We start from the raw sequence: 912,783 nt of genomic DNA, 5'->3' as shown, positions 1-912,783 counted from the left end.
TGGTCGGCCCGCCCTCCTCGGTCACGAACCCGAGCACCAGTGCCGGGTCCAGCAGCGCCGTGTCGGCCGGTGCCAGGTCCCGCGCGAACAGCACGTACGGCTCGTCGCTGTCCGGCACGCCCGGCATCGGCACCCCGAGCAGCCGCGCCACGATCCGGTTGCGCACGTCGTCCAGGTCGGCGACCCGCCCGGCGAGGTAGTCCCCGGCGGAGGCGAGCAGCGCACGGTAGGCGGCGAAGGCGTCGTACACGCCGCGCTCGGCACTGCTGCCGACCGCGATCCGGCGGGACACGTCGGCCATCAGCTCCGGGTCCTGCGCCATCAGCGCCTGGGCCTCCAGCACCGCCTGCGCCTCACCGCCGGCCAGGTTGCCGCGCGCGATGAGATCGGCGGCGACCGCCTCGACCGCGGCCTGGGCGCGCGCCTGCTCGCGCGGGGCGTCCTCGGTGGGGATCCGGGTGGCCGGGGGCTCCAGCACCGCCGTCCCCATGTGCCGCACCTGGGCGATCGCGACCCCGTGGCTGACACCCACGCCGTGCAGTGTCTTCTCCATGAACCTGTTTCTCCGCTGAGTCTGTGGGGGGATGGGGAGAGGGGGGTCAGCTCCAGCTGAACAGCGGCTCGCCGGAGACGGCCTCGCCGTCCTCCCGCAGCGTGCCCAGCGAGTCGGGAGTGGCCTCCAGCGCCACGATCGGCGAGATCGGCGACTTGCCGGCGGCCTCCACGGCGGACGGGTCCCACTTGATGACGGCCTGTCCGCGGGTCACCGTGTCGCCCTTGTTGACGAGCAGCTCGAAGCCCTCGCCGTTGAGCTGGACGGTGTCGATCCCGAGGTGGGTCAGCACACCGTGGCCCTCGGCGTCCACGACGACGAAGGCGTGCGGGTGCATGGAGACCACGACGCCGTCCACCGGAGCGACCGCCTCGGTGGGCCGACGAACCGGGTCGATCGCGGTGCCGGGCCCGACCATCGCACCCGAGAACACCGGGTCGGGCACGCCCGCGAGCCCGACGACCCGGCCGGTCAGCGGCGACGTCACAGTGGTCATGGTTGTGCCTCCCAAGTGCGCAATACAGCGAGTGGCCGCGAGGAGCGGCACGACGATCAGCTGAAGCCTAAATCATGTCAACTACGGACATACATTGACATTCCCGGGCGCAACCCCGCCCCCGCCTACCTACCGACCGGCGTTCCACCGGCCCCGCGAGTGGTCTAGTCCTCTCGCCCGATGCGCCGCACTCTACAGGCATCTTGGCGAATCGGGACCATTGCTGTATATGCTCGCGAGAGCAACAAATCATGCCGCCGCCCGGGTGACCCCGCGGCGCGCCCCGATTCGCGCTCGGCCCACCGACCCGCTATGGTTGGTCGAGTCGCCGTGACTCGGCGGTTAACACCAGATTTCAGATGCGAAAAGCCCCGGTAAACGGAGCGGAAACGTCTGATAGGCTGGAATCACGAACGAAGCCCGGAGGGTCCGCTGGAAGGCGGTCCGAAGGAAGCGTCCGTTCCTTGAGAACTCAACAGCGTGCCAAAAGTCAACGCCAGATATGTTGACATCCCCGGCCCTCAGGTTTCCTGGGGTTGGAGATTCCTTTTGAAATAACACTAGCGAGGACGCAGTGCGCGGGATCACCCTATTCCGGTGGTTGCCGTGCCGCTCAACGCGAGTGCCGCCCGATTACGGGTAGACATTCACGGAGAGTTTGATCCTGGCTCAGGACGAACGCTGGCGGCGTGCTTAACACATGCAAGTCGAACGGTGAAGCCCTTCGGGGTGGATCAGTGGCGAACGGGTGAGTAACACGTGGGCAATCTGCCCTGCACTCTGGGACAAGCCCTGGAAACGGGGTCTAATACCGGATATGACCTTCCTCCGCATGGGGGTTGGTGGAAAGCTCCGGCGGTGCAGGATGAGCCCGCGGCCTATCAGCTTGTTGGTGGGGTAATGGCCTACCAAGGCGACGACGGGTAGCCGGCCTGAGAGGGCGACCGGCCACACTGGGACTGAGACACGGCCCAGACTCCTACGGGAGGCAGCAGTGGGGAATATTGCACAATGGGCGAAAGCCTGATGCAGCGACGCCGCGTGAGGGATGACGGCCTTCGGGTTGTAAACCTCTTTCAGCAGGGAAGAAGCGCAAGTGACGGTACCTGCAGAAGAAGCACCGGCTAACTACGTGCCAGCAGCCGCGGTAATACGTAGGGTGCGAGCGTTGTCCGGAATTATTGGGCGTAAAGAGCTCGTAGGCGGCCTGTCGCGTCGGATGTGAAAGCCCGGGGCTTAACCCCGGGTCTGCATTCGATACGGGCAGGCTAGAGTGTGGTAGGGGAGATCGGAATTCCTGGTGTAGCGGTGAAATGCGCAGATATCAGGAGGAACACCGGTGGCGAAGGCGGATCTCTGGGCCATTACTGACGCTGAGGAGCGAAAGCGTGGGGAGCGAACAGGATTAGATACCCTGGTAGTCCACGCCGTAAACGTTGGGAACTAGGTGTTGGCGACATTCCACGTCGTCGGTGCCGCAGCTAACGCATTAAGTTCCCCGCCTGGGGAGTACGGCCGCAAGGCTAAAACTCAAAGGAATTGACGGGGGCCCGCACAAGCAGCGGAGCATGTGGCTTAATTCGACGCAACGCGAAGAACCTTACCAAGGCTTGACATATATCGGAAACGGCTAGAGATAGTCGCCCCCTTGTGGTCGGTATACAGGTGGTGCATGGTTGTCGTCAGCTCGTGTCGTGAGATGTTGGGTTAAGTCCCGCAACGAGCGCAACCCTTGTTCTGTGTTGCCAGCATGCCTTTCGGGGTGATGGGGACTCACAGGAGACTGCCGGGGTCAACTCGGAGGAAGGTGGGGACGACGTCAAATCATCATGCCCCTTATGTCTTGGGCTGCACACGTGCTACAATGGTCGGTACAAAGGGCTGCGATGCCGTGAGGCGGAGCGAATCCCAAAAAGCCGGCCTCAGTTCGGATTGGGGTCTGCAACTCGACCCCATGAAGTTGGAGTTGCTAGTAATCGCAGATCAGCATGCTGCGGTGAATACGTTCCCGGGCCTTGTACACACCGCCCGTCACGTCACGAAAGTCGGTAACACCCGAAGCCGGTGGCCTAACCCGTAAGGGGAGGAGCCGTCGAAGGTGGGACCAGCGATTGGGACGAAGTCGTAACAAGGTAGCCGTACCGGAAGGTGCGGCTGGATCACCTCCTTTCTAAGGAGCAAATATGCCGGTTGCAGGCGAATGTCCTGCACGGTTGCTCATGGGTGGAACGTTGACTATTCGGCACACTTGGTTGGCATCCGTTAGTACTGCTTCGGCGTGGAAGGCGGGTTGTTGATCGGGTGTGTCGGGCACGTTGTTGGGTCCTGAGGGAACGGGTAACCGTTGTCTCAGTGGTTGCCGGCCTCACTTGAGGTGGTCTTCGGATCATTGAGGGTGTGTGACTGGTCGTTGTTTGAGAACTGCACAGTGGACGCGAGCATCTGTGGCCAAGTTTTTAAGGGCGCACGGTGGATGCCTTGGCACCAGGAACCGATGAAGGACGTGGGAGGCCACGATAGTCCCCGGGGAGCCGTCAACCAGGCTTTGATCCGGGGGTTTCCGAATGGGGAAACCCGGCAGTCGTCATGGGCTGTCACCCGCTGCTGAACACATAGGCAGTGTGGAGGGAACGCGGGGAAGTGAAACATCTCAGTACCCGCAGGAAGAGAAAACAACCGTGATTCCGGGAGTAGTGGCGAGCGAAACTGGATGAGGCTAAACCGTTTTGGTGTGAGACCCGGCAGGGGTTGCCATTGCGGGGTTGTGGGAATGAGCTTCAGTCGTCTGCCGGCGGCTGGGCGAGTCAGAAACCGTATGGGTAGTCGAAGGACATGCGAAAGGTCCGGCGTAGAGGGTAAGACCCCCGTAGACGAAATCTGTACGGCTTGCTTGCTCATCTCCCAAGTAGCACGGGGCCCGAGAAATCCCGTGTGAATCTGGCGGGACCACCCGCTAAGCCTAAATATTCCCTGGTGACCGATAGCGGATAGTACCGTGAGGGAATGGTGAAAAGTACCGCGGGAGCGGAGTGAAATAGTACCTGAAACCGTGTGCCTACAAGCCGTGGGAGCGTCGTTCATCAGCTTGCTGGTGGGCCGTGACTGCGTGCCTTTTGAAGAATGAGCCTGCGAGTTTGCGGTGTGTAGCGAGGTTAACCCGTGTGGGGTAGCCGTAGCGAAAGCGAGTCCGAATAGGGCGACCCAGTTGCATGCCCAAGACCCGAAGCGGAGTGATCTAGCCATGGGCAGGTTGAAGCGCGGGTAAGACCGTGTGGAGGACCGAACCCACCAGGGTTGAAAACCTGGGGGATGACCTGTGGTTAGGGGTGAAAGGCCAATCAAACTCCGTGATAGCTGGTTCTCCCCGAAATGCATTTAGGTGCAGCGTCACGTGTTTCTTGCCGGAGGTAGAGCACTGGATAGGCGATGGGCCTTACCGGGTTACTGACCTTAGCCAAACTCCGAATGCCGGTAAGTGAGAGCGTGGCAGTGAGACTGTGGGGGATAAGCTCCATGGTCGAGAGGGAAACAGCCCAGAACACCGACTAAGGTCCCTAAGCGTGTGCTAAGTGGGAAAGGATGTGGAGTCGCAGAGACAACCAGGAGGTTGGCTTAGAAGCAGCCACCCTTGAAAGAGTGCGTAATAGCTCACTGGTCAAGTGATTCCGCGCCGACAATGTAGCGGGGCTCAAGCACATCACCGAAGTCGTGTCATTGCAGCATTGAGGGCCAACGCCTGCTGTGATGGGTAGGGGAGCGTCGTGTGCCGGGTGAAGCGGCGGTGGAAACCAGTCGTGGACGGTATACGAGTGAGAATGCAGGCATGAGTAGCGATACAAGAGTGGGAAACTCTTGCGCCGATTGACCAAGGGTTCCTGGGTCAAGCTGATCTGCCCAGGGTAAGTCGGGACCTAAGGCGAGGCCGACAGGCGTAGTCGATGGACAACGGGTTGATATTCCCGTACCCGCTTTGAAGCGCCAACGCTGAACCTCTTGATGCTAAGCCCGTGAAGCCGGCCCGGAGTCTTCGGACAATGGGACGTGGTGGAGCCGGTGACCCAACGGGGTAGTAGGTGAGCGATGGGGTGACGCAGGAAGGTAGTCCAGCCCGGGCGGTGGTTGTCCCGGGGTAAGGGTGTAGGACGAACGGTAGGCAAATCCGCCGTTCACAGAGTCTGAGACCTGATGCCGAGCCGATTGTGGTGAAGTGGATGATCCTATGCTGTCGAGAAAAGCCTCTAGCGAGTTTCATGGCGGCCCGTACCCCAAACCGACTCAGGTGGTCAGGTAGAGAATACCGAGGCGTTCGGGTGAACTATGGTTAAGGAACTCGGCAAAATGCCCCCGTAACTTCGGGAGAAGGGGGGCCATTCCTGGTGACGGGCCTTGCGCCTTGAGCTGGGGGTGGCCGCAGAGACCAGCGAGAAGCGACTGTTTACTAAAAACACAGGTCCGTGCGAAGCCGTAAGGCGATGTATACGGACTGACGCCTGCCCGGTGCTGGAACGTTAAGGGGACCGGTTAGCTTGGATTCGTCCAGGCGAAGCTGAGAACTTAAGCGCCAGTAAACGGCGGTGGTAACTATAACCATCCTAAGGTAGCGAAATTCCTTGTCGGGTAAGTTCCGACCTGCACGAATGGCGTAACGACTTCTCGACTGTCTCAACCATAGGCCCGGTGAAATTGCATTACGAGTAAAGATGCTCGTTTCGCGCAGCAGGACGGAAAGACCCCGGGACCTTTACTATAGCTTGATATTGGTGTTCGGTTCGGCTTGTGTAGGATAGGTGGGAGACTTTGAAGCGGCAACGCCAGTTGTTGTGGAGTCGTCGTTGAAATACCACTCTGGTCGTGCTGGATGTCTAACCTGGGTCCGTGATCCGGATCAGGGACAGTGTCTGGTGGGTAGTTTAACTGGGGCGGTTGCCTCCTAAAGGGTAACGGAGGCGCCCAAAGGTTCCCTCAGCCTGGTTGGCAATCAGGTGTTGAGTGTAAGTGCACAAGGGAGCTTGACTGTGAGACTGACGGGTCGAGCAGGTACGAAAGTAGGGACTAGTGATCCGGCGGTGGCTTGTGGAAGCGCCGTCGCTCAACGGATAAAAGGTACCCCGGGGATAACAGGCTGATCTTCCCCAAGAGTCCATATCGACGGGATGGTTTGGCACCTCGATGTCGGCTCGTCGCATCCTGGGGCTGGAGTAGGTCCCAAGGGTTGGGCTGTTCGCCCATTAAAGCGGTACGCGAGCTGGGTTTAGAACGTCGTGAGACAGTTCGGTCCCTATCCGCTGTGCGCGTAGGAGTGTTGAGAAGGGCTGTCCCTAGTACGAGAGGACCGGGACGGACGAACCTCTGGTGTGCCAGTTGTCCTGCCAAGGGCATGGCTGGTTGGCTACGTTCGGGAGGGATAACCGCTGAAAGCATCTAAGCGGGAAGCCTGCTTCGAGATGAGCACTCCCACCTCCTTGAGAGGGTAAGGCTCCCAGTAGACGACTGGGTTGATAGGCCGGATATGGAAGCCCTGTGAGGGGTGGAGTTGACCGGTACTAATAGGCCGAGGGCTTGTCCTCAGTTGCTCGCGTCCACTGTGTTGTTCTGAAACAACGACCGCCCTGCCGGCGGGTCGATAGTTTCATAGTGTTTCGGTGGTCATAGCGTGAGGGAAACGCCCGGTTACATTCCGAACCCGGAAGCTAAGCCTCACAGCGCCGATGGTACTGCAGGGGGGACCCTGTGGGAGAGTAGGACGCCGCCGAACAATTCTTCGAGAGAAGCCCCCGCCGGGTGAACCGGACGGGGGCTTCTCTGTTGTAAGGTCAACGTGCATTGTCGTCACACGGACAGGAGGCCCCGGGTGGAGGTCCAGGAGACGCGGGTCCAGACCGATCGCGTCCTCACCATCCCCAACCTGCTGAGCATGGGCCGGCTGGTCGGTGTACCGCTCTTCCTCTGGCTCATTCTGTGGCCGGTCTTCGGTGGACCCAACAATGACGGTTGGGCGCTGTTGATCCTGGCGCTGAGCGGCGTCAGCGACTACCTGGACGGAAAGCTCGCCAGGCGATGGGGGCAGATCAGCCGGGTGGGGCAGCTGCTGGATCCGCTGGCCGACCGGCTCTATGTGCTGTCCACGCTGGTCGGATTGACCTGGCGTGAGATTCTGCCGTGGTGGCTGACGGCGATTCTGCTGGCCCGGGAGCTGTTTATCGCGGCGCTTCTGCCCATTCTCAACCGGCACGGTTACGGGCCGCTCCAGGTGAGTTTCCTGGGGAAGGCCGCGACGTTCAATCTGATGTACGCGTTTCCGCTTCTGCTGCTCGGCAGTGTGGACAGCTGGATCGCGCGGCCGGCCGAGGTCGTGAGCTGGGCCTTCATCTGGTGGGGGACCGTCCTCTACTGGTGGGCCGCGATTCTCTACGCGGTTCAGGCGCGGCAGATCGTCAAGGCGAGTGCGGCGCGCTCCGCGTCCGCAGTCTGAGACGCGATCTGAGAGAAGCCCCACGCTCCATCGGTGCGTCGGACGATACCTTCCGGGTAGAGAACCCTCTGGAACGGTTTGATGGACCTGTTGGTCCACCACCACCGCGAAGGAGGACGCACCCGTAATGAAAGCCGTTGTAATGGCAGGGGGCGAGGGCACTCGACTCCGCCCGATGACCTCCAGCATGCCGAAGCCGCTGCTTCCGGTCGCCAATAGGCCGATCATGGAGCACGTGCTTCGGCTGCTGAAGCGGCACGGCCTCTCCGACACCGTCGTCACGGTCCAGTTCCTGGCATCGCTGGTCAAGAACTACTTCGGTGACGGCGAAGAGCTGGGCATGCATCTGACCTATGCCCACGAGGAGACGCCACTGGGCACTGCGGGGAGTGTCAAGAACGCCGAGGACGCGCTCAAGGACGACTCCTTTCTGGTGATCTCCGGTGACGCGCTGACCGACTTCGATCTCTCCGAATTGATCGACTTTCACCGCAGCAAGAACGCCCTGGTCACCGTCTGTCTCACCCGGGTACCGAATCCGCTGGAGTTCGGGATCACGATCACGGACGACGAGGGAAGGGTCGAGCGATTCCTGGAGAAGCCGACCTGGGGGCAGGTCTTCTCCGACACGGTGAACACCGGTATCTACGTGATGGAACCCGAGGTCTTCGACTACGTCGCAGCGGGTGAGTCCGTCGACTGGTCGAGCGATGTCTTCCCGCAGCTGTTGAAGGAGGGCAAGCGGGTCTACGGCTACGTCGCCGAGGGCTACTGGGAGGACGTGGGCACCCACGAGAGCTACGGGAAGGCCCAGGCGGACGTCCTGGAGGGCAAGGTCGACGTCGAGCTCGACGGGTTCGAGATCTCGCCCGGTGTCTGGGTCGCCGAGGGCGCCGAGGTGGACCCCGAGGCGGTGCTGCGCGGGCCCCTGTACATCGGGGACTACGCCAAGGTCGAGGCCGGGGTCGAGATCCGCGAGCACACCGTGCTGGGCAGCAACGTGGTCGTCAAGAGAGGCGCGTTCCTGCACAAGGCGGTGGTGCACGACAACGTGTACGTCGGGCCGCAGAGCAATCTGCGCGGCTGCGTGGTCGGGAAGAACACCGATGTGATGCGGGCCGCCCGGATCGAGGACGGGGCGGTGATCGGGGACGAGTGCCTGGTCGGCGAGGAGTCGATCATCGGGGCGAACGTCCGGGTCTACCCGTTCAAGACCATCGAGGCCGGCGCGGTCGTCAACACCTCGGTGATCTGGGAGTCGCGCGGCCAGGAGCACCTCTTCGGCCTGCGCGGGGTCTCGGGGATCCTGAACGTCGAGATCACCCCGGAGCTGGCCGTACGGCTGGCGGGCGCCTACGCGACCACCCTGAAGAAGGGGGCCACCGTCACCATTGCGCGTGACCACTCGCGTGGTGCGCGTGCGCTCAAACGGGCGATGATCTCGGCGCTGCAGACTTCCGCGATCGACGTCCGGGACCTGGAGAACGTGCCGATGCCGGTGGCGCGGCAGCACACGGCGCGGGGGAGTGCGGGCGGGATCTTCCTGCGGACCACGCCGGGGGTGCCGGACTCGCTGGACATCCTCTTCTTCGACGAGCGCGGGGCGGACCTGTCCCAGGCCGGGCAGCGCAAGCTCGACCGGGTCTACGCGCGCCAGGAGTACCGGCGGGCCTTCCCCGGCGAGATCGGGGACCTGACCTTCCCGTCCAGCGTCTTCGACTCCTACGCGGGCAACCTGCTGCGGACGGTCGACACCACCGGGGTCCGGGAGGCCGGGCTGAAGGTGGTCGTGGACACCGCGCACGGCAGCGCGGGCCTCGTTCTGCCGAGCATCCTCGGCCGGCTCGGGGTGGAGGCGCTCACGGTCTCCAGCGGGCTGGACGAGGCGCGGCCGACCGAGGACGCGGAGACGCGGCGGGCCGGGCTGGCCAGGCTCGGCGAGCTGGTGGCCTCCTCGCGGGCGGCCTTCGGAGTCCGGTTCGACCCGGTCGGCGAGCGTGTCGCGTTCGTCGACGAGCTGGGCCGGGTGATCGACGACGACCGGGCGCTGCTGGTGCTGCTGGACCTGGTCGCCGCCGAGCGGCGCAGCGGTCAGGTGGCGCTGCCGGTGACCACGACCCGGATCGCCGAGCAGGTCGCCGCGTACCACGGCACCCAGGTCATCTGGACCACGACGACGCCGGACGACCTCGCCAAGGCGGCCTCCGCCGAGGGCACGGTGTTCGGCGGTGACGGCCGCGGTGGATTCGTGGTGCCCGAGTTCAGCGGTGTGCTGGACGGGGCCGCGGCCTTCGTCCGGCTGGTCGGCCTGGTCGCGCGGACGCAGCTCACGCTCAGCCAGATCGACGCGCGGATCCCGCAGGCTCACATCCGGCACCGGGACATCGCGACGCCGTGGGCGGCCAAGGGCATGGTCATGCGCTCGGTGGTGGAGGCGGCCGGGAGCCGGCGGCTGGACACCACCGACGGTGTGCGAGTGGTCGAGGCGGACGGGCGCTGGACGCTGGTACTGCCGGACCCGGCCGAGGCGATCACCCACCTCTGGGCGGAGGGCCCGGACGACGAGGCGACCGAGGCGCTGCTGGACGAGTGGGCGGCGGTGGTCGACGGCGCCGGGCGGTGACGGCCCGCAGCTGAGAACGGAGCGGACCCGATCGGCGGGGCGCACGGTGTGGTTCGTGCGCCCCGCTGTCCGTTTTCACCTCATTCGGAATGTTCCGTCACTTTCCGTCATGTGTGCAGCGTGTGTGCAGCTCAGGGCCCGTGCACGGGCCCCTCGGCCGCCATGGGACGATGGTTTCCATGCCAGCGATGCCGACACCGAGTGCCCCGAACGGGCGGTACAACCGTCCGGACGCCTCGATGTCCCTGCTGACCAACGTGATGGACCACAGCCTGGACGAGGGCTACGCCGAGGCGGCCGCGGCCCGTGGTGGTGCCCGCGACAGTCGGATACCCGGGACGCTGCGGGGGCTGCTCACGCTGGGCGCCGGATTGGCGCTGGTCGGAGCGGTGGTGACGGTGGGCGCGGTGAACGCGCGCAAGGCCGAGCCGACGCTGGCCAAGGAACGGGACGCACTGATCCAGCGGATCAACGACAGCAACACCTCGGCCGACCACCTGCAGAAGCAGGTGCAGGACCTGCGGCGCAAGGTCGACGGCACGCAGCAGCAGGCGCTGGCCTCGGCGGGGAACGGTGACCCGGGTGCTCTGACCGGCGCGGTGGGGCTGGGCGAGGTGACCGGTCCGGGCGTGAAGCTGGTGCTGGAGGACGCCACGGGGACGGGCCTCGGGGGGAACGTCGACCCGCGGGCCGGGCAGGGCTTCTCCAACAGCGGCCGGCTGCGGGACCGCGATCTGCAACTGGTGGTGAACGGCCTCTGGGGATCCGGGGCCGAGGCCGTGGCGATCAACGGCCAGCGGCTGACGGCGCTCTCCGCGATCCGGGCCGCCGGCGAGGCCGTCCTGGTGGACAACCGGCCGCTGGTGCCGCCCTACAACATCCAGGCGATCGGGGACGGGCCGAAACTGCTGGCCGCCTTCGAGAACGCCATGGCCGGGCAGTACCTGCGGCTGCTGCAGGAGAAGTACGGCATCAAGTCGACGCTCTCCACGCAGAAGAGCATGACGCTGCCGGCGGCGGTGGGGGTGACGCTGCGGACCGCGCAGCCCGTGACGCCCGAGCCCTCGCCCACGGCGACGCCGCCCGCCGGCCAGGCGCCGAGCGGCAGCCCCTCGGCCGGCGCCGGAACCTCCCAGAGCCCGAGTGCGTCCGTCTCACCGTCGGCCTCACTGACCCCTTCAGCGTCCGCGAGTAGTAGTGGCACGGCCGCCAAGCGGCGTCCGCCCACCGGGACCGCCAAGACCACGACAGCGACAGGAGCAGCCAGACCGTGATTGCCGTACTGGGTCTTGTGATCGGGGTGGTCGTCGGCCTCTTCGTCCAACCCGAGGTGCCGGACGCCGTCGTTCCCTACCTGCCGATCGCGGTGGTCGCGGCGCTGGACGCGGTGTTCGGCGGTGTCCGGGCGATGCTCGACGGGATCTTCAACGACAAGGTGTTCATCGTCTCGTTCCTGTCGAACGTGGTGGTCGCGGCACTGATCGTCTTCCTCGGTGACCAGCTGGGCGTCGGCTCCCAGCTGTCCACCGGCGTGGTCGTCGTCCTCGGCATCCGCATCTTCTCCAACGCGGCCGCGATCCGGCGCCATGTCTTCCGTGCCTGAGCAGGGCCGCGCGGCGGCGGAGGAGGAGAAGAAGGACCGGGAGGCCGTGCCGGCCGGGAGCGTGGACGCCGAGGAAGCTGCCGCCGTGCCCGAGCCCGCGCCCGGCGAGGAGGCCGAGTCGGACGAGGCCGTGGACGCCGAGGAGGGGACCGGGGCGGCCGGTCCGGAGGCGGTGGGCGCGGCTGCTGGGACGGTGGCGGAGGACCCGGGCAGGGAGAAGTCTGACGCTAAGGCTGAGCTTGAGGCCGAGGTCGGGCCCGGGCCGCTGCCGGAGCCGACGCTCCGGCTGGTGAAGCCGGTCGTGCCGGAGCAGGGGCCGAAGGAGTCGGAGCCCGAGCCGGAGCCGAAGGGTGAGCCGGAGCCGAAGGGTGAGCCGGACGCTGAGCCTGCTGCCGCGTCGACGCCCGCGCCGGAACCGGAGCCGGAGCCCGTGGCGGCGGAGATCGCCGAGGAGTCGCCGGTTGCGGACCGGGACTCCGGGCGCCGTCGGCTCAAGGGGGCGCTCTGGCCGCCGCGGCTGTCGCGCGGTCAGCTGGTGGTGGCGCTGCTGCTGTTCTCGCTCGGCCTGGGGCTCGCGATCCAGGTGCGTTCGACCAACGACCACCACAGCCAGCTGCGTGGCGCCCGCCAGGAGGACCTGGTCCGGATCCTCGACGAACTGGACAGCCGTCAGCAGCGTCTCCAGCAGGAGAAGGCGGAGCTGGAGCAGTCCCTGGCGAAGTTGGAGAACAGCTCCAACCAGGCCAAGGAGGCCCAGGAGCAGACCAGGAAGAAGGTGACGGAACTGGGTGTTCTCGCCGGTACCGTCAAGGCCACTGGTCCGGGCATCGTACTGACGGTCGATGATCCCCAAGGGCAGGTGAAGGCAGATATGCTGCTGGACACCCTGCAGGAACTTCGAGCGGCGGGGGCGGAGGCGATTCAGATCAACGATGTGCGCGTGGTGGTCAACACCTACTTCACCGACCAGTCGGGCGGTGGGGTGCAGATCGACGGGAAGAAGGTCTCGCAGCCCTATCGGTTCACCGTCGTGGGGAACCCGCAGGACCTGACGCCCGCGCTGAACATCCCGGGAGGTGTCGTCCGCACGCTGGAGAGCAACCAGGCGCGGGCGACGATCACCCAGCAGCAGAAGGTGGTCGTCGACGCCCTCGTGGATCCGAAGACGCCGCAGTACGCCAAGCCGGCTTCGAAGTGACGAGGCGCCCGACGAACGGCCCGTCACGGGCGGGCGGCACCCGGTGCGGGGCGCCGCCGTCACGTGGGCGAGACTGGTTCGCGCCAGTACGCTCCGCAGCAACAACCGCCGTACCAACCGTCGGAGTACCACTCCAGCGGGCCCGAGCCGCAACCGGGCTCGCGGCCTGTCCGAGGTTCTCACCCTGCCCCGCGGGCGGGTCTGTCACACGCAAGGGGATTCGCCCGTGAGTTTCTTCTCGAAGTTGTTCGGTCGCAACAAGAGCCGTGACGCGGCCGCCGTCGAGGCGCCCACCGCGCGGCACCGCCGGCCGGAGGACGAGCCCGCCGTGCCGGGCATGCGACCCGCCCCCGAGGCCGCGCCGTACGCAGGACAGCAGCTGTACCGGGACGGCGGCGCCGCCCAGTACGCGGGGAATCCGGCGGGCTACGGCGCGTCGGTTGACCCCTCCGGCGACCCGCGCATAGGTTTCCCGTCAGGACCCTCAACCTCTGGTGGAGGGTTTGCTCCGGACCCGTACGCCGGGCACAACCCGTCGGGTGTGCCGCGCCAGGAGGCTGTGAACATGGCTGGCCCCACTCCGTGCCCCAGGTGCGGCAACCAGAACCCGGCCTCGGCCCGGTTCTGTTCCAACTGCGGCACGGCGCTGCGCGGCGGCCTGCTGCCGGAGGGGGCGGCGGAGACCACGTCGACCATCTCCATCTCCGGGCTGGAGTCGTACGACCCCACCACCACGACCGGCACCGGTACCACGCCGGCCCTGTCGGCCGAGGTGCTGTCCGCCATCGACGCGCTGCCGCCGGGCTCGGCCCTGCTGATCGTCCAGCGCGGCCCGAACTCGGGCAGCCGCTTCCTGCTGGACTCGGACATCACCACGGCGGGGCGTCACCCGCAGGGGGACATCTTCCTGGACGACGTCACGGTCTCGCGCCGTCACGTGGAGTTCCGCCGCACCCCGGCCGGCTTCAGCGTCGCGGACGTGGGCAGCCTCAACGGCACCTACGTGAACCGGGAGCGGATCGACGAGGTGTCGCTGACCAACGGCGACGAGGTCCAGATCGGGAAGTACCGGCTGGTGTTCTTCGCCGGCCACAACCGGGGGTACTGAAACCAACGTCGGCAGGAGCCCGAGTGAATACGAATACTTCTTCATCTTCTCTCGGGGCGGCCACCCCATCCGCGTTCGGTCCGCAGGCGGACCGCGGCGGGCGCGGGGTGGTCGCGGGCCCCAGGCAGCCGGTCCGGACGGAGCGGCCCGCCGGGCGGCGGCGCGACGCCGACGAACTGCTGAGCATCGGCGCGGTGCTGGCCTTCCTGCGCGACGACTTCCCCGAGGTCACCATCTCCAAGATCCGCTTCCTGGAGGCGGAGGGGCTGGTCGAGCCGCAGCGCACGCCCTCGGGGTACCGCAAGTTCAGCCCGGCCGACGTCGAGCGGCTGGCCTACGTCCTGCGGATGCAGCGGGACCACTACCTGCCGCTGCGGGTGATCCGCGAACACCTGGACGCCATCGAGCGCGGCGAGAGTCCACCCGCGCTGCCCTCCGCGGCCGACACCCGGCCCGGGCCTCTGGAGGAGGCGGACCGGGAGCTGGTGGCCTCCGCCGAGGTCCCGTCCGGGGTCCGGCTGGGGCGCGCCGAGCTGCTGGCCGCCGCCGAGGCCGGCGAGCAGGAACTGGCCGAGTGGGAGTCGTACGGGCTGGTCGCCCCGGGGCCGGACGGCGGGTACGACGGCGAGGCGCTGCAGGTGGCCCGGCTGGTCGCGGAACTCGGCCGGTACGGACTGGAGCCGCGGCACCTGAGAGCCATGAAAGCGGCGGCCGACCGCGAGATCGCGCTGGTGGAACAGGTGGTGGCGCCGTTGCGCCGGCACCGGAACCCGCAGACCAGGGCGCATGCCGAGGCCACCGCGCGGGAGCTGGCGACGCTGTCCGTCCGGTTGCACGCGGCCATGGTCCAGGCCGGCCTGCGGACCCGCGGGTAGCGGTCGTGGCGGCCGGCGGGCGCCCGGTGCACCGCGCTGACCAGGGGCGTCGGCTCTGCGCTTTCATATCCGGGACCGGAGCCATAGGGTTGCCTGTGTGAATGAGCTCGACGTCGTGGGTGTCCGAGTGGAGATGCCTTCCAACCAGCCGATCGTGCTGCTGCGGGAGGTCGGGGGAGATCGCTACCTGCCGATCTGGATCGGCCCCGGTGAGGCGACCGCGATCGCCTTCGCCCAGCAGGGCATGACGCCGGTGCGCCCGTTGACGCACGACCTGTTCAAGGACGTCCTGGAAGCGCTCGGCCAGCAGCTCACCGAGGTGCGGATCACCGACCTCCGGGAGGGCGTCTTCTACGCCGAGCTGGTGTTCGCCGGTGGGGTCGAGGTGAGTGCGCGGCCGTCCGACGCGATAGCGCTGGCGCTGCGGACCGGCACGCCCATCTACGGGAGCGAGGAGGTGCTCGCGGAGGCGGGCATCGCGATCCCGGACGAGCAGGAGGACGAGGTCGAGAAGTTCCGGGAGTTCCTCGACCAGGTCTCGCCCGAGGACTTCGGCGGCGGCGGTCCGCAGTAACGCGGCCCGGTGGTGCGGCCGATCGGTGTGCCGTTTTGCCAAAAACCGTCCATCTACCCACACTAGGGGCACGAAAAACCACTCTCCTGAGTGAGGTGGTTTATCTGGCCCGGCGTGGCGATCGTTGACGGGTCATAGGGGACTGCCTACCGTCAGGAGTGGCTGTCCGGGTGACCGATGCCCGCAGTCGGATCGCCCGCAGCACAAGTGGACGGAGGCAGGCATGAGCAGCACCGGCGATGACGCGGCCCCGGGAGGCCTGTGCGCCGTGCACGTGCCGCGCGCCGCCCGCACCGTCGCGGACGTTCCCCGGGTGGGCAGGTTCCCGGCCGTGCAGGCCGGCCAGCCGGCCATCGAGCGGCTGGCCCCGACCTCCGAACTGATCGGCTTCCGCGGCCCGACGGCCTGCGCGGCGGCCGGCATCACCTACCGCCAACTGGACTACTGGGCCCGCACCGGACTGCTGGAGCCCAGCGTCCGTACGGCGTACCCGGCGACCAGTCAACGGCTCTACAGCTTCCGCGACATCCTGCTGCTCAAGATCGTGAAGCGGCTGCTCGACGCGGGCGTCTCGCTGCAGAACATCCGGGTGGCCGTCGCCCATCTGCAGGCGGCCGAGCAGGCCGACCTGGCCGGGATGACGCTGATGTGCGACGGCGCGACGGTGTACGAGTGCACCACGCCCCAGCAGGTGGTGGACCTGCTGAAGGGCGGTCAGGGGGTTTTCGGTATCGCCGTGGGAGCGGTCTGGCAGGAGCTGGAGCTCACCGTCGGGCGGCTGCACGCCGAGCGCACCGACACCGGCGAGACCCTGGTCGGGAACGACCCGGCCGACGAACTCGCCCAGCGGCGCAACCGGGCGGTCTGAGCACGCATTCGACGGGGCCGCGGGCCCGGACGGGGAACCGTTCGGGCCCGCGGCCCCGTCGTGTTGCCTGGTAACGCGAACGAGGGAGGGCATGTGGGGGTCGGCACCGGGATGTCGGGCACGGGGATATCGAGGCTGCTGCGGCGCCGGGCCGGGCTGTTGGCGACACGGCTGCGCCGGCGCAGGACCCAGCGCAGGGTGTTCCAGGTGGGTACGGTGCTCTGCTCGCTGGCGCTGGCGCCCAGTGCCTGGCTGTGGGTCTCGGCGGGGGACCGGGTGGGCACGGTGGAGAGCGCGCCGTCCGCGCCGGTCGCGGTGGTCTTCGGTGCCGGGCTGGACCAGGGCAGGCCCACGCCGTACCTGGAGCACCGGCTGGTCGCCGCGGTGGACCTGTACCGCGAGGGCAAGGTGCAGGCGATCCTGGTGACCGGCGACAACGGGCGGATCGAGTACGACGAGCCCGACGCGATGTTCACCTACCTGACCGAGCACGGGGTGCCGGCCGAGCGGGTCGTCCGTGACTACGCGGGCTTCGACACCTGGAACTCCTGCACCCGGGCGCACCGGATCTTCGGGGTGGACCGGGCGGTGCTGGTCAGCCAGGACTTCCACGTCCGGCGGGCGCTGGCGCTGTGCGAGGCGGCAGGCATCCGGTCGTACGCGGTCGGGGTGCCGGAGCTGCACGACGAGACCTGGCTGTACGGCGGGCTGCGGGAGGTCGCGGGGGCGGGCAAGGCGGCGGTCAACGCCTGGTTGCGGCCGGACCCGGTGTTCCTCGGGCCCAAGGAGGAGGGCATCCCGAAGGCGCTGGCGCACGCGGCGAAGAAGTAGCGGCCGGCGCCGGGGCCTCCTCGTCGGCTGCGGGGCCGGCCTGGTTCGTACGTACTGTCGGACCCGTGCGCGATGATCGGCGGGTGCGATCTCTGCCGAGCATCATCCACCTCGACATGGACGCCTTCTTCGCGGCGGTGGAGCAGGCGGCCAAGCCGAGCCTGCGCGGGAAACCGGTGATCGTCGGCGGGCTCGGCGGGCGCGGGGTGGTCTCCACCGCCTCGTACGAGGCGCGGAAGTTCGGGGTGCACTCGGCCATGCCGATGGCGCAGGCACGCCGGCTCTGCCCCAACGCGGCCTTCCTGGCCGGGCGGTTCGAGGCCTACCGGTACGTCAGCGACATCGTGATGGGCCTGCTGCGGGAGCTCTCGCCGCTGGTGCAGCCGCTCAGCCTGGACGAGGCCTTCGTGGACCTGGAGGCCGGTCCGTACGGCCCGGTGCTGGCACAGGCCGACCACGAGACCGGCGAGCGGCTGGTGCTCGCGCTGGCGGAGGACCTGCGGGCGGACATCCAGCGGCTGACCGGGCTGACCGGCTCGGTCGGGGCGGCCGGGTCCAAACTGATGGCCAAGATCGCCTCCGAGCAGGCCAAGCCGGACGGCCTGGTGCTGGTCGAGCCCGGGCAGGAGCGGGCCGTCCTCGGGCCGATGCCGGTGCGGGCGCTGCCCGGGATCGGGCCGGCCACCGAGCAGGTGCTGCGGCGGGCCGGGCTCACCACGGTGGCCGACCTCGCGGACGCCGGGGAGACGGAGCTGGTCCAGCTGCTCGGGCGGGCGCACGGCGCCGGCATCCACCAGATGTCGATAGGGCTCGACGAGCGGCCAGTGGTGGCCGACCAGGACGCCAAGTCCGTCTCGGTGGAGGACACCTACGAGGTGGACCTGGCCGACCGGGAACGGGTGCTGCGCGAGGTGGAGGCGCTGGCCGCCCGGTGCGTGCGGCGGCTGCGGGCGGCCGGGCGCTCGGGGCGGACGGTCGTACTCAAGGTGCGGCGGTTCGACTTCTCGACGCTGACCCGCTCGGAAACGCTCGGCGGGCCCACGGACGACGAAGCGGTGATCACCGCGACCGCGCGCCGGCTGGCCGAGCAGGTGGACATCACCGGCGGGGTCCGGCTGCTCGGCGTGGGCGTCGCCCAACTCGCCGACTACACGCAGGAGGACCTGTTCGCGCAGGCCCTGCGGGAGGAGACGGCGGAGCATGCGGAGGAGACGGCCGAGGCCGAGGAAGCCGACGAGGAGCGGGAGACCGTCCTGGTGCGGCGCTGGCTGCCCGGGCAGGACGTGCGGCACGCGGAGTTCGGGCCGGGCTGGGTGCAGGGCAGCGGCGTCGGCCGGGTCACCGTACGGTTCGAGACGCCGTGGAGCGAGCCGGGGCGGGTACGGACCTTCGCGGTGGACGATCCGGCGCTGGAGGCGTCCCGGCCGCTGCCGCTGCGCCGGGGTGAGGGCGGGGAGGACGGCGGTGCGGGCGAGGGTGAGGGCGGCGGCGCGGGCGGGGAATGAGATACGAGAACGGCCCCACCCGGTGGGGGAGTACCGGGTGGGGCCGTATCACCGTGCCGGACCCCGTGGTTTCGTGATGCCCTCGCGAACCACGGAGGCCCGGGCCCCGCGCCCTGTCCCTGAGCGCGGGGCCGGACGCCTCGTCAGGCGTCGGTCTTGACCAGCTTGTCGCCGGCGTCCTGCTGGGCCGGGCTGCCGGCGACGGCGGTGCCGGCGGGCTTGACGGTGCGGATCAGGAACGGGACCACACCGGCGATGATGCAGACCACGGCCGCGGTCCAGAACGCGTGCTTGAAGGCGTCCAGGGTGGGCAGCGAGAGCGGGATCTGCGGCGGCAGCTTCATGGTGTCGCCGGTCAGGATCGCGGCCATGACGGCGGTGCCGATCGCGCCACCGACGGTCCGCAGCACCGAGTTCATGCCGTTGGCGATGCCGCTCTGCTCGACCGGCACGGCGCCGTTGATGTAGGCCGGCATCGCGGCGAACGCGAGGCCGACGCCGAGACCGAAGATCGCCGAGGCGGTGTAGATGTCGCCCTCGTGGCTGTGTCGCAGGGCCAGGTAGGCCATTGCGACGGCGCCGAGGACACCACCGAGGACCAGCGGCAGGCGCGGGCCGCGGCGGGCGATCAGCAGGGCGCCGACCGGGGCGGCGACCATCGAGCCGATCGCGGACGGCAGCAGCATGACACCGGCGTGCAGGACGGTGGCGGTGAAGCCGTAGTGGGTCAGCTTCTCCGGGGCCTGGGCGAAGTTGCTGATGACCATGAAGGAGCCGTACATGCCGAAGCCGATGAGCAGGCCCGCCATGTTGGTGAAGGCCACCGCCGGGCGGGACATCATCTTCATGTCCACGAGGGGGTGCGCGACCTTGGTCTCGATGACGCCCCAGATCAGGGCCACGACGGCGGCGACGGCGAACAGGCCGAGGGTCTTGGTGGAGGTCCAGCCCCAGTGGTTGCCCTGGCTGACCGCGACCAGCAGTGCGGAGAGCCAGCCGGCCAGGGTGAGGGCGCCGAGCGGGTCGGCGCCGCCCTCCTTGTCGGTGACCGGGTCGGACGGGACGCGGAAGGCGACCAGGGCGACCGCGATCAGGCCGAAGACCAGGCCCATCCAGAAGATCGACTTGTAGCTCCAGTGCTCCAGGAGCAGACCGGTGGCGACCAGGCCGAGGCCGGAGCCGACGCCCATCGAGGCGCTGATGGCGGCGACGCCGCCGGTCACCTTCTGCTTGGGCAGCTCGTCGCGGACGATGCTGATCGCCAGCGGCATGACGCCACCGCCGGCGCCCTGCAGGACGCGGGCGACGACCAGCCAGGTGAAGGAGTGGGTGCTGACTGCCAGCGCCGAACCGGCGACCAGGCCCGCCAGCGAGATCAGCAGCATCGGCTTACGGCCCCGGAGGTCGCCGAAGCGGCCGAGGAGGGGAGTCAGCACGGCGGCGGACAGCAGGTTGGCGGTCATCAGCCAGGTGACGCTGGACGCGGAGACGCTCAGTTCCTTGGCCAGCGAGGGCAGGATCGGGACGACCGCGGTCTGCACCACGCTGAACGACAGCATCGCCAGGATGAGGGCCGGCAGGACCCGGGCGCTGCTCTGCTTCTCGGCCGCGGTGGTGGGCTGGGGTGCCTCACTCACGGTTGCTTCCTCCCGTACATAGTGAATGAACTGAAGTAACCATGCAGGGAGATACTTCAGAGTGTCAAATATCGAGTGGTTAAGCTTTGGCAAAGGGGGGCCGTGGGGCGGGGCGAGTGGGCGCCTGTGGGGGGTGGGGGACTTTGGTGCATGGGTGGGGCCGGGGAAAAGGGGAGGACCCCGGCCTTGGGGGCCGGGGTCCTGGTGGGGCGGGTCAGACGAGGGGGCGTAGGGCGGCGGGGCGGGAGGTGTTCGGGGGCGGGGTGGGGGTGTCGGTCGGCGTGGTGTCGTCGTGGACCTCGACGTGTTCGCGGCGGAGCTCCTCCCGGATCACCTCCTCGGCGGTGTAGCGCTCGACGACGAGGCGGACCCGCTCGATGGGGGCGAGGTACTTGCGGATCGCCGGGCGTTCCTCACGGAGGGTGACCTCCTCGACGGCCTCGGCGATCTCCTTCTCGGTGAGGGTGGAGCGCTCGGCGTCGCTGAGCGGCATCCGTTCGACCCGCACTCGCTCGCGGACCACCGGGACGCGGCGCTCCACCTGCTCGGTCGTCACGTACTTGCGCAGCTTCGCGGTGCCCACGGTGTGCCACTCGGTGGTCACGTCCAGCCGTTCCTCGCGGCAGGTGATCTCGACCGGGCCGCTGGGAGCGGACGAGGCGGCGCTCCCGGCGGGTGTCGGGGTGGTCGCCGCCGGGGCGGGCTGCGGCTTCGGCTCCATGACCGGGGTCGGCGCGGGAGTGCTGACGGTGCGCACGTTGACCTCCGGGGCGGGTTTGGTGCGGTTGATGACGGGTGCGGCGGCCGTGGTGGTCGGGCCCGGGCCGGGCTCGGGGGAGTGGAAGGCGAGCGGCTTGGCGGTCGTCACGGCGGCCGGGGCCGCGGCCGGGGTGGTGCCGAAGTCGAGGTCGGGCTGCGCGGCCCGTCCGCCGTCCTCGCCGGCCGGGCGGCCGTCCATCGGGGTGTCGAGGCCGTAGTAGCGGTAGAGCTGGAGCTCCTGGGCGGGGGACAGGTGCTGGCCGACGCCGAAGTCCGGCGACTCCTTCACCAGTGACTTGTCGTACGGCACCCGGAGCTCGTCGCCGGAGAACTCGCTCGTGGTGAGCGGGACGAAGGCGTCCCTGCCGAAGATGCCGGTCCGGACGGCGGCCCATTCGGGCCGGCCGGTGGCATCGTCCAGGTACACCTCGTCGACCGTGCCGATCTTGTCTCCGTTGCGGTCGACCGCCTTGTGGCCGATGAGGTCCCGGGGGTCGATGTCGGTCTGCACTTCTTCCTCCAGTGCGCTGAGCCTGCGGAACTCCCGCAGGAAGGCGGCCGGGGCACCCGTCCCGTCCGCCACTTCACACCAAATGCCATGAACCGGACGGGCGCGACCGGGGTGCGCCGGACGGGCCGCGGGCTGGGCCGTCCGGGGGACGCGCGTAGACCCGGGGTGACCGGAAGCACCCGTGATCGGAGAGCCTCCCGCTGGTACCCTGGGCGGCGACCGCAGAGCCCGCTCGGGAGAGTCTCCGATCGCGAAAAGCGCTGGTCGGAGCGCCGAAGGAGCAACTCCTCCCCGGAATCTCTCAGGCATCCGTACCGTGTGGGGTAGGTCACTCTGGAAAGCAGGGCAGGAGCGTCGGCGCAGGAGCCGACGACCACCACCCTCACCGACGGTGCAAGCCGACGGAGCGCCCACAGCGCGCCGTGCGGGCGAAGCTCTCAGGTCCCGATGACAGAGGGGGAGGCCTGACGGGTTCGTCCGCCAGGGCCGACCTGCTGTCCGCAGCGGGAAAGGCCGGCCGGCGTTCGGACCCCCGCCGGTCCGTGACCAGGAGGCCTCGACCACCATGAACGCCCAGCCGAACGCGGGACGCCCCACCGGCGCCTCGACCCTCACCGAGCTTGAGCTGGCCAGTCCCTTCGAGAACCGCCACATCGGCCCCGACGCCGCCGCGCAGGAGAAGATGCTGGCGTCCGTCGGCTACGCGTCGCTGGACGAGCTCGCCGCCACCGCCGTGCCCGAGGCGATCCGCTCCATCACCGGCCTGGACCTGCCCGCCGGCCGGACCGAGGCGCAGGTCCTCGCCGAGCTGCGCGAGCTGGCCGGCCGCAACCAGGTGCTCCAGCCGATGATCGGCCTGGGCTACTACGGCACCTTCACCCCGCCGGTGATCCTGCGCAACGTCATGGAGAACCCGGCCTGGTACACCGCCTACACCCCGTACCAGCCGGAGATCTCGCAGGGCCGCCTGGAGGCGCTGCTCAACTTCCAGACCCTGGTCTCCGACCTGACCGGCCTGCCGACCTCCGGCTCCTCGCTGCTCGACGAGGGCACCGCGGCGGCCGAGGCGATGGCGCTGGCCCGCCGCGTCACCAAGGTCAAGGGCGGCGTCTTCCTGGTCGACGCCGAGACCCTGCCGCAGACCATCGCGGTGATCAACACCCGCGCCGTGCCGACCGGCGTCGAGGTCGTCGTCGCCGACCTGTCCGAGGGCATCCCGGCCGAGATCGCCGAGCGCGGTGTCTTCGGCGTGCTGCTGCAGTACCCCGGCGCCACCGGTGTGGTCCGCGACCTCGCCCCGGTGATAGAGCAGGCGCACGGCCTGGGCGCGATCGTCGCGGTCGCCGCCGACCTGCTGGCGCTGACCCTGCTCAAGAGCCCGGGCTCGCTGGGCGCCGACATCGCCTGCGGCACCTCGCAGCGCTTCGGCGTGCCGATGGGCTTCGGCGGTCCGCACGCCGGCTACCTCTCGGTGCGCGCCGAGTACGCCCGCTCGCTGCCCGGCCGCCTGGTCGGCGTCTCCGTCGACTCCGACGGCAACCGCGCCTACCGCCTGGCGCTGCAGACCCGCGAGCAGCACATCCGCCGCGAGAAGGCCACCAGCAACATCTGCACCGCCCAGGTGCTGCTCGCCGTCATGGCCTCGATGTACGCCGTGTACCACGGCCCGGACGGCCTGGCCGACATCGCCCGCCGCACCCACCGCTACGCCGCCGCCCTCGCCGAGGGTCTGCGGGCCGGCGGTGTCGAGCTGCTGCACGGCGAGTTCTTCGACACCGTCACCGCCGTCGTCCCGGGCCGCGCCGCCGAGATCGCCGCCGCCGCCCGCGCCAACGGCATCAACCTGTACCAGGACGGCGAGGACCGGATCTCGGTCTCCACCGACGAGACCACCACCCGCGAGCACCTGGCCGGTGTCTGGGCCGCGTTCGGCGTCCCGGCCGTCGAGGTCGCCGAGGCCGCCGAGACGCTGCCGGCCGCGCTGCTGCGCGAGGACGAGTACCTGACCCACCCGGTCTTCCACAGCCACCGCTCGGAGACCGCCATGCTGCGCTACCTGCGCCGCCTGTCGGACCGGGACTACGCGCTGGACCGCGGCATGATCCCGCTGGGCTCCTGCACCATGAAGCTCAACGCGACCACCGAGATGGAGGCCGTGACCTGGCCGGAGTTCGGCCAGCTCCACCCCTTCGCGCCGATCGAGCAGGCCCAGGGCTACCTCACCCTGATCCGCCAGCTGGAGCAGCAGCTGGTCGAGGTGACCGGCTACGACGCCGTGTCGATCCAGCCGAACGCAGGCTCGCAGGGCGAGCTGGCCGGCCTGCTGGCCGTCCGCGCCTACCACCACGCCAACGGCGACACCCAGCGCGACGTCTGCCTGATCCCGTCCTCCGCGCACGGCACCAACGCGGCCTCCGCGGTGATGGCCGGCATGCGCGTGGTCGTGGTGAAGACCCTGGTCGACGGTGACGTGGACGTCGAGGACCTGAAGGCCAAGATCGAGCAGCACCGCGACACCCTGTCGGTGCTGATGGTCACCTACCCGTCGACCCACGGCGTGTACGAGACCGAGATCACCACCATCTGCGCCATGGTGCACGAGGCCGGCGGCCAGGTGTACGTGGACGGAGCCAACCTGAACGCCCTGGTCGGCCTCGCCAAGCCGGGCAAGTTCGGCGCGGACGTCTCGCACCTGAACCTGCACAAGACCTTCTGCATCCCGCACGGCGGCGGCGGCCCGGGCGTCGGCCCGGTCGCGGTGCGCGCGCACCTGGCGCCGTACCTGCCGAACCACCCGCTGCAGTCGGAGGCCGGCCCGGCCACCGGTGTCGGCCCGATCTCGGCCGCGCCGTGGGGCTCGGCGGCGATCCTGCCGATCTCCTGGGCGTACGTCCGGCTGATGGGCGGCGAGGGCCTCAAGCGCGCGACCCAGGTCGCGGTGCTGAACGCCAACTACATCGCCAAGCGCCTGGCGCCGCACTTCCCGGTGCTCTACACCGGTCCGGGCGGGCTGGTCGCGCACGAGTCGATCATCGACCTGCGCCCGCTGACCAAGGAGACGGGCGTGACGGTGGACGACATCGCCAAGCGCCTGATCGACTACGGCTTCCACGCGCCGACGATGTCCTTCCCGGTGGCCGGCACGCTGATGATCGAGCCGACCGAGTCCGAGGACCTGCACGAGATCGACCGGTTCTGCGACGCGATGATCGCGATCCGCGCCGAGATCGACAAGGTCGGCTCGGGCGAGTGGGCCGCCGACGACAACCCGCTGCGCAACGCCCCGCACACCGCCGCCGAGCTGGCCGGCGACTGGGCGCACGGCTACTCGCGGCAGGAGGCGGTCTTCCCGGCGGGCGTGAACCCGGCGGACAAGTACTGGCCGCCGGTGAGCCGGATCGACGGCGCGTACGGCGACCGCAACCTGGTCTGCTCCTGCCCGCCGTTGGACGAGTACGGCGTCTGACGGACACGCCCTCGGCCCGGTTCGAGGGCAGGACGAAAGGCTGGGCCCCGGCGGAACGTTCCGCCGGGGCCCAGCCCTTTCGTTTCCTCCGCGGCGGCTGCCCCCGCCGTACGGTCGGACCGGGTGGTCAGGCCGCGTGGGCGACGGGGCGGCGCGGGGCGATCACCCGGCCGTCGGGCAGCAGCTCTCCGGTGTCCTCGAACAGGACCACGCCGTTGCAGAGCAGGCTCCAGCCCTGCTCCGGATGGCGGGCCACCGAGACGGCCGCCTCGCGGTCCTCGGACTCGGCCGACGGGCACTCAGGACGGTGCTGGCACATACGCGTACCCTCGCTTCGCTCTGCGATCCTCCCCGTGGTGCGGCCGCCGGAGGCCGGGCCGTCCGGAGCCGCCGCGGTAGTCGGATCCTGTCCGCACGCCGACCAGGTGTTGACCGGCGCTCAAGTGGGTAGGACAGGTGGTCCTTCCACGCTGGTTCCCAGTGTCGGCATCTGCGGACGCGCCCGCAGGGATTTCGTGACATGCGCCACAACTCCCGGGTAGAGATCACCCGTTCAGGTGGGGAGGCGGGGGAATCGCGGCACAGGTGGGTCAGCCGGAGCATGGCCCGGCCGGGCCATGCCGGATGGCCCGTTCGGGTGGTGCCGTTCGGGTGATGCCGTTCGAGTGGGCGCGGCGAAGGGCCGCCGGGCGGGTGGCCCGGCGGCCCGTACGGCCAGGACGGCTCAGGCGGAGCCGAGCAGCACCGGCCCGGTGAGCGGGGCCCGGGCGAGCAGCGGCAGAAGTTCGGCGGCCGGGTGGGCGCGGTGCGCCGTGACGCCGAGCGGGGCCGGAGCGAGCGGGATCAGCAGGTCGGCGGCCGGCCCGGCGTCCGGGCTGTGCAGCCACAGGGCCGTCGCGTACTGGCCCGGGAAGGTCAGCAGGCGGGGCTGTTGGCGGATCCGGGAGCCCTGGGCGAGCTGCCAGGCCTCGCGCAGCGCCCGGACCGTCGAGTCCAGGTAGGGGCCGGCGGTGAAGTGGGAGAAGGTGTGGCCCTCGATGCCCTGCACCACCTCGGCGGCCGCGGCCACCTCGGCGCCGTCCTTGATCAGGAAGCGCCACCCGGTGCGGCGGGCGGCGGTGAGCTCGGGGCGCGGGCCGTCCAGGACGTGCACGGCAAGCGGATGTGCGGGGAGCAGTGGGCCGGCCGGATGACGCAGCGCTGCGGCGGCGGGCTGGCGCAGGGCGGTGTCCGAGTCGAGTGCGCCCAGGACGGCGCGCAGCGCGCTCGGTGGGGGCTGGGGGGTCTGCAGGGTCATGGCGGTGTCCGCCTCTCCAAGCGAGATCGGCGTGCGAGTGCGGCATACCGGCGTGGCGCGGCGCGTCAACGGTGACGGGGCCCGGCCGTGTCCGGTTGTGCAGGATCGCGGTGCCGGCGCGGTCGTCGCCGTCGACGAGGGCTCTCGATGCGGGAGCGGACCGGCCGGAGCGCTGTGCGAATTCTCATCGAACAGATGCGCAGGGTGATCTGTTTATCACAGGCGGTGGCGCCGGGCAAGTCTAGGGTTGCGCTGAATTTCCGTCAGTTGCCTTGCATTGCAAGCCATTCCAAGCATTCGGGTATCGATCTTCGAGGTGGGCATGATGCATGCACGGTCGGTCGGCCGGGTGGGCTCGACGGGGTGGCTCAGGAGGAGGGGACCGTGGGCGAGAAGGTCGTGGCGACTCGGGCGGATCTGGCGGACCGGCAGCTGTACCGGCGCAAGCTCCAGTCCTGTCTCGACGCGCTGGGGCGGATGCTGCGGGAGGACCGCTTCGACCGGCCGCGGGCGGTGATGGGCCTGGAGATCGAGCTCAACCTGGCCGACGAGCAGGGCCTGCCGGCCATGAACAACGCGCAGGTGCTGAGCGCGATCGGCTCCAGCGACTTCCAGACCGAGCTGGGCAAGTTCAACATCGAGGTGAACATCACGCCCCACCGGCTCTGCGGGCACGTGTTCGAGGAGCTGCGCGAGGAGATCGACACCGGGCTGCGCTACGCCGACCGGCGGGCCGCCGAGGCGGGGGCGCGGATCGTCATGGTGGGCATCCTGCCGACCCTGGAGCACGCGCACACCGGGCTGGACTCGATGAGCCACAACCAGCGGTACACCCTGCTCAGCGACCAGATCCTGGCCGCCCGGGGGGAGGAGATCGCGCTGGACATCGAGGGCGTCGAGCACCTCCAGCTGGAGTCCATCACCATGGTCGCCGAGGCCGCCGCGACCTCGCTGCAGCTGCACCTCCAGGTGACGCCGGAACGGTTCTCCTCGGTGTGGAACGCCGCCCAGGCGCTCTGCGGGCCGCAGCTCGCGCTCGGCGCGAACTCCCCGTTCCTGTTCGGACGGGAGCTGTGGCGGGAGACCCGACCGGTGCTCTTCCAGCAGGCCTGCGACACCCGTTCGGCGGAGCTCAAGGCCCAGGGCGTGCGCCCGATCACCTGGTTCGGCGAGCGCTGGGTCGACTCGGCGTACGACCTGTTCGAGGAGAACCTGCGGTACTTCCCCGCGCTGCTGCCGATCTGCGACGACGAGGACCCGCTGAAGGTCCTGGCCTCCGGCGGCGCGCCCAAGCTCGCCGAGATGCGGCTGCACAACGGCACCATCTACCGCTGGAACCGGCCGATCTACGACGTCTCGGGCGGGGTCGCGCACCTGCGGGTGGAGAACCGGGCGCTGCCGGCCGGGCCGACGGTGGCCGACACGCTGGCCAACGCCGCCTTCTACTACGGCCTGGTCCGGGTGCTCGCCGAGCAGCCCCGGCCGGTCTGGACCCGGCTGCCGTTCGAGAAGGCCGACGAGAACTTCCGGCAGGGCGCCCGGTACGGCATCGACGCCGTCCTCCAGTGGCCGCGACCCGGCCGGGCCGGCCGCGGCGGCGGGCTGCAGACGGTCTCCGCCGTCGACCTGGTGCTGGGCGAGCTGCTGCCGATGGCCTACCAGGGACTCGACGAGTGGGGCGTGGAACCCGCCGACCGGGACCGCTACCTGGGCATCATCGAGCAGCGCTGCCTGCGCCGCACCAACGGCGCGGCCTGGCAGAGCGCGACCTTCCACCGGCTGCGCGAACGGTACGGGATGGACCGGCCGGCGGCGCTCGCGGCGATGACCCGGCGCTACGCCGAGCACATGCGCAGCGGGGAGCCGGTGCACACCTGGCCGGTCGGTTAGGGCCTGTCCGGCGGATCTTGCCGGGCGCACGACGCCGGATCATCCCGCCTGGACGCACGCCCGAATCGTCCAAGTACACCCAGTACGAGGGCGATTCGGGCGCCCGCCCAGACGGGCGCCCGACGCCGCGCGCTGATCCGACAAGATCCGCCGGACAGGCCCTAGCCGGATGGTCCCTGTGTCAGGATGATCGCTCCGGCCGGGAGACGGCCGGAGCGACCGTCCGTCCGCTGGAGCTCCCGTGACCGCCGTGCCGACCGCGCCGCAGACCGCCCGGCCCACCCGTCGTCAGCTCGGCGTGGAGCTGCTGATCGTCCTCGGCCTCTCGCTCGGGGCCAGCGGGATCAGCGCGCTGATCAGCTTCGCGGGCTCGCTCACCGAACCGCTCAAGCTCGGCCAGCAGGTCGCCACGCTGAACGGATCGCGGGCGCCCGGGCGGCCCTGGCTGGACCTGGTGTGGCAGCTGTACTACATCGGGCGCGGGCTGATGCCGGTGGTGCTGGTCGGCTACCTGCTGGTGCGCGAGGGCGTCGCGCTGCGGGTGCTGGGCTTCGACCTCGGGCAGAAGCTGCGCGACCTGGGCCGGGGCGCCGCCGTCGCGGCCGCGATCGGCGGGGCGGGGCTGGCGCTGTACCTGGCCTCGCAGGCGGCCGGGTACAACCTGACGGTGGCGCCGTCCGGGCTGCCGGACGTCTGGTGGCGGGTGCCGGTGCTGGTGCTGTCGGCCTGGCAGAACGCCGTCCTGGAGGAGGTCGTCGTCCTCGGCTACCTGCTGCGCCGGGTGGGGCAGCTGGGGTGGTCGTGGCCGGCGGCGGTGGCGGCGAGCTCGGTGCTGCGCGGCTCGTACCACCTGTACCAGGGGGTCGGCGGGCTGGTCGGCAACATGGTGATGGGGGCGGTGTTCTGCCTGCTGTACCGGCGGTGGGGGCGGGTGATGCCGCTGGTGGTGGCGCACGCGCTGATCGACACGGTGGCCTTCGTCGGGTACGTGCTGCTCGCCGGGCACGTCAGCTGGCTGCCGACCCCCTGAGCGCCGAACCCCCGGAGGGCAGGGCCTGGCCGCGCGGCGGGCGGGCGAGCAGGCGGTCGACGTGCCGGCGTTCCAGGCCCTGGCCCGGGTCGATCGGCAGCAGCAGGCGGTCGCGCCGCCAGAGCGACCTGCGGACCAGCCGGGCCGGGATGACGTCGTCCACCCAGGCGAACGGGCGGCCCCCGGCGTAGCGCAGCAGCGGGGCCCACTTGGCGGCGGAGAACAGCTCCATCAGCGGGACGCGCGGGTCTCCGGGCTGCGGGACGTAGCCGCTGAGGCGGACCACCGGCAGCGGGTCCAGGCCGATCGCCGGGGCGATGTGGGTGTTGGCGTGCTCCTCCCAGGTGGTGGCCCAGACCAGTTCGTACGTGCCGGCCAGCTCGCGCAGCCAGCGGCCGTGGCGGGGGGAGAGCAGGACGGAGTAGCCGAACAGGGTGTGGGTGTCGAACCCGGCGTCCGGATGGGGACAGACCGGGTTCAGGACCCCGTCGACGTCCAGGAACAGCAGTGGCTTCGGCACCGGTGGCCCCCAAAGGCGGTGTGGTTGCTACCTCTTCGGACGAACCACGCGTACCGGTGGTTGCTCACGGGCGGGCGCACGCGGGGCGCACAGGGCGCTCACGAGGTGGGTACGGGCTCGGCGGCGGGCACCGGTGCGTCGGCGGTGCTCCGACGGCTGAGCCGGCGCACCTGGGGGTCCAGCAGGACCGCCGCGCTGAGCAGTTGGCAGACGACCGCGCAGGTCCACAGCGCGCCGCCGAGGCCGAGTGCCACGGCGGCCGGGCCGGCCAGCGCGGTGCCGGCGGGGGCCAGCGCGTTGGAGCCGAGCAGGTCGTACGCGGAGACCCGGGAGAACATCTCCGCCGGGATCTCCTGTCGCAGCGCGACCATCCAGTTGACGCCGAAGACGGTGACGCCGACGCCGGACAGGAACATCGCGGCGGTCAGCAGAGGCAGCGGGACGGCGGCGGCGAGGGCGAGCGCCGGCATGCCGAACAGGAAGACGCCCCAGTTGCCGACCAGCAGGATCCGGCGCGGCCGCCAACGTGCCATCAGCAGCCCGGTGGCCACCAGGCCGAGGCCGAAGGCGGACATCGCCAGGCCCCAGGCGCTCGCGCCACCGAGCCGCTCCGCGGCGACCGTCGGCCCGTACACCGATTCGACCGCTTCGACGCAGGCGACCAGGACGGAGAACTGCAGCACGATCACCCAGAGCCAGCGGCGGGAGGCGAACTCCCGCCAGCCCTCGCTCAGGTCGCGCAGCATGCCGCCGCCGGAGGGCGCGGGGGCCTGCTCCGGCTCCAGGAAGAAGCGCAGCGCGGCGGCGACCAGGAAGCAGAGGGCGTCCAGGGCGAGCACCCAGCCGGGGCCGAAGGCGGCGGTGAGCGCCCCGCCGAGGGCGGCGCCGCCGATCTGGGAGGCGTTCTGGCCCATCCGGAACACCGAGAAGGCACGGGCGGCGTGCTCCTGGGGGACGGCCTGCATGATCATGCCGCTGGAGGCCGGGGCGTAGAGGGCGTGGCCGGCGCCGCCGGCGGCGGAGAGTGCCAGCAGGTGCCAGAGCCGGGCGTCCCCGGACAGGACCAGCGCGGCCAGTACGGCCTGGGAGGCGGCGTTGAAGAGGTTGGCGGCGACCATGATCCGGTGTCGCGGCAGGCGGTCGGCGAGGCCGCCGCCGAGCACCAGGAGCAGCACGGTGGGCAGCAGACGGGCGGCGGTGACGTAGCCGACCTCGGTGGTGCTGCCGCCGCTGCCGAGGACGGCGAAGGCGGTGGCGACGGGGGCGCCGGCGCTGCCCAGGCCGCTGATCACGGTGGCGGCGGTCTGGATGCGGAAGTTGCGGCTCGCCCAGGCGAGGCGGCGGGGGTGCGGGGGTGGGGTCGGCACCAGGTGACTATGGCGGGAGTTCGTACAGGTGTCATCCGGTTTTCGGGGCCGGACCGGGGCCGGATCGGGGCGGGGCCGGGGAGCAGCGGGCCGGCGCTCTCAGCCGAGGTGGCCCCGGAGGAAGGCGAGGGTGCGGCGCCAGGCGATCCGGGCCTGCAGGGGGTCGTAGGTGCCGAGCAGGTTCTCGTCGTTCATGAAGGCGTGTCCGGCCGGGTAGAAGTGGAACTCGGGGCGGACGTCGGTGGCCTCGCCGATCCGGATCGCCGCCTCGTCCACGGTGGCCATCGGCAGCGAGCCGTCCAACTCGCCGAAGTGGCCCAGGACGTGGGCGGTCAGGCCGCGGTAGTCGAAGTCGGGGTCGGGCGGCAGGCCGTAGAAGGGCACCACGGCGGCCACCCGGTCGCCGGCCCTGGCGGCCAGCAGCAGGGCGAAGCCGCCGCCCATGCAGAAGCCGACCACGCCGACGGAGTCGCCGACCACGCCCTCCAGCGCGAGCAGGTGGTCGACGGCGCCGGAGAGGTCCTCGACGGCCTGCTCGACCGGGAGTTCGCGCTTGAGCCGGGCCGCCTCGGTGCGGTCGTGCGTGGTGGCGCCGCCGAAGAGGTCGGGGGCGAGGACGGTGAAGCCCTCGGCGGCGAAGCGGTCGGCCGTGGCGGCGACGTGCGAGGTGAGCCCCCACCACTCCTGCACCACCACCAGGCCCGGCCCGACGCCCTGCGGCGGGCGGGCCAGGTACCCGTGCGCGGTACGGCCGTTGCTCGGGAAGGTGACGTTCTGCCGGGAGCCGCGCTGGTCGGGCATGGCTTCCTCTCGGTGGGTCGGGCCGCGTGTGGCGCGGGGGGTCGGTGGGGCGTACGGGTCAGCCCATCTCCTCCAGCGCGCGGCCCTTGGTCTCCTTGATGCAGAAGGCCACGAACGGGATGGAGAGCAGCGCGAAGACCGCGTAGATCACGTACGTCGCCGAGAGGTTCCAGTCGGCGAGGTCCGGGAAGCTGACGGTGATCGCCCAGTTGGCGATCCACTGGGCCGAGGCGGCGACCGACAGGGCCAGCGCACGGATCCGGTTGGGGAACATCTCGCCGAGCAGGACCCAGACCACCACGCCCCAGGAGAAGGCGAAGCAGAGCACGAAGACGTGCGCGGCGACCAGGGCGACGGTGGCGTGGGTGTTGTCGAGGGTGGCGGTGTCGCCGGTGCCGTGCCGGTAGGAGAACGCCCAGGCGGCGGTGGACAGCGCGGCCGCCATGCCGATCGAGCCGGCCAGGGCCAGCGGCTTGCGGCCGATCCGGTCCACCAGGGCCATCGCGATCACCGTGCCGATCACGTTGACGATCGAGGTGGAGAGGCTGATCAGCAGCGAGTTGGACTCGTTGATGCCCACCGACTGCCAGAGGAAGGACGAGTAGTAGAAGATCACGTTGATGCCGACGAACTGCTGGAACACCGAGGCGCCGATGCCGATCCAGACGATCGGCAGCAGGCCGAAGCGGCCGCCGAGCAGGTCCTTCAGCCGGGGCTTGTGGGTGGACTCCAGCACCGCGCGGATCTCCGCCACCCGGGCGTCCAGGTCCACGCCCTCGCCCTCGACCTCGGCCAGCACCGTGCGGGCCTGCGCCTCGCGGTGGTCGGCGATCAGGAAGCGGGGCGACTCCGGGATGGAGAGTGCCATCAGCCCGTACACCAGGGCCGGGATGGTCTCGACGCCGAGCATCCACTGCCAGGCCTGGATGCCGCCGAGGTGGCCGGTGGACTCCCCGCCGGCGGCCTGGTTCAGCGCGTAGTTGGCGAGCTGGGAGATGGTGATGCCGAGCACGATCGCCATCTGCTGGAAGGAGGCGAGCCGGCCGCGGTAGGCGGTCGGCGCGACCTCGGCGATGTAGGTCGGGGCGATCACCGAGGCGATGCCGATCGCGACGCCGCCGGCCACGCGCCAGGTGGCCAGGGCCTCGATGTTCGGCGGGAACATCGAGCCGATGCCGCTGGCCGCGAACAGGACGGCGGCCAGCAGCATCGTGCGCACCCGGCCGAGGTGGTCGGCGAGTCGGCCGGCGATCACCGCGCCGGCCGCCGATCCGAGCAGCGCGATGGCCACCACGAAGGCGGTGGTGCCGTGGCCCACCGCGAAGTGCTTCTGGATGCCCGTCACCGCGCCGTTGATCACCGCGCTGTCGTAGCCGAACAGGAAGCCGCCCATGGCGGCGGCCGCCGAGATGAACACCACGTGGCCGAGGTGGGCCTCGCCGGACGCCTGTCGGCGATTGACTGAGGACACGCGCGCTCCCGGGAGTGGACGGGCCCGCCCCCGACGTCGAGTGGGCAGGGCTCGTCTCACATTCGAGCAGTGCCGGGGGCGGCCTGCCCGAGATCGGGGCCGATCGGGTGACGCCGGGTCAGTCGGCGGCGCGCGGTGCGGTGGTACGGGGTGCGGTGGTGCGCGGTGCGGCGGCGCGGGGTGTGCCGGCGCGGGACGGGTCGGTGTCGGACGAGGCGGTGTCGGACAAGGCGGTGCGCCGGCCGTGACGGCGCAGCAGCTGGGAACGGGCGGCGGCGTACTGGTCGCGGCCGCGCCCGCGGCCTCCCGCGCGTTCGGCGAGGCGCTCGGCGATGCCGAACTGTGCCTCGGCGGGCTTCTTGTCGTCGTACTTGAACTTGGCCCGTACCTCGTTCACCGTCAGCCGGAGCCCGCGCAGGCCGGGCAGCTGCCGGGCGAGCTCGCCGTCCCCGGGCACCACCCGGACCTCCGGCGTCTCGGGCTGGAAGTGCGCCAGCTGGCGGTTGAGGATCTCCGCCTTGTCGGCGGCGGACTCCACGACCTCGGCGGTGCAGTGGAAGTGCACCGAGGTGTAGTAACTGGTGGGCGTGCCCGGGGCGCCGCGCCAGTGGCCGGGGGCGAAGGCATAGCCGTCGGTGACCGCGAGGGTGACCTGCGGGTCGGCGCGCACGGCGGCCAGCAGCGGGTTGGGCGCGGCGAGGTGCAGCAGGATCTCGCCGCGCTCGGCGTCCAGCAGGAAGTGCGTGGGGACGAGCACCGGGCCCTCGCCGGGGCCGCCGTTGGCGGCGAGCAGGCCGAAGTCGCGGCCCTCGGCCAGCCAGGCGCGCCACTCGTCCTCGTCGCCGCGGTCCCAGGACCTGATCAGCATCGGGTGCTCCTCGTCAGCGCGGGTAGCTGCGCAGGTGCGCGGGGAGCGGGACGGTGCGGTCGTCGTGCGGTACGGGGGTGCCGTGCACGGTGGTGACCGGGATCAGGCCGGACCAGTGCGGCAGGTCGGCGTCCTCGGCGTCGTCGGAGGCGTCGTCGTCGCGGGTCTTGGCCGAGACCTCGTCCAGCTCCAGCCGCAGGACGGCGGTGGCGGCGAGCTCCTTGGCGTTGGCCGGGCGGACCTCGGACGAGCGGCCGGGTATCGCGTGGTCGACCAGGGCGGCCAGCGCGACGTCCAGCTCCTGCGGGTCGGTGACCTGGTGGGCGGTGCCGTGGGCGACGACCGAGCGGAAGTTCACCGAGTGGTTGAACGCGGACTTGGTCAGCACCAGCGCGTCGACCTGGGTGACGGTGACGCAGACCGGCATGCCCTGCTCGCCGGAGGCGCTGCGCATCGGGCGGCTGCCGGTGGAGCCGTGGACGTAGAGCCGGCTGCCGACCCGGGCGTAGATCGTCGGCAGGACGACGGGGGCGCCGTCGACGACGAAGCCGAGGTGGCAAATGTAGGCGCTGTCGAGGATGGCGTGGATCGCCTCCTGCTCCCAGGTGGCCCGGTCCTTGTAGCGGGTCGGGGTCGTCCTGGGGGTGCGGGAGTAGCTGGGCGAGCCTTCCGTGGTGTCTGACATGACATCCTCTACGTACTAGTGCATAATTTGGTTTGTGCTAGGAGACTATCCGCTGAAAGGGCGACGCGCCAGCGAAATCGCGGCGCACATCGAACAGGGCGTGAGCAGCGGACTCCTCGCCCCGGGGACCGCGCTGCCCCCGCTGCGCGACCTCGCCGCCGAACTCGGCGTCAACCCCAACACCGTCGCCGCCGCCTACCGACTGCTGCGCGACCGCGGCGTCATCGAGACCGCCGGCCGCAAGGGCAGCCGGATCCTCCCCAGGCCCGCGCTCACCCCGCGCGACCAGATCGCCATCCCCGTCCCGCCGAACGCCCGGGACCTCTCCGGCGGCAACCCCGACCCGGCGCTGCTGCCCGACCTCGGCCCGGCCCTCGCGGCCGCCGCCGAGGCCGCCCGCGCCGACCCCGTCCTGTACGGGCACTCGGCGGTCGACCCCGCCCTGCTCGCGCTGGCCCGCGCCTCCTTCGAGGCCGACGGCCTGCCCGGCGGCCCGATCGTCGTCGCCTCAGGCTCGCTCGACACCATCGAGCGCATCCTCGGCGCCCGGCTGCGCCCCGGCGACGCGGTGGCCGTCGAGGACCCGGGCTGGGGCAGCCTGCTCGACCTGCTGCCCGCGATGGGCCTGCGGCAGGTGCCCGTCCGGCTGGACGACGAGGGCCCGCTGCCGGACGCCCTCGCGGCGGCCCTGGCGGAGGGCGTCCGGGCGGTGGTGGTCACCAGCCGGGCGCAGAACCCGACCGGCGCCGCGCTCACCGCCCGCCGGGCCGAGGCGCTGCAGGCCGTGCTGGCCGGGCACCCCGGGGTGCTGCTGATCGAGGACGACCACGGGCACGGCATGGTCGACCAGCCGTACCACCCGCTGGTCGGGGCCGACACCCGGCACTGGGCGGTGGTGCGCTCGGCGGCCAAGGCGTACGGGCCGGACCTGCGGGTCTCGGTGGCCGTCGGAGACGAGGAGACGATCGGACGGGTCGCCGGGCGGCTGCGGCTGGGCGCCGGCTGGGTCAGCCACCTGCTGCAGCGCACCGTCGCCGAGCTGTGGCGCAGCGACGCCGTGCCGGTCGCGCGGGTGGCGGCCGTCTACCGGGCCCGGCGGGACGCACTGTTGGGCGAGCTGGCGGCGCACGGGATCGAGGCGCACGGGCAGAGCGGGCTGAACGTCTGGGTGCCGGTGCCGGACGAGACCTCGGCGCTGGCGGCGCTGGTGCAGCGCGGCTGGGTCGCGGCGCCCGGTGCCCGGTACCGGATCCAGTCGCCGCCCGGGCTGCGGGTCACCACTGCGCAGCTGGAGGCGGCACAGGCGCGGGAGTTGGCGGAGGACCTGGCGGCGGTGCTGGGGGCCGGCCGCGGCGGGTCGCGGTTGGTCTGAACCCGTCGGTAACAAAGCGGAAACCTGCTGCAGATACCTAGCGGTAACAGGCGCGGCCATGTCATCTTCATCGCGCCACCGGCCGGCGGCCCACCCTCACCTACGCGTCTTCCCGCGCCCCACACCACGGGAAGACCGAGCCGCAGGAGTTCCGCGTGCCCGAAAACAGTTCGAGCATCACCCGCAGTGCACCGCGACTCGGCCGACGGCTGCTCACCGCAGCCTTCGCCCTCCCGCTCGCCGTCGCGGGCCTGGCCGTCGCCGCACCGGCCCACGCCGCCCCGACCGCGGTCCCCTCCGGGCCCACCGCCAGCGTCTCGCTCGGCGACAGCTACATCTCCGGCGAAGCCGGACGCTGGAAGGGCAACTCGGCCGGCACCAGCGGCAGCCGCAACGGCACCGACCGGGCCTGGACCGGCAGTTCGTACGACCCCTCGCGCGTCTACGGCACCACCGCGGCGAGCGGCTGCGACCGCTCGGACGTCGCCGAGGTGCTCAGTGCCTCCACCGGCGCCCAGAACGAGATCAACCTGGCCTGCTCGGGCGCCGTCACCGCGAACGTCTTCCGCGCCGCCAACGGCGGCCAGTCGTACAAGGGCGAGGCCCCGCAGGCCGACCAACTCGCCACCGTGGCACGGCAGAACAACGTCAAGCTGATCACCCTGTCGATCGGCGGCAACGACCTGGGCTTCGCGGACGTCATCTCCACCTGCGTGCAGGACTACCTGATCTGGTACTCCTACTGCCACGACTCCGCACAGTCCTCGATCGACGAGAAGATGTCCACCGCGATGGCCGGGGTCGGCAAGGCGATCGACGAGGTCCGCGCGGTGATGGCCGACGCGGGCTACGCGCGGACGGACTACCGGCTGGTGCTCCAGTCCTACCCGTCGCCGATCCCGCGCAGCGCCGAGATGCGCTACCCGGAGAGCGGCTGGACCCGGTCCAACACCGGCGGCTGCCCGTTCTGGGACGGTGACGCCGACTGGGCCCGCGACTCGCTGGTGCCGCAGATAACCCAGGCGCTGGCGGGTGTCGCCGCCGCCAAGGGCGCGCAGTTCCTGGACCTTTCGGACATGCTGCAGGGCCGCGAGGTCTGCTCGACGGCCACCAGGCAGCCGACCGCCACCTCCGGTCCGTCCGCGACCACCAGCGAATGGGCGCGCTTCCTCGACGGCGGGCTCAACTCCACCCAGGGCGCGCTGCAGGAGTCGATGCACCCCAACTACTACGGCCAGTCGGCGGTCGGGCGCTGCCTGACGCTCCTCTGGGCCCGCCCGGGCGGTGACTACTCCTGCCGCAACACGGCCGGGCAGGACGCGAGCGGGATGTACCTGACGGCGCGATGAGCGTGATGTGGCCGGGTGACCGCGCGATGACCGCGTGACGACCGCGTGATCCGGCGCCCCCTCGGCCGAGGCTGCGGGGGCGCCGGAACGGTGTCCCGGGCCCCCGGGTCAGCCCTTGGCGAGCAAGGACTGGGCGTGCGCCCGTACTTGATCCTTCGTCAGATAGGCGTCGGTGTACTCGAAGTCCTGCAGTCGGGCGGGCTGGCGGGCGAGGAAGCCGGTGCGGACGAAGTCGTCCCCGGCCGTCGCGTTGAGCAACCAGTTGGCGCCCACCCGGAACTTGGCCGCGTTGGTGCGCATCGCCATCAGGTGGTAGCCGCGCGCCACCAGCTGGGCGGGCACCCCGCGCAGCTCGATGCCCAGCGGCTTGGACACCGCGTCCTTGCCGCCGAGGTCCACCACCAGGCCCAAGTCCTTGTGGTAGTACGGCTCCAGGGGCTGGTTGCGGAGCGAGGAGATCACGTTGTCGGCCACCGCGCGGCCCTGCCGAGCGGAGTGCTGGGCGGTCGGCGGGCAGACCGCGCCGTCGCCCTTGGCGAGGTCCGGCACCGCGGCGGCGTCACCCAGCGCGAACACCCCCTCGAACTGCGGCACCCGCATCTCTGCCGTCACGGCGAGCCGGCCGCGGACCGTCTCCGCGTCCAGCGTGCCGATCAGCGGGCTCGCGGCCACGCCGGCCGTCCAGATCAGCGTGCGGCAGGGCAGCACCCGGCCGTCGGTGAACTTGACGGACTCGGCTCCGACTTCGGCCACCGAGACGCCCAGCGACACCTCGATCCCGCGGTCGCGCAGCACCTCCAGGGCGGCCTCGCCGAGCGGGTCGCCCAGCTCCGGCATCAGCTTCGGGGCGATGTCGATCAGGTGCCACTTGATCTGCCGGGCGTCCAGACGCGGGTAGCGCAGCGCGGCGGCGGTGGTCAGCCGCTGCAGGCAGGCGGCCGTCTCGGTGCCCGCGTAACCGCCGCCGACCACCACGAACTGCAGCCGGGACTCGCGCTCCTTCTGGTCCAAGGTGGCCGAGGCGAGGTCGAGTTGGGCGATCACGTGGTCGCGGACGTAGGCCGCCTCGGCGAGCGTCTTCATGCCGCGGGCGTAGTCGGTGAGGCCGGGGATGTCGAAGGTGCGGGTCACGCTGCCCGGCGCGAGCACCAGGACGTCGTACTTCTGCGCGACCACCTCGTCGGTGATCTTGCGGACGACGAGGACCTTGGAGGCCGGATCCACACCGATGGCGCCGCCGGGGACGATGTGGGTGCGGCGCAGCGAGCGGCGCAGGGAGACGGCCACGGACTGCGGGGTGAGGACGCCGGCGGCGACGTGGGGGAGGAGGGGGAGGTAGAGCTGGTAGCTGAACGGCGTGACCAGCGTGATCTCGGCCTCCGCGGGCGAGAGCTTGTGTTCGAGGCGGCGGGCGCACTCCAGCCCGGCGAAGCCACCGCCCACGATCAGGATCCGAGGTCGTTCCATCGCTCATCCCTTTGCGGTGAAGGTCCCGATTACTGTCCGCCACACTCGCACGGAGCAGCGGGGGGTGCCACTGGGGTGGGGCGGATGAGGGAGAGGGGGACTGGGCGAAGGGGACTGGACGAAGGGGATGGGAGGGGTCGTCGGCGTATGGCAGGGCGTGTGGCACCGATAGGCTGTCGGTCGTGCTACCCGAGGTGACGGCGATCCGGTACGTGACGCCACTGCGAGAAGGCGGCTCGATGCCGGGCCTGGTCGAGGCCGATGATCGGCGGCTCTACGCGCTGAAATGGGTCGGTGCGGCGCAGGGGCGCAAGGCGTTGGTGGCGGAGGTGCTGGCCGGGGAACTGGGGCGGCGGCTCGGGCTGCCGGTGCCGGCGCTGGTGACCGTGGACCTGGACCCGGTGCTCGCGCGCAGTGAGCCGGACCACCAGATCCAGGACCAGATGCGGGCCAGCGGTGGGACCAACCTCGGCATGGCCTTCGTCAGCGGTGCGCTCAACTTCGACCCGCTCTGCTTCGAGGTGGATCCCGAACTCGCGGGCCGGGTGCTCTGGTTCGACGCGCTGATCGGCAACGTGGACCGGTCCTGGCGCAACCCCAACCTGCTGGTGGCCACCGGCGGGCTGCGGCTGATCGACCACGGGGCGAGCCTGATCTTCCACCACAACTGGTCGGGTGCCGCGGCCTGGACCCGCCGACCGTACGACGCCTCCGACCACGCCCTGTTGCTCGCCCGGCCGGATCTGGCGGCGGCGGACAAGGCGTTGGCGCCGGTCGCGGAGGTGGCGATCGAGGACGCGGTGGCGCAGATCCCCGAGGTCTGGCTGATGGACGAGTTCGGCTTCGACTCGCCCGACGAGGTGCGCGCCGCGTACCGTGCCCAGCTGACCGAGCGACTGGCCGGTCCGCGTGACTGGCTGCCGGAGGTGCCCGCATGACCGAGTCGTCGACGCCCGCGCTGCCGGCCACCGTCGAGCTGCACGACTACGAGTACGCCGTGATCCGTGCGGTGCCGAGGGTCGAGCGCGGGGAGTGCGTCAACGTGGGGGTGCTGCTGTACTGCCGGCAGAGTTCGCACCTGGCGGCGCGCACCCACCTGGACCAGGCCCGGCTGTTGGCGCTGGACCCGGTGGCGGACGTGCACGGGGTGCGGCGGGCGCTGCACGGGATCGAGGCGGTCTGCCAGGGCGGCCCGCAGGCCGGGCCGGCGGCCGGGGACAGCCCCGGGCAGCGGTTCCGCTGGCTGACCGCGCCGCGCAGCGCGATCGTCCAGCCGGGGCCGGTGCACACCGGGTTGACCGCGGACCCGGAGGCGGAGCTGCGGCGGCTGTTCGACCAGCTGGTGCTCTGACCGCGGCTGCAGCTGCGGCCGGGGCCGCGCGCGGGTGCGGTGCGCGGGGGCGTCGGCCGGGAGAGGTGGGCGGGTGTGTGAGGCGGCTCGCCGACGGTTGCCCCGGTCAAAGCTTGAGTTGCTGAAGCACCTGGTCGTACTCTGACCCCATGGGTTCGACAGCGACGACGACCGTACCGACCAACGCCGAGCTGATGGAGGCCTTGGCCGCCGTCGGCGCCGCGTACTTCCAGGACTTCGCGGCGGCCGCGGCCCGGCACGGGCTCTCCTCCTCGCAGGCCAAGGCGCTGGGCGCGGTGCAGGAGCCGGTGCCGATGCGTGCGCTGGCCGGGCGGCTGGGCTGCGACGCGTCGAACGTCACCGGGATCGTGGACCGGCTGGAGTCGCTGGGCCTGGCCAACCGGGCGGCGGCGGCCGGTGACCGCCGGGTGAAGATCGTGGTGATCACGACCGAGGGCCGGGAGATCCTGAACCGCATCCGGAGCGAGATGGCCCGCACCCACCAGGCCTTCGAGGCGATGACCGACGAGCAGCGGATCGCCCTGCACTCGATCTGCGGGCAGGTGCTGCCCGTCCTGGCCGGCCGTACGGTTGCGCCGCAGTAGCGCCAAGGCTCTACGGGCGTAGCGCGTTGGCGGCTGCAGGGGGCGTGACCTCGGCTGTTAGGCTTGCGAAGCGTGAGCGCGAAGCCCCAGATCCCCAATGTCCTGGCCTCCCGGTACGCCTCGGCGACCCTGGCCCAGCTCTGGTCCCCCGAGCACAAGGTGGTCCTTGAGCGCCACCTGTGGCTCGCCGTCCTGAAGGCGCAGCAGGACCTCGGCGTCGAGGTCCCGGCGACCGCCGTCGCCGACTACGAGCAGGTGATCGACCAGGTCGACCTCGGCTCGATCGCCGCCCGTGAGCGGGTCACCCGCCACGACGTGAAGGCCCGGATCGAGGAGTTCAGCGACCTCGCCGGCCACGAGCAGATCCACAAGGGGATGACCTCCCGGGACCTGACCGAGAACGTCGAGCAGCTGCAGATCCGCCAGTCGCTGGAGCACGTGCGCGACCGCACGGTGGCCGTCCTGGTGCGCCTGGCCAAGCTGTCCGCCCAGCACTCCGAGCTGGTAATGGCCGGCCGCTCGCACAACGTGGCCGCGCAGGCCACCACCCTGGGCAAGCGCTTCGCGTCGATCACCGACGAGCTGCTGGTCGCCTTCCGCCGCCTGGAGGAGCTGATCGCCCGCTACCCGCTGCGCGGGATCAAGGGCCCGGTCGGCACCGCCCAGGACATGCTGGACCTGCTCGGTGGTGACACCGACAAGCTCGCCGAGCTGGAGCGCCGGGTCGCCGCGCACCTCGGCTTCGACCATGTGCTGACCAGCGTCGGCCAGGTCTACCCGCGCTCGCTGGACTTCGAGGTGCTCACCGCCCTCGTCCAGCTGGCCGCCGCGCCGTCCAGCCTGGCCAAGACCATCCGCCTGATGGCCGGCCACGAGCTGGTCACGGAGGGCTTCAAGGAGGGCCAGGTCGGCTCCTCCGCGATGCCGCACAAGATGAACACCCGCTCCTGCGAGCGCGTCAACGGCCTGGCCGTCATCCTGCGTGGCTACGCCTCGATGACCGGCGAGCTGGCCGGCGACCAGTGGAACGAGGGCGACGTCTCCTGCTCGGTGGTGCGCCGGGTCGCGCTGCCGGACGCCTTCTTCGCCTTCGACGGCCTGCTGGAGACCTTCCTGACCGTCCTCGACGAGTTCGGCGCCTTCCCCGCCGTGATCGAGGCCGAGCTGGACCGCTACCTGCCGTTCCTCGCCACCACCAAGGTGCTGATGGGCGCGGTGCGCGCGGGCGTCGGCCGGGAGACCGGGCACGAGGTCATCAAGGAGCACGCCGTCGCCTCCGCGCTGGCGATGCGCGCGGGCGCCCGGGAGAACGAGCTGCTGGACCGCCTGGCCGCGGACGAGCGGATCCCGCTGGACCGTGCCGCGCTGGACGCGCTGCTGGCCGACAGGCTCTCCTTCACCGGCGCGGCCGGCGCCCAGGTCGCCGAGGTGGTCCGCCAGGTGGAGGCCGTCGCGGCCGCCTACCCGGAGGCTGCCAAGTACGCTCCGGGCGACATCCTCTGACGGTTCGTCAGTTCTCGGACGAGGGCCCCGCTGCCGGACCGGTGGCGGGGTCCTCGTGCGACTGGACGTGGCCCGGGTCGAACGGCGGGGTGGTGGTCCCGCAGGGCCAGTCGCAGCTCGGCTCGGCCACCGGACGCTCCTCGGCGGCCAGGACGTTGCCGCGGACGGTGGTGAAGGCGATCAGCCCGCCGGCGGCCAGCAGGCCCGCGCAGATCAGCATCGCGGTGTGGAAGGCGGAGTCCACCGCCGACGGCACCCGGTAGGCGTTGCCGCTCAGCCCGGCCAGCGCCGGGAGGGCGGCCACCGCGAGCAGTCCGGCCGCGCGGGCGGCGGCGTTGTTGACCCCGCTGGCGATGCCCGCGTGCCGGACCTCGACGGCGGCCAGCACGGTGGCCGTCAGCGGTGCGACCAGCAGGGTCATCCCGCAGCCCATCACCGTGACGGCGGGCAGCACGTCCGCCCAGTAGGAGGAGCCCGGGCCGATGCGCAGTATCAGCAGCACTCCGGCGGCGCACAGCAGCGGGCCGATGGTGAGCGGGATCCGCGGGCCGATCCGCTTGCCGAGGCGCCCGGCGCGGGCCGACAGCGCCAGCATCAGCACCGTGATCGGCACCAGTGCGAAGCCCGAGACCAGCGGCGAGAACCCGGAGACGATCTGCAGCTGCACCACCAGCAGGAAGAAGACGCCGCTGAATGCCGCGTACACGCACAGGGTGACCAGGTTCACGGCGGTGAACAGCCGGGAGGAGAACAGCCCGAGGGGCAGCATCGGCTCGACCGCGCGCCGTTCGACGGCCAGGAACACGGCGCCGAGCAGTACGCCGATCGCCCCGGTGGCCCAGACCACGGGGGACAGGCCCTCCCCGGCCGCGGTCAGCGCGTAGGTGAACGCGCCGAGCGCGAGCGCGGCGAGCACCGCGCCGAGCACGTCGAAGCGGCCGGTGGCGCTCTCGTCCCGGCTCTCCGGTACGGACCGGGTGGTGACGGCGATCACGGCGGCGGCGAGCGGCAGGTTCAGCAGGAAGATCCAGCGCCAGCCGGGGCCGTCCACCAGCCAGCCGCCGAGGAAGGGGCCGACCGCGGCGGCCACCCCGCCCAGGCCGGACCAGAGGCCGACAGCCGCCGAACGGTCGTCAGGATGGAAGACCGCCTGGAGCATGGCGAGCGAGCCCGGGGTGAGCAGCGCCCCGCCGATGCCCTGGACGGCGCGCGCGGCGATCAGCACCTGGATGTTCGGTGCGGCGGCGCAGGCCGCGGAGGCGACGGCGAACCAGACCACGCCGATCAGGAAGACCCGGCGCCGCCCGTAGCGGTCGCCGAGTGCGCCGCCGAGCAGGATCAGGCCCGCCAGGGTGAGCAGATAGGCGTTCAGCGTCCATTGCAGGGACGCGAGGGAGGCGCCGAGGTCGGCGCCGATGCGGGGCAGGGCGACGTTCACGACGGTGCCGTCGAGCATCGCCATGCTGGAACCGAGCACTGTTGCCAGGAGTACCCAGCGACCCTGTGCGGTGCCCAGGCGCAGGGTGCCGGCTTCGGAGGTGGCCACGGCCCGATCCTGCGCCCCGTGGGGCGTACGTGACAAGGCTCACCGGAGGGCGTGTCCGTCGTTGACGCTCGGTGGGTGGGGGGTTGCGCAGCGTCGTGGAGTTCGGCGCAGGGTCGTGGATCAGTGGCGCGGGGTGAATGGATTGTGTACGGATCGTGCGGCGCGACGTGCGGAGGGTGACCGGGGGGTGGGGGATGGTTGCCCGTTCAAGAGATCGACATTGCTTCACCCGAACGGATGGGTTTTAGTTCAGCGACCGCCCGGCCAGCCCGGACGGATCCACCGGGTGGAACGCCGAGTCCTGCCGCTGCCCGGTGGCTCGCACTGAACTCTGTACGGCAGGAGCGGGGGACCCACAGGTAAGTCGCCGGACCGGAGTTCGCGCCTCAGGGCGCGGGCGTCCAGGGCCGGCTCGGGGTGAAGCCGCGCATGCGGCCGGGCAACTCCAGCCCGAACCCGACAGCTCACCTCGCAGGCGTCGGAGAGGAAACTTCCATGCCTGCTCAGGCTCGTCGTATCACCCTGCCCCGCGCCGCCCGCATCGGCATCGCGACCGCCGTCACCGGCGTCTCCTTCGCCCTCCCGCTCGTGACCGCGATGAACGCCCAGGCCCACACGGCCCCGGTCGCCCCGGTCACCCAGGCCGCCGCCGGCACCGAGGCCAAGCCCGCCGCCGGCACCGAGGCCAAGCCCGCCGCCCAGGCCGCCGCCGCGCACGAGAGCTACCGCGTCGTCAGCGGCGACACCCTGTCCAAGATCGCCGACGCCAAGCGCGTCGAGGGCGGCTGGCAGGCGCTGTACGAGCAGAACCGCTCGGTCGTCGGCGCCAACCCGAACCTGATCTTCCCGGGCCAGCAGCTCGCGATCGCCGGCCACGCCGCCGCGCCGTCCGCGGACGCCGCCCCGGCGAAGCCCGCCGCGCCGGCCACCCAGGCCGCCGCCAAGCCGCAGGCCCAGCTGCAGGTCACGACCGAGGTCGCCAAGCCGTCCGCCCCGGTGCAGACCCAGGTGCAGACCGCCGCTCCGGCCCCGGCCGTGACGGCCGCTCCGGTCGCCGCCACCTCCGGCTACGTCGCGCCGCTGGCCCACCCCGTCCTCGGCGAGGCCTACGGCGTGGCCGGCTCGATGTGGGCCTCCGGCCACCACACCGGCCAGGACTTCGTCGCCTCCACCGGCACCCCGCTGCGCGCCGTCGCCAACGGCGTCGTGGTCAAGGCCGGCAACGGCGGCGCCTACGGCAACGAGGTCGAGATCAAGCTCGCCGACGGCAAGTACGCCCAGTACGCGCACCTCTCGTCGATCGGCGTGTCGATCGGTCAGACCGTCACCGTCGGCCAGCAGATCGGCCTCTCCGGTGCCACCGGCAACGTGACCGGCCCGCACCTGCACTTCGAGATCCGTACCGGTCCGGAGTACGGCTCGGACATCGACCCGGTCGCCTACCTGCGCGCGCACGGCGTCGCGCTCTGACCTGTCGGGGTCTCAGGAACCACCGCTGCTGCGGAGCGAATCGATCCTCCGGGATGGTCATGTCGGGTGACCGCTCGACCGGGTGATCGCCGCACGGCGGACATGGGCGCGGGACACGCCCAAGGCCGGCCCGGCTCGCGGGACACAACCCCCTCGCGAGCCGGGCCGGCCGCTGCCGTTTTCCGGCCTTCGGTGGCTGTGGCGTTCGGTGGCGTTCGGTGGCTGTGGCGTTCGGCGGCTGGCGTTCGGTCAGCCGCGGTGGGCGGGCTGGCCGTACCGGGCGGCGGACAGCAGGTCGTGCATCCGGTGGCCGAAGTCCTCGGTGTCGCGGGCCGGTTCGGGGAAGGCCAGGCGGACGTCTCGGTGGCCGTCCGGGTGGTCCAGGCGCAGCACCAGGCCGTGGCGGTCCAGGGCGAGCGGGCGGACGTCCGGGGTACGGGCGAGCAGGGCCGGGTCGAGCAGGCGGGTGAGCACGTCGAAAGCGTCGGCGTGGTCGTCGGCGAGGTGGGTGAGCAGTGCGGCCTCGTGCCGGGCCAGCGGGTCGGCGGTGGCGCGGGCGAGGTCGGCGGCGGTGATCGCGCCGGTGCTGTACGGGGTGGCGAGGACGGCGTGGGCGACGTCCACGTGCAGGTGGACGGTGAGGCCGTCGTCGGCGAGGTGGGCCAGGTGCAGCCGGCCGGCCAGGGTGAGGCGGGCACGGACGCGGTCGCGGACGGCGACGGGGGAGACGTCGGTGACGTCGAGGACGACGGCGAGGCCTTCGCCGGCCCGGGCGGCGGCCGCGGTGAGCGGGGCGTCCAGCGGGGCGCGCAGCCGAAGGCGGGAGCCGTGGACGGAGACCGGGGTGTCCAGGTCGTGGCGCTCGCCCAGGGCGCGGACGGTGAGCGAGGAGGTCGCGCCGAGGAGGCTGTGGATCCGTTCGGCGGTGGTGGGCTCGGGTGCCTCGGTGTCGCCGGGGGGCAGGCTCATGGACGGACCTCCAGTTGGTTAGGTGAGGCTAACCTAATGTCCGTTGAGGGGTGTGGCAAGCAGGCGTCCGCGGGGTGGTGAAGGGCCCGCCGGCCGTCGGGCCCTTCGGGGTGGTGGCACGAGTGGTCTTGCGGGGCGTCAGGAGACGACGGCCTGGGCGTCGATCTCCACCAGCATCGGCTCCTGCGGGAGTTCGACGAAGATCGTGGTGCGGCAGGGCTTCACGCCGCCCGGCTTGATGTTCTCCTCGATGAACTCGGCGTAGACCTCGTTCATCAGCGGGAAGTCGGCGCGCTTGGTGAGGTAGACGCGGAACATCACCACGTCCTCGATGGTGGCGCCGCCGGCCTCGACGATGGCCTTGACGTTCTCCAGGGTGCGCCGGGTCTGCGCCCGCACGTCGCCGGGGTGGAGGTACTCGCCGGTCGCCGGGTCCTGCGGGCCCTGGCCGGAGACCTGCAGGATCGGGCCCTTGCGGACGCCCTGGGAGAACATCCAGGCGGGGGCGGGGGCGCCGTCGGTGCGGATCTCGACCTTCTCGGCGGTCCGGGGGTGCTCGGAGCTCATGGGGTACGGGGTTTCCCTTCGGTGACTGACCGTCAGTTCTGGTCGGGGCGGCCGCAGTCGGCCGAAATCGCGCAGGCGGTGGCGAGCAGCTGGGGCAGGAGGTCCAGCACCTGCTCGTACGGCAGGACGACGTCCGGGACCGAGATCGAGGCGGCGGCGACGACCCGTCCGCTGGCGTCCCGGATCGGTGCCGCCACGCAGTTGATGAAGGACTCGTGCTCGGCGTGGTCCTGCGCCCAGCCCTGGGCGGCGACCTTCTCCAGCTCGGCGAGCAGTGCCTCGGGCGTGGTGAGGGTGCGTTCGGTGTGCGGGGTGAAGTCGATCCCGGCCACCACCCGGCGCCGCTCGGGCAGCGGGAGGTCGGCCAGCAGCACCTTGGAGACGGCGGCGCTGTGCAGCGCGGCGCGCAGGCCGATCCGGGAGTACATCCTCACCGGGTGGCGGGAGTCGAACTTGTCGATGTAGACCACCTCGCCGCCCTCGTACGCGGCCAGGTGCACGGTCTGGCCGGTGGCGGCGTTCAGCTCGGCCAGGTGCGGGCCGGCGATCCGGCGGATGCCGCGCTGCTCCAGGGCCAGGCCGGAGAGGGCGAAGAGGCCGGCGCCCAGGTGGTACCGGTAGGCGGCGTCGCGGTAGACGAATCGTTCCTCTTCGAGGCTCTGGAGGAGTCGGAGCACGGTCGTCTTGTGGACGCCGAGCACCTCGGCGAGCTGGTCGAGGGAGCGTTCGCCCTCGCCGAGTTCGGCGAGGATGCGCAGGGCGCGGGTGACGGTCTGGCTCATCGTGCTCCGCTTCGGGGGCTGGGGGGCTCGCTCATTGTGCCCGGGCCTGACGGGAGGGGATGCGTACGGTCGGTGGGCAGGCAGGGCCGGTGATGCCGTCCGCGGTAACCCGGGTGGCGGCCCAGTCCGTGGGGGAGGCGTCGAGCAGTGCGGCCACCGCGGCGGCGGGCGGCAGCTCGGCCTGGTCGCCGTGGGCGGTCAGCGCGCAGGCGGCGCTCAGGTGGCCGAGCCGCAGCCGGCGGCGCTGGTCCAGGCCCCGTACGGCGCCGGCCAGGTAGCCGGCCGCGAAGGCGTCGCCCGCGCCGGTGGCCTCGACCACCTCGACGGCGAGGGCGGGCTCGGTGACCGCCGTACCGTCCCGCTCCAGGGCGGTGACCTGCCGGGCGGCGTCCTTGACCACGAGGGTGGCGGGCGAGGGGAAGAGGCGGCGCAGGGCGGCCGGGTCTCCGGTGCCGAGGGCGGCCTGGGCCTCGTCGCTGCCGAGCAGCAGCAGGTCGGCGGCGTCCAGCAGCGGTGGCAGCACTGCCGGGTCGCGCTCCCGCCAGAGCGCGGGGCGCCAGTTGAGGTCGAAGCTGACCAGCCGGCCCGGCCGGCGGTCGGCGAGCAGGGCGGAGAGCAGCTCCAGGCAGTCGTCGGAGAGCGCGGCGGTGATGCCGGACAGGTGCAGCAACCGGGCGCCGGCGAGCAGCGCGGCGGCGGCCGGCTCGGCGAGCAGGGCGGGGGAGAGCGCAGCGGCCGCCGAGCCGCGCCGGTGGTAGTGCAGCCGGCTGCGGCCGGGCCCGAGGTCGTGGTGGTGGCCGGTGCTGCCGCCGACCTCCTTGAGGTAGAGGCCGGTCGGGCGGTGCGGGTCGACGGTGACCGCCGAGACGTCCACCCCGCGGGCGGCGACCTCGGCGAGCAGCCGGCGGCCGAAGCCGTCGTCGCCGACCCGGCTGATCCAGGCGGTCGGTACGCCGAGCGCGGTCAGGGCGCCGGCCACGTTGGACTCGGCGCCGCCGACGGAGAGCCGGAAGTTCTCCACGGACTCCAGCGGGCCCGGGCGGTCCGGGAGCAGGACGGCCATCGACTCGCCCACGCACACGGCCGTCGGGGGAGGGCCGGGGCGGGTCGAGCCCTGGGTGTCGTGTCGCGGCATGTGCTGGGCTCCTCGTCTGGGGCCGTTCCGTCCGGAGCGGGCCGACCCCGTCGACCGTGAGTCGGTTCCGTCGACCGTGAGGCGGTTCCGCCGATCGTGAGTCGGTTCCGTTGATGAGTCGGTTCCGTTGACCGTGATCCGGCGCCGATGCTAGAACCGTGCTGCCAGCATGTGCAACCTACGTTGCGCATGTTGCAACATGGTGGGTGGAGGGAGATCGTGGTGCAGACCTTCGCAAGCAGCGGCACCGGGCCGGGCATCGCCGCCTGCGCAGTGGCAGCGCTGGCCGACGAGCCGCTGGACTGGCGGTTCAAGGCCGCTCCCCCCGAATCGTGGGGACGCACCGTACGGGAGTGGCTGGCCGACGGCCCGACCCTCTCCTCGCTCGGAACTCCGCTGCTCACCCTCGACGGCTCCGCGCTCGACCACAACGTCCGCACCATGGCCGACTGGTGCGCCGATGCCGGCGTCGCGCTCGCCCCGCACGGCAAGACCACCATGGCGCCCGCGCTCTGGCAGGCGCAGCTCGACGCCGGGAGCCACGGCATCACCCTCGCCAACCTGCCCCAGCTGCGGGTGGCCCGGGCCTTCGGCGTGCAGCGGATCCTGCTCGCCAACACCCTGCTCGACCCGGCCGGACTGGCCTGGCTCGCCGACGAGTTGACCTCCGACCCGGGCTTCGCCTTCCTCTCCTGGGTCGACTCCGCCGAGAGCGTGCGGCTGATGGACCGGGCGCTGCGCGCCGCCGGGGCCGAGCGGCCGGTCGAGGTCCTGGTCGAACTCGGCGGCCCCGGCGGGCGGACCGGCGCCCGCGGGGTGGACGCCGCCGTCGAGGTCTCCGCCGCCGTGCTGCGCGCCCCCACCCTGCGCCTCGCCGGCGTCGGCGGGTACGAGGGCGCGCTCGCCCACGACGCCACGACCGAGGCGCTGGCCGCCGTCCGCGGCTACCTGCGGGAGCTCGGCCGGCTGCACGACCGGCTCGCCGGCACCTACCCGGACGACGCGCCACCCGTGGTCACCGCCGGCGGCAGCGCCTACTTCGACCTGGTGGTCGAGGAGTCGGCGGCACTGCCGGAGGCCCTGGTGGTGCTGCGCTCGGGTGCGTACGTCGCCCACGACGACGGCTTCTACCGGGGCATCTCGCCGCTCGCCCGGAACGGTGGCGAGGCCCCCTTCCGCGGCGCGCTGCACGGCTGGGCCCGGGTGGTCTCCCGGCCCGAGCCCCAACTCGCCCTGCTGGACGCCGGCAAGCGCGACCTGCCCTTCGACGAGGGCCTGCCCGAGCCGCAACAGGTACGCGGAGGAGCCGAGTTGACCGGCACCGCGGCCAGGATCGGCGCGCTCAACGACCAGCACGCCTTCCTCCGCGAGGCCGGCGACCTCGCGCCGATCGGCGCGGTGCTGCGCCTGGGGGTGTCGCACCCGTGCACGGCCTTCGACAAGTGGACGGCGATCCCGGTGCTGGACTCCGCGGACGCGGCCGAGCCGAAGGTCACCGGGCTGGTCAGGACGTTCTTCTGATGGCCGGGGGCACAGCGCGGGGCGCCGTACGGGACGGTGTGCGGGGCGCCGTACGGGACACCGTCTTCCGGGGCGCCGCCGTGGTGGACGGTACCGGCGCGGACCGCTTCCGGGCGGACGTACGGATCGCCGACGGCCGGATCGCCGAGATCGGCGACCGCCTCGACGCCCGGGACGTGGTGGACGCCGACGGCCTCGTCCTGACCCCCGGCTTCATTGACATGCACGCCCACTCCGACCTCGCCCTGCTGCTCGAACCCGAGCACCCGGCCAAGGTCACGCAGGGCGTCACCTGCGAGGTCCTGGGCCAGGACGGCCTCTCCTACGCCCCGGTCGACGAGCGCACCCTGCCCGCGCTGCGCCGCCAACTCGCAGGCTGGAACGGTGATCCGGCGGACCTCGACTGGGACTGGCGCGACGTCGCCGGCTACCTGGACCGGATCGACCGCACCGGCGTCGCCGTCAACACCTGCTACCTCGTGCCGCACGGAACGCTGCGCACGCTCGTCATGGGCTGGGGCAACCGACCTCCCACTCCCGCCGAACTCGACCGGATGCGGCAGGTGTTGGCGCAGAGCCTGCTGGACGGCGCGGTCGGCCTCTCCAGTGGCCTCAGCTACACCCCCGGGATGTACGCGGACACCGCCGAACTGGTCGAGCTGTGCACCGTCGTCGCAGCCTACGGCGGCTTCCACGCTCCGCACCAACGATCCTACGGCGCAGGGGCGTTGGAGGGGTACGCGGAGATGGTGGAGATCTCCCGGCGGAGCGGCTGTGCGCTGCACCTGACCCACGCCACGATGAACTTCGACGTCAACCGGGGCCGGGCCGGCGAGCTGCTGGCGTTGGTCGACCGGGCACTCGCGGAGGGGATCGACCTCACCCTGGACAGCTACCCCTACCTGCCGGGATCCACCACCCTGGCTGCTCTGCTGCCGAGTTGGGCCACCGAGGGTGGCCCGACGGCGACGCTGGCCAGGCTCGCCGACCCGGCGCAGTGCGCCCGGATCCGGCAGGAGGTGGAGGAGAAGGGCAGCGACGGTTGCCACGGCGTGGTCACCGACTGGGCGACGATCCAGATCTCCGGTGTCCGCTCGGCGGAGCTGGCACCCGCCGTCGGCCGTACCGTCGCCGAACTCGCCGCCGGGGAACGGCGGACCGGCACGGAAGTCTTCCTCGACCTGCTGCGCCGGGACGAGTTGGCCACCACGATCCTCCAGCACGTCGGGCACGAGGAGAACGTCCGGGCGATCATGCGCCACCGCGCGCACACCGTCGGCAGCGACGGGCTGCTGGTCGGCACCCGCCCGCACCCGCGCGCCTGGGGCACCTTCCCGCGCTACCTCGGCCACTACGGCCGGGAGTTGGGCGTGCTGACGCTGGAGGAGGCCGTCGCCCGGATGACCGGACGGCCCGCCGCCCGGCTGAGGCTGCACCGGCGCGGCCGGATCGCCCCCGGCCACCACGCCGACCTGGTGCTGCTCGACCCCGAACGGGTCCGGGACGCCGCCACCTTCGAGCAACCCCGGCTGCCCGCCGAAGGCATCGAGTACGTGTACGTCAACGGCACCGCCGTCGTCCGGCAGGGCCGCACCACGGGCGCCCGGCCCGGGCGCGCCCTGCGCCGCACCGACCGAGGAGCCCGAGCCGCATGAACTCCCTCCCCGCCCTCCCTGCCCTCGCCGCCCTGCAGGACGACCGGGTGATCGCGGTGGTCCGCGCGCCGCGGATCCCGGACGCCCCCGCGCTCTGTGCGGCGCTCGCCGCCGGGGGCATCCACTGGACCGAATTCACCTACACCACACCGGAGGTGACGAAGCACCTGCGACGCGCGGCGCAGTCCGGCTGGCGGGTCGGCGTCGGAACCGTGCTGACCGCGGAGCAGGCCGAGCGCGGGGCCGCGGTCGGTGCGTCCTTCCTGGTCACGCCCGGCTGTCGGCCGGAGGTCGCGGAGGCGGCACGGGCCGCGGGGGTGCCGGTGGTGCTCGGGGCGCTCACCCCGACCGAGGTGGCCGAGGCGGTCGACCTGGGCGCGGCGGCCGTCAAGATCTTCCCGGCCCGGGCGTTCGGCCCCGGCTACTTCAAGGACCTGCGCGGCCCGTACCCCGGCGTGCCGTTGGTGGCCTCCGGAGGGGTCAACGCGGGCAACGCCGCCGACTTCCTGGGGCAGGGCGCGCTCGCGGTCTGCGCGGGGACGGACGTGGTGCCGCCGGACGCCGTCGCGGCGGGGGACTGGGCGGAGATCACCCGGCGGGCCCGGGCGTTCACGGCGGCCTGCGGGGTCGGGACACCCCGTTGAGGACACTCCGTTGAGGGCATCCCGTTGAGGGCGCCGCGCCGAGGACATCCCGCCGAGGGCAGGCTCGGTGGTGGGTCGGTGAAGCGGTGCCGTGGGCTGTCGGGACGGCCGGGATTGGACGAGAATCGGGGGCACCCGACTCGGCCCCGGCCGAGCCGGCCCGGCTCAGCCCCCGCCCGGCTCCGCCCCGCCCGTGCACCCCGGGCAGGGCGCACCCCCGGGCCCCGGACCCGGCAGGAGGACCCGCCCATGACCTCGACCCGCCCCGGCCCCGACTGGCTCGCCGACGCCGTCCTGTACCAGATCTACCCGCAGTCCTTCGCGGACTCCGACGGCGACGGCATCGGCGACTTCGCCGGCATCGCGGAGCACCTCGACCACCTGGCCTGGCTCGGCGTCGACACGGTCTGGCTCAACCCCTGCTTCGCCTCGCCGTTCCGCGACGCCGGCTACGACGTCGCCGACTACCTCACGCCCGCCCCGCGCTACGGCCGTACCGAGGACCTGGTCGCGCTGGTCGAGGCCGCCCGCCGCAAGGGGATCCGGATCCTGCTGGACCTGGTCGCCGGGCACACCTCCGACCGCCACCCCTGGTTCCTGGCCGCGGCCGAGGACCCGTCCGACCACCGCTACATCTGGTCGCCTCGCCCGGTGGACGGCTTCGTCGCCTCGCCCGGCAGCCGCCCCGGCTGGTACCGGCCGAACTTCTTCGACTGCCAGCCGGCGCTCAACTTCGGCTATGCGCGCAGCAGTTCGGAGGAGCCGTGGCGTCAGCCGGTGGACGCCGAGGGGCCGCGCGCCAACCGGGCGGCGCTGCGCGACATCGTGGCGCACTGGCTCGGCCTGGGCGTGGCCGGCTTCCGGGTGGACATGGCGTACTCGCTGGTCAAGGACGACCCGGGCAGGGTCGAGACCGCCAAGCTCTGGACCGGGCTGCGCGACTGGCTGGACCGCACCCACCCCGACGCCGCGCTGCTCGCCGAGTGGGGCGACCCGGCCGCCGCCATCGCGGCCGGCTTCCACGCGGACTTCTTCCTGCACTTCGGCGGCGAGGACGACGGCCTTGCGCTGCGCTCGCTCTGGAACAACAACGGCGGGACGGTGGAGGAGTTCTGGCAGCAGGAGGCCTGCTACTTCGAGGCCGAGGGACGGGGCACCCCGCAGACCTTCCTGGACGCCTGGCTGTCCGCCGCCGAACTCACCGAGGACAGCGGGCACATCGTGCTGCCCACCGCCAACCACGACTTCTCCCGGCTGGCCACCGGCCCGCGCACCGCCGAGCAACTCGCCCCCGCCTTCGCCTTCCTGCTCACCTGGCCCACCCTCCCGGCGGTCTACTACGGCGACGAGATCGGCATGCGCTTCCTGCCCGGTCTGCCGGACACCGAGGGCAGCGCGCTCGGCCCGCGGTTCAACCGGGCGGGTTCGCGCACCCCGATGCAGTGGGCGCCGGGCCCGACGGCCGGCTTCTCCAGCGCGCCGCCCGAGCGGCTGTACCTGCCGGTGGACCCGGACCCGCACCGCCCCGACGTGCTCTCCCAGCGCGCCGACCCGACCTCGCTGCTGCACACCGTCCGGCGGCTGATCGCGCTGCGCCGGGCGAACCCGGGGCTGGGCTCGGCCGGCAGCGTGGAGGTCCGCCACGCCGGGTACCCGCTGGTGTACACCCGGGGGGAGCGGTACCTGGTGGCGGTCAACCCGCGCCGGGAGCCGGCGGCCGTACGGCTGTCGGGGCCGGCGACGGGCGTCCGGCCGCTGGAGGTGCAGGGCGTGCGGGTGGCGGGCGGGGAGCTGCGGGCGGAGGGGTTCTCGTACGGGGTGTTCGAGCTGGACTGAGCGCGGGCTTCCGGGTGGCGTCCGCTGGGGTTCGGCTTCCGAACGCCAGTGGATAGTTGTACACTGCATCCATAGATGGTTGCATTTACCACCTTCATTGGTTGTATTTGCCACCTTCTTTGTTTCGGGCAGGGAATGCAGACACCACCGGAGGACGGTACGAACGCCATGAGCACACCCCAGAACCCCGCCGCAGCGCCCACCCTGGGGCACTCGCTCAAGCACCTCGCCGTCCACCTGATCACCCCGCTGCTGATGTGCCTCGGCATGGCGCTCGCCTACCAGGGCGCCTTCCACCAGCCCGAGCCGAACCACCTCAAGGTCGCCGTCGTCGGCACCACGCCCCAGGCGCACGGCCTGGCGCAGGCGATCCAGCAGAAGGCCGGCGCCGCGCTCGACGTCCGCACCGCCGACGACCGCGCCGCCGCCGAGCAGCAGCTGCGCGACCGCGACCTGGTCGGCGCCTTCGTCCCGGACGCCAAGAGCCCCGAACTGATCGTCGCCAAGGGGAACTCGGACACCTCGGTGGTGGCCGCCACGGCGGTGTTCACCAACGTCACCGACAAGCAGGGCGTCCCGCTGCACGTCACCGACCTCAGCACGCTCGCCGAGGGCGACCCGACCGGCCAGGGCCTGTTCTTCCTGCTGGTCGCGCTGAGCATCGGCTCGTACGCGAGCGTGGCGGTGATCGGCGCCGCCGGGAACGGGCTGAGCATGCGGGTCCGGGCGCTGGTCGGGATGGCGGTCTCGCTGGTGGTCAGCGTGATCGGGATCGTCACCGCCGGGCCCGTCTTCCACGTCGTCGACCACGACCAGGCCGCGGTCTGGGCGCTCGGCTGGCTCTACTCGGCGGGCATCGTGCTGATCGGCATCGGTCTGCACAGCTTCCTGAAGAAGTGGACCACGCTGACGATGATGGTCCTGTTCGTGATGCTCAACTTCACCTCCTCGGGCGGCATCTACCGCCCCGAGCTGCAGAACGGGTTCTTCGGCGCCCTGCACGGCTTCTGGACCGGCGCCGGCTTCCTGGAGGGCGCGCGCAGCCTCCTGTACTTCGACGGCGGTGCGGGCCTGGGCGGTCACGTGGTGACCCTGCTGCTCTGGCTGCTGCTGGGCGGGGCGGCCGTGGTCGCCGCGGCGTTGTACGAGGGCCGCGGGCGCCGTCCGGTGGAGACGCCGGCGGAGGCCGAGGAGGAGATGGAGGAGGCGGTCGCGGTCTGACCGGACCCGGGGGAAGGCCCGGAAGGCTTCACCCGGTGCCAGGGGCATCGGCACCGGGTGAGGATCGGCGGCCCGCGCCCGGCCCTGGACAAGCCGGACGCGGGCCGCGGCCTGTGGCGGGTGGGGCGGGTGTGACGGGGGCTTCGGATGCGACCTTCAGGTGTGAAGGTGTCAGTGGGTCCGCTTCCCCCGGGCGGGTGGCTCGGTGAAGCAGCAGTCCCCGCAGAGTCCGGTGCCCGGGCCGACCCGGTAGTAGAGGCAGCAGCTGGTCCGCCGGAACGCCGTGCCGCGCGGGCCGCTGCGCAGGGTGCCGGATCCGGCCAGCGGCGGGCGCTCCAGCAGCTCCGCGACCAACGCCCGTGCGGCGCCCGGCGCATGGGCGTCCAGCACGCGCAGCGTGCCGGCCAGTGCGGAGGCGGCGTTGCCGAGCAGCAGGCGAGGCGAGAGCGGGACCACGGCCCGCACGGCCGCCGCCAGCGGCTCCAGCTGGCCCAGCAGGACCGCCCGGTGGAGCTGGTCGGCGAGCGGACCCGGGGTCGGGTGGACGGGCTCGGGCGAATGCGGCGGAGTCAGCGGATTCGGTGCGGTCAGCGGAGTCAGCGGAGTCAGCGGGGGCAGCGGGGGCAGCGGGGTCCAGAGGTCGAGCGGGCCCTGGTCCGGGATGCGCACCCAGGCGTGTTCCAGCGTCGGGACGCTGCCCAGCAGGACGGCCGAGCCGAGACCCACCGACCAGAAGCGGGCGGCCAGCCCCAGGTGCAGGATCGAGGCGGCGACCCGGGGTTCGGCGGTGCCGAGCCGCTGCGCCACCACCCGGAGCCGCGCGGCCAGCGGCGCGTCCGGCCCGGTGCCGTACAGCTCGGGCAGCGGGCGGAAGCCCTCGGGGGGCTCCCCGGCAGGGGAGGTGTCCAGGGCGAAGTACGGGCCGACGGCGGCGAGTCGGCCGTAGTCGGGCGGCTGCCGGTCCGGTGCGGGGTTCAACGGCCGTCCCCTGTGCGGTCGTTGAACCCCGCGCCGACCCGCGGCGGGGCGGTCTCACGTTCGAGGGACAACGGGCCTCCAGGTCGGCGGGTGCTCGGTCGGGCGGTGGTGCGCAAGCCCGGCCGAACCCGAAAGGCCCTGGCGGACCCGGTCGGCCGGGTGTCAGCCGCGTACGGAGAAGTCACCACCGGTCGTGCGGATGAACGGTACCGTGCCCTGGCAGTCCGAGATCGGCTGGCCGAACACGCCCCAGACCCAGCCCATTCGGTCGCCGTGCCGGCCGTTGTCCTCCACCGACAGCGCGACCTTCGTGCCGGCCAGCTCCGTGCCTGGGAACCACGGCGCCTCGCCCTTGGTGATCACCCCGGTGGCGATCGCCTCGCGGCCGCCGCCGGCCAGGCACGTGATGTCGCCCTCGAAGTCGGCGACCAGCCGGCCGTCGGTGTGCACGTGACGGACGTGGAAGTGGCCCGTGGTGCTGCGCGGATCGGTGTTGGTGGCTGCGCGGGCGTCCACCGAGATCTGCACCGGGTCACCCTCGAAGCCCTGGAACGCGGCGGTGAGCACGGTGCTGCCGCCGCCGCGCACGCTCACCGGCCCGAAGTCGTCCACGGCGGCGAGCTCTCCCGCGGAGGCGGGAGCAGCGGAGGCCGGCCCTGCGGTGGCGACCGTCGCCGCCAGCAGGAGGAGCGAGGCAGCGACGGTGGCGAGGCGACGGTTCATGGTGGTTCGTCCTCCTACGGGAGCGGCTGTTCCGACGGCAATGAGTCTGCTGTGGCCCGCCCGGAGAAACCTCCCGCTGCAGAGGGGAGTTCACGCCCGCCCGTTCCCTCCCGGGGAGGAGCCCCGCCTCCCCCCGGAGAGCTGTCCCCCCTAGGCTCGGCCGGGTGCGCACCGAATCCCCGACCCGCCCCGTCCGGCCGCGTTCCGTGCGGTGGCGGCGACCGCTCGCCGTCGTCGCCGCGCTGCTCCTGGTGGCGCCCGTCGTGCTCGCTCACCCGGGCGACCGCGGCCCGGCCCTGCTGCTCGCCCTGACGGCCGCGTCCGCCGCGTCGGCGGCCGTCCTGCCGTGGCCCGCCGGGCGGATCACGCTCGGGGCGGTCGCGGGGGCGGTGGCCGGGGCCTCGCTGCTGGTCGACCTGTTCTACCCGGGGTCGTACCGGCTGCCCGCGTTCTGGCTGCCCTTCGAGTGGTGCGCCCTGCTCGGGCTGCTCTTCCGGACGGCCCGCCGGCTGCCCGAGAGGTGGGCCGGACCGCTGGGCGGACTGGTCGGGCTCGCGACCGTCGTGCTGCCGCTGCGGTTCGCCCTCCGCATGCCCCAGGGCGGCGCGGCCGGCCCGGTGACCGACCTGCTGCTCTCCCTGCTGCCGGCGCTCGGCGTCGCCGGGGCGGCCCTCTACCTGCGGGTCCTGGACGCCCGCCGGGAACGGGCGGTCGCCCGGGCCCGGCGGGAGCAGCGGCTCGACGTGGCCCGTGGCCTGCACGACTTCGTCGCCCACGAGATCACCGGCATCGTCCTGGAGGCCCAGGCCGGCCAACTCCCCGGCGGGGAACCGGAGGAGACCGCCGCGCTGCTGCGCCGGCTGGAGGAGGCCGGGCTGCGGGCGCTGGACTCGATGGACGAGATGGTCGGCGCCCTGCGCGATCCGCACGGGGCCCCGGACGGGCCGGCGGGGCGGCCCACAGGGACGACCACGCGCCGCCTGGGCCTGGCCGACCTCCCCGAGCTGGTCGCCCGCTTCGGCGCGACCGGCGGCGGCCTGCGCGTCACCGCCGATCTGGCGCCCGGCACCACCGGGTTGCTGCCCGCCGAGACCCAGGCCACCGCCTACGCCGTCGTCCTGGAGGCCCTCACCAACATCCGGCGCCACGCCCCGCAGGCCACCGAGGTCGCCGTCCGGGCGGCCCCCGAGCGGGACGGTGCGGTCCGGGTCACCGTCACCGACAACGGTGGCCCGGCCCGCAAGCCGCTGCTGCGCCGTCGCCCCGGCTCCGGCGGGACCGGCCTGGCCGGGCTCGCCGCCCGCACCGCCGCCCACGGCGGCTCGTTGACTGCGGGCCCGGTCGAGCCGGCGGGCTGGCAGGTCACCTGCACCCTGCCGGGGCGATAGCGCCCGGCAGGCAGGGCTCGGCAACACCCCGTTCCTGTCACGCGGTTGGGCGATTCAGTGACCCCGGCCGCCGCCGCGGGCACCGCGCGGGCGGGTGAGGGTGAACCGGTCGACCGGGACGAGGTCGCCGTACGGGCCGCTGACGGCGTAGTAGGTGACGTCGATGGTGGTCTGCCCGTTGCGCTCGCCCGGGTTGACGTCGAAGGACGCGAAGCCGTACGGGTTGTCCGCGTCGCGGAAGGCGGACCAGGGAGCGTCCTCGATCACGTACAGCGGTGGCCGCTTGCCGGTGGCCGGGTCGACGGCACCGACGCCGGTGATGACCCGGGCCTTCGGGGGGTCGAAGAAGAGCTGGTTGGACGGGACGGAGGTGCCGCCGCCGCCGATCACCATGTGGACGGTGCCCTTGGTGGTGTCGATGGTCTGCGTGCCGGTGGCGACCGGGATCGGGGTGCGGGTGTCGGTCGGCTGCTGGCCGCGGATGGGGTGCGAGCGCTCGTAGTGGTGCTCGTGGCCGCAGACCACCAGGTCCACGCCGTACTTGTCGAACAGCGGCACCCAGGCCTCGCGCACCCCGAGGTCGGCGCCGTTGAACTTGTCGGCGGTGGAGATGACCACCTGGTGCATGCAGACCACGATCCAGTCGATCCCCGGGTCCGCGTCGGCGGCCGCCAACTCCCGTTCCAGCCAACGCTGCTGGGCGCCGCCGGAGTAGCCGTGGACGTAGGAGTTGCCGGCGTCCTGCAGGGCCACGTCGTCGTTGTTGAGGCTGATGACGCGCACCGAGCCGGCCGTGAACGAGTACCAGAGGCCGCGCAGTTCCTCGTCAGAACCGGCGTGCGGCAGGTCGAAGTAGGTCTGGTAGGCGCCGTAGCCGATCGGGCCGTTGCCCTTCTCGTTCTCGTGGTTGCCGGCCGCGGGCATCCAGGGGCGGTGGCGGGCCGAGCGGCTGTTGTTCTCGAACCAGTCGGACCAGGTGCGGACCCGGTCGGTGGCGATGTTGGCGTAGCAGAGGTCGCCGTTGAGCAGGTGGAACAGCGGGGCGATCCGCTCGACCCCGGCGGTGGTGTCGCCGGCGGCGGGGCTGCCGAGGTTGTCGTTGACGTAGCCGTTGGCGGTCTTCCGGCCGAGGGTGGGGGTGCCCTGGTCGCCGAAGCTGGTGAAGGTGAAGGCGGACCGGCCGCGCGGGGCGGTGCGGACGGTGCCCAATTCGGGGGTGGCGCCGTCGTGGAGGGCGGCGTAGACGTAGTCCGTGTCGGGGTGCAGGCCGGTCAGCCGGACGTGGTGCACCTGGACCTCGGTGCCGGAGGCGGCGTCCCGGTAGGTGCGGGTCGCGGCCTGGGTGGTCCGTCCGAAGCCGCCGTTCGAAGTCCCGTACGTCACCCGGGGGTTGGCGACGGACCGGGTGGTGTGCCAGGAGACCACCACCTCGCGCGAGGCGTCCGAGCCGAACTGGAGGTGCAGGCCGGCCACCCGCGGGGCGCCGGAGCGCCCGGGCCGCTGCCACAGCAGCGGGGAGGCGGCGGGGTCCGCGGGGTCCGCGGCGGCGGGAGTGGCGGCGAGGCCGGAGAGGGACACGGCGCCGCCGAGGCCGAGGCCGGAAGCACCGGCCAACAGCCCGCGCCGGCTGACGGGGAGACGTCCACTGGATGCGTTCATGGTGGCCAGCTCACCGTACGGAGGTGAACCGGGCCGGGGCTTCGGCGTGAACTTTCCCGGGTGGCGGCGATACGGGAGACTGCCGGGCGTGACGAGTACGAACGGCGTGACGAGTACGAGCGGTGAGTCCCCGCGGGTGATCCGCACGCTGATCGCGGACGACCAGGAGGCCGTGCGGCGGAGCGTGCGGCGGATCCTCGACGCACAGCCGGACATCGAGGTGGTGGGGGAGGCCGCCGACGGACTGGCCGCGCTGGAGCTGGCGGCCGAACTGCGGCCGGACGTCGCGCTGGTGGACATCCGGATGCCGCGACTGGACGGGCTGGAGGTCACCCGGCGGCTGGCCGGCCCGGGGGTGGCGGAGCCGGTACGGGTGGTGGTGCTGACCACCTTCGACCTGGACGAGTACGTGTACCCGGCGCTGCGCCACGGGGCTTCGGGGTTCCTGCTGAAGCGATCCGGCCCGTCCCTGCTGGCCGAGGCGGTGCGGGCGGCGGCGGACGGGGAGAGCCTGATCAGCCCGTCGGTCACGGTCCGGCTGTTGAAGCACGTGACGGCGCCGCGCCGGTCCGGGCCGTCGGCGCCGGTGGTGCCGTTGACCGAGCGGGAGGTGGAGATCGCCGGGCAGGTCGCGGCGGGCCGCACCAATGCGGACATCGCGGCCGAACTGTTCATCTCGCCGGGGACGGTGAAGACCCACGTGGCCAGCATCCAGCGCAAGCTCGGGGTGGCGAACCGGGTGGGAATCGCCGTGCACGCCTGGGAGATGGGCTACGCGGTACCGAACTAGCGGAGTACTTGGACAGCGTGTCCACCGAGACGGCGTTCACGGACACGGCGTTCACGGACACGGCGTTCACGGACACGGCGTCCACGGAGACAGCGTCCATGGAGACAGCGCGTCCACGGGGCCGAGGGGATGCTCCGTGGACGCGCGGAACCTACGAGGCGGGGGTGGCCTCCGGACGTACTGCTGATGTCCTCCGGCCGGTAGTTCGATCGTCGACCGAGGTAGTCCAGCGGCAGACCCTGATCCGTCTCGATCTGTCGCCACTGCCTCCTGCGGTCGAACTCCTTCAGCTACCTCGCAGGTCCTCTCCCATCATGCGCCTCCTACGCCGCGTGCACCAGGGGTGAACGGCCCGAATTCGGGCAAATTTCGCAAGTTGTCGGGCCGAGTAGTGGGGCCGAGCCGTGGAGCGTCGGCCGGGCGCTACCAGCCGTCGACGAAGCTCAGCGTCCGGTGGTACGGCCCCTCGGGCCCGCTGCTGCGGTAGTCCTCGGTGCTGCTGCCGGTCCGTACGGTGCGGTCGCCGTCGTGGCGTCGGGCGGTGGGCTGCAGGGTGTGGTCGACGGTCGAGCGCTCGGTGACGTGGCCGCCGGTGGCGGTGGTGGAGACGCGGTGGTAGCCGAGGTCCATGGCGGTGTTCTGGTCGGTGTTGCCGGCCGCGTCGTGGCTCACCCGGTAGGTGACGTCCAGCGGTTCGCCCTCGTGGACGGTGGTGGTGCGGTGCGGTCCGCCGCCCCAGGTCGAGGTGGTGCGGGTGAGGTCGGTGCCGTTGTGCAGGGTCACGTCGTTGCCGCTGTCGCGCAGTTGCTGGGCGGAGCTGAAGGCGAGGTCGTCGCGGACCTCGGTGGTGATCCGGCCGTGCGAGGTCTGCACCCAGCCCCGGGCGAGGTCGTGTCGGGCGGCGGTGACCGTCCAGTCCCCGCTGCCGCCTCCGTGGTCGGCGAGTTGCGTGGTCACGTCGGCCTCGGGGGCGACCCGGTGGTCGGTGAGCTGCCCGGTGGTGTGGGCGGCGCCGTGGTCGGTCTCGGCGAAGAGGTTGAGCTGGCCGGTCCAGACGTCGTTGCTCTGGGCCTCGGCCGCGTTGACCGTCACGCCGACGGTGTGCGGGCGGCCGTCGAGCAGCAGGCCGACGTACGGGGTGAGGTCGAGCCGGTAGGCGGGCAGGTCGAAGGCGAAGATGCCGGGGACGGGCCGCCACAGCAGCGGGTCCCAGCCGCCGGTGTAGATCACCGGGTACGGCCAGACGGCCCCGGCGACCCGGCCGTCCACGGTGAGCCGCAGTTCGCGGAACGGCCCCTTGCCGCAGGCGCCGAGGCCGGGGTTGGCGGCGACGAAGGCGTCCGGCGCGGAGGCGTACGCGAACTCCTCGCAGGCGCCGCCGCCCCGGGCGTACACCTCGGCGGTGAGGCGTTCGAGGTTCTGCGGGAAGGTGAGGTCGCGAGCGGCCGTGGGTGCGGCCTGGGTGAGCGCGAACGGGCCGGTGGTGAGCAGCCGGTCGGCGCTCCGGGCGGCCGGCCAGCGGTCGTTCGCGGTGTAGAAGGTCAGGCTCGCGCTGATCGTGAAGACGCCGGTGTAGGTGGCGTCGGTGACGTTGGCGAGGTCGAAGGAGAACTCCTGCGGGCCGGCCGCGAACAGCGGGGCGTAGCGGGTGACGTCGTGCTCGACGTTCCAGGCGATGCCGTCCTTGGACGGCTCCGGGGTGGAGGAGAGCAGCACCTGGACGCCGCCTATGCGGGCGCTGAAGATCCGGTCGAACTGCCGTCCGGCGACCTGCCCGTGGAGGTCCAGGACGACCGCGGACCAGGGGCCCGCGCAGTCGGCGGGCGGGGTGAGGGTGGCGGTGTACGGGGTGTCGGGCGGGTTGCCGTAGCCGTTGCGGAACTCGCGCTGGTGCATCACCTCGACGGTGCAGGAGCGGGTGTCGGGCCGGGTGAGCGGCTTGGTGGCGGTGACCGGGTCGTGGTAGTCGGTGCCGAAGTCGGCGTGGGCGGGGCCGGCGGCGGTGAGGGTGCCGGCGAGCGAGAGGGCGGCGGCGCCGAGCAGGGCGGCGGCGCGGCGGAGCAGCGGGCGCAGGGCCAAGGCGGATCCCCGGGGTCGGGCGGCCCGTGGCGTTGCCGCGGGCCGGAGGGATGATCCGGCATCCTTCCGGCGGTGGCATGCCAGCGTCAAGGGCGGTGGCGGGGATGCCACTTCGGGTGCCGCTGTTGCTCTCAGGGCCTGGTTGCCACCGCTCTCCGCGCGCCGTCGTCACCGCTCTCCGCGCCCCGTCGTCACGGTTCCCCGCGTCCCGCCGTTACGGCTCTTCGAGGGCTGCCGCCTCCTGCCGGATCAGGTCGCGCAGGGTGGCCAGCCGGGGCCGGCGGTCGTCCAGCCGCCACTGCATCTCCAGCGGCAGGGTGGCCCGCCCTTCCAGCCGTACGGTGGCCACGTCCTCGGTGAGGTGGCCGGTCATCGAGCCCGGTACCAGCGAGAAGGCGCGGTTGCGGGCGAGCAGGTAGAGCCGGGAGCCGACGATCCGCGGCGGGCTGACCAGTACCGGCGGGTCGACGCCGTGGTCCGCGCAGACGCCGAGCACGTGGTCGTAGTAGCGGGGGTGCTGCTCGCGCGGCCACAACAGCAGGGGCAGGTCGCGCAGTTCGGCCAGCCGCAGGCCGACGCGGCCGGACAGCGGGTGGTCCCGGCCGAGCGCGACCAGCACCGGCTCCTCGGCGATCCGCTCCAGCCGGTAGCCGTCCACCTCGTCCAGGAAGCGGCCGAGGCCGATGTCGGCGAGTTCGGCGGCCAGGGTGGCGGAGACCTGACCGGTGTCCACGGCGAGTTCGGCGGTGTCGAGCGCGGGCAGCTCCTGTTCGGCGCGGCTGACCACGGCGGGCAGCAGCCGGTTGACCACGCTCGGTGAGGCGACGATCCGGGCCGTGCCCAGCCGGGACTCCTCGTGCAGCCGGACCCGGCTCAGCAGCGCCTCGGCCTGGCCGAGCAGCCGTGCGCTCTCGGCGGCCATCACCTCGCCGGCCTCGGTGAGCGTGACGGAGCGGCGGCTGCGGTCGAACAGCTCGACGCCGACGGTCCGCTCCAGCCGGGCGACCTCCTGGCTGACCGTCGGCTGCGAGATGTGCAGCCGCTCGGCGGCCCGCCCGAAGTGCAGCGTCCCGGCGACGGCCAGGAAGACCTCCAGCTGACGCAAGGTGAAACCCATGCCCGCCAGGGTAGGCGAAGGGTGGACGAACCAATAGGTGATGGGCTATCGGAAACCTCAGGATTGATTCTGGTTTCCGATGCGACCCGTCCATACGCTGACCCTCGCGTTGCCCCACCGCAGTGGCATCTCACAGAGAGTTCGCATCATGACCGGACTTCCCCCCAGCACCTCCGCCATCCGGGTCACCGAGGAGGTCGTGCAGGCCGTCGCCGACGGCCGGCCCGTGGTCGCCCTGGAGTCGACCATCTTCACCCACGGCCTGCCGCGGCCCCGCAACCTGGCCGTCGCGCTGGAGGCGGAGCAGCAGCTGCGTACCGCGGGCGTCGTCCCGGCGACCATCGGCGTGCACGCCGGGGTGCCCACGGTCGGTCTGAGCACCGGGCAGATCACCGAACTCGCCGCCATCGACGGCCTGGACAAGGTCAGCCTGCGCGACCTGCCGGTGGTCGCCGCGCTCGGCCGCCACGGCGGCACCACCGTCGCCGCCACCGCCTTCCTCGCCCACCGCGCGGGCATCCGGGTCTTCTCCACCGGCGGCCTCGGCGGCGTGCACTTCGGCGCCTCCGAGAGCTTCGACGAGTCGGCCGACATGACCACCCTGGCCGCCACCCCCGTCACCGTGATCAGCGCCGGGGTGAAGTCGATCCTCGACATCCGGGCCACCCTGGAGCGCTTCGAGACCTTCAACATCCCGGTCATCGGCTACCGCACCCGCAAGTACCCGGGCTTCTACGTCACCGACTCCGGCCACGAGATCAACTTCAGCGTCGAGACGCCCGAGGAGGCCGCCCGGGTCATCGACGCCCGCGACCGGCTCGACCTGCCGCAGGCCGTCCTGATCGCCAACCCGGTCGACCCGGCCAAGCAGCTGCCGCCGGAGGAGCTGGACGGCATCCTGGCGCGCGCCTGGGCCGAGGCCGAGCGGCAGGGCATCACCGGCAACGCCTCCACGCCCTTCCTGCTCGACCACATCCAGCGCGACACCGGCGGCCGCAGCCTGGAGGTCAACGTCGAGGTCTACCGGGGCAACGTCCGGCTCGGCGGCGAGATCGCGACCGCCCTGGCCGCCGGGGCTGCCGGGGTTGCCGCCGGGCCCGCTGCCGACGCCGCTGGGGCCGTCGGGCCCGCCACCGACACCACCGGGGCCTGAGCCGTGCTGGGGGTGCTCGGGGACCTCGTCGAGGACATCGTGGTCTGGGTCGACGGCCCGCTGCGGCACGGCACCGACTCGGCCGCCCGGGTCTTCCGGCGGCGCGGCGGCAGCGCGGCCAACGTCGCCTGCTTCGCCGCCGGCCAGTACCCGGCGCGCTTCCTCGGCTGCGTCGGCGAGGACACCGCCGGGGACGGCGTGGTCGCCGAACTGCTCGGCCACGGCGTGGACGTCCGGGTCTCCCGGCGCGGCCGGACCGGCAGCGTCGTGGTGCTGATCGACCAGGACGGTGAGCGGACCATGCTGCCCGACCGGGGCGCCGCCACGCTGCTGGAGCGCGTCCCGGACGAGTGGCTGGCGGGCCTGGCCCACCTGCACGTCCCGGCCTACTCCTTCGACGGCGAGCCGGTCGGCGCCACGGCCGTGGACGCGCTCGCCCGGGTCCGGCAGGCGGGCGGCACCACCTCGGTGGACGCCTCCTCGACCGGCATGCTGGAGCAGTTCGGCCGGGAGCGCTTCCTCGCCCTGCTCGCCGAGTTGGCGCCGACCTTCGTCTTCGCCAACCGCTCCGAGTCCGCCTTCCTCGGGCTGCTGGCGGACGGCCGGCCCGGGCCGGAGCGCGCCCGGCTGGCGGCCACCACGGTGGTCACCAAGTCGGGCGCCGAGGCCACCACCGTCGACGTGCCCGGCGAGGGGCCGTTCACGGTGCCGGTGCCGCCGGTGGCGCAGGTGCGCGACCTCACCGGGGCCGGTGACGCCTTCGCCGCGGGGTTCCTGGCGGGCTTCCTGGGTGGAGCGGGTCCGGACGCCGGGGACCTGCGGCGGGCGGCCGGGCTCGGGCACCGCAGCGCGGCCCGGGTGCTGGCATCGCCGGGGGCCTCCTGCGGCCAGGGGTAGCGGTTCTGCGTGGGTGCGCTCAGCGCAGGGCGTCCTTGCGCAGGAAGCGCTTCAGCTTCTGCCACGTCCAGGTGTTGACCACGTCCTCGGCGGTGAGCCAGCCACGCTGCGCCGTGCCGATGCCGAAGCGCGGGTACGCCAGGTGCGGGGTGGCGTGGGCGTCGCTGTCGATGCTGAACCGGACGCCGTGGCGCTTGGCCCGCAGGATGTCCTCGTCGCGCAGGTCGAGCCGCTGCGGGGAGCTGTTGACCTCGATCGCGGTGCCGGTGCGCGCGGCGGCCTCGAACACCGCGTCCAGGTCCACGTCGATCGGGCCTCGACTGCCGATCCGCCGGGTGGTGAGGTGGCCGATGACGTGCACGTACGGGTTCTCGCAGGCGCGGACCAGCCGACGGGTCTGGGCGGCGCGGTCGAGGGCGAAGTGCGAGTGCACGGAGGCCACGCAGACGTCGAAGCCGGCCAGGAACTCGGGTGGCCAGTCCACCCCGCCGTCCGGGTCGATGTTCAGCTCGGTGCCGTGCAGCAGGCGCAACTTCCGGTGTCGGTCGGCGAGTTGCCGCAGCTGCTCGCGCTGGGCGAGGATCTTCTCGTCGGTCATCCGTTGCATCACCAGGTTCGGCGCGTGGTCGGTCACGGCGAAGTAGGAGTAGCCGCGGGCGGCCGCAGTGTCGATCATCTCCTCCAGGGTGGCCAGACCGTCGGTCAGGTCGGTGTGCGTGTGCAGGTCCCCGCGCAGGTCGGACTCCTGCACCAGGTACGGGAGTTCACCCTTCAGCGCGGCCTCGATCTCGCCCCGGTCCTCGCGCAGCGGCGGCGGGATCCACGGCAGGCCGAGCGCCGCGTAGACCTCGTCCTCGCTCTCCGAGACCACCTTCGCCCCGCCGTCGACCTCGAACAGGCCGTACTCGGAGAGCTTCAGCCCGGCCCGGACGGCCATCGTGCGCAGTTTGATGTTGTGCGCCTTCGACCCGGTGAAGTACACCAGCGCCGCGCCCCAGTCCTCCTCCGGGACGACCCGCAGGTCCACCTGGACGCCCTGGGAGGTGCGCACCGAGGTCTTGGTCGTCCCGCTCGCGATCACCTCGGTCACGTACGGGAGTTCGGTGAGCGCGGCCATCAGCGGGGCGGAGTCCTCGGCGGTCGCGAGCACGTCGATGTCGCCCACCGTCTCCCGCATCCGGCGCAGCGAACCCGCGTACGCGCAGCGGGTGCAGCCGGGGACGGCGGAGAGCGCGGCGACCAGCTGCTCGGCGAGTTCGGTGGCGGTGTCCAGCAGGGTCCGGCCGCCGGACTGCCGCATCAGCTCGATGCCGTGCAGGATCTTCTCGCCGCTGCGCTCGCCGAAACCGGCCAGGTCGGACAGCTTTTCGGCGCGCACCGCTTCGGCGAGCTCGTCCACGGAGGCGATGCCGAGGTCGCGGTAGAGGGTCAGGGCGCGCTTGGGGCCGACGCTGGGGACGGCCATCATCTCCCGTACGCCGGCCGGGATCTCGGCGCGCAGCTCCTCCAGGGCGGTGATCGTGCCGGAGGAGAGGTACTCGGCGATCTTCTCGGCGGTGGACTTGCCGACGCCGGGGATCTTCTGCAGACCCTTGACGTCCAGGCCGGCCAGGTCCTCCGGGTGGCCGCCCACCGCGCGGGCGGCCTTCTCGTAGGCGCGGGCCCGGAAGGCGTCCCCGCCGGTGATGTTGATCAGGTCGGCGTACTCCTGGAGCAGCTCCCTGACCTGGTCGTTGAGCCGGGGCATGGGGCAAGTCTAGGTTCGGCGGGGCGGGTTCGCCGGGTGTGGGCGGGCCGGCCTTCCGAGTTCTGGGGTCCGGGGCGCGGCCTCAGTCGTAGGCGACGGTGAGCAGCAGGACCACGGTCAGGCCGCCGCCCGGGGTGGGCTCGACCGCGAGCCGGCCGCCCGCCGCCAGGACCAGGCTGTGCAGGGCCGGTCCCACCGGGCCGTCGGCCCGCACGTCGGGGAGCAGCCATTCGCGGGCCTCGGGCAGCTCGTGGTCGCCACGGTCGGATATCCGGATCTCGACCCGGCCGCGCTTCCGGGTGCCGTCGGGGCCGGTGCCACGCCCGGTGCCGAGCCCGGTCCCGAGCCCGCCGTTGCGGGTGGCGTCCAGGGCGGAATGCCGGGAGGAGTCCCGGGTGACGTCCCGGCCCCGGGGGGCCGGCCCCCGGGGGCGCGCCGGGCGCGGCGGCCACGCGCGACGTCGGCGCGGACCAGCACCCGGCCACCCGGCCGGCTGCGCCGGATCGCGTGGTCGACCAGGCCGGCTACGGCCGCCTCCAGCCGTCGGGCGTCTCCGGTCACCACCGGCAGGCCGGGCGCCACCCGGACCGTGACGGCCGCCGAGCGGTCGCCGCCGCGGATCACCCTGCGGAGCACGTCGGCCACCTGGACGTGCCGGGCCGTCGGCTCGCAACCGGCCTGCCGGTCGGTCCAGCCCAGCCGCTCCAGCTCGGTGCGGGTGAGCGCCCTCGGTGCGGCCATCCCGCCCGGCTGGAACGGGCCGGTGCCGTCCTCGGCCTCGGCGGTGGCCGGCCCGCCCGCGCGGCCCGACCCGCCCCGTCGGCCGGGACCGCCTGCGGTGCCCCCGATCGTGCCGATCGCGCCGATCGCGCCGAGCACTCGGGCTCCCGACGCGACGTAGCCCCAGAGCCTCACGCGTGCCATCGTCCTGCCCCTCGTGCCTCACCGGCGGCCGTCATCGGTTCCGCGGCCGCGCGGGGAGGGCCGCTTCCCGGGCCCTCCTCACAGCCTGCGCCTCACCCGCCCGGGTGACAATCCCGCCCCGGGGTGCGATCCGGGCGCGGGCCCCCGCCGAGCGGCCGGCCGGGCACCCCCCGACCGGCGGGTCGGCCCCGCCGGCCAGGCCGGCCCGAACCGCGAAGGGTTCTTCGCAAAAAACCCTTTGCAAAGAGTTCTTTGCGGTTCTAGGCTCCTTGCCATGACCGATGAAGACCGCGGCTGGAAGCACAGCGACGACCCGCACATCGCCCTCACCGCCAAGGGCATGCGGGCGATGGCGCACCCCGTGCGCATGCAGCTGGTCGGGCTGCTGCGCAGGCACGGCCCGTCCACGGCGACGCGGCTCGCCGCGCAGCTGGGGATCAACTCCGGAGCCACCAGCTACCACCTGCGCCAGCTCGCCGCCGCGGGCTTCGTCGAGGAGGACAGGGAGCGCGGCAACGCCCGGGAGCGCTGGTGGCGTTCGGCGCACCCGCTCACTGTCTGGACGGGGGACGACATGGCGGACGAGGAGTTCGACACGGCCGTCGGCTTCCTGCGCTCCGTCCTCGCCGTGCACGCCCTGACCGCGCAGCGCACGCTGGACGCTTTCGAGACCATGCCGCGGGAGTGGCGCCGGGTGACGGACCTCAGCGACCTGATCCTGCAGCTCACACCCGCGGAGGCCGAACGGCTGGCCGGCGAGCTGTCCGAGGTCGTCGGGCGCTACCGCCGGATCGACGCCGACGGGCCGGTCCCGGAGGGCACCGAGCAGGTCTCGGTGATCGTCCACGTCCTGCCGGACCCGAGCACCAGCACCGAGGGGGAGACCGCATGACCGCCACCGCCGCCACTCCTGCCACCCCCGGCGCCGCCGACCCGGCCGCCGCCGAGTCGACCGGGCGCAGCTACCGGCCGCTGGCCGGGGTGCTGGCCGCCACGGCCGTCTCCCTCACCGGGACACGCGTCTCGGCCATCGCCCTGCCCTGGTTCGTCCTGGCCACCACCGGCAGCGCCACCATGACGGGCCTGGTCGCCTTCGCCGAGATGGCGCCGTACGTGCTGGTCAAGGCGTTGACCGGGCCGGTGGTCGACCGGCTCGGGCCGCGCGTGGTGTCCTGGACGACGGACGCGGTCAGCGCCGCCGCGGCCGGGCTGGTCCCGCTGCTGCACGCGCGGGGGCTGCTGCCGTTCTGGGTGCTCCTGGTGATGGTCGGGGTGATCGGTGCGATGCGCGGCCCCGGCGATCTGGCCAAGTCGGTCATGGTCCCGGAGGCGGCCGACCGCGCCCGGGTGCCGATGGAGCGCGCCACCGGGCTGGCGGGCGTCACCGAACGGCTGGCGTCCACGATCGGCCCGGCGGTGGGCGGCGGGCTGGTCGCGCTGATGGGCCCGCTGGCCGGTCTGGCGGTCAACGCGGGCACCTTCGCGCTCGGCTCGCTGATCATCGCCCTCGCCCTCCCACGCGGCATGGGGCGCCCGGCGGCGCCCGCCGCGGCCGCCCCGACGAGCGGACCGGCGGAGGAGGGAGAGCAGCCCGTCGGCTACTGGCGGATGTTCCGCGAGGGCTTCGCCTTCCTGCGGTCCGAGCCGCTATTGCTCACCGTGATCGTGATGATCGGCATCACCAACCTGATCGACGCCGGTTTCATCACCGTCCTGGTCCCGGTCTGGGCGAGGGAGTCCGGCAACGGACCGGCCGCCATCGGTCTGACGGCCGGTGTCATGGGGGCCACCGCCGTGGTCGGCAGCCTGATAGCGGCCGCCGTCGCCTCCCGACTGCCCCGGCGCACGGTCTTCTTCGCGGGTTTCCTGCTCTGCGGCGCGCCCCGCTTCGTGGTGCTCGCCATGGGGGCGCCAATGTGGGTCGTGCTCACGGTCTTCGCGATCGGCGGTTTCGGCTCCGGCTTCCTCAACCCGATCCTCGGCGCGGTGCTCTTCGAGCGGGTGCCCCGGCGCCTGCTCGGCCGCGTCCACGCCCTCGGCGACTCCCTCGCCTGGGCCGGCATCCCGCTCGGCGGCCTGGTCGCCGGCGCGGCGGTCGCCCTGGTCGGCCTGGCGCCCAGCCTGCTGGTGGCCGGAGCTGCGTACTTCGCCACCACGACCCTGGCGGGATTCCGGCCCGAGTGGCGCGAGATGGACCGCCTGCGGGGCCACGCGGGCGGTGCGGGGGATGCGGTCGGTGCAGTCGGTGCGGGCGTCGAGTCGGAGGCGGTGGGGGCCGCCGCGGATGCAGAAGCCAAGCCGGAACGGGCCCCGGCGCACGGGTATGAGACATGCTCATGAGATGGGAGAGTCGATGAGAGTGGTTCATGGAGCCGGATGGGTGATCCGCCGGCCGGGCTCAGCGTCGGGGGAGTGTCCCGCCCAGCGGAGGAGCAGGAGGGCGGCCAGGGCGGCAAGGGCACACCAGGTCGAGGCGAAGGCGAGCCGCCAGAGCAGTGCACAGACGACGGCCCCCGCCCCGATGACCAGGCCGAGGCGACGGAGCAGGCGGTCGCCGCTCGCGAGGAGGGAGCCGACGGTGGCGAGGAAGTAGCCGGCCGTCAGAGCGGCCGGGTGCGGGATGCCGACGGCGTAGCCCAGGGTGTGGCCGTGAACGGCGGCGGCCACCGGACGGGCGGCGACGGCCACCGCGAAAGGAACGGCGACGCCCGCGCCGAGCAGGGTGAACGCTGCGAGCAGGCGGCGGCGCGGCCCGGCGCTCGCGGACCACACCCCGGCCGGGACCAGGACGGGCAGCAGCGGCAGAGCGATCACCGCCCAGGCCGTACGGGCCGCCGCAGCCGGGGCGGCGGACAGCCCGCCGTCCGTACCGAGCCACACCAGGGCCTCGATCAGCTGGTGCAGTCCCAGCACCAGCGGGACGGCGGCGAGGAGCAGGCGCTCGGGCCGCCCGGCCCGGTGGACACGGACCAGACAGGCCACGCCGACGACCACCACCACCCCGCCGGCCACGGTGTCCGCCTGCGCACTCCAGCACATCGGGGCGCCTCAGGGCGTGCTCTCCCGGCTGCCGTCGGGCTTCTCCTCCGGGCCGCCGTCCGACCTGCCCTCGGAGTCTTCCTCCGGCAAGGCGCCGATGCTCTCCAGGGTCTCGCGGACGGTGCCGGGCATCGCCGGGTGGCGCCCGATCACGATCACCCCGATCACGATGGCCACCAGCCCGGCGGACTGCCAGGCCAGCGCCCCCGGGGTTACTTGCAGCCGGTCGCCGAGGAAGCCGACCGCGCAGGCGATCCCGGCCAGCGGCTGGGCGGCGGTCAACGCGGGCAAGGACATCCGCAGCGGCGCGGCCTCGAAGGCGCTCTGCACCAGCAGCAGCCCGACCACACCCGCCACGACCACCGCGTACGGTTGCCAGCTCTGCAGCACGGCCGTCAGCCCCTGGTGGTCGAGGCGCTGGGTGGTGGTCCTGGTGAGCGCGTCCTGGAGGCCGTAGAGCAGCCCGGCGGCGAGCGCCAGCAAGGTCGCCTCCTCGAACAGCGGCAGCCGCCGCGCCAGCGAGACCAGCAGCACGACCAGGCCGACCACCGTGCCGACCACCAGCCAGTGCCGCAGCTCCCCGGCCGGCGCCCCGCCGCCCGTCGGCCGCCCGCCGACGATGAAGGCCGTCACCCCGAGCCCGAGCAGCAGCACCCCGATCCAGCCGGAGCGGCCCAGCGTCTGACGGGTCAGCACCCGCGCCAGCGCCATCGCGAACAACAGATTGGTGGCCAGCAGCGGCTCGACCAGGGACACCTCGCCCTGGTTGAGTGCCAGCGCCGAGAGGATCAGCCCGCTGACCATGAACCCGGTGCCGAGCAGCCACTGCGGCATCCGCATCAGGTCCAGCAGCAGCCGCCAATGCAGGATGTCGGCACGGGGGGCCCGCTGCGCCGCGTGCTGCTGGAGGACGAAGCCGAGCCCCAGACAGCAGGCTGCGCTGAGGGCGAGGAGGAAGACCGCCACGGAGGGACCACCAGGTTGTCGCTGCCCGCGCCGCGCCGACGGATCCGGGGTGGGGCGGCGGTCGCGGCCGCTTCCGTCAGCGTACCGCCGGGGCGGCGGCCGGGCCGATCGGACGGTGACCCGGTGCCGACCGCGGTGCTGCCGTCGTTACCGCGCCCCCGGAAGCGCTCCCCGGGGACCGCGCCCCCGGAACCGCGCCGCCCCCGCAGCCCCGGTTCGCGGCAACGCCCCCCGGCACACCGGTCGTCGGCGGCCGCGCTTGCCGCCACCGGAGGGGCAGGCGCACGCTGGTGTGAGCGGCCGCCACGGGTCACCGTCCGTGCCGGTCCGGACAGGCGCGACGGGGGCCGGCGCCAGGAGGTGTGGCATGCACAACCAGTGGGACGTGGAGCTGAGCTTCGAGGAGGACGGCGTGCACACGGCGTGCGACGCCAGGTTGACGGGCGCGCGGGCGCCGGGCCTGAGCGCGCACGGCGAGTCCGTGAAGAGCGCCGACGACCGTCCGCTCGCCAGGATCGGCGAGGAGGTCGCGGCCTCCCGCGCCCTGGAGGAACTGTCCCGCAAGCTGCGGGCCCAGGCCACCGGGGAGATCGACGACGAAGGGCACCGCCCGGGGTACCTGATCTACTGACGGCCCGACGGCCCGATGGTCCGGGGCCCGGGAAGCCGTGACCCTACGACTGCCCGGGCGCCCGACCGCCGACGGCGACGAGCAGCGTTCGACTGCTGCGCCACCGTTCTACTGCTGTGCAGCGTTCACCTGCTGCGCCACCAGGGGGCGCGGAGGACGTCGTCGGGGTCGACGGCGCAGTTGGTGCCGCTGACCATCTCGTGGGCGGGGACGTCCCAGCCGACGACGCCGGGGGCCTCGCGGGCCAGCTCGACCAGGCGGGCGCGCTGCGGGCCGGAGCCGGTGTTCACGTCGCACATCAGGACGCTGGTCCAGGACCGCCCGTCGAGGGCCGCGACCACGGAGAACACCGGGAGCACGGCCGGCGTGAGCACCAGGGCCGCGATCCGGGCGGACTCGGCGGCCCGCGGCCAGAAGGTCACGGCGGGCCGGCCGGCGCGGTGACCGGTGGCGGCGGAGCGACCGCCCGTACGGTACTCGGCGATCACCCCGAGTCGCAGCAGGTAGCCCAGGGCGCCCGCGGTCACGCCCCCCCACAGCCCGTTGAAGGCGCCGACCACCACCCCGAGCGCCCCCGGCAGGATCGCCGCACGGGCCACCGTCTCTGCCAACGCCCGCCCCCGGTGCCGGGCGGCACCGCCCTGGGCGGCCCGGACGGCGTACGTCACGTGGGAGGCCACCGCCGCCAGGACGACCGCCAGCACCGGCTCGGCGAAGAACATCCCGATCACGACGTCGACCCAGTTGACCGGGCCCATGGCCAGCAGGGGCGCCCCCGGGCGGCGTCCCCGCCCCCGAGCGTCCAGGCCAGCTTGAGCACCGGAATCGCGAACACGACGGCCGACGCCATCACATGAGTCGCACTCACCCGCGATCCGCCGGCCTGCCCGCCCTCGGTCATCCGCCCACGCTACGGTCCCCGCCCCCCACCCACGTCCACGCTCTCGACACCCGCCCACCGTGCCCGTGCCCATCGTGGCCCGAGCTCAGCGCGGCGGTCCGGGAGGACCGGCGGAAAGCGTGGGAAGTCGGCCTGGTCGACTTCTGGCGCGGGTCGGCCTCGGGACGGGGGTGCGGGAGGGCGGCCTTGTCCGGGGTCGGGGAAACCCCGTCAGGCCCGGGCGCCGGAAAGGAACTCGACGAGGCGCTGGTTGACCTCGGGTGCGGCCGCCATCGGCAGGTTGTGGTGGGCGGTGTCCGGGACGATGGCGACCTCGGCGGCCGGGAGGGTGCGGCGGGCGGCTTCGGCGACTCGGGCCGGATCGTGGGTGCGGCTCCCGGCAGCGAGGAGGGCGAGGACCGGGCTGGTCAGGGTGCGGAGGTGGGCCGGGGTGGGGCGCGGGCCGGTGACGACGCGGGTCGCGGGGAAGTCGGCGTAGCCGAGGGCGTAGAGCTCCCGCCAGTCGGCGTCGAGGCGGGAGCCGCCGGTTTCCCAGTCGAGGTAGGAGCGGGCGCGGTCCGGGGTGCGGCCGGGGAGGAAGAGCGGGAGCGCACGCAGCAGGTAGCCGGGGCGGAAGCCGGCGAAGCACTGGGTGGGGTCGAGCAGGGCGAGCCGGCCGACCCGGGCGGGGGCGTGCAGGGCGTACTCCAGGGCGATCCAGCCGCCGTAGGAATGGCCGCAGACGTCGGTCTCGGGGACGCCGAGCCCGTCGAGGACGGCGTCCAGCCAGCCGAGTAGTCCGGGGACGCCGTCGAGCAGGACGCCGTCGTGGACGCTGCGCCCGGGGTCGCCGATGAGGTCGACGGCGAGGACGCGGTGTCCGGCTTCGGCCCAGGCGGCGGCGTTGGCGAACCACATGGCGGAGGTGGCACCGCCGCCGTGGAGGAGGACGAGGGGGCGTCCGTCGCGGGGGCCGCAGGCGTTGATCCGGGTGGTGCCGTGGGCGGTGCGGACGGTGAGGGCTTCGACCGGAACGGGCCAGCGGGCGAGCAGGGCGTCGTAGGCGGCGAGGAAGGGGGCGGTGCGGGCGGGCATGACGGCCTCCGCGGGTGGGGTGTGGTGTGATGGCGTGCCGAACCACTCGTCGAACAAGCATCTCGCTCGACAAGCATCTTGCTCGGCAAGTATCTCGCTGAACGAGAGAATAGTGGCACGAGAGCGTGCCCGAGGAAAGGACGACAGGGTGTCCGAGGTCGAGGAGCCGATGCGGCTGGTCCATCTGCTGCGCGGTCTGACGGTCGAACTGGACCTGTTCGGGGCCGAGTTCGCGGCCGGCAACGGTCTGCATCCGACGGATCTGCGGGCGCTGATCCATCTGCTGGACGCCGCCAGGGCCGGGGAGGTGGTCACCCCGGGCCGGCTCGGTGAGGCGCTGCGGCTGAACTCGGCCGGGACCACCGGCCTGGTGGACCGGTTGGAACGGCTCGGGCTGATCCGGCGCGAGCGCGACCCGCAGGACCGTCGGCGGGTGCGGCTGCTGGTGGAGGACCGGGCGATGGAGCTGGGGCAGGGGTTCTTCGGCGGGTTGATCGGCGATCTGCTCACCGCGATGCGGCAGTTCGAGCCGGCGGAGCTGGAGACGGCCGGGCGCTTCCTGGCGGCCGTGACCACCGTGGTGGCCGCCGCCAGGCGGGAGACGCAGGAGGCGCGAGGGACGCGGGTGACGCGGGAGCGGGAAGGCGGGGGCGCTACGCCGGCCCGAGGGTCCAGCTGATCACCGACAGCGTCGCCATCGACACCAGCGTCGACCAGAGCACCGCGTCCCGAGCGAGCACGGTGCCCTGCCCGTACTCGCGCGCGTAGGTGTACACGTTCTGCGCGGTGGGCAGCGCGGAGAACAGCACCACGGTGAGGAGTTGGTGCTCGGACAGGTGGAGCAGCGGCCCGGCCACGGCGAGGGCGACCAGCGGCTGGAGCAGGGTCTTGACCGCGACGATCAGCCCGACTTCGGCGCGGCGCGAACGGCCGTCCGCCGGCGGGCGGTTGTGCAGCGACATGCCGAGGGCGATCAGGGCGGTCGGCACCCCGGCGCCGCCGAGCAGTTCGCAGGAACGGTTCAGCTCGGCGGGCAGGTGCAGCCCGGCCGCGGAGACGGCGGCGCCCACCGCGGCGGCCAGCAGGATCGGGTTGCGCACGGGGAGGGTGAGCAGCGCCCGTCGCCCGGCGGCTCCGCCGTCCAGGACGGCGAGCACGGCGGGGGTGACCAGCAGGATCTGGAACAGCACCACTGGGGCCACGAAGGAGGCGTCGCCGACGACCTGCATGGTGACCGGGATGCCGAGGTTGGCGGAGTTGACGTACCCCGAGGCCATCGCGCCGATGGCCAGTTCGCCGGGCTTGCGCCCGAAGACCAGCTTCCCGGCGAGCAGCCCGAGACCGATCGCGACGGCGGTGCCGGCGGCGAAGGCCAGCATCGACGGGTTGGCGAAACGGTCCAGCGGGGTGCGGGCGATCATCAGGAAGAGCGCGGCCGGCATCGCCACGTGGAAGACGAACCGGTTGAGCACCGTCTCGGCGTGCGGCCCGAGCAGCCGGGTGCGGCCGACGACGTAGCCGACTCCGGTGATCGCCCAGATCGGCGCGAAGGCGGACAGCAGCGGGTGCAGGGATGGCATGGTTCCTCGGATCGCTCGGACGTGCCTGCCGGGTACGGCGGGGGTCTCCCGCCGGAGGCGTCGACCCGCGAGCCGGTGGACTCCTGAAGCGGTCGAACCCCCGGGGCAGTAAACCAGCGGCCGTCGAGGCGTCGATCACGGGCCTACGATGAGCCGATGGACGAGCAGACGGACGGGCCGATGGACGAGTCGACGGGCGAGCCGATGGACCAGCCGATGGACGAGTCGACGGAGCGCGAGTCGAGGGAGCGCGAGTCGAGGGATCGCGAGTCGACGGAGCGCGGGTACCTGAGCCTGCGCGAGGTGGAGGCGATCGCGCGCGGCGCCCACCGGGGGCAGGTGGACAAGAACGGCCACCCGTACTGCGAGCACATCGCGGCGGTCGCCCGCGGGACGGCCGCCCGCGGTGGCAGCGAGGCGCAGATCGCGGCGGGCTGGCTGCACGACACCGTCGAGGACGACCGGTTGAGCCGGGAGTGGCTGGCGGCGGCCGCGCTGCCGCAGGAGACCAAGGCGATCGTCGACGCGCTCACCCGGCGCCCGGACGAGCCGGTCGAGGAGTACACCGCCCGCATCCTGGCGACGCCCGGTGCGCTGCTCGTCAAGCGGGCCGACCTGGCACACAACTCCGACCCGGGCCGGCTGGCCTCGCTCGACCGGGAGACCGCGGAGCGCCTGGTCGACAAGTACGCGCGGATGCGCGAGCTGCTGGGGCTCACGGACGAGCTGTGACGGGAGCCCCCGGAGGCCGGGGTCGGGCGCTGTGACCCGGGGCGGGGCGGCGGCGCCGGGGGAAACCACGAGAGGGCCCGGGCCCGCGGGTCGCGCGGGTCCGGGCCCTCTCGGGCACCCCGGTGGTCCCTGTCCGACCCCCGGGGTGAGGGGGAGTGGTCAGGGGACGGGTGGGAGTCGGTGAGCCGATGGGGTCGGCTTAGTACCAGTGGTGGGCCTGCCAGAAGTTCCACGCGGCGTTCGGGCTGCCGTAGCGGGAGTTCATGTAGTCCAGCGCCCACTTGATCTGGGTGGTGGGGTTGGTCTTCCAGTCCGCGCCGGCCGAGGCCATCTTGGAGCCCGGCAGCGCCTGGCCCAGGCCGTAGGCGCCCGAGCTCGGGTTGGTCGCGCTGACGTTCCAGCCGGACTCGTGGGAGATGATCTGGCTGAACGAGGCCAGCTGGTTCGCCGGGACGATCTGGGCGGCGATGGTCTTCGGGGAGGCGGTGGCGGCGTTCGCGGAGGCGGGCAGCACGCCGGCGCCCAGGGCGGTCAGGCCGGCGGCACCGGCAAGAATCGCGGCCGAAGTACGCATACGGAGCTTGAAAGCGGGCATGTAGAACAGGACCTCAATCAGGTTGGGCCGGGTCACTCCCCGCCCGGGACCGTCGGGCCGGACAGGGGCCGTTGCGGTCGCGGGGGTGACTCGGCAGTAAGCCGTTCACCGGCGGGACAGGAGCCGGTGTGGCTGGCGACGAGAGCCATTGTTGGCAGACCGGATCGGTGGTCGCCAAGACCCCCTCGTTACGACGGGCAGTCGTACAGGGGTGGTCGCCGTGGATTCGAAGGGCCGGTCTCGGGGAGCGCGCAGACCCCTTCTGACGTGCGCGAACGAGGGGGTCGTGGGGGCGGCGCGGGCGGTGCGCGGGTGCCTACTACGGACCGTCGTGGGCGCTGATTCCGTGTGAGCGCACTCACCGTTTGAACCGTCGGGGCCGTCACCCGGGGGTCCGGGGGAAGCACTTTGGGTACAGACGATCAACCCGTCGTTGAGACCCGCGCCACATGGCGCGGGCGCCGGCCGTCAGCGCGAATCGCCCAGCCGGCGGTGGCGGGCGGCCCGGGCCGCGAGCCGGTCCGCCTCGGGGGCCGCCAGGGCGCCGAGCGTCCTGCCGAGGGCCCGTCCGAGTCGTGCGCAGAAGGCCTCCGGCTCCTCGGCGGCGTCCGGCAGCTCCGGGACGACCTCGTCGACCAGCCCGACCTCCGCCAGCCGGTGCGCGCCGATGCCCTGCGCCCGGGCCAGCTCGGCGGCGTGCGCACCGTCCCGGTGGACGATCGCCGAGGCGCCCTCCGGGGGCAGTGGCGCCAGCCAGGCGTGGCCGGCGGCGATCACCCGGTCGGCCGGGAGCAGGGCGAGCGCGCCGCCGCCCGAACCCTGGCCGAGCAGCACGGCGAGGACGGGGGTGCGCAGCGCGAGCAGGGTGGTCAGGCAGTGCGCGATCTCCACCGCGATGCCCTCCCGCTCGGCCTGGGCGGACAGCTCGGCTCCGGCCGTGTCCACGACGGTGACCAGCGGCAGCCCGAGCTGTTCGGCGAGCAGTGCGGTGCGTCGGACGGCCCGCAGGTCGGCGGCGGTGAAGGGGCGCTCGTGCTCCGGGGACTGCCGCTGCTGGCCGACCACCACCACGGGACGGCCGCCGAGGACGGCCAGCGCGCGGACCAGTGCACCGCCGCGGCCGCCGGGCGCGTCCAGCAGCACCAGCTCCTCGGCGGTGCGCCGCAGCAGCTCGCGGGTGCCCGGGCGGTCGGGGCGGCGGGTGCGGAGGACGGAGTCCCAGGCGTCGGGGCGCTCGGAGCGGGCGTCGTCCGTCCCCTCTGTAGGGGACGCGGCGTCGTCCGGGGCCTCGGCGGGAGGTGGTGTGGTGCCGAGGACGGCGAGCGTGCGGCGGACCAGTTCGCGCAGCTGCTGTGGCGGGACGACGGCGTCCACCAGCCCGTGCTCGGCCAGCGTCTCGGCCTGCTGGACGTCGGCCGGCAGCTCCACCCCGCGCAGTTCCTCGTACACGCGCGGGCCGAGGAAGCCGAGCCGGGCACCGGGCTCGGCGAGGACCAGCTGGCCGAGCGTGCCCCAGGAGGCGAAGACACCGCCCATGGTGGGGTTGCGCAGATAAGTGAGGTAGGGGAGGCCGGCGGCGCGGTGGGTCTGGACGGCGGCGGTGATGCGCAGCATGCAGAGGAAGGCCGCCGAACCTTCCTGCATCCGCGTGCCGCCGGAGACCGGCAGCGCGAGCAGCGGCAGCCGCTCGGCGGTGGCCCGCTCGACGGCCCGGGTGATCCGCTCGGCGGTCGCGACGCCGATCGAGCCGCCGAGGAAGCCGAACTCGGAGACGACCAGGGCGACAGTCCGGCCGTCGATCAGGCCGAGTCCGGTGAGGACGGCCTCGTCCAGGCCGGTGCGCTCACGGGCCCGGTCGAGCGAGGCGCGGTACTCGGGGTCGGCGGGCGGGCCGGGCGGCGGCTCGTCCCAGCTGTGGAAACTGCCGGGGTCGACCAGCAGGCCGACCAGCTGGTGGGCGGTCAGTGCGGTGGGTGCCGCCAGTGCGCTCGCCGCCGTCCGCGCGGTGTTCTCGTTCGCCGCCACGTCCACCCCTTCGTCCACCGTGTGGTCCACCCCGTCGGAGATCGTTCCGGTCCGTCGTGATCCGTCACTCTATGCGGCCCGCTCCGGGGCGGCGAGGGCCCGCAGTGCGGGGCGGGCGGGCCCCGACGGTAGTTCGATGGCGGTCGACCCATATGCCGCCCGGACGGTTCGTGGACGCTGGCGCGGAGGGCTGCCGGGAGGCGGGAGTACGGGCCAAGTCGGCCCAGGTAAAGGGGAGTTACCCGCTGGTTAATACTTCGGTGGAGGGGTTCCGGTCTTGACGGTGTCTCGCCACACTGGGGGCATGACTCGCACTCTACGCGCGTGGAAGACCCGCGCTGCCGCCGTCACCGCCGTCGCCCTGATGACCCTCGCGCCGGTCGCCGTCGCCACCGAGGCGCACGCCGCCGTGAGCGGCACCGTGTGCCTCTCCGCCCTTCCGTCGGAGGCCACCGACACCCTCGACCTGATCGCCTCCGACGGGCCGTTCCCCTACTCCCAGGACGGCGTGGTCTTCCAGAACAGAGAGAACGTCCTCCCCCGCGAGAGCTACGGCTACTACCACGAGTACACCGTCATCACCCCGGGCTCGCCGACCCGCGGCGCCCGCCGGATCGTGACCGGCCAGGAGTACCAGGAGGACTACTACACCGGCGACCACTACGCCACGTTCTCCCTGATTGACCAGAGCTGCTGACCGACCCCGCATGACGGTGGCCCCGGCTCACTTCCCCGCCGGGGCCGCCGGCCTGACCCCGACCAGAGCGCGGCGCCGCCGCCAGGCCCGCTTGCTAGGGTCGGGGGCATGGCACCGAGCAGCGCGAACCCCCCGGGACGGCTCCGGCGAGACGCGCAGCGCAACCGCGACCTGCTGCTCGCCGCCGCCCGCGACATGTTCTCCCGGCACGGCCTGGACGTGCCGTTCGATCAGATCGCCAAGGAGGCCGGTGTCGGCAACGCCACCCTCTACCGGCACTTCCCGACCCGCGAGGCGCTGATCGGCGAGGTGTTCGCGGACGCCGGCGCCGGGCTGGCCACCGCCGGCCGGGAGGCGCTCGCCGCCGAGGACGCCTGGACCGGCCTCGAAAAGTACGTCGGGCGGATCTTCGAACTCGTCGCCGCCGACCGGGGCATCAACGACCTGGTCACCCAGGCCATCCCGACCATCCCCGGAATGATCGAGATCAGTCGGCAGCACGCCACCACCGTCGGCGCCCTCATCGCCCGCGCCCAGGAACAGGGCACCATGCGCCGCGACGTGGTGACCATGGACCTGCTGTTCCTGCTCGGCCCGCTCTGCCGCGCCCTGCCCGCCGCCGGCGAGCTGCGCCCCGACCTCTGGCGCCGCTACCTCGCCCTGCTCCTGGACGGCTTCCGCGCACAGGCCACCCATCCGCTGCCCGTCCCGCCGATCGGCGAGGAGCACCTGGACCGGATGTTCGCGGACCTCTGGGAGGCGCAGGTGCCCGAGAAGCCCGAAGCCTGAGCGTCCGCCGCCGGGGCGTCAGGGGCGCGTACGGAACACCGGGCACCGCGTCAGGGCGCCGTCAACGGGTCTCGGCCGTACGGTCGCCGGGCGCTTTGCTGGGGCGGGACGGCAGCGAGGAGAGGCCATGGCGGACAGCACGGACAGCACTGACAGCACTGACGGCGCGGACAGCGGTGCGGGCGAGGGCCGGATCGTGGTCGGCGTCAGCGGCTCGCTCGGCAGCCTCGCCGCCCTCCACCGCGCCGTCGCCGAGGCCCGCCGGAGGGACGCCGACGTGCTCGCCGTGCTGTGCTGGACCCCGCCGGGCGACGAGCTCGGCTACCGTCGCAGCCCCTGCCCGCCGGTGGTCACCGCCGGCCGCGCCGCCGCCGTGGCCCGGCTGCGGCAGGCCCTCGACGAGGCGTTCGCCGGACGCTACTCGGGCGTTCGGCTGCGCTGCCAGGCCGTCCGCGGCGACACCGCCCAAACCCTGGTGCGCTGCGCCGACCGCCCGGACGACCTGCTCGTCCTCGGCGCCGGGCGTGATCGCGGCCGCCTCGCCCGGCTGGTGCACCCGTCCGTCGCCGCCTTCTGCGTCCGGCACGCGGCCTGCCCGGTGCTGACGGTGCCGCACCCGCCACTGCAGCGCGACCTCGAAGCGCTGGAGCGCGGGCGCGGGCCGCGCACGCGTCTCGCTCGGACGTGACGGCGGCGGCCGCCTACGACAGCCCGGCCGCCTACGACAGTCCGGCCGCCTCGGCGAGGACGGCGGCGGTGCGGCGGCCGGCCGCCAGGGTGTCGGCGGCCGTGGCGGGCAGGCAGCGCCGGGCCTCGGGGCTGTAGGAAGTCATCACCACGCCCGCGTGGTCGGTGGGGAGTTCGAGATTCCGTACCGTCGACAGCTGCGTTGTCAGGGCAGCGTTCAGCTGCCGGGTGTGCCCGATGTCCACGATCTCGTCCGCCGTGCCGTGGACCAGCCAGAGCGGGACGGGCGAGGGGCCCGCGGCCAGCTGGTCGAGCGGGGCGCCGCCGGTGGTGACGGCCGGGTCGGAGTAGCGCGAGGCGATGCCGACGGCGGCGGTGGGCCGCAGTTCGGCGGCGGTGGACGGGTGGGTGGCCACGGCGACGGCCTCCCGGCCGCCCGACGACCAGCCGGCCAGCACGAAGCGCGACGGGTCCCCGCCGAACCCGGCGGCCATGCGGTGCGCCTGGGCGAGGGAGGCGAGCAGTTCGGCGCTGCCGCCGTCGGGCTGGTCGGCGTTCCAGTCCGGGACGAGCACCAGCAGGCCGAGCCCGGCGGCCTCGCGGGCCAACGGCCGCAGCACATCGCGCTCGTTCGGGCCCCGGCCGTGCCAGAGCAGCACGACGGGAGCCGGCCCGGCGGCACCGGGTGCACCGGCGGCCGGCCGGTGGACGTCCAACAGCCGTCCGTCCGCGTACGGAACGACCTCGGGTGGAGTGCTCGTCATGCGGGGTTCGCCTCCGATTCGGTGTCTGATCACTGAACTGGTACCGTACTTCCTGTCGCGAGGGAGACGATCTCTCGTCAGGCGTCAGCGGTGCTACCAGAGCACGCCCTACTTTCAGTAGGGAGAGTCCGTGCAACCCGGGCCTGGCGCTCCACTGTCGGACGGGGTCCGGTGCCTTTCACAGGCGCCGGGCCCCGTTCGCATTCGTGAGGCGGGCCAGTTCGTCCGGGCCGAGTACCAACTCTCCTGCGGCGGCGGAGTCCCGGATGGTCTCCGGGCGGCTGGCGCCCGGGATCGGGATGGTCACCGGGGAGGTGGCCAGCAGCCAGGCGAGGGCCACGCGCTGCGGGCTGACTCCGCGTTCGGCGGCGATCGCGGCGAACTCCTCGCCGGCCCCGCCGAGTTCGGCGGAGCGGCCGATGCCGCCGAGCGGGCTCCAGGGCAGGAAGGCCAGTCCCAGTTCGGTGCAGAGGTCCAGGACGGGCTGGTGCGTGCGAACGGCCGGGGAGTACTCGTTCTGCACCGAGACCAGGGCGTCGCCGAGGATCTCCCGGGCGAGACGGACCTGTGCCACGTCCGCGTTGGAGATGCCCGCGGCGCGGATCTTGCCCTCCTCGTAGAGCTCCCGGATCGCGCCGAGAGAGTCGGCGTACGGGACGTTCCGGTCCGGGTGGTGCTGCTGGTAGAGGCCGATCGCCTCGACGCGGAGGCGGCGCAGCGAGCCCTCGCAGGCGCGCTTGAGGTGGGCAGGGTCGCCGTCGACGGTCCAGGAGCCGTCACCGGGGCGGCCGCGGCCGCCCTTGGTGGCGACCAGGACGTGATCGGCGCCGGGGCCGTAGGAGGCGAGGGCGCGGGCGATCAACTCCTCGTTGTGGCCGTACTCGTCGGCGTGCCAGTGGTAGGAGTCGGCGGTGTCGATCAGGGTGATGCCCGCGTCCAGGGCGGCGTGGACGGTGGCGATGGCGCGGGCCTCGTCCGGGCGGCCCTCGACCGAGAGCGGCATCGCGCCGAGGCCGATGGCGCTGGTCCGGACGGTGCCGAGCAGGCGGGTGGTGGGCCTGGTGGTCGGGTCGGTGGTCGGGCCGGTGGTTCCGGTGGTCATGCGGGGAGCTCCTGTCCACGGGTGGCGGCGAGCAGGCCGGGCAGCCAGTCGCGGGTGTGCGTGAGGGGGTGTCCGAGCTGCTGCGCCCGGGAGTTGTCCATGCCGTAGTAGCGGTCGAAGGAGAACGGCGAGGCCTGCTGCCCGGGTTCGGGCGCGGCCGTGCGGTACGGGCGGCCGGCCGCGATCAGCTCGCAGAGGTCGGTGGCGGTGAGTTCGCCGTGCGAGGCGAGGTTGACCGGGCCGGTGAACTCCCGGCCCGCCGCCCATGCGAGGAAGGCGGCGGCCTCGGTGTCGTGGGTGTAGGAGGAGGGCAGGTCCTCCGGGTGGACCAGGACGGGCCGGCCGGCGTCGATGCGGTCGGTGTAGTGGGCCAGCCGCCCGGTGAAGTCGGCGGCGCCCAGCACGTGGCCGAGCCGCACGGACACGAACGGGAAGGCCCCGCTGCGGGTGAACACCGCCTCCGCCTGACGCTTGCCCTCGCCGTACGAGGCCTCGACGAACTCCGGCTCCTCCCAGGGGAGTTCGAGCTGAACCGGCCACCGGGCCGGGTCGACGGCGGACTCGGCCAGCGGACTGGGCGGCGGGCTGATCGGCTGCTGTGCACCGGTGTCGTAGACCTCGATGGTGGAGGTCATCAGATAGCGGCCGGTCCGGCCGGCGAAGGCGCGGACGGCGCTCGCGGCCTGCCGCGGGGTGTAGCAGACCTGGTCGATCACCGCGTCGAAGTCGCGCCCGGCCAGGGCGGCCGTCAGCGCCGCCTCGTCCGAGCGGTCGGCGATGAGCGGGGTCACGCCCGGCGGCGGTGGCGCCGAGCCGCGGTTGAGCACGCTGACCCGTACGCCGGAGTCGCGCAGCCGGGTGACCAATTGCCGTCCGAAGTACCGGTTCCCGCCGATGACGAGCACGTTTTCCATGGTCACAAGTGTTATGGTGCGGCGCGGTTCGATGAAGGGGGGATCATGGGAGTTCAGGCGCTGCGACCGAAAGACCCACGGCAGTCGGGCGGTTCGGCCGACGATTCGTCGGCGGGCCCACGGAGCGGGGCCGGCGGAGGTCTGGACGCGGTCGATCTGCGGCTGCTGGAACTGCTCCAGTCCGAGGGCCGGATCACACTCAGCGAGCTGGGCCGACGGGTGAACCTCAGCCCGGCGGCGGTCGGCGAGCGGGTGCGCCGGCTGGAGGCGGGCGGCACGATCACCGGCTACGCGGCGCAGGTCGCCCCCGGGCGGCTGGGGTACGGCATCCGGGCCTTCGTCCGGGTATCGCCGCACGCCCGGATGACGGTGAAGTACCTGCGCAGCCAGGACCTGCTGCACCGGCCGGAGGTGCTGGAGGTGCACCACGTCATCGGCGAGGACTGCTGGGTGTTCAAGGTCGCGGCGCGGGACACCGCGCACCTGGAGGAGCTGATCGAGGCGATCGCGGTGCTCGGCCGTACGACGACCTCGGTGATCCTCTCCTCACCGGTGGAGCAGCGGGTGCTGCTGCCGTCGGACTGACGGAACCGGGACCCGGAGCCGGTAACGGACCGGGGAACAGGTGTTCGGCGGCGACGCTGCGCAGGTCCAGGGTGGTCAGGTAGGACCGGCCGAGGCGCAGTGAGCCGTGGCCGAGCCGGAACCAGCCGGACTCGCGGTCGCGGTCGAGCAGGTGCTCGTCCAGGAGCGGCCCGGCCAGCCGCAGCACGGTGCTCTTGTTGAGGCCGAGGGCGTCGGCGAGTTGGGCGAGCGGGACGCCGCGCCGGTCGGCGTGGTCGCGGACGTAGCCGAGGACGGCGAGTGCGCGGCGCAGTGAGGAGGACTGGTTGCGTTCGGGCGCGGCTTCTTGGGGCCGTCTCCGTCATGGGTCCAGAACGTACCCTTCATCGCGGTGCAGCGCGGCTGGTGTCCGGCCTGGCTGGCGCGGTCAAGGAATGACGGCTCAGGCCGCCGCGGCGGACTCCCGGGGCGGGACGGCGACCAGGACGAACCGCGCCCCGGCGTCGTCCCGGACCAGCGCGGCGCGGCCGTACGGCGTCGGCTCCGGCCCGGACAGGACGGTGCCGCCGAGGGCGCGCAGCCGCTCGGCCGCCCGGTCGGCGTCGGCGGTCCCGAAGTGGGCCAGCCAGTGCGCGGCCGTCCCGGCCGTGGCGGTCGGGCCGATGCTGCAGGCGGGCAGGCCGGCGGCCCGGGCGAGGGTGTGGCCCGCCTTCGGCCGGTCGTAGGTGTAGCCGAAGAGGCGGCGATAGAAGGTGCGCGCGGTGTCCGGGTCGGGGGAGAGGTGTTCGTTCCAGGCCAGGGCGCCGGGCTCGTCGACCAGTCCGGCGCCGTCGATGGTGCCCGCCTGCCAGAGGCCGAAGGGCGCGCCGAGCGGGTCGACGGCACGTGCCGCCCGGCCCTGGTCGGGCACCTCGTAGGGCTCGCGGGTGATCCGGCCGTCGGCGGCGCGGACGAGCGCGGCGGTGCGGCGCAGGTCGGCGCAGGCGAGGTGGGTGGTCCAGGCGGCGGCCCGGGTGGTGTCCGCGTCCTGTTCGACGGCTGCGTCCTGTTCGACGGCCGCGACCTGGGCGCCGTACCGGGTGGCGACCGCCTCGGCGGGGCCGGTCGGGACGAACTCCCAGTCGAACAGCGCGCCGTAGAAGCGCTGCGCGCGCGGGGTGTCCGGGGTGGTCAGGACGACCCAGCACGGGACGCCCTCGTGGTATCTGCCCGCCTTCGGCATGCCGCCCTCCAGATGGGCGCCGACCCCGCCGGTGATGGGCACCGGACCCGCCGGGTGGCGCCGGCCCCCTTTCGCCAGCGTCCGCGCCCGGCCGGTGGGTGGCAAGCGGGGGCGTCAGGCGACGCCGTGCGGCCGGAACTGGATGCTGATCCGGGGGCCGACCGGGCGGGCGGTCTTGGGGATCGCGTGTTCCCAGGTGCGCTGGCAGGAGCCGCCCATCACCACCAGGTCCCCGTGGCCGAGCGGGTGGCGGACGACCGCTGCGCCGCCGTGCCGCGGCCGCAGGGCCAGGGTGCGCGGCTCGCCGACGGACAGGATCGCGACCATGGTGTCCTCGCGGGCGCCGCGCCCGATCCGGTCGCCGTGCCAGGCCACGCTGTCCCGGCCGTCCCGGTAGTAGCAGAGGCCGAGGGTGCGGAACGGCTCGCCCAGCTCGTCCGCGTAGTGCCGGCTCAGTGCCGTCCGGGCCTGTCCGAGCACGGGGTGCGGTGGTTCGGTGTCGGCCGGGTACGAGGCGAGCAGGCGGGGGACGTCCACCATCCGCTCGTACATCTCCCGGCGCTCCGCCCGCCAGGGGACGGTCGTGGCCAGCTGTTCGAACAGCTCGTCGGCGCCGTGCAGCCACCCGGGCAGCAGGTCCAGCCAAGCGCCGTCGCCGAGCACCTGCCGTCGCAGGCCGGAGAGCGGGCCGAGGCGCAGGCCGTCGCGGTCGGCGTCGTCGAACAGCGAGGGCTGGAGCGGGAGGGTGCCGTGCATGGGGCCAGCGTACGCCTTGATTCGAACATTCGCTCGAATCGTGTCTCCCTTTTGTCGGATGCGCCCTAGCCTGCGGGTATGGCGATCAATGGCTTCGGGGTCGGCGAGTTCCAGCTGGTGCTGCTGCGGCGGATGGCCGACTTCCAGCCCGGGCTGGTCGAGGATGCGGTGCGGAGGCTGGGCGCCGACCGGGCCTCGATGCGGGCTGCGAACAAGCGCTGGCAGGCGATGGTCCGGGCGCCCCGGTTCCCGCGCGGCGGCGGCCGGTACGGCGCGGTGCTCGGGCCGGCGGAGGCGAGCGTCCCGCGCCGGATCGGGGACCTCGCCTGCACCGCGCGGCAGTGGGCGCTGCCGCTGTGGCCCTCGCTGCGCTTCGAGGTGTTGCTGGGTCCGGCGGAGATCGGTGCGCCGGTGCTGAACGAGTGGCTGGTGCGGGCGGCCGGCAGCCCCCGGCCGGAGCTGCGGACGGTCGCGGATCTGGCGCCGTGGAGCTGCGTGGTGGAGGACGTCGGCGCCGCCTTTCCGCCCGCTGTGCCGCGGGAGGGGAGTGCGCCGACCCGCTTCCGGCTGGACTTCGAGGCTCCGGACGGCGCGGGGCCGGTGCGGCCCTGGGTGGCCGACTTCACCTGGGGGCTGCTCCAGGAGGTCCGGCCGGCCGGCGGCGGGAACCGCGAATGGGCGAGCGATGCAAGGTGATATTCAGTGAATGCCTTCGATTTGCAGGCTGTAGAGCGAGTGTGGCAGCATAATCGCAGTCACTTAATCAGCTCGGCATCGGAAAGCGAAGGATCATGTCGGACGGCGCTCGCGTCATCGTCGGAGTCAGCGGCTCACTGCACAGCCTCACCGCCCTGCACCGGGCGGCGGAGGAGGCCAGGATCCGGCAGGCCGTCCTGGTCCCGGTGCTCGCCTGGACGCCGGTCGGCGGCGAGCGCAACTACCGTGCGCGACCGTGCCCGCCGCTGCTCCGCGCCTGGCAGGACCTCGCCGACGCGCGGATGGAGCGCGCGCTGGAGCAGGCCTTCGGTGGCCTGTCGGTCGGCGTGCCGGTGCGGCCGCTGGTCGTGCGCGGCGAGGCCGGCGCGGTGCTGACCGAGCTGGCCGACCGCCCGGGCGACCTGCTGGTGGTCAGCACCGGGGCGCAGGGCGGCCTGCGCGCCCGGGTGCAGCGGCTGACGGGACGCTCGGTCACCCGCCACTGCCTCGACCGGGCGCGCTGCGGCGTGCTCGTCGTCCCTCCGTCCACCCTGCACGAGGACCTGCGTGCGCTGCACCGCGGGATCGACCTGCGGGAGCTTGTCGCCGCCTGACGAATCGTCAGGAATGGTGCACGGTCAGGCCGTTCACGACCGTACGGGTGGGCAGCAGCTCCCGCAGTGCGTCCACCGGGCAGTCCAGCGGGTCCACCGGCCACACCGTGAGGTCGGCGAACGCCCCCGGCCGCAGGAGGCCGCGCAGCTCGCTCTCCCCGGTCAGTCGGGCCGCGTTGACGGTGTGCAAGGCGACCGCCTCGGCCCGCTCGATCGCGTGCTCCGGGCCGACCACCCCGGCCGTGGTGCCCCGGGTCGTCATGCCCCACACCGAGACCATGGCGCCGTACGGGCCGACCGGGAAGTCCGAGCCGGCGGTGAGCAGCGCACCCTCGTCCAGCCACTCGCGCAGCGGGAAGAGCGCGGCCGTGCGCTCCTCGCCCCAGGCCCGCTGCTGGGTGAGCGCGCCGTCGTGCAGCAGCGGGTGCTGGACGGTCACCGGGATGCCGAGGGCGATCGCCCGGGCCCGCTGGTCGGGCCGGGCCAGCCCGCCGTGCTCGACCACCAGCGTGCCGGGCGGCAGTCCGGGGCGGCCCTTGAGCACCTGCTCGAAGACGTCCAACAGGACCCGCAGACCGCGGTCGCCCCACGCGTGCACACCGACCCGCCAGCCGCGCCCGACCACCCGGTCCACCGCCGCGAGCAGGTCGGCCGGCTCCCAGAGCAGCCGGCCGTGGTAGCAGGGCTGCCCCTGGTAGGGCTCCTCCAGGGCGCCCGCCTCGAAGCCACCGTCGATGCCGAACTTGACGCCCCACAACCGGAGTCGGTCGTCGTCGCGGCCCTCCGCGCGCCAGGCGTCCATCCGGTCCAGCAGCGCGTCCACCTGCTCCGGCGTCCGGGCGGCGAAGCCGGAGACCAGCGCCCGGACCCGGACGGCGAGCGCGCCCTCGGCCCGGGCCGCGTCCAGCACGTCCAGGTCCTCGACCGGGACGAGGCAGTCCCGGACGGTGCCGATCCCGGTCGCGGCGAAGTCCGCGGAGGCGGCGCGCAGGCCCTCGATCCGCTCGGCCGCGGTGGGGCGCGGCAGCACCCGCTCGACCAGCTCCACCGCCCGGTTGATCAGCCGGCCGGTGAGCCGCCCCTGCCCGTCGCGCTCGATCACGCCGCCGGGTGGAGCCTCGGTCGACTCGTCGATGCCGGCCAGCCGGAGCGCGGCCGAGTTGAGCACCATGTTGTACGCGCCGCGGCGCACCAGCACCGGGTGCTCGGCGGTGGCGCCGTCCAACTCCGCGGTGGTGGGCATCCGTTGGTCGGCCAGCAGCACCTCCTGCCAGTTGACGGTGGTGTGGATCCACTCCCCGGCGGGGGTGCGGGCGGCGCGCTCGCGGATCAGGGCGAGGAACCCGGCCAGGTCGCGGGCCCGATGGACGGGCACGCCGTGGACGCTCTGCGCGGCCAGCACCAGGTGCGTGTGGGTGTCGTCGAAGGCAGGCAGCACGGTCGAGCCCGGGGCGTCCACGACCTCGGTGGCCGGCCCGATCAAGGCGTCCAGGCCGTCGGGGGCGGGGGAGAGGGCGGTGATCCGGCCGCCGGTGACGGCGACCGCGCGCTGCGGCGCCTCGCCGGGGACGAGGGTGTGCACGGCGCCGGCGCGGATCAGCAGGTCCGCCGGGGGGTGGGCGGTCATGACGGCTCCTGGGAGTGGGAGAGACCGGTGACCTTCTCGATGTGGCGCAGGCTGGGCTCGGCCAGCAGCCCGTGCACCTCGGTGAAGACCGCGCGGGCGGGGACGGCGTTCCAGTCGGCGGGCAGCAGTTCTGCGGGCAGCCCGGGGTCCAGGTAGGGCAGGCGGCGCCACTGGGTGAGCATCGGGACGTAGCTGCGGAACGCCTCGGCCGGGTCCGTCCGGGGCTGCCCGCGCAGCTCCTCGGCGACCGGGCGCCAGGCGTCGGCGAAGGCCGCGTACTGCGCCTCGATCGCCGGGAGGTCCCACCAACTCGCCACCGCCGTCCGGAGATCGGCGAAGCCGGCGTACTCGGCGGAGAGGAAGAGGTGGACGTAGGCGCTCAGTCCGAGCCGTTCCAGCAGGCGGCGGGCGTCCGGCAGCAGCCGGGCGGGCGCCAGCCAGACGCCGGGGGCGGCGTTGCCGAAGCCGAGCCAGCTCAGCCGGGACCGCAGCTGGTGGCGGTGCGCGCGTTCGGACTCGGGTACCGAGAAGACCGCCACCACCCAGCCGTCGGAGAGTTCGGCGGGCTCCAGGCTGTGGAAGATCCGGCGGTCGCCCTCCTCGAAGACCGGCTCCATCGCGGGGGCGAGCCGGTAGCCGGTGCCGGTGCGGCGCTCCTGGAGCAGGGTGCCGGCCTTCTTCAGCCGGGAGGTCGCCGAGCGGACGGCCGGGCCGTCCACGTCGAGTTCGGCCATCAGCGCGATCAGGTCGGCGATGGATATCCAGCCGCCGAGGCGGCGGACGAACTCGCCGTAGACGGTGTGGATCAGGGAACTCGGCCGGGGCGTGCTCTCCGACATGCGTGGGCGCTCCTCCCCGGTGGGCGTGGTCGGCCGGGCCGGTGTGGTCGTGCGGTCCGGTGTGGTCGTGCGGTCCGGTGTGGTGGTCGTCCGGTGTGGCGGTCGGCCGGCGGTGACCGGGTGGCCGGTCGTGATCATAGCGGTGGCCCTCGGACTCAGGCCTCCGCGTACGCCCCGGAGAGCAGGTGCCCGGCGCCGGGGGCGAAGGCTGGCAGGTCGAGGGCGCGGAGCAGCTGGTGGGCGGTGCAGATCGCGGCCGAGACCACCGGCTTGCCCAACTGCTGCTCGGCCTCCTCGACGGCGGACAGCGAGGGCATCTGCACGCAGGCGGAGAGCACCACGGCGTCCGCGTCGGCGTGCGCGAGGCCGCGGGCGATCGCAGGCAGCCGGGCCGGGTCGTGGGCGGCCACGTCGAGGTTGTCGGCGATCTCCAGGGCGGCGTGGTCGAGCACCTCGATGCCCTCCCGGGCGAGGTAGTCGACCACGGTCCGGGCCAGCGGCCGCAGGTACGGGGTGACCATCGCGACCTTCTCGGCGCCGAGCGTCCGCAGCCCGGCGACCAGGGCGCCGGCGCTGGTGACCACGGGGGCGGGCGCGCCGTTCTCGACGGTGCGCCGGTGCAGCCGCTGCTCGGCCTCGCGGTGGTAGCCGGGGCCGGTGGCCATCACCGCGACCAGGCAGGCGTAGCCGATCACGTCCACCCGGGCGTCCGAGAGTTCGGCAGCGCAGCGGTCGGACTCGCCGTCCATGGCCCGCAGCTGCTCGGGGGTGACCCTGGTCATCCGCATCCGGCTGGAGTGGAAGGTGAACCGTTCGGGGGCGACCGCCTCGCGGGCCCGCAGCAGGGCGGGGACCTCGGTCTCCATGGTGACGTTGGAGCTGGGGACGATCTGGCCGATCCGGTACGTCGGCATCGGTGGCGCTCCCTTCGGCGGGCGTCGGCGTTCTACGGGCGTCGGCGTAATACGGGCGTGGGGCTCAGCGGGCGTCGACCACGGGGTTGGCGAGCGTGCCGATCCGCTCGATGGTGGCCTCGACCAGGTCCCCGGGCTGCAGGAACTGCGGCGGCACCATGCCCGCGCCGACGCCCGAGGGGGAGCCGGTGGCGATCACGTCGCCGGGTTCCAGGGTCATGCCGGAGGAGATGTCGGCGATCAGCCGGGCGATGCCGAACAGCATGTGGCGGGTGTTGGAGTCCTGCCGCAGTCGGCCGTTGACCTTCAGCGAGAGGTCGAGCCGCTGCGGGTCGGGGATCTCGTCGGCGGTCACCACGACCGGGCCGAAGGGCGCGTAGCTGTCCTGGCCCTTGGAGAAGAACCACTGGCCGGAACGGCGTTGGTCGCGGGCGCTGATGTCGTTGACGATGCTGTAGCCGAACACGTGCCGCAGGGCGTCCGGTTCGGCGACCTGGAAGGCCGGCTCGCCGATCACCACGGCGAGTTCGCACTCCCAGTCGAGCTGCTTGGTGAGGTCGGCGTTGTGCCGGATCGGCTGGCCCGGGCCGGTGACGGCGGTGGACGGCTTGCCGAACAGGACCGGGCGGTCGGGCAGTTCGCGCTCGGTGTCCAGCGTGCGGTGCGACTCGGCCACGTGCTCCACGTAGTTCAGGCCGACGCCGACGATCTTGCCGGGGCGCAGCGGGGCGAGCAGCCGGACCTCGGCGAGCGGCCGGGTGGCCGGCGTGCCGGCGATCAGCTCGCGCGCGGTGGCCAGGGCCGGCGCCCCGGCCCGGATCAACTCCAGGAGGCTGTCCGGGAGTCGGACCCCGGCTGCGGCGGCGAGGGCGGTGAGGTCGGCGACCCGGTCCCCGGCGAGACGTGCGCCGAGGCGCGGGGTGTCGTCGCCGTCCGTGCAGTAGGTCAGCAGGTGCATGGTGGTGGTTCTCCTGGTCGGGCGTCGGGCGTCGGGCGTCGGGCACTGGGTGTCGGGTGTCGCGCGTCGGGCGTCGGGTGTCAGCCGGTGATGGCGGGCTGGTGCCCGTCGGCGTCCGGGTGGGCCTCCTCGCGGTAGAGGCCGAGCGAGTGCATCACCGGGAAGTCGTTGAAGGAGAACAGGCAGGCGTCCTCGCTCTGGTCGAGGTTCGCGTGCTCGTGCCAGGCCCAGGACGGGACGACGAAGATGTCCCCCTGCTGCCACTCGAAGCGCTGCCCGGCGACGACCGAGACGCCGCGCCCCTTGGCCGCCGTGTAGACCACCGAGCCGGTGTGCCGGTGGGCGCGGGTGGCCTGGCCCGGGCGGAGCAGTTGGAGGTGGGCGGCCATGGTCGGCATCACCGGGCCGCCGGTGACGGGGTTGGTGTACTCCATGATGACGCCGTCGTACGGCGAGCCCTCGGTGGCGCGGGCGAGTCGGCACAGCGCGTCGTAGCTGGGCTCCCAGGGCCAGCCGAACAGCGGCGAGTAGGGCCTGGTCCACTTCTCGGAGCCGTACGGCAGCAGGTTGCCGCCGTAGCTGAGCAGTGAGGAGTTCACCACCGGGCCGGGGCGCTGGTACAGCTCCGGGTGGACCTCGTAGAAGTTGGCGTCCAGGGTGTTGACCAGCGGGATGTCCAGGCCGTCCTGCCAGATCACCGGGGCGTCGTCGGCCTCGTTGCCGTGCTCGTGCCAGGTGTTGTTGGGCGTGATGGCGAAGTCGCGCGGGCCGACCTTGAGCTTCTGGCCGTCCACGACGGTCCAGGCGCCGGTGCCCTCGTGGACGAAGCGCAGGGCGGAGGCCTGGTGGCGGTGCGCGGTCATCGCCTCGCCGGGGCCCATGATCTGCAGGCCGGTGTACAACAGGCCGACGGCGGCGCTCAGTTCGCGGCGCCCGGGGTTCACCAGCATCACCACCCGGCGGCCCGCCTCGTCGGCCTTCACCAGGGGCAGCGCCTTGCGCACCAGCGGGCGCAGGTCGGCGTAGCGCCAGAGCACGGGGACGGACTTCGGCTGCGGGTACCAGGGCTCGATCTCGTTCGCCACCGTCCACAGGGCGCCGGCCTCGTGCTTGGCCAACTCCTCGTAGTAGGCGAGCAGTTCCGGGCTGTCGGTGACGCGGGCCCGGCCGATCCGGTCGTCGTTCTGCTCGGTCATGCGCCTTCCTCCTCGTCTGCGGGGAACACCAGGGGCCGCAGCGGGCGGTCGTCCACGTGCAGCCGGAAGACGTCGAAGCGGTTGTAGTGGCCGACGATGTCGTGCATCTGCTTGGGCTGGATGCACCGGCCGAGGTCGATCTCGGCGTAGACGATGCCCTCCTCGTCCACCAGCGGCTCGGTGACGGCGCGGCCGTCCGGGCCGAAGATCCCGGACAGGGCGCTGCGCGGGCGGGCGAGCTGTTTGCGGACCTGCTGGTCCTCGCCGGCGATCAGGTCCACGATCTCGGGCGAGAGGGTGGAGCAGGAGACCACCGTGAACAGCTTGCCCTCGAAGCAGTGGGCGGCGGCGCGCAGCGCGATCGCCTCCGCCATGTCGTAGTCCTCGGGGGCGACCGGCAGGGCGATGTAGCAGGCGGCGTGGACGAGTTCGCCCTGGGCCAGCAGGGTGAAGCGGGCCAGGGTGTTGGTGTTCTCGCCGCAGGCGAGCGCGCCGAGCGGGCCGACGGGGGTGCGGTGCACCTTCAGGGTGCTGCCGTCGCCCTGGGTCCAGGTCAGCTTCTCGGCCCAGGTCGGTACCAACTTGCGGTGGACGCCGAGCAGTTCGCCGTCCGAGCCGATGACCAGCAGGGTGTTGTACAGCACACCGAGGCTGTGTCGACCGCGTTCGTTGACGCCGATCACCAGCACCACCCCGGCCTGCCGGGCGGCGGCGCGCAGGGTTTCGACGTACGGGCCGGGCACGTCCACGGCGGCGCGGTACAGGCGTTCGTACCAGGGCGAGCCCTGCACCGGGTTCATCGTCCAGTTCCAGTACGGGTAGCCGGGCACGAACACCTCGGGGAAGACCACCAGTTCGGCGCCGTGGCCGGCCGCCTCCCGGATCAGCTCGACGGCCTTGTCGACGGTGGCGGCCGGGTCCAGGTAGACGGGGGCGGCCTGCACGGCGGCGGCGGTGAACCTGGGCAGGTGGGGCATGGTTCCTCCTCACTCCTCGGGCCGAGCCCACCCCTTGGGCGGGGTCGACAGCCAGCGGCGGTGGACGGGTGCGGGCGGTTCGCGCAGCAGCTGCAGGCGCGGGGCGACCCGGTCGGCGCCCGGGCCCGGCGGCTTGCGGCTGCCCGCCCGCCAGGGGCCGGGCCAGCGGGCGCCGGGCCCGGTGTAGCCCTGCTCGGCGGCGGCGTGCAGCGTCCACAGCGGGTCGTACAGCTGGGCCCGGCCGACCGCGACCAGGTCGGCGCGCCCGGCCAGCAGGACGGAGTTGGCGTCGTCGGGCCCCGAGATCGCGCCGACCGCGATCGTCGGCAGGCCGGTGGCGGTGCGGATCAGCTCGGCGAAGGGCGTCTGGTAGCCGCGCCCGTACGGCGGCCGCTGCTGTGCCACGACCTCGCCGGTGGAGACGTCCACCGCGTCGGCCCCGGCCTCGGCGAGCGCACGGCAGATCGCCACCGCCTCGGCCTCGGTGGTGCCGCCGGGTGCCCAGTCGCTCGCCGAGATCCGTACCAGCAGTGGCTGCCCGGCCGGCCAGGCGGAACGCACCGCCGCCAGGACCTCCAGCGGCAGTCGCAGCCGGTGGGCGAGCGGGCCGCCGTAGTGGTCTGTGCGGCGGTTGGTGAGCGGGGAGAGGAAGGAGGAGACGAGGTGCCCGTGGCCGAACTGGAGCTCCAGCACGTCGAATCCGGCCCGCGCGGCCCGCTCGGCGGCGGCCGCGAAGTCCGCGGTGACGGCGGCCAGTCGGACGTCGTTGGCTTCGTGCGGCACCGGGCTGTCGGTGTCCCAGGGAAGCGGCGAGGCGGCCAGCAGCGGCCAGCCCTCGGCGAGCGGGCGGCCGATGCCGTCCGGTCCGGGGACGGCGCTGGCGCCGCGGCGGCCGGCGTGGGTCAGCTGGATGCCGATCGGTGTGTCGCTCACCGACCGTACGGCTTGCAGGAGTTCGCGCCAGGCCTGCTCCTGGTGGCCGCTCCACAGGCCCGGGCAGTGGTCGGTGGCCCGGCCCTCGGGGCTGACCGCGGTCATCCCGGCGAGGACCAGCCCGGCGCCGCCGAGAGCGTGCCCGGTGAGCTGGGCCCGGTCGAAGGCGCTGGGCAGCGCGTCGGGGGAGGTGAAGGTCGCCATCGGCGGCACCACGATGCGGTTGCGCAGCTCCAGCGCGCCGAGCTTGAGCGGCCGGAACATCGGCGGGATCCCGGGAGAGCCGCCGAAGGCGGTGTCCACGGCGTCCACGAAGGCGGCGTCGCGGGCCCGGAGGTTGTCGTAGGTCACGCGGCGGCTGCGGGTGAGCAGGTTGAAGGCGAACCGGTCGACGTCCTGCCCGGTGCGCCGCCCGACGGTCTCGAACCACTCCAGGCTGGCCTGGGCGGCGCGCTGGGTGGACTCCACCACCGGGCGCCGCTCGGCCTCGTAGGCCGCCAGGGCCCCGTCCAGGGTGGGCTGTTCGCTCAGCGCGGCGGCCAGGGCCAGGGCGTCCTCCAGCGCCAGCTTGGTGCCCGAGCCGATCGAGAAGTGCGCGGAGTGGGCGGCGTCGCCGAGCAGCACCACGTTGCGGTGGCGCCAACTCGCGTTGCGCACCGTGGTGAAGCGGATCCAGCGGGAGGCGTTGGGGATCAGCCGGTGGCCGTCCAGGTGGCCGGCCAGCAGCTCGGCGCAGCGCCGCACGCTCGCCACGTCGCTCTCGCCGCGACCGAACTCCCGTGCGGCGAAGGCCTCGAAGCCGGACCGGTGCCAGGCGTCCTCGGCGATCTCGACGATGAAGGTGGAGCGGGTGGCGCTGTACGGATAGGCGTGCACCTGCAGTACGCCGAAGTCGAACTGCTCGACGATGAAGGTGAAGGCCTCGAAGACCTTGTCGGTGGCGAGCCAGATGTAGCGGCAGTGCCGCTCCTCCGCCTCGGTGCGGAAGGCGTCCGGGTACGCCGCCCTGGTGCCGGAGCGGATGCCGTCGGCGGCCACCACCAGGTCGTACTCGGCGGCCAGTTGCCCGACGGGCGGGGCGGGCGTGCGGTAGCGCACGTCCACCGCCAGCTCGGCGCAGCGCTGCCGCAGGACGGCGCGCAGCCGGTTGCGGTCCAGGGCGGCGAAGCCGTGGCCGCCGCTGGTGCGGACCTTGCCCGCGTACCGGATGTCGATGTCGCTCCAGCGCGCGAACTCGGCGCTGATCGCGGCGAAGACCTGCGGGTCGGCCTGGGCGATGCCGTCCAGGGTCTCGTCGGAGAAGACCACGCCGAAGCCGAACTCGTCCTCCCGGGCGTCCCGTTCGAAGACGGTGATCTCCCGGTCCGGTGCGAGCTGCTTGGCCAGGGCGGCGAAGTAGAGCCCGCCCGGGCCGGCGCCGATCACTGCGATCCGGTGCGCCGGGGTGGGTACGGCGGGGCTCGTGGCGGCGCTCATCCCAGCACCTCCGGCTGCTGCGGCCCGGCCTCGCTCAGCGCCCGGCGCACCTGCGCGGGCCACGGCTCGGCGCCCTTGGTGTGCGGCGCGGCGTGCACCACCGACATCCGCCCGCTGGCGGCCGGCCCCTGCGGGCCGTGCACCTCGAAGGAGTAGTGCAGCGAGGAGCCGCCGACCCGGATCACCCGCAGCTCGGTGCGGACCACGTCCCCGAACCAGAGCCGTTCGCGGAAGTCGGCCTCGAAGTGCACTCGGGGGATCCGCCCGAACAGTTCCGCCAGCCCGAGCCGGCGCAGCAGCGCGGCCTCCGCCGCCTCGGCCCAGCGCTGCACGGCGGAGAAGTGGTAGTGCCCGGCCGCGTCGGTGTCCGACCACTCGACCCGGCGCTCGATCGTCACGCTGGCCGGGGCCGGGGCCGGGGCCGGTGCCGGTGCCGGTGCCGGCGAGGCCCGTCGCCGCAGTTCGGCGCGGTGCAGCTTGCCGGTCGCGGTGCGCGGCAGCTCGGCGACGAACTCGACGATCCGCGGGTACTTGTACGGCGCGATGGTGCGCTTGACGTGGTCCTGGAGGGCGCGGACCGTGCCGGGCCCGGCCGGCACGCCCGCGCGCAGCACCACGTACGCCTTGACCACCGAGCCGCGCCGCTCGTCCGGCGCGCCGACCACCGCGCAGTCGGCCACGTCGGGGTGGGCCGCGAGCGCCTGCTCCACCTCGGGCCCGGCGATGTTGTAGCCGGACGAGACGATCATGTCGTCGTTGCGTGCCTGGTACCAGAAGTAGCCGTCCCGGTCGCGGACGTAGGTGTCCCCGGTGAGGTTCCAGCCGTCCCGGACGTAGTCGAGCTGGCGCTCGTCGCCCAGGTAGCGGCAGCCGGTCGGGCCCTTGACGGCGAGCAGTCCGGGCTCGCCGTCCGGCACCGGGCGGCCCCGGCCGTCCAGTATCGCGGCGCGGTAGCCGGGCACGGGCTTGCCGGTGGAGCCGGGGCGGATGTCCTGGTCGGCGGCCGAGATGAACACGTGCAGCAGCTCGGTGGCGCCGATGCCGTCGATCAGCCGCTGTCCGGTGGCCGCGTGGAAGGCCTGCCAGACGGCCGCGGGCAGCGGCTCGCCGGCCGAGACGCAGCGCCGCACCCCGGCCAGCCGGTCGGCCAGTCCGGCGGTCAGGATCGCCCGGTAGGCCGTCGGCGCGGTGAACAGGACGCTCACCCGGTTCCGGCGGACCTGTTCGGCCAGCTGCTCGGGCGTGGCCTGCTCCAGCAGCAGTCCGGCGGCGCCGGCCCGCAGCGGGAAGACCAGCAGGCCGCCGAGGCCGAAGGTGAAGCCGAGCGGCGGGGTGCCGGCGAAGAGGTCGTCGGGGGTGGGGCTGAGCAGGTGGCGGGAGAAGGTGTCGGCGTTGGCGAGCACGTCGCGGTGGAAGTGCAGGGTGGCCTTGGGGCGGCCGGTGGTGCCGGAGGTGAAGGCGATCAGGGCGACGTCGTCGGCGGCGGTCGGGACGGCGGTGAAGCCGGGGGCCTTGGCGGCGCAGCGGGTGGTGAGGTCGTCGGGTCCGCTGCCGCCGTACGCGAGGACGCGCAGGCCCGGGGTGGCGGCCCGGTGCAGCTCGTCCAGGTAGCGGTGGTCGCACAGGGCGAGGACGGGTTGCGCGATGCCGTGCAGCGCGGTCAGTTCGGCGGCGCGCAGCAGCGGCACGGTGGTGACGACCACCCCGCCGGCTTTCAGCACGCCGAGCCAACAGGCCGCCAGCCAGGGGGTGTTGGGGCCGCGCAGCAGGACCCGGTTGCCGGTGGCGAGGCCGAGGTCCTCGGTCAGCAGGCGGGCGATCCGGTCGGCCTGGTCGCGCAGCCGGCCGTACGACCACTGTTCGGTGGGGGTGACCAGGCAGCGGCGGTCCGGTCCGAGTCTGGCGATGGTGTCGTCGAGCAGGGCGGCGGCGCAGTTCAGGCGGTCGGGATAGGCCAACTCCGGTAGTTCGAAGAGGAGTTCTGGCCACTGCTCGAAGGGTGGGAGGTGGTCTCGGCAGAACGTGTCCACGTGCGCCGAGGGGGAGAGCTCCATGGGCGGCACCTCGTCGTGCGAGCGGGGAGTGAGGCCAGTATGGCGTGTTGGTGACGCCAGTCAAGAGAGCGATACACGCATTCGGGCGACAGCCCGACCGTCGGCACGGCCGGGGCACGGGTGCGGGGCCTGGGCCCACGGAGGGGTGGGGCGGGCCACACTTCCGCGCTGACCAGGGCCTCGGCGGGCCGACGCTGGTGCAGAGTGGGGGCATCGGACGGAGGTCGAGGAGCGGGGATGATCAGACGATCGGCTGCCTGGGGCGTACGCGCCGGGGTGGGGTTCGTCCGGGCGTGCGCGGTGGCGGCGGTCACCCTGCTGATCCCGGCGGTGTGGGTCGGCGCCGTGGCGCTGGGGATCGACTGGGGGCCGGCCAACCCGTGGTCGTGGCTGCTGCCGGCGGTCGTGGTGGGCGCCGGCACGCTCGCCCTGGCCCGCCCGGTCTGCCGGGCCGTCCGCTTCCTGGTCGAGCGGTGGACCGGCACGGCCGTCCCGGCCGGCTACCGCGAGCCCCGGCCGCTCACCCGGATGTCCACCGGCTACTGGTGGAACGGGCACTCCTACGAGCGCACCCGCCGGGACGCCGAGCTGGACCAGGCCTGGCGGACCCGGTGGGGCGACCCGGCCACCTGGCGCGACCTGCGCTTCGCCGTGCTCGTGCCGTTCACGGCCGGCCTGGTCGCGGCCGTGCCGCCGGCCGCGCTGGCCGCGGCGGTCCTCGCACTGGCCGGGCCGGAGCCCGTCGCCCGCCTCCTCGGCGCGCTGGCCGCGATCGCGGCCGTCGCCTGCGCCCCGTACGCCTGGCGGCTGCTGGAGCCGGTGGCCGTCCGCTTCCTCGGCCCCTCGCACGCCATGCTGCTGGCCGAGCGGGTGGACGAGCTGACCGCCCAGCGCGCGGACGTGACGGTCGCCCAGGCCGCCGAGATCCGCCGGATCGAACGCGACCTGCACGACGGCGCGCAGGCCGGCCTGGTCGCGCTCGGGCTCTCGCTGGCCACGGCGGAGAAGCTGATGGACACCGACCCGGAGCGGGCCAGGGCCCTGATGCGGGCGGCGCGGGCCGGCGCCGCCGGCTCGCTGTCCGAACTGCGGGACCTGGTACGGGGGATCAACCCGCCGGTGCTGACCGAGCGCGGATTGGTGGACGCCGTCCACGCGCTCGCCCTGAACAGCCCGCTCGACGTGACCGTCACCGCCGACCGGCAGTTCCGCCTGGAGCCGCCGATCGAGTCCGCCGTGTACTTCGGCGTCGCCGAACTGCTCGCCAACGCGACCAAGCACGCCCGGGCGACCAGCGTGCGGATCACCATCGGCCACAGCGGGACCGGCATCGTCGTGGACGTCGAGGACGACGGCCGCGGCGCGGTGGTGATCGGCAACGAGGGCGGACTCGCCGGCCTGCGCCGCCGACTCGCGGTGTTCGACGGCACGCTGGAGATCACCAGCCCGGAGGGCGGACCGACCCGAGCGACGATGATGGTGCCATGCGAATCGTCGTAGCCGAAGACCTCTACCTGCTCCGGGACGGCATGGTCCACCTGCTGGAGGCCTACGGGCACGAGGTGGTCGCCACGGCGGCCACCGGCCCCGAGACCCTGCACGCCCTGCTGACCCACCGCCCGGACGCCGCCGTCGTCGACGTCCGGATGCCGCCGACCCAGTCCGACGAGGGCCTGCAGGCCGCCCTTGCCGCCCGCCGTGAGGTGCCCGGGCTGCCGGTGCTGATCCTCTCCCAGCACGTGGAACAGCTGTACGCCCGCGAGCTGCTGGCCGACGGCGCGGGTGGCATCGGCTACTTCCTCAAGGAGAGCGTGTTCGACGGCGAGCAGTTCGTCGACGCCCTGGAGCGGGTCGCCAGGGGCGGGACGGCCATGGACCCGGCCGTCATCGCCGCACTGGTCTCCTCCGCCCCCTCGAACCGGCGGCTCGACCGGCTCACCGAGCGCGAGTCGGAGGTGCTCGCCCTGATGGCCGAGGGGCTGTCCAACCAGGCCATCGCGCAGCGGCTGTTCCTCAGCGACAGCGCGATCAGCAAGTACACCACCTCGATGTTCGGCAAGCTCGGACTCACCGAGGACGAGAACGGCAACCGGCGGGTGCTGGCGGTCCTCGCCTACCTCAACAGGCCCTGACCGTCAGGCTGTAGAGGAAGACGCGGTGGCGTCGGGGGTGCGGCCGTCCTGGGCCTGCCGGGCGCGGTCGGCGAGCAGCCGGGCGAAAGCGGTGAGCCCGGGCGCGGTGACGGCGGCGCCGAGCCCGTCGTCGTGCACCAGGAGCAGCACGCCGCCGACCCGGACCAGGGCCACCGCCGAGGAGGAACCCCGGGTGCGGACGGCGCTCTGGTCGCCGATCGAGGGCAGGGCCACGGCGCCCGAGTCCTCCCCGGCGGTGCGGTCGCGCGTGGTGTCGAAGGCCTGGGCGGCCGCGTCGGGGGAGGCGAAGGTCACCGCGGTGAACCGTACGGTCTGCACCGGGGCGGCGCCGAAGGTCACGGTGGCGTAGGCGAGTTGCCGCTCGCAGGCGTCCGGCAGCAGGCACGGCACCGAACCGGAGCTGCCCGTCCCCGACTCCGGCCCGCTCTGCACCTGCCAGCCGCCCGGCATCGCCCGCGCGTCGGGCAGCACGCCCTGCGCCACCGCGGGGTCACCGAGCGGCTGCGCGGCGTGCGCCAGACCGGGCCCGCCCGGCTTCATCAGCGGCCGCGAGCCCAGGTGGACGGCGACGGCCACCAGCGCGGCGATCAGGACCAGGACCAGCGCCACCACGATCCCGGCGCTGCCCCGCCGGGCCGCCAGCGCCCGGGCCCGGGCGTCGACCGGGCCGACCCGCAGCTGGACGGTCGTCGGGCCCGCCGGCCGCTGGGCGGACTGCGACTTCGTGGACCGCGGCTCTTCGGACGGTGCCGGCGCGGACGGCGGGCCGGTGCGCAACTGGATGGTGCTGGGCGGCTCTGCCCGCAGGTGGACCGTCGGCGGATCGGCGGGCCGCCCCAGCGCGGTGGTGGCCAGGTACTGCGCGAACGCCTCGTCGGCGGCGAGCAGTTGGGCGACGGCGGCGGTCAACTGGGCCCGCGCCCGGACGTCCTGCGGGCCCGCCTCGGCCTGCGTCAGCGCCCGCGCCCCCTCCGGCACCATCCGCAGCCGCGCCCGCACCACGTCCGCCACCGCCCGGTGCGGCCCGCCGCCCAGCAGCGCCTCCACGACCTCGGGCACCATCCCGCGACCGTCCCCCATGGCAACTCCCCTTGCCGCACGAGTCGTTGCCTCCACGATCCCGGACGGAGGGATACTTCGTACCCCCGCCGAACCCCGCCGACACGGAACGGAGACGCAACTGCAACCTCTCCCGGACAGAGCCGGGGCCGTGGTCACCCCACCGGCATGGACATGTACACCGCGCGCCGCCCGTAGCACGCCGGCACCGCCACCTCCCGGTGCGCCCGGTAGCCCAGCAGCCGCAGCAGGATGTCCGCCCCGCGCACCGCGACCATCGAAATCCGCTCGAAGCCCTGCTCGCCCGCCTGCTCCCGGAAGTGCCGGATGAACCCCAGCGCGACCTCCCGGCCGCGTAACTCCTCGGCGATCACCAGGTCGTGCACGTGCAGGTTGGCCGACCGGTGCACCGTCTCCTCCGGCTGGCCGAGGTCCGGGCAGCGCAGCGGCGGGTACGGCAGGCTCAGCAGGTAGCCGACGACGGTGCCGTGCCGCTCCAGCACGAAACAGGTGTCCGGCGAGCTGCGGGCGCGTGACTGCAGCGCCTCCCGGCCCTCGGAGAGGCCGTCGGCCGCGTAGGCGGCGTGCTCCAGGGCGACGACGGAGTCCCAGTCCTGCTCGTCCAGCAGGCGGATCCTGAGCTCCTCGCTCACGCGCCCGGCCCCTCCGCCCGGGGCTCGCTGCCCGCCGCGCGGGGGCCGATCCCCTCGGCGCGGGCGGCGGCCACCAGCGCCGCCCAGGCCTCGATCAGCACCGCCCACCGCTCGGCGTCCGCCCGCGCCTCGTCCAGGAGCTGCTGCCGCCGCCCGGCCACCACGTCGGCGAGCTCGGCGTACTTGCCGCCCAGCTTGCGGTAGCAGCGGTCCAGGACGTCCAGGCAGTGCTCGTTCCCGGACCGGTCCCGGTCGACGCTGCCGCGCACCAGGTCGAGGAGCGGCTCGACCCGCAGGCCGTGCCGCTCGTCCAGCAGTGCGCGGCCGAGGTCGATCATCCCGCCGTAGACCGGGTACAGGTACAGCATCGAGAGCAGGAACTTGACGAACCGCAGCTGGTAGGAGACGAACCCGGCGCCGGTGCGACGCTCGGGCGTGTAGTAGTTGACGATGTGGCGGTTGTGGGTGACGCCGGGCAGCCGGGCGTGGACCAGGGCGTGCAGCAAGGCGTAGTCGCTGCCGATGGTCTCGGTCGAGGGCAGCAGCGGAAGCGCCTCGTAGGCCCGGTGGTCCAGGGCGGTGTTGCACATGTAGACGTCCCAGATGTCGGGCACGCTGAGGACGGAGTCGTCGGCCCCGAACGGCTCGGAGCCGGCGCCCTTGAAGGAGACGTCCACCATCGCGTCCTTCTCCTCCTCCGACCACACCGGCGGGGCCCACAGGCGCACCACCTCGCGGTAGACGGCCGGGTCCAACGCGTGGATCTCGCTGATGTCCACGCAGAGTTCGCCGATGAAGGAGCCGCTGACCAGCATCACCGGCTTGTCCGCGTCGGCCGGGTCGAGCGCGGAGCGGGACACCCCGGCCACCGCCTCGCCGGCCGGTCGGCCGACCGAGAGCAGCTCGTGGTGGATCGGGAAGACCTTCCGGCCGTCGACGACCTGGAAGTCGGCGTCGTCGTTGCGCAGGTGTGCCGAGGTGCAGCCCAGGGCGGCCGCGGCCAGGAAGAGCCGGTTGACGCAGGAGCCGTACGCGACGGCCCGCGGGAGCATCAGGTCGAGCAGCAGCTCGGGGTCGGCGGCGCCGGAGCGCTCGGCCACCCGGCGCAGGAACTTCCGCTGCTGCGCCTCGCCGAGGTGGTGGACGACCACGCCGGGGGTGGGCTCCAACGCGGCCACGGCGGCCGCGTTCTGCGCGAACTCGGCGGCGTCGGTGGTGTCGAGGACGAGGAGGTGCACCTCGACCCCGAAGGTCGCGACGGCGTAGGCCGCCTCCTCGGCGAGTTCCGCGATGGTCTCGGGGCAGGGCCGCATGGTGGGCAGCGCGAGGCAGACTCTCTGCATGGTTCCGGTTCTCCATCGAATCGTCAGATGTGGTGCCACCGTGGCGAGTTGAGCCTGCTCGCAGGCGCGCCGGCACCCCTGGTGCGGGCCTCGACCGGCCCGCCGGACCACGGTGGACTAGACCACTTTTGATGTCAACGATTGACAGCGGGCCCCCGGCGGGGTGGAATGCGCCCCCTCCGCCCGCCCGCCCGGCCCAGTGCGGGCAGCCGGTTCGCACGCGAGGACGAATCCCCCTCGCAGGGTCGAACGGCCGGGCGGTTACGGGTGGTTCACCGCGGCGCGTCGCGTTCCGGGGGCGGTCCGGCAGTCAATCCGGCGCCCGGACCTGCCGATACCGGAAGTGATGCCCTCTTGCCGTTCGGAGGAGACCGCAATGCCCGAACTGTGGCTTCCCGGTGCCGAGATCCACGACCTCGGCGACCACGCGCCGACCGACCAGCAGTACCCGCCGAAGGCCATCGCGCACATCACCTGGGACCGCAACGCCACCGCCGCCGCGCCCCAGGACTGGTGCCCCTACGAGGACCTGGTGAGCTACTTCACCGGCGCCGGCGCCGGCGACGCGCCGCACCTGGTCTGGGACCCGTTCAGCGGCCGCACGGCCCAGCTGTTCCCCGCCGACTCCCGCTCGAAGAGCCTGCTCAGCCCCGCCCAGAGCCCCACCCGCACCAACCGGGCCGGCCGGGTGGTGATCCAGATCGAGGCGGTGTTCTTCCCCTACTGCCGCTACCAGGGCCGGGTCTACCCCCGGCTGGTCGACACCCCGTGCGCGGGCTGGGACCGGATCCACAGCTGGATCGCCTCCTGGGGCGTCCCCGACGTCTGGCCGATGGGCCGGCCGACGGACTTCTCCGGCCACCGCGACGAGCAGGTGTGGGAGACCCGCGGCGGCTGGTTCGCACACGCCCACGTGCCGTACAACGACCACACCGACCCCGGCTCCTGGCCCGACCTCGCGGCCGGCCCCGGCTCCCCGGCCGACCCGCCCTCGCAGCAGCACCCGGTGCCCCCGGCCGACCCGACGCCGGCCCGCTACCAGGTCACCATCAACGGCCTGCCGTACGGCTACGGCGCCCGGGGCTACCAGGTGACGACGGTCGGGCGGGCGCTCGTCGCACGCGGCTTCGGCTCCCACTACCGTTCCGGCCCGGGCCCGGACTGGACGGACGCGGACACCGAGAACTACGCGGACTACCAGGGGAGTCTGGGCTACACCGGACAGGCGGCCGACGGCGTCCCCGGCGAGGGATCGCTGAACCGGCTGCTCGGCTACCTGCCCGGACAGCGGACCGTCTCGGTCGCCCACGTCGCGGCGGCCGCCCGCACCGACCCGGGCGCCGAGCAGGGGCACCGGACGTACGGGGCCGAGGTGGCGATCGTGGAACAGGCGCTGGTGGACGAGGGGCTGCTCGAACAGCGCTGGGCGGACGGCTCCTTCGGTAGCCGGACGGTCACCGCGTACGCGGCCTGGCAGCGGCGCTGCGGGTACGAGGCGGGGGCGGCGGACGGGATCCCCGGGCAGGCCTCGCTCCACCGGCTGGGCGCGGCCCGGGGGTTCACGGTGACCGACTGAGGCCACCGTGGGCTTCGCCCCGGGGTCCGCCCGGCCCGCCCCCGGCGGCGGGCGACGATCGGCGGATCGTCGCCTGCCGCCCCGGGCGCGGGCGCCTGAGCCGTACCCGCCCCGACCGGGGAATGCCCGCGTCGAAGAGGGGCGTTGTCCTCGGACGTGACCAGCGCTACGCCCGTGACCAGGCTCTCCGTGCTCGACCGCTCCCGCACCCGGCAGGGCGAGGAGCCGGCCCGGGCGCTGCGGGAGACGGTGGCCCTGGCCCGCGAGGCCGAGCGGCTCGGGTACCACCGGTTCTGGGTGTCCGAGCACCACGGGGTGCCGGGGGTCGCCGGTTCGGCACCCACCGTGCTGGCCGCGGCGGTGGCGGCGGCCACCACGCGGATCCGGGTCGGCACCGGCGGGGTGATGCTGCCCAACCACCAGCCCATGGTGGTGGCCGAGCAGTTCGGAGTGCTCGCCGCACTGTTCCCCGGCCGGATCGACATGGGGCTCGGGCGCTCGGTGGGGTTCACCGACGGTGTCCGGCGGGCGCTCGGACGGGAGAAGGAGGCCGCGGACGACTTCGGCGCCCAGCTGGCCGAGCTGCTCGGCTACTTCGACGGCTCGCAGCGGGTGCACCGGGGTGTCCACGCCCGGCCGGCCGAGGGCCTGCACGTCCCGGCCTTCGTCCTGGCCACCGGCGCGGGCGCCGACCTGGCCGCCGACGCCGGGCTGCCGCTGGTGATCGCCGCCCCGCGCGGGGAGGGCCGGATGCTGGAGGCCATCGACCGCTACCGCACCCGGTTCCGCCCCTCCGCGCAGGCCGCCGAGCCGTACGTGGTGGTCTCGGGCACGGTCGCGGTCGCCGAGAGTGCCGAGCGGGCCCGCGAGCTGCTGGTCCCGGAGGCCTGGTCCGGCGCGTACTCCCGCACCCACGGCGAGTTCCCGCCGCTGGCCCCGGCCGCCCGGATCCGGGCCCTGGCGATGTCGGAACGCGAGCGGTCCGCCTACGAGCAGTCGCTCAAGGGCCACATCGCGGGCACCCCCGAGCAGGCCGCCGCCGAACTGGCCGCCCTGGTGGAGCGCACCGGCGCGGACGAGTTCCTGGTCACCACCAGCACCTACGACCGCACCGCGCTGCTCGATTCCTACCGCCTCCTCGCCGAGGCGGTCGGCCAGGCGATCAGCCAGGCCTGAGCGAGGCCTGAGCCGGGCCGAACGATTTCTGACCAGGCGCGATGAGCTGCTACTGTTCTTCCCGTCGAGAGGAAATGATCTTCCAAGCGGGGATCTCTCGAACAGGCGTCAGCGGTGCTACCAGAGCACGTCCTACTTTCAGTAGGAAGAGTCCGTGCGACCCGGGCCTGGCGCTCCACAGAAGGGGCTCGTTCCGTCCAACGGAACGGGCCCCTTCGTCATGAGCAACTCTCATGAGCAACCCTCATGAGCAACCCTCATGCGCTCGCCCTCGCAGCCGCCTCCCCTTATCGCACTTCCGGGCTCGAAACCCTTCGGTGCGGCCCGCTATCGGCCAAGGTCCCGTGCCAGGTGGTCGCCGAGCGCCGTTCCCGAACGATCGACCGGCCAGCGGGTTTGCCCGGCAGGCAGGCATGGCGCGCAGTCACACCTTGGCTGGAACTGGTCACTAATGATGTGAATATGCCATTGGAATGTTCGTCATACGGAATCCCGGCAGTAGCCTTCCGTGTCGAACCTGCCACTGCTGGTGGCGACCCGGCCGGTGCCGTGCAGCGCCCGGCCGGCCAGATCCCGCGAAGGAGCCGGTGTGCCGGGTATCGACGAATGCCTCTCCGGAGCGATGGCGATCGCCGGAGCCCGCTCCGCGAGCCTGGTCGACTGGAGCAGCGGGCTCGCCCTCGGCAGCCTCGGGGACAGTCCGACCGGCGAGCACGAGACCTCCGCTGCCGAGGCAACGGACCTGGTGCGGGCGGCGGTTGAGAGTCAGACCTTCACGGTCGCGGAGGACCGGCGGTCCCCGCTGGAGGACATCATCGTCACCGCCGGCCGCAGCTACCACCTGATCCGCTTCATCGACACCGTCTTCGACAACCGGCTCGTCCTCCACCTCTGGCTGGACCGTACGGCGGGCAACCTCGCCGCCGCCCGCTTCCGCCTCCAGGCGCTGGCCGAGGAGCTGGTGCTGGGGTGAACGCGACGCCCGTGACGCCCGATCCGCCCATCCCGACCGTCGCATTTCAGCCGCCGGTCCACCCGACGGCCGGCCCCCCGGCCGGAGCCGGGCCTGGCCCCGCGCCCGCGGCCGTTCCCGCATCCGCAGCCGTTCCCGTGGCCGTCCCGGCAACCGCACCCGTCTCCACACGCGTCTCCGCGCCCGCCTCCCGGCGGTGGCCCGCGTGACCGTCGCCCCCAGCACCGCCCCGCCCCCGGCGGACCGGACTGCGCCCAGGACGCCGGGCGAAGCCCTCGCCCTGCTCGCCGACCGCCGAGCGACCGGCGCCCTGCACGGCCCGCTCGGCAGCCTCCACCTGCTCGACGGAGAAGTGGTCGGTGCCGAGTCACCCCGGGCGCCCGGACTGGCCGACCTGCTCATCGGAACCGGCCGGATCACCCCCGAGAGCTGGGCGGAGCTGGTCCGCGTCCACGGTCCGCAGGGGAGCGTCGGCGACGTCCTGATCGAACGGCGCCTGCTGACCCGGGGAGAGCTCGAACTCGGTCATCTGGGAACGCTGTTCGACGCCGCCTTCTTCGTCCTCGCCGACTCCGGTGGAGGCTTCTGGCGGTTCGAACCCGAGGTCCGGCACTGGCTCGGACCGGTCGCGACGGTCGACCCGGACCGGCTCCGCCGCGAGGTCGAACGCCGACGCCGACTCCTCGACCGGATCTGGCCCTGGGCGCAGCTCGACACCGCGCCCGTCCGCCCGGTCGAGCGCAGTCGCAGGCCGTCCCACCGTCCGCCCGGCCGCCGACGCCGCGAGCTGCTCGACCAGGCCGACGGCCGAAGAACCCCGGCGGACCTGGCTCGCCTGCTGGGCCGCTCCGGCTTCGGCGTCACGGCGGACGTCCGCCGCCTGGCCGCCGCCGGGCTGCTCAACGCTCCGGGGCCGGCCGCTCCGCCGGCCGCAGTGCCGCCGCCAACCGCCCCGCCGCCGACCGCTGAGCCCGTTCCAGCCCAGCAGTCTGCGGTGCAGTCGGTGCAGTCGGAGCAACCGGTCGCGAGCCGACCGTCCGCGTCAGCCCCGCCGGTCGTCGCCGCCGATCACGGCAGGCCGCCCGGCGGCCTGCACCGCCGGATCCCAGGCGCCACCCTGCGCAGCGCCGTAGCCGCCGACGCCGCTCCGTCGGCCACGGCGACGCCGGCCGGTGCGGGAGCCACCGCCCGCCCCGAACGCCAGCCCACCCCGGCAGCGGCTCACCCGCTGACCGTCCCCGACCCGGACATCGCGCTGCTGACCCGGGTCCGAGACCTTCTGGAGGCCCGACTTTGACCCACTCCCCGCCCGCGACCCCGCCGTCCCGGCCATGAGGCGGGCGCTCAAGCAGCGTGTCGGAAGGAGACAACTGATCGCCTTGGAGACCGAGCTGCTCGCGGAACTCCGCGCCGTCAAGCACCGCGTCCCGCACCTCGCGGGCGGCCTGGTGGCCAGCGTGGACGGCCTGCTGGTCGCGCACGACACCCACGGCACCGAACCGTCGGGACTGGCCGCGATGACGGCGGCCTCGCTCTCGCTGGCCCAGCGCCTCGCCGACACCACCGGCCAGGGCGAGTTCAGGGAGTCATTGGTGCGCGGCGAGCACGGCTACGTCGCCACCTACGCGGCCGGCGGCAGCTGCGTGCTGACCCTGTTGGCGCACCCGGACGTCAACGTCGGCCGGCTGCACCTGGAGGCCCGCCGCAGCGCCCAGCGGATCTCGGGCCTGCTCAACGACAGCCTCCTGCCCAAGGACCCGCGTGATCCGGGCTGACCGGACGGCCAGGCCACCGGACCGCCCGACCACCCGAGCCGCCCGACCACCCAACCATCGAACGGGAGTTGCTCAGTTGACATCCTCCCCCGCGAGAGACGCGGGGGATTCCAACCCTCGCGGGTCGGGCTTTCTGCTTCACGGCCGACTGCCGACCCGGGATCACCGGCGAAGGGACGGTGTGCCGCCCAGCGGTCTTGCATCAGCTCCACAGACCTGACTTCCCGCCAGCCGGCGGTAGGCCCGGCCGACTTGGTTGTCGCCGGACGGGCACCACGGAGCCTATCACTCATTCGGACGCCCCTGATTACTGTCAGTGGTGTCGGCGGTCCGCCTCGACGGCGAAATGCCGCTTCCTGACCTGCTCCGCAGGAAGTCCGATTCCTCCTCCGGCTGAAGCCGGAGGTCTCCTCGGAGGTATCAGATGACCGACGCAGCCGCCGCGCTCAAGCAGACCATGACCACCATCGAGGGCGCCATCGGCGCGGCCCTGGTCGACTACAACAGCGGCATGGCGCTCGCCACCCTGGACGGCCCCGGAGGCCTGGACCTCAACGTGGCCGCGGCCGGCAACACCGACGTGGTCCGCGCCAAGATGCGCACCATGGACATGCTCGGCCTGCAGGACGGGATCGAGGACATCCTGATCACCCTGTCCAGCCAGTACCACCTGATCCGCCCGCTCACCGGACGCACCGGCAAGGGCCTGTTCCTCTACCTCGCCCTGGACAAGTCGCGGGCCAATCTCGCGATGGCCCGCCACCAGCTCACCAGGATCGAGGCGGACCTGGAGCTCTGACGGCCGCCCGTCCGCCGATCCGGTTCCGGGCGGAACCGGATCGGCACGGAACCGGAGGAGTCCCCGGCGGCGGCTCAGGCCCCGCCGGGCCCCCTCCCCGGCCCGGCCCCCGGTCCGCCGTCCGGCCCGCTCCCCGGCTCCTCCCACCGGACCTCGCCGCCCGGCAGCCCCGCGCACACCGCCCCCTCGGCGGTCAGCACGCTCCACGGCGCCAGCAGCGCATGCGGCGGGACGGACAGCGCGCCGCCCCCGGCGAAACCCAGCTCCAGACCGCCGGCCAGGGTGATCCGGGCGGCGTCGACACTCCGTCCGACCAGCGCCAGCAGCCCGGGGCTCGGCCGGAAGGTCAGTGCCGGGAAGAAGTGTTCGACCTCCTCGGGTGCGGTGAACGAGGGCGCCGCGAAGCGGAATTCGTGCGCCACCCGGACGGTCAGCTCGCCGTCCAGCCGTAGGTCCAGCCGTCCGCCCCCGCTGACCGACTCCACCCGACGGCCGGCCAGCACCTCCGTGATCGCGTTCTGCATACCCCCAGTCTGTCCCAACCCGGCCCACGTCCACTCGTCCCACCGATCACCGGATCCGTCATCGGAGCCGCCACCCGAACCGTCCGGTCGGCTACCCGACAGCCAGACCGGCCACCAGCTCGACCGGCCCGCCCGTTCCCTCCCGGGCGGCCAGGGCCGCGGCCGTACGGTTCCAGGAGGGCTCGTTCAGCAGCGCCTGCGCCTCGGCCGGAGCGCAGAACCGCCACTCCACCAGTTCCTCCTCCTGCAGCACGATCGAGCCGGGCATCCCCGCCGTCACGGTGCCCCCGTCGTACACGTAGACCAGTACGGCGGTGTCCCGGCCGGTGGCCGGGTTCGCCGCGGGGTCGGCCGCCGCCCCGGGCTGCCAGTCCACGGCCAGCAGCGGCCCGGGCTCGACCTCCCAGCCCAGCTCCTCGCGGATCTCGCGCCGGGCCGCCGCCCGGGGTGTCTCCCGGTCCGCCTCGACCCCGCCGCCCGGCAGCGTCCAGTACGGCACCTGCCCGCGCGGTCCGTCCCACGGCCGCAGCCGGACCAGCAGCACCCGCCCATCCGTGTCGGTGAACAGCGCCCGCGCCTTCGCCCGGATCCGCGGCCGGGTGGCGTAGTAGGTGTCCCGGTCCATCGGCGGTTCCTGCGGCTCCGGCGGCCGCCGCACGCTCCCCGCGGTCGACGCCGGCGCCAGCCCCGGGGCGGCGGCCAGCCCCAGGTACTCGGGCGCCGGCCCGTCGGCGGGCAGCTCCCGCAGCGTGTGCCCGGCCGGCCGGCTGTCCTCCAGCTCCAACGGCCCGGCCGTACGCGGTGCGCGCAGACAGGCCGTCACCCGGCGAGACAGCCGGGGCGGCAGCGCATGGCCCGCCTGCTCGGTGCTCAGCCACGTCCACCCGCCGACCTCCGCCGTGTCCGGCCGGAACTCCGCGGCCTGCTCGGGCGTGAGCGGCTCGGCCCAGTACACGTACGCGACGATCGGCGGACGGCTGCCCGAGAGCGCCCAGTCGACGCAGGCCAGCGGTCCCAGCCGGGGCGTGAACCCGAGCTCCTCGGCGATCTCCCGCAGGGCCGTCTCCCGCGGGGACCGGTCCGTGGGCTCCCACCCGCCGCCGGGGATCGCCACCGGGTGCTTCCGGTCGTACGGCAGCCGCACCACCAGCACGCGCCCGTCCCGGTCCGGGAACAGCACCCCGGCCGCCGCCAGAATCCCCCGCCCGCCGCTCGCACCCGCGTTCTCCACCCCGGCTCCCTCCGTCGGACTCTCCCCGGCCAGGACTGCCCGGGCCACCCCCATGGTTCCCGGCCGGCCCCCGCACCGATCACCACCACCGGGTGACCCAGCGACGCCCCAGCCCAGCCGACGCCTCAGCCCAGCCGGGACCTCAGCCCAGCCGACGCCTCAGCCCAGCCGGGACCTCACCCCAGCGACGCCAGCGCCTGCGCCGCCGCCCGCGCCATCTGCTCGTCGTGCCGCCCGCTCGCCCCGCGCAGGCGGGCCGCGCCCTCCGCCGCCGCGAGGGCGAGGAGCCCGGGCAGCAGGTCGGTGCTGCGGGCGACGACCCAGCGGGTGCCCTTGGTGGCCATCCACCACAGGTCGGCCGCCTTGCCCGGCGGGGGCTCGGCCGGTTCGGCGGCCGGGGGCGGGCCGAGCGGGTGGCCGGCCCCGGCCAGCAGCGCGTGGTAGTGGCGGGCGATCAGGTGGTGGCCTTCGGCGCTGGGGTGCAGCCGGTCCACGCTCAGCAGCCGTCGTTCGCGCAGCCACGGCAGTTCGGCGATGTGCAGGTGCACGGCCCGGTGGCGCACGGTGAGAGCGTGGACGACGGTGTTGACGGCCCGCATCCGTCGTGCCAGCGGGCGGGCGAGTGGCGCCGGGAGGCGGAGCAAGGAGCCCGGGTCGGGCAGGCAGGCGGTCAGCAACACGGCGCCGTGGGCGGAGAGTTCACCCATCGTGGCGTCCAACTCCAACGTGCTGCGCCGGATGTCGAAGCCCGTCCGCAGGGTGTCGTTCCCGCCGACGACCACGGCCGCCAGTTGCGGTCGCAGTGCCAGCGCCGCCGGAAGCTGGCGGCTCGTCAAGTCAGCTGTCTGTGCGCCACTGTACGCCAGGTTGGTGAACTCCACCGCCCGCCCTTCGGGTGCCAACGACTGCGCGAGGAGGGCCGCCCAGCCGCGCCACCTCTCGTCGACCGGATCCCCGATTCCCTCCGTCACCGAGTCCCCGAGCGCGACGAACCGCTCCAACTCGCCCGCCGGAGACCGCTCCTGCGCCGTCCGGTCACGCCCGGTGCCGAGCGCGTCCATCCCGTCCCCCGTCCGCTGTGCCGTCGTTGCGCAGCCCGTGCGCCGCCAGAAATGCGGTGACCGCCGCCGGCCACCCGTACTGCTCGGCCTGTGCCCGGGCCGCAGCCCGCCGGACCCCCTCCGGCCGTTCCAGCAACTCCCGTACCGCGTAGGCGAATCCGGCTCCCGTGTCGGCCGCCGACAGCCCTGCGAGCCCGATCAGACCGGGCAGCGCGGAGGAGCGGCTGGCCACGACCGGCGTCCCGCAGGCCAGCGCCTCCATCGCGGCCAGCCCGAAGGTCTCCACCGGCCCGGGGGCGAGCACCACGTCCGCGCAGCCCAGCAGCCGGGCCAGCGCCCCGCGCCCGGCGAGGTGCCCGAGGAAGCGCACCGGGAGCCCCAGCCGAGCGGCCCGGGCCGCCAGCCGCTGCCGCAGCGGGCCGGTGCCGGCCACCACCAGCACGGCGGGCAGCCGCTGGGCCCGCAGTGCCGCCAGCGCCTCGATCGCCCGCTCGGGCCGCTTCTCCGCCGAGAGCCGCGAGCAGAGCACCAGCAGCGCCTCCTCCGGCGCCGCGTACCGGGCCCGTTCCACCGCCCGTTCGGTGGGCGGCAGCGGCCGCATCGCGTCCAGGTCCACGCCGAGCGGGGCCCGGGCGAGGTTCGGCGTGCCGATCCGTCGGAACTCGGCGGCCGCCCAGTCGGTGGTGCACAGCACCGAGTCGTACGCCCGGGCGGTGGCCGTGTTCAGCCGGTCGGCGGCCGCGCTCGCCAGGGGCCCGGGCACACCTCGGGTGCGCAGCACCCCGGTGGCGCTCTCGTGCGAGACCATGACCGAGCGCACGCCGTGCCGCCGGGCCCAGGCGCCGGTCCAGCGCAGCGTGGTGCGGTCGGACACCTCCAGCCGGTCGGGGGAGAGCCGGGTCAGCTCGGCGGCCACCGCCCGCCGGTCGGTGAGCAGCCGGTAGCCGCCGCTGGCCGGCAGGACCGGGCCGGGCAGGGTGACCACCAGACCCTGCTCGGTCTCCTCCGCCGAGCGCCGTTCCCCGGGCACGATCAGCACGGGCCGGTGCCCGGCCGCCCGGTACCCGGCGCCCAGGTGCCGCAGCGCGGTGCGCAGGCCGCCGGAGACGGGGGTGACGAAGTTGGCGAGCCGGACGATCGTCAGGGCCTCGGGGTCCGCAGTGGCGCTCATGCCGGCAGCTCCTCCGACAGCGCGCCCTCCGACAGCGCACCCTCGGCGGTCGCGCCCTCCACCCCCGCCCCGACCGTCCCGACCGGAGCCCCCGCCCCGACCGGCCCCACCATCGCCCCGACCGCCGCCACCGGCACCCCCCGGTGCTCCGCCAGCACCTCGGCGTAGTGCCGCAACAGCAGGTCCCCGACCGCCTCCCAGGTGCGCGCGGTGACCTCCGCCCGCCCGGCCTGGCCGTACGCGGCCCGCCGCGCCGGATCGGCGGCCAGCTCGGCGACGGCCCGGGCTACCGCCGCGCCGTCCCGGGGTGGCACCAGCAGGCCGGTGCGGTGGTGCCCGACCAGGTCGAGCGGGCCGCCCGCCGCCGGGCCGATCACCGGCACGCCGCTGGCCATCGCCTCCTGGATGGTCTGACAGAAGGTCTCCAGCGGGCCGGTGTGCACGAACACGTCCAGCGTCGCGAAGCAGCGCGCCAGTTCGTCACCGGTCCGGCGGCCGAGGAACACCGCCCCGGGCATCGAGGCCTTCAGCCCGGGCGCGGAGGGCCCGTCCCCGACGACCACCACCCGTACGCCGGGCAGCGCCGAGGCGGCGGCCAGCAGGTCGACGCGCTTCTCCGGCGCCAGCCGCCCGACGTACCCGACGAGTACTTCCCCGCCCGGTGCCAGCGCCCGGTGCAGCGCCTCGTCCCGGTGCCGGGGGTGGAACCGCGCCGAGTCCACCCCGCGCGGCCACAGCTGCACCCGCGGCACCCCGTGTGCCGTCAGGTCCTGTGCGGCCGGGGTGGACGGCGCCAAGGTCCGGGCGGCGGCCCGGTGCACGGCCCGGATCCGCCGCCACGCGGCGGCCTCGCCCAGACCCCGCCCGGCCCGGTAGGCGTGGGCGTAGCCGGCGAGGTCGGTCTGGTAGACGGCGACGGCGGGCACCCCGAGCCGGGCGGCCACCTGCATCCCGCGCGCACCGAGCACGAACGGGCTGGCCAGGTGCACGAGGTCGGGCCGGTGCCGGGCGACGGCGGCCGCGAGCTGCCGGCTCGGCAGGGCGATCCGCACCTGCGGGTACCCGGGCAGCGGCATCGACGGGATGCGCACCACGGGGATCTCGCCCGCCCCGGGACTCCCGAAGGTCTCGGGCGGGCACTGCGCGCCCCGCGCCGGCGCGGGGGTGACGACAAGGGGCTGGTGGCCGCGGCGGACCAGATGCTCGGCCGTCCGCAGCACACTGTGGGCGACTCCGTTGACCTCGGGTGGGAAGGATTCCGTGACGATGACGACGCGCATGCCAGTGTTCTGTCCGCGTCCGGCGTGCACCCGGCCAAAGGGATCTGTCGTACAAGCGAACGCGGGTCGGCGATTTGCACCACCGACCCGCGTCCGTTCGTTCCTGTTGCCGCTCCGGCGTCACACCGACCCGGCCGCCTCCTTGAGCTCCGCGTAGGGGGCGAGCTTGCGGATCGACTCGATGCTCTTCAGGCAGTCGTCCTTGCTCTCCTCCGGGTCTCCGGTCACCACGACCGCCCCGTTGCTCGCCTTGAGCCGGAACCGGTGCATTCCGCTCTCGTCCACGTACAGCTCGAATCTGCCCGCCATGCCGGTATCAGCCTTTCCGCTGGGTTGACCCCCTGGCACCGCACCGTAGGCGGGCCCCCGCCGCGCCGCCCGTCGGCCGTGCCGTTCGAGTGGGCGCGCCGTTCGAGTGGGTGTGCCGTTCGAGTGGGCGCGCCCGGGGTCGGCCGGGCGCCGGAGGGTCAGTCGCGGCGCCGGCCCGCCATCCAGACGTAGACCAGGATCCCCGCGAAGAGGAACAGGACGCCCTGGTAGACGGCGCTGTAGCCGGCGCCCGCGAGGAGCCAGAGCGAGAAGGCGAAGGCGCCGAGCCCGAGGACGGCGTCCCGGACGAACCGCCCGTGGTCCACCTTGTCGCCGGCCCCGCGGACCAGCCAGTACAACTGGGCCGCGGTGGAGAGCAGGTACGGGACAGTCGCGGTGAAGGTGGTGACCAGCACCAGGGCGTCGAACGCCCCCTTCGCCCCGCTGGCGAAGTTGAGCACCGTCAGCACCGAGGCCAGGGCGACGCTCACCACCACGCCGAAGGTCGGCACACCGCGCTGCTCCTTGCCGAAGGCCGCCGGGAAGAGGCCGTCCTTGGCGGCCGCGTACGGCGCCTGGGCGGCCAGCAGGGTCCAGCCGTTGAGCGCGCCGGTCATCGAGACCAGCGCGGCGACGGCGATCGCGGTGCCGCCCCAGGAACCGCCGAACATGGCGTCCACGGCGTCCGAGAACGGTGCGGTGGAGTGGACGAGTCGGGCATGTGCGACGGTGCCGAAGACCGCGAGCGTGCCCAGCAGGTAGACCACCGCCGCGCCGGTAGTGCCGAGCACACTGGCCCGGCCGACGTTGCGCTCCGGGTCGCGGACCCTGCCCGCGCTCATCGCGGCCGACTCGACGCCCAGGTAGCTGAAGAGCAGGATCGCCGCGGCGGCCGTCATGCCGCCCGCCCAGCCCTGGCCGTTCCCGTCGAAGGGCCCGAGGTTCTTCGGGTCGAAGAAGAACAGGCCGCCCACCGAGACCAGCAGCAGCGGGATGAACTTCAGTACGGTGGAGACGAGTTGGATCGCCCCGACGTAGCGCGTGCCGGCCAGGTTGGCCAGCGCGGGCAGCCACTGGAAGGCCAGCGCGGCGGTGATGCTGAACGCGGTGGAGTGGCCGACGGGCAACAGCACGTCGAGGTAGCCGACGGCGGCGACGGCGAGCGCGGCGTTGCTGACCCAGGTGGTGATCCAGTACGACCAGGCGGACAGGAAGCCGGCGAAGTCGCCGAAGGCCTCGCGGGCGTAGACGTACGGCCCGCCGGTGCGCGGGTTGCGGCGGGCCAGTTGCCCGAAGACCAGGGCCAGTGCGATCGCGCCCACGGTGAGCACCGCGAAGGAGACCAGGCTGACCGTCCCGTACGGGGCCACCGCGGCCGGGATCATGAAGATTCCCCCGCCGATGATGTTGCCCATCACCAGGGCGGTCGCGGTCGCCAGCCCGAAGCGGCCGTGCTTCCGTTCGGCCGGGCCGGCTGGTGCCGGGCCGGCCGGTGTCGGGTCGGCCGGCCCCGGGTTCCCGGCGTTCTCCGGATCGCTCGGCCGCGTCGCCTGCCGCGGTACGGCGGGACTGGTCTGCATGAGGGTGGTGCGCCTTTCGTGGTCCTGCTCGCGCTCGGTGGAGCGACCGTTCATGCTCGGACCAGGCGGCATCGTGCACCAAATCGGCGGGATTTGTTCAGTTCGTCCGCTGCCTCACCGCAAGACTTGCGGTGTCACGACGGCCCGACGGGCACTCGTCCGGCGGGCTCCGCCGAGCCGTCCGACCGGATCCGCGCCCGGATCGCCCCGTTCGTCCGGCCGGGGGAGTTGCCTCACCCGAATGCCCCAGCCCGGTTGCGGCGCGCGCCCGGATGTGCGCGTTCGTGTGCCAACCTTGGCGCGGCGCCTCCCCGGTGGGGCGCGGCCCAGCCCGCCGGGCGGCCGAACAGGCCGTTCGAGGGCGGGGGTTGAGGACCAGAGACGAACCAAAAGGACATCAGATGTCGCTTCGTGGGAAGATCCGCAAGCTCGCCGTGATCGTTGCCGTGGCCGGTGCCGTCGTGTCGGCCCCGACCTCGGCGATGGCGGGGGGCCACGCGCCGCAGCAGTCGTCCGCGCAGGTCCTGGAGTCCGGCTCCGCGGGCGTCGGCCTGTTCGGCCCGCACGCCAGCTGGCTCAACTTCGCCGAGCACAGCGAGAGCGACTGCGACTGCTGATCCCTCCGCACCCCGAGCCCGGAGGCCGTCCGTCGGCCTCCGGGCTCACGGCTGCCCCGGCGGCGGAGCCGAGGACGCCGAAGAGGCCGAGGACGCCGAAGGTGCGGACGCCGCCGCGGCGACCGGCACCCGGGACAGTCGCCCCGGCCACCACATGTGCCGGTCGAGGTCCATGGTGAGCGCCGTGACCAGCACCGAGCGCACCACCAGAGTGTCGAGCAGCACGCCCAGGGCCACCGCGAAGCCGATCTCGGCGAAGGCCACGGCCGGCAGGGTGCCGAGCACGGCGAAGGTGCCGGCCAGGATCAGCCCGGCCGAGGTGATCACCCCGCCGGTGGCCGACAGCCCGTTCAACGCCCCCTGCCGGGTGCCGTGCTGGGCGGACTCCTCACGGACCCGGGTCATCAGGAAGATGTTGTAGTCGATCCCCAGCGCGACCAGGAAGACGAACACGAACAGCGGAAACGCGTTGTCCTGGCCCTGGAAGTGGAAGACGTGCGCGAAGAAGAACGCGCTGATGCCGAGCGCCGCCGCGTACGACAGCACCACGGTCGCGATCAGCACCAGGGGCGCCGTGACGGCCCGCAGCAGCAGGGCCAGGATCAGCAGCACCACGCCGAGCACCAGCGGGATGATCGCCCGGTTGTCGTTCCCGGCGGCGCGCCCGGCGTCCAGCACCACGGCCGTACTGCCGCCGACCTCGGCGCCCGCGTCCGGCACGGCGTGCACGGCGGCCCGCACCCGGTCGACGGTGTCCTTGGCGGCCTGGCTGTCCGGCGGATCGGCGAGGGTGGCCCGGAACAGCGCCTGCCCGTCGTGGACGACCGCCGGGGTGGTGGCCGCGATCCCGGGCGTGGTCCCGGCGGCCGCGCGTACGGCCGGGGCGCCGGCCGCGGTGGAGACGATCGTGAGCGGCGCGCCGGTGCCGCCCGGGAAGTGCTGCTCCAGCACCTGCTGGCCGACCACCGAGTCCGGCTTGCCGGTGAAGGTCCCGGCCGTACTGAGGCCGTTGGCGTTCAGCGAGACCAGTCCGACGCAGCAGGCCGCGAGCGCCAGCGCCGTCCCCACCCACACCCTGCGCGGCCGCCAGCCGATCCAGGCCCCGACGTGCGCCCAGCGGCCGCTCCTGGTCGGCTCCGGGGTGCCGTACCCGGGCCGGACCGGCCAGAACACCCAGCGGCCGACGATCACCAGCAGCGCGGGCAGCAGGGTGAGCATGGCCAGCAGGGCGACCAGGACGCCGATCGCACAGACCGGTCCGAGGCCGCGGGTGGAGTTCATCTCGGCGATCAGCAGGCAGAGCATGGACGCGACCACCGTCGCGGAGGAGGCGAGGACGGCCGGCCCGGCCCGGTGCAGGGCGAACGCCATCGCCTCGTGCCGGTCCCGGTGGCGGCGCAGTTCCTCGCGGTAGCGGGCGGTGAGCAGCAGCGCGTAGTCCGTCCCGGCGCCGAGCACCAGCACGACGAGGATGCCGGCGCTCTGGGCGTTGACGGTCAGTCCGGCGTGCTTGGCGAGCAGGTAGATGACCGCCTCGGAGACGGCCAGCGCACCGGCGGCCGAGAGCAGCGGCAGGATCCACAGCACCGGGCTGCGGTAGGTGAGCAGCAGCAGGACGATCACGACGCTGACGGTGGCGGCGAGCAGCGAGCTGTCGATGCCCGCGAAGGCCTCGGCCTGGTCGGCGCCGACCCCGGCGGGGCCGGTGACGTGGGTGGTCATGCCGTGGCTGTCGGCGGCGGCGGTCCGGCGCAGCTGCTCGACGGCGGGCTTGAGGTCGTTCCAGCCGTTGGTGCCGATGTCGATCGGCACGACGGTCTGCATCGCCTGGCCGTCGGCGGAGACCACCGGGCCGACCACCGGCCCGACCACGTGCGGCACGGCGGCGAACCCGGCGGCCTCGCGGGTCGCCTCGGCCCGGTCGGCCGCGGTGATGCCTCCGGCCCGCTGGTAGACCACGACGGCCTGGGCGGTGTCCACCGGCTGGAAGGCCCGCTGCGCGTCCAGCACCCGGGTGGACTCGGCGTTGCCGGGCAGCCAGCTGGACGCCTGGTTGTCCTCGGCGCCCATGAGCTTGCCGGCCAGCGGGCCGACGGCCAGCAGCAGCACCAGCCACACCGCGAGCACCACCCACTTGCTGCGGCGTCCGCACGGCAGTGCGGCGAGGTTCCGGGTGGAAGACATGACGGGAAACCCCCTGGAGGGCCGGCGGCAGTGCGGTCGCTCCAGCCTCGCACCGGCCCTGCCATCCGGCAGCTTCAGCTGCGGACGCGCTCCCTCGGACGGGGGCGTCGGCCCGCTGCCGCCGCCCGCGACCTCAGTTCCTTCAGCACCGCGATGTCCATCGCGTGCCCCGTGCCGTCCCCGCCGTGCTTGCGGTCCGGGGTCTCCACCAGCAGTGGCACACCGGCCGTCTCCGGGTGTTCGAACAGCTCGCGGAACGGCTCCGCGCCGATCATCCCGGCGCCGATGTTGGCGTGCCGGTCCTTGCGGGCGCCGACCACGTCCTCCGAGTCGTTGGCGTGGATCAGCCGCAGCCGGCCGGGGCCGGCTGCGGAGGCCAGGGCGTCCAGGGCAGCCGTCACCCCGCCGGGTTCGGCCAGGTCGTGCCCGGCGGCGAAGGCGTGGCAGGTGTCCAGACAGACTCCCACCTTCGGGTGAGCGTCCAGCGCCTCCACGTACTCGGCCAACTGCTCCAGCCGCGAGCAGAGCGAGTTGCCCTGGCCGGCGGTCGGCTCCAGGAGCAGCCAGGGCGCGTCCTCGCCGAGCGCGTCCAGCTCGTCCAGCAGCGGCCGGACGTCCGCGCGGACCTGCGCCATCGCCTCGGCCCGGCGAGAGCCGCCGCCGGGCGCCGTGCCGACCGCAGAGCCGGTGTGCAGGACGACGCCGAGCGCGCCGATGGCGTGGCCGCGGCGCAGCGAGTGCCGCAGCGAGTCGGCCGAGCGCTCGCGAGTGGCGGGGTTGTCCGAGCCGAAGTTGATCAGGTAGGGCGCGTGCACCCAGGCGGGGACGCCCTGCTCGGCGCAGGCGGTGCGGAACTCCTCGTCCTGCGCCGGGTTGCCCGGGGGAGTGGCCCAGCCGCGCGGGTTGGCCACGAACACCTGCACCGTCTCGGCGCCGACCCGCCGCGCGTACGCCAGGCCCGTCCCGGCCAGCCCCCGCGCGGCCACCGGGACGTGTGCGCCGATCGGGTTGCGGAGGGCGGCGACGGGCGGTGCGGGTGCGGTGGTCATGGCCTCCAGGATGTCACGCGGTCGGCCGACACCCGTCGGGCGGGCCGGTGCCGGGGCCGACGCATTCCCCCTGGTACCCCCCCCGCGCCCGACCGCACCCGCGGTCGGGCGCGTCGTCATCTCCGGCCGCCGCGCGCCACGCCGGGCCGCCCCACCGTCGGCCGACGCCCCGTCAGCCCCGCAGCCCAGCCCTGGTGGCGGCACCACCCGGGCGCCCATACCGTCGACTCGGCCGTACCCACCGGCCGTCACCTCCCGCACACAGCGCGTCAGACCGCACCGCCGGACGCAACGCCACCGCCCCGACAGCGCCACCAGAACCGCGCGCGCCGAAAGACAGGTCACCACTCATGCCCACGCGACGGGTCCACCACCTTGCCGCGGCCACCGCCGCCGCCACCGCCCTGACCACCGCCTTCACCACCCTCGTCACCCTGGCCGCCGCGCCCGCGGCCCACGCCGTCGACCTCGGCCGGCTGCACGTCGTCCAGGCCGGCGAATCGATTCAGCGGGCCGTCGACGCCGCCCACCCCGGCGACACCGTCCTGCTGGCCCCCGGCACCTACCGGGGCAGCGTCCGCATCATCACCCCCGGCCTGACCCTGCGCGGCGCCGGGCCGACCAGCGTGATCACCCCCGGGGACGGTACCGAGAACGCCTGCGCCACCGCCGGGCACGGCATCTGCGTGGTCGGCACCGAGCAGAACCCGCTGCCCGACGTCACGATCGAGGCCCTCGCCGTCACCGGCTTCCGCAAGAACGGCATCGACGCCAGCGGCACCACCGGTCTGACCGTCCGCCGCACCCACGTCCACGACAACGCCCAACAGGGCATCAGCCAGGAGATGTCCACCCGGGCTGCGATCCTCGGCAACCGCTCGACGAACAACGGCCAGTCCGGCGTCTTCCTCGCCAACTACGCCTACCGCGAGGGCGGCGCGCCCGACACCAAGGGCACCGTGGTCGAGGGCAACGAACTGACCGGGAACCGGGTCGGCGTCACCGTCCGCCGCCTGCGCGGGCTGGCCGTCCAGGACAACGACATCAACGGCAACTGCGGCGGCGTCTTCGTGGTCGGCGACGAGGGCGTGCCCCGAGCCGGCGACCTCGACGTACGGCGCAACCGGGTCGTCGCCAACAACAAGTTCTGCCCGGCCAACCCGCGCCTGGGCGCCATCCAGGGCGCCGGCATCGTGCTCACCGGCACCGAGGACACCCGGGTCACCGACAACGAGGTCCGCGACAACACGGGCACCTCGGACTTCTCCGGCGGCATCGTCCTCTTCAAGAGCGTCGTCGGCGTCACCAACGCCCGCGCCACGGTCGCCGACAACCACCTGAGCGGCAACGCCCCGGCCGACCTCGCCGACCGCGACGCCGGCTCCGACACCACCTTCACCCGCAACACCTGCCGCCACTCCGAGCCGGCCGGCCACTGCTGAGCACCCCGGTACCCAGGAAGCCCCGGAAACCCCGGACCCGGGAAACTCCGGACCCCAGGACCCCAGGAACCAAGGAAGCGCCCATGACCACCGCACCCACCCACACCGGCCCGCAGGCCGCGATGCGCCTGCGCGAGCTCGTCTTCGGCGCCGCCTGCGCCGCCGCCGTCCGCGCGGCCGCCCGGCTCGGCGTCGCCGACGCGCTCGGCGACACCCCGACGACCGTCACCGACCTCGCGGCCGCCCTCGACACCGAGCCCAGCCAGCTGCGCCGGCTGCTGCGCGCGCTCACCTGCTACGGCATCTTCGCCGAGACCGGCGACGACCGCTTCGAGCACACCGAGATGTCCCGCCTGCTGCGCGAGGACGCCCCCAACTCCCTGCGCTACATCTCCCTCTGGTGCACCGAGCCGTGGACGTGGGAGGCGTGGCCGAGACTGGACGAGGCGGTCCGCTCCGGCCGCAACGTCTTCCCCGAGCTGTTCGGCAAGGAGTTCTTCGACTACCTGCACAGCGACGGCGGCGACTCGGCGAAGGTCTTCGACAAGGCGATGACCACCTCCAGCCGGCAGTCCGCCCGCGACTTCGCCGACTACCTGGACCTCACCGGCGTCGACTCGGTGGTCGACATCGGCGGCGGCCAGGGCCACGTGCTGGCCAGCCTGCTGGAGAAGCACCCGGCCCTGCACGGCACCCTGCTCGACCTGCCCAAGGTCGTCGCCGGCGCCGACCCCCGGCTGCGCGAAGGCGGCGCCTTCTCGGCCCGCGCCCGCCTGGTGCCGGGCGACTGCCGGGTGGACATCCCGGTCCGCGCCGACCTCTACATCATCAAGAACATCCTGGAGTGGGACGACGACAGCACCCGCCGCACCCTCGCCAACGTGGTGAAGGCGGCCCGGCCCGGCGCCCGCGTCGTGGTGGTGGAGAACCTGGTCGACAACAGCCCGTCGATGCGCTTCACCACCGCGATGGACCTGATGCTGATGCTCAACGTCGGCGGCGCCAAGCACTCCGAGGAGAGCATGGTCCGGCTGATGGAGGAGGCCGGCCTGACGGTCTCCGAGGTCTGCCCGGTCAACCCCTACCTGCACGCCTTCGAGGCCACCGTCCGCGGCTGACCCGCAACCCCCGCGCACCACGACCGCCGGCCCCCATCTACGGGGGCCGGCGGTCGACGTGCGGACGGCGGGTCAGGCCTGGGGCGGCGCGTCAGGCCTTGTGCGAGGACTCCAGGTGTGCGAAGACCACCACGTTGTCCAGGTAGTCCCGCCGCTTCTTGTCGTACGTGCCCCCGCAGGTGATCAGCCGCAGCTGGGCGTCCGGGGTCTTGCCGTACACCTTCTGGTCGGGGAAGGCGTCCTTGGCGAAAGTCTCCACCGAGTCCACCGAGAACACCGCGACGGTGCCGTCCGCGCGGCTGACCTCGACCTTGTTGCCCGGCAGCAGCAGGCTCAGCAGCAGGAACACCGCCGGGCCCTTGGTGGTGTCCACGTGCCCGGCCACGACCGCGCTGCCCCGCTCGCCCGGGGTCGCGCCGTCCCGGTACCAGCCGACCAGGTTCTTGTCGTCCGGCGGCGGCGCTTCGAGCTGGCCGGCCGGGTTGAGGCCCAGCTCGGTGAACGGCGCGTCCACGGCGATCTGCGGGATCCGCAGCCGGGTCGGCTTGGCGCGCTTGAGCGCCGGCGCCGCGGGCACACCGGGTGCCGCCGCCGCGGCGGGCGGGGAAGCGGCGGCCGCGGGCCCGGGGACGGCCGGCGCGGTGGCCGCCGGGGGAGCGGCCTGGGTGGCCGCGGTGTCCGAACTCGGCTCGGTGTCCACCGAGTTGTAGATCAGCAGCAGCCCGACCGCCGCCGCGCCCATTCCCGCGCGCAGCAGCCGGGGCATTCCAGAGGCGGCACCGCCCGTCATTCCTGTCCTCCGTTACTCCGTTGCCACCGGTTCCGCGACGGCCCGCCGCCCCCGGTGCGCCCCCACCCCGGTCGGGGAGGGGCGCCCGGAGGCGGCGGAAGCACGGCGCCTGGCGTCAGGCGACCGCGCCGGAGGTGCGGCGGCCGCGGCGCAGCGCGTAGGCGCCGGCGCCGAGGCCACCGAGCAGCAGCACCGCGCCGGAGGCGAGCCCGCCGCCGGACAGCGCCAGCCCGCCGCCACCGGTGTGCACGCCGCCGTGCGGGGTGCCGTGCTCCTCGCCCTTGGACTCGGTGCCCTTGTGCTCGCCGGAGTCCTTGTACTCGCCGGAGCCCTTGTGCTCCTCCGAGCCCTTGTGCTCCTCGGAGGCGGAGCTTCCGCCCTTCTTGTCGTCGTAGCCCTTCGAGCTGTCGGAGGCGCCCTTCTCGGGCTTGTCCTGCTTCTCCTGCCAGGTGAGGTTCTTGCCCTGGTCGGCGGAGCCGTCGGCGAAGGCCATGGGGGCACCGACGGTCAGGACGGCGGCGACGGCCGCCCCGGCGAGCAGCGTGCGTGCAGAACGCATGAGGATGATCCTTCCGGCGCGCGGACCCGCGACTGCCGGCAGGGTGCCGGACAAGGGGACTCGCGGGAGGGTGGCGCCTGATCCACCGTCAACCACCGTGGCGCCGCCTGCCACCGGAGCGTGGCAGCGCGGGTGCGGAGCGTGCGCCCTTCGGGTGGAGTCCCGGGCGTGTTCACCCGGGTGCCCCGGCGGTTCGGGTGACCGGGACGACCACGGTGACACGTGTGATCGGGGCGACGAGGGCGACCGGACTGGTCGCGGCGACCAGCCGGACCAGCCGGACCAGCCGGACCAGCCGGACCAGGGCGATCCGGGTGATTCCGCGGCCGCCCCGAGGGCGTGCACGCATGGGCCCGCCCCCGGCCGTACGGCCGGGGGCGGGCCCATGCGGTCCGCCGGAGGTCAGCGGTCCCAGCGGTAGAACTCGCGCGCCATCGCGTCCTTGGGCTCGCGCCAGGTGGCCGGGTCGTAGGCCTGGACGAAGGCGGTCAGGCGGTCGCTGACGGTCCGGAACTCCGGATGCCCGACGACCTTGGCCACGGCCGGGCCCGGCGGGCGGTCGGCCTCGATCAGGTGCAGGTAGACGTCGCCGAACTGGAAGAGGCTGCGGCCGGTCACGCCGATCAGGTGCGGCAGTTCGCCCTGGTCGGACTCGGCGAACACCTCGGCGATGTCCGGGGCCGCCTCCGGCTTCATCCGGGCGACGATCAGCGCCCGGTGCATCCCGCTCACAGCTCCGCCGCCCGCTTCTCGACCTTCTCGCGGATCAGCTGCATCTGGATCCGCGAGTTCTTGTTGATGTGGTTGACCATGCCGTTGTCGTCCACCGGGGCGGTGGGCTTCATGGCGAAGTCCTGGACCCAGCGCATCCGCGTGCCGGCCGGCACCTCCGCGTACTCCCAGCGGATCTCCATGAACTCGAACGGGCCGGGCTCGACCCGGCGGGCGTTCACCGCCAGCGAGGCCTTGTCGGTGGTGCGCTCGGAGACCCAGCTCCACACCTGGCCGTTCTCGTCCGGGTGCATGGTGAGCCGGAACTGCACCCGGTCCCCGTCGCGCTCCAGGACCTCGACCGAGGCGTACTCGCTGAACAGGTCCGGCCAGTTCTCCAGGTCGTTGGTGATCTCCCAGACCAGGTCGAGCGGCGCGGCGATGACGATCTCGTTGTCGGTGTGTCCGGCCATCTCAGGCACCCGCCTTCGCGGAGAGGGAGGCGTTGACCAGCTCCAGGAACTCGGCCGGGGACTTGGCTGACTCGGCGCCGGGGGTGACCTTGAGGCCGTGCCGGTTCTCCAGCTCGCCGACGATGCCGAGCAGTCCGAGCGAGTCGACGCCGAACTCGTCGAACTGCACGCCCGGCTGTTCCAGGGCGCTCGGCTCGACGCTGACGCCGGCCCGGGCCTGCAGCAGGGCGGCCAGTTCCGGATAGCTGAGGGTGTTGCTCACGGGGTTTCCCTTCGAAAGACGTGACGGAAGTGGTGGTGGAGGTGTGACGCAGTGGTTCACGGCTGCTCCCCGCGTCGGAGCACCAGCGCGGAGTTGGAGCCCATCAGCCCGCGGCTGAGCACCAGGGCGGTGCGCAGCTCGGCCGGCCGGGCGCGCCCGGTCACCAGGGCGAGGTCGTGGCAGACCTCGGTGACGTTGGGCGTGGGTGGTAGGACGCCGTCCTCCATGGCCAGGACGGCGGCGGTGACGTCCAGCATCGGGGCGCCGCAGTAGGCCCGCCCCGTACCGGTCTTGGGCGCGGTGACCGGGACGCGCTCGGCGGCCGGGCCGAGCGCGTCGGCCAGGGCCAGCGCCTCCGCCCGGTCGGCGGCCGGCACGCCCAGCGCGTCCGCGAAGACCACGTCGACCTCCTCGGCGGCGACCCGGGCCTCGTCCAGCGCGATCCGGATCGCGGCGGCCAGCCCCTCCCGGGACTCCTCCCAGCGGGAGGCCCCGGTGAAGGTGGCGCCGTGCCCGACCAGGTGCGCCCGGACGTCGGCGCCGCGCCGCAGGGCCGCCTGCTCGTCCTCCACCAGCAGCATCGCGCCGCCCTCGGCGGGGGCGAAGCCGCAGGCCTGCGCGGTGAACGGCAGGTAGGCCTGCTCGGCCCGTTCGGCCAGGCTGAGTTCGGGGTAGCCGAGCTGGCAGACCATCGAGTACGGCGCCAGCGGGGCCTCGGCGGCGCCGACCACCACGGCGTCGGTGCCGCGGACGATCGAGCGGGCGGCGTGCGCGAGGGCGTCCAGGCCGCCGGCCTCGTCGCTGGCGACCACCCCGCACGGGCCCTTGTAGCCGCCGCGGATCGAGATCTGGCCGGTGCTGGCCGCGTAGAACCAGGCGATGGACTGGTACGGGCCGACGAACTTGGGTCCCTGTCCCCAGAGTTGCTGGAGTTCACGCTGGCCGAACTCGCCGCCGCCGGAGCCGGCCGCGGTCACCACGCCGACCGCGAAGGGCTGGTCGGCGTCGGGCCGGAAGCCGGCGTCCGCCACCGCCAGGTCGGCGGCGGCCATCGCGTAGTGCGTGAAGCGGTCGGTCTGCACCAGGTAGCGGTTGTCGATCGCCGACTGCGGCTCGAAGTCCCGCACCTGGCCCGCGATCCTGAGCGGCAGCTCGGTGCAGCCCTCGCGGGAGATCCGGTCGAGGACGCTCACGCCCTGCCTGGTGGCCTTCCAGAAGGCGTCGGCTCCGACACCGTTCGGCGCCACCACGCCGAGGCCGGTGATCACCGCCCGGCGGCCCTGCTGACGTGACGTCATGGAACTCACCCCGTTCTGTTGAGCACGACGGCGGACTGGAATCCGCCGAATCCGCTGCCGACCGAGAGGATGTGGCTCAGCGGCAGCTCGCGCGCGGTGCGCGGCACGTAGTCGAGGTCGCACTCCGGGTCCGGAGTCTCGTAGTTGGCGGTCGGCGGAACGACGCCGTGGGCGAGCGCCAGGGTGCAGGCGACGACCTCGATGGCGCCGATGGCGCCGAGGGAGTGCCCGACCATCGACTTGATCGAGCTCATCGGGGTCTCGTAGGCGTGCCCGCCCAGCGAGCGCTTGACCGCCGCGGTCTCGTGGCGGTCGTTCTGCTTGGTGCCCGAGCCGTGCGCGTTGACGTAGTCGACGTCGGTGCGGTCGACCCGGGCGTGGGCCAGCGCGTGGTCGATCGCCCGGGACATCTCCAGCCCCTCCTTGGTGAGGCCGGTCATGTGGTAGGCGTTGCCGAAGGTCGCGAAGCCGCCGACCTCGCCGTAGATCCGGGCGCCGCGGCGGCGCGCGTGCTCCAGCTCCTCCAGCACCAGGACGGCGCCGCCCTCGCCGAGGACGAAGCCGTCGCGGCCGGCGTCGAAGGGGCGGGAGGCGTGCTCGGGGTCGTCGTTGCGCTCGCTGGTGGCCTTGATCGCGTCGAAGCAGGCGACGGTGATCGGCGAGATCGGGGAGTCGGAGGCGCCGGCGATGCAGATGTCGGCGCGGCCCTCCTCGACCGCCTGGAAGCCGTAGCCGATCGCGTCCAGGCCGGAGGTGCAGCCGGTGGAGACGGTCTGCACCGGGCCGTGGGCGCCGGCGCGCTCGGCGACCGCGGAGGCCAGCGTGCTGGGTGCGAAGGCCCGGTGCAGCTGCGGCTGCGCCTGCCGGTGGTCCACGTCCCAGCGCGCGCCGGCGGCGCTGACCAGGGCGTAGTCGTGCTCCAGCCGGGTGGTGCCGCCGACGGCGGTGCCGAGCGAGACGGCGATTCGCCACGGGTCCTCGGCGGCGAGGTCCAGGCCGGCGTCGGCGATCGCCTCGTCGGCCGCGACCATCGCGAACTGCACGTAGCGGTCGGCCCGTTGGACGTCCTCCGGGCCCAGCCCGTGGGCCTCCGGATCGAAGTCGACCTCGGCGGCGATCCGGGAGCGGAACCCGGCGGGGTCGAAGAGCGTGATGCCCCGGGTCGCGGTGCGGCCGGCCGTGAGGAGGTCCCAGAACGCCGGGACGCCGACCCCACCGGGCGCGACCACACCGATCCCGGTGACGGCCACGCGCCGGGTCACGAGGCCACCTTGGTGTGTTCCGGAGGGCCCGAGGCGGCGCTCTCCTCGGTGGTCACGTGGCCGAGGTCGGGGCGCGGGGCGAGCGGGCCGAGGTGGAAGACCATCCGGGCCTCGGTGTCGCCGACGTTGCGGAAGCGGTGGCGCATGTTGATCGGGATCATCAGGCCCTGGTCGGGCTTGAGCGGGTGGGGCTTCCCGTCCAGGTCCACCTCCAGCTCGCCGCAGACGACGAACACGAACTCCTCGGAGTACGGGTGGTAGTGCTCGCCGATCCGCTCGCCGGGCTTGACGATCGCCAGGCCCATGAAGCCGCTGGTCGCCCCGCAGCTGGTCGGGGTGAGCATGGTGCGGAGCTCGGCGCCGTGCCGGCGGTTCTCCGGCGCCTCGTCGACGTTGACGATCCGTGGGTACTGCGTGTTCATGGTGCTCTTCCTCCAAGAGTGACGGAACGTCAGTTTGCGCGGGGGTCGGCCGACTTGCGGTCGGTGACCGGGTTCATGGCGCGGGCTGCGAGGAAGGCGCTGAGGCCGGCGACGGTGCGCAGGTCGCCCTGCGGGCCGAGGTCGAGCAGCCCGGCGAGTACGGCAGCCTCCCGCTCGTCGGCCACGCCGAGGGCCGCCGCCGGGTCGGCCTCGGCCGGCACCCGCAGGTCGACCAGGCGCACCACCACGTCCTCGCGCTGGAAGACCGTGGCCGCCGCGACCGGCCCGGTCGGGTCGGCGGTGGCCAGGTTGTCGTGCTGGGCCAGCCGCTCGGCCACGGACTGGCCGTGGCCCGGGCGGACGGGGTAGAGCACGGCGTGCCGGTGCAGCCGGCCGGAGGCGGGGGAGCTGGCGATCGCCTGGTGCTTGGCGGGCAGCGCCGCCCTGGCGAAGAAGGCGCGCGCGGCCTGCGGGTCGCCCAGCTGGCGGGCCTCCTCCAGGTAGGGGTTGATCGCCTCCTCGACGGCCCGCACCTCGGGCTGCATCGCCACGTGGCGCAGCGCGTCGCCCAGGTTGCCGATCACCTCGACGGCCCGCACCACCCGGTTGCCGTGCATGAACAGCGAGGTGCGCTGCAGCCGGGTGTGCTCGTCCACCTCGGCCCGGGGGGAGGCGTAGCCGGAGAGGATCCGGGCCACCTCGGGCTCGCTGCCGGGCTTGACGGTGAAGGTCAGCGCGTGGCGGACCACGCCGTCCGGGCCCGGCGCGGCCTTCGGCGGGCCGACGTGCCCGGCGGGCGTGGTGCGCGGCAGGCCGGGCGGCACCTCCATCGGGGCGCGGGTGCCGGTGGAGCCGGCCGCCGAGGTCTCGCGCAGCACGGCGTAGCGCAGCGAGCGGAAGTTGTCGCTGACGCAGCCGTGCATCGGCTTGACCATCTCGCGGTGCGCCGGGCTGTCCACCCACTGCAGGAAGGTCTCCTGGTCCTCCCACTCGCTGGTGATCAGCCACTGGCGCGGGTCGTTGATCGACTGGCACAGCTGGTCGCTGACGTGGCCGGGGACCGAGGCCACCTGGTGCCGCAGCTGCTCGTAGACGTCGAGGAAGCGCTGCTGGGCACCGTCCTGGATCTCCAGCATCAGCACCACCCGCAACCGGGTGTCGGACTCGGCCTGCTGCTTCGGCTGGGGTTCGGACAGAGTTGTCATGATCCACTTTCTGCTCTGGGCCGCACGCTGCGGGCCGTGTCGGCCGCGCCCGGCGGGTGCTCCCCGGCCTGGGAGGCGGTGCGACGGCGGTCGGCCCGGGCAGTCGGCGCCAGGCCTGAGGTCGATCGTGGGCGGCGCAGCGGGTGCGGCGCGAGATTTGCGGGCCATCCGGGCGAAGGGGCGGCACAGGCCCCCTCCGGCGGGGGATGGAAGACCGGGGCCCCCGGCTGCGCGGGCCCATCGAGGGCGGCGCCGGGTCCAGTCGCCGGGCCGCGGAATCCCCTGACAGGGCGGAGCAATTGATGAATCCGAAGGTTGACGACCGGGTGCCGGTCCTGATCGTGGGCGGCTCGCTGGTCGGGCTGTCGGCCTCGCTCTTCCTCGGCCGGCTCGGGGTCAGACACCTGCTGGTCGAGAAGCACGCCGACACCTCGCATCACCCGCGGGGCCGGGGCAACAACATCCGCACGATGGAGCTGTACCGGGTCGCCGGGATCGAACCGGCCATCCGCGAGGCCGCCTCGGTCCTCGCCCCCAACCACGGCATCCTGCAGGCCCCCTCGCTGACCGGCGCCGAGCAGGAGTGGCTGTTCCGCGAGATCGACCCGGGTGGCCGGCTGGCCCGCTTCAGCCCCAGCTCCTGGTGCCTGTGCAGCCAGAACGACGTGGAGCCGGTGCTGCTGCGCGCGACCCGCGAGCTGGGCGGGGACGTGCGCTTCAGCACCGAGCTGGTCTCCTTCGAGCAGGACGACGAGGGCGTCACCTCGGTCCTGCGCAGCCGGGAGAACGGCGAGGAGCGGGTGGTGCGCTCGCAGTTCCTGATCGCGGCGGACGGCCCGCGCAGCCCGGTCCGCGAGCGCCTGGGCATCGGCCAGAGCGGCAAGGGCGAGCTGTTCCACAACGTCAGCATCACCTTCCGGGCGAAGCGCCTGGCAGAGGTCGTCGGCGACCGGCACTTCATCGCCTGCTACCTGACCAACCCGGAGGCCGACGGCGCGCTGCTGCCGGTGGACAACCAGGAGGAGTGGGTCTTCCACGCGCCCTGGCACCCCGAGCACGGCGAGCCGCTGGAGGCCTTCACCGACGAGCGCTGCGAGCGGCACATCCGCACCGCGGTCGGCCTGCCGGAGCTGGACGTCGAGGTGACCGGCCGGGCACCCTGGCACGCCGCCGAACGGGTGGCCGATCGGTACGGCGTCGGGCGGGTCTTCCTCGCCGGGGACTCCGCCCACGAGATGTCCCCGACCGGTGCGTTCGGCTCCAACACCGGCATCCAGGACGCCCACAACCTGGCCTGGAAGCTCGCCGCCGTGCTCTGCGGCTGGGCCGGGCCGAGGCTGCTGGAGACGTACGGGCAGGAGCGCCGCCCGGTCGCCCGGGTGACCAGTGAGCGGGCCTCGGCCCGCTCCGCCGAGCACAGCCACCCGGGCTACGCGGTGGTGCCGGGCGTCGGCCGGCAGGCCGGGGTGCTCGCGGTGGCGCTGGGCTACCGCTACCCGGTGGGTGCGGTGGTCGGGGCCGACCGGGAGGGCGCCGTCGTCCCCGAGAAGTTCGAGTCGGCGGGCGAGCCGGGCAGCCGGGCCCCGCACCAGTGGCTGCTGCGGGCGGGGGTGCGGCTGTCCACGCTGGACCTGTACGAGCAGGCGATGGTGCTGCTCACCGGACCCGAGGGCGGCGCCTGGCAGGCGGGCGCCCGGCGGGCGGCGGACCGGCTGGCCGTCCCGCTGGACGCCTACCGGATCGGTGACGGCGCCGAGGACGACCTGGCCCCGGAGCCGGGCACGGACTTCGCCGCCCTGCACGGGATCGGCCCGGAGGGAGCGGTTCTGGTCCGTCCGGACGGCTTCGTCGCCTGGCGCTCGCCCGGCCCGGTCCTGGACCCGGAGCAGGAGGTCGCCACGGTGCTGCGGACGGTGCTCGCCCTCTGAGGGCCGGTCCTCGGCATGCGGAAGGGCCCGCCGGTCGTCGTGCGACGACCGGCGGGCCCTTCGGTGCTTCGGTACTCAGGGGGTGTCAGTGACCGCCCGCGTCGACCACCTCGACGTCGGCGACCTCCCGCTCGATGGCCTCGGCGGGCAGGGCGACCCGGATCGCCCAGAAGTAGATGGCCAGCGCGAACACCGCGACCAGGGCCATGTCGTACCACATCGGGATCCGGCCGGCGCCGTCACCGAAGCCGCCCTGCCAGGAGATCAGGCCGAGGCCCAGCAGGTAGACCGGCAGCCACTGGGCGGACTTCCAGCTCAGCCGGGGCGCGTTCGGCAGGCCCTTGCGGGTGGCGTACCAGGCGTAGCTGCCGAGCAGGCCGTAGCCGAGCACGATCGCCATGCCCAGGCGGGACAGGGTGTGCCAGCCGGACCAGTAGATGATCAGGCTGGAGACCACGAACGCGGCCGGGGAGATGATCTCACCGAAGGGCAGCCGGTAGGAGCGCTCGCGGTCGGGCAGCCGGCGGCGCAGCGCGCCGAAGGCGAGCGGCGCGCCGGCGTACATCAGCACGCTGGCGGAGGTGATGAAGCCGACCAGCTCCTGCCAGCTCGGGAAGGGCAGGAAGCAGATCACGCCGGTGATGAACGACATGACCAGGCCGAACCACGGCACGCCGTTCTTGTCCAGCTTCTCGAACTGCTGCGGCGCGTAGCCGTTCTTGCTCAGGCCGTAGGAGATGCGGGAGGTGGAGGTGGTGTAGATCAGGCCGGTGCCGCCGGGGGAGACGATGGCGTCGAAGTACAGCACCCAGGAGAGCCAGCCGAGGCCGACCAGGGTGGCGAGGCCGGCGAACGGACCCTCGATGCCCGGGAAGTCGAGCTTGTCCCAGCCGTTGACGAAGGAGCTGACCGGCAGCGAGCCGATGAAGGCGACCTGCAGCAGGACGTAGATCAGGGTGCCGATGGCGACCGAGCCCAGCACGGCGCGGGGGATGTCGCGCTTGGGGTTGCGGCTCTCACCGGAGATCTGGATGGCCTGCTCGAAGCCGAGCAGCGCGAAGATGATGCCGCTGGAGCTGATCGCGGCGAGCACGCCCTTGGCACCGAACGGCGCGAAGCCGTGCGAGGTGAAGTTGGAGGCGTGGAAGTTGGTGATCGACAGCGCCAGGATCGTGAGCAGCGGGACGCCGATCTTGAGCCAGGTCGCGATCGAGTTGGTGGCCGCCAGGACCCGCACACCGAGGAAGTTGACCGCGACGAAGACAGCCATCAGCAGGACCGCGACGATGAAGCCGCTGGTGGTGAGGGTGCCGTTGGCGTTCAGGAAGCTCTTGGCGAACTGCCAGTGGCCCGCGTAGCCGATCATCGCCTCGACCTCGATCGGGGCGACGGTGGCGGCCTGGAGCCAGGAGAACCAGCCGAAGGACATGCCGGCGAGGCCGCCGAAGGCGTAGTGCGGGTAGCGCGCGGTGCCACCGGCGACCGGGAACATCCCGCCGAGCTCGGCGTGCACGAAGGCGAGCAGCACGATCGCGACGGCGCCGATGCCCCAGGAGAGGAGGGCCGCCGGTCCGGCGGCGACGACGGCGTTCTTCGCGCCGAACAGCCAGCCGGAGCCGATGATCGAGCCGACCGAGGCCCACATGAGGCCGATGAGGCCCACGTGGCGCTTGAGCGACCGGTTGGTGGTGCCGGATTCGGCGCCGGTGCTCTGTCCGGGCGGCGAGATCTGGTTGAGGGAAGCCATGGGCGATCTCTCTGTGTGTGGGGGCTCCGGGGTGGGGAGCGCGGAGAGTTGCCACACAGTAGGGCTATTCATAGAGCTCTGCACAGATTTCATTACTGAATGTTTACTTTCTTTACCTGATATCCCTGCAGGTAGGCGGCATTCTGTTCAGTTGTCTGTTACGTGACTGGCCAGTAGGTTCAGCATTTGAGCGCGAATTGAGCTTCGCCGTTCCCTCGGGCACCATTGACCACCCCGCCCGATCATAGGGATGGCCGGAATCGCATAGTCATCCCGATGGATGTAAACGGCAATCGATCGAGGGGCGTCCGTGGGGCGCCGGCTCGCGATCGCCCGCGCGTAGGATCGACCCCGTGCGTCTCGTGATCCTTCCCCCGCCGACCCGCTAGCGGGCGGCCCACTCCACCCACCCCGGCCCGGCGGACGCCGCCCACACCCGGGGCGATGACTGCCGCCCGCGTACCCCAGCGGACCCGACCGGCATCTCATCGTGGAGTACCGACGCATGACCTCGTACGCTGCCGTGCCCTTCCGGCACGGCCTGTTGTCCATTTCCGCCGCCGCCGTCGCCTGGGGCGTGGGCGGGGCGGTGGCCGCGCTGCTGATGCGCACCAGCGGCCTCGGCCCGGTGGCCGTCTCCTGCTGGCGCTTCGGAGTCGCGGCGCTCTGCCTGGCCCTGCTGCCGACCGGCGGCGAAGCCCGGGCCGGACGGGGCGCCGTCCGGCGGGGCTCCGCCGGGTGGGGCCCCGCTCGGTGGGGCTCCGCCGTGCTGACCGGGCTGGGGCTGGCGATCAGCCAGTGCGCCTACTTCGGCTCCGTGCACTACGCGGGCCTGGGGCTGGGCACCCTGATCACCATCGGCGCCGGCCCCGTGCTCACCGGGCTCGGCGCCCACCTGCTGCTCGGCGAACGGCTGACCGGGCGTGCGCTCGGCGCGGTCGCCCTGGCGCTGGCGGGCCTCACCCTGCTGGTCGCCGCCCCGGCGGCCGGCCCGCGCCCGCTCCTGGGTGCGGCCCTGGCCGTCCTCGCGGGCGCCGGCCAGAGCGGCCTCACCCTCTGGGCCCGCGGCGGCGGCTCGGCCCGGGCCGGCACCGGCGCCTTCACCACCGGCCTGCTCTGCCTGCTCCCGCTCGCGGCCGTCCAGGGCGTCCTGCCGACGGCCGGGGAACCGGCGGTGACCGGGGCCGCGCTGCTCTTCCTCGGCACCGTGCCCACGCTGCTCGCCTACCGCTGGTACTTCACCGGGCTGACGGCCGTCCCGGGCACGACAGCCTCGGTGCTGGTGCTGCTGGAGCCGGCGACCGCGGCGGTGATCGGCGTGCTGTTCCTCGGCGAGCCGGTCACGGCCGGCCTGCTGGCCGGCTCGGCGCTGCTGCTCGCGGCGATCGCGGCGCTGGCCCGCGGCTAGGGCCCGGCCGGGCCGCATCCGCGGGGGCGTTCCGCCTCTGCGGATGCGGCCCGCCGGGTCAGATGGTCCAGTCGATCGGGTAGTTGACGATCGGGGTGAACGTCACGCCGACCGCTTCCGCCTCCCCGCGGGCATCGACCACCATCTCCTTGAGGTGGTCCAACTGCCGCGCGTGCTCCACGGAGTCCCAGACGCTGACGTGGACGGCCGAGCCCTCCGGTGAGACGCCCGCGTAGAAGTGGATGAGCCCCGGAAGCCGCTGGATGGCCGGAATCAGGTAGGCCGAGGTCCTCGTGTTCATCGCGTGGACCTCCTCGAACCGGCTCGGGTCGAAGGTCGCGCGCGAAAGGCGGACATGGGCGGTTGTCGGCAACGGCTCGGTCATGGTGATCCCCCAGCGTCGATGAGTGACGTGCCGAGCCGGATCATAGGTGTCGAGGCGCGACGGGCGCAGGCGTCGTGGCCACCCGGGCGGGCGTCCTGTGGTCGCAGTGGGCGGGCGGCCGTGCTGGGGTGGTCGGCATGAAGCGCTCACACCTGGCCCGGGTGGCCGCCACGACCGCCTCCGTCCTCCTGTTCGCCCTCGCCGCCGGTGCCGCGGCCGCCGCCGCTGCTCCGGCGGCGGTGACCGGGCTCCGCGATGTCACCGCCGAGCAGTGCCGGGGCGCGGGCGGACACGTCGAGGGCAGCGGCTACTGCGTCGACGCGGTCGGCGAGGACGTCTGGGGCCAGCCAGTCGACGGCCAGGCGATCAACCCGGACCCGCGCCCCGGGCAGGAGTGACTTTCGGGCCCTCGGGCCGGGCACGTCTCAGGGCACCGGCCGCAGGGTCACCGGGGCCGGGGTGAGGGCGCGCAGGACCAGGTCGATGCGGACCCTGGCGGCGCCCGCACGGTGCAGGGCGGCGGCGACGGCCCGTAACTCCGGGAGGCCGGTGCAGGCGAGGCGGAGTTCCAGGTCGACCTCGCCGGCCAGCGCCAGGCCGCTCTGGACGGCCGGGAACTCGGCGGCGAGCCGGTCGAAGTCGAGCGGCACCGGGCCGTAGCTGACCCGGGCGATCGCGTGCAGGGCCCGGGCCGGCCGGGGCCGACCCTCCGGGGCCGGACCGCCCGGGAGCAGACCGCCCGGAAGGAGATGGAGCGGGGCGCTCACCGGTGCTGGAGCTGTGCGGTCGGGGCCGGGGCGAGCGGTGCGGCCGGGGCGGCGGGCGGGGCGACCAACCGGGGGTCCAGGACGAGGGAGTCGACCCCGAGCGGGGCGGTGAGCCCGCGCAGGGCGGGTTCGCCGAGTTCGGTGTACGCCTGGTCCGGTCCGAGGAGGGCGGCGAGGGCTTCGGGGCTGGAGAATCCGACCGCGCAGCGGCGGCCGTCGCGCAGGCGGAAGAGGCGGAGTGCGGTGGTGCTTCCGGTGCCGGAGGCGGTGACCGGAACGTGCCAGACGACGCGGGCCATGCGAATGCTCCCGAGTGGGGTGGTGGTGCCTGCCGGAACTGCTGTCTCGACGCTAGGGCGGCCCGCCCCTGGCGTCTGCGGTCCTGACGCAGCGTTGACCGAATGGGGTGGTGCGTTGACGCACTCCTGACGTTCGGCTCACCCGACCGGACTACACCACTGCCCGGGGGCGCTCGGTTTGCCCCGCGCTCCACCTCGGACGACCGTGGAGTTGGCCCCGCCCGCGTGCGCAGTGCGCCCCGCCCCGCGGCCGCCGGAGCGCCCCCGGCGGGACCGGCGCACGCTCCGGGGCGGGGGGAGGTGGAGCGAGGGGCCCGGGACGAGATATCTTGACGTCAAGACGTTGGAGACGTGAAGCGGAGTACCGATGACTGACTCGACCATCATCTATACGCACACCGACGAGGCTCCGGCCCTGGCGACCTACTCGTTCCTGCCGGTCGTCCAGGCCTACGCCTCGACCGCGGGTGTACGGGTGGAGACCCGCGACATCTCCCTGGCCGGGCGGATCATCGCGAGCTTCCCGGAGCGTCTGACCGAGGCCCAGCGGATCGGCGACGCCCTGTCCGAGCTGGGTGACCTGGCCAAGACCCCGAGCGCCAACATCATCAAGCTGCCGAACATCTCGGCCTCCGTGCCGCAGCTGAAGGCCGCCATCGCCGAGCTGCAGGCCCAGGGCTACGCCCTGCCGGACTACCCGGACGACCCGCAGACCGACGAGGACAAGGACGTCCGCGCCCGTTACGACAAGGTCAAGGGCAGCGCCGTCAACCCGGTCCTGCGCGAGGGCAACTCGGACCGCCGCGCCCCGCAGTCGGTCAAGAACTACGCCAAGACCCACCCGCACCGCATGGGCGCCTGGACGGCCGACTCCAAGACCAACGTCGCCACCATGGGCCGGAACGACTTCGCGAGCACCGAGAAGTCCACCGTGATCGCCGCCGACGGCGCCCTGCGCATCGAGCTGCTGGGCGAGGACGGCACCACCACCGTGCTGCGCGAGAAGGTGCCGGTGCTGGCCGGCGAGGTCGTCGACGCCTCCGTGATGCGCGCCGCCGCCCTGAACGAGTTCCTGGCCGCCCAGGTGGCCCGCGCCAAGGCCGAGGGCGTGCTGTTCTCGGTGCACCTCAAGGCCACCATGATGAAGGTCTCCGACCCGATCATCTTCGGCCACGTCGTGCGCGCCTTCTTCCCGAAGACCTTCGCGAAGTACGGCGAGGTCCTCGTCGCCGCCGGTCTGAACCCGAACAACGGCCTCGGCGGCATCCTGGCCGGCCTCGACAACGTGCCGCACCTGGGCGCCGAGATCAAGGCCTCCTTCGAGGCCGAGCTGGCCGAGGGCCCGGCCCTGGCCATGGTCGACTCCGACAAGGGCATCACCAACCTGCACGTGCCGAGCGACGTCATCGTCGACGCCTCGATGCCGGCCATGATCCGCACCTCCGGCCACATGTGGGGCCCGGACGGCCAGGAGGCCGACACCCTCGCCGTGCTGCCGGACAGCAGCTACGCCGGCGTGTACCAGGCCGTCATCGACGACTGCCGCGCCAACGGCGCCCTCGACCCGGCCACCATCGGCTCGGTGCCGAACGTCGGCCTGATGGCGCAGAAGGCCGAGGAGTACGGCTCGCACGACAAGACCTTCGAGATCGCGGCCGCGGGCACCGTCCGCCTGGTCGACACCGAGGGCAACGTGGTGCTGGAGCAGGCCGTCCAGCCGGGCGACATCTTCCGCGCCTGCCAGACCAAGGACCTGCCGATCCAGGACTGGGTCAAGCTGGCCGTCACCCGCGCCCGCGCCACCGGCGACCCGGCGGTGTTCTGGCTGGACGAGAACCGCGCCCACGACGCCGTGCTGATCGAGAAGGTCAAGCGGTACCTGCCGGAGCACGACACCACCGGCCTGCAGATCGAGATCAAGTCCCCGGTCGAGGCCACCACCTTCTCGCTGGAGCGCATCCGCCGCGGCGAGAACACCATCTCGGTGACCGGTAACGTCCTGCGCGACTACCTGACCGACCTGTTCCCGATCCTGGAGCTGGGCACCAGCGCCAAGATGCTGTCGGTCGTCCCGCTGATGGCGGGCGGCGGCCTGTTCGAGACCGGCGCCGGTGGCTCCGCCCCGAAGCACGTCCAGCAGCTGGTCAAGGAGAACTACCTGCGCTGGGACAGCCTGGGCGAGTTCTTCGCGCTGGCCGCCAGCTTCGAGCACCTGGCCACCACCACCGGCAACGCCCGCGCCCAGGTGCTGGCCGACACCCTGGACCGCGCCACCGGTACCTTCCTCAACGAGGACAAGTCGCCGAGCCGCCGCCTCGGTGGCATCGACAACCGCGGCAGCCACTTCTACCTGGCCACCTACTGGGCCCAGGAGCTGGCCAAGCAGACCGCCGACGCCGAGCTGGCCCAGGCCTTCGCGGGCCTGGCCGAGGCGCTGACCTCGCAGGAGCAGGTCATCGTGGACGAGCTGATCGCCGTCCAGGGCTCGCCGGTCGACCTCGGCGGCTACTACCAGCCGGACCCGGCCAAGGCCGCCGCCGTGATGCGTCCGTCCAAGACCTTCAACGAGGCGCTCGCCAACCTCGGCTGACCCAGGCCGGGCTGAACCACCGGGAGGCCCCCGGGTCCGTCACCGCGGACCCGGGGGCCTCCTCGTGCCGGTCGGTACGACCGCAGACGGCGGAACCCCCGTTCCGTCGGCGGAACGGGGGTTCTCGGGAACGGGGGTTCCGGGTGGTCCCGGGCGCCGGTGACCCTTGCCGGGCTCAGCCCGCCTCGGCCGCGCCCGGGCGCCGGTCGCGCTTGTGCAGCGAGGCCAGGTAGGCGTTGTACGCCTCGAGCTCGGCGTCGCCGGAACGGTCCTCGGCGCGGTCACGGCGGCGGGCCTGCCGCTGCTCGGAGCCCATCCACTGGTAGACCAGGGCGATCAGCACGATCGCGGTCGGGATCTCGCCGAACGCCCAGGTGATCCCGCCGGCCAGCTTCTGGTCCTCCAGCAGGTCCGTCCCGGGCGGCGCGCCCTCCGCGGTGAAGGTGGTGACCAGCGGGTGGGCGGCCATCATCACCGCCACGCCGAAGAACGCGTGGAACGGCATCCCCATGAACAGCTCGATGATCCGCAGCACGTGGCCGGGGCGGTGCGGGCCCGGATCCACGCCCATGATCGGCCAGAAGAAGGCCAGGCCGGTGAGGAGGAAGTGCACCATCATGGCGATGTGCCCGAGGCGGTACTGCATCAGGAAGTCGAACAGCGGGGTGAAGTAGACCCCGTACAGGCTCGCGATGAACAGCGGGATGGTGAACGCCGGGTGCGAGACGATCCGGACGTACCGGCTGTGCAGCAGCGCCACCAGCAGCTCGCGCGGCCCGCGCGGGCGGCCCTTGCCGGCCGGGCGCAGAGCCCGCAGCGCCAGGGTGATCGGGGCGCCCAGCAGCAGCAGGATCGGCGTCAGCATGGAGAGCACCATGTGCTGGATCATGTGCGCGCTGAACAGCACCATGCCGTAGTCGTTCAGCCCGCTGCAGGTCACCAGCAGCAGGGTGGCGACGCCGGCCGCCCAGCCGACCATCCGGCCGACCGGCCAGCGGTCGCCGCGCCGGTACAGCCGGACCACGCCCGCCGCGTAGAGCCCCAGGAGGACCAGGCCGCCGATCAGGAACACCCAGTCCGGGGACCAGGTCCAGACGTTGGAGAAGGTGAACGGGCCTAGCCGGGTCATCCCGCCGTGGTGGTGCATTCCTGACATTCCGTCGCCCATCGGCGGGTCCTGCTTTCCGTCCTGGTGGTCCCCGGTGGGGTCCGGTTCGCCCGTTTTGCTTGGCATACAGCCTAGGTGGGCCTTACCTCGGGCCCTGCCCCCACCCCCTCCGTACGGGTGTCCCCTCCCGTTCTCCCCCCGTCGGCCGGTCGGTTTCCCGCTGGCTAGACTGGCCGGTTGGTCGGCAGGGAGGGCCAGTCATGGCAGCGGAACAGGGAGCTGCGGCGGGGACCACGGTCGCGCTGACCGGCGCGACCGGCTTCATCGGCTCCGAGGTGCTGGCGGCCCTCCGGGCGCGCGGCGCACGGGTACGGGCACTGGCCCGCAGGGTGCCGGAGGGTGCCCGTCCCGGCACCGTCTGGGTGCCGGGCGACCTCGCCGACGCGACGGCGCTGGCGGACCTCTGCGAGGGCGCCGGGGTGCTGGTCCACCTGGCCTCCCGGGTCGACGGCCGCACCGAGGAGTGCGAGGCGGTCAACGTGCGGGGCGCGGCCGCGGTGATGGCCGCCGCCACCCGCGCCGGGGTGCCCCGGATCGTCCACCTCTCGACCTCGGCCGTGTACGGGGAGGGCCCGCACGCGGGCATCGAGGTCGACGAGGTGCGGCCCGCCCCGCTGTCCGAGGCCAGCCGCACCCGGCTGCTCGGCGAGCGCCACGCCCTGGCGGCCGGCGCCTGCGTGCTGCGCCCCGGGCTGGTGACCGGGACGGGCGACCGCTGGGTGGTGCCCGCCCTGGCCGAGCTGGTCCGCCGGGTGCCGGGCCGCTGGGAGGGCGGCGAGGCCCGGATCTCGCTGGTGGACCGCACCGATCTGGCCCGGCTGATCACCGCGCTCGCCCTGGACGGCCGGGGCGCCCCGCCCGGCGTCCACCACGCCTCCCACCCCGAGCCGGTCCGCAGCGGCGACCTGATCGCCGCGCTGGCCGCGCTCGGGCTGCTGCCCGTGCCGGACGGCCCGGACCTGCCGTGGGAGGAGTGCCGCCGGCTGCTGGCGGCCGCCCCCGGCCAGGTGTCCGAGCGCCAGTTCGCCCTGATCGCCCGCGACCACTGGTACCGCAGCGAGGCCGTCTGGCGCCTGGCCGCCTGCCCGCCCGGCCCCGGCCCGCTCGCCCGCCTCCCGCAGGCCACGGCCTGGTACCGCGCGGCGCTCGGCAGCTGAAGGCGCCTGGCGCACGTGCGAAGGCCCCCGGACCGTGGGGCGGGAGTCCGGGGGCCTTCGGCGGGCGGGCAGGGCGAGAGGCGGTCAGAGGACCGTCTCGGCCTCCAGGTAGCGCTCCTGCGGGACGGTCTTCAGCTCGGCGACCGCCTCGGCCAGCGGGACCAGGTTGATGTTGGTGCCCTGCAGTGCGGTGATGTGCCCGAAGGCGCCCTTGTGGACGGCCTCGACGGCGTGCCAGCCGAAGCGGGTGGCGAGGACCCGGTCGTAGGCGGTGGGGGTGCCGCCGCGCTGGGTGTGGCCGAGGATGACCGGGCGGGCCTCCTTGCCGAGGCGGTGCTCCAGTTCGCGGGAGAGCTGGGTGGCGATGCCGGTGAACCGCTCGTGGCCGTAGATGTCCTTGGTGCCCTCCTCCCAGTGCATGGTGCCGGGTTCGGGCTTGGCGCCCTCGGCGCAGACCACGATGGCGAACTTCTTCTGCCGGTCGAAGCGTTCGCGGACGACGGCGGTGAGCTTGTCGATGTGGAAGGGGCGCTCCGGGACGACGATGGCGTGCGCGCCGGCCGCCATGCCCGCGTTCAGCGCGATCCAGCCGGTGTGCCGGCCCATGACCTCGACGACCATGACCCGCTGGTGGGACTCGGCGGTGGTCTTCAGCCGGTCCAGCGCCTCGGTGGCGACCGAGACGGCGGTGTCGAAACCGAAGGTCACGTCGGTGGCGGCGATGTCGTTGTCGATGGTCTTCGGCACGCCGACGATCGGCAGGCCCGCGTCGCTCATCAGCTTGGCGGCCTTGAGGGTGCCCTCGCCGCCGATCGGGATGACCGCGTCGAGGCCGAGGTCGGAGCAGTACTTCTTGGCCCGCTCGACGCCGTCCCGCAGGTGGCTGGGCTGGACGCGGGAGGACCCGAGGATGGTGCCGCCCTGGGCCAGGATGCCGCTCACCGAATCGATGGTCAGGGGGCGGTGGTGGCCCTCCAGGAACCCGCGCCACCCGTCCTCGAACCCGATGATCTCGTCGCCGTGGTCGACCACCCCCCGGTGGACCACGGACCGGATCACCGCGTTCAGGCCGGGGCAGTCACCGCCGCTGGTCAGCACTCCGATACGCATTAGCTTTGCAACTCCCGAGCAGAACCGAGGAAACGGCCGGACTACAGGCTGGGACGACGAGCCGTCACCGCGGCGGGGCGCTCCCGCGCCGGGGTGGCGGGGAGTCGGCCGTGGGGTGAAGGACCGGTCGGTCCGGACAGAACGTCCGAAACCGACCGTGGTGTCGAGCATACGGCCCCTGGTCCGGCCGGGCAGGAGCCGACGCGGGAGCGGCGCCGTCGGCGCCCCCGCGCGGAAGTGCAGCCTGCTGCCGAGGAGGGTGTGCAGTAGGCAGCCCCATTGTCGTACGTCCGGGGCCGCCCGCGGGCCGGGTGACCGCATCGCGGGCACCCGGCCGGGGCGTACGGAGGTACTACTGGGGGCGCGTCGCGGCGGCGATGCGCTCGGCGCGCAGCGCGTCGTACCAGGTGGTGTCCGCCGGCGGCAGGGCGTTGACGTCCAGCGCCAGCTTGATCAGCATGTCGGCCACGGCGGGGTTGCGCGCCAGCACCGGGCCGTGCAGGTAGGTGCCGAAGACGGTGTCCCGCCAGGCGCCCTCGGTGCCGTCGCCGGTGCCGTTGCCCCGGCCGACGGAGACGGTGGCGAAGGGCTGGACGCCCTGGCCGAGGTGGGTGACGCCCTGGTGGTTCTCGAAGCCGGTCAGCTGCGGCAGGCCGAGCCGCGGGTCGACGTCGGCGAGCACGTCGCCGACGCAGCGGGCGCCCTCGCCGCGCTGGGTCCAGACGTCGAGCAGGCCCAGGCCCGGCTCGCGCTCGCCGAGGTCGTTGATGAACTCGTGGCCCATGATCTGGAAGCCCGCGCAGACGCCGAAGATGATCGCGCCGTTCTCGGCGGCCCGCACCAGGCCGGTGTCGGCGCGCAGCCGCTCGGCGGCCAGGCGCTGCGGGCGGTCCTCGCCGCCGCCGATCAGGTAGATGTCGCCGCTGGTGGGGATCGCCTGGTCGGAGCGGACGTCGATCCGGGTCACGTTGAGGTGGCGCTGGCGGGCCCGGCGCTCCACGACCAGGGCGTTGCCCCGGTCGCCGTAGGTGCTGAGCAGGTCCGGGTAGACCCAGACCACGCGCAGGCTGCTCTCACTCATCCTCGAAGGCCTTCCGTCACGTAAAGGTGGGAGTGCGGGCGCGGCATCAGCCGGCCACGACCTTCCGCAGCTGCTGGAAGGCGGTGTAGTTGGCGATGGCCTCGATCCGGCCGGGCGGGGCCATCCGGACGGCCTGCTCCAGGGTGTCCACCACGTGGAACTGGAGCCCGGCGACCTCCAGGCGCACGGCCAGGTCCAGCTTGCGCTGGCCCATCACGAAGACCGGGTGCCCGGCGAGGCGCTCGTAGTCGACGTCCCACAGCCAGGAGGTGTCGGTGCCGTCGGCGTCGAGGGCGTTGACGGAGAGGATCACCGGGGCGGGCGGGCCGTCGATCAGCGAGAAGGTCTCCAGCCAGCCGGCCGGGTTCTTGGCGAGCAGCAGCCGGATGTCGCGGCCCTGGTACTGCACCACGTCGTAGCGGCCGGCCACGGCGGCCACCGAGCGCATCCGCTCCAGGGCGACCTGCGGGGAGACGCCGAACACGGCGGCGACGGCGGCCGAGCTGGTGGCGTTGGCCAGGTTGGCCCGGCCGGGCAGCTGCAGCTGGATCGGCCAGGCGCCGCGCTGAGGGTCGATCACGTGGGTGCCCTGGAGGGCCCAGTGCGGGTTGGGGCGCCGGAAGCCGCAGTCCTGGCAGAACCAGTCGTCGCCGGGGCGCTGCATCACACCGCCGCAGGCGGGGCAGGACCAGGCGTCCTCCTTCCAGGCCTGTCCGGCGGCCACCCAGACCACCTTCTTGCAGGAGGAGGCGGCCCAGGTCACCAGCGGGTCGTCGGCGTTGGCGATGACCACGGCCTCGGTGTTCTGCAGGCCCTCGCGCCACTTCTCGGCCATCATCCGGGTCTCGGCGGCGCGGTCGAGCTGGTCGCGGGAGAGGTTGAGCAGGGCGATCGCCTTGGGGCGGGTGTCGCGGGCGACCATCGCCAGGTACTTCTCGTCGACCTCGATCACGCCGAAGCGGGCCTCGGTGCCGCCCGCCAGGGCGGACGTGATGCCGGCCGGCATGTTGGCGCCCAGGGCGTTGGAGACCACCGGGCCGGCGGCGCGCAGCGCCTCGGCGATCAGGCGGGTGGTGGTGGTCTTGCCGTTGGTCGCGCTGACCAGGACGACGTCGAGGTGGTCGGCGAGGGTGGCGAGCAGGTCGGGGTCGAGCTTGAGGGCGACCTTGCCGCCGATCACCGAGCCGCTCCCGCGTCCGGCCTTGCGCGACACGGCGGCGGCGACCCGGCCGGCCGTGACCGCGATCTTGGCGCGGGCCGGCAGCGAGGCGTCGCGTGCGCCTGTGGGCTCCGATTCGGTGCCTGCCATGCTCAGTGGTTCCTCCTTGCTGCGGCACCACCCGGGTCCGGACAACGGGCCGTCGGGCGGCGGGGACGGGGGTCAGCCTACCGACTCCGTCGCCCGACCGGACGAACCGGACCCCGTGCCGCCTGCCGGGACGCGGCGGTGGGGGCTTCTGACGTTCCGTCAAGGAGGGCCGTGTACGGAGGGAGCCTTCGTTCCTTGACGACGTTCCAGGAGGGCCCCGGGGTTCCGTCGCGCCCCTGGTAAGGATCTGGTGAAGAAATGATCAGCGGCCCGGGTGGTGGGCGTGGGCGACCGGGTCCGCGGCGCCCAGGGAGGCCGTGATCACCAGGGTGCCGCCCTCGGCGCTGAAGTCCAGCGGCGCGGCCAGCCGGCGCATCGCGGCGATCAGACCGGCGTTGGCGGCGTGCGTCAGCGCGTACACCGTCCCGATGCCGGCCGCCCGGGCCGTCGCCGACAGCCGGCGCAGCAGCGCCACCCCCAGGCCGCGCCGCTGCCAGCCGTCCTCGACCAGCACGGCCAGCTCGGCCTCGCCGTCGTCCCACATCAGGTGCCCCAGCGCGAGGATCCGCCCGTCCGGGGCGACCACGGCCAGGCTGCGGCCGTGCCGCGGGTCCAGCAGGTGGTCGAGGTAGCGGTCGGCGTCGCGGACCGGGCCGTGGTAGCGCAACCGCAGCGCGGCGGGGGAGCAGCGGGCGTGCATCGCCAGCGCCGCCGTCTTGTCGGCGGGGCCGGCCGGACGCAGCAGCACCTCGGTCCCGTCCGGCAGGGACAGCCGGGACGGGGCCTGCGGCGCCGGGCCGGCCGGGCGCAGCGACGGCAGGTGCGGCCGGGCGGTCCGGTGCGGGCCGCCGGTGAGCGCGGGCAGCCGGGTGGCCTGGCCGTCGGGCGCCGCGCACCTGCGGTCCGACCTGCGGAAGGGCCGGTGCCAGAGCCGTTCGGGGCGAGTGCGTGATGCCGTCATGCCGCCGACGCTACCGACGCTGCGCTTCCGCTCGGTTACGTGATCGTGAACGGCCGAATGCCCGGGACAGGCCCGGGACCTGCCGGGGCCGGGCCGGGACGGGGCGCCCCCGCCCCCGGGACGCGGCCGGAAGAGGTCCAGACCGGTGCCTCATGCGGGTGGGACAGCGGGCGGCCGACGGTGGATCCCGTAACCGGCGCTCCCGCTGAGCAGGACGCCGGGCTTCCCCCCGTACCACGCACCGAAGGCACTTCCCATGCGCATCGACCCGTCCGTCTCCGCCGCCACCCCCGTCGTCCCGCACGCCCGCCGCGCCCCGGTCGGCACCGCGCTCACCGGTCTGCTCGACCGGCAGGTGCGCACCCGGCCGAATTCCACGGCCGTCATCGGCGAGGAAGGGGGCCTCACCTTCCTGGAACTGTCCGAGACCGCCCGCCGGCTGGCCGCGCACCTGCGCGGGCTGGGCGCCGGCCCGGACGCCTGCGTCGGCCTGTACGTCGAGCCGTCCGTGGGCCTGGTCGCCGGGGCCTGGGGCGTCCTGTACGCCGGGGCCGGCTACCTGCCGCTGTCGCCCGAGTATCCCGAGGACCGGCTCCGCTACATGGTCGAGGACAGCGGCACCCGGATCGTGCTCACCCAGGCGCACCTGCGCGAGCGGCTGGCCGCGCTGGCCCCGGCCGGTACCGAGATCGTCACCTTCGAGGACGCGCCGCCGGCGCACCCGGCGGCCGAGGGCGGCGCCGAACCGGAGTCGCTGGCCTACGTGATCTACACCTCCGGCAGCACCGGCCGCCCCAAGGGCGTGATGATCGAGCACCGCGCGGTCGTCTCCCAGCTGCGCTGGATGCTCGACGCCGGGCACCTCGACCCCGAGGTCACCGTGCTGCAGAAGACCCCGATGAGCTTCGACGCCGCCCAGTGGGAGATCCTCGCCCCGGCCGTCGGCGCCCGCGTGGTGGCCGGCACGCCCGGCCTCTACCGCGACCCGGAGGCGCTGGTCGCGGCCGTCCGGCGGCACGAGGTGACCGCCCTGCAGTGCGTGCCGACCCTGCTCCGGGCGCTGCTGGACACCGAGGGCTTCACCGACTGCACCAGCCTGGCCCGGGTGTTCTCCGGCGGCGAGGCGCTGTCCCGCCGGCTCGCCCGCGACCTGGGCGAGGCCCTGCCCGCGGCCTCGCTGGTCAACCTGTACGGCCCGACCGAGTGCACCATCAACGCCACCGCGCACGTGGTCGACCCGGCCGAGCCCGGCGACGGCGCCGACTCGGTGCCGATCGGCCGGCCCGTCGACAACACCCAGTGCTACATCCTGGACGAGCAGCGGACGCCGGTCGGCGCCGGCGGCGTCGGCGAGCTGTACATCGGCGGCGTTCAGCTGGCCCGCGGCTACCTGCACCGGCCGGAACTCACCGAGGAACGCTTCGTCCCCTCCCCGTTCACGCCCGGCGAGCGGCTGTACCGCACCGGCGACCTCGCGCAGTGGAACGCGGACGGCACCATCCGGTTCGCCGGCCGGGTCGACAACCAGGTCAAGCTGCGCGGCTACCGGGTCGAGCTGGACGAGATCGCCCGCGCGATCGAGGAGCACACCTGGGTGCGCCGCTCCGCCGCGATCGTCGCCGGGGACGAGCGCACCGGCCACCAGAACCTGGTCGCCTGCGTCGAGCTCAACCCGCGCGAGGCCGCCCTGATGGACCAGGGCAACCACGGCGGCCACCACCAGTCCAAGGCCAGCAAGCTGCAGGTCAAGGCCCAGCTGTCCGACCCCGGCCTGCGCGACCCGGCCCGGCTGGCCGGCCGCGAGCGGATCGAACTGCCCGGCCGGCGCGAGACCGAGGCCCAGCGCCGGGAGACCTTCGCCCGCAAGACCTACCGCTTCTACGACGGCGGCCCGGTCACCCGCGACGACCTCACCGCGCTGCTCGCCGCCCGCCCCGCCGGCCCCTTCGGCCGTGAGCCGGCGCTCCTCAGCTTCCCCGAACTCGGCCGCGTGCTGCGGTGGTTCGGCCAGTTCCACAGCGAGGAGCGGCTGCTGCCCAAGTACGCCTACGCCTCGCCCGGCGCGCTGTACGCCACCCAGCTCTACCTGGAGACCGGCGGCCTGGACGGGCTCGCCGCCGGGCTGTACTACTACCACCCGGTCGAGCACAGCCTGATCCGGATCGGGCCCGCCGAGCCCCGCACGGAGGCCTACCTGACGCTGCACTTCTCCGGCCGGCACGGCGCCATCGAGCCGGTGTACAAGAACAACATCCGCGAGGTGCTGGAGTTCGAGACCGGCCACATGCTGGGCGTCTTCGAGGAGGTGCTGCCCGAGTACGGGCTGGACGTGCGCCCGCTCGGCCTCGACCCGGCGGTCCGGGGCCGGCTGGACGTCGCCGAGGAGGACCACTACCTGGGCGCCTTCGCCGTCGTCCGCAACGACGGCACGGCCCGCGCCCGGAGCACCGAGCTGTACGTCCAGGCCCACGAGGGCCGGGTGGACGGTCTGCCCGGCGGCCTCTACCGGTACGCCGACGGCGAGCTGACGCACGTCGCGGACGCGGTGGTGGAGCCCCGGCACGTCATCGCGATCAACCAGTCCGTGCACGCCCGGGCCGCGTTCGGCATCACCGCCGTCAGCCGCGCCCCCGAGGAGTGGCTGGAGTACATCGCGCTCGGCACCGAACTGCACCACCTGCAGCGCAACGGCCTGGGCCTGGGCTTCATGTCCTCCGGCTACAGCTCCAAGTCCGGCCATCCGCTGCCCGCCGCGCGCCGCATCGACGAGATCCTCGCCGGGCGCGGCATCGCCACCGGACCGTCGTACTTCTTCCTCGGCGGCAAGGTGAGCGAGGAGCAGATCCGCAGCGAGGGCATGCACGAGGACGCCGTCCACATGAAGGGCCCGGCCGAGATCATCAAGGACGAACTGGCCAAGCTGCTGCCCGACTACATGCTCCCCAACCGGGTGCTGGTCGTGGACGCCCTGCCGCTCACCGCGAACGGCAAGGTCGACCTCAAGGCCCTCGCCGCCTCCGACGCCGTCCGCACGGCCGACGTCCGCAGCGCCTACGTCGCGCCGCGAACCGAGCACGAGCGGTGGCTGGCCGAGGCCTGGGGGCAGGCACTGAAGTACGAGGACGTGTCGGTCGAGGACGAGTTCTTCGCCGTCGGCGGCAACTCGCTGATCGCCGTGGCACTGGTCCACCGGATCAACCGCGAGTTCGACGTCTCGCTGCCGCTGCAGGTGCTGTTCGAGTGCCCGAAACTGGGCGACCTGGCCGCCCGCATCGACCGGGCCCGCGGCGAGGACGGTGCCGGCCCCGGTGAGGGCGGCGGCGCTGCCTCCTCGCGGCTGATCCCGCTGCACCCGGGCGACTCCGGCCGGCCGGTGTTCTGCTGGCCCGGGCTGGGCGGCTACCCGATGAACCTGCGGCTGCTCGGCCGCGAGGCGAGCCGGGGGCGCCCGTTCTACGGCATCCAGGCGCACGGCATCAACGAGGGCGAGAGGCCGTACCCGACCATCCGGGAGACGGCCGCCGCCGACGTCGCCGAACTGCTCCGGGTGCAGCCCGAGGGCCCGTACACGCTGTGGGGCTTCTCCTTCGGCGCCCGCGTCGCCTTCGAGGCGGCCTGGCAGCTGGAGCAGGCCGGCCGGCAGGTGGACCGGCTGCTGCTGATCTGCCCCGGCAACCCCGAGGTGCGCCGGGACGACGGGGGCGCGTGGGGCCGGGAGGCCTCGTACGCCAACCCCGCCTACGTGACCATCCTGTTCGGGGTGTTCACCGGCCGGATCAGCGGCCCCGAGCTGGAGCGCTGCCTGGCCGAGACGGCCGACGAGGCCACCTTCGTCGCCTCCGTGCACCGGCTGCTGCCCGACCTGGACGAGGAGCTGATCCGCCGGATCACCGGAATCGTCGGTGAGACCTACGAGTTCGAGTACAGCTTCCGCGAGCTGGCCGAGCGGCGGCTGGACGCCCCGGTGACCATCTTCAAGGCCGCCGGCGACGACTACTCCTTCATCGAGGGCAGCAGCGGCTACTCCGCGGCCCCGCCCGCCGTGGTCGACCTGACCGGGGACCACTACGGGGTGCTCAAGGAGCACGGGGTCGTCGAACTCGCCGCCGCGATACGGGCGCTGGAGCGGATCACCGACGAGGAAACCGCCCCGGGCCGCTGACGCGGACACGCTCACGGATGGCCCAGAATCCCTGAGCGGGGGAGCCCCTTCGGATAGGGATGGCTCGGCTTTCCGCCGATCCCGACTCGAACCGAAGGGGCTCTCCCATGTCCGTCAAGAAGTCCGCACTGGCCGCGGCCTGTTGCGCCCTGCTGCTCGCCGCGCCGCTCGCCGCCGCCCAGTCCGCCACTGCCGCCGCCTCCTCCACCGTCACCTCCTCCGGGAACAACGGCCCCAAGACCCCGGAGGAGGCCGCCACCTGCAAGGCCGTCACCGGCACCCTGCTCGGCGGCTTCGGCGCCATGCTCGGCAACGCCGTCTGCGTGGTGCAGCCCGCCGACAAGGGCTGAGCGGGGCGACACGCCCTGGTCGGCTGCCGGCGGCGGGTACGGTCCCCGGGCCCCCGCCGCCGGCGCGTCGGGTGCCATCGGTTGGCCGGTCAGGCGGTCCGGGACGGGCGGTCCGGGGCAGGCGATGCGGGGCAGGCCATGCGGGTCCGGTTCAGGCGATGCGGGTCGGGGTGGCTTCGACGGTGTGGCCGGTGGTGGTGAGGAGGGTGGCGAGGTCGGAGGGGGTGACGGAGTGGGGGGTGCGGAGGAAGAGCTCTTCGGGGTGCAGGGAGAGCAGGGTGATCCGGTGGTCGGCCAGGGTTGCCGGGGTGTGGGCGAGCGCCGTGGTGCGGACCCGCCAGAGGGTGGTCGGGGCGGGGAATGGGGTGACCACCAGGCGTGGAACAGGGCAGTGGCGAGCAGGGCGAGGGCGGAGGTGGCGACGACCACCGGGCCCTCCGGGCCGTCCACGACGAGCTTGGCGATGAGGTCGGTGGCGGTGACGGAGAGGAAGACGGCGGCGAGTTCGACGGTGTCGCGGCGCCAGTGGTGGGCACGGCGGCGGGAAGGCTTCGAGTGCTCCATGACCTCCACCGTGCCCGACCGGTGTTTCCCGATCGCGAACCGACCGTGACCTGCGGGTTAAGGTCCGTTGCGGTGTGTTACGACAGTAGCTCCGCGGCGGCGGCCCTGACCTCGGCGAGGAGCAGGTGCAGGTCGTCCTCGGTCGTCGCGGCGTTGAGGAGGCAGGCGCGGAGCATCTCCTCCCCGCCGAGCCGGGCTCCGGTGACGAAGACCCGGCCGCGCCGCTGGACGGCGACGGGCAGCTCGCGATTGAGGGCGTCGCGGGCAGCCGGGGCCAGCCCGGGGGCGCGGTGGCGGAACGCCACGATGGAGGTCTGCACCTCGGCGAGCAGCTCCAACTCGGGGTCGGCGCGGACGAGTTCGCCGAGGCGGCGGGCGAGCGCGGTGCACCGGGCGATGTCCTGGACCAGGCCGGTGCGGCCCCTGTGGGCGATGGTGGCCCAGACCTTGAGGGCCCGGAACGGGCGGGTCTGCTCGGTGCCGTACTCGGAGAACCAGCCGAGCGCGCCGGCGGCCTCGTCGCGCAGGTAGGACGGGACGAGGCTGAAGGTGCCGCGCAGCTCCTCGGTGTCGCGGACCAGGGCGCAGCCGCAGTCGACCGGGACGCCGAGCCACTTGTGCGGGTCGAGGGCGAGCGAGTCGGCGCGCTCCAGGCCCGCGTAGCGGTGGGCGATGGCCGGGTCGAGCCGGCCGAAGGCGCCGTACGCGCCGTCCACGTGCAGCCAGAGGCCCTGTTCCTGGCACAGGTCGGCGATCGGGTCGAAGGCGTCGACCGCACCGGTGCCGACCGTGCCGGCGGAGGCGACGACCAGGAAGGGCAGCAGGCCGGCCGCGCGGTCGCGCTCGACGGCTGCCCGCAGCTCGGCGGGGTCCAGGCGGCCGTCGGGCCCGGTGGTGACCGTGCGCAGGTGCCGGCTGCCGAGGCCGAGGAGCTCGGCGGCCTTGCGGACGCAGGAGTGGGTCTCGCCGGTGACGTAGCCGACCAGCGGAGGCAGGCCCGCCAGGCCGTCCTCCCGGACGTCCCGGCCGGCCTGCCGGGCGGCGCGGTTGCGGGCGGCGGCGAGGCAGACGATGGTCGCCATCGAGGTGCCGGAGGTGAGCAGCCCGCCGCCGGCCGGGTGCGGGAAGCCGACGAGTTCGGCGATCCAGCGGACGACGGCGCGCTCCAGGTGGACGTCGGCGTGGTCGCCGCCGGCCGAGCTGGGGTTCATCGCGGCGGCGGCGAGGGTGGCGAGCACCCCGGCGGGGGCGGGGGCGGAGTTGACCCAGCCGAAGAAGCGCGGGTTGCCGTTGCCCATCGGGTAGGGGAGGACCTGGTGCCCGATGGCCTCGACCAGCTCGGCGAGCGGGCGGCCGACGGCGGGGAGCGGGGCGTCCAGCAGGGCGTGGCGGGCGGTGTCGGCCACGGGCTGCCAGACCGGGCGCTCGGGCAGCTCGGCGAGGTAGTCGGAGACCAGCTCGGCGGTGGCGTGGGCGGCGGCGCGGAAGTCGTCGGCGGCGCGGTCCTCGGTGGTCATGGCGGGTGTGCTCCAGGGGCCGGGGAGGGGGCGCGGCGTCCTCGGCGCACCGTGATCAGGCGATGGTCGGGTGATCCTACGCAAAGGGCCCGCGCCGTGCGGCGCGGGCCCTCATGGTGAGACCGGGGTCGTCAGCCCGAGGAGGTACAGCCCAGGGGGCGTCAGTTCAGGGAGGCGTCAGTCCAGGGAGGCGGACAGGCCGCTCGCCGAGCGGCAGTAGCCCTGCATCTCCTTGTTGGTGATCTTGGCGCAGAGCCGCCCGGCCGCGCCGGCGTCGGTGTAGTTGACCGTGTAGTAGCTGACCAGCCCCTCCGCGCAGGCCTTGCGCTGCCAGCCGTCGGCGGCCGTGGCGCACTGCTGGGCGGCCCAGTCCTCGCGGTCGAGGTTGTACTTCATGGTCCGCGAGCCGACGCCGCGGCTGCAGTCCACCGCCCCTCCGCCGGCCTTGCCGTTGAGGCACCACTTGAGGGCGTCGGCGTAGACCTCGGGGTGGTTCGGGTAGTCGTGCGAGGAGAGGTAGAAGGTCGGCGCGTAGAAGTAGCAGGCGGACTGGAACAGCGACGGCTGGTCCTTGCACGGATAGAGCGGGTCCTGGGCGAGCTTGTCGGCGGGCAGGTTGGCCTTGGCCTGCTCGTCCTCCTCGTCCGGGCCGAAGAGCTGCATGAACAGGCCCTCGGAGCAGCGGATCCGGTTCTGGTCGGTGGTGAACTTGTTGCACAGGTCCCGCGCCTTGGCGACGTCCTGCTTGGCGACGAACATCGTGCCGTGGCCGACGCCGTGGATGCAGGGGCCGGAGTTCTTGGGCTGGCAGAGCTTGAGCAGGTCCACCTCGGGCTGGGTGGAGGCGTTGAGCATCTCCTCGACGGCGCCGTGCAGGTAGCCGGCCGCACAGGTCTCGTGCGGGAAGGAGATCACCTTCTGGAAGTCCGCGTTGAAGCGCTTGACCGCCGCGTGGCCGAGCTCGTGCGCGATCGGGTGGCAGAAGCGCACGGTGTACGGCTTCTCCTTGGTGATCTTGTCGAGGTCGGCGAGGGCGACACCGGGGTCGGTGGCGTCCATCTCGGCCATCAGCTTGTTGCGCAGCGTCGAACGGGTCCACACCGCCGGGTCGCCGGTCGGGGTGGCGCTCCCGGCGCCCGCGCCGCCCGCGGAGGCCGGCTGGGCGCCGGCGGCGGGGGCCCCGGGCGCCGAGGCGGCCGGGGTCGCGGTGGCCGCCGCGGGCGACCAGTCGGTGACGGCCACCGACCCGAGGCCCAGGACGCCCAGGAGCAGGGCGGTGAGAATCGCGAAGACTCGCGGCTGCATGACGGGATCCCCCGGCGGATCGAGGTGGACGGTTCGCTCCCATCCTGACGGCACGGGGGCGGGAATCCACGATTTCGCCCGCGATTGGGGAGGTGTCGGCGACGCTACCGCACGGTGCGACGCCCGGGCGCGCCGGGATGGTTCCCTCGGGGGCGTGATTCGGCGGTGCGTGGTTCAGAGCTCCAGGGTGACCTGGTACTCCGTCAGCCAGGCGTCCAGGTCGAGCGCGAGGTCCACGCCCAGTCGGACGGAGCGTGGATCGGTGTCCGGGGCGAGCGCGTCGGCGAGGCGCCGCCGGTCGAGCAGGCCGAGCGCCGGGGACGTCCGGGTGGTGCTGAGCCGGGCGAGCTCGGAGCGCAGCCGCGCCGGGTAGTGCGGGTCGGTGGTCACGGGGTACGGGCTCTTCGGCCGGTCGGCGATCGTCGCGGGCAGCACGTTCCGGACGGCGGCGCGCAGCAGGCTCTTCTCCCGGCCGTCGAAGCTCTTCATCGCCCACGGCACGTTGAAGACGTACTGGACCAGCCGGTGGTCGCAGAACGGCACCCGCACCTCCAGCCCGTTGGCCATGCTCATCCGGTCCTTGCGGTCGAGCAGGATGCGGACGAAGCGGGTCAGGTTGAGGTACGAGATCTCGCGCATCCGCCGTTCCAGCGGGTCGGCGGCCGCCAGGTGCGGGACCTCGGCCAGGGCCTCGCGGTAGCGGGCCCTGCGGTAGTCCTCCAGGTCGAGCTTGCGGAGCAGTCCGGAGTCGAGCAGTTCCTCGCGCGGGCCGGAGCCGGCGCCGGCGATGTGGGTGAGGCCGGCCGCCCAGGGGAAGTCCTCGGTGGCGATGCTCTGCGGGTCGTGGAACCAGCGGTAGCCGCCGAAGAGTTCGTCCGCGGACTCGCCGGAGAGCGCGACGGTGGAGTGGCGGCGCACGCCCCGGAAGAGCAGCAGCAGCGAGACGTCCATGTCGCCGACGCCGTTCGGCAGGTCGCGGGCGCGCAGCGCCGCGGAACGCCGGGAGGGGTCGGTGAGCTCGGCGGCGTCCAGCTCGACCACGCTGTGGTCGGCGCCGACGTGCCCGGCGAGCAGCCGGGCGTACGGCCCGTCGGGGGTCTGCCGGACGGCGTCGGAGTGGAAGTCCTCGCCCTGCCCGGAGAAGCCGACGGAGAAGGAGCGCACCGGGCCGGCGCCGGCCGAGCGCAGCAGCCTGGCGGCGATGGCGGTGACGGCGCTGGAGTCCAGCCCGCCGGAGAGCAGCGAGCAGAGTGGGACGTCCGCGTCGAGCTGGCGGTGCACGATGTCGTCCAGCAGGGCGCGGACGGTGGCGACGGTGGCCGGCAGGCTGTCGGCGTGCTCGCGGGCCTCCAGCGCCCAGTACCGGTGCTCGGACACGCCCCCGCGGCGCACCCGTACGACGTGGCCGGGCCGGACCTCGCGGACGTCCCGGTACGGCGTGAGGCCCGGGGTGCGGGTGTGGCCGAGCAGTTCGCGCAGCCCGTCCAGGTCGACCACCGGGCGGACGGCGGGGTGGGCGAGCAGGGCCTTGACCTCGGAGCCGAAGATCACGCCGTCGGGGGTGGCGCGGTAGTGCAGCGGCTTGACGCCCATCCGGTCGCGGACCAGCAGCAGCTCCTCGCGCCGGGCGTCCCAGACGGCGAAGGCGAACATGCCGTTGAGCCGCCCGGCCAGGCCCTCGCCCCACTCCAGGTAGGCGTGCAGCACGACCTCGGTGTCGCTGCGGGTGCGGAAGCGGTGTCCGGCCGCCTCCAGTTCCGCGCGCAGCTCGCGGTGGTTGTAGACCTCGCCGCTGTAGGTGAGCGCGGCCAGCAGCCGGCCGTCCCGCTCGACCGTCATCGGCTGGGTGCCGCCCTCGATGTCGATCACCGCGAGGCGGCGGTGGCCGAGCGCGGCGTGCGGCTGGAGGAGGACCCCGCCGGCGTCCGGGCCGCGGCGCAGCTGGGTGGCCGTCATCGCGTCGAGGACGTCCGCGGCGTCCGGTTCGGCGGTGAGATCGCGTTCGAAGGCGACCCATCCGGTGATCCCGCACATCAGCAAGCCTCCGGTCTTCCGCTTCGTGTTCAGTACGTCACGCTACGTGTGGAGCTGACGCCGCTTCAAGGGTTCGGATGAAGAGGATTGATGGGAGATGAGCCGAAGGTCGCGACTTCTGCCCGATTTCGGGCAGGATCTTTGGCTTCGGCGCTCTCGGCAACCTAGGCTCCTCTCTCGTGCCGAGCTCACCCCACCCTCACGAAGACCTCCTCGCCCACCTCGCCCGGACCAGCCCGCTCGGGCCCCGGGAGGCGGCGCGGGTCGTGGCGGAGGTGCTGGCGTACTTCTCCGAGAGCACCGAGGAGTACGTGCGCCGCCGCCACACCGAGCTGCAGGCACGCGGACTGACCAACGAGCGGATCTTCGCCCGGCTCGCCGAGGAACTCCCGCAGCGCCGTGTCGCGGCGCCGGAGCTCTCGGCCCGCCAGCTGCGGCGGATCGTCTACGGCTGAGCACGGCTCCCGGGCTTCCCGGTTCCCGGGCTCCCCGGCTCCCGGGGAGCGGACGCTCCCGGACACCTGAAGCCTGTGACGACCTGAAGCTTTGGCAGACCCGAAGCTCCCGCAGACCCGAAGCCTGCGAAGACCCGAAGCCTGCGAAGACCCGAAGTTCCGAAGACCTGAAGAGGAGACGACGCATGTGCGGAATCGTGGCCTACATCGGCCCCAAGGACGCCACCCCCTTCCTGCTGGAGGGGCTGGCCCGGCTTGAGTACCGCGGCTACGACTCGGCCGGCGTCGCCGTCACCGGCCGCGGCGGCGGCATCAAGCTCCGCAAGGTGAAGGGCCGGGTCGCCGACCTCGCCGCGGCCGTACCGGCCCGGTTCAAGGGCACCACCGGCATCGGCCACACCCGCTGGGCCACCCACGGCGTCCCCAGCGACGCCAACGCGCACCCGCACCTGGACAACGCCGAGCGCATCGCCGTCGTCCACAACGGCATCATCGAGAACGCCGACGAGCTGCGCGCCAAGCTGGCCGCCGACGGCGCCGTCTTCCGCTCCGAGACCGACACCGAGGTGCTCTCGCACCTGATCGCCGCGCACGTCGCCGAGGGTGTCGAGCTGGAGGACGCGGTGCGCGCCGCGCTCGGCCGGGTGGTCGGCACCTACGGCATCGCGGTGATCGACGGCGAGCAGCCGGACCGGATCGTGGTCGCCCGCAACGGCAGCCCGATCGTGCTGGGCATCGGCGAGAAGGAGATGTTCGCCGCCTCGGACGTCTCCGCGCTGGTCCGCTACACTCGCCAGGTCGTGCACCTGGAGGACGGCGAGCTGGCCACCGTCCGGGCCGACGGCTTCCGCACCTTCACCGCGGACGCCCGCACCACGCACCGCCAGCCGTCCACCGTCGACTGGGAGATCGACTCCTTCGACACCGGCGGCTACGAGCACTACCTGCTCAAGGAGATCCACGAGCAGCCCGGCTCGGTCGAGCGCACCCTCAGCGGCCGGCTCGACGAGCGCTTCGCCACCGCGCACCTCGGCGGCCTCAACCTGGACGCCCGGGAGCTGCGCGAGATCCGCCGGGTCAAGATCCTCGGCTGCGGATCCGCCTACTACGCGGGCGAGATGGGCGCGCAGCTGATCGAGGAGCTGTCCCGGATCCCCGCGCACAGCGAGCCTGCCTCCGAGTTCCGCTACCGCAACCCGGTGATCGAGGCGGACACCCTGTACGTCGCGGTCAGCCAGTCCGGCGAGACCTACGACACGCTGGCCGCCGTCCAGGAGATCAAGCGCAAGGGCGGCCGGGTGCTCGGCGTCGTCAACACCGTGGGCAGCGCGATCGCCCGCGAGTGCGACGGTGGCATCTACCTGCACGCCGGGCCCGAGGTCTCGGTCGCCTCCACCAAGGCTTTCACCTCCACCGTGGTCGCCTTCGCGCTGCTCGCCCTGCACTTCGGCCGCATCCACGACCTCTCGCCCGCCGACGGGCGCCGGATCGTCTCGGCCCTGCAGGCGCTGCCGGACCAGATCCGCGAGGTGCTGGAACAGAGCGAGTCCATCGCCGAACTCGCCGCCGAGTACGCCCAGTCGGCGGGCATGATGTTCATCGGCCGGGTGCGCGGCTACCCGGTGGCCCGGGAGGGCGCGCAGAAGCTCAAGGAGATCTCCTACGTGCACGCCGAGGCCTACCCGGCGAGCGAGCTCAAGCACGGCCCGCTGGCGCTGATCAGCCCCGAACTGCCCACCGTGGCCCTCGTCCCGGACGACGAGCTGCTGGACAAGAACCTGACCACGCTGGGCGAGATCAAGGCCCGGTCCGGGCGCGTCATCGCCGTCGCCCACCGCCGCCCGGAGGAGAAGCTCGCGGACCACTGCATCCTGGTCCCCAAGAGCGAGCCGGAGTTGGACCCGCTGCTGCTCAACATCCCGCTGCAGCTGCTCGCCTACCACGCCGCCGTCGCGCTGGGGCGGGACGTGGACAGGCCGCGCAACCTGGCGAAGAGCGTGACGGTGGAGTAACCGAGCAGTTCGGTGATCGGGTAGCGGTTGCCCTTGATCCCCGGGTCCCGGTCGCTGTGCGGACGACCGGGGCCCGGCGTGCTTTCTCGTCCTTCTTCGTACGGCTTCGTACGGCTTCGTACAGCCTCGTGCGGCTTCGTGCGGCTTCGTACGGCTAGAAGACCGAGCAGCCCGAGAGGGTGGTCAGGGTGTCCAGGGCGGTGACTGCGGCGACCGAGTTGCCGGCCTGGTCGAGGCGCGGGCCCCAGGCGCAGACCGTGGCGTGGCCGGGGAGTATGGCGAGGATGCCGCCGCCGACGCCGCTCTTGCCCGGAAGGCCTACGCGGAAGGCGAACTCGCCGGCGGCGTCGTAGGTGCCGCAGGTGAGCAGTACGGCGTTGAGGCGCTTGGCCTCGCTGCGCGACATCAGGCGGGTGCCGTCGGCGCGCACGCCGTAGCGGGCCAGGAAGGAGCCGGCCAGAACCAGGTCGCGGCAGCTGGCGGTGAGCGCGCAGTGGGCGTAGTAGTGCTCCAGGACGGTCTCGACCGGGTTCTCCAGGTTGCCGTGGCTGGCGATGAAGTGGGCCAGGGCGGCGTTGCGGTGGCCGTGCTCGGCCTCGGAGGAGGCGACCACCGGGTCGGTGTCGAGGGTGGCGTTGCCGGACTCGCGGCGCAGGAACTCCCGTACCGCGCCGGAGGCGTCGCCGGTCATGCTCTGCAGCCGGTCGGTGACCACCAGGGCGCCCGCGTTGATGAACGGGTTGCGCGGGATGCCGTGCTCCGTCTCCAGCTGTACGAGGGAGTTGAACGGGTTGCCGGACGGCTCGCGGCCGACGCCCCGCCAGAGCGCGTCACCGCCGTAGGCGACCGCGAGCGCCAGCGAGAACAGCTTGGACACGCTCTGGACGGAGAACGGCCGCTCCCAGTCCCCGACGCCGTACAACTCCCCGTCGACGGTGGCGACGGCCATGCCGAAGGCCTCCGGGTCGGCGGTGGCGAGCGCCGGAATGTAGTCGGCGACCTTCCCGTGGCCCCTGGTCGCCCGGGCGGCCGCCTCGGCGGCCTCCAGCAGCACCGGCCAGTCCAGGATCTCCCCGCCGGGCACACCGTTCAACGCACTTCCTCCACCGGCACCGCGTACGGACATGATCGGGACCGGGCGCGCGGTGCGGGTGGCGTCCGGTCCGACCAGGATTATCCGTGTTCGGGAGGGGGGTTCGGTACGGGGTGTCGGTGTGCGGGTTTCGCCGGTGGGCTACGGGGCGTTGGTGGGGGCCTCGACCGGCGGGCCGGTGAGCAGGGTGCCGGTCTCCGAGTACGGCCGGCCGTTCGGGACGCAGCCGTGCAGGCCCTTGATCTGCTGCATCATCACCGGCGCCGGGGCGCCCGGGGCCGGGCAGTCGACGTGGCCGTTGCCGAGGATGTGGCCGACCTCGTGGTTGACCGCCAGCGCGTGGTACAGCTCGGGCTCGCCCCGGTAGTACTCGGACAGCTCCGTCCAGCGCTTGAGGTTGATGACCACCTGGTGGGTGACGCCGCAGTTCACCCAGCCGCCCGTGTCCAGCCCGTACTGGCCGCAGATCCGGTCGGTGGACTGCGGGGTGGCCAGGTAGACGGTGAAGTCGACCGGGTCGGCGGGCATCCGCTGGAAGGAGGCCGTACCGCCGGCGGCCCAGCCGCGCCGCACGTCGCCGAGCACCGCGTCCACCTCGGCGGCGAACTGCTCGGGGCTCTCCGCGATCCCGTTCTCCACCCGCACCTTGTAGCGGTACAGGTGCTCGCCGGTGCCGAAGCGGGCGGAGCCGCCGGGCGCGGTGGTGAACGCGAGCGGGGCCGGGCCGCGGCCCCGCTCGCTCCACGGCTGCCACCAGAGCAGGCCGGCCGTCAGCGCCGCGACCACGGCGAGGGCGAGCGCGCCGTGCCAGGGCTTGCGGGGGCGGCGCTGTCCCAGTCGCGAGCGCTGTCGCAGGGGGAGGAAGTGGGTGCGTGTCCTCAACGGCTGCTCCCTGCGGCGAGGTGGCCGTACACCCCGCGCATCCGGCGGTGATGGGCGGGCAGGGTCAGGCGGAAGGCGATGAAGCCCCGCAGCCGGCTGGTGGTGGCGCGCAGGTGGGCGAGTTGCTCCGGGCTGCCGTACGACAGCAGGACGCCCTCGACGCGGGACTGGTCGGCGGGCGGGACGCACCACCGCCTGGCCTCCTCGAACCGTTCCCAGGCGGACATCGGCAGGAGGGCGTGGATCGCGTCCAGGCAGGCCTCCTCCTTCGCGGCCAGGTATGTGCGGACGGCGGCGGCCAACTCGGTCAGGGGATCGGCCAGTTGGTCCAACGGGGCGCCGGTGGCGGCCGTACTGGTCGCAGCGGTACCGGTCGTTGCGGTACTGGTCGCGGCGGTACCGGTCGTTGCCGTACCGGTCGTTGCCGTACTGGTCAGGGCTGTACTGGTCAGGGCGAGCCGGACGCGGGTGACCGGGGTGGCCAGGGCCGCGCGCTGCGCCTCCAGTACGTCCAGTTCGGGCCGCAGGTAGGGCGCGGCCGCGGCGAGCATGGGCCAGAGCACGTCCTCCTCGGCCTCGTGGAGGTGGCGCAGGACGCCCAGCATCAGCGCGACGTGGTCGGTGATCCCGGCCCGCAGCGGCTCCGCGCCCGGGGCGCGGCAGGCGATCGCGAGGCGGGCGAACTCCCCGCGCAGGGCGGTGTGGGACAGCAGGAGGGCGGTGGTGTCCGGTCGGGCGTGTATCGGGGCCAGGGTGGACATGGTGGTACGGCTCCAGGGCGGGATCGGCGGTCATCGGTGGCCATCGGCGGTCGGGGCGGCCGGGGCGGCTGATGGGTGACCGGGGACCGGTGACCGGTGACCGGTGACCGGGGACTGGGGACTGGGGACCGGTGGGGCCGGTCGGGCCGAGTCCCGGTTCGGCGACGGGGTTGTACCTGGAGCTACGGGAGGGGGTGCGGCGGCGGTTCAGGGGTGTGGGGTTGGGGGGGCGTCGGGTCTCGGGTTCGGGCGCGGGGTCTCGGGTTCGGGGGTGGAGGGCTCCTGTCGGATGCGGGGCACGGCCGGTTCCCGGAACCGCTCGATGGTGTCATCCGTGCGGCGTGTCCCTGGGCCCGGCCGCCGGATTCCGGTGTTGTGGTGCGGGTCGATCCACCTCACGGAAGCGCCATCGGAGGCACCGCCATGTCCACCACTGCTGTTTTCACCGTCGACGGGATGAGCTGCGGCCACTGCGAGAGGACGGTGAGCGCCGGGCTCGCCGCGCTTCCCGGCGTCACCGACGTCGTCGCCGACGCGCCCACCGGGCGAGTCACCGTGGCCTCCGCGCAGCCGCTGGACGAGGGCGTGGTCCGCAGCGCCGTCGACGGGGCCGGATTCACGCTGGTCGGGCGGGTCTGACGGCTGGGTCGGCCATCTACGGGTCCACGGGGTCCGTCGGCGGAGGCTGACGGACCCCGTGGCTTGCCCGGCTCGGCCGGTGCCCCGGTCAGCCCATGCTCTTCGCGCCGTCCAGGGACTCGCGGATGATGTCGGCGTGGCCCGCGTGCTGGGCGGTTTCGGCCACGACGTGCAGCAGCACCCGGCGGGCCGACCACTCGGCGCCCGGCTCGAACCAGGGGGCCTTCGGCAGCGGCTGGGTGGCGTCCAGGTCGGGGAGGGCAGCCACCAGGTCGTCCGTACGGCGCGCCACCTCGGCGTACGCGTCCAGGACGCCGGCCAGCGTCTCCCCGGGCAGCATCCGGAACTCGTCCGCGCGGCGGGCGAAGTCGGCCTCGGTCCAGGTGGTGAAGTCGGGCATCGCGGACGGACCCGCCACGATGAACTCCGCCCAGAGCCGCTCGACCGCGGTCACGTGCTTGATCAGGCCGCCCAGACAGAGCTCGCTCGCGGTGGTCCGCAGACCGGCCTGCTCGTCGGTGAGGTCGCGGGTGGTGAAGCGCAGGAAGTGCCGCTGCTTCGCCAGCGCGACCAGGAGGTCGGCGCGCTCGCCCGTGACGGTCGTCGTGTCGGTCGCGGTCGTCGTGGTGTCGGTCGTGCTCGTCGTGGTCATGGTGCTGGCCTTCCGTTCGGTTCCTTGCTCCTTCGGACAAGACCAACGCTACGGACCATAGCGGCCACTTTCCGTCCTGAATCCCGGCGAGAATCGGAGGCATGGCGAACACCAGCACCCGAACGCTGCGACTGCTCTCCCTGCTCCAGACCCACCGCTACTGGCCGGGCGGGGAACTGGCCGACCGGCTCGGCGTCTCCGTGCGCACCCTGCGCCGGGACATCGATCGGCTGCGCGAGCTCGGCTACCCCGTGGAGGCGCAGCGCGGCGTCGACGGCGGCTACCAGCTGGCCGCGGGCGCGGCGCTGCCGCCGCTGGTCATCGACGACGAGGAGGCGGTGGCGCTGGCGGTCGGTCTGCAGGCGGCGGCGGAGAGCCCGGTGGAGGGCGTCGCCGAGGCCTCGGTGCGGGTCCTGGCGAAGGTGGTCCAGGTGATGCCGGGACGGCTGCGGCGCCGGGTGGAGGCGCTGCGCGCGGTGACCGTCCCCGTCGACTGGGGCACCGGGGCGGGGGCGGGCGTCGACCCGGACGTCCTCACCGTGGTGGCGTTGGCCTGCCGGGACGGGGAGCGGATCCGCTTCTCGTACACCGCCGCCGACGGGCGCGGGTCGGAGCGGCAGGTCGAGCCGCACCGGCTGGTGTGCCTCAACCGCCGCTGGTACCTGGTCGCGTACGACCTCGACCGCGCCGACTGGCGCAGCTTCCGCCTCGACCGGCTGGCCGCCCCGCAGGGCGGCGGCGCGCGCTTCGCCCCGCGTGCGCTGCCGGCGGCCGACGCGGCGGAGTTCGTTCGCGCAGGCCTGCAGGGGATACCCCGTCCGCACCGGGTGGAGGCGCTGATCGAGGCACCCGCGGAGTACGTCCGCGCGCGGGTCGGGCGGTGGGGGACCGTCGAGCCCGTCGCCGACGGCGGCTGCCGGCTGCTGATGACCGCGGACTCCCTCGACTGGCCCGCCATGGCCCTGGGCTCCCTGGGCGCCGACTTCCGGGTGATCGGCCCTCCGGGCCTGCTCACGCTGCTGGAGGACTGGAGCAGCCGCTTCGGGCGTGCAGCTGCGGCGGGGGGTGGGGCCGGGGCTGGGGCTGGGGAAGCGGCGGAGTAGGAAGTCGGGCGGGCCGACTTCTGGTGCGGGCGGGGAAGCAAATATGCAGACCGGTCTACTGAATCGCTGGGGGTTGGAGGGCGGGGTCCAGGAGGGGTGCACAGGAAGTCGGGCGGGCCGACTTTTGGTGCGGGCCGAGGGCGAACAGAATATGCAGACCGGTCTACATATTTTCCGCGGGTCAGGGGGCGATGGCGTCGAGGGTGGTGCGGAGGCGGGTGAGGGCGGGGTGGAGGTCGGCCAGTGGGGGTGTGGCGAGGGCGAGGCGTAGGGCGTTGGGGTGGTGGGGGGTGGTGGCGAAGGCGTCGGCGGTGGAGATCAGGATGCCCTCGGCGGCGAGGGCTGCGGCCGCGTGGTCGGGGCGCTGGTGGGGTTCGAGGGTGAGCCAGAGGACGTAGGACGCGGGGTGGCCGGTGGTGGTCAGACCGGCGAGGGCCGTGCGGGCGACGGCCTGACGGGCGGCGGCGTCCGTGCGGCGCTGCTGCTCCAGGCAGGCGACCGTGCCGTCCGCGAGCCAGCCGGTGGCGAGGGCGGTGACCAGGCCCGGTGCGCCCCAGGCCGCCGTCCGCAGACTGGTGGTCGCGGCCCGGAGCAGACGGTCGGGCAGGACGGCGAAGCCGAACCGCAGCCCGGGCGCCACGTTCTTGGACAGGCCGGCCACGTAACAGGTGTGCTCGGGTGCCAGGGCCTGCAGGGGCGGGGGCGGCGCGGCCTCCAGGAAGGCGTACGTGCCGTCCTCGATCAGCAGGAAGTCGTGGTCGGCCGCGAGGCCGGCGAGGCGTTCGCGCTGTGCCCGGTCGAGCACCCAGCCGAGCGGGTTGTGGACCGTCGGCATGGTGTACACCGCCCGCACCGGGCGGGTGCGGCAGAGTCGGTCGAGCGTGTCGAGGTCCGGGCCCGCGGCGGTGACCGGGACGGGTGCCAGGTCGAGCCGGTGGGCGGCGGCGAGCAGCTTGATGCCGGGGTAGCTGAGGGCATCCACGGCGAGGACGTCGCCGGGGCGGGTGAGGGTGCGCAGCACGCAGTCCAGCGCCTGCTGCGCACCGCTGGTGAGCAGCACGTTCTCCGGTGCGGTGTCGATCCCGCGGTCCAGCAGGTAGGTGGCCACGGTGGCCCGGTCGTGCCGGTGGCCGCCCGGCGGGTGCTGGCGCAGCAGCGCCTCGGCGTCGCCCGAGGAGGCGAGTGCCCGCAGGGCCTGCCGGAGCAGGTCGCCCTGGTCGGGGGCGAGCGGCTGGTTGAAGGAGAGGTCCGCCACCCGGGGCACCGGGAGGGCGCGGGAGGGTTCGATGCCGTCGTAGCCGGAGCGCACCCGGACGAAGGTGCCCCGGCCCCGCTCGCCCACCACCAGTCCGGCGGCGGCCAGTTCGGCGTACACCCGGGTGGCGGTGGCGAGCGCGATCCGCCGGTCGCGGGCGAGCATGCGGTGGGTCGGCAGTCGGGTGCCCGCGGGGAGCGCGCCGGAGCGGATCGCCGCCGCGTACTCGTCGACGACGGCCTTGTAGGAGGGGGGTCGCACGGTCACCTGCCGTTCCTGCTGGTCCTGCCGTTCCTGCGGTTCCTGCGGTTCCTGCTGGTCCTGCGGTTCCTGGCGCGCGGGAGTGTATCCAGGACAATAACTGGATTGTCCTGGACGGGTGTTCCTAGCCTCGATGCGTCCGGCAGTGAAGCCGGGATCAGGGCCGGGAGCAGGCCGGGAAACGGCCGGGAACGGAGCAGGCGCCCATGACCATCCGCAGCGAGCAGGACGGGCACGTCGTCACCCTCACCATCGACCGGGAGAAGAAGCTCAACGCCCTCGACTACCCGACGATCGACGCGCTGCTCGCCGAGCTCGACCGCATCGATGCCGACGACACCGTCCGCGCCGTGATCCTCACCGGAGTCGGGCAGCGGGCGTTCAGTGCGGGCGCCGACATCCCGTCCCTGGCCGCCGGCATCGCCGGCGGGCCCGAGCGGGCGCTGCGCGAGTTCGTCCGGCGCGGGCACACGCTCACCCGGCGGATCGAGGAGTTCCCCAAGCCGATCATCGTGGCCGTCAACGGCCTGGCGTACGGCGGTGGTTGTGAGGTCACCGAGGCCGCGCCGCTGGCGGTGGCGGCCGAGCACGCAACCTTCGCCAAGCCGGAGATCTCGCTCGGCTTCCCGCCGCCGTTCGGCGGTTCGCAGCGGCTACCGCGCCATGTCGGCCGCAAGCGCGGGCTGGAGATGATCCTGACCGGCGACCCGATCCCGGCCGCCCGTGCGGCGGAGCTCGGCCTGGTCAACACGGTCGTCCCGGCGAGTGAACTGCTCTCGGCCGCACGGGACTTGGCTGATCGCATCACCCGGTACGCGCCCACCGCGGTGGCCGCCTGCCTGCGGGCCGTGACCCGGGGTATCAACCTGCCGATCGACGAGGGCCTTGCGGTGGAGGCGGCAGCCTTTGCGGCGACCGTGCCCACCGAGGGCGTACGGGACGGGGTGCAGCGCTTCCTGGACCGGACCTCCGCTGCGCGCTGAGACGAATGGGCGGGGCTGATCCGTTGGGGCTCAGGCGGCGATCCGGCGGCGATCCGGCGGCGATCCTACGGGGATCGGGCGGCGATCCGACGGGGATCGGGCGGCGATCCGACGGGGATCAGCGGGGCGGTGGGGCGGCGTGGGCGGCCACGGTGTCGGCGAAGGCGCGGGCGAGGGGGCAGAGGTTCTCCCAGTCGCGGATGGCCCAGCCGGCGGTGAGGGCGGGCAGGTCGGGCAGCGGGAGCAGCCGTAGGCCGGGGTGGCCGGGGCCCTGCCACTGGGGGAGGGCCGGGACGACGGCGTGGCCGAGGCCGAGTTCGGCGAGCAGGATCGCGGTGTCCCAGTCCGCGACGCTGGTGTCGAAGACCGGCCTGATGCCCGACTTCCCCAGCCAGGAATCGAGTTGGGAGCGGGCGACCGAGTTCTGCGGCAGCCCGATGAGCCGGGCGTCCTGCAGGTCGGCCGGCTCGATGCGGGCCCTGGCGGCGAGCGGGTCGCCCGCCGCGACGGCCAGCACCCACGGCAGGTCGACGACCGGCCGCTGGTCGATGCCGCGGACCGGGGTGCCGAGGGTGATCCAGGCGAGGTCGACCCGTCCGGCGGTCAGCGACTCCAGGCAGCTGCGGCTGGAGACCTCGGTCTGGAACTCCAGGCTGACCTGCGGGAAGCGCCGCCGGAAGGCCACCACGGCCGCGGACATGAAGTGCCGGACGCTGGTGGCGCCGGTGGTGATGCGTACGGATCCGCCCTCGCCGCGCGCGAGTTCGGCGATCCGGTGCAGCGCGTGGTCGATGCTGCCGAGGCCGGTGACGGTGGCGGCCTGGAGGACCCGGCCCGCCTTGGTGGGCACCACCCCGCGCGGGTGCCGTTCGATCAGGGAGAGGCCGAGTTCCCGCTCCAGCCGCTTCACGTGCTGGCTGACCGCGGACTGGGTGCAGCCGAGGTCGCGGGCGACGGCGCTGAGCGAGCCGGCCCGGCAGACCGCGGCGAAGACACGGAGGTCGTCAATGGTCACGATGGTCCAAGGTATCGCTTGGGTGTCCCCCAGCAAACCCGTGGATTGACTTGGGTGTTCGGCGGGATCGATCATCGATCCAGGGCCCAGGGCGGCAACCCGCCCGCTTCCTTCGCGGCGTTCCGGACGCAGCGTCGGGTGCGGCGGGCGGGTGTCGACCCGCATCGATGCAGCAGGTCAGCAGCAGGTCAGCAGCAGGACACGAGACGCAGGACGGCGTCGCGCCCGGACGGGTGTGACGTGCGAGAGGAGGGGGAACGGCCATGCGGTACGCCGACGGTCCGGGTACGCAGTGCGAGGTGTTCGTCGAGGCGCCGCTGGAGCGAGTCTGGGAGCTGGTCACGGACATCGGCCTGCCCGCCCGGCTCAGCCCGGAGCTCCACCGCGTCGCCTGGCTGGACGGCGCGGACGGCCCCGCGCCGGGCGCCCGCTTCGAGGGCCACAACCGCCGGGCGGGCATGCCGGATTGGCGGACGGTCTCCGAGGTGACCGAGCTGACCGGCGCGGACGACCGGGCCGATGCGGCCGGCGCGGCCGATGCTGCCGGTCACCGCGTGTTCGCGTGGGCCGTCATGGACGCGGACGGCCGCTACGGCGAGCCGGTCTCCGAGCCGGCGGGCGCGCTGGCCCGGTGGCGCTTCGACCTCACCGCGGAGGACGGCGGCACTCGGCTGCGCGAGTCGGTGGTGATCGGCCCCGGCCGCAGTGGCGTCAGCCTCGCCATCGACGCCAGGCCGGAGTACGAGGAGAAGATCGTCGACTTCCGGCTGGGCGAGCTGCGCACCGGAATGACGGCCACCCTCGAAGGCGTCAAGTCGGCGGCCGAGCAGGGGGAGTAGCGGGGCCGGTGGTCCCGTCGGGCGGGGTGTCCGGCGGACCGCCGGGCACCCGTACGGCGCGGCGCCCGAGGGGTTTGCTGCTCAGCGGTCGGTGTCCGGGCCACGAGGCCCTGACGGGACGGTGTTTCCAGCCCCGTATCCCGGGTGCACCGTGGCGTCGGGAGGGTGGTTCGCAGTTCGGGGGCGGAACGGTCGGCGGGAGAGTGGGCCGGCGGTCACCGTGGGCCGGGGGACACGCTCACCCAGGACAGCGGGTAGCGGACCGGGTGCCCGCCGATCCGGCCGGGCAGCAGGCCGATGAGGACCAGGAGTGTGGTCGCCAGCGCGAGCAGCGGGAGGAAGGGCACGAGGTGCGGAGCCTGCAGGACCACGAGGAGGGCGCTGGCCGCGGCGGGGGAGTGCGAGGTGTGGGTGAGCAGCATCGCACCGAGCGAGAGACCGGCGGCGATGGCCGCGCCCCAGGTGGTGCTGCCGGTGACGGCGAGGGTGGCGAAGCCGATCAGGGCGGACATCAACTGACCGCCGACCACGTTGCGCGGCTGTGAGATCGGCAGGCCGGGCGCGCCGTACACCAGCGCCGCGCTGGCCGCCAACGGCGGTATCAGCAGCGGTTGGTGGAGCAGCACGCCGACTGCGGCCAGCACCAGCAGGGCGCCGATGGCGAAGACGGTGGACCCCAGGACGTGCAGCGGGTGCGGCCTGGGTGTGGCGGCGGGTGGTGGCGTGGGCATGCGTGGGTGCTCCGGATGGGGGATGGGAAACCCGGAGATGATAAGCAGACTACCGAGAGAAACGTAGGATGTTTTACCTGCTGGGAAAGGTCGTCCACGATGTGAGGCAGCCGCGCGAACCGGTGGTCCGCGCGGGCCGGGTGGTGGCGCGGGACGGCTGCTTCACGGGGTGACGGGTGATTGCTGCTCGGCGGCTGGTCGGTGGGTGCTGGTGACGGTGCGGGCCGCCCTCGGTCAGAGGGAGTCGGTGCGGTGGGTCGGCAGGCCGTCCAGGACCGTCAACAGGACGGGGAGGTCTGCCAGTTCGGTGGCCGGGGTGGTGAGCGGGTCGGCAGCCAGCACGGTGAGGTCCGCTCGGTGGCCGACCGTGATCCGGCCCGCCAGCTGCTCCTCGCCGCCCGCGTGGGCGGCGTTGGCGGTCATCGCCGACAGCGCCTCCAGGGCGGTGAGCGCCTGGCCCGGGTTGTGCGGGGGGCTGCTGAGGTCGCGGGTGGGGCGGCGGTGGCGGGCGCCCGCCATGACGCCCAGCGGCGGGTAGGGGGCGATCGGCCAGTCCGAACCGAGGACCACGGTGGCGCCCGCATCCCACAGGTCGCGGCAGCGCCAGGCGCGGTCCGCCCGCTCCTCGCCGAGGCGGCGGGACCAGTTGTCGGTGTGGTCGGCCCGGGTGAAGTCGCAGCAGTGGGTGGGCTGCATGGAGGCGATCACGTCCAGCTCGGCGAAGCGCCGGACGGCCTCGTCGGGGACGGTCTCGATGTGTTCGATCCGGTGCCGGACGGGGGTGGTGCGAGGGCGGGCGGTGGCGGTGCCCGGTCGTACGGCGGCAGTGCGCTGTCGTGCGGCGGTGGGCCCCTCGTGCGACGCCTTCTCGATCGAGTCGAGGGCGTGCCGGACGGCGGCGTCGCCGATCGCGTGGGTGGCGGTCGGCACTCCGGCCCAGTGCAACTCCTGGACGACGTGGGTGTAGTGCGCAGGATCGGGCCAGAAGGCGTGCGTGGACTCGCCGTGGCAGTCCGGCTTCTCCAGCCAGGCGGTGCCGTTGTCGATCGTGCCGTCCATGAACAGCTTGACGCCGTCCACCCGCCAGAGCCGCCCGCCCCGGCCCTGCTGCTCGATGAGCGCGCGCAGCCCGTCCCGGTCCACCCCGGGCTGGCACCAGGGGGCGACCCGCAGACGCAGCGGCAGCTCACCGGCCTCGTCCAGCTCGGCGTAGAGGTCGAGGCTGTCGCCGTTGGCGTCCATCGCGTGGCCGCCGGTGAGGCCGGCGGCGGCCATGGCGCGCAGTGCGGCGGCGAGGCGTTCGCGGCGCTCGGCGCGGGTGGGCTGCGGGGCGGCGCGCTCGACCAGCTCTCCGGCGGCGTCCTCCAGCAGGAGCCCGGTGGGGCGTCCGTCGGCGTCGCAGACCACCTCGGCGGCTTGGGCGAAGGTGCGCGGGCCGTCCACGCCGGCCAGCTCCAGGGCGCGCGGGCTGGCGAGCATCGAGTGGGCGTCGAAGAGCTGGAGCAGCGCCGGGACGCCGTCCAGGACGGGGCCCAGCGCGGCGGACTCCACCGGGCGGTCGCCGAAGACGTTCGGGTCCAGGCCCCAGGCGTGCAGCCAGGCACCGGGGGCGAGCCGGCGGACCTCGGCGGCGAGAGCGGCCCGGACGGCGGCCAGGTCGGTGCAGCCGGAGAGGTCCAGGCCGTGGGTGAGTTCGGCGCCGCTGACCGGGTGCAGGTGGCCGTCCACCAAGCCGGGGGTGACGACGGCGCCCTTGAGGTCGATCACCGTGGTGGCGGGGTCGGCGAGTTCGCGGATCGTGCGGTCGTCGCCGAGCGTGGCGATCCGGCCGTCCACGACCGCGAGGGCGGTCTGCGGCAGGAAGCCACCGGAGGCGGGGTCGAGCAGGCGGGCGGAGAGGAGGACGAGGGAGGTGCGCACTTCGGCTCCAGCGCTGGTGCGGGGTGGGGGAGTTGGGGGCGTCGGCGGCGTGGGGGAGGTCGCGATCCGGTGGGGTCAGGGCTGTTCGGGGGAGGAGCCGGGGTGGGGGCGGCAGCGTCCGGGGTGTCGGCGGGGTCGGGGGTGTCGGTGGGGCTCAGCGTGCCGTCGGCGAGGCCGAGTTCGCGTTCGGCGGTGGCGGCGGCGAGCCGGGTGACGCCGGACGGGTGGTTGCGCAGCCCGGTGTTGGCGTGGCCGGCCAGGCCGTCGATCACCACGAGGATCCGGACCGCCGTCAGCACCGGGTCCTCGGCGCGGAACTCGCCCTGCTCGACGCCGGAGGCGATGACGCCGCTGAGCCGGCCGCGCCAGCCCTTCTCCTGTTCGAGTACACGGTCGCGCAGGACGGGGCGGTAGCGGCTGAGGTGGCGGGCGTTGAGCCAGAGCCGGCTCATGTCGTCGTAGGCCGGGCCGGTGGTACGGGCGAAGAAGCGGGAGAGGTGCCGCAGCGGGGAGCCGTCCTGGGGGTCGGCGGGTAGCAGCGTCTCCAACTCCGCGGTGGCGGCGCTGCCGAAGGCCTCGGCGACGAGGTCCTCCACGGCGGGGAAGTAGTGGCTGATCAGGCCTGGTCTGACGTCGAGCTGCTCGGCGATCCGGCGCAGCGTGATGCACTCCAGACCCTCGGTGAGGGCGACCTCCGCCGCGGCCCCGACGATCTCCGCCCGCCGGTCGTCGGGGGATTTGCGAACCCGTTTGCGCTGAACGCTTGACGTCATGTGCCGGATGCTATTGAGTGTGCGACCAATAAGCAAGCAGGTGGGCACGACACCCCCCACGGAGGGCCCCCAATGGCGTCCACGCTCCCGGACCACCCCCACAGATCCCCGGACCCCCACAGATCCCCGGGCCTCTCCCGGGACCCCGCCCCGGACCCCGCCGCACCACCCCGGCCGGAACGCGGCGGACGGGTCGAGGTCCACGGCATCGACCACATCCCCGACACCGAGCGGCGCGGCCGCGCCCGCGAACTCTTCGCCGTCTGGGCGGCGGCCAGCGTCAACTACCTCAACCTGGTGGTCGGCGGCGCCCTCGTCCTGACTGGCCTCAGCCTCTGGCAGGCCTTCGCGGTCGTCGTCGTCGGCAACCTCTTCTGGCTCGGCACCGGCCTGCTCGCGGTCTCCGGACCGGCCGCCGGCGCGCCCAGTGAGGTCATCACTCGCACCATGTACGGCATCCGCGGCAACCGCGTGAACAACGCGGTCACCGGCTGGATGATCTCCGTCTGCTACTTCGCGCTGAACCTCGCCGCGGCCGCCGTCGCCGCCTTCTCACTCGTCGAACGGATCGGGATCACCCCCACCACCCCGATCAAGATCGCCATCGTGATCGCGATCGTCGTGGTCACCCTCACCATCAGCGTGTACGGCCACGCCGTGATCGTCCGGCTCTACCTGCCGATCACCCTCGTGCTCACCGCGGCCTTCGCGGTCGTCGGGTACGCCATCGTCCGGCACGCCGACTTCGGCTGGACCCAGCCCGAACCGCTCACCGGCAGCGCCCTCTGGGCGGCCGTCCTCGCCGGAATCGCCCTGATCGCCTCCGGCCCGCTCTCGTACACCACCAGCGCCGACTTCTCCCGCTACCTGCCGACCAGTACCTCCCCGCGCGCGGTCCTCGGCTGGACGGCCCTCGGCGGCTTCCTGCCGAGCGTCGCGGTCGGCGGCCTCGGCGTGCTCGGCGCCACCGCCGTCGACATGACCGACGCGCAGGCCGCCCTGCAGACGATCCTGCCCGGCTGGTTCAACCCGGTCTTCCTGCTCTCGCTCGTCGTCGGCACCATCGCCGTCAACGCCCTGACCGCCTACAGCGCGGGCCTCGCCCTGCAGGCCGTCGGCATCCGCATCCGCCGCACCGTCAGCGTGCTGGTGGACGGCGCGGTCGCGGTCGCGCTGACCCTGTACGCGCTGCTGGTCTCCAACTTCCTCGACACCGTCAGCAACGTGCTCCAGCTGACCGTCGTCCTCCTCGGTCCCAGCACCGCCATCTACATCGCCGACATCCTGCTGCGCCGCAACCGGTACGACGGCCACGCCCTGGGCGACGAGACCCCCGGCAGCCCCTACTGGTACCGCGCCGGCGTCAACCCCGCGGGCGCGATCGCCCTCACCGCGGGCGTGGTGAGCGCGGCCCTGTGCGTCGACACCCTCTACACCGGCCCGGTGGCCGCCCTGGTGGGGGTGGACCTGGCGCTGCCGGTCGGGATGGTCGTCGCGGGGGCCGCCTATGCACTGCTGATGCGCCGCCGGGTGTGACGCGCCGCGGGTGACGGCGGGGTCGGGGCTTGACGGGGGGTCTGCCCGACGACCGCCGGCCTGCCGCTCGTCTGGCCGCCGCCGGTCTGCCCACCCGACCACCCGCCCACCTGCCCGTCTGCCCGCCGGGCCACCGCCGTCGTCCGGTGGTGGCCGGTGTGGCGGGGGCCGGGGCGGTGAGGGCCGGGGCGGTGAGAGCCGGAGCGGAACAAGGAAGCGGACATGGAAACGGCAGGGAGATCGCGCTCCCTGCCACTACCAAGCTATAGCCCACCCGGGGGCTTGCGGCAAGGCCCCCGTCCTCCCGCAGAATCTCTGGTCTGACGGCCATGACCTGCGGAAACGGGAGTCTCGAAATGCGTGTGTTGTTGACGACGTGGGGATCACGCGGTGATGTCGAACCGCTGGCGGGGCTGGCGGCGGCGCTGCGGGGGCTCGGTGCCGAGGTGCGGGTGTGCGCGCCGCCGGACGAGGAGTTCGTGGGGCTGCTGGCGCGGGTCGGCGTGCCCTTGGTGCCGCTCGGGCCCACGGTGCACTCCGTGGTGGCCGGCCCGAGGCCGCCGACGGCGCAGGACGCGTTCCGGCTGGCCCCCGAGCTGGTCGCCGCACGCTTCGAGACGCTCACCGCGGCGGCCGAGGGCTGCGACGTGCTGCTGGCGACCGGCCTGATGCCGGCCGGTGCCCGGGACGTGGCCGAACACCTGGGTATTCCGTACGTGCTCGCGTGCTTCCACATCTTCGGACTGCCGTCGCGGCACTTCCGCCCCGGAGCGCGGCCGGGCACGCCCTCCCCGCAGGACGAGACCGACCCCCGGGTGCTCTGGGAGCAGGACGCCCAGCGGGTCAACGGGCTGTACGGCGAGGCGTTGAACCGCCACCGGGCGGCGCTCGGCCTGCCGCCGGTGGAAAACGTCCGCGACCACGTCCTGACCGACCGCCCGTGGCTGGCCGCAGACCCGCTGCTCTGCCCGTCGCAGGGCATGACGGAACTCGACCCGGTACAGACCGGGGCGTGGATCCTGCCCGACGACCGCCCGCTCCCGGCCGACCTGGAGGCCTTCCTGGACGCCGGTGAGCCGCCCGTGTACGTCGGCTTCGGCAGCATGGCCGCGCACGCCCCGCAGGGCATCGCCCGGGTGGCGACCGAGGCGGCCCGCGCACACGGCCGCCGGATCGTCCTCGCCCGTGGCTGGGCCGGCCTGACCCCGGTCGACGACCGTGACGACTGCCTGGTCGTCGGCGAGGTCAACCAGCAGGCCCTGTTCCGGCGGGTGGCCGCCGTCGTGCACCACGGCGGGGCGGGCACCACGACGGCGGCGGCCCGGGCCGGCGCGCCCCAGGTGGTCGTTCCGCGGATCGCGGACCAGCCGTACTGGGCCCGCCGCGTGGCCGAGTTGGGCATCGGCGCGGCCCACCTCGACCCCGCGCCCACCGTCGACTCCCTCTCCGCAGCGCTCGCCACGGCCCTGGCGCCCGAGACCCGGGTCCGGGCGGAGGCCGTGGCCGGCACCATCCGTGCCGACGGGGCGACGGTGGCAGCGAAGCTGTTGTTTGAGGTGGCGGCCGGTCGGGACGGGCGGCCCGGGGTCGGGTGAACCGCCTCGCGCACCGGAGTCGGGTGAACGGCGGCGCGGACCAGGTGAGTTCGGCGGTCGGATCAGCCTCCGTTCGGTCGGTCGAGGGTGGATGCCGGCCCGCACCGGGCCGGTTCCGGCACCGAACCGGTGAGCGGGCGGGCTCCGGCCGTCGGTGGTCTCGGCTAGGGTGCCGACCGGCGCGCCTGGCCACCGCAGGCCGGCGCCAGGGGAGGGCGGCATGACGGACGGCACGTGCGAAGGAGCGGGCGAGGGCGGCGACGGCATCCGGTGGGGCGACGGCATCCAGTGGCTCGCGGAGATCGGCGGGCCGCGCACCGGCGGGTCAGCGGCGGGCCGGCCCGACGAGGACGGTGAGATCGGCGGCGTGGTGTTCGCCCGGGGGATCCCGCCCCGGGAACTCGCCCGCCGGATGGGCGCCGATCCGGCCGCCGGCACCGAGCCGATCAGCGACACCGAGGTCCGCGACCTGGACATCGAGGTCTACCGCCCGGGCGACGACGGCGACGGCGTGATCAGGGTCGGCGAGTGCGGAGGCTGGTCGTTCGCGATCGAGTACGGCGACTCCACCGGCGGCGAACTGCTCACCGAGATAGCGCGCGACGGAGTCGAGGTGGTGCACTTCCGGCCGATGCCGGAGCAGCGGCCGGCACTGCTCGACTACGCCCGCGACGGCGCCGTGCTGTGCGGCTTCGGCCTCGGCGAGGAGCGTTGGCGCTGGGGGCAGGAGCCCGACCTGCTGGTGCCGGACCTGGTCGCGGCGAGCGTGCTGGAGCGGGACGGCGTCACCCCCTGCGACCCCGAGGTGGCGGGCAGTGCGGGTGCCGGAGCCGGTGCCGGCGCTGCCCACCGCCGCGCCCTCGGCGCCGTCGAGCGGCGGTTCGGGCTGAGCCTGCCCCGGGCCGCCCTCGACGGCCTGCGCCTGCCGGCGTACGCGGTGCGCGGGAAGCCGGGAATGCAGCCGCGCTGAGCCTTCGGAGGCACCAGCGGGAACGGCGGCGGAGAAGGCCACGGCGGACAGGGCAGCGACGGACAGCGTGAGCACGAGTGACAGCACGGTCATGGGAAAGCTCCTTCCCGGGCTCCGCCGAGGAGCCCCGATGACCGTCATCCTGACGCGGCGTCGCTTTCCGCACATGTGCCGATCGGGAGGTTCCTGAGGGGAAAGGCTCCTGGAGCCCCCTGCCGATCGGCAGGGGGCTCCCCTCACCCGGCCGGCAGGGGGCTCTCCTCACTCGGCCGGCCGGTGGCAGACCGAGCGGCGCACGCCCTCCGTCCGGAGGTTCCCGGAGGGCATGCGCGGTCTCCGGCCCCTAGGGTCTGTGGTGCGTCGACCGCGCCGCGCGCCGGGCGTACGCCGTCCCGCCGCGCGCCGGGTACCCGGCAGACCCGAGAGGTGGACCCGCCCCATGCACACCGTCGTTCGCGGCGCAGGAGCGCTCGGCCTGACCGCGCTGCTGCTCACCGCCGCCACCGGCTGCCAGGGCGACAGCTCCTCCGCCGCCGAGCCCGCACCGACCTCCCCGGCCTCCCCGGCCTCCGGAACGGCGGCAGGATCGGGCGGCGGGTCGGCGACCGGATCGCCCACCGGGCTGGCCGCCCAGAAACTGGACTGGCACGCCTGCGCCGCCCCCAGCACCGCCCAGGGCGGCGGCACCGCGCCCGCCGGCGACTGGCAGTGCGCCACCCTCAAGGCCCCGCTGGACCACGCCAAGCCGGACGGCAGGACCATCGACCTGGCCCTGATCCGCAGCAGGGCCAGGGACGAACAGCAGCGGATCGGCTCGCTGCTGTTCAACTTCGGCGGCCCCGGCGCCTCCGGGGTGGCCACCCTGCCCGCCCTCGCCCAGACCTACGCCTCCCTCAACTCCCGCTACGACCTGGTCAGTTTCGACCCGCGCGGGGTCGGCGCCAGCGACGGCGTGACGTGCCTGGACGACCAGGCGATGGACGCCGGCGTCGCCGCCGACAGCACCCCCGACGACCCGGCCGGGGTGAAGGCGCTGGACGACAGCAACGCCCGGTTCGTCTCCGCCTGCGAGCACAACTCCGGCCCGGTGCTGCCGTACGTCGACACCGAGAGCGCCGCGCGGGACATGGACCTGATGCGGCAGGTGCTGGGCGACCGGAAGCTCTCCTACTTCGGCATCAGCTACGGCACCCAGCTCGGCGGTGTCTACGCGCACCTGTTCCCGCAGGAGGTCGGCCGGCTCGTGCTGGACTCGGTGATCGACCCGACCAAGGACCCGCAGCAGTCCGCGCTCGGCCAGGCCCAGGGCTTCCAACTCGCCCTCGACGACTTCATGAAGGCCTGCGCCGGCCAGGCCGGCAGCTCCTGCCCGACCGGCGCGGGCGGCGAGGAGGGCACCGCGAAGGTCACCGCGCTGGTGCGCAAGCTCCAGCAGTCGCCGCTGCCCACCCAGAGCGGGCGGCAGCTCACCGAGAACCTGGCCGTCACCGGCATCGCAGGCGCCCTGTACAGCCAGGAGACCTGGCCGGTGCTCGCCGCCGGGCTCACCGAGGCGATGGACCAGGGCACCGGCAACACGCTGCTCCAGCTCGCCGACGGGCTGAACGGGCGCGACGCGCAGGGCCACTACAGCAACCTGAGCGCCGCGAACCGGGCGATCGGTTGCGTGGACGCGCGGCAGCGCTACTCCGACCAGGACGTCCAGCAGCAGCTGCCGCAGTTCCAGGCCGCCTCCCCGGTCTTCGGCGCCTTCACCGCCTGGGGCCTGACCGGCTGCACCGGCTGGCCCGTCCCCGGCAAGGGTGACCACCCGGAGGTCGCGGCCCCCGGCGCCGCCCCGATCCTGGTGGTCGGCACCACCGGTGACCCGGCCACGCCGGTCGAGGGCGCCCGGGCGATGGCGCAGCAGCTCGGCGCGGGCGTCGGCGTCACCGTCACCCTGCAGGGGGAGGGGCACGGCGGCTACAACACCGGGAACCCCTGCCTGAAGCAGACCGTGGACGCCTACCTGCTGGACGGCACGGTGCCGGCGGACGGGACGACCTGCAGCTGAGTGCCGGCGGAGGGTCGAAGCGGCGGCTCCAAGCGCCCGTCCCGCAACGGCGGCCCGAATCGCCCTGAAGCTCCCTGAATCGCCCTGAAGCGACCCGAAGTGGCCCAATAAAACGCCTACTAATTGGCACTGCAGAGCGGTCCACTCGACCGCTAATCTCATCGGTATGACGAACACCCTGACGAACAGCGCGACCGACACCCCGGCCGACAACCCGACGAAGCCCACCAAGGTCGACTTCTACTTCGACCCCGTCTGCCCGTTCGCCTGGATCACCTCCCGGTGGATCCTGGAGGTCGCGCGCCACCGCGAGCTCGACCTGACCTTCCGGGTGATGAGCCTGTCCGTCCTCAACGAGGGCCGCACCGACCTGCCCGAGCGCTACCAGCGCCTGATGACCACCGGCTGGGGCCCCGTCCGGGTCTGCATCGCGGCCGCCGAGAAGCACGGCCAGCACGTGCTGCGCGACCTGTACACCGAACTCGGCACCCGCTTCCACAACCAGGACCGGCCCGCCGACGACACCGTCATCCGGGAGGCCCTGGTCGCGGCCGGCCTGCCCGAGGAGCTGGCCGACGCCGCGACCAGCACCGAGTACGACATCGCGCTGCGCAAGAGCCACCACGAGGGCATGGACCCGGTCGGCGAGGAGGTCGGCACGCCGACCATCCACGTGGACGGCGTCGCCTTCTTCGGCCCGGTGCTCAGCGCGATCCCGCGCGGCGAGGACGCCGTACGGGTCTTCGAGGGCGTCCGGCTGCTGGCCGGGTACCCGAAGTTCTTCGAGCTCAAGCGCACCCGGACGGACTCGCTCGACTTCTCCTGAGCCGCGCTCGACCATGGAGACGGAGGCCCGGAGGCCTTCGAGAGGTGGTGAGCGTGGATGATCGTACGAATCCGGCTGTACGCTGCCCGCCACCCCGCGACACCGCCGGGCTCCGGGGCGGGACCTGACCCCGGCCGAGCATCCGGCTCCGGACCTGGCTCCGGCGGCTCTGGCCCCGGCCCCGGCCCCGGCTGGGGCCAGGGCCAACGCCCCGGTCAACGCCCCGGCCAGCGCCCGGGACAACGCCCCGGCCCCGGGGGCCCGGGCGCCAAGCCCCCGCCGCCCTCGTGGCGCCGCTGGCTGCTGCCCGTCGCCGTGCTGGTGACGCTGCTCCTGCTGGTCCTGTTCTCCAACCCCGGCAAGCCCGGCACCCGCTACGGCTACACCGACTTCGTCAACCGGGTCGACGCCGGCCAGGTGCAGACCGTGGACGTCAGCGACACCGGCGGGGTGAACGGCACGCTCAAGGACGGCACCCACTTCACCAGCCAGATCCCCACCGCCCTGGACACCGCCCAGCTCAGCAAGACGCTCACCGACCAGCACGTGACCGTCACCGGCAGCCGCTCCGGCAGCGGCAACTCGATCTGGTCCACACTGCTGCTGTTCCTGCCGCTGCTGCTGTTCGGCGGGCTGTTCCTCTGGTCGGGCCGGCTGGCCGCCCGGTCGCTGGGCGGCGGGCTGAGCGCCATCGGCCGTTCCCGGGCGAAGATCATCGAGGCCGAGCGGCCCGCCACCGGGTTCGCCGACGTCGCGGGCTACGAAGGGGTGAAGCAGGAGGTCAGCGAGGTGGTCGACTTCCTGCGCAGCCCGGAGCGGTACGCCGCCGCCGGAGCCAAGGGGCCGCGCGGAGTGATCATGGTCGGGCCGCCGGGCACCGGCAAGACCCTGCTGGCCAGGGCCGTCGCCGGAGAGGCCGAAGTGCCGTTCCTCTCGGTGACCGGCTCCGGATTCGTCGAGATGTTCGTCGGCGTCGGCGCCTCCCGGGTCCGCGACCTCTTCGACGAGGCCCGCAAACGCGCGCCGTCGATCATCTTCATCGACGAGATCGACGCCGTCGGCGGCCGCCGCGCGGGCGGCACCCGGCTCGGCGGAAACGACGAACGCGAGCAGACCCTGAACCAACTGCTCTCCGAGATGGACGGCTTCGACCAGGGCACCGGCATCGTCGTCATCGCCGCCACCAACCGGCCGGACGCCCTCGACCCCGCCCTGCTGCGCCCCGGCCGCTTCGACCGGCAGGTCACCGTCCCGCTGCCCAACCAGGCCGAGCGGGCGGCCATCCTCACCGTGCACACCCGCGGCAAGACCCTCGCCCCCGGCGCCGACCTCGACCGGATCGCCCGCGGCACCCCCGGGTTCTCCGGCGCCGACCTCGCCAACCTGGTCAACGAGGCCGCCATCAACGCCGTCCGCGCCGAACGCGCCACCATCACTGCCGACGACCTCGACGCCGCCCGCGACCGCGTCCTGCTCGGCCGCCGGGAGTCCTCCAACGCGCTGCTGCCCGAGGAGCGGCACGCCGTCGCCGTGCACGAGTCCGGGCACGCCCTGATGGCCGCGCTCTGCGAGCACGCCGACCCGGTCGCCAAGGTCACCATCCTCCCGGCCGGCGTCTCCCTCGGCTCCACCGAGCAACTGCCGGAGGCCGAGCGGCACCTGTACAGCGAGAGCTACCTGACCGACGTGCTCACCGTCCAACTCGGCGGCCGGGCCGCGGAACTGGTCGTGTTCGGCGAGGGTTCCACGGGCGCTGCCAACGACCTCGCCAACGCCACCTCGGTCGCCACCCGGATGGTCCGCGAGTTCGGCCTCTCCCCGGAGCTCGGCCCGGTCGGCTACTCCAGCGGCACCCCGCACTACCTCGGCGACAACCCCGAGGACCTGCTGCGCCGCCCGTACTCCGAGCAGACCCAGCGCGCCGTGGACGAGGCGGTCGCCGCCCTGCTGCGGCAGGCGGAGCGCCGGGCCGTCGGCCTGCTCACCGAACACCGGCACCACCTGGACGAGTTGGCGAACCTGCTGGTCGCCCAGGAAACGGTGGACGGCGGCGTGGTGCTCGACATCCTGACGCACCCGAAGGCGCCGGCCGGCCCGGTGTCGCTGACCAAGCCGGAGGGGCCCGGGGCGGCCGAAGGCTAGGGTGCGGGCGGCCGTTCGAAGAAGGTCTCCAGGACGACGGTCGCCTGTGTCCCGTTCACGCCCTGGATCGCGTAGAGCCGCCGCAGCACGTCCTGGAGCTGTTCGGTGGTCGCCGTCCGCACCTTGACCAGCACCGAGGCGCTGCCGGCGATGACGTGCGCCTCCTCGATCTCGGGGATGGCCGCGAAGGCCTTCGCCGAATCGCCCATCCAGGCCGAGGAGTCCACCATCACGAAGGACAGCACCCCGAGCCCGAGGGCCTTCGGGTCCACCTCCACCGTGGTGCGGCGGATCACTCCGCGCTCGCGCAGCTTGCGCACCCGCTCGTGCGCCGCCGCCGTGGAGAGCCCCACGGCCTTGCCCAGGGCCGCGTACGGCTGCCCGGCGTCCTGCTGGAGCAGGAGGAGCAGTGCGCGGTCGGTGTCGTCGAGGTGCTCGGTGCGGGTGGGGGCCATGGTGGGACCATACCGCGCTCTGACATACTCCGGTTCACCGGAACAGATCCGGTCAATGACTGCGCGGGGTGAATGATGTCTGGCTCCATCGAGTTCGGCCTGTATGAGATCCTGGATGACAGGTTTCGCTACTGCGTCAACGGCGACACCCGGCTGGAGAAGCTGCACGGCGACTGCCGCTGGGCCGAGGGCCCGCTCTACCTGCCCGCCTGGCGCCAGCTGATCTGGAGCGACATCCCCAACGACCGCCTGCTGCGCTGGGACGAGGCCACCGGCACGGTCGGCGTCCTCCGCTCCCCGGCCGGGCACACCAACGGCAACACCCTCGACCGCGAAGGCCGGCTGATCAGCTGCGAACAGGGCAACCGCCGGGTCACCCGCACCGAGCACGACGGCCGCACGACCGTCCTCGCCGACCGCTACCGGGGCAAGCGGCTCAACTCGCCCAACGACGCGGTGGTCCGGTCGGACGGCGCGATCTGGTTCTCCGACCCGGACTTCGGCATCACCAGCGACTACGAGGGCCACCGCGCCGAGTCCGAGATCGGCGCCTGCCACGTCTACCGGATCGACCCGCGCAGCGGCGAGGTCCAGCTGGCCGCCGACGGCTTCACCGGGCCGAACGGGCTGGTGCTCTCCGCCGACGAGCAGCGGCTCTACGTCTCCGACTCCCGGGAAGGCCACATCCGGGTCTTCGACATCCGCGCGGACGGGACCCTCGCCGACGGCGGCGTCTTCGCCAAGGGCGGCGACGGCCCCGCGGGGCGGATCCGCTTCGACAACATCCGCTTCGACTGTGACGGGCGGCTCTGGGCGGCCGCCTTCGGCGACGGCATCCACTGCTACGCCCCCGACGGCACGCTCATCGGCCGTATCCTCGTCCCCGAGCCCGTCTCCAACCTCACCTTCGGCGGCCCGAAGAACAACCGGCTGTTCATCACCGCCACCACCTCGCTGTACTCCCTGGTGACGTCGATGACGGGCACCCACCGCGTCCGCTGCCCCGAGGAGTCGGAATGACCGAGCCCCTGACCGCCGACCTCCAGCGGGAGATCGCCCGCGCCCTCGGGGTCGTGCCCGTCGCCGACCCGCTGCGGGAGGCCGAGCGGCGCGTCGCCTTCCTCGCCGAGCAGGTCCGTGCCGCCGGCGCCCGGACGCTGGTGCTCGGGATCAGCGGCGGGGTGGACTCCACCACCGCCGGGCGGCTCTGCCGGCTCGCCGTGGACCGGCTGCGCGCCGACGGGTACCCGGCGGCGTTCTGTGCGATGCGGCTGCCGTACGGGGTGCAGGCGGACGAGGAGGATGCGCAGCGGGCCGTCGCGTTCATCGAGGCGGACGAGCTGCTGACCGTCGACATCAAGCCCGCCACCGACGCCGCCCTGGACGCCCTGCTGGCCGCCGGGCTGACCTTCACCGACCACGCCCACGAGGACTTCGTCCGCGGCAACGTCAAGGCCCGCCAGCGGATGGTGGTCCAGTACGCAGCGGCCGGTGCCAACGGCGGTCTGGTCGTCGGCACCGATCACGCGGCGGAGGCGGCCGTCGGCTTCTTCACCAAGTTCGGCGACGGCGCGGCCGACGTGATGCCGCTGTCCGGTCTGACGAAGCGTCAGGTCCGTTCACTCGCCGAGGCGTTGGGTGCACCGGCCGAGCTGGTCAAGAAGACCCCGACCGCCGACCTGGAGAACCTCGCCCCCGGCCGCCCCGACGAGGACGCCCTCGGTGTCACCTACGACGCCCTGGACGACTTCCTGGAGGGCCGCCCGGTCGCCGAGGACACCGTCACCACCGTCCTCGGCCACTACCGCCGTACCGAGCACAAGCGCGGCCTCCCGATCGTCCCCGGCCGCGCATGACCCCCACGCCCGACCGCCCCGACCGCCCCGACCGCGAGGCCGGGGCGGTTGACGGGTCGGCCGGGGGTGGCGGCGGACCGGGGGCGGAGTCGGGTGTGCGGGTCGGTGTCGTGGATCCGTGAGCCGGAGTCAGTTGGTGACGGCCAGGGGCGGGTGGTGGTGGCGCCTTGCGGCGATGACCTCCTCGGGGCCGGCGGGGCCGGCGGGTACGCACCCATCCCCCCGATGCCGGCCCGCTCGCGTGCCTCGCTACCGTACGGGGGGTCGGTTCAGCACCGAAGGGGACGGCGTGATGGGGGATGACATGGCGGGGGACGGGCTCGCGGTGGTGTCCGGCGGGGGTACCGGGATCGGGCGGGCGATCGCGGCCCGGCTGGCCGGGGAGGGGCGCCGGGTGGTGACCGTCGGGCGTCGGGCGGCTGTGCTGGAGCAGGCCCGGGAGGAGATCGAGCGGGAGGCGGGGCCGGGGCGGATCGTCCCGGTGGCGGCCGACCTGACCGATCCGGCGGCGGTGGCGGCGGCGGCCGACCGGATCGCCGGACTCGGCCCGGTGGACGCCCTGGTGAACAACGCGGGCGCCATCGTCACCCCGCCCGAGGACGACAGCCTGGCCGCGCTGGCCCGCTCGTGGCGGCACGACCTGGACGTCAACCTGCTCACCGCCGTGCTGCTGACCACCGCCCTGCAGGGCGCGCTGCGCCGCCCCGGCGGCCGCTTGGTGGTGATCAGTTCGGCGGCGGCCCAGCGCGGCGGGGCGGGGCCGCACTCGGCCGGCTCGTACGCCGCCGCGAAGGCCGCCCTGCACGGCTGGGCCTTCGGCCTGGCCCGGCAGTTGGGGCCGGACGGGATCACGGTCAACGTCCTCGCGCCCGGCTACATCGAGGAGACCGAGATCTTCGGCGCGGGGTGGAGCGAGGAGTTCCACGCCCGGAAGGTGGCCGACACCCTGGTCGGCCGGGCCGGAACGCCCGCCGACGTGGCCGACGCGGTGGCCTACCTGGTCTCGCCGGCCTGCGGGTACGTCACCGGCCAGGTGATCGGCGTCAACGGCGGCGCGGTGCTGGGGCGCTGAGGGCCTGCAGGACCGGGGTGCCGAGGCGTTGATCGGTCGTCTGCCGGAGGTCCGTACGGTGAGCGCCGACCACGAACCGAGTGGCCCGAGCACGACCGAGGAGCCTCCGCTGTCCAGGATCATCACCACCGCCCTGCCCGCACACGGCCACACCGGCCCGCTGCTGGCCGTCTCCGCCGACCTCGCCGCCCGCGGGCACGAGGTGGTGTTCCTGGGCGGCTCGCGGTTCGCCGGCGCGGCCGAGCGGGCGGGGGTGCGGTTCGTCGCGCTGCCCGCCGAGGCGGACTTCGACGACCGCGACCTCGACGGCAGCTTCCCGGGACGGTCGAGCCTGCCGCCCGGTCCGGAGCGGCTGGCCTTCGACGCGCGGCACGTCTTCCTCGACCCGATCCCGGCCCAGTACCGGGCGCTGCTCGCGCTGCTGGCGGACTTCCCGGCGGACGCCGTGATCGCGGACGCCTTCCTGCAGGGCGCGCTGCCGCTGGCGCTGAGCCGGCCGCGGTCGCAGCGCCCGGCGCTGATCGGCATCGGGGTCACCCCGGCGATGCTGCCCAGCGTGGACACCGCGCCCTTCGGGCCGGGGCTGCCGCCGCTGCCGGGGGAGGAGGGCCGGGCCCGCAACCGGGCGCTGCAGGAGGAGGCGGACCGGCGCGCCGAGCCGCTGCGGCGGTACACCGAGAAGGTGTACGCCGGGCTGGGCGTCGAGGCGCCGCGGGGGCCGCGCGGGCTCGCCGCCGTGACGGTGCCGGACCACTTCCTGCAGCTGACCGTCCCGGGTTTCGAGTACCCGCGCAGCGACGCCCCGGCCGGCTTCCGCCTGATCGGCGCGCTGCCGGGCGCCGTCGGGGACGAGCAGCCGCTGCCCTCCTGGTGGGGCGAGCTGACGGCCGGCCGGCCGGTCGTCGTGGTGACCCAGGGGACGCTGGCCAACGACGACCTCGGCGAGCTGGTCGCCCCGACCGTCACCGCGCTGGCGGAGCGGGACCTCCTGGTGGTGGCCGCGACCGGCCGCCAGGGCGGCCCGCAGGCGCTGGCCGGGCTGCTCGGCGGGAGCCTGCCGGGGAACGTGCGGGCCGTCGACTACGTCCCGTTCGAGCGGCTGCTGCCGCACACCGACCTGCTGGTCAGCAACGGCGGCTACGGCGGGGTGCAGACGGCGCTGCGGTACGGGGTGCCGCTGGTGGTGGCCGGGGCGAGCGAGGACAAGCCGGAGGTGGCGGCCCGGGTGCAGTGGTCGGGCGTGGGGCTGGACCTGCGGACGGGCCGTCCGGCACCGGTGGAGGTCGGCGCCGCCGTCGACCGGGTGCTCGGCGAGGGCCGGTTCCAGGAGCGGGCCCGCGCGCTGGGCGCGGAGCTCGCGCAGTACCGGCCGTTCGACACGATCGCCGAGCTGGTGGAGGCGGAGGCGCACTCCGTGCCGGTCGGACGCTGACCGGACGTCCCGCCGACGGACGGTCCGTCGGCGGTCCGTCCGTCGGCGGGCGGCCCGTCAGTCCCCGTCGGCGTCGGCCTCGGCGGTCGGCGCGCTGCCGGAGCGGATGCCGAGCTTGACCTCGGCCGTGGTCCAGTCGGTGGCGATCGCCTGCTGGGCCGCGGCGAGGGTGACCTGGCCCTTGCAGATCGCGGTGTGCAGGTGCGTCTCCACCGAGTCCTTGGGGTTGTTCGGGCCCTTGCCCGGGACGTGGTCGGGGGAGGGCGGCTGGATCCAGAGGTTGCGGGCGTCGTTGGGGTCGCCGCCGAGCTGCAGGCTGATCAGGTGGTCGTACTCGGCGTCGCCCATCGGGCCGGTGTAGCCGTAGGACTTGGCGTTCTCGGCCTTCTCCTTGCCGGTGAGGCTCGCCGGCGGGCGGATGCCCGAGGTGTAGCCGCCCTGCTTGCAGATGGTGTCCTTGAGGTTGTCCTGGTTGACGGCCGGACTGATCGCCCCCGGGGTGCAGTTCGGGTCGGGCAGCGGCTGCTTGTCCGCGGTGTAGCGGTAGTGGCAGCTGCCCGGCGCGGGCTGCGGCTGGACCTCGTACGAGCTCTTCGGGCCGGGCCCGGTCACGATCGCGGCCGGGGCGGGCTGGGCGGCGTCGCCGGCGGCCGGGGCGGAGCTGTGGCCGGCCCCCTTGGCGGTGTGGCCACCGCCGGACGAGCAGCCTGCGGCTGCGGCGAGCAGGACGGCCGCGGCCACGGCCAGGGCGCGGCGGGCGGGTGCCGGCACGGGTTCTCCTCCATCTGGGTGTGCGTGAGCGGCGGCCACCGGGCGTGCCAGGACCGCCAGCGGACACTACCGTGTCGATGGGGCCGAACGGGTGACGGCACGTCCGGGCGGGGGAAGCCTTTACCGGGCGCGCGGAATCGTTTCCGCAGCCGGCGCGCTCCGAAAGCCGCCCCGACCCGCTGGTGCGCGGCGGTCTAGTGCGCCGCGATCCAGTCCGAGACCAGCTCGTCCAGCACGCCCAGCGGCAGGCTGCCGTGCCCGATCAGCTGGTGGTGGAACTCCCGGACGTCGAAGCGGGCGCCGAGCGCGGCCTGCGCCCGCTCGCGGTGCCGGACGATCTCCCGACGGCCGATCAGGTACGCCGTGGCCTGGCCCGGCCAGGCGAGGTAGCGGTCGATCTCGTTGCGGACGTTGGCCTCCGGGGTGGCGGTGTTGTCCCGCATGAAGGCCATCGCCCGCTCCCGGGACCAGCCGTAGTGGTGCATCCCGGTGTCCACCACCAGCCGTACCGCCCGCAGGGCGTCCATCGAGAGCATGCCGAAGCGGGAGACGTCCGAGCTGTACAGCCCCATCTCGTCCGCGAGCCGTTCGGTGTAGAGGCCCCAGCCCTCGACGTGGGCGGTCAGCTGGCCGCTCGGCTTCTGCCGGAACTGCGGCAGGTGGTGCAGGGTCTGGGCGACGGCGATCTGCAGGTGGTGGCCGGGCACGCTCTCGTGGAAGGCGATCGCCTCGTACTCGTAGCTGAACCGGGTCTCCGGGCGCAGCGTGTTGATCCAGTGGGTGCCGGGCCGGCCGCCCGGGCCCGGCGGCTGGTAGTAGGCGAGCGGTGCGGTCTCCGCCTCGATCGGAGCGATCTCCCTGGTCACGCAGTCGGCGACCGGGTACGGGTGGAACCAGTCCGGGGCGGCGGCGCGGGCCCGCTCCAGGGCGCCGTCCACCAGGGCGAGCATCTCGGCGGCGGTGGTGAAGCGCAGCGAGCGGTCCTCGCGCAGGGCGGCCAGCACGCCCGCGGGGTCGGTGATGCCGAGCACCTTGCCGCCCAGTTCGGCGAACTCCTCGCGCAGCGCGGCGACCGCGTCCAGGCCGATCCGGTGCACCTCCTCCGGGGTGAGCCCGGGCCGGGTGAAGCGGCCGACGGCATCGGCGTAGCCCTCGGCCCCGCCCGGCAGGTGGCAGACCCCGGCCCGGTCGTCGGGGCGGGCGGCCGGCGCCAACTGCCCGGCCAGCCCGGCGCGGTAGCGGGCCAGCGCCGGGCGGACGGCGTCGCGCACGATCGCCAGGGCGCGCTCGTGCTCCGGGCGGTCCCGCAGCGGGCGCAGCAGGGTGTCCTCGTCGGGGGCGGTGGCGAGGTGGGAGTCCAGCTGGGTGACGGCGGCGTCGACCCCGCTGCGCAGTGGGTGGCGGCCCTCGGCGGCGGCGTCCAGGGCGAGGCGCAGGGCGGCGTCGAAGTAGCCGGGCAGGGCGGCGAGTCGTGCCAGGTAGGCGTCGGTGCCCCCGTGGTCGACGGGGGCCATCGTGAGCGAGGTGATGGCTTCGTTGTGCTTGGCGACGATGGTCGCCGAGATCGAGAAATCGTCCAGCCCGTGGGTGAGCCGGCCGATCCCGTTGTCGATCAGGCGGGCCAGGACCCGGTGGGTGGTGCGGTCCTCGCCGGTCAGTCGGTCCAGGGGGATCGCGGCGAGCCGGACTCGGAAGCCCTCCAGCGCCTCGCGGTGGTGCCGGGCGGCGGCGCGGGACGGGTCGGGCAGCAGGTGCGCGTAACCCTCGACGCCGCCGAGGGTCGCGTCGAACGGGTTGTGGGTGTTCTCGGCGTCGAAGTAGTCGTCGGCGAGTGCGGCGAGTGCGGCGAGTGCGGCGGGTTCGGCGTGCTGGGACTGCTCGATCAAGGATCCCCCTGCTCCGGTGCGGTCGGTGCAGTCCGGGGTGCCCTGGGGCAGCCCGAACCGCACCGATTATTCGGAGCGACCGGCGATGCGGTCAATACACGGCGGAGGAGGGGGAGTTCCTGCCGTGGCGGTCGGTGACGCCGTCGACGGCGGTCACCCTGCAGGCGAGCGCGGGAGGGTCAGCGGCCCTGGGCGGCCTTCGACTCCTTGGCGGCCTTGGCGGCGGCCTCCTTCTCGTGCTTCTCCTTGATCCGCAGGGTCTCCTTGCGGACGTCGACCTGGTTGGCGCGCTCGTGCTGCAGCCAGAGCGGGTTCTCGGCCTTGATCGCCTCGATCTGCTCGGTGGTGAGCGCCTCGGTCACGCCGCCGCGGGCCAGGCCGGCGATCGACACGCCGAGCTTGGCGGCGACCACCGGGCGCGGGTGCGGGCCGTGCTGGCGCAGCTCCTGGAGCCACTGCGGCGGCTCGGCCTGCAGTGCGTTGAGCTCCTCGCGGGAGACCACGCCCTCCTGGAAGTCGGTCGGCGCCGCGTCGAGGTAGATCCCCAGCTTCTTGGCCGCCGTGGCCGGCTTCATGGTCTGGCTGGTCTTCTGCTTGAGCGATGTCATGGTGACAAGGGTAAGGGAGCGCGCGGGCGCTCCTCGTCACGGTCGGTAGCCTTGCCCTGTGACAGACATGCAGGTGAACCCCTCCTTCCGGCTCGTGTACGTCCCGGGCGTGACCCCCGGCAAATGGGTCCGGGTCTGGGACGAGCGGCTCCCGGACGTACGGCTCGACCTCCTCGCGGTCCCGGTCGGTGACGGCGAGCGGACCCTGCGCGAGGGCGGCGCGGACGCCGGGCTGGTCCGGCTGCCGGTCGACAAGGACGTGCTGAGCGCGATCCCGCTGTACACCGAGACCACCGTCGTGGTCTTCCCCAAGGACCACTGGCTGGCCGCCGCCGAGGAGGTCGCGGTCGACGACCTGGCCGAGGAGGTGGTCTTCCACCCGCTGGACGACACCCTCGGCTTCACTGCCGACACCCTGCCCGGGCGCCCCGCCATCGCCCGCCCGGACACCACGGCGGACGCGATCGAGCTGGTCGCGGCCAACGTCGGTGTGCTCCTGGTGCCGCAGTCCCTGGCTCGGCTGCACCACCGCCGGGACCTCACCTACCGGCCGGTGACGGACGCGCCGCAGTCCCAGGTGGCGCTGTCCTGGCCGCTGGAGCAGACGACCGACCTGGTGGAGGAGTTCATCGGGATCGTGCGGGGCCGTACGGTCAACAGCTCGCGCGGTCGCGGGGCCGGGCAGGCGGCGACCGAGGCGAAGCAGCAGAAGTCCTCGGGCGGCCAGAAGGCGGGCGGGCAGAAGGCAGGGGCGCAGAGGGCGGGGGCGCAGAAGCAGCAGCGGGCGGGCGGGCAGAAGCCGAAGGCCGCGCCCGGCGGGCGGGGCGCGGCGGCGGCCCGGCGCGGCAAGCCGAAGCGGCGCGGTTAGCGGCCGTGGCGTAGCGTCGGCCCCGTTCCGTCGAGTCGCGGTGGGAGCGGTGGGAGGAGCGGGGCCGTGTGGCATGACCTGCTGGTCGTCCAGATGCCGATCGTCGAGAAGGTCCTTCGGACCGTCGCCGTCTACGCGCTGATCGTGTTGCTGTTCCGGCTCGCCGGGAAACGCGGGCTGGCCGGGCTGAACACCTTCGACATGGTGGTCGTCTTCCTGCTCTCCAACGTGGTGCAGAACGCCGTCATCGGCAACGACAACAGCCTGCTCGGCGGCGTGATCGGGGCCGTCACCCTGGTCGCGGTGAACTCCGCCGTCACCCGCTGGCTCGCCCGGGACCCGAGGGCCGCCCGGCTCCTGGAGGGCACGGCCACCACCGTGGTCGAGGACGGCGAGCTGGACCGCGCTGCGCTGCGCGCCCTGGCACTGCGCCCGTCCGAGCTGGAGCACGCCATCCGGATGCAGAACGGCGACACGGTGACCGATGTCGCCCGGGCCCGGCTGGAGCCGGACGGGCAGCTGCTGGTCACCCTCAAGGCGGCCGAGCAGAGCGCCACGCGGGGCGATGTGGAGGAGCTGCGGCAGCGGCTGGGGACGATCGAGCGGCTGCTCACGGACCTCTCCGCGGACCGGCGGCGCCTGTCGGGCCTCCGGTGGTGGTCACGGCTGGGCGTCGGCCGTGGCCGGGGCGGCGGCCCGGCGTCGTCGTGACGACGCCACCGCCACCGCACCGGCCACGGCGAAGCCGAGGGCGGCGGAGAGCAGGTGGCCGACGGTGGTGAAGTCCGGCAGCGGGCCGGGCCAGTCATGGCCGCCGGAGAGCGGCCAGGCGAGGACGAAGGCCGCCCAGGGGAGGCGGGCCCAGCGGGGCAGGGCGAGGGTGGCGAACGCGAGGGCGGTCTGGGCGCCGTAGCTGATGCCGTAGTCGGAGGCGTGCCGCACGCTCTCCGGGTACCAGCCGTGCCGCAGGGCGAGCAGGATGACGGCGGTGGTGACCAGGGTGGCGCCGATGTGTCCGCCGAGGAAGACGGCGGCGGCGCGGAGCCCACCGAGGCGGCGCTCCGCCCAGGCGAGGCAGCAGCAGACGCCGAGGCCGAGGGTGATCAGGGTGCCGCCGAAGCCGGTGGAGGCGATGTCGGTGAGCGTTCCGTCGTAGAGCAGGGCGCTGCCGAGGAGTGCGGTGACCGGGTGGTCGTGCAGGTTGTCGAGGTTGGTGCTGATGTACTCCCGGAGGGCGTCGGCCCGGGCGGGGGAGAGCAGGTCCTCGACCCAGACGTGGCCGAGCAGGAGCAGGCCGACGTAGCCGAGCGTCACCGGCGAGCGGCGCGGGTACGTCCGCACGGCGCGGAGCAGCCTGGCCGGCAGTCTCCGCGGCGATCGAGCGTTCATGGTCTGGTGCCGTCCCGTCGAGCCGAATCTCCGACCGGCGCAACCCCGCCGGCTCCGCGGCGACAGTACCGTCCCGGCTTCCGGCGGCGGGTCAGCGGGGAGGGGCCGCTGCGGGTGGCGGTGGTGGAGCGGGCCGGGGCGGGTCATCGGGGGCGGCGGGTCAGGGTGGCGGTGAAGGGGCGGGGGGTGAGGGAGGCGCTGCGGGTGGGGCGGACGGGGCGGCCGGGGGTGGGGGTGACGGTCCAGCGGGCGGCGATGGTGGCGATGGCGAGGACGGCTTCGGTGGTGCCGAAGGTGTCGCCGATGCAGCGGCGGGCGCCGAGGCCGAAGGGGGTGTAGGTGCCGGGGGCGGGGTGGGCGGTGGTGAGCCAGCGGTCGGGGTCGAAGCGGTCGGGGCAGGGGAAGAGGTCGGCCCGGCGGTGCAGCAGATACGGGCTGAACAGGATGGTGGCACCGGCCGGGACGCGGTGGCCGCCGAGTTCGGTGGCGGTGGTGACGGTGCGGCTGAGCAGCCAGACCGGGGGGTGGAGCCGCAGGGTCTCGCTGACGATCCGGGCGGTGAGCGGGAGGGCGGGCAGGTCCTCGTGGCGGGCGGGGCGGCCGTCGAGGACGGTGTCGAGTTCGGCGTGCAGGCGCCTGCGGACGGCCGGGTTGGCGGCGAGCAGGGTCCAGGCCCAGGAGAGGGTGGCGGCGGTGGTCTCCGTGCCGGCGAGCAGGAAGGTGATCACCTGGTCGTGGATCTCGGCGTCGGACAGGCCCTTCCCGTCCTCGTCCTGTGCGCCGAGCACCACGGAGAGCAGGTCCCCGTGGTCGGTGCCGGTGGCGCGGTAGTCGGCGATCAGCTGCTCGGTGGTCTCCCGCAGGGTCTGCCGGGCGCGTCGGAAGCGGCGGTTGCCGGGGGTGGGGAGCCGGTCGAGTCCGGGCAGCGGCAGCATGACGCGCCGGCCGACGCCGCGGGTGATGACGTCCGCGCTCTCGTGCAGGGGCAGCGAGCCGGCCCGGTCGTGTGCGGCGAACAGGCAGCGGGCGGTGACGGCGGTGGCGAGCCGGTACATCGCGGCGGGGAGGTCGACGGTGTCGCCGTCGCGCCAGGGGGCGGTGGTGGCGGCGATCTCCTCGGCCATCAGCGCGGCGTAGCCGGGCAGCCGGTCGCGGTGGAACGCGGGCTGCAGCAGGCGGCGTTGGCGTCGGTGGGCGGCGGCGGGGCAGGTGGCGAGGCCCTCGCCGAAGACCTCCCGGGCTTTGTCGAGGACGAGCCCGCCCTTGTCGTAGGTGCGGTCCTGGGTGAGCAGTCGGCGGACCAGTTCGGGATGGCAGGCGACGTACGCGTCGAGCGGGCCGAGCCGCAGCCGGACGAGGTCGCCGTGGGCGGGCAGGCCGGCGACGAAGGCGTGCGGGCGGTGCAGGAGGGCGGGGGCGTGGCCGAGCAGGGGGATGGCGCCGGGAGCGGTGGCGGCGGTGAACCGGGGGGTGGGGAGGACGCGGGTCGGCACGGGCATCACCTCGGGTCGGGTGGGCGGACCGGAGTGTTCGTGAACGTGATCTTTCCCGGCGGCCGCCGGCGAAACGGTCGCGGACCGGCGGGTGGGGTGAACACGGGGGCGCAGGCCGAACGCCCGTGCTCCATCGGTGCGGTGATGGGTCGTTTACCCGTGGACGGGTCGGACATTCCACTGGCTCCGCCCGGCGCATAGACTCGAACCCTTCGCGAGACTACCGGCCAGTAGAACTGGGCGGTGCTACCAACCGGTTCGACGATCGGACGGTCCACCGTCCGGCAGGGAATGGGGAGTTCGGATGACCGACGAGCGGGTCCACGCGTTCACCGACGACGCCCTCGGCTCGCACGACGCGGTGGCCCTCGCCGCCCTGGTGCGGGCCGGTGCGGTCAACCCCCGGGAGCTCGTCGGCGCGGCCGTCGCCCGTGCCGCCCGGGTGGACGGCGCCCTGCTGCCGGTCGCCCATGCTTCGTACGACAAACCGCAGATCAGCCGGGAGGGCATCGGCGGGCCGCTCTGGGGCGTACCGACCTACCTCAAGGACAACGTCGACCTGCGCGGCCTGCCGACCGCCATGGGGAGCGAGGCGTTCCGGCCCCGACCGGCCCGCCGCAACGCCAGGTTCACCGACCAGTTCCTCGCCACCGGTCTGGCCGTGCTCGGCAAGACCCGGCTGCCCGAGTTCGGCCTCAACGCCTCCACCGAGTTCGCCACTGCCCAGCCGGTGCGCAACCCCTGGAAGCCCTCGCACTCGCCCGGGGCCTCCTCCGGCGGCGCGGCGGCCCTGGTCGCCTCCGGCGTGGTGCCGATCGCGCACGCCAACGACGGCGGCGGCTCGATCCGCATCCCTGCGGCCTGCTGCGGCCTGGTCGGGCTCAAGCCCACCCGGGGCCGGCTGGTCACCAACGCGCAGAGCGGCAAACTGCCCATCGACCTGGTCACCGACGGAGTGCTGACCCGCTCGGTGCGCGACACCGCCGCCTTCTTCGCCGCCGCCGAACGGCACCGCCGCAACCCCGAACTGCCCCCGCTCGGCCTGGTCGAGGGCCCCGGGAACCAGCGGCTGCGGATCGGCCTGGTGGTCGACTCGCCGATCGCCAAGACGGACGAGGCGACCCGCCGGGTGGTCGAGGAGACCGCCGCCCGGCTGGAGGCGATGGGCCACCTGGTGGAGCCGACCGCCCTGCCCTTCGGCGAGGAGTTCTCCCGCGACTTCGTCTCCTACTGGGGCTACATCGCCTGGGCGCTCGCCTTCACCGGCCGACTGCTGATCGACCAGAGCTTCCGGGTCGGGAAGCTCGACGGGCTCACCACCGGGCTGCGCCGGCGGTTCCAGGCGGAGTTCGCGCACACCCCGGGCGTGCTGCGGCGGCTGCGCCGCGCCGAGGGCGTCTACCGGCGGGTGTTCGACCACCACGACGTGATCCTCTCCCCGGTGCTCGCCCACACCGCCCCGCCGATCGGGCACCTCAGCCCGAACGTGGCCTTCGACGAACTGATGGACCGGCTGCTGCGCTACGTGGCCTTCACCCCGGTCAACAACGTGACCGGCGGCCCGGGCATCGCCCTGCCGGCCGGCTCGACGGCGGGCGGCCTGCCGGTCGGGGTGCACCTGTCGGCGGCGCACGGGCAGGAACGGGTGCTGCTGGAACTGGCCTTCGCGCTGGAGGCGGACCGGCCCTGGCGGCGGATCCAGGACTGAGCTGACCGGATCCAGGACCCGAGCCGGGCGGGGGCGGGGCCGGGGGCCGGGCCGAGTCGGGGACGGCCGGATCAGGGCGCCGGTGCGGCGGCCACCGACCGCGCCGCGTGGACCTCGTGGTGCAGCCGGGCCAGCGCGCAGTCCGGGGCGAGCACGCCCGGAGCCGTCCCGGACAGCGGCCGGCCGGTGCGCAGCGCCTCGGCGAGGTCGGCCAGCTCCCGCGTCACGGCGCCGACCTCGGCCGCGGTCGGTACGGGCGCGCCGTGCTCGATCCGTACCCGGGTGGCGGTGGTGGTGTCCACGATCCGTTCGACCGCGATCACCACCGGCCACCACGCCTCCGCCCGGGCCCCGACCGGCGGCGGCTCGGTGAGCGCCCGCTGGAACTCGCTGCGCACCGCCGAGAGATCTCGGTAGAGCCGGCGCCGGTAGCGGGCCCGGGCGGGCTCGTCCGCGCCCGGCCCGGTGGTGAAGGCGAGCGACACGTACGAGGCGGTGTCCTGGACGGCCTCGGCGAGGCGGTCGCCGATCCGGGTGTGCCAGGACTCCGGCCACAGCAGGTAGCCGGCCAGCAGCGAGATGCCGCAGCCGATCAGCGAGTCGTAGAGCCGGGGCAGCACCAGGTGGAAGCCCTGGTGGTTGAGCAGGTCGGAGAGCAGCAGGATCACCGGGGTGATGGCCGCGGTCTGGAAGGCGTAGCCCTTGGCGGACAGTGCGGGGATCAGCGTCGCCAGCACCGCCATCACCGGCACGTCCCACCAGCCGCGCGGCACCGCGGCGAGCACCGGGGTGGCGATCAGCAGCCCGACCGCGGTGCCGAGCGCGCGCAGCACCGCGCGGGAGAACACCGAGCCGAAGTCCGGCTTCATCACGAAGGTCACGGTCAGCGCCACCCAGTACGAGCGGGGCACCGCGATCACCGAGACCAGCACCTGGGCCAGGCCGATGCACAGCGCCAGCCGCAGCCCGTACCGCCAGGAGGCGCCGGACAGCAGCAGCGCCCGGGCCGCCCGGCGGGCCCGTACCTCCAGGGCGGCGGGCCGGCCGAGCCGGTCGGCGGCGGCGTACGGGTCGGGCGCCGGTTCGGCGATCACGGTGCCGGCGTGCCCGATCGCCTCGACCAGGGCGCGGGTGGACGGCCCGGCGGGCACGGGCAGTTCGGGCGTCGGGGCGGGCCCGGTGCGGCCCTGTTCGACGGCGTCGGCCAGGGCCCGGACGGCGGCCGGGTAGGCGGCGGGCAGCGGGCCGAACTGGGGCGGCCGCAGGTGCGCGGCGGCGGCCGCCTCGACCACCGGGATCGCCGCGTTGAGCTGGGCGAGCAGCCGCACCAGGGTGGGTGAGCGCCCGTGCCGTCGGGCCCGCCGGGCGAGCAACAGGTCGTAGGAGTGGTTGAGCGACTGGGTGAGCTCGCGGCGCCGGTCGTCGTACTCGGGGGTGCCGGCGGCCTCCAGGAGGTCGGCGACCGCCCGGTAGGTGCCGGCGACTACCGCGCGTTCGGGCAGGCCGACGCGCAGCGGCCAGGCCAGCAGGGCCAGGACGAGCACCACCAGGCCGCCGAGCAGCAGCAGGCCGGGCGGCAGCCACCAGGGGGAGGGCAGCGGCAGGCCGGCCCCGACGACCGCGTTGAGCAGCAGGAGCAGCCCGGAGACGGAGGCGACCGCGCCGATCGAGGAGATCATGCCGGAGACCAGCGCGATGACGGTCAGCACGGCGACGGCCGTCCAGCCGGAGCCGTGCACCTGGGCGCCGAGCAGCACCCCGAGGGCGCCGAACAGCTGGGGGACGGCGATGTTGAAGACTCGCATCCGGTAGGCGTCGGCGGTGTCGCCGATGACCGCGGACAGCGCGCCCATCGACACCAGCGCACCGTAGCCGGGGCGGCCGGTGGCGGTGCCCACCGCGAGCGGGGCGGCGAGCGCGACGGAGGCGCGGGCCACTGCCGCCCAGGGGATCGGCGCGGCGCGGGGCCGCAGGCTTTCGGTCAGCCAGTCGGGCGGGGTGAGTCGGGCGGCTCCTGGGCGTGGCACGGTCCCAAGCTACGGCGGGCGGGGGGCGGTTGCCCGGCGTAACACGCCTCGCGCGGGCAACGCTTCGCGCGGGCAGCGGTGCGCGCGCGGTAACGGTTCGTGGGGCCGGTGGGGTTCACCTCCTCCCGGTTATGTCAATTTCCGAAACATACCCGCTCTTATGTCCGCCTGCGAAACATAAAGCGAACCGCGAGAGGCGGCGTGAGCTGCGTCGATTTTCCCAATCGGCAACCCGCGGGAAAGGGTTGACACCATTAGTTGGTCTAGTCCAATGTGTGGGAGGCGTGGTTCGGCAGGGCCTGAGACGTGGTGAGCGGCCGTGCCGGGCAGGTGAGTTGGCCAGTCGTCGGGGCGCACGGGCGTGATCGGCGGCCGAGCCGACAAGGAGCGTATACGGACCGCCGAAGGTCCGCGGGAGGAATTCCCGACCCGGCCGGAGCCCCGGCGGATTGGCTCCCGTGCCCGCGCCGCCCGCCGAATCAAGCGCCGCGTCGACTACGAACCATGGAGTGACTGCCCATGCCGAGCACTGACGGACAGGCCGAGGAGTATCTCCACCGCGCCGCCTCGCAGCGCCCCTACTTCAGCGCGGACACCGAGAGCTACCTGGCCCGCACCGCCCTGCGGGAGATCCGCAAGAAGCACCCGCTGCGCGTGCTCTCCGAAGCGGACTACGCGTTCTGGCAGACCCACGGCTACGTCGTGGTGCCGCAGGCGATCCCCGCCGAGGCCGCACAGCGCCTGCTCGACTTCGCCTGGGACTTCCAGGGCCTGTCCCCCGACCGCCCCGAGGACTGGTACCGCGAGCGGGACTACCGCGACGAACTCGACCGGCACCTGCACATCTACGGCTTCGTCGAGGCCTACCACCACCAACTCCTCTGGGACAGCCGCCAGTCGCAGCGCGTCTACGACGCCTTCGTGGACGTCTGGGACTGCGAGGAGCTGTGGGTCACCCTCGACCGGCTCAACCTCAACCCGCCCAACGTCCGCAACCGCGACCGCGCGCTGATCGAACCCACCGACCGCGGCTTCGACATCGAACTGCACTGGGACGTCGACACCACCCGGGGCGTGCTGCCGCAGCGCGTCCAGGGCATCATCGCGCTCAACGACACCGCCCCCGACCACGGCGGCTTCCAGTGCAATCCCGAGCTGTTCCGCCGCTTCAACCAGTGGCAGGCCGTCCAGCCCGCCGACCGCGACCCGATCCGCCCCGACGTCGACCGGGACGAGTACCCCGTCGTACGGCCCGAGTTGAAGGCCGGCGACCTGCTGATCTGGAACGGCCTGCTCGCCCACGGCGTCGAACGCAACACCTCCGAGCGCGGCGTGCGCGCGGTGCAGTACCTGTCGATGATGCCCGCCCTGGAGGAGGCCGAACAGCTGCGGCGCTCCCGGGTCGAGTCCTGGCGCACCCTCGCCACCCCGGACTGGAACCGCACGCTCGTCGGCGATGCCACCCGGCACGAGTCGCTGCGCTACGGGACCGCCGAACTCACCGAACTCGGCGAGAAGTTGCTCGGCCTGCGGTCCTGGACCGGCCGGACCTTCGAGCAGCAGAAGGACGCCGACGGCCGGGGGAGCCGGCATGCGTGACGTCTGCCTGACCCTGCCCACCAACCGCGAGTGCGCGGACACCATCACCGCCGTCGGCGCCGAAGCCGCCTACGCCGTCCGCCGGTTCGACGTCCGGGTGCACCTGCTGGTGCTGGACTCCGCCGACCCCGCCACCCGCGCCCGGCACGCCCGGGCGGTCGCCGCCCTGCCCGCCGTCGACGGCGTGCACGTCCACCACCTCGACGAGGACGCCCAACGCGCCTTCCTGCGCGAGGTGATCGACCGCTCCGGCGTCGCCGGCCCCGACAAGCTGCTGGACCTCATGCTGCCGGACGCCGTCTCCTACGGCGCCTGCACCAACCGGGCGTTCCTGATCGCCGCCGCGCTCGGCTGCGCCTCGGTGCACCGCCGCGACTCCGACAGCCGCTACCAATGGCTCCACGGCGAACCGGTGTTCCCGATCGAGCACGAGCTGGCCACCCTCGGCCGGAGAGCCGCCGACGCGGCCGCCGGCGTCACCGAGTACACCCTCGACCCGGCGCACGCGGACAAGCCCGTCGCCCTCGTCGGCGCCTCCTTCGTCGGCGAACTCTCCGTCGACATCGGCGAGATCCTCGAACTCGACCCCGAGGTCTACCACGACGTGGTCGCCCTCTGGGCCCCCACCGGCGCGAGCGAACAGGAGAAGCGCGAACTCGTCGCCCAGTCCTTCGTCGGCGGCGGCACCGAACCGTTCACCACCGACCGCACCGTGCTCGACCGGCCCGGCATCTGGCACATCGACATGTGCAACATCGGCCTCCACCACGAGGTGTACGAGCGCGTACCGCTGCCGCCCGCCACCGAGACCATCGGCAGCGACTACTTCCTCCACCACCTGGTGTACGACGCCACCCTGCCCGGCGTCACCCACAACCGCCACATCGTCAACTACTACACCCCGGAACGGCGCACCGGCCCCGGCTTCACCGCCTACCAGCTGCGCTACGCCAAGTTCCTGCTCTCCATGCTCTACCTCCACCCCGTCTACGCCGAGATGACGGAGGCCGGCGGAGCCCTGCTGGACGAGCAGCACCGCGTCCGCCCCGAGGCGATCGCCGACTCCGCCCGCCGCAGCGCTACCACCGACCGCGCGGAGAACCACCGCCGACTGGCCGAACTGGACCGCTGCTACCGGCAACTGGGCGGGAAGTACGCCGAGTTCGCCGACCACCTGGCATCCCGGCGAGTACGCCTGCTCGACGAGGCGCAGGCCGACATCGAGGACTTCGCCCTGCTGATCGACGCCTGGGGCCCGCTGGTGCGGGCGAGCAGGACCACCCCCGCCGACCGGCTGCCGGGGCGCGTCCGCGCCGGGAGCACCACGTGATACGCCAGACAGACCGGACGCCGGGCGCACCGCCCGCCCACCGCTCCCCGACCGGGAGCGCCGTCCACAGCCGCGCACCCCACCCCGACCCGCACGACCGCACCGCACTGCGCGCCGCCCTCGCGGCCGCCACCGACGACCGGATCATCTACGACCTGGACGGCATCGGCGGCCAGTACGCCGCCCTCCGCGACGAACTGCCCGGCGTGGCCGTACGGTTCGCCATGAAGGCCTGCCCGGTCGACGAGGTGCTGGCCCACCTGGCTGCCCTCGGCTCCGGCTTCGACGCGGCCGGCCCGCAGGAGATCGCCCAGGCGCTGCGCACCGGCGTCCCGCCCGAGCTGATTCACTACGGCAACACCATCAAGTCCGACCGCAACATCGCCGAGGCCCACCGGCTGGGCGTGCGCGACTTCGCCACCGACAGCCTGGAGGACGTCGCGGCGATCGCCGAACACGCCCCCGGCTCACGGGTGTTCTGCCGGATCGCGACCACCGGCGACGGCGCCCTGTGGGGCCTGAGCCACAAGTTCGGCTGCTCGCCCGAGGACGCCCTGCGGGTGCTCGGCGAAGCCCGTACCTCCGGGCTGGTGCCCTCCGGCCTGTCGGTGCACGTCGGCTCGCAGCAGATGACCGCCGAGGCCTGGGGCGCCGCCCTGGACTCGCTGGCCGCCGTGCTGGAAGCGCTCAACTGGCGTGGCATCACCCCTGATCGGATCAACCTCGGCGGCGGCCTGCCCGCCCTCGGCGTCCTCGACCGGCGCGGCCGGCCGCTCGACCCCCCGCTGGACAAGATGTTCGCGGTGATCCGCGAGGGCATGGACCGGCTGCGCGCCGTCAACGCCGGGCCGCTGGAGTTCCTGGTGGAGCCCGGCCGCCACCTGGTCGCCGACCACGGCGCCATCCGCGCGCACGTCGCCCGGCTCACCTCCCGCCACCGGCTAGACGGCGGCCGGGAGGACTGGCTCTACCTCAGCTGCGGCAAGTTCAACGGCCTGTACGAGATGGACCAGTTGCAGTACCGGCTGGAGTTCCCCACCCACCCCGGCGGCCAGTTCGTCAACGCGGTGGTGGCCGGCCCGACCTGCGACAGCGACGACGCGTACGCCCAGGACGGCGGCCTGGTGCGGGTCCCGCACGCGCTCGGCTCCGGTGACCCGGTCTGGATCCACTCCTGCGGCGCGTACGCCACCGCCTACGCGACCCGCGGGTTCAACGGCTTCGCGCCGCTGCCCTACAGCTGCATCGGCGGCACCGGACCCGGAACCGGACCCGGAACCGGCACCGGTCTCGATGGAAGCAACGGCCCCGACGGAGGCACCGCATGACCGACACCCGGATCCGACTGCTCCGGGAGGACGACTGGGACGCCGTGGTCGCGCTGGAGGAGCGCGCCTACGCCGCCAGCGGCCTGTCCGAGGGCCGCGAGGCGCTGCAGTCCCGGCACCGCGCCTCACCGGACACCTGCTTCGTCCTGGAGCACGCGGGCCGCCTCGGCGGCTACCTGCTCGCCCTGCCGTACCCGCTGTTCCGCTGCCCGGACCTCAGCCGCAGCGAGGAGCGCGGGACCGGGACCGGGGAGGGGGCGGCGCCCGGCAACATGCACGCCCACGACCTGGTGATCTCCGAGGAACTGCGCGGCCGGGGCCTGTCCCACCGGATGCTGCGGCACCTGGAGGACACCGCCCGGGCGGCCGGCCACCGGACCATCTCGCTGGTCGCCGTCCGCGGTTCGCACGTGCTGTGGACCCCGCTGGGCTACCGCGCCCGGCCCGAGGTCGAACTGCCTGCGAGCTACGGCTCCCGGGCGGTCTACATGGCGATGCCGCTGGACCCCGGCCGCCCGGCCGCCGACCTGAGCATTGACCTGACCGCCGACCCGACCTCCGACTTGACCGCCGACCCGACCGCCGGGCCCCGATCCAGAGCCGAAGTGGGCTGATGCCGATGTCCCCCGTTCGCGACGAGTTCCGCCGGCCCCAACTGGCCATCGGCGCACTGTTCTTCGTCCTCGGGTTCCAGTACGCGACCTGGGTCTCCCGGGTGCCCGCGCTCAAGGCCCGGCTCGACCTCGGCGAGGCCCAGATCGGCCTGTTGCTGATGACCTGCGGGATCGGCGCGGCGGTGTCCTTCCCGCTGGTGGCGGTGCTGATGCGGCGGTTCGGCTCCCGCCTGCTCTCGGTGCTGTCCGCGCTCGCGCTCGGCGTCGTCCTGCTCGCGCTCTCGGTGGCGCCGAACTACCCGGTCACGCTGCTGGTGCTGTTCTGCGACGGCGTCGCGGTCGGCTGCCTCAACGTCGCCATGAACGCCCAGGGCGCGGCGCTGGAGGCCCGCTTCGAGCGGACCACCATGTCCAGGCTGCACGCCACCTTCAGCGCCGGCTCGCTGCTGGCCGCCCTGCTGGCCTCCGGCGTCAACGCCTTCACCGGGACCCTCGCGGTGCACTTCGGCCTGGCCGCCGTGCTGCTCGCCGCCCTGGTCCTCGCAGCCCGGTCGGGGCTGCTGGCCGACGACTCGCAGGAGGCCGCCGAGCCGGGGGACGAGCAGCCGGGGGACGAGAAGCCGGGGGAGCGGAAGCAGCGCCGGGGCTTCGTGCTGCCGACCGTCGCGACGCTCTGGATGGGCCTGGCGATGGTCTTCGGCACCGTCACCGAGGGCGCCATGAACGACTGGTCGGCGCTCTACCTCAAGGACGTGGTGGACGCGGGTGCCGGGCTCGCGCCGATGGGCATCGCCGTCGTCTCGGTGATGATGGTGTGCGCCCGGATCTTCGCCGACGGCTGGCGCACCCGCTTCGGCGACGGCCGCATCGTGCGCACCGGCAGCCTGCTGGCCGGCCTCGGCCTCGCCCTCGCCCTGCTGGTCGGCGGAGTGGTGCCGACCCTGCTCGGCTTCGCCTGCGTCGGCCTCGGCGTGGCGGCGGTCACCCCGTGCGTCTACGTCGCCGCCGCCCGCCGCGGCGCCGACGCCCTCTCCCTGGTCGCCGCGATGGGCACCACCGGCCTGCTCGCCGGCCCCGCCGTGATCGGCTTCATCGCGGGCGCCACCAGCCTCGTCTGGGGCATGGCCGCCGTCGCCGCCTCCGCGGCGGTCGTCTCGCTCTGCGCCACCCGCATCAGCTGGCCCGCCACCCAGTCGGCCCCCGCCCCCGAGCCCCGCCTCGCCGCCGACCCCAGCTGACCACGGCCTGCGGTCCCCGGCCGCTAGGGCCCGTCTTCAAACCCCCGTCGTTCGCCCGGAGGGCGGGCGGGGCGGCGTTGGGGTGCGTGCATCGCAAGGCGGAGGAGGGAGCCCAATGCAGCGCATTGGCGACCGACGACAACGCGGCGAGGTGCGTGCCCCGACGTCGGCCCGCAGGCGGGGGTTTGAAGACGGGCCCTAGCCTCGCCTCCGGCCCCTCAGCTCTCGCCCGGTACGTCTGCACCCCCGTTGCGGATGTGCCGGGCGAGCCTGTCGCGGAGCGTGGTGAGGCGGGCGATCTCGGCGTCGAGGGTGGCGAGGCGGGCGGTGACGACCGGGGCGAAGGTGTCGGGGCCGGGGGAGGCGGAGCAGCGCTGCGGCGGGTCGTACGCCAGCATGTCGAGGCGGTGGGCGCGGCTGGCCAGGTCGTCCACCGTCAGTCCCACGGCGAGGAGTTGGCGGATCACCCGGACCCGGGCGACCTCGGCCGGGCCGTACTCGCGTTGGCCGGAGGCGGTGCGGGCGGGCGGCGGGAGCAGGCCGCGTTGCTCGTAGAAGCGCAGTGCCCTGGGGGTGGTGCCCGCCGCTGCCGCCGCCTCGCCGATCCGCATGCCTGCCCTCCGTCGTCAGAGCTCCACGATGGTGGTCCCGAAGGTGTCCCCGGTGAACAGTCCGGTCAACGCCGCGGGGGCCCGATCGATGCCCGTGACGCTGGTGCGGGGGAGGGCGAGTTGCCCGGCGCGCAGCCAGGCGTCGAGGCGGTCGCGCCACTCGGCGTCGAGGTCCGGGTGGGTGAGCTGGGTGAAGCCGCGCAGGGTGAGGCCGAGGGTGATGACCCGGAAGGTGTCGATCACGGCCGGTGCGTCGCCGCCGCGCCGGTCCGGTGCGAGCTGGCCGTCGAGGGCACCGACCAGGGCGAACCGGGCGCCGGGGCGGGCCGCGTCGACGGCGGCGGTCAGCTGCTCGCCGCCGACCAGGTCGAGGACGACGTCGAGCCCGTCCGGTGCGGCCTCGGCGAGTTGGTCGGCGAACGGCCGCTCGCCGGGCACCAGCACCGCGTCGTAGCCGAGTTCGGCGGTCAGCCGCTTCGCCTTGGCGGGCGTGCGGGTGGTGCCGATCACCCGGGCGGCGCCGAGGAGCCGGGCGAGCTGCCCGGCCGTGCTGCCGACCGCGCCCGCCGCGCCGGTCACCAGCACCACGTCGCCCGGGCGCACCCCGGCGACGCGGGTGAGCCCGCCGTAGCCGGCCGAGGAGGTCGAGATCAGGGCGAGCGGGTCCGGGAAGTCCGGGGCGACGGGGGTGAACTGCGCGGCGTCCGCGAGCGCGTGGTCCCGCCAGCCGTGCAGATGGGTCACCAGGTCGCCCGGGCGCAGCGGACCGCCCTCGGGTGCGGCCAGCACCTCGCCGAGGGCGGGCCCGAACAGGGCGTCCCCGCGGGCGATGTGCGGCAGGGGCAGGCCGCCGCCCTCGACGGCGATCAGGGTGCGCAGGCCGGGGAAGACCAGGAAGGCCCGGTTGCGGACGAGGACGTCCCCGGGGCCGGGGGCCGGCAGCGGCTCCTGGGCGACGGTGAAGTCCTCGGGGGCGGGCAGCCCGGCCGGGTCGGCGGTCAGCCGGACGACGCGGGCGGTGGTGGGCAGGGCCATGGCGGTGCTCCTCGTGAGAAAGGGGAAGCCCGTTGTGGGGCGCGCCCGGACGCTAACCCTTGACCCTTGGGTCAGGGGCAAGCGCTCCAGGCAGGAGGGTGTCTGACGAGGTGTGGGGGACGCCGGTCTTCTAGAGTCGCCTGCGGTACGACCGTACGAAGTTGTGAGCCGCACCGAGAAGGACGACCCGCATGACCGAGCAGACCCCCGCGCCCGTCGAGCCCGCGCCCTACGAGCCGGTGGACGAGGACTGGCAGACCGCGCTGGCGATCGTCGCGCACCCCGACGACATGGAGTACGGCGGCGCCGCGGCCGTCGCCCGGTGGACCTCCCAGGGCAAGAAAGTGGTCTACGCGATGGTCACCAGCGGGGAGGCCGGGATCGACTCGATGGACCCGGCGGAGTGCGGGCCACTGAGGGAGGCCGAGCAGATCGCCTCGGCCCGCGTGGTCGGCGTGGACACCGTCGAGTTCCTGGGCCACCCGGACGGTGTGGTGGAGTACGGGCTGCCGCTGCGCCGGGACATCGCCCGCGTGGTGCGCCGGCACCGCCCGGACATCGTGATCACCAGCAACTTCCGGGACACCTACGGCGGGGTGTTCCTCAACCAGGCGGACCACATCGCGGTCGGCCGGGCCACCCTGGACGGGGTCCGGGACGCCGGGAACCGCTGGGTGTTCCGCGAGCTGCTGGCGGAGGGCCACGAGCCGTGGAACGGCGTGCGGCAGATCTGGGCGGTGGCCTCGCCGGAGTCGGCGCACGCGGTGGACACCACCGAGCACTTCGACCGGGGCGTCGCCTCGCTGGAGGAGCACAAGGCGTACCTGGCCGGGCTCGGCGGGGAGATGGCGAATGCCCGGGAGTTCCTGGAGGGCTTCGGGCGGGGCGCGGGCAGCCGCCTGGGGACGCGCTTCGCGGTGCCGTTCGAGGTGTTCCCGCTGCGCTAGTCCGAGCCCTCGTGGGAGGCGGCGTCCGGGCCGGGTCCGGAGTCGGGCCCGGGTCCGGCGTCGGCGTCGGCGTCCGCGCGGCGCCGGCGTCGGTAGCGCAGCACCTGCCGGAGCAGGAAGGCGGCGACCAGCACCCCGAGGCCGATCGCGAACCACAGTTGGTAGCGGATCGCCGTCCGGTACACGGCGCCGATGTTGGCCCCGGCGAGGTAGCCGAAGGTGCCCCAGACGCCCGTCCACAGCGCGGCGCCGAGCAGGTTGAACGGCAGGAAGCGGCGCCAGGGCATCTCGGTCGTCCCGGCGATGATGCCGTTGGTCTGGCGCAGCCCGTCGACGAAGCGGGCGACGGTGACGACCTTGCCGCCGTGGCGGGCGAAGAAGCCGTCCGCGCGCTCCATCCGGGCCGGGGTGAGCAGTACGTAGCGGCCCCAGCGGTGGACGAAGGCGCGCCCGCCGGTGCGGCCGATCAGGTAACCGAGGCTGTTGCCGAGCGCCGCGGCGACGCCCGCGATCAGCAGGACGGCGGCGAAGTCCAGGTGCCCGGCGCCGGCGTACACCGAGGCGAGCACCAGGATGGTCTGCCCCGGCACCGGGACGCCGCAGTTGTCGAGCAGCACGAGCAGCGCCACCGCCAGGTACCCGTAGTGGTCCAGCAGTGGCGCGAGCCCGGCGAGCGCCCCGGGCAGCGGGGTCGTGGGTGCGGACACCGCTCCTCACCACCGCGCGCGGTCGGGCCGCGGGGTGGCGGGGGCGTCGGTCAGCGGTCCGCCAGCCGCGGTTCGATGTTGCAGTCGGGGCCGGGGTAGATCAGGCCCTGGTGGCCGTCCTCGAAGCGGACCACGTACGGCGGCTGGCCGTCGGCGCCGCGCACTTCGACGATCTCGCCCTTCTGGTCCACCATGCCCACCGACCTGCTGTGGATGTGGAGCTGGTCACCTACCGCTGCGTGCATGGTCTGCTCCTCGGGGTCGTGTCCTCGGGTCGTGTCCTGGGTCGTCGGCTCGTGGGTCGTCGGGTCGTGGGGGCCCGCCTCGGCGACCGTTCCGCTATCCACTGTGCTTCGGGGGCGGCGGGCTCGCAAACGCCGTGGGCGAAGGTGCCTCAGCGGGCGGGCAGGTGTTGCGCGAGGTAGCCGCGGACCAACCGCTTGCACTCGGCGATCAGGGTCGGATCGCCGTTCGGGTCCCCGCGGAAGGCCAGCTTGAGCACGGCGTCGGCCGCCTCCAGGGCGACCCGCAGGGTCAGCGTGGTGGCCGCCGGGTCGTCCGCCCGGAACATGTCGCCGCCGAGTGCCTGCAGGCGCAGGGCGACGGCGGTGTTGTTGTCCACGCCGGTGTCCAGCAGGTGCCGGTCGTCCCGGACGCCGGCGGGGACGGCCGGGCCGGCCAGGCCGAAGTCGACCTGTCCGAAGCCGGGGACCGCGCGCTTCATGGCGACGAACTCCTCCACCGCGAGGTCGGTGAAGGCGGCCGGGTCGATCGGCGCGGCGGCGGCAAGCCGGGTGTCGAGGCGCCGGAGGTACTGGTCGAGGTTGCGGCCGGCGAGTGCGGCCAGCAGGTCCTCCTTGCCGGCGAAGAACTGGTAGAGGGTGCCGATCGGCACCTGGGCGCGCTGGGCGACCTGCTTGGTGGTGAGCGCGGTGGCCCCGACCTCGTCCAGCAGTCCGGCGCAGGCGTCCAGGATGCGGCCGTACCGCTCCTGGCTGCGCTGTTGGACCGGGCGTCGACGGGCCGACGGGCCCATCCGGCCGGCTGCTTCGTGACTCCGGGTGTCCGAGCTCATGGGCTCACTCTGCCGCATCCGCTGTTCCGGCGGCGAATCACCGGGGCGCAGCGCGGCCGGAGTGCTCCGTGGGGGAGGAATCGACTGGTGGCCGGAGCTGAACGGCACGGTGGCGGGAAGGTGTCCACGAGGAGGCGATGGCCTTGTCGTGGACGCGAAGACCGGTTCATACTCCTGGGGCGCACTACCTTGCGTGATCGACGCGTCTCTCTTCGTGGTGATCACGGTTCAGTCGTGGCGGCTGTGGCGACTGTGACGGACGCTCCGCCACCACCCGAGGTCTGGATGGAACCCGTGTGCCTCCTTGCTCGTGCCACGTCCCGTTGTTCGTCCCGCCGAACGGAAGGAGGGGGTCGGTTCGGTGACGTTGTCCTCCGGAGGGCGTGAGGCCCTCGACATCGAGCACCACCGCAAGTTCCTGGAGTCCGGGTACCTGGTCCTGCCCGGCCTGGTGCCGGAAGCGCTGCGCGAACGGCTCGTCCCCGAGGTGGACCGCTGGGTCGACGAGGGCCTGCGGGCCCGGTCGATCGCCGCCTGCGCCGACCCCGCCCGGCACGGACCGCCCCCGCTGCTGGAGCTGGAACTGCCGGCGCACGGCCAACTGCTCACCCATCCACCGCTGTTGTGGACCCTGACCCGCCTGCTCGGACCGTCCTTCGTCTTCCACCACCTGCACAGCGACCGCCAGGACCCGGGCATCCCCGGCAAGCCCTGGCACCACGACTGCGAGCCCAACGACCGCGCCGACCCGTCGCTGCTGATGGTCCACGCCCTGCACTACCTCGGTGGACTGGACGAGAAGGTCGGCAGCCTCGCCGTCCTGCCCGGCTCGCACCAGGGCGCCTTCGGCAAGGCCGCCTTCGCCCACCACGGCACGGCGGAACTGCCCGGCGAGGTGGTGATCGACCGGCTGCCGCCCGGGACCACCGTGCTGCTCAACTCTGCGCTGTTCCACACCCGCAGGCCCGCGCCCGACGGGCCGGGCCGGCCCCGGTACTTCATCGACGCCTCGTACTGCCAGGTGGGGGCGCGCTGGCGCCCGGTGAAGCCGTACTGGCGGCGGATGCTCGCCCGGGCCCGCGAACTCGACCTGGCCGACGGGCAGTGGCCCGAGCTGTTCGCGGAACGGCACTTCACCGAGTACACCGGAACCGCGCACACCGGCGCTGCGGGTACGGGAACGGCGCACACAGGCACCGCGCGCACCGGCACCGCGCACACCGGAACCGTCTGAGGAGCACTGCTGTGGAGATCGTCACCGCCGTCGCCTACCCCGAGGTCCACGACGCCTACCTGCGGGACCATCCGGTGGAGCGGGCCCACGAGGCGAACAGCAACATGTACGCCGAGGAGAACCTCGAACGCGCCGACCGCATCCCCGGCGGCTGGTGGCGCGTCCGGCTCTCGCGGGCGGACGTCCTCGGAGTGGTGCTGCCCTGGCACATCAGCGAGGGCGGGGCGCTCGAACTGGTACCGCGCTCCGGCCTGACCGTGAGCGAGGCGGCGGAACGGATCCGCTCCGCCGGGACCGCCTGGACGGCCGCCAACCCGGTCTGCTCGGCGAAGCTGCGGCTGCTGCGGCGGGCCCCGTTCACCCCGCTCTTCCTCAGTACCGCCCCGGTGGAGCACCCCGACTACGGGGAGCTGACGGTCCGGTCCGGGCTGATCCACCTGGACGGCCTGCACCGCATGCTGGCCTGGGAGTTGGCCGGTCGGCTGCCCGAACGGGCGGTGCTGGACGGGTACCTGGTGGGTGACCCACGGGTGGCGGCCGGCCCGGTCCGCACGGGACGGACGGGACGGACGGGGGACGAGTCGGCGTGACCTCCGCGACGCAGCACGTCCGGTCCGCACCGTCCGGCCGCTCCGGCCCCGCCCGCTCGCTGCCCGGGCTCCTCGCCCGGCTCGCCCGGGCCCACCCGGACCGGCCCGCGCTGAGCGACGGAGTCCGTACGGTCGACTACCGCACGCTGGACGCCTCGGCCGCCCGGATCGCTGCCCGGCTGGCCGCCGCCGGCACCGGGCGGGGGGACCGGGTCGCCCTGGTCGGGCCCCGGGACGCCCGGATGCTGGTGCTCCTGCACGGGGTGTTGCGCTCGGGTGCGGCGGCGGTGCTGGCCGACCCGGAGTGGTCGGCGGCCGACCTGGCCCGGCGGCTGGCGGCCGTCCGGGTGGGGCGGGTGCTCGCGACGGAGGGCGGGCTCGGCGGGGAGGTGGTGGACGTCCTGACGCCCCGGCCGCCGGCGGCGTCGCCGTCCGGCGAGGCGGAGGCGGAGGCGGGCGAAGCAGAGGGGGACGTCGAGGCCGTGGACGCCGAGGACCCCGCGTACCTCTCCTTCACCTCCGGGTCGAGCGGCGAGCCCAAGGCCGTCGCCGTCACCCACGCCAACGCCGTGCACTACGCGCTGGCCCTGGCCGGACGACTCGGCCTCACCGAGGCCGACGCGCCGTGCACCGCGCACGTCACCACGCTGGCCGCCGACCTCGGCCACACCACCTGGCTGCTCGCCCTCGCCACCGGGGGCTCGGTGCACGTCGTCCCGGACCGCGAGGTGCGCGACCCGCAGGCCTTCTGGGCCTCGCTCCGGCACGCCGGGGTGAACGTCCTGAAGACCACCCCCTCCCACCTGAGCGCCCTGCTGGAGGGCCGCCCGGCCGACACCCCACCGCTGCACACCCTGCTGCTCGGCGGCGAGGCGCTGCCGCGCCCGCTCGCCGCCGCGTTGCTCGACGGCGGCACCACCGCCCGGCTGGCCAACCACTACGGCCCGACCGAGACCACCGTCGGCGCGACCTGTCTGCTCGCCACCGACGCCCGCGAACTGCCGGCCGAGGAGCCGACCGTACCGATCGGCACCGGGATCGGCGAGGTGCTGCTCACCGTGGTGGACGGCACGGGCCGTGCGGTTCCGGACGGCACCGTGGGGGAGCTGCTGATCGGCGGCCGCGGCGTCAGCGCCGGGTACTTCGGCCGGCCGGACGAGACCGCCCGCGGCTTCGTCCGGCGCGACGGCGGCCTGGTGTACCGCACCGGTGACCTGTGTCGCCGCCGGGCGGACGGGAACCTGGTCTTCCTCGGCCGGGTGGACCGCCAGGTGAAGGTCCGCGGCTACCGGGTCGACCTCGCCGAGATCGAGCGGGCCATGGACGGCTACCCGGGCGTCGCCCGCTCGGCGGTGCTGCTGCGGGAGACCGCCGTCGGCGGCCAACTGCTCGGCGCGGTACGGCCGTCGGAGGGTTTCGGCGGCCTGGAGCTCCTGCGCGCGCACTTACGGGACCGGCTGCCGGGCTACTCCGTGCCGCAGCCGATCCTGGTGCTGCCGGAGTTCCCGGTCGGGCCGAACGGCAAGCTCGACCGGGGACGCCTCGGCGAGCTGGTGGCCGAACTGGTGGAGGCCCGCGCGGAGTCGGCGGGAGCTGCGGCGACAGGCCCGGCAGCGACCACTCTGGCGGCGGAGATCGGCCGGTTCTGGGCAGGTGCGCTCGGCCTGCCCGCCGTCGGGCCGCGCGCCGACGTGCTGGGCCTCGGCGGGGACTCCATCCTCGCCATGCGCACCATCGCCTTCCTGCGGCGCTCGGGCCTGCGCGTCGCCTACGAGGACTTCTACCGGCACCCGACGGCGGAGGGCCTGGCCGCAGCCGCAGCCGCAGCCGCAGCCGTCGCCACGCCCCCGAACCCGGCCACCCCTGGTGCCCCGGCCGCCCTTGCCGCGCACGCCGGGGGCGGCGGCGGCCGACTCGCCCCGGCGCAGCGCTGGTTGTACCGGCAGCGGTCCCTCCGGGACGTACGGCACTGGAACCAGTCCGTGCTGCTGCGCTGCCGGGCGGCGGTCGACCCGGCGGCGCTCTCGGCGGCGGTCGCGGCCGTCCTGGAACGCCACCCGGCGCTGCGCCGCCCGCTCTCCCCGGACGGCTACGGCGAGCCCCGGCCGGTGGCCGAGCTCGACCCGGTCTCCTTCTCCCGGATCCCGCGCGCGGCCGGAGCGATCGCCGACACCGTGGCCGGGGTCTGCACCGAACTCCACCGCAGCATCGACCCGTTGGCCGGCCGGCTGCTGCGCGCCCACCTGTTCACCGGCCCGCCCGGCACCGACGACCGGCTCGCGCTGATCGCGCACCACCTGGTGGTCGACGGGCTGTCCTGGCGGATCCTGCTGGACGACCTGGCGCACGCGTACCGGGCGGTGCTGGACCGGAAGCCGGTCGACCTGCCGCCGACGGCGGACTTCTACGCCTGGGCGGCGGCCGCGCCGGTGGCGGAAGCCGATGAGCCCGCCGCCGACCTTGTCGCTGAGCCCGTCGCCGACCCTGTCGCCGAGCCCGTCGCCGAGCCCGTCGCGGTCAGTTGGGCGCTCGAAGCGGAGGCCACCGCCCGGCTGGTCGCGCGGCACGGTGCCGGGGCCGGGCTGGAGGCCGTCCTGCTCGCCGCCTTCGCCGACGCCGTCACCGGCTGGAACGGGCGGGCCCGGCTCGTGGTGGAGGTCGAGACCCACGGCCGGGACGTCGTCGGAGATCCGGGCGAATTCCTGGACACCGTCGGCTGGTTCACCGCCGTCAAGCACCTCGGCCTGGAGGCCGGGGCGAGTCCCGAGGCGGTGGCGCGGCGGCTTCGCGAGGCGCCCGTCCGGCCGATGGACGCGCCGGGGCGGCGGCCCGCCGTCGGCTTCAACTTCCTCGGCACCTTCCGGCTGCCGGAGGAACCCGCGCTGGACTGGACCGTCGCCGCCGAGCAGGCCGGGGTGGCGCGCTGTCCCGGGGGCGATCCGATGTACGAACTGCGGCTCACTGCACGGGTGGTGGAGCAGCGGCTGGTCGCCGACCTGGTGTCCGGGCGGCCTGGTCCTTCGGGCCCCGAGGCCGAGCGGATCACCGCCGCCTTCGCAGCAGCCGTAGCGGCGGAAGCAGCGGAGGCGGGGGCACCGGCAGCGGGGGCGCGGCCCGTCCGGGCGCCGCTGTCCACCTCCGGTCAGCTGCTGCACCCCGGCGTGGCGCCGACCGCCCGGGCGACGGTGCGCGAACCCGCCCGGGTGCTGCTCACCGGCGCCACCGGCTACCTGGGGCGGCACCTGCTGGACGCCTTCCTGCGGCGCGGCGCCGAGGTCACCTGCCTGGTGCGGGCCGCCGACGACGCGCAGGCCCTGAAACGACTGGGGGCCCGAGCGGTCCACGCCGTCGCCGGGGACATCGACCGGGACGGCCTCGGCCTCTCCCCGGCGGGGCTGGAGCGCGCCCGGGCCGCGCGGATCGTCGTGCACGCAGCGGCGGACGTCCGGCTGGTGGCCTCGCCCGACGAGCTGGAGCGCACCAACCACGCGGCGGTGCGCCGGCTGCTCGGCTGGACCGGGGAGCACACCCCGCAGGCCGCCTTCCACCACGTCTCCACGCTCGCCGTCTCGGGTGGCGTGGACGGCCCGCCGCGGCGCTTCGGCGAGGCGGACCTGTGGATCGGCCAGCACTTCCGCACCCCGTACGAGCGGACCAAGTACCGCGCCGAGCAGGCCGTCCGGGCCTGGGCCGCCGGCGGGCACGCCGCCTATCTGCACCGCAGCGGGCACATCGCGGCGCACAGCCGGACCGGCGCCTTCCAGGCGAACACCGGCGACAACCGGATCTACCAGCTGATCCGCGGCTACCTGCTGGCCGGCGCCGCCCCCAGCCGGCCGGCGACCGCCTTCGCGTTCTCGCACGTGGACACGGTGGCCGCCGGGATCGCCGCGATCGCCCTCGACCCGTACGCGGCACCCGGCGCCTACCACGTCGAATCGCCGTACGCCGTCGCCCACGACGAGCTGGTGGGGTGGCTGGCCGGGCTGGGCCACCCGGTGCGGCTCACCGACGAGGAGGCCTTCGCGGCGGCCCTCGCCGCCGCCGAGCGGCGGCACCCGACGGCCGTCCGGTTGGCCGCCGTCTGGGCGCAGCAGGAGGAGCGCAACGTCCGGGTGGACAGCGCGTACACCACCGCGGTGCTCGACCGGCTGGGCGTCCACTTCGATGCCCCGACCCCGCAGTGGTGGTCGGCGGCGCTGGCCTGGGCCGCCGAGGCCGGCTACCTGCCACCCGCCGGACCGTCCCGACGCGGCCCCGAGCCCTCCCCTTGACCTTCCTGAACTCCCCCTGACCGTCAACGAGTTCTCTCCCGAAAGCAGGACCCAGCGTGAAGGCAGGATCCGTGACCCAGCTCTCCCCGATGCTCAAGCAGGCCACCCCGGTCGTCGCCGTGCGCGGCGAGGGCCTTCACCTCTACGACGCCGACGGCCGCCGCTACCTCGACTTCACCTCCGGCGTGGGGGTGACCAGCACCGGCCACTGCCACCCGCGGGTGGTGGAGGCCGTCCGTGAGCAGGCCGGCCGGCTGATCCACGGGCAGTACACCACCGTGCTGCACGACCCGTTGCTCACCCTCACCGGGCGGCTCGGCGAGGTGCTGCCGCCCGGCCTGGACTCGCTGTTCTACGCCACGGCCGGCACCGAGGCGGTGGAGGCGGCGCTGCGGCTCGCCCGGCACGCCACCGGGCGGCAGAACGTGATCGTCTTCGAGGGTGCCTTCCACGGCCGCACCATGGGCGCGGCCTCGCTCACCACGGCCGGCACCCGGTTCCGGGCGGGCATCGGCCCGCTGATGCCCGGGGTCGCGGTGGCGCCGTTCCCGGCCGCGTTCCGGCTGGGGCTGTCCGAGGAGGAGGCGGTCGCGTTCGCGCTGCGCGGGCTGGACGAGGTGTTGGCCACCGCCTCCGCGCCCGCCGAGACGGCGGCGATGTTCGTCGAGCCGGTGCTCGGCGAGGGCGGCTACGTGCCCGCCCCGGCCGGCTTCCTGGCCGGGCTGCGCGAGCGCGCGGACCGGCACGGGATCCTGCTGGTGGTGGACGAGGTGCAGACCGGCTTCGGTCGCACCGGCCGGTTCTGGGCCCACCAGTACGAGGACGGCGTCCGGCCTGACGTCCTGATCACCGCGAAGGGCCTGGCCAGCGGCTTCCCGCTGTCCGCGATCGCCGCGCCGGCCGCCCTGATGGGCCGCGCCTGGCCCGGCTCGCAGGGCGGCACGTACGGCGGGAACCCGGTGGCCTGCGCCGCCGCCCTGGCCACCCTGGACGTGCTGCGCGAGGAGCGGCTGGTCGAGAACGCGGCCGAGCAGGGCGCGCGGCTGCTGGCCGGGCTGCGGGCCGTCGCCGACGGGGCGCCCGGGATCGCCGACGTCCGGGGCCTCGGGCTGATGGCCGCCAGCGAGTTCTGCCGCCCGGACGGCTCCCCGGACCCGGAGACCGCCCGGCGGGTCCAGCAGGCGGCGGCCGAGCACGGGCTGCTGCTCCTGCTCTGCGGGATCCACCTCAACGTGGTCCGGATGATCCCCGCGCTGGTGGTCACGGCCGGGCAGGTCGACGAGGCGCTGGAGCTCTGGGCGAAGGCCGTCGCGGCCGGGAGCCGCTAGGGAGACCGGCAGCGGTCGGCGAGGAGGAGGAGACATGGATGCGGTGACCGAAATCGGCTGGAGCAGCCTGGAGTTGGCGGCGCGGCGGCACTTGTGGTCGCTCCCGCTGGGGGAGGTGGAGCGCCGGCTGCTGTGGGCCGACGCGCTGGCCGGACGGTGGGGTGCGGCCGAGCCGGTGCGGGCCAGGCTGCGGGACTTCGTGCGGGACGCCGTCGCCTCGGTCGGCATCACCCACATCGGCGGGCTGGTGGACCCGGCGCACCCGGAGAAGCGGATCACCGAGGTGCTGTCCTTCCTGCTGGCGGACTACGGCCGGATCGTGCCGCAGAACGGGCGCGGCGACCTCACCTCCGTGCTGCACGACCAGGACGGCGACGGCAACACCGAGCTCGGCTTCCACTGCGACACCTGCGACCTGCTCGTCCTGCTCTGTCTGCGGCCCGCCTTCGACGGCGGCGGGTTGACCAAGCTGGCGAGCGCGCGGCACGTCCACGACCTGATCGAGCGGGAGCGGCCGGACGCCCTCGCCACCCTCTGCGAGGACTGGACCTTCGACCGGACCGGCCGGGCCGGCCCGCAGGTGGTGGTCACCCCGATCCTCTACCACCAGAAGGAGGGCACGGTCGGCTGCTACTACCAGACCCGCACCGTCCGCTCCTCCCCGGACCGCGGCGGACCGGAGTTGACGGACCGTCAATGGGAAGCGCTGGGCGTGCTGGACGAGGTGCTGTACCGGCCGGAGATCGCCTTCGGGCTGCCGATGGCCGCCGGCGACCTGCTGATCATCCGCAACAGCCGGGTACTGCACGGCCGTTCGCCGTACGTCGACGAACCCGGGCCGTACGCCCGGCGGATGCTGCGGATCTGGGTCAACGAGGGGGACACATGGGCGCGTTGAGCGAGCCGCACGGACGGGTGGCGATCGTCACCGGCGGGGGCAGCGGTCTCGGCCGGGCCTCGGCACTGGCCCTGCTCGCGGCCGGCTGGACCGTCGCCGTGGCCGGGCGCCGCAAGGACGCGCTGGAGGAGACCGCCGTCCTCGCCGGCCCGGCCGGCTCCCGGGTGCTGGCCGTCCCGACCGACATCCGCAGCCCGCAGGAGGTCGCCCGGCTCTTCGACACCGTCCAGGACCGGTACGGGCGGCTGGACCTGCTGTTCAACAACGCCGGCGCGGCGGCCCCGCGCCGGCCGATCGCCGAGACCCCGTTCGAGGACTGGAACCGGGTGCTGGACACCATCGTCACCGGCGGCTTCCTCTGCGCCCGCGAGGCCTTCCGGGTGATGAGCACCCAGACCCCGCAGGGCGGGCGGATCATCAACAACGGCGCGCCGTCGGCGTACGTGCCGCGCCCCAACTCCATTGCGTACACGGCCGCCAAGCACGCCGTCCTCGGGATCACCAAGGTGCTCGCCCTGGACGGCCGCCCGTACGGCATCTCCTGCGGGCAGATCGACGTCGGCAACGTCACCCCCGTCGACGGCTCGCCGCAGCCCGCGGCGATGCAGGCCGACGGGACGACGGCGGTGGAGGCGACCATCCCGGTGGAGCGCTTCACCGAGGCCCTGCTGCTGATGGCCGCGCAGCCGCCGGACACCACTATCCAGTCCCTGGTGGTGCTTCCGACCACCATGCCGTTCGTCGGGAGGGGTTGAGCCGTGCTGGTCAGCGCACGCTCCTTCGAGGAGTACCGGGCGATGTTCGCGCTCACCGACCGCGACCTGGCCGGCCGGCGGGTCCTGGACTGCCCCGGTGGCGCGGCGAGCTTCGTCGCCGAAGCCGGGCGCCGGGGCATCGACGCCGTCGCCGTCGACCGCCAGTACGCGCACCACCGGGGGGAGTTGGGCCTGCTGGTGGAGCGCGAGACGGCGTTCAAGCGGGAGCTGCTGGTGCAGGAGACGGCCGGCTACCCGTCGAGCTGGTACGCCGACGTGGACGACCTGATCCGCCAGTGGACCGCCAACGCCCGGGACTTCCGGGCCGACATCGCCGCCCGCCCGGACCGCTACGTCGCCGGCTCGCTGCCCGAACTCCCCTTCGCCGACGACTCGTTCGACCTGGTGCTCAGCTCGCACCTGATCTTCTCCTACGGCAACCGGCTGGACGAGGAGTTCCACCGGGCGGCGCTGCTGGACCTGGCCCGGGTGGCCCGCCGGGAGGTGCGGCTGTTCCCGCTGGTGGTGTACGACACCGGCGTCCGGTACCCGGGCCTGGAGCGGCTGCGCGAGGAGCTGGCGGGCCTCGGGATCCCGAGCCGGGTGCAGCGGGTGGCGTACGAGTTCCAGCCGGGGGACGACGAGATGCTGGTGCTCTCCTGCGCGGACCACCGGGCCCCGGCCCGGCCGGTGCGCAGGGCGGTCGCCGTCGATGACCGGGTGCGCTGGCGGCACCGGGAGGGTGTGCCCTCGGGGTCCTGACCGGCCCCGGCCACCGCCCCGGCCGGCCGGTGCCTGCGCCAGGCACCCGCCGGCCGGGGCCGCCGGTCAGTTGACGTACACCGCAGGGCTGCCCGGCTGCGAGGTGTCCGTGACCGGGCCGTACGTCGCGGAGAAGTACCCGTCGGCGGGGCAGAGGGACGAGCCGCCGCTCTTGGCGAAGTGCTCGGTGCGGAACGCCAGGCTGTGCGCGCTGTTGTCGGCGCTGCCGGTGAACGCGCCGCTGAGCTGGTAGGAACAGGTGATGGTGCCGAACCAGCTGTTGAGGACGGCGGTGGCCTGGATCGTCCCGGCCGAGCCGCCGCCGAGGGTGACCGGCAGCCCCGGGGCGTCGGAGACGGTCAGGGCGTAGGGGAGGTTGCCGACGGTCAGGCTGCGCACCGAGGTGACGCCGGTGACGTTGCTGGTGCAGGAGCCGAAGGTCAGCCCGGTCAGCGATGCGGTGGCCGAGCCCGGGGCCGCCGGGTTGGTCTGCACCGAGGCCGCGAGCGCGGAGGTGGCACAGGTGACACCGGTGGTGCTGGTCGCGGTCGAGTAGAAGGTGGCGACCGTGCCCCCGGCCAGCGGTGCGGCGAGCGCATCGCCGGGGGCGACGCCCGTGCCGCCCGCGCTGCCGGCGGTGAGTACCGGAGCGGCGGCGACGGCCCGGGGTGCCGCGGCGGCGGGCACCGCGACGACGGCGAGCGCGGTGGCGGCGGCGAGGGCAGCGACGGCGGCCGCGGGGACGGCGGAGGGGACGGCGAGGTGGCGGCTGGAACGGCTGAAACGCATGGGAAAGCCTCTTCCTCGGTGAGGGGCGAGAAGACGACCTTTCGCTGCTCCCGTGATGCGGTGGGGGGACCGGGGGAGCTGACTACGTTCTAGGACCGTGACCGTGGGTCGTCAAGGCGCTGCGCGGAACTTGCTGACAATTAGTCAACAAGACTGCCGTAGGGTACGGGCCGTGACGCCCACCACCGAGCCCACCCGCGCCGAACTCGCCGCCCTGCTCGCCGACGTGCGCGGCTCCGCCGGGCGGCTGGTCGCCGCCGTCGGCGGGCTGAACGATCGCGGCGCCCGGGAGGCGTCCGCACTGCCCGGGTGGAGCCGCGCCCACGTCCTCACCCACCTGGCGCGCAGCGCGGACGCGTACCGGTGGCTGCTGGCCCTGGCCCGGACCGGTGTCGAGCCCGGGCCCCGGGCCGATGCGGCCGCGTTGGAGCGCGCGCTGCGGGAGGGGGCCGGGCGCGGGGCTGCCGACCTGGTCGAGGACGTGCGGCGCAGCCTGGACGGTCTGCTCGACGAGGCGGCGGCGATGCCGGCCGAGCGCTGGCCCACCCTGGTATCGGCCCTCGCGGGGTGGCGGCACCCCGCCTGGTTCACGCTCCACCGGGCCCGGCGGGAGCTCGAAACCCACCACGTCGACCTGAACCTCGGCTACAGGACGGCCGATTGGTCCGCCGACTACGTCGCCTGGGCACTGGACGCGACCGCTGCCGCCCTGGCCGCGCACGGCTTTCCCGTCGGCCGGCTGGAGGCCACCGACCTCGGGCGCGCCTGGACGCTCGGAGCGAGCGGCCCCGTCGTCACCGGCCCGGGGCACCTGCTGCTGGGCTGGCTCGCCGGCCGCGGCCCGGCCCCGGAGGGCGTCGGCCCGTCGGTGCCGCCGCCGTGGCCGCTGCCGCCGGCACCCGGCTGGGGCCGGGACGGCGGCTGAGGGCGGACCGGCTCCGAGGTCACCGCCCCGACTGCCCCCGCCGGCCGCGCCAGGTCTCCTGCGCCAGGTCTGCCGGACCAGGTCTGCCGGGCCAGGACTCCCAGGCCGGGCCGCCCGTTCCGCCACCCGAGGGTAGGCTGGGTGACGAACCGATCAACATCCGTACGGTTCCGTCAAGTTGGCCGGATCGCGGCCCCGTCGGCGGCGTCCGGCGGGGAGCAACCGGAGGAAGCCGGGGCACGATGCGACGTCCGACACTGGTGGCCGTCAGCGGCCCGCCCGGCGCGGGCAAGACCACGCTGGCGCACGCCCTGGCCGACGCGCTCGACTGGCCGCTGGTCTGCCGGGACGAGATCAAGGAGCGCATGGTTGCCGCCACCGAGCCCGCCGCCGCCACCGAGCCCGCCGGGGACCCGGACCTGAGGACACTGCACGCCTTCTTCCGCACCATCGGTGAACTCCTCGGGGCCGGCCGGAGCCTGGTTGCCGAGGCGGCTTTCCAGGACCGCCTCTGGCGTCCGGGTCTGGAAGCGCTCACGGAGTCGGCCGAGCTGCGCGTCGTGCGCTGCGTCGTCGATCCGGACCGCGCCCGGCTGCGCATCGCCCGCCGGTCCGCGGACCTGCCCTCGCGCGCCGCACACGCGGACGCCGCACTGCTGCGGCGCATCGCGGCGGGGGAGCGGCCGATCGAGTCGTGGGTGCCGATCGCGCTCGACGCCCCCTGCCTGGTCGTGGACACCACCGAGGGGTGGGAGCCGCCCCTGGCGCGGATCGTCGGCTTCGCCGCGGGTGCGCCGTAGCGCTGCCCCCGGCGCCGCCCCCGCCGCCCGCGGCCGGCGTTACCCTCGGCGGTATGGACGGGTCGGAGAGCTCGGCAAACTCGGCAGTTTCGGAGCACCCGGAGACCGTCGCCCCGGAGACCGTCGCCCCGGCAGCGTCGCGGAGCCCGGCGGGCGCGGCGGAGCTCGTCGGGCTGCTGGACCGGCGCGGCGCGGTGGTGCTGAGCGGCGCGGGCCTGTCCACCGAGTCCGGCATCCCGGACTACCGCGGGGCCACCGGGCGCCGCCGCAGCGGCACCCCGATGACCTACCAGGAGTTCACCGGCAGCGAGGCCGCCCGGCGCCGCTACTGGGCCCGGAGCCACACCGGCTGGCCGCTGTTCGCCCGGGCCCGGCCCAACGCGGGCCACCACGCGGTGGAGCGGCTGCGCCGGTCGGGGCACGTCGCGGGGGTCATCACCCAGAACGTCGACGGCCTCCACCGCGCGGCCGGGACCAGGGAGGCGGTGGAGCTGCACGGTGGGCTCGACCGGGTGGTCTGTCTGGACTGCCGGCGGACCAGCTCCCGGGCCGAACTCGACCAGCGCCTGGAGGAGTTGAACCGGGGGTTCCGCCGCCCCGGGGCCGTCCTGCGCCCGGACGGCGATACGCAGTTGGCGCCGGAGCTGGTGGCGGGGTTCCGGGTCGCGCCCTGCGCGGACTGCGGGGGCGTGCTCAAGCCGGACGTGGTCTTCTTCGGCGAGAACGTGCCGGCCGCCCGGGTCGACCGCTGCTACGAGCTGGTCGACGCCGCCGGGGCGCTGGTGGTCCTCGGGTCCTCGCTCACGGTCCTGTCGGGTCTGCGTTTCGTCCGCCGCGCCGCCCGCGCCCGGCTGCCGGTCGCCATCGTCAACCAGGGCCCCACCCGCGGCGACGACCTGGCGGCGCTGCGGCTCGACCTCCCGCTGGGCCCGACCATGGCCGAGGCCGCCCGGCTGCTGGGCGCGGACTGAGGCTTCCGTCCTCTGCCTCTCGACCCCGCGCGCCCGTCACGGCCGCCCCGGCACCCACAGCGGTGCCGGCCCGCCCCGCGGCATGGCGCGCGCCGCGTCCTCCTCCAGCCACCCGGCGACCCGCTCCGGATCGCCCTCGCAGAGCTCCACCAGCGCGGCCGCCGCGATCCGGGTGCAGCCCAGCACCAGCGCGAGGGTGTCCCGGCGGCGGTGCCGGTCCCGGACGTACGCCTCGACCCGCTCCTCGATGCGCCGGTCGTGGTCCGCCGCGGCCCCGGCGGCCGCCGCCTGGACGCCGTGCCAGACCAGGGTCAGTGCGCAGGGCTCGGCCGGGTGCGCGAGGTCGTCCCGGTGGGCCTGCTCGCGAGCCTCCGCCGACCGGCGGCCCAGCCACTCCAGCGCCGTCGGCTCGTCCCCCGCGCAGGACCGTACGACCAGGTCCGCGGCCCGGCCGACGACGGCCCGCAGCACCGCGGGCGCCGGCACCCGCAGGCCGGGCGCCGCCGGGTCGTCGAAGGCCAGCCAGGCGTCCGCGTAGGAGGCAGCCCTCAGGCCTCCCACCCAGCCCGGCGCCCCGGCGGCCGCGCCCAGCCACTCCTGTGCCCCCAGCCGGACCAGCCCGACGGCGACCAGGAGGGCCGCACCTCCGTCCAGCCCCAGCAGTCGTCCACTGCGCATCGCACACCCCCACCTGCGGTCATCACCCCGTGACCCGCACATCCCACCACACCAGGACGGGAACGAACTAGACAGGGCCACGTCACAAATCGGAGCCGATGTCGCGCGGCACGCCGCGTCCGGCCGCGCGGGAGGGGCGACCGACCGGGGGATGTTCCCGTCGGCGCGGCGGCCGGTCGGGGGCGGCGCTCCGTCAGGAGTGTTCTGCTGACGGGCAGGCGACCACCGCCGACCCCGTCGATCAAGGAGAGAGCCCATGCCCCGCCTGCTCGTCCCCGCGGCCTGCGCCGCCCTGGCCCTGCTGGCGGCGACCCCGGCCGTCGCCGTCGCCCCGCCGCTGTCCGCCCCGCGGATCATCGCCCACTTCGACCTGGCCAAGGGCCAACAGCCCGAGAACATCGCCCTCGAACCGGACGGCTCCGCCGACCTCACCCTGTCCTTCGCCCGGCAGATCGGCCGGGTCGACCCGGCCGGGCAGCTCACCGTCCTCGCCACCCTGCCCGCCCCCGCCACCCCCGCCACCCCGCTCATCGGGGCCGCGGTCGTCAGCGGCATCGTCCGCGCCCACGACGGCACTCTCTACTTCGGCTACGCCACCGGCACCGCCGACCTCCAGGGCATCTGGCGGCTCTGCCCCGGCGGCACCCCCGAGCGGATCGCCGCCCTGCCCGTCACCGGCCTGCCGAACGGCCTCGGCCTCGACGAGCGCGCGGGCCGCATCTACGTCACCGACTCCGCGCTCGGCGTGGTGCACGTGGTCCCGGTGGACGGCGGCACCGCCACGACCTGGTCCGACGACGCCCTGCTCAAGCCCGTCAGCGCGTTCGGCGCCAACGGCCTCAAGCTGCACGACTGCGCCGTCTGGGTGACGAACACCGACACCGGCAACCTGCTGCGCATCCCCATCGGCGAGGACGGCACCGCCGGGCCGGCCGAGGTCCGCGCCGGCGGCCTGCCGGGTGTGGACGACTTCGCCTTCACCGGGCACGGCGACGCCCTGATCGCCGCCCTGAACACGAGGAGCGAGGCCGTCTACGTCGAGCCGGACGGCAGCCACCACACCGTGCTCACCGCCGCCGACGGCCTGTCCAACCCGACCTCGGTCGCCGTCCGGGGCGACACCGTCTACGTGCCGAGCGCGGCCTACTTCACCCACACCGACCCCAACCTGCTGCTCGCCGACCTGCAGCGCTGACCAGCCGCGTCCATCCCCCGGCGGCCCCCTCCCGCCGCCCGCCCCGGTGCGGGCGGCGGGAGGGGGCCGACGGCGTGCCAGCCGGTACCGCGTGGGGTCCGGACCGTACGGTCGGTGCATGATCGTCGGGCTGTTGTCTGCTCTGCTGGCCGCGTTGCTCACCGGCTCGGCCACCGTCCTGCAGGCGGTCGGCGCCCGCCGCGCCGCCACCGCCGGGCCGGAAACGACGCCCGAAGCGGGGCCGGAAGCGCGGCCGGCGCCGGAGGTGGGGGAGGCCGCCGCGTTGGCCGGGGCGCTGCGGCAGTGGCCGTTCCTGGTGGGGGTCGGGATGGACATGTGCGGCTTCGCCGCCGAACTCGTCGCCCTGGAACGCCTGCCGCTCTACGCGGTCGAGGCCGCGCTGGCCTCCGCGCTCGCCGTGACGGCCGTCGGGGCGGCCCGGGTGCTGCGGGTGCGGCTGCGCGGCAGCGAGTGGGCGGGGGTGGCGGCGGTCTGTGCGGGGCTGTGCCTGCTGGCGCTCACGGCCGGGCGGGACGGGCGCGGCACGGGTGACGACGCCCTGCGGGTGGGCGTGCTGCTGGTCGCGGTGGGGCTGCTCGGCGCGGGCTGGGCGGCGGTGCGGTACGGCCGGGCCCGCCGCGCGCCGCTGCTCGGGTTCGTGGCGGGCCTGCAGTTCGGGGTGGTCGGGGTGGCGGTGCGGGTGCTGCCCGAGCCGCGGCTGCCGGACCTGCTGGCGGAGCCGTCGGCGTACGCCGTCGCGGTGGCCGGGCTGGGCGGCTTCGCCGCACTGACCTGGGCGATGCAGCACGGTTCGGTGACCTCCGCGACGGCGGCGATGGTGCTGGGCGAGACGGTCGGCCCGGCCGTGGTCGGGGTGCTGGTGCTCGGCGACCACACCCGGCACGACCTGGCCCCGCTCGCCGTCCTCGGCTTCGTGGCCGCGGTGGCCGGGGCACTGACCCTGGCCCGCTTCGGCGACGCCGAGCAGCCGGCCGTGACGGCCTGAGCGGGACGGCCTGAGCGGGACGGCCTGAGCGGGACGGCCTGAGCGGGGTCGGCCTGAGCCGCGACTGCCTGAGCAGCGACGACCCGGGCCTGACGTGCCGCGCGTCGTCCGTGCCCTGACCGAGCTGTTTCACCCGTCGGTCAAGGTCATGGCTGTGCACCGGAGCTTTCGAGAAGGTCGACCGGGCACGTTCATCAGCAGCAAACTCCGTCGCCCGGCGGAACGGAAGGATGGTTCGCGTGAAAAGGCTCGTCCTCGAACCCAACGAGAGCAGGCAGATCGATTGGCTGGTCGACGAGGTGCTCGACGAGTACGGCCCGTGGGATCCGGCCGAGTTCCTCCCGCACGCCCGGATGGTGGCGGAGTCGCTGCCGATCCGGGTCCGCCAGTTCTTCCGGCGGGTGCAGTCGGACGAGACGGACGTGGCGGTGGTGTCCGGGCTGCCGCTGAGCCAGGACCTGGAGCCGACGCCGACCGGCTGGGACATGGCGCTGAAGACCGGCGCCGGCCTGCGCGAGGAGGTCGTGCTCACCCTCCTCAGCGCCGGTCTCGGTGAGCCGTTCGCCTGGGGCGACCAGCAGAACGGCCGTATCGTGCACGACGTCTGCCCGGCGCCCGGCAAGGAGACCTCGGAGACCAGCGGCAGCAGCACGGCCCCGCTGTCGCTGCACACCGAGGACGCCTTCCACCAGTGCCGTTGCGACTACGTGGCGCTGTACTGCCTGCGCAACCAGGAGCAGGTCGGCACCACCGTGGTGCGCGCCGACAAGCTCGACCTGCCGGCCCGGCTGGCCGGGATCCTGTCCGAGAAGCGCTTCCACCACCGCCCCGACCAGTCGCACGTCGGCCCGCAGGGGCACTCCAGCGGCGCGGTCGACCGGGACGCGATCCTGTTCGGCCCGGCCGAGTCGCGGTACCTGCGGATCGACTTCGACGACACCTGCGCCGCGGACGAGGACGACGTCGAGGCGACGGAGGCCATCGCCGAGCTGTTCACCCACGTGACCGGCGCCCTGGAGCGGGTGGTGCTGCAGCCCGGCGACGCCATCTTCCTCGACAACTACCGCGTCATCCACGGCCGGGAGCCGTTCCAGCCGCGCTACGACGGTACGGACCGCTGGCTGAAGCGGGTCAACCTGATCCGCGACATCCGCAAGGTGTACACGGCGACCGAGTCCCGGTCCCGCGTCATCGTGTGACGTGTCCACCGGTTCCGGGGCCGTCAACCACCTTGAATCGTAGGGAAAACACCTAGCGGTGGCCTTGTGCGCCGGTGCCGGCCTGTATTGGCTTGGTACGTGGAAATCTGCACTGGTGTCACGGTTTGGTGATCTCGCAGCCGAGTGCCGACCGGCGGGCGTCCGCGAACGCGGGCCCGCCGGCCGCGGCCCCGCTGAACTGCCGGCAGGCGCTGACCCTCGGTCCGCGCCTGCTGCTCACGTCCGGCTGGCCGTGGCGGTCGCTCGGCTACCTGGCGTGCGGCGGGGCCGTCGTGTTCCTGGTCATGGCCGCGGCGATGAACGGGCTGATCTACGTCGACACCCTGCCCGACTACGCCCAGTTGATGGTGGTGGTGGTCCTCGCCGCGGCGCTCGGCATGCCGGTCGCCGCGGCGGAACGCCTGCGCCTGCGGCTCGTGGACACCGAGTGCGTCGGCAACCCGCACGTGGCGCCGGACGCGCCCGGACTGAAGGCGTGGCTGTGGCTGCGCATCGGCGAGGCCGCGACCTGGCGCGAGTTCAGCTACGCGATCGCGCTGACGGCCGTGCTGCCACTGATCGACTTCGGCGGCGTCCTGCTGGTGGGGAGCGTGGTCATCCTCATCGCCGCCCCCTTCCTGGAGCCCTTCGTCGACCTCGGCCCGCTCATCGTCTTCGGCTACTGGCACATCTCCACCCCGCTCGACCGGGTGGTGGTGGTGCTCGTCGGCCTCGTCCTGCTGCCGGCGGCGGGCTACCTGGTGACCGCGCTGGCCGCGGGCCGGGCGGCCTTCGTGCGCCTGCTGCTGGCCCCCCGCGAGTCCGAAGTCGTTGCCCGCGTCCAGGAGTTGACCCGCTCGCGGATCCGGCTGGCGGACGCCTTCGAGGCCGAGCGCAAGCGGATCGAACGCGACCTGCACGACGGCGCCCAGCAGCGCCTGGTCGGGCTGATCATGACCCTGGGCATCGTGGAGCACGGGCTGGTGGAGGAGCGCTCCGACCGTGCGGTGCTGGTGGCCAAGGCCCGCCGGGAGGCCGAGGGCGTCCTCGCCGACCTGCGGGAGCTGATCCGCGGCATCCACCCCCAACTGCTCACCGACCGCGGGGTGCCGGCCGCGGTGGCCGAGATCGCCGACCGGAGCCCGGTGCCGGTGCACGTCGACATCACCCTCGCGGAGCGGCTGGTGTCCGCCGTGGAGACGGTGGCGTACTTCGCGGTGAAGGAGGCGCTGACCAACGTGGTGAAGCACAGCGGCGCCCGTACGGCCTGGGTGACGGGCCGCCGGGAGGGGGACCGCCTGGTGCTGTGCGTCGGTGACGACGGCGTGGGCGGCGCCCGGCCCGAGGACGGCCGCGGCCTGCAGGGCCTTGCCGATCGCGTCGCCGTGGTGGGGGGCAGGCTCAAGCTGCTCAGCCCGTCCGGCGGCCCAACCGAACTAGTCGTGGAGCTGCCGTGGCGAACGCCCGATTCCGCATAGTGCTCGCCGAGGACGCGGTCCTGCTGCGAGAAGGACTCGTCGAACTGCTGGAGCGGTTCGGGCACGAGACCGTGGCCGCGGTGGGCGACAGCCGCGACCTGATCAAGGCCGTCGAGGAACACCGGCCCGACATCGTGGTGACCGACGTGCGGATGCCGCCGGACTTCAACGACGACGGGCTGCGCTCGGCGATGGACCTGCGCGGCCGCTACCCGGAGCTCGCCGTCCTGGTGCTCACGCAGTACGCCGCGACGGCGTACGCGTTCGAGCTGCTGGAGTCCGGCGAGCACTCCCGCGGCGGACTCGGCTACCTGCTCAAGGACCGGATCGGCGGGGTGGCCGAGTTCCTGGCGGCGGTCGAGTGCGTGGCCACCGGCGGCACGGTCATCGATCCCGAGGTCGTCCGGCAGCTGCTGCGGCGCGGGCAGATGAACGAGCCGCTGGGCCGGCTCTCCTCGCGCGAGCGGGAGGTGCTGGGGCTGATGGCGGAGGGGAAGACGAACGCCAACATCGCGGCGGCGCTGAGCGTCAGCCAGCCCACGGTCGCCAAGAACATCGGCAGCATCTTCCTGAAACTCGGGCTGTCCGAGGACGACGGCCACCGCCGGGTGCTGGCCGTGCTGACGTACCTGCGGTCCTGATCGCCGGGCCCGGCGACCCGGCGCTGACTGCCCAATTTCACCTGTCGGTCAAGGACGTGGCTGTGCGCCGGTGGTTCGGCGAGGCTCGACCAGACACGTTCGTCAGCAATCGACAAAGGGACCTACATGGCTAACAGCGTGGTGATCGTCGGCGGCGGTACCTCGGGCTGGATGACGGCGACCTACCTGAAGGTGGCATTCGGTGACCGGGTGGACGTCACCCTGGTGGAGTCGAAGAACGTGCCGGCGATCGGGGTGGGTGAGGCCACCTTCAGCACGATCCGGCACTTCTTCAACTACCTGGGCCTGGACGAGCGCGAGTGGATGCCCGAGTGCCACGCCACCTACAAGCTGGCGGTCCGCTTCGAGGACTGGCGCGAGCCGGGTCACGTCTTCTACCACCCCTTCGAGCGCAACCGCGTGGTGGACGGCTTCGCGCTCACCGACTGGTGGGTGCAGAAGCAGCCCACCGGTCGCTTCGACCGGGACTCCTTCCTCATCGCCAACATGTGCGACACGGAGCGCTCGCCGCGCTACTACGACGGCTCGCTCTTCGACAGCACCTTCGAGCGGGGTGAGGAGTACCGCACCACCCTCACCGAGCAGAACACCCAGTTCCCGTACGCGTACCACTTCGACGCGACGCTGCTGTCGAAGTTCCTGACCCGCTTCGGCACCGAGCGCGGCGTCAAGCACGTCCTCGACGACGTGGTGGACGTGGCGCTGAACGACCGCGGCGAGATCGACCACGTCCGCACCCGCGAGCAGGGCGACCTGCACGGCGACCTGTTCGTCGACTGCACCGGCTTCCGCAGCCTGCTGGTCGCCCAGGCGCTGAAGGAGCCGTTCATCTCCTTCCAGAACCACCTGCCCAACGACAGCGCCGTGGCGCTGCGCGTGCCGGTGGACATGGCCGAGTACGGCCTGCGCCCGGCCACCACCGCGACCGCGAAGGACGCCGGCTGGATCTGGACGATCCCGCTGTTCGAGCGGCTCGGCACCGGTTACGTGTACGCCAGCGAGTACAGCACCCCGGAGGAGGCCGAGCGCACGCTGCGCGAGTTCGTCGGCCCGGCGGCGGAGAACGCCACCGCCAACCACATCAAGATGCGCATCGGCCGCAGCGAGCGCGCCTGGGTGAAGAACTGCGTCGCCATCGGCCTCTCCAACGGCTTCGTGGAGCCGCTGGAGTCCACCGGCATCTTCATCATCCAGAACGGCATCGAGCAGCTGGTCAAGAACTTCCCGGTCGGCAACGAGGACACCGACCAGCACCTGCGCAACGCCTACAACCGCCAGGCCGCGAACATCATGGACGGTCTGCGCGAGTTCATGGTGCTGCACTGGTACGCCTCGAAGCGCACCGACAACCAGTACTGGAAGGACACCAAGACCCGGGAGATCCCGGACGGTCTGGCCGAGCGCCTGGAGCAGTGGAAGGTCAAGCTGCCCGACCAGGAGTCGATCTACCCGCACTACCACGGCTTCGAGTCGTACTCCTACCGCGCGATCATCCTCGGCCTGGGCGGGCTGCCGGTGCAGCCGCTGCCCGTGCTGAGCAAGCTCGACTCCACCGCTGCGGACCGCGAGTTCCAGCTGGTGGCCGAGCAGACGGCCGCGCTGCACGAGAAGCTGCCCAGCCAGTACGAGTACTTCGCCCACCTGCACGGCCTGCCGCCGGCGCAGCGCAAGGCCGGCTCGGCGCGATGAGGGACGGCGGCTCCGCGGGGAGTTCGGCCACGGTGACGACGGTCGCTCCCGAGCAGTTCCGTTCCCTGATGTCGACGTTCCCCAGCGGTGTGGCCGTCGTGACCACGTCGGACCTCGACGGGAAGCCGTGGGGGATGACCTGCTCCTCGGTGTGCAGCGTGGCGGTGGAACCGGCGACCCTGCTGGTGTGCCTGCGGGCGGGGAGTCCCACCCTGGCGGCCATGCTGCGCCGTTCCACCTTCGCGGTGAACCTGCTGCACACCCGGGCCAGGGGGACGGCGGACCTGTTCGCCTCCGGGACTCCGCACCGGTTCGACCTGGTGCGCTGGTCGGCCGACTCGGAGGCGGCCGGCCCCCACCTGACCGACGACGCCCACTCGGTCGCCGACTGCCGGATCAGCCGGACGGTCGACGTCGGGGACCACACCGTGGTCTTCGGCGAGGTGTTCCGGGTCGAGCACCCGGAGGCGGACGACAGCTCGCCGCTGCTCTACGGGCTCCGGAAGTACTCGTCCTGGTCGGCCGTCTGACGGTCCGACTCCTGACGGTCCGCCGCCTGACGGTCCGCCGCCTGACGGCTAGTCGTATGACGTAGGGTCAGCAGAACCGAATCGACCGGGAGAGCCGGTCCGTGCGGGTCATCGAAGTCGATGGCTCCGCACGGACCGGCTTTTCCGCGTGCTCCCCGTGCCGTTGGGGACCACGCGATCGGTCGGCCCGTACGGGGGAACGGGTCGACCACCGGGAGAACTTCCCGGCGTGTTGTGGTGTACGTCCAGTGAACCACCGTGGGCCGGGGGAGCGCTGTAGCTCTGGTTGTAAAAAAACGGTATTGCTAGGTATACCGAGGGTCGGGTACTGAGGCCCGTCGGGTGCCCCGGTCCGCCGGTCGGGCACCCGGTCCGCCCCGTCGGGCACCCGGCCGCTGCGGGAGCAAAGAGAAATCCCCCCTCCCCGGCGCAGGGCCGGGAAGGGGGGATTGTCTCAGGCCGTCGGAGGCCCGCGCTACGACTTAACGCGCGCCCATCGCCTCCTGGAGGCTCTTGGGCCGCATGTCGGTCCAGTTCGCCTCGACGTAGTCGAGCGCCGACTGCCGGTCGGTCTCGGTCAGGGCGACCGTCCAGCCGGCCGGCGTCTCGGCGAAGGACGGCCAAAGGGAGTGCTGGCCCTCGTCGTTGACCAGCACGAGGTAGGTGCCGTCCGGGTTCTCGAACGGGTTGGTGCTCATCGTGTTCCCTCCGTGGGTGGTGGTGGGCGCGTTCCCGCGCCCTGGCCGCGTTCCTAGGTCCTGGCGGAGTGCCGCTGCCGCAGCAGTGCCACGCCGAGCGGCGTCAGCGAGTGCAGTGCGGTGTTGCGCTTGCGGGCCGTGGTGACCAGTCCTGCCTTGCGCAGCACCGTGGCGTGCTTGCTGGCGCCGGCCAGGGAGATGTTCAGCCGCTGGGAGAGTTCACCGGTGGTGCAGCTCTCCGAGAGCATCTGGAGCGCGGCGGCGCGGGTGTGTCCGACCAGGGCGCTCAGCGCCTGCTCGCTGCCCGCGTTGTGGCCCCAGAACTCGGCCTCGGTGGCCGCGTCCAGGGGTACCGAGAAGACCAGGACGGGAGCCCCGCTCTCCTGGACGTCCTCCAGGACCATGCAGGCCTTGCCGGCCAGGAAGAGTGACGGGCACAGCACCAGGCCCCGCCCGTTGAGGTAGATGTCGCGATCCGGTTCTCCGGCGACCTCCAGGACCGGAGGCTTCCAGTTGAGCTTCGGGTGGAGGTTGTCCAGGAGTGCGTGCATCCCGTTGGCGATGCCGATGCGGCCGCATGAGTCGCGCACCGAGGCCATGTGACCGCGCATCTGTCGCCAGTGCGGCAGAACGGCCGCTTGGCAGAATTCGAAAAGGGTCGCCCTGACCCGCTGTCGGGCCCGGTCGTCGACCCCGAGGTCCTGACCGCCGCCCGAGTGCAGCTTGAGCAGTGGTAACAGCTCCTGCACGTCGTACCGGTCGGCCAGCTGCTCGACCTCGGCGACCCGGGTGCCCAGCTGCTCTCGTACGCTCTTGCGCCAGCCGTGGAAGCCGGCGTTTCCCTGCCTGCCGAACTGTTTGAGCGCGAATGCGCTTTCTACGACAGGCCCTAAACTTGCAATCATACTTAATTGCGCGAGGTCGTCAACCGTGAAGTGGATTCTCAAGTCCCCGTCTCCCACACACGTCAAATCTGGCGGGTCGACGTCTCGGCTCGCCACCACGATCCCCCGAGCTACGGCACGCGCTCGACGGTAGAAGTTCGCGGGAGAACCCCGCAGAACTGTGGTCACGTTCCCAAGCCGATTCGAGTCGGCCCCCCAAGTGGCGGCCCCAGTTGACCACCACTTATCAAAACAATAAGGCGGAAGTGACGACTCCAGTACGTAACGATGATCACGCTGCCACGATCTTGACAAGCAGTCGCGGCTGTCGTAAGCGTTCCGTCCCGACTCCGTCGCTGTGCGCATCCGTCCGTCCGGTGCAGGTTACGCCCGGCACGGCTCCTTGAACGACAAGGCAACTTGCTTGAGGGCCCTCGCGGGCCGCCCCTAGCTTCGTCTCGCGGAAACGGAAAGAGCGATGTGGAGAACTGACTGATGCTGCCCAGCGCGTTGGAAAAGGCCGTCTACGGCGTGTACGCGACCACTGCCATCCATCTGGCGGACAAGCACGGCGTGTTCGGGTTCCTGGTGGACCAGGCGGCACCCACCGCCGAGATCGCCGACAAGCTCGGGCTCGACGGGGAGACCCTCGACCGGCTGCTGGTCCTCCTCGACTCCTTCGGCGTCATCGACCGGAACGAGGACGGCGCCTACCTGGTCACGCCGGAGATGGCGCCCTACCTGGACCCCCGGAGCCCGCGCTCCGTCGGCGGCTTCCTCAGCCACGTGATGGGCAGCACCATCGGCCGACTGCCGCACCTGGACGGGTACCTGACGGACGGGAAGTCGGCCGTGGACGCCGCCCTGCCGGCCCCGTTCGAGGTGATGTACAAGACTCCGAAGCTCACCGAGGAGTTCCTGGCCGCCATGTGGGAGCTCACGTACGACGTGTCCCGCGAACTGGTGCCGATGGCCGGGCTGGACCAGGTCGGGCACCTGGTGGACGTCGGCGGCGCGAGCGGCCCGTTCTGCGTGGCCGCGCTGGAGGCGACCCCCGGTCTGCGCGCCACCGTGTACGAGCTGCCCGAGGTGGAGCCCTACGTGGCCGACACCGTCGAGAAGTTCGGCCTGCAGGGCCGACTGGACTTCGCCGCGGGCGACTTCCACCGCGACGAGTTCCCCGCGACCGACTGCGTCGCGTTCGGCTACATCCTGTCCGGCTGGACGGACGAAACCGGCCTGGAACTGCTGCAGAAGGCGTACCGCGCCTGCTCCGACGGCGGGCGGGTCCTGATCATGGACCGCCTGTTCGACGACGACCGCCGCGGCCCGCTGCCCACCGCGGTGATGAACCTGTCGATGCACGTCGAGGCCAAGGGCCGGCACCGCACCTCGGCGGAGTTCATCGGCCTGCTGGAGGCCGCCGGCTTCGTCGACTGCGAGGTGCACCGGTCCACGCAGGACAAGCAACTGGTCATCGGCCACAAGAGGTGAAACCTCGTGCCACGGGTCGGCGACGACCCGAGGTCCCGACCGCAGCCCTGGAGGACAGATGGAAACCGCACCGGCGACCTTGCAATTTCCGGGACGATGCGACGAGGTCGCACAGATCCAGGAGAGGGCGGGCCGCGAGGCGCTGACCGCGGGTGAGCGCGACCTGCTGACCAAGCTCTACGAAGAGGCCTACTCCGAGCAGAGTTGCGCGAGCGAGGTGATGCGGCTGCTGACCCGCTCGTTCAGCCGGGAGCCCATCCCGCAGTACTACCGCTACGCCAACCTGCACGTCTACTCGTGGTTCCTCGACCTGCACCCGACCGAGCCGGTGGCCGGCGCGGTGCTCGCCCTGGAGGCCACCCTGGCCGACCTGGACGCGGTCGAGCGCCGGGCCGCGCCGCGGCTCACCGAGGCCGACAACACCGAGGAGCGCTTACGACGGCTGGACGTCCTGCGCGAGCACGTCCGGCAGTTGCGGGTGGAGACCGGCGGCGACACCACGGGCGGCGAGATCATCGACCGCTCGCGCGACGACGACCTGGCGCGATGGCAGGCGTCCGTCCTGACCCGCTGCTCCGGCTTCCTCGCCTCCGGCGACCACCACGAGCACATGTTCCTGCGCGCGGTGCAGGCCTGCGAGTTGGCCTTCTACCTGATCCGCTACTTCACCGTGCGGGCGCGGATGGCGATCGGGCGCGACGACGAACTGGCGAAGGCGCTGATGGCGCAGCTCACCCAGTACGCGGAACTGCCCAACCACATCTTCCACGTGCTGAAGACGCTCACCCCCGAGCTGTTCCTGGTGTTCCGCGACGCCACGGGCGAGGCCAGCGCCGTCCAGTCGCTGAACTACCACATGATGGAACTGGTCATCTACGGCTACGACGCGCGCAAGGTCGAGGCCTACACGAAGTTCGACCACCTCTACGAGCTGACCGTGCCGCCGCTGCGCTCGGTGCGTCCGCTGCGCGACGCGGTGCTGGAGGCCGGCGTTCCGGCGCTGACCGAGGGCTTCGCCGAGGTCGAGCGCACGCTGCTGACCTGGCGCGGCCGGCACTACGGGTTCGGCCGCCGCTACCTGCCCGGAATGGAGGGCTCCGGCGGCACCGAAGGCGCCGGCTACCTCCGGCGGTTCGTCCACAAGGACAACCTGGTCCCGGAGCCCATCACCACCGCACCCGGACTCGACCTGCTCGGATTCGCGTTCCGCTGATTCCGGCCGTCCCATCCGCCCCGACCCGTCCCGGCACCGACCGGGACGGGTCGGGGCGATTTGGTGTCGGAATCATTCACGGCGCAGCGCCGCACACGCCCGAATTCACAATTCCTGCAAGGAGTTTCTGAGAAATTCCCTTGATCGGAGGACAGGTGGCGGCCCGCCGCGAGATCTGGGTAGGCTCCCTGACATGTCTCGTTCTGCATCCCAAGCCACACCCACTGACTGGTCGATCCGCTTAGATTCGGTGTCCAAGGTCTACGGATCGGATAAAAGCCCGGTGCAGGCGTTGGATGCGGTGAGCATCGAACTGCACCGCGGCACCTTCACCGCCGTCATGGGACCGTCCGGTTCCGGCAAGAGCACCTTCCTCAACTGCGCGGCCGGCCTGGACCGGCCGACCTCGGGCGCGGTCTGGCTCGGCGACGTCGAGCTGTCCAAGCTCGACGAGGTCCAGCTCACCGAGGTGCGCCGGGAGCGGATCGGCTTCATCTTCCAGGCCTACAACCTGCTCGGCTCGCTGACGGTGGAGGAGAACGTCACGCTGCCGCTGCGGCTCGCGGACAAGAAGATCGACCACGCGTTCCTGCGCGAGGTCCTCACCGCCGTCGGCCTCGGCGAACACCTCAAGCGGCGGCCGGCCGAACTCTCCGGCGGACAGCAGCAGCGCGTCGCGGTCGCCCGCGCGCTGATCACCCACCCGGACGCGGTGGTCGCGGACGAGCCGACCGGAGCGCTGGACTCCCGCTCCAGCAAGCAGGTCCTGGAACTGCTGCGCCACGTCGTCGACTACATGGGGCAGACGGTGCTGATGGTCACCCACGACCCGGTGGCCGCCTCGCACGCCGACTCGGTCGTCTTCCTGGCCGACGGCAAGCTCGCGGGCGAGCTGCACCGGCCCACCCCGGAGCAGGTCGCGTCCCGCATGACGCACCTGGGCGAGTGGTGATCCGGTTCATTCGGCGACTGGTCCGCCTCGTGGTGCCGTACCGCAAGGACCTGTCGCTGGCGTGGAGCACGATCAAGGGGCGCAAGGGCGGTTTCGTCGGCTCCTTCGTCGCGATCGCCGCGGGCTCGGCGGTCATCACCGCCTGCGGGATCCTCCTGATGTCCGGGCTCAGCACCGGTGTGACGCCCGAGCGTTACTCGGGCACGACGGTGGTCCTCAGCGCCGAGCAGTCGTACTGGCTGGACGAGAGCTCCGAGGTCCGCTACAGCGAGCGCGTCACCCTGCCCGCCGACAAGGTGGCCGCCGTCGCCGCGGTGCCCGGCGTCCAGTCCGCCGTCGGCGACATCGACGTCCAGGTCAGCGTGGTCACCCAGGACGGCCACACGGTGGGCGGCCCGGACGGCTTCCCGGTGTTCGGGCACGGTTGGTCCGGCGCGGCGCTCGGGCCGTTCACGGTCGGCACGGGCAAGGCGCCCTCCGCGGCCGACGAGGTCGTGCTCGACGCCGACCTCGCCGCGCGCGCCCACCTGTCGCCCGGTGCGACGGTGCGCCTCGTGGTCGGCTCGATCGCCTCCTCCTACCGCGTGGTGGGCATCGCCGAGCCGCCCGCGGGCGGCCTGGCCCGGCAGTCCGCGGTCTTCCTCACCGACGAGCAGGCGCGCAAGCTGTCCGGGCGACCCGACCGGGTGGACGCCATCGGCGTGAGCGCCGCCTCCGGCGTCGGCGCGGGGGAGTTGGCCAAGCGGATCACGGCCGCCGTCCCGGGCCTGGTGGCCCACACCGGCGCCGAACGCGGCGACGTGGAGTTCCTGGACGTGGGCGACGCCCGCAGCCTGGTGGTCGAGTCCTCCGCCTCCTTCGGCGGCACCATGGTGCTGATCGTGGTCTTCGTGGTGGCGAGCACCCTCGCGCTCTCGGTGCAGCAGCGCCGGCGCGAACTGGCCCTGCTGCGCGCCATCGGCGCGACGCCCAAGCAGATCCACTGGATGATCGGCGCCGAGATGACCCTGGTGTCGCTGGCGGGCGCCGTGGTCGGCATGATCCCCGGCATCGTCCTCGCCTTCGGGATGCGCGAGGTGTTCATCCTCGCGGACGCGATGCCCCCGGACTTCCGGATGGAGATCGGCTGGGTGCCGTTCCTCGCCTCGCTGGTGCTCTGCATGGTCAGCGCCCGGCTCGGCGGCTGGATGGTCGCGCGCCGGGTGGCCAAGGTCAGCCCGGTCGAGGCGCTGGGCGACGCCGCCATCGAACCCAAGAAGCTCGGCTGGGTCCGGCTGGCCATCGGTGTGCTGCTCATCCCGCTCGGTCTGCTGCTGACCCTCAACAACGTGGCGGTGTCGGGCGATTCGGCCGCCGACACCGCGGCGAGTGCGGTCCTGCTGTTCGTCGTCTCGGTGGGCTGCATCGGACCGCTGCTGTTCCGCGGCGCCATCGCGGTGTTCGGCAAGCGCCTGAACCGGCAGTCCACGGCGCACGGCTTCCTCGCCCAGGCCAACGCCCGGGCCAACTCCCGGCGCCTCAGCACCGCCGCCACCCCGCTCGCCATGGGGGTGACCCTGGCCGCCGTGCAGGTCTTCGGCGCCTCCACGACGATCGCGGCCTCCCAGGAGCAGATGGAGGCCGGCCTGCGCGCCGACCACGTGCTGACCGCCTCCTCCGGCGCCGGGGTCTCCCCGGAGGTCGTGGACGCGGTGCGCGGGGTGCCCGGCGTCTCCGTGGTGACCCCGGTCGCGCGGATGCAGGTGCTGCTGACCTTCCCGTCCGAGGACAGCACCGCCACCAAGGTGTACGCCGCCCAGGGCGTCACGCCCGACCGGCTCTCGGACACCATGGACCTGCAGACGATCGACGGCGACACCGCCCAACTCCAGGGCGAGACCGTGGCGTTGAGCCGGGTCGTCGCGGAGACCGTCAAGGCGAAGATCGGGAAGACGGTCGACCTGCGGCTCGGCGACGGCACCGTGGTCAAGCCGAAGGTGGTGGCCACCTACGAGCGCGGCCTCGGCTTCGGGGACGTCACCCTGCCCAACGACCTCGTCGTCGCCCACACCACCGCCCGGGTCGACGCCGCGGTGCTGGTCAAGGCCGCGGACGGGACCGACAAGAAGGCGTTCGACGGCGCACTGCGCAGCGCGCTCGACCGCTACCCGACCGTCAAGGTCGGCGACCAGGACGCGTTCCAGAGCGCGCCCGGATCGGGCGGATCCGGCGACTGGGCGCTCAACCTGTTGTTCCAGACCGTGCTGCTGGGCTACATCGCCATCGCCGTGGTGAACACCCTGGTGATGTCGACGGCGGCGCGGGTCCGCGAGTTCGCGATGCTGCAGCTCATCGGCGCCAAGCCGGACCAGATCCGCTCGATGATGAACGGCGAGGCCAGGATCGTGACCTTCTCGGCGCTGCTGTTCGGCCTGCTGGCCACGGCCCCGCCGCTGATCGGCATGAGCGAGGGCCTGACCAAGTCGCCCGTGCCCAGCGTGTCCGTCCTCGGTCTCGTCGTGATCGTGGCGATCACCGTCGCGCTCTCCTGGGGCTCGATCGCGATGGCCACCCGGTTCGCCATGCGGCCGGCGCCGGTCGACGCGATCGGCGGACGCGAGTGAGCCGACCCGCGGGCGGCTGAGGCCGCCGACCCCGCAGGCGAGGGCGCCGCCGGAGGACCGACGGCGCCCTCGGCGTTCCCGGGCCCGGTTCCGGGCCACCTCCCACGCCGCTTCCCGGCCCGCGCCCCGGATCGCCCCCACAAGATCGGTAGCCGGCAAAACGCCTGCTGACCGCCCTTCTTCGCTCTTCCGTCAAGTGTGTGGCTGGGCCGCCTCCCCTCTGGGGAGACTGGGCGACCAGGCACGGCCTCCGCCGTGTCAGCGATGCGCAGACCGAGGGGGAGACCGCACGTGACCCACGAAGGGTTCCTGGCAGCAGGGCCGGCGTCGGACCAGGCCGTCGAGCACGCGGTGACCCGCTTCCCGGTGGACCGCCCACGGCCGGCGACGCCCGCCGAGGCCACCGCGACACACCGCTTGACGCTCGACAGCGCGCTCACGCAGGGCCTTCGGCAGCTCGCCGAGTCGGCCGGCGGCACGCTGTTCGGCGCGCTGGCCGCCGCCGGCCAGGTGCTGTCCGCCGTGTACGCGGGCGAGGACGAGGTGACCGCCGTCGTGCGCGGTCGCGCCACCGGGGACGACGGCGCGTCCGTCGTCCTGCGGACCACCGTCGACGGCGCGCTCCCGTTCGAGCGCCTCCTCGGCGAGGCCTCCGCCGCGGCGGGCGCCGCACTGCCCGGCGAGTACGCCGTCGCCGACCTGGTGCTGCGGTTCGCCGAGACCGACGGCGCACTGGAGGTGTGCGTCGACCACCACCCCGAGGTGCTGGAGCCCGCCACCGTCGAGCGGTTCGCCGAGGCCTTCCACACCCTGCTGACGGGCGTGGTGGACCGGCCGGGCCGGCCGCTGGGCGAGCTGGCGCTGGCCCCCGAGGCCGAGCTGCGCCGCCTGCTCGTCGACTGGAACGACACCACCCACGAGTTCCCCGCGCACCGCAGCCTGACGGACGTCTTCGCCGAGCGGGTGCGGCTCACCCCGGACCAGCCGGCCGTGCTCTTCGGCGACCAGCGGCTCAGCTACGCCGAGTTGAACGAGCGGGCCAACCGACTCGCCCACCGCCTGCTCGCCGAGGGCGTCACCACCGAGTCCCGGGTCGGCCTGCTGCTGGACCGCTCGGTGCACGCGGTCGTCTCCATCCTGGCCGTGCTGAAGGCCGGCGGCGTCTACGTCCCGCTGCACGCCGCCTACCCCGAGGACCGCGTCCGCTTCGTCCTGACCGACGTCGGCGCCGAACTGCTGCTGACGGACCGGGCGATGGCGGCCAGGGCCGCCGCGGCCGAGGTCCCGCTGCTCGTGGTGGACGACCCGGCCACCACCGAAGGCCGGCCCGCCCACGACCCCGAGGTGGAGCCGGACGCCCGGCAGCTCGCCTACATCATGTTCACCTCGGGCTCCACCGGCACGCCGAAGGGCGTCGCGATCACCCACTCCGACGTGGTGGCCCTGGCCTGGGACCGCCGCTGGCGCGAGGCGGCGCACCGGCGCATCGTCTTCCACTCCCCGCACGCCTTCGACGCCTCCACCTACGAGCTGTGGGTGCCGCTGCTGACCGGCGGCGAGATGGTCATCGCCACCGAGGAGCCGACCCCGGCCCTGGTCCGCGAACTGATCACCGAGCACGGGGTGACGGCGGTCTTCCTCACCTCCGCGCTGCTGCGCCTGTTCGCCGAGGAGGCCCCCGACTGCTTCGCCGGCGCGGCCACCGTGATCACCGGCGGCGAGGCGCCCTCGCCGGAGGCGCTGGAGCGGGTCATCACGCACTGCCCCGGCACCGTGGTCATCAACGCCTACGGGCCGACCGAGGCCACCACCTACACCCAGTTCCACGAGCTGTCCCTGGAGCAGGTGCGCGCCCGCGTCGTGCCGATCGGCCCGCCGCTGGACAACACCCGGCTCTACGTCCTCGACGCGTGGCTGCGCCCCGTCCCGGTCGGCGCGCCCGGCGAGCTGTACGTCGCCGGCGACGGCCTGGCGCGCGGCTACTTCGGCCGGGCGGCGCTGACCTCCGAGCGCTTCGTCGCCGACCCCTTCGGGACCGGGCAGCGGCTCTACCGCACCGGCGACGTCGTGCGCCGGCGCGCCGACGGCTCGATGGACTACCTGCGCCGGGCCGACAACCAGGTCAAGATCCGCGGCTTCCGGATCGAGATCGGCGAGATCGAGGCCGCGCTCACCTCGCTGGAGGACGTCACCGACGCCGCCGTCGTCGTGCACGAGGCGCGCGGTGCCAAGCACCTGGTCGCCTACGTGGTGGCGCAGCGCGGCCGGGAGGCCGACCCGGAGGCCTGGCGGGAGGCGCTGGCAGCGCGGCTGCCCAGCTACGAGGTGCCGTCCTGGTTCGTCACCATGGACGCGCTGCCGCTGAACAACAGCGGCAAGGTCGACCGCCGCGCGCTGCCCGAGCCGCAGATCGAGCTGCCGACCGCCGCGGAGCACGTCGAGCCGCGCACGGACACCGAGCGGCTGCTGGCCCGGCTGTGGGCCGAGGTGTTCGGCGTCGAGCGGGTGGGCGTCACCGACAACTTCTTCGAGTTCGGCGGCGACTCCATCCTGGCCATCAAGGTCGTCTCCCGGGCCCGCGCCCACGGCATCCGGCTGACCGCCAAGGACCTGTTCCTCACCCCGACCGTCGAGGAGTTGGCCCAGGTCGCGGTCCGTACCGAGGACGCGGCCGGTGCAGCCGGCGCGGCCCCGGCGGAGCGTCCGCTGGTGCAGCTCACCGACGCCGAGACCGAGCGCCTGGCCGCCGGCGGGGCCGTCGAGGACGTCTACCCGCTGACCCCGATGCAGAGCGGGATGCTCTTCGACGCGCTGATGACCGGCGACACCGGTCTGCACCTGATCCAGTTCGACCTGGTGCTCGACCACGTCGAGGACCCGGACCTGCTCGCCCGGGCCTGGCAGCAGGCGGCCGACCGGCTGCCCATCCTGCGCACCGCCGTGGTCTGGGAGGACGTCAGCAGCCCGGTGCAGGTGGTGCGCGCCGCGGCCACCCTGCCCGTCACCGTGCACGACTGGCGGGAACTGGCGGAGGCCGACCGGCAGGAGCGCTGGGAGGCGCTGCGCGCCGCCGACCGGGCGGCCGGCGTGGACTTCGCCGCCGCGCCGCTGGCCAGGGTCGCGATCATCCGGCTCGGCGACAGCAGCGTCCGGGTGCTGTGGTCGATGCACCACATCGTGATGGACGGCTGGAGCGGCGCCGAACTGCTCACCGAGGTCGCCGCCGAGTACGCCCGGCTGCGCGACGGCGAGGGCCCGCAGCCGCAGCCCCGGGTGCCGTTCCGGGACTACCTGCACTGGCTGGACGGGCAGGACCAGGCCGCCGCGGAGGCGCACTGGCGGGGCGTGCTCGGCGGGTTCGACGCGCCGACCCGGCTGCCCTACGACCGTCCGACCGCGCCGGAGTACCGGCCGCGTGCGACCGGGATGGTCGAGGTGGACATCGCCGCCGAACTGTCCGCCCGGCTCGTGGACATGGCCAAGCGCACCAAGCTGACCCCGAGCACGCTGCTGCAGGGCGCGTGGGCGCTGCTGCTGTCGCGCTACAGCGGGAGCCAGGAGGTCTGCTTCGGCGGCACGGTCTCCGGCCGCACCCCGGACCTGGCGGGCGTCGACTCCATCGTCGGCATGCTGGTCAACACCCTGCCGGTGCTGGTGCACGTGGACCGCGACCAGGACCTGGTGGCCTGGCTGGCCGCGCTGCAGGCCGAGCAGGCCCGCGCCCGCGACTTCGAGACCGTGTCGCTGACCCAGGCGCAGTCGTGGAGCGGCCTGTCCGCCGGCGACAACCTGTTCGACAGCATCATCGTCTTCGAGAACTACCCGTTCGACGAGCGGGCGTTCAGCGCGCACGGACTGGAGCTCAGCCACTTCGACACCGAGACCGGCTCGGGCGCCGCGCTGGGCGTCGTGGTGCTCCCCGGCGACCGGATCACCGTGCGGCTGCACTTCGACCCGGCGCTGTTCGAGGCCGACACCGTGCGCCGGATGGCCGACTACCTGCGGACCCTGCTGGAGGCCTTCGCCGGCGAGCCGGGGCGCACCGTCGGCGAGCTGCCGGCGCTCTCGGCCGCCGAGCACCGGGTGCTCGTGGGCGGGGCGGCGGGCGCCGCCGAGGACCGCTCCATCGAGCACCGGATGCACGAACTGGTCGAGGCGCAGGCGCAGTTGCGCCCGGACGCGGTCGCGGTGGAACTCGACGACCAGCGGCTGACCTACGCCGACCTGGACGCCAGGGCGAACCAGCTGGCCCACTTCCTGATCGAGCGCGGCGTCGGCAGCGACGTGCTGGTGGGCATCGCGACCGAGCGCAGCCTGGACCTGTTCGTCGCCATCCTCGGCATCCTCAAGGCCGGCGGCGCGTACGTGCCGCTGGACCCGGACTACCCGGAGGAGCGGCTGGGCTTCACACTGGCCGAGACCCGCCCCCCGGTGGTGCTGGCCCACGAGCGCAGCATCAGCCGGTTCCCGCAGACCGACGCGGACCTGGTCTTCCTGGACCGCGACTGGCCGGCCATCGCCGAGTACCCGGAGACCGACCCCAAGGCGGCGGGCAGCCCCCGCGACCTCGCCTACGTCGTCTACACCTCCGGCTCCACCGGCCGGCCCAAGGGCGTGGCGGTCGAGCACCGTTCGCTCTACAACACCGTGACCGCGGTGGTCGGGCCGTACGGGCTCACCCCGGACAGCCGGGTGTTCCAGCTGTGCTCGATGAGCTTCGACACCGGAGTACAGGACCTGTTCACCACCTGGGCCGCCGGCGGCACGATGGTGGTGCCGGCCCCGGACGTCGCGCGCAACGGCGCCTACCTGGTCGAGCACATGCTCGCGGGCAGGGTCACCACCGCGTCCATCCCGATCACCGTGCTGTCCTCCCTCGACCCGGACTCGCTGCCCGGGATGGACACCGTCCGGGTCGGCGGCGACGTGGTCGTGCCCGAGGTCGCCGAGGCGTGGGCCCGCGACCACCGGGTGATCAACAACTACGGGCCGACCGAGGCCGGCGTGACGGTCAGCCTCTTCGAGGTCGAGCAGGGCGCGGGCTACCGCAACGTCCCGCTGGGCGCGCCGCTCGCCAACACCCGGGTGTACGTGCTCGACGACCGGCTCTCCCCGGTGCCGATCGGGGTGCCCGGCGAGCTGTACGTCGGCGGCGTGGGCCTGGCACGCGGGTACGTCGCCAACCCGGCCAAGACCGCCGAGCGCTTCGTCGCCGACCCGTTCGGCCCGGCCGGATCCCGGCTGTACCGCACCGGCGACGTGGTGCGCCTGCGCCCCGACGGCATGCTGGAGTTCGTCGGCCGCACCGACCACCAGGTCAAGATCCGCGGGTTCCGGGTGGAGCCCGGCGAGATCGAGAGCGTGCTGCTGCGGCACGACGCGGTGGCCGAGGCCGCGGTGACGGTCTGGCCGGACGACAAGGGCAACAAGCGGCTCGTCGCCTACTTCGTGGCCCGGCCCGGGGCGCCGGCGCCGACCGCGGAGGAGCTGCGCCGCCACCTCGGCGGCACGCTGCCCGACTACATGATCCCGGCCGCGATCGTCCTGCTGGAGCGGATGCCGCTCAACCACAACGGCAAGCTCGACCGCTCCGCGCTGCCCGCGCCGAGCCGCCAGGACGGCGCCGACGCCGCGTACGTCGCCCCGAAGGACCCGACCGAGGAGGCGCTGGTCCGGATCTGGTCCGAGGTGCTGGGCATCGAACGGGTCGGCGTCGAGGACGACTTCTTCGCCCTCGGCGGGGACTCCCTCAACAGCCTGCGCATCGTCGCCCGGATGCGCACCGCCTTCGGCGTCGAGGTCACCCCCCGGGACCTCTTCGAGGGGCTGACGGTCGCCGCCCTGGCCACCACCATCCGCGACCGGATCCTGGCCAAGGTGCTGGAGATGGCCGCAGCCCAGTCCTGAACGCGTCGGACCCGAGCTTCTGAAAGTGAGAGAAGAGAACAGCATGGAACTGCCATCCGCCGCGAAGGACCAGCTGTCGGCGCTGCCCGACCATCTGCGGGAGCTCCTCCTGCGCCAGCTCGCCGGTGAGGCCGAGTCCGTTCCCGAGGAGGACGCCTCGATCGCCCCGGTGCCCCGGGACGGCGCGCTGCCGCTGTCGGCGAGCCAGCAGGGGCTGTGGTTCCTGGCCGAGCTCAACCCGGGCAGCGTCGAGTACAACGCGCCGCGGGTGCTGCGGTTGACCGGCGACCTGGACGTCGAGGCGCTGCGCGCGGCCCTGGACGCCGTGGTCGCCCGGCACGAGGCGCTGCGCACCACCATCGGCGAGGTCGAGGGCCGCGGCACCCAGGTGGTGCACGAGCCCGGTCGGGTGCCGGTCGAGGTCGTCGACCTCGCCGGCCTGCCGGAGCCCGAGCGCGCCGCCGAACTCGCCCGCTGCCTGGAGCGCGAGGCGTCCACCCCGTTCGACCTGCGCCGCGGTCCGCTGTTCCGGGTCTCGCTGGTGCGCCTGGCCGCGGACGAGCACGTGCTGGTGCTCGGCCTGCACCACATCATCGGCGACGGCTGGTCCATCGGGCTCCTGGTGGACGAGCTCAACGCCGGGTACGCGGCGCGGGTGCGCGGCGAGCAGGCCGACCTGTCGGAGCTCCCGGTGCAGTACGCCGACTACGCGGCCTGGCAGCAGGAGCGGCTGGCCGGGCCCGAGGTGGCCGGTCAACTCGACTACTGGCGCAAGCAGTTGGCCGGGCTCTCGCCGGTGGAGCTGCCCTCGGACCGGCCGCGGCCGCCGGTGCTCGGCTCGGCCGGCGCGATCCACGGGATCACCGTGCCCGCGGAGCTGACCCGGCGGCTGACCGAGCTCGCCTCGCGCAGCGGCGCCACGCTGTTCATGACCCTGGTGGCCGCGAGCCAGCTGATGTTCGCCCGCTACTCGGGGCAGCAGGACATCGCGGTGGGCTCGGTCACCGCGGGTCGCGGCCGGGTCGAACTGGAGCGCCTCATCGGCTACTTCAGCAACACCGTGGTGCTGCGCTCGCAGGTGGACGAGGCCCGCTCCTTCACCGACTTCCTCGGCGACGTCCGCTCCACCGTGCTCGACGCCTTCGCCAACGAGGAGGTGCCGTTCCAGCGGCTGGTCGACCTCCTGCGCCCCGAGCGCGACCCGAGCCGCCCGCCCCTGGTACAGGTCATGGTCAACCTGCAGAACGCGCTGGAGGCGAAGACCGAACTGCCGGGCCTGCGGGTCACCGAGGTCGACCCGCCGCTGCACGTGGCCAAGCTGGACGTCTCGCTCGACTTCTTCGAGCAGGACGGCGCGCTCACCGGCTACATCGAGTACAGCACCGACCTGTTCGACCCGGCGACGATCGAGCGGATGAGCGGCCACCTGGTGACCCTGCTCGACGCCGTCGCCGCCCGGCCGGACGTCCCGATGCGCGACCTGCAGATGCTCCCCGACGCCGAACTGCACCTGCTGAACACCGAGTGGAACGGCCCCACCGTCGAGTACGGCCCCTCCCGGTGCGTGCACGAGCTGTACGACGAGCAGGCCGCGCTCACCCCCGACGCCGTCGCGGTCAGCTGCGCCGGCCGGGAGCTGACCTTCGCCGGGCTGGCCGCCCGGGCCAACCAGCTCGCGCACCACCTGATCGGTCTGGGCGTCGGCCCGGGCACGCTGGTCGGCGTCTGCGTCGAGCGCGACGTGGACGCGATGGTCGCCCTGCTCGGCGTGATGAAGTCCGGCGCCGCGTTCGTCCCGCTCGACCCGGACTACCCGGCCCAGCGGATCAGCATGATGCTGGAGGACGCCGCCGCACAGGTGGTCGTCACCCAGACCTCGGTGGCCGACCGGGTCGCCGGGCACGAGGCGACCACGGTCCTCCTCGACCGCGACCGCGCGGTGATCGACGCCCTGCCCGACACGGCGCCCGAATCCGGCGTCGCCGTGGACGACCTGATCTACGTGATCTACACCTCGGGCACCACGGGCAAGCCCAAGGGCGTGAAGATCAACCACCGCAACGTGCACCACATCCTGCGGGCCTGGAACGCCCAGTACGGCCTGGACGAGATCCGCGGCCGCGCGCTGTGCGTCGCCAGCTTCGGCGTCGACCTGTTCCTCGGCGACTTCCTGTTCTCCGCGCTCTTCGGCGGCGAAATGGTGGTCTGCCCCGCCGAGGTGGTCACCGACCCGCCCGCGCTCGCCGACCTGATCGCCGAGATCCGGCCCGAGATCCTGGCCACCACCCCCTCGCTGGCCCGGGCCATCAGCACCGAGCTGGCCTGGCGCGGCGGTGGCGGCCTGGAGTCGGTGCGGCTGCTCTCCCTGGGCGCCGAGGGCTGGCTGGCCGGCGACGCCGCCGACCTGCTCGAACACGTCGGCCCCGACACCCTGACGGTCAACGCCTACGGCGCGACCGAGACGACCGTCGACTCCACCGTCTTCGCGCTGCGCGGGGACCCGGTCGAGCCCTCGCCGATCGTCCCGATCGGCAAGCCGATGGTCAACACCACCGTGTACGTCGTGGACGAGCTGCTGCGCCCGGTGCCGATCGGGGTGCCCGGCGAGCTCTACATCGGCGGCGGCGGCATCGCCCAGGGCTACTGGGACCGGCCCGAGTTGAGCGCCGAGCGGTTCCCGCTCGACGTCCGCGGCCCCGGCACCGGCCGGTTCTACCGCACCGGCGACGTGGTGCGCTGGCGCGGTGACGGCAACCTGGAGTACCTCGGCCGCGCCGACGACCAGGTCAAGATCCGCGGCTTCCGGGTGGAGCTCGGCGAGGTGGAGACCGCGCTGGCCCGCCACCCCGGGGTCGCCACCGCCGCGGCCGTCGCCCGGCGGGTCGAGGGCGGCCACACCCGGCTGTTCGGCTACGTGGTGCCCGCCGGCGACAGCGCGCCCGACCTCGCCGACCTGCGCGCCTTCCTGGCCGGCAACCTGCCGAGCCAGGCCGTCCCCTCGGCCATCATGGTCCTGGACGAGCTCCCGATGACCCCGAACGGCACCCTGGACCGGCGCGCCCTGCCCGAGGTGGCCGAGCCCGAGGCCGACCCCTCCCAGCGCGTCGCCCCGCGCACGCCGGTGGAGACCGTGCTGGTCGACGTCTGGGCGAAGGTCCTGGGCGTGGAGCCCGACCGGATCGGCGTCGAGGACAACTTCTTCAACCTCGGCGGCGACTCCATCCTCAGCCTCCAGGTGGTCTCGCTCGCCCGGCGCGCCAACCTGCGGCTGACCACCAAGCAGATGTTCCTGCGCCAGACCATCGCCGAACTGGCCGGCGAGGTCACCGTGCTGACCTCGCCCGACGCCGAACAGGGCCCGGTGGTCGGCCCGGTGCCGCTGACGCCCGTCCAGCACTGGTACTTCGAGGAGTTCCCCGACGCACCCGGCCACTTCAACCAGTCCCTGTTCCTCGAACTGGACCCCGAGGTCGACGCCGCCGCGCTGAGCGCCGCCTTCGCCGCCGTGCTCGACCACCACGACATCCTGCGGATCAGGGCCGAACGGGTCGGCGGGGTGTGGCGCCAGCGCAACGACGCCGCCGAGGCCACCACGGCCGACAACGCCCCGCTGGACGTCGTCGACCTGTCCGGCCTCGACGACACCGCCCGGGACGAGGCGCTGCGCGCGGCGGTCACCGCCGTGCAGACCGGCTTCGACATCCGCACCGGCCCGCTGTTCCGGGGCGTGCTCTTCACCCTCGGCGCCGGCCGGGCCCCCCGCCTGTTCATGGCCGCCCACCACTACGTCGTGGACGCCGTCTCCTGGCGGGTCATCATGGCCGACCTGGACACCGGGCACCGGCAGGCCGCCCTCGGCCGGAAGATCGACCTGGGCCCCAAGTCCACCTCCTTCCGGGACTGGTCGCAGCGCCTCACCGCCCTGGTGGCCGACGGCGGCTTCGACACCGAACTGGAGTACTGGACCGGCGTCGAGAAGGCCACCGCGACCGCGGCCGCACTGCCGGTCGACCTCCAGGGCGACAACACCGCCGGCTCCGCCCGGACCCTGACCCGGCGCCTGAGCGCCGAACGCACCGACGCCCTGCTGCGCAAGGTGCCGGAGGCGTACCGCACGCAGGTCAACGACGTGCTGCTGAGCGCCCTCGCCCGGGTGCTGCGCGACTGGGCCGGCGGCACCGTGCCGGTCGAGCTGGAGGGCCACGGACGCGAGGACCTGTTCGACGACGTCGACCTCTCGCGCACCGTCGGCTGGTTCACCACCGTGTTCCCGGTGGCGCTGGAGCTGCCCGAGGGCGACGACTGGGGCGCCACCCTGAAGTCCGTCAAGGAGCAGCTGCGCACCGTGCCCTCCCGCGGTCTGGGCTACGGCGCCCTGCGCTACCTCGGCGAGGCCGGCGCCCTGGGCCGGGGCCGGCAGTGCCAGGTCGGCTTCAACTACCACGGCCGCTTCGACGCCGGCAGCGGCGAGGAAGGCCTCGTCCGCGGCTGGTGCGAGAACCCGGGCGTGCCCGACCGCAGCCCCGAGCAGGCCCGGCAGTGCCTGATCGAGGTCACCGGCATGGTCCGCGACGGCGAGCTGGAGTTCGGCTGGGAGTACTCCGGCAACGTCCACCACGAGGAGACGGTCGCCCGGCTCGCCGAGGCCTTCCTCGCGGCGCTGGAGCAGATCGTCGAGCACTGCGCCCGGCCCGGCGCCGGCGGGTGCACCCCGTCGGACTTCCCGCTGGCCGGGCTGGACCAGGCCGCGGTGGACCGGATCGCCGGCGACGGCCGCTCGGTCGAGGACGTCTACCCGCTCACCCCGATGCAGAGCGGCATGCTGTTCCACTCGCTCGGCGGCGACGGCGACGTCTACCTCACGCACTTCGGCGCCGTGCTGGACGGCGTCGCCGATCCGCAGCGCCTCGCCGAGGCCTTCCAGCGCGTGGTCGACCGCACCCCGATCCTGCGCACCGCCGTGGTCGGGGCCGACGTGGACGTCCCGCTGCAGGTCGTCCGCCGCGACGTCCGGCTGCCCGTGACCCACCTGGACTGGAGCGGCCTGTCCGCGCAGGAGCAGCAGGCCCGCGCGCAGGAGCTGTGGGAGAGCCTGCCCGCGCTGGAGGTCGACCTCGCCGAGGCGCCGCTGATGCGGCTGACCATCGCCCGGCTGTCGGCGGACAGCGTCCAGGTCTACTGGTCCACCCACCACCTGCTGCTGGACGGCTGGAGCTTCGCCGACGCGCTGAACCAGGTGTTCGAGGAGCACGCCGCGCTCGGCGGCGCGCCCACCCCGGCGCCCAAGCCGCGCCGCCCCTACCGGGACTACGTCCAGTGGCTGGCCGAACAGGACGACGCCGCCGCCGAGGCGCACTGGCGCCGCACCATGGCGGGCTTCGCGGCGGCCACCCCGCTGCCGTACGACCGGGTGCCCTCCACCGCGCACGGCGCGCGCTCCTCGCGCGACGTCAACCTGCGGCTGCCCGCCGAACGCTCCCGCCGGCTCTACGAGTTCGCCAAGGGCGCCCGCCTGACGGTGAACAGCGTGGTGCAGGGAGCCTGGGCACTGCTGCTCGCGCGGCACAGCGGCGAGCACGACGTCTGCTTCGGCGCGACGGTCTCCGGCCGGCCCGCCGAACTCGCGGGCGCGGACGAGATCGTCGGCCTGTTCATCAACACCCTGCCGGTGCGGACCACCGTGGACAGCGGCCTCGACCTGGTGTCCTGGCTGCGGCGGATGCAGGACGAGCAGGTCGAGACCCGCCAGTTCGAGCACGTGTCGCTGGCCCAGGTGCGCGGCTGGAGCGAAGTGCCGCGCGACTCGGACCTGTTCGACAGCATCGTCATCTTCGAGAGCTTCCCGTACGACCGCGACGCGCCCGCCCGGCACGGCCTCGTGGTGCGCGAGAGCAACGGCGCGGAGGAGACCAACTACGCGCTCACCCTCACCGCCTACACCACCGACGAACTGCACCTGCGCCTCGGCTACGACCCGCGCCTGTTCGACGCGGACACCGTGGAGCGGATCGCCGACCGCCTGGCCACCCTGCTGGACGCCTTCGCCGACCACGCGGAAGCCCCGATCGCCCGGCTGCCGCTGCTGCCCGCCGCCGAGCGGACCGTCCTGCTGGACGAGTGGAACGCCACCGGCCGCGAGACCGGCCAGGCCACCACCATCGAGCTGTTCGAACAGCAGGCCGCGGCCACCCCGGAGGGCACCGCCCTCGTGCACGGGGACACCAGGCTCAGCTACGCCGAACTGGACGCCCGCGCCAACCGCCTCGCCCACCACCTGCTGGCGCACGGGCTGCGCCCCGAACAGATCGTCGCCCTGGCCTGCCCGCGCACGCCCGACCTGCTGGTGGCCATGCTGGCGGTGCTCAAGACGGGCGCGGCCTACCTGCCGCTGGACCTGGACCACCCGCGCGAACGCCTGGCCTTCATGGTGCAGGACGCGGCGCCGGTGCTGGCCCTGACCGGCGAGACGGCCGTCCTCGACCTGCCCGAGGGCACTCCCGCCCTCGCGCTCACCGACCCCGAGGTGATCGCCGCGCTGGCGGCCCGCCCGGCGACCAGGCCGGAACCGGCCGCGGCGTCGAGCCCCGACAACGCGGCCTACACGCTCTACACCTCCGGCTCCACCGGCAAGCCCAAGGGCGTCGTGGTCACCCGCGGCAACCTGCGCAACTTCGTGCTGGACATGCGGGAGCGCACCGCGATGACCCCCGCGGACCGGCTGCTGGCCGTGACGACCGTCGGGTTCGACATCGCGCACCTGGAGCTGTTCGTGCCGCTGGTCAGCGGTGCGGCCGTGGTGCTGGGGGACAAGGAGCTGGTGCACGACCCGGAGGAGCTGCGCCGGGTCGTCGACGCCGAGGGCGTCACGGTCGTCCAGGCGACGCCGAGCCTGTGGCGCGGCGTGGCCGAGGGCGCCCCGGACGTGCTCGCCCGCATCCGGGTGCTCGTCGGCGGCGAGGCGCTGCCCACCGAGCTGGCCGAGGCGCTGACCGCCGGATCGCCGTCGGTGACCAACGTGTACGGGCCGACCGAGACCACGATCTGGTCGACCGCCGCCGAGCTGACCCGCGGCGCCACCGGTGCGCCGCCGATCGGCCGGCCGATCGCCAACACCCGGGTGTACGTGCTCGACGCCGGCCTCCAGCCGGTCCCGCCCGGCGTGCCGGGCGAGCTGTACATCGCCGGTGACGGCGTGGCGCGCGGCTACGCCAACCGCCCCGACCTGACCGCCGGCCGCTTCGTCGCCGACCCCTACGGGCCGGCCGGGGAGCGGATGTACCGCACCGGCGACGTGGTCCGCTGGAAGGCCGACGGTGTCCTGGAGTTCGTCGGCCGCGCCGACGACCAGGTCAAGATCCGCGGCTTCCGGATCGAGCTCGGCGAGATCGAGACGGTGCTGGACGGCCACCCCGAGGTCGGCTCGGCCGTCGTGGTGGCGCGCGAGGACCGGCCCGGCGACAGGCAGTTGGCGGCCTACTTCGTGCCGGCCGGTTCTCCCGGCGTGGCAGCCGCGGAGCTGAAGGCGCACCTGGCGCGGCAGCTGCCGGCGTACATGGTGCCCGCGTTCTTCGTGGAGCTGGACGCCTTCCCGCTGACGCCCAGCGGCAAGGTCGACCGGCGGGCGCTGCCCGCCCCGGGCACGGTGGCCGACACCGACGCGCCCCGGGTCGCCCCGCGTGACGCGACGGAGGCCGCGCTGGCCGCGATCTGGGCGGACGTGCTCGGCCGCCCGGTCGACACCATCGACGTGACCGGCGACTTCTTCGACCTCGGCGGGAACTCGGTGCTGAGCGTCCAGGTGGTCTACCGCGCCCGGCGGGCCGGCTGGCACCTGGTGCCGAAGGACCTGTTCGCGCACCCGACCATCGAGCGCCTGGCGGCGGTCGCCGAGCCGACTGCTGTCTCGCCGGCCGTCACGGAGCCCCGTGCCACGGAGCCCGTTGCCGCCGAGCAGCCCGTCGCCGGGCGGCCGGCGCGGACCGAGGCGCCCGGATACGCCGGGGCGCCTGCCCTCAGCGGCGAGTTCCTGGCCGCCCGGCTCGCCGAGCTGGCGCGTGCGCACCGAGTGCCGGGCGCGCAGCTCGCCGTGCGCCACGACGGCCGTCTGCTCACCGTCGAGACGGGGGAGCGGGTGGCCGGGAGCGGCCTGCCCGTCACCACCGACACCGCGTTCCCCATCGCCTCCCTCACCAAGCCGGTGACCGCGCTGCTCGTGCAGCAGCTGGCGGCCGACGGGCGGCTCGACCTCGACGCCCCGATCGGCGCCTACCTGCCCGAGCTCTCCGCGGCCGGCCCGGTCGGCCGGGTGACGGCGCGCCAGGCCCTCAGCCACACCGGTGGGCTGGTCGCCGCGATCGAGGAGCGGGTGCCGAGCGCCGACCGGCGCACCTGGGTCGAGAAGCACTGCGGCGAGAGCGCCGTGCTGCACCAGCCGGGCACCGCCTTCTCGTACTCCGACCTCGGCTACGTGCTCGCGGGCCGGCTGATCGAGGTGCTGACCGGCACGGACTGGCGGACGGCCGTGGAGTCGCTGCTGCTGAGCCCGCTCGGGATCACGGCCGCCTCCAACGGGCAGCCGGGGGAGCGGCCGGTGGCCCAGGGCCACGTGCTCCAGGGCAGCGGGGCGCAGGACGGTGCTCTCCTGACCGTGCCCGAGCAGTCCTTCACCCCGATCGACGACCCCGCCGCGGGCCTGGCGGCCAGCGCGGCCGACCTGGTGCGGCTGGCCGGCGTGCACCACCGGACCGCGTCCGCGGTGCTCGACCCGGCGGCCGCCGAGGCGATGCTCCGCGACCTGACCGGCGGGCTCGCCGTCGGGCCGTTCGGCCTCGCCGACGGCTGGGGGCTCGGCTGGGCCGTCTTCCGCGGCACCGGCGGGGACTGGCACGGGCACGACGGCAGCGGTGACGGCACCTGGTCCCACCTGCGCTTCGACCCGGCGACCGGGACGGCGGTGGCGCTCACCACCAACGCCGGCACCGGGGCCGGGCTCTGGGAGGACCTGCTCGCCGAACTCGGCGCCGCCGGGCTCCCGGTGGCCAACCACTCGCTGCGGGAGCTCACCGACCCGGGAGCGCCCGTCGCCGGCCCGGCCGAGTGCGCGGGCGGGTACGCCAACGGCGACTGGGACTGCCTGGTCGAGGCGGGCCCCGACGGGCTCACCCTGTCCGTCGGCCACGGGCCGCGCTCCACCCTGACCTGCTACGCCGACCTGAGGTTCACCACCGGAGGCGGCGGCGGGGTGCCGGGCACCGGCCGGTTCGTCCGCGACCCCGGGACGGGCCGGGTCACGGCGCTCCAGCTCGCGGGCCGGCTGCTCGGGCGCACCGGGACGACGGCCGGATGACCGTCGAGCTGAACACCGGTTCCGTGACGGCGGCGGCGCTGCCGCCGCTGTCGCGGAACCGGAACTACCACGTGCTGTGGGGCAGCCAGCTGGTGTCCGAACTGGTCAGCCAGCTCTGCCTGATCGCGTTCCCGCTGACGGTGCTGGCGGCGACCGGCTCCGCGGCCCGGATGGGGGCCGTCTCCGCCGTCATCGCGGCCGCGCACATGGCGGCCAACGTCCCGGCGGGCGTGCTGGTGGACCGCTTCGACCGCAAGCGGGTCATGCTGGTGTGCCAGTGCGCCCGGGCGGTGGCGATGGCGAGTCTGGCGATCGCCCTGTACGCCGGCCACTTCTCCCTGGCGCACCTGCTCGCGGTCGCGGTGGCGGAGGGGCTGCTGGGCGCGGCCTTCGACCCGGCGGAGCACGCCGCGCTGCCGCAGGTCGTCCCCGAGGAGCAGCTGTCGCAGGCGGTGGCGCGCAACACCGCGCGCCGCTACATCGCCACGCTGCTGGGCCCGGCGGGCGCGGGCTTCCTGTTCGCCGTCGACCGGATGGCGCCGTTCGCGGTCGCCGTCGGGCTGCTGGTGGCGTCCTGCGTGGTGCTCTGCTTCCTCCGCCTTCCGCGGCCGGTGCCGGCGGGGGAGTCCGAGAGCGCGGAGGAGCCCGAGAAGGCGGGCCTGCTCGCCGACGGGTTCCGGTGGGTGCTGGGGCACCCGGTGATCCGGCCGACGCTGGTCTGGCTGATGGGCTGCGAGCTGGTCATCTCCGCGCTGATCATCATCGTGCTGGCGAGGTCCGGCGAGGGCGACCTGGCCCCCGGCCAACTGGGCGTGATGATGACCGGGTTCGGCATCGGCGGCCTGCTGGGCGCCGCGGTCGCGGGCCGACTGCACGCCGCCCTGCCCGCGCCCGCCGTCATCCTGGGCTTCCCCTGGACCGCGGCGGCGCTGACGCTGCTGCTGGCCCTGGTACCGGCCGGGGTGCCGACCGGTGTGGTGCTCGGCGGGATCGCCTTCCTGATCCCCACCGCGTTCACCACGGTCATGACCTACCAGCTGACGGTCGCCCCCGACGAGCTGCGCGGCCGACTCAGCGGTGTGGTCGGGCTGTTCGCGGGCGGCGCCGGCGCGGTCGGCCCGCTCGCGGGCGGGCTGCTGATGTCGGGCGGGAGCAGCCGGCGCAGTCTGTTGATCTGCTGCGCCTGCCTGGCCGTCGTCGCGGTCGGCACCACCCTGAGCCCCAAGCTGCGGCGGTTCCCCACGTTGAAGTGAGGTACCGAGCACCCGGGCAAGACCGTGGCCCCTGTCCCTCACACCGGTGAGGGACAGGGGCCACGGTCGTGTCGGGGACAGGCCCGCTCAGTCGGTCAGCGAGCAGCCCTTCTCGCTCTTGGCGGTGATGGCCTCGGCCGTGTACGGGCAGCTGAAGCCGATCCAGGTGAGCTTGGGCCACAGCTTGGCCCAGGGCTCGCGGGGGTTGTGGCAGACCAGGAACGGGGTGTCCTTGTCCGCGACGGGCAGGTCCGTCTCGAACTTGCCGACGGAGTCGCAGCTCTCGAACAGGGCCGAGAACTGGTCGCGGTTCACGCCGACCGCGATGACCACGTTCTTGTCGTCGCCGGGGGTGCCGAAGTCGGCGTAGGAGTTGTGTCCGCTGTAGACCTGCGGCAGGCCGTTCTGCGGGCCGAACTTGTCCAGGGCGCCCGCCAGGCCGTAGTGGTTGGCGTAGACGACGGCGTGCTCGCGGTCCTGCGGGGAGAGCGAGCGGTTGACGGCGGCGACCTCCTCGGCCAGCTGCGGCCAGCGCGACTGGTCGAGCTGGAAGACCCCGAGCGACTTCAGCACCGGGTTCGACCCGTACACCGCGATGGGCAGCACCGGGAGCATCAGCACGGAGGAGAGCACCAGGTTGGCCACCAGGGCGGTGCCGGCGAGCGAGCGGCGGACCCGGGTCTTCGCCCAGTCGACCGTCGCGACGGAGCCGGCCGCCAGCAGCACCAGCGGCAGACCGCCGGTGTACTCGGGCTTGCCGCCGATGGCGAGCAGCAGCACCACCAGGAACAGGTAGCCGACGCCGACGAACCGGAAGTCCCGCCACGCCGGGCGGCGCAGCAGCGCCACCAGCCCGGCGACCCACACCGGGGTGAGGAACAGGCCGATCAGGATCACCTGGAACGGGACGAAGGCGACCCGGGAGTCGTCCCCGAGGGCGACCTTCAGCGCGTCGCTCATCTCCACCGCCGGCCAGCCGTGCGAGATCTGCCACAGCACCATCGGCACCGCGAACACCGCGGCGATCGCGGCCCCCAGCCACAGGTGCCGGCTGCGCAGGACCGCCCGCGGCCCGGCCACCAGCAGGCCCACCAGCAGCGAGAGGACCAGCAGCACCACGAGGTTCTTGGCGAGCAGGCCCACCCCGGCGACCGTACCGATGGCCAGCCAGAGCCGGGTGTCCCGGGTGCGCTGCAGGCGGATGAACAGCCAGCCCAGGGCGACCCAGGTGAGCAGGTCGGGGATGTTGGTGGTCAGCACGTGCCCGGCGTTGAGCGTGACGACCGTCGCGCCGGACGCGGCGGCGGCGAAGAGCTGGGCGCCGCGCGCGCCGCCGAGTTCGCGGGCGGTGAGGCCGGCCACCCACACCACCAGGCAGGCCATCAGCGCCGGCACCACGCGGAACCCGACCAGGGTGTCGCCGAACAGCGTGGTCTCCAGCTTGGCGATCACGGAGACCAGCGGGGGCTGGTCGACGTACCCCAGGGCCAGGTGCCCGCCGGAGGCCCGGTTGTACAACTCGTCGACGTGGTAGCCGTTTCGCCCCGACAGGGCCATCAGCACCACGCCCAAGCCGGCGGAGACGGCGAGCAGCGGCCGCCGGTACAGCACGGGAACCGCCGTTAAGCGGTCCTGGGAAGGGGCCGGAGGAACTTCAGTCGTCGTCGCCACGTGTCCACACTCTTTCTGTCCGCGGTTTCGGCCATGCGGATCGGATTGTCTCGGCCACGTGGCCGACGGGCGACCATGTTGACTCGTAGGAAAAGCTCCCAGGCGCCGACTCGGGCTCAGGCTCGGGCTCGGGCTCGGCCGTGACGACCGGTCGGCCCCTCGCCGGACGCGCGGGGCGTCCGGCGAGGGGCCCGGTTCCTGCTCTCGCGCCCTACTTGGTGTAGTACCAGAACTCCGGCTGGTAGCCCTCGAAGGGGTCCTGGACCGGCATCCGGAGGCCGTCGGCCACCTCGTAGATGGCCACGATGTCGTCGGTGTAGATCACCGGCTGGTGGTCGTTGACGTAGTCCTCGTAGGCGTACATGTCCTGGATGTCGTTGCTGGTGATCGTCTTGGCGATCAGCTGGTCCAGGTGCGGGTCCGAGTAGCCCCAGACGTTCGCCGCGGCGCCGGTGGCGAAGAGGGAGTCACCGGTCGGGTAGAGCTGGGGCGAGTAGACCCAGCCGCCGTAGAGGGCGGCGTCCCAGGCGCAGCCGGCGGGGTTGGCCGGGGTGCACAGGGAGGCTTCGCTCTGGAGGTGGTCCACGGGCACCTCGGCCAGGTTCACGGAGATCCCCGACTGGGCGAGGTTCGTCCGGTAGGCGGCCATGATCCCCGGCAGGTCGGCGTTGCCGGCCTGGTAGTCCAGGTCGAACTCCGCCTTGTCGCCGGCGGCGATGTCGGCGCCGCACTGCCCCGGGCCGGTCCCCGGGTTGCGGCACACGGCCGGGGTGGTGCTCAGGTCCCAGCCGTTGGCGGCCATCAGGCTGCGGGCCTCGGCGAGGTCGAACTTCATCCGGTGCTGCTGGGCGTTGGGCGACAGCGGGTTGCCCTCGGGGAGTGCCGGCACGGCGCCGATCGTCGGGTGGCCCCAGCCCTTGCGGGGGCCGTCGATGACGCCCTGCTGGTCGTAGGAGTCCTGGAGCGCCTTGGTGAAGTAGGCCTGCCGGAACAGCTTTCCGTGCCGGCTGCTGCGGAAATTGAGCTGGTAGTAGCTGATCGAGTCCAGGTAGGTCAGGGGAGCGATGTGGTAGCCCTGCCCGGCCAGCGGGTTGCCGGCCTGGAGGTCGGCCGGGTCGTACCGGGCCGCGTGGGCCTTGGGCAGGATGCCGATCTGCAGGGCGTTCGGGCTCGACGCGCCGGCCTGCAGGTCCGCGTACTGGGCCTCGGCGTTCTTGTACGGGACGAAGTCGACCTCGTCCAGGTACGGCTTGTGGACGCCGGAGTAGGCCTTGTTGCGGACGATGGCGTAGGCGCCGGAGGCCGCGTCGTAGGACTTGAGCTTCCAGGGGCCGTCCGAGATCTGCCAGAGCGGGTTGGTCGCGAAGGTCTTCTTGTCGACGGAGGCGGCGCTGAGGTGGCGGAAGACCGGGTCGCAGTCGGCCTTCAGCGTCGGGGTGTCCACGGCGTCCGCCGAACATCTGCCGCGCGCGCCGTCGGGGCCGGTGACGTCCCAGGCCCGGGGCATCGGGGTGATCGTGGTCAGGACGTTCTGCAGCACCCAGGTCCGGTTGTAGGCCTGGTCGAAGGTGATCGAGATGCCGTGCTCGGCGACCGAGGTGGAGACCACGTTGTCCGGGAAGTAATTGGTCGTCGTCCCCGCGATGGTCATCGGCGGCGTGTAGTAGCCGTCGTGTTCCTTCTCGGCCTTGGCCATGTTGATCCAGAACTGGACGTCGCGGCCGGTGAGTCGTTCGCCGTTGCTCCACTTCCAGTTCTTGAGGCGGATGGTGACGGTCCGTCCGTCCTCGCTCCAGACCGGGGCCTGGGCCGGCGACAGGTCGTCGTCGATGGCGATCCTGTCGTCCCGGCCGGCGAAGTACAGCGGGCGGAAGAAGAACTGCTGGAACTCGCCGATGTTGATCGAGGTGACCTGGTTGACGTCCATGAACGGCCAGATCACGTTGGGGCTGTCGTTCGGCCGCTGGGCGATGCGGACCGTTCCGCCGTGCTTGGGCTGGGGCTTGCCGACCGACGTGACACCGGTGACGCCGGTGTCGTCGGCGGAGTTCGCGGCGGCGGCGGTCGTCGCCGCTCCGACGGTCACGAGGGCGACGGCCACCACACCCGCCTTCGCCAGGATGCTGCGGACTGTGCCGTTGTGCATGGGGACCTTCCGTTCGAAGCGGGACGCCGGGGTGGTCGTGAGCACCGCCGGGTCAGCTAGGCCCGATGTCGGCGCCTCCGCCGGAGCCTCCCGTGTACGCGGAGTGCGGTGCCGCGTCCCCGGCCCGGACGGAGATCTTCTTGACCATGCCCCTTGATGCCCTCTCGTGAGTGAAACCGTTTCCAGTGCCTGGTGCCTGGTGCCTGGTGCCTGGTGCGGTGGTGCGTGGTGCTGGTCATAGCCTCGTGCATGACAATCCCGGGCAGTTCCCGTTTCGATACCGCCCTGTGGGGATCGATACCGCTCGATGAGGGATCGAGTTCGATCGGTTCAGGGGGCTGTCGGACGCAGCCCGGACGGAGCGTCAGACCGGGATGCGCCCCGGGCTGGGCCGGTCCGCGCCGTCGAGCACGGCGGCCGCCGCCTCCATGCCCTCCAGGGCGCGGGCCGCCTCGATCCGGTACCCGATCGTGCTCGCGTGCCGGTAGGCGTAGCGGTGCGCCTTCAGCGCCCCCTCGAAGTCCCGCACGGCGAACCGCGCCCGGCCCACGATGTTCGCCACCGCCGCCTGGCGCACCGGAGTCCGGCTCGCCTCGGCCAGCCGCAGCGCGCTCTCGATCGGCTCGACGGCCCCCGCCTCGTCCCCGCTCAGCGCCGCGACCTCGGCACAGACCGCCAGCAGCAGGGCGACGTTGCCGGGGAGCTTCGACTCGTCCGACAGCGGCCTGGCCTGGTCCACGCAGGCCCGGGCCTGCGCCAGTTCACCGCAGCGCAGATGGGCGACGGCCTTGTCGGTCAGAGCCGCGACCTCGATCTCGACCGCGTGCAGCCGGCGGCTGATGTCCACCGCCGCCTGGGCCGACTCGACGGAGCGGCGGAAGTCGCCGCAGTTCTCGTGGAGCATGCTCAGCACCGTCAGCGACTCGGCGGTCTCCCGCTGCAGGCCGGCCTCGGTGCCCAGCGCGATGCTCCGCTCCAGGTGCGGCAGGGCGGCGTCGTAGGCGCCCACGGTCGTCAGCAGCATCCCGAGGGTGCCCCGGCAACGCGCCTCGGCGTGGGCGTCGTTGATGGCGATGGAGGCGGCAAGCCCCTCCTCGGCGGCCGCGACCCCCTCCGGGAGCCGGCCGACCTTCCAGCACACCGCGGCCAGGTTCGACAGGCTCAGCAGCAGCAGCGAGGAGTCGCCGAGGCGCCGGGCGCAGGCGACGGCGATCTTGGCGACCTCGTAGTAGTCCTCGAAGTAGCCGCGCAGGTTCAGGTGGTAGGCCAGGTTGCGGGCGAGGTACGCGGCGTGCAGGTCCAGCCGCTCCTGCTCGGCCCGCCGGACCACGGCGATCAGGCTGGAGTGCTCGCGGTCGAGCCATTCCAGGGCGGCGCCGTGGTCCGGGAAGCGCGGCAGGTACGGTGACTCCGGCCGGAAGGTGGTGTCCAGCCGGCGCCAGTACGGGAACACCCGCGCGCAGGCGTCGTCGGTGGTCTGGCAGTAGTGGTCGAGCAGCCGGCGCAGGGCGATGCCGGCCTCGCCGTCCGCGTCGGGCAGCCGGAGCGCGAACGCCCGCACCAGGTCGTGGAACCCGTACCGGCCGTCGTTGCGCAGCTGCAGGAACCGCACGTCCAGCAGCGACTCCAGCGCCGAGTCGGCGGCGGACAGGTCGCGGCCGAGCAGGGCCGCCGCCGAGTGGACGTCGAGCGCGCCGCCCGGGTGCTGGGCGGTGAGCCGGAACGCGGTGCGCACCGGCGCTTCCATGGCGTCGTAGGAGGACCGGAGGGTCGCCTCGACGCTGCGGTCCGTGCTGCTGAGCTCGTCCAGGCGCCGGGTCTGGTCGGCGAGCCGGCGCACCATCCGGTCCAGCGTCCAGCCCGGGCGGTTCAACAGCCGGGCCGAGGCGATCCGCAGCGCCAGCGGGAGGTGGCCGCAGAACTCGGCGAGGTCGTTGGCGCTGCGCAGGTCGGCGGCGACCAGGTCGGGGCCGAGGGTCCGGGCCAGGAACGCGGAGCTCTCCAGCGGCGAGAGCTCACCCAGCGAGACCCACCGGGCGCCGTCGAGGTCCACCAGCCGGGCCCGGCTGGTGACGATCGCGATGCTGCCCGCGGTGGCCGGCAGCAGGGGCCGGATCTGGCCGACCTCCCGCACGTTGTCGAGGACGAGCAGGTAGCGGCGGTCGGTGAGGCAGCTGCGCCACATGCCGGTCCGGCCCGCGAGGTCGTCGGGGATCTCGTCCGGGCGCTTGCCGAGGGAGCGCAGCAGGATGTCGAGCGCGGTGTGGGCGCTGATCGGCTCCTCGCCCGGGCTGTGGCTCTGCAGGTCCAGGAAGATCTGGCCGTCCGGGAAGGCCGCGGTGATGGTGTGGGCGGCCCGGATCGCGAAGGAGGTCTTGCCGCAGCCGCCGATGCCGTCGACGGCGACGATCCGCCCGCCTGCCCGTCCGGCCTCGGCGGCGGCCGCCACGACCGCCGCCAGCTCCGCGGTGCGCCCGACGAAGTCCGGCAGGTCGCTCGGGAGCAGGCGGGGAACGGCGCCGGGCTGCTGCGGGGGCTCGGCCGGCTCGGGCGCCGTCCGCGCCGCGGGGGAGGCGGCCAGGAGGTCCGGGCTGTCCTTCAGGATCGCCTCGTGCAGGCCGATCAGCTCCGGGCCCGGGTCGACGCCCAGGTCCTCGCGCAGCAGCCGCCGGACGGAGCGGAACACGTCGAGCGCGTCGGCCCGGCGCCCGGAGCGGTACAGGGCGAGCATCAGGTGGCCGTACAGCCGTTCCCGCAGCGGGTTGGCCGCGACGAGGTCGCGCAGTTCGCCGACGAGTTCGGGGCCCTCCCCGGAGTCCAGCCGCAGGGCCAGCAGCTGTTCGAGGGCGGCCATCCGGCGTTCCTCCAGGGCCGCCGACGCCGCCGAGATCACCGCGCTCCCGTGGTCGTCGAGGGAGGCGCCGCGCCACAGGTCCAGGGCGGTGCGCAGTTCCTCCGCCGCCAGGTCGCTCCGGTCCTCGCCGAGCAGGGCCTGCGCCCGCTGGACGGCCGCCGCGAACCGCATCGCGTCCAGGTGGTCGTCGTGCACGGCGATGCGGTACCCGGTGCCGACGGTCTCGATGAGCTGCTTGCCGCCGGGGAGCCGGGTGCGCAGGCTGGAGACCGCCTTGCGGACCTGGTGGGTGGCGGTCTCCGGTGCGGCCTCGCCCCAGATCCCCTCGACGATCCGGGACACGGACAGGGCCTGTCCCGGAGCCAGTAGCAGCAGGGTCAGGACCTTCTCGTTCACCCGGCCGCCGAGCGGAATCCGCCGGTCCCCCGCCCACACCTCCAAGGGCCCCAACAGCAGGAACCGCGGATCGCCCACAATGCCCCTCTCCCCGAATACGCGCACCGTCGGCACAACTGCCCGCATTCTACGGCCGGGGCTGATCCACCGGACGCGAGCTTCCTCACTTTTTCAGGGATTTGACGTGCGGCAACACCGGGGCGACCGGCCAGTGAATTGTGCGCCGGCCCGAACGGGGCCGTAGCATTTCCGGCATACCAGCCGGAATGCCGATGATCCTGCGGTCGATAGGTCTGATTTCGGTACCTGTGGGTCACAACCTGCCGCAAAGTCAAAAGTCCGGGTTTGCAAGGCTTTTGACTCGATTCGTGCACCCGCCGACCCGTGTTACCTGGCGTTACAATTCGAGCTTTTCCAGGCCCCTTCCGGCCGTCCCTGATCGCGTCCCCGAGCGTGTCCCGGAGCGCCGCCGGGACCGCGTCCGGGAGCGGTGCGGGAACGGATCGGGAAGCGTCCCCGGCAGTCTTTTCGTCAGCGGTGCAGCGGCTGCACGCCGCCTCGAACGCATCGCACTTGCCAGCGGAGAAACGAATGACTGCCGAGATCCTGGAAACACCGACAGACGCGTCGATCCTGGACCCACTGCGGCTCCGGCTCGACGAACTCAAGGCCAACCGGCTCTACCGGGACTTCCTCCCGGTCGCCCATCAAGCGGCCCGACCCGGCCACACCTGGCACGACGACCGCCTCGTGCAGGTCTGGTGCAGCAACGACTACCTGGGCCTGAGCCAGCACCCGGACGCCATCGCCGCGCAGCAGGCCTCGGTCGCGCAGCACGGCACCGGCACCGGCGGCTCGCGCAACATCGCCGGCACCAGCGTGGCGCACGTCGAGCTGGAGCGCCGGATCGCCGAGTGGCACGACAAGGAGCGTGCGCTGGTCTTCTCCAGCGGCTACGTCGCCAACTTCGAGTCGCTCAGCACCCTGATCGCCGCCACGCCCGGCATGGTGGTGTTCTCGGACGCGCTCAACCACCGGTCGCTGATCGAGGGCATCATCCGCTCCGGCGCGCCCAAGCAGGTGTTCGCGCACAACGACGTGGCCGACCTGCGCGCCCGGCTGGAGGCGACCCCCGCCCACCTGCCGAAGCTCATCGTGTTCGAGTCCGTGTACTCGATGGACGGCGACACCTCGCCGCTGTCGGAGATCCTCGACCTCGCCGAGGAGTTCCACGCGCTGACCTGGCTGGACGAGACCCACTCGATCGGGGTGCGCGGTGCCACCGGCGCCGGCCTCAGCGAGGAGCTCGGCGACCACCGCGCCACCTTCGTGCAGGGGGTCTTCGGCAAGTCCCTCGGCACGGTGGGCGGTTACGTGGCCGGCCCGGACGTCGCCCTGGACTACGTGCGGTCGCAGGCGCCCGGGTTCATCTTCACCACGGCGCTGCCCCAGGCCTCCATGGACGCCACCCTCTGCACGCTGGACATCGTCCAGAAGGGGATCGAGCTCCGGGCCGAGCTGGACGCCAAGGTCGCCCTGCTGAAGGCCGAACTGCGCGTGCGCGGCATCGAGTTCCTCGACGCCGACAGCCACCTCGTGCCGGTGATGGTGCGCGGAGCCGAGCGCGCCCGCCAGGTGGCCTCGATGCTGCTGGAGCAGCACGACATCTACGTCCAACCGATCAACTACCCCTCGGTCGCCAAGGGCAGCGAGCGCTACCGCGTGACGGTCGCCCCGTTCCGGACCCCGGAGCAGATCGCCCGCTTCGCCGAATCGCTGCACCACTGCCTGCAGGCCTTCGACCCCTCGACCCCTTTCACGGAGGAATCGCGATGACCGCCAAGAAGCCGAGCAACCCGTACGTCGGCGTGGAGTTCACCGACGTCACCTACGAGGACCTGCAGGACCCGGCCCTGTGGGCGGACCTGGTCGACTCGCTGCACGCGCACGACGTGGTCGTGGTCCGCTCCATCGACCTGACGCCCGAGCAGCAGATCGAGCTCGCCCGCCGGCTGGGCCGCCCGGTGCCGTTCGTGATCAGCAAGTACCGGCACCCGGAGTACGAGGAGATCATGATCTCCTCCAACGAGCAGAAGGACGGCAAGCCGGTCGGCGTCGCCCGGGTCGGCAACTTCTGGCACCAGGACTCCACCTTCGTCGCCGATCCCGCGCCGTTCACCATGCTGCACGGCGTCAACGTGCCCTCGACCAGCGGCCACACCAAGTTCGCCAGCGCGGCGGACGTCTACGACCGCCTCCCCGAGGAGTGGAAGGCCCGGCTGGCCGACCGGACCGGCAACCACACCGTGAGCAAGCGGCTGCGCATCCGTCCGGAGCACGTGGGCCTGTCCGCGGCCGAGTTCCGGGCCCAGGCCGAGTTCGAGCACCCGCCGGTCCAGCACCCCGTCATCGCCAAGGACGAGCGCTCCGGCCGCTCCTACGTCTACGGCAGCCGGGAGTACATGGACGGCATCGAGGGCTTCGACCCCAACGAGAACGAGGCCTTCTTCGCGCTGCTGGACGAGCTGATCACGGACGAGAGCCACGTCTACACCCACCGCTGGACGCCGCACGACCTGGTCATCTGGAAGACCCGCACGACCTACCACATCGCGACCGAGGTCGAGCCCGGCGTCGGGCGCACCGTGCACCGCGTCAGCATCGAGTCGGCGGACAGCGACGCGAAGCCGGTCGAAGAGCGGGTGCAGTGAGCGCCATCGCCGACTTCGCGGTCCGGTACCCCGCGGGGCGGGTCGACGTGCACGACCTGCACGCCGCCTCCGGGGTGCCGTTGGCCGACATCCTCGCCGTCACCCACGCCGAGGGGTTCCCCGGGCTGGGCGAGGAGGAGGCCTCCTGGGAGCTGGCGCGGGACGCGGCCCGCGCCGTCCTGGAGCGCACCGGGATCGCCCCGGAGCGGATCGGCACCGTCCTGTACGCCGGCTCGGGGGAGTGGGACCACCCGTTCTGGTCCCCGGCCGCCAAGGTCGCGCACGCACTGGGCATCGAGCGGGCGCACTGCTTCGAGGTCGGCAACTTCTGCAACGCGGGTGCCACCGCGCTGCAGATAGCGGGCGACCGGCTCGACGCGCAGGGACCGGACCCGGACCAGGGTTACGCCCTGGTGCTGATCGCCGACCGGCTCAGCCGCCTGGTCGACCGCTCCGACCCCGCCAGCCTGGACCTGTTCAACTTCGGCGACGCGGCGGCCGCGGTCCTGCTCACCGCCGGGCCCGGGTCCTTCACCCTCGCGCACTCCGCCATGCGCACCGACGGCAGCTGGGCCGACTACTACCGCGGGGAGCACCGCCCCGAGGGCGTGGTGATCCGCCAGGAGCCCCACCGGCGCGGTCTGGCGGACGCCTACGTGGAGAACTTCCGCACCCTGGTGGACGAGACCCTTCGGGCGCTCGGCGCCAAGATCGACGACGTCGCCCAGCTGCTGATCAACCACGGCGACCGGTGGATGCACCAGCGGCTGCTGGCCACCCTCGGCCTGCCCGAGGAGAAGTCGGTGTTCGCCTACGACCGGCAGGGCCACATGGGCGGCGCGGACACCCTCATCGCGCTGCGCGAGCTGGTGGACCAGGACCGGGTGCACGACGGCGACCTGATCCTGCTGGCCACCAGCGCGATGGGGTTCACCTGGGGGATCACGGCCCTGGAGTGCAGACTGTGAAGATCCTGGTGATGCATCAGGTCCCGTACCGCAAGATCGACTACCACCTGGGGCTCGACCACGAGGCCCACGACGTCACGTACTTCGGGACGGCCGACTCGATCGCGGAGATCCCGGAGCCGCTGCGCTGCGGGCGGGTGGTCCTCGACGGTCCGGACGGGCTCGCCGAGCAGATCATCGCCCGCACCCGCCGCGAGGACGGGTGGGAACAGGTCCTGGCCCTCTCGGAGTTCGGGATCCTGGAGGCCGCGGCGATCCGCGAGCACCTCGGCATCCCGGGCCCCGAGCGGGCCGACCTGGAACTGATCCGCGACAAGGTCGCGATGAAGCAGGCGCTGGTCGACGCCGACGTGCGGCACCCCCGGTTCGTGGCGGCACCCCCGGCCTTGGGCCGGCTGCCGTGGACCGGCCGTACGGTCGTCAAGCCGCGGCTGGGCGCCTCCAGCGACGGGGTCACCGTCCACGCCACGGCCGAGGAGGCCGTCGCCCACCACCGCGGCCTGCCCGACCGGGAGGCCTACCAGCTGGAGGAGTACGTCGAGGGCGAACTCCTGCACGCCGACGGGCTGGTGACCGACGGGCGGGTGAGCGACCTGGTGGTCAGCCGGTACGTCGGCAAGCCCGTCGACTTCGCCGCCGGCGCCCCCATCGCCACCGGACAGCTACCGCCCGACCCGCGCCACACCGCCTTCACCGAGCAGGTGGTCGAAGCGCTCCGGATCGCAGCCGGCTGCATCCACCTGGAGTTCTTCGAGACGGCCGCCGGGGAGCTGGTCTTCCTGGAGGTCGCCAACCGGCTCGGCGGCGGTGGCATCGTCACCTCCCACCTGCGGCACACCGGGGTCCACCTGGCCCGGCACGAGATCGCGATCCGGCTCGGCCTGCCGCGCCCGGACCGCCTTGCGCCGAGCGGGCGCTACCACGGCTTCGCCATCTTCCCCGGGCACCGGCTGGACCCCTCCCGGCCCTGGCGGACCGAGGTGCCCGAGCACCTGCGCGAGCACCCGGCGCTGGACCGGCTGCACCTGCTCGACGACCCCGGCACCGACCCGGAGGGCGGCTCCGCCCGGATCACCTACCAGGAGTGGCAGGTCCCCGCCTTCATCGAGGCCTCCCACCCCGACCCCGACGAACTCGCCCGTTTCCTCGCGGACTGCACCCGTTCCATCCGGGTGAGCCAGCCCGAGCCCGCCCACACCCCAGGAGGTCCCAGGCCGTGACCGCCACGACCACCCCGATCCGCTCGGCGGCCGAGGCGCGGACCGCCGACGCCGGGCCGTACCACCCGACCGATCTGCTGCTGGCCGTCGAACACGTCGAGCAGGTGCTGGCGCGCGACCCCGGCTCGCCCGCGGCCAAAGCGCTCGTCGACGCCGGCGCCGCCTTCCTGTTCCGGACGGAGGAACTGGCCGAAGGGCTGGACGAGCTCTTCGGCGGCGTCAGCCAGTACCCGTGGCGTCCGCTGCGGGACAGCGACGACGTGATCGTCTTCTCGCCGGTCGGCACGGTCGTCCTGGACGACCCGGCCGTTCCGCAGGCCCCGGCCGTCGGCTCCGCGCCGGCCTCCGCCGAGCCGGCCGTGCGCGGTCTGCTGCTGGCCTGGGCCTCCGGCGACGAGGTCATCGTCCGGACCACCCGGCCGCAGTGGTGGCGCACCGTCGAGGACCTGCTGCGCGCCCCGGGCTTCCCGCTGCCCGCCCTGCGCACCGCCGAGCCGGGCGAGCCGTTCCCGGACGCCGTCGCGGTCGAAGTCCCGCCGCTGCCGGCCGTCGCCGGCACGACCCCGGACGCCGCCGTCGAGGCCCGGCGCTTCCGGCTCGACTGCACCTCCGGCTGGGCCCAGGCGCTGTCCCGGCGCACGTACCTCCCGGGCACCACGCTGGCCCAGGCCCGGGCCGCGGCCGCCGACGGGCTGGACGGCCGGGTGGCGGCGCGCCTGCGCTACCTGGTCGAACGCGCCCGGCGCACCCCGTACTACGCGGGGCTCGACCTGCCCCGGGTGACGGCCCGCGCCGACCTCCAGCGGCTGCCGGTCCTGAACAAGTCGGACCTGGAGCAGCACTCGCTGCCGACCGCGCGCGACCTGTCCAGCGGCGACCGCCCCAGCGGCGAGGTCCTGCGCAGCGGCGCCACCGCCGGAACCCCCCGCTACATCGTCTACTCCCGTGCCGACTGGACCAACATGGTCCGCGAGGCGATCCCGGTGCTGTACGCGCTGGGCCTGCGGCCGGGCGACCGGGTGATCAACACCCTGTTCGGCGGGGAGCTCTACGGCGGGCTGGTGACCAGCCAGAACGAGCTCTCCCGGATGCCGGTGGAGACCTACACCGTCGGCGGCAGCGCGAGCGCGGACCACATCCTGATGCTGGTGCGCCACTTCGACGCCAACGTGGTGCTGGGCATGCCCGCGCTGCTGCTGCCGGTGCTGCGGGCCGCCAAGGCCGCCTTCCCGGAGCTGCGGCTGGAGAAGGTGCTGTACGGCGGCAGCCCGATGATGGAGACCGACAAGCAGTGGCTCCGCGACGAGCTGGGCGCCAAGACCGTGGCCAGCATCCTCGCCGCCAACGACGGCGCCCAACTCGGCTACCAGTGCTCCGAGATGAGCGGCACGCTGCACCACGTCTGCGACGACTACAACCTGATCGAGGTGGTCGACGAACAGGGCCGTCCGCTGCCCGACGGCGAGGTCGGCGAACTGCTGGTGACCAGCCTGCAGAAGCTCGAAGGGCCGCTCATCCGCTACCGGATCGGCGACATCGGCCGGATCTTCCCGTACAGCTGCGGCTGCGGCCTCACCGGCCGGGTGCTGGAGTACCTGGGACGCTCCGACGGGCAGATCAAGGCCCACGCCCAGACCATGCTCTACGCGGACGTCGTGGCCGAGCTGGCCGCGTTCGAGGTCTCCCAAGTGCAGGTCGAGGTGGCCTCCCGGGACGGGCACGAGTCCATCGTGATCCGCACCGAGTCCGCCCGTCCGCTGGACCCGGCGGTGGTGAAGGCGCACCTGGAGTCCAGGTTCTCGCTCCTCGGCTCCCGGCAGGAGTGGGAGACCGACGAACTGCTGCTGCACTTCGCCGTGGAATGCCTCGGGGAGGGAGAACTGCCGCGCCACCCGGTCAGCGGCAAGGTCCGCGGCGTGATCGACCGACGGGTGGAGGCGTGATGTCGGGCGGAGGCGTGCTGTCGAAGGAACCGGTGAGCGCCCTGCTCAACGCCGAACTCGCCCGCCCGGACAGCCCGTTGCGGTCGATCGACCCGCGGCGCCACCCCGTGCTCGCCGACCTGAAGCGGGCTCGGTACCTGAGCCGGCCGCTGGTCTACCCCGAGTCGGAGATGCGCGCCTTCGGCGCCGACCTGCTCGGCTCGGTCGAGCTGCTGACCTCCCTGCCGGCCCGGCTGTTCGACGGCGACGTCGAACGGACCTGCCGGGCGCTCGGCCTGGACCCGCGCAAGGCCGAACTGGTCGGGGACTTCCAGAAGCAGAGCCCGCCGCGCTTCGGCCGGATCGACGCCTATCACGACGGCGAGGCGCTGCGCGTCCTGGAGTTCAACGTCGGCGGATCCGTCGGCGGCCAGGAGTGGGTGCAGCCGCTCGCGGAGATGTTCTGGGCCGACGACGCGTTCCGCGCGTTCGGGACGGCGCACGGCCTGCACCACCTCTCCCAGACGACGCTGCTGGCCGAGGCGCTGCGCGAGGCGGCCGCCCCGGTCTGCTCGGGCCGCGACCCGGTCATCGCCATGGTCGAGGGCACCGGCGGCCTGGACCTCTACGCCGAGGGCTCCTGGTACCTGCTGCGGCGCCTGCTGGAGGCCGAAGGGCTGGACTGCCGGATCGGCGAGGTCCAGGAGCTGGAGGTGACCGCCTCCGAGGTGCGCTTCCAGGGCCGCCGGGTGGACCTGGTCTACCGGCTGTTCGACCTGGACCAGGTCGTCGACGACCCGGACGCCTGGCGCACCACGGTCCGGCTGCGGGACGCGCACCGCTCCGGGCAGGTGGCGCTCTGGGCCCCGCTGGAGTGCGACCTGACCGACAACAAGCGGTTCCTGGCGTACCTGTCGGACCCGCAGCTGCGCGGTCACATGTCGCAGCAGGAACGGGACATGGTGGACCGGGTGCTGCCCTGGACCCGCGCCCTGGTGCCCGGCGCGGCCGGGCTCGACACCGTGGTCGCGGACTGCCGCGAGCGCCGCGAGCACCTGATCCTCAAGCCCGACGGCGGCTTCGCCGGCAAGGGCATCACCTGCGGCTGGCTGGTCTCCGACGAGCAGTGGGCCGAGGCGCTGCAGAAGGGCGCCGACGAGGGCGCGGTGGCCCAGCAGCGGGTCGTCCCCCGCGAGGAACCGGTGGTGAACGCCGAGACCGGCCTGACCGAGTCCTGGGACGCCTGCCTGGGCCTGTACTGGGTGCCGGGCGACCCGGGCGGTCTCGGCGGCCTGGGCGGCGGCGGCGGACGCCTCGTGCACTCCGGCGAGCCGGCCGACTCCACCGACCGGCGCCTGGCGCCGATCTACCTCTACCCGGACCAGGACCCGGACACGCCCCACGGCGCCGAGCTCCACTGAGCCCGCCCGTCCCCGGTTCCGACGCCCCGTCAGCGCCGTCGGCCCCGCCATCCCCCAACCCAGGACGGAGACGATGTCTTCCACATTCCGCGCCGTGCACCAGGTGGCGCGCCCCGACGGCGCCCCAGGTGCCGAACACTTCGCCGTCGTGGAGCACCCGCTCCCCGCGGTCGAACCCGGCACCGCCCTGGCGGAGAACATCTACCTGTCCGTCGACCCGTACATGCGGGAGCTCATGGACGAGGAGTGGCCGCTCCACGAACCGCTGGGGTACGGCCGGGCCATCGGCCGCATCGTCCGCTCCGAGGACCCCGACCTGCAGGTCGGCGACCTGGTGGAGCACGGCGGAGGCTGGAGCACGCACGCCCTGATCCAGCACGGCTACGGACGCGTGATCCGGCCCGCGGCCGGCGTGGCGACGGCGACGTACCTGTCGGTGCTCGGCGCGACCGGCCTGACGGCCTACGTGGGCGTCCGGGAGATCCTCCGGGTCCAGGCGGGCGAGGCGGTCTACATCTCGGCGGCCGCCGGCGCGGTCGGCGGCGTGGCCGGCCAGATCGCGAAGCTGACCGGCGCCGCGCACGTGGTCGGCAGCGCCGGCTCCGCCGCCAAGGTGCGGCACGTCGTGGAACGGCTGGGCTTCGACGCCGCCTTCGACTACCACGACGGTCCGGTGGCCGAGCTGCTGGCGAAGGCCGCCCCGAACGGCGTCCACGCCGTGCTGGAAGGCGTCGGCGGCGACCACCTGGAGGCCGCGATCGGCTCCACCCGGGAGTTCGGCCGGATCGCCTGGGTCGGCTCGATATCCCAGTACAACCACCCCGACCGGCCGCCCGCGGCGCCCCGCAACCTCTACGCCGTGTCGGACCGCAGCATCCACCTGCGCGGCTACCAGGTACGGCACTTCATGCACCTGCGGCAGGAGGCCCAGATCTGGCTGACGCCCCACCTGCAGGCCGGCCGGATCGTCGCCGACGAGCAGATCGTCGACGGCTTCGAGAACGTGGTCGAGGCGTTCCTCGGCGTCATGCGGGGCGACAACACCGGCAAGATGCTCGTCCGCGTCGGGGAGGAGTGACCGGTGCTCAAGGCCTTCGCGTCCTACCGAGGACTCCTGGCGCTCCCCGGAGCGCGCACCGTGTTCGTCGTCGGGCTGCTCGCCCGCCTCCCGTTCACCGCGGCCTCGATGGCCCTCGCCCTGCACGTCGTCATCGACCTGGACCGCGGCTACGGTGCGGCCGGGCTCGCGGACCTGATGCTGACGGTCGGCGGGGCCGCGGGCGCGCCGCTGCTGGGCCGCTCCCTGGACCGCTTCGGCGTGCGCCCGGTGGTGCTGGTCACCGGCGCGGTCGACGCCGTGTTCTGGATCGGCGCGCCCTACCTCGACTACCCGTGGCTGCTCGCGGCCTCCGTGGTGGCCGGGTTCATGGGCCTGCCGGTGTTCACGGCCATCCGCCGGGCGATCGCCACCAACATCCCCTCCGAGCACCAGCGGCAGGCGTTCGCCCTCGACGCGATCCTGGTCGAGGTCGTCTTCATGGTCGGACCGGCCGTCGCGGTCGGTGCCATCACCGCCGTGAACGACGCGACCGCGACGATGACCGGGATCGGCGTGCTCTACCTGGGAGCCGGTCTGCTGCTCACCCGGCTCGCCCCCGCCGCGGGGTCCGGCGCGGCCGCGGCCGGCCCGAAGGACCCGGCGGAGAAGGAGCCGCGCGGGCGCAGCGTCTGGCTCCGCCCGGGCTTCCTGCTGGTCCTGGGCGTCAGCATGGCGGCGAACCTCGTCCTGGCCGGCAGCGAGATCTCGATCACCGCCGTGCTGCGCGGGGTCGGCGACACCGAGTGGGCCGGCGTCTGCGTCGCGATCTGGTGCGCGGCCTCCATGTTCGGCGGCTTCTGGCACGGCGCCACCAGCCGGCCCTGGCGGCTGCCGCGGCTGATGCTGCTGATGGGGCTCACCATCGCCCCGGTCGGGTTCGTCGGCCACGCGGGCTGGATCTGGCTCGCCCTGGCCATGCTCCCCTCGGGCTTCGTCTGCGCGCCGACCCTCGCCTCGGCCTCCGAGGAGGTCACCCGGGCGGTCCCGCAGTCGGTGGTCGGCCAGGCCGCGGGCCTGCAGGGCTCGGCGATGACCATCGGCGCGGCGATCGGCGCCCCGCTGGCCGGGGCCGTCATCGACCACTCCGCACCGGCCTGGGGCTTCGCGGTCACCGGCCTGGTCGGGGCGTCCCTGGCGGCCCTGACCCTCGCCTACCAGTACGTCGCCAAGCCGAAGCCGGCCGAGAAGTCCACCGACCAGGCCGACGCCCCGGCGACGGTCTGATCCTTCCCTCCCCCCCCGCGACGGGGCCGCACCTGCCCCCGCAGGTGCGGCCCCGTCGCGCGTCACGTTCCCTGAGGCGGTCCGGTTCTCCGGTTCTCCGGTCCGCCGGTATTCCGGCGTGACGCGCAGGCGGGCCCGGAGCCCGCCCGCCGCCAGCTGGGCGCGGAGCCCTCCGACCGGTCCTGACGTCGACACCGTCTCGTTATTCGGACAACTTGAGTGATCCGCCGTTCGGCTCCCACCCCTGCCCCTAAGCTGGCCCTGCAGCTGGTTCGCCCTGTCCGCCAGGCAGGGCGTCGCAAGAGGGAACCCGGTGACGCCTTTCAACGGCCAGTCCGGGACTGCCCCGCAGCGGTGAGTGGGAACGACCGCCGTCATACGCACTGGGCCCGGGTCGGGTCTGGGAAGCGACGGCCAGTAGGTGTCCGCCCTCGACGAGGGTGGGCGTGCCCGCGAGTCCGAAGACCTGCCACTGCCCGTGCGCGACCGTTCGCGCGCGGCCATCCGGTGACCTCGTGGGCGGGTCGGCGACCATACCCGGCAGGCCGGGCCCGCACGTTCGTGGCGGCCGCTGCCCGGTTCGTCATCCCTTCGCGCCCTCGTCCCGTCCCCGGGTACCTGAGGAGACAGACTCGCGAAGGAGAGTCCCTTGACCACGAAGTCCGCAGCCGCGGCAACTCTTGCCACCGCGTACGGCTACCCCCGCCAGGGCCGTAACCGGGAGCTCAAGAAGGCGATCGAGGGTTACTGGAAGGGCACGGTCACCGCCGGGGCATTGCTCGCCACCGCGGCCGACCTGCGCCGGACGAACTGGCAGCAGCTCGCCGACTCCGGCATCGAAGAGGTCCCGACCGGTGACTTCTCGCTCTACGACCACGTGCTGGACACCACCGTGGCCGTCGGCGCGATCCCGGCCCGCCACCGGGAGGCGGTCGAGGCCGACGCGCTCGCCGGGTACTTCGCGATGGCGCGCGGCACCCAGGACGTCGCGCCACTGGAGATGACCAAGTGGTTCGACACCAACTACCACTACCTGGTACCCGAGTTGGGACCGGACACGGTCTTCGCCGCGAACCCGGCCAAGGCCGTCGCCGAGCTCAAGGAAGCCCTCGCGCTCGGCCACGACGCCCGGCCGGTGTTGGTCGGCCCGGTCACCTACCTGCTGCTGGCCAAGCCCGCCCCTGGCGTCGCCGCCGACTTCCAGCCGATCACCCTGCTGGACCGGCTGCTGCCCGTCTACGCGCAGCTGCTGGCCGACCTGAAGGCGGCCGGGGCGGAGTGGGTCCAGCTGGACGAGCCCGCCCTCGTCCAGGACCGCACCCCTGCCGAACTGAACGCCGCCGCCCGCGCCTACCGCGACCTGGGCGCCCTCACCGAGCGCCCGAAGCTGCTGGTCGCGAGCTACTTCGACCGGCTCGGGGAGGCTCTGCCGGTCCTCGCCAAGGCGCCGGTCGAGGGGCTGGCCCTGGACTTCACCGGCCCGGCCGCCGGCAACGTCGACGACCTCGCGGCCGTCGGCGGCCTGCCCGGCAAGCGGCTGGTCGCCGGCGTGATCGACGGGCGCAACGTCTGGATCAACGACCTGGAGAAGTCGCTCGCCACCCTGGCGACCCTGCTCGGCCTCGCCGACCGGGTCGACGTGGCCCCGTCCTGCTCCCTCCTGCACGTGCCCATCGACTCCGCCGTCGAACGCGACGTCGACCCGCAGATCCTGCGCTGGCTCGCCTTCGCCAAGCAGAAGGCCGCCGAGACGGCGCTGCTCGCCCGCGGCCTGCGCGAGGGCACCGGCGCGATCACCGCCCAACTCGCCGCCAACCGCGCCGACCTGGCCTCCCGCGCCAACTCCCCGATCACCCGTGACCCGGCCGTCCGCGCCCGGGTCGCCGCCGTCACCGCGGCCGACGCCCGCCGCCCCCAGCCCTACCCCGTGCGGGCCGAGGCCCAGCGCGCCCGGCTCGGCCTGCCACTGCTGCCCACCACCACCATCGGCTCCTTCCCGCAGACCACCGAACTGCGCGTCGCCCGCGCCGACCTGACGGCGGGCCGGATCGATCCGGCTGCGTACCGGGAGCGGATGGAAGCCGAGGTCCGCGAGGTCATCGCCTACCAGGAGAAGGCCGGCCTGGACGTGCTCGTGCACGGCGAGCCCGAACGCAACGACATGGTCCAGTACTTCGCCGAACAGCTCACCGGATACCTCGCCACCCGGCACGGCTGGGTGCAGTCCTACGGCACCCGCTACGTGCGACCGCCGGTCCTCGCCGGCGACATCTCCCGCCCCCACCCGATGACCGTCGACTGGTTCCGCTACGCCCAGGACCTCACCGACCGCCCGGTCAAGGGCATGCTCACCGGACCGGTCACCATGCTCGCCTGGTCCTTCGTCCGCGACGACCAGCCGCTCGCCGAGACCGCCCGCCAGGTCGCCCTCGCCCTGCGCGACGAGGTCACCGACCTGGAGGCCGCGGGCGCGGCCGTCGTCCAGGTCGACGAACCCGCCCTGCGCGAGACGCTGCCGCTGCGGGCCGCCGGCCGCCCGGCCTACCTCGACTGGGCCACCGGAGCCTTCCGCCTCGCCACCTCCGCCGTCCGAGCCGACACCCAGATCCACACCCACATGTGCTACGCCGAGTTCGGCGCGATCATGACCGCGATCGACGACCTCGACGCGGACGTCATCTCCCTGGAGGCGACCCGCTCCCACATGGAGGTCGCCGGTGAACTCGCCGCAGCCGGCTATCCGCGCGAGGTCGGCCCCGGGGTCTGGGACATCCACTCCCCGCGGGTGCCGAGCACCGAGGAGGTGGTCTCGCTGCTGCGGGCCGGGCTCGCAGCCATCCCGGCCGAGCGGCTCTGGGTCAACCCCGACTGCGGACTGAAGACCCGCGGCTGGCCGGAGACCCGCGCCTCACTGGACGGCCTGGTCGCCGCCGCCCGCCGCCTGCGGGAGGAACTCGCCGGCTGACGTGCCGGATCGAGACGCCGAGGGCGGGCACGGCGGAAGGGGCCGTGCCCGCCCTGGCGGCCCGACCTTTGCCGAGGGGCGCGACGTGGACATCGGGAAACCACTGCGCCCCGCCGGTGCCGGACCCTCCGTACCCGCTCACTCGCAGGCGACTTGTCACCGGCATTGGCCCTAGGGTGCCAGGCCCATGAACTTCAGGGCCAGCAGTGCCATGCCGGGTTTGGGCAGCTCGTGGCCGTACCCCTGGAAGCTGTTGGCCTCGATCGGTGGCCTCGTGCTTGCGTTGCCGTAGCGAGTCCTTGTCCAGATCGCCTGGGGCTGGTCGGTGAAGACCGGGGTTTGGCTGACATCGTGGACGTTGGTCCACTGTTTGATCTCTTCGCCGAGGTTGTGGTGGTCGAGGGCGTCGTCCTCGGTGCCGTGCCACAGCTGGATACGCGGCCGTGGCCCGCGGTAGCCGGGGTAGGCGGCGCGGACCAGGTCACCCCACTCCTGCGGGGTCTTGGAGATCTTGCCGGTGGAGCAGTCACTGTTCCAGCCGCGGAAGGTGCCGGTGTAGAAGCAGTGGTACGGCACGCCCATGAACGCCGACCCGGCTTTGAACACGTCCGGGTAGTCGGCGAGCATGACGTTGGTCAGCATCGCGCCGGAGGAGATGCCGGTCATGTAGACCCGGTGCGGGTTGGCGCCGCGGTTCGCGATCTCCCATCGCACCATCGACATCACGCCGGCCGGGTCGCTGGAGCCGTCGTGCTTCAGTGCGGCGTCCGACGCGACGTCCCAGCACTTGATGTCACCGGTGATCGAGGGGTAGACCACGATGAATCCGTACTGGTCTGCCAGTGACGCGAATTCGGTGCCGCTGAACATGTCGGGGCCGGATCCTGTGCACCAGTGCGCGGCCACGAGCACCGCCGGATGACGGGGCAGCTTGGCCGGGACGTACTCGTACATCTCGATGTTCGTGGGGTTGTAGCCGAAGTCGGCGACCCGGGTCAACGTCGCTGCGGACGCCGGTGATGCCAACGCCGATGATGCTGACGCCGTGCTGCCCGCTAGGACGCTCAGGGCCATGACCGCCGCTGTGGCTGCCTTCCTCATCCATCCTCCCCTCCTGCCGACGCGTGTCGCACGCTCCAGGCCGGCCGCCGCGACCGCGGATCGACGTCGTTGTCTGCCCATGCTTCCTCCAGCGTGCGGATCGGGTTACTGGCGGCACTGTCGGCCGATGCCCGCTCGGTGTGGCCGGATCGGCGTCGGATCTCGCGGCGGAGGCATTGGCCCCCTGCGGTCGGCCTTTCCTCATTGCAGCGTCGAAGCGCTTGGACCAGTTGTGAGGCTAGCGAGGCACCTTCCCGTTCGACAAATATTTCGATGAATCAAATCTTCATTCGACAGGGGCTGTTGGCGGACTCAGGGCCGTATGCCAAGCAGACCAAGCGCTTGAATGCCGGAGATGGCCGACGAGGTCGATGACGGTGTCCGCGATAACGCCCGCGGCCCGGACGGCCGGGTCGCGGGCGGCGTGCAGGCCGAGGGCAAAGCTGGCCCGGTCGGGGTCGACGCCGGTATGGCCCAGTCGCCCGAGCCACTGTCTGCACGGCGTTCTCGGCGGCCGGACGCCCTACGAACGCCTCAAGCAGAAGACCGAGGCCCAGGTGTGGCCGAGCTCCGGCAAATGCACGCCTAGGGCAAGATCCGCCGGACGGGCACTAGTTCCCGGACCGCGGCGGCCATTCGTAAGGGGGCAGCCTGCGGTGCACGGGGCGTTCGTTCACCGTTTGCGATTCCTTGTACGAGGCGTATCGAATCCGTCCGAAGGAAACCTCGCCATCCCGGTGCACGTCCACCCCCTCGTTCGGGAAGGAGATCCATCCCGCTCCCTCCTGGGGCCCTGACACCCAGGGGGTGACCACGCTGCGGACGTTGGTCTCGCCGGCGACCACGGTGCCCCGCTTCTTCTCGGGGTCGGTGATCTTCACGCCCGTTTCGGTGAAGGCGATGCGGCTCTTCTTCCCGTCCGGCCCTTCTGCCCAGTGTGTGGTCACGCTGTTCAGGTCGGCCCGGTCGGCCCAGACGGTTCCCCAGGCCTTTCCCTGACCGTGGAACACGTTCAGCCCGGACGGCGGGAACTCGATCCACCCGTCGCTGTCGCTGGGCCCCTGCACCCATGCGGTCTTCACGCCGTTGACGTCCGCCCGGTCGGCCCAGATGGTCCCCCGCCCCGGCTGCCCGTCCTTGTGTACGTCCACTCCGGACTGCGGGAAGTCGATCCAGCCGTCGGTGGAGTTGCGGCCGTGCACCGACTTGGTGTTCACGCGGTCCACCTCGGCCCTGTCGGCCGAGAGGGTGCCCAGCTGCGTCGAGCCGCCCTGATGGACGTTCAGGCCCGACTGCGGGAAGTCGATCCAGCCGTCGCCGGCGGTGCGGCCGTGCACAGCCCTGGTGTCCACGCGGTCCACGTCGACCCTGTCGGCCGTGACGGTTCCCAGGGCGCCGGCCCCGTTGTGGACCTCCAACCCGGCCGCGGAGAAGGTGGCACGGGTCTTGCCCGGCGCCTGCTCGACCCACGGAGTGCGCGTCCCGCTGTCGAACTCGGGGACGAGTGCGTGGACCGTGGTGGTGAGGAAGTACCCCTGGTACTGCTGCGTGGCGGTGGTCGTCCCGGCGATGAGCGTGTAGGTGGTGCCTCGCCTGGGCGCGGAGGGGGGTGACCAGGAGTAGGGCTGCTGGGTCACCCGCGGCCCCTGGACCGCCGAGTGGACGAGCACCTCGTTCCCCTGCGGATCGCGGATCCAGTAGTCGAGGTTGTCCGGCCCCTCCCACGCCAGCACGAGGTTCTGGCCGGCGTCCACGTCCACCAGGGAGTTCGTCTCCGGGCGGAAGTTGCGGGGGATCTTCGGAGTCTGCTTCACCAGCCCGAGAGTGGTGAGGGAGTTCGCCCGCCGTACGGGGAGGTTGCTGTCGCCGCCGCCGGAGCGTTCGTAGATCTTCACGCGGACCAGCCCCGCCAGGTCGGAAACCGGTATGTTCTCCAGGCTCAGGACCAGCGACTCCTCCGGGGGCAGGGTCAGCCTGCCCCCGGAGGGGTCATGCGCCCGGAAGCGGCCGAGGACACTGTCCCAGTCGAAGGTCGGCTCCGGTTCCCGGTTGACCGTGTAGTCCTTCTCGATGGTCGCGCTGATCGCGGTGGGGTTGCCCGTCAGGTCGTCGGGGCCGCTGCCGACCGGAATCTCCACGTCGATGAAATCCCACCGCACCTCGGACTGGTGGGTGTTGGAGACGATGACGTACACCGTTCCCGTGGACGGTGCCCCGGGCTGCGATGCTTGGAGCGAGGTCGGGTCGGTGAGGATGGCGTAGTTCAGCAAGGACGGCACGGTCAGGACTCCCTACGTCGGCGCTTCACGCGATGCGGGCAGAAGACGCGCAGTTGAGGCTCGGTGCTGGCAGGTGCTGGGTCAGTGCGGTGGCAGCGGTTCAAGCGGGCAGCCGACGGAGTCGGCGGTCGGCGTACGCCGCCGGTGACCGTCGGTACGGCTCTTTCGTCACTCGTCGCGGCTCGTCGGAGCCGGTGCAGGTGCCACAAGGGCTCGACACCGGCTCCCGCCGGCACCTCGGCAGACGCCCACGAGCTCCGCGTCGCACTGCTGCCCCTTCCGCCTGTACGAACTCCTCAAGCGGCATCTCGACCGGGCGTGTCATCTCCCGGGTCCGTGCTGCCACTCAGGGCAGCACCAACAGAATCGTCCCGGCGGGCGGTCCAGGAACCACGATTCTGCAGAACTGGCCCGAACAGGGCCCCCGGCGACCAAAACCGAAGCCGGCCTGGAATCTCCCTGTGCCCTGGTCAGCGGCCTGGGGTCGGTGACGGTCTTCAGGGCTTCGTCGTAGGCCTCGGCGGCCAGTTTTCGGCCGAGTTACCGACGGAGAACCGGCCGCGGTCGGGCTGGGACTATTGAGAGGTCGTCCACTGCTGGTTCGTCTTGTCGGTGCCGCAGGCCCATTGCACGGCCAGGGCGCCGTCGTTGGTGGAGGCACCGGTCACATCGAGGCATTTGCCGCTGTTGACGGACACCAGCTGCACCGCGCTGGAGCCGGCCACCGGCTGGAGCAGCCACTGCTGGTTGGCCTTGTCGGTGCCGCAGGCCCATTGCACGGCCAGGGCGCCGTCGTTGGTGGAGGCACCGGTCACATCGAGGCATTTGCCGCTGTTGACGGACACCAGCTGCACCGCGCTGGAGCCGGCCACCGGCTGGAGCAGCCACTGCTGGTTGGCCTTGCCGCTGCCGCAGGTCCACTGGAGCACCTGCGCGCCGTCGGCGGTGGAGGCACCGGTCACATCGAGGCACTTGCCGCTGTTGACGTTGGTGACCGTGGTGGCGGTCGGGCCGGCGAGCGGAGTGACGGCGACGTTGGCGAAGTCGGCGTGCTGGAAGCCGCCAACGCCCAGGCCGATCTGGCCGGTCAGGTGGGTGCGGTCCATGACCGATGCGACCTGCACGTGGTCGATGGAGGCGGTGATCGAGTCGCCGGTCATCCCGAGCGTGAGGTTGTGCCAGGTTCCGGCGCCGGCACCGGGGTAGTGGCCAGTGCCCAGAACGATGTCGGTGCTGGAGCGGTCCTCGGTGAAGAGCGTCCAGGTGCCGGTGTCGTCGATCTTCAGATGGTAGGCGGACCGGTCGTGGTCGATGTGGTCGATGCGGCCGAGCAGTTCGGCGGAGCTGCCCGACTGTTCGAGGTCGACGTCCGTACTGGCCTGGTAGTTGTTCCACCTCGGGTCGCCCAGCAGGGTGGCCGGGGTGTAGTTCATGTCCGAGTGCCAGGGCAGCGGGGCCCGGGTGATGACTTGGCGCAGGCACGTCGGGGTGCCCGCCCCGGCCGGGCAGGGCGCGGCCTCGAACGCACCGGCCCAGTCGTGGAAGTACTTCGCGGTCGCGCCGCTCTGGTAGCCGCTCAGGTCGGCCTGGTAGGGCAGCGCGAAGGTCTGCCCGGCGGGCGCGGTGGCGGTGCCCTTGCCCTGGCCGGTGGTGGTGGTCAGGCTGTACAGGTGGCCCGGCTGCAGGGTCAGCGAGTACGAGCCGGCGCGCGGGGTGACGTCCTGGGTGTGGACGAACCACTGGGCCGGGTCGGTGCTGTTCATGTCGGTGGCCCAGACGTGCACCGTACCGTTCGAAAGGCCCCCGGCGACCTTGACGTTGACGGTGGTCGCGGTCGCGGCGTCGGTGGTCTCGATGACGGTGCTGTAGTCCTTGCCGGACTTGAGGGTGACGTAGCTTCCGCTGTGCGGGTCGCCGTTGACGCCGGTGCCCGGCAGGTAGCCGGAGGCGCCGTCCAGGTACTTCCAGCCAGGCTTGGCGAACTGTGTGGTGTGGGCCATCACCCAGATGTCGCGGCCCACCCGGTAGTCGCCCGACCAGGGCTGGTCGGCCTGCAGCAGGCCGGCGTTCGACCACGGCACGTTCGACGGGTAGGAGGTGACCAGGTTCCACTTGAGGTCCGCGGTCACCTTTGCGTCGAGGTACTCGCGGTCGAGGTTGCGGGCCAGCGCGGACGGGTCCTGGGAACCGCTGTCGTTGTCGTCCTCGGAAACCCAGAGCGGCTTTCCCAGACCGGTCGCCGTGCTGCTTCCCGGGCAGTCGGTGTAGGCGGGGGTCGAGTGCCAGCACAGGCCGTGCACGCCGACCACGCCGACGGCTTTGGCGAACGCCGGATCGCTCGCCAGGTCGGCGGCCACCGACCAGTTGGCGTCGTCGTTGTCCGAGGCGACCAGCTTGGTGGCGGTGTGGCCGCTGCTGTCGAGGGAGCTCCGGAGCTTCTCGAACCAGGCCTTGTCGTAGCCGTTCTCGTTCCAGCCACCCAGGTAGCCGATGTTCAGCCCGTGGCTCTTCGCGCAGCCGAGCCAGGACTGGATGTAGGTGATGTTGTCCTCGGACCAGATGCCGCCGTTCAGCCAGCCCGGCGCGGCCCACTCCAGGCCGTAGAACGTGATGTCCGGGTTGCGGGCCTTGGCCTGCTCCATGATCCACCACTCGTAGCCGCGGTTGCAGTTGACCTCGGTGGGGGTGCGCATGTGGGAGGGCTCAGGGCCCTCGCTGGAGTTGGCGTCGCCGCCGATCTCCACCTTGAGCGTCTGTAGCGAGGCGCCGTAGCCGGGCTTGAACAGGTAGTCCAGTATCTGGCTGCGCTGCGGCTCGGGGTAGTCGACCAGCAGCCGCGAGGTGGCTCCGCCGCCGCTGATCGCCCCGAGGCCGTCGAAGGGCCGGCCGGTCGAGGTGCCGTCGATCGTGATGGTCTGTGCAGCCGCGAGCGCGGGCGCGGTGGCGGCGCTCGGGGCGGCCGGTGCCGGGGTGGCGGTGCTGGCGGTGGCGAGGCCCAGGGCCAGCGCCGCGAGCAGGGTTCCGGTTCGCGGTGCGATGGACGGTCTACGCACGAGGGTCACTCCATGTCGGGGGTGGGGATCAGGTGTTGTGCGATGACGGCTGCGGACGGCGGGGCGGGCGGACGCGGTCGTCCGGTCCGTGACCGTCTGCTCGATGCCGAAGCGCTGTTCCTCAGCCGTTGCCGTTGCCCTTCCGAGGTCGGGCCGGGACCGACGCTGTCCGAGGTCGCGGTCGGGCGGTGCGACGCCGATGCCGCGGGCCCCGTCCTGCCGGTCGGCTGCGGCTACTCCTGCCGGTAGGCGTGGGCGGGCGGGGCAGCGGAGGCGACCGGTGCGCGGAGCACGGATCCGTCCGGGCCCCCCGGGTGGTCGAGGCCATGGCGGGCGGTGGTGATCAGCAGGTGGCCGCCGGTCGGGGTGAGGCAGACGGAAGTGGGTTGGCGGGCAGGCAGGCGCAAGGTCGTCAGGAGGGTGCCGTCGGGGTGGTAGCGGTGGACGGCGCCGTGTCCCCAGATCGCCACCCAGAGGCAGCCGTCGGTGTCCACGGTCATGCCGTCCGGGGAGCCGCCGGCCGCCGTGCGGGCGAACTCCGCGTGGTCGGACGGGTTGCCGTCGGGGTCGAGGGCGTAGCGGTGGATGACGCCGGCCGCGCTGTCGGCGACGTAGAGGAGGTCGCCCGTGCTGTTGAAGGCGGGGCCGTTGACGATCGTCATGCCGTCGAGGACGCGGTGCACGGAGCCGTCGTGGTCGGTGCGGTAGAGCGATCCGGCACCCACGGTGCCGTCGTAGGGCATGCTGCCGGCCCAGAAGCGGCCCTGCGGGTCGCAGACGCCGTCGTTCATCCTGGTGGGGACGGGGGCGCCGTCCTCGGGGCGGGCGAGCCAGTCCGTACTGCCGTCGGGGCCGAGCAGCGCGATTCCCGTGCCGGCGGCGGCGATCCAGTGTCCGGGCCGGCCGCCGACCGGCGCGACGGCGCCGAGCGGGACGTCGAGGCGGGCGATCTCGCGCGGGGTTCGCGGCCCTGTGAGGTCGGGGACTTCGAGGAGGCGGCCGGCGAGGATGTCGACGTAGACGAGCCGTCCGTCGATCCAGCGGGCGCCTTCGGCGAGTTCGTGGGCGCCGACGGCCCAGACCTCGACCTGGCCGGGCGGGTTGCTTGAGAAGGACATCGGGACTCTCCAGGAGGGCTAGGGCAAGATCCGCCGGACAGGCCCTAGCGCAGGGTGGTGCCGGCGGGCTGGTCGAGGAGCGCGAGGTCGCGTCGGGTGGGCAGGCCCTCCCAGTCGCCGTGCGAGGTGACGGCGAAGGCGCCGGTGGTGGTGGCCCGGTGGAGGCGGCCTTCGACGTCGAGCCCGTCGAGCAGGCCGGAGAGGTAGCCAGCGACGAAGGCGTCGCCGGCGCCAACGACGTCGACGACGGGCACCCGGCGTGCGGGCATGCTGACGGTGCCCTGGGCGGTGCTGGCGCTGGCGCCGTCGCCGCCGCGGGTGATCACCACCTCTCCGCGCCCCTGGGCGAGGAGCGCGTCGATCGCGTCGCCCTCGGGCAGGTCCGGGTCCTCGGAGACCAGGTGCAGTTCGTCGGCGGAGGCGACCAGTACGTCGGCGAGCCGGGCCAGCGGGAGCAGGGCGGCGCGGGCCTCGGCCGGCGACCACAGGCGGGCGCGGTAGTTGACGTCGAGGCAGACGGTGATGCCGAGTTCGCCGGCCCTGGCAGCCGCCGCGTGGACGGCTTCGGCCGCCTCGGGGCTCAGCGCGGGGGTGATCCCGGTCAGGTGCAGGATGCGAACCCCGGGGTTCAGGGCTGGCAGGACGTCCGAGGACCGGAGGGCCGAGCCGGCCGATCCCGAGCGGTAGTAGGTGACGCTGACCAGATCGGCGATGCGGTCCTCGCGGGCCAGCAGACCCGTGGGCCGGCCTTCGGTGTCGAACCGAACGTGGCTGACGTCGACCTGCTCCGCGCGCAGTGTGCGCAGGACGAGCGCGCCGAACTCGTCGTCGCCGACCCGTCCGACCCAGCCGGTGCGGTGTCCGAGCCTGGCCAGCCCGATGGCGACGTTGGCCTCCGCACCCGCGACGGAGAGCCGCATCGGTGCGCCGAGCCTGACCGGGCCGGTGGCCCGTAGGGCGGCCATGGTCTCGCCGACGGTGACGACGTCGAGCGGTGGCGAGCTGGTCATGCCGCGATCTCCTCGGTCAGGGCGGTGCGCCAGCCAGCGGCGCGCGCACGAAGGGCGTTCAGGTCTCCGCCGCCGGCGGCGTCGCCGACCAGCGGTGAGCCGACGCCCACGGCGACCGCGCCGGCTGCGAGGTAGGTGCGCGCCAGGGCGGCGTCAACCCCGCCGACGGAGACGAACGGCACGCCGGGGAAGGGGTCGCGCAAGGCCTTCAGGTAGCCGGGGCCGCCCAGGGAAGCGGGGAAGAGCTTGACGGCGAGAGCGCCGTTCTCGGTCGCGGCGATCACCTCGCTGGGTGTCAGTGCGCCGATCAGCAAGGGCAGTTCCGAGGTCGTGCGGCGCAGGTCGTCGCCGAGGCCGGGAGTGACGAGGAAGCTCGCGCCGGCGTCGGCGGCGCGAGCGGCGTCCTCGCCGGTCAGCACGGTGCCGGCGCCGAGCGTGGCGTGCGGGCCGAGTTCGCGGCGGGCCTGCTCGATCACCCACAGGGCGTCGGGGGTGGTCAGCGACACCTCGGCGGCGGTGATGCCCTCTTCGGCGAGCACGAGCACGGTGCGCAGCGCCGCGTCGCGGTTGCTGCCGCGCACGATGGCCAGGGTCCGGTACGGCAGTTCGGTCAGGTGCATGGGGGTGGCCCTTGTCGGTCAGTCGGTGCGGGTGCCGGTCGCGGTGATGTCGAGGTGCCAGCGCAGTACCCCGCTGGGCGGCACTTGCGCGGCGTCTCCCGGGCCGGCCTCGGCGAGGTCGAAGACAGAGCCGAGCATCGGCTCGACTCCGATGCTGCGGTAGGGGGCCGACGCGGGGAAGCCGCGCAGGTTGCGCCAGAGGGCGACGGAGACCGGGACGTCGGCGTCGGCGTGCAGGGAGAAGGTGAGCGTGTCGGGGCCGTCGGTGACCGTCACGCCGGCGCAGTCGGTGAGGATCGCACCGACCGCGGTGCCGTCGTCGGGGCCGAGCCGGTCCAGGCGCAGGCCGTACGGGGCCGGCCACGGTCCGGTGACGTGGTGGGCGCCGTCCGGCCAGGGCTGGGCCAGCAGTTCGGCCGCCTCGGGGAAGAGCCGGGTCGGCGTGGCGTCGGGTGCGGCCAGCCGGGCCTCGGGGGTGACGTCGAGCAGGGCGTGTGCTGCCCACAGGAACCGGTAGCCCGGGTCGGCGTGCAGTTCGTAGCCGATGCGCAGCCCCGCCGGTCCGCTGTCGACGCGTCGGCTCAGGACGAAGTCGGGGCAGTGCAGGGTTTCTGCGTCGCCGTGGCGCTGCCAGGGCCGGGACCAGGCGTCGCCGTGGTCGGGGGTGCCGCGCACGGTCGGGATGCACTCTTCCAGGCCGCCGGCGTCGACGAACGTGTCGCCGGGGCGGACGGTGGCGCGGGCCGGGTCGGGGCGGTGCCAGAGCCATTCGCGTTCGCCGGCTCGCAGTGAGGTCCACCGGCCGCCGTGGGTCGGGTCGGTGCGGATGGCGATGGGCAGGTCGCTCACCATTCCGCGAACGACCCGTCCGTGTGGTGCCAGACGGGGTTGCGCCAGCGGTGTCCGGTCTCGGCGGCGCGGCGCACGGCGGCCTCGTCGATCTCGATGCCCAGGCCGGGGCCCGTGGGTCGGACGGCGTGGCCGTCGGTGAAGCGGAACGGCTCGGGGTCGAGCAGGTAGTCCAGCAGGTCGTTGCCGCGGTTGTAGTGGATCCCGAGGCTCTGTTCCTGGATGAGGAAGTTCGGTATGGAGAAAGCGAGTTGGAGGCTGGCGGCGAGGGCGATCGGGCCGAGCGGGCAGTGCGGGGCCATCGTGACGTCGTGGACCTCGGCCAGGGCCGCGATGCGCCGGACCTCGGAGATGCCGCCGGCGTGCGAGGGGTCGGGCTGGGCGACGGCGATGCCGGTGGCGAGCACGTCACGGAAGTCCGAGCGGGAGTACAGCCGTTCGCCCACGGCCAGTGGAACGGATGTCGAGTCCACCAGCCGGCGCAGGTCGCGGGAGTGTTCGGGGAGGACGGGCTCCTCGACGAACAGCGGGTGCAGGGGCTCCAGCAGGGGCAGCACCCTCCGGGACATGGCGGTGGACATCCGGCCGTGGAAGTCGATCGCCACGTCGCGCTCGTCGCCGAGGACCTCGCGCACGGCGGCCACCCGGTCGATGACGGCCCGGGTCTGGGCGGGGGTGTCGATGGGGCGCAGCTGCGCGGACCCGTTCATCTTGACGGCGGTGAAGCCGGCGTCGACCTGGGCCTGGGCGAGTTCGGCGACGTGGGCCGGGCTGTCACCGCCGATCCAGGCGTACACCCGCACCCGGTCGCGGACGTGGCCGCCGAGCAGCTGGTGGACGGGGACGCCGCAGGTCTTGCCGGCGATGTCCCACAGGGCCTGGTCGATGCCGGCGACCGCGCTGGAGAGCACCGGGCCGCCCCGGTAGAAGCCGCCCTTGGTGAGGGTCTGCCAGTGGTGCTCGATGCGCAGCGGGTCCTGTCCGACGAGGTAGTCGGCGAGTTCGTGGACGGCGGCCTGGACGGTCTCGGCGCGGCCCTCCACGACGGGCTCGCCCCAGCCGGTGATCCCCTCGTCGGTGGCGATGCGCAGAAACAGCCAGCGCGGAGCGACGAGGAACGTCTCCAGTGATGTGATCTTCATCCGGTGTCTCCCCGGTCGGCGTCGACGGTCAGCTGGTGGAGGTCGGCGGCTGCCTGGGCGAGCAGTTCCTCGACGGCGCGGGCGGCTGCGTCGGCGTCCTGGGCGCGGACGGCGTCGAGGACGGCCCGGTGTGCAGGGACGGCGTCGGCGCTGTTGTCGGCGCTGTGCACGATGTGGTCGCGCACCCGCAGGCCGGCCTCGATCACGACCTCCATACGTGTGAGGAGTTCGTTGTGGGCGGCGGCCAGCAGCGCGCGGTGGAAGGCGAGGTCGGCCTCGACCGCGGCGTGGGCGTCACTGCCTGCGGCCGCCATCTGGTCGAGGGCGTCCTCCAGCGCGGCGAGGTCGGCCTCGTCGCGGCGTTCGGCGGCCAGCCGTGCCCCGGCCGGTTCGACGATGCCGCGGACCTCGCCGAGGTTGTCCAGGAAGGCCTCGTCGGGGATGCCCCGGCCCTGCCAGCGCAGGAGGTCGCTGTCCAGCAGGTTCCAGTCGGCGCGCGGTCGCACGAAGGTGCCGCGCTTCTGGCGAGAGTCGATCAGCCCCTTGGACGCCAGGACCCGTAGCGCCTCGCGCACGACGGTCTTGCTGACGCCGAGTTCCTGCTCGATGCGGTCGGGGTGGAGCGAGTCGCCCGGGGCGTAGGTGCCTCGGACGATCTGCTCGCCGATCACCTCGACGGCTTGCCTGTGCAGGCCTCGTACCGGGTTGTTCACGGCGGTCCCCCTTCCGTTGTTCTGCGCGGGCCGGTGGCCCGCGCGCCGATCGGGTGCGTGTTCAGGATGATGCCTTGACGACGGACCAGCCGCCGTCCACCACCAGGTTCGCCCCGGTGACGTAGGAGGCGTCCGAGGAGGCGAGGAAGGCCACCGCCGCCGCGACCTCGTCGGGCCGGCCGAAGCGCTTGGCCACCGTCTCGGCGACGCTGTCGGCCCGCCCGGCCTCGTCCACCCGGTCCCAGGCCGCGGTCATGATCGGCCCGGGCACCACGGTGTTGACCCGTACCTGCGGGCCGTACTCGACTGCGAGTTGACGGCCCATCGCGCACAGCGCGCCCTTGGCGGCGGCGTACGCGGGGTGGCCCGGCAGCCCGACCAGCGCGTGCACCGAGGAGGTGAGCACCACCGAGCCCTCGCTGTCCCGCAGGGTTCCGGCGAAGGCCCGCACCGCCAGCCAGGAGGCCTTGAGGGTGACCGCGAGCTGGGTGTCCCACTCGATCTCGGTCAGTTCGTGAGCGGGCTTGACCACCACCGCGTAGGCGTTGCTGTGCAGCACGTCCAGCCGCCCGTAGCGGCTGCGCACGTGCCCGGCCAGCTCGTCCCACATGGCCGCCGAGGTCACGTCGCCGTGCCGGTACTCGGCCTGACCACCCTCGGCGGTGATGGCCTCGACCACGGCGCGGCCGGCCGAATCGGCGATGTCGACGGCGATGACGGCCGCACCCTCGGCGGCCAGTCGCCGCGCGGTGGCGGCGCCGATGCCGCTGGCGGCACCGGTGATCAGGGCGACATGGCCCTGGAATCTTCGACAGGTCTGCTCAGTCACGGCGCCACCGTAGCGCTTCTGATTAATTATGCAAATATCTTGACAGCCCTGGTCAGCCGGTCCCAGGATTCGAGCCCAGGACGACAGGCACGCAGGCAGCGCGAGGCGGAAGCCGCCGCAGCTCCCGGATCACACACCCGTAACGCCGGTCGGCTTCCTGAACACCCCCACCCTGGTAGGAGCTCGAAATGATCACTGCGCGCACCCGTGGTGCGGCCGCCGTCCTGGGCGCGGCTGTCGTCCTTGGTCTGACGGCCTGTTCGACAGGTCAGACCTCGTCGAGCGGCGCCGGGCCGGCCCCGGTCGCTCCGGTCACCGGGAAGGTCTCCCTCACCTACCTGCAGAAGCAGGGCGACCAGCAGTACTTCATCGACGAGGCCAACGGTGCCAAGGCCAAGGCCGCCGAACTCGGCATCGACCTGAAGGTGGTCAACCTGGGCAACGACGCGAACAAGACGGTCAGCGAGGTCCAGTCCGCGATCGCGCAGAAGACCAACGGCCTGATCGTCGTGGTTCCCGACCCCGCGGTGGGTCCGCAGGTGGTGCAGACCGCGCGGGACGCCAAGGTGGCCCTGCTCACCTCCGACGACCAGGTCTGCACCAACAGCCCCACCCCGGCCAACTGCGACAAGGCCAACCTCGTCCCGCGGATCGGCTTCTCCGGCCGGCAGATGGGCGCCGAGGTCGGCAAGCGCGCCGCCGAGGACTTCAAGAAGGCCGGCTGGAACGCCGCCGACACCCGCGTCATCTCCGCCTCGAAGCAGGACGTCACCGTCTGCGGCGACCGCGTGAAGGCAGCCAAGGAAGCCTTCGGCAGCGGCGCCGGCGCGAGCGTGCAGACCATCGACGTGGCCACCGACAACACCCCGACCGGTGCGCAGGACAAGGTCGCGGCGACCATCACCGCCAACCCGGGCGTCAAGCACTGGGTGGTCTGGGGCTGCAACGACGAGAACGTGCAGGGCGGCGTGACGGCCCTGCAGAACGCGGGCGTCGGCCCCGACAGCATCATCGGCGTCGGCCTGGGCGCCTACCTCGCCTGCAAGGACTGGGGCCCGGGAACGCCGTCGGGCATGAAGGCCTCGCTGTTCATCAACGGCAGCGACATCGGCGCCCTCGCCGTGCAGACCATGTACGACAACCTCACGAACGCCAAGCCGATGCCGGCCGAGGCGTTCGCCCCGACCACGATGGTCGACGCCTCCACCTGGCAGTCCGCCGGCGTGAAGTGCAGCTGAGCCGGATGAACATCCCCAGCACCGCAACGGCCGGGCCCGGGCTGGCGGCCGAATCGATCACCAAGCGGTTCGGCCCCGTCCAGGCTCTGCGAGACGTCACCCTGCACTTCCCACCCGGCCAGGTGACCGCCCTCATGGGCGAGAACGGCGCCGGGAAGTCCACCCTTCTGCGCATCCTCACCGGTGACCACCAGCCCACCGCGGGCCGGATCAGGCTGGACGGTCAGGTCCTCGACCTCGACTCGCCGACCGACGCGCGGCGCGCCGGCATCCGGATCATCCCGCAGGAACCGGAGATCATCCCGCACGTCTCCGTCGCCGAGAACGTCTACGCCGGCTCCCTGCCGCGACGCCCGGGCCGACGGCTCGACCGGGCCGAACTGCGCCGCCGGATCACCGCCGACCTCGAACGCCTCGGCTTCGACAAGGTCCTCGATCCCGACCTGCTCGGCTCCGAACTCACGGCAGCACAAAGGCAGTTGGTCGAGATCATGCGGGCCCTGACCGGCGACACCGCGCCACGGGCCATCGCCTTCGACGAGCCCACCTCCTCGCTCTCCGACCACGAGGTCGACGCCCTGTTCGCCCTCATCGGCCGACTGCGCGACGCGGGCATCGCCGTCATCTACGTCTCCCACCGCATGAAGGAGATCTTCCGGCTCGCCGACCGGATCGCCGTCCTGCGCGACGGCACCGTCGCAGGCACCGTCGACGCCAGGGCCACCAGCGAGGGCGAACTCGTGCGCCTCATGGTCGGCCGTGACCTGTCCAGCCTCTTCGCGCGCCGGCACGTGGCCGGTGACCGCGTGGTGCTGGAGGTCGACGGCCTCAGCACCGACGACGTGCACGACATCAGTCTCCAGGTCCGAGCCGGCGAGGTGGTCGCCCTGGCCGGCCTCATCGGCGCCGGCCGCTCCGAACTCGCCCTCGCCCTGGCCGGCGACACCCCCCTACGATCCGGAACCGTCCGGATCCACGGCGACCGCATCCGCCTGCGCGGCCCGGCCGACGCGATCCGCGCCGGGATCGGCCTCGCTCCGGAGGAGCGCAAGGCCCAGGCCCTGTTCCTCCAGCGCGCCATCCGCGACAACACCTCGCTCGTCAGCCTCGGCAGGCTGCGCCGTTGGCGGTTCGTCAACCGGAATCAGGAGAAGGCGCTCGCCCAGGAGTATTCGGACCGCTTGCGGGTGCGTGCCCCCTCCATCGAGGCGGAGGTCCGCACCCTGTCCGGTGGCAACCAGCAGAAGGTCGTCCTGGCCCGCTGGCTCGCCCGCAAACCCGCCCTGCTGATCCTCGACGAACCCACCCGCGGCGTGGACATCGGCGCCAAGGCCGAGATCTACCAGATCATCGCCGACCTCGCCCGCGAGGGCACCGCGATCCTGGTGATCTCCTCCGAACTCCCCGAGGTCCTCGGCCTGGCCGACCGCATCCTCGTCATGCAGAACGGCCGCATCACCGGCCGGCTCGACCACACCGAGGCCACCGAAGAGGCCATCCTCGCCCTCGCCATGGCCGACGACCTCACCCCCGACCTTCCGCACGAGACCGCCACGGCACCTCGCACCGGAACCGACCCGGCCCCCGGAGGCACCCGATGACGACTGCCCTCTCCGTCGACCGAGAGCCCGATCAGAGCGGCGGCCGGCCGGCGCCTGCCGCCGACACCCGCAACTGGCTGGCCCGGACGGGCGGTCAGAACCTGGGCCTGATCGGCGCCATGGCCCTGGTGCTCGCCGTGTTCGGGTGGCTCAACCCCAACTACCTGAGCTGGAACAACATCCAGGTCATCGCCGAGGCCGCCACCATCTCCGGCCTGCTCGCGGTCGTCCAGACCGTCGTGATCATCTGCGGCGGCCTCGACATCTCCGTCGGCTCCCAGGCCGGCCTGGCCTCCGTCACCAGTGCCATGGTCTTCACCTCCACCGGCTCCAACTCCCTCCTCGGGATCGGCGCCGCCGTCGCCATCGGCGCCGGGATCGGCATCTTCAACGGTGTCGTCATCATCCACGGCCGGGTCAACCCGACCATCGCCACCCTCGCCGGCCTCGCCGCCTACAAGGGCGTCGCCCAGCTCATCTCCAACGGCTCCGCGCAGGGCTACGTGCTCAACGACAGCCTGTTCGTCTTCCTGAGCCGGGGCAAGATCGCGGGCCTGCCGGTCATGGTCTGGCTGCTGCTGCTCGTCGCGGCCGCCGTGCACGTCCTGCTCAGGTACACCGACATCGGCCGCAACATCTACGCCCTCGGCGGCAACGACACCGCCGCCCGCCTGGCCGGCATCAACCTCAACAAGTACCTGATCGCCGTCTATGCACTCAGCGGCATGGTCGCCGCCCTCGCCGGCGTCCTGCTCACCGCCCGCACCGGCTCCGGCCAGCCCGTCTCCGGCAGCGAAGGCCTCGAACTCCAGGCCATCACCGCCGCCGCCCTCGGCGGCTGCGCCCTCAAGGGCGGCAAGGGTGGCGTCGGCGGCACCCTGCTGGCGGTCGCCCTGCTGGGAGCCCTCCAGAACGGCCTCACCGTGCAGGGCATCAACGCCTTCTGGCAGAACGTCGCCCAGGGCGCCCTGCTGGTCGCCGCCGTCGTGATCCAGCAGCGCCGCGCCCGCGAACGCGCCGTCGGCCTGCCCGCTTAGGGCCTGTCCGCGCCCCGAGGCCCCCGAAGCGGCCCGCCCTTCGTGCGAAGGGCGGGCCCACAGCACACCGCTCACCTCCCCCCGCCCCGCGTGATCTCCCCACCTAGGAGCTCTCGATGTCCCTCCCCTCCGCACCGTCGGGCCTTCCGGACCCGACGGCGGTCGGTTCCGCGCGATCGTCCGTTCCGTCCGCCCGCCCGCGCCGGCGGCGCCTCGCCACGGCGCTGAGTGCCACGATGATCATCGCCGGAACACTGACGGTCACGGCCGTCAGCACCCCGACCCCTGCCGAGGCGGTGGTCCCGCCCGGCGCGAACGGCGCGACGACGCCGCCGATGGGCTGGAACTCCTGGTACTTCTACAACAACGACTACTCCGCCCAGAACATCGCCGACCAGGCGGCCGGACTCGCGACGCCGAACGCGAACCTCGGGCTCAACGGCTCCGGCCGCCACAAGAGTCTCGCCGACCTCGGCTACCGCGACGTCAGCCTCGACGGCGGCTGGTGGACCCAGAACGGCACCGGGCGCGACGCCAACGGCGTCATGGTCCCCAGGCCCGGCTTCCTGACCGGCGCCCAGACCAAGGCGGTCACGCTGTCCAACGGCACCACCGTCCCCGCGCGCGCGTTGAACACCATGAAGGACCTCACCGACTACGTGCACGCCCTCGGCATGCAGGCGGGCATGTACACCGACACCGGCGCCACCGGCTGCGGCGGCCAGCACGGCAGCGGCGGCAACGAGGCCAAGGACGTGACCACGTTCGCGGACTGGGGCTTCGACTGGGTGAAGGTCGACCACTGCGGCGGCATCCCGTCCGGTTACAGCACGGTCATGGCGGACTACAAGGCCTGGGGCAGCCTGACGGCCAACGCGAAGACCTCCACCGGGGTGACGCACCCGCTGGCGCTGGAGATCTGCGAGTGGGGATCGGGCGCTCCGGACGGCCCGTGGACGTGGGGTGGCTCGGCGGCCCGCACCTGGCGCAACGGGCGCGACATCACGGGCAACGCCGGCTACGGGACGACGTCCAACGGCGGCGCGACGTGGATCAACTGGGATCAGGTCTCCGAGAGTTTCAACCTGAACGACCACCCCAGCAACGAAGCCCCCGGCCAGTACAACGACCCGGACTACCTGCTGATCGGGCCCGGCTTCGGCGACAACCCGAGCACCGGGCAGCAGCAGACCCACGGCACCTCCGGCACCCTCTGGGGTCTCACCCCGGACGAGCAGCAGTCCTACTTCGGGATGTGGGCCATCCAGGGCGCGCCGCTCGTGCTGGCCACCGATACCACCAACCTGACCGCGGCGACCGCGGCCGTCGTCGGCAACGAGTCCGTGATCGCCGTCGACCAGGACAGCGCCGTCCACCAGGGGCAGAAGGTCCTGGACAACGGCAGCGTCCAGGTCTGGTCCAAGCAGTTGGCGGCCTCCGGCACCCGGGCCGTCCTGCTGGTGAACCGCAGCAGCACCCCGCAGAACCACTCGTTCACCACGCAGAACCTCGGCCTGAACGGCACCGCCTCGGTGCAGAACCTCTACACCGGCGCGAACCTGGGCACCGTCAGCTCGACCGGCGCCCAGAACTTCACCCTGGCCCCCCACCAGTCCGTGATGCTCAAGCTCACCGGCGCCACCGAGCAGCAGCCGGAGACGGTCCTCGTCCCGACCGCGTCCGGTGTGAGCCAGAAGACCTGGAACGGCAGCACCTGGTCGGCCTGGCAGAGCCTGGCGCTGGGCACCGCCGGCACCACCGGCCCCGGCTCGATCAAGGGCGAACCCGCCGTCGTCTCCAGCCCGGGCGGCACCGACGTGTTCGTCCGGGGCGCGGACAACGCGCTGTGGCAGAACACCTACAAGAACGGCGCCTGGGGCAGCTGGACCAGCCTCGGCGGCACCATCACGGCCAGCCCCACCGCGGCGAGCCTCGGACGTGACCGCATCGACGTGTTCGTCCGCGGCACGGACGGCAAGGTGTACCAGAAGACCTTCCAGCAGACGCCCGGCGCGAACGACCTCCCGGCCTACTACTACGGCGTCAACTGGACGAGCAGTTGGGCGTACCTGGACGCACCCGACTCGACGACCATCGTCGGCGCCCCCGCCGCGGTGGCCTCGCTCAACCGGATCGACGTCTTCGCCCGCGGCACCGACAACGCGCTGTGGCAGAAGAGCTACGTCAACGGTGAGTGGACGGGCTGGACCAGCCACGGCGGCACGCTCTCCTCGTCGCCGACAGCGGTCAGCGGCGGCCCCGGCCAGATCGAGGTGTTCGCCGCTCTGGCGCCCACCAACAGTGTCGGCCAGCTCAGCTGGACTGCCGCAGCCGGCTGGTCGTCCTCCTGGTACGACCTCGGCCGCGCCGTGGCCGGTGCGCCGACCGCGACGCAGGTGGGTGCCCGGGTCAACGTCTACGCCCGGGCCACCGACAACACCCTGTGGCAGTGGTACCGGATCGGTACCGGACCGTCCGGAACCTGGCAGCAACTGGACAGCACCCTGGCACTGACCGGTAGCCCCGCAGCGGCCGGCCACCTCTAGGCAGGACCGTCACCTCCTGGCATGGTCGGCTCGGTGGCCCGTCGCGCTCCTCGGAGCTCGACGGGCCACTGCTGGTGGATCAGGGTGACGCGATCCGGTTGGTGGGCCGAGCGGCACCGCTGGCTGGAATTCCCGAAGGACCTTGACGTTTGCCTGCTCAGAGGCGGCGTGGTGACGGTCCTCTGGCGTTCTGATGACACGTCGATAACATGAGGACTCCTCACATTCTTGTCAGGAGGCTGTCATGCCGGATCGCTTCGACCTGCCGGCGGGGTTCCGCTGGGGTGCTGCCACTGCCGCGTACCAGATCGAGGGGGCGGTGGACGAAGACGGCCGCGGCCCGTCCGTCTGGGACACCTTCTGCGCCCGGCCCGGGACCATCCGCGACGGGCACACGGGGGCGGTGGCCTGCGACCACTACCACCGGTACCCCGAGGACATCGCCCTGATGAGGGGCCTCGGGTTGGGCGGCTACCGCTTCTCCGTCTCCTGGTCCCGTGTCCTGCCCACCGGCAGCGGGCCGGTGAACACCGCCGGACTCGCCTTCTACGACCGACTCGTGGACGCACTGCTGGAAGCGGGCATCACCCCGCTGCCCACCCTCTTCCACTGGGACCTCCCGCAGGCCCTGGAGGACCACGGCGGCTGGCTGAACCGCGACACCGCGTACCGCTTTGCCGAGTACGCCGCGATCGCCGCCGACCGGCTCGGCGACCGCGTTCCCGCCTGGATCACCCTCAACGAGCCCTTCGTCCACACCGTGTTCGGCTACGCCCTCGGCACCCACGCCCCCGGCCGCACCCTGATGTTCGAGGCCCTCCCGGCCGCCCACCACCAGCTCCTCGCCCACGGCCTGGCCGCCTCGGTCCTGCACGAACGCGGCTTGGAGGCGATGCTCTCCAACAACCTCACCCCGGTCGAGCCGGCCTCCGACTCCGCCGCCGATGCGGCCGCCGCCGAGGCCTACGACGCCCTGCACAACCGGCTGTTCACCGACCCCGTCCTGCTCGGCCGCTACCCCGACCTCTCCGTCCTCGGCGTCCCCGAGGACATCTACGGCGCCGTCCTCCCCGGCGACCTCGACCTCGTCCACACCCCCGGCCTCGACGGCCTCGGCGTCAACTTCTACAACCCGACCCGCGTCGCGGCCCCCACCGACCCGGGCCTGCCCTTCGACCTGGTCGACATCCCCGACGTCCCCCACACCGCCTTCGGCTGGCCCGTCGTCCCCGACGCCCTCCGCCGACTCCTCCTCGGCCTCCGCGACACCTACGGCAAAGCCCTCCCACCCGTCACCATCACCGAGAACGGCTGCTCCGTCACCGAGGAGACCGTCCCCGACCAGCCCCGCATCGACTACCTCGCCACCCACCTCGACGCCCTCGCCCGCGCCTCCGCCGAAGGCGTCGACATCCGCGGCTACTACACCTGGTCCCTCCTCGACAACTTCGAATGGGCCGAGGGCTACCACCAGCGCTTCGGCCTGGTCCACGTCGACTTCGAGACGCAGAAACGCACCCCCAGGGCCTCCTACGCCTGGTACCGCGACCTGATCGCCGCCCATCGGGCGGGGAAAGCGATGTAGGGGTCGGTAACCTTCGGGCCGGGTAGCCAAGTTGGGAATGCCTGTGACTGGTAGTCACGATCCACTGCGGCTCGGGCCCGGCCGGGGAGGCGGCGGGGCGTCGGGGCGCGCGGGGGCGTCGGGGCCTGCCCCGCCCGCCGGACCTCGGGTCCGGCGGGCGGCGGAGGGCTACACCGGGACGGTCACGAAGGTCTGCCCGGACTCGTTGACGACCGACACCGAGACCACGTCCTCCGGTGCGACGATCGCCGAACCGTCCAGCGTGGTACCGGACTTGGCGCCGACGGCGGAGACCAGCCAGCTGCCCGCGTCCGCCGTCGTCCCGCCCCTGGCGTTGACCACCAGGTGGCAGCGCTGGCCGGCCGGGATGCCGGTGACCGCCGCGTTCACCCGCACCCAGCCCATCGCCGGGGTCATCGTCAGCGTCATGCGGGCACCGGTGGCCGGATCCGTCACGGAGCCGGTCCTGGTCCCGGCCGGCGGCGGGGTGACGGTCGCGGTCGTCGCTGCGGTCGGGGCCGGGCCGACGGCCACCGGCGGCGCGGTGACCGTGCCGCGGCCCATCGCGATCCCGAGGACCAGCGCCGCCGCCGCCGCGACGGCCGCGACCGTGCCGATCCGGGTCCGGCGCCGGACCAGCGCCGAGCCGCGTTCCGCCCGTGCCTGCCGCAGGGTGCGCTGCAGCAGCAGATCACCGCCCGTGGGCGGGCCGTCCACCATCAGCTCGGGCGGCACCTCGCCCAGGACGGTCTCCAGCTCCCGCAACTCGGCCACCTCCTGTCGGCAAGCGGGGCAGTCGGCCAGGTGCCGTTCGACCGCCGCCGACTCGGCCGGATCCAGCACACCCAGCACGTAGGCGCCGACGAGTTCGGCGATCCGCTCGGGCGGCACCGGGCCCGTACCGTCCGGGCCCGTACCGTCCGCGCCCGTACCGTTCGTGTTCACGTCTTCCGTGCCCATGCCGCCCGTACCCGCGTCGTCGCTGGTCACACCGACACCTCCTGCCACGTCCCCGTCCTGTCCCTGTCGGTGTACGAGCGCCTGAGCGCCCGGAGCGCGTAGTGCGCACGGGACTTGACCGTCCCGGCGGGAATGCCCAGCTGCTCCGCGGCCTCGGTGACCGACAGCCGCTGGAAGTAGATCGAGCGCAGCACGTCGCGGTGTTCGGGGGAGAGCCGCTCCAGCGCCTGCGACATCACCAGTGTCTCCACCACGCCCTCAGCATGGTCGCGCTGGACCGGAACGGTGGCCGTCGCCTCGGAGACCTCCGCGACCTCGGGCGGCCGGGCGGCCCGGGCCCGGAACCGGTCGGTGATCAGGTTGCGTTCCACGGTCAGCAGCCAGCCGCGCACCGATCCCCGGGACTCGGTCAGCGCCTCGGGATTGCGCCAGGCCCGGATCAGCGTCTCCTGGACGGCGTCCTCGGCCGCCGCGCGATCACCGGTGAGGCGGACGGCGTAGGCGAGCAGCGCGCCGCCGTGCTGCTCGTAGAGCGTTCGGATCAGTGCCTCGTCGGCGGCGTCCTGCCGCGCGCCCGGTCGTGTCCTCGCCATCCGCCCATTCCTCCGTCGTCGGGTACCACGTCCAGCACGTACGCGGTGGCCGTGCGGTTCAACCGGATTCCCGACAGGTGCGGTTCTCGTTCAGGCAGGCCGTCACGGAGGCCATCTGCCGGTCGGTCATCAGGCCGACGTACACGGCGTGGTCGGTGAGCGGGCTGTGCCGCTGCTCGGGGAAGGCGTCCAGGGCGAAGGCCCGGGGCGGGGGCGGGCGGTAGCCGACGGTCACCCGCAGGTGCGGGATCGCGAAGGTGCCGTGCGGGCAGAGGCCGCCGGCGGACGGGAACCGCACGTGGGAGCGGTGGTCAGGGCTGTCCGTGCCGCGTCCGTCCCAGCAGCTGGGGAAGTCCAGGGTGCGGGTGAGCAGGCTGCCGGCGGGGCAGAGCGGGTAGCGGTCGGTGGTCGTGCGGTCGGCGAATTCCGTACACCCCCAGCGGGCGCCGGCCTCGGCGCCGCCGTCGGTGGCGGCGGTCGGGTCGCCTTCCAGGAGGCGGAGGAAGCGCGGCATCGGCACGACCTTCGACCACGGATTGCCGAGGTACTCGATGGAGACCCGCTCGGGAGCGAGGATCTCGCCGGGGGCGTCGTGCGGGTCGTCGGAGGCCGCCACGGCGGTGCTCGGCGCCGGGGCGACGCGGTCGGTACGGCGCAGCACCGGCCAGTAGAACGTCGAGCGGTCGCCGTCAGTGCAGGTGGTCGGGGCCGCGGCGAGGCTGCCATCGGTGGAGTCCGCGTCCGTGGAGAGGTTGCCGACGTAGTCGTGCACGTGGTGGGCGCCGCCCACCGTCCCGGGGGAAACCACCACGTTGTCCGCGTTGCGGTGGCCCTCCTGGTTGCGTCCGCAGTCCTGCGCGTACGAGCCGCCGGAGGCGTCCGGGCCGACGGCCGGCGGCGCGGGAGCGGTGGCCGCCACCGCGGTGATGTCGACGAACGCGGACGCCTGTTCCCGCCCGGCCGGCCGGAACCGGAGCGCCAACAGCGACAGCCCCAGGACGAGGCAGAGCAGGACTCCGAGCGGGAGGGCGACACCCCCCGACCAGTGGTGATCGCGGTTCCGGTGCACCGCGACAGTCTGGGCGACGGGTCCCCGCACGGGCAAGGCGGCGCCGGGGGCCCCGCCGCCGTGCACGGCCGGTCAGTAGCCGCCGGAGTAGCCGCCGCTCTGCGCGGTGGTCGGCGACGCGGCCTGTCCGGTGGTGCCCGGCGCCTTCTTCCCCTCGGGCGTGCTCGCGAACCAGGTGCCGCCGACGCCCTGGCCGTTGGTCTGCCCCGCGGCGGTGTCCCCGGCGAAGCGGTAGAGCGGCCAGCCGTTGAGGGTGACCTGCTTCGTGCCGTCCGGCCGGGTCACGCTGCCGACCAGGGCGGAGTCGACCCCGCTGACCTGCACCGCGTCCTGGGCGGTGAGCGGCGGCCACTTCGCGGCGCAGGCGTCGGTGCAGGTGCTCGCGGACGGCTTGGCGGTGTCCTTGTCGAAGCGGTACAGGGTCCGGCCGGCGGCGTCGGTGACGACCGGCCCGAGCGTGGCCGACTTCACGGCCACGAGCCGGACCCCGCCGGTGCCGCCGGTGGCCGGGGCTGACGTCGTGGCGGCCGCGGCCGGAGGGGTGGCGGCGGACGTGGCCGCGCTCCCGCCGGAGTTGTCGGCCGTGTCCGGCCCGCAGGCGGTGGCGGCGAGCGCGAGCACGGTGATCCCGGTGGCGGCGAGCATCCGGCGCGCGGTGAACCGGGGCGCGGCGAACATGGGCGTGGCGAACTCCGGCATGGTGAACTCCCCCTGGAGCGTCGGTGTTTGGCGATCCGGGCGGTGTTCGCCCGGGCACCCTCCACACGAGTCCCGCAGGGGAACGGTTCAACGTCGGCGGGAAGTTTTTTCTCCGGCTCCGTCCCGGCCTGGTCGCGGCCTGTTTCCTGGGGGACCGGACCCGCAGTGCCACGTGGTGTGGTCAGAGGCGGGCGGACATGCTCGTCAGGAGTGCGGCTGCAGTCCCGTCGGGCCCGTGGGTGCGAACGCTTCGGTTCAACCGAGGTGACGTGATGCTCGTCCTATCCGGACCGTTGAACCGCGGAGGGCCGCGGGTCGTCATGGGGGTCGAGCGACGCGATCATCGCGTCCCGAACGAAGGAGACCTCTTATGACCGGCAGGCTCGTCACCAGGCTGTCCGTGGCCGCTGCGTCGACTTTCGCGGCTGTGGCCCTGTGGGCCACGCCCGCCCTGGCCGGCGACCTCACGACCCGGTACGCCGTGGCCGATGCCCAGCCGGCGGCCGCCGCAGGGGACGATGATCTGGCACGGCAGATCGAGCAGGCGGAGGAGCGCCTGCGGGAGGCCGATCCGGACGCCGCTGCGGACCGCGACACCGAGCGCCGGATCGCCGCGGACCAGCGAGACATCAAGGACGGCCTCGCCTCGGGGGACTCCGCGCAGATACGCCGGGCCGTCGAGGACGAGCAGGCCATTGCCGCCGCAGAGCGGGCCGCCGAGGAGGGGGACTCTGAGGCGGCATAGCAGATCGAGCCTGAGCTCGGACGACGGCCCGTCATCGTGGAGGAAGGCCCCGGTGAAGCCGGGGAGCCGGGCCCGGGCCCGGTGACCGACGAGAGGCGGGTCCGAATGCCTGCGGACGGTGGTTGCGGGACAGGCCTCAGGGCCTGTCGGGCGGAGGTGTTGCTCCAGCGGAGGTTCTGCGCCCGTCCGCAGACGGCCTGCCGCTCTCACCCTCGCCGCCGAACTGCCGCCCGGAGCCGAAGCCGACCAGCTCCGCGAGTCGGCCCGCCTGACCATCCGTGAGCCGGGGGCTGACCTGGCTGCTGCAGGCACTCTGACGGAACGGCACCTGTGACCCGGTGGTCGCGCCAGGGGGCGGCCACCGGGCGGCGCGCAGTGTTGCAAGAAGGGTTGACACTGTGTGCAGGGTGCTGGAAGCTCCCATTGGCCGACGCCGGGGACATTCACCCCGGTGATTTTTTCGACGACTGATTGTTAGCGATAACAATCATGAAGCCGCACCGGAACCCGGCGCGCAGTGCTCCCAGCTCTGAGTCCCACCTCCCGCGACGGTGGGGCCGGTCCAGCCCCTGGTTTGTCATGCTCACGAAAAATCACCTCCGCCATCACCCCACCCACAGGAGGCGACCACCATGCTCCCTGCGAACCTGCGCAGGACGCTTGCCTGCGTCCTCTCGGCGTTGTTCCTGTCCTTGGCGCTTCCGCTGCTCTCGCTGGCCGCGGCCCCGCCGGCTGCAGCGCTGGGCAACGGTCTGGCGCTCACGCCGCCGATGGGTTTCAACGACTGGAACGCCTACGGCTGCAACGTCTCCGAGCCGCTGATCAAGAGCACGGCGCTGGCCATGCACAACAACGGCATGCAGAGCGCCGGGTACCAGTACGTCAACATCGACGACTGCTGGATGACCCACGCCAGGGGCTCCGACGGGCGGCTGGTGCCTGATCCGAACAAGTTCCCCGACGGGATCAAGGGCACCGCCGACTACGTCCACTCGCTGGGGTTGAAGCTGGGCATCTACGAGGACGCCGGACTGCAGACCTGCGCCGGCTTCCCGGGCAGCCTGGGCCACGAGACCACGGACGCGCAGAGCTTCGCCGACTGGGGCGTGGACTACCTGAAGTACGACAACTGCTATGCGGGGCCGGGCTGCGCGCAGAACACCTGCACCAACGGCACCAAGGCACCCGCGCAGACCCGGTACGCCACGATGCGCGACGCCCTGGCCGCGACCGGTCGGCCCATCCTGTTCAGCCTGTGCAGCTGGGGCGAGGACAGCGTCTGGACCTGGGGCGCCGGCGTCGGCAACAGCTGGCGCACCACCGGTGACATCAACGCCAGTTACGGCAGCATGCTGTCGATCTTCCACAGCAACGTGAACCTGGCCGCGTACGCCGGGCCCGGCCACTGGAACGACCCGGACATGCTGGAGGTCGGCAACAGCCCGCTCACCGACACCGAGGCCCGCTCGGAGTTCAGCCTGTGGGCGGAGATGGCAGCCCCCCTGATCGCCGGCACCAACGTCGCCTCGGCCAGCCCGGCCACCCTGGCCACGCTCACCAACGCCCGGGTGATCGCGGTGGACCAGGACCCGCTCGGCAAGCAGGGCATCCTGGTGTCCTCCGCCGGCGGTCTCGACGTGCTGGCCAAGCCGCTGGCGAACGGCGACGTCTCGGTGGCGCTGTTCAACGAGACCGGATCGACCGCGACCATCAGCACCTCCGCCGCCGCGATCGGGAAGACCGGCGCCGCCGGCTACGGCCTCACCGACCTCTGGTCCGGCGCGACTTCGACCACCACCGGCACCATCAGCGCCTCGGTGCCGGCGCACGGCACCACCCTGTTCCGCGTCGCAGGCGGCAGCGGCGGCGGCACGGACCAGACCGGCCCGGTGCACGCGGTCGGTGCGGGCAAGTGCCTGGACGTGCCGAACTCGACCACCACCCCGGGCACCCAGGTACAGATCTGGGACTGCATCAACCAGCCGAACCAGACCTGGACCCGCACCGCCTCCGGCCGGCTGACGGTCACCTCGGGCGGCACCCAGATGTGCCTGGACGCGTACAACGGCCAGACCTCGCCGGGCACCAAGGTCGAGATCTGGACCTGCAACGGCCAGACCAACCAGCAGTGGAAGGTGAACACCGACGGCACCGTCACCGGCGTCCAGTCCGGACTCTGCCTGGACGTCAGCGAAGCGTCGACGGCGAACGGCGCCCTGGTCCAGCTGTGGGCCTGCAACGGGCAGAGCAACCAGCAGTGGAAGCTCGGCTGACCACCGCTCGAAGCCTCATCCGGGCCCGGCTCCGGCTCGCCCACAGGGCGGTGCCGGTGTCGGGCCCGGATGCGTGACGGATCGGTGGCCGCCGAGGGCGTTGCGCACGAAGGGTCGGCACGAGGGGTTGGCGGGCCTCACCGTAGGCCGTATGTTGTCGCAGGCAACAAAAGGGGCCGGTCGCTTCCCGCTGCGTGCCCGTGTCCTTCCCCACCCTTCGTCAGCCGCACGTCCGGCGCTGTTCGGACACGCCTCGAAAGGACCCTGCCCATGCGCAAGGGATTCCTGTTCGCCACCGCTGCCGTGTCAGCGGCCCTGCTCTCCACGGTCACCGCCTGCAGTTCCTCGGGCTCAGGGACCGACTCGGCGGGCGCCAAGAAGCCGAAGATCGGCGTGATCCTGCCGGACAGCAAGTCGTCCGTCCGCTGGGAGACCGCGGACCGGCCGTACCTCGCGGCGGCCTTCAAGGCCGCCGGTGTGGACTACGACATCCAGAACGCCGAGGGCGACAAGCAGGCGTTCCAGACCATCGCCGACCAGATGATCACCAGCGGCGTGAACGTGCTGGTCATCGTCAACCTGGACAGCGGCACCGGAAAGGCCGTCCTCGACAAGGCCAAGGCCCAGGGCGTGGCCACCGTCGACTACGACCGGCTCACCCTCGGTGGCTCCGCCCAGTACTACGTCAGCTTCGACAACACCCAGGTCGGCAAGCTCCAGGGGCAGGGCCTGACGAAGTGCCTGAACGAGACGGGCGCCAAGAACCCCGTCGTCGCCGAACTCAACGGCTCCCCGACGGACAACAACGCCACGCTGTTCGCAGGCGGCTACAACAGCGTGCTGGACCCGCTGTACGCCTCCGGGGAGTACACCAAGGGCCCCAACCAGTCGGTGCCCGACTGGGACAACGCCCAGGCCCAGACCATCTTCGAGCAGATGTACACCAGCCAGCCGAACATCGCCGGGGTGCTCGCGGCCAACGACGGTCTGGCGAACTCGGCCATCGCCGTGCTGCGCAAGAACCACCGCAACGGGCAGGTGCCGATCACCGGTCAGGACGCCACGGTGCAGGGCCTGCAGAACATCCTCGCAGGCGACCAGTGCATGACCGTCTACAAGGCGGTGAAGAAGGAGGCCGACGCGGCGTCGGCCCTCGCGGTGGAGCTGGCCCGCGGCAAGAAGAGCCAGACCAGCGCCACCGTCAACGACCCGACGGGCAAGCGTGACGTCCCGGCGGTGCTGCTGACCCCCGAGGCCATCACCAAGAGCAACGTCCAGGACGTCATCACCGACGGCTACGTCACCAGGGCGCAGCTGTGCACCGGGGACTACGACGCGCTGTGCACGAAGGCCGGCATCAAGTAGCGCGCCCGGCCCCACCAGTGGGCCCCGGCGGCCGGCGCCGCGGGGCCCACTCCGCCAATCCCCAGGAGCCTCACCCATGACAGAAACACCGATTCTTGAGTTGCGCGGGATCAACAAGAGCTTCGGCCCCGTCCAGGTCCTGCACGACGTCGCGCTCAGCGCCCACGCGGGAGAGGTCACAGCCCTCGTCGGCGACAACGGCGCCGGCAAGTCGACGCTCGTCAAGTGCATCGGCGGGATCCACCCCATCGACGCCGGGGACTACCTCTTCGAAGGCCGGCCGGTCCAGGTGCACAGCCCGCGCGACGCCGCCGAACTCGGCGTGGAGATCGTCTACCAGGACCTCGCGCTGTGCGACAACCTCGACATCGTCCAGAACATGTTCCTGGGGCGGGAGAAGCGCCGCGGCATGGTGCTCGACGACTCGACCATGGAGGAGATGGCCGCCGCGACGCTCAAGGGGCTCTCGGTGCGGACCGTCAAGTCCCTCCGCCAGAAGGTCTCCAGCCTCTCCGGCGGCCAGCGCCAGACCGTGGCCATCGCCAAGGCGGTGCTGTGGAACAGCAAGCTCGTGGTCCTCGACGAGCCCACCGCGGCGCTGGGCGTCGCCCAGACCGCGCAGGTCCTGGAACTCGTGCGCCGGCTGGCCGACAACGGCCTGGCCGTCGTGCTCATCTCGCACAACATGAACGACGTCTTCGCGGTCTCCGACCGGATCGCCGCGCTCTACCTGGGACGGATGGCCGCTCAGGTCAGGGCCTCCGACGTGACCCACGCTCAGGTCGTCGAACTGATCACCTCGGGCCGCAGCGGCGACCTGGGCCCCCGGACCACCCCCAACGGAGCCGCCGCATGACCTCCGCCCTCGCCCCCCAGAAGCCCGAGCCGCCGAACCGGCCCACCGACTCCGCGGAAGGCCGGCCTCCGACCGCCGGCCTGGGCGACATCGGCCGCGGCTACCTCGACCAGGTGCGCGCGGGCGAGCTCGGCGCCCTTCCCGCCGTCGCCGGCCTGGTCGTGCTGTGCGTGTTCTTCGCCCTCCTGCGCCCGGTCTTCCTGTCCAACCTGAACTTCGCCAACCTGCTCACCCAGAGCGCGGGCAGCATCGCCATCGCCATGGGGCTGGTCTTCGTCCTGCTCCTCGGCGAGATCGACCTGTCCGCCGGATACGCCAGCGGCGTCTGCGCCGCCGTCCTGGCCATCCTGCTGACCAACCACGGCTGGCCCTGGTACGCCGCAGTGGCTGCCGCCGTGCTGACCGGCGCGGTCATCGGCCTGCTCATCGGGACGCTCGTCGCCAAGGTCGGCATCCCCTCCTTCGTGGTGACGCTGGCCGCGTTCCTCGGCTTCCAGGGCATCGTCCTGATCCTGCTGAAGGAGGGCACGAACATCTCCATCAAGGACCCCACCATCCTGGCCATCGCGAACGACAACCTGAGCCCCGCCCTCGGCTGGGTCCTGCTGGCCTGCTGCGCCGCCGGGTACACGGCCCTGCAACTGCGCCGCAGCCGCGACCGGCGCGGCCGGGGCCTCGCCGGCACCCCGGTGGCACTCCTCGCCGTCCGGACCGGCACCGTCGTCGTGCTCGGCGGCGTGGCCGTGTACCTGCTCAACCAGGAGCGCAGCCGCAACATCGTCATCGGCTCCCTCACCGGCGTGCCCCTCGTCGTACCCGTGATCGGGGCCCTCGTCCTGCTGGGGACGTTCACCCTGCAGCGGACCGGCTTCGGCCTGCACATCTACGCCGTGGGCGGCAGCGCCGAAGCCGCCCGCCGGGCCGGGATCAACGTCGCCTTCATCCGCACCGCCGCGTTCGTCATCTGCTCCTGCCTGGCGGCCGTCGGTGGCATCATCGCCGCCTCCCGGGGCAACTCGGTGGACCCCAACACCGGCGGGAGCAACGTCCTGCTGCTCGCAGTCGGCAGCGCCGTCATCGGCGGCACCAGCCTGTTCGGCGGTCGCGGCCGCGTCGTCGACGCCGTGCTGGGCGGTCTGGTCGTCGCGGTGATCCAGAACGGCATGGGACTGATGGGGTACAGCTCGGGCGTCAAGTACGCTGTCACGGGATCGGTTCTGCTGGTGGCCGCCGGTGTGGATGCCATGTCCCGCCGCCGCACAGCCCGACGATGAGCCCATTCCGAAGATGAGGGTGGCCCGCGATGAAAGCCGCTCCTTCCCAGGAAGAGGTCCGCCAGCACAACCTGGGCGCGCTGCTGCGCCACGTGCATTTCGACGGGCCCACCTCGCGGGCTGTCCTGGCCGCCGAGTTGGGCCTCAACCGCAGCACCATCCTGGGCCTGGTCGGTGACCTGGCGGCCGCGGGCCTGGTCCGCGAGGAGTTGCCGCGCGAGACCGGCCGGGCCGGGAGGCCTTCGCTGGTCGTCCGGCCGGAGTCCACTCGCGTGCACGTCCTGGCGGCGGACCTGGGCGTGCAGCGCCTGGCGGCAGCCCTCATCGGACTCGGCGGCGTGTTCCTGGACCGGCGCGAGTGCCCCTGGCCCGACGGACACCCCCAGGACCCCGCGCGAGTGGCCGCCGTCCTCGCGGGATTCGCCCACGAGATGCTGGCCGGCGCACCGGCCGGCAGCTCGTGCGTCGGCGTCGCCGTGGCGGTACGCGGCATCGTCCGCCATCCCGACGGGCTGGTCAGCCTCACCCCCAACATGGGCTGGAAGGGCGTCGACTTCGCCGGGGCGTTCGCCGACCGGCTGCGCCTGGACCTGCCGGTCCTCGTCGCGAACGAGGCCAATCTCGGTGCGCTCGCCGAGCACCGGCGCGGCATCGGCCGCGGAAGCCAGAACCTCGTCTACCTCCACGGCGAGACGGGCATCGGCGCCGGAGTGATCATCGACGGTGAACTCCTGCGCGGCCAACGCGGATACGCCGGCGAGGTCGGCCACATGACCGTCAACCCGCACCGGGGACGGCCGTGCGGCTGCGGCGCCCGCGGCTGCCTGGAGGCCGAGGCAGGTGAGCGTGCCCTGCTGGAAGCCGCCGGCCGGGACGGCCGCGTCACCGGGGCCGACGCCGTGCAGTCGGTGGTGACCGCCGCCGACCGCGGGGACGTCACCGCACGGGAGGCTCTGCACCGCGTCGGGGACTGGCTCGGCATCGGCATCGCGAACGTCGCCAACCTCTTCGATCCGGACCTGGTCATCCTCGGCGGCACCCTCCGGGAGGTCTTCCTCGGATCCGCCGCACAGGTGCGCAGCCAGATCAACACCAATGCCCTTGCCGCGGTGCGGGAGAAACTTCGGCTGCGGGTCAGCGAACTCGGCGCTGACACCGTCCTGATCGGCGCCGCGGAACTGGCGTTCGCCGAGGTGCTCACCCGACCGCTGGAGACGCTCACCCGCACCTCGAAGCAACTGACGCTCTCCGAACCGGAGTAGACCGGCGGACCGCGGGCGTCGTGAGGCGCCCGCGGTCCACTGTCGGGACGTTACGGCTAGGGCCGGAGCCCTAGCCGACCGCCGCCGGGGAGCGGGGTGCCTCGGCGGGGGCCTCCGGCTGGTAGAACTCCGTGTGTCCTTCGACGTGGAGGTGGGGCAGGCGGCGGTCCAGCCAGCCGGGCAGCCACCAGTTGCCGCGGCCGAGCAGGTGCATCACGGCCGGTACCAGCAGCAGGCGGACCAGCGTGGCGTCGATCAGGATGGCCGACCCCATGCCGACGCCGATGACCTTGATCGGCAGGTCGGGTGCCGGGACGAAGGCCGCGAACACGGCGACCATGATGGCCGCCGCCGCGGTGATCACCCGTGCGGTGCCCGCCAGTCCGCTGACGATGGACTCCGCGTTGTCGTCGGTGCGCAGCCAGGCCTCACGCATCCGGCTCACCAGGAAGACCTCGTAGTCCATCGAAAGGCCGAACAGGACGGCGAAGGTCAGCACCGGGACGAAGGCCGGCAGCGGGGTGGGGCTGTCGATGCCGATCAACCGGCCTGCGGTGCCGCCTTCGAGGACGAGGGCGACCACGCCGTACGCGGCGCCGACGGAGAGCAGGTTCATCACAGCGGCCTTGAGGGCGACGGCGAGGCTACGGAAGGCCACCAGGAGCAGGAGCATCGACACCGTGACCACGCCGCCGACCAGCAGCGGGATGCGGCGGGCGATGTTGTCGGTGCTGTCGATCGCACTGGCGGTCGCCCCGCCGACGTGGACCCGGACGCCGGGGCCGACCGCGGCCGGGATGACGCGGTCGCGGAGGTCGCGGACCAGGGTCTTGGTGGCGCCGGACTGCGGACCGCTGTCCGGGACGACGGTGAGCAGCAGCGAGCGGCCGTCGGAGCCGGGCACCGGAGGGGTCACGGCCGTGACGCCGGGCACCGCCTTCAGTGCGGTGGGCAGCGAGGCCGTTGCGTCGGCGGGGGTGCCCGGCGCCAACTCGGCGACCAGGACCAGCGGTCCGTTGCTGCCCGGTCCGAAGCCGGCGGCCACCGTGTCGTACGCCAGCCGGTTCGAGCGCCCGGCGGGGTCGTTGCCCGCGTCGGGGAAGCCGAAGCGCACGCCGAGGAACGGCGCCGCGAGCGCCAGCAGGACGACGACCCCGGTGACGGCACCGAGGACGCGGTGACGCTCCACGAGCCTGCTCCAGCGCAGCCAGCCGGCGCCCACCGAGCGCTCGCCCTGGGCGGCGCGGCGCCGGGGCAGGGGCAGCCGGAGCCGCTCGATGTGCCGGCCGAGGTAGCCGAGCAGGGCGGGGAAGAGCGTGGCGGACGCGGCGATCACGACGAGCACGGAGAGGATCGCCGAGACCGCGGCGCCGCGCATGAACGACAGGCCCATCGCGAACAGCCCGAGCATGCTGACCACCACGGTCATTCCGGCGACCACGACCGCGCGACCCGCGGTGTCCAGCGCGGCGACGGTGGCGGCCTCGGGTTCGAGCCCCTCGGCGCGCCACTCGCGGAACCGGGTGACCAGCAGCAGCGCGTAGTCGATGCCCACCCCGATGCCCAGCATCGCGGCGAGCGAGGTCGACCAGTCCGGGACCGGCATGACCGCGGCGAGGACCGGCAGCAGGGCGCTGCTGACGGCGAGCCCGCCGAGCGCGGTGAGCATCGGCAGGCCGGCGGCCACGACCGAGCCGAAGGTGATCACCAGGATCACGGCGGCGGCCGCCAGGCCGATGCCCTCCGAGCCGATCGCGCCCTGCTCGGCCTGCTGGACCGTCATGCCGCCGAGGTGGACGCGCAGGCCGCCGTCGACGGGGCGGGCGAGGTCGAGCAGCCGCTGGGTGTCCGCCTTCGGCATGTCGGGGGCGGCGGCGACGTCCAGGTGGATCTGCCCGAGGGCGGTGCGGCCGTCGGCCGACACCTTGCCGCGCGGGCCGTACGGGTCGTCGATGCCGCTGACGTGCGACACCTCGGCCATCCGGGCGAGCAGGTCCTTGACCCGGTCGCGGGTGGCGGCGTCGGTCACGCTGCCGTCGGAGGTCAGCACCAGGCTGATCGATTCACCGCCCAGCCCGGGGAAGTCCCGTGCCAGCAGCTGCTGGGCCTGCTTGGAGTCCGAGCCGGGCGCGGAGTAGTCGGCGCTGTACTTGGCGCCGAGGCCGGCCGAGAGGCCGAAGGCCGCGCCGGCGGCGAGCAGCCAGAGCAGCACCGTGCGGCCCCGGTTCCGGAAGCTCCAGCCGGCTATTCGGCCGAGCGGGCCGGGTCTGTGCGGCCTGCTCTCCCCGGCGGCTGTCCGCCGACCCTCGCGCAGTCCCTGGGACATGTGCTCCTCCGTACGTCGTCAGGGACCCCGTCCCCCGGCAAAGCGTTACGCTTCATAACGCGTCTTATGGAGCGTAACGTTTCCCTCGACGGGTACGGATTGTCAACGCGGTGACGGGCGCAGCGAGCCGATGGAGATGCGATGACGGGTGGGTCGACCGATGAGAGCGGGGGGCGGAGTCGCCGTGAGCGGCTGCGCGCCGACACCGTGGAGGAGATCAAGCACGCGGCCCTGGGCCTGATCGCCGAGCGCGGCGCCGCGAACCTCCGCTTCACCGACATCGCCCGCAGCATGGGGATGACCCCGCCCGCGCTGTACCGCTACTTCGCCGACCGGGACGAACTGCTCACCGCCCTGGTCGCCGACTCGTACCACGGCCTGTCGGACGCGTTGGCCGCGACCCGCGGGACCGTGCCGCCGGACGACCTGGACGGGCGCTTCGTGGCCACCTGCACCGGCTACCGCACCTGGGCGCAGCGGAATCCGGAGCGCTTCGCCCTCATCTTCGGCTCCCCCGTGCCCGGTTACGCGGCCCCACCGGACGGACCGACCGTGGTGGCCGGCCGGCGGGCGATGGAGCACATGGTCGAACTCGTCGCCGACACGGCCGAACGCGGCCGGCTCGGCAGCCCGCTGGTGCCGGACGCGGCGGAAGCCCTGATGCTGGCCTGGGCCACCGTGCACGGCTTCGTCACCCTTGAGGTGCACGGCCACTTCCACACGCTCGACCAGGCCGCGCGGGACCGCCTCTTCGCCGTGCAGGCGGGCGTTGCCGCGCGCACCGCGGGCCTGGCGCCGGCCGTGGACCAGCGGTGATCAAGGCCCGCGCGGCAGCCGGCCGCGGCTCGGGCGGCGAGGACGGCACCGTCCGCGACGCGGGACGAGGGTTTCCGGTCGCCACCGAAGTCGTCGGGGCGGTGCGGTCAGGCGGGGGCGAAGTCCGCCGTGTTCGAGGAAGTGGCGCTAAACTGCGCTGAATTGAATGATCGCCATGTCGTGACCGGCGGGAAGTCGTGGCGTGCGGGCGGGTCCGGGCCACAGGGGTGGGAATCGATGAGTGGACGGCAGGCTCTCGTCGTGGCGGTCGGGAGTTTCGCGGCGGCGGTCGAGGCCGGCCGTGAACTGCCGGTCGGGATGGAGCCGTGGGGGCCGCTGAGCTTCGTCTACGGCCTGGTGCCCGAGGTCAGGCAGTCGATCGAGCGGTTGGGGTACGGCGTCGTCGAGCGGGTGGACCCCGACCTGCGGGGCCTGCGCGAGGGGATTCAGACCGCTCTGGACGACGGGTACCGGATCATCCACGTCATGTCCCACGGCGACACCGGGATCGACGGCGACCCGACCAGGGTGGACGTGGTGCCGTCCTGTGCGACGACCGGCCGGCTCGGTACGAATGTCAGCGAGTGGGTCTCGGTCGCGCAGGTCTCCGGCCGGCACACGCTGTTCCTGCTGGATCTGTGCCATTCCGGCCGGGCCGCCCGGCTGCCGTACCTGCTCCAACGGGCCGGGCGTGACACCTACGCGTGGGTGATCGCGGCCTCGGACAGTTCGGAGGCGGCTTATGACGGTCGCTTCAGCGAAGCGGTCGCCCAGGTCTTCGACGAACTCGCGCAGAACCGGTTCGACGCCCATCCCGCCCAGCGCTACGTGTCGTTCTCCGTGGTCGCCCGCCGGATCGGCGAGCTGGTCGCGGCGAGGTCGGGATTGCGGCAGACGGTGTCGGCAACGCCGCTGGACGCGACCCTGAGCGAGCCCGAGCTTCCGTTCTTTCCCAATCCCCGGTTCGTCGAGGACCGGGTCATGGCGGAACGCCGGCGCATCGATCCGCCGATCCGCGCGTTCCTCGACGAACTGGACCCGCGCGATGCCGGACACTTCGCCGACAAGGCCGGCCGCCGGTTCACGGGTCGGCGCAGCCAGCTCCGCTTGCTCGTCCGGTGGATGGCGGAGCCGGACACCGGCAGGATCTGCGTGGTGACCGGTGGGCCGGGGACGGGGAAGTCCGCCCTTCTGGGCGCCCTGGTCTGCGCGGCTCATCCCCGCCTGGTCGGCGAGGCCCAGCACATCCTCGACCGCCTCGACCCCGAGTGCCGCCCGTCCGTGGACAGCGGCCTGGTTGCCGTCCAGGCGCGCCAGCGCAGCCTGGGCGACCTGATATCCGCTCTGGCCGGGCAGCTGCACCTGCCCGGGCCGGCCACCGGCTGGACCGCGGCCGCCTTCGTCGAGGCCGTGGCTGCTCTGTCGGAGCCTCCGACAGTGGTCGTGGACGCGGTCGACGAGGCGATCGATCCCGGCGCGCTGACCGCCGACCTGCTGCTGCCGCTGGCCGACAGCCGACGTGCCGACGGGCGCCACGCGTGCCGGCTCGTGGTCGGCCTGCGTCCGTGGGCGCAGTTCGCCGCCTTGCGCCACCTTGCCGAGTACGCAGGCGTCCTGGTGGACCTCGACACCGTGGACATCGGGGAGCTGCGCACCGATCTGACCGTCTACCTCGCCGATCTGCTCGCGGAGGCCGACGACTATTCCGGGACCGCCTGCGCTGTGGTGCGTGCGCGCCTGGCGCGGGCGGTGGCCGGCCGACTGACCGACCGCGGCACCGGGTCCTCCGACTGGGGCGCGTTCCTGGTGGCCGGCGTGTTCGGCCGCTACCTCGCGGGGACCGCTCCCGCGAAGGGGCCGGACGACGCCGACCGGATCGGCGCGACGGTGCCGACCACGTTGCCCGAGGTCCTCGAACTGGATCTGCGCTCCCGCCCAGACGGGCCGGCCGTTCGAGCGCTTCTCGCCGCGTTCGCCCATGCGAAGGGCGATGGAATGCCCGCCGAGCTCGCGTACGGGCTCGCGGCGGCCATCCACCCCGCCTCGGAGCCGGACGGCTATCCGGCCCTGCTCGACGGGGCGCTCTTCTACCTCCGCATCAGCATGGACACCGACGGCACCACGCTCTACCGCCCCTTCCACCAGGGGCTCGCGGACTACCTGTGCCGGCAGCCCTTCGCTGCGTCGAGCGCTGCGGGAGCACGGCACCCCGGCCTTCCCGCCGTCGGCCTCGTCCTGCGGACCCTGGTCCCGGACCGGCGTCCCGGCCTGTCGTCCGGCACCGGTTCCTGGAGCACTGCCGTTCCGTACCTCCTGCGGCACGCCAGTCAGCACGCACAGGATGCCGCAGGCCTCGACGGCCTGCTGGACGACGCGGACTTCCTCGTGCACGCCGACCCCGAGACCCTGGCCCCGGCTCTTGTCCAGGCCGAAGCCGGACCGAGTGCGCTGACGGTGGCGATCTACCGGGCGTCCTCGGGAATCCACCGCAGGTCCGACGCTGTGACGCGCCGTCAGCTCCTGGCCGTCGACGCGGCGCGCTACGGGGCGGTCGACCTGCTGCGGCGACTGAACGATCCGCTGCCGACGTGGGCCTGGCGGCCTCGTTGGGCGTCCGGCTCCCAGGTCAGCAATGCGCTGCGGGAGACCCTTCCGGCTCCGGCTCGGGCGCTCGTGACGCGTGTTGCGTGCACCATGCTGGACGGGCGGCCCGTTGCCGTCAGCGGCGGGTACCGGTGGCTGGGGTTCTGGGACCTCAAGGCCGGCCGGCTGATGGGAGGACTGCCGGCCGGTCACCTCGACCGGGTGTCCGGCGTGGCCTGGTCGAGCGTCGACGGCAGGCCGGTCGCCGTGACCTGTGGCCATGACGGTACGGTCCGTGTCTGGGACGCGACGGACCAGCGGGAACTGCGCTGCCTGTTCGACAGTGGGGCCGGAGAGCTGTGCGCGCTGGTGTGCACGGAGCTCGACGGCCTGCCGGTCGCGGTCACCGCCAGGACCGACGGAGCGCTCCGGCTGTGGGACCTGGCCGCGTCGGAGCCGCTGGGCGATCCGCTGGTCGGCCACAGCGGCCGCGTGTCCGCACTCCGTGTGACGGTGCTCGACGGCCTGCCGGTCGCGGTCTCGGGCGGTGACGACGGCACCGTCCGGCTGTGGGACCTCGGCAGCCGTGCACAGATCGGCGATCCGCTCGGCAGCGTGGACGGCCAGGTCTGGGCCGTGGACTGCGTCCTGCTCGACGGCGGGCCTGTTGCCGTCACCAGCGGGTCGGAACCTGTCCTCCGCCTCTGGGACCTGACCACCGGAAGGCAACTGGACGACCCGATCACCGACCTCGGCGACATCGTCTACGCCGTCGTGTGCACCACCTTGGCCGGCCGGCCCGTCGCCGTCACCGGCGGGAAGGACGGTGCGGTGCGCCTGTGGGACCTGCGTGGCCGACGCGAGCTCGCGAGCCCGCTGACCGGGCACAGCGGCCTGGTGTGGGATGCGGACATCACGTGCCTGGACGGGCAGCCCGCCGCCGTGTCAGTCGGTTGGGGCGACACCATTCGGGTCTGGGACCTGAGCGATCACCGCCGACTCGGAAGCCCGGTCGCGGGCCACACCGAACAGGTCACGAGCGTCGCGTGCACGGTGCTCTCCGATGTCCGCGTCGCCGTCACCGGAGGGTATGACGGCGCGCTGTTCGTCTGGGACCTGGACGGTGGGCGGCGACTCGGTGAGCCGATCCGCCAGGCGGCCGGCGCCTCGGTAAGTGACCTGGCCTGCACGGTCGTTGCCGGCCGTCCGGTCGTCGTGGCGGTCGACGGCGGGCCGGACGGAGCCGTGCGCGGGTGGGACCTGGAGACCCGGAGGGGACTGGGCGGCCCGTTCGCCTTCGACATCGCCCGGGTGGTGTGCACCCACGTCCGGGGAAATCCCGTGGCGGTCACCGCGGGGAGGGACGGCGCCGTCCGGGTCTGGGACCTGACCACCCTGGAGCAGACCGGAGATCCTCTGGTCGGCCACATCGGGGACGTGTGGGCCCTGGACTGCGCGGTCGACGCCGGCCGACCGATCGTCGTCACCGCAGGGATCGACGGAACGGTGCGCCTGTGGGACCTGGACTCCCGGAGGCAGGTCGGCGATCCGCTGGTCGGCCCGGTCGGGGAGGTGTCGGCAAAGGTCTATGCGGTGGCATGTGCTGTGCTGAACGGGCGGCCGGTCGCCGTCACGGGGGAGATCGGCGGCACCGTTCGCCTCTGGGACCTCGTCACCCGCAGACAGGTGGGCGGCCCGCTCGTCGGTCACACGGGTCGGGTGTACTCCGCGACGTTCGCGGTGGTGGACGGCCGGCCGTGCGCCGTCACGACCGCGGACGACGGCACCGTCCGGCTCTGGGAATTCGGGCGGTTGACGTCGGAGGTCCTGTCGTTCCCCTCCGAGGTTCATGCCGTGGCCGCCTCGGACGACGGCGAGCTGGTGGTCGGGAGCGGGGCCGAGGTCATCGTGATGGACCGGGGGAGTGCGAGCGGATGACGCGCATCGTCGGAGTGCACGGAGTGGGCAACTACCGGCCGGACCAGACCGTCGGGCAAGCGGTCGACACCCTTTCGGAGGTCTGGTGGGACAGGCTCGCCAGGACACTGGCCACCGTCGGGGAACCGCTCGACCGGAGCGACGTCCGGGTGGCCTACTACGCCGATCTGCTGCGGCATCCGGGGAGGCAGGGCCGCACCGGAGGACTCGACGAACTGGACGAGTTCGAGCAGCAGTTGGTGCAGCAGTGGCTGGAGACGCTGCCGCTGCCCGGCGGCGTGTCAGCCGGCCGTCTCACGGCGCCTCTGCGGCAGGCGGTGGCCTGGATCGCGGAGACCCGTGGGCTGGGCAGGCGAGCCACGGAGTGGTTCGTGTCCGTGTTCTTCCGGGAAGTGGCGGCCTATCTCGGCGACGCTGACGGCGCGGCACGAGCGGCAGCACGAGATCGGGTGGCGAGCGCGATAGCCGACACCGGCTCACGCATCGTGATCGCCCACTCCTTGGGTTCGGTGGTGGCCTACGAGGCCCTGTGGGAACGTCCCGACCTGCGCGTTGATCTCCTGATCACGCTCGGATCCCCACTGGCCCTGCCGCACGCCGTCTTCCCGAGGCTCCAACCCCCGCCCCGGAACGACCGCGGACGTCGGCCGCCCAACGTCGGGCGCTGGGTCAACCTGGCGGATCCGGGTGACCTGGTCGCCATTCCGCCCGGTGGTGTGGAACGACGGTTCGACGGCGTGGACCGGCAGGAGTCCTCGGCCACGGCCATCCATGCCTTCGACTTCCACTTGGTCGCGAACTACCTCTCGCTTCCCGGGCTCGGATACCTGTTGCGTTCGGACGGGCCCTAGGCTCCGATGCCCGGCGGCCCGCCCACGGCGTCGGCGTCGGACGACGCGGGACCGAAGGCGGCCCGGACCTCGGACATCGTGCGGCCGGCGTCCTGGACCGCCTTCGGGAAGTGGTGGGCCAGGGCCTCGACCAGGGCGCGGATGTGGCTCTGGTCGACGTGGCGGGTGAGGGTGAAGCGCAGGCCCGACTTGCGGAGGGGGACGACGGGGAAGGAGGTCTGGTTGACGTAGAACCCCTCGTCGAGGATGCGCCGTACCAGGCCGTAACTCACCTCGGGCCGGCCGACTCCGATGTAGTAGATCGGTGTCCGGGGGTCGGAGACGACGGGAAGGCCGCTGGCGGCGAGGAGGTCGTTGCAGTACTCCCGGCGTTGCGTCAGTTCGGCTTGCAGGGACTGGATGCGGTCGCTCAGATGGATCCGTGCGGAGGCGATCGCCGCCCCGAGCATCGGGGGCGGCAGCGGGTGGGAGTACATCAGCGGACCCCCGTTGATCCGGACCCGCTCGAACAGCTCCTCGGTGGGGAACACGGCGATGCCGCCGATGGTCCCGAAGCCCTTGGCGAGGGTGGTGGCGAGCACGATCCGCTCGCTCAGGCGTCGGCCGAGCTTCTCGAAGACGTAGCCCGCGCCGTGTCGCCCGTACCAGCTCATGCCGTGCGCGTCGTCCGCGTAGAGGTGCAGCGCGGGGTAGGCCGCCATGAGCCGGACGAGGTCGTCGATCGGCGCCACGTCGCCGAACATCGAGTACACGCCGTCGATCAGGTACCAGACCCGCTCGCCGGTGGCCTGGGCGCGCCGGAGTCGGCGTTCGAGGGCGCCCAGGTCGCCGTGTCGCACCATCGCGAGCCGGACTCCCTGTTGCCGCACGAGTTGCGCGGCGGTCTGGACACTGAAGTGGACCTGCTGGTCCAGCACGACGCTGTCGCCGGCCCGGAGCAGCGCCGGCAGCACGGAGATGTGGCACAGCGAGGTGGAGGAGTACGTGAGCACGGGGTGATCCGCGTACATCTCCCTGAGCAGTGCTTCGAGTTCGAGGTTCAGCCCGGAGGCCACGTACGACCGGGAGACCGAGAACTGGACGCCGAAGCGCTCGGTCGCGTCGACGGCGCCACGGCGGATCCGCTCGTCCTGTTCGAGGGAGAGGTAGCCGCAGGTGCCGAAGTTGACCAGGTCCCGGCCGCCGATCCGCAGGTGCGTTCCCGGCGGCGCGTCGAGCCCGGTCGCCAGGTGGCTGGTGCCCTGCCTCATCGCCTCGGCGATCAGCTCGCGGGCGGTGTCGGCGGAGCTCTGGTACGGCACAGTGGCCACGGCGTTTCCCCTCAGACCATACGTCGGTCGGACTATGGGACAAACGCCGTAGGGGCGTGGAGGTTACGCGGAGTCCAGCGGCTCGCTTGCGGCGTGGTGCCGTGAGGCGCCACGATCGGCGGATGTTCGAACTGCTGCCAGGGGTCGGGGTCCTGCTGCCGGACGGGGCGGGGACGCTCCGCTTCGGCACGGACGAGGTCGCCACGCGGGAGGCCTTGGCCGGTCTCGGCCGGGTCCGGGATCCGGGGGGCCTCGACGCGGGGTGGATGTGCACCGTCCAGTGGGGCGACCTCGAACTGACCACCTGCGCGGGGGGCGGCCGGCGCGACCCGCAAGCCGGCGACCTGCCGATGGCGGAGGTCGTGCTGAGCCGGGCCGGGCCTCCGCGGCGCGCGCTTCCCGGCCGGGCTCCGGTGGGACGCGGTGCGCCGGGGCCCGGGTGGCGCGGCCCGGCTGCCGTGCCCGTCGTCCTGGACGGCATCGACCTGTTCGGCTACCCGGCGGCCGAGGTGCTGGAGGCACTGGGAGAGGACCGACACCCCGGGCTCCGTCCCCAGGCCGCCGTGCCGGGCGGCTATCTGCCCGGGATCTCCTTCCGGGACGAGCCGCCGCCCGAGAGCGGCGCGCCGGACCTCGCCCGCTACGAGGACATGTGGACCACCGGGCGGGACGACTGGCAACTCGAACGGACGGGCAGCGGCTACCTGGTCGTCAGGAAGGGTGACCCGCCGATGCACCTGCTGATCTGCCACGACGCGCTGGCCGATCAGGTCATCGCCAACATGCTCGCGGCCGGTGTCGAGGTCGTGGCCGGGTGAGGCACGGCCGGCACCACGCGGGATCCGCCCGAGCCGGCCGGATCCTCAGGCTTTCCCGTACTCGTCGTGGCGGCGCAGCACCAGGGCGGCGCAGCCCTCGGCCGGGGGGAACGGCGCACCGCCCCCCGGCCGAGCGAACGGCGGTGTCACCCGGCGGTCCGCCGCCGGTCGATCACCGTCCGGAGCTTGCCGCTGGTGGGCGTCCGTTCGAAGGCCGCGGAGTCGACGGTCTCGACGGCTAGGTCGAGCAGCCCCTCCTCGACGGCCGAGCCCAGCTCCGCGACGGCGGTGAGGAAGGCGGCGCGGGCGGCCGTCCCGTCCTGGGCGTACTGCGCGTCGAGCCGGACGACGGCCCGCTCGCGGCGCTCACCCGTCTCCAGGACCAGCTGCAGCTCTCCCCGGTAGCCGAGCTCCTGCTGCGCCACCGCGACGAAGCGCCGGACGTTGAGGAAGTACGTGCCGACCCGCACGACGTCCCCGTACCGGCCGAGCAGTTCGATGCGGGGGGTGTGGCTGCCGCAGGGACAGACGCCGTCGACCGTGCGGCCGAGGTCGCCGATCTGGTACCGCTCCAGGCGCTGCCCGGCCCGGGCGCGGCTGGTGAAGACCAGCCGGCCCGGTTGCCCGGCGGCCACCGGGCGGTCGGCCTCCGGGGCCAGGACCTCCAGGGTGTGCAGGTCGGTCAGGACGTGGTGGACCGAGCCCTCGGCGTGCGCGCACTGGTAGCCGAGCGGCCCCAGGTCGGTGCTGCCGTACGCCGCCGAGCGGATCAGCTCGACGCCGAACTCCTCGGTGAGCACCCGGCGCTGCTCCGCCGTGAAGTGCTCGCCGCCGTAGAACACCTTGCGGATCCTGCCGTAGGCGCGCAGCGCGGCGCGCTCGGCGTGGAACAGCTGCCAGAGGTAGGACGGCATGCCGAACACGGTGTCCGCCCCGTTGGTCACCAGCGCCTCGGCGGTGGCGGCGTGGTCGGGGCCGGCGGCGATCGGCAGCTGGGTGGCGTTGAGGCGCTCCAGGATCGAGAAGAAGCTGATGAAGCTGCCGTACATGCCGCCGCAGTAGAACAGGTTGGCGGCGCGGTCCCGGGCCGGGTCGAACCCCGCGGCGAGCAGGCCGTCGGCGGCGGCCCGCATCTGGGTGTCGTAGTCGGCGTTGGTGAACACCGACAGGGCGGGGGCGCCGGTGCTGCCGCCGCTGCGGAAGTACAGCTGGGCGTGGTCCGGGGCGAGGGTGCGCAGCTGCTCCTGCACCCCGGCCTTGTCCAGCAGCGGGCCGCCCGGCGCGGCGGGGACGAAGGCCGGGGCCGCCAGGTCGTCCAGGCAGGCGGTGGTGGCGAAGGCCTCGCCCGCCCGGACGCTGACGCGCCGGCTGTAGCGCTGGAGCGCGTAGACGCCGTCGTGGGGCTCGCCGTGGTAGCCGTCGAGCATCCCGCCGACCGGAGTGACCCGCAGCACGCCGGCGGCGAGCACCGCCTGCGAGAGCCGGGCGACGTCGGCGCGGCTGCCGCCGATCGCGGCGGTCTGCAGGTACCGGCGCATCGGGCGCAGCACGGCCATCACGGAGGTGCGGGGCAGCGGCTTGACCCAGACGCTGCGGTGCAGCGGCGAGGCGGCCAGGGCGGGCCGGGTGTCGGCGAGGACCCGCCAGGAGCCGTCCTCGGCGGCGAGGACCCTGGTGAGGCCGAGGTGTTCCTCCAGCCGGGCGACCAGCTCGGTGGTGGTGATCTCGGCGTGCTCGGCCGGTTCGAGTGCGGGCCGGGGCACCACGGCGGAGGCCTCGGCGAGGTGGGCCGCGAAGCGCTCGGCGAAGGCGAAGACCTCGCCGTCGTCCTCGGTGTCCAGGTAGACCACCTGGGGGCTGGAGCAGGCCTGCTGTTCGTAGCGGCAGACGTCGGCTGCGAGCGCGTCCAGCGTCACCCGGTCCGACCAGGCGTCACGGGTCAGGTAGGCGAAGGAGATCCGGTGTCCCCACTCGATCAGCCGGCAGCCGGCGGGGACCAGTTCGGAGACCGAGCGGACGGCGTCCTCGCCGCCCCAGACCGCCACCGCGTCGGCGGCCCCGCAGATCTGCCGCAGCCAGTCGGTGCGGGCCGAGGGGAAGCGCAGCGCGACGATCCGGCGGGCCAGGGCGCCGGTCGGGTCGGCGGCGGCCAGTTCGGCGAGCAGGTGCTGGGCGAGCGGGGTGTCGGCGCTGCTGGTCTTGAGCACGTTGAGGTTCCCGGTGAGCAGGCCCTCGACGGTGCTCAGCGGTGCGACGGCGGCGGCGTTGCCGGGGGCGATGTGGACCAGCAGGCCGACCGGCGCCCAGGCCTCGAAGGTGGTCTCCCGGGCGTCGGGCCGGGCGAGGCGTTCGGGGCGCAGCGCGCCGAGTTCGCGCCGGAGCTTGCGCTCCAGCGACGGGCGGGCGATCGCGTCGGCGATCTCGGCGAGGGTCGCCGCGGCCTCCTCCGGGTCGGTGCCGCCGTCGGTCAGCACCCCGAGCAGCCGGGTGCGGACGGGGCCGGCCGGAGCGGCGAGGGCGTCGGCGAGGTGCTGGCAGGCGGTCAGCACCAGCTCGGTGGAGAGCGGTTCGGCCAGGACGCGGGCGGCGAGCTCGGGGAGCTCGGCCAGCCGCCGGGCGGCCTCCTCGTCGTCGATGAACGAGCCCTGCCAGAAGTGGGCTCCGGCCGTTGCGGGTTCGGGGTTCACGGGTGCGGTGGTCACGACAGGCCCTTCAGGAGTTCGGCGGCGGCCGCTGCGCAGTTGCGGTTCCGGCTGACCCCGGCGCGGCCGTGGACGGTGAACCACGGCGTGGGCGCCGGGCAGGGGCAGTCCTGCGCGGGGTGCAGCGAGGCGAGGTCGCCCATGACGACGCTCTGCGCCGGGACGGAGGTGATGTACGGGGACACCAGGTGGAGGAAGCCGGGTTGGCCGTACGGCAGCGGCTCCAGGGTGCGGGTGTCGCGCACGGCGGCCCGCGACCAGACCGGGACGTGCAGGCGGTGGTGCGCGCACTCGATGTACGGCACGCAGTGCTCGACCGAGCCGAAGGTGTCGCGGATGCGCTCCGAGGGGACGCCCAGCTGCTCGGTGACCTCGGCGTAGAACTGCTCCTTGCCGATCTGCCGGTCGGTGTGCCCCTTCCAGCCGCCGCCGAGCAGGACCAGGGAGCCGGCCGGCAGCCGGACCGGCGGCAGGCCGAGCGCGCGCATCCGCTCCAGGGTGAAGTGCAGGAACGCGGGGAAGCCCAGGATCCGTACCGGCAGGCCGTCCTCGGCGTAGCGGCGCAGCGCCTCGATGCAGCCGTGGACGTCGAACTCGTGGCCGCTGCCGGTGTGCCGCAGTGCGTGCGTGGTGTGGTTCGCCGGGGCGAAGTCGCAGAGGTAGTTGTCGGTGAACGAGGTGCCGAGCTTCAGCTGCGGCGCGGGCTCGTAGCTGTACAGCAGGTAGTTGACGGGCTGGTCGGGGGTGATCCAGCCGTAGTGGTCGAAGATCCGGGCCACCATGCGCTGCGCGGAGCGGATCGTCCAGGTGTCGAAGAACATCTGCGACTTCTGGCCGGTGGTGCCGGAGGAGGTGAGGTGCAGGAACACCTCCTCCCGGGGGATGGACAGCAGCTCGTGCCGCTTGAAGAAGTTGGCGTGCACGAGGGGGGTGCGGACGCCCTCGCCGACGGTCGGCGCGGGCGTCTCCGCCGGGCCGTCCAGCAGCGAGCGGAGGAACGGCGAGCGCTGCGCGTGCCACGCGTTGGTCTCGGCCATCGCGGCGGCGAACAGGGCGTCGGTCTCCGGCCCGGCCGCGTACGGGGAGGCCAGGTCGCAGAGCTGCTGGACGTGCGGGAGCGCGGCCGGGTCGGGGACCGCGACCGGTGCGAGATGGGTGCTGACGGGATCGGCGCTGACGGTGTCGGCGCTGGCGGGACGGACGGTCACGGGGCAACCTCGGCAAGGGGAAGGTAGGTCGACGTCCAGGCGGTCAGGTAGGCCAGCAGGTACGGCTGGAGCCGACCGCTGACGGCCGCGGCCCGGAAGTCGATCTGACGGCTGGTGCGGGACAGCACCACGTAGTCGTGGAACCGGTCGCCGATCCGGCGCATCGCCGGGTAGACGGCGCTCGGGATGAACCCGGCGGCCAGGAAGGCGCCGAGCCCGGCGGTGTCGGCCAGCGGCAGCAGGGTCTCGACGTAGTCGGCGCCCGCCCGGGTGACGGCCGCCATCAGCGGCTCCAGCGCCCCGGCGACGGCCGCCGGGGACGGGTGCACCGCGATCAGCGAGCAGCTCGCCGCGGTCCGGTCCAGGTCGGCGTACGCCTCGAACGCGCCGTCCGGCGGGGTGAGCACGGCGTTCGGGACGTGCAGCGGGAAGAAGCGCTCTCCCGGGTCGGGGAAGAGTTCGAGGAAGCGGCGGCGGACGAAGCCGGGTGCGGCGATCAGCTCCATCGGCGCCGTCACCGGCGCGGTCCGCTCGGCGGCCGGGGCGGGGGCGTCCGCCGGGGCGGGGCGGCCGTAGTCGACGCCGGTGCTCTGCCGGGCCGCGTCCAGCAGCGGGACCAGGGCCCGGGGCACCGCGCCGACCTCCTCCCGCCGGGCCAGGACGCCGTCGGCGTGCCGGGCGAACAGCGCGAGGCTTTCGCAGCCGGCCACCTCGACGGCGTTCGGCAGCAGGCCGAGGGCCTGGAAGCCGTTGCGCGCGAAGACCTGCTGGGGGCCGGGGGTGACCACCCGGACGGTCGCGTAGACCGAGTCCAGCGTGCCGGCGGCGAAGGCGTCCGTGCAGACGGAGGCGGTCAGCCGGGCGGCGAGGCCGCCGCCGCGCTGCTCCGGGTGGACGGCCAGGCCCACCAGCTTGCCGATCCGGCTGCCGGGGTCGGTCTGGACCGCCACCGACCCGGCCAGGCGGCCGGAGCCCTCGTGGCGCGCGGTCAGCCAGTGGGTGTGCGGGTCGTCGATCAGACGGCGCATCTCCGCGGGGTCGCTGCCGAGCGCGACCGGGTAGCCGTGGCCGTAGACGTCGAAGTAGAGCTGCCGCAGCTGCGCGACGTCCTGGGGGCCCGCGGGGGCGATCGTCGCGGTCATCGCTCGTCCCCGATCGGCTGGGCGCCCGGGGCTGGGGCTGGGGCTGGTTCCGGGGCGTATCGCCCGGTCCACCAGAGGGCGGCGGCGACGGGCAGGACACCGAGGGCCTGGACCAGGCAGAGCGTCCGCGGCGAGAGGTGGTCGCCGAGCAGGCCGAACACCAGCGAGGACACCGGGAAGGTCGCCCCGAGCAGGGCCTGCATGACCGCGAAGAAACCGGGCCGGTCGGTGGCCGGCACCAGCCGTTGGAACAACGCCACGAACCGTACGCCGATCACGCCCACGCACCAGCCGGCGACCGCCATCGACCCGACGGCCGTGGCCTGGCCGGCGGCCGGAGCGGGCAGTCCGGGCAGCCCGGGCAGGGCGAGCGCGGCGGCCATCAGGCCCAGGCAGCCGGCGCCGACCGCGGTCGGCGTGCCCGGGAGCCGGCCGCCCGTGAACGAGCCCACCAGCGTGCCGGCGCCGAGGGCCGCCTCCAGGGCGGCGACGGTCGAGCCGTCCGCGTGCAGCACCGTCCGGGTGTACAGCGGCATCACCACGAACACCGCGGTGGTGAACAGGTTCGCTGCGGTGAAGCAGAGCAACACGCGGCGGACGAAGGGCAGTTCGGCCAGGATGCGGCGCAGCGGCCGTCGTCCGGCGGGCGGTGCGTCGTCGGCGGGCGGTGCACCGTCGGCGGGCGCGTCGCCGTCCGCGGTCGGTGCGCCCGGGGCGGTGGGGAAGCGGGTCGCGGCGATCAGGGCCGCCGCCAGCAGGTAGGCACCGGCGCACCCGGCGACGATGCCGGCCAGGCCCGCGCCGTCGACCACCAGCGGGCCCAGCAGCCCGCCGGCCAGGCCGGCCAGCGACTGGGTGGCGAGTTCGAAGCCGGTCGCGGCCTCGATGTCGGCGTCCTCGACCAGCTCGGGGACGGAGGTGGTCAGACAGGGGTCGAAGACCGCCTGGCAGCCCGCCAGCAGCAGGGCGGCACCGTAGGCGACGGCCATCGGCAGTGTCGCGGCGTACGTCCAGCCCGCCGTGCCGAGGGCGACCAGACCGGCGACGGCCGCCGACGCGCCCAGCACCGTGCGGTGCGGGCGACGGGCGATGAGCGCGGCCACCAGCGGGGCCAGCGCGACCGCGGGCAGGGTGCTGACGGCGAGGAAGACGCCCGAGGCGAGACCGCGGTCCGTGCCCGCGGCGTAGCCGACCAGCCACCACACCGCGCCGACCTGGAACATCCGCCCGGCGGCCTGGGTGAGGACCTGCGCGGCCCAGACGGCGGCGAAGCGTCGGTTGCGCAGCACGAGCGGCAGGCGGGTGGCGGCGGCCTCGGCCGTCCCGGCTGCCTCGGTGGCCGTCATGACTGCGTCCGTCCGTCGTGGGGCGCTTCGTCGTGCGGGCGCTCGTCGAGGACGCGGATCAGCTTGCCGGTCCGCGGGTTGACGGCAAGTTCGTGCGGACGTACCCAGGTGACGGTCAGCGGGTGGACGTACCCGGCGGTGACCGCCTCCGGGTACAGCGGCCGCGCGGTGTGGACACCGGTCGTGACGGCGGCGGCCAGCTCGGGCAGCCCGGCGGCGTCCCCGTCGTGGGCCAGCCGCATGACCAGCCCGTCCCGGCCCTCCCAGCGGCGGACCACCAGCTGCACGCCGACCACCCGGCCGGCCGGGTCGGCGGCCCGGACGAGGTCGAGCACGTCTTCGGTGTACAGCGACACCGGCCCCACCCGTACGCCCTCCTGGGCCCGGCCGAGGATGCGGAACCGTCCGGCGGCGACGTCGGTCCACTCCGCGCGGTCCCCGACGGGGTAGCGCAGCACGGGCATCAGCCGTCGCCGCAGGTCGGTCACCACGACCCGGCCCGGGACGCCCTCGGTGTCGATCGGCTCGCCGGTGTGCTCGTCCAGGATCTCCACCACCGTCTCCGGGGTGAACGCCCGGTGCACCCGGGTGTCCGGTCCCGGTACCGGCCGGCCGAGCAGCCCGGCGTCGACGGCGGCGTAACCGATCGAGGAGACCCTGGCGTTGGGGAACACCTTGTGCAGCAGCGGCTGCTGGTCCTGGTAGAGGCCTTCGCCGCCGAACAACAGCAGCTCCACGGAGGGGACTTCGCGACCGGAGGCCAGGAGGTGGTCGGCCAGTGCGCACAGCGTCGTGGGGGTGCCGGCCACCACCTCGACCTCGAACTGTTCCAGGGTCTGCGCGGTCGACTCCAGGGGTGCCGCCCCGCCGATCGGCAGCCGGACGTTGGCGACGGGGGAGCGGTGCAGCGCGTCGAGGATGAAGGTGTAACTGGCGTACAGGTCACCGGCGTAGAAGAGGTCGGCGACCCGGTGCCCCGCGCGCAGTCCGGCGTCCATCAGTCCGGCGCCGAAGGAGGCGGTGAACTCCCGCCACTCCTCCCGGCTGTAGAACGAGAACTTCGGCGAGCCGGTGGTGCCACCGCTTTTGAAGACCACCGCCTCCTCCAGCGGCCCGGTCAGCAGCCGGTTGCCGCGAGGCGTGTTGGCCTGCCAGAACTCGGCCTGCGGGACGACCGGGAGGTCGGCCAGCCGGGCGGCCGAGGCGGGCAGGCCGGCGTACAGGTCGGCGTAGAAGGGTGAGTTGAGGCGGGCGAAGCGTATGAGTTCCGCAAGGGGTTGAACGGGCATCAATTCCTGCTTTTGGGCGTGCGAGGGCCGGACGAGGTCGCGGGGTCGCACGACTTCGCCCGACGGGTCGGAGGCGATCGTGGGCCCGGTGGTCGGCGGAATTCGATTCCGCTGCGACCCGGCGGGTCACGGGGTGGGAAAAACGGGCCGAGCATGCGCACCGGGGTTCGGTGATGCGCTGCACGGTTCGTCAGCTGATGCGACATCGGGGTTGGTGGGGCCACCCGCTCGCAGAAACCAAGGCTATCACCGTGTGTGCCTTTGGATTCCAAGCTGAGTCATCGTCGGAACAGTGTGGACACGACCTGAGGCCTCGTCACCGGCGCTTTTGCGGCGGAAAGCGCCCGGAGGGTGAGGTGGATCTCACGACGGCCGGATCGGCGGTAGTTCCGCGCGACGCTCGATCGCTTTCCGCCATTTCTTTGGTTGAATTCACGACATTTCATGTGCGGCTGCCCGACTGCGTCATGGACGGCTGCCGGATTGCGGCTCGATGTCGGAATTGCCACCCACCGTTCGGGGGGTACGGCCTCCGCCTTTCGGCGGGAGTCGAGGGATCCTCCGGGGCCGGACCTACCGGGCTCGGGCAGGTCGGGCTCAGGCGGGGCCCAGGTAACGGCGGCCCGGTATCTGCTCGAAGATCAGGTTGGTGCGGGTCTGGGCCACCGCCGGGTGGGTGGTCAGGTGGTCGACCACGAAGTCGCGCAGTGCCTCGGGGCCGGCGACGCCGACGTGCAGCAGGTAGTCGTCGGAGCCGGCCATGTGGAAGACGGCCAGCACACCGGGAAGGTCGGGGGCGGTACTGCGGAAGCTCTCGTTCTGCTCACGGGTGTGGGCGCGCAGCCGGACCGAGATCATCGCCTGCAGCGGCAGGCCGATGGCCGCCGGATCGACGTCGGCGCGGTAGCCGCGGATGACGTCGCGCTCCTGGAGGGCGCGCACCCGGGCCAGGCAGGTGGAGGGGGCGATGCCCACCGCCTCGGCCAGCGCGTTGTTCGGCAGCCGGGCGTTGTCGGCCAGGGCGCGGATGATCGCCCGGTCCGTGTCGTCCAGGGAGGGCCGCCGGCGCTGCGGATTGTTCGGCATACCCGCCAGGATTCCAGCCGATTCCGTCGATCAGCAAACCGATTCGGGCTTCGATCGAATGTTCTTCGGCCGAGCTTCCGGGAATCGCCGGAAAGTTCCATCCTGGGGCGCGAGCGGCGAACGCGCCCTCGACCTCCCGACCACGCCCGGAGCGCCCCGCCCATGAGCCCGACCGACGTCCTCGCCATGCCCGTGACCGAGCCTGCCCTCGCGACCGCCGTCGTGACCGCCGTCGACCCGGGCCCGGAGCTGGACGGCGGCGACTTCGCGCTCCCCGCGGCCGGGCTGGACGACGACCGGCGGCTGCGCGCCCTCGACACGGTCGACGAGTACCTGACCCGCAAGCGCAAGCACCTGGTCGGCTACCAGGCCACCCAGGACATGCAGGGCACCGCGCTCGACCTGGCCCGGTTCATGCCGAACAACATCAACAACCTCGGCGACCCCTTCCAGAGCGGCGGCTACAAGCCGAACACCAAGGTCATCGAGTGCGCCGTCCTCGACTACTACGCGCGGCTGTGGCACGCACAGCGCCCGCACGACCCCGCCGACCCCGAGTCGTACTGGGGCTACATGCTGTCCATGGGCTCGACCGAGGGCAACATGTACGCGCTCTGGAACGCCCGCGACTACCTCAGCGGCAAGGCGCTGATCCACCCGCCGGCCGCCCCCCGGGACGAGCTGCGCTACGTCCAGGCCACGCCCGACCGGCACAACCCGAACGCCCACCGCCCGGTGGCGTTCTACTCCGAGGACACCCACTACTCCTTCGCCAAGGCCGTCCGGGTGCTCGCCGTCGAGACCTTCCACGCCGTCGGCCTGGAGCTGTACCCGGACGAGTGCCCGCTGGTCGACCCGGCCACCGGGCGCCGCGAGTGGCCCGCCGAGGTGCCTTCCCGCCCGGGCCCGTCCGGCTTCTCCTGGGACGGCCCGGGCGAGATAGACGTCGACGCACTCGCCGTGCTGGTCGAGTTCTTCGCCGCCAAGGGCCACCCGATCTTCGTCAACCTCAACCTCGGCAGCACCTTCAAGGGCGCCCACGACGACGTCCGGACGGTCTGCGAGCGCCTGCTGCCGATCTTCGAGCGGTACGGCCTGGTGCGGCGCGAGGTGGCGTACGGGGCGGACCCGCGGACCGGACAGCCGCTGGTCGACGTGCGCCGCGGCTTCTGGATCCACGTCGACGGCGCACTCGGCGCGGGCTACGCCCCGTTCCTGCGGATGGCCGCCCAGGACCTGGCGTACGGCTGGACGCCGCAGACGCAGCTGCCCGAGTTCGACTTCGGCCTCGCCCTGCCCACCGCCGAGTTCGGCGAGGTCGACATGGTCTCCTCGATCGCGATGAGCGGCCACAAGTGGGCCGGCGCGCCGTGGCCCTGCGGCATCTACATGACGAAGGTCAAGTACCAGATCTCTCCGCCGTCCCAGCCGGACTACATCGGCGCGCCCGACACCACCTTCGCCGGCTCCCGCAATGGCTTCTCCCCGCTGATCCTCTGGGACCACCTGTCCCGCCACTCCTACCAGGACCAGGTCGACCGGATCCGCACGGCCCAGGAGCTCGCCGACTACCTGGAGCGCCGCCTGCTGGCCATGGAACAGGACCTCGGCGTCGAGCTCTGGCCGGCCCGCACCCCCGGCGCCGTCACCGTACGGTTCCGCAAGCCCAGCGCCGAACTCGTCGCGAAGTGGTCGCTGTCCTCCCAGGACGTCCTGCTCGTCCCCGGCGACGAGTCCACCCGTCGCAGCTACGTGCACGTCTTCGTGATGCCCTCCGTCGACCGCGAGAAGCTGGACGCCCTCCTCGCCGAACTCGCCCAGGACCCCGCCATCCTGGGCTGATCCGCCCGGCTCGGCCGCCGAAGTACCGGCCGGACCCGGAGTGCAGCCGTACAGTGCTCCGGTCGGCATGCACCGCCCCTGGTGCGGAGGCCCCGGCCGGCCGCCGGTCCCGGCGGACCGGGGCCGGTGGCCCGTGCGGCCGGGACGCCGGGCCGGGCAGCATGGACCGGGTCAGGGAGGTGGACGGAATGAGAGGGTCCGGGGCCGGCGGCGCCGGCGTTGCCACTGCCCTCGCAACCGCTTGGACCACACTGCTGTGCGCGGCGGTGTGGTCGCTGCTCGCGCTCACCCACCCCGGGCTGGGCGGTGTCAGCGAGAACCACTTCTTCGACGGCGTCTGGATCGCGGTCGGCCTGATCTTCACCCTCGCCGGCCTGTTCCTGGTGGCCAACCGGAACGGCCAGGCCCTGGGCGTGCTGCTGCTGGTCGCCGGTCTGCTGCAGTCGCTGCGCATCCTGGTGCTGCTGACGGCCGCACTCGCCGGAGCCGGGGCAGAGGTCGTCGACGTGATCGCGGCGCTGGCGCTGGCCGCCGAGATCACCAACGGCTTCGTGGTGGTGGGCTTCCCGCTCTGGCTCCCCGAGGCCCGTCTGCCCGGCGGGGTCTGGCGCTGCCTCACCGTCCCGGTGGCCGCCTGGAGCGCCGTGCTCGCCTTCGCCGACACCGCCCAGGTGCCCGAGTGGTACGGCCTGCCGAACCCGCTCCACCGCACCGCGCCGTACCTCTGGCTGGACGGGCGGCTCGGCCCGTACCTCTTCGACCTCTTCGCCGTGAGCCTCGTGCTCACCATGACGGTGGCCGTGGTCCGCTGGTGGCGCCTGCCCGGACCGCACCCGTACCTGCGTGCGGTGATCGCCGCCTACCTGGTCTGGGCTGCGCTGGCTGCCGTCCCGCACTACGTCGCCGGCTTCTCCGTGTGGCTGCCCTACACGGTCATCGTGACCGGCGAGGCCGCTTGGATGCTGCTGCCGATCGCCGCCTTCCGCCGCGACCGCCAACTCTTCCTGGACCGGGTCACCCGGCGCCACCTGGCCGCGTTCGCCTTCTGCGTGCTGCTGTTCGTCGGCCTCCTGCTCGCCGCCTACCTGACGCGGCGGCTGCTGCCCGGCACCGGGTCGGGCGCGCGCTGGTGGTGGCAGCTGGTGGGGGCCGTCCTCCTGGGCGCCCTGCTGCGCCCGGCCGCCCGGGGCGTGGGGCGCGCCGTGGACCGCTACTACTACGGCGAGCGGGCCCACCCGTACCAGCTGGTCCGGCAGCTGGCGGAGCGGATGAGCCACGCCGTCAACCCGGCGGACGCGCCGCCGCTGCTCTGCCGGACCGTCGTGCAGGCCCTCGGGCTGCCGGCCGCCGCGGTGCGGGTGCGGACCCGCGGCGGGCCGCGCGAGCTGGCCCGGCTCGGCACGCTCGACCCACCCGGCGAGCGCTTCCCGCTCACCTACGAGGGCGCCGAGATCGGCGAGCTGCTGGTGCGGCCCCGCCTCGGACAGCCCGAACTGGACCGGCAGGACCGCGCGGTGCTGAGCCTCCTCGCGGACCAGGCCTCACCCGCGATCGCCTCGCTCGGCCTGTACGAAGACCTCCAGGCCAGCCGCGAACAGCTGGTGCTGGCCCGCGAGGAGGAGCGCCGCCGCCTGCGCCACGACCTCCACGACGGCCTCGGCCCGGCCCTGTCCGGGCTGCGCCTGCGCATCGACGCGGCCGGCGCCGAGCTGCCCGAGGACTCCAAGGCCACGGCCTCGCTCACCGCGGCCTCCGCCGGCATCGGCCAGGCGATCACCGAACTCCGGCGGATCACCGACGGCCTGGCACCCGGGCCCCTCGACGGCAAGGGCCTGGCGGACGCGCTCCGCCGGCTCGCCGACACCCTCGCCAGCCGGTCGCTCAGGGTCACCCTCGACCTGCGGCCCGACCCGTTGCCCGTGCTCCCCGCCGCCGTCGAGGTCGCCGTCTACCGGATCAGCGGCGAGGCCCTGAACAACGTCGTCCGGCACTCCGGTGCCACCCGCGCCCGCCTCAGCCTCCACGCCCTTCCCGACCGGGTCACCGTCGAGGTCGCCGACAACGGCAGGGGCTTCCCCGGCCACGGATCCACGCGCGGAGTGGGCCTGCGCTCCATGGCCGAGCGCGCCGAAGAGCTCGGCGGCACCTTCACCGCCGACAACGCCCCCGTCGGCGCCGTCGGTGCCGTTGTCCGGGCCGACTTCCCGCGCAGTCGGGCCGACTGACCGGGCCCGGTGCGCAGGGGGGCGGGCGGCCACGCCCTCGGTGACGGAGCCGAACGGTGGTCATGGGGCCGACCGCAGTGGGGGCCACCGACATCCCCTCCGGCGCCGGGGCCGGGCGCCGCCGGTACGGTGAGGGCTCACGTCGAGGAGGGGGCGGGCGGGATGGGACAGGGGACCGGGGAGGGCGGGCGGCGAACGCCGCTCGCGGCGCTGCGGGCACGGCTGTTGGCCGAGATCAACGCGACCGTGCACGGGCAGGACCTGCACCTGGAGCGCTACGACCGCCCGGCGGGGGATCCGGGGCTGTTCGGGCCGGCCAGTGTGGTGTGGCAGGTGCACGGGCACCCGGCCGGGATGCTGGTGGGCGGCTTCGCGGCGCTGCTGCTGCAGTCCCTGCACCCGCTGGCGATGGCCGCCGTCGACGCGCACTCCGACTTCCGCACCGACCCGACCGGCCGGCTGAACCGGACCGCCCGGTTCGTCGCCACCACGACCCTCGGCTCGACGGCGGCGGCCGAACAGGCGATAGCCGGCGTGCGCAGGATCCACCCCCGGATCCGCGGCACCGCACCGGACGGTCGCCCCTACCGGGCCGACGATCCCGACCTGCTCACCTGGGTCCACACCGCCGAGGTGTCCTGCTTCCTGACCGGCTACCAGGCCTACGCCGCCCAGCCGTTGGACGCCGCCGCCCGGGACCGGTACTTCGCCGAGGCGGCGACCGTCGCCGAACGGCTGGGCGCCGCCGACGTACCCCGCTCCGCCGCCGAGGTCGCGGCCTATCTGGCCCGGATCCGGCCGGAGTTGCACGTCACCCCGGCCGCCCTGGACGTGCTCCGGCTGCTGCGCGGCTTCGGCCGCAGCCGCCGCGAGCGCGCCGCCGTCCGGGTGTTGACGAACGCCTCGATCGACCTGCTGCCGGCCTGGGCCAGGGCCGAACTCGGCGTCCGGCGGCCGGGGTTCGTCCGCGCGGCCTGGGACCGCCCGATCGCCCGGACCGGCGGCCGGATCATGGTCTGGGCCTGCGGCCCCTCGCAGATCCGCGCCGCCGCGTACGCCCGGGCCACCGCCCGGGCCGGCGCGTAGGGCCTGTCCGGCGGCGGCGCCGAGCCCGTAGCCGTGCGCGACGGCGCCGTCACCGGGATCTGTCGGACATAACGGTTTCCCTCGGGGTCTGTCCGAAAACGGACCGGGCGCCTAGGCTGCGGCGCGTGTCGCTCCTTCGAAGATTCCTCCCCTCCGGCCCGCGTGTCCGGCCGGAGCTCGACGACGTCGAACTCGGTCGGGTACGAAGACAGTTGAGCTCCCCGACGATGCCCGGCCAGGTGGCCATCCAGGTCGACCAGGTGGAGCGGCTGCTCCACACGGCCGGCCGGGACTGGGACCGCCGCGGGCACCGCTTCGCCGTGCTCGCCGAGGCGGCGGCCCACTCCGGACTGGTCCGGTCCTGGCGGATGCGCCGTCCGCACGCGGCCGACCCGCAGGTGTTCGAGGCCTGGGCCGCGCTGTGCCGCGGCCGGCAGACCGGGCGGATGGAGGACGCGGCCGACGCCGTCGACCGGTGCCGCAGCGCGGCCGACGCCGCCCCCGACGACCCCGAACCCTGGGTGGTGCTGCTCGGGATCCTCCGCCTGGAGCGTGCCGACTCGCGCCAGGCCTTCGCCGTCTGGCACGAGGTGACCTCGCGCGACCCGTGGAACCGCGAAGCCCATCTGCAGATGCTGCGCTACCTGTCGCCGGAGGAGTGCGGTTCGCGCAGCAGCCAGCTCGACTTCGTGCAGGGCGTCCGGGGCTCGGCGCCCGCCGCCTCGCCCGTCGTGGGCGTGGAACTGACCGCGCTGGTCGACGAGCACGCCCGTACGGTCGCCCGCGGCGGCATCGACGCCCTGCTGGTCCGCCGCCAGTGGGCGACCCACCGCGCCGCCACCGCGCTCGACACCGCCCTGGCCGGCTGGCCCCGCCCCGGCCACCTGCGGCACGCGGCCGCGCTGGCCGACCTGAACCTGCTCGCCTTCGCCCTCGTCCAGGCCGGCCGGGCACGCGAGGGGGCCGACGCCTACCGCCTCATCGGCGACACCGTCACGGCCTGGCCGTGGACCTTCGACGGCGACCCGCTCGACCAGTACGGCTACTGGCGGGCGAAGGCGCTGGGCTGACCTTCCCGCTCACTCCGTGCGGAGCTGCCGGAGCTGCCTTCAGGCCTGCCCGAGCTGCCTTCAGGCGCGCCCGAGCTGCCGGAGCCGGTGGAGCTCATCGGGCGTGGGGCACCAGGTCGACTCCAGGCCGTCGACGTCCCACCCGGCCAGGCGGGCGCCCGCCTCGTAGGCGCTCTGCAGGAAGGCGAGGAGCACCGTGGCCGGCTCCGCCGAGGCGCGGACGGCCTCGTACGGCAGGACCGCCAGCAGGCCCGCGCCGGATTCGGTCCAGCTGCCGGCGGCGAGCGGCTGGTCCCGGAGCCCGGCGGGCGCCGGGGCCGTGTAGGAGTAGTAGGCGGCCTCGCCCAGCCGGTCGTCGCCGGGCCAGAAGCCGAACGAGATGACCTCGTGGGTGTACGCCTCCCGGGTGACGGGGTCGACGTCCTGCGGCGGCGCGGACCGGCCGGAGAACCTGGTGACCGCGAGGTCGAAGCTGTGCCAGAACAGGTGGACCGGGCTGGTCTTCCCGTTGAACCACCCGCTGAACTCCTCGAACACCGAGTCCGACCAGTCGAGGACCCGGCCGAAGCGCTCCACGGCGTCCCGGTCCCAGGCGGCGTGGTCGCGGTCCCGGGGGAACGGCGTCGTCATCGGGACGCCGAACGGCTGCTCCCTGATCGCGACGTCGACACCCAACCCGTCCAGGGCCCGGTGCAGCCGGGCGTCGAACTCGGCGACGGACAGCCCGTCGGCGAGCTCGAAGGAGTCCCTGCGCCCGTCGGCGGTCCGTATCAGCAGGGCGTGGTCGACGAGGTCGAGGGTGATCTCGAAGGTCGTGCCCCGGTGGTGCAGCCGCCGGGTGGTGAGGCCGCGCACGTCGACGTAGAGCGGGGCGTTCCACCAGTGGTTGCGCGGCGCAGTGGTCGCCAGCCGGATCTTCCCGAGGATCTGGCAGTACAGGTGCAGCGTGTCCTTGGTCGGGCGCCAGTCGGCCAGGGGCAGGGCCGGCAGGGTCACGGCCGGTCCGACGGCGGTGGTACGCGTTCGCGGTGCATCCATGTCGGACGCCTTCCTGCGGCGGGGCGGTCCCCTCCAGTCTGGGCCCGCCCGCGGCGTACGACCCGCCGGGCCGTCGACCCCCGCCGGGAGGCTGTGACGCAGGTCACGCCGGATGCAGAACCTGCGCGCCGGATCGGGCGTCTGGCTGGTGTGAGATCACGGAGGAGAGCACTGGACGAGCTGGACGAGGAACGCCTCGTCCGGCTGGTGGCCAGGGGCGACCGCGGGGCGTTCGACGAGCTGTACCGGCGGACGTCGCCGTGGCTGGCGGTGCGGCTGCGCCGCCGCTGCGCGGACGAGCAGATCGTCGCCGAGGTCATGCAGGAGACCTATCTGGCGGTGTGGCGCGCGGCCGGCGCGTTCGCCGGGAGCGCGGTCGGCGGGACGGCCGTCGGATGGCTGTGGACGATCGCGGCGCGCCGTCTGGTCGACGCGTTCCGGCGCCGGGCCCACCACGCCGAGCCGCCGGTCGCCGCCGCCGAGCGGGCGGTGGTGCCCGCGGCGGAGGAGGAGGCGCTCGCCGGGACCGTCGGCGGTGACGTCGGCGACGCGCTGCGGCGGCTGGCGCCGGAACTGCGCGAGGTACTGCAGGCCACGGTGCTCGACGGGCTCTCCGTCCGGGAGACGGCGGTCCTGCTCAGACTGCCCGAGGGCACGGTCAAGACCCGCGCCCGCCGGGCCCGGATCGCAATGCGGGAGGCACTGGCATGAGGGAGCGGAACCAGCGAAACGAACGGAACCAGCGGCGCGAGCGGAACCCGCGGCGCGAGCCACCTGGGCGAAGCGGCGGCGACCACGCGTCGACGCGGTTGATCGCCGACTACGCCCGCGGCGACACGGCGCTGCCGGCGGACACGGTGTGGGCGCTGGAGGCCCATCTGGAGACCTGCGCGCCCTGCCGCGGCCGCCTGGCCGACTCCGTGGCCACCGGGGCGCCCGGCATCGCCGCCCTCGTGGACACCGTCCGGGCCGGCCTGGCACCGCAGCTGGACGCGGCCGGCCGCCCGCCCGCGCGCCGGTTCCGCCCCCGGTGGGTGTCGGCCTGGCTGACACCGGTGCTGACCCCGTGGCTGGCGACGACCGCCCTGGTGACCCTGATCGCGCTGCTGCTGGCCGCCCTCGCGCCGCCGCTGCTGTCCGGCACGGCCTCGCCCGTGCTGCCGCTCGCACCCGTACTGCCGCTGTGCGGGGTCGCCGCGGCCTGGTCGCGGGCCCTCGACCCGGCGTACGAACTGACGGCCTCGACCGCCCGGGCCGGCCTGCCCCTGCTGCTCCGGCGCACCACGGCGGTGCTCCTGGTGGTCGTGCCCGCGCTGCTGGCGGGCGGCCGGCTGACCGGCACCATGACGGCCGCGCAGTGGCTGCTGCCCTCGCTGGCCTTCACCTCCACCGCCCTGGCGCTGGGCAGCGTGGTCGGCGTGACCCGCGCCGCCGTCGGGCTGGCCGCCGCCTGGGGCGCCCTCGTCGCAGCACCCGCGTGGGTCTCCGGCCGCGTCCCCGCCGCCCTCCAGCCGGAGCAACTGCCGCTGTGGGGGCTGCTGCTGGCGCTCGGCGCCGGCGCGGTGGTCGTCCGCAGGAACGCGTATCCGACGCTGTGACGCCGTCCTCGCCCCGAAGACCCCGAAGACCCCGAAGACCCCTAAGACCCTGAAGACCCTGAACACCCCGAAGACCCCGAAGACCCCGAAGACCCCCAAGCCCCTGAAGACCCTGAACACCCCGAAGACTCCCAAGCCCCTCGAAAGGGACCACCGCATGACAGGCACCACCGCATGACGCCCATGACGAGCACGGCCGACACCGCGCCGAAGACCTACGCCTGGGAGATCCGGGCCGACGGCCTGAAGGTCCGCGTCGGACGGCGGAAACTGGCCGTCGACGGGCTCGACCTCGCCCTGGGCACCGGCGCCCACGGCCTGCTGGGGCCCAACGGCGCCGGGAAGACCAGCCTGATCCGGGCGCTGGCCACCGTGCTGCGCCCCGCCGGGGGCGAGCTGGAACTGCTCGGCACCCCGGTGGGCCGGCCGGGCGACCACCGCGCCCTGCGCCGCCGGATCGGCTACCTCCCGCAGGACTTCGGCTACTACAAGCGCTTCACGGTGCGCGAGTTCGTCGAGTACATGGCCTGGCTGAAGGAGGTCCCGAAGGCGGACATCCCCGGGGCCGTCCAGCGGGCCGTCGAGCGGGTGGGCCTGGCGGACCGCGCCGACCACCGGATGAAGACCCTGTCCGGCGGCATGGTGCGGCGGGCCGGCATCGCCCAGGCCATCGTCAACGACCCCGCCGTACTGCTGCTGGACGAGCCGACCGCGGGCCTGGACCCGGCGCAGCGGCTGCGCTTCCGCGAACTGCTGCAGGAGCTCGGCCGCGACACCTGCGTGGTCGTCTCCACCCACCTGGTCGAGGACGTCGCCGCCGCCTGCTCCGACGTGGTGCTCTTCGCCGAGGGCCGGCTGGTCTTCCAGGGCACGCCGCAGGACCTCGCCGCGGCGGGCAGCGCCGAGCACCCGGGCGACAGCCCGCTGGAGCGCGGCTACTCGGCACTGCTGCGCACCTCCGGCCGGCCGGGGGCACCTGGTGATCGGACGACTCCTGCGCACCGAGCTGAAGCGCTCCGCCGCCCCCTGGCCCGGCCTCGTCGTCGGGGTCGGCAGCCTGGCGGTCTTCTGCCTGATCGACGGGGTCTGGTGGCGGGGCGGCGCAGGGTGGACGGCGCAGTGGACCTCCATGGCCCTGTGGACCCGGTACCTGCTGGCCTTCTGGTGGCCGCTCGTGGTCGGCCTGGGCGCGGTGTACGGGCTTCGCGACGCCCGCTCGCGGATGGCCGAACTGCTGGTGACGACACCGCGGCCGGCCTGGCGCCGGGCAGCGCTGCCGGCCGGGGCGCTGGCGCTCGCGCTGGCCTCGGGCTTCGGCCTGGTCGTCGCGGTCGGCGGGGTCCAGGTCGCCCTCGGCGCCACCACGTTCACGCACCTCGGCTGGCTGCCGATCCCACTGGTGGCGGCGCTCGCCCTGGTCGCGGGGGCCGTGTTCGGCATGGGCGTCGCGCGGACGCTGCCGTCGGTGTTCACCCCGCCCGCCCTGGTGGTCCTCGCCCTCCTGCTGGCGGACGTCCTCGTGAACGCGAGGAGCGACGGGGCACTGCCGTCGAGCACGGCGCCGAACCGGCTCGCCCAGCTGTCACCGTCGATCGCGGAGCCGCGGCAGATGCTGCTGACGCTCGCCGGCTCCGTGCACCTGGGCCAGGCGCTCTGGCTGCTCGGCCTGCTCGCCACCGGCTTCGCGCTGCTCTCGGCGGTGACCCGCCGGGCCCGGCTGCTCGCGGTGCTCCCCGTCCTGGCCGGCGCGGCGCTGGCCCTGCCGGTGCTCCCGGGCGACCCGCGCGATACCTACGTGGTCGACCGGGCCGCCGCCGCCCAGGTCTGCGACGGACCGGTGTGCGTGACGCGGGCGAACAGCTCGCGCCTGCCCGAGCTCGCCCTGCGCGGCAGGGAGGCGCTGAGCGTGCTGCACGGCGTCCTGGGCGACGCGGCGCCGACCTCGGTGCGGGAGGACACCGCGCTGCGCGCGCTGGGCGACGCACGCGGGATCACCGGGGGCACGGTACTCGTCGACTTCGACGACCGGCTGCTCGACGGGACGACGGGCGAGCAGCTGACCCGCCTGCTGGTCGGGTACGGCCTGGTGCCGAACTGTCGCCCGTACAACGACCGGGAGAGCGGAGACCACGCCGACATCGCGGCCCAGAGCGTCGCCGCGAGCTGGGCCCTGCACGACCCCGGGCTGCGGCCGCTGGAGCAGAAGGGCACGGAGGCGTACGCGCTCCGGACCTGGGCGGAGGCCGACGCCGCCTGGCAGGGCCTGACGGCGCTGCCACCGGACGAGCAGCGCGCGCGGATCGTCGGGCTCCGTGCCGCCGCCCTGTCCTGCCCGGGCCGGAACTGGCTTCCGGTCCTGGCGGGGGAGGAGCCGCGATGAGGTGGTCGGCCCTGTACGCGCGGTCCCGGCAGGTGCCCGCCTCGGCGGCCGTGGTCCTGCTGGTGGCGGCGGCGGTGTGGCTGTTCGACCGGGGCGGCCCGGCGGACCTGGGGACGGTGGTCCTGGCGCTCACCGCGAACGTGGTGGCGGGCTCCGTCGGGCTCGGCGGGCCGGACGTCGTGCTGGAGCGGACGGCCGCGATCCGCTGGGCGCCGCGCCGGGCGGCGCACGTGCTGCTGATCGGCGCGGCCGCCGGTGCGGCACTGCTGGCCGTCCGGGCGGCGGGAGGGCAGCTCGCCCCCGTCGAGGTCGTCGTCCGGGACAGCGCCGGCCTGGTCGGGCTGGCCGCGCTGGGGGCGGTGCTGTGCGGGGCGCAGTTCGCCTGGGCCCTGCCGACCGGCTGGCTCGGGTTCACCGTGCTCGTCCCGACCCCGGACGGCCGGGTGGGGGAGGTGGCCAAGTGGATGCTCTTCCCGCCCGGTACGGCGGCGTCCACCGCGACCGCCGCGGCCCTGCTGGTGACCGGCACCCTGCTCTACGCCGTGGCCGGCCCCAGGCAGTAGCGGATGTGCTGGTGACCCCTCCCGGAGGGGCCGGAGGAACGCTGTTCGTCCGCTACGGAACGCGGTTCGATCCTCCGGTACGCTCGGGCCATGGCATCCACCCCGCAGCAACGCCGCGCAGCGCGCCACCTCCGGCCCGACGCCGAGGCGGGCGCGCTGCCGGCGCGGGGGCGGCGGACGAGGCCGATCACGGTGGACGCCGTCGTCGACGCGGCGCTCGGCATCGTGGCGGAGGAGGGCTACGAGGCGCTGACCATGCGCCGGGTCGCCGCCGCCCTGGACACCGGCCCGGCGTCGCTCTACGCCCACGTCGTCAACAAGGAGGACCTGGGCGAACTGCTCATCGGCCGCCTCTGCGCGGAGATCGACCTGCCCGCGCCGGACCCGGCCGCCTGGCGGCAGCAGATCACCGGCGTCTGCACCCGGCTGCGCGACCAGTACCTGCGCTACCCCGGCCTCTCCCGGGCCGCGCTCGCCGCCGCCCCCACCAACGAGGACACCCTGCGGCTGGCCGAAGGGATGCTCGCCGTCCTGCTCGCCGGAGGCGTCGCCCCGCAGGCCGCCGCCTGGGGCATCGACTCCCTGCTGCTCTACGTCAACGCCTACGCCCTGGAAGCCTCCCTGCGCGGCCACTGCGCCAGTGGATGGGGCGTCGGCCGGGACGAACTGCGCAGCCGCTTCGCCGCGTTGCCGGACACCTTCCCCCAGCTCAGGCGCCATGCCGCCGAACTCACCGCCGGAGCGGGCCACGAACGCTTCGACTTCACCCTGCAGTCGATGCTCGACGGGCTCGCCCGCCACTGAGCCGGTCAGTCCGCCGCCTCGGCGGCCGGCGTGGAGAGGTCGACGTTCCAGGTGAAGTGCCCGGCCGGGCGTGCGGTGATGGGGGCGTCCTTCTCGGGGTCGGCGGGGTCGAACTCCGAGACCACGGTGTGCTGGACCTCCGGGCTGCTCCAGCACGGCGCGTTCCGGTTCCAGGTGCCCGTGTTCCGGGCGACCTTCCAGCGGAACGTGACGGTGTAGGACTTCAGCCAGTACCCGGAGGTCATCGCCGCCGTGGTGGAGAAGCCGGGGTTGTCGTTGAACTCGATCTTGTCCTGCACGTCGTTGATGACCGCGTTGGTGTAGCGCGGCCGGTAGGGGCCGTCCTGCACCCACCCGCGGTTGGACGCGTGCTCCTTGAACTCCTCGCCCGACTCGATGACCTGCACGCTGGAGTCGGAGACCTCCTGCCAGAAGTGGTAGTTGCTGGAGACCCGCTGCGGCGCGCCCGGCGGGTTCTTCAACCGCGCCACCTGCCGGAAGCCGATGCTCTGGGAGGCGCGCAGCTTCTGGGTGGACGGCCCCTCGTACTCCGACTCGAACTCCAGGACAGGCCGGTTGAGGTCCAGGTTCTCCGCACGGGCCTTGCCCCGGGTGCGCCGGCCCGTCGCGGGCGGGCTGCTCCCGCGGATGCCGGCGGTCTCCGCGTCCCGCTTGGGCGGCATCCGCTGCACCGCCTCCCCGGCCCGGGGGCCGGGGCCCGGACCGACGCCGGCGGGCGCCTCCTCGTGGACCGGCCGGGCGGACAGGGCGCGGACGGCGTTGGCCTCCGCCTCGCGTTCCTGGCGGTCGGCGGGGTCGGAGACCCGCAGGCCGTCGCCGCGGTCGGTGCCGGGGACGGGCCCCTGGCGCTGCTGGATGACGTGGGTGAGCTCGTGCGCCAGCGTGTGCCGGTCTCCGCCGCCCTCGCCGAGGACCACGTGGTTGCCGGAGGTGTAGGCGCGGGCGCCGACCTCGGCCGCGGAGGCGCGGGCCGTGCTGCCGGTGTGCAGCCGTACGTCGGAGAAGTCGGCCCCGAGGCGGGACTCCATGTCGCGGCGGGTCGTGCCGTCCAGCGGCCGTCCTGCGGTCCGCAGCACCTCGTGCACCAGGGAGCGCTGCAGGGGCAGTTCCTCCGGCCCGGCACCGGCGGCACCGGCGGCACCGGCGGATCCGCGCCGGGCCCGCTCGATCCGGCGGGCCACCGCGGCGTTCCCGATCGTCCGTTGCAGGGCCAGGGCACTGCCGGCCCCCGCGCCCGAGCGCACCGGGCGGGTGGCGGCGGGGGAGCGGTCGGCTCGCCGCTGCGGTTCGTGAGCGCGCACGTGATTCCTCCTTCTGGAGGGGTCGGTCGGTGCGCGGGCGGCTCCGTCGGCGCCTCCGGTACGGGAGCAGCACCACGCTACTGCCGAGTAGGCGGGACGTCAGCTGCGCACCGGGGCAGACTTCGCTGCCCCTCAGGGCCGTACTGATTGCCCGTCAGGGACAGGCCGGACTGTCCCGGAAGGGCAGTCCGGCCCGGCTGGTACGGGCCCGGACGGGTTGTCGCAGCCGGTCGGACCAGCGACGGTATCCGGCGGGTGTTGACATGGTCACAGGATGTGAGAGGAGATACGGGAGGGGGAGAACACGTGGACGAACGGGTCGGTCCGGGCGGACGAGGGCCTATTGACGTATTCGCGGCATCCGGGCACCTTTCCGCCCCGGACGCCCGGAGAGGAAAGTCAGCCTGCACACCGAATCAGTTCCCCTGCCTGATGTCACTCAGCGTCCCGCTGACGTTGAGGAGTTCGTGGCACGTGGCCGCCTGCTTGCCCGAGGCCGGCGTGCCGGGTGACTCGCAGGTCACGCTCGCCGTCACTGCCTGGTCCTCGGGGACCTGGATGGGAGTCACCCAGTGGTAGTCCTGGTTGCGGAAGGTCTCCAAGGCGATGGTGGTGATCGTCTGGTTCCCGGCCGTGATCGTCACCAGCCCCTGGTCGCCCTGGAAGTTGGCGACCACGATGTCGGTGATGTCGAAGACCTTGCCGTGCGGCACCTGGTAACTGCCCGTCGCGGCGGCGCCGTTCGCGGTCTGCACGTCGATCGTGGCGGAGCCCTGCTGCCCGCTCCCGGGCACCGCCAGGCCACCCGGACCGGAGGTCCGGCCGCCGGTGCCCGGCTGCCCGGAGCCGGGCTTGGCCGGGCTGCCGGTGCTCCCGGCGGCGGGGGCCGTCGGCGCGCCGCCCTCGGGAGTGCCGGCGGGCGGCGCGGCCGGGGTGGGGCTCTGCTGGGCGACGGCGACGGCCTGCTCGGCGGCCTGCTTCGCGGAGCTGCGCACCGCCGGGCGGACCAGCGCGAACCAGGCCAGCAGCAGCGCGATCAGCAGCGCCAGGAGCGCGAGCAGCCACTTGGGGAAGACCGGCAGTTGGAGGAACTCGCCCTCCAGGACGGGCCGTTGCAGGGCCGTCGGGGCGGTGGCCGGGGCCGGAGCCGGAGTCGGGGTCTTGCCGTCCGAAGCGGTGCCGCTCGTGCCCTGGCCGCCCCCCTCCGTACCGCCCGCGGCCTCCTGCGGGCCCACCGTGGCCTCGAACGGCCAGGAGGCCGGCTTGCCGAACCAGATCAGCTTGCGGGCGCGCGCCTGCAGCCGCAGCTCGGCGGACTCGCCGGGTTCGAGCCGCAGTCGCTCCGGGGTGACCCGGAACCGCAGGTCCTCGCCGGCCTGACCGGGGGTCAGGGCCACCGTGCCGGGCGCGTTCCCGAGGTTGCGCACCGAGGCCCGGTAGCGTCCGCGCAGCCAGCCGCGGCGGCGGCGCGGCGCGAGCGCCGCCTGCAGCTCCTGGAACGGCGTCACGGTGACCGTGGCCTCCGGCACCGTCACCAGCTCGGGGTGCTCGGCCGGCAACACCCGGATGCCGAGCGGGAACTCCCCGGCCCGCGAACTCGGCGAACGCGGGGGCGCCAGGCGCACCGTCACCGTCTCGGAGGTCCCCGGATAGAGGGAGACCCGGGCCGGCTCGACCGTCGTCCAGGCGGCGCAGTCGCCGACCACCTCCAGCGAGTACGCCTCAACGATGTCCAGGTCGTTGCGTACCGTCAGGGTCGTGGTGGCCACGCCACCGGGCGCCACCGTCAGTGCGGGCAGGCCGAGTTCGGCGGATGTGGTCATGGTGTGACGGTAGGCATGTCGGACCGTCCGGGGAGAGGGCCGTACGGGCAAGCTGTGGGCACGCCCCTTGCCCGCGCGGACGGACCGGCCCTGCCCGGCCCCGTCGCGGCGCAGGCGGGAGCTCGAAGACCCGGCCCCCGGCCGGAGCCGGTCCCGCCCGCGGCCGCCGGCCGCCACCACCCTTTGTTTCCAGTGAAGAGATGGAGTACGACGATGACTTCGACCGACACAGCCCGTGAGGAGGCCGTCACCACCCGGCGAACGGTGGTGGCACCACGCTCTGCCGGCGCCCGCCGGGCCGGGGCGGGCATCCCCGCCCAGGTGCGCGGCAAGCCCGCCCAGGTGCCCGTGGCGGTGTACGCGGAGGACATCATCCTGCAGACCGGCGTCGTCCAACAGCTGCGCCAGCGGCCCGAGGTGGAGCTGCTGAGCGAGGCCGACGCGGCGCGGGCGGAGGTCTCCCTGCTGGTGGTCGACGCGCTGACCGAGGCGGTGGCCGAGCACCTGCGCCGGCTACGGCTCGCCACCTCGGGCCGAATAGGCCTGGTGGTCGGTCAGTTCGAGGCCGGTGGGTTGCAGACCATCGTCGAGAACGGGGTCGCTGCCGTGCTGCGCCGCTCGGAGGCGGACCAGGACCGGCTGGTGCACCTGATCACCGCCCTGGCCAACGGGGAGGGCGTGATGCCCGGGGACCTGCTCGGCGAACTGCTCGACCGGATCGGGATGCTCCAGCGCACCATGCTCGACGGGCGCGGCCTGACCCTGTCGACCCTGACGGCCCGGGAGGCGGAGATGCTCCGGCTGGTCGCCGAGGGCTTCGACACGAGCGAGATCGCCGCCAAGACCTCGTACTCCGAACGCACCGTCAAGAACGTGCTGCACGAGATCATCACGCGGCTGGGCCTGCGCAACCGGGCGCACGCCGTGGGCTACGCCATGCGGCGCGGACTCATCTGAGAGCGCGGGCGCCGGCGTCGGCCCGCAGGCGGGGGTGTGAAGACAAGGCCCGGGCCGGCCCGACGGCGGCCACCGGGCCGGCCGCCCCCGGCGGGCTGCCCTCCGGGGACACCGGTCGTTACCCCCGGCTCGGGTGCCCGGGCCCTGTTCCCGGGCGCCCGGGCCGGGGAGACTGCCGGAGACCGCCCCTGTCAACCTGTGAGGTCGAGCGTGATCGGCGCCACCGGCACTCCCCGTTCCATCCGGCGGCCGGCCCGGGCCGCCGTCGCGGTGCTGCTCGCGCTGGCCGCCGCCGTGGTGACCCTGGGCAGCTCCGCCCCCGGGGGCCAGGGCGTCCCCGCGGCCCCGGCCGCCGTGGCCGACCCGGCCGCCGGGCGGATCGTCTTCGCCGGTACCAACCACCGCGGCCTCGGCCGGGTGACCGGCACGGAGTCCAGCACCCCGCTGTTCGGGCCGGGCCCGGTCCACTTCGACCAGGACCCCTCCGCCCGCGGCGACGAACTGGTCTTCACCAGCCTGCGGGACGGCCCGCTGCCCCAGGTCTACCTGCGGGACGCGGCCGGCGCGGTGCACCGGCTCACCACCGGCATGGACACCGCCCACCCGGCACTGGCCCCGGACGGCAAGGGCGTGGTCTTCGAGTCGCGGGAGCCCCGCGACGACGGAACCCCGCAGAGCGTCCTGTGGGCGGTGAACCGGGACGGCAGCGGGCTGCGCAGGATCACCGACGGCGCGGCCGACGAGACCCACCCGACCGTCTCGCCCGACGGCAAGTGGATCGCGTACTCGTGCACCGGCGAACCGTCCCACCGGCAGATCTACCTGCGGCCGTTCACCGGCGGCGCGCCCGTCAAGGTCACCGACGTGAACGTCGGGGACGCCGTCGACCCGACCTGGAACCCGGTGAACGACGACGCGCACCGCAACCAGATCGTCTACACCTGGGACAAGGGCGGCGACCAGGGCCGGACCCTGATGCTCACCTCGCCCACCGGCGGCGACAAGGCCTTCTTCCCCGGCACCGGCTCCACCTGGAAGACCGGCTCCGCCGCCTGGCTGGCCGACGGCACCGGGGTGCTCTTCCTCAGCGCCGACCTGCTCGACCCCAAGGACCCGAGCCCGCAGCCCGACCCGACCCAGCCGCCGGTGGTGAACCTGTACCGGGCACCGACCTGCGACTGCACCCCGCCCCGACTGCTCTACCGGGCCGACCGGCTGACCGCCACGCCGACCTGGCTCGGCCCCCAGAGCGGGGGCGGCCCGGTGGTGGAGCAGACCAGCGCATCCGGCTCCAACGTCGCCGACGTCCAGGACGTCCGGCCCGACGGCGGCGACCCGCGCGACCTGGGCGTCAGCGTGCTCCGGGAGGACCCGGCCGCCGCCGCCAACACCGATCCCGACCCGGCGGCCGACCCGCTCTTCCACCCCCGCCCCGGCTTCGACCCCTGGTACGAGCGGCAGACCTACACGCCCGACGGCCGGCAGATCGTGGTGACCCGCTACGAGGACTCGCCCGCCGGGCGGATCCAACGCATCTGGCTGGCCGACGCCGACGGCGGCGACCCGCACCCGATGAACCTCGCCGGGCGCGGCCCGCTCGACCGGGACACCGACCCCTCCGTCTCGCCGGACGGCCGGCTGGTCGTGTTCAGCCGCAGCACCCCGGCCACCGGCCGGGAACCCGGGCGCCCGGGACGGATCCTGATCGCCGAGGTCTCCACGGGGACGATCGTCGGCACCGTCCAGCCACCCGCCGGGCAGCAGGGCGCCTCCGACGGCCAGCCCTTCTGGTCCCCCGACGGCAAGCTGATCGTCTTCTCCCGCACCGCGGTGGTCGACGGGAACGCCGGCAACCTGCACCTGTGGACCGTGCCCGCCGACGACCTCACCCGGCAGAGCGACCTCAGCCGGACGCTCTGCCCGGGCGCCTGCAACGTCATCGACGACAGCCCCGCGTTCTCGCCCGACGGCCGGCGCATCGCCTTCAACCGCAAGGCCGGCGACGGCGGCAACAACCGCCGGGACGGCATCCTGGTCGCCTCGCCCACCGGCGCCGACTGCACGGTGGTCCTGCCTACCGGGCTCGACGGGGACAAGGGCGCCTGCACCCGCCCGCTGCCCGAAACCACCGACGCCGGCCCCTTCCAGCCCCGCGACGTCGCCTGGACGGCGAACAGCGCCCAGCTGGTCCTCACCGCGCGCCGCGCCCTGCCGCCGAACTCGCCGGAAGGACTGGCCCTCTACGACTTCGCGTCCCGCAGCCTCACCCCGCTCGACCGGCGACTGCCGGGCCGCCAGAAGGAGCCGGCCGTCCAGCAGTCCGTCGACCTGGCGCTCAGCGCACCCGGGCGCACCCCGGTCGTCCCCGTCGACGGCGGCACGGACGTGACGATCACCGTCACCAACAAGGGCCCCGCGCCCTCGCCCGGCACCGTCCTCACGGCCTCGGTGCCCACCGGCGCCCGGCTCGGCGCGCTGACCAGCCCGGTCGGGACGTGCGACGCCGGGGCGCTGCGCTGCGAGCTCGGCACCCTGGCGCCGCACGCGGTGGTCCGGGTGACGGCCCGTCTGATCGGCACCCGCAGCGGCACCCAGCCCTTCGGCTGGACCGTCACCGGGACGGTGGCCGACCCCAACCCCGAGGACGACTCCGCCCAGACCCTGCTGCCGGTGCAGGACGCACCGACCCCCTCGCCGACCCCCACCCCGACGCCGTCACCGACCGCCTCGGAGACCCCGACACCGCCCGCCACGCCGACCCCCGCACCGCCACCGCCCCCGCCGGCCCCCGACACGGTCCCGGCACCGCAGGCCGGCCCGGAGGTGTCCGTCGACGCCCAGCCCAACCCCGGCTACGTCGGCGGCCGGGTGACCGTCAGCTACACCGTGCGCAACACCGGCCAGGCCCTCGCCACCGGGCTGCGCCTGACCCTCGGCCTGCCCGCGGGCGTGCCCACCGAGGCACTGCCGCCCGGCTGCCGGAGCACCGGCTGCACCCTGGCCGACCTGCGCCCCGGCGGCAGCCAGGTGGTCCGGGTCGTGCTCGCACCCGTGGCCGTACTGGAGACCACCATCACCGCCGAACTGACCACCACCGGCACCGACGCCACCCCCGGACCGCACCGGGCGAGCACCCCGCTGCGCATCCTCCAGCCCCGCATCGTCGCCGTCCCGCCCATCGGCAAGCCCGGCTTCGTGACCTCCGTGCGCGGCGTGGACTTCCCGCCCGGGGCACCGGTGCGGTTCACCTGGCAGCCCGGCATCACCGCCGCCGCGGCGCCCACCTTCCCCCGGGCCGACGGCACCTTCGCCGGTCAGCTGCTCATCCTCCCCAAGGACGAGACCGGCCCGCGGACCATCACCGCCGACGGCCCCGGATTCTCCCCGGTGACCACGCCCTTCCTGGTGGTCGAGGGCAACATCGGCCCGCCGGGGGAGGTGGAACGCCGGTGATCCACGAAGTCGACGAGGCGCTGCGGCTGCTGCTCGCCGAGGCCGGCCTGCCCGAGCGCGGCATCGAGGTGGCCTTCGACGCGCCCACCCGGGACTTCACCGCCCGGCGCACCGCGCCGACGGTCAGCGTCTTCCTCTACGGGATCCGCGAGGAGACCGGCCGCCGCCAGGCCGGCACCATCGCCGAGCACGACGCCGACGGCCTGGTGGTCGGCCACCGCCCCGCCCCCCGCTGGTTCGAGCTGGCCTACCTGGTCACCGTCTGGACCAACCGGCCGCAGGACGAGCACCGGCTGCTGGCCGAGGTCCTGCAGTGCCTGACCGCCGTGGACGCGCTGCCCGCCCGGGTCCTCACCGGGACGCTCGCCGAGCTCGGACTGACCGTCGGGCTCGACATCGCCGGGCGCGACACCGGCCTGCCCTCGGTGTCCGACGTCTGGTCGGGGCTCGGCGGGGAGCTGCGCCCCTCGATCGACCTCAGGCTGCTCGCCCCGCTGCCCGGCGGCCGCACCCCGGCCGGACCGCCGGTCACCGAGGGACTGGTGGTGCGCACCGAGTCCATCGGCCGGGCGGACGCGGCGGACGCGCCGGGTACGGCGGGCACCGGAGGTCCGGGCCGCCGGCTGCGCTACCACGGCGGTACGGACCCGGGAGCCGACGGCTTCGCCGCGCCCCGCGAGCGCGGGCTGCCGCCGGGCCGCCGGCCGAGGGGCGGCGGGGCACGATGAGCCCGGACCTCGGAACGGCCACCCGGCCGGCGCCGACCGGCCCCGACCACCTCTGGGAGCGGCTGCACCGGGTCGAGCAACGGGTCCGTACGGCGGTGCGCGAGCGCCGGGCCGACGACCCGGACCCGGACGACCCGTACCGGGGCCAGTACCTCGGCCCGGAGGCGGTGGAACGGATCCTGGCGGCCTCCGCCACGGTGCACGGCGGCCGTGCTGCGCCCGAGGGCGCCCACCCCCGGAACGCCGCCGCCGGGGACTCGCCCGCGCCGCCGCCCGGCTCGCGGCTCGCCCGGCTCAGCGCCGCCTTCGGGCTGCTGCCGGTGGACCTCGACCTGCTGCTGGTGGCCCTCGCCCCCGACCTCGACACCCGCTTCGAACAGCTCTACGGCTACCTCAACGACGACCTGACCCGCCGCCGGGCGACCATCGGGCTGGCCCTCGAACTGTGCGGACTGCCCGGGGCCGGCGCGGGCCGCTCCCGCTTCTCGGTCCGGGCCCCGCTGATCGCCGGCGGCCTGCTGGAGGTCGGCGAGCCGGAGCGCCCGCTGCTCTCCCGCACCCTGCGCGTGCCGGACCGGGTGACGGCCCATCTGCTCGGCGACGACGAACCGGACGGCGCGCTCGCCGGGGTGGCCCGCCGGGCCGCCCCCGAGGAGCGCCCCTGGCCCGGTGTCGACCGGCCCGCCGCCGACCGGCTGCGCGCCGTGGCGGCGTGCGGCGGGCCGGTGCACCTGCTGGACCGGGCCGGGACGGCCGGCCCGCTGGCCGTGGCGGCCCTGGCGGCCGACGGCCCGCCGCCCCTGGTCGTCGACGCCGCCGCGCTGGCCGCCCGCCCGGCCGGAGGAGTCGTCCGGGTGCTCGCCCGCGAGGCCCGGCTGGCCGGGTGCGGGGTGGTGCTCGGCCCGCTGGACCGGCTCGAACCCGAACGTCCCGAGCGCGCCGCCCTGGTGCGCGAGCTGTGCGCGGAGCTCGCAGGCGCTCCGAGCGTCCAAGAGGCGAGCGGGCGAGTAGCCGTCCCGCTGGTCGTGCACGGCCCGCAGGTGTGGGATCCGGCCTGGGCACGGGAAAGTCCCGTGGTGGTCACCGTCCCGCCGCCGAACGCGCGCGACCGCACCGAGCAGTGGGCCCGCGCCCTGGCCGGGGAGTCGGCCGACGGCGCGTTGCCGCCGGAGCTGGCCGAGGCGGTGGCCGCCTACCGGGTCGACCAGGAGCAGCTGGAGCGGGCCGCCGCGGTGGCGGCCCGGACGGCGGCCGCCGAGCGGCGTCCGGTGCGCGCCGAGGACCTGCGGACCGCCGTACGGGCGCAGAACGGCGCCGGTCTGGCCCGCCTGGCCCGCCGGATCGAGCCCGCGGTCGGCTGGGCGGACCTGGTCCTGCCCGAACCCACCGCCGGCCGGCTGCGCGAACTCGTGCTGCGGGCCCGGCACCGAGACCAGGTGCTCGGCCAGTGGCGGATGCGCCCGGGCGGCGGCCGCGGCAACGGCGTGATCGCCCTGTTCGCGGGGGAGTCGGGCACCGGCAAGACGATGTCGGCCGAGGTCGTCGCCGCGGAACTCGGCATGGAGCTGTACGTCGTGGACCTGTCCACCGTGGTCGACAAGTACATCGGCGAGACCGAGAAGAACCTGGAGCGCATCTTCACCGAGGCCTCGCAGGTCAACGGCGTCCTGCTGTTCGACGAGGCGGACGCGCTGTTCGGCAAGCGCTCGCAGGTCAAGGACGCCCACGACCGGCACGCCAACGTGGAGACGGCCTACCTCCTCCAGCGCATGGAGTCCTTCGAGGGCATCGCGCTGCTGACGTCCAATCTGCGCGCCAACCTCGACGAGGCGTTCACCCGCCGACTGGACGTCATCGCGGACTTCCCGCTGCCGGACGAGGCGCAGCGGCGGGTGCTCTGGGACCGCTGCCTGGGGCCGCGGCTGCCCCGCGGCGACGACCTCGACCTGGACTTCTGCGCCCGGAACTTCGAGCTCACCGGCGGCTCCATCCGGGCCTGCGCCGTCTCCGCCGCCTACCTGGCCGCCGGGACGGGCGCCCCGCTGGGCATGGCGCAGCTGGTCGCCGCGGTGGTCGGGGAGTACCGCAAGCTCGGGCGACTGGTGCTGGAGAGCGAGTTCGGGCCGTGGCTGGGCATCATCGGGGACGCCGGGCGGGGGTGACACGGGCTCCCGTGGGGCCCCTGCTACCTGTGGGTACCGGGGGCGGTGCCCGTCGGGGCAAACGTTCCTGCCCCCGGCGCGGGACCTGCGGACATGTCCCCGGGCGGCGCCCCGGCAGCAGACTCGGGGACGAATGACCGGCCATCCGAAGGAGCGCGAATGCCGTCGTACCTCACCCCGGGCGTGTACGTGGAGGAGGTCCAGTCCGGTGCGCGGCCGATCGAGGGCGTCGGCACGGCCGTCGCCGCCTTCGTCGGCTTCGCCGAGACCGGCCCCTTCCACGAGCCCACGCTGGTGACCAACTGGGACCAGTACGTCCAGCGGTTCGGCGGGTTCACCGAGGGCACCTACCTGGCGCACGCCGTGTACGGCTACTTCGCCAACGGCGGCGGCTCCGCCTACGTCGTACGGGTCGGCGACCCGGCCCGGCGGGCCGCCGGTGCCGCCCCCGCCCGCGCCGTGAGCGCGCCCCCGCCCGTCGCGATCGCCGGCTTCCTCTACTCCGCGCTGCCCGGCGCGGGCGGCGAGGTGTCCGTCGAGATCGCCGACGTGGAGGGCGAGAACGTCCCCGAGGACCGGTTCCGCCTGCTGGTGCGGCGCGGCGGTGAGGTCGCGGAGACGTACGACGTCTCGACCCGCAAGAGCACCAAGGGCTACGTCGTCACCCAGCTGCGCGAGTCCAAGCTGATCGCGGTCGCCGAACAGCCCGGCACCGCGCCGAGCCGCCCCGAGCGCCAGACCCAGGCCCTCGCCGCCGCGCCCGCGACCGGGCCGGTCGCGGCCCCCGCCACCCGGCTCGACCCCGCCGAGTACGTCGGCGACGCGGCCGCCCGCACCGGTTTCTCCGGCCTGGAGGCGATCGACGAGATCACCATGGTCGCGGTGCCCGACCTGATGAGCGCCTACCAGCGCGGCGACCTCGACGGCGAAGGCCTGCGGACCGTCCAGCTGGCGGTGATGTCGCACTGCGAGCAGATGGGCGACCGGATCGCCGTCCTGGACCCGCCGCCCGGCCTCGACGCCCAGCGGATGCGCACCTGGCGGCAGGACGAGGCGGGCTTCGACTCCCGCTACGCCGCCCTGTACTACCCGTGGATCAAGGTCTTCGACCCGGCGAGCGGCCGCAACGTGCTGGTCCCGCCGAGCGGGCACGTCGCCGGGGTGTGGGCGCGCAGCGACGCCGAGCGCGGGGTGCACAAGGCCCCGGCCAACGAGGTCATCCGCGGCGCGGTGGACCTGGAGATCCGCCTCAGCAAGGGCGAGCAGGACCTGCTGAACCCGATCGGCGTCAACTGCGTGCGGGCGTTCCCCGGGCGCGGCATCCGGATCTGGGGCGCGCGCACCCTCTCCTCCGACCCGGCCTGGCGCTACTTGAACGTGCGCCGGCTCTTCAACTACCTGGAGGAATCGATCCTCCTGGGCACCCAGTGGGTGGTCTTCGAACCCAATGACGACCGGCTCTGGTCCAGCATCCGCCGCAACATCACCGCGTTCCTCACCGAGGAGTGGCGGCGCGGGGCGCTGTTCGGCCAGACCGCGGCCGAGGCCTTCTACGTCAAGTGCGACCGCGACAACAACCCGCCGGAGTCCATCGACCTCGGCCAGGTGGTCTGCGAGATCGGCGTCTCCCCGGTGAAGCCCGCGGAGTTCGTGGTGTTCCGGCTGTCCCAGTTCTCCGACAGCACGAGCCTCGTCAACGAGTGACCACACCACACCACCAGCACGGTCGGCGCCCCGTCGGTGCCCCGTCCCGCACTCATCGGAAGGTGACAAGCAGCCATGGCTGAAGGCGATCCGCTCTCCACACACATCTTCGGCGTCCAACTCGGCGGCTACAACGTCGAGTCCGTCAAGGAGATCAGCAACCTGACGGTCGACCAGGAGGTCGTCGAGTACAAGCAGGTGACCCAAGAGGGCAAACTGATCGTCCGCAAGCAGCCCGGCGCCCGGCTGCCCGGCGAGGTGACCATCACCCGCGGCCTCGACAAGAGCAGCGCGTTCTCGAACTGGATCAAGGAGACCCTCAACAACGGGGCGATCAACACCGCGCGCCAGAACCTCACCATCGAGGTCAAGGACACCACCGGTGCCACCCTGCGGCGGATCCAGCTGACCAACGCCTGGGCGAGCCGCTGGGAGGGCCCCACGCTGACCGCGGGCGAATCCAGCGCCGCGACGGAGACCGTGACCATCGTCTTCGAAGAAATCAGTGTCGAGTGAGGCGAAGGATCAGCCTGGACGAACTGCTGGAACGCGGCCCGGTCCAGCAGAGCACGGCCCCGCAGAACCCGGCGCCGCCGCAGCCCGCGGGGCAGGCGGCGCCGGCGGGGCCCAGGAGGCAGGCGCCGCACACCGAGTTCGAGTTCGAGCTGCCGCTCGGCTACGTGGACGACGAGGGCACCGTGCACCGGCACGGCACCATGCGCCTGGCCACCGCCCGCGACGAACTGATGCCGCAGATCGACCTGCGGGTCAAGGAGAACCCGGCCTACCTGAGCGTGGTGCTGCTCAGCCACGTGATCACCAGGCTCGGTGACCTCACCGACGTGCACACCGGGATCGTGGAGCGGATGTACGCCACCGACGTCGCCTTCCTCCAGGACCTCTACCAGCGGATCAACAGCGAAGGCCACACGCGCGCCGCGGTGACCTGCCCGCACTGCGACGGCGCCTTCGAGGTCGACCTCGCCGGTGGGCGCCTGGGGGAATCGTGACGTACGCGCCTGCTCGGCTGTACGAGGAGGTCGCGTACATCGCCTACCACTTCCACTGGCAGCGGGAGGACATCCTCGACCTCACCCACCGCGAACGCGCGCAGTGGGTGCGGGAGATCGCGCGGCTCAACACCCGCGTCAGCGAAGGCGGGTGAGCGGGGTGGGGTTGCGGGACTGGATCGGGCGCCGGAAGGCGGGCGGTGCGGCGGACGGAGGTACGGACGTCGGTGCCGCCCGGGTCGGTGATGCCCGGGTGGGTGCTGCCCGGCCTGGTGACGGCGGCGGTCTCGGGCAGCGGCCGCCGACGGCGGCCGGGGACGGGGGTTGGCGTGCCGTACGGCCGCTGGTCCCGACCCTGGCCGGCGCCTCGCACGGGGTCAGCGACGGCCTGCGGTTCCGGTCCCGGCTCTCCGCGTGGCAGGACCCCTCGCTGTGCGGGCCGCTCGGGCACGCCGTGCTGCCCTCCGCCCCGGTGGGCATCCTGCGGGCGGTGGCGCGGCCGGTCGGGTCGGCCGCCGCCTTCGGGGCGGGGACGAACTCGCGCTGCCGGTCGTCAGCGGAACGGTCGGGGCCGCGGAGGCGGAGCCGACGGCGGACCTCACTGACTCGGAGGAGTCGGGGGCGCCGAGGCGGGCCCGGCCCGTCCAGCGGCCGGTCCAGCGGGCCGGTGGGCTGCGGCGGCTTCCCGTCCGGTCGGCGCCGCGGACGGCGCGCTCGGGCGGGTCCGACCGGCCGGACCGGGCGGCGGTTTCGGTGGGCGCTGACGGCAGTGCGCCGATGTCCGCTGAGGACAGCACCTCCCCGCGTCGCGGCGATGCTGCGGACCCGGCCCGCCCGGTGCGGCCCGTACGGCCGCGTCCCGTCGGCGACGCGCTGACCGTGGCTCGGCGCCCCCGGGCACTGGCCGCGCGCCCGGTGACCGTGGTCCCGGGACCGACCCGGGCGCCGCGCGCTGTCGCCGAGCCGTCGAGCCCGGCGGCGGAACCACCGGGCAGCCCGCACCCGCCCGAGGACGGCGGAGCCGTCGCGCCGACGGCGGCCGGCCCGGCCCCCATCGCCGCGCCCACCAGGAGCGGGCACGGCGGAGAGACGGTCCAGCGGGCTGCTGCCTCGCCGGGCAAGGCCGCCCCGGCCCGCCCGGTCCTGGGCGCGCCCCTGACCACGCTGCCCGCGAGCGCCGCACCCGTGGCCGCCACTGATCCCCGAGTCCCTGACGCAGCCTCGGGCGGGTCGGCCCTGCCGGTCGTCCACGCCGAGGCCCGGCCCACGGGCACCGGCACCAGTACCGGCACTGGCACCGCTACGGCCGGGCCCGAGGCCGCCGAGGGCGGGCAGCGCGCCCGGGCGACCGCCGAGCCGGCCGGCCCGGCCGCTTCCCGTCCCGTGCGCGGCGCCGACGGCGGGACTCCCGTGCAGCGCACGTCGTCGTCCGCAGCCGCCACCCCCTCGCCCGCGCCCTCGTCGCCGAGCTCGCGGACCTCGCCGACAGCGCCGACCTCGCCGAGCTCGCGGACCTCGGAGACAGTGCCGACAGCGCCGACCTCGCCGACTGCCGAACGGGCCGGACACGCGCGTCCCGAGCAGACCCCGGCCCGTACGCGTGGGGGCCTCGGCGCGCCCCTGGACGCGCTGCCGCCGACGGCTGCCGCGCCGGGTCGAACGGCGCCGCTGCTCGGCGGGCGAGCGCCGGCCGGGCGGATCGCGGGCCCGACGATGGGCGATGCCACCGGCGGCGGCAGCAGCGGGAGCGTGCCGACGCAGAGCACGCCGCCCGCCGCCCTGCCACTGGCCGGGGAGGGGCCGCGGGTGCAGCGAGCCGTCCCGCGTTCCGGTGATGATTCGGCGGACCCGGCGGGTCGATCTCAGGGTGGGGACGGCTCCACCGGTGTCGGGCTGCGTGTGCAGCGTTCCGATGCCGGCTCGGGGGCTTCGGCAGGCCGGTCTCAGGGATCAAGGGTTCCCACCGCCGCTGCGCCTTCGATCGGCGAGGCGCCGCATGTGCAGCGTGCTGTGCGGCGTTCCGGCGAAGGCGGCGTGGAACCGGCGGCCCGGCCGCAGAGTGGCGATGACGGACGGGCGGATTCCGGTACGACTTCCTCTGGCACCGGTCCGGAACGTCGGCCGGGCGCTGCGCCGCAGCCGGTCGTCCCCGCGACCCGGGCGGCCGGCTCGGCCGGCGCTGCCGGGGCCCCGCAGGGGGGCGGGAGCGGCCCGGTGGTTCCCGTGCGGCCGTCGGCCGGGGGCCTGCGGGTGCAGCGTGCCGCGCAACTCGGTGTCCTGAGGCGGGGGTTGATCGGGGAACGTCCGATGAAGGTCACCCTGGCGGCCTCGGCGACGCCACCCGCGACCGGGACGGCTACCGGGACCGGCGCAGGCAGGGCGGTAGCCGCCCCGCCCGTGGTGCCGGCCGTCTGGCCCAGGGCGCTCCAGTCGGGCACGGACGGCGAACCGGCCGCCGAGCCGACGGCGCCCGGCGGCCCCGGGCGTCGGCCTGCGGTTGCCGTGCAGCGCTCGGGTTCCGGTGCGCGGCAGACGCCGGGCGCCGCGGACAGTCGTAGCGTCGTCGGGCAACCGGGGCCGCAGGCAAGCCCCGTGCGATCCGGTGCTTCCGGCGCCGCAGTCGCGGCCGCAGCGGCGCCGGCTCAGGCGGGCGGCGCGGGTGGTGCGGTGCAGCGTTCGCGCGTGCGGGGTTCGTCGGAGGGCGGGCGTGACCGGGTGGCGGCGGACCGCCCGTCCGGGCTGGTGCGCAGGGCCGTGGGCGCGGTGCAGAGCGTGCGGGCGCGGCGCTCCTCGGGGCAGGCAGCCGGCCGGGGGAGCGCGGATCGGCCGTCGGACCAAGGGAGTTCGGTGCCGAGCGGTCGCAGCAGCCAGATCGGCCAGAGCAGCCACGGCGGCGGTACGACCGCGGGGCGCCCGGCCGTGCAGCGTCTCGCCGCACCGGCGTCCGCCGGTCGCCCCGGCCGCGGCGGATCCGCCGCACCGGCCGCCGTGGTGACGGTGCCGCGCCCGCCCGTGGTCCGGCCCACGCCGCTGGCGGCCCCGTCGCTCCAGCGGCTTCCGGCCGCCTCCCCACCGCCCCCGCCGTCCCCGCCCTCCCCGTCTCCGCAGGCGTCCTGGACGCAGCCGGGTCCGGGTGGTGCGACGGGCCCTCGGCTCCCCGCCGTGTCCTCGCCCGTCGTGTCGCGCGCCATGAGTGCTGTTCCGTCCGTACGGCCCGCCGCGCCCGCCCGGACCGGACCCGCTCACACCTGGCCCGCCCAGACCACGCCCGTGCCGCCGTCGCCCTCGCCCTCGCCGTCATTGCCCGGTACGGCGCAGGTGTTGCAGCGGGTGGCCGAGCAGGCGGGCCTGGTCGGGGTGCCGCTGACCGCGGTGCCGGCGCGCACGCCGACCACGGTGCAGGCCGCCCCGGCGCCCGGCTCGCCCGCCCGGACCACTTCCGCCCACCACGGTGACGGACGACCGCCGTCCGAGCCGGGCGGCGTCGGGCTCGGCGAGCTGGACGAGTTGGCCCGGCGGCTGGTCGAGCCGGTCGGGCGGCTGCTGCGCACCGAGCTGCGCCGGGGGAGGGAGCGCAGCGGGCGGCCGTACGACGGGCGCCGCTGAGCACAGCAGGCCGCAAGCAGGACGCACCAAGCAGGAGCAGGAAGCAGGGAACGGAACCGATGACCGACAACATCTTCGCGACCAGCGTGTTCTTCAGCCTGACCATCGGCGGCAACGACCTGGGCGAGTTCACCACCTGCTCGGGGCTCGGTGCCCAGGTCGAGATCGAGCAGTACGCGGAGGGCGGCAACAACGGCTTCGCCTGGCAGCTGCCGGGCCGGATCACCTGGACGAACATCACGCTGACCCGCGCGGTCACCGCGGACAGCGCCAAGATCACGCGCTGGCTGGGCGAGATCGTCCGGAAGGTCGAGCCGAAGGACGGGGAGATCGTGGCACTGCGCCCCGACCTGAGCCGGATCATCGGCTGGCAGGTGCTCGGGATCGTCCCGGTGCGGTGGGAGGGCCCGTCCTTCGACCCGTCCGGTTCCCAGGCCGCGATCGAGACCCTGGAGATCGCCCACGCGGGCCTCCGCCCCTCCTGACGTCCACGTCCACGTCCACGTCCGCAACCCGCCCCGCCCACCGACCGTACGACCCATCGTGAGGAGCACCAGGATGTCCGCAGCGGTCCCCGCGAGCGTGACCCGGGCCCAACTGACCATCATGGAGCCCCCGTCGACGGTCGGCGCCCAGCCCGGCGGGACGCTCGCGCAGCTCCGGCTCCAGTTCAACCCGGCGACCCTGGTGCTGCGCAAGACCACCGAGTGGCGGCGCACGCCGTCCCGGATGGCGGGCCAGTCCGCGCTGCCGGAGTTCGTCGGCAGCGGTCCGCGTTCGCTCTCCCTCGACGTGTTCCTGGACTCGACCGCGACCCACGACAACTCGGTGGAGCGGGCGGTGGAGCAGCTGATGACGGCGTGCGTGCCGACCCCGACCAGCCTGGCGCGCAAGACGCCGGCCAGCCCCTGGATCCGGCTGGACTGGGGCACCCTGAAGACGACGTCGTTCAACGGCGTGCTGACCGGCCTGTCCGTCACCTACACGCTGTTCGACGTGGACGGCAATCCGCTGCGCGCGGTCTGCTCGCTCTCCATCGACGAGGCCAGCGTGGACCCGGCCGGGCAGAACCCCACCTCCGGTTCGCCCGAGGCCCGCAGCACCCACCGGGTGATCGCGGGCGACAGCCTGCCGCTGCTCGCCTGGCGCGCGTACGGGGACGCGACGGCGTGGCGGGCCATCGCGGAGGCCAACGACATCGAGGATCCGCTGGCGCTGGTCCCCGGCGCGGAGCTGATCGTGCCGGGGATCGACGAACTGACCCGGGGCGGGCGGCGATGACGACTCCCGAGGCCCGGGGCGGCCGGCCGTTCGCCGCGGATCCCGTTGTCGAGGCACCGGGCCCGCTGCCGCCGGCCTGGGCGGCGCAGTTGGTCTCCTGCGACATCGAGGAGAGCGTCGGCCTGCCCGACACGGCCGTGCTGAGCTTCCGGGACGCGGACCACACCTTCCTCGCCGCGACGGGCATCACCATCGGCACCCCGCTGCGGGTGTCCGTGGTCACCGTGCAGGGGCACACCCAGGTGCGGCTGTTCACCGGCGAGGTGACGGCCCTGGAGCTGGAGGTGGACACCACCGGCTCGTACACCGTGGTGCGGGCGTCGGCGGTCACCCACCGCCTGATGCGCGGGCGCCGGGTGAAGGCCTTCCGGAACATGACGACCGCCGACATCGTCCGCGAGGTCGCCGCGGGCGCGGGCCTGTCCTGCGGCCGGGTCGACGCGTTCCCGGTGGTCCACCAGCAGCTGTCCCAGGCGAACGTCCCGGACTGGGAGTTCCTGCAGTTCCTGGCGCAGGAGAGCGGCGCGCAGGTGCGGGTGGACGACGACGGGCGGCTGGAGTTCGTCCGGCCCGAGCCCGCGTCCGGCGCCCCGGCGCCGTCCACCCCGGCGCCGCAGAGCCCGATGGTCCTGGAGTACGGGCGCAACCTGCTGGAGCTGCGCGGGGTGCTCACCGGTGCGGCCGGCGCGGACACCGTCGAGGCGCGCGGCTGGAACGTCACCACCAAGAGCGCCCTGGTCGCCACCGAGCCCTCGGTGACCTCCCGCACGGTGCTGCCCGGGATGAGCGCCTCGGTGGCGGCCTCGGCCTTCCCCGGCCGGGCCAAGCTGACCGTCGCCGACACCCCGTACCGCACCCAGGCGGAGACGGCCGCCGTGGCCCGCTCGGTGGCCGCCTCGGTGGCCGCCGGCTTCGGTGAGCTGGAGGCGGTCGCCGAGGGCAACCCGCGGCTGCGGGCGGGCAGCGCCGTCGCCCTGGGCAACGTCGGCGCCGCCTTCTCCGGCCGCTACACCGTCACCGGGGTGCGCCACCTGATCGAACCCTTCCGCGGCTACCGCAGCACCGTGGTGGTCAGCGCCTCGCCGGACCGCTCCCTGGCCGGGCTCGTCACCGGCGGCAACGCGCCGCCGCGCGGGCCGCGGATGCCGGGCCTGGCCGTCGCCGTGGTCACCGACGTCCGGGAGCCGGGCGACGGGCAGCGCGGCTGGGTGAAGCTGAAGTTCCCCTGGCTGGACGACACGTACGTCTCCGACTGGGTGCGCACCGTGCAGTGGGGCGGCCACGGCGGCGGCGGGGTGGTCAGCCCGGAGGTCAACGACGAGGTGCTGGTCGGCTTCGAGCAGGGCGACCTGGACAGCCCCTACGTGCTGGGCGGCCTCTACAACGGCGTGGACAAGCCCTCGCCGCACGACGTGCCGCTGGTCGACGCGGCCGCCGGCAAGGTCAACCGCCGCTCGGTGGCCTCCCGTTCGGGCCACCGCCTGGAACTGCTGGACGTGCCGGGCGGCGCCTCCGGGGTCCGGCTGGCGAGCGGGGACAAGAAGCTGGAGGTCAAACTCGACCAGCAGAACGGGGAGATCGTGCTGACCGTCCACGGCGCGGGCGGCGCAGCGGGGAGCACGGTGCGCCTCTCCTCCTCCGGGATCACCCTCGACGCGGGCACCGGCGAGGTGAACGTGCGCGGCGCCTCGGTGACGATCCGCGGCACGACCGCCGTCACCGTGGACGGCGGGGCCGAGGCGATCCTCAAGGGGGCGTTCGTGCGCATCAACTGACGATGCATCAAACAGTCGCAGCTGTTCTACAGTTCACCCCACCGCACCACCGCACCATCGAAACGGAGACCGTACATGCCCCCCGCAGCCCGGACCGGCGACCTCACCGACCACGGCGGCGCCCTCACCACCCCGCCGCCGGGCGCCGTCAGGGTGGCGACCGTGCTGATCGGCGGCCGGCCCGCCGCGGTGGTGGGCAGCATCCACGCCTGCGTCCCGCACGTGGAGCTGGGCCCCGCCAACCTCGTGGAACCCGCCATGGGCGGAGTGACCGGGGGCGTGGTCCTGATCGGCGGGCTGCCCGCGGCCCGCATGGGGGACAAGACGACCTGCGGCGCCACCATCACCAGCGGCGCGCTCAACGTGCTGATCGGAGGCACCGTATGACCAGCAGTTTCATCGGCCGCGGCTGGGCCTTCCCGCTGCGGGTCAACGCCACCGGCGGCATCGGCATGGTGGAACGGGACCGGGAGATCGCCGAAGCCATCCGGCTGATCCTCGGCACCGCCCCCGGCGAACGGCCGATGCGCCCCGAATTCGGCTGCGGCATCCACGAGTACGTCTTCGCCCCCGGCGACAGCACCACCGCCGGGCGGATCGCGCGCGAGGTGCGCATCGCCCTGGAACGCTGGGAGCCGCGGATCGAGGTGGACGACGTGGTGATCGCCTTCGACCGGGTGGACGAGGGCACCCTCTACATCGACGTCCACTACACCGTGCGCGCCACCAACGACCGCCGCAACCTGGTCTTCCCCTTCTACACCATCCCGGAGCACCCCGATCCGGACCGGGAAGCGGCCATGGCGGACGGGAGCGCCGGCTGATGGCCCTGCCCTCCCCGAACCTGGACGACCGCCGCTTCCAGCAACTCGTGGACGAGGCCAAGCGCTACGTCCAGCAGCGCGCACCGGAGTGGACCGACCACAACGTCTCCGATCCGGGCGTCACCCTCATCGAGACCTTCGCCTACCTGGTCGACCAGCTCCTCTACCGGCTGAACCGGGTTCCCGAGAAGAACTACGCAGCCTTCCTCGACCTGCTCGGCATCCGGCTCTTCCCGCCCGCCGCGGCCCGGGCCGAGGTCGACTTCTGGCTCTCGGCCCCGCAGCCCGAGACGGTCCTGCTGCGGGCGGGCACCGAGGTCTCCACGCTGCGCACCGAGACCGACGACGCGGTGGTCTTCGCCACCGCCGAGGACCTGCCGATCGTTCCCAGCGAGCTGGAACGCCTGGTCACGGTCCACGCCGGCGGCGAGCAGTCCGACCGTACGGCCCGGATCGCCGACGGCGCCGACGTGCCCTGCTTCCAGCCGCGCCCGGAGGTCGGGGACGCCATGCTCTTCGCCCTGCCCGCCGTGGTGCCGCGCTGCATCCTGGTCGTCCGGCTGGACAGCCGGGTGGAGGGCGTCGGTGTCGACCCGCGCCAGCCTCCGCTGGCCTGGGAGGTGTGGGACGGCTCCCGCTGGATCGGCTGCGAGACCGGCAGCGACACCACCGGCGGCCTCAACCGGCCCGGCGAGGTGGTGGTCTTCGTGCCCGCCGGGCACACCGCGTCGGTGGTCGCCGGACGGCGGGCCGGCTGGCTGCGCTGCCGGGTCACCGAGCCGCGGCCGGGCCAGCCGTTCTACTCCGAGTCCCCGACCATCCGCCGGGCCGAGGTGTTCACGGTCGGCGGCACCGCGACCGTCGTCCACGCGCAGACCGTCACCGACGCGCCGCTCGGCTCCTCGGAGGGCGTCGCGGGCCAGCGTTTCCGGCTCGCCCGGCCGCCGGTCCTGCTCGACGGCGAACCCCCGGTGGTCGAGGTCGCGGCCGGCGAGGGCTGGCAGCCGTGGACGCTCGTGGAGCACTTCGGCGACTCCGCGCCGACCGACCGGCACGTGGTGCTCGACGCCACCACCGGCGAGTTCCAGTTCCCGCCCGCGGTCCGGGAGCCGGACGGCAGCCTGCGCGCCTTCGGGGCGGTGCCGCCCAAGGGCGCCCAGCTGCGCGTCCCGCACTACCGCACCGGCGGCGGGACGGCGGGCAACGTCGCCCGCGGCACCCTCACGGTGCTGCGCAGCTCCGTCCCGTACATCGCCCGGGTGGACAACCGGGAGGCAGCCCGCGGCGGAGTCGACGGCGAGACGGTGGAGAACGCCAAGCTGCGCGCCCCGCACCAGCTGCGGCTGCAGGAACGGGCCGTCACCGCAGGGGACTTCGAGCTGATCGCCCGGCAGGCCGCGCCCTCCGCCGCCCGGATCAGCTGCGTGCCCGCCGGCGGCGGGGAGGCGGGGGCGGTGCGGGTGCTGGTCGTCCCCGACGCCGTCGCGGACGACGGCGACCGGCTGCGGTTCGAGCAACTGATCCCCGACGAGCAGGTGCTGGCCGCCGTCGCGACCGCCCTGGACGAGCGGCGGCTGATCGGCACCCGGATCGCCGTACAGCCCCCCGCCTACCAGGGCGTGACGGTGGTCGCCCGGCTCACCACCCGCGACACCGACCCCGACCGGGTCCGTGAAGCGGTGCTCGCCGCGCTCTACCGGTACCTCAACCCGCTGCGCGGCGGCGCCGACGGCCGGGGCTGGCCGTTCGGCCGGGCGGTGCAGTACGGGGAGGTGTTCGCGGTGCTCCAGCAGGTCGCCGCCGTCGCCGGGGTCGAGGAGCTGCGGCTGTTCCCGGCGGACCCGATCACCGGGCGCAGGGGCGCCCCCGCCGAGCGGGTCGAGGTCCCGCCGGACGCCCTGGTCTTCTCCCACCAGCACCAGGTCGTGGTGACGGCGGCGGAGGAAGGCGGGTTCTCATGAGCAATCGGGCTGCCGTTCCGGGACTGCCCAGTCCGCACCCGATCGGCGCGCTGCTTCCCGCGCTGTTCGCCGAGGACGACTTCGCCCAGCGGTTCACGGCCGGCCTGGACACCGTCCTCGCCCCGGTCTTCGCCACCCTGGACAGCCTGCCCGCCTACTTCCGGCCGGGGCTGGCGCCGGCCGACTTCCTGGACTGGCTGGCCTCCTGGGTCGCGGTGGAGGTCGACCCGGCCTGGCCGCTGGAGGTCCGCCGGGCGGTGGTCGGGCGCGCGGTGGAGCTGCACCGGTGGCGCGGCACCCGGCGCGGACTCGCCGAACGGCTGCGGCTGGTGCTGGGAGCCGGTGTCGAGATCGTGGACGGCGGCGGGGTCTCCTGGTCCACCGACCCCGGGGCGGCGCTGCCGCCCGGACCGCCCGCGCCGCCTGCGTCGATCGGTGCGGGCGAGGTACTGATCCGGGTCTGGCCGCTGCACGGTCCGGTACCGGACGAGGAGCGGGTGCTGTCCGTCGTCAGGGCGGGCTGCCCGGTCCATCTGAGCTGCCGGGTGGAGATCCTGCCCGGTCCACCCGGCCGAGCGGAGGGCTGACGGATGCCGGTGTGCCCCGACTGCGGAACTGTCAACGGGGAGGGGGACGACTTCTGCGGCAACTGCGGCGCCTACCTGGGCTGGTCGCGCAGCGCCCCCGCCACGGCGGCGGCGCCACCCGCCGTGCCCGCGCCCGCCACGGAACCCGTGCCCGAACCCGCGCCCGCGCCGCCTGCACCCGCGCCGCCTGCGCCTGCACCCGCCGAATCCACCCGGCGGACCACGTCACGCCGGGCGGCACGCGGCAGGACGGAGCAACCGCCCGTCCCGCCGGCGGCGCCGGTCCCGCCCGCCGCGGAGAGCGAGCCGTCGACCAGCTCCCGGGTACGGCCGGCTCCCGCTCCGGATCCGGATCCCGTACCGACGACGCCGGCAGCGACACCGAAAGCGGCACGGACGCCGGAGCCGACGCCGGAGCCCCAGCCGCAGGCCGACCCGGTGGCCGTGCAGCCCGCCAAGCCCGTCGCCCCCCGCCCCGTCGTCCGGCAGTCCGCCGCCGACGAGACCCCGGACGGCCCGCCCTGCCCCCGTTGCGGCACCCCCAACCTGCCCGACCGCCGTTTCTGCCGCCGCTGCGCGGCACCGTTGACCGTCACCGCGACGCCGCCCGAGCTGCCCTGGTGGCGCACCCGTTGGCCGTTCCGGCGCCGGGTGCGGATCGGCGGCTCGGGCAACGCGCTGCGCCGTACCATCGCGCTGATCGCGCTGGCTGCCGTCGTGGTGGCGGGGATTCTGCTGTACCCGGCGGGCAAGGACGCCTTCCAGGACGTGCTGGACAAGCTCGGCAGCACCGCGCCGATCACCCCCGCCTCGACCTCGGCGAGCGCCGCCGTCGAGGGCCACCCGGCGACCGCGGCCGACGACGGCCTGACCAACACCTACTGGGGGGCGCCCGCGGTCGGGGACTCCGTCACCTTCGCCTTCCGCACGCCGTTCCGGCTGGTGGACCTGATCATCCACACCGGCGGCTCCGCGGACCCGCAGCAGTTCCGCCAGCAGGCCCGTCCGCTCGTGCTGTCCCTGGAGGTCACGGACGCCGACGGCGGGCAGCACCAGAAGCGGATCACGCTCAACGACCAGCCGGGCCCGCAGACCGTGGCGACCGGTCTCAGCGACGTCGTCCAGGTGAAGCTCACCGTCCGCGAGGCCGCCGGGACCGGCCCCGACCGGGCCATCGCCCTGGCCGAGGTGGAGTTCTTCAAGCGCACGTGAAAGCAGCGCGCCTGAGCCCCGAGGACGGAAACCGGAACCGCCCGGGCTCCCCCCGCAGCACCTGCCTGCGAGGGGAGCCCGAGCGGTCACCCGAGCGCGGTCAGTGCCCGCCGTGGATCAGCTCGACGGAGAAGCCCTGGTCGGTGGGCTGGTCCGCGGTCTTGACCCGGGTCACGCCGGTCGCGGTGTCGTAGTACCAGCCCGCCGCCGCCGAGTCGAGCGCGGCGGCCGAGGCGATCCGGGGCAGCGGGCCGCCCCGGGTGACCACCTGGCGCGGGGCGGGCTGGCCGTGCACCGTGAAGCGGTACGCCCGGGCGGCCGGCTTCCCGGCGTAACTGCCCACGCTGGCACCGACCTTGACCACGGTGACCGGCCCGGCGGCGTGGACGTCCACCTGCTGGGTGGCGGAGGAGCCGGCGGTGAACTGCCGGGTGACCCCGTCGTCCTCGTACAGGGTGTAGGAGGAGTCCCCCTGGGCCTGCGGGTAGAGGTCGTAGTCGAGTTCGCCGCGGTTCCTGGTCTGCCAGGACAGTGTGCCCTCGGGCCACATCGGCACGATCGCACCACCCCTGACGAACAGCGGCAGGGTGTCGAGCGGCGCGGAGTAGCCGTCGATCGTGGTCGGGCCCTGGTAGGTGCGTCCGGTCCAGTAGTCGGTCCAGGTGCCCTCCGGCAGGTGGATGCCGTTGCGCACCGAGGTGTCGGAGTAGACCGGCGCGACCAGGAAGTCCGGCCCGGCCAGGAACTCGTACGTGGCGTTCGGCCCGAGGGCGCCCGGGTCGTTCGGGTACTCCAGGGCGAGCGGGCGCACGGCGCCGATGCCGGTCTTGGTGGCCTCGGCGGACAGGGTGTACATGTACGGCAGCAGTCGTTCCTTCAGCTGCAGGTACTTGCGGTTGATCGAGGTGTAGGGCTCGCCGTCCAGCCACGGCTGCTGGTCGCGCTGCTCCTTGCCGGACATGTCGCGGGCCCAGCCGTCCATCGTCATGATGGCCGGGAGGAAGGCCTTCCACTGCAGGTCGCGGGTGTACATCTTCGGGTCGCGGCGGAAGATGGAGCCGACGTCCCCGGTGTTGTAGGCGATGCCGGACATGGTGGCGCCGGCGTAGGTGGGGATCTGCCAGCGGATGTAGTCCCAGGACAGGCTCTGGTCGCCGCTCCACAGCACGCCGCAGCGCTGGGCACCGGCCCAGGAGACGGGCAGCCAGACGAACCCGCGGGCGTCGCTGTTGTCCTCGATGCCGGCCTTGGCCTGGTCGCAGGCGTTCAGCGCGAAGTCGTAGCCGTTGCCGACCCAGGCCACGTCGAGCTTGCGCACCCGGACCCCGGCCTTGACCTCCTCGGCCTGGTTGGGCAGCCCGTTCTGCGTCCAGAGGCCGAGCTGGGCGTGGTCCTTCCGCAGGCCCTCGCCGGTCTGCGGCAGGTTCTCGTAGCCGCAGCCGTAGCCGTCGTTGACCAGCATCCAGCCGAGCGGCATCCCGTTCTGCACGTAGCCGTCGGCGATCTTCACGGCGTCGGTGGTGTGGCGCTCGCCGCGGTTGGCGTTGTGCAGGTAGCAGTCGGAGTCGCCGGGCTCCAGGCCGTAGACCGGCGGCATGAAGGGCTTGCCGACCAGGGCGGTGTACTGCCCGATCACCGACTTCACGTCACCGGTGAAGTAGTAGGCGTCCAGGCGCCGTTCCTGCTGCCCGGTGCGGACCGGCGAGCCGAAGTCGTAGATCCCCGGGGCGAAGGTGTTGCGGAAGACGCCGTAGCCGGCACTGGAGACGTAGAAGGGCTGGGAGTTGTTGTAGCCGCCCTCGTTCCAGTCGAAGCTGTTGGAGACATGCACGGTCCGGTCGCGGTGCGAGAAGCTGCCGTTCTGCTCGCCGCCGCCGAAGAACTGCTCGTCGGCGCCGCGCACCAGGCTCTGCCGCAGGCCGCCGGTGCTCCAGCGCAGCGGCGCGTCCTCCTGCCAGATCACGGTGCTGTTGTCGGCCTTGTACAGGGCGAACCGCAGCGGGTGCTTGTAGACCCGCAGCACCACGTCCTGGGAGCGGATGCCGTGGTAGTCGCCGGCGTCGAAGGTGCTGGTGTCGCGCTGGAGTTCGGGCTGCTCGCGGATGATGGTGCGGCCGGCCGGGTCGGTGAACACGCCGTCCGGGGCGGCGCGCAGCCGCAGCCGGTCGTCGGCGAGGAAGTCGACCTTGGCCTTCAGCGGGCCGGCGGAGATGTCGTAGCTGCCCTGGGAGCCGGAGAAGGCGGTCAGGTCGCCCGCGTCGGTGGTCTTCGGCAGGTAGGCGCGGCCGGTGAAGGAACCGCCGTGGACGTCGTACGGGACGACCAGGACGTGGTAGGTGCCGGAGGCCTTCGGGATGACGGTCGCCTCGGGGTCGGCGGTGCCCGCGCTCTCGGCGACCTCCTTGCCGGTGGCGTCGTAGATGTAGAGGTCGAAGTCGTCGGTGGGGTTCTGCCACTGGATGGAGAGCGGGATGCCGCCCTCCGGGTTGTCGTCCCAGTAGCCGGCCGGCACGTCGACGGTCAGGTCGAAGCGGCTGCAGACGGCGCCGTCCGGGTCCTGCGCGGCGCTCGGGCAGCTGGTGGCGCCGCCGAGCGTCCCCTTGGCGTAGCCGGGGCTCTGCCAGCTGACGCTCTGGTGGCCCTGGTCGAGGACGGCGGAGGGGGTGCCCGCGGCCCGGGCCGGCAGGGTGGGGCTGGCCAGGGCGGCGAGGCTGGCCAGGGCCGCGGTGAGGGCGGCCCGGCGGAGGCGGGCTCGGGAGCGGGCTCGGGGTCGGGGTCGGTGTAAGCGCACGGGGATGCTCCTGTCGGTGGTCGACGAGGTGGGCGGTTCGGGGCGGCGGCGGTCCGGGCGTGGCTGGTCCGGGGCGCGGCCGGTTCGGGGGTGTGCTCGCGGCGCGGGCGGCTACTTGAGCGATCCGGCGGTCAGTCCGGAGACGACGTGCCGCTCGATCAGGGCGAACAGCACCACGACCGGCACGATCGCGACGACCGATCCGGCGAACAGGTAGTTCCACTCCACGGTGTAGTTGCCGATGAAGCTGTTGATGCCGACGGTGAGCGGCTGGCTCCGTGGGTCCGTCGACAGGGTCAGGCCCATCACGAACTCGTTCCAGGCGGAGATGAAGGTGAAGATCACCGCCGTCACCACCCCGGGCATCGCCAGCGGCAGGACGACCCGGCGCAGCACCCCGAGCCGGCCGAGGCCGTCGAGCATCGCCGCCTCCTCCAGTTCCACGGGGATGGAGGAGATGTAGGCGGTGAGGATCCAGATCGCGAAGGCCAGGTTGAAGGCGGCGTTGCAGAGGATCAGCGTCCAGACCGAGTTGAGCATGTCGAGCTGGTAGAACTCGCGGTAGAGGCCCACCAGCAGCGAGGTCGGCTGGAACATCTGGGTGACCAGGACGAGCAGCAGGAAGAGCCGGCGGCCCCGGAACCTGGTCCGGGCCGTGCAGTACGCGGCGGGCAGGGCGACCAGGAGCGCCAGTACCGTGGACCCGCCGGCGACCAGCAGGGTGACCTTCAGGTTGCCGCCGAGGGTGGACTCGCGCCAGACGTCGACGAAGGCGGACCAGGCGAAGTGCCGCGGCAGGTAGCCCGCGTCGCGCAGTTCGTCCGCCGGGCGCAGTGCGGTGACGACCATCTCCAGGTACGGGAGCAGGAAGACCGCCGCCAGCAGCCAGGCCGCCCCCGCGAGGGCCAGGGTGCGCGGGGCGATCCGGCGCCGTCCGGTGCGGGCCGGCGCGGCGGCCGGGCGTGAGAGCTGATGGGTCGTCAACTCTCCTCCCCGGACCAGCGGCTGACCTTGAGGAAGACCAGGACCATCAGTACCACCAGGGCGAAGTTGACCACCGACATCGCCGCGGACTCGCCGATGTCGGTGCTCTTCAGCTGGTACATGAACACCGTGGTGGTGGCCGTGTCGCTGCCCGGGCCGCCCCGGGTCATGCCCCAGATCACGGGGAAGGAGTTGAAGACGTTGATCAGGTTGATCACGACGGCGACCAGGAAGGCCGGGCGGAGCAGCGGCAGGGTGATCCGGCGGTAGGCCTGCCACCGCGAGGCGCCGTCCACCCTGGCCGCCTCGTACAGCTCGGCGGGGACGGTCTGGAGGCCGGCCAGCAGGGTGTAGGTGGTGAACGGCAGGGAGACGAAGACGGCGACGGCCACCATCCAGGGCCAGGCGGTGGCGGGGTCGCCGAGCCAGTCCCGGGGGCCGTCGATCAGGCCGAGGTCGGTCATGGCGGTGTTGAGCACGCCGGCGGTGCGGTCGAGCATCCAGCGGAAGCCGATGGCGGTCATCAGGACGGAGGCGGCCCAGGGCGCGAGCAGGGCCCAGCGGGCGAACCGCCGGCCGGGGAAGCGCTGGTCGAACAGCTGGGCCAGGCCGAGCGAGACCAGCATCGTCAGGCCGACGACGGCGACGGTCCAGGCCACCGTGGCGGTCAGGACGTGGCCGAGGTCGGCCTCGCCGAAGAGCTTGCGGTACTTGTCCAGCCCGGCGGAGCCGCGGACGAAGCCGCTGGTGCTGATCCGCAGGAACGAGGTGCGGAGCATCTCGTAGACCGGCCACAGCACGACGGCGAGGATCAGCAGGACGGCCGGGGCGATCCACGGCAGCGGCCCGAGCCTGCCTGTCCGGACGCCCGCGGGGGCCGCCCGGCTGCGCGGGGCCGCGGGCGGTGCGGGGGAGCCGTCGGCGTGGGTGCCGAGGGCCGTGGGGGTACTGAGGGTCACGGGGGTGCCTTTCGCGGGGCGGCCGTGCGGGCGGGTCACTTGTTCGCGACGGCGTCCTGGGCCTTCTTCTGCAGGTCGGCGAGCACCTTGGCCGGGTCGCCCGAGACGGCACTGCCGATGCCCTTCTTGAGCTCGGCCGAGACCACGTCCCAGGTGGTGTCGCCGAGCGGGTAGAAGACGGCGTTCGGCAGGACGGCGAAGAAGGGTTCGAGGTCCTTGTGGTTCCCGCCGGCCGTCAGCGCGCTGAGCGTGTCCTGGGTGACGGGCAGCAGGTTGTAGGTCTCGTCGAACTTCAGCATGTTGTCCTTGGCGTACGCGAAGTCGAGGAACTTCCTGATCTGGTCGCGGTGGCCGTTCTTCTTGAAGGCCATCATCCAGTCCGCGACGCCGAGGGTGGAGCCGAGCGGGCCCGCCTTGCCGGGGATGGGCGCGACGCCGTAGTCGACCTTGCCCTCCTTCGCCATCCGGATCAGCGACGGGTGGCCGTCGAGCATGGCGGCCTTGCCGGCCGCGAAGTCCGCGAAGGCGGTCTTGCGGTCGGTGGTGGCGGGGTTGGCGTAGGTCAGGCCGGGGTCGACCAGGTTGGTCCTGAGCCAGCGGAAGGTGTCGATGTCGGCCTGGCTGTCCAGGGCGTACGAGCCGTCCTTGGCGGTGGGGCCGCCGCCGTTGCCGAGCTCCCAGATCATGCTCTCGCCCTGGGCCTCCTCGGGGCCGAGCGGCAGCGCGTACGGGGTGACGCCGGGGACCTTGGCCTTGACCTGTTCGGCGGCTTGGCGCAACTCCTCCCAGGTGGTGGGGGGTTGGGCGACGCCGGCCTGCTGGAGGAGCGCCTTGTTGTAGAACAGGAGCCGGGCGGAGGAGACGAACGGGATGCCGTACTGCACGCCCTTGACCTGGCCGGCCCTGGCGAAGCTGTCGATCAGGTTGCCCCGGGTGGCGGGGGAGAGCACGTCCTCCGCCTTGTAGAGGAGGTCGTCGGCGACCTTGTCGGCGTAGCCGCCGGTCTGCAGGACGTCCGGCACGTTGCCGCTCTGGATCATCGTCTTGACCTGCTGGTCGATGTCGTTCCAGTTGACCACCTGGACGTCGACCCTGATGTCGGGGTTGGCTGCCGTGAAGGCGGTGGCGACGCCGTTCCAGTAGGCCTTGGAGCTGTTGGACTCCTTGTCCCCGTAGTCGGCGGCGACGAGTTTGAGCGTCACCTTGCCGTCGGCGTCGGTTCCGCCGCCGCTACTGCCGCTGCTGCCGCAGGAGGTGAGGGTGAGGGCGCCGAGGGCACACACCGTGAGGAGGGCCGGTATCCGTTTGTCCACCGCAGGGACCGCCTTCGTTCGTGCTTGATCTGGTGATCGCAGATGCTTGAAGTGAGCTGGTTTTGCGCAGGTTTGAAAGAGCTTGCTGCGTCCGAGGGGCCATGTCAACGGCGGAACGGCAGAAAAGCCCGCCCGGAGCCACGGAAAAGCCCGGCCGGGGAGGCCCCGGCCGGGCGTCGTGGGTGGTGCGCGGGAGTCAGACCCGCTGGACCCGCACCCCGCAGGCGGCGAAGGCCTCCTCCTCGGCCGCGTCGGCCTCGGTGTCGGTGACCAGGTCGTCCACCTCGGTGAGCGGGCAGATCCGGGCGAAGGTGACCCGGCCGATCTTGCTGCTGTCGGCCAGGACCACCGAGCGCGCGCTGCTGCGCAGGAACGCGCGGTCGGTCTGCGCCTCCATCTCGTCGTGGGTGGTGCAGCCCTCCTGCGGGGTCAGGCCGTCCACGCCGATGAAGGCGAGGTCGAGGTGGTACTGGGCGAGCATCCGGTCCGCGGCGGGGCCCACCAGTTCGTAGCTGGTGGTCCGGGCGATGCCGCCGACCACCACCAGGCGGACGTCCGGGCGCACGATCAGGTCGGCCGCGATGTTGACGGCGTTGGTCACGATGGTGATCCCGCCGCGCTCGGCCAGCACGCGGGCCAGCTCGCTCGTCGTCGAGCCGCCGGTCAGCCCCACCACCGCGCCGTCCGGCACCAGCCGGTCCGCCGCGAGCGCGATCCGGCGCTTCTCCGCCTGCCGGGTGCCGTGCTTGTGGCGCAGCGGCAGTTCGAGGTTGACGGCGCCGGTGACCGCCCCGCCGCGGGTGCGGTGCAGCAGGCCCTGGTCGTGGAGCTCCTGGAGGTCCCGGCGGACGGTGGCCGAGGAGACCCGCAGGAGTTCGGCCAGCTCGTGCACGTCGGCGCTGCCCGCCTCGGTGAGGTGCGCGAGGATCCTGGAGGTGCGGTCAGCTTTGAGCATGTCGGAAGTGTAGTGCGCCGCCGCACGGGGAGGACTCCGCGCAGAACTGCGCACGCTGCCCGCCGACCGGCCCGGTGTCGGCCGCCGGCCCGATGTCGACGGCGGGCCCGGTGCTGTCCCGGACGACGAGCTCCGGGCGCAGCAGCTGGAGCGAGTTGGCCGGGGCGCCCGACCGGCGGAGGGCGCGCAGCAGCAGTTCGACCGCCTCCCGGGCCATCTCCCGCTTGGGGATGGCGACGCTGGTGAGGGCGGGCCGGGCGAGCCCGATCTCCGGGCTGTCGTCGTGGCCGACGATCGACAGGTCGTGCGGGACGCAGCGGCCGGCGGCGCGGGCGGCCTCCAGGGCGCCGAGGGCGAGGACGTCGTGGGTGGCGAAGAGCGCGGTGATCCCCGGGTCGGCGGCCAGCGCGGCGCTCGCCGCCGCGTACCCGCCCGCCGGGGTGGGTTCGGGCGCGAGGTGGACGGCCGTGTCGGGGACGGTGAGGCCGTCGGCGGCGAAGGCGCGGCGGAAGCCCGCGACCCGCGGGGCGTGGTCGGGGCTGGCGAGGACGGCGACGCGCTCGTGCCCGAGCTCGCGCAGGTGGCGTCCGGCCAGCTGCCCGGCGCGCTCGTAGTCGATGGTGATCACCGGGAAGCGGTCGGGGGTGTCGGTCTCCCAGGCGCACAGGGCGACCGGGAAGGAGGCTTCGGCGAGCGGCGGCAGGTGGTCGATCAGGTCCCGGTCGCCGGCGATCAGCAGCGCGTCCACCGAGCGGCTGGTCAGGCCCGCCAGGTGCCGCGCGGCGCGCTCGCCGTCGAGGCGGGTGGTGCACAGCAGCAGGTGGTAGCCGTTCTCGTCGAGGACGTCCTCGACCTCCTCGACGATCGAGGCGTAGAAGGGCGCCGTCACGGTCGGGACGAACAGGCCCACCGTCCTGGTGGCGCCGGTGGCCAGCGAACGCGCGACCAGGTTGGGCGTGTAGCCCAGCTCCTCGACCGCGGCACGCACCCGCGCGGCGGTCGCCGAACTCACGGCTCCCCGGCCCCTGATGACGTTGGAGACGGTCTGCTTGGTGACCCCGGCGCGCTCGGCCACGTCCTGCATCGTCACCATGGGGGTCCTTCGGAATTGACCGGTCAACTTGGTTCCCGTGCAACCTAGGACACCGCTGCGGGGCCGTCAAGCAGCGGGATCTCAGCGCGCTTCGAGGGTTTCTGCCAGCTCTCTTGATTTACCGGTCAACCCGACCGTATCTTCCGCATGGCCGACGGCCGGAACCGCCGTCCCCCGGCCGCGTCTCCCGTTCCGCACCCCCACCCCCACAGGGAAGAGGAGAACAAGTGCCAGCCCATCGACGCCGATTGCTCGCAGCCCTCACCGCCGCCGCCCTGGCCGCCTTCGGCACCGGTGCCCTCACCGCCGCCCCGGCCGCCGCCCGCCCGGCTGCGCCGCCGCCCGCACCCCCGACCGCCGCCACGTACACCGTCACGGTCGGGAAGACCGGCTCGTACCCGTACCCGGACGACACCCCGGCCGCCGTCTACACGGACAAGGACGGCACCTTCTACTTCCAGCAGTCGCACTCCCTCTACGGCGCGAACGACTCCCGGCAGTGGGACTTCTACACCGGCCGCGACTTCGACCACGCCACCAGGTCCGCCACGATCAGCGACGCCGTCAACCCCGCCGACCCCACCGACCGCAACGACGACACCACCGCACGCTGCAACAACAGCCCCACCGGCCGGCAGTCCAGCTACGCACCGACCGGCTCGGGCTACGCCCAGCGCAACTACTGCGACCTGTCGGGCGTCTGGGTCGACCCGGACACCGGCGACTGGTACGGCCTGGTGCACAACGAGTTCACCCCGCAGCCCTTCGGCGACGGCCTGCACTACGACGCCATCGACTACGCCGTCTCCACCGACCAGGGCCGGACCTGGACCATCCGGGACCACGCCATCACCTCGCCGTACAGCACCACCCGCGGCGACACCGCCGCCTTCCCCGCCCAGACCTACTCCTACGGCGACGGCGACCAGCGCCTGTTCACGGACACCGCCTCCGGCTACTTCTACGTCTTCTACGGCTCGCGGATCGTCGACAAGGGCGGCAGCTGGGGCGCCTTCCAGCAGCACGTCGCCCGGGCCCCGATCGCCGCCAAGATGGCGCCCGGAAGCTGGCAGAAGTGGTACGACGGCGCCTGGTCGCAGCCCGGCGCGGGCGGCCGGGAGAGCGACCTGGTGCCCGCCGACTCCGCGAACCCGACCGGCTACCTGCCGCCCGCCAAGGAGTACGACCCGGCCAACCCCGGCACCGTCAAGCAGCAGATCGCCGCCGGGACGCTCGCCCCCAGCACACCGCTGTTCGTCATGAACATCGCCTACGACGCCTACCTGGGCCTCTACCTCGGCACGCCGCAGGCCGTCGACCAGAGCGGCAACGCCCCGCAGCAGATCTACGCCACCGCCGACCTGTCCACCCAGCAGTGGACCCTGCTCGGCGACACCGGCGGCTACCACACCGCCTCCTGGTACCGCTGGTTCCTGGACAGCGCCACCCTGACCGGCTCCACCATCGTCGGCAAGACCTTCCGGTCGTACTGCGCCTTCGCCTGCTCCGGCTCGGACGGCCAGTACGCCGAGCTCACCGTCGGCTCCAGCCGGCCGGCCCCCGCGCCCTTCGACCCGACCAGGACGTACCGGATCGCCAACGGCGACGGCCGGGTGCTGGCCCAGCGCAGCGGCAGCCCGGCGACCACCTCGCTGCCCGGCGCCACCGGTTCCGCCCTGGAGTCCTGGTCCTTCGTCGGCAACGGCGACGGCTCCTACCGGATCGTCAACGCCGCGACCGGCGGCGCCCTCGGGGTGGACACCTCGGCCGACACCGGCCGCGCCGGCCGCGCCTGGGGCGCCGCCCCGACCGTCGGCGGCGGCAACGGCGCCGGGCAGCAGTGGTTCCCGGTGCCCGCCGGCAGCGGCTTCCGCCTGGTCAACCGCTACAGCGGCCTGGTGCTCGGCCTGACCGCCGCCGGCAGCCCGGCCGAGACCACGCCCGCCCGGTACTGGACGGACACCACCGGCTCGGCCGTCGGCGGCGGACGCACCGCCGCCCGGCAGATCCTCACGCTCACCCCGACCGGCACGGCCACCGAGACGGTCGTGTTCGCCGGCCCCGGCGACCAGTCAAGCACCGTCGGGCGGGCCGCATCGGTGCAGCTCAGCGCGACCGACAGCGCCGGCAAGCCGCTGACCTTCACGGCGACCGGCCTGCCCGCAGGGCTCACCGTCAGCCCCGCCGGCCTGATCTCCGGCACCCCGACCGGCCCCGGCGTCTCCAAGGTCACCGTCACCGCCTCCTCCGGCACCGCCCGCGCCTCCACCACGTTCACCTGGAGCGTCACCCCGGCCCTCACCGGCACCCACACGCTCACCACCGGCGGCCGGGCGCTCGACGACGCCGACAACAGCACCACCGCCGGGAACCGGCTCATCACCTGGCCGCTGTCCGGTGACAGCAACCAGCTCTGGCAGTTCCGCGCGCAGCCCGACGGCTCGTACGAGCTGGTGAACGGCCGGTCGGCGATGTGCGCCGACGTCAGCGGCGGCTCGGGCGCGGCCGGGGCCGCGGTGATCCAGTGGCCGTGCACCGGCCGCGCCAACCAGCACTGGACCGTCCGGCTGCTGGCCGACGGCCGCTACGCCCTCGCCTCCGTCGGCAGTGGGCTGCTGCTCACCGCCGACTCGGCGGCCGACGGCACCCCGGTGGCCCAGCAGCCGGACACCGGCTCACCGCTGCAGCGGTGGTCGATCGGCTGACCCGGGCCCGCCCGGGCGGACTGCGCTGACGCCGGACGTGGCGTCAGCGCAGTCCGTTGCCGGGCGCCCGTCCGTTGTCGGCCGCCCGTCCGCCGGTGGCTGTCAGTGGCCCCGAACGTGGTCGAAGCGCTCGCCGCCGAGCACCCAGCGGCCGTGGCGCATGACGGCGACCAGGTCGTAGCCGGTGGAGTCGAGCACGACGAGGTCGGCGAGTTTGCCGGTCTCCAGGGATCCGATGGTGTCGGCGAGGCCGAGCAGGCGCGCGGGGGTGGCGGAGAGTGACTCGACGGCCTGGGGGAGGGTCAGCTTCCCGAGGGTGACCGCTCTTCGGAAGACCCGGTCGAGGGTGAGGGTCGAGCCCGCGATGGAGCTGCCGTCCGGGAGCATCGCGACGCCGTCCTTGACCTGGACTTGGAGGGGGCCGAGGGGGTAGAGGCCGTCGCCCATGCCGGCGGCGCCCATGGCGTCGGTGATGAGGGCGACGCGGGTGGGGCCGGCGGTGTTGTAGGCGAGGTCGAGGACGGAGGGGTGGAGGTGGATGCCGTCGTTGATGAGTTCGACGGTGACGCGTTCGTCTTCGAGGAGGGCGACGATGGGGCCGGGGGCGCGGTGGGCGATGCCGGGCATGGCGTTGAAGAGGTGGGTGGCGACGGTGGCGCCGGCGTCGATGGCCTGGAGGGTGGTGGTGTAGTCGGAGTCGGTGTGGCCGACGGCGGCGATGATGCCGAGGTCGGTGAGCATGCGGACGGAGTCGAGGCCGCCGGGGAGTTCGGGGGCGAGGGTGACCATTTTGGCGTGGCCGCGGGCGGCGTCGAGGAGTTTGCGGACGAGGGCGGGGTCGGGGTCGCGCAGCAGGTCGGGGCGGTGGGCGCCGCAGCGGTTGTGGGAGATGAAGGGGCCCTCGAAGTGGATGCCGGCGAGGGTGCCGTCCTCGACGAGTTCGGAGAGGACGGCGGCTTGGCGGGCGATGTCGTCGATCTCGCCGGTGACGGTGGAGGCGATGGTGGTGGTGGTGCCGTGGTGGAGGTGGGTGCGGGCGGCGTGGAGGGCTTCTTCGGCGAGGCCGGAGGCGTAGGAGGCGCCGCCGCCGCCGTGGACGTGGAGGTCGACGAAGCCGGGGACGACGGTGTGTCCGGTGAGGTCGAGGTCGCCGGGTTCGGTGTCGCCGCCGAGGGCCGCGATGCGGGTGCCCTCGATCGCGAGCCGGTCGCCCTCGACGACGCCGCCGGGCAGGACCAGGCGGGCGCCGGCCAGGGCGAAGCGGTGCGCAGTGGGTTCCACGGTGACCCTCCTGTTCAAAATTGATCGACTGGCCTATCTTTTGCTCAGATCCAATCATCCCATTGCAGCTTTGCGCAGGAGGATTGATGAGCCACGCCACCAGTCACGTCACCGCCGAGATCGCCAGCCAGCCCGAATGCTGGTCCCGTGCCCGGGAGTTGAAGCCCGAAGGCCTCCCCGAACCGGGGGAGCGGGTCGCCGTCCTGGGCTGCGGCACCTCCCTCTACATCGCGCAGGCCTACGCCTCCCTGCGCGAGGAGGCCGGCCACGGCGAGACCGACGCCTTCGCCGCGTCCGCCTTCCCCGACACCCGCCGCTACGACCGGGTGCTCGCGATCACCCGCTCCGGGACCACCACCGAGGTCCTCGCCGCCCTCACCCGCACCCGCGCCACCCGCAGCGACGCCCGGGCCGCGACGACCGCGATCACCGGCGACCTCGCCACCCCCGTCACCACCGCGGCCGACACCGTCGTGGACCTCTCCTTCGCCGACGAGAAGTCCGTCGTGCAGACCCGCTTCGCCACCACCACCCTGGCCCTGCTACGCCACCACCTCGGCCTGAGCCCCGCCGAACTGCCCGCCCAGGCCCGCACCGCCGTCCTCGCCGAACTCCCCGAAGCCGCCCTGGCAGCAGAACAGTTCACCTTCCTCGGCACCGGCTGGACGGTCGGCCTGGCACACGAGGCAGCCCTCAAGCTCCGTGAGGCCGCCGGAAGGTGGACCGAGTCCTACCCGGCGATGGAATACCGCCACGGCCCGATCAGCATCAGCGCCCCCGGCCGCGTCGTCTGGTTCTTCGGGCCGCCGCCCACCGGCCTGCCCGAGCAGATCCGCGCCACCGGCGCCACCATCGTCACCTCCGACCTCGACCCGCAGGCCGACCTCGTCCGCGCCCAGCGCCTCGCGGTCGCCCTCGCCGAGCGGTGCGGCCTGGACCCGGACCAGCCGCGCAACCTGACCCGCTCGATCATCCTCGACCAGCCGTGACCGTCCTCGCCCTGGACATCGGCGGCACCGAACTCAAGGGCGCCGTCGTCGCGGCGGACGGCACGGTCGTCCGGACCGTGCGCCGGCCCACCCGGCCTGTGCGGCCCGCCCGGCCCGCTCGGCCGAATTGCGGCGCGGGGACTGCCCTCGACGCCGTGCTCGACTGCGCCACCGAACTCGCCGAGCTCGCCCGGCGCGCCGGGCTCCGGCCCCGGGCCGCCGGCGTCGCCGCACCCGGCCTCGTGGACGAGGCCGCCGGCACGGTGGTCAGAGCGGTCAACCTGGACTGGCACGACGTCCCGATCCGCGACCGACTGGCGGAACACCTCGGCCTCCCGATCGCCTTCGGCCACGACGTCCGGGCCGGCGGCCTCGCCGAGGCCCGCCTCGGCGCCGGCCGGGGCAGCCACTCCTTCGTCTTCGTCCCCGTCGGCACGGGCATCGCGGCGGCCGTCCTGACCGGCGGCCGCGCCATGACCGGAGCGCGCGGGATCGCGGGCGAACTCGGCCACCTCGTGGTGCGGCCCGGCGGCGAACGCTGCGCCTGCGGCGGGCGGGGATGCCTGGAGACCGTCGCCTCGGCCGCCGCGATCGCCCGCCGCCACGCCCGGCTCACCGGTATGACGACGAGCGGCGCCGAGGACGTCCACCGGCGTGCGGTCGACGGAGAAGCCCAGGCCGGGCAGGTCTGGGCCGAGGCCGTCGAGGCACTTGCCGACGGCCTGGCCGCCACCGTCGCCCTGCTCGACCCGGAGCGGATCGTGATCGGCGGCGGTCTCGCCCGGGCCGGGGACCACCTCCTCGCTCCCCTTGCCGCAGCGCTCACCGAGCGGCTGGCCTTCCGGACCGCGCCCCGGCTGGTCGCCGCCGAGCTCGGCCGCCGCGCGGGCTGCCTGGGCGCGGCCCTGCTCGCCCAGGACCTGCTCGTCGGGGACCCGGTGGCCGAGGGCCTGCTCACCGAGGACCCGCCGGCCGAGGACCCGCTGGCCGAAGGCCTGCTCGCGACCGGCCGCGCTGCTGAGGCACTGCCACCCGGAGGCGCGCCGTGATCCTCACCGTCACCCTCAACGCCGCCGTCGACGTGACCTACCGGCTCGACCGGGTGGCTCGCCACGGCAGCAACCGGATCGAGACCGTCACCGAACGGGCCGGCGGCAAGGGCGTCAACGTGGCGCGGGTGCTTGCCGCGCTCGGCCATGACACCGCCGTCACCGGCCTGGCCGGCGGCGTCACCGGGCAGGCCCTGCGCGCCGAGCTCGCGGCCGCCGGGCTGCGGGACGAACTCGTCCCGATCGGCGGCACCACCAGGCGCACCGTCGCCGTGGTCGAGGACGTCACCGGCGACGCCACCGTCTACCTGGAGCCCGGCCCCACCGTCACCACCGAGGAGTGGTCCGACTTCACCGTCCGGTACCGCCGCCTGCTACGCACCGCCCGGGCGGTCGTGCTGTCGGGCTCGCTGCCCCTCGGCGTGCCCCCGGACGCGTACGGCCGGCTGGTGGCCCTCGCCACCGAGGCAGGCGTACCCGCGGTCCTCGACGCGGAGGGGCCCGCCCTGCTCGCCGGCCTGGGCGCGGGCCCGGCATTGGTCAAGCCCAACGCGGCCGAACTCGCCGCGGCGGCAGGCCCGGTGGCCCCGCTCACCGGCGCCCGGATGCTGCGTACGGCCGGTGCCCGCGCGGTCGTGGTCTCCCTCGGTCCCGGCGGGCTGCTCGCCAGCACCCCGGAGGGGGACTGGCGGGCCCGGCCGCCCGAGGCGGCGCGCGGCAATCCGACCGGTGCCGGTGACTCCGCCGTGGCCGCCCTCACCGCCGGTCTGGTGGCCGGCACCCCGTGGCCGGAGCGGCTGGCCGAAGCGGTCGCCCTGTCCGCGGCGACCGTGCTCGCGCCGCTCGCCGGGAGCTTCGACCCGGCCGACCACCGGCGCTTGCGGCCGCTCGTCCGGGTCGAGCCCGTCCACCCGTCCTCCTCCACGTCCACCTCCTGCGGCCCTCAAGGAGAACCGTGCCCCTCGTAGCCACCGGCTCGATCGTCGAGCCCGCCGTCCGGGACCGCCGCGGTGTCGGCGCCTTCAACGTCATCCAGCTGGAGCACGCCGAGGCGATCGTCGCCGGGGCCGAACGGGCCGGGGCGCCGGTGATCCTGCAGATCAGCGAGAACGCCGTGCGCTACCACGGCGCGCTCACTCCGATCGGCCGGGCCGCGCTCGCCGTGGCCCGGGACGCGAGCGTGCCCGTCGCACTGCACCTGGACCACGTGACCTCCACCGACCTCGTCCGGGAAGGGGTCGAACTCGGCTTCGGCTCCGTCATGTTCGACGCCTCCGCGCTCGACTACGAGGCGAACGTGCAGGCCACGGCGGCTGTCGTCGCGCGCTGCCACGCGGAAGGCGTCTGGGTGGAGGCCGAGCTCGGCGAGATCGGCGGCAAGGACGGCGTGCACGCCGCCGGCGCCCGTACCGATCCGGGGGAGGCGGCGGCCTTCGTGGAGAGCACCGGGGTGGACGCGCTCGCGGTGGCGGTCGGCAGTTCGCACGCCATGCTGACCCGGGACGCCGTCCTCGACCTGGACCTAATCGCCGGGATCGCCCGCGCCGTCCCGGTGCCGCTGGTGCTGCACGGCTCCTCCGGCGTCGCCGACGACAACCTGGCGGCGGCCGTCCGGCACGGCATGACCAAGATCAACATAGCCACCCACCTGAACAAGGCCTTCACCGCCGCCGTCCGCACCTGTCTGCGCGAGGACGACCATCTGGTCGACACCCGCCGCTACCTCGGCGCGGGCCGTACGGCCGTCACCGACGAGGTCGCCCGCCTGCTGGGGGTGCTCGGGTCGGCCTGATGAGCCATCATCACCGGTGATCGGTCGGGAAGTTGTGGATAGCTCGTTCATCGTGCGTCAACGCACGGTTGGTGAGATAGTCATGTCCACCTCAGTTCCTCTCGGTTCCTCTCGGTTCCTCTCGGTTCCTCGGACAGAAGGAGCACCTTCCTTGACCACTCACCACAGGCACAGGCCCAGCAGGCGGACGGCGTCGGCGCTGATGGCGACGCTCTGCGGGATCATCGGAGCCACCGCCGCCGGCACCACCCCGGCGGCGGCAGCCGACCAGCGCCACCCGATCTACGCCATCGCCCACCGGGTCGACACCCTGGACGGCGTGGACGCCGCGATCAACCACAGCGCCAACGGCATCGAGATCGACGTGTGCGCCTGGTGGAACCCGAACGAATGGCGCGCCTACCACGACTGCTCCTCGGCCGGCGAGAACCGGCTGGGCCCCAGCTTCGACAGCATGATCGACCGGATCCTCGCCAACGCCAACGCGGGGCGCCGGCTGTCGCTGGTCTGGCTGGACATCAAGGACCCGAACTACTGCGGGGAGCAGCCGAACCGCACCTGCAGCGTCGCCGGACTGCGCGACAAGGCGCAGCGGCTGACCGCCGCCGGGATCCAGGTGCTCTACGGCTTCTACGAGTACCACGGTGGCAACACCCCGGACGTCGGCGGCCGGGGCTGGAAGAGCTTGGAGGGCAAGCTCGGCCCCCTGGAGGGCATCACCACCACCGGCAGCCGCGACAAGGTCCGCAGCGCCTTCGCCGCATCCGGCTCCGGCTTCGCGCCCGGCCACCGGGCGATGGACTACGGCGACAGCGACATCACGAAGGGCTTCGGCAACTGCACGGAGGCCGGCTACAACACCTGCACGGAACTGAAGAAAGGCGCCGCGGACCGCGACGCGGGCCAGCTCGGGGCCACGCTCTCCTGGACGACCACGTACAACGACCCGTGGTACGTCGACAAGCTGCTGGGCGACGCCCGCGTGGACGGCATCATCGCCGGCTATGGCGCCTTCACCGGAGTGCGCGAGTACGACAACAGCTGGCAGTGCGCCAACGCCGTCAACCTCGTCCGCGACTGGGTGAACCGCCACGGCTCCACCCACCGCATGGCGACCAGCGGGGACCGCCTCTTCAGGTAGGGGCAGACACAGCGGTAAGGACAGGCTCGCTCGCGAGGCCGTCTGACTCCCCGTCAGGGGCGATTTGCACGCAGCGGGCCCGTCCCCGTACAGTTCCGGAGTCGCCGCGGGAGACCGGGGCGGCAAAGCGGAAAGCAAATCCGATGAATGAGGCTCCGGAAACGGGGCGGAAATCTTCTGATAAGCTGAAAGCACGAATGAACGAAGCCCGGAGGGTCCGCTGGAAGGCGGCCCGAAGGAAGCGTCCGTTCCTTGAGAACTCAACAGCGTGCCAAAAGTCAACGCCAGATATGTTGACATCCCCGGCCTCAGGTTTCCTGGGGTTGGAGATTCCTTTTGAAATAACACTAGCGAGGACGCAGTGCGCGGGATCACCCTATTCCGGTGGTTGCCGTGCCGCTCAACGCGAGTGCCGCCCGATTACGGGTAGACATTCACGGAGAGTTTGATCCTGGCTCAGGACGAACGCTGGCGGCGTGCTTAACACATGCAAGTCGAACGGTGAAGCCCTTCGGGGTGGATCAGTGGCGAACGGGTGAGTAACACGTGGGCAATCTGCCCTGCACTCTGGGACAAGCCCTGGAAACGGGGTCTAATACCGGATATGACCCGGGAGCGCATGCTCTCGGGTGGAAAGCTCCGGCGGTGCAGGATGAGCCCGCGGCCTATCAGCTTGTTGGTGGGGTAATGGCCTACCAAGGCGACGACGGGTAGCCGGCCTGAGAGGGCGACCGGCCACACTGGGACTGAGACACGGCCCAGACTCCTACGGGAGGCAGCAGTGGGGAATATTGCACAATGGGCGAAAGCCTGATGCAGCGACGCCGCGTGAGGGATGACGGCCTTCGGGTTGTAAACCTCTTTCAGCAGGGAAGAAGCGCAAGTGACGGTACCTGCAGAAGAAGCACCGGCTAACTACGTGCCAGCAGCCGCGGTAATACGTAGGGTGCGAGCGTTGTCCGGAATTATTGGGCGTAAAGAGCTCGTAGGCGGCCTGTCGCGTCGGATGTGAAAGCCCGGGGCTTAACCCCGGGTCTGCATTCGATACGGGCAGGCTAGAGTGTGGTAGGGGAGATCGGAATTCCTGGTGTAGCGGTGAAATGCGCAGATATCAGGAGGAACACCGGTGGCGAAGGCGGATCTCTGGGCCATTACTGACGCTGAGGAGCGAAAGCGTGGGGAGCGAACAGGATTAGATACCCTGGTAGTCCACGCCGTAAACGTTGGGAACTAGGTGTTGGCGACATTCCACGTCGTCGGTGCCGCAGCTAACGCATTAAGTTCCCCGCCTGGGGAGTACGGCCGCAAGGCTAAAACTCAAAGGAATTGACGGGGGCCCGCACAAGCAGCGGAGCATGTGGCTTAATTCGACGCAACGCGAAGAACCTTACCAAGGCTTGACATATATCGGAAACGGCTAGAGATAGTCGCCCCCTTGTGGTCGGTATACAGGTGGTGCATGGTTGTCGTCAGCTCGTGTCGTGAGATGTTGGGTTAAGTCCCGCAACGAGCGCAACCCTTGTTCTGTGTTGCCAGCATGCCTTTCGGGGTGATGGGGACTCACAGGAGACTGCCGGGGTCAACTCGGAGGAAGGTGGGGACGACGTCAAATCATCATGCCCCTTATGTCTTGGGCTGCACACGTGCTACAATGGTCGGTACAAAGGGCTGCGATGCCGTGAGGCGGAGCGAATCCCAAAAAGCCGGCCTCAGTTCGGATTGGGGTCTGCAACTCGACCCCATGAAGTTGGAGTTGCTAGTAATCGCAGATCAGCATGCTGCGGTGAATACGTTCCCGGGCCTTGTACACACCGCCCGTCACGTCACGAAAGTCGGTAACACCCGAAGCCGGTGGCCTAACCCGTAAGGGGAGGAGCCGTCGAAGGTGGGACCAGCGATTGGGACGAAGTCGTAACAAGGTAGCCGTACCGGAAGGTGCGGCTGGATCACCTCCTTTCTAAGGAGCACATAGCAGCTTCGGGCGAATGTCCCGGAGTGCTCGCTCATGGGTGGAACGTTGACTATTCGGCACAGGAAGAGATCGGACTGCTAGTACTGCTTCGGCGTGGAACGCTTCCGGGATTGACTGTGTCGGGCACGTTGTTGGGTCCTGAGGGAACGGGTAACCGTTGTCTCAGTGGTTGCCGGCCTCACTTGAGGTGGTCTTCGGATCATTGAGGGTGTGTGACTGGTCGTTGTTTGAGAACTGCACAGTGGACGCGAGCATCTGTGGCCAAGTTTTTAAGGGCGCACGGTGGATGCCTTGGCACCAGGAACCGATGAAGGACGTGGGAGGCCACGATAGTCCCCGGGGAGCCGTCAACCAGGCTTTGATCCGGGGGTTTCCGAATGGGGAAACCCGGCAGTCGTCATGGGCTGTCACCCGCTGCTGAACACATAGGCAGTGTGGAGGGAACGCGGGGAAGTGAAACATCTCAGTACCCGCAGGAAGAGAAAACAACCGTGATTCCGGGAGTAGTGGCGAGCGAAACTGGATGAGGCTAAACCGTTTTGGTGTGAGACCCGGCAGGGGTTGCCATTGCGGGGTTGTGGGAATGAGCTTCAGTCGTCTGCCGGCGGCTGGGCGAGTCAGAAACCGTATGGGTAGTCGAAGGACATGCGAAAGGTCCGGCGTAGAGGGTAAGACCCCCGTAGACGAAATCTGTACGGCTTGCTTGCTCATCTCCCAAGTAGCACGGGGCCCGAGAAATCCCGTGTGAATCTGGCGGGACCACCCGCTAAGCCTAAATATTCCCTGGTGACCGATAGCGGATAGTACCGTGAGGGAATGGTGAAAAGTACCGCGGGAGCGGAGTGAAATAGTACCTGAAACCGTGTGCCTACAAGCCGTGGGAGCGTCGTTCATCAGCTTGCTGGTGGGCCGTGACTGCGTGCCTTTTGAAGAATGAGCCTGCGAGTTTGCGGTGTGTAGCGAGGTTAACCCGTGTGGGGTAGCCGTAGCGAAAGCGAGTCCGAATAGGGCGTTTGAGTTGCATGCCCAAGACCCGAAGCGGAGTGATCTAGCCATGGGCAGGTTGAAGCGCGGGTAAGACCGTGTGGAGGACCGAACCCACCAGGGTTGAAAACCTGGGGGATGACCTGTGGTTAGGGGTGAAAGGCCAATCAAACTCCGTGATAGCTGGTTCTCCCCGAAATGCATTTAGGTGCAGCGTCACGTGTTTCTTGCCGGAGGTAGAGCACTGGATAGGCGATGGGCCTTACCGGGTTACTGACCTTAGCCAAACTCCGAATGCCGGTAAGTGAGAGCGTGGCAGTGAGACTGTGGGGGATAAGCTCCATGGTCGAGAGGGAAACAGCCCAGAACACCGACTAAGGTCCCTAAGCGTGTGCTAAGTGGGAAAGGATGTGGAGTCGCAGAGACAACCAGGAGGTTGGCTTAGAAGCAGCCACCCTTGAAAGAGTGCGTAATAGCTCACTGGTCAAGTGATTCCGCGCCGACAATGTAGCGGGGCTCAAGCACATCACCGAAGTCGTGTCATTGCAGCAATACTCCCAACGGAGGCTGTGATGGGTAGGGGAGCGTCGTGTGCCGGGTGAAGCGGCGGTGGAAACCAGTCGTGGACGGTATACGAGTGAGAATGCAGGCATGAGTAGCGATACAAGAGTGGGAAACTCTTGCGCCGATTGACCAAGGGTTCCTGGGTCAAGCTGATCTGCCCAGGGTAAGTCGGGACCTAAGGCGAGGCCGACAGGCGTAGTCGATGGACAACGGGTTGATATTCCCGTACCCGCTTTGAAGCGCCAACGCTGAACCTCTTGATGCTAAGCCCGTGAAGCCGGCCCGGAGTCTTCGGACAATGGGACGTGGTGGAGCCGGTGACCCAACGGGGTAGTAGGTGAGCGATGGGGTGACGCAGGAAGGTAGTCCAGCCCGGGCGGTGGTTGTCCCGGGGTAAGGGTGTAGGACGAACGGTAGGCAAATCCGCCGTTCATATAGTCTGAGACCTGATGCCGAGCCGATTGTGGTGAAGTGGATGATCCTATGCTGTCGAGAAAAGCCTCTAGCGAGTTTCATGGCGGCCCGTACCCCAAACCGACTCAGGTGGTCAGGTAGAGAATACCGAGGCGTTCGGGTGAACTATGGTTAAGGAACTCGGCAAAATGCCCCCGTAACTTCGGGAGAAGGGGGGCCATTCCTGGTGACGGGCCTTGCGCCTTGAGCTGGGGGTGGCCGCAGAGACCAGCGAGAAGCGACTGTTTACTAAAAACACAGGTCCGTGCGAAGCCGTAAGGCGATGTATACGGACTGACGCCTGCCCGGTGCTGGAACGTTAAGGGGACCGGTTAGCTTGGATTCGTCCAGGCGAAGCTGAGAACTTAAGCGCCAGTAAACGGCGGTGGTAACTATAACCATCCTAAGGTAGCGAAATTCCTTGTCGGGTAAGTTCCGACCTGCACGAATGGCGTAACGACTTCTCGACTGTCTCAACCATAGGCCCGGTGAAATTGCATTACGAGTAAAGATGCTCGTTTCGCGCAGCAGGACGGAAAGACCCCGGGACCTTTACTATAGCTTGATATTGGTGTTCGGTTCGGCTTGTGTAGGATAGGTGGGAGACTTTGAAGCGGCAACGCCAGTTGTTGTGGAGTCGTCGTTGAAATACCACTCTGGTCGTGCTGGATGTCTAACCTGGGTCCGTGATCCGGATCAGGGACAGTGTCTGGTGGGTAGTTTAACTGGGGCGGTTGCCTCCTAAAGGGTAACGGAGGCGCCCAAAGGTTCCCTCAGCCTGGTTGGCAATCAGGTGTTGAGTGTAAGTGCACAAGGGAGCTTGACTGTGAGACTGACGGGTCGAGCAGGTACGAAAGTAGGGACTAGTGATCCGGCGGTGGCTTGTGGAAGCGCCGTCGCTCAACGGATAAAAGGTACCCCGGGGATAACAGGCTGATCTTCCCCAAGAGTCCATATCGACGGGATGGTTTGGCACCTCGATGTCGGCTCGTCGCATCCTGGGGCTGGAGTAGGTCCCAAGGGTTGGGCTGTTCGCCCATTAAAGCGGTACGCGAGCTGGGTTTAGAACGTCGTGAGACAGTTCGGTCCCTATCCGCTGTGCGCGTAGGAGTGTTGAGAAGGGCTGTCCCTAGTACGAGAGGACCGGGACGGACGAACCTCTGGTGTGCCAGTTGTCCTGCCAAGGGCATGGCTGGTTGGCTACGTTCGGGAGGGATAACCGCTGAAAGCATCTAAGCGGGAAGCCTGCTTCGAGATGAGCACTCCCACCTCCTTGAGAGGGTAAGGCTCCCAGTAGACGACTGGGTTGATAGGCCGGATATGGAAGCCCTGTGAGGGGTGGAGTTGACCGGTACTAATAGGCCGAGGGCTTGTCCTCAGTTGCTCGCGTCCACTGTGTTGTTCTGAAACAACGACCGCCCTGCCGGCGGGTCGATAGTTTCATAGTGTTTCGGTGGTCATAGCGTGAGGGAAACGCCCGGTTACATTCCGAACCCGGAAGCTAAGCCTCACAGCGCCGATGGTACTGCAGGGGGGACCCTGTGGGAGAGTAGGACGCCGCCGAACAATTCTTCTGAAGAACCCCCATCCGGATCCCGGATGGGGGTTCTTCGCGTTTCCCGGGCCTTCGTTCGGCTGGTTCGGCCGGTTCGTTCAGCCGGTCTTGGGGATGTCGCGGAGTTCCTGCGGCTGTTCCAGATCGTTCGCGAATTCTGCCCACCAGCGACTACAACACTTGGCCATGTAGGCGATCCGGGCCTTGTTGTGCGCCGGGAGCGACCTGATGAGGCTGGCGCGGTTCTCCTGGCTGATGGCGTGGAAGCTGAGCCAGCGGAGGAGGAATCGGCCGCTGCCGGTGAGCCGAAGGGACGGGTCCTTCTGCAGGCTGTTGAGGTCGGACACGTAGGAACCGTCCATCGGGTCGGGGCCGGGGTCGGCGGTCGGAGGTCCGGAGGGGTCGAGCGGGCCGGCAGCCGGGTGGGTCGCCGGGTGGGGGCCGGGGAGGAAGCGGGCCGGGATCGGGTCCTCGCCTCGGCTCAGGCGTTTGCGGACGTCCCGGGCGGTGCCGACGGAGATCCCGGCTCGTCTGGCGATCTCACGCAGGCTCAGATTCGGTTCGGAGTCGATGAGTTCGCCGGCCCGCAGCCGACCGGCCGTGGTGTTGAGCGGTCGGACCCGGCCGTCGCGGCCGAGCCTGGACTGGGCGTCGGCGTGGCCGTCGGGCAGGGAACGGGCTCGGATCCGGGCGACGGTGGGGGCACTGAGGCCGGTCATCCGGGCGATGGCCCGGTCCGACCAGCTCTCGCCGGATTCGAGGATGCGGGCGGCGGCTGACTCCCGGTCGGCGAGCGAGAGCGGCAGTCCGTGCGTGACGTTCAGCTGGACGGCCCGGATGAAGGCCTCCAGCTCGGTGCCGTCGAAGAACTCGACGGCCACCTCGGTGTCTCCGCGCGACTGGGCGACGCGCAGCCGGTGCATCCCGTCGATGACCCGCATGGATCCGCGGTGGACCAGGATCGGCGGGAGGGTGGCGTCGGATTCGGCCAGGAGTCGTATGTGGTCGGGGTCCTCGCCGTCGAGTCGGGGGGAGTCGGCCGGCCGGATCCGGTCGATCCGGACGGTTTCCACCGTCATGTTCCATGAACGACGAGCGATCTGGACGGCACTGTCTGGAGTGGGGGTCGAACGCCCTTCGCTGTGCAATTTCACCTTCACTGGACGAATGGAAACCGCAGGGGGAAGCCGGTCCTGATTGATTTTGACTGAATATGTGCCGGAGACTGAACGGTGTGGTGTGCCGCATAATATCGGCCACTTTCATTTGCCTTCCGGCTGATTCACCTCCGTATCGGAGAGTATTTTGCGAGCTGGGGCATGTCAAGAGAGATCGTCAAGGAGCTCCGGGGAAGCGTTTGGCCTGGTCGTCGGGGGTGACCCGGCCATGCGCCGGGTACCCAGGGAAAGCGTCGCCAAAACCGGCAGATATGGCGTGGGTGTTTCCGGGTGAATCGCGCATGTTGCGGGCGTACGGCAATATCACGAAGAAATCTCGTCATGGGAATAAAATTGAGAGTGGCCGATACCGGGCCGATGAGGACGGCGGCAGACGGCAGCAGACGGCCCGGACGTCGGCCAGTGCCAGCACCGTGCGTTCGCGCAGCGGACCGCGCCGGAGATGTTCGGCTCCGGGCAGCCGGAAGCCCTCGGCGGCCTGGAAGCGGTCGCCGAGGGCCAGGCGGGGCGAGGGCGCGGGGCAGAGGGCGCTGCGGCCGGCAGGTGCGCGCCTTCCCGGGCAGGTCCTCGATCGGGACCGCCTCGCGGGCCGACTGCCCGCGGTGGGCGCGTCCCGGATCGCGCCCCGGATCGCGGCGCGCGGGCGCGGCAAAGTGATCGCTGTACATCCCCGTCTCCCCCGTTGGTGACGTTCGTCTCCCGGTCAGCGGCGGCCGCTCGGCAACGAGCGAGGGCACGGCTGATCGGGCGTGTGCCGGGTTGGGTCAGGCAGGGCCTGGCCCGGACCGGCAGTCCCGGGCGGTCCGGCCGACTCGGCAGGACCGCGCTCGGGTCACTCGGTGTGCCTGCCCTGCGTCAGGCTCGGCCGGGTGGGGGCCGGCGGGGCCTGACGCAGGGCCTCGACGAGCTGGGTCACGGTCGGCGCCTCGATCACGGTCCGGACGCTGATCGCCAGCCCGAAGGTGGTGCGGACCCGGTCGACCAGGCGCAGCGCGTCGACCGAGCTGCCGCTGAGGGTGAAGAAGCTCGCCTCGTCGTCGACCCGGTCCAGTCCGAGGAGTTCGCACCAGATCGCGCGCAGGAGGTCGGGGGTGGGGGCTGGGTGTGCCGGGCTCATGGCGTCGGTCTCCGTCAACGGAAGTCGCGGTCGGTTACGGGGCGGCAGGAGGCTGAGGTCGGCAGGACGGCCGAGGTCAGCAGAACTCCAGGAAGAACATGTCGCGGTGTCCCTCGGTGGCCGGCGGGGCCAGCGCGACCGGGGACGCGGAGTGCAGGCAGGTGCGGTCGTCGAGGAAGATGAAGTCGCCCGGCTCGGTCAGGGTGTGGGTGAGCAGCGGCGTTCCGGCGTTGTCGTACAGGGTGCTGGCCCCGCCCGAGACGTCCCTCCGGGCGACCAGCATCATGACGATGTGTTCGACGCCGTCGCGGTGGACGCCCTCGGGGGTCGGGTGGCCGGCCTCCACCCCGGTCGCGGTGATCCGGTGCTGGTGGATGTTGACCCGGCGGACCGGGGCGGGCGGCCGGTCGTCCGGCGCGCTGTCGGCGATGCGCGCGGTGAAGTGGGCCAGCAGCCGCCGGAGCACGGGAGTGTCCAGCAGCCCCCGGTCGACTGCCTCGAAGCGGCGGACCACTCCGCCGTTCAGCGGGTTGATCTCCTTGCTCTGCAGAAAGCCCGCGTGTTCGAGCGGCCGGATCGCGCCGCCGTCCAGTTCGTACGAAATCGCGGAGTATTTCCGCCGCCGGTACGTGCCGCCGTCCCCCATGTGGCCGTCCAGCGGCAGATTCTCCCAGAACCGGCTGAATCCCTCCCAATGGCCGGAGTTCAAGAGCGGATCGTCGCGGACATTCCCCAGCGAATAGTTCGGCTCATCCATTCTTCCCAGGCTCATGACGGCCCGAGGCCCTGTCAAGGGTCGTCGGACCAGGGGTGCGACGGCCGTTCGACGGGGCAATTCGCACCGGTGGAATTACCGGGCGCATTCGGGTATGGTCGCTCGTCCCGCTCGCACGGGGGGCCGGTTGCGGCCCGCTCCGGGGTGGTGTGTTCAACTGCCACGATCTGTCAGTTGCCCGCCCTGTGACGGCACTCGGCGGGAGTCCGGCGGAAACCGACGAGCCTTGACGAACGCTCGGGCCCTCGCCGTTACTGGCTTCCGGCCGGAGCTCACCCCAGCTCCACGCTCCCGGCCGTTCCGCCCTTCCGGCCCGGCGGAAATCGTCGTCCGATCCGCCGTCGGCGATGCGAGGCGTTGCGCGGGTGTCGAGTCCGGCCCAGCAGCGCCGGGCCCCCTCGACTCGACACGTGAAGGAGCCGCATGGCCATGGCCGAGGGCCTCGACACCACGACGACCGGGAGCACGGTCCCGCGCTCCGACGGTCTCCCGGAAGCGCCGTCCGACCTCCTGCCGGGCGAACTCGCCGCCGGGATCGCCGACTTGAGCCGCACCCAGGACGTGCCCGAGGAGCTGACGCTGCTCGCCGCGTTTGCCGTGCTCGCCCTGCGGCACGGCGGCGGACCGGAGCCGGAGGCGACGCTCCACACGGGCGAGCCGGCCGGCACCCGGGTGCACCGGGTGGAGCTGGCCGACGACCCGTCCTTCGTCGAGCTGCTGGCCCGGCTGCGCAAGCAGGCGCCCGTCGAGCCGTCGGCAGGGCCGGCCGGCCTGCGGATCGAACTGCGCCCCGGGGCCGGTACGGCCGACGGCCAGGCGGCAGACGGCTCTGCGGACGGCCGGGCGGACGACGCGGCCGGCCGGCCCGCCCTGACCGTCCGTCGCTCGCCCGAGGGCCTGCACACCCGGCTCGACCACCGCCCCGAGGCGGTCGCGCGTTGGACCGCGCGCTGGCACGCCCTGCTCGCCGCCGTCCTCGCCGACCCGACCGTCCCGGTCGGGCGGACCGCCGTCCTGCCGCCCGCCGAACGGGCCCTGCTGCTCGGCGCCTGGTGCCGTACGGGCTCCTCGGTGCCCGCCGCGCCGCTGGTGCACCGGCTGGTGGAGGCCTGGGCCGAGCGGACACCGGAGGCCGTCGCCCTGGTTCAGGCCGAACAGGCCGTCAGCTACGCGGAGTTGAACACACGGGCGAACCGGCTGGCGCACTGGCTGCGGGAGCGGCAGGTCGGCCCCGAGGTCGCGGTCGCGCTCTACGGCGGCTCCACCGTCGGGATGCTCACCGCGATGCTGGCCGTGCTCAAGGCCGGCGGCTACTACGTGCCGCTGGACGTCGCCGCGCCACCTGCCCGTACCGCCGAGGCCCTGGCCGAGTGCGCGCCCCGGCTGGTGCTCACCGAGGCCCCGCACGCGGCCCGGCTCGCCGAACTGCCCGCCGGCTACGGGGAGATCGGCCGGCCCGGGCTCGGCGTGCCGGAGATCCACGACCTGGCCGACTGCGACCTCGCCGACCGCCCGGCCGACGACCCGCAGACCCCGGTGCACGGCGAGAACCTCGCCTACGTGATGCACACCTCCGGCTCCACCGGCCGCCCCAAGGGCGTGGCCATGCCGCACCGCGCGCTGGTGCGGATCATCGACTGGTACGTCGACGCGACCGCGATCGAACCCGGCGCGCACGTCCTGCAGTTCAGCGCGCTGAGCTTCGACGCCTCGTTCTGCGAGATCTTCGGCGCCTGGCACGCCGGGGCCCGTCTCGTCCTGCTGCCCGACGAGTCCGTACGGCGCGAGCCCGAGGCGCTGCTCGACCTGCTGGAGCGCGAGGCGATCGAGCACCTGGAGGCGCCCTACTCCGGCCTGCTCAACATCGCGCACTGGGCGGCCCGCCCGGACGGGCGCCGGGTCACCCGGCTGCGCACCGTCGTCACCGGTGGCGAGCAGCTGGTGATGGCTCCCGACCTGGTGCGCTGGCTGGAGCAGATGCCCGGCTGTGTGCTGCGCAACGGCTACGGCCCGTCCGAGACCAGCGTGGCGACCACCCACTGGCTGCGCGGGAACCCGGCCGACTGGCCGCGCCTGCCGTCCATCGGACGTCCGATCACGGACGCCGCGGTGTACCTGCTCGACCGGGCCCTCCAGCCGACCCCGACCGGCGTGGTCGGCGAGCTGTACGTCGGCGGGCCGATCGTCGCCCGGGGCTACGCCGGCCGGCCGGGGCTGACCGCCGAGCGCTTCGTCGCCGACCCGTTCGCCCCCGAGCCCGGCAGCCGGATGTACCGCACCGGCGACCTGGCCCGCCACCGGCCGGACGGCTCGCTGGAGTTCCTGGGCCGGGCCGACCAGCAGGTGAAGATCCGCGGCCACCGGATCGAACTGGGCGAGGTGGAGTCGCGGCTGCTGGAGCACCCGCAGGTCGGCGAGGTTGCCGTCACCCTGCACGAGGACGCCACCGGCCGCAGCCTGGTCGGGCACGTGGTCGCCCGGGACCCGGCCCGCACCCCGACCGCGCGGGAACTGCGGGAGCACGCCGCCCGGTTGCTGCCCGAGCACATGGTGCCCGCCCGGTTCGTGACGCGCTCCGCCCTGCCGCTCACCCCCACCGGCAAGCTGGACCGCGCCGCCCTGGAGCTGCCACCGCCGGAGCCGTCCGGGACCGGGCGTGCGGCTGAGGCGGAGTCCGAACCGCCCGGCCCCGCAGCCGGATTGACGGAGACCGCCGCGGCGCTGCTCGACATCTGGCGGGAGGTGCTGGCGATCCCGCAGATCGAGCTCACCGACGACTTCTTCGACCTCGGCGGCCACTCCCTGCTGGCCACCCGGGTCGTCTCCAAGATCCGCACCGGACTGGGCAAGCGCGTCCTGATCGGCGACATCTTCGAGTGCCCGACCGTCGAGCTGCTGGCCGCCCGGATCGACCAGACCGCCACCCGGGGGGCCAAGTGAGCCGCCCCGTCGTCGTCATCGTCGAGCCCTACTCCTCCGGCAACATGTATGCGCCCGCCCTGCGCCGGGCCGGCTTCGCGACCTGCGGGGTCACGCTGCGCTCGGCGGCCCCGTTGGCCGCCTCGTTCCGGGCCGAGGACTTCGACCACCACTTCGAGTACGGCGCCGACGACGCCGCACCGATCACCCCCGAACTGCTCGACCCGGTCCTGGAGCGGCTGCGCCCGCTGGCTCCGGTCGCGATCCTGCCCGGCGAGCAGCACGGCGTCCGGCTCGCCGACCGGCTGGCCGCCGAACTCACCCCGGACCGCGCCAACCGGCCCGAACTCGCCGCCGCCCGTTGGCACAAGGGCGAGATGTACGCCGCCGTGGCCGCTGCCGGACTGCCGATCGTCGAGACCCTCTGCACCCGCGACCCGGAGCAGGTGGCCGACTGGCTGCGCGAGCGCGGGCTCACCGGCCGCGACCTCGTGGTCAAACCCGCCAACGCCTCCGGCACCGACGGCGTGACCAGGCACCCGGGCGGCGCCGGCTGGCGCGAGGCCGTCACCGGGCTGGCCGGCGCGGTCAGCCGGCACGGCATCCAGCTCACCGACGTCGTCGTCCAGGAGTACGTCACCGGCGTCGAGTACGCGATCGACACCTTCAGCCACGACGGCGTGCACACCGTGACCGACATCGTCCGGTACCGCAAACTGGACTCCGGCGGCCGGATGGCGATCTACGAGAGCATGGAGTTCGTCCCGTACGACGCCCCGGGCCACGCCGAACTCCTGCGCTACACCCGGCAGGTGCTGGACGCCCTGGGCGTCCGGTTCGGCGTCGCGCACACCGAGGTGATGCTCACCGACCGCGGGCCGCTGCTGATGGAGGTCAACGCCCGGCCGCCGGGCGGGGCGCAGCCCTGGGCCTGCCAACTGGCCACCGGCGACAACCTGATCGACCGCGCGGTGCGCCACCTGGCGGGGGAGAGCGACGTCCGCCCGGATTACGACCTGGAGATGACCGTCCTGGTGGTGTTCTTCTCGGTCCGTTCGGCCGGCCGGATCAGCGGGATCGCCGGCCTGGACGCCATCACCGAGCTGCCGAGCTGCTGCCACCTCAAGGTCAACGTCGAGGACGGCGACGAGGTGCCGGAGACCCTGGACCTGATGGACGCGCACAAGCTCGGGGTGGCGGTGCTCGCCGACCCCGACCCGGCGCAGGTCGCCGCCGACCACCTGGAGGTGCGGCGGATCGCCTCCCGGGTCGGCCGGCCGGGGGGCTTCACCGTCGACGTGGCCGCGGTGACGCCGTGACCGTCGGCCCGCCGGACACCGTGCACGGTCAGTACACAGCGGACGCTCCGTACGTGGCGCACCCTGACCAGGCCGGCTATCTCGATGCGCTGCGGGATCCGGGGCTCATCCCGGTGCTGGGCGAGCTCGGCGGGTTCGGCGGGTTCGGCGACGGCCTCGCCGAGCTCGCCGAACTCTCGTCACCCACAGGGAGGTTGACGCCGCCCGCGCTGACCGGTGGGGTGCTGGTGTTGACCCCGCCCGGTTCCGCCGCCGCCCCGCTGGGCGCCGCGCTCGCCGAGCGCGTCGGTGGGACCTTCGCCGCCTGCGCGCCCCGCGAGCTGCCGGCACTCGACGCCGCCGCCGACCACGTGGTGCTGGCCGCGCTCTCCGACGAGCTGTCGCTGGACCTGCTGCTCGAAACCCTCGACGCGACAGCCGGGTTGCGCCGCGCCGGCCGCGGCGAGGCGGCGCTCGGCGTGCTCTCCGGCCGGAGCCTGGAGGAGCTGAGCCGGCTGCTCGCCAAGGGCCTCGGCGCCGCCCTGCGACCGCCGCCCGACCACCCGCAACTGTGCGTCGCCCCGTGGGGCGGCCCGCAGCGGGCGGAGGTGCCCGGCCTGCACTGGGTGACGGGCGCCGACACCCGGGCCGAGGTGCTGGCGCCGCTGCTCACCGGACGGCGGCACGGCCTGGTGTCCTTCGCCGTGGCCGGGCGCGAGCACGGCCTGGTCCTCGCCGACACCGTGGTCTGCGGCGCCACCGCCGACCGCACACCCGGGCCCGGCCAGGGGCCGGTGCCGGACGGCGCGCCGAGCTGCGCCTTCACCGGGAAGTGCTTCCGCCCGGGCGTGGCCGCGGCCGAGGTCATCCCGGCCCGGGCGATCCGCGCCGACGTGGTCCTCGCCAACAGCTGCACGTCCTGGCGGCCCGGCGACGGTTTGGTGGCCGCCGAGTACCGGCTCACCGAGGCCTTCGCCCGGGGTGGCGCCGCGGCCTTCATCGGGGCCGTGCACCGGATGGTCCCGGACGTGCGGCTCAACCGCCTCGCCCACCGCGCCGCGGCCGCCGGGGCCACCGTCGGGCAGCTCGGCGTCCTGCTGAACCGGCAGGCCGGCGACCGGGAGGTGCCGTACCACCTGGTCCTCGGGCTCCCGTGGGTGGTGCCCGTCCCGGGGGCCGGCCCGGCCCGGCTGGCGGACCTCGCGACGCTGCTCGACCGCAGGGACACCGCCGGGGAGACGGCGGCGAGGGCCGGGCTGCGGCGGGCCGGGCGGGCGATCCGGGCGCTGCGCGAGCTGCCGCTGGCCGGGCTGCTGCCGGCCGAGGGCCTGCCCGAGCTCGACGCGCAGGTCGGTGCGGCGGTGGCCGCGCTCAAGGGGGATCCGTCGGTGTTGCGGACGGACGCCGAGGGCGATCCGGTGGAGCGGCTGCTGGAGCTGGTGGCCGAGGCGGAGTACGGCGTGGCGCTGGACCTGCACGACTTCGGGCAGGTCAGCGAGTCCCCGCTGAACGAGGTCTGGGAGGACTTCCTGGAGACCACCGCGGTGCCCGGCGGCGAGCGCTGCCCGTACTGCGCGGGACCGACGGCCACCGTGACCGGCCGGCACCCGGCCTACCCGGAACTGCGGCGCGAGGTGTGGGCCTGCCACCGCTGCGGGCCGGTGCTCGACCTGCCCGCCGGGGCTCCGGTCCGCGGAATCGGGCTGGACTGCCCGCCGCTCTGGCCGAGCCCGGGCACGGTGGAGGTCGAGGTGACGGTCACGGCGGCCGACGGGGCGGGGGAGGGGCTGCCGGCGGCGGTGCTGGTCCAGGTGGCCAAGGCGGCGGCGCACGGGCTGGTCGTACCGGAGCCGCAGCGGGTGCTGCTGGTGCCCGGGAGCCCGGTCCGGGTGCGGGCCGAGGTCGAGGTCGGGGAGCACGCCTTCGCGCACCACGAGCACGCCGTCCGGGCGATCGTGGTGGCGGGCGGGCAGGTGCACGGCGCCTCCCGGCCGGTGGCGGTGCGGCCGTCGTATTGACGGGATGTGGACGTCCGGCCCGGGAATCCTTCGGAACGCCTCCGGAACGCCTTCGGGGCGTCGCCGGAACGTCCCCGGGAATTCCTGGCGGCGCCGTTCAACTGACAGGAACTCACGGTTGCACGCACGGCCGCGGCCGGCGAAACCGGGGAAAGCTTGTGCACGCCCGGGCCGGTCGGATGTAGTGGTCGCGTTGCCGACGCAGGATCAAGGTGCCTGGAAAGGTGGAGAATTGAATCCTTTCGACGACCCGGAGGCCTCCTTCGTGGTGCTGGTCAACGACGAGGGGCAGCATTCGCTCTGGCCCGAATTCCTCGAAGCCCCCGCCGGTTGGCGGACCGCCCACCCGGCGGCGAGCCGGGCGGAATGCCTGGAATTCATCGAGCGGAATTGGACGGACCTGAGGCCGGCGAGCCTGACGGCCTGACCTCGACGGCCCGGCAGCACAAGAAAGCAGAAGGCAGAAAGCAGCAGGAGACGGAGGGGACATGGCTGCGGCGCCGCTGTCGTTCGGACAGGAGCGGTTCTGGTTCCTGAACCAGGTCGAGGGATTCTCGGCGGCCCACAACTCGGCGGAGGCCTTCCGGCTCTCGGGCCCGCTGGACGCCGGGGCGCTGGAGGCGGCACTGGGGGACGTGGCCGCGCGGCACGAGGTCCTGCGGACCGTGTTCCCGCTGGTCGACGGCGACCCGCAGCAGCGGGTGCTGCCCGTCGAGGAGGGCCGGCCGGGCCTGGTGGTGGCCGCGTCGACCGAGCAGCAGGTGCGCGCCGAGGTGGCCGAGGCCGCCGGGCGCGGCTTCGACCTGACGGTGGACCGCCCGCTGCGCGCCTGGCTGTTCGTGCTGGCACCGCAGGAGCACGTGCTGCTGCTGGTGTTCCACCACATCGTCTGGGACGCCTGGTCGGCCGGGCCGTTCTGGGGCGACCTCGCCCGGGCCTACCGGGTCCGGCTGGCGGGCTCCGCACCGGACTGGCCCGCGCTGCAGGTCCAGTACCGGGACTTCGCGGTGTGGCAGCGCACCGTCCTCGGGCACGAGGACGACCCGGAGAGCACGTTGGCCCGGCAGTTGGCCCACTGGCGTGGCGAACTCACGGGAATCCCGCGGGAGTTGGACCTGCCCGTGGACCGTCTGCGGCCCGCCGTCCCCAGCCGGGTGATCGGCACCGTTCCCTTCCGGATCGAGACCGAACTGCACGGACGCATCCAGGAGTTGGCCCGCGAGGGCCAGGCCACCGTGTTCATGGTGCTGCACGCCGCGATCGCCGCGCTGCTGACCCGGCTGGGCGCCGGCACGGACATCCCGGTGGGCACCCTGGTGGCCGACCGGGGCGACGAGGCGCTGGGCGAGCTGGTCGGCTTCTTCGTGAACACCCTGGTGCTGCGCGCCGACACCTCCGGCGACCCGGACTTCAGGACCCTGCTGGGCCGTGTCCGGGACACCGACCTCGCCGCCTTCGAGCAGAAGGACCTGCCCTTCGAGAAGCTGGTGCACGCGCTCAACCCGGAGCGGTCGGTCGACCGCAACCCGCTCCACCAGGTCTCGATCGCCTTCTACGACGGCGTGGAGAACGCGCTGGAGCTGACGGGCGTCCACGCCCGGCACGAGAGCATCGACACCGACAGCGGCACCCTGGACCTCGTCTTCGACCTCAACCAGACCAGGACCGCGGACGGCGGGCCGAGCGGCATCGACGGCGTACTCGCCTACGCGGTGGACCTGTTCGACCGGGACACCGCCGAGCACCTGGCCCGCGGCCTGCTGCGGCTGCTCGAAGCGGCGGCCGCGGACCCGGAGGCGCCGATCGGCCGGGCCGACCTCGACTTCCCGCTCGACCGCTACCGGGCCGTCCGGCAGGCGCGACCGGCCGGGCCCAAGGAGGGCGCGCCGCAGTCCGCCCAGGCCGCCCAACCCGCGCCGTCCGCCGGGGCCGCCCAACCCGAGCCGTCGCCCGACGCCGTGCAACCCGCCCAGCCCGAGCCGTCCCCGGCGGCGGACCGGGGCGCCCGCACCCCGCTGGAGGAGACCCTGTGCGGGCTCTTCGCCGAGGTGCTCCAGCGCACGCCGATCGCGGTCGACGACGACTTCTTCCTGCTCGGCGGGCACTCGCTGGCGGCGACCCGGCTGGTCAGCCGGATCCGCTCGGTGCTCGGGGCCAGGCTCGGCGTCCGCGAGTTCTTCGACGAGCCCACCGTCGCGGGCGTCGCCCGCCGGCTCGGCGACTCGGACCGCAAGGACCCGCTGCTGCCGATCTCCCGCCGGGCCGCCGCGCCGGGCGGCACCGGCCGGGGCGTCTAGCGGTGGCCCCCGACACCGGACTCAACGCGGACCTGCCGGCCTGGCGGCCCGGGGCGTCGACCGAACGGTGCCTGCACGAGGTCTTCGAGGAGCGTGCCGCCGCCGACCCGGCGGCCCTGGCGGTGGCCTGCGGTGAAGAACGGCTCAGCTACCGCGAGTTGGACGAACGGGCGGACGCGCTGGCCCGCCGCCTGCTGGCCGCGGGCGTACGGCGCGGGGAACTGGTCGGCGTCCACCTGGAGCGCGGTACGGAGATGGTGGTCGCCATCCTGGCCGCGCTCAAGGCCGGGGCGGGCTACCTGATGCTGGACCGGGACTTCCCGGTGGAGCGGCTGCGGGCCATGGCCGAGGACGCCGGCCCGGCCGTGCTGGTCGCCCGTACGGCGGCGGACGCGAACCGGCTCGGCACCACGGCGGGCTTCGTCCCCCTGGCCGATCCCGCTGCCGATCCCCGCACCGGTACCGGGCCGGCGCCACCCCGCGCCGCCGCCCGCGCCCGGCCGGGGGACACCGCCTGCGTGATCTTCACCTCCGGCTCCACCGGCCGCCCGAAGGTGGTCGCCGCCCCGCACCGGGCGATCGTCGGCACCGTGCTCGGGCAGCACTACACCCGCTTCGGCCCGCAGACCGTCTGGCTGCAGTGCGCGCCGGTCTCCTGGGACGCCTTCGCGCTGGAACTGTGGGGGCCGCTGCTCTCCGGCGGCGCCTGCGTCATCCACCCCGGGAGCCCGGACCCGCTCCGGATGGAACAACTCGTCGCCCGGCACGGCATCACCACGATGAACCTCCCGACCGTCCTGTTCCACGTGATCATGGACACCCGTCCGGAGGTCTTCGCCGGGCTGCGGGACCTGCTGGTCGGCGGCGAGGCGCTGTCGCCCGGGCACGCCGCCCGGGTGGTCCGGCGGTTCCCGCGGCTGCGCTTCGTCAACGGCTACGGGCCGGTGGAGTGCATGGTCTTCGTGACGACGCACCGGGTCGAGGCCGCCGACGCGGACCGCCCGTCGGTGCCGATCGGCCGCCGCCTGGCCGGCAAGCCCGTCCACGTCCTGGACGGGCGGCTGCGCCCGGTGCCCGACGGGGAGGTCGGCGAGCTCTACGCCTCGGGCGTCGGGCTGGCCCACGGTTACCTCGGCCGGTCCGGGCTGACCGCCGAACGCTTCGTCGCCGACCCCTTCGGGCCGCCGGGCGCCCGGATGTACCGCACCGGCGACCTGGTACGCCGGTACGGCGACGGGGCGTTGGAGTTCGTCGGCCGCGCGGAGGCACAGGTGAAGATCCGCGGCACCGGCGTCGACCCCGCCGAGGTCGAGGCGGTCCTGACGGCGCACCCCGACGTCACCGGGGCCGTCGTCCTGGTCGCCGGCGACCGGGCGGAGGACCGGTCCCTGGTCGCCTATCTGACGATCCGTCAGAGAGTCGGACAGCAAGCTCGACGGCAGGTCGCAGAGGCGTACGCCGACCTCGATCTGCGCGGCTATACGGCCGGGAAGCTCCCTGATTTCATGGTCCCGTCGCGGTTCGTGATCGTGGACTCGTTCCCCCGGACGCACAACGGAAAGCTCGATCGCACGGCCCTGGTCGGACTCGACGCAGGCACGCCGCTCGGAGGTGGGCACAATGCTGGTTCTGGGATTCAAAGAAGGCCATGACGGCTCGATAGCCGCGATCGACGACGGCCGGCTGCTGTTCTCCCTGGAGGCGGAGAAGGACTCGTTCCCGCGCTACGACCGGCTGACGGCCGAGGTGCTGCTGCTCGCCGCGGAACGGCTCGGCCGGATCCCCGACGCGGTGGCCGTCGGCGGCTGGGTGAAGGGCGCGCACTCCGTCGAACCGCCGTCCAGGACGGGGTACTTCGGCGTCGGCCCGGGCGCGGTGACGGACGAGGCGGGCAGGTTCTTCGGCAAGGACGTCCGGATCTTCTCGTCCACGCACGAACGCTCGCACATCATGACCGCGCTGGGCCTGTCCTCCTTCCGGCCCGGGCAGCCCTGCTACTGCCTGGTCTGGGAGGGGAACATCGGCTCCTTCTACCTGGTCGACGAGCACGGCACGGTGACCCACCTGCGCCACGTGCTGGCGGACCCGGGCAACAAGTACGCCTACCTGTTCGCCCTCGCCGACCCGCGCTTCCCCGCGAACAAGGGCCTGCTGCGCCTGCAGGACGCCGGCAAGCAGATGGCGCTGACCGGCTTCGCCCGGAAGGGCGGCGCCACGGCGGCCGAGCAGGAGCTGATCGACTTCCTGCTCGCCCAGGACCAGATCATCCTCAGCCTGGCCAAGGACCAGATGACCTGGACCCCGTTCCACGACATCGGCGTGGAGTCCCAGGAGTACAAGGACGTCGCGGCCCGGCTGTCGGACGCGATCTTCGAGCGCTTCCACGACTACGCCGCGAAGGAGCTCACCGCGGGCTACCCGCTGCTGATCTCCGGCGGCTGCGCGCTCAACTGCGAGTGGAACCGCCGCTGGCGCGAATGCGGGCTGTTCCCCGAGGTGTTCGTGCCGCCCTGTCCGAACGACAGCGGCTCGGCCCTGGGCACGGCCATCGACGCGCAACTGCACTACACCGGCTCGGCCGCGGTGGAGTGGGACGTCTACGCCGGCGACGCCTTCGTCGAGGACGCCTCCTTCGACCCGGCCCGGTACGACGTGCGGCCGCTGGACTTCGCCGAGGTGGCCCGGTTCATCGCCGACGGGAACGTGATCGCCTGGGCGCAGGGCCGCTGGGAGATGGGCCCGCGCGCGCTCGGCAACCGCTCCATCCTGGCCGCGCCGTTCAGCCGCGACACCACCACCCGGCTCAACAAGATCAAGCAGCGCGAGGGGTACCGGCCGATCGCCCCGATCTGCCTGGAGGAGGACGCCGAGCGCTGGTTCAGCGGCTCCGTCCCCGACCCGTGGATGCTCTACTTCAGCCAGGTGACCTCCGACGCGCTGCAGGCCGTCACCCACGTCGACGGCACCGCCCGGGCGCAGACGGTGACCCCGGAGCAGAACCCGGAGATCGCCGGGCTGCTGACGGCCTTCCGCGACCTGACCGGGTTCAGCGTGCTGTGCAACACCTCGCTCAACTTCTCCGGGCGCGGCTTCATCAACCGCACCACCGACCTGATCCGGTACGGCGAGGAGCACGGCCTGGACGGCTACGTCGTGGGCGACACCTTCGCGGTGCGCCGCGGGCCGAGGGCGTGAGGCGGACCGCCGTGCGCCGCAGCCCCGTGCGCCGGACCGCCCTGCCCTGCACCGCCGTGCCTCGCACCGCGCGCCGCGCCCTGATCCTCCACTCCACCCACGCCAACGGGAAGGCGGTTCGACCGTGAGTCCAGAATCCCGTCCAGTCGCCGGATTCCAGGCGGATCCGGAGTTCTTCCGCCTGGAGGAGCGCACCGAGTTCGACGCCGGGCTGGTCCTGGAGGTGCTGCAGGGCCGGCGGCTCGGCGTCATGTTCCGGGGGGTGATCCCGGCCGAGGCGCAGAAGGAGTCGGTCGCCCGGTTCTGGTCCAGCCCGGCGCGCCGGCACCGCGAGGGAGAGCCCTCGCACTACATCGGCTCGTACCACTGGAACAAGTCGACCGAGACCTACCTCGCCGAGACCGAGAAGATCACCGCGGACGTCCGCGAGGTGCTCGACGTGCCCGGCTCGCCCTGGCAGTCCTTCCGGGACGGGCTGGCCGATGAACTCGCCCGGCACGGCGCAGTGTTGAGGATCGCCGAACACGAGGGCGCCGAGGCCTGCCCGGCGCTGGTCCGGGCCTGGGACAAGGAGGGCAGCTTCGCCCTCGAACCGCACGAGGACGAGGCGCAGTGCGGTGACCCCCGGCAGGCCGGCTTCGAGATCCAGGGCGTGCGCGACCACGAGGTCTGCGCGGTCAACATGTGCGTGGAGCACGAGGAGGGGGGCCGGCTGGTGATCTGGAACATCCGCCCCGACGCGGAGAGCCGCCGGCGGCTGGGCATCGAGCACACCGGGTTCTCCTACCCGGCCGAGGCGCTGGCCGGCTTCGACGAACTGCGCATCGAGGTCGGCCGCGGGGACGTCTACGTCTTCAACGGCGCCTACGTGCACGCCGTGGACGCCAGCACCGGGAACCGGACCAACCTGTCCTTCCTGATGGGCTTCATCGACGACCGCACCGTGGTCTCATGGACGTGACCCCCGGCGGCGCCCGATGAGCGCCCTCCAGCTCTCCGCCCTCGCGTACGTGCACGGCGAGCGGCGCCCGATCGCCGAACTGGCCGACCGCCTCGCCCCCGAACTGCTGGCCCCCGATACCGGGTTGGCCTGGTACCGGGCGAGCGAGCGGGAGATCTGGCAGCTCGCCGCGGAGGCCGGTGCCCGGACCGTCGAGGCCGCCGTCGAACCACCCGACCTGCTGGTCTACGTGAGCGAGAACGACCACGGCAGCAGCGACTCGCTGACCCACCTGGTCCGCGCACTCGGCCTGCCCGCCACCCGGTACCTGCGGGTCTCCGGGCACGACTGCGGCAACCTCGGCCCGGCCCTGCACCTCGCCGGGCAGGCGCTCGCCTCGGGCGAGCACCGCCGGGTGCTGCTGCTGATGGCGGACCGGGTGCTGGACGGGGACCGCAGCCAGGCCGACACGCTCTCCGTGGTGAGCGACGGCGCCGTCGCCTGCCTGGTCACCGCGGGGGAGCCGGACGGCGGAACGCACGGCGGAACGGACGACGAACTGTCCTCGGACGGTGTGCGGTTCGCCGTGCACGGCGTCTCCACCGTCACCGACGCGGAGGCCGGGGCCGGGGCGGGCGTCGGCGACCGGATCCTGGCCACGGTCGCGCTGGCCGTGGCCGGCACCGCGGAGATCGCCCGGCAGTGCGGCCGCGCGGCCGAGGACTTCGACCACCTGCTCTTCCCCAACTACCGCACCGTCGCCCAGCAGTTCCTCTGCTCGGCGATGGGCGTGCCGGTCGAGCGCGTGCTGTTCGGCCCGATGGCCGAGTACGGGCACTGCTTCTCGGCGGACAGCCTGGTCTCGCTGGCGCACTGCGCCGAACGCGGGGGGATCCGGCCGGGCGAGCACGTGCTGGCCTTCGGCGACGGCCCCAACTCCTGGTCCTCGCTGGCCGTCGAGCGGATCGCCTGACCACCGGCCCCGCTCCGCCTCGGAACGAGCGCCGGAACGAATGGGCGCCGGAACGAACGAACCTCGGAACGAACGAACGTAGGGAACCAGGGAACCACCATGCCCATAGTCGTAACCGGCCCAGTGAACCGCGCGGTGCGCGAGCTCGTCGAGGACGGGACGGACCCGCGGGACCGCGCCGGCTTCGTCACCGACCCCCGGCGGGCCGTCGTCGTCGCCGACGACCGGCAGGCCCCGGCCGCCGGCTCCGGGCCGTCGGCGCAGGACCTGGTGACGGTACGGGCGTACGAGGCGGCGCCGGCCCCGTTCGCCTCGACCGGTGCCCCGTTCGCCTCCTCCGGCGCCCCGTTCGGGCCGACGGGCGCCGCGCTGCCGCTGGTCGAGGCCCTGGGCGCGCCGACCGGCGCGTTCCTGACCGCCCTGCGCCACGCCGAGCAGCACTGCCGCACCGGCGGGGAGGAGGTCGCGCTGGCGCAGGCCCCCGGCCGTGACGTCGTCCTGGTCGGCGCCGGGGTCGTCAACCTGCTGACCGCCTGGTACTTGGTCCGGGCCGGCCACCGGCTCCGGATCCTGGACGCGCGGCCCGACCCGAGGACGGCGCTGCCCTGGACGGCGTACGGCTGCAGCCGCGGCGGCGGCGGAGCCCGGATGTTCACCCTGACCGAGGCCGACGACTACCACGCCAGGACCGCCGCCGACCGGCCGTTCGTCAACGGGGTTTTCCGCCGCTCGCTCGGCGCCCGGGGCTGGAACGTGAAGGCGACCCCGTTCACCGCCGAGGAGGAGCGCTGGATCTCCCAATTCGAGGCCGTTCCAGGCTGGTTGGCCCAGATCTACAATGACGACATTCTCTCGTTCAACCGGGAGAGCCGCAAGCTGTGGCGCACGCTCCGCGAGGAGTGCCCGGGCCTCTTCGAGGACGTGGAGTACACGCCGGGAGTCCTGCGGCTCTACACGGACGGCGCGCAGCTGGAGCAGTCCGCGCAGCGCCACGCCGGCCTCGGCGCCCTGCGCGCGGTGCTCGACCCGAAGGAGCTCCGCCGGCGCCACCCCGGACTCGCCGGTGCGACCGGGGAGTTGGCGGGCGGCCTGGAGGTGCCCGGCTTCACGGTGGACGTGCACGCCTTCATGGCCCGGCTGGTCACCCGGCTGGAACAGGCCGGGGCGGTGTTCCGCTGGTCCACCCCGGTCGAGCGGCTGGAACGCGCCGCCGACGGACGGCTGCACGGCCTGCGCCTGCCCGGCGAGGTGGTCACGGCCGACAGCTACGTGTTCTCCCCGGGCGCCTACGGCCGGGACCTGCTGGCCGGCACCCGCTCGGCCGGCCGGATCCACGGCGTGCTCGGCGTCTGGATGGAACTGCCCAACCTGGCACCGGAGTTGCGCCACTCGCTGAAGATCGCCCGGCGCGGCCACCTGACCGAGGACGCCAACGTCACCCTGGGGACCGACGGCCGCGGCCGCCCGGTGCTGATCGTCGGCTCCGGCTACGGCTACACCGGCGCCGACCCCGCCGACATCGAGCCGGCCGCCCTGGAGCGGATGTTCGCCGCCGTCGAGGACACCTGCCGGCAGTTCTTCCCGGAGGCGTACGCCCGGGCCATCGCGGACGGTTCGCTGCGGCGCGGCCGCCGGCTCTGCGTGCGGCCCTGGACCTCCGCCAACCTCGGCGTCCTGGAGACGCTGCCGACCACCGCCGACGGGGTCGGTGTCATCACCGGTGGCCACAACACGGGCGGCTTCGCCCAGGCACCGAGCGTGGCACAGGCCGTCGTCGCCGCCCTGAAGGGACGGCCCCACCCGATGCACGAGCTGTACCACCCGCTGCGCCTGGAGCGGTTCCTGCACCCCGCCGGGGACGGCCACGCGTGGCCGCGCACCCCGGCCGCCTCCGGTGCTTCTGTCGGTTCCGCTGCTTCCGCCGCCCTCCCCGCCGGGCAGGTGCTGCGATGACCGTGGAACGCCGCAACGGCAACGAGTGGCACCTCACCCCGGAGGCCCCGGGCGCGCGCCTGCGGGTGGCCGTGCTCTGCTCGGACGACCCGCACCACCGCTACCTGGTCGCCCGGATCGCCCGCGACCTGGACCTGGTCGGCCTGGTCGTCGAGCCGGGCGCCGCGCAGCAGAGCCGGCTCTGGGCCCGGCGCGCCTGGACGGATGCCGTCGCCCGCGGCTACCAGGTCCGCCGCCAGCGCTACACCGGACGGTCCGCCTACCGGCGCCGCTACTTCGCCGCCCTGACCCGCGCGCTGACGCCCCCGCTGGCGCCCCCGGGAGAGGCGCCGGCGCAGGCCCCGGCGGCGCCGTCGCCGTCGCCGGAGCGGGTGCTGCGGGTCGACTGGATCAACTCGCCCGAGGCCGTGGCGTTCCTCGAAGACCTCCGCCCGGACGTCACCGTCGTCTGCGGGACGACCTACCTGAAGCGCCCGGTCATCGAGGCCGGCCACCTGATGATCAACATCCACGGCGGCTACCTGCCGCAGTACAAGGGCAACCACTGCGTGTTCTTCGCCTTCCTGCGCAAGGACTACCGGCGCATCGGCGCCAGCCTGCACCTGGTCACCTCCCGGCTGGACGGCGGCGAACTGGTCGAGGTGGTCCGGCCGGAGGTCCTTCCGCAGGACAACGACGAGCACCTGTACGACCGTTCGGTGCACCTCGCGATCGACCGGCTGGCGGAGATCCTCACCGTGTTCGAGGCCGGCGGCGGCGACACCGTGCTGCGCACCGTCGCCCAGGAGGACACCGGCGAGACCTTCCGGCACCGCAGCCGCAAGCCCCACCTGGACCTGTGGGCCTGGCTGCGGATCCGGCTCGGCCTGGAACGGGTGCCGCACATCCCGCGCCCGCAGCCGCCGATCGACTGCCTGGTCCCGCGTGAGGCCGTCGAACCGGTCGAATCATAAGAGCGCCGGAAAGACCGAGGGGCGATCCCGCAACGGGACCGCCCCTCGGTCGTGCCTGCGCCCGGTTCAGCCGAGGTAGTCCTCGGGCGTCGAGCCGCGGCGGACGGTGTCCAGGGTGAAGCAGTGCAGGCCGCCGCCGAACAGCCGGCGGTGCCGGTGGCGGACCGGGACGGCGGTGAAGCCGTGCCGCTCCAGGGTCCGCATCAGCTCCGGGCAGGCCTCGTTGACCAGGACCGTCTCCTGGTCCACGGACAGGACGTTGAGGTCGATGTACGGGCTGGTGAGCACCAGGTCGTCGTCATCGTAGGACGGGAAGGCGTTGATCTCCGGCTCCGGGGCGAAGATCATGTCCCACTTGCGCAGCGGCTCGGGCAGCATCTCGGCGACCCGCGGGGTGCGCACCAGCAGCAGGCCCGGCCGCAGGGCCAGCACCATGCTGTCGATGTGGTTGTCCGTGATCGACACGCGGTGGATCCGGAAGCGGCCCTCCAGGTGGCGTTCGAGCCAGTCGACGCCCAGCGCGTGGTTGGCCGTCGAGACGTTGATCATCAGGTCCCGGCCCAGGCGCAGACACTGCGCGCCGTCGATCATCATCTCGAAGCCGGTGTCGTACGGGGAGGACTCCGGCTCCTTGATGAACTCGGCCGGCCCGCCGGGCGAGCGCTCGGCGTACGAGGGGTCGAAGGAGGCGTCGGTCATGATCGGCCGGGGCATCACCGTCCAGCGGGCGCCCTGCTCGAAGTAGCCCTGGAAGACCTTCTTCAGCAGCTGCGTCTCGAAGTACCGGGACCGCACCTGCGGCGGGGTCTCGATGATCTCGTCGCCCAGGATCAGGGTGTTGTCCCGGATGTTCAGCGGCGGCAGCACGGCGGCCGGCCAGGCCAGCGTCTCCACACTGCTGACCTCGGCCAGCGGCATCGGCCGGTGCACCGTGACGGAAAGGGACTCCAGGGTCCGCGCGATGCCCTCGACGTCCTCGTTCAGTTCCTCGACGTACCGCTTCTTGATCGGCGACTGGGGGCCGGCCTCCGCGCTCTTCCCGGAGCCGCGCGGGGAGATCACCGGGTAGTACTGCCGGTCGTAGAAGGACTTCTGCTCGGAGAGCTGGTCGTAGAAGAACAGCTTGAAGGAGAGTTCGGTTTCGTGGGTCGTGTAGTTCTCGGCCGAGCCGACGATGACCTCCTGGAGCGGGGACCAACCGTCGTAGCTGTTCAGGCGCACGGGCCTGCCTCCTTCTTCGGTTCCTTCGGCGGTTCTTGGTTCGGTTCTGGTCAGGACGCGGGTGCGTGGGGTGCGGTGGGTGCCGTGGGTGCGGGGGCCGCAGCGGCGACCAGCCGGGTCAGGGTTCCCAGGGTGGGTGCGGCCAGGAAGGCCGGCACCGAGACGGCCACGCCGTACTCCGCCCGGACCCGCTGCAGCAGCCGCATGACCCGGGCGGAGTCGCCGCCGCTGGCGAAGAACTCGTCCGGCAGGGCCGCGGTGTCGCGGGCCAGCACCTCGCACCAGAGCTCGGCGACCCGGCGCTCCTGCTCGGTGCGCGGCGCGTCGCCCGGCTCCGCCGCCTCCGCCGCCCGCGGTGCGGGCAGTCGCGAACGGTCGAGCCGGCCGGTCGGGTCCAGCGGCAGCCGGGGCAGGACGACGATCCGCTGCGGCACCGCGTACTCGGGCAGCGCGGCGCGCAGGTGGCGCAGCAGCTCCTCGGGCGCGGCGCCCTGCGGGCCGGGCGAGGTGACGTACCCGGTCAGGCGGTGGCCGGGCGGGGCCTGCGGGTCGGCCAGGACGGCCGCGTGCCGGACGGTCGGGTGGGCGCGCAGCAGCACCTCCGCCTCGGCCGGCTCGGACCGGCGCCCGCCGGCGGTCCCGGCGGCGTCTTGAGCGACGTTCACGGTGACCAGCTCGGCCCCCGGGAAGTGGCCTGCCACATCGGGCAGTTCGCCGTCACCGGAGACGGCGACGGCCCGCAGGCCCGGTACGGGCGCGCCGGCGCCCAGCTGGACCAGGAACAGCCGCAGCAGGTCGGCCGTGCCGTGCAGGACCGTCGCCCGCTGCCGGGCGAGCTCGCCCAGCAGGGTGGCCGGCGGCGCCGCGTACGGGTTGAGGACGTGCAGGCTCGCGCCGGTGAGCAGGGCGGCGAACAGCTCGGGCACCGAGCCGTCCAGCGCGTGCCGGGCGACCAGCGGCACCCGGTCCTCGGCCGTCAGACCCAGCCGGCCGGCGAAGCCGAGCGCCTGCGCCAGCACCTCCCGGCTGCTCTCCGTGCCGCCGTCCGGCCGGACGCGGGCGGGTGCCCCGGCGGTGTCCTGCGCTGCGAAGGCCGGTCCCCGGAGGCCGCCCCCGAGGTCGCCCCCGGGACCGTCCCCGGCGATGGCGAGCACCGGCACCCCCTCGGCCGCGCGCTCGGCCGCCCGGGCGTGGGCGGCGTCGGTGAGGAGCAGCGTCGGTGCGGTGGCGGCGAGGACGGCGGGCTGCGCCTTGGGCTGCTGCGGGTCCAGCGGGACGTAGGCGGCGCCGGTCTTGAGCACCGCCAGCACGGCGGCGACCGCCGCGATGTCGTGGCCGCACCAGAGCGCGACCCGGTCGCCGGGGCCGGCCATGGGCCGGATCCGGGCCGCCAACTCGTCGGAAGCGGCGTCCAGTTCGCGGTAGGTCCACTGACCGGAAGGGCCGTGCACGGCGAGCCGGTCGCCGAAGCGGGCGGCGGTCGCGCGGAACCGCTGGACCGGGGTCTCGTCGGGGGCGGGCGGGGCGGCGTCGGTCGGTCGCCCGCCGGGGTGTGCGGTCTGCTTCCGCGTCATTGCTGTGCTCCTGTCGGGCGGATCAGGCAGGTCGGCCGGTGTCCGTGGCCCGGGCGGGCCGGGCCGCCGGCTCAGGCGGGCTCGGGCGGGCTCATCCTGGCTTCAGGCCGGGATGAACAGCTCGCCGAGCCGTTCGTTGACCTCCCAGGCGTCGTCCAGGTCGGCCGCCACCGTGCAGTAGGTCGCGCCGAGCCGTTCCGGGTTGTGGCCGCTCACGACGATCACGCCGGTCCGGGTGGCCGGGTCGTAGGCCAGCCCCGCGCCGGCGATGGCGTCGCGCATCGCCTCGAAGGACGGGGTGGCCCAGCCGCGCGGCCACACGTTGGTGAGCAGCACCCGGTCCTTGGTGTAGCCGGGGCCGACCACCACCTCGCCGAGGATCCGGTAGGCGTGCGTCGAGCTGGTGATCCGGCCGTTCCACTCGGTGAAGAGCACCTGTCGGTCGGGGGTGATGATCGCGTCGGCGCTCAGGTTGCCGCGGTAGCCCATGGCGTGCAGCGGCGCGCAGACCTTGCGGCCGCCGTCGATCAGCGCGGCCTGCAGGTCGGCGTCGAGCTCGGGCGGGGTCACCTCGGCCAGGTAGCGCGGGGCGTGCATGAGCTCGCCGAGGCCGCCGAAGACGACCTCCTCGTCCTCGATCCGGAACTCGGCGTAGTAGGCCCGACTGCCGCTGAAGTACTGTTCCACGACGAGCAGATGGGCCCCGTCGTCGGTCAGCCAGGCCCAGTGCTCCGCGAGGTACCGGCGCACCGCGGCCCGGTCGGTCAGGTGCACCGTCCGCCGGGCGCCGACCGGCCGCGTGCCGTCGACCGGGCTGAGCACCTCGTTGCCGCCGCCGCCCGCGCCGTACTCCAGCTTCACCATCACGCTGTGGCCCTGCTCGATCAGCCGGGTGACGGCCTCCTCGGCGGCCGGGAGGTCCGCGCAGACCGCGCCCGCGGGCAGCGGTGCGCCCGCGCCCGCCGCGGCGGCGCGGAAGACCGCCTTACTGGTGGCCACGGCGCCGCCGCCCTGGCCGAGGAACGCGTACCCGGGCAGCACGGTGCGGGCGTTCAGCCGGTCGGCCAGCACCGCCACCGAGGTGTGCGGCCACATCGGGAAGATCTCGTCCACCGGCCGTCCGTCGAGCGCGGCCAGCACCTCGTCGGCGAGCCGCGGATCGGTGAGCTGTTCGCCGGTGAGCATTCCGGCACTCGACGTGGATTCCTTCGGCGGAACGACGACGGTGAGCGTTTCCCGGTCGACTCCGGTGTGCTCGGTCACGTACCGGAGAAAGGCCTCCTCCGGGGCCTGCGGAAGGATCAGGACGTCGTGGTCGCGGGCGAACCAGACGAAATGGTCGACCCACCAGACGGCCCCGTCCGCATGCCTGCCGAGGTTTTCGTCCCAGTCGTTGCCGATGAGAACCCTTGCCATCTCAGCCCTCCCTGGAAAACATGGCGGTTGAGTGACCGTCAGCTCGATTCCCGCCCCGTCGGATGATGTCACAGACGGTCCGGCGTGCAAGCGGGTGCACATTTCCGCACCGGCCGTCCGGCGTGCAATTCCGCGCCGTTCCGTGTCGTTCCGCGCCGGGATTACGCCGCCGTTGGCCGGTGGGGCCCGGCAATTCACGAGGGGATTTCGTCACGATGCAGCTACGGGTCCAGGTGCGGGTGCACGACACCCTCGCGGCGGTGCCGGCGGCCGACTGGGCGGCGGTGGCCGCCGGTGCCGGGCTGTACGCCTCCCACCTGTGGCTGAGCCTGGTCGAGCAGGAGACCCCGGGGCGGTGCCGCTACCTGCTGGCCCACGACGACACCGGGCTCGCCGGCGCCCTGCCGGTCTACCTGACGGCCGACGAGCCCAACCGCTACTACCACCCGGGTGCCGTCTTCCGCGCCGCCGCCCCCGGCCCGGACGGCGGGTACTGCGTGGCCGGCGGCCGCAGCGGCTACCGCACCGAGGTGCTGCTCGCCGACCGGCTCACCGAGGCCGGGCGGCGCGCCACCGTCGCCGCCCTGCTCGACCGGCTGGCCGAACTCGCCGCGGCCGAGGGCCGCTCGCACGCCTACCTCCTCCACCTCACCGAGCGCGGCCTGCGCCAGGTCACCGGGTACGCCGGCGACCTCACCCCGGTCGTCGGCTACAGCGGCGACGCCTGGCTGCCCGCCCCCGGGCGCGACTTCGAGGACTACCTCGCCGCCCTCAGCCCCACCCGGCGCAAGACCACCCGCAAGGAACTGCGCCGCTACGCCGCCCACGGCCTGAGCACCGTCCGTGCCGACCCGGCCCGGGAACTCGACCTGATCGCGCGCTTCGCCCGGCTGGGCAACGAGAAGTACGGGGTCGAGGAGGACGAGGCCGAACTGCGCACCCGCTTCGAGCGCCAGTACGCGGCCCTCGGCGACCACGGCGTGCTGTTCGTCTGCCGGCGCGGGCCGGTACCGGTCGGGATGGCGCTCGCCTACCGCTGGGGCGACTGGCTTTACCTGCGCGCCTCCGGCTTCGACCACGACGCGGCCGCCGGCGCCTACCCGTACTTCAACGTGGTGATCTACGAGCCGCTGCGGTACTGCTACGAGAACGGCCTGCGCGGCCTCCACCTGGGCTCCGGCTCCCACGACGCCAAGGCCGCCCGCGGGGCCCGGATCGGCCCGCTCGGCTCGGTGGCACTGCCCGCGGCCGGCGCTCCCCGCACCGACCCGGCCGCGCCCACCGCGCGCCGGGGCGTACGGCGGTACTGGGAGCAGCAGTTCGCGACCGTGCCGCACCTGCTGGACCAGGACCTGTGGCGGCCGTGGCTCGGCCGCTGAGCACGAGCGAACCGAAGCCGGGCACGAGCGAACCGAAGCCGAGCACGAGCGAATCGAAGGGGACACGCATGGACGAACCCACCTGGGACGCCGATCAGGCCGCCCGGTACGACACCGAGCACGCCCGGATCGACACCCCGCTCACCGTCGCCTACCTCGCCGAACTGTCGGGCGGCGGCGACGTGCTGGAGTTCGGCGTCGGCACCGGCCGGCTGGCCGTCCCGCTCGCCGGGAAGGCCCGCAGCGTGCTCGGCGTGGACAACTCGGCCGAGATGCTGGCCGCGGCCCGCCACCGGCCACTGCCGGACAACCTGGCCCTCGCCCTGGGCGACGCGCAGACCTGGACCACCGAGCGCCGCTTCGACCTGGTGCTCTGCGTCTACAACCTGCTGCTGCACTTCACCACCCAGGACGCCCAGCTCGCCGTCGTCCGCAACGCCGCCGCCCACCTCGCGCCCGGCGGGCACCTGGTGGTGGAGAACCTGCACCCGCCGCTGCGGGCGATGGAGGAGGGCGAGCGGATCAGCACCCTGCGGCTGGCCGGCGCCGGCATGGCGATCAGCACCCAGCGCTTCGACTGGAAGTCGCTGCTGCTGGACCAGAGCGTGCTCTACGTCGACGAGGACGGGCACCGCGTCCGGCAGATCGCCCAGCGGATGCTGCTGCCCTCGGAACAGGACCTGATGGCCCGGCTGGCCGGGCTGCGCCTGGTCCGGCGGATCGCCAACTGGCGCGGCGGCCCCTGGCGCGCGGACTCCAGCGCCCCGGCGGCCAGCAACGTCATCTCCGTCTACCGGCGGGCCGAGTGACGGCGCGCCGAACGATCGCGGTTCCTGGCATGATCGCCTCGGTCCGGAGCCGTTCAACCGAGAACGCCTGACAGTTGAACGCGCGCCGTCAGGATCCCGCCCGGGGATCGCGGGCGACCGGCCCACGGGCGCAAGACCGGCCCCAGGCCTTGGACGATGGACAGATCACGCGCGTACCGCGGTTAATTGCCGTGCCGACGACCTGAGATGGAGGCGCATGTGTGGGGCAGGCTTCACCCGGCGAAGGGGCTGAGCGGTGCGTGACTTCTTCGACCGGCCACCCGGCACCCCCGACCTGCGCGGCCCGTGGCGCTACCTGCTGTGGATGGCCGTCCGCCATCGCGGGGTCCTGCTGCTCGACTGCCTCGCCAACATGGGGTGGGCGGCCGGGCTCGGACTCACCCCGGCCGTGATCGGCCAGGCCATCAACCAGGGCCTGGTCGCCAGGGACCAGACCGCACTGGTCGGTTGGGGCCTGGCCGTACTCGGGGCGGGCGTGCTCTCCGCGCTGTCCGCCATGTTCGTGGAGCGCCTGGAGACCCGGCTGCGGGTCGAACCCGGTTACGAGACCATGCAGTTCGTCACCCGCAAGGCCTGCGAGCTGGGCACCACCGTCGGCCGCAAGGTCTCGGCGGGGGACCTGGTCACCGTCGGCGTCTCCGACATCAGCCTGATCGGTCAGGCCCTGGAGGTCGGCGCCCGCGGCGTGGGCGGGGTGGTCGGATTCGTCGCCGTCGCCGTGTTCATGCTGGTCGCCTCCTGGCAGGTCGGCCTGCTCGTGCTGGTCGCGGTGCCGGTCATGCTGGTCGTCACCACCCGGCTCGCCCGGGTGCTGCGCAACCGGCAGGGCCAACTCCGCACCCACCAGCGCGAACTCGCCGACCAGGCCGTCGACATCGTGCGCGGACTGCGGGTGCTGCGCGGCATCGGCGGCGAGGAGCAGTTCGCCGCCCGCTACCGCGAGGGCTCCCAGCGCCTGCGCGCCACCGCGCTGCGGCAGGGCCGCGCCTCGGCGGTGCTCGGCGCCACCCGGACCTTCCTGCCCAGCCTGCTGCTCGCCGCAGTGGTGGCCCTGGCCGGCGAACTCGTCCTCGACGACCGGCTCAGCGCCGGACAGATGGTCGCCTTCTACGGGTACGCCACCTACCTGGTGATCCCCACCAACCAGATCACCTTCGCCGTCTCCAAGGCCATGCAGGGCCACGTCGCCGCCGAGAACGTCGTCCGGCTGCTCCGTACCGTCCCGGACCTCGCCCCCGGACCGGACACCGGCACCGTACCGGGCACCGGCGTCCTCGCCGACCCCGACTCCGGCCTGCGGGTGCCCGCCGAGGGCCTGACCGCCGTCGTCTGCTCGTCCGCCGACGCGGTCGCGCTGGCCGACCGCCTGGGCCGCCAGACCGACTCCGCGGCGACCTACGCCGACGTGCCGCTGACCGCGCTGCCGCTGGCCGGGGTCCGCGAACGGATCCTGGTCGCCACCGCCGAGGACCACCTGTTCGCCGGGCCGCTGCGCCGGGAGCTCGACCCGGCCGACCGGCTGCGGCCCGGCGACCCCGACGACGCGCTCTGGGCCGCCGTCGACGCCGCCGCCGCCCGGGACGTCGTGGAAGCCCTGCCGGACCGGCTCGACACCGAGATCGCCGCCGGCGGCCGGGAGTTCTCCGGCGGCCAGCAGCAGCGCCTGCGGCTGGCCCGCGCCCTGATGGCCGACCCGGAGGTGCTCGTCCTCATCGACCCGACCAGCGCCGTCGACGCACACACGGAGAACCGGATGGCCGAGGGCATCGCACGACTGCGCCGGGGGCGCGCCACCGTCGTGTTCACCACCAGCACCTTGCTGCTGCACCAGGCCGACCACGTCGCCCTGGTCCTGGACGGCGGCGTGACGGCCGAGGGCACCCACGAGGCGCTGATGGCCGACGACCGCTACCGCGAGCTGGTCGAGCGCTGGACGGCTGCCGCATGAGCGAGCTGCCCGTCGCTTCGAACCGTGAGCTCGCCGCCTACGCGCGGCGCGCCGTCCTCGCCCACCGCGGCGAGTTCGCCCTGGTCGTCGGCCTGCAGGCGCTCGCCGCCGTCGCCGGTCTGTTCGCCCCCTGGCTGCTCGGCACCCTGGTCTCCGACGTCACCCACGGCCACGACACCGTGCTGCGCCTGGTGCTGTCCATCCTCGGCTGCCTGGCCGCCCAGGCCGTGCTGGTCCGCCTCGCCGAGTACGCGGCGGCCAGGCTCGGCGAGAAGATCCTGGCCGACCTGCGCGAGGAGTTCGTCTCCGATCTGCTGGGGCTGCCGCCCGAGACGGTGGAGGACGCCGACGCCGGTGACCTGATCACCCGCACCACCCGGGACATCGACCAGCTCTCCAACGCCATCCGCGCCGCGATCCCGGCCACCATGACCTCGGTCGGCATCGTCTGCTTCACCCTCGGCGCCCTGGTCCTGATCAGCCCGCTCCTGCTGCTGCCCTGCCTGCTCTCGGTGCCGGTGCTCTACGGCGCCGCCCGCTGGTACCTGCGCCGGGCGCACCAGGGCTACCTGCGGCAGGCGGCCACCTACTCCCGGCTCACCGAGAGCCTGGCCGAGACCGTCGAGGGCGCCCGCACCGTCGAGGCGCTGCGGCTGACCGCCCGCCGGATGGACCTGGTCGACGAGTCCATCGCCACCTCCTACGCCGCCGAGCGCTACACCCTGCGGCTGCGCAACGTCTTCCTCCCGCTCTGCGACACCAGCTACGCCCTGCCGGTGGCCGCCATGCTGATCTTCGGCGGCACGCTCTACCTGCACGGCGTGGTCTCCCTCGCCGCGGTCACCGCCGGCACCCTGTACGCCTCGCAACTGCTCAACCCGCTCGACCAGTTGATGTTCTGGCTGGACTCGCTGCAGTCCGCGGGCGCATCGCTGGCACGGCTGCTGGGGATGGCGCGGTTCCGCGCACCGGCCCCGGCCGCCATCGGCGCGGGCAGTGCGGCGCAGCCCGCCGAGGCCAGTGGAACGACGGCCCGCGACATCGAGTTTCGCGACATCGAGTTTCGCGACATCGAGGTGCGCGACCTCCGCTACGCCTACCAGCCCGGCCAGGACGTCCTGCGCGGCATCGACCTGACCATCCGGCAGGGCGAGTGGCTGGCCGTGGTCGGGCCGTCCGGGGCCGGGAAGTCGACCCTGGCCAAGCTGCTGGCCGGCATCTACACCCCGGACAGCGGCGGCATCACCGTCGGCGGCCGCCAGGTGGCCGCCCTCGACCCCGCCGAGCGGCGCGGCACGGTGGCCCTGGTGACCCAGGAGCACCACATCTTCCGCGGCACCCTGCGCGACAACCTGACCATCGCCCGCCCGGGCGCCGACGACGAGGAGATCGCCGCCGCGCTGCGCGCCGTCGACGCCTGGGAGTGGGCCGAGGAACTCGGCGTGGACAGCGGGATCGGCCCCGGCGGACAGGCACTGGACCCGGCGAAGGTGCAGCAACTCGCCCTCGCCCGGCTGCTCCTGGCCGACCCGGACATCCTCATCCTGGACGAGGCGACCTCGCTCCTGAACCCGCAGGCCGCCCGGCACCTGGAACGCTCACTGGCGGCCGTGACCCGCGGCCGTACGGTGATCGCCGTCGTGCACCGGCTGCACACCGCGCAGGACGCCGACCGGATCGCGGTGCTCGACGACGGCCGCGTCACCGAATTCGGCACCCACGAGGAACTGCTCGCCAAGAACGGCTCCTACGCGGGCCTCTGGCACGCCTGGCAGGGATGACACGGACCGGCCGGCCTTTTCGCCAGCCGGAATTCCGTGGTCGTCCGGGAGGGGGGAAGGGGGTGATTTTCGAATTGAGCCAGCGGATACTGGAGGACGTCCGGGCGGCGTGGGGCGATGTCTTCGGCGCCGCCCCGGCCGATCCCGAACGGGATTTCTTCGACTGCGGCGGGAATTCCCTGCTGGCCATCCGGCTGCAGCAGGCCGTTCTCGTCCGGACCGGTGCGGCGCTCAGCATCGCGGAACTCCTGCGGCACCGGACGGTCGCCGCGCAGGCCGCGCACATCGCGGACGCCGCCACCGCCGGCCCGGGGCCGGATCCCGCCCCGGCGCCGAACACCGATCCGGGCCCGGATTCCGCGCCGCCCGTCGAACTCTGATCAGGTTGATCCGACCAAGGGGAACAGATGCCGAACGACGTCCTGCTGCCGCTCTCCTTCGCCCAGCAACGGCTGTGGTTCCTTGACCAGTTGGCCCCGGGCGGCACCGAGTACCTGATCCCCGTGGTGCTGCGGCTGACCGGGGAGCTGGACGTCCCGGCGCTGTCCGCGGCGGTGGCCGACCTGGTCGCCCGGCACGAGTCGCTGCGGACGGTCTTCGGCGAGCGGGGCGGCCGCCCGGGCCAGCGGGTGCTCGACCCGGGCCCGGAGGTGCTGCGGGTGGCCGCGGCACCGGCCGGCCCGGGGGAGGCCGCGGCCACGGCGACCGCCCCGATGGACCTGCAGCGCGGCCCGCTGTTCCGGGCCGTGCTGTACCCCCAGGGCCCGGCCGAGCACCTGCTGGCTCTGACGTTCCATCACATCGTCGCGGACGGCTGGTCGATCGGCATCGTGGTCGACGAACTGAGCGCGCTCTACGCGGCGCACCTCGAAGGCCGAAAGCCCGAGCTGCCGGAACCGCCCATCCAGTACCCGGACTTCGCGATCTGGCAGCAGGAGACCCTGGACGGGCCGGTGCTGGCGGAACAACTCGCCTACTGGACGGGGAAGCTGGCCGACCCGACCCCGTTGGAGCTGCCCGTCGACCGGCCCCGCCCCGCGGTCTGGTCGGCGCGCGGTGCCACGCTCTCCTTCCGGATCCCGGCCGACCTGGCCGAGCGGCTGAAGGAGGTGTTCCGCGCCCACCGGGTAACCCCGTTCATGGGCCTGCTGGCCGCCTTCCAGGTGCTGCTGGCCCGGTACAGCGGCCGGGACGACATCGCGGTGGGCACGCCCGTGGCCGGCCGCAACCGGGCCGAGACCGAGGGCCTGATCGGTTTCTTCGTCAACACCCTGGTGCTGCGCGCCGACCTCGCCGGCGACCCGTCCTTCGCCGACCTGCTGGCCCAGGTCCGGGAGACCGCGCTGGCCGCCTACGACCACCAGGACCTCCCGTTCGAGCGGCTGGTCGAGCACCTCGCCCCCGACCGCGACCTGTCCCGGACCCCGCTGTTCCAGACCATGTTCAACATGCAGGACCCGCAGGCCGCCGGCCACGCCTGGGCACTGCCCGGGATCGAGGTCACCGCCGAACCGCTGGACTGGGACGTCGCCAAGTTCGACCTCTCGCTGGAACTCGCCGAGACCGCCGCCGGGTTCAGCGGGACGCTGGAGTACGCCACCGACCTGTTCGACCGGAGCACCGCCGAACGGATCGCCGGCCACTACCTGACCCTGCTGGCCGGCGTGGCGGCCGACCCGGCCACCGCCGTCTCCCGGCTGCCGCTGCTCACCGAGGCCGAGGAACAGCGGCTGCTCACCGACGGGAGCGGTCGCGCGGCGCGCTTCCCGGCCACCCGGGTGCACGAGCTGGTGGCCCGCCAGGCCGCCGAGACCCCGCAGCGGACCGCCGTGGTCTGCGGCGAACGCGCGCTGACCTACCGGGAGCTGGACGAGCGGGCAGAGCGCCTGGCGCACCGGCTGCGGCGAGCCGGTGTCGGGCCGGAGACCCTGGTCGGCCTCTGCCTGGACCGCAGCCCCGACCTGGTGGTCGCCCTGCTGGGCGTCCTCAAGTCCGGCGGCGCCTACGTGCCGCTGGACCCGGCACACCCGCGCGAGCGGCTGGCTCTGCTGCTGGCCGACATCGCCGCCCCGGTGGTGGTCACCGAGCGGCACCTGGCCGAGCGGATCCCCGAGGCGCAGGGCCGTACGGTGCTCCTCCTGGAGGACGCCCTGAACGCGGACGCCGCGGACACCGAGGGCGCCCCGGACGCCGCGGACACCCCGGACGCCCCGGACGCCGCGGACACCCCGGTCCTCGCCCCGGCGCCCGGCGCCACCCCCGGCGACCTCGCCTACGTCGTCTACACCTCCGGCTCCACCGGCACCCCCAAGGGCGTCCAGACCCGGCACGACAACCTGGTCAACGGCCTGCTCGCGATGCAGGACGTCCTCCGGCTGGGCCCCGAGGACCGGCTGCTCGCCGTCGCCCCGTACACCTTCGACATGTCCAGCGTCGACCTGCTGCTGCCCCTGCTGCAGGGCGCCCAGGTCCACCTCGCCACCCGCGAGCAGACCACCGCGCCCGCCCGCCTCGCCGCCCTGCTCGCCGACTCCGGCATCACCGTCCTCCAGGCCACCCCGCCGCTGTGGCGCCTCGTCGTCGAGGAACTGCCCGACCTCTCCGACCGGCTGCACGTCCTGCTCGGCGGCGAGGCGCTCGACCCCCCGCTCGCGGCCGCCACCCGCCCCAAGGTCCGCCGGCTCACCCACCTGTACGGCCCGACCGAGACGACCATCTGGACGCTGGGCGCGGACGTCGGAGCGGACTGCGCGGCACAGCCCGCCATCCCGATCGGCCGGCCGATCGCCAACACCCGGGTGTACGTGCTCGACGCCGGCCTCGCCCCGGTGCCGGTCGGCGTGCCCGGCGAGCTCTACATCGCCGGCTCCGGGCTGGCCCGCGGCTTCCTCAACCGCCCCGCCCTGACCGCCGAACGCTTCCCCGCCTGCCCGTACGGGCCGCCCGGCGAGCGGATGTACCGCACCGGCGACCTGGTGCGGTGGCGCGCGGACGGGGACCTGGAGTTCCTCGGCCGCTCCGACAACCAGGTGAAGATCCGCGGCTTCCGGATCGAACCGGCCGAGGTCGAGGCCGCGCTGCGGGCCGGCGGGCTGGTCGGCGACGCGGTCGTGATCGCCCGGGAGGACGTGCCCGGCGACCGCCGCCTGGTGGCCTACGTGACCCCCGCCGCACCCGGCGCCGAGGTCGACCCGGCCGCGCTGCGCCGACGGGCCGGCGAGCGCCTGCCGGACTACATGCTTCCCTCGCACACGGTGGTGATCGACGCCGTCCCGCTGACCGCCAACGGCAAGGTGGACCGGCGGGCCCTGCCCGCCCCCGACGTCGCACGGCCGCGCACCGGCCAGGCGTACGTCGCCCCCGCCAACCCGGTGGAGCAGTCGATCGCCCGGGTCTGGGAGCAGGTCCTGGGCGTGGAACGGGTCGGCGCCGAGGACAACTTCTTCGAACTCGGCGGCCACTCCCTGCTGGCCACCCAGGCCGTCTCCCAGCTGCGCCAGGAGTTCGGCGACGGCCTCGGCGTGCAGAGCGTCTTCGCCGCCCCGACCGTGGCAGGCCTCGCGGAGATCGTCAGCGCGAGCGGCGAACCGGGCCCGGACGCCGAGCCGGTGCTCGGCATGCCGCCGATCCGGCGGGTGCTGCGCAACGGGCCGCTGCGCGCCTCCTTCGCGCAGGAACGGCTCTGGCTGCTGGACCAACTCGTCCCGGACAGCGCCGAGTACGTCATCCTGCGGGTGCTGCGTCTCACCGGCGACCTGGACCGGGACACGCTGGAACGGGCGCTGACCGAACTGGTCGCCCGGCACGAGGTGCTGCGCACCCGCTTCGAGGCCGAGGACGGCGTCCCGGTCCAGGTGATCGAGCCGCCCGCGCCGCTCGCCCTGCCGGTGACCGACCTCAGCGCGCTGCCCGCCGAACGGGCGGAGGCCGAGACCGCGGCCCTGGTGGCCGCCGAGACCGGCCGGCCCTTCGACCTCGGCGTGGCCCCGCTGCTGCGCGCCCGGCTGCTGCGCCTGCGCGCCGAGGAGCACGTGCTGGTCCTCGCGGTGCACCACATCGCCGCCGACGCCTGGGGCATGGGCGTGCTCAACCGCGAACTCGCCGCCCTCTACCGGGCGTTCCGCCACGGCCTGCCCTCCCCGCTGGAGCCGCTGCCGATCCAGTACGCCGACTTCGCGGTGCGCCAGCGGTACTGGCTGCGCGGCGAGATACTGGACGGCCAACTGGACTACTGGCGCGAGCGGTTGAGCGACCTCACCCCGCTGGAGCTGCCCACCGACCGGCCCCGCCCGGCGGTGCGCTCCGGCCGCGGCGCGGGCCACGAGTTCAGCCTGCCCGCGGAGTTGAGCGATGAGCTGCGCGCCCTCTCGCACCGCGAGGGCACCACGATGTTCATGACCCTGCTCGCCGCCTTCCAGACCCTGCTGGCCGGCTACAGCGGCCAGGAGGACATCGCCGTCGGCACCCCGATCGCCAACCGCAACCGGGCCGACACCGAGGGGATGGTCGGCTTCTTCGTCAACACCCTGGTGCTGCGCGCCGACCTGGCCGGCGACCCGTCCTTCACCGGGCTGCTGGCCCAGGTGCGGGAGAGCGCAATCGGCGCCTACGCGCACCAGGACCTGCCGTTCGAGCGCCTGGTGGAGGAGCTGCGCCCGGAGCGCGACCTCGCCCGCAATCCGTTGTTCCAGGTGCTGTTCATGTTCCAGAACGCCCCCCGGACTCCGCTCGTGCTCGACGGGCTCACCGTCACGCCGGGGTACTGGGAACAGAAGGTGGCCAAGTTCGACCTGACGCTCTCCGTCAACGACAGCGACGGGCAGCTGGACTGCCTGATCGAGTACAGCACCGACCTCTTCGACGCCGGCACCGTCGCACGGATGGCCGGCCACTTCGCGACCCTGCTGGCCGGGATCGCGGCCGCCCCGCAGAGCCGGCTCTCCGAGCTGCCCGTCCTGACCGGGCCCGAGCGGCGGCAGCTGCTGGAGGAGTGGACCGACACCGCCGCGCCCTACCCGCACGACCGGTGCGTGCACCAGCTCTTCGAGGAGCAGGCCGCCCGCACCCCGGAGGCCGTCGCGCTGATCGCGGGCACCGCCGAGGGGGCGACCGTCGAGGGTGCGGCCACCGAGCGGTCGGCCACCGAGCTGACCTACGGCGAGCTGAACCGCCGCGCCAACCGGCTCGCGCACCACCTGATCCGGTCCGGCGCCGGCCCGGAGACCCTGGTCGGCGTCTGCCTGGAGCGCGGCCCCGACCTCGCCGTCGCCCTGCTCGGCATCCTCAAGTCCGGTGCCGCCTACGTGCCGCTGGACCCGGTGCACCCGCGCGAGCGGCTGGCCGCCCTGCTCGCCGGCACCGGGGCCGCGCTGCTCGTCACCCGGCAGCCGCTCCTGGAACGGCTCGGCGTCGACACCGAGGGGGTCTGCACCGAGGCGGTCTGCGCCGATGTGATCTGCCTCGACCGGGACGCGGCCGCGATCGCCGCCCACCCGGACCAGGACCCCGCCCCGACGGCCGGGCCCGGCAACCTCGCCTACGTGGTCCACACCTCGGGCTCCACCGGCACCCCCAAGGGCGTCGCCGCCGAACACCGCGGCGTGAGCGCCTACCTTTCCTTCGTCACCTCCCGCTACGGCATCACCCCCGGCACCCGGGTGCTGCAGCTGGCGTCCATCGGCTTCGACGCGTCCGTACGGGACCTGCTCGGCCCGCTCAGCTGCGGCGCCACGGCCGTCCTCGCCCCGCTGGACGGCCCGTTCGACCCGGCCGCGATCGCCGAGTGCATCGAACGTCACCGGGTGGAGGTGCTGCTCAGCACCGTCCCGTCCCAGCTGCGGGAACTGCTCGCACTGCCCGGGGCGGAGCACGCCCTGGCCTCGCTGCGGCTGACGGTCGCCAGCGGCGAGAGCCTGCGGCTCGCCGGGCAGCACGGGCGCCGCACCCTGCCGGGCGCCCTGGTGAACCAGTACGGCCCCACCGAGTGCACCATGACCAGCACCTACTGGCCGGCCACCGAGGACTGGGCGGACCGCACCGAGGACCTCGTCGGCCGGCCGATCGCCAACAAGCGGGTCCACCTGCTGGACCGGCACCTGAACCCGGTGCCGGTCGGCGTGCCCGGCGAGGTCTACATCGCGGGCACCGGCCTGGCCCGCGGCTACCTGGGCCGGCCCGACCTGACGGCCGAACGGTTCCTCGCCTGCCCGTACGGGCCGCCCGGCGAGCGGATGTACCGCACCGGCGACCTGGCCCGGTGGCGGGCCGACGGGGACCTGGAGTTCCTCGGCCGCTCCGACGACCAGGTCAAGATCCGCGGTGTGCGGGTCGAACCTGGCGAGGCCGAGGCCGCGCTCCGCGCCGACCCCACGGTCGGCGACGTGGTGGTGCTGGCCCGCGAGGACGTGCCGGGGCAGCGGCGGCTGGTGGCCTACGTGACCCCCGCCGAGCCGGGCCGCCCGGTCGACCCGGCGGCGCTGCGCCACCGGGCCGGGGAGCGGCTGCCGGAGTACCTGGTGCCCGCGGTGGTGGCGATCGACGCGCTGCCGCTCACCGTCAACGGCAAGGTGGACCGGCAGGCGCTGCCGGCCCCCGACGGAACCCGGCCGGACACCGGCCGCGCGTACGTGGCGCCGGTCGGGCCCGTGCAGCAGACGCTGGCCCGGATCTGGGAGCAGATCCTGAATGTGGGACGGGTCGGCGCCGAGGACAACTTCTACGAACTCGGCGGCGACTCCGTCCTCAGCATCCGGGCCGTCCACCGGGCGGGCCGCCTGGGCATCCACCTGACGCCCCGGATGATGGTCCGCCACCAGACCATCGCCCGGATCGCCGCCCACCTCGGCCGGGACGGCCTCGACGGCGCCGCCGCGGCCACCGGGCACGCCACCCTCACCCCGCTGAACGACAGCGCCGCCGAGCAGGAGGTCTTCTGCTTCCCCGTGATCGCGGGCAACGTCACCGGCTACGTCCCGCTGGCCCGCGCCCTGAGCGCCGACGCCAGGCTCCTCGGGGTCGAACTGTCCTGGTGGGACCGGCCGGACGCGGCCCAGTGGTCCATCCCGACCATGGCCCGCAGCTGCCGCGACGCGATCCTCGCCGGCCGCCCGCACGGCCCGTACCTGCTGGTGGGCTGGTCCTTCGGCGGCGTCCTGGCGCTGGAGACCGCCCGGCTGCTCCGGGCGGAGGGGCACCCCGTCCGGGTCGTCGCCCTGGACGGCATCCTGCCCACCGAGGAGTACCGGGAGGGCGTGCACGGGAACATCGCGACGATCGACGCACTGCTGGCCCGGCTCGCCGAGGGGCACGCTCCGGACGCGCTGCCCGAGGACGTGGCGGCCGGCCTGGAACAGCTGAACATCCCGCCGGAGCTCCACGAGGTCGCCGGCGCCGACCTGGTGCGCCACCTGACCGTGATGCGGGGCATCGGCACCGCCGTCCTGGCCTACCGGCCCGCGCCGGTGGAGTTCCCCGTCACCCTGTACGAGGCCGCGCACCGCGCGCTGCCCGACTGGATCGGGAGCACCATCCGGGAGACCTGGCAGCCGTACGTGCCGGACCTGGAGGTGCGGGGCACGCCGGGCGACCACTACTCGTTCCTGCGCTACCCGATCGTGCGCTCGCTCGCGGACGGCCTCCGGGAGACCGTCCGCGAGCACGGCTGAGCACGCTGAGCACTGCTGAGCACGGCTGACGCGGGGGCCGGGGCGGCGCCGCCGCTCAGGCCGACCGTTCCGCCGCGAGGACGCCCCGCGGCGGAACGGCCAGTGCGCCCAGCCCCCGCTCGATGACGGCCAACTGCCCGGCCACGTGCGGCAGGGCGGCGGGATCGGCGCTCTCCAGCGCCTGCCACTGCTCCTCGGCGGTCTCGCCGTAGAGCTTGCTGGTGGCGATCCGCAGGCGCAGCGCGCCGGGGTCGTCACCCAGGTGGTGCCCGGCGAGGACGGCGATGCCGGCCCGCTCCAGCAGGTGGTGCTGCAGCCCGGCGGAGCCGTCCACGCCGTGCGCGGCCAGCGCCGCGCGCAGCGGTTCGTAGTCCGGGTAGAGGTAGAAGCCGGCCTGCGGGGCCCGGCAGCGGGCACCCGAGTCGAGCACGATCCGGTGCACCGCCCGGGCCACCGCGGCGTGCAGCCGGGTCGAGGCGGCGAGGTGGGCGCGCAGCTCGGGCGGCTCGGCGAAGGCGTAGGCCGCCACCTCCTGCATCGGCCCGGCCAGCGTCGACCACACCTCGCTCGCGTAGCCCGTCACCCGGTCGCGGACGGCCCGGCCCCAGGGGCCGGCCGGGAACCGGGCCGCCCCGATCCGCCAGCCGCCGAGGGCGAGGTTCTTGCTGAGCCCGGTGAGCACGATCGTCCGCTCCGGCAGGACCTGCGCCGGGCTGAGGAACGGCTGCGCGGGATCGTGCACGAGGTCGCGGTAGATCTCGTCGGAGACGACCGTCAGCTCCTCCTCGGCGGCCACCGCGCACAGTTCGGTGACGAGCCGGGGGCCGGCCAGCGTGCCGGTGGGGTTGTCGGGCAGGGTGAGGAGCAGGATGCCGGGCCGCCGCCCCGCCGCCCGCGCCGCCCGTACCGCCGCGCGCAACGCCGCCGGCTCGGGCACCCCGCCGCACTCCGCCGGGATCGGAACCCGTACCACGGCCTTGCCGGCGAGCTCGGCCTGCGGGGCGTAGGTGTTCCAGGCCGGTGCGGGCAGCACCAGGTCACCGGGCAGCACCTGCTGCAGCGCCATCAGCAGCGGCTTGCTGCCGGGGGCCACCACGACCTGCTCCGGGCCGGTGGCGGCGCCGCGCCGGGAGAAGTACCCGGCGACGGCTGCGCGCACGTCCGGGCTGCCCGCGACCGGCCCGTAGCCGTTGCGCCCGGCCCCGGCGGTCAGCCGCTCGACCAGCGGCGGGAAGACGGGCAGGCTCGACTCGCCGAAGCCCAGATGGACGATCCGCGCCCCCTCGGCCCGCCGCCGGGCCACCAGCTGGTCCAGCGCCATGTTCGGCGAGACGTGCCGGTCGCTGTGCTCGGTCATGCCAGGGCCTCCTCGGGGGACGGAACGTCGGTGGTCGGTTCGGTGGGAGCTGTCGGCGCTGCCGGTGTCGTGGGCGCGGGGGCGATCGCCGCCCGGATCGCCTCCGGCACCGGCTCGGCCGGCCGCAGCTCGTCCAGCCAGGCGGCGTCCGCCGACCAGTGGGCCCGGAACGGCCGGCCGACCAGCTCCGGATCGCGGGCCTGCAGCAGCCGCAGCTGGAAGTACCGCCCCTGCGCGTCCTCCTCGACCCCGTCGACCACCACCTTGCCGGGCGCGGCGGACATCACCGGCCCGCGGACCGTCCGCGCCAGCCCCGGCAGCCGCCGGTGCGCCTCGGCGAAGATCCGCACCGCCTCGGCCAGCGGCACCTTGAAGTACTCGTGCGGCCCGGTGTCCCGCTCCACGAACAGGTAGTACGGGACGGCGCCGAGCGCGAACTCGGTGCGCCACAGCTCGGTCCACACCTGCGGGTCGTCGTTGACCCGGGCGATCAGCGGCGCCTGGCAGTACACCACCGCGCCCGTCCCGCGGATCCGGGCGACGGCCCGCCGGGCGATCTCGGGGGCCAGCTCGCGCGGGTGGCTGTAGTGGCCCATCACGGCGAGGGTGCGCCCGCTCGCGACCACCTCCTCGAACAGCCGCAGCAGGTCGTCCGCGTCCCGGTCGGTGACGAAGCGCTGCGGCCAGTAGGCGACCGCCTTGGTGCCGATCCGGATGGTCCGCACGCTCTCCACGGCCAGCAGCGGTTCGAGGTGGCGCCGCAGCCGCTCGGTGGACATCACCAGCGGATCGCCGCCGGTGACCAGGACGTCGCTCACCCCGGGGTGCGCGCGCAGGTACTCGACCAGCTGCTCCGGGCCCTCGGCGGCGAACCGCAGGTCGGCGTCGCCGACGAACTGGGCCCAGCGGAAGCAGTACGTGCAGTAGCTGTGGCAGCTCTGCCCCTGCTGCGGGAAGTACAGCACCGTCTCCGCGTACTTGTGCTGCACCCCGGCCAACCGCTGCCCGTCGACGCTCGGGACGTTCAGCTCCAGCTGGCCGGAGGGGTGCGGATTGAGCCGGTACCGGATCTCCCGCACCGCCTCGCGCGCCTCCGCCGTCGAGTCGTCGGGCAGCGCGGCCAGCCGGCGCAGGTCCGCGGCGGGCAGCATGCCCTCCTGCGGGAAGAGCAGTTGGAACATCGGGTCCTCGGGGACGCGCTGCCAGTCGATCAGCTCCGACAGCACGTGGTCGTTGACCCGGAACGGCAGGACCCGCGAGACCAGTTCGACCGTCCGGCGGACCTCCGCGGACAGCCCGAACCGCCGCGCGACCTGCTCCAACTGCCGCGCCCCGTAGGCGCGGAACCGGGGTGGGATGGTGGGGCTCGTGGCCGCCAGGGGGGAGCGCAGTGCGTGCATCCTCCGATGGTGGTCCCGGAGCCCGGCACCGGTCCAGGCGCTCAGGACGGGCCGCTTGCACCCCCCGCTGCGCTCCGTCGTTCCTGAGCCGCACCCCCGCGCGGAGCCAATTCTCGGTGAAGCTACTTCTCGCTGAAGATGATCTCCTCGATCGGATGGGTCATCCGCACCGTGGAGCTGTTGGTCACCTCGACCACGTTTTGCAGGCCGGTGAGCGGCTTGGGGTGGTCGGGGAGGGTGAACTTGTCGGTGGCGCCGGCCAGGAAGGCGGGCAGGCAGCCCAGGCCCGGGCCGAACAGCCGGACGTAGTCGACCAGGCGGCGGAACAGCTTCGGCAGGATGACCAGGTCCTCGGTGATCGACTCGATGTTCTCGATCTTCGCGCCGGTGGTGGTCACGTCGTTGAGCCAGACACTGCCGGGGGCCTTGGCCGCCCGCGCCTGCTGCGCGGTGGCGGTCAGGTCCGCCCGCAGGTTGTCGGGCAGGTTCTGGTAGAAGGTCGGGTAGACCAGCCCGAGCGACAGCAGGTGGTGGTTGGCGGTCTCGTGCAGCATGTCGACGGTGACGTCCAGCCGGAAGCCGCTCTTCGCCGGCTTCGGGGGCGTGCCGACGCTCGGCGCGGTGCCTCGCCCGACCAGGGCGACGCAGCGCTGGAACACGTCGGCACCGCCGCTGAGGATGTAGCCGGGCACGGACGCCGGTGTGGAGGAGGTGACCTTCTCCGTGTCGTCCTGCACGACGTCGGTGAACCCCAGCCAGCGCAGCAGCTCGTCGCGGGCGGCGTGCGCGCCGAGCCCGAGCGGCTGGTGCGCGAAGTCCGGGCCGACGCCCTGGTAGTGGGTCTCCAGCGCGTCGATCGCGTCCAGCCGCAGCGAGGCGCCGCCGTTCTCGTCGCGCTTGACCCGGTTCCGGCCGGGAAGCTCGAACCAGAAGCCCGGGTCCTGCGGCAGGAAGTGGACGGTGTCCCCGTCGGGCCGGTCATGCAGGACCTGGTAGGAGCCGGTGATGAGCACCATGGACATGTCTGCCTCCCGGATCTGACAGTGCGCCACCGCCGCGGCTCCGGGCCGGCTGGCAATCCGTATGCGAAGCGTTCGGGCCCGGCCGGTCCTCGGGCGGCGGATCCGGTGGCGGTCGTCCGCAACGTCCTTGCTTCCACCATGCGCCCGTCCGGGGGTGCTGTCACCCGGGCGGCGGCGGCCGCCAGCGCCCGCGCGGGGGCGTTCCGGGGGTGCTTCGCCGGGCTCGGTCACCCGCGGTGAAGGTGGACGGTGACGGAGCGTGGAGCGGTCCCGATGGCGGGTTTCGGACAAGCCGGCCCTCGGGGTCGATTTCCGGGAATCTCCACCGAACTCTCACCCCGTCACCTCGTCGGGTGACTCTCGTTCCGACGCCCGACGCCCGACGCCCGACGCCCGCCCGCACCGGAGGCCTCCTCGTCCTCTCCCGTTGCGGGGACGGGCCGTTGACGGACGGGCCGCTCAAGGCAGGGCGTCGTAGGACCAGTTCGGGTCGCGGCCGGTGAGGGCCAGCAACTGCTCCTGGGCGTCGGCCCCCGGCGCGGTGCCGAGCGGCGGGTCGAACATCCCGGAACCGGCCAGGTGGCGGTAGCCCTGGAACTCGGCGAGCGCGTACTGGGCGGCGCCCGGCGGCATCCGGCCGCTCTCGCCCAGCGCCCGGGCGAGGTCCCAGCTGTGCACGACGGTCTCGGCGGTCAACTCGCGGGCGTACCCGCCCACATCGCGCACCCCGTACGGCAGGTGCACCTGGAGGTCCGGGGCGCCAGGCTGGTAGAGCGCGCGCACCGCGGTGTCGGCGGCCAGCACCCACACGCCGACCGGGTTGCGGCCCAGTACGTCACCGTCGAAACGGTGGCCGATCGTCTCCGGGGTGTAACCGGCCACCGCCTGGCAGACCCAGAGGTGCTGCGCGGCAAGGTGGTTCACCAGTGTGTGGATGTCCCAGCCCCGACAGGGCGTGGGGGTCGTCCAGCCGTCCTCGGGTACGGCCCGGACCAGCCGGGTCACCTCCGCTACGGCGGCCGTGTAGCGTTCACGGACCTCGACGTGGAACCCGGGTGGGTGCGGACACTCCATCGGAGGCCTCCCTCCTGCCCTGCTCACTCTCAGTAAAACGCCACGGGGAGTGGACCTGCCAGGGGTGCGGGCTTTTTCTCCCGTCTTCTTGCGGCTCCTGCTGCGCTGCGGGGCCGGACGGCGATCGGCCGGTCGCGGCAGGTGCCCGGCGGTCACCGTGGGTGGCTCGGCCGTCCACGCAGGGGAGCGGTCGTCAGTCCGGCTCGGCTCGGCACGGTTCGGCACGGTTCGGTTCGGCACGGCACGGCACGGCACGGCACGGTTCGATTCGGCTCGGCGAAGCATGGGGCGGCCAGGCTCAGCGGCGGGCCAGGTCCTCCAGGACGGCCTGCGCCGCGTTGTGCCCCGGGATGCCGCTGACACCCCCGCCGCGGACGGCCCCCGCACCGCACAGCAGCACGTTCGGATGGCCGGTCGCCACGCCCCAGCGGGCGGCGGCGCCAGCCACCTCCCCGTCGGCAAACGGGAAGGCGAGGTCGCGGTGGAAGATGTGGCCGCCCGGCAGCCCGATCTCCCGTTCCAGCTCCGGCGGCGTCCTCGCCTCGATGCAGGGCCGGCCCTCGGCGTCGGTGGCCAGACAGTCGGCGACCGGCTCCGCCAGGACCGCGTCCAGCTGCGCCAGGCTCGCCGCCAGCGCACGATCCTTGGCCCCGGGGTCCGCCGCCGGGTCGCCGAACAGCCGGGCGGGCATGTGCAGGCCGAACAGGGTCAGCGTCTGCAGCCCCTGCCGGACGGCCTCCGGGCCCAGGATCGACGGGTCCGTCAGCGAGTGGCAGTAGATCTCGGACGGCGGCGCCGAGGGCAGCCGGCCGGCCTGCGCCTCGGCGTACGCGGTCTCCAACTGCCGGTAGCCCTCGGCGATGTGGAAGGTCCCCGCAAAGGCCTCGCGCGGATCCGCGGAGGTGTCCCGCAGGCGCGGCAGGCGGCGCAGCACCATGTTGACCTTCAGCTGGGCGCCCTCCGATACGGGCCCGGGGGCCTCGCCGAGCAGCCGGGCCAGCGTCGCCGGTGCGGCGTTCACCAGCACCCGGCGGGCCGCCACCGTGGCCTCCTCGCCGTCCCGGTGCCGGTACACGACCTCGGCGTCACCGCGGCCGCCGCCGCCGGCGCCGGCGCGGTCCGCGGCGATCGCGGTGACCTCGCTGTCGGTCCGGATCCGCGCTCCGGCCGCCAGCGCCGCCTCGGCCAGCGCGTCCGTGACCGCGCCCATCCCGCCGACCGGGACGTCCCAGTCGCCGGTGCCGTTGCCGATCACGTGGTAGAGGAAGCAGCGGTTCTGCCGCAGCGCGGGGTCGTGGGCGTGGGTGAAGGTGCCGATCAGCGCGTCCGTGAGGACCACGCCGCGCACCAGGTCGTCCGCGAAGGTCCGCTCGATCGTCTCGCCGAGCGGCCGCTCGAACAGGGTCGTCCAGGCCTCGTCGTCCGCCACCCGTCGGCGCAGCTCGGCCCGCGAGGGCAGCGGCTCGGTGAGGGTCGGGAACACCCGCCGGGCGAGCTGCCCGGTCATCCCGTAGAAACGCTGCCAGGCCTGCCAGTCGCGGTCGGCGCCGGTCAGCGTCCGGAACGACTCCCGGGTGCGGCCCGGGTCGCCCGCATCCACCAGCAGACCGGTGGGCTTCCCGTCCCGCTCGGCCGGGGTGTACGAGGCGATCCGGCGCCGCCGCAGGTCCAGCCGCAGCCCGAGGTCCCGCACCACCTTCCGGGGCAGCAGGCTGACCAGGTAGGAGTAGCGCGACAGCCGGGCGTCCACCCCCGGGAAGGCCCGGGCGGAGACCGCGGCCCCGCCCACCCGGGGCAGCCGTTCCAGGACCAGCACCCGCTGCCCGGCCCGCGCCAGGTAGGCCGCCGCCACCAGCCCGTTGTGCCCGCCGCCGACGATCACGACGTCGTACCGCGAGGACGCGTTCGTGTTCATCCGGCCACGCTACGACAGGGCGCGGGCGCGCGGAACACCCGCGCAGGCCCGGATCGTCGGATCCTGCGCAGGGCGCCGTCCGCGCGCAGGTCGGCGCGCGCGGGGTAGCCGTCGACGGCCGTGATCGGCTCGGCCTCGGCCCCTCGACGGGTCGGAGCCTTTCGCGGGGCGCGCCGCGGACCCCACAATGGGGCGGTCGGATCACGGGGGGCGGGGGAACCGGGGTGCAGTGGCTGCTGGGGCTCGGCGGGGCCCTGTTGCTCGGAATGCTGACCAACCTGGTGTACGACTTCGCCAAGTACGGCGGCTCGCGCCTCGGTTCACGGGTGCCGGCGCCGCGCGTCCGGCGGGCGAGCCTGTCGGCGGCGGCCCGGGCGCACGACGTCCGGGCGGACGGCCTGGCCCCGCTGATCACCTGGTCGGCCGCCCGGCCGCTGACCCCGGGCACGCTGGTGACCTCGTACGACGGCCGGGTCGTCCGCCCGCACGTGCTGGACCGGGTCGGCTGGGACGCGGAGGTGGCGCGTCAACGCGAGGCCGGGGCGGCGGGCCGGACCGCGTACCTCACCCGGCTGACGGTCGACCACGGCGAGCACAGCGCCGCCCGGGTGTGCGAGGTGACCATCGCCGAGAGCGACTACGCGGAGTGCATGGCCACCACCCGGCTGGGCCGGGAGGACGCGGAGGCGGGCCGGCTGCTGCGCGAGGCACTGGACGAGGGCCTGACGGGCTTCGTCGCCACCGCGCCGCCCACGATGGTCAGCGCCTGCGTCGCGGTGCGGGACCGCGGCGGACGGTTGTTGCTGCTGCGCCGCTCACTGGCCGTCAGGACCTTCCCGGCGCAGTGGACGGTCGGGATCAACGAGACGATGAAGTACCGGGACGAGCCTGGCGCCGCCGAGGACTTCTACGCGCTGGTCCACCGGGCGCTGGAGGAGGAGCTGGGGCTGCTGCCGGCCGACGTCGGGCCGACGGTGATCACCTGGCTGGGCTGGAGCGAGCCGGCCTCCTGCTACACGCTGGTCGCCACCGTCCGGGCCCGGCTGGACGCGGCCGAGATCGACCGCCGCCGGGAGGCCTGCCACAGCACCTTCGAGCACGACCTGGCGGTCTGGGTGCCGTTCACCCGCCGCTCGGTGTCCGAGCTGGTCGAGGGTGGCGCCTGCCCGGACGGCTCGCGCCGCTGGTCGTACCTGGCTCCCCTGGTGGCCCGGGAGGCCTGGCGGGCGGCGCAGCAGGATCGGGCGTAGCGGCGGCCCATGAGGGTGCCTCATGGGGCGGGTCATGAGCTCCACTCATGAGCTGCGACATGAGCTCCCTTCATGGGCCGGGTCATGAGGTTCCCTCATGGGCCGTGACATGAGGTTCCCTCACGGGGCGACCTCATGAGACTTCCTCATGGGCCCACCCCATGAGCTCCGCTCATGACACCGCCGCTCGGGGCCGCCGTCAGCGGACGGCGGACTGCCAGTCCGTGGGCCCGCTCGCCGGGAGGTGGCCGGGCAGGCCGGGGGTCCAGCGCTTGCTGCCGTCCGGCAGGACTGCCAGGGCTTCGACGCCGGGCTGCCGGGCCGCCCAGGCGAGAGCGCGTTCGGGGCCCATGGCGAAGGCGGCGGTGGCCCAGGCGTCGGTACGGGCGATGCCGGTGCCGGGGGCGCCGACCAGGGTGAGGGAGGCCAGGCCGGTGGCCGGGCGGCCGGTGTGCGGGTCGATGACGTGCGTGCCGCGTTCGGCGGTGCCCGAGGTGGCCACGGCCAGGTCCTGGCCAGCCAGGACGGCGGTGAGCAGGCCCGGCCGCCCGGGGTCGGCGACCCCGATCCGCCACGGCCCGCCGCTGGTCTGCACGTCCCCGCCACCGCTGACGCAGTACTGCCGGGCACCGGTGGAGCGCAGCAGGGCGGCCGCCTCCTCGACGGCCCAGCCCTTGACCCAGCCACTGGGGTCGAGCCGGCCGCCGGGGCGGTCGGTGAACCAGCCGTCGGTCTGCGCGGCGACCTCCCGGCAGGCGGCCAGCACGGCGGGGACCTCCGGATCGCAGTCGTCCAGGGCCAGTTCCCCACGGTCGAGGCGGCTGATGTCGCTCTCCGGCCGGTAGGTGGAGAACACCGCGTCGATGCGGTGCAGCCGTTCGGCGATCCGGTCCAGCACGGCGGCGGTGTCCGGGCCGGGGTCGCGGACGACGATCGAGAAGACGGTGCCCATGACGGGTTCGGCGCGGCGGAGCACGGTGTCGCGGAGCTCGGTGTGGCGGAGCACGGGGTCCTCAGCCCTTGGCCCGGTCGAGGGCGCTCTGCAGCGAACGGACGTAGCCGTCGCTGGTGTACGTCGCGCCGCTGACCACGTCGATCTGCGCGTTCTGTGCGGAGATCGCCTCCTGGTTGAGCACCGGCAGGGCGGAACTGTTGATCTCGCGGTCCCGCCGTTCGGAATTGGGGTACTTGACCACGTCGACGGCGGTGATCCGGCTGCCGGCCAGGGTGACCTGGACCTGCACCGGCCCGTACCGGGTGTTGACGGTGTCGCCGCTGACCTTCCGGGTCGCACCGGCGGGGGCGGCGGAGGCGGACGGGGCGGCGGAGCCCGGGGCACCGGACGGCGCCGAGACATCGGACCCGGAGCCGGAGCCGGAGCCGGTCCCGGACCCGGACCCGGAGCCGGTCCCCGCCCCGGCCCCCGAGCCGATCACCGGAGGCGGCCCGGCCGCCTCGTGTGGTTTGAGGGAGAGCAGCAGTACCACCCCGGCGGCGGTGGCGGCGCTGGTGACGACGGCTCGGCGCAATGGAATCGATGCTCCTGCAGATCGGGAGCCCGGACGGGCTCGGAAGGCTCGGAGGCCCGCAAAACTCGGCGGCTCAGAGGGCTGGGAACGCTCAGCGGGCTCAGAAGGAGAAGTTCTCGTGGTGGATGCGTCCGGGCCGTACCCCCGCGGCCCGCAGCGCCCGGACGGCCTCCTCGGCCAGCGCCTCCGGCCCGCACAGGTAGACCTCGTGCCCGGCGAGGTCCGGGACGAGCCGGACGAGCTCGGCACCGAGGTCGCCGACCTGCTCGCGCGAACCGAGCAGCTCGTGCACGACCGCGCCGCGCCGCCGGGCGATGTCGGCGAGCTCCGCCCGGAACAGCACGTCCTCGGCCCGCCGGGCCCGCTGGACCAGCGTCAGCTCACCCGGCAGCGTCTCGAACAGCGCGCGCAGCGGGGTGATCCCGACGCCCGCCCCGAGCAGCAGCACCCGGCGCTGCCGCTGCCGCCGCCGGGTGAACGCGCCGTACGGGCCCTCGGCGCGCACCGGGGTGCCCGGGCGCAGGGTGGCGACCGCCGCGCTGTGCCCGCCGAGGTCCTTGACGGTGAAGCGGAGGAAGCGCAGGTGCGGCGGCGCGGACAGCGAGTACGGGTTGGCGGCCCAGCGCAGGCCGGGAGCCTGGAACTGGAGCCGGAAGAACTGGCCGGGCTCGGCGCGCAGTTCGTCCAGCCGCTGCCCGGTCAGGAACAGCGACACCACGCCGGGGCCCTCCGGCCGCACTTCGGCGACGCGCAGCCGGTGCCGTCGGTCGAGCAGCCACGGCCGGGCCAGCCGGTACCAGCCGAGCAGTGCCGCCGTCCCGAAGTAGAGCGCGTACCAGGCGGCCCGGCCGGGGCCGCCGCCGAGGTCGGCGCCGGTGGCCGCCTGGTGGGAGAAGGCGAGCGCGACCGCCAGGTACGTCACCAGGTGCAGGTAGTACCAGGCCTCGTACGGGAGCCGGCGGCGCGCCGCCCGGGCGGAGACCGCGCCGGTGCCGAGCAGTAGCAGGGTGCCCAGGGTGGCCTTGATCATCTCGGGGTAGTGGAAGACGATCTCCACGCCTTCGCCGAGCGGGCCGCGCCCGTCGGTCAGGGCGTAGCCCCAGACGATCGTCAGTACGTGCACGGAGACGGCGGCCACCAGCCAGCGCCCGCCGAAGGCGTGCCAGCGCGCCAGCCGGTCCGCGCCGACCCCGCGTTCCAGCGGCGGCAGCCGGGCCATCAGCAGGAGCAGCACGGGCGCGGCGTACCCGGCGAGTAGTCCGGTGATCCGGCCGGCGCCGGTCAGCCAGCCGGCCGCGCCGACGACCGCCGGGGTGCTCACCCACCACAGCGCGATCACCCCCAGCCCGCCCACGGCGATCAGCGCGAGCGCGACGGCAGGGTCCAGCGCGAACGGCGGGCGCGGCGCCGCCCGGTGCCCCCGGTCGGCGGGTGCCGGCCGGGAGCGTAGCCCGGGCCGCTGGGGGCCGGGCCGCCGCGGGGCCGGCCGCCTTGGGTCGGGGTGACGCGGACCGGGCCGCGACTCCGGTGCGGCGGCAGTGCTCATCGGGGAACCTCCTCAGGGCCCGGCGGCGGGTGCCGCCGAGGCGGACCACGATCGCACCGCAAGCTCTGAGCCGCCTCTGAACGAGTCCGCGTCCCGCACCCCCGCCACGAGGGTGAAATCGCTGGTCAGAGCCGCTGTGCAGGCCACGAACGGCCGCCCGGGGTCTCAGGGGTTTCTCATCGTGGCGGTCCAGGATGAGCGGTGCGCAGCACGAGCCGAAGGGAGCACCATGGACGAGAACGCAAACCGCCCCGGGTGGCGCGTCCTGGTCGTCGACGACGAGCCGGACCTGGTCGAGGTGGTCTGCGGCGCCGTCCGCTACGAGGGCTGGCAGGCGCGCGGCGCGACCACCGGCCTGGCCGCCGTCGAGGCCGCAGCGGCCTGGCGGCCGCACGCCGTGGTGCTCGACATGATGCTGCCGGACCTCGACGGCCTGGAGGTGCTGCGCCGCCTCCACGCCGAGCGTCCCGAGGTGAGGGTGCTCTTCCTGACCGCCCGGGACGCCGTCGAGGAGCGGATCGAGGGCATCGCGGCGGGCGGCGACGACTACGTGACCAAGCCGTTCAGCCTGGCCGAGGTGGTCGTCCGGCTGCGCGGCCTGCTGCGCCGGGCCACCCAGCCGGCCACCCCGTCGGCCACCCCGTCGGCCGGCTCACCGGTCGACGCGCGGCAGCCGCCCGCGCACGCGCTGGTGCTCGGCGATCTGGTGCTGGACGACCGGGCCCGCGAGGTGACCCGCGGCGGCGAGACCGTCGAGCTCAGCCCGACCGAGTACGCGCTGCTCGCCCACCTGATGCGCCACCCCCGCCAGGTGCTCAGCAAGGCGCAGATCCTGGACGCCGTCTGGTCGTACGACTTCGGCGGGCAGGCGCACATCGTCGAGCTGTACATCAGCTACCTGCGCAAGAAGCTGGACGCCGGGCGCAGTCCGATGATCCACACGGTGCGCGGCGCCGGGTACCTGATCAAGGCCGCGCAGTGACGCCCCGCCCCCGGAACCCGCTGGCCGTGAAACTGCGCGCCGTGACGCCCCGCACGCTGCGCGCCCGACTGATCGCCGGCCTGCTGGTGCTGCTCGTCGTCACCTGCGCCGCCGTCGGCTTCGCCACCACCGCCGCGCTGCGCCACTTCCTGGTCGACCGCCTCGACCAGCAGCTCGCCGAGTCCGGCGGCCGCTACGCCGCGAGCCTGGAGCACGCCGGCCAGGGCGTCGGCCCCGACACCCGGGCGCAGACCCCGGGAACCCTCGGCGTACGGCTGCTCGGCGGCCGGATCACCGCGGCGGGCGTGGTCGACGGCGACGCCGACGACATGGACGCCCCCGACGACGAGGACGACCGGGTCACCTTCACCCCCGCCCAGCAGCGGGTGCTGGCCGCCCTGCCGGTCGGCGGCACGGCCGGCACCCTCGACCTGGGCGACGCCCAGGGCCACTACCGGGTACGGGCGGTCGCGGGCCGGGACGGCGACGTGCTGGTCAGCGGACTGCCGCTGCGACCGGCGGAGGACACCGTCCGGCGGCTGGAGACCCTGGAGCTGACGGTCTTCGCGATCGCCGTCGCGGCGGCCGGCTCGGCCGGGGCGCTCTGGGTCCGCTGGTCGCTGCGCCCGCTGCGGCGGGTGGTGGGGATGGCCGAGCGGGTCAGCGCGATGCCGCTCGCCAGCGGTGAGGTCCTGCTGGCCGAGCGCGTCCCGGACGACGATCCGCGTACCGAGGTCGGCCGGGTCGGCGCGGCGCTCAACCGGATGCTCGGCCACGTCGGCGACGCCCTGGCCCGCCGCCACACGGTGGAGGAGCGGCTGCGCGCCTTCGCCGCCGACGCCAGCCACGAGCTGCGCACCCCGGTCGCGGCCGTGCGCGGCCACGCCGAGCTGGCGCTGCGCCACCCCGGGCCGGTGCCGGCGCCGGTGCGGCACTCGCTGGAGCGGATCGACGCCGAGGCGGTGCGGATGGGCGCGATCGTCGAGGACCTGCTGCTGCTCGCCCGGCTGGACGCGGGCCGCCCGCTGGCCGCGGAGGAGGTGGACCTGACCAGGATCGCCCTCGACGCCGTGGCCGACGCCCGGGCCGCCGGGCCGGAGCACCGCTGGCGCCTCGTACTCCCCGAGGACCCGGTGCTGGTGCGCGGGGACGGGCACCGGCTGAGCCAGGTGGTGGCCAACCTGCTGGCCAACGCCCGCACCCACACCCCGTCCGGCACCGGGGTCGAGCTGCGGCTCCGGCGCGAAGGGGACGGCGGTCAGGCCGAGTTGAGCGTGACGGACGACGGCCCGGGGATCGCGCCTGACCTGGTGGGCCGGGTCTTCGAGCGCTTCGTCCGGGGCGACCGGGCCCGCTCCCGGGCCACCGGCTCGACCGGGCTCGGGCTGGCGATCGTCCGGGCCGTGGTGCGGGCGCACGGCGGCACGGTGGAGGCGGCCAGCCGGCCCGGCCGTACGGTGTTCACCGTCCGCCTGCCGTGACCTCTCCTGCCGTGGCCTCTCCGGTCGTGACTTCCCCGGTCGTGACCCCGCCGTCCGTTGCGGCGGTGCCCGTCGAAACGCCGGCAGGCGCAGCGGTGGCCGTGCGGAAGCGCTGGCGGTAGTCGGTCGGCGTGGTGCCGAGCCGGCGGCGGAAGGCCCGGACGAGGGTGTCCGTGCTGCCGAACCCGCAGGCGGCGGCGATGCGTTCGAGCGTGGCGTCCCCCGACTCCAGCTGGTGGCGGGCGCGTTCGACCCGGGCCGACTCGACGTAGGCGTTCGGGGTGGTGCCCAGCTCGGTCTTGAAGATCCGGGTCAACTGCCGTTCGCTGACGTGGGCGTGGGCGGCTAGGTCGGGGACGGTGAGCCGGCCGGTGAGGTTGCGCAGGATGTGGTGGCGCAGCTCCTCGACCCGCCGGGTGGTCGAGACGGGTTCCAGCGGGACGCTGAACTGGCTCTGCCCGCTGGGGCGTTTGAGGTACATCACCAGCTGGCGGGCGACTCGCAGGGCCAGCTCCTCGCCGAAGTCCTCGGCGACCAGGGCGAGCGAGAGGTCCAGGCAGGCGCTGATCCCCGCGCCCGTCCACACCTCGCCCTGGCGGATGAAGATCGGGTCGGCGTCCACCTCGATCTGCGGGTGCTCGGCGGCGAGTTGGCCGGCCGTCGACCAGTGCGTGGTGGCGCGCTTGCCGTCCAGCAGTCCGGCCGCGGCGAGCAGGTGCGCGCCGACGCAGACGCTGGCCACCCGGCGCGAGCGGGCGGCCAGTGCGCGGACCCGCTCGACCACCGCCGGGTCGGTGAGCGCACGGACCCGGCGGAGGTCGTCCACCTCGACCGAGCCGGGCACCAGCAGGGTGTCGATCCCGCTCCCGGCGGCCTCGTCGAAGGTGAGGTCGGGCAGGATGCGCACGCCCGCCGCGGTGGTGACCGGCGCGGTGGTCTCGGCGGCGAGGACGACCCGGTAACCGGTCGCGTCCCCGGTCTCCCGCCGGACCAGCGAGAACACCTCGGGCGGCCCGGTCACGTCGAGCAGGTCGACGCCCTCGAACAGGACGATGACGATCAGCCGCCGGGCCGGTTCGGCTTCCATGAGTGCCCCCTCGATCTGCGGCACCGCTGTCGGACCGCTGTCGGACCCGACACCGGAGTCGATGTCGGAATCTGCATGTTAGATGGCATTGCGGACACGGGAGCACCGACCGTAGCGTTTTCGAAGGCCGCCGCACCAGGCGTGACCTGCAGAAACCCTCCTCCGGAACGCGAAAGGCGGCACCGCTGTGCCCACGACGACCCTGCGCACCCTCAACGGACTCGACGAGAAGCCCGCATCCCTCGCCGACTCGGCCCTGATCCTGATCGACTACCAGAACACCTACGTGCGCGGCGTGATGGAACTGGAGGGCTGGCAGGAGGCGCTGGACGCCGCCGCCGACCTGCTCGCCCGGGCCAGGGCGGCCGGCGCCACCGTCATCCACGTGATCAACGACGGCGGCGAGGGCACCCCGTACGACATCCGGGCCGAGATCGGGCAGATCCACCCGAGCGTGGCGCCCGCCGAGGGCGAGCGGGTGGTGGTCAAGACGGTCCCGGACGCCTTCGTCGGCACCGAGCTGGGCGAACTGCTGGAGGCGGCCGGCCACCAGGACGTCGTCATCGCCGGCTTCATGACCCACATGTGCGTCACCTTCACCACGGCCGGCGCCTTCCTGCGCGGCCACCGCCCGACCGTCGTCGCTGCCGCCTCCGGGACCCGGCCGCTGCCGTCGGCGGGCACCGAGCTGACCGCCGCCCAGGTGCACCGGAGCGCACTGGCGACGATCGGGGACCTCTACGGCGTCGTCGTGGAGTCGCCGGCCGACCTCGCCTGACGCCACCGGGTCGTCCCGGCCCATCCGCCGGACAGGCCCATGGGGCGTGTCCGACAACCCGACACCTCGTGGTGGCTCAGGGCGTGGCCGGGCGGGCCGGGCTCCGGCGGGGTTGCCGGGGGAGGGGGAGGGTCAGGGCCTCGGAGGAGGCGGGCGGGAGGGTGAGGGCGGAGGCGGTCTCGGCGGGCAGCGGGTGGAGGCCGAGGAGGGCGGTGGTGAGGCGGGTGGTGGCCCGGTGCCAGTCGGGGACGCGCTGCAGCATGGCGTGGCCGCTGCCGGTGACGGTGTAGCCGCAGACGCGGGCGCCGGCGGCGCGGCTGCGGGCGGCGAAGGCGCGGGTGTCGGCGGGCGGGGTGACGGTGTCGCGGTCGCCGTGCAGCATCAGCACGTCCCGGCCGGCCAGCTGTTCGCACGGGTCCTGGGCCGGGCACCAGGGGGCGAGGGCGATCAGGCCGGTGACGGACGGGTGCCCGCCGGCCTGCAGCGCGGCGCGTCCGCCCATCGAGTGGCCGATCAGGACGGTCGGCACCGGCCCCAGCTGCGCGGCCAGTTCGTCGAGCGCGGCGACCGCGTCCCGGGCGGCATCGGCGCGGGGGCCGTTCCAGCCGCGGTGGCGGTAGCGGACGGTGCCGACGGCCACCTCGGCGCCGACCGTCGCCCGGGTGAGCGCGCGCAGGAAGCCGTGCATCCGCAGCAGCGGGAGGTTGAGCAGGCCCGGCCGGTCGAGGTTGTGCTCCTCGCCGCCGTGCAGCACCAGGACGGCGGCCCGGGCCCGTTCCGGGCGGATCCGCCAGTGCAGCGCCCGGTGTCCCACCGCGCTGTCCGCCGCCGTACCGCTCACTGCCGCACCGTCCCGTCCGTCCCGCCGCATCGTCCGTAGTCCGTAGCCCGTAGCCCGTAGCCCGTAGCCCGGCCGTCCGCCGTCGCTCGTCCGCCGTCCGTCCTCCGGACCGCCACTGTAACGGGGCGGACGGACGGATCGTTCACCCGAGGGAACCATCCCGGACACCGGGCGCGGGCGGCAGGGTCGGCCGCCTGCTATCCACGAAGGGCGGGGGGCCTGCGGCGCCCGCTCGTGGCGCCGTGTCACCGAGTGGAGGACTCCGTGGCTCAGCAACTCGCACTCTCCGTCGACTTCGGGTCGGGCTTCACCCAGGCCTGGTCCAAGATTGCGAAGGTCATTCCGCAGTTCATCGCCTTCCTGGCGATCCTGGTCATCGGCTGGTTCGTGGCGAAGGCCATCGCCAGGCTGCTCGACCGGGTGCTGCGCCGGGTCGGTTCGGAACGGGTCGCCGCGCGGTCCGGGGTGGCCGCCCGCCTGGCCGGCTCGAAGTACGACATGACCGGCATCATCTGCAAGGTCGTCTACTACATCGTCCTGCTGATGGCGCTGCAGCTGGCGTTCGGCGTCTTCGGCCCGAACCCGATCAGCGTGATGATCCACAGCATCGTCGCCTGGCTGCCCCGGGCCATCGTCGCCGTCGTGATCATGGTGGTCGCGATGGCCATCGCCAACGGCGCGCGCGACATCGTCGGCAACTCGCTCTCCGGCGCCTCGTACGGCCGGACGGTCTCCACCCTGGTCTGGGCGTTCATCGTCGGCCTCGGGGCGATCGCCGCGCTGGGCCAGGCCGGGATCGCCACCGCGATCACCGGGCCGGTGCTGATCGCCGCGCTCGCCACGATCGCCGGGGTGCTGGTGGTCGGCGTCGGCGGCGGTCTGATCATGCCGATGCGCCAGCGCTGGGAGCGGTGGCTGGACAGCGCCGAGCAGGAGACCGCCCGGCTGCGCGGCAGCGCCTACCAGGCCGGCCGCACCGACGCCCTGGCCAACCAGCCGATCCGGCCGACCACCCAGACCGGCCCGGGCGCCCCGCCGGCCCCGGGCATCGACCCCGGCGAGAGCCGCTGACGGGGGTGCGGGGGCTTCAGACCTCCAGCAGGCCCTGCTCGCGCACCAGCCAGCAGATCGCGGTCAGCCGGAGCACGGCGTAGTCGTAGCCGACCGGCTCCCGCCAGCCGATCTCGGTGAGCGCGTCCAGGAAGCCGAGCGCGTAGTCCGCCAGTTCCTCACGGTCCAGGGGCCGGGGCGCCAGCTCCGGCCCCTGCGCGTACAGCAGCTCGCGCAGCATCGCCGCGTGCTGGTCGACCGCCGCGACGAAGCCGGGCTCGAAGGCGAACTCGGCCAGCCGGGGCGTGAACGCCGTCACGATGCCGGGCAGCGGGCAGCCGGCCGGCTCGCCGGGGGAGCGCCGGAAGGATTCGTCGGGGGTCGCGAACATCCGTCCACGGTAGGCGAGCCCGGCGGCGGGATCGCAGCGCCGTGACGCTTCCGTGCTGAGACCTTGGCCACCCGCGCCCGGTGGCCGGTACGTTCCGTGGTCCGGCCGGTTCCCTGCGTCCACGGACGGGTGGTCTGCACCAGAATGGCCCGCATGGATCTTCGCATCTTCACCGAACCCCAGCAGGGCGCGAGCTACGACACCCTCCTGAAGGTCGCCCGCACCGCCGAGGAACTCGGTGCCTTCAGCGCCTTCTTCCGCTCCGACCACTACCTGAAGATGGGCGACGTCGACGGCCTGCCCGGCCCCACCGACGCCTGGATCACCCTGGCCGGGCTCGCCCGCGACACCAGCACCATCCGCCTGGGCACCCTGATGACCGCCGCCACCTTCCGGCTGCCGGGCGTCACCGCGATCCAGGTCGCCCAGGTCGACGCGATGAGCGGCGGCCGGGTCGAGTTCGGCCTCGGCGCCGGCTGGTACGAGGCCGAGCACACCGCCTACGGCATCCCCTTCCCCAAAGAGAAGTTCGGGCGGCTGGAGGAGCAGCTGGCGATCATCACCGGCCTGTGGAACACCAAGCTCGGCGACACCTTCGACTTCGCCGGGCAGTACTACACGCTGACCGACTCGCCCGCGCTGCCCAAGCCCGCCCAGGACCGCATCCCGGTGCTGGTCGGCGGCCTCGGCCCCAAGCGCACCCCGGCCCTGGCCGCCCGCTTCGCCGACGAGTTCAACCTGCCGTTCGCCTCAGTGGACGACTCCGCCGCCCAGTTCGGCCGGGTCCGCGCCGCCGTCGAGCAGGCCGGGCGCCCGGCCGACGCCCTGGTCTACTCCAACGCCCTGGTCGCCTGCGTCGGCCGGGACGACGCCGAGGTGGCCCGCCGGGCCGCCGCCATCGGCCGGGACGTGGACGAGCTGAAGGCCAACGGCCTGGCCGGCACCCCGGACGAGGTGGCCGAGAAGATCGGCCGGTACGCGGCCGTCGGCAGCGAGCGGATCTACCTGCAGATCCTCGACCTGGCCGACCTCGACCACCTGGAGCTGATCGCCACCCGGATCGCCCCGCAGCTCGGCTGACGAACGGGAGCAGGCCGGCGCCCGACCGGCCGATTCCGTGCGGGCCGGGTCCCGACCGGCCCGTTGCGTGCAGGCCGGTTCCGTGACGGCCGGGTCCGGAAACGGGCCCGGTCCTGCAACAGGACCGGCCCGGCCGGGCCCGCCGTGACCTCCGCCCTTTACTCGCTCTTGGGAATGCGCCATGCTCCTGAGCAGGCGAACGGCGGGGGGAGAACCGGTGGGCGGGACGAGAACGGTGCGCGCGGCGGCGGTGCCACGGGTGCCGCCGCCGCGCCCCGCCGGGGACCGCGTCGTCCTGCCGCCCGCGCACGATGCGCCCGTCCTGCACGAGCTGCGCGGCCCCGGCCCGGCGGCCCTGCGCTACCCCGCCGGGGACCTGCTGGTCGTCACCGGCCTGCCCGGCAGCGGCAAGAGCACCCTGATGCGCCGCTGTGTGCGCGCCCCCATGATCGACTCCCAGCTGGTGCGCGAGGAGTACGCGGCCCGGCTGCCCGGCCGCCTCCCGTACGCGCTCTACCGCCCGCTCGCCCGGCTCGCGCACTACCGGCGGCTGCGCCGCGCCGTGCTGGCCGGCGGCCCGTTGGTGGTGCACGACTGCGGCACGCTGCCCTGGGTGCGGGCCTGGCTCGCCCGGGCCGCCGCCGGGCAGGGCCGCCGGGTGCACCTGCTGCTGCTCGACGCCGACCCGGCCGAGGCGCTGGACGGGCAGCGGCGGCGCGGGCGCACCGTCTCCCGCTACGCCTTCGCCCGGCACCGGGCCGTGGCGGCCCGGCTGCGCGAGCGGATCCTCGGGGCCGGGCGGCTGCCGGCCGACTGTGCGTCCGCCGTGGTACTCGACCGGGCCGCCGCGCGCGCCCTGCGGGAGATCGACTTCACGGCGTCGTAGTCTCGGCGAGTCCGCGCCGGGCACCGCGCCGGCGGGAATCGTCGGACCCGCCCTGGCCCGCCGGGCGTGGTCGAGACTCCGTCAACTCCCCTGTCAGGAGCGCTGATGCGTCGTTCCGTCCGGGTGCGCTCGCGTGCCCCCCGCCTGTTCCCCTGTGCCGCGGCGCTGGTCGCTGTCGCCGGCCTGAGCCAGTTCGTGGCACCGGCGACGGCCCCGCAGCGTGCCGCCGTCGCCGTGGCCCCGACGACCGGGTGCGAGGCCGACGTAGCCTCCGAGGGCAGCACGGTTGTCGGGGCCGCCGCCCGCAGGTCGGCCGGGAGCCAGGCCGGGAAGGACCCGAACGCCGTCACCGCCGCCACGGCCCGGGCGATGCAGGCCGACCTCGACGAGCGCCTTGCCCGGCTCCGCGCCGCCCGTACGGAGATCGGCGCCGCGACCACCGTCCCGGTCTACCTGCACGTGATCCACGCCGGGGACTCCGGGAAGCTGGACGCGGGCGCCGTCGCCGCCCAGATCGACCACCTCAACGCCACCTACGGCGGCCAGGGTGAGGGCAACACCCCGACCCCGTTCCACTTCGAGCTGGCCGGCACCGACTGGACCGACAACGCCGCCTGGTACACCGGCATGACCCCCGGCTCGGCGGCCGAGCAGGCGATGAAGACCAGCCTGCGCAAGGGCGGCCGGGGCACCCTCAACCTCTACACCGCCCGGCTCGGCCAGGGCCTGCTCGGCTGGTCGACCTTCCCGAACGCGTACCAGGCCAACCCGACCGACGACGGCGTGGTCGTGCTCGACGCCTCCCTGCCCGGCGGCTCCGCCACCCACTACGACCAGGGCAACACCGCCACCCACGAGATCGGCCACTGGCTCGGCCTCTTCCACACCTTCCAGGGCGGCTGCCTGGCCCCGGGCGACTACGTCGACGACACCCCGTCCGAGCGCAGCGCCGCCTTCGGCTGCCCCGAGGGCCGCGACACCTGCCCCACCCCCGGGCTCGACCCGATCCACAACTTCATGGACTACAGCTACGACTCCTGCATGAGCCGGTTCACCCCCGGACAGGTCCAGCGGATGGCCAACTCATGGGCCGCATACCGCAGTTGAGTCGGTAGTAGCTGACCTCCCCGAGCCGGGTCCGGAGGGGGTCGACCGGGCGCCCCGACCGGCGCACCGTCCGGCACCAATCAGCGCCGTGCAGCACCAACCAGCACCAACCAGCACCAACCAGCAGCAGGAGCAACCGAAGGAGCAGGGCATGAGTGCCATTCCCCGGATCGTCGTCGGCGTCGACGGCTCGCCCGCCTCGGAGCAGGCGCTGCGCTGGGCCGTCGACTACGCGAAGGCCGTCGGCGGGACGATCAGCGCGATCGCCGCCTGGGAGTACCCCGCCTTCTACGGCTGGGCCGGGCAGGGCGTGCCGACCGTCGAGACCTTCAACCCCGAGGAGCTTGCCGGCAAGACCCTCTCCGGGAGCGTCGCCAAGGTGGTCGGGGACGACCCCGGCGTGCGGATCAGCGAGACCGTGATGCCGGGCAGCGCGGCCACCGTCCTGCTGGAGGCGGCCAAGGGTGCGGCGCTGCTGGTGGTCGGCAGCCGCGGCCTCGGCGGGTTCTCCGGCGTGCTGCTCGGCTCGGTCAGCCGCCACCTCACCGAGCACGCACCGTGCCCGGTCGTCGTCGTCCGGGAGGGGCAGGCCGCTCACTAGCAGACCCGGGCCGGTCGTCGCCGGGCCGCCGTGCGGGAGAGGATGGAGACATGCCAGAAGGTGACTCCGTCTACCGCGTGGCGGCCCGGCTGCACGAGGCCCTTGCCGGGCAGCTGCTGACCAGCGCCGACCTGCGGGTGCCCGCGCACGCGACCGCCGAACTCGCCGGCCGCCGGGTGCTGGAGGTCGCCCCGCGCGGCAAGCACCTGCTCACCCGCCTCGAAGGCGGCCTCACCCTGCACACCCACCTGCGGATGGACGGCCGCTGGGAGGTCTACGGCCCCGGCGAGCGCTGGACCGGCGGCCCCGCCTGGCAGATCCGCGCCGTCCTCGCCACCGACCGGGGCACCGCCGTCGGCTACCGGCTCCCGGTCGTCGAGCTGCTGCGCACCACCGACGAACAGCGCGCCGTCGGCCACCTCGGGCCCGACCTGCTCGGCCCCGACTGGGATCCGGTCGAGGCCGTCCGCCGCCTCCTCGCCCACCCGGGCCGCCCGGTCATCGAAGCCCTCCTCGACCAGCGCAACCTGGCCGGGATCGGCAACGTCTACGCCAACGAGCTGTGCTTCGTGGCCGGTGTGACGCCGTGGACCGAGGTCGGCCAACTCCCGCACCCCGACCGGCTGGTGGAGCGCGCCCGGCAGATGCTGGAGGCCAACAAGCTGCGCCCGGGCCACATCACCACCGGCGACACCAGGCCCGGCTACCAGCACTGGGTCTACGGCCGGGCGGGCCGGCCCTGCCCGCGCTGCGTCACCCCCGTGGTGACCGGGCGTCAGGGCGCGCCCCCGCAGGACCGCTCGGTGTTCTGGTGCCCGTACTGCCAGCGCGGCCCCGCCCCGGAGGCGGCCCGCCGGAGCAGGGGGCGTTCGCGGGGGCGGTGATGCGGGCAGTGCGTCGGCCGGTCAGGCCTGTTCGACCAGGGCGGGGTGGCGGGGGTCGTCCATCCGGATGGTGAGGTCGGCGAGTTCGGCCGGGACGGTCTCGGCCTCGTAGCGGGCGAAGGCCGGGAGGGTCCACTGCTGGTCGGCGGGGGTGCGGCGGGCCAGGGCGGCCGGGGTGACGGCGAGGTGGACGCTCAGGTCCAGCGGCAGCCAGCGGCCCAGCAGCAGCGGGCCGTCCAGCAACAGCACGCCGTTCGGCGGTAGTTCGACGTACGGGGCGCGGGTGGCGCGGTCGGTGACCGGGTCGCGCAGGGAGGGCAGCACGCGGCCGCTGCCGCCCGGCTCCAGCGGGTCGAGGACTTCGCGCAGCAGGGCGCCGTCGTCCAGCCAGAGGTCGTGGAAGGCGTCCGCGTCGTGGTGGCCGTACTCCAGCCGGATCGAGGCCGGGCGCAGGAAGTCCGCCGCCGAGACCCGCAGCGTCGGCCGGCCGCGCAGCCGCAGCGGTTCCACCAGGGCGTCGGCGAGGTCCCCGGGCCGGGCGGCCCCGGCGCCGTCCACGGCCACCCGCAGCCGGCGCCCGGCGGCGTCGGGCAGCGCGGTGATGCGGTCGGCGAGCAGTTCGGCCAGGTTGTCGGGGGAGATCGGGCGGATCCGCATCGGGTCGTCCTGCCGTTTCGTGGAGTCGTTCGGCTCGGCTTGTTTCAGGCTCAGCTCGCGGAGCTCAGCTCGGCTCAGTTCAGTTCAGTTCAGTTCAGCTCGGCTCGGCTCGGCTCGGCTCGGCTCGGCTCGGCTCGGCTCGGCTCAGCCGAGCGGGAGGGCGTGCAGGACGTCGTCGTGGCCCGCGTAGAGGTGGACCGCGTCGGAGGCGAGGGTCCAGACGTCCCGGCCCGGGCCGGAGTCGCGGAAGGTCCAGACCGGCTCGCCGGTGGAGGTGTGGATCGCGGTGACCCCGCCGGCCGCCGTGCCCGGGACGAACAGCGTCCTGCCGGCGACCACCGGATGGCTGCGGCGGTCCAGCAGGAACGGCAGCCGGCAGGACCACAGCACCGCACCGGTGCTCGCGTCGTGGCAGGTGACGATGCCCTGGTCGCGGGCGACGTACACGCGGGGGCCGTCGGGGACGGGCGGCAGCGCCCGCCAGGACTCGCCCCGGGCGGGGGAGTAGGTCCAGCCCGGCTCCCCGGTGGGGCGGAGCATGCGCACCCCGCCGTTTCCGTCGGGCACGTAGACCTCCTGCGGGCCGGTGGCGCACCAGCGCAGGTCCTCGTCGCCGCCGGCGGTCCACAGCTGGCGGCCGGTGGCGGCGTCCCGGGCCACCAGCTCGGCCCGGTTGCCGAGGAAGCGGACGCAGGCCAGGAGGTTGGCGCCGGTCGTGGCGGGGGTGATCGGCTGCTCCTCGGTGTCGGTGGGGACGTTCCACAGGAAGCTGCGGTCGGCGACCCTGAGCGCGAACAGGCGGCTCTGCGGCCGGCTGTCGACCTCGTGGGGGTAGCTCCAGGAGTGGCCGTAGAGGACGCCGCGGTCGTAGCCGCTGAGCCGGGTCTGGTGGCCCTGCAGCTCTTCGGGCAGCGGCAGGCTCCAGTCGGCGGCGGGGTCGGTGAAGTGGCGGGCTTCGAGGTGGCCCTCGTAGGTGGTGGTGAAGAGGCGGTCGGGCCCGATCACGACCTTGCCGAGCATGTCGAGGTCGCTCGGCCAGTCCCGGGTGGCCGGCGGGTCGAAGACCAGCAGCCGGGCGGCGGTGCCCTGGGCCGGGTCGAGGACCTGCAGGCCGGTCTTGGACAGGTAGACCGGGCGGCCCGGCGGGTCGGTGAGCCGTTCCGGGGTCATCGCCTCGGGCCCGCGGTAGGTCCAGACCGGAGTCGGCCCGGAGAGCGCGGTGGGCTCGGGCCTGGACGGCTTCGGCGCGGGCAGCGCATCGCCCGCACCCGAACGGCCGAACGCCCACACGGCCGCGCCCGCCGCGAGCACCCCGGCCCCGATCAGCACCCGGCGCCGGTCCAGCCACGGCCCGTCCCCGCCGCCCCCGATGACGTCGCCGGGCGCCTCGCCCCCGTCGCCGGCCTCCCCGTCCCACTCCCACGAAGCCCCGCGCACAGCCCCCTCGGACGACGGCGACTCCATACCGCTCCCACTTCCCCACCGGCGGCGGCCTCGCCCCACCACTCGCCCGGAGGATATCGAACAGCCCCCGAACCGTCCGGAACCCGCACAGCGCCGGTACTAGGCTGTGCCACACAGTCGGCGCCCGGCGCCCGGCACGCAGCACCCAGCACGCAGGCCCGCCCAGCAGCCCAGGGGAGGTACGCCGTGACGGCCGAGACGATCGCACCCGAGTGGATGCATCGGCAGATCACCAGTGAGCGGTACGACTCCTGGACCGACGAGCAGTGCGCGGGCATCGAGATCGTCGACGGGATGGTGGTCGTGTCCCCGAGCGCTTCCAAGCGGCACGACCGGCTCGCCCGGTTCCTGGCGAACGCCCTGGACGAGGCGGGCGGCGCGGAGTGGAACGCCGACACCGACTTCGACGTCCGGCTGCAGGACGTGCCGCTGAACAACCGTCGCCCGGACGTGGTCGTCTACCGGGCGGACACGATCGACGAGTCGCCGACCAGGCCCGACCACGTGCTGCTGCTGGTCGAGGTCGTCTCTCCCGGCTCGGAGACCACCGACCGCGTGGTCAAGCTGGACCAGTACGCCAGGGCGGGCATCCCGTTCTACTGGCGGGTGGAGCAGGCCGCCGGCCGGGTGCCGATCGTCCACACCTACGTGCTGGACGCGGCCGAGGGCTCCTACCGGGCGGGGGAGCTGTTCACCGGGCTGGTCAAGGCCGTGGCGCCGTACCCGGTGGAGGCGGACCTCTCCGGGCTCTGAGGGCTCGGAGGGTCTGAGGGCTCTGAGGACACGGCCCTGTCCGGCGGCCGTCAGGGCTGCTTCGGGGGGTGGTCGGCGAGGTCGGCGAGGACGTCGGCGTGACAGGGAAGCGGGGCGCACCAGCAGCCGAGGCGGTGGCCGCGCAGGGGTGGGACGAGGGCGAGCAGGTCGGGGCGGGCGAGGAGGTAGGCGCGGTACTCGGCGACCATCTGCTCGCGGGTGAGGTCGGGGCCCGGGCGGTAGGGGGAGTGCAGGGGGGATTCTGCGAGGTGCCAGCCTCCGCGGTACACGGCCCGGCCGACGTAGACGACGTCCTGGTAGTCGGGGTCGTCGCGGTGGCCCTTGAGGTTGACCACCGTGGTGCGGCCATGTGCGCTCTGCCTGGCATCGTGCATGGCGTCCATGCTGGTGCAAGCGGGGCGGCCCGGCAGCCGGAGCGGGGCGGGCTCGCCTTGACACGGTTCCGGGCCCGGCGTAGCAAAAGAGCATGCGCCATCCGCATGCGACCGGTGGGGCCCCTGGGGCGCGGTCCGGGCCGGACCGGCCGTGGGAGCCCGGCTCCGGCGTGCAGGCACGCGGGGCGGTGCCCCGCTCCGTCCCGGAGACGGCCGGGCAGGCGGAGCACCGGCGGGACGAACTGCTCGCGCAGGCCGTGCGCCGGGTGCTCGGGTCCACCGGGGCGTACGGCGCGATGGTGCACCTGCGCTCGCGGGACCGCCGCTCGCTGGTGCTGCGCACGATCGCGGGGGTGCCGCTGTCGGTGATGAGCCCGTTCCAGCGGATCGCGGCGGCGGGGCCGCTGCCGATCGCGGTCTGCTTCCGGACCGGGCACCGGATCCTGCTGTCCGACAGCGAGGACGTCATGCGCCGCTTCCCGCAGCTCGCGGTCGGCCTGCCGTACGACTTCGCCTCCGCCTGCGTGGCGGTCTCGTACGGGCGCGAGCGGTTCGGGGTGCTGAGCGTGCTGTGGCCCGCCTCGGACGAGGGGGTGCCGGAGCCGGCGGTCCCGCTGCTGGATGCCGTCGCGGACGAACTGGGCGGCGGGCTGGCGGAGTTGGAGCCGGCCGGGCAGTCGGTGGAGCCCGGTGGCGAGGCGGCCGTGGTCGAGCTGCCGCCGCCGTCGGTGCCCACCACCCGGGTCGGGCTGTTCGACTGGAACGTGGCCACCGGGGCGCTCTCCGCCGACGCGCAGTTCCGGGAGATCTTCGGCTTCGGGCCGGGGGAGTTCGACGGCACGGTGGCCGCCCTGAACCACCGGGTCGCCCCCGGGGACCTGCCGGAGTTCCGGGCCGCCGCCCGGACCGCCCTGGAGCAGGGCGAGGTGCTGGCGGCGCGGGTGCGGGTGCTCGGGCCGGACCGCGTGCCGTACCCGGTGGAGCTGTGGGCGCGGGTGCCCGCGGCGATCTCCGACGGCCGGGACCACCTGGTCGGCGCCGTCCTGGACCTACGGAGCCTGACCGCCGCCGCGGCCGCCGCCGAGCGGCTGCGCGAGGGCGTGTTCACGCTCGACCTCGACGCCCGGATCACCTACGCCAACCGCGCCACCGAGCCGCTGCTCGGGGCCCGCCGCGAGGACCTGGTCGGCCGCCACCCCTGGGAGGTGCTGCCCTGGCTCGCCGACCCCTTCTACGAGCACCGCTACCGCGCTGCCCTGGTCTCCCAGCGGCCCACCGTCTTCCTGGCCGCCCGCCCGCCGGGCGGCTGGCTCGCCTTCTCGCTGTACCCGGATTCGCACGGCGTCACCGGCCGGGTGGTCTCCGCCGAGTCCGGGGCGGAGGCGGAGTTCGGGGCGGAGCCCGGAACCGAGGCCGTGTCCGGGCCCGGTGGCGCCGAGGCACCGGCCGTCCCGCAGGCCGACCCGGCGGAGGTCACCCGCGCCGGCCTCGGCGGCACCCACCACCTGCTCCAGCTCGCCAGCGCGCTCACCGAGGCCGTGACCGTGCGCGACGTCTGCCGGGCGGTGTCCGACGAGATCCTGCCGGCCTTCGGCGGCCAGGAGCTCGCCATCTACGCGGTGCGCGACCAGCGCCTGAACCTGGTCTCGCAGGCCGGCTACCCGGACGGCTTCCTGGACAGCTTCGAGGGCACCCCGATCGACGCCAGGGTCCCCGGGGCGGAGACGCTCAGCACCGGCACCCCGATCTTCTTCGAGTCGGTGCGCGACCTCGCCGCCGCCTACCCCGGCCTGGCCCTGGACGAGATGGGCGCCTGGGCCTTCCTGCCGCTGATCGCCTCCGGCCGCCCGGTCGGCAGCTGCATCCTCGGCTTCGACCGGCCGCGCCCGTTCAGCGCCGAGGAGCGCGGACTGCTGACCGCCCTGGGCGGCTTCATCGCCCAGGCCCTGGAGCGCGCCCGGCTGTACGACGCCGAGTTCGCGCTCGCCCGCGGCCTGCAGCAGGCGCTGCTGCCGCACCGGCTGCCCGAGGTGCCCGGGATCCGGACCGCCGCCCGCTATCTGCCCGGCACCCAGGGCATGGAGATCGGCGGCGACTGGTACGACGTGATCGTCACCGGCGGGGACGTCACCCTGGTGATCGGCGACGTCGAGGGCCACAGTGTCGGCGCCGCCGCCACCATGGGCCAGCTGCGCAGCGCCGTCCGCGCCTTCGCGACCGGCGGCGAGCCGCCCGACCGGGTCCTCGCCCGCACCAACCGGCTGCTGCTCGACCTCGACCCCGGACTGCTCGCCAGCTGCTGCCTGGTCCGGCTCACCCCCGCCGACGGCACCGCCCGGATCGCCCGGGCCGGGCACATGCCACCGGTGCTGCGCCACCCGGGCGGGCGGGCCGAGGCACTGTACGTGGCGGGCGGTCCGCTGCTCGGGGTGGACGAGCGGGCCGCCTACCCGGTCAGCGAGCTGCGGCTGCGGCCGGGCGCGCTGCTCGCCCTCTACACGGACGGGCTGGTGGAGGACCCGGCGGTGGCGATCGACCAGGGGGTGGAGCGGCTGCGGGCCGCGCTGGCCCGGGGCGCGGCGGGGGAGGGACCGGAGGAGGCGGCCGACCGGCTGCTGCGGGAGGTCGGCTCGACCGGCCGGGTGGACGACGTGGCGCTGCTGCTGACGGCCTTCGGCTGAGCGGGCGGCGGTGCGGGGCCGGTGTGCGCGGCGGATGCGACGACCGCCGAGGGGCGGTGCGACCGGGCGACTTTCGTCGGCGCGGGCGGCGACGAAGGTGGACGGCGTCCGCGCGGACCGGCCCGTTAGCCTCGACGGGTGGATGCGATCGCACGGGCCTGGAAGAAGGCGGTACGGACGGCACTGCCCGGGCCCTGGCGGCCCCGGCGGGTGGTGGGTGAGGCCGCGCTCGCCCTGCTGATGGGCGGTTTCGCCGCCCTGCTGGAGCTCGCCGGCTCCACCGGCCTGGCCGTGCCCTTCGGCATCGGCGTCGCACTGCTGTGGGTGCTGCGGCGCGGCCTGCCGGCCACCGTGCTGCTGGCCGCCGCGGCCGCCACCGGCTGGTCAGGCGGGCCGGTGCTGCTGCTGATCTGCGCGGGCTGGACGGCCGGGGCGCGGATCCGCCGGGTCTGGACGCTGGTCGGCACCTTCGTCCTCGGCTGGCTGCTGTTCACCGTGACGGGCGTGCTGAAGGACGCCACCACCACCTCGCCGAAGCTGGTCCTCGGGCTGTCGCTCGGCGGCTTCCTGGTGCTCGCCGTGCTGCCCGCGCTCTACGGCCGCTACCGCGCGCAGCGGCGCGCCCTGCTGGACGCGCTGCGCGAGCGCAACGACCAGCTGCTGCGCGAGCGGGCCATGGTGGTGCACCAGGCGCGGCTGCGCGAGCGGCACCGGATCGCCCAGGACATGCACGACAGCCTGGGCCACCAGCTGGCGCTGATCTCGGTGCACTCCGGCGCGCTGGAGGTGGACCGCACGCTCACCGACCGCCAGCGGGAGGCGGTCGGCGTCCTGCGGCAGGCGGCGGTCGCGGCGATGCGCGAGCTGCGCGAGGTGGTCGGGGTGCTGCACGACGAGTCGACGGCGCTGCCGCCGACGCCGGGGGCGGTGGCCGGGGGGCCCGCCCGGGGCGGGGCGGACGGGATCGAGGGGCTGGTGGAGTCCTCGCGGGCGGCCGGGGCCGAGGTCGTGCTCTCCCGGGAGGGTGAGCGGCGCCCGCTGCCGGCGGCCGTCGACCACGCGGCGTACCGGATCGTGCAGGAGGCGCTCACCAACGCGCACAAGCACGCCCCCGGCGCGCCGATCGGCGTCGCGCTCCGGTACGAGCCGGACGCGCTGGTGGTGGAGGTGACCAACGCGCGCACGCCGGAGCTGGTGGGCGTGCGCGCCGGTGCGGGCCCGGCAGTCAGCGGCGGTCAGGGGCTGACCGGGCTGCGGGAGCGCGCCCGGCTGGTCGGCGGCATGGTGCACGCCGGGCCGACCCCCGACCAGGGGTTCCGGCTGGCCGCCGTGCTGCCGTACGAGGCGGCGGAGGGTGCCGGGGAGGGCGCCGCGGCCGCCGCCGGCGCGGACGACTGGGCGTTCGAGGGCCTGTCGCCGTCCGGCGAGGGGGAGGGCGGGCGGCGCAGCCCGGCGCTGGGCTGCGCACTCGGTGTGGTGGGCGTCGGGCTGACCGTGCTGGCGCTGTGTGTCTGGGGCGTGGTGGCCTTCGTCGGCGGCTCCCGGGACGCGACGGTGGGCAGGCCGGCGTACGAGCGGATCCAGGTCGGTGCGCCGGAGGCCGAGGCGGTGCGCGAGCTGCCGCCCGGCAACGACTTCTTCGTCGACCAGTACAAGGGGACCGGGCCGACCCCGCCGGAGGGCTCGCGCTGCCGCTGGTACCTCCTCGGCGACCAGTCGGACACCGGCTGGGACGACGACCACGTGGCGCGGTTCTGCTTCAAGGACGGGGTGCTGGTGGACAAGCAGGAGTACGTCACCAAGAACTGACGCCCGTCGGACCGGTGGTCGGGGCGGGTCGGTGGAGATGTGAGGATGGTGATGTAGTCGCATCACCGTTCGAGGGGAATGGCCAGCGGAATGACCAGCGTGATCCGAGTCCTCGTCGCCGACGACGAGCCGCTGATCCGGGCCGGGATCAGGATGATCCTGGGCTCCGCCGACGACATCGAGGTGGTCGCGGAGGCCGCCGACGGTCGGGAGGCGCTGGAGCTGGCGCGGTCGCACCGGGTGGACGTGGTGCTGCTGGACATCCAGATGCCGGTGATGGACGGGCTCACGGCGCTCGGGGAGTTGGCCAGGGTTGCGCCCGGGGCGCGGGCGCTGATCCTCACCACCTTCGGGGAGCGCGAGAACGTCCTGCGCGCCGTGACCGAGGGCGGAGCCGGCTTCCTGCTCAAGGACACCGCGCCGAACGAGCTGATCCAGGCCGTCCGGGCAGCGGCGGGCGGCAACGCCTTCCTCTCCCCGGCCGCCACCCGGCACATCGTCGACTCGCTGGCGGACGGGCGCAGCGGCTCGCTGGCCGCCCGCAGTGCCGCGGCCCGGCGCCGGCTGGAGGTGCTGACCGGGCGTGAGCTGGAGGTGTTGGCGCTGCTCGGCGAGGGTCTGTCCAATGCCGACGCGGGGGCCCGGATCCACATGAGCGAGGCGACGGTGAAGACGTACGTGAGCCGGATCCTGGCCAAGCTGGGCTGCGAGAACCGGGTCCAGGCGGCGTTGCTGGCGCGGGATGCGGAGCTCGACGGCCGGAGCTGAGCGTATCCGTACGATCGCGGACGGTGTCGGGTGTGGCGGATGCCACTCGACGGCTGCGTGGAACCGGGAACTCCGGCTCTGGCGGTGACGGTGCGTCAGCAAACGATCGCTCTGGGTGGATGGTGTGCCGGGCTTCGCGATTGGACAGGTGTGAGCGCAAGCACGGAGATCGATCATCTGATCTTGAAAATGCGGTCAAACCCGGTCAAGTCGGGCAAGGGCTCTTGATCGATACCGCCGGTAACAGTCAACTGACCTGCGATGTCCAAGAATTGCTTGCCGCGCTCCGGGGATGCCCCCTAGCTTCGTTGGCGGCGCAACGAGCGCCACCCGGGTTCACCCCGATGCACCGCCCGCCGACTGACCCACGGCGCAAGGGCGGTGACCGCCGATCAGGCCGGCTCCAACGGGCCGTCGGCGAGCGGAGGTGACCGGGGCGGCACGGCACGTCCGACACGTGCGCGGCCGCCCGTCGAGTGAGGTGAGCGTAACGACCGGCCCATGTCCCGGGCCTGGTTCCGTCTGCCCGCCCGGGACTTGTCGAGAGGACTTGTATGAATCCCCGTCACGAGACCGCCGCTGCCACCGACACCACCGCCACCAAGCGCCACCGCGTGCGGATGGCGGTCATCGCGGGAGCCGCCGTCGCGGCCCTGCCGGTGGCCGGCCTCGTCACGGCCACCTCGGCCTCCGCCGCTACCACGTCGACCTGGGACTCCGTCGCCCAGTGCGAGAGCGGTGGGAACTGGAGCATCAGCACCGGCAACGGCTTCCACGGCGGACTGCAGTTCACCCCCAGCACCTGGAAGGCGTACGGCGGCACCGCGTACGCCCCCCAGGCCAACCAGGCGACCAAGGCGCAGCAGATCACGGTCGCCGAGAAGGTGCTCGCCGCACAGGGTCCGGGCGCCTGGCCCGTCTGCTCGCAGAAGGCGGGTCTGAGCAAGGGCGGCGCCCCGGCCGCCGTCGACACCTCGGCGGGCTCCGACGCCCCGGCGGCCAAGCCGGCCGCCAAGCCCGCCAAGGCGGCCAAGCCGGCCACGAAGGCGGCCAAGCCCGCCGCCGCGCCGCAGCAGGCGCCCCGGGCCGCGGAGGCGGCGCAGGGCCGGCCGTCGGCCAAGCCGGTGCAGTCCGCGCCGGTCGCGCCGACGAACACCGCCGGCGGCAACTACACCGTCAAGAGCGGTGACACGCTCAGCGAGATCGCGGCCAAGTTCGGCACCGACACCGACAGCCTGTACGGCAGGAACGTCGGCGTCATCGGTGGTGACCCGGACCTGATCTTCCCGGGCCAGACCCTCACGGTCTGACGGCCCGACGGGCCCGACCGCCTGACGGGCCCGACCTGACGGGCCCGACCGCCTCGCGGATCCCCTGAGCGAGCCTGCGGCGGAGCGCAAGACCCGGCCTCCGCCCCGCAGCCCCGCACCCCGGTCGAGCGGCTGCCCCCTGCACGGGGGCAGCCGCTCGGCTCGTTCGGTCAGACAGGCCATGGGCGGCGTGCGCGCCGGGGCGCGGGGTGTTTCGGGGGATGGTTGAACGTTGAACGCGACGTCCGAATGCCGCCGGAGGTTTGAAGTGCTCCGGGTCAGGATCGAGTCATGTCCGAGATCGGAACGAGGAGTTCTGGAGATATGACGATGAACGGCGTGAACGGCGTGAACGGCGCGGCGGTGCTGGACGGCAAGGTGGCCCTGGTGACCGGCGGCAGCCGGGGGATCGGGGCGGCGATCGCGCTGCGGCTGGCCGAGGACGGGGCCGAGGTGGCCCTGACGTACCACGGCGAGGCGCAGCGGGCCGAGGAGGTCGTCGCGAAGATCACCGCGATGGGGCGACAGGGGTGGGCCGTCCGTGCGGACAGCGCCGATCCGCAGGCGGTGCTCGGCGTGGTGGCGGCGGTGGCGGAGCGGTTCGGGCGGCTGGACGTCCTGGTGAACAACGCGGGCGTCGGCGTCCTCGGCCCGATCGGCGAGCTGGCGGCGGCCGACGTCGACCGGGTGCTGGAGGTGAACGTCCGGGCGCCGTTCCTGTTCGCCCAGGCGGCCTCCGCGCACCTGGCCGACGGCGGACGGATCGTCACCATCGGCAGCTGCATCGCCAAGCGCGTCGCCTTCCCCGGCGCCACGCTGTACGCGACCAGCAAGGCCGCGCTGATCGGCCTGACCAAGGCGCTGGCCCGGGAGCTCGGCCCGCGCGGGATCACCGCCAACGTGGTCCACCCGGGCCCGATCGACACCGACATGAACCCGGCCGAGGGGCCGGCCGCGGAGTTCCAGAGCGGGCTCACCGCGCTCGGCCGCTTCGGCACCGGCGCGGAGGTCGCGGCGGCCGTCGCCTACCTGGCGGGCGAGGACGGCCGGTACGTGACGGGCACGGAGCTGGCGGTGGACGGCGGCTTCGCGGCCTGACGGCCCGACGGCCGGTAGGGAGGGGGCGCGGTGTCGTGTCGGGCGGGTGTCGGTGGCCGCGCTTACGATCACCCGGCACGACCCCGTACCCCGACCGTGCTCCCGACCGAGAGGTGTGTGCCATGACCGCAGCGGAAGACCCGATCGGCCTGCTCGCCCGGGCCCTGGCGCAGACCGCCGGGCTGATCGACGGCACCGGCGTCGAACTGGCAGGCCACCCGACCCCCTGCCGCTCCTGGGACGTCGGCGACCTGGTCAGCCATCTGCTCTACGACCTGCGGCAGTTCACCGTCCGGGCGCGGGGCGGCCGGCCGGACTGGTCGCAGCCCCTCGAGCGGGTGGAGGAGGACTGGCTGCACGCCTTCGAGGCCGGAGCCGAGGAACTGGTCGATGCCTGGCGGGCGGCCGGGGATCTCGACGGGACGGTTGAGGTGCCCGGTGTCGGCACCCTGCCGGCCCGCTTCCCGGTGGACCAGCAGATCGCCGAAATCGCCGTCCACGGGTGGGACTTGGCGCGCGCCACCGGTCAGTCCACCGACGGGCTGGACCACGAGGTGGCGCTCACCGCGCTCGCCTGGGCGCGCGGCGCGCTCAAGCCCGAGTACCGGGGCACCGAGGAGGAGCACCAGGCCTTCGGCCCCGCCGTCGCCGTCCCCGAGGACGCCCCGCCGTACGACCGGCTCGCCGCCTTCTTCGGCCGCGACCCGGCGGCACCGGTCGTCGGGTAGTCCCGGGTCAGCGTTACGGCGTCGGAGCCTGCCCGGCGGCGGCCGCCTGCTTGATCGCCGCGCGGATGCGCGGGTAGGTGCCGCAGCGGCAGACGTTCTGGATCTGGTCGATGTCGGCGTCCGTCGGGTTCGGGGTCCGGCGCAGCAGGGCGACCGCCGCCATGATCTGGCCGGGCTGGCAGAAGCCGCACTGGGCGACGTCGCAGCTGAGCCAGGCCTCCTGGACGGGGTGCAGGGTGTCACCGTCGGCCAGGCCCTCGATGGTGGTGACGGTGTGTCCGGCGCAGTCCTTGACGGAGCGGGTGCAGGGCTGGAACTCCTGGCCGTCGAGGTGGCTGGTGCAGGCGCGGCAGACGCCCACCCCGCAGCCGTACTTGGGGCCGGTGACGCCGAGCTTGTCGCGCAGCACCCAGAGCAGGGGCATGTCGTCCGGGGCCTCGACGGTGACGGGCTGCCCGTTGAGGACGAAGGTGTGGGTGGGCATGGGGAGTCGGGATCCTCGGGGGCCGGACGCCGGTAGGGCGTCAGAAGTTGACGGGGAAGGAGCGCGGGCTGGTGCCGGTCGCGCGGGCGTAGGCGTTGGCGACCGCGGCGGAGGCGGCCGGGACGCCCAGCTCGCCGGCGCCGCCGGGCGGGCCGCTCGGCGGCATCAGGTGGATCTCCACCACCGGCGGGGTGTGCCGCTGCCGCGCGTAGTGGAAGTCACCGTAACTGCCTTCCCGGAAGGCGCCGTTGTCGAGGTGATTGCCGGCCTGCAGGATCACCGAGAGGCCGTCGACCAGCGCGCCGGTCAACTGGGCCTCCAGGCCGGTGGGGTTGATGACCCGGCCGACGTCGGCCGCGACGACCGCCTTGGTGACCCGGGGGTTGGCCCGGTCGGAGGCGTCCAGTTCGACCAGGTAGGCGGCGATGCCGCCGTTCTCGTCGTGGTAGCCGATCCCCTGCGCCTGGCCGGGGGGCATCGGGCGCCCCCAGTTCCCCTTGTCGGCGACGGTGTCCAGCACGGCCCGGCCGGCGGCGCTGCGCAGCCGGGCGCGGCGGAAGGCGACCTCGTCCTGGCCCATCCGGCGGGCGAGCTCGTCCATCATGATCTCGTCGGCGACCCGGACGGTGCCGGAGTAGACCGAGCGCCAGCTGCCGGTGTGCAGGTCCAGGGGCAGTTCGGCGAGCAGCTGGGTGGGGATGCCGACGTTGTACGGGTTCTTCTCGGTGAGGAGGAAGAACGCCTGGGCGAGGCTGAGCCCGGCCAGGGAGAGGTCGAACCCGGCGGCGGTGAGCGTCTCGCCGAGGCCGTGGCCGAGGTCGGTCTTGACGGTGGCGGCGCGGTGTTCCCAGGTGAGGACCTGGCCGAGGCCGTAGGTGGCGCGGATCCGGTGGTGGCTGGCCGGGCGCATCCGGCCGTGGCGCATGTCGTCGTTGCGCGTCCACATGAGCTTGACCGGGCGGCCGGCGGCCTTGGAGATCCGCGCGGCCTCGAGCGCGGCGTCGAAGAACAGCCGCCGGCCGAAGGAGCCGCCGCCGCGCACCACGTGGACGGTGACGGCGTTCTGCGGCAAGCCGAGTTCGGCGGCTATGGTCTGCTGGGCGAGGATCGGGCTCTGTGCGGCGAACCACAGCTCGGCCCGGTTCGGCCGGACGTCGGCGACGGCGGTGAGCACCTCCATCGGGGCGTGGTTGACGAAGGCGAAGTCGAACTCCCCGTCCAGGTGCTGGGTCAGCAACGGCGGGATGAGGAACGGCAGATGGGCGGCGCGCAGCCGGGCGCGGACGTCCTCGGTGGAGAGGTCCGCGGCCGGGCCCGGGTTCCAGGTGGTGCGCAGTGCGTCGCGCGCCTTGAGTGCCTGGTCGAAGGTCTCGGCGAGGACGGCGACGCCGCTGGGGATCTGCACCACGCCGAGCACGCCGGGCATGGCGCGGGCGGCGGAGGCGTCCAGGGACCTGAGGGTGCCGTTGACGGTGGTGGGGCGGGCGACCACGGTGGGCACGGCGCCCGGGATCTGCAGGTCCCCGGCGTACCGGGTGCGGCCGGTGACGATGTCGCGGGCGTCGATCCGGCCGGTCGGCCGGCCCACCAGGCGCAGCTGGTCGGCGGGCTTGGGCGTGACCGGGACGGCCGGCAGGATCACGGCGGCGGCCTCGGCGGCGAGTTCGCCGTAGCCGGCCCGGCGGCCGTCGGGCGCGAGCACGGCGGAGCCGGCGGTGCGCAGGGAGCTTGCCGGAACGTTCCAGCGCCTGGCCGCGGCGGTCACCAGCCGGGCGCGGGCGGCGGCGGCCGCGCTGCGCACCGGGTCGTACAGCGAGCGCACCGAGTTGGAGCCGCCGGTCAGCTGGTTGAACAGCAGCTCGGGGCGCCCGTCGGACAACGGGACGTCCACGTCGGTGAGTTCGGCGTCCAGCTCCTCGGCGACCAGCATGGCGATCGCGGTGGTGAGGCCCTGGCCGACCTCCAGCCGGGGCAGGTACAGCCGGGCCCGCCCGACGGGGGTGACCTCCAGCACCAGCAGGTGGGAGGTCGGCAGGCCGGCGAGGATCATCGCGTCGCCGAGGTCGAGGACGTCGGGAATGCCGGGCAGGCCGAGCAGTTGCGGGGGCGCGTCGGCGGCCCGGGCCTCCGCCACGCGCTCGGCGGCCCGCGCGGCCGCGGGGGCGGCGGCGTCGAGGCCGAGGCGGGCGGCGACGGTGAGGGTGGGGGCGGCCAGCAGATAGGTGAGGAAGCGCCGCCGGCCGGTGGGCTCCGCCGAGGACGCCTCGCCGGTACGGCCGGTGGGGTCCGAGGGGGCGATGGAGGTACTGATGGGAGGCATCCTTCGAGCCGGAGCGGCGCCGGGATCGGAAGGGCAGGACGGCCCTGACTCCGCTGCCGGATCGCGAACGCCGTTGAGCATAAGAGGGCACTACTGACGGGTCAACACGGTCAAAGTTGGCCCCTGAATTGGGTGGTCGGGCTTTTGCAGCGCTCGGCGGGGCCCGATTCGGAGCGGGTACGGACGGCACTTCGGCAGTCCGGGCGAGGCTGCGGTGGGACGCTCCCAACGGTCCGGAGAGCCCAACGAGCCGCTGTCGTACGAGGGTTCAGTGCTCGGTCGGTGTTGCGGTGACGGCCGGAAGTGGCCCAGGAAATTCCTTGATCACTGGACCTGTCGGTTGGGCCAGTTTCTGCCTAGGGTGGTGGCGAACCGTTGCCGACGGTTGTGAACTCCCGGCTCGCACGCCGCCCGTCCGTGCGTTGCTGCTGTCGTCCGTCCGTGGGTGGCCGGTCGGGGGTTCTCGGGGGATCGGTGACGGTCCGTTACCGCGAAGGAGAGACGTGCCGACCGACAGAGCCGCCCGGTGGGGCGCCCTCCCACCCGCAGGGCCCCAGCGGACCCTGGCCGCAGCCCAGTTGGCGAGCGCCGTGGGCGACGGCGCGTACTACACCTGCTCCGCGCTCTACTTCACCCGCGTCGTCGGCATGTCACCGACCGCCCTCGGAGCCGGCCTCGCCGTCGCCTGGGCGCTCGGCTCCGTCGCCGGCGTCCCGCTCGGCCACCTCGCCGACCGCCGCGGCCCGCGCCGCACGGCGGTGGCGCTCGGGCTCGCCGCGGCGGCCGTGGTCGCCGCCTTCCTGGTCATCCGCTCCTACCCGCTGTTCCTGCTCGCGGTCTGCCTCTACGCCACCGCGCAGTCCGGGCTCACCGCCGCCCGGCAGGCGCTGGTCGCCGGCCTGGTGCCGCCCGGCGAGCGCACCGGTCTGCTCGCCCACCTCCAGTCGACCCTCAACGGGGGCCTGGCCGTCGGCGCCGCCGTCGGCGGCATCGCGCTCAGCGTCGGCACCCGGGACGCGTACCTGGGCGCCTTCGTGGTCACCACGATCGGCCTGCTGATCGGCGCCCTGGTCCTCCGGCGTCTGCCCGAAGTCCCGCCCGCGGCACCGGAGTCGGGCACCGGACCGCGCCTGGCCGTGCTGCGCGACCGGCGCTACGCCGCCGTCACCCTGGTCAACGCCGTCCTGCTGCTGCGGATGCCGCTGCTCAGCCTGATCATCCCGCTGTGGATCGCCCAGCGCGCCCCCGGGATCGGCTGGCTCGGATCGGCGCTGTTCGTGCTCAACACCCTGGCGGTGCTGGCCTTCCAGGTCCGGGCGGCACGTGACGTCACCGGGGTGGACTCGGCCGTGCGGGCCGTCCGCTCGGCCGGGGTGCTGCTGCTCGGCTGCTGCGCCGTCTTCGGCCTGTCCGCGCTGGACGTGCCGGTGTGGGCGGTCGGCGCCCTGCTGGTCGCCGCGTCCGTCCTGCTGGTGGTCGGCGAGATGCGGCAGTCGGCCGGCTCCTGGCAGATCGGCTTCGACCTCGCACCGGCGGAGCGGATCGGCCAGTACCAGGGCTTCTTCGGCACCGGCGTCGCCGTCGCCCGCACTCTCGGGCCGCTGCTGCTGACCACCCTGCTGCTGGACGGCGGCCTCGCCGGCTGGCTCGTGCTGGGCGCGGTCTTCCTCGCGGCCGGCTACGCCATGGGGCCGGTCGCCCGCTGGGCGGAGCGCGACCGCGACCGGCACGCGGCACCGCCCGCGCCGGTCGCGGCATCGTCGGGGGCGTGACGGACAGGCCCTGACGGTCGGGGTCCGGCAGTCTCCGGACCAGCACGGCAGGCGGGGCCCGGAAACCGGTGGCCCCCGCCCAGCACCCGCTGGCATGCTGGCCGCGTGGACCGACCCCAGATCTGGCTCGACTTCGCCCCCGAGCTGCACCTCTTCGTCTCCGCGCCCCGGCGGGCCGGCCGCACCTCGCTGCGCACCGACGGCACCTCCACACTCGGCCACGTCGTCGAGTCCCTGGGCGTCCCGCTCACCGAGGTCGGCACCCTGCTGGTGGACGGACAGGCCGTGCCCGAGGCACACGTCCCGGCCGACGGCGAGCACGTCGCCGTCCACGCCGTGACCAGGCCGCAGCCCTCGCCCGCCCCGCCGCGCTTCCTGCTGGACGTCCACCTCGGCACCCTCGCCCGGCGACTGCGCCTGCTCGGCGTGGACGCCGCGTACGAGAACCCCGACATCGGCGATGCCGCGCTGGCCGCCCGCTCCGCCGCCGAACAACGCGTCCTGCTCTCCCGCGACCGCGGCCTGCTGCGCCGCCGCGAGATCTGGGCCGGCGCCTACGTCTACAGCCACCGCCCCGCCGAGCAACTGCGCGACGTGCTCTCCCGCTTCGCGCCGCCGCTCGTCCCCTGGAGCCGCTGCACCACCTGCAACGGCACCCTGCGCACGGTCACCAAGACCTCGGTGCGTGAGCAGCTGCGGGACGGCACCGAACGCTCCTACGACGCCTTCGCCCAGTGCACCGACTGCGGCCAGGCCTACTGGCGCGGCGCCCACCACGCCCGCCTGGAGGCGATCGTCACCGAGGCGGTCCGCGACTTCGGGCCGGCGGCGCCGGCGGCCTCGCGGTAGGACGCGCTGACGCCAGGGCGCTCTGGCGAGCGGGCCCGTGCCCGTGATCCCCTCGATGGTGGGGCCGAGACCACGCTACTCGGTCGGAGGAGAGAGGCCGGGTCGTCGGATGAGCAATCGGTCGGGGCAGCAGCCCTTCGGGACCGCGGAGGAGGGCGGGGCACCCGTGGTGACCGCCCCCGACGGGGCCGAGGTCCGCCCGCTGCTGGTGCTGGACGAGCAGGGGAGCCTCGCGGTGTTCGTGCTCGCCCCCGGGCAGGTCACCCACGCCGTCTCGCACGCCACCGTGCAGGAGCTGTGGTACGTCACCGCGGGCAGCGGCGAGCTCTGGCGCCGCCAGGGCGCCCGGGAGGAGACCGTACGGCTCGTCCCCGGCACCGCCGCCTCGGTCCCGCTCGGCACCGCCTTCCAGTTCCGGGCGGACGAGGACTCCGACGGGCCGCTGCGCATCACCGCCGTCACCATGCCGCCCTGGCCCGGAACGGACGGCGAAGCCCGCCCCGAGGACGGCCCCTGGCAGCCGACCCGCCGCTAGGGCCTGTCCGGACAGAACACCTAGGCCCCGACGTCCCCGGTGTCCGCCGAACGGCGGAGGCGGTTTCGGTGGGTGCCCGAACGGCCGACAATCGTTCCGGGACGCCGGGGCGCGGGGCGGCGCTCCCCAGGAGCCGAGGAGGAGGCCGCGGTGGAGTTCGAGGTGATGATCGAGATCCCGCAGGGGTCGCGCAACAAGTACGTGATGGACTTCGCGGCGGGCCGGATCCGCCTCGACCGCACCCTGTTCACCGCCACCCGCTACCCCACCGACTACGGCTACGTCGAGGGCACCCTCGGCGGCGACGGCGAGCCGCTGGACGCCCTGGTGCTCGGCGGCGAGCCGGCGGTCCCCGGGTGCGTGCTCACCTGCCGGGCGGTGGGCGTGTGGGTGATGCGCGACGAGCGCGGGCCGGACCAGAAGGTGCTCTGCGTCCCGGCCCGCGACCCGCGGTACGCGGCGCTGCGGGACATCGGCGACCTGCCGGAGTTCGATCTGCTGGAGATCACCCACTTCTTCCGGGTGTACAAGGACCTGGAGCGCGGCAAGTCCGTCGAGGGCTCCCACTGGGCCGGGCGGGAGGCCGCCTACGCCGAGATCGCCGCCTCGCGGGCCCGGGCGGTGGGCACCCGCTTCGCCGACCCGGCGTAGCGCCTCCTGGCCGTCCCGCCCGCGGCGGTGCTCAGAGCCGGGCGCTGCTCAGGACGGCGCGGACCTGGTCGGCGATGGCGGCCTGGTTCTGCTCGAACTCCGGTGCGGTGAGCTGCCCTTGGTCCGCGGGCAGGCCGGTGAGCACCGGGGTGTGGAGGTGCCCGCCGGGCAGGTCGGGGGCGAGGGTGAGGCGCAGGAGGTTGGAGCGGTAGGCGACCTCGTTGGAGAGGTAGCCGCCGCCTCCGCCGGCGACCGATCGGGAGCCGGGGGTGGGTCCGTCGGGGCGGTCCACGGGGTCGGTGGCGCCCGCCGGGATCTCGGTGACGGGGGTGTTGAGCAGTACCGGGTAGGGCTGCTGGACGGCCGTCATGGCGTCGGTGGGCAGGGTGGTGCGGATGAACTGCGGCCCGGGGGCCAGGTCGGGGGCGTCGACCGGCTGCCGGCTCGTCCCGCCGGAGAGCGCGCGGACGTTGTCGGGGTACGGGTCGGCGGAGCGGGCGCGGCCGGCCCAGGCCTCCAGGGTGAAGAGGCCGGGGTAGCCCTGGCTGATGCTGGTGATCAGGTCGGCGGACTGCGGTCCGGGGCGCAGGTGCGGGCCGAAGGCACGCTCCACGACCCCCCGGTCGAAGTCGCCGTAGCGGACCGGCAGGACGACGGCCCGCACCTCGGCGGTGCTGCCGTCGGCGAGGGTGATCCGCTGCCCGGTCAGCTGCAGGACGGCGGCGCCGGAGGGGTTGGCGCGGCGCGGCTCGGCGTCCAGGCCGAACGGGTCGAAGCCGCTGACGAAGATCCGGCGGACGCCGGGCGCGGCGCCGAAGCCGCCGTCCAGACCGCGTGAGGCGTCCTCGAAGCGGTCCCGCAGGGCGGTTCGGTCGACCGCGAACGCGGGCTGCCAGTCGGCCAGTTGGACGGTCATGGCGAGCCTGGTCCAGTACAGCGGGCGGTCGTCGCGGGCGGGCAGTTCGCCGCTGGGCCGCCGGCCCTGGGCGCGGTCCACGCCGGCCTGCCACAGGGCCCGGCCCCAGGCGTCCACGATCCGCTCGGCGCGGCGGGCGGTGCGGGCGGTGCAGAGGGCGGCCGGGAAGCCGTGGAGGAGGTCGCTCAGGCCGGAGCGCTCGGTGAAGGCGGCGGTGCGGGTGTCCTGGAGGCGGGCCTGTTCGGCATCCGTCGGGGCGGCGGCGTTGGTGCGGCAGCCGACCGGGTCGGCCTGGGCGGCGGCCGGGGCCAACAGCGCGGCCAGGGTTCCGGCGAGGGCGGCGGCCAGCGCGGCGGTCCGACGAACGGGCCGACGAACGGTCCCACGGGTGAGTGTCATGTCACCTGACAATAAGTCCGGTTCTGACGCCCCGCCAGAGTGCCGCCGCCACCCCCGTAGGCTGGGCCGGTGACAGCGCCCGACCTCACCCTGACGTCCCTGATCGCCGACCCGTACGGCGGCTACACCCGACTGCGCGCCGACGCGCCCGCCCACCGCGTCGTCGGCCCGGACGGCCTGCCCTTCTGGCTGGTGACCCGCTACCCCGACGTACGCCAGGCCCTCGCCGACCCGCGGCTCGCCCTCGACCGGACGCACGCCGCGCCCGGCAACTACCGCGGCTTCGCGCTGCCGCCCGCGCTGGACGCCAACCTGCTCAACATGGACCCGCCCGACCACACCCGGATCCGCCGCCTGGTCGTGCGCGCCTTCACCCCGCGCCGGATCGCCGCCCTGCGCGCCCCGATCGAGAAGGTCGCCGGACAGCTGCTCGACGCCATCGCCCCGGCGGGCCGCGCCGACCTGCTCGCCGCGTACGCCGCCCCGCTGCCGATCACCGTCATCTGCGACCTGCTCGGCGTCCCCGAGGACGACCGGCACGACTTCCGCGGCTGGACGGACACCCTCATCACGCCGGACCCCGAGCACCCCGAGACGGCCCGCGCCGCCGTCAAGGCGATGCTCGGGTTCTTCACCGGCCTCGTCGAGCGCAAGCGCACCGAGCCCGGCGACGACCTGCTCTCCGACCTGATCGCCGTCCGCGACGACCAGGACGGCGGGGGCGGGCTCAGCGAGGACGAGCTGACCTCGCTCGCCTTCCTGATCCTCTTCGCCGGCTACGAGAACACCGTCCACCTCATCGCCAACGCCGTCCTGGCCCTGCTCACCCACCCCGAGCAGCTCGCCGCCCTGCGCGCCGAACCGGAGCTGATCGACGGCGCCGTCGAGGAGTTCGCCCGCTTCGACGGCCCCGCCCCGCTCGCCATCCGCCGCTTCCCGCGCGAGGACGTCACCATCGGCGGCGTCACCGTCCCGGCGGGGGAGACCGTGCTGCTCGCCCTCGGCTCCGCCAACCGCGACCCCGAGCAGTTCACCGACCCCGACCGGCTCGACCTGCGCCGCCGCGAGAACGGCCACCTCGCCCTCGGCCACGGCATCCACTACTGCCTCGGCGCACCGCTGGCGAGGATGGAGACCGCGATCGCGCTGACCGCCCTGCTGCGCCGCTTCCCCGACCTCGCCCTCGACGTCCCGGTCGAGCGGCTGCGCCACCGCCCCACCCTGCGGGCCCGCGGACTGCTGGAACTGCCCGTCCGGTACTGACCCGGGCCCGTCCGGTCCTGACGCGATCTTGATCCCGGGGGCGGGAACCGGCGCGACTTCTACAGCGTTGTCGTGGTCGGACAGTGGTTACAGCGGGTACAGCGGTACCCGTCAGTCGCACGGTGGTGGAGGAAGTCCCATGAGTGTGGCCCTGACGAAGGGCGGCAACGTCTCCCTGGGCAAGCAGGCCCCCGGTCTCCGGGTGGTCCGGGTCGGCCTCGGCTGGACGGCCGGAGCCGGGTACGACCTGGACGCCAGCGCGCTGCTGTGCGGGGCGGACGGCAAGGTCGGCTCGGACCAGAACTTCGTCTTCTTCAACAACCTGCGGAGCCCGGACGGCTCGGTCCGCCACCAGGGCGGCTCCGGCGGCGGTGCGGACCGCGAGCAGATCGAGGTCCGGCTCGCGGAGGTCTCCGCCGACGTGGAGAAGATCGTCTTCGCGGTGGCGATCTACGACGCGGCGCAGCGGCGTCAGAGCTTCGGACAGGTCCGCGGCGCGTACGTCCGGATCATTGACCCGGACGGCGGCGCCGAGGTGGCGCGCTACGACGTGGCGCCGGAGGCCGGCAGCGAGACCGCAATGGTCTTCGGCGAGTTGTACCGGCATGGCGCGGACTGGAAGTTCCGGGCGGTCGGGCAGGGGTACGCGGCGGGGCTCGCGGGCATCGCCGCGGACTTCGGCGTGGACGTCCTGCAGCCCGCGGCAGCCGCGGCGTCCTCCGCCCCTGCGTCCGCGCCGGCTCCGGTTCCGGTGAAGCCCGCCGTGCCGCCCGCGCCGGTGGCTCCCGCCGCCGCGCCCGTCCCCGTACCCGCCCTTCCGCAGCCGCAGACCCAGCCAGGAGCAGGGAGTTCCCCCGTGACGTGCTTCTTCGACCCCTCGCACGGCGCCGGCACGACGGTGGTGCTGTGGTCGCCGCAGTGGGGCGTGCCGCGCCAGATCGAGACCTGCGCCGCCTGCGCCCAGCGGGTGCAGACCACCGTCCCGCCGTTCTACACCCCGCAGCAGGGCTACCCGCAGCCGGTGCCCCAGCAGGGCTACCCCCAGCAGGGCTACCCGCAGGAGCCCGGCCAGCAGGCCCAGGGCGGCGGCCGCCGCTTCGGCGCCGGCGCCCTGATCGGGGCCGGCGCGGCCGGTCTGGTCGGCGGGGCGCTGCTCAACGAGGCCTTCGACGACGACGGCCCCGAGGTCGTCGTCAACAACTACTACGAGGACGACGGCTTCTTCTAAACCGTTCGGCCGTCAGGCCGCAGCCGCGCGAGGGCCGCCGGGGTCACCCCCGGCGGCCCTCGGCGTTCTTGCCTCGACGCGGCGAGCGCCCGCACCGCGCCGTACCCGTGCGTCCGGTACCGGCGCCAGGACGCCTTCCCCGGCTCAACCCGCCGCTCGCGGGCTGAGCCCGGCTGAGACAGGGCGGACGGGCCGAGCCGGGACGCGGGCACCGCCCCGGGTCCGGCTAGCGGCGGTGCCAGGCGGCGAGGAGTTCGGCCTCCCGGTCGGGCGTCAGGGTGTCCGGCAGCGGCTCGAACGCGGGGATGTCGCGGGCGGTCTCGGCCACCGGGCGCAGGGTGAGCCCGGTGGCGAGGGCGGCGGCCGGGTCGGCGGTGCTGGTGGCCAGGACCATCGGGTGGGCGGGCCAGAGCGGGAGGGCGCGCTCAGGGACGTCGGCGGCACGCAGGAAGTCCTCGGCGACCCAGGTGATCGCGGTGCCGTCCGGGGCGACCGCCGAGGCGACGGCGGCCAGCAGGTCGCCCATGGTGTGCGGCGGGGGAGTCGCGGCGTGGTACGCGCCGGAGGCCTTGCGTTCCAGCAGGGCGAGCATCCAGGCGGCGAGGTCGCGGGCGTCGACGACCTGGATCGGCGCGTCCGGGCGGCCCGGGGCCAGCACCTCGCCGCCCCGGGCGAGTCGCTGAACCCAGTAGTCGAAGCGGCGGGTGTAGTCCTGGGGCCCGATCACGTACGTCGGGCGGACCAGCAGGGTGTCGGGGCCGAAGGCCTGCCGGGCCGCGCGCTCGCACTGGACCTTGAGGATGCCGTAGGTGTCCGCCTTGACGGCCTCGGGCTCCGGGCCGTCGGCGGGGCGCAGCGGGGAGTCCTCCGTGTAGCCGGGGGTGGCCGGGGTGTCGTAGACCGACAGGGAGGAGACCAGCAGGTACCGTCCGGCGGCGCCGGGGCCGAGTGCGGCGGCCAGGTCCCGGATCTGGCGCGGGTAGTAGGCGCTGACGTCCACGGTGGCGTCCCACTCCCGGCCGTTCAGCACGGACAGGTCCGCGTCGCGGTCGGCGATCAGGTGGGTGGCCTCGGGGAGCAGGTGGGCGCCGGACCTGCCGCGGTGCAGCAGCGTCACGTCGTGGCCGGCGGCGATGGCCGCGCCGGCGAGGTGGAAGCCGACGAACCTGGTGCCGCCCATGATCAGTATGCGCATCCGGCCATCGTGCCAGAGCCGGCTCCGGCCGAACCGGGGCGGCCGAACCGGGACGGGCCGGCCGTGGAGACGGGCAGACGGTGGCGGCCGGGCCGTGGCGGGAGTTGCGGGTGGGGTGGGTGAGCCGGGGTCGTGATGTGTGCACATGTGGCAGGAACTGTGTTCGACCGTCGGCGGGTTCATGCGGTATCCGGGAGTCCGGTCAGGGTCGGGGTGGCACGCCTGTGCAGGTCAACGGCTCGACGCCGGGCGGGGGCGCAAAGGTGCGACGGCCGTCGAAACGTCTGATGCGCCGTCAAAGTTCCTTGTTTTCCTGCGAACTTGTCCGAACCCGCTTTAAGCTCCCGTTAACAATGGCGGCTTTCCGCCACTCACGGGCTCCCTCGCGAGATCGGTCGGCAGGCCCCACCGGACAGTGCCTCAACGTGACGATGAGAGCAGGGATGACGACGACAAGTGAACGAACAGCCGGCGCCGCACGCGGCCCGGCTCGGTGGCGGCCGGGGGACCTCGGCGGCCGCACGCTCGGCGGCGCGGTGGCCCTGGCCGTCGGGATCGGCGCCTGCTCGCTGGCGGCGGCCCCGTCGGCCTTCCCGCAGACCGGCGACGGGACGGTGACGGTCCGGGTGATCCGGGCCGTGGACACCACCGGGGTGTGGACGCCCGCGCTGGAACCGGGCATGGCGGGCGTGAGGGTGACGCTCACCGACGACGCGGGCGTCGGGATCGAGGGCACCACGAAGGCGGACGGCACCGTGACCCTGTCGCCGGCCGCCGGCAAGGTCACCGGCGGCAAGTACCGTGTCCAGGTGGTGAATCCGAAGCCGGGCGGGCTGTTCCCGGCCTTCGCCTCCCGCCAGGGGCTGGCCGGCGCGCCCGACCAGCTCAGCAGCAACGAGGAGTTCGTCGACCTCTCCGGCGGCAAGAAGGTGGAGTTCACCACCGGGCTGTGGAGCCCGGGTGACTACTGCCAGAAGAACGCGCCGCTGGTGACGGGCTGTCAACCGGCGCCCAGGGAAGGCGGATCGGCGCACACGCTGGTCTCCTTCCCGTACGGCGCCCGGGGCGTGGCCGGCACCGACGCGACCGTGACCGACCTGGCCACGGCCGAGCAGACCGGCAACCTCTACGGCCTCGCCTGGAACAGGACCGACAAGCGGCTCTTCTCCGCGGCCTCGGCCAAGCGCACCACCGCGTACGGCCCCGGCGGCCCCGGCGCGATCTACGTGACCGACCTCGCGCAGAAGAAGACCACCCTGTTCGCCACCGTCCCGGACGCCGGCACCACGCCGCACGGCCCGGGCAACGACGACGCCTTCCTGCCCGCGGTGGGCAAGGAGAGCCTCGGCGGCATCAAGATCAGCGACGACGGCAAGGACCTCCTCGTCGTCAACCTCCACGACCGCAAGCTCTACCGCTACGACGCCACCAAGCCCACGGCCGCCGAGCCCGAGGCCGCCTACCCGATCCCCGACCCGGGCTGCCCGGCCCCCGGGGACTGGCGACCGTACGGCCTCGGCCTGCAGGACGGCACCGGCTACCTCGGCGGGGTCTGCTCCGGCGAGTCGACCGGCAAGACCTCGGACCTGCGGGCCGTGGTGCTGCCCTTCGACCCGGCCACCGGCGTGTTCAAGAGCGCCGTGCTGGACCAGCCGCTCGACTACCCGCGCGGCGCCACGGTCGGCGGTCCCTGCCCCGGCGCCGGCTGGTTCCCGTGGCAGGACACCTTCCCGGCCACGCAGAACGGCCAGGCCTGCACCGGGTACATGGCCAACCCCGAGCCGGCGGTGGCGGAGATCGCCTTCGAGACCGACGGCACGATGCTGCTCGCCTTCCGGGACCGCTTCGGCGACCAGTCGGCGGCCGGACCGACGGCCGGCACGATGGCCACCGTCCTGCCCGGCGGTGACCTCGACAAGGCCTGCCCGGTGAACGGCACCTACGTGCTGGACACCAACAAGGGCTGCGGGGCCACCACCCGGGGCACCCGGTTCTTCGACACCAACCGGATCGGCCACAACAACGCCCTGAACGCCGGAATGGCGTTCTCCAAGGTCGAGAACTCCATCGCGACCTCGGGCTACGACACCAACGGCATGGCCTTCGGCTACGGCGCGGGCTTCGAGAAGCGCGACGGCAAGGCCGACGGAGGCCTGCGCCTCAATCCGGTCGGACCGCTCCCGCCGTTCGGCAAGGGCGCCGCGATGGGCGACCTCGAAGTGCTCTGCGACCAGGCACCGCTGCAGATCGGCAACCGGGTCTGGTACGACCCGGAGCGCAGCGGCCTCCAACTGCCGGGCCAGCGCCCGGTTCCGGGCGCCACCGTCCACCTGTACGACGAGTCGGGGAAGCTGGTCGGCACGGCGAAGACCACGGCGCGCGGCGAGTACTACTTCGACGACAGCAACGTCGAGGGCGGCCTCAAGCCGAAGACCAAGTACACGATCCGGCTGGACAACCCGGCCGACTACGCCAAGGGCGGGCCGCTGTTCCAGTGGGTCGCCACCGAACACGACGTCGGCGACAACCACTTCGTCGACTCGAAGGGCATCGTCCCGACCGGCGGGAAGTACCCGGAACGGGCGCTGACCACCGGCGGGCCCGGCGAGAACGACCACACCTACGACTTCGGCTTCCGTCAACAGGAGGGCGCGCTGCGCCTGGTCAAGCACGACCAGGACGGCAAACCGCTGGCGGGCGCCAAGTTCCAGCTGTGGCACGAGACCAACGGCACCGACGGGCTGCAGCCGACCGGCGACAAGCCCGACAGCAAGGTCGGCGAACCGTGCACGACCGGCGCCGACGGGCTCTGCGGTGGCACCGGGGTGCCGGGGACGTACTACTGGCAGGAGGTGAGCCCGCCCGCGGGCTACTCGGCGCCTGACGTCACGGTGTTCGGGCCGCTGGTCCTCACCTCCGAGAACCTCGATGCCGGTGTCGAGGTGACGGCCGTGAACCGGCTGATCCCGACCCCGACGCCCACCCCGACCCCGACGCCCACCCCGACCCCGACGCCCACCCCGACCCCGACCGAGACGCCGGCACCGACGCCGACGTCGACCCCGGTGCCGGCACCTCCGGCACCTCCGGTCCCGCCGGGCCCCGGGCCCGGGCACCTGCCCAACACCGGTGCGGGCCAGTCGATCCCGTTCGCCGTGACGGGCGCAGCGGCGCTGCTCACCCTCGGTACGGCGCTGGTGCTGCTGGCCCGTAGGCGCAGGGCCGTCCGGCAGGGTTAGCACGACCGCCCGAGCCGGGCCGGGCGGGCCCGGGGACCGAACGTCCCCGAGCCCGCCCGACTGCTGTGACCCCACGACCGACCGATCGACGAGAGAAGGCACCCGCATGGCCCGCACGCCGAAGACCGACAGCCCCAGGCCGCACCGGCGCCGCTGGCTCCGGGCCCTGGTCGCGCTCGCGGTGTGCGGCACCGCGGCGGGCGGCCTGGTCGCCTACCGGACGGTTTCCGACGAGCCCGCGGAACGGCCGGTGACCACCGACGAGGCCTCCCGGCTGGCCCTGTCCCGGCTGAACCTCTACCAGGCCGGCCCGGTGGGGGTGAGGCTCACGGCCGCCGAGGGCGGGAGCGTCACCATCCGGGTCGAGGGCGTCGTGGACTACCGCAGCCACCGGGGCGTGGGCCGCTACCGGACCACCGGGGCGAGCGGGCCGCTGGACCACGGGCTGATCGTCTGGGACACCGGCGGCCTCGGCCTGGCCCCCGAGCCGGCCGGCGTGGACGGCCCGGCGTGGCAGCAGGCCGAGCACGTGCCGCGGGCCGGCTGGTCGCCGCGCTCGTACACCGCGGACCCGCTGGACGCCGGGCTCAGCCTGCTGGTCCAGCTCGGCGCCGACCGCCCCGACAACCCGCTGCTGCTCGCCCAGTCCGGCGCCCGTTGGCTGGGCCACGACCGGATCGACGGCCGCAGCTACGACCGGTTCGCCGGCCCGCGCGCCCAGGGCGCCGCGCCCGACGGCGGCCGGTCACCGCTGACCTACTGGGTCGACGGCGACGGCGGGCTGCGCCGGGTGACGATGCGGATGGCGGGCCTGGGCACGCCGACCACCGTGGAGTTCTCCGGTCACGACGGCAGCGCCAGGCTCCCGGAAGCACCCTGGACGGCCGGCTGACCGCGGCTGACCGGCTGACAATCCGAGCACGCACGGAACGGTACGTCCGTCCGTCTCCCGGCGCCCTTCGACCTCGAACTCGACACCGGCCGCCTGTAGGGCGGGGGCGGCCATCCGCCCGGTGGAAGCGCGAGCGGAGGCAGGCGTAGCGTCGACAGTGGTCGCGGGCGGGTCCTTCCCCGATGCCGGAGCGCCGTCATGCCAGGTACCGCGACCCCACCTCCCGGCCCGCCGTCGGGTCCCCCGTCAGGCCCCCCGCCGGGACCTCCGCCTCCGCCACCACCCCCGGGCCCCCACCGGGCCCCCCACCGGGCCCGCCGCCCCGGGAGACCGTCCTCACCGGCCACACTGCCCCCGTGACCTGCGTCGCCGTCTCCGCCGACGGCCGCCGGATCCTGTCCGGCAGCGCGGACCGCACCCTCCGGCTCTGGGACCTCGCCACCGGGGCGGAGCTCCGCCGCTGGGTCGCGCACGACGACGGGGTACAGTGCGCCGCTCTCTCCCCGGACGGCCGGTCCGCGGTGTCCGGCGGCGTCTGGGGGGCCGCGCGCCTGTGGGACACCGCCACCGGCACCGAACTGCGCCGCTTCCCCGGGCAGGAGCAGGGCTGTCTCTCCGCGGCCTTCTCCCCGGAGGGCCGGCTGGTGGCGACCGGCTGCGGGGACCACACCGTCCGCTGCTGGGATCCGGCGACCGGTCAGGAGCTGCGCCGCTTCCCCGGGCACACCGCGGACGTCGCCGCCGTCGCGTTCTCCCCGGACCGCCGGCTGCTGCTCTCCGGCGCCGCCCAGACCGAGTTCGGCGCCGACCAGGTACGGCTGTGGGAGCTGGAGAGCGGGAAGGAGCTGCGCCGCTTCGGCGAGGGGCTGTTCGTGGTCACCGCCGTCGGCTTCGCCGCCCGCGGCGCCCTCGCCGTCGCCACCACCATGGACAACCGGCTGCACGTGTGGGACGTGGCCACCGGCGCCGAGACCGGCCGCTTCGAGGTCGGCTCCGGCAACCTGCTCTGCCTCGCGGTCGCGCCCGACGGCCGGTGGCTGCTGATCGGAAGCGGCACGGACTACTACGACGCGGAACTCCTCGCCGACCTCGGCATCGACAACCGCGCCCGGCTGGTCGACCCGGCGGACGGCCGTGAGGCGGCCCGCTTCGAGGGCCACACCGGGAACGTGAACGCCGTCGCCTTCACCCCGGACGGCCGCCGCGCCGTCTCGGCGAGCGCCGACGGCACGATCCGGCTGTGGGACCTCGAAGCGTAGTCACCCGAACCGGTTGCCCCCGGTGACCTGCCGGTGGAATCGTGGCAGGTGAAGGTCGGATCGGATCCCCGAAATGGCGGAGCGGGCACGAGGAGAGCAACGCACCTCGACCGTGGTCGGCCCAGTGGTCCGGGCCCGTCTCGGACCCGGTGGGAGAGGTGCCGCGATCCTGTGCGCGCTGCTCGGACTCCTCCCCGTCACCCCCGTCCTGGCCTGGTCGTACGGCCTGGCGCCGTTCGCCGTCTGGTTCTGGTCGGCCACCGTGCCGAGCCTCGCGCTGCTCGCCGCCCTCGGCGTGGCCACCGCCCGCCGCCCGCACCGACGTCGACTGCACCGCGCTCTCGTGGTCGGCGCCGTCGGCGGCCTGCTCGGCACCCTCGGTTACGACCTGTTCCGGGTGCCGTTCGCCCTGGCCGGGGTCCGGCTCTTCGCGCCGATCGACACCTACGGCGTCCTCGCCCTGGGCGCGGACTCCTCCGACCCGCGCACCGGGCTGCTCGGCTGGGCCTTCCACTTCTCCAACGGCATCGGCTTCGGGATCAGCTACGCCGTCCTCGCCTCCGGCCGGCGCTGGCAGTGGGCCCTGGCCTGGGGCCTGATGATCGAAACCCTCGTCGTGGCCTCGCCCGTCGCGGGCGTCTACGCCCTGCGCGGCCCGGGACTGATCGCCATCGCCTACGCCGGGCACCTCGCCTACGGCACCCCGCTGGGCCTGCTGGCCGCCGACCCCGAACGCACCGTCGGCCGACTGCGCGAGGTCGGCCCGCACACCACCGCGTACGCGCTGCTGGCCGTCCTGCTGGTGCTGGTGGTCTGGCAGCGGCCGTTCGGCACGCCGGCCACCGTCCGGGCCGGCCAGCGGGTGGCGCCCGGCCCCAGCGCCCTGGTGCTGGACGGCCGCTTCCACCCGCAGTACCTGCGGATCCCCGCGCACGGCTGCGTGGACCTGCACAACGGGGACCCGGTGCCGTACACCCTGCCGGCCGCCGTCGGATCGCCGCGGCTGGAGCCCGGGCGCACGACCACGGCCTGCTTCGCCGCCGCGGGCAACGCCGTGCTGCGGGTGCGCACCTCCGACCGGCCGTACGCGGGCGGGTTCGTCATCGTGGACCGGACCGCCGTCGCCGACCGGCAAGCCGACGCGAACCGGACCGCCGCCGTTGACCGGGCCGCCCTCGCGGATCGGACGGTGAGCCGTAGCGGACCGGAGGGAGCGCCGAGATGACCACCGCCACGGCTCCGCGGACCGTCCCCACCCTCGCCGAGGTCGCCCGGCAGCTGCCCGGCTGGCTGCGCGAGCACGCCGTGTCCGCCGTGACCGGCGCCGTGGTCGGCGGCCTGATCGGCTACGCGACGAACGTCTGGCTGATCGCCGTCCGCTACGGCGGCTGGCGCAAGGTCCCGCACGGGGCGCCGGCCACCAGCCACAACAACTTCCTCCAGGGCGCGCTGTTCTGGGGCCTGCTCACCACCGTGCTGTTCGGCGTGGTCGGCTACTGGCACGCCGTCGGCACCACCCGCTTCCTCGCCGACCTGCGCGCCCTGCCGCGGACGCTCGGCGCGCTGGTCCGTGGCGACCGCGCAGCCTCCGTCCACCTGCTGTGGGGCGCGGCGGCGGCGCTGCTCGCCGCCCAGGTGGTGCCGGCCGCGGCCGGGGCGGTGCTCGCCGTCGGGCTGCTCGCGGGCGCGCCGACCGTGCTCGGGAGCATCGTGTCGACGTCCCTGCGCCGGATCTGGTCGGCGGTGGTCAAGCAGGTCGCGCCGACCCGCCACCACCGGATCACCGGGATCACCGGGATGACGGTGGGCATGCTCGGCTCCGCCGTCTCGCTGATCGTCGCCTCCTTCGTCACCGACAGCGCGGTCAAGTGGGGCCTGGCCGGGGCCCTCGCGCTGGCCGCCGTCCTGATCGGCGTCACCGGCGCGCGCCCGCCCGCCACCGCCTGCCTCGCGCTGATCGTCGGCGCGGTGCTGCTCCTGCACGGACTCACCGACGCCCTCCCGGCCCACGCCGACGACGGCGGCTCGCTGGAGTGCTCCGGGCAGGCCTGGCTGAGCTGCGGCGGCAGCACCACCGTGCTGCGGTACTCGGCGGCCGGGGCGAGTGCGGCCGCGCTCGGCGGGGTCCTGGGCTCCTTCCTCGGCAACCTGGCCGGCTCCCTGGCGAGCGAGCCGGGCACCGGCGGGGACACCGGCGGCCCGGACGACAGCGGCCCGGACGCGGGCGGCGGCGCGCCCTGGCAGCCGCAGCCCGGCATGCCGCCCGGCGACCGCAAGGCGGTCAACAACTGGATCCAGGGCCTGCTGGACGACCCGGCCTTCCAGCGCTGGCGCGCCACCCACCCAGGCTTCACCGACCCGCCCACCGACGCCGAGTTCAACCAGTACCTCAACTGGCGTCACGCCCAGGGGCTGGCGGACCCGGCACTGACCCTGCCCAGCACGCAGGCGCCGTTCCCGGTCGACGCCGGAGTGCTCCCGCCGCTCCCGGCGGACGAACCAGAAGCGCTGTCGCTGCCCGACCTGCCTCCCGGGCCCGAGCTCCACGAACCCTTCGACGTCCCGCCCGGCGGGGACGGCGGGGACGGCGGGGACGGCCGGCCGCTGGCCGGCATCCCCGGCCTGCCCGGCCTGCCACCCGGCCCGGGCGACAGCGCGACCGCACCGGCCGGCGCCGCGCCCGCCGAGGACGAGCCCGAGCCCGCCCCGGACGCGCCCCCCACCTCCGACCCGGCCCAGGACATCCGGCACCGGCTGAGCGCGCTCGACGGCGCCAACATGTACGACCCGTCGTACTGGCAGCAGCTGCGGGCGCTCCACGAGAGCGTCGACCCCACCCAGGGCCTGACCCCCGACCAGTTGCAGGCCATCGAAACCCTGGAGGCGAAGATCCCCGCCGCCGACATCACCGGAAGGGGGCAGCGGGAGACGATCCGGGACGAGGGCAGGGTCAAGCTCGCCGCCGCCAGCAGCCAGGCCGACCGGGACTACACCGACTACCTCCACCGGCTGGACGGGATCGAGGCGCAGGAGAACCACCTGAGCAACCTCATCGACCACCTGCCGCCCGGACAGTTCGAGCCGGCGAACCGGGTGCTGCAGCGGATCGAGAGCGGAGCCCCGGGCACCGACACCGAGGGCTCGCTGCGGCAGCTGACCACCGCCGTGTTCAACCAGGCGCAGGGCCAGTCCGAGCGGGAGGCGGCCGCGGCCGAGCTGCAGGCGGTCGAGGCCCAGGAGCACGAGGCCGGCGCCACCCGGGTCCAGCACGTCGCCATCGCCACCGAAATGCTGCTGGCCCCGTTCGCGGTGCCGCTGACCGCCGCCGGGGCCGCCCAGCTCGGGGCGTTCATGGTCGGCCGCAACGCCGTCCAGGGCCTGGCCGTCGGCTACGAGGAGGGCGGGATCGGCAAGGCCCTGCTCGGCGCGGCCGACGCGGTGCTGCCGATCAACACCCTCCAGGCCGCCTACCAGGCCACCATCGGCCAGGTCGTCGACCCCAACAGCCCGGCCCCGCCGGCAGGCCGGGCCGCGATCGCGCTGGCCTTCGTCCAGGACCTCGGCAACGCCGTGGGGCTGCACGGGCTCGGCCTGGGCGCCGTCGCTCCGGCAGCGGCCGAGGCGGCCACCGAGACCTCCGCGCTGAACAAGCTGGCCAACGCGCACGGCGGCCAGCCGCCGCCCGGCCCGGTCCCGACGGTCAACGCCGCCACCGACGCCGCCTTCGCCGCCGAGCAGGCCGCCGGGCGCAAGGCGGCCGACGAGTTCCAGCAGATGGCGACCGACCTGCGCGCTCTGCGGGCACAGGGGGCGAGCGCGGAGGAGATCGCCGCGGCCCAGCAGGCGCTGAAGCAGAAGGCGATCGAGATCAACTCGAACTTCCAGGCCAAGGCCACCCTGAAGACCGCGCGCACGGAGATCCAGGGCGAGTACGCCGGGGTCCTCGAACCGGTGCTGACCAAGGCGCAGCAGGACCAGGTCGCCGAGCTCAACGCGCAGGGCTGGCGGCGGGGCGGACGGGAACTGACCGTCGACGACCTGACCGACCTGCGCAACGCCAAGAGCAAGGGCACCGTCGGGATGGACCGCGACCTGGCCCTCAACCAGAAGGCCTACCGCGAGACGCTCGCCCAGCTGGAGCAGGCCCCACCCACCTCGCAGAAGGCCGAGGACCTGTACAGGAAGCTCCAGGAGCTCAGGACCGCCGACCAACTGACGCTCAAGGGCCAACCGGTGAGCCCGTCCAACGCCAACAAGGCGTTCCAGAAGGCGTACGACAAGGCGTACGCCGCGGCCACCGACGGACAGGAGGCCGGAAAGGCGCTGCAGTCGGTGACCCAGAGCAAGCACCCGGAGGCCTACCAGGACCTGCCGGTGCTCAAGAACGACGCCCTCGCCTACCCGCCCGACCCCAAGTGGGCCGCCCAGACCGGCTCGGTGACCACCTACAAGACGTACATGAACCCGATCGAGCTGAGCCCCGGCAGCGCGCTGCAGGAGACCGCCCGGGGCGTGGCCAAGGACATCTCCACCAAGCTCGAACCGATGATGTACTACTACAAAGGCGCGGACCCCGCCGTCTACCAGCGGGTCCTGGACATGAAGAGGTTCCTGACCGACTGCGGCAAGGGCATGTACACCCCGTCGCAGATGGAGCTGTTGTCCAAGCAGCAGTTCGGCACCTCGGTCAACGGCCTGGCCCAGCAGGTCGATTCGAACCTGTCGGCCTTCGTCCAGAGCCACGGCGCCGCGTTCCCCGCGTTCCGCGCCCTGCCCGGGCCCGGCCTGAGCGAGGCCGGCGGTGTCGCCGCGCAGGCGGTCGCCGGGCAGGGCGGGCAGGTGGCCAAGGGCATCTCCTCGGGCCCGGCGACCGGGAACGAACCGCAGGACGGAAAAGGGAAGTGAGCCATGGACAGCGAACCGGTCCTCACCGGGGCTCCAGACCTCTCCTCGCCGGGCGGCCTGGCCCGCACCATTCGCCTGCGCCGCCACGAGTTCGGACCGCTGGCACGCCACGTGGACCTGCCCGAGCCGGGCCCGCTGTCGCCGCTGCCCGACCTGGCCGCCGCCGGTGCCGACGAGGCGGATCCCGCCCGCGAACCCGCGGAACTGCTCCGGGAGTTCACCGGCCTGTCCACCGCCGTCGTCGGGACGGTGCTGCGCCCGCTCGCCGCCCCTGACCGGGTGGTGGACGCCCGCAGCGCCCTGTTCGACAGCGCGCCGACCCCGTGCCGGCTCTACGCCTCCCGCCGGGCCGAGGACACCTTCGTCGGCCTGCGGCCCGGGCCGTCCGGCGACTACGAGCTGATGGCCCCGTTCGCGCCCCAGGACCTCGCCTGGTGGGTGCAGCTCCAGGTGCAGTTCTCCAACGGGCAGCCGATCCCGCTGCCGAAGGCGATGGAGGAGCTGACGGCCGAGCAACTGGCCTTCCTGCTGGTGCTGGTGGACGCCTACAAGACCGCCTTCTTCCGTTCCTTCGCCGGCCGGCGGCCCGAGCCCGCGCCCGTCACCGTCTCCCTGGCGGACGTCCTGGAGGCCCAACAGGACGCGCTCCGGGTGGCCGACCGGCGCTGGATCAGCCACTGCGTCGCGGAGCTGTTCGCCGCCCAGCTGCACCCCGGCGGGCGGACCGGCGCGGCCCTGCCGGAGGTCACCGCCGACGTCGCCGAACGGGAGCTGCGCCGCTACGCGGACGCCGGGGACCTCGAACCGGCCGGGACCGGTGACCCGGAGGCCTACGAACTCGGGCTCACCCTGGCGACCTTCGCCGGCACCCTGTTCACCTGGATCAGCCTGCTCTCCCTGCACGACATCCAGGTGGTCGGCCACGAAGCGGGCCGGCCCGTCGCGCAGGAGGACGTGGTGCTGTTCGTCGTGACCGAGCCGACCGTCTGGGCGCTGGCCAGCCAGGGCCTCACCCACGCGGGCCGGGACTGGTCGGCCGTCCGGTTCGGGCTCCGGGCGCTCGGCGTCGTGGAGGCGTGCAACCTGGCCGCCGAGTTCCTGAGGCCGATCCCCGACCTCTCACTGCCCGAGGAGGTCTACCGCCCGAAGCCGGCCGCGGCGGACGTCACCGAGCAGCTCAGCCGGCCCCCGCACCGCCGCCCGGGCCGCCCCCACCAACGTCGGGCCCGTCTTCCGCCCCACGCACCGCGTCCCGTCCGGCGGCATGTCCGCCTGGGCCGCGCCGGACCCGTCCCTCGCAGCCCTGACCAGGATCGACGGGAGGGTCGAACTGCAGGTGCTCGAACGGGCCGGGGACTGGGCGCACATCCTCTGCTCCAACGGCTGGTCGGCCTGGGTGGACGGCCGGCGGATCGAGCGGATCGGGCCCTGACACGCGGTTCACGGGATCGTGAAGGTGTTCAGCGCGGTGGCGAGGACGGGCTGGTAGGCGGCCCAGTCGGACTCCGGGGTGGAGAGGTAGACGGTGTACTCGGTGCCGTTCGGGGCGAGGAAGGACTGCGCGCCCAGGTGGGCCGAGCCGAAGGTGAACTCCCAGGAGGCGCCCGGGTTGCCCTGGTAGGTGTTGGTGCGCAGGTCGATCCGGGAGTAACCGCCCTGCTGGGTCAGTGACCGCTCGATCTGGAGGAAACCGTCGAGGGGGGCCTGTCCGGCCGGGTTGGGGACGACGGTGAATCGCAGGATGTGGCCACGGTTGTCCGGCGAGTAGTCGCCGGCGCCCATGCCGTTGTCGGTCCTGGTCCAGCCGATGGGCGCCGCGAAGCTGAAACCCGCCGGGTCGGTGGTCCGGACGTAGCCGGGCGGCACCTCGGCCCCGGGGGTCTGCGCCGGGGTGCTGGGGGCCGGGGTGCTGGGCGCCGCGGGCGACGGCGACTCGGTGGCCGGCGGGGGAGTGGTCGGCGACGGGGTGGTGGGCGTCGTCGTGGGCGTCGCGGGTGTGGTCTGCGGAGCCGACGGTTCGGTGCTCGGCGGCTGGACGCCCGACGGCGGCCCGGTCGCCGACGGAGGCACCGACGGGCTCGCCGTGCCCGCCTGGTGGTGCGTCCCCCCGCGGCCGACCAGCAGGAACACCACCCCGCCGAGCACCGCCAGCGCGAGGACCAGGGCCGCCACCCACACCCCGGGCCGCCGCCGCGCCCCCGCCGCCCGGGGAGCCGGTGGTCCGGTCGGCGGCCCGGCCGGTGCCGCAACCGCGACCGTCTCCCGGGCCGGCAGCGCCTCGGCCGTCGCCGGGCCGACGGTCAGGCCCGCCGCCACCCGGTCGAGCATGTGCCCGGTCCACTCCGCCCCCGGCCGCTGCCCCGGGTCCGGGCGCAGCAGCGACGCGATGACCGGCGCGAGCGTCCCGGCTCGCCGGGGCTCCGGCGGCCGCTCCGCCGGGCCCGGCCGTCTGCCGGGGAACGGCGGCCGGCCCTCGACGGCCGTGAACAGCGTGGCACCGAGTGACCACAGATCCGTCTCCGGGCCTGGCGCCCGCCCGGCGGTCCGCTCCGGGGCCAGGTACTCGGGATCCCCGTCGTACGGGCCGTCCGCGAACTCGGCGAGTACGGCCCGCCCGCCCTCCAGCTGCACCCGGGCCGGCTCGACAGCCCCGTGCACCAGCCCCTCCCGGTGCCCCCGGACGAGCGCGGCCAGAACCTGCGCGCCGACCCGGGCCGCGTCCCGGGGCGCCAACGGCCCGTCGGCGGCGATCACCTCGGCGAGGCTCCGCCCAGTGCTCATCGTCCCGCTCCCACCGTGCCTGGACCCCCACGGCCAGTCTTCCGCCCGATCCCCCCACCGGCCATCGGGCGCCGGGAGCGGACCCTTTCGGGACGGGGGCGATGGTCGGACCTCGGCACCACACCTTCGCGCCGTTCTGCGAAGGGTCGTGGGCCGGGAGGTCGTAGGCCAGGTCCTCGGTGAGCAGGCGCCAGGCGATGGCGTCGGCGGCGGTGCGCAGTCGTGGGCTGCGGGGGCGGCCGGCGTCGGCGTCGAGGCGGGCGTTGAGCCAGTCGGACCAGGCGCGGGCGGGGGGTACGGCCCGGGTGGCGGGGCCCGGTGGGCCGGGTGACGATGAGGCTCCCATGACCGTCCAGCCTCCGCGCGGCACCGCGCACTCGGACCCGCCCGGCGCCTCCGCCGCCGGAGGGCGGGCCGACGCACGGCGCTGGCGGGCGCTCGCGGTCTGCCTGGTCGCCGGGTTCATGACCCTGCTGGACGTCAGCATCGTCAACGTCGCCCTGCCGACCGTACGGGCCGGGCTGCACATGTCGGAGAGCGGACTGCAGTGGGTGCTCAGCGGCTACGCGCTGGCCTTCGGCCTGGTGCTCGTCCCGGCCGGGCGGCTGGGCGACGCGCGCAGCCGGCGGGCCGTCTTCCTCACCGGGCTCGCCCTGTTCACGGCGGCCAGTGCGCTGGCCGGCGCGGCACAGGACCAGGAGTGGCTGGTGCTGGCCCGGCTGTTCCAGGGCGCGGCGGGCGGCGTGCTCGTCCCGCAGGTCTCCGGCTTCATCCAGACCCTCTTCCAGGGCCCCGAACGGGGCCGGGCCTTCGGCGCGCTCGGCGCGACCATCGGGCTGTCCACCGCCGTCGGCCCGCTGCTCGGCGGCCTGCTGATCCACCTGTTCGGCCCGCAGGACGGCTGGCGCTGGGTGTTCCTGGTCAACCTGCCGATCGGCGTCGCCGCCCTGCCGATCGCCCACCGGCTGCTCCCGCCGCCCCCGCCCGCCGCCGAGCGGGCCGGGCACCGCGACTTCGACCCGGTCGGCGTGCTGCTGCTCGGCGCCGGGACGGTGGCGCTGCTGCTGCCGTTCGTCCAGGAGAAGCAGTGGCACAGCCCGGCCCGCTGGCTGCTGCTGCCGGTGGCGGTGCTGCTGCTGGCGGCCTTCGTCGGCTGGGAGACGCACTACGCGCGGCGGCGGGAGCCGCTGGTGAACATGGCGCTGTTCCGGGTGCGCCCGTACGCGGCGGGGGTGTTGCTGTCGCTGGTGTACTTCGCCGGGTTCACCGCGATCTTCTTCATCTTCACGCTGTACCTGCAGGCGGGCCTGCACTACTCGGCGCTGGCGGCGGGCGTGGCGATCACCCCGTTCGCGGTCGGCTCGGGCGTGGCCGCGGCGGTGGGCGGGCGGCTGGTGAGCCGGCTCGGTCGGCGGCTGGTGGTGGCCGGGCTGCTGCTGGTGCTGGCCGGCCTGCTGGCCTCGGCGCTCGCGGTGCAGTGGTGGTCGGGACCGTGGGTGGGCTGGACGACGGCGCTGCCGCTGCTGGTCGCCGGGGCGGGCAGCGGGCTGGTGATCTCCCCGAACCAGACGCTGACCCTGCAGTACGTGCCGGTCGCCCGGGCGGGCAGCGCGGGCGGCGTGCTGCAGACCGCACAGCGGGTCGGTTCGGCGGTGGGCATCGCGGTGGTCGGCTCGGTGTTCTTCGCCCACGCCGGCGGCCGAAACCCGGACTGGGCGCTCGCCTTCCAACTGGGCGTCACGGTCGCGGCGGGCCTGGTGCTGGTGGCGCTCCTGGTGGCGGTCGCGGACACGGTGGCGGGGCGGCCTCCGCAGCGGCGGGACGCGGCAGGGGGCGGGTCATGACCGACGGGACTGCGGCGGCCGGGATCGGGGCGGACGGGACTGCGGCGGCCGGGATCGGGGCGGACAGGACTGCGGCGGCCGGGGCCCCGCCGGTCCGGCCGGCCGCCCGCCGGCACGGGGGGCGTGCCGCGGGCGCTCAGCCGGGCCGAGCGGGCTCCGGGGAGCATCGCGGCCTTCCGAGCCGCGCGGGAGGTCGGGCTCAGTGGTCCCGGCGGCGGATGACGACGGCCGCGACCGCCAGCGAGACGAGCGGCCACACCAGGTAGGTGATCCACGCGCCCGCGACCGTGGCCGGGTAGTCCGTCGGACGCCGGTGCGCCAGGGAGATCAGCGCCAGCCGGTTCCAGGCGGCGAGCGGCATGGCGTGCAGCAGGTCGGCGCTCCAGCGGTAGGTCTCGGTGAAGAACGACGGGAGGACGAAGAGCACCAGCACCACACCCACCACGGCGGCGGCGGTGTGCCGGACCACCACGCCCAGGCCGAGCCCGACCAGCGCGCAGACCGGGCCGAACAGCGCGGCGGCGGCCACGTACCGCAGGGCGAGCGGTTCGGTGATGGACTGCCCGATGCCGAGCCCGGACAGGATCGCCTGGCCGGCGCCGAAGGAGACGCCCGCGGTGAGCACGCCGAACCCGAGCATGACCGAGGCCAGCACGCACGCCTTGGCGAGCAGCACCGCGCGGCGGTCCGGGACGGCCGCCAGGGTCGTGCGGATCAGCCCGGTCGCGTACTCGCCGGCGATGACGATCACGCCGACGGCGCCCGCGACGAGCATCAGGATGGTGGCGGAGGCGCTGATGTAGGAGTCGTTCAGCGCCACTTGGGCCATGGCCGCCGGATCGCCGTCGCCCGGTACGTAGTGGTCGCGGGTGTACAGCGCGGACTTGAGGTTGGCGGCGACGATGACCAGGGCGCTCAGTCCGAGCACCCAGGGGATCGAGCGAAGCGACCAGAACTTGATCCATTCGGCGGCGAGCAGGTCGGAGAAGCGGGCGCGCGGCTCGGGGCGGGCAGTAGGGGCGGTGGGGACGGTCCGGTCGAGGGTCGTGCTGCTCATCGGGGCTCTCCGGCGGGGTATTCGACGCTGTCGGCGGTCAGTTCCATGAACGCCTCCTCCAGGGAGGCGCCGCGGGTGGTCAGGGTGTGCAGCAACAGGCGGTGTTCCAGGGCGAGTTCGCCGATCCGGGTGGCGTCCGGGCCGGTGACCTCCAGGTCGCCGGCCGGGCCGGGCCGTACGGTGGCGCCCGCGGCCGTCAGTACGGCGACCAGCCGGTCGGGTTCGGCGGCCCGGACGGTGACGGTGGCCCGGCCGGCGCGGGCGGCGAACTCGGCCAGGCTCTCGTCGGCGATCAGCCGGCCGCGGCCGATCACCACCAGGCGGTCGGCGGTGTGTTCCATCTCGGCCATCATGTGGCTGGAGACGAACACCGTCCGTCCCTCGGCGGCGAGGCGCCGGAACAGCCCGCGCACCCAGAGCACGCCCTCCGGGTCCAGCCCGTTCAGCGGCTCGTCGAAGAGCAGCACGGGCGGATCGCCCAGCAGCGCACCCGCGATGCCCAGGCGCTGCTTCATGCCGAGCGAGTAGCCGCCGATCCGCCGTCCGGCCGCCCCGGCCAGCCCGACCTCCTCCAGCACCGCCTCGACCCGCGCGGCCGGGACCGCGTTGCCGCGGGCCAGCGCCCGCAGGTGGGCCCGGCCGGTGCGCCCGCCGTGCACGTCGCCCGCGTCCAGCAGGGCGCCGACGTGGCGCAGCCCGCGCGGCCGGCTGCGGAAGGGCACCCCGTCCACGGTGACGCTGCCCGCGGTGGGGGAGTTGAGGCCCAGGACCATCCGCAGGGTGGTGGACTTGCCGGCGCCGTTGGGGCCGAGGAAGCCGGTGACATGGCCGGGGCGGACGGTGAAGGTGAGGCGGTCGACGGCGGTGGTGCGGCCGTACTGCTTGGTCAGCCGGGTGACTTCGATCATGGGTCCAACGGTGCCGGGACGGGCTGCACCACCGCATCGGACCGGCGCTGACACCGGCTCACCCCGGCTGTCACCCCCGGATGTACAACCACGGTCCGATGACGCAGCCGTCGCCCCTCGTTACGATCTTGAACCATGCCTTCGACCACCTCCCCGCCGCTGTTCCGGCGCGTCCCGCCCGAGGTCTGGGTCGGACTCGCGTGGTGCGCGGCCGCCGCCTACCCCGCCGTCCTGCTCGGCAGCACGGCCCGGCAGTACGGCGGCGCCGCCGCACACGGCGGCCTGGCGTTCACGCTGGCCGACACGGCGGTGGCCTTCACCGGCGCCGCCCTGGTGCGCCGGCTGCCGGTGCTCTCGGTCGCGCTGTTGCTGATCGCCACCTGGACGGAGACCGACGGCTGGGCCGGGGGCACCCAGGTGCCGCCCGCCGCGCTGCTCGCCGTGGACGCCGCGCTCTGCCTGATCACCGCCACCCAGCCGCGGCGCACGTCGCGGGCCGCGTTCACCCTGGTCATGGTCTTCCTGGTGCTGCACATCGGCCTGGTGCGCGGCAACACCGTCGGGATCTTCACCGGCACCCACATCGGCTCCGCCGACGGCGCGGCGCTGCTCGCGCTGGTCGCCTGGTTGGTCGGGCGTTCGGTGCGGCAGAACCGGGAGCACGCCGAGGCGTTGAGCACCCGGGCGGCCGCCGAGGCGGTCACCGCCGAACGGCTGCGGATCGCCCGCGAGATGCACGACACCGTCGCGCACAGCCTGGGCATCGTCGCCCTGCAGGCGGGTGCCGCCCGCCGGGTCATCGACAGTCGGCCCGAGCGGGCCAAGGCGTCGCTGGGCGAGATCGAGGCCGCCGGGCGGGACACCCTGGCGGCGCTGCGCCGGATGCTGGTCGCTCTGCGCCGCGCCGACGGCGAGGCCTCGGCGACCGCCCCGCAGGGCCTGGCCGACCTCGACCGGCTGGCGGAGGCCACCACCGCGGCGGGAGTGCGGGTGGAGGTCCGGCGGTTCGGCGACCAGGAGCCGCTGCCGCCGGAGGTGGACCTCGCGGCCTTCCGGATCGTCCAGGAGTCGGTCACCAACGTGGTCCGGCACGCGGACGTCCGCGCGTGCGTCGTCTCCGTCGACCGCCGCACGGCGGGGGAGCTGTCCGTCGAGGTGACCGACCGGGGCCGGGGCCACGGCACCGCCCCGGGCAGCGGCGTCGGGCTGGCCGGGCTGCGCGAGCGGGTCGCCCTGCTGCACGGCGGGTTCGAGGCCGGGCCGCGTCCCGGCGGCGGGTTCCGGGTCGCGGCCACGCTGCCGGTCCCGGCCGCCGTTCCCGCAGCCGGGGCGGAGGCACGGGCATGATCCGGGTCATCCTGGCCGACGACCAGCCGCTGGTGCGGGCGGCGCTGGAGATGGTGATCGCGGAGACGGCCGACGTCGAGGTGGTCGGTGAGGCGGGCACCGGGGCCGAGGCCGTCCGGCTGGCCGCCGAACTGCGCCCGGACGTCGTGGTGATGGACATCCGGATGCCCGGCATGGACGGCATCGAGGCCACCCGGCTGGTGACCGCCGCCGACGGCCCGACCAGGGTGGTGGTGCTCACCACCTTCGACGAGGACGAGCACGTCTACGCGGCGCTGAGCGCGGGGGCGTCCGGGTTCCTGGTCAAGGACATGGCGCTGGACGACATCCTGGGCGCCGTGCGGGTGGTCGCCGCCGGGGACGCCCTGATCGCCCCGAGCGTGACCCGGCGGCTGATCGGCGCCTTCGTCGGCGGCCGACCGCCGCAGCCGGGGACCGCCGCGGTGACGCCCGCCCTCCGGCGGCTGGAGGCGATCACCGGGCGCGAGCGGGAGATCCTCACCCTGGTCGGCCGCGGCCTCTCCAACCCCGAGATCGCCGCCGAACTGGTGCTCAGCATCGCCACCGTCAAGACCTACATGACCCGGCTGCTGGCCAAGCTCGACGCCCGCGACCGGGTGCACCTGGTCATCCTCGCCTACGAGGCGGGCCTGGTGACCGTCCCCGGCTGACCAGGCCTGCGTCCTGACGACTCACCGCTTGATCGCCACGCCCGCGTACATCGCGATGTCCCGGTCGCGGACGGGTGCGGCGTCGGCGTCCGGGCGCCAGTGGTGGACCAGGGTGACGCCCGGGTCGAGCAGGTCGTAGCCGGTGAAGAAGGCCTCGGTCTCGGCCTTGTCGCGGATCTGCAGCGGGATGCCGCGCGCGTTGTACTCCCGGCCGACACCGCCCACGCCCACCGGGTCGGTGTCGCCGGTGAAGACCGTCAGGGCGAGGAAGCTACCGGGCGCCAGGGCGTCCATGAAGCGGCGCACGATGCCCTGCGGGTCGTCCGAATCCAGCACGAAGTGGACGATCGCGATCAGCGACAGCGCCACCGGCTGCGAGAGGTCCAGCACCTCGCGCAGCCGGGGGTCGTCGATGATCGACTCCGGGTCGCGGAAGTCGGCGTCCACGTAACAGGTGCGTCCCTCGGGCGTGCTGGACATCAGCGCCCGCGCGTGGGTCAGCACGATCGGGTCGTTGTCCACGTACGCCACCCGCGCCCCGGGGGCGATCGCCTGGGCGATCTCGTGCACGTTCGGCGAGGTGGGGATGCCGGTGCCGATGTCCAGGAACTGCCGCACGCCGTACTGCTCGGTGAGGTGGCGCACCGACCGCTGCATGAAGTCGCGGGTGGTGCGCATCGAGATCGGCAGCGAGGGCCAGGCCCGCACCGAGGCGTGCGCCGCGGTCCGGTCCGCCTCGAAGTTGGTCTTGCCGCCGATCAGGTAGTCGTAGACGCGGGCGGAGTGCGGGACGTCCATCCGCAGGTCCACCGGGGAGTGCTCCTCCTGCGGACCGCGCTCCGCCCGGACCTCGTTCGCCATGCTCGCCCTCCCGTGGGGAATCCCGTCACCGGCCGCCCGGGGCGGCGGTCCTTGGAGCGCATGGTAACGGCCATCGGTACGACGAGATGATGAACCCTCAGTCTGAGCCTTCAGCCTGAGCCCTCGGTTTGAGTCCTCGGTCTGAGTCCTCGGTCTGAGCTCTCAGGCTTGGGCCTCCGGCTGGCTCGCCTCCACCGCCCGAGCGCCCGGCTGCCGGGGGACGGCGGCCGGGTCGGACTCGCGCCGGCCGTGCCGCGCGAGTTCGAGCGCGGCGCCGAGCCAGGCCACACCGAACGCCCAGGTCGCCAGCCACTCGCACAGGTACAGCGGCCGGATCTCCCAGCCCTTGCCGATGCCCGTCGCCCCGGCCACGACGGAGAGCAGCAGCGCGACCAGGATCACCACCCCGGCCGTCAGGTAGGCGGCACCGACCGCGGCCGGCTGGGTCGATCGTGGGTTGCGGAAGGAGTAGAGGCAGAACATCGCCAGCATGACGAACAGCAGGCTCGCGAAGACGAGATGGAACACCCCGACGGTGCGCTCGATGTCCGAGGCGTCCGACGGGGAGGTCGGGCACAGCGCGACCCCGACCGCGAAGAACCCGGCCGCCGTGCTCCAGCGGTCGTCCCGGCGGTCGAAGCGGTAGCAGATCAGGAACACCCCGAGGGCGCACAGGGCGCCGACGAAGACGTTCCGGGTGTCGGTGTAGTACGAGGCGCTCATCGAGCCCGGCCAGTAGCCGTCGGTGCTGCGCCCCGTCACCAGGGCGGCCAGCCAGTTGCCGAACGGCAGGGCGACCGGCAGCAGGATGCCGATCAGTCCGACGCCGAGGCGCAGGAATGTGACGGTCCGTTCGTCCTGGACGCCCCGCCGGGCGTCCGCTGGGTTCTGCGTGCGTGAGTCGTGCGTCACGGACGCCTCCTTGCCTGGGTGCGGGCGCTTGAGCCCGCGCACTTCTCGGGCCGCGGGGGACAGGACGGGGGGCGGTGTCGACGGCACCGCCGGACCTGAGCGGCCGTCAACTGGTGTACCCGCATCGACGTTCGAAGCACCACCGAATGGAGTGGTTTAGGACGTATCCGGTGACCCCGGGCCCGTGACCGGTGGTCCGGCTCAGCCCGTCGGCTGCCCGCTGCGCGCGATCAGCGCGTTGAGCAGGGCAGCGCCGCGCTCGGCGTCGTCCACGCTGACGGCGAACTCGGCGCCCTGGCGGGTGCGCACCACCAGGCAGGCGCCGCGGCGCAGCATCACCGTGGTGCCGCGGCTGTTGATCCGGTAGCCCCAGCCGCCCGCCTGGGCGGCGGTGCGCTCCTCGGCGCGCGCCGAGACGAGGTCTTCGGGAGCCCAGTGCCGGGCGGGCCGGCCGAACGGGCCGAAGCCGACGGTCAGGCCCCGGGAGGTCACCCTGGCCTGCACCGAGGAGCAGGTGAGGACGGCGAGGGCGGGGAGCCCGAACGACAGCGCGATCGACCAGTCCGGCCCGGCCAGTCCGCTCGCGGCCGTCAGCGCGCCCGCCACCGCGGCCAGCCCGAGCACGGCGGCGAGCAGCTGCAGCCAGGGGTTGGCGGCCCGCGACAGCCAGACGAACCGCTCGCCCGCCGGCACCTGCAGCACCGGCGACCCGGCCGCCGGACGCTGCTCGGCCGGGCCCGCGTTCCGCCGGCCCGCCAGCCAGGCCAGCGTCGTGGCCCCGGCAGTGGCCAGCATGATCAGGACCACCTCGATGCCCATCGGCGCGGCGTCCTGCCAGCGGACGCGGTCCAGGTTGGCGTGCACGATGGAGGTCTGGGCCCCCGTCAGCAGCACTCCACCGCCTGCCAGCACCGCCGCCGCCGCGCCGGGCGTCCGCAGGTCCCAGTAACGCCGGGCGAGCGCCGAGAGCGCCACCAGCACCAGCCACAGACCCGCCGGGAACAGCACCGCCGCCGTCAGCGACATCGAACCGTCCGGATCCCGCCCTCCCCAGTGCGTGGCCAGCGGGTCCGGCAGCCGGTGACGCGCCGCCAGCGGCAGCGCGACCAGCAGCGCCAGCACGCCGACCGACCAGACCGCCGCACCCCAGAGCGCCCCCCGGCGTGCACCCCGACGCGCCGGCTTCCCGGCCCCGGGCTGCACCGTTCCTGCTCCCTCGTCCGTCACACCTTCGTCCGTCACGCCTTCGTCCGTCGCGCCTTCGTCCGTCACGACATCCCCCTGATCATCTCCACGAGATCGTTCCTGCTGTAGCCGGACCTGGCCGCGTCGGCGACCAACTGCCGCACCCGCTCGACCAGTTCGGAGCGGGTGTCGGCGCCGGCCGCGATCGTGATGCCCCGGCCCCGGCGGAACTCCAGCAGCCCCTCGTCGCGCAGTGCGCGCAGCCCCCGCAGGACGGTGTTGCTGTTCACGCCCAGGGCCCGGGAGAGCTCCCGGGCCGGGGGCAGCTTGTCCCCCGGGGCGCACTCACCCTCGGCGACGGCCCGTCTGATCGCACCTGCGACCTGTTCGTGCAGCGGTCGGGTGTCCCCGACGTCCAGCTTCAGCAGCATGATGCTAGTGACGATAGCACCATTCATGTCATCTACCGCGCTGCCCCCGCGCTCCCGCCACGCCCGTATGGAGAGCGTTCGAAACGCCGTACCGGACGTCAGAAAGGCGTCAAGGAGTGTCGGTGCGCGGCCCGGGCACGGGTTGGCTGGAGGGGCACCGGCAACCACGAGACGAGGACGGACCATGCACGGCAGCGGGCGACACGAGGGCAGCACGGCACCCAGGGTGGTGGTCGGGGTCAGCGGCTCACTGGGCAGCCTGGCGGCGCTGCACCGGGCCGCGGCCGAAGCCCGGGAGCGCGGCGCGGAACTGCTGCCGGTCCTCGCCTGGGAACCGCCGGGCGGTGAGCTCGGCTACCGGCGCTCGCCCTGCCCGCCGCTGCTCGCCGCCGTCCGGGAAGCCGCCGAACAGCGCCTGCACGACACCCTCGACGAGGCCTTCGGCGGCGCCGACCCCGGCCTGCCGCTGCGCCCCGTGGTCATCCGGGGCGAGACCGGCCCGGCCCTGGTCCAGGTCGCCGACCGACCCGGCGACCTGCTGGTCCTCGGGCGCAGCGGCGGCCTGCTGCGCCGCCGGCTGCGGCGCTCGGTGTCCGGCTACTGCGCGCGCCGGGCCGGCTGCCCGGTGCTGACCGTGCCGGTGCCGGAACTGCTCGACCAGCTGCACGAACTGGAGGCACTGCACCGCCGCGCCCGCTGGCACCTGCCGGCCGGCCCGGCGACCGGACTCCTCGCGGCGAGGCGGTAGCCGGCGGTGAGGAAGCACTCGGCCCACCCCGGCGGCACCCGGTACCGGCCCGGGCAGCAGCGGCTGCCGGTCGCCACCTCGGACCCGGCCGCCCTGCCCACCGCACTGCCACGCGGCACCGTACGCGCCGCACCGCTGCGCCTGGACCGCCCGCTCTGAGGGCGCCCCGAACGGCCCGCCGCCGACCGCGAACGCCCGGCGGCGGACCACACCGAACACCCGGGACTCCGGCCGGTACTCCGGAGCCCCGGCGAACCGGTGGAGAACAGGGGGCGGGGCGCGCGGGCGGTCACAGGTTCGGACACCGGGGCCGCCCGTACGGACGGCCCCACGGGACCACCCCGCGCGCCCCGCCGAGACACGGGCTCCCGCCGAGACACGGGCCAGGGCCGCCCGGAGAACGCGTAGCGCCCGGGCCTGAATGGCGGCTAGTCGTCCGAGGGCAACTCCGCCGGGACGGCGATGACGTCGACCAGGGCCTCGCCGCGCAGCACCGTGAGCGCCAGTGGACGGTTGATCGCGTCGGCCAGCATCAGGCGCTGCAGGGACTGCGCGCTGCTCATCGGCTCCCCGGAGGCGGTGAGCAGCAGGTCGCCCTCGTGCAGGCCGGCGCGGTCGGCGGGGGCGCCGTGGACCACCTCGACGATCCGCAGGCCGGCGCGCTGCCCGGTGCGGTGGCGCAGGGCGGGCGGCAGGGGTGCGGGCACCCCGGCCAGGCCCAGGTAGGCGCGGCGGATCCGGCCCTCGGTGAGCAGGGCGGCGATGATCTGCCGGCTGGTGGCGTCGATCGGTACGGCCAGGCCGAGCCCGTTCCCGGCCACCGCCGTGGTGATCCCGACGACCTCGCCGTTCGCGGTGGTCAGCGCGCCGCCGGAGTTGCCGGGGTTGAGGGCGGCGTCGGTCTGGATGACGTTGTCGATGATGCGCACGGTGCTGCCGGAGCGGGCGGGCAGCGAGCGGCCGAGCGCGCTGACCACGCCGGCGGTGACCGTTCCGGCCAGCCCGAGCGGGTTGCCGACGGCGACGACCAGCTGTCCGACCCGCAGCGCGGTCGCCTCGCCGAGGCTGACCGGGGTGGGGGTCGCGCCGTCGGCGCGCAGGACGGCGAGGTCGGAGAGCGGGTCGGCGCCGATGGTGTGGAACGGGGAGGTGGTGCCGTCGGCGAAGGCCAGCGTCCCGGCGTCGGCGTGGCCGACGACGTGGGCATTGGTGAGCAGGAAGCCGTCCTCGGTGAAGACCACCGCCGAGCCGAGCGCGGTGCTGAACCAGCCGCCACGGCCGCGCCGCGGGACCTGGAGTGCGGCCACCCGGGGCGTCACGGCGGCGGCCACGGTGGTGACGATCCCCGAGTAGGCGTCCAGCGCCTCCGCCGCGCTGTGGCCGTGGCCGTCAGGGGCGTGTCCGTCCGGGACCTGTTCGTCCGGGGCGTGTTCCGGCCCCGGGAGTGTGTCGGCCACGGTGCTCACCCCTTTCGCCGGCGCGAGTTCTCCCGGTGCCAACAACGGCGTGCCGTCGAAGCTTCCGCCGCCGTTCCTGACGCGGACTTGACGCGCGGCCGACTACAAAAGAAAGGCAAAGCGTGCGTAAGGTATGCGCAAAGTCATCTCTGTGGGGAGGGCCTGATGGACACCGTGCCGGAGCCGGGCGAGGAGCCGACCGCGCTGGACCCGCTGCTGGTTCCCACCCGGGACGCACTGCTCGGCGGCCGCCCGCACCGACCGCCCCGCTGGAAGCGGCTGTGGAAAGCGGGCGCGGCCGCCCCGGCGCCGTCGTCGGAGTGGATCCGGCGGGAGGCCGACGGGCAGGCCCAACGCCTCGGCCGCCGGACGCCCGGCACCGAGCACGTCCTGCTCGCCGTCCTGGCCGTCCACGAAGTCCTGGGCCACCAGCCCCGGTCGCAGCCGCAACCGCTGCCGGACGTGGACGACAGCGGCGGCGAACTGCTCGCCCGGCTCGGCCTCGACTACGCCCGGGCCCACGCGGCCCTCACCGCCGGGACGGTCGTGCTGCCCGCCGACCCCCGCTCCGTCGAGGCCTACCTGGACGGCGCGGCCCCCGGTCCGCTGGTGCGGCTGCTGCTGGACGAGGACACCCGGGCCCGCCGCCTGGCCGAGTCCCTGGTCGGAGCCCTGGACGGACCCCCGGACGGGGCCCCGAACGGAACCCCGCTCGCCGACCGGAGCCGGTAGCGCGGCGGGACCGGTAGTGCGGTGGAACCGCCGTCGGCACTCTTGACGCTCTGAAATGGTCCAGTCCACTCTGGCTGACGGCATGTTCCTGCCACTTCCGACCGTCGCAAGGAGCACCGTCCGTGAAGCCGCAGTCCCCGCCGGTCCTCGGCGCCGCCCTCACCGCCCTCGGGGCCCTCCTCCTCGGCGCGGGCGCCGTCGCGGTCGCCGCCCCGTCCGCGGCTCGGGCCCCGGCGTCGGCCGTGGTCAAGGTGAGCACCGCCAAGCAGCTCCAGGCCGCGCTCGCCGCCGCCGCGCCCGGCCAGACCATCCAGCTCGCCGACGGCACCTACTCCGGCGCCTTCCGGGCCACCGTGCCCGGCACCGCCGCCGCCCGGATCACCCTCACCGGCTCCGCCAAGGCCGTCCTCACCACCCCCACCGGCGGCGGCTACGGCCTCCATCTCGACGGCGCGAGCTACTGGACCGTCCAGGGGCTGACCGTCACCGGCGCCCAGAAGGGCATCATGGCGGACGCCGCGGACTACGTGGTGCTGGACGGCGTGACGGTCCACCACACCACCATGGAGGGGGTGCACTTCCGCAACTCCAGCGCCCACGGCACGCTGCGCGGCTCGCGCATCCACGACACCGGCCTGAACCGGGACGGCCTGGGCGAGGGCGTCTACGTCGGCACCGCCAACACCCTCACCGACCACAGCGACTACGTGCAGATCACCGGCAACACCTTCGGGCCCGGCATCGGCGCCGAGAACGTCGACCTCAAGGAGGGCACCACCGGCGGCCTCGTCTCCGGCAACACCTTCGACGGCGACGGACTCACCGGCCGCAACTACGACGACTCGTGGGTCGACGTGAAGGGCAACGGCTACGTCATCGAGAACAACACCGGCAGGCGCACCACGAACGACGGCTACCAGACCCACAGCGTCCAGCCGGGCTGGGGCTGCGGCACCGTCTTCCGCGGCAACCGCTCCGACCTCACCGGCGCCTCCGGGGCCGACCGCTACGCGATCGACGTCACGAACTACGACGCCGCCACGTGCAGGGTGACGATCGGCGCGGACAACACCGTCACCGGGGGCCGGGGCCTGGTGAACCCCGGGATCCCCGTCGGTTGATCGGTACGGCCCGCGCTACAGCTCCCCGAGCGGTACGTCCGGGTCGGCCAGCGCCTTGGTGTCCACCACCCGCCCCGAGCGCACCAGTTCGCGGATCGGGTCGGTGACGTCCCAGACGTTGACGTTCATCCCCGCGCGCACCCGGCCGCCGGAGAGCCAGAACGCGATGAACTCGCGGGCGGCCGGGTCGCCGCGGAACACCACCCGGTCGTAGCCGTCCGGCTCGACGTAGCCGACGTACTCCGCACCCAGGTCGTACTGGTCCGTGAAGAAGTAGGGGACACGGTCGTAGACGGCGTCCGGCTGCCCGAGCATCGCCCGGGCCGCGGTGCGCGGCTGGTTGACGGCGTTGGCCCAGTGCTCGACCCGGATGTGCCGGTCGAACAGCGGGTGGTAGGCGTTGGCGGCGTCGCCGGCCGCGAAGACGTCCGGGTCCGAGGTGCGCAGCTGCCGATCGGTCTTGATGCCGTTGTCGACCTCCAGTCCGGCGGCCTCCGCGAGCCCGGTGGCGGGGGAGATGCCGATGCCGACCACCACCGCGTCGGCCGCCACCGTCGTCCCGTCGCCGAGCCGCACGCCGGTCACCGTGCCGCGGTCGCCGGTCAGTTCGGCCACCTTCACCCCGAAGCGCAGGTCCACGCCGTGCGCCCGGTGCAGGTCGGCGAAGACCTGGGCGACCTCCCAGCCGAGCACCCGCAGCAGCGGCAGTTCGAGCGCCTCCAGCACCGTCACCTCGGCGCCCGCCTCGCGGGCCGCGGCCGCCACCTCCAGGCCGATCCAGCCCGCGCCGACCACCGCGATCCGGGCGCCGGGGCGCAGCGCCGCCCTGATCCGGTCGCTGTCCTCGACCCGGCGCAGGTAGAGCACGCCGTCCTGGTCGGCGCCGGGCACCGGCAGGCGGCGCGGCACCGAGCCGGTGGTCAGCAGCAGCTTGTCGTACTCGATGCGGCCGTCGTCGGCGAGCGTCACGGTGTGCCCGGCCGGGTCGATCGAGGTCACCGCCGTGCCCAGGCGCAGCGTGACGTCCTGCTCCCCGTACCACTGCGGCGGGTGGACGTAGATCTTCTCCCGGGACGTCTTGCCCTGCAGGTAGCCCTTGGACAGCGGCGGACGCTCGTACGGGCGTTCGTGCTCCTCGCCGATCAGGACGATGCCGCCCCGGTACCCGGCCTCCCGCAGCGCCTCGGCCGCCTTCGCGCCGCCCAGGGACGCGCCGACGATGACGATCGGGCGGCCCTGCCCGCGGTTCGTCCCGGTGGTGCCGTTGTCCGTGCCCGCCATGCTCGACTCCTCGTTCTCCGGTCGTTCTCCGGCCGTGGATCCGGGGCCAGCCTGCCGCCGTCCGGGTGGTGTGTCGAGACGGCGGCGGGCGCGCCGCGCCCCGCTCGCCCGTACGGGTGAACGGGGCGCCGTGGGGCGGCCTCGGGCGGATCCCGGGCGAGGCCTCCGGCGGGCCTCGGGAAGGGCCTCAGGCGGTCATCGCCGCCCTGACCAGCGCGGTGTCGGTGAACTGCTCGAAGCGGACGATCCGGCCGCCGCGCACGGTGAAGTGGTGGGCGACCCTGACCGCGAGCGGCTTCCCGGTGGCCTTGTGGACGGCCGTGTAGCGGGCCAGCACCACGACGTCCTCGCCGTCCACCACGTAGGTGTCGTCGTGCGCCGTCCAGTCGTCCCACTCGGCGGCCAGCCGCTCCATCACGTTCGTGGTGACGCCCTTCGGGGTGCGGTAGGTGCCGGCCAGCGGGAAGCCGGCCATCTCGGTCCACTCGACGTCCTCGGCGAGCGTGGCGCGCAGCGCGGCGAGGTCGCCCCGGGCGGAGGCCAGGTACTGGCGGCGCACCACGTCGGCGGGGGCGGCGGACTCGGCGAAGGCGGAGACGTCCCTGGGGATCTCGATCATCGTCCGCTCACCCCCACGCCATCTCGCCCATGACGACTTTGGTGCCGATGTCCACCGCGATCCGCAGCCCCAGCTCCGGGAAGCGCCGCTCCAGCGCCTCCTTCGCCGCGGCCGCGTCGGCGGCCCGGCCGATCTCGGTCTCGAAGGCGCGCAGGTAGGCACGGGTGTGGTCGACGGCGTTCAGGTCGGTGGGCGCGCCCGCGGTCCGGTGGCCGGCCGCCACCCAGGTCGGGTGCAGCGCCTCGATGCCGTCCAACAGGTCGATCCAGGCGGCCCGTTGGGAGGCGGTCGGGGTGTCGGCCGTCCACACGTGCAGGCCCTCGAAGAGCAGCACCCCGCCGAGCACGGCGCGGTGGTGGTGCTGCCAGAGGTAGTGCCGGTCGGGCAGGTGGAAGTCGGCGCCGCGCACCTCGAAGCGGTGGCCCTCGAAGACGATCTCGTCGCTCGGCAGCACCTCGGGCCGCACCAGCCGGGTGGGCAGCTCGGGGCCCAGGTGGGCCCAGGCGCGCAGCTTGGCCTCGTACGTCTCCTGGATGTGCTCGACGGTCGAGGCGGTGGCCAGGAACCGGGCCTGCGGGAAGGCGTCCTGGATCTCCTGGGCGCCGAAGTAGAAGTCCGGGTCGCCGTGGCTGATGAACACGGTGGTCAGCCGCTTGCCGGAGGCCTCGACCCGCTCGACCAGGCGGCGGCCGTCGGAGCGGGTGAACCCGGCGTCCACCAGCAGGGCGTCCCGCGGGCCGGTGACCAGGACGGAGGTCTTGTTGAGCGAGCTGTCGGGGCTGTCGACGATGTCGAAGTCGAGTGCACTCACGTTGACCAGTCCTTCCTCTGACGCACGCCTCGCCGCCAGCATCGGCGTTGGGCGCGGCGCCCGCATCCGGAGGAGGCGGACCGCGCCTCGGGCGGGTGCGGAGCCGGAGCCACGGCCGGGGCTACCGCGCCGGGCCCAGCCGCAGCACCGCCAGCGCCCCCAGCGCGGTGGCGGCCGCGAGCGGCACCCACAGCGCGGCCGGGCCGGCGGCCGGCAGCGCGGTCAGCACGGCCGGAGCGGCCGCCCGGCCCACGCCCATCGACAGCTCCCAGCGCGCCAGTGCCCGCCCGATCAGGTGCGGCGGGGCGACCGCCGCCACCAGCGCCGTACCCGAGCCGGTGTAGAGGATCTCACCCAGCGTGTACAGCACCGAGACCACCGCGACCCCCGCCGCCCCCGACGTGCCGCCGAGCGCCCCGGCCGCCCAGAAGCCCAGGTACGAGACCGCCAGCAGCGCCCCCGAGGCAGCCAGGACGGCCCGCCGCGAACGGTCCGCCAGCCGCAGCACCAGCGCCAGCTGCAGGGCGATCACCAGCACCGTGTTGCCCACGAACAGGCCCGAGGACCAGGCCGGGGAGGCGTGCAGCTGCAGCACCAGCAGCGCCGGCAGCGCCACCTCCAGCACGTCGAAGCAGAACGCGTACGGCAGGTTGGCCAGGCTCAGCAGGGTGATCCGGCGCAGCGGCTCGCGCCGCTCCTGCGACGTGCCGGGCTGCGCCGTCTGCGCAGCCCTTACCCGCAGCGAGCCGACCAGGCAGGCCGCGCTCAGGCAGGCCGCGCCGGTCACCCCGGCCAGCAGCCGGATCGCGCCCGCCCCACCGGACACCGCCACGGTGGCCAGCAGTGCGCCCGCGCCCAGCCCCGCATTGCGCACCGCCCGACCGGCGGCCAGCGCCGCGTCCCGGTGCCGCCCCTCGGTCAGCGTGCTCACCACCGCCGCGTGCGTGGTCGGCCAGGACTGGCTGCCCACCCCGAACAGCACCGCGGCCGCCGTGAACCCCGCCAGGCCGTCCGCGAGCAGCAGCGCCAGCGCACCGGCCGCCCGCAGCAGCAGCGTGACGGCGGCGGGCAGGGTGCGGGCACCGCGGTCGATCCAACGGCCGGTCAGCGGCACCACCAGCAGACCCGCGACCATCCCCGCCGACAGCGCCAGACCGACCGCACCCGCTCCCAGATGCAGCATCCCGACCCCGTACAGCAGCAGGAACGGCCGCAGCATCCCGCCGCCCACCGCGTCCACCGCCAGCGCGACGGCGTACCGGGGCCCGCCGGCAGCGGTCAGCAGGCGCAGCGACTGCCCGGCCGAGCCGAGCAGTCCGAGCAGCGCGGCCGGGCCCCGGCGGCCGGCGCCGATCGGCGGGGCGGGCGACAGGCCGTCGCGGACGGCGGCGTGGTCATGGACGGACTTCTCCTGGATCAGGCTCATGGCCGCTACCGTCCGCCCCGGCACGGCCGCCCGGCACGCCGATTGACGGTTCCCGTCAATCGGCGGGAGGCCGCCTCGGGCGGGGTGACAGGATCCCGTGCGTGAGTGTGACCATCGACATCACCGGCCTGCCCGACGAGCGCCTGCTCTTCACGCCGTCCCCGCTCGCCGAGCTGAACGCCATGCTGCACGTGCTCGCCGAGCCCGCGCACCACCCCGCGCTGCACGGCTGGGCGAGCAGCACCACCGCCACGATCCCGCCGGAGCTGTCCGAGCGGCTGCTGGAGGCCGACTTCCTCTGGCGCTCCTCGCGCGCCGACTTCCTCGTCCCCGGTCTGCCCGGCGCCACCCTCGCCGACGAACTCGACGCCGTCGACCGGATCGACGACGAGCTGTACGTCACCGGAGCCCTCATCACCACCTGCGGCTCCTCCCGGCTCGCCCGCGCAGCCTCCCCGCTCACCGACCCCGCCGCCAACGAGCGCGCCCGCGAACTCGCCCTCGCCCGCGGCCCCCGGCAGGCCGCCTTCGCCGACCGGCTGCTCGCCGACCCGCCCGCCGTCCGGGCCCTGGTGCGGCGGATGCTGGAGGACTGCGAGTCCGCGTTCTTCGCCGACGCCTGGCGGCGCGTCCTGCCCGCCCTCGCCGCCGACGCCCGGCACAAGGCCGACCTGCTCGCCCACCGCGGCGCCGCCGAGGCCGTCGCCGCCCTGTCGCCGGCCGTCGGCCTCGAACAGGGCGAGGACGGGCGGCGCCGGATCGTCATCGACAAGCTGCAGGACAACGCCACCAGCGCGGTCGACAACGGCGGCGTCACCTTCATCCCCACCGTCTTCGGCCGCCCCCACCTGCTCGTCGTCCACGCCGCCGGCTGGCGGCCCGTCCTCCAGTACCCGGCCGCCGAGGCCGACCTGCCCGAGCCGGTCTCGCTGGCCCTCGTCCAGCAGCGTCTGGAGGCACTCGCCCACCCCGTCCGGCTGCGCCTCGTCCGCACCATGGCCCGCGGCCCGCACACCACCGGCGAACTGGCCGCCGCCTGGCAGCTCAGCGCGCCCGAGGTCTCCCGCCACCTGGCGGTGCTGCGCAAGGCCGGGCTGCTCACCACGGAGCGGCGCGGGCGGTACATGCTCTACCAGCTCGACCTGGCGGGCAGTGCCCGGCTCGGGTCGGACTTCCTGGAGGCGGTGCTGCGGTGACCGATCGGGGGACCGGGAACACCGGCCGTGCGGAACGCGTTCGTCCGGGCATGACTGACGACGCCTCCACTAACGCCGCTGCCGCCGCCGAGCCCGCGATCCTCCGCTACGCCGCCTTCGCCGCCCGCCCCGAGGGCGGGAACCCGGCGGGCGTCGTCCTCGACGCCACCGGGCTGACCGAGCAGCGGATGCTCGCCGTCGCCGCCGAGGTGGGCTACTCCGAGACCGCCTTCCTGACCGCGGGGGCGACGGAAGGGGCGTACCGGGTACGGTACTTCAGCCCGCTCGCCGAGGTGCCGTTCTGCGGGCACGCGACGGTCGCCTCTGCCGTCGCCCTGGCCGAGCGCACCGGCCCCGGGCGGTACGTCTTCACGACGGCGGCCGGGGACGTCCCGGTCGAGGTCGAGCGCGGCGCGGACGGGCTGCTGCGGGCCACCCTCACCAGCGTAGAGCCGAAGGTCGAGGACGTCCCGGCGGCCGACGTCGAGCAGGCGCTCGCCCTGCTCGGCTGGTCCGCCGCCGACCTGGACCCGGCCCTGCCGCCGCGGATCGCCTACGCGGGCGCCCGGCACCTCGTCCTCGCCGCCGGCACCCGCAGCCGACTGGCCCGGCTCGACTACGACTTCGACGGCCTGGCGGACTTCATGCGGGCCCGCGACCTGGTCACCCTCCAACTCGTCTGGCGCGAGGCCGCCGAGGTCTTCCACGTCCGCGACCCGTTCCCGGTCGGCGGCGTGGTCGAGGACCCGGCCACCGGCGCGGCCGCGGCCGCCTTCGGCGCCTACCTGCGCGAGCTGGGCGCGGTGGCGGCTCCGGTGGTGCTGACGCTGCACCAGGGCGAGGACCTGGGCCGGCCCGGCGTGCTGAGCGTCGAACTCCGGGCGGAGGACGCCCGGGTACGGGTCTCCGGCACGGCGGTCGCGATCGGGTGAGGTAGGGCGCCGGCAGGGCGAGGGCTGCGGCAGGACCTGCGGAGGGCCTGTCCTAAATCGTTCGACTGCGCCCGCCCCGATGGGTGAGGCTGCTCCGATGCAGAGCACGAGCAGCCGGACCGTGACGGTCGATCTCACCCATGGCGACGAGTACTTCGGGCAGCTGGGGCCCTTCGGGGTGGACAGCCCCTGGTGGTCCTCCGTGGCGGAGGTGGTGGCGCGGGCGACGGAGGAGTCCGGTGTGCCGGTGCTCGTGGCGCGGCTGGTCGAGGGGCACGGTGGAACCCCGGGCAGCGGTGGGCGGGTGCGCTACCACGCCGAGGCGCTGGAGCGGCCCGGGGGCCTCGACCCCCGTGTGCCGGACGGCGACACGGCCGCCCGGCTGGGCCCGGCCGAACGGCGTGCCGCCTGGGCCACGCCCGGCGGCCTGCGCGAGGCGCTGGCCTGGGCGGAGTCGGCACTCGCCCGGGCGGGGCGCCCGCAGGCCGGGCCGGCCCGGCAGATCCGGACCTGGAACCTGTCCGGCCTCTTCCGCCTCCCGGTGGCCGGGGGCGCCGACGCCTGGCTGAAGACCACCACACCGGCCTTCAACGCCGCCGAGGGTGCGGTCATCCGGCTGTTCGCCGACGCCGATCCGACGCTCGTCCCGACCGTCCTCGCCGCCGACCCGGCGGCCGGCCGGCTGCTGCTCGACCACGTGCCCGGCGAGGACGGCTGGGGCCCGTCCGCCGAGACCGTCGCCGAGGTGGTGCCCCGGCTGGTGGCCGCCCAGGCGGCGCTCGCCGACGGCCCGGCCGCTGCCGCCGGACTGCGCGACCGCACGCCCGGTGCGCTGCTCGCCGGGCTGGCGGCGCTCGCGGACCGGCTCCCCGAGGAGACCGACCTGAGCGCCGGGGAACGGGCCGCCGTCCGCGCTCTCATCGCCGAACTTCCCGTTCAGATAGCGGAGTTGGTGGCCTGCGGCCTGCCCGAGACGGCGCTGCACGGCGACTTCCACCCCGGCAACTGGCGCTCCGACGGCAGCCGCCCGGCCACCGTGATCGACTTCGCCGACGCCTGCCTCGGCCATCCCGCGCTGGACGGGCTGCGCCCGCGCGCCTACCTCTCGCCGGAGGCCTGGCAGCACCACACCGAAGTGTGGGCGCAGGCCTGGCGCCGGCACGCCCCCGGCTCGGACCCGCTGCGCGCCCTGGAGCTGGCCGAGCCGCTGTACCACCTGTCGTACGCGCTGCGGTACCAGGAGTTCCTGGATCACATCGAGCCGAGCGAACGCCCGTACCACGCCGGCGATCCGGCCGCCGAGCTGCGCGCCGCCCTGGCCTGCGCCGGGGCGCGGGGCCGCGCATAGACTGCCGAGGTGGAACGACCGACGCCAGGCGAGGCGGGCCCCGGGCCCCACGGGCTTCCGGTGCTTCCCGAGTTGCCGTTGCAGGAGCTGGAGTGCTTCGCCGTCCTCGTCGAGCAGTTGCACTTCGGGCGGACGGCGCAGCGCCTGGGCCTGTCCCAGAGCCGGGTCTCGCAGCTGGTCAAGCGTCTGGAGAACCGGGTCGGTGCCCCGCTGTTCCGGCGGACCAGCCGGCGGGTCGAGTCGACCGAGCTGGGGCGGGCGCTGGCCGAGCAGGTGGTGCCCGCCTTCGCCCGGCTCCGGGAGGGCTTCGCCGAGGCCCGGGCCCGGGCGGCGACCGCCCGGCCGCTGCGGCTGGGCTTCCAGTGCGCGGTGTACGAGCCGGTGGCCCGGGCGATCGCGCGCCTGCCGGAGGGTGCCGCCCGGCTGGTCGAACTGCCCTGGTCGGACCCGTTCTCCCAGCTCGCCCGGGGCGAGGTCGACCTGGCCATCGTGCTCGCCCCCTGCCGGGAGCCGGGCTTGGAGGTGCTGCTGGAGTTCTCCCGGCAGCCGGTGTACCTGGCGGTCTCGGCCGCGCAGGTGCCGGTCGGGGCGGGCGGCGTGAGCGGCGAGGAGCTGGCCGCGCTGCCGCTGATCGAGCCGCGCGGCCCGGCGCCCGAGTACTGGCGGGAGGCGAACGCGCCCCGGCGGACGCCCGGCGGGCGGGAGTTGGCGTACGCGGCGGGTGCCGTCACCCTCCAGGAGGGCCTGTCGATGGTGGCCGGCACCCGCCGGGGGCTGCTGCTGTGCGAGCGCAGCACGACGTACCTCCAGCGGCCGGACGTCCGCTTCCTGCCGGTGCCGGAACTGGGGCCGACCAGCCTGGAGGTGGTGCAGCACCAGCGGCGGCCGCACCCGTTGGCGGAGGCCTTCGTCGAGTTGCTGGTCAAGCACGTCGACTGAGCCGCCCGATGCCGATCGCCGTCACCCCCGCCGACCGGCGCCCGGCCGGGAGCGGGCGGCGAGCAGCAGCCCGGCGGCGGTCAGGGCCGCCGCAGTGCCCAGGACGGCGTGGGTCCCGGCGTGGTCGACGACCAGCCCGCCGGCCAGCGAGCCGACGGCGATGCTCGCGTTGAAGACGCCTGCCCAGACCGCCGCCGAGGCCTCGATCCTGGCCGGGTCGGCGGTGCGCACCCAGGTCTGGGTGGAGACCGACACCCCGCCGTACGAGGCGCCCCAGACCACCAGGACGAGCAGCACGGTGGCGAGGCCGCCGGTGGCGTACGGGAGCAGGGCGGCGGCGAGGGTGACGCCGGCGAGGGCGAGGAGGACGGCCGTCCTGGGGCGGCGTCCGGACAGCGGGCCGAGGGTGAAGTTCCCGGCGACGCCCGCCAGTCCGTACACCAGCAGACAGGCGGCGATGACGCCGTTGCCCAGGCCCGCGTCGGTTTCGAGGACGGGACGGACATAGGTGTAGCCGACGAAGTGGCCGAGCACGACGAACGCGGTGATCGCGAGCCCGACGGCGACGCCGCGGTGGCGCAGGGCACCGGCGAGGCTGCCCGGCCGTCCGCGGCCGTGGACCGGCAGGGCGGGCAGGGTGGCGGCGAGGACGGCGGCGGAGGCGACGGCGAGCAGGGCGAGGGCCCAGAACGCGGCGCGCCAGTCGAGCAGGGCGGCGAGGTAGGTGCCCAGCGGGACGCCGAGGACGGAGGCGACGGAGACGCCGGAGAAGATCAGCGTCATGGCCAGGGGGAGGCGCGAACGGTCGGCGAGGCGCGGGCCGAGGCCGGCGGCGAGGCCCCAGACGATGCCCATCGCTGCGCCGAGCAGGACGCGTCCGAGGGCGAGGACGGCGAAGTCCGGGGCGAGGGCGGTCAGGGCGTTGGCGAGGCCGAGCAGCAGCATGAAGGCGACCAGGACGGTCCTGCGGTCGCGCAGCCCGACGAGCATGGGGGCGAAGGGGGAGAGGACGGCCGCGATCAGGCCGGTGATGGTGAGGGAGAGGCCGGTGACGCCGTCGGAGACGCCGAGGCTGTGGGACATCGGGGTGAGCAGGCCGACCGGCATCATCTCGGCGGAGACCACGGTGAAGGTGGCGAGGGCCATGGCCAGGACCGGCGACCAGCGGTGGGCGGCCGGCGGGGCGGAGGTGTCGGTGGGAGCAAGGGCTTCGGCGTCTGTCATGGGGTCAGCCCACCAGCCGGGGAGAGCGCCGAACAAGATCGATGAGCTCATCGATCCATGAGCCAGGCTCATCGATCCCGGCGTGCCGCAAGCCCGGCGTGCCCGCAGACCGCGACAGGTGCCCGCAGACTGCGGTGGGTGCCCGCGGGTTCCGGTGGTGCCCGCCCGCTGTCGGCGAGCGCAGGCACCACCGGAACGGGGATCAGTCCGCCGGGTCGATCCGGTAGCCCCCGCGGGCCGCGTGCAGGGTGAGCGCCTCGACCGGGCAGAAGTCCACCGCCTCGGTCAGTTCCTCCGTCAACTCCGCACCGCCGTCGGCGTACGCGGCCAGCGGGGCGGCCAGTCCGTCGGCGCCGAGGGCCAGCGAGCCGGGCGCGCTGCGCGCGCACATCCCGGAGCCGATGCAGCGGTCCCGGTCGACCCGGACCACCACCGGCTCGGTGTCGGCCCGGCCGGTCACCAGGCCACCTGGAGGGTGTTCGGGCTGCGGGTGAGCAGGCCGCGCCGCCAGTCGATCCGCTCGACCGGCTCGGTCGTCCGCAGGGCGGGCAGCCGGCGGGCCAGCCGGTGCAGGGCGAGCTCCAGTTCCATCCGGGCCAGCCAGGCGCCCAGGCAGTGGTGCGGCCCGGCCCCGAAGGTCAGCATCGGCGCGGCCAGCGGGGAGAACAGCTCGGTGCTCAGGTCCCCGGTGTAGACCGACGGGTCCTGGTTGGCGGAGCTGGCGTCGGCCGCCACCACGCTGCCGGCCGGGATCACCACCCCGCCGATCTCCACGTCCTCCACGGTGCGGCGCAGCAGTCCGGGCATGTGCTCGTGGGCGTCGCCGAGCGGGACGGCGCGCAGCAGCTGCTCGGTCGCGGCGGCGGCGCTGGACTCGTCGGAGGCGAGCTGCTGCCAGGCCTCGCGGCCGTCGTGGAGCAGGTAGACCAGGGCGTTGCCGAGGCTGGTCATGGTGGTCTCGTGGCCGGCCACGACCAGGCCGATGACCAGCGCGACCAGCTGCGCCTCGGTGATCGAGCCGTCCTCGGCGGCGGCCGCGAGCAGGCTGCTGACCAGGTCGTCGCCGGGCTCGGCGCGGCGCTGGGCGATCACCTCGGCGCCGAAGGCGGCGAACTCGTCCATCGCGGCGCCGATCGCCTCGGCGCTGTAGGCGGTGGTGGAGAGCGCGTGGTCGCTCCAGTGCGCGAGCCGCTTGGTGTCCAGGTTGTCCAGGCCCATCAGCCGGCTGATCACCGCGACCGGCAGCGGGCGGGTGTAGCCGCCGACGATGTCGGCGGGGGAGCCGTGGTCGATCAGCTCGTCGATCAGGGACTCGACGACCGACGCCACCCACGGCTTCCAACGGGCGATCGCCCGCGGGGTGAAGGCCCGCTGCACGGTGCGGCGCAGCCGCTGGTGCTCGGTGCCGTCGATGTTCAGCATGCTCTGCGGGTCGTCCAGGATGTTGGGCGTGACCGTGATCGGCGGCGCGTCCGGCGCGTAGAGCGGAGCACGGCCCAGGCGCGGATCCGTCAGCACCTGCCGCACGTCGGCGTGCCGGCTGACCAGCCAGACCGGCGTGCCGGTGGGCAGCGCGGCGAGCCGGGGCGGCCCGGGCTCCAGGCGGCGCAGGCAGTGCAGCGGGGGGAGCGGGGCGGTGCCGGTTCCGGCGCCGGTCGCACTGTTCTCGATGGACATCCGTACTCCAGACTCCAGGGCGGGGGCCGCGGGGGCGGCCCGACGGGGGGTGGATCCGGGATTGGTGCGGGGACGGGTGGGTGCGGCCGGCCGGCGGCTCGACACGGCCGGGGCGGGGTCGGGCGTCTGCTGCGGAGTGGCGCGAAATGTGCGCGGGCGTACGGTCGGTGCGCGCCGGGCACGGGCGCCGCGCGGTGGCGCGTCACCGGGTGGGGCAGGAGTGCTGAGCGTGGTCGCGTGAACCGCTTCTGCTACGACCGTACGTGGGCCGCGGGGCGCCCGTCTGCGGCAGTTCCAGCCAACACCGGTGCTTTCCGGGCACTTCGAGGCGTGCCGACGAGCGCTCGGCGCCGCCCGTGCGCCCCCGGTTCCAGGGCCGCGCCGGGACCGCTCGGGCGTCGCTGCGAGGACCGCACCGCGGCTGCCGGGTGAGTGTCCGTGAGGTGGGCGCTACGCTTCGTGGGCAGTGCTTCTGCAGTCGTTTTGTCGCAGGTCACGCCGGTGCACAGGCGCACCGGCCGACGGAGGTGGAATCGGATGCCCCAGCAGGTCAAGGCAGTCATCGCGCGCGCCAAGGGCGCGCCCGTGGAGGTGACCACGATCGTGGTGCCGGACCCGGGCCCGGGCGAGGCGGTGGTCAGGATCCAGGCTTGCGGCGTCTGCCACACCGACCTGCACTACCGCGAGGGCGGCATCAACGACGAGTTCCCGTTCCTGCTCGGCCACGAGGCCGCGGGCATCGTGGAGACGGTCGGCGAGGGCGTCACCGAGGTCGCGCCCGGCGACTTCGTGGTCCTCAACTGGCGTGCGGTGTGCGGCCAGTGCCGGTCCTGTCGGCGCGGGCGCCCGCAGTACTGCTTCGACACCCACAACGCCAAGCAGAAGATGACGCTGCTCGACGGCACCGAACTGTCCCCGGCCCTGGGCATCGGCGCCTTCGCCGAGAAGACCCTGGTCGCGGCCGGCCAGTGCACCAAGGTCGACCCGGCCGCCGAGCCGGCCGTCGCCGGGCTGCTGGGCTGCGGCGTGATGGCGGGCATCGGCGCCGCGATCAACACCGGCAACGTCGGCCGCGGCGACTCGGTCGCGGTCATCGGCTGCGGCGGCGTCGGCGGCGCAGCCGTGCTGGGCTCCCGGCTGGCGGGCGCGGCGAAGATCATCGCCGTGGACATCGACGACCGCAAGCTGGAGACCGCCCGCACGCTCGGCGCCACCCACACCGTCAACTCCCGCACCACCGACCCGGTCGAGGCGATCCGCGAGCTGACCGGCGGCAACGGCGCGGACGTGGTCGTCGAGGCGGTCGGCCGGCCCGAGACCTACAAGCAGGCCTTCTACGCCCGCGACCTGGCCGGCACCGTCGTCCTGGTCGGCGTGCCCACCCCGGAGATGACGCTGGAGCTCCCGCTGCTCGACGTCTTCGGCCGCGGCGGCGCCCTCAAGTCCTCCTGGTACGGCGACTGCCTGCCCTCGCGGGACTTCCCGATGCTGATCGACCTCTACCTCCAGGGCCGCGTGGACCTGCGCGCCTTCGTCAGCGAGACCATCGAACTCGACGCGGTGGAGCAGGCCTTCGAGCGGATGCACCAGGGCGACGTCCTGCGTTCGGTGGTGATCCTGTGAGCGGGCACGGCACGAACGCCCGGGTCGACCGGCTGGTGACCGCCGGGACCTTCGAACTCGACGGCGGCAGCTGGGAGGTGGAGAACAACGTCTGGATCGTCGGCGACGACGAGGAGGCGGTGGTGATCGACGCCGCGCACGACGCCGAGGCCATCGAGGCCGCGCTCGGCGGCCGGCGGCTGTGGGCGATCGTCTCCACCCACGCGCACAACGACCACATCGACGCGGCCCCGGCCCTCGCCGCCCGGACCGGTGCGCCGATCCTGCTGCACCCGGACGACCTGCCGCTGTGGAAGCTCACCCACCCCGAGCGCCTTCCGGACGGCGAACTGGCCGACGGGCAGCGGATCGAGGTGGCCGGCATCGAGCTGACCGTCCTGCACACCCCGGGCCACGCGCCGGGCGCGGTCTGCCTGTACGCGCCCGCGCTGGGCACCGTCTTCACCGGGGACACCCTGTTCCACGGCGGCCCGGGCGCGACCGGCCGGTCCTTCTCGCACTTCCCGACCATCATCGACTCGATCCGCGAGCGCCTGCTGACGCTCCCGGCCGAGACGGTGGTGCGCACCGGCCACGGCGACCCGACCACCATCGGCGCCGAGGCCCCCGCCCTGCCGGAGTGGATCGCGCGCGGGCACTGACCGTCCGCACGCCCTACGGCCCCCGGGGACCGACCGTTTCCCGGGGGCCGTACGATCGCGATCATGGCCCATGACCCGCGCGACCTCGACGACGCCATGCTCGCCTTCTGGCGCGAGCGGCACATCTCCACGCTGACCACCAGCCGTCCGGACGGCACCCCGCACGTGGTGCCGGTCGGTGTGACCTTCGAGCCGGAGACGGGAACCGCCCGGGTCATCACCAGCCGCACCAGCCGCAAGGCGCGCAACGTCGCCGCGGCCGGGCCGGAGGGCATGCGGGTCGCGGTCTGCCAGGTCGACCGGGCGCGCTGGGCGACCCTGGAGGGCGTCGCGGTCGTCCGCGACGAGCCCGAGCAGGTCGCCGAGGCGGAGCGCCGCTACGCCGAGCGCTACCGCCCGCCGCGGGTCAACCCGGACCGGGTGGTCATCGAGATCGCCGTCGACCGCGTCCTGGGCCGCGGCTGACCCTGATGACGAAAGCCTTACGGGAGGGGGCCGGCCCTGGCCATCACCCGGGTCGACCTGCTCGAATCGTCGGGTGGACAGAACACCTCAGGGCGACGGCGCAGCGGACGAGAGCCGGGGCACCCCGGTCGGGCGGCGGGTGGTGCTCGGCCTGCTCGGCCTCGGGGCGATCGGGGTGGCGGCCGGACCGTACCTGCAGCGGGCGGAGTCGGCCCTGGCGGAGCGCGATCCGAGCGGCCTGAGCGGGCTGCTGCCCGGGAACAACGGCTTCCGGTACTACTCGGTGGTGACCTCCGTCCCCGAACGGGACGCGGGGACCTACACGCTGACCGTCGACGGCCTGGTCCGGCGCCCCGCGACGCACCGGCTGGCCGACCTCCAGGCGATGCCGCAGCGGCGGCTGGTCAAGGACGTCCAGTGCGTCACCGGGTGGCGGGTGCCGCACACGCCCTTCGAGGGGGTGCCGCTGGCGCACCTGCTGGACGCCGCCGGGGTGGCGCCGGAGGCGAAGGCCGTGCGCTTCAGCTGCTTCGACGGCGCGTACACCGAGAGCCTCACCCTGGAGCAGGCCCGGCGGGACGACGTGCTGGTCGCGTTGCGCATGCAGGACGCCCCGATCACGCACGACCACGGCGGGCCGGTGCGGCTGTACGTCGCGCCGATGTACTTCTACAAGTCCGCGAAGTGGCTCTCGGGCATCACGGTGACCGGCTCGGTCGAGCCGGGCTACTGGGAACGGAACGGTTATGACGTCGACGCCTGGGTCGGCCGGTCGAACGGGCGAAGTGATGAACCGACGAACTGAGCTGGTCCCGCGCTTCACCCGCGCCGAGCGGTGGGTCCACCGGGTGACGGCCGCGCTGATGGGCGTCTGCCTGGCCACGGCCGGCTGCCTCTACCTCGCCCCGCTCGCCGAACTGGTCGGCAACCGGCCGCTGGTGGTGACCGTGCACGTGTGGTGCGGCCTGGCCCTGCCCGTACCGCTGCTGCTCGGCCTCGCCTTCCGTGCCCTGCGGGCCGACCTCGCCCGGCTCAGCCGCTTCACCCCGACCGACTGGCAATGGCTGCGGGCCGTCCGGACCAGGGCGGCGCACCGGCCCGCCGGGAAGTTCAACGCGGGCCAGAAGCTGTACGCGCAGTGGACCCTCGGGTCGATGCTGGTGATCGTCGGCAGCGGGCTGCTGATGTGGCTCACCCACCTCGCCCCGGCGTCCTGGCGGACCGGCGCGACCTTCGTGCACGACTGGCTGGCCGCCGCCATCGCCGTCGTGGTCGCCGGGCACGTCCGGATGGCTTGGCTGGACCCGGAGTCGCGGCTGGGCATGCGGACCGGGCTGGTGGAACGCCGCTGGGCCGAGCGCGAGCACCCGCACTGGCGGCCGGCCGACCCGGAGTAGGTCCCCCGGCCCTGCCTCGGTGCGGTGCCGTCACCCGAGCCGGTCGACGGGCAGGGTGAGTTCGGCGGTGTGCAGCCTTCCGGCGGTCTGGAACTGCAGGAGGACCCGCCAGTTGCCCGGCTCCGGGAGGAGGGCCTGGAAGGTCAGGGTGGGGCCGCCGTGGTCGCCGTGGACGGCGTCCGCCGGGTGGAGGTGGGCGAGCGCCTGGTCGCCCTCGTGGAAGGCGCTGAGGTGGGCGTAGCTGTCCAGGTACGGCTGGAGGTCGGTGACCGGTCGGCCGTCCCGGCTGATGGTCGCGACCAACTGGTGTGCCCCGGCCATCGGTTGGGCGTGCAGGGCGACGGTGTAGCCGTCGACGGTGGTGGTGTCGGCCGGGGCGGGCAGCGGCACCGGGGTGGAGTCGCCGGGCACGGTGACGGTGCGGCTGAGGACGAGTTCGGCGGCGTGCGGGCCGGTGGCGGGGACGAAGTCGGCGTACAGCCGCCAGCTGCCGGGGGTGAGGGCGGCGAGGTCCGCGGTCCAGCTGCCGTCCTCGGCCGGGTCCGGGTGGAGGTGCTGGAAGCCGGTGAGATCGGTGCGGATCGCGTAGAAGTGCAGCTTCTTGGTCTGGTGGACGGCGAAGTCGGTGACGGGTGCGCCGTCCGGGCCGGCGACGGTGAACCTGAAGGCCGACGGACGCCCGGCGGGCAGCTCGGTGGTGGCGGTGTCCAGGCGGTAGCCGTCCTGCTCGGCGGCGAGGCCGCGCCCGGGGCTCTGCAGGGCGCCCGCCGTGCCGGGCGCCATCCCGGGCATCCCCGCCATCCCCGCCGTCCCTGCTGCCCCCGCTGCCCCTGCTGTCCCCGGCGTTCCGCCGCTCGCCGGAGCGGGGGAGACGGACGGAACGGAGGCCGCCATCCCGAGGACGAGCAGCACCGGCAGGCAGGACGCGAGCAGCCAGCCCCGGCGGAACGGACGGGCGGGGGAAGCGGTCATGGGCAGGTCCTTCCGTCGCGGGCGCGCCCCGAGGCGGCGCCGGCCGGGCCGAGGGATTCGGCTCACTACAACGGGAGACCGTCGGCGGGCGGCTCGATAACCGAAATGTCGGAGGCGGTGCGGGGAGCACGCGGCACCCGCCCGAGGGCCAGGCCCGCCGCTCGGCCCGAGAAGATGCAGCCGCCGAGGAAGGTGCCCTCCAGGGCGTTGTAGCCGTGGACCCCGCCGCCGCCGAAGCCCGCCACCTCGCCGGCCGCGTAGAGCCCGGGGACCGGGGTGCCGTCGGCGCCGAGGACCCGGGAGTCCAGGTCGGTCTGCAGGCCGCCGAGGGTCTTGCGGGACAGGATGTTGAGGCGGACGCCGATGAGCGGGCCGTGCGCCGGGTCCAGGATCCGGTGGGGTTTGGCGACCCGGGCGATCCGGTCGGTCAGCGACCTGCGGGCGTTGTGGATCGCCATCACCTGCACGTCCTTGGTGAACCCGTTCGCCAGTTCGCGGTCGCGGGCGAGGATCTGGCGCTCGATGTCGGCGGCGTCGAGCTTCGGGCCGCGGGCGATCGTGTTCATGGCCGCGACCAGCTCCGGGAGGGTCCGGGCGACGACGAAGTCCTCGCCGTACTGCTTGAACCGCTCCACCGGGGCGGGGGCGCCCTTGGCGAGCCGGCTCTTCAGCGCGAAGCGGAGGTCACGGCCGGTCAGGTCGGGGTTCTGCTCGGAGCCGGAGAGGGCGAACTCCTTCTCGATGATCGACTGGGTCAGGATGAACCACGAGTAGTCGTGACCGGTGGCCAGGATCTGCTTCATCGCGCCGATCGAGTCCGCGCCCGGCACGCCGGAGGCGCCGGTCAGCCGGCGCCCGTCGGCGTCGAACCAGAGCGAGGACGGCCCCGGCAGGATCCGGATCGCGTGGTCCGGCCAGACCGGATCCCAGTTGTGGACTCCCTCGGTGTAGGCCCACATCCGGTCGCGGTTGACGACGCGTCCGCCGGCCTCCTCGGTGATGGCGAGCATCCGGCCGTCGACGTGCGCCGGGACACCCGAGATCAGGTGCCGCGGGGCCGGGCCGATCCGCTCGGTCGGCCAGTTGGCGCGCATCAGCGCGTGGTTGTGCCCGATGCCCCCGGAGGTCACCACCACCGCTGCCGCCCGCTCCTCGAACAGCCCGACCTCCTCGCGTGAGGACGGCCGCCCGCGCTCGGAGTCGTCCGGCACCAGCACCGCGCCCCGGATGCCGACCACGGCGCCCCGCTCGGTCAGCAGCCCGTCCACCCGGTGCCGGAAGGCGAACCGCACCAGCCCGCTCCGCTCCGCCCGCAGCACCGGGCGGGCGAAGGCCTCCACCACCCCGGGCCCGGTGCCCCAGGTGATGTGGAAGCGCGGCACCGAGTTGCCGTGGCCGGTGGCCGAGCCGCCACCACGCTCGGCCCACCCCACCAGCGGCACCACCCGGTGGCCGAGCTCGCGCAGGTACCGGCGCTTGCCGCCGGCCGCCCACGCCACGTACGCCTCGGCCCAGCGACGGCCCCAGAGGTCCTCGTCGTGCGGCCGGTCGAAGGCCGCCGAACCGAACCAGTCCTGCCGGGCCAGCTCCAGCGAGTCCCGGATCCCGGCCCGGCGCTGCTCGGGGCTGTCGACGAAGAAGAGGCCGCCGAGGGACCAGAACGCCTGCCCGCCCAGGTTCCGCCGGTTCTCCTGTTCGACGACCAGCACCCGCTTGCCGGCCTTCGCCAGCTCGTGGGTCGCCACCAGGCCGGCGAGACCGGCCCCGACCACGATGACATCGGGCTGGAACGTCATTCGGCTCTCCCGCAGGGCCACCGCCGTCGCGCGGTCGCGACGGCTCCGCCGCCCCATGGTGGCGCGCCGGGCGGGCGGGGCGGGACTAGCCTTGTCAGGTGGTGACAAAGAAGACTGTCCCGGACGCACAGGGCGCACGGTCGACCGCGTCGGGCCCCGCTGCACAGGGTCCTGCTGCACAGGGTTCCGCTGCACAGGGCTCTGCCGCACAGGGCTCTGCCGCACAGGGCTCCGCCGCACAGGGCTCCGCGGGCGACCGGCGGAGCGTCGTGACGCGGATCCTCAAGGACGAGACGGCCGTGGTCGACTCGTTCATGGCCGCCATCGCCCGGGAGATTCCGGCCTACGCCAACCTTGACGCCCGCCAGCTGGCGGAGGTCCGCTCGATCATCGTCTGGACGCTCCGCCGGGTACTCGAACTGTGGTCCGTGGACGGCGAGTTGGATCCCAGTGACCTGCGGATGTTCCGCGGCGTCGGCGCGGTCCGGGCCCGCGACGCCCGGCCGCTCGCGGCGGTCCTGCGCGCCTACCGGGTCGCCGCGCTCGCGTTCTTCGAACGGATCGGCGACGGCTTCGCCGACGGCCTCTCCGCCGCCGACACCGCCGCGCTCGCCCGGGTGTGGCTGACGGTCCTCGACCAGTCCTCCGAGGCGATCTTCGACGGCTACGAGTCGACCGGGCGCAGCCTCAGCGAGGACCGTGAGCGCTCGTTGCGCGGGCTCCTCACCGACCTGCTGCTCGGCCGGCAGAGCCACACCGGCACCCTCCGTGCCCGCCTGCGCGAGCTCGACGCCCAACTGCCGCCGTCCTTCGACCTGGTGGTGGCCGACCCGGCCGGTTCGGCAGCCGGGCCCTCGGGGACGGCCGCGCCGACCGGGGCCGCCGAGGACGCGGAGCGGGCGGCGTCGGTCGTGGCCGCGGCCCTGGATGCGCGGGCCGCCGGGGAGGCCGCGGACCGCGAACTCGCCGCGATCCACACCACGATGGACGGCGTCGGGGTCGCCCTGGTCAAGGCGGTCGACCCGCAGGAGCTGGACCGCCTGATGACCGGGCACGGGCTCACCGGCGCCCTGCTCACCGGCGCCACCGCCGCCACCGCGCCGCGCGACTACCGCCTCGCCGCGCACGGCGTGCGGCACGCCTCCGCCCTCGTGCGCGCCGAGCGCCGGGTGCTCGACCGCGGCGACCTGGAGGTGGTGGCCCTGGTCACCGGACACCCGGACGCCGATCCCGCGCGGGTGGCCGGCACGGTGCTGGGCCACCTCACCCAGGAGCCCGAGACCCTGCGCACCCTCGACGCCGTCCTGTACTCCGACGGCGCCGCCGCGGCCGCGGCCCGCCTCCACGTCCACCCGCAGACCGTCCGCTACCGGCTGCGGCGTCTGGCGGCGACGACCGGCCGCGACCCGCGGACGCCGTGGAACGGGTTCGTCTTCCGTACCGCGCTCCTCGCCGCCCAGCCATAGCCGCTCGCGGTCGGTCGGTTCAGATTCGGCCCAGCACCAGCCACTGGGCGGGCAGGTCGATCCGTCGGCCGTCCGGGGTGGTCTCCGTGGTGGACAGCGGCAGGTCGCCGGTGGCGAGGACGGTGAGCCCGGCGGCGCGGAAGAGGGCGGGGAAGGCCGCGTCGGCGACCTCGGCGGGGGCGAGGCCGTGGGCGAAGACCGGGACCAGCTTCGGGGGCGGGCCGGCCGGGCTCCGGGCGAGGTCCGTCAGGACGGTCTTGGCGGACTCGGAGAGTTCGACGACGAAGGCCCGGCCGCGGTCGCCGAGCAGGGAGGCGACGGCCTCGGCGACCGGGCCGCGGTCGGCCGGCTCGCACTGGTGGATGAGGCCGCGCACGTACACGTTGGCGTCGCCGAGGCGGTCGTGCAGCGCCCGGACGGCTTCGGCGTCGGTGGCGTCCAGCTGCGCGAACTCGACCCGCCGGTGCGGATCCCGGCGCCGGGCGAGGTCGAGGGCCGCGGCGGACAGGTCGACGCCGACGGTGCGGGTGAACCGTTCGGCGAGGAAGCCGGTCTGGGTGCCGTTGCCGCAGCCCAGATCCACGAGGGGCAGCTCCGGGTCGGTGAGGTGGCGGTCGAACAGGTCGAGGTGGCGGGCGGCGGTGAGGGAGGGTTCGGCGTCCCAGATCACCGAGCCCGGCTCCTCGGGTGCGCCGCGCCAGAAGCCCTCCCAGGCCTCCCGGTACCGATTCGTCACGCTCATGGGGAGTCCTCCCGTTGTCACGCACAGTGTCGGGATCGTGTCTATCGGTCCCGAGTCCGGGAGGCAAACCGGGCATAGGGGGCAAACCGGGCGGGTCAGGCCGGGGTGCCCGCCTGGCGCAGCAGGTACGCGCCGGAGGCGGCGGCCAGCAGGGCCATGCAGGCGGCGAAGACCAGGCCGGCGTGGGCCAGGCCGACCGGCCCGGTGAGCAGGCCCACCCCGATGACCGGGATCGAGATGCCGAAGTAGGCGACCACGAACAGCGCCGAGAGGGCGCCACCGCGGTGTTCGGCGGGGCTGGCGGCGGCGATCTCGCCCACCGCGCCGCGCAGGCCCATGCCCTGGCCAGCGCCGCCCACCAGGGCGCTGAGCACCAGCGGGGCGAGGACGGTCCAGGCGAGCGAGGCGGACAGCAGGGCCAGCCCGGCGATGAGCACCAGGCAGCCCAGCGGGATCGCCCGGGCGGTGCCGAGCCGGGGCACCAGGAGCTGGCCGAGGGTGGAGGCGAAGAACGCGGTGAAGACGACGAGGCCGATGGCGGCGAGGTTGTGCACGCCCAGCGCGCCGGTGAGGAAGGCGGGGCTGACGGAGGTGAACAGGCCGAGGAGGGAGAACCCCGCGAAGGCGGCGATCGCGGCCGGGACGAACACCCGGCGGACCTCCGGCGGCAGGCTCGGCCGGTGGGGCCGGGCGGTGCGCAGCGGGCGGGCCCCGGCGACGGTCTCCGGCAGCAGCAGGAGGAGCGCGAAGGAGGCCGCGACCAGGGCGAGGTGCACGACGAAGGGCAGGACGAGCGGGGCGGGGGCGTACTCGGCGAGCAGGCCCGAGAGCAGTGGCCCGCAGCCGAGGCCGCCCATGTTGGCGGCGGTCGCGACGAAGCCCGCGCGGGCACGCTGCTCGGGCGGGGCGAGTTCCAGCACGTACGCGGTGCCGGTGCCGGTGAACAGCCCGGCCGAGAAGCCGGACAGCAGCCGGCCGGCGAGCAGCAGCGGCACGTCGTCGGCGGCCAGGAAGACGACGGCGCTACAGGCCGCGAAGCCCAGGCCGCAGAGCAGGACGGGGCGGCGGCCGACGGTGTCGGAGACGTTGCCGGCGAGCAGTAGGACGCCGATGACGCCGAAGGCGTAGACGGCGAAGACGACGGTGACCGTCAGCTCGGAGAAGCCGATCTTCTCCTGGTACAGGCCGTAGAGCGGGGTGGGCAGGGTGGTGCCGGCCATGCAGACGGCGAAGGCGACGGCGGCAAGGAGGTAGCCCGTGCGGGCCACGGACGGCCGAGCGGTGGCCGGCCGGGCGGTCCGATGATCGGTCATCCGCCCACGATAGGTCACCGGGCGTTCCCGGGCCGCGACGAGGACCGTCGGCCCCGGGCGGGTGGGCCCGGGGCCGGGATCCGTTTTCGGTCAGCCGTCAGTAGGTGATCAGGCCGGGGTCGGAGAGGCCGGGGGTGCCGGTCTCGACGTGGCCGGCCAGGCGGCGGACGAAGTCGACGGTCGCGTTGGAGGTGACGGTCACGTCGTACCAGTTGCGGCTGGAGCTCAGGTCGACGGTGTACGCGACCGTCGCGCCCTTGCGGACGGTGACGGTCCGCGGGGTGCCGGCGTAGGCGTTGGTGACGGTCAGGACGACGTCCGCGCTGCCCGCGTTGGTGAGGGTCAGGTCGAGGTTGCCGGTGGCCGCGTTGTGGCGTGCGGTGACCTCGGGCCCGGCGGTCTTGCCGGGGTTGCGGAAGCGGCGCAGGAAGCTGTTGGGGCCGTGGACGGTCAGGTCGGTGACGCCCTTGGAGTAGGTGGTGTTCCAGGCGTCCGCGATCGACTTCCCGGCCTCCGCCGTGTACGTCCACGGGCCGTCGGTGCGGTTCGCCGAGGTCACCAGGAACTGGGCGCCGGCCGCCGCGCCGCCGCTGAAGGTGAGGCGGTACTTGCCCGTGCCGGTGTCGGCGGCGCCGTCCACGAACGGGGCGTACTTCAGCGGGCGGGTGGGCTTGCTGCCCGCCTCCTGCTTGGGCATGGTGCCGGTGGCGGGCGGGGTGGGCACGTAGTCGGGGTGGCGGTTGTGGTCCGGCGGGAGGTAGCCGGCGGTGGAGGGCAGCGCGGCCGGGGTCGCGTTGGCGGCGGTGAAGTCGAAGGCGGAGGTCAGGTCGCCGCAGATGGCGCGCCGCCAGGGCGAGATGTCGGGCTCCAGCACGCCGAAGCGGCGCTCCATGAAGCGGATGATCGAGGTGTGGTCGAAGGTCTCGGAGCAGGTGTAGCCGCCGGTGCTCCAGGGCGAGACCACCAGCATCGGCACGCGCTGGCCGAGGCCGTACGGTCCGGCGGAGTAACTGGCGTTCCCGGGGAAGTAGTCGGCCGTGGTGGAGACCGTCGACAGGCCCTGGGAGGCGGAGGAGGGCGGGAACGGCGGTACGACGTGGTCGAAGAAGCCGTCGTTCTCGTCGTAGGTGATGAACAGTGCCGTGCGGGCCCAGACGTCCGGGTTGGAGGTCAGCGCGTCCAGGACCTGGGAGACGTACCAGGCGCCGTAGTTGGCGGGCCAGTTGGGGTGCTCGGTGAAGGCCTCGGGGGCGGCGATCCAGGAGATCTGCGGCAGGGTGCCGGCCTGCACGTCGCGGCGCAGCACGTCGAACAGGCCGTCGCCGGCCTTGGCGTTGGTGCCGGTGCGGGCCTTGTCGTAGAGCGGGTCGCCGGGCTTGGCGTTGCGGTAGTTGTTGAAGTAGAGCAGCGAGTTGTCGCCGTAGTTGCCGCGGTAGGCGTCGCCGATCCAGCCCCAGGAGCCGGCCGCGTCGAGGCCGTCGCCGATGTCCTGGTAGATCTTCCAGGATATTCCGGCCTTCTCCAGCCGCTCGGGGTAGGTCGTCCAGCCGTACCCGGCCTCCTGGTTGCCGAGGACGGGGCCGCCGCCGGTGCCGTCGTTGCCCGTGAAGCCGGTCCACATGTAGTAGCGGTTCGGGTCGGTGGAGCCGATGAACGAGCAGTGGTAGGCGTCGCAGATGGTGAAGGCGTCCGCGAGCGCGTAGTGGAACGGGATGTCCTGGCGGGTGAGGTACGCCATGGTGGTGGCGGTCTTGGCGGGCACCCACTGGTCGTACTTGCCGTTGTTGAAGGCCTTGTGGCCGCCGGCCCAGTCGTGGTTGAGGTCCTGGACGAACTGCATCCCCAGGTCGTTGACCTGGGGGCGGAACGGCAGCACCTCCTTCTTGCTGCTGTCCGTCTGGTGCCACACCGACTGGCCGCTGGGCAGGGTCACCGGGCGGGGGTCGCCGAAGCCCCGGACGCCCTTCATGGCCCCGAAGTAGTGGTCGAAGGAACGGTTCTCCTGCATCAGGACGACGATGTGCTCGACGTCCTGGAGGGTACCGGTGGTGCCCTGCGGGGCGATCGCGGCGGCCCGCGCGATGCTCTGTGAGAGCGAGGTGAACGCGGCGGTGGTGCCCGCGAGTTGGAGGAAACGACGACGGTTCAGCTCTGCCATGGGTGGATGACCTCTGGTGTCGCGAGGGTGGTGGACGGCACCCCAAGGACAGCGGCTGCGGGGTACCGCCCGGCGGACCACTCATGACTGCCCGCTGTACGTCCGGCGAACGCCTCAAGTTGTCTGAACACGTTCTGTGGGTCCTGCCGGTCGGCCGGCGAGTCGGCCCGCCGGGGTGCGCCCAGGGCTCCGAGCGCGGAGCTGTCGAGCGGGCCGGCGGCCAGGCGCACGCCCGGGCCGGACGAGCCGGGTCGCGGTACCCCCGTCGCCGCGTCCCGGCCCGTCCGGGTCCGTCGGTGGCTCATCCTCGCCGTGGTGCGGGCGGGCGGACCACGACGTTGACCTGACGTTGACCTGACACTTGGGGCCCGTGAGGGCTACGCTCGTCCGCGGTCCGCGCCGGACGGTCGGGGCGGCGGCACGGTTCGCCGGGATCCGGGGGGATGTGTGGGAGCTGTCGTCTTCGCCGCGCTGCTGCGTGAGCGACGCCTGTCGGCGGGGTGGAGCCAGGACGAACTCGCCGAGCGCTCGGGGGTGTCGGCCCGCTCGATCAGCGCCCTGGAGGCGGGTGGGCGCCGGCCGCGGCCGTCCTCGGTGGTCCGGCTCGCCGAGGCCCTGGGCGTCGACCAGGACACCCGCGCCCGGTGGCTGAAGGCCGCCCGGGACGTGGGCTCGCAGCAGCCGGCCGGAGCCGACGGGCAGGCCGACCCGGACGCCCCGGAGGCCGTACGGCCGGGCGGCGACAGTGGTGGGGTGCGCCCGGGGCCTGCCCGAGCCCTTCCCGGCCCGCCCGGGCCGCCGGTGCCGCAGCAGTTACCCATGGCGATCCGGCACTTCACCGGCCGCAGCCGGGAGCTCCGGGCGCTCGACGAGCTCCTGCCGGACCGCGCCCCCGGCTGCGGTGCGGTCGTGATCTCGGCGATCGCCGGCACCGCCGGGGTGGGCAAGACCACCCTCGCCGTGCACTTCGCCCACCGGGTGGCCGAGCACTTCCCCGACGGGCAGCTCTTCGCCAACCTGCGCGGCTTCGACCCGGCCAGGGCGCCGGTCGACGCCGCCGACGTGGCACGCGGCTTCCTGGACGCGCTCGGTGTGCCGGCCGCCCGCATCCCCGCCGACCAGGACGGGCAACTGGCGCTGCTGCGCAGCCGACTGGCCGGCACCCGGACGCTGATCGTCCTCGACAACGTCCGCGAGGCGGAGCAGGTCCGCCCGCTGCTGCCCGGCTCGGACACCTGCCTGGTGGTGGTCACCAGCCGGAACCGGCTCTCCGGCCTGGTCGCCCTGGACGGCGCGGTGCCGCTCCCGCTCGACGTGCTCTCCCCGGCGGAGGCGCGCGAACTGCTCGCCCGCCGCCTGGGGCCCGCGGCCGTCGCGGAGCAGCCGGCGGAGGTCGGCGAACTGGTGGAGCTGTGCGCCCGGCTGCCGCTGGCCCTGAACATCGCCGCCGCCCGGGCCGCCGACCACCCCGGCACCCCGCTCGGCGTCTGGGCGCGCGAACTGCGCGACTCCCGCGCCCGCCTTGACCTGCTGTCGGCCGGGGACGGCCACGCGGACGTCCGGGTGGTGCTCTCCTGGTCCTACCGCGCCCTCGCCCCGCAGGCTGCCCGGCTGTTCCGGCTGCTCGGCCTGCATCCGGGCCCGCACATCGGCGTGGCCGCGGCGGCGAGCCTCGCGGGCCTGTCGCAGTCCGAAGCCCGCCGGCTGCTGGACGACCTGCACCGCGCTCATCTGATCGCCGCGCAGGGCCGGGACCAGTACACCCTGCACGACCTGCTGCGCGCCTACGCCGCCGAGCGGGCGGACGCCGACGAGCCCCCGCAGGAGCGGGCCGAGGCAACCCACCGGATGCTCGACCACTACCTCCACACCGCCCACCGGGCGGGCTGCCTCGCCTACGCCGACGACGCCTCCTGGCAGCCGCTCGACCTCGCGGAGCCGGCCGCCGGGGTGGCGCCCGAGGAGCTCGCCGACCGCGGACAGGCGCTCGCCTGGTACCGGGGCGAGCAACCGGTGCTGGAACGGACCGTCGACCTGGCTCACCGGGCCGGGCTCGACGTGCACGCCTGGCAGCTCGTCGGCGCGCAGGTCTCCTACCTGCTCAAGTCGGGGCTGTGGCAGCAGTGGCAGCGGGCCAGCGAGACCGCGCTGGCCGCCGCCGAGCGCGCCGTCGACCTCGCCGGGCAGGCCCGGGCGCACCGCTGGCTCGGCCAGGTGCACCGCTCCCTCGGCCACCAGCCCCGGGCCCGGCGTCACCTGCAGCTCGCCCTCGACCTGTTCGACGCGCTCGGTGACCGGCCGCGCCAGGGCCGGACCCGGCTCGACCTCGCCCTCGCGTACGGGGAGGAGCAGGCCAACGCCGAGGCGGTGGACGAGTCCCGCGGGGCCCTGGAGCTGTTCCGGGCGATCGACGACCCCGGCGGGCAGGCCCTCGCGCTCAACAGCATCGGCTGGTACCTGACGCAGCAGGGCGAGTCGCGGGCCGGACTCGACCACTGCCGGCGCGCGCTGGACCTCGCCCGCGAGGCCGGCAGCCTCTCCGCCCAGTCGTCCATCCTGGACAGCATCGGTTACATCCACCACCAACTCGGCGAGTACCGCGAGGCCCTGCCCGCCTACCACGAGTCGCTGCGGCTGCGTCAGGCGGTCGGCGACTACTTCCTCCAGGCGGACATCCACACCCACATCGGCGACACCCACCTCGCGCTCGGCGAGACCGCGGCCGCCCGGGCCGCCTGGACCAGCAGCCTCGCCATCCTCGAACACCTGCAGCACCGCGACGCCGACGGGGTCCGCGCGCGGCTGGAGACCCATCCGTCCGACGACGGCAGTGCTGACGGCCTCGGCGTCGACTGACCCCCTGCATGCGCGAACCACGACTGCGCCGCCGGTACCCGTTCAACTGAACCGGTCCCGACCGGAAGACCGTTGAGCGGGGCAGGGTGCACCGCGCGCCCCGCAGAGTGCCGGGAGTCCGTGCCGCACGGCCGCCCGGCCGGACGTGCGCACGAATTCCCCCGCTCGGTCGGCTCCCGCTCGGTACCGTCGTCCGGTGGCACCCGGCGCCCGCCGGGTGCCACCGAACGAGAACGAGCACGAGTCCCGTGAACGGGACGGGGGAGGGGCACGGGATGGATGCGGACGAGCCGGAGGTGCGGGAGCTCGTTGCGGCCCTGGCACGGGCGGAGGCACCGGAGCTCGCGGGGCCGCCCGGGCTGGAGGTGCCGGAGGCTGCGGCGGAGGAGGTGATCGAGGTCGCCCGGCGGCTGGCGCTGCGGGCGGTGCCGGACGGGCGGTGGCGGCCGGGTTCGGCGCCGGGGCTGCTGGAGCTGGCGGCGGCGCTCGTGGTGGACGAGCACCCGTCGGCGCCCGGGTGGTCGGCGGCCGAGCGGGAGCGGCTGGCGACCTGGGTCGCGGCGCTGATCGAGCACCGGGGGGAGGACGGGGTGCAGGACCTGCTCCGGGCGCTCAACGGGGGCTGAGCGGGGTGCGGGCGGGCGGCTGAGCGGGGTGCGGGGCGGGCGGCTGGGTGGCGGCTGAGCGGGCAGTGGTGCGGGCCGCTGAGCGGGCGCCGGCGCTCGCGCTCACGGGAAAGTTCGTGCCCGATTCCATGCAACCGTTCGGGCGTTGGCGGATCGTTGGTGAGGACTTGGCGGGGTCCGGCAGTGTGCTGCCGTAGCCACCGCCGGGGAGATCCGGCGGTGCCCAACGGTGCCCTTCCCGTGCCGTGCCCCTGCCCGATCTGAGAGGTAGCGCGTGTCGAAGCCGTCCGTCGCCCAGCCCACGTCCGTCGCCCAGCCCTCCGGGGGCCCGTCGACCGCGGCCGGGGGTGCTGCCACCGCCCCGGCCCGCCCGACCCTCGACCCCGAGACGCTTGCCGAGATCCACCGGCTGCACGGCGGCTACCTGCTGCGCGCGCTGCTGCGGGCCACCGGCGGGGACCGCGGCAAGGCCGAGGACATCCTGCAGGAGACCCTGCTGCGCGCCTGGCAGCACCCCGAGGCGCTGAGCGCCGGGCCCGAGGCGAGCCGGCCCTGGCTGTTCACCGTCGCCCGCCGGATCGCGATCGACCACTACCGTATGGCCGCCGCCCGCGCCAAGGAGGTGATCGGCGAGCCGATGGAGGACCGGCCGCTCGCCGAGGACCCGTACGAGCAGGTCGTGGTGGCCCGGGACATCGCGCTGGCGCTGCGGCGGGTGCAGAAGCACCACCGCGAGGTGCTGGTCGAACTCCACCTGAAGGACCGGTCGGTGCTGGAGGCCTCGGCCCGGCTGGGGGTGCCGCCGGGGACGGTCAAGTCCCGCAACTTCTACGCGATCCGGGCGCTGCGCCCGGTCCTGGCGGCGGAGCACGGCTACGCCCCGCCGGAGCGCGGCTGCGCGGGCGCGGAGCAGGGCGCCGCGAAGAGCGCTGCGAAGGGCGCCGCCTCAGCCGCCCGGTGAGCGGTCGGCCGGTGAGCGGTCGCCCGGTGAGCGGTCGGCCGCGCGCAGGTCGAGGGACTCCTCCAGGCCGGCGGTGAACTCGCTCGGGCAGCCCGCCCGCCGGTCGTGCGCGCGGAAGCGGTCGAGCGCGATGCGCAGCCGTTCCCGCACCTCCGGCTCCCGGCCGCGGGACAACAGGTGGGCGGCGTAGGACTGTTCGGCGAGCGCGTGCAGATAGAGCAGGCCCGCCTCCTCGCAGGCGGCGAGCAGCCGGTGCCAGACCAGGTCGGCGGCGTCGTCCCGGACGGTCGGCAGGAGGCCCTGCGCCTCGGTCAGCATCGACCACAGGTGGACCTGGGTGACCGGGGTGGGCGGCAGCAGCTCGCGGGCCTCCCGGGACTGTCGCTGGGCGCCCTCCCGGTCGCCCGTCGCCAGACTGACCCAGCCCTGGTGGACCTTGGCGTCGACCAGCCGGCGGCGGTTGCCCGACTCCAGGGCCAGGGCGGTGGCGGCGGCCGCCAGCCGCCGGGCCTCGGCGGAGCCGCCGAGCATCGCGGTCACCAGGGCCAGGGTGGCCAGCGCCCGGATGCGCGCGGAGACGGCCGCGGGCCCGTCCGCCGACTCGGCGGCCGCCACCGCCCTTCGCGCCGCCTCCGCCGACTCGTGCCGGCGTTCGAGTGCGACCAGGGCCTGCGCCCGGCAGTTGAGCAGCAGCGCCACCGCGACCGGGTCGCCGCAGCGCTCGGCCGCCTGCTGGCCCGCCCGGGCGCGGGCCAGCCAGTCGGTGAAGCGGCTGGCCCCGTAGTAGAGCGAGCCGGTGGTCAGGGCGAGCCGCCAGGCGCGCCGGGGGTCGGTGGTCGCGGCGGCGTCCGTCAGCGCGCGGATCGTCGGCTCCTCGGCCTGGAACCAGTCGAGCGCGGTGCGGATGTCGACGGCGGTCGGGACGGCCTGCGGCGGGTGGGCCGGTGCCTCGGTGTCCTCCTGGCCGGGATCGAGGAAGAAGCCGCAGCGCTGCAGCGCCGCGAGGTAGTAGTCCGCCAGCCGCTCCCGCAGCAGGCGCCGGTACGGCGCGGGCTTCGCGGCGAGCAGGCCGGCGCCGTACAGCCGGACCAGCTCGGTGCGGCGGTAGCGGCCGGGGGCTGCGCCGGTGACCAGGTGGTGGGCGGCGAGCTCGCCGAGCGCGCGGTGGGCGGTGGCGGAGTCGGTGCCCAGTAGGGCGGCGCTCGCCAGGGTGTCCACCTCGTTGCCGGGGTGGGCGGCCAGGGCGGTCAGCAGCTCGGCTGCCAGGTCGGAGAGTCGACGGCGTGTCAGATCCAGCTGTGCGCCGACGGCGAGGGCACCGCCGGCGTCCAGGACGGCCAACCGGGTCTGCTCGTCGGCGAGTTCGTCGGCCAGCTCGGCGATCGTCCACTCGGGCTGGGCAGCCAGCCGGGCAGCGGCGATCCGCAGGGCGAGCGGCAGGTGGTCGCAGAACCGGGCGAGCCGGGCGGCGGCGTCGGGCTCGGCGCGCACCCGCTCGGGCGTCAGGGCGCGTTCCAGCAGTAGCAGCGCCTCCTCGGCGGGCAGGGGGGCCAGCCGCAGCAGGGTGGCGCCGTCGAGGGCGACCAGGTCCTCCAGCGAGCCCCGGCCGGTGACCACGGCGGCGCAGCCGGGGCCGTCGGGCAGCAGGTCGGCGACCTGGTCGGCGTCGGCGGCGTCGTCCAGCACCACCAACAGCCTGCGGCCGTACGTCCGTTCGCGGAAGAGGGCGGCGCGTGCGGTGCGGTCGGCGGGCAGCTCGTCGGCCGGGACGCCGAGGGCGCGCAGGAACTCGGCGAGGACGGCCTCGGGCTGTGCGGGGGCGGTCGGGGTGACGGGGGCGGCCGGGTCGGTCGGCTGGGTCGAGCCGGTCGGGGCGGCCGGGGCCAAGCCGTGCAGGTCGGCGAAGAGCACGCCGTCCGGGAAGCGGGCGGCGGCCCGGTGCGCCCAGGCGGTGACCAGCGCGGTCTTGCCGACTCCGGCCGGGCCGACCACCAGCACCGGGCCGTCCCCGCCGCGGTCGGGGCCGCAGTCGTGGTCCAGCCGGTGGAGTTCGCTCGCCCGGCCGACGAAGTCGACCGGACGGCGGGGGAGTCGGCGCGAGGCCGGGGAGGCGTGCGAGGCGCGGGGAGCGGGGGGAAGGGGACTCGGCGCGGGGGTCGGGGGTGCGGCGGGCGGCTGCTCCGGGTGGTCGTCGGCCAGCACCTCGGCGAGCGCGGCCTGCAGGACCGGGCCGGGCCGGATCCCCAGCTCGCGGTCCAGCCGCTGCCGGGCCCGGTGGTAGGCGGCCAGTGCGTCCGCGGGCCGTCCGGCCTGGTGCAGACAGCGCACCAGCAGGGCCACCAGCTCCTCGCGCAGCCCGTCCGCCCGCACGTTCTGCTCCAGCCCTGCCACTGCGGCCGCACCGGTGCCCTGCCGTAGCCGCAGCCCGGCCCAGCAGAGCAGGGCGGCGGTGCGGGCCTGCCCCAGCTGGTCCACCGCCGCGGCGCGCGACGGGGTGTCGGGCAGATCGGCCAGGGCCTCGCCGCGCCACAGCCGCAGGGCCTCCTCCAGCAAGGCGACGGCCACGGTGTCGTCACCGCGGTCGGCGTGCTCGGCGGCCCGCGCGGCCAGCGCCTCGAAGCGCAACGCGTCCACCTCCTCGGCCGGCCCGGCCAGCAGGTAGCCCGACGCCCGGGTGTGCAGCTCGAACGGGGTGCCGGCGAGCAGCTTGCGCAGCGCGGCGACATGCCCCTGCACGGCCGCCCGCGCACTGGCCGGCGGCCACTCGCCCCACAGCGCCTCGCAGAACTGGTCCACGGTGACCACGCGCCCGAGCCGCAGCGCCAACAGCGCCAGGATCGCCCGCCGTTGCGCCCCGGCCAGGGTGGCGAAGCCGCGCTCCTCGACCCGCAGCTCCACCGGGCCGAGCAGCCGAATCCGCACCACAACCCCCACCACGCCACACGACCGGACCCGAGGGTCTGCCCTCGGGGTGGAGCAGTGTAGTGCGCGAAGCTGTCCGGCTCGCGACCTGCCGCCGCTCCTGTTGTCGGGTGGACGCGGGCGGGGCCGGTGTCGGTTGCGGCTCGGACCCGCTGCCTCCGCTGGGCGCGGGGCTGGTGGGTGAACGGTGCTTCGTGCCACACCCGTCGAATGGGTAGCGGCCCCGGTGGGGCGCCGGGCCGGGAGTCCCGGCGGCCCGTCCGGTGCCGCGGCCGTTCGGCGTGGGAGGCCTCGCCGACGCGGTGTGAAAGGCGCAGGTGGGGCCTATCCTCGAACGGATCGGGGAGGCCGCGGGTGGGGGAGGAGAGGGGCGCGTGCACATCGATCTGCTCGGCCCGGTGCTCGTGCGGCGCGAGCACGGGGCGGCGGCGACGCCCTCGGGCCCGAAGCGCCGGGCGTTGCTGAGTGCGCTCGCGGTGCGGATGAACCAGACGGTGGCCACCGAGGAGCTGATCGAGCTGGTCTGGGACGGGGCGGCCCCGCCCACCGCCCGGTCCGCGCTGCAGGGGCACGTCGCGGCCCTGCGCCAACTGCTGGACGGGACGGGCCTGGTCCTGGACACCCGGGCGTCCGGGTACCTGCTGGCCGGCAGTCCCGACCGGGTGGACGTGCTGCGCTTCCTCCGGCTCTGCGAGCAGGCGGGCGTGCTGCTGCCCGAGCCCACCGGCCGCGTGCACCCGGCGGGCGGGGCGCCGGAGGACCCGGCGGTGCCGCTGCTGCGCGCCGGGCTGGACCTGTGGCGTGGCCCGGCCCTCGTCGACTGCGGCTCCGCCCTGCTGCGCGAGCGGGTCGTCCCGCCCCTGGCCGACCTGCGGCTGCGTGCTCTGGACCGGCTGGCCGAGGCGCTGCTCCGGGCGGGCCGGGGCGGCGAGTTGGCCGCCGAACTGGCCGAGGCGGCCGATGCCCACCCGTCCCGGCAGGCCCTGGCCGCCCGGCTGGTGCACTGCCTGGAGCAGGGCGGCCGGTACCAGGAGGCGCGGGAGCGGTACGAACGGGCGACGGCCCTGCTCTCCGGCCCACCCGGACCTGAACTGCGCATCGTCGGCGAACGGTTGAGGGCACAGCCCGCCTCCTCCGCTGCCCCGACCACGATCGCGGCGGTCGGGGCCGCCACCGCCTTCGCGGCCGTCGTACCCGACCGCAGGTTCGTCGGCCGAGCGGCCGAACTCGCCGCACTGGACGCGGCCTTGCCGGCAGCCAGGTCCGGCCGTCCGGTGCTGGTCACCGGTCCGGTGGGGGCCGGGAAGACCGCCCTGGTCCGGCACTGGGCGGCCCTGCGGGGCGCCGAGCGGTTCCCGGACGGCGTCCTCCACGCCGACCTGCGCGGCTTCGACCCGGCAGGGCCGCGCCAACCGGCCGACGTCCTGGGCGAGTTCCTCACCGCCCTCGGCGACGCCCCGGACACCCTGCCCGCCGCCACGGCCGAGCGCTCCCGGCGGTACCGCGACCTCGTCTCCGGCCGCCGGATGCTGATCGTGCTGGACGACGCCGCCTCCTACGAACAGCTCCTCCCGCTGCTGCCCGACCCGCCGGCCACGCACCCCCGACCCGACGACCCCCGACCCGACGACCCCGGGCCGGACGACCCCGGGCCGGACGACCCCGGGCACGAGGAGGCCGGGCACGAGGAGGCCGGCACGCCCGTCACCGTCGTCACCAGCTGCGGCCGGCTGCGCCACCTGCTGGTCCGCGAGGGCGGCGTCCCGCTCCCGCTCGGCGTCCTCACCGGTGAGGACGCCGCCGCGCTGCTCGCCCGCGCCCTCGGCCCGGACCGTACGGGCACGGGCCCGGAGGCCGTCGCCGAGCTCGCCGAACTCGCCGAGCGGTGCGACCGGTTGCCGCTCGCGCTGCGCCTGGCCGCCGCCCGGCTGGTCGCCCGACCCGACTGGACCCCCGGCGACCTCGCCCGCGAACTCGCCGACGAACAGACCGGGTTGGCCGCCCTCTCCGGGCCCGGCAGCGGTACCGCCCGCGGCCCGATCGGCCTCATCAGCGCCCTGGACCGGACGTACCGGACCCTGACGCCCGACGCCGCCCGGCTGTTCACCCTGCTCGGCCTGCACCCCGGCGGGGTGATCGACACCGCGACCGCGGCCGCCCTCGCCGACCTCCCGCCCGCCACCACCCGCACCCTGCTCACCGCGCTGGACGCCGTCCACCTGCTGGAGGAGGCCACCCCGGGCCGCTACGCCCGGCGAGAGCTGGTGCGCCGCTACGCCGCCCGCAAGGCCGCCGAACTCACCTGCGACGAACGGTTCGTCGCCCTCGACCGGCTGATCGCCCACTACCTGGAGGTGACCGCCGGCTGGACGGCCGAGAGCGCGGCGGCCGGCGGCAGCGACCGCGCGGCGGCCTGGTTCCGTCGGGAGGAGAGCGCGCTGCGGGCCGTCGTGCTCTGCGCCGAGCAGTACGGCCGGACCGCCCACGCCTGGCAACTCGCCCACCGGATCGGCCTGTTGTACGAGACCACCGGCCACGACCGGACGCACTGGCGGGCCGTCGTCGAGGCCGGGCTGCGGGCCGCGCACGCGGACGGGGACGACGCGGCCGCCGCCCGGCTCGGCACCGACCTCGCCGTCCTGCACATCGCCCGCGCCGCCCACCGGACCGCCTCCGAGCACCTGGACCGCGCCGTCGGGGCGGCCGACCGGGCCGGCGACCCGGCGCTGCGCCACCACTGCCGCAGCCGGGTGGGCGCCGCACTGCTGCGGGCCGGGCGGTACGAACGGGCGCTGCCGCTGCTCACCGACCTGGTGGCGGCCGCCCGCACCCCGGCCGCCGACCACCTGCTGGTCCGCTCGCTCACCGACCTCGCCGACGCCCTGGTCCTCTCCGGCCACCCCGGGCCGGCCCTCGACCACGCCGACGAGGCCGTCCGCACCGCCACCGCCCGCGCCGGATCCGCCGAGGCCGTCCTCGCCGTCCACAGCCGGGCCCGCGCCCTGCACGCCCTCGGCCGCCGCGACGCCGCCCTCTCCTCGGCGCGACTCGCCGTCGCCCTGGGCCGCACCGTCGGCGACCCGGCGCTGGAGGCGCGCTCGCACGGCCTGCTCGCCGACCTGCTGGAGGAGCTGGGCCGCGGGGTGGAGGGGGCGGAGGCGCGGCAGCGGGCGCAAGCGCTGGTGGCGGGCAGCCGCTGACGGGCCTTCCGGGACGCACGGATCGACCTGCCGCCGCGGCTGGGAAACCGCTGATCGCAGGCGGAACCACAGGCGGAACCATCGGCAGTTCTGCCCTGCACAACCACCCTCGCCCGCCCGCGCATCCCTCACTGACTGAACGGCTGAGCAGGGCGGATGCGTTCACCGGGGGCCGGGTACGGGGAAATCCCGCGGCCGGGCATACTTCTGCCTGTCACGGCCCGCCGGGTGCGGGCCCAGGCAGAAGTGCGGAACAGGCAGGACCGACGGAGTGGGGCGGGGCATGGCGGCTGGGGGCGGCACCGGGGCGGGCGCGGACACGGAGGCGGGCCCGGAAGCGGGTACGGAGGCAAGCGCGGGTACGGGCGAGTTCAGCCGCCTGCTGGCCGGGCACCGGGTGGCGGCGGGCCTGACGCAGGAGGAGCTTGCGGCGGCCGCCGGGGTGAGTCTGCGCGCCCTCGGGGACATGGAGCGCGGCCGTACCCGCGGGCCGCAGCGGCGCACCGTACGGGCCCTGGCCCGCGCGCTGGGCCTGGACGAGGCGCGGGCGCAGGCGCTGGACCGGGCCGCGCAGAGCGGGCGCCCGCGCGGCCTCCGGCCGGGCCCGGCCCGGGTGCCGGCCCAGGCCGCACCCCGGGATCCGCTGCCGCAGACGCCGGCCGGGAGCGGGCCGGCCGGGACCGGAGAGGCCGTAGCCGGGCAGGTCGTGCCCGGGCAGGCAGGGCTGGCAGGCGAGCGCGGCCAGAGTGCCCTCGCCCTGCCGCGGGACATCGCCGACTTCACCGCCCGCGAGGACGCCCTGGCCGCGCTCGCCGGCCTCGCCGCGGGCGAGCGGCCCGCCCACCCCCGGGTGGTGCTGATCAGCGGTCAGCCCGGACTCGGAAAGACGGCCTTCGCCCTGCACGCCGCCCACACCCTGGCCCCGCGCTTCCCCGACGGCCAGCTCTCCGTCGACCTCGCCGGGATGTCCGCCCAGCCGCTGACCGCGCGCGACGCGCTCGGCCAGGTGCTGCGCGCCCTGGGCGTCGAGGACGCCGCGGTGCCCGCCGGGACGGAGGAGCGGGCCGGCCTCTACCGGGCCCTGGTGCGCGACCGCCGGCTCGTCCTGGTGCTGGACAATGCCGCGGACGAGGGCCAGGTGCGCCCGCTGCTCCCGGGCTCCGGGCCGGCCGTGACCATCGTGACCAGCCGCAACGTGCTGCCCGGCCTGGAATCGGTGCACCGGCTGAGCCTGGACGTGCTCGCCCCGGCGGAGGCCGCCGCACTGCTGGCCCGGATCGCCGGCCGGGAGCGGATCGAGGCCGCACCCGATGCCACCGCCGAACTGGCCCGGCTCTGCGGATACCTGCCGCTGGCGCTGCGGATCGCCGGGCAGCGGCTGGTCGCCCGGCCGCAGCAGCCGGTCGCCCAGCTGGTGCGCCAGCTCGCCGCCGAGGAGAACCGCCTGGATCTGCTGGAGACCGGCGACCTGGCGGTCCGACCGGCCTTCGAGCTGTCCTACCGGCGGCTGCCGGTAGAGGCCCGACTGGTGCTGCGGCGCTGTGCGTTGACCGCCGGGGCGGACTTCACGGCGGCCGTCGCCGCGGCCTACACGGGCCGCTCGGAGGCCCGGACCGAGCTGCTGCTGGAACAGCTGGTCGACGCCGGTCTGCTGCAGCCCGCCACACCGGACCGCTACCGCCTGCACGACCTGGTGCGGCTCTACGCGGCCGAGCGGCTGGCCGCCGAGGAGCCGGCCGAGGAGCTGGCCGAGGTCCGCAGCCGGGCCGGCCGCCGGATCCTCGACCGGGCGACGGCCTACGGGCTGCGCTTCGACCCGGAGCACGAGAAGGACGACGCCGCGGTCACCGGCCGGGCCCCGGCGCACCTCACCGAGGCGGCGCACTGGCTGGAGTACGAGCACCCGGAGTGGCTGGCCGCCCTGCACCAGGCCCAGCAGTCCGGCCGCTACCGGGAGGTGGTCGACACCGCCGAGGCCATGCACTGGTTCTCCGACCGGCTGCTGAGCTGGGGCATCTGGGCGGAGGTGTTCCAGCTCTCGGTGGACGCCGCCCGCGCGCTCGGCGACCGGCGGGCCGAGGCGGTGCACGTCAACTACCTGGCCTGGACGTACGTCACCTGCCTGCACCGCTACCAGCGCGGCATCGAACTGGCCGGTGAGGGGCTGGAGCTGGCGAAGGAGGTCGGCGACCGGGAGCAGCAGGGCTGGGCGCTCACCTACCTCGCCTCCGGCCTGCGCTACCTGCGCCGCCACCGCGAGGCGACCGAGGCCTTCCACCGCGCGGCGGACGCCTTCGCCGACGTGGACAGCCGCTCGGCCAGGATCGGCCGGCTGGTCACCCTGCGCGGCGCCGCCAACTGCCTGCGGGAGTCCGGCCGGGCCGAGGAGGCGGTGGACTCCCGGCGGCGGGCGCTGGCCGGCGCCCTGGAGCTGGTGGAGCGCTGGTCCTCCCCGCTGATGCACCTGCTGGCGGCCATGACCGCGCACGAACTCGGCCTGGACCGCGCGGCGTTGCGGCGCTGGCCGGCCGCCGAGAAGGCCTACCGGCAGGCCCTGGTGCACTACGAGGCGGTCGGCCGTCCGGACAGCATGACCAAGACCCTGACCGAGCTCGGCACCGCGCTGATCGAGCAGGGCCGGGCCGAGGAGGCCCGTGAACTGCTCACCGAGGCGCTGACCGACCTGAGCGCGGACGGCCCCCGGCCGGGGCCGCCGAGGCACTGACACCGGCGCCCGCCCCCGGTCGGACCAGGGGCGGGCGTACGTGCGCGGCTGCGGGAGCCGTCGGGCGGCGGCTCAGATCCGGGTGTCCTCCACCACGGGCAGCTCGTACGCGGAGCCCGTGCCGCGCAGGTCGGAGCGCGGGGCGAGGTTCGTCCGCGGGGCGGCCGTGGGCTTCTTGCCGCAGAAGGCCGGCTCCAGCGCGTTCATCAGACCCTGCGTCACCGAGCCGTTGTTGGAGGCATTGGCGAACACCACCACGCTGCGGTGCCCGTCCGGGGCCACGAAGGACTGGGTCTGGAAGCCCTGCACGATGCCGCCGTGGCCGTACACGTCCCCGCAGGAGAGCGAGATGCGGCGCAGCCCCAGGCCGTAGGAGATCTTCGCGGTGGGCGTGGGCAGGGCGGCGGTCATCTGGTCCCGGGAGGCGTCCGTGACCAGCCCGCCGCTGCTGCCGGCCAGCAGGGCGGTCAGGAAGTGGTCGAGGTCCTCGGCGGAGGAGATGACGGCCCCGGCGCTCCACACCCAGGAGCCGTTCTGCTCGGTGGAGTCCAGCAGCGGCTTGCTGCGGTCGTCGTTGGTGAGGTAGCCGGTGACGTGGTCGCCACTGATCTGCCGGTCGGGCACCACGAAGGAGGTCCTGCGCAGGCCGAGCGGCTGGATGATCCGCTCGTTCAGCACCTCCGGGTACGGCTGTCCGGTGAGGTGCTCGACCGCGAGGCCCAGCAGTACGAAGTCGGTGTTGGAGTAGGAGTAGCGGCTGCCGGGGGTGTACTGGATGCCGTGCTTGACCGACATCGCCACCAGGTCGCGCGGGTCGTACACCGTGCTGCGGATGCGCGCCTCGAACGCGCTGGTGGTCTCCTCGCCGGCCTGCTCCAGCAGGTCGTTGGTGTGGTCGTAGACGCCGGCCCGGTGCTCCATCACCTGGCGGCCCGTCATGGTCCAGCCGGCCGGGAGGGTGCCCTCGGGGAGGTAGTCGCGCAGGGGCTTGTCGAGGTCGATCCGGCCCTCCTCCGCCAGCTGCATCACGAGAACGGCGGTGAACATCTTGCTGTTGCTGCCGACCCGGAACCTCCACGAGGAGTTCATCGGGGTCCCGTCGAGGTCGGCCTTGCCGACGGCCAGCGAGCGGGTGGACTCCTGGTCGCCGTGGTCGCGGATCACCGCGAAGGCGCCCGGGGCGCCGGCACCCGTGGTGGCCTGCAGGGCAGCGAGCACACCGGCGGTGTCGGGACGGGTGCGGCGGCGCCGCCCGGTTCGGCGGCCACGGCGTGGGCGGCACCGGTCGCCACCAGGACGACACCCGCGGCGGCCACCGCGAAGGGACGCAGAAGGCTGATCTTCGCCATGTTCCTCGGTTCTCTCGTCGGCTGACACGGCGTCGGGCCGCGTCGATGGATGATCACTATCACCGCTGTCCGCGGTCGATGGCAATGTGAACCGTTTGGCCCGCATCGTCCGTTATGGGCGTGGCTCGGACGGCGCACCGTTCGTTTCCCGCTCCGGGGCCAAGGTTTTACCTGCTGTCGTCTACCCGCGTTGATGCTTGGCCCCCATGCTGTTCGGGCGCTCCTCGCGCGCACCTTCCCCGCGCGCACCTTCCTCGCGACACCCGCACCGCCTGCCCGCCTCCCCTCGCCGACCACGGAGCCTCCCCATGCCCCTGGCCACCCTGGCGCGCCGCGCCGGCGCCCTGCTGCTCGCCACCGCCGGTCTGATACCGCTGTCCGGAAACGCCACGGCCGCGCCGGCCACCACGACGGCCGCCGGTACGTACACCGCGATCGTCTTCCCCGACCAGGACCACACCGTCGTCTACAACCTCATCAACGCGGCGACCCGGTCCGTCGACGTCACCCTGTACGAGCTGCGCGACACGACCGCCGTCAACGCCCTGATCGCCCGTCAGCGGGCCGGTGTCACCGTCCGGGTGATCCTGGACGGAGCCCACACCTCGGTCAACGGCGCGGCCTACTCGGCGCTCAAGGCCGCCGGGGTCGGCGTCACCTACTCCTCCACGGCGTTCGTCTACACCCACCAGAAGACCGTCACCGTGGACGGCGTCACGTCGCTGATCATGACCGGCAACCTGGACTCCTCCTACTACGCGAACGACCGCGACTACGGCGTCATCGACACCGACGCCAACGACGTCGCCGCGATCGAGCGGGTCTTCGCCGCCGACTACGCCAAGACCGCCGTCACGCCCACCGACGGCGACAACCTGGTCTGGTCGCCCACCGACTCGCAGTCCCGGCTGCTGGCCCTGATCAACGGCGCCCGGACCAGTCTCGACCTGGAGCAGCTGGAGTTCGGCGACACGGCGCTGGTGGACGCCGTCGCCGCGGCGGCCGCCCGGGGCGTCACGGTGCGCGTGGTCGGCATGAACCCGGGCTCGTACGCCGACTCCTTCGACCAGGTCACGGCGGAGGGCGGCAGTGTCGTCACCTACTCCTCGACCACCGGCCTGTACGTCCACGCCAAGGTGATCGTCGCGGACTACGGCACGGCCTCGGCCAAGGTCTTCGCCGGCTCGGAGAACTTCTCCGACAACTCGCTGAACCACAACCGCGAGCTGGGCCTGATCACCACCGACTCCGGGGTGCTGAACACGATCGAGTCCACCGTCGCCCGCGACTTCGCCAACGGCACGCCGTACTAGGGCCTGTCCTGGCAGTACCGGCCGCACCGATCGCCCCGGTCACACCCGGTCGCCCCGGTCACTCCCGAAGCACGTCCCTCCCGCGATGCCGAGCGGCCCGTCCGGCCGCTCCCTACCCGAGGATTTGTCATGACTTCGTCCACGAAGCCCCTGAACGCCCGCTCCCGCCGCACCGCGACCGCGATCGGCTCCGCCGTCGCGCTGGTCGCCGCCTCCGCCGGCCTCTGGGCGGCGACCGCCTCCACCGCCCAGGCCGCCGCGCTGCCCACCCCCGACCACATCATCGTCGTGGTGATGGAGAACCACGCCTACACCCAGGTCATCGGCAGCAGCAGCGCCCCGTACATCAACAACACCCTGAAGGCGGGCGGCGCCAACCTCACCCAGTCCTACGGCATCACCCACCCGAGCGAGCCGAACTACTACGCGCTGTTCTCCGGCTCCACTCAGGGCACCGTCGACGACAGCTGTGTGACGGTCGGCGGGTTCCAGGCCGCCAACCTGGCCTCCGAGGTCATCGCCGCCGGCAAGACCTGGGCCAGCTACAACGAGTCCCTGCCCAGCCAGGGCAGCACCGTGTGCAGCAGCGGCAACTACGCGCAGAAGCACAACCCGTGGTTCGGCTTCGGCAACGTCCCGCTCAGCTCGGCCAAGACCTTCGCGCAGTTCCCGACCGACTACACCACCCTGCCGAACGTCTCCTTCGTCGTGCCGAACCTCTGCAGCGACATGCACGACTGCTCGGTCAGCACCGGCGACACCTGGATCAAGAACAACCTGGGCGCGTACGCCACCTGGGCGCAGAGCCACAACAGCCTGCTGGTCGTCACCTTCGACGAGGACAACAAGCTCTCCGGAAACCGGATCCCGACCGTGGTCTACGGCGCCCACGTGACCCCGGGCAGCAGCTCCGCCTCCACCTACAACCACTACAACGTGCTGCGCACCCTGGAGGACCTGGCCGGGGCCGCCGGCCACGCGGGCAACGCGGCCTCCGCGAGCGACATCACCGGCATCTGGAACTGACCTGCGGTGATCAGGAGTTGAGCTGAGCCGGCGGCCGCTGCGGCTCCGCACCCGCCTCTGCCTCCGCACCCGTCGCCGCCTCCGTACCCGGGCCGGGGGCCGGTGCGGGGGTGGCGGCGGCCGCCGGCGCTGCGGCCTGCTGCGGCGCCGGACCCGCCGGCCGAGCGCCGTGCCGGCGGACTCCGGGCACCGCGGCCGTGCCCGCACAGACCAGGGTCACCAGGACGGCGGCCGCCAGCAGCGGCACCCGGCTGCCCCAGGCATCGGCGGCCAGCGGCGCCAGGACGTACCCGAGCGGGGCGAAGGCCAGCGAGAGCAGCCAGTCGTAGGAGGTGACCCGGGCCAGCGACCCGGCCGGGAAGTCCTGCTGGACCACCGTCTCCCAGACCGGGTTCAGGAACCCCAGCCCGGCCAGCGCCACCGCCTGTGCGGCCACCGCGAGCGGTGCCGGAGCCGCGACGGCGAGCGCGAGCAGCGGCAGGCCGTACAGCGCCAGGGCGAGGTTGCCGGCCAGGACCGGGCGGCGAGGCCGGAGCCGCCCGGCGAGCAGCGAGCCGACCAGCAGGCCGACCGCTCCCGCCTGGGTCAGCGCCACCCAGGCGCCGTCGCCGCCCAGCCGGGTGGCGGCGATCAGCGGGCCGAGGGTGAGCAGCACGGCGTTGGCGCCGTTCCACACCCCGTGGGCGATCAGGCTGGTCCAGTACCAGTCCCGGGAGCGCACCTCGCTCCAGCCGTCGGCGAGGTCCCGGCGCAGCGAGCGCGGTTCGCCGGGGGTACGGCCGTCGGGGGCGCGGCCGGTGGTGAGCCGGGTCAGCCGGGCGAGTCGGGCGAGCAGCGCGGCGCTCAGCACGAAGGACGCGCCGTCCAGGACGAACGCCCAGCCCGGGCCGGCGGTGTACACCAGCAGTCCGGCGAGGGCCGGGCCGCCGAGGCGGGCGGCGCCGGTGGCGGTGGCGAGCAGGGCGTTGGCCCGCAGCCGCAGCTCGCCCTGGACGGTGGCCGCGACCAGCGGCGAGGCGGTGGGCATGGCGAAGGCGGAGGCGCTGCCGCCGACGGCGGAGGCGATCGCCAGGTGTGCCAGGCGGGGGTGCCCGCCGAGCAGTTCCACGCCGACGAGCAGCTGGGCGACGGCCCGGACGAGGTCGGTGGCGAGCGCGACCAGGCGCGGGTCGAAGCGGTCCCCGACCACCCCGCCGAAGGGCAGCAGGAGCAGCCGGGGCACCATCGCGCACCCCAGCACCAGGGCGAGCGCGGCAGAGGAGCCGGTGGCCCGGGTGATGGCGATCGCGAGGGCGGCGGGGACGACGGCGTCGCCCAGGGTGGAGATCGTGCGGCCGAGGAAGAGCAGGCGGAAGGCCGGCAGGCGCAGAGGGTGTCGGATCACGCGCCGCACTGTATTTCGGTGCCGAAATTTTGGCAACGAATATTTTGCTGGCGATGTTTCAAGGTTTGTAGACTCCTCCCATGGCCGAGCACCCCCAGCAGCACGACGCGCCGCCCCGCGACTGGACGGACGGCCACCTCGACCGCTGGCTACCGGTGCTGCCCGAGCTCGACCCGGACATCGAGGGGGCCGTCACCCGCATGCAGCGGCTCACCCGCCACCTCGGCCGGGTCCGCGAACAGGGCGTCAGCGACTACGGCCTGCACAAGCACGAGTTCGACACCCTGCACGTGCTCGCCGGCCGCGGCGGCCACGCCGCCCCCTCCGACCTGCGCGCCGACCTCAACCTCGCCCCGGCCTCGATCACCGGCCGGCTGGAGACCCTGGAACACCGGGGCTTCATCCTGCGCACGCCGTCCACGACGGACCGCCGCAAGGTCGACATCGTGCTCACGGACGCCGGACGCGCCGCCTGGCAGGAAGCCCTCGACGTGGTCGGCCGGGAGGAACACCGGCTGCTCGGGGTGCTCACGGCCGACGAGCGGCACACGCTGGCGGAGCTGCTGCGGAAGGTGATGCTGGTCCAGGAGGCGCCGGGGCAGGCGTAGGGCTGGTCAGGCCCTGGGCCGCCGCCGGGGCCGCAGCCGCCGCGGCTCGACCGGTCGCCGCCGTCCCTGGTATCGATAGGGGCGTGCGATTCGAACTTGTGCCGATGCCGGACGGTGTGGGGGCGCGGCCCCGGGACGGGCGGGGGTACCCGGTGCCGGCGATCACGCCGTGGCACGGGGGCGAGCCGCAGTTCGCACTGACGGACCACGGCCGCAGCGCCGACTGCGCGCTCGGGCGCCTCTGTTCGGTGTGCGGCGGGTTCATGGCGCGCGGGCCGGTCTGGCGGGTCGTCGGCCCCGCCGAGAGCGCGGCGATCGCGGAGGCGCTGGCCGCCGGGCGGCCGTACCGGAACCTCGTGCCGACCATGGAGGGCCCCGGTCACCGCGCGTGCATGCTCTACGCGTCGATGGTCTGCCCGTACCTGGCGCGCCCGAACGCCCGGCGGCGGGCGAGCGCCGAGGACCCGGCCGACGAGCTGACCGCGGCCGCCGTCCGCGGGGCGGCGCGCGGCGGCCTGGGCGCGGTGGTCGGGTTCGACGACTACGAGTACGCCGTCACCGAGACCCGGGTGCTGTTCCGCTTCCTCGACCTGGTCGAGTTCCTGCCGCACGAGTCGGCCGACGAGCACCTGGCCGAGCTGCGCGCCGAGTTGGCGAAGCCCGGCCAGGGCCGGTAGGCGGGACCGGCGCGGCGCCGGCCCCACGGCTTGTGGCCTGGCGGCCTGGCGGTGTTACGGACGGTAGGCGGGCAGGCCCTTGACGGTGGAGACCTGGGTCGGCGCGGCGGAGCCGTCGGCGGGCAGGGTGCTGACGCCGTCCGGGGTGCGGGCCGCGACGGTCTTGCCGTCGGGGGACCAGGCGGGCTCGGTGTAGTCGGTGGTGGCCGAGGGGGTCAGGTCCTTCTCCGCCTTCTGGTCGGACGCCGTGGAGCGGGTGAACAGGTGGTCATGGCCGTTCACCGAGCGGACGAAGACCAGGTGTTCCCCGTCGGGGGAGAGGGCCGGCTGGGAGCCCTTGCCCATGTCCCGGGTCGAGGGCCGGATGTAGTCGTCGTAGATGTACACCTCGTCGGCCGGGGTGTTGGCGTAGGCGATGCCGCCGCGGTGGCCGCCCGCGTTGGCCCAGGTGTTGCCGGTCTGCGGGGGCTGCGGCAGGTTCTCGTTGCCGCCTTCGGAGCTGTGCGGGGTGAGCACCTCGGGCGTGGCGCCGGAAGTCTTGGCAGGGACCTTCTCCAGCTTCGACACACCGCCCTTGCTGCTCGCGAAGACGATGGTGTCGAAGCGGTCGAGGGCGCCGGGGACGTCCGTGACGCCGGGGTCCGCGGTGGCGTGCTGCCAGGTCGGGTGGGACCAGGTCTCCCCGCCGGGGTTCTTGGCGAGGGTGACCTTGCCGGTGCCGTCCGGGTTGGCCGTCACCAGGTCTCCGTTGCCGTTGACGAACGCGGCCCGCTTGCCGTCGGGGGACCAGGCGAGGTCGCGCACGACGGTACCGAAGTCGACGGTGGTGCCGTTCAGCGCGACGGTCTGGGTGCCGGTGCTGATGGTGAGGTGGTTGGCGGCGGAGGTGCCGTTGACCTCCTTGCCGGCCGGCGCGGGGCTGCCGGGCTTGGACGGGGCGCCGGGCGCGGCCGTCCCCGGCGCCGCGGAACCGGGTGCGGCGCCGGTCGAGCCGGTGGTGGGACCGGAGCCGGTGGTGTCCGGGCCGCAGGCCGAGAGCAGGACCGCGCCGACGGTGGTCATCAGGGCGATCGCGGCGGCGGTGCCGAATCTGTTGCGCACGGACATTCCAGGTCCCCCTCGGGTGCTGTTCGCTTTCGACAGGTAAGCGTGCCAGCGCGAGGTCAGTGACCGGTTCGCGGCGTGTCACAGCCGTGGAACAGAGCCCGCCCGGGGCGCGTCCGGTCGCACCAGGGTTGCGCCCGGGGCGAGCGATGCGGCGTCAGGCCGCTGCTCCGGACACCTCAGAGGCCGAGTTCGGTCAGGCCCGGGTGGTCGTCGGGCCGGCGGCCGAGCGGCCAGTGGAACAGCCGCTCCCCGGCGGTGATCGGAACGTCGTTGATGGAGGCGTGCCGCCGGGCCATCAGGCCGTCCGGGGCGAACTCCCAGTTCTCGTTGCCGTAGGACCGGAACCACCGGCCGGCGTCGTCGTGCCACTCGTAGGCGAAGCGGACCGCGATCCGGTCGCCGTCGTACGCCCAGAGCTCCTTGATGAGCCGGTAGTCGAGTTCGCGCTGCCACTTGCGGGTGAGGAAGGCGGCGATCGCTTCGCGCCCGGTGAGGAATTCGGCACGGTTGCGCCAGCGGCTGTCGGGTGTGTAGGCGAGGGCGACGCGCCGCGGGTCGCGGGTGTTCCAGGCGTCCTCGGCGGCCCGGGCCTTCTGTCGGGCGGTCTCCTCGGTGAACGGGGGCAGGGGTGGGCGCTCTCCTTCGCGGTGGTCTTCGCGGTGGTCTTCGCGCTGTTCGGCCATGCGTGGGCTCCTCGGGGAACGGGCATTCCGCCGGTGAGAACGATCGTTCTCGCGGTGCTGGCTACGATAGGAGAATCATCGTTCTCGCGCAAAGGGCACGGCAGATGGAGCACGAAGACCCGCGGACCCGCATCCTCGACGCGGCCGAGGAGCTGTTCTACGGTCAGGGCATCCAGGCGGTCGGCATGGACGCCGTCCGGTCCGCCTCCGGCGTGACGATGCGCCGCCTGTACCAGCACTTCCCGTCCAAGGGCGACCTGGTCGAGGCCTACCTGCGGCGCCGCGACGGCCGCTGGCGGGCGAACCTCGCGGTGTACGTCTCGCGCAGCGGCGGTTCCCCCCGGGACCAGCTGCTCGCGGTCTACGACTGGCTCGGCCGTTGGTTCGCCGAGCCCGGCTTCCGCGGCTGCGCGTTCGTCAACTCCCTGGGCGAACTGGGCGCCACCACCCCGGCCGTAGCGGCCGCCGCCCGGCACCACAAGGAGGAGTTCGGCGGCTACCTCGCCGGCCTGGCCGAGGCGGCCGGCGCACCGCCCGCCACCGCCGTCCACCTCACCCTGCTCGCCGAGGGCGCCATCACCTCGGCCGCCGTCCACGGCGACCCGACGGCCGCCGCCGACGCCAAGGAGGCCGCCCGGCTGCTCCTCGACGCCGCTCTGGCGGGGGTCTGAAGACGGACCCGGGGGCCGTGGAGGCGGCAGCCGGCCGGCCGACGTCCGGCCGCCCGTCGGTGGCGGCGGCCGGATCGGGGCCCGGTCCCCCATCCCGGGCCCCGGAGCCCGGGTGTCAGCCGATCGTGTAGCCGGTGCCGAAGGCCGTGATCGTGAACGGGCCGTCGAGCTCGTAGTTGCCGGTGGCGGCGATCCGGCGCAGGCACTCGACGCGGTCCACCGACTTGCGCCACTCGTCCGCGGTGGAGGAGTCGGCCGGGTTGGTCAGGTCGTCGATCCGGACGTCGAAGAAGGCGTTCAGCCAGGCGCGCTCCCCGACGGCGGACGGCGGGCCGACCTTGTCGTCGGTCCGGCCGATCAGCGCGGGCAGGGAGTCGTACGCGCCGTCGTTGCCGTGCTGGATGGAGGCGTCGTAGAGCTCGGCGCGGGCCAGGGCGGTGGTGAGGCCGAGCCGGTCGGCCTGGTCCATCGCGGGGGTGAAGTACCGCTGGTCGACCTGGTCGTCCTGGACCTGCCGGAAGGCGGGGTCCCCGAGCCGCGTTCTTCAGGGCGCGCGTTTATCGGCCATTGATCGTCACCGCCTAGCGTCGGGCGCATGGACGAGAGAGCGGCCGAGCGGCCGGGGGCGGTGCCCGAGGGGTGGATGACGGAGCAGGACGCCGAGCGGTTCCGGCAGTTGCTGGCGGGGTTGGAGCAGTCGCTGGCGGCGGACCGGGAGGCGGCACGGCGTGATGCCTGAGGTCGCCGGGTGGCGCCCGGTGGCGGTGCTGCCGCTCTGGCGGCGCGGCGAGCACGAGGAGCGGGAGAACGCGGACCGACCCGGGGTGCTGCGGGGGCACTCCGGGCCGGCGGTGGTCGATCAGTGGCAGGAGGTCGCGGGACCGGCGCTGCCGCCGGAGCTGCCGATGGCCTGATGCCTGGTCAGCTGCAATCGCACCCGCAGTCACAGCAATCGCAGCCGTCACAGCAGTCACAGCAGTCGCCGCAGCCGTCGCAACCGCTGCAGCAGTCACAGTCGCAGCAGTCGTGCCGGTCGCAGAAGCCCTTGCGGCGCTCGCGGCTGAACGGGTCGTTGTGCTCGCAGCAGAGCAGCTGGCAGGTGCAGGCCATCAGCGCCCACACCGCGCACCCGGCGAGCAGGTTGCGGGGGTGCGGCGGCTTCGAGCCTGGCGGGGTGAAGCCGGGCCCCTGTGGCACCCACGGCGGGGCGGGCGCGCCCGGGTCCTCACCGGGCGGCGCCTGGTGCGGCGGTGCCTGGTGCGGGTGCTCGGCCGAGACGCCCGCGGTCGCGCCGTGCCCCGCACCGCCCTTGGTGCGGCAGGCCGCCGCGTGCCGGGCCCCGAAGACCCGCTCGACGGCGCGCTCGGTCTCGTGCGCGAGCAGCACGCGGACGAGCGCGCGGTCGGTCAGCTCCACCTCGCGCAGCGCGAGCCGGATGCCGTGGACGGCGTCGCGGCAGAGCCGTTCGGCCTCGGCGCGGTCGGTGCCGGTGGCGGTCAGCGGGTTCCAGGCGCCCGAGGCGGCGTCGGCGGCCTGGTCCTCGGCGGCGTCGAGGAGGTGGGCGAGCCGGCCGAACAGCCGGCCGGCCTCGGCGAGCGGGGCGGCGTTGCCCGGGCGGCCGGCGATCACGGCGGTGTGCGCGAAGGCGGCCGAGGTGGCGGTCTCGGTGGGCTCGGTGACCAGCAGGACGGATCCGCCGGGCCGCAGCGAGCGCTCCAACTCGCCCTGCCGGGACGCTGCTTCGAGCAGCACGCCGGTGTCGAAGCCGACCGTCGAGGCGCTGCCGGCGCTCTGCCGGTCCCAGCGCCGGGTGACCGCCCGGGCCCCGACCGCGACCGGGCGGCGGGCGAAGACGCCGTCGCGGTCCTCGACGTGGTCGCGGATCTTCACCGAGGCGAGCGCGAGCGAGACGGCGGCGGCGAGCCGGGCGCCCTCACCCCTGGCGACGGACGCGGTGCGCATGCCGCGCAGCGGGCAGGGCCCGGCGGTGCGCCGCCAGGAGGAGTCCTCCCGGGCGGCCTGGGCCTCGACCAGGACGGAGATGATCAGACCGTCGTAGTTGGTGGCGGTCCGGGCGAGTTGCCCGTGGTCGTCGCGCAGCGCGAGGCAGAGCCCGCACAGGTGCGCCATCCACGAGCTCTGGAGCCGCTCCGACAGCCGGTGCCTGCACGGTCTGATGATGCCGAACACGATCGTCCCCCCTCGCCGTTCGGGCCGCTGACCGGCCACGATTCGCCGCACATCATATGAGCGGCGGCGCCCTGGGCCGAGTCCGTGACGGGCAGTGAAGCCACGCTCCCACCGCCCGGAGCGGTCCGGACCGGTGCCCGCGGAAACCCGGTGAGTGGATCTCATATCCGGGATAGCATCGCGAATATGGGAACCGAAGCGGCCGCCGACGAGCGGCTGGCACAGCGACTCGCCGAGCTGAGACTCGAACGCGGGTGGACCTTGGAGGAGTTGGCCCGGCTGGCGGACGTCAGCCGCTCGACGCTGTCGCGGGTGGAGCGGGCGGAGGTCAGCCCGACGGCCGCGCTGCTCGGGCGGCTGTGCGCCGTGTACGGGCGCACGATGTCGCGGCTGCTCGCCGAGGTGGAGGCGGGCCCGGCACGGCTGGTGCGGGCCGCGGAGCAGCAGGTGTGGCGGGACGGAACGACGGGCTTCGTGCGCCGGTCCGTCTCGCCACCGCACGGCTCGCTGCGGGCGGAGATCATCGAGGGCCGGCTGCCGGCCGGCGCCGACATCGACTATGACCGCGCCTGCCTGCCCGGCCGGGAGCACCACCTCTGGCTGTTCGAGGGCCGGTTGGAGCTGACCGTGGACGGCGAGGCGCAGCTGCTCGCCCCCGGCGACTGTCTGCGCTACGTCTCCGGGAGCACCCGCTTCCGCAGCCTCGGCCCGGGCGAGGCCCGCTACGCGCTGGTGGTGGTCGACCAATGAGCGCCACCACCGGCCCGATAGCGAAGGAACGCTTCGACGCCGCCGGGCGCCGCGTCCTGCTGGTCTGCGTCGCGGGCGGGTTCACCACCCTGCTCGACCAGTCCGTGCTCAACACCTCCATCCCGGCCCTGCGCGAGACCCTGCACGCCGCCCCCGCCGACCTCCAGTGGATCGTGGCCGGCTACTCGCTCGCCTTCGGCCTCGCCCTGATCCCCGGCGGCCGGCTCGGCGACGTCAAGGGTCGCAAGTGGTTCTTCGTCGCCGGGCTCGCCCTGTTCACCCTGGTCAGCCTGGTCTCCGCGACCGCCACCGAGCCCTGGGTGCTGATCGCCGCCCGGCTGGTCCAGGGAGCGGGCGCGGGCCTGGTCAACTCCCAGATGATCGGCACCCTCCAGGACGTCTTCGACGGCCAACTCCGGGCCCGCGCCCTGGGGATGTACGCCGTCACCGGCGGCCTCGCCTTCGCTCTCGGCCCGCCCGTCGGCGGCGCGGTGCTCGCGGCGGCCGGCCCCGAGCACGGCTGGCGGATCACCTTCCTGCTCAACGTCCCCTTCGGCCTGGCCACCGTCGTCCTGGCCGCCCGCCACCTGCCCAGGCCCCGCCCCAGCGCCCGGCAGACCAACCTCGACCTGGTCGGCCTGCTGCTGGTCGGCGCGCTCACCCTCGTGCTGATGCTGCCCTTCGTCCGGCCGCCCGGCTGGACCGGCTGGCTCGCCTTCGCGGCCGCTGCCCTCCTGCTGCTCGGCGCACTCGCCTGGTGGCAGCGCCGCTACGCCCGCAGCGGCGGCCGGCCGCTGATCCACCCCGCACTCACCCGCTCCGCCCCGTACGCGCTCGGCACGGCGACGGCGATGGCCCAGTTCGGCTCCTCGCTCGCCGCCTCGCTGGTCCTGACCATGTTCCTCCAGGACGGCCTCGGGCTCTCCCCGATGGGCGCCGCGCTCGTCTCCCTGCCCTCGGCCGTCGCCATGGGCGTCGCCTCCGCACTGGCCTGGCGGGTGGTGCAGCGCTTCGGCCGGCGCACCGTCACCGTCGGCATGGTGGGTTCCGCCCTGACCATCCTCACCGGCGGACTCCTCGCGCACGGCACGCCCGCCGCCGTGCTGCCCTGGCTGCTGGCGCTGCTCCAACTCCTCGGCGGCGCCTCGATCGGCCTGATGGGCTCCACCAACCAGGCCTACGTGCTGCGCCACGCGCCCGCCGAGGCGGCCGGGGTGAGCGGGGCGATCCTGCAGATGGCCCAGCGGATCGCGGCCGCCGTCGCGATCTCGGCACTGTCCGGCGTCTACCTGCGGGAGACCGCCGCGGGCGGCGGCCACCGCTCCGCCTTCCTCGCCGCGAGCGTGGTCTGCGCGGCGGTGGCCGGGCTCGCCGTGCTGGCCTCGGTGTTGGCCGGCCGCGCCGCGGCCCGGGAGCAGCACGAGGCCGACCCGGTCGCGCTGAGCCGAGGGCGAACGCCCGTCCGATGACAGCGCCCGAGGCCGTACGGTGATCGCCATGATCACCGTACGAACCGTGGACCTGCCCGAGGTGACGCTCGCCTACCGCGAGAGCGGCCGCGCCGACGGCCCGCCACTGGTGCTGCTGCACGCGCTCGGCGAGCGCGCCTCCGACTGGGACGTCGTGCTGCCCGACCTCGCCCCCGGCCACCACGTGTACGCCCTCGACCTGCGCGGCCACGGGGACAGCGGCCGAGCCGGGACCTACAGCCTGGAGGCGATGCGGGACGACGTGTTGGCCTTCCTGGACGCGCTCGGGCTGGACCGCGTCGACCTGGTCGGCCACTCGATGGGCGGCGCCGTCGCCCAGCTCCTCGCCCAGGCCGCGCCGCAGCGGATCGGCCGGCTGGTCCTGGAGGAGATCCCGGCGCTGTACCCGCGCCCCGCCGGCGCGGTGCCGGAGGACCCGGACCAGGACGTCCACTTCGACTGGGCGATGGTCCGAGCCGTCAAGGCCCAGCTGGACAGCCCCGACCCGGCCTGGCGGGAGGGGCTGGCGCGGATCACCGCCCCGACCCTGGCGGTCGCCGGTGGAGCGGCCAGTACCGTCCCCCAGGAGCGGATCGCCGAGCTCACCCGGCGGATCCCGGACTGCCGCCTGGTCACCGTCGAGGCCGGGCACCTGGTGCACAGTGCCCGGCCCGCGGAATTCGTCGCCGTGGTGGCGCCGTTCCTGGCCCTCCGTTCCTGGCCCGATCCTGGCCCTCTGATCCTGTCCCGCTGAGGATCAGACGCCCTGCTCGGCGGGCAGCCGCCCGCTGCGCACGGCCGCCAGCAGATCGGCGTGGTCGGCCTCGGTGCGGTCCGCGTAGGAGACGGCGAAGGCCGCCACCGCCTCGTCCAGCGCCTCGCTCTTGCCGCAGTACCCGGCCAGCAGGCCCGGGTCGGCGGTGTGCGCGTGCGCCCGGGCCAGCAGCGCGCCGGTGATCCGGGCGTAGTCGTCCAACTGCGCCGGCAGCAGCGCCGCCGGGTCCACGCTGCCCTTGCGGTTGCGGAACTGCCGTACCTGGTAGGGGAGTCCGTCGACCGTCGTCCAGCCGAGCAGGGTGTCGCTGACCACCTGCATGTGCTTCTGGCCGAGGACCACCCGGCGGCCCTCGTGCCCGTCCTGCCCGCCCCGCGGGAGGTGGGGCAGCAGCGCGGACGGACGGGCCTCCTTCACCTGCAGCACCAGCGGCTGGTCCCGGTGGTCGGTGAGCAGCACCACGTACGAGCGGGTGCCCACACTGCCGGTGCCCACCACCCGGAACGCCACGTCCTGCACCCGGTACCGGGACAGCAGCGTGCGCACCTCGGCGGGCACCGTCTCCACGTACGGGCCCAGCGCGTGGGCGACGGCCCGGGCGGTCGCGTCGGTCACCTCGGTCAGCACCGGGGGAGCCGCGGTGAAACGCCAACCGCCGTCCGCCGTACGGGTGGTGCTGCGGGCGGCGAACTTCGCGCTGGTGTTGCCGAGCGCCTTGGCGCCGACCTTGCGCAACACGTCCGCGAGGTCGTGCGCGTCGGCGAAGGAGACCAACTGCTCGTCCGCGACGGCGTTCCAGGCGTCCAGCGCGGGCAGCTTGGCCAGCGTGCGCAGGGTCCGGCGGTAGGCGGCCGACACGTGCGCGGCGGCCTCCCGCGCGGTGCTCTCACTCGCCCCGGTCTCCCGGCCGGCCAGCACCAGGCTGGCGGCGAGCCGCTTGAGGTCCCACTCCCAGGGGCCCGGCACGGTCTCGTCGAAGTCGTTGATGTCCATGACCAGTTGGCCGCGCGCATCGCCGTACAGGCCGAAGTTGGCCGCGTGCGCGTCGCCGCACAGCTGCGCCTCGACCCCGGTCACGGGGGTGGACGCCAGGTCGGCGGCCATCAGCCCGGCCGAACCGCGCAGGAACGCGAACGGGCTCGCGGCCATCCGGCCCACCCGGATCGGCACCAGCTCGGCGATCCGGCCTGCGTTCGACGCCTCGATCGCCTCCACGGCCGTCGGCCGCCCGGCGGCCGGGGCGAACTCCGCGTGCCGCTCCCGGGGCACCCGCGCCCGCAGCTCCTTCCCCCGCTCCCGGGCCCGCCCGTCCTGCGCGGAGGCGAACCCGGCCACCGCGAACCCGCGCCGCGCCTGCGTGGGCGCGCCCTCCGCGCCGCGCTGCGCCACGACCGCCGTCCCGCCCCGGCCCTCCGCCGCTCTCGGCTCCGCCCCGTCCACTGCCTCGGTTCTCCGCGCCACCGCGCCCCGCCCGTCCCTTCCGGTCCTCACCCGCCCGCGACCTGCGCGGATGGTTCATCGGGGGGAGTGACGTACGGGGCCGCGCGGTGGTTCCTGAGCGGCGTGGGGTGCGTGGGAGGCGGAGAGCGGCGCGAGCCGGGGTCGCGTGAGCGTAGTAACTGACGAACCGTCAGAGCGGCAGCAGCTCCGGCCGCTTGGGCTCGACGTGGTCGCCCGAGGACTCGCCGCGCAGCCGCCGTCCGACCCAGGGCAGCAGGTGCTCGCGGGCCCACTGGATGTTCTCGCGCCGCTGGTCGGCGGGGTGAGCACGCGGGCGTCCGGCCAGGGGGCCTCCGGGTCCTGCTCGGTGGCCAGGCCCAACGAGCGGGCGGCCAGCAGGGCGACCCGCTGATGGCCCTCGGGGGAGAGGTGCAGCCGGTCCTCGCTCCACGCGCGGCGGTCCTGCACCGAGCGCAGCGACCACAGGTCGGCGACCTTGCAGCCGTTGCGGTCGGCGACGGCCCGCATGTGGCCGTTGTACGTGGCGATCTTGCCGCGCAGGTGCTTGAGCAGCGGCACGTCGCGGGTGTCGAAGCCGGTGCAGATCAGCACCGTCCCGGCGGATTCGGCGAGTCGGGCGACGGCCGCCTCGAAGCGCTCGGCCACCTCGTCCGGGTCGGCGCCCGGCCGCAGGATGTCGTTGCCGCCGGCGCAGAAGGTGACCAGGTCGGGCTGGAGCCGGCGGACCTCCGGCACCTGCTCGGCCGCGATCTGGTCGAGCAGACGGCCGCGCACCGCCAGGTTGGCGTAGCGGAAGGCGCCCGGCGGTCGGCCGTCGGCGAGCATCCCGGCGAGGCGGTCGGCCCACCCGGCGTACCTGCCGCCGACCCCGGGGTCGTTCAGGCCTTCGGTGAAGCTGTCCCCGAGGGCGACGTACGAACTGAGGTCAAGGGTCTCCTGGAGGTTCGGCATGAAAGAGATAGTTCACCCCATCAAGTGACCTACGCCACCGTAGGTGACCGTGGCGGCACGTGAGATGGACCACGTACCCTCTTGGACCCCGCTTGGACCCCTCCTCGATCCGTCGTCGGCCCGCCGCGCAGCCCAGAGCGCCCTGCGCCGGAAACCACAAGATCCGTCCCCCCTTCCGCTTTCGGGCCCGCCCGGCCGATGCTCGAAGGGAGCGGCCGCCCCGGCCGCAGTCCTCCCGGGGGAAGGCATCCATGGCCACGACCACGCGTTCCGACGGACCCGAGACCTGGTCCATCGACGACCGCTGCACCAACTGTGACGTCGCCCGGCAGCTCGCGCCGGGCCTGATCCGCGAGCAGGACGGCCGCTCCGCGCTGATCCGCCAGCCGCGCGACGAGGCCGAGCGCCGGCAGCTGCGGGCCGCCGCCCACGCCTGCCCGACCCGCTCCATCCGCCCCGGCACCGGGCTGCTCGACCCGGCCACCGACCCGTTCCCGCTCGCCCTCACCGAGGAGGTGCTGCTGCTCGGGCACAACTCCCGGATGACCGCGGGCGCCAACTCCTACCTCTGCCGCCGACCCACCGGCTGGGTGATGATCGACACGCCCCGCTACAGCACGGCCCTCGCCGACCGCTACGCGGCGCTCGGCCCGGTCACCGACGTCCTGCTGACGCACCGTGACCACGCCCGGCACGGCCGGGAGTACGCCGACCGGCTGGGTGCCCGGCTCTGGATCCACGAGGGCGACCTGGACGCCGCCCCCGACGCCGACCGGGTGCTGCGCGGCACCGAGCCCGTGGAGATCGCCCCCGGTCTGGTCGCCCACCCCTTCCCCGGCCACACCCTCGGCAGCGTGCTCTACGTCGCCGAGGAGCGGTACTGCTTCAGCGGCGACAGCCTTTACTGGTCCCGCACCACCGGGGACGTCGAGGTGCAGGAGGCCGTCACCTGGTACTCGATCGAGGAGCAGGCCGCCTCGCTGGCGCGCAGCCTGGGCGTGCTCCGCTTCGAATGGCTGCTGCCGGGCCACGGGGAGCGGCACCGGATGCCCGCCGAGGAGGCGGACCGCCGGCTGCGTGCCCTCGCCGCCCGCTGCGCCCAACTGCGGCCCGGGCCGGTGGACTTCGGCGCGGTCCGTTGGTAGCGGGCCCGTCCTCGGGTGCCGGCCCCGGGTAGGGAGGCAGCCGCCGAACGCATGTGCGCCGGGGCTCGCGCCGGGTGCGCGGGGGCGTGCGCCCAGCGGGGGCGCCCGCGCGGGTGTGCGAACGGTCGAGCCGGGGCAGCCGCCTGGGGGACGGAGCGGGGGCCGCAGCGACGGCACCCCGTAAGACCCGTAAGCCCCGTAGGACCGTAAGCCCCGTACGACCGTAAGCCCCGTACGACCGGAAGACCGGGACGACGACCCGGACGACCCCGAACTCCCCGCGATCCAAGGACGGACGAGCCATGCCCCCGCAGACCCCGGAGCGCACCGCCACGCCGCGGCGCTACCTGATGTGCCGGCCGACGCACTTCACGGTGGACTACGCGATCAACCCGTGGATGGACCCGGCCCAGCCCACCGACACCGCCCTGGCCCTGCGCCAGTGGGAGCGGCTCCACCGCACCTACCGCCGTCTCGGCCACACCGTCGAGCTGATCGACCCGGTGCCCGGCCTGCCCGACATGGTCTACGCCGCCAACGGCGCGACCGTGCTGGACGGCCGGGCCCTGGTGGCGACCTTCCGCTATCCGGAGCGGGCGGCCGAGTCGGATGCCTACCAGGCCTGGTTCCGCGAGCGCGGCTACCGGGAGGTGCGCCGTGCGGGCCACGTGAACGAGGGCGAGGGCGACCACCTGGTGGTGGGTCGCCGGGTGCTCGCCGGGACGGGCTTCCGCACCTCCCGCGCCGCGCACGCCGAGGCGGGCGAGCTGTTCGGTGTTCCGGTGGTCAGCCTGACCCTGGTCGACCCGCGCTTCTACCACCTGGACACTGCGCTGGCCGTCCTCGCCGACGACCACGTCATGTACTACCCGGAGGCCTTCGACGCCGACAGCCGGGCCCTGCTGCGGCGGCTCTACCCCGACGCGATCCTCGCCGACCGCGCCGACGCCGAGGTGTTCGGGCTCAACGCGGTCTCGGACGGCCGGCGGGTGCTGCTCCCGGAGACGGCCAAGAACCTGGCGGGCCGGCTGGTCGAGCACGGCTACCAGCCGATCCCGGTGGACGTCTCCGAGCTGCTGAAGGGCGGCGGCGGGGCCAAGTGCTGCACCCTGGAGCTCAGGCCTTCCTGAAGTCCACTGTCACCGGCGGAAGTTCCACGGCGCGCGGGAGCCGGGCCGGGGCTGAGCTACTGGCGGATCTGCCGGGCGGCGCCGTCGGGCAGTTCGGTGCGAACGGAGACGTACTGGCCGGCCCGGCCCGGCCCGGCCCGGCTCGATGCGAGGGGAAGGCCGTCACGGCGAATCGGTCGAATCTGAACAGTTGGCGACATTAACGGTCAGCTCCTGACGGCTGGTCAGGCAGGCTTCTACGCTTCCCCCGGCTCTGAGCCCGTACGGCCGACCCCCGACGTACCGACGTCCCCGCTGGAGAGATCCGTGAGAACACGCCGAGCACCCCGTCGCACCGTGACGGCCGTGACCGCGATAACCGCGGCCACGGCCGCACTGCTGTCCCAGCCGGCCACCGCCGCGGCCGCCGCGCCGCCGCCGACCGTCACGGCCCAGGTGCCGGTGGCGCCCTACCCGGCGGGCGTGGCCCTGGCGCCGGACGGCGGCCGCGCCTACGTGACCAGCCAGAGCAGCGGCACCGTCAGCGTCGTGGACACCGCGAGCAACACCGTCACCGGCAGCTTCACCGCCGGCACCGGCTCGTACGCGGTCGCCCTCTCGCCCGACGGGCACCGCGCCTACCTGACGCACCACCTGGACAACACGGTCAGCGTCGTGGACACCGCGACCGACACCGTCACCGCGACCGTCCCGGTCGGCTCCCAGCCCTGGGGCCTCGTCCTCTCGCCGGACGGCTCGCGCGCCTACGTGAGCAACGCCGCCGCCAACACCGTGAGCGTGCTGGACACCTCGTCCAACGCGGTGACCGCGACCGTCCCGGTCGGCGCCGAGCCGCACGGCCTGGCCGTCTCGCCGGACGGCAGGCGGCTGTACGTGGCGGCCTCCGGCGACAAGGCGGTGAACGTGATCGACACCGTGGGCGGCGCGGTGGCCGCCACGGTTCCCGTCGGCCACAGCGCCTTCGGCCTCGCGCTCAGCCCGGACGGCGGCAGTCTCTGGGCGGCCGACGCCGACGACAGCACCGCCGCCGTGATCGACACCGCCGCGAACGCGGTCCTCGGCACCGTCCCGGTCGGCTCCGGTCCGTACGCCGTCACGGTGGCCCCGGACGGCACCGCCGCGTACGTGTCCAACTACGCCGACAACACGCTGAGCGTCGTGGACACCGCGAGTCGGACCGTCACCGCCACCGTCCCGGTGGGCGCGAGCCCGTACACCCTGGCGCTGACCGCCGACGGGCGGCACGGCTACCTCGCGGACTTCACCGGCGGCGCCGTCCAGGTACTGAACTTCCCGCTGCCGGTGCCGGCCGTGACCGCGGTCAGCCCGAACGGCGGCTCCGGGGCGGGCGGCACCACGGTGACGGTCACCGGGACCGACCTCAACGGCGCCACCGCCGTGACCTTCGGCGCGGCCGGCCCCGCCACCGCGTTCAGCTGCACCAGGACCAGCTGCACCGCCACCGCGCCCGCCACCACCGTGACCGGAGCGGTGGACGTCCGGGTCACCACGCCGGGCGGTACCAGCGCGGCCGTCGCCGCAGACCGCTTCACCTACACGGCGCCGAGCGCCCACCTGGCCGTCGCGCTCACCGCGACCCCGGTCACCCAGCTGCTCGCGAGCCGCGTCGACTACACGGTCACCCTCACCAACCAGGGCCCTGACCAACTGACCTCGGCCACCGTCGCCGCGGCCCTGCCCAGCGGGCTGACCGCCACCTCCACCGACTGCTCGATCGCCGCCGGCAAGCTCACCTGCACGCTGGCCGCACCGCTCGCCAAGGGTGCGAGCACCACCCGGCACTTCTCGATCAACGTCGGCCTGCTCTCCCTGGTCCGCAGCTGGGACGTCACCGTGGCCCGCACCGCCGGGGTGCCCGCCGACCCCTCGCCGGCCACCAGCAAGGACACCCGCAGCTGCTCCTCCGTCCTGGGGCTGATCATCACCTGCACGTAGCCGCCCGACCGTCCCGAGGACGAGCGCGCCGAGGACGAGCGCGCCGAACATGAGCACACCGAGGACGGGCGGCGCGCCGAGGCCCCGCCGGAACCCGAGACGTTCCGGCGGGGCCTCTCCCGTCGGCGGTGCTGGACGAAACGTCCGAGCCGGACGTACAGTCCAGGCATGCCTCCGGACACCCCCGCCCCGCCTTCGGACGCCCCCGACCCACGGGTGCGGACCTTCTCCCCGGTCTGCCGCGCGGTGGCCCTGCTGCTCGGCCCCTACGCCGAGGTGGTGCTGCACGACCCCACCACCGACCGGGTGCTGGCCATCTGGAACCCGATGACCCCCCGGGCCCCCGGCGACCCGTCGCTGCTCGGCGAACTGGACGAGATCGACCCCTCCGCCCCCGACGTCTACGGCCCGTACGAGAAGCTGCTGCCCCACGGGCGCCGGCTCTCCTCGGTCAGCGCCGTGCTGCGCGACGACGCCGACCGGCCCGCGGCGGTGCTCTGCGTCAACCTCGACCGCGGGCCGTTGGAACAGGCCGCCGCCCTGCTGGCCGGCTTCGCCGCCCCCACCGCTCCGCGCCCCGAACCGCTCTTCGAACGCGACTGGACGGAGCGGATGAACGACGTCATCGGCGGCCACGTCCGCGCGCAGGGCCGCCCGCTGGAGCGCTTCACCCGCGAGGACCGGCTCGCCGTGCTGCGCGAACTGGACGAGGCCGGGGTGTTCGCCGTCCGCCGCGCCGTGCCCGCCGTCGCCACCGCACTGCGGATCTCCCGCTCCACCGCCTACAGCCTGCTCGCCGAGGTCAAGCACCCCGCCGGCCCCGCGCTCGCCGCGGGCCCCGCAAGCCCCGCAAGCCCCGCAGGCTCCGCACGTCCGGCAGGCTCCGCAGGTCCGGCAGGCTCCGCAGGTCCCAGGAAGGACAGGAAGGAATAGCCCCCATGCCCCAGCTCCCCGACTTCCGGCTCGAAACCCACTTCTCGCGCTGGGAGTTCACCGCCCGCCACCACCTCACCGCCTCCGACGCGCAGACCATGACCATGGCCGAACTGCTCGCCCTGGCCGGCCCCGAGGACCGCGAGGCCTGGGACACCCTCGCCCTCGGCTACACCGAGACCTTCGGCGACCCCGGGCTGCGCCGGGCGATCGCCGGGATGTACGAGCGGATCGACGCGGACGACGTGATCTGCTTCGGCGGCGCCCAGGAGGGGATCGACCTCGCCATGCGGGTGCTGCTCGAACCGGGCGACCACGCGGTCGTGCTGACCCCGAACTACCAGTCCGCCGAGACCATCCCGCTCTCCCTGTGCGAGGTCACCGGCGTCGCCCTCGACGAGCGGCGGGACTGGGCGCTCGACCTCGACGCGGTCGAGGCGGCGCTGCGCCCGAACACCAAGGTGCTGTCGGTCAACTTCCCCAACAACCCGACCGGCGCGGTGATCGACGCCGCCGACTTCGTCCGGCTCGCCGAACTCTGCGACGAGCGCGGCATCCGGCTGTTCTCGGACGAGGTCTACCGCGGCCTGGAACGCGACCCGGCCCGCACCCTGCCGCAGGCGGCCGACCTCTCCGAACGCGCCCTCTCGCTCAACGTCACCTCCAAGTCGCTCGGCCTTCCCGGCCTGCGGATCGGCTGGATCGCTTGCCGAGACCGGGAGTTGCGCTCCCGGCTGGAGCGGGCCAAGCACTACGCCACGATCTGCAACTCGGCGCCGAGCGAGGTGCTGGCCCGGATCGCGATCACCGCCCGGGAGCGGATCCTGGAGCGCAACCGCGGCATCATCGCGGAGAACCTGCCGCAGTTCGACGCCTTCTTCGCCGAGTTCGCCGACCTCTTCGAGTGGCGCGCCCCGGAGGGCGGCTGCGTCGCCTACCCGCGCTACCTCGGGGCGGACGGCGTGGAGGAGTTCTGCACGGCGCTGATCGAACAGGCGGGGGTCCTCCTGCTGCCCGCGAGCATCTTCCGGTCCGAGCTGACCCCCACCCCGACCGACCGCTTCCGGATCGGCGTCGGCCGCCGCGACCCGGCCCCGGCCCTGGACGCGCTCGCCGACTGGCTCCGCAAGCGCTGACCCGCCGGACCGCCGGCTGGTGGACGCAGCCGACCGTGGTGCCCGAACACCGGGGCGCCGGCCCACCGACCTCCTCGGTGGACCGGCGCCCCGGTCGTCACGGCTGCCGTGGCAGCTCGTGGGCGCTCAGAGCTTCTGCCAGGTCGGCTTGGCCGCGTAGGTGTCGCGGAAGTAGTCGGCGAGCTTGAGGCGGGAGGCGGCGGCCTCGTCGACCACCACGGTGGCGTGCGGGTGGAGCTGGAGGGCCGAGGCGGGGACGGCGGCGGACAGCGGGCCCTCGACGGAGAGGGCGACGGCCTCGGCCTTGGCCTCGCCGGTGGCCAGCAGGACCAGGTGGCGGGCCTCCAGGATGGTGCCGATGCCCTGGGTGATGACGTGGTGCGGGACCTCGTCGATGCTGTCGAAGAAGCGGGCGTTGTCCTCGCGGGTCTGCCGGGTCAGGGTCTTGATCCGGGTCCGGGAGGCGAGCGAGGAGCAGGGCTCGTTGAAGCCGATGTGGCCGTCCGTGCCGATGCCGAGCAGCTGGAGGTCGACGCCGCCGGCCTCGGCCAGTGCGCGGTCGTAGGCGGTGGCCGCGGCGGCGATGTCGGTCGCGTTGCCGTCCGGGCCCAGGAAGGAGTCCCCGGTCAGGCCGAGCGGTTCCACGACCTCGCGCAGCACCACCGAGCGGTAGGACTCCGGGTGGCCGGCGGGCAGGCCGACGTACTCGTCCAGCTGGCAGATCCGGGCCCGGGAGGCGTCCAGCCGGCCGTCGCGGACCCGCGCGGCGAGGGCCTGGTAGATCGGCAGCGGGGTCGAGCCGGTCGCCACGCCGAGCAGGGCGTCCGGCTTGTCGGTCAGCAGATCGGTGATCGCCGCGGCGATGAGTTCGCCGGCCGCAGGGGCGTCAGGGACGATCACGATTTCCATACTGGGTCCACCGTTCTGAGGCGAGGCTGAGGTCTAGACCTCCGAGGTCTAGACCAGTTTGCCGCGAACAGGTGCCCCAGGTCCACCCGGGCCAGGTCAACGGCGCTCCGAGGGGCTGGGGAGCGGTCGGGTCGGCCGCCGGGAACGGGGGTCCCGGCGGCCGACCCTGGGGGAGGCGCCACTGTTCGGTCGTTCAGCGCGCGGCTCGTCCGTTCAGTGCGCGGCTCAGTTGATCAGCGCCCGGTGGTGCGGGTTCAGAAGGGGCCGGTACACGTGGTGACCTGCTTGGCCGTGTCCAGAGCCGGGCCGGCGGTGGCGCAGATCATCCGCAGGTCGGTGGTGGTGACGCGCGGGGTGACGGCCTTGGCCGAGCCGAGCCGTACGGTGACGGCCGAGGCGGCGGTCTCCCACGGGCTGCCCCAGGCGGCCTGGGTGCGGACCTCGACCCGCACGATCGTCAACTGGGCCGGGTCGGCGGCGACCTGGGCGACGCCGACGATGCCCTCGCCGTCGACCTGCGGCGAGACGCAGGGGCGGTTGAGGACCGTGGTGCAGGCCGTGGTGCCGGGCTCGGATGTGGCCGTGGCGGCCATGGCCGGGGCGGCCGTCAGGCCGGTGATCCCTGCCACCGTCATCATCACAGCTGCGATCCGAGTGCGCATGATTTGAACCTCCTTGGAAATTAAGGTGATCTCACTCCTTGAGATGAGTCTTGCACACAATGTGAACATCCGATGGTGTGCGTTACGTCACACTGATGGTGACCGTTCAACTACATACTGCAACATTCGCCGACTGTTCGACATCCGGCCAACTCGCTGCCTGACGGATGATCAGTTCGGGCGGCAGCACCATCCGCGACGGCAACTCAGGTGCGGCCCGGCCGGGTTGGCGGTGCCCCGTCACTCGTCCGGGTGGCGGTGTGCCACCCGGACGAATCGGGCGGATACCATCGACCCGATCCCACGGAGGTGGCTGCGTGGACACGGTCATCGTGCAACTCCCCGGTCCGGGGCCCGAGATGGCGCCCGGCGGGGCACCCGGCCTGCTGCGGATGGGCCCCGGCGAGGCCGCGCCGTTCGGGCGCGGCGAGCCCGGCCGGCCGCTCCCCATCCCGCTGCCCGACCAGGGCGTCTCCCGCCGTGCGGGCGAGGTCGTCGCGGCCGAGGACTACTGGCGGCTGTCCAACTTCAGCGCCTCCGCCACCTACGTCGTGGAGAACCTGGAAGGCGCCGGGGAGCACATCAAGGTGGCGCCCGGCCGGCTGGGCGCGCCGGTGCCGTTCGAACTCTCCCGGGTGCTGCTGCCCGCCCTCGGCGAACCCGCCTCCTTCAAGGTCTTCGCCCCCCAGCACGCCTACCTGGACGGCCGGCCGGGCGGGGCCGACGGCGAACACACCGTCAGCCCCTTCGCCCTCGACCCGACCGCCAAGTACTTCCTGGTGCTGCTGGCGCTCTGCGAACCCCGGCTGCGGTCCCCCTCCGCCGCCGCCGTCCCCGGCGCGACCGAGGTGCTGGCCCGGCTGCGCGCCCTGCCCTCCTGCCGCGGGCTGACCCGCTCGGCGGTGAACTACCACATCGACTACCTGGTGGAGACGAAGCTGCGGCTGCGCGAGCCGTACGAGGAGGGGCCGGGCGGCGGCAAGCGCGAGGAACTCGTCTCCCTGGCACTGCGGTTCGACCTCGTCCGGGAGGAGCACCTGCCGCTGCTCCCGCCCCGGCGCCCGGTCGCCCGGCCGTGACGCCCGCCCGGCCCGACCCGCCGCACCCCGGCAAGCAGCCCCCGGACCGGCGCCCGGATCCCACGAACGACCCCGCCGGCCCGGAGCCCCCCGAAGGCCTCGACCTCCCCGCCGACTACCCGATCGCCGGCTACCGCACCGGCGCCTTCCTCGGCGCGGGCGCCTGGGGCAGCGTCCACGCCGCCGAGGGCCCGGACGGCACCCCGGCCGCCGTCAAGATCCTCGGCGCCGCCCGGTTCAGCCCCGGCCAGCGCCGGACCGTGGTCCGGATGGCCCGCAGCGAGCAGCGCTTCAGCCGCCTCGCCGACCACCCCCACCTGATCCGCACCCTCGCCGTGGTCACCGTCGAGGACCCGGACCACCCCGATCTGGACGGCGCCGTCGCCCTGGTGATGGAGCGCGCCGCCCGCAGCCTGCAGGACGTCCTGGCCGAAGCCCGCCCCGGTACGGCGGTGCCCGGCGCCGAGCGGATCCTCGCCGAGGTGTGCGCCGGGCTGACCCACATGCACCGGGCCGGCTGGGTACACGGGGACCTGAAACCGGCCAACATCCTCCTGATGCCCGACGGCACCGCCAAGATCGCCGACTTCGGCCTCACCGCCGAACTGGAGGGCACCCACGCCTACGCCCCGCCGCTGGGCTCGCCCGACCACGTCCCGCCCGAATGGTGGTCCCAGCGCACCGGCGCGCGCGGCATCGCCGTGCGCCCCAGCGCGGACATCTGGGCGTTCGGCGTGATCGCCCACCAGCTGCTCACCGGTGGCCTGCACCCCTTCCTCGGCGCCACCGCCCGGGCCCGTTCGCTGGCCGCCCAGGCGTACGCCCGCGGCGCGGCCCCGCTGCGGACGGACGAGGCGCTGCCGCCGCGCTGGCGGGCCGTGGTCGCCACCTGCCTGGCCCCCGGACGCGAGGAGCGCGCCCGTACCGACCTCGCCGCGCTGGTCGCCCGCGCCACCGCCCGCCCGGCCCGCAGCCGCCGCACCGTCGTACGGGCCGGGGCGGGCCTGCTCGCCGCAGCCCTCGCCGTCCTCGCGCTGGCCGGGGCGCCCGAGCCTGCCGGGCCGCCGCGCCACCGCGCCCCGCCGCCGCTGACCGGCGCGATCCCGGCCGGCTCGGACGTCCCACCCGCCTACCGGGGCATGATCGAGGTCGCCGCCCGGCGCTGCCCCGAACCGGAGGTCACCCCGGCGCTGCTGGCCGCGATGCTCAAGGCCGAGAGCGGCTTCGACCCGAACGCCGCCCGCCCGGAGACCGGCGAGTACGGCATCGCCATGTGGACGCCCGCGGTGTTCGAGGCCTGGGCCAAGGCGGCCACTCACGCCGGCCCGAAGTCCTACCTGGACCCGGGGGACGCGATCGCCGCCATGGGCAACTACGTCTGCTGGCTCGACCAGCAGCTCAAGCACGACGGCTTCACCCGCGACCTGCCCGCCCTGGTCACCGCCGCCTACCGGACCAGCGACAAGACCGTGACGGCGGCCGGCGGCGTGCCGGAACGGGTGCGGCCGCATGTCGAGCGGGTGCTCCGCTACCTCGCCGACTACGGCGGATGAGGGCACCTACCGGGACGAGTCGGGCCACATCCACCCGGAGCACGGCGCGGGCGCCCGGGTGACGGCGACCCCGTCTGGGATCCTCTGCCGCATGATCACGAAGCTCCGCGCGGGTGCCGCGCAATGGACCGTCGTCGTTCCGGTGGTGTCGTTCGTCGTCCTCGCCCTGACCTGGCACGAGGACCTGCCCGGCTGGGTGGTGGGCGTGGTCGCCTGCTTCCTGGTGGCCGCCGTGTTGTCCGCCGTGCACCACGCCGAGGTCATCGCGCACTGGTCGGGGGAGCCGTTCGGATCACTGGTGCTCGCGGTGGCGGTCACCGTGATCGAGGTCGCCCTGATCGTGACGCTGATGGCCGACGGCGGGGCGAAGTCCTCGACCCTGGCCCGGGACACCGTCTTCGCCGCCGTGATGATCACCTGCAACGGCATCCTCGGCCTCTCCATCCTGGTCGCCGCGGTCAAGTACCGCACCGCCGTCTTCAACGCCGAGGGCACCGGCGCCGCGCTCGCCTGCATCGCCGCCCTGGCGACCCTCAGCCTGGTGCTGCCGACCTTCACCACCAGCTCCCCGGGCCCGCAGTTCTCGACCACCCAGCTGACCTACGCGGCCACCGCCTCGCTCGTCGTCTACGGGATGTTCGTGGCCACCCAGACCGTCCGGCACCGCGACTACTTCCTCGCCGTCAACACCGAGGGCCGGGTGCTGGACGAGGAGGAGCACGCCACCCCGCCCACCCTCCGGGCCGCCGGGGTCAGCCTGTTGCTGCTCGGTGTCGCACTGGTCTCGGTCGTCGGCCTGGCCAAGGGCGTCTCGCCGACCATCGAGAAGGCGGTGGAGGACGCCGGCCTCCCGCACGCCGTCGTCGGCGTGGTGATCGCCATGATGGTGCTCCTGCCGGAGACCATCGCGGCGCTGCGCGCGGCCGTCCGCAACCGGGTGCAGACCAGCCTCAACCTGGCCCTGGGCTCGGCGCTCGCCAGCATCGGCCTCACCATCCCGGCGGTCGCGATCGCCTCCAGCTGGCTGCCCGGCCCGCTCGTGCTCGGCCTGGACCCGGCCCACATGGTGCTGCTCACCCTGACGGTCGTGCTGGGCATCCTCACCGTCATCCCGCGCCGGGCGACACCGCTGCAGGGGGCGGTGCACCTGGCGGTGCTGGCGGGGTACGTGGTGCTGGCGGTGAACCCGTGACGGCGGGTCGTCCGTAGTCCCGGATGGAAGCCCCTGGCCCGTTCCCCCGTGCGGCCAGGGGCTTTTGGCGTCCCCGGACCGTCCCGCGTCCCCGGACCGGGGCGGGAGAGCGTGAACCGATCGGGGCCGGCCGGCCGTGGAACGGGGAGAGAGCACCTGGTCCGCCCCCGTGGCCGGGGGCCCTCGTCGTCCCGGCGCCGTCGGCAGCGCCCTCGGTCGTGAAGCCCCGAGGGTGCAGGCGCCTCCGGACGAGCCGGAGCCCCTGACCCCGCAGCTGCTCGCGGAGTCAGGGGCTCGGGCCTGCCCTGTGACAGGTCGGCGCCTCAGGAGGGCCGATGGCTTAGGGCCGGTGCCTCAGCGCCGGTGTCTCGGCGCCGAGAGGCCGGTGCCTCAGGAGGAGGTGCGGCGACGGCGGGTGTAGACCACTGCGCCCGCGCCGCCGAGCAGCAGGACCGTACCGGCGCCCGCGTACAGCAGGGTGCCGTCGCTACCGGTGCTGGCCAGGTTCTTGCCGTCCGAGGTGGCGCCCGGGATCGGGGTCGGGACGCTGACCTTGGCGGGCAGCTGCAGCGGCGCGTCCGGGCTGACCTGGGTGTCCGTGGTCGGCGTGTGGACCGGCACGGTGGCGGTCGGCGGGGTCGACGGGCCCGGGTTCGGGGCGTCGGTCGGCTCGTCGGTGGCCGGGGCCGTGGGCGCAGGGGTGACAGGAGCCGAGGTGGTCGGCGCCGGGGTGGTCGGCGTGACGCTCGGGGTCTCCGACGGCTTCGTGGTGGGGGTGGCGGTCGCGGGCGCGCTCGGCGAGGCCGGAGCCGACGGGGTGTGCGACGGCGTGGTCGGCACGGTGGTCGGGCCGGACGACGGGGTCTTGGTCGGGGTCGGCTTCACGGTCGGCGAGGGCTTGCCGGTCGGGGCCGGGGTCTCACCGCCGCAGTCGACCTTGAAGACCTTGTGCTTGGGGTTGTTGAGCTGCGGGTCCTTCGGCAGCTCGCCGCCGACCAGCTCGACGGACTGCCAGTACAGCTTGTAGTGGCCGTCCGGCAGGTGGATGTCCTCGGTGCGGACGTGGCCCTTGCCGTCCACCGGGAGGTCGCCGTACGCGACGAGCTTCTCCTTGGGGCCGCCGCCGACGGTGGTGATCGCCCAGATCACGTCCTGGTTTGCGTCGAAACCGAAGGAGTCCAGGTAGAAGGTGCAGACCTTGGGCTCGTTGCGGACGTCCTCCTGGCCGGTGGCGGCGTCGTGGATCTTGACGGTGCCGTTGTTGCCGGGGGCTCCGCCCTTTCCACCGCCGCCCGCGGCGGCGTGGGCGGCGGGGGCGAGCAGCATGAGGGCGGCGGCGGTCGGGACGGCCACCAGGGTGCGTGCGGTGGTGGAGCGGATGCGCATCGGCGTTCCATCGGGTACGGCAGGCCGGGGACGAGCCTGCGCAGCGGGAGGGAGCCCCCGGTCGGACGGCCGGCGGGGGCCGGAGCCGTACGAGGGAGGGCACAAAAGTTCCCGCAGCGGGAAACGTGACGCAAGGGCGGTTTGGCCGAAATGCATCGCTGTGCACGGTTGGTCCGATGAGTTCGTTACAACGATCCGATCACCCGGTTGTCATGGATTTGTGCACGGTCCGACCCCCGGAGGCCGGTGCCGCGGTCAACTCCGCACTCCGGTCCGGCGGGTGAATCCGCGGAGCCGCGGTGGCCGGTATTGACCGGTCCCGGCGAGCGGCCTGCGTGTCGGGGCGGCGGGCGGGCACCGGGGTTCTCTATCGTCCGTCTGGAACCGCCCAGTCCGCCCAGTCCGCCGATCCCGTTGCGCATGCGACCGATCCGACCCGTGGGAGAGTGCGATGCCCGGCCCAGAGCAGACCGCCGAGGAGAGCGCCGACGTCATCGTGGTCGGGGCCGGCCCGGCCGGCTCCACCGCTGCCGCCCACCTCGCCCGGACCGGCCTGGACGTCCTCCTGCTGGAGAAGTCCGCCTTCCCGCGCGAAAAGGTCTGCGGGGACGGCCTCACCCCGCGCGTCGTCAAGCAGCTGACCGACCTCGGCATCGACGTCTCCGAGGAGGCCGGCTGGCTGCACAACCGCGGCCTGCGGCTGATCGCCGGGCGGCGCTCGCTGGAGTTCGACTGGCCCGAGCTCTCCGCCTTCCCCGGGTACGGACTCGTCCGCCGCCGCGCCGACTTCGACCAGCTGCTCGCCCGCAAGGCCGCCTCCCTTGGCGCCCGCCTCGTCGAACGCGCCAACGTGGCGGGCCCGTTGGTGGACGAGCGGACCGGACGGATCACCGGGGTCACCGCCAGACTGGGCGAGGAACGCCGGCCGGTCGCCTACCGGGCCCCGATCGTCGTCGCCGCCGACGGCAACTCCACCCGGCTGTCCGTCGCCATGAAGCGCTACCGCCGCACCGACCGGGCGATGGGCGTCGCCTACCGCACCTACTTCACCACCCCGCGCCACGCGGACCGCTACCTGGAGGCCTGGCTCGACCTGCGCGACCCCGCCGACCCGGCCGGCCGCGTCCTGCCCGGCTACGCCTGGGTGTTCGGCATGGGCGACGGCACCGCCAACGTCGGCCTCGGCGTCCTCGACACCGCGAACACCGACGTCGACTGGCGCGAGCTGCTGCGCCGCTGGTGCGACCGTCTGCCGCCCGCGTACGGCTACACCCCCGACGCCGTCACCGAACCGATCCGCGGCGCCGCCCTTCCCATGGGCCTCAACCGCCAACCCCACTACGGCGACGGCCTGTTGCTCGTCGGCGACGCCGGCGGCACGGTCAGCCCGGGCACCGGCGAGGGCATCGCCTACGCGATGGAATCCGGCCGCTACGCCGCCGAGACCATCGTCCAGGCCCTCGCCCGCCGCACCGACCGCGGCCGCGAACTCGCCCTGCACGGCTACCCGCAGGCGCTGCGCTCCGCCTACGCCGGCTACTTCGCGCTCGGCCGGCTCGCCGCCGGCCTGCTCGGCCGCCCCAAGCTGCTCGGCACCGCCGGGGCCGCCGGACTCGGCCACCCGGCGCTGCTGAAGGTGGCGTTCCGGCTGATGGTCAACCTGACCGAGCCCAACTCCAAGGACGCCCTCGACCGGCTGCTCCACCTGGTCGGACGGGTCGCGCCGGGGCGCTGACGGGACGCTGACGGGGCCGCCGGGGCCGTTCAGTCATCCGGATGACTCGGATCACTCGGATGATGCGGATGACCGGCCCCGGCGCCCCCGGGCTGGCCGAAACCGGGGATTCCGGTCGGTGCACCGCCACGTCGTGTTGACGAATGATCAGCAGATCCGCTTGCCTGGTGCCGAACCAGCCACGGAGGGTGAGCACCACCCGCCTCCGTGGCTCCTTCTCCACCACCCTCCCACCGCCGACCCGTCCGACGGAGACACCGTGCGCCTTCGCCTTCGCCTGCTTGCCGCACCCCTCGTGGCAGCCGCCGCCGTGCTCGCCCCGAGCCTCCCGGCCGCCGCTGCCGCCCCGGCCACCACCGCCGCACAGGCGGCCACCCCGTCCGACCAGTGCTCCGCAGCCTTCCACGACGGCGACGCCCGCCTCGGCCCGCAGGACCTCCCCACCACCGGCCCGGTCGGCCGTCAGCTCCTCGGCTACCAGCGCACCGGCGGCGCGAGCGACCAGGACTTCCTCGCGAAGTACTACGATCCGGCCGCCAATGGCGGCAAGGGCGGCTGGATCTACCCGCCGTCCGACGGCTACGTCACCCTGCCGGACGGCAGCCCGATCGAGTTCGACCTCACGCTCTACCCGAACCAGAACATCGACCGCTACGGCAGCGAGTACGGCGCCTTCCTCGCCCCCGAGGGCCTGCCGTACGCCAGCCGCGCCATCCCGCCGCAGAGCCTGGACGGCAACCCGCCGGCCGGCTGCAACTACCACGACTACAAGGTGGTCAAGGCGTTCACGGTGCACGCCGGCCCGATCGCGCCGTGGTTCAACCAGCCCGGCTGGGGCCTGCAGTACCAGCTCGACGCGGCCCTGGTGCCCGGCGGCCCGGCCAAGCTGAACGTCCTCTGGCTGGTGGACAACGGGTACCTGGCCCGGATCTGACCCCCGCCGCCGCTCGACGACAGGCCCCGGTGGCGGCCTCCGGTGCCCGGCCCGCCCGGCCGGGTACCGGATCGTTCGCGTTATTCGCTGGCAGCCGTGGGAGGGCGGGGGATAGGAAGGCCGGGTGACCACCAGCGACCCCGCCGCGACGCCCGCCGACCGGCGCGTCTTCCGTCCCACCGTCCTCGACCTCGGCGACGTCCGGCTGAGCCCCTGGGGCCGCGCCCTCGACCTCGCCGGCGGCACCGTCCCCGCGCTCGTCGCCGCGGCGGCCGACCCCGAGATCGCCCACTGGAACCCGCTGCACACCGCCGATCCGGCCGCCGCCGAGGCCTACCTGGACCGCTGCGACGCCCGCTGGGCCGACGGCAGCTCGGCCGCCTTCGCGATCACCGACGCGGCCGACGCCACCCTGCTCGGCAACGCCTACCTGGAGTGGACCGACCCGGGCAACGGAGTCGTCATGGTCGGCTACTGGCTGCTCGCCGCCGCCCGCGGCCGCGGCCTCGCCACCCGCGCTACCACCGCCGTCACCCGCTGGGCCGTCGAAGCCGCCGGCGCCCGCCGCATCGAGCTCTACCACTTCGTCGACAACGGCGCCTCCTGCCGGGTCGCCGTCCGCGCCGGCTTCCCGTACGAGGGCACCCTGCGGGCCTCCTACCGGCGCGCCGGGGGAGAGTACGCGGACGAGCACCTGCACGCCCGCCTGGCCACCGACCCCTTCACCGACACTCACCGGGGTGACCTCACCGGGGTTGACCCCCGCCGGGGTTGACCCTCACGCAACGGAAGGCCCTAGCGTCCTGGTCATGAAGATCATCGTTCATGACACGGCGAGCGCGATGCTCGACCTGCTCAGCCGCCCCGTAGCCGAACGGACCGACGCCCTCAGGGAGTTGTACCGCCCCCTGGAGGGCGTGCTGTCCGCGGTGCTGGGCCAGGCCGACCTGGTGGCGATGCACCGGATGGGCAGCGGCTTCCGGCTCGACCGCGAGGACGAGCGGTACCTGCCCGCCGTGCGGCAGATGCAGGAGGCGGCCGTCTGGCAGCGGGTCGAGCAGTCGCTCGAAGCCGCGTGGGAGCGGATCGACGGCGCGGTGCCCGGCGTCGCGCACGCCGATACCGTGCACGTCGTGCTGGTGCTCGGCGACCCGGACGACGAGCACCTGGTCGTCCGCAACGGCGGCTACTTCGGCATGGGCGGCTTCCCCGGCGCGATCCAACTGCTGATGTGGCCCACCGAGACCGCCCTGGCCAAGATCGGCCACGCCGCCGCCCACGAGCTCCACCACAACGTCCGCTACGCCAACGTGACCTGGAACCCGGCGACCGTCACCGTCGGCGAGCAGGTCGTCGCCGAGGGACTGGCCGAGGCCTTCGTGCGGGAACTGGCCGGGGAACAGGCCCTGGGCCCGTGGGCCACCTCGCTGACCGGGGCCGAGCTGGACCACGCCTACCGGAAGGTCACCGCCGGGATCGACGTCTCCGGGATGCAGAACCTGCCCCCGTACGTCTACGGCGACCCGACCGCGCGGCTGATGGGCTGCGAGCCGGTGGGCCTGCCGCACGCCGCCGGGTACGCGGCCGGCCTGCGGATCGCGGACGCCCACCTCGCCGCCACCGGCCTGACCGCCGCCGCGAGCGTCGCGCTGCCCGCCCGCGAGGTCCTGGCCAACGCGGGGGTGCCGACCGACGCGTGACCGGCGTGCCGACCGGGTAGGGCGTCGTCGCTGCCCGGGCGCCCGCCGTCGGCAGGCAGCGCGCGGGGCGGGGGAGCGGCCTAACCTGGAAGGGCGCGTACGGTGCTCGGCCGGTACGGACGGGAAACGGTGGCCATGACGGTGATCTCGGCGGCACTCTTCGGCAGCGACTGGCGGCCCGGGCTTCCCGGCGGTGCCGAGCTGCTGCGCGAGTGCGCCGCCCGGGGCTGGACGGTGGTGCTGACCGGGCCCGGGCCCGTCGGGGTGCCGGCGCTGACCGTGGCCGAACCCGGGGGCGACCCGGTGCGGGCCGCGCTGGAGCTGGTGGACGGCGTCCCCTCGCACGCCGTGGCCGTCGCCTGCAGTGTGCGCGAGGTGCGGGCGGCGCGGCGGGTCGGGGTGCCGTGCGTCGCCCTGGAGGCCGGCGGGGACGCCGGTCCGGAGCTGCTGGCGGCGGGTGCGGCCGAGGTCCACCGCGACGCCGCCGGCCTGCTGCGCGTCCTGGACGACAGCCTGCTCGCCCGCCCCCGGGCCTTCGGACCCGTGGGCGCGGGAGCGGGCGGCGCCGGGAGCGGTTAGCGCCACTCCGTACCGGGCAACCGCCCGGGTGTGAGCACGTCACCGGAAGTGTCGGAGGTGACCGAGATGGACGGACCCGCTTTGAGCGGATGGGAGCGGCGGCTCCTCGAAGAGATCGAGTCCGATCTGCGCCAGGACACACGGCTCGACCGGAAATTGAGCACGATGGGCGCCAAGCGGCCCGGCCGGGTCCGGGGCGCGCTCCGCGCGGTCGGGCGCCGGATCTCGGCGGGGGTCGCGCTGACCGCCCTCGTGATGACGGCGATCTGCCTCGGCGTGGGCGTACGGACCCCGACCACGGCCGTGCTGACCGCGCTCGGGGTGGTCTGGGCGGCCTCGGTGGCGGCCGCGGTCGCCGCCTCGGAGCTGTTGCGCCGCCGCAGCGCCGCCCGCGAGGGCCGGAGCGGCACCGTCCGGCCCGAGGAGAGCCGCGAGCGCCGCGAACGGCGGCCCTGGGATCGACCGGAGGCGTGAGCGCATGAGCACCGACCTGTGGGAGTACCGCCCGGGCGCCCATCCCGCCGCCGACTTGGGCCTGTTCGGGTACGAGGTGCTGGCCACCGACGGCCCGGTCGGGCGGGTCGAACAGGACACCGGGGACCATCTGTTGGTCGAAGCCGAGCCCTGGGTGCCGGGCACCCGGGTGCTCGTCCCGGTCGGCCTGGTCGCCCGCGTCGACCACCTGATGCTGGCCGTCCACCTCGACTGCCCGCGGGCCAGGCTCAGCTCAGCCCCGCCCGCCGCCGTCGACCTGGCCGCGCCCGGTCCGCGCTGAGCCCGGCCCGGGGCGCCGTCGAAACTCGCCGTCGAACCACCGAATCACCGAGGTACTGAGCCATGGGCTGGTCGTCCACCACGCTCACCGGCCGCACGATCGCCTTCCTGGTCGCGCCGTACGGCGTCGAGCAGGTCGAACTGACCTCCCCCTGGCAGGCGGTCGCCGAGGCCGGCGGCACCCCGCGCCTGCTGTCCACCGCGCCGGGGCGGGTCCAGGCCGTCCGGCACCGCGCCCAGGCCGACACCTTCGCCGTGGACGCCCTGGTCGCCGAGGCGGACCCGGCCGACTACGACGGCCTGGTGCTGCCCGGCGGCGTCGCCAACCCCGACCACCTGCGCCTGGACCGGGCCGCCGTCGCCTTCGTGCACGCCCACTGCGCCGCCGGCCGCCCGACCGCGGCGATCTGCCACGCCCCGTGGACCCTGATCGAGGCCGACGCCGTCCGCGGCCGCACCCTCACCTCCTGGCCCAGCCTGCGCACCGACCTGGTCAACGCCGGTGCCCACTGGGTGGACGAGGCGGTCCACGTCTGCCAGGACGGCCCCGGCTTCCTCGTCACCAGCCGCAAACCGGGCGACCTGCCGCTCTTCGAGGACGCGTTCGTCACGGAGTTCGCCCACGCGACGGCGAAGCGGCGGGCCTGAGGGGGCGAGGCAGCGGGCCTGACGGCAGGCCCGGAAGCCGCACCGGTGAGCCGGCGGTGAGCCGTTGAGCCGGGATCAGTCGCCCCGGAGACGGACGAAGGTGGCGGTGGGCGGGCGCCCGGTGAGGGTGAGTTCGGCGCGCAGCGGGGCCGTGAGGGGGTGGACCGGGCCGTGGTCGGGGTCGGTGGCGGCCGGACCGAGCAGGGGGCCGGCGAGCTCGGCGACCGCGCGGGACTGCACGGGGGTGAGCCGGGGGTGGTGAGGAAGACGCGGCCGTCGTCGAGCTGGAGGATCAGCGCGTGCGGGTGGGCGGCCGGGCCGGTGAGGGCGCGGACGGTGGCGTCGAGGGTGTCGCTGCGACGGTACTTGACCCAGGTGCGGCCGGCCCCGCGCGGGCGGTAGGGGGAGCCGGCGGCCTTGCAGACCAGGCCCTCCACCCCGGTGTCCGCGAGCTGTTCCACCCACTCCAGCGCCTCCGCCCGGTCCGTGGTCGCCATCACCGGCTGGATCGGCGGCGGGACGTCGGCCAGGGCGGCGAGCAGCAGGCGGCGGCGGTCGGTGAGCGGCAGCCGGCGGACGTCGCGGCCGGGCAGCGCCAGCACGTCGAAAGCGATCAGGCCGAGCGCGACCTCCGGGGCGGCGGCCCGGGCCTGCCGGGTGCGCAGCAGTTCGCCGAAGGCGAACCGGCCGCCGCGCCAGGCGACCAGCTCGGCGTCGAGTACCAGCCCCTCGGGCAGCCGGGCGACGGCGGCGGCGATCGGCGGGAACTCGGGGCGAGGTCGCGGCCGGTGCGGGACTGCAGGAACGGCGGGCCGTCGCCGCGGGCGAAGGCGACGCAGCGGAAGCCGTCCAGCTTCAGCTCGTACTGCACGCCCGCGCCGCCCAGGCCGTCGGCGGGCGGTACGGCGGTGACGGCGGCGGGGCGCATCACCTCGACGGGCGGGTGCAGCACCTGGCGCGCCCGGCGCGGCCGGCCGGGCGAAGGCGCGGGCGGGCCCGGGGGTTCGGGCGAGGCCGCCGACGGAGGTACGGGCGGGGCTGCCGCCGACGGGGCGGCGGGCAGCGGGCGGGCCTGCCCGGGGTCCAGCAGCGGGGCGAACAGGTCGCCGTGGGCGGCCAGTCGGTCCGGCACCTCGGCCAGGGTGAAGGCCAGTTCCTCCTCGCCGCCGGCCCGCTCCAGCTCGGCCCAGGACACCGGGGTGGAGACCGTCGGCCGCGGTCGGGCCCGCAGGGTGTACGGCGCGGCGGTGGTCTTCTTGGCGTTGTTCTGCGACCAGTCGACCAGCACCCGGCCCCGGCGCCGGGCCTTGGCCATGGTGTGCACCACCAGCTCCGGGTGCTCGGCCTCCAGGGCGGCGGCCAGCGCCTTCGCGTAGCCGGAGACCCGGGCGCTGGGCGTGGGCTCGATCGGCACCAGCAGGTGCAGCCCTTTGGAACCGGAGGTCTTCACCCAGGAGGCGAGGCCGTCGGCCGCGAGCCGTTCGCGCAGCAGCAGCGCGACCGCCCGGCAGGTGAGCAGGTCCGCGCCCTCGCCGGGGTCGAGGTCCAGGACCAGCCGGTCGGCGAGGGCGGGCGCGGCCGCGTGCCACTGCGGGACGTGCAGCTCCAGGCAGCCCAGGTTGGCGAGCGCGAGCAGCGCCGCGCCGTCCTCCAGCACCACCTGGCGCAGCTCGCCGGTGTTGCTCGGCACCTCGACGCTGCGCACCCAGTCCGGGGTGCCGGGCGGAGGGTTCTTGGCGACGAACACCTCCGCCTCCACGCCGTCCGGGCAGCGCAGGAAGGAGACCGGACGGTCGCGCAGGTGTGGGAGCAGGGCGGTGTGCACGGCGGCGTAGTAGCGCAGTACCTCGACCTTGAGGGTGCCGGTGCGCGGGTAGTACACCTTGTCGAGGTGGGAGAGGGCGAGGGTGCGCCCGTCCACCGTCATCTGCGGCACGGTCCGCCTCCGAAGCCTCCGGCAGGGTGGCCCCCGCAGCCAGTCTGCCCCGGTTCGGCGGCTGCCGCCCCGGCGGCCGAACCAAGCGGCGGGCTCAGCCCGCGGCGGGCCGGGGCGCGCCCGGGTAGGTGCCGAAGTACCAGTGGTTGCCCTCCGGGTCGGCGGCGGCGAAGTCCCGGGAGCCGTAGTCCGTCTCGTGCAGCGCGGTGGAGATCCGGGCGCCGGCCGCGATCGCGCGGGCGTGTACGGCGTCCGGGTCGGCGGTGACCACGTACGCGGTGAAGGTGCCCGGGCGGCCCGGCCAGGGCTCGGCACCCTCGGCGGTCTCGCGGTCGGAGCCGAGCATCACCCCGCCGCCCTCGGGCCAGGCGAGTTCGGCGTGGGCGACGACCTCGCCCTCACCGTAGGTGACCACCTCCCGGAAGCCGAAGGCCTCCACCAGGAAGCGGATCAGGGCCCGGGCGTCGGTGGCACGCAGGGTGGGCCAGACCTGCGGGGCGGGGGTCTCGGTGGCATCCATGGCTGTCTCCTCGGGAGCGGCTGGGGAGGGTGCGGGATTCCGCTACGGCTCCCACTCTGCGACCGTCCCGGCGGCCGCGCCTCGGACGTTTCGGAACTTCGCCGTCCGCGGCCCCTCCGCCGCCGGCCAGACACTGGGCGCCACCCCGGCCGGCGCCCGGAACTCGCGGGCCAGGTGCGCCTGGTCGAAGTAGCCGCAGCGCACGGCCAGTTCCGCCGGCCTGGGTCGGCCGGGCCGAACGGGCCGAGTCGGCGAGCAGGAGCCGGGGCCGGTCGAAGCGCATCACCCGGGCGGCGGACTTCGAGGTCAGCCCGGTCTCCCGGCGGAACCGTTCCTGCAGGTACCGGGCGCTGCCCGGCGCGGTCGCGGGCGGGCGCGGTGTTGCTTATGGTGAGGGCGCGGTCACCCCGTTCGCGCCGTGTCGGGCGCCGGGGGAGCACCGTCTTGGGGGGATGTGCCGGGGGGAACCACCGACGAAGGAGTCCCCGTGACCACTGCCCGAGACATCATGCACACCGGCGCCCAGTGCATCGGCGCCCACCAGACGCTGGCCGAGGCCGCGATGATGATGCGCGACAAGAACGTGGGCGCGCTGCCGATCTGCGGCGACGACCAGAAGCTGAAGGGCATCATCACCGACCGCGACATCGTGCTGCGATGTGTGGCCGAGGGCAAGGACCCGGCCTCGATGACGGCCATGGATCTGGCCGGGCACCTGCACTGCGTGCGTGCCGACGACAGCATGGAGTCGGTGCTGCGCAAGATGGAGCAGCACCAGATCCGGCGCATCCCGGTGATCGACGGGGAGCGGCTGGTGGGCATGATCAGCGAGGCCGATCTGGCGATGGGTCACCGAGACGGCCAGCGGCTGACCGACCAGCAGATCATCGACTTCATGGACGGCGTCTACATGATGCGTTGACCCGGCCCGGTCGGCAGCCGACCGGAGCCGCGACCAAGACACGCCCCAGGCCCCGCCCGTGCACCTCGAAGGTGCCGGACGGGGCCCGCCGCGTGGTGGCCCGCCGACCGTCTCATGGGCTGGATTTTCCTTTCTTGCCAGCCGAGATGCGGGCAGAATCGCGCTCATGGGAAAGCAGTACGAAAGCATCGACGGCCGGCTGCGCCGGTTCATCGAGAGCCAGCCGGTCTACTTCGTCGCGACGGCCCCGCTGGCCGCCGACGGGCACGTGAACCTCTCGCCCAAGGGGCGCTCCGGCACGCTCGCCGTGATCGACGAACTCACCCTCGCCTACCTGGACTTCGGCGGCTCGCAGGCCGAGACCGTCGCCCACCTGCGGGAGAACGGCCGGATCACCCTGATGTGGTGCGCCTTCGACGGGCCGCCGACCGTGGTGCGCGTGCACGGCCGGGGCGAGCCGGTCTTCCGTGACGACCCGCGGTTCGCCGACCTGCTCGGCCACTTCGACCCGACGGCCGATGGCTCGGGGCTGCGGGCGATCGTGCTGGTCAGGGCCGAGCGGGTCAGCGACTCCTGCGGGTACGCGGTGCCGTTCATGGACTACCGCTCCGACCGCGACCTGCACGCCCAGTACTTCGACCGCAAGGACGAGGAGGAGTTCGGCGCGTACTGCGAGCGCAAGCCGCTGGTCGGTACCAGCATCGACGGGCTGCCCGCGGTCCCGCTCCCGCTTCCGTCCCGGCCGGCCTGACGGGCGGCCTTCGGCTGTTCGGCCGACCGGTTCGTCGGGGACGGCGGTTCGTCGGGGACGGCGGTTCGTCGGGAGCAGCCGGTTCGGGGCACGACGAAGCCGCCGCACCCGGCAGGGGGTGCGGCGGCTTCGAGGAGTCTTACTTGGTCAGACCGGCCTTGACGGAGCAGATCGGCCAGGCGCCCGGGCCCTGGGCCGCGAGGACCTTCTCGCCGACGGAGATCTGCTGGTCCTTGGTGGCCAGGTCGGCGCGCGGGGCGAAGGAGGTGCCGCCGAAGGCCGCCCAGGTGCTGGAGGTGAACTGCAGGCCGCCGTAGAAGCCGTTGCCGGAGTTGATCGCCCAGTTGCCGGTGGCCTCGCAGGAGGCGACCTTGTCCCAGACGGAGGCCGGCGCGGCGGAGGCGCTGGTGGCCGTGACGAGGCCGGCCACCGGCAGGGCGGTGACCGCCCCGGCCATCAGAGCCATCCGGACGCGGTTGCGGCGCTTCGGGGTGGCAGTGGTGGCGGCAGCGGTGGTCTCGTTACGGAAGGTCATGAATTTCCTTTCGGAGGGGGTTGCGAGCGCGCGGAACCAGGCCCTCGGAAGGCCGTCGGTTTCGGGGACACGTCACTCGCGTGGTCCGGCACCGTCCTGCTCGGGGGCTGTGGGCCCGGCCGGAGCGATCGCTCGGTGCAACGGGTTCGAAGTTACGGGGGCGGTCGTGGCCGATTCAAGCATTCGAAGGTTTAGGCACGTCAGAGGACTGTTACCGGGCGTAAGGATCAAGGAATTGTGGCAATTTCGCCCGATTTCCACCCATTTCCATGATCAAATCACGGGGGAAAGCGGCCTGGGTCACACCGAAAGCCGTGTGAGCCCGCGCACATCGTCGACAGTGCGTGACGGTCGGCCAGCCGCCGGTGCCGGATCCGCGGCGTCCGCCGCCGCTCCGGGTGGCCCGCACCACAGGCCTCACCCGGAGTGCCCCCTGCCCTCACTCACGGTGCCGGGCATAGCCTCGGCGCCATGAGCAACGAGAGCGAGACAGCAGGCCCGGCGGACGCGGGAGCGCCCGGGGGCGGGGAGCAGCACGAGGCCGCCGTCGCGCCCGCCGGCTTCGAGCTGGGGACCGACGGGCCCAAGGTGATCCTGGCGGGGCTGGACGGCTCCGACTCCTCCTGGCGCGCCACCGCCTACGCCGCCGGACTGGCCCGCCGGCAGGGCGCCGTCCTTGCGGTGGCCTATGTCCAGCCGATCCTCGGCGCCGCGACCGCCCTCGCCGGAGCCGCCGTGGAGGAGACCACCCACGAGATCGCCGAGGAACTGCTGGCCGCCCTGCGCGAGGCCGAGGAGCGGCTGCGCGACGTGTGGAAGGTGGAGTGGCGCTTCCTGACCCTGCGCGGCGACCCCTACACCGGGCTGGCCAAGCTCGCGGACGAGCTGCGCGCCGACGCCGTGGTGGTCGGCGTCTCCGAGCAGGCCGGGCACAAGGTGATCGGATCGGTGGCCGTCCGGCTGGTGAAGGCGGGCCGCTGGCCGGTGACCGTCGTCCCGTAGGCGACCGTCGTCCCTTGCCAAGAGGAGCCCGAGAGTCCTTGGCAAGAGGAGCCCGAGGGTGAGACGAGCCCGGGCCGACCGCCCGCGGGGTACCGGTGGGTCGACGGGTAGGGTGCGTGACCATGACGGACACGTGGGGCACGCACCCCTCCGAGCCCGCCCACCCGACCGGCAACGACCTGCACCTCGACCTTCCCGCCACCGGAGGCCGCCGCGCCGCGCTGATGGCAGCCCTGCGCGAGGCGATCCGCAGCGGCCGCCTCGCCCCCGGCACCCGGCTACCGCCCTACCGCGCCCTCGCCGCCGACCTCGGCCTGGCCCGCAACACCGCCGCCGAGGCCTACGCCGAACTCGTCGCCGAGGGCTGGCTCACCGCCCGCCAGGGCTCCGGCACCACCGTCGCCGAACGCGCCGAACCCGTCCCACCCACCCGGGCCCGCCGACCCTCGCCCCGCCCCGGCCCCCGGCACGACCTGCGCCAGGGACAGCCCGACGCCGCCTCCTTCCCCCGCACCGCCTGGCTGGCCGCCGCCCGCCGGGCCCTCACCGCCGCGCCCAACGAGGCCTTCGGGCCCGGCGATCCGCAGGGCCGGCGCGAACTGCGCACCGTCCTCGCCGACTACCTGGCCCGCGCCCGCGGCGTGCGCACCGACCCGGACCGGATCGTGATCTGCTCCGGCTTCGCCCACGCGCTGCGACTGCTCTTCGACGGCGCCAGGCCGGTCCTGCCGCCCGCGGAGCACGGGCCGCTGGCCGTCGAGGCGTACGGCCTGGGCTTCCACCGCGCCCTGCTGGCCGCCGCGGGCGTCACCGGCGTTCCACTGCCGATCGACGAACAGGGCGCCCGCGTCGAGGAGTTGGCGCACCACGAGAAGGCCCGTACGGTCCTCCTCACCCCCGCCCACCAGTTCCCGACCGGCGGCCCGCTGCACCCGGGCCGCCGCGCCGCCGTGGTCGACTGGGCGCGCGGCCGGGGCGGGCTGATCCTGGAGGACGACTACGACGGCGAGTTCCGCTACGACCGACAGCCGGTCGGCGCCGTCCAGGGCCTCGACCCCGAGCGGGTGGTCTACCTCGGCAGCACCAGCAAGAGCCTCACCCCCGCGCTGCGCCTCGGCTGGATGGTGCTGCCGGACCACCTGGTCGACCGGGTGCTCGCCGCCAAGGGCGAACGCGAGGGCTGGGCCAGCGCACTGGACCAGCTGACCCTGGCCGAGTTCATCGACTCCGGTGGCTACGACCGGCACCTGCGCCGGATGCGCCGCCGCTACCGGGACCGCCGCGACCAGCTGGTGGCCGCGCTCGCGGCGAGCGCCCCGCACATCGGGGTGTCCGGCATCGCGGCCGGCCTGCACGCGGTGCTGCGGCTGGAGCCGGGCACCGAGGGCTCGGTGCTGAAGGCCGCCGCCTACCGGGGTCTGGCGGTGGAAGGCCTCGCCGACTACCGGCACCCGGCGATCGCCCCGGAGGCCATGCCCGCCGTGGACGGCCTGGTGGTCGGCTACGCCACGCCGCCCGACCACGCCTACCCGGCGGCGCTCGCGGCGCTGTGCGACGTCCTGCTGTCCGCGGCGTGACGGCGGGGGCGGTCGCGGGGGGAGTGACGGCGGGAAGGGGTGGCGGAAGGCGCGGCGAAGCATAGGCCTCCCGGTGCCGCGCCGGGGCCGGAACGGGACCGGCCGGTCCACCGCGTCCGCTCACCGCTCCTGCGTCGGTACGGGATCGGGCCGAGGCGGGCAACCCCGGCGGAACCCCGGCCTACGCTCCTTGGTCATGCGCAGAACACATCCGATCCGCGCCGCGCTCGTCGCGTGCCCGGCCCTCGTCGTCGGTCTGCTCCTCTCCGCCGCTCCCGCGCGGGCCGACTCCCCGCTGCCCCTCACGGCCGTCTCCGACAAGCAGACGACCGTCCGGGGCGGCGAGTTCACGCTCACCCTGACGCTGACCAATCCGTACGACACCCCGATCCAGTTCGTCTACCAGAGCGTCCAGGAGACCTACCAGACCAGCCTGCAGACCGGCCTCAAGTTCACCGCGACGGCCTGCGGCACCCAGACCAACGGCTGCAGCGACAACGTCCACGGCGGCATCGCGCGGTACAACGTGCCGCTCGCCCCCGGCGCCAGCAGCACCTTCACGGTGACCTACGCCATCGCCCCCGACTCGGCCTGCGGCGACGCCGCCCGGATCGACTTCTACTCCTACCTGTACTACGAGTACAACGGAGGTCTGAACAACAACTCCGGCATCATCGGGGTCCCCGGCACCCAGGTCGCCTGCGCCTGACGTCCGTCTGATGTCCGTCTGATGCCCGGCAGGTTCGCTCGGTCCGCCGCCGCCCGTCGGACGCCGGTTGCCCCCGTACCGGTGCCTGACGGGCGGTTCGCGTGCGCCAGGCGCGCCGGTCAAGCGCGCCTGGCGTGCCGAACCACCGCTCCGGTGTGCCGGGTTGACGCCGGGCGTGGCCTGCGGGGTCGTTCGGATGCGACCGGGAGGGTGCCGGACGAGCTGGGAAAACCGTCGGTGCCACGGAGGCCGCAGGTGCGAACGGATGTTCCTCCGGTCGGCGGCGCCACGGGGGCGGACCGCGCAAGATTCACCCTATCGGGGGGTACTGGGCCTTCGTACGGGCCTGGTCGGGTGCTGGTGATCTAGGGTTCCGGGTGGGTCGCCGCGAGACGGTGGCCATCTTTGCGACACTTCGCCAACACCCCCACCAGTCTACGGATCTGATGATCCGTCACGGCATGCGCCAGGGCGGTCCGTATGGCCCTGGCCGCGTGACCCGACCACAGGAATGGAGACCCTGCCGATGCCCGTGGACACGACCCCGGAGACAGAGCAGGTCAAGCAGCAGAGCCTTGCGACGGCCGCTGCCCGCAACCTTGCGACCACGACCAAGTCCGCCCCGCAGATGCAGGAGATCACCTCCCGCTGGCTGCTCAAGGTGCTCCCCTGGGTGCAGGCCGCCGGTGCGGCGTACCGGGTCAACCGACGGCTCACCTACACCGTGGGCAACGGTGTGGTGGAGTTCATCAAGACCGGCTCCCAGGTCCGCGTGATCCCGGCCGAGCTGGGCGAGTTGGCCCTGCTGCGCGGTTACGAGGACGAGGAGGTGCTGACCGCCCTGGCCGACCGCTGCCAGCAGCGCGACTTCGGCCCCGGCGAGGTGCTCACCACCCAGGGTGAGGCCGCCGACCGGATCTTCCTGATCGCGCACGGCAAGGTCAACCAGATCGGCACCGGCAAGTACGGCGACGAGACCGTGGTCGGCGTGGCCGGTGACGGCGACCGCTTCGGCGACGACGCCCTGCTGAACCCGGACGCCGTCTGGGACTTCACCGCCAAGACCGCCACCGCCGGTGTCGCGCTCACCCTGAGCCGCGCGGACTTCGCCGCCATCCGGGACAACGCGCCCAGCCTGCAGGAGCACCTGCAGGCCTTCCTGGCCCTGCCGCTGCAGGCCCAGAACGAGCGCGGCGAGGCCGAGATCGCCATGTCGGCCGGCCACCACGGCGAGTTCGAGCTGCCCGGCGCCTTCGTGGACTACGAGCTCAAGCCCCGCGAGTACGAGCTGAGCGTCGCGCAGACCGTCCTCAAGATCCACACCCGGGTTGCGGACCTCTACAACGAGCCGATGAACCAGACCGAGCACCAGCTCCGGCTGACCATCGAGGCCCTGCGCGAGCGCCAGGAGCACGAGCTCATCAACAACCCGGAGTTCGGGCTGCTCAACAACGCCGACTTCGACCAGCGGATCCAGACCCACTCCGGCCCGCCCACCCCGGACGACCTGGACGAGCTGCTCAACCGCCGCCGCGACCCCGACTACCTGCTGGCCCACCCGCGGACCATCGCCGCGATCGGCCGCGAGTTCAACGCCCGGGGCCTCTACCCGACCCACGTCGACCTCGGCGGGCAGCAGGTGCCGGCGTGGCGCGGGGTGCCGATCCTGCCGTGCAGCAAGATCCCGATCACCAAGGAGAACACGAGCTCGATCCTCGTGATCCGTACCGGTGAGGACAACCAGGGCGTCATCGGCCTGCACCAGACCGGGATCCCGGACGAGTACCAGCCCTCGCTCTCGGTCCGCTTCATGGGGATCGACGAGAAGGCGATCATCTCCTACCTGGTCAGCGCCTACTACTCGGCGGCCATCCTGGTGCCGGACGCGGTCGGCGTCCTGGAGAACGTGGAGATCGCGCACCGCCGCCACTGAACCCGCGGAAAGCCGAGCCCGGGCCGTAACCGGTCGGCTCGATGATCGTTTGACCTGATGACGGACGGCCCGCTCCCGGAGGCGGGCCGTCCGCCTGATCATGTCCGATCACTTTTGGTCGCGCGCGATCGACTTTGGGGGTGGGGGGCGACCATTCCTGGTCGGTCTGTCGATCCCTTGGTGGACCGGCGCTCGGTGCTCGGCGCCTTCGAGTCGAGTCCTTCCGTCCCTCCTGTTCCTTCCGTTCCTTCCGTTCCTTCCGTTCCGTTCTGATGCGACCCGAGAGGTGTGTGGAGCCCATGTCCCAGCGTCGGCAGTTACGACGGATACCGCTGCACGCCGGTGGGACCGCGGCCTCCGGTCGGCGGGTACGGCTGATCGGCGCGGCGGTCGGCGTGGTCGCGATATGCGCGCTGGTCACCGGCGCGACCGCGTCCGGGGCCGAGCACGGTGGCGGGCACGCGCACGGCCCGGTGGTGGACACCTGCGTCTGCACGGAGACCGACGTGTCGGTGTCGGTGGGGCCGGGCGGGAGCGTGGACGTCGGAGTCGACGTCGACGTCCAGGTCGGAGTCAGCGTCGCCCCGAACGCCGACGGCAGCAAGCACGGCCGCAAGCCCCCGCACGGGTACCACCCGTGCCGCACGCCCAGGGCCGCCCCGGCGCCGCTCGCGCCCTCCTCCTCGCCCTCGGCCGGGCTCAGGCCGGCACCTGGGCGGCCGGACGAGGAGCACGGCGAGCACGACGGGGACGGCTGGCACCACTGGCCGCACCACCACCATCACCACCCGCACCCCTGCCCGAGTCCGACGCCCACACCGACTCCGTCGCCGACGCACACCCCGACTCCGACCCCGACGCACACGCCCAGTCCGACGCCCACACCCACCCGGACTCCGAGTCCCACGCCGTCGCCGACGCCGCCACCCGCGCCCAGCCCGACGCCGCCGCCCCCGTCGCCCGCACCGACGCCGCCTCCGCCACCCCCGGCGCCCGCTCCGGCTGTGCCCGCGCCACCCCCGCCCGCGGCCCCGTTGCCGGACCCGCCCGGACCCGATCCGGCGGTGCCGACCCCCACGGTGTCGATCCCGGCGCCGCCGAGCCCGCTGTGGCCGACCCCGTCCGCGCGGCCGGTGTTCCACGTTCCGGCGTCGAAGCCGATGCCCCTGCCGCAGCGCCACCAGGCCGCCCCGATGACCACCACGATCCTGATGATCATGGTCCCCGGCGTGCTGGCGGCGGCCGCCCTGCGCCCGGGCCGCGGTCGGGGCCGCTCGGGCCGGTCCTGATCGGACCCCACCCCCGGACCGGCCCCGAACCCGGGCCGTCCGCGAGCTTTCCGTTCCGTCACGAGCCAAGCCAGAGAAGGGAGTTCCCATGTCCGAATGGGTGGCATTGACCATCGCCATGGCGTCGGCCTGTGTCGTCGTGGTGGCGGTGGTGTTGCTGAGGCACCGCCGGGTGGGCGGTGCCGAGGTGAACACCGACGAGACCCCGGACGTCATCGAATACATCACGATGATGATCGGGGTGGTCTACGCGATCGTCCTCGGTCTCGCCATCGCGGGTGTCTGGGAGGCGCGCGGCGCCGCCCAGGACGACCTGTTCCGCGAGGCGCAGTCACTGCGCGAGGTGAGCGACCGGGCGGTGGTCTACCCGGTCGAGTTCCGCGACCAGGTCCGCGCCGACGTGGACGCCTACGTCACCTATGTGGTGAACGTCGAGTGGGACTACATGAAGGAGAACGGCGAGATCAGCGCCAAGGGCGACCAGCTGCTGCAGAAGCTGCAGACCGACGTCGCCACCCGGCCGCCGGCCTCCGACCTGGAGTCCCAGGCCTACCAGCCGATCATGGACCGGATCAGCCAGGCATCGGACGCCCGCGACGCGCGCGGCCAGAACGCCGGGCCGACCATGCCCGGGATCGTGTGGTTCGGGCTGATCGGCGGCGCCGTGGTGACCGTCGGCATGCTGTTCGCCCTGCAGATCCGGCGCACACCACGGGAGTTGGTGTTGGCACTGTGCTTCAGTGCGCTGATCGCCTTCCTGCTGTTCATGATCTGGGACTTCGACGACCCGTTCTCGCGAAGCGTCTCGGTGACCACCCAGCCGTTCGTGGACCTGTTCCCCTCGCTCAACCTCAACGACTGAGCCGGTCGGCGAACGTCCCGGTCGGCGGACGTCCCGGTCGGCGGACGGCCCGCGCGGAGCTCCGCGCGGGCCGTCGCTGTTGCACCGGCCGACACCTGCGGCGGGCCGGTCCGGCCACGTCACAACTGAACAGATTGGACTGGACCAATAGGGGGCGTCGAGGGTGTCCGTCCGCTGGACCGTTCCCGGCCCGGACCGCGGCGGCCCGGTAGGTTGACCGGAACGGGCAGGCCCGAGGAAGCCGCACCGAAGGAACGGAGGAGGCGCGATGGACAGCCAGGACTGGGACGACCGCTACGCCGCGAGCGAGCTGGTGTGGGGCGCGGCGCCGAACCGGTGGGTGGTCCGCGAACTGGCCGACGCCGCCCCCGGCCACGCCCTGGACCTCGCCGCCGGTGAGGGCCGCAACGCCATCTGGCTGGCCGACCGGGGTTGGGAGGTCACCGGGCTGGACTTCTCCGCCGTCGCCCTGGAACGCGCCGAACGCCTCACCGCCGAACTGCCCGACGAGGTCGCCGACCGCCTCACCTGGCGCCACGGCGACGCCCGTACCTTTGATGCGCCGGCCGCCGGCTACGACCTCGTCCTGGTGGCCTACCTCCAGCTGCCGGCTGCCGACCGCCGGACCGTGCTGTGCCGCGCGGCCGAGGCGTTGGCCCCCGGCGGCACCCTGCTGGTCGTCGGGCACGACCTGAGCAACCTCACCGAGGGCGTCGGCGGGCCGCAGGATCCGGCGGTGCTGTTCACCCCGGAGGACGTCCTGGCCGACCTCGACGGACTCGGCCTGCACACCGTCCGCGCCGAGCGGGTGCACCGCACGGTCGGCGGCGAGCCCGGGCACCAGGGCGTCGCCGCCGGGTCCTCCGGCGTGGCGGTGGACGCGCTGGTCCGGCTGGAACGGGCCGTCGCATGACCGGCCGCCGGACAACGGACCCCAGCCGGCGGGCGCTGCTGGCCGGGCTGGCGGGCGTCGCCCCGCTGGTGGTGGCCGGGTGCTCTTCGGGCAAGCAGGACAAGCCGGGAAAGGCCGGGAAGTCCGAGGCGGCGGCGCGGGCGAACGATCCGGGCGGTGCGGCCGTCGTGATGATCATCCGGCACGGCGAGAAGCCCGACGGCGGCCACCCGGGCCTGGACGAGAACGGCAAGCAGGACGGCAAGTCCCTGACCGAGCGCGGCTGGGCCCGCGCCAGGGCGCTGCCCTCGCTGTTCTCCCCGCCCGCGCCCGGCCTGCACACCCCGGCCCGGATCTTCGCCGCTGCCGACCAGGGCCCGCTGGCCGGCGCACACCGGATGCGCCAGACCGTCACCCCGTTGGCCGCGGCGCTCGGGCTGACGGTGGACACCGGGTACGCCGAGTCCCAGGAGTCCGCGCTGGCCGGTGCCGCGCTGGCCGGGGCGCAGCCGGTGCTGATCTGCTGGGAGCACTCGCGGATCCCGCGGATCGTCGAGGCGCTGGGGGCCGTCGGCAGCGGCGCGCCCGCCGCCTGGCCGGACCGGTTCGACCTGGTCTGGGTGTTCTCCCGGCCGGCCGGCGGGGCGTGGTCCTTCCAGGAGGTGCGGCAGCACCTGCTGGACGGCGACAGCTGATCCCGGCCGACTCCGGATCTAGGATCTGCGGCATGGCAACACGACTCGTACAGATCAACATGAAGGCCCAGGACGACGCCGCGCTCGGCCGGTTCTGGGCCGAGGCACTCGGTTGGGGGGTCGACAGCGAGGGCCCCGGCGTGACCAACCTCGAACCGGTCGGCTTCGCCTACCCCGACCCCGCGGCCGTCTGCATCGATCTCGTCGCCCGCCCGGAAGCCAAGACGGCGAAGAACCGGGTGCACCTCGACCTGGCCACCACCTCGACCGCCCATCAGGCGGAGCTGGTCGCGCGCCTGAAGGACCTCGGCGCGACGCTCGCCGACGTGGGGCAGGGCGACGTCCCCTGGACGGTCATGGCCGACCCGGAGGGCAACGAGTTCTGCGTCCTGGAGCCCCGGGAGATCTACCGGGACACCGGGCCGATCGCCGCGGTGGTGGTCGACTGCACCGACCCGCGGGCGATGGCCCGGTTCTGGGGCGAGGCCATGGACTGGACGGTGCACGAGGTCGACGACGACCACGCGACCATGCGTTCCTCCCACGGCGTCGGCCCCTACCTGGAGTTCATCCGCACCCCCGACACCAAGAGCGGGTGGAACCGCGTCCACCTGGACATCAGGCCCTACCGCGGCGACGACCCGGCAGCCGAGGAGGCCAGGCTGCGCGCCCTGGGCGCCTCCGACCCGGGCATCGACCAGTCCGCCATCTCGTGGCGGATCCTGACCGACCCGGAGGGCAACGAGTTCTGCCTGCTCAGCCCCCTGTAGCCCGCGGGCCCGCTCGGGCGGCGAGGACGACCCCGCCACCCGCCGGCGGATCCCCGCGCCGATCCGCTAGCCGGCCGTGATCGTCACCACCGAGTACTGGGCGACGGTCAGCGGCACGCTCACCGTCCCGCCGGTGACGGTGTACGGGACGGGCTTGGGCGCCGGGTCGGTGCCGTCCGGACTGGCGACGGTGACGGTGGTGACGGCGGCCCCGGCCGGGAGGGCGTAGGAGAGCGTGCAGTTGGCGGGGGTGGTGCGGAAGTCCGCCGGGGTGTCGCCGAAGTTGGTGAAGTTCACCAGGTGGACGACGGTGTCGCCGCCGAGCCGCCGGGCGTCCAGGAAGATCCGCCGGTCCCCGGCCAGGGTCACCGCCGGTGGCGCGGACTGCCGTACGGCGGTGAGCAGTTGGTCGGCGGAGGCCTGGTCGGTCCTGGTCAGGTAGCTGAGCCCGGCCCGGGCCTTGACGTACCAACAGGTGCCGCTGCCGTAGGAGTTCTGCCCGGTGGCGGGCAGCGGGTCGGCCCGGCGCAGGCCGAGCACGTCGGAGAGGGCGAACTCGGCGCGCTGGGCGCCGAGTTCGTCCAGTGCGGTGGGCGCCGGGCCGGTGATGACGACCGTCCCGCCGCCGGCGACGAAGGCGCGCAGCACCGCCGCCTCGGCGTCGGAGACCGCCTGCAGGTCGGGCAGCAGCAGGACCTTGAACCGGGCCAGGTCGTCGGCGGTCAGGCCGGGGCTGGACACCGTGTCGAAGGGGACGTGGGCGTAGACCAGGGCCTTCACGGTGCCCCGGAACTCGCCCAGCCAGGGGACCTGCGCGCAGCTCATCTGCGGGTCGTCGCCGCCCCACCAGTCGGTGATCCCGGCCGGGGCGGTGGCGTTGACGTACATCCCGTTGCCCTCGCCGGGGGCCACGTAGTCCCGGGACGGCGCCGAGTGGTAGACGCCGACCTGGGCGATCGAGGTCGCGTCGTACAGCTTCTGCTGGTTGGTGCGGACGAAGCGGTACATCCGGGTGCGCATCGTGCCGTCCACGGTGTCGTTCTTGAACGGGGTCTTCACCTCGTACGGGTTGCAGCCGGCCGCGATCAGCTGGGACATCACCAGCGAGGCGTCATCGGGCTGCCAGCCGTAGGAGAACGCCCAGGCGGGCTTGGTGCCGCTGGCGGCGCGGGCGTACTTGTACATCGAGATCAGGCAGACCCAGTCGGAGGCGGTGGCGTGCCGCATGCCGTCGTAGTTGCCGAGGATGTCCACCTCCCAGACCTGGCTCACCGCGCCGGGCGCCTGGCGCAGGTAGCCGCCGTCCAGGCCGATGGAGGTGGCGTAGCGGTAGTCCATCGAGACGGTCTCGACGAAGGTGACCAGGTCGGGGTTGACCGAACGGCCCGCGGCGGCGATGTCGAGCTGGAACCGGAGCAGGTTGCGGTGGCGCCACTCGACGTAGCGGCGGAAGGCCGGGTCGGCGAAGTTCGCGGCCTTGGGCAGGGCGAGGCCGGTGTCGGCCCGGAAGGCGGCCGCGCCCCAGGTGGAGGCGTCGCACCAGGAGAGCACGCCGTCGAAGTAGATCGGCACGTCCGGCCAGATGCCGTCCACGCCGGTGGCTGCCACACCCTTGATCCGCTTGAGGTAGTAGTCCCGCCAGGGCGAGTTGGGGCTGAGCCAGACGCTCTCGTCGCCGGGGTCGACCCAGACCACCACGCTGCCGTAGAACACGTTGGGCTTTCCGGCGAGGTCGCGCTGGACCCAGTTCTTGCCCTGGTCGTTCTTGTAGAAGGACCGGCCCTTCTCGCCACCGGGGGAGATCAGCTCCAGCGACGGGTAGTACATGACGACCTTCATCCCGGCGGCGTGGGCCAGGCCGGTGAAGGTCTTCACCTCGGCCATGTGGGCGGTGAACTCGGCTTCGGTGAGCCAGTTGGAGAGCAGGGTGTCCAGCTCGATGACGCTGACCTCCTGCGCCTTCAGGGCGTCGACGGCGCTCTGCATGTCGGCGGGCTCGTTGAAGGTGCCGTCGGCGATCCGGGCGTAGCGGGCCCAGCCGGGCCAGGACGGTGCGACGGCGTCGCGGGCGGTTCCGGCGGCAGGTCCGGGCGCGGGTACGGCCGCGGGTGCGGGCAGGGTCGGCGGTAAGGGCGCGGGCGACGGGGCGGTGGCCCACGCCCGGCCGCCGGGCAGCAGACGGACGGCGGCCAGGCCGCCGCCCGCGCCGAAACCGGCCCGGAGCAGGCGCCGTCGGCCGAGCCGGGAGGCGGTGGCGGCGCTGACGGGTGGTGGCGCGGTGTGCTGCTCGCTTCTCTCGAACGGCGCGGTTACCCGCTGCTGTTCGGTTCCCTGCTGCTGTTCGGTTCCTTCGTGCTGCTCGGGCATGGTGGTCCCCCCATTGCGAGTCGGCATGACCGGGTGACGGTCGTGAGTGGAACGAACGGTGCGCGGGCGTCCTGCCGTGGCGACCGGCGGCGCCTCGGGGCCGACCCTAGACGGTGCGCCGCCCCGGCCGTTCGGTCCCGGTCGGCCTCTACGTCAGACGCCGGACCGCCGGTTCCCTCAGGGTGCGGACCGTCGTCGGGGGTGAGGCCCGGGGCGGCGCGGGGTAGGGGGTGCCCGCAGGGCGTCGTCGGATGATCACAAACTTTCTACAGTGATGTAGATTCGCGGCACGCGGCGATGGCAGACGGTGGCAGAACGAGGAGGACGCGATGAGCGTTTCGCTGGCCAAGGGGCAGAAGATCAGCCTGGAGAAGCCGGGCGGTGGACAGTTGAGCCTGGTCCGGATGGGCCTCGGCTGGAGGGCGGCGGAGCGCAAGGGCTTCCTGGCCAAGCTGCTCGCCGCCGGCCGGGAGATCGACCTGGACGCCTCGGCCGTGCTGTTCGCCCAGGGACGGCCGGTGGACGTGGTCTTCTTCCAGCACCTGACCAGCAACGACGGGTCGGTGCGGCACAGCGGGGACAACCTGGTCGGCGGCGCCGGTGACGCGACCGACGACGAGTCGATCACGGTCGACCTGACCACGGTGTCGGCGGAGGTCGACCAGATCCTCTTCACCGTCAACTCCTTCACCGGCCAGACCTTCCAGGAGGTCGAGGCGGCCTTCTGCCGGCTCGTGGACGAGACCACCGGCGCCGAGCTGGCCCGCTACACGCTCACCGGCGGCGGCCCGTACACGGCGCAGATCATGGCCAAGGTGCAGCGCATGGGCACCGGTTGGCAGATGACCGCGATCGGCCAGCCGGCCAGCGGGCGGACCTTCCAGGACCTGATGCCGGAGCTGGTCAAGCACCTCTGAGCCCGGTCACGGCGGCGCCGCCGGTCCCGGTCCGGGGCGGCAGGTGTCCATCCACACGCACGCACACACGCACCGGGGGCGCGGTTCCTCCTACGGAACCGCGCCCCCGGTGATTTTGGATCTGCCCGGTCAGCCCTTCGGGGTGGCCGCAGGCGAGAACGAGGCGCTGGGGGTGGTGCTGGGCGCTGCGCTCGGGGCTCCCGGGGTGCTCGTCGCCGTCGGGGTGGGCGTCGGACAACCGGGGATGCCGGTGGGCGTGGCCGTGGGCGTCGCCGTCGGGGTGCCGGTGGGGGTTGCCGTGGCGCTGGGCGACGGGGAGCCCGTCGGGGTGGGCGTTCCGGTCGGGGTGCCGGTGGGCGTGGCCGTGGCCGACGGGTCCGGGCAGGCCGTGGGCGTCGCCGTCGGGGTACCGGTGGGCGTCGGGGTCGTGGTCGGCGTCCCGGTCGGGGTGGTCGTCGGGGTGGCGCTCGGCGACGGTGAACCGGTGGGCGTGGGCGTCGTGGTGGGGCTCGGGGTGGTCGTCGGCTGCGCGGTCGGCGACGGGGCCGGGGCGGGGGTGACCGGCGCGGTCGGGTCCGGCGTGGGAGCCGGAGCGGGCGTCGTGCCGGTGCTGCCGGTGCCCGTGGTGGTGCCGCCGGCGACCGGGAGGAAGGGCGAGGGCAGCGAGACGGGCGGCAGTGGGGAGCCCGGGCGGTTCGGGACGGTGGCCACCGTGCCGCTGCCGAAGTGGGCCATCCAGTTGCGGACCGTCCGCAGGTACTCGCCCGAGTTGTTGTAGCTGAGCACCGCCCGGTCGAGCTGCGCCGGGTCGGCGAGGTCGCGGCCGCCCGCGCACAGGTAGCGCCCGGCGGCCTCGGCGGCGTCGAAGACGTTGTTCGGGTCGGCCTTGCCGTCGCCGTTGGCGTCCGCGCCCCAGGCTTCCCAGGTGGACGGGATGAACTGCATCGGGCCGACGGCGCGGTCCCAGCGGGCGTCACCGTCGTAGCGGCCGCCGTCGGTGTCGGGTATCGCGGCGAAGCCGTTGCCGTCCAGGGCCGGGCCGAGGATCGGCTGCAGGAGCGTGCCCGAGGCGTCCACCTGGCCGCCGTTGGCCTGGCCGGACTCGACCTGGCCGATCCCCGCGAGCAGCTGCCAGGGCAGGTGGCAGCCGGGGGAGCGCTGCGCCAGCGAGGCCTCGGCCTGGCGGTAGGCGGCGAAGACCGTGGCGGGCAGCGCGGGCCCGGTGGCCGCGAACGGGCCGGCGGCGGGTGCGCCGGGCAGCGTGCCGGGCGGCTGCGGGAGCTGGACGGTGCCGCCGCCGTCGGCCGGGACACCGGTGCCGAAGGTGCCGGGTATGCCGGGCGAGGAGCTGCCGAGCGGGGAGCTGCCGAGCGGGGAGCCGGCGGACTGGGTGGCGGCACCGTTCGTCGGGCCGGTGTCGGCGACCGCGACCGGCGCGAGTCCGAGGCCCGTCACCTGAGAGCCGGTCAGCGCCGCCAGCGCGGCGAAGGCCGCGGCCGTCCCCGTGACCCGCTTGCCGACCCGGAGCTTGCGCCCGCCCTGGGTACTGCCGAACCTCGCCGTCATCCGTGTCCCCTCCCCGTCGCCGCCCGGATTGTCCCGGAACGGTTGAGTTGTCGTCATCGTGCCGGTCCACCTGATGACGGCACCCGCCACCGGACGATTAGTATCACGACGATCTGACAGGGACAGGGTGACCGGGAGGCGGCCCGAGCCCCACCGCGGAGTCAACGTGCACCTCAGCGGGGGGTACGCGCGGCCCCGGAGGTTCCCGCTCGGGCTCGCGACCTGCGCCGTCTCCGCCCGTAGCCAGCGTCATCTCCCCACAGCACAGCGGAAGTTGGCCAACGCCCCAACGGCAGTGGGCCGGTGGGCGGCCCGGCGCCCCGGGGCCCGGACCGGCGGTTCGGAGCGCAGGGGTGGTACGTGCGCGGCGTTTCGGGCTCCCCGGCGGCGCCCGGGGCCGACCGGCCTGACCTGCCGGAACATGAGGAGCGGAAGTCGGACAGGCCCTAGCAGGACGGCCCTGCCGGCGCCAGGGTGCGTCCCCAACTCGCCCCTGGACGGGTGACGTTCTGGTGAAAGTGGGCATGCCAGGAATCACCGCCCGGCATGCTGTGCCGCGTGATGATGCGGATGGAGGTCCGGACCGTGAGCGCGAACCTGCCGGAGACCGTCGCCGAGGGAGCGGTCCTCCTGCCGGCACCCCCTCGGGTCGTGGACGACCTGGCCCGAGACCTGACCCAGGCCGCCGCCGCCGTCCGGGCGGTGTCGCGCAGCGGCCGTTCCGGCGGCGGGGACGTCGCGGTCGCCGCCTACACCGCCGTGGTGTGCACCGGCCGGTCGGCGGCACGCGCCCTGGACGAGGCCGCCGCCTGGTGCCGGCAGGCCCCCGAGGCCGAGGTGCACTCGGTGGCCTGGGCCCGGGTGCCCGGGCATCGGGAGGACGTCCACGAGTACCGGGTGACCCTGGCCGTCAGCTTCCCCGACGAGGAGACCGGCGAGCACCTCGGGGACACCCACCACGGCTGCCGCTGAGGTCGTATGATCCCTCCACGGATGAGGGGGGTACGAACGACATGGTGGACGACGCGGCCGTCGGCAAGGACGGCGGTACGGAGAGCGGTAAGGACGGCGCTACGGAGGGCGGTCCGCAGGAGCTCTCGCGGGCTGCCGCCGTCACGGCCACCGTCCTGGCCGCGCTCTTCGCCTCGGCGGCGCTGCTGGCCTCGCTCCACTGGCTGGGGTGGACCGTCCCGGGGATCGGCTGGATCGTCGCCAAGGCGGGGATCAAGCTCACCGTCGGCGGCTTCGTCGTGCTGGCTCTCGCCCTCGACCGGCTCCGGGACCGGCTGAAGGCGCGGTCCCGGAGCTGACCGGGCCGGGGCCCGACCTCCGGGCCGTGGCCCCGAGGTCGCTCCGTGAGCCCCGGAGTCGGCAGCCTGCTTCGTCAACTCGTCTGCGGCGTGGCGCAGGTGAGGTCGTGGGCGGGTGCCTCACCGTCCAGCAGGTAGCGCTCCACGACATCGGTGACGCAGGGGTTGGACCCGGGGTACTGGCCGTGGTCCCCGCTCCCGGTGACGGTGACCAGCCGCGAGCCGCGCAGCGCGCGGTGGGCACCGAGCGCCGCCTCGTAGTACGTCGCCGGGTCGTGCACCGAGTTGAGCATCAGCGTGGCCGGCAGGTGGGCGCCCGTGACCTTCACCTTGGGCGCCGGGGCGACCGGCCAGGACGCGCAGACCGCGCCGAAGGCGAGCGACCGGGCGCCCACCAGCGGCCAGCGGGCGGTGTTCTCGGCGCCGCGTTGCACCCAGCTGTCCAGGTCCCTGGTCCACGGGGTGTCGTTGCAGGTGACCGAGAAGTACTCGGCGAGGAAGTCCGGGCTGAGGTAGCCGCTGAAGGCCTTGGCGGCGGCCGTCCTGGTGGTGGGGTCGGCGCTCTGCCAGTTGTCGACGGTGGTCAGGAGCCGGGCGAGGACGGGGAAGTTCTCGGCCTCGTAGATCGCCGAGATGGCCACGTTGTCCCACTGGTTGGGGCCGATCGTCACCGAACCCTCGACGATGGGCGCGTCGTGCAGGGCGGCCCGCCGCTGTTCCCAGTGCGTCCGCACCTGCTCCGGCGTCGTCCCCCAGTGGTAGGTGGCGTCCTGGGCCGCGAGCCAGGGCAGGAAGTCCTCGTCGAAGCGGCGCTGGAAGCTCATCGGCTGGCCGAGCTGGAACTTCTCCCAGGTGCCCTCGAAGCCGATGTTGCTGTCCAGCACCATCCGGTCGACCCGGTGCGGGAAGAGCGCCCCGTAGTAGGCGCCGATCATCGAGGCGTAGGACGGTCCGTCGTAGCTGAGCTTGCGCTCGCCGAGCAGGCCGCGGAACAGGTCGATGTCGCGGGCGGTCTGCTCGGTGTTCAGGTAGGGGATCAGGTCGCCGCTGTGCTCCTGGCAACTGGCAGCCAGCTTCTTGGAGTTGGTGATGACGCGGTCGATCGCGGCGGGGGACTGGTCGCGGTAGTCGCCGGCCAGGAAGTCATCGAACTCCGCCTGGCTCTGGCAGACCGCCTTGGTGCTCTCGCCGACGCCGCGCTGGTCGAAGCCCACGATGTCGTACGCGGCGCCGACGGCCGGGGCGGAGTTCGCCAGCCCGGCCGGGCGCAGCAGGCCCGAGGCGCCGGGGCCGCCGGCCGCGAGCAGCAGGGTGCCCCTGCGTGCGGCCGGGTCGGTGGCGCGGTGCCGGGAGACGGCGATGGTGAGGTCGGCCCCGACGCCGGGGTGGTGCCAGTCCCGCGGGGTGGTCATGGTGGCGCAGTCCAGGGCGGGCTGCTTGGCGCAGGGCTGCCAGTCCAGGGTCTGGTGGGTGTAGCGGGCGGGGGCCGGGTCGGCGTCGCCCGGGTCGCGGGCGCTGTCGGCGGTGGCGGTGGTGGCCGGCAGGGCGAGACCGGCGAGCACGGCAGCGGCCACGGCCAGCGCGGCGCGCCGGGTCCGGGAGGCGGTGGCCGCCGTTGCGGGGTTCGTCGTTGCGGGGCTCGCCGCCGTGGCGGTCGTTGCGGTCGTTGCGGGCGTTGCGGTGTTCGTCACGGGAACGATCCTGTCCGTCGGCGCCCTGACGATCGATCACCCCTGCTTCCGTCTTCGGGGTGGTGCTGGGTACACCCCCGCCCGGGGGCGTACCCGATCCCCGGGCGACGGCCGTCAGTAGGCGACGGTGAACCGGGCCCGGCGGTGGGCGGGCCGTTCGACCTCGTCGAGGAGGGCGACGGCCAGGTCCTCCATGGAGATCGCCGAGTTGCCCTCGGTGTCGACCAGCAGCTCGTCGCGCCCGAGGCGGAAGCGGCCGGTGCGCACGCCGGGTTCGAGCAGCGCGGCCGGGCTCAGGTACGTCCAGTCGACGTCCTCGCCGGCGGCGCGGTAGAGGTCCAGCTGCTCGCCGCAGGCCAGGGCGATCGGCCGGACCTCGGCGGGGAAGCCGGGGGTCTCCACCAGGGTCGCCCCGTCGGCGCCGGGGACGATGAGGCTGCCGGCGCCGCCGACGGCCAGCAGCCGCACGCCCGTACCGGCGATGCCCGCGAGCAGACCCTTGGTGGTCACGGACAGTTCGTGCTCGCGGCCCGGCGACGGGCGGGTGGCGGTGAGCACCGCGTCCTGGTCGGCGGATATCCGGGTCACGTCCTCGGGGTTGCCGGCGTCGCCGACGGTGAGGGTGACCTCGGCCGGCAGGCCGTGCGGCTTGGCCGGGTCCCGGACGACGGCGGTGACCTCGTGGCCGCGGGCGAGGGCCTCGGTGACGATCCGGCTGCCGACGTTGCCGGTGGCGCCGAACACGGTGATGCGCATGGGGTGTTCTCCTGGGGTGTGGGTCGGGTCCGGAAAGGAGGGTCAGGCGTTCTCGCGTACGGGCGGCGTGGGCCGCACGGGCGGTGTGGCGGGCGCGGAGGCCTCCGAAGCATCCGATGCCTCCGGCGCCGACCGGGCGTCGGTGCGGGGCCGTCGGGTCTGGGCGACGACGAGCGAGCCGAGCACGACCAGCGCGCCGAGCGCCTGCAGCGGGCTGAGGTCCTGGCCGAGCGCCAGCCAGCCGAGCCCGGTGGCGACCACCGGGCTGAGCAGCCCGAGGAAGGAGACCGAGGTCGGCGGGAGCACCTTCAGCCCTCGGAACCACAGCGCGTAGGTGAAGGCCGCGCCGATCAGGCAGAGGTAGGCGTAGCCGAGCACGTTCCCGGTGCTGTAGTGGGACGGCGGTGCGCCTTCGGTGAGCAGCGTCACCGGCACCAACAGCAGCCCGCCGGTGGTGAGTTGCCACCCGGTGGTGGCGAGCAGCGGCGCGGGGGAGACCCAGCGCTTGGACAGCACGATGCCGGCGGCCATCACCACTGCACTGCCGACCGCGGCGGCCAGCCCGAGCGCGTCCAGCCGGGCGCCGGCCCGCAGGACCAGCAGACTCACGCCCGCCACGCCCGCGATGCCGGACAGCACGGTGCGCAGGGTGAGGCGGTCCCCGAGGACCGCGGCCGAGAGCCCGGCGGTGATCAGCGGCTGGACGGCGCCGACGGTGGCCGCGATGCCGCCGGGAAGGCGGTAGGCGGCGATGAAGAGCAGGGCCTGGAAGGCGCCGATGTTGAGTGCGCCGAGGACCAGTGAACGCCACCACCAGCTGCCCTGCGGAAGTCGGCGGGTGAGGGCGATCAGCAGCAGCCCGGCGGGTAAGCAGCGGATGACGGCGGCGAGGAGCGGGCGGTGGGGCGGCAGGAACTCGGTGGTGACGAAGTACGTCGTCCCCCAGACGGCGGGGGCGAGGGCCGTCATCAGGACGATGGCGAGGCGATGTCTTAGCACTAAACCAATGTATCTCAGCGCTAAGACACTCTTCATCGCCCTGCGGGGTGACGTGGCTCACAGTTACCTCATCGCTAAGGTATCTGCCCGGAATCACCCCTACCGGGCCTACCCTGGAGCCCGTGGCAGATCATGTGGACCGCGTAGTCGCGCAGTGGGCCGCCGAGCGCCCCGACCTGGACGTCTCCCCGATGGAGGTGTTCGGCCGGCTGAAGCGCCTCTACCGCCTGGTGGACGTGGCGCTCAACCGCACCTTCGCCGAGCACGGCCTGGACGCCGCCTCCTTCGACGTCCTCGCCACCCTCAAGCGCAACGGCCCGCCCTACCGCCTCACCCCGACCGGCCTGATGCAGTCCGCCATGGTCACCTCCGGTGCCATCACCCAGCGCCTGGACCGGCTGGAGGCCCGCGGACTGGTCACCCGGACCCGCAGCGACCAGGACGGCCGCAGCCGCGAGGTGGCCCTCACCCCCGAGGGCCACGCCCTGATCGATCGCGCCCTGCCCGACCACCTGGCCAACGAGTTCCGTCTCCTCGAAGGCCTCGACGACGAGCGCACCGCCGCCCTGGTCGACGCCATGCGCGCCCTGCTGGTGGCCCTCGGGGACAACTCGGATTGACTTCCGCTCCCCGGAGCCTCGGCCGACGTCCGGGCGGACGGCTCCGGCTGCGACCTCGCCTGGGACACCGGCGTGCGCTCCGCCGCCGTCCCCCGGCTCTCCACCGGCGACGGGCTGATCCACACCGTGCTGCGCAAGCCCGTCATCCCCGGCACCGACATCACCTCGATCCTCGACCCCTCCTACTACGCCGAGATCGACCCCCGCACCGGCGCCGTCACCCGCACCGGCTACCTCGGCGCGGGTTTCCTGTTCGACACGCTCCAGATGGTCGGCTCCATTGCCCCCGGCGGGGTGGTCTACCAGGGGACCACCACCGGCATCCTGCGGATCACGGCCGAATAGCCGGGCCCTGTGTCGGGGCGCCGCGCCGGGGTGTCGCGTCGGGGCCTCGTGCCTTCTGCCGGGGGTCGTCAGGGGTTGACCGCGACGGCCTTGAAGAAGGCGTAGTGGAACGTCCCGCCCGGCTCGGCGGCGCGGCGCAGCTCGGCGATGCCCCGGTCGAACTCCTCCGGGGTGGTCAGGCCGGCGGCCAGCGCCTCCGACCGGACGGCCTCGACCATGGCGACGAAGGTCCGCCGGGTGAAGCCCTCCACCAGGGCCGGGCGGGAGCCGTCGACGTAGACGGTCCTCGGGCGGACCGTCACGTCCGCGAAACCGGCCGCCGTCAGCAGCGGGTGGAGGCGGCGGCCGAGCAGGCCGTCGCCGCCCGCCCCGGCCTGGAGACGGACCAGGTGGTCGATCGTCCGGCGGGCCGCCGGGCTCTCCGGGTGGAAGAACGCCGAGCCGTGGTCGCCCTCGATCACCGTGATCGTCCCGCCCGGCCGCAGCACCCGCCGCAGCGACGCCAGCCCGGCCGCCGGATCGGGCAGGTGCTCCAGCACGAAGCAGAGGAAGACGTGGTCGAACGAGGCGTCCGGGAAGGGCAGTCGGTGCAGGTCGCCGTGGTGCCAGGCCACGTCCGCGCCGGGCACCTGCTCCGCCACCCGGGCGCGGGCCTGGGCCAGCGACTCCGCCGAGAGGTCCGCGGCGGTCAGCAGCACGCCGGGGCTGGCGGCCAGCAGGTGCACCGTCTGCGCCCCCACCCCGCAGCCCGCCTCCAACACCCGGCTGCCCGCCGGGTACGCCGTGCCCGTGTGCAGCAGCCAGGCGAGGGTGTCCGCCTGGTCGCCGAGGCGCTGCGCCTCGGTGTCCGAGTAGCCGTGGACGTAGTTCTTGCTTTCGTACCTGTCCTGCTTGTCGGGCAGTGCCGTTTCCGTGGTCATGGACCCCACCCTCGCGTCACTATGGTCCGGTGAACAGGTCCAAAGCCGCCGCATCGGACAGGTCCAAAGAGACCGGTGCCGACTTCCTCCAGCTCGACACCGCCGACGCCCCGCCCGGCGGCCTCACCGACTGGCTCGCCCGCCGGCTGCGCGAGGCGGTCGCCGACGGGCGGCTCCCGGCCGGCAGTCGACTGCCCGCCAGCCGGGTGCTGGCGGCCGAACTCGGCGTCTCCCGCGGGGTGGTGACCGACGCCTACCGGCGCCTCGCCGAGGAGGGGCAGGTCGCCGGGTACGGGCGGGGCGGCACCGTCGTGGTCGCGCGCCCGGCTCCTCCCGCCGTGCCGCCCGCTCCGCGCTCCGACGCCCCCGCCCTCTTCCGGGACCACCCCGGCCCCGCCGTGTGGGACCAGCTGCGCGCCGCCCCCGCCCGGATCGACCTCACCCCCGGCGTGCCCGACCTCGCGGCGTTCCCCCGCGCCGCCTGGCTGCGCGCCGAACGCGCCGTCCTCGACGGCCTCGCCGCCTCCGACCTGGGTTACGGCGACGTCCGCGGCACCCCCGCGCTGCGCGAGGCGGTCGCCCACTGGCTCGCCCGCAACCGGGGCATCCGCGCCGATCCCGAGGAGGTGCTGATCGTCGCCGGGACGGCCCAGGCGCTGGCCCTGCTCGGCCGCGCCCTCGGACAGGAGGGCATCACCGAGGTCGCGGTCGAGGACCCGGGCTCGCTCGGCGCGCGCCAGCACCTCGCCCACTGGCTCGCCGCCACCCCGTCCGTCCCGGTCGACGCCGAGGGCGTCCGGGTCGACGCCCTGCGCGCCACCGGCGCCCCGGCGGTCCTGCTCACCCCCGCCCACCAGTACCCGACCGGGGTCGTCCTCGGCGGCGACCGCCGGCGCGAACTGCTGCGCTGGGCGGCCGAGGGCGGTCTGGTGATCGAGGACGACTACGACGCCGAGCACCGCTACGACCGCCCGCCCGTGCCCGCGCTCCGGGCCGCCCTGCCGGACCGGGTCTGCTACGCGGGCAGCATCTCCAAGCTGCTCGCCCCCGCCCTGCGCACCGGCTGGCTGCTGGTGCCCGCCCGCCTGCGGGACGCCGTCCTCGACGCCAAGCGCTTCGCCGACCTCGGCAATCCGGCGCTGCCGCAGCTGGTCCTGGCCCGGCTGATGGAATCCGGTGAACTCGACCGCCACCTACGGCTGTTGCGCCGCCGCCACCGCCGTCGCCGGGATGCCGTGATCGCCGCCATCCGCACCCACCTCCCGGGCGCCACGGTCCACGGCGCGGCCGCCGGTCTCCACCTGATGCTGACCCTGCCGGAGGACATCGGCTGCACGGACGCCGAGTTGGCCGCCGCCGCACTGGCCCGGGGCGTCAAGGTCCAGCCCCTGTCCTGGCACGCCCGCCTCCCGTACCCGCCGGGTCTGGTCCTCGGCTACGCGGCGGGCTCGCCGCCGGAGACGGCCGAAGGCATCGCCGTCCTGGGGGAGTTGGTCCGGCTCGCGGGGTGATGGGGGGCAAGCCTCACGAGGGCTCCTGCCGCCGGAGGTCGGCCTCGACGCGGGCGAGTTCGGCGTCGTACTGCTCCGCTTCGAAGTCGAACTCCGGCGGACGGGCCTGCAGGTACGGCACCTCCCAGTCGGCCCAGCGGACGACGGGGCCGAAGCGCTGCACGGTGGCGGAGAGGTAGCCGCAGCAGCCGCCGGTGCACTCCGGCTCGCCCAGTTCCACCCGGTGCGGCTTGCCGGTGGCGTGCAGCGGGCTCGGGCGGTCGTGCGGGAACAGCAGGGCGGCCCATCGGCCCAGACCGTCCGGGCCGGTGGTCTGGGCGACCAGGTCCTCGCCGTTGACCCAGAACCGCAGCTCGGCGGGGATGCGTGGCCCGGGCGGCAGGATCCTGATCTCCAGTCGGTCGAACATTCGGCCACTCTACGGTGCCGCCGTGAAGTGCCTATCGGATTATCGGATGAATCTGGTGCGGAACGGACTGGTGAGGACGCCCGCTGGGTACGCTGACGGGCCGAAGTCCGCTGCTGCCCCAGGAGGCGTGATGGCCCCGCTCCGGCGAGTCGCCCGGTTCGGGGTGATGCTCGCGGTCCTGGGGGTCTCCCTCGGGCCCGTTCCGCTCGGAACGGCCTCCGAGGTGCGCCCCACCCACACCGAGAGGACCGTCACCATGGCAGCCCAGGCCCCGGAGGACTCCCGCACCCTCGCCGGACGGCGGATCGTCCTCTCGTACGCAGGGCCGACCCCGCCGCCCGGAGTGCTGCAGACCATCCGGGAGGGCCGGGCGGCCGGGGTGATCCTCTTCGGCCAGAACATCACCGGCCCCGAACAGCTGGCCGAGGCCGTCGCCGAGCTCAAGCAGGCGGCGGCCGAGGCACCGCACCCGCACGCGCTGCTGCTGATGACCGACCAGGAGGGCGGCAAGGTCCGTCGGCTGCGCGGTGCCCCCGAACTCTCCGCCCGCCGCACCGGCCAGGCCCCGAACCCGGTGGCCGCCGCGGCGGAATCCGGCCTCGGCGCCGCCCGGACGCTCACCGACGCCGGGCTCAACCTCAACCTCGCCCCGGTGCTCGACGTCTTCGACACCCCGGACAACTTCATCGACCACTCCGAGCGCTCCTACAGTCAGGACCCGTCCGCGGTGGGCCAGTTGGGCACTGCCTTCCTCGCCGCCCAGCAGGGCCTCGGGGTCGCCGCGACCGCCAAGCACTTCCCGGGCCTCGGTGCCGCCGCCCGCGCCGAGAACACGGACGAGCGCCCGGTCACCCTCGACCTCCCGCTGGAGCGGATCCGGGACCGCGACGAGGCTCCCTACCGGGCCGCCATCGCGGCGGGCGTACGGCTGGTGATGGCCTCCTGGGCGGTCTACCCGGCACTGGACCCGGAGCGCCCGGCCGGCCTGTCGCCCGCCGTCATCAAGGGCGAACTCCGCGACCGGCTCGGCTTCGACGGCGTGACCGTCACCGACGCCATGGAGGCCGGCGCCCTCGTCCCCTTCGGTGACACCGGTGAGCGCGCGGTGGCCGCCGCCGAGGCGGGCATGGACCTGCTGCTCTGCTCCGCCCGCGACCCGCAGCAGGCCGAGGACGCCACCGAAGCCCTGGCCGCCGCCCTCGACTCCGGCCGCCTCGACCGCGCCGCCTTCACCACCGCCGTCGCCCGCATCGACGCCCTGCGCGCCTCCCTCGACTGACCCCGCCGCTTGCGGTGGCCGCGGGTTCACCCGTGGTCAACGTGGGTGTCGCCCGGGCGTGAGCGGGCGTTCGGCCGTCCTGGAGTGATTACGCCATCGAAGGTCTGCTTTCGGTCGCGGCACTATTTCGAAGGGCAAATCGGGAGCCTGGCATGGGAATCGCATGGCAAAGTTCCTGTCGTGGGCCTATGAAATGTCATATGTGCCACGCCACCTGTCCTTGATCGTTCCCCTCGCACCCTCCAAGGAGGAGCCCATGAACCGCATCGCCAGGATCGCGGCCGGTGCCGCCGGTGCCACCGCCCTGCTCGCTGCGCCCGTACCGGCCTTCGCCGCGACCCAGACGGCCGCCACCACCACCGTCACCACCTGCGGGTGGTCCGGACTGCAGGCCGGACTGTCCACCAAGGTCTGCGCCGACGTCACCGGTGACAGCGTCGTGCTCTACGGGCAGATCGGGCTGGCCGGCCCGCCGTCCCCGGGCACCCCGTGGCCGCCGGCGCCGCAGGAGCTGTTCACCCGGCTGTCGGCCGACGTGGCCGGCGGCGGTTCGCTCGGTGCGGTGAGCGGCCGCGCCGTGTTCACGGTCAGCACCGTGCGGGTCGACGGCGTCACCGCGACCGTGCCGTGCGGGTCGACCGTGCACGCATCCTTCTCGGTCGAGAGCTACTGGCGGGGACCGGCCCCGGTGACGGTCGATGTGCCGGTGGTCTGCTGACGTTTCATCACTGTCGCTGCCGAGCCCGGGAGTTGGCAGCTCCCCGGGCTCGGCTTCGGCCTGCCCCGACACGACCGCCGCAGGTGACGTCGGTCACTCCCGCGCGCTCGCCGGCCATCGCCACACCCCGGCGACTTGAAGAAGTCTTCATCTGTCCGCGATGATGCCTACCGGCCGCGGCACGGACCCCGCCCGGCCCGACGACCACCGAGCCGGACCAGAGGAGGGGCGCCGACCATGCCGGTCCCGCTGTACCAGGCCAAGGCGGAGTTCTTCCGCACCCTCGGCCACCCCGTGCGCATCCGCGTCCTGGAACTGCTCCAGGACGGACCCCGGCCGGTGCGCGAGCTGCTGGCGGAGATCGAGGTCGAGCCGTCCAACCTCTCCCAGCAGCTCGCGGTGCTGCGCCGCACCCAGCTGGTCACGGCCACCCGGGAGGGCAACACGGTGGTGTACGCGCTCAGCACCCCGGACGTCGCCGAGCTGCTGCGCGCGGCACGGCGGATCCTGACCGAACTGATCACCGACCAGGGCGCGCTGCTCACCGAGCTGCGCGCGTCCGGCGTCCGGCAGCCGCGCTGAGTCCCGCCGAGCCGGCCGTGCCGAGCGGCGTCCGGCCCGACCGCCCGATCCGAGGAGAACCACCCACCATGAGCAGCAGCGCGGGCGACAGCACCAGCACCAGCAACAGCACCAGTACGAGCGACAGCACGAGCGACGAGAAGAAGCGCCGCAAGGCGATGCTGATCCGTGCGGGCATCTACATCTTCGCCACGCACCTGTTCGCCGGCTTCGTGCTGCTGCTGTTCGCGCTCGGCGGCCGGAAGTAGCGGAACCGGGGCGGGCGGCTCCTCCGGTCGTCCGCTTGACGGGGTCGCGCCGCTCGACGGAGTCGTCCGGTCAGCGGCGCCGGCCGGCGTCCGGCACCAGGTAGCGGTCGCTGGTGCTGGACCAGGCCTGTACGCCCGCGACCAGTTCCCGGGTGCCGTCCAGGTACCAGCGCCCCTCCGGGTGGCGGCGCCGCAGGTCGCGGCGCAGCTCCTCGTTCTCCCGCCGCAGCCGTGCCACCCGGTCGCGCACCGCACGGAGGGCCCGGCTGCGGGTACAGCCGCGGGCCCGTTGGAGGGTGAGCACGGTGTTGAAGGCGGCCGCGGTCTGCCGCTCCTCCCGCTCCAGCGAGTAGAGGTCGTTGATCAGCGTGGCGGCGTCGGCGGTGTTGGCGCGCAGGCGGTGCAGTGCGGGCTCCGCGTGCAGGGCGGCGGGGGCGTCGGAGCCGTGGACCCGTTCCAGTATGTTCATGAACGGGTAGAGGCAGCTGCCGTGGCGGCGCAGCCGCATGGTGTCTGCGAGGCCGAGCCCGCGGGCGGGCACGGTGCCGCGGGCGCGGTGGTCGGCCTCGGCGGGGAAGGTGGCCAGGCAGGCCCGCCACTCGCGGGCCGCGCGGGCACGCCAGACTGGGGACATCGAGGCGGTCTGGCGCTCCCAGAGCTCCTGCCAGGAGCTCAGGAGCCGGTCGTCCGAGGGGAGTTGCTCGCCGTCGAGGACCGCGATCAGCGGGTCGACCACGGCGCGAGCCTCGGCCGGGCGGCGGCCGGGCGGGCCGTCGAAGCGGTCGTCGAGGATGGTGAACCAGCCCAACACGTCCACCAGCAGGTCGAGTTCGGCGCCCCGGGCGCGGGGGAAGGCGTGGCCGATCAACTCGTGCAGGGCGTAGGCCCGGTAGCCGGGCAGTTCGGCGGGGGCGAGCAGGCCTTGGCGGACCGTCCAGTCGGCGTGCCGGTCCGCGGCGGCGCGCAGTTCGGTGGCCCGCAGTTCGGCGGCGCGCAGCGGGGCGGGGGTGCTGGCGGGGGCCGGGGTGTGGGGCACCGTGGGGGCCGCGGCGGTGAACGGGCACCGGGCCGGGGCCGCCGGCCCACCGGGCTTCGCCGGCGTGCCGCTCCCGCGGAGCGTCGGCTCGGCGCGGACCGTCCGGTCGCCACCGGGTGTCCGCTCCCCGCCCGAGGCCACGTCCTCGCGCGGTGCCCGGTCCTCGCGCGGTGCCAGCCGGACGCGCAGCCCCTGCGCCTGGACGGTCGTCCAGACCACCTCCCGGGCCCGCGCCCCCGGCACGGCCACCGGTCGCCAGCGGCGCAGGATCGCAGCCGCCGCGACGGTCAGCTCCGCCCAGGCGAAGGCCTCCCCGATGCACTTGTGCTTGCCGGCTCCGAAGGGGAGGAACGAGGGTCGTCCGGCGCCGCCGCCGTCCTGCCAGCGCTCGGGCCGGAAGCCGAGCGGTTCGGGGTAGCGCACCGGGTCGCGGTGCAGCGCGGTGAGGCTGTACAGCAGCTCGGTGCCGGCCGGGATCCGGTACGGGCCGAGCTCGACCGGCACCTTGGCGGTGCGCATCAGGAAGGCGTTGGGCGCGTGCAGCCGCACCACCTCCTGGGTGACGTCGCGGGTGTACGTGAGCCGGGCGAGCGCTTCGGGGGTGGGCGCGGTACCGGCGGGCAGGTGCTCGTCCAGTTCGGCGAGGACCCGGGCCTCCACCTCGGGGTGGCGCAGCAGTTCGTCGAGCAGCCAGGTCAGCGTGGTGGAGACGGTCTCGGTGCCCGCGCCGAACATGGTGATGGCCTCGGAGCGGACGTCGGCCTCGGTGAGCGGCCGGCCGGTGGCCGGGTCGGTCGCGGCACGCAGCAGGGCCGGCAGGGTGCCCCGGCCGGTGTTCCAACGCGCGCTCGCGGCAGGGGCGTTGACGGCCTGGTCGACCACCCGGTTGAGCACCCGTACGGCGGCGTCGAAGCGCCGGTTGACGGGCAGCGGCAGGCGGCCGAGCGCCGGGTGCGGGTAGAGGGACTGGACGATCTGGCCCTTCACCAGGTCCGGCAGCGCCCGGTGGAAGGCGACGGTGGCGTCCTCGCTGAGCCGGGCATCGAAGAGCGAGCGGGTGACGATCTCCAGCGCGAGGTGGTTCATCTCCTTGGCCACGTCGAGGACCTGGCCCGGGCGCCAGCGGCCGGCCCGCTCCTCGGCGACCTGGTGCATCACGGCCAGGTACTCGGCCATCCGGTCCGGGGCGAAGGCGGGTTGGATGATCCGGCGGCGGTCGCGGTGGGCCTGCCCCTCGGACATCAGCAGGCCGTCGCCGAAGGCCGTCTTGAGGGTGTCCTGGACGGCGCCGCGCGGGCAGTCGTAGGCGAGCGCGACGAGCAGGGTGTGGACCAGCCGGGCGTCGGTGACCACGCAGACGGTGCGGGGTCCGAGCCGGATCCGGACCACGCCGCCGTGGCGGGCCAGGGAGCCGAGGAAGCCGAGCGGGTCGCGCAGCAGGGCGGCGGTGTGCCCGAGGCCGGGCAGGGCGCCGGGGGCGAGCGGGGGGACGGCGGCGCGGGCCACGGGGGAGGGGCCCGGGGCGGTTCTCGGAGCGGTTCTCGGGGAGACGATCCGTTTCTGCGTCTCGGTCAGGGTCATGACATTTCCTCTCATCAGCGGGACCGGTGCGGGTGGTACCGGGAGGCACCGGCGGGCCGGCCGGGAGGCGGGAACCGGTCGGCGCGGACCCGCGCGCACCCCTGCTGGAGGGCGCACGCCATGGGAAACGCGCCGGGTCCAGGAGCGTTGCGCCGAACGCGGGTGGATCACTCCAACGGCCGATCGGTCCGTTCCCGCCGCTCCCGGCCGGCGAAACCGGGCTGACCTGCGCCGATGCCCTGGGCCGGAAGGCCCGCGCAGGGCCCGGGCGCAGGGTCTTCGGACCCTCGCCGCACGGCTGCGCGAGGGCCGGCATGGCCAGGGCGGCGCACTCCGCCGCCCTGCGGCTCCGGCGCGCCGGGGACCGCGTCGCCTTCGCGGGCACCCTGGCACGGCAGCACGGCAGCACGGCAGCACGGCAGCACGGCAGCACGGCGGCGCGGCGGCGCGGCAGCACGGCTGCTGCGGTGCCGCGGCTGCTGGTCGGTGGCGGGGCTGCCGCGGTCGGTGCCGGGGTTGCCGCCTGACCGTCGGTCCGAGCTGACAGCTGGTCACCTGCAGGATGGCGATGGCATGTCCGGGGCGGAAAATCTCCTGGTCAGGGCTCTGGCCAGTGCCCCGTGGCAGGTCTAGCATTCCGTCACGGCCGCCGGGGTCGCAGCCCCCGGGGCTCCGGACGGGTGGCCGCCACCACCCCTGCCGGGGAGCGCACACCCCCCGAGTGCGCTCCCCGGCTTTCTCGTGCCCGCCCCGTGCCGTGAAACCGCTTGCTCGCCCTGCCGCGAGGCGGTTGCTCGCCGTGCCGCGACCGCCCCGATCGAACGGGTCGAAGAATTTCGCAAGATGTTTCTGTTATTCCCGGCCGTCCCGTTCGCTCTCCGGAGTGTCGGAAGGTCCGAGCCCCTCACCTCAGGGCGCGGGCCGTCGCACGAGGAAAGGAACGCGATGGGACACCGGAGCAGCGAGCTTCGCCGCCGCAGGCGCCGCAGGCTCACCCGCAGGAGCGCCCTGGTCGCCGCCGTGGTTGCGGCAGGGCTGGTGGCGGGGACGCTCGGCATCCGCACCGCGCTGGAGTCGACGGCCGTGAACAGCGCCGTCACGGCCGCGGAGGGCGCGGCCGACCACTCCGGGTCGCAGGCCGGGCTGGTGAGCGACGACGGGTCGGGGGAGACCGGCACCGCCGAGGGAGGAACCCAGGCGCCCGCCCCGAAGCGGGACGAGAAGGCCACCCCGCTCAAGTCCATACCCAAGGACCAGCCCGAACGCGGCCTGGTGTACGCGGGGTTGAGCCTGCCGAGCAGCGACCGCTGCGGCGGCACCCTGGAGGTCACCGGCAGTGCCCAGTGCAGCCACGGGCCGGACGTGCCGCCGAAGGGCGTGGACATCCACCAGGACGTCCCGCCGGTCGCGGCCCCGGCCGGCCAGGCCCCCACGCTCACCCCGCCCGCGGGTGCTCAGCCGCCCGCCGCCTCCGATCTGCTGAAGGGTGCCGCGCCCGTCCTGGACGCCACCCAGAAGGCTCTGCTCGGCGGGTCGGGCAGCGCCGCCGCGGACGCCGCTCCGGCGGCTCCGGCCGCGCCCGCCGCCTCGAAGCTGGTCTGCGAGGGCGACGGCAGCAGCGGCAACCGCGTCCAGGCGGTGTACGTGCACACCCCGGGCAACGACCGCTTCGCCCAGTACCTGGCCTCGTTCAAGAAGTGGGCCGCCGACGTCGACGTCATCTACAACGCCAGCGCCGCGGAGACCGGCGGCGAGCGGCACGTCCGCTTCGTCACCGAATCCGACTGCACCGCCTCGGTGTTGAACGTGCAGATCTCCGACGCCGAGATCCAGGACTTCAACGCGAGCAACCGCGCCCTCGCCGCGCAGGGGTTCAACCGCAAGGACCGCAAGTACATGATGTTCACCGATGCCAAGGTGTACTGCGGCATCGGCACCTTCGCCGGCGACGAGCGTCCCGGCCAGGACAACCTCAGCAACTTCGGCCCCTCGTACGGCCGGACCGACTCCGGCTGCTGGAGCGGCAGCACCGCCGCGCACGAACTCGGCCACAACCTCGGCGCGGTGAACAACAGCGCGCCCAACTCCAGCAAGGCCGGGCACTGCACCGACGAGTGGGACATCATGTGCTACTCGGACGCCCCCAACTACCCGCAGATGCGGACCGTCTGCCCGGATCGAGCCCATGACGACCGGCTCGACTGCAACCACGACGACTACTACAACACCTCTCCCGCGCCCGGGAGTTACCTGGCCACGCACTGGAACGTCGCCAACAACCGCTTCCTGGTCTCCGGCGGCGGCACCGGCCCGACCCCGACGCCCACGCCGACCCCGACGCCCACGCCGACCCGTACTCCCTCGCCCTCCCCGACGCCCACCGGCGGCCCCACCACCACCCCGACGCCCACGGCTACGCCTTCGCCGACCGGAACCACGACTCCGACTCCGACTCCGACTCCGACCCCGACGCAGGGGAACACCGGACCGGACATGACGGTCAGTCAGGTCACCCAGAACTCGGCCATGTTGAGCTGGCCGGCAGTGCCGGCGGCCGCCGGGTACGACGTCCTGCTGAACGGTCAGACGATCGGCACCGTCCGCTCGACCGTGGTCGGCGTGGTCCGCCTCGCTCCGGGCACCTCGTACACCGTGGCCGTCGCCGTCCGCGACGCCGCGGGGGCGGTCGGCAAGCCCGGTCGCGCCGTGACCTTCCGCACCGTCGCCGACGCCGGGCGCCCGCAGCCGGGTACGCGGTACACCATGGTCAACGGCCTCACCGGCCAGGCCGCCGACCTGTGGGGCAGCTCGATGAACGACGGCACCGTGGCCATCGCCTACCAGCGCACCGGCTACGCCAACCAGAAGTGGCAGTTCGAGGACGCCGGGAACGGCGCGGTGCGGATCAAGTCCGTGCGCTCCGGCAAGTGCCTGCAGCTCGGCGGCACTCCGGTCGCCGGCCAGTACGTCGCGCAGCAGCCCTGCTCCGATGCGGCCGCGCAGAAGTGGCAACTCACCGCCGGTGACGGCGGGTTCACCGTCACGGCGGACGGCAGTTCGCTGGTGCTCGGGCTCAGCGAGCGGTGGTACTACGGTGGTTGGCTGCTGGAGCTGCAGCAGCCGAACGGCCGGCCGTACCAGAGCTGGTCGCTGCTGAAGACCTCGTAACACCCGCAGGCCCGCAGGCCCGCAGGCCCGCGGCAGCGTAAGCCTGCAAGCCGTTCCGTCCGTGTGCCGGGCGCGGCCGCCATCCACCCGAGGCGGCCGCGCCCGGCCTCACCGCTTCCGAGCCCCCCGCACACCACACCGCCACGAGGAATGCCCGTCATGCGAACCCGCCCGCTCCTCGCCGTCCTCGCCCTCGCCACCGCCGCCGTCCTGCCCGCTGCCGTGCCCGCCGCCGCTCACGGCGACAGCGTCCACCTCGATGTCACCGGCCAGCAGAACGGCCACGTCAGCACCGTCGCCACCTGGGAGAACGACCACGACCCGGTCACCGAGGACTTCGCCGGCACGCTCTCCGCCACCGCTGCGGACGGCCGTGCGGTCGGACCCTGGCGCCTGGTCGCCGTCCCGGGCCACGCGGGGACCTACACCACCCGGGAGATCCTGCCCGCCGGGCACTGGCGGGTGACGGTGGACTGCGCCTTCCCCTCGCTGGGCCACACCGAGCGCGAACTCGACGTCGACGCGGCCGTGATCAACGACCCGGTGCCCGCGGGCACGGCGGCCTCACCGCTGCCGGGCGAGGCCACCGCCGGGCCGGCCCGGGAGACGAGCACCGGGGCGGGGCCGGCCACCGGGCAGGCGGCCACCGCCGGGCCGGTCCGCGGGACCGCGGCCGCCCCGGCCTCCGAGACCACATCCGACTCCGCCACCTGGGCCGCCATCGGTACCGCCGCCGCGGCCGTGCTGCTGGTCGGCGCCGGCCTCTGGCTCCGCCGCCGCCGGGCCTGAGACGCCGGGCCCGAGACGCCGGGCCGGGGCGCCTTGCCCGGGCCCCGGGAACCAGCCGGGTGCGAACCGACGTCCTTCCCGGTCATCGGGCGCCACCGGGTGTCCAGCCGACCGCGAGGGAGCGTCCGCGTATGAAGAAGGTCCTGATCACCGGCGGAGCGGGGTTCATCGGCAGCACGGTGGCGTCCGCCCTGCTCGACCGGGGGATCACCCCGGTCGTGCTGGACGACCTCTCCAAGGGCCGGGCCGAGTTCGTCGAGGACCGGATCTTCTACCGGGGCGACATCGCCGACGCCGCACTGCTGGACCGGATCTTCGCCGAGCACCCGGACATCGAGGCCACCGTGCACTGCGCCGCGAAGATCGTCGTACCGGAGTCGGTGGCCAAGCCGCTGTACTACTACCGGGAGAACGTCGCCAAGACCGTCGACCTGCTGGACTCCCTCCAGCGCCTCGGCTGCACCCGCGTCGTCTTCAGCAGCTCCGCCTCCATCTACGCGCCCACCCCCGACGCCCGGGTCGACGAGAGCTGCCCGGTCGACGCCAACAGCCCCTACGCGCGCACCAAGCAGATGATGGAGCAGGTCCTCCAGGACTGGACCCGCGGCGAGGGCGCGGAGCAGCAACGCGTCATCGCCCTGCGGTACTTCAACCCGATCGGCGCCGACCCGCAGCTGCGCACCGGCCTGCAGGACCTCAACCCCACCCACGCCCTCGGCAAGCTGATCGAGGCGCACACCACGGGTGCCCCCTTCACCGTGACCGGCGTGGACTGGGCGACCCGCGACGGTTCCGGCATCCGCGACTACGTCCACGTCCAGGACCTCGCCGAGGCTCACGTCGCGGCGCTGCTCCGGTTCGACTCAGTGATCGCCCCGGGTGCGGCGGAACGCTACCGGGTGATCAACGTCGGGACCGGTGACGGCACCACGGTCCGCGAGCTGATCGCCGCCTTCGAACGGGCCGTCGGCGCCCGGCTCGACGTCCGGGAGGCGGGCCCGCGCCCCGGCGACGTGATCGGCTGCTACGCCGCCGTCGACACGGCCCGCGAGCTCCTCGACTGGCAGCCCCGGCGCGGCATCGCCGAGGGCGTCGCCGACGCACTGGCCTGGCGCGCCAAGTGGGCTGCACAGCTGGGTGTCTGACGACAAGCCGGGAGTTTGCCTTCGGGCCGCCGGCGCGCCAGGCGTCCGGCGGTCCGAGGGCGGGCGCGACGTCCACTCCTGCTACTACTTCACGGCCTCGCCGGACTTCGCCCAGTTGTCGCGCAGGCGGTCGAGGTAGGACTGCGCCTGGGAGCCGATCTTGACGCCCCGGGCGAAGGCCAGCATGTTGCCCGCGCCCGCGTTGTAGCCGAGAGCCATCAGCTCGTTGCGGGTCAGCGGCGCGCTCGGGTGGGCGGGCAGCTGCGCGGCGAGGTCGTGCAGGTGCCAGGCGGCCGCCTGGACGGCGAGGTTGCGGTCGTCCGGCAGTTCCTCCCACTGGCGGGAGGCGAAGGGGCGGCCGGGTTTGGTGTCGTCGAAGGCGGCCCGGTGCATGTTGGCGATTCCGAAGGCGGCGTCGGGCTTGCTGCGCTGCCACGCCCGTTCGAGCTCGGGGTCGTGCGGCTTGTACGACTCGTTGTAGAGGATGGCCATCAGCAGCTGCGGGTCGACCCCCGCCTCGGCGGCGTACTGGCGGACCGGCGCCGCGTAGTCGGCCGGGTCGTACCGCCCCGAGGGCTTCGACGGCGCGCCGCCCCCCGACGGGTCGGATGGGTCGGACGGGGCCGACGGGATGGACGCGGCCGACGGTGCGGCGGCGGAGGGGTCGGCGGAGGTCGCGCCGTCGTGGCCGTTGCCGCGGACGAGGCCGAGCCCGATCACGACCGCGACGATGATCGCCAGCCAGCCCCCTCGGCCCGGCCCCTTCTTGCCCTCGCTCACCGCTGTCGGCCCTCCCCGTTCGCCCGTACGCTCGTTCGGCCGCCGTACGGGCGGTCGCGTCCTGCGGCAGGTTACTCGGCGGGCTTCCGGTCGCCGTCGAGGTTGCGCAGGAAGTCCTTCGCCTTCTCGACACCGGTGTCGATCTGCCCGCTGTACTTGCCGTCCGTGCGGTCGTCGATCGCGTCGCCGACCTTCTCCAAACCCTGCCCGATCACGTCGCCGTGCTCGCGGGCGAGGTCGGTGGCCTTGTCCGCGAGGTTCTTCAGACTCTCAAACATGGTGACGCTCTGCTCCTCTGAGGCGTTCCTGATGGTGTGCCGACGTGGGGGGGATCATGACCATCCTAACGACGGCCCGTCGGATGGTTCGCCTGCTGCCGGAGGGAGGCGGATGACTTCGCCGACACGGGTTTGTATGCTCCAGTCCGTCTTCTACAGGCGTGTAGAGGGCGGGATCGCCACCAGGACCGAGGACGTCCGGGCATCCACGGCGGTGCGAACGCGCCGTCGCAGCCGCAACGATCGAGGGAAGTGCGCATGGCCGGCCAGCGGGCGAGAACGCCGTACCAGGACGCGGGACCGCGCACCGAGGACCGCCCCCTTCCCGCCCAGCGCAGCCGCGTGGCCGACGGCGGGTCAGGCGGAGGGGCAGGCAGTGGAGCAGGCGCGGGAGGGGGCGCAGGCGCGGGAGCCGGGGCGGAGGCCGTGGGAGTGCGCGCGGGCGCGTCGCGGCAAGGCAGGGCGCAGCGGGCGGGGGCGGTGCGCCGTAGGCAGCAGGTGCGCCGGCGCGGCGGGCTGCTGGCGGCGCTCGCGGCGGTCGGCCTGCCCGTCCTGGGCGGCGTCGCGGACGAGTTGGGCGGGCCAGGCGTCGGCGTCCTGTTCGCGGCGGGCTCGGTGCTCGGCACGGCGGCCGCGGCGGCGCTGTGCAGCCGGCCGGGCCGTTGGTGGGTGGTGACGGCGGCTCCGGTGGTGGTGCTGCTCGCCGCGTCCGGCGTCGAGTACGCGGCGCGCCCGGCGGAGTACCAGGGCAAGAACCTCGGCACCGGGGCGCTGCGCTGGGTGGTCGGTGCGTTCCCGGTGATGGCCGCCGCGGTGGGAGTGGCGCTGGCGGTGGTCGTGGGCCGGGCGGTGGCCGACCGTCGACGGGCCGGGGCCGAGCGACGGCGGGCCGGCTGCGGGCGGCGACGGTCCGGCGGTGCGGACGCCCCGAGCGGAAGGGGGCGCCGTGGCTGAGCGCAGCCGGAGCCACGGCGGGGCTCGCGGTGGCGCTCGTGGTGGCGGTGCGCGCGGCCGTGCCCCGCGGCGTGGCACCGCGCCGCTGACGGTCGCCGGCCGGACCCTGGCCTGCACCGTCTCCGTCGCAGTGCTCGGCGCCAGCGGCTTCACCTGGTACGAGTACCGCAGCCTGGACGACGGCATGATCAAGTCCACTGCGCTGAGCGAGGCCAAGAAGAACGCCCCGCCGCACCTGGACAAGTCCGTCAACCTGCTGCTGATCGGCCTGGACAGCCGGAAGGACATGGACGGCAACGACCTGCCCAAGCAGTTCGTGGAGGACGAACTGCACGCCGGATCCAGCGAGATCGGCGGCTACAACACCAACGCCCTGATCGTGCTGCACATCCCGGCCAACGGCGGCAAGGTCACCGCGCTGTCCGTACCGCGCGACGACTACGTGCAGACCGTCGGAGCCGACGGCAAGATGCACAAGATCAAGGAGGCGTACGGCATCGCCAAGGGGGCCGCCGAACAGAAACTCGCCGGCAAGGGGCTCTCCAAGTCGGAGCTGGAGCGGCAGAGCCGGGAGGCCGGCCGCTCGGCCACCATCCAGACCGTGCAGAGCTTCCTGGACGTCCCGATCGACCACTTCGCGGAGGTGAACCTGATCGGCTTCTACGACATCGCCAAGGCTGTCGAGCCGATCCAGGTCTGCCTCAACCACCCGGTGGACGATCCGATCATCGCCCGGACCGCCACCCACGAGGGCGGCGGCACCGGGCTCAAGCTCCCGGCCGGGATCAGCTCCCTCGACGCCGCCCAGGCGCTCTCCTTCGTCCGCCAGCGCCACCACCTCACCAACGGCGACCTCGACCGCACCCACCGGCAGCAGGCGTTCATCTCCTCCGTCGAGTACCGGCTCAAGCAGCAGGGGATCCTGAACGACTTCGGGCAGATGCAGAAGCTGTTCGCGGTGGTGAAGAAGGATGTGGTGATCGACAACGAGTGGAACATCCTCGACTTCGCCCGGCAGGCACCCAACCTGACGGGCGGCAACGTCGAGTTCAACACCCTGCCGATCACCGGGTTCAAGTCGGTCGGCGGGCAGGAGGTCAACACCGTCAACCCGGACCTGATCAAGAAGATCGTCCAGCAGCTGTTCAACCACGAGCCGGCTCCGCCCGCTCCGCCCGCTCCGGCCGCGACCCCCGGCGACGCTCCGGACGACCCGGCCGCCGCGCCCGCCGCCTCAGCCGCGGCCTCCACCGCCGCGGGTGGGCCGGCGAAGGCGGTGGTCGACGTCAATGCGGCGGCCGGCGCCGGAGCGGCGTCCAACGAGTCCAAGGCGCTGGCCGAACTCGGCTACCAGGCGGGCCGGATCGGCGACGCCCCGGCCAGGACCCGGGCCACCACCGTGGCCTACGGCGCCGGGGCCAAGAGCGACGCCCAGCAGCTCGCCACCCGCTACGGCGTCACGGCCACGCCCTCCGGCACCGTCCCGGCGGGCCACATCCTGCTGACCCTTGCCGTCACCCGCACCCCGAGCCCCACCCCGGCGGCTCCGTCGGGCACGGCGGCGCCGGGCGAACCGTCCGCCGACCCGGTGGCGGGGCTGCCGATGCAGGGGCCCGCGGTGAAGGCGGGGGGGATCCCCTGCGTGGACTGAGCCGCGCGGCCCGGTGGCTCCCGGGCGTTCAGGGGCGCGGAGCCTTCTCGCCGTGGACGGTGGTGTACTCCGCGGCGAGCCAGGGCCCGAGGTCGTCGATCAGCAGGGCGAGGACGGCCCGATCCGCGGTGGGGGTACGGGCGGTGGCGGCGGCGCGGCGGCAGGGCATATGGGCGCTGCGGGGCGTCCTGGAGCCGGTGCCGTCGGCGGTCGACGGGCCGATGTTCCAGCTCTGGACGGCCGTCAACGACGCGCCGCCGCCCACCAGTAGCCGAGCGCGGTGAGGCTGGTGGCGGCGCCCAGGAGGCAGACGGCCGTCCAGCCGCCGTGGCCGTAGACGACGGTGGACAGGATCGCGCCCGCAGCGCAACCGGCGGAGTAGAGCAGCATGTAGCCGGCGGTGAGCCGGCTCTGGGCCTCGGGGCGGACTTGGTAGAGGAGGTGCTGGTTGGCGACGTGGACGGACTGCAGGCCGTAGTCGATCACCACCATGGCGAGCACCAGCCACCACACCGAGTACGACAGCAGGGCCGCCGGGAGCCAGCCGACGGACATGGCCAGCAGGCCGAGGCCGGCGGTGCGTTCGGCCCGGCCGCGGTCGGCCTGGCGGCCCGCATATCCGGCGCCGAGGGCACCGGCGGCGCCGGCCAGGCCGAAGAGACCGATCTCGGTGTGGCTGAGGCTGAACGGAGGAGCGGCGAGCGGGAGGACCATCGGGGTGAGCAGGACGGTGACGGAGGTGAAGGTGAGCAGGGCGAGGACGGCGCGCACCCGGAGCACCCGCTCCCGGGCGAAGAGCGTGAACACCGAGCCGACCAGCCGCGGATAGCCGATCCGGCCGGCCGTGTGGCGCCGCTCGGGCGGGACGGCGGCGGCGACCGCGAGGGCCATGGCGGCGGTCGCGACGGCGGAGGTGACGTAGACGGCGCGCCAGCCGGCAAGGTCGCCGATCGTTCCGGCGACGGTGCGTGCGAGCAGGATGCCGACCACGATGCCGCTGGTCACGGTGCCGACCACGCGGCCCTGGTCGCCCGGGGCGGCGAGCGAGGCGGCGTAGGCGACGACGACCTGGGCGAGGACCGCGAGGACGCCGACGGCGGCCATCGCGACGAACATCAGCGGCGCGGAAGGGGCGAGGGCGACGGCGGTGAGGGCCAGTACGGAGAGCCCGAGTTGGGAGGTGATCAGAGTGCGACGGTTGACGTGGTCGCCGAGCGGGACGAGCAGCAGCAGTCCGAGCGCGTAGCCGACTTGGGTGAGGGTGCCGACCAGGCCGATGGTCGACGGGGCGATGCCGAAGTCCTGGGCGATCAGGTCGAGCAGCGGCTGCGAGTAGTAGACGTTGGCCACGGCGAGGCCGCAGGCGACGGAGAACAGCCAGGCGACGGCCGGTGGCAGGCCGGGCGGCGGCGCCTCGGTGGCTGTGGCTGTGGCGGTGGCGGTGGCGGTGGCGGCTGTGGCTTCGGCGGCTGGGGGCGTGCCGGTGGGCGCGGTCATGGACGGGACTCCCTCGGGCGGTGGTCGACGGCCTGGAGCAGACTGGTTTCAAAGTGCTACCAGTCCACCCTGGCATATCCTGGTTTTAATAAGCAACCACCGCTGCTCGGTAGGCTGGGCGCCGACCGGCGAGGGTTGAGAACCGAGCACCGAGCACCGACAACCCGGAGCCGACGTCCGAGAGGTGGGAGAAGTGCCGAAACGCACCACGCACGAGGAGTCGAGCTGCCCGGTCGCCCGGCCTCTCGACGTCGTCGGCGACGGCTGGACGCTGCTGATCGTCCGTGACGCCTTCGACGGCCTGCGCCGCTTCGGGCAGTTCCAGAAGAGCCTCGGGCTGGCCAAGAACATCCTCTCGGCCCGCCTGGCCAACCTGGTCGCCAACGGCGTGTTCGAACTCGCCCCGGCCACCGACGGCAGTCCGTACCAGGAGTACGTGCTGACCGAGAAGGGCCGCGCGCTGTTCCCCGTGATCACGGCGTTGCGCCAGTGGGGTGACCGGTGGTTCTTCGAGGAGGGTGAGCTCCGGGCCCGGCTGGTGGACCGTCGGTCCGGTGCGGCGATCGCGCCGATGGAGGTGCGGGCGGCGGATGGCCGGGTGCTCGGCCCCGAGGACGCGACCGTGCTGCTGCCCTGAGACGGTGACGTGCCGCTGCCACCGGCCGGGGAGCGGACGGTGGCAGCGGGGTGCGGGCGTACGCCGGATCAGGTCGGCGTGGCGACTGCCGTGGTCGGGCAGGGCGGCAGGGTCGAGGGTGCCGTGCTCGCGCAGGTCGCGGTCGGCGTCTTCGGGGCAGTGGTGGTGGCCGGTGCCGAGACGGTGGTCGTCGGCTTGCTGGTGGTCGTGGTGCTGCCGGCGCTCGTGGTCGTCCCCGTGGTGGTCGAGGTCGCCGATGTCGAGGACGGCCCGCCCGAGGTGGTGGTCGAGCCCGACGTGGTCGACCCCGAGGTCGTGGAACCGGAGGTGGTTGACCCGGAGGTGGTGGAACCGGAGGTGGTTGACCCGGAGGTGGTCGAACCGGACGTCGTGGACCCGGAGGTGGTCGAACCGGACGTCGTGGAACCGGAGGTGGTCGACCCCGAAGTCGTGGAGCCCGACGTGGTCGAACCCGACGTCGTCGCCGACGTGGACCCCTTGGTCGTGGTGGTCGCCGGCCCCGAGGGCGTGGACGGCTTCCACGGCGACGGCGGCGGGATGCCGGGTACCAGCGGACCCTTCGGCGGTTCGACGTGCTTGTCCACGATCTCGGCCCGACCGGTCAGCCGGGCGAAGAAGTCACCGGTCTCGACGTTCACCAGGATGATCTGGGTCACCGGCTGCGGCGCCGGCACCACCACGATCAGCGTGCTCGGCTGGAAGCCCGTCCACGCCTTACCGGTGTACTTGGCGTTGCTCACCAGCACCGGCGGCTTCAGCGGGTTGCCGCAGGAGCAGCGCACCCGGGGCACGCCCTGGGCGTCCACCAGCACGGCGGTGCCCGCCTGCAGCGCCGACTGGTACTCGACCACGGCACCGCTCTTGTAGTTGTGGTTGGTCACCCGGGTGTCCACCCGCAGGTACGCCGGGGTCAGCGAGCGCAGGTACCCGGGGATGTCGGCCTGTGCCACGCCGGCGCCCGAGGCCCAGGCGCGCCCCTTGTCCCCGGCGGAGACCATGCCGATCAGCCGCTCGGTGTCGCAGCTGGACTTGCCCATCGCCCCGCCGTACAGCCCGGCGGAGCTGCCCTCGACGCTGTGGAGGACGGCCGGGGAGCTGGGCTTGGAGGTCGCGCCGCCGCCCGGCTGGGCCGGTGAGGTGACGGGGGCGGGAGCGGGGGCGGTCATCCCCTGGGTTTCCACCGAAGGGGTGAACGGGTCCGGTCCGGGGTCCGGCGGGGCCTGCAGGGCGATCTCGTTCGCGGCCGGGACGGCCTCGTTGTGGCTGCCCTGGTTGTTGACGATCAGCACGGTGGCCACGACGGCCGCCGCCACCGCGCCCGCGGCCACGGCCAGCCCCTTCTTGGAGCGCCACCACGGCGTGCGCGGCCTGCCGCCGGAGCCTCTCGATCCGCCGGGGGACCCGGGCGGGCCCGAGGGTGGCGGGGGTACGGACGGCGGCCCCGCTGCACCGCCGCCGGCCAGCGGGCCGGACGGGGGCCCGGACGGGGGGCCGGACGGGGGACCGGAGGGAGGCGGTTGGGAGGTCATCGAGGCTCCGTTTCGCAGGCGGCCGGCGATCGGGGCCGGCACGGGAATCTCCTGCCATGGGGTTCCATTTCTCCCCCGGTGTCCCGTTCGCCGCAACAGCAGGTCCCGCGGTCGTCGCCGAGCGTGCCCGCCGGCCGTCGGCCACCCTGGAAACCGACCGAGCCGGAGCCCCGGCCGGACCGGAGGCCCAGACCAGGAGGCGGCATGCAGCAGCCCACGACCCGCGCCGCGGGCCCGCCCGGGGCCGTCCGGGGCTGGTTGGACGCGCTCGCCGTCGTACTGGCCGGGCTGGTCGCGATGGCGGCGGTGGCCGCGCTCGGCCTCTGGCTGGCCGGCGCGGACTCCCTTCCGGACGGCGGTTTCCCCGCCGTGCTGGCCGCGACGCTCGCGCTCGCCGTCGGCGGATCCGTCCAACTCGACGGCGGTGCGGGCGGCTTCGCCGCGCTGGACGCCGGGATCAGCGCGATGCCGCTGTCCGTCTCGGTGGCGGGCGCGGTCGCGATGGCCGAGGTGTTCCTGCGTCAGCTGCGCTTCCGGGCGGTGGCCGGCGGCGGTGAACTGCTCGGTCGGATCGCCCGGACGGCCGTGGTCTGGCTGCTCGCCCTCGTCCTGCTGGCGGTGGTCGCCCGGCACACCTTCGTGGTCCGACTCGGCGGCGACCTGGTGCAGTCGCTGGGCGGCGCGCTCGGCCTCACCCCCGAGGTCGGCTTCCACGCGGAGGTCCCGACCACGGTCGGCATCGGCTTCGCCTGGCTCCTGCTGGTACTCGCGGCCGCTTTCGCGGTGTCCCGGCGCGCGCCGTTGCCGTCCGCCCTGGTGCGCTACCAACTGGCGGTCCGCCCGGCCGCGTTCGCGCTCTGGATGGTGCTGCTCGGGTACCTGCTGATCGGTGCGGTGGCGGGGGTGGTGACCGCGATCGCGCACGGCAACGCCCGGCAGACCATGGCCGTCGTGCTGCTGGCGCTGCCCAACCTGGTCTGGCTGGCCTTCGGCGTCGGGCTCGGCGCCGAGTGGCACGGACGGTTGGTCGGCGGTCTCGGCCTGCCCGTCCCCAAGCCGCTCGCCGAGGCGCTGCGCGCACCGCAGGGGCAGCAGGCGACGATCGACCTCGGCACCCTGGCCGAGCACGACGCGCGCAGCTGGTGGCTGCTGCCGCTGGCCGCCGTCCTGCTGCTCGCGGCGGCCTTCCTCGCGGCGCGCCGCTCGCCCCGCAGTGTCCGGCTCTGGCAGCACGCCGTGCGGTTCGCGCTCGCCACCGCCGTCACCGTGCTGCTGGTGGGCCTGTGGACCCGGGTGGACGCCGACTACGGGCTCTCCGTGCTCGGCGTCGGCCTGGGCCAGGGCGGCCTCGGCGACCTGATCGGCGCCGTCCTCGGCAGCTCCAACCCGCTGGCGAGCCTGGGCAGTGGCAGCCTCACGCTGCACCCGTCACTGTGGACGGCCGTGCCGCTCGCGGCGGGCTGGGGCCTGCTCACCGGTGTGCTCGGTGCGCTGCTCGCGACCCGGGTCCAGCACCGGGGAGAGGTCACCGAGGAGGACCCGCAGGGCAGATGAGCGGCCGCGTCCGGCGCAGGACGGGGCTGCCGGAACGGCGGCTCAGAACAGCCGGTGGCCCTGTACCCACACGCTCTTGCGGCCGTCGTCCCCGAGGTACCGGAGCTTCTTGACCCCGTGGTGCAGGCCCGCCGTGGCCAACAGCGAGGGGCCCACGATGGCGCCGACGGCGGCCAGGGTGAGCAGCAGGCCGATGTCGGCCACGGCCGCCTGGTCGTGGCCCTCCTCGACGGTCTGGCCGCCCTGCTGGATCAGCAGCGGGACGGTGACCAGCAGCGAGAGCAACAGCAGCCAGCCGAGCACCCGTTGGACCCGCTGCTTGACCCGAGCCTTGGTGGCGGTCTCCACCCGGACCGAGAACGCCCGTCTGCAGCGCGGACAGATGATGCCCACCTCCCGGTCCCCGGTGGCGGGCCGGGGAGAGCCGCCCTTCGGCAGGTGCGCGACGCTCCACTCGACCTTGGTCCCGGTGGGGCCGTGCTCGATGCTCACCCGGCAACCGAGGCTGACGACGTACCGGTCGTCGATCGGGAACTTGCCCACTGCCGCCACCCCCTGGCGCCGCCGCGACCCTCGCGGGGCAGGCGGATTGTAGCCCCGTCGGTTGGCGGTGAAACACGTGATGTGCCGTCAGAAGGCCTCGGTCAGGAGGATCACCGCCGCCGGGACGGCCTGGCCGAGCGCGCCGCGCCACAGCTTGGGCTCCGAGACGACCAGGGTGGTCCCGCCCGCGACCATGAACGCGGCGATGTAGAGGATCACCGGTCGGCCCGCACTGCTGTGCCCGGTGTGCAGCAGGACCAGGCCCGTGACCAGGCCGAGCGCCAGGAACAGGTTGTAGAAGCCCACGTTGAAGCGCCACAGCCGGACCTCCGGGGCGTCCGCCGTGTTGCCGGTGAGCAGGTAGCGCACCCGGGGGTGTCCGTACAGGAAGCTCTCCAGCGGCCACACGACGAGGTGGATCGCGGCGGCGACCATGGCGAAGACCTGGCTCACGGCGTCCATGTGGGGCGGCTCCCTGCTGAGCGGTTCCCGCCCGGTTCGGCGGGCGCGGACGGTGCGACGGGTGCGGCGGGTCCGTACGGGCCGTAGGGCGGGTACGGGGCGGCCGGTGCGAACGACGCGGCCGGTGCGAACGACGCGGACGGTACGGGTGACCAGGACGGCGGGTGGACGACGGGTACGGCCCAGGCCGGCGGCTCCGGCACCGCCCGGGGGCCGCCCGGGGAGGCCACCGGGACGACCTGGGTGGGCGGCCCGCCGCCGCCCCACCGTCCCCCGGCCGGGGCGTCCTCGGCGGCGGTCGCGGCGCGCAGCTCGGCGACGAACTGCAGGCAGCTCGCGTACCGCTCGTCGGGCGTCTTGGCGAGGGCCCGGGCGACCACCGCAGCCAGGGCGTCCGACAGGTCGGGCCGGTGCTCGCGCAGGGCGGGCGGCGGGTCGTTGAGGTGCGCCCAGAGCAGGGCGAGGTCGCTCTCCCGCCGGAACGGCGGGGTGCCCGCGAGCATCTCGAAGACCACGCAGCCGAGGCTGTACTGGTCGCAGCGCCCGTCCAGGGGCTTGCCGGAGATCTGCTCGGGCGCCGCGTAGTCGAGCGTCCCGACGATCTGGCCGACGCTGGTCAGCCCGCTCAGCGAGAGGGACTTCTTGGTCAGCCCGAAGTCCGCCAGGTACAGGTGCTCGGGGTGCTCGCTGTCCGTCCCGGCGGCGACCAGCACGTTGCCCGGTTTGACGTCCCGGTGCACCAGGTCGTGGTCGTGTGCGGCGTCCAGGGCGGAGGCGATCTGCAGGGCCAGTCGGGTGGCCCGCGGGGCGGGCAGCGGGCCGCTGCGGCTGAGCAGGGCGCGCAGGTCGCCGCCCTCGACGTAGCGCATGGCGATGAACAGGATGCCGTCGTGCTCGCCCGCCTGGAACACCGGGATGATGTGCGGGTGGTCGATGGCGGCGGCGGCCTCGGACTCGTGCATGAAGCGCTGCCGGAACACCTCGTTGCGGGCCAGTTCGGGGGCCAGCAGCTTGACCGCGACGGTTCGGCCGAGCCGCAGGTCCTTGGCCCGGTAGACCACGGCCATCCCGCCGCGCCCGATCTCGCTCTCCAGTCGGTAGCCCGCGACCTTCCGCCCGACCAGGCCGGCGGGCAGGCTGGGCGCGGACGGCCGCTCGGAGGTCACGGCTCACTCGTCCGGGTGGGGGCGTACGGGCTGTGCACCGGAGCCGGGGCCGCTGCGGGAGCCGGTCCCGGAGCCGGCGAGGCGCCGGGCGCGGGGGTCGGCGCGGGCGCGGGCGCAGGGGTGGAGGCCGGCCGCGGTGCGGCGGACGGCGGCGGCCGGTCGGTGGCCGCGTAGGTCTGGAGCTGCAGCCCGTCGCAGTAGCACCAGCGGTCGTGCACCGGGTCGAAGACCCACAGCTCCTCGCCGTCCACCACCAGGCCGATCCGCAGGCCGCGCGAGCGCTCCCGGAAGCTCTCCAGGTCGAGCGTGCCCGCCGCCAGGTCCTCCAGCAGGGTGCGGTAGCGGGCCAGCGTGCTCTCGGCGTCGGCGAGGGCGGGCCGCGGGTCCGCGGTCCGGGCCGGCGGGCCCCCGGCCGCGGGCGGCGGCTGCGGGAGGGCGACCAGCAGTCGGCCGTCCACCCAGGTGGTCCAGCCGTTGGAGCACAGCACCTGCGCCCAGTCGCCCTGGCGGCCGAGCAGTTGCAGCGGGAGCAGGGCATCCAGCCGGGCGGAGGGGCGTCCCGGGTCGGGGGCGGCCCAGGAGGCCATCCCGCCCGGCGGGGCGACGTGGGTCGGGCGCAACACGAACTCGTCCATGGGCGGCTACATTTCCTCCGCCGCGCGACCCCCGCCGCGCGCGGCACGACTCGCTCCACAGGTCCTCTCCCACTCTACCGGGGGAGGCCGGGGCCGACCCGGCGTCGCCGACGGTGCACGATCGGTGGGGTACCCGGCTCCGGAGAGGTCGGGCAGGCTACTTGCGCATGATCGTGGGCTCGTGCCGCCGCAGCAGGGCCAGGACCAGCACCCCGTACGCGGCCGACAGCAGCGGCAGCAGGACGATGCTGAACAGCCAGCCGGAGCGCTCGTGCCGGAACATCGGGTCCGCGGTGATGTCGTTCGGGAACAGCGTGTGCAGCTGGACGGTACGGGCCATCGCCGACATGCCCCAGCGGGACGGGATCAGCCAGGCGAACTGCTCCAGCCCGGGGACACCGTGGAGTTTGAGCATCAGGCCGCTGAAGACGATCTGGACGACGGACAGGAGGACCAGCAGCGGCATGGTGGCCTCCTCCTTGTCCACGAGCGCGGAGACCACCAGGCCGAGCATCATCGCCGAGAACGCGAGCAGCGCGACCGCGATGATCAGTTCGGGCAGCTGGGGCATCACGACGCCGGTCGGCACCGCCGAGGAGAGGTTCACCCCGGCCAGGCCGACCACGGTGAGCACCGCGGCCTGACCCACCGTGACGATGCCGAGGACCATCACCTTCGAGACCAGGTAGGCCGATCTGGACAGCCCCACCACGCGTTCCCGCTGGTAGATCGCGCGCTCCTTGACCAGCTCGCGCACCGAGTTGGCGGCGCCGGTCAGCAACCCGCCGATGCAGAGCGTGAGCAGGCAGTTGACGGCGTTGACCGGGGTGAGGCGGGAGCCGGCCATCACCCGGCACATCAGGCCGATGACGAACGGCAGCACCACCATGATGGTGAGGAACAGCCGGTCGGCGGCCAGCACCGAGGCGTACCGGCGCACCAGGGTGCCCAGCTGGGCGAACCAGCCCTGCGGCTTCTCCCGGCCGATCTCCGGTCCGATCGCAGCTGCCCGGCCGGGTGCCTGCTCCGGTGCCCGCGCGCGGCCGGGGGCAGCAGGGACGGGCGCCGGGGCGTAGGGCACCGAGGGCACGGCCTCCGCCGCCACGTACCGCAGGTACTGGGGCGAGGCGCGGAAGCGGCTCTGCCACTCGGCGTGCTCCTCGTTCTCGAAGGCCTCGAAGGCCTCCGGCCACTCCTGGTAGCCGAAGTAGTCGAGCGCCTCGCCGGGCGGCCCGTAGTACGCCGTCCGCCCGCCAGGGGCCAGCACCAGCAGCCGGTCGCAGACGTTCAGGCTCAGCACGCTGTGCGTCACCACGACCACCGTGCGGCCGTCGTCGGCCAGCCCGCGCAGCATGTGCATCACCGAGCGCTCCATGCCCGGGTCCAGGCCGGAGGTCGGTTCGTCGAGGAAGAGCAGGGACGGCTTGGTGAGCAGTTCCAGGGCCACGCTGACCCGCTTGCGCTGGCCGCCGGAGAGGCTGGCGATCACCTGGTCGGACCGGGCGTCCAGGCCCAGCTCGTGGATCACCTCCCGGACCCTGGCCTCCCGCTCGTGCGGGTCGGTGTCGCCGGGGAAGCGCAGCTCGGCGGCGTAGGACAGGGCGCGGCGGACGGTGAGCTGGGTGTGCAGGATGTCGTCCTGCGGCACCAGGCCGATCCGGCGGCGCAGTTCGGCGTAGTCGCGGTAGAGGTCGCGCCCGTCGTACAGCACCGTGCCCTCGTCGGCGGGGCGCAGCCCGGTGAGCGCGTTGAGCAGGGTGGACTTGCCCGCGCCGCTCGGGCCGGCTACCGCGAGCAGCGCCTTCTCGGCGAGCGGGAAGCCGACGTCGTCCAGCAGCACCCGGTGGTCGGGGCCGACCCGGACCACCAGGTGCTGGACGTCCAGGGAGATCTCGCCGGTGTCGGTGTACTCGACCAGGTGGCCGTCGGAGAGGCAGAGCGCGGAGTGGCCGATGCCGACGATGTCGGCCGGGCCGACCGGGGCCTGGTGGACCGGGCGGCCGTTGAGGTAGGTGCCGTTGTGGCTGTCCAGGTCGACGATCTCGTGGCTGCCGTCGGGCAGTTCACGCAGCTCGGCGTGGTGCCGGGAGACCACCAGGTCGTCCAGCACCAGGTCGTTGTCGTGCGAGCGGCCGATCCGCACGGTGTGGCCCGGCAGTTGGAGGACCGCGCTGGGGCTGCGGAAGGTGCCGGAGCTCTGCGGGGCGACCAGCGACGGGCGCTCCTGCGCGGCGGCGGCGGGCAGGCCGGCGAAGGTCGCCGAGGGGCCGTCGGCCGGGTCGCCGAAACGCAGCCTGGTGCCGGGGCCGACGTCCTCGCGGGTGACCCGGTGGCCCTGGTCGTAGGTGCCGTTGGTACTGCCGACGTCCTCCAGCAGCCAGTGGTCCTCGGTGGCGCGCAGGATCGCGTGGTGCCAGGAGACCCGGGGGTCGTCCAGCACGATCTCGCTGGTCGGGTCGCGGCCGAGGTGGTAGGCCCGGGCCGGGTCGATCAGCTGCGACTCGGAGTCGGTGACCAGGACGAGGGGCGGCGCGGTGAGTGCGCCTGGGCGCTCTCCCATGGTCGGCATTCTATCGCCCGGTGGTCCGCGGGGCCTATCCGGAGGACTTCCCGAACTGCGGGATTGGACTGGACCACTGGGGCGCGCGGCACTATCGTTCGGCGTGCCCGCGCACGGGGTGCGGCCGGGTGCGCGCAGCCGAACGTCCGAGTCCTGCCGAGTGTCGTCGAGTGCTTCGGAAACGGAACCCATGAGCATCTGGCCCCGGTTGCAGCGCTCCCGGACGGTTCGAGCCGGGCACGCCACCGGGCGGGTGCTGCGCTGCGGGCTGATGGACACCATGCTCGCCGACCTCGCCGTCTCGGTCGTGCTCTGCTTCGAGCAGCCCCTGGACGACGACCGGCTCGCCACCGGCCTCGCCCGGGCGCTGGGCCGGGTGCCGGTCTTCGCCGGACGCCTGCGCACCGTCGACGGCGCACTGGAGGCGGTCTGCGACGACAGCGGCGTGCCGTTCGAGGTCCACGCCGTGGACGGCACGCTCGCCGAGGCGATGGGCCGCGTGGCGGCGCCCGGTTCCGAGCTGGTCGACCCGGTGGACGCCCCGGCCGCCCGCACCGGCGGCGCCCCGCTGCTCACCGTGCGCGTCACCCGTACCGCCGACGGCGGGACGGTGCTCGGCTGCTCCTGGCACCATGCGATCGGCGACCTGCACAGCTTCATGCTGCTGCTGCGGATCTGGTCGGCGGCGGTCGAGGGCGACCCGCTGCCGGCGGCCGAACTCGTCGCCGACCAGGACGCGTTGCTCGCCCAGGTGCTCCCCGCCGAGGACTGCGGGCGGCCCGGCTTCCGGGTGCCCTCACCGGAGGAGGCGGAGCTGCTGGCCCGCACGGTGGCGGCCGGTCCGCTGGCCAACCGGACCGTCCAAATCGCCTTCACTGACGAGGAAGTGGCCCGGATACGCGGGCAGTTCGGCGCCACGGCCGGGCGCCGGCTCTCCTCCGGGGACGTGCTCTGCGCCCATCTCCTCACCACCCTGCGGGAGTTGGACGGCGACGACGCCGAGCGAATGCTGACCGTGCCGGTCAACGCCCGCCACTGGCTGGGCCTCTCGCCGGCCCTGGTCGGCAACCTGCTCAGCGAGATCCATCTGCCGCACCGGCCCCAGGACGGCCCGGCGGCGCTCGCGGGCGCGCTGCGGGCGGCGGTCGAGGAGTTCCCGACCGCGCACCTCAACCTCCGTGCCAACCTGGGCTTCCTGGCCGCGATCGGCCGCTCCCGGCTGCGCGCGTGCGTGCCGCTGGGCTTCGACCCGGCGGCGCGCCGGTTCAGCTTCTCCAACTGGAGCCGCTTCGGCGCCTACCGGGTCCGGTTCCAGGGGCAGCACCCGGTCTTCTTCAGCCCCGCTGCCAACTACCCGCTGCCATGGGTCAGTTGGACGGTCGAAGGCTTCCGCGGCGAGGGGTACCTGACCACGGTGGTGCTGCCGGCCCGGCTCGCCGCCCGGGTCCGCGGGGCGGACGGCCGGGCGGCGCTGCACCGCTACCGGTCGGCGGCCGACGAGCCGCCCACGTCCTCGGCCGTCCTGCCCAAGGTGCTCTGAGGCCCAGAGTGCTCCGAGGCGGACGTCACCCGGCCGAGGCGGCCGGGAAGGAGCGCTCGATCGCACTCCAGAGCCGGGACCTGGCCTGCAGCGCGGTTCGGACGGTCTCGGCGCAGGAGTCCCACTTGGCCTGGTCGTCCCCGCACAGGTCGATCAGCATCTGCATCGCCATCGGCGTGTGCTGCTCGCCGTCGACCTCGATGTGCCGGGCCAGGTAGTCCTTGAAGACGGTGAGCACGCCGTCCGGGTCGTCGATCGCGATCACCTGGGCGAACATCTCCGGGATCAGGTCCTCGCGGCCGAAGGCGAAGGCCGCGGCCCGGCAGTGCACCGGGGCGTTCTCGATGACGGACCAGGTGGTGCCGGTGAAGTCCACGGCGGCCTGCGGGACTTCGGCCGTCTTGAGGGCGTCCGGTACGGCGGTGCCGGCACCCAGCAGGTCCAGGAACTCCTCCACTGGGCGGGGGTTCGCGCCGGCCTGGCGCATGCCCTCCAGGTACAGCTCGAAGTGGCTGGTGTAGCCCTCGCCCAGCTCGTCGCTCTCCTCGACCAGCACGATCTCGTTGATCAGCCGGCGGCTCGCGGTCGGGCCGTTCGGCACCCACGGGACGTCCACGCAGGTCAGGTCGCGCTGCAGGCTCTTCAGCAGCGACATGAAGTCCCAGACGGCGAAGACGTGGCTGTTCAGGAAGGTGCGGACGCGCTCGATGCTGTCGAGCCCGCGGTACACGGAGTGGCCGACCACCTCGCGGCGCAGCGGGTCGATGGCCCGTTGCAGGCTGGTCAGTCCGGGGTGGGAGCGGTCCCAGTGGTAGCGGTTGGCGGACATGCGGACTCCTTGTCGGTCGGTGGCGCATCGGTCGGCGGCGCATCGGTCAGCGGTGCCTGATTCGGTGGTGACTATTCGGTGGTGCCTGTGTCAGTGGTGCTTCATGACGCCGTACAGTGCGTGCCGCAGTTGCTCGCGGCCCGGCTGGACGGCCCGGTCGAGGGCCGGGGCGAAGGGCAGGACAGCGCCGTCGGGGCGGGTGATCCGGCGGGGCGGGGCGATCAGGCGCAGCTCCTCGGCGGCGGTGGCCAGCACCTCCGCACCGAAGCCGCAGCTGCGGTTGGAGTCGTCGAACACGACCAGTCGGCCGGTGCGCTCCAGCGAGGTGGCGAGCGCGGCCCGGTCGAGCGGGTGGAGCGTGCGCGGGTCGAGCACCTCGACGGAGAGGTCCACGGCGACCTCCTCCGCCACCGCGAGCGCGTCGTGCACCAGGTGGCCGACCGCGACCACGGTGACGTCGGTGCCCGGCCGGTGGACCCGGGCGCGGCCGAGTGGGACGGGCGCGAGGTCCCGGGTGACGGTCTCGCGCACCGGCAGGGCGGCGGCGGGGGCGAACACCACGACCGGGTCCGGATCCCGGATCGCCGAGCGCAGCAGCCCGTAGGCGTCCGTCGGGGTGGCGGGCACCACGGTCTTGATGCCGGCGTGCGCGAACAGGCTGTACGGATGGTCGGAGTGCTGCCCCGCCCAGCCGTCCCGGGAGCCCGACCCCGGCACCAGGCAGGTCAGCGGGACGGCCGCCTGGCCGCCGGTCATCAGCGAGAACTTGTGGGCCTGGTTGACGAGTTGCTCGAAGACCAGGAACAGCAGCGAGGGGATCTGGAACTCCAGCACGGGCCGCCGGCCGGCGAGCGCCGCGCCGACCGCCATCGCGGTGAAGGCCTGCTCGGACAGCGGGGTGTCGACGATCCGCCCCGGGCCGAAGCGCTCCAGCAGGCCGAGCGTGGGCCCGGCCAGACCGGCGCCGATGTCCTCGCCGAAGACGCAGACCGCCGGGTCGGCGGCGAGTTCGTCGGCCAGCGCCCGGTTGAGCGCCTTGGTGTAGGAGAGCCTGGTCACGGTGTCGCTCCCGCCCGGGGTCGCAGCCCGTCGGCGTACAGGTGGTCCAACGCGCCCGCCGGGTCCGGGTGTTCGGAGCCGAGCGCGAACTCCTCGGCGGCGGCGAGCTGTTCGGCCACCGCGCGGTCCAGGGCAGCGGCCGCGCCGGGGTCGAGCAGGGCGGCGGCCCGGGGGAGCGGGTCGCGTGCGCGCCAGGCCTCGACCTCCTCGGGGGCGCGGTAGCGCAGCTTCATCCGGCGCTCCATGGTGTGGTGGCCCTCGTAGCGGTAGGTGCGGCACTCCAGGAAGCCGGGGCCGTGGCCGTCGCGGGCCCGCCGGACGGCGCGCAGGGCGGCGGCGCGGACGGCCTCGGTGTCCATGCCGTCCACCTCCTCGGCGGGGATGCCGAACGCGGCCGCCCGCCCGGTGGCGCTGCCCGCGACGGCGGTGGCAGCGGGCAGGGTGGTGGCGTAGCCGTTGTTCTCGCAGACGAACAGCACCGGCAGTCGCCACATCGCGGCGAGGTTGAACGACTCCAGCAGGACGCCCTGGTTGAGCGCGCCGTCGCCGAAGAAGGCCACCGCGACGGGGAGTTGTCCACGCGGCTCGCACTCGTTCCGAGCGTGGTCGTTCTGCGCCTGCTCGTTCCGTGCCTGCTCGTTCTGCGCCTGCCGGGCCGCCCAGGCGGCGCCGACGGCGATCGGGGCGCCCGCGCCGACGATGCCGTTGGCGCCGAGGATGCCCAGCGAGAGGTCGGCGGCGTGCATGGACCCGCCCCGGCCGCCGTTCAACCCGTCGACCCGGCCGAGGAGTTCGGCGAGCAGCCGGTGCGGCGCGGCGCCCCGGGCGAGCACGTGGCCGTGCCCGCGGTGGGTGCTGGTGAGCCGGTCGGCCGGGCCCAGGGCCGAGCAGACGCCGACCGCGACGGCCTCCTGCCCGATGTACGGGTGGATGCCGCCGGGGATCGCGCCGGACTTCACCAGGGTGAGCGCCAGCTCCTCGAAGCCGCGGATCAGCCGCAGCATCCGGTAGCGCTCAACGGGCGTGCCGAGCGGGGCGGGGTCGCTCGCGGCGGGGGCACTCGGGGAGGTAGTGATCGGCGCTGCGGGACTGCAGGGCCCGGCCGTTGACATCAGGGGAGCGGTCACGGCCGTCCCCGCCAGATCGCCGGGCAGAAGTCCGGGTCGGCGTAGTCCGGCCGGCCGTCGGCGGTGCGGCGCACCAGCACGTCGTGGTTGTACACCACCGGGCTGCCGTCGCCCCGGTCGTGCCGGCGGTACTCGTTGGCGCCGTCCTGCAGGTGCAGCGAGACGGCCCGGCGCGGGTGGGAGGCCAGGTTGGGGCCGCTGCCGTGGTAGGTGCGGCAGTGGTGGAAGGAGACGTGGCCGCGCGGGATCGGCATCGGGACCTTGCGTACCTGCTGCCCGTTGTGGGCGGCGTTGGCGGCCAGGATGCCGTCCAGCTCGGCGCGATCGCGGTCGGCGAAGTGCCGGGTGGAGTCCTCGCCGGAGGGCAGTTCCTGCCAGCGGTGGCTGCCGTCGACCATGGTGATGGTGCCGTTCTCCTCGCGGCAGTCGTGGAACGGGATGAAGGCGGTGAGCATGTCGGGCGAGGTGCTGGTCTGCCAGTAGTGCTTGTCGAAGTGCCACGGCACCTGGTTGCTGGGCTCGCCGGGCACCGGCGGCTTGTAGATCAGGGTGGCCTGGAAGATCCGGATCTCCTGCGCCCCGGCGAGCAGCGCGGCCACCGCGCCGACGAGCGGCTTGCGCAGGATCGCGCCGATGGCGTCGCTCTCGTAGTGGACGTAGTCGTTGTGCCGCTGGACGGGCCCGTCCGAGGGCTGCCAGGAGGCCAACCTGGGTGGCCGGACGGGCAGTTCGCGGTCGCGGTGGCCCGCGTAGTACAGCTCGGTGGCGGCCTGCAGGGCGTCCAGCTCCTCGTCGCTGAACAGCCGGCGGGACAGGTACCAGCCGTGCTCGCGGTAGTGGGCCACCTCCTCGGCGGTGGGCAGCAGGGCGCGCTCGGCCTCGGTGAGCCGGAACTCGGCGGTCTCGGTCATCGTGCGGGCCTCCTTCGGGGGCGGGGGGCGGGGGGCGGGGGCGGGGGATCAGAGGGCGGAGGCGGCCGAGCTGTGCCGCCTGATGGCCTCGTACAGGGCCTTGATGTTCGCGGTGCCGAAGGTACCCGCCCCCTGACGCTCGATCAGTTCGAGGAAGAAGGTGCGCCTGGGGTGTGTCGAGCGGGCGAAGATCTGGAACAGCTGGCCGCCGTGGTCCTGGTCGACCAGGACGTGCAGGTCGCGCAGGGTCTCCACCGGAATGGCCGTCTCGCCGAAGCGCTCGGCCAGCACGTCGAAGTAGGCCCCCGGGGTGGTCAGGAACTCCACCCCGCGGGCCCGGACGGTCCGTACGGCGGTGGTGATGTCGCGGGTGCTGAAGGCGAGGTGCTGGACGCCGGCGCCGCCGTGGGCGGAGAGGAAGTCGTCGATCTGGCCGGGGCGGCGGCCGGTGTCGGGCTCGATCAGGGTGAAGGTGACGGCGCCGGACGGGCTCTGCACGACCTTGGAGTCCATCGCCTGCTCGCCGACCTCGATGTACTCCTCGAAGATCGTGTGGAAGCCGAGCGCGGCCTCGCAGAACCGGACGGCTTCGGCGAGCCGGCCGGCCGGGAGGCAGATCGCGACGTGGTCGAGGTGGTCCAGCAGCCGGGGCTCCGGGCCCGGCTCGGCGGTGCGCAGCGGGACGAGGCGCAGTGCGGTGTCGCCGAAGCCGGCGATCAGGGCGCCGGCCCGGTCCAGCACCCGGGCGCCGTGCCGCTCGGCCCGCTCCAGCGCGGCCTGCGGGTCGGTGCAGCCGAGCGCGAGTACGGCGACGCCGTCCCCGTGGCGGGCGACGAAGTCGGCCACCGGGTGCTCGGGGGCGGCGGCGGAGGTCAGGTGCAGCCGGATCGTGCCCTGGCGCAGTTCGATGCTGCGGGTGCCGCCCGGGCCGATCGACGGGGTGTCGGCGGTGAAGCCGTAGTCGGCGCAGAGTTCGGTCGCGGTCTTGTCCGCGTCCGCGCAGTGGAACTCGGCGTGGGTGATGGTCTGGATGGACAACGGGATCTCCCCCCGGAGGGATGGGCGGGTCGAGGATCGGGCCGGCCGTCGTGAGCTACCGGGCGGTGCGGGTGGAGGCCGGGCCGAGGATGAGGCTGAGGTTGTGGCCGCCGAAGGCGAAGGCGTTGCTCAGTGCGGCGCGCACCGGGGTGCTCCGGGCGGCGCCCCGGACGTGGTCCAGCTCGCAGGCCGGGTCGGGGTCGGTCAGGTTGAGCGTGGGCGGCAGCGTCCCCCTCGCCACCGCCAGGGCGGTCACCGCCGCCTCCAACGCGCCTGCGGCGCCCAGGAGATGGCCGGTGGCGCCCTTGGTGGAGCTGACCGCGGGCGGCTGCCCGCCGAAGACGGCGCGCAGCGCTGCGGTCTCGGCCACGTCACCGAGCCGGGTGCCGGTGCCGTGGGCGTTCACGTAGTCGATGTCGCCCGGGGTCAGGCCCGCGTTGGCGAGCGCGGTGCGCATCGCGTCGGCGGCGCCGCCGCCGTCGGGGCGGGGCATGGTCGGGTGGTGGGCGTCGGTGGAGGCGCCCCAGCCGAGGACGTCCGCGTAGCCGGCGGCGCCGCGCGCGTCGGCGTGCTCGGCGCGTTCCAGGACCAGCACGGCGCTGCCCTCGCCCAGCACGAAGCCGTTGCGGCGGCTGTCGAAGGGCCGGCTTGCCTGCTCCGGGTCCGCCCAACCCTGCGCCAGGGCACGGGCGTTGGTGAAGGCGGCGGCGATGGTGGGGTGCAGCGAGGACTCGGTGCCGCCGCACACCACCACGTCGGCGTCGCCGGCCCGGATCAGCCGCAGTCCCTCGGCGATCGCCTGGGCGCCGGCCGCGCAGGCCGTCACCACGGCGGAGCTGTAGCCCCGGATGCCGTGCTTGATGGCGACCCGGGCGGCGGCCATGTTGGAGAGCATGCCGGGCAGCAGGTACGGGCTGACGCCGGGGCGCCCGCGCTCCAGGCGGCGGTGCGACTGCTGCTCGAAGGTCTCCAGTCCGCCGCCGCCGGTGGCCAGCACCACGGCGGTGCGGTGCGGGTCGGCGTCCCGGCCGACCACCAGGCCGGCGTCGGCGAGCGCGTCGTCGGCGGCGGCCAGGCCGAGCAGCACGAAGCGGTCCACGCCGCGGGTCTCGGTGGGCGGCAGCACCTCCCGGCCGTCCACGGCGGGGGCGATCCCGGCGGCGGGCAGCCAGCCGTGCGCGGCGTGGCCCTCGGGTACGGCCCGGAGGCCGGAGCGGCCGGCGGTCAGCGCATCGAACACCTCGGCGGGCTTGCGGCCGAGCGGGGAGACCAGGCCGATGCCGGTGACGACGACGCCGGTGCGGGCACGTGTGCCGGCGCTCACGCGTCCACCGCCGCGAGGTGGCGCTCGCGCAGCAGGACCTTGCGGACCTTTCCGGTCGGGCCGAGCGGGATGTCGTCCGGGGAGACCACCAGCACCCGCCGGACGGTCGCGGCGGCGGCCTCGTCCAGGGCCGCGACGACCGCCTCGGTGTGGTCCGCGGACGGGTCGGCGCCCTCGGCGAGGAGTAGCAGCACGTCGGTGACCACCTGCTCGCCGTCCCGGACGGCCACCACCGTGCAGTCCAGCACCTCCGGGCAGGCGGCCAGCACCCGCTCCTCCGACATCGCGGTGAACAGCCGCTTGCCGCCGTCGAGTTCGACCGAGTCGACGGCGCGGTCGACGTGGTAGTAGTAGCCCTCCTCGTCCCGGTACATCAGGTCCCCGGTGAGGAAGCGGCCGCGGATCCGGGCGCGGAAGGTGGTGGCCGAGTCGTTCCAGTAGCCGAGGGCCAAGGTCGGTGAGGCGGTGGCGAGTTCGCCGACCTCGCCGGGGCCGAGCGGTTCGCCGTCCGGACCGACCACCTCGCAGTCGACGAAGGCGTGCGGGCGCCCGACGCAGCGGCCGTAGCGTTCGGTGCCGGGCCCGTGGGTGATGAAGAAGTGCGAGTGGCCCATCTCGGTGGAGCCGAGGCCGTCCACGAACTGGGAGCCGGGTACCCGGGAGCGGCCCGCGCGGGTGACGGTCTCCCGGCTGCCGGTGGCGATCAGCCGGCGGATGTGCACCTCGTGGGCGCAGTCGCCGGTGTTCCACCAGAGCGCGACGGAGGTCAGGTCCCGGGCGGCGAGGTCGTGGCGGGCGAGGTCGGCCCAGGTGGCGGCGAAGCCGATCACCCCGGTGGGCCGCCACTGCTCGATCGCCGCCAGTACGCCGTCGCCGGACTGCCGTGACAGGAAGGCCAGTCGGGTGTGCGAGCTGAGGGCGAGGTTGAGCGCGATCACGGTCGCGGCGTGCGGGGCGGGCAGGGCGCTGAGCATCCGGTCCTGGCCCTGCGGGCGGGGCAGCCGCAGCCGGTGGCGGATCGCCGCGTACAGGCTCGCGTGCGAGTGGACCACGGCCTTGGGCATCCCGGTGGTGCCGGAGGAGTGGGTGATCGCCACCGGGTCGCCGGACCAGTGCCGGTACGGGGCCGGTGCGGCGTCCGGGTCGCCCGCGCCGAGGGTGGCGATCTCGGGCAGCAGCGGCGCGCCCGGGTCGTGGCCGGCCAGTGCGGCCAGGTGGACCGGGTCGGCGAGGACGCCGGCCGCGCCGAGCCGGGCGGTGTAGCGGGCGGCGCGCTCGCCGTCCAGGTTGGGGTTGAGCAGTGCGGGGATGGCGCCGAGCCGGGCCAGTGCGAGGAAGGCGAGGACGTGGTCGTCGGCGTCACTCGCGTAGACCACGACCGGGTCGCGCGGGGTGATGCCGAGCGCGTGCAGGGCGGCGGCGCGGGCCCGTACGGCGCGGTCGAGCTCGCGCAGCGTGAACGGCTGCCAGGCGGGGTGGTCGTCCACCGGGGTGTCGAAGGTGAGCAGCGGCTCGTCGACGTCCAGGCCGAGCGCGATCCGGGCGGTCAGGACGTTGCCGGCGCCGACGTCGGGGTCGTCCGCGAGCAGGGTGCGGAGACTGCGGATGGTCACGGGGGGTCCCTCCAACGGGGCCGGTGGACGGCCCGGGCGGCTGATCAGGTGGTGGCGGGGTCGGTCGGCCGCGTTCGGGCGGCGGGCGATCCGAGGTGGTGCCGGACGGCGGGTTGCGGGGCGGCGTCGGGGCGCACGGCGGTTGGTCTGCCGGGTGCGGCTGCGTCAGGCGCCGGGCCTCGGTGAAACTCGGTGGGACTCGGTGGGACTCGGTGGCCTCCGGGCCTCTGACCTCTATGGGCCTCGCTGGTGGCTACGGCCGGGGGTGATCGGCGGGTTCAGCTCGGCGACTCCGGGTCCTCGGGTGACCGGGGACAGGAGAGCAGTACGGCGGCGGCGCGGTCCCCGTCCGGCGTCTGCTCGACGGCCAGCACGAGGACCCGGTCGGCGTCCCCGTCGGCGAGCAGCAGCGCGGCGAGCTCGTAGGCCTCCGCCGGTACGCGGCCTGGTTCGGCCTCGGCCGGGCAGATCGCCACGACGGGGCCGGTCAGGCCCCAGCGCGCCGCGATGTGCCCGAGGACGGCGTTGGGGTTGGACTGGAAGAACAGCAGCGGGCCGGTCCGGTGGCCGGGTTCGGCGCTCTGCTCGATCGCCCGCGCGGTGTCGAGGTCGCCGCTCGCACTGGCCAGCAACAGGGCGGTCCGTCCGGGGGCGGGCGGCTCGCCGTGGGCGGCGCGCAGACAGCGCTCGGCGGCGTCGGCGACCAGCGGATCGAAGCCGGAGGCGGCGAAGCCGGGCAGCGGTGGCGGCGGCCCGTCCGGGCCGGGTGCGGAGCGGCGGGCCTCGGCGAGGACCCGCAGGCCGTGGGCGTTGTCGGCAGGGGAGGTCATGGTGGTGGTGGGTGTCATCCGGGGGCCAGCAGCAGGGCAGTGTTGGCGCCGCCGAAGGCGGAGTTGAGGCTGAGGGCGTAGCGGGGGCGGGCGGCGCGCGGACCGTCCAGGACGAGATCCAGGCCGACGTCCGGATCCGGGCCGAGCCACCCCGCGTTGACCGGGAGCAGACCGGTCTCCAACGCCCCGACGGTGACGGCGAGTTCGAGCAGGGCGGAGGCCTCCAGGGCGTGGCCGTGCACCGACTTGCTGGAGCTGACCGGCAGTTCGTCGGTGTGCCGGCCGAACACCCGTCGCAGGGCCCGGGCTTCGGCCCGGTCGGCGAGGGTGGACCCGGTGCCGTTGGCGTTGACGTAGCCGACCTCGGCCGGGGCGGCGCCGGCCCGGCCGATCGCGGCCTCGATCGCCCGGGCCACCCCGGTGCCGTCCGGTTCGGGACGGCAGACGTGGTGGGCGTCCCCGGCGCGGCCCCAGCCGGCCAGCCGGGCGAACACCGGCGCGGCCCGGCGCTCGGCCGCCGGGGCGGCCTCGACCAGGACGGCGGCGGCCGCGTCGCCGAGCAGGGTGCCGGTGCGGCCGGCGCTGAACGGGCGCAGCTCGCCGTCGCGGGCCAGCGCGCGCCCGGCGTCGAAGACGGCGAACACACCCGGTCCGACCAGGTGGACGGCGGCGACCAGGATCCGCTCGTGCCGTCCGGCGGCGACCAGGGCGGCGGCGTCGGCCACGGCGGTCGAGGCGGCCACACAGGCGCCGGTGTACACCCGGGTGACACCCGGGGCTCCCCAGCCCGCGCGGACCCCGGCCGCTACCGCCTCGGCGGTGGCCCGGGTGTGCTCGTCGCTGTGCAGCGCGAGCAGGACGGGCAGCGTGGCGCCCTCGGCGGCGGTCAGGCCGGCCTGCCGGCAGGCCTGGTCGATCGCATCGAGCGCCGCCCCGGCCGGAGCCGGCGAGGTGGGAAGCAGCGCGGCCCGAGTGGTCCGGCGGGCGGCCACGTCGAAGCGGGTGACCGGGCCGAATGCGGCTTTGCCGTGCGTGACGGCCTCGGTCAGCGCGGCGAGCCCGTGCCCGGCGGCGCTGAGCACGCCGATCCCGGTGACGACGGGGCGGACCGGGCGGACCGGGCGGACCGGGCCGGACGGCGGAAGAGGGCCGGAGGGGCCGGGCGGGCCGGCGCCCGGGGCGAGGCCGCTCACGGCCGTCCGCCCGCGCGCTCGGCCAGGACGGCCGCCCGCAGCAGCTCGGTCGCGTCGTCGACCGTCCGCACGGCGCCGAAGCGCTCGTCGTCCAGGTCCAGCTGCAGCCCGTAGCGCTGCTCGAACTCGGCGACGAGCCAGGTGAGTTCGAGCGATCCAAGCTCCTCGGGCACGGTGTCGGCGGCGCGCTGCCCGAACGCCGCCAGCATCGTCAGGACCTCGTCCCGTCCCGGCAGGGCCTCGCGGCCGTCCGGCCGGGCCTCGGCACGCTCACCGCCGGTCATGCGGCGCTGCCGGAGGCGGCGGCGAGGGCGTCGATCCGGCGGGCGACGTCTGCGGTGAACTCGTCCAGCGTCATCAGCGCGGTGGTCTCCATCTCGTCCAGGTCGAACTTGATCCCGAACTCGTCCTCGACCTGTACCGAGAGGTCGGCCAGCGCGAGCGATTCGAGGTCAAGCCCGGCCGGGCCGAGGTCGGTGTCCCCGGTGACCTCGGAGACGTCGTACTGCATCTCGGTCAGGGCGGCGAGGACGAACGCGCGGATGCGGTCCTGCATGGTGTGGCTCCTTGTCGGGGGTCTGGCGCTTGGGTGCGTGACGTGCGTGACGTGCGTGAGGCGCGTGACGTGCATGCGGTGCACGAGTGCGCGGGAGTACGTGGCGGCCGGCGGTCAGTGCGTGGTGGCTGCGCCGGCCGTGCCGGCCGAGGCGGTGTCGCGCAGGGCGGCCGGGTCGCGCAGCAGCTTGCCGGTGGCGGTGCGGGGGAGGCGGGGGAGGAGGGCGAGCCGGCGCGGCCGCTTGTAGGCGGCGAGGCGCCGGGCCAGCCCGTCCCGGACGAGGGCGAGGTCGGCGTCGGGTTCGGTGGCCAGGTAGGCCTCGATCGCGCCGCAGTCGAAGACGACCACGGCCTCGCGGACCTCGGGCAGTGCGGTCAGGGTCTGTTCGACTTCGGTGAGGTCGACCTTCAGGCCGCCGATCGAGACCTGGGAGTCGAGCCGGCCGAGCACGGTGACCAGGCCGTTGTCCGCGTCCAGTTCGGCGGCGTCCCGGGTGTGCAGCCAGCCGTCCGACCAGCGGGTCGGGTCGTCCAGCCCGGGGTACGGCGAGGAGACGGCGCCGAGCTGCAACTCGCCCTTCACCAGGAGCAGTCGCATTCCGTGGACGGGGCGCTTGGCCGGGTGGAGGGTGCCGTCGAGGTCGGTGGCGATGACCCCGGTCTCGGTCATGCCGTACATGGTGCCGAGCGGGACGCCGTAGCGCTCGGTGAACAGCGCGGGCAGGCCCGGGCGGACCAGTTCGCCCGCGACGATCATCCGGCGCAGTCGGGGCAGCGCCGGGGGAGCGACCGCCCCCGCCAGCAGCTCGGCGTGGAAGGGCACCCCGATGACGGTGGTCGGCCGGTCGGAGTCGGCGACGGCGGCGAGGATGCCGGCCGCCGTCATCCGCTCCGGCACGGTGAGCGCGGCGCGGACGTACAGGGCGTTGAGCAGCCCGCCGACCAGGCCGAGCACGTGGACCACCGAGGACAGCAGCACCACCCGCTCGCCCTCACCGGGGAACGCCACCAGCCTGCGGTAGCAGTCGAGTTCGCGCAGCAGGTCGGCGGCGGTACGGGCGATGACCTTGGCCGGGCCGGTAGATCCGGAGCTGAGCTGGATCAGGGCGTGCCCGGTGCGGGCCGGCTGTCCGTCCGGCAACCGCACGGCCACCGGTTCCACGTCGGAGAAGCCGCGCAGGGCCGCCGCGGGTCGGTGGGCGGAGCCTACCAGCACCTGCGGGGCCAGTCGGGCCACCGCCGCGTCGATCTCGTGGTCGGTCAACCGGTGGTCGAGCAGGGCGACTTGGGCACCGAGCCGCCAGCAGGCCAGCAGCACCGCGACGAACGCCACCGAGGGCGGCAGCCGCAGCGCCGCCGTACCGCCGGGGCCGAGCCCGGCGGCCGTGAGCCGTACGGACTGCTCCTCGACCAGGGTGCGCAGCGCGTCCCGGTCGAGCGGCGCGCCGAGGTGCAGGCACTCCTCGCCGCCGGGGCCGGCCAGCAACAGCCGGTCGACCCAGTCGTGCGGGGCATCGGAGTGCGGCGGTGCGAACGGCGGAGGCGAAAAGGGGGAAAAGCCGGTCAACGCGGCTCCACACAAGTCAGGGGATTTGTCATGAACGCAGTTCACGACCAGAAAACGGCCAATTCCGTTGCCAGACCTTGGCACAGACGTTTGGTCAAATCAAGGTCTATACCAATGTGTCCGTTGCTCCTACGCTGCCGAACCGGGACTGGCCCGCGCGTGGCCGTCCGGGAACGAGGAATGCCCGTGGGAGCACTCACGCTGGCCGGGATCGAGCGCGCAGCGCGCGAACAACTCCCCCCGGAAATCTGGGATTTCATCGAAGGCGGCAGCGGCACCGAACGCACCCTGGCCGCGAACCGGGAGATGTTCGGGCGCTACGCCCTGCGCCCGCGCACCCTGGTCGACGTCTCCGCCTGCGACCCGGCCCTGACCCTGCTCGGCGCACCGCTCGCCCTCCCGCTCGGCATCGCCCCGATGGCCTACCACCGCCTGGTCGACCCGGAGGGCGAGACCGCCACCGCCCGCGCCGCCGGCCGGGCCGGGGCGCTGCTGGTCGCCGGGATGTTCGCCAGTCGCACCCTGGAGGAGATCGCCGAGGCCGCCACCGGCCCGCTCTGGCTCCAGCTGTACTGGCTGCGCGAACGGGCCGCCCTCGCCGCCCTGGTGGAGCGCGCCGAGGCGGCCGGCTTCCGGGCCCTGGTGCTGACCGTCGACGCCCCCAGGATCGGCCGCCGCCTGCGAGACCTGCGCAACGGCTTCGCCATCCCGCCCGCCGTCCGCGCGGTCAACCTGGACCCGGCCCTGATGTCGGCCAGCCACCGTGCAGCGGGCGGCAGTTCGGGCATCGCCGAGCACGCCCGCGAGCAGTTCGACCCCACCCTGAGCTGGGCCGACCTCGCCTGGCTGCGCCGCCGCACCCGGCTGCCGCTGGTCCTCAAGGGCATCCTGACCGCAGAGGACGCCCGGCTGGCCGTCGAACACGGCGCCGACGCCGTCCTGGTCTCCAACCACGGCGGCCGACAACTGGACGGCTCGATAGCGGCGTTGGCGGCCCTGCCCGAGGTGGTCCAGGCCGTTCCGCACGAGCTGCCGGTGCTGCTCGACGGCGGCGTGCGCACCGGCACCGACATCGCCGTCGCCCTCGCCCTCGGCGCCCGCGCCGTCCTGATCGGCCGCCCCGCGTTCTGGGGCCTCGCCACCGACGGGGAGTCCGGCGTGCACCGGGTGCTCGACCTGCTGCGCCAGGAACTGGAGCACACCATGGCCCTGTTGGGCCGCCCCCGGCTCGCCGACCTGGACCGTACGGCCCTCGCCCCCTGGCCCTGCTGCCCGGCCGGCTGAACCACGCGGGGCCCGCACCACGTTCTCCGAGGAAGAGACCGAGATGACCGAACAGACCCGAAGAACCGCACAGACCGAACGAACCGCACAGACCGAACGGACCGAACGAGCCGAACGGACGGAACCGGCCGAACGGGCCGCCCGCAGCGCCCGGTTCCCCGGCTGGGACTGGGACGACCCCGACGGCCTGGCCACCCGCCTGGACGAGTTCAGCGCACAGGTCGCCACCTGCGACACGCTCGAACCGCACCCCGGCGGGCTCCCGCACGACCACGCCGACTTCCGCGAACTCGGCCTCACCGGCATCGAGTTCGCCGCCTTCCGGACCGCCCACCCGGAAGGCCTCGGCACCGACCTGACCGCCCTGCGCGGCGGCGCCGGGCCGGCCACCGAGCCCGGCACCCTCTACCGGGTCGACGGCGACCGCTGGTTCACCCAGCTGGACATCGCCGAGCCGCTGCCCTTCGCCGACGCCAGCATCGACTGGGTGTACGCCGAGCACCTGATCGAGCACGTCACCCTGCCCGTCGCGGTCGGCTGGCTGCGCGAAGCCCGCCGGGTGCTGCGCCCCGGCGGCGTCCTGCGCCTGACCACCCCCGACCTCGCCCGCTACCTGGTCGGCTACGCCACCGGCGACGGCTTCCTCGCCAAGCACCGCCGCCGCCTGACCACCCTCGGCTTCGGCCCGCCGATGCCCGCCCGCCCGGCCTTCCTGGTCAACCAGGTCTTCCGGTACTACGGCCACCAGTGGATCTACGACCTGGACGAACTCCGGCACGTCCTCACCCTGGCCGGCTTCACGCCCGGGCAGGTCCGCCACTGCGCCTACCGGCAGGGCACCCGTTCGGACGTCGCCGACCTCGACACGGCGTTCCGCACCGACGAGACCATCTACGTCGAGGCCGACCGCTGAGCGCCGACCTTTGACTGCCCGGCAATGACGCGGCCCGACCGCCGACCCAGCCGCACGAGAACGGGACCACCCATGCCCCTGCACCCCCAGGCCGAGGCCCTGCGCGCCCGGCGCGCGAGCAGCGGCGCACCGCCGCTCTACACCCTCACCCTGGCCGAGGCCCGCGCCGCCGACCTCGCCGACATCCGCGCCGCGGCCGGCACCCCCGAACCGGTCGCCGCCGTCGAGGAGCACCGCTTCCCCGGTCCCGGCGGCGACCTCACCCTGCGGCTCTACCGCCCGGAACCGCCCACCCTCGAACAGCGAAGCACCGAACTCCCCGCCCTGCTCTACCTGTTCGGCGGCGGCTGGACCCTCGGCTCGCCCGACACCAGCGACGCGATCTGCCGCCGACTCACCAACGCCGTCGGCTGCGTCACCGCCTCCGTCGGCTACCGGCTCGCCCCCGAACACCCCTTCCCCGCCGCCCTCCAGGACTGCCGCGCCGCCCTCCTCCACCTGGTGGAACGGGCCGGCGAGTTCGGCATCGACCCCGGCCGCCTCGCGGTCGGCGGCGAGAGCGCCGGCGGCAACCTCAGCGCCGCCCTGACCCTGCTGCTGCGCGCCGAAGGCGGCCCGGCCCTGCGCCACCAGCTGCTGGTCTACCCCAACACCGACCACGCCGCCGACACCCCCTCGCTGCGCGAACACGACGACCCGCTGCTCTTCAACCGCCGCTCGTTGGCCTGGTACTGGGGTCACTACCTGGCCGACCGGGCCGACGCCGCCAGCCCGTACGCCTCCCCGCTGCGCGCCGCCACCCTGGCCGGCCTGCCGCCCGCGACCGTCCTCACCGCCGAGTACGACCCGCTGCGGGACGAGGGCGAACAGTACGCCGAGGCGCTGCGCGCGGCCGGAGTCCCGGTGGAGCTGCGCCGGTACGAGGGAATGCCGCACGGCTTCTTCGCCATGACCGCCACCCTGGACGCGGCCGCCGAGGCCCAGGCGTACGCCGCCGGGCGGCTGCGGGAGACACTGTGGGAGGCCGGGCGGGAGGTGCCGCGGTGAACCTCCGTCTGGAGGACCTGCACGCCTCCCTCGCCGATCCGCTGCTGGACGCGATGACCTTCCTCAACGAGGTCACCTCCCGCTACCCGCAGGCCGTCTCCTTCGCCCCCGGCCGCCCCTACGAGGGCTTCTTCGAGCCCGAGGACGTCCCCCGCTACCTGGACACCTACCTCGCCCACCTGGCCGAGCGCGGCCTCGACCGGGACGCCGTGCGCACCGCGCTGTTCCAGTACGGCCCCACCAAGGGCATCATCGCCGAACTGGTCGCCCGCACCCTCGCCAACGACGAGGGACTGACCGTCGCCCCCGAGGCCCTGGTGCTCACCGTCGGCGCCCAGGAGGGCATGCTGCTCGTGCTGCGCGCGCTCTGCGCGGGCCCGGACGACGTGCTGCTGGTCAGCGCGCCCTGCTACGTCGGCGTCACCGGCGCCGCAAGGCTGCTCGACCTGACCACCCGGCCGGTCCCCGAGGGGCCCGACGGCGGGCCGGACCCGGCGGCCGTGCGCGCCGCGGCCCGGGCCGTGCGGGCCGAGGGGCGCCGCCCGCGCGCCCTCTACGTCGTCCCCGACTTCGCCAACCCGTCCGGCACCAGCATGCCGATCGCCGCCCGCACCCGGCTGCTGGACGTGGCCGCGGAGGAGGGCGTCCTGGTCGTCGAGGACAACCCGTACGGCTTCTTCGCCCGCACGCCCGGGCCGCGGCCCACCCTCAAGGCGCTGGACCGCCGCCGCCAGGTCGTCCACCTGGGCTCCTTCGCCAAGACCTGCTTCCCCGGCGCCCGGCTCGGCTACGCCGTCGCCGACCAGGAGGTGACCGGCCCCGACGGGCGGCGCAGCCTCCTCGCGGACGAGCTGGCCAAGCTGAAGAGCATGACGACGGTCAACACCCCCGCGCTCAGCCAGGCCGTCATCGGCGGCATGCTGCTGACGCACGACTGCCGGCTGCGCGCCGCCAACGCCCGCGCCACGGCCCACTACGCGGCCGGCATGGACACCCTGCTGCGGGAGCTGGACCGGCACTTCCCGGCCTCCGAGCGGCGTCGGCTGGGCGTCTCCTGGAACCGCCCCGACGGCGGCTTCTTCGCCGTCCTCACGGTGCCCTTCGCCGCCGACGAGGCGGCGATGGAGCGCTGCGCCCGCGCGTACGGGGTGCTGTGGACGCCGATGGCGCCGTTCTACCCGGCGGGCGGCGGGGAGCGCCGGCTGCGGCTCTCCATCAGCTCGCTGACGCAGGCTCAGATCATCGACGGAGTGGCGAAGTTGGCTGCCTTCATCGGCTCCTGCTGACCGTGCGAGGACGCCGATGGGCCCGGCTCGAAACACGAGCCGGGCCCCCTTTTTGGCCCGGGCGTCCGGGCGTCGGTCAGCGCACCCGGGTGGAGAACAGCCGGGCCGACCAGAACACCGCCAGGACGGTCATCACCGCGACCACCAGCAGCCCCTGCCAGACCGCGCTGTCCCCGGCGTGCCCGGAGAACAGGGCGCGCATGCCCTCCACAGCCCAGTAGAAGGGGTTCCACCGGGCGAGCTGCTGCAGCCAGTCCGGAGCCAGGGTGAGCGGCAGCAGCACCCCGGACAGCAGCGCGATCGGCTGCGCGAGGGTGTTCACCACGGGCGCCATCGCCGCGTCGGCCGGCACCATCAGTGCGATGCCGTAGGAGATCGCCGAGGTCATCAGCGCCAGGAGTCCGAGCAGCAGGTAGGCGAGCAGCAGGTTGAGCGGGCTCACCCGCAGCCCGAACGGCAGCGCGATCAGCGTGATCAGGACGGCCTGCACCAGCAGCGCCACCATCTCCCGCAGCGCCCGTCCGAGCAGCAGCGCCAGCCGGCTCACCGGCGTCACCCGGGAGCGCTCGATGATCCCGGCCTTGAGCTCGCCCAGCAGGCTGAAGCCGGTGAACAGCCCGCCGAAGATGCACAGCACCGCCAACAGGCCCGGTACGTACACCTGGTAGGCGTCGGCGTAGCTGCTCGCGCCGTCCGGGGCGAGCACCTTCTTCAGCAGCGGGGCGAACAGCAGGAGGTAGAACACGGGCTGGATGATGCCGACGGCGATCCAGACCGGGGTGCGGATCATCAGCAGCAGCTGGCGTTGGAAGACCAGCCAGGTGTCGCGGGCGAGCTTCACGGTCTCCCCAGGGAGTTGTGCCGGTCCACGCGGTGGGGCCGCGGGGGTGGGATCGGGTCAGGACTGCCGCAGCGAGCGGCCGGTGCGGGCCAGGAACACGTCGTCCAGGCTGGGCCGTTGGAGCTGTACGGTGCCGGGTGTCAGGCCGGCCGCGTCCAGGGCGCGCAGCAGCCGGGGGATGGCCGCGGCGCCGTCCTCCAGGTACAGCCGCAGGCCGCCGTCCCCGTCGGGTTCCAGCCGGTGCAGGTACGGCTGGGGTCGCAGCACCTCGGCCGCCCGCTCGGCGGCGCTCCCGTCCGCGCCCGTGCCCCCGCCGTCGGCGGTGTCCAGGCCGACCAGGACGACGTCGCCGGAGATCTCGCGCTTCAGCGCCCCGGGCGTGCCCTCGGCGACGACCTGGCCGTGGTCGACGATGGCGACCCGGTCGCAGAGCGCATCGGCCTCGTCCAGGTAGTGGGTGGTGACGACGACGGTCATCCCCTCGGTGCGCAGCCGGCGGATCTCCTCCCAGACGTGCGCCCGGCTGGCCGGGTCCAGCCCGACCGTCGGCTCGTCCAGGAACAGCACCCGGGGCTGGTGGATCACCCCGAGTGCGATGTCCACCCGGCGGCGCTGGCCGCCGGAATAGGTGGCGCACGGCCGGTTGCCGAACTCGCCCAGGTCGAAGGCCTTGAGCGCGTCCTCGGCGGCCCGGACGGCCTGGGGCTTGCCCGCGCCGTACATCCGGGCCTGCAGCACCAGTTCCTCGCGGGCGCTGACGTTGTCGGTGGTGCCGCCGCCCTGGGCGACGTAACCGATCCGGCGGCGGACCCCGGCCGGGTCGGTGAACAGGTCGGCCCCGGCGATGCGGGCCTGTCCGCCGTCCGGGCGGATCAGGGTGGCCAGCATGCGCAGGGTGGTGGTCTTCCCGGCGCCGTTGGGGCCGAGGAAGCCGTAGATCTCGCCGGCGGCGACCGACAGGTCGATGCCGCGCACGGCGTCGACGGTCGGGTCACCGCCACCGCGGCGGGAGGTCTTCTTGCGGTAGGACTTGCGCAGTCCCGTGGTCTCGATCAACCGGAACTCCCGTACGGGGATGGGCTGCCACGGCACCTGGGAAGCCGGTGCTCGGCACCTGCGGAGGGCGGTGCTGCTGCGACACCCTAGGGCGAACCCCGGCCCGGAGACAATGGCCTAGACCAATGGACGTGTGCTCGCCCGCTCTGCTAAGGGGATGCCCGGGGCGCCGGCTCGGCCCGGCGCGTCCAGAGCTCAGCCGAGCGCCTCCAATTGGTCCGCCGCAGCCACCGCACCGCCGCCGGCCAGCAGTTCCCTGCCGACCTGAACCGCCCTGTCCCGGTATGCCGTTGTCTCCAGTACGGTCCGCAGCCCTGCCGCCAGCCGCTCCGGCGTCACGCGGGCGAACGGCACCTGCAGCCCGACCCCGGCCGCCGCCACCTGGGCGGCCACGAAGGGCTGATCGTGCCGGATCGGCGCGGTGACCAGCGGCAGGCCGTGCGCCAGCGCCTCGCCCACGGTGTTCATCCCGCCGTGGCAGAGCACCGCGTCCAACTCCCCGCGCGCCATCAGCTCCAGCACCGGCACCCGGTCCACCGCGACCGCGTGCGGCGGGAGTTCGGGCAGCAGTGCGCGCGGTGCCGCGAACACCGGCTGGACCTCCTCGCCGCACAGCTCCAGCGCCAGTACGGCCCGGGCGAGGAAGTCCGCGCCCAACTCGCCCGCCAGCGTCCCCATCGTGACCAGCACCCGCCGCCGGCCCGGCAGCAGCCGCTCCCACGGGAACGCCGGATCGGGCGGCCGCGCCGCGATCACCGGCCCGACCATCGCATGGTGCACCGGCGATGCGCCGCCGTCCGTCAGCACGGGGCCGGTCAGCGCCGGCCCGGTGGTCGCCAGCACCAGGGCGGGGGAGAAGCGCGGGTCGACGTACTCCGCCCCGGGCAGCCGGGCGCGCTCCCACAGCCCGCGCAGCAGCCCGGTCATCCACGCCTCGACCTGCGGCAACGCCCGGTAGGGCCGGCCCAGTTCCATCGCACCGGGCGCGAAGCTCGCCCACGGCAACCCGTGCCGGTGCGCGACCAGCGCGCCCGCCGAGGTGTGCTGGTCCACCAGCAGCACCTCCGGCCGGTACTCCCGCACGGCCGTGTCCAGCGGCTTCGCGGTGAACCGCGCGTACGGGACGATGAAGCCCTCCCAGAGCGAGCGCAGCGCGGCCAGCCCGTGCCCGCCCTGGGCGCGAAAGGCCCGGGTGCCGGTGCCGAACACCCGCGCTCCGGGGCCGAGCAGCGGCCGCAGCACCGACTCCGTACCGGTCCAGGCGACCTCGTGGCCGCGCGCGGCCAGTTCGGCGGCGATGCCCGCGGCCGGATTGACGTGTCCGGTCAACGGCGGCACCACCACCAGGAACCGGGTCATCGGGCACCCTCCTCGGGGAGCAGTCGCTGCAGGTCGGCGACGGTCAACGCCTCCAGCGCGGCCAGGCCGAGACCGGCACGCAGCCCGGCCAGGTCCACGGCCGGACCGAAGCGCTCGCGCAGGCGCTCGGCCAACACGGCGAGTTCGACCTCGTCCAGCAGCAGGTCGCCGTCCAGCCGGGCGTCCGGCGTGACATGGCGCGCCCAGCCGGGCGGCGCACCGGCCACCTCGACCACGATCGCGACCAGCGCGGGATCCAACGGCGGGGCGGAGTCCGGAGGTTCAGGATTCGGCATGAGAGATCTCCCACCCGCTCGACGGCACGGTGGTGAACACGACCGGACCGGAGCGGAATTGACGGATGCCGGGGCACGGCCCGCGACAGCGCGGGGTCCGAGATCACTTGTGCGACCCGGCGGGCGTCGGAATACTAGCCCGCGTGACCGCACTGGAGGCAGTGGCCGTTCACCTCCCCCCACACGCCGTTCCCATCGAGGCGGTGGGCGAACGCATCGGCCTGACCCCACGTCAACTCCGTCTCTTCCGCCGCTTCCACGGCCTGGACCAGCTGCGCCTGGACCCTGCCGGGAGGCTGCCCGACCTGCTCGACGCCGCCCTGGACAACCTGTCGGAGCTGCGCGGACGCGAACGCGACATCCGCTTCGTGATACACGCCCGCAGCATGCCGGTGGCGGTGCCCCACCCGCTCAACCCGCTGCACGACCTGCTCGCCGCGCGCGGCCTCGGCCACGCCGGTGCCTTCACGGTGACCCACCACGCCTGCGCGGTGGGCCTGCTGGCGATCGACCTGGCCGGCCGGCTGCTCGCGGCCGACCCCGACCCGGCGGCCCTCGCACTGGTCCTGGCCGGGGAGAAGACCTTCACCAAGGACGCCCAGGTGGTGCCCGAGACCGGCATCTTCGCCGAGGGCGCGGCCGCCTGCCTGGTCAGCGCCGCGGGCGAGCGACACCGGGTGCTCTCCTACGAGGTGCGCCAGCGCCCGGAGTTCGACGGCCGACTGGCCGAGGACCCGGACCTGCTCGCCCGCTACCAGCGCGAGTACCCGAACGTGATGGTCGAGGCGATCGAGGCCGCCCTGGACCGGGCCGGTCTGGACCTCTCCGACCTGGCCGCAATCCTCCCGCACAACGTCAACCAGGCCTCCTGGCGGATGATCGCGCGCCGCATCGGCTACCCGATCGAGAAAGTCGTGCTGGACAACGTGCGGTCGGTCGGGCACAGTTTCGCTGCAGACAGCCTCATCAATCTTCACACCGCCACCACGCGGGGGCTGCTCCGCCGCGGCGACCACTACCTGATCGCCGCCGCCGGCATCGGAGCCACCTTCTCCGCGATGGCCGTGCAGAGCTGACGGCCCATCGGCTTCCATCCGTCGGCTTCGATCCGTCAGCCTCGATCACCACTTCCCACGTACGACGGGACGGGACACCCATGTCAGAACCCGCGGTCCAGACCACCGACCCCGCGCTGCGCGAACGCGTCCTGCACGGCATCGGCGCACTCCTGCCGCGCGTGCTCAAGCGCGAACTGCCCGAAATCCCGGAGAACGCCTGCCTCTTCGACGACCTCGGCCTCACCTCCGCCGGCACCATCGAGCTCATCCTGGAGCTGGAGGAATCGCTGGACATCCAGGTGGACGTCGAGCAGATCACCGAGGACGACCTGCGATCGGTCACCAAGCTGGCCGACTACGTCGCCGGGCACGTCATCCCCGAGGACTGACCGGGTGCCCTCCGGCTCCTCCGGCCTGCTGATCACCCGGGCCCTCGCTCGCCGCTTCGACGGCCGTTCGGAGACCTCGCTCGACCCGGACCTGCGGGTGTTCGTCTCGGATCTCGTCCGCCCCTACGGCCTGCCGCTGCGCGAGGAGCTGCTGAAGGAGGGCGTCGGCCGCTCCTACGAGGAACTGGCCGCCGGACTGCTGGGCGAAGTGCTCACCGAGGACGAGCCGGTGGACCTGCTGGTCCTCGCCTTCGACACCCCCGACGTCCGCCCCGGCGCGCCCTCCTCGCTCGCACTCGGCCGGTCCGTCCCCGGCAACCCGCTGGCCTTCGCCGTCTGCGACCAGGGCACCGCCGCCGCCTTCACCGCCCTGCGCCTGGCCGCCGAGCACCACCGCACCGGCGGCTGTCGCCGAGCCGTGGTGGTGCTCGCGGAACAGACCGCGCTGCACTACGAACCGCCCGTGCCGGTACCGATGCCGGAGCGGCACGCGGTGGTGGTGCTGGTCTGCGAGGAGGCTCCGGGGGCGGGCCTGGCCGTCCGGCAGGTCACGGGCGCCACGGCGCCGGAGGAGGCCGTACGGGCCGCGACCGATCGGCGGGAGCCCGGGACGGAGGTCCTGCTCGACGGCCTCGGGGGCTCCGGTGATGGCGTCGCTTCGGAGGACTCACCCGTCCAGCCGTTCACCGGCTTGTGGGCGCAGCTGGCCGAACACCTGCCGCGGTGGCGCGAGGAGCAGCGCCCCGCCCTGATCGTCGGGTACGACCGTCGGCTCGGGGTGCTCAGCACGCTCACCCTGCCGTGACCGAAGTCGACTTCTGGCTCATCGACACCGACCAACCCGCCGGGGTGGCCGACGGTTTGTGGCAGCTGCTCGACCCGGCCGAGCGCGCCCGGACGTCCGGCGCCGGCCCCGAGCGGCGCCGCCGCTTCACCGTGGCGCACGGCGCCGTCCGGCAGGTGGTCGGGGCGCGGCTCGGCGTGTCCCCGGCCGAGGTCGTCTGGGAGTGCGGGCCGAATGGCAAACCCGAGGCCGCAGGCGCCGCCGGACTGAGGGTGAGCTGGTCGGCCTCGGACGGACTGGCGGTGCTGGCCCTCGCCGGGGGCCGGCCCGTCGGCGTCGACGTCGAGCGGATCCACGCACCCCGGACGGCCGAGCGGATGGCCGCGCGCTGGTTCCCCTTCGAGGAGGCCCGTTCGGTCGCCGAGCCCGCCGAGCCGGCGGAACGGGCGGCCCGCTTCACCGCGCTGTGGTGTCGCCGCGAGGCCTTGGTGAAGGCCTACGGCGGACGGCTGACCCAGGCCTTCGGGGTGTCCGTGGCGGGCTCGCCCCCGGTGTCGGTGGCCGACCCCGGTGGTCTCGGCCGGGGATCGGCCACGCTCTGCGACGTCCCCGTGCCGGGCCCGTTCCGGGCTGCCGTCGCCGCCCTCGGTGATTCGCCGATACATGTCAATTCCCGTGTCTGGCAAGCACATTGACGAACAGTCGGCACGTTGTGACTTTGGTCTGGACCAGCTCGCAGTGCCGCTGATAGCGTCCCGATCACCCCCCTCTGACACACCCCTGCGAGCCCTTCCCCGGCGAGCCGAAAGGCGCGTACGACGTGACTGCGCACGACCTGATTCCGCCCGAGACGGCCCTGCCCGGGACGGCCCTGTCCGGGACGGCCCTGCCCGGGACGGCCCTGCCCGAGGATGCCCCGTACGAGGAGGCCCCGCCCGCCGGGCGCCCGCCCGCCCGACGGGTCACCGTCCGCTTCGCCGCCGCGAGCAGCGGCGTGGGCCCGCTCACCCGCGGCCAGGACAACATGCTCCGCTGCATCCGGGGCGAAGCCCCCGAGCAGATCAACCGGGAGGCCTCCTGGCCGGTCCCGGCCGGCACCTCGGTCCCGGCCGGCCTGGTCGCACTGCGACTGCTGGTCGAGCGGCACGAGTCGCTGCGCACTTCCTTCCCCGCCGGCCCCGGCCCGGACGGCTTCCCGGACCGCCAAGTGGTGCACGCGGACGGCCGGTTCGCGGTGACGGTGGTCGAGGCCGGCGAGCCCGGCGAGGTCAGCTCGGAAGGCGAGCCCGGCAGTCCCGATGGGCCCGACGAGCGCGAGCTCGACGCGCTCGCCGCCGAGCTGGGCCGCAGCGACGTCGCCGTGCCGGTCGATCCGGCCGCGCCGCCACGGATCCGGTTCACCATGGTGGCCCGGGGCGAGCGGCTGCTGCGGCTGGTCGCCGTGGTCTGCCACGCGGGCGCCGACGGCGCAGCCACCGCCGTGCTGATCCAGGAGTGGCACGCCCTCGCCGCCGGGAAGGCGTTGCCGCCGGTCACCGCGCCGACCCCGCTGCTGATCGCCGCCGCCGAGCAGAGCGCGCAGGGGCGGCGCAAGGCGACCGCCGCGCTGCGGCACTGGGCGAAGATCCTCGACACCGGCCCGCAGACCGTCTTCGCCGACTCGCGGATCACCGGCCCGGCGCGCGACCACGCGGCCCTGCTGGTGCGCTCGCGTGGGGCGGCCGACCACCTCGCCGCCGTCTGCCGCCGCACCGGCGCCGGCCCGTCCGTGGTCCTGCTCGCCGCCTTCGCCGCACTGGTCGCGCACCGGGCCGACCGCGGTGAGCTGGTGATCTCGGCGCTCTCCGCCAACCGCCAGCGCGCCGCCCTGGCCGACCACGTCGGCACCCTGGCGCAGGACGCGCTGATCCTGCTCGACACGCGAACGGCCGATTTCGACCAGCTGATCGGCCGGGCCAAGTCGGCCTCGCTGAGCGCCTACTGGCACAGCACCCTGGACGCCGGGGACGTCTGGCAGCTGATCGAGGACGTCGCCCACCGGCGGGGCACCCGCTTCGCCCGGCAGGTGGTGGTCAACGACCTCAGCCTGACCATCCCGCCCGCCGTCGCCGACGCCCAGCCGCCCCCGGCCGCCGACCCGGAACTGACCCCGCTGCCCGCCCCGCCGCTGGCGGTCCGGCTGATGTTCACCATCCTGCGGATCACCGGCAGCCTGGGCTTCGTCCTGATCGCCTGCCCGCAGGTGCTCGACCCCGAGGAGAACGAGCACTTCGCCCGGACCCTGCTGGCACTCCTCGCGGACGCCGCCGAGGGGCCGGTGCCGCTCGCCGGCCTTCCCGCCGTCCTCGGCCTCGCGAAAGCCGTGCCCGACGGCGGACATGCGGACGGGCGGACCGGCCAGTGGCGGCTGATCGACGGTTCCCGGGTCGACCTGGCCGCCGTCCACGAGCTCCTGGAGGGCACGCTCGGCCCGCACCGACTGTCGCTGGTCGACGGAAGCCTGGTGGCCGACCTCACCACCGCGGACCCGGAGTTCGACCCGGCCGCCGCCCACCGCGCGGTGGTCGCCGCCCTCCCCGGCCGGGACACCGCGATGGCCCCGCACCGGTACGTCGTCCGCCAGGTGACCCCGGACGGCGTACGGACGGTGGCCGGGAGCGGACGCGACCCGGAGATCGTCGCCCGGCTGTCCGCACTCACCTGAACGAATGACCGCGGGCGGTCGCCGCGGCCTCACCCCAACGGATGGTCCCCGCCGCCCCACCCCGACGGCTCCTCGTCGGCGGCGAGCCCCCACGCGAGGTCCCACGAGCACGCGGAGGTCGCCCCCGAGGTGAGCCCCCACGGGCTCGGGACCTCCTCCGCCTCGTCGTCTCCCTGCACCGGCAGTCGGTCGATCACCGCGACCAGCGCGGGCGGCAGCTGCGGGGCCAGTCCGTGGTGCACCCGGGAGAGGATGTCGCGCCGCACGTCCTCCGGCAGCAGCGGCCGGTTCAACCGCAACGTCCTTGGCCCGGGCGGGCGTTCGGCCGTGGCGAGCTGGTCCGACCAGGCCCGCCAGTAGTCGGCGTCGTCGGTCTCGCCGAGCATCAGGTGGTGCAGGTGCAGGCAGTACGCGGCCGTCCCGCTGCCCGAGCCGGCCGCGAAGCGCCACCAGAACTCGGCGCCCTCCTCCTTGCCGGTGGCGTACAGCAGCGCGCCGAACACCTCCGCGCCCTCCGGCTGGATCCGGCGCGCGTTCACCAGCAGGTCCAGCCCCCGGGAGGCATCCGGCGCGCCCAGCACCAGGGCGACCACCAGGCCGAGTTCGAAGGCGGCCTGCTCGTGCTCCGAGGACAGATGGGTCGGCGCGGCCGTCAGCCGGGCCCGCCGCACCGCCGCGATCCGCTCGGCGTTGGCCCGTTCCGGCCGGGGCACGTGGATCACCGCAGGCGCGGTACGCACCGCACGCTCCCCGCCCCCACGGTCCGGTCCGTCCATCACAGTTCGCCGCCGCGGTCCGGGAGTTCGCCCACCCCGAGCCGGCGGGCCAGCCGCTCGCGGGCGTGCCGCAGGTTGGAGTGCACCGTGGCCACCGGCCGTCCCAGGTAGGCCGCGATCACCTTGACGTGCAGGCCCAGCAGGTACCGCAGGATCACCACGTCCCGTTGCCGGTCCGGCAGTTCGAGGATCGCGGCGTACAGCCGCACCTCGTCCGCCTCGCTGTGCAGCAGTCCGTTCGCGACCTGTTTGAACGCGCCGATCACCGCCGCGAAGGTGACGGCCTCCACCGCCACCGGCTCCTCGGCGGCGACCCAGTCCGACACGTGGCGGTTGGCCAACCGCCAGGCGTAGGCGGCCGGTTCCTCGAATCGAAGCACCTGCGGCCAGCAGCGGGCCAGGTCCGCCTTGACCGTCTCGACCACCAGGACGGCGTCGGCCTGGTTGCCTATCCGGGTCAACGCGAGGGCGTGCCACGCCGGTTCGTGCGTCTCGCAGAACGCGGCGTAGGTGAGGTCCAGGCGGAGCGCGGGGTCGGCCCCGGCCACGCGCTCGGGCCCGGCCCCGCCGGCACACTCCACCGCCGCCCCGCCCCGGTACCCGCGCGCGGGGGCACCCCTGTCGATCGTCATCGAGCCTGCTTTCCGTGGCCGTCGGCTGCACACCGGGCCACCCGCGGTTCGGGCTGTCCGTGACCATCCTCATTCCAGCAGGCCTGTCACTCCAGGCTGCACAGTGAATACCGATTGTCATCTCATGGGATCTGGTGACTGTTTGAGGCGGCTGTTTGAACCGATCAGGCCACGATTGACCCCCGCGAACCCTGGGCAGCAACCGTGGGCAGCAATCGACCGGGCGCAATCGACCGGGCGCGAGCGACCAGTGCGAGCGACAAGCCGAGGGGAAGACGCCATGGGCCTCTACGACGGGGTGGACCTGCGGCTGAACGTGCCGCACTCGGCCCGGATGTACGACTACTACCTCGGCGGCTTCACCAACTTCGCCGCCGACCGCGAGGCCGCCGGACACGCCCTCTCCGTCGCCCCCTGGCTGCGCGCCGCCGCCCGCGTCAACCGCTCCTTCATGCACCGCTCCACCCGCGCCCTCGCCGAGGCCGGCTTCGACCAGTTCCTCGACATCGGCACCGGCATCCCCACCTCGCCCAACCTCCACGAGATCGCCCAGAGCATCCGGCCGCACGCCCGCGTCGTCTACGCCGACAACGACCCGATCGTGCTCTCGCACGCCCAGGCCCTGCTCACCGGCACCACCGAGGGCCGCACCGCTTACGTCGAGGCCGACGCCACCGACCCCGCGAGCGTCCTCGACGCCCCCGGACTGCGCGACACCATCGACCTCGGCCGCCCCGTCGCGCTCTCGCTCAACGCGCTGCTCCACTTCGTCCCCGACGCCCACGGTGCGTACGAGCTCGTCGACCACCTCAAGTCCGTCCTCGCCCCGGGCAGCGCGCTGGTGATGAGCCACGTCACCCCCGACTTCGCGCCCGGGGACATCGCCGACCTGGTCCGCATCTACGAGGCCGCCGGCACCGCCGCCCAGGCCCGCACCCTGCCCGAGTTCACCCGCTTCTTCGACGGCTGGACGCTTCTCGCCCCCGGCGTCGTCCCGACCCCGCACTGGCGCCCCTCGACGGACGAGCCCCCCGTCGAGGCCGCAGAGGCCGCGGCGTACGCGGCGGTGGCCATCCGGCCCTGAGTCGCCTTGCCCATCACCCCGCTGATTCGCATGGTTGACGAACCATCGGTGCGCCTGTGGCGTCCTGTGACTCAGGAAGCGGCTCGTGCCGCGACAACCGTTCAGAGGGGGACCATGCACACTCGACCTTCGGCAACCCGTCACAGCCGCCGCGCCGTCCTGGGCCTCGGCCTCGGAGCGGCCGTCGCCGTCACGGCCGCGACCGGCGGATCGGCACACGCGGCGACCGGCCCCGACACCCACCGCCGACTCTCCGCCCTGGAACAGCAACACGGCGCGCGCCTCGGCGTCTTCGCCAGGAACCTGTCCACCGGGCGCACGGTCCGCTACCGCGCGGGCGAACTCTTCCCGATCTGCTCGGTCTTCAAGACCGTCGCCGTCGCCGCCGTCCTGCGCGACCTCGACCGCGACGGCGAGTTCCTCGCCAAGCGGATCCACTACACCGAGGCCGACATCAAGCGGTCCGGCGGCGCCCCCGTCACCGGCGAGGCCAGGAACCTGGCGAACGGGATGACCGTCGCCGAACTCTGCAAGGCGGCCATCGACCACAGCGACAACACCGCGGGCAACCTGCTGCTCCGCGAACTGGGCGGACCGACGGCCGTCACCGATTTCTGCCGCTCGATCGGCGACCACGTCACCCGTCTGGACCGCTGGGAGCCCGAACTCAACACGGCCGAACCGGACCGGACCACCGACACCACCAGCCCGCAGGCCATCGCCCGCACGTACCGCCGCCTCACGCTCGGCCACGCCCTCCCGCCCGCCAAGCGCGACCAGCTCACCACCTGGCTGCGGGGCAACACCACCAGCATCCACCGCTTCCGCGAAGGCCTCCCGCAGGACTGGGCCCTCGCGGACAAGACCGGCTCCGGTCAGTACGGCACGGCCAACGACGTCGGCATCGCCTGGACCCCGTCCGGCGCGCCCGTCGTCCTCGCCGTCCTGACCACCAAGCCCGACGAGGCCGCACCGAAGGACGAGCCCCTCGTCGCCGAGACCGCGGCGCTGCTCGCCTCCGTACTCGGCTAGAGCCGGTCCGCAGGCGTAGGGGCGGCGACGGCCCACAGGCCGTCGCCGCCCCCGGCGACACGGGCCCGGCCTCACCGCCGTCCCCCGGACCGCTCCCCCGCGCCCTCAGCCTCCCCACCCGTGCGCCCCCGCCACCCCGGGCCCTCACCCCCTCCGCCCCCTCACCCCCGCCCCCGCGCCCTCAGCCTCCCCACCCGTGCGCCCCCGCCACCCCGGGCTGAGACTGGTGGTGGACCGATGCTGTCCCGTAAAGCGGGGAGACGCATGCTGCTGGGACTCACCACCGCACTGGTCGCGACCGTCTGCTTCGGCTTCGGGGCGGTGTTCCAGGCGCGCGGGGCGCGGTCGGCCCCGCGCGCGGACCGGGTGCGGGCGGGGCTGCTGGCCGCCCTGGCACGGTCCTGGCAGTTCGTGCTCGGCACGCTGGTGGACATCCTCGGTTTCGTACTGAGCATCGTCGCCCTGCGCACCCTCCCACTCTTCCTCGTGCAGGCCGTCACCAACGCCAGTCTGGCCGTCACCGCCCTGGCCGCCGTCTGGCTGCTGGGCGCGCGCCTGCACCGGGTGGACATCGCGGGCATCCTCGCCGTGGTGGTCGGCCTGACCCTGCTCGCGCTGGGCTCCGGCAAGGAGGGCCGGAACGTCGCCCCGGCCGCGTTCCACTGGTCGCTGCTGGCCACCACCGCCGTCATGCTGCTCGCCACCCTCGTCCTGGTGCGCCGGGACGGCACGGTGGCTGCCGCCGGGCTGGGCCTGCTGGCCGGGGTCGGTTTCGGGGTGACCAGTCTCGCCGTGCGCGTCCTGGACGCCGCCAGCCTGCCGGCGATCCTCGCCGACCCTGCCGCCTATGCCCTGGCGGTCGGCGGCCTCGGCGGCTACCTCGCCTATGCGCTCGCCCTGCAGCGCGGCACGGTGACGGCCGCGACCGCCGCCGGGACGGTCGCCGAGACCTTCGGCCCGGCCCTGGTTGGGGTGGCGGCGCTCGGCGACGCCGCGCGCCCCGGGTTCGAGTGGTGCGCGCTGACGGGCTTCGCGGTGGCGGTGTGCGGCACCTTCCTGCTCTCGCGGTTCGGCGAACTGGAGGGTGAGTCGGCGGAGCCGTCGTCCCCCCACCCGGACTCCGAGGCGGAGCCTGCCGTCCCGCCCCGGTAGCCCGGACGGTTCCGCCGTGCGATGGTGACTTGCCGGACAAAACGGACGGCGAGTCGGCCTCAGAGCGGCAGGTGCGCGATGGCGGAGGAACCCCGGGAGGAACCCCGATCGGATCCCCACCCCCGATCCGGGCGGCCGGAGCCGGTCGAGCGCCCCGTCGCCCTGGTCACCGGCGCCTCCTCCGGCATCGGTCTCGCCACCGCCACCCGCCTGGCCGAGGCCGGCTGGCGCACCCTGCTCTCCGGCACCGACCGGGCCCGGCTCGACGCGGCCGCCGACCGCACCGGAGGCCTCGCCCTGCCGGAGGACCTGAGCAAGCCGGACGGCCCGCGCCGCCTGGCCGAGGCCGCACTGGCCGAGGCGGGCCGGGTGGACGCCCTGGTCGCGAGCGCCGGCCTCGGCTGGCGCGGCCCGTTCGCGGAGACCCCCTGCGACACCCTGGACCGGATGGTCGAGGTCAACCTCGCCGCCCCGCTGCGGCTGGTCCGCCTCCTGCTGCCCGGCATGCTGGAGCGCCGGCACGGCCGGATCGTGCTCATCGGTTCGATGGCCGGCCAGGTCGGCGTGCGCGAGGAGTCGGGCTACGCGGCGACCAAGGGCGGGCTGACGATGTTCGCGGAGAGCCTCTGGTACGAGCTGCGCGGCACCGGTGTGGGGGTGCGCCTGGTGCTCCCGGGGGCGGTGGACACCCCGTTCTTCGACCGCCGCGGCACGCCGTACCAGCGCGAGCGGCCGCGCCCGGTCTCGGCGGAGCGGGTCGCGGACACCGTGGTCGCGAGCATCACCACCGAACGCGACCGCCTCTACGTGCCGCACTGGCTCGGCTTCCCGGCCCGCATCCACGGCGTCGCGCCCGGCGTGTTCCGCCGGATGGCCTCGCGCTTCGGCTGAGCACGGCATGGGCCGCGCCACCACGCCGCTCCTCGCCGGTTCCCTCGCCGCCGCGGCCGCCCTGGAGTTCCTGCACCTCGCCCCGGCCGCCGTCCGCCTCCCGTCGCTGCGCCGCACCCTGGCCCGCCGGACCGCCGGGCGCGGCACCACGCCGGGCCACGTCGCCCTGACCTTCGACGACGGCCCCGACCCGCGCAGCACCCCGTACGTCCTGGACGCGCTGGACGAACTCGGCGCCCGCGCCACCTTCTTCCTGCTCGGCTCGATGCTGGAACGCGCCCCCGCGCTCGGCCGTGAACTGGTCCGGCGCGGCCACGAGGTCGCCGTCCACGGCTGGTACCACCGGTCGCAGTGGTACCCGGCCCCCGGCCGCGACCTGCGCGAGCTGCGCCGCGCCACCGAGGCGGTCACCGAGCTGTGCGGCGCCCGCCCGCTCTGGTACCGCCCGCCGTACGGGGTCCTGACCGCCGGCCCGGCCCTGGCCGCCCGCCGCCTGGGCCTGCGCAGCGTGCTGTGGACCGCCTGGGGCCGGGACTGGACGGCGGAGGCCACCGGCGCCTCCGTCTACGCGACCGCCCGCCCCGGCCTCACCGCCGGCGCCACCCTGCTCCTCCACGACTCCGACTGCACCTCGGCCCCCGACTCCTGGCGCGCCACCCTCGCCGCCCTGCCCCTGATCGCCGCCCACTGCCGCACCCACCACCTCACCCTCGGCCCCCTCCGCGACCACGCGGTCCCGCCCTGACCGGAGCCCGTCCGGCAGCCGACCGACCGGGACCTGCCCGAAAACACGGGACGCCCCGCTCCACCAGCAGAGGTGGAGCGGGGCGTCCCCGTCCGTCGGGAGGATCAACGTTCGCAGGCGACACCGTCGTTGTCGCGGTCCAGCTCGGGCCGGTACCCCGGGTCGCCCCGGTGCAGGGGGGCCTTGCCCGCCGCCTTCACTTCGCTGCAGTTCTTGTAGTACGCGCTGCCGCCACCGGTGCTGCTGCCGCCGCCGCCTCCGGACGCGCTGCCCGAAGTGCCGCCGGTGGAAGTGCCGGAAGTCCCCCCGGAGGCCCCGCCCGAGCTGGCGCTGCCACCGGAGCCGCCCGGCTGGTTCGGGGCAGCCGGGGCAGCCGGGGCAGCCGGGGTGGTCGGGTTGGCGGGGGTGGTCGGGTTGGCCGGGTTGTTCCGCTGGTCCGCGTAGAGCGCCTGCTGATGGTCGGCCGGGCAGGAGGCTCCGGGCTGCACCAGGCGCAGGGTCGTCTCCGCTCCCGGGGTGAGCGGGCTGCCCTGCGGCAGTTCGCTCGCGCAGGCCAGCCAGCTGCCGTGCTCAGCGGGGAGCGGGAGGTCCAGGTAGCGGCTCGCCTCGTGGATCCGGTCGGCCGCAACTCCCGCCGCGACCAGCAGGGCTCGTGCCTCGACGGCCGTGCGTCCGGTGATGTCGGGCATGACGCTCGGGTGCGGGGTCTCGGCCGGCGTTGCCGTGGCCGCTGTTGTGGCCGATGCCGTCGGCGAAGGGGCGGGAGCCGGGGCGTGGGTGGGGGCGGGTGCCGCGGCCGGTCGGGCCTTCTCCGGCGACCCGGCCATGATGCCGATCCAGTAGAAGGTGCTGAGGACGCAGAAGACGGTCAGCACCACCTTGGCGGCGACGTGCAGGCGGCGGGAGCGCCAGAGCCAGATCGCGGCGATCGGTGGCACGAACAGCAGGGCGGCGGCGCGAATCAGACGGTTGGCGGGCGTCCGGGACGGAAAGGCCCGTGCTGCGGACGACCGGAACGGATCGTGCGTCAAGTGCGGCTTCCTTAGGGAGGTTGGGAGCCCTCGGCGAGCGCGTCGCCGCAGGGCGTCGCCGAGTGTAAAGGACCCGTATAGAACAGGTAAGGCGTGAGCGGGAATTCGCGGCGGTCGTCAGGGCCTGCCCTAGCCCAGCCCCACCCGCCGTAGCGCCGCACCGAACCCGGTCCGCCAGCCCTCCGGCGTGGCGCCGGGCGAGGGGGCGGGGGAGGGGCGCTTCAGCGCCGCGAGGGCGTTGCGGACGACCTCGGCCGGGCGGGCGGTGGAGACGTCGGCGTGGCCCAGTTCGAGCTCGTGCTGGAGGTTGTCGCGCCCGTGGCCCTGGACGACGTCGAGGAGCAGCAGCCGTCGGCCGAGCGCCCGGGCCTCGCTGCAGGTGTCGCCGGAGCTGGTGACGACCAGGTCGGCGGCGGCCATCAGGGTGGGAATCCGGTCGGTGTAGCCGAAGGGGTGCAGCCTGGGCCGGCGGATCGCGGCGGCGCGCAGGCGGCGCTCCAGCTCCCGGTTGCGCCCGGCCACGGCAAGCACGTGCGGCCCGGCGGCGGCGAGCGAGGCGGCGGTGCGGGCGAGCGGCCCGAGCCCCCAGGAGCCCGACATCAGCAGCACGCAGGGGGCGTCGGGCGGTACGGCCAGTTCGTCGCGCGCCCCGGCCCGCCCCGGCGGCCGGTAGAACGGCCGGCGCAGCGGCGCGGGCACGACGGCGATGTCGGCGTCGGGCCGGTAGCGCCGCACCGCGCAGGCCGCGACCTCCGAGGTGACCAGGAACAGGTCCGTGCCCTCCTGCACCCAGAGCCGGTGCGGGGTGACGTCCGTGCAGAACACGAAGTGCCGGAACTCCCGCCCCTGCCCCCACTCCTGGACGTGGTTGACCGCCGAGGTCGCGGTGGCGAACACCGAGACCACCAGCTGCGGCCGCTGCGCCTCGACCAGCCTGCGCAGCGCGGGGACCAGCCGGGCGCGCGCCGCGGCGTCGGCGAGCAGGGCGATCCTCGCGCCCGGGCGCAGCGCCGAGAAGTGGAAGGCGTCGTACACCCCGGGCAGGTCGAGCAGCCGGCGGAAGACCGTCTCCCCGGCCGGGCCGGAGCGCTCGCCGAGCAGGGCCATCGCGTCGACGGTGCTGGTGGTCCAGCCGAGCTCCCGCAGGGTGTCGGCGCAGGCCTGGGCCATGACGTCGTGGCCCTGGCCGAGCGAGCCGGAGACCAGCAGGGCGTGCGGCATCGGGCGGCCCCGGTCAGGTGGTGGCGGCGGTGGCGGCCCGGTACCAGTCCGCGTACCGCCGCACGCCCTCTTCGAAGTTGGTCCGCGGGGACCAGCCGAGCAGCCGTTTGGCCTGGGCGGAGGAGATCCGCCGTCCCGTGTAGTCGGCCTTCCGGCCGTCGATGTGCTCGATGGTGACGGGCCCGAGCAGCCCGTCGACGGTGTCGGCGATGTCGCGCACCGAGACGGCCGTCGAGCCCTCCAGGGCGAAGGTCTGGTCCTCGGCGGAGGGGGAGAGGGCCCGGACGTGGGCGTCGGCGAGGTCCTCGACGTAGACGAAGTTGCGGCTCTGCCGGCCGTCTCCGGCGATGGTGATCGGCCGCCCGGCCAGCGCGGCCTGGACGAACCGGGCGACGACCAGTTCGTCGCGCATCCGGGGCCCGTACGGGATGCCGTAGCGCAGGATGGTGAAGTGCTGCCCGTACAGCTCTCGGTAGCTGTGCACAAGCATCTCGGCGGCGAGCTTGGTGGCCACGTAGAGGTGGCCGCTGTGCTCCAGCTCGATCGGCACGTGCTCGTCCAACTCCTGCTCCTCGCCGCCGAGTTGTTCGCCGGCAAGGGCGGCGCCGTAGACCCAGACGGTGCTCGCCAGGACGGTCCGGCTCAGGCCGCTGCGCCGGGCGGCCTCCAGGACGGCCTCGGTGCCGTCGATGTTGGTGCGCACGGCCCGGACCGGGTCGGCGGAGACCTGCTCGACGTCGGCCATCGCGGCGAGGTGGTAGACCACTTCGCTGCCGGCCAGCGCCGAGGTGAGGGCCTTCAGGTCGAGGACGTCGATCCGCGCGTGCTCGGCGTCGGGGTTGAGGTACTTGTCGGTGGTGTCCACCGCGAGGACCTCGTGGCCGGCCGCGATCAGGTGGTCCACGACGTGTGAGCCGATGAATCCGCACCCCCCGGTGACGGCTATCCGCACGTTCTTGCTCCCTTCGCTCTCTTCCGGCGGGTCCGCGTTGTCGTTTCCTGCTGCTGTCCCGGCTATCCGGCCAGGCGCCGGTGCACCGCCGTGACGGCCGTGACGACCTGCTCCGTCTCGTCCTCCGTCATGTCGGAGTGCACCGGAAGGCAGATCTGGCGGGCGCACACGTCCTCGGCCACCGGCAGCGGGCCGCGCCGGTACGGGGCGAACACCGGCTGCAGGTGCAGCGGCAGGTCGTACACCTCGCCGGACAGCCGCACGCCGTACTCCTCGGCCACCGCGCGCTTGAACGCGGCGCGGTCCGTCCCGGGCGGCAGCAGCGCCACGTACTTGTAGTAGTTGCCGCGGCAGCCGGGCGGTTCGAGCACCGGGTCCAGGCCGTCGAGCCCGGCCAGCGCGTCGTCGTAGCGGCGGGCGACGGCCCGGCGGGTCTCGATGAACTCCTTGAGCCGGCGCAGGTGCACCGCGCCGACGGCCGCGTGCAGCTCGCTCATCCGCCAGGAGTAGCCGAGCAGGACGTGGTGGTTGGTGGTGAAGGAGCCCTTGCCCTGGTCGCGGTAGATCCGGGCCTCGTCGCGCAGCTCCGGCGACTCGGTGAGGATCATGCCGCCCTCGCCGCTGGTGGTGACCTTGGTCGGGTAGAAGGAGAAGGCCCCGGCCAGGCCGAAGGTCCCGGCGGCGCGACCGTCGAGGCTGCTGCCGTGGGCGTGCGCGGCGTCCTCGATCAGCGGGATGCCGCGCCGGTCGCAGAGCGCGCGCAGGGCCTCCGCCTGCGGGGTGACCAGTCCGCCGATGTGCACCAGGACGACGGCGGCGGTGTCCGGGGTGAGCGCCGCCGCCAGGGTCTCGGGGGAGAGCGCGAGGGTGGCCGGGTCGACGTCGGCGAAGACCGGGCGCCCGCCTGCATGGACCACCGCACCGGCCGTCGCGTAGAAGGTGACGGCGGGCACGACCACGTCGCGGCCCCGGACGTCGACGGTGCGCAGGATCACCTCCAGCGCCGCCGTGCCGCTGCTCACCGCGACGGCGTGCGAGGCGCCGTGCTCGGCGGCGAAGGCCTGCTCGAAGCGCTCGGTCCACGGGCCGAGGGTGAGGGCGCCGGTGGTGAGCATCTCGGTCACCGCCTCGGCGACGGCCGCGCGGTCGCTCTCGTCGAACACGATGCGGGCGGCTGGAACGCCCATGGGGCACCTCCGGCGGCGGGCTGCGGTCGGCAGCACCGATCGGGTCGGATCCTCCCGAACCGCAGGAAGAGCGGACGGGTCAGGCACATCACGCTACTTCGCCCAGCCGGGGCCCGGCCCGTCGTCGCCGCCCGCACGGGTGACCCGGCTGCTTCCGCCGCAGGTAGGAGGGCTACTCCCGACGTGGGGCGTGCGCTCCTGCGCGCGGGGGACGCCCGTACTGCGTCCGCAGTACGCAAACGGCCTGCGCAGGGACGACGACGGAGCAGGGGTCGGCGATCAAGGATTGGTAACGCTGCGGCGGACCGCGTCCTCGGGGGCGCACGGCGTCCACCAGGACGCCAGGACCGCCGCGGCGCGCCCTGTTCCGAGCACCGCATCCGAAGGAGTCCGCTCCCCCGTGGCCACGTTCCTTTACCGCCTGGGCCGATGGGCCTTCGTCCGGCGCCGGCTGGTGACCTTGCTCTGGGTCGCCGTGCTCGCCGTCGGCGGAGTCCTGGCGGCCAAGGCGCCCGCCGCACCCGACGACGGCTTCGCGATGCCCGGCACGGAAGCGCAGAAGGCCTTCGACCTGATGAACGAGCGCTTCCCCGGCGGCCACGCCGACGGAGCCTCGGCCCGGCTGGTGTTCGTCGCGCCCTCCGGCCAGAAGATCACCGCCGGGCCCAACCAGCAGGCGGTCGAGCGGACGGTCGACGAGCTGTCCCACGCCGAGCAGGTCACCGGCGCGGTCAGCCCGTTCAAGGCCCGCGCCGTCTCCAAGGACGGCACTACCGCGTACGCGACGGTCAGCTACTCCGTCAAGGCGGGCAAGCTGTCCACGGGCGCCACCACCGCCCTGGAGCAGGCCGCCCAGCACGGCCGGGACGCCGGGCTCAAGGTCGAGATCGGCGGCAACGCGCTGATGGCCAAGGCGGAGGCGGGCGGCAGCAGCGAGGCGATCGGGATGGCGCTGTCCGCCGTCGTCCTGGTGATCACCTTCGGATCGCTGGTCGCGGCCGGCCTGCCGCTGCTCACGGCGGTCGTCGGCGTCGGCCTCGGCATGTCGCTGATCACCGCGCTGGGCAGCGCGCTCGGCCTGTCCGGCACCACCGGCACGCTCGCCATGATGCTCGGCCTCGCGGTCGGCATCGACTACGCGGTGTTCATCGTCTCCCGCTACCGGGCCGAGCTCGCCGAGGGCCGCACGCCCCAGGAGGCGGCCGGCCGGGCCGTCGGCACCGCCGGCTCGGCGGTGGTCTTCGCCGGGCTCACCGTGGTGATCGCGCTCGCCGGGCTCTCCGTGGTCGGCATCCCGCTCCTGGCCAAGATGGGCATGGCCGCCGCCGGCACGGTCGTCATCGCCGTGCTGGTCGCGCTCACCCTGGTCCCCGCGCTGCTCGGCTTCCTGGGCCGCAAGGTGCTGCCGCGCAAGGTCCGCAAGGCCGGCGGCGACGCCGCCCGGGCGGCGACGAAGGAGAACGGCGGCGCCCGCTGGGCCCGGTTCGTGCTGCGCCGCCCGCTCGCGGTGCTGCTCGGCGGCGTGATCGGCCTCGGCGTGCTCGCGGCCCCCGCGCTCGACCTGCGGCTCGGCCTGCCCGGCGACGAGGCCAAGCCGACCTCCACCACCCAGCGCCGCGCCTACGACCTGCTCTCGGAGGGCTTCGGCCCCGGCTTCAACGGCCCGTTGACCGTCCTGGTGGACGCCAAGGGCGTCGCCGACCCGAAGGCGGCGGCCGACGCGGTCTCCCGGCAGGTCTCCGCCCTGCCCGGCGTGGTGACGGTGACGCCGCCGATGTTCAACAAGACGGGGGACACCGCCCTGCTCAGCGCGATCCCGGCGACCGGCCCGAGCGAGGCCGAGACCAAGGACATCGTGCACGCCATCCGCGGCGACGCGGCCGGCCTGAAGTCGGCCACCGGGGCGACGGTCCTGGTCAGCGGCACGACGGCGATGAACATCGACGTCTCGCAGAAGCTGACCGACGCACTGCTGCCCTACCTGGCCCTGGTCGTCGGCCTGGCCGTCCTGCTGCTGATGGTGGTCTTCCGCTCGGTGCTCGTCCCGCTGAAGGCGGCGCTCGGCTTCCTGCTCTCGGTGGTCGCCGCGCTCGGTGCGGTGGTCGCGGTCTTCCAGTGGGGCTGGCTGGCCGATCTGATCGGCGTGGAGCAGACCGGCCCGGTCATGAGCATGATGCCGATCTTCATGATCGGCGTGGTCTTCGGCCTCGCCATGGACTACGAGGTGTTCCTGGTCACCCGGATCCGCGAGGGCTACGTCCACGGCGAGCAGCCCGGCGAGGCCATCGTCACCGGCTTCCGACACAACGCCCGGGTCGTCACCGCCGCCGCCTTCATCATGATCGCCGTCTTCGCGGGCTTCATCGGGATGAGCGAGCCGATGATCAAGATGATGGGCCTGGGGCTCGCCGCAGCCGTCGCCTTCGACGCCTTCGTGGTCCGGATGGCCATCGTCCCGGCCGTCCTCGTCCTGCTCGGCCGCCGCGCCTGGTGGCTGCCGCGCTGGCTGGACCGCCTCATACCGGACGTGGACGTCGAGGGCAGCAAGCTGCAGACCCCCGCCACCGAAGCGGCCCCGGCCCGGGAGTCCGTCACCGTGTAGGGCCCGTCCGGTGGATCCTGCCGGGCCCCGGTCCATCCGCCCACCGATTACCGTTGCAGTCAGGGGCCGCCGCCGCTGGGGCCTGTCCGGACAGGCTCCAGCGCCGACGGCCCCTGACTCGCGACCCGGAGACCAGCACCATGACCACCACCTGGCAGCGCATGCGCCGGAACCACCCCCGACGACTGGACGTGATCGGCGGCGCCGTCCTGATCGCGATCGTCGGGGTCGGTGCCACGATCGACCAGACCGGCCACATCAGCAGCCTGGAACCGGTCTCCGGACTCCTCGGGCTGGTCTCCGCCCTCGCCGTCTTCGACCACCGCCGCCACCCGCGCGCGGTCACCGCCGCCACCCTGGCCTGCACCGTCCTGCTCGCGCTCACCAGCCCCCGGCTGACCATCGCCCTCGCCGCCCCGCTGCTCTGCGCCCTCTACTTCCTCGCCGTCCGCACCGACCGCTCCACCGCGCTGCGCGCCTCCATCACCAGCGCCGTCCTGCTCACCGGGATCGCGCTGACCGTCCAGACCGGCGGATCCATCGGCGAACGGCTCGGCGTCCTCGCCTGGGCCCTGCTGCCCGGCGCCCTCGGCGACTCCATCCGCAACCGCCGCGCCCACCTCGCAGCCATCGAGGAGCGCGCCGAACGCGCCGAACGCACCCGGGAGGAGGAGGCCCGCCGCCGGGTCGCCGACGAACGGATCCGGATCGCCCGGGACCTGCACGACGTCGTCGCCCACCACATCGCCCTCGCCAACGCCCAGGCCGGCATCGCCGTCCACCTCATGGACAGTCACCCCGTCCAGGCCCGCGAGGTGCTCAGCCACATCACCGACGCCACCGGCTCGGCCCTGCAGGAGCTGCGCGCCACCGTCGGCCTGCTGCGCCGCGCCGAGGAGCCGGCCCCGCTCGAACCCACCCCGGGCCTGGACCGGCTGCCCGAGCTGATCGGCTCCTTCGAACGGGCCGGGCTGCCGGTCCGCCTCACCGTCCGGGGCGAGGCCCGGCCACTGTCGCCCGGCGTCGACCTCACCGCCTTCCGCATCGTCCAGGAGTCGCTGACCAACGTCGCCAAGCACGCCCACGGCGCCGACGCCGAGGTCACCCTCGCCTACAGCGAGAGCCGCGTCGCCGTCAGCGTCGCCAACGGCCGCCCGAGCACGACCGGCCGCCCCCGCGCCGCGCTGTTGCCCCAGCCCGCCCCCGGCGAGAGCGGGTTCGGTCTCATCGGCATGCGGGAGCGGGCCGGCGCGGTGGGCGGCCGGCTCGCCGCCGATGCACGGCCCGACGGCGGCTTCCTGGTCACCGCCGAACTCCCGTTGCGCACCGGCGCCCGCGACGACGGCCCGGTGCACCTCGCGGCGGGCGCCACCGGGGCGGCCGAGGGGCAGGATCACGCCGTTCGAGACGGCTCCGCAGCGCACGTCGCCGCCCGGGCCGCCCGGGCCGTCCGCCCCGCCGCCCGTCCGCACGAAGCCGAAGGACAGGACACCCCATGACCATCCGGGTACTGCTCGCCGACGACCAGGCCCTGCTGCGCGGCGCCTTCCGTCTCCTGATCGACGCGGAGGAGGACATGGAGGTGGTCGGCGAGGCCGCCGACGGCCGCGAGGCCGTGGAGCTCGCCCGCGCCACCAAGCCCGACATCGTCCTGATGGACATCCGGATGCCCGGCGCCGACGGCCTCGGCGCCACCGCCGAGATCTGCGGCGACGAGCAGCTGTCCGGCACCCGGGTGCTCATCCTCACCACCTTCGAGATCGACGAGTACGTGGCCCAGGCACTGCGCGCGGGCGCCGGCGGCTTCCTCGGCAAGGGAGCCGACCCGAAGGAGCTGCTGGCCGCCGTCCGCACCGTCGCGGCCGGCGAGGCCCTGCTCTCGCCCGCCGCCACCCGGGCCGTGATCGACCGGTTCCTGGCCCAGCCCGAGACCACGGCCGCCGGCCCGGTGAGCGAACGGCTCTCCGTCCTCACCGCCCGCGAGCGCGAGGTGATGTCGATGGCCGCCACCGGCCTCACCAACGAGGAGATCGCCGAGCGGATGTTCGTCAGCCCGTTCACCGTCCGCACCCACGTGCACCGGGCGATGGCCAAGCTCGACGCCCGCGACCGCGCCCAATTGGTCGCGATCGCCTACCAGTCCGGCCTGGTCCCGCCCGGCCGTCCGTCCTGACGACAGGATGTGCCCCCCGGGCCCCGCGCCTGGCCGAAAACGACCTCCGAACGGGTGTATCAGCGAGTAGTCTGCCGGTGACTCAGAATGAGGAGGATGTTCGTGGAAACCAAGGACACGGCCGGCGAGGTGCGGATTCTCCAGCCGTTGCCCGGGCGCACGGCGGGCGAACCGCCGGCGTTCGACCTCCGGCTCGCGCGTCTGCTCCGCCTGATCGGGGTCGAGGTCGCACCCGGGCCCGACTATCAGAGCTCGGCCCGCTGGGAGGTCCACAAGGCCGTCGCCGGGCGCTCCGAGCTGCCCGAGGAGTACTTCGAGGCGCTGGTGGAAGCGGCGGTCCACGACCCCAACCCGAGCTTCAACCGGCGCTTCGTCGAGCCCGCCCTCCTCGCCTTCGGCCAGCGCCGGGTCCGTCTCGCCCTGCTCGGCTACCTGCGCACCGGCACCAACCCGGAGCGCGCCGGCGCCGCCCGCGCCTGGTACTGGACGGCCCTGTCGGTCGGCGACGGCCGCAACGGCGCCGCCGCCGACGAGGGCGCGAGCGTCCGGGACACCTGGTACGAGACCGCACTGCGCGAGTTCGTCGCCAACGAGGACCTGGACGTCCGCCGCTGCATCCTCCCCGGCCTCCCGCTCGTGCCGCGCGCCTACCCCAAGGAACTGCACGCCCTGGTGGAGTCCGCGGTCGCGATCGCCCGCCTGCACCCCGACGAGTACATCCGCCACCGCGCCGAGATCCAGGTCGGCCTCTGACCTCTCGGGTGACCTCGTTTCGGGAGCGGGCCGGTCGTCCGACCACGCCGTCTCACGACAGCTCCAGCGTCTGCCGGAGGTCCCTTCCGTCGCGTCGGACCGGCCCCCAGGGGCTCGCCGAGCGCCCCCGCCCGTCCCGGCGCAGGATGGAAGTCCCGGGGCGGCGAGCCCGGAACCGAAGCGGGCGATGGCGCAGCCGGGCGGGTGGAGCAGCCGGCGACGGGAGGTCCGGACCGTGGGAATCGCAATGGCAGACATCCGCGAGTGGCGCGGCCATGCCGTGGTCGACGAGAAGAACCACCGCGTCGGCACGCTGGAGTCGGTCTACGTGGAGACAGCCAGCGACGAGCCGTTCTTCGCCACCGTCGCGGTGGGCTTCGCCGGTCGGCGCCGGCTGGCTTTCGTCCCGCTGGTGGGCGCGGTCGTCGGACCGGATTACGTGCGGGTGGCGTACCCGAAGAACCTGATCAAGGACGCCCCGGCGATCGGCACCGACGACATCCTGCCCGCCGAGGACGAGCCCGCCGTGTTCGCGCACTACGAACTCCCGTACGCGACCGGCGCCGGTGGCGAGCGCCGCCTGGCCCGCCGCTGAGCCCGCCGCCGAGCCCGCCCGGCAGGGCCTGAGGGAGGGGCTGCCCGCCCCCGCCCGCCGAAGTTCCCGAACCGCCCGACGCTCCGTCACGCGTCGTTCATGCGCCGGTCGCCGGCCTTCGGGTGAATGAGCGCGGCCCGCAGTTGTACAGCCAACTGCGGGTGCCCTCCTTCTCCCCGACTCCGTGACCAGCCGTACCCGGCCCCGGCGAGCCGTCCCCCGGCGGACCGACCGCGGCCGGCCCGGCGGACAGGACAACCGTGGCCGCAGGCAGCGCCCTGACCCTCACCACCTCCACCGACCCCACCGAAGGCGACCGGCTCACCTTCCACTGGAGCACCGACGCCCCCGACGCCAAGAACTGGGTCGGCATCTACGACGGCAGCCGCCAGCCCGGCACCGGCTCCTCGCTCCTGTGGAAGTACACCCCCGGCGCCTCCGGGGACGTCCAGCTCGACACCTCCGCGCTGACCGGCGGCCCGTACACCGCCTACCTGCTCGCCAAGGACGGTTACGGCATCCTGGCCCGGACCGCCCCGTTCGACTTCCGCCCCAAGCCGGTCGTCGTCCGCCCGCACGCCGCCGTCGACTCCCTCACCGCCACGCCCGCCGCGCCGGGCGCCGCCGTCCGGATCGGGCTCGGCGGCCTGTGGTGCCGCCCGGCCGGCAACCCGCCCGGCTCCGCCGTCTTCCGCAAGGTCAGCGGCCCGGCCTGGGCCTCGGTGAGCGCCGACGGCACGCTCACCGGCACCGCCCCCGCCACCCCCGGCCGGAACCCCGAGCCGGTCGTCGTCGGCGTCAAGGACAGCGCGGGCGCCACCGACACCGTCACCGTCCTGGTCCCGGTCGTCGACCCGGCCGCCCGGCCCCGGCTCAAGGTCGCCGGCTGGAACCTGCACGACGCGGGCGCGGCCCACACCGACGCGCTGGAGAAGCAGGTGCGCATGGTCCTCTCCCAGGGCCTGGACGTGCTCGCCCTCCAGGAGACGGCAGGGGAGCGGGCCCGAACCCTGGCCGACGCCCTCGGCTGGTACGCCTACCAGAGCCCGGGCAGCATCGGCATCCTCAGCCGCCACCCGCTCGCGGACGTCACCGCGCCGACCGCCGACCTGCCCGCCGCCGCGGCCACCGTCCGACTGCCCGGCGGACGCAGCGTCCGCTTCTGGGCCGCGCACCTGGACGAGGCGGACTACGGCCCGTACGCCGTCCAGGACGGCCGGACCGCCGCCCAGGTGGAGGCCGCCGAGAACGGCTCGCTGCGGCTGAAGCAGGCCAGGGCGCTCGCCGCCGCCGTGGGCGCGGACATCGCCCGGCACGTCCCGGTCGTCCTGGCCGGTGCGCTCTCCTCGCCCTCCCACCTGGACTGGACGGCCGCCACCGCCGCCGCCCACGGCGGGGTCGGCCCGCTGAACTGGCCGGTCACCGTGGCCCTGCAGGCCGCCGGGCTCACCGACGCCTTCCGCGAGGAGTGCCCCGACCCGGCGAAGGCCCCGGGCGCCACCTGGTCGCCGACCCGCAAACGGCGCGGCGACCGGCCCGAGCCGCAGGACCGCATCGACTACGTCCAGTACGCGGGCCCGCTGAAGCTGGTCGAGGCGCACACCCTGGTCGCCGACTGGCCGCAGCCCGAGCCGAACGCGGCCGCCAACGAGTGGCCCTCCGACACCGCCGCCGCCGTCGCCACCTTCCAGCTCTGACATCCACCAGCTCTGACACCCACCAGCTCCGAGAGGCCAGTTCGTGATGCCCGAGCTCTCCCGCCGCACCTTCGTCGGCGCCACCGCGGCCGTCGGCGCCACCGCCCTGACCGGCCTGGCGGCCGCCCCGGCCGAGGCCGCACCCGCCCCCGCCGGGGCGGACCGGCTCACCGGGACCATCAAGGACGTCAAGCACATCGTGGTCCTGATGCAGGAGAACCGTTCCTTCGACCACTACTTCGGCACCCTCGCCGGTGTCCGCGGCTTCGGCGACAAGCAGGCGCTGCAGTTCCCCGACGGCACCGACGTCTTCCGCCAGCCCGACAGCCGCCGCAGCGACGGCGGGGTGATGCTGCCGTACCGGATGGACACCGCCAAGTACAACGCGCAGAACGCCGGCGGCCTCGCCCACGACTGGGCGACCGGCCACCAGGCCATCAACAACGGCGCGATGAACAAGTGGATCGCCGCCAAGGGCGAGCGCACCATGGGCTACTTCACCCGGGACGACATCCCCTACCAGTACGCCCTGGCTGACGCGTTCACCCTCTGCGACGCCTACTTCACCTCCCTCGCCGGCCCCACCGACCCCAACCGCCTCTACCTGTGGACCGGCACCGCCGGCCCCGGCCGCGACGGCACCACCGGCCCCTGGATCGACAACACCCCGGTCACCGACAACCCCGTCGCCGACTGGACCACCTACGCCGAGCGCCTGGAGGCGGCCGGCGTCAGCTGGCGCGTCTACCACAACCCCAGCAAGGACGACCGCACCGGCGACTACGACGACAACGCGCTCTCGTACTTCAAGCAGTTCCACAACTTCCCGCAGGACGACCCGCGTTACATCAACGCGATGACCAAGTTCGACCCGGCCGACTTCGACCGGCACTGCAAGGACGGCACCCTGCCGACCGTCTCCTGGCTGGTCGCGCCCTACCTGTTCTCCGAACACCCGGAGGCCGGCCCCGCCTACGGCGCGCACTGGGTCGACCAGGCCCTGCAGTCGCTGATGTCCAACCCGGACGTCTGGCGGCACACCGTCTTCCTGGTCATGTACGACGAGAACGACGGCTACTTCGACCACATGGTCCCGCCCACCCCCGAGCCCGGCACCCCCGAGGAGTTCACCCACGGACGGGCCATCGGCCTCGGCAACCGCGTCCCGCTCTGGGTCGTTTCCCCGTGGTCGCGCGGCGGTTGGGTCAACTCCCAGGTCTTCGACCACACTTCGGTGCTGCGCTTCATGGAGCAGGTCACCGGCGTGGCCGAGCCCAACATCTCGGCCTGGCGCCGCGCCGTCTGCGGCGACCTCACCAGCTGCTTCGACTTCGCCGCCCCCGAGTACTCGCTCCCGAAGCTGCCCGACACCAAGGCCCTGATGGCCAAGGCCGACGCGGGCACCAAGCTGCCCGGTGTCGCCCTGCCGGCGGTCGGCGCCCAGTCGATGCCGGTCCAGGAGCGCGGCGAGCGTCCGCACCGCCCGCTGCCCTACCAGCCGTGGGCCGACGTCGAGGTGGACCGCAGGACCGGCAAGGTCACCTGCACGATGAGCAACGACGGTTCGGTGGCCTTCCCCTACACCGTCTATCCGAACATCGTGCTCCCCTTCGCGGGCACCCCCTCCACCGTCGCCCCCGGCGCCACCGCCCGGTACGTCTGGGACGCCGCCGCCACCGGCGGCCGCTACGACTTCACCGTCCACGGCCCGGACGGCTTCGTGCGCCGCTTCGCCGGCACCGTGGTCCGCGACGGGCAGGACGGCCAGAACGACGTCGGGGTGCCGATCGTCACCGCCGACCTGCGCGACAACGGCAAGCTCCGCCTCCAGCTGGCCAACGACGGGATGACCGACGTGGCCTTCACCGCCGCGCCCAACGACTTCGCGGGCACCGCGCAGACCGTCTGGGTCAAGCCCGGCAAGCAGGCCGAACTGGCCTGGCCGCTCGACCCGCAGGGCCGCTACGACGTCATCGTGACCGCGCACACCGGGCAGCGCTTCGCCCGGCGCTACGCGGGCTGGGTGCACTGATCCACGGCCCGGCCGCGGCCGGGGGCGCCGAACCGGTGACCCCCGGCCGTGGCTCGGCCCACCGCTCCGACCCCGCCGCTACCGTCGGCGCATGCAGAAGATCGCCACCTTCCTCTGGTACGACGACCGGGCCGAAGAGGCCGCCGCCTTCTACACCTCGCTGTTCCCCGACTCCCGCATCACCCGCGTCACCCGCTACGGCGAGGCCGGCCCCGGCGTGCCCGGCTCGGTCATGACCGTCGACTTCGAACTCGCCGGCCGGGAGTACGTGGCCCTCAACGGGGGCCCGGAGTTCACCTTCACCGAGGCCGTCTCGCTGCAGGTGGAGTGCGACGACCAGGAGGAGGTCGACCGCCTCTGGGCCGCGCTCACCGCCGACGGCGGCCAGGAGGGCCCGTGCGGCTGGCTCAAGGACCGCTTCGGCCTGTCCTGGCAGATCACCCCGCGCGTCCTGCTCGACCTGGTCGGCGGCGAGGACCGGGCCAAGGCCGACCGCGTGATGGCGACCATGCTGCGGATGCAGAAGCTCGACATCCAGCCGCTGCTCGACGCGGCCGAGGGCTGAGCCGTGGCCGCCTTGACGCACCGCAGCATCGTCTACCTGCGGGCCACCCCCGAGCGGGTCTGGCACGCGCTCACCAACGCCGACGAGTCCGGCCTCTACTGGGGCCACCGCAACGTCTCGACCTGGCTGCCCGGCACGCCCTGGGAGCACCAGCGCAGCGACGGCTCCGGGATCGCCGACGTCATCGGCATCGTGGAGGCCGCCGACCGCCCGCACCGGCTGGTCACCACCTGGGCCGGGCCGCAGGAGCAGCGCCCGGGCGGGCCCTCCCGGGTCACCTTCGAGATCCGGAGCTGGCAGGACCTCACCCGGCTCACCGTCACCCACGAGAACCTGGCCGACGAGGCCGAGCGGGCGGACGCGGAGCAGGGATGGTCGGCGGTGCTCTCCAACCTCAAGACCTACCTGGAGACCGGCCACCCGCTCCCGCAGCAGCCCTGGCTGATGCCCTGAGGCCCCGAAGTCCCGGGTGTTCCCCCGGCCGGTGAAAGCACCGGATCCACGGAGAACACCGGATCCACGGAGAACACCGGATCCGAGGGGAGCGCCGGGTCAGCGCCCGGCCTCCGCCGCCGGGCGCTTCCGCCTCGCCCGGCCCCGGCCCCGCTCGCCGCGCAGGAAGCGGCGCAGCCCGGCGAAGCGCGCGAACCGCTCCCGGTTCGACACCGAGGCCCGGTCCAGCTCCTCCATCAGCCGCCGGCTGCGGTGCTCCAGATCCAGCTCGTCCAGGATCCGGTCCACCTCGGCCAGTATCGAACCGTGCAGCTGCCAGGCCTCCGGATGCTCCTGGACCTTGCGCAGCAGCACCTGGGCGACGTTCTCCCGGCAGGCCCAGGCCGCCGCCAGTTCGGCCGTCAGCCGGCCCTCCGCCTCCTCGGCGTCGCGGCTCACCTGGGTGGTGACCAGCACGGCGAAACTCACCACCGCCCCGCCGACGTGGTCCAGCAGCTCCTCCAGGCCCACCGCGACGTCCGGCGGGAAGAGCCGTTCGCCGGGGGCGCGCCGCTTGGCCAGGTCGGTCAGCGAGCGGGCCAGCACCCGGACCACGACGACGCAGATCTCCAGCGTGTCCAGCCCGGTGCGCAGCACCAGCCGGGACAGCAGCCCCTCGCTGATCCGCGGGTTGAACCGCAGGCTGTCCTCGGCCTGGCGCAGCGCCGCGTCCACCTCGGAGATCGCCTGGTCCAGCCGGCGGGCCTCGTGCAGCCGCTCGGCGGCCCTGGCCACCGGGATGGGCCGGCCCAGCTCCTCGGCGATGCCGAGCAGCAGTCGGCGGGCCCGCCGGGCGAGGTCCTCGATCGACTCCCCGGCGGTGTCCACCCAGACCGGCGGTGCGAACAGCAGGTTGAACAGCAGGCCCACGACGGCGCCGATGACCGTCTCCAGCACCCGGTCCCAGGCCTGCGAGGCCAGTTTGGTGACGCCCAGGATCAGCATCGCGCTGATCGCGACCTCCTGGACGAACTCCTCGACCCGGACGAACCGGCCGACGACCAGCGAGGCCAGGATGATCAGCCCGAGGCTCCACCAGGAGAGCCCGACCACGGCGCTGAAGCCGATCGCGATCAGCACCCCGACCACCACCGAGTTGACCCGGCGGATGCTGGTCTTCAGCGTGGAGTAGACGGTGACCTGGACGACCAGCAGCGCGGTCAGCGGTGCCGTCAGCGGAGCGGGCTCGCTGCTGAGCTGCGTCGCCACCGCGTAGGAGATGGTGGCTGCGACGGTGGCCCGGAAGGTCTGGACCACGAAGGGGTCTCGGGTGCCGCGGCGGATCAGAGCCGTGAGGGACTCCGGGAGAAGGGCCATGAGGCCCTTCTTTCCCCGCAGCCGCCGTTCACACTGCTCCGCGGCCCGCCCGGCACCCGTATGACCCCTCAGTCGCCGCGCTTGAAGCGGAGCTTCCAGGGCGCCAGTGCGGACTCGACCTGCACTCCGACGCTCATCTTCGAGGCGCCCTCGATCCGCTCCTCGAAGCGGATCGGCACCTCGCGGATCGTCATGCCCTGCTTGACCACCCGGTAGTTCATCTCGACCTGGAACGAGTAGCCGTTGCTCTGCACGGTCGGCAGGTCGATGGCGCGCAGGGTCTCCGCGCGCCAGGCCTTGAACCCGGCGGTGGCGTCCTTGACGCCCAGCCCGAGGATGGCGTTGACGTAGAAGTTGGCCCAGGCGGACAGCGCCTTGCGGTGCCAGGGCCACTCGGTGGCCGTCGAGCCGCCGGGGACGTAGCGGGAGCCGAGCACCACGGCGGTGTCGCCGGTGAGCAACGTGCGCACCATCTCGGGTATCACCGCGGCCGGGTGCGAGAGGTCGGCGTCCATCTGGACCACGATCTCGGCGCCCTCGGCCAGGGCCCGGTCCATGCCGGCCAGGTAGGCGCGGCCGAGGCCGTTCTTCTCGGTGCGGTGCAGCACGCCGACGGTGCCGCCGGAGTCTGCGGCGAGCTTGTCGGCGAGCTCGCCGGTGCCGTCGGGGGAGTTGTCGTCGACCACCAGCAGGTGCAGGTTCGGCACCGGGAGTTCCGCGAGCAGCCCCGCGAGGACCGGGAGGTTCTCCCGCTCGTTGTAGGTGGGGACGACCACCACGACCTTGGGGGAGGCCTCGACCATGTTCTGTTCCCTCGTTATCCTCGTCGGCCGGCCGCGGTGCCACACCGGTCCGGATCTGCTGGACGACCTACGCTGCTTGGACCGTGCGAGTGTATCGGGGGCGTGATCCTTCTCCGGTCCGGGGGCGCCCGGTCGGTGGGGTGGACCGGGCCCGGCGATCCGTTCGGGCGCGACGGGCCGCGTTATGCCGGGCCGTAGACGGATGCGAGGTTGTCCTGGGCGGGGTGGGTACGGGCGGCCGGGCCGGCGGCGAAGGCGCGCAGGACGTTCTCGGTGACCTTGCGGACCAGGTCCCCCGCCCGGGAGTCGATGCCGTGGTCGGCCTTGCCGCCGCCGGGGCCGGTCGCGTCGAGGGTCTCGACCCAGCGCATCGTGCCGGAGGCGAAGACCCCGGCGCCGCCGGGCACGGTGTAGTAGGCGGTGTCGGCGTGCGAGTGGCGGCCCTCGCAGACCACCGGGGAGTGGGCGATCACCTCGATCGGGCGCGGGGTGGGGAACTCGCTGTTCACCCGGTCGTACTCGACGCCGACCAGGTGCGGGAAGGACGCGCCCGCCGTGACCCCCGTCCCCTCGAAGGCCCAGTGACCGGGTGAGGTGACCACGTACGGGGCGTCCACCGGGTAGCCGTCGTAGATCACGCCGAGCATCGAGCTCTCCGGGTCGGCGCCCGGGCCGGCCCGGAAGTCGGTGGTCGCCGGGGCACCCGCCTGGTGGCCCGGGTCCTGCGCCCAGGCGTCCTTGTAGCAGACCACCGTGCGCTCCGGGCCGAGGTCGGTCGGCTCGAAGCGGACCCGGCGGAAGCAGCAGTTGGCGCCCAGGATCGCCAGGTTGGTCCCGGCGTCGCGGGCCGCGGTCACGTGGGCGCGCTGTTCGGGGGACCAGTACTCGTCGTGGCCGAGTGACACCACGGTGGTCGCGCCGTCCAGCAGCCCCGGCTCGCGGGCCACGTCGATGCCGGTGGTGTAGGCGAGCGGCAGGCCCAGCCGCTCGGCGAGCGCGACCAGCGGCGCCTCGTAGACCAGGAACAGCCCGGCGCCGTGGTCGTAGTCGTACGGCCGGTCGAAGACGACCTTCAGCGAGCGGGTGGCCAGGCCGCCGGTCGGGCCGTTGTAGAGGCTGTGGCCGCCCCACTCGTTGTAGGCCTGCCAGGTCGCCGGGGCGCTCATGATCACGGTCTTCCCGGCGGTGGCGGCCGAGCGGACGGTGAGCGGGACGTAGCGGCGGCCGGTGCCGTCCTCGGCGTCCAGGCGCAGCAGGTAGGCGCCTTCGGGCCAGCCGGTGGTGTCCACGGCGAGGGTGCGCTGCCAGCCGGTCAGCACGGTGCGGGTCGCGGGGTCGACGTGCGGGGCTGCCTGCCGGCCGCCGGGAACGTGCTCGCGGCGCCAGACCAGGCGGGCGCGGGCGCCGCCGTACCAGCCCATCCGGTAGGCGGAGACGGTGAAGGCGGCGGCGGGGGTGGAGACGTGCAGGCCGAAGGGCTCGCCGGGCAGCACGCTGACCCGGTCGGCGAAGCCCTCGATGGCGGAGGCCGGGCCGGGGTCGGTGATCTCCCAGCCGGGCGTGCCGGGCAGGGCCTGCTCGTTGGCCGGGTCGGCCTTGCGGCCGGCCGGGATGGGGCCGTCCGGGCCGTCCGCTCCGGGTGGGCCGGAGGGGTGCGGGGCGGGGGCCGCCTCGGGGTGACGGGCGCCGCAGGACGTGACGGCGGCCGCCATCAGGCCCAGGCCCAGAATCCCGCGCCGGCTCGGTTCCGCCACCGTGGCCTCCCTGTGGTTCGCAGCTGTGCCCGTCGGCCTGCGCCGACGAGGCCCGCACCTGTGGGTGTGTCAACCTCCTGCGTCAACCTGGGCGTCAACGCGCGCCGACATCCTCCCCTCTTACGGGGGACGCACACGGCCCAACGCGCCGGGCCGCCGGGCCCGGCCGTACGCCGCCCGCGGGCCGGGAGGGCCGTACGGGCGCACCCTGGCGTGTTGGTCCGCAGGGTTCCCGGGCCGAGCCGATCCGGTCACCTAGCCTGACCAGGCCCGCCGTCCGGCGGCCACAGGGGGTCCGGGACCGCACGCGGCCGGCCGAGTCGTGGACAGGGGTGTACGTGGTCTCGTCGGGTTCGTCCGCAGCGGGGGTGCCGCCGCGGACCAGGGGCGGCCGGTTCCGGGCCTGGCTGCTGGAAGGCCTCGCGGACATGGCCAAGCAGCACCCCGGCCCGCACGCCCAGGCACCGGAACACGAGGGCCAGAGCTGGTGGCGGGTCATGTGCCTGACCGGTGTGGACTACTTCTCGACCCTCGGCTACCAGCCGGGCATCGCGGCCCTGGCCGCCGGACTGCTGTCCCCGGTGGCGACCGTCGTGCTGGTGATCGTCACCCTGCTCGGAGCCCTCCCCGTCTACCGGCGGGTGGCCCGGGAGAGCCCGCACGGCGAGGGGTCGATCGCGATGCTGGAGCGGCTCCTCTCCTTCTGGCAGGGGAAGCTCTTCGTCCTGACCCTGCTCGGGTTCGCCGCCACCGACTTCATGATCACCATCACCCTGTCGGCCGCCGACGGCGCCGCCCACCTGGTGGAGAACCCGCACGTGAGCAGTGCGCTCGGCGGGAAGCAGATGCTGGTCACCCTGGTCCTGGTGGCCCTGCTCGGCGCGGTGTTCCTGCGGGGCTTCGGTGAGGCGATCGGGGTCGCCGTCGTGCTGGTCGCCGTGTACCTCGTGCTGAACGTGGTCGTGGTGGCAAACGGCCTCTGGCACGTCCTGAAGGCGCCGTACCTGGTCACCGACTGGGCGGACGCACTGACCGCCGAGCACGGCAACGTGATCGCGATGATCGGCGTCGCGCTGACCGTCTTCCCCAAGCTCGCGCTCGGCCTCTCCGGCTTCGAGACCGGTGTCGCCGTGATGCCGCACATCAAGGGCGACCCGGAGGACACCGAGGAGAACCCGGCGGGCCGGATCCGCGGCGCCCGCAAGCTGCTCACCACCGCGGCCGTGATCATGAGCTGCTTCCTGATCGCGACCAGCTTCATCACCACCGTGCTGATCCCCGCCGAGGCCTTCAAGCCCGGCGGGGAAGCCAACGGGCGAGCCCTCGCCTTCCTCGCCCACGAGTACCTGGGCAGCACCTTCGGGACCGTCTACGACCTGTCCACCATCGCGATCCTCTGGTTCGCCGGTGCCTCCGCGATGGCCGGGATGCTCAACCTGATGCCCCGCTACCTGCCGCGCTACGGCATGGCCCCGCACTGGGCGCGGGCCGTGCGGCCGCTGGTCATCGTCCTCACCCTGATCGCCTTCCTGGTCACCTGGATCTTCGACGCCAACGTCGACGCCCAGGGCAGCGCGTACGCGACCGGCGTCCTGGTGCTGATCAGCTCCGCGGCGATCGCCGTGACCATCGCCGCCCACAAGGCGGGGCAGCGCCGCTGGCGGGCCGGCTTCGCGGTGGTCGCCGCCGTGTTCCTCTACACCACGGCGGTGAACATCGCCGAGCGGCCGGACGGAGTCAAGATCGGCGCCTGCTTCATCGCGGGGATCATGTTGGTCTCCTTCCTCTCCCGGCTCAAGCGCGCCTTCGAACTGCGCGTCACCGACGTGGTACTGGACGACGTGGCGGAGCGGTTCGTCCGGGACTACATGCACCGCCCGCTGCGGCTGATCGCCAACGAGCCGAACAGCCGGGACCTGCCCGAGTACCGCGACAAGATCCACCAGATCCGCCGGGACAACGACATCCCGGCCGAGGACGACCTGGTCTTCGTCGAGGTCACGGTGCTGGACCCGTCCGACTTCGAGGCCGAACTGACCGTGCGCGGCGAGGTGCTGCACGAGCGGTACCGGGTGCTGTCGCTGCAGAGCTCCAGCGTGCCCAACGCGCTGGCCGCGCTGCTGCTGCAGGTGCGCGACCTCACCGGGCAGCAGCCGCACATCTACTTCGAGTGGACCGAGGGCAACCCGTTCGCCCAGTTCCTGCGCTTCTTCCTGTTCGGGCAGGGGGAGATCGCGCCGGTGACGCGCGAGGTGCTGCGCGAGGCCGAACCGGACCGCTCGCGCCGCCCGGCGGTGCACGTGGGTTGAAGCTGCGGGCCCGGCGGGCCGGCGGTTCAGTCGGGCTGTCGGGTCAGCGGCTCTGGTGGGACCTGCTCCAGGCGGGTGCGACGAAGGCCACCAGGGCGACGGCGAAGCCGAGTTGCAGGATGTGGCGGATCCAGTCGATGCCCGAGGTGTGGCGGACGCCGATCCAGCCCGAGACGGCATTGCCGAGCCAGGCCCCGGCGGCGCCGAGCAGCATGGTCAGCCACCAGGGGATCGACTGCGGCCCGCGCAGGATCAGCTTTGCGAGCACGCCGAGCACGAAGCCGATGAGCAGAATCCACAGGAGCTGGAACATCGCTCCACCCTTCCGGGCGCCACCGCGGCCGACCGGAGCCGACCCGTGCGCCGAATCGCCGAGACGCGGTTCGTCCCATGATCACCCGGATCGGCCTGACGGGCATGTCGGCGGGGAACACTGCAGGTCACGGAAGTATGGGGCGGTCCGTACCCGGCTGGCAAGAGCGAGATCGCGCCGCCGGACGGGCCGGAAATCCGCTGTCCGCCGCGGCCGCGGCACGGATAGGAATGGGCGTGACGCGGAAGCGCCGCGTCAGAAGGAGGAGCCGCTCCCGTGATACGTCTTCGTGCCGCCGCCCTGACCCTCGGCTGTACCGCCGCCGCGCTGACCCTGACCATGGGCACCGCCCAGGCCGCGCCCGGTGACACCACCAACGTCTGCTCCTCCACGCTGACGCCGGACGGCTACGTGGACGTCCAGTGGTGGAACAGCGCGGGCTGCGGCTCCGGGTTCAACCCCAACTCCAAGAAGATCATGCAGCTGACCGGCTACCCGGTCGGCACCGTGGTCAACGCCTGCGCCTCCACCTGGCCGCCGGCGGGCTGGACGATCGTCAGCAGCTACTACAGCTCCGGCTGCAACTACTCGGCGGTGCCGAGCTTCAACGCCAACACCTGGCAGCTGAAGCGCGTCTCCTGACGGCAGCGCCGGAGGAGTGACGGCGGCCGGGGCCTCAGCGGTCCCGGACCGTCGCGACGGCCTCGGGCCCGTCCAGCGGACGTCCGGGTGCGGATCGTCCGCCAGGCCGGCCGGCAGTTCGGCGACGCCCGGCGTGGCCCGGCCGCCGAGGGCCCAGACCAGCGCCTCCCGGACGCCAGGGGCCGGCTGGGCGGCCAGGCGGGCGGGCCAGGCGGCCACCGGACGGATCGGAGTTCGGCCTGGCCGCGGCTGTCGGCCCGGAGCCCGGCCCGGCGGATCCGCGGTGTGTTCGCCCGCGGCGGTCAGGTGCGCGGACCTCGCCCTGGGGCGTGATGCCGGTGGGCGGGCACGCCGCACTCCGAGGGGTTTCCGGGCGCGTGCCCAGACGGATCCTAGGGCTGTTGCGTGCGGCGGGCGATCAGGGCGGCCAGGCCGTCGAGGATGCGCTCCAGGCCGAAGTCCAGGGCCTGGTCGCGCCCGTTCGGGTCGGCCATGGCGGCTGCGACGGCGGGGAAGCGGTCGGCGTGGGTGCGTACCACGGGGCCGAGGGCGGCGAGGAGTTCGGCCTCCGGTGAGCCCGCCGGGCCGGCGGCGCGGGACTGCCCGGCGATTCCGCGCACGTGTCCGGCGAGCAGCACGGCGGCGTCCATCCGCTCGGGCCCGGTCAGGCCGTGGCCGTCGAGCGCGGCCACCGCCCGTTCCAGCCAGGCGAGTTCCCTGGGGCCGAGCACCCGGGGGCCGACGGTGGCGTCCAGCAGCCACGGGTGCCGGTCGAATGCTTCGCTCAAGTGATGGGCCCAGGCGGTGAGTTGTTCCCGCCAGTCGGCGCCTTCCGTGGGTGCGGGGGGCGCGTCGACGGCCGACTCCACCATCAGCGCGACGAGTTCGGCCTTGCCGGGGACGTAGCGGTAGAGCGACATCTTGGTGAAGTCGAGCAGCCCGGCCACCTTCTGCATCGACACCGCGGCCAGGCCTTCCGCGTCCGCGACCTCGACGCCCGCCGAGGCGATCCGCTCCAGGCTGAGGGCCGGCTTCGGCCCGCGGGTCGGTTTGGCGGGCGGGCCCCAGAGGAGCCGCACCATGTCGTTCGCCGCCTCGCCCATCGTCTGCTCCTGTCCTGGGGTCAAGCCCCGTGCTGCCTCGGGGGTTGCCCATCCACTCCAACTGCGTCTACCGTACACAGCAATGAACAGTGTCCGCCGGACACAGTTCCTGGCTTCGTGACGGAGTGATCTCCATGAGCACCAAGGTCCTGATCTCGGGTGCGAGCATCGCCGGCCCCGCGCTGGCCCACTGGCTGGGCCGGTACGGCTTCGAGGTCACCGTGGTCGAGCTGGCCCCCGCCCTGCGCGGCGGCGGCCAGGACGTCGACTTCCGCGGCCGCACCCACCTGACCGTGCTGGAGCGGATGGGCGTCCTGGACGAGCTGCGCGCGCTCGACACCGGCGGCAGCCCGATGACTTTCGTGGACGCCGATGGGCGTCAACTGCTGCACCTGCCGGCCGAGTTCGCGGGCGGTGACCTGGAGGTCCCGCGCGGCGAACTCGCCCAGCTGCTGTACCGGCACAGCAGCACCCGCGCCGAGTACGTCTTCGGCGACACCATCACGGCACTGGACGAGACGCCGAGCGGGGTCCGGGTCTCCTTCCGGCGCGGTGAGTCCAGGGAGTTCGACCTGGTGATCGGCGCCGACGGGCTGCACTCCACCGTCCGTCGGCTGGCCTTCGGCCCGGCGGAGGACTACGTCCGCCACCTCGGCTACTACGCGGCCACCTGGCAGCTGCCGAACACGCTCGGACTGCCGACCGGCTCGGTGGGCCTCAACGTCCCCGGCCGGCTGATGTCGGTCGGCGCCGGCCACCGGGACCGGAGCCGGGCGGGCGCCTTCTGCCTCTTCGCCTCGCCCGAACTGCGCTACGACCGCCACGACCCGGCGCAGCAGAAGGCGCTGATCCGTGGCGCCTTCGCCGGCCTCGGCTGGCGGGTGCCGCAGCTGCTGGAGAGCCTGGACGCAGCTCCCGAGCTGTACTTCGACTCGATCAGCCGGGCCGACGTGCCCGCTTGGTCGACCGGCCGGACCGCCCTGATCGGCGACGCCGCCTGCGGCGCGACCATCGGCGGCATGGGCACCGGAACGGCCGTGGTCGCCGCCTACGTCCTGGCGGGCGAACTGGCCCGCGCACGCGGCGACCACCGCACCGCCTTCGCGCGCTACGAGAAGCTGCTGCGCGGCTACGCGCAGGGCTGCCAGAAGGGCGGCGACCGCACCGGGCCGTTCCTGGCGCCGCGCACGCCGAGGGGGCTGCGGTTCCGCAACGCGCTGCTGAACCGGCGGTGGGCGCTGGACAAGATGCTGGAGCTGGGCACGCAGGTCAGCAGCGTCGAACTGCCGGACTACGAGGCAGAGTTGTCCGGCCGGTCCGGAGCGACGCGCTGAGCGGGGCAGTGGCCCGGTGCGGCGGCAGCCGGACGGGCGGGGCTCAGCGGGGCGGGCCGATGCGGCCGCCGTTGTCGAGGAGCGCCTCCACCTGGACGGCCGCCCGGGAGGGGCGTTCGACGGCGAGGAGGTGGTCCGGCGCGGGCCGGTCGGCGGACCAGTCCTGGCCCTTGACGGTGAACCGGGTGACCCGGCGGCTGCCCGCCACGAGCAGGTACTCCGAACCCTGCGGGGAGCGCCACCACGTCCAGGCCACCGTGTCCTGCTCGAACCGGCTGCACGCCCGGCCCGGACCGCCGCCGGTGCGCTGCGGACCGCGCGCGCCCGGCAGGACGACCGCGGTGGCGGCGCTGCCCTCGCCGTTCCAGCGGTCGGCGCGCAGGCAGACCCAGGCGGCCGAGCCCGCGTTCTGCGGCAGCGGCTGGACGGCGAAGGCCCACAGGTCGAGCTGTTTGACGCCCGGCGTGCCGTCCGGGACGGCGCAGCCCGTACGGGCCCAGGCCTGCAGCGCGTCCTGGGCGGTCGCCTCGCGGGATGTGACGGCGGGCTGAGCGGACAGGGCGGGCTGAGCGGCTTGGGAGCGGTCGGAGGTGGCGCGGTCGGACTGGGGGGCCTGGGGCCGGTCGACCGGGCTGCGGTCCGGCGGCGGGGAGTAGGTGAGGTGGGCGGGGACGAGGCCACCCAGGTCGGCCAGCAGGAAGGTGTGCTTCTCGGCGATCACGGGGGAGGAGTGCAGCTGCAGCAGCGTGGCGCCCCGACAGTCGGCCGGTCCGCCGCCGGGGACCGGGCCCGTGACGGCCTCGGGGTGGTCCAACGGCCGGGCGGGGGCGTCGGGTTGGTCGATCCGGCGGAGCTCGGCGGAGTCCACCCAGGGGGCCAGCAGGTACCGGACCGTGGCGCCCTGGCGGCGCAGGGCCAGCGCGCCCGCGGTGGTCACGTCCGAGTCGTCCGCCCGGGCGAGGTCCAGGCCGCCGTCCGGGCCGCCGTCCGGGGCATCCGTGTAGCGGGCGATCCGCCGCCCGTCGTACAGCACCACCACGCCGGTGCCGTCCACCGTCCCGGCGAACAGCAGGTGCGGTGCCTCGACCGGCGGGGCGGGGTCCGTGCCGGGCTCGGCGCGGCTGGGCGGGCCGGGCTGCGCCCAGGCGGTCAGCGCGCGGCCGAGCAGTGCGCCGTCCTCGCGGCGGTCGCCTCGGGCGGGCCAGGCGGAGAAGTCGACCCGGGCGGTGTGCTGCCAGGCGTCCGGGGCGACCCGGACCAGGCGGGCCGGGTCGGCGGCTCCCGGGGGAACGGCGGAGGCCGGAGGGGCGGGTGCGGCGGGGCCGGAGCCGCCCAGCACGGCCGCCGTGGTGGTGAACCCGAGCACCCCGACCGCCAGTGCGGCGGTCAGCGTCCGGCGGCGGCGCAGCAGATCGGTGGGCTGGACCCGGACGGCGCACGGGTCGAAGGCGGAGGGCTCCGGGTCCGGACCGCACGGCACCCCGGCGGCGGCGTCGACCGCCTCCTCCGGCCGCGCCGCCCCGGCCTGCCGCAGCACCGTGGCGGCCTGCTCGGCGTCCAGCCCCTCGACCGCCCGCAGCGCGAAGGCCGCCCGGGTCGGGGCGTCCAGTGCCGCGAGCGCGCGGTCCAGCGCCGCGTCCTCCTCGCCGCCGTGCGGGGTGAACAGTCGCAGGCCCCAGGCCCGCGGTGCCAGCAGACGCCCGGCGGGGCGGGGCCGCAGCGCGGCGCGCAGGACCCGCAGGCGCAGCTCGGCGTAGACCGGATCGGCCTCGGCCTCGGCGGCGGCCGGTTCGGTACGGCGGGTCCAGCGGAAGGGCAGGGCGCGCTGCACGACGGCATGGGCGGCGAGCACCCTGCTGTGCCGGTCCCGGTCGGCGGGCAGCGCCAGGTAGGCGAGTCGGACCAGCCTGCGGTAGTGGCGCACCAGGGCGGCCTCCGCCTGCGCCACCGGCCGCGCCGCCCCGCCCCGGGCCGGCGGTGCCGCGCCCACCGTCCGTCCTGCCAAGGGGGACCTCCCGGAAGCCGTGGTGCTGTCGTGGTGGACGGTCCAACGAGTCGATCATGTGATGGTTGCGCCGTCCGGGGCGACCGAGCTGAGGCGGCGGGCGTGAGGCGGCCGACGTGCGGGTGGCGGGCGTGAGGCAGCCGACGTGCGTGCGGCGGTCGGCGGGTGAAGGCCTGGTGGCCGAGGACGCTCGGCAACTTCAGGCGCTCGGTGGCGTCGGTGCCCCGGTTGCGGCCGGTAGAGCCCCTGTCAGGGCCGTGCCCGCGGGGCGGGGTCCAAGGTCCCACCCGTTCGGCCCCTTGGCCCCTGGCGGTTCGGCCGGCCGCGCGCCATGCTGCCGGTACCGGCCGGGACGATCCGCGCCCGGTCGGACCAGCACCGTTGGACGAGGTGAACCGGCGTGCGGCATGCCACCGTCGAATCCGTGATGACCAGCCCCGTGGTCCTGGTCTCGCCCGAGACCGGCTTCCAGGAGATCGTGACGCTGCTCAGCGAGTACGACATCACCGGGATGCCGGTGGTGGACCCGGAGGGCCGTCCGCTCGGCGTGGTCTCGGAGGCCGACCTGCTGCGCACCCTGGCCGCGCAGGACGACCCGGGCAGCCTGCTGCCGGCGCCCGAGTCGGCGAAGGCCGGCCCGGACGGCGCCGTCACCGCCGCCGACCTGATGACGACCCAGCCGGTGTGCACCACGCCCGGCACCAGTGTGGTCGCGGCGGCCCGGATGATGAGCCGGCACGGGCTGAAGCGGCTGCCGGTGCTCGACGAGGAGGGCCGCGTCATCGGCATGGTCAGCCGGGGCGACCTGCTGCGGGTGTTCCTGCGCGAGGACATGGTGATCCGCCGGGACATCGTCGAGGAGGTGCTCGGCCGGATCGAGGGCGTCAGCCCGGCGGAGATCGGGGTGGAGGTCAACCAGGGGCGGGTGGTGCTCAGCGGCACGGTGCCCGAGCCGCACCTGGTGCCGATCGTGCTCAACCTGTGCCGCTCGGTCGACGGCGTGGTCTCGGTCACCGACCGGCTCGGCGCCGGGGGCGCGGCGGCGGTCGGCTGATCCGGCGGTCGTACCCGGTCTCGTACCCGACTCTCGGACCCGCGTGGTCCGCTTCGCATACAGCGGAGCGTATCGGGTAACTCACTCTGTGTGCCCGGCCGATCGGACTGCCGGGGCGCCGGAGCACCGGGGAGGCAGCCGTGGCAGTCGTGTTCGACGCTGACTTCACTTCGACCAGGCAGTGGATCGCGGGGCGCAGCAGCGCGTACCCCAGGATGGGGCCCACCAACCGGAGCGACCACAAGCTCGACTACCTCAGCCGCGGGTACTGCCCCGGCGGAGTGTTCACCGCGACCCGGCGGCACAACGGCGGGCTGTGGAACTGCAACCTGCTGACCACCGAGGGCAGTCCGGACGGTTTCCAGGTCCGTACCGGGGACGTGCTGTCGGCGCGGGTCACGCTGCCCGTCGAACTGGGCGCCTGGCCGGCGATCTGGACCTGGCGGGACGGCGGCAACGAGGTCGACGTCTTCGAGTACCACCCGGACAACCCCGACCTGTTGGAGATCTCCAACCACGTCCGCGGCGGCTTCCGCTACTGGCACGGCGGCGGCGCCGGGATCGCCCCCGGGGCGACCTTCGACCTGCGGGCGGTGCTCGGCGCGCACTCGGTGGACTGGTACGTGGCGGACGAGCTGGTCTACGCGGACCTGCACGGGGTGGGGGCCGGGTGGCACGCGTACCTGATCGTCAACATGTCGGTGGCGGACGGGACTTACCATGACCGGCCGCCGATCGGCGGGCCGGACCGGCTCAGCTGGGTCTGCCACAGCCTGCAGGTCGAGCGCTGAGGCCGGGGTGGGTCCCGGGCGTCGGGCCTCGGGCTGCGGCTCGGAGCTTGGTGCGTGGCGCTCGGAGCTTGGTGCTCGGTGCTCGGTCCTCGTGACTCAGGGAGCGAAGGCGGCGGTGATCGGGCCGTGCGGGCCGTGGCGCTGGAACCAGACCGCCCGGCGGTTCGGCCCGATGTGGGCGGGGTCCGTTACGTAGAGGTCGTTGCGCGGGGCGCGCTCGTTGCCCGGGGCGAGGGCCGCGTCCACGGCCTGTGCGGCGAGCGTGCGCAGCAGGGCGGTGGCGGTGGCCTCGGCGGCGGACGGTGCGATGGCGAGGGCGGTCAGTTCGGCCCAGAGTGCGGTGGAGACATAGGCGATCGGGCAGTGGCCGAGCGTGGGGTGGGGGCTGGGGTCCGCGTGTCGACGCAGCACGCCGGCGGCGACGAGCTGCTCGGGGGAGCGGCCGTCCTCCGGGGGTGGTGGGCCGTCCGCGGGTACTGGGTCACGGGCGGCACGCTACCTCGTGGGCGTTCACCTGGGCGCCGGAACGTTTTTCTCAGGCTTTCTTCACGGCGCTTTCACCGCTGCCGGGCGCAGGATGGTGGTAGGGCGTGCCTGTCGGATGCGCCCTGAAGCGCCGGTCACCTCGGCGGGCCCCGACGGGGCCGGAGGAGGAGGTCCTGATGAGGCACTGGCATGGGTTCGGGCACGGACACGGCGTTGGCGGCTGGGGCATCGGGCTGATGGCGATCGGGACGCTGCTGGTCCTGGCGGTGCTCGTACTGCTGGCTGTCGCCCTGGTCCGGTACCTCTCCCGCACGCGGCAGCCCCTCCCGCACGGGTCGACAGTTGCGGGTGTCGCGGGGCCCGGGCCGGGCGGTGCGCGCGGGTGGGCAGCGGGGCCGACGCCGGAGCAACTGCTCGCGGAGCGGTTCGCGAGGGGCGAGATCGACGCGGAGGAGTACCGGCACCGGCTGGAGACGCTGCGCTCGGCGAACGGGCCGGGTGGTCAGGCCGCCGCTCCGGGCGATCGGCCCGGCTGATCCGGGCGGCTCGTAGCCGGCGGCGTCCGGTCGGGGACGGCTCGGTCGGAGTGCTTCGGACAGCACCGGGCCCGCCGCAGGATTCCTGCGGCGGGCCCGGTGTCGTCGGTCCGACGGTCGGCGCCGGTGCGGCTCCGGGGCCGGACGGCTGCCCGAGGTGAAGGGGCGGGTGCTTACTCGACGACGAGCTCGACCGGGATGTTGCCCCGGGTGGCGCGGGAGTACGGGCACACCTCGTGGGCCTGCTTGACCAGCAGCTCGCCGGTCTCGCCCGCGAGGGACTCGGGCAGCTCGACGCGGAGCACGACGGCGAGGCCGAAGCCGGCGCCGTCCTTGCCGATGGACACCTCGGCGGTGACCGAGACCTCGCTGGTGTCCACCCGCGCCTGGCGGCCGACCAGGCCGAGGGCGCTGGCGAAGCAGGCGGCGTAGCCGGCCGCGAACAGCTGCTCGGGGTTGGTGCCCTGACCGTTGCCGCCGAGCGCCGCCGGCATCGCCAGCGCGAGGTCCAGCTGCCCGTCGGAGCTGACGGCACGGCCCTCCCGGCCGTTGGCGGTGGCGGCTGCGGTGTAGAGCGCGTCCATGGTCGGTTCCCTTCGTGGTGCTGCGGTTGCTCGGATCGGCCAGGGCCCGGGTCGTCGCGGTCGTCGTTCTGGCGGTCCGCTCGTGCCCTGCCGTGAGACAAGTAGAGCACGCAATTCAATTGTGCACAACTAAGTCGTGCGAGCGTGATCGGTATCATGGAGTCATGACCACGCTCCCCGGCATGGCGGACGAGGAACTGCTCCGCCTCGACCAGCAGATCTGCTTCTCGCTCAACGCGGCCTCCCGCGCCTTCGGCGGCGTCTACCGGGTGCTGCTCAAGGACCTCGGGCTGACCTACCCCCAGTACCTCGTCATGCTGGTGCTCTGGGAGGACGGCGAGCTGCCCGTCAAGCGGATCGGCGAGCGCCTGCGGCTCGACTCGGGCACCCTCTCCCCGCTGCTCAAGCGGCTGGAGGCGGCCGGCCTGGTGAGCCGCGAGCGCAGCCCGGAGGACGAGCGCTCGGTCACCGTCCGGCTCACGCCCGAGGGGTCGGTGCTGCGCGAGCGGGCCGGACAGGTCCCGCGCCGGCTGCTCGCGGCGACCGGGCTGCCGGTCGAGGACCTGGCCGCACTGCGCGGGCTGCTGGAGCGGGTGACGGGCGCGCTGGACTCGGCGGCGGTGGAGCCGGCGCCGTAGGGGTGGGTGTCGTGCGGTTCCGGGGCTTGTCAAGCCGGCCTGTCGTGCGGTGTGATCTGGGTCACGTGACGTGGGTTGCGGCGGCGTCGGTGAGCCCGAATCGGCAGGTCAGCGGCAGCGTTCGAAAGTGAACGGAATCGTTCGCCAATTGTCCGCCCGATCCGGTCAACATCCCGCGCCTCCCGGACGGTTACACCACGAGCCCCCAGGGGCCGTCGGCGTGCCACCCGGTGGGCCGGCCAGCTGACCCAGAAAAGGGGGGCGTGCGTGAACACTCCCGGGCCGGGCGGGGAGCGGGGCCTGCGGGCGGACCCGCTCGGCGACCTGCCGACCGACTTCGAGGTCTTCTACACCCGAGAGAACTCCGGCTACCTCCGCTACGCCCAGCAGCGCCTGCGACACCGCGAGGACGCCCAGGACGCGGTCCAGAACGCCGGTGCGACGCTCTACAAGAACTGGCGCCGCGCCCTGGCCAGCGCCGATCCGCAGGCCTTCGCCTTCAAGATCGTGAAGGACGCGGTGGTCGACGTCCTGCGCGAGCGCCGCCGCACCGAACGCAAACGGCTGCGGGTGATCGCCCAGCGCCGCCCCGACACCAGCCAGGACGAGCTGAACGAACTCGCCGAACTGGACGCCCTGGACTGGGCGATGGACGAACTCGCGCGGGCCGCGCCGGTCCAGGCCGACGTGGTCCGGCTGCGCCAGGCGGGCCTGTCGTACCACGACATCGGCCGGTCGCTCGGCATCGCGCACACCACCGCCCGCACCTACTACAGCCTCGGGCGGCGGCACCTGGAGTACCTGCTGGAGCACCCGGAGGACGACGGCGGGGCGGAGGCGTGAGGGGCGGGGGCGTGCGGGGCGGGGGCGTGCGGGGCGGGGGCGTGCGCGTCGTGGAGGTGCTGCGCGCGCACTCCGCCGAGCTGGAGCGGGAGTTCGACGACCACGACCCGGTGGCCTTCACCCGGCGGTTGGCCGAACGGCTCGCCGCTGCCCGTCGTCCCACGCCGGCCGTCCGGGAGCGCCCGGCCCGTCCGCCGGCGGGCGCCCGGCCGCCGCACGCCCCGGCGGCCGGGCCGAACCCGGGGGCCGGGACGGCGGTCGGCGCAGGCTCGGGTCTCGGTTGGGGCTCGGGGCCCGGGTCGGGCCCGGGGGGAGGATCGGGTGTGGGGCCGGGCGTGGGGCCGGGTGTCGGCTCGGGGCCGGCTTCGGGCCAGCCACCCTGGGGCGGAGGGCGAGCGGAGCTCCGGCGGGACCTCCGGCACCTGTGCGCGGGCGTGACGGGCGCGGTGGAAGCGGGGGAGCTGGCCCTGGACCTCGAACTCGCCGAGAAGACCGCCTTCCGTACCCTCGGCTGCCTGCTCTACGGCCTGGGCCGGGCGGCGGACGGCGTGTTCTGGTGGCGGATCGCCGCCCAGTACGGGGACCAGCTGGCCGTGCACTGCCTCGCCGTGCACTACACCGCCGAGGGCGAGCGGCACGACGCGGCCCGGTGGGCCGCCCAGGCCCAGGACCTCAGCGCCCCCGGCCGACTGCCGGACCTGGCACCCGACGTACGGCCGGGCGGCGCGGCCGAGCTGGCCCGGGTGTTGGCGGAGCGCTACGACGGGGAGATCCTGTTGACGCTCCGGGAGGCGCTGGCAACGCGGCCGAGGGCGGAGCCGGTGCGGCTGGGTCTCCGGGCGGTGCGGGGGCGTGGTGTGGTGCGGATACGGTGACGGGGTCTCTGGCGGCGGTGATCAGGTGAGTCCGGAGATGGCGTCGCCCACGTAGCCGGTGCCCAGTACGGCCGGGACCGTGATCAGGACCGCAGAGCTGTGGGCGGATGTCCAGGCCCTCCACTCGCCGAGGCGCCGGGCGGAATGCTCCCCGCCGCGCAGCCGGACCGCGAGCGGCAGGAGCGTGCAGAGCGAAGCGATCACCACCATGAGTGCCGCTGCCACCGCCTCGGTTCCGACGCCGGTGGTGGCGGCGGTGGCGGTGGCGGTTCCGGCTCCGGTCCCGGTGGCGACGATCGAGACGGCCCCGCCGAGAGCCGGCAGCAGCGTCTTCGGGCTGCGCCCGACCAGCGTGAGGCCGAGGCCGGCGGACCTGGCGGCGGTGTAGCGGTCGACGGCCCGTAACCAGCTCGGCGGAGCCGTGATGTGCCCCGCCCGTGGCCGGTCGTGCCACTGTTGCGCGGCGGAGAGGACGAGCAGCACGCCCAGGCCGAGCTTGACCCAGGACGACCAGGTGGCAAGAGGCTCGGTCCGGTTCAAGGCGGTGCCGGCCGCCAGGACGGCGGCCACCGGAGCGGCGAGGCCGAGCGCCCAGCCGGCTGCGAAGGCGAGCCCGTTGGTCCGGCCGCGCGGGGTGGCCAGGATCAGGACCACGGTGATCAGCGGCAGCGGGCTGAACGCGATCGCCACCGCCGAGGCCAGCATCGAACCGACCGCTTCACCCATCCCGGTGCCCGCCTTCCCGTCGCCGGGCGCACGTCCGCCATTCAGCTACGGCGAGGCCCGGCGCGCACGGTCGACTCGGCCGTCCGGGTGAGGGGGAGCAGGCCCGTGGGAGGGGCGCAACGGCGGTGGCCAGGGCTGCGGTGAGGGCGGCGGTGCGGGTGAGGACCGGCGCTGCGGTGAGGTCGACGGTGCGGGACGGGCGAGGCCGCCGCACCGGGGTGGTGCGGCGGCCTCCGTGGGGGCGGTGGGTCTGTCGGGCCCGCCGGTGTCCGTCAGTCGGTGCCGGACTCGATTGCCGCGTGGTCGAGGGCGGTGGACTCCGCCTCGTCGCCGGTGCCCGCGGCGATCGGCGCGGCCCCGCCCGGGGCGAGCTCGCCGATCAGACCGCTCCACGGCGCCAGCTGGCCGTGCACCGCGTACTGCTCCAGCTTGCTGCGCGAGTCGGCGATGTCGAGGTTGCGCATGGTCAGCTGGCCGATGCGGTCGTCCGGGACGAACGCGGCGTCCACGCTGCGCTCCATCGACAGCTTCTCCGGGTGGTAGCTGAAGTTGGGGCCCTGGGTGTCGATGACCGAGTAGTCCTGGCCGCGCCGCAGCCGCAGGGTGACGCTGCCGGTGACCGGGTGGCCGATCCAGCGCTGGATGCTGTCCCGGAGCATCAGCGACTGCGGGTCGAACCAGCGGCCCTCGTAGAGCAGCCGGCCCAGCCGGCGGCCCTGGGTGTGGTACGTGGCGATGGTGTCCTCGTTGTGGATGGCGTTGAGCAGCCGCTCGTAGGCGATGTGCAGCAGCGCCATGCCGGGGGCCTCGTAGATGCCGCGGCTCTTGGCCTCGATGATCCGGTTCTCGATCTGGTCCGACATCCCGAGACCGTGGCGCCCGCCGATCCGGTTGGCCTCGTGGACCAGGTCGACGGCGCCGGCGAACTCCTGCCCGTTGATCCGGACCGGGCGGCCGAACTCGAACTCGACGGTGATGTCCTCGGTCTGGATCTCGACCGCCGGGTCCCAGAAGGCCACGCCCATGATCGGGCTGACGATCTCCATCGAGGTGTCGAGGTACTCAAGCCGCTTGGCCTCGTGGGTGGCGCCCCAGATGTTGGCGTCGGTGGAGTAGGCCTTCTCGGCGGAGTCCCGGTAGGGGAGGTCGCGCTCGGCGAGCCACTCGGACATCTCCTTGCGGCCGCCGAGCTGGTCGACGAAGGCCTGGTCCAGCCACGGCTTGTAGATCCGCAGGTTGGGGTTGGCGAGCAGGCCGTAGCGGTAGAACCGCTCGATGTCGTTGCCCTTGTAGGTGGAGCCGTCGCCCCAGATGGACACCCCGTCCTCCTGCATGGCGCGGACCAGCAGGGTGCCCGTCACGGCGCGGCCGAGCGGGGTGGTGTTGAAGTACGTCTGTCCGGCGGAGCGGATGTGGAAGGCGCCGCAGGCGAGGGCGGCCAGGCCCTCCTCGACCAGCGCCTCCCGGCAGTCGACCAGGCGCGCCTGCTCGGCGCCGTACGCGCGGCCTCGGGCCGGGACGTCGGCGAGGTTGGGCTCGTCGTACTGGCCGATGTCGGCCGTGTAGGCGTACGGGACGGCACCGTGCTCGCGCATCCACGCGACGGCGACGGAGGTGTCCAACCCACCGGAGAATGCGATGCCGATCCGTTCACCGACCGGCAGCTTGCTCAAGACCTTCGACATGGATGCACCCTATGACCCGCACTGCGGGCCCCTGATTCAGCGATGTGTGACGGGATTCGGCGTATTCGATCCGATGCCCGAACTCTGGCATAGATTTGCAGAGTAATGCAAGAGCATGCGCTGGGCTGGGCTTGGGTTCGGGCTGTGGATGCGGTGCGAAGGGGCCGGTCAGGGCCGGTCGGCGGGGTCGGTCGGGGTCGCGAACGCATGCAGGGGATGGGGTGGGAAGGCGGGGGCGGGCCGGACTCGTACGGAGTCCGGCCCGGCCGCTGCTGCGGTGTCAGCGCGGCAGGGGAGCGCGGGCCCGCAGCCAGGACGTCCGGGAGGCGAGCACACCGAGGGCGAGGGCGACCAGGTGCCCGGCGTCCGCCAGCTCCTGGTCCAGCGCCCAGGCGGCGGCCAGGCCGAGGGCGAGCGCCGACAGGCCGTAGCGGCGCAGCGGCACCGCGCCCAGGGCGAGCAGGCAGGCGCCGGTGGCGACCAGGCCGTAGCTGATGCCTACGTCCCGGGCTCGGGAGAGCGCGCCGGGGATGTGGGTGGTCAGCATCACCCACATCGCGCCCTCGGTGAGCAGGGTGGCCCCCAGGTGCCCGAAGACGAACACAGCGGCGGCTCGGGCCGGGCCCCAGCGCCACTCGGCCAGGCCCAGGACGGCGGCGACCGCCGCGATGCCCGCCCAGGCGGGCACCCCGTCGACCACCAGCCCGCTGGTGAATACGGTCCACCACTTGCCCACTTCCATGTGGTGGACGTTGCTGCTGTTGTGGCGGACGAACCTGGCGCGCTCGGCGTGGCTCTGACTGGCGAGCCAGGAGGCCGTCGCGGTCAGCAGCAGGACGTACGCCGTGGTGAGCCACAGGCGGGCGGCGGTTCTCAGGGCCGGGCGTCGGGCGGCGGTTCTCAGGCCCGGGCGTCGGGCGACGGTGGGGCCGGTCGGTGTCCTCGTCCCGAGGCGCTCGCTCATCGTGCCTGCTGCCCTTGTTCTGCGGTTCCCGGTACCGGCACGCCCGGTGCGTGGCCGGGGAGGCCGGCCGGGAGGATCGGATCGCCAGCGTACGTCAGCGGAGCGTGCCGGGACCTGTCCGGGTCGGGCCCGACGTCAAGCGGCGGGAGGGGCCGGATCACCCGTACGGGCCGCCGCGGCGGCGGGTGGCAGTGGGGCCGGGCCAGGGTGGGGGAAGGGGTGGGGAGGCGTGGGGGACGGGCGGGGAGGGGGACGGGCGGCAGAGTGCGGGGGAGGAGGCGTCGATGGCCGGCAGTACCTCCCGGGACTCCGGGGCGCACCGGCGGCCCCGGTGGTCGCGGGCCGCGCACGCGGTGTGCGCCTACGTCCGGCGCGCGCCGGGGACGTACACCTGGCTGGCGATCCTGCTCGTCACCACGCAGGTCATCCGGCACGTCGACCCGGTGACCGCGGACCGCATCCTGGAGCGGCGGTCGACCAATCTGCACCACCTGCAGGTCTCGCCGGTCCGGGTGCTGGTGACCAGCGCGCTGTGGATAGCGGGCGGCGGGTGGGTGGTCTACTTCCTGCTCTACAACCTCTTCCACGTACCCGCCGAGCGCTGGCTGGGCACGCTGCGCTGGATCTCGGTGGCGATGCTCGCCCACGTCGGTGCGACCTACCTCAGTGAGGGCGTGCTCGGCTGGGCGATCCACCGCGGCCTCGCCCCGCCGAAGGCCGTCTACACCCTCGACTACGGGGTCAGCTACGCGCTCGCCGGGGTTGTCGCGGTGCTCACCTACCTGATCGTGCGACCCTGGCGCGGGCTGTACGCGGTCGGGGTGCTGGTCGTCTACGGCCTCGGCGTCCAGCAGAGCCGGGACTACACCAGCGTCGGCCACTTCAGCGCGGCGCTGATCGGGTTCGCCTGCTACCCGTTGACCCGGGACCGCCCGGGCTCGTTCGACCCGGTCGCCTTCGCCCGGGCGGGGTGGCGCCGGGTGCGCGGGCGGCGCTGACCGCCCGGGGCCCTGGTCCGTCGCCGACCCGCCCCCCGTCGCCGGCCCGCCCCGTCGGTGCCTGGCCGCTCGCGCCGAGCGGACCGGGCACCGACGAGAATGGGGTCTTCGCCGCCCGGCTGAACGACCGTGCAAAGCAGGGCGGTTGACCGGGGCAGGTGCGCGCCGCCGACCGGCGGCGCGCGGCGACGTCTACTTCTTGGGCTTCTCGGCCACGCAGAGGATGTTTCCTTCGCTGTCCTTGAACCAGGCCGCACGCAGGCCGTCGCTGCCCTCGGCGACGCCGTCGACGGTCTTCAGACCGGGGAAGTCGTAGTCCTCGAAGGTGATGCCGCGCGAGCGGAGCGCCGACATCTCGCCGTCGAGGTCAGCGACCTTGAAGCTGGCCAGGGTGTGCGCGGCCTGGCCACCGCTCGGTGTCTCGTACATGCCGAACAGGATGCCGCCGCTCTCGAAGGTGAGATCCTCCGCAGTCTCCTCGACGAGCTTCAGGCCCAGGGTGTCGGTGTAGAAGGCCTTGGCCCGCGCCAGATCGGCGGCGGGAATCATGGCCAGCACCGGTGCGTCTCCCAGCATGGTGATTCGCCTCCTCCTCTCCAGGTTAGGTAGGTCGGGGTCGGGGTGCACAGCGCAGCGGACCGCCGGTCCGCGGCGTGCTCGGGGCATGGCTGGGAGTCACGAGGGCGCCAGCCGCCAGAGCGAGGTGACCTCGGCGGTGCGGGCAGCCTGGAGCAGGTCGGCCGTGGCCTCGGTCGGGGCGTCGGCCGGGGCGGGCGCAGTGGCCCGGGGGTGACGGGGCACGGTGTCGAGGCGGCCGGTGACGCGCAGACCGGCCCCGGTGATCGCACCGAGCAGGTCGGCGCGGGAGCGCAGGCCGAGGTGTTCGGCCAGGTCGGAGAGGACGAGCCAGCCCTCCCCACCGGGCAGCAGACGGCGGGCCAGGCCGTCGAGGAAGCCGCGGAGCATCCGGCTGTCCGGGTCGTAGACACCCTGGTCGAGGGCGGAGGCCGCCCGGCCCGGCAGCCACGGGGGATTGCAGACGACCAGGGCAGCCCGGTCGTCGCCCGGCGGGTAGAGGGCGGTGCCGGCGGCCTCGATGCGGTCGGCGAGCCCGAGACGGTGGGCGTTGTCCTGGGCACAGGCGAGTGCGCGCGGGTTGGCGTCGGTGACCAGCACCCGGCGCAGGCCGCGCTTGGCGAGGAGGGCGGCCAACACGCCCGTCCCGGTGCCGAGGTCGAGGGCGAGGGGGTGGCCCGCGGCGGTGGGGCGGAGAGCGGCGGGCGGCAGCGGGGCCCGGGCGACGAGGTCGACGTACTCGCCCCGGGTCGGCGGGAACACCCCGTAGTGCGGATGGATACGGGCGCCGAGTGCGGGGACCTCGACACCCCGGAGGCGCCACTGGTGGGCGCCGATCACACCGAGGAGCTCGCGCAGCGACACGATGCTGTTCTCAAGGAGCGGTCCGTAGGCCGCCAGGCAGGCCTCGCGGACATCGGGTGCCCGGTGCAGCGGGACACGGTGGTCCGCGTCGAGCGGCACCAGCAGCATGCCGAGGATGCGCGCGAGGCGGGCGCGCTCCTGGCGGTGCCGCCGGAAGGCATCGGCCGGGGAGTCGGGTGCGGATCGGGGTCGGCGCCGCCCGGCGCGGCGGCGCATGGCGTTCAGGAGTCGGAGTGCGCCGGGATAGTCGCCTTTCCAGAGCAGGGAGGTGCCCTCGCAGGCGAGCCGGTGGGCGGCATCGGCGCGCAGGCTGTCGTCGGCGATGATCAGGCGGCGCGGCGGGGGTGTGCCGTTCTCGCTGCGCCAGCGGGCGGACAGAGCGGAGAGGGTGAGCAGGGCAACGGTGGTGGGCCGGTAGATGTCGGACACCGGGGCTCCTCGTGGTCGAACGTGCAAGGGGGCACGAAGAGCACTTCGACGAGGAGGTGAGCGGCAGTGCGCCGAGCGAGGGCGCCGCCGTGGTGGCGGGCGCGGACGTCAGGCCGGGTGCGGCTCACGCGTCGAAGCGCGAGCCTGGGTGTCACCGAGCACGAGGCCCGGTACGGCGGCGAATCGTATGCCACTGGTCATGACGGGCCTCCTTCCTGAACACGCTGGTCCTGCACGGGTGTTCGTACGCTTTCACGCGCACGGGCTGGTTCGCAACCGATTTATCACGACGAGTGGATGCTGACCCTGACTCCAGGTCAGGCCGCACGGTGGGGGCGGAGGCGGAGGCGGTGCGGGCATGGCGTCGGAGCCTCCATCAGCGGGGGGGAGGAGGAGCAGGGCGCTATCCTCGCCCGGGCGCACCGGCGCGGAGCACCGGTTTCGGCGCCGGGAAAGGGGCGGTTGCGATGGAACGGGTGCCGGACGCGGACGGTCTGGACGGGCTGCGCCCGCTGCTGGAGGAGCCGGACGCCGTGCTGGGCTACGAGCCGAACGCCCCCGAGCACGGCTTCGCGGACCGCTGCTGGGTGCTGCACACCCTGCGGGTGGACGGGCGTCGAGTGCGCTGGTCCGAGGCGCTGGCGGGCGCCGGGCGGCGGCTCGCGGACTGGCCGGGCACCCTGTCGTACCTGGTGTTCGACGACCGGGTCAAGCCGGCGGGCGAGGTCGAGTACCCGCAGCTCGGGGCGCCGGACCGGGACTGCCTGGCCCGGCTGGTGGACGTGCTCGCCCGGCACAGCGCCGACGGGCCGGGGACGGCCTGCTGCTTCGCCTCGGCGGCGATCGAGGACCTGATGGCACCGGTCGAGGCCCACCGCGGGCGTCTGGACGAAGCGGTGGCGCACCACGACGCCGATCCGTCGGGGTTCCGGTTCCCCGCGCACTGGTGGCCCGCGGACCGCTCCTGGTTCGTCCTCACCAACTGCGACCTCAGCGCCACCGAGGTGTTCGGCCCGCGCGCGCTGATCGCCGACCTGCTCGCCGACGACGAGCTGGAGGCCGTCCGTCACCTGCGCATCGCGGAGGTGGCGGACGGTCGGCCACGGTGGCCGGAGTGAGCGGGGCGCAGGTCGCGGGCCGCAGTGAGCGGGCCGCAGTGAACAGGCCGGGGCGAGCGGAATCCGGTGGCCCGGCGGAGCCGTCGCCGGGATGATGCGGGCATGCGCACCTTCGAAGAGCTGATCGCCGAGGCCGAGGCCGTGTCCGTGGACGGCTGGGACTTCTCCTGGTTGGACGGCCGGGCCACCGAGGAGCGCCCATCCTGGGGCTACCAGCGGCTGCTGGCCGAGCGGCTGGGCGCGGCGACGTCGGCCCTGGACATCCAGACCGGCGGCGGCGAGGTCCTTGCCGGCGCCCTGCGGCTCGCCGAGGCGCGCGGGCAGGCCGGGGGTGCCCACGGTCACGCCGAGGGCGCGCAGGGGCGCCGTCCGACCGTCCTGGCGGCGACCGAGTCCTGGCCGCCGAACCTGGCCCGCGCCACGCGCCTGCTGAACCCGATGGGCGCGGTGGTCGTCGCGGACCCGGACGAGCCGCCACTGCCCTTCGCGGACGAGGCCTTCGAGCTGGTCAGCAGCCGCCACCCGGTGCGGGCCTGGTGGGCGGAGATCGCCCGGGTACTGCGGCCCGGCGGCAGCTACTTCGCGCAGCACGTCGGCCCGGCGTCCGTCTTCGAGCTGGTCGAGTACTTCCTCGGGCCGCAGCCGCAGGCGCGCGAGGGCCGTCGCCCCGAGGCCGAGAGCGCCGAGGCCCGGGAGGCCGGGCTGGAGGTGGTGGACCTGCGCTCCGAGCGGCTGCGGATGGAGTTCCGCGACATCGGCGCGGTGGTCTACTTCCTGCGCAAGGTGATCTGGATGGTCCCGGGTTTCACCGTGGCCGCCCACCTCGACCGGCTGCGTGAGCTGGACGCGAGGATCCGCGCCGAGGGGCCGTTCGTCGCCCACTCGGCGCGGTTCCTGATCGAGGCCCGGAAGCCGTAGTCCGAGCGCCTGTTGTTGCGCGCGGGCCCGTAGCGGGTGGGCCTAGGCCTGGACGACCAGGTCCAGGTAGGAGTCGTGCCAGAGGTCCTCGTCGCCGTCCGGCAGGAGCAGGACGCGGTCGGGGCGCAGGGCCTCGATGGCGCCCGGGTCGTGGGTGACCATCACGAGGGCGCCCGGGTAGGTGCCGACCGCGCCGAGGACTTCGGTGCGGGAGGCCGGGTCCAGGTTGTTGGTGGGCTCGTCCAGGAGCAGGACGTTGGCCCCGGAGTGGACCAGGCCTGCCAGGGCGAGGCGGGTCTTCTCGCCGCCGGAGAGCACGCCGGCGGGCTTGTCGGCGTCGTCGCCGCGGAAGAGGAACGCGCCGAGCACGTGCCGGAGCCGGCCGTCGTCGAGGTCGGGTGCGGCCTGGGCGAGGTTGTCCCGGACGCTGCGGGCCGGGTCCAGGGTGTCGTGCTCCTGGGCGAAGTAGCCGAGCCGCAGTCCTGGTCCGGGCACGACCCGGCCCGCGTCGGGGCTCTCCTGCCCGGCCAGGATCCGCAACAAGGTGGTCTTGCCTGCGCCGTTGCGGCCGAGCACGACCAGTCGGCTGCCCCGGTCCACGGCCAGGTCGAGGCCGGTCAGGACCGGTCGGCCGGCGTAGGACTTGGCGAGGCTGATCGCACCGAGCGGCACCCGGCCGCAGGGTGCGGGCTCGGGCAGCCGGATCCGGGCGGTGCGCTCGGCCTGCCGGACGGGTTCGAGCTCGGCGAGCATCCGGTCGGCGCGCCGGGCCATGCTGCGGGCGGTGGTCGCGGTGGCGACGTTGGCCCGCATCCGGTCCGCCTGGGTGTGCAGTGCGGCGGCCTTGCGTTCGGCGTTGGCCCGCTCCCGGGTGCGCCGGCGCGCGTCGGCGGCGCGCTGGGTGAGGTGGGCCTGCCAGTCGGTGTTGTGGATGTCGATCGCGGCGCGCTGCGGGTCCAGGTGGAAGACCCGGTTGACGGTCGCCTCCAGCAGGCCGAGGTCGTGGCTGATCAGCACCACCCCGCCCCGGCGGGTGGTGAGGAAGCCGCGCAGCCAGGCGACGGCGTCGGCGTCCAGGTGGTTGGTCGGCTCGTCCAGCAGCAGGGTGTCGTGGTCGGCGAACAGGATCCGGGCCAGTTCGACCCGGCGGCGCTGACCGCCGGAGAGGGTGCCGACCGGGGAGTCCATCACCCGGGCGGGCAGCCCGAGTCCGGCCGCGACCCGGGCGGCCTCGGCCTCGGCCGCGTAGCCGCCGCGGGCCTGGAAGGTGGCCTCGGCGCGGGCGTACCCGTCCATCGCCCGGCGCTCCTGGGCCGGGGAGCCGGCCGAGGCCATCGCCTCCTCGGCGGCGCGCAGCGCGCGGACAGCGGTGTCCAGGCCGCGGGCGGACAGGATGCGGTCGCTGACGGTGGCGGCCGGGTCGGCGGTGCGGGAGTCCTGCGGGAGGTAGCCGACGGCTCCGGTCCGGGAGACCGTTCCGGCGGCGGGCGCCAACTGCCCGGCGAGGGTGGCGAGCAGGGTCGTCTTGCCGGCGCCGTTGCGGCCGACCAGGCCGATCCGGTCGCCGGGGGCGACGTGCAGGGTGACATCGGACAGCAGCAGACGGGCGCCGACGCGCACGTCGACACCACGGGTGGTGATCATGGGATAACGCTCCGAAACAGCTGATGGACACACGGGTGGCGTGGAGGCGGGTCCGTCAGCTAGGAAATTCGGGGCGTCGACATGCGGGCCACGGTAGCGGGCGCCGGGAGCGGTCGCATCCGAATTCAGGGGCTGCAATCGGTGCGGCCGGCGCGGAAAGGTACGGCGCGGTTTCGGCCACGGCGGCCCGCCGGTGGCGCACCGGGCCGTCTTGTCGCGGACGCGCGACGGCCGCTTCCATGGCCGCATGGGCCGACGCGATCTCGTACTCCTGACCGATCACAGCTCGACCGAAGGAAGCCGGACGGTGCTCGCCACCGCCGCCCGGACGCTGACCGGCCGGGAACCCGTACAGCTGGACGCCCGGCACTTCATGACCGGCGGCAGCGGCCGGATCGAGGCCGACGACGGGGGCCGGGTCCGGCTGCTGGCGGACGGCCGGGCCGTGACCGCCGACGCCGTGGTGGTCTACGAGATCCCGCCGCACCGGCGCCGCGCGTTCGAGGACTCCCAGCTGATGCTGCGCAAGTGCGGCGCCCGCTCGCTCGGGACGGACGCGGAGGCCTGGCGGGCGGCCACCGAGAAGGACGCCACCGTCGCCCGGTTCCACCGGGACGGCGTCCCGCAGATGCCCAGCGTCGCACTGTCCCGGCCGAGCCTGCAGGCGGCCGCCGGGGCCTTCGAGCGGCTGGGCGGAGACGTCTGGGCCAGGCCCTGCGTCGGGATGGGCGGCGAGGACGTCTTCCACGTCACCACCCACGCCCAACTCGCGGCCGCCGCGAGCCACTACGCGCGGGCGGGGGCGGACTGGCTGATCGCCCGCGACGCCCGGAACTTCCTCCCGGACGGCCGTCGCCACCAGTACCGGGTGGTGGTGCTGCACGGCCGGGTGGTGCGTGCGGTCGAGCACGTCCAGGCGGACCCGGACGCGCCCTGCAACGAGTGCCGCGGCGCCGTGTCCACCCTACTAGAGGAGCATGAACTACCGGACGGGCTAGCCGAGTTGGCGATCTCCGCAGCCGCCTCCCTGGGGCTCGACCTCGCGGGCGTGGACCTCGCTGCGGAGAGCGGCGGCGTGGTCTTCGAGGTCAACGTCCACCCGGCGTTCGGCCGGGGCGCGCTGGAACAGGTGGCGCTGCCGTACGTCGCGGCGCACCTCGACGGGTAGCGGGCGCGACCGCCGCCGGGAGCCGTACCGCCGCTCTGGTACGGCTCCCGGCGGCCCGGTCAGCCCCGCAGGACGGCGCCGAGCACCGACGGGCGGAACAGCAGCGACGGCGGCGCCACCAGGGACAGCACCTCGTGGAACGCCTCGGTGACCACCGGGTCGCGGGTGGCGCCGGCCAGCACCTTGTCCAGGAAGCGGTGCTGGAGCCTGAGCAGGGCGCCGGACGGTGCGCCCGTGGTGGTGTCGAAGCGGGCGTCCTCGGCGCAGGACATCACCCACGGGTTCTTGGAGGCCGTCGCGATGGCGCGCCGCGCCTCCCGGGCCGTGACGTGCCCGATGCCGCCGTGCCGAAGCGCGGTGCGGCGCAGTTCCCGGGCGCAGAACAGGGCGACGGTGACGCCCTGGCCGTACACCGGGTTGAAGGTGCTCGCGGCGTCGCCGACCGCCACCAGGCCTTCCGGGCAGGCGCGTTCGTAGTGGCGGCGCACGCCCGGGCCGGGAAGGAAGCCGCGGACCTCGCCCGCCGGTTCGGCCTCCCGCAGGGCCTCGCGCAGGAGCGGGTCGCGCAGTCCGGCCAGGTGCTTGGCGAACCCCTCCTCGCCGGGCTCGGGTTCGGCGCCGCGCATCCCGGCGAGGCTGACGATCCAGCGGTCGTCCTCGACCGGTAGCAGGACGCCCATCCGCGGTGCGTCCGGGGCCTTGGTCTGGAGGTAGACCGCCTGGCCGCCGAGGTCGACCCCGGCCGGCCGGTGGAACAGCCGGGAGGAGTACGCGACGCCCGCGTCCACCCGCTCCTCGGGCACCGGACGGCAGCCGAGCTCCGCCAGCCACTTCGGCACCGCGGTCGAGCGGCCCGCCGCGTCGATCACCAACTCGGCCGCGATGTCACGGACTTCGCCGCGCACCGAGTCGCGCACCGAGTCGCGCGGCGAGCCCGGCTCCGAGCCCTGCGAGCCCTGCTCCGAGCCCTGCTCCGAGTCGCGCTGCGGGCCGCGTTCGCGCACCTTCACCCCGGTCACCGCCCCGGCGGACCCGAGCAGGCCGACCACGTCGGTGCCCTCCAGGAACTCGATCGAGGCCTCGGTGCGGACCCGGTCCAGCACCAGCTTGTCCAGCACCGGCCGGGTGCAGGAGAGGAAGGCCATCCGCGCCGGGTAGTCGGCCATCCACCCGGCGGAGCTGAGCCACTTGACCTCCGAGGCGGCCACCCGGAGCGCGCCCGCGGCCGTCAGCTCCTGTTTGATCCCGGGCATCATCTCCTCCAGCGCCCGGTGCCCGGCCTCCAGCACCAGGTGCGCGTGGCGCCCCTGCGGCACTCCGGCCCGGAACGCCGCCTCCGCCGGGTACCGGTCCCGCTCCACGACGACGATCCGCTCCGCGAAGCCGCGCAGCGCCCAGGCCGCCGCCAACCCGGCCAGCCCGCCGCCGATCACCACCGCAGTGCCCCGCCCCGGGGCCCTCTCCGAAGAAGTCATGACACGTAGCGTAGTGGCGCGCACGCCCCTCCGTACCGGCTTCACCTGGACGAACGCCGCTGCACGGGACGGCTGTTGACGCGGAACCGGACCCGGACCCGGACCGTGGGCCGAGGGCCGGACCCGGGGCCGGATCCAGGGGTAGCCGGGGCGGCGCGCAGCCCGGCGGGGCAGCCGTGTGAGGCAGCCCGGTGGGTGAGCGGGTCGGGCGGGTACTAGACTCGACGGGGTCGTGTCGGCGCCCGTCCGGTTGCGCGGGCGCGCGGAGACGAGGAGGTGGGAGCCGTGGAGTGCAGTAGTACGGGCCGAAGTAGGCCCCGCCCCCGGTTGTCCCGCACCACTCGCGGCACCCGGCATTCCTCCTCCCGTACGGCTCCCGTGCGGCGCTGACCCCGGCCTCCCGGCTCGGGTGCCGCCGGTCGCGCCGTGCGCGTGGCGGCCGGCCGGGCGCCTCCGGCCCGCCCCTGCCGGGGCACGACGGCCGGGCATCCACCGTGGAGGTTCCCCGCCATGTCCGACTGGCGTGTGCGCGCCGTGCGCGCGAGCAAGCGTCCGTTCTCCCGTCCCGCGACCCGGCCCGCGGATACCCAGCCGGCGCCCGAGCACTCGATGGATCCGCGCTCCGACGAGCCGGTCGACCCGGTGGCGCTGGAGCGTTCCCTGGTGGACGCGGCGGTCTACCGGGACGGTCGCCGGACGGACACGCCCAGCGACCTGGCCGACATCTACCGCGCGCTGCCCGATCAGCCGGGGGCGATGGCCTGGATCGGCCTCTTCCGCCCCGCCGCGGCGCAGCTGCTGGAGGCCGCGGACCGGTTCAACCTGCACGAACTGGCCGTCGAGGACGCCATCGTCGCCCACCAGCGGCCGAAGCTGGAGCGCTACGGCGACACCCTGTTCGTGGTGCTGCGCGCCGCCCGCTACCTGGACGAGGCGGAGGAGGTCGACTTCGGCGAGATCCACCTCTTCGTCGGCCCCGACTTCGTGCTCACCGTCCGCCACTCCCAGGCCCCGGACCTGTCCGCGGTGCGCCGCCGGCTGGAGGCCGACCCGGAGCTGCTGGCGCTGGGCCCGGAGGCGGTGCTGTACGCGGTGCTGGACGCCGTGGTGGACGGCTACGCGCCGGTGATCGCCGGGCTCCAGCACGACATCGACGAGATCGAGACCGAGGTGTTCGGCGGCGACCCGCAGGTCTCCCGCCGCATCTACGAGCTGTCCCGCGAGGTGATCGAGCTGCAGCGGGCCACCCGGCCGCTGCTGGAGATCATGAAGAGCCTGGAGGCGGGCTTCGGCAAGTACGGCACCGACGACGAGCTCCAGCGCTACCTGCGCGACGTGGCCGACCACGCCACCTACGCCGCCGAGCGGGTGGACGGCTTCCGGCAGATGCTGCAGAACATCCTGACCGTCAACGCGACGCTGGTCTCGCAGCGGCAGAACGAGGAGATGAAGCAGCTCGCCGAGGCGGGGCACGCCCAGAACGACGAGATCAAGAAGATCTCCTCCTGGGCCGCCATCCTGTTCGCGCCGACCCTGATCGGGACGGTGTACGGGATGAACTTCACGGACATGCCGGAGCTCAAGTGGGCCTTCGGCTACCCCTTCGCGATCGGGCTGATGGCGCTGGTCTGCACCGGGCTGTACCTGGTCTTCAAGCGCCGCAACTGGCTCTGACCGCAACCCGGTTCCGACCGCAACCCGGTTCCGACCGCAACCGGCCTCCGCCGGGAGGGCACTGAGGAAGCGTCAAGAACGGCACCCGGCGGCGTCAAGGACTCAGCCGAGCCGTTCGTACTCGGCGTCCGGGTCGAGCTGGCGCCGGTACTCGACGTGCAGGCGGACGGTGCCGTCCGGCCCGGCCAGAGCGGCGAGCGGGCCCAGGCCGGCCGGGAGCGGGCGCGCTTGCGGCCACTGCTGGGCGAGGACGGCCAGCGGGGTGCCGTCGGCGCCGCGCACCACCCAGGTGGCCCGGCCGCCGCCGATCTGCGGCAGCCATGCGCGGGGGAGGTCGAGGGCGGCGAGGGCGTCCGGGGTGTCGAGGCCGTCGGGCAGGTCGACCGTCGCGTGGTGCGGGGCGTCGATGTCGTCGCCGGCCGCGACGGAGTCCCGGGTGAGGTGGATGCGCATGACGCGAGGATAGGGCCCCGGAACGCAGGGCCTCACCCGTGTGCCGGATTGACAAGGGCCGTTGCCATGGCGGCAAATGGCAGGCATGGTCGACGAAGAGTTCGAGAGCGTCCTCACCACGGTGGGCCCCCGGCTGCGCGCCCTGCGGCGGGAGCGCGGCACCACGCTCGCCAAACTGGCCGCCGCGACCGGGATCTCGCTCAGCACCCTGTCCCGGCTGGAGTCCGGGCAGCGCAAGCCGACCCTGGAACTGCTGCTGCCGCTGGCCCGGGAGTACCGGGTGCCGTTGGACGAACTCGTCGGTGCACCGGCCACCGGTGACCCGCGGATCCACCCGCGCCCGGTGACCAGGAACGGTCAGACGATCATCCCGCTCACCCGTCACCTGGGCGGGATGCACGCGTTCAAGCACATCGTGCCGCCGGGCCGGAACACCGAGCCCGAGCCGGAGTTGAAGGTGCACGAGGGCTACGAGTGGCTGTACGTGCTGTCCGGCCGGCTGCGGCTGGTGCTCGGCGCGCGCGACCTGGTACTGACCGCCGGCGAGGCCGCCGAGTTCGACACCCGTACCCCGCACGCCTTCGGCAACGCCGGCCCGCACCCGGTGGAGTTCCTCAGCCTGTTCGGGCCGCAGGGCGAGCGTATGCACGTCCGGGCGCGACCGGGAACCTCTGTTCGGTAGGTTCGTTCCTGACAGGGGGTCTTCTCCACGACTCCCGTCGGGCCGTCGGGAGGGGCCGAGAAGATGAGTGTGCAGCAGAGCGCGGAGTCCGGTGAGAGTGACGGAGCCGGGGAACGCGATCAGGCCGGACACGGCCGGGCCGGTTCGGGGGCGGAGGAGGGGGCGGCCCCGGCCCCGGACGCCGGTACTCGTGCGGGCGCCGGTGCGGGTGCGGAGGTGAAGAACCCGCGCAAGAAGCGGCCGTTCTGGCAGGAGCTGCCGATCCTGCTGGTGATCGCACTGCTGCTGTCGCTCGGCATCAAGACCTTCTTCGTGCAGGCCTTCTCCATCCCCTCCGGTTCGATGGAGCGGACGCTGGCGATCGGTGACCGGGTGCTGGTCGACAAGTTCACCCCGTGGTTCGGTGCGAAGCCCGAGCGCGGGGAGGTGGTGGTCTTCCGCGACCCGGGCGGCTGGCTGGAGAGCGTGCCGACGAGCCCCGGCAACTCCTTCACGGGCACCCTGCAGAAGGCGCTGAGCACCGTCGGCCTGATGCCCTCGGCGGACGAGAAGGACCTGATCAAGCGTGTGATCGCGGTCGGCGGGGACACCGTCGAGTGCGTGGCGGGTGGCCCGGTGAAGGTGAACGGCGTCGCGCTGGACGAGCCGTACCTCTTCCCCGGTTCGACGCCCTGCGACAACGATCCGGTCGGCAGCATCACCGTCCCCAAGGGCAAGCTCTGGGTGATGGGCGACCACCGCAACAACTCGCGGGACTCCCGCTGGCACCACAACGAGACCGGTGACGGCTTCGTGCCGGTGGACAACGTGGTCGGCCGGGCCTTCGTGGTCGCCTGGCCGCTGTCGGACTGGTCCACCCTGCCGGTCCCGGACACCTTCGACAAGGTGCCGGCCGGGGCGGCCGGGGCCGCCGGCGCCCCGTTCGAGGCGCCGCCGGTGCCGGATGCGCTCGCGCTGGCCGGGGTCCTGCCGGTCGCGCTGTGGCGGCGCCGGCGCTCGGCGGCCGGGGCCAAGGGGCGCTGGGCCTCGGCCCGTTGGGCGTCGGGGCGAAAGAGCCGTTGAACCGGCCCGGTTTCCCGGCTTCGGGCGAACACCTCCCGCCCTTCTCTACACGCCTGTAGAGTCTCGGGGACGAGCTGCACCCGGCCGTGCGGCCGTCCCTGACCGGGCGGCGGCGGCCGGGGCCGGACCGGGAGGCGGAGCCGTGATGGAGAGTCAGTGCGGTCCCCGGAGCGACGGGGAGACGGCGGACCCGGCAGGCGCGGTGGACCGGGCAGCCGCGTCAAGCGTGGAAGGTGCGGCGGATCCGGTGGGCCCGGCAGGTGTGGCGGGTCCGGACGTCCGGTGGGTCTACCAGCCGGTCGAGGTGGACCTGGGTGACGGCACCTGGGCGCTCGGCCGGATCAGCGGCTGGTGGCAGGACGCGGCCGGGCGGCGGTGGTGCCGACTGCGGGTCGGCCGCAGCGGGCAGCCGGCGTACTGGGAGCGCTTCGACCCGACGCGGGTGCTGCTGCTGCCGGTGTCGGGCCTCTGAGCAGCCGCGTCGCAACTCCTTGGCGGAACCGTTCGGCGAGCCCTATCGTCCCTGGGAGCGACCGCCGACATGCCACTTTCAGCAACCGGGGACGACGTGACTTCGGAGATCTACTTCAGCAGCAACTACCGTGACCTGTGCGAGCAGCACGGTACCGGTGCGGGCTTCCAGTTCGAGTTCTACTGCTACCGCTGCTCGGACACCTGGCGCTCGCCGTTCGAGGCGTTCCGGACCGGTCAGATGGCCGGCTGGATAGGCAAGGGCGTCAGCGCGGCCTGGAACCTCATCGGCGGCAGCGCCAACACCATCAGCAACGCCGCCGACGGCCTGGCCGGCCAGACCTGGGGGAGCACGCGGGACGCCGCCTTCCAGCGCGCGATCTCCAACGCCCAGACGCACTTCAACCGTTGCGCCCGGTGCACCCACTACGTCTGCGGCCGCTGCTTCAACCCCGCCCAGGGCCTGTGCCACAACTGCGCCCCGGACACCGCGGCCGAGGCGATGGCGGCGCAGCACCGGGGCCTCAACGACGCGGCCGGTGAGCGGGCGTACAGGGCCGGGCAGCAGTCCGGCGCCGAGTTCGACGTGAACACGCCGCGCCAGCTGGTCTGCCCGCAGTGCCACACCGAGACGCACGGCACGCCGTTCTGCCCGGGCTGCGGGTACCGGCTGGCGCAGTCCGTCCAGTGCACGAGCTGCCACCAGGACGTCCCGGACGGCGCCGCGTTCTGCCCGTCCTGCGGGACGCGGCGCTGACGCGGCGCTGACGGGGCTACGGCTGGGGACAAGCCGTCTGACACCGCCCCGGGGGTGATCGCTGGAGGGGCGCTCCCGGGACCGCTGGTCCGGGAGCGCCCCGCCGTTTCGCGTCGGCCTGCCGCCGCTCGGCCCTCCGCCGGAGCGGGCTCAGCCGTACGAGACGTTGGCGCAGGGGTCGTCGTCCGCCGAGCGGGCGGCGCCGCTGACGCTGGTGGGCAGCGGGGCCGGGGCGGCGGGGGTGCCGCCAGTGGCCGGGCTGGCGCCGCTCGCGGCCGCGAAGTCGTGGCCGAGGACGACGCTGATGCCCTTGCTGCCGGCCTGGACGGTCGCGCCCGGGAACAGCTTGGCGATCGCCTCGGCGGAGGTGCGCTCGCCCGCGCCGTACTCGACGACGGTGGTGCTGCGGGGCTTTCCGGCCGCGTTGCCGACGGTGGTGACGGTGTAGCCGGCGCCCTTGACGGCCTCCGCGGCCTTGCCGCCGAGCCCGGCCTCGCCGGTGCCGTTGAGCACCGAGACCCTGATGTCGGCGGCCTTGGCGTTCGGGGCGGCGGTCGGGGTGGGCGGGGCTTCGGCGGCGGGAGCGGTGGGGGCGGCGGAGCCGGCGGCGGCCGGGGCGCTCGCGTCCTGGCCGTCGATGGTGCGGTCGGCCTTGAGCGCGGCCCAGAGCTGATCGATGTCCGGGTGCACCAGGGCGACCCGCGGGCCCTCGTAACGCCAGGGCGCGGTGAGGAACTTGACGTCGTGCAGGTCCACGTCCTTGACGGACATGGCGAAGTCGAGCAGCTTGGCCGCCGAGCCGAGGTCGGGGTCGACGGTCAGCGACTTGGTGGCCGCGTCGGCCAGCGGCAGCAGGGCGGTCGGGTCCATGCCGCGGGACTTGACCTCCTTGATGAGGGAGGAGAGGAAGGCCTGCTGGCGCTTGGTGCGGCCGATGTCGGAGCCGTCGCCGATGCCGTGGCGGATCCGGACGTAGTCGAGCGCGGACTGGCCCTCGACCCGCTGCTTGCCCTTGGCGAAGACCAGCTTGCCCTTGTGGCCCAGGTTGGGGTTGAGGTCCCCCTCGTGGATGTCGTTGGGCAGGCAGACCTCGACGCCGCCGACCGCCTTGGTCATCGCGGCGAAGCCGTTGAAGTCCACCACCATGGTGTGGTCGACCCGCAGGTTGGTGAGCTTCTCGACGGCGTTCTGGGTGCAGGCCGGGTTGCCCTGTTCGGTGTCGCCCACGGAGAAGGCGCTGTTGAACATCACATTGCTCTGCTCCTTGGTCCACTTGCCGTTGGGGAGCTTGCACGGCGGGATGGTGACCAGGGAGTCGCGGGGGATGGAGATGCCGACGGCGTGCTTGTGGTCCGCGTAGACGTGCAACAGGATCGCGGTGTCCGAGCGGGCGCCGCCGTCCCCGCCGCCGCCCAGGTCGCTGTTGCCGTTGCCGCGGCTGTCCGAGCCGATCAGCAGGACGTTCACCGGGGTGCGGCCCTGGGCGTCCGGGGCTGCGGCCTCCGGGCGGTCCTTGCTGACGGCGTCGCGGTCGAAGGTGCTGATGTTGCCGTTGAGCCGGTAGTAGAGGGCGCCGCCGGCGAGGACCACGAGCGCGGTGCAGCCGGCGGTCGTCCAGAGCACCTTCTCCTTGGTGCTGCGCTTGGGCTTCCTCGTGGGCTTCTTCGTGGGCTTCTTCTTGGCCCGCCCGGTGGAGCGGGCGTCCGGTATCTTCTTGGCGTCCTGGCCGTCCGTGGCACACCGTTCCGGAGTGCCCTTCCCGCCCGCCGCCCGCCGTCCGCCCGCCCGGCGCGGCGAAATCCCGGATTCGGGGGAACCCTTGCGGCCAGACATGTCGTCATCCTCCACAGTTGCCACGGTGCCCCCCGTCGAAGCGGTGGGCTTGCGCGGCCCGGGGCCGGAGCCGATCCGGGCGAGGCCCGTCGCTAAACTTTTACACCGCTGTAGAACTTCAGTGGAGCATACTAGGCGCGGACCAGAAAACCTGCTGGTCAGACCATGAGAAATTGCTTGATTGGCCGAACACGGCCACGCCATCCCGGACCCGTACGAGGAGCACGATGACTCACCGGATCGCACGTTCGATAGCAGGCGCCCTGGTGGCCCTGCTGGCCGCCGTCGGCCTCACCGCCGCGGCGTCGAGCGCGACGGCGGTGGCCGCACCCCGGACCGTCGCGGCCGCCGCGCCGCGCACCCTGTCGGCCGCGTCGTCGACCGCCTCGACCGCCTCGACCGCCTCGATCACGTCGACCGCTTCGACCGCCGATGTCGCGCACCTCGCGGCCAAGGACGAGAAGAAGAAGAAAAAGGGCTTCTTCGCCAAGCTGGGCAAGTTCCTGCTGGTCGTGGTCATCCTGATCATCCTGCTCTTCGTGCTGCTGATCGTCGGGATCGTCTACGCCGCGAAGCGGATCTTCGGCCGCCGCAAGTAGCCGGGCCGGCGAGGGACGCCGGGCGGCTTTCCCGGGCGGTGGGGCCGGAACTCCCGCCCGGAGCAGGCCACTCGGCTGCGATTGGCCCTGGTCCGGGCGGTGCGGGCGCCCGAGGATGGGCGGCATGAACGACTCCCACCGCCACCAGGACCAGGGCCAGGACCGACTTCGCCCCGAGAGCCGGGTCGTCCACCCGCCGCTCGCCGAGGCACTGGGCAGCCGGCCGATGGGCGTGCCGCTGCACCAGGGCCACCTGTTCGCCTTCGACTCCAGTGACGCGCTCTCACGGTCCTTCGCCGGACCGGACGGTGCGTTCGTCTACAACCGGCACGGCAACCCGACCGTCCGCTCGCTGGAGCAGGCCGTCGCCGACCTCGAAGGCGGCGTCGGCGCCCTCGCCACCGCCTCCGGCATGGGCGCGATCTCCACCGTGCTGCTCGCCCTGCTGCGCGCCGGCGACCACGTGATCGCCCAGCGGAGCCTGTACGGCGGCACCCACGCCCTGCTCGTCGACCTCGCCGAACGCCGGGGCGTCGAGGTCACCCACGTCGGCGGCGACGACCCGGAGGAGGTCCGGGCCGCCCTGCGGCCGCAGACCCGGCTGCTGTACCTGGAGACGGTCTCCAACCCGACCACCAGGGTCACCGACCTGCCCGGGCTGATCGCCGTCGCCAAGCGGGTGGGCGTGGTGAGCGTGGTCGACAACACCTTCGCGACCCCGCTGCTCTGCCGCCCGATCGAGCACGGCGCCGACATCGTGGTCCACTCCGCCACCAAGTACCTGGGCGGGCACTCGGATGTCCTCGCCGGGATCGCCGTCTTCGCCGAGGCCGAAGCGCACCGCACGGTGTGGCAGCACTCCCTCGAACTCGGCGCCGCCATCGACCCGTTCGCCGCCTGGCTGACCCTGCGCGGCCTGCAGACCCTCGCCCTGCGGGTCCGCCGCCACTGCGAGAGCGCCCTCGACCTGGCCGGCCGCCTCGCCACCCACCCCGCTGTCACTGCCGTCCACTACCCGGGCCTGCCCGCCCACCCCGACCACGAGCTGGCCCGCCGCCTCCTCCCCGACGGCCACGGCGGCGTCCTCTCCTTCGACCTCGCCGGCGGCCGCGAGGCGGCCCGGGCCTTCACCGAGTCCGTGCGCCTGGCCTCGCTCGCACCCTCCTTGGGCGGGGTGCACAGCCTGGTCCTGCACCCGGCGAGCACCTCGCACCGGCAGCTGTCGGACGAGGAGTTGGCGGTGGCCGGGATCGGTGCGGGGCTGGTAAGGATGTCGGTGGGCATCGAGCACCCGGAGGACCTGTGGGCGGACGTCGAGCAGGCGTTGGCGAAGGTCTGAACGCCCGGGGGCGGGTGACTGCAACGGCTCGATCCGGGCGGCCGTCGTCAGCGGGGCTTGGCCCGGGCGGCGAGGATGGCGATGTCGTCCTCGGCGGTGGGCGCCGGGGGCGGGGCGAGGGCGTGCAGGACGGCGTCCAGCAGGTCGTCGAGGTCGCCGGTGGCGGGCAGGCGCAGCGCGGCCAGCCGTTCCAGGGAGGTGTCGATGTCCTCGTCGCGGCGCTCCACCAGGCCGTCCGTGTAGAGCAGCAGGGTCTGGCCGGGGGTGAGCGGATGGGCGGTCTGCTCGTAGCCGCCGAGCCCGGTGCCGAGCGGCGGGCCGGTGGGGACACGGAGCAGCTCGGTGGGACGGTCGGGCGCGATCAGGGCGGGCGGCAGGTGGCCCGCGCTGGAGAGGGTCCAGCGGCCGCGGCCCGGGTCGGCGAGGGCCAGCAGGCAGGTCGCCGGGCGGGCGGAGTCGTCGGCGGAGATGACGTTGTCCAGCTGGCGCAGGATCCGGTGCGGGGGCAGGTCCATCCCGGCGATGTCGCGCAGCGCGGAGCGGTAGTGGCTCATGTCGACGGCCGCCTCGACGCCGTGCCCCATGACGTCGCCCATGGCGAGCAGGGTGCGGCCGAACGGCAGCCGGACCGTCTCGTACCAGTCGCCGCCGACCACCGTGCTGCTGCCGGAGGGCAGGTAGCGGGAGGCGAGGGCAAGGTTCTGGTGCGGGCTGCCCGGCTCGCTGAGCAGCGCCCGCTGGAGCTCCAGGGCGATGCCCTGGGAGCGGCTGTAGCGGCGGGCGTTGTCGATGCCGACGGCTGCGCGGGCGGCGAGGTCGCCGAACAGAGCGGCCTCGTCGGCGTCGAAGGGGACGCCGGCGGCGGTACGGCCGAGGGTGAGCAGCCCGACCAGGCGGCCGCGGGCGGCGAGCGGCAGCACGAGCAGCGAGGAGGTGTCGGCGGGGCAGGAGTCCGCGGGGCCGGTCTCGGCGAGAACGGCGATGCCGTCGGCGAGGCTCCGGGCGGCGGCCGAGCCCTCACGGTGGCGGACCGATTCGCCGGGCCGGGGGAGTTCGGCGAGGGCGGCGGCCAGCGCGGGGACGGACCGTGCCGCGGTGCGGTGCAGCCGCACGGGCGTGCCCTGGCCGGGCCGGGGGGCTTCGGCCTCGGGCGGCAGCACGTCGACGGTCGCGAGGTCGGCGAGGTCGGGTACGGCGAAGGCGGCGAGTTCGGCGCAGGTGGTGGCGATGTCGAGGGTGGTGCCGATCCGCTCGGCGGCGGCGTCGAGCAGCGCGAGCCGGGCGCGGGCCTGGTCGAGCTCGCGGAGCTGCGCGCGGGCCGGGTCGGGGCCGTCCAGGACGACGACGATCACGCCGGTGATCCGGTCGGCGTGCCGCAGCGGCCGGTAGCGCACCCGCAGGCCGGGCGGGACGGGGTGGCCCGGACCCTCGGGCCCGCCGGTGGCGTGCTCGCGGTCACGCCCGTCGGCGAGCACCCGGCGCAGGGTGGCGGCGGCGCCGGCGAAGGCGGTGGCCTCGGCGGCGCGGCCGAGCAGGTCGGCGCGGCGCAGGCCGGTGGCGGTGAGGAAGGCGGGGTTCAGGTACTGCCAGCGCAGCCGCGCGTCGAGCACGGCGACGCCGACCGGGGCGGCGGCGAGGGCCGCGCGAAGCAGATCGGGGTCGTCGTCGTCCCCGTCCGTCCCGCCGTTCCCGCCGTCCCGGCGGTTGCTGTCGTCACTGCCGGTGATCGCGCCGAGCCTGGCCGCGAGGGAAGCCGCCGTCGCCGCCAGGGACCGGGTGACCGGTGTGCCGGGCGGTGAGCCCTCTGCTCGGTTGCCGTGCCGGAAGTGCATACGCCCATGATCACGCGCCGGGGCGCGGCACGCCCACAAGTGGGTGAAACCTTGACCGGCCGGAGACGGTGCTGTAGCGGAGCCGGTGCCCGCCGGGCGGGGAGCCGCACCGCGGTCGGTGCGCGGTGGGCGGCGAAGGCCCGTGCGGGGTGCGGCGGGCGTCCGGACGACGCACTGCGAAGCGGTCCGGAACCGGCGGGCGGACGGCGGATGATCACCGGTCATACTTGGGCGGCGGCGCCCGACACCGGACGCCGCAGGCCGTGCCGGCCCCGCGCGGCCCCGTGCCGGACCCACGTCCGCCCCGAGTCCGGCCCGAGCCGGAGACGTCCGTGAGCAGCCAGACCGGAGGAAGACCGATGAGCCCCAACCAGCCGACCAGTCGCCCGGCGGCCGGGGCCCCCGCGGTGCCCTGGAACCGGCAGCGGCTGCGGAGCAACAACGAGTGGCTGCTGCTGGAGCTGCTGCGCACCGGCGGCGGCTCCTCACGCGCCCAGCTGGCCCGGGACACCGGCCTGTCCAAGCCGACCGTCTCGGCCGCGCTGGCCGCCCTGGAACAGGCCGGGCTGGTCCGCGAGGCCGGACGGCTGGCCCCCGAGCGCGGCCGTACCGCCGTGCTGTACGAGGTCGACCCGACCGCCGGGCACGTGCTCGGCGTGGACATCGGCCGGGCCAGGCTGCGGGTGGCCGTCGCGGACCTCGCCGGGACGGTCCTCGCCCGCCGGGACGTGGCCAACCGAGGGCGCTCGGCGAACGCCGTCGCGGACGCCGTGGTCGCCGCCGCGCACGAGGCGACGGCCGAAGCGGGCCTGGCCGCCGGCGACGTCGTGCACGCGGTGATCGGCACCCCGGGCGTGTGGGACGAGGAGCGGCGCGGGGTGCGCTACGCCGACAGCCTGCCCGGCTGGGGCCGGCCTGGGCTGTTCGACCGGATCGGGGAGGGGCTGGGGACGGCCGTGTCGGTGGCCAACGACGCCAACCTAGCCGCGCTCGGCGAGTACACCCTGGGGGCCGGGCGGGGCAGCCGGATGTTCGCCTACCTGCTGGTCGGCACCGGCCTCGGGCTGGGGGTGGTGAAGGACGGCGAGCTGCTGCTCGGTGCGCACGGCGCGCTGGGCGAGATCGGCCTGGTGCCGCTGCCCGCCCGCGCCGGTGAGCCGACCGGGACGATCGAGGAGGAGGCCGCCGCGGACGCCGTGGTGCGCTCCGCCCGGGACTTCGGGCTCGGCTCGGAGGGCGCCGCCCGGCAGCTGACGGCGAAACAGGTCTTCGCACGGGCCCGCGCCGGGGAGCCCGCGGCGGTCCGGGCGGTGGAGCGGGAGGCCGGGCAACTCGCCTACGCCGTCGCCGTGCTGTCCGCCGTGCTGGACCCGGACCTGGTGGTGCTGGGCGGCGGGATCGGCGGCAGTGCGGACCTGCTCCTGGAGCCGCTGGAGCAGGCCCTGCACCGGCTCGCCCCGATGCGTCCGACGCTCGCGCCGAGCCTCCTGGGGGAGGACGCCGTACTCCTCGGCGCGGTCTCCACAGCGCTGGAGACCGCCCGCCCCGAGGTGTTCGAGCGCCGGACCGCGGTGCTGCGCTGACGGGTGCCGGGTGCCGGACGGGCTCAGGCGTCGAGAGCGCCCAGGGCGTCCCGGATCAGATCCTCGTCCTCGTCGGACTGCCCGGGGACCGGTCGGGCCCCGACCAGCGTCGGCCACCCGATCCGGCGACCCCGGAGTGTCGCTGCCCGGGCGCCGTCGGAGGCCGGGTGACCATCGGCCCGGCGAGCGGCGACGGGCGGCGGCGCCCCGGGGAACAGGAGTGATGCGGATGCGCGGGCTGAGCGTGGCACGGACGGTCCTGGCGGCCGGGCTGGTGGCTTTGAGCACGGTGGTGGCCCTGCCGGGCAGCGCGGCGGCGGCCGGTGACGTCTTCGCGCCGCAGGTGGTCTACCCGGTCGGGCACAGCCCGCGCGGCGTCGCGGTGGGCGACTTCACCGGCAGCGGCCGGCTCGGCCTGGCGGTGCCCAACGGCGAGGCGGACACCGTCTCGGTCCTGCTCGGCAACGGCGACGGCACCTTCGCCCCGCAGGCCACCTTCCCGACCGGTCCGGGCCCGACGGCGATCACGGTGGCCGACCTCGACGGCGACGGCCGGGCGGACCTGGTGACCACCAACCAGGGCACCAGCGGCGTCTCCGTGCTCCGCGGCAACGGCGACGGCACCTTCCAGGCCCCGCGCGGCTTCTCCACCGGAACCCATCCGGACGCCGTCGCCGTCGGCGACTTCAACGGCGACGGCCGGCCCGACCTGGCCGTCGGCGTCCTCGGCGAGCAGCGGGTCGACCTGCTGCTCGGCAACGGCGACGGCACCTTCCAGCCCCCGGCCGGCTATCCGACGGGCACCGACTCCAACCCGGCCTCGATCGTCCTGTCCGACTTCGACGGCGACGGGCGGCTCGACCTGGCCGTCGCCGACGACGGCATCAGCTCGGTCTCGGTGTTCCTCGGCAACGGGGACGGCACCCTCGGCCCGCGCACCGACGTCCGAGTCGGCGGCGTGCCGTACGCGCTCGCCGTCGGCGACTTCAACGGCGACGGCCGGCCCGACCTGGTGGCCACCGACGACGAGGACGGGGTCCGGGTCCTGCTCGGCAACGGGGACGGCACCTTCCAGCCGAACGTCTTCTACCCGGCGGGCCGGCTTCCCGGATCGGTCGCGGTCGGCGACTTCACCGGCAGCGGCCGGCTCGACCTGGTCGTGGCCAACGGCGCCAACGCCCTCGCGCTGCTGCGCGGCAACGGCGACGGCACCTTCCAGCCCCCGGACTTCTACCCCACCGGCAACGGCCACTTCTCCAGCCCGGACGCGGTCGCGGTCGGCCGGTTCACCGGCAGCGGCCGGCTCGACGTGGCCGTCAGCCACGGCCTGGACGACACCGTGTCGGTCCTGCTGAACACGCATCGGGCCCTGGTCACCACCACCCTCGCCGCCACGCCGAACCCCTCGGCGTACGGCAGCCCGGTCGCCCTGACCGACACCGTCTGCCCGGCCACCGCCGGGCCGGTGCCCACCGGCACCGTCAGCTTCGCCGACGGCGACCGGGAGCTGGGCACCGCCGCCCTCGCCCCCGGCGGCGGCTCCGGCTGTGCGCAGGCGCAGCTGGGCTGGAACCGGCCGCGGCCCGGCACGCACACCGTCACCGCCCGCTACTCCGGCGACGGCAGCTACCTGCCCGGCCCGCTGGAGACACTGGAGCATCGGGTGACCTGCGAACGGACGATCACCGGCGCCACCGGCCCCGTCCTCGCCACCGGCCCGAGCACCTGCCTGGTCGGCGCCCGAACCGGAGTGGTCCAGGTAGCACCCGGCGCAGCCCTGTTCGCCGCCGACTCGACGATCGACGGCGGCCTGAACGCGCAGGACGCGTCCGGCGTCGAGCTGTGCGGGAACACGGTCGACGGCGGCCTGCGGATCGCCGGCACCACCGGCCCGGTCCTGGTCGGCGCGCCCGAGCAGGGCTGCACCGCCAACCGGATCGGCGGCCCGACGGTGCTGACCGGCAACCTGGGCGGCACGGAGATCGCGGGCAACACCATCACCGGCGCGCTCCACTGCGTCGGCAACACTCCACCGCCCACCACCGCGGGCACCCCCAACACCGTCACCGGCCCGCGCACCCGCCAGTGCGCGACGCTGTAGCCGCCGAAGGGTCTTCCACCCGCTGCCGCAGGGCGGACCGGCCCTGGTGCCCAGTGCGATGCAGGACGGGCGTACCGGTCGGTAGGCGCTGTCACGCCCGCCTCGACGCAGTCGTTCTGCGGTTGTGTCGACGACCCATGTGGAGGTATACGGACTGATGGGGTGCCGTTCGGCGGCCGACCGGATGCCGTGCCGCCGCAGCGGTTGCCCGAGTCGATCGAGGAAGCGCGTCGACGAAGGAGGTGTCGACAGTGATCACGGAACTGGCACTGGAGCGCGTGGAGTTCACCTGCGGCCACTGCTGGCACCAATGGAGCATGGACTACGACGTCCAGCACTACCGCGATGACGACGGACGGGACTGGGAGTACTTCTCCCGCGACGGCACAGCCGTGGACTCGCCCTACACCCCCCAGGGAGCGCCGCCCTGCCCCGGGTGCGGGCGCCGCTGGGTGGGACGCATTCTCGCCCGCCGGCCGATTCCGACGCCGCCGGGCCCGGTCGGCACACCGCGTCAACCGATTGCCGACGCTACGGGTCACCGGCCGGAGCGGCACGGTGCGCCGCCGCTCGACGCACGGGCCCACACCCAGCCCGCGCAGCTCGAAGCACCCGATGCGGACGGCGACTGGGGGAAGGTCGACGCCGACGCGGGAGAGGGGGTGTGAGGCGATGGCGAGGGTGACGGTCGAAGGTGCGGACCTGGTGGTCCGGCTGCGCTGGTGGGAACGGCTCGTGACGCGGTCGGGGCCGCTGCGGGTGCCGCTGACGGCGGTGGAGAAGGTCACGACCACCAGGCAGCCGTGGAGGGTTGTCCGCGGAGTACGCGAGAGCGGCCTGCTGATCCCCGGCAGGCTGTGCCTGGGGGTGTGGCGGCATCCCGGCGGCCGGGACTTCGTGGCCCTGCACCCGTTCACGGACGTCGTGGTGAGCATCGACCTGCGCCGGCCTTCTCCGTTCGCGCGCATCGCAGTCCACGCGACCGAGGCGCCGCGAACGGTGGCCGACCTGCACACGGCGGTGAGCCGGACCGTCCTCGCGGCAGGAGGGCTCGATGAGGACGTCCCCGGGGCGGTCCCGGAGCCCGAGAATCCGCCGGCCCGGCCCGGCGGCCGATGGGCGGGCGTTCCGGCCCACGCCTGAGCCGCGCGCCTGGACGGCGAGGACCCCTAGGGCCAATGCCAGTGACTTTGGTGTCCCTGTCTCGTTGGTTGTGGTGTGGCGAGGGTGGGACAGGTCAAGTCGCCTGCGGGTGAGCGGTTGTCGGACCGGATCGCGATCGGGGTGTTGACCCGGGCGTTTCCGCCGGGTCTGGTGGATGAGGTGATCGCGGAGACCGGGCGGGGCGAGAAACGCAGCCGGTTGTTGCCGGCGCGGGTGGTCGTGTACTTCGTGCTGGCGATGTGCCTGTTCTTCGGGCAGGGCTATGAAGAGGTCGCCCGGGTGCTGGGCGAGGGGCTCGGGGACGGGCGGCGGTCGTGGCGGGTGCCCACGACCGCCGCGATCGGCCGGGCCCGTCGGCGGCTGGGTCCAGAGCCGTTGCGGTTGCTGTTCGCGCGGGTGTGTCGGCCGATGGCGGTGCCCGGGACAGCGGGGGCCTGGTACCGGCGCTGGCGCCTGGTCGCGGTGGACGGCACCACGCTGGACCTGGCGGACACCGAGGCCAACGACGCCTTCTTCGGCCGCCATGTGTCGGGACGCGGAGCGAGCGCGTTCCCGCAGGCCAGGGTGGTGGGGCTGGCCGAGTGCGGCACCCACGCGGTGTTCGCCGCCGTCACCGGTCCGCTGTCGGCGAGCGAGCAGTCCCTGTCCCGGCAGCTGTTCGACCGGCTTCGCGAGGGGATGCTGCTGCTGGCCGACCGGGGCTTCTACGGCTTCGAGCTGTGGCAGCACGCACGGGCCACCGGCGCGGACCTGCTGTGGCGCGTGCGCAAGAGCGCGAACCTGCCCGTCGTGCGCGTGCTCAGCGACGGCTCGTACCTCAGCACGGTGCACGCCGAACCGGACAGAAGGAGTCGCCGCAACCCGGTGACCGTCCGGGTCGTCGAATACACCCTCGCCTCCACCGGTGATGGCACCGTCTACCGCCTGATCACCACTCTCCTCGACCCCGAGGAGGCACCGGCCGCCGAGTTGGCCGCGCTCTACGTCCAGCGCTGGGAGATCGAGACCACCCTGGACGAGATCAAGACCCACCAGCGCGGACCCAAACTCGTCCTGCGCTCGAAGTACCCGTGGGGCGTCGAGCAGGAGGTCTACGGCCTCCTGCTCGTCCACCACGCCATCCGACAACTCATGCACCAAGCCGCCCTGCATGAGGGCGTGGACCCCGACCGCTTGTCCTTCACCCGCAGTCTGCGGGTCGTGCGCCGCCAGGTCCCCGCCCAGGCGGCGCTTTCCCCCCGGCAGACTCACCAGGGCGCTGAACCGCACCCTGGCTGAGATCACCGAACGCCTCCTACCCCCGCGCCGTCAACGGACCTGCCCCCGCGTCATCAAACGCAAGATGTCCAACTGGCCCCTCAAACGCGCCCAACAGCACGACTGGCCACCACCAACCCCCGCAACCATCACGATCACCAGAGCGGACACAACCTAAGTCACTGGCATTGCCCCTAGGGCCTGTCCGGCGCAGCGCCGCGGCCGCTCCCTGACGGCGGCCTGCCGCAGGCTGGAAAGCTCCGATCCGGCCGCGCAGCTTCACCTGCACCCGAGCGGGAGGTTGCGGAGGCCGTCGTCCGTCCGGTCGGGGTCGGTCAGGACGCGGGATCGGGGCGGCGGATCGCGTGGATGATCCGGGTCGCCCAGTCGGCGGGGCGTTCGTGGCCGAGGAGGGTGGCGAGGCGGTGCATGCGGGTGCGGCGTTCGGTCGGGGTGAGGGCGAGGGCCTTGGCGAGGACGGCGGTGAGGTCGTCCGGGGAGCGGGGGTCGGTGAGGAGCGCGGCGTCGCCGAGCTCGGCGGCGGCGCCGGCGTGGCGGGAGAGCACCAGCACGCCCGGGCCGGCTGCGTGGCGGGAGGGGAGGGCGGCTTGGGCGGCGACGAACTCCTTGGCCGTCAGGTTCATACCGTCCTGCAGCGAGGTCACCCAGAGCACGTCGGCGGCCAGGTACTCGTCGACGACCTCGGCGAAGGAGAGACTTCGGGGGAGATAGTCCACCGGGCGCCAATCCGGCGTCTGCCACGCGTCGTTGACCTCGTCGATGCGCTGTTCGAGCAGAGCGCGAGTGGTGTCGTAGGCGGTGAGACCGGGCTCGGGCGGCGGGCAGACGAGCCGGAAGGTCAGCCGTTCGCGCAGGTCGGGCCGCTGTGCCAGGAGTCGGGCGATGGCGTCGACCTTCTGCACCGGGGCTTTGGCGTAGTCGAGGCGTTCGACGGACAGCACCAGGCGTCCGGTGCCGGATCGGGGTGGCGGTGTGCGGGTGCGTGCGAGGGCTTCGATGGCGGGGCGGTCGACGCCGAGTGGGCAGACCTGGATCCGTGGCGGGTGGGGCAGGCCGGTGAGGGCGTGGCGGAAGTGGTCGGCGAAGGCGGTGGTGTGGAAGCCGGCCCAGTCCAGACAGGCCAGGGATGCGCGCAGTTCGGCGGCGACCGGCAGGGTGGCGAAGACGTCCGCGGGAGGGAAGGGGGTGTGGTGGAACAGTCCGGTGCGCAGGTCGGGACGGGCCGTGCGCAGGAGGCCGGGGACCAGCCAGAGGTTGTAGTCGTGCAGCCAGACGGTTGCTCCCGGGGCGGCCAAGGTGCCGATGTGGTCGGCGAACCGTGCGTTGACGGTGCGGTACTCGGCCCAGGCGCGGTCGTCGAACACCGAGCGGCCCGGTTCGGACATCAGGACCGGCCAGAGGATTTCCTTGCAGGCGTGGTGGAAGTAGCCGCTCCACTCGGCGGTGGTGAGCGGTACGAGGGACAGCGGCGGGCCGGCGGACTGCTCGCGGGCGGCCTCGGGATGACCGCCGGGCCGGGCGGTGACCCAGATGCCGCCCGGCAGGCCGCCGGTGAAGGCACTGGTCAGGGTGGGCAGGATGCCGTTGGGGCTGGTGGGCGGCTGCCAGCTGTCGCCGGCCCAGCGAAGCGGCGGGCGGTGGTATCCGACCACGAGTGAGGGGCGGGGCCCGGGCTCGGGACGGACCGTGGCGACCCAGCCCAGTGTTCGGAGAGCCGCGAGGATGCCGGCTGCGCCCTGCTGGTGCGGGCGGTGGATCAGGGGATCGTCGGCCACCGCCGCGAGCAGCGCGGGCTCGCCCCCTGCGACGACCACCCCGTGGGTGCCGAGGCGGAACAGTGACAGGTCGTTGAGGGAGTCCCCGGCGACCAGGATCGCCTTGGCCGACCAGTCCAGTTTGTCGGCCAGGGCCCGCAGTGCGCCGCCCTTGGAGGCGGTCGGCGGCAGGACGTCGAAGAAGCGGTCCGCGGAGTAGGTCCAGCCGCAGCCGAGCGCCTCCACCGCCGCGGTGAGCTCACCGGTGAGGTGTTCGGGGGCCAGGTGGAACGAGCAGCGGCCGTCCTGGATGACGCCGTGCTGGTAGGTGAGCCCGGGGAAGCGGCGTAATGCGGCCCGGACGCGCTCCGGACCGGGCCAGCCGGCACGCAACTGTTCCTGCAGCGGCTCGACGGTGGAGAAGTCGGTGCCGTCGAGGACGGTGGCGCCGACATCCGCGATGATCCACCGGGGCCTCGGGACGAGCGGGTCCCGCAGGACCTTGCGGATCGACGTCAGTCCGCGGCCGGTGGCGAACACCACGGTCACCTCGGGATGACGGTTCAGCGCGTCCCGCAGTCGGCGCCGGTCCTCCGGGGCGCCGCCGAGCAAGGTGCCGTCCAGATCGGTGACCAGAATCCTCGACATCCGACGGACGCTAACACGATCGCTCAGTGTGGTGAAGTGTTCACCTCAGCCGGGAGGTTGTGTGTGCGTTGAGGGCGGTGAGGCCGCCGAGCACGGGTGCTACCCGCGGTCGAGGTTTAGGGCCGGCCCGGCAGTCCGTGAACACGGCCGGACGGGGGTGGGCACACACCACGGTGTGTGCCCACCCCCGTCCGGCCCGCCCTGCCTGCACGGCAGGGTCGTTCACCAGCGGTACCAGCGGCCCCGGCTGCCGGAAGCGCCGGTGCTGCGGAGCAGGAATCCGAGCAGCCAGACCACCAGGACCACGACCGCCACCCACCACAGGGCCTTCAGTGCGAAGCCGGCACCGAAGAGAAGCAGAGCCAGCAGAAAAACGAGGAAAAGGGGAACCATCTCGACCTCCGTAGTCAGTGTCAGCACACCGACTGCCCCGTCGCGTCCGACGTATTCAGCGGAATCCTCTCCGCCCCGTGCACGCAACTCGCCTGATTGCCGGCGGCGTTCGGGGTTAGACGGCCGCTGTGCTGAGATTCCTGTGGATTGCCGGGCCGGTCGGTGGAGCGGCCGCCGCCACGGCCGCGGCCTTGTTCGGGTCCCCGTGGTGGTGGTGCGCGGCCGTGCCCTTGCTGGTGGTGACGGTGCTGGCGTCGAAGGACCTGCTGCAGACCCGGCATGCGATCCTGCGGAACTACCCGGTCATCGGCCGTCTGCGGTTCGCGCTGGAGGGCATCCGGCCCGAGGTCCAGCAGTACTTCGTCGAACGCAACGTGGACGGGCGCCCCTTCGACCGCGACACCCGCAGCATCGTCTACGAGCGGGCCAAGGGGACGGACGCGGAGGAGCCCTTCGGCACGGAGCTGGACCTGTACGGGAGCGGGCGCGAGTTCCTGGTGCCGTCGATGGCCCCCGTCGCGGTGCCGCACCGCCTGCCCAGGGTGCGGGTGGGCGGTCCCGACTGCTCCCAGCCGTACGCGATGGCGCTGCTCAACGTGTCCGCGATGAGCTTCGGCTCGCTGTCGGCCAACGCGGTGCTGGCTCTGAACACCGGTGCGGCGCTGGGCGGTTTCGCCCACGACACCGGTGAGGGCGGGCTGTCCGAGTACCACCTGCGGCCCGGCGGGGACCTGGTGTGGGAGATCGGCACCGGCTACTTCGGCTGCCGCACCGAGGACGGGGACTTCGACCCCGGCCAGTTCGCCGAGAAGGCGGCGCACCCGCAGGTCAAGTGCGTCTCCCTGAAGCTCAGCCAGGGCGCCAAACCCGGCATTGGCGGAGTGCTGCCCGGTTCCAAGGTCGACGCCCGGATCGCGCGGGTGCGCGGTGTCCCGCAGGGGAGGACCGTGGTCTCCCCGCCCTACCACCGGGTCTTCTCCACCCCGCGCGAACTGGTCCGCTTCATCGGCCGGATGCGAGGGCTGGCGAACGGCAAGCCGACCGGGTTCAAGCTCTGCGTCGGGTCGCGCCGCCAGTTCCTCGCGGTCTGCAAGGCCATGCTGGAGGAGGGGGCGACACCGGACTTCGTCATCGTCGACGGAGCGGAGGGCGGGACCGGCGCCGCCCCGCTGGAGTTCGCCGACCACGTCGGAATGCCGCTCACCGAGGGGCTGATGACGGTGCACAACGCACTGGTCGGCACCGGTCTGCGGGACCGGATCCGGATCGGCGCCAGCGGCAAGGTGGCCACCGGGAGCGACCTGGTGAAGCGGTTGATCCAGGGAGCCGACTACACCAACGCCGCCCGGGCCATGATGTTCGCCGTCGGCTGCATCCAGGCCCAGCGCTGCCACACCAACACCTGCCCGGTCGGCGTGGCCACCCAGGACCCGCGCCGGGCCCGCGCCCTGCACGTGGGGGACAAGTCCCAGCGGGTGCGGCGCTACCAGGAGGCCACCGTCAGGAGCGCCCTGCAGATCATGGCCGCGATGGGGGTCGACGACCCCTCGCAGCTGCGCCCGCACATGCTCCAGCGCCGCATCGACCCGCAGACCGTCCGCTCCTACGCGGACCTCCATCCCTGGCTGGAACCGGGGCAGCTGCTCCATGACCCTCCCGCTCCCTGGGCGCGCGACTGGGAGGCCGCCCACCCCGACCGGTTCACCGTCTGACACTTCGAAGGGAAGCCCCGTGGCACGTACCGTCGCCCGCGTGATCGTCGACGCCCTGCAGGAGCTGGGGGTGCGCCATGTGTTCGGCGTCGTCGGCGACGCCCTGAACCCGCTGACCGAGGCCATCCGCACGACCGAGGACCTGGACTGGATCGGCTGCCGCCACGAGGAGGCCGCGGCCTTCGCGGCCGGCGCCCAGTCCCAGCTGTCCGGCACCCTGGGCGTGTGCATGGGTACCGTCGGCCCCGGATCGGTGCACCTGCTCAACGGACTGTACGACGCGGCCAAGAGCCGGACCCCGCTGCTCGCCATCGCCGGACAGGTCCCTTCCGCGGAGCTGGGCAGCGACTACTTCCAGGAAGTCGACAACGACCTGCTGTTCCGGGACGTCGCGGTCTTCCGGGCGACCGTGACCTCGCCGGACCAACTGCCGAGGATGCTGGAGACCGCCGTCCGCTGCGCGATCAGCGAGCGCGGCGTGGCAGTGCTGACGGTCCCCGGCGACCTCGGCGACCGGGAGCTGACGGATGACCGCCCTGCCCACTTCCCGCGGGTCCGCCCGGTCACCCGCGCAGACGACGCCGGCATCCGGGATGCCGCCGACCTCGTCAACGCCGCCGACCGGGTGACCCTCCTGGTCGGCCGGGGCGCCCGGGACGCCCGCGCAGAGGTGCTGGCACTCGCCGAGCGTCTGTCCGCACCGATGGTCCTCACCCTGAAGGCCAAGGAGGGCTTCGAAGCGGACAACCCCTACCAGGTCGGACAGACCGGCCTGATCGGCAACCCCGCCGCCGCCGGAGCGCTGGACGCCTGCGACACCCTGATCATGCTCGGCACGGACTTCCCCTACCGCGACTGGTATCCCACCGGCCGCAAGGTCGTCCAGATCGACCTCCTCGAACGCAACCTGGGCCGCCGGGTACCCGTGGACGTGGGACTGGCAGGCGACACCGCGGCCACCCTCCGGGCGCTCCTGCCGCACCTCAGGCCCAGCACGGACCGCGTCCACCTCGAAGCGGCCCGGGAGCGCTTCGAGGAGTGGACCGCCGGCCAGCGGCGCCTGGCGGACCCCGAGCACGACCACCACCTGCTCGGCCGCCTGCGCAGCGCGCTGGACAACCGGGGCCACGACGTGCGCCCGGAGGCCCTGGCCGCCGCCGTGAATGACCGTGCGAGCGACGACGCCGTCTTCACCTCCGACACCGGCATGGCGACCGTCTGGCTGTCCCGGTTCGTGACCATGCGCGGCCGCCGGCGGCTGCTGGGGTCGTACAACCTCGGCTCGATGGCCAACGCCATGCCCCAAGCCATCGGCGCGCAGCTCTGGGCCCCCGACCGGCAGGTCGTGGCGTTCTGCGGTGACGGCGGCCTGAGCATGCTCCTCGGCGACCTGATGACGATCAGGACCCACCGGCTCCCGGTGAAGCTCGTGGTGTTCGACAACCGCCGCCTCGGCATGGTCAAGCTGGAGCAGGAGCAGGCCGGGCTCCCGGAGTTCGGCACGGAGTTGGACAACCCGGACTTCGCCGCGGTCGCCACCGCGCTCGGCCTGACCGGCATCCGGGTCACCCGCCCCTCCGAAGTGCTCGACGGCGTGCGACGGGCGTTCGAGACGCCGGGCCCGGTGGTGCTCGACGTCCTGACCAACCCCCGGGAACTCGCGGTTCCGGGCAAGCCGACCGTCGAGCAGGGGTGGGGCTTCGCGATCGCCAAGGTCAAGGAGACGCTGCGCAGCCACGACGGCTGACGGTCGGCCCCCGGGGCGGCCCTTCGCCCCGGGGCACGCGGCTGTTCGCCTCCGGGCCAGGGCACGACCGGCCGCCACGGGCGGGGTCAAGACAGCGCGCTGCTCGGCCGGGTCATGATCAGGCCGTCCGCGCCCGAGCCCGGAGGCGCCGACCAGCGCGGACCGCCGTGCAGCGGGCCCGGTCCCTCGTCACCGCGCCACCGGGCTGCGACGTGCAGGAGCCGCCTCCTCCGCTATGCCGCGGTCGCGCGGACGGCTCCGTCGCCGGTGTTCCGCGATGGCCGCGGAGGCGTCGAAGGGCACGATCGTGGCAACGACGTGGGGAAGGCGACTCACGGCGTGGGCGATGGAGTCCCCGCTGCGGGCGTGCAGCAGCCGTCCCACGACGGGACCGTAGGAGCGGCGCGGGATGAGCAGCGTGACCTGGGTGCGCCCGTCGGCGGTGGCCTCGACGGCGTGCCGGGCGATGGCGTGGTGCAGCCGGCGGTCCGGACACTCCACCAGGTCCAGCGGCACGTCCGCGGCCTGGTTGGACGCCCAGGCCCGCCGGAGCTGCTTGGCCCCGGCCGTGTCCAGGGCCACGTGCACGGCGCGCAGTCGCGCGGGACGCAAGGTGTGGGCGTAGCTCAGAGCGGCGAGGACCGCGAGGTCGAGCCGGTCGACCAGGAGCATCACCACGTGGCGTGAGCGGGTCGCGGTGGTCGCGGTGGCGGGTGCCGCTTCCAGAGCGGTTCGCTCGGTGCGGTAGCGCTCGTTGGTGCGGATCAGGCCCCACACGCCGAGGGGGAAGAGGATCACGACGACCCAGGCGCCCTCGGTGAACTTCGTGACGGCGAAGACGACGACCACGGCGGCGGAGGCGGTCGCGGCAGCCGCGTTCACGGCGGTCTTCAGGAGACGGTGCTCCTCCCGGCGCTGCCAGTGGTGCTTGGCCAGACCGGCGGTCGCCATGACGAAACCGGTGAAGACGCCGATCGCGTACAGCGAGACGAGTTCGGTGACGTTGCCGCGGGTCACGAGCAGCAGGACGAGCGAGACGGCCGTGAGCACCAGGATCCCGTTGGAGAACGCGAGCCTGTGGCCCCTGCGGGTCAGGCTCCGGGGAAGGAAGGAGTCGTCCGCGACGAAACTGGCCAGGAAGGGGAACCCGTTGAAGGAGGTGTTCGCCCCGGTGTAGAGGACGAGCGCGGTGGCCACCTGGACCGCGGCGAACATCGCCTGTCCCAGGACGCTTCGACCGAACACCAGGTGCGCTTCCTGGGCCAGGACGGTCGGGCTCCCGGAGACGTACGGGATCGCGTGCGTCTGCCAGGCGAGTGCCGACACGCCCAGGACGAGCCCGCCGAGGATCACGCTCATGATCACCAGCGTTCGGCGGGCGTTGTCTCCCTGCGGCTCGCGGAAGGCGCCGACTCCGTTGGAGATCGCCTCCAGGCCGGTGAGCGACGACCCGCCGTTGGCGAAGGCGCGGAGCAGGACGAACAACGAGGCGCCCATCAGCAGACCGCCGCCCGGTGTGCCCAGGGGTACGGCTCCGTCGGCGTGCAGGTCGCCCTCGCTCAGCCTCGGCAGGTCGCCGGCGGCCAGCCGTCCCAGGCCCACCAGGACGGTCAGGCCGGCAGTGAGGACGAACAGATAGGTCGGTACCGAGAAGGCCCTGCCCGCCTCCCGGACGCCCCGCAGGTTCCCGTAACAGAGCAGGCAGAGGACTCCTACGGTGATCCACAGCTTGTCCGCGCCGATGTCGATGCGGAAGAGCAACCGCAGCATGGAGGAGAGCGCGTCGGTGCCGGCGGCCGTCTGCACGGCCACCGTGACGATGTAGTCGATCAACAGGGCGACCGCGGCGACCTGTGCGGTGCGGGGGCCGAAGTTCTCCCGCGCCACCACGTACGAGCCACCGGCACGGGTGTAGGTCATGACCACGTCGCGGTAGGACAACGTGAGCAGGACCAGCAGCGCGAGGATGACCCCCGTCACCGGCATGACGAGGGTGAACCCCGCCACTCCCACGACCGGAACCAGCTGGGTGAGCATCTGCTCCGTGCCGTACGCGCTGGAGCTGATGCAGTCCGGTGCGAGCACGCCGAGCGCGACCGGTTTGGAGAGCTTCTCGTCCCGTAGGCGCGCCGTGACCAGGGGCGGCCCCAGCAGCAGCCGCTTGATGCGGTAGCCGATGCGTTCCGGTACCTCCGCGGCCGCTGCGGCCTGCCGGTCGCCCGTCCGCGTCCGTCCCTCGACAGTCACCCGATCCTCCTGCGACCGACAGCTGCGACGTCCGGTCGGGCGTCCCCCGGCCGCATGCCCCGGGCAGCGTGGAGCATGCCTGACAGTCGCGGGGTCCCGCGCCGACGTGCTTCCGCCGTGGGTCCGGACCTGCGGCGACGGGAGCGCCCCGGGGCCAACAGGCCTGCGGCACCGGTGCGTTCGACGAGCCGGAGCGAGACCTCGGACGAACGAAGCTTCGCCGTGGCCGGCACCTCGGGGCCGGCGCTCCCCCGTACGGGTGGTTGCCGGTCGACGGCCCCGGCGGACGGCGTCACCCGCTCGGGGCGCAGCGTCGTCGTCCTGATCCTGGTCGCCGTCCTGGCGGTGCGCGCATTGAGACGTTGAGGGGTGCGCGGTCCGCGTCTGCGGCCCGTGGAGGGGGAGTTGGCCGGGCCCCGGCCCTACCGGTCGTCGAACCACGGGCACCGAGCCCCGACGAACAGCGGCCCGCTCACGACGTGGCATGCTCCTCACATGACCGACCACGACCGACCGGCGCCCGGGACGAGCGCTGAGACCAGTTCCACGACGGGCGGCACAGCACGGGAGCCCGCGCTCCAGGACGTTCTGGATGCCTCCTTCGGGTCGATGGTCCTGCTGGAGCCGGTCTTCGACGCGCACGAGGAGGTGGTGGACTTCCGTTTCGCCGCGACGTCGCCGGAGGCGATCGACATCGCCGGGCGCCGAGGCCGGGAGCTGCTGGGGCGAAGCATCCTGGAGACGTATCCCGGGGTGGCCGGAAGCGATCTCTGGCAGGGATACCGCAGCGCGTACATGACCGGCGTCCGCTACGAAGGCGAGCTGGACTACGAGGAAGTCGCCGCCGGCATCCCGAGGTTGTCCCGCTACACGGTGAGGGCGGTGCCCTGCGGACGCGGGCTGATCGTCTCGTGGTCCCGCCTCGACACCCACGAACGGAGGCAACGCAGGCAGGCACTGATGCAGCGCCTGGCCAGGACCGGCTGGATGGACCACGATCTGCTCCGCGACGAGATCACCTGGTCCCCCGAGGTCTATTCGATCTTCGGCAGGAGCGGGTCACCGGGACCGGTGGCACTGCGGGACCTCGCCGCCCAAGCGGCGGGGACCGACCGCGAGGCCCTGGAGGACGAGGTCCGGCGGTTGATGACGAGCGGCGAGCGGATCGACCGCACCGTCCGCATCCTCCTGTCCGCAGGAGAGGTGCGACACGTCCGGATCGTCGCCGAAGCCGAAACGGACGCGCACGGCGACCCGATCGAGCTCAACGGGTTGTTCCAGGACCTCACGGCCGTCAAGCGCTCCGAGCAGCAGCTGCTGGAGCACCAGCAGGCGGTGCTCGCGCACCAGGGCCTGCTGGCGGCCGAGCGGGACCTCGCCGCCCGGCTCCAGAACACGCTGCTCCCCGTGTCGCAACAGGTGCTCGACCTGGCCGGCCTCGTCGTCGACGTCGCCTACCAGCCCGTTCAGGAAGGGCTGAATCTCGGCGGTGACTGGTACAGCGCCGTCGAACTGCCGGACGGCAGCGCCCTGCTGGTGGTCGGAGACGTCGCGGGCCACGGTCTCGACGCGGTGGCCACGATGGCCCTCCTGCGCTTCACGGCGAAGGGCATGGCCATCACCGGCACGCCTCTGCCGGAGATCCTCCACCGCCTCAACACCCTGCTGCTGCACGCCGCGGACCGGCCGTACAGCACCGCCACCATGATCATGGCCTGCTACCAGCCGGAGACCTCCCGGCTCACCTGGGTCCAGGCCGGACACCTCCCGCCGCTGCTCCTGCGCCAGGGTGAGGCCCGCTACCTGCCGCCCCCGGCGGGCATCCTGCTCGGAGCCACCGACACTCCTCGCTACGAGGCTTCGACGCTCGACCTGTCGCCCGGCGACGAACTCCTCCTCTACACCGACGGCCTGATCGAGAGCCCGGGTGAGCCACTCGACGAAGCCCTGTCACGACTGGCTCGCACGGTAGTGGAGCGCAACGGTGACAAACCGTTCCTGGAGGGGCTCGTCCGGGCACTGGTCAAGCCGGCCGACCGCCGCGATGACATCTGCGCCCTGCACGTTCGCCGCTGACCGCTGACCGCTGACTGCAGGAGGCCGGACCCGCCGTCTTCCGGGAAGGTTGGTCGCCGCCGGCATCCGATCCCGGATTCGGGGCAGTCGAGGGACAAGCCGACTGACGAGGAGTGAGACAGCATGGGTATCGGTGGCTGCATCGGGTTGTTCGCCCTCGGCGCCGTCATGGCCTTCGCCACGGACTGGCATCTGAAGGGCATCAACGTCCACATGGTCGGCTGGATCCTCATGGCCGCCGGCCTGCTGGGAATGATCACTTACGTCAACGTGTTCCGGCGCCGGCGCATGGGTCGGAGAGTGGACGCCGACGAAGTGGTCGAGGAGCGCCGCTACTACGAATAGGCTGCCGCAGCCGGGCTGACGGTGAGGAGTGGGGAGTAGGCTCGGCCGACTCCCCACTCCTCGTGATGCCAGGGGAGGCTCCCCCGCGGGCGGGCCTGGGCTACGAGACCGCCGCCGGACTCAGCTGTCCGGTCGGCGCACCGCCACGCCGACCAGGCAGGTGTCGTCGTCGGTGTCGGCGCTGCTGTACTGCAGCAGGTGGTCCAGGTGCCCTTCGAGGCCGTTGGCGCCGACGCCCGCGTCGCGGTGGGCCCGTTCGGTGAGCGCCGTCAGGTTGGTCAGTGACGCCTGGAGGGACTCGTCACGGCGTTCGATCAACCCGTCGGTGTACATCACCAGGGTATCGCCGGTCTCCAGGACGAACTCGTCCTCCTCGTAGTCCGCCTGGTCCAGGGCGCCCAGCAGGATGCCGCCCACCTGCGGAAGGGTCCTCGCCCGGCCGTCGCGCAGCAGCACCGGCGGCGGGTGGCCGGCCCGGGCCCAGCGCAGCCGGCGGGTCGCCGGCTCGTACAGCCCGCAGACGGCGGTGGCCGTGACGTTGTCGGTGAGGTGGTGGGTGACGCTGTTCAGCCAGCTGAGCAGCTGGCCCGGCCCGGCGCCGGTGGCGGCCAGGCCGCGCAGGGCGTTGCGCAGGGCGACCATGCCGGTGGCGGCCTCGATGCCGTGCCCGGCGACGTCGCCGACGCACAGCAGGACGTCGCCGGTCGGCAGCGCGAGCGCGTCGTACCAGTCGCCGCCGACGAGGTGGTCCTTCTCGGCGGGGCGGTAGCGGACGGCCACGTGCAGGTCGTGCAGGTCGAGCGGGCCCCGGGCGGGCGGCATGATGGCGTGCTGGAGCTGGAGGGCGAGGCGGCTGCGCTCGGCGGCCTGCTGCTCGCTCTGGGCCAGCTGGTCGCGGGTGGCGGCGAGCGCGACCTCCGTCCAGTGCTGGGCGGAGATGTCCTGGTAGGCGCCGCGTACCAGGCGCAGCCGGCTCTGCGGATCGCGCACCGGCTCCGCCACGACCCGGATGTGCCGGGTGACGCCGTCGGGGCGCTGGAGCCGGAAGGCGGTGGAGGCCGGCCGGCGGTGGTGCAGCAGGGTGCGCAGGAACCGGCCGATGGTGTGCCGGTCGTCCGGGTGGGCGTGCTCGGCCAGTTGGTCGATGGAGATCGGCTGCGCGGTGGGCGGCAGCCCGTGCAGCTCGTACAGGCTGTCGTTCCAGACGATCTGACGCGTGCGCAGGTTCTCCTCGAAGCCGCCGATCCGGCCCAGGCGCTGCGCGTGCTGGAGCAGCCGGGCGACCCGTGGCGTGCCGTCGTCCAGCCGCCAGACGACCACCAGATGGGGGCCGTGCCGGCTGATGCTCACCTGCGCCCGGGTGGTCAGCGGCACCCCGTCGACCAGGGCGGCCAGCCGCATGTCCGGGGTCCGGAACGGCTCTCCGGTGGCGAAGACGTGCTCGACCTTCTCGGCGAGGCCCCCCGGTTCCGCTGCGAGCGGGTACGCCTCCAGCAGCCGGGTGCCCACGATCGCGCTCGTGGGCCGGCCGGCGAAGTCCACGAAGGACGGGTTGACGTGCCGCACCAGGAACCGCGGCGGCACCTCGCCGTCCTCCGGTGCCACCCGGAGGACCAGACAGGGGTCGAAGAGGCCGTCCGTGAGCTGCCGCAACTCGTCGAACCGGGCGTCGGCCAGGTCGGCCGCGGGGAACTCCCGGGGCTCCCAGGACTCCAGCGTGGCGGCCGCCACCTCGGCGAGGGCCTCGAACTGCCGTTGCAGCGGCTGGGACTGCTCGGGCAGGCCCTCGCGCCAGCAGATCTCCAGGACGCCGATCAGCCGGCCGCCGACGCCGGCCGGCACGGCCAGCCGCCCACCGCGGACATCGTGCTGGCCGATGGAGGGCAGCGAGGCGTCGGCGAGCATGTGGTAGCCGATGGCCGTGCGTTCGTCCAGGGCCCGGCGGGCCGGCGTCGGGACGCCGGGCGGGACGTGGCGCCAGCGCCGGGCCTCCTCCGGCTGGAAGCCGGCGCTGCCCGCGAGGGACAGCGAGAGGTCGGGGTGGGCGGCCCAGATCGCCACCGCGGCCACGCCCAGCGGGCGCAGGGCGTGCTCCAGCATGGAGCGGGCCGCCGTCGCGGCGTCGCCGCCCGCGATCGTGTCCGCCTCGGTGCTGCGCAGACGCAACGCGACCGGATCCGCGCTCCTGGCCACCGCACCGGCGCCCACCCCGGCCCGGACCGGCCGGACCGCGCCGCCGGTCCCGGCCGCCCCGTCCGTTCGGGCGGCCTCGTCCGTTCGGGCCGCCCCGTCGGAGCGGGTCACGGCGCCGGCCACGAACTCGCGGGCGAGCGCCGAGATCTGGTCCGACGCGGCCTGGTTGAGCAGGTCGGCGGCCAGCGCCAGCGTCGTCACCCCCGCCTGCTCGGCGAGGCCCTCCAACTGCCGGGCGGCTTCGGTGGGGCCGCAGTGCAGGCGCTCCACCAGCACGCCGACCGCCATCTCCAGCACGGCCCGCCCCGCCGAGTCGGCCTGCGCCTGGTCCAGCTCCCGGCGCAGGCGCTCCACCGTGCCGGCGAGCCGGCCCACCGCCGTGGCCGTGCGGTCAGGCTCCGGCTCCCGGGCGGCGGGCGCCTCCGGGCCGGTCGAACCGCGCTGGGCCCCGACCCTGGGGGTACCGACGGCCGGTTCCGTCGCGGGGCGGCCCTTCGCGAGCTGCTCGTCGGGGTGCTGCACGGTGGTGGCTCCTGGGGTCTGGGCTGCTGCTCCGGTCGGCGGCCGGGGCCTGTCCGGCAAGATCCGCCGGACGGGCCCTACCGCGTGAGGTGGTGCGTGATCCGGCTGATCACCTCGTCGGCGTCGACCGGTTTGGTGATGTAGTCGCTCGCGCCCGCGGCCAGGCTCTTCTCCCGGTCGCCGATCATCGCCTTGGCGGTCACGGCGATGATCGGCAGGCCCTCGTGCTCGGGCATGGCGCGGATCGCCGCAGTGGCCGTGTACCCGTCCATCTCCGGCATCATCACGTCCATCAGGATCACGTCGATGCCGGGGTGGGCGGTGAGCGACTCCAGCGCGGCGCGCCCGTTCTCGGCCTGGAGGACGTGCATGCCGTGCAGCTCCAGGATGCTGGTGATCGCGTAGAGGTTGCGGTCGTCGTCGTCGACCACCAGGGCCGTGCGTCCGGCCAGCGCCGGTTCGGCGCCGGGGCTCCAGGAGGGCATCCGGTCCGTGCCGCGTCCGGGCGGGAGCGCGCCGCCGGGGCGGTCGGCGCTCATGTGGAGGGCGATCCGCTCACGCAACTCGTCGAGGCTGGCGATCAGTTCGAGTGGCTGTCCGCTCGGCCGGGAGACGGAGTCCGCGCGCTCGCCGGTGACGCCGCGGTTGTTGTGCGCCAGCACCGGCACGGTGTGCAGGGCCGGGTCGCCCTCTATGTCGGCCAGCAGCGCGGCGGCCGCGCCGTCCGGCAGGTCGAGTTCCAGGACGACGCAGTGGCACGGCGCGGTGGCCAGTGCGGTGGCGGCCTCCTGGGCGCCGACGGCGGTGACGACCTCGACCTGCCGGTGCCCGGCGGAGTAGCGGGCGAGGTCGGCCACGGCGTTCTCCGCGACGAGGGTCAGCAGGCCGCTGGGCCGCCCCTCCACGACGAGGAGTCGCCGCGGCCGTTCGGAGGAGGCGTCGTCGGCGGGATCGACGGGCTGGTCCGGGGAGGGCCCCGCGGCGGTGCCACCCGGCGTTCCGGGGGGCGACGCCGGTTCGCCGGCGGTGACCTCGGAGTGCTCGGCGGGGAGGTAGAGGGTGAAGACGGTGCCCTGGCCGAGGGTGCTCTCGACGGTGATGGCGCCGCCGAGCAGGAAGGCGATCTCGCGGCTGATGGACAGTCCGAGGCCAGTGCCGCCGTACTTGCGGCTGGTGGTGCCGTCGGCCTGTTGGAAGGCGCCGAAGACGGTCTCCAGGTGCTGGGGCGCGATCCCGATGCCGGTGTCGGTCACCCGGAAGGCGAGCACCGGGCCGCCGCGCCGGACACCGTCCGGGAGTTCGGCTTCGAGGGCGGGTTCGATGCGCAGCTCGACCTTGCCGTGCTCGGTGAACTTGACGGCGTTGGACAGCAGGTTGCGCAGCACCTGGCGCAGCCGGTAGTCGTCGGTGAGGAGCTCGCCCGGGACGCCGGACGCCGTGTGGACGGCGAAGGCGAGGTTCTTCTGCCCGGTCATCGGGCGGAAGGTGGCCTCGACGTAGTCCAGCAGCGCGCGCAGCGGCACCGCGTCGACGTTCAGGTCCATCTTGCCGGCCTCGACCTTGGACAGGTCGAGGATGTCGTTGATGAGCTGGAGCAGATCGGAGCCGGCGGAGTGGATGATGCCGGCGTACTCGACCTGCTTGGCGGTCAGGTTCCTGGTGGGGTTCTGGGCGAGCAACTGGGCCAGGATGAGCAGGCTGTTGAGCGGCGTGCGCAGTTCGTGGCTCATGTTGGCCAGGAACTCCGACTTGTACTTGGAGGCCAGGGAGAGCTGGTGCGCGCGGTCCTCCAGCTCCTGGCGGGCCTGCTCGATCTCCAGGTTCTTCGTCTCGATATCGCGGTTCTGGGCGGCGAGGAGTTCCGCCTTGTCCTCCAATTCGGCGTTGGAGAACTGGAGTTCCTCCTGTCGGGCCTGGAGTTCCTCGGAGCGGGCCTGGAGTTCGGCGGTGAGTCGCTGGGATTCGCCGAGCAGCTCGTCGGTACGGGCGTTGGCGATGATGGTGTTGACGTTGACGCCGATGGTCTCCATCAGCTGTTCCAGGAAGTCCCGGTGGACCTGGGTGAACGGCTTGACGGAGGCCAGCTCGATGACGCCGAGGACCTGGTCCTCTACCACGATCGGCAGCACCATCAGGGACAGCAAGTCGGTGCGGCCGAGGCCGGAGGAGGCGGGGAGGTAACCGGCCGGCAGCGCGTCGACGCTGATGGTGCGCCGGCTGCGGGCGGCCTGGCCGACGAAGGACTCGCCGAGGCGGAAGCGGGTGGGGCGCTCGCCGTCGGGGAACGCGTAGGAGCCGACCAGCTGGAGGATCGTCCCGTCCGGGCTGTCCTCGGCGAGGTAGAAGGCACCGCACTGCGCGCCCACCAGCGGGGCGAGTTCGTCCATCACGGACTCGGCGACGACGCCGAGGTCGCGCCGGCCCTGCATCAGGGCGGAGAAGCGGGCGAGGTTGGTCTTCAGCCAGTCCTGTTCCTCGTTGGCGCGGGTGGTCTCGCGCAGGGACTCCACCATGAAGTTGACGTTGTCCTTGAGGTCGGCGACCTCCCCGGAGGCGTCCACGGTGATCGAGCGGGTGAGGTCGCCGGCCGCGACGGCGCTGGTGACCTCGGCGATCGCCCGGACCTGCCGGGTCAGGTTGCCGGCCAGCTCGTTGACGTTCTCGGTCAGCCGCTTCCAGGTGCCGGAGACGCCCTCGACCTTGGCCTGGCCGCCGAGCCGCCCCTCCGTGCCGACCTCGCGGGCGACCCGGGTGACCTCGTCGGCGAACGAGGAGAGCTGGTCGACCATCGTGTTGATGGTCTCCTTCAGCTCCAGGATCTCGCCCCGGGCGGTGACGGTGATCTTCTGCGACAGGTCGCCCTCGGCGACCGCGGTGGCCACCTGGGCGATCGCCCGGACCTGGCCCGTGAGGTTTCCCGCCATGGAGTTCACCGAGTCGGTCAGGTCGCGCCAGGTCCCCGAGACGCCGACGACCCGGGCCTGGCCGCCGAGGATGCCCTCGGTGCCGACCTCCCGGGCGACCCGGGTGACCTCCCCGGCGAACGAGGAGAGCTGGTCGACCATCGTGTTGACGGTGTTCTTGAGCTCCAGGATCTCGCCCCGGGCGTCGACCTCGATCTTCTGGGTGAGGTCGCCGCGCGCCACCGCCGTGGTGACCTGGGCGATTCCGCGCACCTGCCAGGTCAGGTTGCCGGCCATCGCGTTGACCGAGTCGGTGAGGTCCGCCCAGGTGCCGGAAACCCCGGGAACCTGCGCCTGGCCGCCGAGGCGGCCCTCGGTGCCGACCTCCCGCGCGACGCGCGTCACCTCGGAGGTGAAGTGCGACAGCTGGTCGACCATGCCGTTGAACACCGAGGCGATCTCGCCCAGCAGCCCGTGCGCGTCGTCGGGGAGCTTGGTGCTGAAGTCGCCGTCCCGGACGGCCGTCAGGCCGGCCAGCAGTTGCCGCAGTTCGGGCTCGTTGCCCAGCGCGGCCTCCGGCCCGTGCGCCGGGCGGTGCTGCGAGCCGTTGATCGTGGTCGGGCCAGCCATCGAAGGTCGCCTCCGTAGAACGCCGGGCCGTGGCCCGCATCCGGTCGTGGGCATCGCCGAACCCGGGCGGATGGATCCGGTCGTGGGTCGGGTGCGGTGCGTACCGTCACGGAGGCTACCCCAGCGCCGACGCCGCCGGAAACGTCTGCGACCAGGGAGGGAGGTGCTCCGGACGGCGGATCCGGTGCGACGCGGTCTTCATGAAACCTTCACGACGCGCGGCTGCATCGATCCCGCGCTCCGGGGTAGCAGGGCCCCGTCGTACCGTCGCGGGAAAGGACTCGGATGCTCACGCCCACCGGTGAACTGCTCGCCCCCACAACCGTCCCGGCCGGGAGGACACGGGAGCTGCTCCCGGCCGACCTGCCCCAGGGGGAGGACCTGCGCGAGATGGCGCCGGCCGACGCGCGGGAACTCACCCGCGTCCTGCTGCGCCGCCTCGCCACGCTGGAGGAGGGGACGAGGGAGTACTCGTACGTCCGCAACACCCTGGTGGAGATGAACCTCTCCCTGGTGAAGTTCGCGATCCGCCGCTTCACCTCACACCGCGAGCCCAGGGAGGACCTCCTCCAGGTGGGCGCAGTCGGCCTGGTGAAGGCCATCGACCGGTTCGACCCGGACCTCGGTGTGGAGTTCACCACGTTCGCGATGCCGACCGTCCTCGGTGAGCTGCGGCGCCACTTCCGCGACACCACCTGGGCCGTGCACGTGCCCCGGCGGCTCCAGGAACTGCGCATCGTCCTTGCCAGGGCCCAGGAGAAGCTGTCGCAGGAACTCGACCGCGCCCCCACGCCCGCCGAACTCGCCGAGCACCTGTCGCTCTCGGTCGAGGAGGTTGTCGAGGGGCTGACCGCGGCCAACGGCCACACCGCGGGCTCGCTGGACCTCGGCGGCGCGGAGGACGAGGACGGCCCCGGCGCGCTGGGCGAACGCCTCGGCGAGGAGGACCGGCGCCTGTCCCGGGTCGAGGACCTGGTGGCGCTCAAGCCGCTGGTGGCCGCACTGCCGGAGCGGGAGCGGCTCATCCTCTCCATGCGCTTCTGCGAGGACCTGACGCAGACCCAGATCGGGGCCCGCCTCGGGCTCTCCCAGATGCACGTCTCCCGGCTGCTGAGCCGCACCCTGCGGAAGCTGCGGGAAGGGCTGGTCGGCGACTGACGGTCGCCGAGGGCCGTGTTTGGCGCAGTGGCCCGGCCTACGTATGGTCGGAAGGCACGGACATGGAGGGGACGACGATGATGCCATCCGACAACGGCCAGGGCGAAGCGGCCCTGGCGGCCGCACCCAGGCCCGGCCTGGTCCTGCGCAGCCGCACCACGGAGACCGGGGCGGCGGTGTGCGCGCTCGCGGGCGACCTCGACATCGAGACGCTGGCCTCGGCCGCCGAGGAGCTCACCGAGCTGGTCGCGCGGCGCCCGTCCGCACTGGTCATCGACCTGAGGGAGGTCGCCTTCTGCGACTCCTCCGGGCTGAACCTGCTGCTCCGGACGCGCATCGCGGCCGAGAAGGAGGGGTTGCACCTGCGGCTCGCGGCGGTGGCGCCGACGGTGCTGCGGGTGCTGGAACTGACCGGCGCGCGAACGGTGTTCACGATCCACGAGACGGTCGAGGAGGCCCTGCGTGCCGACCGGGTGAGCGTGTGACCGGGTGAGCGCGGGCCTGCCCGAGCGCGGGCCCGCGCGAGCGTCCGGTCGCCTGACCGCCCGAGCGCCGGGCTGTCCGAGCGGCGGGCTGTCCGAGTGCCGGGCCGGCGCGCCCGGCTACCGGGCGGCGCACGGGGAGAGGCATAATCCCGGAGCTGCCGGGAAACCGAGCTGCGAGAGTCGTCGATCCGGAAGGGTGCCCTTAGATGTCGATGAGCCGGGGAACCCTGGACGGTGACCCGCTCGCGGGCGGGCTCGTGCTGCCCTCCGGCGGGCAGCGCAGACGGTTGCCCCTCGCCGGCCTCCCCAAGCCGGTCGCCCGCGCCAGGGCCCACACCGTCCGTGCGCTGAGCGACTGGTTCGCGTCCGTCCCCGGCCCCGGGGCCGGCGGGGAGACCGTCGAGGACGTCGTCCTGGTGGTCGCCGAGCTCGTCGGCAACGCCATGCTGCACGGCGACGGCCCGCTGGAACTGGTCCTCGACCTCACCCCGGACCGGCTGCGGATCGAGATCAGCGACCGCAGCACCGACATGCCCGCCCCCCGGGAACCGCACCACCCCGCACAGCCCGGCGGCCACGGCCTGTTCATCGTGCAGCGGATCGCCGACCGCTGGGGCGCCGAGCCACACGCCCAGGGCAAGACCATCTGGGCCGAGTTCGAGGCGTCCCGCCTCCTGGGTGCGTGACCGGGAGCCCAGCGGCCTCCCGAATCCGAGCAGTACGTCCTGACGGCAGTGGCGCCGGCTCTGCCGGCCCCGCCGCTTCGCCCGTCTACCCCGCCCGGCCGGGCGCATGCACCCGCCGGGCCGCAGCCGGGCACCGGCGGGACGGGTGGTTTCCGTGCCCCCAGCGGGGGAAGCCGCTGGAACAGCCGCTGTCCGGCCGGTCGTCGGCGCCCGTCCCGGACGCCTCGGGGGCTTCCCCTTCGCGTGCGGGCACGGTGGCTTCCACCGAGACCGGAGCACCGGGCGGCGAACCGCCATCACCGTACGGAGGCCGGACGACGGCTCCCCGACCTTGGAAGGAATTCAGCGATGGGCATCGTCATCAGCAGCCCCCTGCCGGACGACGAACGCAAGACGACCGGGGAAGCGCTGCAGGGCGCCCTGGTCGACCTGGTGGACCTCTCCCTGGTGGCCAAGCAGGCGCACTGGAACCTCTACGGGCCCCGGTTCCGTTCCGTCCACCTGCAACTCGACGAAGTGGTCACCACCGCACGCAACTTCGCCGACGAGGTGGCCGAGCGCGCCGCGGCGATCGGGGTCAGCCCCGACGGACGGGCCGTGACGATCGCCGCCTCCAGCGGCCTGCCCGGGTTCCCTGAGGGCTGGATCGCCGACGAGGTGGTGATCGAGCACCTGGTGAAGGCGTTCCGGGCCGTGATCGAGCGGATGCGGACGCGGATCGACGAGACGGAGAAGGCGGACCCCGTCAGCCAGGACCTGCTGATCGGACTCACGGCTGCGTTGGAGAAGCACAGTTGGATGTTCCAGGCGGAGAGCCGGGGCTGACGCGTGCGGGCCCTGCGCGGCTGAGCGACGGGCCGAGGACTGCGACTGCTCCCCGGCGGAACCACTGACTGCCGGACCACTGTCGCCCTGACCACTTACGCCCTGACCACTGACGCCCTGACTACTGTCGCCCTGACCACTGACGCCCGCCCGGTGCTTGCCGCCGGGCGGGCGTCGGCGCGTGGCGCCGGGTGCCGGTGGGCGTCGGCCTGCGCCCGCCACGGCTCGTGGCACTCGGGTCAGGCCGGGTGGCCGGCCTCGATGTCCGCCACCTCGCGGAACGAGAGCACGGGCATGGCCGGTCCCGGCGCGTGGACGTGGCGCGGCTCCAGGAGGAAGCCGGTGTGGTCGCCCCAGTCGGCCCGGTCCAGCACCGCGCCGACGAACCAGGCCGGTGCCCGGTCCAGGACCGGGACACCCTCCGGCCCGCGGTGCCAGGCCGTCTCGGCGAACTTGTCGCAGTCGTCACCGGTCCGGCCGCCGAACAACTCCGCCAGCCGGTGGTCGGGAGGCAGCAGGTGGACGCCGAGCGCCCGCGCTCCCAGGGCGACGGCGTGGGTGCGGTTCGCCTTCGACAGCCACACCGTGAACCGCGCCGGATCGATCGAGCACTGCCCGGCGAACCCCACCAGGCAGCCGGCCGGCTCCGGCCCGGCCGCCGTCACGACGTACATCGGGTAGTCCAGTAGCCCGGTGAACGCGTCGAAACCGGTCATCTCCCGTACCTCCGCCAACCTCGGGGCGGCCCCGCCACCGGGGCGCTCTTCAACCCGTCCGTGTGCCCGCCGACAGCCCGGGCACACCACCGGGCGCGGCCACCGCCGAGGCCGCAGGCACCCACTGCGGTTCCCCGGCGCTTTCGGCGCAGACGTCGGCATCATCGGACCCGTCGCGGTGCACGCCCGCGCCAAAACGGCGGGTGCGGAGATCATCGCCGAGCTGCACGAGACCGGCTACGGACGGCACGGCTTCGCCGACCGTGCGCAGAGGGCGACCCGCAGGCTTTCGGGACCCTCCCCGGCCGGCCAGGGCGACCGGCACCCCCGCAGCGAGCCCGGCAGCTCCTGTCGGCAGCGCGTGTGAACGGGAGGGACCGGGAACACGCCGCGCATGGGATGGTTCCGAAGAGCACACGGTGAATACGACGGCGGGTCCGTCCGCGATCCGCAGGAGGCAGCGGAGCGGGGCCCGGACGAGCCGACGCAGGTACCGGGATCGGGTGGTTCGCCGGTGCCTCCGGGGTGCGGTTCGGTCGGTCCGGTGCCGTTCCTATCGTCTGGCGGCGGCGGGGCGGTGGCGACAGGCCGGGCGTCATCCCGGCCCGGTCGGTGCCGGGCCGGGATCGGGTGGATCGGGGGGTGGTCGGGTGTACGGGTGGCGGTTCGGGTCAGGAGTCGGCGCAGGCTGCCGTGAGACCGCCGGCGGCGCTGGTGATCGCCCCGATGTCAGGCTGTTTGCCGTTGGAGACCTTGTCGATCGCATCGTTCACGGCCTTGGCGAGCTTGTCGGCGGCCGGATCGAGCTTGCTCCCACCTTCCTGGCGGATCTTCTTGGCATCCTCGACGATCTTCTTCAAGGCGTCGACGGTGTGTTTGCGGCGTTCCTTGTCGGTGATCTGACCGACGTTGACTGCGGAGTCGGCGAGGTCCTGGACATCGCCGGTGAGACTGATCGCCTTCTTTCCGCAGTCCAGGGCCTGATCGGCGTTCTTGCACGCGGTGAACAACGGGGCTGCGATGAGCACCGCGAGTGCGGTGGCGGCCAGGCGGTACGGCTTCCTTGTCATGTCACTATCCCTCCCGTCATCGACAACGCCACTTCGGCGTACGACGGTTCCGATCGGACGGATGAACGTCCGGCGAATTCGGTGGTGGTGGCTGAATATGATGTGTCGTCAGTTGTGGCGCGGTCGATCGGTGGCGTCCGGTCCGAGGAGATCGATGCAGGCCTGCCATGCGGCGGGCGGCAGCAGGTCGTCGACCCGGGCGAACAGGCCGTACAGCGCGGGCCCGTGGCGGGTGGCCAGTTCGGCGTTGTGGGCGAGGACGTCGAGCTCGTTGGCGGCGGTGACGGCGAGGAAGGCGCGCAGGTCCTCGTCCGTCGGGGTGTGGTCGTCGCCGGTGAACCGGTCTCGGAACAGCGGCCGTTCGTCCGTGCCCAGGCGGGGGTAGGTGGCGGCCCGGTCGCAGCTCGCGTAGAGGTGGACGAGTGCTTCGGCGGGCAGGCCGACGAGTTCGGCCAGGTCCGACCGCCGGTCGAGCGCCAGCAGGGCGCGGTCGAAGCCGTCGGTCCCGTAGGCGGCATGGCAGAGCCCGGCCGCCTGGACCGCGGGGGTGCAGCCCCAGGTGGCCAACAGGGCTGCCACTCGCCGTAGATGGGCCAGGAGCGTGCCGCCCGGGTGCGGGATCCGGTCGGCGCCGTGGGTGTGGAGGAAGTCCTCGATGCGGTCACGGTCGGGAATGCCTCGGTGGTCGGAAGGCGTCACCCCGCGAGTCCTACCCCCGAGGTGACGCCCGACAATCGCCGTCGGATCCCTGGCTGGAACCGTGGCTGGATTCGTGACTGGATCCGTGGCCGGGAACCGTCAGCGGTCGACCGTCAGTGGTCGGCTGAATCCGATGCCGGGTTCGAGAGCTCACTCACCAGACGGGTGAGGGTCGGGACGGCCACCCCGTGCGCGTGGGCGGCCCGCAGGACGGCGCCGCCGATCGCGTCGAGCTCGGTCGGGCGGCCGGCCTCCACGTCGCGCTGCATCGAGGACTTCGTCGTTGCGGGGATGAAGTCGAAGGAGGCGAGCAGGTCCTGCGCGTCGGCCGGTGCGCCGACCGCCCGGGTGACGGCGGTGATCTCCTCCAGGGCGGCCAGGAGTTCGGGCCGGTGCTCGGTGCGCACGGTGCCGATCTCGCTGGCGTGGCGGGTGGTGAGCAGTGCGAACGGTGCGAGGAAGGAGAGCTTGCCCCACAGCATTGCGGTCTCGTCCTCGTTCAGCGCGACGTCCAGTCCGGTGTGCCGTAGCTGTTCGGCGAACTCCTCGACCGGGCCGGCGAGTTCGATGGCCGCGAACGGGCTGCTGTGCTCGATCCGCCCGGGCGCCGTCCGGGTGGCCTCGACCCGGATCGTGCCGGCCGTGACCCGGGCGGCCGGGTAACGCTCGCGCAGCAGCGCCATGTGGTCCAGGCCGTTGAGCAGCGGCACCACGATCGCGGGGCCGAGGGTCCGGGCGGGCAGCCGGTCGAGCGAGCCGGCCAGCGCGGTCTCCTTGACGGTCACGAACACGGCGTCCACCGGCTCGCGCAGCTCTGTGGCGGCCTCGACCCGGGCGGTGAACTCGCCGAACTGCCCACTCCGGACGTGCAGTCCGTCCCGGGCGATCACGGCGGCGGTCTCCTCGCCGGCCAGACAGATCACGCGGTGGCCGTCGCGGGCGAGCAGCCCGGCGATCAGGCCGCCGACACCGCCCGGCCCGAGGACGGCGACGGTCAGCTGGGCAGTGGTCATGGTGACTCCCTTGGAAATGACGAGGGTTGTGGATGGGTGGGTCATGGGACTGCCGGCCGTGCGGTCGCTGCAGGTCACGGGACTTCCCCGTGGAAACGGACCTCGGAGAGGCGGCGGGGTCGTTCGGCGGCCTCGGACGGATCCGAAGGTTCGGCGTGCTCGGCCGGTGCGTCGGCCGGTGCGGCCGGTGCGGAGAGGAACGCGGCATCGAAGGTGAACGGCTCCTCGTGGCGCGGCTTCCGCCCCGGGCCCGGCCGCCGGCGCGGGGCCGGGTGGCGGTAGAGGTGGAGCGAGTCGTAGCGGAGGGTGCCGTGGGCAGGATCGGGCACCGACAGGCCCGCGGCGCGCAGGGCCTCGACCAGTTCGTGCGCCGGCCAGCCGAGCACGTCGACCCCGTGGTAGCCCACCGGGCAGGCGGGCCGGTCGTCGCTCGGGTTCCGGCCGACGCCGACGCCCCGGAAGCGGTCGCGGCCGTCCGCGCAGAGGGTGACGCTCACCCCGGGCAGTTGGAAGGCCAGCGCCCAACGGCAGCCGCAGACGAAGGTGTTGCGCACGCCGCCGGGCAGCAGGTCGCCGTGCGGGGCCAGCAGCCCGCGCACCGCGGCCTCGGTCAGACCGAAGCGCAGTTCGGGCAGCGGGGCCGGCAGGCGGACCCCGTGGCCGGGTAACAGGTCGATGGTCACCCGATCATGATTCCTCGTGAGCTCCGCGGACGGGAGGCCGGGGGCGGAAAAACGACGGGCTCGCCCGGGCTGCGCCGGGTTAGGGTGCGCCGGGCCCGGCAGCGTCCGGGCGCAGCCGGGAGACCTGGTCCGCACTGATGGCGCGCCACCGGCACCCGGACCCGGCCCACCGCCGCTTCGTCGCCTCCCACCTCTCCATCGCCGACGTCCCCTGGCAGGACGGGTACCCCTGCTACCTGGACGAGGAGGCCGGCCTGCTCGCCGCCTGGGCGCTGGTCGAGCCGGACGGCGAGGTGCCGGCGGAGGTGCTCGTCGGCCTCGGCAGTCGCGAACATCCCGCGGGGGAGGCCATAGGGCTGCGCCATGCCGACCATCCGGACCCGCGGGTGCGCCGCGAGGTGCCGCGCTGCCTCGGTGCGGACCACGGCGACCGGCTGTCCGCCGCTGCCACCGCCTGCGTGCGGCGGCCGGCGCTGGACCCGGACGAAAAGGTCCGGGCCGGCGTCGGCTGGGCGCTTCAGGGCTGCCCGGTCACCTCCGGCACCAGGGCCGCGCTGCTCACCCTGGTCCGTGACGAGGCGCCCGCCGTGCGGCTCGCCGCCGGATCCGCCCTGGCCGCCTCCGCGGACCGTACGCGCGAGGTCGCCGACGCCCTGGCGGCGCTGCTGGACGAGGACGAGCAGCGGCTGCGCCTGGAGGGCACGTACGGCCTCCTCCTGCGGGACGACCCGCGCACGGCGGCGGGGGTCGAGCGCCTGGGACCGCTGGCCTGGCCCGAGTACCGGTACGACCACCGGGCGGAGCCGGTGCGGCAGTGGCGGCGCCGCAGGGACCGCCGCGGAGAGCGGGAGGAGCACGAGGGGGCGTAGCCCCGGTGCTACCACCACCTGCGGGGTTCGGTTTTCCGAACCTTCGATTCGGGTGCCAGCACAATCGATCCCGCGGCTCCGGATGCCCAGGATGGAGGGCATGAACGGGAAGACGACAGCCGCGGCCCCCGGGGGCCCGGCGACGCAGGACGCGGTGTCGACTACGGCCCTGAGCGGGGACGGGCTGCACCGCGAGTACGGGCGCGGCACGGCGGTGGTCCGGGCACTGCGCGGGGTGTCCGTGGCCTTCGCGCCGGGGACGTTCACGGCGGTGATGGGGCCCTCGGGTTCGGGCAAGACCACCCTGCTGCACTGCCTCGCCGGGATGGACCGGCCCACCCGGGGCACCGTCCGGTGGGGCGGCACGGAGGTGTCCGGGCTGCCCGAGCGGCGGCTGGCGGAGCTGCGGCGGACCCGGATGGGGTTCGTGTTCCAGGCCTTCAACCTGATGCCGGCGATGACCGTCGCACAGAACGTCGAGCTGCCGGGCCGGCTGGCCGGGCAGCCACCGGGCCGGGCCCGGGTACGGGAGGCGCTGGCGCGGGTGGGGCTGGCCGGGCGCGAGCGGCACCGGCCCGGGCAGCTCTCGGGCGGCCAGCAGCAGCGGGTCGCGATCGCCCGGGCGCTGGTGGCCCGGCCGGAGGTGCTGTTCGCCGACGAGCCGACCGGCGCGCTCGATCGCGCCACCGGGCACGACATCCTCGGCCTGCTGCGCGAGGGTGTCGACGTCGACGGGCAGACCTGCGTGATGGTCACCCACGACCCGGTGGCCGCCGGCTACGCGGACCGGGTGCTGCTGCTCGCGGACGGTCTGTTGGTGGACGAGCTGGTCAGTCCGACCGCCGATCAGGTCGGTGCCCGGCTGAGTCGGATGGGCGGGTGAGCGCGGTGAGTCCGGCGGGTTCGAGGGGGTCAGTGAGTCCGGTGAGTCCGGTGAGTCCGGTGGGTTCGAGGAGTTCGGTGAGTCCGGTGGGCAGTCCTGTGCTGGCCCTGTCCGTGGGGCAGATCCGGCGCCGCCCGGCGGCCTTCGCCGGACTGGCCGCGGCGCTGCTCCTCGCGATGGCGACGGTGACGCTGTTCGGCTCGCTGGTCGCCGCACAGGTGACGGCACCCGGGGCGGTGGCGCGGGCGCCGGTGGCCGGGCCGGGCGTGCTGGTGATCGCGGCGGCGTTCGGTGAGATCGCCGTCCTGGTCGCACTGTTCGTGGTGGTCAACGCGCTCGGCTTCACCCTCCGTCAGCAGCACCGCGACCTCGCCCTGCTGCGCACCGTCGCGGCGACGCCCCGTCAGGTGCGGCGGGTGGTGCGCGCCCAGGTCGTGGCGACCGTCCTGCTGGCGGCCGTCCCCGGCTGTGCGGCAGGCCTGCTGGCCGCCCGGGTCTTCCTCACCGCCCTGCAGCGGCGCGGGATGGCCGCGCCGGGCCTGCACATACCCGGGACGCCGGTGCCGATGGCGGTCGCGCTCGGGGTGGCGCTGCTGGTCGGCCTGGCGGCGTCCGCCGCCTCGGCCTGGCGGGTCACCCGGCCCGCCCCGGCCGTCGCCCTGGCCGAGGGAACGGCCGAGGGCGCGGGTACGGGCACGGGTGCGGGAACGGGCGGGCTGCGGGGTGCGGCTGTGCTGCGGTCGGTGGTCGGGGTCGCGGTGCTGGCGGGCGGCGTGCTGCTGCTGCGGCTGGCCGCGACCCGGCCGGCCGGGGAGCTCGACAAGGCGGGCCAGGCCGCCCTGCTCGGCTCGCTGGTGCTGCTGGCCGCGCTCGCACTGCTCGGGCCCTTGGCGGCCCGGGCGCTGTCCGCCGTCCTCGGCGCCCCGGTCCGGGCGCTCGTCCCGCGGGCCGGCTGGCTCGCGGACGCCAACCTGCGCGGCTACGCGGCCCGGCTCTCCTCGGCCGTGGTTCCGGTCGCGCTGCTGGTCGGGCTCTCCGGCACGATGCTCATCATGACCAGCACCGCCGAGCGGGTGGTCCGGGCGACCGGAGCCGCGACCAGCGTGACCAAGGCGAGCGACATCTGGCTGCGACAGGCGGAACTCGGGCTGCTGGTCTGCTTCGCGGCGGTCTCCACCGTCAACACCCTGGTCGCGCTGACCGCCGACCGCCGCCGGGAGTTCGCCCTTCTGCGGCTGGTCGGGTCGACGCGACGGCAGCTGCTGCGGATGCGCTCCGTGGAAGCGGCCCTGACCACGGCGATCGGCGTGCTGCTGGGGGCTGCGGTGGCGGCCGCCGCCTCGGGAGCGTTCAGCTGGGCGGTGCGCGGGTCGGCGGTGCCGGTGATACCCGGCGCGCAGTGTGCCTGGGTGGTGCTGGGGGCGGCGCTCCTGACGGTGCCGGGGATCGTGGGCACGGGGGTGTGGGCGAGCGGCGGTTCGGCGGTGGCGTCGTGAGCGGCGAGCGGGGGTGAGGCGACGGCGGTGAGAGCGTCGGGCCGTCGGGCGGGGCCGGGCGGGGCCGGGCCGGGCTGGGTCGGGCTGGGTCGGATCGGGCTGGGTCGGGTCGGGCTGGGGGGCGGTCGGAGGTCGGAGGTGGTGGTTCCGGCGGCCACTGGTGGATGCTGGGGCGGGTCGGGGGAGGGGGAGCGCAGCGCGTGGACGGTGAGCGGACGGTGGTCGAGCAGTGAGATGGACGGCGGTCGGGCGGCGACGGCTCCTGGCGGTGCGCGGGGGCGAGACGGCGTTCGCCGTCCTCGGATTGCCGCTGGGGGTGCTCGGAGGGGTCTATGCCCTGGCCGTCCTCTACGCGGGGGTGCTGCTCTCGCTCACCGTGCTGGGCCTGCCGTTCCTGGTCGCCGCGCTGCTCGGAGCACGGCGGATCGGCGGGCTGCACCGCCGACTGGTCGCTCGGCTGCTCGCTGAGGCGGTGCCCGCGCCGCCGTCGCTGCCCCGCCCGTCCGGGGTTCTCGCCCGCGGCCGGGCGGTGCTGACCGACCCGGTGGCCTGGCGGGTCCTGCTCTACCTCGTCGTACGGCTGCCCCTGGGGGTGGTCGGCTTCCTGGCCGCGGTCGGGCTGCCGCTCGGCGCGCTCTGGCTGGTGGGCTTCCCCCTCTGGGTGCGGCTGATGGAGCCGGGCCCGCGACCGTTCGGCTGGCTGGACCTGGCCGCGGTCCCGGTCGGCCTCCTGGTGCTGGCAGCCGTCCCCGCCGGGCTGCGGGCGCTGAGCCGGGCGAACCGGGCGCTCGCCCGGACCCTGCTCGGCCCGGTGCGCTCGCAGCAGCGGGTGCGCGAACTGGAGAGCGCCCGGGCCACCCTGCTCGCCGAGAACACCGACCGGCTGCGGCGTCTGGAACGTGACCTGCACGACGGCACCCAGGCGCAGCTGGTCGCGCTCGCCATCACCCTTTCGCTGGCCGACGACGCCCTCCTCGACCCGGGCGCTCCCGACCTCGGGCGGCTGCGCACCCTGGTCGACCGGGCCCGGGGACAGACCGACGACACCATCGCGGGCCTGCGCCGGCTGACCCGGGGCATCCACCCGGTGGCGCTGGACGGAGGGTTGGCGGAGGCGCTGCCCGGGCTCACCGCCACCTCGCCGGTACCGGTCGCCGTCCGGCTGGACCTGAGGGAGCGTCCGGAGGAGGTGATCGAGCGAGCCGTCTACTTCTGCGCGGCCGAGCTGCTGACCAATGTCGCCAAGCACAGCGACGCGCGGTCGGCGGAGCTGACCGCGAGCGCGGGCGACGGAAAGGTCCGGTTGACGGTGCGCGACGACGGGCGCGGCGGCGCCGCGATCGGGGCGGGCACCGGACTGGCGGGCCTGGCCGAACGCCTGGCGGCCGTGGACGGGGTGTTGCGGGTGGACAGCCCGCCGGGCGGGCCGACGGTGGTCAGCGCCGAGGTGCCGAGCAGGTTGTGAGGGGCGTTCATGACTGGTCATGAGCGTTGCTCATGGGGCTGGGTCATGAGGAAAGCTCATGGCGCTGGGTCATGAGGAAGGCTCATGGGAGCGGCGCATGAGGAAAGCTCATGGCGCCAGGGCATGAGGAAGGCTCATGGGTCCGGTCATGAGCAACGCTCATGGGCCAGCCTCCTGAGCAACTCTCATGAGCGTTGCTCAGGAAGCGCCGTTCTCGGCGAGGTAGGTGAGTACGGCCTTGACCCGGCGGTTGTCGGCGTCGGTCGCGGGCAGGTCGAACTTGGTGAACACGGCGGCCACGTGCTTCTCCACCGCGCGCTCCGACACCACGAGCAGGGTGGCGATCGAGCGGTTGGAATGACCCTGCGCCATCAGCTCCAGCACCTCGCGCTCTCGCGGGGTGAGGGCGTCCACCCGGCTGCGTCGGCGGCCCTGCAGCAGTCCGGTGACGATCTCCGGATCGAGCGCCGTACCGCCTGCGGCCACCCGGTGCAGGGCGTCGACGAACACGGAGGTGCGGGCGACCCGCTCCTTCAGCAGGTAGCCGATGCCGGCGGCGCCGCCGGCCAGCAGCCGGGCGGCCCAGACGGTCTCCACGTGCTGGGAGAACACCAGGATCCCGGTCTCGGGCTGTGCGGCCCGGATCTCGACCGCTGCCCGGATCCCCTCGTCGGTGTGGGTGGGCGGCATCCGGATGTCCACCACGGCCACGTCGGGCCGGTGCTCGGTGACGACGGCGATGAGCTCGGGCGCCGTACCGGCGGTGGCGACCACCGCACAGCCGCGCGCGGTGAGGAGCTCGACCATTCCGTCCCGGAGGATCACCGAGTCCTCGGCCAGGACGACGCGGAGCTGCTTGTCGATCATGCCGTCATTATTCCGGGGGCGCAGCGGTGCCCTCGTCCGCCCTCCCCTCGGGAAATCCTTCAGTCCAGACTGGACAGTTCAAACTGATGAAATTACCGTGGAATCGTGACCGAGAACCGAACCACCCCCGACTCCGCGGTCCTCGCCGCCCGCGAGCTGCGCGCCGTCTTCAGCCGGCTGCGCCGCACCCTGCGGGAAGCGAGCGGGACCAGCGACCTCACGCCCTCCCAGGCCGCCGTGCTCAGCCGGCTGATCAACGACGGCCCGGCCTCCGCCAGCACGCTGGCCGCGGCCGAGCGAGTCCGTCCGCAGTCCATGGCCGCTACCCTCGCCGCCCTCGAACAGGGCGGCCTGGTGGGACGCCGACCCGATCCCGAGGACGGGCGCCGCCAGCTGGTCAGCCTCACCGAGGTCGGGCTGGCCCGGATCGCGGACAGCCGTCAGGCGCGGGAGGAGTGGCTGACTCGGGCCCTGGCGGAACACTTCACCGAGTCCGAACGCACCACCATGCTGGCCGGGCTGGCCCTGATGGACCGGCTGAGCCGGCTATGAGCGGCCCGGAAGCCCGGCCGGCCCGGCTGGGGTCGGGCCGGAGGGCCACCCGCCGACGGCCCGCCCCCGACGACGGGTTCAACCGTCGGCTGATCGCCCCGATGGTGCTCGGCTCGGTGCTCAACCCGATCAACTCGTCGATGATCGCGGTGGCGCTGGTGCCCGTGGGCGCGGCCTTCGGTGCGCCGCCCGCCGAGACCGCCTGGCTGGTCACCGCGCTCTACCTGGCCACCGCCGTCGGCCAGCCGGTGATCGGGCGGCTGGTGGACACCTACGGGCCGCGCCGGCTCTACCTCGCCGGGACGGCCCTGGTCGGCATCGCCGGCCTGCTCGGCGCGCTCGCCCCCTCGCTCGGGCTGCTGATCGCCGCCCGGGTGCTGCTCGGGCTGGGCACCTCGGCGGCTTACCCGGCCGCGATGCACCTGACCCGCAGCGAGGCCGAGCGGACCGGGAGGTCCAGCCCCACCGGGGTGCTGACCGTACTGGCCGTCGCCAACCAGACCGTCGCCGTGGTCGGCCCTACCCTCGGCGGCCTGCTGATCGGCGCGGGCGGTTGGCGGACCGTCTTCGCCGTCAACGTTCCGCTCGCGCTGGCCTGCCTGGTGCTCGGCGCCGCCCGCCTGCCCACCGCCGCGCCGAGCCCCGACAGGTCGGCCGACCACGACCCCGACCGCCCCGACCGCCCTGAACACCGCGACCGGCCCGATCGCCTCGACCACGTCGGGATCGCCCTGTTCGCCGTGTTGCTGCTGGCGTTGATGCTGTTCCTGATGAAGCCGAGTCCGACGCTCTGGTACCTGCCGGCCCTGGCCGTGTCGGCTGCCATCGGCTTCGCCGTCCGCGAGTTGCGAGCCCCCACCCCCTTCATCGACCTGCGGGCGCTCACCCGGAATCGCCCGCTGGTCGCCACCTATCTGCGCCAACTCCTCGGCTACACGGCGATCTACGCCTTCCTCTACGGCTACACCCAGTGGCTGGAGGAGGGGCGCGGCCTGTCGGCCGTCTCCGCCGGGCTGGTCCTGCTGCCGCTCTCGCTCACCGCCCTCGCGGTGTCCGGCCTCACCGGCCGCAGTGCGGCCGTGCGCGGCAAGCTGCTGGTCGGGTCCGCCGTGCAGATCGCGGCCTGTGCGGCGCTGCTGCTGGTGGACGCCGGCAGCCCGTTGGTGCTGCTGATCGTGGTCGCCGTACCGGCCGGAGTCTCCCAGGGGCTGATCGGCCTCGGCACCCAGACCTCCCTGTACCACCAGGCGGATCCGGTCTCGATCGCCTCCGCGGCCGGGTTGTTGCGCACGTTCATGTACCTCGGCGCGATGGCGGCCTCCGCCGCGAACGCCGCGTTCTTCCCGCACGGTGCCACCACGATCGGGCTGCACCACCTCGCACTGTTCATGCTCGGCGGTGCGGGGCTGCTGTTCCTCCTCACCCTGCCGGACCGCTCGCTCGGACGGATGACCGGCCCGGACCGCAAGGACAGTTGACGCTGCGTCCGGCATCGTCGCCACCGGCGTGCCGCGACAGCCGCGGACGCCGCGGACGCCGTGGGAAACGGCCTCGCGAAAAGGCGGCGAGTACGATACGGGGTGTTTGGTTTGTTTGCCGGGTGCGGGGGTGGGGTGGTTGGGGTGGCGCGGCAGGAGCGGGCGGTCCGGACACGTCGGCTGATCCTGGAGGCGGCGGCGACGGTCTTCGACGAGCGCGGGTACGAGGGCGCGACGATCGGTGAGGTGGTGGCCCGGGCGGGAGTGACCCGCGGCGCGGTGTACTTCCACTTCGCATCGAAGCGCGAGCTCGCCCGCGGGGTCGTGGCGGAACGGTTCGGCCGGGACGAGATCCCCGAACGGCAGTGCAAGCTCCAGGAGTTCGTGGACCTCGGGATGGTCGTCGCCCATCTCCTGCCGCGTGACCCGCTGTTGAGCGCGGGCGCGCGGCTCGCCCTCGGTCAGGACGCGCTCGGTGGCTTCGGCGGCGGCGCCGCGTCCGGGTGGATCCAGCGGGCCGAGAGCCTGCTGGTCGCGGCCCGCCGACGCGGTGAACTGCTGCCCCAGGTGGTGCCCGCCGAGACGGCCTGGCTGGCGACCGCGGCCTGGACGGGCGTGCAGGTCGAGTCCCACCGGTTGTCCGGCCGGGCGGACCTGGAGCGCCGAATCGCCGTGCTGTACCGGCACCTGATGCCGAGCATCGCCGTGCCCGGCGTCCTGGTCACGCTCGACCTCGGAGCGGACCGGGGCAGCCGGGTGGCCGCCGAGCTGGCGGCCGTCCGGGACGCGGAAGCCGCCGGGGCCGGGGGCGCGGTCGGGGTCGGAGTCGGGGGCGGTGTCGCTCCGCGCCGACGGTGACAGAAACCGTCCGTCCTGTTTTCGAAGAGGCGCCGGACTCGCGCTCAGTGGGCTTCCGGTCGGCGCAGGGCGAGGTAGTCGCCGAGGCGGGCGGCGGCGGTGAGCATGGCGAGGCCCCGGTCGGTGAGGCGTTGGTGCCAGCCGTCCAGGGCGGCGGCGAGCTCGCCCGTGCCGCCGGCCGTGCGGATCTGTCGGATGACGGTGGCGATGTGCTCCAGCAGGTAGCCGCCCCGCCGGAGCAGGTGGGCGAGTTCGGCGTCGCGGACGTCGACCGGGTGGTAGACGCGGTGGCCGGTGGCACCGTCGCGAACGGGGTCGAGGATGCCTGCGGCCTCCCAGGCGCGCAGGGTTGCGGGGGTGACGTCGAGCCGGTGTGCGAGTTCGCCGATGCTGAGCGGGGCTGGCGGGGCTGGCGGGGCTGGCAGGGCGGGCAGGGCAGGTGGGGCGGTGGCCCCGGAGGGGGGCGTGGCGGTGAGGTGGTCGACGGCTTCGCGGACGGAGGCCAAGGTCTCCCGGTCGCGCAGCAGTCGGGCGTGGCCGCGGTCGAGGGCGGTCAGTGCCTCGTCGAGTCGTCCGGCGTGGACGCTGGTCATCACCGCGCCGGCGGTCGCGTGCCCGTACGCCGGGACGAGGGCGAGGAAGGCGCGCAGCGCGGCTGCGTGCAGCTCGGTGTAGATCCGGTAGCCGGTCGGGGTGCGTGCGGCGGGCGGGAGGCAGCCGTCGCGTTCGTAGTTGCGGACCGCCTGGGTCGAGATGCCGTGTTCGCGCGCGAGATCGGAGGGGCGCATGGTCGTCTTCCGTTCGGGCCCGTTTGAGGCTTCTGGCGCTGGTGGCCAGGCTGGCAGGGAGAAGGCCGGGAAAAGTCTCAACCGTTCTTTTAAGGATACGCTTGAGGTCCATGAGCCAGGACCTTCATGACTTCATCACCCCCTCGTGCGAGCTGCTGGGGCTCGGCGAGCCGACCCACCAGGAGCCGGCCTTCGGGCTGGTGCGCAACCGACTGTTCGCCCGGCTGGTCGACCGGGGCTTCCGGTCGATCGCACTCGAAACGGACCGCGTGGCCGCGCTCGCCGTGGACGCCTACGTCCGGGAGGGCGTGGGCACGCTGGAGGCGGCGATGGGCGAGGGCTTCTCGCACGGCTTCGGGGAGCACCAGGCCAATCGCGAACTCGTCGCCTGGATGCGCGAGTTCAACCGCGGCCGCCCGTCCGGGGAGCGGCTGGCCTTCCACGGCTTCGACATTCCGACCGAGACCTACAGTGCCCCGAGCCCGCGCCGCTACCTCGAACACGCCCGCGACTTCCTGCAGCTCGACGTCGGTCTCGACCTCAGCCTCGGCCTCGGTCTCGACCTCGACGTCGCGGGCCCGGCGGGCGAGGACGAGCGCTGGAGCCGGGCGGAGGCGGTGCTGGACCCGGCACAGTCGCCCGGCGCCACCGCGGAGGCGGTGAGGCTGCGCTGCCTCGCCGACGACCTGCTGCTCCGACTCCACGCGGGCGCGGCGGAGGCGATCGAGGCGACTTCGCTCGCCGCGTGGCAGGAGGCACGGACCCGGCTGACCGCCGGCACCGGCCTGCTGCGCTACCACGCGCAGGCGGCGATCCGGGGCCTGGATCCGAGCACCAGGTTGAGCGGTCTGCTCGGCGTGCGGGACGCGCTCATGGCGCAGAACCTGCTCGACATCCGCGACGTCGAGGCCCGGCGCGGGCCGACCCTGGTCTGCTCGCACAACCAGCACCTGCGGCTGACTCCGAGCGCCTGGGCGCAGGGGGAGTTGGACTGCGGGTGGAGCAGCGCGGGTCGGATCGTCGGCGCCCTGCTGGGCGAGCGGTACGCCTTCGTCGTAGGGAGCCTCGGGCGCAGCGCGGCGATCGGGCTGGCCGAACCCGCGCCGGACACCTACGAGGCGGCCCTGCAACGGCTCGGCTCCCTCTGGGAGTTGACCGCTCCGGCGCTGCCGACCGACGGTCGTACCAGCACCCGTACCGACACCACGCCGCAGCAGGGCTACTTCCCGCTCGACCGGGAGGTCGTCGACGGCGCGGCCGCGCTGCTGCACATCGCCGACGGCGCGGCCGCGGCGGCCGCACTGGCCACGTCGGGGGCCTGAGGCCCTGCCGGCCCCGGGTAGGCCGTCCGCAGGTGGGAGAGCAGGGCGGCGGTCGGCGGCGAGGCGGGCCGTCCGTCCGGCCAGGCCAGTGCGATCCGCACCGTCGGAACGGGGTCCGTCAGCGGGCGGATCCGGAGTCCGGGGACGGCGCCCGGGTCCGGCAGGACGGCCACGCCCATTCCGTGCGCGGCGAGTTCGGCCAGCTGCGGTGGCGCGGCCGCCTCGACGCCGATGGCCGGGTGCGCCCCGGCCTCGGCGAGGGCGCGTTCCAGTGCGGTGCGCATGCCGGTGCCGCGCGGGGTGCTCACCAGGTCGTGCCCGTCCAGCGCCGCGACCGGGAGGGCATCCACCGGCAGGGCATCGACCGGGAGCGCGGCACCCGGGTGTGCATCGGTGGCGACGGCCGCGAGCGGGTGCTGCTCGGGGCAGGCCGCGAACAGCGGGACTTCCAGCACGGTGTGCAGGGCGAGCCCGGCCAGCGTCGTCCAGCCGTCGTCGTCCTCGCGCCCGCTCGCGGCCGTGGGCAGGCCGATCACCGCGAGGTCCAGGTGCCCGTCGCGCAGCGCGGCGAGCATCCGGGCGGTGGTGTCCTCGGTCAGCGCGAAGTCGATGCCGGGGTGCTCCTGCCGGAATGCGGCGAGGGTGGTGGCGAGTCCGGGGAAGGTGCCCAGTTCGGACGGTGGGGTGAGCGCGGCACCGGCGACCATGCCCAGCCGTACGTGCCCGCGCTGCAGCCCGCCGAACTCCTGGGCCGTCCTGCGGGCCGCCTCGGCGGCGGCGAGTGCGGCCTGCGCGTGCGGCAGGACGGCCTCTCCGGCCGGGGTCAGCCGTACGGTTCGGCTGGAGCGGTCGAGCAGCCGGTGCCCCAGCTCCCGTTCCAGCTGCCGGATCTGGGCGCTCACCCCGGGTTGGCTCAGGTGCAGCAGCTGCGCGGCCCGGGTGAAGCTGCCGTGCTGGGCGACGGTGACGAAGTACTGGAGCTGCCGCAGTTCCATAACTGTCGATTATAGACGGCAGAAATTCCCGGTCTTGGACGGGTGTACGGCTCCGGCCGCAGGCTGGAGGCATGGAAATCGCACCACAGGAACCCGCACCACAGGAATCCACGGCACAGGAAACCGCGCCGCAGAACCAGGACACCGGGAGCCAGGACACCGGGAGCCAGGAAACCGGGCGGATCGGCTGGATCCGCGAACAGATCGCAGCCGAGCGCCGCGAACTGGCAGAGGTTTTCGCCGACTTCACCCCCGAGCAGTGGAACTCGCCGACGCTGTGCGGGGGTTGGCGCGTGCGGGAGGTGGCGGCCCACATGGGCAGCGGGTTCCGGCGTTCCACGGCGGCCATGGTGCTCGAACTCGCCCGCTCGGGCGGCCACGTCCACCGGATGGCCGACCGGCTCGCCCGCCGCGACGCCGCCGTCTTCACCGAGCGTGAACTCGCTGCGGCCCTCGCCGAGCACGCCGACCACCCGTGGCGCCCGCCGGTGGGCGGCCGGATCGCCGCCCTCGCCCATGACGCGGTCCACGGCCTCGACATCACCGTCCCGCTCGGGCTGCCGCCGCGGCTGCCGACCGCCCGGACCGCCGCCCTGCTGGCCGAGGTCTCCGCCCGCACGCTGCGGTTCTTCGGGGTGCGCCTGGACGGCGTCCGCCTGCGGGCGAGCGACACCGAGTGGTCGTACGGGAAGGGGCCGCTGCTCGTCGAGGGCCGGGCGGAGCACCTGCTGCTGGTCGCCTACGGCCGCCGGGTGCCAGCCGGACTGCTGGCGGGCTCGGGCGCAGCGCGGTTCACGCGGGGCTGAGGGAGGATCCGGGCGGGGGAACGGCATGGGGCGGTGCTCCGTACGGAACACCGCCCCTGCTTCACGTGCCCGGGTGGGTCACTTCGACTCGTAGTAGCCGAGCAGGTCGACCATCAGGTCGATGTCCTGCCAGCCCTGGTTCCACAGGTCGACGATGCCGCCCTTGCCGCCGGAGGTCTGCGCGACGTTCGGGACGGTCGCGCCGGCCGTCCAGTTCAGCGTCGAGGAGACCGGGCGCTGCGGAATGTCCGCGGTGCCGTTCTTGTAGGCGGACCAGAGGTTCGGGTCGGGGTCGACCGACAGGAAGCCCGGCCCGCTGGTGTTGGTGACGGTGGTGTTCAGCACCCAGCCGTCGACCTCGGGGGTGGTGACGTCGCCTTCGAGGCTCAGCGCGAGGAAGCCGCGGGCCGGGATCGGGCCGGCCGTGCGGCCCCAGCTGTCCTTGCGGCTGTCGATGATCCGGAACGGCACCCGGGCCGACACGAGGGCGGAGCGGCTGTCCGGGGTGTAGTAGCCGACGACGTCGACCACCACGTCCGTCGGGCGCCAACTGCCGTTGCGCACCGTGATCCTGCCGTCCGGGCCGACCGGCACGATCACCGCGTTGGCGACCGTCTGGTCGGCGGTGAAGTTCAGGTTGGACGTGGTCGGCGCGGCCTGCCCGCTGGGGTAGGCGGTCAGGTGGCCGTCCTGCTGCGGGTTGGTGGCCGTCAGGTTGAGCGCCACGGCGGTGATGCCCTGCGGCACGCGGTTGGTGCCGGCGATCTGGACGTCGAGGCTCGACTGCCCGTCGAGCTGGCCCTGGGAGACCCCGATGCCCGCGCGGGTGTCGACGGCGCGCACCTGGGGCACCGACTGGTAGCCGCTGGCGGTCGACGGCGCGAAGTAGCCGGTGACGTCCGCGATCAGGTCGACCGGCTGCCAGCCCGCGTTGAACAGGTACACGTACCCGTCGGCGCTGACGGCCGCGACCACCAGGTTCGGGACGGTCTGGCCGGCCACGTAGTTGAGGTTCGAGGTCTCGGCGGTCTCGGCGAGGTCCTTCGCGGGCTGCACCGAGACGTGGCCGGGGCCGGTGGTGTTGGTGACGGTGACGTTGAGGACCACCGCGGAGACCCCGGCGGGGACCTTGCCGGCGCCCGCGACCTTCAGGGCCACCGTGCCGCGGGCGGCCACCTGGCCCTGGGCGGTGCCGATGCCCGCGCGGCTGTCCAGCAGCCGGGTGGGCGTGTGCGGGGTGAACTCGGCGCCCGCGGTGACGAACTGGACCTGGTTCACGGCCTCGACGGCGTTCGCGGCGTCCTTCGCCGTGACCTTGATGTCGTACGAGCCGACCGCGGCGTAGGTGTGCCTGGTGTTGCGCAGGTCGGAGGCGAAGCCGTTGAGGGTGGCGGAGAAGGTGTCCGAGGTGCCGTCGCCCCAGGAGATGGTGACGTCGAGGGTGGAGTTGATGCTCGGGATGACGATGGTCTGCAGATCCACGCCGTGCGCGTTGACGGTCGTGGCGTACAGGCCGATCGTGATGCTGTTGGCCGCGCTCTGCGCCCCCTGGGCACCCTGGGTGCCCTGCGCCTCCCGGGAACCCTGTACACCCTGGGCACTCTTGGCACCCGGTGCCGGAGCCGCCACCCCGGCGCGCTCGCCGGACTTCGGCGCGAGCACCGTACGGTCGGCGGGGCTGCTGAAGTTCTTGCCCGGAAGCTTCCGGGCCGCGTCCGTCCCGGCGACGGTGCCGCCCGCGGCCGCACCCTGGCCGGTGGGGGCCGCGGGCGCCGGGCCGGAAGCCTGGGCCACCCCGGGCGTGAGCACAACACCGGCCGCCACGAGGGCAGCAGGAATCACAAGTCGGCGATTGCGCACCGATCCCCCCACATTTCTGTCAAACGTCGAACAGGTTCCCCATAGTTCGAATGCGCGAGCAGCGTACATGATCGGTTAGGGAGGGGTTGTGGATTATTCGTGGGACCCGCCTGGCGAGCAGGTGTGCCTGGTGTGCCCGGTGCTCCGGTTCGCCCGGTGCTCCGGTGTGGCGGTATCCGCCGACGGCCCCGGGGCGGCCGCCATGCGGGTCGCGGGCGCCCGTGGCTACGATCGGAGGGATCGGAACAAGCCCTTCCGGATGGTCGGGAGACGGAAGCCAGGTCGCCGATGGCCCCGAGGTCCGTGCAGTGGCCGCCGTACGTGCGGGTCGCGCCGTGGTTGCTGATCGTCGGCGGGCTGGTGTGGAACGCGCTGGATCCGGCCGACTACTGGGGTGATCCGCTGCTGGCGGCCGCCGTGGTGCTGGCCGGGGCGCTGCTGCGGTTGCGGGACACCGTCGCGGTGGGCGTGGCCAATGTGACCGGGATCCTGCTGCTGTCCACCCAGGACGCGTCGATCGGGACCGGCGACGGCTACCTGGAGCTGGTGAACACGGCCTTCACGGCGCTGATCGGGGTCGGGGTGAACCAGGTGGTGGCCCGGCACGGGCGGCACCTGGAACGGGTGCGGTCGGTGGCCGAGGCGGCGCAGCGCGCGGTGCTCCCGGAGCCGCCGGGGCGGGTGGGGCGGCTGTCGGTCGCGGCCTGCTACCGGGCCGCCCAGGACGAGGCGCTGATCGGCGGTGACGCGTACGCGCTGCAGGTCACCCCGTACGGCGTGCGCGGGCTGATCGCGGACGTGCGGGGCAAGGGGCTGCAGGCGGTGGGGGCGGTCTCGGTGCTGCTCGGGGCCTTCCGGGAGATCTCCTCCCGGGCCGCGGACCTGGCCGCGCTCGCGGACGGGCTGGAGGCCTCGCTGCTGCGGGAGGTCGACCGGCTGAGCGAGGAGCTGCGGTTGGAGGGGTTCATCACGGCGCTGCTGGTGGAGTTCCCGCCGGGGGAGGAGACGGTGCGCACGCTGGACTGCGGGCACCCCGGCCCGTACCTGCTGGGCGGCCCCGGAGTGAAGGTGCGGCGGCTGGATGCGGCGGATCCGGGGCTGCCGCTGATGATGGGCGTGCTGGGAGTGGCACGGCCCGAGCCGGAGAGCCGGCCGTTCCCGCCCGGGTGCACGCTGCTGCTGGTGACCGACGGGGTGACCGAGGCCCGGGACGCCGCGGGGGAGTTCTACGACCCGGTGCCGGGGCTGGGCCCGCAGGGGCCGTTCGGCGGCCCGCAGCAGGTGCTGGATGCGTTGGTGGCCGATGTCGAGCGGTGGACCGGCGGGCCGCGGGACGACGATATGGCGGTGCTCGCGATCACCCGCCGGTCGGCTGATTGAAGGTGGGGGAGCTCGGCGGCGAGCGATTGAAGGGGTGAAGCGGGCGGTCGGGGTTCCATTCGACGGTCGCCATCCATCGTGCCGATATCACGATGGGGTGACGGCGCCGTGGCGCCTCGTGCGATCCGGCCAAGTTGACCGCCGTCGTCCGGTGGCCGGAAAGCACCTGTCCGAATAGCGGACGGCGAGATGGACGGACCACCCCGGCGGCGCCCGAGGTGCCGTGGACGGCCGTCCGACGGGTCGCCGCCTCGGTCGATGGGCTTCGCGGGCGGTGCGAGTGGTCCATAAGGGGCCGTGAAGGAGGCAGAAGAGCCGGTCGGCCAAGGGGCGGGATCCGGCCGAGCTGCGGCTCGTCCGGAAACGGACCCGGTGTTTGCTCTGTGTAGAAGAGGTGACCGAGAGTCGCACCAATGAACGATTTGCCTCGCCCCCGCCAGGCCCGTCTGCTCGGCCACCGCGACTTCCGGCTCCTGCTGACCGGTGCCGCCACCGCCCAGACGGGCAGTCAGGTCACCCTCGTCGCGTTGCCGTTGGCGGCGGTGGTGGTGCTGGACGCCACCCCGTTCGAGGTCGGACTGCTGACCGCCGCCGAGACCGCCGCCTTCCTGCTGGTCGGCCTGCCGGCCGGCGCGTGGCTGGACCGGATGCGCAAGCTGCCGGTGCTGATCCGGGCCGACCTGGTGCGCTGCCTCGCCGTGGGATCGATCCCGCCGGCGGCGGCGCTCGGCGTGCTGACCATGCCGCAGCTCTACCTGGTGGCGCTGGTCACCGGAGTGGCGACGGTGTTCTTCGACGTCGCCCACCAGTCCTTCCTGCCCGCCGTCCTGCCGCGCGAGCAACTGGTCGGCGGCAACGGGGCGCTGGAGACGGTCCGCTCCTCCGCCCAGATCGCCGGGCCGGGCCTCGGCGGCGGGCTGGTCCAGCTGCTCGGCGCGCCGCTCGCCATCGTGGCCGACGCCTGCGGGTACCTGGCCTCCGCACTGCTGCTCGCCCGGATCCGGGTTGACGAGCCGCGGCCGGAACCGGAGCCCGGGCGCTCGCTGCGCGCCGAGGTGGCGGCGGGCGTGCGCTTCGTCCTGGGCCACCCGCTGCTGCGGGCGATCGCCACTGCCACCGCCGTCTCCAACCTGTTCGCCGCCGTCCTGATGGCCGTGCAGACGGTGTTCTGGGTCCGGGTCCTCGACCTGGAGCCGGGCACCATCGGCGTGCTGCTCTCGGCCTCCGCCCTCGGCGGGCTGGCCGGCGCGCTGTGCGCCGGGCACCTGGCGCGGTGGGTCGGGCAGGCCCGGCTGATCTGGCTGTCCACGGTGGTGACGGCGCCGTTCGCGGTGCTGTGGCCGCTGTCCGGCGGCGGCGCGGGCGTGGTGCTGTTCGGCCTCGCCTCCGGGGTGGTGCTGTTCGGCGCGGTGGCCTACAACGTCGCCCAGGTGAGCTTCCGGCAGAGCGTCTGCCCGCCGGAGCTGCTCGGCCGGATGAACGCCACCATGCGCTTCCTGGTGTGGGGCACCATGCCGATCGGCGCCCTGGGCGGCGGGCTCGTCGCCGACGCGGCCGGACCGCGCGCCGCGCTCTGGCTCTGCGCGGCCGGGTTCCTGCTCGTACCGGTGCCGCTGCTGCTGTCCCCGCTGCGCCGGATGCGCGACCTGCCGCTCGACGGCGGGTCGGGCGGCAGGGCGCCGGGCGGTGGCGCACCGGACGCCGGGGGCGCGGCCGCCGCTGCCGGGGAGGGCGTCGCCACCACCGAGGAGCCTGCTGCGCGTCCCACCGCCTCCTGACCGAACCGCCTCCTGACCGAAGCACCGCCTGACCGAAGCACCGCCTGACCGAAGCACCGCCTGACCGGCCCAGGCCGGGACCGAGCCACCGCCTCGGCGAGCCACCGCCTCGCCGACCCAGACCTGCCGAGCCGCGACCGGAAACCGGAGACCGTTCCCGTGCACGCCAGCATCACCGCCGCCTACCTCGCCCGGTACCGCGCCGCCGCCGCCGACTCCCCGGTGGAGCTGCTGCCGCTGACCGGCGCCCAGCGGCGCTTCCTGATCACCCGCAGGCTCACCCCGCAGAGCCGGTCCGACATCGTTCCGCTGCTGTTCGCCTACCCGCGCGGCACCCTCGACCAGGACCGGCTGGCCCGCGCCGCCGCCACCGTCGCTGCCCGCCACCCGGCGCTGTGCGGGGGCTTCGCGACCGTACGCGGCACACCGGTCCTACGGGTCGGCGGCCCCTCGGTCGAGGTCGCCCGGATCGACGCTGCCCGGATCGGAACCGCACCCGGCGGCTCGGCCCGCGAGGCCCTGCGCCGGGCCCTGCTCGACTGGCCCCTCGACGGGCCCGCACTGCGCCTGCTGGTGGCCCAGGATCCGGACGGTGACGAGGAGTTGCTGGCCGTCGCGCTGGACCACGCGGCCGGTGACGAGCAGTCGTTCGGGGTGCTCACGGCCGAACTGAGCGAGGCGTACCGCCAGGACGGGACGCCACCGCCCGCGGCCGGGCCCGACCCGCAGGCGCTGGCCGACTACCGGCAGGCCGTCGAACTCCAGCTCGCCGCCGAGGACGCCGCCGGGGGACCCGCCGCGCAGGCCCACTGGGGGCGCCGGCTCGCCGGACTGGCCGGTGCGGGCGGCGGTGCGGCCACGTCCACCGGAATGCTCACCGAGCGGCTGCCCGCCGTCGGGGCCGCCGCCCGCGGCGCCGTCTTCCCGGCCCTGCTGGACGCCGTCGGGGCCGTCGCGCACCGGCTGTACCGGGCATCCGGCTCGCGCCCGCCAGAGGCCGGGGGAGGGGCGCTCGCGCTCGGCTACCCGTGGGGCGGCCGACCGCCCGGGGCGCCCGCCGCACTCGGCTGCTTCCTCAACACCCTGGTCCACCCGGCCGTTTCGGCCACCGCGACCGACCTGGACGCCCTCGCCGACGCCTGGTGGGACGACCTCGACCATGCCGGCACGCCGTTCGACGAGGTGGTCCGTGCCGCCCGCACCGCGGGCGCGCCGTGGACGGGTTCGCTGGACGCCATGCTCTCCCTGGAGGACCTGCAGCGCCGCCCGCCGCTGGTGCTCGGCGGCGTCCCCGGCCGGGAGACCCACCTGGCCGGGCGCCCGCTCGCCGCGCCGCTCGCCGTCTCCGCCGAACACGGCGACGACCTGCTGATCCGGCTCGCCTGGGACAGCGACCGCTTCCCCGAGGACGACGCCCACGCGGCCTTCGGCGAGCTCCTCGTCCTGCTGCGGCACCACCTGCACGGCGCGGAACGGCTGCCGGCCGACGCCTGAACCGGCCTGCCCTGAACGGGACGTGGGAGCCACGGCAGCCGAGCCCTGATGCCTCACCCGCCACGCCCGAGCCCGCAGGCCAGAACTCCCCCACCGGATCCGCCCTTCCGGATCCAGCACCTTCCCGGCCGCACCCGCACCCCGGGTGCCGGTCCGGCCCCACCGGACGGAGCGGGACCACCCCACGCCCGCCACCGGCCACCGCGGTGCCGACAAGTCCACCACACAAGGGAGCCGTCCATGTTCGCACTCTCTCCGTCACAGGAGATCGTCTGGCTGCACGAACAGATGCTGCCGGGCAGCCGCGCCTACAACTTCACCGCCGTCCTCGACCTGTGGGGCACCCTCGACCGCGAGGCGCTGCACACCGGACTGGCCGCCGTCCTGGCCCACCACCCGGGCCTGCGGCTGGAGTTGGTACCCAGCGCGGAGGGCCTGCCCGGCCAGCGGGTCGCCGAGAACTGCCAACCGGAGCTGCGCCACAGCGACTTCGGCGCCGAGGCCGACCCGGAGGCCGCCTTCCGCCGACTGCTCGCCGCCGAGGCCGCGGAGCCGCTGGACACCGAACGGGCGCCACTGCTGCGCTGGCACCTGGTCCGGATCGCCGAGGACCACCACCGGCTGATCCACGTCGAGCACCACCTCGTCCACGACGGCCACTCCTTCGCGATCCTGCTGCGCGACCTGTTCACCGTCTACCGCGCCCAGGTCCTCGGCGAGTCGTACGAGCTGCCCGTCGCCCCTTCGTACGAGGAGCACGCGCGCGCCGCCGCCGACCTCCCGCGGGACCGCGGACTCGACTTCTGGACCCGGGAGTTGGCCGACGCGCCGCGCGAGGTCACGCTGCCCGGGCTGGCCCGGCCCGGCACCGAGCGCCGCCACCACGGCGGGCAGCTGCGCCAGGCGATCGGCGCCGACCTGGCCACGCGGCTGCGCGAGCGCAGCACCGCGGACGGCCACACCCCGTTCAGCACCCTGCTCGCCCTGTTCGCCGAGCTGCTGCGCCGGCACGGCGGGCACCGCGAGCTGGTGATCGGCACCGCCGTCGGCAACCGGCCCGAGGGCTACGAGGGCACCGTCGGCATGTTCGTGAACACCGTGCCGCTGCGCCTGCGGCTCGACCCGGCGGTCTCCGGGACCGAGGCCGTGGACGAGGCGACCGACGTCCTGCTTCGCGCGCTGCCCCACCAGGACCTGCCGGTACAGGAGTTGACCCGCCGCCTCGGCCTGCACACCGGCGGCGCCGACAACCCGCTGTTCAACGTCATGTTCAGCGCACACGACGCGGCACTGCCGGACGTCCAGGCGCCCGGGCTGGAGGTCTCGCTGTACGAGGGCTTCAACACCGGCACCACCCGCTTCGACCTCGACCTGGTGCTGCTGCCCGACGACCGCCGGGTGGTCGGCCGGAAGCACGGCGCCGCCGGGATGACCCTGGTCTGGGACTACGACGCCGACCTGTTCGGCGAGTCCGAGGCGGTGCTGCTGTCCGAGCGGCTGCTGGAGCTGCTGCGCTGCTACCTGGACCGCCCGCAGGCGCCGATCGCCGCGCTGGCCCCCGCGGGCGACGCCGTACCGCCCGCCGACGCCCCCGCCACCGAAACGCCCGCCCCCGCCCTGCTCGACCCGGCCGCCGCCCACGACCCGACCGCGCTCGCCCTGCTGGCCGGCACCGAACGGATCAGCTACGGCGAACTCGACCGCCGCGTCACCGAGTTGGTCGAACGGCTGCGCGCCGCCGGGGTCGCGCCCGGCCAGCCGGTGGCCACCGTGCTGCCGCGCGGCGCGGACAGCGTGGTCGCATTGCTCGCCTGCCTGCGCCACGGCGCCGTCTACGCGCCGCTGTCCGGCGAGGACCCGGCCGCCCGGCTCGCACTGCTGCTGGAGCGCCTGCGCCCCGCCCTGGTACTGGCCACCCGGCAGAGCGCGCTCGCGCTGCCCGCCGGGGCCGTCACCCCGGCCCTGCTGGACGGCCCCGCCTTCCCGCAGGCCGAGCCCGCCGCCACCCTGGACGGCGCCGCCTACCTGATCCACACCTCCGGCTCCACCGGCGTGCCCAAGCCCGTCCTGGTCGGCCGCTCGGCCCTCGCCGGATACGTCGCCGCGATCGCCGCCCGCTACGCACTCACCCCCGCCGACCGGGTGCTGCTGTTCGCCCGGCCGTCCTTCGACGTGGCGCTGGAGGAGGTGCTGCCCGCGCTCGCCGCCGGGGCCGCCCTGGTCGTGCCGCAGCGCGAAGTGCCCACCGGTCCCGAGCTGGTGGCCGTCCTGGCCGCCCGCGGCGTCACCGTCGCCAACCTGCCGACCAGCTACCTGCTCGCCGTCCGCGAGGACCTGCGCGAGGCGCTGCGCGACGGCCGCTGGACACCCCGGCTGCTCGTCCTCGGCGGCGAGCGCCTGCCCGCCCGGGCGCTCGCCGGGCTCACCGGGGCCACCACCGTGCTGAACGCCTACGGCGTCACCGAGGCCACCGTCACCTCCACCGTCCACGAGGTGACCGCCGCCGATGTCGCCGAGGACGGCGAGATCCCGCTCGGCACCGAACTCGACGGCGTGCGCACGTACGTCCTGGACGAGACGCTGCACCCGCTGCCGGCCGGCTGCGTCGGCGAACTCGCCGTCGGCGGAGCCATGGTGGCCGAGGGCTACCTGGGCCTGCCGGACCCGACCGCCGCCCGCTTCGTCACCGTCCCCGCACTCGGCGGCGCCCGCGTCTACCGCACCGGCGACCGCGGCTACCGCGACCTGAACGGGCGGCTGCGCTTCCTCGGCCGCGCCGACAACCAGGTCAAACTCCGCGGCCACCGGATCGAGTTGGAGGAGATCGAGGCCGCGGCCTCCGCCGAACTCGGCGGCCGCTCCTGCGCCGTGGTGCTGCACACCGACCCGCGGACCGGCCCCCGCCTGGTCGGCTTCCTGGAAGGAGCCGAGCGCCCCGACCAGGCCGCCCTGCACGACGCGCTCGCCCGCCGACTGCCCGGCGGACTCGTCCCGGCGAGCTGGACGGCCGTCCCGGCGATGCCCACCCTGCCCGGCGGCAAGCCCGACCGTGCCGCGCTCACCCGGCTGGCGGACGCGAGCGCCGAGACGGCCGCGGGCGAGGAGACCGCCGAGGAGCGGAGCGCCTTCGCCGACCCCGGCCAGGAGCTGATCGCCGCCGCCTGGCGCCAGGTCCTCGGCCACGACCGCTTCACCGCCGACTCCCACTTCTTCGAGGTCGGCGGCCACTCCCTGCTCGCCGCCCAGCTCGCCGCCCACCTGGAACCGCACCTCGGCAGCCGCCCGCCGCTGCGCACCCTGTTCCGGCACGCCGTCCTGGCCGACCAGGCCCGCGCCCTCACCGGCCGGAAGTGAACCCGGTGACGGGAACCGGCGGACCTGACGGAACATCACGAACCCTGGAGACCACGATGGAAGCCCTCAGCATCGGGTACGGCCGTCCGCACCGGGACGGCGCAGTCCTCGACCTCTTCACCACCTGGGTGCACCGCACCCCGGACGCCCCCGCCCTGATCGACGGCGAGCACGTCCACAGCTACGCCGAACTCGACCGCCTCGCCGACAGCGTCGCCCAGACCCTGCGCGGCAAGGTCGGCCCCGGCGACCTGCTCGGCGTCTGCCTCGGCCACTCGGTGTCACTGGTGGCCGTCACCCTGGCCGCCGCCAAGCTCGGCGCCGTCCACCTGCCACTCGGCCCGCGCCCCGGCGAGCGCCGGCTGCGGGCCGTCGCCGAGCAGCTCCGCCCGGTCTGCCTGGTCGGCGCACCCGACCTGCTGCCGCCGGGCGGCGAGCGCCTGCCGCTGGACCTGCCCACCGGGGGCGTGGTCGCCGCCCTCACCCCCGGCGAGCAGGTGCGCGTCCCGGCCGGCACCCACTACGCGGTGCTCACCTCCGGCTCCACCGGCACCCCGAAGGCCGTCGCCGTCACCGAACCCGCGCTCGGCGCCCTGCTGCACTGGTACCGCGAACTGACCGGCCTCGGCCCCGGCTCGCGGCACAGCCTGCTGATCGGGGTCGCCTTCGACCCGCACCTGCAGGACCTGTGGGCCCCCCTCACCGCCGGCGCCGCCCTGGTCGTCGCCCCCGAGGCCGTCCGCTGGGACACCGGCGCGCTCACCGACTGGTGGCGCGAGGCCGGCATCACCGTGTCCGTGCTGCCCACCCCGCTCGCCGAGCCCGTCCTCGGAAAGCCCTGGCCCACCGGGCTGGCACTGCGCCACCTCATGATCGGCGGCGACCGGCTGCGCCGCGCCCCCGGGCCCGACGTCACCGCTACCGTCCACAACGCCTACGGCCCCGCCGAGGCCACCGTCGTCACCACCGTGCACACCATGGCCCCCGGCGGCGACCACGGGGCCGGCGCCCCGCCGATCGGACGGCCCATCCCCGGCGCGATCGTGCTGGTCACCGACCAGGACGGCCGACCGGTGCCGCGCGGCGTCCCCGGCGAGCTGCGGATCGGCGGCCGGGGCCTGGCCGCCGGGTACCTCGACCCGGAGCTGACCGCCCGCCGCTTCGTCGGCGCGCCGGAGGGCGTCGACGGCACCGACCGGGTCTACCGCACCGGCGACCGGGTCCTCATGCGCGCCGACGGGCTGCTGGAGTTCCAGGGCCGGCTGGACGACCAGGTCAAGATCAGCGGCGTACGGATCGAACCCGGCGAGGTCGAGGCCGCGTTCGAGCGCGACCCGCGGGTGCGCCGGGCGGTGGTCGCCGCCGAGCAGGCGCCGGCCGGCGGCGTCCGGCTGCTCGCCTTCGTCCAGCTCGACGGCTCGGACGAGGGCGAGGGCGAGGGCGAGGGCGGCGGCGAGGGCGGCGGCGTCGACGCAGGCGCCGACCCGGCGCGACTGCTCGACGCCGTCCGGCCCTGGCTGCCCGAGCAGGCGGTGCCCTCGGCCGTCCGGCTGGTGGACCGCTACCCGCTGGACGCCAACGGCAAGGTGGACCGCGCCGCGCTGCTCGCCGCCGAGCCGCCGCAGCCCGCGGGGGAGGACGGCGACACCCCGGTCGAGCGCACCGTACTCAAGCTCTGCCGCGAGCTGATCGGCCGCGCCGACCTCGTGCCCACGGACAACTTCCTGGCCTCGGGCGGCAATTCGCTCGCCGCCGCCCGGCTGCTGGAAGCGCTGCAGAGCGAGTACGGGATCCGGCTGCGCGCGCCCCTCGTACTGCGCCAGCCGGACCTGCGGGCCCTCGCCCGACTGGTCGAGGAGCGGGTCGACGCCCTGACCACGACCGCCTGACGTGGGGCGTTTCCTGCCCCAGCCCGCACCTCCTCAGCACGGCGCCCCGGCCCACACCGCCGGGGCGCCCGGAAGGGAACGAACGCCATGACCACCGCGACCCGGCTCACCGCGACCCAGCCCGGTGCCGCCCCGCCGGGCACGACGCAGCCCGCTGCAGCCGTGCCCACCGCGAGCCTGCCCACTGCAGCCGCGCCCACCGCAGCCATGCCCCCGGCCACCCTGCCCGCGCTGATCGCCCGGCAGGCCGAACAGCAGCCCGACGCGCTCGCCGTGACCGACGGCGCCACCGTCCTCACCTACCGCGAACTCCTCGACGCCGCCGGGCGGTTGGCCGCCGTCCTGGCCGCCCGGGGGATCGGCCCCGGCAGCGCCGTCGGCCTGCTCTGCGCCCGCTCCACCCGCCTGGTCGTCGCCCAGCTCGCGATCTGGCGGGCCGGCGGCCACGTCCTCCCGCTGGACCCGGCCTACCCGCGACCGCGGATCGCCGAGATGACCTCGGACGCCGGCGCCCGGCTCGTCCTCGGCGACAAGGCCCTGCTCGCCGAGGCCGGACTGACCGAGGAGCAGACCCTCGTCCTGACCGAGCAGGGCACCGACGAGACCGGGCCGGTGGCACCCGACGCCGCCGACCCGGCCGCGCCCGCCCTGGTCTTCTACACCTCCGGCTCCACCGGCCGGGCCAAGGGCGTGCTCGTCCCGCACGGCGCCGTGACCGACCTGGTCACCGCCCCGGACGCCATCGCGGTCGGCCCGCGCGACCGGGTGCTCTTCCACTCCGCCGTGACCTTCGACGCCTCCACCTTCGAGCTGTGGGCTCCGCTGGCCCGCGGCGCCGCCGTCGCCGTCTCCCCGGCCGACCGGCCCACCGCCGAGGAGCTCGTCCGCGACGTCGAACGGTTCGGCGTCACCACCCTGATGCTCACCAGCGCCCTCTTCCACCACCTGGCCGCCCGTCAGTCGCGGATCTTCGGGGTGCTGCGAACCCTGGCCGTCGGAGGCGAGGTGCTGGCGCCCGAGCACGCGGGCGCGGTCCTGCGGGCCTTCCCCTGGCTCGAACTGGTCAACGTCTACGGGCCGACCGAGGCCACCACCTTCACCACCCTGCACCGGGTCACCCAGGCCGACTGCACCGGCCCGATCCCGATCGGCCGGCCGTTCGGCGGAGCCCGCGTGCTGGTCCTGGACGAGCAGCTCGCTCCGGTGCCGGCGGGCACGGTCGGCGAACTGTGGATCGCGGGGGAGCGCTTGGCCCTCGGCTACCTCAACCGGCCCGAAATGACCGCCGAACGCTTCCGCGAGCTGCCGGGCACCGGCCGGGCCTACCGCAGCGGCGACCTGGTCCGCCAACTGCCGGACGGCACACTGGAGTTCCACGGCCGGACGGACGATCAGGTCAAGGTGCGCGGCTTCCGGATCGAACCCGGCGAGATCGAGCACGCGCTGCTGCAACTCCCCGAGGTCGCCGAGGCCGTGGTCGTGGTCCGCCGGGCCGGACAGGCCGACGCCGCCCTCACCGCCTGCCTCGTCCTCGCCGAAGGCGCCACCCCGGCCGTCGAGACCCTGCGCGACCGGCTCGCCGAGCGGCTGCCCGCCCACCTGGTGCCCACCGCCTGGACCGTCCTCGACGCACTGCCGCTGACCACCAGCGGCAAGGCGGACCGACGGGCACTGGCCACCGCCGGCGCGACCCTCGACGGTGCAGTCGCCGACGCGATCGCCCCGCACCCCGCCACGGCCGGCACGCTCAGCCCGATCCAGCAGGTCGTCGCCGAGGCCTGGAGCCGCGCCCTGGAACGCCCGATCACCGACCCCGCCGCCGACTTCCTCGCCGAGGGCGGGCACTCACTGCTCGCCATGTGGGTCGTCGACGACCTGTGCCAGGACCTCGGGGTCGACCTGTCGCTCGCCGACTTCCTCGCCCACCCCACCGTCGCCCGGCAGGCAGAACTGCTGGAACAGGCCCTGCGTGACGCCGACGACCCGGGCGGGCCCGAGGAACCGGACGGACCTGTGGGTCCGGGTGGCCACGACCGCCCGGAGGGCGCCCGATGACCGCCGTCGACCAGGCCGACCTGCTGCGCCGCGCCCGCAGCCGCCGGGGCGCCGCCGTCGCCGCGCCGCCCGAGCACCCGGCCGCGCCCGATGGCCCGGCCCCGCTCTCCCACGCCCAGCAGCGGATGTGGCTGATGGACCACCTCGGCCAGGGCGGCGCCCTCTACAACGTCCCGATCGCCACCCGCCTGCGCGGCCCGCTCGACCACGCCGCGCTCGCCGCCGCGATCACCGCGCTCACCGAGCGGCACGCCGTCCTGCGCACCCGCTACCCGAGCCGCGACGGACAGCCGTACCAGCAGACCGTCCCGGCCGCCCCGGTGCCGCTGCCGGTCCTGGACGCCGAGACGGACCAGGCGGCCACCGAACGGCTCACCGCCGAAGCCGCCCGCCCCTTCGACCTTGCCGCGGGGCCGGTGCTGCGCGCCCTGCTGCTGCGGCGCGGCCCGGAGGACCACACGCTGATGCTGACGATCCATCACATCGCCGTCGACGGCGGATCCCTGCCCGTCCTGGCCGCCGACCTCGCCGCGCTCTACGCCGCCGCACGCGACGGCGCCGAGCCGCAACTCGCGCCGCCCGGACCGCCGTACGCCGAGTACGCCCGCCGGGAACGCGCCCGCGACCCCGAACTCACGGCTGCCGCCGACACCCTCGCCGCCCGACTGGCCGGCGCCCGCCCGCCGGCGCTGCTGCGCCCCGTCCCGCCCGGCGCCCGCGAACGCCGGGCGGCGCTGCACGCCGCCCCGCTGGACCCCGCCGTGGTGGCCGGCCTGCGCAGCCTCGGCGCCCGGCACGGCGCCACACTGTTCACCGTCGTGCTGGCCGCCGCGTTCGCCACCCTGCGGACGGCCTGCGGGCAGAGCGACCTCGTCCTCGGCTGCGCCAGCGGCCACCGCGCCCGGCCCGAACTGCGGCGCACCGTCGGCCTCGCGGTCAACACCCTTGCGGTACGCGTCGATTCGGCCGAGGACGCATCGTTCGCCGAACTGCTGGCGGACGTGCGCGGCCGGCTGCTCGACGCGCAGCAGCACCACGAGGTGCCCTTCGACCTGGTGGTCGAACGGCTCGGCGCGGCCGCCCGCGGCGCGGACGGCACCCCGCTGCTCTCGGTCACCTGCGACCTCGTCCATCCCGTCGCGCCGCTCACGCTGCCCGGCCTCGACTCCGAGAACGTGGAACTCGACCTGGGGCTCGCCAAGTTCGGGCTGGCGCTGCTCCTGGAGGACGGCCCGGAGCCGCGCTGCCTGGTCCAGCACGACCGGGACACACTGGACGAGACCACCGCCGGGCAGCTGCTCGACGCCTTCGCCGCCCTGCTCACGGCCGTGGCCGCCGACCCGGAGCAGCGGATCTCGGAGCTGCCCGGAAGCCTGCTGGTCGCCGCCCGGCACCCGGTGGTGGAGGGCCTGTCGGCCGAGCCGGGCGTGGCCGAGGCAGCCGTGGTCGAAACCGCCGACGGCCCGCCGCTCGCCTACGCGGTGGTGCGCGGACCCGTCGCCCCGAACGGCGCCCAGCTGCGGGCCGCCCTGCGCCGTCGCCTCCCGGCCGCCGAACTCCCGGACGCGGTCACGCTGGTGGACCGGATCCCCCGGCACCCCGACGGCACCCCCGACCACGGCCGGCTGCCCGGCGCCGCGGCGCACGGGGGCGGAAATCCGCCGAGCGGTCCGGTGGACACCGTCCGGGAGGCCTTCGGCGAACTGCTGGGCACCACACCGCCCGCCGACGGCGACTTCTTCGCCCTCGGCGGCCACTCCCTGATCGCCGTCCAGCTCGCCGAACGCCTGCGCACCCGGATCGGACTGCCGCTCACCGGCCTCGACGTCCTGGAGCGGCGCACCCCGCGCGCCCTCGCCGCCCTGCTCGCCACCCGCGAGGACGAGCGCCGCGCCGCCCTCTCCCGCACCGGCGCCCACCCGCGCACCCACGCCCGCGGCGGCACCCGCACCGGCACCGTGCTGCTCACCGGGGCCACCGGCGGCGTTGGCGCGGCCGTCCTGCAGGAACTGATGGCCCAGGGCCGGCCGGTCCGCGTCCTGGTCCGGCCCGAGTCGGCGCACCTGCCCGCCCTGAACGGCGCCGAACTGGCGGAAGGCGACCTCGCCGACCCGGACAGCCTGCGGCGCGCAGTGCAGGACGTGGACGCCGTCATCCACTCCGCCTGCACCTTCACCGACCACGCCACCGACCTCGCCGCGATGCGCACGCTGCTCGACGGCTGGCGGGGCGGGCCGTTCGTCTTCGTCAGCAGCATCGACGCGTACGGCCGACCGGCGGACACCGAGGTCCCCGAGGGCGGACCGAGCGGTCCGGCGGTCACCCCGTACGGGCAGGCCAAGCTGGACTGCGAGCGGATGCTGTTCGAGGCCGCCGGCCGCGGCCCCGGCCGTGGGCCGGTCACCGCCGTCCGCGCCCCGATCGTCTGGGGCCCGCACCACCGGCTGCGCGACCAGCTTCGCTGGGGCCCCACCGGCGACCTCTACCAGGCCGCGCTGGCCGGCCGGCCGATCGGCCTGCCGGAGGTCTCCGAGGGGGCCTGGTACGGCGCCTCCTGGGTCCACGCCGCGGCCCTGGCCCGCGCGCTCGCGGCCTGCGCCGTACCGGACCACCCGGCGGCCGGGCGGATCGTCAACGCGGTGAGCGGACACGTGTCCTGGGCGGAGTTCACGGCCGAACTGGTCCGGCTGCTCGGCTCCGCCAGCCCGCTGAGCGTCGGCCCCGACGCCGAACAGGAACTGCGCCGCCCCTGGCGCTACCGGTCCGAGACCCTGGCCGGCCCGCTCACCCCCGAACCGGGCGAGGACTGGCGCACCGTCCTGGCGGCCATGGTCGGCTGAACCGACCCGAGCCGACCCGCGCCGGGCGGAGGGGTCCGCCGTCCACCGGACCCCTCCGCCCGGCTGCCGCAGCTGCCGGCCGGGTACTCGCCCGTCCCGTGGTCAGTGCCCACCCGGTATCGCGCTCGGCTCGGCGAGGACGTGGATCTCGTGGACGGCGTTCCGGTCGCCGGTGAGCGGCTGGACGCGGCCGGCGGAGTCGGTCGCCCGGCAGCGGATGCGGTGCGGGCCCGGGGCGAGGTCGTGGCGGAGGCGGAAGCGCTGCCAGGCCGGGTCCGGGCCGCGCCGGTCCAGGGTGGCAGGCTGCCAGTCGGCGTCGTCCACGGCGATCTCGACCGACGTCACCTCGGTGGAGCTCCAGGCGTAGCCGGCCAGTTCGCAGCTGCCGGCCGGGACGGAGCTTCCGTCGCCCGGGGTGAGCAGCTTGCTGCTGACGTCCTTCTCGCGGACCGGCCGCGCCTCGTACTCGCCGGGCAGGACGCGGGTGTAGAGGCGGGTGGTGAAGACGTGGTCGGGGCGGTCGGCGGCCAGCACGATCCGGCTCAGCCACTTGACCGAGTTGGTGCCGAACATCCGGGGCGCCACCGCCCGCAGCGGGTAGCCGTGGTCGGGGCGCAGCGGCTCGCCGTTCATGGTGTGGGCGAGGACGACCTCGCTGCTCGCCTGGTCGAGTGGCAGGTCCTTGAGGTAGCTCAGGCCGCTCTCGCCCGCGAAGTCCCCCGTGTCCGCACCCTCCAGCCAGACGTGCCGGGCCTGCGGGAGCGGACCGGCGAGCTCCAGCACGGCGGCGAGCGGGACTCCGGCCCACTCCAGGTTGGTGACGGCACGGGTCGGCACGGTGGGGCGCAGCGGGTTGCCGAAGCACTCGTGGACGGCCGTGAGGCGGACCTGCGGCAGGGCCTGGACGGCTGGGAAGTCCAGCCGCAGCGGCCGTTCCACCAGGCCCTCGACGGTGAGCGACCAGGTCGCGCGGTCGAGCCGCGGGTGCGGTCCGAGGTGGTTGCGGACGAAGACCTCGTCGACCGGGGTGAGGAAGAGGTCGGGTGTCTCCGGATCGGTCCTGATCATGTGTCGTGCCCCCGTGTCGAACGTGCCGTTCTTGCCGTCGTGTGCGATCGACAGTACAAGGAGGGACTGACAACGCCCGGAGAAGGGCCCCGGGCGGTCGGCCACCCGCTCATCCGATGGTGACCACCCGGGCCCACTCCGGCGGCGATTCCGGCCGGTAGTCCGGGTCCTCCGCGGCGCCCTCGTCGTGGTGGCCGGGGCGGGGGAAGAGGCCGACGACCGTGCGGCAGGGCGGTGGGGCGGACGGCCACGGGGTCTGACCGTCGGTCAGGGCCGCCACGACGTCGGGCCGGGGGGCGGTGCGCAGGGCGGCGCGGAAGCCCCTTCGCGGTGTCCGGTCAACCCGCCGGATGGCTGGCCGAATCGGCCCGCCTCCGCCGCCCGGCGGGTCGCGGCGGCCAAGTCGTCGGAGCAGACTGGCCGGTGTACCGCAGTCCCGACCCGCGAGGGGGCAGGCATGTCCGTACGAACCGGCAGGCGCAGGGCAGTTGGAGGGCTCCGGACGGCGGTCGGCGCGCTCGCCGTCGCCCTGGCGGCGGGAGCGGCGGTCTCGCTGCCCGCGGCACCGGCGGAGGCGGCCGGCGGGGCGGGTGGCAAGGTCGTCTACCTCACCTTCGACGACGGCCCGAGCCCCGCCTACACGCCCAAGGTCCTGGCGACGCTGGCCCGTTACGGGGTGCAGGCGACCTTCTTCGAGATCGGGCAGAACGTCGAGGCCCATCCCTTGCTCACCGCGCAGGTCGCCCGCCAGGGCCACAGCGTGCAGAACCACTCCTGGTCGCACCCCGACCTGCGCAGGCTCTCCGGCGCCGCCCTGGACGCGCAAGTGGCGAACACGGACCGGGCGATCCGCGCCAGCACCGGCCGCACCCCGAACTGCCTGCGCCCGCCGTACGGCGCGGTCAACGGCACGGTGCGCTCGCACGCGGCGGCGCTCGGCAAGCAGGTGGTGCTCTGGTCGGTGGACCCAGCGGACTGGTCCCGGCCGGGGACGGCCGCCATCCGGTCGCGGGTGCTGAACGGCGTCCGCCCGGGGTCGGTGATCCTGCTGCACGACGGCGGCGGTGACCGCAGTCAGACGGTGGCGGCGCTGCCGGCGATCATCTCCACCCTCAAGGCGCGCGGGTACGGCTTCGCCACCCTGTGCCGCTGAGGCCGTTCGACCGTTCGGCCGTTCGACCGCACCGCCGGACGGCCGAACGCCGGGTGGTCCGATAGTGCTTTCCCATTTGCCTAAACCATTTAGGTAATTCCATACTGGATGTAGCGCACCGGCGTGACAGCGCCGGTGCCGCCGCACACCGGTACGGGAGGAAGCACATGGCACGGGCAGGCCTGACCGTCGAACGCGTGGTCGCCGCAGGCGCCGAGCTCGCCGACGAGGTCGGATTCGAGCAGGTCACCGCCGCCGCTCTGGCCCGGCGCCTCGGCGTCCAGACCGCCAGCCTCTACTCCCACGTCAAGAGCTCGCAGGACCTCAGGACCCGGATCGCCCTGTACGCCCTGGAGGAACTCGCCGACCTCGTCGCCGACGCCCTCGCCGGACGCGCCGGCCGCGACGCGCTCGGCGCCTTCGCGGACGCCTACCGCGACTACGCGGCCCGCCACCCCGGCCGCTACGACGCCACCCGCCTGCGCCTCGACGCCGAGACCGCCGCCGCCAGTGCGGGCGTCCGGCACGCCCAGATGACCAGGGCGATCCTGCGCGGCTACGACCTCACCGAGCCCGAACAGACCCACGCGGTCCGCATGCTCGGCAGCGTCTTCCACGGCTACATCAGCCTGGAAGCGGCCGGCGGCTTCAGCCACACCGCCGTCGACCCGCGGCAGTCCTGGGACTGGATCATCGACTCCCTGGACACCCTGCTGCGCGCGGGCGGAGCCCGCACCGCCACCTGAACTCCCGTACGGCCCCCGCGAGTCCGCGGCCCCGTACGACGACCCGAAGAAGCGCCATGACCACGATCACCACCCCCGTCACCGAAGACCTCCTGCACGGCCACCTCGACGTCGAGCACACCCGCCGCGGCCTGCTGCCGCACCGTCTCCCGGCCCGCGCCCGCCGCCGGATCCCAGACGACCAGCTCGCGATGGCCGAATCCCAGCCCTCCGGCGTCCGCCTGGCCTTCCGCACCCGCGCCACCGCGATCACCCTGCACACCGTCCCCACCAAACGCGCCTACCCCGGCGTCCCGAACGTGCCCGACGGGGTCTACGACCTCCTCGTGGACGGCGTGCTCACCGCACAGGACACCGTCGCCGGCGGCAACCTGCGCACCGTCGACCTGGCCACCGGCCGCTTCGAGCTGGCCGAAGGGCCCGCCGGCAACGCGGAGTTCACCGGTCTGCCGGACCGGGACAAGACCGTCGAGATCTGGCTCCCGCACACCGAGACGACCGAACTGATCGCCCTCGACACCGACGCCCCGCTGGACGCCCTGCCGCTGCACGCTGCCCCGCCCGGAGCGGCCGGCCCGCGCAAACGCTGGGTGCACCACGGCAGTTCGATCAGCCACGGCTCCAACGCCGCCCACCCGACCGGCACGTGGCCCGCCCTGGTGGCACTCGGCGCGGGACTCGACCTGGTCAACCTGGGCTTCGGCGGCAGCGCCCTGCTCGACCCCTTCACCGCGCGGACGATCCGCGACACCCCCGCCGACCTGATCAGCCTCAAGCTCGGCATCAACCTCGTCAACGCCGACGTGATGCGGCTGCGGGCCTTCACCCCCGCCGTCCACGGCTTCCTGGACACCATCCGCGACGGCCATCCGACCACACCGCTGCTCGTCGTCTCCCCGCTGCTCTGCCCCATCCAGGAGGACACTCCCGGCCCGCTCGCCCCCGACTTCAGCGACGGCACGCTCCGCTTCCGGGCCACCGGCGACCCTGCCGACCGCGCGGCCGGCCGCCTCACCCTCACCCTGATCCGCGAGGAGCTGGCCCGTATCGTCGCCGACCGCCGTGTCGACGGCGACCACGCCCTGCACCATCTGGACGGCCTCGCCCTCTACGGCGAGCCCGACCACCACACCCACCCGCTCCCCGACGGCGTCCACCCCTCCCCGGAGGCCCACCGCCTCATCGCCGACCGCTTCACCCGCCTCGCCCTCGCCCCCGACGGCCCACTGCCCTCCTGATCCGAGGGGCCGTGGGCGCCGGCGGGTAGGGGGTGGGTGTCCGGTCGGTGGTCACCCGGTGGGGGTGGCGGAGCCGGGCAGTAGGATCGGCGGCGTTGCATTCCCGTACACCGCCGGTAGGAGGCTTTTCATGGCTCAGGTCACGCTGAAGGGGAACCCGGTCCAGGTCGGCGGCGCGCTGCCCGCCGCCGGCGCCCAGGCCCCCGCGTTCACGCTGGTCGGCGCCGGACTCGCGGACACCTCGCTCAAGGACTTCGCCGGACAGCGCAAGGTCCTCAACATCTTCCCCAGCATCGACACCCCCACCTGCGCCACCTCCGTGCGCACCTTCAACACCCAGGCCGCCGCCCTGGAGAACACCGTCGTGCTGTGCATCTCCGCCGACCTGCCCTTCGCCCAGGCCCGCTTCTGCGGCGCCGAGGGCCTGGACAACGTCAAGACCCTCTCCACCCTGCGCGGGCGCGACTTCCACGACACCTACGGCGTCGCCATCAACGACGGCCCCCTCGCCGGCCTCACCGCCCGCGCCGTCATCGTCCTCGACGAGAACGACACCGTCCTGCACACCGAACTCGTCCCCGAGATCGCCGACGAGCCCGACTACCAGGCCGCCCTCGCCGCCCTCAACTGACCCACCCCGCACCGACACCACAACGGCCCGCCCCCACACCACGGGAGCGGGCCGCCGTGCTACCGGTCGTCACCGGAGCGGTGCGGTCCCCGGCCGGTGCGGCCGGGGTGTGCGGCGGTCGGTGGTCAGTTGAAGACCGCGACGTCGGTGCGCATCGGCAGCGGGCTGCCCCAGCCGATGTTGATCTTGAACGTCACCACGCCGTTGCCGGGGGCGATGCTCGACACCTGGAAGGCCGCCGCACCGACGAACCGGTTCCCGTTGGCGTCGATCTCCGAGGCCGTGATGACGACCGTCGAGTCGATCCCGATGACGTTCCACGGGATCTGGAGGTTGAACGTCCCGTTGCCGGGGGTCCACGTCCACCACCCCCGCCACACGGCGCCGACGTTGCCGCCGATCGCGAGGCCCTGGTGCTGGTCGGTGGACTGCGAGCTGCTCGCGATCTGCGGCACCTCGGAGGCGGAAAGTTCGGCTGCGGACATGACGGCTCCCCTCGCGCCGGAAGGGCCCTTCAAGCCCTCCGTATACGTTGAGTGTCCGTTAGTGCGCGCAGCGTCACAATCACTCGTGCGAGTGAACCTCCGGCGTGTCGCCCCCGCCGCGGGGGAGGGCACCCGCCTCAGGAGTGGCGGTCGAGGAGGGCCTGGAGGTAGTCCTCCAGGCGGGCGGTGAGGAGGGCGGGGGTGAGGTCGGCGCGGCCCAGTTCGCGCCAGGGGGTGGCGACCTTCTCCGCGTCGGGGGCGAAGGCGAGGGCGTCGAGCAGCCGCCAGTACAGGTGGTCGCGGTCGTCGCCGAGCGGGGCGCCGGTGGCGCGGTAGTGGTCGGCGAAGGCCAGGCCGGCGGCGGGGCCGTGGAGCAGGGCCAGGGTGGTGGAGCAGTGGGCGACGTCGAGGTCGCGCGGGCCCCAGGAGGTTTCGACCCAGTCGACGATGCCGCTGACGGCCAGGGTGGCGCCGCTGCCGGTGAACAGGACGTTGCCGGGGTGGAAGTCGCGGTGCAGGAAGTGCGGGCGGTGCGCGGGTGGTTCGCGGCGGATCGCGTCCACCGCCCGGGCCCACAGGCCGGGGCGGCTGGTGTCGGCGGGGATGCGGACCAGGTCGGGGGCGGTCCACGCCTGCCAGGTGCGGGGGCGCCGGTCCTCGCCGACCTCCAGGGCGTGGATGGCGGCCAGCTGGGCGGCGAGCAGCTGCGCGCGCCGGGTGACGTCCTCGTCCTGCGCCAGGCGCACACTGCCGGGCAGGTGGGTCATCATCAGCGACGGGTGGTCGCAGTGGGCCGCCTGCGCGTCGAGGGCGACCGGCCGTGCGGCCGGGATCCCGACGTGCTCCAGCAGGCGCAGAACGTCGGCCTCGCGGGCCAGCATGGCAGGGGCGTGGCGGCGGTAGAAGGGCATGACGAAGGAGCGCAGCACCAGCGTGTACGGGGGTGCGCCGCCGGGGCCTTCGATGTCCAGACGGCGCATCCGCGAGGTCCACCCGCCCTTGAGCGCCGTCACCCGCGCTATCCGCTCGCCGGGCGCGAGCGCCCCCTCGGCCCACCGCCGGGTGGCGGCCCACCCCTCGCCGGAGTCGCCGCCCTCGCTACTGGTGCTGCCGCTGCCGCTGCTGCCGTCGTCGTTACCGATCATGGACCGACAGCCTACGTCCCCGACCCGCGCCCGCCCCCGGCCTGGCCCCTCCGTGCGGCCGGTGATGTGTCAGGCCCGGCCGGGGAGTTGGCGGGCTTCGGCGTCCGCGGCGGCCACCACCGCCGTGAGCAGTCCGGGGAAGCGGTCTTCGAGTTCCTCGGTGCGCAGGGCGTTCATCTTGGTGGTGCCGACGTAGTACTGGCGCAGCAGGCCGGCTTCCCGGAGCACGGTGAAGTGGTGGCTGGAGGTCGAGCGTCCGACCGGCAGGTCGAAGGAGCCACAGCTGAGGTCAGCGCCCGAGTGGGCGAGCGTGCGCACCACCGACCTGCGGGCCGGGTCGGCCAGTGCCTCCAGTACCTGTTGGACGTTCACGTCCTCCACGCCAGGGTGCACGATCACCCGTGCTGCCACGCGCGCCCGTCCCACACCCACCACCCCTTCCCAACGTCGACCCCCGTCTGCTGTGTGGTCAAAAGCCGCGCCGTGTGCGTGACTTCACGCTCCGACGCTACTACGCCGGGCGTGCCTGTCGCGTCCACCGCAACACCTCCGCAACACGCCCGCCGGACACGTGCCGGTCACCCGGGGCGGGCTCGGCCCGGCAGAGGGCGCCCGGCGGGCGGTTGCACGCCCCGGCTCGCGTGCCCGGGCGGTACGGGCCGGTTCGTGGCGGGAGTCAGTTCGTGGCGGGAGTCAGGGCGTGGCCGGGACCGCCCCCGGGAGGAGGGTCGGCAGGGCGGTGCTGTGGAGGAGGTGCGCCCGTGCGGGCAGGGCGGTGTGCAGCAGGGTGTCGTGGGCGTGGGGTTCGGGTCCGCGATGGCGTCGGACAGGAGGTGGAGGCGGTAGTCGCGGTCGGCGGCGTCGGTGACGGTGGACAGGACGGCGCCGCTGGTGCTGAGGCCGCAGACGACCAGGGCGGTGATGCCGTGTTCGCGCAGTCGTCGGTCGAGACCGGTGCCGGACAGGGCGCCGTGGCGGGTCTTGCGGATCAGGAGGTCGCCGCCGCGGGGGACCAGGCGGGGGTGGAGGGCGGCAGCGGGGTCCTGGTGGTGCAGGGCGCGGTGGTGGGCCACTGCGGCGAAGGTGGCGTTGGCCCCGGGGACGGCGTCCCAGTCGGCCTCGGTGAAGGCGGTGCGGACGAACACGACGGTGGCGCCGGCCGCGCGGGCGTGGGCGAGGGCTGTTTCGACGCGATCGAGGAGGGCGTCGCGCCGGGTGTCGTCGGGCAGGGCGGCCAGCACCGCGGGCTGGCAGTCCAGGACGAGGAGCGCGGTACGGGCGGGGGCGAGGGCAGAAGTGGCGTTCATGGGGTGGTCTCCGTGCCGGTGGCGGGGCGGGGGCAGGGCGGGTTTCAGGAGGGCGTGCGGGCGGGTCGTGGTTCGGGCCGGGCGGTCCGGGCGGTCCGGGTGGGCCGGGGGAGCAGGAGGGGAGTGGTGAGGATGAGCAGTCCTGCGGCCGCGAGGGCGGTGCGTGGGCTGGTGGCGTCGGCGAGCAGTCCGCCGAGTGCGGTGAGGGTGGCGATGGCCGTCTGCTGGCCGATCGACCAGGCGGTCAGGGTGCGGCTGACGAGGTGCTGGGGGGTCTGTTCGAGCCGGTAGGCGGCGAGGACCGGGGTGTACAGGCTCATGTGGACGATGATCGCCAGTTCGACGGCCATCACGGTGAGCAGGCCGACGATGCCCGGACGTACGAAGGCCAGGCCGATCAGCCAGACGGCGCGCAGGGTGCCGGCGGTGCGCAGCACCCGGGTCCGACCGTGCCGGGCCACCACGCGCGGGGCCAGCCGGGAGCCGAGCAGGCCGCCGAGGCAGGGGAGGGCGAAGGCCAGGGCGTACTGCCAGGCGGGGAAGCCGAGTCGGCCGAGCAGGAGGACGGCCAGCAGCGGTTCGGTGGCCATGATCAGGCCGGAGACGAGCATGTTGTTGAGGTAGAGCGCCCGCAGGGTGCGGTCGCCCAGGATGTGGCGCCAGCCCTCCAGCAGCGCGCCCGCCGGCACCGGGCCCCTGCCCCGTTCCTGTTCGTGCTCCCGTCCTCCGTGCGGGGTGCTTCCTCGCGGCGGCGGATCGCGGTGATGCCCAGCGCGGAGAGCAGGTAGCTGAGCGCGTCGGCCACCACGGTGGCGACCGGTCCGAACAGGCCGACGGCCGCCCCGCCCAGCGGTGGCCCGATCGCGATGGAGCTCCAGTTCGTGGACTCGAAGCGGGCGTTGGCCACGAGCAGGTCCTGCGGCCGTACGAGGGCCTTGAGGTAGGCGCCGGTGGCCGCACCGAAGGCGATCTTGGCCGCGGCGACGACGGCGGAGACCACGAGCAGCTGGACGAAGCCGAGCAGGCCGAGCGCGTAGGCGACCGGGATCGTGGCCAGGGCGGCGGACCGGACCAGGTCCATCGCGATCATGACGGGGCGCTTGCGCCGCGACTCCATCCACGGCGCGAGCGGCAGCGCGACCAGCGCACCCACCGCCGGCCCCACCGCGGACAGCGCGGACACCTCGCCCGGGCCCGCGTGCAGTGCCAGCACGGCGATCAGCGGCAGCGCCCCGAAGCCCAGCCCGGATCCGTACGCGCTCACCGCGTACGCCGCCCACAGCCAGCCGAACTCCCGTCCCAGCGCCGTTCGGCCCGACGCCGGCTCGCCCGGTTTCGCCTCGCCCGTCATGCTGCCCCCACACTCCCGTCCGAACAAACCGAGGTTGACCGGAGAGAGCTAACCGAGCAGCACAACGGCCGGTCAAACAACCGAGCTCCCCGATCTGCACAACCATTCGTTGTTCCCTAAGGTGGATCGGCATGGACCTCGAAGCCGTACGCACCTTCGCCGCGGTCGTCGACGCCGGCCAGTTCCAGAAGGCCGCCACCGACCTGTCGCTCACCCAGCAGGCCGTCTCCAAACGCATCGCCGCCCTGGAACGCGACCTCGGCGTACGGCTGTTCACCCGCGCGCCCCGCGGCGCCGAACTCACCATCGACGGGCGGGCGTTCCTGCCCCACGCCCGCGAACTGCTGCGCGCCGCCGAACGCGCGCTCGCCTCGGTGCGCCCGGGCAGCCGCCCGCTGCGCGTGGACGTGATCGCCTCGCGCGGCGCGGCGGCCGGCCTGATGCGCGACTTCCACCGTGCGAACCCGGGCGTCGACCTCGACGTACTGATGCTGGTCGAGATCGAGACGGCCCTGGCGGCGATCCGCTCCGGTGCGATCGACGCGTCCTTCCGCGCGGTGGGCGCACCCGGGCGGCCCCTGCCCGAGGACATCGCCTCCGTGCGGGTCCTGGACGAGCCGCTCCAGCTGCTCACCGGCCCCGCCCACGCGCTGGCGGGCGCCCGCCGGGTGAGCCTCGCCGAACTGGTCGGGCACCGGATCTGGATGCCGGGCATCGTCCCCGGCACCGAGTGGGGCGCCTACTACGACGACCTCGTCGCCGAGTTCGGCCTCACCATCGAGGCCACCGGCCCCAACTTCGGCTCCGACGCACTCCTCGACACCATCGCCGACACCCCGGCCCTGGCCACCTTCATGGGCGAGCACACCCGCCTCATCTGGCCGGCCGACCACGGCCTGCGCCGCATCCCGATCACCGACCCCACCCCCGTCTACCCGCACTCCCTCCTCTGGCACCGCGACAACCCCCACCCGGCCCTGCCCACCCTCCGCACCCACCTCGCCGCGACCACCACGGTGCCCACCACCTCCAGCACCCCCGACACCTGGCTCCCCACCTGGACATCCCCCCACTGAACCCCGCCGCCGCGCCTGCTGCCGCCGCCGTGACCGCTTCCGCCCTCTCTCGACGCCCGCCGCCCGCGCGCGGCGCCGAACCCGCGCACCCCGGGCCGCCCGCCGTCTGCCGCCCGCGGGCGTCCCGGGGTGCGCGGCGGCCGGTCAGGGGGTGTGGATGCCCTGGCCGGGGGTGAGGATCCCGGCGGGGTCGTAGCGGTGCTTGGCCCGCACCACCCGTTCCCACAGCCCGCCGTAGTGGCGCTGCCAGTCGGTGCCGGTCATCCCCGGGACCGCTCCGATCAGGTAGCGCTTGCCGCCGAGCCGGACGGCCCGGTCGTAGAGCCGCCGGTTGCGTTCCAGCATCGCCGCCGTGTCGGCGCCGGGGCCGGGGAAGGCGAGCAGGTCGAAGTGCCAGCCGATGTCGGAGTCCGGGAGCACCGCGAGCGGTGTCCTCACCTGCTCCCGCCGGTACGGGTAGAACAGCAGCAGCCCCGCGCCCAGATCCTGGGCCGTCAGCACCTCGGCTGCCTCCGCCATGAACACCCGCGCGGTCGACGCGGGCAGGAACACGCTCAGCCACGGCTTCGGCAGCCCCCAGAAGCCCGTGGCGCGCAGGTATCCGGCGAAGGCGTCGACCCGGAAGGCGTACTCGCGCCGGCTCTGCTCCACCACCGACACCCCGTCGGCCGCCGGGCGCAGCCCTGCCAGCAGTGCCTCGCGGTCCACCGTCTGCCCCGCGTCGGCGAACGCCACCAGCTCCGCCTTGTAGCGCCACCGCGTCCCGTCCGTGCTGCGCTCCACGTCGCCGACCTGCAGGTCGAAGCGGCCGTCGGCCATGACCTTCTCCTGGTCGGTGAGGTAGGTGTCCAGATCGTCGTAGTACAGGGAGAACACGTGGGCGCGTTCGCGGACCGGGACCAGGGCGAGGGTGGCGCGAACGATGATGCCGGCCTGTCCGCCGCCGGCCAGGACGGCCTCGAAGAGGTCCCGGTTGCGGGTGGGGGAGGCCGTCACCAGTTCGCCGGCGCCGGTGACCACGTCCAGTTCGAGGACCTGATCGGTCTGCAGGCCGTGGCGCTGCACGCCGCCGCCGATCCCGCCCACGCTGAGCGTGCCGCCGACCGACAGGTGCAGGTAGTCGGTCAGGCACGGCGGTACCCAGCCCGCGGCCAGTCCTGCGTCGACCACCTGTGCCCAGGTCACGCCGGCCTCGACCACGGCGCGCCCGGGGCGTACGGAGACGATCTCGGACAGGCCGCGGGCGTCGATCGCGATGCCGCCGCGCGGGTTGGCCTGGCCGTAGCTGGAGTGCGACTCCAGCCCGGCCTCGCCGACCTGCGCCAGGTCCCCGCTCTGCCCGTTGACGGCCACCGGGATGCGGTGGCGGCGGGCGAAGGCCACCACCTGCTGAACGTCGCGCACCGAGCCGGGCCGCAGCACCGCCCTGGGCGCGGCGCTCACCAGGTGCCCGAAGTCGCCGCGGAACCGCTCCGGTACGGCCCCCTGGAGCGTCACCATGCCGTCCAGCGGCGGCAGTCGGACGATGTCGGCGCCGGGCTCGGCGGCCCAGGCGCGGGCGGCGGTGTCCCAGCCGGCGACGGTGGCGGCGGCCCCGAGGGCGGCGACCCCGGCGGCGCTGAGGAGGGTGCGGCGTGACGGTGCTGGCCTGGACATATCAGAGGTTCTCCGATCAGTCGTCAAAGAGGGATTGTCGTACCGTAGCCGTCCCGTTTTCCGGTTGCCGTCCCGCCCGCTCGGCTCATCGCCGCCGTTGCCGCCCGCGCCTCTTCCGCCTTGTGGTCAAAACCCGCGTGGTGTGCGTGACTTGACGTCTCGGCACTGCTCCGCTCGACGGGTCCGCCGCGTCCGCCCGTGACATTTCCACGGGTCCGCGGGTTGGGGGTGTGTTCGGCGTAGTGTCGGTGTGTTGTCGGGTCGTCGGGGTTTCGGTGGGAGTGACTGGTCATGGTGGATGCGCGGGCCGGATTGCCGGTGGAGCTGGATGATCTGGTGGATGTGCCGGAGCTGGTGACGGCCTTCTACGCGGTGCGTCCGGATCCGCTGGAGGTGGGCCAGCAGGTGGTGTTCGGGACGTCGGGGCACCGGGGTTCGTCGCTGGACGGGTCGTTCAACGAGGACCACGTCGCGGCGGTGACGCAGGCGATCTGTGAGTTCCGGGCGGGGCAGGGGGTGGGCGGCCCGCTGTTCCTGGGAGCGGACACCCACGCGTTGTCGGAGCCGGCGCGGGTGACGGCCTTGGAGGTGTTGGCCGGCAACGGCGTCGAGGTGCTGGTGGACGAGGGGGGTGGACACACGCCGACGCCGGCCGTTTCGCATGCGATCCTTGCCCACAACCGGCGCAGTCCGCGGGCGTTGGCGGACGGGATCCTGGTGACGCCTTCGCACAATCCGCCGCGGGACGGCGGCCTGAAGTACAACCCACCGAGTGGGGGGCCGGCGGGTTCGCAGGCGACGGGGTGGATCCAGGACCGTGCGAACGAGCTGATCCGCGAGGGCCTGCGGGGGGTGAAGCGGGTGCCGTACGCGCGGGCGTCGGCCGCGGCGACGACGGGCCGCTACGACTTCCTGGGTGCGTACGTGGAGGATCTGCCGTCGGTGGTGGACGTGGCGGCGGTGCGTGCCTCGGGGCTGCGGATCGGGGCGGATCCGCTGGGCGGGGCGTCGGTGGCGTACTGGGGGCGCATCGCGGAGGTGCACGGGCTGGACCTGACGGTGGTCAATCCGGTGGTCGATCCGACGTGGCGGTTCATGACCCTGGACTGGGACGGCAAGATCCGGATGGACTGTTCGTCGCCGTACGCGATGGCCTCCCTGATCGGTGGTCGCGACCGGTTCGCGATCGCGACGGGCAACGACGCGGACGCCGACCGGCACGGCATCGTGACACCGGACGGCGGGTTGATGAACCCCAACCACTATCTGGCGGTGGCGGTGGACTACCTGTTCCGGCACCGGGCCGACTGGCCGGCCGACGCGGGGGTGGGCAAGACACTGGTGTCCTCGTCGATGCTGGACCGTGTCGCGGCTGATCTGGGGCGCACCTTGGTGGAGGTCCCGGTGGGGTTCAAGTGGTTCGTCGACGGCCTGTTGGAGGGCTCGATCGGCTTCGGCGGGGAGGAGAGCGCGGGGGCGTCGTTCCTGCGCCGCGACGGCGGAGTGTGGACGACGGACAAGGACGGCATCCTGCTCGCCCTGCTGGCATCGGAGATGACGGCCGTGACGGGCGAGACGCCCAGCGCCCGCTACCGGGAACTGACGGACCGCCACGGCGATCCGGCCTACGCCCGGGTCGACGCTCCGGCGGATCGCGAGCAGAAGGCCCGGCTGGCGCGGCTGTCCCCCGAGCGGGTCGGCGCCGGGGAACTCGCCGGGGAGAAGATCACCGCGGTGCTGTCCCACGCTCCGGGCAACGGCGCGGCGATCGGCGGCATCAAGGTCTGCACGGACAGTGCGTGGTTCGCCGCTCGTCCGTCCGGGACCGAGGACGTCTACAAGATCTACGCCGAGTCCTTCCACGGCCCCGATCACCTCGCCCGGGTCCAGGACGAGGCCCGCGCCCTGGTCGGCGAGGTCCTGGCAAGCTGACCGCCCCGCCCGTACGGCCGACCCGCGCGCCGGGGTCGGCCGTACGGACGGGATGCGCCGCACCGACCCCGACACCCGCTTCCCCGGCCTGCCCGACGCTCCTGGCCTCCTCCGCCGCCCCGCCACCGGCGGGAGGGCGTAGAACCTGTACGGTTCCCGGACGGGCCGGGTGAGCCGGGCGGCGAGTCGGCAGGGGAAGGACGGACTGTGCAGGTCAGAGGTGTGCTCTTCGATGTCGATGACACGTTGTTCGACTATTCGGGGTCGGAGGAGGCCGGCATCCTCGCGTACCTGCGGGAGTCGGGGCTGCTGGAGCGTTTTGCCTCGCCGGCGGCGGCGCTCGACGTGTGGCGCAGCATCATGCGGGTGCAGTACGGGCGTTTCCTGGCCGGTGAGTTGACGTTCGTGGGGCAGCAGTGCGAGCGCACCCGGCAGTTCCTCGCCCATCTGGGTGAGGGCGGCGCCGAGCAGCTGACGGACGGGCAGGCGGCAGCCTGGTTCGCCGGTTATGCGGTGCACCGGGATGCGGCCTGGGCTGCGTTCCCCGATGCCGCACCGGTGCTGGCCGCGCTCGCCCCCGTCTACCGGCTGGGGGTCGTCTCCAACTCCTCGGTCGGCCACCAGCGCCGCAAGCTGGACGCCGTCGGGCTGCTGGGTCATTTCGAGGACGCGGTGCTGGTCTGCTCCGACGAGTTCGGCCAGGCCAAGCCCGCTCCCGGGATCTTCCGGGCGGGCTGCGAGCGGCTGGGCCTGGCCCCGCACGAGGTCGCCTACGTGGGGGACAACTACGACCTGGACGCGCTCGGTGCCCGTGACGCGGGCCTGCGCGCCTTCTGGCTCGACCGCAGCGCGGGAGGCGCCGCGGTGGCGGAGGGCATCGGTGTCCTGCACACGCTCACGGACCTGCCCCACGCGCTGGCTGCGCACTGCCCGTAGCCCGCCAGTCCGAGGGTCCTCCGCCTTCGGGTCGGTGACCTACAGTCATGTCATGCGCGCACACCGTGACACGGCTCGGCCTGGGGGGCGGCTCCCCACCCTCACTGCGCTGCGCTTCGCCGCTGCCCTTGCCGTCTTCCTCTTCCACGTCTTCCTCACCACCGACCCGCTGTACCCACAGGCGCCCCTGACCCTCTTCGCGGACCCGCGCACTGCTTCCGTCCTCGCGTGCGTCACGTCCAAGGCCGGCTATGCCGGGGTGTCCTTCTTCTTCGTTCTCAGCGGCTTCGTGCTGACCTGGTCGGCGCGCGGCCCGGAGCCGCCCGGGGTGTTCTGGCGCCGGCGGCTGGCTCGGATCTATCCGACGCATCTGGTGTTGTGGGTCGCGGCTCTCCTGTTGTTCGCTCGGGCCGGGCCGGTGCGGGTGTGGTTGCCGAATCTGCTGCTCGTGCACGCGAACTCGCCCGATGCGGACGTCAATTCTGGGATGAACATGCCCAGTTGGTCGCTCTGCTGCGAGCTGCTGTTCTACCTGCTCTTCCCGCTGCTGTACCGGGTGCTGCGCCGTCTGCCCGAGCGGGGCGTGCTGCCTGCTGCCGGCGTGTGTCTGGTGGCGGCCGCGGTGGTGGCCCTGGTCGATGCCGTCCTGTTGCCCGGGCGGCCGAGGATTCCCCAACTTCCTGTTTCGCTGGACCAGTTGTGGTTCGGCTATCTGTTCCCGCCGGCCCGGCTGCCGGAGTTCGTCCTGGGGATGCTGCTGGCCCGTGCTGTCGCCGCGGGCGTTGCGCCGCGTCTTGGCCTGGCCCCGGCTGCCCTTCTGCTCCTGCCCGCGTACGCGCTCACGCTGGTGGTGCCCTCGCCGTTCGACTTCACGCTGCCGATGGTCGTGCCGCTGGCCCTGGTCATCTGCGCCGCCGCTCACCGGGACCTCCACCGTCCGTGCCCGGCGCACCCGTTGGGGCAGTGGCTGGGCAAGGTCTCCTTCGGCTTCTATCTGTGCCAGGGCGTCGTCCTCTTCCACGGCCGCCCTCTCCTGTTGGGCGAGCGCACCTTCGCCGCCCCGGCCGCGGCCGCGCTCACCCTCGCGGCCTTCGCCGTGACACTGGGGGCGGGGGCGCTGACGTACACGGCGGTGGAGCGGCCCGCTGTGGGGTGGCTCGCCCGGGCGGGTACGCCGGCGCGGGGCAGCGGCAGGGAGTGGGCCGGCTGACCGGGGGAGCGGTCTGTTTCTGATATGGGAAACGCTATGTTGCTTTCAGAAGGTTGACAACCATATCGTTGCGTCACATCAGAGTCCGGGCAGGTCAGCTGCGAGAAACCGTTGCGACAGGCGAGGTCTAACGCAACGTCACCTGTCGAACTCATTGCAATGGATGCGAGATGAACGCTAGGGTGGGGATCAAGGACCGCAGGAGCGTCGAGGACCTACCGAGGAGACCGTGATGCCGGGAGGCAGGCTCACCCAGCAGGAACGCCGGCAGATTGCGCTGGGACTGGCCGACGACCTCCCCTACGCCGAGATCGCCCGCCGCCTGGAACGCCCCACCTCCACCGTCACCCGTGAGGTGATGCGCAACGGCGGCCCCACCGCCTACCGCGCCGACCTGGCCCACCGCGCCACCGAACGCCGCGCCCACCGCCGTAGGCCGGCCCCCGCCCGGGGACCGCAGGCCGGCGACCAGGCGCACGGGCGCGACGGCCAGGCCGTGGCCGAGTACGAGGAGTCGCTGACCACCGTCCTCATGGGCTCGGGCCTGTCCAAGATGACGGCCCGGGTGCTGACCTGTCTGTTCACCACCGACGCGGGCAGCCTGACCGCCGCCCAGCTCGCCCAGCGCCTCCAGGTCAGCCCGGCCTCCATCTCCAAGGCGATCGCGTTCCTGGAGAGCCAGAGCCTGGTGCGCCGCGAACGCGACGAACGCCGCCGCGACCGCTACATCGTCGACGACGAACTCTTCTTCCAGGCGACCATCGCCAGCGCCCGCGCCAACGACCAGCTCGTCGCCACCGCACGTCGGGGCGCCGCCGTCCTGGGCGCCGACACCCCCGCCGCCCACCGCCTGGAGAACGTCGCCCGCTTCCTCGACTTCATCAGCGAAAGCATCGTCCGCGCCGCCGAACAGGCCCGTGACGTCCTCCACACCAAGCCGGCCCCCGCCCCGGACCCCGTCCCCGTCCCCGTCCCCGTCCTGGACCACCAGTAGCCTCCCGCCAGGGCAGACCGGGGGTCGGTGGCAGGCGGCCTGGGTGGGCCAGTGCGCGGGTGCGGGGTCAGGTGGCCTCGGGCAGGTGGCGGGCCGCCGCGAGATCGGCCATCGTGCGCAGCCGGGTGAAGTAGGCGGCGCAGTAGGCCTCGTCGAGCACGGGCACGACCGTGGCGAGGCCGGCGATGCGCGACCACAGGGCGGCGACGCCCTCGCCGTCGAGTCCGCCGTCCAGCTCCCGCCGCACGAGGCCGGCGACGTCGGCGTCCAGCAGGACCAGGTCGGTGCCGTCGATGTCCACGCCGCGAAAGCTCGCCGGGAACGGGGCGCGGCGGTGCTCCTCCCACAGCCGCGCCAACCGGTCATGCGGCCCTTGCGCCCCGGCTTCCGTCTGCGCCTCGGCCTCAGGCCCGGGCAGCAGCAGGGCGACGCTGTCGAACACGGCGCGCAGCAGGTCGACGGCCCTGACCGGGTTGACGGTGGCGCTGGTCGCGCTGCCCGTCGCGAGCCGCTCGCGCAGCAGCAGCGCGCGCTCCAACTCCCCGGCCAGGTACACCGAGACGAGCCCTGCCCCGGCGGCCCGGGTGATCAGCTCCCGCAGCGGGGCCCGGGCGCCCAGGCGCTCGGCGAGGACCTGCTCCAGGGCGGACAGGGCGTGCGTGACGGCGACCGTCGCGAACTCGTACCGGTAGTAGGAGTGCCGTACGAGCTCGCGGGAGGTCTCCAGCGTGCTCATCACGGACATCGGCGCGCCCTCGGGCAGCACCAGGTCGGCGACCAGCGGGTGCATGCCCGGGTAGCCGGGCACGACATCACGGACGCGCAGGTCCGGTACGGGAGTGTCCATCCCCGCAGTCTCCCCGCCCACCGCCCGCCACTGCCACCGGATTCACCCAACAGTCCCGAGCCGGACGAGTTCAGCCTCGACCGACCATCGCGCGAGCCGGGGGGCGGCGGGACAGCCGGACAGTGGCCAAGAGGCCGTTCATCGGGGGAGCGGCCCTCCGGCGGGTGCGGCTGCTGCTTCCCCGGGTCCGGAATTCCTCCTGCGCTCGGCGAAGCTGGCGAACAGGCCGCCTGCCCGTCCTTCGCCACGGCCGGTGCGACGGCTGGGCTCAGGGGGTGAGTACCAGGCGCCCGCGCAGCCCGCCGTCGGCCAGGCGCCGGTGCGCCTGCGCAGCCTGCTCCAGGGGCAGAGTGTCCGCCACCCGCAGGGTGAGCCGGCCGTCGCCCGCGAGCGCCGCGAGACGCCCCAGGGCGGGTCCGTCGGCGGTGATCCAGACGTTGGCCACCCGGATTCCGCGCAGCCCCACCGGTTCGCTGCCGCCCGCCACCGCCACGAACGCCCCGCGGCCGCGCACCGCGCCCAGCGCCCCTACGCCCAGCAGGGCCGCGTCCACCGCACCGTCGATCCCGCCGGGGACCAACTCCCGTACGGCTGCTGCCACATCGCCCACTCCGCGGGGGACGAACCACTGCGCGCCCAGGGACCGGACGAGCTGTTCGTCGTCCTCTCCGGCGAGGGCGACGACCCGAAGGCCCCGCAGCGTGGCCAGTTCGACCGCGAAGCCGCCGACACCGCCGGCCGCGCCGGTGACCAGCAGGGTGGAGCCGGCGGGCAGGTCGAGCAGGTCGAGGGCCTGCAGCGCGGTGAGCCCGTTGAGCGGCAGGGTCGCTGCGGCCTCCAGGGACAGGCCGGCGGGGACGGGGGCGAGGGCGTCGGCGTCCAGGACCACGTGGTCGGCGTAGGTGCCCAGGTCCACGTCCAGGCGGTCGCGCAGTCCCACCACCCGCTGCCCGGGCGCAAAACCCGTGACCCCCGGCCCGACGGCGTCGACCGTGCCCGCCACGTCCCAGCCGATTCCCGTCACCGCCCGGGGCGCCATCAGCCCGGCCCCGGCCAGGGTCCCGGCGCGGGTGACCGCGTCCACCGGGTTGACCCCGGCGGCCGCCACCCGCACCCGCACCTGCCCGCGGCCCGGCCGCGGCAGCGCCACCTCGACCAGCTCCAGCGCCTCGGGACCGCCGAACTCCCGCACCACCACGGCACGCATCACGCACACTCCAGTCGACTCGACACAGCAGATCCGGGAACAGCGCCCAACCTAAGGAGAGTTACTCCCCATCAGGAAGCACGCACTTCAAGGTGCGTACCGCACGCAAAGGAGAGCGAGCCCGTGCCCACCACGACCGCCGCCCAGCGCCGCGCCGCCGAGGCCGCCGGCTACGACGCCTACCTCGCCCAGTGCCCGGCCCGCCAACTCCTGGACCGCATCGGCGACAAGTGGACCAGCCTGGTCGTCAACGCCCTCGCCGACGGCCCACAGCGCTACAGCGACCTGCGCCGGCGGCTGGCCGGGGTGAGCGAGAAGATGCTCACCCAGACCCTGCGCGCACTGGAGCGCGACGGCCTGCTCACCCGCACCGTCACCGTCACCGTCCCGGCCCGCGTCGACTACGAACTCACCGCGCTCGGCCAGGACTTGCTACCGCTGATGCAGGCCATCAAGGCGTGGGCGGAGTCCCACATGCCGCAGGTGCTGGCCGCCCGGGCCGCCCATGACGGCGGGAGCGGGGGTGCGTCGGAGTGAGCGCGCCCGGGCCCGGGTACAGCGGCCTGAGTTCAGTGGCCCGAGTTCAGCGGCGCGGGGCCGTGCGGCCGCGGTAGCACTGCGCGGCGACGCCCAGGCCGGCGGTCACTCCCGCCGCAGGGTCACCCCGGTCCGGCGCGCCCTCCTCCCGGGAGGGGAGAACGGTCCCCGACCGGCCCGGGAGGGCTGAGCCCGTCGCACCTCAGGTCAGGGCGGCGGCCAGGCGCTCGGGCAGGGTGGCGTACGGGCGGCAGGCGAGCACGGGCAGGGCGTGGGCGGCGGCCTGGGTGGCGAGCCAGTGCGAGTAACGGGCGCTGACGGCGGCGCGTTCGTGCTGCAGGCCGAGGCCGGGCTCGCGGTCCGCGTAGTTGGCGGCGATGCGTGCGGGGTCGTCCTCGTGGAGGAAGAGGGCCCGTACCCGCCGGCCCCGGGCGGCGGCTTCGGCGCCGGCGCGGGCGGCGGCGGCCGGGGTGAGGTAGTCGCCTTCGACGATGGCGGGAACGTCCACGGTGAGGCGGTTGCGCACGACGCCGAGCAGGGCGTCGTCCAGGGCGCGGGCGGTGGCGATCTGCAGGGCCAGGACGCGGTCGGCGCCCATGGTCTCCTCCGCGGCGCCCGGGGCGCCCTGAGCGGCGGCGAAGAGGTGCAGGCCGGGGTGGGTGGCCGCGGTGGTGGCGGCCTGCAGGGCGGCGACGACGTCGTCGAACTCCACGGTGAACGCGCCGTGCCGGGCGGCGAGGAGGGCGGCGGCACGGCTCTTGCCCAGACCCGAGGCGCCGCCGATCAGCAGGACGTCCCACGGGGTGTCGTCGGTGTGCATACCGGCACGGTAGGCGCTCCGGGGTCCGGGCCGGTTCGGCGGGGTGGGTCCGGTGCGGGTGTGGGGGTCAAGCATTACGGCCGGTGTCCGTGCTGCCGTCCAGGCGGCTCTGCCAGGCGGTGAGCAGGTGCTGCAGGGCGGCGGCCTCCTCGGGGGAGAGGTGGCCGAGCAGGCGGTGCTCGTTGCGCAGGTGGGCCGTGAAGGCCTCGTCGATCAGGCGCAGGCCGGCGTCGGTGAGGGCGACCACGCGCCCGCGCCGGTCGTCCTCGGCGGGGCGGCGGGCGACCAGCCCGGCGCGTTCCAGGCGGTCGATCCGCTTGGTCATCGCGCCGGTGGTGACCATGGTGTGGGCGGCCAGTTCGCCCGGTGCGCGCTCGTAGGGGGCGCCGGCGCGGCGCAGGGCGGCGAGCACGTCGAACTCGCCCTCGCCGAGGCCGTACCGCTGGTAGACGAGGGTGAGCTCGGCGGTCAGGCGGGCGGCGAGGCGGTGCAGGCGGCCGATGACGGCCAGCGGGGAGACGTCGAGGTCGGGGCGTTCGCGCCGCCACGCGGCCTGGATCTGCTCGACGTGGTCGGGGTGCTGCTCCGGGCGTTCCATGTGCCCATCGTACTCCCAATAGCTTCCGAGGAAGTTATATTGTCTTCCATGGAAGCCAATGCCCGGTGGGTGCTGCCGACCGCCCTCGCCCCCTTGCGTGGGGCGCCAACTACTACGTGACCCACGCCTACCTGCCCGCCGGTCACCCGCTGTGGGGAGCGGTCCTGCGCGCCCTGCCCGCCGGTCTGCTGCTGCTCGCCCTGGCCCGCCGCCGCCCGCACGGCCCTGGTGGTGGCGCAGCGCACTGCTCGGCCTGCTCAACACCGCCGTCTTCTTCGTCCTGCTCTACCTCGCCTCCCAGCTGCTGCCCACCAGTGCCGCCGCCACCGTCATGGCCGCCTCCCCGCTCGCGATGCTCCTCACCGCTTGGGCCCTGGCCGGCCGGCGCCCGCACCGCGCGCACCTGGTCGGTGCGGTGGTGGGCCTGGCCGGGGTGGCACTCACCCTGCTCGGCACCGGCGGTGCGGTCGGCTTCGGCGGACTGGCGGCGTCGGCGGCCGCGATGCTGGTCTCCTCCGTCGGCTACGTGCTCGCCGCCCGCTGGCGTGAGGGCGCCGATCCGCTCGCCGCCACCTCCTGGCAGCTGACCGCCGGGGGTCTGATGCTGCTGCCGTCGGCCGTTGCCGTCGAGGGCGCACCCCCGCCGATGGACACCTCCACTCTGCTTGCCTTCGGCTACAGCACCCTGATCGCGACCGCACTCGCCTTCGCCTGCTGGTTCGCCGGGCTTCGCCAACTGCCGGCCGGGACGGTGGGCCTGCTCGGCCTGCTCAACCCGCTGACCGGGGTGCTGTTGGGCACCGTGCTGGACGGGGACGCCTTCGGAGTGCGCCAGGGGCGGGCCTGGCGCTGGTGACGACCGGGATCCTCCTGGGCCTGCCGCGCCGCGGCGGCGCCCGGCCGGACGGCGCCAGGCCCGAAGCCGCGCAGCCCGACGCCATGCATCCCGCCCTGACGCCCCTGACGCGCCTGCGGGGCCTTCTCGGGTGCCGGACGGGCGCTTGCCCCGAGGCCGGGCGACGTGATCCGATGGCGGCGGCATCGCGTGCCGGTGACGGACCGCGTCAGGCATGGAGGTGCCCGACCGAAAGGGATCCGCCACCCGTGGCCTCCCCGACAATGGCCGTACGGCCGCCCTCAGCCTTCAACTCACCCTTGCGCACCGGGAACTGCGTCGTCGCCTCGCCGAGGTCCGCGCCAACCTCGGCCGCCCCCGCCCGCGGGCGACGACCACCTCCTCACCCACTGCCTGGCCTTCTGCACCGCCCTGACCAACCACCACCAGGGCGAGGACGACGGCCTGTTCGCCCAACTCCTGCGCGAGCGCCCGGACTTGGCGCCGACGATGGCGAAACTCGTCGAGGACCACGGCTTCATCTCCGCCATCCTCACCCGCGTGCGCGACCTCACCCAACAGTCCGCCGCCGGTTCGCCCGATGCCGACCGGGAGGCCATCGCACGCGAACTCGACGGCCTGGCCGCCATCATGGAGTCCCACTTCGGCTACGAGGAACGGGCCCTGGCCGCCGCCCTCGACGCCGGGGTGGACGACGACGGCTGGTCGCGGCCGGTCCTGCAGTTCAGGACACCGTGAAAAACCCTTCGCCCCGCCGCGCCCGTCGTCCCTAGACTCGCCACGCAGCCGCGCCCCACCGTGCGCGGCGACCGTACCGGCGAACGAGACGACGAACGAGACGAGAGAGGGGGCGAGCGGCCGTGCCGAAGCAGCGTGCTGCCGCTCCCTCTCCCGCGTCGCGGTACGAGGTGATCCTGGTGTCCCCGTCCTTCCGGTGCCCGCTGCGCGGCCGGCACCGGAGCAGTGCCGCCGCCATCTGAACCCTGGTCCTCCGAGCCCGCACGGGCTCCGCCGGTCAACGCCGTTGACGGATGATCGGAGTCGGCTCGGCACTGGCAATCGCGCGCCCACCCGTAGGAACCGCCTCGAAAGGCACCCGGGCCATGCGCACCGACACCACCACAGCCACCACCGCCATCTCCGCCGTCCGCAACCTCGGCATCCTCGCCCATGTCGACGCCGGCAAGACCACCGTCACCGAACGGATCCTCTACCTCACCGGCACCACCCACAAGCGCGGCGAAGTCCACGACGGCACCACCGTCACCGACTTCGACCCCCAGGAACGCGACCGCGGCATCACCATCTTCGCCGCCGCCGTCAGCTGCGCCTGGGCCGGGCACCGGATCAACCTCATCGACACCCCCGGCCACGTCGACTTCGCCGACGAGGTCGAACGCTCGCTGCGCGTCCTGGACGGCGCGATCGCGGTGTTCGACGCGGTCGCCGGTGTCGAGCCGCAGAGCGAGTCCGTGTGGCGCCAGGCCGAACGCCACGGCGTGCCCCGGATCGCGTTCGTCAACAAGCTCGACCGCGCCGGCGCCGACCTGGACGCCGCCGTGGCCTCCATCCGCGAGCGCCTGCACCCGCGCCCGCTCGCCGTCCAACTGCCCATCGGCACCGAGGAGTCGTTCACCGGCGTCGTCGACCTGCTGCGTCTGCGCGCGCTGACCTGGCACGACGACGGCACCCCGGTGGACGGCCCGGTCCCCGTCCACCTCACCGACCAGGCCGCCGAGCGTCGGCGCGCCCTGGAGGAGGCCGTCGCCGAACTGAACCCCGAAGCCCTGGAGGAGTTCTGCACCCACGGCACCGTCACCGCCGCCACCCTGGCCGCCGCCCTGCGCGAACTGACCCGCACCGGCGAGGCCGTGGTGGTGCTGTGCGGCTCCGCCTACCGCAACCGCGGCATCGAACCCCTCCTGGACGCCGCCGTCGCCTACCTGCCCTCCCCACTCGACGTCCCACCCGTCCACGCCACCGGGGCAACCACCGGCACGACCGTCGACGCGACGCAGCAGCGCACCGCCGACCCCGAACAGCCCCTGACCGCACTGGCGTTCAAGGTCGTCGCAGCCCCCACCGGCCGCCTGACCTACCTGCGCCTGTACGCCGGCACCCTGCACAAGGGAGCAACCGTGCTCGACGCCGCCACCGGCCGCACCGAACGCATCGCCCGCATCCTGCGCGTGATGGCCGACCGCCACACCGAGACCGACCACGCCTGCGCCGGTGACATCGTCGCCGTCATCGGCCCCAAGGCCGCCCGCGTCGGCGCCACCCTGTGCGACCCCGACCACCCGATCCTCCTGGAGGCACCCGTGAGCGCCGAACCCGTCGTCACCGTCGCCATCGAGGCCCGCCGCAGCGCCGACACCGACAAACTCGCCACCGCCCTGGCCCGCCTGGCCGAGGAGGACCCCTCGCTGCGCCTGGCCACCGATCCCGAGACCGGCCAGCGCACCCTGTCGGGCCTGGGCGAGCTGCACCTGGAGGTGGCGGTGGAGAAGGTGCGCCGCGACAGCGGCATCGAGGCGGTCACCGGGGCACCGAGGGTCGCGCTGCGCGAGGCCCTGGTCGAGGGCGTCACCGGCTTCGTGTACCGCCACGCCAAACAGGACGGCGGCGCGGGCCAGTTCGCCCACCTCGTCCTGGACGTCCGGCCCCTGGCGGACGGCAGCGAGGCGGAGTTCGTGTTCTCCTCGACCGTCACCGGCGGGCGGGTGCCGCGCGAGTACGTGCAGGCCGTCGAGGCCGGCTGCCGCGAGGCCCTGGCCGAGGGGCCGCTGGGCGGCCACCCGGTCACCGGCGTCGCCGTCACCCTCACCGACGGGGCCACCCACCCCAAGGACTCCTCCGAGCTCGCCTTCCGCACCGCCGCCCGCCTGGGCGTGCGCGAGGCGCTACGGATCTCGCGGATGCGGCTGCTGGAACCTGTCGCGGAGGTGACGGTCACCGTCCCCGAGGACGCGCTCGGTACCGTCCTCGGTGACCTCGCCGCCCGCCGCGGCCACGTCCGGGCCACCACCCCCGGGCGCGGCACCAGTGCCCAGGTGAGCGCGGTGGTACCGCTGGCCGAACTGTTCGGCTACGCGGGCCGCCTGCGCGGACGCACCCAGGGCCGCGGCACCTTCACCACCCGCCCGGCCGGCTACGCCCCCGCCCCCGCGAGCGCCGGCTGAGCCCGCCGCCCGGCCCCGCACTCCACGGCGGGGCCGGGCGCCACGGAGGCCTCGGCCTCCCACGGTTCACAGGGCCCCGGCCTCGGCCGCCGTCCACGCCGACGGGTACAGCGGCCGCCAGCCCAGGTCCCGGCGTGCCGCCGCCGTGGACACCTGCCCCTCCCACGGGTCGAACGTCGTCTGCGACGAACCACCCGGGTGCGTACGGTCGTTGAGGACGTGCAGGTCCCAGGCCGTCAGCGGCGCATCGTCGGCGACGTTGTACGTGCGCCCCTCGATCCCGGGCGCCGTCGCCGCCCGCCACAGTGCCTGCGCCACGTCCGCGTGGTGCACCACCGCCAGGCGCTGGTGCGGGGGCCAGTGCGCGGCCCACTGCAGCGACTGCGCCAGGTGAGGGTCGCCCTGCCCGTACACGAACGCCAACCGCACCACCACCAGCGGCAGGGCGGCCTCCGCCTCCAGTGCGCGCAGTCCGGTCTCCGCCGCCGCCTTGGACGCCGCGTACGCCCCCCACGCCGGGTCCGGCGCCGGCCGGTCGCCCTCCACGGCGGGGCGGCCCAGCCCCCGCCCGTACACCAGGTTGGTGCTGGTGTGGACGAACCGGGCCACCCCGGCCTTCGCGGCTTCCCGGCCCAGTGCCACCGCAGCGTCCCGGTTGACGGCCCACGCCGTCTCGTCCGGCACCCCGCGCAGTGCCGCCGCCACGTTCACCACCACGTCGGCCCCGTGCAGCGCCCGCGCCCGGTCCGCCTCCTCGCACAGGTCGCCGACCACCACCTCCACCCCCAGCCGGGCCGCCGCGGCCGCCTTCGCCTCGTCCCGCACCAGCACCCGCACCGAGGAGCCCTGCTCGCCCGCCCAGCGCACCAGCCGCGGCACCAGCCGGCTCCCCACCGAACCGGTCCCGCCCGTCACCAGAATCCTCGCCATGGTCCGTCCCCTCCAGGGAAGTCGATGTCCTCCGACACCCACCACCCTGCCCGCCCCGCACCCGGCCCGGCAGAGACCTCCCGAACCAGGGACCGCCGATCCCTGGATACCGCCCACCCCCGCAGGCCATGCTGGGGAGCATGATCGACCGCGCGGCGCTGGCCGACTTCCTCACCCGCACCCGGGCCCGGCTCACCCCCGCCGACCTGGGCCTGCCACCCGGCACGCGCCGACGCACCCCCGGGCTGCGGCGCGAAGAGGTGGCCCAGGTGGCGGGACTGTCGGTCGACTACTACGCGCGCCTGGAACAGCGGCGCGGCCCACAGCCCTCACCGCACCTGCTCGCCGCCCTGGCCCGGGCCCTGCGCCTGAGCGAGGACGAACGCGACCACCTCTTCCGCCTCGCCGGTCACGAGCCGCCGCGCCGGCACGGCCCGCTGGGCCACGTGCGCCCCGGACTGCTGCTCATCCTGGACCGCTTGCACGACACGCCCGCCCAGGTCGTCTCCGACCTCGGCGACGTCCTCGCACAGAACCCGATGGCCGCCGCCGTCTTCGGCGACCTCGGCGCACTGCCGCCGCCGCGGCGCAACCTGCTGCTGCGCTGGTTCACCGAACCCGGGGCCCGGGACCTGTTCCCGCCCGAGGACCACGAGGACCTCGCCCGCGCGCACGTGGCAGGCCTGCGCGCCGCCCACTCCACCCGTCCCGCCGACCCGCGCGCCGCCGAACTGCTGCGGCAACTCCTCGCCAGTGGTGGGGAGTTCGCCGCCCACTGGGAGCGCCACGAGGTCGCCCAGCGCCGCAGCGGCCGCAAACGGCTGCTGCACCCGGTGGTGGGGCCGCTGGAGCTGGAGTGCGAGGTCCTGGCCGCCGGCGGCGAGAACCAGCTGCTGCTCGTGCACACCGCCGCACCCGGCAGCGAGTCCGCCTCCCGCCTGGAACTGCTGCGCGTCGTCGGCGCCCCGGCCTGATTCCCCGGGCCTCAGGCCCCCGCCCGGCGTCCGGGCCCTGCTGCGCCGTACCGCCGGCCGCTGCCCGTAGGCTGGGCGGGGCCGCCGACGGTACGGACCGTCACCAGCAGGGCGGAACACGACACAAGCGGGCAGGCAGAGCCGATGCAGTTCGACGACCAGGGCGACCTCGACACCTCGCAGGTGGACGACCGGCGCGGCATCCCCGGCGGAAAGGTCGCCATCGGCGGCGGGGCCGTGGGCCTGATCGCGGTCCTGTTCGCGATCGTCCTCGGCGTCGACCCGCAGCTGCTGGGCCTGTCCTCCGGCAGCGCCTCCACCTCCTCCACCGGTGTGCGCACCGCCGGCGAGGCCCAGCAGGCCTGCAAGACCGGCGCGGACGCCAACAAGCGCCAGGACTGCCGGATCGTGGCGGTCACCAACAGCCTGCAGGACTTCTGGCGCACCGAACTGCCGCGCCGCACAGGCATCCCGTACAGGAACGCCGAGACCGTGCTGTTCACCGGCCAGGTCTCGACCGCCTGCGGGGCGGCGACCTCCGCGGTGGGGCCGTTCTACTGCCCCGGCGACAAGAAGGCCTACTTCGACCTCGGCTTCTTCAACGAACTCTCCGCCCGCTTCGGCGCCAAGGGCGGCCCCTTCGCCGAGTCCTACGTCGTCGCGCACGAGTACGGCCACCACATCCAGACCCTCACCGGCGCGATGCAGAAGGTCGGCGGCGACCGCCAGGGCGCCAACAGCGCCGCCGTACGCCTGGAACTGCAGGCCGACTGCTACGCCGGGGTGTGGGCCCACCACGCCACCACCACCCCGCAGCCCTCTACCGGGCGCCCGTTGATCGCTTCCCTCACCGACCAGGACATCGCTCAGGGCCTGGATGCGGCCGCGGCCGTGGGTGATGACCGGATCCAGCAGCAGGCCACCGGGCGGATCAACCCGGAGGCGTGGACGCACGGTTCCGCTGACCAGCGCAAGGCCTGGTTCACCACCGGCTACCGCGGCGGCGACCTCGCGCAGTGCGACACCTTCTCCGCCGCCAAGCTGTAGCCGGCAGTCGGTCCCGCCGGTTCGTCAGCTGCCGCCGCCCGTCGCCCCGCTTCCGGTTCGCCGATCGAGCGCTCCACGGGGGACGTCCGCCACGGTCCGCCGCCACCGCGCAAGGCCGCGCGACGGCGGCACGTCCTCACTCCGGCGCGCTGACCCTGACTCCCATGGCGCTGCCGCTGCCGACCGAGGCACCCCGGCAGCCGTTCCGGGGCCGGTACCCCGGGGTCTGCCGACGACTGTGCCCCGCCGTCTCTGGGAGACGGCGGGGCACAGGACCTGCGGGTTCCCGCCGGCTAGCTGCGCCCGGCGGTGCGGGTGCGGCGGGTGAGGGAGTCGAGGACGACGGCGGCGAGCAGGACGGCGCCGGTGATCATGTACTGGATGGCCTGGGCGGCGTGGACCATGTCCAGGCCGGTGGTGATGGACTGGATGACCAGGATGCCCAGCAGCGCCGACCAGGTCTTGCCGCGCCCGCCGAAGAGGCTGGTGCCGCCGATGACGGCAGCTGCGATCGCGCTCATCAGTACGTTGCCGCTGCCGAGCTGCTTGTCCGCCGAGCCCTGCTGGGAGGCGATGAAGAGGCCGCCGAGTGCGGCCAGCAGCGCGGAGAGCATGAAGACGGAGATCCGCACCCGGGCGACGTTGATGCCGGCGCGACGGGCGGCCTCCACACCGCCGCCGACCGCAAAGATCTGCCGGCCGTAGGAGGTGCGGCGCAGCACGAAGTCAGTGAGGACGACGACGCCGAGCAGCACCACCAGGGGCAGCGGCAGGCCGCGGTCCTGGTTGAGCATGTAGGCGCCGGTCAGGGCGAGGACAGCGAGGGCGCCGGTGCGCAGGGCGATCTCGCCGGTGCCGCGCGCGGGCAGGCCGGAGGCGGTGCGGCGGCGGGCGTCCAGGAGCTGGGCGGCAAGGAAGGCGGCGACGGAGAGGACGGCGAGGAGCCAGGCGTAGAGGATGTCGCCGTCGCCCAGGAAGTACGTGTCCAGGTTGGCGACGATGCCGTCGTTGATGTTGTTGACGGTGCCGAGCTTGCCCAGCGTGTAGTCCTGCAGGCCGCTCCAGGCGAGCATGCCGGCGAGGGTGACGACGAACGCGGGGACGCCGATCCTGGCGAAGAAGAAGCCGTGCAGGGCGCCCAGGGCGACGGCGGCGGCGAGGGCGAGCAGGATGGCCAGACCCTCGTTCAGGCCTTCGCGCACGGCCAGCACGGAGGTGAGGGCGGCGCTGACGCCGGCGACGGAGCCCAGGGAGAGGTCGATCTCGCCCAGCAGCAGGACGAAGACGACGCCGACGGCGATCAGGCCGGGGCCGGCGATCCACTTGGTGATGTTGGTGAGGTTGTCGGCCTGCAGGAAGTGGCCGGTGATGCTCTGGAAGATGACGGCGATGAGGACGAGGCCGATGACGACGGGCAGTGAGCCGAGGTCGCCGCTCTTGATCCTGCGGCGGAACTCCTCGGCGTAGCCGCCCAGGCCCTGGCGGCGCACCAGCAGGCGGGGGTCGACGGCGCTCGCGGCGGGGGCCGTTCCGTCGGCGGGAGTGGTGGCCGGGGTGGGGGTGGTCTGGCTGGTGCTCACTTCGCTTCCTCCGCGATGCGTGCCTGGCGCCGGGTGACGGCGTTGTCGGTGGCGCCGGTGATGGCGGAGATGATCTCCTCGTGCGAGGTGTCGGCGACCGGGAAGACCCCGTTGTTGCGGCCCAGGCGCAGGACGGCGACGGTGTCGGCGACGGCCTTGACGTCCGCCATGTTGTGGCTGATCAGGATCACGCCCAGGCCGCGCTCGCGCAGGCGCTCGACGAGGTCGAGGACCTGGGCGGTCTGCTCGACGCCGAGGGCGGCGGTGGGCTCGTCCAGGATGACGATCTTGGGGTCGCCGACCAGGGCGCGGGCGATGGCGACGACCTGGCGCTGGCCGCCGGACAGGGCGGCGATGGGGATCCGGACGCTCGGGATGCGGATCGAGAGGGTGTCCAGCAGTTCCTTGGCGCGCCGTTCCATGGCGACCTCGTCGAGCGTGCCGTGGCGGCGCAGTTCGCGGCCGAGGAAGAGGTTGGCGACGACGTCGAGGTTGTCGCACAGCGCGAGGTCCTGGTAGACGGTGGCGACGCCGAGGGCCTGGGCGTCCTGGGGGCGCTCGATGCGCACCGGACGGCCCTCCCAGCTGATGCTGCCCTCGTCGATCGGGTGGACGCCTGCGATCGTCTTGACCAGGGTGGACTTGCCGGCGCCGTTGTCGCCGACGAGCGCGACGACTTCGCCGGCGTGGACGTCGAGGTCGACGTCGGTGAGCGCTTGGACGGCTCCGAAGCGCTTGGAGACCTCGCGCAGCGCCAGTACGGGTGCGCCTGTCACGTGAACCATCTCCTGCGGGGTTGTACGGGGTGGGGTGGGGGGTGCGAGGGCCGGCCCCGCACGCGCCCCGCCCACCCCTGCCCGCCCGCGCTCGGGGGCGGGCGGGGCGGGGCGGGTTACGGGAGGGGGTGCGGGGCCGGTGCCGCGGGGCCTACTTGATGCCGGCGGTGGCGCAGGCGGCGGCGAAGTCGGCGGTGCAGATGTCGGCGGCCTTGTAGAGGCCGTCGGCGATGACCGTGTCGTTGATGTTCGCCTTGGTGACGACCTTGGGCTCCAGCAGCTTGGCGGGGATGCCCTTGTCGGTGGCGCTGTCGACCGTGGAGGACGCGACGGTCTTGACGTCCTTGCCCTGCAGGAGGTCGACGGCCAGTTCGGCGGCGTTGTCGGCGAGGGGCTTGTAGGCCTTGTAGATGGTGTAGGCCTGGTCGCCGGCGACGATGCGCTGGACGGCGTCGAGTCCGGCGTCCTGGCCGCCGACGGGGATGGTGATGCCGGCGCTCTTGAGCTGGGTGATGATGGCGCCGGCCATGCCGTCGTTGGCGGAGTAGACGGCCTGGAAGCCGGTCTTGCCGAACTGGGTGATCGCGGCGCCGATCTTCTGGCCGGCGACGGTGGGCTTCCATTCGCCGGACTGCTCGTAGACGACCTTGCGGATCTTGCCGTCGAGGGTCTTGTGGGCGCCGGACTTGAACTGGGCGGCGTTGGGGTCGGCCTCGTCACCGTTGATCATGACGATGTCGGAGTCGGCGGCCTTGGCGCCGAGTGCGTCCAGCAGTGCCTGGCCCTGGAGTTCGCCGACCTTCTCGTTGTCGAAGGAGACGTAGGCGGCTACCGGGCCGGTGGCCAGGCGGTCGTACGCGACGACCTTGACGCCCTTGGCGGCGGCCTCCTGGACCCAGGACTGGGTGGACTTGGCGTCGAAGGCGTCCAGGACGATCACCTTGACGCCCTGGGCGATGAGGGTGTCGAACTGCTGCTTCTGCTTGGCGGCGCTGCCCTCGGCGTTGCTGTAGAGCACCTTGCAGTCCGCGCACAGGGCCTTGACCTTGGCCTCGATGAACGGGCGGTCGAAGGACTCGTAGCGGGTGGAGGAGGCGTTCTCGGGCAGCAGCAGGCCGATGGACTTGGTGTCTGCGGCGGCGGCGCTGTCCTTTTTGTCGGCGCCGGCCTTCCCGCAGGCGGCCATGGACAGGGCCAGCGCCATACCGGTGGTGGCGATGACGGCGCGACGCATCGTGGCGTTCATGTGGGGGTGCCTCTCCCTGACGTCGCCGCGACTCTGCGGCTGGGTGGGGGGAGTTAAACCTGGACCCGCGCATGACGTCAACAAGTAAACCGACTCAGACCGGAATATGCCTCTATTCGTTATCTTCATGAACACTCGACCCGGGCGGACCACCGGGCCCGAGCAACGGGGTAGGTCAGAGGGTCGGCACAGGGGGAACGGGGTGGAACAGGGGGCCGAGGAGGGGGCGGAGTAGCGGGGTGTCGCAGCAGGGAACGGAAGGGGGCTTCGGGTGATGGAGAGGTGGGGGGTTTGTGGATGAGCCTGCCGTTCAAGAGTTTGACTGGAAGGCCGAATGCATGTCAGGGGCACGTCAATACGGACGAGGGTGTCCGCCGCTCCCCGGTGGCAGCGGACACCCTCTTTCCCGTGGGTGACCGAGGGTGAAGGGCCGTCAGGGGCCGATCCGGGTGGGGGCGTCTGCTGTCCCCGGTGCGGCAGGCACCCCCGGGCTTGTGTCCGCGTGCTGTGCGCGGATGCGGATGTGATGAATGGTCAGGGACGGTCGAGGGTGATCGAGTTGATCGGTCCGAGGTCGTAGTAGACGCCGTTTCGGGCGGGGATGTCGTAGACGCAGTTCGTGCCGCCGGAGCCGCGGCACAGGTGGGCGTGGGCGCCGGCGGTCTGGTTGTTGAGGATCCAGTGGTTGCCGTACTGGTTGCTCAGGTTGTGGGCGCCGTAGCTGTAGTAGACGTCGGTGGGGGACAGGGCCGGGTTCTGGTTCTGCGGGTAGATGCAGACCGCGCCCGAGGGGCAGTTCGCCCAGGAGCCGTCCGCGGCGCCGGCACTGCCGGTACCCATCGCGGTCAGGGCGGCGGTGGCGAGGGCGAGGGCGGCTGCGGTGTGCGTGATCGCGCGCATGGGGTGGTTCTCCCTTGGCTGGTGCGGGGCCCGGCGGGTCGGCCCCGGCCGGTGCCGTCAGCGTAGGGACGGGGCCCTGGGCAGCGGTCCCTGACATCTGACAGGGGCGCGCCTGCTTGCCGCGCCCCTGTCCGGCGCGCCGGACCCGGCGGGGGAGGCCTTCGCCGGGGGCCTGGGGGTTTCGGTGCGGGTGGCCGGGGCCGGGGCCGGGCAGGGCAGGAGCAGGAAGCCGGCCTGCCCGACTTCCTGCTCCGGCCCGCAGGCCCGTGCGGCCCGCAGGCCCGCCAGGCCCGTGCGGCCTGCAGGGCCCGCGGGTTCAGTGGGGGTGACCCAGGTAGGGGAAGTGGGGCAGCAGGTCGGTGTGCGGGCCGATGTGGTCGGTGGCCACGGTGGCGTCGGTGAGCATCGACAGCCGCGTCGAGGTGACGTCGTCGGTCAGCGTGCGCCCGTTGGGGTAGCCGGGTGGGCGGGTGCGGTCGTAGCGCAGGATGTCCGGCAGGACGATGCGCAGCTGTGCTTCGGCGGCCTGGGTGGTGTATCCGCCGAAGTGCTGGAGCTTGGCCGTCCACGGTTCCCGGTAGGTCTGCCAGTCCTGGGCGGGCTCGCCCGCGTTGTAGGCGTCCTTGGCGTCCTCTTCGTTGAAGTACGCCGTCAGCGACGGATGCGCGCCGCGGTCCACCGACACCAGGTGCCCGTCCTTGCGCACGCTCACCCGCGCCCACACGCCGATCTGCGGCGCATCGCCGAACTCCGCGTCCGGTGCCTCCAGCACGATCCCGAAGACGTTCTTGTCCGCGCCCCAATCCACCCCGGTCCACTGGAAGTCGTGGACGATGCCGTCCAGGTCGGCGAAGAACGGGTCGCTGCGCAGTCCCGCGCTCACCCGGTAGGGGCCCGCCTCGACCACGGCCGGGTCGGCGGTGAAGCTCACCGGCGCGCCCGAGGCCAGTACCTGCCCGGTGGCCTCGTGCCCGCGGGCGCCTTCGCCGGTGGCGCGGCGCACCGTCATGGTCTGCGCGCCGTCCACGGGTTCGGAGAAGGTGAAGCTGAACGCGATGTCGGCCCGGTTGTCGCCGTCGGTGTCGATGTTGATCCGGTACACCGCCTGCGGGTGGAAGGCCTGTCCGCCGGTCGGCGCGACCGGGTTGACGTTCATGATCAGTACGGTGCGGCCCGCCACCGGCGAGGCGAAGGCGAACAGGTCGGTCAGATCCAGGCGCGCGTCACCGTCGGGTGAGCGCAGGTTCGGTCCGCTGAGATGGTGTGACAAGACGCTTCTCCTGAACATCGTGCGTACGGGCCCCGCCCTCGGGCCATTGCTAACACGCCCGCCCCGCCCAGGGCCCGTCACACTGCGCCGCGTGGGGCCTGCCCTGCCTTACCGGCCGCACGGCAGGGCAAGCCGGGGGAGTTGGGGCGAGGGGAGGGGCCCTGGCCGGCCCGGTGGTCCCGGGGATCGCCTCGCCCCGGGGAATGGTCACCCCGCTCGGCAGGTGGATGTCCTGGACGGCGTAGCGCAGCGGCAGGTGCGCCACCGGAGCGTCGCGGCCCAGCGTCTCCTCGACCACGTCGTTTGGCCGGCCTTGCCTGCGCGCACCCGGGCGAGCCGGTCGGGTGGTTCCCGCCGTCGGTCCCTGCCGCCCGCCCCCGCCCCCGCCCCCGCCCCCTGCCGCCGGTCCCCGACCCCTGGTCCCCGCCGGTCCTCGCCGCCGGACGGGTGATTGCCCCCGGCCCCGGCGCGCGGCGCCCGCCGGGGCGCTGGCGGCGCGTCGAATACTCGCGCCCAGGCGGCGCACGGCCGCTCCGCCCGGACGAGGGAGGACCCCCATGCGCCACCACGGCCCAGCCCGCCCCGCCGCCGCGCCCCTGCCGGCGGCCCTGCTGCTGAGCGCAGCGCTGCTCGCAGGGTGCACCGCCGCCACCGCTGGCCCCGAGGCCCCGCCCAGCACCACCACCCCCACCACCACAGCGGCCACCGCCCCGGCCACCGCGCCGCCGCGCCAGCCCCCGCCCCAGCTGACCGACCAGCAGGTGAACTCTGCCGTCGAGAGGATCGACGGCTACGTCCAGGACGCGATGCGCCGCACCGGCGTGCCGGGCCTGGCCCTGGCCGTCGTCCACCACGACAAGGTGATCCACGTCAAGGGCTTCGGCGTGCGCGAACTCGGCCGGCCGGACACCGTCACCCCCGACACCGTCTTCCAGCTCGCCTCCCTCTCCAAGCCGATCTCCTCCACCATCGTCGCCGGCGTCGTCGGCCACAAAACCGTCGCCTGGGACGACCCCGTCTCCGCCCACGACCCGGGCTTCGCCCTCGCCGACCCCTGGGTCACCGGCCACGTCACGATCGCCGACCTGTTCTCCCACCGCAGCGGCCTGCCCGACCACGCCGGCGACCTCCTCGGCGACCTCGGCTACCAGCGCGACTACATCCTCCAGCACCTGCGCGACCAGCCCCTGGCCCCCTTCCGCGCCTCCTACGCCTACACCAACTACGGCCTCACCGAAGCCGCCGTCGCCGTCGCCAAGGCCAGCGGCACCACCTGGGAGGACCTGGCCGCCGCCACCCTCTACAAACCGCTCGGCATGAACTCCACGAGCTCCCTGCGCTCCGCCTACGACAACGCGCCGAACAAGGCCACCGCGCACGTGCACACCGCCGCCGGCTGGCAGGTCTCCACCACCGAGAACCCCGACCCGCAGTCCCCGGCCGGAGGCGTCAGCTCCACCGTGCAGGACCTCGCCCGCTGGATGCGCCTGCAGCTCGCCGACGGCGCCTTCGAGGGCCGCCAGGTCATCGACGCGGCCGGCCTCGACCACACCCGGGTCCCGCACATCGTCTCCAACCCGCCCCAAGCTCCCGCCGCCGTCGCCGGTTTCTACGGCCTGGGCTGGAACGTCAACCAGGACTCCCACGGCCGGCTGCGCCTCAACCACTCCGGCGGCTTCGACCTGGGCGCCGCCACCACCGTCACCCTGCTGCCCTCCGAACAGCTCGGCATCGTCGTGCTCACCAACGCCCAGCCCACCGGCCTGCCCGAGGCGGTGGCCGAGGAGTTCTTCGACGTCGCCCAGAACGGCCACGAGAGCGTCGACTGGCTCACCTTCCTCGGCAAAGTCGTCCCCGCCGCCGCCGAACCCCAGGTATCCCCGACCGACTACACCAAGCCCCCGGCCGGCGCCGCCCCCGCCAAACCGGACGCCGCCTACGTCGGCACCTACGCCAACGGCTACTACGGCCCGCTGACCGTGACCGCCGGCGCCGGCGGGCTGACGATGAGCCTGGGCCCGGGCAACCTCCAGTTCCCGTTGCGGCACTACGCCGGCGACGTGTTCAGCTTCCAGACTCGCGGCGAGAACGCGGTGGGCCTGTCCGGGGTGACGTTCACCGTCGCCGCCGACGGCAGGGCCACCGAGGCGGTGGTCGAACAGCTCGACCACGAGGGCCTGGGCACCTTCACCCGCGGCTGAGCCCGCCCGGGGCCGACAGGCCGGCGTTCGCGGGCCTCACGCGTGGGAGCTGATCACGCCGCCGGCGGACAGCACGATATAGATGCCGTTGGCGACGGCACCCGCGTCGTGCCGGTCCGCCTCCAGCGCGCCCATCACCGCGTTGTCGCTGCCCAGGACCTGCGCACGGTAGTGGAGTTCACCGACCTTGGTGACCTTGGCCCGCCAACCGCCCGCGAGCGTGAACGTGCCCGGCCCCTGCTGCTCGCCGCCCATCCACGAGTGCACCGTACCGTCCATCGACAGCACGACGAACATGCCGTTGCCGTCCAGCCCGGCATCGCCGTCGTGGGTCTCCAGTGTGGCAAGGACCGAACCCTTGTTGACGATCCTGGCGCTGTAGTTCTGGTTCCCGCTCGCCTGGACCTCGGCCGTACTGCCGTCCACCAGCGTCTGACCGCGCGCCGGGGACGTCCCCTTGCCCGTGGCAGCCGCAGCGGCGGTGGCCTTGGACGAGGACGGCTTGGGGGAGACCGGCACGGTGGTCGCAGGCGCGGAAGGCGCGGCGGACGTCGCGGTCGCGGTGTCCGCAGTCGGCGCGGCAGGCGTGGTCGCCGCGGCGGTGCCGTGCGCGTCGGAGGAAGACGAGGAGGAGCACGCCGCCGCGGCAGGGACGAGCAGAGCGGCGGCCAGCACAGTGCCGGCCAGACGGGTCGTCACGAGAGGCATGCGGGATCTCCTGAGCACAAGGACGGGTGAGAGCACGAACAGTGCGCGGCGTGCACGATCGAACCTAGTGCGAACAGTCGACGGAATGACGCCTTCCGTGTCACCGCACTGCAACGCCCGCCCCGGCCGCCCTCCGTGCTGCGCCGCAGGTGCATCAGCGGCGAGTCGTGGCCGACACTACGGGCCAGGTGCGGGGTGACCAGGGCGTGCTCGTCGAAGCGGAACACGGACAGGAAGTGGAGGCGGTACCTGTCCTCGGGCTTGCGCTGCAGTGTCTGTGGCAGAGCGGGCTGCTTCAGGCATACCGAGGTAGGTGGTGTGGGCGGGGAAGTCCTCTGACCGGGTCTCGGGGGTCAGCTGCGTCCACACCGCCCCGGGGCCGGGCCGAACGGAACGGGTAGACGGCGAACACTTACTTCCCAGTCGTGCCCGGTTTTCAGAGAGCCGGCGTTCCACTGTCCTAGCTGTAACACCGGCCCGGGATGCCGGCTGGGGGGGGATGGGTGGGCTGCGGTTCTGTGTTGTTGAAGTGTTGGTTGTGGATGGTGGCGCGGTCTCTGCGGGCACCGGTATCGCTGTCTTGCTGCGGCGTGTCGGTGGTTTGTTCGGTGTCTGTTTCGTCTCGGTCGGTGGCCTGTCGCGTCGCGTGGTTGTCTTCCGGGCTGGCCGGGTTGTCGAGGTCCTTGCCGGATATGGGGGGAGGAGGAAGGCCGCTGCCCGGGACGGCGGGTTGGCCGGTTCGGCGGGGGGTCTGGTGGCCGGGGTGTCAGGGGGTGGTGCAGACGGCGGTGGCGCGGATGGATTCGTTGACGGTGTTGGTGTTGGTGCCGCGTACGACCCAGGCGCTGCCGCTCGGGTAGGAGTCGGTGAAGAAGATTTTGAAGGCGCTGGTCTGGCCGCCGCCGCCGGTGGGTACCTCGCCGGAGGGGCAGTCGACGGTGGCCACCGCGTTGCCGCCCGGGCCTACCACGACCCAGTCTCCGGTGACCTGCACGTGCCCGGCCAGCAACGAGGCGTCGGTGACGGCCGGGTCGCCCGGGACGGTGACGACCGGCTTCGCGGCGGGCTTGGCGTCGGGCCGGTCGGCGGGGCCGGCGTCGGCGATGGCGGCCGCGGTGCTTGCGGCCAGGAGCCCGAGGGCGGTGAGGGCGGCTGCAACGACGGGCTTGCGGCGGGCGGTGCGGGTGGTGGGGGTCATGGCGGTCTCCTGGGTCGTGTGGGGTGGGGCCGGGGGTGCAGTGCAGCGCAGTGCCGGATCGGGCGGCGCTTCGTGATGTCCCGTCACCGGTTACCCTGCGCGGCCTGCGCGTCCTGTGCGTGCGTGTGGCGCTTCACCCGAACGGGGCCTGCCTGCGCACCGGGCGGCCCTGCGCCGCGGAGTGGGAAGTCGGCGCGGGCGACTTCCCACTGCGGGTCACTCCCGTCGTGCCTGCTGCCGCTGCGGGCGCAGGTCGGGGTCCGAGGCCGGGTCGAGGTGGGCGGGCTTGTCGGGGTTGGACGCCGGTGCAGGGCTCGGAGGGTGTCGTCGGTGATGTCGAGTGCGATGGCGGTGGCGGTGCGCTCCTGGGGGTCGGGCAGGTTGGCGCCGGGGCGGCGGGTGATCCACTTGGCGCGGGTCAGGTTGAGGAAGGTGTCCTGTACCGGGTCCTCGGTGTCGCCCACCGAGCCCGTCATTTTGTGAGCGATGGAGAACAGCAGCGGCCGGTACCCGGCCGCCGCCTCCGCCCCTGCCGGCCCCGCAGCCACCGCAGCCCCTGCTGGTCCTTCCGCCGGATCTTCCCCGCCTGCGCTGTCTGGCTGTGGGTGGCGCACGTCACATTCGGGTGGTGTCACAGATCGCTTGGTTGTCCTGTCTTCATGGGCAACAGCGGACAACGTAGCGAGGAGCGCGTCATGGAAGCCCGTCTGAACCCGTTCACCAGCCCCGTGATGGGCAAGGTCTTCAAGCATCTGATCGCCGCGAACCAGGCGCTGCTGGCCTCCACCCTGCCCCTGGCCACCCAGGAGCTGGTGAAGCTGCGGGCCAGCCAGATCAACGGCTGTGGCTACTGCGTCGACATGCACTTCAAGGACGCCGTCCACGGCGGCGAGGACGCCACCCGGCTGAATCTGGTCGCCGTCTGGCGCGAGGCGACGGTGTTCACCGACGCCGAGCGGGCCGCCCTGGAGCTGGCCGAGGAGGGCACCCGCCTCGCGGACGCGGCGGGCGGGGTCAGCGACGAGGTGTGGGCCAACGCCGCCAAGTACTACGACGAGGAGCAGCTGGCGGCGCTGGTGAGCCTCATCGCGGTGATCAACGCCTTCAACCGCGGCAACGTCATCACCCGCCAGCGCGCCGGCGGCTACCAGCCCGGACAGCACCACAGCCTCTGACCCGCAACCGCTGCCCGCCCGGCCCCGTACGTCCGTACGCCCGTACGCCTGCAAGGAGAGTGCCCGTGAACCTCGCACTGTGGATCGTCGCCGCAACGCTGGCCGCCGCCTACCTGGCGGGCGGTGTCTTCAAGCTGGCCGTGCCCAGGGCGAGGATCGCCGCCGCCGGGCGCAGCGGCCGCTGGGTCGAGGACTTCAGCGCGGGCGCGGTGAAGGCCATCGGCGCGGTGGAGGTCGCGGCGGCGGCGGGGCTGGTGCTGCCCGCCGTCTGCGGTATCGCGCCGGTGCTCGTCCCGCTGGCCGCCACCGGGCTGGTGCTGCTGATGGCCGGCGCCGCCGTCGTACGGGCACGGCGCCGGGAGTACCGGCTGGTGGCGGTGGACGCGCTCTACATCCTGCTGGCGGCCTTCGTGGCCTGGGGCCGCTTCGGCCCCGCACCGTTCCTCAACTGACCGGAAGAACACGGACAGCGGGGCGGGCCGCCCCCACCCGCCCGCCCCCCGCCGCCCGACCCGGTCGCCGCCGTCGCCGTGGCCGGGTCGGGCGGCGAGGTGGCCGGCACTGCGCCACGGGCCCCGGGCGCGGGACTCGGCCAGGCCCGCGGCCAGGGGGCGCAGACAACGGGCGCAGGGCGCGGCCGGTACGGCGCACGCCAGGCCGCCAGGCCGCCGGGGGCGGTGAAGGTCAGCAGCGGGTGCTCGTCCAGGCTGCCGATGTGCAGCAGGCTCTCCCAGCGGGCCGGGCCGAGTCCGGCGCGGCCCTCGGCGTGGCCGTTGGTGAGGATCCGGGTGAGGCCGAGGCCGGCGCCGCGCAGGGGGCGCGTCTCCTGGCCGGCGATGCCGGCGACCTGCCCGGCCGTCAGCAGGTGGGCGTTGCAGGGCATGTTCCCCTGCACCGGCGGGTTGTGGAAGGCCGAGCCGCCGCCCTGTACCGGTGAGCGTCCGGCGAAGGACAGCGTGCCCGCCGGCGGGTGGCCGCTCCTCCGACAGCGTCCACAACCGTCGCCCGGCAGCCGGGGTGGCTGCGCGCCGCGCCTGCCGGGCGCTCGCCGTGCAGGTGGCAGGCGAGGCGGGCGGCGTGCAGGTTCGGCCTGTACGCCACGTACCGGATAGACCGCGCTCGCCTCCCGTCCGGGCCCGCCGGGGATGCCCCCCCGCCCCTGTCCGGGGGGGCCTGGGATGCCCTCGTCTCCCCGCCCTCCGTCTGTGGTCGTGTTCTTGTTTTCTGTTTGGGTGTTGGGCTGGCGGTGGTGTGTGGGTTGTGTTGTGTGGTGGGTTTGTGGGTGGTGTCGGGGTGGTGTGGTGGTCTGGTCGAGGTCTTTTGGTGGGGTTGCTGTTCCCTGATGGTCGGTAGTGTGTCGGGCGCGGTGGTGTTTGTCACCCTCCTTGTTTTGCTGGGGTGGTGTCGTGTGGTGGGGTGTTTGGGCTTCATCGGCGGGTTTGATCGGCGGTACCCGGGGTGGTGTTCGGTTTGTTCTGTTGTCGGGGTTGTTCGGTGCGGATTCATGAGAATTGTCTGTGATCGTGTGCTGGCTGCATCCGGTGTAGGACCGGTGGGGTCATGGTGGGTGGGCGCGTTTGCCGTGCGGTGACGCGTGTGCCGTTTGCTGTCACGGTCTGTCTGTGCTGTCGGTACGACCGGAGTCGAGGGAAACCCATCTGATGGACGCACGTGACGACTTGTCGGGTCCGGGCACGTTGGACCGCCCGTGTCCGGGTCAGGTGGCGGGCTGGCCGTTGTCGCGGCCTGCGCATCCGCGTAGCTTGTTCGATGTCATCGCTGCTACTGCTGACGCCCATCCCGATGCGCTCGCGCTCGATACCGGTGACACTGTGCTGGACTATCGTGCTCTGCTCCGCCGGGTCGATGTCCTGGCCGCTTCGCTTGCCGCCCGTGGTATCGGTTGTGGTGACCGCGTGGGTGTGCGTATCCCTTCGGGTACGGCCGGCCTGTACGTCGCGATCCTTGCCGTGTTGCGCTGCGGCGCTGCTTACGTTCCGGTGGATGCCGAGGATCCCGACGAGCGCGCGGAGATGATCTGGCGGGATGCCGGTGTGTGTGCTGTCCTGGGCGCGGACGCTGTCCTGGATGCGGGGTGCGCTCGCCCGGGTGGGCGCCCGGCGTGGCCTGCGCCCTCTGACGATGCCTGGATCATCTTCACTTCCGGTACGACCGGCCGTCCCAAGGGTGTCGCGGTGACTCACCGTGCCGCTGCTGCTTTCGTCGATGCCGAGGCCCGTCTTTTCCTGCGCCATCGCCCCTTGGGTCCCGGTGATCGTGTCCTGGCCGGTTTGTCGGTGGCTTTCGATGCCTCGTGTGAGGAGATGTGGCTGGCGTGGCGTCACGGCGCCTGCCTTGTGCCTGCCCCGCGCTCTCTCGTCAAAGCCGGCAGCGATCTCGGCCCCTGGCTGGTGGAGCGGCGTATCACGGCGGTGTCCACCGTTCCTACCCTGCTCGCCTTGTGGCCGCAGGAATGCCTGGAGGCGGTGCGCCTGATCATTGTCGGCGGTGAAGCCTGCCCGGCCGAACTCGTCGAGCGTCTGGCCATCGGCGGCCGCGAGTTCTGGAATACCTACGGTCCTACCGAGACCACTGTCGTCGCCACTGCCGCCCGTCTGTTGCCCGGCCGTCCTGTGCGCATCGGTGCCCCTCTGGACGGCTGGGAGATCGCCGTCGTGGACCCGGCCGGAAACCCCGTGCCCTGGTACGGCAGTGGTGAACTGCTGATCACCGGCGTCGGTACCGCCCGCTACCTCGACCCCGTCAAGGACGCCGAGAAGTTCAGCGCCCACCCTGCCCTGTCCTCACCGCGCGTCTACCGCAGCGGCGACCTGGTGCGTAACGACCCCGAAGGCCTGGTCTTCCTCGGCCGTGCCGACGACCAGGTCAAACTCGGCGGCCGGCGTATCGAGCTCGGCGAGATCGACGCTGCCCTGCAGGCCCTGCCCGGTATCCGGGCCGCGGCCGCCGCCGTGCGCAAGACCCCCGCCGGCGCCGACCTGCTCGTCGGCTACCTCGTCGCCCGCCCCCACACCACCCCCGACCTCGCCGCCGCCCGCCGCCACCTCCTCGAACAGCTGCCCGCCCCGCTGGTCCCGGTCCTCGCCCTCGTCGACTCCCTGCCCACCCGCACCTCCGGCAAAGTCGACCGCGCCGCTCTGCCCTGGCCCCTGACCACCACCACCGGCCCCGCCGCCACCACCACCACCACCGCCGGAACCGCCACCGGCCCCGGCCTCGACGGCACCGCGGGAACCACCGGCCTCGGCGGCACCGCCGGCACTGCGGGAACGGCCGGTCCCGGCCTCGGCGGCACCGCCACCGCCGCCGGAACTGCGGGAACGGCCGGTCCCGGCCTCGGCGGAACCGCGGGAACCGCCGGCCCCGCCACCGCCGCGGGAGCTGCGGGAACGGCTGGTCTCGGTTTCGGCGGTACTGCCGGTCTGCTCGCCGCGCAGTGGGAGCGGCTGCTGGGTAGCGCGCCCGGTCTCCGTGATGACTTTTTCGTCCTCGGTGGTTCCAGCCTTACCGCTGCCCGTCTTGTCTCGGAGCTGCGTACCCGTCACGGTGGCGTCTCTGTCGCCGATCTGTATGCCCACCCGGTCCTGGCTGACCTCGCGGCCTATCTCGACACCCTCACCCCCACCACCGCACCCCCCACCACCGCCGGCACTGACACCGCCGCGGGAGCTGCGGGAACGGCCGGTCTCGGTTTCGGCGGCACTGCCGGTCTGCTCGCCGGACAGTGGGAGCGGCTGTTGGGTAGCGCGCCTGGTCTCCGTGATGACTTCTTCGTTCTCGGTGGTTCCAGCCTTACCGCTGCCCGTCTTGTGTCGGAGCTGCGTACCCGTCACGGTGGCGTCTCTGTCGCCGATCTGTATGCCCACCCGGTCCTGGCTGACCTCGCGGCCTATCTCGACACCCTCACCCCCACCACCGCACCCCCCACCACCCCCGACACCCGCGACACCGCGGGAACCGCGGGAACGGCCGGTCCCGCCGGCACCCGCGACACTGCCGGCACTGCCGGCACCCGCGACACTGCCGGCACCCGCGACACCCTCACCCCCACCACCGCACCCCCCACCACCCCTGGCACCGCCGGCACCGCCGGCACCGCCGGCACCCGCGACACGGCCGGCATTGCCGACACCCCCGCACCCCCCGGCACGGCCGGCACTGCCGGCACGGCTGGCACTGCCGGCGCTGCTGGCACTGCTGGCGGGCGGGCTGGGCGTGGTGACCCGGCCGGCGGTGTGCGGTGGCGCCCTGTGCGGCGTATCCCGCGTACTGCCGTGGTCTGGCAGAGTCTGTTGCTCTTGGCCATGTTCACTCTTGCCGGGCTGCGTTGGATCCTGGCGCTCATTGCTTTGGACAATCTCACCGGTAACCATCTTTCCTGGGCCCCGCACAGTTCCTGGTGGCCCGTTGCTGCCGGTCTCGTTCTCTTTTACAGTGCCCCCGGCCGTACCCTGCTCGCCGCTGCCGGCGCCCGCGTTTTCACTGCCGGTATCCGCCCTGGCAGTCATCCCCGTGGTGGCCATGTCCATCTGCGCCTGTGGGCTGCCGAACGCTACACCGCGCTGTTTGCTACCGCGGCGCTCGCCGGTACCCCTTGGGCGGTGCGCTATGCCCGTGCTCTGGGTTGCCGGGTCGGGGAGGGCGTGCGCCTGCACACTCTGCCTCCTGTCACCGGCCTCGCCCGCCTGGGTGCCGGCAGCTGTCTGGAACCCGAAGCCGACATCGCCGGCTGGTGGCTCGATGGTGACACTCTCCACCTGGGCCGCATCGACGTCGGTGAAGGCGCCCGTATCGGCCACCGTGCCACCCTCATGCCCGGCGCCCGTATCGGCGCTCACGCCGAGATCGCCCCGGGCTCCTGCGTCACCGCCACCGTCCCTGCCGGCGAGCACTGGCACGGCTCCCCGGCCCGTCCCGCCGCCCGACCCGGCGCCTGCTGGCCCGCCGAGCCCGCCCCTGCCGCGCGTACCCGCAATCCCTGGAACCTCGCCTACGGTGCCGCTTTCGCCTTCCTGGGCCTCGTCCCGGTCATCTCCGCCCTGCCGGCCCTGGCCATCGTCTACCCCCTCATCGACACCGACCGCACCCTGGCCGACGCCCTCCTGCAGCTCCTGCCCGCCACCATTCCCCTCGCCGCTCTCACCCTGCTGTGCCACGCCGCGCTCATAGTGCTGCTCGTGCGCCTGTTCTCCCTGCCCCTGACGCCCGGCCACCACCGCGCCGACGGCCGTGTCGCCTTCTGTGCCTGGGCCGTCAGCCGCCTCAGCGACACCGCCCGCCGCACCCTGTTCCCCTTCTACGCCGGCTTGTTCACCCCCGTGTGGCTGCGCCTGCTCGGCGCCCGCATCGGCCGGCGTGTCGAAGCCTCCACCGTCCTGGCCCTGCCCGGCCTCATGCACGTCGACGACGGCGCTTTCCTCGCCGACGACACCCTCATCGCCCCCTACGAACTGCGCGGCAACTGGCTGCGTCTGGGCCCCGCCCACATCGGACGCCGTTCCTTCGTCGGCAACTCCGGCATCGTCGGCCCCGGCCGCCACCTGCCCGCGAACTGCCTCGTCGGCGTCCTGTCCGACGCCCCCCAGGGCGCCCCCGAAGGCTCCTCCTGGCTCGGCCGTCCCGCCTTCGCCCTGCCCCGCGTCGCCGACAGCGGCGCCGACGCCCGCACCTACAACCCGCCCCGGCGCCTGATGTGGGCGCGTGCCGGCGTCGAAGCGTGCCGGCTGCTGCCCGTCATCCTCGCCGCCCTCCTGGGCGACCTCGTCCTCGCCGTCCTGCAGGAACTGCGCGACGCCTACGGCCTGGGCACCGCCCTGGCCGGCGCCGGCCTCGTCCTCATCGGCGCCGCCGTCATCGCCTGCGCCCTCACCACCGCCGCCAAATGGCTGCTGGTCGGACGCTTCCGCCCCGCCGAACACCCCCTGTGGTCCACCTTCGTGTGGCGCAACGAGCTCTACGACACCTTCGTCGAGGAACTCGCCATGCCCTTCGGCGGCCACACCCTCACCGGCACCCCCTACCTGAACGTGTGGCTGCGCAGCCTCGGCGCCCGCATCGGGCGCGGCGTGTGGTGCGAGACCCACTGGCTGCCCGAGAGCGATCTGGTCACCGTCGAAGCCGGCGCCAGCGTCAACCGCGGCACCGTCCTGCAGACCCACCTCTTCCACGACCGCGTCATGCGCCTGGGCCCCGTGCACCTCGGCGCCGGCTCCACCACCGGCCCGCACTCCATCGTCCTGCTCAACGCCACCCTGGGCGCCGGCGCCTGCGTCGGCCCCGCCTCCCTCGTCATGCGCGGCGAGAACGTCCCCGGCGCCACCCGCTGGCTCGGCAACCCCGTCGCCGCCTGGAACGCCGACCCCACCCCACCCCCCGGCCGGCGCGCCCAACGCGGGCGCCGCCGCAGCACCACCCGCTGACCCGGGACCGGCCACCGCACACGGCCCCGGGCCCGGGTGCCGCCCGGACACCGGCATCCGCTCACGCACCGGCGCTGCTCATGCACCGGCACCCGCTCACGCACCGGCGCTGCTCATGCACCGGCACCCGCTCACGCACCGGGACCGGGCACCGCACACGGCCCCGGGACCGGGCCCAGGTGCCGCCCGGACACCGGCACCCGCTCACGCACCGGCGCCCGCTCACGCACCGGCACCCGCTCACGCACCGGCGCTGCTCACGCACCGGCACCCGCTCACGCACCGGCGCTGCTCACGCACCGGCACCCGCTCACGCACCGGCGCTGCTCATGCACCGGCACCCGCTCACGCACCGGGACCGGGCACCGCACACGGCCCCGGGACCGGGCCCAGGTGCCGCCCGGACACCGGCACCCGCTCACGCACCGGCGCTGCTCACGCACCGGCACCCGCTCACGCACCGGGACCGGGCACTGCACACGGCCCCGGGACCGGGCACCGCACACGGCCCCGGGACCGGGCCCAGGTGCCGCCCGGACACCGGCACCCGCTCACGCACCGGCATCCGCTCATGCACCGGTGCTGCTCGTGCACCGCAGGTGCGGGCGCGTAGCTGGTAGTGGAGGTCTTCCCGGCGCCCGGCGCCCGGGCTGCGGTGGTTCCTCAGGCCGGCCCGGATCTCCTCCAGGGTCGCCGTGCCGGGTGCGTCGCCGCGCAGGGCCAGCGCGGCGGCGGCTTCCAGACGGGCGTCGACGTGAGGGTCCGCGAGGCGGGCCGCCAGCACGGCGCGCAGCGCCGGGGAGTCGGTGTCGCAGTGGGCCAGGCCGTGCAGCGCGCTCGTCCGGATGTGCTCCACCGGGTCGTCGGCCAGGCGCAGCAGGGCGGCCAGGGCGTGGGGGCGCTGGGCCGTGAGAGCGGGCAGCGTCCGGGCGACGGCCCCGTGTACGTCCGGGGCGCGGTGGCCGGCGTGGGCCGGGACGGCCGCCGGTTCCTCGCGCGTGCATGGACGCGCTCCTCGGGCTGAGGCCCGAGGATTGCGGCCCGTGCCGCAGAGTGCGGCACGACCGTGGCTTCCTGCTTCACCGACCTGTGCCGACGCTTGCGCCGGTCTTACCTGGTCTCCACAGGCCTTTCGAACCCGAGGGTTGCGTTCCCGCCCGTCCGGCGGTACCTGACCCGTCGGCCGTACCTGACGCCGTTGCGCCGTGACGGCGAATCGGCTCTTTCTGACCCGCTGACGCGGGAAAGTCGGCTTCACCACCGCCGTGAACGGCGGAACACTGCCGACGATCCCGGTAGCCGGTGAAGGCGGAGACGACGGCGGCTCGCAGGGCGTACGGGTCGCGTTCGGTGCCAGCAGCGGGCGCAGGAACGCTCTGCCTCCCGGGCGTACGGCGGTTCGCCCTCGACCTCGGGGTTGAAGCCGTACCCCAGGAAGTCGATCGCGTCGAGCGCGAAGCGCCTACGGCCCAGCGCCCCGCCGCCGCCGTCGCCGTCGCCGCTGCCGCTGCTGCCGCTTGTCGCCGTCGCCGTCGTCGTCGTTGCCGTTGCCGTTGCCGTTGCCGCTGCTGCCGCTTGTCGTCGTTGCCGCTGCTGTCGCTGTCGCTGTCGCTGTCGCTGTCGCTGTCGCTGCTGTCGCTGCCGCTGTCGCTGCCGCTGCCGTCGCTGTCGCTGCCGTCGCTGCCGTCGTCGCTGCTGTCGTCGAGGGCGTCTTCGGCGGCCGCGTGGGCCCAGTCGAACATCTCCTGGCTCTGCGCGAAGGCGATCCGGCACAGCGACTCGTGCCAGTCGTCGTGGCCGGGGTCGGCGTGGACCAGGGCGCGGGCCATCAGCTCGTCCGGCGGGTGGTGGATGCCGGGCCTTGCCTCCACAGCGGTGATGACCGCCCACAACGCCGACAGCCCGCACCGCCCCGGCCCCGGCCCGGGCCATGCGCAGCGCGCGCCGGTGCGGGCTGTCGGCGTCCGGCGGGTCGCGCAGGGGGGGCATCGGCGCGTCCAGGGTCCGGTAGGCGCCGTTCCCGGTGGCCCAGGGGCGGGTCGGGTCGACGTCCCAGCGCACGACGAACTCCCCGGGCGGCCTCCGGGCGCCCGGCGTACGCGGCGGGCGCCGGCAGCGCGGTGCCGTCCTCGTTGGTGAACCCGCGCGCGTCCTCCAGTACGTCGAAGACCGTGGTGTCGTCGCCGCGCTCGACGGCGGCCGGCAGCATTGGAAGACCCCGCCGGCCGATCATGCCCGCGCCGCGCCCATCCCTGGGCGAGCGCTTTTGCCGGCGACCGCCGGCCGTCCCTTCGGCGCCCGGGGTGCCGGACAAGGCCGGGGGCCGGGGCCGCCGACGGCACGATCGAAAGACGGCGGCCCCGGCCCCGGGTCCGGGTTCCGTACGGGCGGGGGCATCGACCGCGGACGTGCCCGTACGGGTGCGGTCGCCCGCCATTCGACAACTTCAACAGGACTTGAAGTCAAGCCCCCGCACCTCCCGGCAGGCCACCGGCAGGCCACCGGCACCTCCCGGCAGGCCCCCGCCAGGGCTCCGGCAGGGCCCCGGCCGTCCGTGTGGTCCCGGTGCCGGGTAGCCTCGCTCTGGGCAGGGCCTTGGGACGAGGCGGACAGGGCGGGCGGATGACGGAGCAGCAGCGCAGCTACTGGCGGGTGTCGGACGGTGCGGCCGTCAGCGCCTCCCAGGCACAGATCGTGTGGACCAGGGCGGCCTACCCCGCTCTGGTGGAGGTGGCACGCCGCTACCACGCGGTGATCACTTCCGCGGACCTGGCCGAGGCGGTCCAGGAGGCCTCCGGGGTGCGTACCCGGGTCAACCAGCGGCACTGGATCGGCAAGGTCCTGTCCCTGGTGGTCCTCGAAGCCCACCGGCGCGGCGACCCGCCGCTGACGGCCCTGGTGGTCCACGCGGCGGACGGCAAGGTCGGCGCCGGCTACCAGGAGGTGCTGGCGGTGGCCGGACAGCCGCCGCTCGCGCAGGAGATGGACCGCGAACAGCACGCCGCCGCCGCCCGCCTGGCCTGCTACCGGCACTTCGGCGCCGACCTGCCCGCCGACGGCGGCACCCCCGCCCTCGCCCCGCGCCTGCGCGCCGCACTGCAGCGCAAGACGGCCGCCACCACCACCCGCACCTCCGCGCACGCCGCCGCCTCCGTCTCGGCTGCGGCCGCTGCGCCGCGGCCGCCGGCGATCTGCCCGAACTGCTTCCTGGAACTGCCGGCCACCCGGGTGTGCGACTCCTGCGGGCAGAGCGTCGCACCCTGACCGCCCCTTCGGGCGCAGGCGGCCGGTGGCCGGCCGTCACCGGGTGCCGGCTGTCACCGGGTGCCGGCCGGCGCGGGCATCCGCCCGGGCATCCGCCAGCCCTGGGCCAGCCGTGAGGGGGCCAGGCGCCGCCCGCCGCCGAAGAACTCGCAGAACTTCATGATCAGCGGGTCCCAGCCGAGCGGGTCCACGTAGTGGCCGGTACCCGGCACGATCAGGCTCTCCTCGACGTGCGCGCGCACGACCGTGACCTCGAAGGCCGTACAGCCCTCGTTGCCCGCCATCGGCGTCGCCGCCTCCAGCCGGCACTCCAGCTGCACCGGGCACTCGGCCGCCCGCGGTGCCCGCACCAGCTCGCCCGCCACCTCGGTCAGCCCGGCCGCGGCGAACTTGCCCCGCTCGTGGCGGTAGCCCTGGCGCAGCCGGTACTCGGCGATGCGCGGGTTGGCGGTCAGCAGCGCCAGTGCGTCCACGGCGTCCACCTGCGCCGAGGAGGGCAGGTTCAGCACGCACTCGCCCTCGCGCCGCAGGTTGGCCGAGGTCTGGGAACTGTTGCCCAGCCCCAGCACGCAGGACTGCCCCAGCCACCACGCCGAGGACATCGGCGCGAGGTTGGCGCTGCCGTCCTCGTTGCGCGAGCCGATCAGCACCACCGGGGTGCCGAAGTACAGGACCTTGAGGTCGGTCACCTTGTGCACGGGAACTGCCGTCCTTGGGGGGTCGGGGGAGGGGACTGTCGTCGGCCACCGACTCTGCCCCCGCCCGCCCGGCGGCGCTGGCGGGGATCGGACATCCAGTTCCCGCCACCCGCCACCCGCCGCCCGCCGCCCGCCACCCCGCCACCCGCCGCTCCGCCGCTGACGGACCGGCCGGCCTGTCAGCCCACCGGTCCCCGGGCGGCGACCTGACGGGCCTGGCCGTCACGCAGCCGGTAGGACAGGCCCACCACCGCCACCGTGCCCTGGGCGACCTTCGCCGCCAGCGCCTGGGAACGCTCCACCAGCAGGTCCACCGTCTGACGGATGTGCTCGTCCACGATCGCGTCCCGGTCCTCGATGCCCGCCGCCTTCGCGGACAGCACGCTCGGCGTCACCCGCTCCACCACGTCCCGCACGAAGCCGCCCGGCATCCGCCCCTGCTCCAGCGAGTCCAGCGCCGCCGCCACCGCACCACAGGAGTCGTGCCCCAGCACCACCACCAGCGCACAGCCCAGCACGCTCACCCCGTACTCGATGCTGCCCAGCGCCTCCGCACCCGTCACGTGCCCGGCGGTACGCACCACGAACAGGTCGCCCAGCCCCTGGTCGAAGATGATCTCGGCGGCCAGGCGGGAGTCCGAACAGCCGAACAGCACCGCGAACGGCCGCTGCGCCGGCGCGAGCGCGGCCCGGCGCCCGGCGTCCTGATTGGGATGCTCAGGGTTGCCCGCGACGAACCGGGCATTGCCCTCCAGCAGCACCCGCAGCGCCTCGCCGGGGTCGGATATCGGATCGGGATCGGAAGCCGCCGTGGAGACGGATATCGGTGTGGGGATCATGCCAGCACCCTAGATCGTCCCAGGTCGGGCCCGCAGCCGGGGGCCGGGCGGGGGCCGGGCGGTGCCGGTCGGTGCCGGTCGGCCGCGGGCGGGTTGCCACCGGGCTGCGCAGGGCCAGGACGCCCGGTGCCCTGCTGTCCCCTGCGCCCGGCCGGCCGGGCCGTCCCCCGGGCCGTCCCCCGGGGTGGTCGGCGCGGTGGGGCGGGCGCAGGCGGGCCGCGCCGGACGGGGAGGCCCGTCTGTCACCGCCGGTGGGTACGGTGGCAGGCGTGTCCACCCCCGAGCCCCGCCCGGCCTCCGAGCCCCGCCCCACCTCCGGGCCCCGCCCGGCCTCCGGGCCCCGCCCGGCCTCCGGGCCCCGCCCGGCCTCCGGGCCCCGCCCGGCCTCCGAGCCCCGCCCGGCCTCCGGGCCCCGCCCGGCCTCCGAGCCCCGCCTGGCCTCCGAGCCCCGCCCCACCTCCGAGCCCCGCCCGGTTCGGGTGCCCGTCGCCGACCTCGTGCGGCTGCGCCGGGCCCGCGACCGGATGGACCGCGACTACGCGCAGCCCCTCGACGTGCCGGCACTCGCCCGCACCGCGCTGATGTCGCCCGGCCACTTCTCCCGCAGCTTCCGCGCCGCCTACGGCGAGACCCCGTACAGCTACCTGATGACCCGCCGGATCGAGCGGGCCAAGGCGCTGCTGCGGCGCGGGGACCTGAGCGTCACCGAGGTCTGCCTGGCGGTCGGCTGCACCTCGCTGGGCTCCTTCAGCACCCGCTTCGCCGAACTCGTCGGCGAGAGCCCCAGCGCCTACCGGGCCCGCGACCACGAGGACGGCGCCGCGATCCCCGCCTGCATCGCCAAGATCCGCACCCGCCCGGTGCGCCGCCCGCAAGCCAGCGGCGGGATCCCTCCCGTAGCGTGAGCCCCATGAGCATCGAACTCGCGCAGTGCTTCATCGCCGTCGACGACCACGACCGGGCCCTCGCCTTCTACCGCGACGTCCTCGGCTTCGAGGTGCGCAACGACGTCGGCTTCGAGGGCATGCGCTGGGTCACCGTCGGCTCGCCCGACCAGCCCGGTGTCGAGATCGTGCTGGAGCCGCCGCTGGCCGACCCCAACGCCTCCGAGGACGACCGCCGGGCCGCCGCCGAACTCCTCGCCAAGGGCCTGCTGCGCGGCGTCATCTTCCGTACCGACGACTGCGACGCCACCTTCGAACGCCTGCGCGCGGCCGGCGCCGAAGTCCTCCAGGAACCCATGGACCAGCCCTACGGCGTGCGCGACTGCGCCTTCCGCGACCCGGCGGGCAACATGCTGCGCTTCAACCAGCCCCGCACGGCCTGACCGCCCACCGCCCCGGTCCGGTCCACCCCCGTGGGGCCGGGCCGGGGCAGCCGGCGGGCGATCAGTGGTCAGGGGCCCGGCCGGTGGGTGCGCAGGCAGGCCAGCAGGACCTGGGCCACCGTGAGGGCGGCAAGCACCGACCACGGCAGGAGCCCGGCCCCGCGGCCAGGATCGCCGGGGCGAGGACGGGCCAGACGGTGGCCAGGCCTGCGCCCGGGTGCGGGTGCGGGTGACGGAGCATCATCGGTGCTCCTGCGGGCATCGCGGCGGGCGGGTCTTCGGGCGGGCCGGTGTGCGGGCCGGTGGCGGTCATGAGGCCTGGCGGGCCCGGTCGAGGAAGGTGCGCAGCGCGGCCCAGGCGTCGGCGGGGGCATGGGGGTCGCCGGACATCGCGGCGGGGTCCTCGCGCCAGGCGGTGCGCACGGCGCTCGACAGGGTGGTGTCGCCGCCGCTGAAGAGGCGGGCGAGTTCGTCGAGGCGTTCGGCGATGCGCCGCACCCGGGGGTCGGTGGGGGCGGTGCCGGCGGTGCGCAGGGCTTCGGCGCGCCGGTAGAGCTGGGGCCATTCGACCTCCAGCAGGTAGTGGGCGGCGGGGCCGAGGGCGGCGGCGTGGTCGGCGAGGGCGTGCAGCTGGTCGTCGTCGAGGTGGCGGCGCAGGGCCTCCTGGGCTGCGGGGCCGGTGGATCCGGTGGCGCCGGTGGCCCGGACCAGGCGCAGCAGGTCGGCGGTGTCGGGGGTGCGTGAGGCGGTGAGTTCGCCGTGCAGGTGGGCGAGGCGTTCGTGCAGGGCCTGCAGGGCGGTGAGGGAGGCCTCGGTGGCGGCCAGGTGCTCGCCCACCAGCCGCACGGGGTCGATGCCGGCGTCGAGGCAGGTGGCGATGGTCTCCAGGCCCAGGCCCAGGCGGCGCAGGGCGAGGACCTGGTAGAGGCGCACGACGTCCTGTTCGGTGTAGGCGCGGTGGCCGGAGGCGGTGCGCCGGGAGGGGCTGAGCAGGCCGATCCGGTCCCAGTGGTGCAGGGTGCGTACGGTCAGGCCGCAGGCCTCGGCGAGCGGGCCGACCTTCCAGGTCTGTTCGGTGGGCATGGCACGAGCATCCCTCCTCACGTCGCGTCAGGTGCAAGCCCGGGTGCCTCAGGCCCGGACCTCCCGATGCGAGAACCCCCGCCCGCCGCTTCGCCCCGGCCGTCGGCGCCGACGGGCTGCACTGCGCCGTGCGCCGCCCCGGCGTTCGGCCCCGAACAGGGCCACTGCCGCCCGTTCGGCGGCTGCCACGACCGGTCCACCGTCCACGACCCCGCGCTCGCCCGCGACCTCGACGGCTGGTTCCTGACGGACAACGCCCCCGGCGGCCGGGTCGCCGGCGCCCGCCCGGTGCGGCACGCCCGTTCCGCACGCCCGTTCCGGCCCGCCCGTTGCGGCACGCCCGTTCCGGCCGTCCGGCCGTGCGGCCGTGCGGGCTCAGGGGGAGGGGGCCGGCGCCGCGCCGGGCGCGGTGTCGCCCGTCAGGGTGCGCAGCAGGTCCTCGCCCAGGGCGAGGCCGGCCTCGGACTCGTCGGGCAGGCCGTAGTCGCGGTACCAGTCGCCCGGGGCCTCCGGGTGCGGGCCGCTGACCGCCACCCGCCCGGCACCGTACGGGGCGACGACCACGGCCGGGCGCCCGCCCGGGTAGCGGGCGAGGACCTGGGTGCCGGGGCCGTCGACGTCGAAGTACGGCCCGTCCTGGAAGTACATCCGCTGCGGGCGCCCGCGCCACAGCACGTCGACCAGCCGGTCCCGCTCGTCGCTCACGCTCGCGCCCGGCGAGCGCGCGTACTGCCCGGAGTCGCCCGGCAGCAGGTCGAAGCCCGGGTCGCCGGCCAGGTAACCGCCCATGCACAGCCCAGGTACCGCCCGCCGCCGCGCACATAGGCCCGCACCAGCTCCGGGGAGAAGCCGCTCTCGCGCCCCAGCAGCTCCCACGCGGTGCTCACCTCCTGCCCGTTGCTGCCACCGGGCTGCACGTACAGCGCCACGCCCGCCAGCGCGGACGGGCCGAACCGCAGCCGCTCCCGCGGCCCCACGTAGCGCACCGCGAACCCGCCGTGCTCCAGCATCGTGCGCGCCGCCTCCGGACAGCCCTCGCAGGCTGCCGGCCCCCGGTACACCAGCGCCAGCGGCCGGCCGTCCGCCGGCTGCGCCTGCCCGTCCCGCCGGGGGAGCCCCCGCAGCCCGCCGCCACCACCGCCAGCACCACCGCCAGCGCAGCCCGCACCCGACCACCCCGCACCCCGCACCCGCGCCACTCCTCCCCGGGGCCGCGAACCGCCTGCCGCGACGACGCTACGTCCCGCCCGCGGCCCGCCGCGAACCCGGGCCACGATCGGGTGGGTCCGCCGCGCCCGCGTTGACGACCGGTCCGGCTGCCAACGGTGCGGGCAGGCAGGGCAGTTACCGGTTCCCGGGCAGGCAGCCCGCCACCGCCGGCAGGTCCTGCTCGGCGATCGGCGCATCCGCCGGCCGCACCTCGCGGGCCGGCTCCTGCAAAGCGCCCAACTCCCCGGCCATCGCCAGCACTTCACCGGCCACCGTCACCGAGGCGACGATCGCGCCGATCACCACCACCAGCTTCCACGCCGCCCCCGCCCCCGGCCCGCCGCAGCGCCGCACCCTGTCCGCCGCAGCGCCGCAGCGCCGCACCCTGCCCCGCTGCTCCAGGACGGGCTGCGCGCGGTCCGGGTCGGCGTCCTTGCCGCCCGCGGGGACCATCAGGTCGCCGGTGGCCGCCGGTCCCGCACTGCCGATCACCGGCGCATCCACCAGGGCGACGCCGTACGGACGTTGTGCCCGCAGCCCGGCGACGGCCCGCGGGCCGATCGAGGACATGTCGATCCACGGGTGCCCGGCGCCGGCTCCGGGGCGAACCGCCGGGCGTGGCGGCCTCGGTGACGCCCCCGGCCCCGAGAGCGGCCCCGAGAGCGGCCCCGGGAGCGGCCCCGGGAGCGGCCCCGGTGGTGGGGGTGACGGTGAGGGCGGCCCGGGTGAGGCCGTCGGCGCGGCCGGGGGAGCGGTTCCCCCGGTCCGCGATCTCCCGGCAGGTCGCCACCCGGGAAGGCGAGTCGGGTACCGCGCTGTTCGACTGCCTGGCCCGCGCAGTGCGCCTGACCGGACACGGCCGCACCCTGCTTCCGCACGCCGAGGCGATGCCGGAACGCCTCGGCGCCACCCGCAGCGACCTGGCCGCGCTCACCGAACTCACCGCCGGGTGCCTGCGGGTGGGCGCCTTCGACAGCGCCAACGCCGCCCTCGTCCCCGCCGCCTTCCGCACCGCACACCCGCAGGTCGCGATCAGCCTCACCGAAGGCCTCTCGGCCCACCTGCTGGACCTGCTCGACGACGGCGCGATCGACCTCGCGGTCGTCGCCTGCTACGCGCAAGCCGCCTACGACAGCGAGAAGTTCGCCCTGCACCCGCTGCCGCAGGACCCGGTGCCGGCCTTCCTGCCGCCGGCCCACCGCCAGGCCGAGGCCACCCTCCTCGCGGCCTGCCTGCGCAGCGGCTTCCAGCCCCGCATCGAGGACACGGCCGCCGCCTGGAGCGCCGAACTCGGCCTGGTCGCCGCCGGGTTGGGCCTCACCCTGATCCCCTTCCTCGCCGCCCGCGCCGCCCGCGCCGCCCGTGCCGCCCGTGCCGCCCGCGCCGCCCGCCCCGACATTGCCCTCACCCCCCTGCGCCCCGGCGGCACCCCTGTCCGCCACGTCCACACGGCGACGAGGAAGGGCCGGCGTGCGGCGCCGGCGGTGGAGGCGTTCACAGCCCTGCCGGGAGAGGCCGCAGGGGGAGCGGGCGGGGCCGCCCTGCCGGGAGAGGCCGCAGGGGGAGCGGGCGGGGGCCGCTCCTACCGGCGCAGGGCGAGGACGCCGGCCAGGGTGCTGAGCGCGGGGCCCAGCAGCAGGAGCAGGCGGCGGGGCCGGGACTGCAGGGTCAGGCGCAGCCCGCCCACACGCAACTCCAGGAACGGGCGGGCGGAACGCTGCTGTCGGCTCACGTGGATCTCCGGGGATCGGGACAACTCGGTACGTCCCCCAGCACAATGGCCTGCACGGCAGTTGCGGCAGGCCGCAACCTCGACTTGCGGCGAACGGACGCACCATGCCGGCCGTGCAACACCGAGGAGGGCGTGCGTGACGCGGGAGCAGATGCCCGTACGGCGGGGGCTGGCCCCGCTGGACGAACGGCTGTCGGAGCCGGAGCGGCGCTGCGCGGAGCGCCTGCGGGAGCTGCGGGAGCGGATCGGCCTGTCCTCGCAGGAGTTGGCCGAGCGGCTGAGCGGGACGGGATCCGCGTCGACCGGACCCGGCTGTCGAAGTTCCTCAACGGCCGGGAGGTGCCCCGCCGCGAGATCGCGCAACGGCTGCACCGGCTGGCGGCCGCGTGCGAGGGCGGGGAGGTCTCGCCGCAGGAGGTCGCGCAGACCCGGGCGCTGATGTACGCGGCGGCGTGCGAGCGGAGCCCGCTGCAGGCCCGCGAGTTCGAGCTCGCCACCGCCCGCGAGGACCTCTACCGCCACCGCGCCCGGGCCGTCCAGGAGTTGGCCGACCTCAAGCAGGAACTCCAGGACGAGCGCGTCCGGCGCCAGGACGCGGAGCAGGCCCTGGAGGACCTGGTCTCCCGCGGCCGTGAGGAGGCCCGCATGCTGACCGAGGAACGGGACGCCGCGCTTGAGCGCATAGCCCGGCTCGAAGAGCAGATCCGGCAGGCCAGGGCCGCGCTCAGGCTGCGGGAGCGGGCCGTCGAAACCCTCGACCAGCTCTCGTGCGCCACGGATGTCGAACTGGCCGTGTGGGAGGGCGGCGGCCCGGGGGGCCTGGCGGGGATCTGCGCGGCGGTCGTCCACCTGCGCGACGCCGACGAGGACGAAGCAGCCGAACGACTCATCGAACAGACCGTGCTGGGCTACGCCGTCCGGGACGTCATGCGTCTCGTCGAGGAGTTCGAGGCGATGCGCCGGGTGTACGACAGCACCAGCGTCGAGCGTGCGCTTGCCCGGCTGCGCAAGCCCGTCGACCTCTTCCACTTCCTCTCCCGGGAGAGCGGGGAGGCAAAGGCGCGCTCGGCCCTGCTGACGGCGGTGGCCTCCTTCGCGCCCGTCGAGCACCTCGTCAGGCTTCACAAGGCCTGTGTGGAGCACGGGAGTTCGGAGCTGGACAGCGCTCTTCGCCGGGCCATGCTCAAGGAGGGACGGACGGTCCCGCAGACCAGCGAAGGCATGTGGGCGATGGACCTCAGGAACGCACTGGGCGTCTGAACGGACGGGCGGGACCGGGGTCCGGCGCCGGCCCGACCGGCGTGAGCGGCCTTGACCTCAAGGCGGCTTGAGATCCTACGGTCGATCGCATCCAGGCGATCAGCGGCCGGACCGGACCGGCAGAAGGAGAACAGGACATGACGACGATCAACACGTACGCGCCGGAGGTCATCGCCGCCCAGCCCATCGGCGCCTGGAGCGGGCAGACCTACCGCCGCGTGGTGGGCGCCCTGCGCGAGCAACTCGCCGTGGAAGGCCTGACCCAGCCGCACTGGTGGACGCTCAACCACGCGGCCGGCCGCCCCGGCGGCTGGACCCGCACGGCCCTCACCCAGCGCCTCACCCCCTACGACGACCAGGACACCGCCTTCGACACCGTCTACGACGACCTGATCGCCCGCGGCTGGCTCACCGAGGACGCCGACGGCGCCTTCACCCTGACCGAGGCCGGCGAAGCCGCACGCCTGCGCGCCCGCGACCGCAACCTGCGCATCCACGAACGCGCCCACGAAGGCATCGACCCCGACGACTTCGTCACCACCATCAACGTGCTGCGCCGCATGGTGGCCAACATGGGCGGCAACGGGAACCTGCCCGACTGAGGCGCCGGACGGGGAGCGGGGACACAGGGGAGCGGGGGAGCGGGGGCGGGAGAGCTGAGGCGCGAGGAGCGGGGGCGTCGGGGCACTGGGGGGAATTGACCCATGGAAACGGTCACGATTGCCACCTGATCATGGGCCTTTCCGGCCGTAGGTTGATCACATGACGACGACGAAGAACCCCGCTCCCGCCGCCCCCGCCCAGGCCCCCGCTCCCGCCACCTCCGCCCAGGCCTGCGCCGCCGCCCCGGTCCTGACCCGCTGCGCCGAGGCCGAGACCTGCGCCGACCCCAGCTCCACCATGACCCTGCTCGCCGAGACGGACCCCGGCCAGGGCGGCTTCACCGTCTACCGCTCCACGTTCGCCCGCGGCGCCGCCGGCGCCCCCTCGCACTTCCACACCCGGGCCTGGGAGCTGTTCTTCGTGATCAGCGGCTCGCTGGAGGTGCTGGTCGGCGAGGAGACCACCGTCCTGGGCGCGGGCGACTTCCTCGCCGTGCCCCGCACACCCCGCACGCCTTCGCCGCCGCGCCGGGCGCCGAGGCCGACGTGCTGTTCGTGTTCACCCCCGGCATGGACCGCTTCGACTACCTGCGCCTGCTCGGCAGCGTCATGCGCGGCGAGACCGAACCCGGGGCGATCGCCGCCTCCGGCGAGCGCTTCGACAACCACTACGTCGACAGCCCCGCCTGGCGCGCCGCCCTGGCCGCCCGCACCTGAGCGGCCCTACCGGCCCCGGGCGCTCGACGGGCCGGGCCGGGCCGGTGTGGAACGGTGGAAGACCGGGGGTGCCCCGGTTGCGAGAGGAGTGGCCATGTCGTCGAAGCGCCGCCGCAAGAAGAAGGCCCGGGCCAGGCGCGGGGCCAACCACGGCCGCCGCCCCAGTGCTGAGCGGCTGAGCGGCCGACCCGCGGCCGCCGGCGGACCTTCGCCGACGGCCGCACCCGGCTGCGCACCGCGCCCCGGGACGTCACCGTCCGTGGTCGCAGCAGCCGGTGTCCCGGGGAGTCGGCGGGCATCCGGCCGGGTGCCGGCCCCGCCACCCCACGGCAGTCAACCAACGATGGACGACGCGGCCCGGCCGCGTCGTCCATCGTTTGTCGGCCGGTGCGGCGCATCGTTCCTGGCGGCCCCGGCCACCGTCCAGGCCGCCCGGAGCACCACGGTCCACCTGGCCAACGGGAGCGGCTGTCATCGACGCCCGAGCCCCGACCCCGAGACCGCCATCGCCTGAGCGACATCGAAGGCCCCCATCACACGATGGGGGCCTTCGCCTTGTCACAGCAGGTGTCGACCGTCATGGGTCCGGACACTTGGTGCGCTGTCGCCCCGAAGCGCGTCCAGGACGCGCACGGCATAGACCTCGGCCATACGTTCGGACACCTCGGCCGGTGTGAGCCAACCGACCTCGACCGACTCTTCCGAGAGCCGCATCGCCTCGCTCTCCGGTCGGCAGCGGAAGACGAGGGCGACGATCCCCGGCTCATGTTCTTGTAGACGCCGGTCAGCCGCTCGACGCCGACCTTGACCCCGGTCTCCTCGTAGACCTCGCGACGCACGCCGTCCTCAACGGACTCCGCCAGCTCCAGGACCCCGCCCGGCGGTTCCCAAGCTCCGTTGTCAGCCCGACGAATCACCAGCACCCGGCCGTCCTCGCGCACCACCACCCCCGCGACGGACACCGAGTGGAGCGGCGTTGACTGGATCTTCCCGGCGCTGTTACTCATGTGCAGGAGGATAGGAGCCCTGAAGGACTATGGCGAACGGCGAGGTGGCCTCGTCGGCCACAGCGAAGTACCTGCAGATCGCGGCTGACCTGCCGCGCAGATCAAGTCGGGCGCTCTCCCTCCCGGTGCGGTCGTGCCGAGCGAGGCCGAGCTCATGCAGCGGTACGGGGTCGCATCCGGCACAGTTCGCAAGGCTGTCGCCGAACTCCGAACGGCTCAGCTCGTCGAGACGCACCACGGTCGAGGCTCGTTCGTCCGTTCCCGCCCACCAGTACAGCGGAAGTCCACGGACCGATTCCGCCGCACCCATCGCGAAGCCGGCAAGGCCGCGTACCTCGCGGAGGCGGAGATCTCCGGCGGCATCCCGTCCGTGACCGTGCTGTTCGTGGGCCCCACAGCAGCACCTCCCGAGATCGCCGATCGTCTGGGTCTTCCAGCCGGCACCCAGGTACTGGCCCGCAAGCGCCGGTACTTCCGCGACGGGGTACCCACCGAGGAGGCCACGTCATACCTGCCGTGGGATGTCGTCAAGGACATCCCGGAAGTCTTCGCCGAGAACCCCGGCGGCGGCATCTACGCCCGCCTCGAAGAACACGGACACTCCCTCGCCGAGTTCACCGAGTCCGTGCGAGCCCGGCTCGCGACCAAGCCCGAGACCAAAGCGCTCGCCCTGAGCCCCGGTGCGCCAGTGATCCACCTCGTTCGCGATGCCATTGCCACGGGTGGCCGCGTAGTGGAGGTGTGCGACACCATCATGGCCGCCGACCAGTTCGTTCTCGACTACCGCTTCCCCGCGCACGACTGACCGGCAATCAACTACCCGCAACCCGCCGCGAGATCCTTCTCGCGGCGGGTTGACTTATGTACAGGAGTCAGGCACTCTTCCGCCCACTGCTCATGTACATAAGTGCATGTGCATGGAGGCATCTCATCTAGAGGAAATGGTTGTGTCGTAGCGCGCGACCACTGGATGGCGCCGCAGCAGGAACAAGTGGCGCGACAAGTCTCTTCATCCGCACCTGACTTTCCCCGGGTACTTCGCCATGCTCGTAACCTGCCGCCCCCGCACGTTCGCCGCCCGCCTGGACTCGCGGACCGAATCCACGCCGCTCGCCCGGTACTTGCTCCGGGCCTACCTCGCCGCCCTGCCGGCCGGCGACCGCTACGGCGACGTCGCCGAACTCCTGCTCGGCGAGCTGTTCGCCAACGCCGTCCAGCACTGCGACGCCCCCGCCGACCGCCTGATCGAGGTCCGCTTCGCCGTGGCCAACTCCAGCCTGCGGCTGGAGGTCCACGACGCCGGCAGCGGCCGCCCCTGCGTCGGTTCCGCCACGCCGGACGACGAGCACGGGCGCGGCCTGTTCCTCGTCAGCGAGCTCGCCGAACGCTGGGGCTGCTGCCCGCGTGCCGGTGGCATCGGCAAGTTCGTCTGGGCCCTCGTCGCCCCCAGCCACCCCTTCATCGCCGCCGTCGCGGTCTGAACAGGAGGACCGCCCCCGATGCGCCTCGTCCTCACCGCCAAACACCTCCTGGACACCGGCGCCACCCTCGCCCAGGCCTACGCCGCCCTCGCCCGCCGCACCCGCGCACCCCTGCGCTGCGCCCGCGCCGTCTGCACCGCCCTCGGCATCCCCGCCGCCGAAACCGCCCGCCGCCACCCCACGGCAGTCAACAAACGATGGACGACGCCGCGCGGCCGCGTCGTCCATCGTTTGTCGGCTGGTGCGGCGCATCGTTCCTCGTCGCGGCCCGGGACAAGGCCCGTGCCGCCCACCCAGGACACACGGAATCGAGGGAGACCATGCGCACCCCCGCACGCCTCGCGGCGCTGGCCGCGGTGACCGCCATCGGCCTCGGCACCATCGCCACCGGCACCGCCCAGGCCGCCGCGCCCGCCCCGGCCACCGTCCAGGCCGCCCGGAGCACCACGGTCCACCTGACCAACGGGAGCGGCTGCACGCTGCAGCGCACCGACTACTCGCTGGCCCACGGCATCTGGTCGCCGGGCATGGAACCGTCACCGACGGTGGGCAACGGCTGGGGAGCGGTCTTCGCGTCGGAGAGCAACGGCTTCCTCACCGGCACCGAGGGCACGGTGACGTACCGGGCGTACGACTGCGAGGAGGGCTGGCGCAACGGCCGGACCGTGGTGCTGCACTGGGCCAACCCGTATGCGGGCTCCAACAGTTACGACGAGGCCGGCACCGACCTCGGCGCCTTCCGCACCACCCGCGAGGGCGGCACCGGCAACAACGCCGACGTCTCCTGGGGCGTGTGGAAGAGCTGACCTCGGGTCGCCCAGGCCGGGCGAAGCACAGAGGGCGGGGCACCGGGTGGTGCCCCGCCCCCGTGCCGCTCGGAGCCCGGCTCAGCCCTCGGCCGGGAACTCGCCCGCCCGCACCGCGGCGATGAACGTGCCCCACGAGGAGACGGGGAAGGCAAGCACCGGCCCGTCGGGGTCCTTGGAGTCACGGACCGGTACCTGACCGGAGGACCCGATCGCCGCCTCGACGCACTGCCCCTGCTGAGCGCTGTAGGAGCTCTTCCGCCAGTTCGTCATCGCCAACTCCTGAAATGTCCTTACGCCGGCAGGTCGCCCCTGCGGACGGCCGCGACGAAGGCTTCCCAGGCAGAGGCAGGGAAAACGAGGACCGGCCCACCGGCGGCCCCTGGCCCGGCCAACGCCCGCAAGGCAAGCAACAAGAAGACCCCATCAACCGTCCTGCCGGCAGTGGGTCTTGAACAGTTCACAAGGCGCGTCAGACGTCACCGAACGGCCCCCGCCGCCCGGGCCGTTCGGCAACCGCGCTCACCCTTCCGGCGCGCCCGGCCGGGACACGGTAGCGTCCTGGTAGCACCGCAGGTTCACGCAGCGAGCAGGCGGGCGGGCGTGAGCGCGGGAGGACTGCTGTGCTGGAAGAGCGGGAGTCGATCGGCAAGCGGGTACGGCGGGCGCGGCTCAGGCTGGGCATGACCCAGGCTGACCTGGCCGCCGCGATCGGCAGGACCCAGGGCTGGGTGTCGAAGGTCGAGAAGGGCGCGATCGAGCTCGACCGGGCAGGCGTCATCAACCAGATCGCGGCAGCCCTCCACTGCCACCCCAACGATCTCATAGAACGCCCGTTCGTCGCGGGCAAGGCGTCGGAGAACCAGTGGCAGGTCTCGGCGGCTGCCATCCTGCGGGAGCTGCGCCGGTACGACCTCACGCCCGTCTTCGACGGCAGCCCCCGAACGTCCGCGGAGCTCTGGCGAGAGACCGAGCGTCTGCACCGGCTGCGGGACGCGGCCGCCAACGTGGCCATCCTGAAGGTACTTCCGGACATGCTCCGCGAAGCACGCGCACTGGCCGAGGTGTCCACCGGCCACGAGCGCGAGGAGGCCTTCGCGATCTACACGATCGAGTGCAAGTTCGCGCACACCGCCGCGCACGCACTCGGCCACCCCGAACTGATCGCCATGGCCTGCGAGCGGGCCGCGTGGTCGGCCCGGCTGTCCGGCGACCCGGTGACGGAGGCCGTCGCGGACTGGATGCGGGTGTGGGACATGTGGGCCACCGCGGACTGGGACGACGCCCTGACACTGTCCGACAAGGCACTTCGGCGCGTTGAGGACCAGTACCGCGCCAACGACCCACTGGCCGTGCGGGCCTGGGGAACCCTCCACCTGCGGGCCGCCGTGTCGGCCGCACGCGCCGGCCGCCGGCTGGAGGTCGAGGACCGCATCCAACACGCCCATGCCGCAGCCGAGTTGATGGACAGCGGCCGATCCGAGCCGCCTTTCGACCGGCACTCGCTGACCTTCTCCAGCGGCAACGTCCAGATCCACGCCGTGTCCGTCCAGTTGGAGATGGGCGACCACGCCAAGGCGCTCGTCCTCAACGAACGCGCCGACCCGCAGAAGATTGCCGCCCTCCCCGGCTCCAGGCGCGGCCACCACCAGATGGACCTTGCCCGCGCCTGGCTGTGGGACGGCAACCGGGACAAGGCGCTCCAAGCCCTGGAAGCGGCGGAGAAGATCGCCCCGCAACTCGTGCGCAACCACCCGATCGCCCGCGCCACCCTACGGAAGATCGTCTACGCCGAGCGCTCGGCTACCCGCGAGAAGCTGCGCCACATGTCCGACCGCTTCCACCTGGACGGATAGGGCTGTATTCCGCTGATTCATATTCAGCTGTAGTCGCACCCTTACTGTCGGTGCTCGTGAACGGACGACGCACCGCCGCGGGGACTCGCATCATGCCGCGCCTTCGTGGGCGCCTCGCCTCAGCGACCTCGCCCACGACACCGCCACCGACAGGGTCGGTGTCGTCGTGGACGTGCCCGCAGAGGGCGTCCACGGCTATCACCTGCGCCCGGGGGGCAGGCTGCGAGGGCGAGTGGGTAGCCCCGAAAGACGGCTCCACCCTTCGTCCCGCACCCGAGCCGTAGCGTCCGGTCAATGGACGGTGCTGCGCCGAACATGCGCAGCCCCGCCGATGCCTCCTATTCGCACACGATTTCCCATTGGGGTTACTTCGCCATGCTCGTAACCTGCCGCCCCCGCACGTTCGCCGCCCGCCTGGACTCGCGGACCGAATCCACGCCGCTCGCCCGGTACTTGCTCCGGGCCTACCTCGCCGCCCTGCCGGCCGGCGACCGCTACCGCGACGTTGCCGAACTCCTGCTCGGCGAGCTGTTCGCCAACGCCGTCCAGCACAGCGACGCCCCCGACGACCGCCTGATCGAGGTCCGCTTCTCCGTCCTCAACTCCCGCCTGCGGCTGGAGGTCCACGACGCCGGCAGCGGCCGCCCCGCCGTCGGTTCCGCCGAGCCGGACGACGAGCACGGGCGCGGCCTGGTCCTCGTCAACGAGCTCGCCGAACGCTGGGGCTGCTGCCCGCGCGCCGGCGGCATCGGCAAGTTCGTCTGGGCCCTCATCGCCCCCAGCCACCCCGCAACCGCCCACGCCGCCTGAAAGCACCCACCCCGATGCGCATCGCCCTCACCGCCAAACACCTCCTCGACACCGCCGCCACCCCCGCCCAGGCCTACGCCGCCCTCGCCCGCCGCACCCGCGCGCCCCTGCGCTGCGCCCGCGCCGTCTGCACCGCCCTCGGCATCCCCGCCGCCGAAACCGCCCGCCGCCTGGACGACTGCTACGACGCCCTGCTCGCCAGCCCCCGCCCGAACTCCGAGGCCGACACCGGCGAACTCCTCGAAGCCCTCGGTGTCTTCGACGTCCCCAAGCCGCTCACCCCCACCGAACTCGCCGTCGTCGACCTCTTCCTGGTCGCCGTCGGCGCCATGGGCGGCATCCGCCCCGGCCACCAGCACGGCCTCCACCGCTGGTTCACCACCGGAAACCTGATCACCGCCTACCTCTCCCTCACCGCCGCCCGCCCCATGCCCCGCACCGGCGACCCCACCCTGTACTGGACCACCCTCATCCAGGCCGGTGAACTCCTCACCACCACCCCCAACCCCGACACCCGCCTCAAGTACGCCCTCCACCGCTGCCGCACCCACGCCACCCAAGAAGCCCAGGCCGCCCGCCCCTGACCAACACCCCACCCCTGCACAGGAAGTCGACCTCGCCGACTTCCTGTACAAGGGTCGGGTGTTGGTGCCGGGGGAGTCCGATCAGTCGATTGCGTCCACCGGCGCCGGCCGCCACGCCACCTGCGAGAGACCCGGTTCGGGTCGGGCGGCTTTCACCATCGGCCGAGGCCGAGCACGGTTCCACAGGTCACGTGCGTGCCGGTTGCCCTGGTAGGGCTTGATCATGGCCGGCGTCGAGAGGACTCGCAGAACACCCTCTCACGGCCGGTCGTCATGGGGTTCCCGCCGGTGAGTGTCAGCAAGGCCAAGGAACTGTCCCCGCATCGACAACACGATCGGGTGGCGCCCTGACAGGCTCTCTGCGCAAAGCGGGTGTCGGACCGTGGCTGCGAGTCGGTCCGGTGCCGTTCGGACGGGACGCGCCGAGCGGCGGCCCGCATCGAGGGGGCGAGCGGGACCCGGGGGCGTGGCGTGCGACGCGGCCGGCAGACGGAGTCGGGAGGGGACGTCCGTGTTGGAGGTACTGGGGCTGACAGCCGAGGCGACGGCTGTGTACGAGGCCATGCTCGACCATCCGGGCTACGGCCTGGACGACATAGCCGCCCATTGCGCCCTGCCCCGTCGAAGGTTCACGACCACCTCGACGAGTTGAGTCGGCTCACCCTCGTCCGGGCCTGCGCCGAGCATCCCGGACGGATGCGGGCGGTGAGCCCCGAGGTAGGTCTGGCCGGCATGCTCGCTCTGCAGGAAGCCGAACTGGCAGCCCGTCAGGCCAAGCTCGCCGCTTCGCGCGTCGCCGTCACTCGTCTGGTCGCCGACCGAGCCAAGCACACCTCGGCCCACGGTGAACGGATCCTCGGCATGAACGCCATCCACAGCCGCCTCGAAGAGCTGGGCCGCACCGCCACCACCGAGGTCCTGAGCAGCCAGCCGGGCGTTCAGGAGCCCGAGGACCTGAACGCCAGCCGCCCGGCCGACGCCGATGCGCTCGGGCGCAACATCACGATACGGACCCTCTACCAGGACGCCGTCCGCAAGCAGCCCCATGTGGCCGTCTACGCCCACTGGTTACTGGGCCTGGGCGGCGAGGTTCGGACCGCTCCCACGATTCCCCAGCGCATGGTCGTCGTCGACCGCGCTCGGGCGCTGGTTCCGATCGATCCCGCCGACCACCGCAAGGGCGCCCTGTACGTCACCGAGCCCGGCATCCTCACCGCCCTCCTCGACTTCTTCGAGCAGGCCTGGAGCACGGCTGTCCCGCTGGGCGCCGTAGTGCCCGAGGATCCGCGCAGCGGCCTCACTCCTGCCGAGCGTGAGCTCCTGCGTCTGCTCGGTTCCGGTCTGACCGATGAGGCCGCGGGCCAGCGCCTGGGCATCTCCTCCCGCACCGTCGGCCGCCAGATGTCCTCGATCATGGAGCGGCTCGGCGCCGGCAGCCGATTCGAGGCGGGTATCAAAGCCGCGCAGAAGGGCTGGCTCTGAACCGCGCCCGTCCTCGGTCCTGACGGGCAGTGCGGGCTTGCCCGGGGCCTTCGTCCGGTCGACCGCGTGCCCCGGTCCCGCCGGGCCGTGACGGCACCGACCACGGTCCATCAGTCCTGCGCCGACCCCGACCCCGACCCTGATCCCGATCCCGACTCCGATCCCGACTACGATTCCGATTCCGATTCGGATTCCGACAGGGACTGCTGCCGGTGCTCGCGGGGTGAGAGCCCGTACGCGGCTTTGAAGGCGCGGCTGAAGTCCGAGGCGCGAGGGATGCCCCAGCGGGCACCGATGGCGTGGATCGGTACGGCGCGCTGCACGGGGTCCGCCAGGTCACGGTTCGCTCCCCGCAGCCGCTGGGCCCGGATCCACGCGGCGACGGTGTCGCCCTGCGACTGGCGGGCGAACAGGCGGTTCAGATAGCTGACGGAGATGTAGTGTGCGGCGGCGATCGCGGGCGGTGTCAGCCCGGGGTCGTGGAGGTTGCGCCGCACGTACGACCGCACGCTCTCCACCAGGACCCGTTGCCTTGCGCCGGGCGTCACCGCCGTCTCGACGTCGAGCTCCCGGGCCAGCCACACGGCTGCCAGGTCGAGCGCGACCGTTCCCAGGCGGTACCTCTCGTCGGCCCCCAGGACAGCGGCCTGCCGCTCCAGCCCGAGCAGGAACTCCGCCAGCAGCGCACCCGTCCCCTCACGTCCGGAAAGCCGCCGCCCCAGGAGGTCGCGCAGCCGGTCCGGGGACACCGACAGCAGCGACACGGGCAGGTCGATGCCCACGCCGGCGACCTGCGGCTCACCGCCACCGGACCCGTCGGCATCGAAGAACCGCCCGTCGTAGGGGTGCGAGCTGTCGATCAGCTGCAGGTCTCCGGTCCCGAACAGCTCCTTCTGGTCCCTGCCGCGCCTCAGGGCGCTGGCGCCGGCCGTCAGCAGCGTCAGGTGGTAGAACTCCTCGTCGGAGCTTCGGATCATGCGCTCGGTCCTGCGGAAGCGCGCCGACGGGAACGACGTCCCCAGCAGGGCCACCGGTCCCAGGGCGGTGCGTCGCGCCTGTGCGGTGAAGGTGTCGACGTGCGCGCTGGTCGCATCGCACACCCGTGTCTGCCCGACCAGCTCCCGCCACTGGTCGAACTGGTCCGGCCCGGCCCGGTACTCGCTCCGGTCCGGGCTCTGCGTCCCCGCGGTCACTTTTCCACCCCTCCCCCCTGCCGGTCGGCAGGGCATCCCCACCGACATCATCGGGTACCGCGGCGGCCGGGCGTGCGGGAGGAGGGGATCGGACGGGATCGGACGGGATTCGTCGGAGGGGTATGCGGGTGCGGCCCCGACTCGGTCGAGTCGGGGCCGGCTGTCGGAGTCCTGGTGGTCCGTGGACGGAGGGGCTACTCGGCGGGGGTGCCGACGAACCCGGTCAGGTCGGTGGTGGCCCAGGCGCCGTTGGTGGGGTGGTAGGTCAGCTGCAGGTGGCCGTCGGCGTAGTTGCGGCTGTAGAGCACCAGGGTGCCGTCGGGGTTGAAGGCGGCGCTGAGGTTGGCGCCGTCGGTGGCGGGGGTGCCGGCGTAGCCGGTCAGGTCGATGGTGCTCCAGGCGCCGCTGCTGGGGCGGTAGGTCATCTGGAGGTGGCCGTTGGCCGCGTTCGCGGTGACGATGCCCAGGGTGCCGTCGGCCTGCTGGAACAGGGCGGGCGAGGAGCCGGCCGAGACCGGGGTGCCGACGGAGGTGGTCAGGTCGGTGGTGGTCCAGGTGCCGCTGTTGTTGGCGATGTAGGTGAGCTGGAGGTGGCTGTCGGCGGAGTTGCGGCTGTAGATCGCCAGGGTGCCGTCGGAGCCGGTGAAGGCGCTGACCGCGCCGTCGGTGGCGGGAGTGCCGACGTAGCCGGTCATGTCGGTGGTGGCCCAGGTGCCGCTGGGGGCGCGGTAGGTCAGGCGCAGGTGGCCGTTGGAGGAGTCGGTGGTGATCGCGCCGATCGTGCCGTTCTGCAGGGCGAAGGCCGCCGGGGCCTTGTCCGCGGTGGCCGGGGTGCCGGCGTAGGCGGTGAGGTCGGTGGTGGCCCAGGCGCCGCTGGTGGGCAGGTAGGTGAGCTGGAGGTGGCCGTCGGCGTAGTTGCGGCTGTAGATCGCCAGGGTGCCGTCGGAGCCGGTGATCACGCTGTAGGTGCCGTCGGTGGCGGGAGTGCCGACGTAGCCGGTCAGGTCGGTGGTGGCCCAGGTGCCGCCGGCGGAGCGGTAGGTGAGCTGGAGGTGGCCGTTGGCGGCGTTCGCGGTGACCGCGCCCAGGGTGCCGTTCTGCTGGACGAAGGCGGCCGGGGGGCCGCCGGCGGAGACGGGGGTGCCGGCGGTGTTGGTCAGGTCGGCGGTGGCCCACTTGCCGCCGGAGGGCAGGTAGGTGAGCTGGAGGTGGCCGTCCGCGGCGGAGCGGGTGAACGTCATCGACGTCCCGTCCGTGCCCAGCACGGTGCCCTTGTCGCCGCGGATCGCCTTGGCCGGGACGGCGGGCGCGGTGCCGCCGCCACTGCCGGTCGTGACCGGGGAGATGTAGCCGCTGATCCGCTGGCCCCACGGGGCGCTGCCCACCGAGTAGTTGGGCGTGGACTCCTGCTGGACGATGCCGTTCGGGTACCTGCTGTGGCCCTCGTTGCCGCCGGTCACGGTCATGGTGCCGTTGCCGACGGCGGTGACGATCGCGACGTGGCTGGCCCAGTCCCGGTCCGGGTTGTAGTCGTAGACCACCGCGTCCCCGGGGTGCGGGGTGCTGGACAGCGTCCCGTACCTGACGCCGTAGTCGTAGAAGCTGGCGGCCCCGTCGGTCAGGTCGCCCAGGTGCTGGACCCCGCCGCCCTGGGCCCAGGCCCACCCGGCGAAGTCGGCGCACCAGGGCTGGAGGTTGGCGGAGCTGGTCTGCCCGGCGCCGTTGCTGTAACCGCTGCCGGGGCCGTGGTTGATCTGGCTCTGGACGGCAGCGACGATGCTGCCGGCGGTGTCGGCGTGGGCGGGGACCGCAGTCATGCCCGTGACGGCGGTTGCTGCGACGGCGATGGCGACGGCGGACTTCTTCAGACGGGCGAATGTAATGGTCATGACAGATCATCCTCGGGAGGTCGGTACGCGCGGGTGCACGGAGGCGTGCGGGGTGCCCGATCGGGCGCTCGGGCCGTCTCCGGCGGCGGCTGTCCTGCAGGAACAGCCGACCGGGGAAGGCCGGGGCGTGCGGAGGGAGCGGATGGAGCGGATGGAGCAGGGGTGGAGCCGGGTTGGAACCGGGATGGAGCGGGATGAGGCGCGTCGGCGTCGGCGTCGGCCGAGGGGAATTCGCCACCGCGTCCCGGCATCCGGGGCGGGGGTGGGAGTGGACGGCTGCCCTGCAGGAGCAGCGGTCGTCGGTCCTGCGTGCGCGGGGCCGCGAGAGCGAGCGGGGCGGTCGGCGCAGGGGTTCCGGCGCGGGTCAGTCGATACGTGCGGCGGGTGCAGCCGGCGCGGCGGTCACCGGTCGGTGCAGTCCGTGGCCTCCGGCGGCTCCGGGGGCAGGTAGCACCGCAGGAGCATCGGCGATGTGCGGTGGCTGCGGGCGATCAGGCTGTGCGCGCGGCAGACGGCGTCGACCCGATCGGGCCGACCCGACGAGCCCGGCGAGCCCGGCGAGCCCGACGAATCCGATAGGCCGGACGAGCCGGACGAGTCGGACGAGTCGCGGCTGAGCAGGTAGAGCAGGAAGTCGATCCGGTCGTCGGCGGGCTGTGCGCTGGCGTGCTGGAGGCCGTCGGCGGGCTCGGCGTGCGCCCAGAGGGCGTCCACGGCCGCGGCTGCCTCGGCCGCTCCGATCGCCTCGGCCGCATCACCGGGCCACCGGCGTTTCAGGCTGGCGTAGACGATGTCCATCCCGTGCTCAGCTGCCCCAACCGAGGCTGGCCTGGGTGACGCCGCCCCAGCCGAGGCTGTCGGTGGAGGTGGGCGTGGTGGGGGTGGTGACGCCGCCCCAGCCGAGGCTGTCGGAGCCGGTGACGGCCGCGGTGCTGGTGGCCGCGGTGCTGGTGGCCGCGCAGACGCCCGGGGTCATCAGGAGGGCGGTGAGCGAGACGGCGGCGACCGCGGCGGCCTGGGCGATACGGGTGCGGATCATGACGGAGCCTTTCTGACGTTGACGGGAGAGGTGTGCCGGTCCGATGGGGCGTCCCGCGGTTGACGCTCCGTTCGGCTGCCGTCCGGGCCGATCCCTGTCGGGCTTCCCTGGCGGCGATCACTACTTTCGTCGACCGCCGGCACCGCCGGAAGGCCTTCCGGCTGTCGCCCATCGGCCTGACGGGAACCGGACGCTGTGACGCGTACATGTCAAGCTTGCGTGCTGTGCAAGGCGCATGACGCCACCTGAACCGGATGCTCACGTTCATGCCACGCAGGACGTCGATCCCGCCGACTTCCCGTGCAGTGTGCCGGGTGGTTCCCGCCGGCCCGTGGCGCCGGGTGCCTGCCGCGCAGTCTCCGGGAACGCAGAGAGACCGCCTCGGGCCACCAGGGCCGGGCGGTCTCTGCTGTCCGGGCGGGCCCATGCGCCAACACGGCCCGTGCCGATGTTCCCGAGATTTGTTGGAGTGAACAGCGCCCCCCGGGTTCCGGACCCGCAGGTCCTGGTGACGCTGCTGCAAATCGTCACATCCGGCCCGGAGGGCTTACAAGAGGACGCTGCACAAAGGCGCATCAAAATCCGGTTTCAAATCGCTGAACTGCCCCTTTCTGGTACGGCGTTCACGAGATCACGGGCGGGGGCCGGGACGGCCGCGCATCAATCTGCGCGATGTTCACCGAACCGATTGGGAATCACCCGTATGCCTGACAGAGTGTTCGCCTACGGGCACCCAGTGCGACGCCAACCGCGCGAAGTGCCCCTCCGTTGGAGTGGACAGTGATAAGGAGAACCCCCTCGATGACGAGGAAACGGAACAGGCGTGCCCGCATCCAGTGTGCGGCCGGCTCCCCCAACCCCGTGCGCCCGCGACCGCGACCGCGCCTGCCCTGGCGGCCCGCCGCCGGTGAGGCCACCGTGGTCGTCGTGGTGATCGTCCTGGCGGCCGCCCTGGTGGCGACGGGCATGTCGGCCGGAGCAGCCCTCGAACTCGCCACCGGCGCCTGGCTGCTGGCCGCCAGACTGCGACGGGAGCGGGCCTAGCGGGGAGCGCCTGCCTGCGATGGGACGCCGGGAGAAGCCGATCGAGGCGACCGAGCCGGCACTGAGCCGACTCGCCGCCTGGCTGCGAGAACAACGCGAACGCGAGCAGCTGACCTACCGTCAGCTCGCTGCTCGGACCAACTACCACGCCACCACCCTGCAACGGGCCGCCAGCGGCCGCTCCGTACCGAGCTGGAAGGTCGTCGAGGCCGTCACCCGCGAATGCGGCGGCGACCTCAAGACCGCCCGGCGCAAATGGGTCCAGGCCAACTACTGGGCCCACGTGCCCCGCCCCTCCGGGACCCGGCGACTGCGGGCACCCCGGCGGGTCGACCCCGAACAGGTCGACTCCTTCGCCGACCTGCGACGGGCGATGCACGAGATGCGCCGCAAGGCCGACTGGCCCTCCCTGAAGGAACTGGACCGCCGGGCCCGCGCCAGGGGCAGACGCCTGCCCTCCAGCACCCTGGCCCTGGTCCTCAAGGGCGAGGCCCCGCTGCACAAACCCGTGTTCCTCACCTTCATGGAGGCCTGCGAGGTCCGGGAGGTCCGCCGCACCCTGTGGGCGGCGGCCTGGGACCGCACCAACAACGCCCGCACCCCGGTCCCGGTCAACTCGCGCACGCACCACGCCGAGTTCGTCCGGGCCATGCAGTCCTCCAGCGCCGGCACCTCGACGGACATCCTGTTCCGCCTGTGGGTGACGCTGCGCAACAGCCTGGCCGCCGAACGGGCCGACGACCCCGGCCACCCGGGCGCGCCGGGCCGCGAAGGCACCGACGACACCCCGCCGGTGCCCGTGTGACCGGGCCCGCGGACGGAGCGCGACACCCGCGCTCCGTCCGCGGACCAGCACCCACCCGCGCCACCTCGGGACACCACCATGCCGACACCACCACACCGACCGGCCGCCCCCGGAGCGGACCTGGGCCTGTGGGCGCTGCACGACCTCCACCTGCGCCACTACCTCGACTACGCCGCCCTGCTCCTGCCACCCGCCGACGCCCCCCTGGCCGTCCGCGACGCCTTCGAGGAACTCGGCGGCCACTGGCTCGACGCCCTGGCCACCGCGAGCCCGGCCGCCTGCGCCTGGCAGGCGGTCCGGCGCCGCGTACGCACCCTGGCCGGGCCGCAGCCCTTCGGCCCGGTCGCCCACCTCACCGCCCCACAACAGGACGTCCTGCTGCTGCACCTGGTCCTCGACCTGTCCGCCGCCCAGGTCGCCGCCCTCACCGGCACCGAACCCGCCACCGTCCACGTCCAGCTCCGCTCCCTGGCCACCGCCCACCGCTGACCCCCCGCCGGGGCCGCACCGGAAGTCGACGGGGCCGACTTTCGGTGCGCCGCGGGCGATCGGCGCCGGGGGGTGAGAGGTACCGGGCCGGCCGGCCGGCCTGAGCCGGCGGGCGGCCGGCGGCCGTAGACGTGGAAGGGGCGCCCTCTGCCGGAGTGGGCGCCGCGGCGTCAGGAGACAGGCATGCTCAGGTTCCACGGCGCGTGGCGGATCACCGTGGTCGGCCGCAGCGCCGACTTCGACCAGCGGGCGGTCGTGCGCAGCCCGTACGGGGCCCGGGTGCTCCCCGGGCGGGAAGGGGCGGTGCTGGACGTGGACGAGGAGAGCTGGACGCTGTCCCTGGAACACCACCTGTGGGGGCGCAGCTGGCAGCCGAACCTGCGCACCACCCCCGGGCCGCTCACCGAACGCGACGGCGTCCGCAGCCAGTTGCTCACCAGCAACGACTGCCACTGGCCGGGCAAGCCGCTCGACTACGTCAACTTCGTCCTGCGGCTGGACCAGGCGATCGCCCCGGCCACCGTACCGGGGCGCACCGCACGGGCGGCCGGTGCAGCCGGGGTGCCGATCGCCGCGCCGGTCCAGGCCGTCCGCACCTCGTCCTCGCACACGACGGCCCCCGGGCACACGACGGTCCCCGGGCACACGGCGGTCCCCGGCCGCACCGCTGCTCCCGTGTCCGAGCGGGGGCAGACCCTGCGGGCCCCCTGGTAGCCCGGCGGCGGGTGCGGGGGACAGCCCCGGGTCGCGGCGGCCCGCAGGCCACACGGTCCGGCGGGCCGCCCCCCGGGTTGGCCGGACGCATCCGCATCGGCCGACCCGAGAGGCCGTCACCGAGTAACCCGAGGATGCCCCGGCTTTTACCCCGGGGAGGGATCGGGTTTTCCGCGTAGCGGGTCAGGGAGTTGGTCGGCACCATCTCACGCCCGGGCCCGTACAGCGACGTGCCCGCCTACGCGCCCTGGATCCGCGCCGCGATCGCGGCCGGCTGACCCGGCCGTGAGCGCAACCCGTGACCGCCGGCGGCCGCGGCCCCGCGGCTAGAGTCGCAGGTGATCACCGCCGCGCCCGAGGAGACCACGCCATGCCGACCGACCCCGCCGCCACCGCCCCCGCCCGCCCGCACCCCGCGCGGCTGGGCCTGGGCACCGCCGCCGTCGGCCGGCCCGGCTACATCACCCTCGGGCGCGACGCGGACCTGCCCGCCGAGCGCTCCGTCGAGGCGCTGCGCGAGCGCACCCACGCCCTGCTCGACGCCGCGTACGCCGCCGGAGTGCGCTACTTCGACACCGCCCGCTCCTACGGCCGCGCCGAGGAGTTCCTCGCCCAGTGGCTGGACGCCCACCCCGAGGAGGCGCCCGAGGTGACGGTCGCCAGCAAGTGGGGCTACACCTACACGGCGGGCTGGCGCAGCGACGGCGTCGCCGCGCACGAGGTCAAGGAACACTCGACGGCGGTGTACGACCGTCAGATCCGCGAGAGCCGCGCCCTGCTCGGCGAGCGCCTGGACGTCTACCTCGTCCACTCCGTCGTCCCCGCCAGCCCCGCCCTCACCGACCCGGCCCTGCACGAGCGGCTGGCCGCCCTCGCCGCCGAGGGCGTGCGGGTGGGCCTGTCCACCAGCGGCCCCGCCCAGGGCGACACCATCCGCGAGGCCCTTGCCGTCACCGTGGAAGGACGCCCGCTGTTCACCGCCGTCCAGGCCACCTGGAACGTGCTGGAGACCTCCGCCGCCCCCGCCCTCGCCGAGGCCCACAAGGCCGGCTGGCTGGTCGTGGTCAAGGAGGGCATGGCCAACGGCCGCCTGGCCGGACGCAACGCCACCGGAGCCGACACCGCCGCCCTGCGCGCCGTGGCCGCCCGCACCGCCACCACCCCCGACGCCCTCGCCCTGGCCGCGGCCGCCGCCCAGCCCTGGGCCGACGTCGTCCTGTCCGGCGCCGCCACCCTCGACCAGCTCGCCTCCAACCTCACCGCCGCCCGGGCCCGGCTGACCGCGCAGGACCTCGCCGCCCTGGCCGCCATGGCCGAGCCCGCCGAGGCGTACTGGCGCACCCGGGCGTCCCTGCCCTGGGCCTGAGCCGCCCTCGCGGACGCCACTGGTGGGACTGAGCGGCCGTGCCCGGCGGTCAGTACTGCGCGCTGGGCGCGGCCGTGGTCGGCCCGAGGTCGGGCTGGTCGCGCAACTCCACTGCCCGGCCGTGCCGTTCGAGTTCGAGGACGACCAGTTCGTTGCCGCCCGTCCGCCACAGGGGTGCGGGGGCGTAGAGGGTGCGCTGGGGGCCGGCGGCGCAGTAGCGGCCGAGCAGGAAGCCGTTGAGCCACAGCAGCCCGCGGCCCCAGCCGGGCAGGGCGACGAACGCGTCGGCGGGGGAGGGGAGCCGGGCGGTGAAGCGGTGGAACGCCGGTTCCCCGTCGCGTGTCTGCGCGTCACTGTGGGTGAAGCGCAGTGCGGACAGGTCGGTCAGCGGCAGCGGGCGGATCCGCCATCCGAACAGTTGCTGGCCGCCGTGCCAGACGCCGCGGGTGATGCCCTTGCGGTCGTCCATCTGCGGGCCGTAGTTCACCCGGCCCAGGGCCTCGACCAGGATGTCCAGGGTGACCCCGCCGGCGTCGGTGGCCAGCGGCAGGCTCGCGCCGGGGGAGTTGCGTTCCAGCACGCCCAGCGCTCGCCCGTCGGCGAACACCTGCGCCCGGTCGGCCAACCCGTCGATGCGCAAAGGAAGTTCGGGGCGCGGCCCGGGCACGCGGGTGCGGTAGTGGATCAGGCCGCGGTCCTGGCCGAGGCGTTCCATGGGCAGCGGCGCGGCGTGCTCCACCGGCTGCGACAGCGGGTCCAGGTTCGCCAGCAGCGCCGCCCGCCCGTCGGCGCGTTCCAGGCGCTGCGGCGCCACCCGCGGCAGGGGGGCGGGCGGTTCGGCGCCGGGCAGGTCCGGGTCCGCCGGCGGCAGGTAGCGGCCGATGACCTCGCGCAGGGCGTGGAACTTCTCGGTCAGCTCGCCCGCCTCGCCGATCGGCGCGTCGTAGTCGTAGCTGGTGACGGTCGGCTCGTAGCCGGCGTCCTGCGGGTGGGCGCCGCTGTGGTTGGCGCCGGCCCACAGGCCGAAGTTGGTGCCGCCGTGCGCCATGTAGAGGCTGACGGAGGCGCCGGTGGCGAGCAGTTCGTCCAGGGCGGCGGCGCTCTCCTGGGCGTCGCGCACGTGGTGGGGCAGGCCCCACTGGTCGAACCAGCCGATCCAGAACTCCATGGCGGTCAGCGGCCCGTGGGGCTGGTGGCGGCGCAGCACCGCCAGGCGTTCGGGGGCGCGTGAGCCGAAGGTCGCGGTGGCCAGGTGGCCGGGCAGGGCGCCGCCCTGCTGCATGGTGTCGTGGGCGCCGTCGGTGGTGAACAGCAGGCAGTCCACGCCGCGGCGCACCCATCCGTCGCGCAGGTGGCGCAGGTAGGAGGTGTCGTTGCCGTAACTGCCGTACTCGTTCTCCACCTGCACGGCCACCACCGGCCCGCCCCGGCTGGCCAGCAGCGGCAGCAGTTCGGGCGCCAGCGCATCGAACCAGCCGTCCACCTCGGCCAGGAACGCCGGATCCGCGCAGCGCAGCCGCAGCCCGTCCACCGCCAGCAGCCGGGCCGGCAGCCCGCCGAACTCCCACTCCGCGCAGATGTACGGCCCGGGGCGCAGGATCACGTCCATGCCCAGCTCCCCGGCCAGCCGCACGAACCGCCCCACATCCCGCCACCCGGTGAAGTCGGCCCGCCCGCCCGGCAGTTCGTGGAAGTTCCACGGCACATAGGTGTCCACCGTGTTCACCCCCAGCGCCCGCACCCGGCGCAGCCGGTCCTCCCACAGCCCGGGGTGGACACGGAAGTAGTGCACCGCCCCGGCCACCACCCGGTGCGGCACCCCGCCCCGGACGAACCCGTCCGCGTCGTACCCGAGCATGCGCACACCCGCCCTTCCCACAGGAGACCCCGGCACCGGCGAGCCTAGCGGCCAGCCGGTCGAGCAGGAATGGAAGCCCGCCGGACGCGGCAGCTCCCAGTCGCCGGGGGGCAAGTGCACCACCTGCCGCCGCCCCACCTCACCCGTACGCCCCGCCGTCTTCCATCCCGAGCCCCCCAAGCCCCTGTTCGACAAGACCGCGGCAGCCGTCCAGCGCCCCGCGCACCAGCTCGACTGGACCCCGCCGGACCCCCACCAGGCCCCCACCGTCATCGCCGCGTCCTACAGCTCCGCCGACCTCTCCGCGATGCTGACGGTCCAGCCCAACGTCACCCCGACCGTCGTCGCGGCCGCCTCCGGCCCCCAGCCGGGCACCGAGCCGAGGCGAGGAGAAGAGCCCTGCGTTGATGGCCCACTGGACACCGCTCACAATGCGCATGGGAACATCACGTACTTCCCCCGGGAGCGCTTCAAGCCCGGACCGGATGGTTGCCGTGCAACTGGCACCCACGGAGAATTCAACAGCCCCGAGGACCTGGATGACGGCACCGCAACAGCATGGAAGAACGATCCTCGGAGACCTATGGTGACTCCGCCGGAATTCTGGCTGCTGCCAGATCATCAGCACGGCCGGGCCCGCGGTCATCTCATGGGTAAGCAGTTCGGTGGTTCTGGAGACAATCTGCGCAACCTTGTGCCACTCCATGGATGGGCTAACTCCCCGTGATGAGCGGGATCGAAACCAAGATCAAGACTGAGATCAAGACGGGACGTCAGCGGGTCACCTACGACACGAGGGCGATCTATGCGCCCGGCAGTGGCACCCCGTTGGCAATCCACTTGGAGGCCCGTGGGACAGGGGGCATGAACGTGGACTGTCTGGTCCTCAATGTTGCCGATGAGGACAATGATCCGATCTGTTCGTCCAAGGCTTACGGAGGTTGATGACGGTGGGAACGCCCGGAGGAATATTTCGTGATTTGGTTCGAGTAGACCCGTGGATTCGGCCGCCGCGCCCCGAGTCGTGGGCTGCGGTAGAGACGTGGGCAGGTGCCAAACTTCCCGCAGATTTCAAAGAGTTCGTTCGTCTGTACGGCGACGGTCTGGTGATGCGGCACCTCAATGTCCCGCACCCGGATGGAATCGACCCGATGGTCGATTTTATGGCGCGGGCTCGGCGCAAGCTCGACAGGGTGCTGCCCGACTACGTCGAGGACCTCCGTTCGCTCTCTTTTGATCCGGCCGATTTGGTTCCTTGGGGATATTCCAACTGGGATGGTGACGACTGCTTCCTGGTGCCGCGATCCGGAGGGGAATGGGACGTCCTTGTCATATTTCGACAGTTGGGCCGCATTGTGACCTACGAAGGTGGGTTCACTAAGTTCATCACTGGGGTTCTTTCAGGTCGGGAGGTGCCATCGGGGTGGCCTCTCTTCGAGCCGAAATGGGGGCCGATTCCAGGTTCGCCGCTTCTTTGAGTCGACGGCACCTGCGCCTGGGCGGTCGAGGCGGCTCAGAACAGTCCCGACGAGCCGCTGTGGGTCCTCAGGGTGACTGGAACCGGGTGGAGTAGGGAGAGCAAGGCGACCTTGTCAGGTTCAGTCAGCCGCCCTGGGGAGATCATGGGAGAGCACGATGGCAGGCGAAGCACTCGAACGTTTGCGGAAGGTTCTCCCGCTGTCTGCGGGCAGCGGGAGAAGGCGCGGAACTGGACCTGCGGCAGGTGGTGGCGGCCGAGGCCGCCACCACCTGCCGGGACCTCGCCTACGACAAGGCCGGACGCCTGATCCGGCACAACTCCTCGAACCTCCCAAGGGGGATCTCATCGATTATTCAGAGAGGGAGATCTACAACGAGAAGGGTGGACACAACCTTGAAGCGGCTTACTGAGGTTGTCGGGTGGTATTCACATGCGTGACGCGGTGAGAGAGCTCGTGCGACTGTCTGGCTGGGTGATTCCGCAAGGAATCCCTGAGGTGCCGTGGGATGATTCCCTGGGGCTGGTCGGAATTCGGTTCCCCGCAGACTACCGGGAGTTCATCGAGACTTTCGGGTCCGGGGAGGTTCGAGGCGACCTCGGTGTTCTCGACCCGCTGCCGCGTCCCGGTGGGGTGACCGCGAACGGCGGGATGGCCGCCATGGTCCGGCGAACCGCGGAGGATATCGGTCCGCAGTTCAGGGCTATGCGAGAAGAGTCATCCGATCTCTGCCCGTACCGGATCTATCCTGAAGCCGGCGGCTTGTTGGCGTGGGCGGGAAACTATAATGGCGACTTCTGCTTCTGGTTGACGGAGGCGGAGGATCCGGACCGCTGGCCTGTCGTAGTCTGGCGCAGAGGGCGCTTTCCGGATGCCTGGAGTCGGTACGACATGGGCATGGCGGAATTCCTTCTTTTGGTAATTGCTGGCGAGGATGGCGAGCTGGGCGATCTGGCGTTCCAGAATTCTTCTGCACCCGTCTGGGTTCCTGAGCTCCACGCGCCGTAGGCGCGGTCATCTCGCAAGGTTGGCAGTACGTCGGAAAACTGACCACCTCGGACCACTGGATATGGTGTGGGCATGGAACTCGCACGCCTGTCACGGATCCTCGGTGAACCGACCGAACGGCCGGCCGTAACGCCGTGGGAGCGGTCCATCGGGGAGGTCGGGTTCGCGTTCCCATCTGACTACCGGGAGTTCGTGGATGGCTATGGAGGCGGGCGGATCAACGGCGAGCTCTCCGTGCCGGTGCCGACCCCAGTTCGGACCTCTTGTGTTGGGTGGTCTCGGACTCCCCTGCAGATTCGTGGCCGGTTGCCGTGTTCAATCGCGGGAAGGCTCGCTGGGGAATTTATGGATGCGGGATGGTCGACTTTCTGGTCGGTATCTTCCGGCAAGACTTCGATGAGTGCCCGATAGGTGAGGTCTCGCTCTGGGGGGCGCGTGAGCCAAGGTTCCTCAATTGGCGGGAGGAGAAGCGCTTGATCGCCGCGGGGATTCACCCATGGAAAGGTGGCCCCATACAGTCGTTCTGAAGGTCAGGTGGTCGACCACCAGGTGACCAGTGCGCGGCGGGAGCGGACGCCGGCCCCGCCGAGGATGGTGCCGACGTGCCGCTGGACGGTAGGCACGATCGGTGCAGCAGCGCCGCGATGTCCTTGGTGCCGGCGCCGCGCACCGCGGGCAGGGCGGCTTGCTGTTCGACGGGCGGAGCACGGGCGGCCAGGGCTTCGCGCCGAGGCGACGTGTGGGTGGGTCAGCCGGCCGGGGTGGTCGGGGCGGCCGGGCCGAGGGTGATGATCGGGCCGAGGGGGTGGCAGCCGTCCCAGGAGGCGATCTGGCCCCGCGGGCAGGAGGAGGGCGGGGACGGCAGTGTCGGCTGCGGCCTGGGCGGGACGGTCCCGTCAGGAAACGGCTTGGCGGCCGGCGCCTGGGCAGGAGCGGACGGCTGCTTCTGCGCCGGGGCCGAGGCGGCTGCGGGGCGGGAACGGGCCGGGGTCGGCTTGCCGGCCTCCGGCTCGGCAGTGGCCGAGGGCGCAGAGGGCACGGAGGGGGCGGCCCCGGTCTCGTCCGCGGCCGGCGCGACCGTCGGCGACCCGGCCGCCGTCGGAGCGGGTGCCGCCGTGGCCTCCGGGGCGGGCGCGACGGGGGAGGCCGTGGCCGTGGCCGCCGCATCCGGCGCGGGCGGGGCCGCCGGGGCGGAGCCCGACCGGCCCGCGAGCAGCAGCGCCCCGCCGACCCCGGCCACGCCGAGGACGCACGCCCCGGCCGCGAGGACGAGCGCGCGCCGGCGCCGCGTCACAACCCCGCCCTGCGGCTCGCTCCCGGTGCCGTCCGGCATCCGCCCCACCCCACCCGTGTCGATCATGTGTCCGAGCTGCGCGGATGCTACCCGAACAGCCCCGGCCACAGCTACGCAGGGCCTGCCGATACGTGACGGATTCGCCCGCCACCCCCGGCCCCTACCGTCGAAGACAGCGAACACCGCACCCACGAAACCAGGAGCAGCACATGAGCGCCTACGCGATCGCCCAGGTCCACTCGGTCGACTTCGGGCCCGACATCGTCGAGTACCTGGAGCGCATCGACGCCACCCTCGACCCCTTCGGCGGGCGGTTCATCGTCCACGGCGGCCGGTACGAGAGCGTCGAGGGGACATGGGGCACCGGCGGCACGATCGTCATCGAGTTCCCCGACTACGGGCGGGCCCGCGCCTGGTGGGACTCGCCCGCCTACCGGGAGATCCTGCCGCTGCGCACCCGGCACATGGCGGCCGACATCGTCCTCATCGAGGGCGTGCCGGCCGGCTACCGGGGCGCGGACTCGCTCAAGCACTGAGCAGGGGGCCATGGGCTCAGGGCTGCAGGCGCTCGCGCCACCAGGCGACCGTCGCCGCGACCTGCTCCTGCAGCGGGGTGGCCCGCACCGTGAACGCCGCCTCGTAGGCGGAGCAGTCCACGGTGAACGGCCGGTCGAACTGGTAGCGCACCTCCCGCAGTTCGCGCAGCAGCGGGGAGAACAGCCCCGCCGCGCCCAGCAGGACGGGGGACAGGCGGCGCACCGCGACCGGGCCGGTGCCGGCCTCCGCGGCCAGCAGGCCGACCATGGCGCGCACGGAAGCGGCCGGCACGGTGGGCACGTGCCAGGCCCGGCCCCAGGCCCGCTCCTCGACCGCGACCTCGGCCAACGCCCGTGCCACGTCCGGCAGGTAGGTCCAGCTGTGCGGGGCGTCCGGATCGCCGAGCACCGCGACGGGGCGGCCCTTGAACACGTTCGGCATCACCCGCGCCGCCAGGTGGCCCCCGTCGGTGACGCCCGGGCCGAAGAAGTCCGAGGCGCGCACCTCCACCGCCCGGATCCGCCCGGCCTTGTGCAGCGCCCGCGCCTGCTCCCAACCCGCCGCCCGCACCCGCCCCTTGGGGCCGGCGGCGGCCGGCGCCAGGTCCTCGGTCAGCGGGCGGGCGGGGCCGGCCTGCGGCCCGTAGCCGTACAGGTTGCCGAGCATGACCAGCACCGCGCCGCTGTCCTCGGCCGCCGCGCACAGCGAGGAGACCAGCGCCGGCCAGCGCGCCGCCCACTGCGGCAGCGGCGGCGCGGCGCAGCCGTGGAGGGCGACGGCCCCGCGCGCGGCCCGGGCCAGCGCCGCCGGGTCGCCCGCGTCCAGGGCCAGGTGCTCGACACCCTCGACGGCCGGGACCGCACCGCCGCCCGGCCCGGAGCGGGTGACGACCCGGACCTCGTGGCCCTGTTCGGCCAGCAGGCGGGCGGTGGCGGCCCCGGCGGGCCCGTGTCCGACGACCAGGTGAAAGCTCATCCGCCACACCTTAGGGCCTGCCTCCGAGCCCCCGTCAGCGGGGCGTGGGACCCGGCACGAACCCGGTGGCGCGAGGACGGGCCGGGGACGGACCGGGGACGGCCCGGGGACGGCCCGTCAGCCCTCGGGCGCGGCGAACCGGCGGGCGATCCGCTCCCGCTCCCGGGCCGAGTTGCTGCCGTCCAGCTGCCCGGCGAAGGCCCGCCGCGCCGCCGCGACCAGCTCGGGCGACACGTCGGGACGGGCCACCTCGATCGCCCACAGCGCGTCCTCGGTCTCCATGCCAGGCCCACGCAGGTGGGCACCCCGCGCCCGGCCAGGGCGGAGGCCAGCACCGCCTCGAAGACGGCCCGCAGCCGTCCCTGCTCCCGTTCCCGTTCCCGGTCCCGCTCCTGCTGCGACATGCCTCAGTTCCCCCCGCCGCCCGAACCGCGGTGGCGGCGCCGGTTGCGCTGGTACCCGCGCAGCGCCTCCCCGGCGCGGATCGTCAGGTCCGCGACCACGCGCGCCCAGGGCGGCCCGCCCCGGTCGGCCCACACCACGCACCCGCACCCGGCGAGGACCAGCACCAGCACCCCGACCAGCACCGCACCGACCACCACGGCCACCTGCCCTTCCTCCGCGAGCCCTGCACGGGCCCTTCGCGCGCCTCGGCAAGCCCTCCGTACGTTCCCGTACGGTCCGACGTGCGGATCCTTCCACCCGGTTCGGCCGCGTACTCACCGGCTGTGCCAGGATGCCGTTGCCGATCACCTGGTCACGCACCAGCCGCACCAGCCGCACCGACCGCACCGACCGCACCGACCGCACCGACCGCACCGACCGCACCGACCGTACCGACCGCACCGACCGCACCCGAGGAGTCCCCCGTGGCCACTGCCCGGTTCGCCACCCTGCACACCACCGCGGGCCCGATCCGCCTGGAGCTGTTCCCGTTCCACGCGCCGAAGACGGTCCGCAACTTCGTCGAACTCGCCGAGGGCACCCGCGAGTACACCGATCCGCGCACCGGGGAGCCGGGCAGCGGCCCGTACTACGACGGCACGCTGTTCCACCGGGTGGTCGCCGGCTTCATGATCCAGGGCGGCGACCCGACCGGCACCGGCACCGGCGGCCCGGGCTACGCCTTCGCCGACGAGTTCCACCCGGAGCTGTTCTTCACCCGGCCGTACCTGCTGGCGATGGCCAACTCCGGCCCGGGGACCAACGGTTCGCAGTTCTTCGTCACGGTCGGCACCCCGGCCCACCTCAACCGCAAGCACACCATCTTCGGCCAGGTCGCCGACGCCGCCTCCAAGGCCGTGGTGGACGCGATCGCCGCCGCCCCCACCGAGGGCGAGCGCCCGGTGCAGGACGTGGTGGTCACCTCCGTCGAGATCACCTGGTCCTGACCGCGATGACCCCCGGCACGGAGCAGAGCTTCCCGGCGCACCCGATCCGCGCGGTGCAGGCCCGCCACGTGCGCCAGAGCGGCTGCCCCTGTGACGTGGCGATCGTCACCGTGGACTTCGAGCCCGGGGCGCCGGGCGTGCGCCTGGAGGTGGCGCCGGACGCCACGGTGCGCGGCGACTGCGATCCGCACTACCTGGCGCTGTTCCACGCGGCGCTGGCCGAGGGGGTGCGCGAGGAGCTGGCCGAGCGGGCGCCGGGACGGGCGGTGGCGCTGGCGGTGGTGGTGCATTTCACGCTCGTGCACGCGGTGGACTCGCGCGAGCACTCCTTCCGGGTGGCCGGACGCCTGGCCGCGCGCGAGGCCCTGGCCCGGGAGGGGCAGCCCGCCTGAGGGGACGCGGACGGCCGCCGCCCCGGTGGAACGAGGGGCGGCGGCCGGTGAACTGACGATGCGTCAGGCGCAGGTGGTGAACGTCGGGCTGGTGTTGGCGATGTAGAGGGTCGCGCCGCCGCTCGGGTCGGAGGTGAGCGGGATGGTGATGGTGTCGTCGGCGGTCCACGGGATGCCGCGGGCGTCGAAGGTCCAGGTGCCGGTCACCTTGCGGGCGAGCTCGGCCAGGGTGACCCAGCCGTACTCCTGCGGCGGGACGTTGACGGTGACGCTGTTGTTGACGGTGGTCGAGCCCTGCCAGACGTTGCTGTAGTTGACCTGGGTGGAGACCTCCGCCTTGAAGACGTCCCCGGGCGCCGCGCCGCCGATGTTCGTCCCGATCTGGCCGCCGAGGGTGCTGGACCAGCCGCTCATGGTGGTGACCGCGAAGTTCTGCTGGGCGGCGCTGCTGGTGTTGTTGAACCAGACCGAGGAGACGCAGACCCGGGGCAGTGGTGCGGCCGGGGCCTCACTCTTCACGGCCCAGGAGCAGGAGCCGGGGTCCTTCTGACACTGCTTGGCGGCGTGGTCGAGTGCCAGGCCGCGGGCGGCTGCCGGGAAGCCGGTGGCCCACTGCTGGTTGGCGGTGCCGTTGCAGGTGTACTGGTCGGTCCAGGCGTCGTCGTACTGCGCGCCGAGCAGCAGGTCCAGGCAGGTGTTGTCGCCGGCGTGGCGGATCATGAACGCGTCGCCGCCGCCGGGGGCGGGCTGCAGGAACCAGCGCTGGCTGGCCTGCCCGGCGCAGGTCTGCTGGCGCAGGCCCGGGGTGAACCAGGACGCCAGGTCGATGCACTTGCCGGTGTCGTTGTTGACGATGGTGAAGGTGTAGTCCGAGGTGTCGACGTTCAGCCGCCAGGACTGGTGGTAGCCGGGCGCGGAGTTGGTGACGACGTAGACCCCGTCGCCGGTGTTGCCGTTCTGGACGTCGAGCTGGCGCCCGTTGCTGAGCGACTTGATGGTCAGGCACTGCTGCGGCGTGGCACACGCGGCGGCCGCGGCGGCGTGCGCGGGCGCGGCGGCCAAGCCCAGGGCGGCACAACAGGTCACCAGGAAGGCCGCGAGCAGGCGCAGCCAGGGCGCCGTGCGGCCGGGGGTGGCGGTGGCGGGCACGAGGGATGTCCTTTCGTCGGAGGAACGGGGAACGGGGAACGGGGAATGGCGAAGCGGAGCGGCCCGGGCCTCAGGGCGCGGCGGCGAAGGCCGCCTCCAGGCGCGGCACGTAGTCCACGAGGTCCTGGGCCCAGCAGCCTGCGGTGTGGCCGCCGTGGCAGTCGGCGCCCCAGCCGGTGCCGTCGCCGTAGTCGACGTAGTGGTAGGGCAGGTGCAGGGCGTCCAGGCGGTCCTTGACGCGCTTGGCGGTGCCCTCGACCCAGAACTCCATGTCGGCGGGGTTGCCGTTGCCGTTGCCGGTGTAGAGGGCGATGCCGGTGTGGGCGAGCAGGCCCAGCCGGGAGGCCGGGTCGGCGGCGTTCCAGCGCCAGTCGGCGTTGAACACGGGGTACGGGGTGCCGAAGACGGCGTCGCTGGAGACGGTGGGCCCGAAGTCGTACCCGCAGGGGTGGCCGTCGCTGGGGCCGCACAGCACGGTGCCGACGTTGGTCAGGGTGGCGACGACGGCGCCGCGCATGATCATCTCGTCGGTGGACAGGTCGTTGGCGCCGGACATGCTGAGGACCTGGCCGAACAGCTCGGGGCGGTCCTGGGCGTAGTGCAGGGCGCCGAAGCCGCCCATGGACAGGCCGCCGACGGCCCGGTGGGCGCGGTCGGTGCGGGTGCGCAGGTTCGCCTCGACGAACGGGACGACCTGGCCCAGGTGGAAGGTCTCCCAGTTCTGCGCGCCGGCGGCGCTGCCCTGGTCGAGCCAGTCGGTGTACCAGCCGCGCAGGCCGCCGTCCGGGATGACCGTGATCATCGACTGGGCGGCGGTCAGCGCGGGGTAGGCCAGCGCCGCATCGCTCGGGTTGTCCGAGGCGCCGTGCAGGAAGTACAGCACGGGGTAGCGCCGCTGCGGGTGCTGCGCGTAGTCGGCGGGCAGCAGGATCCGGATGGTGTGCCGGCCGGCGACCTGGGGGGTGGTGACGGTGATGACGAAGTTGGTGGCGCTGCCGGTGGCGGTGCCGACCTGGGTCAGCCCGAAACCGTCCGTCAGCGGCGGCGGCCCGGCGGGCTCGGCGGGCTCGCCCCCGGCGGCAGTGGCAGCCGCGGGCACGGAGGAGGGCGTGGCGGCGGCGCCGGTCGCGGGCACGGCGAGCAGGAGCAGGCCGGCGGCCAGGGCGGCGACGGCCGTACGGGCGGCGCGCCGCGGCCGGGCGGGCAGGAGCCGGGCTGGGGTCATGGGGTCGTCCTCGGCCTTCGACGGGTCGGTCGCGACGGGTTGTCCCGACGTGGTGTCCTGACGGGCGGTCCGGATGGCAGGCGGTCCGGACGGCAGGCGGTCCTGGCACGGACGGCCCTGACGCAGGCGGCCCTGACGGACCGTCCCGCATCGCCTGTCTGAACATCGACAACTCTCGCCACGTGCCCCGCCCCCGCGCCAGTGCGCCCGGCGACGCACCTGGGCCACTGGCGCATGTGCGCCACCCGCCCGGGTAGGTTCCCCGCAGCCGCCACCCGGCGCGCCCGGGCCACCCGGTACGCCCGAAGCGCACCGACGGATGGCCGACGGAGGCCGGGGGCGGGACGACTTGGGGGGCGCCATGCACGACGTACTGGATCCGGACTCCGAACGCGGCCGCGTCTACCGCTGCCTGGTCGCACGGCCACGCGCCCTCGCCGCGGACCTGGCACACAGCGCCGGCCTGGACGAGGACACCGTGCTGGCCGTCCTGCGCGACCTCGCGGAGGAAGGCATCGCGGTCGCCGTCGACACCGCCGGCAGCACCGACGACCGCCACCACGTCTGGGAGGCACTGCCGCCCGGACGGGTCGTCGAGACGGTCCTGCAGCGCGACGCGCTGCGCCAGGCCACCGCCCGCCGGGCCGGCGCCGAACTGGAACGCCTCTACCGCTTCGCCCGCCGCGACACCGGCAGCTACGGCGCCCTGGACGTGGTCGAGGACCCGGCCGAGGTGCTCGCGGCCAGCCGCCGCCTGCAACTGGCCGCCCGTCACCAGGTGCGCGTCATCGACGTGCCGCCGTACTCCGGCAGCCCCGCCCACTACGCCGACCAGGAGGTGCTGCAGCGCCGCCGGATGGCCGCAGGCGTCGTCTACCGCGCGATCTACCAGGGCTGCGCCTTCGAGGACCCGGTGGCCGGGCCCAACATGGCCCGCATGGTCGAGGCGGGGGAGCAGGCCCGCACCCTGGACGAGCCGCCGCTCAAACTCGCCATCGGCGACGACGACCTCGCCATCGTCACCCTGCCCGCCGACGACCGCCCCGGCGTGGTCTCCCTGCTGGTGCGCCCCTCCAGCCTGCTGCACGCCCTGACCGCCGTCTTCGAGACCCTGTGGCGCCTGGCGGTCCCGGCCAGCGTCGCCGGCGTCGACCTGCGCATCGACGACCGCGACCGCCGCATCCTCACCCTGATGGCCTCCGGCGCCACCGACGACGCCATCGCCCGCCGCCTGGGCCTGGGCCGGCGCACCGTGGTGCGCCGCGTCTCCGTCCTCCTCGCCCACCTGGGCGCCACCACCCGCTTCCAGGCCGGCGTCCAGGCAGCCCGCAAGGGCTGGCTCTGACATCCTCCCCGTCCTGGGAGGACGGGGATTCCTCCCGCGCCTGCGGCACGGACGCCCGTGAACCGCTGGTCGCCGAGGCGGATTCCCCGTTCAACGGGCCGTGCCCGGCGCGGGATCGCCACACCGAGGCGAGCCACGCCCGCTCGGCGGTCCCCTTCGCCGCCGTGATGACCTGCTTCTGCAAGTCCGTGGACTTCGGGTACGGCAGACCGCCCTGGCGGGCTTCCTTCCGCCGAAGAGCCCTTCCGGATCAGGCGTTCACCACCGTGATCCCGAGCATCCGCGCCCCGCTCTCGGTGCGCGGCCGGTGCCGGCTGCCCGGCGCGAAGGTGACGTAGCTGCCCGCCGGATGGCGCTCCTCGCCCTCGATCACCTCGCCGCTCAGCACGAAGTACCGCTCCTCGGTGGCGTGCACGTCCACCTCCGGCCACCGGCTGCCCGGCGCGAAGTCGATCAGCCAGCCGCGCGCGTACCCGGTGGCCGTCAGCCGGCGCCGCACGATCCCCGGCGCGACCTCGACCGCCTCTACCTCGTCCACCAGCACCGACGTCTTGAGTCCTGCGTCATTTCCGTTCATGCCCCCCACTGTCGCCGCCCCGCACCCGCCGCCCCAGAGTCCGGAAAGACATCCTCGGGTACATTCCTGCCATGAGCGTCGCAGCCCCGGATCCCCCCGCCCCCGAAGCCCCCGAAGCCCGCGAGAGCGCCCCCGCCGGGCGCCGCCACCGGGTGGTGGCCCTGCTCGGCGCACCCCAGTCCCCCTTCGAACTCGCCTGCGCCGCCGAGGTCTTCGGCACCGAACGGGCCGGGCTCCCCACCCACTACGACTTCGCTCTCTGCACCCGGGCCCCCGGCCCGGTGCCCACCACCCTCGGCGCCCCGCTGCTCGTCGAGGACGGCCTGCAAACGCTGGAGCACGCCGACACCGTCGTCATCCCCGGCTGGCAGCCGCCCGGCTCCCCGGTGCCGGGCGACGTCCTGGCCGCGCTGCGCACCGCCCACGCCCGCGGAGCCCGGATCGTCTCCATCTGCACCGGCGCCTTCGTCCTCGCCCAGGCCGGACTCCTCGACGGCCGCAGCGCCACCACCCACTGGGGCCGCACCGCCCAACTCGCCGCCGAATACCCCGCGTTGAGAGTGGACCGGAACGTCCTGTACGTCGACCACGGCGACGTCGCCACCAGCGCCGGCTCCGGCGCGGGCATCGACCTGTGCCTGCACCTGCTGCGCCGCGACCACGGCGCCGCCTACGCCGCCCGGGTCGCCCGGCACATGGTGCTGCCCCCGCACCGCGAAGGCAGCCAGCTGCAGTACGCCGACGCCCCGCAGCCGGCGGCCCGGGCGGACGAGTCGCTGGCGCCGCTGCTGGAGTGGGCCGAGGAGCGGCTGGGGGAGCGGCTGACCCTGGACGGCCTGGCCGCCCGCGCCGGGGTGTCCGGCCGCACCCTGGCCCGCCGCTTCGCCGAGCAGCTCGGCACCAGCCCCGGCCAGTGGCTGCTGGCCCGCCGGATCGACGCCGCCCGGGTGCTGCTGGAACGCACCGCCCTGCCGGTGGAGGCCGTCGCCGCCCGCGTCGGCCTGGCCTCCGCCGTCAACCTGCGCCGCCGCTTCCACGCGGCCCTCGGCACCACCCCGGGCGCCTACCGCCGCACCTTCGGCAACACCACCGCCGCCGAAGCGAATTGACGCGAAAGCCGATTCCCGACCGCCCCGGCTGCGACCACGGCCTTTCGGCGTGCCCGATTGCGGTTGGATCACGACGTGTCCGATTCATCGACCATTGGGCGAGAGTGTGGTGATTGATTTGGTTGGCAGTGGTCTCAGCGGGCTCTCATAATGCCTGCTGACACGCGTGACGGACGGTCCGGAGAACCCGCCGGGGGGAGTGGTTCCCACGAGGGGCCCCGCGCGTGCGAATTCCGCATTCTTATCCCTGGGGGGAATCCCTTGTCCGAGCCCGATCCCGAGCCCGAATCCGAGAACGAGAGCGCCGCCGCCGAACCGCAGGCACCGGCCGAACCCCAGCCGCAGGCCGAACCCCAGCCGCAGCCGCCGGCCCCGCGCCGCCTGCCGCGCGCCGTCGGCGTCGCGCTGGCCACCGCCGGCCTGCTCGCCGTCACGGCGGCCAGCGCCGCGGTCACCGTCGCCGTCGGCAAGCCCGCCGCCCGCCCGGCCGCAGCGCCCGCGCCCGCCGCCGCCCCGACGGCGAGCGCGAGCACCGGCGCCACCGCGAGCGCGTCGCCGAGCGCCGAACCCGTCCCGGTGCCGAGCGCCGTCCCGGCCGAGCCCGCGCCGGCCAGCACCGTCAAGGGCACGGTCAACGGCGCCAAGCACGAGGGCGACCTGCGCTTCTTCCTGCTCCCGATCCCCGCCGGCGGCGAGTCCTACGGCCCCGCGGACGGGATGACGATGAGCGACGAGGACGTCGCTGCCCTGTTCGGCAAGCAGGACGGCATCAAGGACATCCTCGCCTCCTACGGCTACAGGGAGGGCGCCAGCCGGATGTACCGGACCGCCGACGGCAAGGCCGAGGTGACCGTCACCCTGCTGCACTTCGGCTCCGCCGCGATGGCGAGCGAATTCGTCAAGGGCTACAAGATCAAGTCGCTGGACCCGATCGACGTCGACGGCGTCCCCGACGCCCACGGCTACCTGAAGAAGCCCAAGCAGCAGGCGTACACCGGCTCGATGACCGGCATCGCCAGCCAGGGCGACGTCCAGTACACGATCGACGTCGACGTGAAGGGGACACCGGACAAGGCGCTGCTGAGCGAGCTGATGAAGCGCCAGCGCGACTGGCTCGCCTCGGGCGGCTGAGCCCCGCGCCCGTCCTCCGACGCCACCCTTCTCTTCCTCCTCTGGAGCCACTTCCGTGACCACCGAACCCGCGGAGCCGGTACCCGCCGCGCCCGCCGTTGCGCCACAGCCCCCGGCACCGCCCACCGCTCTTCCACCCACCGCTGTTCCGTCCGACTCCCTGCCGCCCGCCCGGCCCGTCGAGCCCGTCGAACCGGGCGGCCCCGTCGAACCGGGCGGGCCCGTCGGGCCGGGCGACCTGCCGGAGTCCGGCCCCGACCGCGAACCCCGCGCCCCGCGCCGCCCCCGCCCGGTGCGGCTGGCCGCGTACGCCCTGGTGCTGGGCACCGTGGCCGGCGCCGGCGTCGGCTACGCCGTGCAGGCCCAGCGCCCGCCCACGCCGCTGCCGCCGCTGCAGGTGGCCCGCCCGTCCTACCCGGTGGAGGCGGTCGACCCGGCCGCGCACGCCGCCGAGCAGCCCGCTCCGCTCGCCATCGACGGCGACCTGACCAAGCTGCTGATCACCGCCCCTGAGGGCAGCACCCCCTGGTCCGACTACCCGGACAAGCCCAGCTGGATCTCGGTCGGCGAGATCTCCGAGCGCGCCGGCGACGCGGCCTTCCGGTTCAAGGACCTCACCTCGCGCGGCTTCCGGCGCGCGGCCGAGGTGGACTGGAAGAAGGACGACGTCCGCTACCGCGTCTCGCTGATGCAGTTCGCGCCGGACCACTCCGACCAGGCGAAGTCCAACACCTGGGAGCCCTTCGCCGGCGACGGCGCCAACGGCGGCTACAAGGTGGAGAGTTCGCCCCGCTACTGGGCCGAGAGCACCGATCAGTACTACTACGGCCAGGCCGTTGCCAAGCGCGGCTCGCTGCAGATGACCGTCGAGGTCTTCGGCCCCAAGCCGGTGGACTCCGCCACCCTCAAGGACCTCGCCAAGCGGCAATGGGAGCGCCTGGTATGAACGACGACACCGTGACCGCGACCCCGGCCGCGCCCGCCGCCGAGCCCGAGTCGATGCCCGCCCCCGAGCAGCCCGCCGCCACCGGGCCCGGCACGCCCGACCCCGCCGACCCCGCCACCCCCGGCGCCCCCACCACCCCCGGCTCCCGCCGCCTGCTGCGCGCGGGCGCCGCCACGGCCGCGGCCGCGCTGGTCGGCGTGGCCATCGGCATCGGCATCATCAAGACCCAGTACGACGACCCGGCCCCGGCCACCGCCGCCGCCCCCTCCACCGCGCCCACCCCGACCGCGAGCGCCACCCCGTACGGCGCCAAGTCCAACGGCAGCCACTTCGGTTCGCTGCGCGACCTGCTGCTGCCCGTCCCGGCCGGCTACCGGCCCGGTCCGGACGACGGCGTCTACGGCAACGACACCGAGCTCAACGGCGAGCAGCTGTCCGCCGAGCTGGACGCCGAACTCCAGCAGATCCCCAAGGACAAGCGCGACAAGCTCCGCTCGTACTGGGAGGGCCTGCACGTCAAGGCCACCGGCGTGCGCACCTACCTCTCCACCGGGGACGACCTGGTGATCGGCCTGAAGCTGCGCCAGTTCAACCAGCAGGAAGTGCAGCGGATCAACGAGTACACCGCGGTCTTCACCGGCGACACCGGCCTCTTCCGGATCGGCCCGAGCATCCCGGGGCACCCCGAGGCGCACTGCTACCTGATGCCGGCGCCGCCGTCCGCGCCGATCGACTACCTGGAGTGCTCGGCCGCCGAGGGCGACCTCCTGGTCATCATGAACGCCGAGGGCGTGGCACCGCTGCCCAAGGACAAGATCGTCGCCCTCTTCACCCTGCAGCTCGACCGCCTCGCCCGCCCGGGAGCGTCCGCATGACCGACCACGCCACCCCGCCGCCGCCCGCCTCGGACCCGCTCCCGCCCCAGCCGCCCACGGCTCCGGCCACCCCGCCGGCGCCCGAACCGGCCATCGGGGCAGTGGAGTTCACCGATTTCGCCCCCACCCCCGAGGAACTCGCGCAGCAGCAGGCCCGCCGGGCCCGGCGCCGCAAGGCCGCCGTGCGCTGGAGCTGCGCCGCCCTGGTGTTCGCCCTGGCCGGCACCGGCACCGCCCTGGCCGTCACCGCCCCCGAGCGCACCGACATCCCGGGCCTGGCCACCGCGGGCGACGGCCGCTACACCTTCCCACCGCTGACGCTGCCCCCGCTGCCCTCCGGCAAGGCCGCCCCGGACGGCAAGGGCAAGGCCCTCCACTACGCGGACCTGCGCTACCTGCTGCTGCCCGCCCCCAAGGAGGCCGGCGGCACCATGACCGCGCCGTCCTTCCCGGCCCCCACCCCGAAGGCCACCGCCTCCGGCTCCCCGACGGCCTCCCCGACGGCCTCCCCGACCGGATCCCCGGCCACCTCCCCGGCCGCGTCCGCAGCCCCCCATCCCGGCGCGGCTCCCGCCCCGGCCCTCGCCGACTGGGTGCCCTGCGACGCGATCCTCGCCGAGCAGCAGGACCCGGCCAAGCTGCGCGAACTCCTCCTGGAAGACGCCTGCCGCGCGGCCACCGTCCGGGAGTGGACGGCCTCCGACGGCACCCGCACCCAGATCCGGCTGCTGCGCTTCGGCTCCGCGGCCGAGTCCTGGGACGCCTTCTCCTCCCTGCGCTCCAAGGGCCGCACCAAGGCCGCCCCGGACACCAAAACCACCGCCCACAAGGACTGGGACACCGTCGACGGCGTCGACCTGACCGCGCTGGAGTCCACGGCGAACGGCCCCAAGGGCACCCCCACCGCCCGCGTCGCCTACCTCTGCGCCGCCGACATCCTCGCCGTCATCACCATGACCAACCCCGACGGCGTCCCCACCCCGCCCTTCCGCCAGGTCGCCACCCTCCAGTCCGACCTCCTGGCCGGACCGCCCGCCCGACCGACCGTCTGACCCCGCACCCGCCCGCGCGCAGGAAGTCGGCCCCGCCGACTTCCTGCGCACCGCAGGCCGCGCACCCGCGTCGTCAGGCCGTGGCCGCCTCCCACGGCAGGCGGCTTCCCGCGGTGAAGCCGGCCTGAGCGGCGAGGGCCAGGGCGCCGGCCGTCCGCTGCTCCTGCGGATCGGCCAGAAAGGCCAGGACCGGCACCAGTTCACCGTCGGTCAGCCGCTGCTCGCGGGCGGCGGCCAGCAACTCCTCCAGCCGCCGGTGGAACCCCTCGACGTACGCCCACTCGTCCAGCTCCTCCTCCGACTCGTCCCCGTCCTCGTCGTCCGGCTCCGGAATCCGCTCCCAGACCCGGTCGGCCAGACGCTCCTCGACGTGCTCCACCGAACCGGTCAGCCGCATCCCGGGATCCGAAGCACCGGCCGCGCACCGCCAGCCCCCGCCGTCCGACTCCCACCAGAAGCAGAACCCGGCCCGCTCCGCCGGCGCGGGCACCCACGGCGGCGCGCCCGCCAGCAGCTGCGCCACCTCCCGCTCGGTGCTGTAGTCCACGTCGAACCCGCTGATCACCGCCCGCCCGCCCGGCAGCCAGGCCAACTGCCAGCCGTTGCCGCTCCCGTCGTCATGGCTCAGCACACCGCCGGGCCCCACCCAGTACCCGAGCTGTTGCCCGATGCCCTCCTGCAGCACGGCCGTCACCCCGCCCAGCAGCCAGGACTCGGCAGGCGACGGCGGCAGGTAGTCGGACACGACGGGCTCCTCGGGTGATCCGGACACGGGTACGCCTCCCCGGACGCCCACCCGCCCCGGAAGGTTCCCGGCCACCCCCGGCGCCGCAGCCTCCGTCCGCAGATCCCGCCCGCAGATCGCGCCCCGCAGATCCCGCCCCGCAGATCCCGTTGACGTCAGGCGCCCGTGACCGGCAGCAGGCCGCGTTCGGCGAACACCTTCTTGGCGACGAAGGTCGCGTTCAGCGCCTTGGGGAACCCGCAGTAGCCGGCGGAGTGCAGCAGGGCCTCGACGATCTCCTCGGGCGTGAGCCCCACGTTCAGGGAGGCGTTGACGTGGACCTCCAGCTGGGGCTCGCAGCCGCCGAGCGCGGTGAGCATCCCCAGGGTGACCAACTGGCGGTCGCGCGGCGCGAGTTGCGGGCGGCTGTAGATCTCCCCGAAGCCCCAGGCGACGATCTGGTGCCCGAGTTCGGGGCTGATGTCGCCCAGCGATTCCACCACCCGGACCCCGGCCTCGCCGTCGATGCGCTCCAGCACCTCCAGCCCGTGCTCGAAGCGCTCCCGGCGGGCCTGTGCGTCGTTCGCGGCCGTGCTCATGGCGGTCCCTCTCTCCCGGCCGCACCTGCCGGCGGCCACGTCCCGTTCAGCCCCGCCGGGCCGGCGGGGACTCACGGCAAAACCGTAGGACTTGGAGTGCGCTCCAACTCAAGCCCGACACCCGCGCCGCCCGGCTACGGCGTTGCGGGGGCACGGGTGCCACAAGGCCGGGGTGCCGGCGGGTCAGGCGCGGTGGTACTGGACGGGGGTGGGGACCTCCCCGTCGAGCGCGGCGGCGGCGCGGCGGGCCCAGTACGGGTCGCGCAGCAGCTCGCGGCCGAGCAGGACGGCGTCGGCGCGGCCGCCGGCGACGATGGCCTGGGCCTGGGCGGGCTCGGTGATCAGGCCGACGGCGGCCACGGGCAGGCCGGCCTCGGTGCGCACGGCCTCGGCGAAGGGCACCTGGAAGCCGGGCGCGGCCTCGATCCGGGCGTCGGGGACGATGCCGCCGGTGGAGACGTCGAGCAGGTCCACGCCGTGGGCCTGGAGTTCCTTGGCGAGGCGCACGGTGTCCTGCGAGGTCCAGCCCTCGCGGCCGTCCTCGGGGTTCTCGGTGAGCCAGTCGGTGGCGGAGACGCGGAAGAAGACGGGCAGGTCCTCGGGCCACACCGCACGCACCGCGTCGACGACCTCCAGCGCGAAGCGGATGCGGTTCTCGAAGGAGCCCCCGTAGCCGTCGGTGCGGCGGTTGGTGTGCGGGGAGAGGAACTGGTGGATCAGGTAGCCGTGGGCGCCGTGGACCTCGGCGACCTGGAAGCCGGCCTCCAGCGCGCGCCGGGCGGCGTCGGCGAACTCGCCGACGATCTCGCCGATCTGCTCCTCGGTCAGCTCCTGCGGGGCGCTGTGGGCGGGGGAGAAGGGCTCGGCGCCGGGGCCGACCGGGGCCCAGCCGTGCTCCTCGTCCACGGCCAGCGGGCGCCCGCGCTCCACCCAGGTCCGCTCGGTGGAGGCCTTGCGCCCGGCGTGGGCGAGCTGGATCGCGGCGACGGTGCCCTGCGACTTCAGGAAGGCGGTGATCCGGCGGAACGCCGCGGCCTGCTCGTCGTTCCAGATCCCGAGGTCGTACGGGCTGATGCGCCCCTCGGGGCTGACGGCGGTGGCCTCCGTGATGATCAGCCCGGTGCCGCCGGCGGCCCGCGCCGCCAGGTGGGTGAAGTGCCAGTCCGTCGGCACGCCGGCCGCCGCCCCGTCGGGCGCGGCGCTGTACTGGCACATCGCCGCCATCCAGATCCGGTTGGGGACGGTCAGCTCCCGCAGGGTGTACGGGCTGAAGAGAGTGGTGCTCATCGGATCTCCTTCGTGGCTGCCCCGGCGCCGGCGCAGGGGATACACCCGCAACTGATTGCAGCTGCAACTTATGCCCATCAAGATAGTTGCACACGCCGGACACTTGCAAGGGGGTGCCGCCCCGGGGCGCGCGGCGCTCCACGGCCGGTGAACCGACGGCGGCGCCACCCGGGACTCCCGGGCGGCGCCGCCGCTGCGTCAAACGACGGCCGTCAGCACACCCGCCGTCAGCGCACCGGCCGTCAGCGCACCGGCTGCGGCACCCGCTGCGCCGGGACGCCCGGCGCCGTGCCCGCACGGCCGGGCGCGGCAACCGGCGAGGCGCCGAGCGCCGTACCGCGGGTCTCCTCCGCCCACAGCACGCACACCAGCAGGCCCAGTGCCGTGGTGCCCGCGGCGATCAGCATCGTCGGGCCGGTGCCCAGTCCTGTCAGGGACAGCGGCAGCAGGTAGGTGCCCACCGCCGCGCCGATCCGGCTCACCGAGGTGGCCACGCCCACGGCGGTCGCCCGGATCTCGGTCGGGAACAGCTCGTTCGGATACGTCCAGTCGAGCACGTTGGGCCCGCCGCACAGGAAGGCGTACGCGCACAGCGCCAGCAGGGCGATCGCGGCCGGGGCGGTGGGCCACACGCCCAGCAGGGCCAGCGGCACGGTCATCAGCGCGAAGGACCAGATGATGACGGGGCGTCGGCCGCGGCTGTCGATCAGGCGCAGCGCCGGGTAGCAGCCGAGCAGGAAGACCAGGCTGATCAGCCCGGTGCCCAGGGTCTCCATCACGGTGCCGCCGGGCATGCCGAAGGAGGAGAGGATCTGCGGGCCGAAGGTGAGCATCGCGAACAGCGGGCCGACCTGGCAGAGGAAGAACAGGCCGCAGAACAGGGTGCGGCGCCGGTAGGGCGGGGTCATCAGCAGGCGCAGCCCGCTGGGTCGTGCGGCCTCGGCGGGGTCGGGCATCAGTTCGCGGCCGTCGACCCGGACCCCGAGGTGCTTCTCGACCACGCGCACCGCGTCCCCGACGCGCCCGTTGGCGGCGAGCCAGCGCGGCGATTCCGGCGAGCCGCGCCGGATCACCAGGAAGACCGCGCACAGCACCGTCGAGCTCGCCAGCATCCACCGCCAGCTGCCGGGACCTGCCAGCTCCAGGAACAGGTAGCCCACCACGTAGGCGAGCACCGAGCCGGCGTACCAGGCGACGATCTGCTGGCCGAGCAGGCGGCCGCGGTGCTTGGCGGGCAGCCACTCGGCGAGCAGCGAGGTCGCGATGGGGTAGTCGGCGGCCACGGCCATGCCGAGGACGAAGCGCAGCAGGGTGATCGCCCACACCGCGTCCACCCAGAAGGAGAGCACCGAGCAGGCGACCATGACGAGCAGGTCGGCGGTGTACATCACCTCCCGGCCGATCCGGTCGGTCAGCACGCCGAACAGGGCGCCGCCGACGAACATGCCGACCAGCGCGGCGGCGCCGATCAGGCTGACCTCGGCGGTGGACAGGCCGAGGTCGGGGCGCATGCCGATCAGGGCGACGCCGACGATGCTGAGGATGTAGCCGTCCAGCAGTGGCCCTCCCGAGCAGGCGAGGGCCAGCCTGCGGTGGAAGGCGGTATACGGGGCGTTGTCGATCGTTCGGGACATGGGTCTGGGGGTCCTCCGGAGCGTACGGGGCCGCGCTTTTCACGCGCACCGTGCGCCGGGTAGACGGCAGGGTCGACGCCGCCCACCTCGGACGGCGCCACCGCCCGATCACACCGGGCGACCGTCCACGGTTGCCCGCTCCCGCACCGGTCACCACCGGGCCGAAGGTCGACCGGATTCATGCCCAAAGTCCCGAACCGGACAGGGCCTTCGCCCGTGCCGAACCACGCCCTTCCCAGTCCCCGCGGGCCCCACCGCCGTTCGCAGGCCCGCCGGCGCCCGCCGCGTGACCCTTCTCACGGTGAGGCCCCCAGGCCCCCTGCCGGCGCCGTCGGTGTGGCGGGCGTCCACGGGAGCGCAACGGCGCGGGCCCGCGCCGTTGCGCTCACACCGAGGTCAGGTCACGCGCGCCGAGCAGGTCCTGCGACTGCACGGTGCCGGCGGCGTCAAGGCCGTCACTGCCGCCACCACCGGCTGACCGTCGCGCCCACCCGGTCGCGCTGGTCCGTGCGTTGCGCGGCTTACTGGCCGCCGGGCTCGTGCCGGGCCCGGTGGCGGTGTTCCCGGGGGGAGAGGCCGTAGGCGGTTTTGAAGGCGCGGCTGAACTCGGAGGCGCGGAACATGCCGCAGCGGGCGGCGATGACGTGGACGGGCAGGTCCTGCAGTGCGGGGTCGGTCAGGTCGCGGTGGGCCTTGCGCAGTCGTTGGCTGCGGATCCAGGCGGCGACGGTCTCGCCCTGGGAGTGCTGGGTGAAGAGGCGGTGCAGGTGGCTGACGGAGATGTGGTGGGCGGCGGCGATCGTGGCCGGGGTCAGGGCGGGGTCGTGGAGGTTGTGCCGGATGAAGGCCCGGATGTTCTCGACCAGGGCCCGGTGCCGGGCGTCGGGCGGGAGCTGGGAGGCGGCGTCGAGTTCCCGGGCGAGCCAGGCCGCCGTCAGGTCGACCAGGACGGTGCCCAGGCGGGCCGCCTCGGCCGGTCGTAGGACGTCGGCCTGCCGTTCCAGGCCGAGCAGAAACTGCGCGAGCAGCGCCCCCGACCCCTCCCGCCCGGACAGCCTGCGGCCGAGCAGACCGCGCAGCAGCCGCGGAGGGATCGGCAGCAGCGACACCGGGAAGTCGGCGCCCACGCCCTCGACCAGGGGCTTGCCGGGGCCGCCACCGAAGTACCGCCCGTCGTACGGGTCCGAAGGGCCGAGGAGCAACAGGTCTCCCGGTTCGAACTTCTCCGCCTGGTCCGTGCCGCACCGCAGCGTGTGGCCACCCGCCGTCAGGAACGTCAGGTTGTACAGCTCAGGACCGTGCGAGCGGCGCACCATGCGCTCGGTCCGCAGGAACCGCGCGGACGGGAACGACGTCCCCAGCAGGGTCACCTGCCCCAGCTCCGACGACCGCACCTGCGCCGTGAAGGTGTCGACGTGCGCGCTGGTCGCCTCGCACTCCCGGGTCCTTCTGATCACGTCCCGCCAGAGCTCGAACCGATCCCGCGCCGTCATGACGCCGTCCCCCAGCGCGCCCTCCACACCCGTGCGCATCTCCGCCCCCCTTGAATCACGATCCCCCGCCGGGCCGGCGAGGCCTCCCCACCGATCATCGAGCCCGGCCGTGTCCACGCCAAGGAGGAGTTCGGCCAGCGCGCCCAGGACAGGCGCCGAAAACGATCAACGGGGGACCGGGGCCGGTTGGGCCCCGTCGGGCGCCGCCGTGCTACACCGTCGGATCGGCCGGGCGGTCTCCGGCCCATTGCGCCGTGGGGTGACGGGTGATCGGGTAGCCGATCTCGAACTCGTCGGCCCGCATGCGGGTGTCGTTGACCTCGACGACGCTGCCGTCCGGGCCCGTCGTGATGCGGATGATCCGCAGCAGCGGCGTGCCCTTGGGGACGTGGAGGGCGGCGCTCTCCTCCGGGGTCGGCATGCGGGAGGTGATGGTCTCGTGCCAGGCCAGCGGCCCGTATCCGAGCTCGCGTTCCAGGACGTCGTAGATGCCGCCGGGGCCGGTGTCCGCCTGGGCGAGCCGGGTGCCGCGCGCGACGGCGGCGGGCAGGTAGCTGGTCGCGAGCTGGGTGGGCCGGCGGTCGTCCGGGGAGCCCATGAGCCGGTCCCGGACCAGGACCTCCGCATCGGGCGCGAGGTCGAGCACGGCGCAGAGATCGCGCGGCGGCGGCGCCCAGGCGATGGTGGGCCGGCACAGGGCGACCCAGGGCTGGGCGGCGGGATCGAAGTAGTAGCCGCGTTCGTCCCGGAGCACCTGCCGGACGCGGGAGAGCCGCCGGCGCTGCGGAAGGCTCCGGACGACGGTGCCGCGCCGGCGGACGACCTCGACCAGGCCCTCGGCTTCGAGGACGGCGATCGCCTCGCGGGCGGTCTGCTTGGAGATGCCGTACTCCTCGGCGAGGTCGGCGATCCTGGGCAGCACCGTGCCGGGCGGGTACAGGCCGTTGACGATGCCGGTGCGCAGGTCGTCGGCAAGCTGGCGGTAGTGGGCGGGCGGCTTCTCCACGGAGCTCTCTTCCGGTCGGTGATTCGGCGTCAGGCCGATCTACTCATTAGTCCTAGCCTTATTGACAGGGCTTCAGCCGCGAACTGGTGCAGTTCGCCGGTACGAAGACGAGCGGCAGCCCGCACACGCCGGGTGAAGCGGGGCGGTTGTCAGCTGGCGTCGAGGACGCGGTCGGCGCGGTGGAGGAAGTCGGCGACGTCGGGTTCGGTGTGCCAAGGGCCGAGCGCGGTGGTGAGGGTACGCAGGTAGCCGAGGCTTCGGGTGGAGCGGACGGTGCTGAGGATGGTGAGTGCGCGCTCGCCGGCTTCGAGGCCGGGTTCGAGGTTGCGCTGCTGGAGGTGTGCGGTGGCGAGGACGGTCTGGCGGATGCCGACGGCGCGGCTGAAGTCTGCGGCGGGCATGGCCGTGGCCTGCTGGTTCCAGTGCAGTGCCTCGGCCGGGAGATTGAGGTCGCGGTAGATTTCGGTGGCGTCGGCGGCGACACGGGCGCGGGTCAGGTAGGCCAGCCAGGCGGGGTCGCGCGGGTCGGTGTCGGCGGCATCGACCAGGTGCTCGCACCGGCTGAGCGCGGCGGCCGCAGCGCGGGCGTCGCCGACGAGGCCGTGGGCGCGGGCCTGGGCGAGCTTGGCGAAGGCAAGCACGCGGACAGGGGCGTGATCCTTGGCGCACTCATAGGCGCCTTCGGCCATGTCGACGGCCTCGTGCGGGAAACCGCACAGGTAGACGTGCAGGGCCATGGTGGCGAGCACGTACGAACCGACGGCCCGGTCGCCGGAGGCCCGGGCGAGGCGCAGGGCCTGGACGAAGTGGGCCTGGGCGCTGGCGTGGTTGCCCATGTCGACGTCGTGCCAGGCGGCGACGCGGGCGAGTTCGGCGGTGGCGGCGAAGAGCCGGGCACCGATCCTGTCGGTGAAGGTGCCGCGCAGCAGGGGGGCGGCGCGCCGGGTGAGGCAGTCGGTGACCATGGAGGCGCGCCAGTTGCCGCCGCCGTACTTGGAGTCCCAGCGGCGGGCCTCGTCGGCGGCCGTGTGCAGTTCGAGGATGTCGGCGTGGCCGACGCGGGCGCCGGCGACGCGGGCGCGGGGCGGGTCGGCGGGTACGGCCATCCAGCGCATGGCTGCGGGGCCGTAGGCGGTGAGGGCGAAGGGGGTGGCCTTGACGAAGCTCCGGCGGTCCACAGTGCTCCAATACTCGGCCGCGAGGTTGAGGGCCTGATCGGGGTCTCTGTGGAAATTCAAGCCGGTTTCGAGGGTGGGTGCGGGCGTGTCGGCCATGCCCATCTCTTCGAGTGACACCGTACGGCCGAGCCGTTCGCTGAGCGCGAGGGCCAGAAGCGCAGGTGCGGGCGCGTCCGGGACCATGGCGCGGACGGTCCAGTTCCTGATCGAGGTATGCGTGTACGCGCGGTTGACGCCGGCGCGGGCGGCGAGTTCGTTGACGCGGTGGGCGAGGGCGGCGTTGCTGGCCTTGCTGTCCTCGATGAGCCGGGCGAGGCGGTGGTTCGGTTCCCGGCGTGGCGCCATGGCGACCCCTTGGGGTGTCCGATCTGACCGGTGGATTCCGGGGCGGATCTCATTGCCCTGGGCCGCTCTCCCGGGCCCCTGAGCGTATCCCAACCCCGGAGCGTATCCCCAACCCTGGCCCTGTGAACGGGGTTTCGTGATTGTGAGCCCCCATCGTGAGCCCTCCCTTTGGCATCGCCCGGAGGCGTTTGCTGGTTCTCCCCTGCTCACCGTCGACAGGAAGGGTCCAGCCATGGAAGAAGTGCTGATCACCGGGGGTGCGGGCTTTATCGGCTCGCATTTCGCCAGGCGTCTGCTGCGTGCCGAGGACGTGGCCCGGGTGACCGTGCTCGACGCCCTCACCTACGCGGGCAGTGTCGAGAACCTGGGCGAGGCGATGCTCTCGCCCAAGCTGACGTTCGTCCACGGCGACATCTGCGACGCCCAGCTGGTCGACCGGCTCGCCCGTGAGCACGCCGCCATCGTCCACTTCGCCGCCGAGTCGCACGTGGACCGCTCCTTCCACGACACCGGGAGCTTCCTGACCACCAACGTCCTGGGCACCCACACCTTGCTGGAAGCCGCCAGGAAGGCAGGTGTCCGCCGCTTCGTCCACGTGTCCACCGACGAGGTGTACGGGCCGCTCCTGACCGGCCAGGCCGCCGAGACGGACCCGGTGCGGCCCAGCGTCCCCTACGCCGCGTCGAAGGCCGCCAGCGACCTCGTGGCGCTGTCCTACTTCCAGACGTTCGGCGTGCCCGTGTGCGTCACCCGCTCCTCCAACAACTACGGGCCGCGCCAACACCCCGAGAAGATCGTCCCCCTGTTCATCACCCGCCTGCTGAAGGGCCACAAGCTCACTCTCCACGGGAACGGCCAGCACGTCCGCAACTGGCTCCACGTCGAGGACAACTGCCAGGGCATCGACGTGGTCCTGCGCGCCGGCACCCCGGGTGAGGTCTACAACGTCGGCGGTGGCACCGACCTGACCGGCAGGGAGCTGACCGGCCTGCTGCTGCGGATGTTCGATGCCGGGTGGGATCGGGTGGAGTACATCCCCGACCGGGCCGCCAACGACCTGCGCTACGCCCTGGACTGGTCGAAGGTCGCCGCTCTCGGCTACTGCCCCGAGCGCGGGTTGGAGGACGGTCTCGCGGAGACCGCCGAGTGGTACCGCCGTAACCCCGACCGGTGGGCGCCGCTCCTGTCCACGGCCCAGCCGGTCGCCAAGGCCCCCGAGCTCATCGACCACTCGGTGTGAACCCCCGCGACGAACGACGACGGAAGGAAGAAGGGTTGAACCCCACCACCCCTGAGTACCGGCGCAACGCGACCCCGTTCCTCTATGGAGGCGAGGCGGACGCGGTGGCCCGGGTCCTGAAGGCCGGCCAGTACGGGCACACGCAGGTCACCGAGGAGTTCGAGCGGAAAGTCGCCGCGTTCCTCGGCGTGCCCGACGCGGTGGCCGTCACCTCCGGCACCGCCGCGATGCACACCGCGCTCCTGGCCGCGGGTGTCGGCCCCGGCCATGAGGTGATCGTCCCCTCGCTGACGTTCTGCGCCACCATCCAGGCCGTCCTGGCCTGCGGCGCCGCGCCCCGCTTCATCGAGGTGAACCCGGGCACCCTGTGCATCGAGCCGGACGCGGTGATGGAAGCGATCACCCCCGACACCCGGGCCGTGATGCCGGTCCTGTACGGCGGCCGGGCCGTCGACCTCACCGAGATCCGCGACACGCTTGACCGGCGGGACATCGCCGTCGTCGAGGACGCCGCCCACGCCTTCGGCTCCTACCGCGGCTCCGTGCGGGTCGGCAGCACGGGCGACCTGACGTGCTTCTCCTTCGGGCCGATCAAGAACCTGACGTGCGGGCAGGGCGGCATGGTCATCCCCCGCACTCCGGCGGAAGCCGCCACGGTCCGCCAGCTACGGCTGCTCGGCGTCGTCGCATCGCAGGCGCAACGGCAGGCCGCCACCTCCTACCGCGTGGAAGGCTTCGGGCTGCGGTACCAGCTCTCCTCGCTCAACGCGGCGATCGGGCTGGCACAACTGCCTAAGTTCAAGACCACCGAGGTCAACCGCCAGGAACTGTGGCGGTCCTACCGCTGCGCCCTGCGCGACGTGCCGGCCGTGAGGCTGGTGGACGTGGACGTGGACCACTCGGTCCCGCACCTGTGTGTGGTCCGGGTCGCCGACCGCGAGGAGGTGTTCCGGCGCATGCTCGCCGCAGGTGTCGCGGTCGGCGTCCACTACCCGCCCAACCACCTCCAACCCGCCTTCGCCCCGTGGCGCCGGGTGTTGCCCGTCACCGAGCAGGCCGGCCGGGAGATCCTGACGCTGCCGTTCCACCAGCACATGACCGACGACGACGTGCGCCACGTCGCCGCCACGCTCAAGGCCGCGACCGGGGGCGGGCAGTGAGGCGCGCGGCGGTCCTTGGGAAGGGCGCCTTGGCCGCGCACGCCTGCGAGACGATCGCCGCGCTGCCCGGGACCGTCCTGGACACGGTGATCCCGAACGCGGTCGAGCCGGACTGGGACCTCCGCCTGTCCGACCACGCCGCCGAACACCACCCCGAGGCCCGCATCCTCCGCTCGGGCGACTGGCGGGACCTGGAACCGGGCCGCTGCGACCTCGTTTTCAGTGTCCTCTACGACAAGATCATCGGTCCGGAGCTCATCGACGCCACCAGTCACATCATCAACTGTCACCCCGGCCGCCTGCCCGGCTACCGCGGGGTGCGGCCGGTCAACTGGGCGCTGCGCAACCGCGAGCACCTGCACGGCATCACGATCCACGTCATCGACGCGGGCATCGACTCCGGCCCGATCCTCGCCGAGGCGGTCTTCTCCATCTGGCCCGACGTGGACGAGGTACGCGACGTCTGGGACCGGTGTATGCGCCACGGGCGGCTGCTCATCTCGGACACGCTGCCCCGCCTGGACCAGATCGTGCCCCGGCCGCAAGAGGCAACAGGAGCGGTGACCCATTTCAGCCGGGACAACGTCTCCCTCGGCGACCGGGGCGACTGGACGCGCGAGTCGTCCACCGGCCGGCTTGGGGCGTGAGGACACCGGGGCCCGAGGCGCGTCCGTGCCTCGGGCCCTGCTCCGTGGTCGCGCGTCAGTGCGCGACGGCGGAGAAGAGCACGTCCACCAGCCGGTCGGCGGCATCCGGACGGCCGTGAGCGCGCGCCCGCTCCGCCATGGCCCCACGGCGCTCGGCGTCGGTCAGCAGCGGGTCGACCGCCTCACGGAGGCGCCCCGCCGTCACCTCGCCGAGGAGCGCGATCGCCGCCCCGGCGTCGTGCAGGTGGCTCGCGTTGTGGGCTTGCTCGTTGCCGGCCGAACTGGCGAGCGGGACGAGGACCGCGGCCTTGCCCAGCGCCGTCAGCTCCGCGATCGTGCCCGCCCCGCTGCGGGAGACCACGACATCGGCCAGCGCGAGCACGTCCGGCAGTTCGGGGCCGACGAACCCGGTCAACAGGTACCGGGACGCCAGCTGCGAGGGAAGAGCCGCGGCGCGGGCCCGCAGGGCTTCGACGTGCGCCGGGCCGCACTGGTGGATCACGTTGGCGCCGGCCAGCAGCCAGGGCAGAACGTCCGCCACCAGTCCGTTGATCTGCTCCGAGCCCTGGGCGCCACCGGTGACGTAGACGGTCGGCAGATCGCGGCGGAACCCGTGCAGCCCGAGCGCCTGGACCGCCTTGTCCGCATCACCGGTCAGCACCTCGGGCCGCACCGGGTTGCCGGTGACGACCGCGATCGACCGGGACGCCTCCGGCAGCAGCGGCACGGTGGACTCGGAGGACACCGCGATGCGGGCAGCCCGTCCCGCGAGCGTCCGGTTGGCCAGGCCCAGGCGCACCGTCTGCTCGTGGACGACGAGCGGGCGACGACACAGCGAAGCGGCGATGCCCACCGGCACGGCAACGTATCCGCCCGTGGCCAGTACCACGTCGGGGTGGAAGCGGGAGACCACGGCGCGGGCCTGCGCTACCCCGAGCGGAACCCGCGCCATGTCCCGCACGTTCGCGGGAGAGACCATCCTGAGCGGGTTCCGGTGGCGTCGGATCTTCCCTGTGGCAACCGCAGCGAACTCGATGCCTTCGCTCGCCGCAACCCGGGACTCCAGGCTGTCCGCCGTGCCCACCCACAGGACGTCCAGCGCCCGGCCCGCAGAGGCGAGCCTCGCCCGCGCCGTGCGGACCGCGGTCAGCGCCGGATAGGTGTGACCGCCGGTTCCGCCGCCAGTGACGACGAGCCGCAAAGCCCGCTGCGGAAGACGGTCGACGGCATCGCTACTCACAGGAAGACTCCCAGAATCCGGGTGGCGGACAGGGCGGACGATAGCAGGGCACCGCTACGCCGAAGTCCGCGTGCCGACCGGGCACTTCACCCGAACGAGTACATGCTCGCGCCATCCGGGAACGAGACACCCGGCCGCGCTGGTCCGTGCGTTGCGCGGCTTACCGGCCGCCGGGCTCGTGCCGGGCCCGGTGGCGGTGTTCCCGGGGCGAGAGGCCGTAGGCGGTTTTGAAGGCGCGGCTGAACTCGGAGGCGCGGAACATGCCGCAGCGGGCGGCGATGACGTGGACGGGCAGGTCCTGCAGTGCGGGGTCGGTCAGGTCGCGGTGGGCCTTCTTCAGGCGTTGGCTGCGGATCCAGGCGGCGACGGTCTCGCCCTGGGAATGCTGGGTGAACAGGCGGTGCAGGTGGCTGACGGAGATGTGGTGGGCGGCGGCGATCGTGGCCGGGGTCAGGGCGGGGTCGTGGAGGTTGTGCCGGATGAAGGCCCGGATGTTCTCGACCAGGGCCCGGTGCCGGGCGTCGGGCGGGAGCTGGGAGGCGGCGTCGAGTTCCCGGGCGAGCCAGGCCGCTGTCAGGTCGACCAGGACGGTGCCCAGGCGGGCCGCCTCGGCCGGCTGCAGGACGTCGGCCTGCCGGTCCAGGCCGAGCAGGAACTGCGCGAGCAGCGCACCCGACCCCTCCCGAGCGGGCAGCCCCCGGCCGAGCAGGCCGCGCAGCAGCCGCGGCGGGATCGGCAGCAGCGACACCGGGAAGTCGGCGCCCACGCCCTCGATCCGGGGCTTGCCGGGGCCGCCACCGAACAACCGGGCGTCGTACGGGTGTGAAGAGTCGAGGAACACCAGGTCTCCCGACCTGTGTTTCTCCGTCCGGTCCGCGCCGTGCCGCAGCGCTTGGCTACCTGCCGTCAGGAACGTCAGGTGGTACAGCTCAGGGCCGTGCGAGCGGCGCACCATGCGCTCGGTCCGCCGGACTCGCGCCGACGGGAACGACGTCCCCAGCAGGGTCACCTGCCCCAGCGCCGACGACCGCAACTCCGCCTGGAAACTGTCCGCGTGGGCGCTGGTCGCTTCGCACTCACGCGTCTTCGCCAGCGCGTCCCGCCAGAGCTCGAACCGGTCCTTCCCCGTCATGACGCCGTCCCCCAGTGCGCTCTCCGCACCCGTGCGCATCTTCGCTCCCTTGAATCACGATCCCTCGCCTAGCCGGCGAGGCCTCCCCGCCGACATCTTCGAGCCTGGCCGTGTCCACGCCAAGGAGGAGTTCGGCCAGCTCACGGGGTGAAGGGTGGACGGGGCGGGAGGCCCAGCCATGGTCGAACAGTGACGAATCGTCAGTCGGATCCGGCGGCAGCCCCCCTCGGGTGCTGCCGCCGCTCTACCCTGGAGCCGAGACGTGACTGCGCTGCTCGGAGGGAGTCGTATGGCTGCTCGACCTGGCTGCCGCTTCGTGGGTGAAGTCGACGTACAGCCAGCAGGGCGGCAACTGCGTTGAAGTTGCTTGCGAATTTCGTGAGTTGATGCACGTCCGAGATTCGAAGGATCCGAACGGGCCGGCCCTGGTCTTCGCCGCCGAGGAGTGGGCGTCGTTCATCATCGCCGTCCGCAGGCGGCGAGTTCGGCGAGATCTGAGAGGAACACCGTGATCCCTCCCGTAGACCTGTCCGACGCCCAGTGGTTCAAGTCCTCCTACAGCAACAACGGAGGCAACTGCGTAGAGGTGGCACCCGGTTTCTCCGGTGTGATGCCTGTCCGCGATTCCAAGGACCCGAACGGGCCCGCCCTGGTCTTCGCCGCAGACGCGTGGACGGCGTTCGTCGCCGCTGTCCGCAGTGGCGAGTTCGGCGAAGGCTGAGCCGAAGTCTCGAAGCGGAGGCCCGGAACGCGCTCGTGGCGGTCCGGGCCCCGTCGTGATCAGCCGACCGGGACCGGGACGCCCCGTACCAGGAGGGGGAGTCCGGCGCCGTGTTCCCAGGCGTCCCAGGCGTCTTCGACGCGCCGGTACTGGTCCTCGGTCATGGCGTCGCGCAGCCGGCCCTGGGGTACCCAGTGGAGGCCGCAGATCCCGTCCGGCGGCTGGTGCCGGCGGACGACCTCGGCCTGCCGGGGTGTGATCATCCCGCCCGCGTACACGAAGTTGAGGCCTTCGGGGAATTCGGCGGCGGGAACGTAGTCGACCGACAGGATGGTGCGCAGGGAGAGGACGAGCCCGGTTGCCGTCTCCAGGTGCCGGCGGGCCGCGAGGTGCGGCAGCTCGTCCTGCTCGGCGCTGCCGCCGGGCAGGGACAGCCCGTTGCGGTGGACGGAGTCGACGAGGAGGGCGGAGAACTCATCCGGCTCGTCGGGGTGTTCGAGAAGGACGAGGACCTGCTGGACGGATCGCCGCCCGGGGGGCCTGCTCATGAGGCGGGTCTTGCTCAACTCGGCTCCAGATGTGAGGAATTCGGCGGCCACGGCGGTCACAGCGGCCACCCGTCGAACGGCCGACGGTGCGGCTTCCCGCAGGTGCCGGGCGCGATCTCCCTCGGGTCGAGCGACCGGATCACGCCCAGGTCGACCCGACGCTCGGGACCGTTCGCTCCCAGCGGCCGGAGAATCGCCTTCCCGAACTCCACCTCCACGAAGACGCCCTCGCGCGGCTTCCCGTCCTCGGGGCGGCTGAAGTCCTGCACCACCTCGTTGAGTTGGAAGCAGGGGAAGGGGTACTGCGCGTCAGGCATGGGGGTCTCCGTAGGTTGCGCTGCGCTTCCGGCGGTTCACCGGGTGTAGCCATGATGGCGTGATCGCCCTTACTATCGGAAGGCTTTTCCACTTGACAGTTTCCCCTTGTGGTATTCGCGCGCGGCGGAGGTCTGACGATGCGTGAGTCTCGGCTGGATCCATCGGCTTCACCCCTCAAAGCGTTCGGGGCTCAACTGCGCAGGTTGCGCAAGGCGGCGGGGTTGACGCAGACCCGGCTCGGCGAGCTGACGAACCTGAGCGATAGTCAGATTTCGAACCTCGAAAGAGGGACGCGCAGTCCCACGCTCGACTGGGTTCGCAGTGCCGACAGGGCCCTTGATGCCGGTGGGTCACTGGAACTGACGTACTGGAGCCTCAGCGGGTCGTCGCTGCTGGAGGGGTTTTCCGAGTACGCGCAGCAGGAGGCGAAGGCTCAGGGGATCTCCCACTTCGAACTGGGCATCGTGCCTGGTCTGGCCCAGACGATGGAGTATGCCGAAGCCTTCGTGGCCGCAGCCGTTCGACGCGGCAGCATCACCGAGGAAAAGGCCGCAGGTCGACTCGACTTCCTTGCCGCCCGTCAGAAGCTGCTTGATCGGAGGCCGGCGCCTCGCCTGCATTTCGTCCTGGATGAAGGAGCTCTCCTGCGAACCGTGGGAGGGGCCAAGGTGATGGCGCGACAGCTGGCGCATCTCGAAGATCTCGCGAGCCGTCCGAACATCACCATCCAGGTGGCGCCGTTCTCGCTCGCGGAGGAACTGCCGTTCACCATGGTTGTCACACTGTTGACTCTGGCGGATCGGACGCTCCTGGCATACTCGGAGTGCCAGCTGCGTGGCTTCCTCGCGCGAGACACCGAGACTGCTCGGGCCTGGGAGCGGGACTACCATCAGCTCCAGGTGGAAGCGCTGTCGAAGGCTGCGTCACTGGAGATGATCCGCAAGCAAGGCGTGAGAGGAACGTCATGATCCCCCCTGTAGACCTGTCCGGCGCCCAGTGGTTCAAGTCCTCCTACAGCAACAACGGTGGTACTTGCGTCGAGGTGGCCCCCAACTTCCCCGGCCTGGCCCCGGTCCGTGACTCCAAGGACCCCCAGGGCCCGGCCCTGGTCTTCCCGGCCGAGGCCTGGAAGTCCTTCGTCTCCGCTGTCCGCAGCGGTGAGTTCGGCGACATCTGAAACGCCCGCAGGCCCGGACCGCCCCCACGCGGTCCGGGCCTGCGTCATGTCGGCGAAGCGCCGCCCTACGAGCCGGCGGTCGCGGCCTCCAGCGTCGTGGCCATCACCGGGCTGGTGAAGGTGTTCGTCGCGTCCCCCGTGGACTCGTGGTAGGAGCCCCACTTGAGGTAGTTCCGGTTGCCGTCCCAGGTCGTGCCCTTGAAGGTCCCCGACCCGGTGGTGAAGGTCTGCTTCTTGCCGTCGAACCAGAAGTCGATCGTGCCGTCCGTGCGCCCCAGGCGGATCTTCAGCGCGTACGAGTGCCACTGCCCGTTGGCGGTCGGCGCGGTCCACAGCGTGTGCGAGACGTGCTTGGTGTCCCACTCCTGCAGCCGGATCCGCCCGTTGGTCGCGTCGATCTCGATCGGGTGGTTGGCGGTGTCCGTGCTCGGGTCGCACTTGAGCTGGAAGACGTAGCGGCTGTTGGCGTCCTTGATGTCCACCTTGGACGACCAGCCCAGGTAGAACGTGTCACCGTTCTTCAAATCCGGGCTCAGCGTCTCGCAGCGCTCCTGCCCGGCGGCCTGGTGGGCCCGCCACACCTTGCCCTTGGCCGCGTCGTTCACGACCTTGAAGTTGCCGGAGGCGCACTGTACGGCGGCGAAGGAGGACGCCCCCTTGTCGGTGCTCGGGGTCCACAGCACCTGCCCCGCCGCGCTGCTGGGTGTCACGGTGGCCCAGGAGAGGGCGAGCACGGTGACGGCCACGCCTCCGTAGGCGAGCTTGCGGCGGTCGGACGGAAGGGACATGCCTCTCCCCGGGTCGAATCGGGCACCGCATGGGCGCCGAACGGGCATCGTGGGTGTACGCGGCGATTCGACCACCTGCCGGGCCCGTGAACCAGGCGGAACGACCGGCGGAAGTAACCCGTTGGGCTACTTCCGCCGGTCCGCCTCACCGGACGTCAGCGACGGGCTTCGCCCTGCTCGTCGTACGAGGAGGTGCCCTCGTCCAGCAGCGGTTCCTGCACCTTGAGGTGCGCCGGCGCCAGCGCCCGCAGCGCGTGGTAGCCGGTGATGACGACCAGCGTGCCCAGCGCGATGCCGCTGAGGGTGAAGGTGTCGGTGAACTTCATCGTCACGTTGCCGATGCCGATGATGATGCCCGCCGCGGCCGGCACCAGGTTGAGCGGATTGCGCAGGTCCACCCCGGACTTGGTCCAGATCTGCGCGCCGAGCAGGCCGATCATTCCGTACAGGATGACGGTGATGCCGCCGAGCACCCCGCCGGGGATCGCGGCGACGACGGCCCCGAACTTGGGGCAGATGCCGAACAGCAGCGCGAAGCCGGCCGCCGCCCAGTACGCGGCGGTGGAGTAGACCCGGGTGGCGGCCATGACGCCGATGTTCTCGGAGTACGTGGTGTTCGGCGGGCCGCCGACCGCGGTGGACAGCATCGAGGCGACGCCGTCGGCGGAGATCGCGGTGCCGAGCTTGTCGTCCAGGTCGGTGCCGGTCATCTCGCCGACGGCCTTGACGTGCCCGGCGTTCTCCGCGACCAGGGCGATCACCACGGGCAGCGCGACCAGGATCGCCGACCACTGGAAGGACGGGCCGTGCAGGGTGGGCAGGCCGACCCAGTCCGCCTTGCCGACACCGGACAGGTCCAGGCGCCAGTGGTCGGTCAGGTGCCCGCTCGCGTCCACCGAGTGGATCTTCCCGAAGATCCGGTCGAACAGCCAGGAGATCCCGTACCCGAAGACCAGCCCGAGGAAGATCGCCACCCGTGACCAGAAGCCGCGCAGGCCCACCACGGCCAGCCCGGTGAACAGCATCACCAGCAGCGCCGTCCACTGGTCCTGCGGCCAGTAGACCGAGGCCGTCACCGGGGCCAGATTGAAGCCGATCAGCATGACGACCGCGCCGGTGACGACCGGCGGCATCGCCGCGTGGATGATGCGCGCCCCGAACTTCTGGACGGCGAGGCCCACCAGGAACAGCGCGATGCCGACCACGAACACGGCGCCGGTCACCGTCGCGCTGGTGCCGCCCTGCGCCCGGATCACCGCGGCCACGCCGACGAAGGACAGCGAGCAGCCCAGGTAGCTGGGCACCCGGCCGCGGGTGGCCAGCAGGAAGATCACGGTGGCCACGCCGGACATCATGATGGCGAGGTTCGGGTCGAGCCCCATCAGCACGGGCGCCACGAAGCTGGCGCCGAACATCGCCACGACGTGCTGGGCGCCCAGTCCGACCGTGCGGGGCCAGGAGAGCCGTTCGTCGGGGCGGACGACCGCCCCCGGCGCGGGCGTGCGCCCGTCACCGTGCAGCTTCCAGCGCACGCCGAGATCCATGGTGGGGGTTCGCTTTCTCTGTGGGTCATTTCCGAAAAGCATCATTGTGGTTGGTCACCGGCTGTCCCGACGAATCGCCCGCGTCCCGGCCGCGCGTTCCAGGAGCCCGGTATCCGCCCTGGTCAGAGCCCGTACGGGCATTCCAGCGTCCCTGACTGCCCGTGACCGCTGGCGGCCGGGACGGATCTTCGCGCAAGCTCTGCCCCGAGGCCGCCCGCCGACGGCGGCCCGGCAGCGACAGCGGCCCGTACGAGCAAGGGCCGGCAGCGGTCCGTACGAGCGGCCGTCCGCCGCCCGCCGGTCACCGGGGCGTCGCCCGGACGACACCCTGTGATCGACGAGTCGCCTACTGTCATATGCTTGTCGCATTAATCGAGGGGCAGGTCGTGGATTTCCGATTGCTGGGCTCGGTGGCCGCCGTGGCCACGGACGGCCGGGAGCTGCCGGTCGGGTCCGCCAAACGCCGCAGCCTGCTGGCCATGCTGCTGCTCAACCCCGGCGCACCCGTCACCGTGGACCGCCTCACCGAGACGCTGTGGGACGAGGAACCGCCCCGCCACGCGCGCACCGTCATCCACAACCACGTCTCCGCCCTGCGCGCCCTGCTCGCCCACCACGACGCCCCCGCCGTCGGCGTCGAACTCGTCACCGACGGCGGCGCCTACCTGCTGCGCGTCCCCGAACTCGCGGTCGACACCGACCGCTTCGAACACCTCGTCCGCACCGCCCGCTCCCTGCCCGACGCCGCCCAGGCCGTCGAGGCCCTGCGCGAAGCACTCGCCCTGTGGCGCGGCCCCGCCCTCGCCGGCACCGCCCCCAGCGTGCCCCTGCAGTGCGCCGCACACGCACTGGAAGAGGAACGCCTCGCCGCCGTCGAGGAACTGGCCCGCGCCCACAGCGCACTCGGCGACCACGGCGCCGCAGCCGGCGTCCTGTCCACCGAAGCCACCATGAACCCGCTGCGCGAACCCCTGGTCGCCGCCCTCATGCTGGCCCTCGGCCGGGCCGGACGCCGCTCGGAGGCACTGGACTGGTTCCACCGCACCCGCCGCGCCCTCGCCGACGAACTGGGCATCGACCCCGGCCAAGAACTCGTCGACGCCCACGACCGCCTGCTGCGCACCACCGCCGCGCCGCGGCCCGACCGGGTGCCGCCGCCGCGGGTGCCGACCGTCGGCGGCCTCGCCTTCGTCCCCGACCCGCACCCCGCCACCGCCCAGGCCCCCGGACCCACCCCCACGCCCGCCCCCGCCCAGGCCCCCGCCACCGCCCCGACGCCCGCGCCCGCCCCGACGCCGCCACCACCCCCCGCCCGCCCCGCCGCCCCCTGGCCCTTCCCCCGCCGCCCCCGCGGCTTCTCCGGCCGCCAGGACGACCTGGCCGCACTCGACCGCGCCACCGCCGGCCCCGGACCGATCGCCGTGCTCACCGGCGGCCCCGGACCGATCGCCGTGCTCACCGGCGGCGCCGGAGTCGGCAAGACCACCCTCGCCGTGTACTGGGCCCACCACCGCCAGGCCGACTTCCCCGACGGCCGGCTCCTCGTCGACCTGTGCGGCCACAGCCCGCTGCCCGAACGCTCCACCCCCGCCGTCCTGCGCGAACTCCTCCTCGGCCTCGGCCTGCCCGCCGAGCAGATGCCCGCGACCCCCGAGGCCATGGCAGCCCGCTACCGCGAACTGACCGCCGAGCGCAGGATGCTCATCGTCCTGGACAACGCCCGCCGCTCCGACCAGGTCCGCCCGCTGCTGCCCGACGGCGACGGCTGCGTCACCCTGGTCACCAGCCGCGACCGCCTCGGCGGCCTGGTCGCCTCCGACGCCGCCCGCCCCGTCCCGCTCACCCACCTCTCGCCCCCGCAGGCCGTCACCCTGCTCTCCGCCACCCTCGGCGCCGACCTCGTCGCCGCCGAACCCGAAGCCGCCCACCGCCTGGCCGGCCTGTGCGACGGCCTGCCGCTCGCCCTGCGCCTGGCCGCCGCCCGCCTGGCCACCGGACCCTCCCGCGACCTCGCCCTGCTCGCCGACGAACTGGCCGACGAACACAGCCGGCTGGGAATCCTGGAAGTCGAGGACACCAGCGTCGCCGCCGCCCTCGCCCTCACCGTCCAACACCTGTCCGAACCCGCCCGCCGGATGTTCCACCGCCTGGGCGCGCACACCGGCACCACCCTCGACAGCCGCACCGCCGCCGCCCTCGCCGACTGCCACCGGAGCGAAGCCGCCGCAGCACTGGCCCAACTCGCCACCGCCCACCTCCTCGTCGAGATCGGCCGCGACGCCTACACCCTGCACGACCTGGTCCGCCTCTACGCCCGCAGCCTGCCCGCCGACACCGCCGACACCCAGGTCCTGCCACGCCTGCTCGACCACCTGCTGAGCACCCTGATCACCGCCTGCGAGGCCGCCGAACCCGGCAGCGAACCGTGCTGCGCCCTGCCGCCCGGCACCCGGCGCCCCGCCGACGTGCGCCCCTTCCCGGACCGGGAGAGCGCGCTCGCCTGGTACGCCGCCGAGCGCGACACCCTGCGCGGCGCGGTCGAGGCGGCGGTCACCGCGGGCCTGCACGACCGGGCCTGGCGCCTGGTCCTGCTGCAGTGGCCGCTGATCGTCTGGCAGGTCCGGGACGGCTGGGCGCCGCTGCTCGAACATGGCCTGGCCGCCGCCGAGGCCGACCGCGACCCGGGCGCCCAGTCCCGCGCCCGGGCGCTGCTGGGGTGGGTCCTGCTGGAGGAGGGCCACCACGAGCAGGCCCTGGCACACCTGGAACGGGCCCCCGACCTGGCCGCCCTGGCCGGGGACGGCACCGCACAGGCCGTCGCCCTGATGAACCTGGCCGTCGCCCTGGCCCGCCACGGCCGCACCGCCCGGGTGCGCGGCCTGCTGGCCCGGGCCCTGGTCCTCGCCGAGCGGGCCGCACGCGCCGACCTCGTCGCCCTGGCCCGCCAGCACCTGGCCCACGCGTGCCTTCAGGCCGGCGCCCCCGAGGAGGCCGCCCAGCACGCCGCGCGCGCCCTGGCCCTGGCCGAGCACTCCTTCCCCGCCGCCCGCCGCATCGTGCTGCAGACCCTGTACGGCCGCGCCCTGGCCGCCACCGGCCACCGCGAGGAGGCCGCGCGCCACCTCGACGCCGCACTGCGGGCCGCCCGCGCCCACGGGTTCGCCGAGGGGGAGTCGGACGCCCTCGCGGCCCTGCACGCCCTGCCACCCGCCACGGCTGCCGCCACCGCCACCGCCACGGCGACGGCAACTGCTGCCGCCACGGCTTCCCCGGCCGGCCGGTAGAACCCTCCCGCACAGGGAAGGTGACGTCGCGTCAGTGTCGGCGGGGGCGGCACCGTACCCGAACGGTTCGTCCCCGCCCTCCCGCCCGCCCGAGGGAGCCGCGATGGCCACGCCGCCGCAACCGAACCGCTCGCCGCTGCCGGTCCAGTCACTCCAGTCACCCGAACCCAGCCGCCCGCCGCAGCCGAACCGTTCGCCGCAGCCGAACAATCCCGGCGAACTGCTGGAGCTCTACAAACTCGCCGTGGAGATGGCCGACCGGGTCTCCGCCCGCCGGGGCACCGCCAACACCTACTTCCTGTCCGTGCAGACCGCCCTGGTCACCCTCATCGGATTCGGCATACCCAAGCTCTCCGAGTCCCCGTGGTGGGTGCCGACGGCCGTCGCCCTGGCCGGCCTCACCCTCTCCGGCGCCTGGTGGATGCAGCTGCGCAGCTACCGGGACCTCAACGCCGCCAAGTTCACGGTCATCAACGGCCTGGAGGAGCAGCTGGCGGCACGGATCTACACCGACGAGTGGGACACCCTCAGAAACGCCTCCCGCAGCGGCCGCTGGCGCAAGCACTACACCGAACTGGGCACCACCGAGCGGGCGGTGCCGATGGTCTTCGCGGCATCCCACCTGATCCTGCTCACCGGCACCCTGGTCACCGGCACACTGGCCGCATGAGCCATCTCGATCCCATCGCCGACCTCATCCGCTCCTGCCTGCCCTCGGAGGCGAGACCTCCCACGGGCTCGGAGGACCTGTTCCGGATCTACGCCGTCCTGCTGCAGGCCAAGGGCGAACAGGTCACCGACGAGGACGTCCACAACGCCTGGACGGCCTGGACCCAGGCCACCGACGACAGCCACCGGGCGCTGGTGCCCTTCGCCGAACTCGACGCCCGCACCCGCGCCCTGGACGCCCCCTACACCCTCGCCATCCGCACCGCCGCCCGCCATCTCAAGGACCCCCTGCACTGACGACGACCGCAGGCCCGCGGCCGGGGAGCACCACCGCCGCGGGCCGGTGCCGCGGGCCGGGCCCGAGCAGGCGCCCGGGACGGCGGGGCGGTTCACCCGTCCGCGCCCGCCCCCGCGCCGGCGCCCCGCCTGCGCCCGCGCCGTTCGTCCGCGCCCACCGCCCTCGCCCTGACCGCCGCGGCCGCCGCCGTCACGGCGCCCGCCGCCCACGCCGCCTCCGACTGCGGGCGGGCACCGGTGCAGTACTCCGTCGACGGCGGCGCCCACTGGACGAACGCCGCGACCATGCCCGCCGAGTCGGCGACCGTCCAGGTCCGCCTGGCCGGCGAACCGGCCGCCGGCTGCGACTACCACGTCTCCCTGGGCTCCTACGAAGCCCAGGGGCCGACCTGGGCGACCTCGGGCCGACAGGCCTTCCTCGGCTGGGCGACCGCCGCCGGCGGCGCCGCGATCCACGCCGCACGCCGCCGCTGACGGGGCGCCCGCCCACGAGGGCGCGCCGGATCAGCCGGCGCCCAGGGCGGCGTCGACGGTCTGCCCGGCGGCGGCCTGCTCGACGCGGCGGGCGAGCATCGTCGCCATCTTCTGCAGCTGCGCCACGTCCGAGGAGTCCTCAAGCATGACGCCCGCGAAGGCGGTGCCCACCCGCATCAGGACGACGTTGCGCGGGCTGTCGTGGTACGTGCCGCTGTAGGCGACGGTCTCGTTCCCGGTGGCCGGCACCGAGAGCTTGGAGGACGTGCCGGCCTTCGTCTCGAACTCCTTGGCCGCCTTCGCGAGGTACGCGCTCGCCTCGCCCGAGGAGCCGAAGGTGGTGATCTTGAAGGTGGCCGTGACGACTCCGGCCTCGAAGTCGGCGGTGCCGTCGAGCTTGCAGCCCGGACACTCGTCGCCCGACTCCTCCGCGGTGGCGACCCGGTTGCGGTGCACCTCCCAGCCGGGCATGGCCGCCCGGCCCGGAAGGGTCTGCTTCAGCGCGACCTTGTCGGACAGCACGGTTCGGAAGTCCGGCCACTTCTGCGCGCCGGCGGCCAGGTCGCCCGAGATCGGGCTGGACCCGCAGGCGCTCAGCACCCCTCCCAGGACGACCGCCGCCATACCGATGCCCAATCCCCGTGCGGTGGTGCCGATCCGCGCGACCATGCCGAAACCCCGTTCCTAGCTTTCAAGATCAACAGATGATATGTCAGCTCAGCGGCCGCGCAGGCAACCCCCACTCCGCCCGCATCCGTCGTAACCTCCCACTCGCCGAACTCACCGACAGCGCCCGGGCCCTGGCCGCCGCACGGCCGGAGCACCGGCATGCTGACACCGCGCCGGACCGGCCGCCCCGACGGCTCGGACGACCCCCGCGGACCCGCTGGGCCCGCTAGGCCTTCTCGCCCTCGCCCTCCGCGTCGATGTGCGGCAGGATCCGGTCCAGGAAGCGCGGCGTCCACCAGGCCGCCGAGCCCAGCAGGGTCATCACCGCCGGAACCAGCAGCAGCCGCACGATCGTCGCGTCCACCAGCACGCTCACGGCCAGGCCCAGCCCCATCATCTTGATCACGATGTTGTCGCTGACGATGAACGCCGCGAAGACGCTGACCATGATCAGCGCGGCGCAGGTGATCACCCGCGCGGTGATCTCCAGCGCGTGTGCCACCGCGTCCTGGCTGCGCCCGGTGCGCAGCCAGGCCTCGTGCACCCGCGAGAGCAGGAAGATCTCGTAGTCCATGCTCAGCCCGAAGACGATCGCGAACATCATCATCGGCACGTAGCTCTCGATCGGGACCTTCCCCGCGACGCCGAGCGCCGGCCCGCCCCAGCCCCACTGGAACACCGCCACCACCACCCCGTACGAGGCCGCGATGGACAGCAGGTTGAGCACCGCGGCCTTGACCGCGACGAGCAGGCCGCGGAAGACCGCCAGGATGATCAGGAAGGCCAGCCCGACCACCACCGCGATGATCGGCACCAGCCGGCTGGAGACGATGTCCAGGAAGTCGACCTGGGCCGCGGTGTTGCCGGTGACGTAGGTCTTCGCGCCGCTGCCGCTCACCGCGTCGGGCAGGACGTGGTCCGCCAGGCGGTTGACCAGGTCGGTGGTGGCGCGGTCCTGCGGGGCGCCCGCCGGGATGACGGTGCCGAACAGCACCGCGCCGTCCGGGCTGGTCTGCAGCGGGGTGCTGCTGGCGGCGCCGGGCAGGTGGGTGAGGGCCTGCTGCACCGAGGTCTGCAGGCCGGCCCGGGCGTCGGCGGGCACCGCGCTCTGGTCGACGACCACCGTCAGCGGCGCGTTGGAGCCCGGGCCGAAGGCCTGGGACATCAGGTCGTAGGCGCGCCGGTCGGTGAAGTCGGTGGAGTCGGCGCCGTCGCCGATGTGGCCGAGCTGGATGGACAACAGCGGGATCGCCAGCACCGCCAGCACGACCACCCCGGCCACCAGGAAGCGCCAGGGGTGCGCCTCCACCCGGCGGGCGTAGCGGTGCCAGGTCCCGCCGGCCTCCGCGCCGCCCTCGCCCTCGGCGCCGCCGGCTTCGGCGATCGGGCGGCGCACGCAGAAGCGGTCCATCCGGCGCCCGATCACCCCCATCAGCGCCGGCAGCAGGGTGAGCGCGCCGAGCACCGCCGACACCACGGTCACGGCCGCCGCCGCGCCCAGCTTGGCCATGAAGGAGATGCCCGACACCGACAGCCCGGACAGCGCGATGATCACTGTGCAGCCGGAGACCAGCACCGCCCGTCCGCTGGTGGCCACCGCCTGCCCGGCGGAGGCCACCGGGTCCACGCCGTCCATCAGGTTCTGCCGGTGGCGGGTCAGCAGGAACAGGGCGTAGTCGATGCCGACCCCGATGCCGATCATCGTCGCCAGGGTCGGGGCGACGGTCGCGAAGGTGGACAGCGCCGCGATCAGCCCCAGCACCCCCAGGCCCACCACCGCCGCGAACAGCGCCGTCAGCAGCGGCAGCCCGGCCGCGATGAGACTGCCGAAGCCCACCAGCAGCACCACGACCGCCACCGCGAAGCCGATCGCCTCGCTGGCCCGGTCGTCCGGCGCCGGCCGGGCCAGCTCGCCCAGCGGACCGCCGTACTCCACCTGCACCCCGGCCTGGCGCAGCGGCGCGACCGCCTCGTCCACCCCGGTCAGGTAGTCGGTGCCCAGCAGGGCCGGCGAGGTGTCGAAGCGGACGGTGATGTACCCGGTCAGCCCGTCGGCGGCCAGCGGACCGCCCGGCGCCGGGGGCTGGCCCGGCGGCGGCAGCGGGCTCTGCACCGCGATCACGTGCGGCAGCTGCTGGAGCGAGGTGAGCGCCTGGGTGATCTGCGCCTGGAAGCCGGGCAGCTGCGCGGCGTCGTGCAGCACCACCTGGGAGCTGGTGCCCGCGGCGGCCGGCTCGTGCGCCTGCAGCACGTCGCGGCCCTGCTGCGCCTGGGTGCCGGGCAGGGAGAAGTCGTCCGAGTAGGTGCCGCCGACCGTCTTGTTGGCGGCCTGGATGCCGGCCAGGGCGACGATCCACAGCACGATGACGATCAGTGAGTGGCGTGCGCACCACTCGCCCAGGCGGCGCAGCGCGGCGCGTCGGGCCGGGCGTGCGGTGGCCGAGGGGGCGGGTCGGGCGGACGGCGGCATGGACGGCTCCCGGGTGTGTCGCGCGCGGGTGCGCCCGATCGGCGCAGTGTTCCCGGCGGGGCGGGGGCGGGCCACGGGTACCGGTGGGTAGTCGCCCTGCCGGCCCCGGCGTGGCGGGCCCGGGCCGGCAGGGCGCACGGGGGCTCGGTCAGGGCTGGGCGGGGCCGCCGAGGGCGGGGGTGCGGACGGGGGCGGCGGCGCCGATCAGGACGACCAGTTCGTGGCCGCCGGGGTTGGTCTGGACGGGGACGGTGCGCCAGTTGTTGGCCAGCCAGACGTTGCCGGAGGGGTCGATCTGCAGGCCGGTGTTGCGTTCCAGTGCGTCGCTGGAGTAGCCGGTGCCGGGCGGGGAGAGGGGCTGGCCGGTGCGGTGGCCGGGCGGGCAGGCGGTGAGGTCGGTGCCGCACAGTCGGGCGACGCGGTGGCCGCCGAAGTTGGCGACCCAGACGGTGTCGTCGCCGTCGACGGCGATGCCCCAGGGCAGGAACAGGCCGCCGTCCGTGAAGGGTGCGGGTGCGGGGGTGCCGTCGGGGGCGATCAGGGTGACGGAGGCGCCCGGGCGCGGGCCGGTGTCGCCGGCCAGGGCGGCGGTGGTGAGGTCGTCCGCGGTGGTGTCGGCGCAGGGGACGGGCAGGATGCCGCTGTTGCTGACCCAGGCGTAGCCCTTGCTGTCGGTGGCGAGGGCCAGCGGGCGGCGCAGGCCGCCGCCGGTGACGGTCCGTTCGGCGGTGCCGTCGGGGCCCAGGACCTGGACGCTGTCGTTGCCGTTGCCGCTGACCCACAGGCGCCCGTCGGGGTCGACGGCGGCGCCGAAGGGCTTGCTCAGTGCGGGGGTGGGGACCTCCCGGGCGCGGGTGGCGTCGCCGTCCGGGATCCGGGTCACCCCGCCGCCGCCGCAGTCGGCGGCCCAGACGGTTCCGGAGCGGTCGGCGGCCATGCCCTGGGGCTGGGCGATGCCGTGGCCGCGCCAGCCCTCGGGCGGGGAGAGCGGGGTGCCGTCGGGGGCGAACTGGGAGAGGCTGCGTTCGAGGTCGGTCGGGTCGATCGGGCAGCCGCGGCCCTGGAAGCCGAAGTTCGCGACCCAGGCGCTGCCGCGGGCGTCGACGGTGATGCCGAAGCCGGCCCCGTACAGGCCGCCGCCGGTGTAGGGGGCGCCGGGGGCGTCGTGGCCGGTGGGGGTGAACTTCAGGACGGTGCGGCCGCCGCAGACCGGGTGGGCGGGGTCGGCGTCGTAGCCGTAGTTGTTGCTGACCCAGGCGTTGCCGTCGGCGTCGAAGGCGATGTTGCCGGGGCCGTCGAGTTCCCGGCCGTTGCCGTCGTAGCGCAGGGCGACGGTCCAGGCGTCGGGGGCGGCGGGCAGCGCGGGCCGGTAGCGGGGGGTGGTGTCGGCGAGGGCGAACAGGGCGGCGGCGTTGTGGCCGGGGTCGTGGGCGATGTCCACGGCGGCCCGCAGGGTGTCGCGGGGCCGCTCGTGGCCGGGGCGGCGGGCCAGGTCGAACAGCTGGTCGCAGGCGTCGCCGGTGACGCAGGAGGCCAGCAGGTTGGCCAGGGTGTTGAACTCGGCCATGGTCGAGGTGAGGGCGCCGTTGGGCGGGGTGGCGAGCGGGGCGGCGATGTCGCCGGTGCCGGTGTCGGCCAGGTTGTGGGCGATGGCGGCGGCGTTCTGCAGTCCGGGGCGGGTGCCGGAGACGCCGGCGGGGCCGGTGAAGCGGGCCAGGGCGTAGGCGACGGCGACGGTGGTGCGCTCGTTGACGACCAGTTCGGGCGGGGCCCCGGCGCCGCTGAGCACGGCGGCGAGGGTGACCGGGCCGTCCGGGCCGTGCCGCGGGGGCCGGTCCTGCAGGGCGCGCTCCGGTGCGGCCGGGGCCTGCGGGGCGCGGGTGGGGGCGGGCCCGAGGTCGGCGAGCACGTAGAGGACGGCGTTCGGGTCGCGCGGGCGGCGGTAGTCGAGGGTGAAGCGCCCGTCCTCGGCGCTGCGGGTGCGGGCCAGCACGCGCGGGGCGGCGCCGCGGCCGTCCCCGGCCTGGTAGAGCGTCACCTCGGCGCCGCCGAGCGGGGTGTCGCCGCTGCGGACCACCCCGCACTGGCCGGCCGGGTCCCACCCGGCGGGGGCGGCGGCGTGGGAGGGCCCGGCGGCGAGCTGGGCCAGGAGGGCGGCGGTCAGCAGGACGCCGTGGCGTCGGCGCATGGGGGCTCCGTTCGGTCGCAGGGGAGGCGGCCCGTGCGTGCGCCCGCTGCGGGGCGCGGCCGCCGTCCTCCTGCCTGCCACATCCGCCGCCCGCCCGCGCGCGACCGGCCGCGGGACGCGGCGGAAATTGCCCGGTACGGGCGAGGCGCGGAGCGTGGCGGCGGCGGGGGCGGCCCGGCGGGGGCGGGGCGTCAGCCGAGCTGTGCCAGGGCGGCGGTGGCGAAGGAGTGGTCCTGCTCGGGGGCGCCGCCGCCGATGCCGAGGGCGCCGATCAGGCGGCCGTCGCGGTGGACGGGGAGGCCGCCGGCGATGAACAGCAGGGGGCGCTCCAGCGCGGTGGGCAGGGAGTGGAACGGACCGTCGGGCTTGACCAGGTCGACCAGGTCGGCGGTGGGGGCGTTCAGCTGGAGGGCGGTGTAGGCCTTGCGGGTGCTGGTCTCGCCGGAGATCAGGACGGCGCGGTCGTCGCGGCGGAAGGCGAGCAGGTGCCCGCCGGCGTCCAGGACGGTGACGGCGACCGCGACCCCGGCTGCCTCGGCGGCGGTGCGGGCGGCCGCGACCAGGGCCTCGGCGTCGGCGGTGGTCAGCGGGGCGGTGGCGGTGGTGGTGCTCATGGCGGTTCTCCGGGAGGGGGATTCGGCGAGGGGATCCAGCGCGGCGGGTCAGTGCGGCGGGCCGGTCAGTGCAACGCATCAGTGGTGGACGGGAACGGGGGCGGGCGCCGCGGCCGCGGGGGCGGTCGTCCGGGAGGGGGTGCGGCGCTCCAGGGCGGCGGACCACAGGGCCAGGGCGAGGGCGGCGGCGGCGAGGGCGGCGCCGACCCAGTTCGGGGCGGTGTAGCCGAGGCCGGCGGAGATGACGGCCCCGCCGAGCCAGGCGGCCAGCGCGTTGCCGAGGTTGAACGCCCCGATGTTGACGGCCGAGGCCAGGGTGGGGGCGCCGTGGGCCTGGTCCAGGACCCGCTTCTGCAGCGGGGGGACGGTGGCGAAGCCGAGGGCGCCGGCGAGCAGGAGGGTGACGGCGGCGAGGACCTTGTCGTGGGCGGTGAGGGTGAACAGCGCCAGGACGAGGGCCAGGCCGCCGAGCGAGGCGTACAGCATCGGCATCAGCCTGCGGTCGGCGAAGCGGCCGCCGAGCAGGTTGCCGAGGAACATGCCGATGCCGAGCAGCACCAGCAGCCAGGTGACGGCGCCGTCGGAGTAGCCGGCGACGTGGGTCATCATCGGCGCGATGTAGGTGATCGAGGCGAAGACGCCGCCGAAGCCGAGCACGGTCATCGCCATCGCGAGCAGGACCTGCGGGTTGCGGAAGGCGGTGAGCTCCGGGCGCAGGCGGGCGCCCTCGGGGCGCGGCAGGTCGGGCACCAGGCGGGCGATGCCGAGCAGGCCGACGACGCCGAGCGAGGCGACGAGGACGAAGGTGGTGCGCCAGCCGACGGCCTGGCCGACGAAGGTGCCCAGCGGGACGCCGACGACGTTGGCGACGGTGAGGCCGGTGAACATGGTGGCGATGGCGCCGGCCTTCTTCTCGGGGGCGACCAGGTCGGCGGCGACGACGGAGCCGATGCCGAAGAACGCGCCGTGGGCGAGCGAGGCCACGATGCGCCCGGCCAGCATCAGCGGGAGGTCGGGCGCGAGTGCGGAGAGCAGGTTGCCGGCCGTGAACAGGCCCATCAGCAGCATCAGCATCGTCTTGCGGCCGATCCGGGTGCCGAGGACGGTCATCAGCGGTGCGCCGAGGACGACGCCGAGCGCGTAGCCGGTGACCAGCAGGCCGGCGTGGGGGATGGAGACGCCGTAGTCGTCGGCGATCCGGGGCAGCAGGCCCATGATCACGAACTCGGTGGTCCCGATCCCGAATGCGCCGATGGCCAGGGCGAGGAGAGCGAGAGGCATGGGCCCGACCCTTCTGTGATTGCTTGAGTGAGCGCCTTGCGTGCTCAGACAATAGTTGCAGACGCGCGATAAGTGCAAACGCTGATAGCGGGCACGCGCCGCGCGTGGGTCGGGTCGGTCGGCGGGGGCGGCCAAGCGGTGGCGGCCAAGCGGGGATGGCCGGCGGGGGCCGGGACATGCGACCGGGCCCGACCCCGTCCGCGCCGCGGTGGCGGCGGAACGGGATCGGGCCCGGTCGGTGATCGGTGGCCGGCGACGGCCGGCGGGGGAGTCGGGGAGCGGGGCCGGGTCAGCGCCGGGGGGAGGCGGCGTCCACGGCCTCGACCGCCCGCACCAGCGGGACCAGCTCGGGGTTGCCGGCGGCCTGCTCCAGCGCCTCGCGCAGGGCGGCGTCATTGGTCGGACGGGCCTGCGCCAGCAGCTCCAGGCCGGCCTCGCTCACGTCGGTGTAGATGCCGCGCCGGTCGGTCGGGCACAGGTAGCGCGCCAGCAGGCCGCGGTCCTCCAGGCGGGTGACCAGGCGGGTCGTGGCGCTCTGGCTGAGCACGACCGCGTCGGCGACCTGCTTCATCTGCAGGTGCCCGCCCTCCCCGTCGTGCTGGCGGCTGAGCACGTCCAGCAGCGAGTACTCCCGCACGCTCAGGCCGTGCCGGGACTGCAGGGCGCGCTCGATGTGCGACTCGATCCTGCCGTGCAGCAGGGACAGGGCGCCCCAGCCGCTGGCCAGCGCGGTGAGTGCGGGGTCCGTGGCGGTCATGGGCCGCCTCCTTCCCGAAGGGTTGCGCTCCCAGGATAAGCCATCAAGCAAAATACCAGCCAAGGCCCATAGACCGCTCATGCAACTAACTCGCCCGACTGGCTCGGGCACCGATCCCGGCGGCGCCATAACCCACTCAGATCGATACATTGAGGACAATTCGGGACCAGTGCGTCAGGACAGGCCCCCCGACCCCGCGTGCCCACGCACAGAAGACCGAACCCGCCCTCGGAAAGGCTCTCCATGCACCCCGCCCTCAGCCCTGCCGTCCTCGCCGAGCTGCGCCGGCCCCGGCCCTATCCGGCGGTGTCGATCCTGATGCCCACCCACCGCCGGGAGCCGGACGACGCGCAGGACCCGGTCCGGCTGCGCAACCTGCTGGCCGAGGCGAAGGAGAGAGTCCAGGCCGACCCCGACGTCTCCCGCGCCGACCGGATCGACGTGCTGGGACAGCTCGACCGGGCCCTGGCCGAAGTCGACCTGGTACACGCCGAGGACGGGCTGGCGATCCTCGCCGCGCCCGGCGAGCACCAGGTCTGGTCACTCGGGCGCACCGCCCCCGCCCGGGTGGTCGTGTCCGACACCTTCCTCACCCGCAACCTGGTCGCCGCCCACGCCGCCGAGCGCCCCCACTGGGTGGTCGCGATCGCCGCCGACCGGGTGGCGGTGTGGGGCGGCACCGAGGAGCGGGTCGCCGAGCGGACCGGCAACGGCTTCCCGCTGGTGCGCGTGAACGAGAACCCCGACCCCGAACGGCAGGAACGCATCGGCGACTCGCCCAGCACCTTCCGCGACGAGGAGACCAAGACCTTCCTGCGCCGGGCCGAGACCGAGCTCGGCAAGCTGCTCGCCGACGACCCCCGCCCGCTGTACGTGGTCGGCGAGGCCGCCGCCCTGGCCCTGCTGGACGCCGCCGGGCCGATCGCCCGGGAGGCCACCGCGCAGATCCCGCACGGCGGCCTCGCCCAGGCCGACGCCGAGACCGTCCGCAAGGTGGTCGCACCCGCCGTGCGCGCCCACGCCGAACGCGAGGCCGCCGACGCCCTCGCCCTGCTCGACCGGGCCCGCGGCGGCAAGGCGTACGCGGCCGGCCTGGACGAGGTCTGGCAGGCCGCCGGCCAGGGCCGGGTCGAACGGCTGCTGGTCGAGGAGAACTACCGCGCCACCGTCCGCGACGACGGCGAGCACCTCGTCCCCGACGAGGCCGGCCGGCCCGGGGTCCGCGAGGACATCGTCGACGAGGTGATCGAACGCGCCCTCGACACCGGCGCCAAGGTCGCCTTCGTCCCCGACGACACCCTCGCCGACAGCGGCCGGATCGCCGCCGCCCTGCGCTACTGACCCACCCGGGGCCCGTTAAATCGCTTGGGCCCGCGCACCGGCGCCTGCTACGGTCAGCGCAGCCGTGAAGACGACGCGAGGAGGTGAGACCCATGAAGGCTGTATCCGTGTGGGTGCTCCCCCTCTCCACCACGGCGGGCGACTGACTCAGGTGTCGCCCGGGAGCGCCTCAGACCAGGCACTCCCGAAAGGCACCGCCATGAACGTTTCCCTTTCCACCCCGGGCACCGGCGGCCACCCCCTCGTGGTCACCCGACTCTCGGACACCCAGTGGCACGCCGTGCAGGACGACCACGTGGTCGGCCACGGCGACGCCGCCCACCGCCCCGACGGCCGGCTGTTCGTCAGCATCGACGCATGGCACGACGCGGTCTTCGACCGCATCGCCGCCACGATGACGGCCGACCTGCCGGCCCCGCTGCACGCCGTCACCGACGAGGCCGACCACGAGACGACAGCCGCCTGGCAGCGGGCCGGCTTCACGCCCGTACGCCGCGAGCGGGGCCACCTCGTGCCCACCGACCCGCAGGCCACCGGCCTCGACGCGGCACGCCCCCCGGCAGGGGTGACCATCGTGCCCGCCGGTGAGGCCCAAGAAGGCCCGCTGCGCGACCTCGACCGCGTCATCCACGCCGAGGTCGAGGCCGGCGTCGGCTGGCCGGCCATGCCGGCCCAGATCCCTCCCCGCCCGGCCGGCACCACCGTGCTCGACCCCTCGCAGTACGCGGTGGCCCGTCAGGACGGCCGGTACGTCGGGCTGCTGCGCATCGCGCCGCTGCCCCGCCAGCCCCGGATCGGGATGCTCGCCGTACGGGCCGACCACCAGCGCCGCGGCATCGCCCGGGCCCTGCTGGCCCACGCCCTGGGCGAACTGCACCGCAACGGCACCGCCACGGCCTGGGCCGAGGTGGCGGAGTCCAACACGGCCGCCACCGCCCTGTTCGAGGCCATCGGCGCCCGCCGCGCGGGCGCCACCCTCGAACTCGTCCACCCCTGACGCACCGTCACCACCGCCACACCCCGCCACACCCCCGACACGCCACGAACGAAGAGGTGAGAGACATGACCAAGACAACAGACGGCATCGAAGTCGAAGGCACCGTCACCGAGTGCCTGCGCAACGCCACCTTCCGGGTCGAACTCCCCAACGGGCACACCGTGCTCGCCCACATCAGCGGCAAGGTCCGCAAGAACCACATCAGGATCCTCCCGCACGACCGCGTCCTCGTGGAGCTCAGCCCCTACGACCTCACCCGCGGCCGCATCCGCTACCGCTACCGCTCCTAGCGCCCGCCCTCAGCGGCCCGCCCCGCCCCGGGGCGGGCCCGGACCATTGCAGAGCTGTTGCAGGGGGAGTGGCCCGGCTCACAGCCGTTCGGACACGAAGCGTGATCGACTCGGCCGATGCGCCAGTTCGAGAAGCCCACCAGAACGCTGACGGCCCGCCGTCCCGCCCCGGCGGCCCCGGCCGCCACCGCCGTCGCCGCCCTCGCCGCCGTCCTGCTCACCGGCTGCGGCACTCAGACGGCCGGGACGAGCGGGACGAGCGCGCGGGCCGGGGCCGCCGGCGCCCCGACGGCCTCCGGCAGCACCGGGCCGTGCGGGGCGCCGCAGCCGGCCGGCCCCGCCCAGGACGGCGTACGGATCACCGCCGTCGGCCCGGCCTGCGCCGAGTACGAGGTGACCAACCCCGGCGCCGAACCCTCCGACATCACCGTGCTGTTCGCCCGGACCCCGGACCAGGCGAGCGGACCGGGCAACCTGTCACGGACCGTCACGGCACTGGCCCCCGGCGCCACCGAGAAGGGACGGCTCGACCTGACCGCACCCGGCCCCGGCCCCGCCCCCGCAACGGCCAAGCCGGGCACCGCACCGCAGGTGAAGATCCTCAAGGTCCGCAGCGTCCCCAGCGCCGAAGCCCCCCGGCCCGACGGCCCCTGCCCGCCCTCCGGCCTGCGCCTGTACGCGGACCAGGGCGACGCCGCCATGGGCCTGCGCGTGGTCGGCCTGCACCTGCGCAACTGCGGCACCACCACGGTGGCCCTCGACGGCTACCCGACCCTGCAACTCCTCGACCAGGGACACCGGCCGGTCGACGGGGTCCGACTGCTCTCCGGCGGCGCCGAGATCGCCACCGGCACCGGCGCGGACAAGCCGCCGCAGAAGATCGCGCTGCGCCCGGGCGAGGGTGCCGGAGCCACCCTGGTGTGGCGCAACACCACCGAGGCCGGCACCCCGGTGAACGTCCCCTACATCCGGGTCCGCGCCACCCCCGGTGCGGCTCCCGTGATGGTCACCCCGGAACTCGACCTGGGCACCACCGGCCGCCTCGGCATCGGCGCCTGGGCCAGGGAGGACGCCGCAGCACAGGCCCCCGCGAGCAGGCCGCCGGCCGCCGGCGGCTGATCCGCCTCCGCCTCCGGGCACCGAGACCGGCGGCCCGGCACGCTCCCCCGTGGCGTGCCGGGCCGCCGACCCGTCCCCCGTGGACGATGCCAGGCCGCGGCCCCGTCGTGTTGGCACTGCGTCGACACTCCCTTGGCAATGCGTCCACCGACCGCGGCTTCACCCGCGCCCGGCCACCCGCCCGTGCGTGCCCGTCCGCCCGTGCCCGGCTACCCGTTCGCGGGCTCGCACAGCGCCCGGCGGCGGTGCTCGCTGGGCGAGAGCCCGTACGCGGCGCGGAAGGCGCGGCTGAAGTCGGAGGGGCGGGGGATGCCGCAGCGGGCGGCGAGCGCGTGGACGGGCACGGTGCGCAGCGCGGGGTCGGCCAGGGCGCGGCGGGCCTGGTCGAGGCGCCGGCCGCGGATCCAGGCGGCGACGGTCTCGCCCTGGGAGTGCTGGGTGAACAGGCGGTGCAGGTAGCTGAGGGAGACGTGGTGGGCGGCGGCGATCACGGCCGGTGTCAGTTCGGGGTCGTGCAGGTTGCGGCGGATGTAGGTCCGCACGTTCTCCACCAGGGCGCGCTGGCGGGCGTCGTCCGGCACTTCGGCCTCGGCGTCCAGTTCCCGGGCCAGCCAGGCGGCCACCAGGTCGACCAGCACCGTCCCCAGGCGGGGCGTCTCGGTCGGTCCGAGGAGGGCGGCCTGCCGGTCCAGGCCGACGATGAAGTCCGTGAGCAGCGCGCAGGTGCCCTCCCGCCCGGAGAAGCCGCGTCCCATCAGGTCGTGCAGCCGGTGGGGCGGCAGCGGCAGCGCGGACACGGGGAAGTCGACGCCCACCGCTTCGACCCGGCGCGGGCCCCGCCCGGCGGTGCGCACGCCGAGGCCCCGCACGTCGTAGGGCTGGGAGCTGTCGAGCACGTACAGCTCTCCCGCGCCGAACACGGCGGTGGGCTCGCGGTCGTCGCGCGCCAGCGACAGGCCCCCGTCGAGGACCAGGGTCAGGTGGTACACCCCCGGGTCCGAGCGCCGCACCATGGCGGCGGTGCGCCGGAAGCGCGAGGGCGGGAACGAGGACCGCAGGAGGGTCACCGCCCCCAGCTCCAGCCGGCGCATCTCCGCCTCGAAGTGGTCGGCGTGAGCACTGGTCATCTCGCTGTCCCTGGTCCGCCCGATCAGCTCCCGCCAGCAGTCGAACCGTTCCTTCGCGGGCACGTCCTCGCCCCGGAACACAGTCGCCGTCCTCGCGCCCACGCTCCCCACTCCCTCCTGCGCGTTCTTCCTGCGGCCCGCCGCCGGGGCCCGGCCCCGGCGGCGCCGGGCGGCCCTGCGGCGACTTGCCAGAGCGTAAGGGGGCGGTGACGGTGCGACGGCGGGCAGGGGGCGGCCGGGAGCGGGCCGGCCGCCGATTTCCGTCTTCCGATCATGGACTGGTACGTTCTTCCTGTCGGCGGGACAAGATCGCGAAAGCGGTCGGGGCCCTGCCGGAGCAGGCGTCGGTGGTGCAGCGGTAGCACGCCCACTTTCAGTGGGAGGGGTTCGTTCGATTCGGGCCCGGCGCTCCGATTCGCAGGGGCGGAAGTCGATTCGACTTCCGCCCCTGCGGCGTTGCGGCCCCCTCAGGCGTCCTCAGCCGGCCGGCAGCGCGCAGACGAAGTCCTCCTCGACCGCGCGCAGGTGCGCCAGCAGGTCCGGATTGCCCGCCTGGTCGACCTGCGTGGTCACGGAGACGGTGAGGCTGCGGCGCCCGTCCGGGGTGCCCGCGCCCAGCTGGGTGTAGCCCGCGGTGTTGCCGGTGTGCCCGGCGACGAAGTCCAGCAGGCGGCGGGAGTCGAACACGTGGCGCGGGTCGGCGCGGATCAGGTCGACGAACCGCGACGCGTCGCTGTGTCCGGCAGACCGCTGGTGTGGTTCAGCAGCTGGCGCAGCGTCACCGCGCCCCAGGCGGCGGGCAGCGCGGGCAGCCGCTCGGCGAGCATGTCGTCCAGCCCGAGCAGTCCGCAGTCCACCAGGCGCAGCGCGACCGCGCCCGTTGAACGCCTTGGCGGCACTGGCCAGGCGCATGTGGCCGACACCCGCGGGAAACGGCCCCGGTCCCTCCATGACCCGGCCGGCCGAGCTCCGCCCCGAGCCCCGCTGTTCCCGCCGGCCTCCCCGTGGTTGCGCCGACCCGGCCTGCCGGGCTGACGCCGCGTCAACCGGGCCGGGGACAGGGTGGCCGTCCGTCAGCCCCGGGGCAGGTGGTCGGCGACGAGGGCGGCGAACTCGTCGGGGGTGACGATCCGGATGCCGAGCTCCTCGGCCTTGGCCCGCTTGGAGCCGGCCTTCTCGCCGGCGACGAGCAGGGTGGTGCGCTTGGAGACGGACGAGGAGGCCTTGCCGCCCGCGCGCTCGACGAGCTCGTTCATCTCGTTGCGGGACAGCGCGGCGAGCGGGCCGGTCATGCTGCCGGTGACGACGACGGCCTCGCCCGTCAGCGGCCCGGCCGTCCCGGCCGGCGTCGGGCCTTCGCCGGAAGCGCCGCCGGAAGCGTCACCGGCGCCGGCGGGGCCGGGCACCTGCGGGGCGGTGACGGCGGTGCCCACGCCCCGGGCCGCGAGCCGGTCCAACAGCGGTGCCAGGTCGGCGAGTTCGGCGACGATGACCCGGGCCTTCTCCGCCCCGATCCCGTCCACCGCGGCCAGCGTCTCGGCGTCGGCGGCGCGGATCGCGGCCATGGAGCCGAAGTGGGCGGCGATGCGGCGGGACATGGTGCGCCCGGTGCCGCGCACCCCGAGCGCGCAGAAGACCCGGTTGAGCGGACGGCTGCGGGCGGTCTCGATCGCGGCGAGCAGGTTGTCGGTACTGGTGTCGCCCATGCGCTCCAGGCCGAGGAGCTGCTCGCGGGTGAGCGAGAACAGGTCGGCGATGTCGGCGACCAGACCGGACTCGACGAGCTGGACGGCGCGGGTGCCGCCCAGGCCCTCGATGTCGAGCTGGTCGCGGCCGGCCGCGTAGACCACCGAGGCGACGGCCTGGCAGTTGCGCCCGCGGGCACAGCGCCAGCGCTGCTCGCCGGTGTCGATGGCGTCGCCGCAGCGGGGGCAGGACTCGGGGAAGGCGATGGGACGCTCGTCGCCGGTGCGCTCCTCGACGAGCGGGGCCTCGACGCGCGGGATGACGTCCCCGGCGCGGTAGACGAAGACACGGTCGCCGAGCATGAGGCCGCGCCGGGTGATGTCGGCGGGGTTGTGGAGGGTGGCGTAGGTGACGGTGACGCCGTCGATGACGACGGGTTCCAGGACCGCGCGCGGGGCGATGATGCCGGTGCGCCCCACGTTCCACTCGACGTCGAGCAGCCGGGTGACCTTGTGCTCGGCGGCGAGCTTGCGGGCGACGGCCCAGCGCGGCGCGCGCGAGCCGGAACCGGCGTCGCGCTGGTCGGCGGCGGCGTCCGCCTTGACCACGACGCCGTCGATGCCGAACGGCAGGGCCGGGCGCAGCGCGGCGATCTCCTCGATGCGCTGCTGCGCCTGCTCCAGCGTGGCGCAGCGCAGCGGGTGGGCGGCGGTGGTGGCGGCGGTGTTGGCCCCGAGCGCGGCCAGGCGCTCCAGGAGGGCGCTGTGGGTGAGCTCGCCGTCCGGGCCCGCAGCGGTGTCCAGGCCCACGGCGGCGTAGCCGAAGAAGGTCAGCTCGACGCGGTACGGGCGGTCCTTGGCGCGCAGGGTGCCGGCGGCGCCGTTGCGCGGGTTGGCGAAGGGGACGGCGCCGTGCGCGGTGCGCACCTCGTTGGCGTGCTCGAACTGCTCGCGGGTGAGCAGGACTTCGCCGCGCAGCTCGACGTCGACGGGCTCGGCGAGCGCGGCGGGCAGGCCCAGGACGGCGTCCGCGGCGTGGCTGATGTCCTCGCCGGCGAGGCCGTCGCCACGGGTGATCAGTTGGTGGAGGCGCCCGGCGCGGTAGCGGGCGGCGACGGCCAGGCCGTCGAGCTTGGGCTCCACGCACCAGGCGTCCACCGGGCGGCCCAGGCGGCGCTCCAGCCCGGCCGCCCAGTCGGTGAGTTCCTCGGCGGAGAAGACGTTGTCCAGCGACAGCATCGGCACGCTGTGCGGCACGTCGCCCTCGACCGCGCCGCCGGCGACCTTCCCGGTGGGGGAGTCCGGCAGCGCCTGGCCCGGGTGCGCCTGCTCGTAGGCCGCGATGGCGTGCAGCAGGGCGTCGTACTCGTCGTCGCCGAGCGGGGTGGCGCCGTCGGTGTAGTAGGCGGCGGCAGCCCGGACGGCGGCGGTGACGGCGTCGGCGTAGTCGCCGGGGGTGAGCAGAGCGGCGTCGTTCATGGGCATCATCATCGCCACTCGCACTGACAATCGACCCCGGCGCCGGCGGCCGGTCCCGGTCCCGGCGCCGGCGGCGCGGGGGCCGGATGCCCGCTCGCGGTGGGTGCCCGCCCGGGGGCCCGGCGGGCGGGCCGGGCCCTTCGGGGGTGGTGGGTTCAGGGGAGGTAGCGCTCCAGGGCGGCGGCGCCCTTCTGCTCGATCTGCTGCCTCGCCCAGGCGACACGCTCGGGGGTGACGTCGCGGCCCGACGCCATCACGAGGTCCTCCGGGTCGAAGGGGCGCTCCGATCCGGTGTAGAGCTGTCGCCGGACCTCGGAAGCCGACTCCGGCACGTCTCCGCTCAACGGTTGCTGCATGTCCATCACCTCATCGCCTGGTGGCCCGCTCGCACGGTCCTTCGATGGTCTGCTGGAAGCGAGGGTACGGCGGGTGGAGCACGACAAAACTACTCCATCCGGGTTAATTCACCACCCCGCCTGCCCCGGTCCCGCCTCCTGGCCCGTCCCTGTCCTGCCCCTGCATTGCCCGCCGCCCGGTGCCCGGTGTTTAATAAATGAACAGCCATTTATTAACGAGGTGACGACGATGGGACGCCCCCGAGGGGTCGACGACGTGGTGATCCTGCGCGCGGCGGCACGGGTCATGGGCCGGGTGGGGCCCGCCGGGCTCACCCTGGCCGCCGTGGCGGGCGAGGCCGGGGTCGTCCCGGGCACCCTCGTCCAGCGGTTCGGCTCCAAGCGCGGGCTGCTCCTGGCGCTCGCCGACCAGTCCGTCCGGGACGCCGACGAGCTGATCGGGCGGGTGCGCCGCACGCCCGACGGTGCCCTCGCCGCCCTGGCGGAGCTGCTGACCGAGGCGACGGCGCAGCTGGCCACGCCGCAGGCCTTTGCCAACCACCTGGCCTTCCTGTGCGCGGACCTCGCCGACCCGCAGCTCCACGAGCGCGCGCTGGCCGTCCACCACGCCCAGGCACGGGCGATCGGCGAACTGCTGGCGCAGGCCGCCGACACCGGAGAGCTGCGCGCCGCAACGGACGTCCCGGCGTTGACCCGCACCGTGCAGGCGGTCACCGCCGGCGCGGGCCTGACCTGGGCCCTCGAACGCGAAGGCACCCTCGGGCAGCGGCTGCGCCGGGAACTCGACGCCGCGCTCTCCCCCCACCGCCCGCCCCATCGGCCGTCCCCCCGCCGCCCGTCCCACCCCTCGCCCCGTCTCCAGCCGCTCCCCGCCGACACCCCGGAGGATTCATGACGACCGACACGCGCCCGCTGGCCGGAAAGGTGGCCCTGGTCGCCGGAGGCACCCGGGGCGGAGGGCGTGGCATCGCCGTCGAACTCGGCGCGGCCGGCGCCACGGTGTACGTCACCGGCCGCAGCAGCACGGGCGCCCGCTCCGACCTGGACCGCCCGGAGACCATCGAGGAGACCGCCGCCCGCATCACCGGCGCCGGCGGCCTGGGCATCCCCGTGCGCACCGACCACAGCCGCCCCGAGGAGGTCCGGGCCCTGGTCGAGCGGATCGCGGCCGACCAGGACGGGCGCCTGGACGTCCTGGTCAACTCCGTCTGGGGCGCGGACCCGCTGACCGACTGGAACCACCCGCTGTGGGAGCAGGACCTCGACACCGGCCTGCGGCTGCTGCGCCAGGCGGTGGACACCCATGTGATCACCAGCCGGTACGCGCTGCCGCTGATGGTCGCCCGCGGGAGCGGTCTGGTCGTCGAGGTCACCGACGGCAACACCGCCCGCTACCGCGGCTCCTTCTTCTACGACCTGGCGAAGTCGGCGGTCATCCGCCTCGCCGTCGCCCAGGCCGCCGAACTCGCCCCGCACGGCGTCGCGGCCCTCGCGATCACCCCCGGCTTCCTGCGCTCGGAGGCCGTCCTGGAGCACTTCGGCGTCACCGAGCAGACCTGGCGCGAGGGCGCGGCACAGGACCCGGACTTCGCCCACTCCGAGAGCCCCGCCTACCTGGGCCGGGCCGTGGCCGCCCTGGCCGCCGACCCGAACGTCATGGCCAAGACCGGGAAGGCGCTGGCCACCTGGGGCCTGTACCGGGAGTACGGCTTCACCGACACCGACGGCACCCGGCCGGACTTCGCCGCCCACTGGGCCGAGAACCTGGAGGAGAGGTTCGGCCCGCTGGGGACCCGCTCTGACACCGGCCCGCCCACCGCCTCCGCCCACCGGCCCGTCCGCCCCGCCCCGTCCACCCGGCCCGTGCCCCCTCGGGCCGGGAAGGCAGCCGCTCAGCGGGGCCGGCCGGGCGGACACCCGGTCAGCCGGGCCGGTGGGCGACGACGGCGAACATCGTCACCGACAGGTGAAAGGCGCCCTGTCCGGCCGCGGCCTCCAAGCCGGCGAGGAGCCGCTCGCGCTGCTCCTCGGTGATCAGGCCCCGCCCGAGGGCCGCCGCGCCGAGCCCCTGGACGATCGGCCGGCTGACGGTGCGCGGATCGTGCACGAGGACGTCGGCGCCGAGCTCGTCGACGGCCAGCCCCGCCCCGGCCAGCCAGAGCGCCAGGCTGCGCCCGGCGTCCGGGGTGGCGGCGGCGGCCCGGGCGACCGAGGCCAGCGCGGGACGGACCTCCGGGGCGGCCGGGTGCAGGACGAAGGTGGACCAGTCGGTGTCGAGCAGGGCGACCCGCCCGCCCGGGCGCAGGACCCGGGCGATCTCGGCGACGGCCCGCTCCGGATCGTCCAGGTGCTGCAGGACGCGCTCGCACCAGACCACGTCCACCCCGGCATCGGGCAGCGCCAGCGCGAGCGCGTCGCCGTCCAGGAAACGGGCCGGGCTGCCGGCCTCGGCGGCGCGCCGCTCGGCGACCGCGCGCAGGCCCGGGTGGGGTTCGAGACCGGTCGCGGTGCCGCCCGGGGCGACCGCCGCCGCGAGCACCCGGGTCTCCGAGCCGGTGCCGCAGCCGACGTCCAGCGCCCGCTCGCCGGGGCGCGCGGCGAGGCGTTCGTGCGCCCACGCGCGCAGCCGCCGCACACCGGGATTGCCGGCCTGGACGTCCAGCGCGGCGGTCAACCGGTCGGTGAGCGCGGGGTCGGCGTTGGCCGCGTGGAAGGCCGAGGTGGGGCGCGGGTCGGTCATGGCGCCCACTATAGGAAGACGCCTCCCACGCACGGGCGAAGCCGTTCACACGCGGTTGACGCCGTTCCCGTGCGGTTGACGCAGGACACGCCTGCTCCACCGCCCGGCAGGCTCGACGCCACTGCGCGTTCGCCCAACAGCCGTATGCTGTCCCTACATTCGGGCCACTGCCGGTGACGGCCGTCGGCGGCGCGCACCCGCCCGGTCCGTCCGTCCGGCCCGTCCGCCGCTTGAGCGAAAGGCCGTCCGATGGCCCCGCGCCTGTCCGTCGTCGTCCCGATCTACAACGTCGAGCGCTACCTCCGGGAATGCCTGGACTCGATCGCGGCCCAGACCTTCGAGGACTTCGAATGCGTCATGGTCGACGACGGCTCGACCGACGACGGCCCCGCCATCGCCGCGGCCTACGCCGACCGTGACCCGCGCTTCCGGCTGGTCCGCCAGGAGAACAAGGGCCTCGGCGCCGCCCGCAACACCGGCTGGCGCCACCTCACCCCCGGCACCGCCTACCTCGCCTTCGTCGACAGCGACGACACCCTGCCCCCGCACGCGTACGAGCTGATGATCGGCACGCTGGACGAGACCGGATCCGACTTCGCCACCGGCAACGCGATGCGCCTGCGCACCACCGGCCTCACCCCCTCCCACGCCCACCGCCGCCCGTTCCGCGAGACCCGGCTGCGCACCCACGTCAGCGAACTGCCCGCCCTGGTCACCGACCGCACCGCCTGGAACAAGGTCTACCGGCGCTCCTTCTTCGACGCCGCGGGCATCCTCTACCCCGAGGGCATCCTGTACGAGGACGCGCCGGTCAGCGTGCCCCACCACTTCCTCGCCGAACGCGTCGACGTCCTCGCCGACCCGATCTACCACTGGCGCGTGCGCGAGGACGGCGACCTGTCCATCACCCAGAAGAGGACCGACCCGCGCGGCCTCATCGACCGGGTCCGCTCGATGGAACTGGTCCGCGAATGGCTGCTCGCCCGCCCCGAGCCGGTGTTCGCCGACCACCTGCGCGCCTACGACCGCAACTGCCTGGTCGAGGAGATCCCGATGTTCTTCTGGACCGTCCCGGACGGCGACCGCGACTACCGCGAGACCTACCAGCAGCACGTCAGCCGACTGCTCCGGGCCATCGGCCCCGACCGCCTCGCCGGCCTGAACACCCAGCTGCGCCTCAAGTACCGCCTGACGCTGGCCGACCGGATGCACCGCTTCGTCGCCGTCCAGCGCCTCCACCGCCTCGCCCGCCGCACCCGCCAGGCCGCCGCCCGGGCCTGACGTCGCCCCGGCAGCCGGCAGCCGGCGGCAGGGGGCACCGGCCCGGGCCCCTCCCCGTCCTCCACCGGGCTGCCGCCGAGCCGTAGCGAACGCTGTTCGTTTATGGAACACTGTTCGTCATGAAGTCGATGAACCACCACGCGGACACCGCCACCGCCACCGACACTGTTACGGGCACCGCCACGGACGTGGAGGTGACCGTGGTCGGAGCCGGGCCGGTGGGCCTGGTGCTCGCCGCGGAACTGGCGCTGTGCGGGGTGGGGGTGCAGGTGCTCGAACGGCTGGCCGAGCCCGACCCGGGCATGAAGGCGGGGGCGATCAACGTGCCGACGGCCCAGGCGCTCGACCGCCGCGGCCTGCTGCCCGCCGCCGAACGGGTGCACCGGGACCTGCTCGCCCGGACGGGGCCCTTCGCGAACCCGGCCGACGGCCCCCGCCCCGGTGCCGACAGCCTGCGCCCCGGTGCCGGCCGGCCGGCGGGCGAGCCGCGCTTCACCGGGCACTTCGCCGGGATGGTCCTCGACCCCGGCCTCGTCGACTGGACCGACCCCGACCTCGCCGCGCACACCGCGGTCGACGCAGCGCGGATGGTCCCGCAACGCGAACTGGAGGAACTGCTGGCCGGCCACGTCGCACGGCTCGGCGTCCCGGTGCGCCGCGGGGTGGAGGTCACCGGGCTGGAGGACACCGGCGACGCCGTCCTCGCCACCACCACCGCCGGCCCGGTGCGCAGCCGCTGGCTGGTCGGCTGCGACGGCGGGCGCAGCACCGTACGCCGCCTCGCGGGCATCGCCTTCCCCGGCACCGACCCCGAACTCACCGGACACGCGGCGCTCGTCGACATCGCCGACCCGGAGAAGCTCGCCGACGGATGGACGTGGTCGGCCCGGGGCGCGTACCGCTGCGGGCCGCAGCCCGGGCGGGTGGCCACCGTGGAGTTCGCCCGCCCGCCCGCCGACCGTACGACACCCGTCACCCTCGACGAACTGCAGGCCGTCCTGCGCCGGGTCTCGGGCACCGACGTCACGCTGACCGCGCTGCGCGGCGCCGCGACCCGCTGGAGCGACAACGCCCGCCAGGCCGCCACCTACCGGTCGGGCCGCGTGCTGCTGGCCGGCGACGCCGCGCACGTGCACTCGCCGTTCGGCGGCCAGGGGCTCAACCTCGGGGTCGGCGACGCGATGAACCTGGGCTGGAAGCTCGGCGCCGTGGTCGCCGGATGGGCGCCCGAGGGGCTGCTCGACAGCTACGACGCCGAACGCCGCCCCCTGGGCGCCTGGGTACTGGACTGGACGCGGGCCCAGACCGCAGTGATGCGCGGGGACGCCGCGTCGGCCGCCCTGCGGCAGGTCCTCGCCGACCTGCTCGCCACCCCGGACGGCGCGACCCACGCCGTCAAGCAGATCTCCGGCGTCACCCAGCGCGTCGACCTGCCCGGCAGCCACCCCCTGGTCGGCCGCTGCGCCCCCGACCTGTGGCTGGGGGACGGCTCCCGGCTGGCCGACCACGGCCACGGCGGCGGCTTCCTGCTGCTCGACCGCACCCCGGACGGCGCGCTCGCCCGCCTCGCCGAGGCCTGGAAGGGGCGGGTGAGCGCCGTCGCCGACCCGGGTGCCGCGACGCCGGCCGGCGTGCTGGTCCGCCCGGACGGGGTGGTCGCCTGGGCCTGCGACACCGGCCGCACCGCCGACGCGGCCGCAGACCTCGAAGCCGCCCTCCACCGCTGGGCCGGCGCACCCCCGAGCCCCCGTCCTCGCCCTTCGTGCCCCGGCCCCCGCGCCCTGGGGAACTGACGCCCCACCGGCCCGTGAACGGGGTGCTCCCAGGCGGAGCGGGGCGAGAGGATGCCGACCTGAATGCGATCATCAGCTTGGACCCGGCAGGTTTCGCCCCGCGCGCGCAGTGAGGATGCCGGCGGCGGACCGGGCGTACTTCGACCCGGCGGCCGGGTCCGCGGCACGCACCAGCAGCGGGGCGACCCGCGGCGGTGGGCGGAATGGGACCTGATGCACTCGCCCGTGCAGCTGGAGCACCCTCGTGCAGCAGCTGCTTCTGCCTGGATCCGGTCCGGGCGGCGGCCAGCCGGCTGAAGGTGCTGGAACGGGCGGCAGCAGAAGGGGAGTTGGTGATCCCGGCGCACTTTGCGGGAGCGGGTGCGGCGCGGGTCAAGCGGCAGGACCGCGCTCCCCGTCCCGCCTTGCCCCCGCTCCTCGCCGCCCTCGTCCGCCCCGCCCGCGTCCTGCCCACGCAGCCGGCGGCACGGGTGAACCCGTCGATTCCGGACGCCCGTCACCTCAGGTGAGGGGGCCGCCCGCCGGACGGGCGGCTTCGGTCCGTACCGACTGAGGAGTACCCGTGAAGAAGATCAAGACGGCGGTGGCGGCCGCCGTTCTCGCCGGTGTCGCGCTGACGGCGGCGCCCGCCGACGCGGTGGCGGAGCCGATGCACTGCGTCAGCCCCACCTGGGGCGGCGAGTACCTCTGCGGCGCCGAGTACGGTCAGCCCGGCATCGTGGAGTACGCCTACCGGGACGGCCGCCGGCAGGCCTTCGTGATCGGAACCGACCACGCCGTGTGGACGCGTTCGAGCAGCGCGTCCGGCAAGAAGAGTGCCTGGTCGTCCCTGGGCGGCTACCTGGTCGGCGGGGTCGGCATCATCGCCTCCGACATGGGCCTCGGCCAGTTCGAGGTCGGCGCGAAGGGCACGGACGGCGGCCTGTGGTCCCGCTTCCACTCCGCGGACGGCAGCTGGAGCGCGTGGCGCCGGGTCGCCTGACACGCCACCGGCCGGGGGCCGGGCGGGCGCGCGGAATCCCCGCACGCCCGCCCGGCCCTCCTCGTCCCCCGGCCGCCCGGCCCTCCTCGTTCCCCCCGGCCCTCCGCCCCCCGCCGTGCCCACCGCCTCGCCGTACGGTCGCCCTGGTCGCCCTGGTCGCCCCGCCTATCACAACTGCGACCCCGAGCCCCGCACTGCACCGCACCACCCCGCACGCCCAGATTTTTGCTCGCGCGGGCAAGTTCTTGCTCAGGTGAGCAAACTGCCCTAGAGTCTTGCTCAGGCGAGCAAGAGCTTGCTCGCAGGGGCAAGGAGGCGTGGGGATGGGTCGGACGTTCACCGAGACGGGGCGCCGGGCGCAGATCGTGCAGGCCGCCATCGAAGTGGTCGCCGAACTGGGCTACGCGAAGGCCTCGTTCAGCCGGATCGCGAAGCAGGCCGGGCTGAGCAGCACCGGGATGATCTCGTACCACTTCGCCGGCAAGGACGACCTGATGCACGAGGTCGTCGCCGAGGTGACCAGGGTGACCGCCGGCTTCATGGCGCCCAGGGTCGGCGCGGCCGAGGGCGCACGGGAGCGGCTGCGGGCATTCATCGAGTCCAACGTCGAACTGCTCACGGTCTGCCCCCAGCACCTGAAGGCGCTGATCGAGGTGCTGCCCAACCTCGGCGGGGACGACCCGACCAACGTGGGCTACCAGGCCTCGGTGCAGCAGCTGATGGAGAGCCAGGAGCAGGCCGTCCGCGCAGCCCAGGAGGCGGGCGAGTTCCGGGAGTTCGACCCCCGGCTGATGCTCGTCGCGCTGCGCGGGGCGATCGACGCCGTGGTGATGCGCTGGGTGGGCGATCCGACCTTCGACGTCGCCGAGGCCGGCCGCGAACTCGCGGACACTTTCGACCGGGCCACCCGCGCCGAACCGTAGCGGCACACCCGGATCAGCAGGTCACACAGGACAGGGCAGAGGCAGTCATGGGAGGGGCGAGCGTGATGGGGGAGATCGTGAACAAGCAGGTCGGACAGGACACCCAGCAGGACACCGACCGGGAGACCGGCCCGCAGGCCGCCGCGTCCGCACCGGGCGCGGACCAGAAGGCCCACAAGTCCCGCGCCGCCAAGCGCGCACTGGTCAAGTCGCTGGTCTTCGAACTCGCGCTGCCGCTCGGCGGCTTCTACGTCCTGCAGGGCGTGGGCCTCAGCCAGTGGGCCGCGCTCCTGGTCAGCAGCCTGCTGCTGGTGCCGTGGCTGGTGCTCGGCATGGTGCGCAGCCGCCGGATCGAGGTGATGCCGGTCTTCACGCTGCTGATGATCGTCGTCGGTGCGCTGATGTCGATGGTCAGCGGCAGCCCCCGGGTGCTGCTGGTGCGCGACAGCTGGGTGTTCGGCGTGCTCGGGATCTGGGTGCTGGGCACCCTGGCCACGCAGCGCCCGTTCATGCTGACCGCGGCGCGTTCGATCGTCGCCGCCAAGATCGGCGAGGCGGGCGCCCAGGAGTGGGTGGGGCGCTGGGACCACGACGCGGCCTTCCGCCGCCACCTGCGGACCCTGACCGCGGTCTGGGGCCTCGGGTTCGCCGTGGACGCCGTGATCCGGGTGGTCCTGGCCTCCACTCTGCCGGTGGACCTGGTGCCGCTGGTGAACTCGCTGCAGTGGCTGGCGGTGCTGGGCGGGCTGTTCGCCTTCCACTTCTGGTACGTCACCCGCCACGGCCTGAAGGTCTGAAGGTCCGACCCCGTGGCCGACCCCACGGCCGCCCCGCAGACGGGCCCCGGCGGGCGTCCTGAGGAATCCTCAGGACGCCCGCCGGGGCCTGGCCGCCTGGTCGGGCAGGGCGGGTGACCGCTCCCGCCCGCCCGGTGCCGCGGTTTCGTCAGCCGTTGTTCCAGGTGGCGCCGGAACCCGTGAACGAGCCGGTGACTCCGTTGTCGTCGGCCAAGATCCAGAAGTCGGCGTGCGAGATGCCGTCGGGGCCGACGTGTGATTCGACCGCCGCGACGCCGGCGCCGTTCTGGTTCGCGGTGAAGTAGCCCTTGCCGAAGTTCGCGTCCAGGCCCTCCTGGGCCGAGGCCAGACCGGCGCAGCCGATCACGAGCGGGACGGTGAGAGCACTGACGGCCAGAACACGCTTGAGAGCACGCATGGGAAAGATCCTCCACGGATATCCAGGAAATGAAGCGGCGGCGCCGGTCGGCCTCGCCACGACTTCAGACAGCCATGCGCCGTCACCCCCCGCAAGCGCTGCCACCGCCCGAGCGGACCTCACAGCTCGTCAGACACACCGCGCCGACCTGCAGGGATACGGATCGTACGCTTATCGCCCGGGATCAGTCGGGCGGAGCAGGCTCCCCAGCCCCGGCCGCAGTCACCGGCCGCCGGCGCCGGCGATCACCGTCCCGCCGGCGCCGCGCCGATTCCTACGGGCCGGCAGCCGGCGGCCGACAGCGGCTTCCGGTCACCGTTCAGGCGCCGAAGACGGCGGTGGGGTCGCCGGTGAGCCAGCTGTTGTCGATGCGCATCCGGTGGACGAGCCAGCGGCCGCCGTCGCCGCGGACCAGGTCGACGGTGTAGGGGTTCTTGAGCAGGGCGTGGGTGCCCGAGCCGTCGGTGAGCAGGTGCTGGGCCTCGACGAGTGCGGTGAGGCGGGCGGTGTCCCCGTCG

At 73.7% G+C, this 912,783-nt stretch carries 764 protein-coding genes, 1 tRNA gene, 6 rRNA genes, 17 pseudogenes and 4 riboswitches (1 of these 792 only partly in view); of the genes and pseudogenes, 442 read left to right on the top strand and 346 right to left on the bottom strand.

Going from position 1 to position 912,783, the window contains the following annotated elements:
- On the bottom strand, positions 1 to 553 hold the 5' end (the start) of the coding sequence (gene ptsP / locus CRP52_RS03945) for a phosphoenolpyruvate--protein phosphotransferase (protein ID WP_097235106.1). Its footprint begins 1,118 nt before the window's first position; 553 of the gene's 1,671 nt are visible here — the first part of the coding sequence; the start codon lies at positions 551 to 553; its stop codon lies beyond the left edge, outside the window.
- Between the two features lie 46 nt (positions 554 to 599).
- Positions 600 to 1,049: a PTS sugar transporter subunit IIA gene (locus tag CRP52_RS03940; RefSeq protein ID WP_097235105.1), complete on the bottom strand. Its 450-nt coding sequence runs from the start codon at positions 1,047 to 1,049 to the stop codon at positions 600 to 602.
- Between the two features lie 646 nt (positions 1,050 to 1,695).
- Here CRP52_RS03940 and CRP52_RS03935 point away from each other — a divergent pair.
- From CRP52_RS03935 to CRP52_RS03870, 14 genes are all read left to right on the top strand, one after another.
- Positions 1,696 to 3,219: ribosomal RNA gene (locus tag CRP52_RS03935) — 16S ribosomal RNA — on the top strand.
- A 276-nt stretch (positions 3,220 to 3,495) separates the two neighbouring features.
- A 23S ribosomal RNA gene (locus CRP52_RS03930) occupies positions 3,496 to 6,616 on the top strand.
- Positions 6,617 to 6,687: 71 nt separating this feature from the next.
- A 5S ribosomal RNA gene (gene rrf / locus CRP52_RS03925) occupies positions 6,688 to 6,804 on the top strand.
- The 16S, 23S and 5S rRNA genes sit together here, the layout of an rRNA operon.
- 96 nt (positions 6,805 to 6,900) lie before the next feature.
- The gene (gene pgsA, locus CRP52_RS03920) at positions 6,901 to 7,521 is read left to right on the top strand and encodes a CDP-diacylglycerol--glycerol-3-phosphate 3-phosphatidyltransferase (RefSeq protein WP_097235104.1); all 621 of its coding nucleotides are present in this window, start codon (positions 6,901 to 6,903) and stop codon (positions 7,519 to 7,521) included.
- A 127-nt stretch (positions 7,522 to 7,648) separates the two neighbouring features.
- On the top strand, positions 7,649 to 10,144 hold the full coding sequence (locus CRP52_RS03915) for a mannose-1-phosphate guanyltransferase (RefSeq protein ID WP_097235103.1): 2,496 nt from the start codon (positions 7,649 to 7,651) through the stop codon (positions 10,142 to 10,144).
- A gap of 188 nt (positions 10,145 to 10,332) precedes the next feature.
- On the top strand, positions 10,333 to 11,418 hold the full coding sequence (locus CRP52_RS03910; RefSeq protein WP_373560451.1) for a DUF881 domain-containing protein: 1,086 nt from the start codon (positions 10,333 to 10,335) through the stop codon (positions 11,416 to 11,418).
- A complete protein-coding gene (locus CRP52_RS03905; RefSeq protein ID WP_030062488.1) occupies positions 11,415 to 11,747 on the top strand; it encodes a small basic family protein in 333 nt (110 codons plus the stop codon). The genes CRP52_RS03910 and CRP52_RS03905 overlap by 4 nt, the downstream gene beginning before the upstream one ends.
- Positions 11,748 to 12,048: 301 nt before the next feature.
- Complete coding sequence (locus CRP52_RS03900; protein ID WP_097239810.1) at positions 12,049 to 12,945, top strand: DUF881 domain-containing protein; 897 nt, start codon at positions 12,049 to 12,051, stop codon at positions 12,943 to 12,945.
- A gap of 226 nt (positions 12,946 to 13,171) precedes the next feature.
- Positions 13,172 to 14,053: an FHA domain-containing protein gene (locus CRP52_RS40745; RefSeq protein ID WP_097235101.1), complete on the top strand. Its 882-nt coding sequence runs from the start codon at positions 13,172 to 13,174 to the stop codon at positions 14,051 to 14,053.
- 179 nt (positions 14,054 to 14,232) lie between these two features.
- On the top strand, positions 14,233 to 14,928 hold the full coding sequence (gene ftsR / locus CRP52_RS03890) for a transcriptional regulator FtsR (RefSeq protein ID WP_179853019.1): 696 nt from the start codon (positions 14,233 to 14,235) through the stop codon (positions 14,926 to 14,928).
- A gap of 97 nt (positions 14,929 to 15,025) precedes the next feature.
- Positions 15,026 to 15,502 (top strand): bifunctional nuclease family protein, encoded by a 477-nt coding sequence (locus CRP52_RS03885; RefSeq protein ID WP_030062493.1) that lies wholly within the window; start codon positions 15,026 to 15,028, stop codon positions 15,500 to 15,502.
- Between the two features lie 223 nt (positions 15,503 to 15,725).
- Positions 15,726 to 16,370, top strand: a complete 645-nt coding sequence (locus CRP52_RS03880; RefSeq protein WP_097235099.1) for a MerR family transcriptional regulator — start codon at positions 15,726 to 15,728, stop codon at positions 16,368 to 16,370.
- A gap of 111 nt (positions 16,371 to 16,481) precedes the next feature.
- Positions 16,482 to 17,201 carry a SanA/YdcF family protein gene (locus CRP52_RS03875; protein ID WP_097239809.1) on the top strand — a complete coding sequence of 240 codons (720 nt, stop codon included), beginning with the start codon at positions 16,482 to 16,484 and terminating at the stop codon, positions 17,199 to 17,201.
- Between the two features lie 83 nt (positions 17,202 to 17,284).
- Complete coding sequence (locus CRP52_RS03870; RefSeq protein WP_097235098.1) at positions 17,285 to 18,706, top strand: DNA polymerase IV; 1,422 nt, start codon at positions 17,285 to 17,287, stop codon at positions 18,704 to 18,706.
- A 143-nt stretch (positions 18,707 to 18,849) separates the two neighbouring features.
- Here CRP52_RS03870 and CRP52_RS03865 read toward each other — a convergent pair whose 3' ends face one another.
- Together CRP52_RS03865 and CRP52_RS03860 are read right to left on the bottom strand one after the other, a co-directional pair.
- Positions 18,850 to 20,343 (bottom strand): MFS transporter, encoded by a 1,494-nt coding sequence (locus CRP52_RS03865; RefSeq protein ID WP_097235097.1) that lies wholly within the window; start codon positions 20,341 to 20,343, stop codon positions 18,850 to 18,852.
- Positions 20,344 to 20,557: 214 nt separating this feature from the next.
- Positions 20,558 to 21,685 (bottom strand): PRC and DUF2382 domain-containing protein, encoded by a 1,128-nt coding sequence (locus CRP52_RS03860; protein ID WP_097235096.1) that lies wholly within the window; start codon positions 21,683 to 21,685, stop codon positions 20,558 to 20,560.
- Positions 21,686 to 21,836: 151 nt separating this feature from the next.
- Positions 21,837 to 21,940, top strand: a riboswitch (glycine riboswitch).
- 1 nt (position 21,941) lies between these two features.
- Positions 21,942 to 22,074, top strand: a riboswitch (glycine riboswitch).
- 104 nt (positions 22,075 to 22,178) lie between these two features.
- On the opposite strand from CRP52_RS03860, the gene gcvP reads away from it, so the two are divergent.
- Positions 22,179 to 25,079: an aminomethyl-transferring glycine dehydrogenase gene (gene gcvP, locus CRP52_RS03855; protein WP_097235095.1), complete on the top strand. Its 2,901-nt coding sequence runs from the start codon at positions 22,179 to 22,181 to the stop codon at positions 25,077 to 25,079.
- Between the two features lie 127 nt (positions 25,080 to 25,206).
- Here the strand turns inward: gcvP and CRP52_RS03850 are convergent, their stop codons facing one another.
- Both CRP52_RS03850 and CRP52_RS03845 read right to left on the bottom strand, forming a co-directional pair.
- Positions 25,207 to 25,398, bottom strand: a complete 192-nt coding sequence (locus CRP52_RS03850) for a DUF5999 family protein (RefSeq protein WP_097235094.1) — start codon at positions 25,396 to 25,398, stop codon at positions 25,207 to 25,209.
- A 405-nt stretch (positions 25,399 to 25,803) separates the two neighbouring features.
- Positions 25,804 to 26,376, bottom strand: a complete 573-nt coding sequence (locus CRP52_RS03845) for a hypothetical protein (RefSeq protein ID WP_097235093.1) — start codon at positions 26,374 to 26,376, stop codon at positions 25,804 to 25,806.
- A 384-nt stretch (positions 26,377 to 26,760) separates the two neighbouring features.
- On the opposite strand from CRP52_RS03845, the gene CRP52_RS03840 reads away from it, so the two are divergent.
- Both CRP52_RS03840 and CRP52_RS03835 read left to right on the top strand, forming a co-directional pair.
- Positions 26,761 to 28,266, top strand: coding sequence for a glutamate--cysteine ligase (locus CRP52_RS03840; RefSeq protein ID WP_097235092.1), 1,506 nt, complete (start codon positions 26,761 to 26,763; stop codon positions 28,264 to 28,266).
- Between the two features lie 241 nt (positions 28,267 to 28,507).
- Complete coding sequence (locus CRP52_RS03835; protein ID WP_097235091.1) at positions 28,508 to 29,296, top strand: CPBP family intramembrane glutamic endopeptidase; 789 nt, start codon at positions 28,508 to 28,510, stop codon at positions 29,294 to 29,296.
- Here CRP52_RS03835 and CRP52_RS03830 read toward each other — a convergent pair.
- From CRP52_RS03830 to CRP52_RS03805, 6 genes are all read right to left on the bottom strand, one after another.
- Positions 29,274 to 29,816: an HAD domain-containing protein gene (locus tag CRP52_RS03830; protein WP_097235090.1), complete on the bottom strand. Its 543-nt coding sequence runs from the start codon at positions 29,814 to 29,816 to the stop codon at positions 29,274 to 29,276. The two genes, CRP52_RS03835 and CRP52_RS03830, sit on opposite strands and share 23 nt — an antisense overlap.
- A 98-nt stretch (positions 29,817 to 29,914) precedes the next feature.
- The gene (locus tag CRP52_RS03825) at positions 29,915 to 31,183 is read right to left on the bottom strand and encodes an MFS transporter (protein WP_097235089.1); all 1,269 of its coding nucleotides are present in this window, start codon (positions 31,181 to 31,183) and stop codon (positions 29,915 to 29,917) included.
- Between the two features lie 99 nt (positions 31,184 to 31,282).
- Positions 31,283 to 31,984: a dienelactone hydrolase family protein gene (locus tag CRP52_RS03820; protein ID WP_097235088.1), complete on the bottom strand. Its 702-nt coding sequence runs from the start codon at positions 31,982 to 31,984 to the stop codon at positions 31,283 to 31,285.
- A 58-nt stretch (positions 31,985 to 32,042) separates the two neighbouring features.
- On the bottom strand, positions 32,043 to 33,455 hold the full coding sequence (locus tag CRP52_RS03815; RefSeq protein ID WP_257032270.1) for a sugar porter family MFS transporter: 1,413 nt from the start codon (positions 33,453 to 33,455) through the stop codon (positions 32,043 to 32,045).
- Positions 33,456 to 33,573: 118 nt separating this feature from the next.
- Positions 33,574 to 34,323, bottom strand: coding sequence for an FMN-binding negative transcriptional regulator (locus tag CRP52_RS03810; RefSeq protein ID WP_097235087.1), 750 nt, complete (start codon positions 34,321 to 34,323; stop codon positions 33,574 to 33,576).
- A gap of 13 nt (positions 34,324 to 34,336) precedes the next feature.
- Positions 34,337 to 35,008 carry a pyridoxamine 5'-phosphate oxidase family protein gene (locus CRP52_RS03805; protein WP_097235086.1) on the bottom strand — a complete coding sequence of 224 codons (672 nt, stop codon included), beginning with the start codon at positions 35,006 to 35,008 and terminating at the stop codon, positions 34,337 to 34,339.
- A 34-nt stretch (positions 35,009 to 35,042) separates the two neighbouring features.
- Here CRP52_RS03805 and CRP52_RS03800 point away from each other — a divergent pair, with 34 nt between their 5' ends.
- Both CRP52_RS03800 and CRP52_RS03795 read left to right on the top strand, forming a co-directional pair.
- Positions 35,043 to 36,380: an aminotransferase class I/II-fold pyridoxal phosphate-dependent enzyme gene (locus CRP52_RS03800; protein WP_097235085.1), complete on the top strand. Its 1,338-nt coding sequence runs from the start codon at positions 35,043 to 35,045 to the stop codon at positions 36,378 to 36,380.
- Positions 36,381 to 36,535: 155 nt separating this feature from the next.
- Positions 36,536 to 37,729 carry a GDSL-type esterase/lipase family protein gene (locus CRP52_RS03795; RefSeq protein ID WP_257032269.1) on the top strand — a complete coding sequence of 398 codons (1,194 nt, stop codon included), beginning with the start codon at positions 36,536 to 36,538 and terminating at the stop codon, positions 37,727 to 37,729.
- A gap of 108 nt (positions 37,730 to 37,837) precedes the next feature.
- Here the strand turns inward: CRP52_RS03795 and CRP52_RS03790 are convergent, their stop codons facing one another.
- Entirely contained in the window at positions 37,838 to 39,196 is a 1,359-nt protein-coding gene (locus CRP52_RS03790) for an NAD(P)/FAD-dependent oxidoreductase (protein WP_097235084.1), read from the bottom strand.
- Positions 39,197 to 39,378: 182 nt separating this feature from the next.
- Here CRP52_RS03790 and CRP52_RS03785 point away from each other — a divergent pair, with 182 nt between their 5' ends.
- From CRP52_RS03785 to purB, 4 genes are all read left to right on the top strand, one after another.
- Entirely contained in the window at positions 39,379 to 40,134 is a 756-nt protein-coding gene (locus CRP52_RS03785) for a HipA family kinase (RefSeq protein WP_179852678.1), read from the top strand.
- Positions 40,131 to 40,547, top strand: coding sequence for a DUF3037 domain-containing protein (locus CRP52_RS03780; RefSeq protein WP_097235082.1), 417 nt, complete (start codon positions 40,131 to 40,133; stop codon positions 40,545 to 40,547). The genes CRP52_RS03785 and CRP52_RS03780 overlap by 4 nt, the downstream gene beginning before the upstream one ends.
- A 149-nt stretch (positions 40,548 to 40,696) precedes the next feature.
- Positions 40,697 to 41,152 (top strand): MarR family winged helix-turn-helix transcriptional regulator, encoded by a 456-nt coding sequence (locus CRP52_RS03775; protein ID WP_097235081.1) that lies wholly within the window; start codon positions 40,697 to 40,699, stop codon positions 41,150 to 41,152.
- Between the two features lie 72 nt (positions 41,153 to 41,224).
- Complete coding sequence (gene purB, locus CRP52_RS03770; protein ID WP_097235080.1) at positions 41,225 to 42,655, top strand: adenylosuccinate lyase; 1,431 nt, start codon at positions 41,225 to 41,227, stop codon at positions 42,653 to 42,655.
- 7 nt (positions 42,656 to 42,662) lie between these two features.
- Here the strand turns inward: purB and CRP52_RS03765 are convergent, their stop codons facing one another.
- Positions 42,663 to 44,201 carry an MFS transporter gene (locus CRP52_RS03765; RefSeq protein ID WP_257032268.1) on the bottom strand — a complete coding sequence of 513 codons (1,539 nt, stop codon included), beginning with the start codon at positions 44,199 to 44,201 and terminating at the stop codon, positions 42,663 to 42,665.
- Positions 44,202 to 44,513: 312 nt separating this feature from the next.
- Positions 44,514 to 44,694: riboswitch (cyclic di-AMP (ydaO/yuaA leader) on the top strand.
- A gap of 2 nt (positions 44,695 to 44,696) precedes the next feature.
- On the opposite strand from CRP52_RS03765, the gene CRP52_RS03760 reads away from it, so the two are divergent.
- Positions 44,697 to 45,671: a M23 family metallopeptidase gene (locus tag CRP52_RS03760; protein WP_097235079.1), complete on the top strand. Its 975-nt coding sequence runs from the start codon at positions 44,697 to 44,699 to the stop codon at positions 45,669 to 45,671.
- 249 nt (positions 45,672 to 45,920) lie between these two features.
- Here CRP52_RS03760 and CRP52_RS03755 read toward each other — a convergent pair whose 3' ends face one another.
- The 4 genes from CRP52_RS03755 to CRP52_RS03740 all read right to left on the bottom strand — a co-directional run bounded on the left by CRP52_RS03755 (position 45,921) and on the right by CRP52_RS03740 (position 49,124).
- On the bottom strand, positions 45,921 to 46,640 hold the full coding sequence (locus CRP52_RS03755) for a DUF2470 domain-containing protein (protein ID WP_097235078.1): 720 nt from the start codon (positions 46,638 to 46,640) through the stop codon (positions 45,921 to 45,923).
- Positions 46,641 to 46,778: 138 nt separating this feature from the next.
- Positions 46,779 to 47,207, bottom strand: a complete 429-nt coding sequence (locus tag CRP52_RS03750) for a RidA family protein (RefSeq protein ID WP_097235077.1) — start codon at positions 47,205 to 47,207, stop codon at positions 46,779 to 46,781.
- A 32-nt stretch (positions 47,208 to 47,239) separates the two neighbouring features.
- Entirely contained in the window at positions 47,240 to 47,989 is a 750-nt protein-coding gene (locus CRP52_RS03745; RefSeq protein WP_097235076.1) for an IclR family transcriptional regulator, read from the bottom strand.
- 31 nt (positions 47,990 to 48,020) lie between these two features.
- A complete protein-coding gene (locus CRP52_RS03740; protein ID WP_097235075.1) occupies positions 48,021 to 49,124 on the bottom strand; it encodes a sugar kinase in 1,104 nt (367 codons plus the stop codon).
- Positions 49,125 to 49,346: 222 nt separating this feature from the next.
- On the opposite strand from CRP52_RS03740, the gene CRP52_RS03735 reads away from it, so the two are divergent.
- From CRP52_RS03735 to CRP52_RS03715, 5 genes are all read left to right on the top strand, one after another.
- Positions 49,347 to 50,645 (top strand): alanine racemase, encoded by a 1,299-nt coding sequence (locus CRP52_RS03735; RefSeq protein WP_257032267.1) that lies wholly within the window; start codon positions 49,347 to 49,349, stop codon positions 50,643 to 50,645.
- Positions 50,645 to 52,300 carry an N-acyl-D-amino-acid deacylase family protein gene (locus CRP52_RS03730; protein ID WP_097235073.1) on the top strand — a complete coding sequence of 552 codons (1,656 nt, stop codon included), beginning with the start codon at positions 50,645 to 50,647 and terminating at the stop codon, positions 52,298 to 52,300. The genes CRP52_RS03735 and CRP52_RS03730 overlap by 1 nt, the downstream gene beginning before the upstream one ends.
- On the top strand, positions 52,297 to 52,944 hold the full coding sequence (locus CRP52_RS03725; RefSeq protein ID WP_097235072.1) for a bifunctional 4-hydroxy-2-oxoglutarate aldolase/2-dehydro-3-deoxy-phosphogluconate aldolase: 648 nt from the start codon (positions 52,297 to 52,299) through the stop codon (positions 52,942 to 52,944). Before CRP52_RS03730 ends, CRP52_RS03725 begins: the two co-directional genes overlap by 4 nt.
- A 249-nt stretch (positions 52,945 to 53,193) precedes the next feature.
- Entirely contained in the window at positions 53,194 to 54,780 is a 1,587-nt protein-coding gene (locus CRP52_RS03720; RefSeq protein ID WP_097235071.1) for an alpha-amylase family glycosyl hydrolase, read from the top strand.
- Positions 54,781 to 54,948: 168 nt separating this feature from the next.
- A complete protein-coding gene (locus CRP52_RS03715) occupies positions 54,949 to 56,001 on the top strand; it encodes a hypothetical protein (RefSeq protein WP_097235070.1) in 1,053 nt (350 codons plus the stop codon).
- 171 nt (positions 56,002 to 56,172) lie between these two features.
- Here the strand turns inward: CRP52_RS03715 and CRP52_RS03710 are convergent, their stop codons facing one another.
- Positions 56,173 to 56,979 carry a (2Fe-2S)-binding protein gene (locus tag CRP52_RS03710; protein WP_097235069.1) on the bottom strand — a complete coding sequence of 269 codons (807 nt, stop codon included), beginning with the start codon at positions 56,977 to 56,979 and terminating at the stop codon, positions 56,173 to 56,175.
- Between the two features lie 162 nt (positions 56,980 to 57,141).
- Positions 57,142 to 57,702 (bottom strand): hypothetical protein, encoded by a 561-nt coding sequence (locus CRP52_RS03705; protein WP_097235068.1) that lies wholly within the window; start codon positions 57,700 to 57,702, stop codon positions 57,142 to 57,144.
- A 164-nt stretch (positions 57,703 to 57,866) separates the two neighbouring features.
- Between CRP52_RS03705 and CRP52_RS03700 the strand changes: the two genes are divergently transcribed.
- Positions 57,867 to 59,090: a sensor histidine kinase gene (locus CRP52_RS03700; protein ID WP_257032266.1), complete on the top strand. Its 1,224-nt coding sequence runs from the start codon at positions 57,867 to 57,869 to the stop codon at positions 59,088 to 59,090.
- Between the two features lie 54 nt (positions 59,091 to 59,144).
- On the opposite strand, the gene CRP52_RS03695 is transcribed toward CRP52_RS03700, so the two are convergent.
- Positions 59,145 to 60,749 (bottom strand): purple acid phosphatase family protein, encoded by a 1,605-nt coding sequence (locus tag CRP52_RS03695; RefSeq protein ID WP_097235067.1) that lies wholly within the window; start codon positions 60,747 to 60,749, stop codon positions 59,145 to 59,147.
- Positions 60,750 to 60,837: 88 nt separating this feature from the next.
- On the opposite strand from CRP52_RS03695, the gene CRP52_RS03690 reads away from it, so the two are divergent.
- Positions 60,838 to 61,539 carry a response regulator gene (locus CRP52_RS03690; RefSeq protein WP_257032265.1) on the top strand — a complete coding sequence of 234 codons (702 nt, stop codon included), beginning with the start codon at positions 60,838 to 60,840 and terminating at the stop codon, positions 61,537 to 61,539.
- 423 nt (positions 61,540 to 61,962) lie between these two features.
- On the opposite strand, the gene CRP52_RS03685 is transcribed toward CRP52_RS03690, so the two are convergent.
- Entirely contained in the window at positions 61,963 to 63,618 is a 1,656-nt protein-coding gene (locus tag CRP52_RS03685; RefSeq protein WP_097235065.1) for a peptide-N4-asparagine amidase, read from the bottom strand.
- A gap of 214 nt (positions 63,619 to 63,832) precedes the next feature.
- Entirely contained in the window at positions 63,833 to 64,735 is a 903-nt protein-coding gene (locus CRP52_RS03680) for a LysR family transcriptional regulator (RefSeq protein ID WP_097235064.1), read from the bottom strand.
- A gap of 148 nt (positions 64,736 to 64,883) precedes the next feature.
- Here CRP52_RS03680 and CRP52_RS03675 point away from each other — a divergent pair, with 148 nt between their 5' ends.
- Positions 64,884 to 65,888 carry a pseudouridine-5'-phosphate glycosidase gene (locus CRP52_RS03675; RefSeq protein ID WP_097235063.1) on the top strand — a complete coding sequence of 335 codons (1,005 nt, stop codon included), beginning with the start codon at positions 64,884 to 64,886 and terminating at the stop codon, positions 65,886 to 65,888.
- Between the two features lie 3 nt (positions 65,889 to 65,891).
- Positions 65,892 to 66,785 (top strand): carbohydrate kinase family protein, encoded by an 894-nt coding sequence (locus CRP52_RS03670; protein ID WP_097235062.1) that lies wholly within the window; start codon positions 65,892 to 65,894, stop codon positions 66,783 to 66,785.
- 19 nt (positions 66,786 to 66,804) lie between these two features.
- Here the strand turns inward: CRP52_RS03670 and polX are convergent, their stop codons facing one another.
- Together polX and CRP52_RS39150 are read right to left on the bottom strand one after the other, a co-directional pair.
- On the bottom strand, positions 66,805 to 68,532 hold the full coding sequence (polX, locus tag CRP52_RS03665) for a DNA polymerase/3'-5' exonuclease PolX (RefSeq protein ID WP_097235061.1): 1,728 nt from the start codon (positions 68,530 to 68,532) through the stop codon (positions 66,805 to 66,807).
- Positions 68,533 to 68,614: 82 nt separating this feature from the next.
- Positions 68,615 to 68,746 carry a hypothetical protein gene (locus tag CRP52_RS39150; RefSeq protein ID WP_257032264.1) on the bottom strand — a complete coding sequence of 44 codons (132 nt, stop codon included), beginning with the start codon at positions 68,744 to 68,746 and terminating at the stop codon, positions 68,615 to 68,617.
- 984 nt (positions 68,747 to 69,730) lie between these two features.
- Between CRP52_RS39150 and CRP52_RS03655 the strand changes: the two genes are divergently transcribed.
- The gene (locus tag CRP52_RS03655; RefSeq protein ID WP_097235059.1) at positions 69,731 to 70,348 is read left to right on the top strand and encodes an ArsR/SmtB family transcription factor; all 618 of its coding nucleotides are present in this window, start codon (positions 69,731 to 69,733) and stop codon (positions 70,346 to 70,348) included.
- Complete coding sequence (locus tag CRP52_RS03650) at positions 70,345 to 71,796, top strand: MFS transporter (RefSeq protein WP_097235058.1); 1,452 nt, start codon at positions 70,345 to 70,347, stop codon at positions 71,794 to 71,796. Before CRP52_RS03655 ends, CRP52_RS03650 begins: the two co-directional genes overlap by 4 nt.
- A gap of 24 nt (positions 71,797 to 71,820) precedes the next feature.
- Here the strand turns inward: CRP52_RS03650 and CRP52_RS03645 are convergent, their stop codons facing one another.
- Positions 71,821 to 72,495: a DUF6629 family protein gene (locus tag CRP52_RS03645; protein WP_097235057.1), complete on the bottom strand. Its 675-nt coding sequence runs from the start codon at positions 72,493 to 72,495 to the stop codon at positions 71,821 to 71,823.
- Between the two features lie 9 nt (positions 72,496 to 72,504).
- Complete coding sequence (locus CRP52_RS03640; protein WP_179852677.1) at positions 72,505 to 73,461, bottom strand: DMT family transporter; 957 nt, start codon at positions 73,459 to 73,461, stop codon at positions 72,505 to 72,507.
- A gap of 367 nt (positions 73,462 to 73,828) precedes the next feature.
- Between CRP52_RS03640 and CRP52_RS03635 the strand changes: the two genes are divergently transcribed.
- Positions 73,829 to 74,092, top strand: coding sequence for a dsRBD fold-containing protein (locus tag CRP52_RS03635; RefSeq protein ID WP_030061827.1), 264 nt, complete (start codon positions 73,829 to 73,831; stop codon positions 74,090 to 74,092).
- A gap of 125 nt (positions 74,093 to 74,217) precedes the next feature.
- Here the strand turns inward: CRP52_RS03635 and CRP52_RS03630 are convergent, their stop codons facing one another.
- Complete coding sequence (locus tag CRP52_RS03630; protein ID WP_097235056.1) at positions 74,218 to 74,850, bottom strand: hypothetical protein; 633 nt, start codon at positions 74,848 to 74,850, stop codon at positions 74,218 to 74,220.
- A 353-nt stretch (positions 74,851 to 75,203) separates the two neighbouring features.
- Positions 75,204 to 76,067, bottom strand: coding sequence for an alpha/beta fold hydrolase (locus CRP52_RS03625; RefSeq protein ID WP_097235055.1), 864 nt, complete (start codon positions 76,065 to 76,067; stop codon positions 75,204 to 75,206).
- A 169-nt stretch (positions 76,068 to 76,236) separates the two neighbouring features.
- On the opposite strand from CRP52_RS03625, the gene CRP52_RS03620 reads away from it, so the two are divergent.
- On the top strand, positions 76,237 to 76,746 hold the full coding sequence (locus CRP52_RS03620; protein ID WP_097239804.1) for a MarR family winged helix-turn-helix transcriptional regulator: 510 nt from the start codon (positions 76,237 to 76,239) through the stop codon (positions 76,744 to 76,746).
- Here the strand turns inward: CRP52_RS03620 and CRP52_RS03615 are convergent.
- The gene (locus CRP52_RS03615; RefSeq protein ID WP_097235054.1) at positions 76,721 to 77,647 is read right to left on the bottom strand and encodes an AEC family transporter; all 927 of its coding nucleotides are present in this window, start codon (positions 77,645 to 77,647) and stop codon (positions 76,721 to 76,723) included. The two genes, CRP52_RS03620 and CRP52_RS03615, sit on opposite strands and share 26 nt — an antisense overlap.
- A 216-nt stretch (positions 77,648 to 77,863) precedes the next feature.
- Here CRP52_RS03615 and CRP52_RS03610 point away from each other — a divergent pair, with 216 nt between their 5' ends.
- The gene (locus CRP52_RS03610) at positions 77,864 to 78,379 is read left to right on the top strand and encodes an HD domain-containing protein (RefSeq protein WP_097239803.1); all 516 of its coding nucleotides are present in this window, start codon (positions 77,864 to 77,866) and stop codon (positions 78,377 to 78,379) included.
- A gap of 199 nt (positions 78,380 to 78,578) precedes the next feature.
- On the opposite strand, the gene CRP52_RS03605 is transcribed toward CRP52_RS03610, so the two are convergent.
- Complete coding sequence (locus CRP52_RS03605; RefSeq protein ID WP_257032263.1) at positions 78,579 to 78,953, bottom strand: lytic transglycosylase domain-containing protein; 375 nt, start codon at positions 78,951 to 78,953, stop codon at positions 78,579 to 78,581.
- A gap of 489 nt (positions 78,954 to 79,442) precedes the next feature.
- Positions 79,443 to 81,029 (bottom strand): carboxyl transferase domain-containing protein, encoded by a 1,587-nt coding sequence (locus CRP52_RS03600; protein ID WP_306458830.1) that lies wholly within the window; start codon positions 81,027 to 81,029, stop codon positions 79,443 to 79,445.
- A gap of 274 nt (positions 81,030 to 81,303) precedes the next feature.
- Between CRP52_RS03600 and CRP52_RS03595 the strand changes: the two genes are divergently transcribed.
- The 3 genes from CRP52_RS03595 (at position 81,304) to CRP52_RS03585 (ending at position 83,173) form a co-directional block, all read left to right on the top strand.
- A complete protein-coding gene (locus CRP52_RS03595; RefSeq protein ID WP_097235053.1) occupies positions 81,304 to 81,696 on the top strand; it encodes a ribonuclease in 393 nt (130 codons plus the stop codon).
- Between the two features lie 108 nt (positions 81,697 to 81,804).
- Positions 81,805 to 82,485: a TetR/AcrR family transcriptional regulator gene (locus CRP52_RS03590; protein ID WP_097235052.1), complete on the top strand. Its 681-nt coding sequence runs from the start codon at positions 81,805 to 81,807 to the stop codon at positions 82,483 to 82,485.
- 127 nt (positions 82,486 to 82,612) lie between these two features.
- The gene (locus tag CRP52_RS03585) at positions 82,613 to 83,173 is read left to right on the top strand and encodes a universal stress protein (RefSeq protein ID WP_097235051.1); all 561 of its coding nucleotides are present in this window, start codon (positions 82,613 to 82,615) and stop codon (positions 83,171 to 83,173) included.
- A 31-nt stretch (positions 83,174 to 83,204) separates the two neighbouring features.
- On the opposite strand, the gene CRP52_RS03580 is transcribed toward CRP52_RS03585, so the two are convergent.
- The 3 genes from CRP52_RS03580 to CRP52_RS03570 form a co-directional block, all read right to left on the bottom strand.
- Positions 83,205 to 83,936 carry an alpha/beta hydrolase gene (locus CRP52_RS03580; protein WP_097235050.1) on the bottom strand — a complete coding sequence of 244 codons (732 nt, stop codon included), beginning with the start codon at positions 83,934 to 83,936 and terminating at the stop codon, positions 83,205 to 83,207.
- Between the two features lie 178 nt (positions 83,937 to 84,114).
- The gene (locus CRP52_RS03575) at positions 84,115 to 85,038 is read right to left on the bottom strand and encodes an aldo/keto reductase (protein ID WP_097235049.1); all 924 of its coding nucleotides are present in this window, start codon (positions 85,036 to 85,038) and stop codon (positions 84,115 to 84,117) included.
- Positions 85,035 to 85,952, bottom strand: a complete 918-nt coding sequence (locus CRP52_RS03570) for an NAD-dependent epimerase/dehydratase family protein (protein WP_097239800.1) — start codon at positions 85,950 to 85,952, stop codon at positions 85,035 to 85,037. Before CRP52_RS03570 ends, CRP52_RS03575 begins: the two co-directional genes overlap by 4 nt.
- Before the next feature lie 45 nt (positions 85,953 to 85,997).
- Between CRP52_RS03570 and CRP52_RS03565 the strand changes: the two genes are divergently transcribed.
- A complete protein-coding gene (locus CRP52_RS03565) occupies positions 85,998 to 86,537 on the top strand; it encodes an Lrp/AsnC family transcriptional regulator (RefSeq protein WP_097235048.1) in 540 nt (179 codons plus the stop codon).
- 196 nt (positions 86,538 to 86,733) lie between these two features.
- Here the strand turns inward: CRP52_RS03565 and CRP52_RS39145 are convergent.
- The 3 genes and pseudogenes from CRP52_RS39145 to CRP52_RS03550 form a co-directional block, all read right to left on the bottom strand.
- Positions 86,734 to 86,829 (bottom strand): annotated as a pseudogene (locus CRP52_RS39145) (IclR family transcriptional regulator); the annotation flags it as partial.
- 129 nt (positions 86,830 to 86,958) lie between these two features.
- The gene (locus CRP52_RS03555; RefSeq protein WP_097235047.1) at positions 86,959 to 87,780 is read right to left on the bottom strand and encodes a VOC family protein; all 822 of its coding nucleotides are present in this window, start codon (positions 87,778 to 87,780) and stop codon (positions 86,959 to 86,961) included.
- 72 nt (positions 87,781 to 87,852) lie between these two features.
- The gene (locus tag CRP52_RS03550; RefSeq protein ID WP_097235046.1) at positions 87,853 to 88,494 is read right to left on the bottom strand and encodes an alpha-ketoglutarate-dependent dioxygenase AlkB; all 642 of its coding nucleotides are present in this window, start codon (positions 88,492 to 88,494) and stop codon (positions 87,853 to 87,855) included.
- Between the two features lie 78 nt (positions 88,495 to 88,572).
- Here CRP52_RS03550 and CRP52_RS03545 point away from each other — a divergent pair, with 78 nt between their 5' ends.
- Entirely contained in the window at positions 88,573 to 89,190 is a 618-nt protein-coding gene (locus tag CRP52_RS03545; RefSeq protein WP_097235045.1) for a hypothetical protein, read from the top strand.
- Between the two features lie 95 nt (positions 89,191 to 89,285).
- On the top strand, positions 89,286 to 89,804 hold the full coding sequence (locus tag CRP52_RS03540; RefSeq protein WP_097235044.1) for a universal stress protein: 519 nt from the start codon (positions 89,286 to 89,288) through the stop codon (positions 89,802 to 89,804).
- 7 nt (positions 89,805 to 89,811) lie between these two features.
- Here the strand turns inward: CRP52_RS03540 and CRP52_RS03535 are convergent, their stop codons facing one another.
- From CRP52_RS03535 to CRP52_RS03500, 9 genes and pseudogenes are all read right to left on the bottom strand, one after another.
- The gene (locus CRP52_RS03535; RefSeq protein ID WP_097235043.1) at positions 89,812 to 91,431 is read right to left on the bottom strand and encodes an amidohydrolase; all 1,620 of its coding nucleotides are present in this window, start codon (positions 91,429 to 91,431) and stop codon (positions 89,812 to 89,814) included.
- A complete protein-coding gene (locus CRP52_RS03530) occupies positions 91,428 to 92,270 on the bottom strand; it encodes a PaaX family transcriptional regulator (protein ID WP_097239799.1) in 843 nt (280 codons plus the stop codon). Before CRP52_RS03530 ends, CRP52_RS03535 begins: the two co-directional genes overlap by 4 nt.
- Before the next feature lie 155 nt (positions 92,271 to 92,425).
- On the bottom strand, positions 92,426 to 93,184 hold the full coding sequence (locus tag CRP52_RS03525) for a maleate cis-trans isomerase family protein (RefSeq protein ID WP_097235042.1): 759 nt from the start codon (positions 93,182 to 93,184) through the stop codon (positions 92,426 to 92,428).
- 64 nt (positions 93,185 to 93,248) lie between these two features.
- Positions 93,249 to 94,142: a fumarylacetoacetate hydrolase family protein gene (locus CRP52_RS03520; RefSeq protein ID WP_097235041.1), complete on the bottom strand. Its 894-nt coding sequence runs from the start codon at positions 94,140 to 94,142 to the stop codon at positions 93,249 to 93,251.
- Between the two features lie 80 nt (positions 94,143 to 94,222).
- Positions 94,223 to 95,338, bottom strand: coding sequence for a cupin domain-containing protein (locus CRP52_RS03515; RefSeq protein WP_097235040.1), 1,116 nt, complete (start codon positions 95,336 to 95,338; stop codon positions 94,223 to 94,225).
- A complete protein-coding gene (locus tag CRP52_RS03510) occupies positions 95,335 to 96,315 on the bottom strand; it encodes a carbon-nitrogen hydrolase family protein (RefSeq protein WP_097235039.1) in 981 nt (326 codons plus the stop codon). Before CRP52_RS03510 ends, CRP52_RS03515 begins: the two co-directional genes overlap by 4 nt.
- 9 nt (positions 96,316 to 96,324) lie before the next feature.
- Complete coding sequence (locus CRP52_RS03505; RefSeq protein ID WP_097235038.1) at positions 96,325 to 98,724, bottom strand: oxidoreductase; 2,400 nt, start codon at positions 98,722 to 98,724, stop codon at positions 96,325 to 96,327.
- A pseudogene (locus CRP52_RS39140) lies at positions 98,721 to 99,065 on the bottom strand (acyl-CoA thioesterase); the annotation flags it as partial. The gene CRP52_RS03505 and the pseudogene CRP52_RS39140, both read right to left, overlap by 4 nt.
- A 93-nt stretch (positions 99,066 to 99,158) precedes the next feature.
- Positions 99,159 to 100,778, bottom strand: a pseudogene (locus tag CRP52_RS03500) (AMP-binding protein); the annotation flags it as partial.
- Between the two features lie 237 nt (positions 100,779 to 101,015).
- On the opposite strand from CRP52_RS03500, the gene CRP52_RS03495 reads away from it, so the two are divergent.
- Positions 101,016 to 102,278, top strand: a complete 1,263-nt coding sequence (locus tag CRP52_RS03495; protein WP_097235037.1) for a sensor histidine kinase — start codon at positions 101,016 to 101,018, stop codon at positions 102,276 to 102,278.
- Positions 102,263 to 102,910 (top strand): response regulator transcription factor, encoded by a 648-nt coding sequence (locus tag CRP52_RS03490; RefSeq protein ID WP_097235036.1) that lies wholly within the window; start codon positions 102,263 to 102,265, stop codon positions 102,908 to 102,910. Before CRP52_RS03495 ends, CRP52_RS03490 begins: the two co-directional genes overlap by 16 nt.
- Before the next feature lie 3 nt (positions 102,911 to 102,913).
- On the opposite strand, the gene CRP52_RS03485 is transcribed toward CRP52_RS03490, so the two are convergent.
- The 3 genes from CRP52_RS03485 to CRP52_RS03475 all read right to left on the bottom strand — a co-directional run bounded on the left by CRP52_RS03485 (position 102,914) and on the right by CRP52_RS03475 (position 105,986).
- Positions 102,914 to 104,011: a hypothetical protein gene (locus CRP52_RS03485; RefSeq protein ID WP_097235035.1), complete on the bottom strand. Its 1,098-nt coding sequence runs from the start codon at positions 104,009 to 104,011 to the stop codon at positions 102,914 to 102,916.
- 134 nt (positions 104,012 to 104,145) lie between these two features.
- Positions 104,146 to 104,643, bottom strand: a complete 498-nt coding sequence (locus CRP52_RS03480) for a GNAT family N-acetyltransferase (protein WP_097235034.1) — start codon at positions 104,641 to 104,643, stop codon at positions 104,146 to 104,148.
- Positions 104,640 to 105,986 (bottom strand): DUF6271 family protein, encoded by a 1,347-nt coding sequence (locus CRP52_RS03475; RefSeq protein ID WP_097235033.1) that lies wholly within the window; start codon positions 105,984 to 105,986, stop codon positions 104,640 to 104,642. The genes CRP52_RS03480 and CRP52_RS03475 overlap by 4 nt, the downstream gene beginning before the upstream one ends.
- A 376-nt stretch (positions 105,987 to 106,362) precedes the next feature.
- On the opposite strand from CRP52_RS03475, the gene CRP52_RS03470 reads away from it, so the two are divergent.
- From CRP52_RS03470 to CRP52_RS03445, 6 genes are all read left to right on the top strand, one after another.
- A complete protein-coding gene (locus tag CRP52_RS03470) occupies positions 106,363 to 107,562 on the top strand; it encodes a peptidoglycan-binding protein (protein WP_097235032.1) in 1,200 nt (399 codons plus the stop codon).
- Positions 107,563 to 107,718: 156 nt separating this feature from the next.
- Complete coding sequence (locus tag CRP52_RS03465) at positions 107,719 to 108,738, top strand: MsnO8 family LLM class oxidoreductase (RefSeq protein ID WP_097235031.1); 1,020 nt, start codon at positions 107,719 to 107,721, stop codon at positions 108,736 to 108,738.
- 589 nt (positions 108,739 to 109,327) lie between these two features.
- On the top strand, positions 109,328 to 109,711 hold the full coding sequence (locus CRP52_RS03460) for a hypothetical protein (protein ID WP_097235030.1): 384 nt from the start codon (positions 109,328 to 109,330) through the stop codon (positions 109,709 to 109,711).
- Between the two features lie 205 nt (positions 109,712 to 109,916).
- Positions 109,917 to 111,008, top strand: a complete 1,092-nt coding sequence (locus CRP52_RS03455; protein WP_097235029.1) for a hypothetical protein — start codon at positions 109,917 to 109,919, stop codon at positions 111,006 to 111,008.
- 82 nt (positions 111,009 to 111,090) lie between these two features.
- The gene (locus CRP52_RS03450) at positions 111,091 to 111,486 is read left to right on the top strand and encodes a roadblock/LC7 domain-containing protein (protein ID WP_306458828.1); all 396 of its coding nucleotides are present in this window, start codon (positions 111,091 to 111,093) and stop codon (positions 111,484 to 111,486) included.
- Positions 111,487 to 111,910: 424 nt separating this feature from the next.
- Positions 111,911 to 112,285, top strand: a complete 375-nt coding sequence (locus tag CRP52_RS03445) for a hypothetical protein (RefSeq protein WP_097235027.1) — start codon at positions 111,911 to 111,913, stop codon at positions 112,283 to 112,285.
- 74 nt (positions 112,286 to 112,359) lie between these two features.
- Here CRP52_RS03445 and CRP52_RS03440 read toward each other — a convergent pair whose 3' ends face one another.
- The 7 genes from CRP52_RS03440 to CRP52_RS03410 all read right to left on the bottom strand — a co-directional run bounded on the left by CRP52_RS03440 (position 112,360) and on the right by CRP52_RS03410 (position 119,441).
- Positions 112,360 to 112,809, bottom strand: coding sequence for a DUF6188 family protein (locus tag CRP52_RS03440; protein ID WP_097235026.1), 450 nt, complete (start codon positions 112,807 to 112,809; stop codon positions 112,360 to 112,362).
- Between the two features lie 91 nt (positions 112,810 to 112,900).
- Positions 112,901 to 114,040 (bottom strand): NUDIX hydrolase, encoded by a 1,140-nt coding sequence (locus CRP52_RS03435; protein ID WP_179852675.1) that lies wholly within the window; start codon positions 114,038 to 114,040, stop codon positions 112,901 to 112,903.
- Between the two features lie 176 nt (positions 114,041 to 114,216).
- Positions 114,217 to 115,101 (bottom strand): SGNH/GDSL hydrolase family protein, encoded by an 885-nt coding sequence (locus CRP52_RS03430; protein ID WP_097235024.1) that lies wholly within the window; start codon positions 115,099 to 115,101, stop codon positions 114,217 to 114,219.
- On the bottom strand, positions 115,076 to 116,272 hold the full coding sequence (locus tag CRP52_RS03425; protein WP_097235023.1) for a glycosyltransferase: 1,197 nt from the start codon (positions 116,270 to 116,272) through the stop codon (positions 115,076 to 115,078). Before CRP52_RS03425 ends, CRP52_RS03430 begins: the two co-directional genes overlap by 26 nt.
- Positions 116,269 to 117,552: a glycosyltransferase family 4 protein gene (locus CRP52_RS03420; RefSeq protein WP_097235022.1), complete on the bottom strand. Its 1,284-nt coding sequence runs from the start codon at positions 117,550 to 117,552 to the stop codon at positions 116,269 to 116,271. Before CRP52_RS03420 ends, CRP52_RS03425 begins: the two co-directional genes overlap by 4 nt.
- A 120-nt stretch (positions 117,553 to 117,672) precedes the next feature.
- Positions 117,673 to 117,861 carry a YegP family protein gene (locus tag CRP52_RS03415; protein WP_097235021.1) on the bottom strand — a complete coding sequence of 63 codons (189 nt, stop codon included), beginning with the start codon at positions 117,859 to 117,861 and terminating at the stop codon, positions 117,673 to 117,675.
- Between the two features lie 158 nt (positions 117,862 to 118,019).
- On the bottom strand, positions 118,020 to 119,441 hold the full coding sequence (locus tag CRP52_RS03410) for an amino acid permease (protein WP_097239798.1): 1,422 nt from the start codon (positions 119,439 to 119,441) through the stop codon (positions 118,020 to 118,022).
- Between the two features lie 401 nt (positions 119,442 to 119,842).
- Here CRP52_RS03410 and CRP52_RS03405 point away from each other — a divergent pair, with 401 nt between their 5' ends.
- A complete protein-coding gene (locus CRP52_RS03405) occupies positions 119,843 to 120,058 on the top strand; it encodes a hypothetical protein (protein ID WP_097235020.1) in 216 nt (71 codons plus the stop codon).
- Positions 120,059 to 120,103: 45 nt separating this feature from the next.
- On the opposite strand, the gene CRP52_RS03400 is transcribed toward CRP52_RS03405, so the two are convergent.
- Complete coding sequence (locus tag CRP52_RS03400; RefSeq protein ID WP_097235019.1) at positions 120,104 to 122,242, bottom strand: MMPL family transporter; 2,139 nt, start codon at positions 122,240 to 122,242, stop codon at positions 120,104 to 120,106.
- A 74-nt stretch (positions 122,243 to 122,316) separates the two neighbouring features.
- Positions 122,317 to 123,291, bottom strand: coding sequence for a deoxyribonuclease IV (locus CRP52_RS03395; RefSeq protein ID WP_097235018.1), 975 nt, complete (start codon positions 123,289 to 123,291; stop codon positions 122,317 to 122,319).
- A gap of 350 nt (positions 123,292 to 123,641) precedes the next feature.
- Between CRP52_RS03395 and CRP52_RS03390 the strand changes: the two genes are divergently transcribed.
- Complete coding sequence (locus tag CRP52_RS03390; RefSeq protein ID WP_097235017.1) at positions 123,642 to 124,733, top strand: right-handed parallel beta-helix repeat-containing protein; 1,092 nt, start codon at positions 123,642 to 123,644, stop codon at positions 124,731 to 124,733.
- Positions 124,734 to 124,816: 83 nt separating this feature from the next.
- Positions 124,817 to 125,851 (top strand): methyltransferase, encoded by a 1,035-nt coding sequence (locus CRP52_RS03385; protein WP_097235016.1) that lies wholly within the window; start codon positions 124,817 to 124,819, stop codon positions 125,849 to 125,851.
- A gap of 91 nt (positions 125,852 to 125,942) precedes the next feature.
- On the opposite strand, the gene CRP52_RS03380 is transcribed toward CRP52_RS03385, so the two are convergent.
- The 10 genes from CRP52_RS03380 to CRP52_RS03340 all read right to left on the bottom strand — a co-directional run bounded on the left by CRP52_RS03380 (position 125,943) and on the right by CRP52_RS03340 (position 132,833).
- The gene (locus tag CRP52_RS03380) at positions 125,943 to 126,617 is read right to left on the bottom strand and encodes a class F sortase (protein ID WP_257032261.1); all 675 of its coding nucleotides are present in this window, start codon (positions 126,615 to 126,617) and stop codon (positions 125,943 to 125,945) included.
- A gap of 139 nt (positions 126,618 to 126,756) precedes the next feature.
- Complete coding sequence (locus CRP52_RS03375) at positions 126,757 to 127,200, bottom strand: hypothetical protein (protein WP_097235014.1); 444 nt, start codon at positions 127,198 to 127,200, stop codon at positions 126,757 to 126,759.
- 172 nt (positions 127,201 to 127,372) lie between these two features.
- Positions 127,373 to 127,549 (bottom strand): hypothetical protein, encoded by a 177-nt coding sequence (locus CRP52_RS38030; RefSeq protein ID WP_179852674.1) that lies wholly within the window; start codon positions 127,547 to 127,549, stop codon positions 127,373 to 127,375.
- A 53-nt stretch (positions 127,550 to 127,602) separates the two neighbouring features.
- Positions 127,603 to 127,923 carry a TcmI family type II polyketide cyclase gene (locus CRP52_RS03370; RefSeq protein WP_097235013.1) on the bottom strand — a complete coding sequence of 107 codons (321 nt, stop codon included), beginning with the start codon at positions 127,921 to 127,923 and terminating at the stop codon, positions 127,603 to 127,605.
- 5 nt (positions 127,924 to 127,928) lie between these two features.
- Positions 127,929 to 128,384, bottom strand: coding sequence for an SRPBCC family protein (locus tag CRP52_RS03365; RefSeq protein ID WP_097235012.1), 456 nt, complete (start codon positions 128,382 to 128,384; stop codon positions 127,929 to 127,931).
- Between the two features lies 1 nt (position 128,385).
- On the bottom strand, positions 128,386 to 128,646 hold the full coding sequence (locus tag CRP52_RS03360) for an acyl carrier protein (protein WP_097235011.1): 261 nt from the start codon (positions 128,644 to 128,646) through the stop codon (positions 128,386 to 128,388).
- Positions 128,647 to 128,702: 56 nt separating this feature from the next.
- The gene (locus CRP52_RS03355; protein ID WP_097235010.1) at positions 128,703 to 129,944 is read right to left on the bottom strand and encodes a beta-ketoacyl synthase N-terminal-like domain-containing protein; all 1,242 of its coding nucleotides are present in this window, start codon (positions 129,942 to 129,944) and stop codon (positions 128,703 to 128,705) included.
- A gap of 5 nt (positions 129,945 to 129,949) precedes the next feature.
- The gene (locus CRP52_RS03350; RefSeq protein ID WP_097235009.1) at positions 129,950 to 131,206 is read right to left on the bottom strand and encodes a beta-ketoacyl-[acyl-carrier-protein] synthase family protein; all 1,257 of its coding nucleotides are present in this window, start codon (positions 131,204 to 131,206) and stop codon (positions 129,950 to 129,952) included.
- Entirely contained in the window at positions 131,203 to 131,628 is a 426-nt protein-coding gene (locus CRP52_RS03345; protein ID WP_097235008.1) for a cupin domain-containing protein, read from the bottom strand. Before CRP52_RS03345 ends, CRP52_RS03350 begins: the two co-directional genes overlap by 4 nt.
- A 29-nt stretch (positions 131,629 to 131,657) precedes the next feature.
- Positions 131,658 to 132,833, bottom strand: coding sequence for a SchA/CurD-like domain-containing protein (locus CRP52_RS03340; RefSeq protein WP_097235007.1), 1,176 nt, complete (start codon positions 132,831 to 132,833; stop codon positions 131,658 to 131,660).
- 302 nt (positions 132,834 to 133,135) lie between these two features.
- On the opposite strand from CRP52_RS03340, the gene CRP52_RS03335 reads away from it, so the two are divergent.
- The gene (locus CRP52_RS03335) at positions 133,136 to 134,761 is read left to right on the top strand and encodes an FAD-dependent oxidoreductase (RefSeq protein WP_097235006.1); all 1,626 of its coding nucleotides are present in this window, start codon (positions 133,136 to 133,138) and stop codon (positions 134,759 to 134,761) included.
- A gap of 85 nt (positions 134,762 to 134,846) precedes the next feature.
- Here the strand turns inward: CRP52_RS03335 and CRP52_RS03330 are convergent, their stop codons facing one another.
- Positions 134,847 to 136,508, bottom strand: coding sequence for an APC family permease (locus CRP52_RS03330; protein WP_097235005.1), 1,662 nt, complete (start codon positions 136,506 to 136,508; stop codon positions 134,847 to 134,849).
- A gap of 505 nt (positions 136,509 to 137,013) precedes the next feature.
- Here CRP52_RS03330 and CRP52_RS03325 point away from each other — a divergent pair.
- Complete coding sequence (locus tag CRP52_RS03325) at positions 137,014 to 137,916, top strand: EamA family transporter (protein ID WP_097235004.1); 903 nt, start codon at positions 137,014 to 137,016, stop codon at positions 137,914 to 137,916.
- Positions 137,917 to 137,974: 58 nt separating this feature from the next.
- Here CRP52_RS03325 and CRP52_RS03320 read toward each other — a convergent pair whose 3' ends face one another.
- A complete protein-coding gene (locus CRP52_RS03320) occupies positions 137,975 to 138,217 on the bottom strand; it encodes a hypothetical protein (RefSeq protein WP_218893061.1) in 243 nt (80 codons plus the stop codon).
- A gap of 221 nt (positions 138,218 to 138,438) precedes the next feature.
- On the opposite strand from CRP52_RS03320, the gene CRP52_RS03315 reads away from it, so the two are divergent.
- The gene (locus CRP52_RS03315) at positions 138,439 to 138,699 is read left to right on the top strand and encodes a hypothetical protein (protein ID WP_143685640.1); all 261 of its coding nucleotides are present in this window, start codon (positions 138,439 to 138,441) and stop codon (positions 138,697 to 138,699) included.
- 27 nt (positions 138,700 to 138,726) lie between these two features.
- Here CRP52_RS03315 and CRP52_RS03310 read toward each other — a convergent pair whose 3' ends face one another.
- Both CRP52_RS03310 and CRP52_RS03305 read right to left on the bottom strand, forming a co-directional pair.
- Complete coding sequence (locus CRP52_RS03310) at positions 138,727 to 139,068, bottom strand: hypothetical protein (RefSeq protein WP_097235001.1); 342 nt, start codon at positions 139,066 to 139,068, stop codon at positions 138,727 to 138,729.
- Positions 139,065 to 139,367, bottom strand: a complete 303-nt coding sequence (locus CRP52_RS03305) for an SAV_915 family protein (protein ID WP_097235000.1) — start codon at positions 139,365 to 139,367, stop codon at positions 139,065 to 139,067. Before CRP52_RS03305 ends, CRP52_RS03310 begins: the two co-directional genes overlap by 4 nt.
- A 367-nt stretch (positions 139,368 to 139,734) precedes the next feature.
- On the opposite strand from CRP52_RS03305, the gene CRP52_RS03300 reads away from it, so the two are divergent.
- Complete coding sequence (locus CRP52_RS03300) at positions 139,735 to 141,957, top strand: NADP-dependent isocitrate dehydrogenase (RefSeq protein ID WP_097234999.1); 2,223 nt, start codon at positions 139,735 to 139,737, stop codon at positions 141,955 to 141,957.
- Positions 141,958 to 142,132: 175 nt separating this feature from the next.
- On the opposite strand, the gene CRP52_RS03295 is transcribed toward CRP52_RS03300, so the two are convergent.
- Positions 142,133 to 143,104 (bottom strand): cytochrome c oxidase assembly protein, encoded by a 972-nt coding sequence (locus CRP52_RS03295; protein WP_097234998.1) that lies wholly within the window; start codon positions 143,102 to 143,104, stop codon positions 142,133 to 142,135.
- Positions 143,105 to 143,325: 221 nt separating this feature from the next.
- On the opposite strand from CRP52_RS03295, the gene CRP52_RS03290 reads away from it, so the two are divergent.
- Positions 143,326 to 144,282 (top strand): NAD-dependent epimerase/dehydratase family protein, encoded by a 957-nt coding sequence (locus CRP52_RS03290; protein WP_097234997.1) that lies wholly within the window; start codon positions 143,326 to 143,328, stop codon positions 144,280 to 144,282.
- Positions 144,283 to 144,366: 84 nt separating this feature from the next.
- Here the strand turns inward: CRP52_RS03290 and CRP52_RS03285 are convergent, their stop codons facing one another.
- From CRP52_RS03285 to CRP52_RS03270, 4 genes are all read right to left on the bottom strand, one after another.
- Positions 144,367 to 145,392 (bottom strand): 6-phosphofructokinase, encoded by a 1,026-nt coding sequence (locus CRP52_RS03285; RefSeq protein ID WP_097234996.1) that lies wholly within the window; start codon positions 145,390 to 145,392, stop codon positions 144,367 to 144,369.
- Positions 145,393 to 145,744: 352 nt separating this feature from the next.
- Entirely contained in the window at positions 145,745 to 146,473 is a 729-nt protein-coding gene (locus tag CRP52_RS03280; protein WP_097234995.1) for a type 1 glutamine amidotransferase, read from the bottom strand.
- A gap of 46 nt (positions 146,474 to 146,519) precedes the next feature.
- Positions 146,520 to 147,782 carry a MurT ligase domain-containing protein gene (locus tag CRP52_RS03275; protein ID WP_097234994.1) on the bottom strand — a complete coding sequence of 421 codons (1,263 nt, stop codon included), beginning with the start codon at positions 147,780 to 147,782 and terminating at the stop codon, positions 146,520 to 146,522.
- Positions 147,783 to 148,044: 262 nt separating this feature from the next.
- On the bottom strand, positions 148,045 to 148,743 hold the full coding sequence (locus CRP52_RS03270) for a GNAT family N-acetyltransferase (protein ID WP_097234993.1): 699 nt from the start codon (positions 148,741 to 148,743) through the stop codon (positions 148,045 to 148,047).
- A gap of 256 nt (positions 148,744 to 148,999) precedes the next feature.
- Here CRP52_RS03270 and CRP52_RS03265 point away from each other — a divergent pair, with 256 nt between their 5' ends.
- Both CRP52_RS03265 and CRP52_RS03260 read left to right on the top strand, forming a co-directional pair.
- Complete coding sequence (locus tag CRP52_RS03265) at positions 149,000 to 152,905, top strand: non-ribosomal peptide synthetase family protein (protein WP_097234992.1); 3,906 nt, start codon at positions 149,000 to 149,002, stop codon at positions 152,903 to 152,905.
- Between the two features lie 107 nt (positions 152,906 to 153,012).
- On the top strand, positions 153,013 to 153,255 hold the full coding sequence (locus tag CRP52_RS03260) for a hypothetical protein (protein WP_097234991.1): 243 nt from the start codon (positions 153,013 to 153,015) through the stop codon (positions 153,253 to 153,255).
- Positions 153,256 to 153,406: 151 nt separating this feature from the next.
- On the opposite strand, the gene CRP52_RS03255 is transcribed toward CRP52_RS03260, so the two are convergent.
- From CRP52_RS03255 to asnB, 4 genes are all read right to left on the bottom strand, one after another.
- Positions 153,407 to 153,628: a hypothetical protein gene (locus CRP52_RS03255; RefSeq protein ID WP_097234990.1), complete on the bottom strand. Its 222-nt coding sequence runs from the start codon at positions 153,626 to 153,628 to the stop codon at positions 153,407 to 153,409.
- A 268-nt stretch (positions 153,629 to 153,896) separates the two neighbouring features.
- Entirely contained in the window at positions 153,897 to 155,336 is a 1,440-nt protein-coding gene (locus CRP52_RS03245; protein WP_097234988.1) for a pyridoxal phosphate-dependent decarboxylase family protein, read from the bottom strand.
- Positions 155,337 to 155,513: 177 nt separating this feature from the next.
- On the bottom strand, positions 155,514 to 156,641 hold the full coding sequence (locus tag CRP52_RS03240; protein WP_097234987.1) for a hypothetical protein: 1,128 nt from the start codon (positions 156,639 to 156,641) through the stop codon (positions 155,514 to 155,516).
- Positions 156,642 to 156,815: 174 nt separating this feature from the next.
- On the bottom strand, positions 156,816 to 158,675 hold the full coding sequence (gene asnB / locus CRP52_RS03235; protein WP_097234986.1) for an asparagine synthase (glutamine-hydrolyzing): 1,860 nt from the start codon (positions 158,673 to 158,675) through the stop codon (positions 156,816 to 156,818).
- 179 nt (positions 158,676 to 158,854) lie between these two features.
- On the opposite strand from asnB, the gene CRP52_RS03230 reads away from it, so the two are divergent.
- Entirely contained in the window at positions 158,855 to 159,130 is a 276-nt protein-coding gene (locus CRP52_RS03230) for a hypothetical protein (RefSeq protein WP_097234985.1), read from the top strand.
- A 185-nt stretch (positions 159,131 to 159,315) separates the two neighbouring features.
- Positions 159,316 to 161,142 carry a glutamine--fructose-6-phosphate transaminase (isomerizing) gene (gene glmS, locus CRP52_RS03225; protein WP_097234984.1) on the top strand — a complete coding sequence of 609 codons (1,827 nt, stop codon included), beginning with the start codon at positions 159,316 to 159,318 and terminating at the stop codon, positions 161,140 to 161,142.
- A gap of 154 nt (positions 161,143 to 161,296) precedes the next feature.
- Here the strand turns inward: glmS and CRP52_RS03220 are convergent, their stop codons facing one another.
- From CRP52_RS03220 to CRP52_RS03210, 3 genes are all read right to left on the bottom strand, one after another.
- Complete coding sequence (locus tag CRP52_RS03220; protein ID WP_373560543.1) at positions 161,297 to 162,208, bottom strand: glutaminase; 912 nt, start codon at positions 162,206 to 162,208, stop codon at positions 161,297 to 161,299.
- Positions 162,209 to 162,376: 168 nt separating this feature from the next.
- Positions 162,377 to 163,117 carry a DUF3152 domain-containing protein gene (locus CRP52_RS03215; RefSeq protein WP_179852673.1) on the bottom strand — a complete coding sequence of 247 codons (741 nt, stop codon included), beginning with the start codon at positions 163,115 to 163,117 and terminating at the stop codon, positions 162,377 to 162,379.
- A complete protein-coding gene (locus CRP52_RS03210; RefSeq protein ID WP_097234982.1) occupies positions 163,114 to 163,878 on the bottom strand; it encodes a hemerythrin domain-containing protein in 765 nt (254 codons plus the stop codon). Before CRP52_RS03210 ends, CRP52_RS03215 begins: the two co-directional genes overlap by 4 nt.
- A 423-nt stretch (positions 163,879 to 164,301) precedes the next feature.
- On the opposite strand from CRP52_RS03210, the gene CRP52_RS03205 reads away from it, so the two are divergent.
- A complete protein-coding gene (locus CRP52_RS03205) occupies positions 164,302 to 164,517 on the top strand; it encodes a heavy-metal-associated domain-containing protein (RefSeq protein WP_097234981.1) in 216 nt (71 codons plus the stop codon).
- 88 nt (positions 164,518 to 164,605) lie between these two features.
- Here the strand turns inward: CRP52_RS03205 and CRP52_RS03200 are convergent, their stop codons facing one another.
- On the bottom strand, positions 164,606 to 165,169 hold the full coding sequence (locus CRP52_RS03200; protein WP_097234980.1) for a DinB family protein: 564 nt from the start codon (positions 165,167 to 165,169) through the stop codon (positions 164,606 to 164,608).
- A 101-nt stretch (positions 165,170 to 165,270) separates the two neighbouring features.
- On the opposite strand from CRP52_RS03200, the gene CRP52_RS03195 reads away from it, so the two are divergent.
- Entirely contained in the window at positions 165,271 to 166,272 is a 1,002-nt protein-coding gene (locus CRP52_RS03195) for a helix-turn-helix transcriptional regulator (RefSeq protein ID WP_097234979.1), read from the top strand.
- Between the two features lie 181 nt (positions 166,273 to 166,453).
- On the opposite strand, the gene CRP52_RS03190 is transcribed toward CRP52_RS03195, so the two are convergent.
- The gene (locus tag CRP52_RS03190) at positions 166,454 to 167,794 is read right to left on the bottom strand and encodes an aminotransferase-like domain-containing protein (protein ID WP_257032260.1); all 1,341 of its coding nucleotides are present in this window, start codon (positions 167,792 to 167,794) and stop codon (positions 166,454 to 166,456) included.
- Between the two features lie 200 nt (positions 167,795 to 167,994).
- Between CRP52_RS03190 and CRP52_RS03185 the strand changes: the two genes are divergently transcribed.
- Positions 167,995 to 168,771, top strand: a complete 777-nt coding sequence (locus tag CRP52_RS03185) for a crotonase/enoyl-CoA hydratase family protein (RefSeq protein ID WP_097234978.1) — start codon at positions 167,995 to 167,997, stop codon at positions 168,769 to 168,771.
- 118 nt (positions 168,772 to 168,889) lie between these two features.
- On the opposite strand, the gene CRP52_RS03180 is transcribed toward CRP52_RS03185, so the two are convergent.
- Positions 168,890 to 169,786, bottom strand: a complete 897-nt coding sequence (locus tag CRP52_RS03180) for a LysR family transcriptional regulator (protein WP_097234977.1) — start codon at positions 169,784 to 169,786, stop codon at positions 168,890 to 168,892.
- A 263-nt stretch (positions 169,787 to 170,049) separates the two neighbouring features.
- On the opposite strand from CRP52_RS03180, the gene CRP52_RS03175 reads away from it, so the two are divergent.
- Positions 170,050 to 170,625, top strand: a complete 576-nt coding sequence (locus CRP52_RS03175; RefSeq protein ID WP_097234976.1) for an SRPBCC family protein — start codon at positions 170,050 to 170,052, stop codon at positions 170,623 to 170,625.
- Positions 170,626 to 170,840: 215 nt separating this feature from the next.
- Here the strand turns inward: CRP52_RS03175 and CRP52_RS03170 are convergent, their stop codons facing one another.
- The 3 genes from CRP52_RS03170 to CRP52_RS40340 form a co-directional block, all read right to left on the bottom strand.
- Positions 170,841 to 171,356: an HPP family protein gene (locus CRP52_RS03170; RefSeq protein ID WP_097234975.1), complete on the bottom strand. Its 516-nt coding sequence runs from the start codon at positions 171,354 to 171,356 to the stop codon at positions 170,841 to 170,843.
- A 234-nt stretch (positions 171,357 to 171,590) separates the two neighbouring features.
- Positions 171,591 to 173,216, bottom strand: coding sequence for an amidohydrolase (locus CRP52_RS03165; protein WP_306458907.1), 1,626 nt, complete (start codon positions 173,214 to 173,216; stop codon positions 171,591 to 171,593).
- Positions 173,120 to 174,049, bottom strand: a complete 930-nt coding sequence (locus CRP52_RS40340; RefSeq protein WP_306458827.1) for a TetR/AcrR family transcriptional regulator — start codon at positions 174,047 to 174,049, stop codon at positions 173,120 to 173,122. Before CRP52_RS40340 ends, CRP52_RS03165 begins: the two co-directional genes overlap by 97 nt.
- A gap of 72 nt (positions 174,050 to 174,121) precedes the next feature.
- Between CRP52_RS40340 and CRP52_RS03155 the strand changes: the two genes are divergently transcribed.
- The 6 genes from CRP52_RS03155 (at position 174,122) to ftsH (ending at position 183,171) form a co-directional block, all read left to right on the top strand.
- Positions 174,122 to 175,585 carry a purine-cytosine permease family protein gene (locus CRP52_RS03155; RefSeq protein ID WP_097234973.1) on the top strand — a complete coding sequence of 488 codons (1,464 nt, stop codon included), beginning with the start codon at positions 174,122 to 174,124 and terminating at the stop codon, positions 175,583 to 175,585.
- 356 nt (positions 175,586 to 175,941) lie between these two features.
- Positions 175,942 to 177,180, top strand: coding sequence for a glycosyltransferase (locus CRP52_RS03150; protein WP_097234972.1), 1,239 nt, complete (start codon positions 175,942 to 175,944; stop codon positions 177,178 to 177,180).
- Positions 177,181 to 177,400: 220 nt separating this feature from the next.
- Positions 177,401 to 178,150, top strand: a complete 750-nt coding sequence (locus tag CRP52_RS03145; protein ID WP_257032259.1) for a DUF6461 domain-containing protein — start codon at positions 177,401 to 177,403, stop codon at positions 178,148 to 178,150.
- A 439-nt stretch (positions 178,151 to 178,589) separates the two neighbouring features.
- Entirely contained in the window at positions 178,590 to 180,203 is a 1,614-nt protein-coding gene (locus tag CRP52_RS03140; protein WP_097234971.1) for an alpha/beta hydrolase, read from the top strand.
- Positions 180,204 to 180,369: 166 nt separating this feature from the next.
- A complete protein-coding gene (locus tag CRP52_RS03135; RefSeq protein WP_097234970.1) occupies positions 180,370 to 181,029 on the top strand; it encodes a mycothiol-dependent nitroreductase Rv2466c family protein in 660 nt (219 codons plus the stop codon).
- A 57-nt stretch (positions 181,030 to 181,086) separates the two neighbouring features.
- The gene (ftsH, locus tag CRP52_RS03130; protein ID WP_097234969.1) at positions 181,087 to 183,171 is read left to right on the top strand and encodes an ATP-dependent zinc metalloprotease FtsH; all 2,085 of its coding nucleotides are present in this window, start codon (positions 181,087 to 181,089) and stop codon (positions 183,169 to 183,171) included.
- Here ftsH and CRP52_RS03125 read toward each other — a convergent pair.
- Positions 183,168 to 183,626: an Lrp/AsnC family transcriptional regulator gene (locus CRP52_RS03125; RefSeq protein WP_097234968.1), complete on the bottom strand. Its 459-nt coding sequence runs from the start codon at positions 183,624 to 183,626 to the stop codon at positions 183,168 to 183,170. The two genes, ftsH and CRP52_RS03125, sit on opposite strands and share 4 nt — an antisense overlap.
- 75 nt (positions 183,627 to 183,701) lie before the next feature.
- Here CRP52_RS03125 and CRP52_RS03120 point away from each other — a divergent pair, with 75 nt between their 5' ends.
- The 4 genes from CRP52_RS03120 to CRP52_RS03105 all read left to right on the top strand — a co-directional run bounded on the left by CRP52_RS03120 (position 183,702) and on the right by CRP52_RS03105 (position 187,986).
- Positions 183,702 to 184,646, top strand: coding sequence for an SMP-30/gluconolactonase/LRE family protein (locus CRP52_RS03120; RefSeq protein ID WP_097234967.1), 945 nt, complete (start codon positions 183,702 to 183,704; stop codon positions 184,644 to 184,646).
- A complete protein-coding gene (nadE, locus tag CRP52_RS03115) occupies positions 184,643 to 185,482 on the top strand; it encodes an ammonia-dependent NAD(+) synthetase (RefSeq protein WP_097234966.1) in 840 nt (279 codons plus the stop codon). The genes CRP52_RS03120 and nadE overlap by 4 nt, the downstream gene beginning before the upstream one ends.
- A gap of 292 nt (positions 185,483 to 185,774) precedes the next feature.
- On the top strand, positions 185,775 to 186,554 hold the full coding sequence (locus CRP52_RS03110) for an SDR family NAD(P)-dependent oxidoreductase (RefSeq protein WP_257032257.1): 780 nt from the start codon (positions 185,775 to 185,777) through the stop codon (positions 186,552 to 186,554).
- Positions 186,555 to 186,582: 28 nt separating this feature from the next.
- Entirely contained in the window at positions 186,583 to 187,986 is a 1,404-nt protein-coding gene (locus CRP52_RS03105; protein ID WP_143685638.1) for a glycosyltransferase, read from the top strand.
- A 57-nt stretch (positions 187,987 to 188,043) separates the two neighbouring features.
- On the opposite strand, the gene CRP52_RS03100 is transcribed toward CRP52_RS03105, so the two are convergent.
- From CRP52_RS03100 to CRP52_RS03090, 3 genes are all read right to left on the bottom strand, one after another.
- Entirely contained in the window at positions 188,044 to 188,757 is a 714-nt protein-coding gene (locus tag CRP52_RS03100) for a hypothetical protein (protein ID WP_097234963.1), read from the bottom strand.
- A 194-nt stretch (positions 188,758 to 188,951) separates the two neighbouring features.
- The gene (locus CRP52_RS03095) at positions 188,952 to 190,643 is read right to left on the bottom strand and encodes a DUF885 domain-containing protein (protein WP_179852672.1); all 1,692 of its coding nucleotides are present in this window, start codon (positions 190,641 to 190,643) and stop codon (positions 188,952 to 188,954) included.
- Positions 190,644 to 190,822: 179 nt separating this feature from the next.
- Complete coding sequence (locus CRP52_RS03090) at positions 190,823 to 191,251, bottom strand: DUF5997 family protein (RefSeq protein ID WP_097234961.1); 429 nt, start codon at positions 191,249 to 191,251, stop codon at positions 190,823 to 190,825.
- 58 nt (positions 191,252 to 191,309) lie between these two features.
- On the opposite strand from CRP52_RS03090, the gene CRP52_RS03085 reads away from it, so the two are divergent.
- A complete protein-coding gene (locus CRP52_RS03085; RefSeq protein WP_097234960.1) occupies positions 191,310 to 192,119 on the top strand; it encodes a LysR family substrate-binding domain-containing protein in 810 nt (269 codons plus the stop codon).
- Positions 192,120 to 192,185: 66 nt separating this feature from the next.
- Positions 192,186 to 192,830 carry a DUF421 domain-containing protein gene (locus CRP52_RS03080; RefSeq protein ID WP_097234959.1) on the top strand — a complete coding sequence of 215 codons (645 nt, stop codon included), beginning with the start codon at positions 192,186 to 192,188 and terminating at the stop codon, positions 192,828 to 192,830.
- Here the strand turns inward: CRP52_RS03080 and CRP52_RS03075 are convergent.
- Positions 192,780 to 193,508 carry a rhomboid-like protein gene (locus CRP52_RS03075; RefSeq protein ID WP_097234958.1) on the bottom strand — a complete coding sequence of 243 codons (729 nt, stop codon included), beginning with the start codon at positions 193,506 to 193,508 and terminating at the stop codon, positions 192,780 to 192,782. The two genes, CRP52_RS03080 and CRP52_RS03075, sit on opposite strands and share 51 nt — an antisense overlap.
- A 143-nt stretch (positions 193,509 to 193,651) precedes the next feature.
- Positions 193,652 to 195,001, bottom strand: coding sequence for a cytochrome P450 (locus CRP52_RS03070; RefSeq protein ID WP_257032255.1), 1,350 nt, complete (start codon positions 194,999 to 195,001; stop codon positions 193,652 to 193,654).
- A 304-nt stretch (positions 195,002 to 195,305) separates the two neighbouring features.
- Between CRP52_RS03070 and CRP52_RS03065 the strand changes: the two genes are divergently transcribed.
- Complete coding sequence (locus CRP52_RS03065; protein ID WP_097234956.1) at positions 195,306 to 196,709, top strand: amidase; 1,404 nt, start codon at positions 195,306 to 195,308, stop codon at positions 196,707 to 196,709.
- Between the two features lie 71 nt (positions 196,710 to 196,780).
- Here CRP52_RS03065 and CRP52_RS03060 read toward each other — a convergent pair whose 3' ends face one another.
- Positions 196,781 to 198,736, bottom strand: a complete 1,956-nt coding sequence (locus CRP52_RS03060) for an FUSC family protein (protein ID WP_257032254.1) — start codon at positions 198,734 to 198,736, stop codon at positions 196,781 to 196,783.
- A gap of 519 nt (positions 198,737 to 199,255) precedes the next feature.
- Between CRP52_RS03060 and CRP52_RS03055 the strand changes: the two genes are divergently transcribed.
- From CRP52_RS03055 to CRP52_RS03035, 5 genes are all read left to right on the top strand, one after another.
- Complete coding sequence (locus CRP52_RS03055; RefSeq protein ID WP_097234955.1) at positions 199,256 to 200,335, top strand: phytanoyl-CoA dioxygenase family protein; 1,080 nt, start codon at positions 199,256 to 199,258, stop codon at positions 200,333 to 200,335.
- Complete coding sequence (locus CRP52_RS03050; RefSeq protein WP_097234954.1) at positions 200,328 to 201,665, top strand: DUF6271 family protein; 1,338 nt, start codon at positions 200,328 to 200,330, stop codon at positions 201,663 to 201,665. Before CRP52_RS03055 ends, CRP52_RS03050 begins: the two co-directional genes overlap by 8 nt.
- Before the next feature lie 107 nt (positions 201,666 to 201,772).
- On the top strand, positions 201,773 to 202,993 hold the full coding sequence (locus tag CRP52_RS03045; protein WP_097239793.1) for a type III PLP-dependent enzyme: 1,221 nt from the start codon (positions 201,773 to 201,775) through the stop codon (positions 202,991 to 202,993).
- On the top strand, positions 202,990 to 203,607 hold the full coding sequence (locus tag CRP52_RS03040) for a GNAT family N-acetyltransferase (protein WP_097234953.1): 618 nt from the start codon (positions 202,990 to 202,992) through the stop codon (positions 203,605 to 203,607). The genes CRP52_RS03045 and CRP52_RS03040 overlap by 4 nt, the downstream gene beginning before the upstream one ends.
- 5 nt (positions 203,608 to 203,612) lie before the next feature.
- The gene (locus CRP52_RS03035; RefSeq protein ID WP_097239792.1) at positions 203,613 to 204,845 is read left to right on the top strand and encodes an MFS transporter; all 1,233 of its coding nucleotides are present in this window, start codon (positions 203,613 to 203,615) and stop codon (positions 204,843 to 204,845) included.
- A gap of 218 nt (positions 204,846 to 205,063) precedes the next feature.
- Here CRP52_RS03035 and CRP52_RS03030 read toward each other — a convergent pair whose 3' ends face one another.
- Together CRP52_RS03030 and CRP52_RS03025 are read right to left on the bottom strand one after the other, a co-directional pair.
- On the bottom strand, positions 205,064 to 205,456 hold the full coding sequence (locus CRP52_RS03030) for a MerR family transcriptional regulator (protein ID WP_097234952.1): 393 nt from the start codon (positions 205,454 to 205,456) through the stop codon (positions 205,064 to 205,066).
- 15 nt (positions 205,457 to 205,471) lie between these two features.
- Entirely contained in the window at positions 205,472 to 206,491 is a 1,020-nt protein-coding gene (locus tag CRP52_RS03025; RefSeq protein WP_097234951.1) for an MDR family NADP-dependent oxidoreductase, read from the bottom strand.
- 191 nt (positions 206,492 to 206,682) lie between these two features.
- Between CRP52_RS03025 and CRP52_RS03020 the strand changes: the two genes are divergently transcribed.
- On the top strand, positions 206,683 to 207,438 hold the full coding sequence (locus tag CRP52_RS03020) for a PIG-L deacetylase family protein (protein ID WP_097234950.1): 756 nt from the start codon (positions 206,683 to 206,685) through the stop codon (positions 207,436 to 207,438).
- Here the strand turns inward: CRP52_RS03020 and CRP52_RS03015 are convergent.
- From CRP52_RS03015 to CRP52_RS03005, 3 genes are all read right to left on the bottom strand, one after another.
- Positions 207,435 to 208,145, bottom strand: coding sequence for a DedA family protein (locus CRP52_RS03015; RefSeq protein ID WP_097234949.1), 711 nt, complete (start codon positions 208,143 to 208,145; stop codon positions 207,435 to 207,437). The genes CRP52_RS03020 and CRP52_RS03015 overlap by 4 nt on opposite strands.
- 50 nt (positions 208,146 to 208,195) lie before the next feature.
- Complete coding sequence (locus CRP52_RS03010; protein ID WP_097234948.1) at positions 208,196 to 208,390, bottom strand: DUF1918 domain-containing protein; 195 nt, start codon at positions 208,388 to 208,390, stop codon at positions 208,196 to 208,198.
- Positions 208,391 to 208,539: 149 nt separating this feature from the next.
- Complete coding sequence (locus tag CRP52_RS03005) at positions 208,540 to 209,220, bottom strand: TetR/AcrR family transcriptional regulator (RefSeq protein WP_257032253.1); 681 nt, start codon at positions 209,218 to 209,220, stop codon at positions 208,540 to 208,542.
- A gap of 361 nt (positions 209,221 to 209,581) precedes the next feature.
- Between CRP52_RS03005 and CRP52_RS03000 the strand changes: the two genes are divergently transcribed.
- The 7 genes from CRP52_RS03000 (at position 209,582) to CRP52_RS02970 (ending at position 219,061) form a co-directional block, all read left to right on the top strand.
- Complete coding sequence (locus CRP52_RS03000) at positions 209,582 to 210,454, top strand: phytanoyl-CoA dioxygenase (RefSeq protein ID WP_257032252.1); 873 nt, start codon at positions 209,582 to 209,584, stop codon at positions 210,452 to 210,454.
- Between the two features lie 11 nt (positions 210,455 to 210,465).
- Entirely contained in the window at positions 210,466 to 211,044 is a 579-nt protein-coding gene (locus tag CRP52_RS02995; RefSeq protein ID WP_179852671.1) for a DUF6309 family protein, read from the top strand.
- Positions 211,041 to 215,318, top strand: coding sequence for a non-ribosomal peptide synthetase (locus CRP52_RS02990; protein ID WP_097234946.1), 4,278 nt, complete (start codon positions 211,041 to 211,043; stop codon positions 215,316 to 215,318). Before CRP52_RS02995 ends, CRP52_RS02990 begins: the two co-directional genes overlap by 4 nt.
- A 71-nt stretch (positions 215,319 to 215,389) precedes the next feature.
- Complete coding sequence (locus CRP52_RS02985; protein WP_097234945.1) at positions 215,390 to 216,646, top strand: aspartate aminotransferase family protein; 1,257 nt, start codon at positions 215,390 to 215,392, stop codon at positions 216,644 to 216,646.
- A 34-nt stretch (positions 216,647 to 216,680) separates the two neighbouring features.
- Positions 216,681 to 217,544: a TauD/TfdA family dioxygenase gene (locus CRP52_RS02980; RefSeq protein WP_097234944.1), complete on the top strand. Its 864-nt coding sequence runs from the start codon at positions 216,681 to 216,683 to the stop codon at positions 217,542 to 217,544.
- Positions 217,532 to 218,299 (top strand): SDR family oxidoreductase, encoded by a 768-nt coding sequence (locus CRP52_RS02975; protein ID WP_097234943.1) that lies wholly within the window; start codon positions 217,532 to 217,534, stop codon positions 218,297 to 218,299. The genes CRP52_RS02980 and CRP52_RS02975 overlap by 13 nt, the downstream gene beginning before the upstream one ends.
- Before the next feature lie 3 nt (positions 218,300 to 218,302).
- Positions 218,303 to 219,061, top strand: coding sequence for a methyltransferase domain-containing protein (locus CRP52_RS02970; RefSeq protein WP_097234942.1), 759 nt, complete (start codon positions 218,303 to 218,305; stop codon positions 219,059 to 219,061).
- Between the two features lie 66 nt (positions 219,062 to 219,127).
- Here CRP52_RS02970 and CRP52_RS36850 read toward each other — a convergent pair whose 3' ends face one another.
- The gene (locus CRP52_RS36850; RefSeq protein ID WP_097234941.1) at positions 219,128 to 219,850 is read right to left on the bottom strand and encodes a Tat pathway signal sequence domain protein; all 723 of its coding nucleotides are present in this window, start codon (positions 219,848 to 219,850) and stop codon (positions 219,128 to 219,130) included.
- A gap of 172 nt (positions 219,851 to 220,022) precedes the next feature.
- Between CRP52_RS36850 and CRP52_RS02960 the strand changes: the two genes are divergently transcribed.
- The 3 genes from CRP52_RS02960 to CRP52_RS02950 all read left to right on the top strand — a co-directional run bounded on the left by CRP52_RS02960 (position 220,023) and on the right by CRP52_RS02950 (position 222,546).
- A complete protein-coding gene (locus CRP52_RS02960) occupies positions 220,023 to 220,775 on the top strand; it encodes a maleylpyruvate isomerase family mycothiol-dependent enzyme (RefSeq protein WP_097234940.1) in 753 nt (250 codons plus the stop codon).
- A 242-nt stretch (positions 220,776 to 221,017) separates the two neighbouring features.
- Entirely contained in the window at positions 221,018 to 221,575 is a 558-nt protein-coding gene (locus CRP52_RS02955) for an AAA family ATPase (protein ID WP_097234939.1), read from the top strand.
- Between the two features lie 53 nt (positions 221,576 to 221,628).
- Positions 221,629 to 222,546: an NAD-dependent protein deacetylase gene (locus tag CRP52_RS02950; protein ID WP_097234938.1), complete on the top strand. Its 918-nt coding sequence runs from the start codon at positions 221,629 to 221,631 to the stop codon at positions 222,544 to 222,546.
- 36 nt (positions 222,547 to 222,582) lie between these two features.
- Here the strand turns inward: CRP52_RS02950 and CRP52_RS02945 are convergent, their stop codons facing one another.
- Complete coding sequence (locus CRP52_RS02945; RefSeq protein ID WP_097234937.1) at positions 222,583 to 223,224, bottom strand: hypothetical protein; 642 nt, start codon at positions 223,222 to 223,224, stop codon at positions 222,583 to 222,585.
- Between the two features lie 256 nt (positions 223,225 to 223,480).
- Here CRP52_RS02945 and CRP52_RS02940 point away from each other — a divergent pair, with 256 nt between their 5' ends.
- The 7 genes from CRP52_RS02940 (at position 223,481) to CRP52_RS02910 (ending at position 230,983) form a co-directional block, all read left to right on the top strand.
- The gene (locus tag CRP52_RS02940; RefSeq protein ID WP_097234936.1) at positions 223,481 to 224,419 is read left to right on the top strand and encodes a hypothetical protein; all 939 of its coding nucleotides are present in this window, start codon (positions 223,481 to 223,483) and stop codon (positions 224,417 to 224,419) included.
- Between the two features lie 118 nt (positions 224,420 to 224,537).
- The gene (locus tag CRP52_RS02935; RefSeq protein WP_179852670.1) at positions 224,538 to 225,425 is read left to right on the top strand and encodes a hypothetical protein; all 888 of its coding nucleotides are present in this window, start codon (positions 224,538 to 224,540) and stop codon (positions 225,423 to 225,425) included.
- Positions 225,426 to 225,664: 239 nt separating this feature from the next.
- Positions 225,665 to 226,624: a TauD/TfdA family dioxygenase gene (locus CRP52_RS02930; RefSeq protein WP_101948132.1), complete on the top strand. Its 960-nt coding sequence runs from the start codon at positions 225,665 to 225,667 to the stop codon at positions 226,622 to 226,624.
- A gap of 128 nt (positions 226,625 to 226,752) precedes the next feature.
- Positions 226,753 to 228,102, top strand: coding sequence for a sensor histidine kinase (locus tag CRP52_RS02925; protein WP_257032251.1), 1,350 nt, complete (start codon positions 226,753 to 226,755; stop codon positions 228,100 to 228,102).
- Complete coding sequence (locus CRP52_RS02920) at positions 228,078 to 228,743, top strand: response regulator (protein ID WP_257032250.1); 666 nt, start codon at positions 228,078 to 228,080, stop codon at positions 228,741 to 228,743. Before CRP52_RS02925 ends, CRP52_RS02920 begins: the two co-directional genes overlap by 25 nt.
- Before the next feature lie 126 nt (positions 228,744 to 228,869).
- Positions 228,870 to 230,453, top strand: a complete 1,584-nt coding sequence (locus tag CRP52_RS02915) for a tryptophan halogenase family protein (protein ID WP_097234933.1) — start codon at positions 228,870 to 228,872, stop codon at positions 230,451 to 230,453.
- 68 nt (positions 230,454 to 230,521) lie between these two features.
- Complete coding sequence (locus tag CRP52_RS02910; protein ID WP_257032249.1) at positions 230,522 to 230,983, top strand: flavin reductase family protein; 462 nt, start codon at positions 230,522 to 230,524, stop codon at positions 230,981 to 230,983.
- Positions 230,984 to 231,465: 482 nt separating this feature from the next.
- On the opposite strand, the gene CRP52_RS02905 is transcribed toward CRP52_RS02910, so the two are convergent.
- Both CRP52_RS02905 and CRP52_RS38025 read right to left on the bottom strand, forming a co-directional pair.
- Positions 231,466 to 231,681, bottom strand: coding sequence for an MbtH family protein (locus tag CRP52_RS02905; RefSeq protein WP_097234931.1), 216 nt, complete (start codon positions 231,679 to 231,681; stop codon positions 231,466 to 231,468).
- A 53-nt stretch (positions 231,682 to 231,734) separates the two neighbouring features.
- Positions 231,735 to 232,271 (bottom strand): ArsR/SmtB family transcription factor, encoded by a 537-nt coding sequence (locus tag CRP52_RS38025; protein WP_179852669.1) that lies wholly within the window; start codon positions 232,269 to 232,271, stop codon positions 231,735 to 231,737.
- A gap of 789 nt (positions 232,272 to 233,060) precedes the next feature.
- On the opposite strand from CRP52_RS38025, the gene CRP52_RS02895 reads away from it, so the two are divergent.
- The 7 genes from CRP52_RS02895 to CRP52_RS02865 all read left to right on the top strand — a co-directional run bounded on the left by CRP52_RS02895 (position 233,061) and on the right by CRP52_RS02865 (position 255,333).
- A complete protein-coding gene (locus CRP52_RS02895; protein WP_097234929.1) occupies positions 233,061 to 234,059 on the top strand; it encodes a methyltransferase in 999 nt (332 codons plus the stop codon).
- Positions 234,060 to 234,117: 58 nt separating this feature from the next.
- Positions 234,118 to 235,272 carry a tryptophan 2,3-dioxygenase family protein gene (locus CRP52_RS02890; RefSeq protein WP_097234928.1) on the top strand — a complete coding sequence of 385 codons (1,155 nt, stop codon included), beginning with the start codon at positions 234,118 to 234,120 and terminating at the stop codon, positions 235,270 to 235,272.
- A gap of 193 nt (positions 235,273 to 235,465) precedes the next feature.
- Complete coding sequence (locus tag CRP52_RS02885; RefSeq protein ID WP_097234927.1) at positions 235,466 to 236,224, top strand: ABC transporter ATP-binding protein; 759 nt, start codon at positions 235,466 to 235,468, stop codon at positions 236,222 to 236,224.
- Positions 236,221 to 238,827 (top strand): ABC transporter permease, encoded by a 2,607-nt coding sequence (locus CRP52_RS02880; protein ID WP_218893060.1) that lies wholly within the window; start codon positions 236,221 to 236,223, stop codon positions 238,825 to 238,827. The genes CRP52_RS02885 and CRP52_RS02880 overlap by 4 nt, the downstream gene beginning before the upstream one ends.
- A 291-nt stretch (positions 238,828 to 239,118) precedes the next feature.
- The gene (locus CRP52_RS02875; protein ID WP_097234925.1) at positions 239,119 to 244,734 is read left to right on the top strand and encodes a non-ribosomal peptide synthetase; all 5,616 of its coding nucleotides are present in this window, start codon (positions 239,119 to 239,121) and stop codon (positions 244,732 to 244,734) included.
- Positions 244,735 to 244,777: 43 nt separating this feature from the next.
- Positions 244,778 to 254,080, top strand: coding sequence for a non-ribosomal peptide synthetase (locus CRP52_RS02870; RefSeq protein ID WP_097234924.1), 9,303 nt, complete (start codon positions 244,778 to 244,780; stop codon positions 254,078 to 254,080).
- The gene (locus tag CRP52_RS02865; protein ID WP_097234923.1) at positions 254,077 to 255,333 is read left to right on the top strand and encodes an MFS transporter; all 1,257 of its coding nucleotides are present in this window, start codon (positions 254,077 to 254,079) and stop codon (positions 255,331 to 255,333) included. The genes CRP52_RS02870 and CRP52_RS02865 overlap by 4 nt, the downstream gene beginning before the upstream one ends.
- 87 nt (positions 255,334 to 255,420) lie before the next feature.
- On the opposite strand, the gene CRP52_RS02860 is transcribed toward CRP52_RS02865, so the two are convergent.
- The 3 genes from CRP52_RS02860 to CRP52_RS02850 all read right to left on the bottom strand — a co-directional run bounded on the left by CRP52_RS02860 (position 255,421) and on the right by CRP52_RS02850 (position 262,478).
- A complete protein-coding gene (locus CRP52_RS02860; protein ID WP_097234922.1) occupies positions 255,421 to 256,944 on the bottom strand; it encodes an ArnT family glycosyltransferase in 1,524 nt (507 codons plus the stop codon).
- Positions 256,945 to 257,215: 271 nt separating this feature from the next.
- Positions 257,216 to 259,150, bottom strand: a complete 1,935-nt coding sequence (locus CRP52_RS02855) for an ABC transporter substrate-binding protein (RefSeq protein ID WP_143685634.1) — start codon at positions 259,148 to 259,150, stop codon at positions 257,216 to 257,218.
- Between the two features lie 364 nt (positions 259,151 to 259,514).
- Positions 259,515 to 262,478 carry an AfsR/SARP family transcriptional regulator gene (locus CRP52_RS02850; protein WP_179852668.1) on the bottom strand — a complete coding sequence of 988 codons (2,964 nt, stop codon included), beginning with the start codon at positions 262,476 to 262,478 and terminating at the stop codon, positions 259,515 to 259,517.
- Positions 262,479 to 262,991: 513 nt separating this feature from the next.
- Here CRP52_RS02850 and hemA point away from each other — a divergent pair.
- The 9 genes from hemA to metE all read left to right on the top strand — a co-directional run bounded on the left by hemA (position 262,992) and on the right by metE (position 275,930).
- The gene (gene hemA / locus CRP52_RS02845) at positions 262,992 to 264,236 is read left to right on the top strand and encodes a 5-aminolevulinate synthase (protein ID WP_097234919.1); all 1,245 of its coding nucleotides are present in this window, start codon (positions 262,992 to 262,994) and stop codon (positions 264,234 to 264,236) included.
- Positions 264,233 to 265,111, top strand: a complete 879-nt coding sequence (locus CRP52_RS02840; RefSeq protein WP_097234918.1) for a TauD/TfdA dioxygenase family protein — start codon at positions 264,233 to 264,235, stop codon at positions 265,109 to 265,111. The genes hemA and CRP52_RS02840 overlap by 4 nt, the downstream gene beginning before the upstream one ends.
- Positions 265,108 to 266,079 (top strand): 3-oxoacyl-ACP synthase III family protein, encoded by a 972-nt coding sequence (locus CRP52_RS02835; RefSeq protein ID WP_097234917.1) that lies wholly within the window; start codon positions 265,108 to 265,110, stop codon positions 266,077 to 266,079. Before CRP52_RS02840 ends, CRP52_RS02835 begins: the two co-directional genes overlap by 4 nt.
- Positions 266,080 to 266,090: 11 nt before the next feature.
- Positions 266,091 to 267,299, top strand: a complete 1,209-nt coding sequence (locus tag CRP52_RS02830; protein WP_218893059.1) for an ATP-grasp domain-containing protein — start codon at positions 266,091 to 266,093, stop codon at positions 267,297 to 267,299.
- Positions 267,296 to 269,242 carry a phenylacetate--CoA ligase family protein gene (locus CRP52_RS02825; protein ID WP_257032248.1) on the top strand — a complete coding sequence of 649 codons (1,947 nt, stop codon included), beginning with the start codon at positions 267,296 to 267,298 and terminating at the stop codon, positions 269,240 to 269,242. The genes CRP52_RS02830 and CRP52_RS02825 overlap by 4 nt, the downstream gene beginning before the upstream one ends.
- Positions 269,242 to 270,642: a hypothetical protein gene (locus tag CRP52_RS02820; protein WP_097234915.1), complete on the top strand. Its 1,401-nt coding sequence runs from the start codon at positions 269,242 to 269,244 to the stop codon at positions 270,640 to 270,642. Before CRP52_RS02825 ends, CRP52_RS02820 begins: the two co-directional genes overlap by 1 nt.
- A 73-nt stretch (positions 270,643 to 270,715) precedes the next feature.
- Entirely contained in the window at positions 270,716 to 271,720 is a 1,005-nt protein-coding gene (locus CRP52_RS02815; protein ID WP_097234914.1) for an MDR family NADP-dependent oxidoreductase, read from the top strand.
- A 3-nt stretch (positions 271,721 to 271,723) separates the two neighbouring features.
- Complete coding sequence (locus tag CRP52_RS02810) at positions 271,724 to 272,965, top strand: MFS transporter (protein WP_097234913.1); 1,242 nt, start codon at positions 271,724 to 271,726, stop codon at positions 272,963 to 272,965.
- Positions 272,966 to 273,215: 250 nt separating this feature from the next.
- Positions 273,216 to 273,453: riboswitch (cobalamin riboswitch) on the top strand.
- Positions 273,454 to 273,614: 161 nt separating this feature from the next.
- Positions 273,615 to 275,930, top strand: a complete 2,316-nt coding sequence (metE, locus tag CRP52_RS02805; protein WP_097234912.1) for a 5-methyltetrahydropteroyltriglutamate--homocysteine S-methyltransferase — start codon at positions 273,615 to 273,617, stop codon at positions 275,928 to 275,930.
- 171 nt (positions 275,931 to 276,101) lie between these two features.
- Here metE and CRP52_RS02800 read toward each other — a convergent pair whose 3' ends face one another.
- From CRP52_RS02800 to CRP52_RS02755, 10 genes are all read right to left on the bottom strand, one after another.
- Positions 276,102 to 276,929, bottom strand: a complete 828-nt coding sequence (locus CRP52_RS02800; protein WP_257032247.1) for an extracellular catalytic domain type 1 short-chain-length polyhydroxyalkanoate depolymerase — start codon at positions 276,927 to 276,929, stop codon at positions 276,102 to 276,104.
- A 713-nt stretch (positions 276,930 to 277,642) separates the two neighbouring features.
- On the bottom strand, positions 277,643 to 279,310 hold the full coding sequence (locus CRP52_RS02795; protein WP_097234910.1) for a hypothetical protein: 1,668 nt from the start codon (positions 279,308 to 279,310) through the stop codon (positions 277,643 to 277,645).
- 575 nt (positions 279,311 to 279,885) lie between these two features.
- Positions 279,886 to 282,363: an RICIN domain-containing protein gene (locus CRP52_RS02790; protein ID WP_257032246.1), complete on the bottom strand. Its 2,478-nt coding sequence runs from the start codon at positions 282,361 to 282,363 to the stop codon at positions 279,886 to 279,888.
- Positions 282,364 to 282,596: 233 nt separating this feature from the next.
- On the bottom strand, positions 282,597 to 283,481 hold the full coding sequence (locus CRP52_RS02785; RefSeq protein WP_097234909.1) for an SMP-30/gluconolactonase/LRE family protein: 885 nt from the start codon (positions 283,479 to 283,481) through the stop codon (positions 282,597 to 282,599).
- Between the two features lie 44 nt (positions 283,482 to 283,525).
- On the bottom strand, positions 283,526 to 284,491 hold the full coding sequence (locus CRP52_RS02780; RefSeq protein WP_097234908.1) for a sugar kinase: 966 nt from the start codon (positions 284,489 to 284,491) through the stop codon (positions 283,526 to 283,528).
- Positions 284,488 to 285,111 (bottom strand): bifunctional 4-hydroxy-2-oxoglutarate aldolase/2-dehydro-3-deoxy-phosphogluconate aldolase, encoded by a 624-nt coding sequence (locus CRP52_RS02775; RefSeq protein WP_097234907.1) that lies wholly within the window; start codon positions 285,109 to 285,111, stop codon positions 284,488 to 284,490. Before CRP52_RS02775 ends, CRP52_RS02780 begins: the two co-directional genes overlap by 4 nt.
- Before the next feature lie 18 nt (positions 285,112 to 285,129).
- Complete coding sequence (locus CRP52_RS02770; RefSeq protein ID WP_097234906.1) at positions 285,130 to 285,963, bottom strand: hypothetical protein; 834 nt, start codon at positions 285,961 to 285,963, stop codon at positions 285,130 to 285,132.
- Positions 285,957 to 287,102 carry a galactonate dehydratase gene (gene dgoD / locus CRP52_RS02765; RefSeq protein ID WP_097234905.1) on the bottom strand — a complete coding sequence of 382 codons (1,146 nt, stop codon included), beginning with the start codon at positions 287,100 to 287,102 and terminating at the stop codon, positions 285,957 to 285,959. Before dgoD ends, CRP52_RS02770 begins: the two co-directional genes overlap by 7 nt.
- The gene (locus tag CRP52_RS02760; RefSeq protein WP_097234904.1) at positions 287,099 to 287,815 is read right to left on the bottom strand and encodes a FadR/GntR family transcriptional regulator; all 717 of its coding nucleotides are present in this window, start codon (positions 287,813 to 287,815) and stop codon (positions 287,099 to 287,101) included. The genes dgoD and CRP52_RS02760 overlap by 4 nt, the downstream gene beginning before the upstream one ends.
- Before the next feature lie 61 nt (positions 287,816 to 287,876).
- Positions 287,877 to 288,644 carry an SDR family NAD(P)-dependent oxidoreductase gene (locus CRP52_RS02755; protein ID WP_097234903.1) on the bottom strand — a complete coding sequence of 256 codons (768 nt, stop codon included), beginning with the start codon at positions 288,642 to 288,644 and terminating at the stop codon, positions 287,877 to 287,879.
- A gap of 188 nt (positions 288,645 to 288,832) precedes the next feature.
- Here CRP52_RS02755 and CRP52_RS02750 point away from each other — a divergent pair, with 188 nt between their 5' ends.
- The 5 genes from CRP52_RS02750 to CRP52_RS02730 all read left to right on the top strand — a co-directional run bounded on the left by CRP52_RS02750 (position 288,833) and on the right by CRP52_RS02730 (position 296,651).
- The gene (locus tag CRP52_RS02750) at positions 288,833 to 289,882 is read left to right on the top strand and encodes a substrate-binding domain-containing protein (RefSeq protein ID WP_097234902.1); all 1,050 of its coding nucleotides are present in this window, start codon (positions 288,833 to 288,835) and stop codon (positions 289,880 to 289,882) included.
- Positions 289,883 to 289,887: 5 nt separating this feature from the next.
- Complete coding sequence (locus tag CRP52_RS02745; protein ID WP_097234901.1) at positions 289,888 to 291,483, top strand: sugar ABC transporter ATP-binding protein; 1,596 nt, start codon at positions 289,888 to 289,890, stop codon at positions 291,481 to 291,483.
- The gene (locus tag CRP52_RS02740; protein WP_097234900.1) at positions 291,480 to 292,520 is read left to right on the top strand and encodes an ABC transporter permease; all 1,041 of its coding nucleotides are present in this window, start codon (positions 291,480 to 291,482) and stop codon (positions 292,518 to 292,520) included. Before CRP52_RS02745 ends, CRP52_RS02740 begins: the two co-directional genes overlap by 4 nt.
- A 236-nt stretch (positions 292,521 to 292,756) precedes the next feature.
- Positions 292,757 to 295,066, top strand: coding sequence for a glycoside hydrolase family 27 protein (locus CRP52_RS02735; protein WP_179852667.1), 2,310 nt, complete (start codon positions 292,757 to 292,759; stop codon positions 295,064 to 295,066).
- A gap of 244 nt (positions 295,067 to 295,310) precedes the next feature.
- A complete protein-coding gene (locus CRP52_RS02730; RefSeq protein ID WP_097234898.1) occupies positions 295,311 to 296,651 on the top strand; it encodes a GH1 family beta-glucosidase in 1,341 nt (446 codons plus the stop codon).
- A gap of 168 nt (positions 296,652 to 296,819) precedes the next feature.
- Here CRP52_RS02730 and CRP52_RS02725 read toward each other — a convergent pair whose 3' ends face one another.
- The 4 genes from CRP52_RS02725 to CRP52_RS02710 all read right to left on the bottom strand — a co-directional run bounded on the left by CRP52_RS02725 (position 296,820) and on the right by CRP52_RS02710 (position 299,972).
- A complete protein-coding gene (locus CRP52_RS02725) occupies positions 296,820 to 297,641 on the bottom strand; it encodes an anti-sigma factor family protein (protein ID WP_257032245.1) in 822 nt (273 codons plus the stop codon).
- Positions 297,638 to 298,204 carry a sigma-70 family RNA polymerase sigma factor gene (locus CRP52_RS02720; protein WP_097234897.1) on the bottom strand — a complete coding sequence of 189 codons (567 nt, stop codon included), beginning with the start codon at positions 298,202 to 298,204 and terminating at the stop codon, positions 297,638 to 297,640. Before CRP52_RS02720 ends, CRP52_RS02725 begins: the two co-directional genes overlap by 4 nt.
- A 58-nt stretch (positions 298,205 to 298,262) precedes the next feature.
- Positions 298,263 to 299,273 carry a DUF1996 domain-containing protein gene (locus tag CRP52_RS02715; RefSeq protein ID WP_097239786.1) on the bottom strand — a complete coding sequence of 337 codons (1,011 nt, stop codon included), beginning with the start codon at positions 299,271 to 299,273 and terminating at the stop codon, positions 298,263 to 298,265.
- A gap of 72 nt (positions 299,274 to 299,345) precedes the next feature.
- On the bottom strand, positions 299,346 to 299,972 hold the full coding sequence (locus tag CRP52_RS02710) for a hypothetical protein (protein ID WP_257032244.1): 627 nt from the start codon (positions 299,970 to 299,972) through the stop codon (positions 299,346 to 299,348).
- A 370-nt stretch (positions 299,973 to 300,342) separates the two neighbouring features.
- Between CRP52_RS02710 and CRP52_RS02705 the strand changes: the two genes are divergently transcribed.
- The 6 genes from CRP52_RS02705 to CRP52_RS02680 all read left to right on the top strand — a co-directional run bounded on the left by CRP52_RS02705 (position 300,343) and on the right by CRP52_RS02680 (position 307,747).
- Positions 300,343 to 300,717, top strand: a complete 375-nt coding sequence (locus CRP52_RS02705) for a hypothetical protein (RefSeq protein ID WP_097234896.1) — start codon at positions 300,343 to 300,345, stop codon at positions 300,715 to 300,717.
- 632 nt (positions 300,718 to 301,349) lie between these two features.
- The gene (locus CRP52_RS02700) at positions 301,350 to 302,990 is read left to right on the top strand and encodes a glycoside hydrolase family 27 protein (RefSeq protein ID WP_097234895.1); all 1,641 of its coding nucleotides are present in this window, start codon (positions 301,350 to 301,352) and stop codon (positions 302,988 to 302,990) included.
- Positions 302,991 to 303,260: 270 nt separating this feature from the next.
- Positions 303,261 to 304,355: a sugar ABC transporter substrate-binding protein gene (locus CRP52_RS02695; RefSeq protein ID WP_097234894.1), complete on the top strand. Its 1,095-nt coding sequence runs from the start codon at positions 303,261 to 303,263 to the stop codon at positions 304,353 to 304,355.
- Between the two features lie 76 nt (positions 304,356 to 304,431).
- Positions 304,432 to 305,211 (top strand): ATP-binding cassette domain-containing protein, encoded by a 780-nt coding sequence (locus CRP52_RS02690; protein ID WP_097234893.1) that lies wholly within the window; start codon positions 304,432 to 304,434, stop codon positions 305,209 to 305,211.
- Complete coding sequence (locus CRP52_RS02685) at positions 305,208 to 306,485, top strand: sugar ABC transporter permease (RefSeq protein ID WP_097234892.1); 1,278 nt, start codon at positions 305,208 to 305,210, stop codon at positions 306,483 to 306,485. The genes CRP52_RS02690 and CRP52_RS02685 overlap by 4 nt, the downstream gene beginning before the upstream one ends.
- A 29-nt stretch (positions 306,486 to 306,514) precedes the next feature.
- Complete coding sequence (locus CRP52_RS02680; RefSeq protein ID WP_097234891.1) at positions 306,515 to 307,747, top strand: ROK family transcriptional regulator; 1,233 nt, start codon at positions 306,515 to 306,517, stop codon at positions 307,745 to 307,747.
- A gap of 70 nt (positions 307,748 to 307,817) precedes the next feature.
- On the opposite strand, the gene CRP52_RS02675 is transcribed toward CRP52_RS02680, so the two are convergent.
- A complete protein-coding gene (locus CRP52_RS02675; RefSeq protein ID WP_097234890.1) occupies positions 307,818 to 310,073 on the bottom strand; it encodes an MMPL family transporter in 2,256 nt (751 codons plus the stop codon).
- Between the two features lie 141 nt (positions 310,074 to 310,214).
- Between CRP52_RS02675 and CRP52_RS02670 the strand changes: the two genes are divergently transcribed.
- The 3 genes from CRP52_RS02670 to CRP52_RS02660 all read left to right on the top strand — a co-directional run bounded on the left by CRP52_RS02670 (position 310,215) and on the right by CRP52_RS02660 (position 316,261).
- On the top strand, positions 310,215 to 310,889 hold the full coding sequence (locus CRP52_RS02670; RefSeq protein ID WP_097234889.1) for a TetR/AcrR family transcriptional regulator: 675 nt from the start codon (positions 310,215 to 310,217) through the stop codon (positions 310,887 to 310,889).
- 129 nt (positions 310,890 to 311,018) lie between these two features.
- Positions 311,019 to 315,410 carry a WD40 repeat domain-containing protein gene (locus CRP52_RS02665; protein WP_143685632.1) on the top strand — a complete coding sequence of 1,464 codons (4,392 nt, stop codon included), beginning with the start codon at positions 311,019 to 311,021 and terminating at the stop codon, positions 315,408 to 315,410.
- Entirely contained in the window at positions 315,407 to 316,261 is an 855-nt protein-coding gene (locus tag CRP52_RS02660) for a hypothetical protein (RefSeq protein ID WP_097234887.1), read from the top strand. The genes CRP52_RS02665 and CRP52_RS02660 overlap by 4 nt, the downstream gene beginning before the upstream one ends.
- Here CRP52_RS02660 and CRP52_RS02655 read toward each other — a convergent pair.
- Positions 316,258 to 317,571, bottom strand: a complete 1,314-nt coding sequence (locus CRP52_RS02655) for an aminotransferase class I/II-fold pyridoxal phosphate-dependent enzyme (RefSeq protein ID WP_097234886.1) — start codon at positions 317,569 to 317,571, stop codon at positions 316,258 to 316,260. The genes CRP52_RS02660 and CRP52_RS02655 overlap by 4 nt on opposite strands.
- A gap of 122 nt (positions 317,572 to 317,693) precedes the next feature.
- Here CRP52_RS02655 and CRP52_RS02650 point away from each other — a divergent pair, with 122 nt between their 5' ends.
- The gene (locus tag CRP52_RS02650) at positions 317,694 to 318,389 is read left to right on the top strand and encodes a hypothetical protein (protein ID WP_097234885.1); all 696 of its coding nucleotides are present in this window, start codon (positions 317,694 to 317,696) and stop codon (positions 318,387 to 318,389) included.
- A 146-nt stretch (positions 318,390 to 318,535) separates the two neighbouring features.
- Here the strand turns inward: CRP52_RS02650 and CRP52_RS02645 are convergent, their stop codons facing one another.
- The 6 genes from CRP52_RS02645 to CRP52_RS02620 all read right to left on the bottom strand — a co-directional run bounded on the left by CRP52_RS02645 (position 318,536) and on the right by CRP52_RS02620 (position 327,162).
- On the bottom strand, positions 318,536 to 321,091 hold the full coding sequence (locus CRP52_RS02645) for an acyl-CoA reductase (protein WP_257032243.1): 2,556 nt from the start codon (positions 321,089 to 321,091) through the stop codon (positions 318,536 to 318,538).
- Complete coding sequence (locus CRP52_RS02640) at positions 321,088 to 322,299, bottom strand: LuxE/PaaK family acyltransferase (protein ID WP_097234884.1); 1,212 nt, start codon at positions 322,297 to 322,299, stop codon at positions 321,088 to 321,090. Before CRP52_RS02640 ends, CRP52_RS02645 begins: the two co-directional genes overlap by 4 nt.
- Positions 322,296 to 323,441: a GNAT family N-acetyltransferase gene (locus CRP52_RS02635; RefSeq protein ID WP_097234883.1), complete on the bottom strand. Its 1,146-nt coding sequence runs from the start codon at positions 323,439 to 323,441 to the stop codon at positions 322,296 to 322,298. The genes CRP52_RS02640 and CRP52_RS02635 overlap by 4 nt, the downstream gene beginning before the upstream one ends.
- Positions 323,438 to 324,787: an MFS transporter gene (locus CRP52_RS02630; RefSeq protein ID WP_097234882.1), complete on the bottom strand. Its 1,350-nt coding sequence runs from the start codon at positions 324,785 to 324,787 to the stop codon at positions 323,438 to 323,440. Before CRP52_RS02630 ends, CRP52_RS02635 begins: the two co-directional genes overlap by 4 nt.
- Entirely contained in the window at positions 324,784 to 326,076 is a 1,293-nt protein-coding gene (locus tag CRP52_RS02625; protein WP_097234881.1) for a phenylacetate--CoA ligase family protein, read from the bottom strand. Before CRP52_RS02625 ends, CRP52_RS02630 begins: the two co-directional genes overlap by 4 nt.
- A gap of 597 nt (positions 326,077 to 326,673) precedes the next feature.
- Positions 326,674 to 327,162: an Lrp/AsnC family transcriptional regulator gene (locus tag CRP52_RS02620; protein ID WP_097234880.1), complete on the bottom strand. Its 489-nt coding sequence runs from the start codon at positions 327,160 to 327,162 to the stop codon at positions 326,674 to 326,676.
- 162 nt (positions 327,163 to 327,324) lie between these two features.
- Between CRP52_RS02620 and CRP52_RS02615 the strand changes: the two genes are divergently transcribed.
- The 4 genes from CRP52_RS02615 to CRP52_RS02600 all read left to right on the top strand — a co-directional run bounded on the left by CRP52_RS02615 (position 327,325) and on the right by CRP52_RS02600 (position 333,385).
- On the top strand, positions 327,325 to 329,004 hold the full coding sequence (locus tag CRP52_RS02615) for a histidine decarboxylase (protein ID WP_097234879.1): 1,680 nt from the start codon (positions 327,325 to 327,327) through the stop codon (positions 329,002 to 329,004).
- Positions 329,005 to 329,192: 188 nt separating this feature from the next.
- Positions 329,193 to 331,229 (top strand): sensor histidine kinase, encoded by a 2,037-nt coding sequence (locus CRP52_RS02610; protein ID WP_179852666.1) that lies wholly within the window; start codon positions 329,193 to 329,195, stop codon positions 331,227 to 331,229.
- 162 nt (positions 331,230 to 331,391) lie between these two features.
- Positions 331,392 to 332,315: an oxygenase MpaB family protein gene (locus tag CRP52_RS02605; RefSeq protein ID WP_097234877.1), complete on the top strand. Its 924-nt coding sequence runs from the start codon at positions 331,392 to 331,394 to the stop codon at positions 332,313 to 332,315.
- Positions 332,316 to 332,527: 212 nt separating this feature from the next.
- A complete protein-coding gene (locus CRP52_RS02600; protein WP_143685628.1) occupies positions 332,528 to 333,385 on the top strand; it encodes a tetratricopeptide repeat protein in 858 nt (285 codons plus the stop codon).
- 60 nt (positions 333,386 to 333,445) lie between these two features.
- On the opposite strand, the gene CRP52_RS02595 is transcribed toward CRP52_RS02600, so the two are convergent.
- Complete coding sequence (locus CRP52_RS02595; protein ID WP_218893058.1) at positions 333,446 to 334,423, bottom strand: DUF5996 family protein; 978 nt, start codon at positions 334,421 to 334,423, stop codon at positions 333,446 to 333,448.
- 150 nt (positions 334,424 to 334,573) lie between these two features.
- On the opposite strand from CRP52_RS02595, the gene CRP52_RS02590 reads away from it, so the two are divergent.
- The 6 genes and pseudogenes from CRP52_RS02590 to CRP52_RS02565 all read left to right on the top strand — a co-directional run bounded on the left by CRP52_RS02590 (position 334,574) and on the right by CRP52_RS02565 (position 339,768).
- The gene (locus tag CRP52_RS02590) at positions 334,574 to 335,134 is read left to right on the top strand and encodes an RNA polymerase sigma factor (RefSeq protein WP_179852665.1); all 561 of its coding nucleotides are present in this window, start codon (positions 334,574 to 334,576) and stop codon (positions 335,132 to 335,134) included.
- Between the two features lie 98 nt (positions 335,135 to 335,232).
- On the top strand, positions 335,233 to 336,021 hold the full coding sequence (locus tag CRP52_RS02585) for a zf-HC2 domain-containing protein (RefSeq protein ID WP_097234874.1): 789 nt from the start codon (positions 335,233 to 335,235) through the stop codon (positions 336,019 to 336,021).
- A gap of 174 nt (positions 336,022 to 336,195) precedes the next feature.
- A pseudogene (locus tag CRP52_RS02575) lies at positions 336,196 to 336,987 on the top strand (ABC transporter ATP-binding protein); the annotation flags it as partial.
- A gap of 13 nt (positions 336,988 to 337,000) precedes the next feature.
- On the top strand, positions 337,001 to 338,401 hold the full coding sequence (locus CRP52_RS02570) for a hypothetical protein (protein ID WP_097234873.1): 1,401 nt from the start codon (positions 337,001 to 337,003) through the stop codon (positions 338,399 to 338,401).
- Positions 338,398 to 338,964 (top strand): hypothetical protein, encoded by a 567-nt coding sequence (locus CRP52_RS38020; protein ID WP_121178920.1) that lies wholly within the window; start codon positions 338,398 to 338,400, stop codon positions 338,962 to 338,964. Before CRP52_RS02570 ends, CRP52_RS38020 begins: the two co-directional genes overlap by 4 nt.
- Positions 338,965 to 339,054: 90 nt before the next feature.
- The gene (locus CRP52_RS02565; RefSeq protein WP_097234872.1) at positions 339,055 to 339,768 is read left to right on the top strand and encodes a TetR/AcrR family transcriptional regulator; all 714 of its coding nucleotides are present in this window, start codon (positions 339,055 to 339,057) and stop codon (positions 339,766 to 339,768) included.
- 5 nt (positions 339,769 to 339,773) lie between these two features.
- Here CRP52_RS02565 and CRP52_RS02560 read toward each other — a convergent pair whose 3' ends face one another.
- The gene (locus CRP52_RS02560; RefSeq protein ID WP_097234871.1) at positions 339,774 to 341,090 is read right to left on the bottom strand and encodes an eCIS core domain-containing protein; all 1,317 of its coding nucleotides are present in this window, start codon (positions 341,088 to 341,090) and stop codon (positions 339,774 to 339,776) included.
- Positions 341,091 to 341,506: 416 nt separating this feature from the next.
- On the bottom strand, positions 341,507 to 342,913 hold the full coding sequence (locus CRP52_RS02555) for a COG1470 family protein (protein ID WP_179852663.1): 1,407 nt from the start codon (positions 342,911 to 342,913) through the stop codon (positions 341,507 to 341,509).
- Positions 342,914 to 343,126: 213 nt separating this feature from the next.
- On the opposite strand from CRP52_RS02555, the gene CRP52_RS02550 reads away from it, so the two are divergent.
- From CRP52_RS02550 to CRP52_RS38015, 8 genes are all read left to right on the top strand, one after another.
- Positions 343,127 to 343,870, top strand: a complete 744-nt coding sequence (locus CRP52_RS02550) for a helix-turn-helix transcriptional regulator (protein WP_097234870.1) — start codon at positions 343,127 to 343,129, stop codon at positions 343,868 to 343,870.
- Positions 343,871 to 344,080: 210 nt separating this feature from the next.
- Complete coding sequence (locus tag CRP52_RS02545) at positions 344,081 to 347,323, top strand: hypothetical protein (protein WP_257032242.1); 3,243 nt, start codon at positions 344,081 to 344,083, stop codon at positions 347,321 to 347,323.
- Positions 347,320 to 348,051, top strand: coding sequence for a DUF4255 domain-containing protein (locus CRP52_RS02540; protein WP_097234869.1), 732 nt, complete (start codon positions 347,320 to 347,322; stop codon positions 348,049 to 348,051). Before CRP52_RS02545 ends, CRP52_RS02540 begins: the two co-directional genes overlap by 4 nt.
- Positions 348,048 to 350,213, top strand: coding sequence for an ATP-binding protein (locus tag CRP52_RS02535; protein ID WP_097234868.1), 2,166 nt, complete (start codon positions 348,048 to 348,050; stop codon positions 350,211 to 350,213). Before CRP52_RS02540 ends, CRP52_RS02535 begins: the two co-directional genes overlap by 4 nt.
- A 159-nt stretch (positions 350,214 to 350,372) precedes the next feature.
- Positions 350,373 to 351,917 carry a phage tail sheath family protein gene (locus tag CRP52_RS02530; RefSeq protein WP_097234867.1) on the top strand — a complete coding sequence of 515 codons (1,545 nt, stop codon included), beginning with the start codon at positions 350,373 to 350,375 and terminating at the stop codon, positions 351,915 to 351,917.
- A 75-nt stretch (positions 351,918 to 351,992) separates the two neighbouring features.
- Positions 351,993 to 352,433: a phage tail protein gene (locus CRP52_RS02525; protein ID WP_097234866.1), complete on the top strand. Its 441-nt coding sequence runs from the start codon at positions 351,993 to 351,995 to the stop codon at positions 352,431 to 352,433.
- Positions 352,430 to 352,927 (top strand): hypothetical protein, encoded by a 498-nt coding sequence (locus CRP52_RS02520; protein ID WP_097234865.1) that lies wholly within the window; start codon positions 352,430 to 352,432, stop codon positions 352,925 to 352,927. The genes CRP52_RS02525 and CRP52_RS02520 overlap by 4 nt, the downstream gene beginning before the upstream one ends.
- Complete coding sequence (locus tag CRP52_RS38015; RefSeq protein ID WP_179852662.1) at positions 352,924 to 353,082, top strand: DUF6760 family protein; 159 nt, start codon at positions 352,924 to 352,926, stop codon at positions 353,080 to 353,082. Before CRP52_RS02520 ends, CRP52_RS38015 begins: the two co-directional genes overlap by 4 nt.
- A 2,487-nt stretch (positions 353,083 to 355,569) precedes the next feature.
- Here CRP52_RS38015 and CRP52_RS02515 read toward each other — a convergent pair.
- Positions 355,570 to 355,953 (bottom strand): hypothetical protein, encoded by a 384-nt coding sequence (locus tag CRP52_RS02515; protein WP_097234864.1) that lies wholly within the window; start codon positions 355,951 to 355,953, stop codon positions 355,570 to 355,572.
- Between the two features lie 163 nt (positions 355,954 to 356,116).
- Between CRP52_RS02515 and CRP52_RS02510 the strand changes: the two genes are divergently transcribed.
- From CRP52_RS02510 to CRP52_RS40335, 9 genes are all read left to right on the top strand, one after another.
- Complete coding sequence (locus CRP52_RS02510) at positions 356,117 to 356,533, top strand: hypothetical protein (protein ID WP_143685627.1); 417 nt, start codon at positions 356,117 to 356,119, stop codon at positions 356,531 to 356,533.
- Positions 356,534 to 356,592: 59 nt separating this feature from the next.
- Entirely contained in the window at positions 356,593 to 357,018 is a 426-nt protein-coding gene (locus tag CRP52_RS02505; RefSeq protein ID WP_097234862.1) for a phage tail protein, read from the top strand.
- A 73-nt stretch (positions 357,019 to 357,091) separates the two neighbouring features.
- Entirely contained in the window at positions 357,092 to 357,814 is a 723-nt protein-coding gene (locus CRP52_RS02500; RefSeq protein ID WP_097234861.1) for a CIS tube protein, read from the top strand.
- A complete protein-coding gene (locus CRP52_RS02495) occupies positions 357,811 to 359,589 on the top strand; it encodes a VgrG-related protein (protein ID WP_097234860.1) in 1,779 nt (592 codons plus the stop codon). The genes CRP52_RS02500 and CRP52_RS02495 overlap by 4 nt, the downstream gene beginning before the upstream one ends.
- 75 nt (positions 359,590 to 359,664) lie before the next feature.
- Positions 359,665 to 359,976: a PAAR domain-containing protein gene (locus CRP52_RS02490; protein ID WP_097234859.1), complete on the top strand. Its 312-nt coding sequence runs from the start codon at positions 359,665 to 359,667 to the stop codon at positions 359,974 to 359,976.
- Positions 359,973 to 360,413, top strand: coding sequence for a GPW/gp25 family protein (locus tag CRP52_RS02485; RefSeq protein ID WP_097234858.1), 441 nt, complete (start codon positions 359,973 to 359,975; stop codon positions 360,411 to 360,413). Before CRP52_RS02490 ends, CRP52_RS02485 begins: the two co-directional genes overlap by 4 nt.
- Positions 360,413 to 362,374, top strand: a complete 1,962-nt coding sequence (locus CRP52_RS02480; protein WP_097234857.1) for a putative baseplate assembly protein — start codon at positions 360,413 to 360,415, stop codon at positions 362,372 to 362,374. Before CRP52_RS02485 ends, CRP52_RS02480 begins: the two co-directional genes overlap by 1 nt.
- Positions 362,371 to 362,961, top strand: coding sequence for a phage tail protein (locus CRP52_RS02475; RefSeq protein ID WP_097234856.1), 591 nt, complete (start codon positions 362,371 to 362,373; stop codon positions 362,959 to 362,961). The genes CRP52_RS02480 and CRP52_RS02475 overlap by 4 nt, the downstream gene beginning before the upstream one ends.
- Positions 362,962 to 363,399: 438 nt before the next feature.
- On the top strand, positions 363,400 to 364,173 hold the full coding sequence (locus CRP52_RS40335) for a zinc ribbon domain-containing protein (protein ID WP_179852661.1): 774 nt from the start codon (positions 363,400 to 363,402) through the stop codon (positions 364,171 to 364,173).
- 100 nt (positions 364,174 to 364,273) lie between these two features.
- On the opposite strand, the gene CRP52_RS02465 is transcribed toward CRP52_RS40335, so the two are convergent.
- From CRP52_RS02465 to CRP52_RS02440, 6 genes are all read right to left on the bottom strand, one after another.
- Complete coding sequence (locus CRP52_RS02465; RefSeq protein WP_257032241.1) at positions 364,274 to 366,964, bottom strand: glycoside hydrolase family 31 protein; 2,691 nt, start codon at positions 366,962 to 366,964, stop codon at positions 364,274 to 364,276.
- Between the two features lie 111 nt (positions 366,965 to 367,075).
- Positions 367,076 to 367,948, bottom strand: coding sequence for a carbohydrate ABC transporter permease (locus CRP52_RS02460; protein ID WP_097234854.1), 873 nt, complete (start codon positions 367,946 to 367,948; stop codon positions 367,076 to 367,078).
- Entirely contained in the window at positions 367,945 to 368,907 is a 963-nt protein-coding gene (locus CRP52_RS02455; protein ID WP_097239780.1) for a carbohydrate ABC transporter permease, read from the bottom strand. Before CRP52_RS02455 ends, CRP52_RS02460 begins: the two co-directional genes overlap by 4 nt.
- 35 nt (positions 368,908 to 368,942) lie before the next feature.
- Positions 368,943 to 370,220 carry an extracellular solute-binding protein gene (locus CRP52_RS02450; RefSeq protein WP_097234853.1) on the bottom strand — a complete coding sequence of 426 codons (1,278 nt, stop codon included), beginning with the start codon at positions 370,218 to 370,220 and terminating at the stop codon, positions 368,943 to 368,945.
- 196 nt (positions 370,221 to 370,416) lie between these two features.
- Complete coding sequence (locus tag CRP52_RS02445; protein WP_097234852.1) at positions 370,417 to 371,175, bottom strand: DeoR/GlpR family DNA-binding transcription regulator; 759 nt, start codon at positions 371,173 to 371,175, stop codon at positions 370,417 to 370,419.
- A complete protein-coding gene (locus CRP52_RS02440; protein WP_097234851.1) occupies positions 371,162 to 372,268 on the bottom strand; it encodes a LacI family DNA-binding transcriptional regulator in 1,107 nt (368 codons plus the stop codon). The genes CRP52_RS02445 and CRP52_RS02440 overlap by 14 nt, the downstream gene beginning before the upstream one ends.
- A gap of 227 nt (positions 372,269 to 372,495) precedes the next feature.
- On the opposite strand from CRP52_RS02440, the gene CRP52_RS02435 reads away from it, so the two are divergent.
- Complete coding sequence (locus tag CRP52_RS02435) at positions 372,496 to 374,973, top strand: RICIN domain-containing protein (protein WP_097234850.1); 2,478 nt, start codon at positions 372,496 to 372,498, stop codon at positions 374,971 to 374,973.
- Positions 374,974 to 375,075: 102 nt separating this feature from the next.
- Here CRP52_RS02435 and nagA read toward each other — a convergent pair whose 3' ends face one another.
- A complete protein-coding gene (gene nagA, locus CRP52_RS02430; RefSeq protein ID WP_257032240.1) occupies positions 375,076 to 376,254 on the bottom strand; it encodes an N-acetylglucosamine-6-phosphate deacetylase in 1,179 nt (392 codons plus the stop codon).
- Positions 376,255 to 376,340: 86 nt separating this feature from the next.
- Between nagA and CRP52_RS02425 the strand changes: the two genes are divergently transcribed.
- From CRP52_RS02425 to rrf (CRP52_RS02390), 8 genes are all read left to right on the top strand, one after another.
- Positions 376,341 to 377,243, top strand: coding sequence for an SIS domain-containing protein (locus CRP52_RS02425; RefSeq protein WP_097234848.1), 903 nt, complete (start codon positions 376,341 to 376,343; stop codon positions 377,241 to 377,243).
- Positions 377,240 to 378,292, top strand: coding sequence for an ROK family protein (locus tag CRP52_RS02420; RefSeq protein WP_097234847.1), 1,053 nt, complete (start codon positions 377,240 to 377,242; stop codon positions 378,290 to 378,292). Before CRP52_RS02425 ends, CRP52_RS02420 begins: the two co-directional genes overlap by 4 nt.
- Entirely contained in the window at positions 378,289 to 379,260 is a 972-nt protein-coding gene (locus CRP52_RS02415) for a 1-phosphofructokinase family hexose kinase (protein WP_097234846.1), read from the top strand. The genes CRP52_RS02420 and CRP52_RS02415 overlap by 4 nt, the downstream gene beginning before the upstream one ends.
- Positions 379,248 to 380,084: a class II fructose-bisphosphate aldolase gene (locus CRP52_RS02410; RefSeq protein WP_097234845.1), complete on the top strand. Its 837-nt coding sequence runs from the start codon at positions 379,248 to 379,250 to the stop codon at positions 380,082 to 380,084. Before CRP52_RS02415 ends, CRP52_RS02410 begins: the two co-directional genes overlap by 13 nt.
- 151 nt (positions 380,085 to 380,235) lie before the next feature.
- On the top strand, positions 380,236 to 381,225 hold the full coding sequence (locus tag CRP52_RS02405) for a phospholipase (protein WP_257032239.1): 990 nt from the start codon (positions 380,236 to 380,238) through the stop codon (positions 381,223 to 381,225).
- 433 nt (positions 381,226 to 381,658) lie between these two features.
- Positions 381,659 to 383,182, top strand: a 16S ribosomal RNA gene (locus tag CRP52_RS02400).
- 274 nt (positions 383,183 to 383,456) lie between these two features.
- Positions 383,457 to 386,576: ribosomal RNA gene (locus CRP52_RS02395) — 23S ribosomal RNA — on the top strand.
- Positions 386,577 to 386,647: 71 nt separating this feature from the next.
- Positions 386,648 to 386,764: ribosomal RNA gene (rrf, locus tag CRP52_RS02390) — 5S ribosomal RNA — on the top strand.
- An 87-nt stretch (positions 386,765 to 386,851) separates the two neighbouring features.
- Here the strand turns inward: rrf (CRP52_RS02390) and CRP52_RS02385 are convergent.
- The 3 genes from CRP52_RS02385 to CRP52_RS02375 all read right to left on the bottom strand — a co-directional run bounded on the left by CRP52_RS02385 (position 386,852) and on the right by CRP52_RS02375 (position 389,757).
- A complete protein-coding gene (locus CRP52_RS02385; protein WP_097234843.1) occupies positions 386,852 to 387,832 on the bottom strand; it encodes a ParB/RepB/Spo0J family partition protein in 981 nt (326 codons plus the stop codon).
- Between the two features lie 931 nt (positions 387,833 to 388,763).
- Positions 388,764 to 389,048 (bottom strand): acyl carrier protein, encoded by a 285-nt coding sequence (locus tag CRP52_RS02380; RefSeq protein WP_097234842.1) that lies wholly within the window; start codon positions 389,046 to 389,048, stop codon positions 388,764 to 388,766.
- Between the two features lie 76 nt (positions 389,049 to 389,124).
- Positions 389,125 to 389,757, bottom strand: coding sequence for a 2OG-Fe dioxygenase family protein (locus tag CRP52_RS02375; RefSeq protein WP_179852660.1), 633 nt, complete (start codon positions 389,755 to 389,757; stop codon positions 389,125 to 389,127).
- Positions 389,758 to 390,246: 489 nt separating this feature from the next.
- Here CRP52_RS02375 and CRP52_RS02370 point away from each other — a divergent pair, with 489 nt between their 5' ends.
- The 11 genes from CRP52_RS02370 (at position 390,247) to CRP52_RS02320 (ending at position 406,369) form a co-directional block, all read left to right on the top strand.
- Positions 390,247 to 392,763, top strand: coding sequence for a non-ribosomal peptide synthetase (locus tag CRP52_RS02370; protein ID WP_097234840.1), 2,517 nt, complete (start codon positions 390,247 to 390,249; stop codon positions 392,761 to 392,763).
- A complete protein-coding gene (locus tag CRP52_RS02365; protein ID WP_097234839.1) occupies positions 392,760 to 394,061 on the top strand; it encodes an ATP-grasp domain-containing protein in 1,302 nt (433 codons plus the stop codon). Before CRP52_RS02370 ends, CRP52_RS02365 begins: the two co-directional genes overlap by 4 nt.
- 53 nt (positions 394,062 to 394,114) lie before the next feature.
- On the top strand, positions 394,115 to 396,058 hold the full coding sequence (locus tag CRP52_RS02360; RefSeq protein ID WP_143685626.1) for a hypothetical protein: 1,944 nt from the start codon (positions 394,115 to 394,117) through the stop codon (positions 396,056 to 396,058).
- A gap of 232 nt (positions 396,059 to 396,290) precedes the next feature.
- Positions 396,291 to 396,485 carry an MbtH family protein gene (locus CRP52_RS39130; protein WP_147465254.1) on the top strand — a complete coding sequence of 65 codons (195 nt, stop codon included), beginning with the start codon at positions 396,291 to 396,293 and terminating at the stop codon, positions 396,483 to 396,485.
- A gap of 61 nt (positions 396,486 to 396,546) precedes the next feature.
- Entirely contained in the window at positions 396,547 to 398,355 is a 1,809-nt protein-coding gene (locus CRP52_RS02350; RefSeq protein WP_097234836.1) for a condensation domain-containing protein, read from the top strand.
- 2 nt (positions 398,356 to 398,357) lie between these two features.
- Positions 398,358 to 400,007 (top strand): amino acid adenylation domain-containing protein, encoded by a 1,650-nt coding sequence (locus tag CRP52_RS02345; RefSeq protein WP_218893057.1) that lies wholly within the window; start codon positions 398,358 to 398,360, stop codon positions 400,005 to 400,007.
- Entirely contained in the window at positions 399,976 to 401,550 is a 1,575-nt protein-coding gene (locus tag CRP52_RS02340; protein WP_097234835.1) for a carbamoyltransferase C-terminal domain-containing protein, read from the top strand. The genes CRP52_RS02345 and CRP52_RS02340 overlap by 32 nt, the downstream gene beginning before the upstream one ends.
- Before the next feature lie 124 nt (positions 401,551 to 401,674).
- The gene (locus CRP52_RS02335) at positions 401,675 to 402,511 is read left to right on the top strand and encodes a hypothetical protein (protein ID WP_218893056.1); all 837 of its coding nucleotides are present in this window, start codon (positions 401,675 to 401,677) and stop codon (positions 402,509 to 402,511) included.
- A gap of 16 nt (positions 402,512 to 402,527) precedes the next feature.
- Entirely contained in the window at positions 402,528 to 403,463 is a 936-nt protein-coding gene (locus CRP52_RS02330) for a 3-oxoacyl-[acyl-carrier-protein] synthase III C-terminal domain-containing protein (RefSeq protein ID WP_097234834.1), read from the top strand.
- A gap of 99 nt (positions 403,464 to 403,562) precedes the next feature.
- Complete coding sequence (locus CRP52_RS02325) at positions 403,563 to 405,416, top strand: NAD(P)/FAD-dependent oxidoreductase (RefSeq protein WP_097234833.1); 1,854 nt, start codon at positions 403,563 to 403,565, stop codon at positions 405,414 to 405,416.
- A complete protein-coding gene (locus CRP52_RS02320; protein ID WP_097234832.1) occupies positions 405,413 to 406,369 on the top strand; it encodes a formyl transferase in 957 nt (318 codons plus the stop codon). The genes CRP52_RS02325 and CRP52_RS02320 overlap by 4 nt, the downstream gene beginning before the upstream one ends.
- Positions 406,370 to 406,435: 66 nt before the next feature.
- Here the strand turns inward: CRP52_RS02320 and CRP52_RS02315 are convergent, their stop codons facing one another.
- From CRP52_RS02315 to CRP52_RS02305, 3 genes are all read right to left on the bottom strand, one after another.
- Entirely contained in the window at positions 406,436 to 407,590 is a 1,155-nt protein-coding gene (locus tag CRP52_RS02315; RefSeq protein ID WP_097234831.1) for a glycine amidinotransferase, read from the bottom strand.
- A gap of 50 nt (positions 407,591 to 407,640) precedes the next feature.
- Positions 407,641 to 409,164, bottom strand: a complete 1,524-nt coding sequence (locus tag CRP52_RS38005; protein ID WP_097234830.1) for an AMP-binding protein — start codon at positions 409,162 to 409,164, stop codon at positions 407,641 to 407,643.
- A gap of 102 nt (positions 409,165 to 409,266) precedes the next feature.
- Positions 409,267 to 410,580 (bottom strand): peptide ligase PGM1-related protein, encoded by a 1,314-nt coding sequence (locus tag CRP52_RS02305; protein WP_097234829.1) that lies wholly within the window; start codon positions 410,578 to 410,580, stop codon positions 409,267 to 409,269.
- 215 nt (positions 410,581 to 410,795) lie between these two features.
- Here CRP52_RS02305 and CRP52_RS02300 point away from each other — a divergent pair, with 215 nt between their 5' ends.
- From CRP52_RS02300 to CRP52_RS02275, 6 genes are all read left to right on the top strand, one after another.
- Positions 410,796 to 411,959, top strand: coding sequence for a GNAT family N-acetyltransferase (locus tag CRP52_RS02300; RefSeq protein WP_179852659.1), 1,164 nt, complete (start codon positions 410,796 to 410,798; stop codon positions 411,957 to 411,959).
- 68 nt (positions 411,960 to 412,027) lie between these two features.
- Positions 412,028 to 412,768 carry a class I SAM-dependent methyltransferase gene (locus tag CRP52_RS40330; protein WP_143685624.1) on the top strand — a complete coding sequence of 247 codons (741 nt, stop codon included), beginning with the start codon at positions 412,028 to 412,030 and terminating at the stop codon, positions 412,766 to 412,768.
- A 256-nt stretch (positions 412,769 to 413,024) separates the two neighbouring features.
- Positions 413,025 to 414,737, top strand: coding sequence for an ABC transporter transmembrane domain-containing protein (locus CRP52_RS02290; RefSeq protein ID WP_257032238.1), 1,713 nt, complete (start codon positions 413,025 to 413,027; stop codon positions 414,735 to 414,737).
- Positions 414,734 to 416,518, top strand: coding sequence for an ABC transporter ATP-binding protein (locus CRP52_RS02285; protein WP_097234826.1), 1,785 nt, complete (start codon positions 414,734 to 414,736; stop codon positions 416,516 to 416,518). The genes CRP52_RS02290 and CRP52_RS02285 overlap by 4 nt, the downstream gene beginning before the upstream one ends.
- Positions 416,519 to 416,592: 74 nt before the next feature.
- The gene (locus CRP52_RS02280) at positions 416,593 to 416,898 is read left to right on the top strand and encodes an acyl carrier protein (protein ID WP_179852658.1); all 306 of its coding nucleotides are present in this window, start codon (positions 416,593 to 416,595) and stop codon (positions 416,896 to 416,898) included.
- Between the two features lie 27 nt (positions 416,899 to 416,925).
- A complete protein-coding gene (locus CRP52_RS02275; RefSeq protein WP_097234824.1) occupies positions 416,926 to 424,182 on the top strand; it encodes a non-ribosomal peptide synthetase in 7,257 nt (2,418 codons plus the stop codon).
- A 55-nt stretch (positions 424,183 to 424,237) separates the two neighbouring features.
- Here the strand turns inward: CRP52_RS02275 and CRP52_RS02270 are convergent, their stop codons facing one another.
- The 5 genes from CRP52_RS02270 to CRP52_RS02250 all read right to left on the bottom strand — a co-directional run bounded on the left by CRP52_RS02270 (position 424,238) and on the right by CRP52_RS02250 (position 430,950).
- A complete protein-coding gene (locus CRP52_RS02270) occupies positions 424,238 to 425,539 on the bottom strand; it encodes a pyridoxal phosphate-dependent aminotransferase (protein ID WP_097234823.1) in 1,302 nt (433 codons plus the stop codon).
- Positions 425,536 to 426,939: a KamA family radical SAM protein gene (locus CRP52_RS02265; protein ID WP_097234822.1), complete on the bottom strand. Its 1,404-nt coding sequence runs from the start codon at positions 426,937 to 426,939 to the stop codon at positions 425,536 to 425,538. Before CRP52_RS02265 ends, CRP52_RS02270 begins: the two co-directional genes overlap by 4 nt.
- Positions 426,940 to 427,061: 122 nt before the next feature.
- Positions 427,062 to 427,961, bottom strand: a complete 900-nt coding sequence (locus CRP52_RS02260; RefSeq protein ID WP_097234821.1) for a nuclease — start codon at positions 427,959 to 427,961, stop codon at positions 427,062 to 427,064.
- A gap of 459 nt (positions 427,962 to 428,420) precedes the next feature.
- Positions 428,421 to 429,035 (bottom strand): TIGR03086 family metal-binding protein, encoded by a 615-nt coding sequence (locus CRP52_RS02255; protein WP_179852657.1) that lies wholly within the window; start codon positions 429,033 to 429,035, stop codon positions 428,421 to 428,423.
- Positions 429,036 to 429,333: 298 nt separating this feature from the next.
- Positions 429,334 to 430,950, bottom strand: a complete 1,617-nt coding sequence (locus CRP52_RS02250; RefSeq protein ID WP_097234819.1) for a phytoene desaturase family protein — start codon at positions 430,948 to 430,950, stop codon at positions 429,334 to 429,336.
- Positions 430,951 to 431,174: 224 nt separating this feature from the next.
- On the opposite strand from CRP52_RS02250, the gene CRP52_RS02245 reads away from it, so the two are divergent.
- Positions 431,175 to 432,200: an NUDIX domain-containing protein gene (locus CRP52_RS02245; RefSeq protein ID WP_097234818.1), complete on the top strand. Its 1,026-nt coding sequence runs from the start codon at positions 431,175 to 431,177 to the stop codon at positions 432,198 to 432,200.
- 199 nt (positions 432,201 to 432,399) lie between these two features.
- On the opposite strand, the gene CRP52_RS02240 is transcribed toward CRP52_RS02245, so the two are convergent.
- The 3 genes from CRP52_RS02240 to CRP52_RS02230 form a co-directional block, all read right to left on the bottom strand.
- Positions 432,400 to 433,152 carry an FAD:protein FMN transferase gene (locus CRP52_RS02240; protein WP_097239776.1) on the bottom strand — a complete coding sequence of 251 codons (753 nt, stop codon included), beginning with the start codon at positions 433,150 to 433,152 and terminating at the stop codon, positions 432,400 to 432,402.
- 61 nt (positions 433,153 to 433,213) lie between these two features.
- Complete coding sequence (locus CRP52_RS02235) at positions 433,214 to 433,729, bottom strand: FMN-binding protein (protein ID WP_097234817.1); 516 nt, start codon at positions 433,727 to 433,729, stop codon at positions 433,214 to 433,216.
- Positions 433,730 to 433,829: 100 nt separating this feature from the next.
- Positions 433,830 to 435,275: a ferredoxin reductase family protein gene (locus tag CRP52_RS02230; RefSeq protein ID WP_097234816.1), complete on the bottom strand. Its 1,446-nt coding sequence runs from the start codon at positions 435,273 to 435,275 to the stop codon at positions 433,830 to 433,832.
- Positions 435,276 to 435,504: 229 nt separating this feature from the next.
- Between CRP52_RS02230 and CRP52_RS02225 the strand changes: the two genes are divergently transcribed.
- Both CRP52_RS02225 and CRP52_RS02220 read left to right on the top strand, forming a co-directional pair.
- On the top strand, positions 435,505 to 436,257 hold the full coding sequence (locus CRP52_RS02225; protein ID WP_097234815.1) for a response regulator transcription factor: 753 nt from the start codon (positions 435,505 to 435,507) through the stop codon (positions 436,255 to 436,257).
- A gap of 32 nt (positions 436,258 to 436,289) precedes the next feature.
- A complete protein-coding gene (locus CRP52_RS02220) occupies positions 436,290 to 437,738 on the top strand; it encodes a sensor histidine kinase (RefSeq protein ID WP_097239775.1) in 1,449 nt (482 codons plus the stop codon).
- Here CRP52_RS02220 and CRP52_RS02215 read toward each other — a convergent pair.
- Positions 437,719 to 438,825 carry a GlxA family transcriptional regulator gene (locus CRP52_RS02215; protein ID WP_097234814.1) on the bottom strand — a complete coding sequence of 369 codons (1,107 nt, stop codon included), beginning with the start codon at positions 438,823 to 438,825 and terminating at the stop codon, positions 437,719 to 437,721. The genes CRP52_RS02220 and CRP52_RS02215 overlap by 20 nt on opposite strands.
- 187 nt (positions 438,826 to 439,012) lie before the next feature.
- Here CRP52_RS02215 and CRP52_RS02210 point away from each other — a divergent pair, with 187 nt between their 5' ends.
- Complete coding sequence (locus tag CRP52_RS02210) at positions 439,013 to 439,603, top strand: isochorismatase family protein (RefSeq protein ID WP_097234813.1); 591 nt, start codon at positions 439,013 to 439,015, stop codon at positions 439,601 to 439,603.
- A 76-nt stretch (positions 439,604 to 439,679) separates the two neighbouring features.
- Here the strand turns inward: CRP52_RS02210 and CRP52_RS02205 are convergent, their stop codons facing one another.
- The gene (locus CRP52_RS02205) at positions 439,680 to 440,444 is read right to left on the bottom strand and encodes an alpha/beta hydrolase (RefSeq protein WP_257032237.1); all 765 of its coding nucleotides are present in this window, start codon (positions 440,442 to 440,444) and stop codon (positions 439,680 to 439,682) included.
- A 264-nt stretch (positions 440,445 to 440,708) separates the two neighbouring features.
- On the opposite strand from CRP52_RS02205, the gene CRP52_RS02200 reads away from it, so the two are divergent.
- Entirely contained in the window at positions 440,709 to 441,515 is an 807-nt protein-coding gene (locus CRP52_RS02200) for a mechanosensitive ion channel family protein (RefSeq protein WP_097234812.1), read from the top strand.
- A gap of 16 nt (positions 441,516 to 441,531) precedes the next feature.
- Here CRP52_RS02200 and CRP52_RS02195 read toward each other — a convergent pair whose 3' ends face one another.
- Entirely contained in the window at positions 441,532 to 441,885 is a 354-nt protein-coding gene (locus CRP52_RS02195) for a DUF6401 family natural product biosynthesis protein (RefSeq protein ID WP_097234811.1), read from the bottom strand.
- A 153-nt stretch (positions 441,886 to 442,038) separates the two neighbouring features.
- Here CRP52_RS02195 and CRP52_RS02190 point away from each other — a divergent pair, with 153 nt between their 5' ends.
- The 5 genes from CRP52_RS02190 (at position 442,039) to CRP52_RS02170 (ending at position 446,443) form a co-directional block, all read left to right on the top strand.
- The gene (locus tag CRP52_RS02190; protein ID WP_097239773.1) at positions 442,039 to 442,965 is read left to right on the top strand and encodes an LLM class F420-dependent oxidoreductase; all 927 of its coding nucleotides are present in this window, start codon (positions 442,039 to 442,041) and stop codon (positions 442,963 to 442,965) included.
- A 181-nt stretch (positions 442,966 to 443,146) separates the two neighbouring features.
- Positions 443,147 to 443,851 (top strand): AAA family ATPase, encoded by a 705-nt coding sequence (locus CRP52_RS02185; RefSeq protein ID WP_097234810.1) that lies wholly within the window; start codon positions 443,147 to 443,149, stop codon positions 443,849 to 443,851.
- A gap of 105 nt (positions 443,852 to 443,956) precedes the next feature.
- On the top strand, positions 443,957 to 444,958 hold the full coding sequence (locus CRP52_RS02180) for a zinc metalloprotease (RefSeq protein ID WP_097234809.1): 1,002 nt from the start codon (positions 443,957 to 443,959) through the stop codon (positions 444,956 to 444,958).
- 151 nt (positions 444,959 to 445,109) lie between these two features.
- Positions 445,110 to 445,559 (top strand): universal stress protein, encoded by a 450-nt coding sequence (locus CRP52_RS02175; RefSeq protein WP_097234808.1) that lies wholly within the window; start codon positions 445,110 to 445,112, stop codon positions 445,557 to 445,559.
- Between the two features lie 50 nt (positions 445,560 to 445,609).
- Positions 445,610 to 446,443, top strand: coding sequence for a DNA-formamidopyrimidine glycosylase family protein (locus CRP52_RS02170; protein ID WP_097234807.1), 834 nt, complete (start codon positions 445,610 to 445,612; stop codon positions 446,441 to 446,443).
- A gap of 21 nt (positions 446,444 to 446,464) precedes the next feature.
- On the opposite strand, the gene CRP52_RS02165 is transcribed toward CRP52_RS02170, so the two are convergent.
- Both CRP52_RS02165 and CRP52_RS02160 read right to left on the bottom strand, forming a co-directional pair.
- A complete protein-coding gene (locus CRP52_RS02165; protein WP_097234806.1) occupies positions 446,465 to 447,100 on the bottom strand; it encodes a uridine kinase in 636 nt (211 codons plus the stop codon).
- Positions 447,101 to 447,244: 144 nt separating this feature from the next.
- Positions 447,245 to 448,564, bottom strand: coding sequence for an outer membrane protein assembly factor BamB family protein (locus CRP52_RS02160; protein ID WP_097234805.1), 1,320 nt, complete (start codon positions 448,562 to 448,564; stop codon positions 447,245 to 447,247).
- Positions 448,565 to 448,750: 186 nt separating this feature from the next.
- On the opposite strand from CRP52_RS02160, the gene CRP52_RS02155 reads away from it, so the two are divergent.
- Positions 448,751 to 449,317, top strand: a complete 567-nt coding sequence (locus CRP52_RS02155; RefSeq protein ID WP_097234804.1) for a Uma2 family endonuclease — start codon at positions 448,751 to 448,753, stop codon at positions 449,315 to 449,317.
- A gap of 50 nt (positions 449,318 to 449,367) precedes the next feature.
- Here the strand turns inward: CRP52_RS02155 and CRP52_RS02150 are convergent, their stop codons facing one another.
- Positions 449,368 to 449,712 carry a DUF4326 domain-containing protein gene (locus tag CRP52_RS02150; protein WP_097234803.1) on the bottom strand — a complete coding sequence of 115 codons (345 nt, stop codon included), beginning with the start codon at positions 449,710 to 449,712 and terminating at the stop codon, positions 449,368 to 449,370.
- 170 nt (positions 449,713 to 449,882) lie between these two features.
- On the opposite strand from CRP52_RS02150, the gene CRP52_RS02145 reads away from it, so the two are divergent.
- From CRP52_RS02145 to CRP52_RS02120, 6 genes are all read left to right on the top strand, one after another.
- Positions 449,883 to 452,393, top strand: coding sequence for a SpoIIE family protein phosphatase (locus CRP52_RS02145; protein ID WP_257032235.1), 2,511 nt, complete (start codon positions 449,883 to 449,885; stop codon positions 452,391 to 452,393).
- A 138-nt stretch (positions 452,394 to 452,531) separates the two neighbouring features.
- Positions 452,532 to 454,202 carry a sensor histidine kinase gene (locus CRP52_RS02140; RefSeq protein ID WP_257032234.1) on the top strand — a complete coding sequence of 557 codons (1,671 nt, stop codon included), beginning with the start codon at positions 452,532 to 452,534 and terminating at the stop codon, positions 454,200 to 454,202.
- A 99-nt stretch (positions 454,203 to 454,301) separates the two neighbouring features.
- Complete coding sequence (locus CRP52_RS02135; RefSeq protein ID WP_097239771.1) at positions 454,302 to 454,970, top strand: response regulator transcription factor; 669 nt, start codon at positions 454,302 to 454,304, stop codon at positions 454,968 to 454,970.
- Between the two features lie 554 nt (positions 454,971 to 455,524).
- The gene (locus CRP52_RS02130; protein WP_097234801.1) at positions 455,525 to 456,280 is read left to right on the top strand and encodes a LysM peptidoglycan-binding domain-containing protein; all 756 of its coding nucleotides are present in this window, start codon (positions 455,525 to 455,527) and stop codon (positions 456,278 to 456,280) included.
- Between the two features lie 330 nt (positions 456,281 to 456,610).
- Positions 456,611 to 457,378, top strand: a complete 768-nt coding sequence (locus CRP52_RS02125; protein ID WP_097239770.1) for an SDR family NAD(P)-dependent oxidoreductase — start codon at positions 456,611 to 456,613, stop codon at positions 457,376 to 457,378.
- Between the two features lie 122 nt (positions 457,379 to 457,500).
- Positions 457,501 to 458,106 carry a TIGR03086 family metal-binding protein gene (locus CRP52_RS02120; protein ID WP_097234800.1) on the top strand — a complete coding sequence of 202 codons (606 nt, stop codon included), beginning with the start codon at positions 457,501 to 457,503 and terminating at the stop codon, positions 458,104 to 458,106.
- A gap of 13 nt (positions 458,107 to 458,119) precedes the next feature.
- Here the strand turns inward: CRP52_RS02120 and CRP52_RS02115 are convergent, their stop codons facing one another.
- On the bottom strand, positions 458,120 to 458,590 hold the full coding sequence (locus CRP52_RS02115; RefSeq protein ID WP_097234799.1) for a (2Fe-2S)-binding protein: 471 nt from the start codon (positions 458,588 to 458,590) through the stop codon (positions 458,120 to 458,122).
- Between the two features lie 40 nt (positions 458,591 to 458,630).
- A complete protein-coding gene (locus CRP52_RS02110) occupies positions 458,631 to 460,910 on the bottom strand; it encodes a xanthine dehydrogenase family protein molybdopterin-binding subunit (RefSeq protein WP_097234798.1) in 2,280 nt (759 codons plus the stop codon).
- Between the two features lie 503 nt (positions 460,911 to 461,413).
- On the opposite strand from CRP52_RS02110, the gene CRP52_RS02105 reads away from it, so the two are divergent.
- From CRP52_RS02105 to CRP52_RS02090, 4 genes are all read left to right on the top strand, one after another.
- Complete coding sequence (locus tag CRP52_RS02105) at positions 461,414 to 462,682, top strand: MFS transporter (protein WP_097234797.1); 1,269 nt, start codon at positions 461,414 to 461,416, stop codon at positions 462,680 to 462,682.
- A 105-nt stretch (positions 462,683 to 462,787) separates the two neighbouring features.
- Entirely contained in the window at positions 462,788 to 463,531 is a 744-nt protein-coding gene (locus tag CRP52_RS02100; protein WP_097234796.1) for a Mut7-C RNAse domain-containing protein, read from the top strand.
- A 109-nt stretch (positions 463,532 to 463,640) separates the two neighbouring features.
- Positions 463,641 to 464,066: a cupin domain-containing protein gene (locus tag CRP52_RS02095; protein ID WP_097234795.1), complete on the top strand. Its 426-nt coding sequence runs from the start codon at positions 463,641 to 463,643 to the stop codon at positions 464,064 to 464,066.
- A gap of 150 nt (positions 464,067 to 464,216) precedes the next feature.
- Positions 464,217 to 464,717, top strand: coding sequence for an inorganic diphosphatase (locus tag CRP52_RS02090; RefSeq protein WP_097234794.1), 501 nt, complete (start codon positions 464,217 to 464,219; stop codon positions 464,715 to 464,717).
- 31 nt (positions 464,718 to 464,748) lie between these two features.
- Here the strand turns inward: CRP52_RS02090 and CRP52_RS40325 are convergent, their stop codons facing one another.
- Positions 464,749 to 466,032 (bottom strand): pyroglutamyl peptidase, encoded by a 1,284-nt coding sequence (locus tag CRP52_RS40325; RefSeq protein ID WP_097234793.1) that lies wholly within the window; start codon positions 466,030 to 466,032, stop codon positions 464,749 to 464,751.
- Positions 466,033 to 466,101: 69 nt separating this feature from the next.
- On the opposite strand from CRP52_RS40325, the gene CRP52_RS02080 reads away from it, so the two are divergent.
- On the top strand, positions 466,102 to 467,295 hold the full coding sequence (locus CRP52_RS02080) for a cytochrome P450 family protein (RefSeq protein WP_097234792.1): 1,194 nt from the start codon (positions 466,102 to 466,104) through the stop codon (positions 467,293 to 467,295).
- Between the two features lie 139 nt (positions 467,296 to 467,434).
- Positions 467,435 to 467,986, top strand: a pseudogene (locus CRP52_RS39110) (TerD family protein); the annotation flags it as partial.
- 763 nt (positions 467,987 to 468,749) lie between these two features.
- Here CRP52_RS39110 and CRP52_RS02070 read toward each other — a convergent pair.
- Positions 468,750 to 469,718: an NAD-dependent epimerase/dehydratase family protein gene (locus CRP52_RS02070; protein ID WP_097234790.1), complete on the bottom strand. Its 969-nt coding sequence runs from the start codon at positions 469,716 to 469,718 to the stop codon at positions 468,750 to 468,752.
- A 443-nt stretch (positions 469,719 to 470,161) separates the two neighbouring features.
- Between CRP52_RS02070 and CRP52_RS02065 the strand changes: the two genes are divergently transcribed.
- From CRP52_RS02065 to CRP52_RS02045, 5 genes are all read left to right on the top strand, one after another.
- On the top strand, positions 470,162 to 472,957 hold the full coding sequence (locus tag CRP52_RS02065) for an SdrD B-like domain-containing protein (protein WP_097234789.1): 2,796 nt from the start codon (positions 470,162 to 470,164) through the stop codon (positions 472,955 to 472,957).
- A 106-nt stretch (positions 472,958 to 473,063) separates the two neighbouring features.
- On the top strand, positions 473,064 to 473,849 hold the full coding sequence (locus CRP52_RS02060) for a hypothetical protein (protein ID WP_097234788.1): 786 nt from the start codon (positions 473,064 to 473,066) through the stop codon (positions 473,847 to 473,849).
- Positions 473,850 to 474,031: 182 nt separating this feature from the next.
- On the top strand, positions 474,032 to 475,108 hold the full coding sequence (locus CRP52_RS02055; RefSeq protein ID WP_097234787.1) for a WD40 repeat domain-containing protein: 1,077 nt from the start codon (positions 474,032 to 474,034) through the stop codon (positions 475,106 to 475,108).
- Positions 475,109 to 475,181: 73 nt separating this feature from the next.
- Entirely contained in the window at positions 475,182 to 476,333 is a 1,152-nt protein-coding gene (locus CRP52_RS02050) for a hypothetical protein (protein WP_143685622.1), read from the top strand.
- On the top strand, positions 476,330 to 480,013 hold the full coding sequence (locus tag CRP52_RS02045; RefSeq protein ID WP_097234785.1) for a hypothetical protein: 3,684 nt from the start codon (positions 476,330 to 476,332) through the stop codon (positions 480,011 to 480,013). Before CRP52_RS02050 ends, CRP52_RS02045 begins: the two co-directional genes overlap by 4 nt.
- A gap of 1,440 nt (positions 480,014 to 481,453) precedes the next feature.
- Here CRP52_RS02045 and CRP52_RS40740 read toward each other — a convergent pair.
- Complete coding sequence (locus CRP52_RS40740) at positions 481,454 to 482,794, bottom strand: protein kinase domain-containing protein (protein WP_097234783.1); 1,341 nt, start codon at positions 482,792 to 482,794, stop codon at positions 481,454 to 481,456.
- A 344-nt stretch (positions 482,795 to 483,138) separates the two neighbouring features.
- Here CRP52_RS40740 and CRP52_RS02030 point away from each other — a divergent pair, with 344 nt between their 5' ends.
- Entirely contained in the window at positions 483,139 to 484,638 is a 1,500-nt protein-coding gene (locus tag CRP52_RS02030) for an MFS transporter (protein ID WP_183107373.1), read from the top strand.
- Positions 484,639 to 484,837: 199 nt separating this feature from the next.
- Here CRP52_RS02030 and CRP52_RS02025 read toward each other — a convergent pair whose 3' ends face one another.
- Positions 484,838 to 485,695 (bottom strand): ABC transporter permease subunit, encoded by an 858-nt coding sequence (locus CRP52_RS02025; protein WP_097234782.1) that lies wholly within the window; start codon positions 485,693 to 485,695, stop codon positions 484,838 to 484,840.
- The gene (locus tag CRP52_RS02020; RefSeq protein ID WP_097234781.1) at positions 485,692 to 486,603 is read right to left on the bottom strand and encodes an ABC transporter ATP-binding protein; all 912 of its coding nucleotides are present in this window, start codon (positions 486,601 to 486,603) and stop codon (positions 485,692 to 485,694) included. The genes CRP52_RS02025 and CRP52_RS02020 overlap by 4 nt, the downstream gene beginning before the upstream one ends.
- Before the next feature lie 135 nt (positions 486,604 to 486,738).
- Here CRP52_RS02020 and CRP52_RS02015 point away from each other — a divergent pair, with 135 nt between their 5' ends.
- Entirely contained in the window at positions 486,739 to 487,950 is a 1,212-nt protein-coding gene (locus tag CRP52_RS02015) for a sensor histidine kinase (RefSeq protein WP_097234780.1), read from the top strand.
- Positions 487,947 to 488,621, top strand: a complete 675-nt coding sequence (locus CRP52_RS02010) for a response regulator (RefSeq protein WP_097234779.1) — start codon at positions 487,947 to 487,949, stop codon at positions 488,619 to 488,621. The genes CRP52_RS02015 and CRP52_RS02010 overlap by 4 nt, the downstream gene beginning before the upstream one ends.
- Before the next feature lie 21 nt (positions 488,622 to 488,642).
- Here the strand turns inward: CRP52_RS02010 and CRP52_RS02005 are convergent, their stop codons facing one another.
- The 4 genes from CRP52_RS02005 to CRP52_RS01990 all read right to left on the bottom strand — a co-directional run bounded on the left by CRP52_RS02005 (position 488,643) and on the right by CRP52_RS01990 (position 492,010).
- A complete protein-coding gene (locus tag CRP52_RS02005) occupies positions 488,643 to 489,482 on the bottom strand; it encodes an SAM-dependent methyltransferase (RefSeq protein ID WP_097234778.1) in 840 nt (279 codons plus the stop codon).
- Between the two features lie 162 nt (positions 489,483 to 489,644).
- Positions 489,645 to 490,394, bottom strand: a complete 750-nt coding sequence (locus tag CRP52_RS02000; RefSeq protein ID WP_179852654.1) for a hypothetical protein — start codon at positions 490,392 to 490,394, stop codon at positions 489,645 to 489,647.
- A gap of 201 nt (positions 490,395 to 490,595) precedes the next feature.
- Entirely contained in the window at positions 490,596 to 491,636 is a 1,041-nt protein-coding gene (locus CRP52_RS01995) for a DUF1648 domain-containing protein (protein ID WP_257032232.1), read from the bottom strand.
- A gap of 26 nt (positions 491,637 to 491,662) precedes the next feature.
- Positions 491,663 to 492,010 (bottom strand): GntR family transcriptional regulator, encoded by a 348-nt coding sequence (locus CRP52_RS01990; RefSeq protein ID WP_097234776.1) that lies wholly within the window; start codon positions 492,008 to 492,010, stop codon positions 491,663 to 491,665.
- A gap of 184 nt (positions 492,011 to 492,194) precedes the next feature.
- Between CRP52_RS01990 and CRP52_RS01985 the strand changes: the two genes are divergently transcribed.
- Entirely contained in the window at positions 492,195 to 492,758 is a 564-nt protein-coding gene (locus CRP52_RS01985) for a universal stress protein (RefSeq protein WP_097234775.1), read from the top strand.
- Positions 492,759 to 492,764: 6 nt separating this feature from the next.
- A complete protein-coding gene (locus CRP52_RS37990; protein ID WP_179852653.1) occupies positions 492,765 to 492,917 on the top strand; it encodes a hypothetical protein in 153 nt (50 codons plus the stop codon).
- Between the two features lie 269 nt (positions 492,918 to 493,186).
- Here the strand turns inward: CRP52_RS37990 and CRP52_RS01980 are convergent, their stop codons facing one another.
- Positions 493,187 to 494,215: a S1C family serine protease gene (locus CRP52_RS01980; protein WP_097239768.1), complete on the bottom strand. Its 1,029-nt coding sequence runs from the start codon at positions 494,213 to 494,215 to the stop codon at positions 493,187 to 493,189.
- A gap of 165 nt (positions 494,216 to 494,380) precedes the next feature.
- Between CRP52_RS01980 and CRP52_RS01975 the strand changes: the two genes are divergently transcribed.
- Positions 494,381 to 494,947 carry a hypothetical protein gene (locus tag CRP52_RS01975; protein ID WP_097234774.1) on the top strand — a complete coding sequence of 189 codons (567 nt, stop codon included), beginning with the start codon at positions 494,381 to 494,383 and terminating at the stop codon, positions 494,945 to 494,947.
- Positions 494,948 to 495,069: 122 nt separating this feature from the next.
- Positions 495,070 to 496,068 carry a right-handed parallel beta-helix repeat-containing protein gene (locus CRP52_RS01970; RefSeq protein ID WP_097234773.1) on the top strand — a complete coding sequence of 333 codons (999 nt, stop codon included), beginning with the start codon at positions 495,070 to 495,072 and terminating at the stop codon, positions 496,066 to 496,068.
- A gap of 15 nt (positions 496,069 to 496,083) precedes the next feature.
- Here the strand turns inward: CRP52_RS01970 and CRP52_RS01965 are convergent, their stop codons facing one another.
- The 4 genes from CRP52_RS01965 to CRP52_RS01950 all read right to left on the bottom strand — a co-directional run bounded on the left by CRP52_RS01965 (position 496,084) and on the right by CRP52_RS01950 (position 500,205).
- Positions 496,084 to 497,349, bottom strand: coding sequence for an NAD(P)/FAD-dependent oxidoreductase (locus tag CRP52_RS01965; protein WP_097234772.1), 1,266 nt, complete (start codon positions 497,347 to 497,349; stop codon positions 496,084 to 496,086).
- A gap of 187 nt (positions 497,350 to 497,536) precedes the next feature.
- The gene (locus CRP52_RS01960; RefSeq protein WP_097234771.1) at positions 497,537 to 497,968 is read right to left on the bottom strand and encodes a nuclear transport factor 2 family protein; all 432 of its coding nucleotides are present in this window, start codon (positions 497,966 to 497,968) and stop codon (positions 497,537 to 497,539) included.
- Positions 497,969 to 497,975: 7 nt separating this feature from the next.
- Positions 497,976 to 498,779 carry an MBL fold metallo-hydrolase gene (locus tag CRP52_RS01955; RefSeq protein ID WP_097234770.1) on the bottom strand — a complete coding sequence of 268 codons (804 nt, stop codon included), beginning with the start codon at positions 498,777 to 498,779 and terminating at the stop codon, positions 497,976 to 497,978.
- A 121-nt stretch (positions 498,780 to 498,900) separates the two neighbouring features.
- Positions 498,901 to 500,205, bottom strand: coding sequence for an MFS transporter (locus tag CRP52_RS01950; RefSeq protein WP_097234769.1), 1,305 nt, complete (start codon positions 500,203 to 500,205; stop codon positions 498,901 to 498,903).
- A 101-nt stretch (positions 500,206 to 500,306) separates the two neighbouring features.
- Here CRP52_RS01950 and CRP52_RS01945 point away from each other — a divergent pair, with 101 nt between their 5' ends.
- From CRP52_RS01945 to CRP52_RS01930, 4 genes are all read left to right on the top strand, one after another.
- Positions 500,307 to 501,401 (top strand): DUF5937 family protein, encoded by a 1,095-nt coding sequence (locus CRP52_RS01945; RefSeq protein ID WP_097234768.1) that lies wholly within the window; start codon positions 500,307 to 500,309, stop codon positions 501,399 to 501,401.
- Positions 501,402 to 501,451: 50 nt separating this feature from the next.
- The gene (locus CRP52_RS01940) at positions 501,452 to 502,333 is read left to right on the top strand and encodes a PhzF family phenazine biosynthesis protein (protein ID WP_097234767.1); all 882 of its coding nucleotides are present in this window, start codon (positions 501,452 to 501,454) and stop codon (positions 502,331 to 502,333) included.
- A gap of 97 nt (positions 502,334 to 502,430) precedes the next feature.
- A complete protein-coding gene (locus tag CRP52_RS01935) occupies positions 502,431 to 503,681 on the top strand; it encodes a phosphotransferase family protein (protein ID WP_097234766.1) in 1,251 nt (416 codons plus the stop codon).
- 9 nt (positions 503,682 to 503,690) lie between these two features.
- A complete protein-coding gene (locus CRP52_RS01930; RefSeq protein ID WP_097234765.1) occupies positions 503,691 to 504,620 on the top strand; it encodes a LysR family transcriptional regulator in 930 nt (309 codons plus the stop codon).
- Positions 504,621 to 504,641: 21 nt separating this feature from the next.
- On the opposite strand, the gene CRP52_RS01925 is transcribed toward CRP52_RS01930, so the two are convergent.
- The 3 genes from CRP52_RS01925 to CRP52_RS01915 all read right to left on the bottom strand — a co-directional run bounded on the left by CRP52_RS01925 (position 504,642) and on the right by CRP52_RS01915 (position 507,521).
- Entirely contained in the window at positions 504,642 to 505,844 is a 1,203-nt protein-coding gene (locus tag CRP52_RS01925; protein ID WP_218893055.1) for an MFS transporter, read from the bottom strand.
- A 202-nt stretch (positions 505,845 to 506,046) separates the two neighbouring features.
- Positions 506,047 to 506,304 (bottom strand): ferredoxin, encoded by a 258-nt coding sequence (locus CRP52_RS01920; protein ID WP_257032231.1) that lies wholly within the window; start codon positions 506,302 to 506,304, stop codon positions 506,047 to 506,049.
- A complete protein-coding gene (locus CRP52_RS01915) occupies positions 506,301 to 507,521 on the bottom strand; it encodes a cytochrome P450 (protein ID WP_097234764.1) in 1,221 nt (406 codons plus the stop codon). Before CRP52_RS01915 ends, CRP52_RS01920 begins: the two co-directional genes overlap by 4 nt.
- A gap of 537 nt (positions 507,522 to 508,058) precedes the next feature.
- Here CRP52_RS01915 and CRP52_RS01910 point away from each other — a divergent pair.
- The 5 genes from CRP52_RS01910 to CRP52_RS01890 all read left to right on the top strand — a co-directional run bounded on the left by CRP52_RS01910 (position 508,059) and on the right by CRP52_RS01890 (position 511,647).
- Positions 508,059 to 509,144 carry an S-(hydroxymethyl)mycothiol dehydrogenase gene (locus CRP52_RS01910; RefSeq protein ID WP_097234763.1) on the top strand — a complete coding sequence of 362 codons (1,086 nt, stop codon included), beginning with the start codon at positions 508,059 to 508,061 and terminating at the stop codon, positions 509,142 to 509,144.
- Positions 509,141 to 509,785, top strand: a complete 645-nt coding sequence (locus tag CRP52_RS01905; protein ID WP_097234762.1) for an MBL fold metallo-hydrolase — start codon at positions 509,141 to 509,143, stop codon at positions 509,783 to 509,785. Before CRP52_RS01910 ends, CRP52_RS01905 begins: the two co-directional genes overlap by 4 nt.
- Before the next feature lie 63 nt (positions 509,786 to 509,848).
- Positions 509,849 to 510,250 (top strand): pyridoxamine 5'-phosphate oxidase family protein, encoded by a 402-nt coding sequence (locus tag CRP52_RS01900; RefSeq protein WP_030060404.1) that lies wholly within the window; start codon positions 509,849 to 509,851, stop codon positions 510,248 to 510,250.
- A gap of 73 nt (positions 510,251 to 510,323) precedes the next feature.
- Positions 510,324 to 511,055 carry a molybdopterin-dependent oxidoreductase gene (locus tag CRP52_RS01895; RefSeq protein ID WP_097234761.1) on the top strand — a complete coding sequence of 244 codons (732 nt, stop codon included), beginning with the start codon at positions 510,324 to 510,326 and terminating at the stop codon, positions 511,053 to 511,055.
- On the top strand, positions 511,039 to 511,647 hold the full coding sequence (locus tag CRP52_RS01890; RefSeq protein WP_257032230.1) for a cytochrome b/b6 domain-containing protein: 609 nt from the start codon (positions 511,039 to 511,041) through the stop codon (positions 511,645 to 511,647). Before CRP52_RS01895 ends, CRP52_RS01890 begins: the two co-directional genes overlap by 17 nt.
- A 30-nt stretch (positions 511,648 to 511,677) precedes the next feature.
- Here CRP52_RS01890 and CRP52_RS01885 read toward each other — a convergent pair whose 3' ends face one another.
- Both CRP52_RS01885 and CRP52_RS01875 read right to left on the bottom strand, forming a co-directional pair.
- On the bottom strand, positions 511,678 to 512,619 hold the full coding sequence (locus CRP52_RS01885) for a hypothetical protein (protein WP_218893054.1): 942 nt from the start codon (positions 512,617 to 512,619) through the stop codon (positions 511,678 to 511,680).
- A gap of 65 nt (positions 512,620 to 512,684) precedes the next feature.
- A complete protein-coding gene (locus CRP52_RS01875) occupies positions 512,685 to 514,415 on the bottom strand; it encodes an FAD-binding dehydrogenase (protein ID WP_097234757.1) in 1,731 nt (576 codons plus the stop codon).
- Positions 514,416 to 514,684: 269 nt separating this feature from the next.
- Between CRP52_RS01875 and CRP52_RS01865 the strand changes: the two genes are divergently transcribed.
- Positions 514,685 to 515,881, top strand: coding sequence for a helix-turn-helix domain-containing protein (locus tag CRP52_RS01865; RefSeq protein ID WP_179852652.1), 1,197 nt, complete (start codon positions 514,685 to 514,687; stop codon positions 515,879 to 515,881).
- Positions 515,882 to 515,900: 19 nt separating this feature from the next.
- Here the strand turns inward: CRP52_RS01865 and CRP52_RS01860 are convergent, their stop codons facing one another.
- The 3 genes from CRP52_RS01860 to CRP52_RS01850 all read right to left on the bottom strand — a co-directional run bounded on the left by CRP52_RS01860 (position 515,901) and on the right by CRP52_RS01850 (position 520,094).
- Positions 515,901 to 516,623, bottom strand: a complete 723-nt coding sequence (locus tag CRP52_RS01860; protein WP_097234754.1) for a class I SAM-dependent methyltransferase — start codon at positions 516,621 to 516,623, stop codon at positions 515,901 to 515,903.
- Positions 516,624 to 516,718: 95 nt separating this feature from the next.
- Positions 516,719 to 517,936, bottom strand: coding sequence for an MFS transporter (locus CRP52_RS01855; protein WP_097234753.1), 1,218 nt, complete (start codon positions 517,934 to 517,936; stop codon positions 516,719 to 516,721).
- 97 nt (positions 517,937 to 518,033) lie between these two features.
- Positions 518,034 to 520,094: a phosphocholine-specific phospholipase C gene (locus CRP52_RS01850; RefSeq protein WP_097234752.1), complete on the bottom strand. Its 2,061-nt coding sequence runs from the start codon at positions 520,092 to 520,094 to the stop codon at positions 518,034 to 518,036.
- Positions 520,095 to 520,541: 447 nt separating this feature from the next.
- On the opposite strand from CRP52_RS01850, the gene CRP52_RS01845 reads away from it, so the two are divergent.
- The 3 genes from CRP52_RS01845 (at position 520,542) to CRP52_RS01835 (ending at position 524,537) form a co-directional block, all read left to right on the top strand.
- Positions 520,542 to 522,950, top strand: coding sequence for an ATP-binding protein (locus tag CRP52_RS01845; protein ID WP_097234751.1), 2,409 nt, complete (start codon positions 520,542 to 520,544; stop codon positions 522,948 to 522,950).
- Positions 522,951 to 523,225: 275 nt separating this feature from the next.
- Positions 523,226 to 523,576, top strand: coding sequence for a hypothetical protein (locus tag CRP52_RS01840; RefSeq protein ID WP_097234750.1), 351 nt, complete (start codon positions 523,226 to 523,228; stop codon positions 523,574 to 523,576).
- A gap of 274 nt (positions 523,577 to 523,850) precedes the next feature.
- Entirely contained in the window at positions 523,851 to 524,537 is a 687-nt protein-coding gene (locus tag CRP52_RS01835) for a sigma-70 family RNA polymerase sigma factor (RefSeq protein ID WP_097234749.1), read from the top strand.
- Here CRP52_RS01835 and CRP52_RS01830 read toward each other — a convergent pair.
- Positions 524,523 to 527,462: an AfsR/SARP family transcriptional regulator gene (locus tag CRP52_RS01830; protein ID WP_179852651.1), complete on the bottom strand. Its 2,940-nt coding sequence runs from the start codon at positions 527,460 to 527,462 to the stop codon at positions 524,523 to 524,525. The genes CRP52_RS01835 and CRP52_RS01830 overlap by 15 nt on opposite strands.
- Positions 527,463 to 527,833: 371 nt before the next feature.
- On the opposite strand from CRP52_RS01830, the gene CRP52_RS01825 reads away from it, so the two are divergent.
- Positions 527,834 to 530,659 carry an AfsR/SARP family transcriptional regulator gene (locus CRP52_RS01825; protein ID WP_097234747.1) on the top strand — a complete coding sequence of 942 codons (2,826 nt, stop codon included), beginning with the start codon at positions 527,834 to 527,836 and terminating at the stop codon, positions 530,657 to 530,659.
- A 283-nt stretch (positions 530,660 to 530,942) separates the two neighbouring features.
- Positions 530,943 to 533,384: an ATP-binding protein gene (locus CRP52_RS01820; RefSeq protein WP_097234746.1), complete on the top strand. Its 2,442-nt coding sequence runs from the start codon at positions 530,943 to 530,945 to the stop codon at positions 533,382 to 533,384.
- A 72-nt stretch (positions 533,385 to 533,456) separates the two neighbouring features.
- On the opposite strand, the gene CRP52_RS01815 is transcribed toward CRP52_RS01820, so the two are convergent.
- Entirely contained in the window at positions 533,457 to 534,602 is a 1,146-nt protein-coding gene (locus CRP52_RS01815; protein WP_179852650.1) for a serine hydrolase domain-containing protein, read from the bottom strand.
- Between the two features lie 439 nt (positions 534,603 to 535,041).
- Here CRP52_RS01815 and CRP52_RS01810 point away from each other — a divergent pair, with 439 nt between their 5' ends.
- Together CRP52_RS01810 and CRP52_RS01805 are read left to right on the top strand one after the other, a co-directional pair.
- Positions 535,042 to 536,046, top strand: a complete 1,005-nt coding sequence (locus tag CRP52_RS01810; protein ID WP_097234744.1) for a phospholipase D-like domain-containing protein — start codon at positions 535,042 to 535,044, stop codon at positions 536,044 to 536,046.
- Between the two features lie 129 nt (positions 536,047 to 536,175).
- Complete coding sequence (locus CRP52_RS01805; protein ID WP_097234743.1) at positions 536,176 to 537,072, top strand: alkaline phosphatase family protein; 897 nt, start codon at positions 536,176 to 536,178, stop codon at positions 537,070 to 537,072.
- 10 nt (positions 537,073 to 537,082) lie between these two features.
- Here the strand turns inward: CRP52_RS01805 and CRP52_RS01800 are convergent, their stop codons facing one another.
- A complete protein-coding gene (locus CRP52_RS01800; protein ID WP_097239765.1) occupies positions 537,083 to 538,453 on the bottom strand; it encodes an MFS transporter in 1,371 nt (456 codons plus the stop codon).
- Between the two features lie 83 nt (positions 538,454 to 538,536).
- Between CRP52_RS01800 and CRP52_RS01795 the strand changes: the two genes are divergently transcribed.
- Positions 538,537 to 539,064 (top strand): MarR family winged helix-turn-helix transcriptional regulator, encoded by a 528-nt coding sequence (locus tag CRP52_RS01795; protein ID WP_097234742.1) that lies wholly within the window; start codon positions 538,537 to 538,539, stop codon positions 539,062 to 539,064.
- Positions 539,065 to 539,147: 83 nt separating this feature from the next.
- Entirely contained in the window at positions 539,148 to 539,741 is a 594-nt protein-coding gene (locus CRP52_RS01790; protein WP_257032229.1) for a hypothetical protein, read from the top strand.
- A gap of 54 nt (positions 539,742 to 539,795) precedes the next feature.
- Here the strand turns inward: CRP52_RS01790 and CRP52_RS01785 are convergent, their stop codons facing one another.
- A complete protein-coding gene (locus CRP52_RS01785; protein ID WP_097234740.1) occupies positions 539,796 to 540,848 on the bottom strand; it encodes a PD40 domain-containing protein in 1,053 nt (350 codons plus the stop codon).
- A gap of 176 nt (positions 540,849 to 541,024) precedes the next feature.
- Complete coding sequence (locus CRP52_RS01780) at positions 541,025 to 541,531, bottom strand: nuclear transport factor 2 family protein (RefSeq protein ID WP_097234739.1); 507 nt, start codon at positions 541,529 to 541,531, stop codon at positions 541,025 to 541,027.
- 104 nt (positions 541,532 to 541,635) lie between these two features.
- Here CRP52_RS01780 and CRP52_RS01775 point away from each other — a divergent pair, with 104 nt between their 5' ends.
- Positions 541,636 to 542,202: a TetR/AcrR family transcriptional regulator gene (locus CRP52_RS01775; RefSeq protein WP_097234738.1), complete on the top strand. Its 567-nt coding sequence runs from the start codon at positions 541,636 to 541,638 to the stop codon at positions 542,200 to 542,202.
- 115 nt (positions 542,203 to 542,317) lie between these two features.
- On the opposite strand, the pseudogene CRP52_RS01770 reads toward CRP52_RS01775, so the two are convergent.
- Positions 542,318 to 542,722 (bottom strand): annotated as a pseudogene (locus tag CRP52_RS01770) (chitosanase); the annotation flags it as partial.
- A 75-nt stretch (positions 542,723 to 542,797) separates the two neighbouring features.
- Here CRP52_RS01770 and CRP52_RS37985 point away from each other — a divergent pair.
- Positions 542,798 to 542,941, top strand: coding sequence for a hypothetical protein (locus CRP52_RS37985; RefSeq protein ID WP_179852649.1), 144 nt, complete (start codon positions 542,798 to 542,800; stop codon positions 542,939 to 542,941).
- Positions 542,934 to 543,116, top strand: coding sequence for a hypothetical protein (locus CRP52_RS01765; protein ID WP_097234736.1), 183 nt, complete (start codon positions 542,934 to 542,936; stop codon positions 543,114 to 543,116). Before CRP52_RS37985 ends, CRP52_RS01765 begins: the two co-directional genes overlap by 8 nt.
- A gap of 7 nt (positions 543,117 to 543,123) precedes the next feature.
- On the opposite strand, the gene CRP52_RS01760 is transcribed toward CRP52_RS01765, so the two are convergent.
- Positions 543,124 to 544,392, bottom strand: coding sequence for a DUF5685 family protein (locus CRP52_RS01760; RefSeq protein ID WP_097234735.1), 1,269 nt, complete (start codon positions 544,390 to 544,392; stop codon positions 543,124 to 543,126).
- A 186-nt stretch (positions 544,393 to 544,578) separates the two neighbouring features.
- Here CRP52_RS01760 and CRP52_RS01755 point away from each other — a divergent pair, with 186 nt between their 5' ends.
- The 3 genes from CRP52_RS01755 to CRP52_RS01745 are packed head-to-tail and all read left to right on the top strand — an operon-like array spanning position 544,579 to position 547,365.
- A complete protein-coding gene (locus tag CRP52_RS01755; RefSeq protein ID WP_097234734.1) occupies positions 544,579 to 545,142 on the top strand; it encodes a helix-turn-helix domain-containing protein in 564 nt (187 codons plus the stop codon).
- Positions 545,139 to 546,611 (top strand): MFS transporter, encoded by a 1,473-nt coding sequence (locus CRP52_RS01750; protein ID WP_097234733.1) that lies wholly within the window; start codon positions 545,139 to 545,141, stop codon positions 546,609 to 546,611. Before CRP52_RS01755 ends, CRP52_RS01750 begins: the two co-directional genes overlap by 4 nt.
- 28 nt (positions 546,612 to 546,639) lie before the next feature.
- Positions 546,640 to 547,365: an alpha/beta fold hydrolase gene (locus CRP52_RS01745; protein WP_097239764.1), complete on the top strand. Its 726-nt coding sequence runs from the start codon at positions 546,640 to 546,642 to the stop codon at positions 547,363 to 547,365.
- Positions 547,366 to 547,368: 3 nt separating this feature from the next.
- Here the strand turns inward: CRP52_RS01745 and CRP52_RS01740 are convergent, their stop codons facing one another.
- Positions 547,369 to 548,775, bottom strand: a complete 1,407-nt coding sequence (locus CRP52_RS01740; RefSeq protein ID WP_373560450.1) for a DUF2252 domain-containing protein — start codon at positions 548,773 to 548,775, stop codon at positions 547,369 to 547,371.
- A 241-nt stretch (positions 548,776 to 549,016) separates the two neighbouring features.
- A pseudogene (locus CRP52_RS01735) lies at positions 549,017 to 549,798 on the bottom strand (SGNH/GDSL hydrolase family protein).
- A 251-nt stretch (positions 549,799 to 550,049) separates the two neighbouring features.
- On the opposite strand from CRP52_RS01735, the gene CRP52_RS01730 reads away from it, so the two are divergent.
- The 5 genes from CRP52_RS01730 to CRP52_RS01710 all read left to right on the top strand — a co-directional run bounded on the left by CRP52_RS01730 (position 550,050) and on the right by CRP52_RS01710 (position 556,098).
- Entirely contained in the window at positions 550,050 to 550,943 is an 894-nt protein-coding gene (locus tag CRP52_RS01730) for an MBL fold metallo-hydrolase (RefSeq protein ID WP_097234731.1), read from the top strand.
- 302 nt (positions 550,944 to 551,245) lie between these two features.
- Complete coding sequence (gene ddaH / locus CRP52_RS01725; RefSeq protein ID WP_097234730.1) at positions 551,246 to 552,073, top strand: dimethylargininase; 828 nt, start codon at positions 551,246 to 551,248, stop codon at positions 552,071 to 552,073.
- 345 nt (positions 552,074 to 552,418) lie between these two features.
- Positions 552,419 to 554,029 (top strand): beta-propeller fold lactonase family protein, encoded by a 1,611-nt coding sequence (locus tag CRP52_RS01720; protein WP_143685618.1) that lies wholly within the window; start codon positions 552,419 to 552,421, stop codon positions 554,027 to 554,029.
- A 168-nt stretch (positions 554,030 to 554,197) separates the two neighbouring features.
- Positions 554,198 to 554,962: a helix-turn-helix transcriptional regulator gene (locus CRP52_RS01715; protein ID WP_097234728.1), complete on the top strand. Its 765-nt coding sequence runs from the start codon at positions 554,198 to 554,200 to the stop codon at positions 554,960 to 554,962.
- Positions 554,963 to 554,967: 5 nt separating this feature from the next.
- Positions 554,968 to 556,098, top strand: coding sequence for an aminotransferase class I/II-fold pyridoxal phosphate-dependent enzyme (locus tag CRP52_RS01710; RefSeq protein ID WP_097234727.1), 1,131 nt, complete (start codon positions 554,968 to 554,970; stop codon positions 556,096 to 556,098).
- Between the two features lie 126 nt (positions 556,099 to 556,224).
- Here the strand turns inward: CRP52_RS01710 and nagB are convergent, their stop codons facing one another.
- Together nagB and CRP52_RS01700 are read right to left on the bottom strand one after the other, a co-directional pair.
- Positions 556,225 to 557,007 carry a glucosamine-6-phosphate deaminase gene (gene nagB / locus CRP52_RS01705; protein WP_097234726.1) on the bottom strand — a complete coding sequence of 261 codons (783 nt, stop codon included), beginning with the start codon at positions 557,005 to 557,007 and terminating at the stop codon, positions 556,225 to 556,227.
- A gap of 254 nt (positions 557,008 to 557,261) precedes the next feature.
- Complete coding sequence (locus CRP52_RS01700; protein WP_143685616.1) at positions 557,262 to 557,669, bottom strand: hypothetical protein; 408 nt, start codon at positions 557,667 to 557,669, stop codon at positions 557,262 to 557,264.
- Positions 557,670 to 557,986: 317 nt separating this feature from the next.
- Between CRP52_RS01700 and CRP52_RS39105 the strand changes: the two genes are divergently transcribed.
- The 3 genes from CRP52_RS39105 to CRP52_RS01685 all read left to right on the top strand — a co-directional run bounded on the left by CRP52_RS39105 (position 557,987) and on the right by CRP52_RS01685 (position 561,493).
- Positions 557,987 to 558,748, top strand: coding sequence for a serine/threonine protein kinase (locus tag CRP52_RS39105; protein WP_097234724.1), 762 nt, complete (start codon positions 557,987 to 557,989; stop codon positions 558,746 to 558,748).
- A complete protein-coding gene (locus CRP52_RS39100; RefSeq protein WP_257032228.1) occupies positions 558,745 to 560,301 on the top strand; it encodes a serine/threonine-protein kinase in 1,557 nt (518 codons plus the stop codon). The genes CRP52_RS39105 and CRP52_RS39100 overlap by 4 nt, the downstream gene beginning before the upstream one ends.
- A 91-nt stretch (positions 560,302 to 560,392) precedes the next feature.
- Positions 560,393 to 561,493, top strand: coding sequence for a calcium:proton antiporter (locus tag CRP52_RS01685; protein WP_097234723.1), 1,101 nt, complete (start codon positions 560,393 to 560,395; stop codon positions 561,491 to 561,493).
- Between the two features lie 390 nt (positions 561,494 to 561,883).
- Here CRP52_RS01685 and CRP52_RS01680 read toward each other — a convergent pair whose 3' ends face one another.
- Entirely contained in the window at positions 561,884 to 562,879 is a 996-nt protein-coding gene (locus CRP52_RS01680) for an LPXTG cell wall anchor domain-containing protein (RefSeq protein WP_097234722.1), read from the bottom strand.
- A 451-nt stretch (positions 562,880 to 563,330) separates the two neighbouring features.
- Here CRP52_RS01680 and CRP52_RS01675 point away from each other — a divergent pair, with 451 nt between their 5' ends.
- The 8 genes from CRP52_RS01675 to CRP52_RS01640 all read left to right on the top strand — a co-directional run bounded on the left by CRP52_RS01675 (position 563,331) and on the right by CRP52_RS01640 (position 569,249).
- A complete protein-coding gene (locus CRP52_RS01675; protein ID WP_097234721.1) occupies positions 563,331 to 564,614 on the top strand; it encodes a geranylgeranyl reductase family protein in 1,284 nt (427 codons plus the stop codon).
- A gap of 259 nt (positions 564,615 to 564,873) precedes the next feature.
- Positions 564,874 to 565,548: a TNT domain-containing protein gene (locus CRP52_RS01670; RefSeq protein WP_257032227.1), complete on the top strand. Its 675-nt coding sequence runs from the start codon at positions 564,874 to 564,876 to the stop codon at positions 565,546 to 565,548.
- Between the two features lie 124 nt (positions 565,549 to 565,672).
- Positions 565,673 to 566,323: a GNAT family N-acetyltransferase gene (locus CRP52_RS01665; RefSeq protein ID WP_218893053.1), complete on the top strand. Its 651-nt coding sequence runs from the start codon at positions 565,673 to 565,675 to the stop codon at positions 566,321 to 566,323.
- Between the two features lie 34 nt (positions 566,324 to 566,357).
- Complete coding sequence (locus tag CRP52_RS01660; protein WP_097234719.1) at positions 566,358 to 567,248, top strand: DUF2268 domain-containing protein; 891 nt, start codon at positions 566,358 to 566,360, stop codon at positions 567,246 to 567,248.
- Positions 567,249 to 567,383: 135 nt separating this feature from the next.
- A complete protein-coding gene (locus CRP52_RS36835) occupies positions 567,384 to 567,827 on the top strand; it encodes a hypothetical protein (RefSeq protein WP_101948122.1) in 444 nt (147 codons plus the stop codon).
- 66 nt (positions 567,828 to 567,893) lie between these two features.
- Positions 567,894 to 568,301, top strand: a complete 408-nt coding sequence (locus CRP52_RS01650) for a DUF3040 domain-containing protein (protein WP_143685614.1) — start codon at positions 567,894 to 567,896, stop codon at positions 568,299 to 568,301.
- Positions 568,302 to 568,305: 4 nt separating this feature from the next.
- Positions 568,306 to 568,602, top strand: a complete 297-nt coding sequence (locus CRP52_RS01645; RefSeq protein WP_097234717.1) for a PRC domain containing protein — start codon at positions 568,306 to 568,308, stop codon at positions 568,600 to 568,602.
- A gap of 62 nt (positions 568,603 to 568,664) precedes the next feature.
- Complete coding sequence (locus CRP52_RS01640; protein WP_097234716.1) at positions 568,665 to 569,249, top strand: type 1 glutamine amidotransferase domain-containing protein; 585 nt, start codon at positions 568,665 to 568,667, stop codon at positions 569,247 to 569,249.
- 75 nt (positions 569,250 to 569,324) lie between these two features.
- On the opposite strand, the gene CRP52_RS37980 is transcribed toward CRP52_RS01640, so the two are convergent.
- The 4 genes and pseudogenes from CRP52_RS37980 to CRP52_RS01625 form a co-directional block, all read right to left on the bottom strand.
- A complete protein-coding gene (locus tag CRP52_RS37980) occupies positions 569,325 to 569,489 on the bottom strand; it encodes a hypothetical protein (RefSeq protein WP_179852648.1) in 165 nt (54 codons plus the stop codon).
- Positions 569,490 to 569,671: 182 nt separating this feature from the next.
- Positions 569,672 to 569,956, bottom strand: a pseudogene (locus CRP52_RS40735) (ATP-dependent DNA ligase); the annotation flags it as partial.
- Complete coding sequence (gene ligD / locus CRP52_RS01630; RefSeq protein ID WP_306458906.1) at positions 569,863 to 571,176, bottom strand: non-homologous end-joining DNA ligase; 1,314 nt, start codon at positions 571,174 to 571,176, stop codon at positions 569,863 to 569,865. The pseudogene CRP52_RS40735 and the gene ligD, both read right to left, overlap by 94 nt.
- 103 nt (positions 571,177 to 571,279) lie before the next feature.
- The gene (locus CRP52_RS01625) at positions 571,280 to 571,705 is read right to left on the bottom strand and encodes a VOC family protein (RefSeq protein ID WP_097234715.1); all 426 of its coding nucleotides are present in this window, start codon (positions 571,703 to 571,705) and stop codon (positions 571,280 to 571,282) included.
- A 487-nt stretch (positions 571,706 to 572,192) separates the two neighbouring features.
- Here CRP52_RS01625 and CRP52_RS01620 point away from each other — a divergent pair, with 487 nt between their 5' ends.
- Both CRP52_RS01620 and CRP52_RS01615 read left to right on the top strand, forming a co-directional pair.
- Complete coding sequence (locus CRP52_RS01620; RefSeq protein ID WP_097234714.1) at positions 572,193 to 572,627, top strand: CBS domain-containing protein; 435 nt, start codon at positions 572,193 to 572,195, stop codon at positions 572,625 to 572,627.
- 166 nt (positions 572,628 to 572,793) lie between these two features.
- Positions 572,794 to 573,378, top strand: a complete 585-nt coding sequence (locus CRP52_RS01615) for a pyridoxamine 5'-phosphate oxidase family protein (RefSeq protein ID WP_097234713.1) — start codon at positions 572,794 to 572,796, stop codon at positions 573,376 to 573,378.
- Positions 573,379 to 573,517: 139 nt separating this feature from the next.
- Here the strand turns inward: CRP52_RS01615 and CRP52_RS01610 are convergent, their stop codons facing one another.
- On the bottom strand, positions 573,518 to 573,913 hold the full coding sequence (locus CRP52_RS01610) for a transglycosylase family protein (RefSeq protein WP_097234712.1): 396 nt from the start codon (positions 573,911 to 573,913) through the stop codon (positions 573,518 to 573,520).
- 471 nt (positions 573,914 to 574,384) lie between these two features.
- Between CRP52_RS01610 and CRP52_RS01605 the strand changes: the two genes are divergently transcribed.
- The 9 genes from CRP52_RS01605 (at position 574,385) to CRP52_RS01565 (ending at position 583,642) form a co-directional block, all read left to right on the top strand.
- Entirely contained in the window at positions 574,385 to 574,915 is a 531-nt protein-coding gene (locus CRP52_RS01605; protein ID WP_097234711.1) for a universal stress protein, read from the top strand.
- Between the two features lie 122 nt (positions 574,916 to 575,037).
- Complete coding sequence (gene pdxR, locus CRP52_RS01600; RefSeq protein WP_097234710.1) at positions 575,038 to 576,492, top strand: MocR-like pyridoxine biosynthesis transcription factor PdxR; 1,455 nt, start codon at positions 575,038 to 575,040, stop codon at positions 576,490 to 576,492.
- 196 nt (positions 576,493 to 576,688) lie between these two features.
- Positions 576,689 to 577,201, top strand: coding sequence for a hypothetical protein (locus tag CRP52_RS01595; protein WP_097234709.1), 513 nt, complete (start codon positions 576,689 to 576,691; stop codon positions 577,199 to 577,201).
- A 526-nt stretch (positions 577,202 to 577,727) separates the two neighbouring features.
- The gene (locus tag CRP52_RS01590; RefSeq protein ID WP_097239761.1) at positions 577,728 to 579,134 is read left to right on the top strand and encodes a family 2B encapsulin nanocompartment shell protein; all 1,407 of its coding nucleotides are present in this window, start codon (positions 577,728 to 577,730) and stop codon (positions 579,132 to 579,134) included.
- 1,064 nt (positions 579,135 to 580,198) lie between these two features.
- A complete protein-coding gene (locus CRP52_RS37530; RefSeq protein WP_143685612.1) occupies positions 580,199 to 580,423 on the top strand; it encodes a hypothetical protein in 225 nt (74 codons plus the stop codon).
- 88 nt (positions 580,424 to 580,511) lie between these two features.
- Positions 580,512 to 581,285 (top strand): bestrophin-like domain, encoded by a 774-nt coding sequence (locus CRP52_RS01580; RefSeq protein WP_097234707.1) that lies wholly within the window; start codon positions 580,512 to 580,514, stop codon positions 581,283 to 581,285.
- A gap of 268 nt (positions 581,286 to 581,553) precedes the next feature.
- A complete protein-coding gene (locus CRP52_RS01575) occupies positions 581,554 to 582,198 on the top strand; it encodes a class I SAM-dependent methyltransferase (protein WP_097234706.1) in 645 nt (214 codons plus the stop codon).
- Positions 582,195 to 582,872, top strand: a complete 678-nt coding sequence (locus CRP52_RS01570; RefSeq protein WP_097234705.1) for a hypothetical protein — start codon at positions 582,195 to 582,197, stop codon at positions 582,870 to 582,872. The genes CRP52_RS01575 and CRP52_RS01570 overlap by 4 nt, the downstream gene beginning before the upstream one ends.
- Positions 582,873 to 582,904: 32 nt before the next feature.
- Positions 582,905 to 583,642: a VOC family protein gene (locus CRP52_RS01565; protein ID WP_097234704.1), complete on the top strand. Its 738-nt coding sequence runs from the start codon at positions 582,905 to 582,907 to the stop codon at positions 583,640 to 583,642.
- A 66-nt stretch (positions 583,643 to 583,708) separates the two neighbouring features.
- Here the strand turns inward: CRP52_RS01565 and CRP52_RS01560 are convergent, their stop codons facing one another.
- Entirely contained in the window at positions 583,709 to 586,009 is a 2,301-nt protein-coding gene (locus tag CRP52_RS01560) for a hypothetical protein (RefSeq protein ID WP_257032226.1), read from the bottom strand.
- A 329-nt stretch (positions 586,010 to 586,338) separates the two neighbouring features.
- Here CRP52_RS01560 and CRP52_RS01555 point away from each other — a divergent pair, with 329 nt between their 5' ends.
- Positions 586,339 to 586,926 (top strand): TerD family protein, encoded by a 588-nt coding sequence (locus CRP52_RS01555; RefSeq protein WP_097234703.1) that lies wholly within the window; start codon positions 586,339 to 586,341, stop codon positions 586,924 to 586,926.
- A 129-nt stretch (positions 586,927 to 587,055) separates the two neighbouring features.
- Here the strand turns inward: CRP52_RS01555 and CRP52_RS01550 are convergent, their stop codons facing one another.
- On the bottom strand, positions 587,056 to 588,492 hold the full coding sequence (locus CRP52_RS01550; RefSeq protein WP_097234702.1) for a lytic transglycosylase domain-containing protein: 1,437 nt from the start codon (positions 588,490 to 588,492) through the stop codon (positions 587,056 to 587,058).
- 585 nt (positions 588,493 to 589,077) lie between these two features.
- On the opposite strand from CRP52_RS01550, the gene CRP52_RS01545 reads away from it, so the two are divergent.
- Positions 589,078 to 589,464 carry a hypothetical protein gene (locus tag CRP52_RS01545; protein ID WP_143685610.1) on the top strand — a complete coding sequence of 129 codons (387 nt, stop codon included), beginning with the start codon at positions 589,078 to 589,080 and terminating at the stop codon, positions 589,462 to 589,464.
- A 41-nt stretch (positions 589,465 to 589,505) separates the two neighbouring features.
- Positions 589,506 to 589,802, top strand: a complete 297-nt coding sequence (locus CRP52_RS01540) for a hypothetical protein (protein ID WP_097234700.1) — start codon at positions 589,506 to 589,508, stop codon at positions 589,800 to 589,802.
- Positions 589,803 to 589,876: 74 nt separating this feature from the next.
- On the opposite strand, the gene CRP52_RS01535 is transcribed toward CRP52_RS01540, so the two are convergent.
- The 3 genes from CRP52_RS01535 to CRP52_RS01520 form a co-directional block, all read right to left on the bottom strand.
- Positions 589,877 to 591,493, bottom strand: a complete 1,617-nt coding sequence (locus CRP52_RS01535) for an alpha/beta hydrolase (protein WP_257032225.1) — start codon at positions 591,491 to 591,493, stop codon at positions 589,877 to 589,879.
- A gap of 114 nt (positions 591,494 to 591,607) precedes the next feature.
- Complete coding sequence (locus CRP52_RS01525; RefSeq protein ID WP_097234698.1) at positions 591,608 to 592,249, bottom strand: NAD(P)-dependent oxidoreductase; 642 nt, start codon at positions 592,247 to 592,249, stop codon at positions 591,608 to 591,610.
- Between the two features lie 42 nt (positions 592,250 to 592,291).
- The gene (locus tag CRP52_RS01520) at positions 592,292 to 593,248 is read right to left on the bottom strand and encodes an EamA family transporter (RefSeq protein WP_218893052.1); all 957 of its coding nucleotides are present in this window, start codon (positions 593,246 to 593,248) and stop codon (positions 592,292 to 592,294) included.
- A 122-nt stretch (positions 593,249 to 593,370) separates the two neighbouring features.
- On the opposite strand from CRP52_RS01520, the gene CRP52_RS01515 reads away from it, so the two are divergent.
- Both CRP52_RS01515 and CRP52_RS01510 read left to right on the top strand, forming a co-directional pair.
- Positions 593,371 to 593,868 (top strand): MarR family winged helix-turn-helix transcriptional regulator, encoded by a 498-nt coding sequence (locus CRP52_RS01515; protein WP_179852647.1) that lies wholly within the window; start codon positions 593,371 to 593,373, stop codon positions 593,866 to 593,868.
- Positions 593,869 to 593,892: 24 nt separating this feature from the next.
- Positions 593,893 to 594,213 (top strand): annotated as a pseudogene (locus CRP52_RS01510) (hypothetical protein); the annotation flags it as partial.
- Between the two features lie 68 nt (positions 594,214 to 594,281).
- Here CRP52_RS01510 and CRP52_RS01505 read toward each other — a convergent pair.
- The gene (locus tag CRP52_RS01505; protein ID WP_097234696.1) at positions 594,282 to 595,133 is read right to left on the bottom strand and encodes a methyltransferase domain-containing protein; all 852 of its coding nucleotides are present in this window, start codon (positions 595,131 to 595,133) and stop codon (positions 594,282 to 594,284) included.
- 29 nt (positions 595,134 to 595,162) lie between these two features.
- On the opposite strand from CRP52_RS01505, the gene pdxR (CRP52_RS01500) reads away from it, so the two are divergent.
- Entirely contained in the window at positions 595,163 to 596,644 is a 1,482-nt protein-coding gene (pdxR, locus tag CRP52_RS01500; protein ID WP_097234695.1) for a MocR-like pyridoxine biosynthesis transcription factor PdxR, read from the top strand.
- 13 nt (positions 596,645 to 596,657) lie between these two features.
- Here the strand turns inward: pdxR (CRP52_RS01500) and CRP52_RS01495 are convergent, their stop codons facing one another.
- Positions 596,658 to 597,053 (bottom strand): hypothetical protein, encoded by a 396-nt coding sequence (locus CRP52_RS01495; RefSeq protein ID WP_097234694.1) that lies wholly within the window; start codon positions 597,051 to 597,053, stop codon positions 596,658 to 596,660.
- Between the two features lie 130 nt (positions 597,054 to 597,183).
- On the opposite strand from CRP52_RS01495, the gene CRP52_RS01490 reads away from it, so the two are divergent.
- From CRP52_RS01490 to CRP52_RS01475, 4 genes are all read left to right on the top strand, one after another.
- Positions 597,184 to 598,332 carry a glycoside hydrolase family 3 N-terminal domain-containing protein gene (locus CRP52_RS01490; RefSeq protein WP_257032224.1) on the top strand — a complete coding sequence of 383 codons (1,149 nt, stop codon included), beginning with the start codon at positions 597,184 to 597,186 and terminating at the stop codon, positions 598,330 to 598,332.
- A gap of 256 nt (positions 598,333 to 598,588) precedes the next feature.
- Positions 598,589 to 599,050, top strand: a complete 462-nt coding sequence (locus CRP52_RS01485; RefSeq protein ID WP_097234693.1) for a hypothetical protein — start codon at positions 598,589 to 598,591, stop codon at positions 599,048 to 599,050.
- A gap of 237 nt (positions 599,051 to 599,287) precedes the next feature.
- The gene (locus tag CRP52_RS01480) at positions 599,288 to 599,632 is read left to right on the top strand and encodes an ArsR/SmtB family transcription factor (RefSeq protein WP_097234692.1); all 345 of its coding nucleotides are present in this window, start codon (positions 599,288 to 599,290) and stop codon (positions 599,630 to 599,632) included.
- Between the two features lie 68 nt (positions 599,633 to 599,700).
- On the top strand, positions 599,701 to 599,880 hold the full coding sequence (locus CRP52_RS01475; RefSeq protein ID WP_097234691.1) for a DUF6126 family protein: 180 nt from the start codon (positions 599,701 to 599,703) through the stop codon (positions 599,878 to 599,880).
- A gap of 70 nt (positions 599,881 to 599,950) precedes the next feature.
- Here CRP52_RS01475 and CRP52_RS01470 read toward each other — a convergent pair whose 3' ends face one another.
- Positions 599,951 to 602,497 (bottom strand): cytochrome P450, encoded by a 2,547-nt coding sequence (locus CRP52_RS01470; protein WP_097234690.1) that lies wholly within the window; start codon positions 602,495 to 602,497, stop codon positions 599,951 to 599,953.
- Positions 602,498 to 602,811: 314 nt separating this feature from the next.
- Here CRP52_RS01470 and CRP52_RS37975 point away from each other — a divergent pair, with 314 nt between their 5' ends.
- From CRP52_RS37975 to galE, 4 genes are all read left to right on the top strand, one after another.
- Positions 602,812 to 603,024, top strand: a complete 213-nt coding sequence (locus CRP52_RS37975) for a hypothetical protein (protein ID WP_179852646.1) — start codon at positions 602,812 to 602,814, stop codon at positions 603,022 to 603,024.
- 418 nt (positions 603,025 to 603,442) lie between these two features.
- A complete protein-coding gene (locus CRP52_RS01460; RefSeq protein WP_257032223.1) occupies positions 603,443 to 605,665 on the top strand; it encodes an RICIN domain-containing protein in 2,223 nt (740 codons plus the stop codon).
- A gap of 159 nt (positions 605,666 to 605,824) precedes the next feature.
- Positions 605,825 to 606,454: a hypothetical protein gene (locus CRP52_RS37970; protein ID WP_097234688.1), complete on the top strand. Its 630-nt coding sequence runs from the start codon at positions 605,825 to 605,827 to the stop codon at positions 606,452 to 606,454.
- A gap of 131 nt (positions 606,455 to 606,585) precedes the next feature.
- Positions 606,586 to 607,599: a UDP-glucose 4-epimerase GalE gene (gene galE, locus CRP52_RS01450; RefSeq protein WP_097234687.1), complete on the top strand. Its 1,014-nt coding sequence runs from the start codon at positions 606,586 to 606,588 to the stop codon at positions 607,597 to 607,599.
- An 84-nt stretch (positions 607,600 to 607,683) separates the two neighbouring features.
- Here the strand turns inward: galE and CRP52_RS01445 are convergent, their stop codons facing one another.
- Together CRP52_RS01445 and CRP52_RS01440 are read right to left on the bottom strand one after the other, a co-directional pair.
- On the bottom strand, positions 607,684 to 608,379 hold the full coding sequence (locus CRP52_RS01445) for a transglycosylase SLT domain-containing protein (RefSeq protein ID WP_257032222.1): 696 nt from the start codon (positions 608,377 to 608,379) through the stop codon (positions 607,684 to 607,686).
- 71 nt (positions 608,380 to 608,450) lie between these two features.
- On the bottom strand, positions 608,451 to 608,657 hold the full coding sequence (locus CRP52_RS01440) for an antitoxin (RefSeq protein WP_097234686.1): 207 nt from the start codon (positions 608,655 to 608,657) through the stop codon (positions 608,451 to 608,453).
- Between the two features lie 480 nt (positions 608,658 to 609,137).
- Between CRP52_RS01440 and CRP52_RS01435 the strand changes: the two genes are divergently transcribed.
- A complete protein-coding gene (locus CRP52_RS01435) occupies positions 609,138 to 609,611 on the top strand; it encodes a DUF6542 domain-containing protein (RefSeq protein ID WP_143685608.1) in 474 nt (157 codons plus the stop codon).
- A complete protein-coding gene (locus tag CRP52_RS01430) occupies positions 609,604 to 611,262 on the top strand; it encodes an LCP family protein (RefSeq protein WP_257032221.1) in 1,659 nt (552 codons plus the stop codon). The genes CRP52_RS01435 and CRP52_RS01430 overlap by 8 nt, the downstream gene beginning before the upstream one ends.
- A 28-nt stretch (positions 611,263 to 611,290) precedes the next feature.
- Here the strand turns inward: CRP52_RS01430 and CRP52_RS40730 are convergent, their stop codons facing one another.
- Both CRP52_RS40730 and CRP52_RS01425 read right to left on the bottom strand, forming a co-directional pair.
- Positions 611,291 to 611,509 (bottom strand): hypothetical protein, encoded by a 219-nt coding sequence (locus CRP52_RS40730; protein WP_143685606.1) that lies wholly within the window; start codon positions 611,507 to 611,509, stop codon positions 611,291 to 611,293.
- Positions 611,506 to 612,759: an MFS transporter gene (locus tag CRP52_RS01425; protein WP_097234684.1), complete on the bottom strand. Its 1,254-nt coding sequence runs from the start codon at positions 612,757 to 612,759 to the stop codon at positions 611,506 to 611,508. The genes CRP52_RS40730 and CRP52_RS01425 overlap by 4 nt, the downstream gene beginning before the upstream one ends.
- A gap of 193 nt (positions 612,760 to 612,952) precedes the next feature.
- Here CRP52_RS01425 and CRP52_RS01420 point away from each other — a divergent pair, with 193 nt between their 5' ends.
- Positions 612,953 to 613,396, top strand: a complete 444-nt coding sequence (locus tag CRP52_RS01420; protein ID WP_097234683.1) for a winged helix-turn-helix transcriptional regulator — start codon at positions 612,953 to 612,955, stop codon at positions 613,394 to 613,396.
- A gap of 68 nt (positions 613,397 to 613,464) precedes the next feature.
- Here CRP52_RS01420 and CRP52_RS01415 read toward each other — a convergent pair whose 3' ends face one another.
- Complete coding sequence (locus CRP52_RS01415) at positions 613,465 to 614,745, bottom strand: DUF6777 domain-containing protein (RefSeq protein ID WP_097234682.1); 1,281 nt, start codon at positions 614,743 to 614,745, stop codon at positions 613,465 to 613,467.
- 405 nt (positions 614,746 to 615,150) lie between these two features.
- Between CRP52_RS01415 and CRP52_RS01410 the strand changes: the two genes are divergently transcribed.
- Positions 615,151 to 616,500 (top strand): streptophobe family protein, encoded by a 1,350-nt coding sequence (locus CRP52_RS01410; RefSeq protein ID WP_097234681.1) that lies wholly within the window; start codon positions 615,151 to 615,153, stop codon positions 616,498 to 616,500.
- A 42-nt stretch (positions 616,501 to 616,542) separates the two neighbouring features.
- Here CRP52_RS01410 and CRP52_RS01405 read toward each other — a convergent pair whose 3' ends face one another.
- The 5 genes from CRP52_RS01405 to CRP52_RS01390 form a co-directional block, all read right to left on the bottom strand.
- Complete coding sequence (locus tag CRP52_RS01405; RefSeq protein WP_097234680.1) at positions 616,543 to 617,043, bottom strand: hypothetical protein; 501 nt, start codon at positions 617,041 to 617,043, stop codon at positions 616,543 to 616,545.
- A gap of 87 nt (positions 617,044 to 617,130) precedes the next feature.
- On the bottom strand, positions 617,131 to 617,505 hold the full coding sequence (locus CRP52_RS01400; RefSeq protein WP_097234679.1) for a DUF1304 domain-containing protein: 375 nt from the start codon (positions 617,503 to 617,505) through the stop codon (positions 617,131 to 617,133).
- Positions 617,493 to 618,671, bottom strand: coding sequence for a serine/threonine-protein kinase (locus CRP52_RS01395; protein ID WP_257032220.1), 1,179 nt, complete (start codon positions 618,669 to 618,671; stop codon positions 617,493 to 617,495). The genes CRP52_RS01400 and CRP52_RS01395 overlap by 13 nt, the downstream gene beginning before the upstream one ends.
- On the bottom strand, positions 618,668 to 619,306 hold the full coding sequence (locus CRP52_RS37965) for a hypothetical protein (RefSeq protein ID WP_179852645.1): 639 nt from the start codon (positions 619,304 to 619,306) through the stop codon (positions 618,668 to 618,670). The genes CRP52_RS01395 and CRP52_RS37965 overlap by 4 nt, the downstream gene beginning before the upstream one ends.
- Before the next feature lie 157 nt (positions 619,307 to 619,463).
- Positions 619,464 to 621,866, bottom strand: a complete 2,403-nt coding sequence (locus CRP52_RS01390; RefSeq protein ID WP_097234678.1) for an ABC transporter ATP-binding protein/permease — start codon at positions 621,864 to 621,866, stop codon at positions 619,464 to 619,466.
- 190 nt (positions 621,867 to 622,056) lie between these two features.
- Between CRP52_RS01390 and CRP52_RS01385 the strand changes: the two genes are divergently transcribed.
- Positions 622,057 to 623,406 (top strand): acyltransferase, encoded by a 1,350-nt coding sequence (locus CRP52_RS01385; RefSeq protein ID WP_179852644.1) that lies wholly within the window; start codon positions 622,057 to 622,059, stop codon positions 623,404 to 623,406.
- A 25-nt stretch (positions 623,407 to 623,431) separates the two neighbouring features.
- Here CRP52_RS01385 and CRP52_RS01380 read toward each other — a convergent pair whose 3' ends face one another.
- The 4 genes from CRP52_RS01380 to CRP52_RS01365 all read right to left on the bottom strand — a co-directional run bounded on the left by CRP52_RS01380 (position 623,432) and on the right by CRP52_RS01365 (position 627,332).
- Positions 623,432 to 624,235 carry a DUF3050 domain-containing protein gene (locus CRP52_RS01380; RefSeq protein ID WP_097234676.1) on the bottom strand — a complete coding sequence of 268 codons (804 nt, stop codon included), beginning with the start codon at positions 624,233 to 624,235 and terminating at the stop codon, positions 623,432 to 623,434.
- 90 nt (positions 624,236 to 624,325) lie between these two features.
- Positions 624,326 to 625,294, bottom strand: coding sequence for an alpha-ketoacid dehydrogenase subunit beta (locus tag CRP52_RS01375; RefSeq protein ID WP_097234675.1), 969 nt, complete (start codon positions 625,292 to 625,294; stop codon positions 624,326 to 624,328).
- Positions 625,291 to 626,298 (bottom strand): thiamine pyrophosphate-dependent dehydrogenase E1 component subunit alpha, encoded by a 1,008-nt coding sequence (locus CRP52_RS01370; protein WP_218893051.1) that lies wholly within the window; start codon positions 626,296 to 626,298, stop codon positions 625,291 to 625,293. Before CRP52_RS01370 ends, CRP52_RS01375 begins: the two co-directional genes overlap by 4 nt.
- A 119-nt stretch (positions 626,299 to 626,417) precedes the next feature.
- On the bottom strand, positions 626,418 to 627,332 hold the full coding sequence (locus CRP52_RS01365) for a phytanoyl-CoA dioxygenase family protein (protein WP_097234674.1): 915 nt from the start codon (positions 627,330 to 627,332) through the stop codon (positions 626,418 to 626,420).
- Between CRP52_RS01365 and CRP52_RS40725 the strand changes: the two genes are divergently transcribed.
- Positions 627,277 to 627,468 carry an ATP-binding protein gene (locus CRP52_RS40725; protein ID WP_107474883.1) on the top strand — a complete coding sequence of 64 codons (192 nt, stop codon included), beginning with the start codon at positions 627,277 to 627,279 and terminating at the stop codon, positions 627,466 to 627,468. The genes CRP52_RS01365 and CRP52_RS40725 overlap by 56 nt on opposite strands.
- On the opposite strand, the gene hppD is transcribed toward CRP52_RS40725, so the two are convergent.
- The 8 genes from hppD to CRP52_RS01325 all read right to left on the bottom strand — a co-directional run bounded on the left by hppD (position 627,381) and on the right by CRP52_RS01325 (position 635,452).
- Entirely contained in the window at positions 627,381 to 628,370 is a 990-nt protein-coding gene (gene hppD, locus CRP52_RS01360) for a 4-hydroxyphenylpyruvate dioxygenase (RefSeq protein WP_097234673.1), read from the bottom strand. The genes CRP52_RS40725 and hppD overlap by 88 nt on opposite strands.
- Positions 628,371 to 628,425: 55 nt before the next feature.
- Positions 628,426 to 629,694 (bottom strand): beta-ketoacyl-[acyl-carrier-protein] synthase family protein, encoded by a 1,269-nt coding sequence (locus tag CRP52_RS01355; protein WP_097234672.1) that lies wholly within the window; start codon positions 629,692 to 629,694, stop codon positions 628,426 to 628,428.
- Positions 629,691 to 631,307 carry a class I adenylate-forming enzyme family protein gene (locus tag CRP52_RS01350; RefSeq protein WP_097234671.1) on the bottom strand — a complete coding sequence of 539 codons (1,617 nt, stop codon included), beginning with the start codon at positions 631,305 to 631,307 and terminating at the stop codon, positions 629,691 to 629,693. Before CRP52_RS01350 ends, CRP52_RS01355 begins: the two co-directional genes overlap by 4 nt.
- Before the next feature lie 278 nt (positions 631,308 to 631,585).
- Positions 631,586 to 632,137, bottom strand: coding sequence for a beta-ketoacyl synthase N-terminal-like domain-containing protein (locus CRP52_RS01345; RefSeq protein WP_097234670.1), 552 nt, complete (start codon positions 632,135 to 632,137; stop codon positions 631,586 to 631,588).
- Between the two features lie 14 nt (positions 632,138 to 632,151).
- Positions 632,152 to 633,330, bottom strand: coding sequence for a beta-ketoacyl synthase N-terminal-like domain-containing protein (locus tag CRP52_RS01340; protein WP_097234669.1), 1,179 nt, complete (start codon positions 633,328 to 633,330; stop codon positions 632,152 to 632,154).
- Complete coding sequence (locus tag CRP52_RS01335) at positions 633,327 to 633,614, bottom strand: hypothetical protein (protein WP_097234668.1); 288 nt, start codon at positions 633,612 to 633,614, stop codon at positions 633,327 to 633,329. The genes CRP52_RS01340 and CRP52_RS01335 overlap by 4 nt, the downstream gene beginning before the upstream one ends.
- Positions 633,611 to 633,886, bottom strand: coding sequence for a phosphopantetheine-binding protein (locus CRP52_RS01330; RefSeq protein ID WP_097234667.1), 276 nt, complete (start codon positions 633,884 to 633,886; stop codon positions 633,611 to 633,613). Before CRP52_RS01330 ends, CRP52_RS01335 begins: the two co-directional genes overlap by 4 nt.
- Before the next feature lie 114 nt (positions 633,887 to 634,000).
- Positions 634,001 to 635,452 (bottom strand): class I adenylate-forming enzyme family protein, encoded by a 1,452-nt coding sequence (locus CRP52_RS01325; protein ID WP_218893050.1) that lies wholly within the window; start codon positions 635,450 to 635,452, stop codon positions 634,001 to 634,003.
- A 180-nt stretch (positions 635,453 to 635,632) separates the two neighbouring features.
- Between CRP52_RS01325 and CRP52_RS01320 the strand changes: the two genes are divergently transcribed.
- The 4 genes from CRP52_RS01320 to CRP52_RS01305 all read left to right on the top strand — a co-directional run bounded on the left by CRP52_RS01320 (position 635,633) and on the right by CRP52_RS01305 (position 639,982).
- On the top strand, positions 635,633 to 636,736 hold the full coding sequence (locus CRP52_RS01320; RefSeq protein ID WP_097234666.1) for an alpha-hydroxy acid oxidase: 1,104 nt from the start codon (positions 635,633 to 635,635) through the stop codon (positions 636,734 to 636,736).
- Positions 636,737 to 636,779: 43 nt separating this feature from the next.
- On the top strand, positions 636,780 to 637,649 hold the full coding sequence (locus CRP52_RS01315) for a class I SAM-dependent methyltransferase (RefSeq protein WP_097234665.1): 870 nt from the start codon (positions 636,780 to 636,782) through the stop codon (positions 637,647 to 637,649).
- A gap of 72 nt (positions 637,650 to 637,721) precedes the next feature.
- Complete coding sequence (locus CRP52_RS01310; protein WP_097234664.1) at positions 637,722 to 638,696, top strand: alpha/beta hydrolase; 975 nt, start codon at positions 637,722 to 637,724, stop codon at positions 638,694 to 638,696.
- Complete coding sequence (locus tag CRP52_RS01305; RefSeq protein WP_306458826.1) at positions 638,693 to 639,982, top strand: aminotransferase-like domain-containing protein; 1,290 nt, start codon at positions 638,693 to 638,695, stop codon at positions 639,980 to 639,982. The genes CRP52_RS01310 and CRP52_RS01305 overlap by 4 nt, the downstream gene beginning before the upstream one ends.
- Before the next feature lie 76 nt (positions 639,983 to 640,058).
- Here CRP52_RS01305 and CRP52_RS01300 read toward each other — a convergent pair whose 3' ends face one another.
- The 4 genes from CRP52_RS01300 to CRP52_RS01285 form a co-directional block, all read right to left on the bottom strand.
- Complete coding sequence (locus CRP52_RS01300; RefSeq protein ID WP_097234663.1) at positions 640,059 to 640,823, bottom strand: ABC transporter permease; 765 nt, start codon at positions 640,821 to 640,823, stop codon at positions 640,059 to 640,061.
- Between the two features lie 57 nt (positions 640,824 to 640,880).
- Positions 640,881 to 641,879 carry an ATP-binding cassette domain-containing protein gene (locus CRP52_RS01295; RefSeq protein WP_097234662.1) on the bottom strand — a complete coding sequence of 333 codons (999 nt, stop codon included), beginning with the start codon at positions 641,877 to 641,879 and terminating at the stop codon, positions 640,881 to 640,883.
- A gap of 195 nt (positions 641,880 to 642,074) precedes the next feature.
- Positions 642,075 to 643,238: a glycosyltransferase gene (locus CRP52_RS01290; protein WP_097234661.1), complete on the bottom strand. Its 1,164-nt coding sequence runs from the start codon at positions 643,236 to 643,238 to the stop codon at positions 642,075 to 642,077.
- Positions 643,235 to 643,534 carry a hypothetical protein gene (locus CRP52_RS01285; RefSeq protein WP_143685604.1) on the bottom strand — a complete coding sequence of 100 codons (300 nt, stop codon included), beginning with the start codon at positions 643,532 to 643,534 and terminating at the stop codon, positions 643,235 to 643,237. The genes CRP52_RS01290 and CRP52_RS01285 overlap by 4 nt, the downstream gene beginning before the upstream one ends.
- 143 nt (positions 643,535 to 643,677) lie before the next feature.
- On the opposite strand from CRP52_RS01285, the gene CRP52_RS01280 reads away from it, so the two are divergent.
- The 5 genes from CRP52_RS01280 (at position 643,678) to CRP52_RS01260 (ending at position 648,469) form a co-directional block, all read left to right on the top strand.
- Positions 643,678 to 644,610, top strand: a complete 933-nt coding sequence (locus CRP52_RS01280) for a 3-oxoacyl-[acyl-carrier-protein] synthase III C-terminal domain-containing protein (RefSeq protein ID WP_097234659.1) — start codon at positions 643,678 to 643,680, stop codon at positions 644,608 to 644,610.
- Positions 644,611 to 644,690: 80 nt separating this feature from the next.
- On the top strand, positions 644,691 to 644,981 hold the full coding sequence (locus CRP52_RS01275) for a phosphopantetheine-binding protein (RefSeq protein ID WP_097234658.1): 291 nt from the start codon (positions 644,691 to 644,693) through the stop codon (positions 644,979 to 644,981).
- Between the two features lie 4 nt (positions 644,982 to 644,985).
- The gene (locus tag CRP52_RS01270; protein ID WP_097234657.1) at positions 644,986 to 645,786 is read left to right on the top strand and encodes a hypothetical protein; all 801 of its coding nucleotides are present in this window, start codon (positions 644,986 to 644,988) and stop codon (positions 645,784 to 645,786) included.
- Positions 645,783 to 646,460: a 4'-phosphopantetheinyl transferase family protein gene (locus CRP52_RS01265; protein WP_097234656.1), complete on the top strand. Its 678-nt coding sequence runs from the start codon at positions 645,783 to 645,785 to the stop codon at positions 646,458 to 646,460. The genes CRP52_RS01270 and CRP52_RS01265 overlap by 4 nt, the downstream gene beginning before the upstream one ends.
- 125 nt (positions 646,461 to 646,585) lie before the next feature.
- Entirely contained in the window at positions 646,586 to 648,469 is a 1,884-nt protein-coding gene (locus CRP52_RS01260; protein WP_097234655.1) for a condensation domain-containing protein, read from the top strand.
- A gap of 29 nt (positions 648,470 to 648,498) precedes the next feature.
- Here CRP52_RS01260 and CRP52_RS01255 read toward each other — a convergent pair whose 3' ends face one another.
- Positions 648,499 to 649,209 carry a hypothetical protein gene (locus CRP52_RS01255; protein WP_179852643.1) on the bottom strand — a complete coding sequence of 237 codons (711 nt, stop codon included), beginning with the start codon at positions 649,207 to 649,209 and terminating at the stop codon, positions 648,499 to 648,501.
- 35 nt (positions 649,210 to 649,244) lie between these two features.
- Positions 649,245 to 649,877, bottom strand: coding sequence for an RNA polymerase sigma factor (locus tag CRP52_RS01250; RefSeq protein WP_097234654.1), 633 nt, complete (start codon positions 649,875 to 649,877; stop codon positions 649,245 to 649,247).
- Between the two features lie 280 nt (positions 649,878 to 650,157).
- Here CRP52_RS01250 and CRP52_RS01245 point away from each other — a divergent pair, with 280 nt between their 5' ends.
- The 5 genes from CRP52_RS01245 (at position 650,158) to CRP52_RS01225 (ending at position 654,781) form a co-directional block, all read left to right on the top strand.
- The gene (locus CRP52_RS01245) at positions 650,158 to 650,961 is read left to right on the top strand and encodes an SAM-dependent methyltransferase (protein ID WP_097234653.1); all 804 of its coding nucleotides are present in this window, start codon (positions 650,158 to 650,160) and stop codon (positions 650,959 to 650,961) included.
- Positions 650,962 to 651,075: 114 nt separating this feature from the next.
- Complete coding sequence (bla, locus tag CRP52_RS01240) at positions 651,076 to 651,993, top strand: class A beta-lactamase (protein ID WP_097234652.1); 918 nt, start codon at positions 651,076 to 651,078, stop codon at positions 651,991 to 651,993.
- Positions 651,994 to 652,257: 264 nt separating this feature from the next.
- Positions 652,258 to 653,145, top strand: a complete 888-nt coding sequence (locus CRP52_RS01235) for a hypothetical protein (RefSeq protein ID WP_097234651.1) — start codon at positions 652,258 to 652,260, stop codon at positions 653,143 to 653,145.
- Positions 653,146 to 653,223: 78 nt separating this feature from the next.
- A complete protein-coding gene (locus CRP52_RS01230; RefSeq protein WP_097234650.1) occupies positions 653,224 to 654,036 on the top strand; it encodes an SDR family NAD(P)-dependent oxidoreductase in 813 nt (270 codons plus the stop codon).
- Positions 654,037 to 654,043: 7 nt separating this feature from the next.
- Positions 654,044 to 654,781 carry a polysaccharide deacetylase family protein gene (locus CRP52_RS01225; RefSeq protein ID WP_097234649.1) on the top strand — a complete coding sequence of 246 codons (738 nt, stop codon included), beginning with the start codon at positions 654,044 to 654,046 and terminating at the stop codon, positions 654,779 to 654,781.
- Between the two features lie 104 nt (positions 654,782 to 654,885).
- Here the strand turns inward: CRP52_RS01225 and CRP52_RS39090 are convergent, their stop codons facing one another.
- The 4 genes from CRP52_RS39090 to CRP52_RS01205 form a co-directional block, all read right to left on the bottom strand.
- Positions 654,886 to 655,812 (bottom strand): excalibur calcium-binding domain-containing protein, encoded by a 927-nt coding sequence (locus CRP52_RS39090; RefSeq protein ID WP_257032218.1) that lies wholly within the window; start codon positions 655,810 to 655,812, stop codon positions 654,886 to 654,888.
- A gap of 129 nt (positions 655,813 to 655,941) precedes the next feature.
- The gene (locus CRP52_RS01215; protein ID WP_097234648.1) at positions 655,942 to 657,033 is read right to left on the bottom strand and encodes a glycosyl hydrolase; all 1,092 of its coding nucleotides are present in this window, start codon (positions 657,031 to 657,033) and stop codon (positions 655,942 to 655,944) included.
- A 13-nt stretch (positions 657,034 to 657,046) separates the two neighbouring features.
- Positions 657,047 to 657,985, bottom strand: a complete 939-nt coding sequence (locus CRP52_RS01210; RefSeq protein ID WP_097234647.1) for an NAD-dependent epimerase/dehydratase family protein — start codon at positions 657,983 to 657,985, stop codon at positions 657,047 to 657,049.
- Between the two features lie 62 nt (positions 657,986 to 658,047).
- Positions 658,048 to 659,172, bottom strand: coding sequence for a DegT/DnrJ/EryC1/StrS family aminotransferase (locus CRP52_RS01205; protein WP_097234646.1), 1,125 nt, complete (start codon positions 659,170 to 659,172; stop codon positions 658,048 to 658,050).
- 400 nt (positions 659,173 to 659,572) lie between these two features.
- On the opposite strand from CRP52_RS01205, the gene CRP52_RS01200 reads away from it, so the two are divergent.
- The 9 genes from CRP52_RS01200 (at position 659,573) to CRP52_RS01160 (ending at position 670,042) form a co-directional block, all read left to right on the top strand.
- Positions 659,573 to 661,774: an MMPL family transporter gene (locus CRP52_RS01200; protein WP_097234645.1), complete on the top strand. Its 2,202-nt coding sequence runs from the start codon at positions 659,573 to 659,575 to the stop codon at positions 661,772 to 661,774.
- Positions 661,775 to 661,914: 140 nt separating this feature from the next.
- Positions 661,915 to 663,273 (top strand): sensor histidine kinase, encoded by a 1,359-nt coding sequence (locus CRP52_RS01195; protein ID WP_097234644.1) that lies wholly within the window; start codon positions 661,915 to 661,917, stop codon positions 663,271 to 663,273.
- Positions 663,270 to 663,947 carry a response regulator transcription factor gene (locus tag CRP52_RS01190; RefSeq protein ID WP_097234643.1) on the top strand — a complete coding sequence of 226 codons (678 nt, stop codon included), beginning with the start codon at positions 663,270 to 663,272 and terminating at the stop codon, positions 663,945 to 663,947. Before CRP52_RS01195 ends, CRP52_RS01190 begins: the two co-directional genes overlap by 4 nt.
- Positions 663,948 to 664,049: 102 nt before the next feature.
- Positions 664,050 to 664,700: a hypothetical protein gene (locus CRP52_RS01185; protein ID WP_257032217.1), complete on the top strand. Its 651-nt coding sequence runs from the start codon at positions 664,050 to 664,052 to the stop codon at positions 664,698 to 664,700.
- Between the two features lie 247 nt (positions 664,701 to 664,947).
- On the top strand, positions 664,948 to 665,295 hold the full coding sequence (locus CRP52_RS01180; RefSeq protein ID WP_097234642.1) for a PRC-barrel domain-containing protein: 348 nt from the start codon (positions 664,948 to 664,950) through the stop codon (positions 665,293 to 665,295).
- A gap of 260 nt (positions 665,296 to 665,555) precedes the next feature.
- On the top strand, positions 665,556 to 666,992 hold the full coding sequence (locus CRP52_RS37960) for an endonuclease/exonuclease/phosphatase family protein (RefSeq protein ID WP_097234641.1): 1,437 nt from the start codon (positions 665,556 to 665,558) through the stop codon (positions 666,990 to 666,992).
- Between the two features lie 46 nt (positions 666,993 to 667,038).
- Positions 667,039 to 669,024 (top strand): phosphocholine-specific phospholipase C, encoded by a 1,986-nt coding sequence (locus CRP52_RS01170; protein ID WP_097234640.1) that lies wholly within the window; start codon positions 667,039 to 667,041, stop codon positions 669,022 to 669,024.
- A gap of 91 nt (positions 669,025 to 669,115) precedes the next feature.
- Positions 669,116 to 669,589, top strand: coding sequence for a VOC family protein (locus tag CRP52_RS01165; protein ID WP_097234639.1), 474 nt, complete (start codon positions 669,116 to 669,118; stop codon positions 669,587 to 669,589).
- Positions 669,590 to 669,592: 3 nt separating this feature from the next.
- Positions 669,593 to 670,042 carry an SRPBCC family protein gene (locus CRP52_RS01160; RefSeq protein WP_097234638.1) on the top strand — a complete coding sequence of 150 codons (450 nt, stop codon included), beginning with the start codon at positions 669,593 to 669,595 and terminating at the stop codon, positions 670,040 to 670,042.
- Between the two features lie 99 nt (positions 670,043 to 670,141).
- On the opposite strand, the gene CRP52_RS01155 is transcribed toward CRP52_RS01160, so the two are convergent.
- From CRP52_RS01155 to CRP52_RS01145, 3 genes are all read right to left on the bottom strand, one after another.
- On the bottom strand, positions 670,142 to 671,398 hold the full coding sequence (locus CRP52_RS01155; RefSeq protein WP_097234637.1) for an FUSC family protein: 1,257 nt from the start codon (positions 671,396 to 671,398) through the stop codon (positions 670,142 to 670,144).
- A gap of 68 nt (positions 671,399 to 671,466) precedes the next feature.
- Complete coding sequence (locus tag CRP52_RS01150; RefSeq protein WP_097234636.1) at positions 671,467 to 672,201, bottom strand: polyprenol monophosphomannose synthase; 735 nt, start codon at positions 672,199 to 672,201, stop codon at positions 671,467 to 671,469.
- 182 nt (positions 672,202 to 672,383) lie between these two features.
- On the bottom strand, positions 672,384 to 673,955 hold the full coding sequence (locus CRP52_RS01145; protein WP_218893048.1) for a N,N-dimethylformamidase beta subunit family domain-containing protein: 1,572 nt from the start codon (positions 673,953 to 673,955) through the stop codon (positions 672,384 to 672,386).
- A 428-nt stretch (positions 673,956 to 674,383) separates the two neighbouring features.
- Here CRP52_RS01145 and CRP52_RS01140 point away from each other — a divergent pair, with 428 nt between their 5' ends.
- Positions 674,384 to 676,264 carry an amino acid transporter gene (locus CRP52_RS01140; RefSeq protein ID WP_257032216.1) on the top strand — a complete coding sequence of 627 codons (1,881 nt, stop codon included), beginning with the start codon at positions 674,384 to 674,386 and terminating at the stop codon, positions 676,262 to 676,264.
- A gap of 43 nt (positions 676,265 to 676,307) precedes the next feature.
- Here CRP52_RS01140 and CRP52_RS01135 read toward each other — a convergent pair whose 3' ends face one another.
- Complete coding sequence (locus tag CRP52_RS01135; protein WP_097234635.1) at positions 676,308 to 676,577, bottom strand: GlsB/YeaQ/YmgE family stress response membrane protein; 270 nt, start codon at positions 676,575 to 676,577, stop codon at positions 676,308 to 676,310.
- A 276-nt stretch (positions 676,578 to 676,853) separates the two neighbouring features.
- Between CRP52_RS01135 and CRP52_RS01130 the strand changes: the two genes are divergently transcribed.
- Positions 676,854 to 677,219, top strand: a complete 366-nt coding sequence (locus CRP52_RS01130) for a hypothetical protein (RefSeq protein ID WP_097234634.1) — start codon at positions 676,854 to 676,856, stop codon at positions 677,217 to 677,219.
- A gap of 392 nt (positions 677,220 to 677,611) precedes the next feature.
- Here the strand turns inward: CRP52_RS01130 and CRP52_RS01125 are convergent, their stop codons facing one another.
- On the bottom strand, positions 677,612 to 678,322 hold the full coding sequence (locus CRP52_RS01125; RefSeq protein ID WP_097234633.1) for a TetR/AcrR family transcriptional regulator: 711 nt from the start codon (positions 678,320 to 678,322) through the stop codon (positions 677,612 to 677,614).
- Positions 678,323 to 678,456: 134 nt separating this feature from the next.
- Between CRP52_RS01125 and CRP52_RS01120 the strand changes: the two genes are divergently transcribed.
- On the top strand, positions 678,457 to 679,656 hold the full coding sequence (locus CRP52_RS01120) for an FAD-dependent monooxygenase (RefSeq protein ID WP_097234632.1): 1,200 nt from the start codon (positions 678,457 to 678,459) through the stop codon (positions 679,654 to 679,656).
- Between the two features lie 43 nt (positions 679,657 to 679,699).
- Here CRP52_RS01120 and CRP52_RS01115 read toward each other — a convergent pair whose 3' ends face one another.
- Positions 679,700 to 681,661 carry a hypothetical protein gene (locus CRP52_RS01115; RefSeq protein WP_143685602.1) on the bottom strand — a complete coding sequence of 654 codons (1,962 nt, stop codon included), beginning with the start codon at positions 681,659 to 681,661 and terminating at the stop codon, positions 679,700 to 679,702.
- A 427-nt stretch (positions 681,662 to 682,088) separates the two neighbouring features.
- Between CRP52_RS01115 and CRP52_RS01110 the strand changes: the two genes are divergently transcribed.
- Both CRP52_RS01110 and CRP52_RS01105 read left to right on the top strand, forming a co-directional pair.
- Positions 682,089 to 682,715 carry a CBS domain-containing protein gene (locus CRP52_RS01110; RefSeq protein ID WP_257032983.1) on the top strand — a complete coding sequence of 209 codons (627 nt, stop codon included), beginning with the start codon at positions 682,089 to 682,091 and terminating at the stop codon, positions 682,713 to 682,715.
- Between the two features lie 140 nt (positions 682,716 to 682,855).
- A complete protein-coding gene (locus tag CRP52_RS01105) occupies positions 682,856 to 683,506 on the top strand; it encodes a beta-glucanase (protein WP_097234629.1) in 651 nt (216 codons plus the stop codon).
- 96 nt (positions 683,507 to 683,602) lie between these two features.
- Here the strand turns inward: CRP52_RS01105 and CRP52_RS01100 are convergent, their stop codons facing one another.
- Positions 683,603 to 683,917 carry a hypothetical protein gene (locus tag CRP52_RS01100; protein WP_097234628.1) on the bottom strand — a complete coding sequence of 105 codons (315 nt, stop codon included), beginning with the start codon at positions 683,915 to 683,917 and terminating at the stop codon, positions 683,603 to 683,605.
- Positions 683,918 to 684,168: 251 nt separating this feature from the next.
- Between CRP52_RS01100 and CRP52_RS01095 the strand changes: the two genes are divergently transcribed.
- Positions 684,169 to 684,528, top strand: a complete 360-nt coding sequence (locus CRP52_RS01095) for an SHOCT domain-containing protein (protein ID WP_097234627.1) — start codon at positions 684,169 to 684,171, stop codon at positions 684,526 to 684,528.
- 173 nt (positions 684,529 to 684,701) lie between these two features.
- On the opposite strand, the gene CRP52_RS01090 is transcribed toward CRP52_RS01095, so the two are convergent.
- Positions 684,702 to 685,112 (bottom strand): organic hydroperoxide resistance protein, encoded by a 411-nt coding sequence (locus CRP52_RS01090; RefSeq protein WP_097234626.1) that lies wholly within the window; start codon positions 685,110 to 685,112, stop codon positions 684,702 to 684,704.
- A gap of 164 nt (positions 685,113 to 685,276) precedes the next feature.
- Here CRP52_RS01090 and CRP52_RS01085 point away from each other — a divergent pair, with 164 nt between their 5' ends.
- From CRP52_RS01085 to CRP52_RS37515, 3 genes are all read left to right on the top strand, one after another.
- The gene (locus CRP52_RS01085; RefSeq protein ID WP_097234625.1) at positions 685,277 to 685,750 is read left to right on the top strand and encodes a MarR family winged helix-turn-helix transcriptional regulator; all 474 of its coding nucleotides are present in this window, start codon (positions 685,277 to 685,279) and stop codon (positions 685,748 to 685,750) included.
- A gap of 267 nt (positions 685,751 to 686,017) precedes the next feature.
- On the top strand, positions 686,018 to 686,593 hold the full coding sequence (locus tag CRP52_RS01080; RefSeq protein WP_179852642.1) for an RNA polymerase sigma factor: 576 nt from the start codon (positions 686,018 to 686,020) through the stop codon (positions 686,591 to 686,593).
- Positions 686,594 to 686,634: 41 nt separating this feature from the next.
- Positions 686,635 to 687,468: a hypothetical protein gene (locus tag CRP52_RS37515; RefSeq protein WP_143685601.1), complete on the top strand. Its 834-nt coding sequence runs from the start codon at positions 686,635 to 686,637 to the stop codon at positions 687,466 to 687,468.
- A gap of 21 nt (positions 687,469 to 687,489) precedes the next feature.
- On the opposite strand, the gene CRP52_RS01070 is transcribed toward CRP52_RS37515, so the two are convergent.
- From CRP52_RS01070 to CRP52_RS01060, 3 genes are all read right to left on the bottom strand, one after another.
- Complete coding sequence (locus tag CRP52_RS01070; RefSeq protein ID WP_097234622.1) at positions 687,490 to 688,194, bottom strand: GAP family protein; 705 nt, start codon at positions 688,192 to 688,194, stop codon at positions 687,490 to 687,492.
- A 272-nt stretch (positions 688,195 to 688,466) separates the two neighbouring features.
- Positions 688,467 to 689,879, bottom strand: coding sequence for an argininosuccinate synthase (gene argG / locus CRP52_RS01065; protein ID WP_097234621.1), 1,413 nt, complete (start codon positions 689,877 to 689,879; stop codon positions 688,467 to 688,469).
- Positions 689,880 to 690,159: 280 nt separating this feature from the next.
- A complete protein-coding gene (locus tag CRP52_RS01060; protein WP_257032215.1) occupies positions 690,160 to 690,843 on the bottom strand; it encodes a rhomboid-like protein in 684 nt (227 codons plus the stop codon).
- Between the two features lie 284 nt (positions 690,844 to 691,127).
- Here CRP52_RS01060 and CRP52_RS01055 point away from each other — a divergent pair, with 284 nt between their 5' ends.
- Positions 691,128 to 691,841, top strand: coding sequence for a rhomboid-like protein (locus tag CRP52_RS01055; protein WP_257032214.1), 714 nt, complete (start codon positions 691,128 to 691,130; stop codon positions 691,839 to 691,841).
- 192 nt (positions 691,842 to 692,033) lie between these two features.
- Here the strand turns inward: CRP52_RS01055 and CRP52_RS01050 are convergent, their stop codons facing one another.
- Both CRP52_RS01050 and CRP52_RS01045 read right to left on the bottom strand, forming a co-directional pair.
- Positions 692,034 to 692,417, bottom strand: a complete 384-nt coding sequence (locus CRP52_RS01050; RefSeq protein ID WP_097234620.1) for a VOC family protein — start codon at positions 692,415 to 692,417, stop codon at positions 692,034 to 692,036.
- Between the two features lie 99 nt (positions 692,418 to 692,516).
- The gene (locus CRP52_RS01045) at positions 692,517 to 693,710 is read right to left on the bottom strand and encodes a methyltransferase (RefSeq protein ID WP_097234619.1); all 1,194 of its coding nucleotides are present in this window, start codon (positions 693,708 to 693,710) and stop codon (positions 692,517 to 692,519) included.
- A gap of 467 nt (positions 693,711 to 694,177) precedes the next feature.
- Here CRP52_RS01045 and CRP52_RS01040 point away from each other — a divergent pair, with 467 nt between their 5' ends.
- Together CRP52_RS01040 and CRP52_RS01035 are read left to right on the top strand one after the other, a co-directional pair.
- Complete coding sequence (locus CRP52_RS01040; RefSeq protein WP_097234618.1) at positions 694,178 to 694,828, top strand: hypothetical protein; 651 nt, start codon at positions 694,178 to 694,180, stop codon at positions 694,826 to 694,828.
- Positions 694,829 to 694,930: 102 nt separating this feature from the next.
- Positions 694,931 to 695,746, top strand: a complete 816-nt coding sequence (locus tag CRP52_RS01035; protein ID WP_097234617.1) for a methyltransferase domain-containing protein — start codon at positions 694,931 to 694,933, stop codon at positions 695,744 to 695,746.
- A gap of 42 nt (positions 695,747 to 695,788) precedes the next feature.
- Here CRP52_RS01035 and CRP52_RS01030 read toward each other — a convergent pair whose 3' ends face one another.
- On the bottom strand, positions 695,789 to 697,390 hold the full coding sequence (locus CRP52_RS01030) for an ABC-F family ATP-binding cassette domain-containing protein (RefSeq protein ID WP_097234616.1): 1,602 nt from the start codon (positions 697,388 to 697,390) through the stop codon (positions 695,789 to 695,791).
- Between the two features lie 307 nt (positions 697,391 to 697,697).
- On the opposite strand from CRP52_RS01030, the gene CRP52_RS01025 reads away from it, so the two are divergent.
- Entirely contained in the window at positions 697,698 to 698,558 is an 861-nt protein-coding gene (locus CRP52_RS01025) for an ATP-grasp domain-containing protein (RefSeq protein ID WP_257032213.1), read from the top strand.
- A gap of 59 nt (positions 698,559 to 698,617) precedes the next feature.
- Here the strand turns inward: CRP52_RS01025 and CRP52_RS01020 are convergent, their stop codons facing one another.
- A complete protein-coding gene (locus tag CRP52_RS01020; RefSeq protein ID WP_143685599.1) occupies positions 698,618 to 700,033 on the bottom strand; it encodes an NAD(P)/FAD-dependent oxidoreductase in 1,416 nt (471 codons plus the stop codon).
- 510 nt (positions 700,034 to 700,543) lie between these two features.
- Here CRP52_RS01020 and CRP52_RS01015 point away from each other — a divergent pair.
- The gene (locus CRP52_RS01015; RefSeq protein ID WP_097234613.1) at positions 700,544 to 701,707 is read left to right on the top strand and encodes a magnesium and cobalt transport protein CorA; all 1,164 of its coding nucleotides are present in this window, start codon (positions 700,544 to 700,546) and stop codon (positions 701,705 to 701,707) included.
- Positions 701,708 to 701,809: 102 nt separating this feature from the next.
- Here the strand turns inward: CRP52_RS01015 and CRP52_RS37955 are convergent, their stop codons facing one another.
- The gene (locus CRP52_RS37955) at positions 701,810 to 702,160 is read right to left on the bottom strand and encodes a hypothetical protein (protein WP_179852641.1); all 351 of its coding nucleotides are present in this window, start codon (positions 702,158 to 702,160) and stop codon (positions 701,810 to 701,812) included.
- 85 nt (positions 702,161 to 702,245) lie between these two features.
- Here CRP52_RS37955 and CRP52_RS01005 point away from each other — a divergent pair, with 85 nt between their 5' ends.
- From CRP52_RS01005 to CRP52_RS00990, 4 genes are all read left to right on the top strand, one after another.
- Positions 702,246 to 702,842 (top strand): helix-turn-helix domain-containing protein, encoded by a 597-nt coding sequence (locus tag CRP52_RS01005; protein WP_097239744.1) that lies wholly within the window; start codon positions 702,246 to 702,248, stop codon positions 702,840 to 702,842.
- A gap of 63 nt (positions 702,843 to 702,905) precedes the next feature.
- Positions 702,906 to 703,904: a signal peptidase I gene (gene lepB / locus CRP52_RS01000; RefSeq protein WP_097234611.1), complete on the top strand. Its 999-nt coding sequence runs from the start codon at positions 702,906 to 702,908 to the stop codon at positions 703,902 to 703,904.
- 247 nt (positions 703,905 to 704,151) lie between these two features.
- Positions 704,152 to 704,376, top strand: a complete 225-nt coding sequence (locus CRP52_RS00995; RefSeq protein ID WP_179852619.1) for a hypothetical protein — start codon at positions 704,152 to 704,154, stop codon at positions 704,374 to 704,376.
- Between the two features lie 69 nt (positions 704,377 to 704,445).
- Entirely contained in the window at positions 704,446 to 705,132 is a 687-nt protein-coding gene (locus CRP52_RS00990; RefSeq protein WP_097234609.1) for a double zinc ribbon domain-containing protein, read from the top strand.
- Between the two features lie 150 nt (positions 705,133 to 705,282).
- Here the strand turns inward: CRP52_RS00990 and CRP52_RS00985 are convergent, their stop codons facing one another.
- Entirely contained in the window at positions 705,283 to 706,965 is a 1,683-nt protein-coding gene (locus CRP52_RS00985) for an LCP family protein (protein ID WP_097234608.1), read from the bottom strand.
- A gap of 227 nt (positions 706,966 to 707,192) precedes the next feature.
- Between CRP52_RS00985 and CRP52_RS00980 the strand changes: the two genes are divergently transcribed.
- Both CRP52_RS00980 and CRP52_RS00975 read left to right on the top strand, forming a co-directional pair.
- The gene (locus CRP52_RS00980) at positions 707,193 to 707,564 is read left to right on the top strand and encodes a hypothetical protein (protein WP_097234607.1); all 372 of its coding nucleotides are present in this window, start codon (positions 707,193 to 707,195) and stop codon (positions 707,562 to 707,564) included.
- Between the two features lie 124 nt (positions 707,565 to 707,688).
- Positions 707,689 to 708,903 carry a trans-sulfuration enzyme family protein gene (locus CRP52_RS00975; RefSeq protein ID WP_097234606.1) on the top strand — a complete coding sequence of 405 codons (1,215 nt, stop codon included), beginning with the start codon at positions 707,689 to 707,691 and terminating at the stop codon, positions 708,901 to 708,903.
- 47 nt (positions 708,904 to 708,950) lie between these two features.
- Here CRP52_RS00975 and CRP52_RS00970 read toward each other — a convergent pair whose 3' ends face one another.
- Positions 708,951 to 710,735, bottom strand: a complete 1,785-nt coding sequence (locus CRP52_RS00970; protein ID WP_179852640.1) for a SpoIIE family protein phosphatase — start codon at positions 710,733 to 710,735, stop codon at positions 708,951 to 708,953.
- A gap of 359 nt (positions 710,736 to 711,094) precedes the next feature.
- On the opposite strand from CRP52_RS00970, the gene CRP52_RS00965 reads away from it, so the two are divergent.
- From CRP52_RS00965 to CRP52_RS00945, 5 genes are all read left to right on the top strand, one after another.
- Entirely contained in the window at positions 711,095 to 712,318 is a 1,224-nt protein-coding gene (locus CRP52_RS00965; RefSeq protein ID WP_097234604.1) for an ROK family transcriptional regulator, read from the top strand.
- A 229-nt stretch (positions 712,319 to 712,547) separates the two neighbouring features.
- Entirely contained in the window at positions 712,548 to 714,419 is a 1,872-nt protein-coding gene (locus tag CRP52_RS00960) for an FG-GAP-like repeat-containing protein (protein ID WP_179852639.1), read from the top strand.
- A gap of 251 nt (positions 714,420 to 714,670) precedes the next feature.
- Positions 714,671 to 715,087: a hypothetical protein gene (locus CRP52_RS00955; protein ID WP_097234602.1), complete on the top strand. Its 417-nt coding sequence runs from the start codon at positions 714,671 to 714,673 to the stop codon at positions 715,085 to 715,087.
- 4 nt (positions 715,088 to 715,091) lie between these two features.
- Positions 715,092 to 715,562 carry a hypothetical protein gene (locus tag CRP52_RS00950; RefSeq protein WP_097234601.1) on the top strand — a complete coding sequence of 157 codons (471 nt, stop codon included), beginning with the start codon at positions 715,092 to 715,094 and terminating at the stop codon, positions 715,560 to 715,562.
- Between the two features lie 75 nt (positions 715,563 to 715,637).
- The gene (locus tag CRP52_RS00945; protein WP_097234600.1) at positions 715,638 to 716,861 is read left to right on the top strand and encodes an IS4 family transposase; all 1,224 of its coding nucleotides are present in this window, start codon (positions 715,638 to 715,640) and stop codon (positions 716,859 to 716,861) included.
- Between the two features lie 314 nt (positions 716,862 to 717,175).
- On the opposite strand, the gene CRP52_RS00940 is transcribed toward CRP52_RS00945, so the two are convergent.
- Together CRP52_RS00940 and CRP52_RS00935 are read right to left on the bottom strand one after the other, a co-directional pair.
- Positions 717,176 to 719,263: a trehalose-6-phosphate synthase gene (locus CRP52_RS00940; RefSeq protein ID WP_097234599.1), complete on the bottom strand. Its 2,088-nt coding sequence runs from the start codon at positions 719,261 to 719,263 to the stop codon at positions 717,176 to 717,178.
- A gap of 222 nt (positions 719,264 to 719,485) precedes the next feature.
- A complete protein-coding gene (locus CRP52_RS00935) occupies positions 719,486 to 719,656 on the bottom strand; it encodes a hydrophobic protein (protein WP_097234598.1) in 171 nt (56 codons plus the stop codon).
- A 140-nt stretch (positions 719,657 to 719,796) separates the two neighbouring features.
- Between CRP52_RS00935 and CRP52_RS00930 the strand changes: the two genes are divergently transcribed.
- Complete coding sequence (locus CRP52_RS00930; protein ID WP_257032981.1) at positions 719,797 to 721,368, top strand: FMN-binding glutamate synthase family protein; 1,572 nt, start codon at positions 719,797 to 719,799, stop codon at positions 721,366 to 721,368.
- Positions 721,369 to 721,387: 19 nt separating this feature from the next.
- Positions 721,388 to 723,115, top strand: a complete 1,728-nt coding sequence (locus CRP52_RS00925) for a thiamine pyrophosphate-dependent enzyme (RefSeq protein ID WP_097234597.1) — start codon at positions 721,388 to 721,390, stop codon at positions 723,113 to 723,115.
- A 189-nt stretch (positions 723,116 to 723,304) separates the two neighbouring features.
- Here CRP52_RS00925 and CRP52_RS00920 read toward each other — a convergent pair whose 3' ends face one another.
- Positions 723,305 to 725,293: an APC family permease gene (locus CRP52_RS00920; RefSeq protein ID WP_257032980.1), complete on the bottom strand. Its 1,989-nt coding sequence runs from the start codon at positions 725,291 to 725,293 to the stop codon at positions 723,305 to 723,307.
- Positions 725,294 to 725,584: 291 nt separating this feature from the next.
- Between CRP52_RS00920 and CRP52_RS39080 the strand changes: the two genes are divergently transcribed.
- The 3 genes from CRP52_RS39080 (at position 725,585) to CRP52_RS00910 (ending at position 727,783) form a co-directional block, all read left to right on the top strand.
- The gene (locus CRP52_RS39080) at positions 725,585 to 725,728 is read left to right on the top strand and encodes a hypothetical protein (RefSeq protein ID WP_257032212.1); all 144 of its coding nucleotides are present in this window, start codon (positions 725,585 to 725,587) and stop codon (positions 725,726 to 725,728) included.
- Between the two features lie 129 nt (positions 725,729 to 725,857).
- A complete protein-coding gene (locus CRP52_RS00915) occupies positions 725,858 to 727,438 on the top strand; it encodes a PP2C family protein-serine/threonine phosphatase (protein WP_257032211.1) in 1,581 nt (526 codons plus the stop codon).
- Between the two features lie 123 nt (positions 727,439 to 727,561).
- Complete coding sequence (locus CRP52_RS00910; RefSeq protein ID WP_097234595.1) at positions 727,562 to 727,783, top strand: DUF6458 family protein; 222 nt, start codon at positions 727,562 to 727,564, stop codon at positions 727,781 to 727,783.
- Between the two features lie 120 nt (positions 727,784 to 727,903).
- Here CRP52_RS00910 and CRP52_RS00905 read toward each other — a convergent pair whose 3' ends face one another.
- Complete coding sequence (locus CRP52_RS00905; RefSeq protein WP_097234594.1) at positions 727,904 to 730,498, bottom strand: SpoIIE family protein phosphatase; 2,595 nt, start codon at positions 730,496 to 730,498, stop codon at positions 727,904 to 727,906.
- Between the two features lie 77 nt (positions 730,499 to 730,575).
- Positions 730,576 to 734,031, bottom strand: coding sequence for a HAMP domain-containing protein (locus CRP52_RS00900; protein ID WP_218893047.1), 3,456 nt, complete (start codon positions 734,029 to 734,031; stop codon positions 730,576 to 730,578).
- A gap of 285 nt (positions 734,032 to 734,316) precedes the next feature.
- Here CRP52_RS00900 and CRP52_RS00895 point away from each other — a divergent pair, with 285 nt between their 5' ends.
- From CRP52_RS00895 to CRP52_RS00880, 4 genes are all read left to right on the top strand, one after another.
- Positions 734,317 to 735,189: a SigB/SigF/SigG family RNA polymerase sigma factor gene (locus tag CRP52_RS00895; protein ID WP_097234592.1), complete on the top strand. Its 873-nt coding sequence runs from the start codon at positions 734,317 to 734,319 to the stop codon at positions 735,187 to 735,189.
- 77 nt (positions 735,190 to 735,266) lie between these two features.
- The gene (locus tag CRP52_RS00890) at positions 735,267 to 735,674 is read left to right on the top strand and encodes an STAS domain-containing protein (RefSeq protein WP_257032210.1); all 408 of its coding nucleotides are present in this window, start codon (positions 735,267 to 735,269) and stop codon (positions 735,672 to 735,674) included.
- 212 nt (positions 735,675 to 735,886) lie between these two features.
- Positions 735,887 to 736,360 (top strand): ATP-binding protein, encoded by a 474-nt coding sequence (locus CRP52_RS00885; protein ID WP_257032209.1) that lies wholly within the window; start codon positions 735,887 to 735,889, stop codon positions 736,358 to 736,360.
- A 348-nt stretch (positions 736,361 to 736,708) separates the two neighbouring features.
- Positions 736,709 to 737,185, top strand: coding sequence for a Dps family protein (locus CRP52_RS00880; RefSeq protein ID WP_097234590.1), 477 nt, complete (start codon positions 736,709 to 736,711; stop codon positions 737,183 to 737,185).
- Positions 737,186 to 737,424: 239 nt separating this feature from the next.
- Here CRP52_RS00880 and CRP52_RS00875 read toward each other — a convergent pair whose 3' ends face one another.
- The 5 genes from CRP52_RS00875 to CRP52_RS00850 form a co-directional block, all read right to left on the bottom strand.
- On the bottom strand, positions 737,425 to 737,901 hold the full coding sequence (locus CRP52_RS00875) for a flavin reductase family protein (RefSeq protein WP_097234589.1): 477 nt from the start codon (positions 737,899 to 737,901) through the stop codon (positions 737,425 to 737,427).
- A 671-nt stretch (positions 737,902 to 738,572) separates the two neighbouring features.
- Positions 738,573 to 738,971 (bottom strand): hypothetical protein, encoded by a 399-nt coding sequence (locus CRP52_RS00865; RefSeq protein WP_097234587.1) that lies wholly within the window; start codon positions 738,969 to 738,971, stop codon positions 738,573 to 738,575.
- A 108-nt stretch (positions 738,972 to 739,079) separates the two neighbouring features.
- The gene (locus CRP52_RS00860; RefSeq protein WP_097234586.1) at positions 739,080 to 739,670 is read right to left on the bottom strand and encodes a DUF6817 domain-containing protein; all 591 of its coding nucleotides are present in this window, start codon (positions 739,668 to 739,670) and stop codon (positions 739,080 to 739,082) included.
- Between the two features lie 113 nt (positions 739,671 to 739,783).
- Positions 739,784 to 740,683, bottom strand: a complete 900-nt coding sequence (locus CRP52_RS00855; RefSeq protein ID WP_097234585.1) for a ketopantoate reductase family protein — start codon at positions 740,681 to 740,683, stop codon at positions 739,784 to 739,786.
- A gap of 74 nt (positions 740,684 to 740,757) precedes the next feature.
- Positions 740,758 to 741,366 carry a hypothetical protein gene (locus tag CRP52_RS00850; protein ID WP_097234584.1) on the bottom strand — a complete coding sequence of 203 codons (609 nt, stop codon included), beginning with the start codon at positions 741,364 to 741,366 and terminating at the stop codon, positions 740,758 to 740,760.
- Between the two features lie 137 nt (positions 741,367 to 741,503).
- Between CRP52_RS00850 and CRP52_RS00845 the strand changes: the two genes are divergently transcribed.
- The 4 genes from CRP52_RS00845 to CRP52_RS00830 all read left to right on the top strand — a co-directional run bounded on the left by CRP52_RS00845 (position 741,504) and on the right by CRP52_RS00830 (position 746,079).
- Complete coding sequence (locus tag CRP52_RS00845; RefSeq protein WP_097234583.1) at positions 741,504 to 742,235, top strand: HEAT repeat domain-containing protein; 732 nt, start codon at positions 741,504 to 741,506, stop codon at positions 742,233 to 742,235.
- A gap of 100 nt (positions 742,236 to 742,335) precedes the next feature.
- The gene (locus CRP52_RS00840; RefSeq protein WP_097234582.1) at positions 742,336 to 743,118 is read left to right on the top strand and encodes an ABC transporter ATP-binding protein; all 783 of its coding nucleotides are present in this window, start codon (positions 742,336 to 742,338) and stop codon (positions 743,116 to 743,118) included.
- Positions 743,119 to 743,216: 98 nt separating this feature from the next.
- Entirely contained in the window at positions 743,217 to 744,614 is a 1,398-nt protein-coding gene (locus CRP52_RS00835; RefSeq protein ID WP_097234581.1) for an FtsX-like permease family protein, read from the top strand.
- Positions 744,615 to 744,843: 229 nt separating this feature from the next.
- A complete protein-coding gene (locus CRP52_RS00830; protein WP_097234580.1) occupies positions 744,844 to 746,079 on the top strand; it encodes a sensor histidine kinase in 1,236 nt (411 codons plus the stop codon).
- Between the two features lie 198 nt (positions 746,080 to 746,277).
- Here CRP52_RS00830 and CRP52_RS00825 read toward each other — a convergent pair whose 3' ends face one another.
- Positions 746,278 to 746,946 (bottom strand): response regulator transcription factor, encoded by a 669-nt coding sequence (locus CRP52_RS00825; RefSeq protein WP_097234579.1) that lies wholly within the window; start codon positions 746,944 to 746,946, stop codon positions 746,278 to 746,280.
- Positions 746,947 to 747,051: 105 nt separating this feature from the next.
- On the opposite strand from CRP52_RS00825, the gene CRP52_RS00820 reads away from it, so the two are divergent.
- The 3 genes from CRP52_RS00820 to CRP52_RS00810 all read left to right on the top strand — a co-directional run bounded on the left by CRP52_RS00820 (position 747,052) and on the right by CRP52_RS00810 (position 749,834).
- The gene (locus CRP52_RS00820) at positions 747,052 to 747,498 is read left to right on the top strand and encodes a MarR family winged helix-turn-helix transcriptional regulator (protein ID WP_097234578.1); all 447 of its coding nucleotides are present in this window, start codon (positions 747,052 to 747,054) and stop codon (positions 747,496 to 747,498) included.
- Positions 747,495 to 748,976, top strand: coding sequence for an MFS transporter (locus CRP52_RS00815; protein ID WP_097234577.1), 1,482 nt, complete (start codon positions 747,495 to 747,497; stop codon positions 748,974 to 748,976). The genes CRP52_RS00820 and CRP52_RS00815 overlap by 4 nt, the downstream gene beginning before the upstream one ends.
- Before the next feature lie 144 nt (positions 748,977 to 749,120).
- The gene (locus CRP52_RS00810; protein WP_097234576.1) at positions 749,121 to 749,834 is read left to right on the top strand and encodes a ScbR family autoregulator-binding transcription factor; all 714 of its coding nucleotides are present in this window, start codon (positions 749,121 to 749,123) and stop codon (positions 749,832 to 749,834) included.
- 44 nt (positions 749,835 to 749,878) lie between these two features.
- On the opposite strand, the gene CRP52_RS00805 is transcribed toward CRP52_RS00810, so the two are convergent.
- Complete coding sequence (locus CRP52_RS00805) at positions 749,879 to 750,622, bottom strand: TioE family transcriptional regulator (protein WP_097234575.1); 744 nt, start codon at positions 750,620 to 750,622, stop codon at positions 749,879 to 749,881.
- A gap of 110 nt (positions 750,623 to 750,732) precedes the next feature.
- On the opposite strand from CRP52_RS00805, the gene CRP52_RS00800 reads away from it, so the two are divergent.
- Positions 750,733 to 751,944 (top strand): erythromycin esterase family protein, encoded by a 1,212-nt coding sequence (locus CRP52_RS00800; RefSeq protein WP_097234574.1) that lies wholly within the window; start codon positions 750,733 to 750,735, stop codon positions 751,942 to 751,944.
- On the opposite strand, the gene CRP52_RS00795 is transcribed toward CRP52_RS00800, so the two are convergent.
- A complete protein-coding gene (locus CRP52_RS00795; RefSeq protein WP_097234573.1) occupies positions 751,842 to 752,939 on the bottom strand; it encodes a LysR family transcriptional regulator in 1,098 nt (365 codons plus the stop codon). The two genes, CRP52_RS00800 and CRP52_RS00795, sit on opposite strands and share 103 nt — an antisense overlap.
- 71 nt (positions 752,940 to 753,010) lie before the next feature.
- On the opposite strand from CRP52_RS00795, the gene CRP52_RS00790 reads away from it, so the two are divergent.
- On the top strand, positions 753,011 to 753,745 hold the full coding sequence (locus CRP52_RS00790) for a maleylpyruvate isomerase family mycothiol-dependent enzyme (protein WP_097234572.1): 735 nt from the start codon (positions 753,011 to 753,013) through the stop codon (positions 753,743 to 753,745).
- 78 nt (positions 753,746 to 753,823) lie between these two features.
- Here the strand turns inward: CRP52_RS00790 and CRP52_RS00785 are convergent, their stop codons facing one another.
- Positions 753,824 to 755,569: a PKD domain-containing protein gene (locus tag CRP52_RS00785; RefSeq protein ID WP_143685596.1), complete on the bottom strand. Its 1,746-nt coding sequence runs from the start codon at positions 755,567 to 755,569 to the stop codon at positions 753,824 to 753,826.
- Between the two features lie 324 nt (positions 755,570 to 755,893).
- On the opposite strand from CRP52_RS00785, the gene CRP52_RS00780 reads away from it, so the two are divergent.
- The 7 genes from CRP52_RS00780 (at position 755,894) to CRP52_RS00750 (ending at position 770,395) form a co-directional block, all read left to right on the top strand.
- Positions 755,894 to 756,985: a PP2C family protein-serine/threonine phosphatase gene (locus CRP52_RS00780; RefSeq protein WP_097234570.1), complete on the top strand. Its 1,092-nt coding sequence runs from the start codon at positions 755,894 to 755,896 to the stop codon at positions 756,983 to 756,985.
- A gap of 413 nt (positions 756,986 to 757,398) precedes the next feature.
- Positions 757,399 to 758,763 (top strand): MFS transporter, encoded by a 1,365-nt coding sequence (locus tag CRP52_RS00775; RefSeq protein WP_097234569.1) that lies wholly within the window; start codon positions 757,399 to 757,401, stop codon positions 758,761 to 758,763.
- Positions 758,764 to 758,922: 159 nt separating this feature from the next.
- Entirely contained in the window at positions 758,923 to 760,257 is a 1,335-nt protein-coding gene (locus CRP52_RS00770; RefSeq protein ID WP_097234568.1) for a non-ribosomal peptide synthetase, read from the top strand.
- A gap of 240 nt (positions 760,258 to 760,497) precedes the next feature.
- Entirely contained in the window at positions 760,498 to 763,611 is a 3,114-nt protein-coding gene (locus CRP52_RS00765; protein WP_097234567.1) for a non-ribosomal peptide synthetase, read from the top strand.
- A 56-nt stretch (positions 763,612 to 763,667) separates the two neighbouring features.
- Positions 763,668 to 765,500: an amino acid adenylation domain-containing protein gene (locus tag CRP52_RS00760; RefSeq protein WP_097234566.1), complete on the top strand. Its 1,833-nt coding sequence runs from the start codon at positions 763,668 to 763,670 to the stop codon at positions 765,498 to 765,500.
- An 87-nt stretch (positions 765,501 to 765,587) separates the two neighbouring features.
- Positions 765,588 to 767,555, top strand: a complete 1,968-nt coding sequence (locus CRP52_RS00755; RefSeq protein ID WP_097234565.1) for a non-ribosomal peptide synthetase — start codon at positions 765,588 to 765,590, stop codon at positions 767,553 to 767,555.
- Positions 767,552 to 770,395, top strand: coding sequence for a condensation domain-containing protein (locus tag CRP52_RS00750; RefSeq protein ID WP_097234564.1), 2,844 nt, complete (start codon positions 767,552 to 767,554; stop codon positions 770,393 to 770,395). Before CRP52_RS00755 ends, CRP52_RS00750 begins: the two co-directional genes overlap by 4 nt.
- Before the next feature lie 102 nt (positions 770,396 to 770,497).
- Here the strand turns inward: CRP52_RS00750 and CRP52_RS00745 are convergent, their stop codons facing one another.
- Both CRP52_RS00745 and CRP52_RS00740 read right to left on the bottom strand, forming a co-directional pair.
- Complete coding sequence (locus CRP52_RS00745) at positions 770,498 to 771,463, bottom strand: molybdopterin-dependent oxidoreductase (protein ID WP_097234563.1); 966 nt, start codon at positions 771,461 to 771,463, stop codon at positions 770,498 to 770,500.
- 109 nt (positions 771,464 to 771,572) lie between these two features.
- A pseudogene (locus tag CRP52_RS00740) lies at positions 771,573 to 771,845 on the bottom strand (hypothetical protein); the annotation flags it as partial.
- Positions 771,846 to 771,920: 75 nt separating this feature from the next.
- On the opposite strand from CRP52_RS00740, the gene CRP52_RS00735 reads away from it, so the two are divergent.
- The 4 genes from CRP52_RS00735 to tpx all read left to right on the top strand — a co-directional run bounded on the left by CRP52_RS00735 (position 771,921) and on the right by tpx (position 775,231).
- Entirely contained in the window at positions 771,921 to 772,616 is a 696-nt protein-coding gene (locus tag CRP52_RS00735) for a polysaccharide deacetylase family protein (RefSeq protein ID WP_097234562.1), read from the top strand.
- A gap of 167 nt (positions 772,617 to 772,783) precedes the next feature.
- Complete coding sequence (locus CRP52_RS00730; protein WP_097234561.1) at positions 772,784 to 773,362, top strand: TetR/AcrR family transcriptional regulator; 579 nt, start codon at positions 772,784 to 772,786, stop codon at positions 773,360 to 773,362.
- Positions 773,363 to 773,418: 56 nt separating this feature from the next.
- Positions 773,419 to 774,600 carry an SGNH/GDSL hydrolase family protein gene (locus CRP52_RS00725; protein WP_097234560.1) on the top strand — a complete coding sequence of 394 codons (1,182 nt, stop codon included), beginning with the start codon at positions 773,419 to 773,421 and terminating at the stop codon, positions 774,598 to 774,600.
- Between the two features lie 130 nt (positions 774,601 to 774,730).
- Positions 774,731 to 775,231, top strand: coding sequence for a thiol peroxidase (gene tpx / locus CRP52_RS00720; protein ID WP_097234559.1), 501 nt, complete (start codon positions 774,731 to 774,733; stop codon positions 775,229 to 775,231).
- 125 nt (positions 775,232 to 775,356) lie between these two features.
- On the opposite strand, the gene CRP52_RS00715 is transcribed toward tpx, so the two are convergent.
- The 5 genes and pseudogenes from CRP52_RS00715 to CRP52_RS00695 form a co-directional block, all read right to left on the bottom strand.
- On the bottom strand, positions 775,357 to 775,716 hold the full coding sequence (locus tag CRP52_RS00715) for a hypothetical protein (protein WP_097234558.1): 360 nt from the start codon (positions 775,714 to 775,716) through the stop codon (positions 775,357 to 775,359).
- Between the two features lie 137 nt (positions 775,717 to 775,853).
- Positions 775,854 to 776,861, bottom strand: a complete 1,008-nt coding sequence (locus CRP52_RS00710; protein ID WP_097234557.1) for a phosphotransferase family protein — start codon at positions 776,859 to 776,861, stop codon at positions 775,854 to 775,856.
- 69 nt (positions 776,862 to 776,930) lie between these two features.
- Positions 776,931 to 777,272 carry an ArsR/SmtB family transcription factor gene (locus CRP52_RS00705; RefSeq protein ID WP_257032208.1) on the bottom strand — a complete coding sequence of 114 codons (342 nt, stop codon included), beginning with the start codon at positions 777,270 to 777,272 and terminating at the stop codon, positions 776,931 to 776,933.
- A 167-nt stretch (positions 777,273 to 777,439) separates the two neighbouring features.
- Entirely contained in the window at positions 777,440 to 778,168 is a 729-nt protein-coding gene (locus CRP52_RS00700) for a cysteine hydrolase family protein (RefSeq protein ID WP_257032207.1), read from the bottom strand.
- 44 nt (positions 778,169 to 778,212) lie between these two features.
- Positions 778,213 to 779,519 (bottom strand): annotated as a pseudogene (locus CRP52_RS00695) (MFS transporter).
- A gap of 131 nt (positions 779,520 to 779,650) precedes the next feature.
- Here CRP52_RS00695 and CRP52_RS00690 point away from each other — a divergent pair.
- On the top strand, positions 779,651 to 780,595 hold the full coding sequence (locus CRP52_RS00690) for a LysR family transcriptional regulator (RefSeq protein ID WP_097234555.1): 945 nt from the start codon (positions 779,651 to 779,653) through the stop codon (positions 780,593 to 780,595).
- Positions 780,596 to 780,739: 144 nt separating this feature from the next.
- Here the strand turns inward: CRP52_RS00690 and CRP52_RS00685 are convergent, their stop codons facing one another.
- Positions 780,740 to 782,251, bottom strand: coding sequence for an FAD-binding protein (locus CRP52_RS00685; RefSeq protein ID WP_097234554.1), 1,512 nt, complete (start codon positions 782,249 to 782,251; stop codon positions 780,740 to 780,742).
- 291 nt (positions 782,252 to 782,542) lie between these two features.
- On the opposite strand from CRP52_RS00685, the gene pgm reads away from it, so the two are divergent.
- From pgm to CRP52_RS00665, 4 genes are all read left to right on the top strand, one after another.
- Positions 782,543 to 784,183, top strand: a complete 1,641-nt coding sequence (gene pgm / locus CRP52_RS00680; protein ID WP_097234553.1) for a phosphoglucomutase (alpha-D-glucose-1,6-bisphosphate-dependent) — start codon at positions 782,543 to 782,545, stop codon at positions 784,181 to 784,183.
- Positions 784,184 to 784,390: 207 nt separating this feature from the next.
- Positions 784,391 to 785,119, top strand: coding sequence for an HAD family hydrolase (locus CRP52_RS00675; protein WP_097234552.1), 729 nt, complete (start codon positions 784,391 to 784,393; stop codon positions 785,117 to 785,119).
- Between the two features lie 52 nt (positions 785,120 to 785,171).
- Positions 785,172 to 786,329, top strand: coding sequence for an acyltransferase family protein (locus CRP52_RS00670; RefSeq protein ID WP_143685594.1), 1,158 nt, complete (start codon positions 785,172 to 785,174; stop codon positions 786,327 to 786,329).
- A 232-nt stretch (positions 786,330 to 786,561) separates the two neighbouring features.
- A complete protein-coding gene (locus CRP52_RS00665) occupies positions 786,562 to 787,323 on the top strand; it encodes a helix-turn-helix domain-containing protein (protein WP_097234550.1) in 762 nt (253 codons plus the stop codon).
- Between the two features lie 67 nt (positions 787,324 to 787,390).
- Here CRP52_RS00665 and CRP52_RS00660 read toward each other — a convergent pair whose 3' ends face one another.
- Entirely contained in the window at positions 787,391 to 788,170 is a 780-nt protein-coding gene (locus CRP52_RS00660; RefSeq protein ID WP_257032206.1) for a hypothetical protein, read from the bottom strand.
- Between the two features lie 268 nt (positions 788,171 to 788,438).
- Complete coding sequence (locus CRP52_RS00655) at positions 788,439 to 789,377, bottom strand: NADP-dependent oxidoreductase (protein WP_097234548.1); 939 nt, start codon at positions 789,375 to 789,377, stop codon at positions 788,439 to 788,441.
- 123 nt (positions 789,378 to 789,500) lie between these two features.
- Here CRP52_RS00655 and CRP52_RS00650 point away from each other — a divergent pair, with 123 nt between their 5' ends.
- Complete coding sequence (locus tag CRP52_RS00650) at positions 789,501 to 789,914, top strand: winged helix-turn-helix transcriptional regulator (protein ID WP_097234547.1); 414 nt, start codon at positions 789,501 to 789,503, stop codon at positions 789,912 to 789,914.
- A gap of 202 nt (positions 789,915 to 790,116) precedes the next feature.
- Here the strand turns inward: CRP52_RS00650 and CRP52_RS37950 are convergent, their stop codons facing one another.
- Positions 790,117 to 790,734, bottom strand: a complete 618-nt coding sequence (locus CRP52_RS37950; protein ID WP_097234546.1) for an AAA family ATPase — start codon at positions 790,732 to 790,734, stop codon at positions 790,117 to 790,119.
- Positions 790,735 to 790,801: 67 nt separating this feature from the next.
- Positions 790,802 to 791,332, bottom strand: a complete 531-nt coding sequence (locus CRP52_RS00640) for a MarR family winged helix-turn-helix transcriptional regulator (RefSeq protein ID WP_097234545.1) — start codon at positions 791,330 to 791,332, stop codon at positions 790,802 to 790,804.
- A 151-nt stretch (positions 791,333 to 791,483) separates the two neighbouring features.
- On the opposite strand from CRP52_RS00640, the gene CRP52_RS00635 reads away from it, so the two are divergent.
- The 3 genes from CRP52_RS00635 (at position 791,484) to fusA (ending at position 795,370) form a co-directional block, all read left to right on the top strand.
- Positions 791,484 to 792,188: a DMT family transporter gene (locus tag CRP52_RS00635; protein ID WP_306458823.1), complete on the top strand. Its 705-nt coding sequence runs from the start codon at positions 791,484 to 791,486 to the stop codon at positions 792,186 to 792,188.
- A 165-nt stretch (positions 792,189 to 792,353) separates the two neighbouring features.
- A complete protein-coding gene (locus CRP52_RS00630; protein ID WP_306458822.1) occupies positions 792,354 to 792,926 on the top strand; it encodes a hemerythrin domain-containing protein in 573 nt (190 codons plus the stop codon).
- Between the two features lie 365 nt (positions 792,927 to 793,291).
- Complete coding sequence (gene fusA, locus CRP52_RS00625; RefSeq protein WP_097234544.1) at positions 793,292 to 795,370, top strand: elongation factor G; 2,079 nt, start codon at positions 793,292 to 793,294, stop codon at positions 795,368 to 795,370.
- Between the two features lie 66 nt (positions 795,371 to 795,436).
- On the opposite strand, the gene CRP52_RS00620 is transcribed toward fusA, so the two are convergent.
- Positions 795,437 to 796,300, bottom strand: a complete 864-nt coding sequence (locus CRP52_RS00620; protein WP_097234543.1) for an NAD-dependent epimerase/dehydratase family protein — start codon at positions 796,298 to 796,300, stop codon at positions 795,437 to 795,439.
- 143 nt (positions 796,301 to 796,443) lie between these two features.
- On the opposite strand from CRP52_RS00620, the gene CRP52_RS00615 reads away from it, so the two are divergent.
- Entirely contained in the window at positions 796,444 to 797,274 is an 831-nt protein-coding gene (locus tag CRP52_RS00615; RefSeq protein ID WP_097239740.1) for a helix-turn-helix transcriptional regulator, read from the top strand.
- Between the two features lie 144 nt (positions 797,275 to 797,418).
- Positions 797,419 to 798,321: a KPN_02809 family neutral zinc metallopeptidase gene (gene ypfJ, locus CRP52_RS00610; RefSeq protein ID WP_097234542.1), complete on the top strand. Its 903-nt coding sequence runs from the start codon at positions 797,419 to 797,421 to the stop codon at positions 798,319 to 798,321.
- Between the two features lie 293 nt (positions 798,322 to 798,614).
- Here the strand turns inward: ypfJ and CRP52_RS00605 are convergent, their stop codons facing one another.
- The 5 genes from CRP52_RS00605 to CRP52_RS00585 form a co-directional block, all read right to left on the bottom strand.
- The gene (locus CRP52_RS00605; RefSeq protein WP_097234541.1) at positions 798,615 to 799,901 is read right to left on the bottom strand and encodes a sugar ABC transporter permease; all 1,287 of its coding nucleotides are present in this window, start codon (positions 799,899 to 799,901) and stop codon (positions 798,615 to 798,617) included.
- Positions 799,898 to 800,686, bottom strand: coding sequence for an ATP-binding cassette domain-containing protein (locus CRP52_RS00600; protein ID WP_179852638.1), 789 nt, complete (start codon positions 800,684 to 800,686; stop codon positions 799,898 to 799,900). Before CRP52_RS00600 ends, CRP52_RS00605 begins: the two co-directional genes overlap by 4 nt.
- A gap of 142 nt (positions 800,687 to 800,828) precedes the next feature.
- Complete coding sequence (locus tag CRP52_RS00595; protein ID WP_097234539.1) at positions 800,829 to 801,923, bottom strand: sugar ABC transporter substrate-binding protein; 1,095 nt, start codon at positions 801,921 to 801,923, stop codon at positions 800,829 to 800,831.
- Positions 801,924 to 802,457: 534 nt separating this feature from the next.
- Entirely contained in the window at positions 802,458 to 802,823 is a 366-nt protein-coding gene (locus tag CRP52_RS00590; RefSeq protein ID WP_097234538.1) for a hypothetical protein, read from the bottom strand.
- A gap of 316 nt (positions 802,824 to 803,139) precedes the next feature.
- Complete coding sequence (locus CRP52_RS00585; RefSeq protein ID WP_097234537.1) at positions 803,140 to 804,093, bottom strand: DUF4331 family protein; 954 nt, start codon at positions 804,091 to 804,093, stop codon at positions 803,140 to 803,142.
- 557 nt (positions 804,094 to 804,650) lie between these two features.
- Here CRP52_RS00585 and CRP52_RS00575 point away from each other — a divergent pair.
- Positions 804,651 to 806,294 (top strand): serine hydrolase, encoded by a 1,644-nt coding sequence (locus CRP52_RS00575; RefSeq protein WP_097234535.1) that lies wholly within the window; start codon positions 804,651 to 804,653, stop codon positions 806,292 to 806,294.
- A gap of 36 nt (positions 806,295 to 806,330) precedes the next feature.
- On the opposite strand, the gene CRP52_RS00570 is transcribed toward CRP52_RS00575, so the two are convergent.
- The 4 genes and pseudogenes from CRP52_RS00570 to CRP52_RS40320 form a co-directional block, all read right to left on the bottom strand.
- On the bottom strand, positions 806,331 to 807,002 hold the full coding sequence (locus tag CRP52_RS00570) for a hypothetical protein (RefSeq protein WP_097234534.1): 672 nt from the start codon (positions 807,000 to 807,002) through the stop codon (positions 806,331 to 806,333).
- A pseudogene (locus tag CRP52_RS39070) lies at positions 806,990 to 807,238 on the bottom strand (hypothetical protein); the annotation flags it as partial. The pseudogene CRP52_RS39070 and the gene CRP52_RS00570, both read right to left, overlap by 13 nt.
- A 530-nt stretch (positions 807,239 to 807,768) precedes the next feature.
- The gene (locus CRP52_RS00560) at positions 807,769 to 808,200 is read right to left on the bottom strand and encodes a hypothetical protein (protein ID WP_097234532.1); all 432 of its coding nucleotides are present in this window, start codon (positions 808,198 to 808,200) and stop codon (positions 807,769 to 807,771) included.
- Between the two features lie 83 nt (positions 808,201 to 808,283).
- Positions 808,284 to 808,664 (bottom strand): hypothetical protein, encoded by a 381-nt coding sequence (locus CRP52_RS40320; protein ID WP_306458821.1) that lies wholly within the window; start codon positions 808,662 to 808,664, stop codon positions 808,284 to 808,286.
- A 231-nt stretch (positions 808,665 to 808,895) separates the two neighbouring features.
- On the opposite strand from CRP52_RS40320, the gene CRP52_RS00550 reads away from it, so the two are divergent.
- Together CRP52_RS00550 and CRP52_RS00545 are read left to right on the top strand one after the other, a co-directional pair.
- Entirely contained in the window at positions 808,896 to 809,375 is a 480-nt protein-coding gene (locus tag CRP52_RS00550) for a carboxymuconolactone decarboxylase family protein (RefSeq protein WP_097234531.1), read from the top strand.
- A gap of 65 nt (positions 809,376 to 809,440) precedes the next feature.
- Positions 809,441 to 809,827 (top strand): DoxX family protein, encoded by a 387-nt coding sequence (locus CRP52_RS00545; RefSeq protein WP_097234530.1) that lies wholly within the window; start codon positions 809,441 to 809,443, stop codon positions 809,825 to 809,827.
- On the opposite strand, the gene CRP52_RS00540 is transcribed toward CRP52_RS00545, so the two are convergent.
- On the bottom strand, positions 809,764 to 810,258 hold the full coding sequence (locus tag CRP52_RS00540; protein ID WP_097234529.1) for a hypothetical protein: 495 nt from the start codon (positions 810,256 to 810,258) through the stop codon (positions 809,764 to 809,766). The two genes, CRP52_RS00545 and CRP52_RS00540, sit on opposite strands and share 64 nt — an antisense overlap.
- Positions 810,259 to 811,138: 880 nt before the next feature.
- Between CRP52_RS00540 and CRP52_RS00535 the strand changes: the two genes are divergently transcribed.
- Entirely contained in the window at positions 811,139 to 815,815 is a 4,677-nt protein-coding gene (locus CRP52_RS00535) for a Pls/PosA family non-ribosomal peptide synthetase (protein WP_441349054.1), read from the top strand.
- Between the two features lie 619 nt (positions 815,816 to 816,434).
- Positions 816,435 to 816,839 carry a hypothetical protein gene (locus CRP52_RS00530; protein WP_097234527.1) on the top strand — a complete coding sequence of 135 codons (405 nt, stop codon included), beginning with the start codon at positions 816,435 to 816,437 and terminating at the stop codon, positions 816,837 to 816,839.
- 55 nt (positions 816,840 to 816,894) lie between these two features.
- On the opposite strand, the gene CRP52_RS37360 is transcribed toward CRP52_RS00530, so the two are convergent.
- The gene (locus CRP52_RS37360) at positions 816,895 to 817,644 is read right to left on the bottom strand and encodes a hypothetical protein (protein WP_143685590.1); all 750 of its coding nucleotides are present in this window, start codon (positions 817,642 to 817,644) and stop codon (positions 816,895 to 816,897) included.
- A 793-nt stretch (positions 817,645 to 818,437) separates the two neighbouring features.
- On the opposite strand from CRP52_RS37360, the gene CRP52_RS00520 reads away from it, so the two are divergent.
- Positions 818,438 to 819,079, top strand: coding sequence for a hypothetical protein (locus CRP52_RS00520; protein WP_257032203.1), 642 nt, complete (start codon positions 818,438 to 818,440; stop codon positions 819,077 to 819,079).
- Positions 819,080 to 819,132: 53 nt separating this feature from the next.
- On the opposite strand, the gene CRP52_RS00515 is transcribed toward CRP52_RS00520, so the two are convergent.
- Together CRP52_RS00515 and CRP52_RS00510 are read right to left on the bottom strand one after the other, a co-directional pair.
- Complete coding sequence (locus tag CRP52_RS00515; protein ID WP_097234526.1) at positions 819,133 to 819,777, bottom strand: flavin reductase family protein; 645 nt, start codon at positions 819,775 to 819,777, stop codon at positions 819,133 to 819,135.
- Between the two features lie 179 nt (positions 819,778 to 819,956).
- Positions 819,957 to 820,616: a carbonic anhydrase gene (locus tag CRP52_RS00510; RefSeq protein ID WP_097234525.1), complete on the bottom strand. Its 660-nt coding sequence runs from the start codon at positions 820,614 to 820,616 to the stop codon at positions 819,957 to 819,959.
- A gap of 524 nt (positions 820,617 to 821,140) precedes the next feature.
- Here CRP52_RS00510 and CRP52_RS00500 point away from each other — a divergent pair.
- Entirely contained in the window at positions 821,141 to 821,521 is a 381-nt protein-coding gene (locus CRP52_RS00500) for a helix-turn-helix transcriptional regulator (RefSeq protein ID WP_218893151.1), read from the top strand.
- Positions 821,522 to 821,526: 5 nt separating this feature from the next.
- The gene (locus CRP52_RS00495) at positions 821,527 to 821,943 is read left to right on the top strand and encodes a VOC family protein (protein WP_097234522.1); all 417 of its coding nucleotides are present in this window, start codon (positions 821,527 to 821,529) and stop codon (positions 821,941 to 821,943) included.
- 309 nt (positions 821,944 to 822,252) lie between these two features.
- Here CRP52_RS00495 and CRP52_RS00490 read toward each other — a convergent pair whose 3' ends face one another.
- The 3 genes from CRP52_RS00490 to CRP52_RS39055 form a co-directional block, all read right to left on the bottom strand.
- A complete protein-coding gene (locus CRP52_RS00490) occupies positions 822,253 to 823,026 on the bottom strand; it encodes a MerR family transcriptional regulator (protein ID WP_097234521.1) in 774 nt (257 codons plus the stop codon).
- A gap of 375 nt (positions 823,027 to 823,401) precedes the next feature.
- A complete protein-coding gene (locus CRP52_RS37945; RefSeq protein WP_179852637.1) occupies positions 823,402 to 823,815 on the bottom strand; it encodes a hypothetical protein in 414 nt (137 codons plus the stop codon).
- A gap of 555 nt (positions 823,816 to 824,370) precedes the next feature.
- Positions 824,371 to 825,075, bottom strand: coding sequence for an NAD(P)-binding domain-containing protein (locus CRP52_RS39055; protein WP_257032979.1), 705 nt, complete (start codon positions 825,073 to 825,075; stop codon positions 824,371 to 824,373).
- On the opposite strand from CRP52_RS39055, the gene CRP52_RS39050 reads away from it, so the two are divergent.
- The 3 genes from CRP52_RS39050 (at position 824,961) to CRP52_RS00465 (ending at position 827,829) form a co-directional block, all read left to right on the top strand.
- Complete coding sequence (locus CRP52_RS39050; RefSeq protein WP_179852636.1) at positions 824,961 to 826,406, top strand: LysR substrate-binding domain-containing protein; 1,446 nt, start codon at positions 824,961 to 824,963, stop codon at positions 826,404 to 826,406. The genes CRP52_RS39055 and CRP52_RS39050 overlap by 115 nt on opposite strands.
- Positions 826,307 to 827,227, top strand: coding sequence for a hypothetical protein (locus tag CRP52_RS00470; RefSeq protein ID WP_097234518.1), 921 nt, complete (start codon positions 826,307 to 826,309; stop codon positions 827,225 to 827,227). Before CRP52_RS39050 ends, CRP52_RS00470 begins: the two co-directional genes overlap by 100 nt.
- A 137-nt stretch (positions 827,228 to 827,364) precedes the next feature.
- The gene (locus CRP52_RS00465; protein ID WP_097234517.1) at positions 827,365 to 827,829 is read left to right on the top strand and encodes a MarR family winged helix-turn-helix transcriptional regulator; all 465 of its coding nucleotides are present in this window, start codon (positions 827,365 to 827,367) and stop codon (positions 827,827 to 827,829) included.
- A 156-nt stretch (positions 827,830 to 827,985) separates the two neighbouring features.
- Here the strand turns inward: CRP52_RS00465 and CRP52_RS39045 are convergent, their stop codons facing one another.
- Positions 827,986 to 828,129: a hypothetical protein gene (locus tag CRP52_RS39045; protein ID WP_257033170.1), complete on the bottom strand. Its 144-nt coding sequence runs from the start codon at positions 828,127 to 828,129 to the stop codon at positions 827,986 to 827,988.
- Between CRP52_RS39045 and CRP52_RS00460 the strand changes: the two are divergent.
- Positions 828,080 to 828,546, top strand: a pseudogene (locus CRP52_RS00460) (cupin domain-containing protein). The gene CRP52_RS39045 and the pseudogene CRP52_RS00460 overlap by 50 nt on opposite strands.
- 558 nt (positions 828,547 to 829,104) lie before the next feature.
- On the opposite strand, the pseudogene CRP52_RS00455 reads toward CRP52_RS00460, so the two are convergent.
- A pseudogene (locus CRP52_RS00455) lies at positions 829,105 to 829,565 on the bottom strand (NUDIX hydrolase).
- Positions 829,566 to 829,582: 17 nt separating this feature from the next.
- Here CRP52_RS00455 and CRP52_RS00450 point away from each other — a divergent pair.
- The 3 genes and pseudogenes from CRP52_RS00450 to CRP52_RS00440 all read left to right on the top strand — a co-directional run bounded on the left by CRP52_RS00450 (position 829,583) and on the right by CRP52_RS00440 (position 831,840).
- Positions 829,583 to 830,358: pseudogene (locus CRP52_RS00450) on the top strand (GntR family transcriptional regulator).
- 238 nt (positions 830,359 to 830,596) lie between these two features.
- Entirely contained in the window at positions 830,597 to 831,034 is a 438-nt protein-coding gene (locus CRP52_RS00445) for an ATP-binding protein (protein ID WP_097234516.1), read from the top strand.
- Between the two features lie 320 nt (positions 831,035 to 831,354).
- The gene (locus CRP52_RS00440) at positions 831,355 to 831,840 is read left to right on the top strand and encodes a hypothetical protein (RefSeq protein WP_097234515.1); all 486 of its coding nucleotides are present in this window, start codon (positions 831,355 to 831,357) and stop codon (positions 831,838 to 831,840) included.
- An 81-nt stretch (positions 831,841 to 831,921) separates the two neighbouring features.
- On the opposite strand, the gene CRP52_RS00435 is transcribed toward CRP52_RS00440, so the two are convergent.
- On the bottom strand, positions 831,922 to 832,113 hold the full coding sequence (locus tag CRP52_RS00435; RefSeq protein ID WP_097234514.1) for a DUF397 domain-containing protein: 192 nt from the start codon (positions 832,111 to 832,113) through the stop codon (positions 831,922 to 831,924).
- Between the two features lie 350 nt (positions 832,114 to 832,463).
- Between CRP52_RS00435 and CRP52_RS00425 the strand changes: the two genes are divergently transcribed.
- The 4 genes from CRP52_RS00425 to CRP52_RS00410 all read left to right on the top strand — a co-directional run bounded on the left by CRP52_RS00425 (position 832,464) and on the right by CRP52_RS00410 (position 836,572).
- Positions 832,464 to 833,696, top strand: a complete 1,233-nt coding sequence (locus CRP52_RS00425; RefSeq protein WP_097234512.1) for a helix-turn-helix domain-containing protein — start codon at positions 832,464 to 832,466, stop codon at positions 833,694 to 833,696.
- A 375-nt stretch (positions 833,697 to 834,071) separates the two neighbouring features.
- A complete protein-coding gene (locus CRP52_RS00420; RefSeq protein ID WP_179852634.1) occupies positions 834,072 to 834,506 on the top strand; it encodes an ATP-binding protein in 435 nt (144 codons plus the stop codon).
- A 14-nt stretch (positions 834,507 to 834,520) separates the two neighbouring features.
- Positions 834,521 to 835,090 carry a hypothetical protein gene (locus CRP52_RS00415; protein WP_097234510.1) on the top strand — a complete coding sequence of 190 codons (570 nt, stop codon included), beginning with the start codon at positions 834,521 to 834,523 and terminating at the stop codon, positions 835,088 to 835,090.
- Between the two features lie 732 nt (positions 835,091 to 835,822).
- Positions 835,823 to 836,572, top strand: a complete 750-nt coding sequence (locus tag CRP52_RS00410; protein WP_257032202.1) for a helix-turn-helix transcriptional regulator — start codon at positions 835,823 to 835,825, stop codon at positions 836,570 to 836,572.
- 167 nt (positions 836,573 to 836,739) lie between these two features.
- On the opposite strand, the gene CRP52_RS00405 is transcribed toward CRP52_RS00410, so the two are convergent.
- The 4 genes from CRP52_RS00405 to CRP52_RS37930 form a co-directional block, all read right to left on the bottom strand.
- Positions 836,740 to 837,765, bottom strand: coding sequence for a helix-turn-helix domain-containing protein (locus CRP52_RS00405; protein WP_257032201.1), 1,026 nt, complete (start codon positions 837,763 to 837,765; stop codon positions 836,740 to 836,742).
- A gap of 194 nt (positions 837,766 to 837,959) precedes the next feature.
- The gene (locus CRP52_RS40315) at positions 837,960 to 839,654 is read right to left on the bottom strand and encodes a CHAP domain-containing protein (RefSeq protein WP_097234509.1); all 1,695 of its coding nucleotides are present in this window, start codon (positions 839,652 to 839,654) and stop codon (positions 837,960 to 837,962) included.
- 402 nt (positions 839,655 to 840,056) lie between these two features.
- Positions 840,057 to 840,452, bottom strand: a complete 396-nt coding sequence (locus tag CRP52_RS37935; protein ID WP_097234508.1) for a hypothetical protein — start codon at positions 840,450 to 840,452, stop codon at positions 840,057 to 840,059.
- A 7-nt stretch (positions 840,453 to 840,459) separates the two neighbouring features.
- Entirely contained in the window at positions 840,460 to 840,693 is a 234-nt protein-coding gene (locus tag CRP52_RS37930; protein ID WP_097234507.1) for a hypothetical protein, read from the bottom strand.
- An 801-nt stretch (positions 840,694 to 841,494) separates the two neighbouring features.
- Between CRP52_RS37930 and CRP52_RS00385 the strand changes: the two genes are divergently transcribed.
- The 5 genes from CRP52_RS00385 (at position 841,495) to CRP52_RS00365 (ending at position 845,111) form a co-directional block, all read left to right on the top strand.
- A complete protein-coding gene (locus CRP52_RS00385) occupies positions 841,495 to 841,737 on the top strand; it encodes a hypothetical protein (protein WP_097234506.1) in 243 nt (80 codons plus the stop codon).
- A gap of 19 nt (positions 841,738 to 841,756) precedes the next feature.
- Positions 841,757 to 842,542, top strand: coding sequence for a helix-turn-helix domain-containing protein (locus tag CRP52_RS00380; protein ID WP_097234505.1), 786 nt, complete (start codon positions 841,757 to 841,759; stop codon positions 842,540 to 842,542).
- A gap of 78 nt (positions 842,543 to 842,620) precedes the next feature.
- Entirely contained in the window at positions 842,621 to 843,031 is a 411-nt protein-coding gene (locus tag CRP52_RS00375; protein WP_097234504.1) for a sigma factor-like helix-turn-helix DNA-binding protein, read from the top strand.
- Positions 843,032 to 843,214: 183 nt separating this feature from the next.
- A complete protein-coding gene (locus tag CRP52_RS00370; RefSeq protein WP_097234503.1) occupies positions 843,215 to 843,745 on the top strand; it encodes a hypothetical protein in 531 nt (176 codons plus the stop codon).
- 370 nt (positions 843,746 to 844,115) lie between these two features.
- Positions 844,116 to 845,111, top strand: a complete 996-nt coding sequence (locus CRP52_RS00365; RefSeq protein ID WP_097234502.1) for an aldo/keto reductase — start codon at positions 844,116 to 844,118, stop codon at positions 845,109 to 845,111.
- Positions 845,112 to 845,160: 49 nt separating this feature from the next.
- On the opposite strand, the gene CRP52_RS00360 is transcribed toward CRP52_RS00365, so the two are convergent.
- Entirely contained in the window at positions 845,161 to 846,969 is a 1,809-nt protein-coding gene (locus CRP52_RS00360) for a glycoside hydrolase family 35 protein (protein WP_097239737.1), read from the bottom strand.
- Positions 846,970 to 847,695: 726 nt separating this feature from the next.
- Between CRP52_RS00360 and CRP52_RS00355 the strand changes: the two genes are divergently transcribed.
- From CRP52_RS00355 to CRP52_RS00350, 3 genes are all read left to right on the top strand, one after another.
- Positions 847,696 to 847,914, top strand: a complete 219-nt coding sequence (locus tag CRP52_RS00355) for a hypothetical protein (protein WP_143685588.1) — start codon at positions 847,696 to 847,698, stop codon at positions 847,912 to 847,914.
- Positions 847,914 to 848,447, top strand: a complete 534-nt coding sequence (locus tag CRP52_RS37485) for an SMI1/KNR4 family protein (RefSeq protein ID WP_143685586.1) — start codon at positions 847,914 to 847,916, stop codon at positions 848,445 to 848,447. Before CRP52_RS00355 ends, CRP52_RS37485 begins: the two co-directional genes overlap by 1 nt.
- Before the next feature lie 432 nt (positions 848,448 to 848,879).
- Positions 848,880 to 849,455: a hypothetical protein gene (locus CRP52_RS00350; RefSeq protein WP_143685585.1), complete on the top strand. Its 576-nt coding sequence runs from the start codon at positions 848,880 to 848,882 to the stop codon at positions 849,453 to 849,455.
- A gap of 748 nt (positions 849,456 to 850,203) precedes the next feature.
- Here CRP52_RS00350 and CRP52_RS00345 read toward each other — a convergent pair.
- Positions 850,204 to 850,815, bottom strand: coding sequence for a hypothetical protein (locus CRP52_RS00345; protein WP_143685583.1), 612 nt, complete (start codon positions 850,813 to 850,815; stop codon positions 850,204 to 850,206).
- A 143-nt stretch (positions 850,816 to 850,958) separates the two neighbouring features.
- On the opposite strand from CRP52_RS00345, the gene CRP52_RS00340 reads away from it, so the two are divergent.
- Entirely contained in the window at positions 850,959 to 851,285 is a 327-nt protein-coding gene (locus CRP52_RS00340) for a DUF1330 domain-containing protein (protein ID WP_097234498.1), read from the top strand.
- Positions 851,286 to 851,301: 16 nt separating this feature from the next.
- On the opposite strand, the gene CRP52_RS00335 is transcribed toward CRP52_RS00340, so the two are convergent.
- From CRP52_RS00335 to CRP52_RS00325, 3 genes are all read right to left on the bottom strand, one after another.
- On the bottom strand, positions 851,302 to 852,261 hold the full coding sequence (locus CRP52_RS00335; protein ID WP_097234497.1) for an NAD-dependent epimerase/dehydratase family protein: 960 nt from the start codon (positions 852,259 to 852,261) through the stop codon (positions 851,302 to 851,304).
- Positions 852,262 to 852,378: 117 nt separating this feature from the next.
- Positions 852,379 to 852,543, bottom strand: a complete 165-nt coding sequence (locus CRP52_RS38840; protein ID WP_218893046.1) for a hypothetical protein — start codon at positions 852,541 to 852,543, stop codon at positions 852,379 to 852,381.
- 125 nt (positions 852,544 to 852,668) lie between these two features.
- Positions 852,669 to 852,869 (bottom strand): hypothetical protein, encoded by a 201-nt coding sequence (locus CRP52_RS00325; RefSeq protein ID WP_373560449.1) that lies wholly within the window; start codon positions 852,867 to 852,869, stop codon positions 852,669 to 852,671.
- Between the two features lie 261 nt (positions 852,870 to 853,130).
- On the opposite strand from CRP52_RS00325, the gene CRP52_RS00315 reads away from it, so the two are divergent.
- Together CRP52_RS00315 and CRP52_RS00310 are read left to right on the top strand one after the other, a co-directional pair.
- Positions 853,131 to 853,652: a peptidylprolyl isomerase gene (locus CRP52_RS00315; protein ID WP_097234496.1), complete on the top strand. Its 522-nt coding sequence runs from the start codon at positions 853,131 to 853,133 to the stop codon at positions 853,650 to 853,652.
- 5 nt (positions 853,653 to 853,657) lie between these two features.
- A complete protein-coding gene (locus CRP52_RS00310) occupies positions 853,658 to 854,044 on the top strand; it encodes a hypothetical protein (RefSeq protein ID WP_097234495.1) in 387 nt (128 codons plus the stop codon).
- Between the two features lie 63 nt (positions 854,045 to 854,107).
- On the opposite strand, the gene CRP52_RS00305 is transcribed toward CRP52_RS00310, so the two are convergent.
- Together CRP52_RS00305 and CRP52_RS00300 are read right to left on the bottom strand one after the other, a co-directional pair.
- Positions 854,108 to 855,193, bottom strand: coding sequence for an RICIN domain-containing protein (locus tag CRP52_RS00305; RefSeq protein WP_097234494.1), 1,086 nt, complete (start codon positions 855,191 to 855,193; stop codon positions 854,108 to 854,110).
- 70 nt (positions 855,194 to 855,263) lie between these two features.
- Positions 855,264 to 856,418 carry an alpha/beta hydrolase gene (locus CRP52_RS00300; protein ID WP_179852633.1) on the bottom strand — a complete coding sequence of 385 codons (1,155 nt, stop codon included), beginning with the start codon at positions 856,416 to 856,418 and terminating at the stop codon, positions 855,264 to 855,266.
- Between the two features lie 361 nt (positions 856,419 to 856,779).
- Here CRP52_RS00300 and CRP52_RS40310 point away from each other — a divergent pair, with 361 nt between their 5' ends.
- A complete protein-coding gene (locus tag CRP52_RS40310) occupies positions 856,780 to 857,763 on the top strand; it encodes a TrmB family transcriptional regulator (RefSeq protein WP_097234493.1) in 984 nt (327 codons plus the stop codon).
- Positions 857,764 to 858,013: 250 nt separating this feature from the next.
- Here CRP52_RS40310 and CRP52_RS00285 read toward each other — a convergent pair whose 3' ends face one another.
- Positions 858,014 to 858,340 (bottom strand): cupin domain-containing protein, encoded by a 327-nt coding sequence (locus CRP52_RS00285; protein ID WP_097234492.1) that lies wholly within the window; start codon positions 858,338 to 858,340, stop codon positions 858,014 to 858,016.
- Between the two features lie 152 nt (positions 858,341 to 858,492).
- Here CRP52_RS00285 and CRP52_RS00280 point away from each other — a divergent pair, with 152 nt between their 5' ends.
- The 5 genes from CRP52_RS00280 to CRP52_RS40305 all read left to right on the top strand — a co-directional run bounded on the left by CRP52_RS00280 (position 858,493) and on the right by CRP52_RS40305 (position 863,453).
- Complete coding sequence (locus CRP52_RS00280; RefSeq protein ID WP_257032978.1) at positions 858,493 to 859,449, top strand: GlxA family transcriptional regulator; 957 nt, start codon at positions 858,493 to 858,495, stop codon at positions 859,447 to 859,449.
- Between the two features lie 261 nt (positions 859,450 to 859,710).
- Complete coding sequence (locus CRP52_RS00275) at positions 859,711 to 860,580, top strand: hypothetical protein (protein WP_097234490.1); 870 nt, start codon at positions 859,711 to 859,713, stop codon at positions 860,578 to 860,580.
- Between the two features lie 55 nt (positions 860,581 to 860,635).
- Positions 860,636 to 861,526, top strand: coding sequence for a hypothetical protein (locus CRP52_RS00270; protein ID WP_097234489.1), 891 nt, complete (start codon positions 860,636 to 860,638; stop codon positions 861,524 to 861,526).
- A complete protein-coding gene (locus tag CRP52_RS00265; RefSeq protein ID WP_097234488.1) occupies positions 861,523 to 862,401 on the top strand; it encodes a hypothetical protein in 879 nt (292 codons plus the stop codon). Before CRP52_RS00270 ends, CRP52_RS00265 begins: the two co-directional genes overlap by 4 nt.
- Complete coding sequence (locus CRP52_RS40305; RefSeq protein ID WP_097234487.1) at positions 862,398 to 863,453, top strand: hypothetical protein; 1,056 nt, start codon at positions 862,398 to 862,400, stop codon at positions 863,451 to 863,453. Before CRP52_RS00265 ends, CRP52_RS40305 begins: the two co-directional genes overlap by 4 nt.
- A 73-nt stretch (positions 863,454 to 863,526) precedes the next feature.
- On the opposite strand, the gene CRP52_RS00255 is transcribed toward CRP52_RS40305, so the two are convergent.
- From CRP52_RS00255 to CRP52_RS00225, 7 genes are all read right to left on the bottom strand, one after another.
- Positions 863,527 to 864,198, bottom strand: a complete 672-nt coding sequence (locus tag CRP52_RS00255) for a hypothetical protein (RefSeq protein WP_097234486.1) — start codon at positions 864,196 to 864,198, stop codon at positions 863,527 to 863,529.
- 155 nt (positions 864,199 to 864,353) lie between these two features.
- A complete protein-coding gene (locus CRP52_RS00250) occupies positions 864,354 to 864,776 on the bottom strand; it encodes a carboxymuconolactone decarboxylase family protein (protein ID WP_097234485.1) in 423 nt (140 codons plus the stop codon).
- Positions 864,777 to 864,959: 183 nt separating this feature from the next.
- On the bottom strand, positions 864,960 to 866,063 hold the full coding sequence (locus tag CRP52_RS00245) for an NADH:flavin oxidoreductase/NADH oxidase (RefSeq protein ID WP_097234484.1): 1,104 nt from the start codon (positions 866,061 to 866,063) through the stop codon (positions 864,960 to 864,962).
- A 242-nt stretch (positions 866,064 to 866,305) separates the two neighbouring features.
- On the bottom strand, positions 866,306 to 867,697 hold the full coding sequence (locus CRP52_RS00240) for an MFS transporter (RefSeq protein WP_097234483.1): 1,392 nt from the start codon (positions 867,695 to 867,697) through the stop codon (positions 866,306 to 866,308).
- A gap of 521 nt (positions 867,698 to 868,218) precedes the next feature.
- Positions 868,219 to 869,229 (bottom strand): AraC family transcriptional regulator, encoded by a 1,011-nt coding sequence (locus CRP52_RS00235; RefSeq protein WP_257032200.1) that lies wholly within the window; start codon positions 869,227 to 869,229, stop codon positions 868,219 to 868,221.
- A 172-nt stretch (positions 869,230 to 869,401) separates the two neighbouring features.
- On the bottom strand, positions 869,402 to 870,196 hold the full coding sequence (locus tag CRP52_RS00230) for a GntR family transcriptional regulator (RefSeq protein WP_097234482.1): 795 nt from the start codon (positions 870,194 to 870,196) through the stop codon (positions 869,402 to 869,404).
- 149 nt (positions 870,197 to 870,345) lie between these two features.
- Positions 870,346 to 871,719 (bottom strand): sporulation protein, encoded by a 1,374-nt coding sequence (locus tag CRP52_RS00225; protein ID WP_097234481.1) that lies wholly within the window; start codon positions 871,717 to 871,719, stop codon positions 870,346 to 870,348.
- A gap of 232 nt (positions 871,720 to 871,951) precedes the next feature.
- Here CRP52_RS00225 and rfbB point away from each other — a divergent pair, with 232 nt between their 5' ends.
- From rfbB to CRP52_RS00210, 3 genes are read left to right on the top strand one after another with little or no spacing between them, the layout of a single operon-like run.
- The gene (gene rfbB / locus CRP52_RS00220) at positions 871,952 to 872,959 is read left to right on the top strand and encodes a dTDP-glucose 4,6-dehydratase (RefSeq protein WP_097234480.1); all 1,008 of its coding nucleotides are present in this window, start codon (positions 871,952 to 871,954) and stop codon (positions 872,957 to 872,959) included.
- 35 nt (positions 872,960 to 872,994) lie between these two features.
- The gene (locus tag CRP52_RS00215) at positions 872,995 to 874,119 is read left to right on the top strand and encodes a DegT/DnrJ/EryC1/StrS family aminotransferase (RefSeq protein ID WP_097234479.1); all 1,125 of its coding nucleotides are present in this window, start codon (positions 872,995 to 872,997) and stop codon (positions 874,117 to 874,119) included.
- A gap of 29 nt (positions 874,120 to 874,148) precedes the next feature.
- Positions 874,149 to 874,766 carry a formyltransferase family protein gene (locus tag CRP52_RS00210; RefSeq protein ID WP_257032199.1) on the top strand — a complete coding sequence of 206 codons (618 nt, stop codon included), beginning with the start codon at positions 874,149 to 874,151 and terminating at the stop codon, positions 874,764 to 874,766.
- Positions 874,767 to 874,821: 55 nt separating this feature from the next.
- Here the strand turns inward: CRP52_RS00210 and CRP52_RS00205 are convergent, their stop codons facing one another.
- Together CRP52_RS00205 and CRP52_RS00200 are read right to left on the bottom strand one after the other, a co-directional pair.
- Complete coding sequence (locus tag CRP52_RS00205; protein ID WP_097234477.1) at positions 874,822 to 875,967, bottom strand: UDP-N-acetylglucosamine--N-acetylmuramyl-(pentapeptide) pyrophosphoryl-undecaprenol N-acetylglucosamine transferase; 1,146 nt, start codon at positions 875,965 to 875,967, stop codon at positions 874,822 to 874,824.
- Between the two features lie 199 nt (positions 875,968 to 876,166).
- Positions 876,167 to 877,177, bottom strand: a complete 1,011-nt coding sequence (locus CRP52_RS00200; protein WP_257032198.1) for a helix-turn-helix domain-containing protein — start codon at positions 877,175 to 877,177, stop codon at positions 876,167 to 876,169.
- Between the two features lie 281 nt (positions 877,178 to 877,458).
- Here CRP52_RS00200 and CRP52_RS00195 point away from each other — a divergent pair, with 281 nt between their 5' ends.
- Together CRP52_RS00195 and CRP52_RS00190 are read left to right on the top strand one after the other, a co-directional pair.
- On the top strand, positions 877,459 to 877,650 hold the full coding sequence (locus tag CRP52_RS00195; protein WP_306458820.1) for a DUF397 domain-containing protein: 192 nt from the start codon (positions 877,459 to 877,461) through the stop codon (positions 877,648 to 877,650).
- Complete coding sequence (locus CRP52_RS00190) at positions 877,650 to 877,859, top strand: DUF397 domain-containing protein (protein ID WP_097239732.1); 210 nt, start codon at positions 877,650 to 877,652, stop codon at positions 877,857 to 877,859. The genes CRP52_RS00195 and CRP52_RS00190 overlap by 1 nt, the downstream gene beginning before the upstream one ends.
- 59 nt (positions 877,860 to 877,918) lie before the next feature.
- Here the strand turns inward: CRP52_RS00190 and CRP52_RS00185 are convergent, their stop codons facing one another.
- Both CRP52_RS00185 and CRP52_RS00180 read right to left on the bottom strand, forming a co-directional pair.
- Positions 877,919 to 878,407, bottom strand: a complete 489-nt coding sequence (locus tag CRP52_RS00185; protein ID WP_143685581.1) for an NUDIX domain-containing protein — start codon at positions 878,405 to 878,407, stop codon at positions 877,919 to 877,921.
- Positions 878,408 to 878,463: 56 nt separating this feature from the next.
- Positions 878,464 to 878,724, bottom strand: a complete 261-nt coding sequence (locus CRP52_RS00180) for a hypothetical protein (protein WP_097234474.1) — start codon at positions 878,722 to 878,724, stop codon at positions 878,464 to 878,466.
- A gap of 138 nt (positions 878,725 to 878,862) precedes the next feature.
- On the opposite strand from CRP52_RS00180, the gene CRP52_RS00175 reads away from it, so the two are divergent.
- Entirely contained in the window at positions 878,863 to 879,693 is an 831-nt protein-coding gene (locus CRP52_RS00175; RefSeq protein ID WP_097234473.1) for a helix-turn-helix domain-containing protein, read from the top strand.
- Positions 879,690 to 879,902 (top strand): DUF397 domain-containing protein, encoded by a 213-nt coding sequence (locus tag CRP52_RS00170; protein WP_097234472.1) that lies wholly within the window; start codon positions 879,690 to 879,692, stop codon positions 879,900 to 879,902. Before CRP52_RS00175 ends, CRP52_RS00170 begins: the two co-directional genes overlap by 4 nt.
- A 65-nt stretch (positions 879,903 to 879,967) precedes the next feature.
- Here CRP52_RS00170 and CRP52_RS00165 read toward each other — a convergent pair whose 3' ends face one another.
- Complete coding sequence (locus CRP52_RS00165; RefSeq protein WP_097234471.1) at positions 879,968 to 880,690, bottom strand: heparin lyase I family protein; 723 nt, start codon at positions 880,688 to 880,690, stop codon at positions 879,968 to 879,970.
- Between the two features lie 155 nt (positions 880,691 to 880,845).
- Positions 880,846 to 882,234 carry a uracil-xanthine permease family protein gene (locus tag CRP52_RS00160; RefSeq protein WP_097234470.1) on the bottom strand — a complete coding sequence of 463 codons (1,389 nt, stop codon included), beginning with the start codon at positions 882,232 to 882,234 and terminating at the stop codon, positions 880,846 to 880,848.
- A gap of 386 nt (positions 882,235 to 882,620) precedes the next feature.
- Here CRP52_RS00160 and CRP52_RS00155 point away from each other — a divergent pair, with 386 nt between their 5' ends.
- The 4 genes from CRP52_RS00155 (at position 882,621) to CRP52_RS00135 (ending at position 886,958) form a co-directional block, all read left to right on the top strand.
- The gene (locus tag CRP52_RS00155) at positions 882,621 to 885,518 is read left to right on the top strand and encodes an AfsR/SARP family transcriptional regulator (RefSeq protein WP_097234469.1); all 2,898 of its coding nucleotides are present in this window, start codon (positions 882,621 to 882,623) and stop codon (positions 885,516 to 885,518) included.
- A gap of 103 nt (positions 885,519 to 885,621) precedes the next feature.
- Positions 885,622 to 886,188: a RipA family octameric membrane protein gene (locus CRP52_RS00150; RefSeq protein ID WP_218893045.1), complete on the top strand. Its 567-nt coding sequence runs from the start codon at positions 885,622 to 885,624 to the stop codon at positions 886,186 to 886,188.
- The gene (locus tag CRP52_RS00145; RefSeq protein WP_097234468.1) at positions 886,185 to 886,484 is read left to right on the top strand and encodes a DUF7701 domain-containing protein; all 300 of its coding nucleotides are present in this window, start codon (positions 886,185 to 886,187) and stop codon (positions 886,482 to 886,484) included. The genes CRP52_RS00150 and CRP52_RS00145 overlap by 4 nt, the downstream gene beginning before the upstream one ends.
- 237 nt (positions 886,485 to 886,721) lie before the next feature.
- On the top strand, positions 886,722 to 886,958 hold the full coding sequence (locus tag CRP52_RS00135; RefSeq protein WP_143685577.1) for a hypothetical protein: 237 nt from the start codon (positions 886,722 to 886,724) through the stop codon (positions 886,956 to 886,958).
- Positions 886,959 to 886,988: 30 nt separating this feature from the next.
- Here CRP52_RS00135 and CRP52_RS00130 read toward each other — a convergent pair whose 3' ends face one another.
- From CRP52_RS00130 to CRP52_RS00105, 6 genes are all read right to left on the bottom strand, one after another.
- The gene (locus tag CRP52_RS00130) at positions 886,989 to 887,627 is read right to left on the bottom strand and encodes a hypothetical protein (protein WP_097234465.1); all 639 of its coding nucleotides are present in this window, start codon (positions 887,625 to 887,627) and stop codon (positions 886,989 to 886,991) included.
- 226 nt (positions 887,628 to 887,853) lie between these two features.
- Positions 887,854 to 890,097: an MMPL family transporter gene (locus tag CRP52_RS00125; protein ID WP_097234464.1), complete on the bottom strand. Its 2,244-nt coding sequence runs from the start codon at positions 890,095 to 890,097 to the stop codon at positions 887,854 to 887,856.
- 148 nt (positions 890,098 to 890,245) lie between these two features.
- Positions 890,246 to 892,285 carry an NHL repeat-containing protein gene (locus CRP52_RS00120; RefSeq protein ID WP_218893044.1) on the bottom strand — a complete coding sequence of 680 codons (2,040 nt, stop codon included), beginning with the start codon at positions 892,283 to 892,285 and terminating at the stop codon, positions 890,246 to 890,248.
- A 191-nt stretch (positions 892,286 to 892,476) separates the two neighbouring features.
- Positions 892,477 to 892,899: a GlcG/HbpS family heme-binding protein gene (locus tag CRP52_RS00115; protein WP_097234463.1), complete on the bottom strand. Its 423-nt coding sequence runs from the start codon at positions 892,897 to 892,899 to the stop codon at positions 892,477 to 892,479.
- 78 nt (positions 892,900 to 892,977) lie between these two features.
- On the bottom strand, positions 892,978 to 894,180 hold the full coding sequence (locus CRP52_RS00110) for an MFS transporter (RefSeq protein WP_097234462.1): 1,203 nt from the start codon (positions 894,178 to 894,180) through the stop codon (positions 892,978 to 892,980).
- Positions 894,181 to 894,469: 289 nt separating this feature from the next.
- Positions 894,470 to 894,937 (bottom strand): MarR family winged helix-turn-helix transcriptional regulator, encoded by a 468-nt coding sequence (locus CRP52_RS00105; RefSeq protein ID WP_097234461.1) that lies wholly within the window; start codon positions 894,935 to 894,937, stop codon positions 894,470 to 894,472.
- A gap of 243 nt (positions 894,938 to 895,180) precedes the next feature.
- Here CRP52_RS00105 and CRP52_RS00100 point away from each other — a divergent pair, with 243 nt between their 5' ends.
- The 4 genes from CRP52_RS00100 (at position 895,181) to CRP52_RS00085 (ending at position 898,684) form a co-directional block, all read left to right on the top strand.
- Complete coding sequence (locus CRP52_RS00100; protein ID WP_097234460.1) at positions 895,181 to 896,278, top strand: baeRF3 domain-containing protein; 1,098 nt, start codon at positions 895,181 to 895,183, stop codon at positions 896,276 to 896,278.
- A gap of 199 nt (positions 896,279 to 896,477) precedes the next feature.
- The gene (locus CRP52_RS00095) at positions 896,478 to 897,275 is read left to right on the top strand and encodes a GNAT family N-acetyltransferase (RefSeq protein WP_097234459.1); all 798 of its coding nucleotides are present in this window, start codon (positions 896,478 to 896,480) and stop codon (positions 897,273 to 897,275) included.
- 65 nt (positions 897,276 to 897,340) lie between these two features.
- On the top strand, positions 897,341 to 897,565 hold the full coding sequence (infA, locus tag CRP52_RS00090; protein ID WP_097234458.1) for a translation initiation factor IF-1: 225 nt from the start codon (positions 897,341 to 897,343) through the stop codon (positions 897,563 to 897,565).
- Positions 897,566 to 897,682: 117 nt separating this feature from the next.
- Positions 897,683 to 898,684 carry a DUF4232 domain-containing protein gene (locus CRP52_RS00085; protein ID WP_097234457.1) on the top strand — a complete coding sequence of 334 codons (1,002 nt, stop codon included), beginning with the start codon at positions 897,683 to 897,685 and terminating at the stop codon, positions 898,682 to 898,684.
- A gap of 209 nt (positions 898,685 to 898,893) precedes the next feature.
- Here the strand turns inward: CRP52_RS00085 and CRP52_RS00080 are convergent, their stop codons facing one another.
- Complete coding sequence (locus tag CRP52_RS00080) at positions 898,894 to 899,913, bottom strand: AraC family transcriptional regulator (RefSeq protein ID WP_257032196.1); 1,020 nt, start codon at positions 899,911 to 899,913, stop codon at positions 898,894 to 898,896.
- Between the two features lie 239 nt (positions 899,914 to 900,152).
- Here CRP52_RS00080 and CRP52_RS00075 point away from each other — a divergent pair.
- Positions 900,153 to 900,221 (top strand) — tRNA-Glu (locus CRP52_RS00075).
- 67 nt (positions 900,222 to 900,288) lie between these two features.
- Here CRP52_RS00075 and CRP52_RS00070 read toward each other — a convergent pair.
- The 3 genes and pseudogenes from CRP52_RS00070 to CRP52_RS00060 form a co-directional block, all read right to left on the bottom strand.
- A pseudogene (locus CRP52_RS00070) lies at positions 900,289 to 900,888 on the bottom strand (serine hydrolase).
- A complete protein-coding gene (ligA, locus tag CRP52_RS00065) occupies positions 900,885 to 902,975 on the bottom strand; it encodes an NAD-dependent DNA ligase LigA (protein WP_257032195.1) in 2,091 nt (696 codons plus the stop codon). The pseudogene CRP52_RS00070 and the gene ligA overlap by 4 nt, the downstream one beginning before the upstream one ends.
- Before the next feature lie 155 nt (positions 902,976 to 903,130).
- Positions 903,131 to 903,331, bottom strand: coding sequence for a hypothetical protein (locus CRP52_RS00060; protein ID WP_097239728.1), 201 nt, complete (start codon positions 903,329 to 903,331; stop codon positions 903,131 to 903,133).
- A gap of 229 nt (positions 903,332 to 903,560) precedes the next feature.
- Between CRP52_RS00060 and CRP52_RS00055 the strand changes: the two genes are divergently transcribed.
- Positions 903,561 to 904,226 carry a TetR/AcrR family transcriptional regulator gene (locus CRP52_RS00055; protein WP_097234455.1) on the top strand — a complete coding sequence of 222 codons (666 nt, stop codon included), beginning with the start codon at positions 903,561 to 903,563 and terminating at the stop codon, positions 904,224 to 904,226.
- Positions 904,223 to 905,122: pseudogene (locus CRP52_RS00050) on the top strand (SDR family oxidoreductase); the annotation flags it as partial. The gene CRP52_RS00055 and the pseudogene CRP52_RS00050, both read left to right, overlap by 4 nt.
- A 130-nt stretch (positions 905,123 to 905,252) precedes the next feature.
- On the opposite strand, the gene CRP52_RS00045 reads toward CRP52_RS00050, so the two are convergent.
- A complete protein-coding gene (locus CRP52_RS00045) occupies positions 905,253 to 906,071 on the bottom strand; it encodes a methyltransferase domain-containing protein (RefSeq protein ID WP_097234454.1) in 819 nt (272 codons plus the stop codon).
- Positions 906,072 to 906,320: 249 nt separating this feature from the next.
- Here CRP52_RS00045 and CRP52_RS00040 point away from each other — a divergent pair, with 249 nt between their 5' ends.
- The 5 genes from CRP52_RS00040 (at position 906,321) to CRP52_RS00015 (ending at position 911,847) form a co-directional block, all read left to right on the top strand.
- Positions 906,321 to 907,352, top strand: coding sequence for a glycosyltransferase family 2 protein (locus tag CRP52_RS00040; RefSeq protein ID WP_097234453.1), 1,032 nt, complete (start codon positions 906,321 to 906,323; stop codon positions 907,350 to 907,352).
- Positions 907,353 to 907,480: 128 nt separating this feature from the next.
- Positions 907,481 to 909,145, top strand: a complete 1,665-nt coding sequence (locus CRP52_RS00035; protein WP_097239727.1) for an FAD-dependent monooxygenase — start codon at positions 907,481 to 907,483, stop codon at positions 909,143 to 909,145.
- 562 nt (positions 909,146 to 909,707) lie between these two features.
- Positions 909,708 to 910,127, top strand: a complete 420-nt coding sequence (locus tag CRP52_RS00025) for a hypothetical protein (protein ID WP_097234452.1) — start codon at positions 909,708 to 909,710, stop codon at positions 910,125 to 910,127.
- Positions 910,128 to 910,450: 323 nt separating this feature from the next.
- The gene (locus CRP52_RS00020) at positions 910,451 to 911,050 is read left to right on the top strand and encodes a TetR/AcrR family transcriptional regulator (protein WP_097234451.1); all 600 of its coding nucleotides are present in this window, start codon (positions 910,451 to 910,453) and stop codon (positions 911,048 to 911,050) included.
- Between the two features lie 65 nt (positions 911,051 to 911,115).
- Complete coding sequence (locus tag CRP52_RS00015; RefSeq protein WP_179852631.1) at positions 911,116 to 911,847, top strand: VC0807 family protein; 732 nt, start codon at positions 911,116 to 911,118, stop codon at positions 911,845 to 911,847.
- A 148-nt stretch (positions 911,848 to 911,995) separates the two neighbouring features.
- On the opposite strand, the gene CRP52_RS00010 is transcribed toward CRP52_RS00015, so the two are convergent.
- Both CRP52_RS00010 and CRP52_RS00005 read right to left on the bottom strand, forming a co-directional pair.
- Positions 911,996 to 912,265, bottom strand: a complete 270-nt coding sequence (locus CRP52_RS00010; RefSeq protein ID WP_097234450.1) for a hypothetical protein — start codon at positions 912,263 to 912,265, stop codon at positions 911,996 to 911,998.
- A gap of 319 nt (positions 912,266 to 912,584) precedes the next feature.
- On the bottom strand, positions 912,585 to 912,783 hold a 199-nt coding region (locus CRP52_RS00005; RefSeq protein WP_179852630.1), incomplete at its 5' end, for a nuclear transport factor 2 family protein.

Source organism: Streptomyces sp. 1331.2, from assembly GCF_900199205.1.
Taxonomy (GTDB): domain Bacteria; phylum Actinomycetota; class Actinomycetes; order Streptomycetales; family Streptomycetaceae; genus Kitasatospora.
Note: the sequence above shows the minus strand (reverse complement) of the source record. Positions and strands in the feature narration are given on the sequence as shown.

Excerpts from the sequence above, each read along its gene's own strand:
- CRP52_RS03940 (WP_097235105.1), bottom strand. The coding sequence starts at position 1,049 with ATGACCACTGTGACGTCGCCGCTGACCGGCCGGGTCGTCGGGCTCGCG.
- CRP52_RS03915 (WP_097235103.1), top strand. The coding sequence starts at position 7,649 with ATGAAAGCCGTTGTAATGGCAGGGGGCGAGGGCACTCGACTCCGCCCG.
- CRP52_RS03910 (WP_373560451.1), top strand. The coding sequence starts at position 10,333 with ATGCCGACACCGAGTGCCCCGAACGGGCGGTACAACCGTCCGGACGCC.
- CRP52_RS03880 (WP_097235099.1), top strand. The coding sequence starts at position 15,726 with ATGAGCAGCACCGGCGATGACGCGGCCCCGGGAGGCCTGTGCGCCGTG.
- CRP52_RS03875 (WP_097239809.1), top strand. The coding sequence starts at position 16,482 with ATGTCGGGCACGGGGATATCGAGGCTGCTGCGGCGCCGGGCCGGGCTG.
- gcvP (WP_097235095.1), top strand. The coding sequence starts at position 22,179 with ATGAACGCCCAGCCGAACGCGGGACGCCCCACCGGCGCCTCGACCCTC.
- CRP52_RS03850 (WP_097235094.1), bottom strand. The coding sequence starts at position 25,398 with ATGTGCCAGCACCGTCCTGAGTGCCCGTCGGCCGAGTCCGAGGACCGC.
- CRP52_RS03845 (WP_097235093.1), bottom strand. The coding sequence starts at position 26,376 with ATGACCCTGCAGACCCCCCAGCCCCCACCGAGCGCGCTGCGCGCCGTC.
- CRP52_RS03820 (WP_097235088.1), bottom strand. The coding sequence starts at position 31,984 with ATGCCCGACCAGCGCGGCTCCCGGCAGAACGTCACCTTCCCGAGCAAC.
- CRP52_RS03810 (WP_097235087.1), bottom strand. The coding sequence starts at position 34,323 with ATGCTGATCAGGTCCTGGGACCGCGGCGACGAGGACGAGTGGCGCGCC.
- CRP52_RS03805 (WP_097235086.1), bottom strand. The coding sequence starts at position 35,008 with ATGTCAGACACCACGGAAGGCTCGCCCAGCTACTCCCGCACCCCCAGG.
- CRP52_RS03790 (WP_097235084.1), bottom strand. The coding sequence starts at position 39,196 with ATGGAACGACCTCGGATCCTGATCGTGGGCGGTGGCTTCGCCGGGCTG.
- CRP52_RS03780 (WP_097235082.1), top strand. The coding sequence starts at position 40,131 with ATGACCGAGTCGTCGACGCCCGCGCTGCCGGCCACCGTCGAGCTGCAC.
- CRP52_RS03775 (WP_097235081.1), top strand. The coding sequence starts at position 40,697 with ATGGGTTCGACAGCGACGACGACCGTACCGACCAACGCCGAGCTGATG.
- CRP52_RS03760 (WP_097235079.1), top strand. The coding sequence starts at position 44,697 with ATGCCTGCTCAGGCTCGTCGTATCACCCTGCCCCGCGCCGCCCGCATC.
- CRP52_RS03755 (WP_097235078.1), bottom strand. The coding sequence starts at position 46,640 with ATGAGCCTGCCCCCCGGCGACACCGAGGCACCCGAGCCCACCACCGCC.
- CRP52_RS03750 (WP_097235077.1), bottom strand. The coding sequence starts at position 47,207 with ATGAGCTCCGAGCACCCCCGGACCGCCGAGAAGGTCGAGATCCGCACC.
- CRP52_RS03745 (WP_097235076.1), bottom strand. The coding sequence starts at position 47,989 with ATGAGCCAGACCGTCACCCGCGCCCTGCGCATCCTCGCCGAACTCGGC.
- CRP52_RS03740 (WP_097235075.1), bottom strand. The coding sequence starts at position 49,124 with ATGCCGCGACACGACACCCAGGGCTCGACCCGCCCCGGCCCTCCCCCG.
- CRP52_RS03730 (WP_097235073.1), top strand. The coding sequence starts at position 50,645 with ATGGCCGGGGGCACAGCGCGGGGCGCCGTACGGGACGGTGTGCGGGGC.
- CRP52_RS03725 (WP_097235072.1), top strand. The coding sequence starts at position 52,297 with ATGAACTCCCTCCCCGCCCTCCCTGCCCTCGCCGCCCTGCAGGACGAC.
- CRP52_RS03720 (WP_097235071.1), top strand. The coding sequence starts at position 53,194 with ATGACCTCGACCCGCCCCGGCCCCGACTGGCTCGCCGACGCCGTCCTG.
- CRP52_RS03715 (WP_097235070.1), top strand. The coding sequence starts at position 54,949 with ATGAGCACACCCCAGAACCCCGCCGCAGCGCCCACCCTGGGGCACTCG.
- CRP52_RS03705 (WP_097235068.1), bottom strand. The coding sequence starts at position 57,702 with ATGAACCGTCGCCTCGCCACCGTCGCTGCCTCGCTCCTCCTGCTGGCG.
- CRP52_RS03695 (WP_097235067.1), bottom strand. The coding sequence starts at position 60,749 with ATGAACGCATCCAGTGGACGTCTCCCCGTCAGCCGGCGCGGGCTGTTG.
- CRP52_RS03680 (WP_097235064.1), bottom strand. The coding sequence starts at position 64,735 with ATGGGTTTCACCTTGCGTCAGCTGGAGGTCTTCCTGGCCGTCGCCGGG.
- CRP52_RS03675 (WP_097235063.1), top strand. The coding sequence starts at position 64,884 with ATGACCGGACTTCCCCCCAGCACCTCCGCCATCCGGGTCACCGAGGAG.
- polX (WP_097235061.1), bottom strand. The coding sequence starts at position 68,532 with ATGCCCCGGCTCAACGACCAGGTCAGGGAGCTGCTCCAGGAGTACGCC.
- CRP52_RS03655 (WP_097235059.1), top strand. The coding sequence starts at position 69,731 with ATGACCGATGAAGACCGCGGCTGGAAGCACAGCGACGACCCGCACATC.
- CRP52_RS03650 (WP_097235058.1), top strand. The coding sequence starts at position 70,345 with ATGACCGCCACCGCCGCCACTCCTGCCACCCCCGGCGCCGCCGACCCG.
- CRP52_RS03645 (WP_097235057.1), bottom strand. The coding sequence starts at position 72,495 with ATGTGCTGGAGTGCGCAGGCGGACACCGTGGCCGGCGGGGTGGTGGTG.
- CRP52_RS03635 (WP_030061827.1), top strand. The coding sequence starts at position 73,829 with ATGCACAACCAGTGGGACGTGGAGCTGAGCTTCGAGGAGGACGGCGTG.
- CRP52_RS03630 (WP_097235056.1), bottom strand. The coding sequence starts at position 74,850 with ATGGGCCCGGTCAACTGGGTCGACGTCGTGATCGGGATGTTCTTCGCC.
- CRP52_RS03625 (WP_097235055.1), bottom strand. The coding sequence starts at position 76,067 with ATGCCCGCCCGCACCGCCCCCTTCCTCGCCGCCTACGACGCCCTGCTC.
- CRP52_RS03620 (WP_097239804.1), top strand. The coding sequence starts at position 76,237 with ATGCGGCTGGTCCATCTGCTGCGCGGTCTGACGGTCGAACTGGACCTG.
- CRP52_RS03615 (WP_097235054.1), bottom strand. The coding sequence starts at position 77,647 with ATGCCATCCCTGCACCCGCTGCTGTCCGCCTTCGCGCCGATCTGGGCG.
- CRP52_RS03610 (WP_097239803.1), top strand. The coding sequence starts at position 77,864 with ATGGACGAGTCGACGGAGCGCGAGTCGAGGGAGCGCGAGTCGAGGGAT.
- CRP52_RS03605 (WP_257032263.1), bottom strand. The coding sequence starts at position 78,953 with ATGCGTACTTCGGCCGCGATTCTTGCCGGTGCCGCCGGCCTGACCGCC.
- CRP52_RS03595 (WP_097235053.1), top strand. The coding sequence starts at position 81,304 with ATGACTCGCACTCTACGCGCGTGGAAGACCCGCGCTGCCGCCGTCACC.
- CRP52_RS03590 (WP_097235052.1), top strand. The coding sequence starts at position 81,805 with ATGGCACCGAGCAGCGCGAACCCCCCGGGACGGCTCCGGCGAGACGCG.
- CRP52_RS03585 (WP_097235051.1), top strand. The coding sequence starts at position 82,613 with ATGGCGGACAGCACGGACAGCACTGACAGCACTGACGGCGCGGACAGC.
- CRP52_RS03580 (WP_097235050.1), bottom strand. The coding sequence starts at position 83,936 with ATGACGAGCACTCCACCCGAGGTCGTTCCGTACGCGGACGGACGGCTG.
- CRP52_RS03575 (WP_097235049.1), bottom strand. The coding sequence starts at position 85,038 with ATGACCACCGGAACCACCGGCCCGACCACCGACCCGACCACCAGGCCC.
- CRP52_RS03570 (WP_097239800.1), bottom strand. The coding sequence starts at position 85,952 with ATGGAAAACGTGCTCGTCATCGGCGGGAACCGGTACTTCGGACGGCAA.
- CRP52_RS03565 (WP_097235048.1), top strand. The coding sequence starts at position 85,998 with ATGGGAGTTCAGGCGCTGCGACCGAAAGACCCACGGCAGTCGGGCGGT.
- CRP52_RS03550 (WP_097235046.1), bottom strand. The coding sequence starts at position 88,494 with ATGCACGGCACCCTCCCGCTCCAGCCCTCGCTGTTCGACGACGCCGAC.
- CRP52_RS03545 (WP_097235045.1), top strand. The coding sequence starts at position 88,573 with ATGGCGATCAATGGCTTCGGGGTCGGCGAGTTCCAGCTGGTGCTGCTG.
- CRP52_RS03540 (WP_097235044.1), top strand. The coding sequence starts at position 89,286 with ATGTCGGACGGCGCTCGCGTCATCGTCGGAGTCAGCGGCTCACTGCAC.
- CRP52_RS03535 (WP_097235043.1), bottom strand. The coding sequence starts at position 91,431 with ATGACCGCCCACCCCCCGGCGGACCTGCTGATCCGCGCCGGCGCCGTG.
- CRP52_RS03530 (WP_097239799.1), bottom strand. The coding sequence starts at position 92,270 with ATGTCGGAGAGCACGCCCCGGCCGAGTTCCCTGATCCACACCGTCTAC.
- CRP52_RS03525 (WP_097235042.1), bottom strand. The coding sequence starts at position 93,184 with ATGCCGACGTACCGGATCGGCCAGATCGTCCCCAGCTCCAACGTCACC.
- CRP52_RS03520 (WP_097235041.1), bottom strand. The coding sequence starts at position 94,142 with ATGCACCTGCTGACCTACTGCACGGACGGCGACGACACCCCGCGCCTC.
- CRP52_RS03515 (WP_097235040.1), bottom strand. The coding sequence starts at position 95,338 with ATGACCGAGCAGAACGACGACCGGATCGGCCGGGCCCGCGTCACCGAC.
- CRP52_RS03510 (WP_097235039.1), bottom strand. The coding sequence starts at position 96,315 with ATGCCCCACCTGCCCAGGTTCACCGCCGCCGCCGTGCAGGCCGCCCCC.
- CRP52_RS03505 (WP_097235038.1), bottom strand. The coding sequence starts at position 98,724 with ATGAGCGCCGCCACGAGCCCCGCCGTACCCACCCCGGCGCACCGGATC.
- CRP52_RS03495 (WP_097235037.1), top strand. The coding sequence starts at position 101,016 with ATGATCAGACGATCGGCTGCCTGGGGCGTACGCGCCGGGGTGGGGTTC.
- CRP52_RS03490 (WP_097235036.1), top strand. The coding sequence starts at position 102,263 with ATGCGAATCGTCGTAGCCGAAGACCTCTACCTGCTCCGGGACGGCATG.
- CRP52_RS03485 (WP_097235035.1), bottom strand. The coding sequence starts at position 104,011 with ATGGGGGACGGTCGCGGGATGGTGCCCGAGGTCGTGGAGGCGCTGCTG.
- CRP52_RS03475 (WP_097235033.1), bottom strand. The coding sequence starts at position 105,986 with ATGCAGAGAGTCTGCCTCGCGCTGCCCACCATGCGGCCCTGCCCCGAG.
- CRP52_RS03470 (WP_097235032.1), top strand. The coding sequence starts at position 106,363 with ATGCCCGAACTGTGGCTTCCCGGTGCCGAGATCCACGACCTCGGCGAC.
- CRP52_RS03445 (WP_097235027.1), top strand. The coding sequence starts at position 111,911 with ATGACCGACGCAGCCGCCGCGCTCAAGCAGACCATGACCACCATCGAG.
- CRP52_RS03440 (WP_097235026.1), bottom strand. The coding sequence starts at position 112,809 with ATGCAGAACGCGATCACGGAGGTGCTGGCCGGCCGTCGGGTGGAGTCG.
- CRP52_RS03430 (WP_097235024.1), bottom strand. The coding sequence starts at position 115,101 with ATGGACGCGCTCGGCACCGGGCGTGACCGGACGGCGCAGGAGCGGTCT.
- CRP52_RS03425 (WP_097235023.1), bottom strand. The coding sequence starts at position 116,272 with ATGAGCGCCACTGCGGACCCCGAGGCCCTGACGATCGTCCGGCTCGCC.
- CRP52_RS03420 (WP_097235022.1), bottom strand. The coding sequence starts at position 117,552 with ATGCGCGTCGTCATCGTCACGGAATCCTTCCCACCCGAGGTCAACGGA.
- CRP52_RS03415 (WP_097235021.1), bottom strand. The coding sequence starts at position 117,861 with ATGGCGGGCAGATTCGAGCTGTACGTGGACGAGAGCGGAATGCACCGG.
- CRP52_RS03410 (WP_097239798.1), bottom strand. The coding sequence starts at position 119,441 with ATGCAGACCAGTCCCGCCGTACCGCGGCAGGCGACGCGGCCGAGCGAT.
- CRP52_RS03405 (WP_097235020.1), top strand. The coding sequence starts at position 119,843 with ATGTCGCTTCGTGGGAAGATCCGCAAGCTCGCCGTGATCGTTGCCGTG.
- CRP52_RS03400 (WP_097235019.1), bottom strand. The coding sequence starts at position 122,242 with ATGTCTTCCACCCGGAACCTCGCCGCACTGCCGTGCGGACGCCGCAGC.
- CRP52_RS03395 (WP_097235018.1), bottom strand. The coding sequence starts at position 123,291 with ATGACCACCGCACCCGCACCGCCCGTCGCCGCCCTCCGCAACCCGATC.
- CRP52_RS03390 (WP_097235017.1), top strand. The coding sequence starts at position 123,642 with ATGCCCACGCGACGGGTCCACCACCTTGCCGCGGCCACCGCCGCCGCC.
- CRP52_RS03385 (WP_097235016.1), top strand. The coding sequence starts at position 124,817 with ATGACCACCGCACCCACCCACACCGGCCCGCAGGCCGCGATGCGCCTG.
- CRP52_RS03380 (WP_257032261.1), bottom strand. The coding sequence starts at position 126,617 with ATGCCCCGGCTGCTGCGCGCGGGAATGGGCGCGGCGGCGGTCGGGCTG.
- CRP52_RS03375 (WP_097235014.1), bottom strand. The coding sequence starts at position 127,200 with ATGCGTTCTGCACGCACGCTGCTCGCCGGGGCGGCCGTCGCCGCCGTC.
- CRP52_RS38030 (WP_179852674.1), bottom strand. The coding sequence starts at position 127,549 with ATGCGTGCACGCCCTCGGGGCGGCCGCGGAATCACCCGGATCGCCCTG.
- CRP52_RS03370 (WP_097235013.1), bottom strand. The coding sequence starts at position 127,923 with ATGCACCGGGCGCTGATCGTCGCCCGGATGAAGCCGGAGGCGGCCCCG.
- CRP52_RS03365 (WP_097235012.1), bottom strand. The coding sequence starts at position 128,384 with ATGGCCGGACACACCGACAACGAGATCGTCATCGCCGCGCCGCTCGAC.
- CRP52_RS03355 (WP_097235010.1), bottom strand. The coding sequence starts at position 129,944 with ATGACGTCACGTCAGCAGGGCCGCCGGGCGGTGATCACCGGCCTCGGC.
- CRP52_RS03345 (WP_097235008.1), bottom strand. The coding sequence starts at position 131,628 with ATGAACACGCAGTACCCACGGATCGTCAACGTCGACGAGGCGCCGGAG.
- CRP52_RS03340 (WP_097235007.1), bottom strand. The coding sequence starts at position 132,833 with ATGACAACTCTGTCCGAACCCCAGCCGAAGCAGCAGGCCGAGTCCGAC.
- CRP52_RS03335 (WP_097235006.1), top strand. The coding sequence starts at position 133,136 with ATGAATCCGAAGGTTGACGACCGGGTGCCGGTCCTGATCGTGGGCGGC.
- CRP52_RS03330 (WP_097235005.1), bottom strand. The coding sequence starts at position 136,508 with ATGGCTTCCCTCAACCAGATCTCGCCGCCCGGACAGAGCACCGGCGCC.
- CRP52_RS03325 (WP_097235004.1), top strand. The coding sequence starts at position 137,014 with ATGACCTCGTACGCTGCCGTGCCCTTCCGGCACGGCCTGTTGTCCATT.
- CRP52_RS03320 (WP_218893061.1), bottom strand. The coding sequence starts at position 138,217 with ATGAACACGAGGACCTCGGCCTACCTGATTCCGGCCATCCAGCGGCTT.
- CRP52_RS03315 (WP_143685640.1), top strand. The coding sequence starts at position 138,439 with ATGAAGCGCTCACACCTGGCCCGGGTGGCCGCCACGACCGCCTCCGTC.
- CRP52_RS03305 (WP_097235000.1), bottom strand. The coding sequence starts at position 139,367 with ATGGCCCGCGTCGTCTGGCACGTTCCGGTCACCGCCTCCGGCACCGGA.
- CRP52_RS03300 (WP_097234999.1), top strand. The coding sequence starts at position 139,735 with ATGACTGACTCGACCATCATCTATACGCACACCGACGAGGCTCCGGCC.
- CRP52_RS03295 (WP_097234998.1), bottom strand. The coding sequence starts at position 143,104 with ATGCACCACCACGGCGGGATGACCCGGCTAGGCCCGTTCACCTTCTCC.
- CRP52_RS03290 (WP_097234997.1), top strand. The coding sequence starts at position 143,326 with ATGGCAGCGGAACAGGGAGCTGCGGCGGGGACCACGGTCGCGCTGACC.
- CRP52_RS03285 (WP_097234996.1), bottom strand. The coding sequence starts at position 145,392 with ATGCGTATCGGAGTGCTGACCAGCGGCGGTGACTGCCCCGGCCTGAAC.
- CRP52_RS03280 (WP_097234995.1), bottom strand. The coding sequence starts at position 146,473 with ATGAGTGAGAGCAGCCTGCGCGTGGTCTGGGTCTACCCGGACCTGCTC.
- CRP52_RS03275 (WP_097234994.1), bottom strand. The coding sequence starts at position 147,782 with ATGGCAGGCACCGAATCGGAGCCCACAGGCGCACGCGACGCCTCGCTG.
- CRP52_RS03270 (WP_097234993.1), bottom strand. The coding sequence starts at position 148,743 with ATGACGGCATCACGCACTCGCCCCGAACGGCTCTGGCACCGGCCCTTC.
- CRP52_RS03265 (WP_097234992.1), top strand. The coding sequence starts at position 149,000 with ATGCGCATCGACCCGTCCGTCTCCGCCGCCACCCCCGTCGTCCCGCAC.
- CRP52_RS03260 (WP_097234991.1), top strand. The coding sequence starts at position 153,013 with ATGTCCGTCAAGAAGTCCGCACTGGCCGCGGCCTGTTGCGCCCTGCTG.
- CRP52_RS03245 (WP_097234988.1), bottom strand. The coding sequence starts at position 155,336 with ATGACCACCGAGGACCGCGCCGCCGACGACTTCCGCGCCGCCGCCCAC.
- CRP52_RS03240 (WP_097234987.1), bottom strand. The coding sequence starts at position 156,641 with ATGCAGCCGCGAGTCTTCGCGATTCTCACCGCCCTGCTCCTGGGCGTC.
- asnB (WP_097234986.1), bottom strand. The coding sequence starts at position 158,675 with ATGTGCGGGATCACCGGATGGGTCGCCTTCGAACGCGATCTCACCGCC.
- glmS (WP_097234984.1), top strand. The coding sequence starts at position 159,316 with ATGTGCGGAATCGTGGCCTACATCGGCCCCAAGGACGCCACCCCCTTC.
- CRP52_RS03210 (WP_097234982.1), bottom strand. The coding sequence starts at position 163,878 with ATGTCCACCCTGGCCCCGATACACGCCCGACCGGACACCACCGCCCTC.
- CRP52_RS03205 (WP_097234981.1), top strand. The coding sequence starts at position 164,302 with ATGTCCACCACTGCTGTTTTCACCGTCGACGGGATGAGCTGCGGCCAC.
- CRP52_RS03200 (WP_097234980.1), bottom strand. The coding sequence starts at position 165,169 with ATGACCACGACGAGCACGACCGACACCACGACGACCGCGACCGACACG.
- CRP52_RS03195 (WP_097234979.1), top strand. The coding sequence starts at position 165,271 with ATGGCGAACACCAGCACCCGAACGCTGCGACTGCTCTCCCTGCTCCAG.
- CRP52_RS03185 (WP_097234978.1), top strand. The coding sequence starts at position 167,995 with ATGACCATCCGCAGCGAGCAGGACGGGCACGTCGTCACCCTCACCATC.
- CRP52_RS03175 (WP_097234976.1), top strand. The coding sequence starts at position 170,050 with ATGCGGTACGCCGACGGTCCGGGTACGCAGTGCGAGGTGTTCGTCGAG.
- CRP52_RS03170 (WP_097234975.1), bottom strand. The coding sequence starts at position 171,356 with ATGCCCACGCCACCACCCGCCGCCACACCCAGGCCGCACCCGCTGCAC.
- CRP52_RS40340 (WP_306458827.1), bottom strand. The coding sequence starts at position 174,049 with ATGACGTCAAGCGTTCAGCGCAAACGGGTTCGCAAATCCCCCGACGAC.
- CRP52_RS03155 (WP_097234973.1), top strand. The coding sequence starts at position 174,122 with ATGGCGTCCACGCTCCCGGACCACCCCCACAGATCCCCGGACCCCCAC.
- CRP52_RS03150 (WP_097234972.1), top strand. The coding sequence starts at position 175,942 with ATGCGTGTGTTGTTGACGACGTGGGGATCACGCGGTGATGTCGAACCG.
- CRP52_RS03145 (WP_257032259.1), top strand. The coding sequence starts at position 177,401 with ATGACGGACGGCACGTGCGAAGGAGCGGGCGAGGGCGGCGACGGCATC.
- CRP52_RS03140 (WP_097234971.1), top strand. The coding sequence starts at position 178,590 with ATGCACACCGTCGTTCGCGGCGCAGGAGCGCTCGGCCTGACCGCGCTG.
- CRP52_RS03135 (WP_097234970.1), top strand. The coding sequence starts at position 180,370 with ATGACGAACACCCTGACGAACAGCGCGACCGACACCCCGGCCGACAAC.
- ftsH (WP_097234969.1), top strand. The coding sequence starts at position 181,087 with ATGATCGTACGAATCCGGCTGTACGCTGCCCGCCACCCCGCGACACCG.
- CRP52_RS03125 (WP_097234968.1), bottom strand. The coding sequence starts at position 183,626 with ATGGCCCCCACCCGCACCGAGCACCTCGACGACACCGACCGCGCACTG.
- CRP52_RS03120 (WP_097234967.1), top strand. The coding sequence starts at position 183,702 with ATGTCTGGCTCCATCGAGTTCGGCCTGTATGAGATCCTGGATGACAGG.
- nadE (WP_097234966.1), top strand. The coding sequence starts at position 184,643 with ATGACCGAGCCCCTGACCGCCGACCTCCAGCGGGAGATCGCCCGCGCC.
- CRP52_RS03110 (WP_257032257.1), top strand. The coding sequence starts at position 185,775 with ATGGGGGATGACATGGCGGGGGACGGGCTCGCGGTGGTGTCCGGCGGG.
- CRP52_RS03090 (WP_097234961.1), bottom strand. The coding sequence starts at position 191,251 with ATGACATCGCTCAAGCAGAAGACCAGCCAGACCATGAAGCCGGCCACG.
- CRP52_RS03075 (WP_097234958.1), bottom strand. The coding sequence starts at position 193,508 with ATGAACGCTCGATCGCCGCGGAGACTGCCGGCCAGGCTGCTCCGCGCC.
- CRP52_RS03065 (WP_097234956.1), top strand. The coding sequence starts at position 195,306 with ATGACCGACGAGCGGGTCCACGCGTTCACCGACGACGCCCTCGGCTCG.
- CRP52_RS03055 (WP_097234955.1), top strand. The coding sequence starts at position 199,256 with ATGCCGAGCACTGACGGACAGGCCGAGGAGTATCTCCACCGCGCCGCC.
- CRP52_RS03050 (WP_097234954.1), top strand. The coding sequence starts at position 200,328 with ATGCGTGACGTCTGCCTGACCCTGCCCACCAACCGCGAGTGCGCGGAC.
- CRP52_RS03040 (WP_097234953.1), top strand. The coding sequence starts at position 202,990 with ATGACCGACACCCGGATCCGACTGCTCCGGGAGGACGACTGGGACGCC.
- CRP52_RS03035 (WP_097239792.1), top strand. The coding sequence starts at position 203,613 with ATGTCCCCCGTTCGCGACGAGTTCCGCCGGCCCCAACTGGCCATCGGC.
- CRP52_RS03030 (WP_097234952.1), bottom strand. The coding sequence starts at position 205,456 with ATGCGGATCGGCGAGGCGGCGGCAGCGGCGGGCACCACCCCCAGGGCA.
- CRP52_RS03025 (WP_097234951.1), bottom strand. The coding sequence starts at position 206,491 with ATGGCCCTGCCCACCACCGCCCGCGTCGTCCGGCTGACCGCCGACCCG.
- CRP52_RS03020 (WP_097234950.1), top strand. The coding sequence starts at position 206,683 with ATGACCGAGCAGACCCCCGCGCCCGTCGAGCCCGCGCCCTACGAGCCG.
- CRP52_RS03010 (WP_097234948.1), bottom strand. The coding sequence starts at position 208,390 with ATGCACGCAGCGGTAGGTGACCAGCTCCACATCCACAGCAGGTCGGTG.
- CRP52_RS03005 (WP_257032253.1), bottom strand. The coding sequence starts at position 209,220 with ATGAGCTCGGACACCCGGAGTCACGAAGCAGCCGGCCGGATGGGCCCG.
- CRP52_RS02980 (WP_097234944.1), top strand. The coding sequence starts at position 216,681 with ATGGATGCGGTGACCGAAATCGGCTGGAGCAGCCTGGAGTTGGCGGCG.
- CRP52_RS02975 (WP_097234943.1), top strand. The coding sequence starts at position 217,532 with ATGGGCGCGTTGAGCGAGCCGCACGGACGGGTGGCGATCGTCACCGGC.
- CRP52_RS36850 (WP_097234941.1), bottom strand. The coding sequence starts at position 219,850 with ATGCGTTTCAGCCGTTCCAGCCGCCACCTCGCCGTCCCCTCCGCCGTC.
- CRP52_RS02955 (WP_097234939.1), top strand. The coding sequence starts at position 221,018 with ATGCGACGTCCGACACTGGTGGCCGTCAGCGGCCCGCCCGGCGCGGGC.
- CRP52_RS02950 (WP_097234938.1), top strand. The coding sequence starts at position 221,629 with ATGGACGGGTCGGAGAGCTCGGCAAACTCGGCAGTTTCGGAGCACCCG.
- CRP52_RS02945 (WP_097234937.1), bottom strand. The coding sequence starts at position 223,224 with ATGCGCAGTGGACGACTGCTGGGGCTGGACGGAGGTGCGGCCCTCCTG.
- CRP52_RS02940 (WP_097234936.1), top strand. The coding sequence starts at position 223,481 with ATGCCCCGCCTGCTCGTCCCCGCGGCCTGCGCCGCCCTGGCCCTGCTG.
- CRP52_RS02935 (WP_179852670.1), top strand. The coding sequence starts at position 224,538 with ATGATCGTCGGGCTGTTGTCTGCTCTGCTGGCCGCGTTGCTCACCGGC.
- CRP52_RS02915 (WP_097234933.1), top strand. The coding sequence starts at position 228,870 with ATGGCTAACAGCGTGGTGATCGTCGGCGGCGGTACCTCGGGCTGGATG.
- CRP52_RS02910 (WP_257032249.1), top strand. The coding sequence starts at position 230,522 with ATGTCGACGTTCCCCAGCGGTGTGGCCGTCGTGACCACGTCGGACCTC.
- CRP52_RS02905 (WP_097234931.1), bottom strand. The coding sequence starts at position 231,681 with ATGAGCACCAACCCGTTCGAGAACCCGGACGGCACCTACCTCGTGCTG.
- CRP52_RS02895 (WP_097234929.1), top strand. The coding sequence starts at position 233,061 with ATGCTGCCCAGCGCGTTGGAAAAGGCCGTCTACGGCGTGTACGCGACC.
- CRP52_RS02890 (WP_097234928.1), top strand. The coding sequence starts at position 234,118 with ATGGAAACCGCACCGGCGACCTTGCAATTTCCGGGACGATGCGACGAG.
- CRP52_RS02885 (WP_097234927.1), top strand. The coding sequence starts at position 235,466 with ATGTCTCGTTCTGCATCCCAAGCCACACCCACTGACTGGTCGATCCGC.
- CRP52_RS02870 (WP_097234924.1), top strand. The coding sequence starts at position 244,778 with ATGGAACTGCCATCCGCCGCGAAGGACCAGCTGTCGGCGCTGCCCGAC.
- CRP52_RS02865 (WP_097234923.1), top strand. The coding sequence starts at position 254,077 with ATGACCGTCGAGCTGAACACCGGTTCCGTGACGGCGGCGGCGCTGCCG.
- CRP52_RS02855 (WP_143685634.1), bottom strand. The coding sequence starts at position 259,150 with ATGCACAACGGCACAGTCCGCAGCATCCTGGCGAAGGCGGGTGTGGTG.
- hemA (WP_097234919.1), top strand. The coding sequence starts at position 262,992 with ATGACTGCCGAGATCCTGGAAACACCGACAGACGCGTCGATCCTGGAC.
- CRP52_RS02840 (WP_097234918.1), top strand. The coding sequence starts at position 264,233 with ATGACCGCCAAGAAGCCGAGCAACCCGTACGTCGGCGTGGAGTTCACC.
- CRP52_RS02830 (WP_218893059.1), top strand. The coding sequence starts at position 266,091 with ATGCATCAGGTCCCGTACCGCAAGATCGACTACCACCTGGGGCTCGAC.
- CRP52_RS02820 (WP_097234915.1), top strand. The coding sequence starts at position 269,242 with ATGTCGGGCGGAGGCGTGCTGTCGAAGGAACCGGTGAGCGCCCTGCTC.
- CRP52_RS02815 (WP_097234914.1), top strand. The coding sequence starts at position 270,716 with ATGTCTTCCACATTCCGCGCCGTGCACCAGGTGGCGCGCCCCGACGGC.
- CRP52_RS02785 (WP_097234909.1), bottom strand. The coding sequence starts at position 283,481 with ATGTCCTTCTCAAGCAACCCGCCCGGCCAGGTCGAGGTCTGGGCCGTC.
- CRP52_RS02780 (WP_097234908.1), bottom strand. The coding sequence starts at position 284,491 with ATGACCAGCTCGCCACCGCTCGACGTCGTCACCGTCGGCGAGACCATG.
- CRP52_RS02775 (WP_097234907.1), bottom strand. The coding sequence starts at position 285,111 with ATGCACCTGACCGAACTGCCGTACCGGACCCTGGCCATCGTGCGCGGC.
- CRP52_RS02770 (WP_097234906.1), bottom strand. The coding sequence starts at position 285,963 with ATGGTGAGCGACCTGCCCATCGCCATCCGCACCGACCCGACCCACGGC.
- dgoD (WP_097234905.1), bottom strand. The coding sequence starts at position 287,102 with ATGAAGATCACATCACTGGAGACGTTCCTCGTCGCTCCGCGCTGGCTG.
- CRP52_RS02750 (WP_097234902.1), top strand. The coding sequence starts at position 288,833 with ATGATCACTGCGCGCACCCGTGGTGCGGCCGCCGTCCTGGGCGCGGCT.
- CRP52_RS02745 (WP_097234901.1), top strand. The coding sequence starts at position 289,888 with ATGAACATCCCCAGCACCGCAACGGCCGGGCCCGGGCTGGCGGCCGAA.
- CRP52_RS02740 (WP_097234900.1), top strand. The coding sequence starts at position 291,480 with ATGACGACTGCCCTCTCCGTCGACCGAGAGCCCGATCAGAGCGGCGGC.
- CRP52_RS02735 (WP_179852667.1), top strand. The coding sequence starts at position 292,757 with ATGATCATCGCCGGAACACTGACGGTCACGGCCGTCAGCACCCCGACC.
- CRP52_RS02730 (WP_097234898.1), top strand. The coding sequence starts at position 295,311 with ATGCCGGATCGCTTCGACCTGCCGGCGGGGTTCCGCTGGGGTGCTGCC.
- CRP52_RS02720 (WP_097234897.1), bottom strand. The coding sequence starts at position 298,204 with ATGGCGAGGACACGACCGGGCGCGCGGCAGGACGCCGCCGACGAGGCA.
- CRP52_RS02710 (WP_257032244.1), bottom strand. The coding sequence starts at position 299,972 with ATGCCGGAGTTCGCCACGCCCATGTTCGCCGCGCCCCGGTTCACCGCG.
- CRP52_RS02705 (WP_097234896.1), top strand. The coding sequence starts at position 300,343 with ATGACCGGCAGGCTCGTCACCAGGCTGTCCGTGGCCGCTGCGTCGACT.
- CRP52_RS02700 (WP_097234895.1), top strand. The coding sequence starts at position 301,350 with ATGCTCCCTGCGAACCTGCGCAGGACGCTTGCCTGCGTCCTCTCGGCG.
- CRP52_RS02695 (WP_097234894.1), top strand. The coding sequence starts at position 303,261 with ATGCGCAAGGGATTCCTGTTCGCCACCGCTGCCGTGTCAGCGGCCCTG.
- CRP52_RS02690 (WP_097234893.1), top strand. The coding sequence starts at position 304,432 with ATGACAGAAACACCGATTCTTGAGTTGCGCGGGATCAACAAGAGCTTC.
- CRP52_RS02685 (WP_097234892.1), top strand. The coding sequence starts at position 305,208 with ATGACCTCCGCCCTCGCCCCCCAGAAGCCCGAGCCGCCGAACCGGCCC.
- CRP52_RS02680 (WP_097234891.1), top strand. The coding sequence starts at position 306,515 with ATGAAAGCCGCTCCTTCCCAGGAAGAGGTCCGCCAGCACAACCTGGGC.
- CRP52_RS02675 (WP_097234890.1), bottom strand. The coding sequence starts at position 310,073 with ATGTCCCAGGGACTGCGCGAGGGTCGGCGGACAGCCGCCGGGGAGAGC.
- CRP52_RS02670 (WP_097234889.1), top strand. The coding sequence starts at position 310,215 with ATGACGGGTGGGTCGACCGATGAGAGCGGGGGGCGGAGTCGCCGTGAG.
- CRP52_RS02660 (WP_097234887.1), top strand. The coding sequence starts at position 315,407 with ATGACGCGCATCGTCGGAGTGCACGGAGTGGGCAACTACCGGCCGGAC.
- CRP52_RS02650 (WP_097234885.1), top strand. The coding sequence starts at position 317,694 with ATGTTCGAACTGCTGCCAGGGGTCGGGGTCCTGCTGCCGGACGGGGCG.
- CRP52_RS02635 (WP_097234883.1), bottom strand. The coding sequence starts at position 323,441 with ATGACCGCGACGATCGCCCCCGCGGGCCCCCAGGACGTCGCGCAGCTG.
- CRP52_RS02630 (WP_097234882.1), bottom strand. The coding sequence starts at position 324,787 with ATGACGGCCACCGAGGCAGCCGGGACGGCCGAGGCCGCCGCCACCCGC.
- CRP52_RS02625 (WP_097234881.1), bottom strand. The coding sequence starts at position 326,076 with ATGCCCGTTCAACCCCTTGCGGAACTCATACGCTTCGCCCGCCTCAAC.
- CRP52_RS02620 (WP_097234880.1), bottom strand. The coding sequence starts at position 327,162 with ATGCCGAACAATCCGCAGCGCCGGCGGCCCTCCCTGGACGACACGGAC.
- CRP52_RS02615 (WP_097234879.1), top strand. The coding sequence starts at position 327,325 with ATGAGCCCGACCGACGTCCTCGCCATGCCCGTGACCGAGCCTGCCCTC.
- CRP52_RS02610 (WP_179852666.1), top strand. The coding sequence starts at position 329,193 with ATGAGAGGGTCCGGGGCCGGCGGCGCCGGCGTTGCCACTGCCCTCGCA.
- CRP52_RS02605 (WP_097234877.1), top strand. The coding sequence starts at position 331,392 with ATGGGACAGGGGACCGGGGAGGGCGGGCGGCGAACGCCGCTCGCGGCG.
- CRP52_RS02595 (WP_218893058.1), bottom strand. The coding sequence starts at position 334,423 with ATGGATGCACCGCGAACGCGTACCACCGCCGTCGGACCGGCCGTGACC.
- CRP52_RS38020 (WP_121178920.1), top strand. The coding sequence starts at position 338,398 with ATGAGGTGGTCGGCCCTGTACGCGCGGTCCCGGCAGGTGCCCGCCTCG.
- CRP52_RS02565 (WP_097234872.1), top strand. The coding sequence starts at position 339,055 with ATGGCATCCACCCCGCAGCAACGCCGCGCAGCGCGCCACCTCCGGCCC.
- CRP52_RS02555 (WP_179852663.1), bottom strand. The coding sequence starts at position 342,913 with ATGACCACATCCGCCGAACTCGGCCTGCCCGCACTGACGGTGGCGCCC.
- CRP52_RS02550 (WP_097234870.1), top strand. The coding sequence starts at position 343,127 with ATGACTTCGACCGACACAGCCCGTGAGGAGGCCGTCACCACCCGGCGA.
- CRP52_RS02535 (WP_097234868.1), top strand. The coding sequence starts at position 348,048 with ATGAGCCCGGACCTCGGAACGGCCACCCGGCCGGCGCCGACCGGCCCC.
- CRP52_RS02530 (WP_097234867.1), top strand. The coding sequence starts at position 350,373 with ATGCCGTCGTACCTCACCCCGGGCGTGTACGTGGAGGAGGTCCAGTCC.
- CRP52_RS02525 (WP_097234866.1), top strand. The coding sequence starts at position 351,993 with ATGGCTGAAGGCGATCCGCTCTCCACACACATCTTCGGCGTCCAACTC.
- CRP52_RS02510 (WP_143685627.1), top strand. The coding sequence starts at position 356,117 with ATGAGTGCTGTTCCGTCCGTACGGCCCGCCGCGCCCGCCCGGACCGGA.
- CRP52_RS02505 (WP_097234862.1), top strand. The coding sequence starts at position 356,593 with ATGACCGACAACATCTTCGCGACCAGCGTGTTCTTCAGCCTGACCATC.
- CRP52_RS02500 (WP_097234861.1), top strand. The coding sequence starts at position 357,092 with ATGTCCGCAGCGGTCCCCGCGAGCGTGACCCGGGCCCAACTGACCATC.
- CRP52_RS02495 (WP_097234860.1), top strand. The coding sequence starts at position 357,811 with ATGACGACTCCCGAGGCCCGGGGCGGCCGGCCGTTCGCCGCGGATCCC.
- CRP52_RS02490 (WP_097234859.1), top strand. The coding sequence starts at position 359,665 with ATGCCCCCCGCAGCCCGGACCGGCGACCTCACCGACCACGGCGGCGCC.
- CRP52_RS02485 (WP_097234858.1), top strand. The coding sequence starts at position 359,973 with ATGACCAGCAGTTTCATCGGCCGCGGCTGGGCCTTCCCGCTGCGGGTC.
- CRP52_RS02480 (WP_097234857.1), top strand. The coding sequence starts at position 360,413 with ATGGCCCTGCCCTCCCCGAACCTGGACGACCGCCGCTTCCAGCAACTC.
- CRP52_RS02475 (WP_097234856.1), top strand. The coding sequence starts at position 362,371 with ATGAGCAATCGGGCTGCCGTTCCGGGACTGCCCAGTCCGCACCCGATC.
- CRP52_RS02445 (WP_097234852.1), bottom strand. The coding sequence starts at position 371,175 with ATGCTCAAAGCTGACCGCACCTCCAGGATCCTCGCGCACCTCACCGAG.
- CRP52_RS02440 (WP_097234851.1), bottom strand. The coding sequence starts at position 372,268 with ATGGTGACGATGCAGGACGTGGCCGAGCGCGCCGGGGTCACCAAGCAG.
- CRP52_RS02425 (WP_097234848.1), top strand. The coding sequence starts at position 376,341 with ATGAGCCACGCCACCAGTCACGTCACCGCCGAGATCGCCAGCCAGCCC.
- CRP52_RS02385 (WP_097234843.1), bottom strand. The coding sequence starts at position 387,832 with ATGACGGTGGAAACCGTCCGGATCGACCGGATCCGGCCGGCCGACTCC.
- CRP52_RS02380 (WP_097234842.1), bottom strand. The coding sequence starts at position 389,048 with ATGAGCCCGGCACACCCAGCCCCCACCCCCGACCTCCTGCGCGCGATC.
- CRP52_RS02370 (WP_097234840.1), top strand. The coding sequence starts at position 390,247 with ATGGCCATGGCCGAGGGCCTCGACACCACGACGACCGGGAGCACGGTC.
- CRP52_RS02350 (WP_097234836.1), top strand. The coding sequence starts at position 396,547 with ATGGCTGCGGCGCCGCTGTCGTTCGGACAGGAGCGGTTCTGGTTCCTG.
- CRP52_RS02340 (WP_097234835.1), top strand. The coding sequence starts at position 399,976 with ATGCTGGTTCTGGGATTCAAAGAAGGCCATGACGGCTCGATAGCCGCG.
- CRP52_RS02330 (WP_097234834.1), top strand. The coding sequence starts at position 402,528 with ATGAGCGCCCTCCAGCTCTCCGCCCTCGCGTACGTGCACGGCGAGCGG.
- CRP52_RS02325 (WP_097234833.1), top strand. The coding sequence starts at position 403,563 with ATGCCCATAGTCGTAACCGGCCCAGTGAACCGCGCGGTGCGCGAGCTC.
- CRP52_RS02320 (WP_097234832.1), top strand. The coding sequence starts at position 405,413 with ATGACCGTGGAACGCCGCAACGGCAACGAGTGGCACCTCACCCCGGAG.
- CRP52_RS38005 (WP_097234830.1), bottom strand. The coding sequence starts at position 409,164 with ATGACGCGGAAGCAGACCGCACACCCCGGCGGGCGACCGACCGACGCC.
- CRP52_RS02305 (WP_097234829.1), bottom strand. The coding sequence starts at position 410,580 with ATGGCAAGGGTTCTCATCGGCAACGACTGGGACGAAAACCTCGGCAGG.
- CRP52_RS02300 (WP_179852659.1), top strand. The coding sequence starts at position 410,796 with ATGCAGCTACGGGTCCAGGTGCGGGTGCACGACACCCTCGCGGCGGTG.
- CRP52_RS40330 (WP_143685624.1), top strand. The coding sequence starts at position 412,028 with ATGGACGAACCCACCTGGGACGCCGATCAGGCCGCCCGGTACGACACC.
- CRP52_RS02285 (WP_097234826.1), top strand. The coding sequence starts at position 414,734 with ATGAGCGAGCTGCCCGTCGCTTCGAACCGTGAGCTCGCCGCCTACGCG.
- CRP52_RS02275 (WP_097234824.1), top strand. The coding sequence starts at position 416,926 with ATGCCGAACGACGTCCTGCTGCCGCTCTCCTTCGCCCAGCAACGGCTG.
- CRP52_RS02270 (WP_097234823.1), bottom strand. The coding sequence starts at position 425,539 with ATGACCGAGCACAGCGACCGGCACGTCTCGCCGAACATGGCGCTGGAC.
- CRP52_RS02265 (WP_097234822.1), bottom strand. The coding sequence starts at position 426,939 with ATGCACGCACTGCGCTCCCCCCTGGCGGCCACGAGCCCCACCATCCCA.
- CRP52_RS02260 (WP_097234821.1), bottom strand. The coding sequence starts at position 427,961 with ATGTCCATGGTGCTCATCACCGGCTCCTACCAGGTCCTGCATGACCGG.
- CRP52_RS02255 (WP_179852657.1), bottom strand. The coding sequence starts at position 429,035 with ATGGAGTGTCCGCACCCACCCGGGTTCCACGTCGAGGTCCGTGAACGC.
- CRP52_RS02250 (WP_097234819.1), bottom strand. The coding sequence starts at position 430,950 with ATGAACACGAACGCGTCCTCGCGGTACGACGTCGTGATCGTCGGCGGC.
- CRP52_RS02240 (WP_097239776.1), bottom strand. The coding sequence starts at position 433,152 with ATGGGCACCGTCTTCTCGATCGTCGTCCGCGACCCCGGCCCGGACACC.
- CRP52_RS02230 (WP_097234816.1), bottom strand. The coding sequence starts at position 435,275 with ATGAGCACTGCCGCCGCACCGGAGTCGCGGCCCGGTCCGCGTCACCCC.
- CRP52_RS02225 (WP_097234815.1), top strand. The coding sequence starts at position 435,505 with ATGGACGAGAACGCAAACCGCCCCGGGTGGCGCGTCCTGGTCGTCGAC.
- CRP52_RS02215 (WP_097234814.1), bottom strand. The coding sequence starts at position 438,825 with ATGGAAGCCGAACCGGCCCGGCGGCTGATCGTCATCGTCCTGTTCGAG.
- CRP52_RS02195 (WP_097234811.1), bottom strand. The coding sequence starts at position 441,885 with ATGTTCGCGACCCCCGACGAATCCTTCCGGCGCTCCCCCGGCGAGCCG.
- CRP52_RS02190 (WP_097239773.1), top strand. The coding sequence starts at position 442,039 with ATGGATCTTCGCATCTTCACCGAACCCCAGCAGGGCGCGAGCTACGAC.
- CRP52_RS02185 (WP_097234810.1), top strand. The coding sequence starts at position 443,147 with ATGCTCCTGAGCAGGCGAACGGCGGGGGGAGAACCGGTGGGCGGGACG.
- CRP52_RS02180 (WP_097234809.1), top strand. The coding sequence starts at position 443,957 with ATGCGTCGTTCCGTCCGGGTGCGCTCGCGTGCCCCCCGCCTGTTCCCC.
- CRP52_RS02175 (WP_097234808.1), top strand. The coding sequence starts at position 445,110 with ATGAGTGCCATTCCCCGGATCGTCGTCGGCGTCGACGGCTCGCCCGCC.
- CRP52_RS02170 (WP_097234807.1), top strand. The coding sequence starts at position 445,610 with ATGCCAGAAGGTGACTCCGTCTACCGCGTGGCGGCCCGGCTGCACGAG.
- CRP52_RS02165 (WP_097234806.1), bottom strand. The coding sequence starts at position 447,100 with ATGCGGATCCGCCCGATCTCCCCCGACAACCTGGCCGAACTGCTCGCC.
- CRP52_RS02160 (WP_097234805.1), bottom strand. The coding sequence starts at position 448,564 with ATGGAGTCGCCGTCGTCCGAGGGGGCTGTGCGCGGGGCTTCGTGGGAG.
- CRP52_RS02150 (WP_097234803.1), bottom strand. The coding sequence starts at position 449,712 with ATGCACGATGCCAGGCAGAGCGCACATGGCCGCACCACGGTGGTCAAC.
- CRP52_RS02130 (WP_097234801.1), top strand. The coding sequence starts at position 455,525 with ATGAATCCCCGTCACGAGACCGCCGCTGCCACCGACACCACCGCCACC.
- CRP52_RS02125 (WP_097239770.1), top strand. The coding sequence starts at position 456,611 with ATGAACGGCGTGAACGGCGTGAACGGCGCGGCGGTGCTGGACGGCAAG.
- CRP52_RS02120 (WP_097234800.1), top strand. The coding sequence starts at position 457,501 with ATGACCGCAGCGGAAGACCCGATCGGCCTGCTCGCCCGGGCCCTGGCG.
- CRP52_RS02115 (WP_097234799.1), bottom strand. The coding sequence starts at position 458,590 with ATGCCCACCCACACCTTCGTCCTCAACGGGCAGCCCGTCACCGTCGAG.
- CRP52_RS02110 (WP_097234798.1), bottom strand. The coding sequence starts at position 460,910 with ATGCCTCCCATCAGTACCTCCATCGCCCCCTCGGACCCCACCGGCCGT.
- CRP52_RS02095 (WP_097234795.1), top strand. The coding sequence starts at position 463,641 with ATGAGCAATCGGTCGGGGCAGCAGCCCTTCGGGACCGCGGAGGAGGGC.
- CRP52_RS40325 (WP_097234793.1), bottom strand. The coding sequence starts at position 466,032 with ATGACACTCACCCGTGGGACCGTTCGTCGGCCCGTTCGTCGGACCGCC.
- CRP52_RS02070 (WP_097234790.1), bottom strand. The coding sequence starts at position 469,718 with ATGCGCATACTGATCATGGGCGGCACCAGGTTCGTCGGCTTCCACCTC.
- CRP52_RS02065 (WP_097234789.1), top strand. The coding sequence starts at position 470,162 with ATGACGACGACAAGTGAACGAACAGCCGGCGCCGCACGCGGCCCGGCT.
- CRP52_RS02060 (WP_097234788.1), top strand. The coding sequence starts at position 473,064 with ATGGCCCGCACGCCGAAGACCGACAGCCCCAGGCCGCACCGGCGCCGC.
- CRP52_RS02055 (WP_097234787.1), top strand. The coding sequence starts at position 474,032 with ATGCCGGAGCGCCGTCATGCCAGGTACCGCGACCCCACCTCCCGGCCC.
- CRP52_RS02050 (WP_143685622.1), top strand. The coding sequence starts at position 475,182 with ATGGCGGAGCGGGCACGAGGAGAGCAACGCACCTCGACCGTGGTCGGC.
- CRP52_RS02045 (WP_097234785.1), top strand. The coding sequence starts at position 476,330 with ATGACCACCGCCACGGCTCCGCGGACCGTCCCCACCCTCGCCGAGGTC.
- CRP52_RS40740 (WP_097234783.1), bottom strand. The coding sequence starts at position 482,794 with ATGAGCACTGGGCGGAGCCTCGCCGAGGTGATCGCCGCCGACGGGCCG.
- CRP52_RS02030 (WP_183107373.1), top strand. The coding sequence starts at position 483,139 with ATGACCGTCCAGCCTCCGCGCGGCACCGCGCACTCGGACCCGCCCGGC.
- CRP52_RS02025 (WP_097234782.1), bottom strand. The coding sequence starts at position 485,695 with ATGAGCAGCACGACCCTCGACCGGACCGTCCCCACCGCCCCTACTGCC.
- CRP52_RS02020 (WP_097234781.1), bottom strand. The coding sequence starts at position 486,603 with ATGATCGAAGTCACCCGGCTGACCAAGCAGTACGGCCGCACCACCGCC.
- CRP52_RS02015 (WP_097234780.1), top strand. The coding sequence starts at position 486,739 with ATGCCTTCGACCACCTCCCCGCCGCTGTTCCGGCGCGTCCCGCCCGAG.
- CRP52_RS02010 (WP_097234779.1), top strand. The coding sequence starts at position 487,947 with ATGATCCGGGTCATCCTGGCCGACGACCAGCCGCTGGTGCGGGCGGCG.
- CRP52_RS02005 (WP_097234778.1), bottom strand. The coding sequence starts at position 489,482 with ATGGCGAACGAGGTCCGGGCGGAGCGCGGTCCGCAGGAGGAGCACTCC.
- CRP52_RS01990 (WP_097234776.1), bottom strand. The coding sequence starts at position 492,010 with ATGCTGCTGAAGCTGGACGTCGGGGACACCCGACCGCTGCACGAACAG.
- CRP52_RS01985 (WP_097234775.1), top strand. The coding sequence starts at position 492,195 with ATGCACGGCAGCGGGCGACACGAGGGCAGCACGGCACCCAGGGTGGTG.
- CRP52_RS01975 (WP_097234774.1), top strand. The coding sequence starts at position 494,381 with ATGGACACCGTGCCGGAGCCGGGCGAGGAGCCGACCGCGCTGGACCCG.
- CRP52_RS01965 (WP_097234772.1), bottom strand. The coding sequence starts at position 497,349 with ATGGCGGGCACGGACAACGGCACCACCGGGACGAACCGCGGGCAGGGC.
- CRP52_RS01960 (WP_097234771.1), bottom strand. The coding sequence starts at position 497,968 with ATGATCGAGATCCCCAGGGACGTCTCCGCCTTCGCCGAGTCCGCCGCC.
- CRP52_RS01950 (WP_097234769.1), bottom strand. The coding sequence starts at position 500,205 with ATGAGCCTGATCCAGGAGAAGTCCGTCCATGACCACGCCGCCGTCCGC.
- CRP52_RS01940 (WP_097234767.1), top strand. The coding sequence starts at position 501,452 with ATGACTGACGACGCCTCCACTAACGCCGCTGCCGCCGCCGAGCCCGCG.
- CRP52_RS01935 (WP_097234766.1), top strand. The coding sequence starts at position 502,431 with ATGCAGAGCACGAGCAGCCGGACCGTGACGGTCGATCTCACCCATGGC.
- CRP52_RS01925 (WP_218893055.1), bottom strand. The coding sequence starts at position 505,844 with ATGACAGACGCCGAAGCCCTTGCTCCCACCGACACCTCCGCCCCGCCG.
- CRP52_RS01915 (WP_097234764.1), bottom strand. The coding sequence starts at position 507,521 with ATGTCCATCGAGAACAGTGCGACCGGCGCCGGAACCGGCACCGCCCCG.
- CRP52_RS01910 (WP_097234763.1), top strand. The coding sequence starts at position 508,059 with ATGCCCCAGCAGGTCAAGGCAGTCATCGCGCGCGCCAAGGGCGCGCCC.
- CRP52_RS01900 (WP_030060404.1), top strand. The coding sequence starts at position 509,849 with ATGGCCCATGACCCGCGCGACCTCGACGACGCCATGCTCGCCTTCTGG.
- CRP52_RS01890 (WP_257032230.1), top strand. The coding sequence starts at position 511,039 with ATGAACCGACGAACTGAGCTGGTCCCGCGCTTCACCCGCGCCGAGCGG.
- CRP52_RS01885 (WP_218893054.1), bottom strand. The coding sequence starts at position 512,619 with ATGACCGCTTCCCCCGCCCGTCCGTTCCGCCGGGGCTGGCTGCTCGCG.
- CRP52_RS01875 (WP_097234757.1), bottom strand. The coding sequence starts at position 514,415 with ATGACGTTCCAGCCCGATGTCATCGTGGTCGGGGCCGGTCTCGCCGGC.
- CRP52_RS01860 (WP_097234754.1), bottom strand. The coding sequence starts at position 516,623 with ATGAGCGTGACGAATCGGTACCGGGAGGCCTGGGAGGGCTTCTGGCGC.
- CRP52_RS01855 (WP_097234753.1), bottom strand. The coding sequence starts at position 517,936 with ATGACCGATCATCGGACCGCCCGGCCGGCCACCGCTCGGCCGTCCGTG.
- CRP52_RS01850 (WP_097234752.1), bottom strand. The coding sequence starts at position 520,094 with ATGGCAGAGCTGAACCGTCGTCGTTTCCTCCAACTCGCGGGCACCACC.
- CRP52_RS01840 (WP_097234750.1), top strand. The coding sequence starts at position 523,226 with ATGGATGCGGACGAGCCGGAGGTGCGGGAGCTCGTTGCGGCCCTGGCA.
- CRP52_RS01820 (WP_097234746.1), top strand. The coding sequence starts at position 530,943 with ATGGCGGCTGGGGGCGGCACCGGGGCGGGCGCGGACACGGAGGCGGGC.
- CRP52_RS01810 (WP_097234744.1), top strand. The coding sequence starts at position 535,042 with ATGCCCCTGGCCACCCTGGCGCGCCGCGCCGGCGCCCTGCTGCTCGCC.
- CRP52_RS01805 (WP_097234743.1), top strand. The coding sequence starts at position 536,176 with ATGACTTCGTCCACGAAGCCCCTGAACGCCCGCTCCCGCCGCACCGCG.
- CRP52_RS01795 (WP_097234742.1), top strand. The coding sequence starts at position 538,537 with ATGGCCGAGCACCCCCAGCAGCACGACGCGCCGCCCCGCGACTGGACG.
- CRP52_RS01785 (WP_097234740.1), bottom strand. The coding sequence starts at position 540,848 with ATGTCCGTGCGCAACAGATTCGGCACCGCCGCCGCGATCGCCCTGATG.
- CRP52_RS01780 (WP_097234739.1), bottom strand. The coding sequence starts at position 541,531 with ATGGCCGAACAGCGCGAAGACCACCGCGAAGACCACCGCGAAGGAGAG.
- CRP52_RS01775 (WP_097234738.1), top strand. The coding sequence starts at position 541,636 with ATGGAGCACGAAGACCCGCGGACCCGCATCCTCGACGCGGCCGAGGAG.
- CRP52_RS37985 (WP_179852649.1), top strand. The coding sequence starts at position 542,798 with ATGGACGAGAGAGCGGCCGAGCGGCCGGGGGCGGTGCCCGAGGGGTGG.
- CRP52_RS01765 (WP_097234736.1), top strand. The coding sequence starts at position 542,934 with ATGCCTGAGGTCGCCGGGTGGCGCCCGGTGGCGGTGCTGCCGCTCTGG.
- CRP52_RS01755 (WP_097234734.1), top strand. The coding sequence starts at position 544,579 with ATGGGAACCGAAGCGGCCGCCGACGAGCGGCTGGCACAGCGACTCGCC.
- CRP52_RS01750 (WP_097234733.1), top strand. The coding sequence starts at position 545,139 with ATGAGCGCCACCACCGGCCCGATAGCGAAGGAACGCTTCGACGCCGCC.
- CRP52_RS01745 (WP_097239764.1), top strand. The coding sequence starts at position 546,640 with ATGATCACCGTACGAACCGTGGACCTGCCCGAGGTGACGCTCGCCTAC.
- CRP52_RS01730 (WP_097234731.1), top strand. The coding sequence starts at position 550,050 with ATGGCCACGACCACGCGTTCCGACGGACCCGAGACCTGGTCCATCGAC.
- ddaH (WP_097234730.1), top strand. The coding sequence starts at position 551,246 with ATGCCCCCGCAGACCCCGGAGCGCACCGCCACGCCGCGGCGCTACCTG.
- CRP52_RS01715 (WP_097234728.1), top strand. The coding sequence starts at position 554,198 with ATGCCTCCGGACACCCCCGCCCCGCCTTCGGACGCCCCCGACCCACGG.
- CRP52_RS01710 (WP_097234727.1), top strand. The coding sequence starts at position 554,968 with ATGCCCCAGCTCCCCGACTTCCGGCTCGAAACCCACTTCTCGCGCTGG.
- nagB (WP_097234726.1), bottom strand. The coding sequence starts at position 557,007 with ATGGAAATCGTGATCGTCCCTGACGCCCCTGCGGCCGGCGAACTCATC.
- CRP52_RS01700 (WP_143685616.1), bottom strand. The coding sequence starts at position 557,669 with ATGCGCACTCGGATCGCAGCTGTGATGATGACGGTGGCAGGGATCACC.
- CRP52_RS01685 (WP_097234723.1), top strand. The coding sequence starts at position 560,393 with ATGATCACGAAGCTCCGCGCGGGTGCCGCGCAATGGACCGTCGTCGTT.
- CRP52_RS01680 (WP_097234722.1), bottom strand. The coding sequence starts at position 562,879 with ATGCGCATCCGCTCCACCACCGCACGCACCCTGGTGGCCGTCCCGACC.
- CRP52_RS01675 (WP_097234721.1), top strand. The coding sequence starts at position 563,331 with ATGCCCGGCCCAGAGCAGACCGCCGAGGAGAGCGCCGACGTCATCGTG.
- CRP52_RS01660 (WP_097234719.1), top strand. The coding sequence starts at position 566,358 with ATGAAGATCATCGTTCATGACACGGCGAGCGCGATGCTCGACCTGCTC.
- CRP52_RS36835 (WP_101948122.1), top strand. The coding sequence starts at position 567,384 with ATGACGGTGATCTCGGCGGCACTCTTCGGCAGCGACTGGCGGCCCGGG.
- CRP52_RS01650 (WP_143685614.1), top strand. The coding sequence starts at position 567,894 with ATGGACGGACCCGCTTTGAGCGGATGGGAGCGGCGGCTCCTCGAAGAG.
- CRP52_RS01645 (WP_097234717.1), top strand. The coding sequence starts at position 568,306 with ATGAGCACCGACCTGTGGGAGTACCGCCCGGGCGCCCATCCCGCCGCC.
- CRP52_RS01640 (WP_097234716.1), top strand. The coding sequence starts at position 568,665 with ATGGGCTGGTCGTCCACCACGCTCACCGGCCGCACGATCGCCTTCCTG.
- ligD (WP_306458906.1), bottom strand. The coding sequence starts at position 571,176 with ATGACGGTGGACGGGCGCACCCTCGCCCTCTCCCACCTCGACAAGGTG.
- CRP52_RS01625 (WP_097234715.1), bottom strand. The coding sequence starts at position 571,705 with ATGGATGCCACCGAGACCCCCGCCCCGCAGGTCTGGCCCACCCTGCGT.
- CRP52_RS01615 (WP_097234713.1), top strand. The coding sequence starts at position 572,794 with ATGGGAAAGCAGTACGAAAGCATCGACGGCCGGCTGCGCCGGTTCATC.
- CRP52_RS01610 (WP_097234712.1), bottom strand. The coding sequence starts at position 573,913 with ATGACCTTCCGTAACGAGACCACCGCTGCCGCCACCACTGCCACCCCG.
- CRP52_RS01605 (WP_097234711.1), top strand. The coding sequence starts at position 574,385 with ATGAGCAACGAGAGCGAGACAGCAGGCCCGGCGGACGCGGGAGCGCCC.
- pdxR (WP_097234710.1), top strand. The coding sequence starts at position 575,038 with ATGACGGACACGTGGGGCACGCACCCCTCCGAGCCCGCCCACCCGACC.
- CRP52_RS01595 (WP_097234709.1), top strand. The coding sequence starts at position 576,689 with ATGCGCAGAACACATCCGATCCGCGCCGCGCTCGTCGCGTGCCCGGCC.
- CRP52_RS01590 (WP_097239761.1), top strand. The coding sequence starts at position 577,728 with ATGCCCGTGGACACGACCCCGGAGACAGAGCAGGTCAAGCAGCAGAGC.
- CRP52_RS01580 (WP_097234707.1), top strand. The coding sequence starts at position 580,512 with ATGTCCGAATGGGTGGCATTGACCATCGCCATGGCGTCGGCCTGTGTC.
- CRP52_RS01575 (WP_097234706.1), top strand. The coding sequence starts at position 581,554 with ATGGACAGCCAGGACTGGGACGACCGCTACGCCGCGAGCGAGCTGGTG.
- CRP52_RS01570 (WP_097234705.1), top strand. The coding sequence starts at position 582,195 with ATGACCGGCCGCCGGACAACGGACCCCAGCCGGCGGGCGCTGCTGGCC.
- CRP52_RS01565 (WP_097234704.1), top strand. The coding sequence starts at position 582,905 with ATGGCAACACGACTCGTACAGATCAACATGAAGGCCCAGGACGACGCC.
- CRP52_RS01560 (WP_257032226.1), bottom strand. The coding sequence starts at position 586,009 with ATGCCCGAGCAGCACGAAGGAACCGAACAGCAGCAGGGAACCGAACAG.
- CRP52_RS01555 (WP_097234703.1), top strand. The coding sequence starts at position 586,339 with ATGAGCGTTTCGCTGGCCAAGGGGCAGAAGATCAGCCTGGAGAAGCCG.
- CRP52_RS01550 (WP_097234702.1), bottom strand. The coding sequence starts at position 588,492 with ATGACGGCGAGGTTCGGCAGTACCCAGGGCGGGCGCAAGCTCCGGGTC.
- CRP52_RS01540 (WP_097234700.1), top strand. The coding sequence starts at position 589,506 with ATGGTGGACGACGCGGCCGTCGGCAAGGACGGCGGTACGGAGAGCGGT.
- CRP52_RS01525 (WP_097234698.1), bottom strand. The coding sequence starts at position 592,249 with ATGCGCATCACCGTGTTCGGCGCCACCGGCAACGTCGGCAGCCGGATC.
- CRP52_RS01505 (WP_097234696.1), bottom strand. The coding sequence starts at position 595,133 with ATGACCACGGAAACGGCACTGCCCGACAAGCAGGACAGGTACGAAAGC.
- CRP52_RS01495 (WP_097234694.1), bottom strand. The coding sequence starts at position 597,053 with ATGTTCGACCGACTGGAGATCAGGATCCTGCCGCCCGGGCCACGCATC.
- CRP52_RS01490 (WP_257032224.1), top strand. The coding sequence starts at position 597,184 with ATGGCCCCGCTCCGGCGAGTCGCCCGGTTCGGGGTGATGCTCGCGGTC.
- CRP52_RS01485 (WP_097234693.1), top strand. The coding sequence starts at position 598,589 with ATGAACCGCATCGCCAGGATCGCGGCCGGTGCCGCCGGTGCCACCGCC.
- CRP52_RS01480 (WP_097234692.1), top strand. The coding sequence starts at position 599,288 with ATGCCGGTCCCGCTGTACCAGGCCAAGGCGGAGTTCTTCCGCACCCTC.
- CRP52_RS01475 (WP_097234691.1), top strand. The coding sequence starts at position 599,701 with ATGAGCAGCAGCGCGGGCGACAGCACCAGCACCAGCAACAGCACCAGT.
- CRP52_RS01470 (WP_097234690.1), bottom strand. The coding sequence starts at position 602,497 with ATGACCCTGACCGAGACGCAGAAACGGATCGTCTCCCCGAGAACCGCT.
- CRP52_RS37975 (WP_179852646.1), top strand. The coding sequence starts at position 602,812 with ATGGCCAGGGCGGCGCACTCCGCCGCCCTGCGGCTCCGGCGCGCCGGG.
- CRP52_RS01460 (WP_257032223.1), top strand. The coding sequence starts at position 603,443 with ATGGGACACCGGAGCAGCGAGCTTCGCCGCCGCAGGCGCCGCAGGCTC.
- CRP52_RS37970 (WP_097234688.1), top strand. The coding sequence starts at position 605,825 with ATGCGAACCCGCCCGCTCCTCGCCGTCCTCGCCCTCGCCACCGCCGCC.
- galE (WP_097234687.1), top strand. The coding sequence starts at position 606,586 with ATGAAGAAGGTCCTGATCACCGGCGGAGCGGGGTTCATCGGCAGCACG.
- CRP52_RS01440 (WP_097234686.1), bottom strand. The coding sequence starts at position 608,657 with ATGTTTGAGAGTCTGAAGAACCTCGCGGACAAGGCCACCGACCTCGCC.
- CRP52_RS01425 (WP_097234684.1), bottom strand. The coding sequence starts at position 612,759 with ATGACCGCGCCCACCGGCACGCCCCCAGCCGCCGAAGCCACAGCCGCC.
- CRP52_RS01410 (WP_097234681.1), top strand. The coding sequence starts at position 615,151 with ATGCAGCAGCCCACGACCCGCGCCGCGGGCCCGCCCGGGGCCGTCCGG.
- CRP52_RS01400 (WP_097234679.1), bottom strand. The coding sequence starts at position 617,505 with ATGGACGCCGTGAGCCAGGTCTTCGCCATGGTCGCCGCCGCGATCCAC.
- CRP52_RS37965 (WP_179852645.1), bottom strand. The coding sequence starts at position 619,306 with ATGGACGAGTTCGTGTTGCGCCCGACCCACGTCGCCCCGCCGGGCGGG.
- CRP52_RS01390 (WP_097234678.1), bottom strand. The coding sequence starts at position 621,866 with ATGGGAGAGCGCCCAGGCGCACTCACCGCGCCGCCCCTCGTCCTGGTC.
- CRP52_RS01385 (WP_179852644.1), top strand. The coding sequence starts at position 622,057 with ATGAGCATCTGGCCCCGGTTGCAGCGCTCCCGGACGGTTCGAGCCGGG.
- CRP52_RS01380 (WP_097234676.1), bottom strand. The coding sequence starts at position 624,235 with ATGTCCGCCAACCGCTACCACTGGGACCGCTCCCACCCCGGACTGACC.
- CRP52_RS01370 (WP_218893051.1), bottom strand. The coding sequence starts at position 626,298 with ATGCTGCGGCTGATCCGCGGCTTCGAGGAGCTGGCGCTCACCCTGGTG.
- CRP52_RS01365 (WP_097234674.1), bottom strand. The coding sequence starts at position 627,332 with ATGACCGAGACCGCCGAGTTCCGGCTCACCGAGGCCGAGCGCGCCCTG.
- CRP52_RS01345 (WP_097234670.1), bottom strand. The coding sequence starts at position 632,137 with ATGACCTCCCCTGCCGACAACGCCCACGGCCTGCGGGTCCTCGCCGAG.
- CRP52_RS01335 (WP_097234668.1), bottom strand. The coding sequence starts at position 633,614 with ATGACCGGCGGTGAGCGTGCCGAGGCCCGGCCGGACGGCCGCGAGGCC.
- CRP52_RS01330 (WP_097234667.1), bottom strand. The coding sequence starts at position 633,886 with ATGCAGGACCGCATCCGCGCGTTCGTCCTCGCCGCCCTGACCGAGATG.
- CRP52_RS01320 (WP_097234666.1), top strand. The coding sequence starts at position 635,633 with ATGCCCGTGGGAGCACTCACGCTGGCCGGGATCGAGCGCGCAGCGCGC.
- CRP52_RS01315 (WP_097234665.1), top strand. The coding sequence starts at position 636,780 with ATGACCGAACAGACCCGAAGAACCGCACAGACCGAACGAACCGCACAG.
- CRP52_RS01310 (WP_097234664.1), top strand. The coding sequence starts at position 637,722 with ATGCCCCTGCACCCCCAGGCCGAGGCCCTGCGCGCCCGGCGCGCGAGC.
- CRP52_RS01290 (WP_097234661.1), bottom strand. The coding sequence starts at position 643,238 with ATGACCCGGTTCCTGGTGGTGGTGCCGCCGTTGACCGGACACGTCAAT.
- CRP52_RS01285 (WP_143685604.1), bottom strand. The coding sequence starts at position 643,534 with ATGCCGAATCCTGAACCTCCGGACTCCGCCCCGCCGTTGGATCCCGCG.
- CRP52_RS01275 (WP_097234658.1), top strand. The coding sequence starts at position 644,691 with ATGTCAGAACCCGCGGTCCAGACCACCGACCCCGCGCTGCGCGAACGC.
- CRP52_RS01250 (WP_097234654.1), bottom strand. The coding sequence starts at position 649,877 with ATGACGATCGACAGGGGTGCCCCCGCGCGCGGGTACCGGGGCGGGGCG.
- CRP52_RS01245 (WP_097234653.1), top strand. The coding sequence starts at position 650,158 with ATGGGCCTCTACGACGGGGTGGACCTGCGGCTGAACGTGCCGCACTCG.
- bla (WP_097234652.1), top strand. The coding sequence starts at position 651,076 with ATGCACACTCGACCTTCGGCAACCCGTCACAGCCGCCGCGCCGTCCTG.
- CRP52_RS01235 (WP_097234651.1), top strand. The coding sequence starts at position 652,258 with ATGCTGCTGGGACTCACCACCGCACTGGTCGCGACCGTCTGCTTCGGC.
- CRP52_RS01230 (WP_097234650.1), top strand. The coding sequence starts at position 653,224 with ATGGCGGAGGAACCCCGGGAGGAACCCCGATCGGATCCCCACCCCCGA.
- CRP52_RS01225 (WP_097234649.1), top strand. The coding sequence starts at position 654,044 with ATGGGCCGCGCCACCACGCCGCTCCTCGCCGGTTCCCTCGCCGCCGCG.
- CRP52_RS01215 (WP_097234648.1), bottom strand. The coding sequence starts at position 657,033 with ATGCCGCACGCCCTGCTGGTCTCCGGCTCGCTCGGCCAGGGCCACGAC.
- CRP52_RS01205 (WP_097234646.1), bottom strand. The coding sequence starts at position 659,172 with ATGGGCGTTCCAGCCGCCCGCATCGTGTTCGACGAGAGCGACCGCGCG.
- CRP52_RS01195 (WP_097234644.1), top strand. The coding sequence starts at position 661,915 with ATGACCACCACCTGGCAGCGCATGCGCCGGAACCACCCCCGACGACTG.
- CRP52_RS01190 (WP_097234643.1), top strand. The coding sequence starts at position 663,270 with ATGACCATCCGGGTACTGCTCGCCGACGACCAGGCCCTGCTGCGCGGC.
- CRP52_RS01180 (WP_097234642.1), top strand. The coding sequence starts at position 664,948 with ATGGCAGACATCCGCGAGTGGCGCGGCCATGCCGTGGTCGACGAGAAG.
- CRP52_RS01170 (WP_097234640.1), top strand. The coding sequence starts at position 667,039 with ATGCCCGAGCTCTCCCGCCGCACCTTCGTCGGCGCCACCGCGGCCGTC.
- CRP52_RS01165 (WP_097234639.1), top strand. The coding sequence starts at position 669,116 with ATGCAGAAGATCGCCACCTTCCTCTGGTACGACGACCGGGCCGAAGAG.
- CRP52_RS01155 (WP_097234637.1), bottom strand. The coding sequence starts at position 671,398 with ATGGCCCTTCTCCCGGAGTCCCTCACGGCTCTGATCCGCCGCGGCACC.
- CRP52_RS01150 (WP_097234636.1), bottom strand. The coding sequence starts at position 672,201 with ATGGTCGAGGCCTCCCCCAAGGTCGTGGTGGTCGTCCCCACCTACAAC.
- CRP52_RS01140 (WP_257032216.1), top strand. The coding sequence starts at position 674,384 with ATGGCCAAGCAGCACCCCGGCCCGCACGCCCAGGCACCGGAACACGAG.
- CRP52_RS01135 (WP_097234635.1), bottom strand. The coding sequence starts at position 676,577 with ATGTTCCAGCTCCTGTGGATTCTGCTCATCGGCTTCGTGCTCGGCGTG.
- CRP52_RS01125 (WP_097234633.1), bottom strand. The coding sequence starts at position 678,322 with ATGGGCGAGGCGGCGAACGACATGGTGCGGCTCCTCTGGGGCCCGCCC.
- CRP52_RS01120 (WP_097234632.1), top strand. The coding sequence starts at position 678,457 with ATGAGCACCAAGGTCCTGATCTCGGGTGCGAGCATCGCCGGCCCCGCG.
- CRP52_RS01110 (WP_257032983.1), top strand. The coding sequence starts at position 682,089 with ATGACCAGCCCCGTGGTCCTGGTCTCGCCCGAGACCGGCTTCCAGGAG.
- CRP52_RS01095 (WP_097234627.1), top strand. The coding sequence starts at position 684,169 with ATGAGGCACTGGCATGGGTTCGGGCACGGACACGGCGTTGGCGGCTGG.
- CRP52_RS01090 (WP_097234626.1), bottom strand. The coding sequence starts at position 685,112 with ATGGACGCGCTCTACACCGCAGCCGCCACCGCCAACGGCCGGGAGGGC.
- CRP52_RS01085 (WP_097234625.1), top strand. The coding sequence starts at position 685,277 with ATGACCACGCTCCCCGGCATGGCGGACGAGGAACTGCTCCGCCTCGAC.
- CRP52_RS01070 (WP_097234622.1), bottom strand. The coding sequence starts at position 688,194 with ATGGGTGAAGCGGTCGGTTCGATGCTGGCCTCGGCGGTGGCGATCGCG.
- argG (WP_097234621.1), bottom strand. The coding sequence starts at position 689,879 with ATGTCGAAGGTCTTGAGCAAGCTGCCGGTCGGTGAACGGATCGGCATC.
- CRP52_RS01060 (WP_257032215.1), bottom strand. The coding sequence starts at position 690,843 with ATGAGCGAGCGCCTCGGGACGAGGACACCGACCGGCCCCACCGTCGCC.
- CRP52_RS01055 (WP_257032214.1), top strand. The coding sequence starts at position 691,128 with ATGGCCGGCAGTACCTCCCGGGACTCCGGGGCGCACCGGCGGCCCCGG.
- CRP52_RS01050 (WP_097234620.1), bottom strand. The coding sequence starts at position 692,417 with ATGCTGGGAGACGCACCGGTGCTGGCCATGATTCCCGCCGCCGATCTG.
- CRP52_RS01040 (WP_097234618.1), top strand. The coding sequence starts at position 694,178 with ATGGAACGGGTGCCGGACGCGGACGGTCTGGACGGGCTGCGCCCGCTG.
- CRP52_RS01035 (WP_097234617.1), top strand. The coding sequence starts at position 694,931 with ATGCGCACCTTCGAAGAGCTGATCGCCGAGGCCGAGGCCGTGTCCGTG.
- CRP52_RS01030 (WP_097234616.1), bottom strand. The coding sequence starts at position 697,390 with ATGATCACCACCCGTGGTGTCGACGTGCGCGTCGGCGCCCGTCTGCTG.
- CRP52_RS01020 (WP_143685599.1), bottom strand. The coding sequence starts at position 700,033 with ATGACTTCTTCGGAGAGGGCCCCGGGGCGGGGCACTGCGGTGGTGATC.
- CRP52_RS01015 (WP_097234613.1), top strand. The coding sequence starts at position 700,544 with ATGTCCGACTGGCGTGTGCGCGCCGTGCGCGCGAGCAAGCGTCCGTTC.
- CRP52_RS37955 (WP_179852641.1), bottom strand. The coding sequence starts at position 702,160 with ATGCGCATCCACCTCACCCGGGACTCCGTCGCGGCCGGCGACGACATC.
- CRP52_RS01005 (WP_097239744.1), top strand. The coding sequence starts at position 702,246 with ATGGTCGACGAAGAGTTCGAGAGCGTCCTCACCACGGTGGGCCCCCGG.
- lepB (WP_097234611.1), top strand. The coding sequence starts at position 702,906 with ATGAGTGTGCAGCAGAGCGCGGAGTCCGGTGAGAGTGACGGAGCCGGG.
- CRP52_RS00990 (WP_097234609.1), top strand. The coding sequence starts at position 704,446 with ATGCCACTTTCAGCAACCGGGGACGACGTGACTTCGGAGATCTACTTC.
- CRP52_RS00985 (WP_097234608.1), bottom strand. The coding sequence starts at position 706,965 with ATGTCTGGCCGCAAGGGTTCCCCCGAATCCGGGATTTCGCCGCGCCGG.
- CRP52_RS00980 (WP_097234607.1), top strand. The coding sequence starts at position 707,193 with ATGACTCACCGGATCGCACGTTCGATAGCAGGCGCCCTGGTGGCCCTG.
- CRP52_RS00975 (WP_097234606.1), top strand. The coding sequence starts at position 707,689 with ATGAACGACTCCCACCGCCACCAGGACCAGGGCCAGGACCGACTTCGC.
- CRP52_RS00970 (WP_179852640.1), bottom strand. The coding sequence starts at position 710,735 with ATGCACTTCCGGCACGGCAACCGAGCAGAGGGCTCACCGCCCGGCACA.
- CRP52_RS00965 (WP_097234604.1), top strand. The coding sequence starts at position 711,095 with ATGAGCCCCAACCAGCCGACCAGTCGCCCGGCGGCCGGGGCCCCCGCG.
- CRP52_RS00960 (WP_179852639.1), top strand. The coding sequence starts at position 712,548 with ATGCGCGGGCTGAGCGTGGCACGGACGGTCCTGGCGGCCGGGCTGGTG.
- CRP52_RS00950 (WP_097234601.1), top strand. The coding sequence starts at position 715,092 with ATGGCGAGGGTGACGGTCGAAGGTGCGGACCTGGTGGTCCGGCTGCGC.
- CRP52_RS00940 (WP_097234599.1), bottom strand. The coding sequence starts at position 719,263 with ATGTCGAGGATTCTGGTCACCGATCTGGACGGCACCTTGCTCGGCGGC.
- CRP52_RS00935 (WP_097234598.1), bottom strand. The coding sequence starts at position 719,656 with ATGGTTCCCCTTTTCCTCGTTTTTCTGCTGGCTCTGCTTCTCTTCGGT.
- CRP52_RS00915 (WP_257032211.1), top strand. The coding sequence starts at position 725,858 with ATGACCGACCACGACCGACCGGCGCCCGGGACGAGCGCTGAGACCAGT.
- CRP52_RS00910 (WP_097234595.1), top strand. The coding sequence starts at position 727,562 with ATGGGTATCGGTGGCTGCATCGGGTTGTTCGCCCTCGGCGCCGTCATG.
- CRP52_RS00900 (WP_218893047.1), bottom strand. The coding sequence starts at position 734,031 with ATGGCTGGCCCGACCACGATCAACGGCTCGCAGCACCGCCCGGCGCAC.
- CRP52_RS00895 (WP_097234592.1), top strand. The coding sequence starts at position 734,317 with ATGCTCACGCCCACCGGTGAACTGCTCGCCCCCACAACCGTCCCGGCC.
- CRP52_RS00890 (WP_257032210.1), top strand. The coding sequence starts at position 735,267 with ATGATGCCATCCGACAACGGCCAGGGCGAAGCGGCCCTGGCGGCCGCA.
- CRP52_RS00885 (WP_257032209.1), top strand. The coding sequence starts at position 735,887 with ATGAGCCGGGGAACCCTGGACGGTGACCCGCTCGCGGGCGGGCTCGTG.
- CRP52_RS00880 (WP_097234590.1), top strand. The coding sequence starts at position 736,709 with ATGGGCATCGTCATCAGCAGCCCCCTGCCGGACGACGAACGCAAGACG.
- CRP52_RS00875 (WP_097234589.1), bottom strand. The coding sequence starts at position 737,901 with ATGACCGGTTTCGACGCGTTCACCGGGCTACTGGACTACCCGATGTAC.
- CRP52_RS00865 (WP_097234587.1), bottom strand. The coding sequence starts at position 738,971 with ATGACAAGGAAGCCGTACCGCCTGGCCGCCACCGCACTCGCGGTGCTC.
- CRP52_RS00855 (WP_097234585.1), bottom strand. The coding sequence starts at position 740,683 with ATGACCACTGCCCAGCTGACCGTCGCCGTCCTCGGGCCGGGCGGTGTC.
- CRP52_RS00845 (WP_097234583.1), top strand. The coding sequence starts at position 741,504 with ATGGCGCGCCACCGGCACCCGGACCCGGCCCACCGCCGCTTCGTCGCC.
- CRP52_RS00840 (WP_097234582.1), top strand. The coding sequence starts at position 742,336 with ATGAACGGGAAGACGACAGCCGCGGCCCCCGGGGGCCCGGCGACGCAG.
- CRP52_RS00825 (WP_097234579.1), bottom strand. The coding sequence starts at position 746,946 with ATGATCGACAAGCAGCTCCGCGTCGTCCTGGCCGAGGACTCGGTGATC.
- CRP52_RS00815 (WP_097234577.1), top strand. The coding sequence starts at position 747,495 with ATGAGCGGCCCGGAAGCCCGGCCGGCCCGGCTGGGGTCGGGCCGGAGG.
- CRP52_RS00805 (WP_097234575.1), bottom strand. The coding sequence starts at position 750,622 with ATGCGCCCCTCCGATCTCGCGCGCGAACACGGCATCTCGACCCAGGCG.
- CRP52_RS00800 (WP_097234574.1), top strand. The coding sequence starts at position 750,733 with ATGAGCCAGGACCTTCATGACTTCATCACCCCCTCGTGCGAGCTGCTG.
- CRP52_RS00795 (WP_097234573.1), bottom strand. The coding sequence starts at position 752,939 with ATGGAACTGCGGCAGCTCCAGTACTTCGTCACCGTCGCCCAGCACGGC.
- CRP52_RS00790 (WP_097234572.1), top strand. The coding sequence starts at position 753,011 with ATGGAAATCGCACCACAGGAACCCGCACCACAGGAATCCACGGCACAG.
- CRP52_RS00780 (WP_097234570.1), top strand. The coding sequence starts at position 755,894 with ATGGCCCCGAGGTCCGTGCAGTGGCCGCCGTACGTGCGGGTCGCGCCG.
- CRP52_RS00775 (WP_097234569.1), top strand. The coding sequence starts at position 757,399 with ATGAACGATTTGCCTCGCCCCCGCCAGGCCCGTCTGCTCGGCCACCGC.
- CRP52_RS00765 (WP_097234567.1), top strand. The coding sequence starts at position 760,498 with ATGTTCGCACTCTCTCCGTCACAGGAGATCGTCTGGCTGCACGAACAG.
- CRP52_RS00760 (WP_097234566.1), top strand. The coding sequence starts at position 763,668 with ATGGAAGCCCTCAGCATCGGGTACGGCCGTCCGCACCGGGACGGCGCA.
- CRP52_RS00755 (WP_097234565.1), top strand. The coding sequence starts at position 765,588 with ATGACCACCGCGACCCGGCTCACCGCGACCCAGCCCGGTGCCGCCCCG.
- CRP52_RS00750 (WP_097234564.1), top strand. The coding sequence starts at position 767,552 with ATGACCGCCGTCGACCAGGCCGACCTGCTGCGCCGCGCCCGCAGCCGC.
- CRP52_RS00745 (WP_097234563.1), bottom strand. The coding sequence starts at position 771,463 with ATGATCAGGACCGATCCGGAGACACCCGACCTCTTCCTCACCCCGGTC.
- CRP52_RS00735 (WP_097234562.1), top strand. The coding sequence starts at position 771,921 with ATGTCCGTACGAACCGGCAGGCGCAGGGCAGTTGGAGGGCTCCGGACG.
- CRP52_RS00730 (WP_097234561.1), top strand. The coding sequence starts at position 772,784 with ATGGCACGGGCAGGCCTGACCGTCGAACGCGTGGTCGCCGCAGGCGCC.
- CRP52_RS00725 (WP_097234560.1), top strand. The coding sequence starts at position 773,419 with ATGACCACGATCACCACCCCCGTCACCGAAGACCTCCTGCACGGCCAC.
- tpx (WP_097234559.1), top strand. The coding sequence starts at position 774,731 with ATGGCTCAGGTCACGCTGAAGGGGAACCCGGTCCAGGTCGGCGGCGCG.
- CRP52_RS00715 (WP_097234558.1), bottom strand. The coding sequence starts at position 775,716 with ATGTCCGCAGCCGAACTTTCCGCCTCCGAGGTGCCGCAGATCGCGAGC.
- CRP52_RS00710 (WP_097234557.1), bottom strand. The coding sequence starts at position 776,861 with ATGATCGGTAACGACGACGGCAGCAGCGGCAGCGGCAGCACCAGTAGC.
- CRP52_RS00700 (WP_257032207.1), bottom strand. The coding sequence starts at position 778,168 with ATGAACGCCACTTCTGCCCTCGCCCCCGCCCGTACCGCGCTCCTCGTC.
- CRP52_RS00690 (WP_097234555.1), top strand. The coding sequence starts at position 779,651 with ATGGACCTCGAAGCCGTACGCACCTTCGCCGCGGTCGTCGACGCCGGC.
- CRP52_RS00685 (WP_097234554.1), bottom strand. The coding sequence starts at position 782,251 with ATGTCCAGGCCAGCACCGTCACGCCGCACCCTCCTCAGCGCCGCCGGG.
- pgm (WP_097234553.1), top strand. The coding sequence starts at position 782,543 with ATGGTGGATGCGCGGGCCGGATTGCCGGTGGAGCTGGATGATCTGGTG.
- CRP52_RS00670 (WP_143685594.1), top strand. The coding sequence starts at position 785,172 with ATGCGCGCACACCGTGACACGGCTCGGCCTGGGGGGCGGCTCCCCACC.
- CRP52_RS00665 (WP_097234550.1), top strand. The coding sequence starts at position 786,562 with ATGCCGGGAGGCAGGCTCACCCAGCAGGAACGCCGGCAGATTGCGCTG.
- CRP52_RS00660 (WP_257032206.1), bottom strand. The coding sequence starts at position 788,170 with ATGGACACTCCCGTACCGGACCTGCGCGTCCGTGATGTCGTGCCCGGC.
- CRP52_RS00655 (WP_097234548.1), bottom strand. The coding sequence starts at position 789,377 with ATGCGTGCCGTGGTGGTGCGGGAGTTCGGCGGTCCCGAGGCGCTGGAG.
- CRP52_RS37950 (WP_097234546.1), bottom strand. The coding sequence starts at position 790,734 with ATGCACACCGACGACACCCCGTGGGACGTCCTGCTGATCGGCGGCGCC.
- CRP52_RS00640 (WP_097234545.1), bottom strand. The coding sequence starts at position 791,332 with ATGGAACGCCCGGAGCAGCACCCCGACCACGTCGAGCAGATCCAGGCC.
- fusA (WP_097234544.1), top strand. The coding sequence starts at position 793,292 with ATGCGCACCGACACCACCACAGCCACCACCGCCATCTCCGCCGTCCGC.
- CRP52_RS00620 (WP_097234543.1), bottom strand. The coding sequence starts at position 796,300 with ATGGCGAGGATTCTGGTGACGGGCGGGACCGGTTCGGTGGGGAGCCGG.
- ypfJ (WP_097234542.1), top strand. The coding sequence starts at position 797,419 with ATGCAGTTCGACGACCAGGGCGACCTCGACACCTCGCAGGTGGACGAC.
- CRP52_RS00600 (WP_179852638.1), bottom strand. The coding sequence starts at position 800,686 with ATGGTTCACGTGACAGGCGCACCCGTACTGGCGCTGCGCGAGGTCTCC.
- CRP52_RS00595 (WP_097234539.1), bottom strand. The coding sequence starts at position 801,923 with ATGAACGCCACGATGCGTCGCGCCGTCATCGCCACCACCGGTATGGCG.
- CRP52_RS00590 (WP_097234538.1), bottom strand. The coding sequence starts at position 802,823 with ATGCGCGCGATCACGCACACCGCAGCCGCCCTCGCCCTCGCCACCGCC.
- CRP52_RS00575 (WP_097234535.1), top strand. The coding sequence starts at position 804,651 with ATGCGCCACCACGGCCCAGCCCGCCCCGCCGCCGCGCCCCTGCCGGCG.
- CRP52_RS00570 (WP_097234534.1), bottom strand. The coding sequence starts at position 807,002 with ATGCCTCTCGTGACGACCCGTCTGGCCGGCACTGTGCTGGCCGCCGCT.
- CRP52_RS00560 (WP_097234532.1), bottom strand. The coding sequence starts at position 808,200 with ATGACCCCCACCACCCGCACCGCCCGCCGCAAGCCCGTCGTTGCAGCC.
- CRP52_RS00550 (WP_097234531.1), top strand. The coding sequence starts at position 808,896 with ATGGAAGCCCGTCTGAACCCGTTCACCAGCCCCGTGATGGGCAAGGTC.
- CRP52_RS00540 (WP_097234529.1), bottom strand. The coding sequence starts at position 810,258 with ATGCCCTGCAACGCCCACCTGCTGACGGCCGGGCAGGTCGCCGGCATC.
- CRP52_RS37360 (WP_143685590.1), bottom strand. The coding sequence starts at position 817,644 with ATGGCCCGCGCCCTGGTCCACGCCGACCCCGGCCACGACGACTGGCAC.
- CRP52_RS00520 (WP_257032203.1), top strand. The coding sequence starts at position 818,438 with ATGACGGAGCAGCAGCGCAGCTACTGGCGGGTGTCGGACGGTGCGGCC.
- CRP52_RS00510 (WP_097234525.1), bottom strand. The coding sequence starts at position 820,616 with ATGATCCCCACACCGATATCCGTCTCCACGGCGGCTTCCGATCCCGAT.
- CRP52_RS00500 (WP_218893151.1), top strand. The coding sequence starts at position 821,141 with ATGGACCGCGACTACGCGCAGCCCCTCGACGTGCCGGCACTCGCCCGC.
- CRP52_RS00495 (WP_097234522.1), top strand. The coding sequence starts at position 821,527 with ATGAGCATCGAACTCGCGCAGTGCTTCATCGCCGTCGACGACCACGAC.
- CRP52_RS00490 (WP_097234521.1), bottom strand. The coding sequence starts at position 823,026 with ATGCCCACCGAACAGACCTGGAAGGTCGGCCCGCTCGCCGAGGCCTGC.
- CRP52_RS37945 (WP_179852637.1), bottom strand. The coding sequence starts at position 823,815 with ATGGGCGGTTACCTGGCCGGCGACCCGGGCTTCGACCTGCTGCCGGGC.
- CRP52_RS00465 (WP_097234517.1), top strand. The coding sequence starts at position 827,365 with ATGACGACGATCAACACGTACGCGCCGGAGGTCATCGCCGCCCAGCCC.
- CRP52_RS39045 (WP_257033170.1), bottom strand. The coding sequence starts at position 828,129 with ATGGTGGAGCTGGGGTCGGCGCAGGTCTCGGCCTCGGCGCAGCGGGTC.
- CRP52_RS00445 (WP_097234516.1), top strand. The coding sequence starts at position 830,597 with ATGCTCGTAACCTGCCGCCCCCGCACGTTCGCCGCCCGCCTGGACTCG.
- CRP52_RS00440 (WP_097234515.1), top strand. The coding sequence starts at position 831,355 with ATGCGCACCCCCGCACGCCTCGCGGCGCTGGCCGCGGTGACCGCCATC.
- CRP52_RS00435 (WP_097234514.1), bottom strand. The coding sequence starts at position 832,113 with ATGACGAACTGGCGGAAGAGCTCCTACAGCGCTCAGCAGGGGCAGTGC.
- CRP52_RS00420 (WP_179852634.1), top strand. The coding sequence starts at position 834,072 with ATGCTCGTAACCTGCCGCCCCCGCACGTTCGCCGCCCGCCTGGACTCG.
- CRP52_RS00415 (WP_097234510.1), top strand. The coding sequence starts at position 834,521 with ATGCGCATCGCCCTCACCGCCAAACACCTCCTCGACACCGCCGCCACC.
- CRP52_RS00410 (WP_257032202.1), top strand. The coding sequence starts at position 835,823 with ATGCTCGCTCTGCAGGAAGCCGAACTGGCAGCCCGTCAGGCCAAGCTC.
- CRP52_RS40315 (WP_097234509.1), bottom strand. The coding sequence starts at position 839,654 with ATGACCATTACATTCGCCCGTCTGAAGAAGTCCGCCGTCGCCATCGCC.
- CRP52_RS37935 (WP_097234508.1), bottom strand. The coding sequence starts at position 840,452 with ATGGACATCGTCTACGCCAGCCTGAAACGCCGGTGGCCCGGTGATGCG.
- CRP52_RS37930 (WP_097234507.1), bottom strand. The coding sequence starts at position 840,693 with ATGATCCGCACCCGTATCGCCCAGGCCGCCGCGGTCGCCGCCGTCTCG.
- CRP52_RS00385 (WP_097234506.1), top strand. The coding sequence starts at position 841,495 with ATGACGAGGAAACGGAACAGGCGTGCCCGCATCCAGTGTGCGGCCGGC.
- CRP52_RS00380 (WP_097234505.1), top strand. The coding sequence starts at position 841,757 with ATGGGACGCCGGGAGAAGCCGATCGAGGCGACCGAGCCGGCACTGAGC.
- CRP52_RS00375 (WP_097234504.1), top strand. The coding sequence starts at position 842,621 with ATGCCGACACCACCACACCGACCGGCCGCCCCCGGAGCGGACCTGGGC.
- CRP52_RS00370 (WP_097234503.1), top strand. The coding sequence starts at position 843,215 with ATGCTCAGGTTCCACGGCGCGTGGCGGATCACCGTGGTCGGCCGCAGC.
- CRP52_RS00365 (WP_097234502.1), top strand. The coding sequence starts at position 844,116 with ATGCCGACCGACCCCGCCGCCACCGCCCCCGCCCGCCCGCACCCCGCG.
- CRP52_RS00360 (WP_097239737.1), bottom strand. The coding sequence starts at position 846,969 with ATGCTCGGGTACGACGCGGACGGGTTCGTCCGGGGCGGGGTGCCGCAC.
- CRP52_RS00355 (WP_143685588.1), top strand. The coding sequence starts at position 847,696 with ATGAGCGGGATCGAAACCAAGATCAAGACTGAGATCAAGACGGGACGT.
- CRP52_RS37485 (WP_143685586.1), top strand. The coding sequence starts at position 847,914 with ATGACGGTGGGAACGCCCGGAGGAATATTTCGTGATTTGGTTCGAGTA.
- CRP52_RS00350 (WP_143685585.1), top strand. The coding sequence starts at position 848,880 with ATGCGTGACGCGGTGAGAGAGCTCGTGCGACTGTCTGGCTGGGTGATT.
- CRP52_RS00345 (WP_143685583.1), bottom strand. The coding sequence starts at position 850,815 with ATGATCGACACGGGTGGGGTGGGGCGGATGCCGGACGGCACCGGGAGC.
- CRP52_RS00340 (WP_097234498.1), top strand. The coding sequence starts at position 850,959 with ATGAGCGCCTACGCGATCGCCCAGGTCCACTCGGTCGACTTCGGGCCC.
- CRP52_RS00335 (WP_097234497.1), bottom strand. The coding sequence starts at position 852,261 with ATGAGCTTTCACCTGGTCGTCGGACACGGGCCCGCCGGGGCCGCCACC.
- CRP52_RS38840 (WP_218893046.1), bottom strand. The coding sequence starts at position 852,543 with ATGGAGACCGAGGACGCGCTGTGGGCGATCGAGGTGGCCCGTCCCGAC.
- CRP52_RS00310 (WP_097234495.1), top strand. The coding sequence starts at position 853,658 with ATGACCCCCGGCACGGAGCAGAGCTTCCCGGCGCACCCGATCCGCGCG.
- CRP52_RS00300 (WP_179852633.1), bottom strand. The coding sequence starts at position 856,418 with ATGACCCCAGCCCGGCTCCTGCCCGCCCGGCCGCGGCGCGCCGCCCGT.
- CRP52_RS40310 (WP_097234493.1), top strand. The coding sequence starts at position 856,780 with ATGCACGACGTACTGGATCCGGACTCCGAACGCGGCCGCGTCTACCGC.
- CRP52_RS00285 (WP_097234492.1), bottom strand. The coding sequence starts at position 858,340 with ATGAACGGAAATGACGCAGGACTCAAGACGTCGGTGCTGGTGGACGAG.
- CRP52_RS00265 (WP_097234488.1), top strand. The coding sequence starts at position 861,523 with ATGAACGACGACACCGTGACCGCGACCCCGGCCGCGCCCGCCGCCGAG.
- CRP52_RS40305 (WP_097234487.1), top strand. The coding sequence starts at position 862,398 with ATGACCGACCACGCCACCCCGCCGCCGCCCGCCTCGGACCCGCTCCCG.
- CRP52_RS00250 (WP_097234485.1), bottom strand. The coding sequence starts at position 864,776 with ATGAGCACGGCCGCGAACGACGCACAGGCCCGCCGGGAGCGCTTCGAG.
- CRP52_RS00245 (WP_097234484.1), bottom strand. The coding sequence starts at position 866,063 with ATGAGCACCACTCTCTTCAGCCCGTACACCCTGCGGGAGCTGACCGTC.
- CRP52_RS00240 (WP_097234483.1), bottom strand. The coding sequence starts at position 867,697 with ATGTCCCGAACGATCGACAACGCCCCGTATACCGCCTTCCACCGCAGG.
- CRP52_RS00235 (WP_257032200.1), bottom strand. The coding sequence starts at position 869,229 with ATGCGCACGGGTGTGGAGGGCGCGCTGGGGGACGGCGTCATGACGGCG.
- CRP52_RS00225 (WP_097234481.1), bottom strand. The coding sequence starts at position 871,719 with ATGGCGCCACGCCGGGAACCGAACCACCGCCTCGCCCGGCTCATCGAG.
- rfbB (WP_097234480.1), top strand. The coding sequence starts at position 871,952 with ATGGAAGAAGTGCTGATCACCGGGGGTGCGGGCTTTATCGGCTCGCAT.
- CRP52_RS00200 (WP_257032198.1), bottom strand. The coding sequence starts at position 877,177 with ATGCGCACGGGTGCGGAGAGCGCACTGGGGGACGGCGTCATGACGGGG.
- CRP52_RS00185 (WP_143685581.1), bottom strand. The coding sequence starts at position 878,407 with ATGAGCAGGCCCCCCGGGCGGCGATCCGTCCAGCAGGTCCTCGTCCTT.
- CRP52_RS00180 (WP_097234474.1), bottom strand. The coding sequence starts at position 878,724 with ATGCCTGACGCGCAGTACCCCTTCCCCTGCTTCCAACTCAACGAGGTG.
- CRP52_RS00175 (WP_097234473.1), top strand. The coding sequence starts at position 878,863 with ATGCGTGAGTCTCGGCTGGATCCATCGGCTTCACCCCTCAAAGCGTTC.
- CRP52_RS00170 (WP_097234472.1), top strand. The coding sequence starts at position 879,690 with ATGATCCCCCCTGTAGACCTGTCCGGCGCCCAGTGGTTCAAGTCCTCC.
- CRP52_RS00165 (WP_097234471.1), bottom strand. The coding sequence starts at position 880,690 with ATGTCCCTTCCGTCCGACCGCCGCAAGCTCGCCTACGGAGGCGTGGCC.
- CRP52_RS00160 (WP_097234470.1), bottom strand. The coding sequence starts at position 882,234 with ATGGATCTCGGCGTGCGCTGGAAGCTGCACGGTGACGGGCGCACGCCC.
- CRP52_RS00150 (WP_218893045.1), top strand. The coding sequence starts at position 885,622 with ATGGCCACGCCGCCGCAACCGAACCGCTCGCCGCTGCCGGTCCAGTCA.
- CRP52_RS00145 (WP_097234468.1), top strand. The coding sequence starts at position 886,185 with ATGAGCCATCTCGATCCCATCGCCGACCTCATCCGCTCCTGCCTGCCC.
- CRP52_RS00130 (WP_097234465.1), bottom strand. The coding sequence starts at position 887,627 with ATGGTCGCGCGGATCGGCACCACCGCACGGGGATTGGGCATCGGTATG.
- CRP52_RS00125 (WP_097234464.1), bottom strand. The coding sequence starts at position 890,097 with ATGCCGCCGTCCGCCCGACCCGCCCCCTCGGCCACCGCACGCCCGGCC.
- CRP52_RS00120 (WP_218893044.1), bottom strand. The coding sequence starts at position 892,285 with ATGCGCCGACGCCACGGCGTCCTGCTGACCGCCGCCCTCCTGGCCCAG.
- CRP52_RS00115 (WP_097234463.1), bottom strand. The coding sequence starts at position 892,899 with ATGAGCACCACCACCGCCACCGCCCCGCTGACCACCGCCGACGCCGAG.
- CRP52_RS00110 (WP_097234462.1), bottom strand. The coding sequence starts at position 894,180 with ATGCCTCTCGCTCTCCTCGCCCTGGCCATCGGCGCATTCGGGATCGGG.
- CRP52_RS00105 (WP_097234461.1), bottom strand. The coding sequence starts at position 894,937 with ATGACCGCCACGGACCCCGCACTCACCGCGCTGGCCAGCGGCTGGGGC.
- CRP52_RS00100 (WP_097234460.1), top strand. The coding sequence starts at position 895,181 with ATGCACCCCGCCCTCAGCCCTGCCGTCCTCGCCGAGCTGCGCCGGCCC.
- CRP52_RS00095 (WP_097234459.1), top strand. The coding sequence starts at position 896,478 with ATGAACGTTTCCCTTTCCACCCCGGGCACCGGCGGCCACCCCCTCGTG.
- infA (WP_097234458.1), top strand. The coding sequence starts at position 897,341 with ATGACCAAGACAACAGACGGCATCGAAGTCGAAGGCACCGTCACCGAG.
- CRP52_RS00085 (WP_097234457.1), top strand. The coding sequence starts at position 897,683 with ATGCGCCAGTTCGAGAAGCCCACCAGAACGCTGACGGCCCGCCGTCCC.
- ligA (WP_257032195.1), bottom strand. The coding sequence starts at position 902,975 with ATGAACGACGCCGCTCTGCTCACCCCCGGCGACTACGCCGACGCCGTC.
- CRP52_RS00060 (WP_097239728.1), bottom strand. The coding sequence starts at position 903,331 with ATGCAGCAACCGTTGAGCGGAGACGTGCCGGAGTCGGCTTCCGAGGTC.
- CRP52_RS00055 (WP_097234455.1), top strand. The coding sequence starts at position 903,561 with ATGGGACGCCCCCGAGGGGTCGACGACGTGGTGATCCTGCGCGCGGCG.
- CRP52_RS00045 (WP_097234454.1), bottom strand. The coding sequence starts at position 906,071 with ATGACCGACCCGCGCCCCACCTCGGCCTTCCACGCGGCCAACGCCGAC.
- CRP52_RS00040 (WP_097234453.1), top strand. The coding sequence starts at position 906,321 with ATGGCCCCGCGCCTGTCCGTCGTCGTCCCGATCTACAACGTCGAGCGC.
- CRP52_RS00035 (WP_097239727.1), top strand. The coding sequence starts at position 907,481 with ATGAACCACCACGCGGACACCGCCACCGCCACCGACACTGTTACGGGC.
- CRP52_RS00020 (WP_097234451.1), top strand. The coding sequence starts at position 910,451 with ATGGGTCGGACGTTCACCGAGACGGGGCGCCGGGCGCAGATCGTGCAG.
- CRP52_RS00015 (WP_179852631.1), top strand. The coding sequence starts at position 911,116 with ATGGGGGAGATCGTGAACAAGCAGGTCGGACAGGACACCCAGCAGGAC.
- CRP52_RS00010 (WP_097234450.1), bottom strand. The coding sequence starts at position 912,265 with ATGCGTGCTCTCAAGCGTGTTCTGGCCGTCAGTGCTCTCACCGTCCCG.